Source organism: Desulfovibrio sp. JY (assembly GCA_021730285.1).
Lineage (GTDB): Bacteria > Desulfobacterota > Desulfovibrionia > Desulfovibrionales > Desulfovibrionaceae > Solidesulfovibrio.
On record CP082962.1, the window covers coordinates 1,045,344 to 1,961,056 of the forward strand.

At 65.2% G+C, this 915,713-nt stretch carries 808 protein-coding genes, 5 tRNA genes, 1 other RNA gene and 5 pseudogenes (1 of these 819 only partly in view); 404 read left to right on the top strand and 415 right to left on the bottom strand.

The features are described 5' to 3' along the window. Positions 1 to 198: 198 nt before the first annotated feature. Positions 199 to 1,248: an agmatine deiminase family protein gene (locus K9F62_04690; protein UJX41989.1), complete on the top strand. Its 1,050-nt coding sequence runs from the start codon at positions 199 to 201 to the stop codon at positions 1,246 to 1,248. Positions 1,249 to 1,320: 72 nt separating this feature from the next. On the opposite strand, the gene K9F62_04695 is transcribed toward K9F62_04690, so the two are convergent. Further along, positions 1,321 to 1,593, bottom strand: a complete 273-nt coding sequence (locus K9F62_04695) for a circadian clock protein KaiB (protein ID UJX41990.1) — start codon at positions 1,591 to 1,593, stop codon at positions 1,321 to 1,323. A gap of 66 nt (positions 1,594 to 1,659) precedes the next feature. Further along, the gene (gene cysQ, locus K9F62_04700; protein ID UJX41991.1) at positions 1,660 to 2,457 is read right to left on the bottom strand and encodes a 3'(2'),5'-bisphosphate nucleotidase CysQ; all 798 of its coding nucleotides are present in this window, start codon (positions 2,455 to 2,457) and stop codon (positions 1,660 to 1,662) included. A gap of 135 nt (positions 2,458 to 2,592) precedes the next feature. Here cysQ and K9F62_04705 point away from each other — a divergent pair, with 135 nt between their 5' ends. Next, positions 2,593 to 2,982, top strand: a complete 390-nt coding sequence (locus K9F62_04705) for a response regulator (GenBank protein ID UJX41992.1) — start codon at positions 2,593 to 2,595, stop codon at positions 2,980 to 2,982. 7 nt (positions 2,983 to 2,989) lie between these two features. Continuing rightward, complete coding sequence (locus K9F62_04710) at positions 2,990 to 3,637, top strand: response regulator (GenBank protein ID UJX41993.1); 648 nt, start codon at positions 2,990 to 2,992, stop codon at positions 3,635 to 3,637. A gap of 243 nt (positions 3,638 to 3,880) precedes the next feature. On the opposite strand, the gene K9F62_04715 is transcribed toward K9F62_04710, so the two are convergent. From K9F62_04715 to K9F62_04745, 7 genes are all read right to left on the bottom strand, one after another. Beyond that, positions 3,881 to 4,759 carry a hypothetical protein gene (locus K9F62_04715; protein UJX41994.1) on the bottom strand — a complete coding sequence of 293 codons (879 nt, stop codon included), beginning with the start codon at positions 4,757 to 4,759 and terminating at the stop codon, positions 3,881 to 3,883. 86 nt (positions 4,760 to 4,845) lie between these two features. Then, positions 4,846 to 5,847 (bottom strand): hypothetical protein, encoded by a 1,002-nt coding sequence (locus tag K9F62_04720; GenBank protein UJX41995.1) that lies wholly within the window; start codon positions 5,845 to 5,847, stop codon positions 4,846 to 4,848. Positions 5,848 to 5,984: 137 nt separating this feature from the next. After that, positions 5,985 to 6,620 (bottom strand): TetR/AcrR family transcriptional regulator, encoded by a 636-nt coding sequence (locus K9F62_04725; protein ID UJX41996.1) that lies wholly within the window; start codon positions 6,618 to 6,620, stop codon positions 5,985 to 5,987. A 238-nt stretch (positions 6,621 to 6,858) separates the two neighbouring features. Then, positions 6,859 to 8,400 carry a SidJ-related pseudokinase gene (locus K9F62_04730; GenBank protein UJX41997.1) on the bottom strand — a complete coding sequence of 514 codons (1,542 nt, stop codon included), beginning with the start codon at positions 8,398 to 8,400 and terminating at the stop codon, positions 6,859 to 6,861. After that, on the bottom strand, positions 8,397 to 8,774 hold the full coding sequence (locus K9F62_04735; protein ID UJX41998.1) for a response regulator: 378 nt from the start codon (positions 8,772 to 8,774) through the stop codon (positions 8,397 to 8,399). The genes K9F62_04730 and K9F62_04735 overlap by 4 nt, the downstream gene beginning before the upstream one ends. Positions 8,775 to 8,935: 161 nt before the next feature. After that, complete coding sequence (locus tag K9F62_04740) at positions 8,936 to 9,241, bottom strand: hypothetical protein (GenBank protein UJX41999.1); 306 nt, start codon at positions 9,239 to 9,241, stop codon at positions 8,936 to 8,938. A 239-nt stretch (positions 9,242 to 9,480) separates the two neighbouring features. Further along, positions 9,481 to 10,353 carry a transaldolase gene (locus K9F62_04745; GenBank protein ID UJX42000.1) on the bottom strand — a complete coding sequence of 291 codons (873 nt, stop codon included), beginning with the start codon at positions 10,351 to 10,353 and terminating at the stop codon, positions 9,481 to 9,483. Positions 10,354 to 10,547: 194 nt separating this feature from the next. On the opposite strand from K9F62_04745, the gene rpiA reads away from it, so the two are divergent. Continuing rightward, positions 10,548 to 11,261: a ribose-5-phosphate isomerase RpiA gene (rpiA, locus tag K9F62_04750; protein ID UJX42001.1), complete on the top strand. Its 714-nt coding sequence runs from the start codon at positions 10,548 to 10,550 to the stop codon at positions 11,259 to 11,261. A gap of 120 nt (positions 11,262 to 11,381) precedes the next feature. Next, complete coding sequence (locus tag K9F62_04755) at positions 11,382 to 12,332, top strand: IS1595 family transposase (GenBank protein ID UJX42002.1); 951 nt, start codon at positions 11,382 to 11,384, stop codon at positions 12,330 to 12,332. A gap of 188 nt (positions 12,333 to 12,520) precedes the next feature. Here K9F62_04755 and K9F62_04760 read toward each other — a convergent pair whose 3' ends face one another. The 3 genes from K9F62_04760 to K9F62_04770 all read right to left on the bottom strand — a co-directional run bounded on the left by K9F62_04760 (position 12,521) and on the right by K9F62_04770 (position 13,994). Continuing rightward, the gene (locus K9F62_04760; GenBank protein UJX43130.1) at positions 12,521 to 12,964 is read right to left on the bottom strand and encodes an arsenate reductase ArsC; all 444 of its coding nucleotides are present in this window, start codon (positions 12,962 to 12,964) and stop codon (positions 12,521 to 12,523) included. Next, positions 12,940 to 13,410, bottom strand: coding sequence for an arsenate reductase ArsC (locus K9F62_04765; GenBank protein ID UJX42003.1), 471 nt, complete (start codon positions 13,408 to 13,410; stop codon positions 12,940 to 12,942). Before K9F62_04765 ends, K9F62_04760 begins: the two co-directional genes overlap by 25 nt. Before the next feature lie 122 nt (positions 13,411 to 13,532). Continuing rightward, entirely contained in the window at positions 13,533 to 13,994 is a 462-nt protein-coding gene (locus K9F62_04770) for a hypothetical protein (GenBank protein UJX42004.1), read from the bottom strand. Positions 13,995 to 14,565: 571 nt separating this feature from the next. On the opposite strand from K9F62_04770, the gene K9F62_04775 reads away from it, so the two are divergent. The 25 genes and pseudogenes from K9F62_04775 to K9F62_04895 all read left to right on the top strand — a co-directional run bounded on the left by K9F62_04775 (position 14,566) and on the right by K9F62_04895 (position 44,625). Continuing rightward, entirely contained in the window at positions 14,566 to 15,747 is a 1,182-nt protein-coding gene (locus K9F62_04775) for an iron-containing alcohol dehydrogenase (protein UJX42005.1), read from the top strand. Positions 15,748 to 16,229: 482 nt separating this feature from the next. Next, positions 16,230 to 16,790 carry a 4Fe-4S dicluster domain-containing protein gene (locus tag K9F62_04780; GenBank protein UJX42006.1) on the top strand — a complete coding sequence of 187 codons (561 nt, stop codon included), beginning with the start codon at positions 16,230 to 16,232 and terminating at the stop codon, positions 16,788 to 16,790. Beyond that, positions 16,787 to 17,668, top strand: coding sequence for a CoB--CoM heterodisulfide reductase iron-sulfur subunit B family protein (locus K9F62_04785; protein ID UJX42007.1), 882 nt, complete (start codon positions 16,787 to 16,789; stop codon positions 17,666 to 17,668). Before K9F62_04780 ends, K9F62_04785 begins: the two co-directional genes overlap by 4 nt. Positions 17,669 to 17,688: 20 nt before the next feature. Beyond that, the gene (locus K9F62_04790) at positions 17,689 to 19,647 is read left to right on the top strand and encodes a CoB--CoM heterodisulfide reductase iron-sulfur subunit A family protein (GenBank protein UJX42008.1); all 1,959 of its coding nucleotides are present in this window, start codon (positions 17,689 to 17,691) and stop codon (positions 19,645 to 19,647) included. Next, positions 19,635 to 21,081 (top strand): annotated as a pseudogene (locus K9F62_04795) (hydrogenase iron-sulfur subunit). Before K9F62_04790 ends, K9F62_04795 begins: the two are co-directional and overlap by 13 nt. Continuing rightward, on the top strand, positions 21,081 to 22,130 hold the full coding sequence (locus K9F62_04800) for a 4Fe-4S dicluster domain-containing protein (protein ID UJX42009.1): 1,050 nt from the start codon (positions 21,081 to 21,083) through the stop codon (positions 22,128 to 22,130). Before K9F62_04795 ends, K9F62_04800 begins: the two are co-directional and overlap by 1 nt. A gap of 11 nt (positions 22,131 to 22,141) precedes the next feature. Then, positions 22,142 to 22,978, top strand: coding sequence for an FAD/NAD(P)-binding protein (locus K9F62_04805; GenBank protein ID UJX42010.1), 837 nt, complete (start codon positions 22,142 to 22,144; stop codon positions 22,976 to 22,978). Between the two features lie 275 nt (positions 22,979 to 23,253). After that, positions 23,254 to 23,745 (top strand): ferritin family protein, encoded by a 492-nt coding sequence (locus K9F62_04810; protein ID UJX42011.1) that lies wholly within the window; start codon positions 23,254 to 23,256, stop codon positions 23,743 to 23,745. Positions 23,746 to 23,863: 118 nt separating this feature from the next. Next, positions 23,864 to 24,712, top strand: coding sequence for a hypothetical protein (locus K9F62_04815; protein UJX42012.1), 849 nt, complete (start codon positions 23,864 to 23,866; stop codon positions 24,710 to 24,712). 24 nt (positions 24,713 to 24,736) lie between these two features. Continuing rightward, positions 24,737 to 26,167 carry an ATP-binding protein gene (locus tag K9F62_04820; GenBank protein ID UJX43131.1) on the top strand — a complete coding sequence of 477 codons (1,431 nt, stop codon included), beginning with the start codon at positions 24,737 to 24,739 and terminating at the stop codon, positions 26,165 to 26,167. Then, complete coding sequence (locus K9F62_04825) at positions 26,160 to 27,491, top strand: sigma-54 dependent transcriptional regulator (protein ID UJX42013.1); 1,332 nt, start codon at positions 26,160 to 26,162, stop codon at positions 27,489 to 27,491. The genes K9F62_04820 and K9F62_04825 overlap by 8 nt, the downstream gene beginning before the upstream one ends. 130 nt (positions 27,492 to 27,621) lie before the next feature. Continuing rightward, a complete protein-coding gene (locus tag K9F62_04830; protein UJX42014.1) occupies positions 27,622 to 28,431 on the top strand; it encodes a class I SAM-dependent methyltransferase in 810 nt (269 codons plus the stop codon). 734 nt (positions 28,432 to 29,165) lie between these two features. Further along, the gene (locus tag K9F62_04835) at positions 29,166 to 30,188 is read left to right on the top strand and encodes a molybdopterin-binding protein (protein UJX42015.1); all 1,023 of its coding nucleotides are present in this window, start codon (positions 29,166 to 29,168) and stop codon (positions 30,186 to 30,188) included. A gap of 134 nt (positions 30,189 to 30,322) precedes the next feature. Continuing rightward, the gene (locus K9F62_04840) at positions 30,323 to 33,073 is read left to right on the top strand and encodes a molybdopterin-dependent oxidoreductase (GenBank protein ID UJX42016.1); all 2,751 of its coding nucleotides are present in this window, start codon (positions 30,323 to 30,325) and stop codon (positions 33,071 to 33,073) included. Between the two features lie 87 nt (positions 33,074 to 33,160). Further along, positions 33,161 to 35,461: a 4Fe-4S dicluster domain-containing protein gene (locus tag K9F62_04845; GenBank protein UJX42017.1), complete on the top strand. Its 2,301-nt coding sequence runs from the start codon at positions 33,161 to 33,163 to the stop codon at positions 35,459 to 35,461. Positions 35,462 to 35,661: 200 nt separating this feature from the next. Next, the gene (locus K9F62_04850) at positions 35,662 to 35,877 is read left to right on the top strand and encodes a DNA-binding protein (GenBank protein UJX42018.1); all 216 of its coding nucleotides are present in this window, start codon (positions 35,662 to 35,664) and stop codon (positions 35,875 to 35,877) included. Continuing rightward, complete coding sequence (locus K9F62_04855; GenBank protein UJX42019.1) at positions 35,877 to 36,575, top strand: class I SAM-dependent methyltransferase; 699 nt, start codon at positions 35,877 to 35,879, stop codon at positions 36,573 to 36,575. The genes K9F62_04850 and K9F62_04855 overlap by 1 nt, the downstream gene beginning before the upstream one ends. Next, positions 36,572 to 37,012, top strand: a complete 441-nt coding sequence (locus K9F62_04860) for a C-GCAxxG-C-C family protein (GenBank protein ID UJX42020.1) — start codon at positions 36,572 to 36,574, stop codon at positions 37,010 to 37,012. Before K9F62_04855 ends, K9F62_04860 begins: the two co-directional genes overlap by 4 nt. A 32-nt stretch (positions 37,013 to 37,044) precedes the next feature. Continuing rightward, the gene (locus K9F62_04865) at positions 37,045 to 38,376 is read left to right on the top strand and encodes a radical SAM protein (protein UJX43132.1); all 1,332 of its coding nucleotides are present in this window, start codon (positions 37,045 to 37,047) and stop codon (positions 38,374 to 38,376) included. Further along, positions 38,367 to 39,428, top strand: coding sequence for an AMP-binding protein (locus K9F62_04870; protein ID UJX42021.1), 1,062 nt, complete (start codon positions 38,367 to 38,369; stop codon positions 39,426 to 39,428). The genes K9F62_04865 and K9F62_04870 overlap by 10 nt, the downstream gene beginning before the upstream one ends. Next, positions 39,425 to 40,465 (top strand): XdhC family protein, encoded by a 1,041-nt coding sequence (locus K9F62_04875; GenBank protein ID UJX42022.1) that lies wholly within the window; start codon positions 39,425 to 39,427, stop codon positions 40,463 to 40,465. The genes K9F62_04870 and K9F62_04875 overlap by 4 nt, the downstream gene beginning before the upstream one ends. Next, positions 40,462 to 41,691 (top strand): NTP transferase domain-containing protein, encoded by a 1,230-nt coding sequence (locus K9F62_04880; protein UJX42023.1) that lies wholly within the window; start codon positions 40,462 to 40,464, stop codon positions 41,689 to 41,691. Before K9F62_04875 ends, K9F62_04880 begins: the two co-directional genes overlap by 4 nt. Before the next feature lie 77 nt (positions 41,692 to 41,768). After that, a complete protein-coding gene (locus tag K9F62_04885; GenBank protein ID UJX42024.1) occupies positions 41,769 to 43,262 on the top strand; it encodes a sigma 54-interacting transcriptional regulator in 1,494 nt (497 codons plus the stop codon). Positions 43,263 to 43,449: 187 nt separating this feature from the next. Next, positions 43,450 to 43,710, top strand: coding sequence for a hypothetical protein (locus K9F62_04890; GenBank protein UJX42025.1), 261 nt, complete (start codon positions 43,450 to 43,452; stop codon positions 43,708 to 43,710). A gap of 171 nt (positions 43,711 to 43,881) precedes the next feature. After that, the gene (locus K9F62_04895) at positions 43,882 to 44,625 is read left to right on the top strand and encodes a hypothetical protein (GenBank protein UJX42026.1); all 744 of its coding nucleotides are present in this window, start codon (positions 43,882 to 43,884) and stop codon (positions 44,623 to 44,625) included. Between the two features lie 169 nt (positions 44,626 to 44,794). On the opposite strand, the gene K9F62_04900 is transcribed toward K9F62_04895, so the two are convergent. Then, positions 44,795 to 45,148 (bottom strand): helix-turn-helix transcriptional regulator, encoded by a 354-nt coding sequence (locus K9F62_04900; protein UJX42027.1) that lies wholly within the window; start codon positions 45,146 to 45,148, stop codon positions 44,795 to 44,797. A gap of 86 nt (positions 45,149 to 45,234) precedes the next feature. On the opposite strand from K9F62_04900, the gene K9F62_04905 reads away from it, so the two are divergent. Beyond that, entirely contained in the window at positions 45,235 to 45,444 is a 210-nt protein-coding gene (locus tag K9F62_04905) for a hypothetical protein (protein UJX42028.1), read from the top strand. 120 nt (positions 45,445 to 45,564) lie between these two features. Here K9F62_04905 and K9F62_04910 read toward each other — a convergent pair whose 3' ends face one another. From K9F62_04910 to K9F62_04930, 5 genes are all read right to left on the bottom strand, one after another. Then, complete coding sequence (locus tag K9F62_04910; GenBank protein ID UJX42029.1) at positions 45,565 to 46,419, bottom strand: uridine kinase; 855 nt, start codon at positions 46,417 to 46,419, stop codon at positions 45,565 to 45,567. 99 nt (positions 46,420 to 46,518) lie between these two features. Further along, the gene (locus K9F62_04915) at positions 46,519 to 47,493 is read right to left on the bottom strand and encodes a 4Fe-4S binding protein (protein ID UJX42030.1); all 975 of its coding nucleotides are present in this window, start codon (positions 47,491 to 47,493) and stop codon (positions 46,519 to 46,521) included. Between the two features lie 285 nt (positions 47,494 to 47,778). Next, positions 47,779 to 48,168, bottom strand: a complete 390-nt coding sequence (locus K9F62_04920; GenBank protein UJX42031.1) for a response regulator — start codon at positions 48,166 to 48,168, stop codon at positions 47,779 to 47,781. A 196-nt stretch (positions 48,169 to 48,364) separates the two neighbouring features. After that, a complete protein-coding gene (locus K9F62_04925; protein UJX42032.1) occupies positions 48,365 to 49,249 on the bottom strand; it encodes a phosphatidylglycerol lysyltransferase domain-containing protein in 885 nt (294 codons plus the stop codon). Position 49,250: 1 nt separating this feature from the next. After that, positions 49,251 to 50,633 carry an MATE family efflux transporter gene (locus tag K9F62_04930; protein UJX42033.1) on the bottom strand — a complete coding sequence of 461 codons (1,383 nt, stop codon included), beginning with the start codon at positions 50,631 to 50,633 and terminating at the stop codon, positions 49,251 to 49,253. Between the two features lie 145 nt (positions 50,634 to 50,778). Between K9F62_04930 and K9F62_04935 the strand changes: the two genes are divergently transcribed. Beyond that, positions 50,779 to 51,165 (top strand): LysR family transcriptional regulator, encoded by a 387-nt coding sequence (locus K9F62_04935; GenBank protein ID UJX42034.1) that lies wholly within the window; start codon positions 50,779 to 50,781, stop codon positions 51,163 to 51,165. A gap of 8 nt (positions 51,166 to 51,173) precedes the next feature. Further along, positions 51,174 to 52,397 (top strand): ABC transporter permease, encoded by a 1,224-nt coding sequence (locus K9F62_04940; GenBank protein UJX42035.1) that lies wholly within the window; start codon positions 51,174 to 51,176, stop codon positions 52,395 to 52,397. Between the two features lie 191 nt (positions 52,398 to 52,588). On the opposite strand, the gene chrA is transcribed toward K9F62_04940, so the two are convergent. From chrA to K9F62_05025, 17 genes are all read right to left on the bottom strand, one after another. Further along, positions 52,589 to 53,749, bottom strand: coding sequence for a chromate efflux transporter (gene chrA, locus K9F62_04945; protein UJX42036.1), 1,161 nt, complete (start codon positions 53,747 to 53,749; stop codon positions 52,589 to 52,591). A 46-nt stretch (positions 53,750 to 53,795) separates the two neighbouring features. Then, positions 53,796 to 54,980: a glycosyltransferase gene (locus K9F62_04950; GenBank protein ID UJX42037.1), complete on the bottom strand. Its 1,185-nt coding sequence runs from the start codon at positions 54,978 to 54,980 to the stop codon at positions 53,796 to 53,798. Between the two features lie 413 nt (positions 54,981 to 55,393). Continuing rightward, complete coding sequence (locus K9F62_04955) at positions 55,394 to 56,566, bottom strand: glycosyltransferase family 4 protein (GenBank protein ID UJX42038.1); 1,173 nt, start codon at positions 56,564 to 56,566, stop codon at positions 55,394 to 55,396. Next, complete coding sequence (locus tag K9F62_04960) at positions 56,567 to 58,780, bottom strand: SDR family oxidoreductase (GenBank protein UJX42039.1); 2,214 nt, start codon at positions 58,778 to 58,780, stop codon at positions 56,567 to 56,569. Beyond that, entirely contained in the window at positions 58,777 to 59,685 is a 909-nt protein-coding gene (locus K9F62_04965; GenBank protein ID UJX42040.1) for a decaprenyl-phosphate phosphoribosyltransferase, read from the bottom strand. Before K9F62_04965 ends, K9F62_04960 begins: the two co-directional genes overlap by 4 nt. Positions 59,686 to 59,741: 56 nt before the next feature. Further along, the gene (locus tag K9F62_04970) at positions 59,742 to 63,362 is read right to left on the bottom strand and encodes a hypothetical protein (GenBank protein UJX42041.1); all 3,621 of its coding nucleotides are present in this window, start codon (positions 63,360 to 63,362) and stop codon (positions 59,742 to 59,744) included. Between the two features lie 64 nt (positions 63,363 to 63,426). Beyond that, positions 63,427 to 64,728: a glycosyltransferase family 4 protein gene (locus tag K9F62_04975; protein UJX42042.1), complete on the bottom strand. Its 1,302-nt coding sequence runs from the start codon at positions 64,726 to 64,728 to the stop codon at positions 63,427 to 63,429. Between the two features lie 35 nt (positions 64,729 to 64,763). Continuing rightward, positions 64,764 to 65,663 carry a class I SAM-dependent methyltransferase gene (locus K9F62_04980; protein ID UJX42043.1) on the bottom strand — a complete coding sequence of 300 codons (900 nt, stop codon included), beginning with the start codon at positions 65,661 to 65,663 and terminating at the stop codon, positions 64,764 to 64,766. Between the two features lie 39 nt (positions 65,664 to 65,702). Beyond that, entirely contained in the window at positions 65,703 to 66,698 is a 996-nt protein-coding gene (locus K9F62_04985) for a class I SAM-dependent methyltransferase (GenBank protein ID UJX42044.1), read from the bottom strand. Then, positions 66,691 to 67,947 carry a glycosyltransferase family 4 protein gene (locus K9F62_04990; protein ID UJX42045.1) on the bottom strand — a complete coding sequence of 419 codons (1,257 nt, stop codon included), beginning with the start codon at positions 67,945 to 67,947 and terminating at the stop codon, positions 66,691 to 66,693. Before K9F62_04990 ends, K9F62_04985 begins: the two co-directional genes overlap by 8 nt. After that, complete coding sequence (locus tag K9F62_04995; protein ID UJX42046.1) at positions 67,934 to 69,460, bottom strand: hypothetical protein; 1,527 nt, start codon at positions 69,458 to 69,460, stop codon at positions 67,934 to 67,936. Before K9F62_04995 ends, K9F62_04990 begins: the two co-directional genes overlap by 14 nt. Before the next feature lie 208 nt (positions 69,461 to 69,668). After that, complete coding sequence (locus tag K9F62_05000) at positions 69,669 to 71,252, bottom strand: SIS domain-containing protein (GenBank protein ID UJX42047.1); 1,584 nt, start codon at positions 71,250 to 71,252, stop codon at positions 69,669 to 69,671. Then, complete coding sequence (locus K9F62_05005; GenBank protein UJX42048.1) at positions 71,249 to 71,980, bottom strand: GNAT family N-acetyltransferase; 732 nt, start codon at positions 71,978 to 71,980, stop codon at positions 71,249 to 71,251. Before K9F62_05005 ends, K9F62_05000 begins: the two co-directional genes overlap by 4 nt. Continuing rightward, entirely contained in the window at positions 71,977 to 72,717 is a 741-nt protein-coding gene (locus K9F62_05010) for a nucleotidyltransferase family protein (protein ID UJX42049.1), read from the bottom strand. The genes K9F62_05005 and K9F62_05010 overlap by 4 nt, the downstream gene beginning before the upstream one ends. Before the next feature lie 184 nt (positions 72,718 to 72,901). Continuing rightward, a complete protein-coding gene (gene purN / locus K9F62_05015) occupies positions 72,902 to 73,576 on the bottom strand; it encodes a phosphoribosylglycinamide formyltransferase (protein ID UJX42050.1) in 675 nt (224 codons plus the stop codon). Beyond that, on the bottom strand, positions 73,573 to 75,102 hold the full coding sequence (gene cobA, locus K9F62_05020; GenBank protein UJX42051.1) for a uroporphyrinogen-III C-methyltransferase: 1,530 nt from the start codon (positions 75,100 to 75,102) through the stop codon (positions 73,573 to 73,575). The genes purN and cobA overlap by 4 nt, the downstream gene beginning before the upstream one ends. Before the next feature lie 222 nt (positions 75,103 to 75,324). After that, positions 75,325 to 75,684 (bottom strand): hypothetical protein, encoded by a 360-nt coding sequence (locus K9F62_05025; protein ID UJX42052.1) that lies wholly within the window; start codon positions 75,682 to 75,684, stop codon positions 75,325 to 75,327. Between the two features lie 129 nt (positions 75,685 to 75,813). Between K9F62_05025 and K9F62_05030 the strand changes: the two genes are divergently transcribed. From K9F62_05030 to K9F62_05040, 3 genes are all read left to right on the top strand, one after another. Then, positions 75,814 to 76,182 carry a hypothetical protein gene (locus tag K9F62_05030; GenBank protein ID UJX42053.1) on the top strand — a complete coding sequence of 123 codons (369 nt, stop codon included), beginning with the start codon at positions 75,814 to 75,816 and terminating at the stop codon, positions 76,180 to 76,182. Between the two features lie 66 nt (positions 76,183 to 76,248). Continuing rightward, on the top strand, positions 76,249 to 80,022 hold the full coding sequence (locus K9F62_05035; GenBank protein UJX43133.1) for an AsmA family protein: 3,774 nt from the start codon (positions 76,249 to 76,251) through the stop codon (positions 80,020 to 80,022). Between the two features lie 10 nt (positions 80,023 to 80,032). Next, on the top strand, positions 80,033 to 81,730 hold the full coding sequence (locus tag K9F62_05040) for a glycosyltransferase (protein ID UJX42054.1): 1,698 nt from the start codon (positions 80,033 to 80,035) through the stop codon (positions 81,728 to 81,730). Positions 81,731 to 81,920: 190 nt separating this feature from the next. Here K9F62_05040 and K9F62_05045 read toward each other — a convergent pair whose 3' ends face one another. Then, positions 81,921 to 82,652, bottom strand: a complete 732-nt coding sequence (locus K9F62_05045; protein ID UJX42055.1) for a LysM peptidoglycan-binding domain-containing protein — start codon at positions 82,650 to 82,652, stop codon at positions 81,921 to 81,923. A 151-nt stretch (positions 82,653 to 82,803) separates the two neighbouring features. Here K9F62_05045 and K9F62_05050 point away from each other — a divergent pair, with 151 nt between their 5' ends. Further along, positions 82,804 to 84,501 carry a glycosyltransferase gene (locus K9F62_05050; protein ID UJX42056.1) on the top strand — a complete coding sequence of 566 codons (1,698 nt, stop codon included), beginning with the start codon at positions 82,804 to 82,806 and terminating at the stop codon, positions 84,499 to 84,501. On the opposite strand, the gene K9F62_05055 is transcribed toward K9F62_05050, so the two are convergent. Continuing rightward, the gene (locus tag K9F62_05055) at positions 84,473 to 85,351 is read right to left on the bottom strand and encodes a M23 family metallopeptidase (protein ID UJX42057.1); all 879 of its coding nucleotides are present in this window, start codon (positions 85,349 to 85,351) and stop codon (positions 84,473 to 84,475) included. The two genes, K9F62_05050 and K9F62_05055, sit on opposite strands and share 29 nt — an antisense overlap. A 91-nt stretch (positions 85,352 to 85,442) precedes the next feature. Then, entirely contained in the window at positions 85,443 to 85,736 is a 294-nt protein-coding gene (locus K9F62_05060) for a hypothetical protein (GenBank protein UJX42058.1), read from the bottom strand. 273 nt (positions 85,737 to 86,009) lie between these two features. On the opposite strand from K9F62_05060, the gene K9F62_05065 reads away from it, so the two are divergent. The 3 genes from K9F62_05065 to K9F62_05075 are packed head-to-tail and all read left to right on the top strand — an operon-like array spanning position 86,010 to position 90,013. Further along, complete coding sequence (locus K9F62_05065) at positions 86,010 to 86,924, top strand: chemotaxis protein (protein ID UJX42059.1); 915 nt, start codon at positions 86,010 to 86,012, stop codon at positions 86,922 to 86,924. 58 nt (positions 86,925 to 86,982) lie between these two features. After that, positions 86,983 to 89,523: an ABC transporter ATP-binding protein/permease gene (locus K9F62_05070; GenBank protein ID UJX42060.1), complete on the top strand. Its 2,541-nt coding sequence runs from the start codon at positions 86,983 to 86,985 to the stop codon at positions 89,521 to 89,523. Next, complete coding sequence (locus tag K9F62_05075) at positions 89,489 to 90,013, top strand: cyclic nucleotide-binding domain-containing protein (protein ID UJX42061.1); 525 nt, start codon at positions 89,489 to 89,491, stop codon at positions 90,011 to 90,013. The genes K9F62_05070 and K9F62_05075 overlap by 35 nt, the downstream gene beginning before the upstream one ends. Positions 90,014 to 90,221: 208 nt before the next feature. Here the strand turns inward: K9F62_05075 and K9F62_05080 are convergent, their stop codons facing one another. The 8 genes from K9F62_05080 to K9F62_05115 all read right to left on the bottom strand — a co-directional run bounded on the left by K9F62_05080 (position 90,222) and on the right by K9F62_05115 (position 96,252). Beyond that, positions 90,222 to 90,593, bottom strand: coding sequence for a NifB/NifX family molybdenum-iron cluster-binding protein (locus tag K9F62_05080; protein UJX42062.1), 372 nt, complete (start codon positions 90,591 to 90,593; stop codon positions 90,222 to 90,224). A 102-nt stretch (positions 90,594 to 90,695) separates the two neighbouring features. Then, a complete protein-coding gene (locus tag K9F62_05085; GenBank protein UJX42063.1) occupies positions 90,696 to 91,340 on the bottom strand; it encodes an HAD family phosphatase in 645 nt (214 codons plus the stop codon). 73 nt (positions 91,341 to 91,413) lie between these two features. Continuing rightward, entirely contained in the window at positions 91,414 to 92,085 is a 672-nt protein-coding gene (locus K9F62_05090) for a TRIC cation channel family protein (GenBank protein ID UJX42064.1), read from the bottom strand. 84 nt (positions 92,086 to 92,169) lie between these two features. Then, positions 92,170 to 93,393 (bottom strand): sodium:calcium antiporter, encoded by a 1,224-nt coding sequence (locus tag K9F62_05095; protein UJX42065.1) that lies wholly within the window; start codon positions 93,391 to 93,393, stop codon positions 92,170 to 92,172. Between the two features lie 179 nt (positions 93,394 to 93,572). After that, positions 93,573 to 93,866 carry a hypothetical protein gene (locus tag K9F62_05100; protein ID UJX42066.1) on the bottom strand — a complete coding sequence of 98 codons (294 nt, stop codon included), beginning with the start codon at positions 93,864 to 93,866 and terminating at the stop codon, positions 93,573 to 93,575. Between the two features lie 385 nt (positions 93,867 to 94,251). Beyond that, the gene (locus tag K9F62_05105) at positions 94,252 to 94,461 is read right to left on the bottom strand and encodes a hypothetical protein (GenBank protein ID UJX42067.1); all 210 of its coding nucleotides are present in this window, start codon (positions 94,459 to 94,461) and stop codon (positions 94,252 to 94,254) included. A 10-nt stretch (positions 94,462 to 94,471) separates the two neighbouring features. Beyond that, positions 94,472 to 95,455, bottom strand: a complete 984-nt coding sequence (locus tag K9F62_05110) for an HD domain-containing protein (protein ID UJX42068.1) — start codon at positions 95,453 to 95,455, stop codon at positions 94,472 to 94,474. Between the two features lie 68 nt (positions 95,456 to 95,523). Continuing rightward, complete coding sequence (locus tag K9F62_05115) at positions 95,524 to 96,252, bottom strand: 2-phosphosulfolactate phosphatase (GenBank protein ID UJX42069.1); 729 nt, start codon at positions 96,250 to 96,252, stop codon at positions 95,524 to 95,526. Between the two features lie 132 nt (positions 96,253 to 96,384). Here K9F62_05115 and K9F62_05120 point away from each other — a divergent pair, with 132 nt between their 5' ends. The 9 genes from K9F62_05120 to K9F62_05160 all read left to right on the top strand — a co-directional run bounded on the left by K9F62_05120 (position 96,385) and on the right by K9F62_05160 (position 105,556). Beyond that, a complete protein-coding gene (locus tag K9F62_05120; protein ID UJX42070.1) occupies positions 96,385 to 96,600 on the top strand; it encodes a hypothetical protein in 216 nt (71 codons plus the stop codon). A 43-nt stretch (positions 96,601 to 96,643) separates the two neighbouring features. Then, on the top strand, positions 96,644 to 97,798 hold the full coding sequence (gene proB / locus K9F62_05125; protein UJX42071.1) for a glutamate 5-kinase: 1,155 nt from the start codon (positions 96,644 to 96,646) through the stop codon (positions 97,796 to 97,798). Positions 97,799 to 97,940: 142 nt separating this feature from the next. Next, positions 97,941 to 98,789: a methyltransferase domain-containing protein gene (locus K9F62_05130; GenBank protein ID UJX42072.1), complete on the top strand. Its 849-nt coding sequence runs from the start codon at positions 97,941 to 97,943 to the stop codon at positions 98,787 to 98,789. A 144-nt stretch (positions 98,790 to 98,933) separates the two neighbouring features. Beyond that, the gene (locus K9F62_05135) at positions 98,934 to 100,016 is read left to right on the top strand and encodes an IS110 family transposase (protein UJX42073.1); all 1,083 of its coding nucleotides are present in this window, start codon (positions 98,934 to 98,936) and stop codon (positions 100,014 to 100,016) included. A 433-nt stretch (positions 100,017 to 100,449) separates the two neighbouring features. Further along, positions 100,450 to 101,319 (top strand): 1,4-dihydroxy-2-naphthoate polyprenyltransferase, encoded by an 870-nt coding sequence (locus K9F62_05140; GenBank protein ID UJX42074.1) that lies wholly within the window; start codon positions 100,450 to 100,452, stop codon positions 101,317 to 101,319. Between the two features lie 83 nt (positions 101,320 to 101,402). Beyond that, positions 101,403 to 101,846 carry a flagellar export protein FliJ gene (gene fliJ / locus K9F62_05145; protein UJX42075.1) on the top strand — a complete coding sequence of 148 codons (444 nt, stop codon included), beginning with the start codon at positions 101,403 to 101,405 and terminating at the stop codon, positions 101,844 to 101,846. 85 nt (positions 101,847 to 101,931) lie between these two features. Then, complete coding sequence (locus tag K9F62_05150; protein UJX43134.1) at positions 101,932 to 102,522, top strand: MotE family protein; 591 nt, start codon at positions 101,932 to 101,934, stop codon at positions 102,520 to 102,522. Between the two features lie 198 nt (positions 102,523 to 102,720). Next, positions 102,721 to 103,536: a tRNA pseudouridine(38-40) synthase TruA gene (gene truA, locus K9F62_05155; GenBank protein ID UJX42076.1), complete on the top strand. Its 816-nt coding sequence runs from the start codon at positions 102,721 to 102,723 to the stop codon at positions 103,534 to 103,536. Further along, positions 103,481 to 105,556 (top strand): hypothetical protein, encoded by a 2,076-nt coding sequence (locus K9F62_05160; protein ID UJX42077.1) that lies wholly within the window; start codon positions 103,481 to 103,483, stop codon positions 105,554 to 105,556. Before truA ends, K9F62_05160 begins: the two co-directional genes overlap by 56 nt. Positions 105,557 to 105,975: 419 nt before the next feature. Here K9F62_05160 and K9F62_05165 read toward each other — a convergent pair whose 3' ends face one another. The 8 genes from K9F62_05165 to K9F62_05200 form a co-directional block, all read right to left on the bottom strand. After that, complete coding sequence (locus K9F62_05165; protein ID UJX42078.1) at positions 105,976 to 107,058, bottom strand: IS110 family transposase; 1,083 nt, start codon at positions 107,056 to 107,058, stop codon at positions 105,976 to 105,978. A 133-nt stretch (positions 107,059 to 107,191) separates the two neighbouring features. Continuing rightward, positions 107,192 to 107,917 (bottom strand): adenosylcobinamide-GDP ribazoletransferase, encoded by a 726-nt coding sequence (locus K9F62_05170; GenBank protein UJX42079.1) that lies wholly within the window; start codon positions 107,915 to 107,917, stop codon positions 107,192 to 107,194. Next, a complete protein-coding gene (locus K9F62_05175) occupies positions 107,918 to 108,712 on the bottom strand; it encodes an SAM-dependent chlorinase/fluorinase (protein UJX42080.1) in 795 nt (264 codons plus the stop codon). 295 nt (positions 108,713 to 109,007) lie between these two features. Then, positions 109,008 to 109,682: a redox-sensing transcriptional repressor Rex gene (locus K9F62_05180; protein UJX42081.1), complete on the bottom strand. Its 675-nt coding sequence runs from the start codon at positions 109,680 to 109,682 to the stop codon at positions 109,008 to 109,010. A 91-nt stretch (positions 109,683 to 109,773) separates the two neighbouring features. Next, positions 109,774 to 110,112, bottom strand: a complete 339-nt coding sequence (locus K9F62_05185; GenBank protein ID UJX42082.1) for a F0F1 ATP synthase subunit C — start codon at positions 110,110 to 110,112, stop codon at positions 109,774 to 109,776. 61 nt (positions 110,113 to 110,173) lie between these two features. After that, complete coding sequence (atpB, locus tag K9F62_05190; GenBank protein ID UJX42083.1) at positions 110,174 to 110,890, bottom strand: F0F1 ATP synthase subunit A; 717 nt, start codon at positions 110,888 to 110,890, stop codon at positions 110,174 to 110,176. Between the two features lie 3 nt (positions 110,891 to 110,893). Further along, the gene (locus K9F62_05195) at positions 110,894 to 111,346 is read right to left on the bottom strand and encodes an ATP synthase subunit I (GenBank protein UJX43135.1); all 453 of its coding nucleotides are present in this window, start codon (positions 111,344 to 111,346) and stop codon (positions 110,894 to 110,896) included. Next, positions 111,330 to 111,638, bottom strand: a complete 309-nt coding sequence (locus K9F62_05200; protein ID UJX42084.1) for an AtpZ/AtpI family protein — start codon at positions 111,636 to 111,638, stop codon at positions 111,330 to 111,332. Before K9F62_05200 ends, K9F62_05195 begins: the two co-directional genes overlap by 17 nt. A gap of 293 nt (positions 111,639 to 111,931) precedes the next feature. Here K9F62_05200 and K9F62_05205 point away from each other — a divergent pair, with 293 nt between their 5' ends. Then, the gene (locus tag K9F62_05205; protein UJX42085.1) at positions 111,932 to 112,354 is read left to right on the top strand and encodes a hypothetical protein; all 423 of its coding nucleotides are present in this window, start codon (positions 111,932 to 111,934) and stop codon (positions 112,352 to 112,354) included. A 68-nt stretch (positions 112,355 to 112,422) separates the two neighbouring features. Here K9F62_05205 and K9F62_05210 read toward each other — a convergent pair whose 3' ends face one another. The 4 genes from K9F62_05210 to K9F62_05225 form a co-directional block, all read right to left on the bottom strand. Next, a complete protein-coding gene (locus K9F62_05210; GenBank protein ID UJX42086.1) occupies positions 112,423 to 112,926 on the bottom strand; it encodes a DinB family protein in 504 nt (167 codons plus the stop codon). A gap of 105 nt (positions 112,927 to 113,031) precedes the next feature. After that, positions 113,032 to 114,612 carry a DHA2 family efflux MFS transporter permease subunit gene (locus K9F62_05215; GenBank protein ID UJX42087.1) on the bottom strand — a complete coding sequence of 527 codons (1,581 nt, stop codon included), beginning with the start codon at positions 114,610 to 114,612 and terminating at the stop codon, positions 113,032 to 113,034. Then, entirely contained in the window at positions 114,593 to 115,726 is a 1,134-nt protein-coding gene (locus tag K9F62_05220; protein UJX42088.1) for an HlyD family secretion protein, read from the bottom strand. Before K9F62_05220 ends, K9F62_05215 begins: the two co-directional genes overlap by 20 nt. Positions 115,727 to 115,786: 60 nt before the next feature. Next, a complete protein-coding gene (locus tag K9F62_05225; protein ID UJX42089.1) occupies positions 115,787 to 116,236 on the bottom strand; it encodes a MarR family transcriptional regulator in 450 nt (149 codons plus the stop codon). A gap of 166 nt (positions 116,237 to 116,402) precedes the next feature. Here K9F62_05225 and K9F62_05230 point away from each other — a divergent pair, with 166 nt between their 5' ends. Continuing rightward, a complete protein-coding gene (locus tag K9F62_05230; protein UJX42090.1) occupies positions 116,403 to 116,945 on the top strand; it encodes a hypothetical protein in 543 nt (180 codons plus the stop codon). A 430-nt stretch (positions 116,946 to 117,375) separates the two neighbouring features. Here K9F62_05230 and K9F62_05235 read toward each other — a convergent pair whose 3' ends face one another. Genes K9F62_05235 through K9F62_05245 form a run of 3 tightly spaced genes read right to left on the bottom strand, consistent with a single transcriptional unit; the run spans position 117,376 to position 121,724 of the window. Further along, positions 117,376 to 118,575, bottom strand: a complete 1,200-nt coding sequence (locus K9F62_05235) for an MFS transporter (GenBank protein UJX42091.1) — start codon at positions 118,573 to 118,575, stop codon at positions 117,376 to 117,378. Further along, positions 118,572 to 120,482 (bottom strand): asparagine synthase (glutamine-hydrolyzing), encoded by a 1,911-nt coding sequence (gene asnB / locus K9F62_05240; GenBank protein UJX42092.1) that lies wholly within the window; start codon positions 120,480 to 120,482, stop codon positions 118,572 to 118,574. The genes K9F62_05235 and asnB (K9F62_05240) overlap by 4 nt, the downstream gene beginning before the upstream one ends. A gap of 3 nt (positions 120,483 to 120,485) precedes the next feature. Beyond that, positions 120,486 to 121,724 carry a glycosyltransferase family 4 protein gene (locus K9F62_05245; protein ID UJX42093.1) on the bottom strand — a complete coding sequence of 413 codons (1,239 nt, stop codon included), beginning with the start codon at positions 121,722 to 121,724 and terminating at the stop codon, positions 120,486 to 120,488. Positions 121,725 to 121,955: 231 nt separating this feature from the next. On the opposite strand from K9F62_05245, the gene K9F62_05250 reads away from it, so the two are divergent. The 3 genes from K9F62_05250 (at position 121,956) to K9F62_05260 (ending at position 123,981) form a co-directional block, all read left to right on the top strand. Next, positions 121,956 to 122,915 carry a chemotaxis protein gene (locus K9F62_05250; GenBank protein UJX42094.1) on the top strand — a complete coding sequence of 320 codons (960 nt, stop codon included), beginning with the start codon at positions 121,956 to 121,958 and terminating at the stop codon, positions 122,913 to 122,915. A 249-nt stretch (positions 122,916 to 123,164) separates the two neighbouring features. Beyond that, positions 123,165 to 123,878, top strand: a complete 714-nt coding sequence (locus tag K9F62_05255; protein ID UJX42095.1) for a PilZ domain-containing protein — start codon at positions 123,165 to 123,167, stop codon at positions 123,876 to 123,878. A gap of 13 nt (positions 123,879 to 123,891) precedes the next feature. Next, positions 123,892 to 123,981: transfer RNA gene (locus tag K9F62_05260), tRNA-Ser, on the top strand. A gap of 289 nt (positions 123,982 to 124,270) precedes the next feature. Here K9F62_05260 and lhgO read toward each other — a convergent pair. Then, complete coding sequence (gene lhgO / locus K9F62_05265; protein UJX42096.1) at positions 124,271 to 125,482, bottom strand: L-2-hydroxyglutarate oxidase; 1,212 nt, start codon at positions 125,480 to 125,482, stop codon at positions 124,271 to 124,273. 188 nt (positions 125,483 to 125,670) lie between these two features. On the opposite strand from lhgO, the gene K9F62_05270 reads away from it, so the two are divergent. From K9F62_05270 to K9F62_05320, 11 genes are all read left to right on the top strand, one after another. Then, positions 125,671 to 126,348, top strand: coding sequence for an SIS domain-containing protein (locus K9F62_05270; protein ID UJX42097.1), 678 nt, complete (start codon positions 125,671 to 125,673; stop codon positions 126,346 to 126,348). A 144-nt stretch (positions 126,349 to 126,492) separates the two neighbouring features. After that, the gene (locus tag K9F62_05275; protein ID UJX42098.1) at positions 126,493 to 127,104 is read left to right on the top strand and encodes a chemotaxis protein CheC; all 612 of its coding nucleotides are present in this window, start codon (positions 126,493 to 126,495) and stop codon (positions 127,102 to 127,104) included. Between the two features lie 233 nt (positions 127,105 to 127,337). Continuing rightward, positions 127,338 to 128,945 (top strand): acyltransferase, encoded by a 1,608-nt coding sequence (locus K9F62_05280; protein ID UJX42099.1) that lies wholly within the window; start codon positions 127,338 to 127,340, stop codon positions 128,943 to 128,945. A 67-nt stretch (positions 128,946 to 129,012) separates the two neighbouring features. Next, positions 129,013 to 130,518, top strand: a complete 1,506-nt coding sequence (locus K9F62_05285) for a B12-binding domain-containing radical SAM protein (protein ID UJX43136.1) — start codon at positions 129,013 to 129,015, stop codon at positions 130,516 to 130,518. Further along, positions 130,515 to 131,816 (top strand): cobalamin-dependent protein, encoded by a 1,302-nt coding sequence (locus K9F62_05290; protein ID UJX42100.1) that lies wholly within the window; start codon positions 130,515 to 130,517, stop codon positions 131,814 to 131,816. Before K9F62_05285 ends, K9F62_05290 begins: the two co-directional genes overlap by 4 nt. A 2-nt stretch (positions 131,817 to 131,818) precedes the next feature. After that, positions 131,819 to 132,772 carry a lauroyl acyltransferase gene (locus K9F62_05295; GenBank protein ID UJX42101.1) on the top strand — a complete coding sequence of 318 codons (954 nt, stop codon included), beginning with the start codon at positions 131,819 to 131,821 and terminating at the stop codon, positions 132,770 to 132,772. Positions 132,773 to 132,797: 25 nt separating this feature from the next. Continuing rightward, positions 132,798 to 133,640 (top strand): glycosyltransferase family 2 protein, encoded by an 843-nt coding sequence (locus tag K9F62_05300; protein ID UJX42102.1) that lies wholly within the window; start codon positions 132,798 to 132,800, stop codon positions 133,638 to 133,640. A gap of 130 nt (positions 133,641 to 133,770) precedes the next feature. After that, positions 133,771 to 134,757, top strand: coding sequence for an ADP-glyceromanno-heptose 6-epimerase (gene rfaD, locus K9F62_05305; GenBank protein ID UJX42103.1), 987 nt, complete (start codon positions 133,771 to 133,773; stop codon positions 134,755 to 134,757). A gap of 122 nt (positions 134,758 to 134,879) precedes the next feature. Then, entirely contained in the window at positions 134,880 to 136,382 is a 1,503-nt protein-coding gene (gene rfaE2, locus K9F62_05310) for a D-glycero-beta-D-manno-heptose 1-phosphate adenylyltransferase (protein ID UJX42104.1), read from the top strand. Positions 136,383 to 136,445: 63 nt separating this feature from the next. Beyond that, positions 136,446 to 138,044: a radical SAM protein gene (locus tag K9F62_05315; protein UJX42105.1), complete on the top strand. Its 1,599-nt coding sequence runs from the start codon at positions 136,446 to 136,448 to the stop codon at positions 138,042 to 138,044. A gap of 547 nt (positions 138,045 to 138,591) precedes the next feature. Continuing rightward, positions 138,592 to 140,496, top strand: a complete 1,905-nt coding sequence (locus K9F62_05320) for an MCP four helix bundle domain-containing protein (GenBank protein ID UJX43137.1) — start codon at positions 138,592 to 138,594, stop codon at positions 140,494 to 140,496. Between the two features lie 54 nt (positions 140,497 to 140,550). Here K9F62_05320 and K9F62_05325 read toward each other — a convergent pair whose 3' ends face one another. The 4 genes from K9F62_05325 to cynS form a co-directional block, all read right to left on the bottom strand. Next, positions 140,551 to 143,796, bottom strand: coding sequence for an efflux RND transporter permease subunit (locus K9F62_05325; protein UJX42106.1), 3,246 nt, complete (start codon positions 143,794 to 143,796; stop codon positions 140,551 to 140,553). Continuing rightward, entirely contained in the window at positions 143,793 to 144,986 is a 1,194-nt protein-coding gene (locus tag K9F62_05330; protein ID UJX43138.1) for an efflux RND transporter periplasmic adaptor subunit, read from the bottom strand. Before K9F62_05330 ends, K9F62_05325 begins: the two co-directional genes overlap by 4 nt. A 115-nt stretch (positions 144,987 to 145,101) precedes the next feature. Further along, complete coding sequence (locus K9F62_05335) at positions 145,102 to 145,719, bottom strand: histidine phosphatase family protein (protein ID UJX42107.1); 618 nt, start codon at positions 145,717 to 145,719, stop codon at positions 145,102 to 145,104. Between the two features lie 141 nt (positions 145,720 to 145,860). Then, complete coding sequence (cynS, locus tag K9F62_05340; GenBank protein UJX42108.1) at positions 145,861 to 146,310, bottom strand: cyanase; 450 nt, start codon at positions 146,308 to 146,310, stop codon at positions 145,861 to 145,863. A 170-nt stretch (positions 146,311 to 146,480) separates the two neighbouring features. On the opposite strand from cynS, the gene K9F62_05345 reads away from it, so the two are divergent. From K9F62_05345 to K9F62_05385, 9 genes are all read left to right on the top strand, one after another. Further along, positions 146,481 to 147,545, top strand: a complete 1,065-nt coding sequence (locus K9F62_05345) for a hypothetical protein (GenBank protein ID UJX42109.1) — start codon at positions 146,481 to 146,483, stop codon at positions 147,543 to 147,545. Between the two features lie 86 nt (positions 147,546 to 147,631). Continuing rightward, entirely contained in the window at positions 147,632 to 148,813 is a 1,182-nt protein-coding gene (locus K9F62_05350) for a BMP family ABC transporter substrate-binding protein (protein UJX42110.1), read from the top strand. A 26-nt stretch (positions 148,814 to 148,839) separates the two neighbouring features. Next, complete coding sequence (locus tag K9F62_05355) at positions 148,840 to 150,339, top strand: ATP-binding cassette domain-containing protein (GenBank protein UJX42111.1); 1,500 nt, start codon at positions 148,840 to 148,842, stop codon at positions 150,337 to 150,339. Continuing rightward, positions 150,336 to 151,379 (top strand): ABC transporter permease, encoded by a 1,044-nt coding sequence (locus K9F62_05360; GenBank protein UJX42112.1) that lies wholly within the window; start codon positions 150,336 to 150,338, stop codon positions 151,377 to 151,379. The genes K9F62_05355 and K9F62_05360 overlap by 4 nt, the downstream gene beginning before the upstream one ends. Beyond that, positions 151,376 to 152,359 (top strand): ABC transporter permease, encoded by a 984-nt coding sequence (locus tag K9F62_05365; protein UJX42113.1) that lies wholly within the window; start codon positions 151,376 to 151,378, stop codon positions 152,357 to 152,359. The genes K9F62_05360 and K9F62_05365 overlap by 4 nt, the downstream gene beginning before the upstream one ends. Before the next feature lie 299 nt (positions 152,360 to 152,658). Then, the gene (locus K9F62_05370; GenBank protein ID UJX42114.1) at positions 152,659 to 154,494 is read left to right on the top strand and encodes a radical SAM protein; all 1,836 of its coding nucleotides are present in this window, start codon (positions 152,659 to 152,661) and stop codon (positions 154,492 to 154,494) included. A 54-nt stretch (positions 154,495 to 154,548) separates the two neighbouring features. Next, positions 154,549 to 156,012 (top strand): oligosaccharide flippase family protein, encoded by a 1,464-nt coding sequence (locus K9F62_05375; protein UJX42115.1) that lies wholly within the window; start codon positions 154,549 to 154,551, stop codon positions 156,010 to 156,012. Between the two features lie 380 nt (positions 156,013 to 156,392). Continuing rightward, on the top strand, positions 156,393 to 156,758 hold the full coding sequence (locus tag K9F62_05380; GenBank protein UJX42116.1) for a hypothetical protein: 366 nt from the start codon (positions 156,393 to 156,395) through the stop codon (positions 156,756 to 156,758). A 271-nt stretch (positions 156,759 to 157,029) separates the two neighbouring features. Then, positions 157,030 to 158,223 (top strand): arabinose transporter, encoded by a 1,194-nt coding sequence (locus K9F62_05385; protein UJX42117.1) that lies wholly within the window; start codon positions 157,030 to 157,032, stop codon positions 158,221 to 158,223. Positions 158,224 to 158,398: 175 nt separating this feature from the next. On the opposite strand, the gene K9F62_05390 is transcribed toward K9F62_05385, so the two are convergent. From K9F62_05390 to K9F62_05410, 5 genes are all read right to left on the bottom strand, one after another. Next, positions 158,399 to 159,556 carry a glycosyltransferase gene (locus K9F62_05390; GenBank protein UJX42118.1) on the bottom strand — a complete coding sequence of 386 codons (1,158 nt, stop codon included), beginning with the start codon at positions 159,554 to 159,556 and terminating at the stop codon, positions 158,399 to 158,401. Positions 159,557 to 159,578: 22 nt separating this feature from the next. After that, complete coding sequence (locus K9F62_05395; GenBank protein UJX42119.1) at positions 159,579 to 160,007, bottom strand: hypothetical protein; 429 nt, start codon at positions 160,005 to 160,007, stop codon at positions 159,579 to 159,581. Positions 160,008 to 160,071: 64 nt separating this feature from the next. Then, positions 160,072 to 161,166, bottom strand: coding sequence for a glycosyltransferase (locus K9F62_05400; protein UJX42120.1), 1,095 nt, complete (start codon positions 161,164 to 161,166; stop codon positions 160,072 to 160,074). After that, positions 161,166 to 162,380, bottom strand: a complete 1,215-nt coding sequence (locus tag K9F62_05405) for a radical SAM protein (protein ID UJX42121.1) — start codon at positions 162,378 to 162,380, stop codon at positions 161,166 to 161,168. The genes K9F62_05400 and K9F62_05405 overlap by 1 nt, the downstream gene beginning before the upstream one ends. Positions 162,381 to 162,628: 248 nt before the next feature. Next, on the bottom strand, positions 162,629 to 163,852 hold the full coding sequence (locus tag K9F62_05410) for a hypothetical protein (protein ID UJX42122.1): 1,224 nt from the start codon (positions 163,850 to 163,852) through the stop codon (positions 162,629 to 162,631). 138 nt (positions 163,853 to 163,990) lie between these two features. On the opposite strand from K9F62_05410, the gene panC reads away from it, so the two are divergent. From panC to K9F62_05445, 7 genes are all read left to right on the top strand, one after another. Continuing rightward, the gene (gene panC, locus K9F62_05415; protein ID UJX42123.1) at positions 163,991 to 164,857 is read left to right on the top strand and encodes a pantoate--beta-alanine ligase; all 867 of its coding nucleotides are present in this window, start codon (positions 163,991 to 163,993) and stop codon (positions 164,855 to 164,857) included. A 207-nt stretch (positions 164,858 to 165,064) separates the two neighbouring features. Beyond that, a complete protein-coding gene (gene metK / locus K9F62_05420; protein ID UJX42124.1) occupies positions 165,065 to 166,234 on the top strand; it encodes a methionine adenosyltransferase in 1,170 nt (389 codons plus the stop codon). A 48-nt stretch (positions 166,235 to 166,282) separates the two neighbouring features. Continuing rightward, complete coding sequence (locus tag K9F62_05425; protein ID UJX42125.1) at positions 166,283 to 166,786, top strand: DUF721 domain-containing protein; 504 nt, start codon at positions 166,283 to 166,285, stop codon at positions 166,784 to 166,786. A 33-nt stretch (positions 166,787 to 166,819) separates the two neighbouring features. Beyond that, positions 166,820 to 167,167 (top strand): hypothetical protein, encoded by a 348-nt coding sequence (locus K9F62_05430; protein UJX42126.1) that lies wholly within the window; start codon positions 166,820 to 166,822, stop codon positions 167,165 to 167,167. Between the two features lie 69 nt (positions 167,168 to 167,236). Next, a tRNA-Gln gene (locus K9F62_05435) sits at positions 167,237 to 167,310 on the top strand. A gap of 13 nt (positions 167,311 to 167,323) precedes the next feature. Continuing rightward, positions 167,324 to 167,401: transfer RNA gene (locus K9F62_05440), tRNA-Glu, on the top strand. A 155-nt stretch (positions 167,402 to 167,556) separates the two neighbouring features. Next, positions 167,557 to 168,516 carry a YafY family transcriptional regulator gene (locus tag K9F62_05445; GenBank protein UJX42127.1) on the top strand — a complete coding sequence of 320 codons (960 nt, stop codon included), beginning with the start codon at positions 167,557 to 167,559 and terminating at the stop codon, positions 168,514 to 168,516. Here the strand turns inward: K9F62_05445 and K9F62_05450 are convergent. Next, on the bottom strand, positions 168,513 to 169,484 hold the full coding sequence (locus tag K9F62_05450; protein ID UJX42128.1) for a zinc-binding dehydrogenase: 972 nt from the start codon (positions 169,482 to 169,484) through the stop codon (positions 168,513 to 168,515). The two genes, K9F62_05445 and K9F62_05450, sit on opposite strands and share 4 nt — an antisense overlap. Positions 169,485 to 169,665: 181 nt before the next feature. Here K9F62_05450 and K9F62_05455 point away from each other — a divergent pair, with 181 nt between their 5' ends. After that, entirely contained in the window at positions 169,666 to 169,998 is a 333-nt protein-coding gene (locus K9F62_05455; protein UJX42129.1) for a nuclear transport factor 2 family protein, read from the top strand. 145 nt (positions 169,999 to 170,143) lie between these two features. On the opposite strand, the pseudogene K9F62_05460 reads toward K9F62_05455, so the two are convergent. From K9F62_05460 to icd, 12 genes and pseudogenes are all read right to left on the bottom strand, one after another. Beyond that, positions 170,144 to 170,605 (bottom strand): annotated as a pseudogene (locus tag K9F62_05460) (tyrosine-type recombinase/integrase). A 21-nt stretch (positions 170,606 to 170,626) separates the two neighbouring features. Next, positions 170,627 to 172,072: an NADPH-dependent glutamate synthase gene (gene gltA / locus K9F62_05465; protein UJX42130.1), complete on the bottom strand. Its 1,446-nt coding sequence runs from the start codon at positions 172,070 to 172,072 to the stop codon at positions 170,627 to 170,629. Continuing rightward, the gene (locus K9F62_05470; protein ID UJX42131.1) at positions 172,050 to 172,904 is read right to left on the bottom strand and encodes a sulfide/dihydroorotate dehydrogenase-like FAD/NAD-binding protein; all 855 of its coding nucleotides are present in this window, start codon (positions 172,902 to 172,904) and stop codon (positions 172,050 to 172,052) included. The genes gltA and K9F62_05470 overlap by 23 nt, the downstream gene beginning before the upstream one ends. 53 nt (positions 172,905 to 172,957) lie before the next feature. Then, on the bottom strand, positions 172,958 to 174,022 hold the full coding sequence (locus tag K9F62_05475) for an AAA family ATPase (GenBank protein ID UJX42132.1): 1,065 nt from the start codon (positions 174,020 to 174,022) through the stop codon (positions 172,958 to 172,960). Between the two features lie 24 nt (positions 174,023 to 174,046). Then, entirely contained in the window at positions 174,047 to 176,158 is a 2,112-nt protein-coding gene (locus K9F62_05480; protein ID UJX42133.1) for an acetate--CoA ligase family protein, read from the bottom strand. Between the two features lie 238 nt (positions 176,159 to 176,396). Beyond that, the gene (locus K9F62_05485) at positions 176,397 to 177,797 is read right to left on the bottom strand and encodes a methyl-accepting chemotaxis protein (protein UJX43139.1); all 1,401 of its coding nucleotides are present in this window, start codon (positions 177,795 to 177,797) and stop codon (positions 176,397 to 176,399) included. A gap of 768 nt (positions 177,798 to 178,565) precedes the next feature. Further along, positions 178,566 to 178,853 carry a hypothetical protein gene (locus K9F62_05490; GenBank protein UJX42134.1) on the bottom strand — a complete coding sequence of 96 codons (288 nt, stop codon included), beginning with the start codon at positions 178,851 to 178,853 and terminating at the stop codon, positions 178,566 to 178,568. 74 nt (positions 178,854 to 178,927) lie between these two features. After that, positions 178,928 to 180,070 carry a citrate:proton symporter gene (locus tag K9F62_05495; protein UJX42135.1) on the bottom strand — a complete coding sequence of 381 codons (1,143 nt, stop codon included), beginning with the start codon at positions 180,068 to 180,070 and terminating at the stop codon, positions 178,928 to 178,930. Between the two features lie 314 nt (positions 180,071 to 180,384). Then, on the bottom strand, positions 180,385 to 181,500 hold the full coding sequence (tcuB, locus tag K9F62_05500) for a tricarballylate utilization 4Fe-4S protein TcuB (GenBank protein ID UJX42136.1): 1,116 nt from the start codon (positions 181,498 to 181,500) through the stop codon (positions 180,385 to 180,387). Further along, positions 181,482 to 182,903 (bottom strand): FAD-dependent tricarballylate dehydrogenase TcuA, encoded by a 1,422-nt coding sequence (tcuA, locus tag K9F62_05505; GenBank protein UJX42137.1) that lies wholly within the window; start codon positions 182,901 to 182,903, stop codon positions 181,482 to 181,484. The genes tcuB and tcuA overlap by 19 nt, the downstream gene beginning before the upstream one ends. 283 nt (positions 182,904 to 183,186) lie before the next feature. Continuing rightward, on the bottom strand, positions 183,187 to 185,292 hold the full coding sequence (gene sucD / locus K9F62_05510; protein ID UJX42138.1) for a succinate--CoA ligase subunit alpha: 2,106 nt from the start codon (positions 185,290 to 185,292) through the stop codon (positions 183,187 to 183,189). Between the two features lie 152 nt (positions 185,293 to 185,444). Then, positions 185,445 to 186,656: an isocitrate dehydrogenase (NADP(+)) gene (gene icd / locus K9F62_05515; protein UJX42139.1), complete on the bottom strand. Its 1,212-nt coding sequence runs from the start codon at positions 186,654 to 186,656 to the stop codon at positions 185,445 to 185,447. A 262-nt stretch (positions 186,657 to 186,918) separates the two neighbouring features. On the opposite strand from icd, the gene K9F62_05520 reads away from it, so the two are divergent. From K9F62_05520 to K9F62_05555, 8 genes are all read left to right on the top strand, one after another. Next, positions 186,919 to 188,859 carry a sigma 54-interacting transcriptional regulator gene (locus K9F62_05520; GenBank protein UJX42140.1) on the top strand — a complete coding sequence of 647 codons (1,941 nt, stop codon included), beginning with the start codon at positions 186,919 to 186,921 and terminating at the stop codon, positions 188,857 to 188,859. A gap of 40 nt (positions 188,860 to 188,899) precedes the next feature. Further along, entirely contained in the window at positions 188,900 to 190,045 is a 1,146-nt protein-coding gene (locus K9F62_05525) for a PrpF protein (protein ID UJX42141.1), read from the top strand. A gap of 17 nt (positions 190,046 to 190,062) precedes the next feature. Further along, positions 190,063 to 190,299 carry a 4Fe-4S binding protein gene (locus K9F62_05530; protein UJX42142.1) on the top strand — a complete coding sequence of 79 codons (237 nt, stop codon included), beginning with the start codon at positions 190,063 to 190,065 and terminating at the stop codon, positions 190,297 to 190,299. A gap of 49 nt (positions 190,300 to 190,348) precedes the next feature. Further along, positions 190,349 to 191,497: a 2-oxoacid:acceptor oxidoreductase subunit alpha gene (locus K9F62_05535; GenBank protein UJX42143.1), complete on the top strand. Its 1,149-nt coding sequence runs from the start codon at positions 190,349 to 190,351 to the stop codon at positions 191,495 to 191,497. A gap of 1 nt (position 191,498) precedes the next feature. Further along, on the top strand, positions 191,499 to 192,302 hold the full coding sequence (locus K9F62_05540) for a 2-oxoacid:ferredoxin oxidoreductase subunit beta (protein ID UJX42144.1): 804 nt from the start codon (positions 191,499 to 191,501) through the stop codon (positions 192,300 to 192,302). A gap of 35 nt (positions 192,303 to 192,337) precedes the next feature. Then, positions 192,338 to 192,883: a 2-oxoacid:acceptor oxidoreductase family protein gene (locus tag K9F62_05545; GenBank protein UJX42145.1), complete on the top strand. Its 546-nt coding sequence runs from the start codon at positions 192,338 to 192,340 to the stop codon at positions 192,881 to 192,883. Between the two features lie 548 nt (positions 192,884 to 193,431). After that, entirely contained in the window at positions 193,432 to 193,998 is a 567-nt protein-coding gene (locus K9F62_05550; GenBank protein ID UJX43140.1) for an acyl-CoA thioesterase, read from the top strand. Between the two features lie 183 nt (positions 193,999 to 194,181). Then, positions 194,182 to 196,449 (top strand): hydratase, encoded by a 2,268-nt coding sequence (locus tag K9F62_05555; GenBank protein UJX42146.1) that lies wholly within the window; start codon positions 194,182 to 194,184, stop codon positions 196,447 to 196,449. 202 nt (positions 196,450 to 196,651) lie between these two features. On the opposite strand, the gene K9F62_05560 is transcribed toward K9F62_05555, so the two are convergent. The 6 genes from K9F62_05560 to citD form a co-directional block, all read right to left on the bottom strand. Then, positions 196,652 to 197,764, bottom strand: coding sequence for a [citrate (pro-3S)-lyase] ligase (locus tag K9F62_05560; protein ID UJX42147.1), 1,113 nt, complete (start codon positions 197,762 to 197,764; stop codon positions 196,652 to 196,654). After that, on the bottom strand, positions 197,754 to 199,214 hold the full coding sequence (locus tag K9F62_05565; protein UJX42148.1) for a triphosphoribosyl-dephospho-CoA synthase: 1,461 nt from the start codon (positions 199,212 to 199,214) through the stop codon (positions 197,754 to 197,756). Before K9F62_05565 ends, K9F62_05560 begins: the two co-directional genes overlap by 11 nt. A 138-nt stretch (positions 199,215 to 199,352) precedes the next feature. Then, positions 199,353 to 199,856 carry a hypothetical protein gene (locus K9F62_05570; GenBank protein ID UJX42149.1) on the bottom strand — a complete coding sequence of 168 codons (504 nt, stop codon included), beginning with the start codon at positions 199,854 to 199,856 and terminating at the stop codon, positions 199,353 to 199,355. Continuing rightward, the gene (locus K9F62_05575) at positions 199,805 to 200,905 is read right to left on the bottom strand and encodes a hypothetical protein (protein ID UJX42150.1); all 1,101 of its coding nucleotides are present in this window, start codon (positions 200,903 to 200,905) and stop codon (positions 199,805 to 199,807) included. The genes K9F62_05570 and K9F62_05575 overlap by 52 nt, the downstream gene beginning before the upstream one ends. An 18-nt stretch (positions 200,906 to 200,923) precedes the next feature. After that, complete coding sequence (locus K9F62_05580; GenBank protein ID UJX42151.1) at positions 200,924 to 201,814, bottom strand: HpcH/HpaI aldolase/citrate lyase family protein; 891 nt, start codon at positions 201,812 to 201,814, stop codon at positions 200,924 to 200,926. Continuing rightward, positions 201,801 to 202,100, bottom strand: coding sequence for a citrate lyase acyl carrier protein (citD, locus tag K9F62_05585; GenBank protein UJX42152.1), 300 nt, complete (start codon positions 202,098 to 202,100; stop codon positions 201,801 to 201,803). The genes K9F62_05580 and citD overlap by 14 nt, the downstream gene beginning before the upstream one ends. 659 nt (positions 202,101 to 202,759) lie before the next feature. Between citD and K9F62_05590 the strand changes: the two genes are divergently transcribed. Both K9F62_05590 and K9F62_05595 read left to right on the top strand, forming a co-directional pair. Next, positions 202,760 to 203,854, top strand: a complete 1,095-nt coding sequence (locus K9F62_05590; protein ID UJX42153.1) for a GlxA family transcriptional regulator — start codon at positions 202,760 to 202,762, stop codon at positions 203,852 to 203,854. 16 nt (positions 203,855 to 203,870) lie between these two features. Beyond that, a complete protein-coding gene (locus K9F62_05595) occupies positions 203,871 to 204,668 on the top strand; it encodes a DJ-1/PfpI family protein (GenBank protein ID UJX42154.1) in 798 nt (265 codons plus the stop codon). Positions 204,669 to 205,028: 360 nt separating this feature from the next. Here the strand turns inward: K9F62_05595 and K9F62_05600 are convergent, their stop codons facing one another. The 15 genes from K9F62_05600 to K9F62_05670 form a co-directional block, all read right to left on the bottom strand. Beyond that, positions 205,029 to 206,039, bottom strand: coding sequence for an MlaD family protein (locus tag K9F62_05600; GenBank protein ID UJX42155.1), 1,011 nt, complete (start codon positions 206,037 to 206,039; stop codon positions 205,029 to 205,031). A gap of 88 nt (positions 206,040 to 206,127) precedes the next feature. Beyond that, positions 206,128 to 207,663, bottom strand: coding sequence for a DUF1254 domain-containing protein (locus tag K9F62_05605; protein ID UJX42156.1), 1,536 nt, complete (start codon positions 207,661 to 207,663; stop codon positions 206,128 to 206,130). Positions 207,664 to 207,872: 209 nt separating this feature from the next. Then, a complete protein-coding gene (locus K9F62_05610; protein UJX42157.1) occupies positions 207,873 to 210,368 on the bottom strand; it encodes an arylsulfatase in 2,496 nt (831 codons plus the stop codon). Between the two features lie 57 nt (positions 210,369 to 210,425). Beyond that, positions 210,426 to 211,676, bottom strand: coding sequence for a hypothetical protein (locus K9F62_05615; protein ID UJX42158.1), 1,251 nt, complete (start codon positions 211,674 to 211,676; stop codon positions 210,426 to 210,428). Between the two features lie 60 nt (positions 211,677 to 211,736). Beyond that, positions 211,737 to 212,510 (bottom strand): hypothetical protein, encoded by a 774-nt coding sequence (locus tag K9F62_05620; GenBank protein ID UJX42159.1) that lies wholly within the window; start codon positions 212,508 to 212,510, stop codon positions 211,737 to 211,739. Between the two features lie 12 nt (positions 212,511 to 212,522). Then, positions 212,523 to 213,284, bottom strand: coding sequence for a DUF2092 domain-containing protein (locus tag K9F62_05625; protein UJX42160.1), 762 nt, complete (start codon positions 213,282 to 213,284; stop codon positions 212,523 to 212,525). A 133-nt stretch (positions 213,285 to 213,417) separates the two neighbouring features. Then, positions 213,418 to 214,209, bottom strand: coding sequence for a hypothetical protein (locus tag K9F62_05630; GenBank protein ID UJX42161.1), 792 nt, complete (start codon positions 214,207 to 214,209; stop codon positions 213,418 to 213,420). A gap of 222 nt (positions 214,210 to 214,431) precedes the next feature. Then, positions 214,432 to 215,439 (bottom strand): AraC family transcriptional regulator, encoded by a 1,008-nt coding sequence (locus K9F62_05635; GenBank protein ID UJX42162.1) that lies wholly within the window; start codon positions 215,437 to 215,439, stop codon positions 214,432 to 214,434. 252 nt (positions 215,440 to 215,691) lie between these two features. After that, positions 215,692 to 216,840, bottom strand: a complete 1,149-nt coding sequence (locus K9F62_05640; protein ID UJX42163.1) for a hypothetical protein — start codon at positions 216,838 to 216,840, stop codon at positions 215,692 to 215,694. Between the two features lie 17 nt (positions 216,841 to 216,857). Further along, on the bottom strand, positions 216,858 to 217,259 hold the full coding sequence (locus K9F62_05645) for a pilus assembly protein (GenBank protein UJX42164.1): 402 nt from the start codon (positions 217,257 to 217,259) through the stop codon (positions 216,858 to 216,860). Continuing rightward, positions 217,256 to 217,684, bottom strand: a complete 429-nt coding sequence (locus K9F62_05650; protein UJX42165.1) for a pilus assembly protein — start codon at positions 217,682 to 217,684, stop codon at positions 217,256 to 217,258. The genes K9F62_05645 and K9F62_05650 overlap by 4 nt, the downstream gene beginning before the upstream one ends. Before the next feature lie 198 nt (positions 217,685 to 217,882). Continuing rightward, positions 217,883 to 218,539, bottom strand: coding sequence for a response regulator transcription factor (locus tag K9F62_05655; protein ID UJX42166.1), 657 nt, complete (start codon positions 218,537 to 218,539; stop codon positions 217,883 to 217,885). Beyond that, on the bottom strand, positions 218,511 to 220,625 hold the full coding sequence (locus K9F62_05660; protein ID UJX42167.1) for a PAS domain-containing protein: 2,115 nt from the start codon (positions 220,623 to 220,625) through the stop codon (positions 218,511 to 218,513). Before K9F62_05660 ends, K9F62_05655 begins: the two co-directional genes overlap by 29 nt. Positions 220,626 to 220,969: 344 nt before the next feature. Then, positions 220,970 to 221,629, bottom strand: coding sequence for a hypothetical protein (locus tag K9F62_05665; GenBank protein UJX42168.1), 660 nt, complete (start codon positions 221,627 to 221,629; stop codon positions 220,970 to 220,972). A gap of 217 nt (positions 221,630 to 221,846) precedes the next feature. Further along, positions 221,847 to 221,922: transfer RNA gene (locus K9F62_05670), tRNA-Ala, on the bottom strand. Between the two features lie 156 nt (positions 221,923 to 222,078). Between K9F62_05670 and K9F62_05675 the strand changes: the two genes are divergently transcribed. From K9F62_05675 to K9F62_05695, 5 genes are all read left to right on the top strand, one after another. After that, on the top strand, positions 222,079 to 223,074 hold the full coding sequence (locus K9F62_05675) for an ABC transporter permease (protein ID UJX42169.1): 996 nt from the start codon (positions 222,079 to 222,081) through the stop codon (positions 223,072 to 223,074). Positions 223,075 to 223,154: 80 nt separating this feature from the next. Beyond that, on the top strand, positions 223,155 to 224,000 hold the full coding sequence (locus K9F62_05680) for an ABC transporter permease (GenBank protein UJX42170.1): 846 nt from the start codon (positions 223,155 to 223,157) through the stop codon (positions 223,998 to 224,000). Between the two features lie 15 nt (positions 224,001 to 224,015). Further along, positions 224,016 to 225,641, top strand: a complete 1,626-nt coding sequence (locus K9F62_05685) for an AAA family ATPase (GenBank protein ID UJX42171.1) — start codon at positions 224,016 to 224,018, stop codon at positions 225,639 to 225,641. A gap of 139 nt (positions 225,642 to 225,780) precedes the next feature. After that, positions 225,781 to 226,224 (top strand): universal stress protein, encoded by a 444-nt coding sequence (locus K9F62_05690; protein UJX42172.1) that lies wholly within the window; start codon positions 225,781 to 225,783, stop codon positions 226,222 to 226,224. Between the two features lie 100 nt (positions 226,225 to 226,324). Further along, on the top strand, positions 226,325 to 226,795 hold the full coding sequence (locus K9F62_05695; GenBank protein ID UJX42173.1) for a chemotaxis protein CheW: 471 nt from the start codon (positions 226,325 to 226,327) through the stop codon (positions 226,793 to 226,795). Here the strand turns inward: K9F62_05695 and K9F62_05700 are convergent. Then, positions 226,783 to 229,002: a transglycosylase SLT domain-containing protein gene (locus K9F62_05700; protein UJX42174.1), complete on the bottom strand. Its 2,220-nt coding sequence runs from the start codon at positions 229,000 to 229,002 to the stop codon at positions 226,783 to 226,785. The genes K9F62_05695 and K9F62_05700 overlap by 13 nt on opposite strands. Positions 229,003 to 229,192: 190 nt before the next feature. Between K9F62_05700 and K9F62_05705 the strand changes: the two genes are divergently transcribed. The 7 genes from K9F62_05705 (at position 229,193) to K9F62_05735 (ending at position 235,848) form a co-directional block, all read left to right on the top strand. Beyond that, positions 229,193 to 230,461, top strand: a complete 1,269-nt coding sequence (locus K9F62_05705) for a WD40 repeat domain-containing protein (GenBank protein ID UJX42175.1) — start codon at positions 229,193 to 229,195, stop codon at positions 230,459 to 230,461. Between the two features lie 9 nt (positions 230,462 to 230,470). After that, positions 230,471 to 231,130, top strand: a complete 660-nt coding sequence (locus K9F62_05710; protein UJX42176.1) for a respiratory nitrate reductase subunit gamma — start codon at positions 230,471 to 230,473, stop codon at positions 231,128 to 231,130. Positions 231,131 to 231,145: 15 nt separating this feature from the next. Continuing rightward, positions 231,146 to 232,465 carry a (Fe-S)-binding protein gene (locus tag K9F62_05715; GenBank protein UJX42177.1) on the top strand — a complete coding sequence of 440 codons (1,320 nt, stop codon included), beginning with the start codon at positions 231,146 to 231,148 and terminating at the stop codon, positions 232,463 to 232,465. A 24-nt stretch (positions 232,466 to 232,489) separates the two neighbouring features. After that, a complete protein-coding gene (locus K9F62_05720; GenBank protein UJX42178.1) occupies positions 232,490 to 232,879 on the top strand; it encodes a cytochrome c family protein in 390 nt (129 codons plus the stop codon). A 171-nt stretch (positions 232,880 to 233,050) separates the two neighbouring features. Continuing rightward, on the top strand, positions 233,051 to 233,959 hold the full coding sequence (locus K9F62_05725) for a hypothetical protein (protein UJX42179.1): 909 nt from the start codon (positions 233,051 to 233,053) through the stop codon (positions 233,957 to 233,959). Positions 233,960 to 234,056: 97 nt separating this feature from the next. Then, positions 234,057 to 234,497 (top strand): response regulator, encoded by a 441-nt coding sequence (locus K9F62_05730; GenBank protein ID UJX42180.1) that lies wholly within the window; start codon positions 234,057 to 234,059, stop codon positions 234,495 to 234,497. A gap of 154 nt (positions 234,498 to 234,651) precedes the next feature. Then, a complete protein-coding gene (locus tag K9F62_05735) occupies positions 234,652 to 235,848 on the top strand; it encodes an FAD-dependent oxidoreductase (protein ID UJX42181.1) in 1,197 nt (398 codons plus the stop codon). On the opposite strand, the gene K9F62_05740 is transcribed toward K9F62_05735, so the two are convergent. Continuing rightward, complete coding sequence (locus K9F62_05740; GenBank protein UJX42182.1) at positions 235,793 to 238,462, bottom strand: pyruvate, water dikinase; 2,670 nt, start codon at positions 238,460 to 238,462, stop codon at positions 235,793 to 235,795. The two genes, K9F62_05735 and K9F62_05740, sit on opposite strands and share 56 nt — an antisense overlap. A gap of 244 nt (positions 238,463 to 238,706) precedes the next feature. Between K9F62_05740 and K9F62_05745 the strand changes: the two genes are divergently transcribed. Together K9F62_05745 and K9F62_05750 are read left to right on the top strand one after the other, a co-directional pair. Further along, positions 238,707 to 239,087, top strand: coding sequence for a PadR family transcriptional regulator (locus K9F62_05745; GenBank protein ID UJX42183.1), 381 nt, complete (start codon positions 238,707 to 238,709; stop codon positions 239,085 to 239,087). Further along, entirely contained in the window at positions 239,072 to 240,508 is a 1,437-nt protein-coding gene (locus K9F62_05750; GenBank protein UJX42184.1) for an anion permease, read from the top strand. Before K9F62_05745 ends, K9F62_05750 begins: the two co-directional genes overlap by 16 nt. On the opposite strand, the gene K9F62_05755 is transcribed toward K9F62_05750, so the two are convergent. Next, the gene (locus K9F62_05755; protein UJX42185.1) at positions 240,458 to 241,531 is read right to left on the bottom strand and encodes a sensor domain-containing diguanylate cyclase; all 1,074 of its coding nucleotides are present in this window, start codon (positions 241,529 to 241,531) and stop codon (positions 240,458 to 240,460) included. The two genes, K9F62_05750 and K9F62_05755, sit on opposite strands and share 51 nt — an antisense overlap. A gap of 121 nt (positions 241,532 to 241,652) precedes the next feature. Here K9F62_05755 and K9F62_05760 point away from each other — a divergent pair, with 121 nt between their 5' ends. Continuing rightward, positions 241,653 to 242,411, top strand: a complete 759-nt coding sequence (locus K9F62_05760; protein UJX42186.1) for a hypothetical protein — start codon at positions 241,653 to 241,655, stop codon at positions 242,409 to 242,411. Positions 242,412 to 242,575: 164 nt separating this feature from the next. On the opposite strand, the gene asnB (K9F62_05765) is transcribed toward K9F62_05760, so the two are convergent. From asnB (K9F62_05765) to K9F62_05840, 16 genes and pseudogenes are all read right to left on the bottom strand, one after another. After that, entirely contained in the window at positions 242,576 to 244,483 is a 1,908-nt protein-coding gene (gene asnB, locus K9F62_05765; GenBank protein ID UJX42187.1) for an asparagine synthase (glutamine-hydrolyzing), read from the bottom strand. A gap of 9 nt (positions 244,484 to 244,492) precedes the next feature. Next, positions 244,493 to 245,738, bottom strand: a pseudogene (locus tag K9F62_05770) (glycosyltransferase family 4 protein). A gap of 85 nt (positions 245,739 to 245,823) precedes the next feature. Beyond that, positions 245,824 to 246,642, bottom strand: a complete 819-nt coding sequence (locus tag K9F62_05775) for a class I SAM-dependent methyltransferase (protein UJX42188.1) — start codon at positions 246,640 to 246,642, stop codon at positions 245,824 to 245,826. Continuing rightward, entirely contained in the window at positions 246,629 to 248,506 is a 1,878-nt protein-coding gene (gene asnB / locus K9F62_05780; protein ID UJX42189.1) for an asparagine synthase (glutamine-hydrolyzing), read from the bottom strand. The genes K9F62_05775 and asnB (K9F62_05780) overlap by 14 nt, the downstream gene beginning before the upstream one ends. Before the next feature lie 141 nt (positions 248,507 to 248,647). After that, entirely contained in the window at positions 248,648 to 249,613 is a 966-nt protein-coding gene (locus K9F62_05785; protein ID UJX42190.1) for a glycosyltransferase family 2 protein, read from the bottom strand. Between the two features lie 18 nt (positions 249,614 to 249,631). Further along, the gene (locus tag K9F62_05790) at positions 249,632 to 251,323 is read right to left on the bottom strand and encodes a hypothetical protein (protein ID UJX42191.1); all 1,692 of its coding nucleotides are present in this window, start codon (positions 251,321 to 251,323) and stop codon (positions 249,632 to 249,634) included. Beyond that, positions 251,307 to 252,443 carry a hypothetical protein gene (locus K9F62_05795; GenBank protein ID UJX42192.1) on the bottom strand — a complete coding sequence of 379 codons (1,137 nt, stop codon included), beginning with the start codon at positions 252,441 to 252,443 and terminating at the stop codon, positions 251,307 to 251,309. Before K9F62_05795 ends, K9F62_05790 begins: the two co-directional genes overlap by 17 nt. A gap of 11 nt (positions 252,444 to 252,454) precedes the next feature. After that, entirely contained in the window at positions 252,455 to 253,405 is a 951-nt protein-coding gene (locus tag K9F62_05800; GenBank protein UJX42193.1) for an efflux RND transporter periplasmic adaptor subunit, read from the bottom strand. Between the two features lies 1 nt (position 253,406). Continuing rightward, positions 253,407 to 255,095: a TolC family protein gene (locus tag K9F62_05805; protein ID UJX42194.1), complete on the bottom strand. Its 1,689-nt coding sequence runs from the start codon at positions 255,093 to 255,095 to the stop codon at positions 253,407 to 253,409. 21 nt (positions 255,096 to 255,116) lie between these two features. Next, entirely contained in the window at positions 255,117 to 255,818 is a 702-nt protein-coding gene (locus K9F62_05810; protein UJX42195.1) for an ABC transporter ATP-binding protein, read from the bottom strand. Continuing rightward, on the bottom strand, positions 255,811 to 257,064 hold the full coding sequence (locus K9F62_05815; GenBank protein ID UJX42196.1) for an ABC transporter permease: 1,254 nt from the start codon (positions 257,062 to 257,064) through the stop codon (positions 255,811 to 255,813). The genes K9F62_05810 and K9F62_05815 overlap by 8 nt, the downstream gene beginning before the upstream one ends. Positions 257,065 to 257,131: 67 nt before the next feature. Next, positions 257,132 to 258,418 carry an aminotransferase class I/II-fold pyridoxal phosphate-dependent enzyme gene (locus K9F62_05820; protein UJX42197.1) on the bottom strand — a complete coding sequence of 429 codons (1,287 nt, stop codon included), beginning with the start codon at positions 258,416 to 258,418 and terminating at the stop codon, positions 257,132 to 257,134. Between the two features lie 126 nt (positions 258,419 to 258,544). Then, positions 258,545 to 259,072, bottom strand: a complete 528-nt coding sequence (locus tag K9F62_05825) for a hypothetical protein (GenBank protein UJX42198.1) — start codon at positions 259,070 to 259,072, stop codon at positions 258,545 to 258,547. Beyond that, positions 259,069 to 259,512 (bottom strand): hypothetical protein, encoded by a 444-nt coding sequence (locus K9F62_05830; protein UJX42199.1) that lies wholly within the window; start codon positions 259,510 to 259,512, stop codon positions 259,069 to 259,071. Before K9F62_05830 ends, K9F62_05825 begins: the two co-directional genes overlap by 4 nt. Then, positions 259,509 to 261,170: a glycosyltransferase family 39 protein gene (locus K9F62_05835; protein UJX42200.1), complete on the bottom strand. Its 1,662-nt coding sequence runs from the start codon at positions 261,168 to 261,170 to the stop codon at positions 259,509 to 259,511. The genes K9F62_05830 and K9F62_05835 overlap by 4 nt, the downstream gene beginning before the upstream one ends. Before the next feature lie 41 nt (positions 261,171 to 261,211). After that, a complete protein-coding gene (locus tag K9F62_05840) occupies positions 261,212 to 262,186 on the bottom strand; it encodes a lysophospholipid acyltransferase family protein (GenBank protein UJX42201.1) in 975 nt (324 codons plus the stop codon). A 120-nt stretch (positions 262,187 to 262,306) separates the two neighbouring features. Between K9F62_05840 and K9F62_05845 the strand changes: the two genes are divergently transcribed. The 3 genes from K9F62_05845 to K9F62_05855 all read left to right on the top strand — a co-directional run bounded on the left by K9F62_05845 (position 262,307) and on the right by K9F62_05855 (position 264,218). Then, positions 262,307 to 263,248, top strand: coding sequence for an SDR family oxidoreductase (locus K9F62_05845; GenBank protein ID UJX42202.1), 942 nt, complete (start codon positions 262,307 to 262,309; stop codon positions 263,246 to 263,248). A 61-nt stretch (positions 263,249 to 263,309) separates the two neighbouring features. Further along, on the top strand, positions 263,310 to 263,780 hold the full coding sequence (locus K9F62_05850; GenBank protein UJX42203.1) for a hypothetical protein: 471 nt from the start codon (positions 263,310 to 263,312) through the stop codon (positions 263,778 to 263,780). 150 nt (positions 263,781 to 263,930) lie between these two features. Next, positions 263,931 to 264,218: an exonuclease V subunit alpha gene (locus K9F62_05855; protein UJX42204.1), complete on the top strand. Its 288-nt coding sequence runs from the start codon at positions 263,931 to 263,933 to the stop codon at positions 264,216 to 264,218. A 12-nt stretch (positions 264,219 to 264,230) separates the two neighbouring features. Here K9F62_05855 and K9F62_05860 read toward each other — a convergent pair whose 3' ends face one another. Both K9F62_05860 and K9F62_05865 read right to left on the bottom strand, forming a co-directional pair. After that, entirely contained in the window at positions 264,231 to 266,432 is a 2,202-nt protein-coding gene (locus K9F62_05860) for a polysaccharide biosynthesis protein (GenBank protein UJX42205.1), read from the bottom strand. Further along, positions 266,433 to 267,302: a polysaccharide export protein gene (locus K9F62_05865; protein ID UJX42206.1), complete on the bottom strand. Its 870-nt coding sequence runs from the start codon at positions 267,300 to 267,302 to the stop codon at positions 266,433 to 266,435. Positions 267,303 to 267,458: 156 nt separating this feature from the next. Between K9F62_05865 and K9F62_05870 the strand changes: the two genes are divergently transcribed. The 4 genes from K9F62_05870 to K9F62_05885 all read left to right on the top strand — a co-directional run bounded on the left by K9F62_05870 (position 267,459) and on the right by K9F62_05885 (position 273,809). Then, positions 267,459 to 268,481: an efflux RND transporter periplasmic adaptor subunit gene (locus K9F62_05870; GenBank protein UJX42207.1), complete on the top strand. Its 1,023-nt coding sequence runs from the start codon at positions 267,459 to 267,461 to the stop codon at positions 268,479 to 268,481. Positions 268,482 to 268,489: 8 nt separating this feature from the next. Continuing rightward, positions 268,490 to 270,430 carry a hypothetical protein gene (locus K9F62_05875; GenBank protein ID UJX42208.1) on the top strand — a complete coding sequence of 647 codons (1,941 nt, stop codon included), beginning with the start codon at positions 268,490 to 268,492 and terminating at the stop codon, positions 270,428 to 270,430. Positions 270,431 to 270,729: 299 nt separating this feature from the next. Continuing rightward, positions 270,730 to 272,190, top strand: coding sequence for a polysaccharide biosynthesis C-terminal domain-containing protein (locus K9F62_05880; protein ID UJX42209.1), 1,461 nt, complete (start codon positions 270,730 to 270,732; stop codon positions 272,188 to 272,190). After that, complete coding sequence (locus tag K9F62_05885) at positions 272,187 to 273,809, top strand: alkaline phosphatase family protein (GenBank protein UJX42210.1); 1,623 nt, start codon at positions 272,187 to 272,189, stop codon at positions 273,807 to 273,809. The genes K9F62_05880 and K9F62_05885 overlap by 4 nt, the downstream gene beginning before the upstream one ends. Before the next feature lie 193 nt (positions 273,810 to 274,002). Here the strand turns inward: K9F62_05885 and K9F62_05890 are convergent, their stop codons facing one another. The 3 genes from K9F62_05890 to K9F62_05900 form a co-directional block, all read right to left on the bottom strand. Then, positions 274,003 to 274,254: a helix-turn-helix transcriptional regulator gene (locus K9F62_05890; GenBank protein ID UJX42211.1), complete on the bottom strand. Its 252-nt coding sequence runs from the start codon at positions 274,252 to 274,254 to the stop codon at positions 274,003 to 274,005. A gap of 84 nt (positions 274,255 to 274,338) precedes the next feature. Further along, on the bottom strand, positions 274,339 to 274,581 hold the full coding sequence (locus tag K9F62_05895; protein UJX42212.1) for a hypothetical protein: 243 nt from the start codon (positions 274,579 to 274,581) through the stop codon (positions 274,339 to 274,341). Positions 274,582 to 274,595: 14 nt separating this feature from the next. Then, positions 274,596 to 275,498 carry a LysR family transcriptional regulator gene (locus K9F62_05900; GenBank protein ID UJX42213.1) on the bottom strand — a complete coding sequence of 301 codons (903 nt, stop codon included), beginning with the start codon at positions 275,496 to 275,498 and terminating at the stop codon, positions 274,596 to 274,598. Between the two features lie 175 nt (positions 275,499 to 275,673). Between K9F62_05900 and K9F62_05905 the strand changes: the two genes are divergently transcribed. Then, positions 275,674 to 275,970 (top strand): hypothetical protein, encoded by a 297-nt coding sequence (locus K9F62_05905; GenBank protein ID UJX42214.1) that lies wholly within the window; start codon positions 275,674 to 275,676, stop codon positions 275,968 to 275,970. Between the two features lie 132 nt (positions 275,971 to 276,102). Here the strand turns inward: K9F62_05905 and K9F62_05910 are convergent, their stop codons facing one another. From K9F62_05910 to K9F62_05925, 4 genes are all read right to left on the bottom strand, one after another. Next, the gene (locus tag K9F62_05910) at positions 276,103 to 277,128 is read right to left on the bottom strand and encodes an electron transfer flavoprotein subunit alpha (GenBank protein ID UJX42215.1); all 1,026 of its coding nucleotides are present in this window, start codon (positions 277,126 to 277,128) and stop codon (positions 276,103 to 276,105) included. Positions 277,129 to 277,143: 15 nt separating this feature from the next. Beyond that, complete coding sequence (locus K9F62_05915) at positions 277,144 to 277,944, bottom strand: electron transfer flavoprotein subunit beta (GenBank protein ID UJX42216.1); 801 nt, start codon at positions 277,942 to 277,944, stop codon at positions 277,144 to 277,146. Positions 277,945 to 278,330: 386 nt separating this feature from the next. Then, entirely contained in the window at positions 278,331 to 280,178 is a 1,848-nt protein-coding gene (locus K9F62_05920) for a 4Fe-4S ferredoxin (protein ID UJX42217.1), read from the bottom strand. Positions 280,179 to 280,580: 402 nt separating this feature from the next. After that, on the bottom strand, positions 280,581 to 282,629 hold the full coding sequence (locus tag K9F62_05925) for an acyl-CoA/acyl-ACP dehydrogenase (protein UJX42218.1): 2,049 nt from the start codon (positions 282,627 to 282,629) through the stop codon (positions 280,581 to 280,583). A 233-nt stretch (positions 282,630 to 282,862) separates the two neighbouring features. Here K9F62_05925 and K9F62_05930 point away from each other — a divergent pair, with 233 nt between their 5' ends. Further along, positions 282,863 to 283,975 carry a FapA family protein gene (locus K9F62_05930; GenBank protein UJX42219.1) on the top strand — a complete coding sequence of 371 codons (1,113 nt, stop codon included), beginning with the start codon at positions 282,863 to 282,865 and terminating at the stop codon, positions 283,973 to 283,975. Positions 283,976 to 284,158: 183 nt separating this feature from the next. Here the strand turns inward: K9F62_05930 and K9F62_05935 are convergent, their stop codons facing one another. From K9F62_05935 to K9F62_05960, 6 genes and pseudogenes are all read right to left on the bottom strand, one after another. Next, the gene (locus K9F62_05935; GenBank protein UJX42220.1) at positions 284,159 to 286,390 is read right to left on the bottom strand and encodes a vitamin B12-dependent ribonucleotide reductase; all 2,232 of its coding nucleotides are present in this window, start codon (positions 286,388 to 286,390) and stop codon (positions 284,159 to 284,161) included. 314 nt (positions 286,391 to 286,704) lie between these two features. Beyond that, positions 286,705 to 287,418 (bottom strand): putative rhamnosyl transferase, encoded by a 714-nt coding sequence (locus tag K9F62_05940; protein ID UJX42221.1) that lies wholly within the window; start codon positions 287,416 to 287,418, stop codon positions 286,705 to 286,707. A 149-nt stretch (positions 287,419 to 287,567) separates the two neighbouring features. After that, on the bottom strand, positions 287,568 to 289,616 hold the full coding sequence (locus tag K9F62_05945; GenBank protein ID UJX42222.1) for a ribonucleoside triphosphate reductase: 2,049 nt from the start codon (positions 289,614 to 289,616) through the stop codon (positions 287,568 to 287,570). Then, positions 289,501 to 290,253: pseudogene (locus tag K9F62_05950) on the bottom strand (radical SAM protein). The gene K9F62_05945 and the pseudogene K9F62_05950 overlap by 116 nt, the downstream one beginning before the upstream one ends. Before the next feature lie 202 nt (positions 290,254 to 290,455). Beyond that, positions 290,456 to 292,489, bottom strand: a complete 2,034-nt coding sequence (locus K9F62_05955) for an APC family permease (protein UJX42223.1) — start codon at positions 292,487 to 292,489, stop codon at positions 290,456 to 290,458. A 410-nt stretch (positions 292,490 to 292,899) separates the two neighbouring features. Further along, the gene (locus tag K9F62_05960) at positions 292,900 to 293,928 is read right to left on the bottom strand and encodes a glycosyltransferase (protein UJX42224.1); all 1,029 of its coding nucleotides are present in this window, start codon (positions 293,926 to 293,928) and stop codon (positions 292,900 to 292,902) included. Between the two features lie 113 nt (positions 293,929 to 294,041). On the opposite strand from K9F62_05960, the gene K9F62_05965 reads away from it, so the two are divergent. The 5 genes from K9F62_05965 (at position 294,042) to K9F62_05985 (ending at position 300,946) form a co-directional block, all read left to right on the top strand. Beyond that, positions 294,042 to 295,034: a DNA polymerase III subunit delta gene (locus K9F62_05965; GenBank protein UJX42225.1), complete on the top strand. Its 993-nt coding sequence runs from the start codon at positions 294,042 to 294,044 to the stop codon at positions 295,032 to 295,034. Positions 295,035 to 295,121: 87 nt separating this feature from the next. Then, on the top strand, positions 295,122 to 295,808 hold the full coding sequence (radC, locus tag K9F62_05970; GenBank protein UJX42226.1) for a DNA repair protein RadC: 687 nt from the start codon (positions 295,122 to 295,124) through the stop codon (positions 295,806 to 295,808). Between the two features lie 17 nt (positions 295,809 to 295,825). Next, positions 295,826 to 296,101 (top strand): acylphosphatase, encoded by a 276-nt coding sequence (locus K9F62_05975; protein UJX42227.1) that lies wholly within the window; start codon positions 295,826 to 295,828, stop codon positions 296,099 to 296,101. Positions 296,102 to 296,171: 70 nt separating this feature from the next. Continuing rightward, positions 296,172 to 298,640, top strand: a complete 2,469-nt coding sequence (lon, locus tag K9F62_05980) for an endopeptidase La (GenBank protein ID UJX42228.1) — start codon at positions 296,172 to 296,174, stop codon at positions 298,638 to 298,640. A gap of 245 nt (positions 298,641 to 298,885) precedes the next feature. After that, on the top strand, positions 298,886 to 300,946 hold the full coding sequence (locus K9F62_05985) for a cache domain-containing protein (protein UJX42229.1): 2,061 nt from the start codon (positions 298,886 to 298,888) through the stop codon (positions 300,944 to 300,946). A gap of 24 nt (positions 300,947 to 300,970) precedes the next feature. Here K9F62_05985 and sfsA read toward each other — a convergent pair whose 3' ends face one another. Next, positions 300,971 to 301,711: a DNA/RNA nuclease SfsA gene (gene sfsA, locus K9F62_05990; protein ID UJX42230.1), complete on the bottom strand. Its 741-nt coding sequence runs from the start codon at positions 301,709 to 301,711 to the stop codon at positions 300,971 to 300,973. Between the two features lie 90 nt (positions 301,712 to 301,801). Between sfsA and K9F62_05995 the strand changes: the two genes are divergently transcribed. The 4 genes from K9F62_05995 to K9F62_06010 all read left to right on the top strand — a co-directional run bounded on the left by K9F62_05995 (position 301,802) and on the right by K9F62_06010 (position 306,919). After that, positions 301,802 to 302,977 carry a pyridoxal phosphate-dependent aminotransferase gene (locus tag K9F62_05995; protein ID UJX42231.1) on the top strand — a complete coding sequence of 392 codons (1,176 nt, stop codon included), beginning with the start codon at positions 301,802 to 301,804 and terminating at the stop codon, positions 302,975 to 302,977. 141 nt (positions 302,978 to 303,118) lie between these two features. Beyond that, complete coding sequence (locus K9F62_06000; protein ID UJX42232.1) at positions 303,119 to 304,567, top strand: ATP-binding protein; 1,449 nt, start codon at positions 303,119 to 303,121, stop codon at positions 304,565 to 304,567. An 84-nt stretch (positions 304,568 to 304,651) separates the two neighbouring features. Beyond that, positions 304,652 to 306,025, top strand: coding sequence for a sigma-54 dependent transcriptional regulator (locus tag K9F62_06005; GenBank protein ID UJX42233.1), 1,374 nt, complete (start codon positions 304,652 to 304,654; stop codon positions 306,023 to 306,025). 180 nt (positions 306,026 to 306,205) lie between these two features. Continuing rightward, positions 306,206 to 306,919, top strand: a complete 714-nt coding sequence (locus K9F62_06010; GenBank protein UJX42234.1) for an IS1595 family transposase — start codon at positions 306,206 to 306,208, stop codon at positions 306,917 to 306,919. Positions 306,920 to 307,047: 128 nt separating this feature from the next. On the opposite strand, the gene K9F62_06015 is transcribed toward K9F62_06010, so the two are convergent. Further along, the gene (locus K9F62_06015; protein UJX42235.1) at positions 307,048 to 308,646 is read right to left on the bottom strand and encodes a diguanylate cyclase; all 1,599 of its coding nucleotides are present in this window, start codon (positions 308,644 to 308,646) and stop codon (positions 307,048 to 307,050) included. 185 nt (positions 308,647 to 308,831) lie between these two features. Here K9F62_06015 and K9F62_06020 point away from each other — a divergent pair, with 185 nt between their 5' ends. The 11 genes from K9F62_06020 (at position 308,832) to K9F62_06070 (ending at position 322,851) form a co-directional block, all read left to right on the top strand. Continuing rightward, positions 308,832 to 311,777 carry a DEAD/DEAH box helicase gene (locus K9F62_06020; protein UJX43141.1) on the top strand — a complete coding sequence of 982 codons (2,946 nt, stop codon included), beginning with the start codon at positions 308,832 to 308,834 and terminating at the stop codon, positions 311,775 to 311,777. A 518-nt stretch (positions 311,778 to 312,295) separates the two neighbouring features. Further along, on the top strand, positions 312,296 to 313,108 hold the full coding sequence (locus K9F62_06025; GenBank protein ID UJX42236.1) for an ABC transporter ATP-binding protein: 813 nt from the start codon (positions 312,296 to 312,298) through the stop codon (positions 313,106 to 313,108). Between the two features lie 165 nt (positions 313,109 to 313,273). Then, the gene (locus K9F62_06030) at positions 313,274 to 314,014 is read left to right on the top strand and encodes an ABC transporter permease subunit (protein UJX43142.1); all 741 of its coding nucleotides are present in this window, start codon (positions 313,274 to 313,276) and stop codon (positions 314,012 to 314,014) included. 3 nt (positions 314,015 to 314,017) lie between these two features. After that, on the top strand, positions 314,018 to 314,782 hold the full coding sequence (locus tag K9F62_06035) for an ABC transporter permease (GenBank protein ID UJX42237.1): 765 nt from the start codon (positions 314,018 to 314,020) through the stop codon (positions 314,780 to 314,782). A 43-nt stretch (positions 314,783 to 314,825) separates the two neighbouring features. Further along, on the top strand, positions 314,826 to 315,758 hold the full coding sequence (locus tag K9F62_06040) for an ABC transporter substrate-binding protein (GenBank protein ID UJX42238.1): 933 nt from the start codon (positions 314,826 to 314,828) through the stop codon (positions 315,756 to 315,758). 151 nt (positions 315,759 to 315,909) lie between these two features. Continuing rightward, positions 315,910 to 317,175: a histidine--tRNA ligase gene (hisS, locus tag K9F62_06045; protein ID UJX42239.1), complete on the top strand. Its 1,266-nt coding sequence runs from the start codon at positions 315,910 to 315,912 to the stop codon at positions 317,173 to 317,175. Positions 317,176 to 317,317: 142 nt separating this feature from the next. After that, entirely contained in the window at positions 317,318 to 319,123 is a 1,806-nt protein-coding gene (aspS, locus tag K9F62_06050) for an aspartate--tRNA ligase (GenBank protein UJX42240.1), read from the top strand. A gap of 4 nt (positions 319,124 to 319,127) precedes the next feature. Then, positions 319,128 to 319,661, top strand: coding sequence for a peptide deformylase (def, locus tag K9F62_06055; protein UJX42241.1), 534 nt, complete (start codon positions 319,128 to 319,130; stop codon positions 319,659 to 319,661). Between the two features lie 8 nt (positions 319,662 to 319,669). Continuing rightward, the gene (gene fmt, locus K9F62_06060; GenBank protein ID UJX42242.1) at positions 319,670 to 320,635 is read left to right on the top strand and encodes a methionyl-tRNA formyltransferase; all 966 of its coding nucleotides are present in this window, start codon (positions 319,670 to 319,672) and stop codon (positions 320,633 to 320,635) included. A gap of 18 nt (positions 320,636 to 320,653) precedes the next feature. Continuing rightward, positions 320,654 to 321,499: a DUF116 domain-containing protein gene (locus K9F62_06065; protein UJX42243.1), complete on the top strand. Its 846-nt coding sequence runs from the start codon at positions 320,654 to 320,656 to the stop codon at positions 321,497 to 321,499. Then, positions 321,496 to 322,851 carry an RNA methyltransferase RsmF gene (locus K9F62_06070; protein UJX42244.1) on the top strand — a complete coding sequence of 452 codons (1,356 nt, stop codon included), beginning with the start codon at positions 321,496 to 321,498 and terminating at the stop codon, positions 322,849 to 322,851. Before K9F62_06065 ends, K9F62_06070 begins: the two co-directional genes overlap by 4 nt. A gap of 208 nt (positions 322,852 to 323,059) precedes the next feature. On the opposite strand, the gene K9F62_06075 is transcribed toward K9F62_06070, so the two are convergent. Further along, positions 323,060 to 323,791 carry a methyltransferase domain-containing protein gene (locus tag K9F62_06075; GenBank protein UJX43143.1) on the bottom strand — a complete coding sequence of 244 codons (732 nt, stop codon included), beginning with the start codon at positions 323,789 to 323,791 and terminating at the stop codon, positions 323,060 to 323,062. Between the two features lie 280 nt (positions 323,792 to 324,071). Beyond that, positions 324,072 to 324,473 (bottom strand): hypothetical protein, encoded by a 402-nt coding sequence (locus K9F62_06080; protein ID UJX42245.1) that lies wholly within the window; start codon positions 324,471 to 324,473, stop codon positions 324,072 to 324,074. A gap of 738 nt (positions 324,474 to 325,211) precedes the next feature. Between K9F62_06080 and K9F62_06085 the strand changes: the two genes are divergently transcribed. The 5 genes from K9F62_06085 (at position 325,212) to K9F62_06105 (ending at position 329,954) form a co-directional block, all read left to right on the top strand. Beyond that, positions 325,212 to 326,510, top strand: coding sequence for a GGDEF domain-containing response regulator (locus K9F62_06085; protein ID UJX42246.1), 1,299 nt, complete (start codon positions 325,212 to 325,214; stop codon positions 326,508 to 326,510). A gap of 8 nt (positions 326,511 to 326,518) precedes the next feature. Further along, a complete protein-coding gene (locus K9F62_06090; protein UJX42247.1) occupies positions 326,519 to 326,992 on the top strand; it encodes an AsnC family transcriptional regulator in 474 nt (157 codons plus the stop codon). A gap of 65 nt (positions 326,993 to 327,057) precedes the next feature. Beyond that, a complete protein-coding gene (locus K9F62_06095) occupies positions 327,058 to 327,492 on the top strand; it encodes a thioredoxin fold domain-containing protein (GenBank protein UJX42248.1) in 435 nt (144 codons plus the stop codon). A 151-nt stretch (positions 327,493 to 327,643) separates the two neighbouring features. After that, entirely contained in the window at positions 327,644 to 328,726 is a 1,083-nt protein-coding gene (locus K9F62_06100) for an IS110 family transposase (protein UJX42249.1), read from the top strand. A 433-nt stretch (positions 328,727 to 329,159) separates the two neighbouring features. After that, positions 329,160 to 329,954, top strand: a complete 795-nt coding sequence (locus tag K9F62_06105; GenBank protein ID UJX42250.1) for a nitroreductase family protein — start codon at positions 329,160 to 329,162, stop codon at positions 329,952 to 329,954. Here K9F62_06105 and K9F62_06110 read toward each other — a convergent pair. Next, positions 329,951 to 330,844 carry a C45 family peptidase gene (locus K9F62_06110; protein ID UJX42251.1) on the bottom strand — a complete coding sequence of 298 codons (894 nt, stop codon included), beginning with the start codon at positions 330,842 to 330,844 and terminating at the stop codon, positions 329,951 to 329,953. The two genes, K9F62_06105 and K9F62_06110, sit on opposite strands and share 4 nt — an antisense overlap. Continuing rightward, on the bottom strand, positions 330,814 to 330,984 hold the full coding sequence (locus tag K9F62_06115; GenBank protein ID UJX42252.1) for a FeoB-associated Cys-rich membrane protein: 171 nt from the start codon (positions 330,982 to 330,984) through the stop codon (positions 330,814 to 330,816). Before K9F62_06115 ends, K9F62_06110 begins: the two co-directional genes overlap by 31 nt. A 152-nt stretch (positions 330,985 to 331,136) precedes the next feature. On the opposite strand from K9F62_06115, the gene K9F62_06120 reads away from it, so the two are divergent. Then, positions 331,137 to 332,006: a universal stress protein gene (locus K9F62_06120; GenBank protein UJX42253.1), complete on the top strand. Its 870-nt coding sequence runs from the start codon at positions 331,137 to 331,139 to the stop codon at positions 332,004 to 332,006. Positions 332,007 to 332,383: 377 nt separating this feature from the next. On the opposite strand, the gene K9F62_06125 is transcribed toward K9F62_06120, so the two are convergent. Both K9F62_06125 and K9F62_06130 read right to left on the bottom strand, forming a co-directional pair. Continuing rightward, positions 332,384 to 333,619, bottom strand: a complete 1,236-nt coding sequence (locus K9F62_06125; protein UJX42254.1) for a molybdopterin molybdotransferase MoeA — start codon at positions 333,617 to 333,619, stop codon at positions 332,384 to 332,386. A gap of 15 nt (positions 333,620 to 333,634) precedes the next feature. After that, positions 333,635 to 334,615 (bottom strand): glucokinase, encoded by a 981-nt coding sequence (locus K9F62_06130; GenBank protein ID UJX42255.1) that lies wholly within the window; start codon positions 334,613 to 334,615, stop codon positions 333,635 to 333,637. Positions 334,616 to 334,702: 87 nt separating this feature from the next. On the opposite strand from K9F62_06130, the gene K9F62_06135 reads away from it, so the two are divergent. The 6 genes from K9F62_06135 (at position 334,703) to K9F62_06160 (ending at position 341,109) form a co-directional block, all read left to right on the top strand. Then, positions 334,703 to 335,332: a LysE family translocator gene (locus K9F62_06135; GenBank protein UJX42256.1), complete on the top strand. Its 630-nt coding sequence runs from the start codon at positions 334,703 to 334,705 to the stop codon at positions 335,330 to 335,332. An 84-nt stretch (positions 335,333 to 335,416) separates the two neighbouring features. Next, entirely contained in the window at positions 335,417 to 336,304 is an 888-nt protein-coding gene (locus K9F62_06140) for a carbon-nitrogen hydrolase (GenBank protein ID UJX42257.1), read from the top strand. 21 nt (positions 336,305 to 336,325) lie between these two features. Further along, on the top strand, positions 336,326 to 338,263 hold the full coding sequence (locus tag K9F62_06145) for a molybdopterin biosynthesis protein (GenBank protein ID UJX42258.1): 1,938 nt from the start codon (positions 336,326 to 336,328) through the stop codon (positions 338,261 to 338,263). 133 nt (positions 338,264 to 338,396) lie between these two features. Further along, the gene (locus tag K9F62_06150) at positions 338,397 to 338,669 is read left to right on the top strand and encodes a TMEM165/GDT1 family protein (GenBank protein ID UJX42259.1); all 273 of its coding nucleotides are present in this window, start codon (positions 338,397 to 338,399) and stop codon (positions 338,667 to 338,669) included. A gap of 59 nt (positions 338,670 to 338,728) precedes the next feature. Next, entirely contained in the window at positions 338,729 to 338,923 is a 195-nt protein-coding gene (locus K9F62_06155; protein UJX43144.1) for a hypothetical protein, read from the top strand. 56 nt (positions 338,924 to 338,979) lie between these two features. After that, the gene (locus K9F62_06160; protein UJX42260.1) at positions 338,980 to 341,109 is read left to right on the top strand and encodes a PAS domain-containing protein; all 2,130 of its coding nucleotides are present in this window, start codon (positions 338,980 to 338,982) and stop codon (positions 341,107 to 341,109) included. A 134-nt stretch (positions 341,110 to 341,243) separates the two neighbouring features. Here K9F62_06160 and K9F62_06165 read toward each other — a convergent pair whose 3' ends face one another. From K9F62_06165 to K9F62_06180, 4 genes are all read right to left on the bottom strand, one after another. After that, the gene (locus tag K9F62_06165) at positions 341,244 to 341,939 is read right to left on the bottom strand and encodes an amino acid ABC transporter permease (GenBank protein UJX42261.1); all 696 of its coding nucleotides are present in this window, start codon (positions 341,937 to 341,939) and stop codon (positions 341,244 to 341,246) included. Positions 341,940 to 341,951: 12 nt separating this feature from the next. Further along, complete coding sequence (locus K9F62_06170) at positions 341,952 to 342,653, bottom strand: amino acid ABC transporter permease (protein UJX42262.1); 702 nt, start codon at positions 342,651 to 342,653, stop codon at positions 341,952 to 341,954. Between the two features lie 113 nt (positions 342,654 to 342,766). Next, positions 342,767 to 343,585, bottom strand: a complete 819-nt coding sequence (locus K9F62_06175; GenBank protein ID UJX42263.1) for an ABC transporter substrate-binding protein — start codon at positions 343,583 to 343,585, stop codon at positions 342,767 to 342,769. A 56-nt stretch (positions 343,586 to 343,641) separates the two neighbouring features. After that, the gene (locus K9F62_06180) at positions 343,642 to 344,364 is read right to left on the bottom strand and encodes an amino acid ABC transporter ATP-binding protein (GenBank protein ID UJX43145.1); all 723 of its coding nucleotides are present in this window, start codon (positions 344,362 to 344,364) and stop codon (positions 343,642 to 343,644) included. Between the two features lie 218 nt (positions 344,365 to 344,582). On the opposite strand from K9F62_06180, the gene K9F62_06185 reads away from it, so the two are divergent. Beyond that, positions 344,583 to 346,736 carry a SpoIIE family protein phosphatase gene (locus K9F62_06185; GenBank protein ID UJX42264.1) on the top strand — a complete coding sequence of 718 codons (2,154 nt, stop codon included), beginning with the start codon at positions 344,583 to 344,585 and terminating at the stop codon, positions 346,734 to 346,736. Between the two features lie 192 nt (positions 346,737 to 346,928). Here the strand turns inward: K9F62_06185 and K9F62_06190 are convergent, their stop codons facing one another. After that, complete coding sequence (locus tag K9F62_06190) at positions 346,929 to 347,357, bottom strand: 3D domain-containing protein (GenBank protein UJX42265.1); 429 nt, start codon at positions 347,355 to 347,357, stop codon at positions 346,929 to 346,931. 474 nt (positions 347,358 to 347,831) lie between these two features. Between K9F62_06190 and K9F62_06195 the strand changes: the two genes are divergently transcribed. The 5 genes from K9F62_06195 to K9F62_06215 all read left to right on the top strand — a co-directional run bounded on the left by K9F62_06195 (position 347,832) and on the right by K9F62_06215 (position 352,196). Further along, a complete protein-coding gene (locus tag K9F62_06195) occupies positions 347,832 to 348,263 on the top strand; it encodes a VOC family protein (GenBank protein UJX42266.1) in 432 nt (143 codons plus the stop codon). A 19-nt stretch (positions 348,264 to 348,282) separates the two neighbouring features. Further along, positions 348,283 to 349,548, top strand: coding sequence for a glutamate-1-semialdehyde 2,1-aminomutase (gene hemL / locus K9F62_06200; GenBank protein ID UJX42267.1), 1,266 nt, complete (start codon positions 348,283 to 348,285; stop codon positions 349,546 to 349,548). A gap of 299 nt (positions 349,549 to 349,847) precedes the next feature. After that, positions 349,848 to 351,221: an HlyD family type I secretion periplasmic adaptor subunit gene (locus K9F62_06205; GenBank protein ID UJX42268.1), complete on the top strand. Its 1,374-nt coding sequence runs from the start codon at positions 349,848 to 349,850 to the stop codon at positions 351,219 to 351,221. Positions 351,222 to 351,241: 20 nt separating this feature from the next. Further along, complete coding sequence (locus K9F62_06210; protein ID UJX42269.1) at positions 351,242 to 351,544, top strand: hypothetical protein; 303 nt, start codon at positions 351,242 to 351,244, stop codon at positions 351,542 to 351,544. 58 nt (positions 351,545 to 351,602) lie between these two features. Further along, entirely contained in the window at positions 351,603 to 352,196 is a 594-nt protein-coding gene (locus tag K9F62_06215; protein ID UJX42270.1) for a hypothetical protein, read from the top strand. A 136-nt stretch (positions 352,197 to 352,332) separates the two neighbouring features. Here the strand turns inward: K9F62_06215 and K9F62_06220 are convergent, their stop codons facing one another. From K9F62_06220 to K9F62_06230, 3 genes are all read right to left on the bottom strand, one after another. After that, positions 352,333 to 353,646: a histone deacetylase gene (locus K9F62_06220; protein ID UJX42271.1), complete on the bottom strand. Its 1,314-nt coding sequence runs from the start codon at positions 353,644 to 353,646 to the stop codon at positions 352,333 to 352,335. Next, the gene (locus K9F62_06225; protein UJX43146.1) at positions 353,640 to 355,322 is read right to left on the bottom strand and encodes a hydantoinase/oxoprolinase family protein; all 1,683 of its coding nucleotides are present in this window, start codon (positions 355,320 to 355,322) and stop codon (positions 353,640 to 353,642) included. The genes K9F62_06220 and K9F62_06225 overlap by 7 nt, the downstream gene beginning before the upstream one ends. Before the next feature lie 97 nt (positions 355,323 to 355,419). Next, positions 355,420 to 356,193, bottom strand: coding sequence for a sulfite exporter TauE/SafE family protein (locus K9F62_06230; GenBank protein ID UJX43147.1), 774 nt, complete (start codon positions 356,191 to 356,193; stop codon positions 355,420 to 355,422). Positions 356,194 to 356,636: 443 nt separating this feature from the next. On the opposite strand from K9F62_06230, the gene K9F62_06235 reads away from it, so the two are divergent. Continuing rightward, positions 356,637 to 358,691: a Cache 3/Cache 2 fusion domain-containing protein gene (locus K9F62_06235; protein ID UJX42272.1), complete on the top strand. Its 2,055-nt coding sequence runs from the start codon at positions 356,637 to 356,639 to the stop codon at positions 358,689 to 358,691. A gap of 120 nt (positions 358,692 to 358,811) precedes the next feature. Here the strand turns inward: K9F62_06235 and K9F62_06240 are convergent, their stop codons facing one another. After that, positions 358,812 to 359,636, bottom strand: coding sequence for a helix-turn-helix domain-containing protein (locus tag K9F62_06240; GenBank protein ID UJX43148.1), 825 nt, complete (start codon positions 359,634 to 359,636; stop codon positions 358,812 to 358,814). A 153-nt stretch (positions 359,637 to 359,789) separates the two neighbouring features. Here K9F62_06240 and K9F62_06245 point away from each other — a divergent pair, with 153 nt between their 5' ends. Continuing rightward, entirely contained in the window at positions 359,790 to 360,044 is a 255-nt protein-coding gene (locus K9F62_06245) for a transcriptional regulator (protein UJX42273.1), read from the top strand. Between the two features lie 179 nt (positions 360,045 to 360,223). On the opposite strand, the gene K9F62_06250 is transcribed toward K9F62_06245, so the two are convergent. Both K9F62_06250 and K9F62_06255 read right to left on the bottom strand, forming a co-directional pair. Beyond that, complete coding sequence (locus K9F62_06250; GenBank protein UJX42274.1) at positions 360,224 to 362,245, bottom strand: response regulator; 2,022 nt, start codon at positions 362,243 to 362,245, stop codon at positions 360,224 to 360,226. A 204-nt stretch (positions 362,246 to 362,449) separates the two neighbouring features. Continuing rightward, a complete protein-coding gene (locus K9F62_06255) occupies positions 362,450 to 362,773 on the bottom strand; it encodes a hypothetical protein (protein UJX43149.1) in 324 nt (107 codons plus the stop codon). A 233-nt stretch (positions 362,774 to 363,006) separates the two neighbouring features. Here K9F62_06255 and K9F62_06260 point away from each other — a divergent pair, with 233 nt between their 5' ends. From K9F62_06260 to K9F62_06275, 4 genes are all read left to right on the top strand, one after another. After that, positions 363,007 to 363,255 carry a hypothetical protein gene (locus tag K9F62_06260; GenBank protein ID UJX42275.1) on the top strand — a complete coding sequence of 83 codons (249 nt, stop codon included), beginning with the start codon at positions 363,007 to 363,009 and terminating at the stop codon, positions 363,253 to 363,255. Then, entirely contained in the window at positions 363,252 to 363,515 is a 264-nt protein-coding gene (locus K9F62_06265; GenBank protein ID UJX42276.1) for a hypothetical protein, read from the top strand. The genes K9F62_06260 and K9F62_06265 overlap by 4 nt, the downstream gene beginning before the upstream one ends. Beyond that, positions 363,505 to 363,774 carry a hypothetical protein gene (locus K9F62_06270; GenBank protein UJX42277.1) on the top strand — a complete coding sequence of 90 codons (270 nt, stop codon included), beginning with the start codon at positions 363,505 to 363,507 and terminating at the stop codon, positions 363,772 to 363,774. Before K9F62_06265 ends, K9F62_06270 begins: the two co-directional genes overlap by 11 nt. 685 nt (positions 363,775 to 364,459) lie before the next feature. Then, positions 364,460 to 365,005 (top strand): terminase small subunit, encoded by a 546-nt coding sequence (locus K9F62_06275; protein ID UJX42278.1) that lies wholly within the window; start codon positions 364,460 to 364,462, stop codon positions 365,003 to 365,005. A gap of 114 nt (positions 365,006 to 365,119) precedes the next feature. Here the strand turns inward: K9F62_06275 and K9F62_06280 are convergent, their stop codons facing one another. Next, entirely contained in the window at positions 365,120 to 365,464 is a 345-nt protein-coding gene (locus K9F62_06280; GenBank protein UJX42279.1) for a hypothetical protein, read from the bottom strand. Positions 365,465 to 365,583: 119 nt separating this feature from the next. On the opposite strand from K9F62_06280, the gene K9F62_06285 reads away from it, so the two are divergent. The 6 genes from K9F62_06285 to bla all read left to right on the top strand — a co-directional run bounded on the left by K9F62_06285 (position 365,584) and on the right by bla (position 370,170). Beyond that, positions 365,584 to 367,041: a terminase family protein gene (locus K9F62_06285; GenBank protein ID UJX42280.1), complete on the top strand. Its 1,458-nt coding sequence runs from the start codon at positions 365,584 to 365,586 to the stop codon at positions 367,039 to 367,041. Next, on the top strand, positions 367,038 to 367,325 hold the full coding sequence (locus tag K9F62_06290) for a hypothetical protein (GenBank protein ID UJX43287.1): 288 nt from the start codon (positions 367,038 to 367,040) through the stop codon (positions 367,323 to 367,325). The genes K9F62_06285 and K9F62_06290 overlap by 4 nt, the downstream gene beginning before the upstream one ends. Positions 367,326 to 367,586: 261 nt before the next feature. Further along, positions 367,587 to 368,081 carry a periplasmic heavy metal sensor gene (locus K9F62_06295; protein UJX42281.1) on the top strand — a complete coding sequence of 165 codons (495 nt, stop codon included), beginning with the start codon at positions 367,587 to 367,589 and terminating at the stop codon, positions 368,079 to 368,081. Positions 368,082 to 368,153: 72 nt separating this feature from the next. Further along, positions 368,154 to 368,405, top strand: a complete 252-nt coding sequence (locus K9F62_06300) for an SHOCT domain-containing protein (GenBank protein ID UJX42282.1) — start codon at positions 368,154 to 368,156, stop codon at positions 368,403 to 368,405. Between the two features lie 190 nt (positions 368,406 to 368,595). Continuing rightward, the gene (locus tag K9F62_06305) at positions 368,596 to 369,207 is read left to right on the top strand and encodes a tetratricopeptide repeat protein (protein ID UJX42283.1); all 612 of its coding nucleotides are present in this window, start codon (positions 368,596 to 368,598) and stop codon (positions 369,205 to 369,207) included. Between the two features lie 36 nt (positions 369,208 to 369,243). Then, entirely contained in the window at positions 369,244 to 370,170 is a 927-nt protein-coding gene (gene bla / locus K9F62_06310) for a class A beta-lactamase (GenBank protein ID UJX42284.1), read from the top strand. A 176-nt stretch (positions 370,171 to 370,346) separates the two neighbouring features. Here bla and ilvD read toward each other — a convergent pair whose 3' ends face one another. Continuing rightward, positions 370,347 to 372,023, bottom strand: a complete 1,677-nt coding sequence (gene ilvD / locus K9F62_06315; protein UJX42285.1) for a dihydroxy-acid dehydratase — start codon at positions 372,021 to 372,023, stop codon at positions 370,347 to 370,349. Positions 372,024 to 372,166: 143 nt separating this feature from the next. Here ilvD and K9F62_06320 point away from each other — a divergent pair, with 143 nt between their 5' ends. Beyond that, positions 372,167 to 373,192 (top strand): glycosyltransferase, encoded by a 1,026-nt coding sequence (locus tag K9F62_06320; GenBank protein UJX42286.1) that lies wholly within the window; start codon positions 372,167 to 372,169, stop codon positions 373,190 to 373,192. Positions 373,193 to 373,352: 160 nt separating this feature from the next. Here K9F62_06320 and K9F62_06325 read toward each other — a convergent pair whose 3' ends face one another. Beyond that, positions 373,353 to 374,627 carry a flavodoxin family protein gene (locus K9F62_06325; GenBank protein UJX42287.1) on the bottom strand — a complete coding sequence of 425 codons (1,275 nt, stop codon included), beginning with the start codon at positions 374,625 to 374,627 and terminating at the stop codon, positions 373,353 to 373,355. 113 nt (positions 374,628 to 374,740) lie between these two features. On the opposite strand from K9F62_06325, the gene K9F62_06330 reads away from it, so the two are divergent. Further along, positions 374,741 to 375,364, top strand: a complete 624-nt coding sequence (locus tag K9F62_06330) for a TetR/AcrR family transcriptional regulator (GenBank protein ID UJX42288.1) — start codon at positions 374,741 to 374,743, stop codon at positions 375,362 to 375,364. Here K9F62_06330 and K9F62_06335 read toward each other — a convergent pair. From K9F62_06335 to K9F62_06365, 7 genes are all read right to left on the bottom strand, one after another. Beyond that, positions 375,330 to 375,731, bottom strand: coding sequence for a DUF1992 domain-containing protein (locus tag K9F62_06335; GenBank protein UJX42289.1), 402 nt, complete (start codon positions 375,729 to 375,731; stop codon positions 375,330 to 375,332). The genes K9F62_06330 and K9F62_06335 overlap by 35 nt on opposite strands. Before the next feature lie 9 nt (positions 375,732 to 375,740). Further along, positions 375,741 to 376,379 (bottom strand): ABC-type transport auxiliary lipoprotein family protein, encoded by a 639-nt coding sequence (locus tag K9F62_06340; GenBank protein ID UJX42290.1) that lies wholly within the window; start codon positions 376,377 to 376,379, stop codon positions 375,741 to 375,743. Between the two features lies 1 nt (position 376,380). Next, the gene (locus tag K9F62_06345; protein ID UJX42291.1) at positions 376,381 to 377,286 is read right to left on the bottom strand and encodes an MlaD family protein; all 906 of its coding nucleotides are present in this window, start codon (positions 377,284 to 377,286) and stop codon (positions 376,381 to 376,383) included. Next, the gene (locus K9F62_06350; GenBank protein ID UJX42292.1) at positions 377,286 to 378,128 is read right to left on the bottom strand and encodes an ATP-binding cassette domain-containing protein; all 843 of its coding nucleotides are present in this window, start codon (positions 378,126 to 378,128) and stop codon (positions 377,286 to 377,288) included. The genes K9F62_06345 and K9F62_06350 overlap by 1 nt, the downstream gene beginning before the upstream one ends. 14 nt (positions 378,129 to 378,142) lie before the next feature. After that, positions 378,143 to 378,907, bottom strand: coding sequence for an ABC transporter permease (locus tag K9F62_06355; protein ID UJX42293.1), 765 nt, complete (start codon positions 378,905 to 378,907; stop codon positions 378,143 to 378,145). Between the two features lie 200 nt (positions 378,908 to 379,107). Beyond that, positions 379,108 to 379,485, bottom strand: coding sequence for an STAS domain-containing protein (locus tag K9F62_06360; GenBank protein UJX42294.1), 378 nt, complete (start codon positions 379,483 to 379,485; stop codon positions 379,108 to 379,110). A 43-nt stretch (positions 379,486 to 379,528) separates the two neighbouring features. Next, positions 379,529 to 380,461 (bottom strand): ParB/RepB/Spo0J family partition protein, encoded by a 933-nt coding sequence (locus K9F62_06365; protein UJX42295.1) that lies wholly within the window; start codon positions 380,459 to 380,461, stop codon positions 379,529 to 379,531. Between the two features lie 154 nt (positions 380,462 to 380,615). Between K9F62_06365 and K9F62_06370 the strand changes: the two genes are divergently transcribed. Continuing rightward, positions 380,616 to 381,047, top strand: a complete 432-nt coding sequence (locus tag K9F62_06370; GenBank protein UJX42296.1) for a hypothetical protein — start codon at positions 380,616 to 380,618, stop codon at positions 381,045 to 381,047. Positions 381,048 to 381,193: 146 nt separating this feature from the next. On the opposite strand, the gene K9F62_06375 is transcribed toward K9F62_06370, so the two are convergent. The 7 genes from K9F62_06375 to coaBC form a co-directional block, all read right to left on the bottom strand. Continuing rightward, positions 381,194 to 381,961: an AAA family ATPase gene (locus K9F62_06375; GenBank protein ID UJX42297.1), complete on the bottom strand. Its 768-nt coding sequence runs from the start codon at positions 381,959 to 381,961 to the stop codon at positions 381,194 to 381,196. 83 nt (positions 381,962 to 382,044) lie between these two features. Then, positions 382,045 to 382,335 (bottom strand): GAK system XXXCH domain-containing protein, encoded by a 291-nt coding sequence (locus K9F62_06380; protein UJX42298.1) that lies wholly within the window; start codon positions 382,333 to 382,335, stop codon positions 382,045 to 382,047. A 76-nt stretch (positions 382,336 to 382,411) separates the two neighbouring features. After that, positions 382,412 to 383,419, bottom strand: coding sequence for an NAD-dependent epimerase (locus K9F62_06385; GenBank protein ID UJX42299.1), 1,008 nt, complete (start codon positions 383,417 to 383,419; stop codon positions 382,412 to 382,414). Positions 383,420 to 383,482: 63 nt separating this feature from the next. Further along, positions 383,483 to 384,343, bottom strand: coding sequence for a slipin family protein (locus K9F62_06390; GenBank protein UJX42300.1), 861 nt, complete (start codon positions 384,341 to 384,343; stop codon positions 383,483 to 383,485). Between the two features lie 20 nt (positions 384,344 to 384,363). After that, positions 384,364 to 385,713 (bottom strand): nodulation protein NfeD, encoded by a 1,350-nt coding sequence (locus K9F62_06395; protein ID UJX42301.1) that lies wholly within the window; start codon positions 385,711 to 385,713, stop codon positions 384,364 to 384,366. Further along, a complete protein-coding gene (locus tag K9F62_06400) occupies positions 385,682 to 386,326 on the bottom strand; it encodes a hypothetical protein (protein UJX42302.1) in 645 nt (214 codons plus the stop codon). The genes K9F62_06395 and K9F62_06400 overlap by 32 nt, the downstream gene beginning before the upstream one ends. Next, complete coding sequence (coaBC, locus tag K9F62_06405) at positions 386,302 to 387,522, bottom strand: bifunctional phosphopantothenoylcysteine decarboxylase/phosphopantothenate--cysteine ligase CoaBC (GenBank protein ID UJX42303.1); 1,221 nt, start codon at positions 387,520 to 387,522, stop codon at positions 386,302 to 386,304. The genes K9F62_06400 and coaBC overlap by 25 nt, the downstream gene beginning before the upstream one ends. A 95-nt stretch (positions 387,523 to 387,617) precedes the next feature. Between coaBC and K9F62_06410 the strand changes: the two genes are divergently transcribed. Beyond that, a complete protein-coding gene (locus K9F62_06410) occupies positions 387,618 to 388,385 on the top strand; it encodes a Mut7-C ubiquitin/RNAse domain-containing protein (GenBank protein ID UJX42304.1) in 768 nt (255 codons plus the stop codon). Here the strand turns inward: K9F62_06410 and K9F62_06415 are convergent. The 6 genes from K9F62_06415 to K9F62_06440 all read right to left on the bottom strand — a co-directional run bounded on the left by K9F62_06415 (position 388,375) and on the right by K9F62_06440 (position 397,883). Continuing rightward, positions 388,375 to 389,256 (bottom strand): pilus assembly protein PilZ, encoded by an 882-nt coding sequence (locus K9F62_06415; GenBank protein UJX42305.1) that lies wholly within the window; start codon positions 389,254 to 389,256, stop codon positions 388,375 to 388,377. The two genes, K9F62_06410 and K9F62_06415, sit on opposite strands and share 11 nt — an antisense overlap. 20 nt (positions 389,257 to 389,276) lie before the next feature. After that, on the bottom strand, positions 389,277 to 390,080 hold the full coding sequence (locus K9F62_06420; GenBank protein UJX42306.1) for a hypothetical protein: 804 nt from the start codon (positions 390,078 to 390,080) through the stop codon (positions 389,277 to 389,279). Beyond that, positions 390,056 to 392,500, bottom strand: coding sequence for a DNA gyrase subunit A (gyrA, locus tag K9F62_06425; GenBank protein UJX42307.1), 2,445 nt, complete (start codon positions 392,498 to 392,500; stop codon positions 390,056 to 390,058). Before gyrA ends, K9F62_06420 begins: the two co-directional genes overlap by 25 nt. Positions 392,501 to 392,738: 238 nt before the next feature. Beyond that, a complete protein-coding gene (gene gyrB, locus K9F62_06430) occupies positions 392,739 to 395,171 on the bottom strand; it encodes a DNA topoisomerase (ATP-hydrolyzing) subunit B (GenBank protein ID UJX42308.1) in 2,433 nt (810 codons plus the stop codon). After that, positions 395,168 to 396,358, bottom strand: a complete 1,191-nt coding sequence (dnaN, locus tag K9F62_06435; protein ID UJX42309.1) for a DNA polymerase III subunit beta — start codon at positions 396,356 to 396,358, stop codon at positions 395,168 to 395,170. The genes gyrB and dnaN overlap by 4 nt, the downstream gene beginning before the upstream one ends. 187 nt (positions 396,359 to 396,545) lie before the next feature. Continuing rightward, entirely contained in the window at positions 396,546 to 397,883 is a 1,338-nt protein-coding gene (locus K9F62_06440; GenBank protein ID UJX42310.1) for an AAA family ATPase, read from the bottom strand. Positions 397,884 to 398,081: 198 nt separating this feature from the next. On the opposite strand from K9F62_06440, the gene K9F62_06445 reads away from it, so the two are divergent. The 7 genes from K9F62_06445 (at position 398,082) to K9F62_06475 (ending at position 406,104) form a co-directional block, all read left to right on the top strand. Further along, positions 398,082 to 399,248, top strand: a complete 1,167-nt coding sequence (locus tag K9F62_06445) for a homocysteine biosynthesis protein (protein UJX42311.1) — start codon at positions 398,082 to 398,084, stop codon at positions 399,246 to 399,248. 417 nt (positions 399,249 to 399,665) lie between these two features. After that, positions 399,666 to 400,007, top strand: a complete 342-nt coding sequence (locus K9F62_06450) for a zinc ribbon domain-containing protein (GenBank protein ID UJX42312.1) — start codon at positions 399,666 to 399,668, stop codon at positions 400,005 to 400,007. Beyond that, positions 400,004 to 401,305: an adenylosuccinate lyase gene (gene purB / locus K9F62_06455; protein ID UJX42313.1), complete on the top strand. Its 1,302-nt coding sequence runs from the start codon at positions 400,004 to 400,006 to the stop codon at positions 401,303 to 401,305. Before K9F62_06450 ends, purB begins: the two co-directional genes overlap by 4 nt. 141 nt (positions 401,306 to 401,446) lie before the next feature. Then, the gene (gene pyrE, locus K9F62_06460) at positions 401,447 to 402,043 is read left to right on the top strand and encodes an orotate phosphoribosyltransferase (protein UJX42314.1); all 597 of its coding nucleotides are present in this window, start codon (positions 401,447 to 401,449) and stop codon (positions 402,041 to 402,043) included. Positions 402,044 to 402,054: 11 nt separating this feature from the next. Beyond that, complete coding sequence (locus tag K9F62_06465) at positions 402,055 to 404,310, top strand: L,D-transpeptidase family protein (protein UJX42315.1); 2,256 nt, start codon at positions 402,055 to 402,057, stop codon at positions 404,308 to 404,310. Further along, positions 404,311 to 405,087, top strand: a complete 777-nt coding sequence (locus K9F62_06470; GenBank protein ID UJX42316.1) for a hypothetical protein — start codon at positions 404,311 to 404,313, stop codon at positions 405,085 to 405,087. Between the two features lie 198 nt (positions 405,088 to 405,285). Further along, positions 405,286 to 406,104, top strand: a complete 819-nt coding sequence (locus K9F62_06475; GenBank protein ID UJX42317.1) for a sugar phosphate isomerase/epimerase — start codon at positions 405,286 to 405,288, stop codon at positions 406,102 to 406,104. Positions 406,105 to 406,289: 185 nt separating this feature from the next. On the opposite strand, the gene fliQ is transcribed toward K9F62_06475, so the two are convergent. The 7 genes from fliQ to era form a co-directional block, all read right to left on the bottom strand. After that, entirely contained in the window at positions 406,290 to 406,559 is a 270-nt protein-coding gene (gene fliQ, locus K9F62_06480) for a flagellar biosynthesis protein FliQ (protein ID UJX42318.1), read from the bottom strand. 13 nt (positions 406,560 to 406,572) lie between these two features. Next, positions 406,573 to 407,331 (bottom strand): flagellar type III secretion system pore protein FliP, encoded by a 759-nt coding sequence (fliP, locus tag K9F62_06485; protein UJX43150.1) that lies wholly within the window; start codon positions 407,329 to 407,331, stop codon positions 406,573 to 406,575. Continuing rightward, positions 407,318 to 407,695: a flagellar biosynthetic protein FliO gene (gene fliO, locus K9F62_06490; GenBank protein UJX43151.1), complete on the bottom strand. Its 378-nt coding sequence runs from the start codon at positions 407,693 to 407,695 to the stop codon at positions 407,318 to 407,320. Before fliO ends, fliP begins: the two co-directional genes overlap by 14 nt. 34 nt (positions 407,696 to 407,729) lie before the next feature. After that, entirely contained in the window at positions 407,730 to 408,308 is a 579-nt protein-coding gene (gene fliN / locus K9F62_06495; GenBank protein UJX42319.1) for a flagellar motor switch protein FliN, read from the bottom strand. A 24-nt stretch (positions 408,309 to 408,332) separates the two neighbouring features. After that, positions 408,333 to 408,905 carry a flagellar basal body-associated FliL family protein gene (locus tag K9F62_06500; GenBank protein UJX42320.1) on the bottom strand — a complete coding sequence of 191 codons (573 nt, stop codon included), beginning with the start codon at positions 408,903 to 408,905 and terminating at the stop codon, positions 408,333 to 408,335. 31 nt (positions 408,906 to 408,936) lie between these two features. Beyond that, complete coding sequence (locus K9F62_06505; protein UJX42321.1) at positions 408,937 to 409,626, bottom strand: YggS family pyridoxal phosphate-dependent enzyme; 690 nt, start codon at positions 409,624 to 409,626, stop codon at positions 408,937 to 408,939. Between the two features lie 80 nt (positions 409,627 to 409,706). Further along, complete coding sequence (gene era / locus K9F62_06510) at positions 409,707 to 410,624, bottom strand: GTPase Era (GenBank protein ID UJX42322.1); 918 nt, start codon at positions 410,622 to 410,624, stop codon at positions 409,707 to 409,709. 147 nt (positions 410,625 to 410,771) lie between these two features. On the opposite strand from era, the gene topA reads away from it, so the two are divergent. Continuing rightward, on the top strand, positions 410,772 to 413,033 hold the full coding sequence (topA, locus tag K9F62_06515) for a type I DNA topoisomerase (protein ID UJX42323.1): 2,262 nt from the start codon (positions 410,772 to 410,774) through the stop codon (positions 413,031 to 413,033). Between the two features lie 56 nt (positions 413,034 to 413,089). Continuing rightward, positions 413,090 to 414,007 carry a DMT family transporter gene (locus tag K9F62_06520; protein ID UJX42324.1) on the top strand — a complete coding sequence of 306 codons (918 nt, stop codon included), beginning with the start codon at positions 413,090 to 413,092 and terminating at the stop codon, positions 414,005 to 414,007. 48 nt (positions 414,008 to 414,055) lie between these two features. Here the strand turns inward: K9F62_06520 and K9F62_06525 are convergent, their stop codons facing one another. The 4 genes from K9F62_06525 to K9F62_06540 all read right to left on the bottom strand — a co-directional run bounded on the left by K9F62_06525 (position 414,056) and on the right by K9F62_06540 (position 419,989). Continuing rightward, positions 414,056 to 414,709: a hypothetical protein gene (locus K9F62_06525; GenBank protein UJX42325.1), complete on the bottom strand. Its 654-nt coding sequence runs from the start codon at positions 414,707 to 414,709 to the stop codon at positions 414,056 to 414,058. A gap of 171 nt (positions 414,710 to 414,880) precedes the next feature. Beyond that, complete coding sequence (locus K9F62_06530) at positions 414,881 to 417,211, bottom strand: FAD-dependent oxidoreductase (GenBank protein UJX42326.1); 2,331 nt, start codon at positions 417,209 to 417,211, stop codon at positions 414,881 to 414,883. 49 nt (positions 417,212 to 417,260) lie between these two features. Further along, on the bottom strand, positions 417,261 to 418,895 hold the full coding sequence (locus tag K9F62_06535; GenBank protein ID UJX42327.1) for a 4Fe-4S binding protein: 1,635 nt from the start codon (positions 418,893 to 418,895) through the stop codon (positions 417,261 to 417,263). Further along, on the bottom strand, positions 418,859 to 419,989 hold the full coding sequence (locus tag K9F62_06540) for a glutamate synthase (protein UJX42328.1): 1,131 nt from the start codon (positions 419,987 to 419,989) through the stop codon (positions 418,859 to 418,861). The genes K9F62_06535 and K9F62_06540 overlap by 37 nt, the downstream gene beginning before the upstream one ends. 487 nt (positions 419,990 to 420,476) lie before the next feature. Between K9F62_06540 and K9F62_06545 the strand changes: the two genes are divergently transcribed. The 4 genes from K9F62_06545 to K9F62_06560 all read left to right on the top strand — a co-directional run bounded on the left by K9F62_06545 (position 420,477) and on the right by K9F62_06560 (position 425,526). Continuing rightward, positions 420,477 to 421,235, top strand: coding sequence for a GntR family transcriptional regulator (locus K9F62_06545; protein ID UJX43152.1), 759 nt, complete (start codon positions 420,477 to 420,479; stop codon positions 421,233 to 421,235). Further along, positions 421,232 to 422,896, top strand: a complete 1,665-nt coding sequence (gene betA / locus K9F62_06550; protein UJX42329.1) for a choline dehydrogenase — start codon at positions 421,232 to 421,234, stop codon at positions 422,894 to 422,896. Before K9F62_06545 ends, betA begins: the two co-directional genes overlap by 4 nt. Before the next feature lie 10 nt (positions 422,897 to 422,906). After that, a complete protein-coding gene (betB, locus tag K9F62_06555) occupies positions 422,907 to 424,400 on the top strand; it encodes a betaine-aldehyde dehydrogenase (GenBank protein ID UJX42330.1) in 1,494 nt (497 codons plus the stop codon). A gap of 166 nt (positions 424,401 to 424,566) precedes the next feature. Then, positions 424,567 to 425,526, top strand: a complete 960-nt coding sequence (locus K9F62_06560; GenBank protein ID UJX42331.1) for an ABC transporter substrate-binding protein — start codon at positions 424,567 to 424,569, stop codon at positions 425,524 to 425,526. Positions 425,527 to 425,713: 187 nt separating this feature from the next. Here K9F62_06560 and K9F62_06565 read toward each other — a convergent pair whose 3' ends face one another. Then, the gene (locus K9F62_06565) at positions 425,714 to 426,865 is read right to left on the bottom strand and encodes an acyltransferase (protein UJX43153.1); all 1,152 of its coding nucleotides are present in this window, start codon (positions 426,863 to 426,865) and stop codon (positions 425,714 to 425,716) included. Between the two features lie 140 nt (positions 426,866 to 427,005). Here K9F62_06565 and K9F62_06570 point away from each other — a divergent pair, with 140 nt between their 5' ends. The 4 genes from K9F62_06570 to K9F62_06585 all read left to right on the top strand — a co-directional run bounded on the left by K9F62_06570 (position 427,006) and on the right by K9F62_06585 (position 432,263). Next, positions 427,006 to 429,423, top strand: a complete 2,418-nt coding sequence (locus K9F62_06570) for an AAA family ATPase (protein UJX42332.1) — start codon at positions 427,006 to 427,008, stop codon at positions 429,421 to 429,423. A 106-nt stretch (positions 429,424 to 429,529) separates the two neighbouring features. Next, positions 429,530 to 430,300: a hypothetical protein gene (locus tag K9F62_06575; protein UJX42333.1), complete on the top strand. Its 771-nt coding sequence runs from the start codon at positions 429,530 to 429,532 to the stop codon at positions 430,298 to 430,300. Between the two features lie 215 nt (positions 430,301 to 430,515). Beyond that, complete coding sequence (locus K9F62_06580; GenBank protein ID UJX42334.1) at positions 430,516 to 431,742, top strand: ion transporter; 1,227 nt, start codon at positions 430,516 to 430,518, stop codon at positions 431,740 to 431,742. Then, positions 431,739 to 432,263 (top strand): cyclic nucleotide-binding domain-containing protein, encoded by a 525-nt coding sequence (locus K9F62_06585; GenBank protein UJX42335.1) that lies wholly within the window; start codon positions 431,739 to 431,741, stop codon positions 432,261 to 432,263. The genes K9F62_06580 and K9F62_06585 overlap by 4 nt, the downstream gene beginning before the upstream one ends. Before the next feature lie 8 nt (positions 432,264 to 432,271). Here K9F62_06585 and K9F62_06590 read toward each other — a convergent pair whose 3' ends face one another. The 3 genes from K9F62_06590 to K9F62_06600 form a co-directional block, all read right to left on the bottom strand. Next, the gene (locus K9F62_06590; protein ID UJX42336.1) at positions 432,272 to 432,739 is read right to left on the bottom strand and encodes a YbhB/YbcL family Raf kinase inhibitor-like protein; all 468 of its coding nucleotides are present in this window, start codon (positions 432,737 to 432,739) and stop codon (positions 432,272 to 432,274) included. A 110-nt stretch (positions 432,740 to 432,849) separates the two neighbouring features. Further along, on the bottom strand, positions 432,850 to 434,124 hold the full coding sequence (locus tag K9F62_06595; protein UJX42337.1) for a class II fructose-bisphosphate aldolase: 1,275 nt from the start codon (positions 434,122 to 434,124) through the stop codon (positions 432,850 to 432,852). A 99-nt stretch (positions 434,125 to 434,223) separates the two neighbouring features. Continuing rightward, a complete protein-coding gene (locus tag K9F62_06600; protein UJX42338.1) occupies positions 434,224 to 434,667 on the bottom strand; it encodes a hypothetical protein in 444 nt (147 codons plus the stop codon). Positions 434,668 to 434,844: 177 nt separating this feature from the next. Here K9F62_06600 and K9F62_06605 point away from each other — a divergent pair, with 177 nt between their 5' ends. From K9F62_06605 to K9F62_06620, 4 genes are all read left to right on the top strand, one after another. Next, positions 434,845 to 435,747, top strand: coding sequence for a DMT family transporter (locus K9F62_06605; protein UJX42339.1), 903 nt, complete (start codon positions 434,845 to 434,847; stop codon positions 435,745 to 435,747). Between the two features lie 73 nt (positions 435,748 to 435,820). Continuing rightward, positions 435,821 to 436,144, top strand: coding sequence for a flagellar protein FlaG (locus K9F62_06610; GenBank protein UJX42340.1), 324 nt, complete (start codon positions 435,821 to 435,823; stop codon positions 436,142 to 436,144). A 156-nt stretch (positions 436,145 to 436,300) separates the two neighbouring features. Next, positions 436,301 to 436,678 (top strand): helix-turn-helix domain-containing protein, encoded by a 378-nt coding sequence (locus K9F62_06615; GenBank protein ID UJX42341.1) that lies wholly within the window; start codon positions 436,301 to 436,303, stop codon positions 436,676 to 436,678. 3 nt (positions 436,679 to 436,681) lie between these two features. Beyond that, positions 436,682 to 437,272 carry an NAD(P)H-dependent oxidoreductase gene (locus tag K9F62_06620; protein UJX42342.1) on the top strand — a complete coding sequence of 197 codons (591 nt, stop codon included), beginning with the start codon at positions 436,682 to 436,684 and terminating at the stop codon, positions 437,270 to 437,272. Between the two features lie 74 nt (positions 437,273 to 437,346). Here the strand turns inward: K9F62_06620 and K9F62_06625 are convergent, their stop codons facing one another. The 7 genes from K9F62_06625 to K9F62_06655 form a co-directional block, all read right to left on the bottom strand. Then, entirely contained in the window at positions 437,347 to 437,946 is a 600-nt protein-coding gene (locus tag K9F62_06625; protein ID UJX42343.1) for a hypothetical protein, read from the bottom strand. A gap of 155 nt (positions 437,947 to 438,101) precedes the next feature. After that, positions 438,102 to 438,380 carry a hypothetical protein gene (locus K9F62_06630; GenBank protein ID UJX42344.1) on the bottom strand — a complete coding sequence of 93 codons (279 nt, stop codon included), beginning with the start codon at positions 438,378 to 438,380 and terminating at the stop codon, positions 438,102 to 438,104. Beyond that, positions 438,370 to 439,086 (bottom strand): ABC transporter ATP-binding protein, encoded by a 717-nt coding sequence (locus tag K9F62_06635; protein UJX42345.1) that lies wholly within the window; start codon positions 439,084 to 439,086, stop codon positions 438,370 to 438,372. The genes K9F62_06630 and K9F62_06635 overlap by 11 nt, the downstream gene beginning before the upstream one ends. A 2-nt stretch (positions 439,087 to 439,088) precedes the next feature. Then, complete coding sequence (livM, locus tag K9F62_06640; GenBank protein ID UJX42346.1) at positions 439,089 to 440,312, bottom strand: high-affinity branched-chain amino acid ABC transporter permease LivM; 1,224 nt, start codon at positions 440,310 to 440,312, stop codon at positions 439,089 to 439,091. Further along, a complete protein-coding gene (locus K9F62_06645) occupies positions 440,296 to 441,213 on the bottom strand; it encodes a branched-chain amino acid ABC transporter permease (protein ID UJX42347.1) in 918 nt (305 codons plus the stop codon). Before K9F62_06645 ends, livM begins: the two co-directional genes overlap by 17 nt. A 222-nt stretch (positions 441,214 to 441,435) precedes the next feature. After that, positions 441,436 to 442,563 (bottom strand): branched-chain amino acid ABC transporter substrate-binding protein, encoded by a 1,128-nt coding sequence (locus tag K9F62_06650; GenBank protein ID UJX42348.1) that lies wholly within the window; start codon positions 442,561 to 442,563, stop codon positions 441,436 to 441,438. Between the two features lie 81 nt (positions 442,564 to 442,644). After that, the gene (locus K9F62_06655) at positions 442,645 to 443,412 is read right to left on the bottom strand and encodes an ABC transporter ATP-binding protein (GenBank protein ID UJX42349.1); all 768 of its coding nucleotides are present in this window, start codon (positions 443,410 to 443,412) and stop codon (positions 442,645 to 442,647) included. Positions 443,413 to 443,786: 374 nt separating this feature from the next. On the opposite strand from K9F62_06655, the gene K9F62_06660 reads away from it, so the two are divergent. From K9F62_06660 to hisG, 11 genes are all read left to right on the top strand, one after another. Beyond that, entirely contained in the window at positions 443,787 to 444,263 is a 477-nt protein-coding gene (locus K9F62_06660; protein UJX42350.1) for a C40 family peptidase, read from the top strand. 243 nt (positions 444,264 to 444,506) lie between these two features. Further along, positions 444,507 to 447,341, top strand: coding sequence for a response regulator (locus K9F62_06665; GenBank protein UJX42351.1), 2,835 nt, complete (start codon positions 444,507 to 444,509; stop codon positions 447,339 to 447,341). Between the two features lie 91 nt (positions 447,342 to 447,432). Next, the gene (locus tag K9F62_06670; protein ID UJX43154.1) at positions 447,433 to 448,086 is read left to right on the top strand and encodes an ATP-binding cassette domain-containing protein; all 654 of its coding nucleotides are present in this window, start codon (positions 447,433 to 447,435) and stop codon (positions 448,084 to 448,086) included. Then, positions 448,083 to 448,955, top strand: a complete 873-nt coding sequence (locus tag K9F62_06675) for a cell division protein (GenBank protein ID UJX42352.1) — start codon at positions 448,083 to 448,085, stop codon at positions 448,953 to 448,955. Before K9F62_06670 ends, K9F62_06675 begins: the two co-directional genes overlap by 4 nt. Then, complete coding sequence (locus K9F62_06680; protein ID UJX42353.1) at positions 448,955 to 449,755, top strand: sirohydrochlorin cobaltochelatase; 801 nt, start codon at positions 448,955 to 448,957, stop codon at positions 449,753 to 449,755. Before K9F62_06675 ends, K9F62_06680 begins: the two co-directional genes overlap by 1 nt. Before the next feature lie 92 nt (positions 449,756 to 449,847). Continuing rightward, complete coding sequence (locus K9F62_06685) at positions 449,848 to 450,786, top strand: aspartate carbamoyltransferase catalytic subunit (GenBank protein UJX42354.1); 939 nt, start codon at positions 449,848 to 449,850, stop codon at positions 450,784 to 450,786. Continuing rightward, entirely contained in the window at positions 450,783 to 452,081 is a 1,299-nt protein-coding gene (locus K9F62_06690; GenBank protein UJX42355.1) for a dihydroorotase, read from the top strand. Before K9F62_06685 ends, K9F62_06690 begins: the two co-directional genes overlap by 4 nt. Before the next feature lie 42 nt (positions 452,082 to 452,123). Continuing rightward, positions 452,124 to 453,446, top strand: a complete 1,323-nt coding sequence (locus K9F62_06695) for an HD domain-containing protein (GenBank protein UJX42356.1) — start codon at positions 452,124 to 452,126, stop codon at positions 453,444 to 453,446. A 592-nt stretch (positions 453,447 to 454,038) separates the two neighbouring features. Continuing rightward, positions 454,039 to 455,091, top strand: a complete 1,053-nt coding sequence (gene rlmN / locus K9F62_06700) for a 23S rRNA (adenine(2503)-C(2))-methyltransferase RlmN (protein UJX42357.1) — start codon at positions 454,039 to 454,041, stop codon at positions 455,089 to 455,091. 93 nt (positions 455,092 to 455,184) lie between these two features. Continuing rightward, positions 455,185 to 455,559, top strand: coding sequence for a phosphoribosyl-AMP cyclohydrolase (gene hisI / locus K9F62_06705; protein UJX42358.1), 375 nt, complete (start codon positions 455,185 to 455,187; stop codon positions 455,557 to 455,559). Next, complete coding sequence (gene hisG, locus K9F62_06710) at positions 455,560 to 456,441, top strand: ATP phosphoribosyltransferase (GenBank protein UJX42359.1); 882 nt, start codon at positions 455,560 to 455,562, stop codon at positions 456,439 to 456,441. 171 nt (positions 456,442 to 456,612) lie between these two features. Here hisG and K9F62_06715 read toward each other — a convergent pair whose 3' ends face one another. The 4 genes from K9F62_06715 to K9F62_06730 form a co-directional block, all read right to left on the bottom strand. Then, positions 456,613 to 456,867 carry a Txe/YoeB family addiction module toxin gene (locus K9F62_06715; GenBank protein UJX42360.1) on the bottom strand — a complete coding sequence of 85 codons (255 nt, stop codon included), beginning with the start codon at positions 456,865 to 456,867 and terminating at the stop codon, positions 456,613 to 456,615. Positions 456,868 to 456,871: 4 nt separating this feature from the next. Then, positions 456,872 to 457,126, bottom strand: coding sequence for a type II toxin-antitoxin system prevent-host-death family antitoxin (locus tag K9F62_06720; protein UJX42361.1), 255 nt, complete (start codon positions 457,124 to 457,126; stop codon positions 456,872 to 456,874). A gap of 73 nt (positions 457,127 to 457,199) precedes the next feature. Continuing rightward, complete coding sequence (locus K9F62_06725) at positions 457,200 to 457,745, bottom strand: hypothetical protein (protein UJX42362.1); 546 nt, start codon at positions 457,743 to 457,745, stop codon at positions 457,200 to 457,202. Between the two features lie 77 nt (positions 457,746 to 457,822). Then, a complete protein-coding gene (locus K9F62_06730; protein ID UJX42363.1) occupies positions 457,823 to 458,059 on the bottom strand; it encodes a hypothetical protein in 237 nt (78 codons plus the stop codon). A gap of 164 nt (positions 458,060 to 458,223) precedes the next feature. Between K9F62_06730 and K9F62_06735 the strand changes: the two genes are divergently transcribed. The 5 genes from K9F62_06735 to K9F62_06755 all read left to right on the top strand — a co-directional run bounded on the left by K9F62_06735 (position 458,224) and on the right by K9F62_06755 (position 464,922). Continuing rightward, the gene (locus K9F62_06735; protein UJX42364.1) at positions 458,224 to 459,372 is read left to right on the top strand and encodes an AMIN domain-containing protein; all 1,149 of its coding nucleotides are present in this window, start codon (positions 458,224 to 458,226) and stop codon (positions 459,370 to 459,372) included. 27 nt (positions 459,373 to 459,399) lie between these two features. Then, positions 459,400 to 460,482 (top strand): SGNH/GDSL hydrolase family protein, encoded by a 1,083-nt coding sequence (locus K9F62_06740; GenBank protein ID UJX42365.1) that lies wholly within the window; start codon positions 459,400 to 459,402, stop codon positions 460,480 to 460,482. Positions 460,483 to 460,886: 404 nt separating this feature from the next. After that, positions 460,887 to 461,486 (top strand): DUF1134 domain-containing protein, encoded by a 600-nt coding sequence (locus K9F62_06745; protein UJX43155.1) that lies wholly within the window; start codon positions 460,887 to 460,889, stop codon positions 461,484 to 461,486. Between the two features lie 299 nt (positions 461,487 to 461,785). Then, entirely contained in the window at positions 461,786 to 463,972 is a 2,187-nt protein-coding gene (locus K9F62_06750) for an EAL domain-containing protein (protein UJX42366.1), read from the top strand. 206 nt (positions 463,973 to 464,178) lie between these two features. Then, a complete protein-coding gene (locus K9F62_06755; GenBank protein ID UJX42367.1) occupies positions 464,179 to 464,922 on the top strand; it encodes a septal ring lytic transglycosylase RlpA family protein in 744 nt (247 codons plus the stop codon). Between the two features lie 193 nt (positions 464,923 to 465,115). Here the strand turns inward: K9F62_06755 and K9F62_06760 are convergent, their stop codons facing one another. Beyond that, entirely contained in the window at positions 465,116 to 465,418 is a 303-nt protein-coding gene (locus tag K9F62_06760; GenBank protein UJX42368.1) for an integration host factor subunit alpha, read from the bottom strand. 105 nt (positions 465,419 to 465,523) lie between these two features. Next, entirely contained in the window at positions 465,524 to 465,949 is a 426-nt protein-coding gene (locus tag K9F62_06765) for an HIT family protein (protein ID UJX42369.1), read from the bottom strand. A 134-nt stretch (positions 465,950 to 466,083) separates the two neighbouring features. Between K9F62_06765 and K9F62_06770 the strand changes: the two genes are divergently transcribed. The 4 genes from K9F62_06770 to K9F62_06785 all read left to right on the top strand — a co-directional run bounded on the left by K9F62_06770 (position 466,084) and on the right by K9F62_06785 (position 470,522). Further along, positions 466,084 to 467,178, top strand: a complete 1,095-nt coding sequence (locus K9F62_06770; GenBank protein UJX42370.1) for a radical SAM protein — start codon at positions 466,084 to 466,086, stop codon at positions 467,176 to 467,178. A gap of 84 nt (positions 467,179 to 467,262) precedes the next feature. Next, complete coding sequence (locus K9F62_06775; GenBank protein ID UJX42371.1) at positions 467,263 to 467,772, top strand: hypothetical protein; 510 nt, start codon at positions 467,263 to 467,265, stop codon at positions 467,770 to 467,772. Between the two features lie 67 nt (positions 467,773 to 467,839). Further along, entirely contained in the window at positions 467,840 to 469,123 is a 1,284-nt protein-coding gene (locus tag K9F62_06780) for an amidohydrolase family protein (protein UJX42372.1), read from the top strand. 151 nt (positions 469,124 to 469,274) lie between these two features. After that, entirely contained in the window at positions 469,275 to 470,522 is a 1,248-nt protein-coding gene (locus K9F62_06785; GenBank protein ID UJX42373.1) for an EAL domain-containing protein, read from the top strand. Positions 470,523 to 470,574: 52 nt separating this feature from the next. Here K9F62_06785 and K9F62_06790 read toward each other — a convergent pair whose 3' ends face one another. Next, entirely contained in the window at positions 470,575 to 471,429 is an 855-nt protein-coding gene (locus tag K9F62_06790) for a helix-turn-helix transcriptional regulator (GenBank protein UJX42374.1), read from the bottom strand. 651 nt (positions 471,430 to 472,080) lie between these two features. Here K9F62_06790 and K9F62_06795 point away from each other — a divergent pair. Beyond that, positions 472,081 to 473,463: an APC family permease gene (locus K9F62_06795; GenBank protein UJX42375.1), complete on the top strand. Its 1,383-nt coding sequence runs from the start codon at positions 472,081 to 472,083 to the stop codon at positions 473,461 to 473,463. A gap of 2 nt (positions 473,464 to 473,465) precedes the next feature. Further along, positions 473,466 to 474,332 (top strand): carbon-nitrogen hydrolase family protein, encoded by an 867-nt coding sequence (locus K9F62_06800; GenBank protein ID UJX42376.1) that lies wholly within the window; start codon positions 473,466 to 473,468, stop codon positions 474,330 to 474,332. A 160-nt stretch (positions 474,333 to 474,492) separates the two neighbouring features. On the opposite strand, the gene K9F62_06805 is transcribed toward K9F62_06800, so the two are convergent. Then, positions 474,493 to 474,945, bottom strand: coding sequence for an Rrf2 family transcriptional regulator (locus tag K9F62_06805; protein UJX42377.1), 453 nt, complete (start codon positions 474,943 to 474,945; stop codon positions 474,493 to 474,495). A 201-nt stretch (positions 474,946 to 475,146) separates the two neighbouring features. Here K9F62_06805 and K9F62_06810 point away from each other — a divergent pair, with 201 nt between their 5' ends. After that, a complete protein-coding gene (locus tag K9F62_06810) occupies positions 475,147 to 475,710 on the top strand; it encodes a cysteine hydrolase (GenBank protein UJX42378.1) in 564 nt (187 codons plus the stop codon). 7 nt (positions 475,711 to 475,717) lie between these two features. On the opposite strand, the gene K9F62_06815 is transcribed toward K9F62_06810, so the two are convergent. Beyond that, on the bottom strand, positions 475,718 to 476,488 hold the full coding sequence (locus tag K9F62_06815) for a CBS domain-containing protein (GenBank protein ID UJX42379.1): 771 nt from the start codon (positions 476,486 to 476,488) through the stop codon (positions 475,718 to 475,720). Positions 476,489 to 476,640: 152 nt separating this feature from the next. Between K9F62_06815 and K9F62_06820 the strand changes: the two genes are divergently transcribed. The 4 genes from K9F62_06820 (at position 476,641) to K9F62_06835 (ending at position 478,939) form a co-directional block, all read left to right on the top strand. Next, entirely contained in the window at positions 476,641 to 477,663 is a 1,023-nt protein-coding gene (locus tag K9F62_06820) for an HDOD domain-containing protein (GenBank protein UJX43156.1), read from the top strand. 71 nt (positions 477,664 to 477,734) lie between these two features. Then, positions 477,735 to 477,929: a hypothetical protein gene (locus K9F62_06825; GenBank protein ID UJX42380.1), complete on the top strand. Its 195-nt coding sequence runs from the start codon at positions 477,735 to 477,737 to the stop codon at positions 477,927 to 477,929. A 21-nt stretch (positions 477,930 to 477,950) separates the two neighbouring features. Then, positions 477,951 to 478,538, top strand: coding sequence for a hypothetical protein (locus K9F62_06830; GenBank protein ID UJX42381.1), 588 nt, complete (start codon positions 477,951 to 477,953; stop codon positions 478,536 to 478,538). Next, on the top strand, positions 478,535 to 478,939 hold the full coding sequence (locus K9F62_06835) for a hypothetical protein (protein UJX42382.1): 405 nt from the start codon (positions 478,535 to 478,537) through the stop codon (positions 478,937 to 478,939). The genes K9F62_06830 and K9F62_06835 overlap by 4 nt, the downstream gene beginning before the upstream one ends. Before the next feature lie 197 nt (positions 478,940 to 479,136). Here K9F62_06835 and K9F62_06840 read toward each other — a convergent pair whose 3' ends face one another. Further along, positions 479,137 to 480,393, bottom strand: a complete 1,257-nt coding sequence (locus K9F62_06840) for a hypothetical protein (GenBank protein UJX42383.1) — start codon at positions 480,391 to 480,393, stop codon at positions 479,137 to 479,139. A gap of 141 nt (positions 480,394 to 480,534) precedes the next feature. On the opposite strand from K9F62_06840, the gene K9F62_06845 reads away from it, so the two are divergent. Next, positions 480,535 to 483,204 (top strand): valine--tRNA ligase, encoded by a 2,670-nt coding sequence (locus tag K9F62_06845; GenBank protein UJX42384.1) that lies wholly within the window; start codon positions 480,535 to 480,537, stop codon positions 483,202 to 483,204. Between the two features lie 171 nt (positions 483,205 to 483,375). Here the strand turns inward: K9F62_06845 and K9F62_06850 are convergent, their stop codons facing one another. Continuing rightward, positions 483,376 to 483,864, bottom strand: a complete 489-nt coding sequence (locus K9F62_06850; GenBank protein ID UJX42385.1) for an Rrf2 family transcriptional regulator — start codon at positions 483,862 to 483,864, stop codon at positions 483,376 to 483,378. A gap of 137 nt (positions 483,865 to 484,001) precedes the next feature. Between K9F62_06850 and K9F62_06855 the strand changes: the two genes are divergently transcribed. Beyond that, positions 484,002 to 484,373 carry a pyridoxamine 5'-phosphate oxidase family protein gene (locus tag K9F62_06855; protein UJX42386.1) on the top strand — a complete coding sequence of 124 codons (372 nt, stop codon included), beginning with the start codon at positions 484,002 to 484,004 and terminating at the stop codon, positions 484,371 to 484,373. Between the two features lie 96 nt (positions 484,374 to 484,469). On the opposite strand, the gene K9F62_06860 is transcribed toward K9F62_06855, so the two are convergent. The 5 genes from K9F62_06860 to K9F62_06880 all read right to left on the bottom strand — a co-directional run bounded on the left by K9F62_06860 (position 484,470) and on the right by K9F62_06880 (position 490,858). Then, on the bottom strand, positions 484,470 to 486,656 hold the full coding sequence (locus tag K9F62_06860) for a methyl-accepting chemotaxis protein (GenBank protein UJX42387.1): 2,187 nt from the start codon (positions 486,654 to 486,656) through the stop codon (positions 484,470 to 484,472). Between the two features lie 282 nt (positions 486,657 to 486,938). Next, positions 486,939 to 489,368: an EAL domain-containing protein gene (locus tag K9F62_06865; protein UJX42388.1), complete on the bottom strand. Its 2,430-nt coding sequence runs from the start codon at positions 489,366 to 489,368 to the stop codon at positions 486,939 to 486,941. 129 nt (positions 489,369 to 489,497) lie between these two features. Then, entirely contained in the window at positions 489,498 to 489,998 is a 501-nt protein-coding gene (locus K9F62_06870) for a hypothetical protein (protein ID UJX42389.1), read from the bottom strand. A 39-nt stretch (positions 489,999 to 490,037) separates the two neighbouring features. After that, the gene (locus K9F62_06875; protein ID UJX42390.1) at positions 490,038 to 490,430 is read right to left on the bottom strand and encodes a CBS domain-containing protein; all 393 of its coding nucleotides are present in this window, start codon (positions 490,428 to 490,430) and stop codon (positions 490,038 to 490,040) included. 254 nt (positions 490,431 to 490,684) lie between these two features. Continuing rightward, a complete protein-coding gene (locus K9F62_06880) occupies positions 490,685 to 490,858 on the bottom strand; it encodes a hypothetical protein (GenBank protein ID UJX42391.1) in 174 nt (57 codons plus the stop codon). A 374-nt stretch (positions 490,859 to 491,232) separates the two neighbouring features. Here K9F62_06880 and K9F62_06885 point away from each other — a divergent pair, with 374 nt between their 5' ends. The 3 genes from K9F62_06885 (at position 491,233) to K9F62_06895 (ending at position 494,702) form a co-directional block, all read left to right on the top strand. Further along, positions 491,233 to 491,904 carry a response regulator transcription factor gene (locus tag K9F62_06885; GenBank protein ID UJX42392.1) on the top strand — a complete coding sequence of 224 codons (672 nt, stop codon included), beginning with the start codon at positions 491,233 to 491,235 and terminating at the stop codon, positions 491,902 to 491,904. After that, the gene (locus tag K9F62_06890; GenBank protein ID UJX42393.1) at positions 491,888 to 493,300 is read left to right on the top strand and encodes a HAMP domain-containing protein; all 1,413 of its coding nucleotides are present in this window, start codon (positions 491,888 to 491,890) and stop codon (positions 493,298 to 493,300) included. The genes K9F62_06885 and K9F62_06890 overlap by 17 nt, the downstream gene beginning before the upstream one ends. A 133-nt stretch (positions 493,301 to 493,433) precedes the next feature. Next, positions 493,434 to 494,702, top strand: a complete 1,269-nt coding sequence (locus K9F62_06895) for an HDOD domain-containing protein (GenBank protein ID UJX42394.1) — start codon at positions 493,434 to 493,436, stop codon at positions 494,700 to 494,702. A gap of 80 nt (positions 494,703 to 494,782) precedes the next feature. Here the strand turns inward: K9F62_06895 and K9F62_06900 are convergent, their stop codons facing one another. Further along, positions 494,783 to 495,193, bottom strand: coding sequence for a response regulator (locus K9F62_06900; GenBank protein UJX42395.1), 411 nt, complete (start codon positions 495,191 to 495,193; stop codon positions 494,783 to 494,785). A 42-nt stretch (positions 495,194 to 495,235) separates the two neighbouring features. Then, positions 495,236 to 495,607: an Hpt domain-containing protein gene (locus K9F62_06905; protein ID UJX42396.1), complete on the bottom strand. Its 372-nt coding sequence runs from the start codon at positions 495,605 to 495,607 to the stop codon at positions 495,236 to 495,238. Positions 495,608 to 495,671: 64 nt separating this feature from the next. On the opposite strand from K9F62_06905, the gene K9F62_06910 reads away from it, so the two are divergent. Beyond that, a tRNA-Arg gene (locus tag K9F62_06910) sits at positions 495,672 to 495,748 on the top strand. Positions 495,749 to 495,882: 134 nt separating this feature from the next. On the opposite strand, the gene K9F62_06915 is transcribed toward K9F62_06910, so the two are convergent. From K9F62_06915 to K9F62_06940, 6 genes are all read right to left on the bottom strand, one after another. Next, complete coding sequence (locus tag K9F62_06915) at positions 495,883 to 496,569, bottom strand: GntR family transcriptional regulator (protein ID UJX42397.1); 687 nt, start codon at positions 496,567 to 496,569, stop codon at positions 495,883 to 495,885. 15 nt (positions 496,570 to 496,584) lie between these two features. Continuing rightward, positions 496,585 to 497,838, bottom strand: a complete 1,254-nt coding sequence (gene hutI / locus K9F62_06920; protein UJX42398.1) for an imidazolonepropionase — start codon at positions 497,836 to 497,838, stop codon at positions 496,585 to 496,587. A gap of 62 nt (positions 497,839 to 497,900) precedes the next feature. Further along, the gene (locus tag K9F62_06925) at positions 497,901 to 498,575 is read right to left on the bottom strand and encodes an AroM family protein (GenBank protein UJX42399.1); all 675 of its coding nucleotides are present in this window, start codon (positions 498,573 to 498,575) and stop codon (positions 497,901 to 497,903) included. An 81-nt stretch (positions 498,576 to 498,656) separates the two neighbouring features. Then, entirely contained in the window at positions 498,657 to 499,505 is an 849-nt protein-coding gene (locus K9F62_06930) for an ABC transporter substrate-binding protein (GenBank protein ID UJX43157.1), read from the bottom strand. Between the two features lie 151 nt (positions 499,506 to 499,656). Further along, positions 499,657 to 500,409: an amino acid ABC transporter ATP-binding protein gene (locus tag K9F62_06935; GenBank protein ID UJX43158.1), complete on the bottom strand. Its 753-nt coding sequence runs from the start codon at positions 500,407 to 500,409 to the stop codon at positions 499,657 to 499,659. 20 nt (positions 500,410 to 500,429) lie between these two features. Further along, positions 500,430 to 501,308, bottom strand: a complete 879-nt coding sequence (locus K9F62_06940; protein ID UJX42400.1) for an amino acid ABC transporter permease — start codon at positions 501,306 to 501,308, stop codon at positions 500,430 to 500,432. 735 nt (positions 501,309 to 502,043) lie between these two features. Between K9F62_06940 and K9F62_06945 the strand changes: the two genes are divergently transcribed. From K9F62_06945 to K9F62_06955, 3 genes are all read left to right on the top strand, one after another. Next, the gene (locus K9F62_06945) at positions 502,044 to 503,501 is read left to right on the top strand and encodes a nucleoside hydrolase (protein UJX42401.1); all 1,458 of its coding nucleotides are present in this window, start codon (positions 502,044 to 502,046) and stop codon (positions 503,499 to 503,501) included. A gap of 119 nt (positions 503,502 to 503,620) precedes the next feature. Then, complete coding sequence (locus tag K9F62_06950; protein ID UJX42402.1) at positions 503,621 to 508,792, top strand: diguanylate cyclase; 5,172 nt, start codon at positions 503,621 to 503,623, stop codon at positions 508,790 to 508,792. Between the two features lie 226 nt (positions 508,793 to 509,018). Further along, a complete protein-coding gene (locus tag K9F62_06955; GenBank protein ID UJX42403.1) occupies positions 509,019 to 509,690 on the top strand; it encodes a type 1 glutamine amidotransferase domain-containing protein in 672 nt (223 codons plus the stop codon). 7 nt (positions 509,691 to 509,697) lie between these two features. Here K9F62_06955 and K9F62_06960 read toward each other — a convergent pair whose 3' ends face one another. Genes K9F62_06960 through K9F62_06970 form a run of 3 tightly spaced genes read right to left on the bottom strand, consistent with a single transcriptional unit; the run spans position 509,698 to position 515,711 of the window. Further along, positions 509,698 to 512,865: a multidrug efflux RND transporter permease subunit gene (locus K9F62_06960; GenBank protein ID UJX42404.1), complete on the bottom strand. Its 3,168-nt coding sequence runs from the start codon at positions 512,863 to 512,865 to the stop codon at positions 509,698 to 509,700. Between the two features lie 12 nt (positions 512,866 to 512,877). Continuing rightward, complete coding sequence (locus K9F62_06965) at positions 512,878 to 514,077, bottom strand: efflux RND transporter periplasmic adaptor subunit (GenBank protein ID UJX42405.1); 1,200 nt, start codon at positions 514,075 to 514,077, stop codon at positions 512,878 to 512,880. A gap of 32 nt (positions 514,078 to 514,109) precedes the next feature. Next, a complete protein-coding gene (locus K9F62_06970) occupies positions 514,110 to 515,711 on the bottom strand; it encodes an efflux transporter outer membrane subunit (protein UJX42406.1) in 1,602 nt (533 codons plus the stop codon). A gap of 841 nt (positions 515,712 to 516,552) precedes the next feature. Here K9F62_06970 and K9F62_06975 point away from each other — a divergent pair. The 5 genes from K9F62_06975 (at position 516,553) to K9F62_06995 (ending at position 520,081) form a co-directional block, all read left to right on the top strand. Next, positions 516,553 to 517,032 carry a MarR family winged helix-turn-helix transcriptional regulator gene (locus K9F62_06975; GenBank protein ID UJX42407.1) on the top strand — a complete coding sequence of 160 codons (480 nt, stop codon included), beginning with the start codon at positions 516,553 to 516,555 and terminating at the stop codon, positions 517,030 to 517,032. Positions 517,033 to 517,231: 199 nt separating this feature from the next. Next, positions 517,232 to 517,780 carry a DsrE/DsrF/DrsH-like family protein gene (locus K9F62_06980; protein UJX42408.1) on the top strand — a complete coding sequence of 183 codons (549 nt, stop codon included), beginning with the start codon at positions 517,232 to 517,234 and terminating at the stop codon, positions 517,778 to 517,780. Between the two features lie 40 nt (positions 517,781 to 517,820). Then, positions 517,821 to 518,060, top strand: a complete 240-nt coding sequence (locus K9F62_06985) for a sulfurtransferase TusA family protein (protein ID UJX42409.1) — start codon at positions 517,821 to 517,823, stop codon at positions 518,058 to 518,060. A gap of 60 nt (positions 518,061 to 518,120) precedes the next feature. Further along, positions 518,121 to 518,828 carry a respiratory nitrate reductase subunit gamma gene (locus tag K9F62_06990; protein ID UJX42410.1) on the top strand — a complete coding sequence of 236 codons (708 nt, stop codon included), beginning with the start codon at positions 518,121 to 518,123 and terminating at the stop codon, positions 518,826 to 518,828. Positions 518,829 to 518,830: 2 nt separating this feature from the next. Continuing rightward, positions 518,831 to 520,081 (top strand): (Fe-S)-binding protein, encoded by a 1,251-nt coding sequence (locus tag K9F62_06995; GenBank protein ID UJX42411.1) that lies wholly within the window; start codon positions 518,831 to 518,833, stop codon positions 520,079 to 520,081. 135 nt (positions 520,082 to 520,216) lie between these two features. Here the strand turns inward: K9F62_06995 and K9F62_07000 are convergent, their stop codons facing one another. The 3 genes from K9F62_07000 to K9F62_07010 form a co-directional block, all read right to left on the bottom strand. Continuing rightward, positions 520,217 to 521,167 carry an IS1595 family transposase gene (locus K9F62_07000; protein ID UJX43159.1) on the bottom strand — a complete coding sequence of 317 codons (951 nt, stop codon included), beginning with the start codon at positions 521,165 to 521,167 and terminating at the stop codon, positions 520,217 to 520,219. A 167-nt stretch (positions 521,168 to 521,334) separates the two neighbouring features. Further along, positions 521,335 to 521,658: an AzlD domain-containing protein gene (locus tag K9F62_07005; protein UJX42412.1), complete on the bottom strand. Its 324-nt coding sequence runs from the start codon at positions 521,656 to 521,658 to the stop codon at positions 521,335 to 521,337. After that, positions 521,643 to 522,353: an AzlC family ABC transporter permease gene (locus tag K9F62_07010; protein UJX42413.1), complete on the bottom strand. Its 711-nt coding sequence runs from the start codon at positions 522,351 to 522,353 to the stop codon at positions 521,643 to 521,645. Before K9F62_07010 ends, K9F62_07005 begins: the two co-directional genes overlap by 16 nt. Positions 522,354 to 522,388: 35 nt before the next feature. Here K9F62_07010 and K9F62_07015 point away from each other — a divergent pair, with 35 nt between their 5' ends. The 3 genes from K9F62_07015 to K9F62_07025 all read left to right on the top strand — a co-directional run bounded on the left by K9F62_07015 (position 522,389) and on the right by K9F62_07025 (position 526,097). Continuing rightward, positions 522,389 to 523,213, top strand: coding sequence for an alpha/beta fold hydrolase (locus K9F62_07015; GenBank protein ID UJX42414.1), 825 nt, complete (start codon positions 522,389 to 522,391; stop codon positions 523,211 to 523,213). Between the two features lie 253 nt (positions 523,214 to 523,466). After that, positions 523,467 to 524,804, top strand: a complete 1,338-nt coding sequence (locus K9F62_07020) for a DUF1835 domain-containing protein (GenBank protein ID UJX42415.1) — start codon at positions 523,467 to 523,469, stop codon at positions 524,802 to 524,804. 90 nt (positions 524,805 to 524,894) lie between these two features. Further along, complete coding sequence (locus K9F62_07025; protein ID UJX42416.1) at positions 524,895 to 526,097, top strand: amidohydrolase family protein; 1,203 nt, start codon at positions 524,895 to 524,897, stop codon at positions 526,095 to 526,097. Here the strand turns inward: K9F62_07025 and hflX are convergent. Both hflX and K9F62_07035 read right to left on the bottom strand, forming a co-directional pair. Beyond that, a complete protein-coding gene (gene hflX / locus K9F62_07030) occupies positions 526,092 to 527,747 on the bottom strand; it encodes a GTPase HflX (protein UJX43160.1) in 1,656 nt (551 codons plus the stop codon). The two genes, K9F62_07025 and hflX, sit on opposite strands and share 6 nt — an antisense overlap. A 693-nt stretch (positions 527,748 to 528,440) precedes the next feature. Continuing rightward, entirely contained in the window at positions 528,441 to 528,905 is a 465-nt protein-coding gene (locus K9F62_07035; GenBank protein UJX43161.1) for a hypothetical protein, read from the bottom strand. 291 nt (positions 528,906 to 529,196) lie between these two features. Between K9F62_07035 and K9F62_07040 the strand changes: the two genes are divergently transcribed. From K9F62_07040 to K9F62_07060, 5 genes are all read left to right on the top strand, one after another. Further along, entirely contained in the window at positions 529,197 to 530,348 is a 1,152-nt protein-coding gene (locus K9F62_07040) for a fused response regulator/phosphatase (GenBank protein ID UJX42417.1), read from the top strand. Positions 530,349 to 530,353: 5 nt separating this feature from the next. Next, positions 530,354 to 531,133, top strand: coding sequence for an ATP-binding protein (locus K9F62_07045; GenBank protein UJX43162.1), 780 nt, complete (start codon positions 530,354 to 530,356; stop codon positions 531,131 to 531,133). A 122-nt stretch (positions 531,134 to 531,255) separates the two neighbouring features. Further along, a complete protein-coding gene (locus tag K9F62_07050; GenBank protein ID UJX42418.1) occupies positions 531,256 to 532,407 on the top strand; it encodes an Hpt domain-containing protein in 1,152 nt (383 codons plus the stop codon). 37 nt (positions 532,408 to 532,444) lie between these two features. After that, the gene (locus tag K9F62_07055; protein UJX42419.1) at positions 532,445 to 534,556 is read left to right on the top strand and encodes a chemotaxis protein CheA; all 2,112 of its coding nucleotides are present in this window, start codon (positions 532,445 to 532,447) and stop codon (positions 534,554 to 534,556) included. 276 nt (positions 534,557 to 534,832) lie between these two features. After that, positions 534,833 to 535,282 (top strand): transcriptional repressor, encoded by a 450-nt coding sequence (locus K9F62_07060; GenBank protein UJX42420.1) that lies wholly within the window; start codon positions 534,833 to 534,835, stop codon positions 535,280 to 535,282. Positions 535,283 to 535,435: 153 nt separating this feature from the next. Here K9F62_07060 and K9F62_07065 read toward each other — a convergent pair whose 3' ends face one another. Further along, a complete protein-coding gene (locus tag K9F62_07065) occupies positions 535,436 to 537,268 on the bottom strand; it encodes a SulP family inorganic anion transporter (GenBank protein UJX42421.1) in 1,833 nt (610 codons plus the stop codon). Between the two features lie 308 nt (positions 537,269 to 537,576). Here K9F62_07065 and K9F62_07070 point away from each other — a divergent pair, with 308 nt between their 5' ends. Together K9F62_07070 and K9F62_07075 are read left to right on the top strand one after the other, a co-directional pair. Next, positions 537,577 to 537,951 carry a hypothetical protein gene (locus tag K9F62_07070; protein UJX42422.1) on the top strand — a complete coding sequence of 125 codons (375 nt, stop codon included), beginning with the start codon at positions 537,577 to 537,579 and terminating at the stop codon, positions 537,949 to 537,951. Positions 537,952 to 537,964: 13 nt separating this feature from the next. Beyond that, positions 537,965 to 538,354 (top strand): VOC family protein, encoded by a 390-nt coding sequence (locus K9F62_07075; GenBank protein UJX42423.1) that lies wholly within the window; start codon positions 537,965 to 537,967, stop codon positions 538,352 to 538,354. A 54-nt stretch (positions 538,355 to 538,408) separates the two neighbouring features. On the opposite strand, the gene K9F62_07080 is transcribed toward K9F62_07075, so the two are convergent. The 3 genes from K9F62_07080 to K9F62_07090 all read right to left on the bottom strand — a co-directional run bounded on the left by K9F62_07080 (position 538,409) and on the right by K9F62_07090 (position 541,301). Next, positions 538,409 to 539,386: a hypothetical protein gene (locus tag K9F62_07080; GenBank protein ID UJX42424.1), complete on the bottom strand. Its 978-nt coding sequence runs from the start codon at positions 539,384 to 539,386 to the stop codon at positions 538,409 to 538,411. A 606-nt stretch (positions 539,387 to 539,992) separates the two neighbouring features. Then, entirely contained in the window at positions 539,993 to 540,586 is a 594-nt protein-coding gene (locus K9F62_07085; protein ID UJX42425.1) for an IMP cyclohydrolase, read from the bottom strand. Positions 540,587 to 540,728: 142 nt separating this feature from the next. Beyond that, positions 540,729 to 541,301, bottom strand: coding sequence for a tetratricopeptide repeat protein (locus K9F62_07090; protein UJX42426.1), 573 nt, complete (start codon positions 541,299 to 541,301; stop codon positions 540,729 to 540,731). A 386-nt stretch (positions 541,302 to 541,687) separates the two neighbouring features. Between K9F62_07090 and flgB the strand changes: the two genes are divergently transcribed. The 7 genes from flgB to K9F62_07125 all read left to right on the top strand — a co-directional run bounded on the left by flgB (position 541,688) and on the right by K9F62_07125 (position 547,812). Continuing rightward, positions 541,688 to 542,098: a flagellar basal body rod protein FlgB gene (gene flgB, locus K9F62_07095; protein ID UJX42427.1), complete on the top strand. Its 411-nt coding sequence runs from the start codon at positions 541,688 to 541,690 to the stop codon at positions 542,096 to 542,098. Between the two features lie 2 nt (positions 542,099 to 542,100). Next, positions 542,101 to 542,541 carry a flagellar basal body rod protein FlgC gene (gene flgC / locus K9F62_07100; GenBank protein ID UJX42428.1) on the top strand — a complete coding sequence of 147 codons (441 nt, stop codon included), beginning with the start codon at positions 542,101 to 542,103 and terminating at the stop codon, positions 542,539 to 542,541. Positions 542,542 to 542,550: 9 nt separating this feature from the next. Continuing rightward, entirely contained in the window at positions 542,551 to 542,877 is a 327-nt protein-coding gene (fliE, locus tag K9F62_07105; protein UJX43163.1) for a flagellar hook-basal body complex protein FliE, read from the top strand. 41 nt (positions 542,878 to 542,918) lie between these two features. After that, positions 542,919 to 544,559 carry a flagellar M-ring protein FliF gene (gene fliF / locus K9F62_07110; GenBank protein UJX42429.1) on the top strand — a complete coding sequence of 547 codons (1,641 nt, stop codon included), beginning with the start codon at positions 542,919 to 542,921 and terminating at the stop codon, positions 544,557 to 544,559. 206 nt (positions 544,560 to 544,765) lie between these two features. Further along, positions 544,766 to 545,764 carry a flagellar motor switch protein FliG gene (gene fliG, locus K9F62_07115; protein ID UJX42430.1) on the top strand — a complete coding sequence of 333 codons (999 nt, stop codon included), beginning with the start codon at positions 544,766 to 544,768 and terminating at the stop codon, positions 545,762 to 545,764. After that, positions 545,751 to 546,500, top strand: a complete 750-nt coding sequence (locus K9F62_07120) for a flagellar assembly protein FliH (protein ID UJX42431.1) — start codon at positions 545,751 to 545,753, stop codon at positions 546,498 to 546,500. Before fliG ends, K9F62_07120 begins: the two co-directional genes overlap by 14 nt. After that, positions 546,487 to 547,812, top strand: coding sequence for a FliI/YscN family ATPase (locus K9F62_07125; protein ID UJX42432.1), 1,326 nt, complete (start codon positions 546,487 to 546,489; stop codon positions 547,810 to 547,812). The genes K9F62_07120 and K9F62_07125 overlap by 14 nt, the downstream gene beginning before the upstream one ends. Positions 547,813 to 547,830: 18 nt before the next feature. Here K9F62_07125 and K9F62_07130 read toward each other — a convergent pair whose 3' ends face one another. From K9F62_07130 to K9F62_07140, 3 genes are all read right to left on the bottom strand, one after another. Further along, positions 547,831 to 548,052: a hypothetical protein gene (locus K9F62_07130; GenBank protein ID UJX42433.1), complete on the bottom strand. Its 222-nt coding sequence runs from the start codon at positions 548,050 to 548,052 to the stop codon at positions 547,831 to 547,833. Positions 548,053 to 548,265: 213 nt separating this feature from the next. Then, complete coding sequence (locus K9F62_07135; GenBank protein UJX42434.1) at positions 548,266 to 549,270, bottom strand: transporter; 1,005 nt, start codon at positions 549,268 to 549,270, stop codon at positions 548,266 to 548,268. 76 nt (positions 549,271 to 549,346) lie between these two features. Continuing rightward, positions 549,347 to 550,459 (bottom strand): choloylglycine hydrolase family protein, encoded by a 1,113-nt coding sequence (locus tag K9F62_07140; GenBank protein ID UJX42435.1) that lies wholly within the window; start codon positions 550,457 to 550,459, stop codon positions 549,347 to 549,349. Positions 550,460 to 550,685: 226 nt separating this feature from the next. Between K9F62_07140 and K9F62_07145 the strand changes: the two genes are divergently transcribed. From K9F62_07145 to K9F62_07165, 5 genes are all read left to right on the top strand, one after another. Beyond that, positions 550,686 to 550,928, top strand: coding sequence for a hypothetical protein (locus K9F62_07145; GenBank protein ID UJX42436.1), 243 nt, complete (start codon positions 550,686 to 550,688; stop codon positions 550,926 to 550,928). Then, the gene (locus K9F62_07150; protein ID UJX42437.1) at positions 550,925 to 551,449 is read left to right on the top strand and encodes an acyl-CoA thioesterase; all 525 of its coding nucleotides are present in this window, start codon (positions 550,925 to 550,927) and stop codon (positions 551,447 to 551,449) included. The genes K9F62_07145 and K9F62_07150 overlap by 4 nt, the downstream gene beginning before the upstream one ends. 18 nt (positions 551,450 to 551,467) lie before the next feature. Then, on the top strand, positions 551,468 to 551,767 hold the full coding sequence (locus tag K9F62_07155) for a hypothetical protein (GenBank protein UJX42438.1): 300 nt from the start codon (positions 551,468 to 551,470) through the stop codon (positions 551,765 to 551,767). Beyond that, positions 551,764 to 551,994 (top strand): MoaD/ThiS family protein, encoded by a 231-nt coding sequence (locus K9F62_07160; GenBank protein UJX42439.1) that lies wholly within the window; start codon positions 551,764 to 551,766, stop codon positions 551,992 to 551,994. The genes K9F62_07155 and K9F62_07160 overlap by 4 nt, the downstream gene beginning before the upstream one ends. Positions 551,995 to 552,324: 330 nt before the next feature. After that, on the top strand, positions 552,325 to 553,602 hold the full coding sequence (locus K9F62_07165; protein ID UJX42440.1) for a histidine kinase: 1,278 nt from the start codon (positions 552,325 to 552,327) through the stop codon (positions 553,600 to 553,602). A gap of 126 nt (positions 553,603 to 553,728) precedes the next feature. Here K9F62_07165 and K9F62_07170 read toward each other — a convergent pair whose 3' ends face one another. Continuing rightward, entirely contained in the window at positions 553,729 to 554,331 is a 603-nt protein-coding gene (locus K9F62_07170; GenBank protein UJX42441.1) for a hypothetical protein, read from the bottom strand. Positions 554,332 to 554,480: 149 nt separating this feature from the next. Between K9F62_07170 and cls the strand changes: the two genes are divergently transcribed. Both cls and K9F62_07180 read left to right on the top strand, forming a co-directional pair. Then, positions 554,481 to 555,902 carry a cardiolipin synthase gene (gene cls, locus K9F62_07175; GenBank protein ID UJX42442.1) on the top strand — a complete coding sequence of 474 codons (1,422 nt, stop codon included), beginning with the start codon at positions 554,481 to 554,483 and terminating at the stop codon, positions 555,900 to 555,902. A 122-nt stretch (positions 555,903 to 556,024) separates the two neighbouring features. Next, positions 556,025 to 557,014 (top strand): DUF3089 domain-containing protein, encoded by a 990-nt coding sequence (locus K9F62_07180; GenBank protein UJX42443.1) that lies wholly within the window; start codon positions 556,025 to 556,027, stop codon positions 557,012 to 557,014. Positions 557,015 to 557,141: 127 nt separating this feature from the next. Here K9F62_07180 and K9F62_07185 read toward each other — a convergent pair whose 3' ends face one another. The 4 genes from K9F62_07185 to K9F62_07200 form a co-directional block, all read right to left on the bottom strand. Further along, positions 557,142 to 557,543, bottom strand: coding sequence for a pyridoxamine 5'-phosphate oxidase family protein (locus K9F62_07185; protein ID UJX42444.1), 402 nt, complete (start codon positions 557,541 to 557,543; stop codon positions 557,142 to 557,144). Between the two features lie 48 nt (positions 557,544 to 557,591). Further along, positions 557,592 to 558,017: a MarR family transcriptional regulator gene (locus tag K9F62_07190; protein UJX42445.1), complete on the bottom strand. Its 426-nt coding sequence runs from the start codon at positions 558,015 to 558,017 to the stop codon at positions 557,592 to 557,594. Between the two features lie 105 nt (positions 558,018 to 558,122). After that, on the bottom strand, positions 558,123 to 558,680 hold the full coding sequence (locus tag K9F62_07195; protein UJX42446.1) for a type I restriction enzyme HsdR N-terminal domain-containing protein: 558 nt from the start codon (positions 558,678 to 558,680) through the stop codon (positions 558,123 to 558,125). After that, the gene (locus K9F62_07200) at positions 558,673 to 560,433 is read right to left on the bottom strand and encodes a hypothetical protein (GenBank protein UJX42447.1); all 1,761 of its coding nucleotides are present in this window, start codon (positions 560,431 to 560,433) and stop codon (positions 558,673 to 558,675) included. The genes K9F62_07195 and K9F62_07200 overlap by 8 nt, the downstream gene beginning before the upstream one ends. 170 nt (positions 560,434 to 560,603) lie before the next feature. On the opposite strand from K9F62_07200, the gene K9F62_07205 reads away from it, so the two are divergent. From K9F62_07205 to arfB, 4 genes are all read left to right on the top strand, one after another. Then, the gene (locus tag K9F62_07205; GenBank protein ID UJX42448.1) at positions 560,604 to 562,067 is read left to right on the top strand and encodes a dynamin family protein; all 1,464 of its coding nucleotides are present in this window, start codon (positions 560,604 to 560,606) and stop codon (positions 562,065 to 562,067) included. 63 nt (positions 562,068 to 562,130) lie between these two features. Next, positions 562,131 to 563,276, top strand: coding sequence for a pyridoxal phosphate-dependent aminotransferase (locus K9F62_07210; GenBank protein UJX42449.1), 1,146 nt, complete (start codon positions 562,131 to 562,133; stop codon positions 563,274 to 563,276). A gap of 106 nt (positions 563,277 to 563,382) precedes the next feature. Beyond that, the gene (locus tag K9F62_07215) at positions 563,383 to 564,063 is read left to right on the top strand and encodes an anaerobic ribonucleoside-triphosphate reductase activating protein (GenBank protein ID UJX42450.1); all 681 of its coding nucleotides are present in this window, start codon (positions 563,383 to 563,385) and stop codon (positions 564,061 to 564,063) included. An 11-nt stretch (positions 564,064 to 564,074) separates the two neighbouring features. Beyond that, positions 564,075 to 564,506 (top strand): aminoacyl-tRNA hydrolase, encoded by a 432-nt coding sequence (gene arfB, locus K9F62_07220; protein ID UJX42451.1) that lies wholly within the window; start codon positions 564,075 to 564,077, stop codon positions 564,504 to 564,506. A gap of 247 nt (positions 564,507 to 564,753) precedes the next feature. On the opposite strand, the gene K9F62_07225 is transcribed toward arfB, so the two are convergent. Continuing rightward, complete coding sequence (locus tag K9F62_07225; GenBank protein UJX42452.1) at positions 564,754 to 565,008, bottom strand: hypothetical protein; 255 nt, start codon at positions 565,006 to 565,008, stop codon at positions 564,754 to 564,756. Positions 565,009 to 565,224: 216 nt separating this feature from the next. On the opposite strand from K9F62_07225, the gene K9F62_07230 reads away from it, so the two are divergent. From K9F62_07230 to K9F62_07240, 3 genes are all read left to right on the top strand, one after another. Further along, positions 565,225 to 565,641 carry a hypothetical protein gene (locus K9F62_07230; protein ID UJX42453.1) on the top strand — a complete coding sequence of 139 codons (417 nt, stop codon included), beginning with the start codon at positions 565,225 to 565,227 and terminating at the stop codon, positions 565,639 to 565,641. An 80-nt stretch (positions 565,642 to 565,721) separates the two neighbouring features. Then, positions 565,722 to 565,871 (top strand): DUF5989 family protein, encoded by a 150-nt coding sequence (locus tag K9F62_07235; GenBank protein UJX42454.1) that lies wholly within the window; start codon positions 565,722 to 565,724, stop codon positions 565,869 to 565,871. An 11-nt stretch (positions 565,872 to 565,882) separates the two neighbouring features. After that, positions 565,883 to 567,748, top strand: coding sequence for a carbamoyltransferase (locus K9F62_07240; GenBank protein ID UJX42455.1), 1,866 nt, complete (start codon positions 565,883 to 565,885; stop codon positions 567,746 to 567,748). A 422-nt stretch (positions 567,749 to 568,170) separates the two neighbouring features. On the opposite strand, the gene K9F62_07245 is transcribed toward K9F62_07240, so the two are convergent. Then, positions 568,171 to 569,253, bottom strand: coding sequence for an IS110 family transposase (locus K9F62_07245; protein UJX42456.1), 1,083 nt, complete (start codon positions 569,251 to 569,253; stop codon positions 568,171 to 568,173). Between the two features lie 147 nt (positions 569,254 to 569,400). Continuing rightward, complete coding sequence (locus tag K9F62_07250) at positions 569,401 to 570,534, bottom strand: metal-dependent phosphohydrolase (protein UJX42457.1); 1,134 nt, start codon at positions 570,532 to 570,534, stop codon at positions 569,401 to 569,403. A 173-nt stretch (positions 570,535 to 570,707) separates the two neighbouring features. Between K9F62_07250 and K9F62_07255 the strand changes: the two genes are divergently transcribed. Continuing rightward, entirely contained in the window at positions 570,708 to 571,097 is a 390-nt protein-coding gene (locus K9F62_07255; protein ID UJX42458.1) for a hypothetical protein, read from the top strand. Positions 571,098 to 571,227: 130 nt separating this feature from the next. Here K9F62_07255 and K9F62_07260 read toward each other — a convergent pair whose 3' ends face one another. Beyond that, positions 571,228 to 571,551, bottom strand: a complete 324-nt coding sequence (locus K9F62_07260; GenBank protein ID UJX42459.1) for a zinc ribbon domain-containing protein — start codon at positions 571,549 to 571,551, stop codon at positions 571,228 to 571,230. 89 nt (positions 571,552 to 571,640) lie between these two features. On the opposite strand from K9F62_07260, the gene K9F62_07265 reads away from it, so the two are divergent. Beyond that, on the top strand, positions 571,641 to 571,838 hold the full coding sequence (locus K9F62_07265) for a ferredoxin (GenBank protein UJX43164.1): 198 nt from the start codon (positions 571,641 to 571,643) through the stop codon (positions 571,836 to 571,838). Between the two features lie 25 nt (positions 571,839 to 571,863). On the opposite strand, the gene K9F62_07270 is transcribed toward K9F62_07265, so the two are convergent. Beyond that, positions 571,864 to 573,267, bottom strand: a complete 1,404-nt coding sequence (locus K9F62_07270) for a sigma-54 dependent transcriptional regulator (protein ID UJX42460.1) — start codon at positions 573,265 to 573,267, stop codon at positions 571,864 to 571,866. Positions 573,268 to 573,635: 368 nt separating this feature from the next. Further along, positions 573,636 to 575,708: an elongation factor G gene (locus K9F62_07275; protein UJX42461.1), complete on the bottom strand. Its 2,073-nt coding sequence runs from the start codon at positions 575,706 to 575,708 to the stop codon at positions 573,636 to 573,638. A 414-nt stretch (positions 575,709 to 576,122) separates the two neighbouring features. On the opposite strand from K9F62_07275, the gene K9F62_07280 reads away from it, so the two are divergent. The 5 genes from K9F62_07280 to K9F62_07300 all read left to right on the top strand — a co-directional run bounded on the left by K9F62_07280 (position 576,123) and on the right by K9F62_07300 (position 580,019). Further along, positions 576,123 to 577,118 (top strand): chromosome partitioning protein ParB, encoded by a 996-nt coding sequence (locus K9F62_07280; GenBank protein UJX42462.1) that lies wholly within the window; start codon positions 576,123 to 576,125, stop codon positions 577,116 to 577,118. Beyond that, on the top strand, positions 577,115 to 578,239 hold the full coding sequence (locus tag K9F62_07285) for a radical SAM protein (GenBank protein ID UJX42463.1): 1,125 nt from the start codon (positions 577,115 to 577,117) through the stop codon (positions 578,237 to 578,239). The genes K9F62_07280 and K9F62_07285 overlap by 4 nt, the downstream gene beginning before the upstream one ends. Further along, positions 578,212 to 578,688, top strand: a complete 477-nt coding sequence (locus K9F62_07290; GenBank protein UJX42464.1) for a hypothetical protein — start codon at positions 578,212 to 578,214, stop codon at positions 578,686 to 578,688. The genes K9F62_07285 and K9F62_07290 overlap by 28 nt, the downstream gene beginning before the upstream one ends. A gap of 160 nt (positions 578,689 to 578,848) precedes the next feature. Then, positions 578,849 to 579,322, top strand: a complete 474-nt coding sequence (locus K9F62_07295) for a DUF3859 domain-containing protein (protein ID UJX42465.1) — start codon at positions 578,849 to 578,851, stop codon at positions 579,320 to 579,322. A 385-nt stretch (positions 579,323 to 579,707) separates the two neighbouring features. Continuing rightward, positions 579,708 to 580,019, top strand: a complete 312-nt coding sequence (locus K9F62_07300) for a calcium-binding protein (protein UJX42466.1) — start codon at positions 579,708 to 579,710, stop codon at positions 580,017 to 580,019. Between the two features lie 178 nt (positions 580,020 to 580,197). Here the strand turns inward: K9F62_07300 and K9F62_07305 are convergent, their stop codons facing one another. The 4 genes from K9F62_07305 to K9F62_07320 all read right to left on the bottom strand — a co-directional run bounded on the left by K9F62_07305 (position 580,198) and on the right by K9F62_07320 (position 588,811). Next, entirely contained in the window at positions 580,198 to 581,259 is a 1,062-nt protein-coding gene (locus K9F62_07305) for a radical SAM protein (GenBank protein ID UJX42467.1), read from the bottom strand. Positions 581,260 to 581,264: 5 nt separating this feature from the next. Then, positions 581,265 to 582,623, bottom strand: coding sequence for an FAD-dependent oxidoreductase (locus K9F62_07310; protein UJX42468.1), 1,359 nt, complete (start codon positions 582,621 to 582,623; stop codon positions 581,265 to 581,267). Next, positions 582,620 to 585,526: a glycosyltransferase family 39 protein gene (locus K9F62_07315; GenBank protein UJX42469.1), complete on the bottom strand. Its 2,907-nt coding sequence runs from the start codon at positions 585,524 to 585,526 to the stop codon at positions 582,620 to 582,622. The genes K9F62_07310 and K9F62_07315 overlap by 4 nt, the downstream gene beginning before the upstream one ends. 117 nt (positions 585,527 to 585,643) lie before the next feature. Beyond that, complete coding sequence (locus K9F62_07320; protein ID UJX42470.1) at positions 585,644 to 588,811, bottom strand: glycosyltransferase family 39 protein; 3,168 nt, start codon at positions 588,809 to 588,811, stop codon at positions 585,644 to 585,646. Between the two features lie 287 nt (positions 588,812 to 589,098). Here K9F62_07320 and K9F62_07325 point away from each other — a divergent pair, with 287 nt between their 5' ends. The 3 genes from K9F62_07325 to K9F62_07335 all read left to right on the top strand — a co-directional run bounded on the left by K9F62_07325 (position 589,099) and on the right by K9F62_07335 (position 592,881). Continuing rightward, positions 589,099 to 590,580 carry a B12-binding domain-containing radical SAM protein gene (locus K9F62_07325; GenBank protein ID UJX42471.1) on the top strand — a complete coding sequence of 494 codons (1,482 nt, stop codon included), beginning with the start codon at positions 589,099 to 589,101 and terminating at the stop codon, positions 590,578 to 590,580. A 151-nt stretch (positions 590,581 to 590,731) separates the two neighbouring features. Continuing rightward, positions 590,732 to 591,733: a glycosyltransferase gene (locus K9F62_07330; protein UJX43165.1), complete on the top strand. Its 1,002-nt coding sequence runs from the start codon at positions 590,732 to 590,734 to the stop codon at positions 591,731 to 591,733. Further along, positions 591,724 to 592,881, top strand: a complete 1,158-nt coding sequence (locus K9F62_07335) for a glycosyltransferase family 4 protein (protein ID UJX42472.1) — start codon at positions 591,724 to 591,726, stop codon at positions 592,879 to 592,881. The genes K9F62_07330 and K9F62_07335 overlap by 10 nt, the downstream gene beginning before the upstream one ends. Here the strand turns inward: K9F62_07335 and K9F62_07340 are convergent. Then, complete coding sequence (locus tag K9F62_07340) at positions 592,853 to 594,490, bottom strand: response regulator (protein UJX42473.1); 1,638 nt, start codon at positions 594,488 to 594,490, stop codon at positions 592,853 to 592,855. The genes K9F62_07335 and K9F62_07340 overlap by 29 nt on opposite strands. A gap of 230 nt (positions 594,491 to 594,720) precedes the next feature. Here K9F62_07340 and K9F62_07345 point away from each other — a divergent pair, with 230 nt between their 5' ends. Next, the gene (locus K9F62_07345; GenBank protein ID UJX42474.1) at positions 594,721 to 595,545 is read left to right on the top strand and encodes a phosphoadenosine phosphosulfate reductase family protein; all 825 of its coding nucleotides are present in this window, start codon (positions 594,721 to 594,723) and stop codon (positions 595,543 to 595,545) included. Between the two features lie 17 nt (positions 595,546 to 595,562). On the opposite strand, the gene K9F62_07350 is transcribed toward K9F62_07345, so the two are convergent. Next, on the bottom strand, positions 595,563 to 595,907 hold the full coding sequence (locus tag K9F62_07350; protein ID UJX42475.1) for a hypothetical protein: 345 nt from the start codon (positions 595,905 to 595,907) through the stop codon (positions 595,563 to 595,565). 155 nt (positions 595,908 to 596,062) lie between these two features. Here K9F62_07350 and K9F62_07355 point away from each other — a divergent pair, with 155 nt between their 5' ends. Both K9F62_07355 and K9F62_07360 read left to right on the top strand, forming a co-directional pair. Continuing rightward, positions 596,063 to 597,637, top strand: a complete 1,575-nt coding sequence (locus tag K9F62_07355; GenBank protein ID UJX42476.1) for an acyl--CoA ligase — start codon at positions 596,063 to 596,065, stop codon at positions 597,635 to 597,637. Continuing rightward, positions 597,613 to 598,839, top strand: a complete 1,227-nt coding sequence (locus K9F62_07360) for a DUF362 domain-containing protein (protein ID UJX42477.1) — start codon at positions 597,613 to 597,615, stop codon at positions 598,837 to 598,839. Before K9F62_07355 ends, K9F62_07360 begins: the two co-directional genes overlap by 25 nt. Positions 598,840 to 598,872: 33 nt before the next feature. Here K9F62_07360 and K9F62_07365 read toward each other — a convergent pair whose 3' ends face one another. After that, positions 598,873 to 599,361, bottom strand: coding sequence for a chemotaxis protein CheW (locus K9F62_07365; protein UJX42478.1), 489 nt, complete (start codon positions 599,359 to 599,361; stop codon positions 598,873 to 598,875). Positions 599,362 to 599,506: 145 nt separating this feature from the next. Next, positions 599,507 to 601,306, bottom strand: a complete 1,800-nt coding sequence (locus tag K9F62_07370; GenBank protein UJX42479.1) for an MCP four helix bundle domain-containing protein — start codon at positions 601,304 to 601,306, stop codon at positions 599,507 to 599,509. A gap of 703 nt (positions 601,307 to 602,009) precedes the next feature. Between K9F62_07370 and K9F62_07375 the strand changes: the two genes are divergently transcribed. The 6 genes from K9F62_07375 to K9F62_07400 all read left to right on the top strand — a co-directional run bounded on the left by K9F62_07375 (position 602,010) and on the right by K9F62_07400 (position 608,817). Beyond that, positions 602,010 to 602,276, top strand: a complete 267-nt coding sequence (locus tag K9F62_07375) for a helix-turn-helix transcriptional regulator (GenBank protein UJX43166.1) — start codon at positions 602,010 to 602,012, stop codon at positions 602,274 to 602,276. A 165-nt stretch (positions 602,277 to 602,441) separates the two neighbouring features. Then, complete coding sequence (locus tag K9F62_07380) at positions 602,442 to 603,584, top strand: iron-containing alcohol dehydrogenase (GenBank protein UJX42480.1); 1,143 nt, start codon at positions 602,442 to 602,444, stop codon at positions 603,582 to 603,584. Further along, on the top strand, positions 603,584 to 604,795 hold the full coding sequence (locus K9F62_07385; GenBank protein ID UJX42481.1) for a PAS domain-containing protein: 1,212 nt from the start codon (positions 603,584 to 603,586) through the stop codon (positions 604,793 to 604,795). Before K9F62_07380 ends, K9F62_07385 begins: the two co-directional genes overlap by 1 nt. Continuing rightward, positions 604,792 to 606,120 carry a sigma-54 dependent transcriptional regulator gene (locus K9F62_07390; protein ID UJX42482.1) on the top strand — a complete coding sequence of 443 codons (1,329 nt, stop codon included), beginning with the start codon at positions 604,792 to 604,794 and terminating at the stop codon, positions 606,118 to 606,120. Before K9F62_07385 ends, K9F62_07390 begins: the two co-directional genes overlap by 4 nt. 369 nt (positions 606,121 to 606,489) lie before the next feature. After that, entirely contained in the window at positions 606,490 to 606,963 is a 474-nt protein-coding gene (locus tag K9F62_07395; GenBank protein UJX42483.1) for a cytochrome c family protein, read from the top strand. Positions 606,964 to 607,038: 75 nt separating this feature from the next. Further along, complete coding sequence (locus tag K9F62_07400; protein ID UJX42484.1) at positions 607,039 to 608,817, top strand: methyl-accepting chemotaxis protein; 1,779 nt, start codon at positions 607,039 to 607,041, stop codon at positions 608,815 to 608,817. A 130-nt stretch (positions 608,818 to 608,947) separates the two neighbouring features. Here the strand turns inward: K9F62_07400 and glgP are convergent, their stop codons facing one another. Beyond that, positions 608,948 to 611,518, bottom strand: a complete 2,571-nt coding sequence (gene glgP / locus K9F62_07405; protein UJX42485.1) for an alpha-glucan family phosphorylase — start codon at positions 611,516 to 611,518, stop codon at positions 608,948 to 608,950. A gap of 231 nt (positions 611,519 to 611,749) precedes the next feature. Between glgP and dut the strand changes: the two genes are divergently transcribed. Together dut and K9F62_07415 are read left to right on the top strand one after the other, a co-directional pair. Continuing rightward, positions 611,750 to 612,214 carry a dUTP diphosphatase gene (gene dut, locus K9F62_07410; GenBank protein UJX42486.1) on the top strand — a complete coding sequence of 155 codons (465 nt, stop codon included), beginning with the start codon at positions 611,750 to 611,752 and terminating at the stop codon, positions 612,212 to 612,214. Between the two features lie 386 nt (positions 612,215 to 612,600). Beyond that, positions 612,601 to 613,800, top strand: a complete 1,200-nt coding sequence (locus K9F62_07415) for an aspartate aminotransferase family protein (GenBank protein ID UJX42487.1) — start codon at positions 612,601 to 612,603, stop codon at positions 613,798 to 613,800. Positions 613,801 to 613,914: 114 nt separating this feature from the next. On the opposite strand, the gene K9F62_07420 is transcribed toward K9F62_07415, so the two are convergent. From K9F62_07420 to K9F62_07430, 3 genes are all read right to left on the bottom strand, one after another. Next, positions 613,915 to 615,402 (bottom strand): B12-binding domain-containing radical SAM protein, encoded by a 1,488-nt coding sequence (locus K9F62_07420; GenBank protein ID UJX42488.1) that lies wholly within the window; start codon positions 615,400 to 615,402, stop codon positions 613,915 to 613,917. A 272-nt stretch (positions 615,403 to 615,674) separates the two neighbouring features. Continuing rightward, positions 615,675 to 616,409 carry an MBL fold metallo-hydrolase gene (locus K9F62_07425; GenBank protein ID UJX42489.1) on the bottom strand — a complete coding sequence of 245 codons (735 nt, stop codon included), beginning with the start codon at positions 616,407 to 616,409 and terminating at the stop codon, positions 615,675 to 615,677. 65 nt (positions 616,410 to 616,474) lie between these two features. Then, positions 616,475 to 618,169, bottom strand: coding sequence for a cache domain-containing protein (locus tag K9F62_07430; protein UJX42490.1), 1,695 nt, complete (start codon positions 618,167 to 618,169; stop codon positions 616,475 to 616,477). A 380-nt stretch (positions 618,170 to 618,549) separates the two neighbouring features. On the opposite strand from K9F62_07430, the gene K9F62_07435 reads away from it, so the two are divergent. Continuing rightward, on the top strand, positions 618,550 to 619,380 hold the full coding sequence (locus K9F62_07435) for a hypothetical protein (protein ID UJX42491.1): 831 nt from the start codon (positions 618,550 to 618,552) through the stop codon (positions 619,378 to 619,380). 158 nt (positions 619,381 to 619,538) lie between these two features. On the opposite strand, the gene K9F62_07440 is transcribed toward K9F62_07435, so the two are convergent. From K9F62_07440 to K9F62_07475, 8 genes are all read right to left on the bottom strand, one after another. Then, on the bottom strand, positions 619,539 to 620,162 hold the full coding sequence (locus tag K9F62_07440; GenBank protein ID UJX43167.1) for a superoxide dismutase: 624 nt from the start codon (positions 620,160 to 620,162) through the stop codon (positions 619,539 to 619,541). Positions 620,163 to 620,393: 231 nt separating this feature from the next. Next, positions 620,394 to 621,092 carry a hypothetical protein gene (locus tag K9F62_07445; GenBank protein ID UJX42492.1) on the bottom strand — a complete coding sequence of 233 codons (699 nt, stop codon included), beginning with the start codon at positions 621,090 to 621,092 and terminating at the stop codon, positions 620,394 to 620,396. A gap of 9 nt (positions 621,093 to 621,101) precedes the next feature. After that, positions 621,102 to 621,407: a hypothetical protein gene (locus tag K9F62_07450; GenBank protein ID UJX42493.1), complete on the bottom strand. Its 306-nt coding sequence runs from the start codon at positions 621,405 to 621,407 to the stop codon at positions 621,102 to 621,104. Between the two features lie 10 nt (positions 621,408 to 621,417). Continuing rightward, the gene (locus tag K9F62_07455) at positions 621,418 to 622,008 is read right to left on the bottom strand and encodes a sigma-70 family RNA polymerase sigma factor (protein ID UJX42494.1); all 591 of its coding nucleotides are present in this window, start codon (positions 622,006 to 622,008) and stop codon (positions 621,418 to 621,420) included. A 13-nt stretch (positions 622,009 to 622,021) separates the two neighbouring features. After that, positions 622,022 to 622,522: a Spy/CpxP family protein refolding chaperone gene (locus K9F62_07460; protein UJX42495.1), complete on the bottom strand. Its 501-nt coding sequence runs from the start codon at positions 622,520 to 622,522 to the stop codon at positions 622,022 to 622,024. Between the two features lie 273 nt (positions 622,523 to 622,795). Further along, the gene (locus K9F62_07465) at positions 622,796 to 623,848 is read right to left on the bottom strand and encodes a class I fructose-bisphosphate aldolase (GenBank protein UJX42496.1); all 1,053 of its coding nucleotides are present in this window, start codon (positions 623,846 to 623,848) and stop codon (positions 622,796 to 622,798) included. Between the two features lie 152 nt (positions 623,849 to 624,000). After that, positions 624,001 to 624,927 carry a bile acid:sodium symporter family protein gene (locus tag K9F62_07470; protein ID UJX42497.1) on the bottom strand — a complete coding sequence of 309 codons (927 nt, stop codon included), beginning with the start codon at positions 624,925 to 624,927 and terminating at the stop codon, positions 624,001 to 624,003. A gap of 522 nt (positions 624,928 to 625,449) precedes the next feature. Next, the gene (locus K9F62_07475) at positions 625,450 to 626,661 is read right to left on the bottom strand and encodes a zinc-binding dehydrogenase (GenBank protein UJX42498.1); all 1,212 of its coding nucleotides are present in this window, start codon (positions 626,659 to 626,661) and stop codon (positions 625,450 to 625,452) included. A 159-nt stretch (positions 626,662 to 626,820) separates the two neighbouring features. Between K9F62_07475 and K9F62_07480 the strand changes: the two genes are divergently transcribed. The 4 genes from K9F62_07480 to K9F62_07495 all read left to right on the top strand — a co-directional run bounded on the left by K9F62_07480 (position 626,821) and on the right by K9F62_07495 (position 629,008). Continuing rightward, positions 626,821 to 627,483 carry a CBS and ACT domain-containing protein gene (locus K9F62_07480; GenBank protein ID UJX42499.1) on the top strand — a complete coding sequence of 221 codons (663 nt, stop codon included), beginning with the start codon at positions 626,821 to 626,823 and terminating at the stop codon, positions 627,481 to 627,483. Between the two features lie 131 nt (positions 627,484 to 627,614). Next, entirely contained in the window at positions 627,615 to 627,848 is a 234-nt protein-coding gene (locus tag K9F62_07485) for a hypothetical protein (GenBank protein ID UJX42500.1), read from the top strand. A 415-nt stretch (positions 627,849 to 628,263) separates the two neighbouring features. Continuing rightward, the gene (locus K9F62_07490; protein ID UJX42501.1) at positions 628,264 to 628,626 is read left to right on the top strand and encodes an STAS domain-containing protein; all 363 of its coding nucleotides are present in this window, start codon (positions 628,264 to 628,266) and stop codon (positions 628,624 to 628,626) included. A gap of 115 nt (positions 628,627 to 628,741) precedes the next feature. After that, a complete protein-coding gene (locus K9F62_07495; GenBank protein ID UJX42502.1) occupies positions 628,742 to 629,008 on the top strand; it encodes a hypothetical protein in 267 nt (88 codons plus the stop codon). Positions 629,009 to 629,532: 524 nt separating this feature from the next. On the opposite strand, the gene K9F62_07500 is transcribed toward K9F62_07495, so the two are convergent. Both K9F62_07500 and K9F62_07505 read right to left on the bottom strand, forming a co-directional pair. Continuing rightward, on the bottom strand, positions 629,533 to 631,986 hold the full coding sequence (locus K9F62_07500) for a glycogen/starch/alpha-glucan phosphorylase (protein ID UJX42503.1): 2,454 nt from the start codon (positions 631,984 to 631,986) through the stop codon (positions 629,533 to 629,535). Positions 631,987 to 632,189: 203 nt separating this feature from the next. Further along, the gene (locus K9F62_07505; GenBank protein UJX42504.1) at positions 632,190 to 632,552 is read right to left on the bottom strand and encodes an iron-sulfur cluster assembly scaffold protein; all 363 of its coding nucleotides are present in this window, start codon (positions 632,550 to 632,552) and stop codon (positions 632,190 to 632,192) included. A 330-nt stretch (positions 632,553 to 632,882) separates the two neighbouring features. Between K9F62_07505 and K9F62_07510 the strand changes: the two genes are divergently transcribed. Further along, a complete protein-coding gene (locus K9F62_07510) occupies positions 632,883 to 634,373 on the top strand; it encodes a sigma 54-interacting transcriptional regulator (protein UJX42505.1) in 1,491 nt (496 codons plus the stop codon). 199 nt (positions 634,374 to 634,572) lie between these two features. Here the strand turns inward: K9F62_07510 and K9F62_07515 are convergent, their stop codons facing one another. Further along, entirely contained in the window at positions 634,573 to 636,969 is a 2,397-nt protein-coding gene (locus K9F62_07515; protein ID UJX42506.1) for a methyltransferase domain-containing protein, read from the bottom strand. Between the two features lie 230 nt (positions 636,970 to 637,199). Here K9F62_07515 and K9F62_07520 point away from each other — a divergent pair. Next, positions 637,200 to 638,303: pseudogene (locus K9F62_07520) on the top strand (acyltransferase). A gap of 156 nt (positions 638,304 to 638,459) precedes the next feature. Continuing rightward, positions 638,460 to 639,545 (top strand): ionic transporter y4hA, encoded by a 1,086-nt coding sequence (locus K9F62_07525; GenBank protein ID UJX42507.1) that lies wholly within the window; start codon positions 638,460 to 638,462, stop codon positions 639,543 to 639,545. 146 nt (positions 639,546 to 639,691) lie between these two features. Here K9F62_07525 and leuS read toward each other — a convergent pair whose 3' ends face one another. The 5 genes from leuS to K9F62_07550 all read right to left on the bottom strand — a co-directional run bounded on the left by leuS (position 639,692) and on the right by K9F62_07550 (position 645,183). Beyond that, positions 639,692 to 642,205 (bottom strand): leucine--tRNA ligase, encoded by a 2,514-nt coding sequence (leuS, locus tag K9F62_07530; GenBank protein UJX42508.1) that lies wholly within the window; start codon positions 642,203 to 642,205, stop codon positions 639,692 to 639,694. A gap of 64 nt (positions 642,206 to 642,269) precedes the next feature. Further along, complete coding sequence (nusB, locus tag K9F62_07535) at positions 642,270 to 642,758, bottom strand: transcription antitermination factor NusB (GenBank protein UJX42509.1); 489 nt, start codon at positions 642,756 to 642,758, stop codon at positions 642,270 to 642,272. A 51-nt stretch (positions 642,759 to 642,809) separates the two neighbouring features. Next, positions 642,810 to 643,280 (bottom strand): 6,7-dimethyl-8-ribityllumazine synthase, encoded by a 471-nt coding sequence (gene ribE / locus K9F62_07540; protein UJX42510.1) that lies wholly within the window; start codon positions 643,278 to 643,280, stop codon positions 642,810 to 642,812. Positions 643,281 to 643,334: 54 nt separating this feature from the next. Continuing rightward, the gene (locus K9F62_07545; GenBank protein UJX42511.1) at positions 643,335 to 644,561 is read right to left on the bottom strand and encodes a bifunctional 3,4-dihydroxy-2-butanone-4-phosphate synthase/GTP cyclohydrolase II; all 1,227 of its coding nucleotides are present in this window, start codon (positions 644,559 to 644,561) and stop codon (positions 643,335 to 643,337) included. Between the two features lie 145 nt (positions 644,562 to 644,706). Beyond that, entirely contained in the window at positions 644,707 to 645,183 is a 477-nt protein-coding gene (locus K9F62_07550) for a VOC family protein (protein UJX42512.1), read from the bottom strand. Positions 645,184 to 645,378: 195 nt separating this feature from the next. Between K9F62_07550 and K9F62_07555 the strand changes: the two genes are divergently transcribed. From K9F62_07555 to K9F62_07565, 3 genes are read left to right on the top strand one after another with little or no spacing between them, the layout of a single operon-like run. Beyond that, entirely contained in the window at positions 645,379 to 646,203 is an 825-nt protein-coding gene (locus K9F62_07555) for an ABC transporter permease (GenBank protein UJX42513.1), read from the top strand. After that, positions 646,200 to 647,003 carry an ABC transporter ATP-binding protein gene (locus K9F62_07560; protein UJX42514.1) on the top strand — a complete coding sequence of 268 codons (804 nt, stop codon included), beginning with the start codon at positions 646,200 to 646,202 and terminating at the stop codon, positions 647,001 to 647,003. The genes K9F62_07555 and K9F62_07560 overlap by 4 nt, the downstream gene beginning before the upstream one ends. Then, positions 647,000 to 647,944, top strand: coding sequence for an aliphatic sulfonate ABC transporter substrate-binding protein (locus tag K9F62_07565; protein ID UJX42515.1), 945 nt, complete (start codon positions 647,000 to 647,002; stop codon positions 647,942 to 647,944). Before K9F62_07560 ends, K9F62_07565 begins: the two co-directional genes overlap by 4 nt. Positions 647,945 to 647,947: 3 nt before the next feature. On the opposite strand, the gene K9F62_07570 is transcribed toward K9F62_07565, so the two are convergent. The 5 genes from K9F62_07570 to K9F62_07590 form a co-directional block, all read right to left on the bottom strand. Next, positions 647,948 to 648,379, bottom strand: a complete 432-nt coding sequence (locus K9F62_07570; GenBank protein UJX42516.1) for a DUF4019 domain-containing protein — start codon at positions 648,377 to 648,379, stop codon at positions 647,948 to 647,950. Positions 648,380 to 648,405: 26 nt separating this feature from the next. Next, positions 648,406 to 649,059, bottom strand: a complete 654-nt coding sequence (locus K9F62_07575; protein ID UJX42517.1) for a riboflavin synthase — start codon at positions 649,057 to 649,059, stop codon at positions 648,406 to 648,408. Between the two features lie 43 nt (positions 649,060 to 649,102). Further along, positions 649,103 to 649,594 carry a hypothetical protein gene (locus K9F62_07580; GenBank protein ID UJX42518.1) on the bottom strand — a complete coding sequence of 164 codons (492 nt, stop codon included), beginning with the start codon at positions 649,592 to 649,594 and terminating at the stop codon, positions 649,103 to 649,105. Positions 649,595 to 649,630: 36 nt separating this feature from the next. Next, entirely contained in the window at positions 649,631 to 650,101 is a 471-nt protein-coding gene (locus K9F62_07585; GenBank protein ID UJX42519.1) for a methylated-DNA--[protein]-cysteine S-methyltransferase, read from the bottom strand. A 175-nt stretch (positions 650,102 to 650,276) separates the two neighbouring features. Further along, positions 650,277 to 651,191: a TIGR01212 family radical SAM protein gene (locus K9F62_07590; protein UJX42520.1), complete on the bottom strand. Its 915-nt coding sequence runs from the start codon at positions 651,189 to 651,191 to the stop codon at positions 650,277 to 650,279. A gap of 116 nt (positions 651,192 to 651,307) precedes the next feature. On the opposite strand from K9F62_07590, the gene K9F62_07595 reads away from it, so the two are divergent. The 31 genes from K9F62_07595 (at position 651,308) to K9F62_07745 (ending at position 677,913) form a co-directional block, all read left to right on the top strand. Further along, complete coding sequence (locus K9F62_07595) at positions 651,308 to 652,339, top strand: rod shape-determining protein (GenBank protein ID UJX43168.1); 1,032 nt, start codon at positions 651,308 to 651,310, stop codon at positions 652,337 to 652,339. A gap of 115 nt (positions 652,340 to 652,454) precedes the next feature. Next, on the top strand, positions 652,455 to 653,423 hold the full coding sequence (gene mreC / locus K9F62_07600; GenBank protein UJX43169.1) for a rod shape-determining protein MreC: 969 nt from the start codon (positions 652,455 to 652,457) through the stop codon (positions 653,421 to 653,423). Continuing rightward, a complete protein-coding gene (locus K9F62_07605) occupies positions 653,420 to 653,890 on the top strand; it encodes a hypothetical protein (GenBank protein ID UJX42521.1) in 471 nt (156 codons plus the stop codon). Before mreC ends, K9F62_07605 begins: the two co-directional genes overlap by 4 nt. Beyond that, positions 653,880 to 655,745 (top strand): penicillin-binding protein 2, encoded by a 1,866-nt coding sequence (gene mrdA, locus K9F62_07610; protein ID UJX42522.1) that lies wholly within the window; start codon positions 653,880 to 653,882, stop codon positions 655,743 to 655,745. Before K9F62_07605 ends, mrdA begins: the two co-directional genes overlap by 11 nt. A gap of 21 nt (positions 655,746 to 655,766) precedes the next feature. Continuing rightward, a complete protein-coding gene (gene rodA, locus K9F62_07615) occupies positions 655,767 to 656,879 on the top strand; it encodes a rod shape-determining protein RodA (GenBank protein ID UJX42523.1) in 1,113 nt (370 codons plus the stop codon). A 61-nt stretch (positions 656,880 to 656,940) separates the two neighbouring features. After that, on the top strand, positions 656,941 to 657,342 hold the full coding sequence (locus K9F62_07620; protein ID UJX42524.1) for a polymer-forming cytoskeletal protein: 402 nt from the start codon (positions 656,941 to 656,943) through the stop codon (positions 657,340 to 657,342). A 143-nt stretch (positions 657,343 to 657,485) separates the two neighbouring features. After that, positions 657,486 to 657,905 carry a hypothetical protein gene (locus tag K9F62_07625; protein UJX42525.1) on the top strand — a complete coding sequence of 140 codons (420 nt, stop codon included), beginning with the start codon at positions 657,486 to 657,488 and terminating at the stop codon, positions 657,903 to 657,905. 44 nt (positions 657,906 to 657,949) lie between these two features. Further along, positions 657,950 to 658,534 carry a F0F1 ATP synthase subunit B gene (locus K9F62_07630; GenBank protein UJX42526.1) on the top strand — a complete coding sequence of 195 codons (585 nt, stop codon included), beginning with the start codon at positions 657,950 to 657,952 and terminating at the stop codon, positions 658,532 to 658,534. Next, complete coding sequence (locus K9F62_07635; GenBank protein ID UJX42527.1) at positions 658,531 to 659,082, top strand: F0F1 ATP synthase subunit delta; 552 nt, start codon at positions 658,531 to 658,533, stop codon at positions 659,080 to 659,082. The genes K9F62_07630 and K9F62_07635 overlap by 4 nt, the downstream gene beginning before the upstream one ends. 4 nt (positions 659,083 to 659,086) lie before the next feature. Next, complete coding sequence (gene atpA, locus K9F62_07640) at positions 659,087 to 660,595, top strand: F0F1 ATP synthase subunit alpha (protein ID UJX42528.1); 1,509 nt, start codon at positions 659,087 to 659,089, stop codon at positions 660,593 to 660,595. A 65-nt stretch (positions 660,596 to 660,660) separates the two neighbouring features. Continuing rightward, on the top strand, positions 660,661 to 661,545 hold the full coding sequence (locus K9F62_07645) for a F0F1 ATP synthase subunit gamma (protein UJX42529.1): 885 nt from the start codon (positions 660,661 to 660,663) through the stop codon (positions 661,543 to 661,545). An 18-nt stretch (positions 661,546 to 661,563) separates the two neighbouring features. After that, positions 661,564 to 662,976, top strand: a complete 1,413-nt coding sequence (gene atpD, locus K9F62_07650; GenBank protein ID UJX42530.1) for a F0F1 ATP synthase subunit beta — start codon at positions 661,564 to 661,566, stop codon at positions 662,974 to 662,976. Positions 662,977 to 662,981: 5 nt separating this feature from the next. After that, positions 662,982 to 663,407 (top strand): F0F1 ATP synthase subunit epsilon, encoded by a 426-nt coding sequence (locus tag K9F62_07655; protein UJX42531.1) that lies wholly within the window; start codon positions 662,982 to 662,984, stop codon positions 663,405 to 663,407. Between the two features lie 136 nt (positions 663,408 to 663,543). Then, the gene (locus K9F62_07660) at positions 663,544 to 663,981 is read left to right on the top strand and encodes a F0F1 ATP synthase subunit epsilon (GenBank protein ID UJX42532.1); all 438 of its coding nucleotides are present in this window, start codon (positions 663,544 to 663,546) and stop codon (positions 663,979 to 663,981) included. Positions 663,982 to 664,065: 84 nt separating this feature from the next. Then, complete coding sequence (glmU, locus tag K9F62_07665; protein UJX42533.1) at positions 664,066 to 665,427, top strand: bifunctional UDP-N-acetylglucosamine diphosphorylase/glucosamine-1-phosphate N-acetyltransferase GlmU; 1,362 nt, start codon at positions 664,066 to 664,068, stop codon at positions 665,425 to 665,427. A 44-nt stretch (positions 665,428 to 665,471) separates the two neighbouring features. After that, entirely contained in the window at positions 665,472 to 665,651 is a 180-nt protein-coding gene (gene zapB / locus K9F62_07670) for a cell division protein ZapB (GenBank protein ID UJX42534.1), read from the top strand. Between the two features lie 45 nt (positions 665,652 to 665,696). Next, complete coding sequence (locus K9F62_07675) at positions 665,697 to 665,954, top strand: cell division protein ZapA (protein UJX42535.1); 258 nt, start codon at positions 665,697 to 665,699, stop codon at positions 665,952 to 665,954. A 26-nt stretch (positions 665,955 to 665,980) separates the two neighbouring features. Next, positions 665,981 to 666,162, top strand: a non-coding RNA gene (gene ssrS / locus K9F62_07680) — 6S RNA. Positions 666,163 to 666,324: 162 nt separating this feature from the next. Then, positions 666,325 to 667,884: a ribonuclease Y gene (gene rny, locus K9F62_07685; protein ID UJX42536.1), complete on the top strand. Its 1,560-nt coding sequence runs from the start codon at positions 666,325 to 666,327 to the stop codon at positions 667,882 to 667,884. Positions 667,885 to 668,053: 169 nt separating this feature from the next. Further along, entirely contained in the window at positions 668,054 to 668,830 is a 777-nt protein-coding gene (locus tag K9F62_07690) for a TIGR00282 family metallophosphoesterase (protein ID UJX42537.1), read from the top strand. A 27-nt stretch (positions 668,831 to 668,857) separates the two neighbouring features. Further along, positions 668,858 to 669,337 carry a hypothetical protein gene (locus K9F62_07695; GenBank protein UJX42538.1) on the top strand — a complete coding sequence of 160 codons (480 nt, stop codon included), beginning with the start codon at positions 668,858 to 668,860 and terminating at the stop codon, positions 669,335 to 669,337. Positions 669,338 to 669,345: 8 nt separating this feature from the next. Next, complete coding sequence (locus K9F62_07700) at positions 669,346 to 669,705, top strand: SPOR domain-containing protein (GenBank protein ID UJX42539.1); 360 nt, start codon at positions 669,346 to 669,348, stop codon at positions 669,703 to 669,705. 38 nt (positions 669,706 to 669,743) lie between these two features. Beyond that, positions 669,744 to 671,018 (top strand): tyrosine--tRNA ligase, encoded by a 1,275-nt coding sequence (tyrS, locus tag K9F62_07705; GenBank protein ID UJX42540.1) that lies wholly within the window; start codon positions 669,744 to 669,746, stop codon positions 671,016 to 671,018. 414 nt (positions 671,019 to 671,432) lie between these two features. After that, complete coding sequence (ubiA, locus tag K9F62_07710; protein UJX42541.1) at positions 671,433 to 672,281, top strand: putative 4-hydroxybenzoate polyprenyltransferase; 849 nt, start codon at positions 671,433 to 671,435, stop codon at positions 672,279 to 672,281. An 11-nt stretch (positions 672,282 to 672,292) separates the two neighbouring features. Further along, positions 672,293 to 672,688 (top strand): rhodanese-like domain-containing protein, encoded by a 396-nt coding sequence (locus K9F62_07715; protein ID UJX42542.1) that lies wholly within the window; start codon positions 672,293 to 672,295, stop codon positions 672,686 to 672,688. A 16-nt stretch (positions 672,689 to 672,704) separates the two neighbouring features. Further along, a complete protein-coding gene (locus tag K9F62_07720) occupies positions 672,705 to 674,237 on the top strand; it encodes an undecaprenyl/decaprenyl-phosphate alpha-N-acetylglucosaminyl 1-phosphate transferase (protein UJX42543.1) in 1,533 nt (510 codons plus the stop codon). Beyond that, the gene (locus tag K9F62_07725; GenBank protein ID UJX42544.1) at positions 674,234 to 675,352 is read left to right on the top strand and encodes a glycosyltransferase; all 1,119 of its coding nucleotides are present in this window, start codon (positions 674,234 to 674,236) and stop codon (positions 675,350 to 675,352) included. The genes K9F62_07720 and K9F62_07725 overlap by 4 nt, the downstream gene beginning before the upstream one ends. A gap of 70 nt (positions 675,353 to 675,422) precedes the next feature. Next, positions 675,423 to 675,746 carry a hypothetical protein gene (locus K9F62_07730; protein UJX42545.1) on the top strand — a complete coding sequence of 108 codons (324 nt, stop codon included), beginning with the start codon at positions 675,423 to 675,425 and terminating at the stop codon, positions 675,744 to 675,746. Beyond that, on the top strand, positions 675,739 to 676,308 hold the full coding sequence (locus tag K9F62_07735) for a WbuC family cupin fold metalloprotein (GenBank protein UJX42546.1): 570 nt from the start codon (positions 675,739 to 675,741) through the stop codon (positions 676,306 to 676,308). The genes K9F62_07730 and K9F62_07735 overlap by 8 nt, the downstream gene beginning before the upstream one ends. 319 nt (positions 676,309 to 676,627) lie before the next feature. Next, positions 676,628 to 677,383: a hypothetical protein gene (locus K9F62_07740; GenBank protein ID UJX42547.1), complete on the top strand. Its 756-nt coding sequence runs from the start codon at positions 676,628 to 676,630 to the stop codon at positions 677,381 to 677,383. Continuing rightward, complete coding sequence (locus K9F62_07745) at positions 677,380 to 677,913, top strand: hypothetical protein (protein UJX42548.1); 534 nt, start codon at positions 677,380 to 677,382, stop codon at positions 677,911 to 677,913. The genes K9F62_07740 and K9F62_07745 overlap by 4 nt, the downstream gene beginning before the upstream one ends. Positions 677,914 to 677,996: 83 nt before the next feature. On the opposite strand, the gene K9F62_07750 is transcribed toward K9F62_07745, so the two are convergent. Continuing rightward, the gene (locus K9F62_07750; GenBank protein ID UJX42549.1) at positions 677,997 to 678,662 is read right to left on the bottom strand and encodes an HAD-IA family hydrolase; all 666 of its coding nucleotides are present in this window, start codon (positions 678,660 to 678,662) and stop codon (positions 677,997 to 677,999) included. Positions 678,663 to 678,781: 119 nt separating this feature from the next. On the opposite strand from K9F62_07750, the gene K9F62_07755 reads away from it, so the two are divergent. Next, positions 678,782 to 679,975 (top strand): geranylgeranyl reductase family protein, encoded by a 1,194-nt coding sequence (locus K9F62_07755; GenBank protein UJX42550.1) that lies wholly within the window; start codon positions 678,782 to 678,784, stop codon positions 679,973 to 679,975. Beyond that, positions 679,960 to 680,724, top strand: a complete 765-nt coding sequence (locus tag K9F62_07760; protein UJX42551.1) for a nuclear transport factor 2 family protein — start codon at positions 679,960 to 679,962, stop codon at positions 680,722 to 680,724. Before K9F62_07755 ends, K9F62_07760 begins: the two co-directional genes overlap by 16 nt. Here the strand turns inward: K9F62_07760 and K9F62_07765 are convergent. From K9F62_07765 to K9F62_07775, 3 genes are all read right to left on the bottom strand, one after another. Continuing rightward, a complete protein-coding gene (locus K9F62_07765) occupies positions 680,618 to 681,238 on the bottom strand; it encodes a class I SAM-dependent methyltransferase (protein UJX42552.1) in 621 nt (206 codons plus the stop codon). The genes K9F62_07760 and K9F62_07765 overlap by 107 nt on opposite strands. Then, entirely contained in the window at positions 681,235 to 682,743 is a 1,509-nt protein-coding gene (malQ, locus tag K9F62_07770; GenBank protein UJX42553.1) for a 4-alpha-glucanotransferase, read from the bottom strand. The genes K9F62_07765 and malQ overlap by 4 nt, the downstream gene beginning before the upstream one ends. 289 nt (positions 682,744 to 683,032) lie before the next feature. Further along, positions 683,033 to 685,939, bottom strand: a complete 2,907-nt coding sequence (locus K9F62_07775; protein UJX42554.1) for an insulinase family protein — start codon at positions 685,937 to 685,939, stop codon at positions 683,033 to 683,035. Positions 685,940 to 686,285: 346 nt separating this feature from the next. On the opposite strand from K9F62_07775, the gene K9F62_07780 reads away from it, so the two are divergent. Continuing rightward, on the top strand, positions 686,286 to 687,323 hold the full coding sequence (locus K9F62_07780) for an OmpA family protein (protein UJX42555.1): 1,038 nt from the start codon (positions 686,286 to 686,288) through the stop codon (positions 687,321 to 687,323). Positions 687,324 to 687,397: 74 nt separating this feature from the next. Beyond that, positions 687,398 to 688,324 (top strand): LysM domain-containing protein, encoded by a 927-nt coding sequence (locus tag K9F62_07785; protein ID UJX42556.1) that lies wholly within the window; start codon positions 687,398 to 687,400, stop codon positions 688,322 to 688,324. A gap of 194 nt (positions 688,325 to 688,518) precedes the next feature. On the opposite strand, the gene K9F62_07790 is transcribed toward K9F62_07785, so the two are convergent. The 4 genes from K9F62_07790 to rimO form a co-directional block, all read right to left on the bottom strand. Then, positions 688,519 to 689,391, bottom strand: coding sequence for a fumarylacetoacetate hydrolase family protein (locus tag K9F62_07790; GenBank protein ID UJX42557.1), 873 nt, complete (start codon positions 689,389 to 689,391; stop codon positions 688,519 to 688,521). 158 nt (positions 689,392 to 689,549) lie between these two features. After that, on the bottom strand, positions 689,550 to 690,485 hold the full coding sequence (sppA, locus tag K9F62_07795; protein UJX42558.1) for a signal peptide peptidase SppA: 936 nt from the start codon (positions 690,483 to 690,485) through the stop codon (positions 689,550 to 689,552). Next, entirely contained in the window at positions 690,472 to 692,202 is a 1,731-nt protein-coding gene (locus K9F62_07800) for a 30S ribosomal protein S1 (protein ID UJX42559.1), read from the bottom strand. Before K9F62_07800 ends, sppA begins: the two co-directional genes overlap by 14 nt. A 442-nt stretch (positions 692,203 to 692,644) precedes the next feature. Then, on the bottom strand, positions 692,645 to 693,943 hold the full coding sequence (gene rimO / locus K9F62_07805; protein ID UJX42560.1) for a 30S ribosomal protein S12 methylthiotransferase RimO: 1,299 nt from the start codon (positions 693,941 to 693,943) through the stop codon (positions 692,645 to 692,647). Between the two features lie 95 nt (positions 693,944 to 694,038). Between rimO and K9F62_07810 the strand changes: the two genes are divergently transcribed. The 3 genes from K9F62_07810 (at position 694,039) to K9F62_07820 (ending at position 696,744) form a co-directional block, all read left to right on the top strand. After that, complete coding sequence (locus tag K9F62_07810) at positions 694,039 to 695,502, top strand: PAS domain-containing protein (GenBank protein ID UJX42561.1); 1,464 nt, start codon at positions 694,039 to 694,041, stop codon at positions 695,500 to 695,502. Beyond that, a complete protein-coding gene (locus tag K9F62_07815; protein UJX42562.1) occupies positions 695,502 to 696,128 on the top strand; it encodes an XTP/dITP diphosphatase in 627 nt (208 codons plus the stop codon). The genes K9F62_07810 and K9F62_07815 overlap by 1 nt, the downstream gene beginning before the upstream one ends. A 361-nt stretch (positions 696,129 to 696,489) precedes the next feature. Further along, positions 696,490 to 696,744 carry a hypothetical protein gene (locus K9F62_07820; protein ID UJX42563.1) on the top strand — a complete coding sequence of 85 codons (255 nt, stop codon included), beginning with the start codon at positions 696,490 to 696,492 and terminating at the stop codon, positions 696,742 to 696,744. A gap of 39 nt (positions 696,745 to 696,783) precedes the next feature. On the opposite strand, the gene K9F62_07825 is transcribed toward K9F62_07820, so the two are convergent. Then, a complete protein-coding gene (locus K9F62_07825; protein ID UJX42564.1) occupies positions 696,784 to 697,080 on the bottom strand; it encodes an SH3 domain-containing protein in 297 nt (98 codons plus the stop codon). A 108-nt stretch (positions 697,081 to 697,188) separates the two neighbouring features. Between K9F62_07825 and K9F62_07830 the strand changes: the two genes are divergently transcribed. After that, positions 697,189 to 698,025, top strand: coding sequence for an MBL fold metallo-hydrolase (locus tag K9F62_07830; protein UJX42565.1), 837 nt, complete (start codon positions 697,189 to 697,191; stop codon positions 698,023 to 698,025). Between the two features lie 89 nt (positions 698,026 to 698,114). After that, positions 698,115 to 700,040, top strand: coding sequence for a 1,4-alpha-glucan branching protein GlgB (gene glgB, locus K9F62_07835; protein ID UJX42566.1), 1,926 nt, complete (start codon positions 698,115 to 698,117; stop codon positions 700,038 to 700,040). A gap of 75 nt (positions 700,041 to 700,115) precedes the next feature. Here glgB and K9F62_07840 read toward each other — a convergent pair whose 3' ends face one another. Continuing rightward, complete coding sequence (locus tag K9F62_07840; protein UJX42567.1) at positions 700,116 to 701,372, bottom strand: diguanylate cyclase; 1,257 nt, start codon at positions 701,370 to 701,372, stop codon at positions 700,116 to 700,118. A 155-nt stretch (positions 701,373 to 701,527) separates the two neighbouring features. On the opposite strand from K9F62_07840, the gene K9F62_07845 reads away from it, so the two are divergent. After that, on the top strand, positions 701,528 to 702,145 hold the full coding sequence (locus K9F62_07845; protein ID UJX42568.1) for a hypothetical protein: 618 nt from the start codon (positions 701,528 to 701,530) through the stop codon (positions 702,143 to 702,145). After that, entirely contained in the window at positions 702,105 to 704,699 is a 2,595-nt protein-coding gene (locus tag K9F62_07850) for a PAS domain S-box protein (protein ID UJX42569.1), read from the top strand. The genes K9F62_07845 and K9F62_07850 overlap by 41 nt, the downstream gene beginning before the upstream one ends. On the opposite strand, the gene K9F62_07855 is transcribed toward K9F62_07850, so the two are convergent. The 3 genes from K9F62_07855 to K9F62_07865 all read right to left on the bottom strand — a co-directional run bounded on the left by K9F62_07855 (position 704,692) and on the right by K9F62_07865 (position 707,571). Next, complete coding sequence (locus K9F62_07855) at positions 704,692 to 705,342, bottom strand: M15 family metallopeptidase (GenBank protein UJX42570.1); 651 nt, start codon at positions 705,340 to 705,342, stop codon at positions 704,692 to 704,694. The genes K9F62_07850 and K9F62_07855 overlap by 8 nt on opposite strands. A 137-nt stretch (positions 705,343 to 705,479) precedes the next feature. Then, entirely contained in the window at positions 705,480 to 706,973 is a 1,494-nt protein-coding gene (locus K9F62_07860; protein ID UJX42571.1) for an outer membrane homotrimeric porin, read from the bottom strand. A gap of 103 nt (positions 706,974 to 707,076) precedes the next feature. Further along, the gene (locus tag K9F62_07865) at positions 707,077 to 707,571 is read right to left on the bottom strand and encodes a transporter (protein ID UJX42572.1); all 495 of its coding nucleotides are present in this window, start codon (positions 707,569 to 707,571) and stop codon (positions 707,077 to 707,079) included. A 713-nt stretch (positions 707,572 to 708,284) separates the two neighbouring features. On the opposite strand from K9F62_07865, the gene glmS reads away from it, so the two are divergent. From glmS to pyrF, 3 genes are read left to right on the top strand one after another with little or no spacing between them, the layout of a single operon-like run. After that, complete coding sequence (glmS, locus tag K9F62_07870; protein UJX42573.1) at positions 708,285 to 710,108, top strand: glutamine--fructose-6-phosphate transaminase (isomerizing); 1,824 nt, start codon at positions 708,285 to 708,287, stop codon at positions 710,106 to 710,108. A gap of 9 nt (positions 710,109 to 710,117) precedes the next feature. Beyond that, on the top strand, positions 710,118 to 712,001 hold the full coding sequence (locus tag K9F62_07875) for an N-acetylmuramoyl-L-alanine amidase (GenBank protein ID UJX42574.1): 1,884 nt from the start codon (positions 710,118 to 710,120) through the stop codon (positions 711,999 to 712,001). Positions 712,002 to 712,014: 13 nt separating this feature from the next. Next, positions 712,015 to 712,704, top strand: coding sequence for an orotidine-5'-phosphate decarboxylase (pyrF, locus tag K9F62_07880; GenBank protein ID UJX42575.1), 690 nt, complete (start codon positions 712,015 to 712,017; stop codon positions 712,702 to 712,704). Positions 712,705 to 712,726: 22 nt separating this feature from the next. Here the strand turns inward: pyrF and K9F62_07885 are convergent, their stop codons facing one another. Next, entirely contained in the window at positions 712,727 to 714,733 is a 2,007-nt protein-coding gene (locus K9F62_07885) for a molybdopterin-dependent oxidoreductase (GenBank protein ID UJX42576.1), read from the bottom strand. Between the two features lie 176 nt (positions 714,734 to 714,909). Beyond that, positions 714,910 to 715,971 (bottom strand): tRNA(5-methylaminomethyl-2-thiouridylate) methyltransferase, encoded by a 1,062-nt coding sequence (locus K9F62_07890; protein UJX42577.1) that lies wholly within the window; start codon positions 715,969 to 715,971, stop codon positions 714,910 to 714,912. Between the two features lie 131 nt (positions 715,972 to 716,102). Here K9F62_07890 and recA point away from each other — a divergent pair, with 131 nt between their 5' ends. Continuing rightward, a complete protein-coding gene (recA, locus tag K9F62_07895) occupies positions 716,103 to 717,173 on the top strand; it encodes a recombinase RecA (protein ID UJX42578.1) in 1,071 nt (356 codons plus the stop codon). A gap of 247 nt (positions 717,174 to 717,420) precedes the next feature. Beyond that, entirely contained in the window at positions 717,421 to 720,063 is a 2,643-nt protein-coding gene (gene alaS / locus K9F62_07900) for an alanine--tRNA ligase (protein UJX42579.1), read from the top strand. 145 nt (positions 720,064 to 720,208) lie between these two features. Here the strand turns inward: alaS and K9F62_07905 are convergent, their stop codons facing one another. The 3 genes from K9F62_07905 to K9F62_07915 all read right to left on the bottom strand — a co-directional run bounded on the left by K9F62_07905 (position 720,209) and on the right by K9F62_07915 (position 724,671). Next, positions 720,209 to 722,083, bottom strand: coding sequence for a cache domain-containing protein (locus tag K9F62_07905; GenBank protein ID UJX42580.1), 1,875 nt, complete (start codon positions 722,081 to 722,083; stop codon positions 720,209 to 720,211). A 171-nt stretch (positions 722,084 to 722,254) separates the two neighbouring features. Continuing rightward, positions 722,255 to 723,211: a glycosyltransferase family 1 protein gene (locus K9F62_07910; GenBank protein ID UJX42581.1), complete on the bottom strand. Its 957-nt coding sequence runs from the start codon at positions 723,209 to 723,211 to the stop codon at positions 722,255 to 722,257. Continuing rightward, a complete protein-coding gene (locus K9F62_07915; GenBank protein ID UJX42582.1) occupies positions 723,196 to 724,671 on the bottom strand; it encodes an FAD-binding protein in 1,476 nt (491 codons plus the stop codon). The genes K9F62_07910 and K9F62_07915 overlap by 16 nt, the downstream gene beginning before the upstream one ends. Before the next feature lie 618 nt (positions 724,672 to 725,289). Between K9F62_07915 and K9F62_07920 the strand changes: the two genes are divergently transcribed. The 11 genes from K9F62_07920 (at position 725,290) to obgE (ending at position 738,134) form a co-directional block, all read left to right on the top strand. Beyond that, positions 725,290 to 725,805 (top strand): NAD(P)H-dependent oxidoreductase subunit E, encoded by a 516-nt coding sequence (locus K9F62_07920; protein UJX42583.1) that lies wholly within the window; start codon positions 725,290 to 725,292, stop codon positions 725,803 to 725,805. A gap of 38 nt (positions 725,806 to 725,843) precedes the next feature. Beyond that, positions 725,844 to 726,224: a (2Fe-2S) ferredoxin domain-containing protein gene (locus tag K9F62_07925; GenBank protein ID UJX42584.1), complete on the top strand. Its 381-nt coding sequence runs from the start codon at positions 725,844 to 725,846 to the stop codon at positions 726,222 to 726,224. Positions 726,225 to 726,248: 24 nt separating this feature from the next. Further along, positions 726,249 to 727,724, top strand: a complete 1,476-nt coding sequence (locus K9F62_07930) for a 4Fe-4S binding protein (protein ID UJX42585.1) — start codon at positions 726,249 to 726,251, stop codon at positions 727,722 to 727,724. A gap of 19 nt (positions 727,725 to 727,743) precedes the next feature. Beyond that, positions 727,744 to 729,501 (top strand): [FeFe] hydrogenase, group A, encoded by a 1,758-nt coding sequence (locus K9F62_07935; GenBank protein ID UJX42586.1) that lies wholly within the window; start codon positions 727,744 to 727,746, stop codon positions 729,499 to 729,501. Between the two features lie 436 nt (positions 729,502 to 729,937). Then, positions 729,938 to 731,452, top strand: a complete 1,515-nt coding sequence (locus tag K9F62_07940; GenBank protein ID UJX42587.1) for an aspartate ammonia-lyase — start codon at positions 729,938 to 729,940, stop codon at positions 731,450 to 731,452. Further along, positions 731,445 to 732,041, top strand: a complete 597-nt coding sequence (locus K9F62_07945; GenBank protein UJX42588.1) for a hypothetical protein — start codon at positions 731,445 to 731,447, stop codon at positions 732,039 to 732,041. The genes K9F62_07940 and K9F62_07945 overlap by 8 nt, the downstream gene beginning before the upstream one ends. A 17-nt stretch (positions 732,042 to 732,058) precedes the next feature. Then, positions 732,059 to 733,057 carry a [FeFe] hydrogenase H-cluster radical SAM maturase HydE gene (gene hydE / locus K9F62_07950; GenBank protein UJX42589.1) on the top strand — a complete coding sequence of 333 codons (999 nt, stop codon included), beginning with the start codon at positions 732,059 to 732,061 and terminating at the stop codon, positions 733,055 to 733,057. Next, positions 733,050 to 734,261, top strand: a complete 1,212-nt coding sequence (gene hydF, locus K9F62_07955) for a [FeFe] hydrogenase H-cluster maturation GTPase HydF (protein ID UJX42590.1) — start codon at positions 733,050 to 733,052, stop codon at positions 734,259 to 734,261. Before hydE ends, hydF begins: the two co-directional genes overlap by 8 nt. 546 nt (positions 734,262 to 734,807) lie before the next feature. After that, a complete protein-coding gene (locus K9F62_07960) occupies positions 734,808 to 736,178 on the top strand; it encodes a potassium transporter TrkH (protein ID UJX42591.1) in 1,371 nt (456 codons plus the stop codon). A 32-nt stretch (positions 736,179 to 736,210) separates the two neighbouring features. Then, complete coding sequence (locus tag K9F62_07965; protein UJX42592.1) at positions 736,211 to 736,864, top strand: TrkA family potassium uptake protein; 654 nt, start codon at positions 736,211 to 736,213, stop codon at positions 736,862 to 736,864. Between the two features lie 97 nt (positions 736,865 to 736,961). Beyond that, on the top strand, positions 736,962 to 738,134 hold the full coding sequence (gene obgE / locus K9F62_07970) for a GTPase ObgE (protein ID UJX42593.1): 1,173 nt from the start codon (positions 736,962 to 736,964) through the stop codon (positions 738,132 to 738,134). A gap of 26 nt (positions 738,135 to 738,160) precedes the next feature. Here the strand turns inward: obgE and K9F62_07975 are convergent, their stop codons facing one another. After that, positions 738,161 to 738,715: a hypothetical protein gene (locus tag K9F62_07975; GenBank protein UJX42594.1), complete on the bottom strand. Its 555-nt coding sequence runs from the start codon at positions 738,713 to 738,715 to the stop codon at positions 738,161 to 738,163. Positions 738,716 to 738,755: 40 nt separating this feature from the next. Between K9F62_07975 and K9F62_07980 the strand changes: the two genes are divergently transcribed. Further along, complete coding sequence (locus K9F62_07980; protein UJX42595.1) at positions 738,756 to 740,243, top strand: DUF3880 domain-containing protein; 1,488 nt, start codon at positions 738,756 to 738,758, stop codon at positions 740,241 to 740,243. A 200-nt stretch (positions 740,244 to 740,443) separates the two neighbouring features. Here the strand turns inward: K9F62_07980 and K9F62_07985 are convergent, their stop codons facing one another. Beyond that, on the bottom strand, positions 740,444 to 741,712 hold the full coding sequence (locus tag K9F62_07985; protein ID UJX42596.1) for an HDOD domain-containing protein: 1,269 nt from the start codon (positions 741,710 to 741,712) through the stop codon (positions 740,444 to 740,446). Between the two features lie 160 nt (positions 741,713 to 741,872). Here K9F62_07985 and K9F62_07990 point away from each other — a divergent pair, with 160 nt between their 5' ends. After that, positions 741,873 to 742,886 carry a polysaccharide deacetylase family protein gene (locus tag K9F62_07990; GenBank protein ID UJX42597.1) on the top strand — a complete coding sequence of 338 codons (1,014 nt, stop codon included), beginning with the start codon at positions 741,873 to 741,875 and terminating at the stop codon, positions 742,884 to 742,886. Here K9F62_07990 and K9F62_07995 read toward each other — a convergent pair. From K9F62_07995 to K9F62_08025, 7 genes are all read right to left on the bottom strand, one after another. Continuing rightward, positions 742,822 to 743,640, bottom strand: a complete 819-nt coding sequence (locus K9F62_07995; GenBank protein UJX42598.1) for a glycosyltransferase family 2 protein — start codon at positions 743,638 to 743,640, stop codon at positions 742,822 to 742,824. The two genes, K9F62_07990 and K9F62_07995, sit on opposite strands and share 65 nt — an antisense overlap. 314 nt (positions 743,641 to 743,954) lie before the next feature. Beyond that, the gene (locus tag K9F62_08000) at positions 743,955 to 746,918 is read right to left on the bottom strand and encodes a glycosyltransferase family 39 protein (GenBank protein ID UJX42599.1); all 2,964 of its coding nucleotides are present in this window, start codon (positions 746,916 to 746,918) and stop codon (positions 743,955 to 743,957) included. Beyond that, complete coding sequence (locus tag K9F62_08005) at positions 746,915 to 747,487, bottom strand: hypothetical protein (GenBank protein UJX42600.1); 573 nt, start codon at positions 747,485 to 747,487, stop codon at positions 746,915 to 746,917. Before K9F62_08005 ends, K9F62_08000 begins: the two co-directional genes overlap by 4 nt. Before the next feature lie 3 nt (positions 747,488 to 747,490). Then, positions 747,491 to 748,027, bottom strand: coding sequence for a chemotaxis protein CheD (locus K9F62_08010; protein UJX42601.1), 537 nt, complete (start codon positions 748,025 to 748,027; stop codon positions 747,491 to 747,493). Then, positions 748,012 to 748,467 carry a response regulator gene (locus K9F62_08015; protein UJX42602.1) on the bottom strand — a complete coding sequence of 152 codons (456 nt, stop codon included), beginning with the start codon at positions 748,465 to 748,467 and terminating at the stop codon, positions 748,012 to 748,014. The genes K9F62_08010 and K9F62_08015 overlap by 16 nt, the downstream gene beginning before the upstream one ends. 67 nt (positions 748,468 to 748,534) lie before the next feature. Further along, on the bottom strand, positions 748,535 to 750,172 hold the full coding sequence (locus K9F62_08020) for a chemotaxis protein CheA (GenBank protein ID UJX42603.1): 1,638 nt from the start codon (positions 750,170 to 750,172) through the stop codon (positions 748,535 to 748,537). Between the two features lie 112 nt (positions 750,173 to 750,284). After that, positions 750,285 to 752,603, bottom strand: coding sequence for an EAL and GGDEF domain-containing protein (locus K9F62_08025; GenBank protein ID UJX42604.1), 2,319 nt, complete (start codon positions 752,601 to 752,603; stop codon positions 750,285 to 750,287). A 163-nt stretch (positions 752,604 to 752,766) separates the two neighbouring features. Here K9F62_08025 and phnD point away from each other — a divergent pair, with 163 nt between their 5' ends. Together phnD and K9F62_08035 are read left to right on the top strand one after the other, a co-directional pair. Next, positions 752,767 to 753,780, top strand: coding sequence for a phosphate/phosphite/phosphonate ABC transporter substrate-binding protein (gene phnD / locus K9F62_08030; GenBank protein UJX42605.1), 1,014 nt, complete (start codon positions 752,767 to 752,769; stop codon positions 753,778 to 753,780). A 98-nt stretch (positions 753,781 to 753,878) separates the two neighbouring features. After that, entirely contained in the window at positions 753,879 to 756,332 is a 2,454-nt protein-coding gene (locus K9F62_08035) for an EAL domain-containing protein (protein ID UJX42606.1), read from the top strand. Between the two features lie 138 nt (positions 756,333 to 756,470). Here the strand turns inward: K9F62_08035 and K9F62_08040 are convergent, their stop codons facing one another. After that, the gene (locus tag K9F62_08040; GenBank protein UJX42607.1) at positions 756,471 to 757,211 is read right to left on the bottom strand and encodes a hypothetical protein; all 741 of its coding nucleotides are present in this window, start codon (positions 757,209 to 757,211) and stop codon (positions 756,471 to 756,473) included. Positions 757,212 to 757,293: 82 nt separating this feature from the next. Further along, a complete protein-coding gene (locus tag K9F62_08045) occupies positions 757,294 to 759,657 on the bottom strand; it encodes a tetratricopeptide repeat protein (protein UJX42608.1) in 2,364 nt (787 codons plus the stop codon). A gap of 238 nt (positions 759,658 to 759,895) precedes the next feature. Between K9F62_08045 and K9F62_08050 the strand changes: the two genes are divergently transcribed. The 5 genes from K9F62_08050 (at position 759,896) to K9F62_08070 (ending at position 767,003) form a co-directional block, all read left to right on the top strand. Further along, a complete protein-coding gene (locus K9F62_08050; protein UJX42609.1) occupies positions 759,896 to 761,233 on the top strand; it encodes a glutamine synthetase family protein in 1,338 nt (445 codons plus the stop codon). Positions 761,234 to 761,685: 452 nt separating this feature from the next. Then, on the top strand, positions 761,686 to 763,044 hold the full coding sequence (locus tag K9F62_08055; GenBank protein ID UJX42610.1) for an ammonium transporter: 1,359 nt from the start codon (positions 761,686 to 761,688) through the stop codon (positions 763,042 to 763,044). Positions 763,045 to 763,068: 24 nt separating this feature from the next. After that, positions 763,069 to 763,410 carry a P-II family nitrogen regulator gene (locus tag K9F62_08060; GenBank protein UJX42611.1) on the top strand — a complete coding sequence of 114 codons (342 nt, stop codon included), beginning with the start codon at positions 763,069 to 763,071 and terminating at the stop codon, positions 763,408 to 763,410. Between the two features lie 268 nt (positions 763,411 to 763,678). Then, on the top strand, positions 763,679 to 764,440 hold the full coding sequence (locus K9F62_08065) for an SGNH/GDSL hydrolase family protein (GenBank protein ID UJX42612.1): 762 nt from the start codon (positions 763,679 to 763,681) through the stop codon (positions 764,438 to 764,440). 106 nt (positions 764,441 to 764,546) lie between these two features. Further along, entirely contained in the window at positions 764,547 to 767,003 is a 2,457-nt protein-coding gene (locus K9F62_08070) for a response regulator (GenBank protein UJX42613.1), read from the top strand. Positions 767,004 to 767,024: 21 nt separating this feature from the next. Here the strand turns inward: K9F62_08070 and K9F62_08075 are convergent, their stop codons facing one another. Continuing rightward, entirely contained in the window at positions 767,025 to 767,393 is a 369-nt protein-coding gene (locus tag K9F62_08075; protein ID UJX42614.1) for a response regulator, read from the bottom strand. 30 nt (positions 767,394 to 767,423) lie between these two features. Beyond that, positions 767,424 to 770,072, bottom strand: a complete 2,649-nt coding sequence (locus K9F62_08080) for a cache domain-containing protein (GenBank protein UJX42615.1) — start codon at positions 770,070 to 770,072, stop codon at positions 767,424 to 767,426. A 181-nt stretch (positions 770,073 to 770,253) separates the two neighbouring features. On the opposite strand from K9F62_08080, the gene K9F62_08085 reads away from it, so the two are divergent. Together K9F62_08085 and tsaA are read left to right on the top strand one after the other, a co-directional pair. Then, positions 770,254 to 771,099, top strand: a complete 846-nt coding sequence (locus tag K9F62_08085) for a hypothetical protein (GenBank protein ID UJX42616.1) — start codon at positions 770,254 to 770,256, stop codon at positions 771,097 to 771,099. A gap of 35 nt (positions 771,100 to 771,134) precedes the next feature. Continuing rightward, on the top strand, positions 771,135 to 771,647 hold the full coding sequence (tsaA, locus tag K9F62_08090) for a tRNA (N6-threonylcarbamoyladenosine(37)-N6)-methyltransferase TrmO (GenBank protein ID UJX42617.1): 513 nt from the start codon (positions 771,135 to 771,137) through the stop codon (positions 771,645 to 771,647). Between the two features lie 24 nt (positions 771,648 to 771,671). Here tsaA and K9F62_08095 read toward each other — a convergent pair whose 3' ends face one another. From K9F62_08095 to K9F62_08220, 26 genes are all read right to left on the bottom strand, one after another. Next, positions 771,672 to 772,790, bottom strand: coding sequence for an SPOR domain-containing protein (locus tag K9F62_08095; protein ID UJX42618.1), 1,119 nt, complete (start codon positions 772,788 to 772,790; stop codon positions 771,672 to 771,674). A gap of 8 nt (positions 772,791 to 772,798) precedes the next feature. Further along, entirely contained in the window at positions 772,799 to 774,166 is a 1,368-nt protein-coding gene (locus K9F62_08100) for a tetratricopeptide repeat protein (protein ID UJX42619.1), read from the bottom strand. Between the two features lie 13 nt (positions 774,167 to 774,179). Then, the gene (locus K9F62_08105; protein ID UJX42620.1) at positions 774,180 to 775,394 is read right to left on the bottom strand and encodes a response regulator; all 1,215 of its coding nucleotides are present in this window, start codon (positions 775,392 to 775,394) and stop codon (positions 774,180 to 774,182) included. 22 nt (positions 775,395 to 775,416) lie between these two features. Continuing rightward, the gene (locus K9F62_08110) at positions 775,417 to 777,039 is read right to left on the bottom strand and encodes a PAS domain-containing protein (GenBank protein ID UJX42621.1); all 1,623 of its coding nucleotides are present in this window, start codon (positions 777,037 to 777,039) and stop codon (positions 775,417 to 775,419) included. Further along, positions 777,036 to 777,866, bottom strand: a complete 831-nt coding sequence (locus K9F62_08115; protein UJX42622.1) for a hypothetical protein — start codon at positions 777,864 to 777,866, stop codon at positions 777,036 to 777,038. The genes K9F62_08110 and K9F62_08115 overlap by 4 nt, the downstream gene beginning before the upstream one ends. Before the next feature lie 38 nt (positions 777,867 to 777,904). Further along, positions 777,905 to 778,723, bottom strand: a complete 819-nt coding sequence (locus K9F62_08120; GenBank protein ID UJX42623.1) for a Tfp pilus assembly protein PilF — start codon at positions 778,721 to 778,723, stop codon at positions 777,905 to 777,907. A gap of 13 nt (positions 778,724 to 778,736) precedes the next feature. Next, positions 778,737 to 779,936 carry a response regulator gene (locus tag K9F62_08125; protein UJX42624.1) on the bottom strand — a complete coding sequence of 400 codons (1,200 nt, stop codon included), beginning with the start codon at positions 779,934 to 779,936 and terminating at the stop codon, positions 778,737 to 778,739. Between the two features lie 186 nt (positions 779,937 to 780,122). Further along, complete coding sequence (locus tag K9F62_08130) at positions 780,123 to 780,452, bottom strand: hypothetical protein (GenBank protein UJX42625.1); 330 nt, start codon at positions 780,450 to 780,452, stop codon at positions 780,123 to 780,125. Positions 780,453 to 780,461: 9 nt separating this feature from the next. After that, on the bottom strand, positions 780,462 to 781,652 hold the full coding sequence (locus tag K9F62_08135) for a hypothetical protein (protein ID UJX42626.1): 1,191 nt from the start codon (positions 781,650 to 781,652) through the stop codon (positions 780,462 to 780,464). 9 nt (positions 781,653 to 781,661) lie between these two features. Further along, positions 781,662 to 782,081: a hypothetical protein gene (locus K9F62_08140; GenBank protein ID UJX42627.1), complete on the bottom strand. Its 420-nt coding sequence runs from the start codon at positions 782,079 to 782,081 to the stop codon at positions 781,662 to 781,664. A 16-nt stretch (positions 782,082 to 782,097) separates the two neighbouring features. After that, positions 782,098 to 784,017 (bottom strand): hypothetical protein, encoded by a 1,920-nt coding sequence (locus K9F62_08145; GenBank protein UJX42628.1) that lies wholly within the window; start codon positions 784,015 to 784,017, stop codon positions 782,098 to 782,100. Beyond that, positions 784,014 to 785,432, bottom strand: coding sequence for a hypothetical protein (locus K9F62_08150; GenBank protein UJX42629.1), 1,419 nt, complete (start codon positions 785,430 to 785,432; stop codon positions 784,014 to 784,016). The genes K9F62_08145 and K9F62_08150 overlap by 4 nt, the downstream gene beginning before the upstream one ends. Further along, positions 785,429 to 785,896, bottom strand: coding sequence for a hypothetical protein (locus K9F62_08155; protein ID UJX42630.1), 468 nt, complete (start codon positions 785,894 to 785,896; stop codon positions 785,429 to 785,431). The genes K9F62_08150 and K9F62_08155 overlap by 4 nt, the downstream gene beginning before the upstream one ends. After that, positions 785,896 to 787,548, bottom strand: coding sequence for a transglutaminase (locus tag K9F62_08160; GenBank protein ID UJX42631.1), 1,653 nt, complete (start codon positions 787,546 to 787,548; stop codon positions 785,896 to 785,898). The genes K9F62_08155 and K9F62_08160 overlap by 1 nt, the downstream gene beginning before the upstream one ends. Next, on the bottom strand, positions 787,535 to 787,747 hold the full coding sequence (locus K9F62_08165) for a hypothetical protein (GenBank protein UJX42632.1): 213 nt from the start codon (positions 787,745 to 787,747) through the stop codon (positions 787,535 to 787,537). The genes K9F62_08160 and K9F62_08165 overlap by 14 nt, the downstream gene beginning before the upstream one ends. A 36-nt stretch (positions 787,748 to 787,783) precedes the next feature. After that, positions 787,784 to 788,452: a hypothetical protein gene (locus K9F62_08170; protein ID UJX42633.1), complete on the bottom strand. Its 669-nt coding sequence runs from the start codon at positions 788,450 to 788,452 to the stop codon at positions 787,784 to 787,786. Between the two features lie 9 nt (positions 788,453 to 788,461). Continuing rightward, the gene (locus K9F62_08175) at positions 788,462 to 789,025 is read right to left on the bottom strand and encodes a hypothetical protein (GenBank protein UJX42634.1); all 564 of its coding nucleotides are present in this window, start codon (positions 789,023 to 789,025) and stop codon (positions 788,462 to 788,464) included. Between the two features lie 524 nt (positions 789,026 to 789,549). Then, entirely contained in the window at positions 789,550 to 790,008 is a 459-nt protein-coding gene (locus K9F62_08180; GenBank protein ID UJX42635.1) for a hypothetical protein, read from the bottom strand. A gap of 24 nt (positions 790,009 to 790,032) precedes the next feature. Continuing rightward, positions 790,033 to 790,944: a hypothetical protein gene (locus K9F62_08185; protein ID UJX42636.1), complete on the bottom strand. Its 912-nt coding sequence runs from the start codon at positions 790,942 to 790,944 to the stop codon at positions 790,033 to 790,035. Further along, the gene (locus K9F62_08190) at positions 790,941 to 791,675 is read right to left on the bottom strand and encodes a hypothetical protein (protein ID UJX42637.1); all 735 of its coding nucleotides are present in this window, start codon (positions 791,673 to 791,675) and stop codon (positions 790,941 to 790,943) included. Before K9F62_08190 ends, K9F62_08185 begins: the two co-directional genes overlap by 4 nt. A gap of 34 nt (positions 791,676 to 791,709) precedes the next feature. After that, entirely contained in the window at positions 791,710 to 792,429 is a 720-nt protein-coding gene (locus K9F62_08195; GenBank protein UJX42638.1) for a hypothetical protein, read from the bottom strand. A gap of 32 nt (positions 792,430 to 792,461) precedes the next feature. After that, positions 792,462 to 793,433 carry a phage major capsid protein gene (locus K9F62_08200; GenBank protein UJX42639.1) on the bottom strand — a complete coding sequence of 324 codons (972 nt, stop codon included), beginning with the start codon at positions 793,431 to 793,433 and terminating at the stop codon, positions 792,462 to 792,464. A 21-nt stretch (positions 793,434 to 793,454) separates the two neighbouring features. Continuing rightward, a complete protein-coding gene (locus K9F62_08205) occupies positions 793,455 to 794,003 on the bottom strand; it encodes a hypothetical protein (protein ID UJX42640.1) in 549 nt (182 codons plus the stop codon). A gap of 71 nt (positions 794,004 to 794,074) precedes the next feature. Continuing rightward, positions 794,075 to 794,437: a zinc ribbon domain-containing protein gene (locus tag K9F62_08210; protein UJX42641.1), complete on the bottom strand. Its 363-nt coding sequence runs from the start codon at positions 794,435 to 794,437 to the stop codon at positions 794,075 to 794,077. Further along, positions 794,424 to 796,226, bottom strand: coding sequence for a hypothetical protein (locus K9F62_08215; protein UJX42642.1), 1,803 nt, complete (start codon positions 796,224 to 796,226; stop codon positions 794,424 to 794,426). The genes K9F62_08210 and K9F62_08215 overlap by 14 nt, the downstream gene beginning before the upstream one ends. Further along, positions 796,226 to 796,516, bottom strand: a complete 291-nt coding sequence (locus K9F62_08220; GenBank protein ID UJX42643.1) for a hypothetical protein — start codon at positions 796,514 to 796,516, stop codon at positions 796,226 to 796,228. The genes K9F62_08215 and K9F62_08220 overlap by 1 nt, the downstream gene beginning before the upstream one ends. A gap of 271 nt (positions 796,517 to 796,787) precedes the next feature. On the opposite strand from K9F62_08220, the gene K9F62_08225 reads away from it, so the two are divergent. Together K9F62_08225 and K9F62_08230 are read left to right on the top strand one after the other, a co-directional pair. Continuing rightward, positions 796,788 to 797,213, top strand: coding sequence for a hypothetical protein (locus K9F62_08225; protein ID UJX42644.1), 426 nt, complete (start codon positions 796,788 to 796,790; stop codon positions 797,211 to 797,213). A 97-nt stretch (positions 797,214 to 797,310) separates the two neighbouring features. Beyond that, complete coding sequence (locus tag K9F62_08230; protein ID UJX42645.1) at positions 797,311 to 797,505, top strand: hypothetical protein; 195 nt, start codon at positions 797,311 to 797,313, stop codon at positions 797,503 to 797,505. A gap of 76 nt (positions 797,506 to 797,581) precedes the next feature. On the opposite strand, the gene K9F62_08235 is transcribed toward K9F62_08230, so the two are convergent. Together K9F62_08235 and K9F62_08240 are read right to left on the bottom strand one after the other, a co-directional pair. Beyond that, the gene (locus K9F62_08235; GenBank protein UJX42646.1) at positions 797,582 to 798,148 is read right to left on the bottom strand and encodes a hypothetical protein; all 567 of its coding nucleotides are present in this window, start codon (positions 798,146 to 798,148) and stop codon (positions 797,582 to 797,584) included. A 12-nt stretch (positions 798,149 to 798,160) separates the two neighbouring features. Next, positions 798,161 to 798,961 (bottom strand): thioredoxin domain-containing protein, encoded by an 801-nt coding sequence (locus K9F62_08240; GenBank protein UJX42647.1) that lies wholly within the window; start codon positions 798,959 to 798,961, stop codon positions 798,161 to 798,163. A gap of 193 nt (positions 798,962 to 799,154) precedes the next feature. Here K9F62_08240 and K9F62_08245 point away from each other — a divergent pair, with 193 nt between their 5' ends. Beyond that, positions 799,155 to 799,442, top strand: a complete 288-nt coding sequence (locus tag K9F62_08245) for a cytochrome C (GenBank protein ID UJX42648.1) — start codon at positions 799,155 to 799,157, stop codon at positions 799,440 to 799,442. Positions 799,443 to 799,518: 76 nt separating this feature from the next. Then, positions 799,519 to 800,481: a flippase-like domain-containing protein gene (locus K9F62_08250; protein ID UJX42649.1), complete on the top strand. Its 963-nt coding sequence runs from the start codon at positions 799,519 to 799,521 to the stop codon at positions 800,479 to 800,481. Positions 800,482 to 800,525: 44 nt separating this feature from the next. Here K9F62_08250 and K9F62_08255 read toward each other — a convergent pair whose 3' ends face one another. After that, positions 800,526 to 801,377, bottom strand: coding sequence for a PilZ domain-containing protein (locus K9F62_08255; GenBank protein ID UJX42650.1), 852 nt, complete (start codon positions 801,375 to 801,377; stop codon positions 800,526 to 800,528). A gap of 271 nt (positions 801,378 to 801,648) precedes the next feature. On the opposite strand from K9F62_08255, the gene K9F62_08260 reads away from it, so the two are divergent. The 4 genes from K9F62_08260 to K9F62_08275 all read left to right on the top strand — a co-directional run bounded on the left by K9F62_08260 (position 801,649) and on the right by K9F62_08275 (position 805,055). Further along, positions 801,649 to 802,290 (top strand): lysophospholipase, encoded by a 642-nt coding sequence (locus K9F62_08260; protein ID UJX42651.1) that lies wholly within the window; start codon positions 801,649 to 801,651, stop codon positions 802,288 to 802,290. Between the two features lie 131 nt (positions 802,291 to 802,421). Next, entirely contained in the window at positions 802,422 to 802,994 is a 573-nt protein-coding gene (locus K9F62_08265) for an EF-hand domain-containing protein (GenBank protein ID UJX42652.1), read from the top strand. Positions 802,995 to 803,155: 161 nt separating this feature from the next. Continuing rightward, complete coding sequence (locus K9F62_08270) at positions 803,156 to 804,571, top strand: sigma-54 dependent transcriptional regulator (GenBank protein ID UJX42653.1); 1,416 nt, start codon at positions 803,156 to 803,158, stop codon at positions 804,569 to 804,571. A 148-nt stretch (positions 804,572 to 804,719) separates the two neighbouring features. Beyond that, positions 804,720 to 805,055 carry a hypothetical protein gene (locus tag K9F62_08275; GenBank protein ID UJX42654.1) on the top strand — a complete coding sequence of 112 codons (336 nt, stop codon included), beginning with the start codon at positions 804,720 to 804,722 and terminating at the stop codon, positions 805,053 to 805,055. Between the two features lie 198 nt (positions 805,056 to 805,253). Here the strand turns inward: K9F62_08275 and K9F62_08280 are convergent, their stop codons facing one another. The 3 genes from K9F62_08280 to K9F62_08290 all read right to left on the bottom strand — a co-directional run bounded on the left by K9F62_08280 (position 805,254) and on the right by K9F62_08290 (position 808,063). Further along, positions 805,254 to 806,162 carry a lytic murein transglycosylase gene (locus K9F62_08280; GenBank protein UJX43170.1) on the bottom strand — a complete coding sequence of 303 codons (909 nt, stop codon included), beginning with the start codon at positions 806,160 to 806,162 and terminating at the stop codon, positions 805,254 to 805,256. 194 nt (positions 806,163 to 806,356) lie between these two features. Then, positions 806,357 to 806,854 (bottom strand): hypothetical protein, encoded by a 498-nt coding sequence (locus tag K9F62_08285; GenBank protein UJX42655.1) that lies wholly within the window; start codon positions 806,852 to 806,854, stop codon positions 806,357 to 806,359. A gap of 39 nt (positions 806,855 to 806,893) precedes the next feature. After that, positions 806,894 to 808,063, bottom strand: coding sequence for a DUF459 domain-containing protein (locus tag K9F62_08290; protein ID UJX42656.1), 1,170 nt, complete (start codon positions 808,061 to 808,063; stop codon positions 806,894 to 806,896). Between the two features lie 247 nt (positions 808,064 to 808,310). On the opposite strand from K9F62_08290, the gene K9F62_08295 reads away from it, so the two are divergent. Together K9F62_08295 and K9F62_08300 are read left to right on the top strand one after the other, a co-directional pair. Continuing rightward, positions 808,311 to 809,768 carry an MBOAT family protein gene (locus K9F62_08295; GenBank protein ID UJX42657.1) on the top strand — a complete coding sequence of 486 codons (1,458 nt, stop codon included), beginning with the start codon at positions 808,311 to 808,313 and terminating at the stop codon, positions 809,766 to 809,768. 487 nt (positions 809,769 to 810,255) lie between these two features. Continuing rightward, complete coding sequence (locus K9F62_08300) at positions 810,256 to 812,397, top strand: DUF459 domain-containing protein (protein ID UJX42658.1); 2,142 nt, start codon at positions 810,256 to 810,258, stop codon at positions 812,395 to 812,397. A 310-nt stretch (positions 812,398 to 812,707) separates the two neighbouring features. On the opposite strand, the gene nhaB is transcribed toward K9F62_08300, so the two are convergent. The 7 genes from nhaB to K9F62_08335 form a co-directional block, all read right to left on the bottom strand. Next, positions 812,708 to 814,318 carry a sodium/proton antiporter NhaB gene (gene nhaB, locus K9F62_08305; protein ID UJX42659.1) on the bottom strand — a complete coding sequence of 537 codons (1,611 nt, stop codon included), beginning with the start codon at positions 814,316 to 814,318 and terminating at the stop codon, positions 812,708 to 812,710. A 123-nt stretch (positions 814,319 to 814,441) separates the two neighbouring features. Continuing rightward, a complete protein-coding gene (locus K9F62_08310; protein ID UJX42660.1) occupies positions 814,442 to 815,059 on the bottom strand; it encodes a sensor histidine kinase in 618 nt (205 codons plus the stop codon). Positions 815,060 to 815,102: 43 nt separating this feature from the next. Continuing rightward, positions 815,103 to 815,465, bottom strand: a complete 363-nt coding sequence (locus K9F62_08315) for a response regulator (GenBank protein UJX42661.1) — start codon at positions 815,463 to 815,465, stop codon at positions 815,103 to 815,105. Further along, positions 815,443 to 817,188 carry a two-component sensor histidine kinase gene (locus K9F62_08320; GenBank protein UJX42662.1) on the bottom strand — a complete coding sequence of 582 codons (1,746 nt, stop codon included), beginning with the start codon at positions 817,186 to 817,188 and terminating at the stop codon, positions 815,443 to 815,445. The genes K9F62_08315 and K9F62_08320 overlap by 23 nt, the downstream gene beginning before the upstream one ends. A 129-nt stretch (positions 817,189 to 817,317) precedes the next feature. After that, positions 817,318 to 818,544 carry a response regulator gene (locus tag K9F62_08325; GenBank protein UJX42663.1) on the bottom strand — a complete coding sequence of 409 codons (1,227 nt, stop codon included), beginning with the start codon at positions 818,542 to 818,544 and terminating at the stop codon, positions 817,318 to 817,320. Between the two features lie 25 nt (positions 818,545 to 818,569). Further along, complete coding sequence (locus K9F62_08330) at positions 818,570 to 820,699, bottom strand: STAS domain-containing protein (GenBank protein ID UJX42664.1); 2,130 nt, start codon at positions 820,697 to 820,699, stop codon at positions 818,570 to 818,572. Continuing rightward, a complete protein-coding gene (locus K9F62_08335) occupies positions 820,699 to 821,295 on the bottom strand; it encodes a TetR/AcrR family transcriptional regulator (GenBank protein UJX42665.1) in 597 nt (198 codons plus the stop codon). Before K9F62_08335 ends, K9F62_08330 begins: the two co-directional genes overlap by 1 nt. A 452-nt stretch (positions 821,296 to 821,747) precedes the next feature. On the opposite strand from K9F62_08335, the gene K9F62_08340 reads away from it, so the two are divergent. The 4 genes from K9F62_08340 (at position 821,748) to K9F62_08355 (ending at position 826,299) form a co-directional block, all read left to right on the top strand. Next, on the top strand, positions 821,748 to 822,197 hold the full coding sequence (locus K9F62_08340; protein UJX42666.1) for an Rrf2 family transcriptional regulator: 450 nt from the start codon (positions 821,748 to 821,750) through the stop codon (positions 822,195 to 822,197). A gap of 81 nt (positions 822,198 to 822,278) precedes the next feature. Continuing rightward, on the top strand, positions 822,279 to 824,678 hold the full coding sequence (locus K9F62_08345; protein ID UJX42667.1) for a PAS domain S-box protein: 2,400 nt from the start codon (positions 822,279 to 822,281) through the stop codon (positions 824,676 to 824,678). Further along, complete coding sequence (locus K9F62_08350) at positions 824,675 to 825,898, top strand: HDOD domain-containing protein (GenBank protein UJX42668.1); 1,224 nt, start codon at positions 824,675 to 824,677, stop codon at positions 825,896 to 825,898. Before K9F62_08345 ends, K9F62_08350 begins: the two co-directional genes overlap by 4 nt. A gap of 56 nt (positions 825,899 to 825,954) precedes the next feature. Then, positions 825,955 to 826,299 (top strand): STAS domain-containing protein, encoded by a 345-nt coding sequence (locus tag K9F62_08355; protein UJX42669.1) that lies wholly within the window; start codon positions 825,955 to 825,957, stop codon positions 826,297 to 826,299. A gap of 55 nt (positions 826,300 to 826,354) precedes the next feature. Here K9F62_08355 and K9F62_08360 read toward each other — a convergent pair whose 3' ends face one another. Together K9F62_08360 and K9F62_08365 are read right to left on the bottom strand one after the other, a co-directional pair. After that, complete coding sequence (locus K9F62_08360) at positions 826,355 to 827,473, bottom strand: fused response regulator/phosphatase (protein UJX42670.1); 1,119 nt, start codon at positions 827,471 to 827,473, stop codon at positions 826,355 to 826,357. 24 nt (positions 827,474 to 827,497) lie between these two features. Beyond that, positions 827,498 to 828,631, bottom strand: coding sequence for an MltA domain-containing protein (locus K9F62_08365; GenBank protein ID UJX42671.1), 1,134 nt, complete (start codon positions 828,629 to 828,631; stop codon positions 827,498 to 827,500). 247 nt (positions 828,632 to 828,878) lie between these two features. Here K9F62_08365 and K9F62_08370 point away from each other — a divergent pair, with 247 nt between their 5' ends. Continuing rightward, positions 828,879 to 829,727, top strand: a complete 849-nt coding sequence (locus tag K9F62_08370) for an NAD(P)H-binding protein (GenBank protein UJX42672.1) — start codon at positions 828,879 to 828,881, stop codon at positions 829,725 to 829,727. Positions 829,728 to 829,784: 57 nt separating this feature from the next. Here K9F62_08370 and K9F62_08375 read toward each other — a convergent pair whose 3' ends face one another. The 9 genes from K9F62_08375 to K9F62_08415 form a co-directional block, all read right to left on the bottom strand. Then, on the bottom strand, positions 829,785 to 830,156 hold the full coding sequence (locus tag K9F62_08375; protein UJX42673.1) for a hypothetical protein: 372 nt from the start codon (positions 830,154 to 830,156) through the stop codon (positions 829,785 to 829,787). Positions 830,157 to 830,216: 60 nt separating this feature from the next. Next, positions 830,217 to 831,281 (bottom strand): dual specificity protein phosphatase family protein, encoded by a 1,065-nt coding sequence (locus K9F62_08380; protein UJX42674.1) that lies wholly within the window; start codon positions 831,279 to 831,281, stop codon positions 830,217 to 830,219. A 22-nt stretch (positions 831,282 to 831,303) separates the two neighbouring features. Next, positions 831,304 to 833,766, bottom strand: coding sequence for a pyruvate, phosphate dikinase (locus K9F62_08385; GenBank protein UJX42675.1), 2,463 nt, complete (start codon positions 833,764 to 833,766; stop codon positions 831,304 to 831,306). 14 nt (positions 833,767 to 833,780) lie between these two features. Further along, complete coding sequence (locus K9F62_08390; GenBank protein UJX42676.1) at positions 833,781 to 834,152, bottom strand: response regulator; 372 nt, start codon at positions 834,150 to 834,152, stop codon at positions 833,781 to 833,783. A 5-nt stretch (positions 834,153 to 834,157) separates the two neighbouring features. Continuing rightward, a complete protein-coding gene (locus K9F62_08395) occupies positions 834,158 to 836,212 on the bottom strand; it encodes a PAS domain-containing protein (GenBank protein ID UJX42677.1) in 2,055 nt (684 codons plus the stop codon). Then, on the bottom strand, positions 836,209 to 837,147 hold the full coding sequence (locus K9F62_08400; GenBank protein UJX42678.1) for a phosphate/phosphite/phosphonate ABC transporter substrate-binding protein: 939 nt from the start codon (positions 837,145 to 837,147) through the stop codon (positions 836,209 to 836,211). The genes K9F62_08395 and K9F62_08400 overlap by 4 nt, the downstream gene beginning before the upstream one ends. A gap of 83 nt (positions 837,148 to 837,230) precedes the next feature. Then, entirely contained in the window at positions 837,231 to 837,821 is a 591-nt protein-coding gene (locus K9F62_08405; protein UJX42679.1) for a hypothetical protein, read from the bottom strand. A gap of 350 nt (positions 837,822 to 838,171) precedes the next feature. Next, on the bottom strand, positions 838,172 to 839,317 hold the full coding sequence (locus K9F62_08410) for a sulfite exporter TauE/SafE family protein (protein UJX42680.1): 1,146 nt from the start codon (positions 839,315 to 839,317) through the stop codon (positions 838,172 to 838,174). Between the two features lie 540 nt (positions 839,318 to 839,857). Continuing rightward, on the bottom strand, positions 839,858 to 841,420 hold the full coding sequence (locus K9F62_08415) for a methyl-accepting chemotaxis protein (protein ID UJX43171.1): 1,563 nt from the start codon (positions 841,418 to 841,420) through the stop codon (positions 839,858 to 839,860). A 916-nt stretch (positions 841,421 to 842,336) separates the two neighbouring features. On the opposite strand from K9F62_08415, the gene K9F62_08420 reads away from it, so the two are divergent. Next, positions 842,337 to 842,909, top strand: coding sequence for a hypothetical protein (locus K9F62_08420; GenBank protein ID UJX42681.1), 573 nt, complete (start codon positions 842,337 to 842,339; stop codon positions 842,907 to 842,909). A 534-nt stretch (positions 842,910 to 843,443) separates the two neighbouring features. Here the strand turns inward: K9F62_08420 and K9F62_08425 are convergent. After that, positions 843,444 to 843,950: a 4Fe-4S dicluster domain-containing protein gene (locus K9F62_08425; protein ID UJX42682.1), complete on the bottom strand. Its 507-nt coding sequence runs from the start codon at positions 843,948 to 843,950 to the stop codon at positions 843,444 to 843,446. After that, complete coding sequence (locus K9F62_08430) at positions 843,947 to 844,516, bottom strand: 4Fe-4S binding protein (GenBank protein UJX42683.1); 570 nt, start codon at positions 844,514 to 844,516, stop codon at positions 843,947 to 843,949. Before K9F62_08430 ends, K9F62_08425 begins: the two co-directional genes overlap by 4 nt. A gap of 260 nt (positions 844,517 to 844,776) precedes the next feature. Between K9F62_08430 and K9F62_08435 the strand changes: the two genes are divergently transcribed. The 5 genes from K9F62_08435 to K9F62_08455 all read left to right on the top strand — a co-directional run bounded on the left by K9F62_08435 (position 844,777) and on the right by K9F62_08455 (position 850,594). Then, positions 844,777 to 846,870, top strand: coding sequence for a molybdopterin-dependent oxidoreductase (locus tag K9F62_08435; protein UJX42684.1), 2,094 nt, complete (start codon positions 844,777 to 844,779; stop codon positions 846,868 to 846,870). A 129-nt stretch (positions 846,871 to 846,999) separates the two neighbouring features. Continuing rightward, positions 847,000 to 847,464, top strand: a complete 465-nt coding sequence (locus K9F62_08440; GenBank protein ID UJX42685.1) for a MarR family transcriptional regulator — start codon at positions 847,000 to 847,002, stop codon at positions 847,462 to 847,464. Between the two features lie 39 nt (positions 847,465 to 847,503). After that, on the top strand, positions 847,504 to 849,147 hold the full coding sequence (locus K9F62_08445; protein ID UJX42686.1) for a trehalose-binding protein: 1,644 nt from the start codon (positions 847,504 to 847,506) through the stop codon (positions 849,145 to 849,147). 62 nt (positions 849,148 to 849,209) lie between these two features. Further along, on the top strand, positions 849,210 to 849,986 hold the full coding sequence (locus K9F62_08450) for a lytic transglycosylase domain-containing protein (protein UJX42687.1): 777 nt from the start codon (positions 849,210 to 849,212) through the stop codon (positions 849,984 to 849,986). Between the two features lie 200 nt (positions 849,987 to 850,186). Next, positions 850,187 to 850,594 (top strand): DUF1311 domain-containing protein, encoded by a 408-nt coding sequence (locus tag K9F62_08455; protein UJX42688.1) that lies wholly within the window; start codon positions 850,187 to 850,189, stop codon positions 850,592 to 850,594. 60 nt (positions 850,595 to 850,654) lie between these two features. Here K9F62_08455 and K9F62_08460 read toward each other — a convergent pair whose 3' ends face one another. The 5 genes from K9F62_08460 to K9F62_08480 all read right to left on the bottom strand — a co-directional run bounded on the left by K9F62_08460 (position 850,655) and on the right by K9F62_08480 (position 853,873). Beyond that, on the bottom strand, positions 850,655 to 851,230 hold the full coding sequence (locus K9F62_08460; GenBank protein ID UJX42689.1) for a rubrerythrin family protein: 576 nt from the start codon (positions 851,228 to 851,230) through the stop codon (positions 850,655 to 850,657). A gap of 22 nt (positions 851,231 to 851,252) precedes the next feature. Further along, positions 851,253 to 851,570, bottom strand: a complete 318-nt coding sequence (locus tag K9F62_08465) for a carboxymuconolactone decarboxylase family protein (protein ID UJX42690.1) — start codon at positions 851,568 to 851,570, stop codon at positions 851,253 to 851,255. A 47-nt stretch (positions 851,571 to 851,617) separates the two neighbouring features. Further along, a complete protein-coding gene (locus K9F62_08470; GenBank protein UJX42691.1) occupies positions 851,618 to 852,223 on the bottom strand; it encodes a redoxin domain-containing protein in 606 nt (201 codons plus the stop codon). Positions 852,224 to 852,253: 30 nt separating this feature from the next. Beyond that, entirely contained in the window at positions 852,254 to 852,844 is a 591-nt protein-coding gene (locus tag K9F62_08475; protein UJX42692.1) for a TlpA family protein disulfide reductase, read from the bottom strand. A gap of 120 nt (positions 852,845 to 852,964) precedes the next feature. Further along, entirely contained in the window at positions 852,965 to 853,873 is a 909-nt protein-coding gene (locus tag K9F62_08480; protein ID UJX42693.1) for a hypothetical protein, read from the bottom strand. A gap of 555 nt (positions 853,874 to 854,428) precedes the next feature. Between K9F62_08480 and K9F62_08485 the strand changes: the two genes are divergently transcribed. Then, a complete protein-coding gene (locus K9F62_08485; protein UJX42694.1) occupies positions 854,429 to 854,596 on the top strand; it encodes a hypothetical protein in 168 nt (55 codons plus the stop codon). Between the two features lie 114 nt (positions 854,597 to 854,710). On the opposite strand, the gene K9F62_08490 is transcribed toward K9F62_08485, so the two are convergent. Continuing rightward, positions 854,711 to 855,877 (bottom strand): PLP-dependent aspartate aminotransferase family protein, encoded by a 1,167-nt coding sequence (locus K9F62_08490; protein UJX42695.1) that lies wholly within the window; start codon positions 855,875 to 855,877, stop codon positions 854,711 to 854,713. Between the two features lie 183 nt (positions 855,878 to 856,060). Here K9F62_08490 and K9F62_08495 point away from each other — a divergent pair, with 183 nt between their 5' ends. Further along, positions 856,061 to 857,635 (top strand): alkaline phosphatase, encoded by a 1,575-nt coding sequence (locus K9F62_08495; protein UJX42696.1) that lies wholly within the window; start codon positions 856,061 to 856,063, stop codon positions 857,633 to 857,635. A gap of 161 nt (positions 857,636 to 857,796) precedes the next feature. Beyond that, complete coding sequence (locus tag K9F62_08500; GenBank protein ID UJX43172.1) at positions 857,797 to 858,915, top strand: YibE/F family protein; 1,119 nt, start codon at positions 857,797 to 857,799, stop codon at positions 858,913 to 858,915. Between the two features lie 458 nt (positions 858,916 to 859,373). Here the strand turns inward: K9F62_08500 and K9F62_08505 are convergent, their stop codons facing one another. Continuing rightward, positions 859,374 to 859,670 (bottom strand): cysteine-rich small domain-containing protein, encoded by a 297-nt coding sequence (locus K9F62_08505; protein ID UJX42697.1) that lies wholly within the window; start codon positions 859,668 to 859,670, stop codon positions 859,374 to 859,376. A gap of 88 nt (positions 859,671 to 859,758) precedes the next feature. Between K9F62_08505 and K9F62_08510 the strand changes: the two genes are divergently transcribed. The 4 genes from K9F62_08510 (at position 859,759) to K9F62_08525 (ending at position 864,315) form a co-directional block, all read left to right on the top strand. Continuing rightward, a complete protein-coding gene (locus tag K9F62_08510) occupies positions 859,759 to 861,024 on the top strand; it encodes a hypothetical protein (GenBank protein UJX42698.1) in 1,266 nt (421 codons plus the stop codon). Positions 861,025 to 861,125: 101 nt separating this feature from the next. Next, the gene (locus K9F62_08515; GenBank protein UJX42699.1) at positions 861,126 to 862,475 is read left to right on the top strand and encodes a SpoIIE family protein phosphatase; all 1,350 of its coding nucleotides are present in this window, start codon (positions 861,126 to 861,128) and stop codon (positions 862,473 to 862,475) included. After that, entirely contained in the window at positions 862,472 to 863,602 is a 1,131-nt protein-coding gene (locus tag K9F62_08520) for a LysM peptidoglycan-binding domain-containing protein (GenBank protein UJX42700.1), read from the top strand. Before K9F62_08515 ends, K9F62_08520 begins: the two co-directional genes overlap by 4 nt. Before the next feature lie 128 nt (positions 863,603 to 863,730). After that, a complete protein-coding gene (locus K9F62_08525) occupies positions 863,731 to 864,315 on the top strand; it encodes a hypothetical protein (protein ID UJX42701.1) in 585 nt (194 codons plus the stop codon). Positions 864,316 to 864,513: 198 nt separating this feature from the next. On the opposite strand, the gene pgl is transcribed toward K9F62_08525, so the two are convergent. From pgl to K9F62_08550, 5 genes are read right to left on the bottom strand one after another with little or no spacing between them, the layout of a single operon-like run. After that, positions 864,514 to 865,242 (bottom strand): 6-phosphogluconolactonase, encoded by a 729-nt coding sequence (pgl, locus tag K9F62_08530; GenBank protein ID UJX42702.1) that lies wholly within the window; start codon positions 865,240 to 865,242, stop codon positions 864,514 to 864,516. Then, a complete protein-coding gene (zwf, locus tag K9F62_08535) occupies positions 865,239 to 866,786 on the bottom strand; it encodes a glucose-6-phosphate dehydrogenase (GenBank protein ID UJX42703.1) in 1,548 nt (515 codons plus the stop codon). The genes pgl and zwf overlap by 4 nt, the downstream gene beginning before the upstream one ends. Before the next feature lie 3 nt (positions 866,787 to 866,789). Next, entirely contained in the window at positions 866,790 to 867,707 is a 918-nt protein-coding gene (gene gnd / locus K9F62_08540; GenBank protein UJX42704.1) for a decarboxylating 6-phosphogluconate dehydrogenase, read from the bottom strand. Beyond that, positions 867,704 to 868,435: a TVP38/TMEM64 family protein gene (locus K9F62_08545; GenBank protein ID UJX42705.1), complete on the bottom strand. Its 732-nt coding sequence runs from the start codon at positions 868,433 to 868,435 to the stop codon at positions 867,704 to 867,706. Before K9F62_08545 ends, gnd begins: the two co-directional genes overlap by 4 nt. Next, positions 868,432 to 869,793: a deoxyribodipyrimidine photo-lyase gene (locus K9F62_08550; protein ID UJX42706.1), complete on the bottom strand. Its 1,362-nt coding sequence runs from the start codon at positions 869,791 to 869,793 to the stop codon at positions 868,432 to 868,434. Before K9F62_08550 ends, K9F62_08545 begins: the two co-directional genes overlap by 4 nt. A 160-nt stretch (positions 869,794 to 869,953) precedes the next feature. On the opposite strand from K9F62_08550, the gene K9F62_08555 reads away from it, so the two are divergent. Then, positions 869,954 to 871,018 carry a linear amide C-N hydrolase gene (locus K9F62_08555; protein UJX42707.1) on the top strand — a complete coding sequence of 355 codons (1,065 nt, stop codon included), beginning with the start codon at positions 869,954 to 869,956 and terminating at the stop codon, positions 871,016 to 871,018. A gap of 188 nt (positions 871,019 to 871,206) precedes the next feature. On the opposite strand, the gene mazG is transcribed toward K9F62_08555, so the two are convergent. Together mazG and K9F62_08565 are read right to left on the bottom strand one after the other, a co-directional pair. Further along, positions 871,207 to 871,992 (bottom strand): nucleoside triphosphate pyrophosphohydrolase, encoded by a 786-nt coding sequence (gene mazG, locus K9F62_08560; protein UJX42708.1) that lies wholly within the window; start codon positions 871,990 to 871,992, stop codon positions 871,207 to 871,209. After that, a complete protein-coding gene (locus tag K9F62_08565; GenBank protein UJX43173.1) occupies positions 871,989 to 872,786 on the bottom strand; it encodes a CvpA family protein in 798 nt (265 codons plus the stop codon). Before K9F62_08565 ends, mazG begins: the two co-directional genes overlap by 4 nt. Before the next feature lie 157 nt (positions 872,787 to 872,943). Between K9F62_08565 and K9F62_08570 the strand changes: the two genes are divergently transcribed. Then, positions 872,944 to 874,062 carry an AAA family ATPase gene (locus K9F62_08570; protein ID UJX42709.1) on the top strand — a complete coding sequence of 373 codons (1,119 nt, stop codon included), beginning with the start codon at positions 872,944 to 872,946 and terminating at the stop codon, positions 874,060 to 874,062. A gap of 28 nt (positions 874,063 to 874,090) precedes the next feature. On the opposite strand, the gene ribD is transcribed toward K9F62_08570, so the two are convergent. After that, positions 874,091 to 875,224 carry a bifunctional diaminohydroxyphosphoribosylaminopyrimidine deaminase/5-amino-6-(5-phosphoribosylamino)uracil reductase RibD gene (gene ribD, locus K9F62_08575; GenBank protein ID UJX42710.1) on the bottom strand — a complete coding sequence of 378 codons (1,134 nt, stop codon included), beginning with the start codon at positions 875,222 to 875,224 and terminating at the stop codon, positions 874,091 to 874,093. Then, a complete protein-coding gene (locus K9F62_08580; GenBank protein ID UJX42711.1) occupies positions 875,211 to 875,675 on the bottom strand; it encodes a cytidine/deoxycytidylate deaminase family protein in 465 nt (154 codons plus the stop codon). Before K9F62_08580 ends, ribD begins: the two co-directional genes overlap by 14 nt. Positions 875,676 to 876,100: 425 nt before the next feature. Between K9F62_08580 and K9F62_08585 the strand changes: the two genes are divergently transcribed. Then, entirely contained in the window at positions 876,101 to 876,361 is a 261-nt protein-coding gene (locus tag K9F62_08585; GenBank protein UJX42712.1) for a hypothetical protein, read from the top strand. Positions 876,362 to 876,458: 97 nt separating this feature from the next. On the opposite strand, the gene K9F62_08590 is transcribed toward K9F62_08585, so the two are convergent. The 10 genes from K9F62_08590 to K9F62_08635 all read right to left on the bottom strand — a co-directional run bounded on the left by K9F62_08590 (position 876,459) and on the right by K9F62_08635 (position 885,789). Continuing rightward, a complete protein-coding gene (locus tag K9F62_08590; protein UJX42713.1) occupies positions 876,459 to 877,940 on the bottom strand; it encodes a sensor domain-containing diguanylate cyclase in 1,482 nt (493 codons plus the stop codon). Positions 877,941 to 877,949: 9 nt separating this feature from the next. Then, the gene (locus tag K9F62_08595; protein ID UJX42714.1) at positions 877,950 to 878,804 is read right to left on the bottom strand and encodes a phosphate/phosphite/phosphonate ABC transporter substrate-binding protein; all 855 of its coding nucleotides are present in this window, start codon (positions 878,802 to 878,804) and stop codon (positions 877,950 to 877,952) included. Positions 878,805 to 879,077: 273 nt separating this feature from the next. After that, complete coding sequence (locus tag K9F62_08600) at positions 879,078 to 880,316, bottom strand: serine hydroxymethyltransferase (GenBank protein ID UJX42715.1); 1,239 nt, start codon at positions 880,314 to 880,316, stop codon at positions 879,078 to 879,080. A 95-nt stretch (positions 880,317 to 880,411) separates the two neighbouring features. Then, positions 880,412 to 881,656, bottom strand: a complete 1,245-nt coding sequence (gene fabF, locus K9F62_08605; protein UJX42716.1) for a beta-ketoacyl-ACP synthase II — start codon at positions 881,654 to 881,656, stop codon at positions 880,412 to 880,414. A 65-nt stretch (positions 881,657 to 881,721) separates the two neighbouring features. Beyond that, the gene (locus tag K9F62_08610) at positions 881,722 to 881,958 is read right to left on the bottom strand and encodes an acyl carrier protein (GenBank protein UJX42717.1); all 237 of its coding nucleotides are present in this window, start codon (positions 881,956 to 881,958) and stop codon (positions 881,722 to 881,724) included. A 42-nt stretch (positions 881,959 to 882,000) separates the two neighbouring features. Further along, positions 882,001 to 882,729 (bottom strand): 3-oxoacyl-[acyl-carrier-protein] reductase, encoded by a 729-nt coding sequence (gene fabG / locus K9F62_08615; GenBank protein UJX42718.1) that lies wholly within the window; start codon positions 882,727 to 882,729, stop codon positions 882,001 to 882,003. Positions 882,730 to 882,943: 214 nt separating this feature from the next. Continuing rightward, a complete protein-coding gene (locus K9F62_08620) occupies positions 882,944 to 883,936 on the bottom strand; it encodes a ketoacyl-ACP synthase III (protein ID UJX42719.1) in 993 nt (330 codons plus the stop codon). 17 nt (positions 883,937 to 883,953) lie between these two features. Beyond that, entirely contained in the window at positions 883,954 to 885,003 is a 1,050-nt protein-coding gene (gene plsX, locus K9F62_08625) for a phosphate acyltransferase PlsX (GenBank protein UJX42720.1), read from the bottom strand. After that, positions 884,993 to 885,175 carry a 50S ribosomal protein L32 gene (gene rpmF / locus K9F62_08630; protein UJX42721.1) on the bottom strand — a complete coding sequence of 61 codons (183 nt, stop codon included), beginning with the start codon at positions 885,173 to 885,175 and terminating at the stop codon, positions 884,993 to 884,995. Before rpmF ends, plsX begins: the two co-directional genes overlap by 11 nt. A gap of 62 nt (positions 885,176 to 885,237) precedes the next feature. Further along, complete coding sequence (locus tag K9F62_08635) at positions 885,238 to 885,789, bottom strand: DUF177 domain-containing protein (protein ID UJX42722.1); 552 nt, start codon at positions 885,787 to 885,789, stop codon at positions 885,238 to 885,240. Between the two features lie 192 nt (positions 885,790 to 885,981). Here K9F62_08635 and rpmB point away from each other — a divergent pair, with 192 nt between their 5' ends. Next, positions 885,982 to 886,188 (top strand): 50S ribosomal protein L28, encoded by a 207-nt coding sequence (gene rpmB / locus K9F62_08640; protein UJX42723.1) that lies wholly within the window; start codon positions 885,982 to 885,984, stop codon positions 886,186 to 886,188. A 130-nt stretch (positions 886,189 to 886,318) separates the two neighbouring features. Here rpmB and K9F62_08645 read toward each other — a convergent pair whose 3' ends face one another. Next, the gene (locus K9F62_08645) at positions 886,319 to 887,650 is read right to left on the bottom strand and encodes a hemolysin family protein (protein UJX42724.1); all 1,332 of its coding nucleotides are present in this window, start codon (positions 887,648 to 887,650) and stop codon (positions 886,319 to 886,321) included. Between the two features lie 191 nt (positions 887,651 to 887,841). Here K9F62_08645 and K9F62_08650 point away from each other — a divergent pair, with 191 nt between their 5' ends. Beyond that, on the top strand, positions 887,842 to 888,060 hold the full coding sequence (locus K9F62_08650) for a hypothetical protein (protein ID UJX42725.1): 219 nt from the start codon (positions 887,842 to 887,844) through the stop codon (positions 888,058 to 888,060). A gap of 78 nt (positions 888,061 to 888,138) precedes the next feature. Here the strand turns inward: K9F62_08650 and K9F62_08655 are convergent, their stop codons facing one another. The 4 genes from K9F62_08655 to K9F62_08670 all read right to left on the bottom strand — a co-directional run bounded on the left by K9F62_08655 (position 888,139) and on the right by K9F62_08670 (position 891,936). Beyond that, positions 888,139 to 888,336, bottom strand: a complete 198-nt coding sequence (locus K9F62_08655; GenBank protein ID UJX42726.1) for a hypothetical protein — start codon at positions 888,334 to 888,336, stop codon at positions 888,139 to 888,141. 26 nt (positions 888,337 to 888,362) lie between these two features. Continuing rightward, entirely contained in the window at positions 888,363 to 889,838 is a 1,476-nt protein-coding gene (locus K9F62_08660) for an aldehyde dehydrogenase (GenBank protein UJX42727.1), read from the bottom strand. Positions 889,839 to 890,220: 382 nt separating this feature from the next. Next, positions 890,221 to 891,615 (bottom strand): glutamate--tRNA ligase, encoded by a 1,395-nt coding sequence (gene gltX, locus K9F62_08665; GenBank protein ID UJX42728.1) that lies wholly within the window; start codon positions 891,613 to 891,615, stop codon positions 890,221 to 890,223. Positions 891,616 to 891,714: 99 nt separating this feature from the next. After that, positions 891,715 to 891,936, bottom strand: a complete 222-nt coding sequence (locus K9F62_08670; protein ID UJX42729.1) for a NifU family protein — start codon at positions 891,934 to 891,936, stop codon at positions 891,715 to 891,717. Between the two features lie 198 nt (positions 891,937 to 892,134). Between K9F62_08670 and K9F62_08675 the strand changes: the two genes are divergently transcribed. Beyond that, positions 892,135 to 893,463: a DUF4405 domain-containing protein gene (locus tag K9F62_08675; GenBank protein ID UJX42730.1), complete on the top strand. Its 1,329-nt coding sequence runs from the start codon at positions 892,135 to 892,137 to the stop codon at positions 893,461 to 893,463. A 127-nt stretch (positions 893,464 to 893,590) separates the two neighbouring features. On the opposite strand, the gene K9F62_08680 is transcribed toward K9F62_08675, so the two are convergent. The 13 genes from K9F62_08680 to K9F62_08740 all read right to left on the bottom strand — a co-directional run bounded on the left by K9F62_08680 (position 893,591) and on the right by K9F62_08740 (position 908,264). Next, positions 893,591 to 894,337 carry a hypothetical protein gene (locus K9F62_08680; protein ID UJX42731.1) on the bottom strand — a complete coding sequence of 249 codons (747 nt, stop codon included), beginning with the start codon at positions 894,335 to 894,337 and terminating at the stop codon, positions 893,591 to 893,593. A gap of 26 nt (positions 894,338 to 894,363) precedes the next feature. Beyond that, on the bottom strand, positions 894,364 to 894,699 hold the full coding sequence (locus K9F62_08685; protein ID UJX42732.1) for a hypothetical protein: 336 nt from the start codon (positions 894,697 to 894,699) through the stop codon (positions 894,364 to 894,366). Between the two features lie 129 nt (positions 894,700 to 894,828). Then, entirely contained in the window at positions 894,829 to 896,274 is a 1,446-nt protein-coding gene (locus K9F62_08690; protein ID UJX42733.1) for a zinc-ribbon domain-containing protein, read from the bottom strand. Positions 896,275 to 896,395: 121 nt separating this feature from the next. Next, positions 896,396 to 897,661, bottom strand: coding sequence for a hypothetical protein (locus K9F62_08695; GenBank protein ID UJX42734.1), 1,266 nt, complete (start codon positions 897,659 to 897,661; stop codon positions 896,396 to 896,398). A gap of 67 nt (positions 897,662 to 897,728) precedes the next feature. Continuing rightward, positions 897,729 to 898,439, bottom strand: a complete 711-nt coding sequence (fliS, locus tag K9F62_08700; protein ID UJX42735.1) for a flagellar export chaperone FliS — start codon at positions 898,437 to 898,439, stop codon at positions 897,729 to 897,731. 240 nt (positions 898,440 to 898,679) lie between these two features. Beyond that, positions 898,680 to 900,374 carry a flagellar filament capping protein FliD gene (gene fliD / locus K9F62_08705; GenBank protein UJX42736.1) on the bottom strand — a complete coding sequence of 565 codons (1,695 nt, stop codon included), beginning with the start codon at positions 900,372 to 900,374 and terminating at the stop codon, positions 898,680 to 898,682. 119 nt (positions 900,375 to 900,493) lie between these two features. After that, on the bottom strand, positions 900,494 to 901,387 hold the full coding sequence (locus K9F62_08710; protein ID UJX42737.1) for a flagellin: 894 nt from the start codon (positions 901,385 to 901,387) through the stop codon (positions 900,494 to 900,496). 607 nt (positions 901,388 to 901,994) lie between these two features. Next, entirely contained in the window at positions 901,995 to 902,771 is a 777-nt protein-coding gene (gene tsaB / locus K9F62_08715; GenBank protein ID UJX42738.1) for a tRNA (adenosine(37)-N6)-threonylcarbamoyltransferase complex dimerization subunit type 1 TsaB, read from the bottom strand. Continuing rightward, positions 902,764 to 903,843, bottom strand: a complete 1,080-nt coding sequence (rseP, locus tag K9F62_08720; GenBank protein UJX42739.1) for an RIP metalloprotease RseP — start codon at positions 903,841 to 903,843, stop codon at positions 902,764 to 902,766. The genes tsaB and rseP overlap by 8 nt, the downstream gene beginning before the upstream one ends. 134 nt (positions 903,844 to 903,977) lie before the next feature. Then, positions 903,978 to 905,234, bottom strand: a complete 1,257-nt coding sequence (gene dxr / locus K9F62_08725; protein ID UJX42740.1) for a 1-deoxy-D-xylulose-5-phosphate reductoisomerase — start codon at positions 905,232 to 905,234, stop codon at positions 903,978 to 903,980. Further along, complete coding sequence (locus K9F62_08730) at positions 905,231 to 906,754, bottom strand: hypothetical protein (protein ID UJX42741.1); 1,524 nt, start codon at positions 906,752 to 906,754, stop codon at positions 905,231 to 905,233. The genes dxr and K9F62_08730 overlap by 4 nt, the downstream gene beginning before the upstream one ends. A 16-nt stretch (positions 906,755 to 906,770) precedes the next feature. Then, a complete protein-coding gene (locus K9F62_08735) occupies positions 906,771 to 907,565 on the bottom strand; it encodes a phosphatidate cytidylyltransferase (GenBank protein UJX42742.1) in 795 nt (264 codons plus the stop codon). Between the two features lie 216 nt (positions 907,566 to 907,781). Continuing rightward, positions 907,782 to 908,264 carry a hypothetical protein gene (locus K9F62_08740; GenBank protein UJX43174.1) on the bottom strand — a complete coding sequence of 161 codons (483 nt, stop codon included), beginning with the start codon at positions 908,262 to 908,264 and terminating at the stop codon, positions 907,782 to 907,784. Between the two features lie 129 nt (positions 908,265 to 908,393). On the opposite strand from K9F62_08740, the gene K9F62_08745 reads away from it, so the two are divergent. From K9F62_08745 to ahbC, 4 genes are all read left to right on the top strand, one after another. Continuing rightward, a complete protein-coding gene (locus K9F62_08745; GenBank protein UJX42743.1) occupies positions 908,394 to 910,151 on the top strand; it encodes a two-component sensor histidine kinase in 1,758 nt (585 codons plus the stop codon). 136 nt (positions 910,152 to 910,287) lie between these two features. Continuing rightward, entirely contained in the window at positions 910,288 to 910,695 is a 408-nt protein-coding gene (locus tag K9F62_08750) for a response regulator (GenBank protein ID UJX42744.1), read from the top strand. A 107-nt stretch (positions 910,696 to 910,802) separates the two neighbouring features. Then, complete coding sequence (locus K9F62_08755) at positions 910,803 to 911,438, top strand: class I SAM-dependent methyltransferase (GenBank protein ID UJX42745.1); 636 nt, start codon at positions 910,803 to 910,805, stop codon at positions 911,436 to 911,438. 75 nt (positions 911,439 to 911,513) lie between these two features. Further along, entirely contained in the window at positions 911,514 to 912,701 is a 1,188-nt protein-coding gene (gene ahbC, locus K9F62_08760; GenBank protein UJX42746.1) for a 12,18-didecarboxysiroheme deacetylase, read from the top strand. 202 nt (positions 912,702 to 912,903) lie between these two features. On the opposite strand, the gene K9F62_08765 is transcribed toward ahbC, so the two are convergent. Continuing rightward, positions 912,904 to 913,158 carry a hypothetical protein gene (locus tag K9F62_08765; GenBank protein UJX42747.1) on the bottom strand — a complete coding sequence of 85 codons (255 nt, stop codon included), beginning with the start codon at positions 913,156 to 913,158 and terminating at the stop codon, positions 912,904 to 912,906. A gap of 181 nt (positions 913,159 to 913,339) precedes the next feature. Here K9F62_08765 and K9F62_08770 point away from each other — a divergent pair, with 181 nt between their 5' ends. Both K9F62_08770 and hemB read left to right on the top strand, forming a co-directional pair. Continuing rightward, the gene (locus K9F62_08770; GenBank protein UJX42748.1) at positions 913,340 to 914,590 is read left to right on the top strand and encodes an HDOD domain-containing protein; all 1,251 of its coding nucleotides are present in this window, start codon (positions 913,340 to 913,342) and stop codon (positions 914,588 to 914,590) included. Positions 914,591 to 914,617: 27 nt separating this feature from the next. Continuing rightward, positions 914,618 to 915,604, top strand: coding sequence for a porphobilinogen synthase (gene hemB, locus K9F62_08775; protein UJX42749.1), 987 nt, complete (start codon positions 914,618 to 914,620; stop codon positions 915,602 to 915,604). A gap of 87 nt (positions 915,605 to 915,691) precedes the next feature. Here hemB and K9F62_08780 read toward each other — a convergent pair whose 3' ends face one another. Continuing rightward, positions 915,692 to 915,713, bottom strand: the end of a protein-coding gene (locus K9F62_08780) for a phosphatase PAP2 family protein (GenBank protein ID UJX42750.1). The gene runs 680 nt beyond the window's last position; 22 of the gene's 702 nt are visible here — the last part of the coding sequence; its start codon lies beyond the right edge, outside the window — the gene reads right to left on this strand; its stop codon occupies positions 915,692 to 915,694.

Consider the following 915,713-nt stretch of genomic DNA (forward strand, 5'->3'; position numbering starts at 1 on the left):
CGTCCTGTATCCGATCTATTTCCCATCAGTTTGGTCAAAATATGCCAAGCCGCTGCAACCGGCAAGGACTCCCATGCCCCGCTTGCCGCCGACTTCCCCCTTGCCGTCGTCGGGCTGGTGCTCTACGTCTGCCGGCAGGTGTAGGGGCGGGGTTCCCTTCCCCAGCTCATTTCCCATCCTCATCCAAGAAGGATTCCCATGCCTGACAACAACATCCTATGGCCGGCGGAGTTCGGCGCCCAGGCGGCGGTTTGGCTGGCCTGGCCGGGCAATGTGACGGACTGGCCGGGCAAGTTCGCCCCCATTGCCTGGGTGTATGGCGAGATGCTCCGCAAGCTTACGGGTGCGGGACAAAAGGTGCGCCTGCTCGTGCGCGACGGCGCGCAGGAAATAAAGGCGCGGCGGGTGCTGCGCGACGTGGGCGCGGACACGGGGCTGGTGGAAGTCTTCACCACGCCCATGGACCGGGGCTGGACCCGGGATTTCATGCCGTTTTTCGTGCGCCGGGGCGACCGGGTGGTCGCGGTGGACTTCGGCTTTACCGGCTGGGCCAAATATCCGGATTATGAAAAGGACAGCGCTGTGGGGAAGCGGGTGTGCGGCGAGCTGGGCATGGAGGTGGTGGTTCCCGAGCGCGACGGCCGGCGGGTGGTGCTCGAAGGCGGGGCCATGGACGGCAACGGCGCTGGCGACGTGCTGACCACCGAGGAATGCCTGCTCGACGCGACGCAGCAGGTGCGCAATCCGGGGTTCGGGCGGGCCGACTACGAAGCGGTCTTTGCCGAGTACCTCGGCACACGAAACGTCATCTGGCTGGGGCGCGGCATTGCCGGGGACGACACCCACGGCCATGTGGACGACCTGTGCCGGTTCGTTTCCCGCGACACGGTGGTGCTGTGCCGGGAGGACGACCCGGCCGACGCCAATCACCGTCCCCTGGCCGAAAACCGCGAACGGCTCTCCGGCGCGCGCCTGGCCGACGGCGGCAAGCTCACCGTCATCGACCTGCCCATGCCGCATCCCCTTGTTTTCCGGGGCCAGCGGCTGCCGGCCAGCTACGCCAATTTCCTGATCACGCCGCGCGTGGTGCTGGTTCCCACCTTCAACGACGCGCGCGACCGGCTGGCGCTTGGCATCCTGGCCGAGACCTTCGCGGACCGCGAGGTGGTCGGCATCAGCGCCGTGGACCTGGTCTGGGGGCTTGGGGCGGTGCACTGCCTGACTCACGAGGAGCCGGCGGGAGCCTGATGCGGCGGGGGGAGGCGTTTCCGGGACCGGGCGGGTGAGCCCGGGTTTATTTCAAGGCGCGGCGCGCTGTCCCTAGGAAGCGGCCAAAAGGCAGCCCAAGGCCGTCATCACGTTGGAAATATTGGAAAAATCTCCCACGAACATGCGCCCGGTGCTCCCGATCGCCAGGGCGGGCACGGCCAGGACCGGAGGCGACTGCGACTTGGACGACCATTTTTCCACATCCACCACTTCCAGCCGGAACCGGCCGGGCTGGAGCCTGTCGCACCAGTCGCGCAACGCCGCTTCCAACCGGCTGTTTCCCGGCGTTTTTCCGGCAAGGTATAAAATAAGATTCTCAGGCATGATCCCTCCCCACGAAGAACAGCGTTGCGGGCACGACGCGGGCGGTTACCCGGTCCTAATTCCATACTAAACTAGGATGGAATTTCCGTCAACGGCATCTCCGGAAAAAGAGCGGGCCACAAACGGCCCGTTCAGCAATTCCGGCTTGTTGTAACGAAATTCCCCGCCGTCCGGTGCGGTCAGCACGCCCCCCGCCCCCACAAGCACGGCATGGCCGGCGGCGGTGTCCCATTCCCAGGTCGGGGCCAGGCGCGGATACAGGTGGCAGGCCCCTTCGGCCAGGGCGGCGAACTTGAGCGCGCTGCCCCGGCTGACAAGCCGCACGCCGGGAAAGCGCCCCAGATAGGCGGCCGTGGCGGCATCGGCATGGGACCGGCTGCCCATGGCGAGAAGCGGCTGGCCAGGGACCGGGGCGACGGCGTGGATGGGCTCGGCGTCTCCCCCGGCCACCCGTCGCGTGGCCGGGATGCCCGGGCCGCCGCTGTAAAGCGTATCCGCGACCGGCGCGTGGATGACGCCGTACACGGGCCGCCCCGCCTCGATAAGCGCGATGAGCACGCAAAATTCGTCGTTTCGCCGGATGAATTCCTTGGTGCCGTCCAAGGGGTCGACCAGAAAAAACCGCTTGTAGCGTCGCCGCGTCTCGTACGGCGCGGCCTTCGTCTCCTCGCACACCACGGGCACGTCCGGGTACACCTGGGCCAGGGCGTCCAGGATGATGGCGCTCGAACGCGTATCGGCGGTCGTCACGGGCGAATGGTCGGCTTTTTCCGCAACGGTAAAACCGCTGTGGTAGATTTCCAGCACGGCGTGGCCGGCCAGCCGGGCAATGCCGCCGATGGCGGACAGATCGAGATCGCGCATGCCTGCTCCCTTTCCGTTGTCTGGGCCGCTACCTATGAAGCGAGGGGCCGGCTGTCAATGCGCCGCTCTGTTGCATTTCCGGTGCCGCACGGCTATGAACAGGCAGTTATGCCATGTCCAAGCGGAGGGTCTGTCGTGAGCGAAGCGGTACGGGTTCTTCTGGTCGACGATGAGGAAATCTACGTGGACACGCTGCGCAAACGCCTGGCCAGACGCGGCCTGACGGTGCTCACGGCGGGAAGCGGCGAGCAGGCGCTGTCCATTTTGAACGAAAACGAAGTGGACGTGGTGCTGCTCGACGTCAAAATGCCCGGCATGGACGGCATGGAAACGCTTTCCCGCATCAAGCAGGCCCATCCCCGGGTGGAAGTCATCATGCTGACCGGGCACGCCAATGTGGACGTGGCTATTCGGGGTATGGAGCAGGGCGCGTTCGATTACCTGATGAAGCCGGCCGAGATGGACGACCTGTATTACAAAATCCAGGACGCCTACCAGAAGATACAGCTCGCGGACAAGGCGTAATACGGCCATGGACGACGCCCCAGCCCGCCGTACGGTGCTCATCGTCGAGGACGATCCGCTCTCGGCCCGCGTGGTCGAAAAAATCCTGGATCGCCTGGGCTACGGCGTGTGCGCCGTGATCGAGACCGGCGAGGAAGCCGTTGCCGAGGCCGCGGCCCATGCCCCGGACATTGTGCTCATGGACATCAACCTGGCCGGGACCATGGATGGGGTGACGGCGGCCAAGGCCATCATCGAATCCCTGGGCGCGCCGGTCATCTTCCTCACGGCGGCCGTGGACCGCGAGATCATGGACCGCGTGGCCGCGACAGGCGCCGCCGGCTACATCCAAAAGCCCGTCAAACTCCTCGACCTCAAGGCCAACCTGGAAATGGCCATCACCCGGCGGCAGCGCGAACGCCCCTGCCCCACCGACGCGGCGGCCCAGCTCTATCGCCGGCTGCTCGAAGCCGTGGGGCACGCCTTCGGCCGCCCCTTTGCCGTGGTCGATCCCGACGGCCGGGTACTGTTCGCCCATCCCGACGGCCGCCTGGCCGGAGAACTTTTCGCCGATGCTTTCCCCGGACAGCCGCCGGCCCCCACCGAAACGGACACGCCCTGCCCCGACGCCTCGGGTCGGCCGCTGGGCTGGGTCCGGCTGTTGGGGAGAGAGTAAGAAAAAGAGAAGGACCCCGGGGGAGGGAACCCTTTTTTGCAAAAAAGGGTTCCCTCCCCCGGACCCCCACCCTCCCCAAAAACTCCTTACCAGCCTGTTCGCAAAGTCCTTGTACGCAGGCTGGTGAAAATTTTCGCTGGCAAGGCGAAAAAAAAGTTCAAGGCCGAAGCGGAGTTGACCTCCGTGAGTCTTGAACCTTTTGTGGCAACGCGGGCAGGGAAAACTTCTCGACAGCCTGTTGCGCTAGGGGGCGTTGGCCAGAGCCAACTTGGCCGCTGCCGCTGGCGGGGCCGGCGGGTCCGCAGGCCGGGCGGCCAGGCGCATGGTGGTCTGGGCATGGCGCTCGATATTGGCGGCGTAGTAGGCGGTCACGGAGAGCGCGCCGCCGGTGCGGGCCATGGTGACCAGCCCCCCCTCCCTGGCCCAGGCCTGACCGGCCTTGCCCATGGCCGACGGCGGCCCGAACCGGGCAGTCAGATGGCGGCGCATGGCCGTTTCGTAACCGTCGATCTTGTCGGTGAAGCGCAGATTGAGGGTGAGCAGGCTGCCCGCGACTTCGGAAAAGACGGCCGCTCCGGCAATGGGCCCGGCCTGGGTCGGCGATTTCCGGTCGGTGCGGGAAAAGGCGTAGGTGACGAGCTGGCCGGGAAGGTTCGCCGCCACGGCGCAACACTGCCGGCTGCGTTCCCGAATGAAGGCGGCCACGGCTTCCCGTTCGCCGACCGGGCCGGACAGCGGGAAGGCGAAATTGCAGCTCTCGCCATGGCCGCGGCCCAGGCGAAACTGCTTGTCAGCCAGCTTGTGGGCCAGGGTCCGGGGCGTTTCCCCGGCGCTGATGTCGTAAAACGAGAACCCGGCCGGCTCCTTTGGCGCGGTGGTGAAGCGCACGTCGCGCGAGACCCTGGCCCGCAGCCGGTAACCGGGCGCCCGGGGTGCCGCCTCGGCCAGCGGCGGCATCGTCACGACCGGCAGCGCCGGCCCACGGCGGCCAAGCTCCTCGTAGACGAACGCCCCGGCGATCAGCACAAAGGCCGTGCCCGTAAAAAGCACGGCCACCACGTACTTGAGCAGTCCCAGCCGGTCCAGGGCCTCGATAAAGACCATGCGTTCGCGTTTTGTCATGCCGCTTCCCCACTGCCACGCCACAAGATGGCGGTCGATGCCCTCCTATCGGACGGCCTCGGCTGGGACAATAGGGGCGGGCAGGCCTAAAACGTGAAGCGTAACCGCGCCGCGCCGCCGGGACCGCCGCCTGTGTCGTATTCCTTGATGCGCGAACCGCTCTCCCGGTAAAAGGTCATCGTCCCCGGCAGGGCGTAGAGCGCCCCGAGACTGACGGACAATCCCTGGTACGGCCATAAATCCAGCCAGGTCCCGACCCGGGCCTCCAGCAACGAAACGAATCCGCCGCCCGCCACGGGATTGTCTTCGGCCAGTTTGTACTCACCGCCGTCCATGGCCCCCGTGAGGCGAAGCCCCCACCATTTCCCGCCGCGCCAAGCCACCTCGGTCCGTGGGAAGCCAAGCTCGACGGACAGATCGGGCCTGGCCGGGGAGGCATAGCGCACGCTGGCCACCGGAAAGGCCTGCGTCGTGATCTTGGAAACGGAAACCCCGCCCCCCAGGGTCAGCAGCCAGTGGTCGCCAAGGGGGAAACTCGCGCCCGCCAGGATCGACCCGGCCGGAGCGCCGACGGGATCGCGTTCGAATCCCAGGTTTCCCCGCAGACCGACGAACCCCTTGACCGCTCTCCACAAGTCGCCCCTGACCGTCAGCCCCGCCTCCAACGCATGCAGGGCCTCGAAGGGGGCCCGCCCACCGAAAGGCAGCCGGCCGACCCGGGAGAAATCATACCACGTCCCCGTGTACCCCATGTCCAAACCCAGCCGCCCCGTGTCGTAGGAGAGCGTCACCGCCTCGCGCCAGGCGGCCATCCTCGCCTTTGACACCGCAACCGGCGCCACATAGCTTCCTTGGCTTGTCGCGCTGAAGGCGGATTTGCCGGCGTCCCGCCGACCGCCACGATCGGCCTCCTCCATGGCCTCCAGGTCCTGCGTTACCCGCACGCCGGCATTGTCATCCGCCCAGGCCTCGCCCAGATACGCCAGCAACAACGCCGCCCCCAGAAGCGTTACCCCAAACATCCAAGGCAAAACGGCCTGCCAGCCCCGCGACGCGCCAATGCCCTTTCCGCTTCGTTCGTGGTTCATGATCATCTCCTCATGTGTTAGCGGCCCGTGGCCGCGTCCGCTCCGGGCAGTCCACCGTGTCCGGAGCCGCAGCTTCCCTGGACGTGTTCCGATATAGTCACCTATCGGTGACATATGGCTCAAAAAAAATCCCTCCACTATGCCCCGCCCAAAACCGCCCAGATCATCCGGGCCAGCATGGCTTCCAGGCGCTCCCAGCTTTCCGGAGCGGCCAAATCGAGACCGGCGAAGGTTTTTTCCTGGCGCGCGCGCACGGCCAGATGGTTGATGGCCCCGCCGATCACGGCATTGAACGCCTCGATGTCCAGATCTCCCGGCACGCCGCCCCAGACGAACTCAACAAGCCGGGCGCCGATCGAGGCCCGCACGGTGTCCAGGGCCTCGGTCAATTGATTGTATTCCAGAAACCGCCAGGCCAGGATTTCCTGGGTCATGGGCCGGCTGCGTATGCCGCGCATATAGTTGCGGGCCACCATGACCATCCGCTCGGCACGGGGAAGCGCCAAAAAGGCTTCCTTGTCGCCGCCGATCAGTTCGTCAAAGCTCGGCCAGAAATCGCCCTCGCGGGAAAATGCCGCCACAAGCCCCGGCAAGCCGCCAAAATAGCGGTAGATAAGGACCTTATCCACGCCGGCTTCGCGGGCCACGGTGTTGACGCCGACCGCCGTGAACCCCTGGCGCGCCAGGACGCGCCCTATGGCCTCGGTGAGCAGTTTCTTGGTGGCTTCCCTGTTGCGGGGTCTCCCCGTGGCGACATGGTGCTCGGCAGACATGTGCATTTCCCCCACCAGGCCTATAGTCACCGGTCGGTGACATTGTCAACGGGAATTTCCACGAAGCGGGAAACCACAAGCACAGCCCTCCTCCCCACCCGCATGCCGGAACGCGGGGACAGGTGTCCTTGCGGCCCGCCTCATGACGCGACAGGCACGTGCCCGAAGACAACGAAGGCGACTACCGGATTTTCTAAATTACGCCCGAGCGTTTCAAGAAACGCTCGCCACTCCCGCGTCAGCGCAGGTGATCCCGCCCATGGCGGGCGGCGAGGCAGGCGGCCACGGCGGCGGCGGTGGCTTCGTTGAGTTCCGGCAGGCTGGTGCGGTTGTTGAAATCGCCGAGGTGCGGGCCGGTGACAAGTTCCACGTCGGCCGCTCCCCGGGTGTGCGCCCGGGCCGCTTCCGGGGTGAGGCCCCGGGAAGTGAGAAATTCCACGAACGCGGCGTCGGTCATGGCTTCCTGGTCGGCCACGCGCAAAAGTTCGGTCATGTGGCGGTCCACGCCCATCTCCTCCACCATACGCCGGGCCAGGTCGCGGGCATCGAAAGGCGGCGCGCCCGGCGTGCCGACAAACCCTTCGTGGTAGCCGGAAAAGATCGTTTCGATGATCCGGGCAAGGGCCGCCTCGTCGAAAAGATGCCTGGCATCGGCCGGCGCACCGTCCGGCATCAGGCCGACAAGGCCGGGGTCGCGTTGGCGGAAGGCGCTGCCGGCGACGAGCAGCAGGCTTATGAAATGGTTCCCGAGGTGGCGGTAGAGCTTTCCCGGCGCGCCGGGCAGGCACACGAGGTGTTCGAAATCGCGCAGGCCCGAGACGCCGAAATTGGGGTGCCGCGACGAGTCGAGCCAGCGATCCAGCCGGCCGGGCAGCCGCCAGTCGTAGACCCCGGCGTCCTCGCGGCGCTCGCGCTGCACCCGGTTGTGGAAAAGCGGTATGGCCGCCTCGTGCACGACGCCCTGGCCGGCCAGCCAGCCAAGGAGCAAGGCGGCCCGGCCAAGGGTGGCGCAAAGCGCCTCCCCGTCGAAGTCCTCCGGGCACGGATCGTTGGGGTAGCGGAAATAGTCCTCCCGGGCCACGTAGGCCAGGCAGCGGCCCTGCCGGTCGCGGCCGGGGATGTCCGGGAGCGCCTCGGCGACGGCCCAAAGCATGGCCCCGTCATCACGAAACGGGGCCGGCACGTGGCAGGGCGCGGGAAAGTCCATGGCCGCGCACCGCTCCATCCAGGCCCCTTCCAGGGCCAGCCCCACCGGGTCCTCGCCGTGGCGCAGGCATTTGATCACCACCAGCCGACCGGGTCGGCGGGCGGGCGCAACGAGGCTGCGGCCGGCGCGGCGGGGTTTGGCGGCGGGATCGGCTCCGGCCCTGACCAGCAGGGTGGCCAAGGGCACCGGCCGGGCGGCCTGATCGGCAACGGGAGGTTCGGGCGGGACAATGTCGGCCAGCGGCAGGCCGCCCACGGCCTCGGCGGCGGCCAGGCGCGGTTTTCCAGGCGTGGCCAGGGCGGCGGTCAGCGCCCGCCGGGCGGACGCTGACTGCTCCGGTTTGCCATCGGCAAGCAGCCTGACCAGAATCCCGGCCGCGTCGCGGTAGAGGATACGGGCCTGGGTCTGGCGGGCATGGTCGTTTCGGACAAGGAGCCCGGTCAACGCCTCCACCACGACCGGGGTGACGGCCAGGGGATCGCGCTCGGCCAGATCGGCCAGGCGGCGCGCGGCCAGCCAGGCGGCTGTGAAATCCCCGTCCAGACCGAAGGCCGCAAAGCCCGGATCGGTCAAGACGGCAGAACCTCCCGCAGCCGGCTAAACAGCGCGCCCAGCTCGTATTCGTCCAGAGGTTTGGGAACGAAGGCGAAAGGGGATGTCTCGGCGGCGCGCTGGCGCGTCTGGGCGTCCACGTAGGCCGTGACGAACACCACCGGCACATCGGACTTGGCGCGGATGGCCCGGGCCGTCTCGATGCCGTCCATATCGCCATCCAGGCGGATATCCATGAGGACGAGGTCGGGGTTGTAGCGGCAAAACGCTTCCAGCGCCGCCGCGCCCGACCCGACCGAGGCGGCCACCTGATGGCCCAGCCGCTTGAGCATGGCGCCGGTGGCCATGGCGGTTATGGCTTCATCTTCCACGATCATCACTCGCGCGGGCGTCATACGGCCTCCCAGCGCCTTGTTCAGAAGGCGATTGTGTCCCCTAACTTCATGTGGCCGACGCCGCCTTTTGTCAATGCGGGAAGGACGAAAAGAAGGCCCGCCGCTTTTGCGACGGGCCTTGCAGAGCTGTCTTGCCGACCACCAGGGCCGTCGGCACCGGCTTAATACATGCCGCGACCGTTACCCATGCCCCAGCCGCCATGGCCGTTGGCGCCGTAGCGGTGGCCGTGCCCATTGGCGTCCCAGGCCCGGCCGTAGCCGTGGCCATAGCCGGCCATATGACGGCCGGACATGCCGTAGCCATGCCCCGGACCCATCGGGCCGTAGCCGTAGCCGCAGCCGACGGTGGTGGCGGCGGCCGGATTGGCATTGGCCGTGTTGGCCGTAAAAGTCGTATTGTTGGCGGCAAAAGCGCTGGCGGCGGTAACGGCCAGGGCCAGGGTCAGCAATAAAATGATGCGCTTCATGATGATACTCCTTTGGCCCCGGACAGATGTCCCGAAGACCGATTGTTGCTTCACCCGGCATAAAGCATCAGGCGTGCCAAAGAGAAAAGCGCATGAATACCGGCTTTCTACAGACCGCGCAGCAACAGGGATGCACATTTTAAATACACCTGCGTATGCAATGCATACACCACACCGAACAAAAAAAGCCCGCCGCTTGCGCGACGGGCCGTGTGTCTGCGTACCGGGAAAAAGGGCGCTCAGGCGTCCATGTCGATCAGGGAATTCCAGTCCGCCGAAAACTTGGCCATACCCGAGTCCGTGAGGGGATGGGCGATGCTGTAGTCCTGCCAGTGGGCGTCCAGGTTCAGGGGCTCAAAGGGGATGGGGGCAAGCCCGGCCGGTTCGTAGACATAGGCCGGACCGGGAATGGGCAGGCCGGCCTCGGCCCAGTCCATGAGGATCTTGTAGGGCGCGGTGATGATGTCGCTGCCGACGGCCAGGGCGCACAGAAAATGCTCCATGGAACGGACGCTGGCCGTGAGCACTTCCACGTGGGCGTCGCCGGCCTCGTACATGCGCAGGATGTTCTTGATGAGGTCCATACCGTTTTCGCCGCGGTCGTCGAGACGGCCGATAAAGGGCGAGAGGAAAACGGCCCCGCGCGCCGCCCCCTTTGTGGCGGCATACACCGCCGCGGCCTGGGCCTGGCTGAAGACCAGGGTCATGTTGACGCGCCGGCCCTCGCCGGTGAGCACGTTCGCCGCCTCCAGGCCGGCCGTGGTCGTCGGCAGCTTGATGTGGGCGTTGGGAATCCAGGTGTCGAACTCCCTCGCCTGCTCCAGCATGGCGGCAACCGGCGTCGTCTCGTCGGCGTAAACCTCGATGGACACCGATCCCTCGGGCAACAGTCCCGAAAGTTCCTGGCACAGTTCCTTGTAGAACTGATAAATGGCCGTGGCGCTGAACTTGTTGCCCTGGGTCTTGTGGGCCTGGGCTTCGGGGTTTTTGGCCAAAAGGCTCGGATTGGTGGTCTGGCCGTCGAGAAATCCCAGGGCTTTTACGACCTGCCGGGTTTCCTCGGGGTCGGCTCCGTCCAGAAAAATACGCGTTTTCAGGCTTTCAGGTCGCATGGTCGCCTCACAGCAGGGTTTTGACGGTTTACGCGATGCCGTCTCGGGAACGGCCGGCTCCGTTACGGGCTTCTCGGCTGAACTTAAACACCGTTTGCCGGAAAAAGGCAAACCGGGACGGGCCGATCAGCGCTTTTTCACCGCGGACACCACGCCGGGGTTTCGCCCGCGCAAAAAGATGGTATGCGTCGCGCATGAATACGCCAAGCACCTTCAGTCCCGAGGATACGGCCGGCTTCAAGCGGGCCGCCGCGGCCCATGCCGCCGCCATGGTCGAACCGGGCATGGCCGTGGGTATGGGACACGGCTCCACGGCCGTGGCCGCCGTCCCCTTTCTGGCCGAGCGTGCCGAGCGGGGCGAGTTGCCCGGCACGTTCTTCGTGCCGGCGGCCCATTTCATGGCCGAGGCCCTGCGCCGCGCCGGCCTGCCCGTGGCCGGCCTCGACGACGCCCCCATCCTCGATATCACCATCGACGGGGCCGACGAGATCGACCCGGTCGGCAACTGCATCAAGGGCGGCGGCGGCGCGCTGCTCTACGAAAAAATCCTGGGGCAGGCGGCCCAGCGCCTCGTCATCGTGGCCGACGCGGGCAAGCTCTCGCCGCGCCTGTGCGCGCGCCACGCCCTGCCGGTGGAGATCACGCCCTTCGCCCTGGCCAGCGAACTGCGCTTCCTGCGCCGGATCGGCGGCAACCCGTCCCTGCGCCTGCGCCCGGACGGCGACCCCATGCGCACCGAACGCGGCAACGTCATCGCGGATTGCGCCTTCGATCCGCTGCAAGACCCGGCCGCCCTGGCGACAAGCCTCGACACCCGGGCCGGCGTGGCCGGACACGGCCTCTTCATCGACATGGTGTCGCTCATCGTGGTGGCCGGCCCCGACGGCGTCCAGGAACTCGCTGTGTGAGGATGGAGGAGAAGAGGAGAATGGAACCGGGGGGAAACTTTTTCCTGCTTACACACAATCATCAGCTAATTGTCAGCGGTCATTGTTTTGTGTATTTTCTGGGGGTTGGAGGCGCTGGATATGGCAAGAAACATTGTGCAATTCCAGAAGGGTATGAGCGAAGATGCGTTTGAGGCGCAATTCGGCACCGAGGAGAAATGCTGGGCACACCTCGTGCAATGGCGTTGGCCCGAAGGATTCGTTTGTCCAATTTGCGGCAGGGATAAGTACTCGCTGCTTATTGTTGGCAGGCGACGGCTCTTTCAGTGCTCACATTGCCGTACGCAGACTTCGGTGACCGCTGGCACAATCTTCGCTTCCACCAAAGTTCCCCTCAAGAAGTGGTTCCGCGCCATTTATCACCTCACTCAAAGCAAGGGCGGCATCTCCAGTGTCGAATTAGCCCGCAGACTTGGTGTCACGCAAACGACGGCCTGGAAAATGTCTCACAAGCTGATGCAGGTCATGCTCGAACGTGAACACCAGCAACGTCTCACCGGCCGCGTAGAGATGGACGATGCTTACCTTGGCGGTAAACGACGTGGTGGGAAACGTGGACGTGGTGCCCCAGGAAAAATTCCGTTTATTGCGGCAGTTGAAACGACAAAAAGTGGACAACCACACAAGATGAAGCTGTGCCGAGTCAAAGGTTTTCGGCGTAATGAGGTGCAGCGGGCATCTCAGAAAATCTTGCGTTCCGGGACATTGGTGGTGACGGACCGGTTGCCATGTTTTTCCGAGGTCCAGGCTGCGGGCTGTCGGCACGAACCCGTTCAAGACAGTGGCCGCAAGGCTGTGCAGGACTCAGTATTTAAGTGGGTCAACACCATGCTTGGCAATGTGAAGTCAGCATTATTGGGAACATATCGTGCCGTGAGAGGCAAACATGTGTCGCGCTATCTGGCCTCGTTCGGATATCGATTCAATCGCCGTTATGACTTGGCGACAATGCTCACGCGGTTGGCCTGGGTCTCCTTGCGGACGCCGCCCATGCCTTACAGACTGCTCAAACTGGCTGAGGATTGTGCGTAACCAGGAACTTTTTTGAAAAAAAGTTCCCCCCCGGACCCCCTTTCAAAAAACTTTTAACGGTTACGGCATGTTGCCATTGCTCCACCCATAACCGTTAAAAGTTTTGGGGAGGGGAGAGCGCGAGAGGGGAACCCTTTTTTCCAAAAAGGGTTCCCCTCTCGCATCATCCCTTCTTCCCCTCTCCTCTCCTAAAATTCCTTCACCACAAACTCTCGAATAGCGTCGCGGACGCGGCGGTAGTGGTCGAGGGCCTCTTCTTCGGAGGCCGCGCCGGCGGCCAGGGCGGGCGGGTCATCGAAGCCGACGTGGCGCTTTTCCACGGTCCCGGGAAAGAAGGGGCAGGTGTCGTGGGCCGCGCCGCAGAGGGTGATCACGGCGTCGAAGGTCACGTCCGGCGCCAGGTCGGCGACCAGCTTGGACGTCTGGCCCGAGATGTCCACCCCGGCTTCGGCCATGACGGCCACAGCCCTGGGGTCGAGGCCGTGGCGCTCCACGCCGGCCGAGTACGGCGTGAGCACGTCGGCCTTGAGCGCCCGGGCGAAGCCCTCGGCCATCTGGCTGCGACAGGCGTTGCCGGTACACAGGAAAAGGATGTTTTTTTTCGTGCTCACGCGCCCTTCCCCCCTTCCCAGGTATCCCCGGGGCGTCTGTTCCCCTCGGCCATTATCTGCCCGGCCAGGGAACGCATGCGCTCCCGAATGCTGTCGCGGATGGCGCGCACCGCGGCCAGCTTTTCCGTCTCCGAGCCCTCCACCGTGGCCGGGTCGGGAAACGGCAGGTGCAGCCGGTGGGTGACGCCCGGAAACACCGGGCACTGGCCTTCGAGGGATTCCTCGCACACCGTGACCACATAATCGAAGAGCAGGCCGTCGCGGTACAGGTCGAAGACCTTGCGCGTGCCTTTCCCGGACAGGTCGATCCCCTCCTCGGCCATGACCGTGACCACAAGGGGGTTGACGCTGGTGGGATCAAGGCCGGCGCTTGTCACCTCGGCCGCCTCGCCGCAAAATTTTTCAAGATACGCCTCGGCCATCTGGCTCCTGGCGCTGTTGTGCACGCAGATGAAAAGGACCCGCATGGTGATCGCCCTCCCGGGAAATAGCGTTGTCTCCTTCCCTAAAGAAGGCTGGTGACGATCCGGTGACGCGGGGCAATCCGGGCCGAACGGACGGACGCCGGCCGGCCCGGGTAGGGCGCGTACTACTGCTGCAACGCCTTCTTGGCCGCGTCGTAGTCCTTGGTCAGCTTGTCCATGGCCGCGTCGAAGCTCGTCTTGACGTCCTTGGCGGCATCCTGTCCGGCCGCCTTGAGGGCGTCGAGCTTGGCCCCGGCGTCCGCCCGTTCGGCCTTGATCGCTTCCAGCTTCTTCTGGGCGTCGGCCTTGGCCTGGTCGGTCAGGGTCGCCGTCTTGGCCGAAAGCGCGTCGATCTCCTTGTCCATGGCCGCCAGCCGCGCCGCGGCGTCGGTGCGCAGCTTGTCCAGCTGATCCTTGGTGAAGGCGGCCGTGGTCGCGGCGGCCTTGGACACGTCGGTCTTGACGTCCTGGGCGGTTGGCGTGGCGGTTTTCTGTTCGGCCTTTTTCTCGTCGGACTTGCCGCATCCGGCCGCCAGCATCAGGACCAGGGCCAGGGGCAAAGCCAGGGTCGCCAGTATTCGCTGCATAGCATCCTCCTTGGGTTGCGTCCGTGCTCACGCACAGTTTGTCGCGAACGGTAGCATATCGTGGCCAGGGCGCAACCCGGGCGGGCACCTTGGGCGGCATCATTATATAAGGCGGCGTCGGCGGGTCGCTCTGGCCGTCCTGTGTCGTTTTATCCCCGCCTCACCGTGTTGGGACATTTTTTATTATTCTATTAAAATAATTGTACTTTTCTAAAAAAACGCTTGTGCCTTTTGGGACAAGTCGCCCCATTGCTCGCCGCTGTGACCTTTTTACCCAATCGCCGTCGCGGGGTGGGACAACTTGTCCATAATGCGCCAACCCCCGGAAATGGTCGTTTTTTACCCATCGATTCCCCTCTGGGACGCAATGACACAGTGTCGCGTGAGCCCCAGCCGGACAGGGCAGTCCCGTCCAATCCGCGGTCTATTTTTTATTATACTGAATTTATTCAATATTTAAAATGGCCCAGGATTTGCTTATTAGGGGCAGCGTTTACCCAAAAGCCGCAAGGAAATCAGGTTTGGGGTCCGTTCGCAAAACCATAACCTTAACCCAAGTGAGGTTGGCACCATGGCAGTTCGCGAGCAAGTTTACGGTTTCTTCATTCCCAGCGTGACCCTCATCGGCATCGGCGCCGCCAAACAGATCCCTGAGAAGATCAAGGCTCTGGGCGGTTCCAAGCCGCTTATCGTCACGGACAAGGGCGTGGTGAAAGTCGGCATCTGCAAGCAGATCACCGACCTGCTCGACGCCGCCGGCATGAAGTATCATGTCTACGACGAGACCATCCCCAACCCCACGGACAAGAACGTCCACGACGGCGTCGAAGTCTACAAGAAAGAGGGTTGCGACAGCCTCATCACCCTGGGCGGCGGTTCCTCCCACGACTGCGGCAAGGGCATCGGCCTCGTCATCTCCAACGGCGGCAAGATCCACGACTACGAAGGCGTGGACAAGTCCTCCAAGCCCTTCATGCCGTATCTGGCCGTCAACACCACGGCCGGCACCGCCTCTGAAATGACCCGTTTCTGCATCATCACCGACCTGTCCCGCCACGTGAAGATGGCCATCGTGGACTGGCGCGTGACCCCGCACATCGCCATCGACGACCCGGTCCTCATGGTCGGCATGCCCCCGGCGCTGACCGCCGCCACCGGCATGGACGCCCTGACCCACGCCGTCGAGGCCTTCGTGTCCACCATCGCCAACCCGATGACCGACGCCTGCGCCATCGAAGCCATCAAGCTGATCTTCAAGTACCTGCGCAAGGCCGTGGCCAACGGTCAGGACATGGAAGCCCGCGAAGGCATGTGCTTCGCCGAGTACCTGGCCGGTATGGCGTTCAACAACGCCTCCCTCGGTCACGTCCACGCCATGGCCCACCAACTGGGCGGCTTCTACGACCTGCCGCACGGCGAATGCAACGCCATCCTCCTGCCCCATGTCGAGAGCTTCAACCTGATCGCCAAGGTCGAGAAGTTCGCCGAAATGGCCAAGATCATGGGCGAGAACATCGAAGGCATGGCCCCGCGCGATGCCGCCGAACTGGCGCTCAAGGCCATCCGTCAGCTGTCCGCCGACGTCGGCATCCCGACCGGCCTGATCGAGCTCGGCAAGCGTTATGGCAAGGAAGTCAAGGCCTCCGACATCCCGACCATGACCGGCAACGCCCAGAAGGACGCCTGCGGTCTGACCAACCCGCGCTGCCCGACCGACAAGGACGTGACCGCCATCTACACGGCCGCCCTGTAATCACGGGACCAACGTGTCAAAGGGGGCCTTCGGGCCCCCTTTGAGCATCAGGACCATTGGGGGGCTGTGCCCTCCGACCGCCAGCCGCCATCGGGGGCGTTGGCAGACGCCTCCGATAGCGGTCTTTCACCTGCCTCCGTCCTTGACGCCGCGATGCCAAGCGGGTGGAAACGGACGTGTTTTTCGACCGATGCAAATCGGATGCAGACCCGAAACGCGTCCTGAATGAGTCTTTTTTTTACACATTTGTTCCTCTGTGATACAACGAAACGCCGAAACGAATTGGATATCAACTAAGTATCTATTTGAAATTATTAATTCTTAATCCTCCAGGCGCGACACCCGGTCCGGGGTGGCAAAGCAGAGACCGCCATGCTATCCACACCGGACTGCGGTCGTCGTGTCCGCCGCTACCAGGGCCTTGGGCGAACCGCTTGCGATAGATCCGTTTCTTTCACGTCAACCGGATAGGATTGGATTGTATGCAGACCATCAATCTCACCTGCGACTACGACGGCGATTTCGTTGCCAGGGTGGAGGAAGAGTCCGGTCAGAACGTCAGCTTGTGCTACCAATGCGGCAATTGCACAGCTGGCTGTCCGTACACCTTCGCCTACGACATCCCCGTCAGCCAGATCATGCGCCTGGTTCAGGCCGGTCAGAAAATGACCGTCCTGTCGAGCAAGTCCATCTGGCTTTGCGCCACATGTGAATCATGCACCACGCGCTGCCCCAACAACATCGACGTGGCCTGCGTCATGGACGTCCTGCGCCACATGGCCCGCCGGGAAGGCCTGGCCGCCGTACCCCAGGTCAAGACCTTCTGGGATTCCTTCCTGGATTCGGTCAAGGCCCATGGCCGCGTCTTCGAGCTGGGGCTGACCATCAACTACGTGATGCGTACGGGACGCTTCTGGACGGATCTTGACCTCGGGCCCAAAATCTTCCCCAAGGGCAAGCTCGCCATGAAGCCCCACGATATCGCGGGCAAGGAACATGTGGCCCGGATTTTCGAGCGCTTCGAGAGGGAGTCGAATTCATGAGCGAAGCCATTGCCTACTACCCCGGCTGTTCGGGCCTGGGCACGTCCAAGGAATACGACGCCTCGACCAGGGCCGTGTGCGAGGCCGTGGGGCTTTCCCTGGTCGACATCCCCGATTGGAGCTGCTGCGGTTCGACCCCGGCCCACACCAAGGACCACACCCTTTCCGCCGCCCTGTCGGCCCGAAACCTCCAACTCGTGTCCGGCATGGGGCTCAAAGCCGCCACCACGCCCTGCCCGAGCTGCCTCACCAACCTGCGCACCGCCGCCCACCGCATGGAAAAGGCGGAGTTCGCCAAAAAGGTCAACAATCTCCTCGACGATCCCTATGACGGCGGGGTGGAGACCATTTCGGTGCTGCAGGCCCTTGTCGAGAACATCGGCCTGGAATCCCTGGCCACCTACGTTCGCACGCCCTTAAAAGGCCTGAAGGTCGCCTGCTACTACGGCTGCATCATGAACCGTCCGCCCGAGCTCATGGCCTTCGACGACAGCGAGAACCCCATGGCCATGGACAACATCCTGGCCACCATGGGGGCCGACATCGTCCCCTTTCCGCTCAAGGTCGAGTGTTGCGGCGCCTCCTACGGCATCCCCCGCCAGGACATCGTGGCCAAGCTCACCGGCAAGCTCCTGGACGCGGCCGTGTCCATCGGCGCGGACATCATCGCCGTGGCCTGCCCGCTTTGCCAGATGAACCTGGATCTGCGGCAGGGGCAGGTCAACCGCGCCGGCGGCACCCACTTTCACATTCCGGTGGCCTATTACACCCAGCTTATGGGCGTGGCGCTCAATATCCCGGACGCGCAACTCGGCTTCGACAAGCTGACCATCGACCCCCGGCCCATCCTCAATAAGGCGCTGGCGGGCGCGAGCTAACAGGCGAGGGAGCACAGCCAATGCGAATCGGCGTTTTTATCTGCCACTGCGGCAGCAACATCGAAGGCACGGTGGACACGGCCTCCGTGGCCCAGACCTCCCTGGAATTTCCCGAGGTCGTCTATGCCACGGACACCATGTACGCCTGTTCGGAGCCTGGGCAGGGCGGCATCATCCAGGCCATAAAAGAAAAAAACCTCACCGGCGTGGTGGTGGCCTCCTGCACCCCCCGCATGCACGAGCCCACCTTCCGCCGGGCCGTGGAGCGCGCCGGCTTAAACCGCTACATGTTCGAGATGGCCAACATCCGGGAGCACGTCTCCTGGATCGGCAAGGACCGCGAGGCCAACACCAACAAGGCCATCGACCTGGTGCGCATCGCGGTGGAGAAGCTGCGGCGCGACGCCCCGCTCTCCCCGAGCAAATTCTCCATCAACAAGCGGGTGATGGTCATCGGCGGCGGCGTGGCCGGCATCCAGGCGGCCCTCGACTGCGCCGACGGCGGCCTGGACGTCGTTTTGGTGGAGCGCGAATCCACCATCGGCGGCAAGATGGCCAAGCTCGACAAGACCTTCCCCACGGTCGACTGTTCGAGCTGCATCCTCGGCCCCAAGATGGTGGACGTGTCCCAGCACCCCAACATCACCCTGCACGCCTATTCGGAAGTGGATTCCATCGGTGGCTACGTGGGCAACTTCCAGGTCCAGGTGAAGAAAAAAGCCACCTATGTGGACTGGGAGCTGTGCACGGGCTGCGGCGCCTGCACCGAGAAGTGTCCGAGCAAGAAAAACCCGGACCACTTCAACGAAAATATCGGGCCCACCACCTCGATCAACATCGCCTTCCCCCAGGCCATCCCCAAAAAGGCCGTGATCGACCCCACCACCTGTCGCCAGTTCGTCAAGGGCAAGTGCGGCGTGTGCGCCAAGGTCTGTCCGACCGGGGCCATCAAGTACGATATGACCGATGAGATCGTGACCGAGGACGTCGGCGCCATCGTGGCCGCCACCGGCTACGACCTCTTCGACATCTCCAAGGTCACGGAATACGGCGGCGGGCGCTACCCCGACGTCATCACCGGCCTGCAGTACGAGCGCCTGCTTTCCGCCTCCGGCCCGACCGGCGGCCACGTCAAGCGCCCCTCGGACGGCAAGGAGCCGAAGACCGTGGTCTTCATCCAGTGCGTGGGCTCGCGCGACAAGTCGCTGGACCGCCCCTACTGCTCCGGCTTTTGCTGCATGTACACGGCCAAGCAGGCCATCCTGACCAAGGACCACATCCCGGACTCCCAGTCCTATGTCTTCTACATGGACATCCGCGCCCCCGGCAAAATGTACGACGAGTTCACCCGCCGGGCCATGGAAGAATATGGGGCACGCTACATCCGGGGCCGCGTGGCCATGGTCTACCCCAAAAACGGCAAGATGATCGTGCGCGGGGCGGATACCCTGGCCGGCACCCAGGTCGAGGTCGAAGCCGACCTGGTGGTCCTGGCCGCCGGGGCCGAGGCCGCCAAGGGCGCGCCGCAGCTGGCCGAGAAACTGCGCATCTCCTACGACAAATACGGCTTCTTCATGGAAAGCCACGTGAAGCTCAAGCCCGTCGAGACCAATACCGCCGGCGTGTATCTGGCCGGCTCCTGCCAGGGTCCCAAGGACATTCCCCAGTCCGTGAGCCAGGGCAGCGCCGCCGCGGCCAAGGTGCTGGCGCTTTTCTCCAAGGACATGCTGGAAAGCGACCCGCAGATCTCCCACGTGGACATCAAGCGTTGCGTGGGCTGCGGCAAGTGCATCATGACCTGCCCCTTCAAGGCCATCAAGGAAGTGGAGTTCCGCGGCCAGAAGAAGGCCGAGGTCATCGAGACGGTGTGCCAGGGCTGCGGCCTTTGCACCTCGACCTGTCCCCAGGGCGCCATCCAGCTCTCCCACTTCACGGACAACGAAATCCTCGCGGAGGTCAACGCCTTATGCCAGTCCTGACCGGCAAGGAACTGCGAATCGTCGGATTCCTGTGCAACTGGTGCTCCTATGGGGGCGCGGACACGGCGGGCGTCGGTCGGTTTACCCAGCCCACGGACCTGCGCATCATCCGCGTGCCCTGCTCCGGACGCATCGATCCGCTCTTTATCGCCAAAACGCTTCTTAACGGCGCCGACGGCGTGCTTGTCTCCGGCTGCCACCCGCGCGACTGCCACTACGCCGAGGGCAACTTCTACGCCCGCCGGCGTCTGGAGGTCCTCAAGCGCTTCCTGCCCATCCTCGGCATCGACCCGGGCCGGTTCGACTACACCTGGGTTTCGGCCTCGGAGGGCCAGCGCTGGCAGAAGGTGGTGACGGTTTTCACCGAACAGATTCACGCCCTGGGACCCGCGCCGCGCTACGAGGCCGTGTCCGCGGACATGCTCGCCAAGGCGGCCGGGGCGCTTGGCCAAGGAGGCAACCGTGTCGCGGCTTGAGGAACTCAAAGCACGCATCAAGGAGGCACTGCCCGGCCTTGAGTGCGTCATCGGTTGGCAGAAAGGCTACGACCCCCTGCACAACACGCCGCTTTTCATCAGAAACGAAGCGGATGTGGACAAGCTCGAATGGGGGGCGTTCAACGTCCACAACCCGGCCGTCTACCTGCCCAGCTTCAAGGGCAAGAAGGTCGGCATCGTGGTCAAGGGCTGCGATTCCCGCTCCGTCGTGGAACTGCTCCAGGAAAACCTCATCGACCGCGCCGAGGTGGTCATCTTCGGCCTGCCCTGCGAAGGCGTGATCGACCTGACCAAAGTCAAGGCCCGGATCGCCGACGCGGGCGCGGCCGCCGGCACGGTTACCAACGTGACCACCGACGGCAAGACCGTGTCCGTCACCGCCGGCGACAAGACCGTCTCCATGCCGCTGACCGAGGTCCGGGCCGACAAGTGCGGCCGCTGCCAGTTCCCCAACGCGGTGCTGGCCGACACGTTCCTCGGCGATCCCATCTCCCCGACCGTGCCGGCCACCCCGGTGGACGCCGACCTGGCCGCCCTGGACACCATGAGCGTGCCCGAGCGCATGGCCTTCTGGCGTTTCCAGATGGACCGCTGCATCCGGTGCTACGCCTGTCGCAACGCCTGCCCCATGTGCGTGTGCCGCGACCACTGCATCGCCCAGAGCCGCGAACCCCACTGGCTGACCCAGGAGGACACGGCCACCGAGAAGCTCACGTTCCAGGTGGTCCATGCCATGCACCTGGCCGGTCGCTGCACCGAGTGCGGCGAGTGCCAGCGGGCCTGCCCCATGGACATCCCCATTCTGGCGCTCAAGAAGCATCTCAACCGGACCATCCACGACCTGTTCGGCTACCAGGCCGGCACCGATCCCCAGGCGATTCCGCCGCTTCTGCAGTTCAAGGTCGAGGAAGACAACATCAAGGAGCGAGACTGGTAATGGCCGCTTTAAAATATATCACGAGCGACAAGCTCCCTGAGTGGCTCGGCGCCCTGGCCGCCAAAAGCCGGGTGCTGGTTCCGGTCGCGGAAGGCGGCAGCGTGGTGTTCCGGCCCTATGACGGGACCAAGACGCCGGTCTTCGATTCCGACGCCACGGCTCCGCCCAAGTCCTCCATCTTCCCGGCCTGCCAGGAACTGTTCCATTACGAACAGGGCAAGGACGCGGAAGATCCGGGCAAGCCCACCCTGAAACTCATCGCGGACACCAAGGCCGAACCCACGGTGGTCTTCGGCTGCAAGCCCTGCGGCGCGCGCGGATTCCTCATCTTCGACCGCGTCTACATGGGCAAGAAGTTCCCCGATCCCTATTACATCGCCGCGCGCGAGGCCACGACCTTCGTCACCATGGCCTGCGCCAAGACGGAAAATACCTGCTTTTGCCACTGGGTGGGCTCGGGCCCGGCCGACACCAACGGTTCGGACGTGCTCCTGACCCCGGTGGCCGGCGGCTACACCGTCGAGGCGGTGACCCCCAAGGGCGAGGCGCTGCTGGCAAGCCCGGCGCTTGCCGACGGCGCGGCCAAGGCCGACGAGGCCGAAGCCGTCAAGGCCGGCACGCGTGCGGCCCTTGGCGAGGCTCCGGACATCGCGAATGCTCCCCAGGCCCTGCTCGACGCCTTCGACGACCTGCCCTTCTGGCAGGCCCAGTCCGACAAGTGCATCAGCTGCGGCGCCTGCACCTACCTGTGCCCGACCTGCTACTGCTTCACCATCACCGACGAGCCCGCCGGCATGAAGGGACGCCGCATGCGTTCCTGGGACGCCTGCATGCACTTCCAGTTCACCATGGAAGCCTCGGGGCACAACCCGCGCCCGACCAAGGCCCATCGCTTGAAAAACCGGGTCGGCCACAAGTTCAGCTACTATCCGACCCTGCATGAAGGGCTCATCGCCTGCTGCGGTTGCGGCCGTTGCATCAAGAGCTGCCCGGTCTCCGTGGACATCCGCGAGATCGTGCAAAACGCCGTGGCCAGGGCCAAGGGCTAGAGGGCAAGACTATGACCGATCCGTTCAATCCCTATCTGCCGGAAGTGGCCACCATCCTGGAGACCATCCAGGAGACGCACAACATCAAGACCTTCCGGGTGCGTTTCGACGACGAGGCCAAAATGGCCGCGTTCAAATTCGAGCCCGGCCAGGTGGGCCAGTTGTCCGCCCCGGGCATCGGCGAATCCACCTTCGTCATCAACTCGCCCCCAACCCGCATGGACTACCTGCAATTCTCGGTCATGCGGGCCGGCGAAGTGACCACCCGCCTGCACGGCCTGGCCGCCGGCGACAAGGTGGGCGTGCGCGCCCCGCTCGGCAAGCCCTTTCCCTACGAGGACATGAAGGGCAAGGACATCGTGTTCGTCGGCGGCGGCATCGGCATGGCCCCGCTGCGCACCCTGTTCCTCTACATGCTCGACAACCGGGCCGATTACGGCAACATCACGCTGCTTTACGGCGCGCGTTCCCCGGCGGACATGGCCTTTTCGTCCGAGCTGCCGGAATGGACCAGCCGCAAGGACGTCAACACCACCTTGACCATCGACCGCGAGGCCGACGGCTGGGAACACAAGGTGGGGCTCATCCCCAACGTGCTGCTGGAGATCGCGCCCAAACCCGAAAACTGCGTGGCCGTCACCTGCGGCCCGCCGATCATGATCAAGTTCACCCTGGAAGCGCTCAAAAAGCTCGAGTTCGCCGACGAGCAGATCTTCACCACGCTGGAAAAGCGGATGAAGTGCGGCATCGGCATCTGCGGCCGTTGCAACATCGGCACGAGCTACGTGTGCGTGGACGGTCCGGTGTACTCGTACGCCCAACTCAAGGCCCTGCCCAACGAGTTGTAGCGTTACGGAGAAGGGGGGAGCCTCCGGCGGCCGGGGGGAAACTTTTTGGAAAAAGTTTCCCCCCGGACCCCCTTCAAAAACTTTCAACGGGCTTCGCGTGATGCATATGGAACCTCTCGGCAACCCCTTTTTCCGGCTGGAGCCGCTCGCGGCGGCATGTCGCCGCGAGCGGCTCCAGCCGGCGGAAGGGGGGTCCGGGGGGCCCATGGCCTCCCGGCGGGGTCCAGGGGCAGCGCCCCTGGCCGCCGGAGGCCTCCACCGCAAGGGAGAATGAAATGGCTAACTTTTTTAGCGGCAGCGACATCGTCGGCACGGCCATCGAGATCGAGCGCCGGGGCCGCAACGTCTATTCCAAGGCGGCGGCGGCCGCCACCAACCCGGACGTCAAGAACTTCCTGCAGTTCTTTGCCGGCGAGGAAGCCCGCCACCAGGCCATTTTCGAGGCCATGGCCGGCCGCATCAGCAAGATCGAGATCCCGGCCGGCAGCGACGAAGCGGAATACATGGACTATGTCCAGGCCCTGCTCGATTCCCACGCCCTTTTTTGCGGCGGGGCTCCGGAACAGGACCTGGCCAATGCCTCGGACGCCATCGCGGCCATCGAACTGGCCAGCCGGTTCGAGAAGGACACCATCCTCTACTTTCGCGAGATGATGGACCTTCTGCCGCAAAACGAGTCCGATATCGTCAAGCAGTGCCTGAACGAGGAGCGTGGGCACCTGCGCCAGCTGCGCGCCATGCTGGTCAAATTACGCAAGAAGTCCTAAACGCAAGAGAAACCCGGCGGGCCGTCGCATTCCGGCTGCGGCCCGCCGTCATGCCTTTCCGCCCGCCCGTCCGCCAAGGACGCGGATCGGGAAAGGACGCGGGGCAAGGGGGACGGCCATGTACCATGATGATTTCGGCTTCGACGCCATGACCCTGGAAAGCCCCTTGGTTCCCGAGGCCAAGGCCGGTCCCGCCGACGCCTTGGAGCAGGGGTTCGCCGGCCGCATGGCCGGGCTCATTCTCGCCTCCGACCTTTTTTCCGCCCGCAATTCCGGTCCCAGGCCCTGGCTCGACAACCTGGAGCTGTCCACCTGCTGGCCGGGCGCGGTCATCCGCTACTGCGGCGAGCGGCTGGACCAGGACGACCTGGACGCTTTTCTCGGCTGCGTGCTCTTGGCCTTTCGCGACACCGGCCGGGCCGGCGCGGCCCGGTTTCACCTGCGCGATCTCACGCGCCTCATCCGCCCCCGGGGTCGCCGGTTCGCCACGCGGCGACTGGAACGGTCGCTGTGGCGGCTGGCCAGCGCCCGTATCGAGATCGAGGAGGAAGCCGGCCATGTGCTCATGCAGGCCAAGCTGCTCAACACCCTGCTGTGCGACCGCGCCGCCGGCATTTGCGCCGTGGACGTCAGCCCCCGCGTGATGGAGGCCTTTTGCGCCGCGCCGGTCGTGGAGCGGCTGCTGGCCTGTCGCGCCCCGTTCGAGGCCGGGCGGTTCCACCGCTGGCTGGCCGGGCTGCTTTCCCAGGGACCGGCCGCCTCGCGCCTGGACCTGTCCGCCCTGCGCCGGCTGTCGGGACTGACGCGCCAGCCCATGCCGGCCTTCCGCGTGCGGGCCATCACCGCCCTGCAGGATTTTCTGGACATGGGGCTTATCGCCGCCATCGAACCGGCCGGGCCCGACAGACTCGTGGCCATGCGCCCCATCGCCCGCGGGGAGGAAGCGGCCTGCCTGCTCCTCTCTTGACGGGATCATCCCATGGACGGCATCATGTCCTCACAGGCCAAGACGTCCTCCGGTTCTGACGCCCCCGAGGCGAAAAAAATGCCGGGGCATGTCTTGTGTCTTGCCCCGGGGCCGCTGCGCACCCTGCCTTTTCGTCGACTGACCCTCGATGTGGCCAGGGATGGGCGGGAATCTTTCATGACGCCCTCGAGGCTGCGGTCCTGTCAGGCGTCGGCGTCCGACGCGGACCGCCCGGGTGACGGTATGCCCCAGCCGCCGACGCTGGAAGACCTCATAGGCATCGAGCACAGCAAGCTCGGGTTTTACCAGGAGCTGCGCCAGAAGGTGCAGGAGCTCCAGGAGGCCCACGAGGAATCGGAAGTGCGGCGCCAGGAGATCGCGGCCATCCTCGACGGTATCACCGACATCATGATGGTGCTGTCCAAGGATCTGCGCATCATCTCCGTCAACCACGTCTTCCACGAGCTCTTTAACATCCCCCGACCCGAAGGGCAGCACTGCTACCGCATCTTCCGCGAGGGCGACCGGCCCTGCCCGGAGTGCCCGGCCCACCGGTCGTTTCAGTCCAATGCCGTGTGCCGCTGCATGGGGACCTTCAAGATCGGGGGCGTGGCCCGCCGCTTCGAAATGGTGGCCTCGCCCATCCACAACCCCGACAGCCCGGAGTCCCGCATCCTTATTTTCAAGCGCGACGTCACCCTGGAAACCGAATACCAGGCCAAGTATTACCAGGCCGAGAAGATGGCCACCATCGGCATGCTGGCCGCGGGCGTGGCCCACGAGATCAACAATCCGCTGACCGCCGTCTACGGCCTGGCCGAGGGCATCCGCCGTCGGCTGCCGGTCATCCGGGAGGGCGTGGACGATGCCCTGTACGGGGACGTGGCCGAATACACCGAAACGATTCTCATGGAATGCCGGCGCTGCCGCGACATCGTGCGCTCCATGCTGTCCTTCTCCCGGCCCCACACCCTGGCCTTCTCGCCGGTGTGCCTAAACGAGGTCGTGACGGACACCCTGAACATCCTGCGCGGCCACCTCGAGGAGCGCGGCAAGCAGGGCCTGCGCCTGACCGTCAACCTGTTCGATCCCCTGCCCACCGTGCCCGGCGACGAGGCCCAGCTCAAGCAGGTGCTTTTGAACATCCTCGTCAACTCCATGGACGCCATTGCCGGCGAAGGCGAAATCACCATCACCACGCACCCGGAAAACGACAACACCGTCAACCTGTCCGTCGAGGACACCGGCTGCGGCATTCCGCCGGAAAACATGGACAAGCTCTTCAATCCCTTTTTCACCACCAAGCCCGTGGGCAAGGGCATCGGCATCGGCCTTGCTGCCTGCTACGGCATCGTGCGCGAACACCACGGCCTTATCGAAGTGGCCAGCGAAGTGGGACTCGGCACCCACGTCACGGTGAAACTCCCCTTGGACAGCGGCCAATCCAGTGAATAATCCCTACGGTCTTCTCGTCGTGGACGACGAACCTTCCATCGGCAAGCTCCTGCTCAAGGAGTTTACCACCCCGGCCCGCACGGTGCATGTGGCGGCCAGCGCCCGCGAGGCTCGGGAGCTCATGGCCAAGCACGAGTTCGAGGTGGCCGTGCTCGACATCCGCCTGCCCGACGTCAACGGCATCGACCTCATGGTGGAGCTCAAGGCCCGCCAGGAGGATCTGGAATGCATTCTCGTCACCGGGCACGGCGCCATCGACACGGCGGTCGAGGCCATGAAGCTCGGGGCCTTCGACTATGTGACCAAGCCGTTCAATCTGGCCGAGTTGGAACTTTTAATCGAGCGGGCCTACCAGCGCACCTTCCTGCGCCGGGAAAACAGGCGACTGCGGCATTTTCAGGGCGAGACCCCGCCGGTCAAGCTGGTGGGCAACTCCCCGGCCATAAAGCAGGTCCGCTACCTGATCGAAAAGGTGGCCCCGACCGAGGTGCCGGTGCTCATCACCGGCGAATCCGGGGCCGGCAAGGAAGTGGCGGCCCACCTCATCCAGTCGCTTTCCAAACGGGCGGACAAGCCGTTTTTCATCAAGAACTGCGCCACGCTGCAAAAAGAGCTGGCCCGAAGCGAACTGTTCGGCCACCTGCGCGGCTCGTTTACCGGGGCGGTGGAGAACAGCGAAGGCTTCATGGCCTTCGCCAACAAGGGCACGCTGTTTCTCGACGAGATCGGCGAGCTGCCCATCGAGGTCCAGGCGGCGCTGTTGCGCGTGCTGGAAAACAAGACCTACCGCCGGGTGGGCGAAAAGGAAGAGCGCCGGGCGGACATCCGGCTGCTGTTCGCCACCAACCGCGAGCTGGTCAAGGAAGTGGCCGAGGGGCGGTTCCACGAGGCGCTGTTTCACCGCATCAACGTCTTCAACATTGAGATGCCGCCGCTGCGGGAACGCCGCGAGGACATCCCGCTTTTGGTGGAGTTCTTCCTGTCGCGCCTCACCGCCGGGCAGGCCCCGTTCCGCATTTCCGACCGGGCCATGAAGTGCCTGACCGAATACGACTGGCCGGGCAACGTGCGCGAACTGCGCAACGTCATGGAGCGCTCCATCATCCTGTCCGAAAACAACCTCATCACCGAACACGCCCTGCCCCGCGAGTTTCTGGAACCGGATCGGGCCGAGGAGGACATTTTGACCCTCGAGGCCAAGGAGAAGGAGCACATCGCCAAGGTGCTCAACTTCTACGACAACAACCGGTCGCTGGCCGCCGAGGCCCTCGGCATCTGCCGCAAGACGCTCTATCGCAAGATCCGGCAATACAACCTGTTCTAGGGGCGCGCCGCCGGCACCGGGCGGCGCGCGTTTCCTGCCGGTTTCCTCCCGTCCCCATTGGTGATAACGCTCGGCGCGGGCAGCGCTTTTCGCGCTGCTTACTGGACTGCCGCCAACCGCCGGGATGCCCATGCAAAGTGCCGAAGTCGCCGCCTACTGGGAAGCCAACGCCGGACAGTGGACCCGCCAGAGCCGGGCCGGCCTCGACGTGTACCGGGACGTGCTCAACACGCCGCTTTTTCTGGCCATGCTCCCGGCCATCGACGGCCGCGACGGGCTGGACATCGGCTGCGGCGAGGGGACCAACACCCGCCGGCTCGCCCGGCTCGGGGCGAGGATGCGCGCCCTCGACATCGCGCCGACCTTCCTGCGCCATGCCCGCGAGGCCGAGGCCGCCACTCCCCTTGGCATCGACTTTCTGCTCGGCGACGCCCTGTCCCTGCCGTTTGCCGATGCCGCCTTTGATTTCGCCACCGCGTTCATGTCGCTGATGGACATGCCGAACCACGAGCGCGCCCTGGGCGAAGCCTGGCGGGTGCTGCGCCCGGGCGGCTTCCTCCAGTTCTCCATCCTGCACCCCTGCTTCGCGCCGCCGTATCGCAAGGTGCTGCGCGAGCCCGACCAGTCGGTGCGGGCCATCGAGGTCGGGCGCTATTTCGAGACCGAGGGCGCGCATCTCGACACCTGGTGGTTCTCCAGCCTGCCGCGGGAGCGGCGAAGCGAAGTCCCCCCCTTCCAGGTGCCCTACTTCCACCGCACCCTAAGCGACTGGCTCAACGCCATCTGCCAAACAGGCTTCGTGATCGAGCGCCTCGGCGAACCGACGGCCACGCCCCAACAGGCCCAGGCCGTCCCCCTGGTGGCCGACACCCGGGTCACCCCGCTTTTCCTGCACATCCGCGCCGGCAAACCGGCCGCCACCGTCAGCCGGCCCGCCTAGTCGCGCGCCCCGGCGCGGCTCCTTCCGACACGCCCCCCCGCGTCCGTCCGTCCCCCCCCGGGGCGGACGGGACTTGCGCCTGGCCCGCTTTTCGCTCCAGTACATCGATACTGCTTAAAATAACATATCGAAATCGGCGTGCATCTTTTATGTTATCAATAATACAATACGGTTGATACATAGAGAATTCGGCGTTATGGTGCCTTTTGACCCATTGATGCACTCAAACTGGATCAAAATTACTTTTTCTCAATCAAACAAATAAAATCAGGATGTTATATGCAAATTAAGGGAGTTGGCCGTACCGGCGGTAGTGTCAGCGTGTCACACTGGCAGACGATATCGCGTGACAGTCCCGGCCAATCCTCCCAATTCCTGGTTTTCCGCGCCTAAATTTGTTGGCCTGCTTCTTGCTGCCTTATTGAGACCTATGTCGCGTCAATCCGCTTATGCAAGCAACGCCGGGGAAAAACATCCCCTTTCCAAACAGCGTTCGCCGGCTGGAAGATTGCATGCGCGCGACGTCGATGTGGCTGGAGCGTGTTTTTCCGCACAACAAGTCGCCCCAGCCCATTCCCGGACCGCAGCAACAACGGGCGCGAATTCCGCCGCGTCATGGCGACAGGAATCACGCTTCATAAAAAAGCGTGATACAATAATCCGAAGCGCCATCCGCCGCAACACAACAGGACCGGCCGACACGATAGGCCGCGTCTGACCCGGGAGAGAGATTCATGCGCAGCATTCCCGTCGAAACGGCCCAGGGCATGGTCCTTTGCCACGACATCACCCGCATCGTGCCGGGCGAGGGCAAGGGACCCGCTTTCCGCAAGGGACATATCATCGCCCCCGAGGACATCCCGGTCCTTTTGCGCCTGGGCAAGGAACACATCTACGTCTGGGATCTGGCCGAGGGGCTGGTCCATGAGGACGACGCGGCCGGGCGCATCGCCCGGGCCATCGCCGGCGAAGGCATCACCTTCACCCAGCCCTGCGAGGGCCGCATCAACCTGCTGGCCGACCGGCGGGGGCTGCTCAAGATCAATGTCGACGCCCTGCGGCGCTGCAATTCCATCGACGAGGTGACCATCGCCACCATGCATGGCGACACCGTGGTTTCCGAGGGGCAGATGCTGGCCGGCACCCGGGTGGTGCCGCTGGTCGTGGCCGCCGAGAAGCTCGACGCGGTGGAGAAGGTCACGGCCGAGACCGGCCCGCTGGTCATGGTGCGCCCGTTTAAGCCGCTGCGCGTGGGCGTGGTCACCACCGGGGGCGAGGTCTACCACGGCCGCATCAAGGACAAGTTCGGACCGGTCCTGCGCCGCAAGTTCGACGACCTCGGCTGCTCGGTCATACGGCAGGTCATCGTGCCGGACGACAAGGACATGACCGTGCGCGCCATCCGCCAGCTTCTGGCCGACGGCGCGGAGATGATCGCGGTCACGGGCGGCATGTCGGTCGACCCCGACGACCTGTCCCCGTCGTCGATCCGGGCCGCCGGCGGCGAAGTCGTCACCTACGGCTCCCCCACCTTCCCCGGGGCAATGTTCATGCTGGCCTACCTCGGCGACGTGCCCGTGGTGGGGTTGCCCGGGTGCGTCATGTACCACAAGGCCAGCATATTCGATTTGACGGTGCCGCGGCTGGTGGCCGGCGAAAAGCTGACCCGGGCCGACATCGTGGAACTCGGGCATGGGGGCCTGTGCGCCATGTGCCCGGAATGCCGCTACCCGCTTTGCGGGTTTGGCAAGAGCTGAGGAGGAAACGGCCTCGGCCGTCTTTTCCGGAAAAGCTCGCGCGAAGCGGCAGCGGACAGCGTGCCTGCGCCCCTGGCAAGCGGCGTGCGTATCGGCGGAAACGGAAATCCTCTAACCAGAGCACGGAGAAACGCATGGAAATTGCAAAAAAACTGGAAAAAATCTGGGTCGTGAACGGCATTGAGCGCAAGCTCATTGTCGATCCCGACGCCTTCCTGTCCGAAGTGCTGCGCGAGCAGATGCATCTGGTCGGCACCAAGGTCGGTTGCGGCAAGGGCCAGTGCGGCGCCTGCTCCGTCATCCTCGACGGCAAGGTCGTGCGCGCCTGCATCACCAAGGTCCGCCGCATCGACAACTTCGCCAACATCACCACCATCGAAGGTCTGGGCACGCCCCAGAACCTGCATCCGCTGCAGGTGGCCTGGGTGGTCAACGGCGCCGCCCAGTGCGGCTTCTGCACCCCGGGCTTCATCATGTCCGCCAAGGGCCTGCTGGACGAAAATCCCAAGCCCACCCGCGAGCAGGTCCGCGACTGGTTCCAGAAGCACAAGAACGTGTGCCGTTGCACCGGCTTTATTCCCCTGGTCGACTCGGTCATGGACGCCGCCAAGGTGCTGCGCGGTGAGATGACCCTCGACATCAACCACAACTTCCCGGCCGACGGCAATATCTTCAACTCCCGTGCGCCGCGTCCCTCCGGCGTGGCCAAGGTCACCGGCCAGTGGGCTTTCGGCGACGACCAGAAGCTCCAGCTGCCCGCCGACACCCTGCACCTGGCCATCGTCGAGGCGCGGGTCTCCCACGCCAACATCAAGGGCATCGACGTCTCCGAGGCCCTGAAGGTGGAAGGCGTCCACAGCGTCATCACCGCCAAGGACGTCAAGGGCAAGAACCGCATCACCGGCCTGATCACCTTCCCCACCAACAAGGGTGACGGCTGGGATCGTCCGATCCTGTGCGACGAGAAGGTGTTCCAGTACGGCGACGCCATCGCCCTGGTCGCCGCCACCTCCGAAAAGATCGCCCGCGCCGCCGCCGAGCTGGTCAAGGTCGACCTGGAAGTCCTGCCGGCCTACATGAACGCGCCCGCGGCCATGGCCGAAGACGCCATCGAGATCCACCCCGGCACCCCGAACACCTACTACAAGCAGGGCCTGGTCAAGGGCGACGATCCCGCGCCGTTCTTCAGCAGCCCCGACTGCGTGGTGGCCGAAGGCAGCTACTACACCCAGCGCCAGCCCCACCTGCCCATCGAGCCTGACGTCGGCTACGCCATGTACGACGAGGACGGCATCCTGCGCATCTACTCCAAGTCCATCGGCCTGTACCTGCACCTGTACATGATCGCCCCGGGCCTCGGCGTCGAACCGGACAAGATCGCGCTGATCCAGCTGCCCACAGGCGGCACCTTCGGCTACAAGTTCAGCCCGACCATGGAAGCCCTCGTCGGCGCGGCCACCATGGCCACCGGCCGTCCCTGCCACCTGCACTACAACTACGCCCAGCAGCAGTACTACACCGGCAAGCGCTCCCCGTTCTGGACCACCGGCAAGGTGGCCGCGGACAAGAAGACCGGCAAGATCAAGGGCACCCAGCACGAGTGGATCTGCGACCACGGCCCCTACTCCGAATTCGGCGACCTGCTGACCCTGCGCGGCGCCCAGTACTTCATGGCCGGCTACGGCATCCCGAACATGCGCGCCGTGGGCTACTGCGTGTGCACCAACCATGGTTGGGGTTCGGCCTTCCGCGGCTACGGTTCGCCGGAGATCATGTTCCCCTCCGAAGTGCTGATGGACGAGCTGGCCCTCAAGGGCGGCTGGGATCCGCTGGAACTGCGCTACGCCAACTGCTACCGTCCGGGCGACACCACCCCGACCGGACAGGTGCCTGATTCCTTCATGTATCCGGAGATGATCGACATCCTCCGGCCCAAGTACAAGGAAGCCCTGGCCAACGCCAAGCGCCACTCCACCGACACCCTGAAGAAGGGCGTGGGCGTGGCCTTCGGCATTTACGGTTCCGGCCTTGACGGCGCCGACTCCGCCGGCTCCGATGTCGAGCTCAACGCCGACGGCACCATCACCATCTTCAACACTTGGCAGGACCACGGCCAGGGTTCCGACCTGTCCACCCTGTGCGTCGCCCACGAGGCCTTAAAGCCCCTGGGCATCCCGGCCTCCAAGCTGAAGATCTTCCTGAACGACACCAGCAAGTGCCCGAACTCCGGCCCGGCCGGCGGTTCCCGCTCCAACGTCCTGGTCGGCAACGCCATCATCAACGGCTGCCAGCAGCTGCTTGACGGCATGCGCAAGCCCGACGGCACGTTCCGCACCTACGACGAAATGGTCAAGGAAGGCATCAAGACCAAGTACAACGGCACCTGGACCCAGCCGGCCACGGACTGCGATCCGGATACCGGCCAGGGCAACCCGTTTGCCTGCTACATGTACGGCCTGTTCATGGCCGAAGTGACCGTGGACACCACCACCGGCAAGACCCAGGTCGACAAGATGACCCTCGTCGAGGACGTGGGAACCCTGACCAACCGGCAGACCGTCGACGGCCAGAACTGGGGCGGTCTCGCCCAGGGCATCGGCCTGGCCCTCACCGAGGACTTCGAGGACATCAAGAAGCACTCCTCCCTGGCCGGCGCCGGCGTCCCCTACATCAAGGACGTCCCCGACGTCATGGAGCTGATCTACGTCGACTCGCCGCGTGAACACGGCCCGTTCGGCGCGTCCGGCGTGGGCGAAGTGCCGCTGTGCGGTCCGCACCCGGCCATCATCAACGCCATCGCCAATGCCACGGGCGGCGCGTTTGTCCGTCACCTCCCGGCCTACCCCGAGAAGGTGCTCGCCGCCATCAAGGAGCTTGGCAAGTAACTGCAAGGGTCCTATCATTGCCTTAAAAATGGGCGACGGGACGGGCGCGCAAGCGTCCGTCCCGTCGTATCCCACCGGAAGGTCTTCATGAATCAGCAGGAGCTGCGGGACATCGAACACCGGTGCATCGAGGAGGAACAGCCTCGCTGCCAGGCAGCCTGTCCCATCCATGTGGATGTGCGGGCATTCATGGCCAAGATGGCGTCCGGAGACCTCTCCGGCGCGCGCAAGGTCCTCGACCGCACCATGCCCCTGCCGGGCGTGCTGGCCAGGATCTGCGACCATCCTTGCGAAGAGGTCTGCCTGCGCGAGAGCATCGGCGGCCCCCTGGCCATGGGCCATCTGGAACGGACCTGCGCCCTTGGGACCCCCACCGGCGGCAAACCCATGTGCATGCCGGCCAAGGGCAAATCCGTGGCCGGACTCGGCGGGGACTTAAGCGCCCTGACCCTGGCCTGGGACCTGGCCAAGAAAGGCTACGCTGTCACGCTGTTAGTCCCCGGGGATGCGCCCGGAGGCGCTCTGCGCGACCTGCCCTCCGACATCCTGCCGCCCGAAGTCCTGACCGAGAGCCTGGACATCCTCGGCCGCATGGGCGTGACCGTAAAGACCGGACAGACCCTTTCCGACGATCTCCTCACCGAGGTCCGACAACATTTCGACGCCGTCTACGTGGAGTGCGCCGGGGACAATCCGCTTGGCCGCAGCCGCGCGGACGTCGATCCCGTGACCCTGGCCTACGGCCCCGAAGGCGTCTTCTGCGGCGGCTGGCCCGCCCCGGACGGCAACCGCTCCGTCATCACCCTGGTGGCCGACGGCCGCCGGGCCGGCGCTTCCGTGGACCGCTTCATTTCCGGCGCGACGCTGACCACAAGCCGGGAAAAGGAAGGCGTGGTCGCCACGCGCAGCTTCACCAGCCTCAAAGGCATTGCGACCGCGGCGCGCAGCGACCCCGACGACCCCGTCGCCGGCTACGCGCCAGAGGCCGCCAAAGCCGAGGCCGCCCGCTGCCTCCACTGCGACTGCATGGAATGCGTCAAGGTCTGCGAATACCTGAAGCACTACAAGGGCTATCCCAAACTCTACACCCGGCAGATCTACAACAACCTTTCCATCGTCCTCGGCAACCACTACCTGAACCGCATGATCGACTCGTGCACGCTGTGCGGGCTGTGCACCGAGATATGCCCCGAGGACTTCTCCATGGCCGAACTGTGCCTGGACTCGCGCCGGGATATGGTCAAGCGCGGCAAGATGCCGCCCTCGGCCCACGAGTTCGCCCTGGAGGATATGGCCTTTTCCAACGGCCCGGACTGCGCGCTTGTCCGCAAGGAGCCCGGCCGGGACGCCTGCGCCCACCTCTTTTTCCCGGGCTGCCAGCTGGCCGGCGAACCCGATGGCCGCATTCCCCAGGCCTACGCCTTTCTGCGGGAAAAGCTCGACGGCGGCGTGGGCCTGGCCCTTGGCTGCTGCGGCGCGCCCGCGCTCTGGGCCGGACGCCAGCCCCTCTTCGAAGAGGTCGTGGCCGCGTTCAAGGCCCAGTGGGAGGCCCTCGGCAAGCCGCGCCTCATCACGGCCTGCTCCTCCTGCCTGTCCGTCTTCCGGCAGGCCGCCCCGGAGATTCCGGCCGTCTCGCTGTGGGAGGTCATGGAGGCCGAGACCGGGCTGCCCGAAACGACCGGCTTTTCCCCGGCCGCGCCGGTGGCCGTCCACGATTCCTGCACCTCGCGCCATAACGAGCCGCTCCAGACCGCCGTTCGCGCGATTCTGGCCAAACGCGGCGTCGCCTTCGAGGAACTGCCGCTCTCCGGCCGCTACACCGAATGCTGCGGCTACGGCGGACTGGCCGGCAACGCCCATCCGGAGCTGGCCAAGGCCATCACCGAACGCCGCGCCGCCGCCTCGGACAAGGACTTCCTCGCCACCTGCGCCATGTGCCGCGACCGGCTCTCCCACGTGGGCAAGCGGGCCTACCACCTGCTCGACATCCTCTTCCCCGGCGACGCGACGGATGATCCGGCCACGCGGCCCGATCCCGGCTTCTCCATGCGCCACGAGACCCGAGCCCGTCTGCGCCGCCAGCTTCTGGCCGCGGTCTGGAACGAACAGGTCGACGCCAAGGCCCCTGCGGGACCGGATTTCGTGGTCAGCCCGGAAGTGCGCGCCCGCATGGAAGCGCGCCACATCCTCGACGACGACGTGAAACGCACCCTGGCCCATGCCGAAACCACCGGCCGCAAGTTCCTCGACCGGGAAACCGGCCATTTTCTGGCCAGCTTCACGCCGCACCGCGTCACCTACTGGGTGGAATACGTGATGGAAGGCGATGTCGCCCGGGTCTTCACCACATACAGCCACCGCATGTCCGTGAACAATGTCGGGAAGTAGAAGCGGGGACGCCTCCGGCGGCCAGGGGGAAACTTTTTGAAAAAAGTTTCCCCCTGGACCCCCTTCAAAAACTTTAAAGAGAATTTGTAGCTCCAACCTATTTAACACCGTATGGGGGGTCCGGGGGGCCCTCGGCCCCCCGGTGGGGTGGTCCAGGAGGGGCAAAGCCCCTCCTGGCCGCCGGAGGCGCCACACACGCCATGGCAGAATCGCTTGTTTACTTGCCGCAGTCCGGCGACTGGACGTGCGCCGGATGCGGCGGTCCCTTGGAGCCCAAGGAGACCGACGTCACCTATCTTGAAGGCGGCTTCAACATCACGCTTTTGACCTGTCCCAAGTGCAACATGGCCTTGCTCCCGGAGTATGTGGCCATGGGCAAGATGCTGGAAGTGGAGCAGTTGCTGGAGGACAAGTAGTGCCGGGCTGCGTTGCGCCCTATGAGCGAGAAGATTTCCGGGAAGTCGTCGGCGAGGCCTTGCGCCCCGGCGGGCTGGCCCTGACCGGACGGGCGCTTGCGGCCTGCCGGTTTGCTCCGGGGGCCAGGGTGCTGGACCTTGGCTGCGGCCCCGGCGCGAGTCTGGCCTTTCTCACCGAGGCGAAACTGACCGCTTTCGGCCTCGATGCCTCCTCTTTCTTCACGCGCCAGGCCGGCCGCATCGTTCCCGTGGTGCAGGGACTGGGACAAGCCCTGCCTTTCCGGGAGGAAAGCCTGGACGGCGTGCTGTGCGAATGTGTGCTTTCGGCCTCGGGCGACGGGCCGGGGTGTCTGGCCGAGATCGCCCGGGTGCTGCGGCCGGGCGGACTGCTCCTCGCCACCGACCTGTACCTGCGCCAGGGCGCGCCCCTTGGCGAGGCCGGCGCGGGCTGCGCCGCCGGGGCGGTTACGCGCGAAGCCCTGGCCGTCATGTTCGGCGCGGCCGGATTCGCCCTGCGCCTGTTCGAGGACCACACCAAATTGCTTACGGAGCTGGCCTGCCGCCTGACCTTCGCCCTGGGTTCGGCGGCAAGCGTCGTGTCCCTGCTGACCGGCCGCGATCCGGCCTGCGCCGGCCAGGGGACGCCGCGCCCGAAACTCGGCTACTGCCTGTGCATCGCCGCCAAGGAGTCCTTATGAACCCCGCGCTTATGGAGATCATGCCCCTTGCCGCCAAGAATTACTGTTGCAGCCAGATTCTCGTGCTTCTGGCCCTGCGCGCCCAGGGGGTGGAAAACTGGCCCCTGGTGCGGGCCGCCGCCGGCATCTGCCACGGCATGGAAGCGGGGCTGACCTGCGGCATCCTGACGGGAGGCTGCCTGGTTCTCGGCCTCTACGCCGGCCGGGGACGCGAGGAAGAGCTGGCCCATGAGAAGTCGGACCTCCTCATCACCGAATTCGTGGACTGGTTTCGCGAGAAGGCCACCGACATGTACGGCGACATCACCTGCCAGGCCATCCTGAGCGAGGGCAAGCCCGACGCCAGCCGTTGCGGCGGGCTCATGTCCGAGGCCTGGGACCAGATCCTCACCATCCTGTCAGAAGCCGGCATCGACCCGTCCGAGCCCAGGGAGTGATCGTGTCCGAATCTTCCGGCGCCTATCCCACCATGAGCCTGTGCCCGATCTGTCTGCGTCGGGTGCCCGCCCGTCGCGAGGTCGACGGCGCGGACGGTTACGTGGTCAAGACCTGCCCCGAGCACGGCGAATTCCGCACCCGGTTCTGGCACGGGCCGCCGGCCATGGTCGGCTGGAACCGGCCCAAGGTCCCGGGCAATCCGCCGCCGATACTCACCGAATCGCGCCTGGGCTGCCCCCATGACTGCGGTCTGTGCCCGGAGCACGCCCAGCACACCTGCACCGCGCTTTTCGAGATCACCGGCCGCTGCAACCTGGCCTGTCCGGTCTGCTTCGCCACGGCCGGGCAGACGCCCCCGCCCAATCCCGGGCTTGACGTCCTGGCCGAACGCTTCGCCCGCATCTTCGAGGCCACCGGGCCGGTCAATGTCCAGCTCTCCGGCGGCGAACCCACAGTGCGCGATGATCTGCCGGAGGTGGTTGCCGCCTGCCGCAAGGCCGGATTTTCCTTTGTGCAGCTCAACACCAACGGCCTGGCCCTGGCCGCCGACCCGGGATTGGCCGGACGTCTGGCCGATGCCGGCCTCGTCTCGGTCTTTCTCCAGTTCGACGGCGACGACGACGCCTGCCGGGTGCTGCGCGGGAGGTCGCTTTACCAAACCAAGCTCGCGGCCATCGACGCCTGCGTGGAAGCGAACATCGGCGTGGTTCTGGTCCCGACCGTGGCCCCGGGCATAAACGACGGCCAGCTCGGCGACATCGTGCGTCTGGCCCGGTCCAAGGCCCCGGGCGTGCGCGGCGTCCATTTCCAGCCCGTAAGCTCCTTTGGCCGTTATCCCTGGGCCGCCGGCCCCACCGAACGCGTCACCCTGCCGGACCTGATGCGCGGCCTGGAAGAACAAACGGACGGCATGATCCGGGCCGAGCACTTCCACCCGCCGGGCTGCGAACATTCGCTGTGCTCCTTTTCCCAGCCCTACTTCCTCGAGGGAGATGCCGGGCTACGGCCGGCCCCGACGTCGGGCCAAACCTGCTGCTCCCCGTCGCCCCCCATCGCCGCCGACGAAGGGGCACGCCGCTCCAGAAACTTCGTGGCCCGCCAATGGGCCGCGCCGACAGACGCCCCGAAGCAAAGCGGCCCCCTGGACGATTTCGACCGCTTTCTGGCCGACGCCGCCACGGCCCGGCGCTTCACCGTCTCGGCCATGGCCTTTCAGGACGCCTGGACTCTCGACCTCGAACGCACGCGCGGCTGCTGCATCCACGTGGCCACGGCCGACAACCGGCTCATTCCCTTTTGCCTCTACAACCTGACGGCGGCCGACGGCCGCACGCTCTACCGGGGGCACGACGGATGCGTCTAAGTCCCGTCGACGCTCTCGTTGCCGCCGGGCTGGGCCGGCCGGACGTTCCCCCGACGCCCCAGGCCTTGCTGGCCTGGCGGCTGGCCGCCCTTTCCCGGGCCGTGCGCCATGCCGCCGCCGCCCCCTTCTACCGGGAACGCCTGGGCAACCTGCCGCCGGGTTTCCCCCATTTCATCGAGGAATTCGAAACCCTGCCTTTCACCCTGGCTTCCGACCTGACCGAGGCCCATGCCCGGTTTCTGGCCGTTTCCCAGGACGACGTGGCCCGCATGGTCACGCTTTCCACCTCCGGCACCACCGGCGCACCCAAGCGCGTGGCCTTCACGTCGGAGGATATAGAAGACATCCGCCACTTCTTCCACATCGGCATAAGGACCCTGGTCGAGCCCGGGGACACCGTGCTCATCCTCATGCCCGGGCTGCGCCCGGACAGCATCGGCGACCTGCTCTGCCAGATTCTGCCGCGCCTGGGGGCGAAGGGGGTCCTTGGCGATCCCACGGGCGATCCGGCCGTCCTGGCCGCCGACCTGCGCCGGCTGCGCCCGCAAACCCTCGTGGCCGCGCCGTCCCAGATCCGCCGGGCCATCGACGACCCGGAGGTCTGCGCCGCGGCCCGGGACTGCCTGCGCACCATCCTGCTCTCGGCCGAGGCCCTGCCGGACGGCTGGAAGACGCTTTTGGCCGGGCGCTTCGGGGCCACGGTCTTCGACCACTACGGCGCAACCGAGATGGGCTACGGCGGCGGCGTCGAATGCGAGGCGTTTCACGGCTACCACCTGCGGGAAACCGAAATCTATTTCGAAGTGGTCCACATGCTCACCGGCGATCCCCTGCCCGATGGGGAGGTGGGCGAGGTGGTCTTCACCACGCTGACACGGCGCGGCATGCCCTTTGTGCGCTATCGCACCGGCGACGCCGCCGCCATGCTTCCCGGCCCCTGCCCCTGCGGCAGCAAACTGCGACGCCTGGGGCCCATCCTCGGGCGCATCGTCCACGGGCCAGACGGCCCGCAACTGACCCATCCGGCCAAGGGAGCGGCCAACCGCCCATGATCGAACTTATCGACATCATCAATACCACTCTGGCCGAAGGCCGCCCTGTGGTCGCGGCCACCATCGTCACAAGCGTTGGCTCCACCCCGCGCACCGCCGGCTCCAAGATGCTCATCTTTCCCGACGACAAGATCGCCGGCACCGTGGGCGGCGGGCTGGCCGAGGGCCAGGTCATGGCCGCCGGGGCCGAGGTGCTGGCCTCGGGCGTCTCCCGGCTCATGGATTTCGACATGACCGGCCAGGCCTCCAAGGGCGCGGACCTGATCTGCGGCGGCCGGATGCGCGTGTTCCTCGAACGCCTGGACCCGGACGCGGCCACGAAACGCCTTTTCGCCGCCCTGGCCGAGACGTTGGCCAAGAGCGAACCCTGCCTCGTGGTCACGCCCCTGGAACCCGCCCCCGGGGACGATGCGGGCCGCTGCCTGCTGCTCCCGCAGGGCGACATCGTGGGCAGCGATCCCGGCCCGATGGTTTTGCAGGCCGCCCGGGAAAGGGCTCGCGCCATCCTGGCCCCGGTGGTCATGGAAACAGGCGGCCGGCGTTTCTTCCTGGAACCGGCCCTGGCCCAAAGTCCGCTTGTCATCTGCGGCGGCGGGCACGTCAGCCGGCCCACCGGCCAGATCGCGGCCATGGTGGGCTTTCGGGTGACGGTGCTCGACGACCGGCCGGAATTCGCCGCGCCGGAGCGCTTTCCCTTTGCCGCCGAGACCGCCGTCATCGACCCGGCCAAGGGCTGGCTGACAGGCCGGCGCATCGGCGAAAACGATTCCATCGTCATCGTCACGCGCGGCCACGCCCACGACTACGACGCGCTGGCCGAAGCGCTCCGCACCCCGGCCGGCTACATCGGCATGATCGGCTCGAGCTCCAAGCGCGACGCCATCTACGACCGGCTCCTTGCCGCCGGATTCACCCGCGACGACATCGCCCGGGTCAAAAGCCCCATCGGCCTCCCCATCGAGGCCGAAACCCCCGAGGAGATCGCGGTGAGCATCGTGGCCGAACTGATCGCCTGCCGCGCCGCCAGAAGACCATGACCACCGACACGACCTTTCCCGACACCTGCGCCTGCATCCTGGCCGGGGGGCTTTCCTCGCGCATGGGCGCGGGGTTCAAGCCCCTGCTTACGCTTGGCGACCGGACCGCGCTGGCCCTTTTGGCCGACACGTTCCGCCGGACGGGGATCACCGACATCATCGTGGCGACCGGGCACCGGGGAATCGAGGTAACGGCCGAAGCGACACGCATCGGCATACGAAGCGTATACAATCCGGAGTACGAAACCGGCATGTTTTCCACCGTCAAGACGGCCCTTGCCGCCGTGCCGGAGCACTGCCGCCGCATCTGCCTGACGCCGGTCGATATCCCCCTGTTCCGGCCGGCCACGATTGCCCGGCTCGTGACGCGCCTTGGCGAGCCGGACGCCCCGCCGGTCGTCTATCCGGTCTTTTCCGGCGAGCGCGGCCATCCGCCCTGCCTGGACGCCCGCGTCATCCCCACGGTCATGGCCCACGTCGGCAACGGCGGCCTGCGCCAGGCCCTGGCCTCTTTCCCTTTCGAGGAAGTGCCGGTCGCCGACGCCAACATCCTGGCCGACATGGACACCCCCGAGGACTACGCCGTGCTGCGCTCCCTGGCCGATCGCCGGGACATCCCCACACCGGCCGAGGCCGAGGCGCTTTTGGCCATCGAAAAGGTCCCGCCCCAGGGACTGGCCCATGCCCGGGGCGTGGCCGCCGTGGCCGAGGCCCTCGGCCGGGCGCTCAATGCCGCCGGGTCCGACCTCGACATTCCCCTTATAAAGGCCTCGGCGCTCCTGCACGACGTGGCCAAGGGACAGCCACACCATGAAGCCGCCGGCGGCAGGCTGCTGGCCTCCCTCGGTTTCGACGCCGCCGCCGCCATCGTCGCCGCCCACCGCGACAGCGACCTGCCGCCGGACGCGCCCATAACCGAACGCGAAGTCGTCTACATCGCCGACAAGTTCGTCTTCGGCCGCTGGCTGGTGCCGGTCGCCGGACGTTTTCAGCAAAAGCTCGACCTCTTTGCCGGCAATGCCGACGCCACCGCCGCCATTACCCGCCGCCGGGAAAACGCCTTGCGCGTGCTCGCCCGCATCGAAACCGCCGTGGGACAGCCCGCCGAAGCGATCATCGATGCGGCCGGCTTCCGTCCCGGCCCGCCCCCGGCCCAGGCCTATGCCGCCGCGGCCGCCCGCCGCGCGCCCGCGAGCGCTTCGGGTCCCACCTCCCCGAGGCATTGACGCAAGCGGCCAAAAGCTGAGATTATCCGAAAACCGGCTGCATCGAAACGACGCGGCCGGGAAAGGGGATTATTGCCATGGACGCCGTAGGTTTCGACGTGCTGCGCCGGGCCGTGGCCAGTTGCGGGCTGGCTTCGGATACCGGACGCGGCCTGGACGTGCTGCTGTCGCGTTTTCTCGACGCGCTGACCGATCTGCCGGCGTTGCATCATGCCGCCGTGGTGCTGGCCGATGCCGAAAGCCGGCCGGCCATCCGGGCCAGACTCGGCGTGCCCGATGTGGGCATGGTGCTGGCCGCCGCCCTGGAGCGGGGACCGGGGGCCCGCACGGCCCGGGTTCTTCGGGCCGGAGCCACGCCGCTCGTGGCCGACGCCGACGGCAATGTCGCGGCGACGCGGGAGGAAGCGGCCATGCTGGCCGCGCCCATCCTGGCCGGCGCCTGGCGGGAGGAAGGCGCGCCCCAGGGCTGGTTTTTCGTCGACGGCCTGCTTGGCCGCGATGCCCCGCTGGCCGACGATCTGCGCCTGCTGACGCTTCTCGCCGACCTCCTCGGCCGCATGGCCGACATGGCCGCCACGGCCGCCGGCCGTACCCTGGACATGGCCCGGGAAGTGGCCTTTTTGCGCTCCAAGGTGTCCTTGCGCCACCAGCATGTGTTTTCAAGCGGCACGAGCCAGGCCCTGGAAGTGCTGCGCGGCGCGGTGACCCGGGCCGCCGTGTCCAAGGCCCCCATCGCCCTTCGCGGCGAACCCGGCTCGGGACGCGGGGTTCTGGGCCGCCTCATCCACGAACTTTCTCCCCGGGCCGTGCATCCCTTTGCCGTCTTCAACGCCGCCAGCGCCGACAAGCCCATGGAACGCCTGTTCGGCAGCGCCCGATCCCTTGGGCCCGCGGTCAAGCCCACTGTCGCCGGCCCCGGCCTGATCGAGGAAGCCGACGGCGGCACGCTGCTGATCCGGGAGGCCCACCGCCTGCCGCCGGACGTGTGCGAACGGCTCGCCCGTTTTTGCACGGCCGGACGCATGGCCCGCCTGGGCGGGGCCCGGGAACGCCGCGTGGACACTCGCCTTTTTTTCGCCGTGCCCGTCGGCGGCCTGAACCAGGAACTGGCAGCCGCCCTGTCGCCGGAGGTCATCGTCGTGCCGAGCCTGCGGGAGCGCCGGGAAGACATCCCCGCCCTGCTCGATGACCTGATGGCCCGGGAAGTGGCCCGGGGCGGACGCCGCCTGACGCTGACGCCCAAGGCCCTCAAAGCCCTGGAAGGCTACGACTGGCCCGGCAACATCCGGGAGATGGAAGGGCTCGTGGCCCGTCTGGCCGTGACCGCGCCCGAAGACCGCATCGACATCGCCGACATCCCGCCCGAAATGCTGGCCGAGGGCGACCGGCCGCCGGTGCTGCCCGAGGACGCGGCCGAACTGCGCGACATGGAGCGCCAGCAGGTCTTAAACGCCCTGACGCGCCACGGCTGGGTGCAGTCCCGGGCCGCCCGCGAACTCGGCCTCACCCTGCGCCAGATCGGCTACCGTATCCGCAAATACGGCCTCACCAAAGAAGAGGCGGATGTATAAGAGAGGGCAAGAGAATGCGAGAGGGGAAACCCTTTAAAAAGGGTTCTCCCCTCTCGCGCTCTCCCCTTCCTAAAGTTTATAGCGATAACATCCCATCACTATTGAAAGTCTTTGGGAGGGGGGTCTGGGGGGAACCCTTTCTACAGAAAGGGTTCCCCCCAGTTCCGTGTTCCCCCGGGAGGACATCATGTCGCAGGGTGTGAAGGACTTCGTGGACGTGCTGTTCAAGCTCGCCATCGTCGCCGGCATCGCGGCCTTCTTGTACATCTACGCCGGCACGCGTTCCGTGGGCCGCTACCAGTACATCGCCAACGGCGAACTGGAATACGTCATGGACACCACCACCGGCATCATCTACCAGGGCGGCTCGTCCATGAACCACATCACCGGCCAGGAGACGCTGGGCGACAAGGCACGGGAGCCCCTGGGCGGCAAGGCGCGTCGGTAACGCCTTCTATGCCATTAATAATATAAGTTATTATTAACAGTTCTGATTGTCGGGCCAACAGCCCGATGCTAGGTTCCCGCAGCCGGGCCGCAAAGGCCCGGGTCACGGCCGACGGCGTCTCTCCCCTTGCCGGGTGAAGAAAACGGGCTTGCGGCCGGAAAGGAGCCTCACATGCACCGCGCCGATCCCTCCTGCCTGTTCTATCTCGGATTCGACGATACCGACACCAAGGATTCGCCCAAGGGCACGGGCCGCACCATCCGCGATTTCTGCGGCGGCCTCGGGTCCGGCTACAAACTGCTGGCCGTGTTGCGCCACCAACTGCCGCGCCTGCCCGAAATTCCCTTCACCAGCAACAACAGTTCCGCCTGCGCCGTGCTGGAAGCGGAGACGCCGGACCTCGCCCGGCCACTTTTCGACGCCGCCGCGGACTTCCTGGCCCGGGAAGCGCCGGAAGGCAGTGATCCCGGGGTGTGCCTGGCCAGCCGGGGGCAGGTCGACCAGGGGCTGGTGGATTTCGCCCTGTCATGCAACGCCGGCAAGGTCGATCAGGCCGGGGCCATGGCCGCCGCCGGCGGGGTGCTTCTGGCCGGGGTCGGCGGCACCTGCGACGGCATCATCGGCGCGACCGCGGCCGTCGGCCTGACGCGCCACGGCTGGTGCGGCCGGTTCATCGAGCTCGGGTCCATGCGCGACCTGCCGGACCTCGTCGACGTGGCCGCCTTGGAGGCGCTCGGCATCCAGGTCGTTTCCGTGGACCGTGACCCGCTTGTTCCCCAGCCGGCCGATGTCGTGGCCACGGGCGGCTGGCTGCGCCCGTCGTTGTGGGCCGGGCGGCCCGTGCTCCAGGTGCTCGCCGACGGTCCCGGCCGCTGGGGCACGGCCCTGACCAAGCGGAGCAAGGCGGCGGCTTAGCGGATATTACCCAAAACGTGCCGGGGGAAAACCTTTCCTGACGACAGGTTTTCCCCCAGTCCCCCTTTCCCAAGACGCCTTTCCCGGGAAAAGGCGGCGGGAGAACCCGCCTGAAGCGCCACTTGGAAGGAGCGCGCGCGAAAGTGAAAAGCTTTCCCGCGACCCGCCGTCAGGACGCGCTTTTCTCGTTGTAGCGCCCGACAAAGGCCAAAAGAGCTTTGGCCTGCCGCTCCATGTAGGCCACCCAGGCCTCCAGCACCTCGCGCCCTTCCGGCGTCACGGCATAGACCCGCTTGGCCGGCCCCGTGCCCGTGGCGTCCCATTGCGACGACACCAACCCTTCCTCCTCCATCTGCCGCAAATGCCGGTAGATCATGCCCGGCGCGGCGTCCCCTTTGAGGAAACCGTATTCTCCGATATGCTGCAACAGCTCGTAACCATAGGATTTTCCATCAAGCAGGGCCATGAGAATCGATGGCTGCACATACCGGTCGGGCTTGTTTGGCCCAATCTTCTCCGACATCGGGAATCCTCTCTTGACATAGATGCTTTAAGTACATATATCCAAAACAACATCACAGACCATCCAACGAATCGTGGAGGTGACCCATGTCCAAGATCTTCGCACGGCAGCGCCGCAAGGTTGAACAGGGCGAAAAGAGGCCTCGCTACCGCGTCGTGGCCGCCACAGGCGACCTCAAGTTCTTTGCCGAACACATCCGGCAGCGCGAACTCGAAGCCATCGCCCAGTCGGTGGGAGCCGAAATCATCTATCTGCCCACGGATGCGACGGGTGCCGGCGGACACAAGCACGTCTAGGCCGCCCCGCCCACAAAGCACGCAACAGCCCAACCGCCTCATACACCGCGGGTTTCGGGACGCTCAGCCGTCCCGGAACCCGCGGTCGCGTTGTGGGGCCACCGCGAAAAGGCCGCCGGCCTAGTCTTCCTTGTAGATCACCGTACCGACCTGCTCGCCGTCGAGGGCCGCCAGGATATGCTCCGGATGACGCAGGGCGTCGATGATCTGGAACTGCTTGATGCACTTGGCGTGCTTGAGGAAACGCAGCACCGGGCGCTCCACGATCAGGTCGTCGAGATCCAGGGCGATCAGTTCGTCCACGGTCAGCCGGCCGTAGTATTCGAGCTTCTCCCCGTCCTTGGCCTTCTTGGGATCGCCGCTGTAGAGCCCCTTCTCGTCCTTGAGATAGATCAGGGACTTCGCTCCGATGTTCTCGGCCAAAAGAAACGCCCCGCAGTCCGTGCGGTGGGGCGGGATCATCCCTTCCTCGGCCGGATGCTCGAAGAACCCGTAGGGCGGAATGCCGGGGGTGATGGGCAGGTACCCGAGCTGGCAGAACATGGTCAGCTGTTCCAGGTGGTCGCCGTGGCCGATGCGCACCCCGCCGTGCTTGGACAGCAGCACGGACAGGATCTCGGCGTTCTGGGAGGCCACCTTGTCCCCGAGCTTGGAGAGCACGCCCGTGGGCATGCCGAGCTCCAGCCCGATATTGTAGATGTGCCGCGCCCGGGTGCCGCCGCCGGTCATGAGGATCATCTTGTGCTTTTCCTTGGCCGTAAGCAGTACGTCCAGGATGGGCAGCAGGGCCTTGGCCCCCCGGTCCATGATGGACTGGCCGCCGATTTTCAGCACGTTGACGTCGGGGTGCATGCGAAACACCTCACCCCGGTTCTGGCCGGACAGCAGCTTGCGGCTGACCAGCGACTCCCCCATCAGCGGCGAGTCGATGTGCAACCGTCCACCTTCCTGCGTTTCCTTGATCAGCTTGCTCATGGAGTCCCTCGCTTGGTTGTCGACGAAAATAGGTCTACACAACCTATATATCCTCAAACATCATAGGGCAAGCGAGAGAATACAAACTTCCGCCGCCGCTTACCCGCCAAGGGTCATGGCATACAGCCTGGCCAGCATGTCGCCGGGCAGCCGTGTCCGCCACGTGCCGGCCATATGGGCCGCGACATAGGCCAGGGCGAACACGCCGCAAGCCCCGGCGGCCGTGAGCCACCACGGCGCGGGCCGCCCCAGGAAGCCGAAACGCACGGCCGAGGCCTTTTGGGGACAGGCAATGACGCACGAGGCGCAGCCGCTGCACTCCATGGGGCGCGGCCCGGCCGTTATGGGCAGATCCATGGGGCAGACCTTGCGGCAACGACCGCAGCCCGTGCAACGCTCTGGGTCACGCACCAGGGACGTTGGGCCGATTTTGGCCAAAAGCCCGAGCAACGCCCCGTAGGGGCACAGCCAGCGGCAAAACGAGCCGCGAAAGACGACGCCCAACACGAACAGGCAGCCCAGCACGATCAGGGCGATCATGCCCGGATGCAGGAAGAAGAGCAGCATCCTGGCATCGGCCGTGAGGTTGTAGGACGAGCGCACGAACTGTTCGATGGACGCCGCGTCCATGCCGAAAAAGCTCGTAAAGAGAAAAAAGGCCAAAAGCAGGTACTTGGGCGCGCGAAGCATGGCCTCGAGCCATCCCGGCAGCGACCGGGCCAACCCCAGTCGCTGGCCGAGCCGCCCCAGCCGGGTAATGACGAAGCCCACCGGGCAGACGTGGCCGCAAAAGGCCTTGCGAAAGAAAAAGGCCATGGCCAGGGCGGCCAGAAAGATGGTCAACCCGGCCGGATGCACCGGGTCCCAGGTGCCGGTCGCCAGGGCGTGGCGCGCGCCGAGAAGCGCGCTTATGGGCAAAAAGCCCTCCACCCCGGCCGGGCGCGCCGCCTCGGGGCCGGCTCCCACGGCGTAGCGACAAAAAAGGATGAAGCGCCAGCCCACGTACAGGCTGGCCAGGAAAAAGAACCACTGGGGAATACGGGACCAAAACGACGGGGAAAAACGCTGTGACATGGAGAAAGCTCTGGGCGAAACGCCCGGGACGAGGTTGCAAAAACGACGGGGACACAGGGCTTAGCGACAAACATCCTTTCCATCCCCGAACCGCCCGGAGACTACACCATCCCCCGCTCCCCGCTGTCAGCTCCCCGACAGTCGCCTCGCATCGTGCGCTTCCCTTTCCCCCAAAAAGTATCTTCCCACCCCCCTTATAAAAGTTTTGGGGAGGGGAGAGCGCGAGAGGGGAACCCTTTTTTCAAAAAGGGTTCCCCTCTCGCACTTTTTCTCTTCCCTCAAATATTACTTCGGCGCGGTATCGGACAGCACGCCGCGTAGCGTGCGCCACAATTCCTCGGCGGTGAACGGCTTGGTGAGGTAGGAACTGACCCGGGCCTCGCTGGCCTCGGCCATGTTGGCGTCGAGGGACTCGGCCGTGACCATGACGAAAGGGGTATCGGACAGCACGCCGTCGCCCCGCACCTGGCGCAGCAGGTCGATGCCCTTCATGCCCGGCATGTTCCAGTCGGAAATGATGCAGTCCACGGGGCTTTTCGCCAGAACGTCCAAGGCCTGCCGGCCGCCGGCGGCTTCCAGCACCTCGGTCCCGCCGTCGGCGCGAAGCATCTTGCGGATGATGCCCCGCATGACCTTGGAGTCGTCTACGACAAGAACCTTCAGCCGCCTCTCCATTTCGCCGCCGTCACATTTTCCTATTTGCCGCCGTTGCGTACGGCAAGACCTATACGTGCTGTCTTTTCATGAAAAAAGCAAGCCGGACCGCCGTGTGGAACAGCCCGCCGACCGAACAGCGCGGACAAGGACATCGCGATCCGAATCCGGCCGACAACCGACGCGAGGCGTCCTCCCCTGGCGGCCAGGGCGGGCTTCAGGCCTTGGGCCCCACGGATACCGTACACTTTTTCAGAAACAGCGACGGGTTGTACGAGAGCTTGGCCTTGCGCAATCCCTCGTCGCCCAGGTCCTGTTCCCGGTCGACCAGGGCGTAGCCGGCCCCGGCGTCGGCCAGAAACATCTGGCTGATGGCCTGGTACACGCCCTTGAACCCGGGTTTGCCCTTTTCGAAGTGGATGACGAGCATGTCCGGGGTAAGGGCCTCGGCCACGGTGTAGGCGATCATCTCGCCGTCCACGCGCACGGCCCCGCCCATGAGCCCGGGGATGCGGTCCCAGTGTTGCAGCACCCGCATGATGGCCTGGTTTTCGGCCAGGAGCGCGCCCGATTCCTCGGGGTCGCGCCAGGAAAACCACTGGCGCTGCATTTCCAGCGTCTCTTCCACACAATCCGGGGTGAGCGGCTTGTATTCGTAGTCGTAGGTACGCAGAAACTGGTTGAGCAGATTTTTTTTCTTGTGGAACTTGTTGCCCTTGAGCTCGACAAGATCGGACACGTTGTAGACGTAATCGTAATGGTCGCGCGCCTCCTGGTTGGTCACGCGCTCGGGCATGGCCTCGTGCAAAATGGCGCACAACCTCTCGGGCACCCGGATGAAATCGAGCCCCTGGGACAGGCAGGGGCATTCGCTCCAGTCCACGTCCGTCCACGGCCCCACAGGGGCCCAGAAGACCTCGTACGGTTTGGTCTGCAATATCCACACATGGCTTTCGCCGAAGCGCCAGGAAAGCCCGTATTCCTCGGCCCAGCCCCACAGGTTGCCGAAGCTGTAGTCCGACACCTTTTCGGGACAACGGGCCAGACGGTCCAGATATTCTTCCCGGCGGGCCAATGATATTTCCTCGAAACCCTCTCGCATCTCACTTCCTTGGTTTGCCGCCACCCATGCCGAAACGCGCCCAGTTCGCGAACTGGTACACGCACAGGCAGGCCACGGCCTGCACAGCCTGGGAGGCAAACATGGATATCCACACGCCCTCGGCCCGGCCAAGGAGTCTATGCCCCAAGTACACGGCCAACGGCAACCGCACGAGCCAGATCGAGGAACCGGTCACGAAAAGCGTCAGCAGCGTCGCGCCGGCCCCGGTCATGGCCCCGATGAGAATAAGACCGCTGACCGTAAAGGGAATGGCCGCCACGTTGTAACGGAGATATGAGACCGCCTGAATCCGCACCTGGGGATCGGGTGACAGGATGGCCGCCGCATCGGGCAGGAACGGCCACAAGGCGAGTCCCATGAGCGTCACAGCCAAAACGCCTGTGATGACGATGCGATACCCCACCCGCTTGGCCAGGTCCGGCCGTCCGGCCCCGAGCAGGTTGCCGACCAGTATGGAGGCCGTGAAGTTAAAGGCCATGGGCGGCAGAAAAAGCAGCGACTCCACCCGGGCTCCGGCCGCCATGCCGGCCAGGGCGTCGACGCTGCCCGTGGGCAATGAGCCGGTAATGGCGAAAAGCACCAGATAGCCCGTCTGCCACACGATCTGCATGAGCCCCGACGGCCAGGCTACTTTGAGCAGGTAGCCGATGCCCTGGCGGACCCAGCGGCAGGTCGGAAACTCGGCGGCCCGAAGCATCCCCACCCGCAACAACGCCGCGAAATTGAACAGCATCCCGGCCGTGACCGAAATGAATGTCGTCCAGGCCACGCCGGCATAACCGAGATTCGGCAGGCCCCAATAGCCGAGCCCCAGCCCGAAATCGCCGACGGCATTGAGCACGGCGGCCAATCCCCAGGCGTAAAGCGGCACCATGACCAGCTTTTTGGCCCGGAACAGGGCATTGGCGATGTTGAAAAAGGACTGGATGGGCAAAAGCCACAAAAAAACCGTCAGAAAATAGCGGGCTGTCGGCAGCAGGGGGGCCGGGACCTGCAGCAGGGACAGGAAAAGCGACTGGCCGGCCAGACCCAGGATCAAAATGGCCAGGGAGGCGACCACGCCCAGCAGCAGGCACAGCCAGACATAGCGGTTGGCCCGCTGGCGCTTGCCCGCGCCCTCGGACTGGCTGACCGCGGCCACGGCGCCGTTGGCCACAGCCATGGCCACCACCTGGAAAAAAAACATGGCCTGGGTCAGCAGGCCGATGGCGGCCTGGGTCTCACGGCCGATGCGGCCGCCGACGTAGACATCGGCAATACCGATCAGGAAATTGAGAAACATCATAAGGATTTGCGGCCAGGCCAGGGCCCAGATTTCCCGAAATCCGGTGCCCGTGTCCGCAAATCCGCTCTGTCTTGTCATGGAACCCTCGCTTGCGCGCACGCAGGCGTCTGGCGATACGGGACAGCCGGCCCGTGGTCAACTCCCCCTTGGCAGTCACGCCCGGCTAGGGCTAAGGTGAACGGAGCCGGCGCCCTCGGGGGAATCGGCGGGCAAGGGAGGCGTGATGCAGAACATCGAGGCCGTGCAGCGACTGCACCTGTGGCTGGAAACCAAGGACGGCATGCTGCTTGGCCTGGGACGTATCCAGCTTCTGGAACTGGTGGAGGAACTGGGCTCGCTCAACAAGGCGGCCGCGGCCATGGGCATGTCCTACCGGGCGGCCTGGGGCCGCATGAAACAGACCGAAACCGTCATCGGCGACCCGCTGGTCGAGCGCACGGGCCCCAAGAAGGGATTTCGCCTCACCCCGCTCGGCCATGAGATCGTCCGCATGTTCCGCGCCTGGCACAGCGAGGTGGAAGCCTACGCCGTGGAACGGGCCAGAAGCATTTTCCCCTGGTCCACGGAGCCCTTTTCCGAAGACGCCCCCCCGCCGGGCAAGCGCTCCTGAGGCCGGCAGTGTTTTTTAGCCTGCGCATCGCGATCAAGTCGCTCACCACCCACAAGATGCGCACCATCCTGGCCATGCTGGGGGTGTTTCTGGGGGCGCTGGCCTTAACCGGCGTGCTCCATATCTCGCTGGCCATGGAACGCAAGGCCGTGCTGGAAACCGAAAAGCTCGGCCCCAACCTGCTTATGGCCATGAGCGGCAACGTCCGCTTCCGACGCGGGGACATCCGGTCAGACGCCGGCAATACCAAACTGAAGCTGCCCGATGCCATGGCGCTTTTGCGCGGCCTGCCCTCGGTCGTCGGCGGCGTGCCCTACCTGGCCTTCACCTCGCCCATCCGGGCCGGGGACAAAAAAACCATGTGCCAGATCGTGGCCACCTGGCCGGCCTACCCGGCCATTCGCGGCAACCATCCGCAATACGGCCACTTCTTCGACCAGGACGACGAGAACGACAAGGCCCTCGTGTGCGCCCTGGGGCCGACCATCGCCACGCGACTTTTCGGTTCGCCCGAGGCGGCCGTGGGCCAGACGGTCTATATTTTCCGGGCGCGGCTTCGGGTGGTCGGGGTGATGGAGGAAAAAGGCTCGGACGTTTCCGGCACCAACCAGGACGAGCAGATTTTCGTGCCGCTTTCCACCTACATGCGCCGCATGTCCAACAAGAACTACATCCACGGCGTCTATATGCAGCTGGCCGAGGGCACGGATTTCGAGGCGGCCAAGGCCACGGCGCAATATATCCTGCGCCGCCGCCACGACATCAAGACGGAAAAGGGCCAAGCCGACGATTTCCGGGTGCTCACCGCCCGCGACACCATGCAGCTCAAACAGCAGGCCCTGGATCTGGTCCAGACGCTCGGCTACATCAGCTCGTCGCTGTCCTTCGCCATCGGCGGACTCGGCATCCTGTCCATCATGATCCTGCTCGTGCGGGCCAGACGCCTGGAGATCGGCATCCGGCGGGCCGTGGGGGCGCGACGGCGGGACATCATCCGCCAGTTCCTCATCGAATCCGGGGCCATGTCGGCAGTCGGCGGCACGGCGGGCACGGCGGCGGCGCTGCTCCTTCTGGCGGTCATCTACCGGCTCGGGCAGTTCCCGAGCGTCTACAACGCCTGGCTCATCGGCACGTCGCTTTTCGGCTCGGCCGCCCTGGGACTGGTCGCCGGCGCGTACCCGGCCTGGAGCGCGGCCAATGTGGAGGTGTTGCAGGTGTTACGGGATGAGTAGAGGATGCGAGAGGGGGACCTTTTTTGGGAAAAAGGGTCCCCCTCTCGCGCTCTCCCCTCCCAAAAACTTTCAATAATTACCGAGGGATTGGCGGCAACCTTTTGTAACCGCTAAAAGTCTTTGGGAAGGGGGGCCGGGGGGGAACCCTTTCTACAGAAAGGGTTCCCCCCGGTTCATCTTTCAAAGCACCTCTACCGCAGCAAATAAAAGTCCCCCACCGCGATGGCCACACCCATGAGGATGAGCCAGATCACCGACGGCTTTTTCCAGAGCATCAGCAACGCCGAGAGCCCCAGCGTCACCCCGGTCGGCCAGTTCCAGTGCACTTCCTGGCCCAGGAAGATGGCCACGCTGCCCAGCATGCCGATAAACCCCGCCAGCACGCCGGTCACCCCCTTTCGCACCCAGGGATTGTTCCCCACGGAGCCGAAGACCGGCCCGATGGCCACGACCAGGATGAACGACGGGCCAAGAATGCACAACGTGGCCAGACACGCGCCCAAAAGCCCGTGCATCAGGTAGCCGATAAAGGTCGCGGTAATGACCACCGGCCCGGGCGTCACCTGCCCGAGCATGATGCCGGCCATGAGCTGGGTTTCGGTCAGCCAGTGGCTGGTGTGCACGATGTCTTCCAGGAAGATCGGGATGGTGGCGAACCCGCCGCCAAAAGACAGCAGCGACGCTTTGATCATGTACACGGCCAGCTGCCCCATGCGGGGCTCCCACAAAAAGGCCCCCACGGCCGCACCGGCCATGGCCAGGCACAACACGATGATCTTCACGATCAGATGGGTGGGGAACTTCTCCACATCCTCGCCGGCGTCCTGGGCCTTCGGCCGCGGCAGCACGAAAAGCGCCAGCACGGCGCAGCCGCCAAGCACGATCAGCGAGGAAATCTTGAACATGAACAGCGCGAACCCGATGGCGGCCAGGGCCGCCGCGCGCCAGTTCTTGATGCTCACCGCAAACGACATGCGCGCCGCCTGGAGGATGACCACGATGATCACCGCGTCCATGCAGGCCAGCACCGCCTTGACGATCTCCAGGCTGTGATAGGCCACGTACAGCCAGGTAAGGCCGAGCATCATCAGAAAGCTCGGCATGGCCATGCCGGCAAAGGCCACCACGGCCCCGGTGACGCCCTTGTACTCCTGGCCGATGTACCCGGAGAGCTGGAGAATGGTGGAGCCGGGCAGGATCTCCGTCAGGGCCACGCCCCGGCCGAAACGCCGCGAGTCGATGATGCCGCGTTTTAGGACCTCGGCCCGCAGGTAGGGAATAATGGCCGGGCCGCCGAAATTGGTCGATCCCACCCGGAAAAAGAGGCCAAAGAGCTTGAGGAACTCACCCATGGCAGGCCGGCTCCGTGTTGACGGTTCTGGTCTCGGTCGTACCCCTTCAGGCGTTTTTGACAAGTTCCGTTTCCCGGGCGGCAATGGCCGACCACTCGAAGGCGGCGGCGCGCTCGCGAGCAGCCATTACGGCCGCCTCCCGGCATCCGGGCTCGTTTAACACGCACAGCACCGCATCGGCGAAAGCCCGGGTATCCTCGAGCGGCGTTTTGACCATGCCGGTAGGGAAAATCTCGCGGTAAATCGGCAGATCGTAGGCCACCACCGGAAGCCCGCTGGCCATGGCCTCCACCGCCACCTGGCCGAAGCTCTCGTAATGGCTCGGCATGAGGAAACAGCCGGCGGCTTTAAGGAGCCGCACCTTCTCCGCGCCCTGGCGAAATCCGAGCAGGTCCACGTTGCCCGAAAGCCCCGCGTCCTTGATCTCCTGGGTCAGCTTGGCAAACCACCAGTCGCTGCCGCCGCCGATGACCCCAAGCCTGCTTCCCGGCCGGGCGTCGCACACCATCCGCCAGATGCGCACCAGATCGAAAAGCCCTTTTTGCGGATGCAGCCGCCCCAGAAAAATGCCGTCATAGACCGGCGTTTCCTCCACAGGCGAGACACTGTCGAAAAATTCCCTGTCCACGCCCATGGTCACCACGTGCACCTTCTCCGGCTTGGCGCCCATGGCAAGAAGCGAATCCTTGTCCAGGGAATTGAGCACGAGCAGGGTCGCCCCGGCCAAGCGCGCCATGGCCACCGACAGCCACTGGGTGACGTAATAGAGCACGCCGCGCACCGTGGGCAGCCGCTTCTTGCCGCCAAAGACGTTCTCGTAGCCCTTGAAGGGGTTGGGCGCGATGAGAAACACGCAGACCACGAGCTTGGCCCCGGGATTGCGCCAGCGACACAACAAGGCCGGCAACAGGTCGAACAGGAAATCCGACGGTGCGTACACCGCGTCCACATTTTTCGGATACCGCGCGAACGGACAGGTCAAAATGCGCCACAGATAGGTGCGCAGGACGTTCCACAGCCCGTCCGACTCGTCCGAAAACGGCTCCCAGTGCACCTGCCACGAGGCCCGCACGCCCTGGGACTCCAAAACCCCGATCTCCCGCCTGGGCAACAGCAGCAGCAACTCCACCCCGGCGGCCAGCCACCGCTTGGCTATCTCGGCAAACCGGACCTCGCTGCCGTCCCGGTTGCTGGTATTGACCCGACCCATGGCCGGCACGAATATGCGCATGATGTGTGTGAGCCTCCGGCAAGGAGGAGGGAACCGGGGGAGGGAACCCCTTTTTTGAAAAAAAGGGGTTCCCTCCCCCGGACCCCCACCCTCCCCAAAAAACTTTAAAGGGGTTACGATGCACCCTTCTTTCGTTCGTAAAATCCAACACCCTTCGCCCCGAAGGGGCGACGGCGTGGTGGGGGCGGAATTTGTTTGGGACGAGCTTGCCGCGAAGCGGCATGCACCGTCCCGGCAAATTCCGCCCCCATCTTCCAACACTTCCGCCTGACCGCCAGCCAACCCAGCCTCCGCCCAGCCAAAGCACACCGGCCGGGGGGGCCGGGGGGCCCGTGGCCCCCCGGCGGGGTGCAGGGGCAGCGCCCCTGTCGGGGCCTGGGGCAGAGCCCCAGCCGTCTCCGCCCCGCCCCCCGCTACCCGGCCAACGTCTGTTCGTAGATCGCTTCGAGACGCGCGGCCACGGCGGGCCAGTTGAGCTCCTCGGCGATAAGCCGGCGCGCGTTTTCGCGTTTGCGATCCCGCTCCGTAGCATCGGTCAGGGCGGTGACGATGGCCCGGCCAAAGGCGGCGGCATCGTCGACCGGGGCGGTGTAGCCGCAGTCGCGCGATTCCATGATGCGTTTGATTTCCCCGACGGCGTTGGACACGACCGGCACGCCCGAGGCGAGGTAATCCCCGAAGCGGATCGGAAAGCGGGCTTTCTCGATGGGGTCGTCGTCCATGGGCAAAAGGAGCGCGTCGGAGGCGGCGAGGTAGGCCGGCACTTCCGTTGGCGGCTTCTCGCCGATGGTGACGATATCCGGGGCGAAGCGCTCCTCGTAGGCGCGCATGCGGGTCTTGAAGTCGTCGGAAATATGGAGCTTGCCGAGGAAAAGGAGCTTGAGGCCCGGGAGGGTCTTTCTGGCCTCGGCATAGGCGTCGAGGAGCGCGAACAGGGACTCGGTGTAGGTGTGGCCCATGGACAGGACGATCTTGTCGTCCGGGGCCAGGCCCAGGGAGGCGCGCGCGTCCGCCTTGTCCGGCATGTCGGCGGCCAGGGTCGGGCAGTTGGGGATGTAGTGGATTTTTTCCTCGGGCAGACCGGCGTCGCGGAATTTCCGCATGAGGATTTCGCTGGCGGCGGTGGCCATGTCGGCCACGGCCGGGAGCCTGTCCTCGGTGAAGTCGTAGAGCGCGCGCACGGGCGCGGGATGGTGCAGGGTGAAGCCGCCCTTCCACATGTCGTCGTGGTCCAGGACGATTTTCACCTTGGGCCGGGCGATGGACGTCAGGAACGTGGGAAAGCTTATGGGATGCAGCGGAAAGGCGAAGGCATGGAGGATATCCATGTCGGCCGTGAGGCATTCCTTGGCGTTTAGAAACATGCGCAGGGTATGGCCGGTGTGGTAGGTGGCGATATTGACGCGCGGCAGGATGCGGATGGTGAGCGAGCCTTCCTTGCGGTCGCGGATGGAGAGCGTGGGCTCGCGCGAGGCGCACAGCAACGTCACGTCGTGACCGCGTTCGGCCAGGTGCCGGGCCAGATGGTAGCACCGGAAATAGGTGCCGTAGCGCTCGGGATTGTGGTTGAGATAAAGAATTTTCATCTAGAGGTTCGTTTTGACGAAGAGTTTTTCGGGAAGCGCCCGCACAAGGGCCATGATGGGCCGCCAGTACCAGGGGGTATAGACCACGGAGCTGCCGGCGTGGATGGCCCGGCGGATGTCGACCGCGACACGCTGCGGCGTCGCGGTCAGCCACTTGGGCGTCGGTGCGGCGGCGGTCATGCGCGTCCTTGTCCAGCCGGGCAGGACGGTCACGACGTGCACGCCCGTCTTGGCCAGCCGGTGGCGCAGGCCGGACAGGGCCACGGTGAGCCCGGCCTTGGCCGCGCCGTAGAGGTAGTTGCTCTTGCGGCCGCGTTCGCCGGCCGGGGAGGACAGGGCGACGATGGTGCCGTGTCCCTGCCGTTCCATGGCCGCGGCCGCGATTTCGAGGATGGAGAGCGCGCCGGTCAGGTTGGTGTCGATGACGGTCCGGGCCGATTCGAAATCGCGCTGGCCGGCCTTCTGGTCGCCGAGCAGGCCGAAGGCCACGACCACGAGGTCCGGGGCCGGGTCCAGGGACTCGTAAAAGGCCTTGTGACCGGCGGTATCCAGGGCGTCGAACGGGCACACGGTCACCTTGACGTCGCAGTCGCAGGCGATGGCCTCGGCCGCAGGCTCCAGGCGCGCGGTATCGCGCGAGGCCAGGGTCAGGGTCGCCTTGTCATGCTGGGCCAGCTCCCGGGCCAGGGCCAGGGCGATGTCGGAATTGGCCCCGAGAATGAGAGCATGGGGCGGGGCATCGTCCGGGGTTAGCACCCTGGGCCGCTTGGGCGGCAGCAGGGTGTTTTTGAGCAGCCGCAGGCCGAACCGGGCGTAGTTGGCCAGGATTTTCGGGTTGCCGCCGGCCTGGAGGATCTTGCGGCCGATGTAGGACGGGCGCAGGTGGAAATCGAGCAGGGTCTTCTTGCGGAAGGCCTCGATCTCTTCCATGGACAGGTGTTTCGTGCCCACGGTCGGGGCGTTGAAATAGTCCTTGCCGAGCACGGTGCCCGGAATGAGCCCTTCCTGGCGGGCGATCTCGTTTAAGTGCGTGCCATAGTACGGAATGGCGATATGGAGTTCCAGGAAGTCGTTGTCGAGGGCGAAGATGTGCTTGCGCGTGGCTTCCAGGTGCTCCCGGCCCTCCCAGGGCAGACCGATGAGGAAAAAGCCGAAGGTCAAGAGCCCCACTTCCTTGGCCCATTTGGTGGCCTGGAGGTTGTCGTTGATTGTTGTGTTCTTGTGGATGCGCGTGAGCGTCTCGGGACTGCCGGACTCGTAGCCGAAGGCCACCAGCCAGCAGCCGGCCTTTTTCATGATGGCCAGGGTGTCGCGCTGAAGCGGTTTGACCTTGGAATTGGCCACCCAGCGAATCTTGCCGGCAAGCGGCGAGTCCAGGATGGCCCGGCAGACGGCCTCGGTCCATTTGGCATCGAAGGTGAAGGTGTCGGACTTGAAGAAGAAGTCGCGGATGCCGTGGGTGAAATAGCACTCCGAGAGTTCGGCCAGGATGTTTTCCGGGGAGCGCAGGCGCAGCTTCTTGCCCGAAATCTTGGGCGTCATGCAGAAAATACAGGCCGAGGGGCAGCCGCGCGAGGTGGCGATGGTGGCTTGCGGTTCGCCGGTATCCGGCCGGATATACAGGGCGTTTTTGATGAGGCTGCGATCCGGAAAGGGCAGGCTGTCGAGGTCGGTTTCCCAGGAGGAAAAGTCCGTCTTGGCCCAGCCGCCATCCTTCCTGTAGAGGATGCCGCGAATACCGGGTACGGCCGCCGGGTCCTCGAAATGGGCCTTGGCCAGTCTCCCCACGGTGAAATCGGATTCCAGACCGATCAGATAGGTGGCGTCGGCGAGGTCGAGCTGGTCGAGCAGGGCATGGTCGGGATCGAAAAAGATCGCGCCCTTGAGCATGACCAGCAGGCCCGGCTTGCGCTTCGCCAGCTCGCCAATGAGGGCCAAGTCGTCGAAAATGGTGGAGTTGGTGATGCTGACGAACACGCCATCCGGGTTTTCGCGCTCGAAATCGGCGAAAAGGTCGTCCGGGTGCAGACGCTCGGTCTGGTAGTCACGCAAAAAGACGGCGAAGCCTTCCTTTTTCAGCGTGGCGGCGGCATAGCCCAGGTCGTTCGGCGCGCGCATGGACGTGGCCGTGGACTGCTCCACATTGCCCTGCGAACGGTCCTCGCCGCGCTGGTAGAACCGGCCCGGCGGATAGAAAAGCATGATTTTTTTCATGGAAGAACGGAGTGCTCCACATAAAGGATGACGTAGCAGCTGGCGATCCACAACACGAGGGACGCCTGGATGAAGCCGTCGCGCAAAAGGACCAGCGTGGGCGAGCCGCTTTTGCACTCCACCAGGGTTATCTGGAGATAGCGCAGCACGCCCATGATGACGAAAATCGCGGTCAGATACAACTTGTCCGAACCGTGCTTGGCGATGACTTCCGGCGAAACGGTGTAGAGGATGTAGCTGACGATGACCACGGCCGCCATGATCATCATGGCGGCGGAGACGAATTCCAGGTTGTAGCCGTCAAGTGACCGGCGCGTTTTTTCGCAGCCGGCGGCGGATAAAAGCAGATCGTCGCGGCGTTTGGCGAAGCCGAGAAAAAGCGCCAGCAGGAACGTCATGAGCACGATCCAGTGGCTGGGGGTGATGCCCGTGACCACGCCGCCGGCAAACACCCGCAGCACGAAGCCCACGGCGATGCAGGCCAGATCGACCAGGGCCTTGTGCTTGAGCCCGAAGCTGTAAAGCAGGTTGATGCCGAGATAGCCGGCCAGGATGATCGTAAACCCGGCCGAGCCGAGCCAGGCCGTCACGAAAGCGCCGGCAACGAGCAGACCGCAGGCAAAGGCGATGCCCTCGGCAGGCGACAACGCGCCCGAAGCCAGCGGCCGGTTGCGCTTGGCCGGATGGGCCCGGTCCTCCTCCACGTCCTTCAGGTCGTTTATGACGTAAACGGCGCTGGCCACGAGACAAAAGGCCACAAACGCCAGCACCGCCCGCGCCACGGCGGCCGGACCGGCCAGCTTCCAGCCGAAAAAAAGCGGCAGAAAGACAAAGGCGTTTTTGATGTATTGATGCGGTCGGGCCAGCTTCAGGCAGGACGCGAACCGTGACGGACGTTTTCCCATAGCACTCCATCCGGCAACAGCCGGCCGGGGAACCATAGCCGGGATCGAACCCGGCTTCAATCGTGGCCGCGCCCCGTATCCGGGGACCGGCGCGGCCAGGGCGCGAGCAGCATGGCGGCAAGCAGCGCCAGGACCACCCAGGCGACCTCGGCCACGGGCACGAGCCTGGCCATGATCGCCTCGTCCCGGAAAACCAGTTCGGCCGGCCCGGACGCGCCCGGCGGCAGCGGGTAGGCATTGGCGAAGCCCAGGCCCCGGATGGGCGCGATGTCATGGCCGCCCAGCTTGAGCCGCCAGCCCGGGTGAAAGGACTCCGCGAAAACGAGATAGCCGCCCTGCCCGGCTGGGATATCCACGGCGTAGCGGCCGGCATTGAGGCGCCGGTACGGCGGGTCGCTTCCTGGCGGCGGCGCACTATTGCCTTTGACCAGTTCGATGCGGTCGCAGGCGGCCTCGGCCGGGCCGCCGATGGCCAGACGCGCCTTGCCGGCGGCGTCGGTGGTCACGGGAATATCCGCCACATCCAGCACGCCGTCGGCGGCAAAGGTCCGGCTGGAGCCGTCCGGCAGGGTGACGGCGTCCCCGGCCCGACCGACGAGGCGCAGATGGGCCGCATACGTTCCCGGGACCGGCGCGGTCAAATCGAAGACCGCCGGCAGCCGGGCCGCCGCGCCAAAAGACAACGTCGCCCCGCCCGGGACAGGCGTATCGGCCACCAGCCGCATGGGATGGTTGGGCGAATTGGCCTGGGAGGAAAGCTGGGCCTGACGCATGGCGAAACGCGCGGTCACGGTCCTGGCCGGGCCCTTGATGACCCGGACCTCACGGCGACCGTAGACATCCTCCCAGCGACCGTCGGGTTTGCCCTCGATGGCGAAAAGCGGAGTAAACGGCCCGCCGTCCACGGACACGGAAGCCCGCACGTAGGACGGCGCGGCCTTGTCGCCGAAAAGGCGCGGATAGGCTTCGAGGGTCAGGTCGGCCACGGGCGCGGGAAAGGCGGCGGTAAAGGTGACCGCGCCCGGCCTGTCGCCTTCCACGGCCACGGTGCCGCCGCCCTGGGGATCGCGCTTGTCCAGCCGGGCGTTTTCGGCCGTCATGGAAACGCCGGCCTGTGGGGCCAGCAGCGGCAGGGAAAGGCGCGGCTGCATGGGGGCGACAGGCCCCCGCATCGCCTCCTCGGCCTCCACGGCCAGCCGCGTTTCCCCGGCCGCGGCCACCTGGCCCATGCGCGCTTTTGCCGCATCAAAGGCGTCCTCGGGCACGGCCAGCAGGCCGGAAACGACCACGCCCCGGCCGGGGACGTCGATGGTCAGGCCATGGGGCGGGCCGGGCTCGAAATCGGCCGTGCCGCAGTCGATCCAGTCGAGGCCCTTGCCGAGTATGCCGGCGTCGAGGTTGGCCACCGGCGCGCCGTCCAGACGGATGTCAGCCCGACCGGCAAAGGGTGCGGCCCCGGCCCGCACAAAGAGGCGCCAGGGGCCGTGGCCGACAAGAGAAAATTCCAGCCGGCCGGGGCCGTCGCTCACCTTGCCGCCGCCGTCGAGTTCCGCCCCGCCCAGGCGCGGGTCGTCGAGCACTTTGCCGGAAAGATTCCCGAACGTTCCCTCCAGCCGCGCGGCCGAGGCCGGCGCAAAGGCGTCGGCCGGCAGATACGGCAGGAGCAGTTCCGGCCAGGACCGGCCCAGCGCCGCTACTCCGGCAAGCTTGTCGTCAAGGCGCGCGACGTCCGCCTGGGTCAGGTCCGAACCGAAAAAGGCCAGTCGGCCGGAAAAATCCGGTTTGGCCGCCACGGATTCGGATAAAAGCAGCGGAAAGCCGCCGGCGGCCAACACGCCCTGCCCGGCCAGCCGCAGCCGGGGCAGAAAATCCGTATTGCGCAGGATGTCGAGCGGCGGTGCGGCAAACCCAGCGTCCGGGGCTAGGTCTGTCTGGGCGGCCACGAACGGAGCCAGGATGTTGCCGGGATCGAACAGCGTCTCCGGGCCGCGCTTGGTGGTCGGCATCCAGCCGAAGGAGCCGTAGGACAGATAGGGCACGCCCGGGTCGAAAATCACGCGCCTGACCGCCGCCAGCCCCAGCAGCCGGCCGAAACGGTCGGTATAGGGCCAGGGCCGCATGAGCACGGTCAGCAGGAAGCGGCTGTAGGGCTCGCCGATAAAGGTCGGGCCCATGACGGCGTCCTTGCCGAGCATGCCGAAATTGCGGGTGACGGCATCGGACGGCGGGGCGGGCACGTCGCCCGTGGGGCCGGCGATGGTCGGCCAGACCGTGATGCGGTAATCGGCCGGATCGTCGGTGAGCGCCCGGGAAAGCGTGCCTTCGGCCGGGGAAACCGGCTGGGGCATGAGCGCCATGGTCTGGGTGGTGGCGTTTTTGGGAATGGCCAGGGAGCCGTTCCAATAGGGCGCGAGGTAGACGGCCAGACAGGCGGCGGCGAAAAGCGCGGCCGCGCCGTCGACCACCCGGTTGCCGCGCCAGATGCTCCGGCGGCCGATGGCGGCCAGTCCCATGCCGACCAGAAGCGACAGCCCGGCGTAATAGAGCGGCAGCCAGCGGACCGGCCGGGCCATGAGAAAAAACACCATGGGCACCCGGTGCAGGATGCGCTCGTAAAAGACCGCTCCGGCCAGGGTCTTGTGGCCGGTCATGAGAATAAAGCCCGAAAGCAGGCCCAGGGCGGCGAAATATTGGAGCCCCTTGTTCCGGTGCCGGTAGGCAAGGCCGGCCAGGGCCAGGAAAAGCAGACCAAAGGCCGCCGCCACCCAGACCGGGGAGTCCTTGAAATTGACCGGATAGGCGTATTCCGTGCCCATGCCGTAATTGTCGGTATGCCCGATCATGGCCTGGCGCGGCGGGGTGGAGAAATGGCGGTAGATGCCTTCGTAATTGGCGCGCAGATCGCTGTCGCCCTGGTGATACTTGATGCTCCCCCCCTGGGACATGGACAGGGCGGCGGGCACGAGCCAGTGGATATGCAGGGCCAGGATCGCCAGCCCGGCCACGACGAATACGAGCAACGGCCTGGCGGATCGCCTGGCGACGACCTGGGCCAGGGTGAAAAGCCCGGTGAAGGCGCCGTAAAAGACGATGCCGAAGGCCGAGGCCGAGCACACCAGCGCGCCGAGCAGGCCGGAGGCCAGGGAATAGCCGAACAACCGCCGGCGAGAGAGGCTGTCCACAGCCCGCTGCAAAAGCAACAGCACCCAGGGCAAAAGGGCCAGGGCGAACCCGGTCTCCTCGATATGGCCGCTGACCGCCAGGGAATACTGGCGGGGATTGAAGGCATAGAGCAGCGCCGCCGCAAGACCGGGCCAAAAGCCGAGCCCCAGCGCCCGGGCCAGGGCAAGAATGCCGCCACCGCCGATGACGGCGTAGACCGGCCCTTGCCATTTGGCGATCAGCGGTCCGCCAAGGGGCGCAATGCCGTCGCGCATGAGGCAGTCGAACCAGCGGGTAATGCCGCTCATCGCCCCGGCGCTGCCGAGGTCGTAATGGGGATTCCAGGCGTGCTTGGAGATGGCGCCATAGCGCTCGATCTCCTGGGGATAGGGAGGGATGGAGTTATCCCAGTTCTCGTAGACCTGGCCCGGAGCCACGAGGACGCCCCGCCAGGACAGCAGGGCGAAAAGCGCCACCAGGGCCACTGCGGCGAAAAACGCCCCACGCCGCGTCACAGCGCTCCTCCAGGCCGGGCCAGGAGCCGGCGGACGAGGCTGCGCGGCCAGGGACAGGACGGGATCACGAATTGGGCGGACACGGCGGCCCGAGAAATTCGCTGGTATAGACAGCGGTTTCCTTTTTCATGATCTCCCGCCAGTCGTATTCGCGCACCACCAGCTCTCGACCGGCCCGGCCGAGATGCGCGGCCAGGGCCTTGTCCTTTATCAGACGCAAAAACGCCCGGGCAAAGCCGTCGACATCGCCGCTTTGGGCAATGAGCGCGTTTTCGCCGTCGCGGGCGATCTCGCCGATGGCCTTGAGCTTCGTCACCACCACGGGCTTGCCGCAGCCCCAATACTCGAAGAGCTTGAACGACAGATAATGGTCGTGGTTGAGGGTGGCGCGAAGGGTCATAGCCCCGATGTCACAGGCACAAAGCACCGCCGGCACGTCGTTGTGGGGAATCCAGCCGGGCAGGACCACGTTGTCCGCAAGTCCCAGCTTCTCGATCAGCGGCCGGCACACCGTATCGAAATACGGGCTGCCGCCGCCGAGAATAAGCAGGCGCGCCTCCGGGTACTCGGCCACAACCTTGGCCAGGGCTTCGAGCAGGATGTCCACGCCGTCGTCATTTTTGATGTCGCCGTGAAAGACCAGTACCGGGGCGTCCTCGGGAATGCCGAGGCGGGCGCGCACGCCGGTGGTGTCGCAGTCGGGGCGAAAGGTCTCGGAATCGGTGCCGTCGGGCACGACATGAATCTTCGCCGCCGGCAGGCCCTGGACGCGCACCAGATGTTCCTTGAGCTGGTTGCTGACCACGAAGACGTGATGGGCCTTGCGCAGCACGAAATTTTCCAGCCAGACAAGGGGCTTGCTGAGTAGCGGCATGTCCGTGCGGGCGATATCGGAATAAAAGTCGGTGAAATCGACGAACACCGGCCGGCGAATCAGCCCGCCCGCGATGATGGCGGCCAGTCCGGCCAGGGGATTCCAGGCGTGCAGGGCGGCGAAGCCCCGGTGGAAGGAACGCCGATACCAAAGTTCGAGAATAACGATGGAGAGAATAGAAGCGACGAAATGCCAGATGCGCACCGGCAGCCGCCACGTGGAATAGAGATGCCTGGCCCAGCCCGGAAACTGGTTCATCCAGATCCATTCCACGAAATAGGAATGGCGCGAGGCAAGATCCTTGCTTGGCGAAACCATATTGACCATGACCCGCTTCTCGGTGATCAGGGCCTTGGCCAGCCAGTACATACGGAGATTGGCCCGGGACACGGGCGGGATGGTGGTTTCGACCAGGATGCCCACCTTGGGGCGGCTGTCCAGATCGAACCCGGGTGGCACCTGTGTGAGGTGTTTTTTCTTGGAGAAAAGCATGCGCTCCGCCAAAACCGGCGTTGTTTCGCGGTTTATTATGTGTTTTTGCGCCCGATGGCAAAGCGCTCCATGCACTGTTCCCCGCCCTTTCGCGCCACCACCAGCAGATTCCCACCGCCAAGCAGCCGCTCCAGCCGCAGCCCCCCGGCCGCGCCCTTGATCAGATGCGCCAAAGGCGAGGCGTAATGCACCCCGCGCACGAAGCGGTGCGGCGCGGCCATGCCCTCGATGGTGCACACCAGGGGTGACAGCCCCGCCCGTGTGACGAGCAGCGCCAGGGACCTGGTGGAGAAAAGGTATAGGTGGCCAGGAAAATAGGAGAAGCCGAATTCGCCGCCGGCAACCATGCCGGAGAGCAGGTTGAGCAGGTTGGACTGCCGGGGGACTTCGACATAAAGCAGCCCCCCCGGCCGCAGCAGGCGCGCGGCCTGGACAAGTGCCCCGCCGGGATCGGGCATGTGCTCCAGGACGTGGTTCATGTGCACGCAGCCAAACCCCGACCCGGGCGCCGAAAGCTCCACCATCTCCCCCACGTGCACCGGCACGCCCAGGCGCGCGGACACCATGTCCGCGGCAACCGGCGCGATGTCGAGCCCCTGGCAGAGGAGTCCCCGCTGCCGGGCCGCCTCCAGGAACATGCCGCGCCCCACGCCCACTTCCAGCACCGGGGCAAGGCCCTCCCCGCCGGCCAGCCGCTCCAGGCGCTCCAGGCGGGCGGCAAAAAGCCGCTCCTGGCAGGCCAGCACCCGCGTCGGATAGCACGTCTCGTAATAGTCCCGGGCATACAGGGCCGCAAGCGCCTCAGGCGTCGGCAGGGGAGCCTGGAATTTCAGGCCGCAGGCACGGCAGCGGCGCAGGCGCACCTGTGCGTCGGCATAATAAGCTGTCGTGTCGTGCGCGCCGCAGACAGGACAGGAAATGGACGCATCAGACATGGACGTCTCCAAACCGGCTTGCAGGCATGGCGATCTCCCTCATGCGGTTTTGCGCCCCACGGCGCAAAGCAAAAGCCCCTTGCCGGCGGCGTCGCCTGCGGCGACAAGGGGCCAGCTGGCCAACGTGGCCGCGCGCGTGGCGAAATCCACCATGGGAAACGCCCGGGCCAAGAGCCCACCGCGCTCCAGGTGCATGGAAGCGGTCAGGGAAGCGGCGGTATCCTGATTGCGACGGCGGCGCAGCCAACCCAGCGCGCCGCTTTTGCGCGCCAGGGACATCAAGGTGAAAAGCCAGGGATTGGGCTGGGACCACGGTCGGGTAAACGTCTCTAGTCGCAGGGCCTCCAGGCCGCAACGCGAAAAAAGCGCGCGGGCGGAGCGACGCGTGAAAAAACTGATATGTTCCGGGGGGCGGATCATATTGTAGGCGGTGCCGAAAAGATCGAAGAGCATGGTGTCGAGCCCCGGGGTCTCGATGCAGACCACCCCGCCCGGGGCGAGATAGCGTTTCACGGCGTCGAGGAACGCCACCGGATCGACGATGTGCTCGATGATGTGGGAGAGGATGACCGCGTCGAAGGCGCCTTCCTCGGCGGCCGGGGGAAAAGCGCCCGGATGGACGGTTAGACCGTAGTGCCGGGCGGCGAACTCCCGGGCCGTGTCGCAGACGTCGGCGCCGACCACAGCATAGCCGTGCTGCTTGAGCCCGTACAACAGATCGCCCCGCTGACATCCGATTTCCAGGATGCGGCGCGGCGCGGGATGGGCGCTTTCGATGCGACGCTTCCACTCCCCGGCCAGGCGGGCGGCGCGGCCGGGCGGCGTGGGCTCGGGCGTCAGATTGTAGTCTTCCTGCTCGTTGTAAAACGCAGCCAGCTCTTCTGGCGTCGGGCGCGGCACGGCAAAGGCAAAGCCGCAGGCCGGACAGGAAAAAAGGCCGAACCGGGCATCCACCCGGCCGTACGGGCGCGTGTCGACGCCGCCGCACAGCGGACAGGCGCGGTCCGCGGCGGAAAGCGCGTCGAACTCAGGCATCAGCCCCTCCGAACCGAATTGTCGTATCGAAATCCATGGCGGCCAGCGTCCGGCCGTAGATGTTCTCCCACAGGTTCTCCCTGGATGCCGCCACCACGCGCCGTCGCATGGTGAAATAGGCCGCGTCATCGCTCAGAAGCCGCACACAGGCCCTTGCCAGCTCCCCGGCATCGTAAGGGATGACCGCGCCAAGATCTCCCTCGCGCACTTCCCGGTGCGAGGGCGGCACCTCGGTGGTGATCACGGGCAGGCCATAACCGATGGCCTCGCGGATCTTCATGACGTCCCCGAACCGCTTCACGCTCTGGGGCATGGGCTTGTAGGGCGCAAGGCTTATGGACGCGGTGCGGGCGGCCGCGATGATGGCAGCCCGGTCCGTGACATAGCCGCGCCAGACGATGGCCCGGGAAACGCCCAACGCGTCGGCCCGGGCCTTGAGCGCCTCCAGGTCCGGGCCGAAACCGAAAATATCCACCACCACGTCGGGCAACGCCGCCAGAATCGCGGGCAGGGCCTCCACAATAAGCTCCACACCGTTTTCCTGACAGATGCCGCCACAATAGAACATCCGCCGCCGGTCCACCTGCTCGTCCGGAACGATGGTCACGCCATCAGGAATGAACCCGTAGGGCACCCACAGCTCCCGGCCCAGGCGCGACATGTCATAGCCAAGGATATCGCGGCGGGCATCGCTGATGGCATAGGTGAAATTCCAAATCCAGTCCGACTGGCGGCAGGCGGTCCGGTCGAGCCAGATATAGAAATCGTTGAGGAACTTGTTTTCAAACTTCCAGGGAGACCAGTCCGAGATGTAATAGGCACTCTCCCGGACCCGCCCCTGACGCTTGAGCAGGCCGCCGCACAGGGCGAGCAGGGATTCCACGCCGATAAAGAGGTCATACGGCCCGAGCCCCTTGGAGGCGGCCCAAAAACAGGCCAGCATATCGCGGACCTTGAGCCGGAAATAGGTCTTCGGCTTGGCCGTTTTCGGCGGCACGGCCAAAGGCGCGGTCAACCAGTCCGACCAGCAGCGCATGCCCCGCGATTTTCCCGCTTCGAAAAGCGTCATCTGGGGCCTATTGAGCATGCCGGGACGCGGCAGGGACAATTCCAGAAACGTCAGCCTGTCCGTTCGCTGGCGGAAAAACTCCAGCAGGGGCCACGCCGGCGAGTTATGGCGCACCCGCTCGCCCGAGGCGTCGGTAATGTCGGAAATGGTGGCGATAAGAACCGACTCAAGCCGCTTCATGACCGTCCATCCCCTCCCGGACCAGCACCACGTAGTGCTCGCGGCGGAAGGCCTCCACAAAGCCCGGGATGTCCAGTTCCTCCAGGGTCACGAACTTGGTGCTGACCAGAAAGTGGGTCAGGCCGTACTTGTCCGCGATCTCGCGCAGGGGCTTTTTGAGAAGCGGCCAGTAGTCCACCAGCTCGTAGACGCCGACGGAATTGTCCGAGAGCAGCGCCTTGCCGTTCGTGAGGAAATACGTCACCGCGTCGGCCAGCCCGTGGGGCAGGCAGGCGATGCGCACCTCGCCGGAAAAGGCGTTTAAGTGGTCGAGCACGGCCCACAAGGCCGGGGTGACGGACTTGTCCGGGTTATCGACCACGAGCTTGATCTGGAAAAAGAGGATCACGGCCAGGCAGCCCGCGCCAACGATCCAGGGAGCCGCCTTGACGATGCCCCAGACGGCCGGATCGGCGGCGAACTTGAGCACCACGGCGGCGGCGGCAGCGGCGGCCGCGCCTGTCGCGTACTCGAGGTAGCGCTGGCCCTCGCCCAGAAAGCGCATATACTTGGTATTAAAGAGGATGCCGAGCACGAACAGGATGACCGACCATTTGACGGCCACGGAAAACCAGGGTGAGACCCCGGCCATGGCCCCGTAGTCGGACAGGAAAAGAGCGGCGAAGGCGTAGATGGCCCAGGGATTGACGGCCAGAAACGGCAGGACCGGGATCTTCCAGATCATGTATTCGATGCGGCGCACGAAGTCGGTGTGCTTTTTCTCCCTGGTCGGGTTGCCGCGAATCTGGTGGGCCAGCCGGTTGTGGATGTTGTACATCCAGAAGGCGATCATGAGCAGCTGGCCGCGCAGGTACTTGAGATAGGCCCCCCGGAAGGCGAAGATGGAAAAGAGCACGCCGACGAGGAACACCAGCAGGTAGCGGGCGGTGTTGTCGATGATGGTGAAGCCGATGAGCCCGAAAAAGAGCACCTGCACGGCCATGCGGTGGGTGAAGGTGAGCAGCGTCACCCCGGCCACGCCGAGGATGAAAGTCCAGACGTTCGGGTGCAGGGCGTAGGCCTGGACACTGAGCATGGCCCACAGGAAAATGAGGCTGCCCGGGGTGCGAAGGCTCAGGTTGCTGGCCTCAAGCGGCACAACCGGGGTCAGCATGTAGAAAATCTGGGCCATATGGCCGCCGATGGGCGCGCCGGTGACGGCATAGCCCAGGCCGTAGACGGTGAGGCTTTGCAGCACGTCGAAGGCCGGGGAGATGAGCCCCTGGTTGCGGTCGAGCCACTTTTTCGTAAAGCGCGAGCAGACGAAGGGCAGAAACGGCGGGTTGTCGACCGAGCCCGGCACGATGTATTTTTCCGGCACGCTGTCCGGATAGCGGCCGTGGCGGCGGATGGCGTCGGCCAGAAGCGCGAAGCGCCAAGTGTCGATGCCGAAGTAGCGGTTTATGAGACGCGGCCAGACTTCGAGGGCGAATCCGGCCAGGGCGATGGCGACGGCCAGCAGCATATCGGTCATGTGGCGTATTCCTGGGTTTGTAACGCCCCGCCGACCGCGGGACAAAGCACGGCCCTCCGGGACGTCATGCCCCGGCGGACGCTTGGCAACGCTCCTTACCGTCGGAGACGAATTTCCTCAAGCACAAGCCTCTCCCCCATAAGGGAGGTCCGGGGGGCCCTCGGCCTCCCGGCGGGGCCTGGGGCAGAGCCCCAGCTTCTCTCTATTATTATTCCCGCGCCATGCGTTCGCGCAGGACCGAGGCGATGAGGTGCACGAGGATCATGTGAACGTCCTCGATGAACTGGTAATTGTCGCTCGGCACGACGAAGCACTCTTCCACCGCGTCCTTGAGCTTGCCGCCGGAGAAGCCGGACATGCCGACGGTGCGCGCGCCGCGCTCCCGGGCCAGATCCAGGGCCTTCAGGATATTGGGCGACATGCCGCCGCCGGAGATGCCCACCACCACGTCGCCGGGGTTGAGCAGATTGAGCAACTGGCCGTAGAAGATGTTCTCGAACCCGGCGTCGTTGCCCCAGGCGGTCATGAGCGGGATGTTGTCGGTCAAGGGCACCACGCGAAAGCCCTTCTTGCCGGGAACGAGGGTGGTCTTGGACAGGTCGGAACAGAAATGGCTGGCGGTCGAGGCGCTGCCGCCATTGCCCATGATGAAAATCTGGCGGTCTTCTTCCCGGGCCTGCCAGATGGTGTCCGCGATGCGGCCGATCTGGTCCTTGTCGAGGCGGCTGACCACGGCCCGCATGCCGAGCAGGTAGCCTTCCGGGGTGATGGTGGCGCTGAACTGCCCGGTGTGGTCCAGGGTCAGCTGGGCCCCGGTGGTCTCGAAGCAGAACGGCAGCCGCTCCAGGCCCATGCCGGTCATGGCGTCGATGACGTCGGCCTGGGCCTCGGGGGGACAGTAGAGCAGCAGAAAGCCGCCGCCGCCGGCCCCGGTGATCTTGCCGCCAAGCGCCCCGGCCTCGCGCGCGGCCGCGTAGTAGCTGTCGATATCGGGATTGCTGATGTTCTTGGCCAGGCTTTTCTTGAAATTCCAGGCCGTGTCGAGCATGCGGCCGAAGCCGTCCAGGTCGCCGGCGGAAAGAAGGTCGCGCATCTGCGCCGCCTGTCCCTTGAGCACGTCGAGGGTGGCGATGACCGAAGCGTCGCTGACTTCCATGGACTTCTTCTGGCCCTTGAGGATGCTGGCCGAATCGCGCTGGGCCCCGGTGTGAAAGAGCAGCAGCCGGTGTTCCAGGGCACTCAGGACCCCGTCCGGCAGCGTCACCGGCGTAACGGTCACGCCGTCCTTGGTAAACGTCATGTAATTGAGCCCGCCATGGGCCGCCGCGTACTGGTCCTGCATGCCGATGGGCCGGCCGAGCATGCCGATCTCCACGTCCGAGGCGATCTCCGCCAGTTCGGCCTTGGAGTGGCTCTCTCCGGTGAAGGTGGCCACGGCCTGGACGATGCTGACGGTCACCGCGCCGGAAAGCCCGAGCCCGGAGCCCGTGGGCACGTCGCCCTTGAGCGCCATGTACACACCGCTTGCCACGCCATAGCGCTTGAGCACGGCCTTGGGGATCTTGAGCGCACCGGAAAGATTGGCCTTGGCCATGTCCGGGAAGCGCTGATGCAGCTGGTAATCCGAGGAAACGATCTCCACCGGAGCGTCCTTTACGGGCTCGACGATGGTGTAGAAATACTTGTCGATGGTGACGGACAGCACCGCGCCGCCGTGGCGTTCGTAGTAGGCGGGCAGATCCGTGCCGCCGCCGCCGAAGCTCAAGCGAACCGGAGCCTTGGAAATGATCATGCGAACCTCGTTTCAGGGGCGTCCGCCCCGGTGGATACGTAGTGGAACCTGGAGAAATGCGCCTCGGGCATGAACCCGTTTTTTTCGTACATGCGGCAGGCCGGCTCGTTTTCCGCCTCGGTGGTGACCACAAGGCGCGCGCAGCCGGCCCTGGCCGCCGCCGCCAGCACCCGGCCCATGAGCCTCGATCCGACGCCGCGCCTATGGACGAGCACGGACACGATGTCCACCGCCGCCTCGTCCCCATTGAGCTTGAAACTCACGAAGCTCTCGCCGTCGTAGACCTTGCGGATGACGGGGGAAGCCAGGGAATTGGCGATCCAGGCCGCCTGGAACCGGTCCCGGCCGGCCTTTTGCACGGCGGCGTCCAGATTGAAGCGGTCGTAGACCAGATTGTCCACGTGCCGGGAAACGGCCCCGGCCGGCAGGCGGTTCTCCGTGGTGTCCCCCGGCTCGACGGCATCGGCGGGATCGGGGGCCACGTCCGGGGGCACATCCCGGCCGTAGCGGATCTGGATGCAGACCTTGCGGAAGCCGTTTCGCTGCAAAAAAAGATCGGCCTCCCGGTCGGAGGCGGCAATGCGCGCATCGGCCATGACGCGCGGCATGGCGCGAAGCGCTTTTAGCTCCGGCCCGAGCAGGGCATAATCCAGGCGCGTCACCCGGAAAAAATCCAGGCCGAAGGCCTCGGCATCAAAGGCCTGCCGCTCAAGGCACGCAAAATTCATGACCGCGTCTCCGCTCCACTCCCTTCGCCCGGGCCGGCATCGGCCACATGGCGCTTGGCCCGCTCGTACTTTTGCGGCGAACCGATGTCCATGACGTAGCCGTCCAGGACATGGCCGTAAAGCGGCTCCCCGGCGGCCAGCATGGCCGGAAAGACGTCGTGGCCGAAGTCGCAGAAGCCGGATTCGGGAATGTAGTCGAGGACCTGCGGCGACATGACGTACAGGCCGGCATTGGCCAGATCGGTAAAGGCGACCGGCGGTTTTTCCACGAAGCGCCGGATGCGGCCCGTTTCGTCGCGGTCGACCAGCCCGCATTCGGTTGGGTTGTCCACCCGGTAGAGCCCGACGGTCGCCGTCGCGCCGCTTTGGGCATGGGCCGCGGCCACGGCCGCCAAATCGACCTCGAAGAGCACGTCGCCGTAGATGACGAAAAAAGGTTCGCTGAAAAATTCCCGGAAGCTGTTGACCGCCCCGGCCGTGCCGAGGAGTTCGGCCTCCAGGCCATAGAGCAGCCGCACGCCAAGGGCCGCGCCGTCGCCGAAATGATCCATCACCACATGGGGCAGGTAGTGGAGGTTGACGGCGATGTCGCGCACGCCAAAGCGGGCGCATAGCCGCACCAGATGCTCGAGCAGCGGTTTCCCGGCCAGCGGCACCATGGGCTTGGGCATGACGTCGGTCAGCGGCCGCAGCCGCGTCCCCAGGCCGGCCGATAAGATGAGCGCGCGTGTAATCAAGATATGATGTGCCTCCGGCGGCCAGGAGAGGCTCCGCCTCTCCTGGACCTCTCCGCCGGGGGGCCGAGGGCCCCCCGGTCCCCCCTTCAAATTGATAATCAGGGCAACCCGATAAAATTATTTTTGAAAGTTTTTAAAGGGGGTCCAGGGGGAAACTTTTTCCAAAAAGTTTCCCCCTGGCGCCTTAAAATCCTTCCTCCAAGGGAGGATTGACCAGGCAGGGGCTGGGCATGGCGGCCAGCGGCGCGTCGGACGGGGCCAGGCGCGTCCTGCGGCCGTCGATGACGAGGCGTCCGGCGGCCAGCCAGGCCACGGCCTGGGGGTAGATGCGGTGCTCCAGGGTCAGGATGCGCGCGCCGAGGCTTTTCGCGTCGTCGTCCGGCAGGGCCGGCACGGCGGCCTGGATGACGATGGCGCCGTTGTCCATCTTCTCGTCCACGAAATGCACGGTGGCCCCGGAGATGGTCACGCCGTAGTCGACGGCCTGTCCGTGGGCGCGAAGGCCCGGGAAACTCGGCAGCAGGGCCGGGTGGATGTTGAGGATTCGGTCGCGGTAGGCGGCGATGAAGTCCTTGCCGAGGAGGCGCATGAACCCGGCCAGGACAACGGCCTTCGCGCCCGATTCCCGCACGGCGGCAAGCAAAGCCGCGTCGAAGGCGGCCCGGTCGGGGTACTCGCCGGGGGACAGGACGCGGGTCGGGATGCCGTGCTTTGCGGCTCGGACAAGGCCGTGGGCGTCGGCCTTGTCCGAGAGAACCACCGTGATGCGGGCGTCGATGCGGCCCGCCTCGATCCGGTCGATGATCGCTTGCAGGTTCGAGCCCGAACCGGAAACGAGCACGGCCAGGGGCAGGCTCATGACGCGCTGCCGGCTGCGGCCACGGCGTCGTCGATGACGGCCTTGGCCAGGGCCGGCACGGTGTAGGCCTCGGCCACGATGTCCGGCGTGAATCCGAACTCGCCCAGGGTCTTGGCCGTGATGGGCCCGATGCAGGCGAGCTTCACGCCGGAGGCTTCCTTGACGATCTCGGGCGGCACCTTGGCGAAGAAGTTCTTCACCGTGGAAGAGCTGGTGAAAGTGACGTAGCGGATCGCGCCGGAGCGCATGGCCTCGACGATCTCGGCCGGGTCCTGGTCCACGGGCTTGGTGTCGTAGACGGCCAGGACGTCGACGTAGGCGCCGGCCTCGGCGAGCTTTTCCGGCAGCACCTCGCGGGCTTCCCGGGCGCGGGGAATGAGCACCCGGGTTCCGGCCACGCCCTGGTCGAGCAGCCCCGAGACCACGGATTCGGCCACGAAACGATCGGGCACGAAATCGGGCCGGATGCCGCGCGCGGCAAGCGCCTGGGCCGTGGCCGGGCCGATGGCGGCCACGCGGATGCCGGCAAAAACCCGGGCGTCGAGGGACAGGGTGTCGATTTCGGCGAAAAAGCATTTGACGCCGTTGACCGAGGTGAAAATCACCCAGTCGTAGTCGTAGAGTCGGCCGATGGCCTGACGCACGGGATCGGCGTCTTCCAGGGGCGCGATCTGGATGGCCGGAAATTCGTAGCAGCAGGCCCCCTCGTCGGCGAGCAACCGCGTCAGGTCGCTGGCCTGTTCGCGGCTGCGCGTCACCACCACGCCCTGGCCCAAAAGCGGACGCTTCTCATACCAGCCGAGGGTGTCATGCAGGGACACCACGCCGCCGACCACGAACAGGGACGGCGGGGCGAAGCCCTTTTTGGCGGCCTCTTCGGCCATGGTGGCGACGGTGGCCACAAGGCTCTTGTGGTGGCAGGTGGTGCCCCAGCGCACCAGCGCCGCCGGGGTGTCGCCGGGCATGCCGGCCTTCATGAGATTTTCGGTGATATGGGGCAGGTTTTTCACGCCCATGAAAAAGACCAGCGTGGAACCAGAACGGGCGAAAGCCTCCCAGTTGAGCGAGCTTTCGGCCTTGGTCGGGTCCTCGTGGCCGGTGATGAACGACACCGACGAGCAAAACGAGCGGTGGGTGATGGGGATGCCGGCATAGGCCGGAGCGGCCACGGCCGAGGTCACGCCGGGCACGACCTCGAAGGGACAGCCGGCGGCCACCAGCTCCTCGGCTTCCTCGCCGCCGCGCCCGAACACGAACGGATCGCCGCCCTTTAAGCGCGCCACCATCTTGCCGGCCTTGGCCATCTCCACGAGCAGGTCGTTGATCTTGTCCTGGGGTAGGGTGTGGTCGCCTCCCTTCTTGCCCACATAGTAGATCGTCGCGTCCGGACGACAGAAATCGAGAAAAGCCTTGTTGGCCAGGTAATCATAGACCACGACGTCGGCGCGCGACAGGATGTCCCTGGCGCGTACGGTGATAAGCCCCGGATCGCCGGGACCGGCCCCAAGGAGATAGACTTTGGACATGGATCTGCCTTTGGCTGATTGCCAGGAAGGGGACAGGAGATGCGAGAGGGGAAACCTTTTGAAAAAGGTTCTCCCCTCTCGCGCTCTCCCCTTCCTAAACTTTTTGGCTTTGGGGATGCCACATCGGCAACATCCCCTACGTATTATTTTAAAAATCTTTTGAAGGGGGGCCCGGGGAGAAACTTTTCTACAGAAAAGTTTCTCCCCGGCTCTTTTCCCCCTTTATGGACCGTCGTGCCAATCCTTCTGCGCGCCGCACAGGCAGATGTCGGCCTCGAGGTCGAGCACGCAGTCGCTGGCCAGCTGGCCGTTCGGCGAGACCAGCATGGCCGCCCGGCCCTGGTCCGGCACCATGCCGTTGTCGAACACGTAGGCGACGACCACGCGTTTGACGCCGTCGGGCCGCGTGGTCACGGCCTCGACCTTGACCTGATACAGGCCCAGCGTGTGGCACCGCTGCCAGACATTGGAGAAGAGGGTGAGGTACCTGGCCTCGCCGCCGCCCGTGGCCCTGGTGCAGCCTGCGGACGCGGCCAGGGTAACGGCCAGAAGAAGCAGGGTTGCCGGCATCAATTTTCGCATGCGCGCTCCGAAAACGTTTTTTGGGAAAAAAGCATGGATTTCCGAAAACGGCAACCCCGCTTTGCCCGGTCTCCTTTGACTTCGCCCGGCTATCGTTGCACAACGGGTGCGTCCGCAAGGAGGACCACCGTGTCGCCGCGTCATGCCGCGCTTGTCTTTGTCCTTTTGCTCGCCTGTTGCGCCGTGTGCCGCCCGGCCACGGCCCAGGAGGATTACCGGGCCGTGCTCGACGGCAAGGCCGGCATTTTCCCGGACGCGGCGTTCAAAAAAATTTTCCGCTTTCCCAAGGCCACGGTGGTGACTTTCGAAACAGGGGAACCGCCGGCCGCCATCACCGCGTATTATAAAAAAGACCTGACAGCCCGTGGCTGGAGCGTCCAGGTGGACGATGTCGGCAAGCAGGCCGCCTATCTGCTGCTGACCAAGGGCGGGCGCACCTGCATCGTGGAGGCCCAGCGCGGCCTTCCGGGACGCACGGGCTTCAGCGTCAGCCTGTAGGGTATCCCCGCGCCACGCCAAACGTCCATGCCCGAATCCACGCCTGATCCTTCCCGAAAACGCGCCATGCGCCTGCGACGGCTGCAACGGCTGATCGCCCTGGTGGCCATAAGCGCCGCCCTGGCCGTGTTCGTCCTGCCGCCCGTGGCGCGGCAGCTTATCGGCGCGGCGCGGCTCAAGACCATCACCGAGCAGACCCTTTCCGACGCGCTGGGCCGGCGGGTGACCATCACCGGCGACGTCTCCATCCTGTTCGTGCCCTGGTTCGGCCTGTCCATGGGACCGGTGGCCGTGGCCGACGCCCCGGAATTCGGCGACGCGCCCATGCTCACGGCCCGGCGCGTGGAGCTGACCATCCGGATACTGCCGCTTCTGCGCCGGGTGGTGTCCCCGGGTTCGGTGCGGGTGCGCGACCTGACCCTGACCCTGCGGCGCAACACCTCGGGCCGCGCCAACTGGGACGACCTGACCGCGCCGCGCCAGACCGCCGCCACCGATGCCCCGGGCTGGGAAGTGGCCCCCGAACCCCGCGACGTGCGGCTGGAGAACGCCACCGTCACCTACGACGACGCCGTCACGGGCCGCAGCCTGTCCGTGACCAAGGGCAATCTCAAGACGGGCAGGAACCAGCCGTTCAATTTTTCCCTCTCCTTCCTGGCGGCAGGATTCATGACCGGCGGCCAGCTCGAATGCCACGCTTCGGGCCTGGCCTCGCTCAATGCCGCCACCGGCAGCCTGGGACTGGACAAGACCGTGGTGGAAACCATCCTGACCGTGGACCATCCCGTGGTTCCCGGCGGGGCGACGCCGCTACGCGTGGCCTCCCGGCTGATCGCCGCCTACGCCCCCACGACCAAAACGCTCACCGTGACCGACCTCGACGCACGGCTGCCCGAGGCGCGCCTGACCGGCACGGCCACGCTCTCCGACCTACCCGGCGACGCCAAGCTGGCCACGCACCTCGAGTTGTCCCTGGATGCCCAGGGGAAATGGCGCGAGCTGCTGGGGCTCACCCCGGGCGAGCCGCCGGGCAGCCTTGTGGCCGCGCCCGCCCCGGATGCCGCCGCGCCGCAACCCGCCGGCGACAGCCAGGCCAGATTTTCCGCCACGGAAGAGCACGTCCCGGGCAAGCTGTCCCTGGCCGTCGACGCCACGGCCGACGCCTCGGGCATCGCCCTGCGGGAGGCGACCCTGTCGCTGCCGGGCCGGGGACGCATCACGGCCAAGGCCGGTCTGACCTTCGACCAGGGGCCGCACCTTGACGCCACCCTGGCCGCCACGGACGTGGATTTCGACGCCCTGCCCCGGCCGGCGGGCACGGCCTCCTGGTCCTGGCCAGCGCCCTGGCCCGGCTACTGGCCGGCCAAAGGCGTTCTCGACGCCAGGATCGACCTGCGCCATTGCCGTCTGGCGGGACTCCCCATGACCGACGCCCATGCCACGCTGACCGGCGGCGGCGGGTTGCTGCGCCTGTATCCCGTCTCCATCGTCCTTCCCGGCGGCATGGCCGCCCTTGACGTGCGCATCGACGCCGGTCCGGGCGGCGCGTCCCCCGAAACGCCGGGGAGCCTGGGCCTCGACGCCCGGGCCGCCGTGACCCCGACCCCGGAGGCGGGCAAACCGGCCGCCCCGCCAAGCCGGCTGCGGCTGCTGGGACGCCTTCATGCCGAGGGGGCGCGCGGCAACATCGCGCTCCAGACCCCGGACCCGGCCCAGGCGGCGGCGGTTGTGGGGTTGGCCGGGCTCGTCCCCTTTGCCGCGCCGTTAAACGCCCAAGGGACCGTCACCGTCACCCCGGGCATCGGCCGGGCCGTGGCCAAGGCGGCCCTGACCGGGATTTCGGCCACCATCGACAGCACGGCACTCACCGGCCAGATCACCTACGACACGGACGCGGCGGGCACCCTCGGCTTCGACCTCGCCGCCGAGGACCTGGACCTGGACCGCGTGGCCGCTCTTTCCGGAGCCTCCGTCGCCAAAGGCGACTCGACGGATGCCATGCGGGCCGAGGGCAAACTGCGGCTGGGGCGCGTGTCGGCGCGGGGCGTCGCGGCCAAAAACGTCGCCCTGGGCCTGACGGTGGCCGGCGGCAGAATGACCGGCATGCTGACGGGAGGGGAGCTTTTCGGCGGCAAGCTTTCGGGCAAGGTCGAAACCACGCCGGCCGGCAAAATCGACGCCTCCCTGGTCGTGGCCGGGATCAACGCGGCGCGCCTGCCCGGCGTCTCGCCGAACGGCTTTTCCCTGTCCGGAACCCTCACGGCCAAGGCCGGGTTCGCGGCGCAAAAAAGCGCCAAAGGGAAGCTGACGGGCATTTCGGCCACTCTCGAAACCGACGCCGCCCATCTGGCCCTGGGCCAGGGCAGCAGCCGGCAGACGCTCACCGTGCCCAAGGCCCTGCTGACCCTGACCGGGCGCGACACGGGGTCCGGCCCGGACAACACGTTTGGCTGCGACGCCTCCCTGGCCGTCAGCCAGCTTGCCGGCTTCGGCCTGACCGACGTCAAGCTGACCGCCGCCGGGCCGCTGCTCGTGGAGGGGACGGGCAAGGTGCGCCTCCCCGCCCCGGTCAAAATCGAAGCCTCGGCCCTGGCCAAACCCGGCGGCTCCGGCAAGGCGGTCAAGCTCGCCCTGGCCGGGCCGATAACGCCCGACGCCTCCGGCGGTTTTAGCACCGGCGAGATGCATTTTACCGCCGGCGGCGTACCGGCCACGGTCAAGGTCTGGCGCAAGGGCGGCGAAAGCGCCCCCGTCAATTTTTCCGTGGAAACCGGTGCCCTCTCCCCGCGCAAGGCCCTGGCCGACTGGGGCGTGGCCCTGCCGGCCGATCTGCCGACCGATCGCCTGGGCAAGGGAACGTTCGCGGCATCCGGCACGGCTTCCGGTCGTGGCCTCGACGTCAAACGGCTCTCGGCCACTGTGGACGACGTGACCCTCGCCGGCAGCGGCACGGTGCCCGACTACAATCCCCGGCGCGGCAAATGGGACCTGACCGTGAACCGGCTGGACTGGGACGCCTATTTTCCCCACCACCCGGCTTCCGGCCCGCCACCGCTGTCCGAACTGCGCAAGCCCCTCGAGCTCGATGTGCTGCGAAGCCTGGCCCTGGAAGCCAAAATCCGACTCGGCTGGCTCAAAAAGGGCAACGTGGTCTTCGGGTCCACCACCATCAGCGCCGACGCCAAGGGGGGCCGGTTCACCTACCACCAGGACTGTCCGCACTTCTACGGCGGCCGGTTCGCCGCCGACATCCGGGGCGACGCCAGGGACACGGCGCTCAAGACCCTGGTCGAGCTCAAGCTCGAGAGCATCGAGATCGCGCGGTTTCTATGGGATTGGGCCGAGGGGGATACCCTTGGCTCCGGCAGCGGGACCTTCATTCTGGCCGCCCGCACCAGCGGGGCCAACGAAAAGGAGCTGCGCGACAATCTGGCCGGCAATGCCAGCCTGCAAATCACCCGGGGCACGCTCAAGGTGCGCGAGCCGGCTTCCAAGTCCGGCGTACGGCCCGAACCCGAAAGCATTCCCTTTAGCGTCTTCTCCTCGTCCTGGCAGGCCAGGGGCGGCGTGGCCCATAGCGACGATTTTCTCATCGAAAGCCCGCGCATGCGCGTCTCCGGCAAGGGCAACGTGGATCTGCGCGACGAGAGCATCAATTTAAGCCTCGCGGCCACCCTGGCCAGCGGCGGCCAGGTGCCGGCCACCATCATCGGCCCCCTCGACAACCCCAAGCTCACCATCGACCGCAGCAAGATGCTCGGCGAGATAGTCTACCGGGTGCTCCAGGGCATTGTCAGCATCCCCGGCAAGGCCGTCACCCGCATCCTGCAAGTCCGCTGAGGCGCGCCCCATGGACAGTCCGCCCGCCCCCACCTACGTCGCCGAGGCCGTCGCCGGCCCGGACGGGTCGGTTGCCGACGTGCGCCTGACCGTAGGGGGCAAGGTGCGCCATCTGGCCGGCCGGGGCGGCGCCGCGGCAGAACGCGCCCGCGCCCTGGCCGGCCTGGCCTCCGGCGGACTGCCGGTCTTCGTCGGCGCGGGCCTCGGCGCGGGCATCGCCGCCATGGCCGCAAACCATGCCGGGCCGATCTTCGTTTTGGACAAGGAAGCGGCCATCGCTGCCGCAACCGGCGTGCGCGCGGCGCTGGCCGCAACGCCCTCCGTCGTCTTCCTGGACGACGCGGACCCGCGCCGGGCGGCGGCCCAGGTCACGGACGCGGCCCGGCAGGCCGGATTTGCCGCCCTGGCCGTCATCGCCCACCCGGCCTATCCCCGCCTGGACCCGGGCTGGTACGGCGCGGCCACAGCCGCCCTGCGCGGCTACGACGCCCTGCGCGCGCGCCTTCGCGGCCCGCGCTTCGCCGCAGGGCCTTCCCGGGTGCTCATCCTCTCGCGCCCCTATTTCCTCTACCGCGAGATCGAGGCGGCGCTGACGCGCCTCGCCGTTCCCTGGCGACGCGTGGCGACGGGCACCGGCGACACCGGCGAGGAAGGGACCGTGGCCGCGATCCTGGCCGACATCGCCGATTTCCGCCCGGACATGGCGCTCACCGTCAACCACCTGGGCCTCGACCGTGAGGGACGGCTGGCCGGGCTTCTGGCCGACATGGGCCTGCCCCTGGCCTCCTGGTTCGTGGACAGCCCGAGGCTCATTCTCCACGACTATGCCGCCCTGGCCACGGACGCGACCATGGTCTTTTCCTACGACGCCGACGCCCTGCCGGAACTCGCCGCAGCGGGCTTTGCCCACACGGCCTGGCTGCCCCTGGCCACCGACCCGCACCTGTTTTCCCCCCTGGCCGCCGATGCCGCCGCGCCCCATCCCTGGCGTGCGGAGGTCTCCTTTGTCGGCGCGTCCATGGTGGAACAGGCCCGCAAGGCGCTCGCCCGGCTCGCCCCCTTTCCCGCCCTGCGCAACGCCCTGCCGCAAGCGGCGGCGGCGTTCGCGGCCAGCCCGGAAAAAAGCGCCGGACGCTTTCTCGCCGCCGACCCGGCCTGCGCCCCCGCCTACGCGGCGCTGCCCACGACCGAGGCGCGCCTTCAGGCCGAACTGGCGCTGACCTGGGAGGCGACGAAGCGCTATCGCCATGCCTGCGTACGGGAAATCCTGCCCTTTTCGCCGCTTATCGCCGGCGATGCGGACTGGGAGAACGTTCTGCCCGGCCAGGGCAAAACCTGGCGGTCCGTCGGCCCCCTGGACTACTACGCCGGCCTGCCCGGGTTTTATCCCCGCAGCGCGGTCAATCTCAATTGCACGAGTCTGCAGATGAAGGGCGCGGTCAACCAGCGGGTGTTCGACGCACCCGCCACCGGGGCCTTCGTCCTCTCCGACGCCCGGGAACAGCTGGCCCGGCTCTTCGAGCCCGGCCGCGAGGCCATCACCTACGCCGAACCGGGCGAAATCGGCCCCCTCGTGCGCCACTACCTGGACCACCCGGCCGAACGCGCGCGCATCGCCACGGCCGCCCGCAAACGCGTGCTGGCCGACCACACCTACGACAAACGCCTCACGGACCTCATCGCGGCTATGCAGGGAATTTTTGGGTAAGAGACAAGACAGTGCGAGAGGGGGACCCTTTTTGAAAAAAGTGTCCCCCTCTCGCGCTCTCCCCTCCCCAAAACTTTTAACGGCGACAACGAGAGCAACGATAACGCTCTGTAACCGTTAAGAGTCTTTGGAAAGGGGGTCCGGGGGGAGAACCTTTCTGCAAGAAAGGTTTCCCCCCGGTTCCACTCTTCTAATGCTTTGGAATAGTGAGGGACTTGCCGGCGGCGATCTTGTCGGGATCGGTAATGCCGTTGGCATCCATGAGATTTTTTTCGGTGATGCCGAAATGCTTGGCAATCTTGCGCAAGGTGTCGCCCGAAGCGATGACGTAGCTGTTGGCGTCCGACGCTTGCGCCTTGGCCGTCGTCCTGGCGGAAGTCTGCTTCTGGCCGGAAACCGGCACGAAGGGATTGTCGGACGCGGCTGCCGGTTTGGGCTTCGCCGCCGGAACCGCCGGGGTCATGGGGATGCCCGCCGCCGGAGCGGCAGCGGACGCATCGCCCAGTTCATGGCTCACGGGCGCGCTGGAAACCGGCTTTGGCGAAGGCGTCCGGGGCCCCGGCGCTTTCGCCGGCATGCCTGGCGGCGGCGGCGGCAACTCGTCGGACACCATGTGCAAATGCCCGGTGAAGCTGTCTCCCTTGCGGTCCAACAATTCGTTATACAAGATGGCATACTGATCGTAGGCGTCTTTGTATGCGCCGTAGGCGTGGTCGTCCGCGGCCTTGCCGCCGCCGGCGGCCACCCAGCGCTCATGGGCTTTCACCACGCCCTCGTAGGCGGCCTGGGCGTTCGCGCGGGCAAGGTCGTCGGAAACATACTGCGCGTTGCGCTCCAGGTTATCATATTTGCCGCAGCCGGAAACGGCAAGAACGCCAAGCAGGCCGCAAACCGCCATGGCGGCCACGGCAAATGATTTCATATGATGCAGCATCGGCATTTTTCTCCGCGTACCGCCCGAAACTCCAGGGCGGGATGCATTGTCCTTGCTTCCAGGATTGCGTTACATGCCCTCTAACACGGTTTTCGTCAAATCGTGAAGTTCTGGCCGGCAAAACGCCAAGGAAACGTCCATGCCCCAGCGCCTCACCGTTTTTCCGTATCCGCCGCCCGGCGTCCTGCGTCAGGCGCTGCCGCTGTGGGCCTTCGGGCTGGAGGGCCCGTGGCTGGCCCGCCACCTGACCGCCGGCCTGGTCGCCGCCGCCAAGGGCACCCCAAGGCTGGCCGGCCTGGCCGACGCCCTGGCCGCCTGGAATTTCGAGCGCGCTCCCCTGGATGCCGCCTTTGCGGCCAGCGCGCCCTCCGCCGCCCGTCGCGCCGGCGCGGGGGCGCGGCGTCGGACCTTGTGCGCCGCCCTGGCCAAGGCGATACGTCCCCCCCAGGGGACCCGGGAAGCCCGGGACTGGCCACGGCTTCGCGACGGGACGGACACCGAGGCGGGAGCCGCCTTTCTGGCACGGGGCATGGACGACGCGGTCCATGGCCTTTTCTGGCGCGGCAAGGCCTTCGATTTCGCCCTGGCCCGGAGCCTGCCCGAGCTGGCCAGCCGCGTGGTCGACGCCCTGGCCGCCGATCCGGCCCTGGCCCCGGTGGGCGCACGGCTGGCCGTGGAGACCGCCTTTGCCTGGGACGCCCCGCAGGCGGGACTGGCCGCCCTGGCCGCCTGCGACCGGGAGCTCTTCCCCCGCTTTTACGCCCTGGCCCTGGCCCACGGTCTGGCCGAAGCAGGCCGGGCCGGGGACGCGGCCACCGTGCTGGCCGACCTGTGGCGGGCCGAAAACTGGCATCCCGGCCTGACGTTGCGGCTGCACACCCTGCTTTTCCCCCCGGCCCCGGCCGATCTCGATGCCATGCCCGGCCGGGCGTTCGTCTTTCTCTACACCTGGAACCGGGCCGAGCTGCTCGGACAAACGCTTGCCAGCCTTGCCGCAAGCCACCTTGGCCCGGCCCACGTGGTGGTGCTGGACAATGGCGGCACGGACGACACCGGGGCCGTCTGCCGGGCGGCGGCGGCGAAATTCGCCCCGGACCGCTTCGCCGCCATCCGCCTGCCGGTCAACATCGGCGCGCCGGCGGCCCGCAACTGGCTGGCTGCCACGGCCGGCCTGGAGCCGGAGGATCTCGTCGCCTACCTGGACGACGACGTGAGCCTGCCCGCCGGCTGGCTGGAAAGTCTGGCCGGGGCGCTTCGCGACGATCCGCGGGCCGACGTGGCCGGCGCGCGTGTGGTCGCCGCCGCGCCGGGCGCGGCGGCGGGCGTCCAGGCGGCCGACGTGCGGCTTTTGCCGCCGGATGCCGCCAACACGGTGCGCCCCCTGGTCAATTACGGCCCGGGTCCGGACTTCGGGCTTAACGCCGCGCGTCGTCCCTGCCCGTCCGTGTCCGGTTGCTGCCATCTGCTGCGGGCGGCGGCCCTTGGCGGCGGCGCGCCCTTCGACATCCGCTTTTCCCCCAGCCAGTTCGATGATCTGGCCCGCGACCTGGGCGGGTTTCTGGCCGGCCGCCGGGCCGTGTACGCCGGCGACCTGGCCGTGGCCCATCACCAGCACGCCGGGCCGGGACAGGCCCGCACCCGGGCCGCCGTGGGCCAGCTGTGCGGCGCGCGGACCAAGCTCGACGGCCTGTTCGCCGCTTCGGATATGGCGGTCGCCGCCGCGCGCGACGCGGATACGGCCTGGGCGGAACTCGAGGCGAAATGGCGCGAGGTGCGGCAGGCGCTGGGGGACACTGCCGGTCGCCTGATCAGTCGAGCAGGTAGCGGCGCGGATTGACCGGCGTGCCGTCGACGCGCACCTCGTAGTGCAGATGCGCCCCGGTGGTGCGGCCGGAGTTGCCGGAGAGCCCGATGCGCTGGCCACGTTTGACCAGCTGGCCGGGTTTGACCTCGGCCTTCTGCATGTGGGCGTAGACCGTTTCCAGGCCGAAGTCGTGGCTGATGACGATGCGCAGGCCATAGCCGTGCATGTAATCGGCGTCGGTGACCCGGCCGGCCCCGGCGGCGTAGACGGGGCTGCCCATGGGCACCTTGATGTCCACCCCGTTGTGAAAATCCCCGCCCCGGCCAAAGGGCGAACGCCGGGAGCCGAACCCCGAGGTGATAAAGCCCCTGGTCGGCCACAACGACGGCTTGGCCAGAAATTCCAGTTTGCGTTCATCGAGCAGGCGGGCCAGATCCTGCTGCAACGCCTCCTCCACGGCCATGCGGTTGCCGAGCGCCGCCAGGAAATCGAACAGCCGCCGCCCCAGGTCGTCGCCGAGGGCCGTGCCCGGCAACCGCGCCGGCGTATCCGGCGCGCCCATGCCGAGCCCTTCCGGAGCGTCGACCATGACGCCGAGCTTGGCGTCAAACGAGCGTATCCGCGCCGCTTCCTCGCCCAGCCGGCGCACCCGCTCCCGCAACCGCAACGCCTGGGCCTTCTGGCCGGCCAGCCGGCCCAGGGCCGCCCGGCGCCTGCCCGCCAGATCGGCATAGTCCGACTGGTACCGCCACAACACGAGCACCCCCGCCGCCAAGACCGCCACGGCGGCCAGGGACGCGAGGAACATCCAGCGCCGGTAGGTGAAAAGCCGCCGCACGCCGTTGTGGTCGTGGACGAAAATATCGAGTTCGCGTTCGAGCATGCGTCGTGACGCAGCCGGCCCCCGCCGCCACGATTTCGCGGGCGGGACATGGTGTTCCGGTCGACCGGAAGCCGGGGGCCGGCCGCAACTGCTAGAAGAAAAGCAGGCTGAAGAGATCGCTGAAGTTGAAGGTGCCGGAATAGGTCTGGCCGCCGACGAGGGCCGAGCCAGACCCCGAGAGGGCTCCGCCGGTGCCGAAGGTGAGGTCCCAGTTGACCGTGGTCGTGTCCGCGACCAGCGTGCCGGACGTGGTGGCGCTGGTCGAGCCGTCCGAGGAATACGAACCGGAAGTCCCCGGAAAATCCCAGGTGAACGACGTGGCCATGGCCGACGCGGGAAGCAGGCACAAGGCCAACAAAAGGATCGCAGCCGCCTGGCGTTTCATGACGCCCTCCTTGTTGTTTCGTCCCGGTCCCCCCGGGAACGCCCTCAAGACAGCCCCCCGCAACCACCCCACGAGACAATGCGGCGGGGCGCCTGGGCTTTTACTCTTCTTTTGGCTATAAGAACCCGTACGGCGCTGTCAACCGCCCCCGATTTTCAGGCAGGCCCCGGGCCCGGCACGATTTACACAACGCCATGCCTGGGCTATCCATGGTTGATTGTCCCCTGACCGCCTTTCGCTTCCTGACGGAAACGTCCCACCCCGGGAGAGCCCATGGCCCAAGCCGACATCCTGCTCGAAGCCGGAACCAATGAGCTCGAGATCATCGAGTTTTTCATCGACGAAGGGTCCGCGCGCGGGCTGTCGTCGTTCGGCATCAACGTGGCCAAGGTGCTGGAGGTCATCGAAAGTCCGGGACTTTCCCCCCTGCCCGGCGCACCCCATCCCTGCTTCATGGGCACCATCGCCCTGCGGGAGACGGCCTTGCCCGTGCTCGATCTGGCCGTCTGGCTGGACATCCCGCGCGTGCCCCGCAAGAACGAGATCATCCTGGTCACGCGCTTCAACGAGCGCACCACCGGGTTTCTGGCCTCGGGCGTCACCCACATCCACCGGGTCCACTGGCGTGACGTGGAGCCGCCCCACCCCGCCCTGGCCAAGCTTGCCGCCAACTGCATCACCGGACTCACCCGCCTGGAAAACCGCTTCATCCAGCTGCTCGACCTGGAAAAAATCATCCTCGAACTCGACGACAGCCTCGGCGACGACGCGGACATGCCCGCCCCATCCGAAAAACGACTGCGGGCCCTGGTGGTGGAAGACTCGGGCATGATGCGCCACATGATAAAGGACCGGCTGGAAGCGGCCAATTTCGAGGTGGTGTCGGCCGGCGACGGCCAGCAGGCCCTTGGCCTCTTGCGCGGACAGCACGGCAAACGCTTCGACATCGTCATTTCCGACATCGAAATGCCGCGCATGGACGGGTATACACTCACCCGAAACATCAAGGAAGACCCGGTACTTCGCACGACGCCGGTGGTGCTTTTCTCTTCGCTTATCACCGAGGAACTGCGCCACAAGGGCGCTTCCGTCGGCGCCGACGGCCAGATCGCCAAGCCGCAGTTCGGCGAACTGGCCGGATTGGCTTTGTCTCTGATCACGGCCCGGTCCGGACGCTCCCCAAACTGACGCGCGCCATGAAGCCGGCGCGCACGCGACACTCCAGCTGCAAAAGGCGGATCGCCCCATGAAGCTTCGTCCCGAAATCCCGGAAGTCCTCTACAAACGCTCGCTTACCTCCTGGGTCTGGACCAGCAATCTCAAGCTCCAGTCCGTGCTGCTCGCCATCATCATGGTCACCGTGGCCGTGCGTGTGCTGCCCCTCGAAATGCAAAAGAAGATCATCAACCAGGCTATCGGCCTCAAGCGCCTGGATTTGCTGCTCATGTACTGCGGCTATTACCTCGCCTGCGTGGTGGCCGCCTCGGGGCTCAAGTACGCCATCAACGCCCTGCAAACCTATATCGGCCAGCAGTCCCTGCTCGATCTGCGCAAAAAGCTCTACGCCCACATCCTGACCCTGCCCATGTCCTTTTTCCGCAAGGCCTCGCCGGGCATGGTCGTTTCCTCGCTCATCTCCGAAGTGGCCAACACCGGCGAGTTCGTGGGCCAGGCCATCGCCGTGCCCGTGACCAACCTGCTGACCCTGCTCGCCTTCGCCGGCTACCTCTTCTACTTGAACCCGCTTATGGCCATCATCAGCATGGCCCTTTACCCCATCGCCATTCTGGTCATCCCGGCCCTGCAACGCCGGGCCAATGCCGCCAACAAACAGCGCGTGGACACCGGCCGCAAACTGTCCACCCTCATCAGCGAAACCATCTCCGGCATCCACGAAATCCACGCCAACGCCAGCTTCAAACTGGAAAGCGCCCGCTTCGGTGGCTGGGCCGAAAAGCTGTGCCGCATCCGCGTGACGTGGAACCTCTACAAGTTCTCCATCAAGGTCTCCAACAACTTCTTTCAGAATCTCGGGCCGTTCGTGCTCTTCCTCGTCGGCGGCTACCTGGCCATAAACGGCCGCTTCGACCTCGGCGCCCTGGTGGCCTTCCTCTCGGCCAACGAAAAGCTCTACGATCCCTGGAAAGAGCTCATGGACTTCTACCAGACCTGGCAGGACGCCTCGGTCAGCTACGGCCGGATCATGGAGTATTTCGAAGGCGACCCGGAATTTCTTCCCGAGCCCGAGGAGCCCCGCGAACCGCTTCCCCTGGACGGGGCCATCATGGCCAAGGACCTGGTCTTCGAGGTCCCGGGCGGCATCCAGCTCCTAAAGGGCGTGTCCCTGGACGTGAAGCCCGGCGAACAGGTGGCCCTGGTCGGCTTCTCCGGCTCGGGCAAGTCCACCCTGGCCCTGTGCCTGTGCCAGATCCTCAAATACACCGCCGGCACGGCCCAGCTCTCGGGCCTGGACATCGACGCCATGCCCAAGTCCGACATCGCCGACAACATGGGCATCGTCTCCCAGCACCCGTTCATTTTCGAAGGCTCCATCAAGGACAACCTGCTCTATTCCATAAACGCCCGGCGCGAGGCCCACGGCGTCACGGGCGAGGCCGGGCTGCCCAGCCTGGACGAGATCATCGCCGTGGTGCAGCAGGTGGGACTTTTCGCCGATATCCTGCGCTTCGCCCTCAATTCGGTCTTCAAGGAAGGCAAGAAGGAGCACCTGGTCAAAAAGGTGGTCCGGGTGCGCGAGGCCTACCACGACGGACACGGCGAATCCCTGGCCGATTCGGTGGAATTTTTCGATCCCACCCGCTACCTGTACTACAGCTCCGTGGCCGAAAACCTGATCTTCGGCACCCCGGCCCGCGACGATCTGGCCCCGGAGGCGCTGACCACCAACCCGTTCTTCGTGAGTTTCCTGCACGACGCTGGCCTCAAGATGCTGCTCGTGCAAACCGGCGCGGAACTGGCCACCAAGACGGTGGACATCTTGAAAGACGTGCCCTCCCCGGACGCCACCTTCTTCGAGCAGACCCCGATCACGGCCGACGAATTCGACACGTATCGCGACCTGACCGGCCGCTTGGCCCGCCTGCGGCTGCACAAGCTGCCGCCCGAGGACGAACGCCTGCTTCTGACCCTGGCCCTGCGCTTCACCCCGGGCATCCACTCCATCGTCGGCCTGTCCCCGATCCTGGAAGGCCTGCTCCTTTCCGGCCGGGCCATGTTCGCCGAGCGCATCGAAACCGACCTGCCCGGCGCGGTGACGTTTTTCAGGCGCGAACACTACCTCTATTCCATGACGGTCATGGACAATATCCTTTTCGGCCGCATCAAGACCACCAGTCCCAAAATTCTGGACCAGATCCAGAAGACCATCGTCAGCCTGCTCATCGAAGAGGACATGCTGGAACGCATCCTGGAAATCGGGCTGGATTTCCAGGTCGGTTCCATGGGCGACCGGCTCTCGGGCGGGCAGCGCCAGAAGGTGGCCCTGGCCCGGGCGTTTCTCAAGGAACCGCCCATGCTCATCCTGGACGAAGCCACCTCCGCCCTGGACAACGCCTCACAGACCCGTATCCAGAACCTGCTCGAAACCAAATGGAAAGGGAATTCCACGGTCATCTCCGTGGTGCACCGGCTGGATACCATCAAGAATTTCGACAAAGTGGCCGTCATGAAGGCCGGACGCATCGTCGAAACCGGCTCGTATGCGGCGCTTATGGAAAAAAAGGGGATGCTGTATGAACTCGTCCACGGAGCATCTGGAAGGGGTTAAGGGCTGCGGCTTCAACGACTGCCTGGACATCCTGCGGGAACTGCCCGTTTTCAACGGCGTCCCCCTCGATGTCGTCAAGGTGCTGGCCTACCTTTCCGGCCGGGAGGAATTCAGCGCGGGCGACGCCCTGTGCGAACAGGGCGAAGCGCTGGACCGCTGCTTCTTCCTCCTGTGCGGCGAGGTGGAAACGACCCGGCAAACCGAGGATTGCGAGGTCTCCTTTTCCAAACGCGGCCAGGGCTTCTTCTTCGGCGGCCTGGGCCTTCTGGGCTCGGTCAAGGCGCTCTATACCGTGCGGGCCGCGACCGACACCCAATGCCTGGTGCTGTCCCGGGAAAAATTCCTCAAAACCGCCGAACGCTTCCCGGATATCCTGCCCAAAATCCTCGGCAACGTGGTGGAACACGTGTTCCGCTGGGAAGAAGCCTTCCTGAAAGCCCACGCCGCGGAATGCGCCCAAAACGGCGAGATGGGACTGAGTCTGTTTTAGGAAGCGAAATGCGAACCGGGGGGAAACTTTTTTGAAAAAAAGTTTCCCCCCGGGCCCCCCTTCAAAAAACTCTAACGGTTACGACAGACATCCTTAAACAGCCTGTAATCGTTAAAAGTTTTTGGGAGGGGAGAGCGCGAGAGGGGGACCCTTTTTTCAAAAAGGGTCCCCCTCTCGCACACTTTTTTCCTCTCTTCCCTCACCCCGCTTACGCAATCGGGTGCAGGCAGTCGTGGCCGTGGGCCTGGCAGAGTTCGTCCTTGTCCTTGAGCGTGCCGGCCAGGAAAGCTTCGGCTGCCTCGCGCACCGGCCCGGACGCGCCGCGCACCACGGTCAGGCCGGCCTGACGCAGCTTGTCCGCCGCGCCCTGGCCCATGTTGCCGGCGATAAGCGCGCCGACGCCCATGGTAACCAGCGTTTCCACCAGATTGGACCGGCAGCCGCACTGTGCCGGCGGCTCGAAGGTTTCTTCCGAAACGATCCTGTTGTCGTCGCCCACGGTCAGCACCGTGAAATAGCCGCAATGGCCGAAATGCTCGTCCACCTGCCCGTCACGGGAAGGGATGGCGATTTTCCGCATAGGCTGGGTACTCCTTTGCTTGCGGCCGTCCAAAGGCGAAGGAACGGCCACCGGATTGTTGCGCAGGATACTTGGATAAGTCTTTTTTCCGGGGAGGCAAGCTCACCCGAGATCCGGGCCGGCCGGGCAGTAGGCGGCGAACGGTCCCATTTCCTTGAGGGCGGCCAGTGTCCCGGCGGCGCTTTTGTGCACCACGCCCCGGATGCCGAGCGTCCCGGCCACTTCCACGAAAAGCGCCCGGTCGTCGATGTAGACCGCCTCCTCGGGCGCGGTCTGGGCGATGTCCAGGGCGATGCGGAAGATGTCCGCGTCGGGCTTGCGGAAATGCACGAAGCAGGAGGACACGAAGGCGTCGATGAAGCAGCCGAGGCCGAAGGTCCGGATGCGGTGTTCGTTCAATTCCCGGCCTTCGTTGTTGACCGTGACGATCTTGATCCCGTGCGTGGCCTTGAGTTCCCGCAACGCGTCCAGCATTTCGGGCAGAGGCTCGGAACGGCTGAACATGAAGTCCTTGAAGGCCGCCCGGGTAAACGTCCGGGGCGCGTAAAAGACGGTGCGGTCGAGGTATTCGTCCAGGGTGAGCTTGCCTTCCTCGAAGGCGTCGAAGGTCAGGTGGTGGCGCTCGTCGACCTCGTCGCAATCCAGGTCGAAGGTGCGGCAGGCGAGCTTTCTGGCCGCCCGGTCCCAGCCGTTGGTGAGCATCACGCCGCCGACATCGCAAAAAAGCGTGGTGATGGGTTGCGTCACGGCAAATTCCTCCTGCCGGCGCGGCCGGCGGTTCGGGATAGTGCCGTTATAGACCCGCTTTCCGGGGTCGGCGTCAAGCCGGGTTGCGGGCTTGACGCCGGCGGCGGGGGATAAGTCCGGTCGAACGCACCGGGGCGGTGCGCCAGTCGCAGGTGATGGCCAGCATGCGCAGGCTGAAGGTGACGGTGATGGTGCAAAGCGCGGCGAAAAGCGGCGGCAGGCCCAGGCTGCGCAGCAGAAACGGATAGGTCAGGCAGCCGATCAGGGCGGCCAGGGCGTAGAACTGGCCGGGCCTGAAGACCAGCGGCTCCTTGCGGGTCAGGACGTCGCGCAACAGTCCCCCGCCGCAGGCGTTGATGGTGCCGACCAGCACGGCCGGAGCAAAGGCCAGGCCGAAGGCCAGGGACTTGTCCATGCCGACCACGGCGTAGGCCCCGAGCGCCGCGGCGTCGACCACGGCCACCAGCCGCTCCGACAGCACGGCCCGACGGCCGAAAATGAGACAGGCCAAGGCTGCGGCGGCCACGGCGAAGAGATAGGCTTGGTTGCTGATGACGGCCGGAGCGCCGGATTGCAGAAAAATGCCGTCGCGGATGAGCGCCCCGCCAAGGCCCGTGGCCAGGGACAGGCCGAGCAGGCCGACCAGGTCGAAGCGACGACGGATGGCCTCGATGGCCCCGGTTGCGGCCATGAGGAAAACGGCGAAAAGATCCAGGGCGAGAGGCAGTTCAAAGCCATGCTGCATGACGGCTGACCTCGTTCGAGAAGTGCCCGCCCCGGGGGGATCTCCGGGGCGAGGGGCGGTACATAGGGCCGGTCCCGGGCCGCGTCAAGAGGTCCCGCGACGCCCCGGCCGGAGCAGGACCAACAGTTGCGGTCCAATGTGCGGCAAAAGCACGACAAACACGCCAAAATATAAAAACGTGAAGAGATAATGCACCTGGCCGCCGGTCAGATGGCCGGGCAGCAACGCCCAGACCGCGTTCGGCACGGCCGGGGCCAGGAACTGGCCGATGAAAAGGCCGAAGAGCAAAAGCGCGCCCCGCACATCCAGGCGCAGCCCGGCCAGCAGGCCGACAGCCAGGAGCGACTGGGCGGCGGTGAGCATGATTTCGTGCAATTGCAAGCCGTCGAGAGGGATGGGCGTGGCGAACGACCCCGCCGACACGCCGTAGACGCCCGGGATCATGCCCACAAGCAGGGTCCACTGGTTGAGCTTGGAGGAGACGAGGCTGCCGAGCGCCAGTCCGGCCCGGCCGCGCAGGGCGAATATGATGGCCACGATGAATTCCGGCGCTTCCGAGGCGATGGGGGCCAGCCACTGCACCAGCAGAAATTCGCTGATGCCGAGGATGCGCCCCGTGGCCACCAGCCCCTCGCTGAAACGTTCGGCATTGGCCACGATGACCCCGGCGGCGAAGAGAAAAAGCAGCGCCGTGGCCCACCGCCGCCTGACGGCCGGAAGCCGCGCGATACGGGCGGCCACGCCCTCGAGGTCCGGCTCCTCGGCCTCGCGGCGGCCGGCCAGGGCGATGTAGACGACATAGAGCCCGACCAGGACCAGGCCGTCGACCCAGGTCAGGCTGCCGGACAGGGGAATGGTGATGGCGTAGGCCGTGGCCAGCCCCAGAAAAACCACCTCCAGGCGGCGTTCGGCCTCCAGCACCACGGGCTGTCGCGTGCGCCACCAGACGATGCCGGCCACGGCCGTCCAGGCCACGCCGATCAGCAGCCGGTTGGCGCCGGTCATGTTGGCGATGGCGAAGTGGGCGTAATCGGAGTCCGGATGCTGCCCGGCCATCCAGGTGAAATACATGTCCACGGCGTATTCCGGCAAAACGGCGATCAGCGCCACCACGGCCAGGGCCAGGGCCTGGGGGATGTCGTGCTGGGCCACGTCGCAGGCCCACAGAAGCAGGAAGGACGCGCCGAGGATGGCCGCGCCGGCCACGATGGCCGCTGTCTGGGGCGACAGGTGCACCCCGGCAAGCGAGGCGGCCAGCCCGGGCAGGCAGGCGATCAGGGCGAGGTACAAGGGGATCAGCGCTTTCATGACGTCTCCTCGGGTTGGCGCGGCCGAAAAAAAAAGACCTTGGCACGCGCATGCATGCCAAAGGTCTCGCCGATCGGCACCGAGGGACCGACGACAGGGCCAGGCGGCGCGAACGCCGCAGTGATGTTGACCCTGCCCGAAACAGCTACTCCCCTTTGGGTTTTCCTAAGATAAAGGCGTTACGCCTGGCTGTCAACCGCAGGGGAATCCTCTTCTTCCATATCCTTAAGCATTTCAATCATCTGTTCGGAAAAAAGGTAGAGCGCGTCCACGGCAAAGGCGTATTCCGGCACTTCCTCGCGCCACAGGACCATGAGATCCTTGACCTTGTCCCGGGCGGCCAGGACCTCGCCCTCGGTCTCGGCGTTGTTGATTTCGGCCAAGGCCTCCAGATATTCGTCGCTCATAAAAGCCGTCACCAGCCCACGACCCACGCGTTCCTTGTCGATGCCGTCCCAGACTCCCGCCGCCATTTCCTTTCTCCTTGCCAAATCGCTTGCAAAATTTTTCTTTGGTCGGCTGGCCGTGGGGTAAGGCGGCCGCACGCGGCGCATATTCGAAGAATACGCCTTCGCGTCCGCCTTACCCCACGGCCAGCCCAGGTCACACAGAGTTACCCGGGAACAAATCCCCCGCCTCTCGAAACAAAATTATGGATTGCGCCGGATGCGCATCGAACTTGGAAAGTGTTCCCGTTTCCGGTTGTATTATAGTGTTCCCGCTTCCAACCGTATTATGCGACATCGCCTGTCGCAACGCCCCCCGTTAAGAGTTTTTTTGGAGGGTGGGGGTCCGGGGGAGGGGACCTTTTTTTGCAAAAAAAGGTCCCCTCCCCCGGTTCCCTGCTCCCCGCGCCCCTTACATCCTGTCCAGGGGGACGTTGGCGTACACTTCGTCGAAGTCGTCGTCGAGCTGGTCCACGAGGCCGGCCGGGTCGAACTCCTGGCCGCAGGCGTGGCAGGTCAGCATGATGCGCAGGCAGGTGCGTTCGTAGGTCAGGTGCTTGCCGCAGTGCGGGCAGGTCACCTTGGCCTCGGTCGGCGCGAAGTTGATACGGGAAAAAGCCATGGGAACTCCTTTAAACCATGTTGGCGCCGCTTAGGATCACGATCAGGCGCTTGAACACGTCCAGATCGAAGGCGTCGCTCATCTCGTCACGCATCAGGCGCAGGGCCTGAAACGGCTGCATGGCGTCGGCATAGGGGCGCTTGGTGGTCAGGGCGTCGTAGACGTCGGCCACGGCCAGGGCCCGCACGTAGGGAGGGATCAGTTCGCCGGGCAGGCCGCCGGGGTAGCCGGTGCCGTCCATGCGCTCGTGGTGCATGAGAATGCAGTGGGCGGCGGTCTGGGTCAGCGGCACGTCCTGGCACAGGGCCAGGCCCTTGGCCGGGTGGGTATTGATGACGGCCCGTTCCTCAGGGGTCAGCTGCCCGGGCTTGGACAGGATTTCCACGGGAATGTGCGTCTTGCCGATATCGTGCAAAAGCGCCCCGATGCCGGCCTGAACCAGGGTATACTCGTCGACCTTCATGTTTTGCAGGATGGCGGTGGAAAAAACGAACACCTGCACGTTGTGGGTATGCACGGTGTAGTCGTGGGAGGCCAGGGCGGCGATGCGCTTGAGCGACTCGTCGATGGCGAGAAATTTCAGGCTCTTTTCAACGAGGTTGGCGATCCGGGAGTATTCCCGCTTGCCGATCCCCTTGGGCAGGCGCGTCTCGAAAACCTCGCGCACCACGGCGTCGGCCGCCGTGTAGAGGACCTTGGCCCGCTCCTCCACGGGAATGATGGAATCGGCCAGGATCTGCGGCAGGTGCTTTTCGACGTAGCGGTCGTAATCGGGCTTCTGCTCGGCCCGGACATAGACTTCCGCGACCCCCGCGTCGTGGAGCTTCTGGCGATGGCGCGAGGTGAACTGCTCGTTTTCCGCCGCGTACAGGACGTAGTTGCCGGCCTGCTTGATGTAGACGCGAAACCGCCCCAAGGTCTTCGGAAAGATCATCAGGGGAGAAACGGCGAAGTAAAAGTCTTCCCGCGAGTCCATTGTGGCCTTGCCTTGCATGCTCCCGCCTCCTGAGACGCGACGCCCGGCGGTTTCGCCGGTTGGGTACTGCTGCGACCGGCGGCGGATCAGGCCGCCGGCACGTCGGCCGGTGTGACGGAATGCTCGGGATAGCGCCGGGTCAGGGCCGGGCGCCCGCCCGGAAGACGCACGGCTTCCAGATAGAAGTCGAAGGCGTCGAGGGCGAGGCACAGGCCGAAATCCGCCTCGGGCACAATGGCCGTTTCACCGAAAAAGATAGCCGCGCTCGGCGCGGTACGCAAAAATTTGGGGATGGCGGCGAAGGCGTTGGGCACGCCCTGGAGCAGGTTGGCCAGGTACATGGCGCACAGCTTGTCCTCGGGGGCGTGGGTCATGCCGGCCTTGCCCATGGCCACGATGGAGACGACTTCCGGGTCGGCTTCCAAGATGGCCTGGGCCGTGGCGCTGATGTTGGGAAACGAGCAGGTCAGGACGCGATCGGCGCTTTCCATGGCCGCGAAAAGTCCCCGGGTGCCGGCGGAAGTGGCGTGGACCAGGGTCTTGCCCGCAAGGGGCGCATCCTTGACCTCGCTTGGGGAGTTGCCGAAATCGAAGCCCTCGAGCTTGAGGCAGTTGCGCTCGCCGGCGAGCAGATAGTCCGGATGGGCCGCGCGCAAGGCCCGGGCATCCTCCACCGTATCCACGGGCAACATCCGTTCGGCTCCGGCGGCAAAGGCGTAGCAGGCCACGGAACAGGCGCGGAAAACGTCAATGACCACGGCCGTCCCCGTGGCCTGCTCCGCACCTGAAAGCAACTCCAACATCTTGATACGCACGACAATTCCCTCCCGGGAAAGGCCATAACAGTGTGTCGCGCGTTTGAAAAGCGCACGTTGCGCCGTCTTGCCACCCGGGAACCGAAACCGTATAATCATTTGAAACGTCACTACGATCCGGAGCCGCCAGCCATGGCCGCAGATCCCGACTTCTCGCCGCCCCTTTTGCCCGTCATCCCGGAGTACACCTCCTGGACCGCGGGCGCGCGGGAAGCGGCAAAGCGGGACGCGGCAGCGGCCGACGCCTCCTTTGCCGGCCGTCACGGCCCCATCAGCGCGGCCGAGCCCTCGGCCGGGTCCCCCTCCCCGGAGGAACCCCGGGGAGGGATCGCCGACGAAACGGCCTGATCCCGGCTCCCCGCACAAACGCCTTACAAGGAGGGCCCCTGTCATGGCCCACTGCGACTGGAACGAAAGCCGCCGGCACGTGCTGTCCCAGGCCCGGCGGATTGTCATCAAGGTGGGCAGCGCGGTGCTGGCCCGGCCCGGCGGCGGCCTGGACGCGGCCGTGGTGGCCTCCCTGGCCGCCCAGATCGCCGCCCTGGCCAATGCCGGCCGCAAGGTGCTGCTGGTCTCCAGCGGCGCCGTGGCCGCCGGCCGCGAAGTCCTCGGCCAACACTACGACCCCGCCTCCCTGCCCCACCGGCAGGCCGCCTCGGCCATCGGCCAAAGCCGGCTCATGCATGCCTACGACCAGGAGTTCTCCCTCCATGGCCGCATCGCCGCCCAGGTGCTCCTGACCCGCGAGGATCTGGACAACCGCGAACGCTACCTCAACCTGCGCAACACGCTGGCCACGTTGTTCGACCTCGGGGCCGTGCCCGTGGTCAACGAAAACGACCCGGTGGCCATCTCGGAGCTGGTCTACGGCGACAACGACTGCCTGGGCGGCCTGCTCGTCGGCACCATCGGCGCGGAACTCTTCGTCAACCTGACCTCGGCCCGGGGCGTGTATGCCCAAAACCCCGACGACCACCCCGAGGCCAAGCCCATGTCCGTCATCGAGGACATCGCCGGCCTCGACCTGGACGCCCTGTGCGGCACCAAGACCGCGCTCGGCACCGGGGGCATGCATTCCAAACTGCTCGCCGCCCGCCGCGTGGCCCAACTCGGCGTGCCGACCATGATCCTGGCCGGACGCGAACCCGATGCCCTCACCAGGGCCTTCGCCGGCGAGAAAAATGGCACCTACGTGCCGGCCGGGTGCAAGCCCATCCCCAGGCGCAAGTTCTGGCTGGCCTACCACCACGAACCCCAAGGCATCCTCATCGTGGACGACGGCGCGGTCGGGGCGCTGCGCGACAAGGGCAAAAGCCTGCTGCCGGCCGGCATCGTGGACGTGGCCGGCGACTTCACCGTGGGCTCCATGGTGCGCATCACCAGCGTCGACGGCGAATCCATCGGCGTCGGGCTCACCAACTACGGCGCGGCCGACCTGCGCAAAATCATGGGGCTCAAAAGCTCGCGCCTGGAACAGGTGCTCGGCGAGGCCGCCTACACCGAGGCCGTGCACCGCGACAACATGCTCATCGACGCGGCGATTTAGTGGAGAATCGGAAGGGGCGTCGCCCCTCCCGAACCCTCCCTACCGGGGGGAATAATTCCCCCCGGCCCCCTTTAACGGGGATTTGGGGGGAGGCGGCTACCGGGAGTCCAGGGAACAACGGCGAGGCACGGGAGGAGCGAGTATGGACAAAGAAGCCAAGTGTCGGGGCTGGGACGTGTTCGAGGACGACGGGCTCTGCTGCGTGTGCGGCCAGAAAGCCGTTTTCGCGCCGATAAAACCCGGGCACAGCCTGCGCGAGACGCGCTGCTCCTCGTGCCGGTCCAGCCGGCGCACCCGCGATCTGGTCCGGGTGCTGGCGCGGCTCTCCGCCGGTCCGAAGGCCAGACTCCTGCCCGAAGCCCTTGACGCCATGCGGGACTGGCGCGTGTTCGAGGCCCAGGCCGCCGGCCCCCTGCACGAACGCCTGCGCGACCTGCCGCACTACGTCTGCTCGGAATACGTGCCCGAACTGACCCGGCCCGGCACCTGCACCCAGACCGGGCTGCGCTGCGAGGACCTGGAACACCTGAGCTTTCCCGATGCGTCCTTCGATCTGGTCATCACCCAGGACATCTTCGAACACGTGACCGATCCCTGGCGCGCCTTCGACGAAGTCTGGCGCGTGCTGGCCCCGGGCGGACGACACGTCTTTACCGTTCCCGTCAACGAGGGCCATTGCACGACGCCCCGTGTCCGCTTCGAAAACGGCAAGCGCCACGACCTGTTGCCGCCCGTGCATCACGGCGATCCCGTGCGCCACGGCGGCTCGCTGGTGATAACGGACTACGGCGACGACCTGCCCGCCCTGCTCGGCAAACGCGGCCAGCCCACCGACGTCGCGGTGCACGTGGCCTTCTACAAGCCGTCCGAGATGCCGGGGATCATCGAAGGCGACATCCACGCCCTCTACGAAGCGGCCTACAAGGCCGGCGAAAAGGCCGGTTTCCTGCGCTACAACTCCGTCGTCTTCGTCACCCATAAGCCTCGGTAAGGAGAGGATACCGGGGGGAACCCTTTCTGTAGAAAGGGTTCCCCCCGGACCCCCCTCCCAAATACCATGTTGGCCTCGACCCTCAAACTGGCTGATAGTGCCAGTAAATGTGCTCGTAGACACAAACGAGGCGAGGAGACCAACATGGCAGGACAAGCGTTATCCCAACTTCAAGCGTTTGTGGAGGCTTCACAAGGTCGATCTTTTTTTGTCGGATTGGATGTCCATAAAAATAGTTATTTTGTTGCGTTACGTCGGTTTGATGGAGTCGTCCACACCTTGGTGATGTCGGCGAGCCCGCAGGCTCTGATCGACAAATTGGCCGCGGTGGGCGTCACCGTGGCCATGGCGGCCAGTGAATCCGGGCCGACCGGATTCACCCTGTCCAGAGCGCTCACAAAGGCAGGGATTCCCAATCTCGTGGCGGCTCCCAGTCGGATTCCCCGCCCCGTGGTCTGGGGCGCAAAAACAGACCGGCTCGATTGCGTCAAACTGGCCGATTACGCCGCCAAGGGGATGCTGCGTCCCATCGCCGTGCCGACCGAGGAGCAAGAAGCCCAGAGGAGCCTGGAGCGCCGACGACACGATCTGGCCGACGACCTGCGTCGTGTGAAACTGCGCATCCATTCCCATCTGCTTTTTTTGGGCCTTACCGAACCACCCAATCTGAAATACTGGAGCAAGGTCGCTGTAGCATCCCTGCTTAAACTGCCCATGCATCAGGCTGCCCGGTATACGCTGGAAAGTTTTGTGCGGGAGATGCATGCCATCACCAGCGAATTGTCCCTCGTTGAACAGCAACTTGAGACAATTTGCCGCCAGGGAGAGCATGACAAAGTCATCAAGTGCCTGCGCACCGTGCCCGGTGTGGGGCCGCTCATCGCCGCGACCTTCCGTCTGGAGTTGTTTCAGCCGGAACGTTTCAGCCGGGCCGAAGAGGTGACAAGCTATCTGGGACTTGCCCCCATGGTGCGCCAGAGCGGCGAGAGCAAGGGCCGGGCCAGGTTACGGCCCGTGGGGCAGACCAAACTGCGAAGTCTTTTAGTGGAGGCGGCCTGGAAATGGCGCGCACACGATCCGAAGGCTCAGGCCTGGTATCACAAGTTGCTGGGGAAAAGCGGCCTGGCCCAAAAGGCCATCACAGCCTTAGCTCGAAAACTGGCCATCATTTTGTGGCGGCTGAGCCTGGAGAAACGAGCGTACCGATTTGAGGCGGTTATGGCGTGAAACGGCGGCGGGCGAGGATCACGCCGGCTCTGGGAAGCCCCGTGCTCCTCGCCCGCCAAGAGGGTATTGCAGCGCCAACAAGGACCTGTGGCAACGAGTAGGGAAGACTGAAAGCCTAACAGCCAACAATTTTTCGGATTGGTCGCGGAAAAGTCTGGCCGCATGGCGGCGTTTCTCAAATGGCGAAAATCCGAAAACTACCGAATCGGTACTTGGCGCTTCGGGCGCGAATAGGAAACGGGCGGTTAGACTGCGTCAGCCGGCTTGACTTTGGGCCACATAGGAAAGACTTTTAATAGTTATGTGATGTTGTTCGGACGGTAGCTAAAAAGGTAAAAGATTTAGGAAGGGGAGAGCGCGAGAGGGGAGAACCCTTTTCAAAGGGTTTCCCCTCTCGCACTTTCTTCGCTTCTTAACTCTTAGGGATCTTACAATGGCGACATTCTCGCAGTGGCTGACCGCCGCGCGGCCGCAGACCTTGCCGGCGGCCCTGGCGCCGGTTGCGGCCGGGACGGGCGCGGCGGCGGCCTTGGACGGGGCGCATGTCCTGCGGGCGCTTCTGGCTTTGGTTGTGGCCTTGGCGTTGCAGATCGGGGTCAATTACGCCAACGACTATTCCGACGGGATTCGCGGCACCGATGACGACCGCATCGGGCCGTTTCGCCTGACCGGTTCCAAGGCGGCAAGTCCCGGGGCGGTGTTGGCCGCGATGTGCCTGTTTTTTGCCGTGGCCCTGGCGGCCGGCGTCTGGCTTTTGGCGCTGTGCGGCCATTGGTGGCTGCTTGTCGTCGGGGCGGCCTGCATCCCGGCGGCCTGGTTCTACACCGGCGGGAAGCGCCCCTACGGCTATCGCGGCTATGGCGAGGTGTTCGTCTTCCTCTTTTTCGGGCTCGTGGCCGTGCTGGGCACGACCTACTCCCAGGCGGACCGCATTTCGTTCGTGGCGCTGTGGGCGGCCATCGGCATCGGCGCATTGGCCTGCGCGCTTCTGGTCACCAACAATTTGCGCGATATCGAAAGCGACGCCAACAGCGGGAAATACACCCTGACCGTTCGCCTGGGCGACGGCAAAAGCCGGGCATTTTACCTGGCGCTTGTGGGCGTGGCCTTGCTGATGGTGGTGTTCATGTTGCCGCGCCATCCCTGGGCCTGGCTGGTCTTTTGCATGCTGCCGCTGCTCGTGCGCCCGGTGCGCGCGGTGCTTTCCGGCGCGGCGGGCAGCGAGTTGTTGCCGGTGCTGCGCGATACCGGGAAAATCGAGCTGCTTTACGGCCTGCTCCTCGGTCTGTCGCTTTCCCTGTAAGACCGCCTCTGTCTGGCCCGGGAATTGCTTTACCCGAGGGCAGTGACGGAAAACCGGCGTCCGCGCCGTACTGACGGGGATCCATGGCCAAGCCCTTTCGATTCAACCTCGAACGCATCCTGGACATCCGCACCCAATTCGAGGAGCGGGCCAGGATGGAGCTTGGCAAGGCCATTGCCGCCCATCAGGCGGGGGAGCGCGAGGTGAACCGGCTCATAAACGAGCTGGCGGCCCGCGAAGCCTCCATGGCCCAGAAGCAAAACCCGTCGGCCGGGGATTTCTGGCTGTGGCAGGCCTACCGCAAGCGCCTCATGGCCGATATCGCCCAGGCCCGGGCGCGGCTGGCCGAGCTGGCCGAAGCCCGCGAGCAGGCCCGCCAAAAAGCCGTCGAATGCTCCAAGGACCGCAAGCTGCTGGACAAACTCAAATCGAATAAGGCCACACGCCATGCCATCGAAGAAAATCTCGCCGAGCAAAAAGAAAACGACGAAATGGCTTCGGTTCGCTACCAGCCGCCGACGGTCTGACGCATCGTCCCGTTTGCTGCTTTTCTGCGAGCGCATAAGCGGCCGCATCGCGCCCCGGGCCACCAAGGTGCTGGGCGTTTTCCTCATGATCGCGGCGGTTAAGCTCGGCGTGCTGCTCTTCATGGGCCTCGACCTGATGCTGCCCGAACCGCCGACCCGCGTCGCCAGCGTGGCTGCTCCGTCCGTGGGCGCTTCGGCCGTGCGTCTGGCCCTGCCCGGGCCGGGAGTCGCCCTGGCCCAGCAGGCCCCCGCGGCGCAGCCGGCCGCCGCGCCGGCCAAGCCCGCCGCCACGACCCCCGACGCCCAGGCGCTGCTCAAGCGCCAGGACGAACTGGACCAGCGCGAACAGGCGCTCAACCAGTTGCAGGCCAACCTCAACGACCGGGTGGCCAAGCTCAAGGAAATGGAAAGCAATATCAAAAAGATGTTGCAGGAGGCCAAGGGCGTCAAAGACCAGAAGCTCAAGCACCTCATCGACGTCTATTCCAACATGAACGCCAAGCAGGCGGCCAAGGTGCTGGAGACCCTGGACAACAACATCGCAGTCAGAATTTTGGCGGGCATGCGCGGGCGACAGGCCGGCGACATCCTCAACAACATGGAAGCCAAGAAGGCGGCCAGCCTGACGGAAATGCTGACCCGGCTGCAACTGCCCCCGAGCGACAACGCATCGTAAAGGAGCCAGAAGCCGGGGGGAAACTTTTCTGAAGAAAAGTTTCCCCCCGGACCCCCTTTCCAAAGACTTTTATAATAACAGAATGTTATCGATATCCATTTGTATAGATATAAGATTTAGGAAGGGGAGAGCGCGAGAGGGGAGAACCCTTTTTAAAGGGTTTCCCCTCTCGCACCCTCTTCTCGTAAAGTTTGTCTGATGACGCGAGTGCGGTTGACGGTCGCCTACGACGGCACGCAATTCGCCGGCTGGCAGTTGCAGGCTCCGGGCATGGGGCGCACGGTTCAGGGCTGTCTCGAGGAGGCTCTGGCGCGGTTGTGCGGCGGTGCGGTGCGGGTGCACGGGGCCGGGCGCACCGATGCCGGGGTGCATGCCGTGGCCCAGGTGGCCCATGTCGACGTGCCGGACGCGCGGGCCGGGTTGCCGTGGCAACGGGCGCTCAACGCGTTGCTGCCGGACGACGTCTCGGTGGTGGACGCGAGCGTGGTCCCGCCGGATTTCCACGCCCGGTTCAGCGCTTCGGGCAAAATCTACCAGTATACGCTCTGGACCCGGCCGGGTTCGATTCTGCCCTGGCGGCGGCCGTACGTCTGGGACGTGGGCCGCTTTTCCCCCCTCGATGTCGCGGCCATGGACGCCTGCGCCGCGCTTTTCGCCGGCTACCACGACTTTGCCGCCTTTCAGAACGCCGGGTCCTCGGTCAAGACCACGACCCGGCTCGTGCACGGCGTCAGCCGGCTGCCGCAAACGAATCCCGACGAGATGGTCTGGCGGTTTCACGCCGAAGGATTTCTCAAGCAGATGGTGCGCAACCTCATGGGCGCGCTGGTGGCGGTGGGCAGCGGTAAAGTTTCGCCCGAGGACATCCGATCCGTATTGACGTTGGGGCAGAGAAGGCTTGCGCCACGCACGGCGCCGGCCGGCGGACTTTGCCTGATCGCCGTGGAGTACGGAAACGATGGTCGGGGGCATAAGCGACATCTTCTTCGCCAGCCTGGGGCTGACCAGGACTGAGACGGGGCTTCGCACGGCCGCCACGGCCGCGTCTGACTCCCTGTCCGACCGCTCCTCCGGCCGGGAAGCCGTCGATACGCTGACGGCCGGCCTGTCCGACCGCCTGTCCCGCTTTTCCAGGGCCCTGTCACGTTTTTCCTGGCCGTCCGACGCGTCGTCGCCTTTTCGCGCCCGGCTCGTGATCCACGACAACGACCTCGACAAGGCCGTTGCCGCGAGCACCGCGAATTCGGGCACGGCCGTCAATCCCTTCAAGTATTTCACCACCGGCAAAAGCTCCATCGCCGCCTCGGGCGTGGACGCCGGGGACTACGCCATCACCGTTACGCAGGGAACGGTTTCCCGCACGGCGGACGTTGCCGTGGGCGAACACGACACCTGGGGCGCCGTGCTCGGCAAGGTCGCCTCGGCCATAAACGGCATCGACAGCCTGAGCGTGCGGGCCGACGTGACCCGCCAGCAGAAGTCCTTCACCCTCGACCCGTTCCTTGCCGCCACGGGAACGCTGATGGCCGTATCCGTCAATCCGCTGCGCCGCGACCAGGATGTGACCCTGGATGACGCAAGCGGCGACCTGCTGGACCAGCTCAGTCTGCAGGCCGCCTCCACGGTGGTTTCCCCGGCGGACGCGGCCGTGGACATGGTCGGCGTGAACAGACTGGCCCAGCCCACCTTCATTAACTCCAACACCTACGATCCGGGCGCGGCCACGACACTCGCCGTGGGATTGCATACCTTTTCCCTGGCCACGGGCGCCGGCGATCAACCCACGTCCTACGTGTCCACGGCCTTCGATCCCGATGCCGCAACGACCCTGGCTCCGGGAACCTACACCTTTGGCGTCAGTATCGGCGACCAGTCGCGTCAGCTTTCCGTGACCGTCAAATCCGGCTGGACCTGGGGCGAGGTGCTCAGTGCCGTGTCCGGGCAGGTCAACGCCGAACCGGTCATGGTTTGGGCGGCGGACGGGCAGAGCACCGAGCTGGTGTCCGCGCCGAGTTTCACCCTGCCGGGCGTGACCGCCTCGAGCGAGACCGTGCCCGTGCCGGCGGCGGAGGGCGGCACGTTTTCCGGCCGGGTGCTGACCATCGCCACGGACAGCGGCTACGAGGGGGAGACGCTCACCCTGACCGACGGCTCCGGAGGCATTCTTTCCTCCCTTGGCCTGACCACGCCGCTTCACGGCCAGGTCGTGTCCGTTCCCGTGGCCTCGGGCGACACCTGGAAAGACGTGGTCCGGGAGATGGCGAGCGTCGTGCGCCTGGCGACGACCAGGGTTGCGGCGCGGACGCAGGAACAGGCGGTTCCGGCCACGAACGTGCCGGGCAAGGCGCTTGCCATGAAGGGCGTGGCGGCCGATCTGGTGCTTTTAAACCGCAAGCTCGGAGAAACGCTAAGCTTGACCGACGGCGCGTCGAAGGTGCTCGAAACGCTCGGCATGGGGGCAAGCCTGCCCGGCCAGGACGGGGAAATCACGGTCAACGGCCAGACCATGGCCTCGGAGAATAACGCCTACGCCCTGCAACAAGGGCGCGTGCGCCTGGACGCCCTGGACGAGACCGGAACCGACCTGCCGCTCGTCGTCACCAAATCCATGGAGCGCCTGGAATCGCGGCTGGGAGACGTGGTCGACGCCTACAACGACCTGCGCAAGTACCTTGCCGCCAACAGCGGTTTTCTGGATGCCACGCTGGCTCCCGGACTCGGCCGGCCCGTTGCCGACAACTGGTCCGGGCTTGCCGCACTGGGCTTTTCCAAGACCGGCAAGAACGATCTGCTCTGGATCGCCTCGGATACGTTCTGGCGCGGGGTTTATACCGACGCGGACCGGGCCGGGGCCACCCTGGCCACGTCGCCGACCGGGCTCGTGCCGGGCTGGAAGGCCGCCGTGGCCTCCATCATGGCTTCCGGCGTCTCCGGCTACGTCCTGCCCGAAACCGAGCACCTGACCCGGGTGGCCGCGCGCCGCACCGCCGCCGACCTGGAACGCACGAATTGGCTGGTGGATCTACACGGGTAGGAGAAGAGAGGAAAGAGGGTGCGAGAGGGGGACCCTTTTTGAAAAAAGGGTCCCCCTCTCGCGCTCTCCCCTCCCAAAAACTTTTAACGATTACATTATGTTATCATTAACAGCCTGTCACCGTTAAAAGTCTTTCCTATGTGGCCCAAAGTCAAGCCGGCTGACGCAGTCTAACCGCCCGTTTCCTATTCGCGCCCGAAGCGCCAAGTACCGATTCGGTAGTTTTCGGATTTTCGCCATTTGAGAAACGCCGCCATGCGGCCAGACTTTTCCGCGACCAATCCGAAAAATTGTTGGCTGTTAGGCTTTCAGTCTTCCCTACTCGTTGCCACAGGTCCTTGTTGGCGCTGCAATACCCTCTTGGCGGGCGAGGAGCACGGGGCTTCCCAGAGCCGGCGTGATCCTCGCCCGCCGCCGTTTCACGCCATAACCGCCTCAAATCGGTACGCTCGTTTCTCCAGGCTCAGCCGCCACAAAATGATGGCCAGTTTTCGAGCTAAGGCTGTGATGGCCTTTTGGGCCAGGCCGCTTTTCCCCAGCAACTTGTGATACCAGGCCTGAGCCTTCGGATCGTGTGCGCGCCATTTCCAGGCCGCCTCCACTAAAAGACTTCGCAGTTTGGTCTGCCCCACGGGCCGTAACCTGGCCCGGCCCTTGCTCTCGCCGCTCTGGCGCACCATGGGGGCAAGTCCCAGATAGCTTGTCACCTCTTCGGCCCGGCTGAAACGTTCCGGCTGAAACAACTCCAGACGGAAGGTCGCGGCGATGAGCGGCCCCACACCGGGCACGGTGCGCAGGCACTTGATGACTTTGTCATGCTCTCCCTGGCGGCAAATTGTCTCAAGTTGCTGTTCAACGAGGGACAATTCGCTGGTGATGGCATGCATCTCCCGCACAAAACTTTCCAGCGTATACCGGGCAGCCTGATGCATGGGCAGTTTAAGCAGGGATGCTACAGCGACCTTGCTCCAGTATTTCAGATTGGGTGGTTCGGTAAGGCCCAAAAAAAGCAGATGGGAATGGATGCGCAGTTTCACACGACGCAGGTCGTCGGCCAGATCGTGTCGTCGGCGCTCCAGGCTCCTCTGGGCTTCTTGCTCCTCGGTCGGCACGGCGATGGGACGCAGCATCCCCTTGGCGGCGTAATCGGCCAGTTTGACGCAATCGAGCCGGTCTGTTTTTGCGCCCCAGACCACGGGGCGGGGAATCCGACTGGGAGCCGCCACGAGATTGGGAATCCCTGCCTTTGTGAGCGCTCTGGACAGGGTGAATCCGGTCGGCCCGGATTCACTGGCCGCCATGGCCACGGTGACGCCCACCGCGGCCAATTTGTCGATCAGAGCCTGCGGGCTCGCCGACATCACCAAGGTGTGGACGACTCCATCAAACCGACGTAACGCAACAAAATAACTATTTTTATGGACATCCAATCCGACAAAAAAAGATCGACCTTGTGAAGCCTCCACAAACGCTTGAAGTTGGGATAACGCTTGTCCTGCCATGTTGGTCTCCTCGCCTCGTTTGTGTCTACGAGCACATTTACTGGCACTATCAGCCAGTTTGAGGGTCGAGGCCAACATGGTATTTGAAAGGGGGTCCGGGGGGAAAATTTTCTACAGAAAGGGTTCCCCCCGGCTACACCAACCCGCCCATCAGCGCCGCCAGTTCGCAGCCGACGATGGCCGCGCCCAGAAAATCGCCGTTGATGCCGCCTTGTTTGCGCCCAAGCCGGGCCAGCCGCCAGAGAACAAGGCCGCACAGCGCGGCCATGGCCATAAGGGACAGCGGTCTGGCCCAAAAGAGGCCGAGCGCGAGGGTCATGGCCAGGGCGAAGGCGGTATTGCGCGCAGTGGCTCCGGGCAGGCACAGGGCCCCGAGTCCCGGCCGCGCCAGATCGCGGCAGCAGCGCATGAGCACCACCGCTCCGGCCCGTCCGACGGTCGGGGCCAGGGCCAGCACCCAGACGTGGCCGGCTGAAAGCAGTTCCGCGCCGAGGCAGGTCTGGCCGAGAAGGGCCACCACGAGCGCCATGCCGCCGAACGCGCCGATGCGGCTGTCCTTCATGATGGTGAAAAACCGGTCCCCGGAAGCCAGCGAGCCCCAGGCGTCGGCCACGTCGGCGAATCCGTCCAGGTGCAGCCCGCGCGTGAGCATCAGATTGGCCACGGCGTAGGCAAAGCCCCCGGCCAGCGGATGGCCGCCGAAAAGCCCGAGCCACAAGGGTATGGCCATGACCAACCCGAGCGTGGCCCCGACCAACGGAAAAAGCGGCACGCAGGCCGCCATGTCGGGATTGGCAATCGCCGGGCCAAGCCGGGTGAGAAAGCCGAGTGCCGCAAGATAATTCCGAAAAAAAGCCAATTACGCCTCCAAGGGCCAATCGAGCGTCACGAGGTCGCCGCCTCGAAGCCCCAGCCGCGCCGCCGCCGAAGCCTGGGCCATGGCCAGTTCCAGGTAGCCCTGGCTGCCGGCCAGAATGCCGACCGCGCCCGGGGCGATGTCATTGTAGGTCCTGACCGGCGCAAGCGGCGCGGCCACAGGCGCGACGACCGACGCCTTGTCCGGCGGCTGGCCGAACCGACCGATGGGCAGCCCCAGCACCACGTTGCCGAACCGGTCCACGGACAGCACCCGGCAGCGCAGGCTAGTCCCCTCCCGGACCGGGGCCAGTCCCTCCAGCCAAACCGGATCGGGGCCTGTCCAGATGGCGGCCACATCCTGCGCCTCCTCGCCCATGGCGAGCCTCGCGGCCAGGGGCGCGAACACGTCACGGCCGTGAAAGGTGGCGCTTTTGGGCGCAAGGCGGGGCGTGGCGTCGAAGAGGCGACAGCCCGCCTCGGCCTCGAACACCAGCGTCAGAAGACCATTGTCCGGCGCAAGCAGGAAGTGGCTGCCCGCCTGGGCCAAAAGCACCCGCCGGTCCGTGCCGACGCCCGGGTCCACCACGGCGCACACGACCGCGCCCGGCGGCAGCCAGGGCAGGGTCGCGGCCAAAAAAAAGCCGGCCTGCAACACATCCTGGGGCGCGACGTCGTGGCTCACGTCCAGAAGCGGCACCCCCGGCGCGGCCGACATGAGCACCGACCGCATCTGGGCAACGTACGGGTCCACTCGGCCAAAATCCGTCAACAAGGCGATCAACGGCGCTTGGTGCATGGGCGTATCCGTGCCTCCGGCGGCCAGGGGGAAACTTTTTGAAAAAAGTTTCCCCCTGGACCCCCTTCAAAAACTTTCAAAGGGGCTGCGCAGGGACAGCGGCGCCTCTCGCATTCGCCCCGAAGGGGCGACGGCGCGGTGGGTGCTGCACCCATCTTCCAGCCATCCGACCAACCGCTAGCCAATGCCCTCCGGCCCGGCCAAAGCCGGATCGGGGGGTCCGGGGGGCGCGCCCGTCCCCCGGCGGGTCCAGGGCAGAGCCCTGGCCGGGGAGCGGGGGCGGAGCTCCCGCCCGCTACGCGTCGTCCTCGTCGGTGGAGTCGACGCCGGAGCGGTCCTGCTTGCGATCGAGGGTAAGCGAGAAGGCGACGGAATAAAAGTGGTGAAAGAAATCGACGTATTCGACGTAGACGTCGCTTGGCACGGTGAGCATGGCCGGGGAGTAGTTGATGATGCCTTTGACGCCGGCTTCGATGAGGAAGTTGGTGGCGCGCTGGGCCCGGTTGACGGGCGTGGTGATCAGGCCGATCTCGATGCCCAGTTCCTTGACGGCGTCCTTGAGGCGTCTGGTGCACACGACTTCGAGGCCCGAGACTTCCTCGCCGATTTTGAAGGGGTCGCAGTCGAAGGCTCCGACGATATCGAAACCGCGAAATTTGAAGTCCTGGTGGCGCAGCAGCGCCTTGCCCAGGTTGCCGACGCCGACGAGCGCGCATTTCCAGACGCGATCGACGCCAAGGGAGTGCTTGATGGAATAGATGAGGTCCTGAACGTGGTAGCCGACGCCCCGCACCCCGAATTCACCAAAGTAGGCGAGGTCCTTTCGGATCTGGGACGGGTTGACGCTGCAGGCGCGGGCGAGCAGTTCGGAAGAAACGACCTGGGAGCCTTCGCGCTTGAGTGTTTCCAGCACTTGCACGTACATGGCCAGGCGCTTGATAGTGGCCTTTGGGATGTGTTCGCTTTTCAAGGCGGCATCCTTTTGGGTGCGTGCCGGGACAGTCTTGGGTTGGAAAAAAAAAGGAGGCCGGGCTCCCGGCCTCCTTTCCGGGACGTTCTACTTAGCCGGTGATGACCTGCGCAAACGGGTGAGCGAAGAGCAGGATCAGGCAGACGACCAGGGCGTAAATGGCCAGAGATTCGATGAAGGCCAGACCAAGGATCAAGGTAACGGTGATTTTACCACCGGCCTCGGGGTTGCGGGCGGTGCCTTCGCAAGCGGCCTTGAGGCCCAGACCCTGACCCAGACCGCAGCCGGCGGCGGCGATGCCCATGCCGATGGCGGTGGCCCAGGAGATGGTGCCGATGGCGCCCATGGCGGCGGCGTCAGCGGCGAAAGCGGCGGTGGCCACGGTCAACAGGGCGGCGGTCGAGAAGATGGTCATGAAAGCCTTACGCATGTCGATCCTCCTGAGAACAGGTGTTTAATAGTTACGGTCCTAAGGACCATTTCCCCCGATTCTAGTGAGCGTGTTCCAGCGAGCCCTTGAGGTAGATCATGGCCAGCATGAAGAACACGAAGGCCTGGATGCAGTCGGCCAGCGAGAACAGGAAGTACATGGGAAAGGTGCCGACCACGGGCGCCAGGGCGAAAAGCAGCACCAGGACGATTTCCTCACCGCGGATGTTGCCGAAAAGACGGAGCGTGAGGGAGAGCGGCCGGGCCAGGTGCGAGATGATTTCGATGGGCAGCATCAGGGGCACCAGCCACCAGAACGGGCCCATGAAGTGCTTGATGTAGCCCGCGCCCCACATCCGGATGCCCCAGAAATTGTAGTAGATGAACACCGTGATGGCCATGGCGGCGTTGGTGTTGACGTTGTTGGTCGGCGAGTCGAAGCCCGGGATCAGGCCGATCAGGTTACAGGTGATGATGAAGATGAAAAGGGCGCACAGGAACGGGAAGATCTTGCGGCCTTTTTCGCCGATGTTTTCGACGACAAAGGTCTCGAGGCCGCCGACGACGACTTCGAAAAAGTTCTGGATGCCGCTCGGCACCATATTGAGCTTACGGGTGGCCAGCATGCCCAGGGCGATGAGCAGGACCATGACAAACCAGGCGTAGATGACGTTCGAATCGATTACCTGGGCGTGAAAGACATCGTTGAGCTTATAGAGCCCAACGCCTTTCGCGACCTCTTCGACGAGCAGAACCGGATGCGGCAACCCACCAGCCATGTCCTATGCCTCCTTTCCCGTAAGCGTTTGGCGCGTCCTGGAGCCGGCATAGCGCCAAGCGCCCCAGACGAGGAAGTTAACCACCACCGTGGTTATGCCGGCCAGAAGCGGCAGCGGCATAGCCCCGAACCAGACAATGCAGGCGAAAAGCGCCGCGCCGGAAATGGCCAGCCGCAGATAAAACCGGGCCAGCACCGCCAACACGGCTTCGCGCTTGTTCCCATATCCCGTGATCCGCTGGCCGAACCGGGCCAGGGAACAGAAATTGAGCGAAATGATCACGGTCCCGGCGGCCAGGGACCAGGCGGCCACGGAGACGCCGGACAGCGGCAGGCAGACGAGCAGCACAAGGGCGGTTAGGACGATCTGGTTGCGGACAAGCTCGCGCACCTCGGGGTGGACATACCCCCGGCGCAGCAGCCACCGATCCAGCCGGTCCCTAAGATTTTTTAGCATCATCGCCTTGCCCCTGCCCTTCCTGCTCATTCTCGCCGTCCTGCCCGTCTTCCCCGACCCGGGCATCGGCCTTCTGGATCTTTTTGACTTCCTGCATGACGTTTCGAAACCCGGCAATGATGCCGAAGATCAAAAACGCCAGCAGCAGCCATGGCTTGGTGCCCAGCCATTTGTCCAGCCACCAGCCCAGAAAAAGTCCGACAAAGGTGGCGGAGACCAGATTGAGCCCGACCACCGACGCCGACGCGATGGAATCGCGGACACCCTTGTCTTTGATCAGTTTACCGAACACCTTACCCTCCCGGTGGGCCAGCCAGGACGAGCGGGCGCTCGTGCACAAGTTCACAAGTCGAGAGGAACTAGCATGGCCCCCCGGGAAAAGTCAACGGGGGCAACCCACTTTCACCCGCCCCGAAACACCTTGTCCCGCGCCAATCGACGGGGCACCGTATCCCCACCGCCGGGCGCGGGCAAGGCCGTTTTGCACCCCGCCCCGATTTCGCGGCGTTTTGTTCATGACATCGGCATGGTTTTTCGCTACAAATGGGGATAGTCGGAATCTCGTTTCCGCCAAGGAGGAAAACCATGAAACGTTTTCTGTTCGTTGCCCTTGTCCTGACCTTAACCCTGGCAGCCGCCAGCATGGCCCTGGCCCAGTCCACCATGTATTGCGTCAAACCCAACGGCGCGGCCGTGGCCGCCATCACCATGCCCCCCGGCGACACGCACGACCCGAGCGTGGTCTGCAACGCGGTGGTGCCCCAGTGCTACCTGACCTGCACCGCCGTGCTCCAGACCCAGATGGGCGGCGCGGCGCCCAACGTGCCGGCCATTCCCGTCACCCGGCAGATGCTCCAGAACCTCGGCAACCCGGCCCCCGAGACCCCGGCCATGTGCGCCCAGCAGTACCAGCGGTGCGTGGCCCAGTGTCGCGGCGACCGGGCCTGCGTCAGCTACTGCCAGTCCGTGCGTTCCGGCTGCGGCACCGGCAACCGCCGGGGCTGGTAGCTCCGGCCGCGTTCCTTTTTTTCGCTTTCCCGCCGGAGGGCCTGGCCCTCCGGCGGTTTTTTTGCGCCTCAGGCCTTCTCCTGCGCCGCCAGCGCGTCCAGCACCTCACGCAGGTGGTCGATGTGGAATTGCAGATGGTAGCTCCCGAGGCCGGCGATCAGCGCGCCGAGGGTCGGATACTCGCTCAGGGGCGACTGTTTCAGCTGGGGGATGCGCGCCTTGCGGCCGAGATCCTCCTCGGAGAGGCTTTCGGCGAAAGCGGCCATGGCCTCGTATTCCTGCCGGATGGCGTTGCACAGTTCCCCGGCGTCCAGGGCCTCGCGCTCCTCGGACAGATAGGTTTTTTCCACGCCGATGTTGAGGGTGGGCGCGTCCGCGTCCAAAAAGGCCTGGAAGAGCGGGCGATAGCCCCCGTCCGCGCCCAGGATGTGGGACAGGATCTCCCGGGGGGACCAGCGTCCCTCGGGCGCGCGCGAAAGGGTCGCCGCATCGATTTCCCGGCAGACCGCCGTCAAGGCCTCGAGCTTTTGCCGGATCTCCCCCGCCACTTTGCTTCCCGTGGTCGTTGCCATTGCGCTGCCTCCTTTCCGAAAAGGTGGAACAGGATGGGATCACGGCCACGATACCCCCGCTTGCGCGTTTGGGGCAAGCGGCAGGCGTGTTGCGACAGGCGCGGCTTATCGGCGAAACATCCGGGGCCGCCCGCCCGAGCCGCCGACCCGCATGAAAAGGGCCGGCACGATACCCGCGACAAAGACGGCGGCGGTCAGCAGAAAGCTTTCCCGAAACCCCATCATCCGGCCCTGGGCGGCGATCATTTGCGACAGGAAATGGTAGGCCGCCTCGGGCCGCAGGGCCTGGGACACGTCGTCGTAGACGCCGGCCCTGGTCAAAAGCAGCGAAATGACGTCCAGGGTGTCGGCGGCGGCGTGGGTGCCGGTTTGCAGGGCGTTTAGGGCCTGGCAGTAGAGCGTGGTCTGGCGCTCCAGGTAGACGGACAGCAGGCTGACCCCCACCGCGCCGCCGAGCTGGCGCATGAAGTTGATGTTGCCCGCGCCCTGGCCCATCTGCTCGGGCATAAGAACCCGCACCGCGCCGCTGTTTAAGGCCGGGGTGATGCAGCCAAGGCCCAGCCGGCCCAGGAGCACCCACCAAGTAAAGGTCCAGAAGTCGGTGGAGGTGCCGGCGTCGGTCATAAGCCAGCTCGAGTAGCCGAAGATGGCCAGTCCGAAGACGATGAGCAGGTACGGCGGCACCCGGTCGGCCAGCCGCCCGGAAATGGGCGAGGCCGCCCCGATGGCCAGTCCGGCCGGCATGAGCATGAGCCCGGCGGCGGTCGGCGTGTAGCCCTGCACGGTCTGGACGAACAGCGGAATCAGGTAGGTGGAGCCGAAAAGCCCCATGCCGAGAATAAACGAGACCACGGCGGCGGCCAGAAACCGGGGATTGGCATAGACGCCGAGGGCCAAAAGCGGAGCGCGGCAGGTCCGCTCTCGGACCAGAAAGGCCGCCCAGGCGCAGGCGCTAACGCTCAGCGCGCCAAGGACGAAGGCCGAATCCCAGCCCTTGCGCTGGCCATTGGACAACCCGCCCAAAAGCGAGGCCACGGCCAGGCACAGCAGCACGAACCCGGGCAGATCGAACACCCCGGCCCGGCGCTTTTCCGGCCTGGGCAAAAAGGCCAGTCCCAGCGCCGCGCCCACCAGGCACAGGGGGATGCCCATGAAAAAGATGTAGCGCCAGGAAAAATTGTCGATGAGCACCCCGCCAAGGGTCGGGCCGAGGGCCGGGGCCACCACGATGCCAAGGGTGTAGATGCCCATGGCCGTGCCGCGCTTGGTGGCGTCGAAAACGGTCAGGATGACCACCATGGACACGGGCTGGATCAGCCCGGCCGACGCGCCCTGGATGACCCGGGCCAGGATGAGCACGTCTTCGCTTACGCTCATGCCGCCGATGATCGAGCCCGCGACGAAGGCCACCAGCGCCGCCTGGTAGGCGACCAAGGGGCCGTAGGCGGCCAGCGCCCAGCCGGTCAGAAGCATGCTTGCGGTCATGGCCGCCAGAAAGGCGGTGGACAGCCATTGCACCTGGTCCTGGCCCATGCCGAATTCGCCCATGATGTCCGGCATGGCCACGTTGAACATGGTGGAGGACAGGACGGTTGCGATGCAGCCCATCATCACGGCGACGGTCGCGTACCATTTATAGGCCGCGCCGTAGCGCGCGGTCAGCGACTCAGCCGTTTTCGGCGTCAATGTCCACCTCCACCATCATGCCCGGGCGCAGGGGATTGTCCGCCGGCTGGTCGACCTTGATGCGCACCGGCACCCGTTGGGTGATCTTGGTGAAGTTGCCCGAGGGATTGGGGCTCGGCAGCAGGGCGAACTGGTTGGTGGCGGCGTCGCCGATGCGCTCGACCGTGCCCGCGAAGCGCCGGCCGGGGTAGGCGTCCACGGTGATGTCCACCTTCTGGCCCGGGCGCACGCCGGCGAGCTTGGTTTCCTTGAGGCGGGCCTCGACCCAGACGGCCTTGGAGTCGTGCAAAAGCAGCATGCGCTGGCCGGGGATGACGAATTCCCCGGGCTCGACGAACTTGCGGTCCACCACGCCGCCAATGGGGCTTCGCACCACCCGGTCGGCAAGCGACACTTCCTTCTGGCGGATCTGGGCCCGGACCTCGGCCATTTGCGCGGCCAGCTGCTCGATCCGCTTTTGGAGCACGGCCACGTCGCCGCGCCTGGCTTCGGCATCGGCCAAATTGGCCCTGGCCTCGGCGATGGCGGCCTTGGCCTGGCGCATCTTTTCCGCGGTCTGCTCGTTGGTGGTGCGGGCCACGTCCCAGGCCTGGGTGGAGATGACCTTTTGCGCCACGAGGCGCTTGTTGCGGTCGTAGTCGAGCCTGGTGCGCTCGAGTTCCGCCTGGGCGGCGCTGAGCGCCGCCTCGGCCCCCTCATGGCGGGCCTTGGACGCGTTCACGTCGCTTTCCGTGGAGCCGCGCGTGACGCCGAGCTGGGTGGTCAGGCGCTCGGAATCGAGGCGCAAGGCCTCGAGCTTGGCCCGCAGTTCCTCCACTTCGAGCGACGCCTCGCGCTGGTCGATGCGGGCCAGCTCCTGGCCCTTTTCCACCGTATCGCCGTCGGTCACCGGCCGCGCGGCCACAAAGCCGTCCACCCGGCTGCTGATGGTGACCATGTCCGCCTCCACCTTGGCGTCGTTTTCCGTGACGTGGTTCCAGCGCAGCCCCACCCAGCCGGCAAGGGCCGCGACGACCAGGCCGAGGCCCGAGGCCAGAAGCAGTTTCCTGCGGCGCGGGGACACAAAAAAAAGGGGCCGGCCGGCCCTTGCGCTGCGCGTCGTCTCCGTGGACATGTTCGGTTGGACTCCTTCGGTACGCATAGTGGACAGAAAAACGCGACGTGCCGGGAGGTTCTAGCCGTCGACGCGGGGGGAGGCGTTCAGGTTGGCCAAAAGCCGCGTCATGACGCGCAGGCACACGGCCAAGTCCTCTTCGGCAACCCCGTCCCACAGCGTCCGACGAAATTCGGCCACGATCCGGCCGATCTCGTCCCGGATCGCCTCGGCCTGCCCGGTCAGGCAGACATCCTTGCTGCGCCGGTCGGCGGGCTGGTCGCGGCGGGTGATAAGCCCCATGCGCTCCAGGCCGTCGAGCACGCGCACCACGGTCGGGCCTTCGACGCCGATGCACTCGGCGATATCCTTTTGGGGCATGACCCCGCCGTTATTGGAAAGGTAAAACAGGATAAGCCACTTGGCCTGGGTCAGGCCCAGCGGGGACAGACGTTCGTCGAGACGCGTGCGCATGAGGCGCGCGGCGCGGCTTATGGCGGTGCCGAGTTGTTCGCGAGGGGTTTTGGGCATGGTTCTCACTCTTTTCGCTGCAAAGCTATTTAATAGCACCCTATCGTTTGTCAAGCTTATAAACCACACCAACTAAAATCGATTGACGTATGGGAAATCTTAAAATATAGTATTACTGAATTAAAAAACAGATGGTTAGGCGAAGAAAGCAGCGGGAGCGTGCGCAATGAACGATAAGGACGAGATGCACAAACTGCTCAATATCGAGATTTTGGAAACCGCGAAACAGCATTACTCCGAACTCAGGCAAACATGGTCGCTCCTGGATAAAAAAGCCGAAAGTTCCATCACCGTGGCTGGTATTTTTCTGGCAGCCATTTTTGCATTCATGAAGGAATTCAGCCACAATATAGGATACTTTGAAAAAATAACCCTAGTCGGGATAGTGATCTTTTTAATGTCTACGATTGCACTCGCTCTCGCGGCCCTATGGGGGAGAAAGTCTTACATTTCTCCACCCTCGGAAAGTATCAGAGGGCGTGTTGAAAAACTACTAAACATCAAGGAAACAGAGCCGGTTGACGACTTTATCAATTTATCAATATCACTATTAAATGATTTCTCAACAGATTGGGACAAGATCAGCGATAAAATTTTTATAAAAATAAAGAAAAAAGGAGCATACACGATACTATCTCAAGTAACACTCTTTACATCTCTAGTACTTGTTTCAGTCACAATGGCAATAAAAGTTCTTATTGCACAATAAAACCAAGTTCAACAGGGATCAATTATGACGCAATGTATCTACGAAAAAGGTGGGGTACGATGCCCTTTTAAGACAAAAAACAACAGCATCTATTGCGAAGCACACCTCATGTTAATGAATAATGCCACCCTGATAGAGTTATCCCAAGGAACAGGGCATTTTCGATTTTCTCGATTACGGCATGTAGTTAACCAAAACAAACCGTTAGGCAATTCTCTAGGAGGAAGTCAGGCTGTTTACATCAAGGCCACTACGCACGGCGCGGTGATTGCCCGGGAAACCGGCTCTGCGAAATTGGTCAACCGGCCAAACTGCACACCTGTTTTAGGAAAAAAGTAGCCCGCGCGAGCCCACATCGACGCCGCGCCGTAAGCCGAGTTTCAGGCGCGCATGTGTGCGTCGCGTCCCATGCGCGATGCGAACAGTCACACTACCCCGCCGCGCGGGCCGGGGTGCGGATGCACTGGGTCAGCGCCAGCGAAAGCACGCCGAGGCCAATGCCGATGAAAAACGGGATCCGGTAGTCGAACATCCACAGCAGCCCGCCGAGCACCGGCATGAGCACGGCCGCAATGTGGTTGATGGTGAACCCCATGGCCATGCCCGAGGCGATGTCCTCGGGAGCGGCGATCTTCTGGTAGTAGGTGCGCACGCCGACGTTGAAGTTGAAGAGCAGAAAATCGAGCACGTACATGCAGCCGGCCACGATGGGCGATTCGGTGTAGGCGTAGGTGAGAAACACCAGGATCATGCCGGCGTATTCGACGGAAAGCAGCTGGCGCTCGCCGAACCGGTTGATGGCCCGGCCGATCATGGGGTTGAGGAAATAGTTGATGACGTTGTTGACGACGAAGAGAATGGTGATGGACTGGACGGTGAAATCGAACTTCTTGACCAGCAAAAACACGGCGAACACCACGAAGATCTGCCGCCGCGAGCCTTCGAGAAAGGTGAGCATGTAGTAGAGCCAGTATTTCCGGCGCAGATACATCTTCTTTTTCTGGGGCGGGCCGGCCGGGGTGCAGTCCTTGCGCGAAAGCCCCCACAATCCGACCAGGATGACGCAGACCCCGGCCACGGCGAAAATCTCGGTGTAGCCCATGGCGTCGGCCAGGAAATAAATGGCCACGCCGACCACGATGTTGCCGAGCGCCGCCAGGGCCCGGATGCGCGAGAGCACCACCGGGGCCTCGAGGGTGTTGAAATGCTGGAGGGTGAGTGACTGGTTGAGCGGCTCGAAGGCGTGAAAGCCGGCGGACCAGATGAGCGTGGTGAGGCTTAGGCCCCAGAGGTTGGGGAAAAGGCCGGTCAGGGCGATGCCGAGGCCGAGCACGACGATGGACAGGGCGGCGGCCCGCTGCTCGCAAAAAACGAGCAGCACGTAGACGACGAGCATGGACAAAAAGCCCGGCACCTCGCGGATGGACTGGACGAGGCCGATCTGGTCGGCCCCGAGGTGGGCCGTTTCCACGGCGAAGTTGTTGATCAGCGTGCGCCAGGCTTGCAGCCCCGAGGTCGAGGCCACGACCATGACGAGGAGAAAAAGCAGGATGTCCGCCCGCCCGCTGGCGCGAAGGGCCGTGCGGGTGAGCGCGTGTTCCGGCCGGGCCGGATCGTCGCTTCGTTTCACGGAATAATGCTCGGTTTGTGGGCTTCAAGCCACAGTTGCAGGACGAGCAGCGTCCAGAGCTTCTTGCGATGGTCGACCGCGCCGGTGGCGTGCTCGGCCACGAGGCGCGACACTGCCTTGGGGTTGAAGATGCCCTGCTCGCGCAGGTGCTTTTCGCCAAGGAGCATATCCACCTGGGGGCGCAGATGGCCGCGCAGCCAGGAGGCGACGGGGATGAGAAAGCCCCGCTTGCCCCGGCCCAGGATTTCCTTGGGCAAAAGCCCGGCCACGGCTTTCTTGAGCAGGTATTTCCGCTTCGTTCCCCGCAGCTTGTAGCGCGAAGGCAGGCGGCAGATGAATTCGGCCACGTCGCGATCGAGAAAGGGGGCGCGCGCTTCCAGGGAATGCATCATGGAGCAGCGGTCCACCTTCACCAGGATGTAGTCGAGCATGTACTGGCGGGCGAAGGCGTAGCCGACCCGGGCCAGCGGGTCCTTGGCCGGGTAGGCGTCGAAAAGCGCCCTGGTCGGCGCGAAAAGGGTCGCCGGGTCGAGCATACCGGCCGGCGGGTCGCGCCACAGGTTCGCCTGGGCCTCGGCGGTGAAGGCCGAAAGCCAGGTCTGGACGCGCAGCCACTGCGGCGCCCGGGCCCCGGCCAGAAAGGTGTCGGCCACGAACCGGGGGTTCACGTAGCCGGCCGATTGCGGCAGCAGTCTGGTCAGCGGCTCGATGAGGCGCTTGCGGGCGAAGGACGGCAGCCGGTCGTAGGCCGCGGCCAGCTTGAAGGCCGGAAAATACTCGTAGCCGTAGAAAAGCTCGTCCGGGCCGTCGCCGCCAAGGGCCACGGTCACGTTTTCGCGGGTCACCTGGGACAGCAGATAGGTGGGCACGATGGACGGGTCGGCCATGGGCTCGTCGAAACGCGAGACGATCTCGGGCAAAAGCGCCCCGCAGGCGTCGGCGGACAGGATGCGCTCGTGATGGTCGGTGGCGAAGCGCGCGGCCACCAGCCGGGCGTAGCGCGACTCGTCGTAGGAAGCCTCGGTGAAGCCGATGCTGAAGGTCTTGATGCGCGAGACCATGCCGGCGGTCAGCGCCGCCACGGTGGAGGAATCCACCCCGCCCGAGAGAAATACCCCGAGCGGCACGTCGGCCACCAGCCGGCGCTTGACGGCCTGGGCCAGAAGCAGGCGCAGCTCGGCGCACAGGTCCTCTTCCGAGGCCTTGGGCTCGGGCCCGGGCAGGGGCATGTCCCAGTAGGAATCGGTGGTGAGCCTCCCGTCCCGAAACAGCAGGTAATGGCCGGGCCTAAGCTTGAAGACGTCCTTGTAGATGGTCTCCGGGGTCGGGACGTATTCGTAGGCGGCAAAGCGCATCAGCGCCGCAACCGGCGTCTCCAGGCGCAAAAAAGGCAGCCTGGCCAGGGCGGAAAGCTCCGACCCGAAGGCCAGCACACCCTTTTGCAGGGTGTAATAAAAGGGTTTCTTGCCGAAGCGGTCCCGGGCGGCGAACAGCGTGCGGCTGGCCTTGTCCCAGAGGGCGAAGGCGAACATGCCTTCCAGGGCGTCGAGGCCGGCGGGACCGTCCAGCAGCCAGGCGGCCAGGATGACCTCGGTGTCGCTTTGGGTGCGAAAGCGGAAGCCGCGCGCCGCGTAGCGGGCCTTCAGTTCCCGGTAGTTGTAGATCTCGCCGTTGAAGGTGACCACAGCCCGGCCGTCCGCGTCTTCCATGGGCTGGGCCCCGGCGGCCAGATCGATGATGGAAAGGCGTCTGTGGCCCAGGGCGCACGGGCCTTCGAGCAAAAGCCCCTCGCCGTCCGGGCCGCGATGGGCCAGGGCCCCGGTGGCCGCGGACAGAAAGGACAGGCGCTCGGCCTCGGGCGGCAACCCGCCGCCGGCGGGCCAGACGAAACCGGCGATGCCGCACATGGCTCAGCCTCGCTCGTTCCCGGTCGGCCGGGCGAAAAAATCCAGCACGGACCGGGTATTGGTTTCAGGATCGAACATGGCGGCCACCCGTTTCCTGCCGGCCGCGGCCATGGCCACGGCGCGGTCGCGGTCGGCGGCCAGGGCCATGATGGCGTCGGCCAGGGCCCCGGGGTCGCGTTGTCCCACCAGCCGACCGGTCACGCCGTCCTCCACCACTTCCGGGATGCCGCACACGTCCGTGGCCACCACCGGCAACTGGTGGGCCAGCGCTTCCATGATGACGTTGGGGATGCCGTCGCGGTCGCCCGAGGGATGGACCACGCTCGGCATGACGAAGATGTCGCTGGCGGCATACAGTTCGCTCATGCGGTCGTGGCTGACGAAGCCGGGCATGAAGACCCGGGCCCGCAGGCCATGGATGCGCACCCGGCGGCGGATGACGGCCGTGGGCAGGGGCAGGCCCGCGCCGACCAGGGTCAGCTGGAAGGGAAAGTCCCGCCGGGACAGCAGGGCGCAGGCGTCGATGAGGACCTCGAAGCCCTTGGTGCGGCAGAAACGTCCCACGGCCAGAAGCCGGTACGGCGGCTCCATGTGGACCGGGGACACGGATTTTCCGGTCAGGGTCAGGCTGTTGTAAATCTGGCTGATCTTGCCGGCCGCTTCCGGGACGATGGAGGCCAGGTAGGGGATGTTGGCCTTGTTGTTGGTCAAAACGGCGCAGGCGGCGCGAATCTTGTCCGGCAGCGCCCCGTCCTGGGGATAGATGTCCCCGGCCCGGGCGGAAAAGGAAAAGGGTATGCCCGAAAGCCGCGAGGCCACCCAGGCGGCCGTGGCCGGGCCGTTGGCCCAGCCGGCGTGGATGCGCTCGATGTCGGCGGCCAGGAACTTGCGGGCCAGGGTGAAGCCGGCGCACATGGCCCAGACGTTTTCCCCGGCCACCTCCAGGCAGCTCCAGCGACGCCAGGGGACGTGCGCCAGGATGCGGGCGGTTTCAACGGGCCGCCGGACGGCCCACCAGGCCATGTCGGCCAGGATGCGCGGCACGGCGCGAAGGCCCAGTCGCGTGACGCTCGGGGAGACCCGGCGCATGTCGGACGACAGGTTTTTGGCCGCCTCGCCGTAAAGGGCGTAGACGGAAAACGGCATGCCGGCTGCCTTGGCATTTTCCACTTCCCGGAAGATGAACGTCTCCGAGGGCAGCGGATACCACAGCAGGATATAGGCGGTCTTGGGAAGGCTCAATAGTATTGCTCGCCGGATGCAGGCTTGGCGTTTCGGGGTGCAGGCGGCTATGTAGTCCAGGGAGCGGGGGGCTGTAAAGCCGGGGGCTTTCTCCGGCAAACGCTTGCGCCGAAGCCGTGATGCGGCTAAGCATACTTTTGGAGCCTGCCGCGTATCGCGGTCTGGCCCGGCGGAAGTGGGAACGCATCGTTTTTTCTCGACATAAATGGGCATACGGCTATCGAGGTTGCCATGGCGCAAACCAACATCCTCCTGGAATCGGGCACCAACGAGCTCGAGATCATCGAATTCTACATCGATGAGGCCACCGAACCCGGGGTCAAGCCTTACCGGGCCTACTACGGCGTCAACGTGGCCAAGGTATTGGAGATCATCCGTCTGCCCAAGGTCACGGGCATGCCGCAGACCCCGCATCCGAGCGTGATCGGCACGTTCAACCTGCGCTCCCGGGTCATTCCGCTCATCGACCTCAGCCTGTGGCTCGGCAAGCCCATGGCCCGCGACGAGAACACCAAGGTCATCGTCTCGGAGTTCAACAAGGTCATCAACGCCTTCATGGTCTCCGGGGTCACGCGCATCCACCGCCTCAGCTGGTCCGAGGTGGAGCCGCCCTCGGGCTTCGTGTCCACCTTCGCGGCCAACAATTTCACCGGAGTGGTGAAATTCGAGGACCATATCGTGCTGCTGCTCGACATGGAGCAGATCATCTGGGACTTGAACCCCGCCCTGGCCATGAAGACGGAACGGGAAAAGGCGGCCGCCGCCATCCCGGAACCCGAGCGCTCCTCCTACAAAACCCTGGTCGTGGACGACTCCAACTCCATCCGTCGGCTCATCGCCTCCTATCTGGAGAAGGACGGCTTCGAGGTCATCCAGGACATCAACGGCCAAAATGCCTGGAACCGGCTGTCCGGCTGGAAAGCCGAGGACGCCAAGGGGACGCCGCTTACCCGCAACGTCAACCTGGTTGTCACGGACATCGAAATGCCGTCCATGGACGGCCATACGCTGTGCAAGAAGATCAAGGACGACCCGGTGCTCAAGCAGCTGCCGGTGGTGCTCTTTTCGTCGCTTATAAACGACCAGCTCTACCACAAGGGGCTTTCGGTCGGGGCCGACGACCAGGTGACCAAGCCCGAGGTCGGAACCCTGGCGGAACGGGCGCGCAAGCTCATCGAGGAGCACCGCTAGGACCGCGCTCCCGACAAGGGCTCGCCCCTTCCGCAAGAGTGGAAGAGACGCCCGGCCGGAAAATCTTCCCCGAGGACTTCTGCCGAGGCTCTCCGCGACGCCTGCGAGGCAGGCCGCCGCATTTTCAAGAAAACGTCACGGAGAAGCCGCTTCCGCTCCCCATAACCGGACTCCCGGCCAGGCGTCCCGCGCCGGCGCGCGTGCGTCCCGCGGCCGCCCGGGCGCAATCACCGAGGGGAAGGCGTATCCATGCGGATGTTGCTTGTTGCCAACGAGGGTCGGGCCAGGGAGCGATTCGTCGCGGCGCTGGCGGCGCTTGGGGCCGCGTGCGATGTGGCCGCCACGTCCCGGGATCTGCTGACGGCCATGCGCCATTGCCGGTACAGCGGGGTGCTCTTCGACGTGCCGACCATTGTCCGGACCAAGGATTTCGACAGAAAGCTGCTCCATGCCCTGGCCGAGGTGTATCCGTCGGCGCGCCTCAAGTATGATCCGGCCACGGATGCGATTTTCGCGCTGGGCAGCGAATCCGGCTCCGGCTGCCTGGACGGGTTGTCGGTATTCGTGGCCGCCTGCCGCGATTTCCTGCCCCGGGGGCTGCGTCGGGGGGAGCGTGTGGACGTGACCCTGCCGGCGGTGCTGTGGCGCACGCCGCCCCGCGACGACGGCGACGGGCCGGGGGGCGAGAAAACCTGCACCACCAATATTTCCTCGCTCGGCTGTTTCGTGTTCACGACCGCGCCCTGGACAGTCGGCGCCCCGGCCTGGCTGGAATTTCCGAACATCACGAACGGCGCGGTGCGGGCGAAAGTGGCCTGGCACGAGCCCTGGGGCTGCCGGCGGGCGGTGCCCGGGGTGGGGCTGGCTTTTTTGGAACAGCCGGCGGCATTGTGCGCGGAGCTGACGCGGCTGGGCTGCGATCCGACGGATTTCGAGGTTGCCTCGCCGCCGAAACGGCCTTAGGTAGCTTTTTCGCGGAGGGATGGCCGAGCGGTTTAAGGCGGTGGTCTTGAAAACCACTGGCGGGGTAACCCGTCCGGGGGTTCGAATCCCTCTCCCTCCGCCAGTTTACGAGTTTTTCTCCATTTTCCCAAAAAGACTTCCCCCACACTATCCCCCACAGAGATGGGGAAAGTCAGCACGGGATCGGAGAGTTACTCAATATAGCCGAGGGCACGAGGTCTTTTAGTCTCACGCATGAACCGCAACGGTGAGAACGTCTCATAAAACAAAAAAAATGAGACGCAAACCCAACAACGTTTATTCAATGAGACACAAGCCGGGGGCGCACCTCGCTTCCTCCAAGCAGGGGGAATAACTCTCGCCAAGCACTCAACCGCCTCAAGGACGCCCCCCTATCGGCTGGCCGCCTCGATCCTGTCCGCCACGTGGCGGGCAAAGGGGATGGAGCAGGTAAAGGCCGGCGACACGGCGTTTAAGACATGCAGCGAGCGGGCGTCGCCCTCGAGGACGAAATCCATGACCAGCTTGCGCTTTGCCGCGTCCACGAGCTGGGCCCGGATGCCAGGACGGCCCCATTTGCGGTAATCCGAAACGCGCACGCCCGTGGCCAGCTCCCCGGCCAGCCGGACGATATGGGGCCGGAACTGCTTGCGCAGCTCCTCGGCCGCCAAGCGGCGGAAATCGAAATCCGCCCCGGCGAAAAGCGACAGCTCGCGCCCCACGATCTCCCGGCATTCGCCAAAATCGAAATTGGACAGCCAGCCGTACTGCTCCCGCCAGAAACAGGGGATGGCCGTGGGGCCGACCTTCACCTTGCCGTCCACGGTCAGCGTGAAATGCACGCCCAGAAACGGATTGGCCAGGTTGGGCACGGGGTAGATGTGGGTGGCCAGCGGCGGCGCGGCAGGATCGGCGTAGAGGTACAGCCCCTTGAAAGGCAGCAGGTGGTATTTTTGGGAGAAGCCGAAATCCTTGGCAATGGTGTCGGCATACAGCCCGGCGGCATTGACGACATAGCCGGGGGTATAGGTGGCCGCGCTCGTGCGCACGTCGCAGCCGGCGCGCCCCAGGTAGCGCACGCCGGTTTCGATGGTCACCCCGGCCTCGCGCGCGGCGGCGGCCATGGCCGCAAGCACCCGCAAGGGATCGATGGAGGCCGTGGTCGGGGAAAAAAGCGCCGCCCCGCAGGTTTTGACCCGCGGCTCGATGGCCCGGGCCTCCCTGGAAGTGATGCGCGAAAGTTCCACCCCGTTTTGTTTGCCGCGCGCCAGCAGCGTGTCCAGGACCGGCACCTCGGCCTCGTTTTTGGCCACCACCAGCTTGCCGCAGGATCGCACCGGCAGGCCCCGCGCGGCGCAAAAGGCCCTAAGCGCCGCGTTGCCTTCCCGGGTGAACCGCGCCTTGAGGCTGTCGGCGGTATAATAGAAGCCGGCATGGATGACGCCGCTGTTGCGGCCGCTGGCATGGGCGCCGATGTCCGGCTCTTTTTCGAGGACCGTGATGGAGGCGCCGGGATGGCGCGCCGCCAGTTCGCGGGCAATGGAAATGCCGACGACGCCGGCGCCGATAACCAGAAAATCGGGGGTGGTGGAAGAAGGCATCATACAAGCGACTCCGGGTGCAGGACAAAAAAAGGGCCCGCGTCCATGGTGAACGGAGGCGAAAGACGGCGGCGCGCCGGCACGATGCGGCGCGTCACGGCCTGCCTGTTGGCCCAAACGGGAGAGGGCGTCAAGAAGTCCGCCTGGCGCCGATGGTTGCCGCTGGAAGGAAAACGCACTATTTGGTGGGCATGACCACGCCCAAGCCAAGCCAGGAATGCGGACTGCCCGGCAGGGCCAAAACCGTCTGCCCGGATGGGGAGGCGACACAACCGGCGAACGCCATCGCCTGGTCCGGGCACAGGGCCGCGCTGGCCGCCTGCCTCGACGGACTGGTCGTCACCGACCGCGCCGGCGTCGCCTGCGCCCCGGACGAAGGCTTTCGCCGCTGGCTGGACGCGGCGACCACCGTGCGCCACGCCGGCGGTTGCGTCTTTCTCGTCGGCAACGGGGCCAGCGCCTCCATGGCCAGCCATTTCGCCACGGACCTGGCCAAGAACGGCTGCGTGCGCACCCAGGTGTTCACGGACCTTTCCCTGGTCACGGCGCTCGGCAACGACATCCGGTTCGAGGAAATCTACGCCGAACCGCTGCGCTGGTACATGACGCCCGGCGACATTCTGGTGGCCATCAGCAGTTCCGGCAATTCGCCCAACATCGTGCGCGCCGTGGACGTGGCCCGGGAACGCGGCGGCTTCGTGGCCACGCTTTCGGGCTTTTCCCCGGACAACGCCATCCGGCGGCGCGGGGACCTCAACTTTTACATCCCCGCCCCCACCTATGGCCTGGCCGAAACCGGGCACGCCTCCATCCTGCATCACTGGATGGACCTCATGGAATGCTGCCGCAAAAAAGAAGTATCCCGGTAGGATGGCGGCGCGACAGGGCGTCCGGACCGTGCCGGCGCGGAAAACGCTTTCCCAGGACGCGCCGGCGTCGTATGATGGCGCTTTCCAAACTGTCGCGAAGCAGGGTTGCCGCCAGGCGGCGCGCTTTGCTCGGGAGAACCGGCCATGCCTGAAATAACGCTCGATTCCCGCATGGACCTCTTAAGCGAATGCGTCAATATCGGCCTTGGCCGCGCCGCCGAGGCCTTAAACCGCATGTGCGACAGCCACGTGAAGCTCTCGGCCCCGGAAATCCGCATCATGAGCCGGCCAAGCCTCACCGCCGCCACCGCCGACCGCTGCCCGGCCATCTGCGAAGGCGTGTTTTTGCCGTTTTTCGGCGCCATGCGCGGCATGACCGCCCTGGCCTTCGCCCATGCCGACGCCGCCGCCCTGGTGACTGGGCTGACCGAGGCCATGGGCATCCCCGACCCTTCGCCGCACATGCGCGAGGACACTCTGCGCGAAGTGGGCAACGTGGTGCTGGTCGGCGTGCTCGGGGCCATGGGCACCATGCTCGGCCTGCACGTAAGCTACCAGCCCCTGTCCACGGCCAACAACCTGGGGCCGCTTCTGGCCGTGGCCGACGCGCTGTGCTCCGTGACCCTCTACGTGCGCGCCCAATTCGCCGTGGCCCGCTACCTGGCCACGGGCGACATCCTGGTGGTCATGGCCCAGGACGGCTTCGACGCCCTAACCACCGCCCTGGACACAAAGATCCGGGAACAAACCGGGTAGGACCGCCCCGACATGCGCGTCGTCCTCATCTCCCCCTATCCCGACATCACCGCCTTCGGCGTGCGGGCCATCTCGTCGTTTTTGCGCCAAAACGGCGTGGCCACCCGGCTGGACAACCAACCGACGCGAGGCTAAAAGCCGTTGCGGTCACGACCGCGAGGAGGAACGGGGTGCCACCAAACACAGTCCGACCGGCCGACGCCAGACAGAGCCGCCCCCCGAACGTCTGATTCATGGGACTGCTGCGGTTTCTTCTCGCCCTTTCCGTTCTCGTCGGCCATTCCGACCACGCCCTGGGCCTGCCGGCTCTGGACACCACCGTGGCCGTACGCGCCTTCTATATTTTGTCCGGCTTCTACATGTCCCTGGTCCTCAACGGGAAATACCGGGACGTTCCCTACGCCGGTTTTCTCGGCAGCCGCTATCTGCGGCTTTTCCCCTGCTACCTGACCGTCCTGCTCCTGACCCTGGCCTACGGCGGCCTGGTCTGGGCCATCCGGGGAACCGTGGAGTGGCCGTTCCAGGGCTGGGCCAAGGCCCTTCCCTCCTTAAACGACGTGTCCATCCTGGTCTATGCCGCCGCCAATCTCTTTATCGTCGGCCTGGACGCCCTCTGTTTCGTCGCCGTGGACGCCCGGGGCGCACTGCACCTCTCGCTTGATGCCGGAGGCAGCGGAAACGCCTTTTCCGGCCTCGTCTGGATCAGCCAGGCCTGGACCCTGGGACTGGAGCTTTTGTTCTACGCCCTGGCCCCGTTCATCGTCCGCCAACGTCCCTGGCGCATCGGCGCGCTGCTCCTGGCCAGTTTGGCCCTGCGCTTTGCCGTGTTCCCGGCCCTGGGGCTGCCGACCGACGCCCTGGGCGACCGCTTTTTCCCTTTCGAACTGGCTTTTTTTCTGGCCGGAGTCCTGGCCTGCCATGTCTATTTCCGGCTGAAGGCACGCCAACCCTCGCCAAGGATTCTCGCGGCGGCCCTGGCGGTTCTTTTCGTCGTGGCGGCCAACCCGTTGCTCGACCTGCCCCCCTGGGCCCGTTACCTGACCCTGGCAGTCTGTCTGCCCCCCGTGTTCCTTCTTTGCCGCAAAAGCCGCCTTGACCGATGGATAGGGGAACTTTCCTATCCCATGTATATCGTCCACCTGCCCGTTTTTTACGCCGTCACCCAGTTCACAGCCTGGCCCACCGAGACCGTGGGCTCGGCCCTGGCCATCCTGGCCTCCGTCGGCCTGCTTCTGGCGGTGGAGCGACCGGCCGACGCCCGCCGGATCGCCTGGGTCAAAGCCGGGTTTCCCGTGCCAAGGCGAAAGGTCCTCCTGGCCGCCGGCCTGGCCGTCGTCATCCTGGCCCTGCCGCTTGGCCTCAAACGCGTCATGCTGTGGCAGCGCGCGGCTACGAGTCTCCCCCTGGCCGCCCACGATTTCCTGCCCGAACAGCCGGCCACGGTGGTTCTGATCGGCTTTGACGGCCCGCATCCCACGGGCGACGGAACCATGTCGCGCTGGGGCCTGGGTCCCAAAAGCGAGATCATTTTCCGCCTGCCCCGGGCGACAAACATCCGCCTGCGATTCGCCTACACCAGCTTGTCCCCCGGCCAGACGGCGCGCATCTCCTTTGACGGCCGCGACATCGAAAGCATTCCCAGCCGCGCCGGGGAGCCTATCTACCGGGAATACCTGCTTCCCGGCGCCCCAGGCGACAATGTGCTGCGTTTCCACTACGCCTCCTGGAATGGCAAAGGCGCTCCACCAATCCCGGGCGACCCCCGCCCCCTGGCCGTGGATTTCACCCAACTCGCCCTGCAACCCGTGCAAACAGCGGCCACCCGTATCCCGCCGCCTTGACAAGCGCCGCCCCATGGCGGCACTCCTGATACTGGTCAAAGTTTACCAGCCCGAAGAGAGCCCCGACATGCGCGTCGTCCTCATCTCCCCCTATCCCGACATCACCGCCTTCGGCGTGCGGGCCATCTCGTCCTTTCTGCGCCAAAACGGCGTGGCCACCCGGCTGGTGTTTCTGCCCGATCCCCTGGGCGACGCCCTGACCGACCAGCCCGAGCGCTACCCGGCCCGCGTCCTCGACGCCCTGGCCGATTTGTGCCGCGACGCCGACCTCGTCGGCATTTCGCTCATGACCAATTACATGGACAACGCCGTCCAGATCACCCGGTCCCTGCGCGCCCGCCTGCCGGTCCCCATCCTTTGGGGCGGCGTGCATCCCACCATCCGGCCCAGGGAATGCCTGGACACGGCGGACATGGTGTGCGTGGGCGACGGCGAGGAAGCCATCCTCGACGTCTGCCTGGCCCTCGAGGCCGGCAATCCGGTGACCGGCATCGCCAACATCTGGTCCAGGCTCCCGGACGGCGCCGTGGCCGAAAACCCGGTGCGGCCGCTGACCACGGACCTCGACGCCCTGCCCGCGCCGGACTGGTCCCATAAGGACCACTCTATCTGGGACGACACGGCCGGCGGCATCGTCCCCCTTACCACGGCCGTCACCGAACGCTTCCTGGCCGGCGGCACGGTTTCGAAGATGCTCGGCCGGGTGGGCTACCAGACCATGACCGGCCGGGGCTGTCCCCACCGGTGCGCCTACTGCGTCAACGACGCCATCAAGTCCCTTTACGGGGCCAAGGGCTACCTGCGCTGGCGAAGCGTCGCCCACGTCATGGACGAGCTGGCCGAAGCCCGGCGCATCATGCCCTTCATCGGCTATGTCTGGATTTCCGACGACGCCTTTTTCGCCCGGCCCCTCGAGGAGATCCGGGATTTCTGCAAGGCCTGGAAGGAACGCGTCGCCCTGCCGTTTACCTGCCTGGGCAGTCCGGCCACCATCACCCGGGAAAAGATGGAAGCCCTGGTCGACGCCGGCATGATCTACCTGCAAATGGGCGTGCAGACGGGCTCGCCGCGCATCCAGGAGCTTTTCAACCGCAAGGCCATGGGCAACGACAAGATGCTCGCCGCCATGCGCGTCATCAACAGCTATAGGGACAGGCTCCTGCCCCCGAGCTACGACTTCATCCTGGACACGCCCTACGAGACCGTAAAGGACCGGCTGGACTCCATCCGCTTTATCGCCCGCATCCCCAAGCCGTTTCGGCTCCAGCCCTTTTCCCTGGTGCTCTACCCCGGCACCAAACTCGCCGCCATGGCCGTGGCCGACGGCTACCTCACCGACGAGCGCAGTCAGGTCTACACCAAGAGCTACACCATGCGCCGGCCGGACTACTGCAATTTCCTGATCCTTCTGGCCAAGGGCGGCCGGTTTCCCTCCGGGCTGCTGGCTTTGTGCGCCCGGGACGGCGTGGCCAAAGTGTTCGGCTCCAAGCTTTTCAGGCCCTTTTGGGAGCTGGCCTTTGCCGTGGCCGGACCGGCCAAGCGGCTGGTCAAAAGACTGCTGGGGCGGCGGTGAGGGTCCTGCTCGTCCAGTCCTGGCTCGGCGGCGACGGCCCGCCGGTCTATCCGGTGGGGCTGGCCTGCCTGGCGGCAAGCCTGCCCGGCCATGACGTGGCCTGCGTCGACCCCAACGTGGCCGCCGATCCCATGGCCGAACTGGCCGCGAAGGTACGCGCGTTCGCGCCGGACGTGGTCGGCGTGTCGCTGCGCAACATCGATTCCACCAACACCCGGGTCAACGTCTCCTACCTGCCGCCCTTCGAAGCGGTGCTGGACACGGTGCGCCGCGATTTCTCCGGCCCTCTGGTGGTCGGCGGCTCGGGGTTTTCCATGTTCGCCCCACGCATCATGGAAACCCACCCGGCCATCGACTACGGCGTGTACCTGGAGGGCGAGCTTCCCTTCGCCGCCCTGATCGAGGCACTGGCCGCCGGGACGGGAGGCGACCCCGCCGCCGTGCCCTCGGTCTATGTCCGCGACGCGGACGGCACGGCGCGACTGACCTCCCCGGCGGCCCCGGGTGCGAAAAACGACCTGGCCGGCCTGCCGGAACCGGATTTTTCCGTGCTGCCGCTTGCCCCCTACGCCGCCGTGCCCTGGGGGGTGGGCGTCGAGACCAAGCGGGGCTGCGCCCTGTCCTGCCTCTACTGCCCCTACGGATTTTTAAACGGCAAGGCCTATCGCAAGAAGGACCCCAAACGCGTGGCCGAGTCGCTCTACCGCCTGGAGCACGAGCAGGGACTTAAGCGTTTCACCTTTCTCGACTCGGTCTTCAACGTGCCGGCGGACCACGCCAGGGACGTCATGCGGGCCATGATCGCGCGCGGCGTCACGCTTTCCTGGTCGGCCTGGTTCACCGAGCGGGGGCTTAACCGCGAGTTTCTGGAGCTGGCCCGCGACGCCGGCTGCGATACGGTCATCTTCTCCCCCGACGCCTACGGCGACGGCGCGCTCCGAAAACTGGGCAAGGCCGTGACCGTGGCCGAGATCGACGCCGCCTACGGGCTGGTGCGCGACATGGGCTGCTTCGAGGTGAGCTACAACTTCTTCAAGAACCCGCCCGGCCAGACGCTTTTCGCGGCGGCCGGCATGCTGGCCTTCCTGCTTCGGGCCAAGCGGCAGATGGGCCGGCGGGCGCATTTCGAAATCAACACCCTGCGCGTGGAGCCCCACACCGCCCTGGCCGAGCTGGCCGCGCGCGAAGGACTCATCGAACCCGGAGCCGACCTGCTGACCCCGGTCACCTACAGCCAGCAAAAGACGCTCTACCTGGACAAATTCTTCAATCTCCTGCTGCGGGCCGCGGGCAAGTAGGCATGAAGGTTTCGGAAAGCCTGGGCCGCGATCTGTTGCGCCTTGTCGTCTGGTATCCGCTGCGCCTTGTGGTCGAGCGCCTGCCGCCCCGGACCGGACTCGCCCTGCTGGCCCGCCTCGGCCGGCTCCATGCCGCCCTGGCGGGGAGGCGCGGCGGCCGGGCGGACAGGCTCAGGCGGGCCGCCGGCACGGTCGCGCCGGGGCTCGACGAGGCCGCGAAAAAAGACCAGATGGTCGCCGCCTACGAGACGCACTACGTCAACCAGCTGTCCATCTTCGTCTTTCCCCGGCTGACCCGGGACAACCGGCCCTCGGTGCTCACCATCGAGGGTATCGAACACCTCGACGCCGCGCTCGCCGCCGGACAGGGTGTGGTGCTGCCCATCGGCCATTTCGGCCCGACCCAGCTGCCCCTGGCCGCCCTCGGACTGCTCGGCTACCCCATGCTCCAGATCGGCTTTTTAAGCGACGCCGGCCTGTCCTTTATCGGCCGCCACGTGGCCTTCCGCCTGCGCCGAATCTACGAAAGCCGCATTCCGGCCGCCATCGTGCCGCCCGGACCGGGCACCCGCCGGGCCGTCGAGCATCTGCGCGCCGGCGGCGTGGTCATGACCACGGCCGACGACGGCCCCGGGCAGGTCCCCTTCGGCCGGCACGCGGATTTCGATTTCCCGGGCGGCAGCCTCAGCGCCCCCCTGGGGCCGGCCAAACTGGCCCTGGCCACGGGCGCGGCCCTGTGTCCGACGTTTCTCGGCCCGGGCCGTGACGCCCCGTTTCGCCTCACCATCGAAGCGCCCTTGGAAGTTCCGGCCGTTTCGGATAAAAACGCGGCCGGTCGCGCCATGACCAAGGATTTTCTGGACCGCTACGCCGCCCGGGTCGCTGCCATGCCCGGCTGGTGGCACGGTCTGGAGGATCATGTGTTTCCCCTGACGACGCGACACATCCGGGACTGAGCCTCACCCGCCCCAAGGAATCGCTATGGATGAACAGCTGACCTTGTCCGTGGTCATCCCCGCCCACAACGAAGAGGGCAATATCCGGGACACGGTGGCGGGTTTGCGCCGAGTGCTAACGCGCGAGGCCATCCCCTACGAGCTGGTGCTGGTCAACGACAACAGCACCGACGGCACGGGCGCGGTGCTGGCCGCCCTGGCCGGGGAAGACCCGCATGTGGTCATCGTCCGCCGCGCGCCGCCGCGCGGTTTCGGCCGGGCCGTACGGGCCGGGCTGGAGCAGGCCGGCGGCGACGTCATCGTCATCTGTATGGCCGACCAGTCCGACGACCCCGAGGACGTGGCCCGCTATTACCGCAAGATCGAGGAAGGCTACGACTGCGTGTACGGCTCGCGGTTCATCCGGGGCTCGCACTGCTCGAACTATCCCCGGGTGAAGCTCGTGGCCAACAGGCTCGTCAATCGTATGCTCCAGCTCCTTTTCTGGACGCGCTTCAACGACCTGACCAATTCCTTCAAGGCCTACCGCGCTGCCGTGATCCGCGACATCTGGCCGCTCAAGGCCTGCCACTTCAACATCACCATCGAGCTTTCGTTAAACGCCCTCATCCGCGACTACACCATCGCCCAGGTTCCCATTTCCTGGCAGGGCCGCACCTGGGGCAACTCCAACCTGCATTTAAGCGAAATGGGCCGGCGGTACTTAAGCACCATGCTGCGGGCCTGGTTCGAAAAAAACCTCATCCTCGACGACCTGCTCGAGGAAAAGGTGGCCTGCCGGACCAGGACCGCCGCCATGCGCGCGTCGCTGGAAGCGCGGGTGGAAAAGCTGGAACGTCGCCTGGCGGAGGTGGAAAAAGACGCATAACCCCGACGCGGCGCGCCCAAGCGCCCGCCTCCCCCGCCGATCCCCACCCCGCCGCCGGGACCAGGACTTGCCATGGTGCCGCGACGCCCCTACATTTCTTCAAATTTCCTGTCCGACACGGAGGCAGCCCATGATCCTCATTACCGGCGCGGCCGGTTTCATCGGCTCCAACCTGGCCGCCGGCTTAAACGACCGGGGAATCACCGACCTCATCCTGTGCGACCGCCTGCGCAGCGGCGAGAAATGGAAGAACATCCGGGCCCGGGAGTTTGATGACCTGATCGCGCCCGAGGCCTTGTCGGCCTGGCTTTCGGGCCGACGGGGACAGCTTCGCGCCGTGTTCCACATGGGGGCCATCTCCGCGACCACCGTCACCGACGGCGACGCCGTGGCCCGGGAGAACCTGCGCTTTTCCATAGACCTGCTCGACTGGTGCGCTTCTGCCGGCGTGCCGCTCATTTACGCCTCCTCGGCCGCCACTTACGGCGACGGGGCCCAGGGCTTCGACGACCGCTTCACCCCGGAGGCCCTGGCCAAACTGACGCCGCTTAATCTCTACGCCTTCAGCAAGCACGCCTTCGACCGCATCGTCTGCCGCCGCAAGGTCGACGGCGGCCCTTTGCCGCCCCAGTGCGCGGGACTCAAATTCTTCAACGTCTTCGGCCCCAACGAATTCCACAAGGGCTCCATGCAAAGCGTGCTGACCAAGCTGTGGCCGGTTATCGCCGGCGGCGGCACGGTCAAGCTCTTCAAGTCCCACCACCCGGACTACCCCGACGGCGGGCAAAAGCGCGATTTCGTGTCCGTGCGCGACGCCGAACGGGTCATGCTCTGGCTCCTCGACCATCCCGAGGTCAGCGGACTTTTCAACGTGGGCACGGGCACGGCCCGGACATTCAAGGATTTCATCAGCGCCGGATTCGCCGCCGCCGGGCGCGCGCCGGCCATCGAATACGTGGATATGCCGCCGGAGATCCGCGACAAGTATCAGTATTTCACCGAGGCCCGCCTGGATCGACTGCGCGCCGCCGGCTACGCCGACCCCATGACGCCCCTTGAAGAGGCCGTGGCCGACTACGTCAGGGGCTATCTCTCCCGCGAAAACCCCTACCGCTAGTGGCGGGCCTACGGGAAAACAGGTACGGTTCCGCGAATTGAAAAACAAATCCGGCTTGTTGCGCAACGACCGGACCCCCAGGAAATGACCGCCGGCACACGAGCCGCAAACCGGAGACCGTAATGCTGGAAAGCCCCGACACGTATGCCCTCGCCGACCGCATCGCCCTGTGCGACAGTCTGGCGGACGCCCGGGTGCTGGTGGTCGGCGACCTCATGCTGGACCGCTTTGTGCGGGGCACGGTCAGCCGCATTTCGCCCGAAGCCCCCATCCCCATCCTGGCCATTGAGGACGAGGCCGCCATGCCTGGCGGCGCGGGCAACGTGGTGCGAAACCTGCGCGCCCTGGACGTGCATGTCTCCTGCGCCGGGGTGGTCGGCGACGACGCGGCCGGCCGGGAGCTGGACGGACTGTTGGCCGACCTGACCGGCGGCCAGGCGCGGCTTGTACCCGAGCCCGGCCGGCGCACCGCGGTCAAGACGCGCTACGTCTCCGGCTCGCACCATCTGCTGCGCACCGATTTCGAGACCGTGGCCCCGGTCACGGCCGCAAGCGAACAGGCGCTTGCCGACGCGGCCCTGGCCCTTCTCCCCGAAGCGACGGCCGTCGTGGTGTCGGATTACGGCAAGGGCGGCGTGACGCCGGGTCTGCTGGCCACGCTCATTGCCGAGGCCGCCCGGCGCGAAATCCCGGTGGTGGTCGACCCCAAGGGCGTGGATTTCACCCGCTACCGGGGGGCCAGCGTCATCACCCCCAACAAGGCCGAGCTTGCGGCCGCGACCCGCGCCACGCTTGCCAACGACGCCCAATACGCCCGCGCCGCCCGTACGCTCATCCTGACCCACGGCTTCGGCGCAATCTGCGTCACCCGCAGCGAGGAGGGCTTAAGCCTCTACCCCGCCCACGGACCGGCCACCCACATCCGGGCCGCCGGCCGGGAGGTCTACGACGTCTCGGGCGCGGGCGACACCGTGGCCGCCATCCTGGCCGCCGGGATCGCCGTGGGCGCGCCGCTCGGGCTGGCCGCCGCCCTGGCCAACATCGGCGCCGGCATCGTGGTCGGCAAGGTGGGCACGGCCGTGGCCCATCCCGACGAATTGCGCCTGGCCGTGCTGCGCCAATCCGGCGAGGACGCGGGCCAAAAGGAACTTTCCCGCGAACGGGCGGCCGAAATGGCCGATCTGTGGCGACGGCTGGGCCTGACCGTCGGCTTCACCAACGGCTGCTTCGACCTGCTCCATCCCGGCCATGCCGCCATGCTCGACGGCGCGCGCCGGGAATGCGACCGGCTCATCGTGGGGCTCAATTCCGACGCGTCGGTGCGCCGGCTCAAGGGGCCCACCCGCCCCGTCCAGGACGAGGCGGCCCGGGCGCGCATGCTGGCCTCGCTGGCCTCGGTGGACGCGGTGGTCATCTTCGACGAGGACACGCCGCTGGAGCTCATCAAGGCCGTGCGGCCGGACATGCTGGCCAAGGGCGGCGATTATACCCTGGAAACCGTGGTCGGGGCCGATGTCGTCGCGAGCTACGGCGGCCGGGTGGTGCTCGTGCCGCTGACCCCGGATCGCAGCACCACCGGCCTTATCCGCCGCATCTCGGACGCCTCCCGGAGCGCCCCCGGCTAGGCGGGCGCCAAACAATCCCAAGCCCGGAAAACACCCGAAACACGGCTTTGCCCGGATGCCCCCATGCCCACACTGACGCTTTTCTCCCCCACCCCGCCGGACCTGTCCGCTTTCGGCGTCAGGAGCCTGCAAGCCAGTCTCAAGGCCGCCGGCCACACCGTGCGCCTCGTCCTTTTTCCGGGAAGCATCGGCCTGCTCCAGGAGGACGGCTCCTTCGTCTACCGCTACCCGAACCACATCGTGGACGCGGCCCTTGAACTGGCCGCCGGTTCGGACCTGGTCGGCGTGTCCTTTTTCACCAACTACTTCGACCGGGCCGCGCAGCTCACCAAAGCCGTCAAGGATCGCCTGGGCCTGCCGGTCATCTGGGGCGGCATCCACGCCACCATCCGGCCCGAAGAGGCCCTGGAGCACGCGGATTTCGTCTGTCGGGGCGAAGGCGAGACGGCCCTGGACGAACTGCTGGCCGCCCTGGCTTCGGGCGAGGCCACGGACGCCATCCCCGGGGTGTGGACCCGGCGGGACGGGCGCATCGTGGACAACGGCCTGCGCCCGCTTATCGCCGACCTCGACGCGCTGCCTTTTTTCGATTTCACGGGCGTTGACCAGTATGTGCACGCTCCCGAGGCCGACCGCATCATCCCCCTTTCCGCCGACGTCCTGGCCCATGCCCTGCCCCGGGTGCCCTATCGGGGCGGCCGGCTCCTTCGCGTCTACCGCACCATGACCGACCGGGGCTGCCCGCACGGCTGCGCCTATTGCAACGTGCCTACGGTCAAGGCGCTTTTCGCCGGCGGCGGCATCCCCTATTTTCGCAACAGAAGCGTGGCCCATGTCATGGCCGAACTGCGTGAGATCACGGCGCGCTATCCCTTCATCGAGGGCATCCAGCTTTTCGACGACACCTTTTTTTCCCGCAAAATGGATTGGCTGACGGCCTTTGCCGCCTCCTACAAAAAGGACATCGGCCTGCCCCTTTTCTGCCAGGCCTCGCCCACGACCCTTGCCGCGGACAAGCTCGATCTGCTCATCGACGCCGGGCTGTGCTATGTGGAGATGGGCATCCAGTCGGGCAGCCCCAAGATCAAAAAACTTTTTCGCCGGTCCGAATCCGAGGACAAGGTCCTGGCCGGGGCGCGGCTGCTCCATGAACGGCGGGGCAAGCTGCTGACGCCGGACTATCACGTCATCATCGACTCGCCCTGGGAGACCGAGGAGGACCTCCTCGACACCGTGCGGCTCCTGGCCAAACTCCCCAAGCCCTTCGGCCTGGCCATCGCCAGCCTGGTCTATTTTCCGGAAACCGAACTGTACCGGCTGGCCAAGGCCGAGGGACGCATCCACAACGAGGAAACGGAAATCTACCGCCGGCCGTTCTACATCCCGCCCCGGCGCAACTACCCGTCGTTTCTGCTCTATCTGCTCACCTTCCAGCATATCCCGAGCTGGGTGTACGCGGCGCTTCTCTCGCCGCGCCTGACGGCCTTTTTCTCCAGGCACAACCCGACCCGGCTCTACAAGCTCGCCTATGTGGCCGGCGAAGGCATGCGGCTTGCGGCCAAGGGCGCGGCGGCGCTTGCCGGCGGCGACATCGCGCGCATCACCGGCTATTTCAAACGGCTCGTCCTGCACGATCCCGTCGTCGCCGGCAGGAAGGGGTAAATGGGGGAAGAGGTGGAAGAAGAAGTGCGAGAGGGGGACCCTTTTTGAAAAAAGTGTCCCCCTCTCGCGCTCTCCCCTCCCCAAAACCTTTAACGGTTACAGGTTGTAACCGGTAAAAGTCGTTTGAATGCCTGGGGATTCCTTCCGTAGCCGAGAGCTTGCCGACGGCTTTTTCACACAAGCCAGCCCGACGCTTCCTCCCCCTTCCAACCTGGCCGCGCGGCGCGGAAATTAAGCTGCAGCGGCATCATTTCGCCATTGAATGCATTTACATGGAACGCACGCGGCGGGCGGGACGTTTCCAGCACGCGACGCCGCGATTGCCCCCGTGAAAGCGCCGAGGATGCGGCGGCGCTTCGCCGGCCCCGGGCTTGCCGTAGCGCTTTGCAACATTCCCGAACCGGCAAAGACACAGGGCGACGTTCAGGCAAGCCTTGACAGACGCGCGTCACACACTCCAGAGGTCTTGTACCGGAAGATGTCTCTCCGGCTGACGCGCAGGCGGCGGACCATGCGCGCATCGACCATCAACCAGGAGGATAGCAGCATGCGGTGGTTTCATGACATGCGAATCGCAACGAAGTTGATCGGTTCCTTCTTCCTGATATCCCTAATCGTCGCGGTGGTCGGACTGCTCGGCCTGCACAATATGTGGCGAATCAGCGAAATGGCCGAAGTCATGTATCAACGGGAATTGCTCGGGGTCGCGGCCATCAAGCAGGCCAACGTCTACCTGGTGTATGCCGACCGGGCCACGAAAAACCTTATCCTGTCCACATCCGGCGACGAGCGGGCCAAGCTCGTCGAACGCATCGAGCATTACAAGAAACAGTTCAAGGAACAGGTCGCCGTGGCCCGTCCGCTGTTTGTCTCCAAGGAAGGACAGGCCATGCTGGCGCGGCTCGATGCGACCTGGGACGCCCTGGTGCCGGTGTGGGAGCAGATCGTGGACGCCACCAAGAAAGAGGCGCTCGAGGTCGACCGGGCTTCGGTGACCCTTTCCATGGGGGCCGGCCGGGACAAGGTCCGGGCCATGGACACGCTCATGGGCGAACTTGTCCACAACAAGGAATCCAACGCCAAAAACCATGCCCAGGAAACGGCCGACCTCTATGCGGAAAGCCGGCTCACCCTCGGCATTGTCATCGCCGCGGCCGTGCTGCTGGGAATAATCCTCGGCGTCAGCATCTCCCGGGGCATTTCCAGGCCGCTCAACGCCTGCGTGGACTTCGCCCAGGGGCTTGCCCGGGGTGATCTGGGGAGCACGCTCGATGTCCAACGCGCCGACGAGGTGGGACAGGTCTGCCAGGCCCTGCGCGACGTGGCCAAGGCCGAAAGCGAGGTGACCGGGGCCGTCTCCCGCATGGCCCAGGGCGACTTGCAGGTGACCGTGGCGCCGCGTTGCGAGGCCGATGTGCTTTTGCGCTCGCTTTCCGGGCTCATCACGGCCGAACGCCATGTGGCCGACCTGGCCAGCAAAATGGCCGCCGGCGACCTGGACCTCCAGGTGAAGATCCGTTCCGAAAACGACGCGCTCATGCGGTCGCTCGGCAACATGGTGGAGCGGCTGACCGACATCGTGCGCGAGGTCCAAAGCGGCGCCGAGAACATGGCCTCCGGCGCCGAGCAGCTCAGCGCCTCGTCCGAATCCCTGTCCCAGGGCGCCTCGGAGCAGGCCGCCTCCGTGGAGGAAAGCTCCTCCTCCATGGAACAGATCAGCGGTTCCATCATGCGCAACGCCGACAACGCCCGCCAGACCGAATCCCTTGCCGACAAGGCCGGACAGGACGCCAGGGAATCCGGGCAGGCCATGGTCGACACCGTGGCGGCCATGCGCCAGATCGCCACCAAGATCTCCATCATCGAGGAAATCGCCCGCCAGACCGACCTGCTCGCCCTAAACGCCGCCGTGGAAGCGGCCCGGGCCGGGGATCACGGCCGGGGATTCGCCGTGGTGGCCTCCGAGGTCAGGAAGCTCGCCGAACGCAGCCAGTCCGCCGCGGCCGAGATCAACACCCTGTCGGCCTCGAGCCTGGATGTGGCCGAACGGGCCGGCCGGCTCCTGGAAAAGCTCGTGCCGGATATCCTCAAGACCTCCGACCTGGTGCAGGAAATCGCCGCCGCCTCCCAGGAGCAAAGCCTCGGCGCGACCCAGGTCAACAAGGCGCTGCAACAACTCGACCAGGTCGTGCAGCAAAACGCCTCCGCCTCCGAAGAGCTGGCCTCCACCGCCGAGGAGCTTTCCTCGCAAGCCGAACAACTCGTCAGCACGGTGGGCTTTTTCCAGTTGGCGGGGCAGGCCGCGCCCCAAAACCGCCTGGCGCGCGGGAAAGACAGGAAACGCCTGCCGGCGGGCAGAGGCGAACCGGCTCCCAAGCCGTCGGTCCGGGGCGCGTCGATCGTCCTCGCCGGCGAGGCCATGGCCGACGAGGCCCTGTTCGAACATTTCTAACCGCAACGCCTTCGACGTCAGGCGAGGCCCGCCGGCGCGCCGCACAAAAGCGCGTCAGCGGGCCGTGCGCCGGGCGTCGAGGTAGTACATGACCGGCACCACCATGCGGGAAAAGATGGTGGCCGCCACCTCGCCGGCCATAAGCGATATGGCCAGCCCCTGGAAAATGGGGTCGAACAGGATCACGAAGGCCCCGCCCACCACGCTGATGGCGGTGAGTAACATGGGCCGAAAGCGCACCGCCCCGGCCTCCTCCACCGCCCGCTCCAGGGTCTCCCCCTGCCCTCGGCGCATCTCTATAAAATCCACAAGGATAATGGAGTTGCGCACAACGATGCCCGCCCCGGCGATAAACCCGATCATGGACGTGGCCGTGAAAAAGGCCCCGGCCAGGGCATGGGCCGGGATGATGCCTATTAGCGACAGTGGGATGGGGGCCATGATGGCAATCGGCGTGGTGTAGGAGCCGAACCAGCCCACGGTCAGGATGTAGATGAGCACCATGACCACGGCAAAGGCGATGCCCATGTCGCGGAAGACCTCGTAGGTGATCTGCCACTCGCCGTCCCATTTCATGCTGTAGTCGGCGGTCTGGGCCGGCATGGACGTCCAGAGGATGGGAAGCGCCGCCTTGGACACGGTCTGCCAGGCCCCCTTGCCCGTCTCCCCGAGCTTTTCCAGGGTCGCGTTGACCTTGTTCATGGCGTAGATGGGGCTTTCCTCGCGCCCGGCCACGTCGCCCGTGACGTAGATCACGGGAAGCAGGTTCTTGTGGTAGATCTGGCTCGGCTCCTCGTGCTCGGCGATGGAGGCGATCTGCCCCAGCGACACCATGCGGTCGCCCTCGCCGCGCACGGCGATGGCGCCCATGTCCCGGGCGTCGGCCCGGTCCTTGAGCGGCAGGCGCACCACGATGGGCGCGTCCTCCCGGGCCAGCTCGTCGTGCATGAGCCCGGCCACGGTGCCGGCGATGGAGGCCGTGACGTCGGAAAGCGCCCGGTCCGGGTCGATGCCGGCGGCCTGGGCCTTGTCGCGCTCCACGCGGATGACGCGCTCGGGCCGGGGATCGTCCACGTACCAGTCCACGTCCACCACGTCCGGGGTCTTTTTCATGATGTCGCGGACTTGCCTGGCCACGGCCAGCCGGCCCGCGTCTGTCGGGCCGTAGATCTCGGCCACCAGCGTCTGGATGACGGGCGGTCCGGGCGGCAGCTCCACCACCTTGATTTTGGCCCCGTATTTGGCGGCGATGGGCGAAAGCGCCCGGCGCACCTCCTTGGCGATGGGATGGCTTTGCACCGAACGCTCGGACTTGGGCAGCAGGTTGACGGCGAGTTCGGCCTCGTTTTGGCCGCTTCGCAGGTAGTAGTGGCGGATCAGCCCGTTGAAGGTCATGGGCGCGGCCGTGCCGGCAAAGAGCGTGGCCCCGGTGACGTCCGGACGCTTGAGCACCACGGAGGCCAGCTCCCGGCACACGGCCGTGGTCTCCTCCAGGGTCGTGCCGCGCGGCATGTCCACCACCACGGAAAATTCGCTCTTGTTGTCAAAGGGCAGCATCTTGACCAGCACGCGCTTGGCCGGGAACAGCGAGCAGGCCCCGACGAAAAGAAGTCCCACCAGCCCCAGGAAGCCCCAGCGCCAGACCGGACGCTTGAGGAGGCGGTCCATGAGCCAGAGATAAGCCCGAGTTCCGATATCGTCCGGAATATCGCCATGGACCTTGGCCCCCTCGGGTTCGGGGCGAAGCACCCGCTTGGCCGTCCAGGGGGTGACGCAAAAGGCCACCACCATGGAGAAAAGCATGGCGACGGACGCGCCCACGGGCATGGGCCGCATGTAGGGACCCATGAGCCCGCCCACGTAGGCCATGGGCGCGATGGCGGCGATGACCGTGAAGGTGGCGAGGACCAGCGGCGCGCGCACTTCGCTGACCGCCTCGACGATGACGTCGGAAAGCTTCTTTCCCCGTGAGCCCGGAAGCCCCAGGTGGCGCACGATGTTTTCCACGTCCACGATGGGGTCGTCGACCAGGATGCCGATGCAGAAAATGAGCGCGAAGAGCGTCACGCGGTTGAGCGTGTAGCCCATGAGCCAGTAAGTGGCGAGCGTAATGGCCAGGGTCACGGGCACGGCCACCATGACCACAAGGCTGGCTCGAAGCCCCAGGAAAAGCGCCACCACGCCCCCGACCGTGACGGCGGCCAGGATGAGATGCTCCAGCAGCTCGTCCACCTTGGCCTTGGCCGTCTCGCCCGAGTTGCGGGTGACGGTAAGATTGACATCGGCCGGCAAGACGTAGCCGCGAAGGCCGTTTATGCGCTTAAGCGCCTCGTCGGCGATCCTGGTGGCGTTCTCGCCGGCCCGCTTGGCCACGGACAGCGTCACGGCCGGATAGGCCGCGCCCGTGGCTTCGCCTTCTTTGACCAGCCCATGCCCCGGCAGGAAAAACACGTAATCGGCCGGCTCGTCGAAGCCGTCCCGGATCGTGGCCACGTCGGCCAGGTAGACCGGCCGGCCGTTCTTGATCGCCACCACCGCCCGGGACAGTTCCTTTTGGGTGCGAAAAAAGTTGTCCAGCCGGATGGAGACCGCCCTGCCGGACTGGAAGGCGTCGCCGATGGTCTGCCCCTTGTTTTGCAGGCCGATGGCGTCGATCACGCTCACCATGTCCAGGCCCTGCCCCCGCAGACGGTCGGGGTCGGGCTCGACCATGACCGTGCGCTTGCGCCCGCCGGTGACGGTGGTCTCGGCCACGCCCGGAATGCGGCGCACCTCCTCGTTGACCGCGCCCGCCATGACGCGCAGTTGGCGCGCATCGTAGGGGCCGCCCCACAAGGCGACGGTCAGCACCGGCACGTCGTCCACGGAATGGGGTTTTAAAATCGGCCGGGAGCAGCCGGGCGGTATCCAGTCGAGATGCTGGTAGAGCTTGGTGTAGGCGGCAACCAGGCTTTTTTCCGTATTTTCGCCGACTTTGAAGCGCACCGTGGTCATGGCCTGGCCGGCGCCGGCCGTGGAATAGACGTATTCCACCCCCGGCACCTCCCACAGGATGCGCTCCATGGGCGTGACGACCCGGTTTTCGATCTCCTTGGGCGTGGCCCCGGGCATGGTCACGTGGATGTCGATCATGGGCACGAGGATCTGCGGCTCTTCCTCGCTGGGCGTGGCCCACACGGCCAGCACGCCGGTCAGCACGGCGGCCAGGATAAAAAGCGGGGCCAGCTTGGAATCGACGAAAACGGCGGTGATGCGGGTGAGCCAGTCCGAATGGTGCCCGTGGTGTCCCGGCTCGGTCATTTCGCCGCTCCGACCAGCCGGTCGCCCTCGCGCAAGGTGGCCCCAGGATCGCAGGCCACGCGCTCCCCGTCGGAAAGCCCGCTTAGGACGTCGGCGAAATATTCCCCGCCCGAGCCCTCGAAGGCCTGCGAGTCGGTCAGGTAGGTCTTGCCGTCGAACTTGGCGGCCAGAAAGCTCGCGCCGGTCTTGACCACCCGGAAATGCAGGATGTCATCCTTGCCGACCACGGCCACGGTGGGCAGGTCGCCGCGATGGGCCAGACAGGTTTCGGGCACCAGCAATTTTTCGGCGGTGCGGGCGGGCACGAACACCCGGCCGAACATGCCGGCGCGCGGCGGGCCATCGGCCCCGGGCACGGCGTCGGGCAGGGCGCACTTGAGCTTGAAGGTGCGGCTGGCCGGGTCCACCCGGCCGACGATGGCCGAGACGGTCACGGCAAAGGGGGCATGGGCCAGGGACGGCACCACGGCCAGAATGGTCTGGCCGTGACGCAGGCCGGAAAGCAGCGACTCGTCCACCTGGGCGGCCAGTTCGAAGCCGCCGCCGGACTGGTCGATCAGGGCCAGCGGCGAGCCGGCGGTGACAAAGGCCCCCTGGTCCACGTAGCGCTTGGCCAGGATGCCGTCGAAGGGCGCGGTGATGCGGGTGTAGGTCCGAAGCGCGGCCAGTTCGCCGAGCTTGGCGGTCACGGAGTCGCCCTGGGCCGCCGAGCCCTCGACCTGCCGGGTCAGGACGTCGTATTCGGCCTTGGCTTTGTCGTAGTCCTCCTGGCTGACGGCGCGCTGGGCGAGCAGCCGGCCCATGCGCTCCATGGTCGTCCTGGCCAGGGCCGCCTTGGCGGACAGGGACTGGCGTTCGCGCAAGGCCTGCTCCCGCGAGGCGACAAGTCCCTGCTCCTGGCTGGTGAGGTCCTTGTCGTCGATGCGCATGATGACCTGCCCGGCGCGCACCATGTCGCCCTCGCGGGCAGTCACGGCCTCCACCGCGCCGGAAACCTTGCTGGCCAGGGTGACGCTGTTTTGCGACTCCACCTCGGCCGGAAACGACCGGCACTCCACCACGGGACGGCGCACGGCCGCCTGGACAGGGGCCGTAACCTCGCGGGGAGGCACGGTCTTTTGCGGTTTATCGCCGGAACAGGCAACCAGCAGGGCCAAAAACGCAAACAGGGGAACAAGGCGTCTTTGCATGGTTTCATGCAATTCCACGCCTCGCGTTTCCTGTCAATGCAGTCCGGTGCAGAGACGCAAGGCCGCGTTGCAGCGGCGGCGCGGCATTTCACAGAGGCGCGATAGGAAATAAAGATCAGGGGCCGGGAAAGCGCCAGGGAACCACGGGCGCGGCATTGACCGCGTCCACGCGCCATGCGTCGCCGGCGACATCCAGGATGTTCAGGCGACAGTAGTCCTGGCCCAGGCGGAACAGGTGGGTCAGGTCGAGCCCCAGGGCGTGGCACAGCACGGTGCGGTTGACGCCGCCGTGGGCCACGACCAGCACGTTGCCGGGTATGGCGGCCAGCTCGCTTACAGCGGCGACGGCGCGCCCCTGGACGTCGGCGAAGCTCTCCCCGCCCTCGGGGCAAAAGCCGGTCAGGTCGTTGCCCCGGCGTTCGTAGGCTCCGGGAAAGCGCTCCCTGACCGCCTCCACGGTGAGCCCCTCCCAGCTGCCGAGGTTGATCTCGCGCAGGCGCGGCTCCGGGCGCACGGCGATGTCCCGGCCATCAAGCACCAAGGCGGCGGTTTCGAGACACCGGGACAGGTCGGAGCTGACCGCGGCGGCGAATGCCACCCCGGCCAGCGGCTCGCGCCACAGCTTCGCCTGCTCCCGGCCCGCCTCGGTCAGGGGAAAGTCGGTCTGGCCGATGAACCGGCGCGGCTTCTGCTGGATGATGGCCCCGTGGCGCATCAGATAGATCGTGCCCATGTTCCTCCCCGGCGGCTGTCCGTTGCGTGGAGCCTCTTTTCTAGCCGTGAAGGCGCGGGCGGCGCAACCCGGAATTGCCCATAAAAAAAGGCGGCGAAGCCGCGCCCCACCGCCCTTTGCGCCGTCATTGCCCGGGGCAGGCTACCATTTGCGGTAAGGCAGAAACTTCCCGTTCATGGTGACCACCACCCGGTCGCCCTTGGGGTCGGCCTTGCGGTCCACGGACAGCTCGAAGTCGATGGCGCTCATGATGCCGTCGCCGAACTCCTCGTGGATGAGCTCCTTGAGCGTGGTGCCGTAGACCTGCGTGACCTCGTGGAACCGGTAGATGAGCGGGTCCACGGGCACGGTCGCGTCCAGGCTGCCTTTCATCGGGCATTCCTGCAGGGCGGCCGCCACATCCGGCCCGAGCCCGAGGACCGTCGCGGCCTTTTGCGCCTCCTCGGCGTTCAGGCTGTTCTGGCCGAGCAGGGCCGAGGTGGCCCAGACCTTGTCGCCGCCGACGGCCGCGGCGATCTTGGCCCAGGTGAGCCCTTTTTCCTTTTTCGCCGCCAGGATGGCTTCCGTCGCTTCCTTTCGCGTCATGGACATGGCCGCCTCCTTTGCCAAATTTGTCATCAGTTTACGCCTTGGCCGCGCTTCGGACAAGGCCGCAGCCCGCATCCCGAGGGCCCGCCGGCCATTGACGCCGGGCGCGCCGGCCTTTACTTGTCCCCCCACGGGCGGCCCGGCCGCCACGATCCGGGAGGCTTCTTTCCACCATGGCCCGCATTCTCTACGGCGTGCACGGCTCCCAGCACGGCCACGCCATCCGCGCGCTCATCCTGGCCCGCCATCTGGCGACGCTCGGCCACGAGTTCCTTTTCGTCTCCAGCGAAGAGGGCGCGCAACTGCTGTCGCGGGAATTCCCGGTGGAACGCTTCGAAAACCCCGGCACCCGCTACAAAAACCAGCGCCTGGACACCCCGGCGACCCTGAAGCTCGCCGGCCGCACCCTTTGGCGGCGCAAGGCGGAGCTCGCCCGCCTGGCCGGCATGATCCGGGACTTCCGCCCGGACGCGGCCATCTCCGACTACGAATATTTCGTGCCCATCGCGGCGAAGCGGGCCGGCATCCCCTGCCTGTCCCTGGACCACCAGCACGTCATCTCCTGCTGCCGCCACGACGTGCCGGCGAAACTTTTGCCCGACTATTGGGGCATCCTGGCCTCCATCCGCTTCCTTTTTTCCGCCGCCAGCGACTACCTCTCCATCTCCTTTTACCAGCCCCCGACCAAGCCCGGGGCCAGGGCCGTGGTCGCCCCACCCATCCTGCGGCGCTCGGTGGTCGAACGCACGCCGAGCCATGGTTCGCACATCCTGGTCTACCAGAGCTGCGGCATCCGCGACGCCTTCGCGCCGTATCTGCGCGGCATCGACCGGGAATTTCGCGTCTACGGCTACCGCATGGACAAGGTGGAAGGAAACCTGACCTTCCGGAACTACTCCGAGGAAGGCTTTCTCGACGATCTGGCCTCGTGCGCCTACGTGGTCTGCGGCGGCAGCCACAACCTCATGAGCGAGGCGCTCTATTTCGGCAAGCCGGTGCTGTCGTTTCCGGTGCCCGGCGCCTTCGAGCAGCAGTTAAACGCCATCTACCTGGAACGCCTGGGCTACGGCCGGGCCGCCTCCATGGACCGGCTCACGTCCGATCTGCTGCCGGATTTCGAAAAAGACCTCCCGGGCATGCGCCGGCGCATCGCCAACGGGAAATTTTACGGCAACGACGCGGTCTTTGCCCTGGTTGAAGCGTTTTTACGCGAGGGACGCCTGCCGGGACGGTCGTAAACCGCCTCTTGCCCCTGGCGCATCGCCCCCGCTTTTTTTACACTGTCCGAACCCGCATTCCCATCAAGCCTGAAGGAGGCCCCATCATGCGCCGTGTTTCGCTGATCCTTGCGGCGGCTTTCGCCCTTTTGTGCGCAACCGCCGCCATGACGTTCGCCGCCGGCAAACCGCTGACCTTCGGTCTGCTGCTTGTCGGCCCCTACAACGACAAAGGCTACAGCCAGGCCCAATACGAGGGCGGCAAGTACGTCGAGGCCCACCTGCCCGGCTCGAAGATGCTCTACCTCGACAAGCTCAATCCCGCCGACCGGCCCGGGGTCACCATCCCCCAGGTGGTGGACGATCTGGCCGCCAAAGGGGCCACCCTCATCCTCGCCGGCTCCGACGACATGAAGGACGGCATCCGCGAGGCCGCCAGCCAGCACCCGGAACTGACCTTCGTCCACGTTTCCGGCGACGACGTGCTGACCGGCAAGGCCCCGAAGAACCTGGGCAACCTCTTTTCGAAGATGGAATACGCCAAGATGATGGCCGGCTTTTCCGCGGCCATGACCACCAAGACCGGCAAGATCGGCTTCCTGGGACCGCTCATTAACGACGAGACCCGCCGCCTGGCCGACGCCGCCTACCTCGGCGCGCGCCATGCCTGGGTCGACGTGCGCGGCCAAAAGCCCGAGGACCTCACCTTCAAGGTGTCCTGGATCGGCTTCTGGTTCAACATCCCAGGCGTGACCGCCGACCCCAACCAGCTGGCCGGCTCCTTTTTCGACCAGGGCTTCGACGTCATCATCTCCGGCATCGACACCCCGGAAGCCCTGACCGTGGCCGCCGCCCGACGCAACGCCGGAGCCGACGTCCACGCCCTGCCCTACGACTACAAGGACGCCTGCCAGGGCGCGCCCGAAGCCTGTCTGGGCGTTCCCTACTTCAACTGGGGCCCCCCGTTTCTGACCATCGCCAAGGCCGTTGCCGACGGGACCTACAAGCCCGCCTTCACCTGGCTGTCCCCGGACTTCGCCGCCTTAAACGACCCGGACAAGAGCCCGGTCGGCTTCATGCCCGGCAAGGGGCTGTCCGCCGAGGCCAAAAAGGCCCTGGACGCCTTTGTCGCGGACCTCGGCTCGGGCAAGGCGAACCTCTACGCCGGACCGCTGGAATACCAGGACGGCTCGGTGTTCGTGCCGGCCGGCCACACGGCCACGGACAAGGAACTGTGGTTCTGTCCCCAGCTTCTGCGCGGCATGGAAGGGGCCAGCGCCTCCAAATAGGGGGCGGGGTTCCCGGAGCACGCCGCATGGAAATCGTCCTTTCCGGCATCGTCAAACGGTTCGGGGCGCTCGCCGCCAACGACGGCGTGACGGCAGCGCTCGCCCCGGGCCGTATCCACGGCATCCTCGGCGAAAACGGAGCCGGCAAGTCGACGCTCATGCGCGTCTTGTGCGGGACCTACGCCCCGGATGCCGGGACCATCCGCATCGACGGCCGGGAATACGCGAAGCTCTCGCCCGAAGCGGCCTCGCGCCTGGGCATCGGCATGCTGTCCCAGGACCCCCTCGACTTCCCGCCGCTTAAGGTCTGGGAAAACTTCGCCATAAGCGGCGGCGAGGTCCGCTCCCGGACCGAGGCCAGGCAGCGTCTGCGCGCGGTCTGCGCCCGCATGGGCTTCGACCTCCCGCCCGACGCCGCCGCCGCCGACCTGTCCGTGGCCCAGCGCCAGCATCTGGAGCTGGCCCGGCTCATGGACCGCGACGTGCGCCTTTTAATCCTCGACGAGCCGACCACGGGCATCTCCCCGGCCCAGAAGGAAGCGCTTTTCGGCGTGCTGCGGGCCTTCGTGGCCGACGGCGAACGCATCGTGGCCCTGGTCACCCACAAGCTGGCCGAGGCCAAAGAGCTTTGCGACAAGGTCTACGTCCTGCGCCAGGGCAAACTGGCCGGCGCCTTCGACGCGCCGCTTGACGGCCCGGCGATCCTTTCGGCCATGTTCGCCGGCCAGGGCGAAGTGCTCTGCGATATCCTGGACAGCCCGGTCCCGCCCGCGCCCCGGCCCGTGGCCACGGACGCGACGCCGCCCCTGCTGCGGCTGCGCAAGGCCGTCATCGCCGACGAGAAGACCGTGCTTGCGCCCTGCACCCTGACCGTTATGCCCGGGGAGATCGTCGGGCTGGCCGGCATCGCCGGCGGCGGCCAGGAGGCCTTTTTGCGCGGGCTGGCCGGCATCGCCCCGATTGTGGCCGGCGCGCTGGAAATTGACGGCAACGCCCTGGCCGGCAAACCGGCCCGGCGGTTCCTGGCCGCCGGCGTCCACCACCTGCCCGCCTCGCGCATGGAGGAAGGGCTTTTTCCGGGCCTGTCGCTTCTGGACCACGTGCGGCTGGCCTTTCCCGACAAGCGCCGGCAGGCGGCCACGATCTTCGCCGAGCGCTGCGTGGGGCGCTTCCGCCTGACCGACACGCCGAACGCCCCGGCCGCCTCGCTTTCCGGCGGCAACCAGCAGCGCCTGCTGCTCTCGCTCATTCCGGACGACACCAAACTCCTTTTGGCCGACAACCCCACGCGCGGCCTGGACGCGGCCTCCATCGCCCAGATCTGGGACCATTTCCGGGAGCGCGCGGCTGCGGGCGCCGCCGTGCTCTTTTTCTCCGAGGACCTCGACGAACTGCTGGCCCATGCCGGCCGGGCCCTCGTCTTTTACAACCGGACCATCGTGGCCGACCTGCCGGCCGAAGCGTTGCAGGCCGGGCTCGTCGGCGACCTCATGACCGGCCGGGCCTCTGCGGAGGCGGCATCATGATGCGCGCCGCTCCCCGCGCCCTGGCCCGGGCCGCCTTTGCCGTCGGTCTGGCCCTGGCCGCGACCCTCGCCATCGTGGCTGCCTCGGGCGCGCCGCCACTCGAGACCCTGGCCGTCATGGCCCAGGGCGGGTTCGGCTCCGAAGCGGCCTGGCTGCGCACCCTGTCCTCGTTCGCCCCGCTGCTCTTGTGCGGCGCGGCCCTTTGCGTCACCTTCGCCGCCAATCTCTGGAACATCGGCGTGGAGGGCCAGATCACCATGGGGGCCCTCGGCTGTCTGTGGTTCCTGCGCGCCGTTTCTCCCGCCGGGCCCCTGCCGCCGGGGCTGGCCGTCACCCTGTCGCTCCTGGCGGCCATGGCCGGCGGCGCGGCCTGGGCGCTTTTATCCGGCGTACTGCGCACCCACGGCCGGGTGCACGAGATCTTTTCCGGCCTGGGGCTCAATTTCGTGGCCATGGGCGTGTCGCTGTGGCTGATCCTCGGGCCCTGGAAGCGGCCGGGCATGGCGTCCTTAAGCGGCACGGCCCCCCTCGACCCCGCCCTGTGGCTGCCGGCCCTCGGCGGCCGGCCCATGAGCCTTGTCGGCCCCATTCTCGCCGTTTTGGCCTTTGCCGGCGTGGTCTGGCTCCTCACGCGCACCTTTTTCGGCCTGACCCTGTCCGCCGTGCGCCAGAACTCCCTGGCCGCCGAACGACTCGGCCTTGCGCCCAAGATCCGGATACTCACGGCCATGGGCATCGGCGGCGCCTTGGCCGGCCTGGCCGGCGGAGTGCTCATCGCCGGGCTCTACCACCGGCTTATCCCTTCCGTTTCCGGCAACTACGGCTACACGGCCATCCTGGCCGTTCTTTTGGCCTCTGGCAGCCTGCCGGCCGTGCCCCTGGCCTGCCTTTTTTTCGCCGCCCTGGCCGTGGGCTCCATCCAGCTGCCCCTGACCCTGTCCCTGGACTCCTCGTTGGCCGGCGTCATCCAGGGCGTGCTGGTGCTGACCCTTTTCGCAGCCAGGGGGCTCTGGCCGGCCGCATCGCGGAGGAAGCCGTGAGTTTCGGCTATATGGAGGCGCTTTTCGCCTCGGTGCTTTTCGCCGCCGCGCCGCTGATCGTGGCTTCGCTCGGCGAGACCGTGGCCGAGCGCGCCGGAGTCATCAACCTGTCGCTCGACGGCACGCTCCTTTTTTCCGCCATGGCCGCCTTCACCGTGGCCCGGGTGACCGGCAACCCCTGGTTGGGGCTTTTGGCCGGGGCCGGAGCCGGGGCGGCGGTGGCCGCGGTGCTGGTTCTCTTCGGCCAGGCGCTTCGGGTTTCGGAGCTGGCCGTCGGGTTCGTGCTGACGCTTTTTTGCCGCGAACTGGCCTACTTCCTCGGCCATGCCCAGGCACGCCGGCCGGGGCCGGATCTTGGCGTCCTCCACATCCCGGGGCTGGCCGACCTGCCGTTTCTCGGCAAGGGCGTGTTCCACCAGAGCCCGGTGGTGCTTTTAAGCCTGCTGGCCGTGGCCGGGGTCTGGTTTTTCCTCATGCGCACCAAGACGGGACTGCTTGTGCGGGCGGTCGGCGAATCGCCCGAGGCGGTCAAGGCGCGGGGATTTTCCGTGGCCAGGGTGCGGTTTTGGTGCTGTCTGGCCGGCGGGGCCATGGCCGGATGCGCCGGCGGCTTTTATTCCCTGGCCGTCAAGCCCGGCTGGGGTCATCCGCAGGGCTGCGAGGGCGCGGGCTGGATCGCGCTGGCCATCGTCATCTTCGGCGGCTGGAAACCGGCCCGGGTGGCGCTTGGGGCGCTCTTTTTCGCCGCCATCCAGGTGGCCGGCATCGCGCTGCAGGACGCGCTGCCCGGGCTTTCGGGCACGCTTTTCCAGATCGCGCCCTTCCCGGTCATGATCATCACCCTGCTGGTGGTCAACCTGCGCCGCTCGGCCGCGTTTCGCGAAGCCGCCCGCCGCGTGCCCATCCTCGGCCGGCTCATGCCGCGCAGCGCCGGCGGTGCGCCCGGGGCCATCGTCGGGGCGTTGGACAGGGGATTTTAGGAGGGGAAACCGGGGGGAAACCTTTCTTGCAGAAAGGTTCTCCCCCCGGACCCCCTTTCCAAAGACTCTTAACGATGACGGTTGGTTATTCGCAATACAATCCGTAACCGTTAAAAAGTTTAGGAAGGGGAGAGCGCGAGAGGGGAGAACCCTTTTTAAAGGGTTTCCCCTCTCGCACATCTCAAAGCTATCCAACCCTTTTGCCATGCGACGTTGGTTGCCACCACGCCCCATTTGCGATAACGCAACCCGAGTTTGCGGCGCAAGCCGCCAAATCTTTGCCAACGGACCGGAGCGCCATGAGAAAACGACCGCTTACCCCGGGATCATATTATCGCCTGCCCTGGAACCTTGCCGACAACGCCATCACCTGGCTCGAGCCGACCACCAAGTGCAATCTGTACTGCGAGGGTTGTTACCGCGAAAACGACCCCGACGGGCACAGACCCCTGGCCGACGTCATCCGGGAGTTGGAGGAAGTCAAGAAGCTGCGGCACACCGACGGCATCTCCATCGCCGGCGGCGAACCCCTCATCTATCCCGACATCGTTCCGCTGGTCCGTTACGTTGCCTCCAAGGGCTGGAAGCCCATCATCAATTCCAACGGCCAGGCGCTCACCCCGGAACTCGTGCGCGAACTGGCCGCGGCCGGCCTCATCGGCTTCACCATGCATGTGGACTCGCACCAGCGCCGTCCCGGCTGGAAAGGGGCCAGCGAAAAGGATCTGTGCGAGCTGCGCCTCAAACTCGCCAACATGATCCACGAGCACGGGGAAGGCAAGATCGCCTGCTCGTTTAACGCCACCATCTACCGCGACACGCTCTCCGAAATCCCCATGCTCACGCGGTTCGCCCACGAGCATATCGACATCATCCAGACGATGGTGTTCATCCTGTTCCGCTCGGCGCGAAAGAAAAACAATTTCGACGTGTTCGCCAACGGACGTCCCGTGGACGTCGGCAACCTCGTCTACCAGCTCGACAACCAGGAAGAACACCAGGACCTCTCCTCCCAGGAGATCGCCGACGCCATCCGCCTAGCCTACCCCGACCACGAGCCCTGCGCTTACCTGAACGGTACCGAGAATCCGCTGTCCATGAAGTGGTTGCTCACGCTTCGCGTCGGCGACAAGAACGAGATCCTGGGCTACCTCGATGCCAAGTTCGCCGAATGGACCCAGATTTTCCACCACCTTTTCTTCGGCACCTACCTGGCCTATTCGCGGCCGTGCTGGATGCGCTGGGTGCAAAAGCTGGCCCTGCTCACGCCGTTCAACAAGAGCCTGCGCAAGATTTTCTGCAAGCTGCTCACCCGGCCCAGGATGTGGAGCAAGCCGCTCAATATCCAGTCGATCATGGTCATCCAGCCCTGCGACCTGCTCGACGACGGCCGCCAGGACATGTGCGACGGCTGCCCGGACTCGATCTTCCACGACGGCAAGATGGTCTGGAGCTGCCGGGTGGACGAGCTGGAAAAATTCGGCGCCTTCATCCAGTGCGCCCCGCGCGGCGGTTGCTGCGGCGGCGGCAAGCCGGCCCCCCAGCCCGAGTCGACGCCGGAACCCGAGCCGGCCCCTGAACAGGTCAAGGAGCCGGAACCAGCGCCCGAGCCCGTGAAAGAGCCCGAGCCCAAACCGGAACCGACCCCGGAGCCCACCCCGGAAGCCAAGCCCGAACCGGCACCGGAACCCGTCAAGGCACCCGAACCGGCTCCCGCGCCGGCCAAGGAACCCGAGCCGACGCCCGTGCCCGCGCCGCGCCAGGAAACCGTCCCGGCCGCCAGAACCATGAGCGAGCCGGCCATCAAGGTCGAAATTCCGCCGGCCGTGGTCACGCCCGCGCCAGTGCCGGCCAAGGCCCCGGAAGCCAAACCAGTCCCCGAACCGGTCAAGGAAGCCGAACCCAAGGCTGCGGCCACACCGGCGAAAGAGCCCGAACCTGCCAAGGCGCCCGAGCCCACGCCGGCCAAGGCCGCCGAACCGGCTCCGAAACCGGCCGCCAAAGCCGCGCCGGCCGCACCCGCCAAGGGAGCCAAGCCGGCCAAGGGCAAAGCCGCCGACAAAGCAACCAAGGCCGCCGACAAGACCGCCAAAAAGGCCGGCAAGGCCACCAAGAAAAAATCCAAGGCTCGTTAGCCATCTTCCCGCCTTCCCTCCCGGCCCCCGGCGGCCGGGAGGGGGAACCCCCCAATGCCCCAAGACTCGCCCCCATCGCCCCCAAAGGTCACCCGTCCGTCCTACGGTATTTTCAACAAATTCGCGCATCTCGCCGGAGCGCAGTGGATTCACGACGCGCTGCACACCTTTTTCCTGATCTACCTGGCCCGGCTCTCCACCAGCGATTACGGCGAATTCATGGTGGCCTTCGGCCTGGCCTCCATCATCCTGTTTCTCGGCGAATTCGGCCTCAACCAGCCCCTGGTGGCGTCCCTCAGCAAGAAATACAGCCACAAGGGCGACATCCTGGCCCAGTACACGCTGCTCAAAAGCCTGCTGCTCGTCGCGGGCTGGCTCGGGGTGGTGGGATTCGTCTTCTGGCAGGGCTACACGCCGGGACTGAAAAACCTGGTCATGGTCATTTCGGCCGGTGTGGGGCTCGAGGCCGTGGCCAGCTCCTTTTTCGTGGCCATCCGCGTGGAAGGCCGGCAGGACCTGGAAGGCCGCATCAAGGTCATTTCCGGGGTCATCGGCTACGGCTACGCCATAGGGCTTCTGACCCTCGGCGCGGCACCCCACTGGATCGCGCTCTTCAAGGTCATCGAGAACGTGTCCAACCTGTCCGGCGGCGTCTGGATGGCCCTCAAAAAGACCGATTTCGCCGGACTCACCCTCAAGCGCAAATCCCTGGCCCGCACCTGGGCCACGGCCAAGCACGGCAGCGTGTTCGTGCTCATGGCCCTGGCCGCCATCCTCTACAACAAGGCCAATCTCTATTTCCTGCAAAGCAACGGCGGTCCGACCAAGGTGGCCCAGTACAGCGTCACCTGGGAGCTGGTGGACGGCGTCTCGATTCTGGTCTCCAATCTCCTTTTGCGCAGCATCCTTTACCCGCTGTTCGTGCGCCTGTGGAAAAATGATCGGAGCGAGTTCAAGCGGCTGGCCAATAATTCCGTGCGCTGGCTCATCGGCATCTCGATACCCGTGATGTTCGTGCTCTTCATCGAATCCGACCGCCTCATCGGACTGGTCTACGGCGGGGCCTACCACGACGCCATGTGGATGCAGAAATGGCTGGCCGGCACCATCATCTGCGGCTTCGTGCACAACCTCTCGGCCTACCTGATGATGAGCCAGGGCAAGCAGCGCCTGCTCCTTTTCATCTATATCGGCGGCCTGGCCGTGAACCTCACCCTGTGCGCCACCCTCATCCCGGCCGATCCGCTCCTCGGCACCTGTCTGGCCATGCTTCTCACCAAGGCGGTGGTGGCCGTGACCACCACGAGCTATTGCCAGGCGACCATGCGCATCATCGACGTCAAATCCATGTGGCGCATCGCCGCGGCCTGCGCCGCGGGCGCGGGGCTCTATTTCGCCGCCATGCCCCTCGGCATACGGGAAATCTCCGAAGGCCTGGCCCTAGTGCCCTTCATCTTCCTCGTCATGCAGTGGAAAAAGGAGCTGGCCGCCCAAAAGGCCCAGGCCGGACTGGCGTAGGGGAAGAGGAAAAGAGGGGAAGAGATGAGATGAGATGATGCGAGAGGGGGACCTTTTTTGAAAAAAAGGTCCCCCTCTCGCGCTCTTCCCTCCAAAAAACTTTCAATGGTTACGGCTGAGTCCGCGATAGCACGCTGCAACCGGGAAAAGTCGTTGGGAAGGGACCGGGGAAACAAGGCCTGGACGACACCTTCCGAAAAATCGTCAAATTTCCATCATACGGTGAAAGTAGTTTTCTGATTCCGTGGAAATGGCGTAGAAGGTGAAATCCCCTTTGCCGCATTTCGCCACGCGTTGCGGCAGATTCCCAGGGACGTGGGCTGGTCTCGATCTTGCTTGAAGCCACCCCAAAAACCACCGCACCACGGAGGGAGCCGCTTATGCGCATCCGTCTGACCCCGCTTCTGACGAGCCTGTTTCTGGCCACGGCCCTGTGCGCCGTCCCGGCCCTGGCCAAAAAGGGACAGGGACAGCAAGGACAAGCCCCATCCTACGGGCCGCCGTCGTATTCCGGCCACAAGGGCGACCAGACGCCGCCCTACGGCCCTCCCTCATACGCCGGGCAGAAGGGCAACCAGGCCTCGCCCAAGGGAAAATCCTCTTATGTCGGTCCCGGGAAAAACTACGACTCGAACGGGGATATGCCGCCCGGCCAGCAAAAGAAGCAGTCCAAGCACAAGAAGAAAAAGCACCGCAACAGCCCGCCGGATCAGGCTCCGGCCTGGGGCTACCGCAATCAGGAATAACCGGCCGCCCGACGTAAGAAAAAGGCCGCCCGCGACCATGCGGACGGCCTTTGCCGAAAAGGCGTATTCCCACGCGGCATCGCCCTCCCCTTGACTTTCCGCCGGCAACCTCTCATTCTCCGCCCACCGGAAATTGAGTTCCGGCGTAAGCGTTTACGTCAACCAACGCGACCTGTCCCCGTCCGCAAACATTGCGGACTGGCGGAGAGGGCGTGTTGGGTTGCGTCTTCTCCGTGTTTCGTTCCCATGCCCGCTGGAGAAGGCGTACCTGATGCAATCCCTCGCCAAACGCTGTTCTTCCCCACCGCAATCCGAATGCGGCGGTCTCCCCGTCATTCTTTTATGCCTGGCGGTTTTTTCCTGCTACCTCACCGTGGGCATGCCCCTGCCCGTGATCCCGTTGTTCGTGAGCCAGGTCTTGGGCTATCCCGACTGGATCGTGGGCCTGGCCGTGGGCATCCAGTTTTTCGCCACGGTCTCGACCCGCAAATTCGCCGGGGGCATCGCCGACAACCAGGGCGGCGACGTGGCCTTGCGTCGTGGGCTGGTCGCCTGCTCCCTGGCCGGATTCACCTATCTCGCCGCCGCCTGGCTGCCGACCGGACCGGCGGGCAAACTGGCCGTGCTCATGCTCGGCCGACTCTTGCTCGGCGTAGGGGAATCCCTGCTCCTCACCGGCGGGCTGGCCTGGGCCATAGGCCTTGCCGGTCCCGCCCGATCGGGCCGGGTCATGTCCTGGGTCGGCATGGCCATGTACGGCGCGTTGGCCGCCGGCGCGCCGGCCGGGCTGGCCCTGGACGCCGCCCATGGGTTCCTGGCCGTGGCCGTGGTCGTGACCATATTGCCGCTTCTCGCCTTCGCGGCCCTGATTGGCGTGCCCAAAAGCCCGCCCAACAAGACGGGCGCCTCCGTGTCCTTCCGCCGGGTTGTGGGCATCATCTGGCGTCCCGGCCTGGCCCTTGGCCTCCAAGGCGTGGGCTTCGCCGGCATCGGGGCCTTCGTGTCGCTGTATTTCGTCGCCGAAGGCTGGTCCGGAACGGGCCTGACCCTTTCGGCGTTCGGAGTGGCATTCATCTGCGCCCGGATCCTTTGCGGGGAACTGCCCGACAAATTCGGCGGCGCACGTGTGGCCCTGGCCTTCTTCGTCATCGAAATCGCCGGCCAGGCCGTGCTCGCCACCGCTTCGCATATGGGACTGGCCATGACCGGCGCGGCCCTGACGGGATTCGGCTGTTCGATGATCTTCCCGGCGCTGGGCGTGGAAACGGTCAAACGCACGCCGTCCGAAAGCCGGGGCACGGCCCTGGGCGCGTTCGCCGCCTTCCAGGACATCGCCTACGCCCTGACCGGCCCCGTCACCGGAACCGTGGCCGGACTCTACGGCTACCGCTCGGTGTTTCTCATCGGCACGGCGGCCGCGCTCTGCGGCCTGGCCATAACCGTGCCGTTGCTCCGGCAGAAGTAAGGGAAGGAAAAGATGCGAGAGGGGGACCCTTTTTGAAAAAAGGGTCCCCCTCTCGCGCTCTCCCTCCCCAAAAACTTTTAACGATAACAACGTATCCCGTTAAAAGTCTTTTGAAGGGGGTTCGGGGGAAACTTTTCGTAAGACAAAGTTTCCCCCGTCTCTTCCAGCTCTTCTCCTACCCTCGGCGGATTTCCTTGACCACGCCGCCCCAGCCCACCTTGTAGCTGATGCCCCGCCAGGACATGGAGCCCGTGACGAAGGTGCGGCCGAAGCACCAGGCCAGCATCAGAAATGTGGCCACGTAGCCCCGCAGCCAAGGGAGGATGCCGATCGGGCGCGGACAGAGGCTGCGGTAGGCCAGCCCCAGCCCGAGAAAATCGGCGGTGTAGACCAGCGCACCCCAGCCAACCAGTGGGCTGGTCCAGCCGAAGCACCAGCCGATGAGAAGGAGCGCCGCGAACACAGGCGGCGCGGACAGCACGAAGACCGCCAGGATCGACACCAGCCAGCCCGGCGGGATGCAGAACTTGAGGTAAAGGAGTTGGCGCGTGAGCCAGTCGTCCCAATGCGAAAGCGGCACCCCGGCCATGGGCGTCTCCAGGCAGGCGGCGGCCACGGGCCAGGCGGCCACGCCGAAGCGGTGCAGATGCGGCCCCATGGAGAAATCGTCCACGATGTTTTTGCCCCACAGCTCGCGCAGCCCGAAGCGGTCGAAGGCTTGGCGCGAGATGGCCATGGCTCCGCCCCAGGGCTGGGTGATGGCCCGGATGGGCTGGAGCAGGTGCAGGGCCATGCAGGTGGTGGCCATGCCGATGGTGGCGGTTTTGCCGTCTCCGGGCACGATCTTGTGGAAGCCGCTGGTCATGGGCGCGTCGCCCCGAATGATCGGCGCGGCCAGATTGGTGAAAAAGTGGCGATCGGCCACGTGGCTCGAATCGCAGAAGACGAAAAGCTCGGCGGTTGCCGCCGCCCGGATGCCGGCCAGGATGTTGTGGTTTTTCTGGCCGCAACGGGTGGCCGGGCCGGCCACGACCATAAGGACGCGGGGATCGGCCCCGGCCACACCGGCCACCAGGGACGCGGCTGGATCATCGGCCGTGGCCGTGACGAAGATGGCCGTGAAATCGGGATAATCCTGGTCCAGCAGCGAGGCGACGGCCTCGCGCATGCCCGGATGGTCGCCGGTGACCGGCACGATGACCGCCAGCCGGGGACAGGTCTCGGGCATGGGTTCGGGGCCGTCGCCGCCGCGCACATGGCGGCGGCCAAGCAGGTAGAGGGCCGTCAGCACGACAAGCTGCACGGCCATGACCGTAAACGCAAACGCCGTCACGAAGCCTCCTGGAAAATACGCGTCATCCCGGCCGGTGCGACGCCTTGGTCGCGGGCCCGGAAGCGGAAGAGCCGGCGGCGGCCGGAGATTTGCCGCCGGGTTTGAGCGGCACCCGGGTAGCTTCGAGCTTCAGCTTGCTGCCGCCCTTGGTGGTCAGCACGCCGCAAATGGCGTTGCCCTTGGCGTCGCCCTCGAACACGTGCCCGCTGCCGTGGACCATGTACATATGGCCGTTGAAAATCGCGCCCACCACATGGTAGACGTTGGTTTCGCCGGTCATGGCGTGGACCACCACCTCGGCCTTGACGTGGTGCCCGTCCTGCTCCACGCGGGCCTGCAAATCCGAGCCGTAGAGGCTGCCGCGCCACAGGCCGTTCACGTTCACTTCCCGGGCCATGGCCGTGCCGCACAGGGCGGCGAGGACCAGCAACGACAGCAGAAAAGTCTTCATAGGGGATGCCTCCGGCGGCCGGCATGAGCCCCGGCCCCATCGGGGGAAGTCCAGGGGGACGCGCCTACCCGGCCGCTTGCGCCAACACCTGCGTTAACACGGCTTCGTGGCGGCGGACCATCGTTTCCATGGAGAATTGTTCCAGCACCCGCGCCCTGGCGTTTTCCCCATACTGGCGGCGCAGGTCCTCGTCGGCGAGCAGCCGGGCCATGTTCGCGCCGAGTGCCTCGGGATTGCGCGGCGGACAGAGCAGCCCGGTGCGTTCGGGCTCGACCGCGTCCGGGATGCCGCCGACCGCCGTGGCCGCGACCGGTATGCCCATGCTCATGGCCTCCAGGATCACGTTTGGCAAGCCCTCGCGCACCGAGGAAAGCACGACCACCGAAGCCTGCTGGAAAAACGGCCTGGGATCGGGCGCGGCGGGATAGGTGCGGATGGCCCCGCGCACCGGGCTGCGGGCGGCAAGCGTGCGCACCCGGGTGCGCAGCGGCCCGTCGCCGACCAGCCACAACTCGGCCCTCGGCCGCTCGGCCACCGTGCGTTCGAAGGCCGCAAGCAGCGTTTCGTGGTCCTTGTCCTCGCAGTAGCGCGCCGGACACAGCACCACCTCGCGCACCGGGCGCAACTCCTCGGGCGGCGGGACGAAATACGCCGTGTCCACCCCGTTGGGGATGCAGGTGACCTTGCTCTCGGGCCGGCCCAGGCGCACGAGCGCGTCCTTAAGCGGCGCGGCGTTGACGATGTGGTGGGCGACGCAATTTTTCAGCCAGAGTTCGTGCTGGCGCTTGATGGCCCCGCCGCCCCGGCAGGTGCCGACCACGGCGGGAAGCCGTTGCAGGCGGCCGAACACCCGGCCCCAGATGTTGGGCACGGCGGTCAACGGCACCAGCACGTCGGGACGGTCGGTCTTGAGCTTTTTCCACAGCGCGCGAAGCGAGGCGGCCGTCACCTTGGGCGAGGCGGAAAGCCAGGTGAGCGGAATGCCGGCCCGGGCGGCCTGGGGCGCGAAGTCCCGGCCGTCGGCCAGCATCCAGAACTCCGGGGCGAAACGGTCGCGATCGAGGCGTGAGGCCAGCTCCAGAGCCTGCCGCTGGGTGCCGCCGAAAAAGAGGTCCTGCAGCAGGAAGACAACGCGGGCCGGATGCAACGGCTCGGCCATCAATACCCCATCAGCCCGCAACAGCGCGTGCACGACGGCATGAGGCCCTCGGTGTGCAGGCTGGCCCGAAAGCGGCGGTAGGCCTCGCTGTTCCACAACTCGGTGATGGTATGCTCGCGCACGTTGCCGACGATATAGTCGTGGTAGTCGCGGCAGGGGGACATGTCGCCGTTGGAATCGAGCTCCACCGCCTGGTAGATGGAGATGCACTGGTTGTACCCGAAGGTGGACTCGTGGTTGCTGTAATATTCCTTGAGGTTGGCCAGGCCCGTGATGTTGGGGATGATGTTGACGGCGGGCTTGCCGAGTCCCTTGGAGCGGCGTTTGACCTCGGCGAGCTGCTTGTCGAGGGTCTCGTGGTCCTTGATGGTCCAATCGCCGACCCAGCCCCAATGCAACTTGGGCGTGAACCCGAAACGGCGGGCGAAATCCTCGTCGTGGGCCTTGGCGCTCTTCTCGTCGATCCACCAGGACAGGTAGTAGACGAAGATATCGACCCGGTCCTTGTAGGCCTCGTAGATGTCGACCAGATGGTTCACGTTGGCGCTCGAGATGGTGCACAGCGCGGCCACCAGGGGCAGCTTGGTCTTGTGGGCCTTCTTGGCCTCCTTGACGGCGGCCAGGGCTTCCTGAATGACCTTGTAATTGTCGCCGCCCGAAGCCGAGGGGCGCGCGGCGTTGTGGGTCTCGGCGTCGTGGCCGTCGATGGAGACCTGGAGCAGGAAAAGCGGGGCCGCGGCCAGCCGGTCGGCGGCGGGCACCAGCTTGGTGGCGTTGGTGACGATGGAGGTGGGCATCTTGAGTTCCGTGGCCCGTTCGACGATCTCCAGCCATCCCTTATACATGGTCGGCTCGCCGCCCCAGAGGTAGACCGAAGGATGGTGGCCGTTTCTGGCCAGGTCCTCCAGCAACGCCAGATAGCGCTCGGGCGTGACTTCCTGCTTTTTGAGGTCCTTGAGATTCTGGCCGTGCAGGAAACCGTGGTCGCCCCACTGGCCGCAGGTATGGCAGCGCAGGTTGCACATGTCGGTGATGCGGATGGAAAGCTGCCGGATGCTGCGGGCATGGCCGGTTTCGGCGTGGGGATTGAGCGCCGAAAAGAAAATTTTCTCTTTTTCCACGGCCGCCAGACGACCGGCCATCCAGGGATAGCGGCCGACCTTGATGGCCTGTTTGATGATGGTGTCAAGCGCGACGCTGCTGCGTTTGCTCATGAAGCCTCCAATGCCTTGACGGCGAATGTCCGCTTACGCTGAAAAGGCGTCCGGTTCAACCCTCGGGGGAGGAAGGCGAAGGCGATGCGAGAGGGGGACCCTTTTGGGGAAAAAGGGTCCCCCTCTCGCGCTCTCCCCTCCCCAAAACTTTTAACGGTGACAAGCCGTTATCGGTAAGAGTCTTTGGAAAGGGGGTCCGGGGGGAGAACCTTTCTGCAAGAAAGGTTTCCCCCCGGCTTCTCTCCTGCCTAACGCAAACCCGCGCGCAGCTGGTCGACGCTCCAGCCGGCGGCCTTGAGGTTCTGCGCGGCCAAGGGGCTGACCTCGCCGGTGACGATGATTTTCCGGCTTTTCACCTTGAGGGCGGCGGCCGTATTCCCGAACTCCCGGGATATGCCGGCAACGCTGGGAGTCCAGGCCAGATAGTCCAGGGGATAGGCCACCAGCAGGCCGCCGTTCTTGGTGACGGCGGCGAGAAACTTGCCGGCCCGGACGAAATGGTCGAGCTTGTCGGCCGTGGCGTTGATGTTGGCGTAAAGCTCGGCCATGCGGGTGCGGAACCAGGCCAGATCGTCGTTGTCGGTCAGGATGCACTGGTTGATAAAGAGGTTGCGGTCGCCGACGCCGGTCATCTTGTCCAGGGCCAGCACCAGCCGCGTCTGCTCGATGGGCGTGAAATGGGGATTTTCCACGAACAGGTTGGCCGTGTCGGAAGTCGCGCCCATGGCCTTGAGCCGTTCCCGGTTGGCGGTAAAGAGGTCCTGGGGCGGGATGCTCACGTCCACCGCGCTTTGGGGCGCACCGGTATTGCCCAGCATGGTCAGGGCCGCGCCGCCGGGGATGGCGGCCGAACCCGTAAACGACCCGAAAAACTGAGCCCCGGCCAGACGCTTGAGGCTTTCGTGCAAAATGGGATTGCGGGAATAGGGATCGACGCCGTACGTCTTGGCGCAGTCGCGCATGGCTTTGTTGTAGCCGAGCAGCTCGCCCACGGTGCCCTTGTCGTCGGTGGGCCGCTTCTCCTTGCTGGAAGCCTCCGCCCGTGTGAAGTTTTTGCCCACGCCGGAAAGCGTTTCGCCGGGTTTGGTGATCAGGTTGAAGACGCCCTTGACCGCGTTGACGCCGGACATGCCGAGGGACTTGCCGATCTCCGCGCCTTTGTTGACGTCGTCCATGGCCGCCGCGGCCTGCAATTCGTGCAACCGGGTATAGAGCAACGACGTGGATTCCACCCGCAGGTCGCCCTTTTTCGTATGCACGGTATAGACATTCATGTAGCCGTCGTTTTTCACCTTGTCGTCAATGGTGTAATTGGGGCCGGAAAGAATCTTCGACGGCAACAGTTTCTTGGCGGAAAGCGTCGGGGGCGTTTCCGTCCGCGCATCGGCGGAGGTTCGGGCGGCGAAAACGAGCCCTGCCGTCAGGCAGAACACCGCCGCCGCCGCAACATACAGGACGCGACGACAGGTCATGGTTCTCTCCTTGGGATGAAATGGGGCGCGTGCCCCTCACTACGGTCCCCTACCCCCAAGAGGGGCGAATGTCATGGCCGGCTTTACATGCCCCCGACCTTGGATTAGAGCCCGCACAACCGTATAGGGAGGTGCGTCTTGGATATCGTCTCCGATCCGGAAATCTTGCGCGCGCGCTGCCGGGACTGGCTGCGCCGGGACGTGGCCACGGGGCTCGTGCCCACCATGGGCTATCTGCACGCCGGCCATGAAAGCCTCATCCGGCTGGCCAGGGAAAAAGCCGACAAGGTCGTGGTCAGCGTCTTCGTCAATCCGACCCAGTTCGGCCCTGGCGAGGACCTGGACGCCTACCCCCGGGACCTGGAGCACGATGCGGCCGTGGCCGAGGCGGCCGGCGCGGATGTGCTCTTTACGCCCAGGCCCGAGGCCATGTACGCCTCCGAGGCGGCCACCTGGGTGGAAGTGCCGGAACTGGCCCGCCATCTGTGCGGGGCCTCGCGGCCGATCCACTTCCGTGGCGTGTGCACCGTCGTATCCAAGCTGTTCCTGCTCGCCTTCCCGACCTTCGCCTTCTTCGGCCAAAAGGACTGGCAGCAGCTGGCCATCATCCGGCGCATGACGGCGGACCTGGGCTTTCCGGTCACCATCGTCGGCGCGCCCATCGTGCGCGAAGCCGACGGTCTGGCGCGCTCCTCGCGCAACGTCTACCTGACCCCGGCCGAACGCGCCGAGGCCCCATACATCCATAAAGGCCTCGCCCTGGCCGCGGACCTGGCCGCCGCCGGCGAACGTGACACGGCGGCCATCACCGGCAAGGTGCGGGAATATTGGGCTTCCCATATGCCTTCGGGAACGGCGGAGTACCTGGAGTGCGTGCACCCCGACCGGGTGTCGCCGCTTGCCCGCCTGGACGGTCCCGGACTGCTCGCCACGGCGGTGCGCTTTTCCCGGGCCCGGCTGATCGACAACCGGCTGCTCGATGCCGCCGTTGCCCCGCAGTCCTGAATATCCTGGCATTGCGCATGGTTCGTTCCTCGTGCCGTGTGGGTCCGCCCCGCCAATGCCGCGCCAGCGCCACGGCAATGTCGCGACAATGCCGCTTGCGCTTTTTTTTCAGCCAAGCTATATAGTTATATTTCGATTACACTTTATGCATTTTGACATTACGCCCGCCAGCCAGAACGCGCGGCAGGCACAGGGAGGACACCGCATATGATCAACGCCAAGGGCCGGTATCTTTTCAGTTCCGAATCCGTGACCGAAGGGCACCCGGACAAAGTCGCGGACCAGATTTCCGACGGCATCCTGGATGCCATCCTGGCCCAGGACCCGAATGCGCACGTGGCCTGCGAAACGCTGGTCACCACCGGCCTGGCTTTCATTGCCGGAGAAATCACCACCAAAGCCTATGCCGACTTTCCCGCCATCGTGCGCGAGACGGTCAAGGAAATCGGCTACAACAGCTCGACCATGGGCTTTGACTGGGAAACCTGCGCCGTGGTCTCCTCCGTGGACAAGCAGTCGGCGGACATCGCCCAGGGCGTGTCCCGGGAAAAGCCCGAGGAGCAAGGCGCCGGCGACCAGGGCATGATGTTCGGATTCGCCTGCACCGAGACCGAAACCCTCATGCCCGCCCCCATCTACTGGGCCCACAAGCTTTCGCGCCGCCTCACCTACGTGCGCAAGAACAAGATCCTCGACTTCCTGCGTCCCGACGGCAAGACCCAGGTGGCCGTGGAGTACATCGACGGCAAGCCCGCGCGCATCGACAACGTGGTTGTGGCCTGCCAGCACGACGAGAACATCTCGTACCAGGATCTGGCCGACGCCGTGCGCCAGGAAGTCATCTTCCACACCCTGCCCGAGCAGATGGTGGACAAAAACACCAAGATCTACATCAACACCACCGGCCGGTTCGTCATCGGCGGCCCCATGGGCGACTGCGGCCTGACCGGGCGCAAGATCATCCAGGACACCTACGGCGGCATGGGCAACCACGGCGGCGGCGCCTTCTCGGGCAAGGACCCGTCCAAGGTGGACCGCTCCGGGGCCTACATGGCCCGGTACGTGGCCAAGAACGTGGTGGCCAGCGGCGCGGCCGAACGTTGCGAAGTCCAGATCGCCTACTGCATCGGCGTGGCCGAGCCGCTGTCGGTGCTCGTGACCTCGCTTGGCACCAGCGAGATTCCCGACGAGGAGCTCACCCGGGCCGTGCGCGAGGTCTTTGACCTGCGCCCCTACTTCATCTCCAAGCGCCTGGACCTCAAGCGGCCCATCTACAAGCCGACTTCCTGCTACGGCCATTTCGGCCGGGAGCGGCCCGAGTTCACCTGGGAACGCACCGACGCCGCGGCCGACATCAAGACGGCCCTGAAGCTGTAACAGCCATTCGTCGGGGCGGCGCCGCCGCGCCGCCCCGATCCGCACACCATGCTGCACCGCCTGTCCGAAGCCATCGACCGGTTCGTGGCCGACAAGGAAGCGGCGCATCGACGCGCGTTCGTGGAAACGTGCCGCCGCTGGGAGCTGATCGTCGGCCCGGAAACGGCGGAGCTGGTGCGCCCGCTGGGCCATCGCCGGCGGGAACTGCTTCTTGGCGCGACCGATCCGGTGGCCATGCAGGAGATGGTGTTCGCGGCCCCGGAAATTTTATCCCTGGTCAATGCCGCCTTGGGGCAGGAAGCCTTTGACAAAGTGCGGTTCGACCTGCTAGGTAGCCAAATTTCCTTGGATGCGTTACGGGGAGTCCCCCCGCGTTTTTCCACGCCCCTGCCTACACGGCCGGAAGGCCTGGGCAGACTTTTGGGGACTTTTGATCCGGAAAGCCCCGTTGGGCGATGTTATGCCAAGTATGTTGCGTATTTCGAGGCCGGGCCGAAGCCGTCCGGCAAGACCCGTCATGGTGGCCGTACCAAGGCTGGCGGGACGGCATAAGACGGCGCGATACACTTTTTGTGGAGGCGAATGATGAGCGAAGGATTGCAGCTTGATCTGAAGAAGCCGCTGGACAAGATGACCGCCAAGGAACTGCGCGAGCTGGTCGTGAAGCAGGTTCCGCAGATTACGGGCGCTTCCGGCCTTGGCAAGGAAGAGCTCCTGGTCCAGATCAAGGAAGTGCTGGGTATTGGCGGCGAGGAAGGGGAAAAGGTTTCTCCGTACAAGACGAAGATTTTGTCCATGAAGGCCAAAATGCGGGAGCTGCGGAGCAAGCGGGCCGAGGTTTCCGGCGATGGTTCGCGTCGCCAGAAGGAAATTCTGCGTCGTCAGGTCAACAAGCTGAAAAAGCGGACCCGTCGACTGGCCAAGGCTTCCTAATCGGCGCACCCCAAAAAATGCTTGACGGGCGCACTGCGTTGCAGTAGATAGGTTCGCTCTTGAGCTTGCTGGGGGATCGTCTAGCGGCAGGACTATGGACTCTGACTCCATCAACCTAGGTTCGAATCCTAGTCCCCCAGCCAAAACCATATTTGTGTCCCCATCGTCTAGCCTGGTCCAGGACATCGGCCTTTCACGCCGGTAACAGGGGTTCAAATCCCCTTGGGGACGCCAAGAAATTCAGCGGGTTACCTGTCCAGGGCAACCCGCTTTTCTTTGGTCCACACGAAGTCCACATCCTGACGTCCCCTGCGATTGACCTCGTCCCGGGCTGACGCCTATTGTAAAGACCCCTGGGAGCGGAAAGACTCGCGAATATACATCCAGCCATGCGTAGACTCGACCGCTTGCTCAGCCTGATCCTCTTCTTGCAATCCCGCCGCTTCGCTACTGCCGCGTCCATGGCTGAGCACTTCGGACTGAGCCAGCGTACCATCTACAGGGACATGAAAGCCCTGGCCGAGGCCGGCGTGCCGGTACTGGCCGAGGCCGGGGTCGGCTTCTCCCTCATGCGGGGCTATCTGCTGCCACCCGTCAATTTTTCCGAAGAGGAAGCTTTCGCCCTGGCGACTGGCGGCATGCTCCTCGAACGCACAGCGGCATCGTCCCTTTCAACCCATGTGTCCTCAGCCCTGCAGAAAATACGGGCCGTGCTTCCACCGGTACGCCGCGAGGAGCTGGCAAACCTTATGCGCGGCATGGGCAGTACGGCCGCTACCCCGCCCCCGGCCTGGCAACCGGACCTCGCCCTGATCCAGAAAGCTCTCGTCCGCTGCCGACCCCTTCGCTTGCGCTATCAGGGCCACGGCAAAACGGACGCCGAGGAACGCGTGGTCGAGCCTATGGGGCTGCTCTACTACCTCGGCCGCTGGCACCTCATCGCCTGGTGCCGCGTACGCCAGGGACTGCGCGATTTTCGTATCGATCGCATGCACGAGGCGGAAATGCTCGGCGAGCGCTTCGTTCCGCGCAGCAACTTCGATCCGGCTGCATATGTGCGCGAGAACATGCCCCGCCCTCTCCTCCGCGCCCGCGTGCGCTTCCATCCCGAGGCCGTGGACCGCGCCAGGCGGGAGTGGTGGCTCGGCGTGGACGAGGACCGGCTCCAGGCGCAAGACGGCGACACCGTCCTCAACCTGTCCACCGTGGGCTGGGATCACCTCGCTTCCTGGCTGCTCACCTTCGGCCCCATGGCCACGGTGGTCGAGCCGGCCGCACTGCGGGAACGCGTCGCTGCCCTGGCCGAGGCTGCGGCCAGGCACCACCGGAACGAGCCGCCTGCGACCTAGCGCGTCAAGATGATCTTGCCGCCAAGCCGCCCTGCGCACATGGCCGCAAAGCCTTCCCTCGCCCGCTCCATGGGCAACACCTGCGCGATCTGCGGCGTGATGCCGTGGCGGACGACAAAGTTCATGAGGTCGAGCATTTCCGCCCGGGTGCCCATGATGGAGCCCTTGATGGTAAGTTGATTGACGATGACCGGCAGCAGGTCCAACTGCACCATGCGCCCCGTGGTTATGCCCATGGTCACGACGGTGCCGCCGCGCCGTACCGAGGCCAAGGAGTGCTCCCAGGTGGCGGTGCCCACGCTGTCGAAGACTGCCTCGACCCGATGCGGCAGGCCCTCACCTGGGACAAGGACCTGGTACGCGCCAAGACGGCGGGCTAATTCCCGTCCCTCCTCGGAGCGGCTGGTGGCCCATACCTCCATCCCGGCAGCGCATCCCATCTGGATGAGCGCCGTGGACACGCCGCCTGTGGTTCCCTGCACCAGCATGGTCTGCCCGGGACGCAGTCCGGATTTGACGCAGAGCATGCGGTAGGCCGTCAGCCAGGCGGTGCCCAGCACCGAAGCGGCAAGCGGGGAGAGCCCCTTGGGCAGGGCCAGGGCATTGCGGCGCGGCACAACCACATAATCGGCAAAGGTGCCCTGGACCTTTTCGCTCAGCACATGCCAGCCCGGGTCCAACGTCTCGTCATCTGTCCGGTCGGCGTCGGTGATGAGCGGATAGAGAACGACCTCCGTCCCGTCGTCCAGGCGGCCAACGGCGTCGTTGCCAAGGATCATGGGGAAGGGGATGGGTGTGGCCTGACCGGTGATGCCGCGCAGGGTAAACAGGTCGTGGCGATTGAGGCTTGCATGCGTGACGCGCACCCGCACCCAACCCTCGGTGACCTCCGGTTCCGGGCGCTCCCCCACCTTGAGAGCCTGAAGCGGCTCGGCATCGTTTGGTTTCTCGCAATACACAGCAAACATAGCGATCTCCCTGCTTTGATGGTTGCCAGACGCCAGCCAGCTTGGTCCCCGCCCCTGACAATCCTATGGCCACAGGGTGGTGCTCCCGGGCCTGCTGACAATGGGGTGTCAGGGGACCGTCGCAGGATGCCATCAGGACATCAATGGGGTGTCTGCTAACATACCATGAAAGGGAAAAGTTATGTCCATCGAACTGCCCACTGCCATCGCCGGTTACTTCACGGCGGCCAACGCCCACGACGCCACGGCCATGCTGCGCTTTTTCACCCAGGAAGCGGCTGTCATCGATGAAAAAGAGGAACGGCGTGGCCATGCGGCCATTGGCGCCTGGGAAAAGGAAACCTACGAACAGTACCAACCGCATGCGGAGCCCGTCTCCGTCCAACGGCTGGGAGAAGAAGTCGTGGTCATGGCTGCTGTTTCCGGCAACTTCGCCGGCAGCCCCGTGACCTTGCGTTTCGCATTCCGGCTCACCGGGGGGATGATCGGTCGACTGGAGATCACCGTACCGTAGGCAGGACAGGCCAACGCTATGGCGCGCTCCGCTCGCTTCTCCTTGGCAACCCCAGCTGAAAAAAGCGGCCTACGTCGACCACGTAAGCCGCTTTTTTCGTTTGTCCACACGAAGTCCACATTTCCGACCTTGGGAGTCCAAAACTTTACCCCTGCTCCTGCGCGACCTTCTGGATGCTGACGACCTTCCCTGGTCCGCGCTTGCCCATGACCGCTTCCATGGCTTCCTGGGTCTGCTTGAGGCCGAGGCTCTGGAGGTAACGGGGCGTGGTCTGCGGCGACTTGTGGCGCAAGACGGACTGGATGACGGCCACCGGCTGCCCTTCACGGTACAGGATGCTGGCCGTGAGATGCCGAATGGCGTGGAAGCCAAACTCCCTGACGCCGGCCTTCTTGCACAGCCGCTCCATCAGGTGCTGCCGGTTGGTGAACGGCTGCCCCAGGTATTCCTTGCAGAAGGCATGCGCCTCCACAGTTACGAATACGGACTCGGAGGCAATGGGGCGATGCTCCCACCACGCCATGAGGACCTTCTTGAGCCGTTGCACCATGGGGACCGGGTCAGGTTCCAGGTCACCTTCCGCGCGTTTTCTCGTCCAAAGGGGAGATGCGGGCGTCGCCGAAAAGGACTAGCCCCGGGCAGGTTCCTGCCTGAACTTATTGGCGATCGAGGCAGCCGCGCGGCGACCGGCCCCCATGGCCGAAATGACCGTGGCCGCCCCCGTGACGATGTCGCCGCCGGCGAAGACGTTGGGGATGCTCGTTTCACCTGTCTCCTCATTGACGACAATGTAGCCGCGGTCGTTGGTGGCAAGGCCAGGCGTCGTGCGGGGCAAAAGAGGGTTCGCCCGAGTGCCGACGGCCACAATAGCCATGTCCACCGGGAGTTCGCAGTACTGCCCCTCGCAGGCCAGGGGGCGGCAGCGGCCGGAATCATCGGGTTCGCCCAGGCGCATCTTCTGCAGCACCACCGAGACCAAGCGTCCCGATGGATCGCCATTGAACGACAACGGCGCGTGCAGACACATAAGCTCGATGCCCTCCTCCTTGGCGTGGTGCAGCTCTTCCAACCTGGCCGGCATCTCATTCTCGGTGCGGCGATAGACGATGGAGACCCGTTCGGCGCCCATGCGCGCCGCCGTGCGGGCGGAATCCAGGGCCACGTTGCCCGCCCCGAAAACCACCACGCGCCTGCCTGGATAGACCGGGGTGTCCCACTCCGGGAAGGCGTAAGCCCGGCCCAGATTGACCCGGGTCAGGTACTCGTTGGCGGAAAAAACGCCGATGTGGTTCTCGCCGGGTATGCCGAGAAAGACCGGCAAGCCCGCGCCCACGCCGATGAACACGGCCTTGTAGCCCGAATCCAGCAGATCCTGGACGTCGATGGTGCGTCCGCCGACCCAGTTGGTGTAAAACCGCACGCCCATGGCGGTCATGGCTTCGATTTCACGGCGCACCACGGCCTTGGGCAGGCGGAATTCCGGAATGCCGTAGACCAGCACCCCGCCGGGTTCATGCAGGGCCTCGTAGACGTCCACGCCGATGCCCTGGGCAGCCAGGGAGCCGGCCACGGTCAGCCCGGCCGGGCCGGCGCCGATGCAAGCCACGCGTAGGCCGTCGAGCCCAGGCGGACATGCCGGCGCGCCGGTCAGGGTCTCGCAGGCGTCCGAGGCCATGAACGTATCGGCCACATAGCGCTCCAGCCGGCCGATTGCCACGGGCTCGCCTTTCTTGCCCAGGATGCAGGCGGCCTCGCATTGGCTCTCCTGGGGACAGACCCGGCCACAGACCGCCGGAAGTGAATTGGTTTTCCGGATGACGCCGTACGCGGCAGTGATGTCACCCGCGGCCAGGGCGGCGATGAAGCCGGGGATGTCGATGCCCACCGGACAGCCCGAAACGCAGGCCGGCTTTTTGCATCGCAGGCACCGCGACGCCTCGGCCAGGGCCATCTCCCGGCTGTAGCCCAGCGCCACCTCGTCGAAATTCCCCACGCGCACACGCGGCAGTTGCTCGGGCATGGGCGTGCGCGGCATCCTTTTGCCATTACCGTCACTGGGAGCAGCGGCACACATGGTGTTTTTTAAACTCCTCGTAAGATCTTTTTTCCATGGTCGTAAACGCGTTCAGGCGCTGGGCGAGTTCCTTGAAGTCCACGCGCGCGCCGTCAAACTCCGGGCCATCGACGCAGGCGAAGCGGACTTCCCCGTCGACCCGGACGCGACAGGCGCCGCACATGCCGATACCGTCGAGCATGATGGAGTTGAGACTGACAAGGCAAGGGATGCTGAAACGGGCGGCCACTGCGGACACCGCCGCCATCATGGGCACCGGGCCAACGGCCAGCACCTCGGCCACCGGGGAATCGTCGCCAAGACGCTCCTCCAGAAGCTCCGTCACCAGCCCCTGGCGGCCGTAGGACCCATCATTGGTGGAGATGAGCACTGCAGCGCACACGCGCCGCAGTTCCTCCTCGAAGAGCAACAGATCCTTGGTGCGCGCGCCGATGATGCCGATCACGCGGTTGCCGGCCTGATGGTGGCCCTTGGCGATGTGGTGCATGGCGGCGATGCCCGTGCCGCCGCCCACGCAGACAATGGCTCCTTCGCGGTGGTGGATGTCGGTTGGCTTGCCGAGCGGACCGCACAGGTCGAGGAGGACGTCGCCGGCCTCCAGGGTGTCGAGGTGCGCGGTGGTTTTGCCAAGGACGAGGTAGACCAGGGTGATGGTGCCAGCCGTGGCATCGGCGTCGGCAATGGTGAGCGGGATGCGCTCCCCTTTTTCGCAGACCCGCAGGATGACGAAATTGCCGGGCCTGGCCTTGTCCGCAATGTGCGGAGCCTTGATGACCAGCTCGCTGGTCTGGCCGGGGATAAGCCGGCGCTTGCGGATGATGGTGTTTGTCATGCCGGGTTCCTTGCAGGACGAGGGTTCGGAATGAGCGCGGCCTCGCGGCCGCGCTAGAACCCCAGGTTGCGCTTGAGGGCGGCCATGTTGATTGCCTGGAGCACGAGCTTGGAGCCGTGTTCGATGCGGGAGTTGTCGCGCAGTTTTTCGCGCGTCAGAATCAATTCCATTTTCTTGGCCACGGTGAAGGTATCGTCGCGCACCACGATGACCGGCACGCCCTTGTCCTCGGCCTTGGCCAGGATGATGTCGTTGGGGTAGAGGTTGCCGGCCAGGATCAGCGCCGCGCAGCCGCCTTCCAGGGCCACGAGTTGCAGGTCGGCCCGGTCGCCGCCGCACAGGATGGCCACGTCCTTATGGCGTTTGAAGAAGGTGACGAAGTTCTCCACCTGCATGGTGCCGATCAGGAAGTTGACCACCAGATTGTCGGTGCGCCCGCCCGTGGTGATCATGCGGCCGCCCAGGCCATGGGCCAGGTCGCCCGCGCGCACGGCGAACATGATGGGGTCGTGAGGCACGATGCCGAGCACGTCCACGCCGCGCCGCTTGAGGAAGGGCACGATCAGCGTCTCGGCTTCCTCGCGGAAGTGGTCGGGCACGTCGTTTAGGATGACGCCGACCAGGTCGTCGCCCAGGGCTTCCTTGGCCGCGGCCAGGTAGTCGTAGTTGTACTCCTGGATATAGCGGTCGACGAGCAGGACCTTGGCGCCGATGGCGCTGGCCACGGATACGCCGTCCACGCCGCAGTACTTGCCGGAGTACAGGAAGCTGCCCGAACCGCCGACCAGCATGAGGTCCTTGCCGGCGGAGAGCTTCTTATAGCTGTCGACGATGCCCGGCATCAGGTTGGCGCAATCCTCCAGGAAGGCGCGCATATGGAAATCCCGGGTGATGACCACGGGACTGACCAGCGAAGGGGACTCCGACAGGCCCAGGGCCTGCTGCATGAAATGGGCGTCCTCGTCGCCGATCTGGTTGTTGATCTTGTGGGGCACGGCGCCGACAGGCTTCATGTAGCCGATGGTCTTGCCTTCGCGCTGAAACTGCTGCCCCAGGGCCAGCGTGACGAGGTTCTTGCCCGAATATCCCTGCGTGGACCCGATATAGAGACCGATCATAGGATTGTTCCTCCTGGATTCTGCTTACTTTGCGCTCAGGGTGATCCGCACGTCGGCGACCACGGCCTTTTCCGCGTTGACCAGCACCGGGTTGAACTCGGCTTCCTGGATCTCCGGGAAATCCAGAGCCAGTTCCGACATGGTGAGCAGGATGTCCTCGATGGCCTGGAAGTTGACCGGCGGCTCGCCGCGCACGCCCTTAAGGAGCATGTACGACTTGATCTCGCGGATGATCCCCTTGGCGTCGTCGCGCCCGAGCGGAGCCAGGCGGAAGGCGATGTCCTTTAAGATTTCCACGTAGATGCCGCCGAGGCCGAACATCAGAAGCGGACCGAACTGGTCGTCGCGCTTGAACCCGATGATGATCTCCTTGCAGCCCTTGGGGGCCATTTCCTGGACCAGACAGCCGGCGATATACGCTTCGGGGCGCATACGCTGGGCTCGAGCCGTGATGTCGAAGAAGGCGTTTTTCACGGCCTCGGCGTCGGTGAGGTTCACCTTGACGCCGCCCACGTCCGACTTGTGCGAGATCTGCGGCGAGGCGATCTTTAAAACCACCGGGTAGCCGATCTTTTCCGCGCCGGCCACGGCCTCGTCCGACGAGCGGGCCAACACCGTGTTGGGGGTGGGCAGGTTGTAGGCGCGAAGCACTTCCTGGGCCTGGAACTCGACCACTTCGGTCGCGCCCTTGGACCGGGCCTCGTTGATGACGAGGCGCGCCTTCTGGCGGTTGCGCCGGATCTCCGGGAACTCCTGGGCCGGGGTCTGCCGCCAGAGGTAGTACTTGTACATGGTCTCGATGCTGGCGATCAGCGGCTCGGGGTAGACCGAGCAGGGGATGCTGGCGTCGTTTAGCATGCGCACGCCGGGTTTGGTGCGCATGCCGCCCATGTAGTTGACGAAGATGGGCTTCTTCGTGGTTTTGGCCACGTCGATGATGGCCTGGGCCGTCTCGACGATCTGGGCCGAGGCGGTCGGGGTCAAAAGGATCAGGATCGAGTGCACCTGCGGGTCCTCGACCACCACTTCGAGGGCCTTGCGGTAGCGCTCGGCCGGGGCGTCGCCCACGAGGTCGACCGGGTTGTAGAGCGCCGCGTAGGGCGGCAGGAACTCCTTGAACCGCTCGATGGTGTTCGCCGACAGGCGCGCCATGTTGAGGAGCTGCGACTTTTCGATGGCGTCGGCGGCCAGAATGCCGGGACCGCCGGCGTTGGTGACCACGCACACCCCGGGGCCTTCGGGCAGGGGTTGGGTGGAGAAGGCCATGGCCAGATCGAAAAGCGTGCCCATGTCGCCCGCGCGGATGACGCCGGTCTTGCGGAAGGCGGCGGTGTAGGCCGCGTCCGAACCGGCGATGGCGCCGGTGTGGGAGGAGGCCGCCTTGGCGCCGGCGGTGGTGGTGCCGGACTTGATCATGATGACGGGCTTTTCCCGGCAGACCTTGGCCGCCTGCTCGATGAAGTCCGCGCCGTTGGAGACGTTTTCGATATAGCCCAGGATGACCTTGGTGTTCGGGTCGGTGCGCAGGTATTCCAGCATGTTGGCTTCGTTGACCACGGCCATGTTGCCCATGGACACGAACTTGGAAAACCCGACTTCCTCGCCGAGGGCCCAGTCGAGGATGGCGGTGCACAGCGCGCCGGACTGGGAGAAGAAGGCGATGGAGCCTTTCTTCGGATAGCCGGCGGCAAAGGAGGCGTTGTTGTCGTCATGGGTGCTTAAAAGGCCCAGGCAGTTGGGGCCGACCATGGCGATGTCGTTTTTCGTGCAGATTTCGATGAGCTGCTGTTCGAGGGCCGCGCCTTCGCGGCCGACTTCCTTGAATCCCGCCGTGATGATGATGACGGAACGGACTTTACGGGCAGCCAGGGCCTCCATGGAAGGCACGACCGCCTTCACAGGGACGACGATGACGGCCAGGTCGAGGCCCTCGGGAAGGTCCTCGATGCTTTTGGTGACGGGAAGGCCCAGGATTGTATCGGATTTGGGATTGACGGGAATCAATGTTCCCTTGAATTCCGCATCCAGCATATTATGCACCACCGTATGGCCGACTTTTCCCGGCTTATCGGACGCGCCGATGACGGCTACGGTTTTGGGCGCAAAAAGCGCGTGGATATTCTCTTTAAAACTCATTCGGCTACCTCGCTCGCCTCTGTTTCAATGCTACCGGGAAAGGCCGCCCGGCTTGGGCTTGTGCCCGGGATATCCCGCATGGCGCGGGCCATGTTGCCGCTTGTCCGCGGGTGTTCGCCACGGGGGCCCGCCTCGGGCGGCCCCCCGAGAAAGGCTCGCGCGGCCATGACGCGCCGGCTTTGGCCTGGAGACCCGCCCGTTGCGCCTCCGCCACCCCATGCCGTCGACTCGCTTCGGGTCACATCGCCAACGCCGGCGATTTCACCGATGAAGCCTTCAGGTCGTCGCTGTCCCTCTTGCCGATCCCGGGCTCCGGTGCCTGGGCAATCCCGTCGCGCAGGGTGTCGATCAATTCAAACAGGGTCGCGGTCTGCCCAGCCACTTCGGCCACGGCAAGGGAGGCCTCGGCCATGACCTGGCTGGTTTCCAAGGCGATGGCGTTGGTTTCGGTGATGGAACGGCTCATCTCCTCGGTGGCCGAGGACTGTTCCTCGGTGGCAGTGGCAATGGCCCGCACTTGGTCCGAGGCGATTCCTACCAGGGAAACGATCTCCTCAAGAGCCTCACCCGATTCATGGGCCTTGTCCGTGGCGACGGCGATGGCGGCGACCGAGCCTTCCACATTGCCGATAGTGTGTCGGGCTCCTTGCTGCATGTCGGCGATGGCTTCCCCGACCTCCCCGGTGGCGTTCATGGTTTTTTCGGCGAGTTTCCTGACCTCATCGGCCACCACGGCGAAGCCGCGTCCGGCTTCGCCGGCCCGTGCGGCCTCGATGGCGGCATTGAGGGCCAGCAGGTTCGTCTGGTCGGCGATATCGTTGATGACGTCGATCACGGCGCCGATGTCCTGGGCCTGCTTGCCGAGATGCCCCATGTCCTCCTTGAGCGTGAGCGCCTGCTTACGCACGGCGTTGATCCGGGCGATGGCCTCGGAGACGATGTCCGCGCCGCGTTCGGCCTTTTTCCTGGTTTCATCAGCGGTGTTGGCCGCGCTGGAGGCGTTACGGGCCACCTCCATGACCGTGGCGTTGATTTCCTCCATGGCCGTGGCCGACTCAATCAGGCGCTCGGACTGGGCGTGCGCCTCTTCGCCGCAATGTCGCACCTTGGAGGAAAGCTTGTCCGAGGCGCTCGCGAGCACGCTCACCACGCCCTCGATGCGCACGGCGGCAGCGGACATGCCTTCGGCCTTGGAACTTTTCGCCAGCACCAAGGCCTCTTCGGCCTTCCGGGTGGCCTCCATGGCCCGGGCGGCTTCGGTTTGTGCGAGGGATTCCTTGCTCGCCACCGCATCCAGGGCTTCCCGCTGCGCCATGACCATTCTGACAAGGGAGTCCCCAAGCTCCCGCAATTCATGGCACACGGCCCGCGAGGAAAAAGTATGGGCCAGCTCGCCCTTGGAAACTCGGTGGGCGTAGTCCATGCACGCGGTAAGCGGCACATTGACCACGCGTTCGGTGAGCCCCCACAGAATGCCAAGCAGCAGGATCAGGACGATGCCGGCCATGACGGCCTCGTGTTTGACCACATCCCTCACCCGGGCGTTCAGGTCTTTCATGGGGGCCAGGACCACGAAGGTCCAACCCGTGAAGCCGTCCTTGCGCACCGATGCCAACTGGCCGTCCGGGGACGTGAGCATGGCGTGGTCCGTGACGCCCAGGGCCCGGTTGACCAGCGTGTCGGCAGCGGCGTCCTTTTTGAGCAACTGCCCGAGATCGGGATGCGACACGGCGGTGCCGTCTGGTTCGAAAATCAGGACATGGCCGGTTGACCCGATGCGGATGGTGGAAACGTGTTTGGTCAGATCCTTGAGAACCACCGTGGCGGTCATGACGCCCACGAGCTTTCCGCCCACCGTCACCGCCTGACACAACGTGACCACGGGCTGGTTGGATATCCTGCTCAAGATGGCCTTGGACTTGGCGTTGTCGCGCCCGTTGCCGACCACCGCCTGAAAATAGCCGCGGCCGGAAATGTCCGAACCGGCAAGCGGCCCGGGCAACGTGGACGCCACCTGTTTGCCGTCGGTGGCGTACAGGTTGCAGTAGGCCACGCCCAGGTTGGGCATGGCGGCCAGGATATTGCCCATGAACCTCCGGAAGTCCTCATGCCCACCGTCCGTCGCCGCCTGGATCTCGGGCAGTGCCGACCAGGCCTTGAGCGCCTGGACGGCCAGGGTCAGGGATTCGGACACATTGCTCACAATGGCCTGGGAGATGACCGGCAACTCGTCCCGGAGAATGTCCGTGGAGGCCTTGCGCGCGCCATCGGCTCCGATCATGGCCAGTCCGCCGAGGCCGACGGCCACGACGAGGAGCAAGGGCGTAAGGAACACCGTTTTAAACGAAAATTGCCGCCTCATGATTATTTCCTTTTGCGGACTGCACGGTCGCTTCATGCAAGCCAGTCAGCGATGCGCGTCGCCACGGTCAAAAGCCTCTTTCACAGCCCCGCACTCCGGCAACGCCACCAACGGCGAGCAGTCGCCAAAGTTCTCTCGTTCAGGTCCACTTCTGCGTGAGAGAACGGCCATGGCGATGGCCAGGCCCGTCTGTCGAAGGCTCGCGTCAAATATCGCGGCAGACTCCATACGCGCCAAGGAAACGCATTCGACATCGGGCAAGGAAACGACCTCCGCCGCGACAAGCGGTTTGCTCCACAGCGTCGCGGCATTGGCGAGGCGATGCTGCGCCATGCGTTACGACGATTGGCTCTCCGTTGACGGAGGAGGTGCGATTTCGGACCGCACCTCCTCTGGAGCAATCCTGATTAAAATGGAATGACTCCCATGAACGCGGCGGCAAAGGTCATGACAATGGAGGCCATCCACAAGAAGGGAATGGAATACTTTTGATGTTCGCCAAACTCGATGCCGGCAAGGCCGACCAGCAAGAAGGGGGCTGGCGTCAGGGGACTGACGGGAAATCCCGTCGTGCAGGCCCCGAGCAGTGCCGCCTGCGCGATCTGTACGGCATTTCCCCCCGCGTTCTTATACACTTCGGCTATCACAGGCATCACGCCGAAGTAGAAGGAGTCCGGGTCGAAGAACAACGTCAAAGGCATGCCGATGATTCCGAGGGCAAAGGGGATGTGCTGCGTCATCTCGTGTGGGACGAAGGAGATGATGGCCTTGGCCATGGCGGCGGTCATGCCGGTGCCTTTCATGATGCCGACGAAGGCGCCGGCCGCCATGAGGATGCTGGCCATCATCATGGCCGGCTTGGCATGCGCGTCCACGCGCGCCCGCTGCAGTTTCGCGTGCGGGTAATTGATCACCAGGGCCAACACGGTGCCGATCATGAAGGAGACCGCGGCGGAGAGGATGTTGGTAATCATGACGAAGATGACGCCCACAGTAATGAAGACGTTGACCCAGAAGAGATGGGGGCGGCGCAGCTCGATTTGCTTTTCGGAGAGTTCGGCCTTGCAGGCGCCTGCGGAAAAATCGCAGCCCTCGCGACGAAGCCGCTTTTCCTCGCGCTTGCCCAGCATGTAGGCGAAGAAGAACGCCAGCGCCAAGCCGCAGATCTGCACCGGAATCAGGGGGTTGAAAATCTCGATGGCCGAGATGTTCAATACCGCCGAAGACCGGATCATTGGCCCGACCCAGGGCAGGAAGTTCACGCCCGCCCCCAGGGCGGCCATGCAGGCCAATATGCGCTTGTCCATGCCCAAGAGATCATAGAGGGGCAGCAAGGCCGGGACGACGAGCATGAAGGTCACCGCCCCGGAGCCGTCCAGATGGATGAGCAGCGTCAGGAACAGTGTCCCCATGGTAATGCGCGTCGGGCTGGTGCCCACTACCTTGAGCACGCCGTTGATGATCGGGTCCAGCATGCCCGCGTCAGACATGACGCCGAAGAACAGGATTGCGAACACGAACATTCCGGCGGCTGGAACGATGGAACGCAAGCCTTCGATGATAAACTTGCTTGTTGTGTCAGGTCGGCTCCGCTAACAACAGCGCCAATGAAAGGAATTACGATCAAGGCAATCAGCGGAGAAAGCCTTTTTGTCATGATAGAGACAAGGAGAACAACAATAACAAGGAGTCCCAATAATGCAAGCATGGCTCCTCCTTCTCTTGGACATTGTGCGAAAATGCCTTTCAGCAGACAGTATCGCTCAACACCGCAACCATATATCGTTTTTTATGCCAATCATGTAAATACATTTTTTGCCATTTCATACGGTTCTGTGCTCGTACTCCTGAATTTTCAGAACCTCTATGGCTTTTTACGTACGGGATTTGCCTGAATTTGTTCTCCTGCATGACGAACAAGTGCCGCATATCGATAGACACCATGAACAAACTTGCTGTATGGCATTGTTATAAATAACGCCATAACCAGTCCAAGATGGATGCACAATAAAATACCCATTATACTCGTTGATCGAAAAACCAGGAGCAGCAGGCCTGAAATAGTGACAGAGCACAGCAGCATGATGAATGAAATATCCATTGGAAAGGCTTCCGCATAGGCGGGCTCCTTGTCCATGAGCTTTTTCAAGCGGTACAGCCCGATGGTGCCGATAGCCAGGGAGACGCCACCAAGCGTCCCCAAAAGCACGGGCAGACTGAAGAAGGCATAGGGCGCGGCAATGCCGAGGGCATGGTCGTACGTCAGGGCGACGACGGTGGAGGCGAAGCACAACAGGAATCCATAGAAGGTGAAGTGATGCATGGAGCGGCGCTGCATGCTGAACTTGTCGTCCGGGTAGTTGCAGCCGTCGCCGCCGCCTTCCAGATACCGCAACCGCAAGACGTCCCAGACGGCCCGCAGGTTGTAGGCGGGGCTGCGGAACATCTCCGCTTTGCCCTCCGTCGCCCGCCAAAGGTTTTTCATCCCCTTCCAGAGGCTCACACAAGCGAAGATGCCGACTGCGGAGAACAGCACAAGCAGCACGGGATAGGGGATGATGGCGTAGAAGCTTCCCGGTCCGGCCTGGGAGGCGAAAAAGGCGCTCGACCCGTGTCTGGCCAGGGACGTCAGCGTGAGGAGCAGCACGCAAAGGATCGTGATCGCGGCCACGACCTTCCCGTTTTTGTTGAACACCCCCTTGAAGGAGGCCGGCCAGGCGAACTCCTGGTACGTGTGCAAGCGCAGTTGGGCCAGGGTTCGCGGCACGTTCAGGTTGAACTCATGAGGAGGCGCGTACTGGCAGGCGTAGTAGCAGCCACGGCAGTTGTGGCACAAGTTGGCCATGTATTTCAAATCCGATTCCGTGAATATACGACGCAACTCCATGGCCGGGAAAACAGCGCAAAACCCTTCGCAATACCGGCAGGCATTGCAGATGGTCATGATCCTGTTGGCTTCTTCTAGGATTTTTGAAGACATTTCGCAGACTCCTTTCCGGCGATACGGCCAAAAACCGTTCCGATTGTCATTCCAAACCCGGCCATGTATCCCTGACCGAGAATATTGCCAGACACAAGCTCGCCCGCGGCGAAGATGTTCTTGGATGGCTTCCCATCCTGCATGAGCATCCTGGCCTGCTCGTCGATTTTGAGGCTGAGGTAGGTGAAGGTGATGCCGGGGCGCAGGGGGTAGCCATAGAAAGGCGCCGTATCGATGGGGCGGGCCCAGTTGGACTTGATGGGCTCCAAGCCGGTGGTGGCGAGGCCGTCCAGGGCGTTGGAATCGAAAGCCCCGGGCGTGGTGGCTGCATTGTACTCCTGGATGGTGCTTTCCAGGCTGTCCGGGTCGAGGCCGAGTTTATGGGCCAATTCCTTGATGGAACCGGCCTCGATGGGGGGAAAGACCGAGGGCATGAACAGGTCGATCGACTTGGCGTCAATGATCGAGTAGGCGGTTTGCCCCTGCTGCTGGGCCACGAGCCTGCCCCAGATGGCGTAACGCTTGGGCCAGAACTCCTCGCCTTCGTTGTAAAAGCGCTTCGCTTCCTTGTTGACGCAGATGCCGAAGGGCACGCAATCGAGGCGCGTGACGATGCCGCCGTCGTATTTGGGCGCCCGGGCGTCGATGGCCACGCAATGGCATTGGCTGGGATCGCCGACGGTGTCAGCCCCTTTCTCGCGCAGCACCCTGAGCACGACGCCCTTGTCGTAGGGGGAGCCGCGAACGATGAAATTGTCCGCCGCCTCGCCCCAGGAGCGTTTGAGCCACTCCAGGTCCGCCTGGAATCCGCCCGAGGCCGCGATCATGCAGCGGGCGCGCAACTGGAGAACCGTGCCCTTGTGGTTGACCGTGGCCGAGCGAAACAGGCCGTCGGACATGTCCAGATCCGTGACCTCGGCATCATAGAGGATTTTGACGCCCAGGCGTTCGCAGGTGGCGTAATAGGCGTTGACCAGCGCCTTGCCGCCGCCGCGGAAAAAGGCGTTGGTCCGGGACAGGTGCAGCGTCCCGCGCATGGACGGCTGGAACCGCACGCCATGCGCCATCATCCAGTCTCCCACCTCGGCGGATTCGCGTATGGTGAAGCGGGCCAGATCCTCGTTGGTATTCCCCTTGGTGACGAGCAGCAGATCCTTGAAGAACTCATCCTCGAGGTAGGGGCCGGTGAGAAAGCCGTTGGCGCTGCGGTGCATGTAGCGGAGGTTGCGGGTATGCCGGCTGTTGCCGCCCCTGAACTCCCATGGGGAGGCTTCCAGGAGCACGACGCGCGCCCCGGCCTCGCTCGCGGTCATGGCCGCGCAGAGCGCGGCGTTTCCGCCGCCGATGACCAGCACGTCAAACGTCTCGCTGGGATCAATCCTTGGTTCTTGCGTAGGTTTCATGGCAGATCCTAAGTTGCCGTGCCCGAAAGGCGATTCCAGGCACCACGTTCGTTCCGTTTCCACATTGCAAGGCGGCATGCCGACACGGGCGTGGAAGGGCCATGCCCGAAGCCCGGCTTTGGCGGGCTGCGTCCGCAACCGCGCTGCGCTTGCGGACGCAGCCCTTCCGGAGCGGATCCGATTGGCCTGATCCACTTTCGTTTCACGCTATGCGGGCCTGAAACATTCCCCCTGCGGTGCGCTCGGGGACGTCGCCTGTCAGCCGGTAGCCCAGGCGCGGGCCCTAGGCTCCCGCCGCCGCCCGGGGTTTGACCAAAAGCCTCGCCATGGCTTCCGGCAGCTCGTCCAGGCTCGAACAAACCTCGATGCCGGCCTGCCGCAGCGCCGAAAGTTTGCGCGCCACGCCGCCGCCTTCCTCAAGGATGGCGCCCGCATGGCCCATGCGACGCCCTGCGGGCGCGGTGAGTCCGGCCACGAAACTGACGATGGGCTTGGGATAGGATGCGGCGGCGACATAGGCGGCCACATCCTCCTCGGCCCGGCCTCCAATCTCGCCAAGCAGCAGGACGGCCTCCACCCGCGGATCGTCGCGCACAAGATCGAGCAGTTCGGCAAAACCGAGTCCGATAAATGGATCCCCGCCGACGCCAAGCGCCAGGGCCTGCCCCATGCCGGCGGCGCTCAGCCGGGCCGAGGCCTCATACGTCAGGGTACCGCTTCGAGAGAACACCGCCACCGGACCGGGCCGGAAAGGATCGGTCGGCATGATTCCGGCCTTGAAACGGTCCGGAACAATGATGCCCGGGGTGTTGGGGCCGAGCAGGCAGGTGCCGTTTTCCCGCAAGGCGGGCAGGACCCGCAGCATGTTGAGTTGCGGCGTGCCTTCGGTGATGCACACGACCCAGGGGACCTTGGCGTCGGCCGCTTCCAGGATGGCGTCGGCCACGAAGGGGCCGGGCACGAAAATGATGCTCAGGTCGATGCGGTGCTGCCGGACCGCCTCGTGCACGGTGTCGTATATGGGCGTATCCCCGCTGCGGGTCCCGCCTTTGAAGGGGGTGACGCCGGCCACGATGTTCGTGCCGTACGCCCGCATCAGTCCGGCATGGAACGTGCCCATTTTGCCGGTCAGCCCCTGGACGAGAACCTGGGTCCCGGGGCCCAGATCCAGGGGGGAGGGGACGTCGTCGCGGCGGCGCGTTCCCCGCGGCACGGGCGGCAGCGACACGGCTACGCTGACGCTGTCGTTTAAGACTCTCGGCGTGCTTCGCGGCCCAAGCTTGCCCAAAAGCTCCATGGCCCCGGCCATGTCGTCGGCCAGGAACAACCGTTCCAGTCCGCTGGCCTGAAGCAGTTCCTTGCCCTTCTCCGCGCTGTTTCCGGACAAGCGGGCCACGACCGGTTTGGCCGGTTCCTTGCCGTCCAATACCGCCAAAAGCGCTTCGGCGACCGCGGCGCAGGATAGTATCCCCCCGTACAGGTTGATGAACACCGCGTTGACCCGATCGTCGCCGAGCAGCAACTCCAAGGCGTCGCGCATGCGTTTCGCATCGGCCGTGCCGCCCAGGTCAAGGAAGTTGGCCGGAGCGATGCCCGCGAAATTGAGGGCGTCCATGGTCGCCATGGCCAGGCCGGCCCCGTTGACCACGCAACCGACCCAGCCATCGAGGCGCACATAACTGAACCCGGCCTTGCGAGCCGCCAGTTCTCGTCGCCCGTAATGCCCGGGATTCGCCAAGGCTTCCAACTCGGGCCGGATTTCGGCCACGCTGTCGTCGATCTCGACCTTGCCGTCCAGGGCCAACAGCCAGCCGCCGGCGACCTCGGCCAGGGGATTGATCTCGGCCAGGAGCAAGCCGTTATCCTTCACGGCCCTATAAAGGCCGAGCACCACAGTCCTAAAATCGTCCATCTGTTCCCGGCGCAGGCCTAGCCGGAAAAAGGCGCTGCGCACCTGGGCTTCGGTGGGGCCTTCGGGCAGGCGCACCTTCTGGATCAGGGGCTGCGAACCCTCGCCGGATTCCACGTTCATGCCGCCGGTGGCCTTGACCGTGAGCAGCAGGCTTTCCCGGTCCCGGGAAACGGCCAGGCTCACATAGAACTCGCGCGTGATGCACGCGGCGGGCTCCAGCAGCAGCATCGGCGGCCGGCTTCCCCCAATGGGCAGGTCGAACAGTTTTTTCATGACCCCCGGCAGGGCCACCGGCCCGTCCACCCGGACCACGCCGCCCGCCTTGCCCCGTCCTCCGGCCAGCACCTGGGACTTGACCATCCACGGGGCGGCGAACTCCGGATGCGGCTTTTCCCCCGGGCGCACAACGATCCCCGGGGGCACGGGAATTCCGGCCGCGGCGAACAGTTTTTTGCTCTGGTACTCATCAAGCAACATTGGATTGTTCCTCCGATTCCATGCAGCGGATCGGTAGCGGGGGCGGTCCCGGCATCGACGCCTTCACCGAAGCGGCGGCCTCTCCGACCCCAGGTTTTTCTCGGCGAAATCACCTCGCCGTGGCCTGCGAGGCGACGGCGGATATCCCGGGCCTAGAGGCGCTCGATAATGGCTTGGCCGAACTCGGAGCATTTGACCTGCCGCGAGCCTTCGAGCTGCCTGGCCAGGTCGTAGGTCACGATCTTGTCCCGTACGGCCTGCTCCAGGCCGTGGCGAATCGTCCCGGCCACCTCGTTCCAGCCCAGATGTTCAAACATCAGGGCTCCGGAGAGGATGAGCGAACCAGGATTGATCATGTCCTTGCCGGCATACTTCGGAGCGGTGCCGTGCGTGGCTTCGAACACGGCGGCCTGGTCGCCGACGTTGGCGCCGGGGGCCATGCCCAGACCGCCGACCTGGGCGGCCAGGGCGTCGGAGAGGTAGTCGCCGTTGAGGTTGGGCATGGCGAGGATGTCGTATTCTTCGGGGCGCAGCAGGGCTTGCTGAAACATGGAGTCCGCAATGCGGTCATTGATGACCACCGTGCCCGGGGCCGCGTCGCCTTTCAGATCCTTCTCGGCCACGACCCGGTCCGGGAACTCCTCCCTGGCCAGTTCGTAGCCCCACTCCCGGAACGCGCCCTCGGTGTGCTTCATGATATTGCCTTTGTGCACCAGGGTGACGCTTTTGCCGGCGTGGTCCAGCGCCCACTGGATCGCCCGGCGGATGAGCCGCTTGGAGCCGTTCGGGGTCATGGGCTTGATCCCGATTCCGGCCTCGGGGGAGATCTCGGCCTGCAGCTGGGTACGGAGGAATTCGATGAGCCGTTTGGCTTCCGGAGTGCCCGAGGCCCATTCGAGGCCGGCGTAGACGTCCTCGGTATTTTCGCGAAAAATGACCATGTTCACCCGCTCCGGATGCTTCATGGGCGATGGAACGCCCGGAATGAAACGCACCGGGCGAATGCAGGCGTAGAGGTCCAGGATATGGCGCAAGGCGACGTTGAGACTTCTGATGCCGCCGCCGACCGGGGTGGCCAGGGGCCCTTTTATCGCAACGCGGCACTGCCGGAGCCGGTCAATGGTTTCCCGGGGCAGCCACTCGCCCGTGCGCGCATGCGCCTTCTCGCCGGCCAGGACTTCAACCCACTCCACGCTGCGTTTGTCGCCGTAGGCCTTGGACACGGCGGCATCGAAAACAGCCGAGGCGGCGCGCCAAATATCGGCACCCACGCCGTCCCCCTCGATGAACGGGATGACGGGATGATTGGGAACGATCAGTCTGCCGGCTGAGTCAATGGCAATACATTCGGGATTTCTTTGCACTGCGAGCCTCCATGTCTGGGTGGTCAAACATTTTGGGAAGCCCTAAGAACAAATACCGTGCCAAGCGCCTCCGAAAGCGCTGCGAAAGGCCTTTCTCCGCCCCAAGCGCGGTTGAAGGAGCCATGGTATGCATGTGGTGCGAACTATGCAGCGCGGCCTACGACTGGAGTTGTTGCGCCTGTTCGAAAAAGCGGAGTGTTTCAGGTGTTTCAATTGAGCGAAAAGCGTTGCAGGGTTGAAACTTCTATGCAACAGTTGCAATATGCGTGATGTTTCCCTCGGCTTTATCGCCACCTCCCAGGAGATATTGGACCAGGCCCGGGAACTCGCCCGCCGCATGGGACAGAAGCTCGTGCTCGTCCTCTCGGGGCTGGAAGAAGCCCTCGCCCCGGGCCACCGGATGCTGGACGAGGAAGGCGTGGAGGTGATCATTTCCCGCCGAGGGACTGCGCACATGCTCCGGGCGCACCTTTCCATCCCGGTCGTCAGCCTGCCCGACTCCTCGATGAACATGCTCAAAACCATTCGGGACGCCTCCAAGCTCAGCACACGCTTGTTGTGCACCTTTTTCCACAAGAGCCAGCCTGACCTGTCCCTGTTCGAGGAAATCCTCGGCGTGGAAATCCTTCCGGTGACCTACCACGACACCCAGAGTCTGGAGCAGGCGCTCATCGAGGCAAAAACCAAAGGATACAAGGTTGTTGTCGGAGGAGGAGTCACCAAACGACTGGCCAAGCGCCATGGCCTGCACAGCGTGCTGCTGCAGATGCCCGACGAAACCATTGTGGCGGCCATCGAAGACGCCAGAAACATCGCCTTGTCCAGACGGGAAGAGGTGGAGCTCAACGAGCGCTATCGCACCATCCTGGACGCCGTGTCGGATGGCATCCTGGCCGTTGACAAGACGGGCCTCGTCACCACCATCAACCGCGCCGCCCGGCAGGTGCTCAAGATACACGCATCGGAAGCAGGCGATTGCGATATCGCCAAACACCACGCTTCGAGCGCCGTCATGGAGGTCGTCCGGACCGGTCGACCGGTTGTCAACAAGCTCGAATCCATTGGAAAATCACAATATATCGTCAACAGCGTGCCGGTGCTCGCCGGCGAGGAGATCGTGGGCGGCGTCTCCACATTTCACGAAGCCTCAAACCTCATGAAGGCGGAAAACGCGGTCCGCCGTGCCCTGACCAGGGGGCTGCGGGCCAAGTATCGCCTGGAGGACTACTGCCATCGCAGCAAGGCGGTCGCGGACATCATCCACAAGGTGCGCATCTACGCGGCCTGCGACTCCTCGGTGCTCATCACCGGGGAAACCGGCACCGGCAAGGAAATCATCGCCCACGGCATCCATTTGGCGTCCAAGCGCAAGAAAGGGCCGTTCGTTTCCATCAACTGCTCCGCCCTGCCGGACCAACTGCTCGAAAGCGAACTGTTCGGCTACGAGGAAGGGTCGTTCACCGGCAGCCGGCGCGGGGGGAAGGTCGGGCTTTTCGAGCTGGCGCACGGGGGGACCATTTTTCTGGACGAAATCGGCTCGACGCCCATGAATGTCCAAACGCACCTGCTGCGGGTCCTGCAGGAGAAGGAAGTGATGCGTCTTGGGGGAGATACGGTCATTCCGGTCAACACCCGCGTCGTGGCGGCCACGAACCGGTCCCTCAGCGAAGAAGTCCGCGAAGGCCGGCTGCGCGAGGACTTGTATTTCCGTCTCAACGTCCTGCCGGTCACCCTGCCGCCGCTGCGGGACCGCCCCGAGGACGTGCCGCCACTGTTCAAGCGGTTGGTTTCGCGGGTCGAAGCCCGTTACGGCCATGAGCACCTGGAGGTTCCCAAGGCGTTCGTGAACAGGCTGTGCGGCCTGCCCTGGCCGGGAAACGTCCGCCAGTTGGAACACTTTATCGAGCGGCTGGTGGTCCTTTGCGTCGACGGTTTCAACGCCGGCGTTTTCGACGAGCTCTACGAGGAACTCGTCGCCTATCCCCCGCCGGCCATGGGAACGCCCTCCCGGCGGGAACCTTCCCACGGAGCGCCCCCTGCCCCGGAGGCGGATGTGTTGACCCGTGAGCAGGTGGAACGAACCCTGGCCGCCATGGGCAATTCAAAAAGCCGGGCCGCCCAGAACCTCGGCGTCAGCCGCACCACACTATGGCGCCGGATGCGGCAATGGGGGCTGTTGCACAACAGATCGAATGGCATCTAAGTTGCAATAGGCCGCCAAACTCTTCGGGAGCGAGGCGGACATGCAACGACGAATCCCAGCTGTCGTCATGCGCGGCGGCACCAGCAAGGGCGTTTTCTTCCATGAAACCCATCTGCCCCGGGACCAGGGCCTTCGGGACCGGCTGATCAATCGCATATTCGGAAGCCCCGACCCCAACCAGATCGACGGTCTCGGCGGAGCGGCTTCCGTCACCTCCAAAACGGCCATCATCGCTCCCGCCTCGGACCCGCGCTACGACGTGGCCTACACCTTTGGCCAAGTCTCCATCGACCGCCCCCTCGTCGACTACAAAGCCAACTGCGGCAATATCTCCGCCGCCGTCGGTCCGTTCGCCGTGGACGAGGGCCTCGTGCCCGCCATCGAGCCGGTGACCAAGGTGCGCATCCACCAAAAGAACACGGACAAGCTCATCATCGCCGAGGTTCCGGTCAAAAACGGCCGATTCGCCTGCGAAGGATCCTACGCCATCTCCGGCGTCCCCGGGACCGGGTCCAGGATCGTCCTGCATTTCCATGACCCGGGCGGCGCAGTCACCGGCCGCCTGCTGCCCACCGGCAACCCTCGCGACGTCCTTGCAGTGCCGGGACTGGGCGAGATCGAAATCAGCGTGGTGGACGCGGCCAACCCCGTCGTCTTCGTCCGAGCGGAGAGGCTCGGCCTGAACCCGGGGGACGCCCGGTCGCTGCGAGAGCCTTCCGTCCGGGCCATGCTTGAAGCTGTCCGGGCCCGGGCGGCGGTGCTGCTTGGCCTCGCGGCATCACCCGAGGAGGCCTCCCAACGCGTCCAGACCGTGCCCAAGATCGCCGTCGTCGCGCCCCCCGTGGACTCTCTGACATTGTCGGGAAACGCCCTGCCCCGGGACCGGATCGACCTCACGGCCCGGATCATGACCATGGGCGCCCTGCACAATGCCTACGCCGTAAGCGGTGCCATCTGCACGGCCGGAGCGGCCCGCATCGAAGGGACGGTGGTGCACGAATCGGTTGCGGCTGAAACGATAGGGCCGTTGCGCATCGGCCATCCGAGCGGAGTGTTCGAGGTCGAGGCAACAGTTGTGAAGAAAGACGGCCAGGACCATTACGTCAAGGCCACGGTGGGGCGCACCGCCCGGCGGCTCATGCACGGGTACGCCGAAGTGCCGGGATCCCTATGGCCGAACGGATGAAACAAGAGGGGAAACGTATGGCTGAACACGAGTCCAAAAAACTGCTTATCGACCGAATGCGCTGCAAGGGCTGTGGGATCTGCGTCCAACTCTGCCCGAAAAAAGTCCTGGTGCTTGATGCCGAGGACAAGGCGACGCTGATGGATTTCGAGCACTGCATCGCCTGCGGCATGTGCGAATTATACTGCCCTGATCTTGCCATTGAACTCGTGGCGCAGAGGCAGGACGACCAGGCAGAAGAGGCCGTAGAGTAAACGCATTGCCCTTATCCGACCGATTACGCCCAGAGTACTGGAGAATGATATGAGCTCGAACGTCAGATTCGTCCAAGGCAACGAGGCCTGCGTGGAAGGCGCCTTGTACGCCGGATTGGACTTCTTTGCCGGCTACCCTATCACCCCGTCCACGGAAATAGCCGAACTGCTTGCGGGAAAACTCCCCAAGCGTGGCGGGAAATTCATCCAGATGGAGGATGAGATCGCCTCGCTATGCGCCATCATCGCCGCTTCCCAGGCCGGGAAAAAAGGCATGACCGCGACCTCCGGGCCGGGCTTTTCCCTCATGCAGGAGGCCCTGGGCTACGCCGTGATGGCCGAGATACCCTGCGTGATCACCAGCGTGATGCGCGGCGGCCCCTCGACCGGGGTGCCCACCCACGTCAGCCAGAGCGACGTAAACCAGGCCCGTTGGGGGACCCACGGCGATCACTCGATCATTTGCCTGACCGCCTCCAACCACCAGGACGTGTTCGCCATGACCGTGGAGGCGTTTAACATGTCCGAGACCTACCGCACGCCGGTCATTTTGCTGTTCGACGAAATCGTGGGGCACATGCGGGAGAAGCTCCGCCTGCCCGAGCCCGGGGAAGTCCCCCTGGTCGAACGCCTGCGCACCTCGGTCAAGGAAGGCGTCAACTACCATCCCTACCTGCCCCGGGAGGACGGCCGCCTGCCCATGTCCGACTTCGGCGGCGTCCATCGCTACAACGTCACCGGCCTTTTCCACGACATGTGGGGATTTCCCACCGACAACCCCAAGATCGTTCGCGAACTCACCCGGCACCTGACGGACAAGATCGAGACCAACGCCGAAGCCATCTGCCGCTACAAGTCGTTTTTCCTGGAGGACGCCAAACACGTCTTCATCTCCTACGGCTCCGCGGCCCGCACGGTGCGCCAGGTGGTGGAGGAACGCCGCCTGATGGGCGAGAAGTACGGCATGCTGGAACTCCAGACCCTGTGGCCCTTTCCGTATGCCGCCGTCAGGGAGGCCTGCGCCCAGGCGGACTCCATCGTGGTGGTGGAGATGAACCTGGGCCAGGTCGTGGACCAGGTCAAGCTGGCCGTGGACAACAAGGACCGGGTCTTCCTCATCAACCGCTTCGACAGCGTGTTCATCAAGCCCGAGAACATCATAGACCTTATGCGCCTCATTCAGGGCAAAGGGGTTTGAAATGGCCATCAAGGATTATATCCGCGAGCGGTTTCTTCCGCATATCTGGTGTCCCGGCTGCGGCCACGGCATCGTGCTCAACGGCCTGTTGCACGCCGTGGACAGCCTGGGCATGAAAAAAAACGACATGGTCATGGTTTCCGGCATTGGCTGTTCCTCGCGCATCTCCGGCTACGTGGATTTCCACACCTTGCACACGCTGCATGGCCGGGCCCTGGCCTTCGCCACCGGCATCAAGCTGTGCCGGCCGGAACTCAACGTCATCGTGCCCATGGGGGACGGCGACGCCCTGGCCATCGGCGGCAACCACTTCATCCACGCCGCCCGGCGCAACATCAACATCACGGCCCTGGTCATGAACAACCGCATCTACGGCATGACCGGAGGCCAGTATTCCCCGCTCACCGGGCCGGGACGGCTGGCCACCACCGCCCCGCTGGGCACCGTCGACCAGATGTTCGACGTGCCCGCCCTGGCCGCCGCCGCCGGCGCCACCTTCGTGGCCCGCACGACCACCTTCCACGTCAAGGAGCTGGCGAAAATCATCGCCAAGGCCATCACCCACAAGGGCTTCTCCGTCGTCGAGATACTAAGCCAGTGCCCCACGTATTACGGCCGCAAGAACAAGGAAGGCGACGCGGTGGCCATGATGCTGCGGTACAAGGAGGCCACCACGCCCGTCGGCTCGAAAGCCAAGCAGGAAAACCCGCAGCTTCTCGAGCGCGGCGTGTTCGTGGACAGGCAGGCGCCCGAGTACTGCGAGGAGTACGACAAGACCATCCAGCGGGCCCAGGCCAGGGCGTAACCATCCGGCAACCCGGTTGCCAGCAAGGATATCCCATGGAAACAAAACGATTGGTCTTTTCCGGTTCCGGCGGCCAGGGAGTCATCACGGCCGCCATCATTCTGGCCGAAGCGGCCGCCCTGTTCGAGGGGCTCGAGGCGGTGCAGTCCCAAAGCTACGGCCCCGAAGCCCGGGGCGGCGCGACCAGGACGGACGTGATCATTGCCAACCGTCCCGTGTTCTACCCCAAAGTCAGTACACCGGGCATCCTGGTGTGCCTGACGCAGGAGGCATACAACAAATACGGCTGCACCCTGCGCCCCGGGGGAATGCTGCTCACCGACAGCCGTTACGTCACCGTCCGGGTCAGCGAGGACGCCCGGCACGCGTCGTTGCCCATGTACAAGACCGTTGTGGAGAAACTGGCCCAACCCGTGGTGTTCAACATCTGCATGCTTGGAACGCTTCTGGGGCTGACGCACCTCGTCAAGCCCGAAGCGATCATGAAATCCCTGGAAACCAGACTGCCGCAGCGCCTGCTGGACGTGAACCGGCAGGCCCTGGAGATCGGCCTGGAGCTCGGTGAAAGCGTGACCCTCTGAGCGCGCCGGCCCGGCGGCGACGCGTCGCCGGGCCGTTTTTCCTGGCATCGCCGGGCTGTTCCGCCAACGCCGATCGCATGAGGCAACCCGCAACCAAGGAGCTTCCCATGAACGCGAAAAGCGTCTGCGAAAGCGGCATGATCATGCCCGTGCGCATGATGCCCCAGGACGCCAACCCGGCCGGATTCGTCCATGCCGGGGTGGTGCTGCGCAATATCGACCTGATCGGCGCCATCGTGGCCATGCGGCATGCCAGAAGCTCGGTCGTGACGGTGTCCATCGACAGGATGGACTTCCTGGCCACGGGCAGGGTCGGCGAGGTCATGTATTTCAAGGGCTATATCAATTATGTGGGCAACACTTCCATGGAAGTGGGGGTGCGCGTGGAAGCCGAAGATCTGCGTACCGGCCAACCCCGGCACGCGGCCTCGGCCTACCTGACCCTCGTGGCCGTGAACGCCGATCGCAAGCCGACTCCCGTGCCGCCCCTGCGCCTTGAAACCCCGGACGAGTATCGTCGCAACGACGAGGCCCGCCAGCGTCGCGAAATGCGCAAAGCCGAGCGGCGGTCGGAGCATGAAGGCCAACACCTGTCCCGCGAGGACGAATTGGCCCAGTCGGGGCGGGAAGCGTGCGAAGAGGGCCAAAAAGACGTGATCATGCCCGTGCGCATGATGCCGCAAGACGCCAACCCGGCCGGAAATGTCCATGGCGGCGTGATCCTGCGGCACATCGACATGGCGGGAGCCATCGCGGCCATGCGCCATTGCCGGAACACGGTCGTGACGTCCTCCATCGAGCGCATGGAATTTCTGGGCACCGGCAGAGTGGGCGAGGTGATGTCCTTCAAGGCCAGCGTCAACATGGCCGTCGAATCCAGCATGGAAGTCGGCGTCCGGGTGGAGTCCGAAAACCTCTTTACCGGCGAGATACGCCATACCGCATCCGCCTACCTCACTTTCCACGCCTTGGATGACGACCGCCAGTCATTGTCGGCGCCCCCCCTGTTCCCCCAAACGCCGTTGGAGCATCGCCGGCACGCCGAGGCTCGACAGCGTCGGGAACTCCGGCACCTCGAACGCCAGCGCGAGCGGGCCGCCCAGGTCCGATCCTGAAGAAAACGTGCAGGCAACCGGGCTGCCCGCCCGGGTTGTCGCAGCCCCTGTCGCGACGGCCGTCCCGCGTTTCATGTTTCAGGATGTTGCGTTGATGAAACGACGCTGCAACACACCGCGCGAAACGCCCGCCGCGTCGGGCGGCAAATCGAATTGGGCGAAATATCCGAAAAGGAGGAACGCATGATCACCGTCGAGACGGCATCGTACCTTGTCGATGGCAAGCTCATTTCCGAAGCCGAGGGCAAGGCCCTGGGCCTGCCCGCTCCCGAGGAAGCCAAGGCCGGGACCATGGCCCGCCGCATCCTCTTGGCCCACAACCATCGCGACGACACGCAGCGGCTCGCGCTCGTCTTCGACGCCCTCGCCTCCCACGACATCACCTACGTCGGCATCATCCAGACGGCCCGGGCCAGCGGGCTTGAGGAATTCCCGGTGCCCTACGCGATGACCAACTGCCACAACACCCTGTGCGCCGTGGGCGGCACCATAAACGAGGACGACCACGCCTTCGGCCTCTCCGCCGCCAAGAAATACGGCGGCATCTTCATTCCGGGGCATCTGGCCGTCATCCACCAGTACGTGCGGGAAATGCTCGCCGGCTGCGGCTCCATGATCCTCGGTTCGGACAGCCATACCCGCTACGGCGCCTTGGGCTGCATGGGCATAGGCGAAGGCGGTGGGGAGCTGGCCAAGCAGCTTCTTTGCCGCACCTACGAGTTGCGGATGCCCGAAGTGGTGGCCGTGCGCCTGGAAGGCAAACCCCGCCCGGGCGTGGGGCCGCATGACGTGGCCCTGGCCCTGATCCGGGAGGTCTTCAAGGATGGCTTGGTCAAAAACAAGGTCCTCGAATTCGTCGGTCCGGGGGTGGAAAGCCTGAGTGTGGAGTACCGCATCGGCATCGACGTGATGACCACGGAAACGACCTGCCTGTCCTCGATCTGGCAGACGGACGACAAGGTGCGGGAGTTTCTGGCCATTCATGGCCGCGAGGCGGACTACAAGCCCCTGGCGCCTGCCGGGACGCCGTATTACGACATGGCGATACGGATCGACCTTTCCCGCATCGAACCCATGATCGCCTTGCCGTTCCATCCGAGCAACGCCCATACCATCGCCAGCTTCCATGAAAACGCGCAGGACCTGCTTGCCGAGGTGGAAAAGACGGCGGCCAAGATTCTGGGCAAGGGGAAGTCTCCGGTTCGCCTGCGCGACAAGCTCCGCAACGGCCGTCTGTGGGTGGACCAGGCCGTGGTCGCGGGGTGCGCGGGCGGCATGTTCGAAAACCTGGCCCGGATGGCGACGATCCTCAAGGGCCAGGCCACCGGCCAGGACGATTTCTGGCTTTCCCTGTACCCGGCCAGCCAGCCCCAGCATCTGGAACTGATCCGAAACGGCATGGCCGCCACGCTCATGGAGGCCGGGGCGATCATCCGGTCGGCCTTTTGCGGCCCATGTTTCGGCGTGGGGGATGTCCCGGCCCACACCTGCCTCTCCATCCGCCACACCACCCGCAATTTCGCCAACCGCGAAGGCTCGAGGCCGGCCGACGGACAGATCGCCTACGTGGCCCTCATGGATGCCCGTTCCATCGCCGCCACGGCCCGCAACAAGGGCAGATTGACCGCGGCCACCGAACTCGACGACGTGCCCGAGGAATCCCCGGTCGCCTACGCCTTTGACCAGGGCATCTACAAGCAGCGCGTCTACAACGGCTTTGGCAGGCCCGAACCGGAAACCCGCCTGTTTTACGGCCCCAACATCACGGACTGGCCGACCATGCCGCCCCTGCCCGAAAACCTGCTGCTGACCGTCTGCGCCGCCCTGCGCGACCCGGTCACCACCACCGACGAACTGATTCCCTCGGGCGAAACCTCGTCCTTGCGCTCCAACCCCTTGCGTCTGTCGGAATTCACGCTGAGTCGCCGGGATCCGGAATACGTGCCGCGGGCCAAGGCCGTGCGCGAGCTTGAGGAGAAGCGCTGCCAGGCCCTGGCGGCGGCCAGGCCCGACCCGGAGGTGGAGCGGGTGCTGGCCAAGGCCGGCCCCGGCGGCCGCATGGACACGACAGGCCTTGGCAGCCTGCTTTTCGCCGTCAAACCGGGGGACGGCTCCGCCCGGGAGCAGGCGGCGTCCTCCCAAAAGGTGTTGGGGGGCTGGGCCAATATCGCCGGCGGCTATGCGACAAAACGCTACCGCAGCAACATGGTGAACTGGGGCCTGCTTCCATTCGTCGTGGACGATGCCGCGTCCCTGGACATCGAAAATGGCGACCTGGTGCATATTCCGGGGATCAGGCAGGCCCTCGTTTCAGGGCAGGACAGCATCGCCTGCCGGCTCATCCGCGATGACGTCTCGAGGCCGTTGACCCTGCGTTTGCCCGACATGACCGGCGAAGAGCGCCTCACGATTCTTTCCGGCTGCCTGATCAATTCCTATGCCCAGCCTTAAAGGCGGCGAAGAGCCTCCGACCGGGCGGGAGCAACCTTGTTCAACGCGCCTGACGCGCCTTGCTCCCGTCGCGGCTTCCACGAATGTTCGGACGATCGACGGCCTCACGGAATCGCCCCGCAGCGCCGCCCCCGGGCGGCCCTGCGGGGGGAGACGAGCCCCCCTCCCCGGGCCTTGGCTGCGCATGCGGTTTCGTGTCGGGCTACCGGGCATGTGGCGCCTGGGGGAGGGAAGATCCCCCTTGTTCTCTGCTTTCGCGGAGCCTGGCGATGAACGGAGATGCGGCCGCGGATGAAAGGTACTCCCGGGTGACCGCCGGGACCGCTTCGAAGGCGCTCTCGATCGCGCCCAGGGCGATCTGTCTTCGCACCCATGACGCGCTGACGGCCTGGTCGCTCCCCTCAAGGCGCAGACGGGGGATTGCGGCGAGAGCCATGCCGTGCTCGGCCAGCACGCTGCGCATGGCCTCATTGTAGACAGCCGTTGTCGGGCTGAAGGGCTCGTCGCCGACATACCTGCGGCTGACGCCCAAGGCCGGGGCGATCCAGCGGGCAAAGACCGTAGCGTCCAACTCCGCCTGCTTGCGGGCGATCAGGCCGGGATCTTCCGCTTTGAGGAAATACGCGGGAAAAGTGGCGGTGGAGACCATGTAGCGTCCGCCCGGAAGCACGGCCACGTTGTCCAGGTCGGCCAGCCCACAGCGCGCCAGATCGAAGCGCGCGGCGAACGGGAACGCGGAACAGTCCTCCTGCACCACGAACACGTAGGCGGCATGGTTGTCCGAGGCGGCTTCTTCGACCAGGTGCCGATGTCCCTTGGTGAAGGGGTTGGCATTCATGACGATGGCCGCAACCGGCTCCGCGCCGCATGTGGGTATGGCACGCGAGGCGAGTTCGCGCTGAAAATCCCTGATGGTACGGTAGCCGAATTCCAGAAGCGTGATGAGCGGCTCGGCCGTGGCGATTTCGGCGTAGCCTAGGGACTCGAAGATGCGCCTGTTTCCCGGCCGGGTGAAAACGAACGCGGTGGCCTTGCCCGAGGCAAAAACGATTTCCTGCAAATGGGCCACCAACCGGGAGACACTTTCCGTGTTGCGACATTGCGGCGACGCGGCAACGTACATGAGCACATCGCCCGACAGCGAGGCCGTGGCGCAGATACGGCCGTCATGAGTCTCCACGACCATGGTGCGGTCGCCCCTGGCGGGGTCGTAGTCGAAGCCCTGGGCGGCCAGGAATGCGCGCACCCTGGCGACGTCCCAGTCCCAGGAGAGATCCACGGTGGCCATTTTGAAGAGATAATCCTCAAAGACCACGGCCGAAAGCCTCCCTGGCCAGGTGGACGAAAAGCGTAATGGTCAGCAGGTCGCCCGATCCCCCGGGGGAAAGGCTCCTTCCCGTGACGTAGGCGAACAGTTCCTTCAAGGCTGCCCGACGCTGCACAGCGTCCCGGGAGTCCCTGACGGCCGCGGCCCTGGCCTGCATGCCCAAAAGCGCCTCCGCCCCGCCCCGGTGGAGCACATTGGTGTCCGGGCTTACCGCCATGAGGGCGTAAAGCGCCGCGTCCAACGCGGCGCGCAGCCTCTCTCGGCCGCAGGAGGCGAGGGGGCGGCCCGAAAGGACGGATTCCAACGCTGGCAGGCCCGTCTCGAACACCATGGGGAACCCCGCTTCGGCCTCGGCCCGCGCTCCCCCGCCGAATCTGCCGCGCCATTTCCGGTAAACGGCCTCCCCATGCGTTTCGCCAGCCCGGACAGCGGGTTCCGGCAAAGCTGCCTTGCCGAGCTCCCGCGCCACCATGCCCCGGCACAGGCCCCTTAAGACGTCGCGGAACCGCTCTTGTTCGAATACGCCGTCCCGCCGCAAGACCGCTCCCGCCGCAAAAAGAGCCAGGCTCATGAGGAAGATGAGCCCCTTGTGGGTGTTCACGCCGCCGGTGGCCTCGAACATCGCCTTTTCCATGTCCAGCCCGATCAGACGCAAACGGGGGAGCATGGTTCCAAGATCGCCGCCTTCGTCTTGGAAGTCGTATCCGGCCGCGGCCAGGGCGTAATGGAAGCCGGCCAGGGCGGCCGAGGAATCCAGGAAGGAAAAGTAATCCATGTCCCGGTGGCAGCTTTCCTCGGAACGGTCCACCAACCCGGGCTTGGGGGTGTGGGAGACCTCGTAAAGCATGGCGCGCAGCGCGCCTTGCGCGAGAGCGCGGCAGACGGTTTCGCGCCATTGCGCGTCCAGATAGGCGCGCGCCCGCCGCCAAAGCACATCGCGCAATGCGGCCGGAGGGTGGCGCCGCTCGCGCATGCACAGCACCGCCGGACGATCCGGGCACAACAGGCAGGGCTTGCTCTTTCCGGAAACGACCGGCGCGCCGGTCTGATCGGCGACATCCACGTCGAGGAGGCGTCCGAGGGGATGCTCGCCTTCGAAGCGTTCCGCGACCTGTTTGACCTCCCCTGGATCGGCTGTTTCTTCCGTCAGCGCGCACAGGAAGAAGTCGCCAGTCGCGTCCGTCCGGACGAGGACGCTCCTCTTGTCGACCTGCATCCGGTGGGCGGCCAGATACCGCGTGAGTTCATCCACGACCTTGTCGAAGGCCGCGCGCATGAGCAGATCACTTTTGGGCCATCCCGGCACATTGAAGGAGAGACTGACCAGCACCCTGCGGCCCGAAGCGAAGGAGCGTCTCAGGGCCGCCCTTCCCTCGCGCGCGGCGAGCACCTGGGTCAACGGGTCACCGGAAAGGGTGTTGCCATCGCGTCCGCTCATGGGGCCTCCCGGGATGGCCCCGGCCAAAGACACCACGTGGCCGGCCAGGGCATTCCCGCGGACGGGGCGCGCCGCGAGGGGCCGGCTTGGTCCGTCCGTCGGCGAGGAAGGGAGCCGTCGCGGGGCAGCACGCCGGCCTTAGGCCACAACCTGGCGGATGATGTCGATGATGGTGCCGTCACGGTATTCGACCAGTCCGATGATCCTGTCGCTGCGGTGGATGGGAGCCGGCACGCCGGTGATGGTGTCCACTTCCCGGTGCAGGTCCTGTATGTCGCGCACGGGCAGGCCGGCCTTGGCCAGCCGCAGGCGAAGGTCGGGCTTGGCCGGATTGACGCACACGCCCCGTTCGGTGACGACGACGTCCACGCTTTCCCCCGGAGTGACCACATTGTGGGCCGCCTTTTTAATGATGGGGTTGCGCCCCCTGAAGGACGGACAGACCACCACGGTCAGGTTGGCGCCGCTGGCCGTGTCGCAATGACCGCCGGAAGCGCCCCGGATGTAGCCTTCGGACCCGGTGATGACGTTGACGTTGAAGTCCTCTTCCACCTCCAGGGCGCCCAGGACCACGACATCGAGCTTATTGGTCATGGAGCCGCAGTTGAGCGGGTTGGCATAATAGTCGCAACTGATTTCCACATGACGCGGGTTGTCGCGCAAGGAGGCACTGACCGCCGCGCGAAGGACTGCACGTCGAAGATGGTCTCGAAGAGCCCCTCGTTGAGCATGTCCACGATGTAGGAGGTGACGCCGCCCAGGGCGAAGCCGCCTTTTATGTCGCGTTTCTTCATGATTTCGCGCAGGAACTTGGCGACGGCCAGGGACGCGCCGCCCGCGCCCACCTGAAAGGAGAATCCCTGCCGCATGACCCCCGAATGCTCGATGACCTTGGAAGCCATCTCGGCGATAAAGAGGTCCATGGGCGACTTGGTGATCCTGGTGGTATCCGAAGCGATCTTGGAGGGGTCGCCGATGGAATCGATCTTGACCACATAATCCACGCAGGTCTGTTTGATGGACATGGGCAGGCAGGGGAAGGGGACGAGGTTGTCCGTGACCACGATGACGTTGCGCGCGAATTCCGCATCCACCATGGCGTAGCCGATGGAGCCGAAGGCCGAGGGGCCGTGGCAGCCGGTGGCGTTCCCTTCGTTGTCCGCGGCCGAGGCGGCGATGATGGCCAGGTCGATGGCGATCCGGCCCGTCTTGATGGCCCGGACCCGCCCGCCGTGGGAGTGGATCATGACCGGGTGCTCCAGGGCTCCCTGGGTGATGGCCTCGCCGAGCTTCTCCCGGATGCCAGAGGTCCAGATGCGGGTGATGGTGCCGTCCTGGATGTAGGGCAACAGGGCGTCATGGGCGGGCGTCAGCGAGCTGGAGGCCAGGGTGATGTCGCGGATGCCCATGCCGCGCAGGAGCCCGATAGCCGCGATCACGGCGCTGTCGCCGGAACGAAGGTGGTGGTGGAAGGAGATGGTCATGCCGTCATGGGGGTCGCACTTGGCTATGGCCTCGGCCAGAGTGGGCACGAGTTTGTCCGCATGGGGCAGGATGGCCTTTGCGGGCCTGGCGACTTGGACCTCGTTTATCCGGCCCTTGCCGAGCTTGGCCCAGGCGCCCCGGAACGGCTCCAGTTCGCCGACGCCTTCCACGCAATTTGGCACGTCTACGCCGATGGCATTCTTCATGGCCTTGTGTTCCTTCCTCTACTCGTCGATGGCGATGCCGGCGAGGTCCAGCACGTATTGCGCGCGGGCCACCACCGGAGCGTCCACCATTTTCCCGTCCACGGCGAAAACGCCGATCCCGAGCTTCTGGTTGCGGAGGAATTCCCGGACGATCCGTTCCGCCTTGCGGACCTCCTTTTCCGTCGGGGTGAAGACCTCGTGTATGATCCTGATCTGCCGCGGGTGAATCGCCGCCTTGCCGGTAAAGCCCAGCTTCTTGATATATTCGGTTTCGGCCCGGCATCCTTCCTCGTCCTCGACATCGCTGTAGACGGTATCCAGGCAGTCGATGCGGGCGGCCTTGGCCGCCATGACCAGGCGGCGGCGGGCATAGTCGATCTCGGTGCCGTCCTTGCTTTTTATCACCTGCATGTCGGCGGTCAGGTCTTGCCCGCCGATGGAGATGGCGTCCACGCGCGGGTGGGCGCTGGCGATGGCGAAGGCGTTCTCCACGCCCAGGGCCGTTTCCACCATGGGATGGATTTTCAACCTGTCGTGGGGAAGGTTGTACTTGTTTTCGATGCGTTCCACTTCGGCGATGACGCGCATGATATCCGCGGCGGACTCGATTTTCGGGACCCGCAGGGCATTGGGCTGTAGGGGCACCATGGTTTCCAGGTCGACCAGGCCGAAGGGCGTGTCCAGGTGGTTGACGCGCACGGCGATCTCGCTGCCCTTGAATGCGAGGGCGCCAAGCATCTCGCGCACCAGGATGCGAGCGGCGTCCTTTTGCTTGAGCGCCACCGCGTCCTCCAGGTCGAACAGCAAGCCGTCGGAACAATAGACGCAGGCGACCTGGAGCATGGCCGGATTGTTGCCAGGGACGTAAAGCGTGGAACGCCGGCGCATCCTGTGGCTATTCGGCTTCATACGCCGTCCCCTCCTCGATGCCGACAGCCCGGCGAATGGCGGTCTCAACCCGAGCCGATATGGTCGGGGCCAAGGCACCCTTGTCCCTGACGGTCATGATCACGTCCGTGATGCCGTATTGGTCGAGCAGCCGGCCGATTTCGGTCCGTATGCTCTCGCCGAACTGCAAGATGACCACCGATTCGAGATCGATCCGACGCCCGCCGCCTTTCTCCGCTGGTTGGACGAGGACCAGCAGATCACTTGATTCGAGTGTGCCGGCCGATGCGCGACGTGTTGGATTCATGGTGTTGTCCTCGTGAGCTTTTCGGGAAATGTTCCCGATTTCGTGGGACGAAGCAGCCCGGTGAGCCGTGCGCGTGTCCTCTTGAACATCTTCGCCCATACGCGGCGCCCCCCCGGTCGAAAGGAGGCCATGGACGTGGGCAGGCGGCCGAGGCCTTGGCTGCGGCGTCGTCTACCGACATGGTCTGGGAAGATCCGTGGAAGCCGTGGGCGGGTTTCCGGCGATGAGACATATGCGCATACCCGAGCGGAGTGGAAACGAGGTTGGTTTGTAACCCGGTTGGCCATGAAAGGATGCTTGCAGTGACGATCCCGGGCCAACCGCCGGCGCTATGCCTAGCCTGTCAACGGTTGCAACGTTTTCATGTTTCAAGGTGCGACGCGTGTTAAAAGCAACAGGCGTGCCAAGCGCAATTCGTGACAAGCTTATTTTATTATATTACTATATTAGCGTAGAATTCCGCAGGCTTTCCCTCGAGCGGGGCAAGGCATCAAGATGTGTTTCAGGATTGTTGCAATTGCCGCATTGTGTTTCACGCGCATCGACGGTCTGAAACATGTCCGCCAGATCAAAGGATCCGGCCCCCTGGAAAAGCAAGCAGGGCAGCCCGGACAAGAAGCCAAGAATCACCGGCATCATCGGATATCGCATGAGGGGGGATGGACAATTCGCCCACTCATGTTGGCCGAAATGTCGTGTTTCTTGTCATTGTGCCACTGGGCGCACTGCTCTACCTTCACGCCATGCGACACGATCCGCAGATATGCGTCCGACTCGACACGCCACGGCGCATAACGATGTTGGCATACAATGGTTCGGAAATATTGGATATAACCGGTCCGCTAGACGTTTTTGCAATCGCCAACAGCATCCATCTGGACGCTGGCGGACAGTTACCGCTGTACCAGTTGGAAATAGCGGGCGAAGCCAAGGACGTCGTGCTGGTGACTTCCTCGGGAATCAGGCTCCTGGCGGACACGTCCTGGGTGGAATGCTCCGGAGCGGATACGCTCCTTGTGGCTGGGGGCCTGGCCCGGCAAGCGCCGGAGGAGCTGGTAAACTGCCTGCGACACGCAGCTCCCTCGTCACGCCGGGTCGGATCGATATGCACCGGCGCCTTCATCCTTGCGCGGGCAGGGCTGCTTGAAGGACGGCGCGCGACAACCCATTGGCTTCTGGCCGAGCAACTTCGAAAGCAGTACCCGCGGATTGATGTCCAGGGCGATGCCCTCCATATCAAGGACGGTTCTGTCTACACCTCGGCGGGTGTCACGGCTGGAATCGACCTGGCGCTGGCATTGCTGGAGGAAGACCAGGGCCGCACGATGGCGTTGAATGTTGCCCGGCTGTTGGTACTGTATCTCAAGCGCCCCGGCGGGCAATCCCAATTCAGCACCGCCCTGCTGACCCAATTCCAGGACGGTGGCGTGCTGGCGCCAACCATTCACTGGATGCGTGAGAATTTTCACCGCGATCTGTGCAATGAAGTCCTCGCCGAACACGCGTCCATGAGCCTTCGCAATTTCGCTCGCGTTTTCAAGCGAGAGACCGGAACCACTCCGGCCCATTTTCTTGAACGCATCCGTCTTGAAGCAGCGGTCAAACGGCTTGAAGAAACGGGTTTGGCACTGGAAACCATCGCCCGGGAGTGTGGTTTTCAGTCCGCTGAGCACTTTCGTCTCGCCTTTGTGCGTGGCTTCGGGATTTCACCCGCCCAATACCGGGACAGATTCCGCCCCGGCGCCGGGCAATAACACCTTGGAGGCTTGCGTGAAGAAACGTGACATGCGGCGCACCATGCTGCGTCTGGCGATGGCTTTGACTTTGATCGTAACGGTTTTGCCCGTCGCGGCGCAGTCGCGCCCACTCGAATCGGGGCCAAACTTGTACGACTTTCCTCCAAAGCCCGCAGCCAAACAGATTACCGTCGGGGTGCTGCTCTTCCCCGGTTTTGAAATGCTGGATGCCTATGGCCCCATGGAGTTGTGGGGAAGCCTCAAAAATGCGCCAGCAGAAATCTGGGGCGGGCCAGAAAAGAAGGTTTCCGCGCGCCTGGTCACCATCGCCGCGCAGAAAGGAGAAATCCCCTCAAACCAAGGGCCGAAAACTGTTGCGGAATACGATTACGGCAATTCCCCCCAGCTGGACTTCTTGCTGGTCCCTGGCGGCAGCGGGGTAAAGGCCATCCTGGATGACCAAGCGACATTGCACTGGCTGCAAGCCCAGAACGGGAAGACCCAAATCATCATGTCCGTTTGCAATGGCGCTTCGTTGCTGGCTGCTTCGGGACTCCTCGACGGGCGTCCGGCAACGACGAACAAGATGGCGTTCGAGCCCTCCATCAAGCCAGGACCAAAAGTAAAATGGATTAAAAAAGCGCGATGGGTGGACGACGGCACGATAGTCACCTCGTCCGGTGTCTCAGCTGGGATCGATATGACATTGGCCGTCATCTCCCGCCTGTACGGGAATAAGGTCGGTGAATGGCTTGAGCTCGTCACTGAGTATGACCCGCATCGCAACCCCGCGTGGGACCCTTTTGCGAAAAAAGCTGGGCTGGTGAAGTAAACTCGAGCATGGCCGACAACGTCCGGCAGTGCATGATCATCCCTGAGCGCTGCCGGAATATATGCCGGTTCAATTCCCTTGGGGACGCCAAGAAATTCAGCGGGTTACCTGTCCAGGGTAACCCGCTTTTTCTTTGGTCCACACGAAGTCCACATTTACGACTTCAATAGTCTGGTATTTCCTCTCACTCTTGGGAAGCTTTCTGGATGCTGACCACCTTCTTGGGGCCCTCGCTGTCCCATGACCGCTTCCATGGCTTCCTGGGTCCGCTTGAGCCCGAGGCTGAGGTAACGGGTCGTGGTCTGCGGGCTTTTGTGACGCAGTACAGCTTGGGCTACCGCTACGGGCTGGAACGTGGCGTCATTTGCGGGGGCTTCCCTTGCCCTGGATCAACGCTTCGGGGTGGCGTTCGAGGAAATCGGCCAGTTCGCGGATGGACCGGGCGGCGCGCGCGATTTCCGACAAGGCCCGGTTGAGGTCCGTGACGGTGGGCGATTTGGCGTTGACGATCTTCTGGAAATTGCCGAGCGCCCCCCGGGCATCCTTGAGGGTCGCGTCAAAGGAGCCCATGGCGGTGATGGCGGCCGACGCCAGTCCGTCGGCGCGGCGGTCGATATTCTGGGCCAGGCCGCTGTAGGCGTCCAAGGTTATTTCCAACGTGTGCGCCAGCGGGTTCACCTGGCTTTTGACGGCTTCCAGCATGGTTGTGGCACTGGTGAGCGCGGTGTCGATCTTGGCCGGCATCCGCTTGACCTGGGGCGAGTTGACCAGGGCTTCGATACCCGTGACCGCGCCGATAAGTCGGTCGACGAGTTCCTGGAGCGGGAGTTTTTCGAGGGTCTTGGCGAGCTTTTCAAAGGTGGACGGCACGGTGGGAATCTCGACCAGATCGGATTTGCCAACCAGCCGCTTCGGCGTATCGGGCAGGAGGTCCAGGGCGATGGCCAGCTGTCCGGTCACGAAACTTTGCGTGACGAGCTGGGCGCGTAGGCCCTTTCGGATCAACAGCCGCAGCAGGTCGGCGGGCGAGGTGTCGCGTGCCTGCAGGAGTGTTTCAGCCGTCCGTTTGGGCCCCGGGCCGCTCAGTTCGACGCGCCCGCCCAGGATTTCCACCACCACGGGGATGTAGAACTTCAGATGCTCCGGATCGGCCAGGATGCGAATACTCTTGACCGTGCCCAGAGGAACGCCGCGAAAGAGCACCGGTGCGCCGACCTCGAGCCCGCTGACGGAATTGGGGAAGAACATGATGCAGCGGAACTTCTTGGTAAAAAACGAGCCCGACCCCAGGGCCACGATGGCCCCGAGGGCCAGGGCCAGGGCGCCGAGAACGAACAGGCCGAGCAAGGGTTTATTGGCTTTGGCGCTCATGAGGATGCCTCTCTCCAGTACGGCCCGGCAGCATCACGGTTTCGGCCGGCGACGCTGGGAAACGCCGCCGGCCGGTTTCCTGCCGCGCTTACGGCGTGGGTACGATCTCCCCGGGCCGCCACTTGTGAGCGAACCACGGTTCGAGCGGGCCGTAAAGCCGCAGGATCACGTTCCAGCCCTGGCCGGGGATGGTCTGGACCCAGTTTTTCTCCTTGCCCGCCGGAGGATTCGGCCCGAAGTACACGTCCACGGACCCGTCCGCATTGACGGCGAGTCCCTTGGTCTGGCTGCTGACGCTCGGGAATTCCTGGTCGGTCTGGAGCATGGAGCGGGTCTGGTTGCTGTAGACGATGACGGACCAGAAGTCCTTGACCGGGATGTTCGGCGGCAGATGCAGCGCATAGTTTCTGCCGCCGTCGAGGGGGTTGCCCTTGGCGTCGAGCAGGGCCCAGGCGTACTGGGAGCCCCGGCCGACCATCTGCACCTCCATGGCCGGAGTCACGCCCGTGGCCGCGAAGAAGAACATGATGGCCCCGTCGAGGTTGTCGACGCCGGGCTGGCGCTCGAACTTGTAGCCGCCAACGAACGGCACCCGCCAGGCGCTGTTCGCGAAGTAGTAGCCCACCTTCTCACGCATCCTGTAGGCCACCGCCCGGGCCGTGCCGTCGCCAACGGCCGCGGCCTCGGTCAGGATCTTGCGCAGGCGGGCGTCGGGGGCAAACGGCTTGCCCTTCTCGATGCCGATGGACGCGAAATAGCCGAGCGTCACCGGGTCGAGGGACGCGGTCGGCTCCTCCTGCACCACCTGGTTGAGCAGCTCCCAGAAGCGGTAGTCGGCCGGGGCCACGGTGTTGAAATCCTTGTTCGACAGGTCCACGAAATGCATTTCGGGAGCCGGTCCCCTGTGCCCCAGGGGATAGATCCTGGTGAACTTCTTGACGAGGTCCACGCCGGGCTTGGGATCACCGGCGACGAGGAAGCTGCGCCAGGGAATCCAGAGGCTGTAGGTCGGCGCGTGGACCACGTGGTAGCCCTTGGGCACGGCGCCTTTGTAGCCGGGGGGCAGGAGCAGATACTTGCCGCCCTGGCCGTGGTCCGGGCCGGTGATGCCGACATCCCCCACCCATCTGTACCACATGTCGTCGATGAGCCCGAGGACCTTGGGCGGCACTTCGAGCACCAACGGCCCGTCTTTGAGGTCGACCCAGGTCCAGCTGTAGACGGTGTTGTCGTTGGCGGTCAGAAAAATCGAACGCGAATTCACGAGCTGCTCGAAAATGGGCACGGTGGCGTTTTTCGGGCCGAGCGTCGCGATGGCGTTGCGGTTGGCGGCCTGGTTCACGGCCGGCAGCCCCAGCAGATAGGCCTGCACGGCGCGCTGGAAATCCAGGTTGTCGTAGAGCTTGTCGACCGTCGCCGCATCCGGGAAGCCCGAATCGAAACGCAACGTGCCAAGGCGCGTTTCCACGCTCGCCGGCGCGGCCACGCCCGGCGGCATGGGGGTCGTCATTTTATACGCGTGCTGCGGCGCGGCAGGAGGCGGGGCGACAACCGTTCCCTTCGTCCGGGCGCAGGCGGTCAGGGCCAACGCCACGGCCATGAGTGCTATTATTGTGTGTCGCATATGGGTTCCTTGGAGAGGAGATGCGAGATGCGAGATGCGAGAGGGGAAACCCTTTAAAAAGGGTTCTCCCCTCTCGCGCTCTCCCCTTCCTAAAATTTTCAATGGCTACAGTCGTCTTCCGGCTATATGGTTGTTATCGTTAAAAGTCTTTAGGGAAGGGGTCCGGGGAAACCCCTTTTTTCAGAAAGGGGTTTCCCCGGCCTCTTTTCTTAATCGCTCATACCCTTGGCGCGCTGGGCCGCGGCCAGCTTCTTCTCCTCCTCGGGGGTGAGCTTGGGCCGGTCCACGGTCAGGGTGATCTTGTCGATTTTGCCGTTGAAGGGGAACGGCGTCTGGTAATCCGCGTCGTTGACCGGCGTCAGGGTATCCGAGCCGATGTCGAGGGACTCGTCCCATTGCAGGGTAAACGGCAGGGTGTGTTCCATCTTCTTGGTGTCCACGGTCTGGCCGTCCACCTTGAGGGTGCCCGTGCCGCCGCGCCCGACGCCCGAGAAGCTGTTGAAGGCCAGGGTGCCCGGCCCCATGCCGTCGTAGGCGAAGTCGAATTCCAGCACATGCTTGCCCGGGGTGAGCGCCGGGCCTTCCCACTTGATCCGCTCGAGGTCGACCAGATTCCACAGGAACACGGGCTTGCCCCCCAGCAGGTAGAAGCCGTAGCCGCCGAAGCGGCCGCCCTGGGTGATGAGCATGCCGTCGCCGCCGCCTTCGGGGACCTCGACTTCGGCCTTGAAGTTGTAGGAAGCGTTCAAAACCGAGGGCGCGTCGCCATTGGGCGTGCCGATAAGCGGCCGTGTCCAGGTGAAGACGTTGCGGCCGGCGGTGAGGCTCGGGCGCGGCGCGATGAGGCGCTGGACCACCTCGGTATTGAGGGGCAGCACCTGGTGCTTCCTGGCTTCCTCCATGAAAAGCGCCCGCATCTGCTTCAGCTTTTCCGGATGCTTGGCCGCCACGTCCGTGGCCTGGGTCCAGTCCTTGGTGAGGTCGTAGAGTTCCCAGGGGTAGGTCATGGGGTCTTTCGCCAGGGAAACCATGTCCCATGGCGGCCGCATGACCTTGGTGCTGGCCAGCCAACCGTCGTGGTAGATGGCCCGGTCGCCCATCATTTCAAAGTATTGCGTGTGATGTCGCGAGGGCGCTTTGGCGTTTTTTGCGTCGAAGGTGTAGAACAGGCTCTCGCCCTCGATGGGGCTTTGCTTGATGCCGTCCACCGTTTCGGGAGCCTTGATGCCCGCTACGTCGAGGATGGTCGGCACGATGTCGATGACGTGGGAGAACTGGTTGCGGATGCCGCCCTTGTCCTTGATGACCTTGGGCCAGGCAATGGCCATGCCTTGGCGCACGCCGCCGATGTGCGAGGCGATCTGCTTGGTCCAGGGAAACGGCGTGTCGAAGGCCCAGGCCCAGGGCACGGCCATGTGGGGGTAGGTCTTGTCCGAGCCCCAGGCGTCGTAGAAGTACTTGAGCTGGTCTTTAACGGGCACGTTGACGCCGTTGAACATGGCCACTTCGTTGGGCGTGCCGTTGAGCGTACCTTCCGAACTCGTGCCGTTATCGCCGTTGATGTAGATGATGAGCGTATTGTCGAGCTTGCCCATGTCCTCCACGGCCTGGATGACGCGGCCGATCTCGTGGTCGGTGTAGGCCACGTAGGCGGCGAAAACGTCGGCTTGCCGGATAAAGAGCTTCTTTTCGTCGGCGTTAAGCGCATCCCACTTCTTGAGCAGGTCGTCGGGCCAGGGGGTGAGCTTGGCGTCGGCCGGGATCACGCCGAGCTTTTTCTGGTTTTCGAATATCGTCTCGCGAAGCTTGTTCCAGCCCTGATCGAACAGGTGCATCTTGCTGATTTTTTCGATCCATTCCGGGGTCGGGTGGTGCGGGGCGTGGGTGCCGCCGGGCACGTAGTAGACGAAGAACGGCTGGTCGGGGGACAGGGCGTTGATGCGGTTCATGTAGTCGATGGCGTCGTCGGCCATGGCCGTGGTCAGATTCCAGCCGGGCTTGCCCGTGAACGGATAGATCTGGGTGGTGTTGCGAAAGAGGTTCGGTTCCCACTGGTTGGCGTCGCCGCCGACGAAGCCGTAGAAGTAATCGAAGCCCATGCCGATGGGCCACTGGTCGAAGGGGCCGTCCTGGCTGGCCTGGAAGGCCGGGGTGTTGTGGTCCTTGCCGAACCAGGAGGTGCGGTAGCCGTGGTCCTTGAGGATCGTGCCGATGGTGGCCTTGTCCTTGGGGATGATGCTGTCGTAGCCGGGGAAGCCCGTGGCCTGCTCGGCGATGACGCCGAAGCCCACGGTGTGGTGGTTGCGCCCGGTGATGAGCGCCGCCCGGGTCGGGGAGCACAGGGAGGTGGAGTTGAAGTTGGTGTAGCGCAGGCCGGCCTCGGCGATGCGGTCCAGGGCCGGGGTCGGGATCACGCCGCCAAAGGTGCTCGGCACGCCGAAGCCCGAGTCGTCGGTCATGATGAGGAGAATGTTGGGCGCGCCCTTGGGCGGCACGATGCGCGCCGGCCAGTAGGGTTTGGACTGCTGCGCGGTGTCCTTGATGACGCCCTGGAATTTCTGGGGCGGGGCCGGGAGCTGGTTGCCCGGAATGGTTATGGTGGCGCTTGGCGAGCCCGGGGGGCCACTTTGCTCGGCTGCCGCCGGAACGTGGCCGAGGGCTGTCAGCACAAGCGTCGCCAGGATGATGGCGAGGACGCGTGGCATATGCTTCCTCCGTCGGTTCGATGCGTGGTTGCCGAATCGGCGTACGTCATCCTGCCGTCAATACGGCCCGCCGAGCAGACGGGGCCCGCTCTTGTCATGGAATTTCCAGCCCATCCGCCGTATTTCCCGGGCGAAAAGCGGGCTGGCCTTGCCGGATATCCAGATCTCGACGCCATTGGCCGGGAAGTTTCGGGCAAAGTCCTCGAAGGCCCGGGCGATGACCGCGTTGGTCTCGGTCCAGAAAAAGCAATCCGCCGGAAAGACCAGGACCAGCCGGCCGGCGGCGTTGACGGCGGCGATGTGCCGGCCCACGGCGACGAAGCCCGAAAGCGGCGACACGGCCGCGTTGTAGCCGGCGTACATGGCGGCCATGCGCTCCCGGAACCGGGCCACGTCCGGGTCGTCGGTGCCGGCCAGAAAGCCGACCAGGGCTCCCTTGTTGGCCACCTGGGGCATGACGGCAAGGGAGGCCACGATGCGGGACTGCTGGGTGGGGGTGAAGATCCGGTCGCCGATGAAAAACGCGGCCGTCTCCGACGGCACGCCCATATTCGCCAGTTGCGTCAGGTTTTGCCGGGCGAGCGCTTCGGGCGGCGCGGTCAGGTCCACGCCATTGAGTGTGGCCGAGGCGCCCACGGCGGACACGGCGATGCCGGCCCCGCCCGGGATGAGCGAAGCCAGGGCCGTGGCCGTGATGTTGCCGGCCGCGCCGGCCGCGGCCAGGTCGTGCAGGCGTTTTCGCACCAACGGGTTGGTGGTGTAGGGGTCCACGCCGAACTGGGCGGCGTATTGCCGCTCCAGGGCCGGCACGCCGAGGATTCTCGATACGCCCGAGCCGTTGCCGATGTCGCCGGAAGTGATATCCTGGCGCAGGGTTGCAAACATCTGTCCGACGCCGGTGACCGCGCCCTGCAGCGTTCCCACGGGGTTGGTCACGAGGTCCGCCGCACCTTGCAGGGTCTGCCTGCCCTTGCCCACGATGCCGCCGCCGAATTCCGTAAGCGAACTGACCTGTTCCATTTTGGCCAGGGCGGCCGTTTCGGCGATGCGCTTGGCGAGCAAGGCGGTGGAAGCCACGCGCAAGTCGCCGAAGCGGGTGTGCAGGGTATAGATGTAGAGGTAGCCGTCGGTGGCAACGAAGGGATCGACGGTGAAGTCCGGCCCGGACAGCATGGAAGGGGGCAGGATGGCCGAAGCCGCAGGGGCGACGGGCGTTTCGTAGGGCGCGGCGGCCAGGGGCGCGGGACCGAACCAGGAGAGCAGCATCCAGGCGGTGCAGGCGATCAGCGGGAACAGGCGGTTTCTCATGTGCGGTCTCCGATCGAAGGGGATGCCTTGGTGTGGGCGGCCGTTTCGGGTCGCGTCATTTCAATAGGGCGGGTTGACCTGGACGTAGACCGTCGCGCCGTCCTGGATCACGGGCTGATAGTAGACGCCGCCCACGGTGTAGTAGGTCGCCCCGTTGACGAGTATCGGTTCGGCAGCCGGCGGCAGGGCGTACAGGGTGGCCGCGGCCACTGCCGCGCCCGTTACGGCGGCGGCCGCCGCCACCGCGCCCGGCGCCACGGGCGGCGGGAACATGCCCGGCGCCGGAAAGGGCATGGGCGCGACGGGGCGGCCCCAGGGAGCGGGGGCGACGGGATGCATCCAAGGCGCGGGCGGCGGCGCGCCGACCGGTCCGTAATGGGGCATGGGGTACGCCCCGGGCGCGCCCGGCATGGGATGGGGGCCGTAGGCGGCCGGTCCCATGGGCATCGGGCCGTGCACCGCGCCCGCGGGCGGCATGCCCATGCCGCCAAAAGCCGGCGCGGGCGGATGAAAACCGCCGGGCATCCCACCGGGCATTGGCGGATGAAAACCGCCCTCCATGCCGCCGGGCATCGGCGGATGAAAACCACCGCCCATGCCGCCGGGCATCGGGGGGTGGAAGCCGCCGCCAAACCCGCCGGCCGGTGGATGAAAGCCGCCGAAACCGCCGCCGTGGAAACCACCGAAGCCGCCACCGTGGAAACCACCACCGTGGAAGCCGCCGCCGAAGCCCCGAAAGCACTGGGCGGATGGTGCAAAAGCCAGGGCCAGACCGGCCGCCAGCCCGAGAAGGCCGGCCAGCCGCACGATGTTACGCGGGAAAGTCATTGTCATGGCGCGCCTCCATTAGGGCTTGGCCGGCGCAGCGGCCGGCGGGGAGGCGAGCTTGATCCGCACGGCGTCGGCCGGCGGCGTGAAATCGAAGGTTTTGGCCGGAAAACGCGTGACCGCCTTCCAGTCGGCGTAGGTGACCAGGGTGCGCGGATCGCCGTGCAGCGTCTTGTCCGTGACGGCCAGGCGCAACGGCCAGGGGGTCTTGCCGGCGTCGACCCAAAGCTCGAAATCCTTGGTCAGTTGCCGGAAGGCCAGATGGTGGCAGGGCTTGCCGTCCACCTCGCTTTTCCCGACGTAGACGGCTTCGAGCACGCCCTCCATCATGCTTTTGTAGGGATCGGCGGCCAGCAGGTCGATCATGGGCCCGATCAGACGCAATTGGGCCATGGCCGTGTCCAGGGCGTCGGCCAGTCGCGGCGGCACGTCGAAGGCGACATACGTCTTGGCCGTGGCGTCATAAACCTGGAAGGTCGTGCCGTTTTGGACCCAGGTCCCGGAGACGTCGTCGCCGGTCGCCTCGGCGCGCAGCTTGTCCGGGCGCGCGACCTTGATGGCCGTTCTGTGGGAAAAGGCCACTTTCTGCCCGTTGGGGAACACCCGGTCCACCAGGCTTTTTTCCGTGACCGAAAAGGCGGTGAGGGACTGCATGTGGGCGGCCACGGCGTGCAGCAGGGCGTCGGCCTGGGGATCGATGGCGGGGGCGGCTCCGGCCGGCCCGGAAAGGAGTGCAAGCCACAGCAGGGTCGTCGCCGCAAGGAGAACGTATCGGCGCATGAGCGGGTTCCTCATCCTTGCCGCCCTGCCTGCCCGGAAAAGTCTTTTGCGGGTGGCCGGCGGGTTTGCGGGGGCGCGAAAAACCTCCCCCGCCGGGTGTGATGGAGCGGGCCGAAGCCCGGTTGTCCGTTGGTCAGAACGTGAAGGCCAACCCCAGGATGGGACCGCTTAGGGTCGCATCGAACTTGAAGGCGCTTTTGCCGCTGCCTTCGTTGTGGTTGACGCCCACGGCCCGGTAGCCGAGCAGCACCGTGCCGTGTTTCCAGAAGGTGTAGCCCAGGGCCGCCGTGGCGTCCCAGGTGATGGCCGAGCTGATGGAGAAGCCGCCGACGCCGCCGCGCAGGTTCAAAAGCCAGTCCTTGGCGAAGTGGAACTCGGCCCTGGCCCCGACGATGGGATCGGCCCAGGTTTTCGACTGGAAGATGTCGCGCCCGCCCCGGGCCCGGTCGCCGTCGAGCTTGAGCGCCAGGCTCCAGATGCGCGCCCCGGCCAGGAGATCGAAGTCCATGGAGGCATTGCCCGACGGGCCCAGGGGAAAGCTCCCCAGGCGGTAAAAGGCGGCGAGGTCGATGAGCAGCAGGCTGGTTTTGCCGTCCAGGGAAACGCGCTTGCCCGAGGCCTGATCGCCGAGCAGCGAATAGTTGAAATCGGTGAAAAGCCCCACGCGATCCCTGTAGATGCCCTCGAGGTGCACCATGGCGGCCATGTTCAGGTACTTTGAAAGGTCGGCGAAGGAGGCGTCGACCTTGGTGTCGTAGCCTTTCGCGCCGATGGTGCCGTTTAAACCGGTCAGCCAGGCATAGGGAACGACGGTCCAGCGAAAATCGCCTTGCGTTTCCGTGCCCGTTGCCCGGGCGTTGGTGGAAACGGCGGCAAGCATGATGCAGACGGCGATAAGGATGGGGAGGGTGACTCTTTTGCGCATTCCTGGCTCCGGCATTTTCCGGGCGATGAAAAGGGATCGGCGCGACATCGCGAACATCGGACCGTGACGCAACGGGATTTCCCCGGGAAGAAGTCGCAGAACTTCCATTGACCGCTAGCACGTTCCGTATGTGTTGTCTCATTCGAGGACGCAAGATTTGCTCAAAAAACGAAAGACCCGCTATCATGGATAGCGGGCCCGATGTGGAAAAATGGCGGGGTGTCAGACCCTTGCCATGGTTTCGGAAGGCTTTTCGCCGAAGCGCTCGCGGTAGACGCGGCTAAAAAGGCTCTGGGAGGCGAAGCCGCAGGCCAGGGAAACGGACAGCACGCTTGTGCCCGGCGTGGCGCGGCGCAACAAGTCCCGTGCCCGGGACAGGCGGCATTCCCGCAGAAATTGCGACGGAGTGTAGCCGCGATGTTTTTTGAAGGCCAGTTGGATGGAACGCGCGCTCATGTTGGTGAGGTCGGCCAGATCGCCGAGATTGAGCGCTTTGTCGGCATGGGCTTCGAGGAAGTTTTCCACCAGGGCGATCACCTTGGGCGGGGCCGGCGGCGGCGGCGCGAGTAGAGCCCCCCGGGCGTTGTGCTCCAGGCAGGTCAAAAGGGCCGTCAAAAGGAGCTGTTCGTATTGGCCGACGAGCAGCGGCTCCCGGGCGAGCGCGGTGTCGTGTTCGAATAAGGCGGCCACCTGGTTGATGATGGCCAGCAAGCGCTTGGGGCCGGGCTGCGACAAATCGATTTGATCGGCAAAACGCAGCGCGCGCCGCAACGGTTTGCCGGTGAATTTTTCCAGCATTCGTTCAACGGCCGCGCGGGCGAAACGCACCGTCATATTGTTGTAAAAAGGCTCGACGGCAATCGTGGCGGGTTGTTCGAAATCAAGGCAGCTCGCGAGCTTGTCCGGGATGCAACGCGATATTTTTCCTTTTGTGCGGGCTTCAAGTCGTCCATGCGTCACAAAGATCAGGACGAAACTCTTGATGTCGATAGCGGCCTGGATATGGAAACCGGCCGACGCTGCCGCGGCATTGAGGGAAACATCACCAACCTTCAAATGGTTGTAGATCATCTTGAATTTTTTCTTATTGAAGATGTCGATACTGCCATTTCGAAAATTTTGCGATAACGCGTCGTTAACGGCGTCCGGGCTTTTTGTTTCAAGATAGCGATAAGGCGAGAGGGGAATGTAAATACTGTCAACATTGAGAATATTGTTTCCGTCAGGCATGCTATTGATTCATGCGCCCTGTTTTTTTTGTCAAGTGCGGACGCCGCCTGCCCCCTGCCGTACAGGCGCTTTACATTGAAGTTCCTCGCTATTTTGTCGACGTGAACGGGACGGGCTCAAAATCGGGCTCGGGCGGCCTCGCGTATCCCCTGTCCCTTATGCCGCAACCGGCTATTGCCCGCTCCATCGTCCCGGCAATCACCGAAGCCCGCGCGAGCGCACTCCCGGTGCGGCCGACGCGCCACGCGCCGGCTATTGGGTGAGACTGGCTCCATAGAGCGCGTAGGCGGTGTTGGGGTCGCAACCGGTTTGCCGAACGGGATCGACCGCCATTGTCTTGATAAACCGTCCTGTCACCTCGCCTTGCCCGTTCACGCCTTCGATGAAGACGGCTCCGAGTTGGTAGATCGTGACCGAGTTGCGGCCGGATTGCTGCGGATACCGCGGATTGTAGAAGGGAATCAAGGCCACGCGGGGACTGTTCATCGATTCGCTGTAGCTGCTGTTGATGATGGCGTTGCTGTCGCTGTCCCAGGACGCGTTGGGGTCCTGGGCAATCAGTGCGCTGACGCCCTGTTCCGTCGGTCCGGGCATCTTCCCGGGTTCAACCAGCAGCTGGTCGCCAATGGCCACGTCCGTATTGTTCGAGCCCGTGCAGCCGGCAATGTTGTCGCGGTACTCGTCGCCGCCCGTCTGGGGCGTGCCCTTGTTGATGGCGGGATAGTCCACCGGCTGATAGTGTCCGGGCGTCACGGTGCTTTCCGGATCGCCCATCTTGAGGACGATTTGCCTTCCCACGTCGCTGTCGCCGTACCCCTGCACCTCGACAGACCGCATCTCGCAACTGCTCTCGCCGTCAAGCTGTCCGTTGTCGGCGTATTTCTTGTTGGGATCGCAGGTGTCGTCCCAGGTGAATTGGGCCGGCGGGGACCAGGGCTTGAGACATTTGCTGCTGTTGGAACAAAAAAGCGATGCCGAGCTCCTGGCCGCGAGATCCTGGGTGTTCCAGCCGAGGATGCGCCCCAGGAACATCTCCACCGGATTGCCTCGCGCACTGGTGCGCCCGACAACGGCCTGCACCGTGCTGTTGTCGGGATAGGCCACATCCGAATCACGGATGGCCAGATCCTTGGCATCATCATCGCTCAGGTTGGCTTGGCCATATGCGATGGCGGTATTCGTCACCTGGGTGTGGTCGGTGCCGTATTGCACGAGCACGTTGGCCCCGGCCAAGGCCGCCGCATCGGCGGCATTTTGCAACTGGCTGCGCTTGTATTCCAGAAACGCGTAGTCAACGGCCAGGGTGGCCATGCCGGCCAGGACGATCATGGACAGCGCCACCAGAACGGCGATGGCCCCCTGTTGGTCGCGGAAATGGGTTATGCGTGCTCGCGGCGTCATAAGGCACCCCTTTGTGATCAGGATTGGCGTTGCGTGGCCGAACCCACGACCTGCCCCAGGTTGGCGCTGATCGATTCCCATGGAATGATGACCATTTGGCTGGTATTGTATTGCACGGTCACAGTGACCGGGGAGCCGGTCGTCCCTTGTCCGGTGGCGATCACCGAGGTCAGGGCGAGGTTGTAGCCGGCGTTTTGCATGTACAGGTTGGCGGCCTGGACGGCGTTTCGATTGCGGGACGCCGCCAGGGCGCCTTCCCGGGCGGCCCGGGTCACCACGGCCTGGGCCAGCAGGATCTGGCCCAAATCCACCACCCCCGCCAGCATGGGCATGAGGACGAAGGTCAGGATAAGGGCCAGTTCAACGCTCAACGATCCGGCCTGTCGCCGCCGCACGCGTTTCTTGGCGTATCGCTTCATGGCTCCACCTGCGCACTGGCCCCGGCCGTGATATAGTCCGGGAAGAGGGGAACGCCCACGAATTGGGGCAGGATCATGGGGACAAAGGGGTAACGGAAGGTGACGGTGACCGAGTCTCCCGCGACACGCTCCGGTGGCGAGAGCGCCACCTCCGGCGTCACGCCGAGGCCGAACCCCGGTGGGCTGGCATCGGCGGCGTTGTTGAGCTCGGCTGTCACGAGGGCGGTGACGGCGGCGTCCGTCGTCCCCGGCAGGCTGGCCAGGCGGGCCGCGTTCGAGGACACGGCGGCGGCCATGGATTCCAGGTAGAAAAAGCGGCTGTATTCGAAAATGGCGAACAAAATCAGGAGCACCACCGGGAGAAGGAGCGCCATTTCAACGGCTGATGCGCCGTGCTGGTTGTGTTGTCGCTGCGGTGCCTGCATGTCGGTTACCCTTGTTCGTCCTCGCCCAGTATCGGGAAGCACGATTATCAGGTAACCACCGCGACTTGCGGTGTCGATCCGGTCGATTCCCCAGAGGGTCGGGGAAAACCCCTAGGGCGTCGCCGGGCGCACTCCGGGAAAACGCTCCGGTGCGGAAGATGGGAATGGAACTTCCTGGATTTACAGCGGCAACGCGGTTCAGTCGATCAGGCCGAGCTTGGCGGCGTAGCGCACGAGTTCCACGGAATTTTGCAGCTTGAGCTTCTTCATGAGGTTGCAGCGGTGGTGTTCGGCGGTCTTGACGCTGATGGAGAGGGCATCAGCCACTTCCTTGGTGGTCAATCCCTCGACCACCATGCGCATGACCTCGCGTTCCCGGGCGGTCAGGCCGTCGTAGGCCGAGGAAAAGGGAACCTCGTGTTTTTGCTGTCCGAGGAGCAACTCCCGGGAAACCTCCTGCGAAATGGCCGGGTCGAGATAAAACGCGCCGCGCTCCACCTGCCGGAGCCCCTCGATCAGCCGTTCGGCGGCGGCGTCCTTGGTCAGGTAGCCGTTGGCCCCGGCTTTGACGGCTTCGACGACATAGTCCGGCTTGGTGTGCATGCTGACGACGAGGATGAAGATCCCGGGCAGCATGGAGCGCATCTCCCGCACGAGCTGGATGCCGGACCGATCGGGCAGGGAGATGTCGATCAGGGCCACGTCGGGTCGGCAGGCGCGGGCGGCGCGCATGGCGTCGGCGGCGGTGCCGGCCTCGGCGGCGATGACGGTGTGGGCATCCCGACGCAGGATGGCCTTGAGGCCTTCCCGGTACAGCGGATGATCGTCAACGATCAGCATCCGTTTCGGTTCCATGTCCCCGCTCCCTGGTATAGTTGACCTCGGCCACGATCAGGCAGCCCCGTTCCGGCTCGGCCACGATCCGCAGCCGGCCGCCCAAAAGCGCCATCCGTTCGCGCATGCTGGCCAGGCCCATGCGCCGTTCCCGGCCGGCCTGCGCCATCCGTTCCTGGACGGCGAAGCCCCGGCCGTCATCCTTGATGCGCACGATAAGCATCGGGTACGATTCCACCAACCGGACCGACACGTGCTTTGCCCCGGCATGCCGGCGGACATTGGTCAGGGCCTCCTGCACGACCCGGTAGAGGTTTATGGCCAGGTCCTGATCCAGGACCAGACCCTCCAGCCCCGCCTGGGAGAAGTCGACCGCGATGCCCGTGACCCTGCGGAAATCGTCGCACAGCCTTTTGAGGGCCTGGGGCAGGCCCAGGTGTTCCAGGTCCGGGGGACGCAGGTCGTAGGAGATTTCCCGGACCGCGGCGATGGCCCGGGAAAGCAGGGCCGAGAAGTCGTCGAGGCGGGACTCCACCGCCGGCGAGGCCAGCACCACCCCGTCGAGCAGCGTCTGGCCGGCAATCTTCGCTGCGGACAGGCACTGGGCCACATTGTCATGCAACTCCCGGGCCAATCGAGCCCGTTCGTGTTCCTGGGTTGCAATGAGATCGCCGGTCAGTTCCCGGATGCTCGCCTCGGCCCGCTTGAGTTCCGTCACGTCCGCATTGGTCCCGACGAATCGCACCGCGCCGGCATCGTCCCGGACCACCCGGCCACGCACCAAAATCCAGTGGACCGCGCCTGTTTTGGCCAGCATGCGTTGTTCGCAGACATAATCATCCTGGTTTCCCGCCAGGAATGCGGCAAAGGTCGCCCGCGCCCGTTCCCGGTCCTCGGGATGGATGCGCGTCATCCAGTCCTCAAGCGTCGCCAGGGAGGCCGCGCCGTCATAGCCGAGCAATTCCCGAAACCCCGGGTCCACATAGTAGGCCCCTGTCTGGGCGGTGAATTCCCAAATGCCGACCTTGGCCGCCCGGGTGGCCATCTCGTACCGGCTGTGGGCGTGGTCCAAAGCGGCCAGCATGGCGTTGATGGCCTTGGAGAGCCCGGTGATTTCATCGTTGCCGTCGACGAAGGTCCGCTGCCTGGAATTTTCGCTTTGCCCCAACTGGTCGATCTGGCGACTCAACCCGGTGATGCGGGACACGATGCGGCGCTCGACGAGATAGAGCATGGCCAGACCGAAGGTCATTCCGATCACCAGAAGAAACACGACATTATTGTTGAGGGTGCGTTGTTTCTGGCGATGGATGCGCCGGGGAAGCGTCACGGACACGAGCAGCGCCGGTTTGTCCGCGACGTCACGCAACAGGGCATAGCCATGGATGAGGGCGTCACCTTCGGGAATGATCTGGTGATCCCCGGTCCGCAGCAGGGTGGCGGTGATGTCCTTCAGACGGGGCGTCAGGGCCGGGAGCTGCAGGTCGACCACGGCAAGATCGAGCATGACCGCTTCGCCCAGGGCCTTGATCCTGGCCGCGTCAAGACGTTGTCCCATGACCATGACCCCGCGAGCCGGCCCCTGGCGCAAACTGGTGAGCACGGGGCAGGCGGCCACAAGCCAGGCCTCGCCCCCCGCGCCGAGCACTCCGGAAATGGCCTTTTCCCCACCGAGTGCCTGGCGCAAGAACGGCGACGCGGTCAGGTGCTGGGTCAGGGCCTCCGGAACGGGGGCCAGATCCTTTCCATCCGCGGCCAGGGTTCGTCCGAGGATCAGTCGTCCGGCCGCGTCGTAAAGCAGCAGCAGCCCCACGTGCACGGTCTCAAAGCTCTGCGGCGTGATGTTGGATCGCACGTAGCCGGGATTGCCGTCGGCGACGAATTGGTACGTATCGTCCCACATGGCCCAGTCGGCGACGGTGATCTCCAAGGCCTTGCGGGCCTCTCGCAGGGCCATGACGCCCCGCGTCAACTCCTCGTCGACCTCTTCCCTCTCCAGGTAATTGAAACTGGCCTGGATATTCCCTTTGGAAATGGCGTAGAGCACGGCGAAAAGGCCGCAGAATGTTGCGCAGATAATGAAAATCGTGGCGCGGCGCAGGTTCATGGTTTCCCTATGCCCCGTGGCGGGGGATTGTGCAAACCGTTCCCGCAGGGCATCTCCTGTGAAACGGAGGCCTGCGCCACAGGCGTAATCCCGATCATGGGAATCGGCACACGCAGGCGCATTGTGTTCATTGCCGATGGGAATTTGCAGCGTGGGCAAGGGCACCGGCGAAGTCGCCGTCTGGGGAGTGTCCCAACAACTTTATCAACCTGCTCAAGACGCGTTGGGATACTTTCTCGTACAAATCCATGGGAAAGTTCTGGTGGGGATGCTGGGGCGGGGTCCAACACCGTAGCCAACGGGTAGTGCGTTTTATCTTTGAGTAGAAAGTGACCTCTAATTCTCTATTTATTCATTTCACGATCAGAGCGTGTTTCATAAGCCTTTCTCAGTACAGAACAAGAGGACTCAAGTGTTTGCTTCAATCCGTCCACACCTAACTTTGGCAGTATTTTTCTTTTCAATGCGTGGTCTTTCGTTCTTTTCCATCCTATTTTGATGCAAAATCTAATAAAATACTTAAGGTCACAGATTCTTAACAGATGAAAAACCAATTGTTCCAAATTGTAGCGCGAAAACACTAGCGCATCTAAAAACATATTCGAGGACAGCAATGCGGCTTCTGAGTCAATTTTTCGAATAGCGGCAACAGTTCCTTTGGCGGCTTGATCAGCTAATATGCAATAACTCCTTATGTCACACGCAAGTTGTATATTAACCATCGAAACCCTTTCGCACATTGAAGCTACTTCTTTATTGAAGTCGTTTTGGCCAATTAAATTCCCGTGTAAATTTTTGACGATATCATCAGCAAATTGCTCTTTTCCGATGATCCCTTCTTTTGTTGAAATAATAAAATCAAGCTCACCTAGAATTATAATTAGAAAATAGGCAGCTTTTGAAATTTCAGCACGTAACGATATTCTGCGTTGAAAGAAAAAACCACCCTGAGCCAGAAGCCAACCTAGAAAGATCCCACCTGCCCCAGTAATGAAGTTATCCATACAACGAACATCCTAATGCTCTGGAAAAGTTAACAACAAAAGCACACAAACCCGGCCATGCATTACAATTTGATATATATCTACTCGTCGTTTTGTCTTAATGATAAAAAACTGTTTCACCATTGACGGGTCCGCCAACGGGACCGCGTTGGCGCTGGTGCTTTTTTCAAAAGAAAAAGGGGTCACCGATTTCTCGGTAACCCCTTGGCATGCTTCGTGGTGGAGCTGGAGGGAATCGAACCCACGACCTCTTGAATGCCATTCAAGCGCTCTCCCAACTGAGCTACAGCCCCGCAGCGAGAGGTGAAATTATCCTCACACAAAAAAAAGTCAAGCGCTTTTTTCCCCGCCCGCCCATTTTTTCCCGCGCCCTTTTCTTCCACACCCGTTTCCCGTACAACCCGACCGTACGATGGCGCTTGCCATAGCAAGCAAGGAGTCCCCTTAACGTGCTCGTCCTGGCCAAACGCCTCCTGCGCAAAACCCTCTGGGTCGCCGGCATCTTCTTCGGCATCACCCTCATCAGCTTCGCCGTCATCCACCTGGCCCCGGGTTCGCCAACGGATATGCAGACCACGCTCAATCCCCTGGCCACCGCCGAGACCCACGCCCGGCTCCAGAAACTCTACGGCCTCGACCGCCCCCTCTACATCCAGTACGCCGACTGGCTCGGCAAGCTCGTCCGCTTCGATTTCGGCCAGTCTCTCTCCGGCGACCACCGGCCCGTCTGGGACAAGATCAAGGAACGCCTGCCCCTGACCTTTTCCATGAACATCGTCTCGCTTCTGCTCACCCTGCTGATCGCCGTGCCCATCGGCGTGGCCTCGGCCGTGCGGCAGGGAGGCCTTTTCGACCGCGCGGCCACGGTCTTCGTCTTCATCGGCTTCGCCATGCCCGGATTCTGGCTGGCCCTGCTCCTCATGCTTTTGTTCGGCATCCACTGGGCCGTGCTCCCCATCTCCGGGCTCACCTCCATGGACTTCGCCTCCCTGTCGCCGCTGGGCAAAACCCTGGACCTCGCCCGCCATCTGGCCCTGCCGATTTTCATCTATACCTTCGGGAGCCTCGCCGGCATGTCCCGCTTCCTGCGCTCCTCCATGCTCGAGGTGCTGCGCCAGGATTACGTGCTGACCGCCAGGGCCAAGGGCCTGCCCGGCCATGTCGTCATCTACAAGCATGCGCTGCGAAACGCCCTGCTGCCGGTCATCACCATCCTGGGGCTTTCCGTACCCGGGCTCATCGGCGGCTCGGTCATCATCGAGTCCATCTTCGCCCTGCCCGGCCTGGGCCAGCTTTTCTACCAGTCGGTCATGGCCCGCGACTATCCGCTCATCATGGGCAACCTGGTGCTCGGTGCCGTGCTGACCCTGGCCGGCAACCTGCTGGCCGACGCCGGCTACGCCCTGGCCGATCCGCGCATACGCCTCGGTGGGCGCGGCCGCTAAGGAGAAAGGCGAAGAACGTATGGCGTCAGAAATAAACAGTATCAGGTTTTGGGGGTGGAGACGCTGCGGAGGTCGCGACGGTGCGTAAGGCGTTCGGCCGCTTTTTGCGGCGCCATCTGCCCCGGCACGGCATGCTGTGGGCCGGGCTCGTCCTGGTGGGCGGCATTTCGCTGGCCTCCCTCGCCGCACCGTACGTAACGCCCTACGATCCGCTGGCCTTAAATGTCGACGCCATCCTTTCGCCCCCCGGGCCGACCCATCCGCTCGGCACCGACGCGCTCGGCCGCGACGTGCTGTCGCGCCTGCTCTACGGCGGCCGGGTGTCGCTTTGGGTCGGATTCGTCGCCGTCGGACTTTCCGTGTCCATCGGGCTTGTGCTCGGGCTTTGCGCCGGCTATTTCGGCGGCCTGGCCGACGAGGTCATCATGCGCGGCGTGGACGTGATGTTGTGCTTCCCCTCGTTTTTCCTGATCCTGGCCGTCATCGCCTTTCTCACCCCGTCGCTGACCAACATCATGGTCGTGATCGGGCTGACGTCCTGGATGGGCGTGGCGCGGCTGGTGCGGGCCGAGACGCTGACGCTTCGCGGCCGTGAATTCGTGCTGGCCGCCAGGGTATCGGGCATGAGGGCTCCGGGCATCCTTTTTTACCATATCCTGCCCAACGCCGCCGCGCCGGTGCTCGTTTCGGCGACCCTCGGCGTGGCCGGGGCCATCCTGATCGAATCCTCGCTCAGCTTCCTGGGCCTTGGCGTGCAGCCCCCCATGCCGAGCTGGGGCAACATGCTCATGGAAGGCAAGGAAGTGCTGGAAGTCGCCCCGTGGCTGTCCATCTTCCCGGGGCTGGCCATTTTGCTGACCGTGCTCGGTTACAATCTCATCGGCGAAAGCCTGCGCGACATCCTGGACCCCAGGCTGCGGCAATAGGCGAGGCGGCGCATAATGATCGAAGTGCTGCGAATCAAGAATCTGGCGCTCATCGACGACCTGGAGCTGGAGCTTGGCCCCGGGCTCAATGTACTGACCGGCGAGACGGGCGCGGGCAAGAGCTTCATCGTCTCGGCCGTCAACTTCCTCACCGGCGAGAAGATGCGGCCCGATCTGGTCCGGGCCGGCTGCGAAAAAGCCGTGGTCGAGGCGCTTTTCGTCCAGGACGGCGAGGACCTCATCCTGCGCCGGGAACTGACCGCCGGCACCGGGCGCAGCCGCATCTACGTGGGCGACAGCCTCGCCTCGCGCGAGACGTTGGCCGCGCTGCGGCCCAAACTCCTGCTCCACGCCTCCCAGCACGGCCAGCAGCGCCTGCTCCAGCCGGGCTTCCAGGCGGCGCTCCTCGACGCCTTCCTGCCCGATCCCGCCCCCCTGGCCGAGCGCAACCGGCTGGTCAAGGAGCTGTCCGACATTGCCGGCCGCATCCGCGACCTCGACGCCAAGGCCTCGTCCCTCGAGGAAAAACGCCAGTTTCTGGAATTCCAGCAGGCCGAGATCAAAAAGGTCAATCCCCTCCCCGGCGAGGAGGAGGAGCTGACCGCCAGGCGGGCGGCCCTGGCCGAGGCGCGCAAGGCTTCCGAGGCCCTTTCCAAGGCCCTTGAGTGCATCGAGAGCGAGCCCAAGGTCCTCGACAGCCTGGCCGACCTGCACCGCGAGCTGCTTCACGCCGGCACGGTCGCGCCGGAATTTACCGACGACGCCGAGGCCGTGGCCGCCTTCCGCCATCAGCTCAAGGACATGGCCGTGCGCCTTCGCCGCGCCCCGGCCGCCGGGGCGGCCGTCTCGGCCAGCGACGCCGAGGCCATCGAAAAACGGCTTTTTACCTTGGCCCAGCTGCGGCGCAAGCTGAAAAAGACCCTGGCCGAGATCGTGGACCTCGGGGGGCAGGTCACGGCCAACCTCGATTTCCTGGACGCCTGCGCCCTGGACCGCAAACAGCTGGCCCGGGAGGAGGCCGCCGGCATGGAGGCCCTGGCCACGGTGCTCGGCACCCTGGCGACCGCCCGGCGCGAGGCGGCCACGCGTCTGGCCGACGCCCTGGAGGACATCCTGCGGGGGCTTGGTTTTTCCAAGGATGTGCGGGTCATTTTCGAATTTTCCCCGGCCACGGTCCATACCCCGGTGGCCGTGGACGCGCCGGCGCTCGTCGAGGACCGCGCCCGCATCCTGTGGCGGCCCAATCCCGGCCAACCGCCCCAGCCCCTGGACAAGATCGCCTCGGGCGGCGAACTTTCCCGCTTTCTGCTGGCGCTCATGTCCCTTTCCGCCGAACCCGGCGGGCCCACGCTCATTTTCGACGAGATCGACGCCGGCATCGGCGGCCTGACGCTCGGCAGCGTGGGCGAGTACGTCAAAAAGCTCTCCCAAACCTCCCAGATCGTGCTCATCACCCACTGGCCCCAGCTGGCCCGGCTGGCCGACAGGCATTTTTCCGTGCGCAAGTCCGTGGAAAACGACCAGACCAGCACCCGCTGCGCCCGGCTTTCCGGCGCGGCCGTGGCGGCGGAACTGGCCCGCATGGCCGGCGGCGGCGAGGCAGGGGCGGAAATGGCCCGGCGGCTGCTCACCGATCTGTAGCGCCCTTTCCTTCCAGACCGGCGTGGACGCGTCAGAGGTCCTGCCGGGCCGACGCGCGCGGCCCAAGCCTCCCCCTTGCCGGGCGCGGGCGTCGGGGATAGGTTATCCTTGCGGCGGATAACCCACGGAGGGTCCCCCCATGTCGCCCCAGGTCGAAACCATCCTGCTGGCCGTCGATTTCTCGGAGGCCGCGCAGTACCTGGCCGAATACGCAACCATCTTTGCCAAAGGACTCGACGCCCGGCTGCTCGTGCTCTACGTCTCGCCGAGCATGAACCGCTACGCGAGCCTGTACGTGCCGCCCCAGAGCATCCGGACCCTGGTCGACCAGATTCTGGAAGGCGCCAACCGGGTCATGCACGAGTTCATGGACGCGCGCTTCGTGGACGTGTCGGCCGAGGGCCGGGTGGAATACGGCTACGCCCCCGAAAAGATTCTGGAAGTCGCCCGGAAATCCGGCGTGGACATGATCATCATGGGCACCCACGGCCGGCGCGGCGTGGATCGCATTCCCTTCGGCTCGGTGGCCGAAAAGGTGGTCAAGACCGCCACCATTCCGGTGCTGACCGTGCGCCCGGCCTGACGCCGGAAGACATTTTTCCGCAAGCGGCGGCCGGACGTTGCCCAAAGCGTTCACATGGCGTATGCACGGGCAGTATATCCCCCGCAACGCGGATGGTGCCATGGCCGACGACATCCCGAAACAATACCTGACGTTTCGCCTCGGCAACGAGTGCTTCGCCCTGGAATCCCTGGTGGTTTCCGAGGTGCTTGACGTGTTGCCGATCACCTGGGTGCCCCTGGCCCCGGGCCATTTGCGCGGCGTCGTCAACCTGCGCGGCAACGCGGCCACGGTGGTGGACCTGCGCAGCAAGCTGGAACTGACCGACGAGGGCACCGGCGAGGCCTCCTGCCTGGTCATCGTGGAGCGCGACTTCGACGGCGAGACGATCGCCGTGGCCGCCCTGGCCGATGACGTGTACGAGGTGGTGGAGATCGGCCCGGCGGACATCGCCCCGCCCCCGGACATGGGGCTGGCCGTGCCGCCGCGCTTCGTCAAGGGGCTGGCCAAGGTGGGCGACGGCTTCGTCATGGTCCTCGACCCGGACCGCCTTTTTTCCCTGGAAGAGCTGGCCGCGCATCAGCGGCCGTAAAGACGTCGGTACATCATGGCGTTGGCCGTGATGCGCCGCACATAGTCGCGGGTCTCGGTGTAGGGAATGAGCTCGGTGAAAAGCTCCTGCCCGAGCGCGGCCAGATTTCGCGTCCAAAGCCGGGCCCGGGTCTGTCCGGCATTGTAGCCGGCCAGCGCCGCGGCCAGACTCCCCGCCTTCTCCACCCGCTCCCGAAAAAACGCCACCCCGAGCCTGATGTTGACCGCCGGATCGAACAGGTCCCGGCGCTTCACCTTGAGGCCGAGCGACCGGGCCACGGATCTGGCCGTGTCCGGCATCAGCTGCATGAGCCCCACCGCCCCGGCCCCGGACACCACCTTCGGATCGAAAAAACTCTCCTGCCGGATCAGCGAATAGACCATGTCCGGATCGATGCCCGATCCCTTGAGCGCCGCGACCACCAGCCGGTCGTAGGCCCGTGGGTAGAGCGCCTGGCGCAGCGGGGCCAGATCCGCCGCCGTGCCGCGCAGGAGACAGCCGCCGAAGGTGCGCCAGGCCGTGCGCATGACCGTCCCGCGCCGCCCCATCGCCTCGGCCGCCGCGATGGCGGCCATGGCCAGATCGGCCCGCTCGGGCATGGCCCGGCTGGCGAAATCCAGCTCCATCCCGGCCAGGGACGGCAGGCCCGAATCGGCAAGCAGCCGGGCCTTGTCCAGGGCGTCGGCCGCCGCCTGGGAAGGGGCGTCGGCATGCCCGGGGCAGCTGGGCGTGCGGCGCACCGGCGAGGCGACCACGTCCGGGACCGCCTTGCCAAGGGCGGCAAGGGCCGCGGCGGCCAGCCCGCCGTAATAAGTGTTGGGACGCCGGGAAGACGCGTCGAGATAGGCCTGGGCCGCCTCCTCGGGCCGGCCCAGGGCGGCCAGCGCCTTGCCCCGCCAGTAGCGCGCCCCGTCGGCCCAGTCGTCGTCCGGAAAACGGGCCGCGAACGCCTCCAGGTCCGCAACCGCCCCGGCCATGTCGCCGGTCACGTAGCGCAAAATCGCGGTCAGCGACGCACCCTGGGCGGCCAGATCGGGCGAAACGGCCAGGCCCTTGAGCTGCTGCGCCGCGCCCAGCGCATCCGCAAAGCGCCCGTTTTCGGCCAGAACCAGGGCCAGATGGCGCGCCGCCACCTCGCGCAGAGGATCGTCGCGGCCGGGCGCGGCCAGCACCTGGCGCAAGAGCGCCTCCATGCGGGCGGTGTCCTCGGCATCGAGGGAACGCCACAGACAGCGCGCCTCGTGGTAGCGGGACCAGCCGGCCAGGGACGCGTCCGGGTCAACCGCCGCCGCCTTGGCGAACATCCCGGCCGCCGTTTGAAACTTGCGCTGGCGATAGAGCGCCTTGCCGCGCACATAGTCGGCCCGGGCGGCCTGCCCGGCGTCGAAGCCGTGACTCGCCTGCAACAGCGTCAGGGCCGCCTCGGGCGACCGTTTCTCCACCATGGCCTCGGCCCGCAGCAGCACGTTGGCCGGCGTATCCGGATCGTAGGCGGCAACCGTCCCCTTGCCTCCCGCGCCAAGCGACCGGGCCAGGGCGTTGCCGGCCGCCGCCGCCTTGGAGGCCGGCCAGGTAAGCGACAGGTGACGCAGGAAATCCGCCGCCTTGCGATCCTGGCCAAGCCCGGCGGCGGCCACGGCGGCCCGCAGCCAGACTTCCGGGGCAAGCGACGGATCGGCCTCGGTCAGCCAGGCCTCGGCCAGGGCCAGCGTTTTCTCGTGGTCGCCCTGGCGGGCGGCGCTTTGAAGGGCCAGATACTGGGCGTCGCGGCCGAGAAAGGAGGCGCCGGGCGCGGCGACGAGCGGCGCCAGGGCGCTTTGCGCGCCGGCGGCATCCCCGGCCAGGTAGAACCCCAGCCCCGCGTAATAGGCGGCCACGTCGGCCAGGGGTCCGGCCTTGCCGGCCACGGCGGCCAGACGCGCCGCGCCGGCGGCATGGCGGCCGGCCAGCACCTCGTTGATCCCGAGGACGGTTTCAAAGCCCGGTGCGCCGCTTTCCCCGGGCACGGGACGGGGCGTCTTATCCAGACTGCCCCCGAGCCTGGCCGAACGCGGCAGCGGAATGTCGGCCGGCGCGGCAGGTGGTGACCAGGACTCCCGCTCCCCGGCCCGGGCAGTCGCGGAAAGAGCTGAAACCAGGACCAGAACCAGGACAATCCATACCAAACCAAACCGATCGGAGAAGCATTTTATTTCCGGCATGCGCATGCGCAATATCCTACCTTGGCGAGTCGTATATGGCCATTTTCCTTGATGTCTCAAGCGAGCACACCCCTTGACTAAACGTGAAATTCGTGACTAACAAGCCGGAGTTTTCAGGGGTCTGCTTTGAGTCTCCGGGTTTCGTGCGCCTGGCGTAGCGAAGCTTGTGCCTTTTCCACCCGTCAAGGAGGTCGGTATGTCCTTCACGCAGTCCTGGGATTTCACGCCGGGCACCCGCGTCGTTGTAGACGATCTGCGAAAGTGCTCTCGTGAATACGAGTGGCTGGAGGAACCTTACGTCTCGCCCGACGGCGAGACCGTGGCAATGGTCGCCGCTTTGCCGGACGCCGAGTTTTCCCTGGCGGTCAATGGCGAAGTCTGGGATGAAACCTTCGACAAAATCTGGTATCCGCGCTTTTCCCCGGACGGCAGGCTGACCGCCCTGGTGCAGTCGGCCGGCGAATGGTCCATGGCCGTGGACGGCGCCGCCTGGGAAGAGCAGTACGCCTACATCTGGAACACCCTTTTCTCCGAGGCCGGCGACGTCATCGCCGCGCCCGTCCAGATCGACGGCCGCTACGGCATGGTGGTCAACGAGGCCGTCTGGGAAACCCTCTACGAGAACGCCAACATGGTGACCATGGCCCGCGACGGTTCCGCCACGGCGGCGGTCGTCCAGGTCAAGTCCCTTGGTCAGGCCGACATCGAGACCTTCCAGAACGGCATCTTCAGCGTGGCGGTCAACGGCGCGGCCTGGGATTCCATCTTCGTCAACTGCTGGAACCCGATCTTCGACGCCACGGGCAAGCATGTGGCCGCCACCGTGCGCCGCACGCTCTACGACTACACCATCGCCGTGGACGGCAAGGCCTGGGAAGGCGCTTACGCCTGCGCCTGGGGGCCGGTCTTCAACCCGGCCACGGGCCAGGTCGCCGCGCCGGTGCGCAAGGCCGGAGCCTGGGGCATGGCCATCGACGACAAGATGGCCTGGGACCCCCGCTTTGTCCAGGTGTGGCATCCGGCCTACTCCCCGGACGGCGGCAAGCTGGCCGCCATCGTGGCCCCGAGCTTCGGCGTCTTCACCGTTGCCGTCGACGGCACGCCCTGGGACGCGACCTTCCCGGTCATCACGGATCTGGTCATAAGCCCGGTCGGCAGTCGCGTGGCGGCGCTCGGCAACGATCACAACACCAATTTCGCGGTCATCTGCGACGGCAAGGTCTGGAACGGCCGCTACGACATGGCCTGGACGCCGGTATGGAGCGACGACGGCGCCCATCTGGCCGTTGCCGTGGAACGCGCCGGCCGGTTCACGGTCGTGTGCGACGGCAAGGCCTACCCCCAGAGCTTCGACAAGTGCTTCGCCCCGACGTTCTCCCCGGACGGAACCATGGTCCTCATCCGGGCCATCGCCGACGGCAAGCTTCATCGAATCGTGGCCCCGCTTACGGCCTTTACCGGCTAGGAGGAAGTCATGCACGCCTTGTACGATCTCGCCGTCGGACCGCTGGCTTGGCTGGCCTTCGGCATCTTTATCCTCGGTTCGGCCTATCGCCTGCTGGCCATGCGCGCCCTGGCCCTCAAAAAGGACGGGGCCTTCGTGGCCTTTATCAGCTGGCCCCACGCCACCAAATCCCTCATGCACTGGCTGACCCCCTTCGGGTCGCTGGGCTGGCGGGAAAACCCCGTCGTCACCGTGGCCACCTTCATCTTCCATATCTGCCTCTTTCTGGTGCCGATCTTCCTCATGGGGCACATCGTGCTCCTCGACACCTTCCACGGCTGGTCCTGGCCGGCGCTGCCCGGACAGCTGGCCGACATCCTGTCCATCATCGTGGTCGTCATCTGCGCCTACTTTCTGTGGCGGCGCATGAGCGTTCCCGAAGTGCGCTTCGTCACCAGCGCCCAGGACATCGTCGTGGTCTCCCTCGTGGGCCTGACCTTCCTGACGGGCGTTTTGGCCTATCATCGCATCGGCGACAACCTGGTTCTGACCACCCTGCACATCCTGTGCGGCGAGGCCATGCTGATCGCCATTCCGTTCACCAGGCTTTCCCACATGCTGTTCGGCTTTTTCAGCCGCGGCTACATCGCCTCGGAGTTCGGGTCCGTCAGACACGCCAAGGACTGGTAGAGACCGGAGGATTTCATGAACACCATTGCCGACCGCCTCATCGAGGACGAAGGGCTCAGGCGCGGGGTTTCGCGTCTGACCCCGGAGAAAATACAGAAAGTTTTCAGGGAGCTGATCGCCGGCGAATGCGGGGCGCGCCTGAAAACCTACATGGAGACCTGTGTGCACTGCGGCATGTGCGCCAAGGCCTGCCATTATTACATGTCGCACAAGGACCCGAGCTACATGCCCGCGGCCAAGGTCACCCAGACCATGACCCGCCTGCTCAAGGCCGACGGCAAGGTCGACCCGCAGGTCATCTACGAGTGCGCCCAGGTCGCCTACACCGAGTGCAACCTGTGCCGCCGCTGCATCCACTACTGTCCGCTGGGCATCGACACCGGCTACATCATGAGCGTGGTCCGGCGCCTGTGCCACAAGCTCGGCGTGACCCCGCAGTACATGCAGGACACCGCCCACAGCCACTCGGCCACCATGAACCAGATGTGGGTGAAAGACGACGAGTGGCCCGACACCCTCCAGTGGCAGGAAGAGGAAGCCCGCGACGAGTTCCCGGGCCTGCGCATTCCGCTCGAGGTCGAGGGCGCGGACTTCATGTACTCGGTCATCGCCCCGGAACCCAAGTTCCGCACCCAGCTCATCTACCAGGCCGCGGCCATCTTCCACGCCGCCGGCCTGTCCTGGACCATGCCGGCCACGCCCGGCTGGGACAACTCCAACATGGCCATGTTCTCCGGCGACTCGGAGATCATGTCCCGGGTCGAGCGCGCCCACTACGAGACCGCCCAGCGCCTGCGCGTCAAGCGCATCGTCATGGGCGAGTGCGGCCACGCCTTCCGCGCCGTCTACGACACCGCCAACCGCTGGCTCGGCTGGAAATGGCATCCGGTGCCCATCACCCACTCGGTGGAGTTCTTCTGGGAGCTCATCCAGCAGGGGCGCATCAAGATCACCCACAAGTACGCCGAACCGGTCACCATCCACGACCCGTGCAACATCATCCGGGGCCGCGGCCTCATGGAGAAATTGCGCGACGTGGTCCACTTCCTGTGCGAGGAAGTGGTGGAGATGCACCCCAACCGGGAGCACAACTACTGCTGCTGCGCCGGAGGCGGCGTCATCAACTGCGGGCCTCCTTTCAAGAACGTCCGCGTCGCCGGCAACGCCATCAAGGCCGAGCAGCTCAAGGCCACGGGCGTGCACACCGTCGTCGCGCCCTGTCACAACTGCCACGGCGGCCTCGAGGACATCATCAGCAAGTACGAACTCGGCATGCACACCAAGTTCCTGGGTGACCTCATCTACGAACTGATGGAAAAGCCCGAGGCGGAGTAACCCCGGCGAGCAGGAGAACCCGATATGAAACGACGCACCATACCGCTTGCGCTTGTGGCTCTCGTCGCCGCCTGCTTCCTGGCGCTTCCGGCCTTGAGCCAAGAGGACATGACGACCATTCCGGACCAGGGCTTTGCCACGCATACCCGTTTGCCGGCGGTCTTCAACCACGACGCCCACAACGAAAAGGCGGGGATTTCGGACTGTACGACCTGCCACCACGGTGAAAAGGACGGCAAACGCGACCCGTCCCAGGACACCTCCGGCATCCCCTGTTCCGATTGCCACACCGCCGCCGGCAAGCCCGGCCGCACCCCGCTGATGCGGGCCTTCCACGAGCAGTGCATGGGCTGCCACATGGCCAAGAAAAAGGGCCCCGTGACCTGTGGCGACTGCCACCGGCCCGTGAAGTAAGAGCCTTCCTCCGCGAGCACAAGGCGCGACCGGGAAACCGGTCGCGCCTTTTTGTTTCCCCCAGCCCCCATCCCAAAGATTTTTAATGGTTCCGAAGTATTATTAAAGACCAACTGAGATCGTTAAAAATCTAGATCAATTCTTGCATATGACCAGCCAAAGGAGACGCCCATGCGCCGTGTTTCCCTCGCCCTCTTGGGCCTTGTCGTCAGCGGGCTGCTGCTTGCCGCGCCGGCTGTCGCCGCCGATTCCGGACAACTGCCCGAACCGCTGCCCGCTCCCGCGCCGCGGCCGGAGGCTGCCCAGGCAGGGCCGCAAACGACGCAGCAGGGGCAGGTTCCCGGCGACGTGCGACGTCAGGTTTCCGACGCCCGGGTCTTTTCCGCCACCTCCACCTGCTTCTACGGGCCAACCATCGAACGGGGCCAGGCCAGGCATCTGTGCGCCAACCAGACCCGGGGCAAGCTCATCGACGCGGCCGCATCGAATCTGGCCGCCGATCCGGCCGTGGCCCGGCTGCGGCTTTCCCGCCGCGACTTGCGCGCTTTTGCCGACAGTCTCATGCGGGTGTCCGTGGCCGACGAGGAAATACGCCCCGTGCCGGACGGCACCGCCGTGCGCCTGACGCTTCGGGCCGAGACTCCGGCCGAGGACCTGGGGACGCGTCTGGCCGCCTTTGCCGCCGATGGCAACCTTCGCGCCGCCGCCCTGGCCGAAACCGCCAAACGCGACCGTCTGGCGGCCGAGGCCCGCATGGCCGCCGTGCCCTTTGGCGCGGATCGGGAATTTCAGGCCAAGGGCATGGAAAACAAGATGCGCGAGGATGCTTCCTTCGCCGCCCGGCGCGTCGTGCCCGGCATGTCCATGCCCCAGGTCAAGGAACTCATGGGCGACCCGGCCGCCCTCAAACAGGCGATCATCGGCCCGGAAACCTACGTCTGCGCCGGTTACGGCCGCATCTGGGTCGTCTTTCGCGACGGGCTGGTCTCGTGCCTGCGCACCCGGCTCGATTACGTGGACCGGTATGCCACGGACTGCCACTGCGCCGGCAATTATGCGACAATATTAAAAAACGACTAGGAGTTGCTAGCTTGACAGAGCCCCCGGCCGCTGGCTAGTGATGGAGTTTGGTATCGTTTCCCTCGCTGTCTCCCGACCCATAGCCGCCGGAGGTTCCATGAGGGCGCTCATTGTTGATGACGATTTTTACAGTCGTAGTTTTCTCGAATATATTCTGCACCCTTACGCTAGGTGCGACGCGGCCGTGAACGGCGAGGACGCCATCATGGCCTTCAAAAAGGCCCTGGAAGCCGGGGAGCCCTATACCCTGGTTTTCATGGACCTGCTCATGCCCGTCATCGACGGCCCGCGCGCGCTCAAGGAAATTCGCGAGATCGAAAGCGATTTCGGCATCGCGGACGGGGCGGGCAGCAAGATCGTCATCACCTCGGTCCTCGAAGACGGCGAGGACACCCACAACGCCATGTATCTGGGCGACGCCACGTCATTTCTGCAAAAGCCCGTGGACGAAAATTCCATCCTGGCCGAGTTGACGCGTCTTGGCTGCATCGCACCGGGCAATGACGAAAAAAAGGGCGCGCAAGGGAAACCCCAGTAAAAAGGGCGGGAGCCCCTTCCAGGCGCTTTCTTTTCTCATTTTCTCCTTTTCCGGATAGTCGAAAGCCCATCCCTTCCCTGACGCAGCGTCCTTGGAAAGGGGGCCGGGGAAAAACTTTTCTTCAGAAAAGTTTTTCCCCGGTGTAGGCTAGGGCATGCGCAAAAGGCTTGTCCTGGCCGGCGGCGGCCACGCCCATCTCTTCACCCTGTCCCGGCTCGGCGTTTTCGACGATGCCGGCATTGCCGTGGCCTGCGTCGCGCCGAGCCCCTTTCTCGCCTATTCCGGCATGGGTCCGGGCATGCTTTCCGGCCGCTACGCCCTGGAGGACCTGCGTTTCGATATCGCGGCCATGCTTGCGGCCGGCGACCGCCAGGCGCGAAGCGCCTCCCGGTTCCCCCCTGCCCGGGCCAATGGGGCGCGGGGGCACGTCTTCGTCCAGGGCCGCGTGGCCGGGATCGATGCGGAGGGGAAGCGACTCGTTCTGGAGGACGGCCGGGAGCTTGCCTACGACGCGGTGAGTTTCGGCCTCGGCAGCGTGGTCGACGCCCCGTTTCCCGTCGAGGGCGACGGAGTCTACCCGGTCAAGCCCATCGAGAACCTGCTTGCGGCCAGACGGGCCATCGAATCCCGGGTGGGCGCCGGAGAGGCGGTGCGGGTGGTGGTGGCCGGAGGCGGGGCCTCGGCCTTCGAGGTGGCGGGCAACGCCCTCGGGCTCCTCGCCGGCCTGGGCGCGACCAGACCGCTTGTGACCGTGGTGGCCGGGCGCGGGCTGCTGCCGGGCTGGCCGGTACGGGCGAAAAGACTGGCCCACGCCTCGCTTGCCCGCCGGGGGGGCAGGGTTCTTTGCGACCGTGTGGAGCGGTTCGACCGGGACCGGGTGATGCTTGTGGGCGGCGGGACGCTTGCCTGCGACGTGCTGCTCGTGGCCACGGGCACCCGCCCTCCCGGGATTTTCGCCCGAAGCGGCCTGGCGCTGGCCCCGGACGGGGGGCTTGACGTCAACGCCTTTTTGCAAAGCGCGCTTTATCCCGACATCTTCGGCGGCGGCGACTGCATCCGTTTCGCGCCAAAGCCGCTTCCCCGGGCCGGAGTCTACGCCGTGCGCCAGGGGCCGGTCTTGTGCGCCAATCTGCTGGCCCGCCTCACCGGCCGGGAACTGACGCCTTTTCGCAAGACCGACACGAACTATCTGGCCCTGCTCAATTGCGGCGACGGCCGGGCGATTTTGCGCAAGGGGCCGCTGGTCCTCGAAGGCCGCTGGTGCATGGCGCTCAAGGACTGGATCGACCGGCGGTTCATAGGCTCGTTTGCGACGGCTCGTCCGCCTCGGGAATCTGACAGGCCGGCATGACGTGCCCCGGCATGCCGACCACCTTCTCCAGGTCCGCCAGAATCTTTTTCTTGTAGCTTTGCACCAGCGGCTCGTTGTGCATGATCATGTCGAGCTGGCGGGTGTGCATGAGCATGTAGCCGACGACTTTGAGCGCCGTCAGCATCTCCGGCTCGGCCCCGCCGCTGGCCTTGGCGAACGACGCGTCTTCGTTGACCTCCACGGAAAATCCCCGCACCTCCAGGATCTCGGCCACGAACTCGGCCCGACGCCGGCGGCGCGAATACTCCGCCGCCCCGCCCTTGAACTGGAAGCTGACGTAGTTCTCCCGTGGGCGCTCGCCCACAAGCGCCTCCACCGTGCAGAAGTGGAACCCGAAGCGCGAGCTGAGGCACATGTAATTGCTCGAAATCATGAAATAGTTCCGCTCGGCAAAGGACGAATGCGTGGCTGCCTCCAGCTGCGGATTGGTCGAGGCCTGGGCGACGATGGACAGAAACCCCCGCCCGTCCACCGGCGGCGGCCCTTCCCACGGCACGGCCACGATGCCGTCCCACAGCGCGCCCACCGGGATGCAGCAGATCTCCTCGAGCTTGACGTACTTGCCCGGCACGTCATGGGTGAACCCGTCGTCGAGGTTGAGGAACCACCACTTCATGGCCGTGCCCCGGTACTTGAGCTGCTTGGCCGCCCGCTTGGAGAAGCGGAACTCCTGGCCGAAGGCGAACATCTCGGTCACGGACTTCTCATGGCAAAACCGGGTCACGTCGTGGAGCGTACGGCAGTTTTCCGGGGCAAACTCCGGCACGTTGGGATCGAGCAGGTAAAGCGGCGTGATGGAGTCCATCACCCGGCGCAGGATGGCGTGCATGGGGGTGACCCGCTCCGGGGCCGGGGCCCGCGCGGCGGCCGCCGCCGCGACCAGCTCCCGCACAAGGCCCGGATAGACGGCCCGGCCGTCGGCGTCCACCGTGACCACGGCGTCCGGCGCCAGAAGCCGCGTCGCGCCGGGCAGGCCCATGAGCGCCGGCACGTGAAATTCCCGGGCCACGTTGGCCAGATGCCCGGCCGCGCCGCCCTTTTCCGTCACAATGGCCGCGACCCGGTCGATGATGGAGGCATAGCGCGGCGGCGCTTCGATGCTGACCAGCACCCCGCCGCGCGGAAAACGCAGCAGATCGGCCTCGCGGCGCACCACGAAGACCGGCCCCGACCCCACGCCGGGGCTGGCCGTCGCCCCGCCGGCAGCCAGCGTCTCCCCATACACCCGACGCGGCTTCCCGTCGTCCCCGCCGCCCGGCAGTTGCACCAACTCCCGGCACTGGAGAAACTGGACCTTGCCGGCCGTGTCCACGGCCCATTCCACATCCACCGGCGAACCGTACATGGTTTCCAGCCGCACCGCCGCCCGGGCCAGCTCCAGGGCCTGGGCATCGGTGAGGCTCGGTTCCCCGGCCCGCTCGCCGGCGGTTTCGGTGCGGCACACGCCCTCGCCGGGCAAACACACGAACACCTGGTCCTTGTCCCGGATATGGCGCTCGATAAGGCGCGGCGGATCGTCCCGGGAAACCACGAACTCGTCGGTCGCCACCGACCCGTCCACCACGGACTTGGGCAGGCCGAAGGCACTGTGGATATGGATGGCGTCGTCGCGAATATCGAGCGGATTGCGGGAATAGATCACCCCGCCGGAAGCGGCGTCGACCATGACCATGACTCCCACGCACATGGCCACGTCCTCGTCCGGAATGCCGCGGCTTAAGCGATAGGTCATGGCCTGCGGACTGTACTTGCTGGCCAGCACCTCCTTGTAGGAGGTGAGGATGTCGTCGCCGGAAACGTTGAGCTTGGAGGAAAACTGCCCGGCGAAGGTCTGCCCGGCCTCGTCCTCGCCCAGGGCGGAGCTACGCAGCGACACCGGCACCTCCCGGCCGAAGGGCGCGCACAGTTCCTTGTAGGCGCCCTCGATGGCCCGGGCCACGTCGTCCGGCACCTTGGCCTCGGTGATGGCGTTGCGGATGCGGGAGCTTAGGATCAGCAGGTTGGCCTGGTCGTCGGGACCGGCGGTCTGGAGCAGGCGGTTGACCTCGTCGACAAGGTCGTTTTCCTCCATCAGCCGGTGGTAGGCCCGGGCCGTGACCGCGAACCCCGGCGGCACGGGCAGCCCGGTGCGACGCACGATCTCGCCGAGCCCGGCCACCTTGCCGCCGACCGCGTCGGCCATGTGGCGACCGGCCTTGGCAAAAGGCACCACCAGCACCTCCGAGCCCTCGGGCGCGTTTTGCTGGAGACATTCGCCGATGCCGCGCTGGATCTCCTTGAGCCGCGCGTACAGGGCCGCGTACCTGTCCGGGGCGATGGCGTTTAAATGCTCGACCATCTTGTAGACGTTGACCGAAGCGGCCGTGGAATGGGCCCGGATAAAGGACATGCCGAAGGTGCGCCGGCCGTGCAGCGCCTCCTCCATCTCGGACATGATCTCCAGGGCTTTCTTGTTGGCCGTCAAAAGCAGCTTGAAGTGGTGGTAACGCCTCTTGAATTCGGCCTGGATCGCTTCCCCGGACGCACCTGAAGCGTCCTCCGGCTCCCCGCCGGAAAAAAGCCCTGCCAACGTGCGTTTTATCGTGCCGAACACGTCGCCCCCGCATGGCCGGATACCGGCCGGATTGGCATTTTTCGCTCCACAAAACATGTACCGTTTTGAAACAAGGTTGGCAACGCGCCTCGGCAAGGGGCAGGGAAGAGGCCTCCGGCGGCCAGGGGGAAACTTTTTGAAAAAAGTTTCCCCCTGGACCCCCTTCAAAAACTTTCTATTTGAAATGTAATTTACATCTATATGTATTTTACAGTAGAGTGTTGGAAACAGCACGGAGAACAGCATGACTACGGAAAAAACGAAGGGCTACCGCCATCTGCCCGCCTTCCTGCTCCTGGCCCTGGCCCACGGGCCGGGCCACGGCGCGGCCCTGCGCAGCCGCATGCAGGGCCTGCTGCCGGTGCGCGACACGGATTCCGGGGCCATCTACCGCACCCTGGCCACCCTTGAGGCCGACGGCGAAATCGTCGGGGAGTGGGATGTCAGCGGACGGGGGCCGGCCAAAAAAAACTATCGGCTGACCGAACGCGGTTGGGAGCGCCTGGAATTCTGGCGCGAGGACATCACCTACCGGGCGCGGCTTCTGGCCGCCTTTCTCGAAGACGCCGACGCCGTCCTGGCCGGACCGCGCGGGGAAGGAGACGAGCCATGTCAAAAGCCGTGACCGCGCCGCAGGAAAAAGGGCCGGACAGCCCCGGGACCTTGTTGTCGCTGCGCCCGCGCCAGGCGGTGTCCCTGGCCGCGATCATCGTGGCCGGGATTTTTCTGCTGACCGAAACCGCGGCCGGCGGTTCCTCCCTGGGCAAGGCCGCCACCGTCGTCGTGCTGGCCATCGGCCTGTGGACCACGGGCTGGCTGCCGGAATGGCTGACCGCCCTGGTCTTTTTCTCCCTTTGCATGATGGGCAAGGTGGCCCCGGCCGCCGACGTCTTTGCCGGGTTTTCCTCGTCCGCCACCTGGCTGGTCCTGGCCGGCGCGGTCATCGGCCTGGCCATACAACATACCGGGCTCGGCGACCGGCTGGCCTCCCGGCTGACCCCGTTCATCGGACGATCCTTCCCCAAGGCCGTGGTGGCCGTGTCGCTGTTCGGCCTGGCGCTGACCTTCGCCATGCCCTCGGCCATGGGCCGGGTCATGCTGGTGCTGCCGATCCTGACCGCCCTGGCCGACCAGCTCGGCTATCCCTACGGCAGCAAGGGTCGACGGGGCGTCATCCTGGCCGGCGTCTTCGGGACCTACCTGCCGGCCTTTGCCGTGCTGCCGGCCAATATCCCCAACACCGTCTTCATCGGCACCGTGGAAGCGGCCCTTGGCACCCCGCCCAATTACGGCCAGTACTTCCTGCTCCACTTCCCGGTGCTGGGGCTGTGCAAGGCCCTTATCCTTCTCCCGCTGCTGATCCGCCTGTACCGCGACACGCCACGCCTGCCCGAGGGCGACGCGAAGCGTCCCGCGACCAAGGCCTCTCCGGGGGAAATCCATCTGGGCGTGGTGCTCGCCATCGCGGTGGGACTTTGGGCAACAGACGGCTGGCACGGCATCCCGGCCGCCTGGATCGGCATGCTGGTGGCGATCTGGTGCCTTTTCCCGGGCAGCGGACTGATGGGAAAGAACCCGTTTTCCGCCTTGAAATTCGAGCCGATCATCTATGTCGCCGGCATCGTCAGCATGGGGGTCATCGCGGACCGCAGCGGCCTGGGCCGACAGGTCGCCGCCTGGGTCCTGTCCTTTCTGCCCCTGGAGCCAAACGCCCCGGGCCAGACCTTCGGCATCCTTTCGGGTCTGTCCACGCTGGTCGGCATGGTCGTGACCCTGCCCGGCGTGCCGCCGGTCATGACGTCCCTGCTGTCGCCCCTGGCCGGAGCCACCCACTGGCCGCCCCTGGCCGTGGCCATGACCCAGGTGCTCGGGTTTTCCACCGTCATCCTGCCCTACCAGGCACCACCGCTGGTCGTGGCCATCCAATCCGGCGGACTCGAGGCCAAGGACGTCGTGCGGCTGTGCCTGATCACGGCGGCCATCACCGTAGTCGCCCTATGGCCCCTCGACTTCCTCTGGTGGCGTCTGCTCGGCTGGATCGGCTGAAGGCCCGGGAACCGTATCCTGGGCCATACGCCAGGCGTTGCGCCCGGCGTTTTTCGCGGCATACATGGCGGCGTCGGCCCGGCGCACCAACTCCCCGGCGCGCACGCCGTCCTCGGGGAAAAGCGCCACGCCGACGCTGCCCCCAAGCTGGCAGTCATGGCCCGACACCGCAAACGGCTTGCGAAGGGCCGCCACCATCTTGGCGGCAATGACCGCGGCATGGGCGGCGTCCCCCACGCCCGGCGTCAGGGCCACGAACTCGTCCCCGCCAAGCCGCGCCACCGTGTCGCTGCGCCGCACGCACCCGGCCAGCCGCTTGGCCGTCTCCTGCAACACCTTGTCCCCGGCCTCGTGGCCGTAGGCATCGTTGACGCCCTTGAAACGGTCCAGATCGATAAAATAGACCGCCGCCCGCTCATGGGCCCGCTCGGCCAGGCGCAGGGTCTGGCGCAGCCGGTCCATGAAAAGCGACCGGTTGGGCAGGTTGGTCAAACCGTCGTGCAGCGACATGCGGGTGATGAGCGCCTCGGCCCGCCGCCGCTCGGTAATGTCGTTGATGATGCCGTCATAGGCGACAAGCGTGCCCGCGGCGTCGTAGTGCACGACCGGCGTGTTGCGCACATAGCGGATCGTGCCGTTCTTGTGGATGATGCGGTGCTCGATGGGGGCGGGATCGCCCTCCAGCACCCGGCGGGCATGCTCCAAGACCGCCGGCCGGTCCTCGTCCGGGACCATGGCCAGCCACAGCAGCGGATTGTCCCGGTATTCCTCGGCAGTGTAGCCGGTGACGGCCACACAGTTGGGGCCGTGTACGGTGGAGACAGCCCGCCCGTCCGCAACCTGGACCGTGTAGACGTAATCCGTCACGCTCTCGAGCAGCCGGCGCCAGCGTTCCTCACCCTGGCGCAGCGTCTGCTCCGTGAGCAAACACGCCTCATGCAACCGCTCAAGATCCTCGATGCGGCGGCGTAACACCGCGTTTTCCGCGGCAAGCGCGTCGGCACTGCGGGAGTCGGTGGCCATGGAGCACACTCCTTATGCCCACGCTAGCCCAAAGCAACCGGTTTGTCATGACCCACCGCCCCTTGCCAAGGCAATTGGCAAAGGGTACGAGCAAAATGACCCTAAAAGCATGGAGAACGCCATGACGGTTGGAACCGACTACGCCGACGACCTCAAGCGCGAATTGCTCACGGAAATGGCGGACAATTTTTTCTCCCGCCGCTGCCGCCTGGACGAACGCCTGGAATCCTTCGTCGGGCTGCGGGAAAAAGTCGCCCGGCAGGGCCGACTCGCCCTGTCCCGCTGGCTGGCGTTCCGCGCCCTGCTGCGCGACAGCCCCGAGGCCGACCGGTTCCTGGAAGGACTGGGCTTTCACCCCGAAAAACTCCTGGCCATCCCGGATAAGGACAGCATCGAGGTGCATCCGCGCCACCCCCTGGCCCTGACCGCCGCCGGCCGCTACCGCAAGGCCGTGCTCGCCGCCTACGACGACCTGCGCCGGGATCTCGAACACTACAATGAAGGCGGTTATGCCCCGGACCCCCGCGACCCCAGACGCATGCGGCGCATCCCCGGCTACGACCACCTGATCGATACCGCCCGCGAAATCAACGCCGAGATCGAGGCCGTCAATACCTGCCAATGCCCCTCGGACATGCTCCAATTCACCAAGTCCCTCGACCCCGCACGCCAGGAACAGGAATCCACCTGCGGCTACCCCGGCGACGCCTGTAGCCTCGATGCGTCGCTGTCCTACACGCCCCTGGATCTCGACGCCCTGGAAGCGCCGGCCTTGCCCACCCCGCCACCCCTGGAAGAAATCAAGGACAACCTGGCCAACCTGGCCGACAGCCTCTACCGCCAGGACCCCGACGCCGCCGAAGCCGCGCTGCAGGCGTAGATTTTTGGTGGGGCTTCGGGGTGGGGCTCTGCCCCAGGCCCCGGCAGGGGCGCTGCCCCTGCACCCCGCCGGAGGGCTTATGCCCTCCGGACCTCCCGTTACCGGGTTGGGATGATGCGGCGGGGGGCAGTCGGTGATGGGGCTACACCCAGAGCCTCCCCGAACTACGCCAAGTAACGCCGCAGCCACAGCTCCAGCATGACGAGGGCGTAGATGCGCTTGCCGTGGTCGGCCTGGCCGCGTTCGTGGGCATCGAGCAGCGCGGCCACGGCTTCGGGGCGGGCGATGTTGCGGGTCAGGTGGCTGTTGGTGAGGAGATCGCGGGCGAACTCGCGCAGGGGACCTTTGAACCAGCCGGCGAGGGGCAGGCCAAAGCCGCGTTTGGGCTGGCTGGCGATGCCGGTTGGGAGCAGGTGGGCGAAGGCTTTGCGCAGCAGATACTTGCCGGTGCGGCCGCGCAGTTTGCAGCGCACGGGCAGGCGTGCGGCGAAGGAGGCCAACTCGCTGTCGAGGAACGGGGAACGCCCTTCCAGGGCGTGGGCCATGGCCATGCGGTCGGCTTTGACCAGCAGGTCGCCGGGCAGGTAGACGCTCACGTCCGCGAAGAGATTGTGGTCCAGAGGCGCGTCGGCGTTGGCCGCGGCGTAGAAGGCTTCGTACAGGGCGACGGTATCGGCCGGGCGCGAGGCGCGTTCGAATTCCGGGCGCAGCAGGGCGTGGCGGTCCCAGGGGGAGAAGTAGGAACCCCAGCGCACGAGGCTGGCCGTGCGGGGGATGCGCGCGGCCTGGGCCAAGCGGGCGATGCCGGCGCGCCAGTCCGCTTCCACGGGTACGTTGCCCCGGGCCGGAACAAGCGAGGCCAGCCAGGGCACGAGCCGACGCGTCACGACGTTGGGCAGGCGCGCGTACACGTCGGCCAGGGGATCGAGCCAGTAGCGCTGGTAGCCGGCGAACATTTCGTCGCCGCCGTCGCCGTTTAAGGCCACGGTGACGTGCTGTCGCGTCAGCTTGCACAGGTGCCAGGCGGCCAGGGCGGACGGATCGGCAAAGGGCATGTCCGTGGCGGCCGCGACATCTTCCATGACCGCCCGGGCGTCGTCGAAGGTCAGCGTGAATTCGGTGTGTTCGGTGCCGAAACGTCCGGCCACGGCCCGCGCCTTGGCGGTCTCGCTGAAGGCTTCCTCGGCGAAGCCGATGGAAAAGGTGCGCACGGGCCGGTCGGTGAGCCCGGCCATGACGGCGGTGATGATGCCGGAATCCACGCCGCCGGAAAGGTGCGCGCCGAGCGGCACGTCGGCGACCAGGCGCAGGCGCACGGCCTCGGTGACGCGTTGGCGCAGCTCCTCGGCCAGGGCCTCCTCGGAGCCGGTCAGTTTCGGCAGGTAGTCGAGCCGGAAATAGCGCGTCAGGCAGGCCCGGCCGTCTCGCCACGTGAGCGAGTGCCCGGCGGGCAGGCTTTTTACGCCGGCAAAGCCCGTGGCCGGCTCGGGTACGTGCTGGAGCGTCAGGTAATGGGCTACGGCCGAGGCGTCCAGACGGGCGGAGACGCCGGGAACGGCGAGCAGCGCCTTGATCTCGGAGCCGAAAACGATGCCGCCGTCCTTTTCCATGTAATAAAGCGGCTTTTTGCCGAAGGGATCGCGGGCCAGGAACAGCTCGCGGCGGCCGGCGTCCCAGATGGCCAACGCGAACATGCCGCGAAGCCGCGCGGCGCAGGCCGGCCCCATCTCCTCGTAAAGGTGGATGATGGTTTCGGTGTCACTCTGGGTGGTGAAGACGTGGCCCCTGGCGGTCAGCTCTTCCCGCAATTCCTTGAAATTGTAGATCTCGCCGTTAAAGACGATGGCCAGGGAACGCGTTTCGTTGAAAAGCGGCTGGTCCCCGGTGACGAGGTCGATGACCGCCAGCCGGCGATGCCCAAGCCACACGCCGCCGCCATCGGCAAAGGCGTCGGCGTAAACGCCCTGCCCGTCCGGGCCCCGGTGGGCGATGGCCGCGCACATACGGTCCAGGCGTTCGGACAACTCCGCCCGGCCGCCCCGTGTGGCCATGAATCCGCAGATACCGCACATAGGCCCGCCCTACCGCATCGCCATCTGCCGACACAGGTCGGCGTAGGCCCCGGCCACCACGCGCCAGGAATATTCCCGCTCGGCCCTGTCCCGGCCGGCCCGGCCCAGCCGGCTGCACAGGGTGCGGTCGGCCACCAGCTTGGCCAGAACCCCGGCCAGGGAGACGGCGTCATCCGACGGCACGAGAAAGCCGGTTTCGCCGTCCACGACCAGTTCCTCATTGCCGGCGATGCGCGTGGCCGCCACGGCCAGTCCCGAGGCCATGGCCTCCAGCACCGCGTTGGGCATGCCCTCGTCGCGCGAAGGAAAGACGAACGCGTCGGCCCGGCGCAACTCGTCCGGCATGTCCGCCCGGGACACCCAGCCGGCAAAACGCACCCGATCCCTCAGCCCCAGACGCGCCGCCCGGTCGGTAAGCTCGGCCCGAAGCGGTCCGTCGCCAACAATGGTCGCCTCGAAACAGGCGCTTTCCGGCAGCCTGGCCAGAGCGTCGAGGAGCACATCCAGCCCCTTCTGACGCACCAGCCGGCCGACGAACAGCAGCCGCACCGGGCCTTCGCGCGTGGCCGCCGCGTCCGGGCAAAAACGCGCCGCGTCCACGCCGTTGGGGATCATGCGGATGGGCACCGCCCCGGCCGATTTTCGGGCCAGATCGGCCAGCCCCCGGCTGTTGGCCACCACATGGGCCGCGCGCTTCCATAAAAACCGGATAAACGGCCCCGTCACCTTATGGTAGGTCGCCAGATCGTAGGGCTGGAACCCCGGCACGTCGCCGCCGCGAAGCGAGACGATATAGGGCACGCCGCGAAGCACCCGCAGCGCCCAGGCCGCCGGGCCGCAAGGGATGCCGAAAAAAGCCACGCAGGCATCGGGCCGGAATTCCCTGGCCATGGCCGGCAAAGCGACCATGGCGCTCGCCGTAAACGACAACATTTCGAGCGGCGAACAATGATCCGCATGACGCCGCAAGGCCGGCAGCCGCCAGACCTCGTAGCCATCCACGACCTCGCGCTTCGGCAAATCCCCATACGACGCCGTGACCACCCGCACCACATGCCCCAAGCCCACAAGCTCCCGGGCCATGTTCGCCGTGGCGTTCCCCGCCCCGCCGCCTAATGGGGGATACTCATAATTGAGGAGAAGAAGGCGAAGAGATGAAGAGGTGCGAGAGGGGACCCCTTTTTGGGAAAAAGGGCTTCCCCTCTCGCGCTCTCCCCTCCCAAAAACTTTCAACGGGGATGCTTCCATACCGAATATTTTCCCTTTCCTTGCGACACGTTTCAGGTGCAGCCGGATACCCCGTTAGAAGTTTTTGAAGGGGGTCCAGGGGGAAACTTTTTTCAAAAAGTTTCCCCCTGGCCGCCGGAGGCAACACGACTCACCATCACCGCCTTTGTCACGGCGAGCATGTCGGGGTCGCGGTGCTGGAAATCGGGGTGCAGGCGGCCGGCGACTTGGGCGAAGGCTTCGGGGTCGGACTCGCAGGCGAGAAGCTGCGTATCGAAGCCGGCCACGGCCAGGGCGCTCAGGTGGTCGTCGAGCCGCCAGCGGGGCAGGTCGCCGGGGTTGAGGAAACGCTTCCAGGCGAACTTGGAGAACATGAGGAAATGGAAGGGGTATTTGAAAAAATGGTCGCGGTAGTCCACGCGGTGGAGCATGACGCCGCCGGGGGCCAGCACGCGGCCGAGGTCGGCGAAAAGCGCGGCCGGATCGGCCACGTGTTCGAGCACGGAATTGGACACCACGACATCCACGCAGTGGTCGGGCACGGTCTCCAAGGTTTTGAGGCGGTGCACGACGTTGAATTTGACCTTGGGGAAGCGGGTGGTCATGGCGGCCAGATTCTGGGCGTCCAGGCCCACGTCGAAGCGGACGTAGGGCTCGTGGCACACCACCCGGGCCGCGCCCATGGCCACCAGGGCATAGCCGGGGCCGTTGGACGCGCCGCTGCCGATCTCGAGCACTCTTTTTCCGGCCACGGAAACGCCGATTTTGGCCAGGTCAGCGGCATAGGATTCAGCGATGGCCCAGGGGTCGGTCAGGCCCACGTTGACGCGGTAATGCGGCAGATAGCGACCGAGCAGATGCAGGCTCGATTCGCGGAAAAAGAAGCGACGGATAACCCGCAGGGTGAAGTATTCGATCTTATCGCGTTCCAAGGGCCCCTCCGCCCAGGTCCATGTGCCGCAGCACCCAGAGATTCCAGAGAAAAAGACGGTGATCAGCCCCGCCGTCCCGGTGCTCGCGGATGCGCGCCTCAATGAAGCCGGCGTCGAGCCCTGCCTCCACCGACGAAACCACGCCCATGGCGAGCTGTCCCTGGGCCAGCCAGCGGCCGATGGGCACGCCGAAGCCCTGTTTTTTGCGATAGATGATGTCGCGCGGCAAGAGCCGCTCCAGGGCTTTTTTCAGGATGTACTTGGTGGTGCCGTGGCGAAACTTGTAGCGGCTGGGGATGGTGCGTACGAAATCCACCAGCTCGATATCCAGAAACGGCGCGCGCACCTCCAGGGAATGCATCATGCCGGCCCGATCGGTTTTGACCAGGATGTCGTCCTGCAAATAGAGGCGCGTGTAGAATTCCAGGGTCTTATCCACCATGTCCGTGGACGGGCAGTCCTCGTACACGGCCACGGCCTCGCCGTAGAGCGCCTCGGGATCGACGGGTTCGTCGAAAAGCGCGGCAATCTCGGCCGGATCGCACGGCCCGAGCCAGGTGGGGTTCCACAGGCGCGGCGGATACGAGAGTCCCCGCAGAAAACGGTTGATGCGAAACGAGGCGGCCATGTAGCCGTGGCCCACGGGCAGGCGGGCGGCGAGCAGGGCCAGGGCCTTGTGCAGGGGCTTCGGGGCGACGCGGGAATAGAGTCCGGCGGCGCGCAGGGCCCGGAAGGGGTCGTAGCCGGCGAAAAGCTCATCCGCGCCGTCGCCGCCGACGGCCACCGTGACCTGTTTGCGCGTCTCCCGGCACAAGAGCGCGGTGGGCAAAAGCGACACGTCGCCCATGGGCTCGTCGAGCCGGCCGACGATTTCCGGCATGAGCGCCAGCGCGTCGGCAAGGGTCAGGCGCGTCAGGTGATGGGCGACGTTGCAAAAGGAGGCCGCCATGACGGCCTTGTCCGATTCGTCGAAGGAGGGGTCGTCGAAGCCGATGGAAAAGGCGGCGATGCCGGGCGCATGCCGGGCGGCCAGGGCGGTTACGGCCGAGGAATCCACCCCGCCGGAGAGAAACACGCCCAAGGGCACGTCGGCCATGAGCCGGCGGGCAACGGCCGCGTCCAAAAGCGAGACGATCCGCTCGCCCCATTCCCGCTCGGGATCGGCCGGGAGGACGTCCGTCGGCTCCAGGCAAAAGGCCCACCAGCGCTTGCGGCGCACGGAGCCGTCGCGCACGTCGACAAGGAGGTTTTCGCCGCCGGGGAGCTTGTGCGTGCCGGCGTAGAGGGCGTTTGGCGCGGGGATGAAGCCGTAGGCGAAATATTTGCGCAGCGCGGTCCGGGAGATGGACGCGCCGGCCAGGGCGGGATGGGCGATAAGGGCGGTCAACTCCGAGGCGAAGGCGAAAAATCCGGGACGCGCGGCGTAGAAGAAGGGCTTTTTGCCGAACCGATCCCGGGAGCAGAAGAGCAGGCCGCGCGGCTTGTCGTACAGGGCAAAGGCCCACATGCCGTTGAGGCGCTTCGGCAGGTCCTCGCCCCACTCCCGCCAGCCGTGGAGCAGCACTTCGGTGTCGCAGTGATCCGAGACGAAGCGGTGGCCCCGTTCGACAAGCTCCTCGCGCAAGGAAGCGTGGTTGTAGATCTCGCCGTTATAGACCACGACCAGGTCGCCGTCGGCCGTGGCCATGGGCTGCGCCCCGCCGGCGATGTCGATAATGGCGAGGCGACGATGGCCCAGATGCACCCCGGCCGGGGCGTCGGCATAAGCCCCCTCGCCGTCCGGGCCGCGCCGGGCGAGGGTGGCGTTCATGCGGGAAAGCGCCGCCGCATCCCCCTGTCCGACAAAGCCACAGATGCCGCACATAGACCTACTCTTTCACCCTCGCATGCCTCTCCGCCAATACGCCCCCTCCCCCTTGAAAAGTTTTTGAAAGGGGGTCCGGGGGGAAACTTTTTTCAAAAAGTTTCCCCCCGGCCGCCGGAGGCATCCCCGCCTCCACTGCGCCTAAGGCTCTTTCTTGCACGTGCAATTGCGCGTGCAGTCCACAATGTAGGTCGGCTTGTCCTGGGACTCGTGGTAGGTGCGCATGAGGATCTCGGCGATAAGGCCCATGAAGATGGCCATGATGCCGATCAGCATGAACATGACCACCACCTGGGGCAGGGGCGTCTCGATAAAACTCTTATTCAGGAAGAACTTGCAATACAGCATGAACACGAAAGACAGTATCGACATCATGATGCTGGCCAGCCCGAAACCGCCAAAGAGGTACATGGGCTTTTGCGCGTACTTGTCCATGAATTTGACGGTCATAAGGTCCAAAATGACCTTGATGGTGCGCTCGATGCCGTACTTGGACTCGCCGTGAATGCGCGGATGGTGGGTGACGCCGACCTCGGCCACGCGAGCGCCCTGCCAGGCGGCGTGGATGGGGATGAAACGGTGCATCTCGCCGTAGAGCTTGACGCCTTTGATGATTTTGCGGCGGTAGGCCTTGAGGGAACAGCCGTAGTCGTGCAGACGCACGCCGGAAATGGCCGAGATGAGGCAGTTGGCCACCCGGCTGGGAAAATTGCGTTTGATGGGGTTGTCCTTGCGGTCCTTGCGCCAGCCGGAGACCACGTCGTAGCCCTCGGCCAGCTTGGCGAGCAAGCGCGGAATGTCGACCGGATCGTTTTGCAGGTCCCCGTCCATGGGGATGAGGATATCACCCCGGGCCAGGTCGATGCCGGCCATCATGGCCGCGGTCTGGCCGAAATTGCGGCGCAGGTGCACCACGCGCACGCGGTCGTCGCGGCCGGCCAGATCGTCCAGGCGCTCGCGGGTGTCGTCGATGGACCCGTCGTTGACCAGAATGATCTCGTAGGGATGCCCGAGGGTGGGCAGCACGGCGTCGAGCTTTTCGTAGAGCGGCGCGATGTTATCCTGCTCGTTGTAAAGCGGAATGATAATGGAAAGCGACTCCGGCATGATCCCCGCCGTTTGTATTCAGTTTCCGGATGATTGGTTTTCGGCTTCCCGGCGCGCCGCGTCCGCCGCCGCCACAAGCGGTCGGAGGTCCACCAGGCGCACCCCGGGCTCGGGGCTGGTATAGGGGAATTCGGCCGCGTCGAGAAGGACGAACTTGCCGGGTTTCGCGGCCAGTTCCCGGATACGGGCATCGAGAGGCGCGAAGAGCGGTCCCTTGGCGATGGCCTGGCCGGTGAAATCCGCGTCGCGCACCACCATGTGCGTGACGTTGTAGGCCTTGGCGAATTCCAGCACCGTGGCGGCGTCCTTGGCGTAATAGGCCGCAACCTGATGGGCCAGTCGCGGATAGTACTCCTCCCAGTAGCCCACGCTCCAGGGATGGGCCAGTTCGTAGGAGGCCAGGACGTCGCGCCGGCCGAAGGTGAGCACGTCGTCGAGAAGCTCGGGGTTGCCGGCGAGAAGCGCGTTTTTTGGCAGCTCGCGCACCGCGGCGTAGAGCGGCGCATCGGCCCGGTAGTCGTACAGTCCGACGTCGGTCAGTCGCCAGGCCCCGAGAGCGGCCGCAACGAGCAGCAGCAACACCCGCGGCCAGGGGCGCGCCAGGGCTGTGGCCAACGCGTGGCGCAGCACCACGGCCAGGCCCAGGGCGTAGACCAGATTGATGGAGTAGGAAATGTAGCGGTCCGGCACGAAGAGCTTCAGCGCCACGGCCCGGGCCAGAATGTACAAGAGCAGCGAGCCGACGAGCAACGCGCCGACCGGGCGGCACTTGGCCAGAAGGGCCGGCCAGGGAGCGCGTTTGGCGCCGATGATGACAACAGGCAGCAGCACGACGAGGCTTATGATGCCGGCGACAAGTCCGATGTCCAGGAACAGGCCGATGCTCTCGAAGGGCCAGTAGACGAGGTCGAAAAAAGGATTGGGCAGAGGGTAGAGATAAAGCCTGCCGGCGGCGGAAAATTCCGGACCAGCGGCCAGGGCGGCATGGCCCACCAGCGGACCGAAGCCGGAGACCGTCAGGGCGTGGTTGAAGGACCAGACGAGGCCGGCCGCCGCGATCAGGAACAGGCCGTGCCAGGGCCGTACCGGAAACGGCGCATCGGGTCGGCCCTGGATGCGGGCGAAAACCGCGTCCAGACAGGCGCAGCCGGCGCAGAGCACGGCGATATAGGGAATGAAAACCGCCTGGAGCAGGAGGATCACGGCCATGCCAAGGCCCGAGCGGCGCATCCAGGCCAGCAGAAACAGCGCCAAAAGCGGCGCGGCGAACCCCCGCGACAGACCGCCGGAAATGTTCTTCATGAAAAACGGCATGAGCCAGGCCATGGCGGCGCAGACATAGCCCAGGACGCGGCCCTCAAGGGTCGCGCCAAGGCCGAAAAAGGCCAAGGCCAGGACCAGCAGCAAACCGCCGGTCAGCCACTTGGAAAAGACGAGCGGCCCCACGCCGAGCCCCTTGGCGGCCAGGAAATAGAGCGCCTTGATCCCGGCCGGCACATAGGCGGCGGCATAGCGCGTCAACAGATCGGACGGGTACAGGGCCGGATCGAGCCAGCGGGCCATCCAGAAAAGCTGCTGGCGCGTATCGTCGTTGACGATAAAAGGCGAGGCCAGACCGTGGCGATGGGCCACGGCAAAAACAAGAAGGGTCAGAAAAGAGACGACGAACCAGTCCGCGCGGCGGGCCGGCGCATCAGATGGCCCGGTCATAAAGGCGGAAGACCTTGTAGCGATCCCCACCGTAATCCATGAGCGTCTTGTTCCACTGCTCCAGGGATTCCGGGATGAGCGAACAGTCGCAGTAGTCCATCTTGGGGTGGTTTTCGAGAAAATTGACCACGATGTTGAGAATGATGGCGTGATGCAACCGCTTCCACTGGTGTGAGCGGGCCACGCCCATGATGACGGCGCGGCAGTGGGTGAGCGGTTTGACCCGGCAGTCCCATACCAGCTGCAGCTTTTGCCACCAGCCGAACTTGCCGTTGAAGCGCTTGACCGACCGGTTCATGTCCGGCGAAACCACGGCAAAGGCCACGATGTCGTCGCCGTCGAGGATCATGGTCTCGAGATCCGGGCGCACCAACGGTTGCAGCGTGACGAATATATCCTCGTACTGGCGGTCGGTCAGCGGGATATGGCCCCAGTTTTTGCTCCAGATGTCGTTGAAGAGCTCTTTGATCTGGGGGCCGCGCTTGGCGAATTCCTTGCGTTCGATGGGCTGGATCGTGCATTTCTGGCGTTTCAAGATGCTGTCGCGCAACTTTGCCAGTTTTACCGCGTCGTGCATGGGCTTGCGGCTGATCTTGTAGGCGTACCAGTCAAACGTCTTGGTAAAGCCCCAGGAGGTCACGAGATCTTCGTAATAGGGGGGATTGTGGGTCTGCATCATGGCCGGCGGGGTATCGAATCCCTCCACGAGCAAGCCGACCTCGTCGTAGATGGAAAACGACAGCGGCCCATGCAGCCGGACCTTGCCCTTCGCCCGCACCCAGTCGGCGGCGGCATCGAACAGGGCATGGGCTGTTTCCCGGTTGTTCTCGCATTCGAAAAAACCGAAAAACCCGGTCTCGTCGTCGTGGTATTTCTCGTAGAGACCGTTGACATGGGCGGAAATACGCCCCACCACCCGGCCTTCCCGGCGGGCCAGAAAATACTGGGCCTGGCCGAACTCGAAAAACGGCCCCCTGGCCGGGTCCAGAATTTCCTGCTGCATGGGAATCAGCGGCGGCACCCAGAGGGGATCGTCGCGGTAGATTTCCCAGGCATAGCGAATAAAGGCGTCCATGTCGGCCGGACCGGCCGCAGAAACAACGAGAGAAGAATCAGACATGCTATGCCGGCTTATTTTTCGGGCTGAATGGTGATCTGCCCCTTGAGACCTTCCTTGAGCTCCAACGACGGGTTGGGGATGGTCAGCTCGACGTCGTAATACGAGGGCTGCTGCAACGTGGAGGGGATGGGGGCCCAGGGGATGCGCGACACGGTGGCGGAATACGTCTTGCCCGGCATGGAGTCGAAGGTGACGGTGGCCGCCTCGCCTTCCTTGAGCTTCTGGGCCTCGATCTCATGGACCTGGGCCCGGATGATCATGGGGTTGAGCTTGCCGACCTGGAACAGCTCCGCGTCCTTGGCCAGTTTGACCCCGAGGCGCAACTCGGGATTCATCCACATGACATAGCCGTCGGTGGGCGCCTTGATGATGCCGTCCTTGGGCATCTTGCCCACACCTGCGGCCTTGCCGAAGCGGTCCTCGGCCAGTTCCACGTGATCGGACAGGAGTTCGCGGGCCAGGGCCAATTGCTCGGCCAACGAGGTCTTTTCCTTCCGGTAAACCTCGATCTCCTTGGAGTTCATGGTCAGGGACTGCTGGGAGGCCATGTTGCGCTGGCTCATGGCCTGCAGTTCCTTGGCCTTGGCCGTCAGACGATCGATCTCCTTGTCGGCCATGGCCATCTTGTACTCGATTTCCTTGATGTTGGCCGGCGAGAGCTTGGTCTTCTCGTCCATGCGCGTTTCAAGGGGAATCTCATAACGGGCCAGGATGTCGTCGCGTTTGACCTGCTGGCCAATCTTTCCGGTAAGGGCTGTTATCTTGGCGTTGTACGGCAAAAAGACCGACAATTTGACCGGGCTGTACAGCTTGCCGGAGAAATTGATCGTCGCGGGCCGAAACGAGTCCGGCACCTCCTGCTTGGCGGCCTGCTTCGGGGCCGGGGCCTTGTCTTGGGCCATGCCGGCCGTACTTGCGGCCAACAGGCAGAAGGCAGCCAAGAACGTGACAAGCTGCCGCATGTTAGATGTTCTCCATGATGGTGGCGTTGATGTAGCGGTCCTGGAAGTCGCCGGAGATGGACCGAACCTCGAGCAGGTCGACGTCGCGGGTGTATTCCTTCGTGATCAGGGTCTGCCGGCTGTCGAGGTAGTCGGCCATGGCCTTGACGATGGCGTCGTACTCGGCCTGGCCGGATTCGAAGCGGAACTGGGCCTGCTGGGTGGTCAACTTTTGCAGCTCCACGGTGGACGCGGCGAATTTGACGTCGGAATTGGCCGAACGCAGCTTGGACAGCGCCTGTTGGAACTCGCTCATGATGGTGAAATCCAGGTTGCGCCCTTCGACGTTTTGCTGGGCCAGCTTCTTGTACTGCCGGCTCACGTCGCGGCTCTTGGTCCACCAGTCGAAGGGAAAATTGAACGACAGGTTCGGGTACATGAAGGGCAGCGTCGAGGTGTCGTCCTTGTAGGACGTGTTGTTGAGCGTGGACACCGAGGTGAAGCCGAAGGAGAAAGTCGGCAGAAAGTGGATGTAGGACAGGGCGATATTCTTACGCTGCAGGGAGACTTCGTAATCGTGGATGCGCAGCTTGAAGGAATGCTTGCGCAACCGTTCGTCGGTCACCGTGGCCGGGTTGAAGTTCTCGAGGACCTGCCCGGGTGCGTTGGTCAGGTCGAGATTGATTTTCTGGACAAAGGGGATGCCCATGATGAACTTCATTTCGTCCTGGAGCACGCTGCGGGTGGTGCGCAGCTTCTCCGCCTCGGCCTTGGCCATGTTGATGCGGGTCTCGGCGATACGCACGTCGAGCTCCGCGCCCTGGCCGAGACCGGCCTTGGTCTTCACGTACTCAAGGTTTTTGACGGCCAGGTTTTCCCGTTCCTTGGCCAGCTTGAGCATGGAATCGATCATGCCGAGCTGCAGGAAGGTGGTGCCGAGCCGCTTGAGCCCGCCGTCGATGACCTTGAGGTGGGACAGGACGGCGATGTTGACCAGCTCTTTTTTCGCCTGGACCTCGAAAGCGGTCAAAAGCGGGTTCCAGGCCCCGGTGGAAAAGCTCAGGTCGTATTTCTTGCGGGTGCGGTTGCTGGAGTTCCCCGCGTAGACGGCGTTGGCCGCCGAGATGGAATTGGAAAGGTTTTGCGCCGGGTTGGACGAGGCGTTTTCCAGGACCGAGGACCAGGCCGTGGGCGCCACGGTGTTTTTATACTCCGGCAGGCGCAGGTAGAACGTCGTGCTCATCACGATGGTGGGGATGTACTGGGAATAGGCGTCCCCCACGTCCAGCCGCTTGGATTCGATCTCGATGGAGCTTTTGGTCAAAAGCGGCGACTGGGCCAGGGCCACGCGCACGCATTCCTGGAAGTCGGCCGGCGAACGCAACGTGGTCGAGCCGAGGGCGAGCCCCCCGGCGGCCTTGGCGAAACTCGGCGCGGGCTCGTCCTCGGACGCCTTGGGCGCGGCCTTGGCGGCCGGGGCCGCAGCAGCCGGAGCGGCGGAGGCCGGAGCGGCAGCAGTCGGAGCAGCGGCGGCAACGCCCTTGTCCCGGGTATAACGGGCCGAGCCGGCCCAGGCCGGCAGACAAGCGAACAGGACTGCCAGACACAGTGTCACGGCCATGGCCCGTGCCGTCGCGCGCTCCGCCCAAAAGCGGCGGACGCCCCCCTGCGACGCCTCGGTCCGATGTCCGTTGGTGAGTTCCCTGGTCATGCGCTCCTCCCCGTCGAGCGTTCAACCGTTGAGATAGCCGTCCGTCAGGACGCACGTGCGTGTGCAATGCTCGGCCGTCATCGCGTCGTGGGTGACCACGACCATGGCCGTGCGGGCTTCTTCCGTAATCTTTGTAAAATACTCCAATACACGCAGGCTGTTTTCCCGGTCAAGCTGGCCGGTGGGCTCATCCGCCAAAATAAATTCCGGCTCGTTGACCAGGGCTCTGGCGATGGAAACCCGTTGTCGCTCGCCACCGGAAAGCCGGTTGGACGGCTGGTGGATGCGATGTTCGAGGTTGACCATGGACAGCGCCTCGCGGATCCGGTCGGGCCGCTCCTTGCGGCGCACGCCGGCGTAGATCAGCGGCAACTCCAGGTTCTCGTACACCGTGGAGTTTTCAAGCAGGTCGCAGGTCTGAAAAACGAACCCGAGCATCTCCCGGCGAAAAATGGCCTGCTGGTCGCGGGTCAAGGTCAAAACCTCCACCCCCGCCACTTTATAGGAACCCGTGGAGGGCGGCTGGAAAAGCCCCAGGCAGAAAAGCAGCGTGGATTTTCCGGACCCCGAAGGCCCCATGACCGCGACCATTTCCCCACGACGCACGTGCAGGTTGACGTCCTTGAGCACCGGAATGGCCTCAAGGCCGGTGTTGTAGGTCTTGGTCAGCCGGTTGATGTCGATGACCAGGGCATTGTCGTCGGTGTGGTCGTAGTTACTCATAGCGCATCGCATCCACGACCTGCATCCGGCTGGCCCGGATGGAGGGATAAAGGCCCGCGCCGACGCCGAGGATGGCGGCGAAGGCAAGACCCATCATCAGGCAGAAGAAGAACAGCCCCTCCGGCGGCCGGGAGCCGAGCATCCGACTCATGTATTCGATGCCCACCCGTCCGAGGATCACGCCCACCACGGACGAGGAGAAGGTGACGCAAAGGGCTTCGAACAGGAACTGGTAGAGGATGTCGGTATCCAGGGCGCCCATGGCTTTTTTGAGGCCGATCTCCCGGGTCCGGCTGGTGACCGTGGCCATCATGATGTTCCAGATGCCGAAGCCGCCGAGGATCATGGTGGCCACGATGGAACTGTAGATGAAAAGCTCCACCCACCAGAAGATGCGCTGCACCTGCTTGAGAGGCTCCCAGGCCACATTGACCCGAAGCCCCCGGTCGATCTGGTTGGCCTTGACCACGCCGGGAATGGCCTTGGCCACCGGGGCCACGTCGTCCCAGGTGGCACAACGCACGTAGGCGCTGTAGGGCATGGAGATGTTCACCACCCGGGCCAGGGCCGTGGTGATGGGCAAAAACACGAACTGGCTGCGGTCGCCGGCGCGCACGCCGCCGAGGATGCCGATGACGGTATAGAGGTTGTCGTCGATGGACAGAATCTTGCCGATGGCTTCCTTGTCCGCGCCGAACATCTGGCGGGCCAGATCCACGCCCACCACGCACACCCGGGCCCCTTCCTTGACGTCTTTTGCGTCGAAAAGCCGGCCCTCGGCGGCGTTGAAGGAGAAGACTTCCCAGTAGTTGGCCTCGCAGCCCACCAGGTTGAAGCCAAAAAGCCTGTCGTGCCAGGTGGTCAGCGCGCTGGTCTTGAGCGCCACCTTGGTGATGTCGGAAACGCCGGGGATGCGGGCGATGGCGTCCAGGGTCCGGTCGCGGAACCATTCCTGGCGCTCCAGCGGCTGCTGCTCGAACATCACGTTGATGATGGTCGCGCCGCCGAGCAGGTCGAGGTCGTTGTTGAAATTCTTCTTGAGGTCGTTGCCCATGGTGATGATGACGATAAAGCCCGCCATGCCAAGGGCAATGGACGCCAGGACGCCGATGTAGCGGCGACGCTTGCGCACGACCTCCCGCACGCTGACACGCACGAGGTCGTAATACCGCATGGGGCCGGCGCCGCGACGCCGAATGCGGTCGAGTTCCGCGACGGTTATCTTTTTTCGTTTTCCAATAGCCATGCTGTGTACCGGGAGACGTCCCAGAAATAACGGATGCTCCCGCGCCTATACCGAAGGCAGGGGCGCTTTACAAGTACGAGAGCCTCGAGCGGCCGGAGGCCTCGGCGGCGTCCCCATCCGGGCACACCGCGTCCATATCCTCGGCCATGTCGCACTCGCGTACGCCGAACTCCCGGGACAGGCGGTCAAGGACCGAAAGGACGAAATCGAGCTGCCGGTCCTGGTGGGTGCTCATGTAGGCGGTTCGAATAAGCGCCTGGCCGCGCGGCACGGCCGGATAGACGGCCGGCAGGGCGAAGACGCCGGCCTCGAACAGGGCGCGTGAAAACTGGAAGGCCTTTTCGTCGGAACCGATGATGATGGGGATGATCGGCGAGGCCGACGCGCCGATGCGCAGCCCGATGTCCTTGTAGGCCTGGCGCATGCGCAGGGTGATCGCATGGAGGCGGTCCACCCGCTCGGGCTCGCGCTCCAGGATGTCCAGGCAGGTCAGCACGGCCACGGTGTTGGCGGCCGGCAGGGCGGCGGAAAAAATCTGGGTGCGCGACTGGTAGCGCAAAAACCGCAGCATGTCCTCGTCGTCGCCGGCGATGAACCCGCCGATGGAGGCCATGGACTTGCTGAAGGTGCCCATGATGAAATCGACCTTGCCGGTGATGTCGAAATGGTCCGCCGCGCCGCGTCCGCCACGGCCGAACACGCCGAGGCCATGGGCGTCGTCGAGATAAAAGACGATGTCGGGATGATCGACCTTGATGGCGGCCAGCTCGTCGAGGACGGCCAGTTCGCCGGACATGCTGAAAACGCCCTCGGTGATCAGAAACACGTCGCCGTCGGGCCGGGCGGCCTTGGCGTCCTCCACGCGCTTGCGCGCCTGGGCCGCGTCGTTGTGGGCGAAGGTGACCAGCCGGGCGCGGGTGTTCTTGATGCCCTCGAAGATGCTGGCGTGGTTTTCCCGGTCGCAGATGACGGTGTCGGCCGGGGTGATCAGCACGCCGAGCGCCCCCATGTTGGTGCTGAAACCCGTCACGTGGACCACGGCGTGGCGTTTGCCGACAAAGGCGGCCAGCCGTTCCTCCAGGGCATGGTGCAGCACCATGTTGCCGCTCAGAAAGCGGGAGCCGCCGGGGCCGGTGCCCCAATCGTAGACGGCCCGGGCCGAGGCGTCCATGACCCGGGGGTCGTGGCTTAAACCCAGATAGTCGTTGGAACCGATCATGACCAGACGCTTGCCGTCCACTTCGACCTCGGTGCCCCAGGTCTTGGATATGGGCCTGAAATAGGGATTGATCCCCTGGGAGGAAATACTCGAATACAGGGCGTTGACGTGGTCGCAGCGTTGGCGCAGTTTCATGGCGATTGTTTCTTCCTCGTGTGTTTTGGAAGCGGACGGCGGGGAGCTTGGGGGGAGAGGTTCGCCGCCCAGCGGCCCTTTGGCCAGGCCGCATTCCGGCGTATGACCGGAGAAACGGCCAATACTTCAAAGGCCGGAGCTTGGCAAGTCCTGGGGATTACGACCGAAGGCCCGGGCCTCGCGGACATGGGCGGCCAGCTGGCCGAGGATCTTGCCAAGGGCCAGCCGGGCCCGGCCAAACTGGCCGGGCGAGGTCCGGGTGAAATAAATCTCGTCGTCGGGCGTGGCCAGCTCCTCGCTGAAATTGCGCAGCCACTGGCCGCGCTTCTTGCTCCATTCCAGGTAGACCCAGTAAAAGGATGTGGAGCCGTCCCTGGCCCGGCACCGGGCCGCGCCCCAGGCGTAGGCCTCGCCGCCGCGCTCCACCTGCCGGAACTTCATGAAATCCCAATCCTCGAACGTTAGGCCTTCCGAGGCGGTCATGCCCCGCACGGCAATGTCCATGGCCCGGCGGTAGTCGTCCTTGGGAACGCCGGCAAGCCCGAGTGCCGGGTAGTACCAGGCCCCGAACCAGACAAGGGTGCCCACGCCGAGAACAATCATGGCCAGCAAGGCGTACAAAAGACGCCTGAGGTTACGTCCCGAGCGGTTCACGGCCTGCCGCCCTCCCCGGTTTCGGTGCAGCCAAGGCCCATGCGCCAGTGGGCGGCTTCCAGGCGTCTGGCCCGCTCCAGCTTTTCCCAGGCCCGCACTTCGTCGTCCACGGCCCGCTCGCGGGTGGCCTGATCCTTGCGGATGGCGCGGGTGAGCGTTTCCTCGCTGACCAGGGAACCCCTGGCCGGCTTGTAGACGCCGGAGCGCAGCTCGGACAGGCGCACGCGCACGGCCTTGTCCGTGGCTTCCAGCACGTCGCGGTGGCGTTCCTTCATGATGGCGGTGTTCTCGCCGTCATTGACCAGCCCGTTGAAAAAATCGCGCGGCCGCAGGTTGGAGGCCGCCTCGGGCGTCTTCATGAAGCCTTTGTACAGGGTGCCGCCAAGGGCCACGAGCAACAGCAGGCGCACCACGTTTTCCCGGGTGAGGAGACGCTTCATGGCCGGGGCTCCTTAAGCCGCCAGACTTCCAGAGCCTTGTTCGGGGGCTCGACGGGCATGAAGTAATGATGGTTGGGGTCGTCGGTGCGGTTGCCGAAGGTCTCGTCGGGAAGGGACAGGGGCACACGTTCGTAGCGGCCCGTAAGATCCATGCCGTCGGTATATTCCCGGGCGCCGAAAAGAAAGCGGTCGCGGTTGACCCGCACCACCCGGCGCCTCAGCACCCAGTCCGGCACCGTGCCCGGCGGCACCGGCCCTTGCAGGCCCCCCAGGACCTTGAGCCCGGGGACGTAAAACATCAGCGGCAGATCGCCGTACTCGGCCAGCACCGTCTGTCCGGGCTTGGCGTGGGTCTTGAAGAATTCCACGATACTCGTGTTGACGTCGGGATAGCCGCAGACAAGCTCGGTGACGAGGAGCTTCATGGGGAAATTGAGCGAGGTGAGCTGGCGGAAATCGTTTTGCCACGGCCGGTTGACGATCTTGAGCCGCTCCATGGGATACACGGCCAGCCAGTTGGTAAAGGCCAGCAAAATGAAAAGCATCACCGAGGCGGGCCGGGAAAAGCCCCACAGCCGACGCACGCACCAGGCGAGCAGGATGGCGCAAAGGGGCAGCAGGTGGGCGATGTAGCGGAAAAAGCGCTGGGGCACGATGCCGAGAAAAAGCAGGCTCATGACGATCAGCACGGCGGAAAAAAGCACGAAGGTCTCGCCGGGATCGTCCGGACGCCTGAGCTTGGTGAAAAAGCCCCGCCAGCGCCAGACCAGCGCCGCCGATACGGGTAGCGGGATGCAGAACATGCACAGGTCGGCGAAATAGAGCATCAGGTTTTCCGGCACGAGCAGGATGTCGAACATGCCGCTTTGCCGGCCGATGCGGTAGAGCAGAATTCCCGGCACCACGGCCACGACCGTGGTGAGCAGGGTCAAAAGGCCAAGCCGTTTCCAGGCCATGCGCTCGGGATAGACGAGGGCGGCGGCGGCCAGGGCCGTCGGGGCGAAGCTTAAAAAAAGCAGATAGTTGGCGTGAAAGAGCAGGACCATGGAGGCGAAAATGGCCCAAAACGGCCCCCAGCGTCGCTGCCAGTCGGAAAAAAAGGCGTCCAGGGCCCACAGCACGAAAAGCGTGCCCGGGGCGTAGTAGCGGGCCTGGCGGCCGATCAAGAGAAACGGCACGCAGCAGGTGAGCAAAATGGCGGCCAGCAAGGCCCACGAGCGGTCGCCGAAGTGGCGCAGCACCAGCCGGTAGGTCCAGAAGATGGCCAGCAGCGCGGCCAGGGCGAAGGGAAAACGAGCCGCGGCGGTGTCCATGCCGCCGACGGCCATGCCCGCCGCCTGGAGATAAATCTGGATCCAGGGGGACCAGCGCCACAGATAGCCACCGGTCTTGTCGAACTCCCGGGCTTCCTCCTGGGACACGACGTTGACCCCGTCGGAGGCGTAGGGCAGGCCGGAGTGCAGGACGTTCCTGGCCAGACAGGCGGTCTCGGCCTCGTCCTGCCAGAAGGGCCGCTGGCCCAGATTGTAGAACAGCAGGAACGCGGCCACGACCAGGACGAGGACAAGGCCCCAGTCCGGGCGGGCGAAAAATCCCGGCGCTCCGTGTTGCGGCGGCGCGGCCGGATGGGTGCCGGCGGTCGTCGTGGATATTGGCATGGCCCGCCCTGGGTAATGGAGGCCGCCGCCGTTGTCCAGCCTCAGGCCCCCTCTTTCACGCTTGCAGCCTCTTCCACGAAAAAGGGGTCCTGGCCGCTTGCCGCCATGTGCAGCCGAAAAGCCAGGAAATAGAGGTAATGGCTGGGATCCGCGATCACGGCCCGGGACAGGCGCTCGGCAAAAAGGGCCGTTGCCGCCGCGGCGTCCTCGTGCCGGGGCCCGACCGCGGGCAGGGGCTCCTCGATGCGCAGCGTCATCCGGCCGTCCGCCGCCCGCTCCATGAAGCAGGGCAGCACCGCACAGCCCGTCTTGCCGGCAAGCAGCATCGGTCCCAGGGAAAAGGCGGCCGTGCGGCCGAGAAAGGGCACCGCGACGCGCTTTTCCCCGCCGCCGCCATCCACGGCCACGCCCAGGACGTTGCCGCCGCGCAGGCAGGAAAACGCCTCCCGCAGACTGCCGAACACGTTGACGTGGGTCACGGGCAGGGACAACTCGTGGGCCCAACGCATCTCGCGCGTGCGGCGCACCGCCGGGCTTCGCCCCTCGGGCAGTTTTTCATTGAGGACCGTGGCCGGGGCCGAAAGCTGCCACATGCGGTAGCCGGCGTAGCCGATGGCCGGCATGATCATCTGGTTGGCGCCGAAGTGGCCGAAGGCGAGCATCACCCCGCGCCCCATGGCCAAGGCGGCGTCGAGGCGGTCGCGACCCGCGATGGTCACGAGGGCGGCCGTACGCTCCGGGGTCAGGCGCGGAAAAAGGAGCACTTCGAGGTCGGTCTGGCAAAATTCCACCAGGGCCTTGCGGGCGAGGGACAGCCGCGCACCCGGATCGTCGGGCACGCCCGGGACGTAGCGCGCCGCCTCGGCCATGCCGGCAAGCCTGGCGTTCGGCAGCCTGGCCAGGGTCCGGCCAAGCCCCCTGGCCAGGGCATGGGCCGAGCCGCCCGGCAGGGCCCAGACAAACCGCTTGAAAGGATGCCAGTAGCACCAGACCAACGCGTCCCGAATCGCCCGCATATTCCCGTCCTTTGCTTGCGCGATGGTCGCGGGTAGCATGTCTGGCGCGCCTTTCGCAAATGGTGTATGGCCCGGCCAGACGCTTCGCCGTCTTTATCACACAGCCAAAAGGAAGCTTTCATGCGCATACTCGTCACCGGCGGATTCGGTTATATCGGCAGCGTGCTCGTTCCGGAACTGCTCGCACTGGGGCACGACGTCACGGTCTACGACATCGGCTGGTTCGGCCGCCACGTCCCCGAACATCCCCGCCTCACCGCCATCACCGGCGACACCCGGGACATCGAGGCCGTGCCCATGGCCGGGGTCGACGCCGTGATCAACCTGGCCAACGTGGCCAACGACCCCTGCGGCGACCTGGATTCCAAGCTGACCTGGGAGGTCAACTGCCTGGCCACCATGAAGCTGGCCGAAAAGGCCGTGGCCTGCGGGGTCAAGCAGTTCCTGCACGCCTCCTCGGGCTCGGTCTACGGCGTCAAGGACGAGCCGGAAGTGACCGAGGACCTGCCCTGCGTGCCCATCTCGGACTACAACAAGACCAAGATGGTCAGCGAGCGGGTGCTTTTGAGCTATGCCGACAAGCTGGCCCTGACCATCGTGCGCCCGGCCACGGTGTGTGGCTATTCCCCGCGCATGCGCCTGGACGTGGCCGTCAACCTGCTCACCATGCAGGCCCTGGCCAAAAAGCACATCACCGTCCTTGGCGGCGACCAGACCCGGCCCAACATCCACATGAAGGACATCGTGCGGGTGTTCCTGCATTTTCTGGCCGCCGGCGGCAAATACACCGGCATCTACAACGCGGGCTTCGAGAACATCTCCATCCTCGCCCTGGCCAAGATGATCGTGGAGGAAGCCCCGGCCGAAATCGAGATCAAGCCGTCCAACGATCCCCGCTCCTACCGCCAGAATTCCGACAAACTGCTGGCCACCGGCTTTGCGCCCCAATACGGCGTGGCCGACGGCATCCGCGACGTGGCCGCTGCCTTCCGGGAAGGACGGCTGGCCGACGAGGACCGCTGGTACAACATCCGCACCATGAAGACCCTGCCCAAGCTGTAGGCCGCGTCCGAACACGGCGCGGACCGGGCCGGCAACGGACAGGGAGGGAGGCGACGGAACAATGGACGCCCGGACATATCCCTGGGAACGCGTGGCCACCGCCGGGGTGGCGGTATTGCTGCTGCTCCTTGCCGGCCTAGTCTGGCTGGGGTTCGCCAACGAACGGCTGCGCCAGCAGGTCCACGCCGTGGAGGTGAGCGTCAAGGCCCTGCCGCCGGCCGCACCGGCCGTCGACGTCACGGGACTGGCCGCGCAGGTCAAAGCCGTCGGCGAGGCGGTAAACGCCCTTTCGGCCAAGGTCGACGCCCTTCGCGGCCGCGATGCGGCCAAGGCCCTGGAGCGGCTTTCCGGCGAGGTCCGCGCGCTTAACGCCAAGGTGGACGGGCTTGCCGCCGCCAAGGCCGCCGCGACCAAGTCGGGCAAGACGGGGAAGAAGTCCGCCGCCTCGCCGTCCCGGTCCGCCCCGATCGTGGACGACGGCCAGCCCCGGCCCTTCTTCGGTCCGGGCTATCCAGCCTGGCCGGGCTACTAAGTTTTTTCCCCTCTCTCCATGCATACTGCCGCTGCAACCCATGAAAAAGTTTAGGAAGGGGAGAGCGCGAGAGGGGAGAACCCTTTTTAAAGGGTTTCCCCTCTCGCACCCTCTTCACCGCATCCTCCCCCTCATCACAAGGAACACGCCATGACCGATCACGATGCCGGCATTTTCGACAGCAAGGCCTATGCCGAGGCCCTGGCTTTCGCCCGCAGCCTGCGCTCGCCCGGCAACCCGCTGGATTTCCCCAGCTACGCCGACTACGTGCGTCTGGTGGCCGAGCGGGTGGTCATCGACCTGGAGAGCTTCGACCCGGACATGGCCGATTTCCAGGAACTGCCCGAGACCTACGAGCTGGCCTACCTGACGGCGCGGTTGGAGCGCCTGCGGGCCAGAATCCTGGCCGAGCGCGGCGTGGATGTGAAGGATTTGTAGAAAGCGTTCGCGTCAGACGGCCGGCGCGGCCTTGGCGCGGCGCAGGCGGCGGCGGATGACCCGCCACTGTTCGCGCGGGGTCAGGTCGTCGGCCGGGGCACCGTCAAGCAGGCAAAACGGCGTGCGGCCGGTTGCGGCCAGCACTTCGGACGCGGCCTGGGCCAGGACCGCCCCGGGCGTGCGGTACAGTCCGGCCACGAGCGCCACCGCCCCGGCCAGTCGACCCAGGGCCAGCGCGTCGCCCGAACGGGAACACGGCGCGGCGCAGACAAGCACCCGGTCGAAACGGTCGGCCAGTTCCGCCAGAACCCGCCGCAACGCCGGCCCGTCCATGAGGCGGTCAGCCGCATCCCCGTCCACCGGGACCGCCGAGGCCGGCAAAATCCAAAGCGACTGTTCGTCGCCGGGCACAAGCACCGAGGCAAGCGGCGTCTCCCCGGCGAGCGCCTCGGCCAGACCGGGTCCGGCCGGCAGGCCGGCCACGGCGTAAAGGCCCGGCTGGCGCAGGTCGGCGTCGACGACCAGGGTCGCCCGTCCGCTTCGGGCCACGGTCCGGCCCAGATCGAGGGCCAGCCCGTAGGCTGCGGCCGGGGCCACGGTCCCGTCGGCAGCGGCCACGACCACCAGACGCGGTCCGCCGTCGTCGGCCCCGGCGGGATACAGCGCCTCGCGCAACCGCCGCAGCGCCTGGGCGCGGGCCGCCCGGTCGCGCCTGGGCACGGAGCCAAGCGGCGTCGTGCCCGCCGCCAGCGCCCCGGCCGTCCCGGAAACCGTCTCGTCGGCATAGGCCGCGACCAGGGCGGCCACGACAGCCAGAAATCCGCCGAGGAGCACTCCCACGGCCAGCATCAGCGACAGTTTGGGCCGCATGTAGTCGTTGATCTTGCCCGGAATCGTCGCCGGCTCGACCATATGGGCCAGGGACAGGTCGAGGCCTTCGCCGGCCGCGGCCATGGAGGCCATCTGGTTGAGGCTGTTGACGAACGTCTGCCGCGCATCCACCTTGACCGCCACCAGGGCATCGGCCGCGAGCTTGGCCGGATGGGCCTCGGCTTCCTTCTCCAAAGCGGCGAGCAGGGTCGCGTAGGCCTCGTCCTGGCTTTCGTAGCCGGCGACCTGGGCCGTGTACTCGGCGCCGCGCTCGCTCAAATAGCTGTACGTCGGATCCGTGGACACGGTTTCCGAGCCGAACACCTTTTGCGCCTCGTCCTTGATGATGCGCTTGGCCTCGGCGATCTTGCTTTCGATCTCCTTGACCGCCGGGTGCTCGGCGGTCAGGCGCGTCCTGGCCGAAGCCAGGTCCATGTAAAGGTCGCGCAGGGTCAGCTTGACGGAATCGATCAGGCCCGAGCGCTGGAGGGACTGCGAGGTCTTGCGAAATTCCGGACGCTTGGCCAGCTGGGCCTTGACGTTGGCCAGCATGCCCCGGGCCTTGATGAGGCTCAGGCGATTGGCGTCGCGGTCGGAGGTCAGGGTGTAGTAGCGGGTGACGAGCTGCTCGCCCGCGGTGGAGAGGTCCACGATCTTCTCCCGCCGGCGCAGATCGCGCTGCTCGTTAAGAGCCTGATCGAAGGCGGCCCGGGCCCTGGGCAGCTCCTTGTCCACGGCCTCGGCCAGAAGCCGGCATTCGTCCTGGCGCATGGCCGTTTCGCGGGCGACGAACGACCGGGCCGCGGCGTTGGCCAGGGCGATGGACAGCTCCAGGGAATCGGCCGAAGAGGAAAATTCCAGGATATCGGAATCCTCCATCATGGCCGCCTTGATGTAGGGCCGGGGAAAGAGGAGGTGGACCAGCGACTTGTTGGTCAACTCCTCATAGGTCATGGGCCGCCGCCCCAGGTCCGGGACGAAATGGTCGAGAAGCAAGCGCACGAAAGGGATGAACTCCAGCACTTGGAGCGACTTGCGCTTGCGCGTCAGGTGCAGTTCCCGGATGACGGGCCGCAGCACCGGCACGGTGGCGGCCAGGTCCTCATAGGTGGACCGCTCGGTGTCGGTGAGCGATGCGCTCCCGGTCATGGGGGAATCGAGGGAGATGCGCGAAAGCAGGGAGGCCTTGGTCGAGGAATGATAGAGGTAGACCTTGGCCGAGGAGACATACTGGGTTTCCGTCAGAACGGTCAGCAGGGCCAGCCCGCAGAAAATGACGACAAAGACCCAGGACATGAGCTTGCGGCGTCGCCAGAGCAGGCGCAAAAGCTCGCGCAATTCCATTTATTGCACCGAGATGACCCCGCCCTGGCTGTTGCTTAACACCTCTCCGGCCACGGGTTGGGATTGGGTGACGACGGTTGTGTTCTGGGACTGCGGCCCCTTGAAAAGATCGTCCATCGCGTCCCGCAGCTGCGGCATGAAGATGACGAATCGTTCCGCGTTGACCAGATTGTTGAGCACCGAGCTCATGCGGCTCATGAACTGCTCCACGTTGGCCCAGGTGCTTTTGGGGACATAGAGGATGTCGCCGCCTTCCAGGTAACGATTGAACCCGACCACGCCCTCGCCGAGTTTGGTCCCCAGGCGCATGTCGAGAATATAGGCATGGGGCTTGTCCCCCTGGGGCCGCAACAGCACCACCGTGGACATGCCGGCGTTGTCCGTGAAGCCGCCGGCCCGGGCCACGGCCTCGAACAGGTTCATGTCGTGATCCACGGTGACCACGCCCTGGCTTTTGACCTCGCCAAGCACCATGGAGGTCTGGCTGCGCATGGTGGAGACGTTCACCATCACCTGGGGATCAACGATATATTTGGCGTAGGCCTTGGCCAGCTCGCCCCGCAATTCGGACACGGTGCGTCCGCCGGCCATCACCTCGCCCACAAGCGGCAGGCTGATGTTGCCGGCGGCATCCACCCGAGCCGAGGTCTTGAGGTCGTCGTTGCGCCACACCTCAATGGACACTTCGTCGCCATAACCGAGCACGGACCGGCGTTGCGGCTGGCCCGTAACGTGCTTTTTGGAAGTGGCCGTCAGCGGGGGCGGCGTGGAATGCGTGGAACAGGCCGAAAGCGCCACGACCAGAGACAGGCAGACCATCGTCACAACGACGCGGCAATAAAGGGGAAAAAAGGCGAAGGCTCGCGGCATGGATTTCCTTGACTGGCTCTTGGACAACTTTCCTGATAAGGGATTTCAGGCGCCCGCGCAAGGCGTGCGACCACATTGTGGTCCGGGCGGTTGTGCGCTATCAGGCGACGCAGCGGCCGTGGGCCGTCAATCCTTAATTTCGCACCCAGGCATATCATGAAATCCATACGCTTTTACTGCGCCCTGCTGGCCGTCTTGTCCCTGTGCCTGCCCGGCCCGGCCTCGGCCGCGACCCTGACCTTTCTCGGCAAGAGCTATTGCCCCATCAAATACGATATCACCTGGCCGTTTAGCACCAATGCCGCCAAGGCGGCCAAACAGGGCACCGGCGTCCAGGCCAACATCTACGAATTGCCCGAAGACAAGAAGAAGGACGAAAAATCCGCTACCGAACTCGGCTCGGACATGAGCCGCCTGCGCATCCTTTCGGCCCCGCTCAAGGTGGGGGACAAGGTGGACGAGGATCAGATCCTCATCACCTACGAGATGCCGCTGGAAAACCTCATGGCCGAAAAGCAGGCCCTCTCCCGGACCGAACTGGACGATGTCGAACACGCGCTGGCCTACGTGGAGAGCCAGCTGACCACGCTGCGCCAGCAACAGGCGGACCTGGAAAACATGGCCGCCGAGAAATCCGTCGCCCCCATCGCCGTGCGCATGGGCGCCCGGGACATCGACGCCTTGCTTATGCGGCGCGACTACCTGCGGGAAAAGTACGAGCTCGCCAAGCAGAGCTACGACAATGCCGTCATCATCGCCAAGTCCAAGTTCGGCAAGGACCAGGACGTCCACAAACTGCCGCGCATCGGCTATATCCGCTCTCCGGTCAGCGGCTATGTGCTGTGGACCAACTACCGCCTCGTCCCGGGCATGGCCTTCACCAAGCAGGCCTCGCTCATTTCCATCGGCCGCCTCGACCCCATCCTCATCCGGGCCTCGGTGCACGAGATCGCCGCCCAGAAGCTCAAGGTGGGCGATCCCGTGTCCATCGTTTTCCACACCCTGCCCGGCCAGACCTTCCACTCCACCATCAGCAAGGTCGATTTCGTGGCCCAGCCGGCCATGCTGCAGCAGCCGTCGTTTTACAGAATTGAAATCACCATGCCCAACTCCGATCTGCGCATCAAGGAAGGCATGCGCTGCGACGTCACGGTCACCGTGCCGGACGCCGCCAAATAACCCGCCGTATGCTGCAAGCCGCTTTCGCCATCCTGGTCAATTGCGCCGTGTTCGCCGGTGTGGGGCTCGGCCCCATGGCCGTGCTGGCCCGGGGCGTGGGGCTGCCGGCCGTTTTGGCCATGGCCCCGGCCGCCGGCTATGCCCTGGTCAGCGTGACGCTCACCTGCTGGCTGATGCGGGAGGGCACGGTGGGCGCGGCCATGGTCCCCGTCACCGGCGGGCTCCTGGCCGTGTCGCTGGTATGCCTGCTCCTCGTGCGCCGGGACCTGCTCGGCCGTCTGGCCGCCGTGCGCGACAAAAGGCTCGTCGCCGGGCTTACCGGCGCGGTCCTGTGCCTGGGGTTGCTCACCGCGCCGCTTTCCGCCGGCAACAAGGGCTATGCCGTCTTTCGCGGCAACGCCAGCGACTCGTTTATCTACTTGTTCCTGGCCAAGTATTTCGACGCCCACCCCCGGGCCTGGGCCTTCACCCATTCTCCCGAGGAGGTGGAGGCCGACGACCCCATGCTCGGCCCGCCGCGCTCCATGCTGAACATCCGCTGGACGTGCGGGGCCATGCTGGCCTACGGCGCCAAGCTTGCCGGCATGGGCATCGTGGATTTTCAATACCCGTTCACGATGACGAGTTTCCTGCTTTTTTACGCGGCCATGCTGGCCTTGCTCGCGGCCATGGGATTTTCGCCCTTTCTGGCGGCGCTGACCTCCCTGGTCATGGCCACGGGATTTTACGGCCAGCTCGTGCTCGACATCCGGGCCTTTTCCCAGATCAACGTGCTGCCGCTGACCGTGCTGCTCGCCTGGGCCATCTCCCTGCCGCCGCCGGAGCGGACGCCGGACATCCTGCGTCGCGCCGGCCTGCTCGGGCTTTCCTTCCTGGCCTGCTTCGTCAATTATACCGAGATCTTTCCCATGGTCGTCGGCGCGGTCGCGGCGTTCCTCGGACTTTTGGGCCTGGCCGGCCGCCTCACCCGCCGTCAGACGCTCGTCCAGGCGGCCGGATTCGCCGTGGGCATGGCCGCCACCTGGCCGGTACGGTTCCTCTACGCCCACATGCTGGCCCAGATCCATTTTACCACCATCGCGCCGGAACTGTGGAGCGAAGCCTATTTCCCCTGGCTTTTCAAAAACATCCCCGCCGGCATTTTCGGCGTCACCCTGGCCGGGGACGGTTTCGCCAAGCTGCCCGGCCTGTCGTTCCTCCACATCCATACGGCCGTCGTCACGCTGTTCGCTCTGCTTGTGGCCGTGCTGTTCCTTGCCGGCGTGCTGCGGGCCCTGGCCGACCGCGACCACGACGCGCCGCTGGCCGCCGTGGCCTTTGCCGCCGCATCGCTTGCCGCCTTCGCCCTGTTTACGCTTCGGGACACGCCCTGGGTGGCGGGCAAGGGGTTGTCCTATTTCTACCCCTTCATCCTGTCCCTGCCGCTCTACGCCGCCCTGTCCCGAAACGCCCTGCCGCGACTTGCCCGGTCCGGCTGGATAAAATGGGCGCTGCCGACCGCGAAAGCCCTGGCCATGGCATTTCTCGTGCTCCAGCTGTCCTTTGCCTGCCTGCGCCCGGTCTATGCCGCCATGGACGCGGATTACCCCGACTACGTGCGCAACCACGGCCGCTACCGGACCATCGACTGCGACATCGACGCCCTCCGGGCCGCCCTGGCCGCCGCCGGGGCCAAGGATGTCGGCATATGCTCGGCCGATCCCTGGAAATGGTCGTTTCTGGGCCTGAGCCTCGGCGAACGCTGGCGGGTGCGCCTGCCCGGCCAGATGCTCGAGGGACCGCAGGGCGGCAAGGTCTTCGTGGCCCTGGACCTGCCCAAATCCGGCGTCCCGGCCGAGCTTGCCCCGTATCTCGCGGCCAAAAACGCCAGCTTCGCCCTGTACCATTTGCCCCGCGCCCGGCTGGCCGCCCTGGCCGGCACGCTGCCCTGCGCCCGGGAGCCGTACTGATCCCGTCGACGCACCCCGGCACGCGTGCCGCCAGGCCCGGGTCGCGCCCGTTCCCCTGGAGCGCCGGGGGGGCGTAACCACCGCCTGGCGCATCCGTCGCCAGAGTTGTTTACGCCCCCCCGGGGACCATGCTATTTCATGGCAGACATTGGAAAAGCTTCGCCCGCGCCTTGGCCGCAGCCTTCTTCGCCGGCCCGCTGTCCCGGATCGCGGACCGACGAGGGGAACCTTTTGCGGCAACGCAGCCAGGGGGAATTTTTGCAACAGCCTGCCAACCGTTTGCCACGGAGCACCGCCGCGTGACGCCTTCGCCACGGTCGCTGGCCCGCAACTTTCTTTCCCTGGCCGTTTCCCGGCTGGTCCAGATCGCCAGCGGCTTTTTCGTGCTGCTGGCCGTGGCCCGGGTCCTGCCCCTCGACGATTTCGGCCGATACGCCTCGATCATGGCCCTGGCCGGAGCCGTGGTCGCGGTCACCTATTTCGGCATCCAGCAGATCATGATCCGCGACATGGCCCTCGACCGGACCTGCGCCCCGACGGCCCTGGGCCAGGCGCTGACCCTGCGCCTGGGTCTGCTCGTCCTGGCCGGACTGGTCCTGGCCACCATCGGCTTTTTTTCCGGCTACAAAGGACCGGCCGCCCTCGGATTGGCGCTCGCCTTCGGAGTCGAGGCCTGCCGCTCCCTGAGCCTGCTCGGCTGCGCCGTGTTCCAGGCCTACGAATGCATGGGCTACGAACCGCCGCTCTCCATCATTTCCGGGCTGGCCTCCCTGATCCTGGTCGGGCTGGCGCTGTGGCTGGGCCTTGGCGTCACGGGCGTTCTGGCCGGGCTTTTCGCCGCCGCCGCCCTGCACATGCTGCTCGTCTGGTTCGTGTCCGGCCGCAATCTGTGCCGTCCCTCGTTTTCTTTCGACCGGAGCGCGCTGTGGCGCATGCTCGCGGCCTCGTCGGTGGTGGGGCTCGGCGTCTTTTTCCACCAGAACCTGTTTCGGGCCAACACCCTGGCCCTGACCTGGCTGTCCAACCTTGCGGCCGTGGCCGATTTCCAGGCCCCGCACGAATTCATCCTCAAGCTCGAAATACTGCCCCAGGCGCTGATGCTGGCCGTGTTCCCGGCCCTGGCCCGTCTGGCCCCGGTCGATCCCCTGGGCGCCAGACGCCTGTTCCGGCTCATCTTCCGCCACACCCTGCACGCCATGGTCCTGCCCTCGATCCTGCTGGCCTTTTACGCCGAGCCGGCCTGCATGCTGATCTTCGGCCCCAAGTATACCGGATCGGTCATGGTCCTGCGCATCCTTTCCCTGGCCATGGCCCCCCTGGCCCTGGACATGCTGGTCAACAACGTCCTGGTGGCCATCGGCCGCCAGCGCTACGCCCTCTATTACGCGGCGGCGGCCCTGGCCCTCAATGTCGCCGGCAACATCTACGCCGTGCCCCGCTACGGCGCGCTCGGCTCGGCGGTGGTGGCCCTGGGTTCGTATCTGTGGCTTTTGGCCTTTTCCACGCGCTTCGCCGCCCGGCACGGCTTCCGGTCCCATGCCACTGGCCCGCTTCTGCGGGTGCTGTGCGCCGGGGGAGCCTGCCTCGGGGCCTGCGCGCTCCTGCGCCAGATGCCCCTTGTCGGCGCGTCGCTCGGCGCGCTGGTGTACGTGGCCGTGCTGGCGGGCCTTAAGGCCTTCGGCCGCCGCGACATCCTGGAACTGCGCTCCGTCATGCACCCGCGCCCGCAAGGCACGGACAACCCCGGAGAAAACCTATGAAGGCAGCCCGCGTGGTGGTGGTCGGCTGGGACGGCGCCACCTTCGACATCGTAAAGCCCATGATCGCGGCCGGCCGTATGCCGGTGCTGCAAAAATTCCTCGAAAACGGCGTGCACGCGCCCCTTTGCTCCACCGTACCGCCGGTCACCCCCGTGGCCTGGACGAGCTTCGCCACCGGTTGCACGCCCGGTCGTCACGGCATCTTCGACGCCCTGACCCTGGACCCGAACAGCCACGAGGTGCGCTTCGTCTCGGCGGCCATGCGCCGGGCCGCGCCCATCTGGGCCGTGCTCTCGGACCGGGGCCGACCGGCCGGGGCCGTCAACGTGCCCGTGACCTGGCCGCCCGACCCCATAAACGGGCTCGTGATCTCGGGCATGTTCACCCCGTCCTACGCCGAGGATTACGTGCATCCCCCCGAGTTGCGCGAAAAAATCGAAGCCCGCTTCGGCCCCTGCCGGGATTCGCCCAACATGGACCCGGACCCGAAACGCTACCTGCAAAATCTCCTGGACGGCGTGGACGCCCGCTGCGAGCTGACGCTGTGGCTCATGGCCCAAAAGCCCCTCGACTACTTCTGCTCGGTCTTCATGGAATCCGACCGGGTGCAGCACTTCTTCTGGGGCTACCGCGACCCGTCCCATCCCGACCACGCCGCCCTGGGCCAGGCCATCGAGGCCGTGTACGAACGCCTGGACGCGGCGCTTGGCCGCATCCTCGACGCCTGTCCGCCGGATACGGCCGTGGCCCTGGTCTCCGACCACGGAGCCGGGCCGCTTAGGCGCGCCATCTTTCTCAACCGCTGGCTCATGGACAACGGCTTCCTGACGCTCTCCGGCGAGCTGGCCGCCCTGGCCGCCAGACACCACGCCCCGTCCGGGCTCAAAAAAGCGGTTGTCGCCATGGCCAAGGCGATCCTGCCCGAGTCCGTGCTGGAAGCGAGGCGCAAGGCCAAATCCAAGGCCTTCGCCCGCATCAACAACCTCTTTTCCGCCATCGTGGACTGGGACAGGACGACCTGCGTGTCGGAAGGCATCGCCGGCGGCATCTTCTTCAACCCCAGACTGGTGGGCGAAGCCGACCGGGCGGAGCTGACGCAACGGCTCAAGGAAGGCCTGCTCGCCATCGTGGACCCGCAAACCGGGGCCCACCCCTTTGCCGCCGTGTACGCCCGGGAAGAGCTCTACAATGGGCCAGCCGTCCCCGACGCGCCGGACGTCATCACCCTGTGCGGCCCGGGCTACCAGGTGCTCGTGCCCCACGAGATCGCGCTCTACGACCAGGGCGCGCCGACCGGGCTTTTCGCGTCGCACAAATGGAGCGGCCGCCACGAGCAGTACGGCGTATTCGCCCTGCGCGGCCCGGGCGTGGCCGCCGGCGTGGAGCTTGCTAACGCGGCCATGGCCGACGTGACGCCGACGCTGCTCTACGCCCTGGACGAGGCCGTGCCGGAAAACATGGACGGACGCGTGCTGGCCGGAGCCTTCACGGCCGAAACCCTGGCCGCCCGACCGCCACAGACCACCACCGCCACAACCAGCACGACAGGCGCGGCCGGCACCGACGGCGCACAGGCGGACCAGATCGCGGATGAGCTTTCGGACCTGGGGTATATGTAAAGAGGGGGCGGAGGCAAAGAGAATGCGAGAGGGGGACCTTTTTTGAAAAAAAGGTCCCCCTCTCGCGCTCTCCCCTCCAAAAAACTTTTAACGATTACAGGTGGTGTAACGCTATCACTCTGTAACCGTTAGGAGTCTTTGGAAAGGGGGTCCGGGGGGAACCCTTTCTACAGAAAGGGTTCCCCCCGGTCTCTTACCGATCCCGGCGCAAGAGCTCCCAGGAGATGCCGAGGACCGCGCCGATTTTTTTGAGCGTCGCCGCCCGGGGCCGGGCCGAACGGGCTTCGAACTGGGCCACGGCGGCCGGCGAGATGTCCAGGCGCCGGGCCAGCTCTTCCGGCGTGACGCCCAGATGCTCCCGCCAGGCCCGGATGGGCGAATCGCCTTCGCGGCAAAGCCAGGCCACTTCGCGCGGCAAATCCCCGTCCGTTTCTTGATCTTCCATCATTGCTCCCTGGCCGGGCCTACCACGCAACGGCCCTTCGAGACGCGGGCGCGTACGGCACCGCGCGGTTTCCCGGCCGCCGGATCAAGGCCGCGCCTTTTCCGGCACCGGGGCCACCAAGCCTTGCGGACTGCCGTCGGCACGCACGAGCGCGCCTCCCGTAAAAGATTCGTCGGGCAAAGCGCCCTCATCCTGATAGCCCGACTGGGCCAACACCAGGATCGACAGGGCCAGCACCAGCACAACCATGCCACCTGCGACCCGCCAGAAAAAATAATCCCGATCAGGCGTTACCGCCGCCTCACGCATCACTTCCATCTCCCGCAAAAACAAAATCCGCGTTACCGTCGGTGTCCGGGCAAACCCCAGACTTCCGACACCGCCGCGACCACCGCCGCGACCACCCGATCCTCGGCCTTCTCCCGCCGATAAATCAGGGACAAGCCCAGGGTCAGCCCTTCTTCACGCTGCCACAGGCACACTTCCCCGGCCGCTTCGGCCTCCAGGGCATCGTCGCGGCGCAGCAGCGTCAGTCCGATGCCGGCCGCGACCATGGTCCGCAATGTGGCGTCGCTGTCCCCCACCATGACCTTTTGCAGCGGCAGATCACGGCAGGAAAAAGACGACTCCAGCAAATATTGGAACGGACAGCGCTGGGAAAACCAGACCCAGGGCAGCCCGGCCAACGTTTCCCAGTCCGCCAGGCAAACACGATCCGCCCAGGAGGTGGGGCCGACAACGGCCATTTCCACGTTCTCCAAAGGCACGGACACGACATCGCGCCCCTGCTCGATGATATTGTCATAGATAAAGCCCAGATCAAGCTTTCCCTGACGCACGTTATCGAGAATGTTCGCCGAACTGGAATCGGTCAGGTGCACTTCCACGCCGGGATGGCGGCGGGAAAGAACAGCCAGCATTTCGGGCACGCGCATACGCCCGGCCTCATTGTTGAGGCCGATGCGGGTCACGCCCGTGACTTCCCGGCGCAGGCTGCCGGCCCTGGCCCGAACGGCGTCCAGACCAGCGAGGGCCCGTCTGGCCTCGGTCAAAAGCGCCTGTCCCTCGCCCGTCAGGCGCATGCCCTTTGGCGTACGCGTGAAAAGCGGCACCCCGAGTTCCTCCTCGAGGCCGCGCACATGGGCGCTCACCGCGGGCAGGCTGGCATTGAGCCGCTCGGCCGCCCGGGTCAGGTGCTCTTCCTCGGCCACGGCCACGAAGGTCCGTAGATGGTAGTATTCCACAACGCCCCTCCCGGCGTCGTTTTCCCTTCAGGGATTCGGAAGGACTTCTTCCGACATTGCGATTGGATCGCGTCCCCGCAGGCGGGCTACAACCAGTCCGTAGCTTTTCTGGCCTATGGCACACGCCCGGCCCGCCGTAAAGGACGGGCCGAGGCCAAAACGCGGGAGAACCATCATGCGCCTTGTCAAGATCATCGTGCTCGTCTCGGCCCTTCTGGGGCTGCTTCTTTTCGTCGTTACGAAGGACCGCACCGGGGCCAGCCCGGTCGCGCACTCGCGTCCATCCGACTTTGCCCCGGCCCGGGCCGATCTGGCCGAAGCGGTCTTCGCCATGGTGGTGGAAAACGCCAAAAACGCGGGACTGCCAAAGCCCGCCACCCTGTGCCAGGCCTGCGTGGCCGCGCACCTGGACCTGCCCGAGGGCACCATGCGCAACCGCTGCGAACGCGCCTGCGCTCTCACTCCCCAATAAAAAAGGGATACCCTCCCTTGCGGAAGGATATCCCCCTATCGATAGTTTTTGGGGAGGGTGGGGGTCCGGGGGAGGGGACCCTTTTTTTCAAAAAAGGGTCCCCTCCCCCGGCTCTCCCCGTCTTCCTCTCCCCTATCCTAACAACTCATTGATCTTCTTCATGACGGCGAAGGCATCGGCCACGTAGAGCACGTCGGCCTTGCCCTGGGCCCAGCCGCAGGAGGGGTCGAGGTTGACGGCCCGGCGTTCGCCGACAAACCGCCAGCCGACCACGTGCGGCTCCTCGCCGTGGCAGCAGGTGGCCAGGCCCTTGGGGTGGCGCGGCGTGGCCCCGGTCTGTCCGACCTGATGCAGGTGGGTGAGAAACGGCAGCACGGCCTCGCCGTCGCCGCCCATATCCACCAGGGACTTGCTGCTGCCGAGCGACGCCTTGGACCGGCCCAGGAACCCGAGGATCAGTTCGCCGGCATCGGCCACATGGGACGCGCCGTCGGCCTGTTTCTTGGTCCAGCCCGCGCCGGCCACGAAAAGGAGCTTGGCGTCGGGGCGGATGGTCTGCTCGTCGGCCGAGGGGGCGATGACGGCCTTGAGCTGGGTGCGGGTCATGGCCTCGGTGACCGGGACCTCGACCGCCGTCACGGACGCCTGACCGGGCGCGCCGTCGTAGGCGGCGAAACAGCCGGCCGAGAGCGTCAGGCACCAGGGCCGGACGGCGCGAGTCAGCTCCGCCTGCATGCGCTGGCGGTAATAGCCGCGCGTGGCCACGGGTTTCCCGTCCTTGACGGCCAGGCCGGTGACGTGGGCGTCGATGCGCCCGGAAAGGCGGGCGGCCAGACCGGGCACGGCCCGGGAGGCGCGGGAATCGTCCGTGGCCACGAGGATGGTGGCCGCGGCCGCCTTGGCCAGGGCCTCCATGGCGGCGACGTCGGTGGCGTAGCGGGAAACGCCGAACGCCTCGCCGGACACGCCGTAGATGGCGGTCGCGCCGCAGCCGGCCACGGTGTTCGCGGCGGCGGCCACATCGGCGCCGAAAAGCCCGACCGCGTAGGGCGCGCCCAGGCCCTCGGCCAGCGTCCTGGCCGCGGTCAGGGCTTCCAGGGAGGCGGTGGACAGGCTGCCGTCAGCCTCGGTATGGGCAAGAAAAAGAATGGTATCCATAGGTGCCTCCAGCCCTTAGCTCTCGATCCAGGCGATGATTTCCTTGGCGATGTCCTCGACCGGCGTGTCCTTGACCACGCGGGTGTCGCGCTTCTGGGCCGGGACGGCGACCGACTGGTAGTCGATGGCGGCGGCGTCCATAGCGGCCGGCTTGGCCTTTTGCAGGGCCGGCATGACAAGGCGCATGTTGGCCATGCCCACCTGCGGGTTGTTGGGCGGCTCGGGCAGCTCGCCCGTGGCCCAGCCCAGCACCGCCGGCGCGCCGGCACAGGTCGAAACCTGATAGGCCCCGCCCTCGACGCGCTCCATGATCTCGAGCGCGCCGTCCGCGCCGACCGTCAGCTTGTCCACACCCTGGAACTGGTCCACGATGCCGAGCTTTTCGCCCAGAATCTGGAGCGTCGAGCCGGAGCCGCGCGAAGCCGACATCCAGCCGCCGAAAAGGAGCAGCTTGGACTTGTCCAGCCCGGCAATGCCCTCGATGGCCGCCGCCAGGGCACCCGCCACCTCGCAGGAATCAAGGAAGCCGCCGGCCGGACCGTCGGCTACCACCAGCTCGAACGGCGCTTTCTGGGCCACGGTCATCATCACCTGCTGCAACTTGGCCTTGGGACCAAGCGACACCAGCCAGACCTTGCTGCCGGCCGCCGTCTTGGCCAGCTGGGCAGCCTCATACAAGGCGCAGGCAGCCCAGGGATCAAGAATGGACGGCAACATCAATTCGTTTTTCAGTCCCCAGCCGGTCGGACCCTTGACCGGCTCCAGCGTCTGCAACGGATCAGGCACGATCCCGCCGCATACCACGATATGGAACATAGGCACTCCTTTTGAGGGGGGAGGAAGAGATGGAACCGGGGGCGGGGACCTTTTTTTGCAAAAAAAGGTCCCCGCCCCCGGACCCCCACCCTCCAAAAAAACTCTTAAAAAGTATGACCCACTTTACCTATCACTTCTTCAAATGCGGCGCTTCGCCGCTGGCGCGGTTGTCGCCGCAATCGGCCCGGCGTCGAGGGGCAAAGCCCCTCGTGCCGCCGGGCCGATTGCGGCGACAAATATCCGGGCTCCCGCCAACCCGCCATGGTCCCGCCCGGCAAAGCGTAACGGGGGGACCGGGGGGCATCAAGCCCCCCGGCAGTGAGGTGCAGGAGAGGCAGAGCCTCTCCTGCCGGGGTCCAGGGGCAGCGCCCCTGGCTCTTCCGCTCCTAATTCTCAGCCGAGTGCAAACCGCCGGCGGCTGCCTTGAACACCACGTTGGTGCGTTCGGGATCGGCCAGGGACGGCTTGGAGCAGTTCCACAGGCAGGCCCCGCAGTGCACGCATTTTTCCCTATCGAACAGCGGCACGCCGTCGTCCGGGTTGGTGGTGATGGCCTGTCCGGAACAGGCCTCGATGCAGGTCTTTTCGCAGCAGGAACGGCAGACGTCCGGGTTTTCGAACGTCACGTGGTCGGCGTAGCCGGGCGCGGCCTGGACCTTGCCGCCTAAAAGCAGCGCATCCTGGTGCGAGACGAGCAGTTTGCCGTCGTATTCGATGGCCGGCCAGCCGGCGCGGTCCATGAGCGCGTCGTGCAGGGACCGGCCCTTGGCCGTGGCTTCGCGACGAATCGTTTCGATCTCCTCGCAGGAGATGCGGCCCCGGTAGTATTGCGCGATGCTCGGAATACGCTTCCAGGTGGGCTTGGAGGCGGCCGGCCAGCACAGCGCGCCCTTGGTCAGGCCGCAAAGGCCCATGCCGATGAGCCCGGGCAGAAATCCGGCGGCGAAACCTTCACGGGAGCGCGCGGCGATTTTGGCCTCGTCTTCGAGCCAGGAGGCCCGACGCCTGGCCACGTAGGTCTTTTCCAGGTTCTCGGCGGTAAAGGGCAGCCCCTGCTCCAGCAGGTGCACCACGGCCTCGCCCAGAAGCACGCCCGAGGTCCAGGCCTCGTCCACGCCGGAGCCGGTCAGGACGTTGGTGGTGCCGGAGCCCTCGCCGATGCGGGCGTAGCCGTTGCCGACGAGGTAGGGTTCGCCTGATTTGCCGGCTTCCTGCAGGGTCTTGGCCCCCCAGGAGCGTAGTTCGCCGCCCTTGATGTTCTTCCAGATGTAGGGGTGCTGCATCCAGTGCTGGAGGTAGCGGTAGGCCGTGCGCACCGGATTGTCGAACCAGGACGGCACGAAGATGCCCATGGCGGCGACGCGGCCGGGCAGCACGTAGAGGAAGCCGAAAATCTCGGGCTCGGGGAAGCCGATGGTGTGGATGACCGTGCCTTCCTTCCAGGGACAGTGGCCGGGCAGATCGATGACCATCTTCATGCCCACGGCGTAGTCGCGCTGGTGGTGTCCGGCGGGAAGCCCGTGAAGATTGTCGAGGGCGCGTCCGACCGGCCCGACGGGGCCGTCGCCGACGACGGTGAGCTTGGCCCGCACGTCCATGCCGGGCATGTAGGCGACCTCGGGCTTGCCGGCCTTGTCCACGCCCTGGTCGGCCAGGCGCACGCCGACCACCTGCCTGTTTTCGACCAGCGGTTCGGCCACGGGCGAGGACGGCCAGATCTGGGCCGCGCCGGTGGCCATGACATTGCCGCCCACCCACTGGTTGAACTGGCCGATGGAAAAGGTCATGCCGCCGTGCTTTTGCAGGAAGGGCGGGATGTAGGGCAGCTCCACGGCCATGTCGGCATAGCCGGGCAGCCGTTTGCCCAGGGCCTTTATCACCTTGTCCTTGGCCCGCATGAGCAGCGGCCGGCGGCTGGCGCCCACGGGGTCGAGCAAATAGACGACCTTCTCGTCGGTGATCGGCGCGCACATGGGCACATCGGAGGGCTTCATGTCCGGGAAGCTGGCCCGGATGCCGCGCGCCTTGGACACCACGCCGGAAACGCCCACGCCCAGGTCGTCGGCCCGCTCGTAACAGATGACCTGGGGCGGCATGCCGGGCATAAGCTCGCTCTCCATGACCGGCGAGCCGTCCTCGTTGACGATGCCCCGGGCCAGCGTGGTCAAAAATCCACCCATGGCCGGGCCAAACCCAACACAGACGATGTCCGTCTCCATGACCTGCCGTTCCATACGTCATGTCCTCCGTTGAGCGAGGAACCGGGGGAGGGAACCCCTTTTTTGAAAAAAGGGGTTCCCTCCCCCGGACCCCCACCCTCCCCAAAAAACTTTTACAGGGGTTGTAGCCTAACCAATTTGGCTTCCAATGCGGCGCTTCGCCGCTGGCGCACCTTGTCGCCGCGATCGCGTCCGGCGTCGGGGCGCGAAGCGCCTCGTGCCGCCGGGCCGATTGCGGCGACAAACGTCCGGCGTCCCCGCCGTCCGCCTGTCCCAACCGCACTGTCATCCATCATCCCGGCCCGGTAAAGGGGGGACCGGGGGGCATCAAGCCCCCCGGCGGGGTCCGGGGCAGAGCCCCGGCAGGTCCAGGGCAACGCCCTGGCGGGGGCGTGGGGGCGGCGCCCCACACCCCAGTTACAGCGGATAATCGAGCGCTTCCGGGATCATCACCTGGGTGATGGCCTGTCCGGCGCGTTCGCGGGCGGCTCCGGCTCCGGCCATGGAGATGTCCACGGCGGCGCGCAGGGCGGCGAACGCGGCCATGTCCACGCCTTCGGGAGCGTAGCCGCACACGAGGTTCGCGCACACGCGGGCGGCCTCGCCGGCGGCCTTGGCCGCCTGCAATTTGGACAGGTCGCTGAAAAAGGACACGTAGCCGGCAAGGCCCTCGGCCACAACCGGATTTTCCGGGCCCTTGGCGGCCAGTTCCAGGATGTCCAGGATGAAAAGGCGGCTGGCCAGAAGCGGACACAGCGCGTCGGCCAGGGGGAAGGTCACGGCCTGGCGGTTGCTGTGGTAAAGCTTCTTGCCGTCGGCGTCCTTGCCCCTGGCCAAAACACCCATGGCATGTTTCCACAGGGCGAAGCCGGCGGCCACGGTGGCGGCGCCGGTTTCGGGATTGGTCGCGGCCACGCGCTCCATCTCGACGATGTAGTTGTCGAGGTAGACGGCGAAGATGTCGCTGGCCATGGTGATGGAGAGCTGGCGGCGCTGCACGCACTCGGGGCCTTCGTAGGTGGCTTCGAGCTGGCTGTCGCTCCACTTGTGGAACAGGAAGCCGGGGCAATCCTCGGTGATGCCGTAGCCGCCCATCATGGCCACGGCCTCGCGCATGACGGTGGCCCCGCCGCCGGTGTTCCAGAGCTTGCAGGCCGGGCACAGGACGCCGGCCTCGGCTTCGAGGGCCTGATATTTGACCACCGGGTCGGCGTCGAGGGCGGCGAACCGCGCGGCGTCGCGGGACTCCTCGGGGGTGAAGAGCAGGTTCACGTATTCGACGGCCTGGGGCAGAACCTTTTTGAGCGCCGAGAGCTGGGCGCGCATGCCGGTGACGCCCGCGTCGGCCAGGGCCTTGTCCTTGGCTTTCTCGGTCGGGTCGAGATTGTCGAAGAGCCGGGCCGTGCCGAACCCGAGGGAGGCGCTGGCCTCGCCGGCCGCCCAGACCTCGGCCAGACGGATGGGGGCGTCCTGCTTCTGCTGGATGCCCAGCTCATACTTGGGCGTGCCCTCGGCGCAGGCATCGCCGCCACGGAACCGGCCGCGCTGGTAGCGGATGACCGGCTCCACGGCGGACAGCAGCTTGGCCGTGGTCATGAGCGCCACCGGCACGCGGGTGCGGTGGAACACGGCGGCGATGATCTCGGAGTGGGAATAGTTGGGGACGATGCAGCCGTCCTTGACCGTGTAGCCGCCGATAATGCGGCTGGCCGGCACCTTCATGCTGAAGACCGGGTCGCGGGTGGAGGACAGCTGGTGGACCATCTTGAGCGTTGGCGCGCCCCGGTCGAACAGCCCCGGATCGGTCTCCTCGAGGATGACCATGCAGGAGGATTTGATGCGCGGATCGGCGGTATCCACGGCCACGGTGGCGAAATTGGCGAAGTCCATGCCGGTGATGAAGCGGCCGCGCTTGTCCACCTGGAGCAGGGGTTCTTCGCCTTCTTCCCAGGAGTCCACGCGGACCTTGCCGACCAGCACGCCCGTGTCCACGCCGACGTAGGGCAGGGGCTCGGTCAGGGCGAAAACGCCGCGCCAGGGGGCCTGTCCCGGAGTCGGGGCGGCCAGGCTCATGTAGTGGTCACGCTGTTCGTCGGTGCCGCGCTCGTGGATGGGGGAAAGGGCCAGGTTGCCGGCCAGGGAGCAGGTGGCCGCGCCGGCATCGACCCAGGCCAGCTCGAAGGCGACCAGGGCCAGGGCCATATTCTTGGGGCCTTCGATGAAACCGCCCTGATGGGGGTCCATGAAGACGGCGGTGATGCCGGCCTCGTCGAAAGCGGCAAGCAACTGGACTTTTTGTTCGGTCCATTCGTGGGAGTGACGCGCGCCTTCGGCCACGAGCCTGGCGACCAGTCCCCTGGCCACGGATCGGGCGGACTGGACCGCCATCTGGAGGTCGAAGCGGTCGGCGAAGCGCCACATGATTTGCCGGACGTCGTCGCCCGGAAGGGTGCGAAGAGTTTCCATAGGGTTCGCCTTATTTCGAGGTTTGGACGCGCCAGGGCGCATGGATGCTGCGAAAAAGTATTAAACGTTAAAATATTCGGCACGGGGCGTCAATGAAGGGGCCGGCACGGCGACGTGCGGTACTCCGATCCGGGGCAAAGGTTTTCCGGCCCAACACCACGCCGGGGCTTGTATTACCCCAGCCCCTTGGGTACGTATGACACAAGGCCCCTGGAAAACCCGGCGGAACCCCCATGCCGTATCGCCTCAAGTACTATTTCGATCCGGACTACGAACACCGTAGGCTGCGTCCCAGGAGCCGCGACGACGGTTCCGTGGACCAGTACGACCTGGGCTACGTGCAAAACGTGGTGGTCGAACAGGTCCTGGCCGAATGGGAGGAACTCGGGCCGGACGTCTCGCCCGAGGCCGGCGACGTGGTGGCGGACCAGCCCGCCTTTTCCCACGGCGAGGGCTGCCGGGTGGACCCGGAAAACCCCAGGCGGCTCGTCGCGTCGGTCAATGGCCACGTGGCCTGTTCCGACGGCAAGATCACGGTCCACGACACGCTTTCGGTCGGCCACGACATCGACTTCCACACCGGCAACATCGTGGCCATCGGCGACGTGCTGGTCGGCGGCTCCATCCGGTCCGGCTTTCTGGTCATGGGACGTAACGTGACCGTGCGCGGCCCGGTGGAAGCGGCCCGGGTCCAGGCCATGGGCAACCTCTCCTGCCAATCCGGCATCATGGGCGGCGGCAAGGCCTCGCTGCGAGCCGGCAAGAGCCTGCGGGCCAAATTCTGCGAAAACGCGGCGCTCCATGCCGCTTGCAACATCCTCATCGAGGGCGCGAGCATGCATTGCCGGCTGTTCGCCGGGGAAAAGCTGGCCGTGAAGGGCCGGCTGGTCGGCGGCGAGGCCTATTGCGGCGATGCGGTCTACGTGGGCGAACAGCTTGGCGGCGGCGGCCAGAGCCAGACGCGGCTGCTCGTGGGCTACGATCCCGAGCGCATCCACAAGGACCAGCGCCTCAAGGCCCGGGTGCAGGAGGCGCGCATGGAGATCGAGGCCTGCCGCATCGAGATGCAGCGGGGCAGCGAACGGGCCGAGGCCTGCGCCGCGGAGCTTTCCCACTACGAGAAGCTCTTGGCGGCCTGCAAGGCCCAACTCTGGCAGTTGTGGTCGAGCCCCGACGCCTTGCGCCGGTTCGCCGACTGCCGGGTGATCGTGCCGGGGCGCGTCGGAGCCAATGTCGAGATCAACATCGGCGAAGCGTTTCTGACCGTGCCCGAGGACACCCGCGACGTGGTGTTCCGCTACCAGGACGGCGAGGTCGTCATGGAGTATCCGGCGTTGCGCAAGTAAGACGGGAAGAAAAGAGCCGGGGGGAAACTTTTCTGTAGAAAAGTTTCCCCCCGGACCCCCTTTCCAAAGACTTCTAACGATAAGAGACTGTCACCGTTAGAAGTTTTTGGGAGGGGAGAGCGCGAGAGGGGGACCCTTTTTCCAAAAAGGGTCCCCCTCTCGCATCGCTTTATCCCAAATAACTCATCCGCACTTGGTATAGCCGCAGGCCTTGCAGACGTGGCAGCCTTCCTCGAAGGTCAGCTCGCCGCCGCAGTCCGGGCAGGTGGGGTTCATCAGGTTGCCGGTGTCGTCGTGGATATGCGCGCCTTGCAGGTAGCGGTTTTCCAGCACCCAAGACACGGCATCCGGGATGGAGAGCAGCAGGCCCTTTTTCTGGAAGACCGGATTCTCGCCGCCGATGCCCTTGAGCTGGCCCACGATATCGGCCACGTCCACGCCCGATCGCAGGGCCAGGGACACCAGCCGGCCGATGGCCTCGGCCTTGGCCGTCACCGAGCGGCCGGACTTGCCGATGGTGGCGAAGACCTCGAAGGGCTTGCCGTCGACCTCGTTGACGGTGAGGTAGAGTTCGCCGAGCCCGGTTTTGACCTTCTGGGTGAAGCCGAAGACGATATCCGGACGCACGCGCACCTTGCTTTGGGGCTTGGCCGTCTCGGCCTGGCTACCGTCGCCCGTGCACAGCACCTGGCCCGCCTTGCAGCCGTCGCGGTAGACGGTCACGCCCTTGCAGCCCAGCTCGTAGGCCAGCCAGTAGATTTCCCGGATATCTTCCTTGGTCGCCTTGCCGGGCAGGTTGACGGTCTTGGACACGGCGTTGTCGGTATATTTCTGGAAGGCCGCCTGCATCTTGAGGTGCCAGACCGGCTCGATGTCCATGGCCGTGACGAAGACGTCGCGCAGCTCCTCGGGCAGCATGCCGATATGGGCGATGGAGCCCTTGCGGGTGACCTCTTCCATGAGGCTGTCGGAATAGGCCCCGGCTTCCTTCATGGCGGCCACGAAATGGGGGTTGGCCTCCACGAGCTTTTCGCCGTCCATGACGTTGCGGGAAAAGGCCAGGGCGAAAAGCGGCTCGATGCCCGACGAGCAGCCGGCGATGATGGACAGGGTGCCGGTCGGGGCGATGGTGGTGGTGGTGGCGTTGCGGTAGGGGCCGAGGTTGCGCTTGCCGAAGACGGACTCGGCATAGGCCGGGAAGGGGCCGCGTTCGGCGGCCAGGCTCTTGGAGGCGGAACGGGCCTCGGCCAGGATCGTCTCCATGACCTTCTCGGCCAGGGACAGGGCCTCGATGCTGTCGTAGGGGACATGCAGCAGGTAGAGCAGGTCGGCGAATCCCATGAGGCCGAGCCCGATCTTGCGGTTGGCGTGGACCATCTCGGTGATCTGGTCCAGGGGATAGCGCGAGGCGTCTATAACGTTGTCGAGAAAGCGCACGGCCAGGTGTATGGTCTCGGTCAGCCCTTTCCAGTCGATGCCGTCCTCGGCCTCGGGGTCGAAAAAGACGGAGAGGTTGATGGAGCCGAGGTTGCAGGCCTCGTAGGGCAAAAGCGGCTGTTCGCCGCAGGGATTGGTCGACTCGATCTCGCCCAGGGCCGGGGTGGGGTTGTCGCGGTTGATGCGGTCGATGAAGACGATGCCGGGATCGCCGGATTCCCAGGCCTTGCGCACGAGCAGGGAAAAGACCTCGGCCGCGCTCTGTTTGCCGGCCACGCTCTTGTCGCGGGGATCGATCAGGTCATAGTCCTCGCCCTTTTCCACGGCCTGCATGAAGCGTTCGGTCAGGGCCACGGAGATGTTGAAATTCTGGAGCTCGTTTTCGCGCTCCTTGCAGGTGATAAATTCCAGGATGTCCGGGTGGTCGATGCGTAGTATGCCCATGTTGGCCCCGCGCCTCGTGCCGCCCTGTTTGACCTGCTCGGTTGCGGTATTGAAGATGCGCATGAACGAGACCGGGCCCGAGGCCACGCCGCCGGTCGAGCCGACGCGGCTTTTTTTCGGGCGCAGCCTGGAGAAGGAAAAGCCCGTGCCGCCGCCGGATTTATGGATGAGCGCCGCGAATTTCACGGCGTCGAAGATTTCCTCCATGGAGTCGCCGACCGGCAGCACGAAGCAGGCGGCGAGCTGCCCGAGCGGCGCGCCGGCGTTCATGAGCGTCGGGGAATTGGGCAGAAAGCGCATCCCGGCCATGAGGTCGTAGAATTTACGGGCCAGGGCCTCGGGGGTGAACGGCGACTTTTCGTAGTTCGCCTCCACGGCGGCTATGGCCGAGGCCACGCGCCAGAAAAGGCCCCGGGCGTCCTCCATGGGCGTGCCGTCGGGGCCTTTTTGCAGGTAGCGCTTGGCCAGGACCACCTGGGCGTTGGGATTGACGGCGGCTTCGGGCAGATCGGCGGGCATGGGCAGGGTTGTCATAGGCGGCGAATCCTCGGATACAAGGTCAAAAAAAGCGTAGCCGCAAAAAGCGGCTCGACGAAAAAAACAATATATTTAAGGCAACTACAAAAAAGATATGGCGTCTGAAGGACGCTCCCCCACTGCCCGGGAACCTACACCAGCTTGCCGGGAAAGAAAACCTCCAGCCGGGAAAAGCCCCGGTCCGGGACAGCGCCAACGCCGCGCTGCTCACTGCCCCGGCCGGAAGCCAAAACCGGCTCCCACGGCCCCAATGCAGCCCCGGCAGGCGGGACGTCCTCCACGGGAACGACGCCCGGGCGCGGCATCCCGTCTTACAGCCCGAGATTGAATTCGGCGAGAATCTCCTTGTTTTCCAGCAACTCGCCGCGAATATAGTTATAGACGTTGCCTCCATGCACGGTTTGCAAAAAAAGCGGCCTGGTTTCTATCTGGGCCACTGGAGCCACCTCGTATATGGCCGGGTGGTCGACCCAGAACACGGTGTGCGGCGGCTTGTTGCGCTCAAGCAGACTGACGAAGGCGTTGGTCAGGTCGAAAAAATCATAGAGGGCGCCACGGTTGAACTGGAGCCCGTTGGGGAAATTGATGTACAGCTCGGGCGGCGGCGGATCTTTCGCGGCCAGCATGGTATTGACGACGTTGTGGAGAACGGCGACGAATCTGTTGGACAAGGCGTCGTCGTTGTCCAGCCTGGTGGTCAGGCAGTATTCATATTCCGCAAGTGTCTCCGTGATATAATGACGCACCCGGGGCATGATCGACGGGAAATCGTTGCAAAAGAGCGGCACGAAATTCTTGTATTTTTGCAGTGAGGCGACAATACGCTTGAACTTCGCCGGCGTCTGCTCGTCGAACAGGACAAGCCAGGTGAAGTCCTGGCATTCCTGCCCGGCGACGGAAGGAAGACAAAACGTGCTGAAGAGCTCGAAGCGTTCGGCGAGCCAGACGTCGCTCAAACGGAAATCATAGGGCGTCGGATTGATATGGACATTGAAACGGGTGATGATGCAGTGCTTGAAGCTCATGACGTATAATGATGCCCGTCAAATGGTTCCCTGACGAAGTCCCGCCACCGCGATCAAAAAATCGCCTCCGCGACCGGAAAACACACCCCTCGCGCCCCGCGGCGCAAGCTGGCAGGGGAGCCTGCCCCCTGCCTGCTTGCACGGGAAAATCAGCAGACCTCCCCATAGGTCAGCCGCTCGGCGTATTCCGCCTGTTTGCCCTTGTTCCACATGGACACCGGCCGGTAGTAGCCCACGATGCGCGTGAACACTTCCGACGGCGCGCCGCATTCCGGACACTCGAAATGCTCGCCCTTGATGTACCCGTGGGTCTTGCACACCGAAAACGTGGGCGTGATCGACAGGTACGGAATCTTGGTCATGGTGAACGCCTTGATAATAAAGGACTTGAGCGCCTCGGTGTCGGCCACGGCCTCGCCTAGGTAGGTGTGGAACACCGTGCCGCCGGTATAGAGCGGCTGGAGCTTGTTCTGGTGCTCCAGGGCGTAGAAGACGTCGCGAGAGAGCCCGACGGGCAGTGTCGTCGAATTGGTGTAATACGGCGTGCCGTTGCCCGAGGCCTTGATGTCAGCGTAAAGCGCCTTGTCGATCTTGGCCAGGCGATAGCTCGTGCCCTCGGCCGGGGTGGCCTCGAGGTTGTAGAGGTTCCCGGTCTCTTCCTGAAACCGCGACGTCAGCTGGCGCAGGTGGTTCAGCACCCGGGTCATCATGCGCAGGCCGGCGTCCGTCTCGATGCCCTTGCCGAGCAGGTTCAGGCAGGCCTCGTGGCCGCCCACCAGCCCGATGGTGGAAAAATGGCCCTTGAAGCCGTTTTTGAGGTAACGCCGCGTCCAGGGGAAAAGCCCGCGCTCCAGGTTGTCGCTGATCATCTTGCGCTTGAATTCCAGCGCGTCCCTGGCCAGCTCGGCATACTCCTGCACGAGGTCCAGGAAATCCTCCTCGCCCTGGGCCAGGAAAGCCAGCTTGGGGAGATTGAGCGTCACCACGCCGACAGACCCGGTCAGGTCGCCGGCCCCGAAAAGCCCGCCCACCTTGTTGCGCAACTGGCGCAGGTCCATCTGCAACCGGCAGCACATGGAACGCACGTCCTCGGGCGACAGGTCGGAATTGATAAAGTTCTGGAAATAGGGCGCGCCATACTTGGCCGTCAGTTCCAGAAGCAGGGTGCCGATCTCGGAATCCCAGGGGAAATCGGCCGTGATGTTGTAGGTCGGGATGGGAAACGAGAAAATCCGGCCGTGGTAGTCGCCCTCGGCCATGACCTCCAGAAAGGCCCGGTTGATCATCTCCATTTCCGGCCGGAAATCGCCGTAGACGGCGTCGCGCATCTCGCCGCCGACGATGACCGCCTCCTTGGCCAGATGCTTGGGCGGGGCCAGGTCGAAGGTCAGGTTGGTGAAAGGGCTCTGCCCGCCCCAGCGCGAGGTGGTGTTGAGGTTGAAGACGAACTTCTGCATGGCCTGGCGCACTTCGCGGTAGGAAAGGCCGTCCTCGCGGATAAACGGGGCGAGGTAGGTGTCGACGTTATTAAACGCCTGGGCCCCGGCCCACTCGTTTTGCAGCGTGCCCAGAAAATTGACCATCTGGCCCAGCGCCGCGTCGAAATGCTTGGCCGGACCGGCGCAGGAGCGCCCGGGCAGGTTGAAGCCCTCCAGCAGCAGGTCGCGCAGGCTCCAGCCGGCGCAGTAGCCGGCCAACCCGAACGACAGGTCGTGGATGTGGAAATAGCCGTGGTCGTGGGCCTCGCGCGCTTCCTGGGGATACTTGCCCAGGGCGTAGCGGGCCTGGACCGTGCCGGAAAGGTGCAGCATGAGCCCCTGGAAGGAGTGCGTCATGTTGGCGTTTTCCGCCACCCGCCAGTCGGTCTTGGAAATGTAGTTGTCGATGACGTCGGCGATGTCGAGAAAGGCGGCCTTTTGTTCGCGCAGCTCCCGGCGCTTTTCGCGGTACACGATGTAGCGGCGGGCCACACCGAAAAGCCGCGACTCCATGAGCACCTGCTCCACCGCGTCCTGCACGGCCTCCTGCTCGGGAACGTCGACGCCCTCGAGCTTGGCCTCGACCTTATGGGCAAGCCGCGTGGACAGCAGCGGGTCCTGGATGCCGCTGGCCTTGAGGGCTTTTAAAATCGCCTGGGCGATGCGATGGGTCGACCACGTTTCCAGACATCCGTCGCGCTTTCGAATCTGCTTGGGCATGCCCCTCCTCCTCCCTTTTGAAGCTCGGCTTGCGAAACGCCTGCACGGTGAGCGTGAAACCCGACGGCAGGGCCTCCCTAATTTCCCTGACGTCGTCCTCTGTCAGTTCCGGAACGCGGGTGGTGCGAAAGGCGAAGCGGTCCGGATGCCGCAACGCCAGGGAAAAGACCTCGCCGAGGCGGTCGGCCGCCTCTTCCGGGGTCACGGCCCCTCCCGTGACCAGGCCGTACTTGGCGAAAGGCGCCTTGACGTCCACGGAAAAGCGCGCCCCGGGCAGCCGGCCGAGCACCTCGGCCAGCACGTCCGGCCGCATGCCGTTGGAATCGATCTTGACGGCCGGGCCGCAGGCGGCCAGCTCGGCGGCGAAATCGGCCAGACCGGGCACCAGGGTCGGTTCGCCGCCGGTGACGACGAATCCGTCGAGCCATTTGGCGTGGGAGGCGGCGAAGCGGCGCACCGAGGCGGCGGTAAGCGGCGCCTTCCCCTCGCCGCCCCAGGCGAGCCCGGCGTTGTGGCAGTGCGGACAGCGCAGGTTGCAGCCGCCGAAAAAAAACACGGCGCTTAAACGCCCCGGCCAATCACACAGGGACATGGGCTCGATGCCACGCACGAGCCCCCAGGCTTGAGAGACCTTCATTATATAACAATACCAGTGAGATAGAGATAAAGTGACAGCCCGACCGTTCCCCAACGACCCGGGCGAAAGGCTCCCCTGACACCCCCGAAAATCGCTATCCGTCATACCCCGCACCGGCCCGATTGCAAGCGCAAGTTTTCCCCAGCCGCCTGGGGGAAACCCCAACGTGCCGCCATGGCGGACGATCCCCGGCGGTTTTTTTTCAGGCGGCCATGACCGTCCCGCCGTCGGGCCGATCGAGCATGACGGGCATGATCATAAACGGCAGTCCCAGCCGGTAGAGCTGGCGTTGCAGGGTGAAGACCACGTAGTTGTGGAGCAGCCGGGTCAGAAAGGTCTCCTTCTCGAACACGATCTGGCCGCCGAAGAAAATGGCCTTGGGAAAGCGTTCGCGAAGCGACGGGGCCAGGTCGAGGATCTCCTGGACGATGTCCGTGCCCACGGCCCAATGCGCCTCGGCGTGGTAGCCCCTGTCCCGCATGAGCCCGACATAGGTTTGCAGGTCGCGCTCCATGCCGGCCTTGAGCCGCGCCAGTTCGGCCGCGCCCTTGAAAACCGCCGCGTCCACCACGCCGATCTGCACGAAGACGAAGTTGGCGATGTCCTTGCCGAAAAGCCGGACCACGGAGAGCAGGGTGTGGATGCCGAGCCCGTTGAAGCCGTTGACGAAGATGACGGCCGTGGGCGCGCGCGGGTCCGGCTCGGCCCCGGAGGCGGGATTGTCCGGAATGGGCGGGGTGTAGGGGTTTTGCGGGTCCACCACGGCGCGCAGCACGTCGAGGGTGCGGATTTTGACCCCCACGCGGTTGTAATGGCGGCGGATGCCCCAGGCGGCGGCGGCCAGGACGCCGGTGATGAGCAGCGTCACCCAGCCGCCCTCGAAAAACTTCACCCAGGTGACCATGACCAGGATGAAGGCCGTGAGCAACAGCCCCAGGCCGTTTAACAAGAGCCCCTTTTTCCAGGGGGCGCGCTGGCCGCGAACCTGCCACCAGTGGCGCACCATGCCGAGCTGGGACAGAACGAAGGTGATGAAGACGTTGATGCTGTAGAGCACGATGAGCAGGTCCACCGAGCCGTGGGAAACGAGCATGAGGATAAGCGCTCCCGCGCCCATGAGCAAAATGCCGTTCTGGGTGACGAGCCGGTCGGAAAGCAGGGCGAAGCGGGCCGGCAGCCAGCGGTCGATGGCCATGTTGGACAGCACCCGCGGCCCGTCGACGAAACCGGCCTGGGCGGCGACGAACAGCAGCAGCGCCTCGGAAACGAGGGTCACGAGCACGAAGCCGCCGCCAAGGGTCGGGCCCCAGCCGGCGGTCACGGCCCCGAACAGCACGGCGTTGAGCGTCTTGCCTTCCTGGGGGCGCACCTCGAAGAGCAGATAGCAGGCGATGATGCCGATCACGGTCAGGGCCAGGGACAGGGCCATGTAGAGCATGGTCCGCTTGCCGGTTTTCTCCCGGGGTTCGCGCAGGATGGGCAGGCCGTTGGACACGGCCTCGATGCCGGTATAGGTGCCCGCGCCCATGCTGTAGGCGTGGAGCACCAGAAGAAACATGCCCATGAGCCCGAGCTCCCTGTCGGCCGTGGCCACGTCCTGGGTCATGCGCGCGGCCACCGCCGGCATGGCTCCGGCGTGGGAAAAGATGCCGTAGCCGAGGGCCACGGCGTGGGTGACCACGAAGAGCATGAAGATGGGCACCAGGGCCATGACCGATTCCTTGACCCCGCGCAGGTTCAGGAGAATCAGCAGCACGACGCCGACGACCGCCGCCTCCAGGCGGTAGGGCAGCCAGGCGGCGGGCAGAAAGCTGAAGACCGCGTCCGCGCCGCTGGCCACGGACAGGGTGATGGTCAGCACGTAGTCGATCAAAAGGGCGCTGCCCGAGACCATGCCGACCGTCGGGGAAAGCAGTTTGCTCGCCACGATGTAGCCGCCGCCCCCGGTGGGGAAAAGCTCGATGATCTGGGAATAGGCGGCGCTTATGACGCCGATGGTCAGCGCCGTGCCAAGGGCCACGAACACGGCCAGAAAGGTGTGCTTGCCAAGGGCCAGATAGGCTTCGGCCGGACCGTAGCAGGACGAGGACAGTCCGTCCGCGCCGAGTCCCACCCAGGCGAAAAAGGCGATCAACGACAGTTTGTGGAAAATCGACTGGTCGGCCAGGTTGATGGAATCGCCGATAACGGCGCGGCGGACGCGATGCGCCAGCGAGGCATTCTTGTGCGTGGACATGGGGTATCCTTGCGCGATGGCAGGGAAAGGGAAGGAAACCGCTGCGGACGGTCCCTCAATCGGGGACCGAGGCTCCCAGCGCCGACGCCACGGCCGGAGGGAAGCGCAGCACGAAACGCGCAAGGAAATGCGGCAAGGCCCAACGGGCCTGACGGGCGGACTGGCGCGGCGGCATGGGCATCCCTCCGGACGACCGGTTGCGGGAACCCGACGCGCGCAATGCGGTGGCGGGGGTCCCCCTTCGACGTCTACGAGGTTAGCTGACGGGCTCGGGCCGAAGAGGTTGCCCTACGCCTTGCGGCGATGCGCCCCGGGAAGTGGTTCCCCCGCTCCCGCCTTGGGGCGGGACTCGACGTGACAGGCGTGGTAACGCCGCGGCCCGTCCGCGTCAATATGTCCGCCAAGCGGTTTCAGGCGGACAGCAGTCCGTTGTCGGCCAGGAACTGTGCCGCACTGCGGGGGTAGGTCAGCATCTTGTGCACAAACACGCGGTCGAAGTCCTCGTCGCGCCAGGCGGGTTTGCCTTCCTGCTGCAGGATGGAGCTGATGAGGCAGATGAAATTGCTGCGCTGTTCCCGCAATTTCAGCAAGGCGCGCAAGCGGATTTCCTGGGGTGGAATCTTCAGGGCGATCAGCTCGGCCACGGCCGCCGCAACGGCCTCGGGAGACGGCGACGCCACACGGCTGATCTCCGGGTCCAAAAAGTACGCCCGTCCCCCCTTGCTCGGCGTGGACACCACGGGCAGGCCGCACAGCATGTACTCCGTCGTGGAATAGTTCCCCCCTTCCATGGACGACAGGCAAAGGCCCACCCGGGCGCGATTGTAGGCCCGGCAGGTCTCCTGCGGAGAAAGAAAACGATAGGCATCGGTGACCGGGTCATGGTTGAGCGTCGCCATGCCCGGCATCATGGCGCGCAATCGCTGGAGATAGGCCCTCTGCTGCCTCGGCTTTTCCCTGGGCAGAAAATACAGCAATCCCCAGGAAGGGATATTCCGGGCCAGTTCATGGCGTTTGAACTTCTCCAGGCGTGCCGTATAGATCGCATCGAGATCCTTGGGCACGCCGGGCAGGCAGCGAAAAAGACGCTCATCCAAAAACGCGTTGTGATGGCAAAAAAAACCCAACATCCCGTATTTATCGAGAATGCTGTTCTCTTCCTGGTCGTTGGTCAAAAAGAAATATTGGTGCTGCGGGTAGCACTGCCGCATGATGTCGTAGGCTTTGTGCGTCACGCACAAGAGGCTGGCGTCGAAGTAGGACCACCAGTTGCCCAAAATAAAATAGACCCTGCGATCGGCCAGAAAGGGGGCGAGCATGGTCGCCGGGGCCATGGGATTCCCATAGGCGATGATGATGATGGGGTCGCGGCTTATGCAATGACAGCGCAAGCAATCCTGGATGGTGACCGGGCCTTGCGGCTGCGACGGGCTCTGCATGATCGGAAGACCTCCGTGCCATGGCGGTGGCCGCCCAAATACACGTCCCCCGCCGGTGCGGCAATCCTGCCAAGCCCGTTGCCCCCCGGCCGGGCCTCGGCTACTCTCGCCCCATGAACCGCCCCGGCTTTTCCTTTCTGGCCTGTCCCGACCCGGAGATCATTCGTGACCGCGTGGACCGCTTGTTGGCCGAATCCGGCTCCGGGTTCACCAAGACGGTCTTCTGGGGCGACGAGGAGCTTGGCGATCCGTTCTGGAGCGCGCTCACCGTTGCCAGTCTTTTTTCCGGCCGCCGGGCCCTGGTGCTGCGCCGGGCCGAGGCCTGCCCGGCCGAATTCTGGCCCAAGCTGGCCTCGGCGCTTCGCGGCTTCAACGACGCGGTCTGGCCGTTTTTCTGCCTGGAAGGCCCCTTCGACCGCAAGGGGCCGAAGTATCCCAAGGGGCTTGTCGGCCAACCCTATTTCAAGGTGGCCGAAAAAAAGAAATGGCTTTTCGTCTCGCCGGGGCTTTCCCGCCGGGACATGGGGCCGCGTCTTTCCGACTGGGCGGGGAGCCGGAAGCTGGCTTTCGAGCCGGGGGTGGCCGAGGCGCTGGCCGCCGCCCTGCCCCTGGACCTCGCCCGGGCCGACAACGAACTGGCCAAGCTGGAGCTGGCCCTTGGCGACCGCACGGTCCTCACCATGGCCGACGTTTGCCAGGTCGGCGGTCACGAGGGCATGGACGGCTTCGCCTTTCTCGACGCCCTGGCCAGCGGGCGCGACCCGTCCGCCGTGTGGCGGGAGATCGGGGAAAAGCAGCTGGCCGGCGCGGACATGGTCTTTCCCTTCCTGGGCCTGCTGCTCTACGAAGCCAGGATCATGTGGCGCATCGCGGCGGGCGAGGCCGGCGACGTGCGCCTGCCGTCCTTTGTCCTGCAAAAAAAGCAGGCCATGGCCCGTCGCCTGGGCGCGGTCGGTCTGGCCCGCATTTTCGAGGCGGCTTTCGCCGCCGAATCCGGCATCAAATCCGGGGCCAGAAGGCCGGAACAAGCCATGGAATACCTGACCGCCGAACTTTTCCGCCTTTTCGGCGGCAATGCCCGGCAAACACGTCCGCTTTCGTCATGACCACCCATTTTCACCCCGCCCTTTCCGCCCTTTTTGCCGTGAAACGTCCCCCCCTATCGTCAAAACGCCTTGCCCAGGCCGCATACTATGCTTACTAAGAAGGAAACGCCGCACTATCTGGGTCACCGTCGCCGCCTCAAGGACCGGCTCGTCAGCGATCCCAAGGCCCTGGCGGACTACGAGGTGCTGGAGCTCATCCTTGGCTACGTCAACGTGCGACGCGACAACAAGCCTCTGGCCAAGGAGCTGCTCTCCCGCTTCGGCAGCCTGCGCGGCACGCTTTTGGCCCGGATGGAGGAATTGCGCGACGTGCCGGGGTTCGGTCCCGGGGCCGAGGAGTTCGTCACCTTGTGGCGCGAGGCCTGGGCCCGGTTCCACGAACAGCCGGCGCGCGACAGGACGGTGCTCAACGCGCCCGATATCGTGGCCGAGATGGCCCGGGCCCGGATCGGAGCCAAGGAACGCGAGGAGTTCTGGATGGCGCTTGTGGACACCAGAAACCGGCTTATCGGCTGGGAGCAGGTGAGCAAGGGCACCGTGGACCAGGCCGCGGTCTACCCGCGGGAGGTCTTAAGCGTGGCCCTTCGCCACAAGGCCAGCGGCATGATCCTCGTGCACAACCATCCAAGCGGCGATCCCCGGCCTTCGGTCGAGGACGTGGAGTTCACCCGGCGTATCAAGAGCGCGGCCCGGGAAATCGACCTGCGGCTGCTCGACCATCTGGTGGTCACGGAGAGCCGTTTTTTCAGTTTCCAGGCCGAAGGCATGGTCTGACGGCCAAGGAGGAAATCATGACGCCTAGTCTGCATGCCACCGTGTCCGGCAAGGTTCAGGGGGTGTATTTTCGGGCCTGGGTGTTCGACCAGGCCAAGAGCCTGGGGCTTTCCGGCTGGGTGCGCAACCTGCGCGACGGCCAGGTGGAAATCCTGGCCCAGGGCGAAGCGCCCGCGCTTGCCGCCCTGAAGGAACGCCTGCCCGGCGGATCGCCCCTGTCCCGGGTGGAGTCGGTCACGGCCGAGATGATCGACTACGACAAGGCCTACGACGGCTTCGAGATCCGCGGCTAGGCCGGTATCCCAAGCGTCACCCCTTCCGGCGGCCCGCGCGCCGGAAGATCACATAGGAGCAAGGCATATCATGGACAACGAATTCGATCCGACCAAGACCGTCGCCACCCCGACGCCGGGCGAAGGCGACGCGCCCGACGGCAGCGAAGCTCCGGTCGCCAGCGAGTCCGAGGAGAAGAACCTGCCCGACATCCCGGCCGAACTGCCGGTTTTGCCCGTGCGCGACATCGTGGTCTTCAACTACATGATCCTGCCGCTGTTCGTCGGCCGGGACAAGTCCATCCAGGCCGTGGACGCGGCCATAAACGGCTCCCGCTACATCCTCATCCTGACCCAGAAGGACGAAAAGGTGGACGAGCCGGGGGCCGACGACCTCTACCGCGTGGGCACGGTGGGCATGATCATGCGCATGCTCAAGATGCCCGACGGCCGGCTCAAGGTGCTGGTCCAGGGGCTGACCCGGGCCAAGGTGACGGAATTCGTCTCCTCGGACCCCTACCACCTGGCCAAGATCGAGGTGCTCGGCGAACGCGACACCAAGGAAGTGACCCTGGAGCAGGAGGCCATGATGCGGGCCGCCAGGGAGCAAAGCGAAAAGATCCTGTCGCTTCGCGGCATGCCCACGGCCGACATCATGGCCGTGCTCAACAGCGTCAACGAGCCCGGCCGGCTGGCCGACCTCGTGGCCTCCAACCTGCGCATGCGGGTGGAGGAGGCCCAGCGCCTGCTCGAATGCGAGGACCCCATCGAACGCCTGCGGCTGGTCAACGAGCAGCTGGTCAAGGAGGCCGAGGTGGCGGCCATGCAGGCCAAGATCCAGAACATGGCCAAGGAAGGCATGGACAAGGCCCAGAAGGACTTCTTCCTGCGCGAGCAGATGAAAGCCATCCGCCGCGAACTCGGCGAGGCCGGCGAGGAGTCCGACGAGCTCGAGGAGCTCAAAACCGCCCTGGACAAGGCCGGCATGCCCAAGGAGGTGAAAAAGGAGGCGGACAAGCAGTTCAAGCGGCTCGCCTCCATGCACCCCGATTCCTCCGAGTCCGGGGTCATCCGCACCTACCTCGACTGGCTGGTGGACCTGCCCTGGAAGAAGATGTCCAAGGACCGCCTCGACATCAAGGAAGCCAAGCACATCCTGGACGAGGACCACTTCGACCTGGAAAAGGTCAAGGAGCGCATCCTGGAGTACCTGTCCGTGCGCAAGCTCAACCCGGGCATGAAGGGCCCCATCCTGTGCTTCGTCGGCCCCCCGGGCGTCGGCAAGACCTCCCTTGGCCGGTCCATCGCCCGGGCGCTCGGGCGCAAGTTCGTGCGCATGTCCCTTGGCGGCATGCGCGACGAGGCCGAGATTCGCGGCCACCGGCGCACCTATATCGGCTCCATGCCGGGCCGCGTGGTCCAGAGCATCAAGCAGGCCGGCACGCGAAACCCGGTCATCATGCTCGACGAAATCGACAAGGTGGGTTCCGATTTCCGGGGCGATCCCTCCTCGGCGCTTTTGGAGGTGCTGGACCCGGAACAGAACAACACCTTCCAGGACCATTACTTGAACGTCCCCTTCGACCTGTCCAAGGTGATGTTCATCTGCACGGCCAATATCCTGGACACCATCCCGGGACCGCTACTCGACCGCATGGAGCTGATCCAGCTGCCGGGCTACACCGAACAGGAGAAGGTCAAGATCGCCAGGCGTTACATCCTGCCGCGCCAGATCAAGGAAAACGGCCTGGAGCCGGGCGACATGACCATCTCGGACAAGGTGGTGGCGCGGGTCATCCGCGACTACACCCGCGAGGCGGGACTGCGAAACCTCGAACGCGAGATCGGGTCCGTGGCCCGAAAGCTCGCCCGCAAAAAGGCCGAAGGCGAAAACCCGCCCTTCCGGGTGACGCTCACCTCGCTGGAGAAGCTGCTCGGCCCGGCGCGGTTCATGGACGACGAACGCGAGATGGAGCTGCCGCCGGGCGTGGCCGTTGGGCTCGCCTGGACGCCGGTCGGCGGAGCGATCCTGCACATCGAGGCGGCGACGCTGCCCGGCAAGGGCGCGTTGCAGCTCACGGGCAAGCTCGGCGACGTGATGAAGGAATCGGCCCAGGCGGCGCTGACCTACGCCAAGTCCAAGGCCAAGGACCTGGGCATCGATCCCGAGCTATTCGAGAAAAACGACATCCACATCCACGTCCCGGCCGGGGCCACGCCGAAGGACGGCCCGTCCGCCGGCGTCACGCTGGTGACGGCGCTGATCTCGGCGCTCACCAACACGCCGGTCTGCAACGACGTGGCCATGACCGGCGAGATCACGCTACGCGGCCGGGTGCTGCCGGTCGGCGGCATCAAGGAGAAGGTCCTGGCGGCGGTCGCCGCCGGCATGAAGCGGGTCATTTTGCCGGCCCAGAACATGAAGGACCTGCGCGACATCCCGCGCGACCTGCGCAGCAAGATCAAGGTCCTCCCGGTGGAGCGCATCGACGAGGTCTGGCCGCTGGCCTGCGCCGTCGAGGCGCCGGATGCGGAGGCGAAAGAAGATGCCGCCAAGTAACTCTTGCCAGGCATGACAGGACAACAAAGGCCGGGGCTTTCGCTCCGGCCTTTGTTTATCGCGCTCCTCCTTGCGCCCCTTTGCCCGCGCACGTGTTTTTACGCATAACCCGTTGACTCGACTATGTTTTTAGAATAACTTTTTCTTTCGTGACCGCATCGGCCAGTGAGACGGCCGCAAGGTACCCTTTCAAAAAAACGCGACGTTTCGCCGCTCGTCCTCAACCCTGCCAGGGGAGGTAGGCCATGCGCATCGGCATCACCCCGAAAATCGTCGTTCTCGTCGTTTCCGCCGTCATCATCGCCAGCATCGCCGTGTTCGTCTCCGGGCGCATGGCCTTCGAACGCGGTTTCACCAAGGAATACGACCAGACCATCGAAGCATTCAAAAACGTCGGCGCGGACAGCATCCTCACGCTGCGCACGCAGTTGCGGACCCTGGCCAAGACCCAGGCCGTGCGGCCGAACGTCATTGCCGGCATAAGCGGCGGCGACGTGTCCCTGCTCTCCCGGCTGGCCCGGGACCTCGTCGCGGCCGGACAGGTCAAGGCCGTCCTTTTTACCGATGCCGCCGGCACGGTGCTTAGCGCCGTCGGGGCCGTCGAGGGCCTGCCCGAAGCCCTGGCCAAGCGCGATGCCAAGCTGCGGGGCGGCGAGGAAACGATCGGATTCGTGCCTGTGGGCGAAAAGCGCCTGCCCCTCGTGGCCACGGCCCCGGTCCGCAAGGACGGCGCCCTCGTCGGCAATGTCGGCGTGGTGGCGGAACCGGCGGCGGACAATGCCTGGGTCGACCACATGCGAAAGACGCTCGGCGTCGAGGCCACCATCTTTTCCGGGGCGACCCGCATCTCCTCGACCATCATGGACGGCGGGCACCGGGTCATCGGCACCACCACCACCGACGCCCAGGTCAACCGGGAGGTCCTCGGGCAGGGCAAACCCGTCTTCCGCGAGCTGACCCTTTTCGGCCGGCCCTTCGTGTCCGTCTACTGGCCCCTTACGGACGCGGACGGCAGACCCGTCGGCATCGGGTTCGTGGGCAAGGGGATGCACGAACTGGCGGCCGCCCTGGCGGCGGTCAACAGATCCGCCGGGCTTGCCGCCGGGGCGGTGGTACTCGTGCTGGCCGGACTGGGCTTCTTCTTTTCCCGGCGCTTCACCCGTCCCATCCAGGCCTTGGCCGCCTTTTCCGAGGCGGTTGCGGCCGGTCAGCTCGACGCGGAGCTGACCATCACCCAAAACGACGAGGTGGGCGATCTGTCCAAGGCGCTCCACAGCATGGTGGGCACGCTTCGGACCAAGATCGGCGAAGCCGAGGCGGCAACGCAAAAGGCCAGGGAGGAATCGGACAAGGCCCGGTCCGCCCAGGCCACCGCCGAGGAAGCGCGGCAGAAGGGCGAGGCGGCCCGGCGCGAGGGCATTCTCCACGCGGCCGCACGCCTGGGCGAGGTCGTGACGATAGTGGAACGCGCCACGGACGCCCTGCGCGGCCGCATCGAACAGTCGCGCCAGGGCTCGGACATCCAGTCCCAACGCGTGGGTGAGACGGCCACGTCCATGGAAGAAATGAACGCCACGGTCCTCGAGGTGGCCCAGAACGCCTCCCAGGCCGCCGCAACGGCCGACCAGGCCAAGGGCAAGGCCGAAGGCGGCGCGGCGATCGTTTCCGAAGCCATGGACCGCATCGCGGCGGTACGGGACCAGACCCTGACCCTCAAGCACGATATGGGGCAGCTCGGCGAACAGGCCCAGGGCATCGGGGCCATCATCGGGGTGATCAACGACATCGCCGACCAGACGAACCTGCTGGCCCTCAATGCCGCCATCGAGGCCGCCCGGGCCGGCGAGGCCGGGCGCGGTTTCGCCGTGGTCGCCGACGAGGTGCGAAAGCTCGCGGAAAAGACCATGAGCGCCACGAAGGAGGTCAGCGAGGCCATCCACGGCATCCAGCAGGGCACGCGCACCAACGTGGACAACATGGAGCGCGCGGTGGCGGAAACCGCCGAGGCCACGGTCAAGGCCCAGGAATCGGGAGAGGCCCTCGGCGCCATCGTCACCCTGGTGGAATCCGCCGCGGATCAGGTGCGGGCCATCGCCACGGCCACCGAGGAGCAGTCCTCGGCCACGGAGGAGATCAACCGCTCCATCGTCGAGGTCAACGCCATCTCGTCCGAAACGAGCCAGTCCATGACCGAAGCGGAAAAGGCCGTCAGCGAACTGGCCGAACAGGCGACCGCCATGGTGGAACTGATCGAATCCATGCAGCGCGAAGCCGCCGGCGACGCCGCGGCAGCGTTGCCGGTGTAGGAGGCCGGGGAAGCCCCGGTCCAGTCAATACCGGCAGGCCAGGGGCAGGCGAGCCCCGAGGGTGATGCCGGACGTCGAGACGTCGGCCCGGTAGGGCAGCATCAGCACGCCGGCGGCCAGGGCGTCGGTGAAAAGCGCGGCGTACTGCGGGTCGACCATGGCCGCCGGGGCGAAGCAGTCCCCGTCCGGGCGCTGGACGCAGAAAAAGAGCGCGGCCAGGCACGTTCCTTCCCGGGCGAGCCGCGTCAGTTCCACCAAGTGCTTGCACCCCCGCTCGGTTGCCGCGTCGGGGAAGGCGGCGGCATTGTCCTCGACCATGGTGACGTTCTTGCACTCCACGAAGCAGGTCCCGGCCGGGCCGGTCAGGGCAAAATCCAGCCGGCCGTGGGCAAAGGCCGGTTCCGGGCGGATGGCGTCGTAGCCGGCCAGCTCGGGAAAGGCCCCGGCGCAAAAGGCACGCCGGAAAAGCCGGTTGGGGGTCAGCGTATTGACCCCGACCCAGAAGTCGCCCCGGAAATCCGGCACGCGCGTCATCTCCAGGGTGTGGGCCAGCTTGCGTTTGGGGTTATCCGACACGGAAAGCCCCAGGGTGCATCCCGGGCGCAGGAGCCCGAGCATGGAGCCGGTATTGTTGGCATGGGCAGTGACAGGGCGGTTTTCGATCACGGCGTCGATCAAAAACCGCTTGTAGCGGCGTACGAACCGGGCCATGACCAGTTCGCCGGGGAAAGGGAGGATCACGCCGGAATCCGATCGCGCAGCCATGATTTACCTTTGGCCTTTTGTATACTACATTGACAAACGGCCGCGCACACGCGGCCGAGGCATAACACTTCAACGCAAGGATTCCGGGCCATGCGCACCGCGCTTCGTATGCGTCTCGTCGCCCCGTCCGCCACACTGGGCATGGCAGCCAAGGCTGCCGACCTGCGGCGCCAGGGCAAGGCCGTCATCGACCTCTCGGCTGGCGAACCCGATTTCAACACGCCCCAGCACATCAAGGACGCGGCCAAAAAAGCCATCGACGACAATTTCACCCGGTACACCCCGGTACCCGGCGTCCACACCCTGCGCGAGGCCATTGCCGGCTATTTCAAGACCACCTACGGCGTGCCAACGCCCAAAGAGGCCATCATCGCCACCAACGGCGGCAAGCAGGCCCTGTACACGCTTTTCATGGCCGTGCTCAACCCCGGCGACGAGGTACTGGTGCCCGCCCCCTACTGGGTCAGCTACCCGGACATGATCCGGCTCGCCGGCGGCAGGCCCGTGCCCGTGCCGAGCAGCCCGGAGCAGGGCTTCCTCGTCTCCGTCGAGGACCTGGACAAGGCCATCACCCCGGCCACCCGGGCGCTCATCATCAATTCGCCGTCCAATCCCACCGGCGCGCACTACACCGCACAGCAGCTCGACGCCATCCTGGACTGGGCCATCGCGCGAAACGTCTACATCGTGTCGGATGAAATCTACGACAGGCTGGTCTACGCGCCGGCCGTGCCCGCCTCCATGGCCAGCGCCTTCGCCCTGCACCCGGAGCACGTGGCCATTGTCGGCGGCCTGTCCAAAAGCTTCGCCATGACCGGCTGGCGCGTGGGCTACGCCATGGCCCACCCGAACGTCATCCGGGCCATGTCCACCCTGCAGAGCCAGTCCACCTCCAATATCTGCTCCATCGCCCAGAAGGCGGCCATCGCCGCCCTGACCGGCCCCATGGACTGCGTGGAGGAAATGCGCCAGGCCTTTGCCCGACGCCGCGACCTGGCCCTTTCCATCATCGGCACCTGGAAAAAGGCCCTGTGCGGGGCGCCGAGCGGCGCGTTCTACCTGTTTCCCTGCCTGTCGGGCTACTACAACGACGCCGTGCCCAATTCCACGGCCCTGTCCGAGGCGCTTTTGACCGAGGCCGGCGTGGCCACGGTGCCGGGCGTGGCCTTTGGCGAGGACCGCTGCATACGGCTTTCCTACGCCACGGCCGACGAGACACTGGAAAAGGGACTGACCGCCATGGCCGCGTTCCTGCGCAAACTGTAGCACCGGGCAGGCCGTCATCCGGAATCTTGAACCATACAATACTATCAAAGAGATATACTTTTTATTGGTGCCACTTTTGAAACGAAAACGGAAGACGGCCTGCGCGGGGCCGACGGCCTGCGCGGGGCCAGGGAATCCGGCGTGAGAAAAACCGGCCGCACGGACGCCGACCAGTACCTGGGACTGGTCAAATTCCTGTCGTGGAGCTCCCTGGCCCTGATCCTGCTCGTCAACCTGTTCCTTTCCATCTTCCTGTCCAACTACGCCCGCCAGGACGTGCTGGCCAAGCAGAAGGAATTCGCCCTGCTGCTGGCCGAAAACCTCAACCACCAGATATACCAGCGCTTCACCCTGCCCACGGTCATCGGCTTCGGCCGGGTGGAACTGTCCCAGCCGGCCCAGTACGACCGGCTGGAAAAGACGGTGCTGTCCACCATCCACAGCTTCCACGTCAGCGAAGTGCGCATCTACGACTACGACAAGCGGGTGTCGTTCTCCACGGACAAGGAGCTTGTGGGCCAGACCGGCTACGCCGGCGAGGCCATCATGGAAGCCCTGGACCAGGGCAAGTCGAGTTTCCAGCTGGTCAGCCGCACCGGGCTTTTCAGCAGCATCTTCAACTTCCATCCCAAGCCGGACTCGGTGATCTTGCGCACCATTTATCCGTTGCGCATCGAACGCTCGCTTATCCCGGGCAATCCCCAGGGATTCATCATGGGCGTCCTGGAGTTCACCCAGGACATCACTAACGACTACCAAAAGGTGGTGGATTTCCAGCGCATCATCATCGGCACCACCCTGGCCTCCTCGGTGCTCCTTTTTATCATGCTGCGGGTGATCATCAGCCGGGCCGGGCGCATCAACGCCCAGCGCATCGCCGAACGCGAACAGCTCGAACGCGAGTTGCAGCAACAGGAGAAGCTGGCCGGCATGGGCCGCATGGTGGCCGGCATCGCCCACGAGATCCGAAACCCTCTCGGCATCATCCGCTCCACGGCCGAGCTCCTGCTCAAGCGCGGCAAGGATACGGACGGCGTCAACGCCAGGCTGCTTTCGGCCATTTTCGACGAATCCAAGCGCCTGTCCAAGACCGTGGGCGATTTTCTGGATTACGCCCGGCCCAAGTCCCCCCGCCAGGAGCGGGTGGATTTGGCCGTGATCTGCGATCAGGCCCTGACGTTCCTCGAGGCCAAGTGCGAGGAACAGGGCATTGCCGTGACGCGCGACTATGCGCCCGGCCTCACCGTCTCCGGCGACAAGGACCTGCTCTACCGGGCCGTCTACAATGTGCTGTCCAACGCCCTGGACGCCATGACCGAGGACAAGGAAAAGGTCCGGCCGTCGGCCATCACCGTATCGGCCACCGCCGACGCGGATGCGGTCATCCTGTCCGTCACCGATTCCGGACCGGGTTTTTGCCCGGAGAACAAGGACCGCCTGCTCGATCCGTTTTTCACCACCAAGGACGCCGGCACGGGCCTGGGACTGGCCATCGTGCGCACCATCGTGGAAAGCCACAACGCCACCCTGACCCTGGACAACGCCGCGGACGCCGGGGCGCGCGTCACCATGACCTTCCCTCCGGCCTGAGCCTGGGGTAAAACGCCCCCATAGGCCGCCCGGACGCCGCACCTGCCCACGGCACGGACGCCAATCCCTTTTCCTGGAATACCCATGGCAAGCCAGATACTGATACTCGACGACGAAAAGAACTATCTGTTGATTCTCGAGGCCATGCTCGGCGACGCCGGCTATGCCGTCACCGCCCTGGACGACCCGGAAACGGGTCTGGCCTTTCTCGACGAATCCGAAGTGGACGTGGTCATCACGGACATGAAGATGCCCAAGGTCACGGGGCAGCAGGTGCTCGAGCACGTCAAGCGCAACTACCCCTATATCCCGGTCATCATCATGACGGCCTTCGGCAGCATCGAGGGCGCGGTCGAGGCCATGCGCATCGGGGCTTTCGACTACATCGCCAAGCCCTTCGCCAACGACGAGCTGCTTTTGACCGTGGAAAAGGCCAGCCGCTTCGCCGCCGCCCAGCGCGAAAACATGCTGCTGCGCCAATCCCTGGAGGACCGCTTCTCCTCGGAGCACATCATCGGCCGGGGCAAGGCCATGCAGCGGGTGCTGGAGATGGTGGCCAAGGCCGCGCCCACCCGGTCCACGGTGCTCATCACCGGCGAATCCGGCACGGGCAAGGAACTGCTGGCCAAGGCCGTCCACTACGCCTCGCCGCGCAAGAACGCCCCCTTCGTGTCGGTCAACTGCATGGCGCTGGCTTCGGGGGTGCTCGAATCCGAGCTTTTCGGCCACGAAAAAGGCTCGTTCACCGGGGCCGTGGCCCGCAAGCGCGGCCGGTTCGAGATGGCCCACGAGGGCACGATCTTTCTCGACGAGATCGGCGAGCTGTCCCCGGAACTCCAGGTGAAGCTCCTGCGCGTGATCCAGGAACGCAAGTTCGAGCGCGTGGGCGGCTCGGAATCCATCGAGGTGGACATCCGCATCCTGGCCGCCACCAACCGCAACCTGGCCGATGCCGTGGCCGCGGGGACCTTCCGCGAGGACCTCTACTACCGCCTCAACGTGGTGCATATCCTGACGCCGCCGCTGCGGGAGCGCCGCGAGGACATTCCCATCCTGGCCGCCCATTTCCTGGAGCGCTACTCCGGGGAGAACAACAAGAAATTCAAGGGATTTTCCCCCGACGCCATGGACTACCTCACGGCCTACGAATGGCCGGGCAACGTGCGCCAGCTGCAAAACGTGGTGGAACGCTGCGTGGTGCTGGCCGGGGGCGACATCGTGGGGGTGGAGGACCTGCCAAGCGAGATCCGCGACGAGGAGAGCCAGTACAAATCCGCCGTGGACCTGCTGCCGGTCAAGATCAACCTCAACGACACCCTGGAAAAAATCGAGGCGGCGCTCATCCGCCGATCCCTGGCCCGCTCCAACCTGGTCCAGGTCAAGGCGGCGGAGATGCTCGGCATCTCCAAAAGCCTGCTCCAGTACAAGCTCAAAAAGTACAAACTCACCGGGCATTGAAGCACCGGGGGGAAACTTTGTCTTACGAAAAGTTTCCCCCCGGACCCCCTTTCCAAAGACTTTTAACGATAACAACCTGTCACCGTTAAAAGTTTTTCGGAGGGGAGAGCGCGAGAGGGGGACCCTTTTTTCAAAGGCTTAAGACTAGCTGAGCTAACAAAAAGTTGGCAAAAGCTAGTTATGACAGCTAATAACAAGTATGTACATCGTTCCCGAATTTCGGAGAAGAAATTCCGTGAGTTGGCGCGGCTTTTCGCCCTTGATCTCGATGCGCAGAGAATCGCCGAACTCATAAATCTCAACCGGAATACGGTAAATAGATATCTTCGGCTGTTGCGAGAGCACTTGGCCGAGCAATGTGAGCTCGACACTCCCTTCGAGGGCCGGGTTGAGATGGATGAATCCTACTTTGGCCCGCGGCGCGTTCGTGGCGTCGTGGGCCGAGGAGCCGGCAAGAAAACCATTGTTTTTGGCATCCTCAAACGCGGTGGCAAGGTGTACACTCAAGTCGTGCCGAATTGCTCCCGCAAGGTCCTCCAGGCCATTATCCAGGGCAGGGTCGAACTGAAAAGCGAGTTGTTTTCAGATGGATATGGGAGCTATGACGGATTGGTGGACCTGGGCTATCAAAAGCACTACCGCATTCGTCATGGCCAGGGCGAATTTGCCGTTGGGGATAACCATATCAACGGGATCGAATCGTTCTGGTCGTACGCCAAGCGGCGGCTGCAAAAATTTCATGGGGTTCCGAAGGCCACTTTTTACTTGCATCTGAAGGAAACAGAATTCCGATTTAACTATCGACACGACGATTTGTACTCGATCATTTTGCAGTTGTGCCGGGAAAAACCATTAGGGAAGAGGAGGAATGAGGGGCCTTGTCACGCCCCTTGAAATAGGGAGATACATAGGCTCTCCCACTCAAGGGAACGCGCCAAGGCCCCTCAGGGTAACGGCTCAGCTAGTCAAGAGCCTTTTCAAAAAGGGTCCCCCTCTCGCACGTTCTTCTCTCTTCTCCGCCCTCACCCGATCGTATCCACCTTCACGCAATTGCGGCCGGCGGCCTTGGCGGCGTAGAGCGCCTTGTCGGCCCGGGCCAGCAGATCGTCCAGGGACGTTTCGCCATATTCCACCTGGTCCCGCAAGGCGGCCACGCCGATGCTCACGGTCACGACCAGGGCACGGTTTTCGATCATGCACGGCGCGCCGGACAGGGCTTGGCGGAAGCGCTCGGCCAGAAGCGCCGCCTGGACGACGTCGGCGCCCGTCAGGAGCACGGCGAACTCCTCCCCGCCATAGCGCGCCACGAGATCGGATTTGCGCACGCAGCCCGTGAGCACCCGCCCCAGGTGGGTCAGCACCTGGTCTCCGGCGGTGTGCCCATGGGTGTCGTTGACCGTCTTGAAATGGTCCACGTCGAGCATCAGGCACGAACACGGCCGTCCCGACCGCTGTGACGCCGCCAGCAGCTTCATCCCGCCGGAAAAGAGGAATCGCCGGTTGTAAAGGCCGGTCAGGGCGTCCTGGACGCTCAGGCGCTCGGCCTCCTCGATGCGTCCGCGCACTTCGCCGGCCATGGCGCAAAAGGCGTCGTGCAGTTCGGCCACCTCGCGGGGCAGGCGCTCGACCTTGATGATGGGGCAGACCGCCGCGTAGCGCGTTTCGCGCAGCTCCCGGGCATAGGCGGCCAGGGTCGTCAGCGGCTGCTCGATCTTGCGGGACAGGCGCAGCACCAGTGGCAGCACCAAGGCCACCGTGGCCAGTGCTCCGAAAACCACCCAGCGCATCTGCCGCCGGTAGCCGGCCAGCACCTCCGACACGGGCATGTCGCTGACCAGCCGCCAGCCGTCGCGGCCAAGGGAAACCGCCGCCCCGAGCATTTCGCGCCCGTCCCGGCCCACGTACACCCCGCCCTTTTCCCCGCAGGCGAGCAGCTCCGGCGAAACCCGCGCCTTGCCCGGGCCGCCCGCGGCCGCGACAACCGATGTCGGGGCCAGAATACGGCCCTCGGTATCGCACAGGAGGACCGGGCTGCCGGAATAGGCGACATTCTCGCGCAACCAGCGGTCCAGGGATTTGAGATGCACCGAGATGGCCAGCACCCCGCCGAAGCTTCCGTCCTTCGCGGTGATGGGCACGCTGAACACGCAGGCCGGATTGCCTGTCAGGCGGCCGACCGGAATCAGTTCCAGGGCGGAACGCCCTTCCCGGCCCTCCTTGAAATAGGCGCGGTCGCCAAGGGAGGCGCCCTTGGTGTCAATATTCGAAGCACGAATGATTCCGTCAGGCCCAATATAAAATACATGTTTTACATATTCATGCGTCTTGACATAAAGCTTATAGTATTCAGTTATATCGATGTTATCGCTGTGCATTATCGTAGCGATCCTGGCAAAATACTCGGCATCGTCGACGCGTTCGTCGATCCAGGTGCGTACAACATTACATTCTTGCCGCAACCCGTGCACGAGGTGCTGCCGTTCCCGCTCCACGACAGTGCCGCGCTGAAACAACGAAAAACAGAGTGTGGCAAAAAGGAGTGGTAGCGCTGCCAAAAGCAGCGTGTAGAAGCGCAGTTGTCCGCGAAGGCCATCAAGGCCGAGCATTCGTCGCAGCCGCATAGGGGGTCGCCTTTCCAAAACAGCCATCGCCCGGGACTACCAGCCCGTTGCGTCGGCGGATTTCCGAATCTGCTACGAAACATCGTTACAAGAAAGCCTGGGCCCCGACAATGCGCCTGGCCCGCCGCCTTGCGAAAAACCGGATTTTGCCCCATGACGGTCGTGGGCATAGCCGCCCCACGATCATGCTGCTCCCTGACGCCAATACCCCCTTTCCCGACGCGCCCGAGCCCCGGCCGGAGGCCGCCGGCGACGTCGCCGCCTACGTGGCCGCCCTGCTCGCTTCCGCGCGCCTGGGCCCGCAAGTCGTGTGCCACCGCGTCTTTCCGGCAGCCCAGGCCGCCTACGCCGACCCGGTGCGCCCCTTTTCCCGGCCCGTGGCCGCCATGCTGGCCGGGCGCGGCATCTCCCGTCTCTACAGCCACCAGGCCGCCGCCGTGGATCTGGCCCGGGCCGGACGCCACGTGGCCGTGGCCACCCCGACCGCCAGCGGCAAGACCATGACCTACCTGCTGCCGGTCCTGGAGGAGATCGCCAGAAATCCCGATTCCCGGGCCATCTTTCTTTATCCCCTCAAAGCCCTGGCCCAGGACCAGCTCAAGGCCATAAACGAACTGACGGCGGCCCTGCCGGCCTCGAGCCGCCCCACCGCCGCCATCTTCGACGGCGACACCACGCCGCATTTCCGGCGCAAGATCCGCGACAACCCGCCCCAGATCCTCATCACCAACCCCGAGATGCTCCACCTGTCGCTGCTCCCCGGCCACGAGGTCTGGAGCACCGTTTTCGCCGGACTCACCCACGTGGTGATCGACGAGATGCACACCTACCGGGGCGTCATGGGTTCGCACATGGCCCACGTGTTCCGCCGGCTCCTGCGCGTGTGCGCCCGGTTCGGCGCGCGACCGGCCTTCGTTTTCTCCTCGGCCACCATCGGCAATCCCGGCGAACTGGCGGCCAGCCTCACCGGACTGCCGGTGGAAACGATCACCGCCTCGGGCGCGCCCACCGGCCCGCGCCATTTCCTTTTCATCAACCCCGAGCAGTCCGCCTCCACCACGGCGGTCATGCTGCTGGCCGCGGCGCTCAAGCGCGGCCTGCGCACCATCGTCTACACCCAGTCGCGCCGCATGACCGAGCTCATCAGCCTGTGGATAGCCGAACGGGCCGGCCCATACGCCTCGCGGGTCTCGGCCTACCGCTCGGGATTTCTGCCCGAGGAGCGCCGGGCCATCGAGGCGTCCATGGCCTCGGGCGAACTTCTGGGCGTCGTCTCCACCTCGGCCCTGGAACTCGGCATCGACATCGGCGGCCTCGATCTGTGCGTGCTGTGCGGCTATCCCGGTTCGGTCATGTCGGCCTGGCAGCGCGGCGGCCGGGTCGGCCGGGCGCTTCGGGAATCGGCCGTGGCGCTCATTGCCGGCGAGGACGCCCTGGACCAGTATTTCATGCGCCACCCGGCGGATTTCTTCGAGCGCCCGCCGGAATCGGCCGTCATCAATCCCGACAATCCGGTCATCGCGGCCAAGCACCTGGAATGCGCCGCCGCAGAGCTGCCGCTCACCGTGGGCGAACCATTCATCGCCCCGCCGGTCATGGCCCGGGAAGTCAGCCAGCTGGAAGGGAAAGGACTGCTGCTACGCGACCGCGACGGCAAACGCCTCTTCGCCGCCAGGAAACGCCCCCACCGCGACGTCAACCTGCGAGGCTCGGGCGGCCAGTTCACCATCGAGACCACGAGCGGCGCGGTCATCGGCCAGATCGACGAACAACGCGCCTACCGGGAAACCCATCCCGGCGCGGTCTACATCCACCGGGGCGTCTCCTACCAGGTGGAATCGCTCGACATTGCCGAACGCCGTGTCAGGGTCGCGCCGGGCAAGGCCGACTACCATACCCGGGCCCGGGGCCAGAAGATGACGGAAATCCTGGAAGTCTCCGGCGAAAAGACGGTCAACGGCGTGCCGGTCTTCCTCGGCCGGCTCAAGGTCACGGAAACCATCACCGGCTACGAGCGCCGGGCCAATCGCGGCGGCCAACTTCTCTCCATCGTGCCGCTGGACCTGCCGCCCATGGTCTTCGAAACCGAAGGTCTGTGGTGGGTCATCCCCAAGGACGTCCAGGACGAACTCGACCGGCGGCTCTTTCACTTCATGGGCGCCATCCACGCCATGGAACACGCCATGATCGGCATTTTGCCGCTGCTCGTCCTCACCGACCGCAACGACCTCGGCGGCATCTCCATTCCCCTGCATCCGCAAGTCGGCCGCGCCTGCGTGTTCATCTACGACGGCGCGCCCGGCGGCGTGGGCCTCACCCGCATGGCCTTCGCCAAGGCCGAGGAAGCCCTTTCCCGCACGCTGGCCACGGTGGCAGGCTGCCCCTGCGAGACCGGCTGCCCCTCCTGCGTGCATTCCCCCAAATGCGGTTCCGGCAACCGGCCCATCGACAAGGTTGCCTGCCGTTTCCTCCTGGAGCTGCTCGTGTCCGGAAAAATGCCCGAGAAAGGCGATTGCCGTCCCGAGTGCAACGAACAACAACACAACAACAACCAGGAACCCGGCTCCGGTCCCGCCCTGATCAAACCGGCCCCGCCCGGGCGCTTCGGCGTCCTCGACGTGGAGACGCGCCGCTCCGCCGCCGAGGTCGGCGGCTGGGGCAATGCCTACAAAATGGGCATCTCCGTGGCCGTGCTCTACGACTCGTCCCTGGACGACTTCCTGGTCTACCGCCAGGAGGAACTCCCCGCCCTCTACGAAGCCCTGGCCAAACAAAACCTTGTGGTCGGCTTCAACATCAACCGCTTCGACTACAAGGTCCTCGCCGGCGCGTCGCCCTTCGACCACCACGCCCTGCCGACCCTGGACATCCTGGAAAAAGTCCACGCCCGCCTGGGCTACCGCCTGTCCCTGGACGGACTGGCCAAGGCCACCCTCGGCGCCCGGAAATCCGCCTCGGGCCTTGAAGCCCTGGAATGGTGGAAGGAAGGCCGCATGGACGAGATCATCACCTACTGCAAACAGGACGTGGCCGTGACCCGCGATCTCTATATCTTCGGCCGCGACAACGGGTACCTGCTCTTCTCCAACAAAGCCGGCAAAACCGTCCGCCTGCCCGTGGAATGGGCGTAGGCAGGGGCGCTGCCCCTGCACCCCGCTGGGGGAAACCTTTCTGGAGAAAGGTTTCCCCCAGACCCCCTTCCCAAGACTTTTAGCGGGGTGAAAAGACGAATTATATAATATGAATACCTGAAGGACGCCTTCTGCGGCAAAAAATTGTTCCCAAAGATGGCTCGGGAGCCCAGACGCGGCCGACGATGTTTCGTATCTGCTTGGCCGAGAGAATTGTTCCCAGATATGGCGCGGGTTCCCAGGGCCGGCGGCGGGATGTGGGGACGCGGAGGCGTATTCTTCAAATATGCGCCGCGCGCGGCCGCCACATCCCGCCGCCGGCCAACCAACCAACCTGCCTACCTACCGGCCGACCGACCGACATCATCCCAACTATCTAGAATATCATTCATTATTCTTTAATTCCTCCAAGAAACATGGGAAAAAACACCGAGAAGGGATACCCTTTTCAAAGGATTTCCCCTCCTGCGCTTTCTTCCTTATAGTCGGCAGAAACCAAACGCCGACGGATGCGTCACGTGCTGCTTATCGAAGAACTCTCCAAAACCTACGCCCAAAACGGCTCGCCGCCGGCCTGCGCCCTGGCCGGAGTGAACTTTGCCGTGCCGCGCGGGGCGTTCGTGTCGCTCCTGGGGCCGTCGGGTTGCGGCAAGTCAACCATCCTCCAGTGCGTGTGCGGGCTTATGCGCCCCACGTCCGGCCACGTGCGCCTCGACGGCCGCGACGTCACCAGCCCGCCCCCGGAAATGGCCCTCATCTTCCAAAACGCCGCCGCCTCGCTTTTCCCCTGGCAGACCGTGGCCGAAAACATCCGCTTCGTGCTGCGCCGCAAACCCGGTTCGAAAAAAGACAAGGAACAGGCCGCAAGGCAGGCCCTGGCCTCGGTCGGACTGGCCGCATTCGCCGACCGCTACCCCTGGCAACTCTCCGGCGGCATGCAGCAGCGCGCCGCCCTGGCCCGGGGACTGGCCTACGGCGCGGATATCCTGCTCCTCGACGAACCCTTCGCCTCCGTCGACGCCCAGACCCGCGAGGAACTCGAAGACCTGCTCGCCACCGTCGCCAGAGAACAAGCCAAAACCGTGCTCTTCGTCACCCACGACATCGACGAGGCCGTGTACCTGTCCGATACCGTCATCGTGCTCACACCGCCGCCGGCCAAAGTCGCCGCCACCATCACCGTCGAGCTGCCCACGCCCCGCGACCAGATCAGCACCCGCGAGGATCGCCGCTTCCTCGATGCCCGCCGGGCGATTCATTCCCTGTTGCGGCGAGAGGAAGAGGGTGGGAGGGGCGTTGCCCCTCCCACACCCTCCCCACCAGGGGAATAATTCCCCTGGACCCTTTACTAAATGGGTACTCCCCTTTTCACCGACATGCCGCATCCATCCGACATATCCAGCCCATGCCCCGTCAAAGGGGGCCCGGGGGGAATTATTCCCCCCGGTAGGGTGGTCCAGGAGGGGCGACGCCCCTCCTGGACGCCGGAGGCATCCATAGGCTACCTCCTCCTTGCGGCTCTCCTTATCCTCTGGGAGGCGACGGCGCGGGGGGGCGTGGTGCGGCCGGATTTGTTGCCGCCGGTTTCGGGGGTTGTTGTGGAGTTGTGGCGATTGGCGGTTTCCGGCGAGTTGTGGCGACAGGGCGGCGCGACGCTGTGGCGCACCTTGGCCGGGTTTGCCGTGGGCGGCGGCATTGGCGTGTTGTTGGGGTTTTGTTGTGGTGTGTTTCCGAGATTCGGCCGGGCGAGCCGGACCACGGTGGAATTTTTGCGGCCCATGCCGTCGGTGGCGCTCATTCCGATCGGCATCTTGTTTCTGGGGCTGGGGTTCGGACTGTGCGTGGGCATAGCCGGGTTTGCCTGTTGCTGGCCGGCCTATGTGGCCGCCTTGGCCGGGGCCTCGGCCGCCGGACCGGAACTTTTGGCCACGGCCAGGGTGTACGGGTTGTCGCGGCGCGAGACGATCTTGCTGGTGCGCGCCCCGGCCGCCCTGCCCCAGGTGCTGGCCGGGCTGCGGGTGGCTTTGGCCGTGGCCGTGGCTGTCACCGTGACCACGGAGATGGCGGCGGCGGGAAGCGGCCTGGGCTCGTTTATCCTGGAATCGTCCCTGGCCCGGCGTCCCGATGCCATGTACGCCGGCATCGTAGCCGTGGGGCTGCTCGGCTTCGGGCTCAACGCCGCCTTTGTGGGCGTGCGCGGACGCGTGTTGCGCTGGATGCCGCGCAGGGGGCGGTAGGCGATGCGGCGCTTCTCGGGACTGATCGTTTTCGTGGCCCTGGCCTGCCTGTGGGAGGCGGTCTCCCGGCTCGGCATCGTGTCGCGGCTTTATTTCCCGCCGGTTTCGACCATTGCGATCACCTTCTGGAAGCTGACCGTCTCGGGGCTGTTGCCGCTCCACGCCGGGCAGACGCTTACCCGCGCCCTGGCCGGGCTGGGCATCGCCGCCGCGGTCGCCGTGCCGCTCGGGCTCGGCATGGGGGTTTCGCGCCGTCTGGCCCGGCTGCTCTCGCCCACGGTGGAGCTTTTGCGCCCGGTGCCGCCGCCGGCCATCATTCCGGCGGCCATGCTGCTTTTCGGCATTGGCTCGGGCATGAAGGTGTTCGTGGTCTTTTTCGCCTGTTTCTTTCCGATCCTGGTCGGGGCCATGGACGGGGCCAGGGCGGTGCCGCCGCAGTTTCGCCTGACGGCCGCCGCCTATGGCCTGTCGCGCTACGACACCCTGGCCCGGGTGCTGCTGCCGGCGGCCGGGCCGAGCGTCGCGGCCGGATTTCGCACGGCCGTGCCCATGGCGCTGATCGTGGCCGTGCTGTCGGAGATGATCGGGGCAACCAGCGGCATCGGGCATTATATCCTGCGCATGCAGCGCACCTTTGCTATTCCGGAAATGTATGCCGGGGTCGCCATGCTCGGGATTCTCGGGCTCGGGCTCAACGCGGCCGTGGAACGCGTCACGGCGCGGCTTTTGCGCTGGCATGAAGGACGCGGGGACGCTATGGAAGGCTAATCGCGCTTTCGGCCGCAGCCACGACAACCCACAGGAGGCCCGTATGCCGCGCCCGCTGCTTCTCGCCCTGCTCTCGCTGTTCCTCGCCCTGCCCGCCCACGCCGCCGAACCCACGCCGCTTAGGGTCGGCTACATGCCGGTCGGCGACTGCCTGCAATTTTTCGTGGCCGAGGCCGAGGGGTATTTCAAGGCCGAAGGCCTCGACGTCACGGGCGCGTCCATGAAGGGCGGCGCGGTCATCGCCCCGGCCGTGGAAGGCGGCGAACTGGCCATCGGCTGGTCCAACACCGTGTCCATCATCCTGGCCCACGCCAAGGGCTTCGACTTCACCTTCCTGGCCCCCGGAGTGGAAGGCGTGGCCGGCACCAACGACGTCCACGCGCTGCTCGTGCCGGCGGATTCCAAGATCACCTCGGTCAAGGAGTTGGCCGGCAAGACCGTGGCCATCAACACTCTCGGCAACATCAACGAGGCGGCCATGCGCGCCCTGGCCGAAAAAGCCGGGATCGCCCCGGACTCCATCCGGCTGGTCGAAGTGCCCTTCCCGGACATGGCCACGGCCCTGGCCAAGGGTTCGGCCGACGCGGCGCTGACGCTGGAGCCTTTCGTCACGGACGCCGTGTCGCGCGGCGTGGCCAAGGTGCTCGATCCCTCGCCCCATGCCGCCTTCGGCAACCCCTATCTGATCGGAGCCTGGTTCGCCAAAAAATCCTGGATCAAGGCCCATCCCGAGACAGCGGCGGCTTTCGCCCGGGCCGTGACCAGGGCCTCGGCCTTCATCGCCGCCCACCCCGACAAGGCCCGTGAAATCCTGCGCGGCCGCACCAAACTCTCGCCCGAACTGGCCGCCAAGATCACCCTGCCGCGCTTCCCCGAAAAACTCGAACCGGCCGCCCTGCAAGGCGTCATCGACGTCTGCGCCCGCTTCGGCCTCATCCCCAAGCCCTTCGCCGCTGGCGAAGTGTTGGGGAGATAAAAGGAAAATGCGAGAGGGGGACCCTTTTTCGAAAGAGGTCCCCCGCTCGCATCGCCCGTCCCTTCCAGCTTTTGACATCCCTTCCCGACTCGTCTAATTTCACTCCTCTTTTTAACGACGCGCTCCCGCGCCCATCCCGGACCTGTTCCCCATGGAAAAGATACAGAAAATAAAAGGCTTTGCCGATCTCTTCCCGCCCGACTCCACGGTTTTCGCCTTTATCGAGGAAACCGCGCGGGCCGTTTTTGCCCGCTACGGCTACAAGGAACTGCGCGTGCCGGTCCTGGAGCGCACCGAACTTTTTGCCCGGGGCATCGGCGAGGAAACCGACGTCGTGCAAAAGGAGATGTATACCTTTCCGGATCGCAAGGGCCGCTCGCTCACGCTGCGCCCCGAGGCCACGGCCGGCGTCATGCGGGCCCTGGTCGAGGATGGCCGCGCCAATGACGGGCTGGTCAAGTATTTCGCCTACGGCCCCATGTTTCGCTACGAACGGCCGCAGAAGGGCCGCATGCGCCAGTTCCACCAGATCGACGTGGAGGCCGTCGGGTCCCCGGAGCCGCTCCTCGACGCCGAGGTCCTGCTCATGCTCGACCACTACCTGCGCGCCCTGGGCCTAACCGACCTCACCGTGGAGCTCAATTCGCTGGGTTGCCGCCAGTGCCGGCCCGTGTACCTCGACGCGCTGCGTGAGTTTCTCAAGGGCATGCACAAGGAGCAGCTCTGCGAGGATTGCATGCGCCGCAAGCTGACCAATCCCCTGCGCGTCCTTGACTGCAAGGTGCCCCAGTGCAAGGAATTCACCGCCGACGCGCCGAAGATCACCGACCACCTGTGCCCGGAATGCGCCGCGCATTTCGCCACGGTCACGGCCATGCTCGACGCCGCCGGGCTGCGCTACAAACTCAATCCCCGGCTGGTGCGCGGCCTCGACTATTACGTGCGCACCACCTTCGAGATCGTCTCCGGCGACATCGGCTCCCAGTCGTCCGTGGCCGGCGGCGGCCGTTATGACGGGCTGGTTTCCTCCATCGGCGGCCCGGACGTGCCGGGCGTGGGCTTTGCCTGCGGCATGGAGCGGCTGGCGCTTCTGATCGACCATGTCGGCGAACCGGCGCCGGATTTTTACCTGGCCGTGCTCGACGCCCCGGGGCTCGATCAGGGTCTGCTGCTGGCCCAGGAGCTGCGCCGGGCCGGATTTTCCGGCGAGGCGCCCTATGCCCCGCGCAGCGTCAAAAGCCAGATGCGCGCCGCGGACAAGTCCGGGGCGCGGTTCTGCCTGGTGCTCGGCACGGACGAGCTGGCCGCCGGCACCGTGGTGGTGAAGAACATGACCGCCGGCGGGCAGGAAACCATCAGCCAGGACATGCTCGTCGCCTACCTGCGCGCCCGCCTCGAAGAGGCCAGGGGCGAGTAGCCAGGGCCCGGACCTTTTTTCCCCGGAATGGGGACCTGTTTTCGCGATTTGACGGATGACCGATAAAAGTTTTTGAAAAGGGCTGTGGGGAAAAACTTTTCCGAAAAGTTTTTCCCCACAGCCTTGAAAAAAGGATGACTCCATGAGCGAGACGCTTGTCCTCGACAGGTTGGATGACTGGCGGCGCAGCCACGATTGCGGGGCGCTGCGGGCGTCCGACGTCGGCAGCGAAGTCTGCCTGATGGGCTGGGCCCAGTTCCGCCGCGACCACGGCGGCCTGATTTTCATCGACCTGCGCGACCGGGAAGGACTGACCCAGGTCGTTTTTTGCCCCGAGGGCAGCGCCGAGGCCCTGGAGCGCGCCCATGTGCTGCGCACCGAATTCGTGCTGGCCGTCAAGGGCCGGGTGCGCCCGCGCCCCGAGGGCATGGCCAATTCCGGCATGCCCACCGGCGAAATCGAGGTGGAGGTCACGGCGTTCAAGCTCTTAAATACCGCCGCCACCCCGCCCTTTCCCATCGAGGACCGCATCGACGCCTCGGAGCTGTTGCGCCTCAAGTACCGCTACCTGGACCTGCGCCGGCCCAAGCTGGCCGGCAACCTGATCCTGCGCCACCATGCCGTGCAAAGCATCCGCCGCTACCTGGACGGCCTGGGCTTCCTGGAGGTCGAGACGCCCGTCTTGACCAAGTCCACGCCCGAGGGCGCGCGCGACTTCCTGGTGCCGAGCCGGGTCAACAACGGCTCGTTTTACGCCCTGCCCCAGTCGCCCCAGCTGTTCAAGCAGCTGCTCATGATGTCCGGCTTCGACCGCTATTACCAGGTGGTCAAGTGCTTCCGCGACGAGGATTTGCGCGCCGACCGCCAGCCCGAGTTCACCCAGGTGGACATCGAGATGAGCTTTGTCGACGAGGAGCAGATCATGGGCATGGCCGAGAACATGGTGCGCACCATGTTCAAGGAGGCCATAAACGTCGCCCTGCCCGACGTGTTCCCGCGCATGACCTTTGCCGAGGCCATCCGCGACTACGGCCTGGACAAGCCCGACGTGCGCTTTGGCCTCAAGCTGGTGGACGTGACCCCCGTGGTGCGCGGCAGCCAGTTCCAGGTCTTTGCCAAGGCCGAACTGGTCAAGGGCATCCGCGTTGCCGGCGGCGCGGCGCTCTCCCGCAAGGAGATCGACGACCTGACCGAGTTCGTGAAAATTTACGGGGCCAAGGGCTTGGCCTGGATCAAGATCAAGGAAGGGGAATGGCAGTCGCCCTTTGCCAAGTTCCTCTCCGACGAGGAACGGGCCGGGTTGACCGAGGCCTTCGGCCTCGAAGTCGGGGACATCGTGTTCTTCCAGGCCGGCGCGGCGGAAATGGTCAATACGGCCCTCGGGTATCTGCGCCTGCAACTGGGCGAGCGCTTTTCGCTCATTCCGGAAGGCTCCTTCGCCCCGGTCTGGGTGACGGATTTCCCGCTTTTGGAATACGATCCCGAGGCCAAGCGCTTCGCCGCCAAGCACCATCCCTTTACCGCGCCCCAGCCCGGCCATCTGGAAAAGCTGGCCGACGCCCCGGCCGAGGCCCTTTCCCGGGCCTACGACCTGGTGCTCAACGGCAACGAGATCGGCGGCGGTTCCATCCGCATCCACGACCGGGCCACCCAGAAGGCCATGTTCGCGGCGCTCGGCATCGAGGACCAGGAGGCCGAGGACAAGTTCGGCTTTCTGCTCAAGGCCCTGGAGTTCGGCGCGCCGCCCCACGGCGGCATTGCCTTTGGCCTCGACCGCCTTATCATGATCCTTGCCGGCGCCAAATCCATCCGCGACGTCATCGCCTTCCCCAAGACCCAGAAGGCCCTGTGCCTGCTGACCGATGCGCCGGCCGAAGTGTCGGCGGGACAACTGCGCGAGCTTGGCATCAAGCTGCGGTCGCGGGACAAGGACAAGGATAAATCCTAAGACCATGCTTTTGGAGATACTCAAATACCCGCATCCGACCCTGGCGGAAAAGTCGGAGCCGGTCCCGGAGACGACGCCCGAGATACGCCAGCTGGCGGACGACATGGCCGAGACCATGTACGCCAACCAGGGCGTCGGGCTGGCCGCGCCCCAGGTCGGGCGCTCCCTCCGGCTGGTGGTCATCGACCTGTCCGGACCGGACAAGCGCGAAGAGCGCATCAATCTGGTCAACCCGGTCATCACCAAGGCCGAGGGCGAGCAGGAGGACGAGGAAGGCTGCCTGTCGGTGCGCGACTATCGCGCCAACGTCAAACGGGCGGCCACGGTGACCGTTTGCGCCACCGATCTCGACGGAAAGCCTTTTTGCCTTGAGGCCGACGGCCTTTTGGCCGTATGTCTCCAGCACGAGATCGATCATCTCGACGGCGTGCTTTTTATCGACCACCTAAGCCGCCTCAAGCGCGCCATGTATGACAAACGGGTGAAACGATGGGCCAAGCAGCATCACCAGCAGCAGACGGACCAGAACGACTCGTAGCCGTTTTCATGGGCACGCCGCAGTTCGCGGCCACGGTCTTGCGGCATGTGCTGGCAAGCGAGGACGTGCGCGTGGCCGCGGTCTACACCCAGCCCGACCGTCCCTGCGGCCGGGGGAAGAAGTGCCATGTCGGCCCGGTCAAGGAACTGGCCCTGGAAAGCGGACTGCCCATTCACCAGCCCGAGTCCTTCAAGGATCCGGCGGAAGTGGACGGGCTGGCCGCCTACAAGCCGGACCTGTTGATCGTCGCGGCCTACGGCATGATCCTGCCCCAGGCCGTGCTCGACATCCCCCGGGTCATGCCCATAAACGTCCATGCCTCGCTGTTGCCGGCCTGGCGCGGCGCGGCCCCCATCGAGCGGGCCATCGCCGCCGGTGATCGGCTCACGGGCGTGACCATCATGCGCATGGTGGCGGCCCTCGACGCCGGCCCCATGATCATGCAACGGGCGCTGGCCATCGGCGTGAACGATACCGCCGGGGAGCTTCGGGTCGAACTGGCCGACCTCGGCGGCCGGGTGCTCCTCCATTGCCTCAAGCGGCTGCGCGTCGGCGGGGTGCCCATGGTCGAGCAGAACCCGGACAAGGTCACCTATGCCAAGAAAATCGATAAGTCAGAGGCGTTTATCGACTGGTCGCGGCCGGCGTCCGAGGTCCACGATCTGATCCGGGCCATGACGCCGCATCCGGGCGCGTTTTTCTTCTGGCGTCCCGCCGCGGACAAACCGGCCCTGCGCATCATCGCCCACCCGGGCAAGGTGGGCTGTCCGCTGCCGCCCGGGGCCAGGCCCGGCGACATCCTGGGCGTCATGGACTGCCAGTTGGGCGTGGCCTGCGCCGACGCGGTCTACCTCATCCCCACGGTGGTCCCGGCCGGGAAGCGGCCCATGGATGCCCAGGCGTTTTCCTGCGGCTACCTTGGCAAGTGCGAAGACGATGCCATGGCCGTGTGCGGCCCGCCAGAAGCGTCCTGACGGGGCAACGGAGCGTTGGTGGAACGAAACGAACCGTCGAGAAAGCGGCTTTTCATCGGACTGCTTTGCGGCACGGGCCTGGCCGTGTGCCTGCTTTTGGCCGTGGTCTGGATCGTGCCCTACGTGGGGCTGGCCAATATCCATCCCCTGGCCCCGTGGGTGCTCGGCGTGGTGTTCGCCGCCGCCATCCTGGTCGTGCTGTGGGCCACGGTGGGGCTGGCCTTAAGCGTCGCGCTCGGCCGGTCGTTTCTCGGCTCGGACCATCTGCGCGGCGTCATGGCCAAGGTCTTTCTGCCGCTGATGACCATTTTCGCCCGGCTGCTCCACATTTCCAAAAGCCGGGTGCGCAGTTCCTTCATCAAGGTCAACAACGAACTGGTGGCCGCCGAGCACAAGCGCTACGACGCTTCGGAAATCCTCGTGCTGCTGCCCCACTGCCTCCAGTCCAGCCGCTGCCTGCGCCGGCTGACCTACGACATCAACAACTGCAAGCGTTGCGGCCAGTGCCCCGTGGACGGGCTGCTCACCTTGTCCGAGGCCTACGGCGTGCATATCGCCATCGCCACCGGCGGCACCATCGCCCGGCGCATCGTGGTCCAGAAACGGCCGCGCCTGATCCTGGCCGTGGCCTGCGAGCGCGATCTTTCCAGCGGCATCCAGGACACCTATCCCATCCCGGTCTACGGCGTGCTCAACGAGCGCCCCAACGGCCCCTGTCTGGATACCCAGGTGCCCCTGCCGCATCTGGAAACGGCCTTGCGCTTTTTTCTCGTCAACGGCGAGGCGAAAAATCCCGTCTTCGACCGTTTCACCGGACGTGCGCCCCTTGGCGCGCCCATATCCGCCATCGGCGGCTCGCATTGAGCCGGGTCGCCACCACCGCCCCGCCACCGGCCCGCAAGCTGGCCCTGGCCGTTTTGGCCAGGGTGCTGCCCCAGGCAACCCGGCGCAAGGGGCCCGGCGTGGGCCAGGACGTCCAGGCCGCCCTGGATGTCGCCCTGCTCAACGCCCACGGGCTCGATCCCCGGGACCGGGGCCTGGCCACCGAACTCGTCTACGGCTATCTGCGCCTGCGCGGCCGGCTGGCGTTCATCTGCTCGCGGTTCCTCAAGCAGCCCGACGCCGTGCCCGCCCCCGTGCGCCGCATTCTCGAACTGGCCGCCTACGAAATCCTTTTCTGCTCCAAGGTCCCGGCCTACGCCTCGGTGGACTGGGCGGTCTCGGCCGTGCGGGTCCAGGCGGGCAAGGGGCTCTCCGGCATGGCCAACGCGGTGCTGCGGCGCATCGCCGCCGATCCCGCCGTCTTTGACGACGCGGATTTCTACTGCCGGGACCGCTGTCCGGAAGCGCAATACCTAAGCCGCTTCTATTCCTGCCCGGAATGGATCGTGGACATGTGGCTGCGCGACTTCGGTCCGGAGGACACACGGGCCTATCTGACCGCCCAGCTTACGTCCGCGCCGCTTGGGCTTCGGGTCAACCGGTCGCGCGACGGGGCGCGGGAACTCTTCGACGCCCTGGCCGCCGCGCCCGGGGTGCTGGCCGCCGATTTCCCCACCCTGGCCTTTCCGGCCGGGACCGATCTGCCCGAGGCGGCGGGAATCGATTTGCCGGCCGCCCTGGCCGCAGGCTTGCTGTCGCGGCAATCGGCCGCGGCCCAGCGCGTCCTCTACGATTTGCGCCTTGACGACTGGCCCGAGCCGATCTTCGACGCCTGTGCCGGCCGGGGCGGCAAGACGCTGCTTTTGGCCGAGGCGGGCAAGAACGTCATTGCCGGGGACATGCACGCCGGCCGGTTGTCCGGCCTCGGCCGGGAAGCGGCGCGGCTGGGCCTTGCGCCGGTGGGCGTGCTGCGGGGCTCGGCCACGCGGCTGCCCCTTGCGCCGGGCCGCATCGGCACCATCCTGCTCGACGCGCCGTGTTCGGGACTGGGGGTGCTGGCCAGACGCCCGGACTCCAAATGGCGTCGCCGGCCCGAGGACGTGGCCGGGCTCACGCGGCTGCAACGGGCCATGCTGGAAGCGGCCTACGCCGCCCTGGCCCCGGGCGGACGCATCGTCTACGTCACCTGCACCGCCCACCCGGCCGAAAACGAAGGCAATATCGACCGCCTCGGCGCACGCCACCGCGACCTGACCCTCGAAACAGAAATCCCCGCCACCCCCTCGCCCACCCTCGGCGAGACCTTTTACGGAGTCGTGTTGAGGAAAGGGTGAGGAAGATCGGTGCGGAGATAAGAAAGTGCGAGAGGGGGACCCTTTTTGAAAAAAGGGTCCCCCTCTCGCGCTCTCCCCTCCCCAAAACTTCTAACGGTTACAAACGCCCTACCGATAACACTTTGTAACCGTTAAAAGTCTTTAGGAAGGGGGTCCGGGGGGAACCCTTTCTACAGAAAGGGTTCCCCCCGGTTCTTCTCCCCCACCTCTACCCCATGCACGTCTTCGCCTTGAACGCCGGGAGCGGGGTCATGGCGGGGGTGTTGGCGAGGCTGATCTCGCAGGCGCAAAACGCGCCGACAGGCAAGGGCAGAAGCGGGGTGTTGAGCTGTCGCCAGGGCGCTTTCCCGCGCCAGGTGCACTTCGGGCCGGGCAGGACCGAGGCCGTGCGCAGGCAGCGTCGGCCAAGGCTCGCCCGAATGAGCCGCCCCATGGCGCAGGGCGAAAGCCAGCGGGCTTCGTGCAGCGGCCCCCGGTGATGCCCGCCGAAAAACCGCATGGACAGGCCGTACAGGGAACACCTATTGAGGTAGCCGACCAGGATGGCCTTTTTGGCCACCCGGCCGGCCTCGGCCAGGACCGCGCCCGGATCGGGGCAGAATTCCAGCACGGTGAGCAGCACGCAGAAATCGAACTCCTTGTCGTCAAAAGGCAGGTGCCCGGCGTCGCCGAGATGCAGGTCCGCCTTGGCGCCCAGGCGCCTCCGGGCCGCTTCCAGCATGGCCGGGGCCGCGTCGAGGCCGGTCACGTCGAAGCCGGCGCTGTGCAGGACGTCGAGAAAAATACCCGTGCCGCAGCCCACCTCGAGCAGGCGCTGGCCGCGACGGGGCCAGCCGGCCGTCATACGCTCGAGCAGCCGCATTTCCCGCTTGAGGGCAAACTCCCCCGTCGGGGTGGTGAACCAGGCATCGTAACGCCTAGCGGTCTCGTTGTCCCACATGGCCACATTGGCGACGCCAAGCCCCGTCCCGGACCTCGCTTCCGGCGCGCCTGCCTCCTCGAAACGTCCGACCAGCTCCGCCGATCCGGGAAAAAACACGGCTGCGTCACCGCGTGTTGCCGGAAACCGCCGTTACCAACTCTTACCAGAACCACCCGGGCTTGGCAAAAAGCCTAGTGCGCCGGGTCACGAATGTCACGTCTATTAAAATAACATGATTTCAGTGTGTTACCTTTTAAAACAAGGGCCTTTTTCGTGAACGGGGCCCGGAAAAGGCAGCCTACTGCCGGATCATCTTGTGCAGCTTGGTGCGGCCGCCGTAGTTGTGCCAGACGCTGCCGTCCTTGACGAGATAGGTGCTCGGCTCGGTGTCGCTGACCAGACGGTCGCCGTTGATCGTAAACGGCATCCAGCCCTTGTGTTCCTCCAGGGTCTTGCCGTCGCGCCAATCGTAATAAACGGCGTACTTGTCGCCCTTTTTCACGAGGCAGTACTGGTAGCTGTTGGGGCGTCTGTATTCCGACGGGCGCGAGCGCAGGTAGCAGCCCATGAGCAGGGGATCGGGCGCCTTGAGCACCTTGGCATAGACGGTCGGTTCGCCGGCGAGCTCCATTTTGGAGGCCGCGCCGCCGCATCCGGCGAGCAACAGGACCATGGCCGCGACCAGAACGACACGCTGCATAAAAAGGCTCCTCGGGCAAAAAAGGTTGGCGGGGCGTCGGCCAGGCTGCGACCGCGCCCCGGGGTTGTGGCCACTTTGCCGGAAAACGGCGTCAACGCCTAGGTCCGGGACCGGGACGCGGGCCGGGACCCGGACGCCCGATCGGCCCAGGGATGCCCACAGGCCCGGGACCGCGCCAAGGGCCGACGGCCGGGCCGGGACCGCGCCAGGGACCGGGAGCCGGCCAGGGGAAGCCGATCACGACGCCGGGGCCGGGATAGACCCCGGGGTAACCCGGATAACCCGGATAGTACGGATAATACGGATAGCCGGGGTAATACGGGTAGCCAGGGTAGCCGGGATAGACCGTCACCGGCCAGCCCGGACCAGGCCAGGGGCCCGGACCTGGGCCCGGCCCCGGACGCACTGCCGGACCAGGCCAGGGGCCGGGCCGCACGGCAATCCCCGGCCCGACAATGGGACCGGGACGAAGGCCGGGGCCGGGGCCGGGACGAAAGCCGGGGCCGGGAACGCCGATCGGTCCGGGCCGTATCGCCGGTCCGGGCCCTCCGGGCCTGGGCTGGGCCTCCGCCATGTTCGCCGCCATCGGCAAGGACAGGACCAGGGCCAAAATCGACCAAGCGATATGCCGTTTCATGGTCGCCTCCTTGTCAGGACACACACTCTCACACGATACCCATTCGGGCGACGATGACAAGAGGAGCGATCGCCTTTATCGTAGCGGCAAAAGGAGCGGCGATGGCGGAAAAAACGGGCGCGGAGCACGGCCGGGGCGGCGCGGTGCTGCTGGCCGAGGGAGACGCGGCGGCGCGGGACGTGCTGGCGAGCCTGCTCGCCTCCCGCTTCGAGGCCGTGCATACGGCGGAAAACCTTGAACAAGCCCTGGACGTGCACGCCGGCAACCCCCTGGACATGGCCCTTGTTGCCGCACGGCTGCCCGGAGGGGCGTCTTCCCTGGCCATGGCCCTGCGCCGGGACGATGCGAGGCTGCCTTTTTTCCTCACCGGCGCGCCCGAGGACATCCTGGCCGTTTTGACCACCGTATCCCTGCCGGGAGTGCGTCTGGCGATTCGGCCCTTCGATCCCCTGTCCCTGGGCGCGGCCCTCGACGAAGTCCTGGAGGAGCTCGCCGCCAAACGCCTGGCCGAGGAAGCCTGGGACCTGACCCGCCACCTGCTCGACGACGCGCCCCAGCCCATGGCCATACTCGGCGCGGCCAAGCTCGTCTTTTGCAACCGGGCCCTGCTGCGCTTCATGGGGTTGCAGTCCTTTCACGAATTTTCCGCCCGGGGCCTTTCCCTGGAGCGTTTCCTGGCCGACGCCCCGCCGGAAGGGGGCCTTGCCGCCTGGATGCGCCGGCTGGAGGAGGACCCCCTCGACCGGGAACACCGGCTGCGCCTTGCCCATCCCGACCGGCCCGGTCAGCCGGCCCATGTCTTCCAGGCCGCCGTGACGCCGCTGCCGGGCCATGATCGCCGGCTTTTGACGCTGACCGACGTGACGGAATTGGAATTGGAGCGGCGGGAGCTCCTGGACCTGGCCAACCTCGATCCCCTGACCAGGGCGATCAACCGCCGCAAACTGGCCGAGGTGCTCGCCGACGAAACGGCCCGGGCCGACCGCTACGGCGCGCCCCTGTCCCTGGTGCTGCTGGACATCGACCACTTCAAGGCCATAAACGACACCCATGGCCACGAAGCGGGCGACACGGTGCTCGTGGAACTGGCCGGCCGGTTGCGGGCCACGTTGCGCCAGGTGGACCGGCTGGCGCGCTTCGGCGGCGAGGAGTTCGTTGTCGTGGCCCCGGGAGTGGGGCTCGACGCGACGGCGGAGCTGGCCGAACGGCTGCGCCAGGCCGTCGCGGACAAGGATTTCGCCACCGCCGGCCGGGTCACGGCCAGTTTCGGCGTGGCCGAACGCGCCCCCGGCGAGGACCCCGAACGCGCCCTGGGCCGGGCCGACAAGGCGCTGTACCGGGCCAAAAACTCCGGACGCAACAGGGTGGAGCGCGACGCGACGCCCCAAACACAGAAGTAACGGGTACCATGGACGCCACGGACAAACGCATTCTCGACATCATCCAGACCGGCTTCCCCATCGCCTCCCGGCCCTATGCCGCCATCGGCGAGGCGGTCGGGCTGACCGAAGCCGAAACCCTGGCCCGGGTGCGGGCGCTTAAGGGCAAAGGCATCATCCGCCGCATCGGGGCCAACTTCCAGTCGGCCAAGATCGGCTTTTGCTCGACACTCTGCGCCGCATCGGCCCCGCCGGAAAAGCTCGACGCCTTCATCAAAGCCGTCAACGCCCATCCCGGCGTCACCCACAACTACCTGCGCCAGCACGCCCTCAACGTCTGGTTCACCATGATCGGCCCCTCGCGAGAGGACATCGCCGAAGCCCTGGCCGCCATCACCGCCGAAACGGGCATCTCCATCCTCAACCTGCCGGCCGACCGGCTCTTCAAAATCCGGGTGGATTTCGCCATGAGCGACGAAGCCAGGCCCAAAACCCCGGCCTGACCTGGACACGGCGGCAGAAGGACTTAAAGGATAATGGCCCGTTAGATTTCCCCTTGGAGGTTGCCATGCCCGATGCCATCCACGCCGTGTGTCCCAAGTGCCTCGCCGTCAACCGCGTCCTGACCGGCCGTTTGGACAGCGGGCCCGTGTGCGGCAAATGCCGCGCCCCCATCCTCGAACCACACCCCGTCACCCTGACCGGCGGCAATTTCGATACGTTCCTTTCCAAAAGCGACCTGCCCGTGCTGGTCGACTTCTGGGCGCCCTGGTGCGGCCCCTGCCGGGCCATGGCCCCGGCCTTCGACCAGGCGGCGGCCATGCTCCATCCCCGGGTGATCCTGGCCAAATGCGACACCCAGGAGGAACTGGCCATCGCCGACCGCCTGCACATCCAGGGCGTGCCCACCATGGCCCTGTTCATCGGCGGCCAGGAAAAAGCCCGTACCTCGGGCGCACGCAGCGCGGCCGACATCGTGGCCTGGGTACGGCAGAATTTGTAAAGAGGATTAAGAAGTAGCCGGGGGGAACCCTTTCTGGAGAAAGGGTTCCCCCCGGACCCCCTTCCCAAATACCATGTTGGCCTCGACCCTCAAACTGGCTGATAGTGCCAGTAAATGTGCTCGTAGACACAAACGAGGCGAGGAGACCAACATGGCAGGACAAGCGTTATCCCAACTTCAAGCGTTTGTGGAGGCTTCACAAGGTCGATCTTTTTTTGTCGGATTGGATGTCCATAAAAATAGTTATTTTGTTGCGTTACGTCGGTTTGATGGAGTCGTCCACACCTTGGTGATGTCGGCGAGCCCGCAGGCTCTGATCGACAAATTGGCCGCGGTGGGCGTCACCGTGGCCATGGCGGCCAGTGAATCCGGGCCGACCGGATTCACCCTGTCCAGAGCGCTCACAAAGGCAGGGATTCCCAATCTCGTGGCGGCTCCCAGTCGGATTCCCCGCCCCGTGGTCTGGGGCGCAAAAACAGACCGGCTCGATTGCGTCAAACTGGCCGATTACGCCGCCAAGGGGATGCTGCGTCCCATCGCCGTGCCGACCGAGGAGCAAGAAGCCCAGAGGAGCCTGGAGCGCCGACGACACGATCTGGCCGACGACCTGCGTCGTGTGAAACTGCGCATCCATTCCCATCTGCTTTTTTTGGGCCTTACCGAACCACCCAATCTGAAATACTGGAGCAAGGTCGCTGTAGCATCCCTGCTTAAACTGCCCATGCATCAGGCTGCCCGGTATACGCTGGAAAGTTTTGTGCGGGAGATGCATGCCATCACCAGCGAATTGTCCCTCGTTGAACAGCAACTTGAGACAATTTGCCGCCAGGGAGAGCATGACAAAGTCATCAAGTGCCTGCGCACCGTGCCCGGTGTGGGGCCGCTCATCGCCGCGACCTTCCGTCTGGAGTTGTTTCAGCCGGAACGTTTCAGCCGGGCCGAAGAGGTGACAAGCTATCTGGGACTTGCCCCCATGGTGCGCCAGAGCGGCGAGAGCAAGGGCCGGGCCAGGTTACGGCCCGTGGGGCAGACCAAACTGCGAAGTCTTTTAGTGGAGGCGGCCTGGAAATGGCGCGCACACGATCCGAAGGCTCAGGCCTGGTATCACAAGTTGCTGGGGAAAAGCGGCCTGGCCCAAAAGGCCATCACAGCCTTAGCTCGAAAACTGGCCATCATTTTGTGGCGGCTGAGCCTGGAGAAACGAGCGTACCGATTTGAGGCGGTTATGGCGTGAAACGGCGGCGGGCGAGGATCACGCCGGCTCTGGGAAGCCCCGTGCTCCTCGCCCGCCAAGAGGGTATTGCAGCGCCAACAAGGACCTGTGGCAACGAGTAGGGAAGACTGAAAGCCTAACAGCCAACAATTTTTCGGATTGGTCGCGGAAAAGTCTGGCCGCATGGCGGCGTTTCTCAAATGGCGAAAATCCGAAAACTACCGAATCGGTACTTGGCGCTTCGGGCGCGAATAGGAAACGGGCGGTTAGACTGCGTCAGCCGGCTTGACTTTGGGCCACATAGGAAAGACTTTTAATGATTACAACATATTGTCGTCATACCAGCTGTAACCGTTAGAAGTTTTTGGGAGGGGAGAGCGCGAGAGGGGAACCCTTTTTTCAAAAAGGGTTCCCCTCTCGCACCTTCTTCCCTTCAAAAAAGGAGCATGCCGCGATGACACATTTGGAAATCGACAGGGAGCGGTGCGCACGGGATGGGCTATGCGCCCTGGAGTGTCCGCTGTCGCTCATTGACATCGACGAGGCGGGCTATCCCGTGGCCACGGCGCACCTGGAAGCGTCCTGCATCGGCTGCGGGCATTGCGCGGCCGTGTGCGCCAAGGGCTGTCTGCGCATCGACGGGATCAGCCCGGACGACCTGCCCGCCGCGCCCAGGACGCCGGACGTGTTGCCGGAAGCGCTTTGCGCCTGGATGACCGGGCGGCGCTCGGTGCGCAACTTCAGCGATCGGCGCGTGCCGCGCGGACTGATCGAAACGTGTCTGGAAACGGCGCGCTACGCGCCTTCGGCCCTCAATTTCCAGCCGGTCGAGTGGCTCGTCATGACTGATCCGGCCGCCATCCGCACCCTGGCCGGGCTGTGCGCCGACTTTTTCCGCGCCGCGGGAAGCAGTCCGCGCTTCATCGAACCCTTCGACGCCGGCCGGGAAACCATCCTGCGGGACGCCCCCTGCCTGGTGGTGGTCCACGCCGACGCGGCCGCGCCCATTCCGCCGGCCACGGACTGCGTCATCGCCCTGACCCATTTCGAGTTGGCCGCCCATGCCCTGGGACTCGGCACCTGCTGGGCCGGACTCGTACGCCGGGCCGTGGCCTCCCACGCGCCGGCCCGGGAGTTCCTCGACCTGCCGCAGGGCCACGAGATGTACGGCGGCCTCATGGTCGGCTTTCCGCGCTTTGCGATCAAACGCCTACCGCCGCGAAAGCCCCTGTCCATCATCTGGCGCTAGGGCGCGGGGATGCTCCCCGAAAAAGCCGCCGCGTCCAGGGTGATGGTCCGCGTCCATTCGGGCGTGCCGGGATCGGCCAGGCGCAGATACAGCCTGCCCGGACCGGACGGCGGCATGGCCACGGCAAAGGTGGCCACGGTGCGCGCGCTCCTTGGCCCCCCGCCCGTGCGCCAGATGCCGTTCTCCGGCCCGTCGGCCGTGTCGCGGGACAGGGCGAGCAGGGCGGCGAGGTTCGCCGGACGGGGCAGATCGCCCAGAAGCCCGGCGATGCGCGCCGCCCGGGCCCGGCTCGACGCGCCGATGCGGACATTGGCGTCGGCAAGGGTCGGCTCCAGGTAGTGGTTGGTCTGCCACAGCACACCATCGGCGCTGCGCGAAACGGCGTAACGCCCGCCCGGAGCCACTTCCACCCGGGCCACCTCATGCCGGTCGGACAAAAGAAACATGCACGGCCTGCCACGGGCGAAAAGATCGGCCCGGGCCACGGCCGCCGCGACGCTGTCGCACCGCGTCAGCAGCCGGCGCAACAGGCCGCCCATGCCGGGCCCGCCCCGACGGGCCTCGGCGGGGACGCTGCCCGCCGTGGCCGAAACCACGGTGAGACCAGCCTCGTTGACCCCGGCCTTGATCCCGGAAGCGCCGCCGCCCTCGGCAAAAAGCCCCAGATAGCGATACCCGTCCCCGGGCGTGACCAGCACGAGCCGCTGGGCCTGCACCGGATGCCAGTCGCGGTTTTTGACCAACAGCGTGCCGCCGCCGGCCACGCCGGACCCGGCCAGCCCGAACAAGGTACAGGCCCGCGCCGCCCCGGCCCCGAGAAGGACCAGCAGCAGGACGGACAGGGCGCACGCCGACCGGGCTATTGCAGCTTTTGTCCGTCCTGGCAGCACGAGCTTGTCCCCTTCGTTCCCGAAGCGCCGTCACAGCCCGAACAGCCGCAGCCGCAGCCGCCGCCCTTCTTGAAGAAAAACCGCCGGATCACATAGCCGGCCGCCACGGCGATGATCAAAAAAACAATCAGCTTGTCCATGAAGCCCTCTCTTTGAAAATGAAAATCAACCTCGAAGTAGAGAATAAGCGCTTTCCAAATTCGCGCAACATGTTTTATCGGTTTAAAAAACAACACCCTCGAACCAGCGCTGCCGCTTCCTCTCCCGACGGCAACCGCCAAGGACGCGCCCAATGGACAAACACCTGCTTGTGGCCGTCAGCGACGAATTCCACACCTCGCAGAGCCTGCGCTTCGTGCACAATTTCTTCACCAGCCGCGAAGAGCTCAAGCTGACGCTGTTTTACGTCGTCCCGCGCCGCCCCGACTGGCGGCTCGACCCCATCAACCTCGAGGCCAATCCCGAGGCCATCATCCATATCGAGGAAGACAAGCAGGTCCACGGCGTGCCGGCCATGGAAAACGCCAAGGAATGGCTCCACTCCATGGGGTTCTCCAAGGACCAGGTGTTCGTCAAGTTTTCCCACGGAAAACTCGGCACGGTCAAAGAGATCGTCAAGGAATCCGAGGAAGGGCTCTACGACGCGGCCGTGCTCGGCCGGCGAGGGCTGTCATGGTTCGAGGAAATGGTCAGCGACAGCGTGTCGCACCGCATCCTCTGGGAAGAACTCAGCTTCCCCATCTGGATCTGCCGCAATCCGCAAAAGGACCGCAAGAACGTGCTGGTGTGCGTGGACGGCTCCGAGGAATCCATGCGCGTGGCGGACCACGCCGGCTTCATGCTCAAAAACGAGCCCGCCCACGACATCACGCTGCTCCACGTTTGCTCCGACGACCGCTGCATCGACGCGGAGGAAATCTTCGGCCGGGCCCTGGCCGAAATCAAAGCCAACGATATCGGCGACGACCGGATCACCATCAAGGTCCTGACCTCGTCCAATCCGGCGCGCACCATCCTGCACGAAGCCGATTCCAATAAATTCGCCGCCGTGGCCATCGGCCGCACCAGCCATAAGCCCTCGACACTCAAACACATCTTCGCCACGACCAGCCTCAAGATCCTGCGCGGCATCGAAGGCGCGGCCTTGTGGTTGTGTAAGTAGGGAGCGGGGGGAGAGGAACCGGGGGAGGGGACCTTTTTTTGCAAAAAAAGGTCCCCTCCCCCGGACCCCCACCCTCCAAAAAAACTCTTAAAAGTTACGCCCCGCCACGTTGCCTTTCAATGCGGCGCTTCGCCGCCGGCGTGGTTGTCGCCGCAATCGTGTCCGGCGTCGAGGCGCGAAAGCGCCTCGTGTCGCCGGGCCGATTGCGGCGACAAATATTCGCATTCCCGCCACCCCGCAAAAATCCCACCCGGCAAAGCGTGAAGGGGGGTCCGGGGGGCCCGTGGCCCCTCGGCGGGTCCAGGGCAGCACCCTGGCAGGGTGCAGGGGCGGAGCCCCGCTTCCTCCTCCTCTGCCTCTGCCTTCCCAGCCCCCCCCTAAATCGGCCGGACCGCCACTTCGAGCCCGCCGGCGAAGCCTTCCAGGTCGGCGGGGATGACGATGAGGCCCTCGGCCAGGAGCAGGGTCCTGAGCAGTCCGGACTTGCCGAGCACGGGGTGGGCCAGGGGCAGTTCACCGGGGCGCTGTTCCAGGCGCACCCGGACGTGGTCTTCGCGGCCCTGTTTGGAGGCGACGTTGCGCGAGAGGATGGCCGGAAAGGTTTGGACCGGGCGGTCGAAGGCGGCGACGTCGCCGGCCAGGTGGGCCAGGAGCGGCGCGCCGAACACGGCCATGACGACCTGGGCCGAGGTGACCTGGCCGGGGAGTCCGATGACGGGGCGGCCGGCGAGGTTGGCCAGGATGGTCGGCTTGCCCGGGCTTATGGCCACGCCGTGGGCCAGGATGTCCGCGCCGAGGCCGCGCAGGGCGTCGAGGGTGAAGTCACGCGCGCCGACGGAGCTGCCGCCGGAGAGCAGGGTCAGGTCGTGGGCGGCCGCGGCGTCGGCCAGGGCGGCGGTGATGCCGGGCAGGTCGTCGGGCACCAGGGGATAGGCGTGGGGTTCGGCTCCGGCGGCCGCGACCATGGCCGAGAGGGTATGGGTATTGACGTCGCGGATCTGTCCCGGCCGGGGCGTGGCCGAGGCCGGCACCAGTTCGTCGCCGGTGGAGAGCACGGCCACGGAGGGACGCCGGCCCACGGCCACCATGGTCTGGCCCAAGGCGGCCAGCATGCCGATTTCCTGGGGCCGCAGCTTCGTTCCGGCGGCGAGGATGCACTGGCCCAGAGCCGCGTCCTCGCCGGCGAACAGCATGTTTTCGCCCGGGGCCACGGGCCGGCGGATTTCGATGGCTCCGGCCCCGAGATCCTCGGTGTATTCCACCATGACCACGGCGTCGGCTCCCTCGGGCAGGAAGGCCCCGGTGACGATGCGGGCGCAATGGCCGGGCGGCAGCGGCTGGTCGGGGATGACGCCGATGGGAATGTCCATGGCCAGGTCGAGGTAGGCGGGGCTGTTCTCCGTGGCCCCGAAGGCCTCGGCCGCTCGCACGGCGTAGCCGTCCATGGCGGCCCGGCCGGCGGGGGGCAGGTTCTCGCCGGCAACGACATCTCCGGCCAGAAACCGTCCCCGAACAGCGTCGAGCTCCACGGTTTCGGCGGGCAGGGGGGTGAAGGTCCGCAGCAGCTTTGTGAATTCGGCCGTGGATACGGCCCGGAAAAATCCCTCGCGCATGGAATTGCGATCCTTTTAGCCCGCTTGTGACAGCAGGCTTTTGCCCACGCTCGCCGCGCCGAAAAGGCCGGTGTTGGCGTTGCGCACCAGCCGTACCCCGATGGCGTGCAACAGGCCGCCGAAGGGAGGGGAGTCGTAGAACTCCCGGGCGAAGGCCGGATGGGTGACGAGCAGCGGATTTTTGGCGGCCACGCCGCCGGAAATGTAGAGCCCTCCGGCGGCCACCACCGTCAGGGCGTAATCGCGGACGGCCCGGCCGTAGAAGCGGGCGAAAAGCTCGGTGGTGCGGCTTTCCGGGGTCAGGCGCGCGCCCACCTCGGCCGGGGTCAGGCGCTCCCCGGTCAGGAACTCGTGCAGGGCGGACAGGCCCGAGCCGGACAGCACGGAGTCGCCGCGCACGTAGTTCTCCCCGGTCCGCCGGCACACAAAGGCGGCGAAGGCCTGTTCCGCATCGCCGAAAAAGGGCATCGAGGCGTGGCCGGCTTCCGAGGCCAGGGCCAGCCGGCTTCCGTCATGCATGGGGACGAGCGCGGCGTGGCCGAATCCCGTGCCGGCCCCGATCACGGCCTGCACCCGGGAAGCGTCCATCGCCCCGGGCAGCACCATCTCGGCCTCGTCGGCCAAAAGCGCGCAGCCGTGGGCCTGGGCCAGAAAATCGTTGATGCAGGTGGCGCGGCTGAGCCCGTAGGCGCGCTCCAGGCCGTCCAGGTCGAGGTCCCATTCGATGTTGGCGAAGCTGATGCGCCGCCCGACCACCGCTCCCGGCACGGCGAACACGGCCGCGTCGGCCGTCTGCGGCGCCAGGTCGAAGCCCGCCCCCGGCAGGCTTTCGAGCAGTTCGAGGAAGGAGTCCGCGGCATTGGTCGAGGCCCAGACCGACGCTCCGAGCGCGAGTTCGCCGGACGCCGACAGCGTGAAATGCCCAAACCGGCTGTGCGTGCCGCCGATGTCCGCGGCCAGGATGTGTTTGGGGAACTCCGCGCCCAGGGGCGTCATGACGTCCTCCTTGAAAAACGGGGGGGTTTCCGGCACGGTGCCATCGCGCCGTCGGCAGTGTGCCGGGGCGCGCCCGGAAACGCAAGCATGCCCCAGACTCAAGCTTCCATCGCCCTGGCCGCCGCCGCCCTGGGACTGTCGGCCGGGCTTTCGCCCGGACCGCTGCTGTCCCTGGTCCTGACCCAGACCCTGACCCACGGCCCGGCCGAAGGCGTCAAGGTGGGGCTGGCTCCGCTTCTAACCGACGCCCCCATCATCATCGGGGCCTGGCTGGCGGTTTCCGCCGCCCATGGCGCGCCCACGGTGCTTGGCCTGTTGTCTCTGGCCGGGGCCTGTCTGCTCGTGCGCTACGGCATCGAATGCCTGCAGGCACCGCCGCCGGACGCCGGCAAGCCGGACGCGGCCCCGAAGTCGCTGTGGCGCGGCGTGGCCACCAATTTCACCAATCCCCACCCCTATCTTTTCTGGACCACGGTGGGGGTGCCCATGCTCATCGAGGCCGCCCGCTCGGGCACGGCCGCCGTGGTCACGTTCCTGGGCGTTTTTTACGCGGCCATCGTCGGGGCCAAGATCATGGCCGCCGTGCTGGCCGGGCGGTTTCGCCGGTTCCTCGGCAGCCGCGCCTACCGGCTGCTCATGGCGGTCCTCGGCCTGTCGCTTTTCTACTTTGCCTTCACCTTTGCCCGCGACGGACTTTCCCTGCTGGGGAAGCCCTGATCCGCCATTGTCCTTTGCCGCGTTCCTCCGTATTGTGTTAAGCTGTCGCACAGACCGCAATCAAACCGCCTGGAAGGTGACGCCATGGCCGCCCCGTTTCGCTTAGGGCTCATCCAGATGGCCCCGGAAAAAACCGTGGCCGATTCCCTCGAAAAAGCCGCCGCCCTCGTGGCCGACGCAGGCAAGGCCGGAGCCAATGTGGTCTGCCTGCCGGAACTTTTCGCCACCCCCTATTTCTGCCGCAACCAGGACCACGCCGCCTTCGACCTGGCCGAACCCATTCCCGGCCCCACCACCTCGGCCATGGCCGCCGCCGCCAAGGCCGCCGGCGTGGTGGTCGTGGCGCCGCTTTTCGAGCGCCGGGGACCGGGCTGCTTCCAGAATTCCCTGGCCGTGCTCGGCCCGGACGGCGCACATCTCGGCGTCTATCGCAAGATGCACATCCCCCACGACCCGGGTTTCGAGGAGAAATTCTACTTCGCGCCCGGCGACCTGGGTTTCAAGGCCTTCGACACCCCGTTCGGCCGGGTGGGCACGCTCATCTGCTGGGACCAGTGGTTTCCCGAAGCGGCCCGGGCCACGGCGCTCAAGGGAGCGCTGGTCCTGTGCTACCCCACGGCCATCGGCTGGCATCCCTCGGAAAAAGCCGAATTCGGCGAACGGCAGCGCGACGCCTGGATCACCGTGCAGCGCGGCCACGCCATCGCCAACGGCATCTACGTCGCGGCCATAAACCGCGTCGGCATCGAGGGCGGCGGGGAAGGTTACGGCGAGACCCTGGAATTCTGGGGCTCGTCCTTCGTGGCCGACCCGTCAGGACAGATCGTGGCCCAGGCGAGCGTGGCCAAGGAAGAAATCATCACCGCCGTCATCGACCCCCGGATCGTCGAAACCCAGCGCCGCCACTGGCCCTTCTTGCGCGACCGCCGCATCGACGCCTACGGCGATTTGTGCCGGCTTTACGGGGAGTGAGCGGAGGAGAAGGAGCATCTCATGAAACGGAACATCTACCTGCGCACCATTCCCATCCCGGAGGCGCTGTCACGCGTCAAGGCCGTCCTTGACCGCAAGAAGCTGGTCGGCATCGAGCGCATCGGCTCCGACCGGGCGGCCGGACGCATCACGGCCGAGCCGGTCATTGCCCGCTATTCCTCGCCCACCTTCCACAGCGCCGCCATGGACGGCATTGCCGTGCGCGCCGCCGACACCTTCATGGCCCGGGAAGGTTCGCCCGTACGCCTTACTCCGGAAAAGGATTTCGTTTTCGTCAATACCGGCCATCCGCTGCCGAGCGCCTTCGACGCCGTGGTCATGATCGAAAACGTGGTCATGGACGGCGAGGCCGCCACCATCGAGGCCCCGGTTTCGCCCTTCACCCATGTCCGGCGCATCGGCGAGGACATCGTGGCCACGGAAATGGTGCTGCCCCGGCATCGGCGCATCTCGCCCTATGACATCGGCGCGCTGCTGTCCTGCGGAGCCTTCGAGATTCCGGTCTACGAGCGGATACGCATGCGCGTGATTCCCACCGGCGACGAGGTCATGGATTTTTCCGCCCGGCCCGTGCCCGGCCCGGGGCAGGTGGTCGAGAGCAACTCCATGCTGCTCGCCGCCCTGGCCGACGAGTGGGACATGACCTGCCTGCGCGTGCCCCCGGTGCCCGACGATCCCCAGGCCTTGGCCGACGCCCTCGAGGAAGGGCTCGATTCCGACGCCCACATCGTGGTCATGGTGGCCGGCTCCTCGGCCGGCAGCAAGGATTTCACCAAGGCCACCATCGCCAAATTCGGCGAGGTGCTGGTCCACGGCGTGGCCGCCATGCCGGGCAAACCGTCGCTTCTGGGCGTGGCCCGGGGCAAGCTCGTCGTCGGCGCGCCGGGCTATCCGGTCAGCTCCGTGGTCTGCTTCGAGCGCCTGCTCTATCCCCTGGCCTGCTGGCTGACCCGGTCCGAGCCCAAGAGCCGGCAGACCATTGCCGCGACGCTGGCCCGCAGCGTGCCGTCGCGCATCGGCATGACCGATTTCCTGCGCCTGTCCGTCGGGCAGGTGGGGGCGAGCTACGTGGCCCTGCCCCTTTCGCGCGGCGCGGGCAGCATTTCCTCCATGACCAAGGCCCAGGCCGTGACCCAGCTGCCGCCCGAGGCCGAGGGGCTGGAATCCGGGGCCGTGGTCACGGCCGAGCTGCTGGTGGACGCCGGCGACCTGGCCCGCACCCTGGTCTGCGTGGGCAGCCACGACAACACCCTCGACATCCTGGCCGACATGCTCATGCGCCGCGATCCGGCCATGCGGCTGGCCTCCAGCCACGTGGGCAGCATGGGCGGGCTGATCGCGCTCAAAAACGGCTCGGCCATGATGGCCGGCTCCCACCTGTTCGACCCGGACACCCGGGATTTCAACTTTCCGTTTCTGGCCAAATACCTGCCCGGCCTGGACGTGCTCGTGGTCAACCTGGCCATCCGGGAGCAGGGGCTCATCGTCGCCCCGGGCAACCCCAAGGGCATCACCGGCGTGGCCGATCTGGCCCGCGACGGCGTGCGCTACATCAACCGCCAGCGCGGGGCCGGCACGCGTATTCTCTTCGACCACCACCTGGCGGAAGCCGGCCTGACCCCGGACCACATTTCCGGCTACGAGCGCGAGGAACACACCCACATGGCCGTGGCCGTCAACGTGAAGACCGGCTCGGCCGACTGCGGCCTGGGCGTGTATGCGGCGGCCCGGGCGCTCGGGCTCGATTTCGTGCCCCTGGCCCGGGAACGCTACGATCTGGTCATCCCCGAGGCCCTGCGCGACGATCCCAAGATCGAAGCCGTCATCGACGTGATCGCCGGCGAGTCCTTCAAGGAACAGGTGCAGGCGCTCGGCGGCTACGGCACGGCCTGGTCCGGCCGGGTCATGCGCCCGGGCATGGGCCTGCCCGAGGAGTGATAGAGAGGGAAAAACCGGGGGAGGGAACCCCTTTTTGAAAAAAGGGGTTCCCTCCCCCGGACCCCCACCCTCCCGAAAAACTTTCAAGGGTAACATCGCAATACAACAGTGAATAGTGAATGACGAGGGATGGATGGACTGGAAACTGCTTTTCACGACCTTTGCCACCATTTTCGTGGCCGAACTCGGGGACAAGACGCAGCTCGCCTGCGTGCTGACCGCGGCCGATTCCCGCAAGCCCTGGATCGTTTTCGCCGGCTCGTCCCTGGCCCTGATCTCCACGAGCCTGCTTGGCGTCATCTTCGCGGAATTCATCTGCAACTTCGTCTCGCCGGAGATCATCAAGAAGGTCGCGGCAGTGGCCTTCGTGATCATGGGCGGGCTGATCTATTTCGACAAATTGTAGGGGACAATCGCATGGGACAGGAAACGGTCGTCTGCGACCTGCGCGAGCAGTGCTGAGGGCTGGGACTGGAGATAGGTTGGTATCTCCGCCTCTCCCGGGCCGACGTGCTGGAATTTCTGGTCGCCCCAAACGCCCGCCCCGTTCTCGAGGACCAGCTGGCCACCGTGTCCGGCTGGCGTCTCGACGTTAGGCAGGCCGACGGATTTTTGCGCGCGGTCTATACGCGCCATCCCCCCCGGGTCGCGGCCGGATAAGCCCAGGGGCCGCCCGGCACCTGGACATTTCCCTTGAAATAAGCTGTAGAAATGGGATGGGAAAAGTCCGGCACGATCCGTGGCAATGGTTTTTAAGCCGCTCCATCACCACCATCCTGACCGGCATTGTGCTGCTGGCCGCGCTGCCGGCCACGGGCTTCATCGTGGTGGCGAGCCTCGAAGCGCGCCATCAAGCCGAGCATAGGGCCTGGGACGACATCCGCAACCTGACCCGCAGTCTGGCCGCCCTCCAGCGGGGCGTGCTGCGCCAGGCCCGGGGCGTGCTCGTGGCCCTCGACCATACCGAAGAGGTTTGCGACCACCGCCCCCCCGCCTGTAACCGACTTTTTACCGACCTGCTGCGCGACCACCCCGAACTCTCCAACATCTTTCTCACCGACGCATCCGGCACGGTCGTCGCCTCAGGCCTGCCCGCCTTTCTCGGTGTCAATCTCGCCGACCGGAAGTACTTCCAGGAAGCGATGGGCACCCGCAGGCTGGGCGTCAGCAAGTTCATCCACGGCCGGGCCACGAAAAAGCCGATCCTGGCCTTCGCCCTGCCGCGCATGGACACCGACGGGCGGCTTCTGGGCGTCATCGGCCTGTCCTACTATCTCGAAGGCTACGACAAGTTCTTAAAGCGTATCGAGCTGCCGCAAAACACCCGGATCACGTTCCTCGACCCGGACGGGCTGCGCATGGTGGCTTACCCGCCGACGGAGTGGTTCCCCCTGGGCAGGCAGATCGTTCCCCGGCTCTGGGCGCGCCTCGCCAAGGACAGCGCCGACGAGGGGACCTTCATCTCGCCGCGCTATACCGGCGGAGACGGCCTGTTCAGCTTCTCCCGGCTGCGGCTTGCGCCAGGCGATCCGCCGTACATGACCATCCTCGTTTCCGCAGCCTGCAACGACGTGTTCGCCGACGCCGACAAGCAGTTGTGGCACGGCCTGCTCTCGGCCCTTGCCGCCACCGTATTCGCCCTGGTCATCGCCCAGGTGGCCGGGCGGGCGGCCCTTGGCCGGGGCATTGTCAGCCTGGTCGACGCGGCCGAACGGCTGGCCGGCGGGGACCTTTCCGCCCGGGACACGGCGGCGGCAGCCGGCAGCCTCGAGGTCCGCCGCCTCGGCGCAAGCTTCAACGCCATGGCGGACACCATCGAAGGCCGCGAGCGCGAACTGATCGAGACGGCGGCGGCCCTCGGACATATGCGCTCCATGCTTTCCAACATACTCGAATCCATGCCCTCGCCCATCATCGGCATCGATCCCGCCGGCCGCGTCACCCACATCAACGGCAGCGCCCAGGCGCTGTTCGGCCTGGACGCCGAGGCCGCCCTGGGCCGTGAGGTGGGCGCATCCCTGCCGCAACTCTCCGGCTACATGCCCACTATGGAAACGGCCCTGCGCGAACGCCGCGCCCAGATCGTGGAAAAGCAGCCCCTGCCGCAAAACGGCAACACCCACCTCATGAACATGCTCTTTTACCCCCTCGTGGCCAACGGCACCGAGGGCGTGGTCATCCGCCTCGACGACGTCACCGAGAGCGAGCGCATCCGCGAAGCCGTGGAAAAGGCCCTTAAGGACAAGAACATCCTGCTCAAGGAAGTCCACCACCGGGTCAAAAACAACCTGCAGATCATCCTCAGCTTCATCAGCCTGCAGGCCGACGAGGCGACCGACCCGGCCGAGCGGGAGCGTCTGCGCCTTTTAAGCACGCGCATCCGGTCCATGGCCCTGGTCCACCAGCAACTCTACAATCGCGAGGACGCCGCCACCATCGACATGGCCGAGTACGTCCGGAGCCTGGCCCAGGGAGTGCTGTCCGTGTTCAGGGAGCAGACGACCGGGGTGCGCCTTTCCTACGACACGCGGCCTTTCCCCTTGTCCCTCAACGCCGCCGTGCCCTGCGGGCTGCTCTTGAGCGAGCTTTTGACCAATGCCTGCAAGCACGCCTTTTCTCCCGGGCAAATAGGCGAGATCCGCGTGGGCTGCCGGCGGGAGGAGGGCATGGCCCGCTTCTGGGTGGAGGATACGGGGCCGGGGGTGCCGGCGGGATTCGATCCCGAGGCGGCGACGACCATGGGCATGACCCTGGTCAAGGAACTGGCCCGCCAACTGGAAGGGGAAGTAAGCATCAGCCGGAGCCGCGAAGGCGGGGCACGCTTAGGGATCGTGTTTCCGGCCTGAAGCCGACGCTCCCCATCACCTCGGGTCTCGCCCGAAATCCCTTTGAAAGTTTTTGCAGGGGGTCCGGGGGAAACTTTTTTCAAAAAGTTTCCCCCGGCCGCCGGCGGCGTCTTTCGCCCCGTCCCTTCCGTCCCTTAGCGCGTGCGGGCCTGGTAGCGGTTGATGTGCCGTTCCAGCCAGCGCGACAATTCCGTCAGGCAAAAGCAGATCACGAAGTAGAGCAGGGCGATGGTGATGAAAATCTCCGTCGGGGCGGTCAGCGTGCGGTTGTTGATCTGGGTGGCCGCCTTGGTGAGTTCGTTGACGCCGATGATAAAGGCCAGGGACGTATCCTTGGTCAGCGACACGAACTGGTTAACGAACGACGGGATCATATTGAACAGCGCCTGGGGCAGGATGACGTGGGTCATGGCCTGGAAATGGGACAGCCCCGTGCCGCGAGCCGCCTCCATCTGGCCCTTGGGCAACGCCTCCACCCCGGCCCGCACGATCTCCGCGATATAGGCGCTGGTGAAAACGATCAGCGCGATAAGCGCGCTCTGGGACTCGGGCAGGGTGTGGCCGAAAAGCACCGGGGCCAGGAAATAAAACCAGAAGACGACCATCAAAAGCGGAATGCCCCGGATGATCTCGATATAGATGAGAGCCGCCCAGCGCAGCAGGGGCTTTCTGGAAATGCGCATGAGCCCGCAGCCAAGCCCCAGCCAGAAGGCGCCGAAAATGCCGCCCAGGGCCAGAAGCACGGTCATGGCCAGACCGCCGAGCGGCCCCTTGGGGTAGGCGCCGATCAGCAGGTAATCGAAATTATTGTAGATGACGTTCCAATGCATGACCCTGCCCCCCTAGTGCGAACGCACGCGTAACACGCGTCGGCTGTAGAGGGTGACGCCCGCCGAGACGACGAGCGAAATGCACAGGTACATGCAGGTGGACACGGTGAAGGCCTCGAACCCGTGGAAGGTGTGGGCCTCGATCTGCCGGGCCATGTAGGTCAGGTCCATGACGCCGATGGTCATGACCAGCGACGAATTCTTGATGAGGTTTAAAAACTGGGAAATCAGCGGCGGAATGATGACCCGGAAGGCCTGGGGCAAAATGATGTAGACCATGGCCTGGGTAAACGACAGGCCGCAGGCCCGGGACGCCTCGAGCTGGTTTTTAGGGATGGAAAAGATGCCGGAGCGGATCTCCTCGGCAATGAAGGCGCTGGTGTAGACGGTCAGGGCGATGACGCCGCAGGCGAATTCGAAGTCCTGCCTGTAGAGCCACTCGTTCACGAACTGCGGCAGTACGCTGTAGGAGCCGAAATACCAAAAGAAAATCTGTACCAGAAGCGGCGTGTTGCGGAAAAATTCGGTGTAGGTGGCGCTGGCCCAGACCAGCGGGCGCACCTTGGACAGGCGCATGACGGCGATAAGCGTCCCCAGGATCAGGGACAACACGATGGAAACGCCGGAAATCTTGAGCGTGGTGACAAGGCCCGAAACCAGCCACTGTCCGTATTCGCCGGTAACGACCTGGGTGAAATCGAAATGATACGCCAACGTCCTCTCCAAACCGACGTCCGCTGACGCCGTTGTCGACCGGACCCGGCCGCCGGGGGGATGCGTCCCAGGCAACCGGGTCCTGACAAGCTGTTATCCGTTCGCCGTAACGCCTACGGCCACAGCTCCATTTTCCAGGTCAGGGGCAGATAGTCTTTTTTGCCCTTGCCGAACCACTTGTCGTAGATCTTCTGGTATTCGCCGGTCTCCCACATGTTCATGAGCGCCAGGTTGACGTAGTCGCGGAAGTCGGAATCGTTTTCCGGCAGCCCGAAGCCGTAGGGCTCGGGAGAGATGTAGTCGCCCACGATCGCCCAGTTGTCGGGATGGTCGTCGCTGTTCTTGATGCCGACCAGGATGGATTCGTCCGTGGTCATGGCCTGGACCTTGCCCTGCTTGAGGGCCAGGAAGGCCTCGGGGTAGGTTTCGAAGGAAATGACGGTGCAGCCGGGCTGGGCCTTTTTCACGTTCTGCTCGGACGTGGAGCCCTTGACCGAGGCCACCTTTTTGCCGTTCAGGTCGGCCACGGACTTGATGCCGCCGTCCTTTTTGACCAGCAGCTTCTGGCCGGTCATGAAATAGGTGATGGAGAAGTCGATCTGGTCCTCACGTTCTTTCTTGTGGGTCATGGTGGCGGCCACGATGTCCACGGCGCCCTGGCCGAGCATGGGGATGCGGGTGGAGGAGGTCACGGGCTTGAGTTCCAGCTTGACGCCCAGGCGCTTGGCCAGGGCCTGCATGAGGTCGATTTCGAAGCCCACGATCTGGTTGGTCTTCTCGTCGACGTAGCCGAAGGGGGGCTGGGAATCCTTGACGCCGGCGACGAGCGCGCCCCGGGCTTTGATGTCGTCGAGCTTGCCGGCTGTGGCCGCCGCGGCCGCGAGCAGGGTCAGCAGGCAGGCCAGGGCCGAAATCCAGGCGATCTTGCGCATGAAAGCCTCCTTGTGAGGGTTTTTGAGGTTGCGTGCCGTTTGTCCGCGCGGTCGCGCTACAAAATCTCTTTGAGGAAAAGCTGGGTGCGCTCGTGCCGGGGATTGGAAAAGAATTCCCCGGGAGGCGCGCCCTCGATGATTTCGCCATGGTCCATGAACACCACCCGGTCGGCCACTTCGCGGGCAAAGCCCATCTCGTGGGTGACGCACAGCATGGTCATGCCGTCGCGGGCCAGATCCTTCATGACGTTAAGGACTTCGTTGATCATCTCCGGGTCCAGGGCCGAGGTGGGCTCGTCGAAGAGCATGGCCTTGGGCTTCATGGCCAGGGCCCGGGCGATGGCCACGCGCTGCTGCTGGCCGCCGGAGAGTTCGGCCGGATACTTTTTGGCCTGGGCGTGGATGCCCACCCGTTCGAGCAGGGCCAGGGCCAGTTCCTCGGCCTCCTTGCGCGGCATGCTTTTGACCTTGATCGGGGCCAGGGTGATGTTTTTGAGAACGGACAGGTGCGGATAGAGATTGAACTGCTGAAAGACGATGCCGATGTCGCAACGCAGCCGGTTGACGTCGATGTCGTCGCCGTGGATGTCGTGGCCCTCGAAGAGGATATGGCCCTTCTGGTATTCCTCCAGCCGGTTGACGCAACGGATCAGCGTGGATTTGCCCGATCCGGAGGGGCCGCAGATGACCAGCACCTCGCCGGCCTCGACGCTGTCCGTGATGCCCTTGAGCACATGGAAGTCGCCATACCATTTGTTGACGTTATGGAATTCGATCATGGGCATGGCGCTAAGACTCCTCCTCGGGCGCAAAAGAAACACCGGCCGTCTCACGGCAGCCGAAAACCCCGGACATCACGGCAATCCCTAATGCCCCAGAGTGCTTGAGACTACCCATTTTGTCAATTGCGCACAGTCGGGAAAGCGGGATCCCGCCAGGACGGGGGCGGACTTGCGCCGGCCGCGACAGTCCCGTAGGGTTCCAGTCGGAGAAACCCATGCGGCTTCGTTGGAAATTTTTCCTCATCCTGCTGGCCTTCAGCCTCGTTCCCCTGGTGGTGGTCACGGGGATCACCCGGAGCTATGTCGCGGAGCTCGGCCGGGCCATCGCCGGAGAGGGGCGCGCACTCATCTCCGCCATCGTCAAAAACGAGCTGCGCCAGACGGCCGAGGACTACGCCCTGGTGCTGCGGCGTTCCAAAAGCGCCATGGATTTCAGCCTGACGGTGCTGGTGACCGAGGCCGAGCGGGCACTGGCCGGGCCGCCCGGGAAATCCGGGGCCGCCGCCGAGGTCTACCGGGCCCATGACGTGGCCTCGGACAAAAACGCGCCCCCGGACCTGGGGCAGGGCGAAAACTACGCCAAACGGCTGGCCGACGGCGGCCAGGAACGCCTGGCCATCAGCAACGAAAGCCCGGTCGTCTACCGCCCGCCCGGGGCCAGGGGAAAACACGGCGAGGACGCGCGGCTGGCCGAGCTTGGCCCCACCTTCGCCCTGCTGCGCTCCGAACTCGGCGACCTGCTCCTTTTCGCCTCGGTCACCCTGGCCGACGGCAGCCACGTGTCCTTTCCCGGCCATGCCGGCTATCCGGCCGACTACGACCCGCGCGAGCGCCCCTGGTACAAGGCGGCCAAGGCGGCCTTCACGCCCCATGCCCCGACGGGTGGGGCCGTGATCTGGAACGATCCGGCCGTGGACGCCGCCACCGGCCAGGTGACGCTGACCCTTTCCAAGGCCATGGCCGGCCCGGACGGGAGCTTCATCGGGGTGGCCAGCCTGGACGTGCCGCTCGCCCGGGTGCTCCAGGAACAGGAAATCGCCTCCCAGTGGTCCGAGGCCATGCGCACCTTCGTGGTGGCTCCGGCCACGGACCCGCGCACCGGGGCCTCGGCGCTCTACGTCTGGGCTCAGCGCTCCTACGAGCAGCATGCCCCGGACTGGAAGAGCGTGATCAATTTCGATCGGCTGACCTCCGACGACGCGGCCGGATTCGAGGCGTTCCTGGCCACCATGGAACGGACGAAATCCGGCACGGCCGATCTGCCCTACAAGGGCGAGGACGCCTTCTGGGCTTTCGCCCGGCTGACCAACGGGTCCTATTTCCTGTGCATCGTGCCCAAGTCCATGCTGTCCAGCCTGGCCCAGCGGGCCGGGCAGGACATCCTCGACGCCACGGCCGCCATCGTGCGCCTGTCCGGCGCGACCATGGTCGTCCTGCTGGCGGCCATTACCCTGGCCGCCATCGCCATGACCCGGGTCTTTCTGCGGCCCTTGCTCGCCATGCTCGGCGGTTGGAAACGGCTGGCGGCCGGCGATTTCTCGGCCCGCCTCGACCTGCGGGTCGGCGACGAGCGCCAGGAGCTCATCGACGCCTTCAACGAAGCCGGGCCGATGATGGCCGACCACCTGCGGCTGCAACGCTCCCTGGAACTGGCCCAGGAGGTGCAGCAAAACCTGCTGCCGGCCGCGCCGCCGGCGGTGCCGGGCCTGGACATCGCCGGCACGGCCATCGCCTGCGACGAGACCGGGGGCGATTATTTCGATTATCGGGCCGTGACCCGGGGCCAGGAGATCTGCCTGGACACGGCCGTCGGCGACGTGACCGGGCATGGCGTGCCTTCGGCGCTGCTCATGGCCACGGCCCGGGCCCTGCTCCTGGCCACCGAGGACAGCGAGACCCCGGCCGAACGCGTGCGCCGTGCCAACCGGCTGCTGTGCCGCGACGTGGGCGATTCGGGACGTTTCATGACGCTCGTCGCCATGGAAATCCGCCCCGAGGTCGGCGAAGCCCGCTATGTGCGCGCCGGCCACGATCCGGCCGTGCTCTACGACCCGGAAACGGACGCTTTCGAGGAATGGCCGGGCAAGGGCGTGCCCATCGGCATCGATCCGGCCTACCCCTATGCGGAAAACGTGCGGCCCTTTGCCTGCCCGGGACTCGTGCTGACCATCGGCACGGACGGCATATGGGAATCGCGCGGCCCGTCCGGGGAAATGTACGGCAAGGAACGCTTCCACAACTCGATCCGGCGCGCCGCCGCGGGCTGCGCCGCCGACATCCTGGCCGCCGTGCTCGCCGACCTGGCCGCCTTCCGGGGCGACTGCCGCCAGGAAGACGACGTGACCCTGGTCGTGGTGAAGAAGATTTAGGAGAGGAGATGATGCGAGAGGGGGACCCTTTTTAAAAAAAGGGTCCCCCTCTCGCGCTCTCCCCTCCCAAAAACTTTTAACGATTACAGGCAGTCTAAGGATACCAGACAGTAACCGTGAAAGTTTTTTGAAGGGGGGGCCGGGGGGAAACTTTTTTTCAAAAAAGTTTCCCCCCGGTTCTTTATTCTTCCCTTAACTATCCGCGTCGCGTGCCTCGCTTTCCAGCAGCGTCACTTCGATATTCCGGAGTTTCCCTATTTTTTGGGCCGCGGCCAGATTGGGTACGGCCACGTCGATGGTGCGCCGGTAGCGCTGGTGCATGGTGTCCTCGATGGTGAAGATGCCAAGTCCCTTGATGCGCACCTTGTCCCCATAGTCCCAGCCCGCGCGCAACAGGTCGCGGGAGACGGCCACGATGCCCGGCCGGATGCGGGTGCCGATGGCCGTGCCGGATTTGGTGCCGGGGCCGTTATTTTCCCGGGGGGAGGGCGTGTAGACGGTGATGGTGGCCCGGATTTTTTTCCCGGGGACATGGCTTTTGGGGGACATATTTTTATGCGGGGCGGCATGGGCTGCTACAGCGATAAACAACGTAATAGCAACAATAGAAACGACTCTCATATTGCACGTACCTCCATGCAGTACTCAAGCAATGACACATAGCAATAATAGGCAGGGTCAAAGCTGTTGGCGGGTTGATCCCTGGCGCGGCGACCATGAATCGAAGGGGTTTAGACGATGCGAGCAATACTCTCGGAGATGAAGCGAGCCGCGAGGGTGATACGGAGTGATTCTCGGTCCGTTATGAAGCGTCGCTACCTAGTGGAGCAGCTAGCGCTTGTCAAGCCGAAGCAGGCCGGTTGCGGCGGTGGGCATTATTTTTTTATTTTTATATTTCAGCTGACTACGAAAACCATACAAAAAAAGTTCTTTCGCGCGGCCGTGCGGCGCGGCCGTGGCCGCACTCCGTATTCCCCTGAATTGCAAACTGAAAGTCCGTCTGACCGGACAGGCTTGCGCCTGGCGTCCCGCGCGGCTACCATGCGCCGTGACCCGGCTGCGCCAACGGCAAGCGGCGGGTCAAGGAGTGCACCAATGCCTGTCACCCGCGCCGCGCCGAAGCTTATGGTCGAGGATGTCGCCCGCTCCGTGGCCTTTTACCGGGAGGTCCTGGGCTTCGACTTCGTCTGCGGCGTCACCGAGGACACCCGGCAGGTCGTCGACCAGTGGCCCGCGCCCGGCCGACTCGCCCTGGCCGAGGTCCGTTGCGGCCAGGCCCGCCTGATCTTCCAGTCCCGGGCCTCCCTGACCGCCGAGCTGCCCCGGCTGGGCGAGGCCAAAATCGGGGGGTCGGTGGTGATCGTGCTCACCTGCGACGACCTCGATGCCCTTTACGAGCGGGTCAGCGAACGAACCCCATTTATAAAGGCCCCCCACGTCACCTTTTACGGCGCGCGCGAGTGCAGCCTCCAAGACGTCAACGGCTACGTCCTCACCTTTTCCGACGACGCCGAGCAAGACCACTAAACCATCTGGAGCCCATGGCATGACCGATTCCGCTACCCTGTTCGAAAAAGCCCGGAAACTCATTCCCGGCGGCGTCAACAGCCCCGTTCGGGCCTGCCGCAGCGTCGGCTGCGATCCGCTCTTCATCGCCTCGGCCGCGGGGTCGAAAGTGACCACCGTCGAAGGCCGGGAAATGATCGACTACGTCATGTCCTGGGGCCCCATGCTCCTTGGCCACTGCCATCCCGACGTGACCGCCGCCATCCACGCCGCCGCCGACAAGGGGGCCAGCTACGGCGCTCCCTGCCCGGACGAGGTCGGGCTGGCCCAGGCCGTGGTCGAGGCCGTGCCCGGCATCGAAATGGTGCGCATGGTCAACTCCGGCACCGAAGCCACCATGAGCGCCGTGCGCCTCGCCCGGGGCGTTACCGGCCGGTCCAAGATCGTGAAGTTCGAGGGCTGCTACCACGGCCACTCCGACGCCTTCCTGGCCGCCGCCGGCTCGGGGCTGGCCACCTTCTGCATCCCCGGCACCCCCGGCGTTCCGGCCGACACCGTGCGCCATACCCTGCTTGCGCCCTACAACGACCTGGACGCCGTCAAGGCCCTTTTCAAGACCAATAACGACATCGCCTGCGTCATCGTCGAGCCCGTGGCCGGCAACATGGGCCTCGTGCCCCCGGCCCCCGGCTTCCTGGAAGGACTGCGCGAGGTGACCGCCCAAAACGGCGCGTTGCTTATTTTCGACGAGGTCATAAGCGGCTTCCGCATGGCCTACGGCGGCGCGCAAAGCGTCTTCGACATCGACCCGGACCTCACCTGCCTGGGCAAGATCATCGGCGGCGGCCTGCCCGTGGGAGCCTACGGCGGCAAGCGCCACATCATGGAGCGCATCGCGCCCTGCGGCGAGGTCTATCAGGCCGGCACGCTGTCCGGAAATCCGCTGGCCATGGCCGCCGGCCTGGCCACCCTCAAAACGCTCAAAAACGCCGACTACGCCGGCCTTGCCGGGCGCACCAAGGCCTTTGCCGAAGAGCTGGCCGCAATCCTGCGGGACAAGGGCGCGCCGGTGTGGCTCAACCAGGCGGGATCGCTTTTCACGCTCTTTTTCTGCGAAGGCCCGGTCACCAACTTCGAAGACGCCAAAAAAAGCGACACCGCACGCTTCGCCGCCTACTACCAGCAGATGCGTGCGGCCGGGGTATTTCTCGCCCCCTCGGCCTTCGAATGCGTCTTCACCTCGTTTTCCCATACCGAAGACGACTTCGCCCGCACCCTCGATGCTGCCCGTAGCGTGAAGTTTTAGCAGGGGATATGCCTCCGGCGGCCAGGGGGAAACTTTTTGCAAAAAGTTTCCCCCTGGACCCCTTTCAAAAACTCTTAAAGGGGATGGCCTTCCTCTTCGCCACACAGTCGAAGGGGGAAAACCGCAGAGCCTACGATCCGCCACATATGGGGCGTGTGGGCTGGTCCGGGGGAAGGGGGAGCGGATGCGAAGGCGTATTCTTCAAATATACGCCACCCGCGTCCGCTCCTTCTTCCACCGGACATCAACGGAAGGCTCCCCCCTGCAGAAGCGGCAACCGCAATGAAAAGGGACACCATGTGATCCTGCCGTGGAAGCGTAAACAGGCCGCTCCGCCGGCCATTCCCGGCGCCCCCATGCCGCCGGCCGCCCGTTTCGCCGCCTTTCAGCCCGACGCCCTGGAAATCATGGCCGCGCCCACTCCGGCGCGCTACCGCCTGACCCTCTATCTGCTGCTCGCCTTCGTCCTTTGCGCCTTGCTGTTCGCCTGCCTGGCCAAGGTGGACCGCATCGTGGCCGCGCCGGGAAAACTCGTTTCCTCCAGGCGCAACGTCACCGTGGCCGCCCTGGAAAGCGCCGTCATCCGCCAGATCTACGTCTCGGCCGGACAGTCCGTGGCCAAGGGCGACCCGCTGGTGGCCCTGGACCCCACGCTGGCCCAGGCCGGACTGGTGGAGCGCGAAAAGGACTGGCAAAGCCTGGCCGCCAAGGTCTGGCGACTGACCTGCGAGACCGGCGGCAGCTGCAAGCCGCCGGCCGGCCTGACCGAAGCCGAGCTGGCCCTGGAACGCGGCCTGCTGTTGGCCCGCCGCCAGGAACACGCCGCCAAGGCCGAAGCCCTGCTCCGGCAGGTCCGGGAACTTGCGGCCAAGCTGGCCACCAACGCCGCCGAGTCCGCCAAGAACAGGAAACAGATCGCCCTGGCCCGCGACCTGGAGAAGATGTACGGCGACATCTACAAGCAGGGCGCAAGTTCCAAGGTCGAATACATGAAGGCCCAAAGCAGCCGTATCGACGCCGAGGGCCAGTTGACCAAACTGACCAGCGAAGCCGCCGAGCTGCGCGAATCCCTGGCCCGGGCCCAGGCCCAGGCGCGCGATTTCGAAAGCAACTGGCAGGCCGAGGCAGCCAAGGATCTGGCCGAAGCCAGCCGCTCCCTGGCCTCTGCCGGGCAGGAAAAGCGCAAGGCCGAACACCTGCGCGAACAGGTCATCCTGCGCGCCCCCGAAGACGGTCTCGTCCTGGACGTCGCCGCCAAGGCCGCCGGGGCCGTGGCCGGGCAGGGCGAAACGCTCCTCACCATCGTCCCGCGCGGCGACGACCTCGTGGCCGAGGCCGAAGTGGCCGCCCAGGATATCGGCCGCGTGCGCATCGGCGACCAGGTGCGGCTCAAATTCGAGGCCTTCCCCTTCCAGCGCCACGGCACGGCCACGGGCGTGGTGCGCACCATCAGCCCCGACGCCTTCGAAAAGCAGACCCAGGAAGGCCAACGCCTCGTCTACCGCGTGCGCGCCGCCATCACCCAGGCCGCGCTCAGCAACGTGCCCCCGGATTTCCACCTCTTCCCCGGCATGACCGTCACCGCCGAGATCAAGGTCGGCCGACGCCGCGTCATCACCTACCTGCTCTATCCGCTGATCCGCTCGTTCGACGAGAGCCTGCGCGAACCCTAACCCCACGGAGCGAATACAAAATGAGCGACGAACTGTTCGTGGACGGTATTTCCGGCGTCGGTTTCGGCAAGGGCGCCGTGCGTATCGACTTCTTCGCCTTCTCCGCCGAAAACCCGGACGGAAAGGGAAAACCCGCCAAGGAAAACAAACAACGCCTGGTCATGACCACCGAAGGCTTTGTCGAATCCTTTGCCCTGCTCGCCGGCGTGATGGAAAAGCTCAAGGCCGCCGGACTGGTCACGAAGCGCCCGGCTGCCGTCGGGGAAAAGTCCCAAACTCCGGCCACGGGAAACGACCCCGAAAGCCCCAGCCCGAATTTTTGACAATCCGCCCCGGACCGCCTACCACCGCCTCCCCCCAACCGCACGAGGAGGTGCACCCATGTCCGCGACAATGGATGTTTTGGAACGCAGCCGCGCCAGGCGCGCCCGTGCCCTGGAAATCGTCGACGCGCTCGGCCTCATGGGCTCCTGGAGCCGCTTCGGCCGGCCCGTCCTGGTCGGCGCGGTGGCCCACGACCTGGCCCTCGACCCGGACATCGACCTCGAGGTCTATTGCGAGACCCTGCGCCCGGAAGACGGCTTCGCCGTCCTGGCCCCGGCCGCCAGGCACCCGGGCGTGCGCGAAACACTGTTCCAAAACCACATGCACGGCCCGGACAAGGCCCTCTATTGGCAGATCCGCTTCCAGGACGCCGACGACACCACCTGGAAAATCGACATGTGGAGCGCCCCCGAAGACTACCCCCTGCCGCGCGGCGAACACCTCGTCGGCCCGCTGCGCCAGGCCATGACCCCGCAACTGCGCCGGATCATCCTCGAACTCAAAGCCTGGCGCGCCGCGACCCCGGACGTCGACTTCCTCTCCATCGACCTCTACCGGGCCGTCGTCACGGACGGCGTCCGCGACCCCGAAAGCATGCGCGACTGGCTTGCCCGCAACGAAACCGGCGTGCTGTCCGACTGGCGGCCGTAAGCCGGCAAGGGCTCCGCCCCTGCACCCCGCCAGGGCGCTGCTCTGGACCCGCCGGAGGGCTTGATGCCCTCCGGACCTCCCTTTACCGGGTTGGGATGGTGGGTGGTGCTGGGGTGGATTGCGTCGGTCCGCTTCGCTAGCCCGTGTAGCTGGCGTAGTGCTTGCCGACGCGGTCGATGAGTTGCAGGTGGCGGTATTCGCCTTTGATCTGTCCGGCTTCGTAGATGCGGTAGGCTTCTTCCACGCATTTCTCGCAGGCGCCGATGGGCGCTTCGACGCCCAGGCACAGCGGGTTGCGGGTGGATTCCGTCTCGTATTTGACCACGCCCCGGCAGTGGTCGCACAGCCGCACGGATTCGGTTTGGTATTCCGTTATGGCGTCCGTATCGTAATACAGCGTCTTGCGGCGCGAAAACCAGCCATGGGCGGTTTCGCCCTTGGGGGGCTTGGGGTTGCGGGTCAGGGCGAGGATGTCGCGGCAGACTTCCTCGATGTAGGCCGTGACCTTGGCCGGCTGGCGGATGGCTTCGGGGTCGAAGTTCGGTTCGCGCACGTGGGAGTAGTCGAGGCCGGCCATGGACAGCACGAGCCCCAGGTTGACGTAGGGCAGCGCGCCCTGGATGGCGTAGCCGCCTTCGAGCACGGCGATGTCCGCGCCGAGAAGTTCGGTCAGCCTGGCGTAGCCCTGGGCGGAAAAGGCCATGTCGGTGATGGGGTCGGAGAAGTGGTTGTCCTGGCCGGCGGAGTTGATGACGAGGTCGGGCTTGAACTCGGCCAGAAGGGGCAGGACCACTTCGCGCACGGCAAAGAGGAAGCCTTCGTCCGAGGTGCCGGGGGGAAGCGGGATGTTGACGGTTTTGCCGAGCGCCCCGGGACCGCCCATTTCGTAGGGGTAGCCGGTGCCGGGGTAGAGGGTGCGGCCGTCCTGGTGCAGGGAGATGAAGAGCGTATCCGGGTCGTTCCAGTAGACGTCCTGGGTGCCGTCGCCGTGGTGGCAGTCGGTGTCCACGATGGCCACGCGCAGGGGGCCGTAGGTTTCGCGCAGCCATTCGACCATGACGGCTTCGATGTTGATGTTGCAAAAGCCGCGCGCGCCGTGGACCACCTTCATGGCGTGGTGGCCGGGGGGGCGCACCAGGGCGAAGGCTTTTTTGGCCTCCTTGTCGAGCACGGTGCGGGCGGCGCGCATGGCCCCGCCGGCTGAAATCATGTGCGAGGTGGTGGTGACGGAGGCGACATCGGGGAAGCAGAAGTGGGTGCGGGCGACATCGGCGGCCGTGGCCAGGTCGGGCTTGAGCTCGGTGATGCCGGGGATGTCGAAGACGCCTTCCTCGCGCAGCTGGTCCTGGGTGTAGAGCAGGCGTTCCTGGCGTTCGGGATGGGTGGGGGAGATGGCCCAGTCGAAGGCCGGGAAAAAGACGATGCCGAGCGTGTTTTTGGCCTTCAGCATGACTGGGACACCGCCTTTTTGTACGCGGCCAGCACACCTGGCCGCACCTGGCAGGCCACCCGGATGTTGTGCCCGACCTGGGTTTGCCCTTCGACCATGGGGAAGGAGGACAACTCGACCGTCTCCACCGGCGTTTCGGTGAGGTCCGCGCCGAGGCTCTCCAGGTATTCGCGCAGCTTCGAAGCGGCCTCGCCCTCGGCCGCCGCCGGGCTGTAGTTGTCGGCCACGGCGCGGGAAAGGCCAAGCGAGGGGATGGTCAGGCGTCCGGCGGCGGTATCGGCGAAAAGCTCCACGGAAAACGTCGGCCGGGCCAGGGCCGCGCCGATGGCGTTGGCCACGGCAAAGCTCTCGGGCACCACCACCTTCTCGGAAAACGCGTCCTGGAGCAGGCCGGACAGGGCCAGGGCCGGGCCGCCCATGACGTAGACGCGGCTTGGGGCCACGCGCCGGCCTTCGAGCAGCTCGAAGATGGTGTAGACCGGACGGTCGTTTATTTCGCGCACAAAGGCCGCCACTTCGGAGCGGATGTGGTTGACGGCGCTTATGATCGCGGCATCGGCCACCTCGTCGGGCTCCATGCCGACGGCTTCGCCGGCGGCGGCCAGGCCTCGGAACGAGGCGCGGGGATCGCCCAGGGCGATGACGTTTTGGATATTGAGCGCATCGACCAGGGTCGGGGCGGGGCCGCCCAGGGCCATGGGCGGGCCGAGGCGTCTTGGGCCGACGCGCACGGCCTCGCGGTCGACGGTAATGGCCGAGTCGCCCCCCACGCCGATGGACCGGGTGCGCAGCGCCCGGACCAGGGTCGGCCGGCCGGCGATGGCGATGCCCTCGTTTTCGACCAGGGGCGCGCCGGCGGCGAACACCGCAATGTCGGTGGTGGTGCCGCCGATATCGAGGATGACGGAATCCTCGGCGATGTCGCACACGGCGATGATCCCCATGACCGAGGCGGCTGGGCCGGATAGGATCGACTGGACGGGCAGGCCGCGCGAGACGCCGAGCGGCATGGTGCCGCCGTCGGCCTTGAGCACGTTGATGATGTCCGGGGACAGGCCGAGCTCGGCGACGGACTGTTCCACGGCATCGCAAAAGCGGTTGTAGAGACGCCACACGGCGCTGTTGCAATAGGCGGTGGCGATGCGCCGGCCAAAGCCCAGCCGGCCGGAAAAGGAATGGCCCAGGGACACGAACTCGGACGCGCCGGCGAGTCGGTCGCGAAGAGCCAGTTCCTGTTCGGGATGGCGGGTGGAGAACTTGGTCACGGCGGCGTGGACGCTAAGCCCGGCGGCGCGGCAGGCGGCCACGGCGGCATCGACGGCGGCCATGTCGAGGGGGGCTGTTTCCCGCCCACGGTGGTCGATGGCCCCGGGCAGGACGAAATAGTGGTCGCCCAGGCGGTAGGCCTCGGGGTCGATGCCCGGGCCGCCGGAGACCAGCATGCCCACCGGATCGGCCGTGCCTTCGATGATGGCGTTGGTGGAAAGGGTGGTGGACAAATTGAGCCGGGTGATGGCCCTCGGCCCGGCCACGGCCACAATGCTGGAAAGGGCCTCACGCACGGAGGCAAGCAGGTCGTCGTGGTTGGTGCGCAGTTTGGCGCAGGCCACGATGCCTTCCGGCCCGATCAGGACCGCGTCCGTATGGGTGCCGCCGACGTCGATGCCGCAAAGCATGGGCAGCACGTAGCATTAAGGCCGGCCGGCGTCGAGATGGGCGACGGCGGGGAGGCCGGAAAAGAGGCGGGCCGCGAACCTTTTCCGAAAGCAGGCTTCAGATCACGCCGGCGACGAGCAGGGCGGCGAGAAAAAGCAGCATGAGCCCCACCAACCGGTGGAGCGCCACGATGGTCATCTTGCCGAGCAAACGCGCCCCGAAAAAGGCGCCCGCAAAGGCGCAGATCGTGGCCGCGCCCAGAAGCGGCAGGTTGCCGGCCACTTCGGGCGCGCCGAGATGCCCGACGTAGACGGTCAGCCGGGTAGCGTCGACCAGACAGGCGACCACCACGCCGGTGGCGATAAACGCCTCCTTGGAAAGGCCCAGGCGCAACAGGAAGGCGCTTCGAAACGCGCCCTGATGCCCGGAAAGACCGCCGAAAAATCCCGAAATAGCCCCGCCGAACGGCAGCACCCCCGGTCGTAGGCCTTTGCCTTTCAACGGCTGCGCGATTTCAAGGGCCGAAAAGACGCCGATCAGTATCCCGACGATGCTTTTGACCGGGGTGACCGCCAGGCTCCGCCCGAAAAGCGCATAGGTGAAAAAGGGCGGCAGATCGGACAGCCAGACAAGCAGACCCGCGCCGGCAAAGCTCGCGGCCATGGCCGGCAGCCCGAAGCGCAGGCACACGCGCCAATCGGCCTTACCGGCAAAAAGGGTGAGCTTGAAAAGGTTGTTGGCGAAATGCACCAGCGCCGTCATGGCCACCGCCGCTTCGATGGGGAAAAAGATGGCCATGACCGGCGTCAGGATGGTGCCAAGGCCGAAGCCGGAGAAAAGCGTCAGCCCCGACGCGGCCAGGGACGTGGCGCAAACGATGATAAATGTCATGCTCATGCAGACTCCGCTCCGAAAGGTTGTTCCCGCCTTCTCGCCTGCGCTTCGGGGCGAACCGGTGACAAGCGGATGGCTTCATGGGCTCGGTTGTGGGATTGTGAAGCCGCAGGAAGCGCCTTGGCGCGCCTCCCGCCCTCTCTGTCGGATGTTTTATCGTTATAAATATACTCATTACCATATCAATTTATAATATCACACACAACCACCTGACTTTACGGCAGCTTCGCCACGCGGCGTTTCTCTTGCCGCATCGCCTGTTGTCGAAAAGCAGCTTGCCGCCATTTACAGTGACACCTACGTGAAATAGGGGCCGGCCCCTTTGATAGCATGCTTCCAATGTACCGACCCGTGGACACAAAACGGGTTCCATGGCATGGTATTATCCTCGCCGTTGCGTTCCCGCGGCCATTTCCGCAACCCCGTCAGGAGGGAACGGCATGCGCCTGTCGCTTCGCGTCAAATTCTTCACTCCGATTTTGGCCATCGTCGTCATCGGCATGGTGGTTCTGGTCGCGGTAAACGACCGTACGACAAACTCCGCCCTGGAATACGTCGAGGGCCAGTCCATGACGCTTTTGTGCCAGTCCATGGCCAAGGACATCACCGGCACCGTGGCGTCCAACCTCAAGGTTCTGGCCAGCTTCGCCAAGACTCCGCTCTTCATCGCCGCCGCCAAGGGCAACGATACCCAGGCGGCCAACGCCATGCTCGACATGATGGTCGCCGGCATGACCGGAGCCGACTACGCCAACATCTTCGACCCGCAGGGCACCTCGGTCGCCTCGTCCAACGAAAAAAGCGTGGGCAAGATCAAGGTGCCCGACCGGGACTACTTCAAAATGGTGACCAAGGAGGACAAGGCCGACGTCGTGTCCAAGGCCATTGTCAGCCGCACCACCGGCAAGGCGGCCGTGGTCCTGGCCCAACCCATCCGCGACGCCTCGGGCAAGCTCGTGGGCGTGCTCAATAGCGGCATGGACCTCGAGTCCCTGACCAACGACCTTGCCGCGACCAAGATCGGCCAGACCGGCTACGCCTTCATCCTCGACGGGCAGGGCATGGTCCTGGCCCATCCGGACAAGTCCCTGCTCATGAAGACCGACTTCGCCACGACCGAGGCGGGCAAGCGCATCCTGGCCACGACCCGGACGGCCGTGCTCGCCTACCGCGACGCCGCCGGGGACCATCTGGTCGCCGTCACCCGGGAGCCAAAGACCGGCTGGCTGTTCGCGGTCGAAACGCCGCTGAGCGAATTTCGGGCCATCACCGACACGGCCATGCGGCAAAACATCCTCATCGCCCTGGGCGTCACCCTGGCCATCCTGGCCGCCATCCTCGTCCTGATGCGGGCATTCGTGCTCAACGGCCTGCGCCGGTGCGTGGATTTCGCCGCCGCCGTGGCCCGGGGCCAGCACGACCATCGCCTGGACATCCACAGCCGGGACGAGCTGCAGACCCTCGGCGACGCGCTTGTTTCCATGAATGAAAGCATCATGGCCAGTCTTGGCGAGGCCAAGGCCAAGGGCGAGGAGGCCGTGGCCCAGGCAGGCCGCGCGGCCGACGCCCTGGAAGAGGCCAAGAAGGCCCAGGCTGCGGCCGAGGAGGCCAAGACCCAGGGCCTGCTCATGGCCGCCGACCGGCTGCAGGACGTGATGCAGGCCCTGACCGAGGGTTCGTCCCAGCTGGCCGAGGAGGTTTCGACCGTCGTTTCCTCGGTGCAGGAGCAGGAGCGGCGCACGGCGGAAACCGCCACCGCCATGGAGCAGATGAACGCCACCGTGCTCGAGGTGGCCAAGAACGCGGGCGCGGCCGCGGCCAAGGCCGGCGAAGCTCGCAGCCAGGCCCTGGACGGGCGCGCCGTTGTGGAAAAGTCCCTGGCCGCCATAAGCCGCGTCGACACCGTCTCCCGCGAGGTCAAGGCCGGCATGGATGCGCTGGGGGAAAAGGCGCAGGCCATCGGCGCCATCATGAACGTCATCTCCGACATCGCCGACCAGACCAACCTGCTGGCCTTAAACGCCGCCATCGAAGCCGCCCGCGCCGGCGACGCCGGCCGGGGCTTCGCGGTCGTGGCCGATGAGGTGCGAAAGCTGGCCGAGAAGACCATGGTCGCCACCAAGGAAGTGGGGCAGTCCATCGGCGCCATTCAGACCGGGGCGCGGGACAGCATGAACAAGGTCGACGAGGCCACCGAGGCCGTGGCCCACGCCACGGAACTGGCCGGGGCGTCCGAGGCGGCCTTGCGCTCCATCGTCGAGCTGGTCGACGAGACCTCGGGCCAGGTGCAGGGCATCGCCACGGCGGCCGAGGAGCAATCCGCGGCCAGCGAGCAGATCAGCCGGGCCGAGGAGGACGTCAGCCGCCTGTCCGCGGACATCGCCCGGGGCATGCGGGAATCCTCAAGCGTGGTGGACAACATGACCAGACAGGTCGACGCCCTGGAGGAGATGGTCGCCGCGTTCCGGGACAATTGCGCCGGCTCGGACTGCTAAAGCGCGGGCCCACAATCGCGGCAGGCCGTATGGGCGACGGTCTGCCGCGACAACGTCGTCACGAATATTCCTCTATGGAATATATCGGCTTCGAATATTCCTTTCTCCGCGCACAGCCGGTCAATCGAGATCCTTGGCCGTCCAGATGCAGCGGCCAATGATCTCGAAATCGTCGGCATCGGACACCAGGAGCACGTTCAGGTCATTGTCCGAGGCGATGGCCAGCCGGCCGTCGCGCTCCACCAGCCGCTTGATATACATCTGCCCGTTGTAGCGCAGGTAATAGATCTTGTTCTTCACGAACTGCCGGCGGCCTTCGTCGATGAGCACCACGCTGCCGTCGGCGATGGTGGGATCCATGCTGTCGCCGAAGGCCCGGATGACGGTCATGTACTCCGGGTTGCCCTTGGAACGGATCCATTCCGTGCGAAAACTCAGGTAAGTGAGCGTCCGGTCGCCCGTCTCGGTGGAGCCGCCGCCCATGGAACCCGTGGCCTCGCGCAGGGGCACCTCGGTATAGTGGAGCTGGTGCATTTCCCTGGCCCGGATGTCGCGCAGCCGGGACTTGAGTCCTGCATTGTCCGTTCCGGACGCCACAGCGCGCCCCGGCGTCTCGCCGCCGTACAGGGGCTCGCGGACATGGTAGCGGCGCGCGCCGTCCCCCTCGGGCAGATACGCCTGATTTTCCAACCCATCCCGGCCAAGCGCCAGCATTTCCTCGTAGGACAGCTCGAAAAAGGCGGCGAACCGGCGGCGCAGCCCAGGCTTGGGCATCTGCTTGCCGGACAAGATCTTGCTGACATAGCCCTGGCTGACGCCGACAAACGCCGCCAGCTCCGCCTGGTTGGCGTTCTCCATGGCCGCCAGATCGACCAGGGCCTTCCAGAAGCACTGCTCCTCGCCGGAACGCGGCGAACCGGCCTCAGGCACGGCGGCAGGGGGCATGATGCGCATCATTTTCCTTTTTTGCCCCAGCTCGGGGGGGAATGTCCATTCCTTTTTTGGAATATTATTCTTGACAAATATTCCAACTAGGAATACCAGTGATCCTTATCAGCCCTTGCTCGTCCACGCCACATTGTCACGGAGACGGTTTTGATGCGCGAATTCGAAATGGAAGCAAAGCTAGCGGAAAGCCTTGGCCAGACCGCGGCCCGAGCCGCGCTCGACGCCCTTATCGCCGAGTGGGGCGGCTGCCGGCTGGATATCCCCAACGGCACGAGTTCGCGCAAAAAGCGACGTGACAACGAAATCCGACGCATGTACCAGGCCGGGGTCGACCTTTTCGCCCTGCGCGACCAGTTCGGCCTGTCCGACCGGCATCTGCGCCGCATTGTGGCGCGCGTTCATTGAGAGGATGCAGACCGGGGGGAAACTTTTCTGAAGAAAAGTTTCCCCCCAGACCCCCTTTCCAAAGACTTTTAACGATAACAGCCTGTCACCGTTAAAAGTTTTTAGGAGGGGAGAGCGCGAGAGGGGGACCCTTTTTTCCAAAAGGGGTCCCCCTCTCGCATATCACTTCCTCATTCCCCTTATTCCTTCCGCAAGGCCCGCTCCATGGCCGCCACCAACTCCCGGGGTTCGAAGGGCTTGGTGACGTATTCGTCCATCCCAGCCTCCAGGCCGAGCTCCCGGTCCGAATCCATGGCGTAGGCGGTCAGGGCCACCACCGGGATGGACGGAGACAGGCCCGGCACCTGGCCGGAACGGATCAGTCGCGTGGCATCGAGGCCGTTTAGACGCGGCATCTGGATATCCATGAGCACCAGATCGAAGGGTGCCCGGCCGAGCAGCGACAGGGCCTCCTTGCCATCGGCCGCGGTTTCCACCTGATGGCCGAGTTTCGTGAGGGCGCGCACGGTGAAAATGCGATTGACCGGCTCGTCCTCGGCCAGGAGGATGCGCAAGCCGGCGCTGGCCGGGATCTTCGGCGGCACGGCGTTTTTTCCCGCGCCACGGTCCTTATTGGATTCGGGCAAGCCGCATTCCAGGGTCAGGTAAAAGGTGCTGCCCCGGCCGGGCTCGGATTCCAGGGTGATGTCGCCGCCCATCATGCCGGCCAGCCGGCGAGCGACGGTCAGTCCCAGTCCCGCGCCGCTGTATTTCTTGGTCAGATAGTCCTCGCCGATGCCGAACGGCTCGAAAATAGTGGCATGTCGCGCCGGTTCGATGCCCACGCCCGTATCGGCCACGGCGATATGCAGCCGGATGCGCGCCGGCGCGACCTCGTGCGCCGGTTCGCCGGTCGGGCCTTCCCACAACCCGATACGCACGGTCACGGAGCCCTTCTTGGTGTACTTGAAGGCGTTGCCGATCAAGTTGATGCAGATCTGCTTGATGCGGTTCGGGTCGCCGATGAGCCGGGCGGGCAGCAGCGGATCGAAATGATAGGCGAAGGTAAAGGGGCGCAGCATGCTTTGGGTGGCGAAATTGCGCAACAGGGGCAGCAGTTCCGCTTGCAGGTCGAACTCGCGCACAACGAGCATGAGCCGGCCGGCCTCGACGTTGGACAGGTCGAGCAGGTCGCCGACGATGTGCATGAGGATGGAGGCGGACTGGCGGATGATGCCCAGGTACTCCCTGGTTTCGTCGCCCGCGTCGCCGTCGAGCAAGAGCTGGGTCATGCCCATGATGCCGTTTAGGGGTGTGCGCAGTTCGTGGCTCATGTTGGCCAGGAACTGGGTCTTGGCAACGCTTGCCGACTCGGCCGCCTGCTTGGACGCACGCAGTTCCGCTTCAAGGCGCTTTTGTTCGGACACGTCGTCAAAGGCCCAGACGACCCCCTTCTCCCGGTCCTCGGGAGACAGGCTCTTGCCATGGGTGCGCACCAGAATCGTCGCGCCGTCAGCCCGGCGCATGGCGTATTCGCCGCTGTGCATGCCGGATTCCAGCAGATCCTGGACCGAAGCCTGGAGGAAGTCCTGGTACGATTCGGGCGAAGCGAACAACACGGCGCCATCCGTGTCGGCAAGCGCCGTGGCCGAATAGCCGAACACCTCGGCCCCACGGGCATTTATCTTTTCGATGCAATGGTTTCGGGACAGGATCATGCCCACCAGGGCGTTGTCGAAGACGATTTCCATCTCCCGAAGCGCCTTGGCCAGATGGATGCTGGCCTCGAGCTCCCCGGTGAGGACCAGGCAGTGCGCCTCCATGCCCCCGGGACGGTCCGTATGGTCGTTTCGCGGCATCGCCCGGGTGCGCACGGTCAGGGAAGAGCCGTCGGCCCGGCGCAAAAATTCCTCCTGGCACATGGGCACGCAGCCCGAAGCCAGGGCGGCAAGCAACGCCTGGCGTTGCCCGGGATCATGGTAGAGCGCCTCGCCGGCATCGCGACCGAGCAGGGCTTCCTCCCTGTCGTAGCCAAGTTGTCGCACGGCCTCCGGCGAGACCCATGTCAGGCGGTCCGCCGCATCCGTGCGATAGGCAAGGACCGTCTCGCCCTGGACGAAATTCTGGAAAACGCAAAGCGCCGTGGAAACCGCCCGAGGCGTGGAAGATTGCGCCGACGAAGCACGCGCGGCATCCATATTGCCCTGTCGTGGCCCGACCATGGCATTCCTCGCAGGAGAACTGGCAAGTGATTTTTCTACCGATACCAGTCACCATACCCGGTGGGGAGCCTGCTCGCAACCACATCTTGCACAAAAAAGGACTCCTCGCCGGCGGCGCGAAGCCCCTGCGCCCAGGCCGTGTCTGCCGCGACAGGCCGAACGGGGCGCGACGGACGCAGCCGCGACGACGGGAAAGGCGGGAGACTACCGGGAGGTTCGGCGGCGACAGAACTGGTCGCACAGATCGGCGGCGCGATCGAGGGTGGGGCCGCAGCCGTTGGTGAGATTGGCCACGTACAGCGCATTTTGGGTCTGTCGGCACAGGGACAGGCACCCGGGGAGGTCCGGCGGCGGCGAGGAGAGTTCCGTGCGGTAACGCCCGCAAATGGGGTTGGACAGGCAGGCGCCCGGTGTGGGCAGGCTCGAGCAGAACTCGTAGAATTCCTTGACCGACATGGCCGGCGCGCCTCCGCCGTCGCCAGGCGCCGCCATCCGCCCGCCGCAGCCTGGAAAAAGGGCCACGGCCATCAAAAGGGTCGCCAGGGACAACACCAGGGGAGGGCAGCGGGAAAAAAACGACCGGGGGGACATGAGGGGCTCCTCGGAGACGATTTCATTTTTTGTGCCCGACCCCTCCGTGCTTGTAAAGGCTTGTTCCCACACCGGGAAGACCGTCACATAACGTTTCGTTTATTTATGACATAGACTGTCTGGTCGCTGACCGCCTTCCGTGGTCCCTTTGGAGCCATGGGAGGTGCGCCATGCACACGACGAATACGTCCTTGCCGGTATTTCCCGCCTCCATCGGCGGCGCAACCCTTTCACACTACGCCAGCGTTGCCGAGGACGGAACGCTGTGCTTCGTCAGCGACAGGGTCTACCGCGCCTGCCCGGACTGCGGCACGGTGTTTGCCGGCTCCGCCTATCGCACGGCTTTCGACGGGCCGCCGGCTTGCCCGTATTGCGGCGAGCCCCAGTCACGGCCCCTGCCGCCGAGGCGGTTGTCATGAGTTCCATGCAGCGCCTGGCCTCGCGAAAGCTTCTGGCGGCGGTTTTCGCCATCGCGGCCGTGGCCGCCAACCGCAAATGGGGGCTTGGGCTCACGCCGGACGAGATCCAATCCATCACCGATATCGCACTGGCCGCCATCGGTTCCCAGGCCGGCATCGATCTGGCCGAACGGGCGCTGCCGCTTTTCACCCGGCCCGCAACCGCCGACGGCGCGACCGCCGGCGACGCCAAGGAGGCAAGCGACGGCCATGGCTCTTGAAACCGTGTTCCTGCCGGCCTGGATCTCCTTTCTGACCGGGCTGGCCCTTTTTTTCACCCGCCGCTGGATCGCCGACGTTGCCCTCAGCCTCGACAGCCTCGACGAGAGGCTGCGCGAGCTGGAAAAAAGCCAGGCCGACTGCCGCCTGGAAATGGCCACCGGCCATCCCAGCCGGGCCGAGATGGACCGGGCCGTCGACCGGCTCGACAACCACGCCACCCGCCTGACCATCCTGGAAGAACGCGATCTCGCGGCCTGACGCTCTTCAACCCGCCATGGAGGAATTTCCCATGCCAAGCGCCCCCATCCGCGCCGTCAGCCTCGACGGCCTGCTCACCCTCAATCCCCACCTCACCCTGGCCGATATCCTGGCCCTGTGGCGCTGGACCGGCCCGTCCGAGCGCCTGCATTAGGGGAGGAGGAGGGCGGGAATGCATGCGAGAGGGGAACCCTTTTTAGGAAAAAAGGGTTCCCCTCTCGCGCTCTCCCCTCCCAAAAACTTTTAACTTTTTTGGTGTGTTACGGGCAGATTTTCTATTTCCTTTCAAGAGCGCTCTTTGGAAGGACAAAATCAAGCATGATGCGGGAGCCAGGAGCGGCCGTAAGCTGGGAACCGCCATATACGGGGCGGGCAGCCAGGCGTGGTCGAAAGCTGGAATCCACCCACAAATGGGGCGGGCAGCCAGAGGCGAACGAAAACTGGAAACCGCACAGATATGGGGCAGGCAGTTGGGGACGGCCGAGAGCTGGAAATCGACCATATATGGAGCGGGACAGCCAGGGGCGGGGAGGGGGTGTGGCGGACGCGAAGGCGTATTCTTCAAATATGCGCCGCGCGCGTCCGCCACACCCCTTCCCCGCCCAACCGATCAAATTGATCTTGGTCCGGTTTCCGGACGACGTCCCCGCATCCAGCATGTCGTATCCAAGCAAGGAGAGCGGTTATGAGCAAATCCGGGCGGGAAACCCGCCTGACGGACCGGCAACGCCGCTTCGTCCAGGAATATCTGGTCGACCTGCGTCCGGCGGCAGCGGCGGTACGGGCCGGCTACGGCGCAAAATGCGCCAAAGTGACCGGGAACCGGATCAAAAACCTGCCCCACGTCCGCGCCGCCATCGAGGAAGCCATGGAAGAGCGCAGCCAACGCCTCGGCATCACCCAGGACCGGGTGGTGCTGGAACTGGCCCGCATCGCCTTTGCCGACATCAGGGAATTCGTGGACTGGGACGCCGGCGGCGTGACGCTTCGGGCCTCCCGGGAGCTGACGCCGCAGCAGACCGCCTGCGTGTCCGAAATCGTGGAGAGCGCCGGCAAGTCGGGCAAGGGGCTTCGCATCAAGCTCCACGGCAAGACCCAGGCCCTGGCCGCCCTGGCCCGGCACCTGGGCGGGCGCGAGGCCGCCGAAGAAGCTTCCGGCGCGCGCCCCGTCACCGTGGTCACCTGTGTGCCGCCGCCCGATCCTCTGCCCGACGCCTCCGGGGAGGCTTAACGCCTCCTGCCTTCAAAACGCGCTGTAAGGCCCCTTGCGGCAGAGCCTCATCCAGCCGCCCACCGAGTCATACGTTTGGAAAAGGGTACGCGTGGGAAGGGGCTCCCTCCCTTTTCAGAGATGTTCCCCTCGTTCCCCCTTGTTGCCGAACGCCTGCGGTTTGGCCGCCCCACCCTGCACGCGCGAGCGGCAGTAGGCCCGCAGCGCCTCGAAATCCACCGCGCCCATGCTTGCCCCGTTGTCGTTTGCGGCGTGGAGCAGCCGGGCGGCCATCAGGCAGTCGGCCACCGGATCTGGAGCGGGAGCGGGTTGCGCGGCGGCTTCCGTCGCCTTGAGCACCCTGGCATAGGCGCCAAGCCCCGATCCGCGCCGGCCGGCCGATGCCACCGCCCCGACGCAGACGGCGATCGCCAGCACCAGAGCCAATACCAGCAGACGTTTGGGCCAAACCTTTGCCATGACCAATACCTCCAGGTCGTAGACCTGTTGTCAACTCTGAGGCCTGCCCAAACCGTGCCAGAAAAAATCCCATTTATTCCAGACTGTTTTCCTTTCCCTGAAACTCCTGGAGCGCTGCATTGCAACATTTTGACGATATATCGGCGAATCCCGCGCGCCATGGCGATCGCATCGTCATCGATTACAAGCCCCAGCCGCGCCAGGCCGCCCTGCACGCCTGCCCGGCCAACGAAATCCTTTTCGGCGGTGCGGCCGGCCCCGGCAAAAGCCATGCCCTGCGCTTCGAGGCGCTGCTGGCCTGCCTGCGGGTATCGGGCCTTCGCGCCTACCTTTTCCGGCGCACGCAACCCGAACTGGAGCACAACCACATCCTGCCGGCGCTGTCCCAGTTTCCCAAGGGCATCGGAACGTTCCGGGCCGCCAAGCATCGCTTTGAATTCATGAACGGTTCGATCCTGTTTTTTTGCAGCTGCCACCGCGAAGCCAACGTGTTCGCCTACCAGGGGGCGGAGATCCATCTGCTGCTCATCGACGAACTGACCCATTTCACCGAATTCATGTACGACTACCTGCGCGGCCGGTTACGCTGCACCCTCGATGTGCCGTCCGGCCTGCGCCACAAAATTCCGGGCATCGTGTGCGCCTCCAATCCCGGCGGCGTGGGCCACGCCTTCGTCAAGGCCCGGTTCGTGGACTTTGCCCCGCCCATGGTGCCAAGGCGCGCCCCGGCCGGTGAAGGGGGCATGCTGCGCTGCCACATTCCCGGGCGGCTTGCCGACAACCCCATCCTCCTCGCCCGGGACCCGGGCTATGCTAAACGCCTCGACGCCCTGCCCGAACCGTATCGCACGGCCTACCGCGACGGCGACTGGGACGTGTTCATGGGCCAGGCCTTCGCCTTTTCCAGGCGGCTGCACGTGGTCAAACCCAGGCCCGTGCCGGAGACGGCCCCGCTTTTCATGACCTTCGACTGGGGCTACGGCGCGCCTTTTTCCGTGGGCTGGTGGTGGGTGGACGGGGAGGGGAGGCTTTTGCGATTCGCCGAATGGTACGGCACCAACGGCTCGCCCAACCAGGGCCTGCGCCTGACCGATTCGCGCATCGCCGCCGGCATCTGCGAACGGGAAACGCGCCACGGCATCGCCGGACGCTTCATCACCCGGCTGGCCGGGCCGGACTGTTTCGCCAAGAAACCCGATTATCGCGGCGGCGGCCAGGGTCCGAGCACGGCCGAGGTCTTTGCCGCGTCGGGAATATTCCTGGCCCCGGGCGATCCCTCGCGCACGGCCAAGATCCGCCAGTTCCACGAACGGCTGCGGCCCCGCGTCGACGGGCCGCCCATGCTCCAGGTCTACGACGTGTGCGAACACTTCATCCGCACCATCCCGCTTCTGGTCACGGACCGGCGCAATGTGGAGGACATCGACACCACCGGCGAGGATCACATCTATGACGAGGCCTGCCATGCCTGCATGGCCCGGCCCCTGGCCCCGGGGGGCGGGAAAACGGAAATGCGGCCGGCGGCCCGGATCATCGACGCCGTGACCGCCGTCCAGGACGGACAGGAGATGCCATGATGGAACAGGATTTCACTTTCGCCATGTTGGTCCAGGCGGGTCTCGCCCTGTTGTTTCTGCTTGTCGGCTGGCGGCTCGGCCGGGAAAGCGCCGGGCGGGCCATGTTCGACCAGCCGCTGCTGTCCCGGCCGTCCGAGGCCATGCCCGAGGAACCCGATCCCTGGGCCGAGGCCGCCCTGGATATGGAGGGCGCGCGCCACGCGGTGGATAGTTTTTCACCAAACGAGCCTGAAAGGCCTGGTTCGACTACGGGTGAAAACCATCATCCATATAATTTTACATGATTTTTTATTGTCGATCGTATCGGTTGGCCCTGTATTTAAAATATACAGAGCGCGCCTTTTCCCGGCCCCGACTGTGCGCGTTTTATCCAGCCTGACGGTGATCGCTGCGCGTCATTCTCTATAACTTACTTATTTTATTAAATAATATTACATGGCACGGTCCATGCTTTACTTCGTGCAAACGCCGCGACCAACGGCCGGCAACACGCCGGCAATGCGGAAAAAACTTTCGCGCACCAACGTTATACGGAGGACTACGACATGAACGGCAAGAAATTCGGCATCGTCCTGACCGCTCTGGCCACCCTGGCCCTTTCCGCTTCCCTGGCCATGGCCCGCCCCGGCGGCCCTGCCGGCGTCAGAGGCGGCGGTAACGGCCCTGCGGACTGTCCGGGTTACGGCGGCGGCTTCATGACCCAGCTGACTCCGGAAAAGCAGGCCGCCTTCCAGAAGCTGCATGACGACTACGCGGCCAAGACCGCCCAGTTGCGCGCCGACCTCGGCGTCAAGCGGGCCGAGCTCAACGCCCTGGCCGTGGCCCAAAATCCCGACCAGACCAAGATCGACGCCCTGACCAAGGAAATCGGCGACATGCAGGGCAAGCTTCTGTCCGCCCGCACGGCCTTCCGCATCCAGGTCACCAAGGAAATCGGCCCCATGGGCAACGGCCCGATGGGCTGGGGCGGACGCGGCGGCATGGGCGGCTTCCACCATCGCGGCAACGGCGGCTACGGCCCCTGCGGCGGCGGCTTCTAAAACGAGCGTATGACCAGGGGGTCGGTTTCCAACCGGCCCCCTGACGCGACAACAGCGTATGCAGGCGACACTATGTGGGGTTGTTTCAATTCATACCCGTTTTCATTCTCCGGAGGCGGTTTTCCCTTCTTCGGGCTGATCGTCCTGGCGGTGATCGTGATCGCGGGGATCTGGGTCATCCGGGCCCTGCTTCCCGATCCGCATCCCCGGCGAAACGCCCGGGCCGACCGCGACGACGCCCTGCGGATCCTTCGCGTCCGCCTGGCCGAGGGCAGCATCTCCGAGGAAGAATTCGAACGCCTCAAGCGCGCCGTCGAATCGTGAGCCCAAATGCGTCATCAACGCTTCCGGCAGCGCCAGAAGCGTTGTTACCATAAAGCGCAGACATCCCTCCTTCCGTCTCCGCGTGACCCGAAGCGGCTTCCCGCCGCTTCGGGCTTTTTCATGCGGTGACATTTGGTCCCGACATTGCTAGACACCGGCCCACGTGGCGAAACGTCGCAAGGAGAACCTCATGAGCGAAGAGAAAAAGCAATCACCGGCCACCGTCAGCCGTACCGCTGCTATCCTCGGCGGCTGCCTGGCCCTCTTGGTGGGTTTTTACCTGGGATTTACCGCCCATGGCATGATGGGACGCCAAGCGGGCGCTCCCGGCGTGGCCCAGGCCCCGGCCCAGGCCCCGACCCAGCCCGCCATGGACACCGCCATGGCCGACCGCATCAAGGCCATCGAAAAACAGACCCAGCTCGAGCCGGCCAACACCGCCGCCTGGACCCAGCTGGGCAACCTGTATTTCGATTCCCACCAGTCCGAAAAGGCCATTGCCGCCTACGAGAAATCCCTGACCCTCGATCCGCGCCAGCCCGACGTGCTGACCGACCAGGGCGTCATGTACCGGGATAGCGGCCAGTTCGACAAAGCCCTGGCCTGTTTCGACAAGGCCATCGCCCTGAACCCGGCCCACGTGATCGCGTATTACAATAAGAGCGTTGTGCTGGAACACGACAAGCACGACAAGGCCGGAGCGATCAATGCGCTGAAGACCCTGGCCGCCAAGAATCCCAACGCCACCCTGCCGAGCGGCCAGACCGTGACCCAGGCCTTGCAGGAACTCTCCGGCCAATAACCCGCTCTCAGCAAACACGTTGCGAGGCGTCCAATTATGCGCGCGACACGCCCCTTGGTCCTTGTGCTCTTTTTGAGCGCCATGCAGCTGGCCGGCCCCTGGCATGCCGTTGCCGCCGAGAATGCGTCCCTGACGCGCCAGATCGCAGCCCTCGAGCAACGCGCGCACGGACGCCTCGGCGTCGCCTTTCTCGATGGCGCGGGCTCCCGCGCCTTTGCCTACCGCGGCCAGGAGCGCTTTCCCTTTTGCAGCACCTTCAAGTTCCTCGTCGCGGCGGCCGTGCTCCAAAAAAGCATGGCCGCCCCGGCGCTGCTCGATAGGCGCATCCGCTACGGAGAAGGCGACCTGCTGTCCTATGCCCCGGTAACGCGCAAAAACCTTGCGCAGGGCATGGCCGTGGCCGAACTCTGCGCGGCGGCCTTGCAAGTCAGCGACAATACGGCGGCCAATCTGCTCATCCGTGAACTCGGCGGCACCCAGGCGGTCAATGCCTTTGCCAAAAGCCTCGGCGACACAGCCTTCCGCCTCGACCACCTCGAACCCGACCTCAACGCCGCCATCCCCGGCGATCCGCACGATACGTCCACGCCCGAGGCCATGGCCCGCTCCATGCGCGAAATCGCCCTGGGCAAGGTCCTTGGGCCCTCGCAGCGGGACCGCTTCGTCGCCTGGATCAAAGGCAACACCACGGGCGACACCAGCATCAAGGCCGGCCTGCCGCCCGGCTGGACCGTCGGCGACAAGACCGGCGGCGGCAGCTACGGCACCAGCAACGACGTGGCCGTCATCTGGTCGCCCAACGGCAAACCCATCATCGTCCTCGCCGTCTACTTCACCCAACAGCAAAAAGACGCGCCGGCCCGCCGGGACGTCCTGGCCGACGCCACGCGCCTCGTGCTGCTCCATTTCTTCCCAGAAACCGAAGGCTCCTCCACCGCCGACAACCGGCCTAAATGTTATTAGGTAGGAAAGAGAATGCGAGAGGGGGACCCTTTTTGGAAAAAGGGTCCCCCTCTCGCGCTCTCCCCTCCTAAAAACTTCTAACGGTGACAGACTGTTATCGTTAAAAGTCTTTGGAAAGGGGGCCCGGGGGGATAACCTTTCTCCAGAAAGGTTTCCCCCCGGTCTCTCTCTTCTCCTTACCCTTTGACCGGATCCTTGTAGATCGCGCCCTGGGCGGCGGATTTGACCTGGGCGGCGTAGCGGCGGAGCAGCGGCGAGGTAATTTCCTTTTGCGGCCGTCTCCAGGCAGCGCGGCGTTTTTCCAGCTCGGCCGCGTCCACCTTGAGTTCGAGCTTGCGGGCCGGGATATCGATTTCCACGGTATCGCCCTCGTGGACCAGGGCGATGGGGCCGCCCTCGGCCGCCTCGGGCGAAACGTGGCCGATGGCGGCGCCGCGCGTGCCGCCGCTGAACCGGCCGTCGGTAATAAGCGCCACGGTCGAGCCCATGCCCATGCCCATGATGTTGGAGGTGGGGGAGAGCATCTCGCGCATGCCGGGGCCGCCTTGCGGACCTTCGTAGCGGATGACCACCACGTCGCCGGCCTTGATCTTGCCGCCGAGGATGGCTTCGTTGGCCGCCTCCTCGTCGTCGAAGACCCGGGCCGGGCCGGTATGGCGCATCATTTCCGGGACCACGGCCGACTGTTTGACCACGGCGCCGTCCGGGGCCAGGGAGCCGCGCAGGATGGCGATGCCGCCCTCGTTGGCGTAGGGCGCGTCGGCCCGGATGACATCCGGATTCTTGATCCCCGCCTTGAGGTCCTTCAGGTTCTCGCCAAGGGTCTTGCCCGTGGCGGTCATGACGTCGAGGTTGAGCAGCCCCTTGGCGGCCAGGGCGCTCATGACGGCCGGAATGCCGCCCGCGGTATCGAGGTCGCTCAGGTAGTGGTGGCCGGCCGGGGAGAGCTTGCAGAGGTTCGGCGTCTTGCGCGAAATCTTGTCGAAGAGGTCGAGGGTCAGCGGCAGGCCCGCCTCGGCGAAGACCGCCGGCAGGTGCAGCACGGTATTGGTGGAGCAGCCGAGCGCCATGTCCATGGTCACGGCGTTTTCGATGCTCTTTTCGGTAACGATGTCACGCGGCCGGATGTTTTTGGCCAGAAGATCCATGACGCGCATGCCGGCGGTCTTGGCCAGCCGCACCCGTTTGGCGGTCACGGCCGGGATGGTGCCGTTGCCGGGGAGCCCCAGGCCCACCGACTCCGACAGGCAGTTCATGGAATTGGCCGTGAACATGCCCGAGCAGGAGCCGCAGCCGGGGCAGGCGTTTTGTTCCAGCTCGTCGAGCTTTTCCGCGTCGATGGCCCCGCGCTTGAACTTGCCCACGGCCTCGAACACGTCGATCAGGTCGCAGGAGCCGTCCGGCGTGGAACCGGCCATCATGGGGCCGCCGCTGACGATGATCGACGGGATGTTGAGGCGCAGCATGGCCATGAGCATGCCCGGCACGACCTTGTCGCAGTTGGGGATCATGACCAGGGCGTCGAAGGGATGGGCCATGGCCATGATTTCGATGGAATCGGCTATGATTTCACGGCTGACCAGGGAAAAGTGCATGCCGTCGTGGTTCATGGCCAGCCCATCGCACACGCCGATGACCGGGAAAGCCATGGGCGTGCCGCCGGCGAGGCGTACGCCGGCCTTGACCGCGTCGGCAATGGTGTTCAGGTGGATATGGCCGGGTACGACCTCGTTGGCCGAATTGACGATGCCGATAAGCGGACGCTCCATCTCTTCCCGGGTGAGCCCCAGGGCGTAGAGCAGGGAACGGTGGGGAGCTTTTTCCAATCCTGATTTAAATTGCGAGCTGCGCATGGCTGTTTCCTTGGTCCTTGAACGGTGTTGGCCGACCGGAAGCGGTCGGCGGCCGGAGTTTCCCACAGGACAGGACCGGCTGGCAAGGGCACGGCTTGCACGAAAGGCGCTTGTGCCGCACCATAGGGCGCATCGGAGGCAGCGTGCGCATCCTGAACCTGCACCATACCGCCTTTGTCCAGGTCTTTCGCGCCCTGGGGCACGAGGTGTTATCGCTCGGCACCACGGCCGATTGCGACGTGGCGCTTGGCGAAGCGCTTTCCCGAAACAGGCTTGGGGAACTGCTTGCCGCCCGCTTTCCCGATCCCGACTGCGTGTTCTGGTTCGATTCCTGCGAAGTGCCCTGGATTTTCGGCCTGGAGACCCTGCCCACGCTCACCATCGGTTATTCCGTGGACCAGTACATGCACCCCTGGCATGTGCCGTACAGCGCGGCCTTTGACGCTTTTTTCGTGGCGCAAAAGGATTTTCTGCCGCTTTTTACCGAGTGTCCGACAGGCCGACCCGCCTTCTGGTCGCCGCTTTTCTGCAATCCCCGACGCGACAAGGCAGGGGAGCAGGCGCGCGATATTCCCGTGTCCTTCGTCGGCACCCTGGACGGCCGGATCAATACAACGCGGCGCGCCTTTCTCGACGCCTTTCGCCAGCGCGCGCCGCTTTTCGCCACTACCGGCAGCTATGTGCCGATCTTTCAACGCAGCCGCATCGTGCTGAACCAGAGTGTGGCCGGGGAGCTCAATTTTCGGATTTTCGAGGCCATGGCCTGCGGCGCGGCCGTTTTGACCGAGGAGACCGGCAACGGCCTGCATGACCTTTTTACGCCCGGGGAGAACATCCTGACCTACAAGCGTGGCGCCCCGGCCGATGCCGCCCGTGTGGCGCAGGTCGCCCTGAACGACCCGGACCTCGCCGCGCTTGCCGCCGCCGGCCGCCGCACGGTGCTCGCCCATCACACCATCACCCAGCGGGCCAGAACCATCCTCGACACGGCCAAAAGCCTGATCGCTTCCCGCGCCCCGGCCAGGCGACTGGCCCAACTCCCCACAATAACCACCGAGATCCGCAAGGCCTACGCCATGCTGGCCGTGGACGAGCACCTGCCGCTCCCGGACGCGCAACGATTATTTTTTTTGAAGATGGCGGATGGTTCCGGGGGGAAACTTTTCTGAAGAAAAGTTTCCCCCCGGGCCCCCCTTCCAAAGACTTTTAGCGATTACAAAGTGTTATCGCTACAACATCTGTCACCGTAAAAAGTTTTTCGGAGGGGAGAGCGCGAGAGGGGGACCCTTTTTTCAAAAAGGGTCCCCCTCTCGCACTTTCTTTCCCTCTCTACCTCTTCGCTTCATACGGGCGCGCGTAGGGGTCGATGGTTTTACCACCCGTGCGGAGGGACTTCTTCCAGCCCATTTCGGCGATGCGCAGATAGAGCCAGCCGGGCATGGGGCAGGGCACCTGGATATTGGGGCTGGACAGATCGCTTTCGGTCGCCTCGCCGACGAGGAGCGCCGCTTTTTTCTCCAGGGCCTGCCGGGCGCGTCGTCCCAGGAAACCGAGCTTTTCCAGTTCCCGGCCCGTATAGAATCCGCCTCCGCCGACCGACACGCCGCCAAGCCAGGCAAACCCCAGTTGCGAGGCGGCCAGACGGCAGCCCTCCAAGGCGGCGTCGTTATTGCGCGCTTCGGGAAAGCCGCAATTGGCGATGGCCACAAAACCGGTTTGCCGAGTGGTGGCGATTCCGGCGCCAAGGGCGGCCAGATGGCTCAGAACGAACGTAACGTGCCCAGGCAGAAAATCGCCGTAGAGCGGGAAGGCAAGGGCAACGCCGTCCGCCTGTTCCACCAGCCTGACAAGCCGGTCGAAAGCCTCCTCGTTCTTGGCGGCTTCCAAAAGGCTTACGGTCTCCGTACGCGCGCCTCGAGCGGACAGGCATTTGGCCAGATAGCCGCCCAGCATGCCCGACACGCTGCCGGTGCGTTTCGGCGAACCGTTGCAAATGACGATTGTCGGCTGCTTTGGCGGTGCGGCGGGATGTTGCCCAAAGGAAAAGGCCTGCTCGAGCTTGGCGCGCCACATTTCCGGCGTCGCATCCGCCTGGACAACGCAGGACGCTTTACGGACTGAACCCAGATTGGCCGCGTTGCGATCCAGGAGCCCTTGAAAAAGGCGCTCCTGCTCGACATCCCGGTGCGGCAGCCAGCCAAGGCTGATGAGGTCGGGATTGCGGCCATAGCGCAGGGGATGTCGCGTACGCCCCTCGACCGTATGGAAAAACGGCAGCAGGGTGGAGAGCACGCAACGCTCGAGGAGCATCTTCATTTGTCCGGACAACCCGCCAAAGACAACAGGCGAGGCGGTAACGACCACATCGGCGGCGACAAGCCGGCCGGTAAGTTCCCGGCACGGGTCGTCGATCAGGCACCGGCCGGGCGTCTTGATCCAGCAACCGAAGCAGCCTTTGCACGGCGACACGCAAAGACTTTCCACATCGACCACATCCAGGGCGTAGCCGGCTTCCCGGGCCGTTTCCCGCACCAGGCCGCGAAAAACGTCTTTTGCCGCCCCATCCTGCCCAAGCCCGTCCAGAAACAAACAAATTTTTGCCATACCGAGTCCTCCTGGATTGTATCCATGTTGGCAATGGCAACATCCGTGTATCTTCTCATGTGGACATCGTCAACATTGTTTGCTTCAATACTGGGCAAGGAACACGACGACCCATGCATGATGACGCCTATCACCACGGCAATCTACGGAAAGCGTTGCTCGATGCCGGCGAACGGCTGCTTGAGCGGGACGGAGGAGGGGGCATCAGCCTGCGGGACCTGGCCCGCACGGCCGGGGTGAGCCATGCCGCGCCGTATAGGCACTTCGCCTCCAAGTCCGACCTGCTGGCCGCCTTGGCGACGCGCGGCTTCGACCGGCTGCATGAAGAGCTGGACAGGATCTCGGCCGCTGCGGACCTGGACGCCGGGGAGCAATTCCTGGCGTCTTGCAAATGCTACATCGACCTCGGCGTCACCCGGCCGGCCATGTACCGGCTCATGTTCGGCGACGCCGCGCGGCTGGAGCACGCGAACCCGGAATTGCGAGAGGCGGGAAAGAGGGCGTTCGACGCGCTGGTCGCGTCCATTGTCCGGGGCCAGGAAGCGGTTTTTTTCCGCCAGGGACCGCCCCATATCCTGGCCGTGACCGTGTGGGCCATGGTCCACGGGCTGACGGATCTGGCCATCGCGGGGCATCTGCCGTCGGAATGCGGCCTTGCCCCGGATGGCGAAAACGTCAGCGACGCGGCCTGCGCCTTGCTGCTCAGCGGTCTTGTGCTTCCCGACCGGGAACCCTGACCGAGACGCGTTCCACCACCTTGCGGTAATAGTCCGCATCCTGCTCCAGGTTGACCGGCCGCCGGCGGCGGGCGTTGACCTTCATGACAAGGTAATTGAGCTTTTGCATCTGCTTGTACCGTTCCTGCTCGTCGGTCGCGGCGGCAAGCAGTTCGGCGGCCGTCATGATCTCTTTTTCCTGCGTCAGCTCTTCGGGCACGTAGCCGGCGTTCTTGAGGATCTTGTAGGCCATGCGCAGGTCCTCGGGGATCATGGAATCGTCCTCGTAAACAATCTTCTTGCCCTTGCCCTCGAGGTTCTCGAACTCCCCCTTGCGCATGGCCGCGGCAATGCGCTCCTCGGCAATGATGCTCACGGCAAAAAGCATGGCCCTACCTCATTGCTGTTGCATGAATTTCTGGATGCGCGGCAGACCGCCATCGAGCCAGGCCACGACCTTGGGCACGACGCGGCCCAGGGCATCGGAGGCGGCATTGGCCACGGCGTCGCCGCTGAAATTATCCAGCGGCGCATAGGCGTTGAAGTCCCCGCTGGAAATACGCGTCCCCAGATTCCGGGACCACAGGTCGAGGTGGAGCGACACCACGAACCGGCCGCCCTCGGTCTCGTCCACGTTGAACGCGGTAAGCTGGCCGGTCAGGACCGCGTCATGGGTCACGCGCGGCTGGTAATCGACCGGGGTCAGGCTCGCGGACTGGCATTCGATGCCGTGGCGCAGGGCCTGTCCCACCAGGTCCTGGGGCGCGCCTTCCCAGTAGTACTGGAGGCTCGCGGTCAGCACATTGTCATGGGCGGTCAGGACCGCGGTGCGGTCCAGGTTCTCCAGTGCCTTGAGCGGCTTGATCCCGAGCGGCAGGCGCTGTTGGGCATTGGCGGAGCCGGGGCAGGGGGCCTGGCCCAAATCCACTCGCAGGTATTGCTGGGGCGGCGGCGGCTTGCCGAAACAACCGGCAAGGCTCGCGCCCAGGATCAGGCTGAAAACAATCCAAACGGCGATATGGGAAAAACGCTTCATATCATCTACCCGCTGGCGGCCGGATAAGCTCCCAGGGCCGCTCGCGCAGCCGGCCCATGAGGTCTTTGACTTCCCGGCTCGTCCGGTTGAGGTTTTTGAGAATATCTTCCATTTGTTCCTGGTCGTAATTGAAGCCCTGGCGCACATCGGTCACAAGGCCGCCGATGCCGTCGGTCTTGCGCTGGATATTGACGAGCGTCCTGACCAGTTCCCTTTCCACCGAAGACACGGCCTTGTCCATGCGCTTAAGCGATGCGTCCAGGGTATCGGCCGCCTTGCCGCCCTTGGTCGAGAGCTTGTCCCAATTGGTGCGAAAATCGTTGGCCGCCCGGCGCAGATCCTCCACCAGCTTGGGCGTGTTTTCCAGGGCCCGGCGCAGGGAGTCGGTGTTCTCCTTGCTGAAAAGCTTGTCGATGTTGTCGGCGATGTCGTTAATTTTCGGCCGGATGTCATTGAGCAGGTCTCCCGCCTTGGCCGCCAGTTCCTGCATATCCATGGTGGGTATGGACGGGATCGTTTGGCCGGGCTCCAAGCGCGCTCCAGGCTCGCCGCGCAGGTCGAGCAGAACATAATAATCGCCCACCAGCCCCTTTTGGGCAATGCGGGCCACGGTTCCGGAAAACAGCGGAAACCCTTGTTTGATGTCGACCTTCACGGCGATGTAGTGCGGATCGCCGGGGTCGAGGTCTATGGACGCCACCCGGCCGATATCCAGACCCGCGTATTTGACGGTCCGCCCGGGGCTCAAATCCTTCACCGAAGTGAACCGGATCAGATAATGGTCGTATTTGACCCAGAACCAGTTACCGCCAAGCACCACCATGAACGCGCCCAGGATGCAAAGGCCAAGCAGCAGCGTCCCGTAGGCCTTGAAGTAATCCGAGCGACTCGCCTTGGCTGACAGCATCAATCCCCCTCGGATGCGGCGCACGGAACCGCCATGGCATGTCGGCGCGCCACGAGGTCGGCCCATGGTTCTTCCAGAATGCGGCTTTCCCGGGACGGCAACCGACGCAGAAACTGCCCGATAAACGGGTCGTCGCAAGCCGCCAGATCGGGCAGGGACCCCTGAAACAGCATTTTGCCGGAACCCAGCACCACCACATGGTCGGCAATGGCGTACAGGCTTTCCAGGTCATGGGTCACGACCACGATGGTCATGTCAAACGTGGCCTTGAGTTCGAGAATGAGCTGATCCATGTCCGCGGCCGTGATGGGGTCCAGACCCGATGTCGGTTCGTCGCACAACAGCACGGCCGGATCGAGGGCCATGGCCCGGGCCAGCCCGGCCCGCTTGCGCATGCCCCCGGAAAGTTCGCTCGGGAAATAGTTCATGAAGTCGCCAAGGCCCACCAGACGCAGCTTGAGTCCGACCACTTCCTCGATAAGCGAATTGGACAACTCGGTGTGTTCGCGCAGGGGCAGGGCGATGTTCTCGCCCAGGCGCAACGAGCCCAGAAGCGCCCCATCCTGAAAGAGCACTCCCATGTGCCGGAGCATGACCAGCCGCTCGCCGGCGTCCATGGCCGCCATGTCGCGACCGCCGAGGACGATGCGCCCCGATTTTATGGGGACCAACCCGATGATGTTACGCAAAAGCGTGGATTTGCCGCAGCCCGATCCGCCCAGGATCACGCTGACTTTCCCGCCGGGGAGGGTGGTTTTCACACCGGAAAGCACCACCCGCTCGCCGTATCCGACGCAGACGTCCTGCAAACTGATATCCGGCGATTCCAGGCGACCCGCCACGCAACACTCCTTTTTCAGCGAAAGATATAATTGAGGGCCGTAAAAAACAAATCCAAAAGAATCATAAGGAAGATGGATTGCACCACCGCCCGGGTCGTGCGACGGCCGACGTCGGCCGCGCCTTCCCGGGCCAAAAAGCCCTGCCAGCAGGCGATAATCGTAATGGTTACGCCAAACCCGGCGCTTTTGACCAGCCCCGCGAGCAGATCGCGCATGGTCAGAAACCCGGCGGTCTGAAGAAAATAGGCCTTGCCGGAAAGTCCCAGGGCCAGGGCGGAAAAAATGCCGCCGGCCGATATGCCGATGCAGTCGCCCCACAGGGTGAGCAGGGGGGCCATGACGCACATGGCCGCGAATTTCGGCCAGACCAGAAACCGGACCGGGTCCACCCCCATGACCTCCAGGGCGTCGATCTCCTCGGAGATGCGCATGGTGGCGATTTCGGCGGTAAAGGCCGCGCCGGCCCGGCCGGCCATGATGAGGCAGGTGAGAAGCGGCCCGAGTTCGGTGATGATGGAATAGCCGACCAGATTGGCCACGTAGCTCAGGGCCCCGACCTTTTCCAGCTGGGTGGCGGATTGCAGGGCCAGGATGATGCCGACGCAGGCGGAGATGATGCTGATGATCGGCAGCGAATCCGCCCCGATCCAGGCCATGTGCGACCAGGTCCGCGAGCGCAGATACGTCTTGGTGCGCCGCAGCGGGTTGAGCGTCCCCCTGGCGCAACGTATCAGCCCCGAAACCAACCAGACAAGTGTGGCCGCTTCCCCCTGCGCCATAGCTTATTGTCTCCTGAAGTGGATAGATGCGAGAGGGGAAACCCTTTGAAAAGGGTTGTCCCCTCTCGCGCTCTCCCTTTCCTAAACTTTTTACCTTGTGGACGGGAGTGAGTGAACCCTTTTTAAAAGTCTTTGGAAAGGGGGTCCGGGGGGAAACTTTTCTTCAGAAAAGTTTCCCCCCGGTTCTCTCTTTTCCTGCCCTAATCAGGCAGGCCGAACAGATCGGACAGCTGCGTCAGGTTGAAGAGCTTGCGGACCTGGGGCGAAATCGACCGGATAGCCACCGACCGACCCGTTTCCGCCAGTTGCTTGCGCAGTTCGAGCAGCAGGGCCAGACCGGAACTGTCGATGTAGGTCAGGTCCGCCAGGTCCAGCTCGATATCCTTCCCCGTCTTGCCGACAAGTTCCAGCAGGCGCTCCCTGACCGTGGGCGTGACCGAAAAATCGATTTCGCCCGAAAATACGATCCGCCCGGGCGCGTCCCCGGTCGTCACCCGCCAATGGGCTTCCTTGCGTGCGTCGTGGTCGTCCAAACCGCCTCCCGCCGTCCCTGCGTTTGCCAAACAAGGCCCAGCCATACGAGCCCCCGGACCGGACCGCCAATGCCGCCTCACCTTGCGTTTATTCGCCGCCCTCGGCGGTGAGCGTCTCGGCCAAACCGAAATGTTCGAGGAGCCCGGCCAGTTCGCGGCGTGAGCTGTAGTGAAAGGTGATTTTGCCGTGATCGACCGAACCCGCCGCCTTGACCATGACGCCAGCCCGCTCCGTGAGCGGACCTTCGATGTCCCGGAGCACCTGTTCCAAAACGGCTTTTTTGGCCGGACGCGCTGTTTTTTCCCGAACGGACCTGGCGCCGCTTTCGGGCAGCTTCCCGTGTATCTTGGCGTAGCCGGCCGCGTCCTCGGCCTCGCGCACACTGCATCCCGTCTCCACGATATACCGCCACAAGGCCTCGCAGAGGGCCGGGTCCGGCAGCGACAACAGCGCCCGGGCATGGCCGGCGGTCAACACGCCCTTGGCCAAATCCTCCTGGATGGGCGCGGGGAGTTGCAGCAGGCGCAGGGCGTTGGCCACGGCGGGGCGGCTTTTGCCCACTTTTTTGGCCAGCGCTTCCTGGCTCATGCCGAACCGGGTCAGGAGCAGATGCAGACCGCTGGCTTCCTCCATGGGATTGAGGTCTTCGCGCTGAAGATTTTCCACCATGGCCAGGGCCAGGCTTTGTTCGTCGTCCACTTCCCGCACGAGGACCGGGATTTCGGTCAGGCCGGCCAATCGGGCGGCCCGCCAGCGGCGTTCGCCGGCCACGATCTCATGGGTTGCGCCCGAGGCATCGGCCACCGGACGCACCAGCACGGGCTGCAACAAGCCCTGTTCCCTGATCGAAGCCGCCAGATCGGTCAGGGCATCCTGGTCGAACGCCCGGCGCGGCTGTTCCGGGTTGGGGCGGATGGCTTCCAGGGCAAGGGTCTGCACATCCCCCCCCGGCTTGTCGTCCCGATAGCCGCCAAGCAGGGCTTCGAGTCCCCTGCCGAGTCCTTTCTGGGCCTGCGCCATGCCATATTCCTTCTTGCAACGTTTGCGCGCGCACCGTATCCGTGATCGGACTTGACGCGCGATGCGGGAACGTTACCTTCTTTTCATGTCTTTTGAAATGGCCGTCTCGTGACGCAATCGCGCCAATCCGTAAAAACCGTCCAAGGAGCCCTTCGTGCCACCCATCTCAGCCCATTTCCTGGAACTCTACGATGCCGCCGGCGCCTTGCGCGGCGTGCGGTTAAGCCCCGAACTGTGGGAAGCCGTCAGGGACAACCTGCTGCCCGTCATCGAAAAAGCGCTGTATGTCCTGGACCCGTCCTGTCGCCCGGAGCCGGAAGAACGTCCCGAGCCCATCGGGGACTGGGAGAACCTGCTGGCCTACTGGGATTTCACCTATGAGCCGAGCTATGACGTGGCCTGCGCCCATTGCGGCGCATCCACCGAGGACTGGCGCCAGGACGACCCGCGCAAGTTCCGCTTGCGCGCGGCCAACCTCGGGGGACTGGTAACCTTCCAGTGCCAGTCCTGCAAGTCCCTCGTGCTCAAAAAGCATTTCAAGAAGCATCTCACCGTGGAATGCCAGCCCTTCGTGGAGCACAAATAACCCTCGCACCGCCCAAAAAAGGCCGCTTCCGAGAGGAAGCGGCCTTTTTTGTTTCACGTGAAACACCGTGTTACCGGCGGCATCGTGAAAAGAGAACGTCGAGGGTTATCCGAAATATCTTCCTATAAGGCAGTACGGCACAAAACTCAGGCCGGCTGACGTCGGACGACTTCCTGGGCCAGGGACAGATAGGCCGAGGCGCCACGGGATTTGACGTCGTGGGTCAGGACAGGCTTGCCGTAACTGGGCGCTTCGGACAGACGGATATTGCGCGGAATAAGGGTCTGGAAATACAGCTTGGGAAAGCATTTCCATATCTCGCGCTTGACATGGCGATTGAGCTTGTTGCGGCCGTCATACATGGTCAGGGCCACGCCAAGCAGCGTCAGACGGTTATTGAAGCGTTTGCGCACCTGGTCAAACGTACGCAGCAACTGGGCGATGCCTTCCAGGGCGTAGTATTCGCATTGCAGCGGCACGAGCAATTCGCTGGCCGCGCAAAGGGCGTTGAGGGTCACCAGTCCCAGGGAGGGCGGACAATCGAGCAGGATGTACTCATAGTCATCCTGCACAGTGTCGATCAAGGCCCGGAGGAAATATTCCCGGCGCGGTTTGTCCACCAGCTCGATTTCTGCCGCCACGAGATCGGGACCGGAAGGAAGCACGCTCAGAAAGGGGAGTTCCGTGCCGACGATAGCTTCCTTGGCCCGGGCCGGTTCATACAAGACCGTGTACAGATTTTCGCTGACCTGGTCGGGATAGACGGAAAGACCGCTGCCGGCATTGGCCTGCGGATCACAATCGATCAGCAGGGTTTTTTTTTCCATGACGGCCAGGGATGCGGAAAGATTGACCGCCGTCGTGGTCTTGCCGACGCCGCCCTTTTGATTGGCAATAACGATGACCCGCGCCATAAGCCCTCCTCGATCCCATATGATCAGCCAGGGCGCAACGCGCCACGGCGCAGACATGTTTCACGTGAAACAGTGGAAAAGGCTTAATCGCGGAACATGCGATGGCAGTACGATTGCGCGTCATCAAGGGACTCGACGAGCATGACGCATCCTTCCACGTCGCCCTTTTTGACGGCATTGAGCAGCTGTCCGGCAAGATGGGAAAAATCCTCGGCCTCGTCCATCCACGTTTCACCGGCCTGCTGGTGCAGGCGCTGGGCTAAGCGGAAAAAACGATTCACATCCGCTTCTTCAGGAAGATTGGCTTCCGCGACCTGGCTTTGGATTTTCGTAAAAACCGTTTCAAGATCACGTTTCGTGGTCTGGAATTCCATTACCTGGTTCCGTCCTTGAGGCAGTTTGAACGTTGGTAACAGCTTCGATTAGTGTACCTTATCCATCCTGTCAATATCAAGCCCGGTAATATTGCCGGTACCACTCAATAAACCGGGCAATGCCGGTTTCAATGGGCGTCGACGGCTTGAATCCCACGTCACGAATCAGATCGTCAACATTGGCATAGGTTGCCGGAACGTCGCCAGGCTGCAACGGCAACATCTCCTTAATTGCTTTTTTACCCAATGCATCTTCAATAGTCTCGATAAAATGCATAAGGGTAACACTATTGTTGTTGCCAATGTTATACAGCCGATACGGTGCTATACTACTGCCGGGATCGGGAGATGCAGGATTCCAAGTTGGATTGGGTGTTGGAGTATTTTGCGTCACCCGGACAACCCCTTCCACTATATCGTCGATGTACGTAAAATCACGCTCCATACGGCCGTGATTGAAGACCTGGATGGGCTTGTCTTCAAGAATGGCTTTTGTAAATAAAAACAAAGCCATATCCGGACGTCCCCAGGGACCGTACACTGTAAAAAACCGCAATCCGGTACACGGAAGCCCATACAGATAGCTGTAGGAATGAGCCATCAACTCGTTGGATTTCTTGGACGCGGCATACAGGCTGATAGGGTGGTCCACATTGTCGTGGACGGAAAAAGGCATGGTCGTATTGAGGCCGTACACGGAGCTGGACGAAGCGAAGACGAAGTGGTCGACCTTGTTCTGCCGGCAATTTTCCAGAATGTTGAAATAGCCGAGCAGATTGGTTTGAACATAGTCTTCGGGATGCGTCAGACTGTGGCGCACGCCAGCCTGGGCGGCCAGATTGACCACATGGCTGAATTTGCCATCGGCAAAAAGGCTGTCCATGGCCGGACGATCGGCCATATCGGCCTTGACGAAACGGAACTGCTTCTCGGCGGCGAGAATATCGATCCGGTTCTGTTTGAGGCTGACGGAATAATACGGACTCATGTTGTCCAGGCCGGTCACGGTATGACCCATGGACAGAAATCGGCGGCATAAATGGAAGCCGATAAATCCGGCAGCGCCGGTGACAAGAATGTTCATGGCTCCTCTGGGTAGCTGTGAAAGGGTCCGCCGATTACAAGACACATCGACATGGCAATGCGATCACGCGTCGCCAAGCTGCTGGTTTTGTAGCGGATCGGATGGCGCCTCGACCGTGGAATCAGGTTCAGGATACTGTGTCGCGGGGTCCGGCGCAAGATCCGGCTGGGCTGCCGCGGCGTGGGTCGGAACATGAAAAAAAGAACGGATAAAATCAAGAGGAATAGGTAAAATAGTAGCCGCATGGCTTTCGGCGGCCATTTCCCGCATGGTTTGCAAATAGCGCAGCTGCAAGGCCTCGGGACGCACGGCGATGATGGTGGCCGCCTGGGCCAGACGCGTGGCGGCCTGGTATTCGCCCTCGGCGTTGATGACCTTGGCCCGGCGTTCGCGTTCGGCCTCGGCCTGCTTGGCCATGGCCCGCTGCATCTCCTGGGGCAGGTCGATGTATTTGAGCTCCACATTGGCGACCTTGATGCCCCAGGGGCCGGCGTGCTGGTCGAGAATGCCCTGGACACGCTCGTTGACCTTGTCCCGATGGGCCAGGATCTCGTCGAGTTCCACACCGCCGCAGACGCTGCGCAGGGTGGTCTGGGAAATCTGCGAGGTCGCGTACATGTAGTCCTCCACTTCCAGGATGGCCTTGATGGGGTCCACGACCCGGAAATAGACCACGGCATTGACCTTGATGCTGACGTTGTCGCGGGTGATGACGTCCTGGTTGGGCACGTCCATGGCAAAAGTGCGCATGGAAAGCTTGGTCATGCGGTCGATGATCGGAAAAAGCAGGATGAGCCCAGGCCCCTTGGCCCCGATGATGCGGCCGAGACGGAAAATGACGCCCCGCTCGTATTCGTTGAGCACGCGAAGCGAGGTCACGAGAATAAAAATGACAATGGCCAGGATGGGGATGAACGTGTACATGGCTCCTCCTTTGCCGGTTGTTAGCGGGCGGATGCGGGGGCATCGCCAGCGGTGACGACAAGCGTCATGTCCTGCGCGGCGACAATGCGGACGGATTGGCCGGGCACGAGCCGGCAGTCGGCGCAACCGGCATCCAGCCGGGCATTCCAAATTTCGCCGTTGACGAACACCTTGCCTGAATCTCCCTCGAAATGACGCACGGTGGCGTTTTCCCCGACAAGGGCCTCCAGACCGGAGCGGGGCTTTTGCCGTTGGGCCTTGGCCACGATCCAGCCGGCCAAAAGCAGGATCAGAGAGACGCCGGCCACAGTCGGGGCAATGACGGACAAGGGAAGGCCGGCCTGTCCGTCGTGCCGGAAAAGCAGCATGGACCCGATAAAAAGGGCGGCCACGCCGCTGACGCTCAAAAGGCCGTAGCTGGTCACGTACAGTTCCAGCAGAAAAAGGCCGCCGCCGAAAAGAAGCAGCAGCAGTCCCGTGATGTTGGTCGGCAGGATGGACAGGGCGTAGAGCGCCGGCAGGATGCACAAGCCGCCGACCACGCCGGGCAGGATGGCCCCGGGCGTGGTCAGCTCGAAAAAAATGCCGGCAACGCCGATCAGGAGCAGAATATAGGCCACCTGGGGATCAAGAAGCCAGGTCAAGAAGCCGTAGCGCCAACCGGGCTCATAGGGCGAAACGACCACCGCATCCGGGGAAAACCGCAGAACCTTGCCGCCGGATTCCAGGCCGCGCTTGCCGATCTGGGTCAGCAGATCCTGTTGGTCGACGGCAATGAAGTCCACGACCCGCTCGCGCACCGCCTCGGCCGCGGTCAGGTTCTCGGCATTGGCGACAAAACGCTGATACCATTTGGCGTTGCGGCCATGGGACAGGGCCATGCCCCGCACCAGGCTTTCCAGATCGTTTTGAATCTTCTTGTGCAGTGTTTTGCCCAGGTCGCCGCCGCCAGGCCCGACAGGCGATGCCGACCCGATGGTCGTAGCGGGAGCCATGGCGGTAATGGTCGCGGCCGCCATGAGAAAGACGCCGCCCGAGGCGGCTCTGGCCCCGGAAGGGGCAATCCAGATGGCAATGGGAACCGGGCTGCCGAGAATGGACGTCACCATGCGGCGCATGGGCTCGATACCGCCGCCCGGCGTATTGAGCCGCAGGACCAGCAGGGCGGCCCCGCGTTTTTTGGCCACGGCAATGGCGTCGTCGAGCATGTCGGCCTGGGCCGGGGAAATGGCGGCGTCCAGGGTGGCCGTGACAACGTCAATGGGCGCTTTCTGCGCCTGGGAAAGGGCCGGAACGAAGAGCAGCAGGGCGGCCAGCAGGCAAGAGGGGAAAAGGCGCTTAACCGCCGCCAAGGGCGCTGATGACTTCATGCCAGGCCTCCTTGTCGCCGCTGAGGAGGATGTCGGGATCGGCGAGCATGACAGGTTTGAGAGCAGGCAGTTGGCCATGCCAGGCAGCCGCTACTTCCGGGGCAGGGGCGCCGAAGACCGCCAGGATGGCCGGTTGCAGGAGCCGCAATCCGGCCAGGAAAATCGCCGTGTCGCGCGCCCGATCGTCGCTTTCCGGCAAACAGTAGGGCCAAAAGGCCACGGCATTGGCTCCGGAAAGTCCGATATCCTGGATGAGCCGCCGCCAAAGCCGGCCGCGCCTGGGGTCGGCCTGACCGGTCATGTCCAGGGACAAGGCCTCGTAGGTCAAAACGATACGGGGAGCGGAGGGCGCCTTGGCAAAAATCGAAGACCAGGGCTTGGGCCAGGCAGCCGGGTCCTCGCCAACCTGGGGAGGCGCTTCCACGGGCTCGGGCGATGTAAAGGGCTCAGGCGCAACATGCGGCGCGGGTTCGACCTGGAGAGCAGGCTCCCGCTCGGGCGCGCTCTCCGCGACCGCCTCGGCCAGGGGATCGATATAAAAATACCGGATGCCCGCCTGCTGCCAGACACGAAGCCGTTCCGGCACGTTTAAAAGCGATTCGTTGAGTCCCATATCTTCCAGGCCATTTCCGTTTTCGGCGCGCTTGCCCAGTGTTCGGTGCGGCCATCCGTGGCCAAAACTACGGCCTCGTTATCCAGGGCGGCAAACCCGGCATCGCTGCGGCCGATAGGATTGGCCACGATCAAGTCGCAATTTTTGCGCGTCAGCTTTCCCTTGGCGTTTTCCAGCAAATTGTCCGTTTCGGCGCAAAAGCCGACAAGCCTCTGCCCGGGGCGCTTTTTCTGGCCCATTGCCGCCAGGATATCATGGGTGGGAGAAAATGCCAGGGTCAGTTCCTTGCCGGCCACGGCCTTTTTGAACTTGCCGCCGCTGGGATGGGGGACGGGTGAAAAATCGGCCACGGCAGCGGTCATAACGGCCATGTCGCAGTCCGGCCAAGCGGTAAGACAGGCGTCGTGCATCTCTTTTGCGGTCGTGACCGGAACAACCGTGACATCGTCCGGAAACCACCAGGATACGGGTCCGGAAACCACGGTCACCGAAGCCCCGCGCAGCCAGGCGGCCATGGCCAGACAAGCGCCCATGCGGCCGGTGGAGGGGTTGGACCAGAACCGGGCGGCGTCGAAATACTCGCGTGTCGGCCCGAGGCTGACCAGCACCTTCTTGCCGGCCATGTCCTGCGGGGTGAGCGCCTTGAGGATGGCCGTGAAAATGGCCTCCTCGCCGGCAAGCCGCCCCCGGCCGGATTCGCCGCAGGCCATCTCGCCGCATTCGGGCATGACGCCGACGACGCCCCGCGAAAGGAGGGTTTGCCAATTGGCCTGGGTAGCGACGGCCTTCCAGAGCCGGGGGTTCATGGCCGGAGCCACGACCATGGTCCCTTCGAAAGCCAGGGCCTGGCAGGCGAGCAAATCGCCGGCCAAACCACAGGACAACCGGGCCAGGATGTCGGCCGTGGCCGGAACAATGGCCAGCACGTCGGCGGTCTGCGACGGGGCGAGATGGGCGAAATTGGCCGCTTCCGGGGAAAACATGTCGGTGTAGACGGGATCGGCCCCAAGGGCCTCGAAGGAAAGCGGGGTGACGAAACGTTGGGCGGCCGTGGTCAGGGTCACACCCACGGAAGCGCCCGAAGCGACAAGGCGTCGCAAAAGGGACAGGGCCTTGAAGGCGGCTACGGAACCGGTCACGCCGAGGTGTACCCGTCGTCCGGAATATCCTTTGAAATCGCAATGTGTTGTTGTCATAAGAATTCCCTGCGGCAATGCGCTAATAATCACCGGGATGATGGGGTATACGGCAAAGGCGGGAGAAGCGTAAAGATCGACCGGGAGGGTGGTCCATGGACAAGGCGGCCACATTACTCTTTGCGGGCGCATTGCGGGAGCTCTTGCGAAAACCCGCCGCACACGGCGAAGTCCTCTATCCCGTGACGCGGCAAACCTCGATAAAGGACGTTATCGAGGCCCTGGGGCCGCCCCATACCGAAATCCACGGCATCACCGCCGACGGCCTGCCGGTCGGGTTCGAACACAGGCTTGCCCAGGGCGAGCGCATCGAAATACGCCCGGCCGAACTTCCCATCGACGTCTTCAGGCCGACCCTGCTGCGGCCAACGCCGCTTCCCCCCGGCCCAAAGCGCTTCGTGGCGGACGCCAACGTCGGCCGGCTGGCCACGCTCCTGCGGCTGCTCGGATACGACGTGGCCTACGATAGGGACATGGAAGACAGGGAGCTGGCCCGCATCGCCTCGGAAGAAGGGCGCATCGCCCTGTCCCGGGACGTCAGCTGCCTGAAGCGGTCCAGGATCGTCCACGGCCGGCTGATCCGGGCCAACGATCCCCAACAACAACTGCGCGATATCCTGCGTGCCTATGGCCTGACGCCGCCCTATGCGGCGTTTTCGCGCTGCCTGCGCTGCAACCGGGTGCTAAATCCGGTGGAGAAAAAGGACGTCCTGGACCGGCTGTTGCCGAAGACGAAGCGGTATTACGAAACGTTCTCGACGTGCCCGCAGTGCGGGCGCATCTATTGGGCGGGCTCGCATTACGAGCACATGCAGGGCTTTCTCCGGGAGATTCTCGAAGGGGAGGGGACGCTCAGCCGTTAAGCCCCTTGTCGCGGTACAGGGCCAGATGCCACTCGTAAATGCGCTGGGCCATGTCGTCGATGACGTTGTCCGTGATCTTTTTCCACTCGACCTTGCCGGTTTCCTCCAGCCGCACGCCGTTGGCCACGAATTCCAGGCCCAGGGTCATGTCGTGGGACAGGGGATCGGGCTGCACATTGTTGATCTTGCCGACCAGCCAATACTCGCCGCGCAGCTTGGGTGCGTTCTCCACAAAGGTAAAAAACAGGATGAAGCGATCCCCCTTGTTGGGGGCGAGATTCTTTTCCTTGAGCAGATCCCGTCGCAACAGCAGGCGCAGGCCGCCGGCCGAGATGTTTTCCAACTGCGCCAGGGACGCCTTGAAATGGCTGTGGGAGACGGTGGGCTTGGCCAGATCGAAACCGCCTTTGGCATCGTAGCGCCAAAGGGCGATATGGCTGAATTGCTCCAGGTCGGGCTTCATCCGCAGGCTTTTGCGGCGCTGGGCCCCTTGCAGAGAACCGGGAAAGGAGATGGCGATCTGGGGAAGCCGTTGTTGTTGGTTGCGGATACGCAGGATGGTCGTATCGAAGCTATAAAAAATTTCCCGGTGGCGGTGCTCGCGTTCAACAATCTTAAAAAAACAGGTGATCGTCTGGCCGATGAATCGTTCCTTGACCGTGGCCAGGCCGCTGAGTTCCAGAACAAGTCCGACATCGTTTAAGGCCATGATGTTGGCCGTGACGCCTGTGATAGTGGTGGTCTGGGAATCGAATTTGACGTGGACCTTCGAGCGCTGGGCCATGGCCTCGTCCAGGATGCCGGCATTGCGCCGATGTTCCTGTTCCTCCTCACGGGAGGGCTTTTTCTTGCGAAGCATGTCCAGCACCATGGCGTGGTATCCAGCTTGATTTATTTTAAATGCTTGAGTTTTTGCGCAACCGCCAACGGGTTTGGATAGAGGGTGCGCACCCGCTCGTAATAGGTTCTGGCCGCAGCCTTGTCATGCGCGGTTTCGGATAACTGGCCCAGGGCGAAACCGGCCTCGCCGCGTACGGGAGCCGGGACGCGCTGATCGGCAAAAAGAGTATGCAAAATCGGTTCCGCTTCACGGGTCCGGTCGAGCTGCATGAAAAGCCGGGCCCGGGCCAGATCGCACCGGGATTTGCTCCCGGCATCATCGACCCGGTCGCGGCAAAGATCGTAGGCGGCAAGGGCCCCGGCCGTATCCCGGGCCAAAGCGCGGGCATGGGCCAGTTCCAGGCAGGCTTTGGCCTGCGTAGTCGCATCAAGGCCGGGCAGGACGATTGCGCCTTGAAGCAGTTTCGTCGCCTTGGCGTAATCCTTAAGCTCCAGATGCAGCCTGGCGGCCCGCAGCGCCAATCCGGCCTGCGTGGCGACATTCCCGGCGTTTTCGAGAACAGCGGTTTCCAGAAGCAGCGCGGCCTTGCGCGGCGAGACGCGGATATCCTGGCTGATATCGGCCAGTCGCAGCCAGGCTTCAAGCCGGGCCGCACCCTTGGGAAAATGTTCGAGATAGATCTGGTAGTCGTGCTCGGCGTCGCCGTAGCGACCATCAAGAAAGGCCTGTCTGGCCGTATCGAGAAGATCCTCCTCGGGCGACCGGACAGGCCTGTGACAGGCGGCCTGGAAAACGAAAAGAAGGATCAGGCCGCCTGTCAGGAAGGGTTTTAGGAAAGCTCGGTGGTTTGACACTGCGTGGGATCGCTCGGATCGACCAGATCGAATCCCGTGACCGCCACGTCGCCCTCCATGCGCACGAGCATCACGCCCTGGGTGGCGCGACCGACGGTGCTGATGTCGGACACGGACAGCCGGATGATCTTGTTGGCCGAGGTGAGAAGCAGCAGCTCGTCCTCGGCGCTCACCATGACCGCGCCGATGACCTGGCCGGTTTTCGGCGTCACGCGCATGTTGATGACGCCCGAGCCGCCCCGGTTGCGCAGGGGATAATGCTCGATGGAGGTGCGCTTGCCGTAGCCGTGGGCCGAGATGGTCAGGACCTCGCTTCTGGCGTTGCCGGTCATGATGACCCCGGCCGCCACCCGGTCCTGGCCCTTTAAGGCAATGCCCTTGACGCCTGCCGCCGCCCGGCCCGTGGCGCGGATGCCGGAGATACGAAAACGGTTGGACAGGCCCTGGTTGGTGGCCAGCAACACTTCGGCGTTGTCGTCGATCTCTTTTACGGTGAGCAGTTCGTCGCCATCCTTGAGGGTGACGGCGATAATGCCCGTACTGCGGCAATTCTTGTACAGGTCGGTGCAGGAGCGCTTGACCATGCCCTTGCGGGTCACAAAGAGGAAATAGCGCTCGAAGGAGAACTCGCGGATGGCCAGCGCCGTGGCCACGAACTCCTCCTTGTCCATGGGGAGCAGGTTGGCGATATGCGCCCCCTTGGCCGTGCGCTGTCCTTCGGGAATCTGGTGCACGGGCAGCATGAACATGCGGCCAAGGTTGGTGAATAAAAGCAGTTGCTGGTGGTTGGTGGTGGCGCAGAAGGACTGGACGAAATCGTCGCCCGAGGTGGACACCCCGGCCACGCCCTTGCCGCCGCGCTTTTGCTGCTGGTAGCTGTCGACCTTGGTGCGCTTGATGTAGCCGCGCCGGGACAGGGTGATGACCACGTCCTCGTCCGGAATGAGGTCGAGGATGTTGATGCCTTCCAGGTCCTCGAGAATCTCGGTCTTGCGCGGCGTGGCGTACTTGTCCTTGATCTCCGTGATCTCGTCGCGGATGACGCCGCGCAGGACTTCCTCGTTTTCCAGGATGCTGCGCAGGTACTCGATGAGCTTAATCAGCTCGTTGTACTCGTCGATGAGCTTTTGGCGCTCGAGGTTGGTCAGGCGCTGCAAACGCATGTCCAGGATGGCCTGGGCCTGCCGCTCGGACAGTCCGAAACGCTCCATCAGGCGCTCGCGGGCCTCGATGGCGTTTTTCGAAGCCCGGATGATGGAAACGACCTCGTCGATGTTGTCGAGCGCTATGCGCAGGCCTTCGAGGATGTGGGCGCGTTCCTCGGATTTGCGCAGGTCGAAGGCCGTTCGCCGCAGCACCACTTCCCGGCGATGGGCCAGAAAGTGTTCGAGCATCTGCTGGATGTTAAGCGTGGCCGGCCGGTTGTCGGCCACCACCATCATGTTGATGCCGAACGAGGTCTCAAGGGGCGTATACTTGTACAGGGCGTTTATGACGATGTCCGGAATGACGCCCTTTTTGAGGTCAAGGACGATGCGGATGCCCTTGCGGTCGGACTCGTCGCGCAGGTCGGACACGCCTTCGATGCGGCCGTCGTTAATGAGCGCCGCGATCTTTTCCACCAGCGACGATTTGTTGAGCGCGTAGGGAATCTCGCGAATGACCACGGCCTGGTGGTCCTTCTTGCGCTCCTCGATCTCGGCCTTGCCGCGGATTTTGATGGTCCCGCGCCCGGTGGTGTAGGCGTCGAAAAGGCCCTTGCCGCCGTAGATGGACGCGCCGGTGGGAAAATCCGGCCCCTTGATCAGCCCGAGGAGCTCCGAGATGGGGCAGGAGGGGTTGTCGAGCTGATGGAGCAGGCCGTCGCACAACTCGCCCAGGTTATGGGGCGGGATGTTGGTGGCCATGCCCACGGCGATGCCCGAGGAGCCGTTTAAAAGCAGGTTCGGCACCTTGGTGGGCAACACCTCGGGTTCGTTTAGGGAGTTGTCGTAGTTTGGACGAAACCCGACCGTCTCCTTTTCGATGTCGGCCAGAAATTCGCCGGCCAGACGCGACATGCGCACTTCGGTGTATCGCATGGCCGCCGCGGCGTCGCCGTCGATGGAGCCGAAGTTGCCCTGGCCGTCCACGATGGGATCGCGCATGGAAAAATTCTGGGCCATGCGCACCAAGGCGTCGTAGACCGACTGGTCGCCGTGCGGATGGTATTTACCGATGACGTCACCGACGACGCGCGCGGACTTCTTGTACGGCCGGTTGAACGTGTTGGACAACTCGTGCATGGCGTACAAAATGCGCCGGTGCACGGGTTTGAGCCCGTCGCGTACGTCCGGAATGGCCCGGCCGATGATGACGCTCAAGGAGTACTCCAAATAGGACTTCTTGAGCTCTTCCTCGATGTTGATCACATTACTCACGGTATATCGCCTCCGGCGCGGGCAGGAGGGGCTTCGCCCCTCCTGCACCACCCCACCAGGGGCGCTGCCCCTGGACCCCGCCAGGGGAATAATTCCCCTGGACCCTTTAATGGGTTCTATTTATTTTCTATCCTGCGAATTTCCGCAGACCGCATTACCCCGTTAAAAGTCTTTGGAAGGGGGGTCCGGGGGGAAACTTTTCTCCAGAAAAGTTTCCCCCCGGATGCCTTCCCCCTCCCTAAATATCCAACTCCCGCACCGTTAAGGCGTTACGTTCGATGAAGGTGCGGCGGCCTTCGACTTTTTCCCCCATGAGCTGGTCGAAGATGTCGTTGGCGTCGCCGGCGTCCTGGATGGAGACTTGCAGAAAGCTGCGTTTCTCCGGGTTCATGGTGGTTTCCCAGAGCTGTTCCGGGTTCATTTCGCCAAGACCTTTGTAGCGCTGGATGTTGATGCCTTTTAAGGCGTCGTCCATGAGCGTCTTGTAGAGTTCGAAGAAACCGGCCACCTGCCGGGATTCCTCCTTGCGGGTGATGGTCAGCGGCATCTCCGGGCACTCGGCCAGGAGTTCGCCATAGGTCTGGTGGGCATAGCGGTAGATCTTAGAGCTGAAAAACTCCACGGCGATGCGGTGCCTGGCCTGGTTGGCGGCGATAAAGACGGCGTAAAGCCGTTTCTCGTCGTCGATCTCCTCGGTTTCGATCTCGAACTCGAAGCCTTTTTCGGCCAGATACGGCATGAACCCGGAAGGCAGGGTTTCCATGGCGGCGAAATCGGACGGCGTCAGGCGATCATAGCCGAGCAGGATGGTCAGGATATCCTCGGGCAGGCCATAGGTCGCTGCCTCGTGAATGCGGGCCTCGAGGGAACGGATGCTCTCGAGGAGCGGGGAGAGGGCTTCGCCGACAAAGACCTTTTCGCCGGAAGCCACGGACACGTCCTGGCCGATGCGGCCCATGAGGAAGGTGGAGAGCTCCTCGTCGTCCTTGATGAACTTCTCGAAATCGCCCTTGAAGACGCGGTAGAGCGGCGGCTGGGCGATGTAGATGTAGCCGTTATCGATGAGCCTTTCGTAGCGCCGGAAGAAGAAGGTGAGGAGCAGGGTGCGGATGTGCGCCCCGTCCACGTCGGCATCGGTCATGATGACGATCTTGTGGTAGCGAAGGCGCGCGTAGTTCTCGGTTTCCTTTTCCTCGTCCTCCTCGCCCATGGTCGGCGTCGGGCCCATGGCGGTGATGAGGTTCCGGATTTCCTTGTTGCCGAGCATCTTGTCGGTGCGGGTGCGCTCGACGTTTAAGATCTTGCCGCGCAGCGGCAGGATGGCCTGGAAGCGCGGATCGCGCCCCTGCTTGGCCGAGCCGCCGGCCGAGTCGCCCTCGACGATGAAGAGCTCCGATTCCTCGGGGTTCTTGCTCTGGCAGTCGGCCAGCTTGCCGGGAAGGGAATGGTCGGAGAGCGCGCCCTTGCGCCGCACCAGCTCCTTGGCCTTGCGCGCCGCCTCGCGGGCTCTGGCCGCGTCCACGGCCTTTTCCACGATGGCCTTGGCGTCTTTCGGGTTTTCCTCGAAATGGACGTTCATGGACTCGAAGACGACCTTGGACACGATGCCGACGACTTCGGAGTTGCCGAGCTTGGTCTTGGTCTGGCCTTCGAACTGGGGTCCGGGCAATTTCACCGAGATGACGGCGGTGAGCCCTTCGCGCACGTCGTCGCCGGTCAGCTTCTGCTTGAATTTCTTGGGCAGGTCCGACTTCTCGATATAGGTGTTGATGGCCCGGGTGAGCGCCGTCTTGAACCCGGCCAGGTGGGTGCCGCCTTCGCGGGTGCGGATGTTGTTGGCGAAGGTCAGCACCTCTTCCTTGTAGTTGGCGTTGTATTGCAGGGCGAAGTCGGTGACGATGCCGTCGATCTCGCCCGTGCCGTCGATGATGTCGTGGATGGTCTGCTCGCCGGCGTTGAGGTCGGCCACGAAGCGCCTGAGCCCGCCGTCGAAACGGTAGGTGACGCGTTCGTTGCTGCGCTCGTCGCGGAAGTCGATCTCCAGGCCCCGGTTGAGGTAGGCCAGCTCCTCGAAACGCTTGACCAGGGTTTCGTGGGAGAACTGGTTGGTCTCGAAGATCTCGTCGTCGGGCTTGAAGCGGATGGTGGTGCCGGTGGAATCGGCCTCGCCGATCACGGTCAGCGACGTCACCGGTATGCCGCGCTCGTAGCGCTGCTGGTACCTCTTGCCGTCGCGGCGCACCGTGACCTCGAGGTATTCCGACAGGGCGTTGACGACCGAAACGCCGACGCCGTGCAGGCCGCCCGAGACCTTGTACGTTTCGTTGTCGAACTTGCCGCCGGCGTGCAGCACGGTCATGACCACTTCCACGGCCGGGCGTTTTTCCTTGGGGTGCATGTCCACGGGGATGCCGCGGCCGTTGTCCGAGACCGTCACCGAGTTGTCCAGGTGGATGGTCACGACGATGCGGTCGCAAAATCCGGCCATGGATTCGTCGATGGAGTTGTCCACGACCTCCCAGACGAGGTGATGCAGGCCCCGGCCGTCGGTCGAGCCGATATACATGGCCGGGCGTTTGCGTACGGCCGAAAGCCCCTCCAGGACGGTGATGGAACTGGCGTCGTAGGCCTGGGGGCCGTGGGCCGCCTGGGGCGTGTTGTCCTGACTCATGCGATGTCTTCCTCGCTATAGTACGTCTCTTCCACAATTTTCATGGGCATGATGATGACCAGGCAGTCGCCGTCTTCCTCGCCGGTGATGCCGCAGGGACCTTCGGCGCCGGTCATGGCCAGGCTGACTTTGGGCGAATGGAAATGCCCGAGGATATCGAGCAGGTCCTTGGTGGGAAAGGCCACCTTGTCCAGGCTGCCGGTAAACGCGCATTCCAGGGTTTCGGTGGCCTCGCCGGCCTCCTGGCCCTGGCTGCGCAGCGACAGCTCCGTGGGATTGTCGAACAGGAAGTAGGCGCACCGGTTGTTGTCGGTGTTGAAGATGGCCACGCGTTCCAGGGCGTCCATCAGCTCGTCGCGGTTGATGGCGAGCGTCGAGACGCCGTCGGTGGCCAGTTTGGACACGAAGGTGTTGTAATCCGGGTACTGGTAGTAGCTTAAAGGCAGGCTGAACGTCTCGATCTTGGGTGCTACGGCCTCGTTTTCCGCGTCCTTTTCCTGGGTGCGGAAGAAAAGCCGCTTCTGGCTGATGGCCAACTCGATCTCGTCGGCGGAGAGCCAGCGCTTGAGTTCGGCCACGTATTTCTTCTGGATGAGGATGCCGTCGGCCGGCAACATGGCGTGGATGTCGTCGTTTAAAAAGCCGACCAGGGAAAACTGGTGGCCGTTTAAGCCGCAGACCTCGACCTTGGCCTCGTCGGCGGGCTTTAAGACCATGCAGGCCATGGCCTCCATGGTGTCCTCGTCGGAGATGCAATAGGCCACGCGGTCGATGAGTTCCTGGAGGAAGTCGCCGGACCAGGTGACCGCGCCTTCCTCGGGGAAGGGCGAGAAATTCTGAAACCAGTTGCGGTCGGACACGGGCAGCTTGTACCGCCGCGAGCCCTGTTTGATGAGCAGGTTGCCCGACTCGGCGTCGAGGGTGAGCCCGATTTCGCCCGGAGGAAGCTTCCTGACCAGTTCGAAGAAGCTTTTGCCCTGCACGCCGCAAAGCCCTTCCTCGGTCACTTTGGCCGCGTACTGGCCGGTGAATTCGAGGCTCGAGTCCGTGGACAGAATGCGCAGGACGTCGCCTGTGGCCTCGAGCCAGATGGTGCGCAGGAACGCCGCCCCGGTCTTGGCCGGGATGATGCCCGAGGATTTTTGCAGGCCGTCGATGATGTCGTTGCGGAAAACCTTAAGTTGCATGCGCGTCTCCTTGGCCGGCGCGAAACGCACGCCGTCTTTTATCAAGCAAAGGGAAAGAATTTAGTTGGATCAGTAGAAGGCCGTTCGTTTGTTCCATTATGTCATAACATCTTGTGATTATATCGAAAAAAAAGGAAACGCAAAGCGTCCTCCCGGCGACGGAGGGAGCCGCGCCGCGCACTTTGCGTCATGCCGGGCCTCCTTGGCGGCACTTTTTCGTCAACTGGCGGAACATCAGTTTCGTATCTCTGTCAGCATCCTGTAATTGCTGAAATTTTCGGATAGAATAGAGGACCGTGCTGTGGTCCTTGCCGCCGAAAACCTTGCCCAGGGCCGGGTAGGACATGCCGAGCAGCGCGCGGCAAAGGGCCATGGAGGCCTGGCGGGCGAAGACCAGTTCCTTGCGCCGGGAATGGCCGGTGATGTCGGCCACGCTCAGCTCGAAGTGGTCGGCGCACACGGCCAGGATGCGCTCCGGGGTCAGTTCCGGGGCCTTGCGGTCCTCGGACAGGCGGATATGGCGCGCCAGTTCCGCATCGGTCAGTTCCTGGCCGGTGTGGCGGCGGAAGGCCTCGATGCGCAGCAGCACGCCTTCGAGCTGGCGGAAGCCCTCGAACCGGCTGGCCAGGGTGAGCGCTTGTTCGCGGGAGAGCCCCAGGCGCTTGTCGCGGTTGGCGTGCTCCACGCAGCGCACGCGCACGTCGAGGTCCGGGAGCTTCAAATGGACCATGAGCCCCCATTCCAGCCTGGATTTGAGGGTGGGGCCGAAGTCGCCGGAGGCCACGCGTTCCCGGCAGGAAAAGACCATCTGCTTGCCCGCGTCGTGAAAGGCGTTGAAAAGCAGCACCAGTTCCTGTTCCAGGATCGGGTCGCGTTTGACGTCGGCCAGCTCGTCTATAAAAAGGAAATCATGGGCCGCGATGGCGGCGCGGATCTCGTGCAGATTGGCCGTGGCGTCGGCATAGCGGTTGCCGATGTCGTCGATGGAGCCGAAAAAGACGGTGGCGTCGGGGCGCGAGCGGCTTACGGCATTGGCCATGGCCCGCAGCAGATGGGTCTTGCCGGCGCCGGACGGGCCGCAAAGCAAAAACGGATTGTAGCGCACCTCGCGTCCGCCGGCCACTTCCCGGGCCAGGGCCAGGGGAAAGTGGTTTTTTTCGTTGGCTAAAAAGGTCTCGAAGGTGAAACGGTGGCCGTAGGGGAAATCCGTCACCGCCCGCAGGGTGGCCAGGGGCTGGCGCTTGTCGCCCCCGGCGCAGCGCGTCTGGTAGCGCACGGCGTAGCCGTTGCCGAGAAACCGGCCCACTTCCTTTTCGAAAAGGTCCCTGACGGAGGTTTCGAACCAGGCGGCGAAATAGGCGTGGGGAAAGCGCACGAGGCAGCAATGCTCCGACGCGCTGACCGAAAGGTCGAGCGGATCGTACCAGCGGCGCAGTTCCTGTTCGGGACAGGTGCGCGACAAATGCTGTCGGAGGTCGTCCTTGAGCACGCCGTCACCGGAATCGATCACAGGCACGGGCTTCATCGGTCCGCTCTAAATTTTACAGGCATATTGGTGTGTTGGGTACGATATCCGGGCCTCTCCCCCAGGCCGCCAGGAAATGCCTTTATAGCCTAGTTTTGCTTTGAAGCCAAGGGGGGACCCCACCGTGTTGCCAATAAGGCCGAAATGGGCCAAATAGAGCCCCTGCCGGCCGCAAGGCGGGACAAAGGGAGAGTCGCCATGACCCATGAGGTGAAAAAAACCGTCGCGGAGATCAACAAACGCATCGAAAAGGGCAAGGCTGTGGTCCTGACGGCCGCCGAAATGGTCGATGCGGTAAGGCGCCTGGGCAAGGTCAAGGCGGCCAGGGAAGTGGATGTCGTGGCCACGGGCACCTTTTCGCCCATGTGCTCGTCGGGCATGCTTTTCAATTTCGGCCAGGAAGCGCCGACCATAAAAGCCCAGAAGGTCCGGCTCAACAATATCCCGGCCCATGCCGGCCTGGCCGCCGTGGACGCCTACCTCGGCGCCACCGAGCTGCCCAAGGACGATCCCCTCAATAAGATCCACCCGGGCCGGTTCAAATACGGCGGCGCCCACGTCATCGAGGATCTCCTGCGCGGCAAGGCGGTGCGGCTCTGGTGCGAGGCCTACGGCACGGACTGCTATCCCCGCCGCAGCCTGGAAAAGGACGTGACGCTGGCCGACCTCAAGTATGCGGCGCTTTTAAACCCCCGCAACTGCTATCAGAACTACAATGTGGCGGTGAACCTGACCAGCCGCATCGTCTATACCTACATGGGGCCGCTGCGGCCAAACGCCAAAAACGCCAATTTCGCCACCGCCGGCGAACTGTCGCCGCTTTTCAACGACCCCTATTTGAAGACCATCGGCCTTGGCACCCGCATCTTCCTCGGCGGCGGCGTGGGCTACGTCATCGGGGCCGGCACCCAGCACGACCCCAAACCCAAGCGCAACGAACGCGGCATTCCGCTTTCCGCCTCGGGCACGCTCATGCTCAAGGGCGACCTCAAGGGCATGAACCCGCGCTACGTGCGGGCGGTGTCCGTGCTCGGCTACGGCGTGTCCATGGCCGTGGGCGTGGGCATCCCCATTCCCATACTAAACGAGGACATGGCCTTTTTCACCGGCGTTTCCGACGCCGATATCGAACTGCCGATCAAGGACTACGGCCACGACTATCCCAACGGCATCGGCCGGGTGCTCGGCTACGTCACCTACGCCGAATGCCGCTCGGGCGAAGTGGTCGTCAACGGCAAGCCGACCCAGGCCGTGCCGGTCACGAGCCTGTCCATGTCCCTGGAAGTGGCGCAAACGCTCAAATCCTGGATCGAGCAGGGCAAGTTCCTGCTGACCGAGCCGGTGGAGCGCATTCCCTCGGAATAGGGGGGATGCAGGGGATTGCGGCTGGACAAGTCGCGCATCCTTTGCTACGGCATCGAGTTCTTTCATCAGACAGGAGGGTACGCCATGTCCAAGCATAAAAAGATCGAGCGCCACAAGGAACTGGACCGTCGCCGCAAGCGCCGTAAGGAGCGCCTCAAAGAGCGCGTTCGCCAGGCCATCGCCGAAAAAAAGGCCTAGCGCCTATTTTTTAGGAAAAGATGCCGGGGGGAAACCTTTTTGAAAAAAGGTTTCCCCCCGGACCCCCTTTCCCAAAACTTTTGCTAGGTTATGATGTTCGTACGATAACATCAGCCACAGTTGAAAGTTTAGGAAGGGGAGAGCGCGAGAGGGGAGAACCCTTTTCAAAGGGTTTCCCCTCTCGCATTGCCTTTTCAATAAAGTACCGGAGGGGCTCCCATGCCCTTGTATGAATACGAATGTCCGGCCTGCGGCCGGGTGTTCGAGGAACTGCGCCGGGCCGGCGACGAGAGCGACGCCGCCTGTCCGCAGTGCGGCAAATCCGCCCCGCGCATTGTCTCTCTGTCCGCTTTCGCGCTCAAGGGCACCGGCTTTTACGCCACCGATTACGTGAAACGCCGCCCCGGCTCCTTCCAGAAGGACGGCAAGGGCACCATCAAGGGCGCCACCGTGCCCATCCCCCAGCTTGCCCGCGATCCGTCCGTTCCCTTGTCCGAGGAAGAAGAGGAGGGCGACGGCCAATCCCCCGAATCCGGCGGCGACGCCAAGGAGAACGCATGATCGAGCGTTACACCAGAGAGGCCATGGGCGCGCTGTGGACCCTGGAAAACCGTTTCCGGGCCTGGCTCGAGGTGGAGCTGGCCGTGTGCGAGGCCTGGACCGAGCTTGGCCGCATCCCGGCGGCGGACATGGATATCATCCGCCAGAAAGCCGATTTCGACGTCAACCGTATCCTGGAAATCGAGCAGGTCACCCGCCACGACGTCATCGCCTTCCTGACCGCCGTGGAAGAGCGGGTGGGGCCGGCCGCCCGGTTCATCCACCTGGGCTGCACCTCGTCGGACATCGTGGATACGGCCAACGGCCTGCTGCTCGGCCGGGCCGGTGACATGGTGCTCGCCACCATCGACGGGTTGCTTGAGGTCATTCGCGACCTGGCCATGCGCTACAAGGGCCAGCTCATGATCGGCCGCACCCACGGCGTCCATGCCGAACCCTTGAGCTTCGGCATGAAGATGGCCTCCTTTTACGCCGAATTCACCCGCCACCGTGAACGTGTGGCCACGGCCACGGCCGGGGTGAAGGTGGGCAAGATTTCCGGGGCCGTGGGCGGCTATGCCCACCTCGACCCCAAGGTCGAGGAAATCGCCCTCAAAAGGCTCGATCTGGCCGTGGACCCGGTTTCTACCCAGATCGTGCAGCGCGACCGCCATGCCGCCTTTTTCACCTCCCTGGCCCTTCTCGCCGGCGGGGTGGAGCGCATGGCCACCGAACTGCGCCACCTCCAGCGCACCGAGGTGCTTGAGGCCGAGGAAGGCTTCGCCAAGGGCCAGAAAGGCTCGTCGGCCATGCCGCACAAGAAAAATCCCATCTCGGCCGAGAACATCTGCGGCCTCTCCAGGCTTGTGCGCACAAACGCCCTGGCCGCCATGGAGAACATGGCGCTTTGGCACGAGCGCGACATCTCCCATTCCTCGGTCGAGCGCGTCATCATGCCCGACTCCACCATCCTGGCCGACTACACCGTGGCCCGGCTGACCAAAATTTTGAAGAATCTCAAGGTCAATCCGGACAACATGGCCCGCAACATGATGGCTTCCTACGGGCTTTTCTACTCCCAGCGCGTGCTTCTGGCCCTGATCGAGACGGGCATGGACCGGCAGAAAGCCTACGAGGCCGTGCAGAAGGTGGCCATGGCCTGCTGGGAAGGCCGGAAGTCGTTTCCGGACGCGGTGCGCGCCGATCCGGCCATAACGGCCAGATTGACGACCGGGAATCTCGATGCGCTCTTTGATCCGAGCTATTATCTCAAACACGAAAATTTGATTTATTCCCGCGTGTTCGGCAGCATTGCCTGATCGGCTCCGGGGTTGCCGGGACGCGCCGGATCGCGACAGGACGAGAAAGCGCCGGCGGTCGTCATACGGCTTGGCGAAACGCTTTCCAAACCGGCCCGTCATCTGGTACGAAACCGATAATCGGGCAAAACGGGGAATCTCATGTCGTTTGCGTGCGGGGAATTGGATGCCGGGGCCATGCGTGGTCGTCTGGCCGCGTTGCTTCTGGAAAAATCCTATCGGGCCGGCGAAGTCACCCTGACGTCGGGCCGCAAAAGCGATTACTACTTCGACTGCAAGCAGACGGCGCTGTATCCCGAAGGGGCTTGGCTCATCGGGAATCTTCTTTTCGATCTGCTGCCCCAGGGCATCGTCGGCGTCGGCGGCATGACGCTGGGGGCCGATCCGCTGGTCACGGCGGTCAGCCTCGTTTCCCATCTGCGCGGCCGGCCCATGCCGGCGTTCATTGTGCGCAAGGCCGCCAAGGGACACGGCACCAACCAGTTTCTGGAAGGCCTTTCCAACTTCCGCCCCGGGGACAAGGTGGCCTTGCTCGAGGATGTGGTGACCACCGGCGGCACGCTCATGACGGTCATCGACCGGGTTCAGGACGCGGGGCTTTCGGTCGGCGCCGTGGTCACGGTGCTCGACCGGGAGGAAGGCGGGACCGAACGCCTGGCCGAACGCGGGTTTCCGCTCCTTTCCATCTTCACCCGTCATGCTCTGCTGGCGGCGGCTGGCTCCCAACAGGGCACATGACGCGAGAGGCCATGAAGCGCATTGGCCAGATCATAATCGTCGCCTGTCTGCTGCTGGTTTGCGGCGGCCGGGCGAGGGGCGAATGGACGGCGGACATTGTGGACATGGATTCCACGCCGCCGCGTTTCGTGGCTGTCGACAAGAAAGCCCAATCCTTCGCCCTGCTCTCCCGCCACAGCCCGCTTCGGGTCCTGGCGGAGATTCCCTGCGCCACGGGGCAGGCCCTGGGCGACAAGTTCAAGGAAGGCGATCTCAAGACCCCGGAAGGGGTCTATTTTATTACCCGTCGCAAGTCCTCGGGCCTCAACTACGAGCTTTACGGCGATCTGGCCTTTCCGCTTAATTTCCCCAATCCGGCCGACGTGTTGCGCCGTAAATCCGGCCACGGCATCTGGATCCACGGCCGGGGCCATCCCATCACTCCCTACGAGACCCAGGGCTGCGTGGCTCTGAGCATGGCCAACATCCATCAGGTGGACCCGGAGATGGCCGAGGGCATGCCCGTGGTCATCGCCGACCAGGTGCGCTTCGGCGGCCGGGACGCGGCCAAGCTGCGCGAAGAGGCCAAGGAAGTGGTGGCCGACACCTACGCCTGGGCCAAGGCCTGGCAGAATAAATCGCCGGCCTTTTTCGATTTCCACGACCCGGAAAAGTTCTCCATCACCGAGGGCTCGCCTTTTTCCGCTTTTCGCAGCCACAAGGAACGCCTGTTCCGGGCCCTGCCCTGGATCAAGGTGGACCTCTCCGACGTGCGGGCCATTGCCGGCCCCGATTACTGGGTCACCTATTTCGTCCAGCTCTACCGCTCGCCGACCCTGACCTCCCAGGGCATAAAGCGCCTGTACTGGCAGCGCGGGGCCGACGGCCGCTTCCGCATCGTCGGCATGGAATACGAGGAGATGCCCGTCACCCTGGCTTCGGCCAAGACGAGCGGCAAACCGGCTTCCCCCGACGAGGCGGACACCGATACCCGCAAGCCCGACAGCCCGAGCGAGGAAGAGGTGCAGGTTCGCCAGCTCGTGGACGCCCATCAGGCGATCATGGAAAAGATGGCCCGCAAGGCCTTCAGCACGTTGTCGCTGCCCCCTCAGCATACGCCCGAGGATGAGGCCATCCTGGAAGTGGCCAACAGCGGCCAGGTCAACCAGTCGACCGGCGCTCCCGTGGCCACGGACGCCATGCGCCAGGTGCCGCCCGCGCCGCCGGCCATTGCCCAGGCCCCGGCGCAACCGGCCCCGGCGACCCCTGCCAAGCCGACGCCGGTCCCCGCCCCGGCCGTGGCAACCGCCCCGACGCCGCCCACGCCTGTCACCGTGGCCGTGGCCACGCCGGCTCCGGCCCAGGCTCCGGCTGCGGCCAAGGACCGCCAGGAAGCCGCACCGGACGCGTCCGCCGGGCCCTGGGCTCCCGCCACCGCCGCCAAAGCGGCCGGTCCCGCGCCCCTTGACGCCGGACAGACCGCCCGCATCGCCGCCACGGTCGCGGGTTGGAGCAAGGCCTGGGAAAATGCCGACATGGACGGCTACCTCAACTTTTACGCCGATGGCGCGCGCCTGGGCAACCTGCGCGGCAAGGACGCCATCCGCCGCCAGAAGGAAGGCGTGTGGCGGGGAGCCAGGCCCGAGCGCGTGGACATGCGGGTCGTTGCCGCCGGCAAGGCGGCGGACGGCTTCGACGTGGTCTGCGCCCAGGTCTACCAGGCCAAGGGCCGGCGGGAGAGCAAGGGTTTCAAAAGCCTGACCCTGGTGCCGTCGGGCGATCGGCTGCTCATCAGTGCCGAGCGCTGGTCCAAGAATCGTCCGGAAGTGCCGACCGCCGCTGCGGTGACCGTTGCCGCGACGCCCGCGCCCCCCGCTCCGGGCGCGCCCCAGGCGGCGACTGCGGCCAAGGCCCAGACTCCGGCCAAAGCCACGGAAAAGGATCGGGAAGCCGCTGTCGCGGCCATGGTCGAATCCTGGCGCAAGGCCTGGGAAAGCGGCAAACTCGACGCCTACAGCGATTTTTACGCCGATAACGCCATCCAGGGCGATCGCCGCAGCCGGCAGGCCATCCGCGAGGATAAGGCCGATCTGTGGAAGGACAAGGCCCCGAGCAAGGTCGTCTTGTCGGATGTCCGGATACGTCCCCGCAAGGACGGATTCGTGGTAACCTGCGTCCAGGATTACGCCAGCAAGGACGGCGGGTCGGATCATGGCCGCAAGACCCTGACGCTCGAGCCTTCGGGCAACGGCTACGCCATTGTCGATGAACAATGGAGCCGGATGTAGATGGCGGCCGGCGGCAAGATAGATATCCTGCTGCTGCGCGATGGCGCCGGCGTGCGCCGTTATCGGACCTCGGTGTGGCTGTTGCGCTGCCTGTGGCTCGTTCCCCTCGGTTTGCTGCTTCTTCTCGCGGCGGCTGTTGCCGTGGCCTACCATCTGCGCCAGGACAACCTGCTTTTGGCCCGGCATCAGGCCGCTACCAGCAAGGAACTGGACGCGGCCGGCGAAAAGCTCATCCGGCTGGAAAATATCGAAAAAATTTTGCGCACCCGGGATATCACCGAGCTTGAGACCCTGATCGGCTCCTACAATCCCGACGATCCCGGCTGGTGGAAGCCCCGGGCCGGGGCCGGCGGGGAAGTCGCCAAAAACGGCGGCAAGGAGCGCGAACCCGCCAAGTCGGAGCGCCCGGACCTGGCCAAACTGCTGACCCGGGTGGATGCGGGGCAGATCGGCATCGACAATCTGCGCATGAAGGTCGAGGGGAAAAAGCTGCTGCTCGGTTTCGACCTCAGTAACGTCACCCCCCAACAGACCAACCTTTCCGGCCGCGTCGAGGCGGCGCTCGTCGGCAACGACGCCAGCCTGCTGCCGCTTACGGCCGACAAGGACGAACTGTCCTTCCAGATCCAGCACTTCAAACAGATATCGGCCAGCCTGCCCCTGCCGCAAAAGGCCGACGTCCGGGACGCCTACGCCCTCAAGCTCACCGTGCTGGACCCGTCCGGCAAGATCATCTTCGCCCAGACGTACCCCATGAAGGAAGGAATGAAGAAGTGAAGGAAGGGCAGAGAGATGCGAGAGGGGAAACCCTTTTGCAAAGGGTTCTCCCCTCTCGCGCTCTCCCTTTCCTAAACTTTTCAACTGGATTGGACGAATAACATACTGATACCGTTAAAAGTTTTTGGAGAGGGGGTCCGGGGGAGAACCTTTTTTCAAAAAGGTTCTCCCCCGGCGCCATTTCGATAAGGCAAACCCATGACCCGGTACTACGTCAATTTGAACCTGCGCGTGGCGGATCGCGATCCGGCCCTGGTGCTGCGTCACCTTGAGGGTGGGGTGCCGCCGGAATTGGGCCTCGATCCGGTGCTCATGGATGCCAAGACGCCGGCCTGGCACAGGGAATTGGCCAAGCGGCTGGCGGACGCCGGCCTGCCGTGCACCCTGCATCTGCCGTTTTTCGATCTCCAGCCCGGCAGCGCCGACGCCCGCATCCGGACGGCCACCCGGGACAGGCTGCTGGCGGCCCTGGAAACGGCGGCCATCTACGCCCCCCGTCGCATGGTCGGGCACAGCGCCTACAACCGGTTTCTCTACATCCGTTCGTTTAGCGACTGGGCGGCCCGGGCCGCCGACACCTGGGCCGCTGTCCTGGCCGCCTGGCCCGACCATCCGCCGTTGTGCCTGGAAAACACCCACGAGGCCGACCCGGCCACGGTGACCGGCGCGGTCGAGGCGCTGCGCGAACGGCTTGACGAGGGGCAACGGGAGCGCGTCGGCATCTGCTTCGACATCGGCCACTGGCACAGTTTCGCCGGGGGCAGCGTCCGGGGCGATCTGGCCGACTGGGTCGCGGCCTTTGCCCCGTATCTGCTCCACATGCACCTGCACGACAACGACGGCGCTTTCGACGAGCATCTGGGACCGGGGCAGGGGAGCATTCCCTTTGACGCCCTGTTCGAGCTGCTGGCCAGGCGCGGCCTGCGTCCCACCGTGACCTTCGAGCCCCACTCTTCCGCCGCCTACGCCCAGGCCCTGGCCTTCGCCCGGTCCCGGCCGGACTTCTTCGCCAGCTGACGCGGCCCGCTTGCGGCAACGCAAGGGGCCAACCGGCCGTCCATAGGGCCGGAGGCAGCCTTTTTGGGCATTTTTCAGGAAAAAACGATGCTGCGTGCGCCGCTTGGAAAAAAGCGGCCAAAATGCGTCTTTTGCCCCATTAGGAAGGTGGGGCGGGAAGGGGGCTTTGGCCTGACCGGTCCGCCTCAGCGCAGGTAGTTCGGAATATTCATGAAAAGCTCCTTCGTGAAGTTGATCATCTTGTCCATCATCCAGGGGAAGGCGACGAGCAGGGCGATGAACATGGAGAGGATCTTCGGCACGAAGGTGAGCGTCATTTCCTGAATCTGGGTGGCGGCCTGGAGCACCGAGATCACCACACCCACGACCAGCGACACCCCGAGCATGGGCAGGGCCAGAAAAAGCGCCGTTTCGATGGCCTGTCGCGACAGGGCCACAACCATATCCGTCGTCATGGGACGGACCTCCTTACGTATTAAACGAGTTGACGAGGGAGGCTACCATGAGCCCCCAGCCGTCGACCAGCACGAAGAGCAGCAGCTTGAACGGCATGGCGATGGTGGCCGGCGGCAGCATCATCATGCCCATGGCCAAAAGAATGCTCGAAATGACCATGTCGAGGATGAGAAAGGGGATGTAGATGAGAAAGCCGATGGTAAAGGCGGTCTTGAGTTCGCTGATGATGAATCCGGCCGCGAGCATGGTCGTCGGCACCTCGGCCTTGTCCTTGGGCCGCTCCATCTTGGTCACGGTGTAAAAAACCGACAGGTCCTTTTCCCGAGTGTGCTTGAAGAGAAATTCCCGCAGCGGCGCCTCGGCCTTTTTGAGCGCCTCGGTGAAGCCGATCTGTTCGTTCAGGTAGGGCTGGAGCGCATTGTCGTTTATGGCCTTGCCCGTGGGGTACATGATGACGCAGGTCAAAAAGATGGCAAGGCTGGCCAGGATCTGGGACGGCGGCACCTGCGGCACGCCCATGGCCTGGCGCAGAAACGAGAAGACGATGATGATGCGGGTAAACGACGTCACCGTCAGCACGAAGGCCGGCGCCAGGGACAGCACGGTCAGGGCGAAAAGGATTTCGAGCAGGGTGGAGACGCGTTCCGGCTGGGTCTGCCCGGCGGCCAGGGACAGGGTCAGGCTCGGGGTGTCCTGGGCCAGGGCCGAAGCGGCGGCCACGAGCACGATGCCGACAGCGGCCGCGAGAACGAGCAGGCTAGGACGGAGAATCGTCGCCCTGGCGGCGGGTTTTTTCGGCCAGGGCAGCGGCGAATTCGGTGGCGGCAGCGGTGTCATGGGGCGCATGGTCCTCGGTCAAAAGCGTGATGGAGTGGTCCGTGACGCCAAGGACCATATCCTTGGCCACATTATCGGCATTCAAGAATCGGACCACGATGATGCTTTTGCGGGGACCAAGACTCAGGTGGGCCATGAGCCGCAGCATGCCGCCCCGGCCGGCCGGTCCCAGGCCGAACTTGGGCCCGAAGCGGCGCAACACCCAGTAGGCGGCGAAAATGATCGCCAGAATGAGGAGCAGGGCCAGGCCCATGTGGATGGCCGCTCCGGCCAGCCCGTAGTCCGAGGCCGGGGGCATCGGCGGCGTGGCGGCGGAGACAGCGGTTGCGGGATCAGGCAAGCTGTTTCACCCGTTCGATGGGGCTTATGATGTCGGTTAGGCGCACGCCGAACTTTTCGTTGATGACCACGGCTTCGCCCCGGGCCACCAGCTTGCCGTTGACGTAGATTTCCAGGGGCTCGCCGGCCAGCTTGTTGAGTTCGATGACCGAGCCCTGGCCGAGTTGCAGCAATTCGTTGATGAGCAGCTTGGTGCGGCCGAGTTCGGCCGAGACGTCCAGCGGAATGTCCAGGATGAAGTCCAGGTCGCGGCGCACGCCTTCCGGACGCGGGGCCTTGGCCTCCGCCGTCAAATTCTTGAATTGGGCCGCGGCGCTTTGCCGGGACAAGGCTTCCTGGTTCCGTTCGCTCTTGATGGACTGCTCTTCCTCGTCGGCCAGGGCGGAGGCCCATTCGGAGGCCAGGGCGTCGTCCTGGCCGGCGCCGCTGTCCCCGGCCGGGGCTGCGCCGCCGGGCTGGTCGAACAGAGCGTCGATGTCCGACTGGGAGGCCGGCTTTTCGTCCTCCTGATCCTCCAGAGCCGCGGCCCATTCGGCGGCGAGCTTGTCCTGATCGATGTCGTCGGGAGTCATGGAAATCCCTCGCGCGGCGACGCGCTATTGAATGACGAAGTCCGTGAAATAGACCCGGGCCACCTTGGCCTGGCCGATCGCCTGGTTGAGGCGGTCCACGATCTCCTTGCGCAGCAGGATCTTGCCCTCGAGCGTACTCAAATCCTGGGAGGTCTTGGTGGACAAAAGCATCAGCAGCGCGTCGCGGATCTTGGCCTGGTTGGCTTCCAGCAGTTCCGGGTTGCCGGTCATCTCCACGCTGAGCACGATCTTGAGGTACCGCCGGGCATTGGGGTCGGCCAGGTTGACCACGAACGCCGGCAGGGGCACGAGGTTGGACGGGGCTTCTTTGCCCCCATGGCCGCCTTTTTTCGCTTCGCCATGGCCGCCCTCGGCTTTTTTCTCATCGGCCGGGGCGTGTTGTTCCTCGGCCTTCTTTTCCTCGGCCGTGGCCTGCTCCTTGGTCTGTTCCGCCGTTGTCGGCGGCTTGGCCGCGAAAAATTTGAGATAGGCGAAGTAGCCGCCGCCGGCGAGCACAAGCAGCAGCAGCACCAGAATGATGTATTTGAGAAAACTGGATTTCTTCTTGCCTTCAGGCTCTTCGGGCGCGTCTGCCATGTGCGTCTCCCGGCGTCAAAAACCTAACGCCTTATCGCTGTCTCGGGCCGAACAGATCCGTGCCCACGCGCACGTGGGTGGCCCCTTCCATGACGGCGGCCTCCAGGTCGCCGCTCATGCCCATGGACAGGACCGGAAGCGGCAGCCCCAGGCGCGCGGCCAGCGCGTCGCGAAGCCCGCGCAACCGGGCGAAAACGGGCCTGGCGCCTTCCGGATCGTCAAAGACCGGCGGGATGACCATAAGTCCCGTCAGGCGAAGGGCGCCCATGGCGGCCACGGCCTCGGCCAGTTCCGGCAGGTGCTCCGGGTCGATGCCGGACTTCTGCGCTTCCCCGGCCACGTTGACCTGCAGGCAGATGTCCTGGGTCAGGCCTGATGCCGCGGTCTTTTTTTGCAATATTCCTGCCAGATCCAGGTTGTCCACCGTGTGGATGAGGGCGAAGCGGCCCACGGCCAGCTTGGCCTTGTTGCGCTGCAAATGGCCGATGAAGTGCCAGACGAGTCCGGCCGGGGCGGCCTCCATCTTGGGCAGCGCCTCCTGGATGTAGGATTCCCCGAAGATCCGCTGTCCGCAGGCGGCCATGGCCGCCACTTCCGTGACGTCGTGCAGCTTTGACACCGCAACGAGGGTCACCGTGGCCGGGTCCCGGCCGCAGACCGCGCAGGCGCGGGCAATGCGCTCTTGTACCTGGGCCAGATGTTTGGCCGCTTGCGTTTCCACCAGCCTGTCTCCGACTTCCGTCACTTTTCGATTGCCCGACCCTACCCGCCCGGGCGGGCGATGTAAAACGGCGCGGCAGCCTATTCCCCAAGGCCCAGTTCGCGCAGCAAAGCCGGGTCCAGGTCCCAGTTCGGCCGCACCTTGACCCACAACTCCAAAAACACCTTGGCCCCGAGCATTTCCTCGATCTCGGTCCGGGCCTTGGACCCGATATCCTTGATGCGCTCGCCGCCCTTGCCGATGACCATGGGCTTGTGGCTCTCCCGGCCGACCAGGATGGTGGCCTGGATCTTGGTCAGTCCGGGTTTGCTCTTTTCGTCCCAGTTGTCCACGGTCACGGCCGTGGAGTAGGGGAGTTCCTCGCCAAGAGCCAAAAAGAGCTTCTCGCGCACGATCTCCCCGGCCAGAAAGCGCACCGGGGCCGTGGAAATCTCGTCCGGGTCGTATTGGTGCGGCCCCTCGGGCAGGCGGGCGAAAAGGGCGGCCAGGAGCGTGTCCACGCCCTGTCCCTTCAAGGCGCTGACCGGAAAAAGCTCGGCCGCGGGCAGCGCTTCGCCAAGGGCCTGCAGCACCGGCAGCATGCGGGCCTTATCTTTCACGGCATCGGATTTGTTGAGCGCCACGACGACCGGTATGTTGATGCTTTCCACCGCCTTGACGATGGAGCGCAGGTCGTCGCGCATGGCCTCGAGGTCCCGGGCGTAGCGGGCGCCGTCGAGCAGCACCAGCACCACGTCGGCCTGGCCAAGGGCCGCGTAGGCGCTGCGCAGCAAAAGCGGGGCGATGCCGCGTTTCTGACGGTGCAGCCCCGGCGTGTCCAGAAGCACGGCCTGGGCGCCGCCTTCGGTCAGGATGCCGCTTATGCTGTTGCGGGTGGTCTGGGGCTTGGGCGAAACAATGGACACCTTCTGCCCGATCAGGCGGTTGAGCAGGGTGGACTTGCCGGCGTTGGTCGGTCCAAGCATGACCACATGGCCGAAACGTTGGGCTTGCTCCAAGGACGTCTCCAGGCGCGGTTCCGGTGGCAACCGCTGTTTAATTTGTTAAAAAGTCATACGGGCCCAATAAAAAACAACGAGTAGCCCGCAAGGAAACAAACGGCAACCCTTGCGTTGCCACCTTGGGGTGGCTATAGCACGCCTGCCATGGGAAAGGACCTTATTATCGTCGAGTCGCCGGCCAAGGTGAAAACCATCAAGAAGTTTCTCGGCAATGCCTATGCCGTGGAAGCCTCGGTGGGCCACGTGCGCGATCTGCCCTCCAAAAAACTGGGGGTGGATGAAACGGAAGATTTCGCGCCGCAATATCAAATCATTCCAGGCAAACAGAAGGTTGTTTCCAGACTCAAGGAAGCGGCCGCCTCCGCCAAGACCATCTATCTTGCACCGGACCCGGACCGCGAAGGCGAGGCCATCGCCTGGCACGTGGCCGAGATATTAAAGGATGCGGGCGCGCCCATCCATCGCATCCAGTTCAACGAGATCACGGCCCGGGCCGTGCGCGAGGCCCTGGCCCACCCCCGCGACATCAACGAAAAACTTTTTCTCTCCCAACAGGCCCGCCGGATTCTCGACCGGCTGGTCGGCTACAAGGTGTCGCCCATCCTGTGGCAGAAGGTCAAAAGCGGCATCTCCGCCGGCCGGGTGCAGTCCGTGGCCCTGCGGCTCGTGGTCGACCGCGAAAAGGAGCGCCGCGCCTTCGATCCGGTCGAGTACTGGGTGTTCAAGGCCCGGCTGGCCGGGGATACGCCGCCCGAATTCGAGGCCGAATTGGCCAAGTACAAGGGCAAGAAGGTCGAGATCGGCAGCCGCGAGGCGGCCGAGGAGGCCGAGGCCGCGATCACGGGCAATCCCTTCGTCGTTGCCGCGGTGACCGAAAAGGAACGCAAGAAATCCCCGCCCCCGCCCTTTATCACCTCCACCCTGCAACAGGCCGCCAACCAGCGGCTGGGCTACTCGGCCAAGCGCACCATGGGCGCGGCCCAGAAACTCTACGAGGGCCTGGATCTCGGCGAGCGGGGCACGGTGGCGCTTATCACCTACATGCGTACCGATTCCACGCGCATCGCCGACGAGGCCCGGGACGCGGCCAAGGAATTCATTACCTCCACCCTTGGCCCGGACTATTACCCGGAAAAGGCCCGTCACTTCCGGACCAAGGCCGGGGCCCAGGACGCCCACGAGGCCATCCGGCCCATCGACGTGACGCTGACTCCGGCCGAGGTCAAGACGCTTTTGCCCAAGGACCTCTTTTCGCTCTACAAGCTCATCTGGGAGCGGTTCGTGGCGTCGCAGATGAGCGAGGCGCGCTTCTGGGACACCGCCGCCGACATCGCGGCCGGGCCGGCGCTGTTCAAGGCCAAGGGCGAGCGGCTTATTTTCCCGGGCTACCTCAAGGTCTACGGCCAGGAGGCCGGGGATGCGGCCAAGACCCTGCCGCCGCTGACCAAGGATCAGGAACTGACGCTCCTTGAGCTCAAGAAGGACCAGAAGTTCACCCAGCCGCCGCCGCGCTACACCGAAGCCTCGCTGGTGCGCGAGCTCGAGGAAAAGGGCATCGGCCGTCCCTCGACCTACGCGGCCATCATTTCGACCCTGCTCGACCGCGACTATGCCCGGCTCGAGGAGAAGCATTTCGTGCCCTCCGAGCTTGGCGAGACGGTTTCGGATTTGCTCGCCGAGCATTTCGTCAAGATCATGGACGTGGGTTTCACGGCCGGCATGGAGGAAGCCCTCGACGCCGTGGCCGAGGGCCGGGGCGATTGGGTGAGTCTTCTCAAGGACTTCACCAGCGACTTCAATCCGACCCTGGCCAAGGCGGCCAAGGACATGGCCAAGGTCAAGGCCGGCAAGGAAACCGACATCAAGTGCGAGCTGTGCGGCAAGCCCATGGTCATCCGCTTCGGCAAGGCCGGCGAATTCCTGGGCTGCTCGGGCTATCCGGACTGCAAGAACACCAAGGAGTTCGACCGGGCTCCGGACGGCGCGGTCGTTCCCCGGGAACGCAAGCCCGAGGAAGTGGTTTCCGTCGGCGAGTGCCCCCAGTGCGGCAAGCCGCTGGCCATCAAGAAATCCCGCACCGGCAGCCGGTTTATCGCCTGCACCGGCTGGCCGGAGTGCAAGTACGCCAAGCCCTTTTCCACCGGCGTGCCCTGTCCCCGCGAGGGATGCGAGGGCATGCTCGTGGAGAAAAGCTCCAAGCGCGGCAAGGTGTTTTATGCCTGCGACCATTATCCCCAGTGCGATTTCGCGGTCTGGGACTGGCCGGTCAACGAGCCTTGTCCCCAGTGCGACTCCAAGATCCTGGTGCGCAAGAAGACCCGCGACGGCGAGGTGATCGCCTGTCCCAACCGGGGCTGCCGCTACCGGCGCTCGGTTGCGGAAAAAAAGGACGAGGACGGGGAATAGCCGGCCCTGTGCGTGTGCCGCCGGCCGGTCCCTGACCGGCGGCCCGGGAAGTCGTTATGCCCGTCACCCCCCGTTTGGTCGGCATCCTGGCCGCCCTGGGCGCCACCGTGCTCTGGTCCGGCAACTTTGTGGCCGCCCGGGGCATCGCCCACGACATCCCGCCCTTCACGCTCAATTTCTGGCGCTGGCTGGTGGCGCTTGCTTGCCTGCTGCCCCTGGCCCTGCCGAAGCTTAAGGCCGACTGGCCGGGCATGCGCCGCAGTTGGGGCTACATGGCCCTCATGGGCCTGCTCGGCGTCACGGCGCTCAATACCTTCGTCTACAAGGCCGCCCAGACCACGGCCAGCCTCAACATGGCCCTGCTCGTGCCGACGGCCCCCATCACCATCATCATCCTGTCCCGGATTTTTCACGAAGAACCCATCACTCCCCGCCGGCTGGCCGGGGTGCTGGTGGTGCTTTCGGGCGTGCTGATTCTTTTTTCCCGGGGCGACTGGCAGGCGCTGGCCCGGGTGCGCTTTGCCGCCGGGGACTTATGGGCCCTTGCCGGCGTGGTCTGTTTCGGCGTGTATTCCTTTTGCACGCGCTACCGGCCGGCCGATGTGTCCCTGGAGGGGTTCAACGCCGCCACCTTCGCGTGGGGGCTTTTGCTGTCCCTGCCGGGGCTTGCCTGGGAGATGGCCCTTCTGCCGTCACCGGAGGTCAGCGCCCAGGTGGTGGGCGGCGTCCTCTACGTCGGCATCGGCTGCTCTTTTGCCGCCTATCTCCTCTGGACCAAGGCCATAACGGCTGTCGGTCCGGTGCTGGCCGGCCTCGTCTACTACTCCCTGCCGCTTTTTACCGCCGTGGAGGCGGCGTTCGTGCTTGACGAGCGCATCGCGCCCTTTCATGTGGCCGGCGGCGTCTGCATCGCCTGCGGCATCGTGATCGCCACCTGGCGGGTGCGGCCGCGGTTGCGCCGGGCCGCGTCATAGCGCACGGCCCACGCCCTGCCTTGCCCCGGTTTCATGCGGCCGGGCGCATCAATGCACGATATAGAACCAATGGTCGTCGAGCCGCGTTATCTTGTATGATCTGAGGATGACCGGATCGTCGGGGTAGCTGCCGTCGAAACGATACAGAAGCGCTTCCCAGTAGCTGAAAAATCCCCATCGCGTGTAGAAAAGCGCCTGCGGCCGCATGGTGTCGCATTCGATATCCACATGGTCGCTCATAAGCGAAAGCGCCTGCCACTTTCGCGGCAGCTGTACGCAGCGCTCGCAATCGCCTCGTTCCAGGGGCAGTTTTCCGGCACAGTAGGATGTCGCGACGTATTCTCGCTCTTTTTTCCAGAACTCGTGGTAGGAACGGATATTGGTGAGGACCGGATCGGTGTGGTTTACGATACAGTGGGCAAGGAAAACGATGCAAAAAGGGTAGAGCGAGCGAAGGTGTGCTGTTCGAAAATAGCGGATAGGAAGGTAGATGCTGTAGAGTTCCGTGGCGATGACGATGACGGTAAGAAAAGATGGCCCCCAGTCGTAGAATGCCGGCGGCAGATACGAAAAGATGATGAATTCGTAATAGTCGAACGGCCAAGTGAGGCCTTCGACGCAAAGTGTCCAGATAAGCGCCTGCTTGCAACGGCGTATGGCTTTGTCGCGCAAGGGGCGAGATGAGTGATTCAGTGGACACACGATCTTTGAATAGAGGATAGATATTTTTTTCACTCGCCGACTGCCATATTCTCCCGTACAAAGTAAAGCGGGCCGCCTCATCCGAGACGGCCCGCTTCGCTTTTGCTGTCTAAGCAATATGCTGGGGTCAGGAGGGCAACGCCCCCCTGGTCGACGAAGGCGTATTCCCGGCTACACCAGCGGCGTATTCTCCACCAGGGTCCAGACGCCGCAGGGGCAGGCGTTGCCGCAAAAGCCGCAACCGATGCACTTGTCTGGGTCGGACACCATCTCGAATTCCTTGCCGCCCAGCTGCTTGCGCGAGATGGCCCCGGTCGGGCAGATGGTCTCGCACAGCCCGCAGTCGCGGCAGGCCCCGCAGGAGGAGCACTGGCTGGCGCAGGAATTCAGGTCGTTGAACTCCATGATGCGCGGATCGAAATACTCGAGCTTGGCCCGCTTGTAGTCGATCATCTTGCGCGTGTCCTCCACCGGCCGCTTGCCGGCGAAGATGTCCTCGATGGCCTTGGCCGCGTCGCGGCCCATGCCGATGGCCTGGGTAAGCAGGCCCGGTTTCACGATGTCGCCGATGGCGAACACCTTGGGATTGGTGGTCTGGTTGATGCCGTTGACCTTCACATGGCCGCGCTCGGTGGCGATGGTGTCGTCCAAAAACTCCAGGTCCGGGACGTCGCCGACCGACAGGATGACGGTGTCGGCCGGGATCACTTCACCGGATTGCAAGGTCACGCCCGCGGCCGTGATTTCCTTGGTGAAGCAGGGCCACTTGAACTTGGCGCCAGCGGCCTCGGCATCCTTGCGTTCCTTGCCGAAAGAGGCCGGGGTCTGGATGTCGATGAGGGTGATGGACTCGGCCCCCAGGCGGGCGGCCTCGGTGGCCACGTCGCAGCCCACGTTGCCGGCGCCGATGATGACCACGGTCTTGCCGACCTTGGCCGTGCCCTTCTTGGCGGCCTTGAGGAAGGTCAGCGCCGGGGTGGCCAGCTCCTTGCCGGGAACGGGCAGCATGCGGGGCTTGTTGGCCCCGACGGCCAGCACCGTGAAGTCGTAGTCCGTGACGATCTGGGCGAACTCGTCCTTGGCCAGCGCCTTTTTGAGCTGGATGTGCGGCAGCACTTCCTGGGCCCGCGCGATTTCGGCCTCCAGCACGTCCTTGGGGATGCGGCTGGACGGAATGGCCGCCGAGATCTTGCCGCCGAGCTTTTCCTCGAGGTCGTAGATCACGGCTTCATGGCCGGCCAGCCGGAGCTGCCAGGCCACGGACATGCCGGCCGGGCCGCCGCCGATGACGGCCACCCGCTTGCCGGAAAGGGGCGGGAGCTTGGGCATGTGGCCGGCCTTGACGTTGGCCTTGCCGAGCATGGCGGTATCAAGCGGCGTCAGGTGGCCGATATTGCGCGTACAGCCCTGCATGCACAGGTTCGGGCACAGATAGCCGCAGACCGTGGCCGGGAAGGGCGTGTAGGCGAGCGCCAGGTCCATGGCTTCGTCCATGAGCCCGTCGCGCACCAGCTGCCAGCGCTGCTGCACCGGGATGCCGGTGGGGCAGCTGGCCTGGCAGGGCGAAAGGTATTTTTTGTTTTCCCAGACCGGCACGAAACGGCGCAGCTCGCCGTTGACGATCAGCGGAATGGGGGTTCTGTCGCTGGTATCCAGGTCGCCGATAAGCCCGCCCTTGCCGAGCTCCGCATCCCAGACGTTGGCGCGGAAATCGGCCATGGAACGGCGGGTCTTGCCGGTTTTTTCGTAGGGGGTGCGGGCGGCGATGCACTGCCAGTCGTCGCGCGCCGACAGGGTGTCGAAGAGCGCGGACTGGCCGATGGCCTCGAGGTAGGAGCGCAGGTTCTCGGTGAGCCAGGCATAGGCCGCGTCGTCGATGGGCACGAGCTTGGCGTCGGCCAGGGAAAAGCCCTTGTGCGGGCCGCGAAAGAAGATCTGGCCGCCGACCATGCCCACGCACGGACGGTAGCCGAGCACGTTGTCCGGATTCTGGGGCTCGTGGCCGCAGACCACCGCCGTTCCGCCGGCCATGAATTCGGCGAAATAGTCGCCAACGCTCCCAAGCACCCACATTTCCGGGGCCGCGTACTTGGGGTTGCGCTTGGTCATGGTCATGCCGCGCGCGCCGAGGTTGCCGGCGACCATGACCTTGCCCTGGGCCATGCCGTTGGCCGCGCCGTTGCCGGCGTTGCCGAGCACCGTGATCTCGGCGCCGGCGTTGAGCCAGCCGATGTCGTCCGAGGTCGGGGCGTCGATGATGATCTTCGTGCCCGGGAAGCCCATGGAGCCGGTGCGCTGGCCGGGTGCGCCGGTGATGCGCACGGTGACGGGTTCGTCGCGGGAGACGAAAAGCCGGCCGCCGATGCCGTGCTGGCCGTCGGCCTCGACGAGAAGGTCGCGGGCGCCCTGGGTCACGGCCCGCTGGATGCGTTCCTCGAGGATGCGGGAGTCCACCCGGTGGCCGTTTTCGATGCCGTGTATGGTGACGCTTTGCTGTGCCATGTGCGTTGCTGCCTTGCTGCTGCTGGGGTTCTTTTTCGCCGGGCCGCCGCTAGACCACGTACTTGATCTTGAGGCGCTGGGCCGCGTGGTAATCGCTTATGCCGAGCGCGTCGGACATGCCGATGGGCAGCGACGTGGAACGTCCGAGCGGGGCGACGATCTTGCGCAGTTCGGTGTCGAAGGAGAGGAACACGTCGACCAGACGCTCGGCCACCTTTTCCGGGTCCAGCCGCCGGTACAGGCGGGGGTCCTGGGAGGTGATGCCCTTGGGGCACACGCCGATGTTGCATACGTTGCAACGGTCGTGTTCGGAGCCCAGGCAGCCGGCGGCGGCCTGCATCATGTACTTGCCGGACTGCACGGCGCTGGCGCCGAGCATGATCAGCGCGGCGGCGTTGGCGGCCAGGTTGCCGTTCTTGCCGATGCCGCCTCCGGCGATCAGCGGAATCTCGTTCTGCTTGCCGGCGGTGCACAGGTCTTCATAGCAGTCGCGCAGGTTGGTGGCGATGGGGTGCCCCATGTGGTTCATGGAGACGTTGTAGGCCGCGCCCGTGCCGCCGTCCTCGCCGTCGATGGCGAGCCCGGCCGCGTAGGGGTTGCGGATGAGGTTGTTGAGCACCGCCGTGGACGAGGTGGTGCCGGAAATCTTCGGGTAGACCGGCACGCGGAATCCCCAGGCCATGGACATGGACTGGATCATCTTGGCCACGGACTCCTCGATGGAATACTGGGTCTGGTGGGTGGGCGGGCTCGGCAGGGACACGCCCTGGGGCACGCCGCGGATGGCGGCGATGAGCTTGTTGACCTTGTACCACATGAGCAGCCCGCCGTCGCCGGGCTTGGCGCCCTGGCCGTACTTGATCTCGATGGCGCAGGGGTCCTCTTTCATGTCCGGCAGGGCCTTAATGATCTCGTCCCAGCCGAAGTAGCCCGAGGCGATCTGGAGCACCACGTACTTGAGGAAGCGGGAGCGCAGAAGGCGCGGCGGACAGCCGCCCTCGCCCGTGCACATGCGCACCGGCATGTTCAGTTCCTCGTTTAAGTAGGTGACGCCCATGATCAGCCCTTCCCACATGTTGGGGGAGAGCGCGCCGAAGGACATGGAGCCGATCATCAGCGGATAGATCTCGCGCACCGCCGGCACCCAGGCGTGCTCTTCCAGGGCGTGGAGGCCTTCCTCGGGCGGCTGCACCCGGCCGAGCAGGGTGCGCAGCTCGAACTCGTGCCGGCCGGCGTCCAGGGCCGGGTCGGTGAGCATGGAGATGCGGATGAACTTGATCTGGTCGAGCAGGCTGCCGGAGTCGTTGCGCCGACCGCCCCGGGTGCGGGCCTGGCCGCCACGATTGTTGTGGAACTTGAGCGTGGTGGCTTCGGGGCGCAGGCGCGGGGTGATGGCGTTATTGGGGCATACCATGTTGCACATGGCGCAGCCGATGCAGCGGTAGGCCGGATCGGTGCGCTGGCGGATGCCGTAATAAATGGAATAGTTGTTGGTGGGCTTTTTCTGCAAAGCCAGGGTGGCCTCGACGGTGCGCTTGCGGAACACGCCGAGTTCGATGGCGCTTACCGGGCACACGGAGGTGCAGCGCCCGCACAGGGTGCAGGTGTGTATGTCCCAGTCCACCTGCCAGGGCAGGTCGTTGACGCTTAGTGTGGACGGGGTAAGGATTGGAGCTGATTGCATATGGTGACCTCTTGGCATTCGGGGCGCACGATGGCCGTATCCAGGTGCATGGGTTGAAAATCGGCGTGCTCGTCGCGATCGGGGATGGCCGCGTCGAGGCCGCAGATTTCCGAGGAAAAGGCAAACATGCCGTCCTTGCCGCCAACCACGCCGGGGCGCAGCTTCTTGCGGTCCTGGACCATGAACATGGTTCCCTCGGGCAGGCAGCCGATGACGCAATTGGGCCCGTCGATGATGAGCTTGCGGCAGGTCTGCTTGATGCGGGCGAGCAGTTCGCGGTCCGGATGGCCTTCCATCTCGGCGTTGGACAGCGGCGTGATGACGTGCTTGTAGTATTCGATGCCAAGGCCAAGGCGCTTGAGCGTGAAATGCATGATATGGGCGAAGACTTCCGAGTCGGACTGATAGCCCATATAGCCGGGAAACCCGCGCGAGAGCAGGTATTCCTTGATGGGAATAAAGGCCGTGTTCTCGCCGTTGGTCATGGTGCAGACGCCCTGCAGGAAGAACGGGTGGCAGGCGTAGAGATTGATGGCGTAGTTGGTGTTCTGGCGGCCCTGGGCCAGGATGCGGCGGCAGAAAAGCTCCGGCCGGTCGAGGCCGAGGTATTCGGCCACGGTCAGGGGATCGCCGACTTCCTTGACCATGATGGTGTCGGGCCAGAACGAAAAGACGCGGATGTCTTCCTTTCCCTCGCCCATGAGGCGAAGCGCCACGCGCAGGGTCATATAGGTCAGTTCGCGCTCGGCCTGATCCTTGCCTTTGAGGTCGGCCGGGACCTCGTAGGCCCGGGCCATGTAGGTCCCGCGTACCGGGGTGCCGGCCGGAACCTTGGTCTTGGGGTCGAGCACAAGGGTGGACTTGGTGACGAAGCCCCGTTCATCCATGAAGGCGTCGAGGCGCTTTAATCCGTCGTCCGTGAAAATGCCGGAGAGGATCGGCGCGTCCTTCATCTCGCCGAAAGGACCGCCCAGATCATGCAGAAACAGGCCGACGCCGGAGCCGTCGTGTCCTTCCTTCATGACATTGAGGGCCTCGATGGCGCGCATGGGGGACACGGGGTCCCGGCTGCTGAGGGCGAATAAGCGGCACATGGTCTACTCCGAATAACGCTATCTATTTGAGGGGGGTTTTTTCATAGTGACAAAATAGGGCATCGTAAAGCAAAAAATAAAAAAGAGGGACTTCTTGCGAAAAATGTAAATAATTTCCGGCGGAAGATTATTTCATACAAAAGCAATACCCCCGTGACCTTTCGCCTTTTTTGAAAAGTTCGACCGGGCGGCGTGCGCCGCCATCGCGATCACGCCGACGAATCTTCGGTCCGCCAAGGCGCTCTTCCGGGGGCATGCGCCGTCCCATCCGTCACGGCGCGGGCCGCGGCCAATCCCGGCCCAGGCGCCCAGTTTAGGATAATAAGATCGAAACGGCCTGCGTCAAACGCCGCCGGCTTGACAAGCGCCCCAGCCCCTGCTTACCAAAGGTCCTACCAATTGCCGCTTTCATACCCATAACAAGTCTTTTTATGGGTTTTTAGCGCAATACTTCGTGATTAAGGTAGGACCATTAAAGATGCCATCCCTGGAAGCCGCCACCCTGTTTTCCCCGGCCCGGCCCGGTCGGGCCAGCGAGGACGTGGCCCTGCAAATCGAGGCCGCCATCACGGACGGGTCCATCGTGCCGGGGCAGAGCCTGCCGAGCGAGCGCGAGTTGCAGGCCCAGTTTCGCACCTCGCGCGGCGTGGTGCGCGAGGCCTTGCGGGCGCTCAAGCAAAAGGGCCTGCTCGAGATCCGAAAGGGGGCCCACGGCGGGGCCTACGTCAAGGCCGTTGGCGTGGACAACGTCAGCGAATCCCTGGCCCTGTTCCTCAAGCAGCGCCAGGTGTCGCCGGCCCGGTTGATCGAATTTCGCGAGGCCGTGGACCGGGCGCTCATCGTCATGGCCGTGGCCCGGGCCACGCAGGCGGACACGCTGGAGCTGACCGCCCTGGCCGACGCCCTGGCCGCGGCGGCCGGAGGCGACGCCCCGGACCTCGACCTGGTGGCCGAGCACGACCGCGAGTGCAACCTGGCGCTGGCCCGCATGGCCGACAACCCGGTCTTCGAGTGGGTCATGCGCGCGGTGCAGCTCGGGTTCAGTTCCCTGGACATGGCCCTTTACGAGGACCCGGACTGCCGGGAGCGCACCGTGGCCAACTGGCGCGACACCGCCCGGGCCATTGCCGAGCGGGAGCCCCTGGCCGCCCTGTCCCACGTTTCCCTGCATTACGCCTGGCTGCGCCGCCGGCTTGGAAAAAGCGGCTCCAGCGACGCGGACCGCAAAGATAAGGAGCAGACATGAAGCATTATGATTTCATCATTATCGGCGGCGGTTCGGCCGGGTGCGTCCTGGCCAACCGCTTAAGCGCCAATCCCAAGCACAAGGTCCTGGTCCTCGAGGCCGGACCCTGGGACCGCCGGCTCGATTTCCGCATCCACATGCCCGCCGCCCTGACCTATCCGCTGGCCGGCAAGACCTACAACTGGTGGTACGAATCCGACCCCGAGCCGCACATGCACGGCCGGCGCATCTACCAGCCGCGCGGCAAGGTCCTTGGCGGATCGAGCTGCATCAACGGCATGATCTACATCCGGGGCAACGCCCGGGACTTCGAGAACTGGGCGGCGCACGAGGGCCTTGCGGACTGGGACTACGCCCATGTCCTGCCCTATTTCCAGCGCGTGGAGACGCGTCTCGCCGGAGCGGACGGCTACCACGGCGTGGGCGGCCCCCTGGCCCTGACCACGCCCGAGTGCGACAACCCGCTTTTCGACGCTTTTTTCAAGGCCACGGTGGAAGCCGGCTACAACCTGACCGACGACGTCAACGGCGAGCGCCAGGAGGGCTTCGGCCGCTTCGACCGCACTACCTATCGCGGCCGCCGCCACAACGCCGCCCGGGCCTACCTCCATCCCATCAAGAACCGCGAGAACCTGGACATCGTGACCCGGGCCACGGCCAACCGCATCCTGTTCGAGGGCGACCGGGCCGTGGGCGTGGAATATCGCCGGGGTAAAAAGCTCCGCGTGGCCAAGGGCGGGGAGGTCATCTGCTGCGGCGGGGCCATCAATTCCCCGCAACTGCTCCAGCTTTCGGGCGTGGGCAACGCCGACGAGATCGCCTCGCTCGGCATCACGCCGGTGGCCGATCTGCCGGGCGTGGGCGAAAACCTCCAGGACCATCTGGAACTCTATGTCCAGTACGCCTGCAAACAGCCGGTCAGCATGTTCCCGTCGCTCAAATGGTGGAACCAGCCCAAGATCGGCCTGGAATGGCTCTTTTTGCGCAAGGGCATCGGCGCGACCAACCACTTCGAGGCCGGCGGCTTCATTCGCGGCAACGACGAGGTCAGCCACCCCAATCTCCAGTTCCACTTCCTGCCCATCGCCATCCGCTACGACGGCTCGGCCCCGGCCGCCGGCCACGGCTACCAGGTCCACATCGGCCCCATGAACACCGACGTGCGCGGTCGCGTGAAGATCACCTCCCACGACCCGGCCGTCTATCCGAGCATCCTCTTCAATTACCTGTCCACGGAAAAGGAGCGCAAGGAATGGGTCGAGGCCATCCGGTGCGCCAGAAACATCCTCACCCAGCCGGCCTTCGACCCCTTCCGGGGCGACGAACTGGCCCCGGGCGCGGATGTTGCGACCGACGAGCAGATTCTCGATTTCGTGGCCCGGGAAGGGGAGAGCGCCTACCATCCGAGTTGCACGTGCAAGATGGGCAGCGACCCCATGGCCGTCACCGACGGGGCGCTGCGCGTCCATGGTCTGCGCGGGCTCCGCGTGGTGGACGCCTCGGTCATGCCTTCCATCACCAACGGCAACATCTACGCTCCGGTGCTCATGCTGGCCGAAAAGGCCGCCGACGCCATCCTCGGCAACACGCCGCCCGAGCCGTCGTCGCGGCCGTTTTACCGCCACGAACCCGCAACCGCGTCCCCCTCGGACGCCATCTAAGGAGGCGGATATGGTTCGCGACACGCTCTTTATCGACGGTGTCTGGCGACCGGCCGCCTCCGGGGCCACGCGCCCGACCGTCAACCCGGCCACGGGCGAGACGTTGGCCCGGGTGGCCGATGCCGGCCGCGAGGATACGCTGGCCGCCATCGCCGCCGCCCGCCGGGCCTTCGATGCCGGCGTCTGGTCCGACGTGCCGGCCCCCAAACGCGGGGCCATGGTGCGACGCCTCGGCGACCTGATCGAGGAACACGCCGAGGAACTGGCCGAACTGGAGACCCTCGACACCGGCAAGACGCTGGAGGAATCGCGCTGGGACATGGCCGACATCGCCGGTATCTTCCGCTACTTCGGCGGGTTGGCCGACAAGGAGGGCGGCGAGGTCATCGCCTCACCCAACCCGGATTCCACAAGCCTGCTCGTGCGCGAGCCCGTGGGCGTGTGCGGCCAGATATCGCCCTGGAATTATCCGCTGCTCCAGGCCGCCTGGAAGATGGCCCCGGCCCTGGCCGCCGGCTGCGCCATCGTGGTCAAGCCGAGCGAGCTTACGCCCCTGACCACCCTGCGCGTCACCGAACTGGCCGAGGAGGTCGGATTTCCGGCCGGCGTCTTCAATATCGTAACCGGCCCGGGCGATCCGGTCGGAGCGGAGCTCGCGGCCAACCCGGACGTGGATCTGATCTCCTTCACCGGCGGCATCGTCACCGGCAAATCCATCATGCGGGCGGCCGCCGGCAACGTGAAAAAGGTCGCCCTGGAACTGGGCGGCAAGAATCCCAACATCGTCTTCGACGACGCCGACTTCGACGTGGCCGTGGACTACGCCCTGAACGCCGTCTTCTTCCACGCCGGCCAGATCTGCTCGGCCGGGGCGCGGCTCATGCTCCAGGACGGCATCCACGACGCCTTTGTCGCGGCCCTGGCCGAACGCATCCGCACTATCCGCCTGGGCAGCGGCCTTGACGAGGGCACGGAGATGGGGCCGCTAATTTCCGCCGCCCACCGGGACAAGGTGGAAGGCTACGTGGAAATCGCCCGAAAGGAAGGGGCTAGGCTCGTCTGCGGCGGAGCGCGCCCCGACGATCCGGCCCTGGCCGCCGGCTATTTCTACCTGCCCACGCTTTTTACGGGTTGCGAAAACGCCATGCGCGTGGTCCAGGAAGAAGTATTCGGTCCGGTCATCACCGTGGAACGCTTCAAGACCGAGGACGAGGCGATAAGCCGCGCCAACAGCACCATCTATGGTCTGTCGGCCGGGTTCTGGACCCGCGACCCGGACCGCATCGCCCGGGTTTCGCGCAAACTCCGGTTCGGCACGGTCTGGGTCAACGACTTCAACGTGTATTTCACCCAGGCCCCCTGGGGCGGCTACAAGCAGTCCGGACTTGGCCGCGAACTCGGCCGCATCGGCCTGGAAGAATACCAGGAGGTCAAGCACGTCTACCAGAACCACGCGCCGAAGGCGGTTGCGTGGTTTGGTGCAACCGGGGGGAAACCTTTCTGAAGAAAGGTTTCCCCCCGGACCCCCTTTCCCAAGACTTTTAGCGATAACAGATTGTCACCGTTAAAAGTTTTGGGGAGGGGAGAGCGCGAGAGGGGAACCCTTTTTTCAAAAAGGGTTCCCCTCTCGCCCACCCCAAGCTCCCACCACCTCAACTCAAGGAGGTCGAATGCTTCGATTGGTAACCAGGAAAGCGGTTTTGGGCCTGTGTTTGGCGTTGTCTGTGGCGCTGATGGCCGGGCCGGCGTTGGCCAAGTCCGGCGAGATCACCTTCGCCAGCGTGAGCTGGACGGGCGTGACCATCAAAACCGAGCTTGCGGTCAAGATTCTGGATGTGCTCGGCTACAAGGCCCGCAACCTCATGGTGTCCGTGCCGCTGGCCTACAAGGCCATGTCCACGGGCGAGGCGGACGTGTTTCTCGGCAACTGGATGCCGTCCATGGCCACCATCGCGGAGAAATATTTCAAGGACGGCTCGGTCATCAAATACTGCGAGAACATGGCCGGGGCCAAATACACCCTGGCCGTGCCCACCTACGAGTACGAAGCCGGTCTCAAGGATTTTTCCGACATCCATAAATACGCCGACAAGCTGGACCACAAGATCTACGGCATCGAGGAAGGCAACGACGGCAATGAGATCATCCAGGGCATGATCGACAAGAACATGTTCGACCTGGGGGATTTCAAGCTCGTGTCGTCGAGCGAGGCGGGCATGCTCGGCCAGGTGCAGGCCTTTGCCAGGAAAAAACAGTGGATCGTCTTTCTCGGCTGGTCGCCCCACAGCATGAACGAGACCATCGACATGAAGTACCTGACCGGCTCCACCGACGCGACCTTCGGCCCCGACAACGGCACCGCAAACGTCTACACCAACATCCGCAAGGGCTTCGACAAGCAGTACCCCAACGTGGCCAGGCTTCTTAAAAACCTGACTTTCCCCATCCCCATGATGAACACCATCATGACCACGCTGCACAACAGCAAAGAAGAACAGCCCCGGCGCGCGGCGCTCAAGTGGCTCAAGGCCAACCCGGATATCCTGAAAAAATGGCTCGACGGCGTCACCACCAAGAAGGGCAAACCGGCCCTGCCCGTGGTCACGGCCTTCCTGGCCAAGGTGCATTAAGGCGGAGAGGAAGCCGGGGGGAGAACCTTTCTTGCAGAAAGGTTCTCCCCCCGGACCCCCTTTCCAAAGACTTTTACCGGTTACATATGGTTAAAGATAACATGCTGTAACCGTTAGAAGTTTTTGGGAGGGGAGAGCGCGAGAGGGGGACCCTTTTTTCAAAAAGGGTCCCCCTCTCGCACGCTTCTCATTTTCCTCTTCCTCTTCCTATCCACCGGGCGGCGGGGACTTCCACGAAGCGGGCCAGGAGGATGCCGGCGGCGATGGTGGCGGCCATGCCGGCCAGGGCGGCGGCGGGCCACAGCGGGCCGGTCGCCGCGAAGAGGTATTTCCAGGGCTCGAGGGCAAAGGGCTGCACGAGGTAGATGGACAGGCTCGCCCCGGCGATGTGGCTGATGAGGCGGTTTGAGGCAAAGGCCGGGGGCCGGGCGGACAGGGACAGGCACAGGGCGGCCAGGGACGGGGCGTAGAGGGCGTTGTTTTTGAGGATGGCGAAGAAAAACCAGTCCTCCGGCACGGGAACGTACAACAGGATGGCGAGGAGCGTTGCGGCGGCCGGGGTAAGCCAGGCCGGCGGTCGCGCGCCCAGGACGAACAGTCGCGCCGTGGCCATGCCGATGATGAATTCGAAGATGCGCAGATACGGGCTGGTGTAGGTCAGCCACTCGAACAGCAGCCCGGCCAGCCGCGTCTGGTCGCCGGCCAGGGCGGGATGGGCGCGAAGCGCCCAGGCGAAAAGCGCGGGCCAGTGTGCACCGATGCTGGCGTCGAGGCCGACGATCGCGCCCAGGGCCACAAGCCCCGCGCAGCAGGCCGCCCGCCGGCTGGCCAGGGCCGACACGCCCCGGCTCAGGATCGGAAAGAGCAGGTAGAAAAAGACTTCCGTGCTGACGGCCCAGGCCAGCGGATAGACGCTCGGGGCCTCGGCCACGAAAAACCAGCTTTGGGTCAGCGTCAGCGCGGCCAGCACGCTCTGGCAGAATCCGGGGACTTCCCAGGGCCGGCCGAAGCGGATGAAAATGTCGGTCAGGGAGACCGCGAGCAGCAGTAGGTAGACCGGGTGGATGCGGGCCAGCCGGGCCGTGGCGAAGCGGCCCAGGCCCCGCAGGCCGGTGATGGGGCGCGCACCGTAGTTGTATTGGAGCACGAAGCCCGACAGCACGAAGAAGCCGGATAACCCGCACTGGGTGAGCCGGGCCAGGGGCGCGTGGAGGGCGGGCAATCCCGGCAGGGGCGTCAGCCAGGAGGCGGCGTGGCCGACAAGGACGGCCAGCACGGCCAGGGCCCGAAAGCCGCCAAGCCCGGACAGAAACGGCGGCTTGCCGTGGGCGTGCTGCATGGTCAGCGGCCCTAGCATAATCGCCGGCCCCTGCAAAGGCGGCGGTGGTGACAAATCGTTCGTTAGCCCGTATCAGGGGGAAGCAGCTCCGCGCCCGGTCGGGCGCCTTTCCCATAACGCCTATCGCCCCTATGGTATCCATGACGAAAATCCTTCGCGCCTCTATGCTTCGTGCCGCTTGTCCCCCGGATAGCCTGCCCTACGCCGACAGCCGGGACATCCCCGATTCCCCCGACGCCTTGTCCAGAACCCAGCCCCGGGCCCATGCCGCCCTGGATTTGGCTCTGTCCATCGGCGGCCGGGAATATAACGTGTATCTGGCCGGCGAGCCCTCCATGGGCCGCACCCATTTCGCCCGCACCTTTCTCGACCCGGCGGCGGCCAAGGGGGCCACGCCCCCGGACTGGCTCTACGTCCACAATTTCGACGACCCGGATCGCCCGCGCGCCATCTCGTTGCCGCCCGGCCAGGGCAAGGGCTTCAAAACCGCCCTGGCCAAGGCCGTGACCGACATGCGCGAGGAGATCCCGGCCCGGTTCGAGCGCGAGGCCTACCAGACCCAGAAGCAGAATCTTATGCGCGGCTACAACGCCGACCGCGAAACCGTCCTCGACGAGATGGAGGAGCGGGCCAAGGGCGAGGGCTACAGTCTTTTTATCGACGACCAGGGCGGCTTCACCCTGTATCCGCTGCTCGAGGGCAAGGTGGTTTCGGACGAGGAGTTCGAGCGCCTCGACCCGGAGCTCAAAAAGACGCTCAAGGCCAAAAGCGACCGGCTGCTCGAGGAAATGGGCTCGGTGCTGCGGCGCCTGTCCAAGGAGGAGCGCGGCTACCGGGATCGGGAAAAGGACCTGGAGCGCACCACGGCCGGCGAGGTGGCGGACACCCATCTGGCCCCCCTGGCCGAGCTGCGCGCCGCCCATCCGGCCATCGACACGTTTCTCAAGGCCATGCGGGCCGACATCCTGGACAACATCGACGCCTTCATGCCCGGAGCCCAGCCCGCCCCGGCTCCGGCCTCCCATGGCGAGCCGCCCCTGCCCGACGACATCTTCTATCGCTACGAAGCCAACCTGTTCGTGGACAACGGCCAGCTCTCCGGCGCGCCGGTGGTCATCGAGGACCACCCCACCTATTTCAACCTCATGGGCTGCATTGAGCGCGAATCCGAAATGGGCGCGCTCTATACCGATTTCACGCTGATCAAGGCCGGCTCCCTGCACAAGGCCAATGGCGGCTTCCTCATCATCCGGGTGGACGACATCTCGGCCAACGTCGGGGCCTGGGAAGGGCTTTTGCGGGCGCTTCGCTCGGGACAGGCCAGGGTCGAGGACCCGGCCGAGGGCGGTGAGCACGTGCGCACCCGCACCATCGAACCCGAGCCCATCCCCTTGGACCTGAAAGTGGTGCTGGTGGGCCCGGACGAGGCCTACGAACTGCTGCTCTATAACGACGAGCGTTTCGGCAAGCTTTTCAAGCTCAAGGCCCATCTCCAGGAGACCATGCCGCGCACGCCGGAAAACATCCTTGTCTACCTGACCCTGGCCGCCCGGGTGATCCGGGACGCGAAACTGCCGCCATTCGACCGTTCGGCCCTGGCCAGGCTGGTGGAATACGGCTCGCTTCTGGCCGAGGACCAGAAAAGGCTGTCGCTCAAGCTTCCGCTGGCCCGGGAGCTCATGATCGAAGCCGCCGCCCTGGCCCGGGGCGAGAAGGCGGACATGGTCGCCGCCTCCCATCTGGAGCGTGCCCGGCGGGCCCGCGATTTCCGGGTCAACCTCTACGAAGAGGATTACCTGGAGGAATACGACCGGGAGATGATCAAGGTTTCGACCACCGGCGAGGCCGTGGGCCGGGCCAACGGGCTTTCGGTGCGCATGTACGGCGACTACGCCTTTGGGCTGCCCCACCAGATCGCCTGCACGGTCGGCGTCGGCCACGGCGGCATCCTCGACCTCGAACGCGAGGCCGAGCTTGGCGGGCCGATCCACACCAAGGGCATGATGATTTTAAAAAGCTACCTGCTCGGCCGGTTTGCCCAGGACAAGGCGCTGGTCATGACCGGGTCGCTGTGCTTCGAGCAGAGCTATGCCGAGGTGGAGGGCGATTCGGCCTCCGGGGCCGAACTGGCCTCGCTGCTCTCGGCATTGGCCGAGCGGCCGATCAAGTTGTGCTACGCCATGACCGGGGCCGTGTCCCAGTCCGGGGACATCCTGGCCGTGGGGGGGCTTAACGAAAAGATTCGCGGCTTTTTCACGGTCTGCCGCCGCCGGGGCCTGACCGGCGCGCAGGGGGTGCTTTTGCCGGCGGACAATGTGGTCAACCTCATGCTCGACGACGACATCCTGGACGCCGTGGACCAGGGGCTTTTTCGCATTTTCCCGGTGACCACCATCGAGGAGGCCATGGAGATCCTGACCGGCTTGCCGGCCGGGACGCGCGGCGCGGACGGCAAGTTCCCGCCCCAGACCCTTTACGCCCTGGTGGACGAGCGGCTGGCAAGGCTGGCCCGGTGCGCCCCCCCGGGTTTTCCCGGACAGGCGCCCGACCGGGGATGAACGCGTTTTTCTGGCGAAAGGGTGCGCCGGTTAGGAAAGAGGACGACAACACAACTTCTCTTTTTCAATCATAAGGCGAGTTATGATTGAAATGGTTCGAGGCGGCATGCAAAGCAACTGGTTCGACGAAAAGCGCGCCGAGTTTATCCGCGACCTCTTGCGCGACTACTGCCTGTCGGTGCAGGTGCTGGAGGGGCTTTTCCAGGAATTCGACCGGTGCGGGGCCATGGCCTTCGAGGAATTGCGCGATCTCTTGGGCGAAGAGATGAACAAGGGGCTTCTGTGGCGCCTCAAGGACACGGCCCACCATCTCTTCCGCAACGGCGGCGCCTCGAGCCTGGTCGGGCAGTTTCTCGACTGGTGCATCGGCTACATCTTCCACGAGTCCATGAAGCTCAAGGAAGACGCCTACCAGCAGCAGAATTACGCCCCCTGGTTCCGGTCCATGCAGGAGCGCGAGCTGCCCGAGCCCGACCTCATCATCAGCCGGGAGCTGTTCCAGCTCCTCATGCAGACCGCCGAGAGCATGCAGCGCGAAATCCGGCGCATCCGTTTTCTTTTCGGCGAGTGCCGCAAGCTTTTTCCGCTCTACCTGGCCGACCAGAAGGAAAACCACTGGCTGGCCCGGCTCATGTTCAAGCGCAACGAACTGGTACGCGAGGTGTTCGGCGGCGGCTATCGGGAGCTTCTGCGCGGCGTCTACGGCGACACGCCGGAATTCATGTACGTGATGGCTTCGCGCAGCCTGCGCGAGGGCGGCTGGATGCAGCAGGCGGCCGAGGCGGCCGAAGAGGCCTGCCGCATGTGCCCGGACAGCGAGCCGGCCCGCCGCGAAAAGGAAATCGTCGACACCTGGCGCGCCCACCTGCGGGCGTGAGTATTTTAAGAGACCGGGGGGAAACTTTTCTGTAGAAAAGTTTCCCCCCGGACCCCCTTTCCAAAGACTTTTTCCAGAAGAGGGGAGGTTGCCGAGGTGACGCCCTTGAAAAGTTTTTGGGAGGGGAGAGCGCGAGAGGGGAAGCCCTTTTTTCAAAAAGGGTTCCCCTCTCGCACTGCCGCATCTTCCCCATCCCCCCATCCCGAGGCGAGGCCGTGACCAACCCGGTGCGCGTGTGGCGGCGGGTGATCGCTTCCCCCTTTGCCACAGCCTTGTTATTGGTCGCGGCCATTCTCATTTTGGCCACGGCCGGGTTCTATTACCTGGAGCTGCGCCACAACCCCGATAAGACCCTTTTCGACGCCCTGTGGTGGGCCATGGTCACCCTGACCACGGTCGGGTATGGCGACATCGTGCCGGGCACGGTCGCCGGCCGGCTGATCGGCATGGTCATCATGGTCGCCGGCATCGGCGTCATGGCGGCCTTGAGCGCCAATCTGGCCTCGGTGCTCATCGAACGCAAAAACCGCAAAAGCCAGGGGCTCCTGCCTGTGAAAACCGCCGGACACAGCCTTGTTTTGGGTTTCAATGCCCAGGCCCCGGAGCTGCTCCGGGCGCTCATCGCCTCGGCCCCGGCCGGGATAACGCCGGCCGTGGTGCTGGTTGCGACCATCACCCCGGAAGCCTTTGCCGAGCTTTCCGCCGACATCGGCCAGGGCGAACGGCTGGCCTTTTGCCGGGGCAATCCGGCCAACGAGCTGACGCTTGGCCGCGCCTCCCCGGCCACTGCCCGGGCCGCCTACATCCTGTCCCAGGACGGCCTCACCCGGGAGGACGCGGACCAGCAAAGCCTGCTTGCCGCCCTGACCGTCAAGAGCCTGGCCCCCAAGCTGCGGCTCTACGCCGAGGCCATGCTCGAATCCAACCGCAAGCACTTAAGCCGCGCCGGCGTGGACGTGACGCTCATCCCCGGCGAACTGGCCGGACGGGCGCTCGGGGCCATGGGCGAACACCCGGCCCTGTGGCATTTTCTGGAGCACCTGCTCGGCCATCCGGGCGAGCGGCCCATGCACGCCCGCAACCTTACCGCCGAGGAAAAGGGCCTGCCCTGGTCCCAGCTCGTCGGCCGCGCCCTGGCGGCCGGGGGCGGCGAACTGCCGGTGGCCGTGTTCCGGCTGCCCCGCGACATCGCCATAAAGGACCTGCTGGACGTGGACGCGGCCCTGGACAGCTTCATCTTGGAGATGCTGACGGCCTACGGCCAGGACGGCCGCATCGCCAGCCAGGGGCCGAGCGTGGTGGTCAATCCCGGCGACGGGGTTGCGCTGACCGGCTTTGACGGCCTGATCGCCTTGCGCATGGGCGGGGAGGCGCGGGGACACGACGCGCCGGCCGCCGCGCCCGCATCGGCGCCGCAGCCGGGCGCGGGAGGGCGGTCATGAGCGGGGATTCCTGGACCAGGGCCGAGCTTTTCGCCGGGCTGTCCCCGGAGGATCTGGCCGCCGTGCACCCGTCCTTCGACACCGTGGAGCTGTCGGCCGGCCAGGACGTCATCGTCGAGGGCGAGCCCGGCGACGACATGTTCATCCTGGTCTCGGGCAAGGTGCGGGTGCGCAAATCCATGGTGCTCAAGGGCATCGCCGTGCCGGCCCTGGACGCCGAGGCCGGCGGCAAGACGCTCTGCGAACTCTCCGACGCCCAGAGCCCCTTTTTCGGCGAGATGGCGCTGCTCGACCGCGACATCCGCTCGGCCAGCGTCACCTGTCTGACCGACTGCCGTTTTTTGCGTATCGACCGCGACCGGTTTTTCGCCCTGATCGCCGCCCGGCCGGACATCGGCGTGCGCATGGTCACGACGCTGGCCAGGCGACTGGCCAAGGTGGTGCGCAAGAATAACGAGGACCTGGTCAAGCTGACCACAGCCCTGGCCCTGGTGCTCAGCCGCCGCGACCGGGGGCGTTGACCGGGCCCCTACCTCCCCTTGCGCTGATACCGTCCCATGAGCGTGGCCGAGGCCAGGATATGGCCCTTGGCCGCGCGCAAAAGCTCCCCCTTGGTCGCTCCGGGGGCCAGGTCGAGCATGGCGTCGAGGGCGTAGAGCGTGAAAAAGTAGCGGTGGACGCCGCGTGGCGGACAGGGACCGCCGTAGCCGCAGCGACCCCAGCTGTTGCGGCCGGACATGCTTCCGTCGGGATAGCGTTCCGCGCTGTGCAGCCCTTCGGGCAGGCCGGGAGTGGCCGGGGAGAGGTTGTAGAGCACGAAATGATCCCACACCCCGGCCGGGGCGTCGGGATCGTCGCAGACAAGCGCCAGGCTTCCCGTGGTTTTCGGGACATCGCCGAAGGTCAGGGGCGGGGATATGTCCGCACCGTCGCAGGTGTGGCGCTCGGGAATGCCGCCCTCATGGACAAAGGCCGTGGAAGTCAGGGTCATGGCCATGGCGCGCTCCTTGGGCTGTTGCGACCGGCCCGGCAGATGGCTTGTCACGGGTCCCGGCCGGGGGAGTCTCCCCGGCCGGATGCTCGGGGAAGGGGAAAAGCCCCTTCCGGTCAATCGTCGAAATTACCCTCCGGTCCCTTGTCGCGGCTCATGCCCGCCGCGCGCGCGGCAATCTTGTCACGGGTCCAGTCGGCCGGGTTTTCGATGCGGTCGGCCTTGGGGCCGAGGTCGTAGGAACCGGCCGTGGTCAGGGCGTCGATGCAAAGCGGCGCGGTGTCGGCGGCATTGAAGACGTCGGTCAGGAGCCAGGAGACGAATTCCGCCACGGCCCCGGCCATCCGCTCGCGCACCGCCGTCGGCTGGGCGAGGAGCTTGTGCTCGAAGGCGCAGTTGAGCTTCTTGTAGTCCCCGGCCTTGAGCGCCTTGCCGTCGGCATAGGCCACCATCTGCTCCCACAGTTCCGGGGAAACGCCCTTGTCGGGTTCCTTGATGAAGTTTCCGGCCGCGTCCATGATGGCGTTGCCGTAGTCGTTGACGGCCACGCCCCAGGAAATCATCTGCAGGGCCGTGGCCACGTTGGCCTTGGTCGTGGCGGTCTTGGCCGCGATCTCCTTGAGCTTTTCCGAGGAATTGCCCGAGGTGCCGTGCTGGGCGCCGGAGATGCCGTAGGGGGCCAGGGCCTCGTGGATGCGGGCGGTAAGCTCCACCTGGATGCCGTTGCCCGAGGCCTCGATGCCGTGGGTGGTGCCGTTGTTGAGCGCGATCCAGTCCGGGTGCACGCCGTTGGCGTTTAGGCCCCTGATGAGAAAAAGCGCTTCCTCGGGCGTGGACAACCCGTCCTTGCCCTTGATCTCGCCCACTTCCGTCTCGTAGCCGGCCCAGGACGGCACGAACGGGGCCAGTTCGAGGTTGGCGATCAGGTTGTCGGCGTCGGGCAGGTGGGAGGCGTCGATGGCGATGGAGGTGATGCCGGCCTCGAACAGCGTCGGAATCTCCACCTTGGCCTCGGCCACGTCGCCGGGCTTTTTGATGCCGTAGTGGTCGGCGTGGATGGCGACCGGCACGGTGATGCCCAGTTCGTTGGCGGCCTGGTCGGCCTGGCGGGCGATGTTCCACATGGAGACGTCGCAGTAGTTGGACTCGGACCGGGCGATTTCCAGGATGATGGCGGCGTTCGCCCGCTGGGCGGCCATGAGCGCCCCGCGCAGCACGAAGCTGTTGCGGGAGTTGGCGGCGATGGTCATGGCGTGGCCTTTCTTGATCATGCCCCTATCCACGGCCTTGCCGCTGACGATAAGCGCCCGGGAATTGGGAAAAAGCTTTTTGATGTTGGGCGGGCGGCCCACGGCCAGGGCCTGTTCAAACGCGGGGTCCGTCTTGGTCATGCGATCCTCCTTGGCGTCGGGGCGGGCGGGGCCGGCCGCCTGGGCCGGGCGCGGACCTCCCTGATAGCGCCTGTTTGTTACGATACGGTCTGAGATGTCCTAGGCGGCGAACGTATCCGCCAGCTTGTGGCGTGAAACGATCTCCAGGGCGGCCGGATTGTCGGCCACGGCATTAAGCAGCGCGGCCACGGCCGGGGCGAGCCTGGCCCGTTCGGCCGGTTCCGTGACGGCGGCGAGCCGGGTCGCCAGATCTTCCAGCCGGGCCAGGTTGGCGTCGGCCGGCGCGGACTGGCAGCGGCCCAGGAAATCGCACGACACCACATCCCCGGGCGTCTGGGTCGACAGCCCGGCCACGAACACCGCGCCGCCGCAGACGGCGCAGGACAGTTCGCCCGGAGCGCTTTCGGCCACGGGAAACGTCCACTGGGCCGTGGTGTTGCCGCAGGCGTCGTACTTACGCATGTGGAAAAACGTGCTTTTGGCGGCCCAGCCGAAGTCGGCGTGGGTGGGGTCGTTGACGCAGAAAAGTTTGCGCGACAGCATGCTCGCTCCTTTTGCCCCGACACGGGGCGCATCGTTTGCAGCAATAGTACGGCCGGCGGAAACAATCAACAAATCGCCCGCAATTCCCCTTACGGGCAGGGGTTTTCCCTTTCAATGACAACCGCTTTCTGATAGCGCCTTGCCACGCCGGATACTGTCGACCGGCCGGGAGCAAGCGTGGCCGGATACCTGTACGTTTTGTGCGCCGCCTCGTTGTGGGGGCTTATCGGGCCGCTGTCCAAGCTGTCGTTCGCCGCCGGCATGGACACGGTGGAAGTCGCCTTCTGGCGCACCACCCTGGCCTGGTTTTTCTTCGCCGGCCAGGCCATCGCCGGGAAGGAAGTCCGCATCGCCCCCCGCGACCTGCCCGCCGTGGCCGGATTCGGCGTGTGCGGCATCGCCGGGCTGTTCGGGGCCTATGTCGTGGCCGTGGAAGCCGGCGGAGCGGCGCTGGCCTCGGTGCTGCTCTACACCGCCCCGGCCTGGGTGGCGCTTCTGTCCTGGTTTTTCCTCAAGGAACCCATGGGCGGCTACAAGGTGGCCGCCGTCGTCGCCACCATCGTCGGTGTGGCCGGCATCAGTCTCGGGCCGGGCGCAAGCGGCCATGCGGCCATCGGGAGCAAAGCCATCGTCTTCGGTCTGCTCTCCGGAATCACCTACGCGCTGTATTACATCTTCGGGAAATACTACCTGGGCCGCTACCGCACCCCGACGCTGTTCCTCTACGCCCTGCCCGTGGGGTCGCTGACGCTTTTGCCCTTTGTCCACTTCACCCGGCCGACCCTGGCCGGAGCCGTACCGTGCGTGGCCCTGGCCATCTTCTCCACCTACGCCGCCTACTCGATCTACTACGCCGGGCTGCGGCGTCTGGAAGCCACCCGGGCCGCCGTGGTGGCCACCATGGAGCCGGTCATCGCCGCCATCCTGGCCTATGCCATGTTCGGCGAGCGCTTCGACTTCGTGGGCTACCTCGGGGCCGGACTCATCCTCGCCTCGGTGCTCATGACCATCTGGGACGGGGCGCGCCAGCGCTTTCGCGCGCCGCTGCCCACCCCGACCGGGCAGCAGGACAAAGGCTAAAGAACGCCACGCCCCCGGCCGATCGATTTATGGGGAGCCCCGCCCGAAAGCAGCACGCGGCTGGGAAACGGCCATGAGCGAAATCGACCCGACGCAATCCGCCAATCCATTGCCGGCGCAAACGCCCGAGACGACCGGGACGTCGGCAAGTTCCCGTCCAGCCGCCCCCAGCCGCGACACGCCCCTTTCCGATGCCGACACGGTCAGCATCGAGGCGCTTTTCCCCACCCGCAACATCCGTCTCGTCATCGACCAGGCCACCAACATCGTCCAGGTCGTGGTCCGCGACGCCGCCACGGGCAAGGTGCTGCGCAAGCTCCCCGACGACGACTGGCTCAAGGTCGTCCGGGAACTGCGCGCCTTTGCCAGCGAAGCGATCATTGATCGGAAAGCCTAGGCGGGAGGGGAAGGAAGATGCCTCCGGCGGGCAGGAGAGGCGGGCCTCTCCTGCACCTCTCCTCCGGGGGGCTTGATGCCCCCCGGACCCCTGGATGGGCTAACTGGCCGAGAAACAACGCTTGCCACAGGATTCGAAACATTCTAACATCGAAACATGTCGAATTGTGAAATCGCGGAAGCGGAAGCCGAGAAGCGCCTGCTCGCCGCGGCCAAGGTGTTCAAATGCTTGTCCAACCCGCACCGACTGACGATTTTTCTCAGGATAGCGAGTTGCATGGGCGTTGGATCCAACTGCGAGACCAATGACGCGGAACTCGCCCAATACCAGTTCGAACACGCCAAGGCCCTTGGCCTTGCGCCGTCCACGGTGTCGCATCATTTCAAGGAGCTGCGCGAGGCGGGCCTCGTCCGCATGGCCCGCCAGGGCAAGACCGTGCGCTGCTGGATCGACGCCGCGACCCTCGAACTCGCCAGGGAAACGCTCGGCGCAAGCCCGTTCGCCCCGGCCCCTGCAGAAACGAAACCGGAGTAAATTTTGTCTACAAGGATTCTTTTCCTCCACGGCAGTCCCCGCCCACAGGGCAATACCCGCGCAGCGGCTCACATCGCCATGGAAGAGCTTACGTCTCTGGGAATAACGGCCGATGGCGTCGAAACCGCCAAACTCACGTTCAAACATCCCGGCTGCGTCAGTTGCTACCAGTGCCAGCAGTCGGAGGCCTACGGTTGCCACTTGGACGACGCTGTCGCCAGGGTCGTGGCCAGCATTCCGAACTATGACGCGTTGGTGCTCGCTACGCCCGTTTACTCGTTCAGCTTCCCCGCGCAAATGAAGATTGTCATCGATCGGATGTTCAGCCTGATCAAGTTTACCGAGACGGGAAGCTGGCGGAGTCCGCTTACCGGCAAGCCGATGGGCCTTTTAGCCACGGCCGGCGGTGGCATCGAGTCCAATCTGGCCTTGCTTGAGGCCCAATGGAAGATCATCGCTGAGAAGCTGGGGAGTCCCCTGTGCTCCTGCCTGCTGCCCTTTACCCAAGGCCCCGGCACCCTGGCCAAAGACGCAGCCGCCGTGATCCAAGTCCGGGAATTTAGCCGGAACCTGGGGAAACGCATACTGGGGTAGCGGTATTGCACGCCCGAAAAGCCCCCAGGCCTTGTCTCGCGCCTGACAAGCACCATGGAGAAGTTCGGCGAGGGTCAGCTCTTTTTACGGGCGCGCAGGTCGTCGAACTGACGACGCACGGTCTCCAGGCGTTCCCGGTAGCTTTCGGCGTCGCCGTATTCCAGGAAAAAGCGGTAGCGGGAGTGGACGGAGTTCGGGGTGCGGGCGTGGCGTACCGGGCACCAATACTGTTCGGTGCGGGCGGCCACCTCGCGGACGAAGCCAAGCAGGCCGTTGAAATAACCGCAATAGACGCAGTTCAGCTTCTCGATCCAGTTCAGATAGGAGAGCGACTGGCGGTCTACAATCATGAAATCGCCGCGTCGCACGCTGGGGATGCCGTAAATCGGGAAGCAAATCCGCTGGTAGATGCTGACGGTTATATCCATGAGCACGGCCGGGATGACCGCCCCCCAGATGACTGGGATGGTGAGAATCATCAGGAACCCGGATTCATAGACATAGGCCATCCATTTCTTGACCAGAAGCTTGTGTTGCCGCTTGATTTCCCTGGTGAAACGGACCTTTTTGCGCTCGATGGTGTAGCGGGCTTCACCGCCCGCCTGCTCGAACGCCTCGGCCAATTCCTTTTCCAGGGACTCCATCCGGGCGATGATGTCGTCGATTTTCGTCATGGGGGAAAAATGCCTCCGGCGTTCGGGAGGGGCCAAGCGCCTCCCGGACCCTCCCGAACGGTGAAAACGCGACCAACGCCGCAAGCGATTCCGCGACCATTCCCCTTTTCAAGGGGCCGGGGCGATGCTCCCCCCGGACGCCGGCCGCCTCGTAATTATTTATAATCTTTGTCGGCCGCTTTGACGGCCTGGATAAGGCGCATGAAATCGACGCCGGCCTTGTGCAGGTCGGTGTAGTGTTCGGCGTAGTTGATGTCGATGCCGGACATGGACTGGGCGACGCGGATATCGTCGAGGAAGCGTTTGACGTCGGCCGGGTCGGCGGCGGGGCCGAATTGCTTGGCGACGGCGTCGGTGATCAGGCTGCGGATTTCCTCGGCCTTTTCGGGCCGCAGGCGGGCGATGATGGCGTCGAGGGTGGGATTATTGTCCAAGGTAGGCCTTCTTGATGTCGGCGTTTTCGCGCAGGTTCGCGGCGGTATCTTCCATGACCACGGAGCCGGTCTCCATGACGTAGGCCCGGTCGGCGAGTTTCAGCGCGATATTGGCGTTTTGTTCCACGAGGAGGATGGTCATGCCGCGCTCCTCGTTGACGTTTTTGATGATGCGGAAGATGTGCTGGGAGATCATGGGCGAGAGCCCGAGCGACGGCTCGTCGAGGAGCAGCACCTTGGGCCGGCCCATGAAGGCCCGGGCGATGGCCAGCATCTGCTGTTCGCCGCCGGAGAGGGTGCCGCCGTATTGCTTGCGGCGTTCGTAGAGGATGGGGAAGAGCCGGAAGACGAGCCCCATGTCGGCATCGATGCCGTCCTGGTCGCGGCGGAAAAACGCGCCCATGTCCAGGTTTTCCTGGACGGACAGGCGCGGGAAGATGCGCCGGCCCTCGGGCACCTGGCAAAGTCCCATGCCCGGCAGTCTGTCGGAGCGCACGTCGATGATGGATTCGCCCAGGTAGCGCACGTCGCCGGTGCTGGCCTTGACGATGCCGCAGATGGTCATGAGGGTGGTGGATTTGCCCGCGCCGTTGGCGCCGATGATGGTGACGATCTCGCCCTCGCCCACGGTGAGCGACACGTCGCGCAGGGCCTGGATGCGGCCGTAGTGGGCGCTGACGCCCGAAAGTTCCAATATCGCGGCCACGGCTACTCCGAATCGTCCGAACGTTTGCCCAGGCGTGCCGCCGGCCACAGTCCGGCCGGACGCACGATCATCATGAGGGCCATGGCCCCGCCGAAAGCCAGCATGCGGTAGAGCTCGAATCCCCGGAACACTTCCGGCAGCGCGACCAGGGCCAGCGCGCCGAGGATGACCCCGGGGATGGAGCCCATGCCGCCGAGGACCACCATGGCCAGCACCATGGCCGACTCGATGAAGGTGAAGCTCTCGGGGCTGACGAAGCGCATGCGCGCGGCGAAGAAGGCTCCGGCCAGGCCGCCGAAGACCGCGCCCAGGGCGTAGGCCAGCAGCTTGAAGCGGAAGGTGTCGACGCCCATGAGTTCGGCCGCGGTCTCGTCCTCGCGGATGGCCTCGAAGGCGCGGCCGATGCGCGAGAAGTTGATGCGGTAGACGGCGATGACGGTGAAAACGGCCAGGGCCAGGATGATGTAGTAGAGGTATTCGAGCTTGCGCAGATAGAGGTGCTCGAAGGAGAAGGCGCCGTCGGCGAAGCTCGGCACGTAGACGCCCGGGGCCTTGATGCCGAGGATGCCGTTGGGGCCGCCGGTCAGGTCCATCCAGTTGTTGAGCACGATGCGCACGATCTCGCCGAACCCCAGCGTCACGATGGCCAGATAGTCGCCGCGCATGCGCAGCGTCGGGTAGCCGATGATGCAGCCGGCCATGGCGGCGAAGGCGGCGCAGACGGGCAGGCACACCCAGAACGGCACGGCGTAGTGCACCGAAAGCAGGGCGTAGGTGTAGGCCCCGACGCCGTAAAAGGCGATGTAGCCGAGGTCGAGCAGGCCGCACAGCCCGACCACCACGTTGAGCCCCAGGCCCAGGCAGATGTAGACCAGGACGTTTATGGCCACGTCCTGGGCATAGCGGTTGGTGAGCATGGGGTAGGCCAGGGCGAAGGCGGCCAGGGGCACGTAGAGCATCCAGCGCGGGGTTTTCCCCAGCCCTTCGGCCACGGCGTCGCGGGCCTTGCCGAGAGGGTTGAGCACCGGGTCGAGGACGCCGCGCTTGCCGAGGCGGTAGAGCACGAAGCAGACGGTGGCGGCCACGGCCACCCGCAGCCAGACCAGAAACGACCTCTCGAAATGGAGTTCGCCGTCGTGGATTCCCAGCAGCGGCCACAGCAGCAGGTAGAACCAGGCCAAGCCCAGGCCGAAGTATGCCCAGGATTTCCTAGACCCGCGTGTCATCGACGTTTTCTCCCATGATGCCGGTCGGCATGAAATAGAGGACGAGGATGAGGATCACGAAGGCGAACACGTCTTTGTACTCGCCGCCGTGGGGAATGTAGGCCGCGGCCAGGATTTCCACCATGCCGATGATGAAGCCGCCGATCATGGCCCCGGTGATGTTGCCGATGCCGCCGAGAACGGCCGCGGCAAAGGCCTTGATGCCGGGCACGAAGCCCATGTCGTAGCGCACCGAGCCGTAGTACATGCCGACCATGATGCCGGCGGCGGCGGCCAGCGCCGCGCCGATGGCGAAGGTGGTGCTGATGACTTTGTCGGAGTGGATGCCGACCAGGGCGGACATGACCTTGTCCTGGGCCGTGGCCCGCATGGCCTTGCCGATGCGGGTCTTAAAGACCAGGGCGTTGAGCAGGAAAAGGAGCAGGGCGGTGACGCCGATGATGCCGATCTGCATGTAGCTGACCCGCACGCCCCAGGCTTCGAAGCCGCCGTGGGTGAACTCGGTGGGGTAGGCCTTGTCGTAGACGCCCTGGGTGAGCATGAGCCCGTTTTGCAGAAAAATGGACATGCCGAGGGCCGAGAGCAGGACCGAAAGGCGCGAAGATTGGCGCAGCGGCTTGTAGGCGACCTTTTCCACGGCCATGGCCAGCATGGCGCAGTAGCCCATGGCCAGGATCAGGGCGAAGGCCAGCCCGAACCAGGGGTGGGTGGCCATGAGCCCCTTGGAGGTCATGTAGCTTAAAAGGATCACGCCCATGTAGCCGCCCGCGGCGAAGATCTCGCCGTGGGAGAAGTTGATGAGCGCGATGATGCCGTAGACCATGGTGTAGCCAAGCGCCACCAGGGCGTAGACGCCGCCGAGGGTCAGGCCGTTTATGAACTGCTGTATGAAGTATTCCATGCTGCCTGCGGTGCTGCTGTTGTTGCTGCTGCGGTGTTTTCCGGGGGAGGGGGCTTTTTGAAAAAAGCCCCCTCCCCCGGACCCCCTCCCGCAAAAACTTTTCGCGGGGGGCGATGTGCTCCATCAAGATGCTTCCGTCCCCCTTATGAAAGTCTTTGGAAAGGGGGTCCGGGGGGAAACTTTTCTTCAGAAAAGTTTCCCCCCGGCATCTTTTTTAATGTCTTAGTACTTCTTGCCGGTCTGCGGGTCCCAGTAGTTGACGAACTTGCCGTCTTTGACCACGCGGATGATGTAGTTGGAGCCGGATTCGCCATTCTTGGCGAACCTGATCTTCTTGGACGCGCCGTCCATGTTCATCTTGAGCAGTTCGGCCTTGATCTTGGCCGGGTCGGTGGACTTGGCTGCCTTGATGGCGGACAGCAGCGAGTAGGCGGCGTCGAAGGAGTAAGCGGAATAGGCGCCGGGCTTGCCGTACTTCTCGTAGGCGGCCAGGAACTTCTTGTAGGCCGGGGTGGTGTCGTCGATGTAGCCGAAGGTCAGGTACATGCCTTCGGCGGCGTCCTTGGCGATTTCCATCAGCTGGGGATGGTAGACCGCGTCCTGGCCGATGATGGCGGCGGTGACGCCGGCGCGCTTGGCCTGGATGAGCATGAGCGCCCCGGAGGCGGAGTTTTGCAGGCTCATATAGAAGACGTCGGGCTTGGCTTCCTGGATCTTGGTAAGGACGGCGGAGAAGTCCTTGTCGCCCTGGTTGACGTGGTCATGCTCGATGACCTTGATGCCTTCCTTCTTGGCCAGCTTCTCGACGTTGTCGGCCAGGCCCTGGGAATAGGTGGTCTTGTCGTCCACGATGAAGATGGTCTTGCCCTTGAGCACGTCCTTGATGAACTTCATGGCGGCGATGGACTGGTCGTCGTCGCGGCCGCAGACGCGGAACATGTAGGGCAGGCCGCGCTCGGTGACCTTTTCCGAGGTGGAGGCCGGGGTCAGCATGGGGATGTCGGCGTCGGCCAAGGCCTCGGAGGCCGGGATGGTGGCCGAGGAGCAGTAGGCGCCGACGACGCCCACGACCTTTTCGTTGATCAGCTTGTTGGCGGCGGCCACGGCCTGCCGGGGATCACAGGCGGTGTCCTCGGCGAAAAGCTCGATCTTGTCGTAGCCGGGGATGCCACCTGCCTTTTCGATGACGGCGATGGCCGCCCGGGCACCGTTGGCGATGTCGTTGCCGTCGGCGGCGTAGGAACCGGTCAAGGGGCTCATGCTGCCGATTTTGAGGGTTTTCGCCGTGGCCGTGCCGGCCATGACGAGGCAGATGGCCAGGGCCGTGAGGATGATGCTTCTCGTCTTCATGTCTCGCAAACCTCCTGTCTCCTTGGTCTCGCCCCCCTCGCCGCGACGTGCGGCCATGCGGGCGTATTCGCGGCTATGTGGTCATGCCTCGGTCTCGGAGCCGAGATAGGCCTCGATGACCGCCGGGTTGGCCCGGACCTCGTCTGGGGTCCCCTGGCAGATGCACACGCCATGGTCGAGCACCACCAGCCGGTGGCTGACGTTCATGACCACGCTCATGTCGTGTTCGACCAGAAGCACGTTGATCCCGGTTGCGGCGATGCGCTGAATGGTTTCCATCAGCTCCCGGCTTTCCGAGGGATTGAGCCCGGCGGCCGGCTCGTCCAGAAGCAGGGTCTTGGGGTCGGACCCCAGCGCCCGGGCGATCTCCAGGCGGCGCTGCAGGCCGTAGGGAAGATTCTTGGCTACCGTGTCGGCATGGTCGCCCAGTCCGGCGAACTCCAGGGCCTCCATGGCCCGGCGGCGCACTCCGGATTCCTCGCGGCGCTGGAAGGGCGAGCGCAGCACCGCGCCCAAAACGCTGGCCTTGGTGCGGCAATGCCTGGCCACCATGACGTTTTCCAGGGCGGTCATGGCGGTGAAAAGCCGGATGTTCTGAAAGGTGCGGGCAATGCCTCGGGCCAGGATGTGGTGGGGCCGCAGCCCGGAGAGGGGGGCGTCGTCGTAGGTGACCTGGCCGCCGGAAATTTTGTAAACACCTGTAATGACGTTGAAGATGGTGGTCTTCCCGGCGCCGTTGGGCCCAATGAGGCTTAAAATCTCGCCGGGGCGAAGATCGAATGACACTTCCGTGAGGGCTTGGAGACCTCCGAAGTGGACGCTGACATCGGTGAGACGCAAGTGGGCCATGGAACAAGGTTCATACGAAAAAATCCGTCAAAAAACAAAGGGAAAATTGCAAAGCATCCAACGGGTTAATGTCGCTTCTTAGGCTGTGGTTCCTGTGCCGGTCGTCGCGCGGAACTTGGCGGATTTGTTAAAACTTCGTTACGCCGCCTGGCCTTTTCAACCGTGATTCCCGGCCGGAGGGGCGTATTTTTGCCCGGGAAAGGATCGACGAATATTTTCCCGCCGGACAGGGAAAAATTCTGATTTTGTCAAAATGCTCGTCGAAGTTTCGGGAAACGGCCTCTCCGCCGCCGCGTCCGTTTTTTTCCTCCGGACCGGCCGTCCGCCATGCCGGGCACGGCCGTTGCATCGTGCACGGCCAGGAGGTGTCGCGCATGCGGAGCGCCCTACGCATCGCCCTGATGGTTTTTCTCGGCCTGTCGCTCGGCGGCTGCGCCTTTTTCGGTTCCGACCGCCTGCCGCCGCCCATCGCCCCGGGCAAGGGGTCGATCGTGGACACGGCCCGGTCGCAAATCGGCGTGCCCTATCGCTATGCCGGGGAGTCGCCCCGCAACGGCTTCGACTGCTCGGGCTTCGTCCAGTGGGTCTACGCCCGCCACGGCATACGCCTGCCCCGCCGGACCGACGACCAGCTGCGGGTCGGCCGGCCTGTGTCCAAAAGCGAGCTAAGACCCGGCGATCTGGTCTTTTTCATGCCGTCGACCAAGTCCGGCAGCCTGCATGTGGGCATCTTCGACGGCCACGGCAGCTTCATCCACAGCCCCTCCTCCGGCGGCCGGGTGCGCGCGGACAGCATGCTCGCCCCGTACTGGCGCGCGACGTATTACGCGGCCAACCGCGTCACACGCTAACTGACGGGCTTTCGGGACGTTGCGCGCCTTGTTGGTTTCGATGCCGGTGCATGGGAACGGGGTTTTCTTTCCTGGAACTACTGTCGTATTCTTTGCGCGGGAGGCGGTCGGCCAAAGGCTTTGACAGTCTCCGGGCTTTCTTTTTAAATTCATAGAAAATCAAACGGTGCGCCGTTCGCACCATCTTTTTTGTCGGCCAAAGCGCGACCACCCGCCCGTTCGCGGCCGAAAACCGGGAGTCCCATGCGCCACGCGTCCTTGCGGGTAAAAATCAATATCGCGATACTGCTGGCGTTTCTCATGGCCGCCATGGCCTTTGGGATGATCCTGACCCGGTATATGGGCAATCGCAAGGTTGCCGCCCAGAACCGGGCCCGCGTCCTTTTGGCCGTCGTGGCCGCCCGTCGCCTGGAAGCCCTGCAGCCGCTGCTCGACAAGCAGCTGCAGCTGGCGGCCGCCAAGGACATTCTCGAACGGGTGGTCAAGGTCGACGGCGTGACCGGAGCCTCTCTCTATGATGCCTCGGGCAGGTTGTTGGTTTTTGCCGGCAGCGCCAAGCCGGCCAAGACCCTGGTCGACGGCGGCGGCCAGCTCCCGCCGCCCGGGCGCGTCTTCACCGTCGCCGCCTCGGAGGCCGACGGCAAGTTGGCCGCCTCCCTGATCGAGCCCGTGACAAGCGCCGACGGCCGCCTTCTGGCCTCCCTGCGCCTGCGTTATTCCCTCGGCGAGCTTGTCGACCTCAACCAGCGGACCTGGATCGCCTTCGCCCTGGCCGTGGCGTCGGCCTACATCCTTTTGGCCGGGCTGCTCAACATCCTGCTGCACCGGCTGGTGCTGTCCCCCGTGGATACGTTGCGCCGGGGCCTCGAGGCCGTGCAGGACGGGCAATTGGGCCACCGCGTGCCGGTGGGTTCGCGCGACGCCATGGGCCGCGTGGCCCTGGCGTTTAACGCCATGTCCGCCAGGCTCAAGGAGACGAGCGAGTCCCTGACCAGGAGCCGCGACGAACTCGAGGAGAATCGGCGGCTTCTGGAAAAGCGCGTCGAGGAGCGGACGGCCGAGCTGGCCCGGACCAACGGAAGGCTTCTGGCCGAGGCGGCGGCCCGTCGCGAGGCCGAGGACCGGCAGCAGCGCGCCCTGGCCCTGCATCGGGCCATCCTGGAGTCCACGGCCGAGGGCATGGTCTGCGTGTCCCTGCCGATGCCCGGGGACGTGCTGGCCCACAACCGTCGGTTTCTGGAACTGTGGGGGCTCGCGGAAAATTGGGCCGCGTTGCCGGAGTCGGAGAGGGCGCGGCTTCTTCTCGACAATCTGGCCGACCCCGAGGCCGCCCGGGCCGGGTACGAGGCGCTCATGGGCGACGGGCAGCGCCTGGAGACGACGGTGCTGGCGCTGCGCGACGGCCGCTTTTTCGAGCGTCGTTCCGGCCCCATCCGTCAGGGAAGTTCCTCCATCGGCCGCGTGTTTTCCTATGTGGACGTGACCGAAGAGACACGGCTTCGGGCCCGCACGGAGCAGCAAAAGACCATGGCCGAGGAGGCGAGCAAGGCCAAGGGGGCTTTTCTGGCCGTCATGAGCCACGAAATCCGCACGCCGCTCAATGTCGTCATCGGCCTGACCGAGGAACTGCTCGCCGGCGAGGCCACGGGCGAACAGCGGGACCACTTCCGGATCATCCAGCAGTCGGCCGCCCACCTGCTCGGCGTGGTCAACGACGTGCTCGATTTTTCCAAGATCGAGGCCGGCAAGCTGGTGCTCGAGCGTATCGACTTCCGCGTGCGCGAACTCGTGGCCGGCGTGGCCGACGTGTTCGCCCGGGAGGCCCGGGTCAAGGGACTCGATTTCGCGGTTGCGGTCGACGCCGCCGTGCCGGCGTTTTTGCGCGGCGATCCGGGCCGGCTGCGCCAGGTGCTGCTCAACCTGCTCGGCAATGCGGTGAAATTCACCGAGGCCGGGTCGGTCTCCCTGGAGGTATCGCCCATCACCGCCGAGCCGCCGGACCGGGTCGGCCTCGTCATCCGGGTGGCGGATACCGGCATCGGCATCGCCCCGGACCGGCGGGACGGCATTTTCGAGGATTTCCAGCAGGGCGCGGGGTCCATTGCCCGGCGCTTCGGCGGCACGGGGCTGGGGCTGGCCATCTGCAAGGGCATCGTCACGCGCATGGGCGGGACCCTCACCGTGGACGCCAATCCCGGCGGGGGCAGCGTGTTTGTCGCTACGGCCTGGTTCGCTCCGGGCCGGGCGGTCGCGCCGGAGGCGCCGGAGTGCGAGCCGCCGACCGACGCCCTGTCGCGGCCCCTGCGCATCCTGCTTGTCGAGGACAATGCCTTAAACGCCGCCGTCACGAGGCTGCACCTGGCCCGCATGGGGCACGACCTGACCGTGGCGGACAGCGCCGCCGCCGCCTACGATCTGCTGGCCCGCAAGCCCTTTCACGCCGTGCTCATGGATATCGAGATGCCCGACGTCGACGGCATCACCGCCACCCGGGTCATCCGGGCCGGCGGGCCGGCCGACGGCCCGGTCCGCGATCCTGGCATCCCCATCATCGCGGTCACGGCCCATGCCGTGGAGGACGTGCGCCAGAAATGCCTGGAGGCCGGCATGAGCGGCTTCGTCACCAAGCCCGTCAACTACCGGACCCTGCGCCGCATCCTCGAACAAGCGGGCGAGGCCGCGGACCCGGGCGTGCCCGCGCCCGATGCCGCCGCCGCGCCAGCCCCGGCCGACGACCTGTTCGATCCCGACGCGGCCCGGCAGGGCATGGGCATCACCTGGCCCCAGTACCGGGAACTGGCCCTGGTCAGCTTCAACGAGGGCGAACGGCGGCTGTCCGATGCCGGGCAGGCCATGGCCGCCGGGGACACGGAGAGCGCGATCATCGCCGCCCACACCGTCAAGGGCGCGACCGCGACCATGGGGGCCTATGCCTGCCGGCGCGTGGCGTCGGAACTGGAAAAGGCCCTGCGCCGGGGCGACGAGGTCGCCGCCGGCAAGTCCCTGGAAGAGCTTTCCACCTTGTGGGAGGCCCTGCGCGCAGCCTATCTCGATTGGCGCGCCAAAAACGGGGATTGACCGCCCCTTGGCGATCCCGGCCTTATCCCGTAAAAAAACAATGATGGATGCAGCGAACGCCACAGGCGAGGCCCCGATGGGCCCGGACACGGTGCTGGACCTGGCTGGGGTCGCCTGCACGTTTGGCGACAGGGGCGTGCTCGGCGGCATCGACCTGACGCTGGCCCAGGGGGATTTCGCCTTTCTCACCGGCCCGTCCGGTTCGGGCAAGACCACGCTGTTGCGCCTGCTGCACGGCAGCCTGCCCTGGCAGGAGGGCAGGGGGGTGATCGCCGGCCATGACCTGGCTGCCGTGCAGCAGGCCGGGCTTTACAAACTTCGCCGCGACGTCTCCATGGTTTTTCAGGATTTCCGCATTCTTCCCGACCGCACCGTGTTCGACAACGTGGCCTTGCCGCTGCTGGTGCGCGGCATGGAGCGCGGCCGGCTGCGCCACCGGGTGCGCGCGGCGCTGCTGGCCCTGGAACTGGCCGACGACGCCGGGCGGTCCTGCGCCGAACTGCCCGGCGGCGGCCAGCAGCGCGTGGCCATTGCCCGGGCCGTGGTGGCCGGCCCGAAAATCATGCTGGCCGACGAACCGACCGGCAACCTCGACGCCGCGCTTTCCGTGAAGGTGCTTTCCATCCTGCGCCAGTTCGCCGTCCACGGTACGGCCGTGCTCATGGCCACCCACGACAGGGAACTTATGGCCGGCGTTCCCGACGCCCGGGTCTTCACCCTGCCGGGCCGGGAGGGGGCGGCATGATCGGGCGGCTTTTCTTGTCCGGAGCGCGGGATCTGCTGCGCCATCCCGGGCGGCTGGCGGCGACCGTGGCCGGGGTTGCCGCCGTGGTCTACCTGTGCGGGCTTTTCGTGCTGGCCGGCACGGCGCTGGACGCCGCCTTCGCCCGGGAACAGGGTCGGGTGCGCTTTCAGGTCTACTGGAAGCCCGGGGCGGACCCCGCGCTCATCGCCCGGCAGATGGACTGGATGCGCGCCCTGCCCGGACTTGTCGCCACCCAGGCCTTCACCCCGTCCCAGGCCCTGGCCCTTCTGGGGCACAGCCTCGGGCCCCAGGCCGACCTGTCCGCTTTCGCCGCCCATAACCCGCTGCCCCAGACCATGCTGCTCACCTTCCGGCCGCCCGTGGCCGGGGAGGGCTTTGCCCGCGACATGTACAAGCGCCTGTCCGGGGTCGAGGGCGTGGCCGAGGTGCGCTACGATCCCCACGCCATGGACGCCGCCGTGGCCGTGGGGCTGGTGACGCGCCGGGCCGTGCTGCCTCTGGCCGGGCTGCTCACGCTCCTTGTCGGGCTCGTGGTCGGCGGCATGGTGCGCCTGTCCATGCTGCACCGGCGGGAGGAACTGGAAATTTTGCGGCTGGTCGGGGCCAGCGAATGGTACATCCGGCTGCCGCTGGCCGTGGGCGCGACCCTGACCGGGCTTTGCGGCGCGGGCGTGGCGCTGGCGGCGCTGCGCCTCACCCAGGCCACCCTGGCCTATGCCCTGGACGTGCCGCCGATTTTTTTTCGCCTGCCCTTCATGCCCGGCTGGCTGGCCCTGGCCCTGGCCCTGGCCGCCGCCTTCGTCGCCGGGCTGGCCGGACTGGCCGCCGCCCTGGAGCCCCGTTCCTGATGGCCTGCGGCATCGTTTTGGCCGCCCATGGCTCCCGGCATCCCGGGGCCATGGCCGGACTAGCCGCCTTTGGCGAACGCCTCGGCCGGGAATACCCGGAGTGTCTGGTGGCCATCGCCCGCACGATCGGCCGCAAGCACGGCGGCACCGAGGCCTTCGGCGGGGCGCGGCGCGTGCCGGACGTCCTGGCCGCCATGGCGGAGAGGGGGATAAAACGGGTAGCGGTCCAGTCCCTGCACGTGGTGCCGGGCGAGGAATATCACGAGATGCTGGCCGGGCTGCGGCGGTTTCTGGAAAACGGCGGCCGGCGCATGACCTTTTCCGTTGGCGCGCCGCTTCTGGCCAGCCTTGCCGATGTGGACCGGGTGGCCGGGGCGGTGCTGGCCGGGCTGCCGCCGGAGCGCGCGCCGAACGAGGCGCTGGTGGTCATGGGACACGGCGCGCCGCCGCCCGGGGCCGGCTTTTACGAGGCGCTGCGCGAAAAACTTTTCCGCCTCGATCCGCTCGCCCGGTTCGGGGCCATGCCGCGCGAGCGGGGGGTGCCGTGCCCCGATCTCGAAGCCATCGTGGCCGACCTGACAGCCCGGAATGTGCGCACCGCCTGGCTCTTGCCCTTTCTCACCGTGGCCGGGGCCCATGCCTGCTGCGACCTGGCCGGCGACGCCCCGGCCTCCTGGCGCGGCCGCCTGGAAGCCGCCGGCATCGCCTGCCGGCCGCACCTCGCCGGACTTGTCGAACAGCCGGCCATGACCGCCGTCTGGCGCGAGCATCTGGCCACCGCCCTGGGCCACCTCGCGTAACGCGACGTTGACGCCGCTTTGGGGTTGTGAAAATATCGGTCGGCTTACGCGCATGGGTGCGCGGCCAAACTTTCGCTCCTGAGGATTCCCCCATGAACTGGCCCCACAAGGATCTTCTCGACGTATCCCAGCTCTCCAGGGAAGACGTGGACGTGATCATGCGCACCGCCGCGTCCTTCCGCGAGATCAACTCCCGGCCGGTCAAGAAGGTTCCCACGCTCAAGGGCAAGAGCGTGGTCCTTTTTTTCGCCGAGCCGAGCACCCGCACCAAAACCTCCTTCGATATCGCCGGCAAGCGCCTGTCCGCCGACACCTTCGGCCTGGCCAAGACCGGCAGCTCCCTGCAAAAGGGCGAGACGCTCAAGGATACGGTGCGCACCCTCGAAGCCATGAACCCCGACGCCATCGTCATCCGCCATTCCTCTTCCGGAGCGGCCGATTTCGTGGCCCAGCGCGTCTCCTGCGCCGTCATCAACGCCGGCGACGGCTGGCATGCCCATCCGACCCAGGCGCTGCTCGATCTTTTCACGTTGCTCAACGTGTGGGACACGCTGGCCGGCAAGACCATCGTCATCCTCGGCGACGTGGCCCACAGCCGCGTGGCCCGGTCCAACTGCCGCCTGCTCCCCACCCTCGGGGCCAGGGTGCGCATCTGCGCCCCCCGCACCCTGCTGCCGACCGATGCCAGAGCCTTCGACGCCGAGATCTTCCACGATCCGGACGAGGCGCTTAGGGGGGCCGACGCGGTCATGTGCCTGCGCCTCCAGCTCGAACGCCAGGAAGCCGGGCTTTTGCCCGACCTGCGCGAATACGCCCGCCGTTTCTGCCTCACGCCAAAGCGCCTGGCCCTGGCCAATCCCGACGTCAAGGTGCTCCATCCCGGCCCCATCAACCGGGGCGTGGAGATCGCCTCGGAACTGGCCGACGCCGGCAATTCGCTCATTCTCGACCAGGTGTCCTCGGGCGTGGCCGTGCGCATGGCCGTCCTTTACCTGCACATCACCCGCAAGGAAAAAGGGGAAACCGCGTGACAGCCAAATCCCTGGCCATCCGCAACGTCCGGGTTCCCGGCCGTGAAGGCGTGTTCGACCTGCTTGTGGCCGAAGGCGTGATCCGGGAACTGCGCGCCCATGATGCGGCCGCGCCGTTCGACGATTACGAGGGCATAGACGGCCGCGACATGCTGCTGATGCCGGCCCTGACCGATGCCCACACCCATCTGCGCGAGCCCGGCCAGGAATGGAAGGAGGACATCGCCTCGGGACTGGCCGCCGCGGCCGCCGGCGGGTTTTCCAACATCATGTGCATGGCCAACACCACGCCGGTCAACGACAACGCCGCCGTGACGCGCCTGATGCTGCTCCGCGCGGCCGAGTCCTGGCCCAACGGGCCGCGCCTTTTCCCCATCGGCGCGCTCACCCTGGGGCTTCGCGGCAAGGAACTCGCGCCCATGGGCGAGCTGTTCGAAGCCGGCTGCGTGGCCTTTTCCAACGACGGCGAGCCCGTGGCCGATACCGAAATTTTCCGCCGCGCCCTGGAATACGCCGCCGAGCTGGCCCCGGTCATCGACCATTGCGAGGACCCCTACATGGCCAAGGGATCGGGGGCCAACGAAGGGGCCATGAGCGCGCGCCTGGGCCTTCGCGGCCAGCCCGACGCGGCCGAGGCCATCCAGGCCGCCCGCGATATCCTGCTGGCCGAATACCTGGGCGTTCCCGTGCATCTGGCCCACATTTCCTGCCGCAAATCCGTGGAACTGATCGCCGACGCCAAAAAGCGCGGGGTCAGGGTCACGGCCGAGACCTGCCCGCACTACCTGCTCATGACCGACGCGGCGCTGCTGGGCTACGACAGCCTGGCCAAGGTCAATCCGCCGCTTCGCACCGACGACGACCGGCTGGCCCTGGTCGAGGCCCTGCGCGCCGGCGTCATCGACATCCTGGCCACGGACCACGCCCCCCACGCCGCCCACGAAAAGGAAACGCCCTTCGAGGACGCCAAAAACGGCATCTCGGGCCTGGATACCGCCCTGGCCGCCCTGTGGGAGCTGGTGCGCCAGGGGCGGCTGACCCCCGAGGACATCGTCACCCGCTTTGCCTGGCGTCCGGCCGAAATTTTCAAGCTCCCTGTCAACCGCTTCGCCCCCGGCGACCCGGCCGATTTTCTGCTCTTCGACCCGGAAGATTCCTGGGTCGTCACCCCCGAAGCCCTGCGCTCCAAAGGCAAGAACACGCCGCTTCTGGGCCAGCCGCTCACCGGCCGCGTGGTGCTGACCACCGTCGGCGGCGTCGTGGTGCACGACCGTATCCGCCCCAACGGAGCCTGACGCAAGACCCCGACACCCAAACGCCCCCCGGAGGTTTTTTCCATGGCGCAACCCTTCAAGGACGCCAACGCCATCTGCAAGACCATCATGCGCAACGGCTACGATGCCTACGTCATCAACGCCGTGCTCCAGGAAAAAGCCCTGGACCCCGCCGCACCGGAACTCGACCTGGCAACCGACGTCCCCTTGTCCGAGCTGCAGAAGCTTTTTCCCGAGACCGAAGCCGTAAGCCAAGACGGGTCCTACGCCCGGGTGCGCTCCGGCGACACGCTGCTCAACTTCCACCCGGCCGATACCGCCGACGCCTCCCACCCCGAGGAGACCGTGGCCCGGCTTACCCGGCGCATGATCGATCGTCTCGACGCCCTGGGGCTCCTGCCGAGCAACCAGATCAGCCCCTATCTGCCGCATTGCCGGGACGACCACGACGGCTTCGCCGACCTCGCCGGCGGCGAGGTGCGCCTGCTCGGCATCCCCGACGAATCCATCCGCCAGAACTACCTGCGGGCCGTCCGGGCGCTGCGCTTCTCGGCCAACTACAACATCCCGGTCGAGGCCAATACCCTCATTGCCATTCTGCGCGCCTCGCGCCGCATCCTCGACTACGTGTCGGTCAAAGACATCATGGACGAGTGGCGCAGGGTCGAGGCCGAAAACATGGCCACCTTCGTCGAACTGCTCTACGACACCATGATCCTGCACTGGTTTCTGCCCGAGGTGGCGACCCTTGCCCGCATCAAGCAGAAATCCGAGGAAGGCGTCGAATATACGCTGTTCGAGGAAACCCTCGCCGTCATGCGCCATTACCCCGAGGAGCTGCCCTACGACTGGTACGGCACCCTGGCCTGCCTGTTCCACGACGTGGGCAAGCTGCATACCGCCGAATACGCCGCGGGCGACCTGCATTTCTTCCAGCACCATCAGGTCGGGGCCAAGGTTACCCGCAAGATCCTTTCGCGCCTGGGCTTTCCCCCGGACGAGACCGACCTCGTCTGCAACCTCGTGCGCGGCCACATGCGCTTCCACTTCATGCTCACCGACCGGGGCATCCGCCGTTTCAAAGCCCTGGACCAGTACCCGCGCCTGATCGAAATGGCCCGGGCCGATATCAAGGCCGTTGGCGGCAACTACAAGGAATTCAACCACAATATCAAAATGCTCGAGCGTACCGAAACGCCCGAGGAGATGCTCGAACCGCTCTTGAACGGCGCCCAGATCATGCAACTGCTCGAACTCAAGCCCGGCCCGGCCGTGGGACTCATCCGCGACGCGCTGCTCAAGGCCCAAATCGCCGGCGACGTCACCAGCCTGGAAGAAGCCGAACACTTCGTACGCGATTCCTGGGAGAAGCAAGAGTTGCACTAAGGCTGGCGCTGCGGCTGCGCGCCTCCGGCGGCCAGGGGTGCTGCCCCTGGACCCCGGCAGGAGAGGCTCTGCCTCTCCTGCACCTCTCCGCCGGGGGGCTTGATGCCCCCCGGACCCCCCTTTACCGGGTTGGGATGGTGAAGCGGAGGAGGGCTGGGGCAGGGTTTTTTGGACGGCGGGAGACCGACGTTTGTTGCCGCAATCGGCCCGGCGGCACGAGGGGCTTTCGCCCCTCGACGCCGGACACGATTGCGGCAACAAGGTGCGCCAGCGGCGAAGCGCCGCATTGAAGAAGATACTTTTTCTGAATGTCGCCCCAAAGGGGCGACCGGCGTGGTGGCGGCGGAATTTATCCGGGGCGAGCTTGCCGCGTAGCGGCATGCACCGTCCCGGCAAATTCCGCCGCCATCTTCACCCAACCGCCTGACCGCGCGCCAATCCCGCTTCCGTCCGGCCAAAGCACACCGGATGGGGGGCCCGGGGGGCCCGTGGCCCCTCGGCGGGGCGCAGGGGCAGAGCCCCTGCCGGGGTCCGGGGCGGAGCCCCGCTCCAGTACCGACCACCGATACCGAAACCGACCGCCAGAACCGCTATGACGAACCTGATCGACCTGACGTTCCACGAGCTTGAGGCGCTGATCGTGTCGCTTGGCGAGCCGCCGTATCGGGCGCGCCAGGTCTGGCAGTGGTTGTGGCAGAAGGGCTGTCGCGACATCGGCCAGATGACGGACGTGTCCAAGGCGTTGCGGGCGCGGCTGGCCGAGGTGGCGGAGATTGTCTGGCCGGACGTGTTGCGGGTGCGCGAGAGCGCCGACGGCACGGTGAAGTTTTTGCTGGGGCTGTCGGATAGCGAGGCGGTGGAGTGTGTTTTGATCCCGGAGAAGGATCATTTCACGGCCTGCCTGTCGACCCAGGTGGGGTGCGCCATGGGGTGCGGGTTTTGCGCCACGGGCATGCTGGGATTTAAGCGCAACATGACGCCTGGGGAGATGCTCGGCCAGGTGCTGGTGGCGCGGCAGTATCTGCTGGATGCGGGCGAACGGCTGGCGTTGCGCAATCTGGTCTTCATGGGCATGGGCGAGCCCCTTCTCAATTACGACAATCTGGTCAAGACGCTTGAGGCGTTGCATCATCCGCAGGGCCTGGATTTTTCGGGCCGGCGCATCACGGTGTCCACGGCCGGGGTGCGGCGCAATCTGCTGGAGCTTGGCCGCATGGGGTTGTGTTCGCTGGCGATATCGCTTCATGCGCCGACGCAGGAGAAGCGGGCGAAGATCATGCCCGGGGCGGCCAAGCTGCCGCTTGCCGAGCTTATTGGAATTTTGCGGGAGTATCCGCTGAAGCCTCGGGAGCGGCTGACCTTCGAGTATCTGCTGCTCGACGGGGTCAACGATTCCGATGCCGACGCGCGGGAGCTGGTGCGGCTTCTGTCCACGGTCAAGGCCAAGGTGAATCTGATCGTGTACAATGCCACGCCGGGGCTGCCGTTTCGCCAGCCGGACGCCGGGCGCGTGGCGTCGTTCCAGGAGATTTTGAAGGCCAAGGGGATTACGACCACGATTCGCAAGAGCAAGGGGGCGGATATCGCGGCGGCCTGCGGGCAGTTGCGGGCCGAGGCGGAGTGCGCCGGGCGCGGCGACGCATAAAATTCGGCCGGCCACGCGGCGCTTGTCACCGATTTGCCGTTTGAGTAAGGTTATCTTCCTTTTTTGCGTAAATACCGGCTAAAGGAACAGTCCATGAAACGACCCGATTTCGCCAAGTGCGGCGGCCTCGTCCCCGCCATCGCCCAGGAAGCCTGCACCGGCGAGGTGCTCATGATGGCCTACATGAACGAAGAGGCCTACGATAAAACCCTTGAAACCGGCGAGGTGCATTACTTTAGCCGCAGCCGGCAGAAACTCTGGCATAAGGGCGGCACGTCCGGCCATGTCCAGAAAGTCCAGTCCGTGCGCCTGGACTGCGATGCCGACACCATCCTGGTCCTGGTGGAGCAGATCGGCGGCGCGGCTTGTCACGAAGGCTACAAGTCCTGCTTTTTCACCGAGATCACAAACGACGGCGAGCGCACCTGTTCGCCCAAGGTTTTCGATCCCAAGGAGGTCTATAAATAAATGTCCGCCAGCAACATGCTCAAACTCGGCATTCCCAAAGGCTCCCTCCAGGACGCCACCATCGCGCTGTTCGAGAAATCCGGATGGAAGATCCGGATGCATCACCGCAATTATTTTCCTGAAATCAATGACCCGGAGCTGACCTGCTCCATGTGCCGCGCCCAGGAAATGTCCCGCTACGTCGAATCCGGGACCCTCGACTGCGGCCTGACCGGCAAGGACTGGATTCTCGAAAACGAGTCCGACGTGGTGGTCGTTTCCGACCTCGTCTACTCCAAGGTCAGCAACCGCCCGGCCCGCTGGGTCCTGGCCGTGGCTGCCGACGCCCCCTACAAGCGTCCCGAGGACCTGGCCGGCAAGAAGATCGCCACCGAGCTGGTCAATTTCACCAAGAAGTATTTCGCCGGCGCGGGCGTGCCCGTGGAGGTGGAATTCTCCTGGGGCGCGACCGAGGCCAAGGTGGTCGAAGGGCTGGCCGACGCCATCGTGGAAGTCACCGAGACCGGCACCACGATCAAGGCCCATGGCCTGCGCATCATCTCCGAGCTGCTTTTGACCAACACCCAGCTGATCGCCAACAAGAAATCCTGGGAAGATCCGTTCAAGCGGCGCAAGATCGAGGTCATCAACATGCTGCTCCAGGGCGCGCTGTGCGCCGAGGGCCTCGTCGGGCTCAAGATGAACGTGCCCGAGGAGAAGATGCCCGACATCATGGCGCTTCTGCCGAGCCTCACCTCCCCGACCGTGGCCAATCTCTACAACAAGAACTGGCTGTCCATCGAGATCGTGGTGGGCGAGGGCACCGTGCGCGACCTGATCCCCAAGCTCCACGACCTGGGCGCCGAGGGCATCATCGAATACGCGCTCAATAAGGTTATTTAAGTAAGAGCTGCCGGGGGGAAACCTTTCAAGAAAGGTTTCCCCCTGGACCCCCTTTCCAAAGACTTTTAACGGTGACAGGTTGTTAGCGTTAAAAGTTTTGGGGAGAGGAGAGCGCGAGAGGGGGCCCTTTTTAAAAAAAGGGCCCCCTCTCGCATTCTTCACTCCAGAAATTTAATAATGATACCTGCAGGCTATGATGACGCAGTCGCCGTCCTCGATCAGGTAGACGAGGCGGTGTTCCATGTCGATGCGCCGCGACCAGCAGCCGGCCAGATCGAATTTGAGCGGCTCGGGCTTGCCCGTGCCGGAAAAGGGCTCGCGCAGTATTTCCCGGATCAGCGCATTGATCTTTTTGCATTTGGCCTTGTCCCGGGCCTGCCAGGAAAGGTAGTCCTCCCAGGCTTGCGGCGTCCAGACGAGGCGCATGCGGTCAGTCCTCGATCAGGGCGTGGGGCTTCGTTTCCCCGGCCCGGGCCCTGGCCAGGCTTTCCCGCAGCCGGGCGGCGTTGGTCGGGCTTTGCAGCAGGTAGGCGGTTTCCTCGATGGCGTTGTAGTCGGCAAGACTCATCAGTACCACGGCCTGGGCCTTTTGCCGGGTGATGATGACCGGCGCGTTGTCCTGGCAGACCCGGTCCATGGTCGCGGCCAGATGTTCCCGGGCATGGGTGTAGGTGATGGCATCCATGTGATGGCTCCCGGACGGTTTTTGTCGTCCTTTTTAGATCTGTACGAATTTCTGTACAGGAGTCAAGGGGGGCCTACCGCTCGGGCAGGTTGGGGATGATCTGGTTGGCGGCGGCGATCAGGCTGTTGCGCAGGGTCGGCTCGCTGTTGAGAAACTGGGCCACGGCCGTGGCCAGGGGCTCGGGAATGCCCGTGACGTCGCGCACGCCCAGGCGCGCGTCCACGGCCCGCCGGCTTTTCTTGTCGATGCGCACCATCGGGGCCAGATGAAATCGCACATTGACCGGGTCGGAGCCGGAATAGAGTCGGCAGCGCACTTCCTGCTGGGGCAGGGGCACGTCCCCGCCGGCATGGACCCGGGCAATGACCGAGGAGCGCGTGGCGGTGAGGTCGGCGGCGCAGGACAGGTCCGTCAAGAAGCCGAAGGTGCTGGATTCGAGCTTGCCCCGGGTGGCGGCGTCCAGGCGGAACCCGGTGCGGCAGTTGATGTGCTCGGCTCGCGGGTTGTCGAACACCTTTTGGCAGGTGTCGCCCTCCAGGGTGACGCCGGCCGTGGCGGGCGCGGTAACGGCCAGGGTGGCCAGAGCGACGCAACACAGCAGGGCAAGAGGGCGTGACATGGGGCTTGGCTCCGGAAGGCGTTAAAAAGAGGGCAGGGCACACCTATCCCCGGACGCGGGCGGGAGCAAGGGGCCGGTTATTTCTTTTCCTGGCCGCGCTTGCCGGCCTCCCAGACGAGTCGGCCGATGCGCTGGCCGAGATCGGCCTGCCGGGCGCGCACCAGGGCCTCGGCCGCCTCGGGATTGCCCTGGGATTTGAGCAGACTGGCCGATTCCAGGTCGCGCAGGTGCCGGGCGCATTCCTTGATCAGGCCCGACAGGTCGAGGGTTTCGATCTCCGGCGGCACCCGCACCGAACGGACCTTGTTTTGCATGCCGGCCTCCCGTTTTCGAAACGAAATACGAAAAGTCCCGCTCTTGTCAACGCATGTCGGGCGATACCCCGGCCGGCTTCCCTCTTGAGGGATCGGGCAAGCTCGGGTAGCGTTGCCGGCGTATAACGGAAAGGGCGTTGGCCCAGGGCAATGGGAGGAGGAGCATGGCACTGACGCGCGGCGATAAAATGATCATTCTCGGCGCGGTGGCGCTGGCCGCGACCGTGGTTTTGGGTCTGGCCATCCTCAAACGCCCCGGCCTTTTTTCCGGCGGCAAGGAACCGGTGGCCAATATCGCCCCGGCCCCGACCGCCGCAACACCCGCGCCGCCGGCTCCGGCCGCCGTGTCGGCTCCTGTGGCGGCCCCGGCCGCCGCGCCCGTGCAGCCGGTCCAGCCCGCGCCGGCGGCGCCGCCCGTTCCCCAGGTCGCCGCGCCGCAAGCCGCGCCGGCCGCAGCCGAAAAGACGCCCGTCCCGGCCGGGCAGACGCCGCAGGGCGTGGCATCCGGCCCGCAGGACGCCGCCAAGCCGGCCGCTCCAGGAGACGAGACCCTGGAAAAGATGTTCGCGGAAATATCCGGCGACGCCGCGCCGTCGGAAAAGCCCGGCGAGGCCAAACAGGCTTCGCCCAAGGCCGCTCCCTCGCCCGAGCCCAAGGCCGCGCCGGCTCCCGGGGAGAACCCGACGCCGCCGGCCGCCGTGTCCGAGGGCGCCCCGGCCGCCGCCCCGGCCAAGGCCGAGGCCAAGGCCCCACCTGCCGCGACCAAACCGGCCAAGGACAAAAACGGTGCCGGGGGCAAGGCCGATGCCAAGGCCAAGCACGAGCCTGCCGCGTCCAAGCCGGCCGCCGCGCCGGCCAAGGCCGCAGGAGGGACCGAGGCCGCGCCCAAGCCCAAACCGGCCGTTGCCGCGGCCAAAACCGCCGCCAAACCGGCTGCCAAACCGGCCGCCGCGCCCCACAAGGCCACGGACAAATCCGTTGCCGCCCTGGGCCGGGTCATCCGCGTCATCGGCGAGGAGAAGCCCGGGTTCTACGAACTGGTCATCCAGACGACCAAGCCGCCGGCGAGCTTCACCAAGATGTTTTTGACCAATCCGCCGCGCATGGTGCTCGATATCGCCGGCTCCTGGGACTACCATGGGGCGTCGGCGAGCGATACGGGCGGCGCGTTTATCCGCCGCATACGCATCGGCCGGCATGCGGACCTGTTCCGGGTGGTGCTCGACATGGCGCCGGACGCCCCGGCCAGGCTTCGCGGCGCACCCACGGTCACCCGGGTGCCCGAGGGCGTGGCCCTGCGTATCCCCAAATAATCCCAAACGGCAAAGGAACCCGTGGCCTTGAAACGCTTTTTTTCCGCCCTGTGGAAAACCGTCAAATGGGGCGTCATCGGCGTCCTGTGCCTGGAAGTGCTGTCGTTTGCGGTTATAACCACCACCAACTGGATCATCTACGGCAATCTGCGCGAAGGCCCCAAGGCCGTTTACGATCCCTACGCGCTTTTTCTCATGGGCAACGGCATCTGGCCCACGGCCAATATCGGGTACGTCGAGAATCATCCCGAGCTTTCGCGCGTCATCTGGTTTTTCGGCGGCTCCACCATGCGGGCCAGCGCCGCGCCCTACCAGCATTCCATCCCGAGCCTGCTGGCCAAGACGCTCAATGCCACGGGCAAACCCTACGCCTACAACTGCTTCAATTTCGGGGTCAATTCCTTCAATTCCCTGCTCGAAGTGAAGTACCTCGAAAAACAGCTCATCGAGTATCCCATCCGGCCCCAACTGGTGGTCTTTTACGACGGGGCCAACGACGCCAACTACTTTGCCGTGCAAAAAACGCCCTATGCCCATGAGGGCCGCGAACGGGTCAAGGGCGTCATCGAAAGCTACTACAAGGCCGGTTACGGTATCCTCAAGCCGCTTAACGCCGCCTACTACGCCTCGTTTACCCGGGAACTGCTGCAAAAGCTGCTTTACACCGCCAAGCCGGTCGACCCGGATTCGCCGGAACTGGCCAAATTCGTGGACCTGACCGTCAAGCGCTACGACTTCGCCAACACGGTATGCGCGGCCTACGGGGCGCGGTTTCTGCTCTTCCTGCAACCGGTCTACTGGGTCGAGACCTGCCACGGGGAAAACGCGGCCGTGGCGGCCAGCGAAAAAAAGACGATTCTCGGCCGCAAGACCTTTCCCCACGTGCGCGACAACTTCATGACCGTTTACGCCGCCCTGGAAAAAGGACTGGCCGGCAAACCCTATTTCGTGGACCTTCGAAACGCCCTGTGTGGGCGTAACGCCCCGGCCTACACGGCCGACGGCGTCCATAACACCGATGCCGGGCGCGAGGGCATCGCGGCGGCCATGCTGCCGGCCATCCGCGACCGCTTTTCCGCCATGCCCAGCACGACCGACGGAGGGAAATGATGCAACGCTTCACCGCGACGATTGTCTTGGCCGTGGGCTGCGTTTTCGTCCTGGCCGCCGCTGTCGGGGCCCAGGACTCGCTCAAGGAACGCTCGCTTTCCGACACCCCGGCACCCGCGCACACCGCGCCCGGGACCGCCGCCCAGCCGGCGACGGGCCAATCCCGACCCGGCGCGGCCACGGTGACGCCGGTCCCCGCGCCTGCCACCGGGCAGCCCGCAGCGACCCAGCCCCAACCCGGGGCGGCCACGCCGGCACAGGCGCCGACCCAGGTCCCCGTCCAGGGAACCCACCCGGCCGCAACGCAGCCGGCCGACCGGCCGTCGCCCCCTTCCGGGGCAACGCCCATCAACGGCCACACCGACCTCACGCCGCCGCCCCCGCCACCGTCCGGCGGCGCGCCCATGGGCGAACAACCGGCCGGCTCCCCGCCGCCTCCTCCGGGCGGAGCAACGCCCATCAACGGCCAGACCAATTTCACGCCGCCGCCCCCACCGCCTCCGTCGCCGCCCACCAAGAGCCAGACCTACAACCGCAAAGAGGTCAACCGCGAGGTCATGGGCTTTTTCGAAAGCGGTTCGCGCGGCTTGGCGGAAATGGTGGCCCGGGCCTTCAACGACCTCGGCCAGCCCTCGGGCTTCATCAAAGGCAACGAGGCCGGCGGGGCGCTGATCGTCGGGCTGCGCTATGGCACGGGCACACTCTACCTCAAGGGCCGCAAGCCGGTTCCGGTGTACTGGCAAAGCCCGTCGATCGGGCTCGATCTCGGCGTCAACGCGGGCAAGGTCTTCACCCTGGTCTACGGCCTGACCAGTCCCGACCAGCTCTTCCAGCGGTTTCCGGGCGTGGACGGCAGCGTCTACATCCTCGGCGGCTTCGGCATGAACTACCAGCGTACCGAGGGCATCACCCTGGCCCCCATTCGTTTCGGCGTGGGGCTGCGCCTGGGGGCCAATGTCGGCTACCAGGACTACACCCGCACCCAGGAGATCAATCCGTTCTAAGCCCTCTCTGGCCCAGATCACGCACGCCCGCCTGTCCGGCTCTGGCCGGGCGGCGGGCGTTGCCTGTCGTTGCCTTCGACGCTTGGCGGCAGGGATGTTTTTCAGGCCGAAGCGTCAGTTTTTTTGACGGGTTGGCAGGATTCCCGACAGGTACGGCCCTGACATCCCCCTGTACCGGCGGGTATTGGCTTGTTTTTTTCGACAAGCCGACTGGCATGATTTGTGAAAAAAAGAACGCTTCGATTCCTTAAGGCGAAGCAAGACTGTACAACAGGCGGCAATGAGCGCAAACTTGCCGGATGATCGGTAACGGAGCGCGATCCGGGGGTGATGTGATCGCCCACACCATCGACTCGCCTTGCCCGGGACAGCCGGAAACGGACAACGGCCTGGGCGGGCGCGTGCCGAGCATTCTTGTGGTCGAGGACGAGCGAATCGTCGCCCTTGACCTCAAGGTCATCCTGAAACGGCTGGGCTACACCCTGGCCGGGATCACCACTTCCGGAGCCGATGCGGTGGAGCTTTGCGACGCCCTGCGCCCGGACCTCGTCCTCATGGACATCTTTCTCAAGGGCGACATGGACGGCGTGGACGCCGCCTGTGTGATCCAGTCCGAATGCGACATCCCGGTCATCTTCCTGACGTCCCACACCGACCAGGTCACCCTCCAGCGGGCCAAGCGCACCGCCCCTTACGGCTACGTGCTCAAGCCCGTGGACGAGAACTGGCTGCGCACGGCCGTGGAAGTGGCCATCTTCAAGCACCGCACCGAGCAGGAGCTTAAAAAAAGCGAGCAGCGTTACCGCCACCTGTTTTCCGGCATGCTCAACGCCTTTTTGCTCCTGGAGCTCCAGCCGCCCGACATGGGGGGCGATGGGCGGGGCAATCTGCGGATTCTCGAGGCCAACCCGTCCTTCGAGCGCATAACGGGCCTTTCCCGGTCCGAGGTGATCGGCCACCTCCTGACGGAGGTGTTTCCGGGCATCGAGCCTTTTTGGCTGGATACGCTTGGCGAAACGGCCAAAAGTGGCCGTTCGCAGCGCTTCGAGAACGTCCTGGCCGACTGCAACATGTTTTTCCTGGCTCAGGCCTATTCCCCCCAGCCCGGACAGGTGGCCGTGGTCCTGGAAGACGTCACCGAGCGCAAGTCCGGCGAGGAGCGGCTGCGGTACCGCACCTTCCACGACGCCCTGACCGGATTGCCCAACCGGGCCCTTTGCCTCGACCGCATCACCCGGGCCATCGAGCGGGCCAGACGGCGTTCCAATTACATCTATGCCCTGCTGTTCCTGGATGTCGATCGGTTCAAGCTTATAAACGACAGCCTGGGCCATCTCGCCGGCGACGAACTGCTCAAGCGCGTGGGGGAACGGTTGCGCCACGAGGTGCGCCAACTCGACACCGTGGCCCGTGTCGGCGGCGACGAGTTCGTGCTGCTTCTGGAAGAGATCGCCACCCCGGCCGACGCGCTGCATATCGTCAAGGCCGTGCGCGAACGCCTGCGCACGCCCTTCACCATCGCCAAACGGCAGTTCTACGTCACCGCCAGCATGGGCGTGGTCCTGGGGCCGGCCGATTACGAGCGGCCCGAGGAACTCATGCAAAACGCGGCCATCGCCATGAACGAGGCGCGCAAGGCCGGCTGGGGCCGGGTGCGCGTGTTCGAGTGGTCCATGCGCCAGCGGGCCGAGCGGGTGATGGACCTGGAAACCAACCTGCGCCAGGCGCTCAATCACCGGGAATTCGTCCTGCACTACCAGCCGATCTTCGATCTGAAGACGCTTGCGCCGTGCGGCGTGGAGGCGCTGGTGCGCTGGCGTCGTCCCACGGGCGAACTCGTGCCCCCGGACGAGTTCATCCCGGCCGCCGAGGAAAGCGGGATGATCATTCCCCTTGGCGCGATGGTCCTGACCGAGGCCTGCCGGGCCATGGGCCGATTGCGGCGCGGGGTGCTGGGCGGGAACAGCTTTTTCATGTCCGTCAACCTGTCGGCGCGGCAGTTCACCCAGCCGGATCTGGTCAAGCAGGTGGTCCAGGCGCTGCGCAACGAACACATGAAGCCGGGCGACCTCAAGCTCGAGATCACCGAAAGCGTGCTCATGGAGCACCCGGAATCGGCCATGTTGAAGCTGCGCGGGTTGCAGGATTTCGGCGTCGGCATCGGCATCGACGATTTCGGCACCGGTTACTCCTCCCTGGCCTACCTCCAGCGCTTTCCCCTCAACACCCTCAAGGTGGACCGGGGGTTCGTTTCCGGCATGGAGGAGCACGGCAACCGGGCCATCGTGCGATCGGTCATCGGCCTGGCCCACAGCCTGGGCTACGACGTGGTGGCCGAGGGTATCGAGACGGAAAGCCAGCTTCACGATCTGGCCGGACTCGGTTGCGACCTGGGCCAGGGCTTCCTCTACGCCCGCCCCATGGAGGAGGAGGCGCTGACGAGTTTTTTGGAGGGGAAAGAGGGTGCGAGAGGGGAAACCCTTTGAAAAGGGTTCTCCCCTCTCGCGCTCTCCCCTTCCTAAACTTTATAATAATATAAATAGGTAACGGACAACGCACCGTTACCTATAAAAGTTTTTTGAAAGGGGGTCTGGGGGGAAACTTTTCGTAAGACAAAGTTTCCCCCCGGCCTCTTCCCTATCCCTCCCCATGGCGGGGTTGCCAGCGGACGCCCGAGCAGCTACCACAAAGCATGCCGCACCGTCCTTCCAGTCTTTTTTACCGGTCGGCGATCCGTCTCGCTCTCGGCCTGGTCGCGGCCCTGGCCTTGTGGGGTTGCGCGGCCAAAGCGCCGATCCCCCGTTCCTCCCGCACTCCGGCCACCATGCGCCCCTATACGATCAAGGGCGTCACCTATCGGCCGCTGCACACGGCCAGGGGGTATGACGAGAAGGGCATCGCTTCCTGGTACGGTCCGGGTTTTCACGGGCGTCTGACCTCGAGCGGGGAGACGTACGACCAGCACCAGATGACCTGCGCGCACAAGCTTCTTCCCATGCAGACCATGGTGCGGGTGACGAACCTGCAAAACGGGCGCAGTTGCGTGCTGCGGGTCAACGATCGCGGGCCGTTCGTGTCCGGACGCATCGTCGACCTGTCCTTGGCCGGGGCCAAGACCCTGGGTGTCTACGGCCTGGGCACAGCCAAAGTGCGGGTGCAGGTGGAAGGGGAGGTGCCGGGGGCGACGCCGGACGGCGAATTGCCCGGCCCGTTTTTCGTGCAGGTGGGGGCTTTTGCCGACAGGCGTAACGCCGAGCGGCTGTTGTCGCGGCTTTTCGCCTCCGGCTACGCCGGGTCGCGCATCAACTACAAGGAGATCGACGGCACCCGGTATTTCCGGGTCCACGCCGGCATCTTCGCCACGCCGGCCGAGGCCGATGTGGCGCGCCTGCGTCTGGCCACGGTTTTCGACGGGGCGTTCGTCATCGCGCAGTAGGAAAGAGGCCGGGGGGAAACTTTGTCTTACGAAAAGTTTCCCCCCGGACCCCCCTTCAAAAGACTTTCAAAGGTAACAGGATGCTATTCGTTACCGAGTTATATTACTATAAAGTTTAGGAAGGGGAGAGCGCGAGAGGGGAGAACCCTTTTCAAAGGGTTTCCCCTCTCGCATCGCCTTTTGAAAGTGAATGCTACAGCACTTCGTCGGGGTTGAGTTCGGCCCGGAACTTGCGCGAGAGCCGAAACACCACCACCTTGCGCGGCGGCAGCATGATGGATTCGTTGGTCTGGGGGTTGCGGCCCTTGCGGGCTTTCTTGTCGTAGGACTCGAACTTGCCGAAGCCGCTGACCAGAAGCGAGTGGTCCTTTTTGATGGACTGCTTCATCAGTTCGAGCAGGTGGTCGACCAGCACCTTGACCTCGGCCCGGTTGCGTTCGGTCTTTTCGTAGATGTAATCGACGATGTCGGCCTTGGTGAGCGTTTTTCCGTTCATGGCGTTTCTCCGGCGCATTGGCGGTTGAGGACCTCTGGGTGCGGCCCGCTTGAGGCTGTCGCGGTGTCGTCCATGGCGCGAGTATCGACTTGGCCGGCGCCCGTGCTAGGAAGTGCCAAGGGCTTGCCGTGCCGCCCGGGCCAGGGCTTCCATGGTCGCGCCGTCGGGATAGGGCTGCCCGGGCCACAGGGCCAGGCCGTCCCCGGCGCGTCGGGGAATCAGGTGCAGGTGGGCGTGGAAGACCACCTGACCGGCGGACTCGTAATTGTTCATCTGCACGTTTATGCCCGTGGCCTTGGTCGCGGCCATGATCGCCCGGCCCACCGGGGCCAGCGCCGCGAAAAGGCGGCCGCCCACTTCCTCGGGCAGGTCGAACAGGGTGGCGTAGTGGGCCTTGGGGATGACCAGGGCATGCCCCGGAGCCACCGGCGCGACGTCGAGAAAGGCCAGCACGTGCTCGGTTTCGTAAATCCTGGCGCAGGGAATGTCGCCCTTGACGATTTTGCAAAAAATACAGTCCGCTTCCGACATGTTTTCCCACTTCTCCAGGGGCATCGTCACGGGACGACGCGGGGTTTGGCCCGGCGGACTGGCGGCCGGGCAAGTGCATTGACTCCCTGATAGTCAAGGAAAAGCTTTTTTTCAAGAGGCTTAGGAGAAAAATATTGTTCGTATCCCCAAGTTGTCAGGAAAGTGTCGTCCCGGCGACTATTCCGGGCTGTGACAGGGGCCGTTTTTTTCGCCATCCCGAGCCGGAAACGCCGCGTTCCCGGGTCTGGCCGGTTTTTGTGACATTCCAGGGATGCCCGGGCCGCTGCCTGTTTTGCGCCCAGCATCTCCAGTCCGGCCAGGCCGCGCAGCCGCTGTCCCGGGTGCTGGCGGCCATGACGACCGAACTCGAGGCGGCCGGCCGGCAGGGGCGCGGCCCGTACGAGCTGGCGTTCTACGGCGGGGTGTTCACGGCCTTGCCCGAACCCTGGCCGCAACGCTTTCTGGAGGCGGCGGGGCGGTTTCGGGAGTCCGGGCTTATTACGCGCGTGCGCTGTTCCACGCGCCCCGACGCCTGCGCTCCCGGGCTTTTGGCGCGCCTGGCCGGGGCGGGGCTGGACATGGTGGAATTGGGGGCGCAAACCTTCGACGACGCCGTGCTGCGGACCGCCGGCCGGGGCCATGACGCCGCCGCCGTGCGCCGGGCCGCCGCCGACGTGATCCGGGCCGGCCTTGGGCTCGGGTTGCAACTTTTGCCAGGGTTGCCGGGACATACGCCGCAGGGGCTGGCCCGGGACGCGGCCGAGGCCGCCGCGCTCGCCCCGGAAATCGTGCGCCTGCACCCGTGCCTGGTGGTCGACGGCACGCCCCTGGCCGGGCTGTACCGGGAAGGGCGCTACGTGCCCTGGGATCTGGACACGACGCTTTGGGCCCTGGCCGACGTGTTGCCGGTGCTGTGGCGGGCGGGGGCGCGGGTGGCCCGCATCGGGCTGTGTCCCGAACCCGCCTTTCAAGCCGCCGTGCTGGCCGGCCCCGTGCATCCGGCCCTTGGCGCGCGGGTCCGGGCCCGGGCGCTGTGGCGCCTTGTCGCGGACGAGGTCCGGGCCATGGGTGGTTTCGCGGCCGGGCTGGCCGCGCCCAGGCGTTTTGCCGGTGAGTTTTTCGGCCATGCCGGGGAGATGCGTCCGGCCTATGCCGCCCTGGGCCTTGACCGGGGAAACGTCCGCTTCGAGGATCGGGCGGATTTTTTCTTGGCGGCCCGCGAGGTTTGACTTTGGTCAGCCTCTCGTGCGACACATTATCACGCAGGGGTACGCCCCGGCGAGGACGAACCGTCAAACGTCTGGTGGAAGATCATGAAGCGATGCATTTTGGCCCTGGCCTGCTTTGCCATGCTTGCACACGCCTCGGCTGTCCGGGCGGATACGCCCAACATACGGCAAAGCATCAACTATTTTATGAACTACTTCAACGAATCCGTTGTACAGGCCATCCATCTCAAGGAATACGAGCAGCGAGAAAAGCTCACCCAGAAGAGGCCGTATGCCCCGGAATACGTCTTCATCATGGATATGAACGCCCGCGTCGAGAAGACCCTCGGCCTGGTGCTCAATCTCTGTGATATCTATTATATTTACAACAAGACGACCTATTGCTTCACGAAAGACGAGAAGAACTATCTTTTCGATCGTATCGACAATATCATGGATACGTTGCAAAAGATTACGGAAACGCCCTACAACGTCGATCCCGGTCTGGTCGCGGACAAGAAAGGCTTCGTCGGCAAGAACATTGTCGAGTTCAACAAGCGCATCCAGGATCTGCGCGCCTTCATCAAGACCTCCCTGGTGGTTTTTCAGCGTTAGAACCTGTTCTGACCTGCACCGGGTGACCTGTTTCCCCTGAAAGTTTTTCTTCGAGAGCTTCCTTGGAATGCATGCTCGCGAGGCGACACTCATCACGGCGAAAAGTTTCGGAAAGGGAGAGCGCGAGAGGGGAGAACCCTTTTCAAAGGGTTTCCCCTCTCGCCTGCCCCTTGCATCCCTTCCTCTCCCCCTCGGGCCGTACGCCATAACGGCCCGGCGCATCGTCACCCGGCTGCCGCCGGACGGGCCGCCGGAGCGCCTGGACGATGGGGCCGTGGTGCTGGCCGGCCGGCGCATTCTCGACGTCGGTCCCCGCCGCCGGGTCCTGGCCGGATTTTCCGGACCCGTTACCGACCTCGGCCCGGCCACCCTTGTTCCCGGACTCGTCAACGCCCACGTCCACCTGGAGCTGTCCCGGCTTCGCGGCCTGTCCCCGCGCGGGCTGGGCTTTCCCGCCTGGGCCGCCTGGCTCATGCGCCAGGATTTGTCGCCGCCGTCCCCGGACGTCCTCGACGCGGCCGTGTCGGAAATGGTCGAAACCGGCACCGGCGCGGTCATCGACGTGGGCTCCCGGGCCGGTCCGGCCGTGGCCGAGGCCCTGGCCCGGGCCGGGTTGTCGGGGCTCGTCTGCCACGAATATTTCGGCTTTCGCCGTCTGCCGCCGGCGGATATTCCCCCGAAGCTCGTCGCGGCCGTGGCCGACGCGCCGGGGCTTGCCGCCGCACCCAGCGGCCATGCCCTCTATTCCACCAGCCCCGAGAACCTGGGCCGGGCCAGGGAGGCCTGCCGGCGTCTTGGCGCGCCGTTTTGCCTGCATCTGGCCGAACAGGCCGGGGAAACGGCGCTTCTGGCCACGGGCGAGGGCGAGCTGGCGGAACTTTTGCGCGGCCGGGTCCTGCCACGGGGCTGGCGCGCGCCCAGGCGTTCCCCGGTGGCCGAGGCCCGGGCCCAGGGGCTTTTGGGGCCGACCACCCTGGCCGTGCACGCCGTGTGGCTGGATGCGGCGGATAAAAAGCTTTTGGCCGATACCGGCACGACCGTGTGCCTGTGTCCGCGCAGCAATGCCGTCATCGGCGTGGGCACGGCCGACGCGCCGGGCCTTCTCGCCGCCGGCGTGCCTTTCTGCCTGGGCACGGACAGCCTGGCCTCCAACGACGACCTGAACCTGTGGAACGAGGTCCGGGCGCTTTTCGCCGCGTATCCGGATTTTTCCGGCCGGGCGGTGCTCGCGGCTCTGAGCGCCACACCGGCCCGGCTGCTTGGCCGGGAGTGCGATCTGGGACTTTTGGCTCCCGGAGCCATGGGCGGGGCGGCCATGGTCCCGGACGACCTGACGGAGCATTTCCGCTAGTTTGTTCGTTTGAAGTACAAATATTTCGCCATGATGCTATTCTTGCCAAGCTGGTGCCAAACGCCTAAGAAGGGCATATGCTCCGGCAAGCGGCCAGCGCGTTTCCACAGGGAAACGCGTTGCCGACATTCGCGAATTCGAGGCGAGCATCATGAGTTGTACCTTGGCTGAGTCCAATTATGCCGTGGCCCGTCAGCCTATCTATCTGGTCGATGGGGGCGTGTACGGCTACGAATTGCTGTATCGCACCGTCGGTGGCCCCAATTTTGCCATGGTACCCTCGGACGCGGAAGCCACACTGGCCGTGCTGGCCAACGGCATCCAGGCCATCTCCCAGGACATTGGGCCGGACAAAAAGATTTTCATCAATTTTTCCAAGGAAATATTGGAAAAAGGCTACTACAGTTTCCTCGACCCGGCCCGGTTCGTGCTCGAGGTGCTGGAAACCGTCTCCTGCAACGCGGCGTTTGCGGAAACCCTGCGGGGTATCGGCGAGGCGGGGTACATGCTGGCTTTGGACGATTATGTGGGCGATCCGGTCTTCGATGCGATCCTGCCTGTCGTGACCTTCGTCAAGATCGACATGCTGGCCCTGCGCGACGACCCGGACAGGCTCGAGGCGGTCGTGGCCGCCTGTCAGGCCCGGGGCAAGGAGATTCTGGCCGAAAAGGTGGAGACCGAGGCCGACCTGGAATTTTGCCGCGCCCGGGACATCCCCTTGGCCCAGGGATTTTATTACAGCCGGCCCCAGGTGGTCACGACCAGGGTTCTGGACGCCGGCCAGACGACGCGGCTGGGGCTTTTGGCCGAACTGGCCCAGCCGGAGGTCGACATGGCCAGGGTGCGCGAGACCATCGCCGCGGACGTGGCCCTGACCTACAAGCTCCTGCGCCACGTCAACGCCGCGAGTTTTTACCGGGGCGAGCCCGTCGAGTCCCTGCGGTTCGCCCTCGACCTCCTTGGCAGCAAGGCCCTGTGGAGCTGGGTGACCGTCAATCTGCTCGCTTCCCTGGCCGCCACGCCCCGGGATCTGGAGCTGGCTTTCGTTTCGGCCGTACGGGGACGCTTTCTGGCCCAGGCCGACCAGGCGCGCGGCGGCGTGTGCCACAAAGGGGGGGGCATGTGCCTGCTGGGGCTGCTCTCCCTGCTCGACGCCATGCTCGGCTTGCCCATGGACAAGGCGCTTTCCGGGCTGCCCATCGACGCCGCCATTCGCGATGCCCTGCTCGGGCGGGCAAGCACATGCCAACCGTGTCTGGCCCTGTGCAAAAGCTACGACGGCCGGGAACCCACCCCGGCCACGCGGAAGCTCTTTGTCGCCTTCAACCTCTCGGACAAGGCCGTTGCCGGCGCGTATTACGAGGCGCTGGCCTGGGCGGCCGCGATGTTTCGGGGATAGGGCCGCTTCGAAAGCGCTACGCCGCCGTTTCCCGCATGCGCGGCCGGGCGCGTCAGGAGGCCGCGATCGGCTTTCCGGCCGGCTTGCGGCGCGCGGCCTGTTTGGCCGCGAGTTGCGAAAAAAGCGGCATCAGGAGCGCGAAGAGTTCGGCCTGGGACGAAATGTTGCACCTGGCATAGAGTTGCCGGCGAAAGACCTTGACGGTTTCTGGGCTGATGCCCAGATGCAGGCCGATGGAAAGGGTGGAATGTCCCTGGAGAATGAAGGCGGCCACTTCCGCCTGACGCGGGCTCAAGCCGATGCCGGTCCTGGTGGCGATCGCCCGGCGGAAGGACTCGGATGAGGCGGGTTTGGCCTCGCCGCCCGGTCGATCGAACGCATAATCCTTCCATTGCGCCTCGAGCAGCGAACTGAGGACGTGTTCGTAGGAGCGCAGCAGCTTGAGTTCGTCCGGCGCAAACGCGACGCCGCTCGAACGATCCTTGCCGAAACAGGCGGTCACCGTTTTGTTGCCGCCCAGATTGGCGAATATGGCCACTTCGTCCACCAGGGTCGTCTGCCGGTAGTAGGCGGAAAAATAGTCGCTGCGCGTCAGCTTCGACGGCGCGATCTCGACGAGACGCCGCACGCCGTTGTCCGCGCCCTTGAGATGTTCGTGGTAGAAGGGATCGAGCTGGTAGGCTCCGGTCAGGTAGCTCCGGTCCATGTTCAGGTACACGACCGGATCCTTGCATTGCCGGTAGAGCACGGCCGGGGTCCCCTTGCCGTTGTAGACGATGACGATGAGATTATCGAACGTCGTCAGCTTGCCGACAAACGTGGACAATGACCTGGAGAAGTCCTCTTCCCCGAGGAATTTTATGGCTTTTGCCAAAGCCACGTCCCGTTCCCGCACTGCCGCCGCCATGGCCCGCACACTCCGTTAACGTCCCGGTGCAATACCGCTCGCGCCGTCCTGTCCCGGCGCCGTCGCGCGCAACCGTTGCCGCGTCCCCGCCAGCCTGTCCGCCGCTCCTTGGCGCGAAGCGGCGAATCGTCCCGTCTGCCCGCCCCACCTGATCCGCGCCTTGCCTGGCCCTGCCGACGGGTGGCGGCGTCACGGGAAGGAAGGCATCAAAGAGGCGCCCGGCTCACGGGGAACGCCGGATGCCTCGCCCAGACGCCTCGCCGAAGGCCCGGACGCGGGCGGATGGTGAGGCAAAGGCCGCCCGGACCGGATTCTATCGATACAATAATGTCCTGGGATTGTTAATACGCTTCGATCAGGAGGTGTTGGCAGGGAAATATTCGTGGATATCATGCTAAAATATTTAAGCTTCCATGCCGAAGCATCTTTTTTGAGCGGGCTCGGCATACGCCTTTTGGGGTATGGACGGAATTCACAATACTGTCATTAAACTTTCTCTGTCCTTGCATGTGGGGGCAAATTTCCGGGAAGGCCGCTCCCGCGCGGGAACGCACCGGAAAACGGCTCCTGCATGGTTGGAAATGCCGCACGCGGCAACAGTGGCGTGATCGGGTTTTCTTCCAGACAATTCGCATCGGAGGAGAGAGAGCAATGTCGGACGCAACGACGCACCTCAATCGAACGTTGTCGCTCAAAGCCGTCGTCCTTTTCGGCCTGGCCTACATGACCCCGCTGATCGTGCTCGGGACGTTCGGGGTCGTGGCCAGCGCCACCAACGGCGCCGTGCCCACGGCCTACATCATCACGACCGTGGCGATGATTTTCACGGCCTACAGCTACGGCATCATGGCCAAGGCCTATCCCGTGGCCGGATCGGCCTACACCTATGTCCGCAAATCCATCGACGCGCGCCTGGGCTTCATGGTCGGCTGGGGGATCCTGCTGGACTACTTCTTTTTGCCCATGGTCATCTGGCTGATCGGCGCGGCCTACCTGACGGCGCAGTTTCCCGGGGTGCCGAGCTGGGTCTTCCTGCTCGGATTCATCGCCCTGACCACCGTGCTCAACGTGTACGGCATCCAGCTGGCGTCCCGGGTCAACTCGCTGCTCATGGTCTTTCAGGTGCTGGTCATCGTCATTTTCGTGCTGCTCTCGTTGCGCCATATCATCGGCGACCACGGCGTGCAGGCCGCCTTCAGCCTGACGCCGTTTTTCAACCCGGGTTCGACGTTTTCCACCATCGCCGCCGGCGCGGCCGTGGCCGCCTACTCCTTCCTCGGCTTCGACGCCGTCACCACGCTGACGGAGGAAACGATCGATCCCAAGCGCACCATTCCCAAAGCGATCATTCTGACGGCGCTGATCGGCGGGGCCATCTACGTCTTCGTCGGCTACACCACCCAGCTTGTGCACCCCGGGGCGACCTTCCAGGATGCCGACTCGGCAGCCTTCGAGATCGCCAAGGCCATCGGCTCGGACCTTTTCGGCGCGATTTTCCTCGCCGGCATGGTTCTCGCGCAGTTCACCTCCGGCATCGCCGCCCAGGCCAGCGCCTCCCGGCTCATGTACGCCATGGGGCGCGATTCCGTGCTGCCCAACCGCTTTTTCGGTCAGCTGCACAAGCGGTTCCGCACCCCCGTCGGCAACATCATCCTGACCGGGGCCATCGGCGTCATCGCCCTGTTCCTCGATGTGCTGTCCGCAGCCTCGTTTATTAACTTCGGCGCGTTCGTCGCCTTCACCATGGTCAATCTCTCGGTGGTCTTCATGTACCGCAGGGACGCGGCGACGCGGCAACGGTACGGCGCGTTTCGGGCCGTGGTGCTTCCTTTGATCGGCGCGGTCGTCAATATCTGGTTGTTGTCCCATCTCGACCGCAACGCCGTGATTCTCGGTTCCGTCTGGCTGTGCCTCGGGCTCGCGCAGTTGCTGTACCTCACCAAATTCTTCTCGAAAGAGCCGCCCGAAGTCGATTTCGACGAAGAGCAGGCCCTTGCCGAAAGCGACGTCGCCGCCGCGACGACGAGGGCCTAGGCATGGCCCGGAACCTGCCTATCCTCGCCGTGCAGGCCACTTCCCGGACCGGGGAGGCGGGACTGGACGCGTTCGAGAGCGAACTGGAAGCGTTGCTGTCGGATTTTCCGCAAACGAAGCTGGTCGTGTACCCGGAGATCCATCTCTGCGGCGTTTCCGGCACGCCCGGGGAGCGTAGCGCCGCGCTCGTGGAAGCCGCGCAACCCCTTGAAGGGCCGCGTATCGAGCGGCTCTCCGCCGTGGCCCGGCGGCTCGGCGTCTGGCTTATGCCCGGGACCGTCTGCGAGTCGGCCGGCGGGGGGAAGGTGTACAATACCGCCCCGGTCTTTTCGCCGCAGGGGGAGCTGGCCGCGACCTACCGCAAGTGTTTCCCCTGGCGTCCTTTCGAGCCGTACGTCCCGGGCAACGCTTTCACGGTGTTCGACATCCCGGACATCGGCCGCGTCGGCCTGGCCATCTGCTACGACATCTGGTTCCCGGAAGTGGCGCGCCAGCTCGCCTGGATGGGGGCGGAGGTGATCCTCAATCCGGCCCAGACCTCGACCTGCGACCGGGAGAAGGAGAAAACCCTGGTCCAGGCGAACGCCATTTTCAATCAGGTGTTCGTCGTCAGCATCAATGCCGCCGCGCCGGCGGGAACGGGGCAGAGCCTGATCGCCGACCCCGAGGGCAATGTCCGGGTGAGCCTGCCCAGCGAGTCGTCGGCGATCATGACCGATGTGCTCAATCTGGAGGAGGTGGAGCGGGTGCGCCGGTTCGGCACCTGCGGCCTCAACCGCATGTGGGCGCAGTTCGGCAAGGAGGACGCGCCGCTGGCGCTGCCGCTCTACAACGGCGCCATCGATCCCCGCACCTGGGGCGGTCGATAACATACGATGGGCGCTACGTTTCCGTAACACCCCTTATGTCGCCACCCCATTATAAACTTTAGGAAGAGGATGCGAGAGGGGAGAACCCTTTCTTGAAAGGGTTTCCCCTCTCGCATCCTCTTCCCTCTCCCTTTCCCATTCCCATTCCCTTTCTTCCCTCTCAAATCACATAGGCCGGGACGCCCGCCATGGCCTCGCGACGGCGGTCCTCCTCCAGCAGGTCGCGCAGGGTCCGCGCGTCGTAGACCTTTTCCAGGGCGGCCCTGGCCTCTTCCCATACCTCGCGAAACACGCAGCCGCCACGCAGGGGACAGTCGTGTCCCGGCCGCTCCCGGTGGCAGTCCACCGGGCTGATGGGGCCGTCCATGAACCGGATGACCTCGCCCACGGTCACGGTTTCGGCCGGGCGGGCCAGGTAGAAGCCGCCTTCCTTGCCCCGTTGGGAGTCCACGAACCCGCCCTGGCGCAACTGGTGCAGGATGACTTCCAGAAACCTTTTGGGGATGGCTTGCCGTTCGGCGATGCCGCCGGCGGGAATGGGGCCGTCGCCCTTGCGCCGGGCCAGCTCGAACAGGGCGCGCAGGGCGTATTGGCATTTCTGGGTGACGGGCATGGCCTGTCTCCTCGCCGGCGTACGCTGCCGTGCCGGCCCCCGGCGTGGTGATCCTTTTCGCGCACCCCTTGCCGCCGGGGTGCGAAAAGGGGATAGGACGACAAAGACGATCGATTCAATGCTGATTATTGCCAAAAACGATAGTCCGGCGTCAAGGCGCATGCCTCGCCGGGCCGGGCCCGAAAGGGGCAAGGAGCCGTCATGACCAGGGACGCCATTATCGACGCCGCAACGGCCTTCGTGCTTGTGGACATCCAAAACGACTATTTTCCGGGCGGGGCCATGGAGCTTCATGGGGCCGAGGACGCGGCCGGCCGGGCCGCCGGCGTTCTGGCCCGGTTCCGGGATAAGGGCGCTCCCGTCATCCACGTGCGCCACGAAGCGGCGCGGCCCGGGGCGACGTTTTTTCTTCCCGGCTCCTGGGGCGCGGCGATCCATGGGACGGTCGCCCCCAGGCCTGGCGAACCGGTGGTGACCAAGGCTTTTCCCAACAGTTTCCGGGAAACGGAGCTTGCCGCGCGCCTGGACGCGGCCGGAGCCAAGCGGCTGGTCGTTTGCGGCATGATGACCCACATGTGCGTGGATGCGACGGTGCGGGCCGCCTTCGATCTGCGCTATCCGGTGACGGTGGTGGCCGACGCCTGCGCCACGCGGGGATTGGCCTTCGGCGGCAGGAACGTGGCCGCGCCCGACGTCCAGGCGGCCTTTCTGGCGGCTCTTGGCGCGGTCTACGCCACTATGGTCGTGGCCGCGGATCTGGTCTGACGGGATCCTACAGGCCGATACGGCGGGCGTAGACCAGGATGTCGCGCTGGGACAGCATGCCGGCCAGGCTTCCGTTCTCGTGGATGACGGCCAGGCGGCGCACGCCTTTCTGGCGCATGAAAAGGATCACCTTGTAGACCACGGCGGTGGTCGGCACGCTGATCACCGGCGCGGTCATATGGCGGGAAACCGGGGCGGTCAGGCGTTCGGGAAAGCCCATGATCCGGGACAGCACGTCGCGTTCGCTTAAGATGCCGGCGGGCTTGTCCGCATTGAGGGCCAGGAGGCAGTCGGCGTTTTTTTCGCGCATGAGGGCCAGGGCCTCGCGCACGCTCCGGTCGGCGGGGAGGGTGACGGGATCGCGGCGCATCAGGTCGCTGCACACGGCGTCCTCCACCATGAAGTCCACGGCCAGGGCGTCCACGAGTTCCTTTTCCGTGACCAGCCCCAGCAGCGAACCGCTGAAGTCCATCACCGGCAGATGGCGCACCGCGCGCTCGAGCAGGAGCTTGACCGCCTCGGAGACGCGCATGTCCTTGGCCACGGCCCCTTCCGGCCGGGTCAGGAAATCGCGGATGGACGCGTCGAGGTCCAGGTCCACGTCGAAGTGGCGGACGAGTTGGTTTTCGGTCAGGAAGCCCACAACCTTGGCTCCGCTGACAGCGGCCAGGCAACTGATGCCCTCGCGGGCCATAAGGTCGGCGGCCTGCGTTACGGAAGCCTCCGCAGCGACGATATGGGGCCTTTTGGCCAATTCGCCGACCCTCTGCTTGAACATGGGATACCCGAATGGAAGGAAGTGTTTATGCACAATATCCCGCGTTGGTTGAAAGTCAAGAAAAGCGGACGGCCGGGTGCGCCATGCCTTGCCCGCCTGGATGAAATCAGGTAATTGGCATAAGTATTGCGTACCAGGGAGCCCGTGTCATGATGTCCGCCAAAGCCGCCTCTCATCCCGGCCCCGGCCGACCGGGGATCGGTGATTCCCGGTCGTCGGCCCAGGCCGCCTTTGCGGCACGTTTTCTGGCCTACGGGGAACCGCTGCGCGCGCAGTCGGCGACCTGCGTCGCGGTTTCCGATCCGGACGGGGCCAAGGCGCGTCTGCTGGAGGCGCCGGGCTCCCCTACAAGCTGTCTGGCCGCCCTCAACCCGCCGCCGCTGCCCCAAGCCTATCTGGCCCTGCGCCGGGCCGTTGACGACCCCCTGGCCACCCCGGCCGGCGTGGGGGCCATCATTTCCATGGACCCAGGCCTGGCCGCCTATGTCCTGCGCCTGGCCAACAGCCCGCTGTACGCCCCGGCGGCCAGGGTGGAGACCATTTCCCGGGCCGTGAGCCTCATCGGGCTGGACGAGCTCGAGACCATGGCCGCCGGCTCGGTCCTCAGCCGGCTTGCCGCCTGTCCGCCCAGGTCCGACCTGCTCGTGCTGGATGATTTCTGGAAGCATGCCGTGGCCGTGGGCCTGCTCTCCCGGGCCCTGGCCGAACGCGTGGGCGAGCGGGGCGGGGAGCGGTTTTTCGTGGCCGGACTGCTCCATGACGTGGGCCGGCTGCTTCTGGCCGTGGCCGAGCCCGATCTGGCCGCCGTCAGCCTGGCCCGGACGGGTCCGTCCCGCCTGTCCCTGGACGCGGCCGAGCGCCTCGAGCTGGGCTTCGACCATGCCGCCCTGGGCGGGCGCATCGCCGGCAAATGGCGGTTGCCGGAACATCTGGCCGTGGCCGTGGCTGGCCACCACCAGCCCTCCCAGTACCCGGACAGCCTCATGGCCGCCGCGGTGCATGCCGCCGATTTCATGGCCAACGCCCTGGGCGTGCGGGCGACGCCCTGCGCCGGCCTGCCGCGTCTCGACGGGCGGGTTCTGGCCCCTTTCAACCTGGAGCAGGCCGATCCCGTCGAATTTCAGGAAATCCTGACCAGCGGTCTGGCCGCCATGATCGCCCTGGTGGCGTCGTGATCGCCGGCGTCGGCGGCGCTTGCCATTGGCCGGCGGCGGATATATCCTCAGGGAAAATGGAGCAATCAGCCATGCGGCCCTCCAACACCGTGACCATCACTCCGCTGAACGGGACCCATATCAACGACATGATTATGGATTACATGTCGGTCAAGGGCGACGCCCGTCGCGCGGAGTTGGCGCATTTCCTCTCGAGCAGCCGCAATATCCAAAGCGAGATCATGGCCGTGACGCTGCGCGGCATGATCATGAACGCTTCGGCCTGATTCTTCCCCCCCAAAAAAAACATGAAAATCCGTTTTTGCATCGCGGCCGTCGTGTGCGCACTGCTGGTGACCGCACCCGGTTTCGCCAGGCAAAGTCAGGCGGCCAAGACCCACGCCGCGAAAAAATCCCATCGGACCACCGAACAGGCCGCCGGCAACGAATCCGTCGACGTCCCGGGCAAGGTCATCCAGGAACCCAACTCCTTCCACGGCACCAAGTGGGGCACGCCCATGGCCGCCGTGCCCGATCTGACCGTGGTGGAAAAGGACGGGCAGGCCTCCTACGCCACGGTTGCCGGCGTGGTCTACCGCATCGGCGACGCCTTTTTGAGCGACGTCGTCTACGGCTTTTGCCAAAGCAAGTTCGCGGCCGTGATGGTGGAATACAAAGGCCGCAAGGCCCACGAGAGCATCCGCAATTTTCTGACCGCCAAGTACACCAAGCCCCTGGAAATGGACGGGCATCCCGACGATCTGGCCTGGCCGCTCGGGAATGTCTTCATCCGCATGTCCTTTTCCAAGGAAAAGGACACGGGGTCGCTCAGCTACTTCTACCAGCCGCTGTTCGCGCCCTGCGCCGGGCCGGACGGCAACAAGGCCGCGCAATGACCCGCCGGGTGTTTTGGTTTTTCCTGCCCGTCCTCCTCGTCGCCGTCGGCGCCTGGGCGGCGGAAAGCGGCCGCTCCATGCCGTTCAACAAACAAAACGTGTTCAACTACCTGCAACGGGTGGACGCGGCCAAGCGCAAGCTGCCGGAGAAAATGTCGGCCGACGAGTACCGGGAACGGGTTTGCGATCTGTACGCCGACACCCTGCGCCAGGGCGGCTACGATTTCGAGCACACGGTGCAAAACGCCCTGCAGTTCGCCGCCAAGGGCAACGACAAACTCGACGATCCCCGGTTTCTGTTTCTCGCCGGCGTGTTCCAGGTGCACCCCGACGTCTACCTGCGCATGAAGCTCATCTCCAAGGCCACCCACAACGACGTGATGCACTATTTCGGACATTAGTTTTTTGGGAAGGAAGAAGATGTGCGAGAGGGGGACCCTTTTTGAAAAAAGGGTCCCCCTCTCGCGCTCTCCCCTCCCCAAAACTTTTAACGGTTACAGGTGGGGTTCCGGTCACTCACTGTACCCGTTGAGAGTCTTTGGAAGGGGGGTCCGGGGGGAGAACCTTTCTTCAGAAAGGGTTCCCCCCGGTATCCTTTTCAAAGTTCTTTTTGCAGCAAACGCAGCAGCAGGCCGTCGAGGGTGTCGGTCAGCGCGGCGCACAGGCCGCCGCCGCCCGGGCCCTGGCCGAAGAGTTCCCGGCGTTCGGCCACGAGGTCGGGATCGGCCGTGGCCGGGCCGTCGACCAGGGACAGGGTGATCTCGAGGCGTCGGGCCGGGAAGAACGTCTCCAGCCGCGCGGCGAAGTCCTGCATGCGCGCGGCGAAGTCGCCGCCGACCTCGCGCCAGTAGTTCTGGGCGGCCTCGGTCGGGGGCAGGGCGGCCGCGCCGGCCAGCATGGCGGCCAGGTTGGACAGGGGAAAGCCGGGCATGCCCGGTCGCCAGCCGAGCAGCCAGGTGTTTCGCGCGAAAAGGAATCGGGCCTGCCGGCCGGCCAGAATGGCGGCGGCCATGGCCTGCCTGGCCTCGGTCAGGTGCTGGTCATCGAAGCGCGCCGGAGCGGCCGCCGGGTCCCAGGCCGGCACGACGCGGCCGAAGGCGTCGCCGCAGGTGAAAACCGTGAGCAGATGGGACAGCCAGGCATTGGCCTGGGGCGAATCCGGCGTTTCCAGGTGGGCATGGGACAGGACGTAGCGCCCCTGGCCATAGCGGCCCGAGAGCATGCAGGCCCCCCCCTCGAGAAAGGCCGGGGTGAGGGTTACGCCGAAGCGCTCGCGGCACTGGTCCAAAAGCGCCTCGGACATGCCGCCAAGGGCGATGTCGGCCAGAAGCAGGTCCGCTTCGGCCCCGGCATAAGCGGCGACCACGGCCACGTCCGGGTCGGGGCCGTTTTCCGGCGGGCAAAATCCGGCCGGCCACCAGACCGGGGCGGCCAGGGCCGGGGGAACGTCGGGCGGGGTCAGGCGCGAATCCGGGTCCAGGCGCAGCCGCACGTGGCCGCTGACCAGATGATCGAGGCGGTCGGCGAAGGTCCGGCGCGTCCAGGAGCAAAGGGCCAGTCCGTCGGGGTGGGACAGGGCCAGTCCGGCCCCGCCGCAAAAGCCGCAGTAGACGCCGCCTTTGGCCACGTAGTCGCGGATGGCCGCCGTGCCGGCCGGCCCCAGGGCGGCGAATTTGCGCCGGGCGAATCCGCCGGGCACGAACAGCGCGGTCGGCGGCTCGCGCCAAAGCGCCCCGGCGGCGACCTGCGCGCAACTGACGGGACGCGCGTCGGCGCCCAGGGCGGCGAGCCCTCGGCACAACAGCAATCCCCACAAGTACGAATGGTCCCACAGGACGAAAAACCGCGCGGCCATGGGGCAACCTAGCGTCTCGGCGCGTGGGCGGCAAGGCGCTAGGCCGAACGCGGGCGCGGGACAGTGACAACCGCGGCGATCTTTTGTATCCAAGGCCGCTTGAGCGGCGCTTTTGCGCCGCCTTTTTCCAAGGAGCGCAGCATGACAAGCGAGGCCCTACCCAAGGGATACGAACCGGCCGATGTCGAGGCCCGGTGGATCAAATATTGGCAGGAAGACAAGACCTTCACCCCCGACCCCGACGGGCCGGGCGAACCGTACAGCATCGTCATCCCGCCGCCCAACGTGACCGGGGCCCTGCACATGGGCCATGCCTTAAACATCACCATCCAGGACATCCTGTGCCGGTATCATCGCCAGCGGGGCCGCAACGTCCTGTGGGTGCCGGGCACGGACCATGCCGGCATCGCCACGCAAAACGTGGTGGAGCGGTCGCTTGCCGCCAAGGGCGTCTCGCGCGAGGCCATCGGCCGCGAAGCCTTCATCGAGGAAGTCTGGAAGTGGCGCGCCGAATACGGCGGCAAGATCCTCAACCAGATCCGGCGCCTCGGCGCGTCCGTGGACTGGACCCGGGAACGCTTCACCTTCGACGAGGGCCTTTCGCGCGCCGTGCGCGAGGTGTTCGTGCGTCTTTATGAAGAGGGGCTCATCTACCGGGGCGACTACATCATCAACTGGTGCCCGCGCTGCCATACCGCCCTGGCCGACCTGGAAGTGGAGTACGCGCCGCATATCGGCAAGCTCTACCACATCCGCTACCCGGTGGAGGAGATGCCCGGCGCCTTCCTCACCATCGCCACCACCCGCCCCGAAACCCTGCTCGGCGACACGGCCGTGGCCGTGCATCCCGAGGACGAACGCTACAAGGACTTCGTGGGCAAGCACGCCATCCTGCCCCTGGTCGGCCGGCGCTTGCCGATCATCGCCGACGCCTATGTCGAGCGGGAATTCGGCACCGGCTGCCTCAAGGTCACGCCGGCCCACGACATGAACGACTTCGAGCTCGGCCGCAAACACCACCTCGAAGTCATCGCCGTGCAGGACGAGGCAGGCAACATCAACGAGAACGCGCCCGAGAAGTACCGCGGCCTGGACCGCGCCGAGGCGCGCCGGGTCATCATCGAGGACCTCAAGGAACTGAAGCTCCTCGACGACATCCGCGACTACGAGCACAACGTGGGCGAGTGCTACCGCTGCCGCACGGTCATCGAGCCGTATGTGTCCAAGCAGTGGTTCGTCAAAACCGCCCCCCTGGCCAGGGCGGCCCGCGAGGCCGTGGAACACGGCCGCACCACCATCCTGCCCGACCAGTGGACCAAGACGTATTACGACTGGTTGGACAACATCCGCGACTGGTGCGTGTCGCGCCAGATCTGGTGGGGGCACCGCATTCCGGCCTGGACCTGCGAGGCCTGCGGCGAGCTGATCGTCGCCCGCGAGGACCCGACGACGTGTCCGAAGTGCGGCGCGACGACCCTGACCCGCGACCCGGACGTGCTGGATACCTGGTTCTCGTCGGCCCTGTGGCCGTTTTCCACCCTGGGCTGGCCCGACCAGACCAAGGAACTGAAGACGTTTTACCCGACCACGGTTCTCAGCACCGCCTTCGACATCCTCTTTTTCTGGGTGGCCCGCATGATGATGATGGGCCTGCATTTCATGAAGGACGTGCCGTTCAAGGAAGTCTACATCCACGCCCTGGTGCGCGACGCCGAGGGCCGCAAGATGAGCAAGTCCCTTGGCAACGGCATCGATCCCCTGGCCATGATGGACCACTACGGCACGGACGCCCTGCGCTTCACCCTGGCCGCTTTCGCCGCCATGGGCCGCGACATCAAGCTGTCCGAGGAGCGCATCGAGGGCTACCGCCATTTCGTCAACAAGGTCTGGAACGCGGCCCGGTTCGCGCTCATGCACATCGGCGAAGGCGCGCCGGACATTCCTGTGGAAGAGGCGGCCAGGGCCGGGCTGTGCCATGCCGTGATCCTGTCGCGCCTGGAGCGGCTCAAGGCGAAGGTGTCGGCCTCGATCGAGAGCTACCAGTTCAACGATGCGGCCCAGGAGCTTTATGGCTTTTTCTGGCGGGAATTTTGCGACTGGTACCTGGAGATGGCCAAGGTGGACCTTGGCGGCGAGGACGCGGCCAAAAAGGGCGCGGCCAAGCGGGTGCTGTACACGGTACTCTCCGAAGTGCTCACGCTCATGCATCCTTTCATGCCCTTCGTCACCCAGGAGATCTGGAGCAAGCTGCCGGGCGTGGCCGATCCCAACCTGGCCCGCATGCCGTATCCCGAGGCGCGGCCGGGGCTTATTTCCGAGACGGCCGAGACCGACATGGAGCTCCTCAAGGCCGTTGTGGTCGGGGTGCGCAACATCCGGGCCGAGCTCAACATCAATCCGGGCGTGAAGCTGACGGCCTTGGTCCATGCCGACAGCGACAGCGAGGTCGCTTCGCTGACGGCCAATACGGCCATGATCGTCTTTCTGGCCAAGCTCGAACGCTTCGAGGCCGGGCTCGAGATCACCGCGCCGAAGGCCTCGGCCTCCACGGCGGCCGGGACCTGCGCCCTTTACGTGCCGCTTTCCGGGGCCGTGGATTTCGACGTGGAGTTTTTGCGCCTGTCCAAGGAAGAAGTGAAGACGGTCAAGGAACTGACCATCGTGGAGAAAAAGCTCGGCAACGAGGACTTCGTGTCGCGCGCGCCGGCCGAGGTGGTGGCCAAGGAGCGGGAGAAGCAGGAGGCGCTGGGCGAACGGCTGGCGCGGCTTCGGGAGCTCAAGGACCGCATCAGGAAGCTGATGGCCGAGTAGACGGCCTTTTCTTCCATTGAAACGACAAACGCCGGGCGGTTCCGAAGAACCGCCCGGCGTTTGTCGTTTCATGCCCCTTGGGATTCCCCGCCGGAATCCAAATGAACTGCAGCGCACTTCTTCCGGTCAACGCGCTTGTCGTGCCAACCGGAAAAGCAAAGTCCCGTCGGGTTAAAGCGACCGTATCCAGGCCGCCATGGCCTGCCGCTTGCCCTCGGAAAAGCCGCCTTGGACCTGCGCATGGAGCCAGCCCAGGCTCCTGGCGCGCAGCTTGTCGCGAAAAGCCTCCTCGGCCTCCTGCATCACCACCTTGATCAGACAGGGGCACTTGCCCGAAAACACGGAGGAACCGTCCTCGAAGATGTTCTTCTGGCGGATCTCGGCGCACTGAAAGAAAAACGACACCCCTTCCACCGCTTCCACCACGTCCCAAAACGTCACCTCGTCCGCCGGCCGGGCCAGCTCGTAGCCGCCCTTCACCCCGGAGACGGACCGGACGATGCCCGCCTTGCGCAGCTTGGAAAAAATCTTCGAAAGATAGCTTTCGGTGATATCATGGAGTCCGGCCAACTGCCGAATCCCCACCGTCGTGCCGGAGGGCAGGTCGATCATATAAAAAAGAGAATGAAATGCGTATTCTACGCCAACACTGAATTGCACCGGCCGCCTCCCTGCCTTTGAACTGCCCCCCCAAATACCCGGCGTCGACGGTTTTGTCTTGACCCGGCCCGACTGCCTTATTATGGATATCAACGACAATTATTGTCCATGATTATTTTACCCCAAGGAGTCGCAAGATGTTCACGGAGACCTTTCACGAAGTCCTCGGCAAGGAAGGCGTGGTTTCCATCGTGACCTGCGCCGACGGCGAAGCCCACGTGGTCAATACCTGGAATTCCTACCTGGTTTCGCCCAGAGACGGCACGCTGCTCATTCCCGCCTGGAAGATGCGGGAAACGGAGCGCAAGACGCAAGGCAACGACGCCGTGCAGTTGACCCTCGGCAGCAAGGAAGTCGCCGGCCTGCGGGGACCGGGCACGGGGTTCCACCTGCGCGGCACAGCCCGCTTTCTGCGCTCGGGTCCGGAATTCGATCTCATGAAGGAAAAGTTTCCTTTCACCACCCGCGTGCTGGAGGTCACCGTCACCTCGTTGCAGCAAACCCTGTAACCGGTGCTTCCTCCCTGTCAAAACAAGCAGGCCGGCCCGACCGCCGACGCGCGTCAGCGAACGGACCGGCCCCGCGGAAACACCCGGGCGTTCGGGCTAGCCCCTGGGCAGCGCCCGAGTCTTTCTGATTCTGGCGGGCGCGTGCGCAGCAGACGCTTCTTCGCCGCGCATTTCGGCGATAAGCCGCGTCAGCACGGCCGACTGCTCGGCCAGGCCGGAAACGGCCTGGGCCGATTGCCGCATGCCTTCCGAGGCTTCGAGGGAAATCCGGTTGATGTCGTCGATGCTGCGGTTGATCTCTTCGCTCGTGGCCGATTGCTGCTCCGAGGCCGTGGCAATGGACTGGATCTGGCTCGCCACCATGTCGGCCAGGGACACGATTTCGTTGAGCGCCTCCCCGGACTGGTTGGCGCGCTGCGTCGTGTCCGCGATGGTTTCCACCGTTTGCTTGACCTTGTCCACGTTGCTGGCCGCGCCCTGCTGGATGCCGGTGACCGCCTGGCCCACCTCCTTGGTGGCGTTCATGGTCTTTTCGGCCAGCTTTCTGACTTCGTCGGCAACGACCGCGAAACCGCGCCCGGCGTCGCCGGCCCGGGCCGCCTCGATGGCGGCGTTAAGGGCCAGCAGGTTGGTCTGGTCCGCGATGTCGGAGATGACGTTCATGATCGCGCCGATGCCGCTGGCCCGCTCGCCGAGCGTTTCCATGTCGCGCTGCAACTCCCGGGCGTGGCTTTGCACCGTGTCGATGCCGCGCACGACCTCGCCCACGACCTCCTTGCCGCGCAGGGCCTTCTCCTTGGCCTGGTCGGCGGTGCCGGCGGCCATGGAGGCGTTCTTGGCCACCTCGAGCACGGTGGAATTCATCTCTTCCATGGCCGTGGCGGTCTCGGCCGCGCTTTGGGATTGCTGGGACGCGCCGTTGCTGGCCTGTTCGATCTGGGCCGAGAGTTCTTCCGAGGCGGTGGCCGTGGTCTGGGCCACCTCCTGCAAGGTGACGGCGGCGGTCAGCATGGCGTCGCGCTGGGAAGTGGCCTCGCGCTGGGCCGCTTCGGCCCGGTCCATGGCTTGTCTGGCCTTGGCCGCCTCTTCGGCCGCCTCGGCCGACCGGGCGTCGGCTTCCTTGATGCGTTCCTTGAGGCGTTCCACCATGGTGCGCAGGCTGTCGGCGAGCTTGCCCACCTCGTCGCCCTGGTGGATGTCGAGCACGCCGTCCAGGTCGCCGCCGGCCACCCGGTCGGCAAAGACCACGCTGGACAGGATCGGCCGGGTGATGGCCCGGGTCAGGGAGAACGCGACGCCGATGCAAAGGAGCAGGGCGGCGACGAGGCCGGAAATCATGATGGTGCTTGCCGTCTCGAGTTCGGCCACGGCCGCGTCGGACAGCCGCTGGGTGTTGGTCATGCCCGCCTTGGCCATGTCCATGGCCAGGCTCTCGATGTTGGCCGCCGCTTCGTCGCGCTTGACGCCCAGCTCGGCCAGGGCGGCCATGCCGGCGTCAAACGCGGTCATGGCCGCCTTGTACTGGTTCAGGGACTGCCCGACATCGGCGATTTCCTTCTGGTCTTCCAGCTTGCGCGTGAGGGAACCCAGGTGTTTTACCACCGCCTCCGCCTTGGGAAACAGTTGCAGCGCCTCGGTCCGGATGCTGCGGTCACCCACGGCCTGGGACTTGAAGTTGCGCACCCGGATGTCGAAGCCGAGCCGCGTGATGTCGGCCACATCGGACAGCTTGGACAACCGCTCGGCCAGTGCGGCGCCGTCCGCCCCGGCCTTGATTTCCTCGGCGAACTGCTTTTTCTGGCTGACCGAAAGCTGTTCCACGCTTTGGACGAAATCCGCCGCCGCCGTATCCATGGCCTTGCGCGCGCCGGCCAGGGCCTTGATCCTCGTTTCGGTTTCCCCGGCCAGGGCAATGTAGTCATCGGCCGCGGCCCCGACTTTGGGCAGGTCCGCCCGCAAGCGCACCAGATCGGGATATTGGGTGGAAAGGTCCTTGGCCTGGGCCAGGGCCTTGCGCACGGCCTCGATCTGTTTCTTGGCCTGTTCCCGATAGCTCTCCTCCATGCTCAAGGAATAGCCGCGCATGGCGTACATGGTGAGCAAGGATGTCCGTTCGATTTCATTGGCGATGCCCGTTTCGGGGATGTATTGGCTTGAAAGCTTTTCGGAAGTTTTTTCCACGGTGCGCATGTTGAAGACGCCGAGCAGGCCGAGAGCGCAGGCTATGAGAATGAGGCAGCCGAAGCCGATGCCTATCTTGAGGCCGAGTTTCATGTTCTTCATGCGAAGTTCCTCTGTGCTAAAGTCAGTTCCAGCCCGGGCATCCCCATCCATCAATACTTTGAAACGAATGTTATAATATGTCTTACTTTACTGAATGAATCTATTTTGCCCGATGCCGTTAAAAAAAACAATAGCATCACCCCGGCAGCTGCAATGCCTGGCCGTCGTCCATAACCCAGCGCCAGGATGCGACGGCCTGTCGCTATCCTGCATTGTTTTGGAAAAAGCGGTTAGCCGGGGAAGACGGACGTCGGACCCGGCGCGGCGGAGAAAATTCTCCGGCTACGGCGCGGAAGGCTCCTGGCCGCACGCCCCGGTGTGGAGCATGCGCTCCACAGCCTCCCGGGCGATGGGGCGCGAGAAAAGAAACCCCTGCCCGGACTCGCAGGCGAAATCGTTGAGCACCGCCGACTGCGCCTCCAGCTCCACGCCCTCGGCCACCACGTCGAGGCCCAGGCTGTGGGCCAGGGCTACCACCGCGCCGACGATCTTGCGGTTCTCGTTGGCCTCGATCTCGCTGACGAAGGTGCGGTCGACCTTCAACGTATCGATGGGGAAGCGCTGGAGATAGGACAGCGACGAGTAGCCGGTGCCGAAATCGTCCACCGACAGGCGCACGCCAAGCTCCTTGAGGCGCTTGAGCCGCAGGATCGACACCTCCGGGTTGTCCATGATGACCGTTTCCGTGATTTCGAGCTTGAGCACGCGCGGATCGAGTCCGGTGCTCCGCAGGATACGCTCCACGTCCTCGACCAGGGTCGGCTGGGTGAGCTGCTTGGCCGACAGGTTCACGCTCATGGACATGCCCCGCACCTGGGGAAAGTCCGCCTGCCAGCAAACCATGGTCCGACAGGCCTCTTCCAGCACCCACAGCCCCAGCGGCACGATCAGCCCGGTATCCTCGGCCACGGGGATGAAATCCTTTGGCGCGGCCACGCCTTTGTCCGGACGCCGCCAGCGCACCAGCGCCTCGAAGCCTTGCAGGCTGCGGTCGGAAAGCGACAGGATCGGCTGGTAGTCGAGGAAGAATTCCCCCCGGTCAAGCGCCAGGCGCAAGGCGCTTTCCAGGTCCATCAGCCGGATGGCGTCTTCGAGCATGCGGGTGTTGAAGACCTTGAAGCGGTTTCTGCCCTCGCCCTTGGCCCGGTGCAGGGCGATGTTGGCGTTGCGCAGGAGCTCCTCGGGCTTGTCGTAGAGGCAGGGGCTGATGACGATGCCCATGGAGCAGGTGACGTGGATGTCGTGGTCGCAGAACTGGAAGACTTCCCCGACGGCGCTGCGGATGCGTTTGACGATGCGCACGATCTCCCGGTAGGAGCCGGTTTCCTCGAGCAGCACCACGAATTCGTCGCCGCCCAGGCGCGAGACCGTGTCCAGCCCGCGCACGCATTCCCGAAGCCGCTTGGACACGCCCTCCAGGAGCCTGTCCCCCATGTGGTGGCCCAGGCTGTCGTTTATGACCTTGAACCGGTCGAGGTCGAGGAAGATCACGGCGTACTGGTAGTTGTCGCGGCGTTTGGAGCGCTCGATGGCCTGGCGGATGCGGTCCAGGCACAGGGAGCGGTTGGGCAGGCCGGTCAGCGGATCGTGGAAGGCCATGTGGGCCAGCTGGCTTTCCAGGCGTTTGCGGTCGGTGATGTCCGTGACGAGTCCGCCGGCCAGGCGCGAGTCCTCGTCGTGGCCCATGGGAAAAAGCGCCAGCAGCAGCGTCTTGTCCGCGCCGCCGATGGATACGGTCGCTTCCTTTTTGACCGGCTCGTTCCAGGCGATGACCCGGCTGGCGTCGCGCGACAGGGCGGTGGCCAGCTCCTCGGGCAGGGCGTCGGCCACGGGCACGCCATGGGCCGGCGGGCCGCACAGGCCGAAAATGCCCCAGGCGGCGGCATTGGCCGCCAGCAGCCGGTCCTCGGCGTCGAGCACGAAAAACCCATCGGGACAACGTCCCAGTTCCAGGTCCGGCTGGTCCGGCCGCAGGTCCGGGGCGCGGGCGGGACAGGCCTCGAGCAGCAGCCGGGGGCCGTCGTCGGCGGGCAGGGGAACGAAGGTGAGGGCCAGGGGGATGGCGCGGCCGTCCGGCAGACGGCCCAGGACGCGGGCGCGGGTCGTTTCCCCGCCAAGGGCCGCGGGAAGCAGCGGCGATACCTGGCTCCAGGCCTCCGGGCCCAGGACGGCCTCGAGGGAGGCGTCGGCCAGGCTTCCGGGCAGGCGGGCAAAGAGCTTTTCCCCGGCCGGATTGGCGTCGAGCAGCCGGCCGTCCGCGTCGAGCAGGAACTGGGCCGTGGTCGCGGCGGCGAACACGGCGCGGCTTTGGGCCTGGCCCTTGGCCAGGGCCCTGTCCAGTCGCTGGCGGGCCAGGCTGGTTTCCACGGCGGCCAGGAGCGTCTGGTCGTCCGGCGGATGGGACAGGAGGAAGGTGACCTGGGCCCGGCGCTCCGGTTCGAGCCGGCAGGCGTCGCCGTTTCGGGCCAGGAGAATAACGGGGATGTCGTGCCCTTCGCGCAGCAGCCCGGCCGCGTCCGCGCCGTCGCAGGCCCCTTCGAGGTCGAGGCGCAGGACGGCCAGGTCCGGCCGGTCGGCATCCGCCTGTTCCAGGGTCTCCCGGCAGGACGCCGTGGGCCCGAGCGGCACGTAGCCGTTTTTATCGAGGAGCCCGGCCAGATATGCGGCCGCGGCACGGTCCTGCTCGCCGATCAGAATGCGGGGAGGCGTCATGAAAACTCCCTGCCACGCAAAAGCAGCGTGTTATGATGCCGCCGGGGAGTCCGGCAACGTCATAGCGGCATGGTAGCGCAGGAAGGTTTCTTCACGCAACCGTCATGAAGCGTGTTGGCCGGGCGGTCGCTAATTGGTGGGGTACCACAACTTGATGGACGAGCCCTTGTCCCCCGGCTTTTGGGCCATGTGGAATTCGTACCGGGCCGTATCGTCGGTGAGCCGGAAGATGGCCGTGCCCACGTTGCCCTTGACCATGCTTTGGAAATGCAGGGACTGGCAGTCGTCGTCGAGGGCTTTGCCCGTGGCGTCGAAACGGGACATGCAGATGCGAAGCAGCGGATTGGCCTGGTCGCTTAAAAGCGAGTCCATGCTGGAGGGCGGTTTGCGCCGCAGTTCCGCCGTAACGATGACTTCCTTGTACGGCACCTTTTGCAGCGTCACCTTGTCGCCGGTGGGCACGTATTTTTCCTCGGTGCGCATCCGCTCCTCGATGTCCGTCACCTTGACGAAGTCGCTGCGCAACTCCTTGTAACGCGTCAGGTCGGATGCGCCGGCCAGGCGGGGACACAGGGCCGCCGCGAAAAGCAGGGTCAAAACCAGGACGGGCAGGTGACGCAACGGGATCATGGGGGGACACCTCCGTTTGGCTTGCGACCGGTCGCGCCGTTACGATTCGTCGCGCCGGGGAGCGATGGGGAAAATGGCGAGTTTGAGAAAATCGGTTTCCGTGATGATGCCGACCAGTCGGTCGTTCTCGACCACGGGCAGACAGCCGAACTTGTTGTAGATCATGGTTTCGGCCGCCGCGCGTAGGGCCGTGTCCGGGGAAACGGTCACGAGGTCGGTGCGCATGACGTCCTTAAGCGCCGTGACCGGGTCCTTCCTGTTTTCCAGGGACAGCAGGTCGCGCTGGGTCACGAGCCCCACGAGTTGTCCGTCTTCGTCCGTGACCGGGATATGGCGGACGAAAAGCTCCTGCATGAGGGACATGGCGTCGGCCAGACTGTCCGACTCGCGCAGGCAGCGCAATTGGCTGGTCATCAGATCGGCTACAAGCATGGGGTGACTCCGAAAAACGGCGACACGATCCGTTTTCCGGAATCCTTGCCGAATCAGGGCGGCAAGTCAAGACGGCCCCCGCCGCGCATTTGCCTGCTCTCCCGGCGTGCCGGCATACGGCATCCGGGAAGGGCCGTACGCGCCCGCGCCCCGCCCGGCTCCCGCCCGGCCGGACAGCCTGACCCGACAAAAAAAGGCCGGGGAAACCCCCGGCCTTCTCGCGGCCCGAGCGCCGCCTCAAAACGATCCGGCGCCTAGTTGGCCGGGGTGGTGCTCTTTTTGGCCTTCTTCTTGGCCTTCAGCATCTCGACGACAGAGTAGCTGTCGCTCTTGGTGGGCTTTTTATGCTTCTTCTTCTTGGTGCCGGCGAAAGCCATGGAGGTGGCGAGCAGGCAGGAAATGACGGTGAAGACAATGATCTTTTTCATGATTGCGCTCCTTAAGCGACGTTCGAAAATCTGGCGAATCCCCCCCAGCCGACGAGGCGGGCCCCCACATGGGCCGGTGCCCCCACGTCGACCGGGCGACATGTTTCCCGAGTCGACATATGGGGTCTAAGCCCGGACCCCTTTCCGGCCACTTACGCCAGCATTACAGCGATGAAATATGAAATACGCGATATTCCGGCAGGTTGCTGCGGCCTTGCCGGGCGATTACAGATGTGAAAATCAAGTGAAATCTGTGGCGCTCCCGCCCACTGGTCTTTATGAGCCGTACCATGTACACCATGCCAAAAGATCGTGCGGGAAAAGGGTGCGCCATCCCCGCGCCCCCTGATGTACGGGACAAGGAAAAACGGCCCATGCGGATTCTGCTCGTTGAGGACGACGAGAAAATCGCGTCGTTTATCATCGGCGGCCTGCGGCAAAGCGGATTCGCCGTGGACCATGCCGCCAACGGGCTGGACGGGCTGCACCTTGCCGCGACCGAACCGTACGCCGTGGCCGTCATCGACGTCATGCTGCCGGGGCTCGACGGGCTCAAGGTCATCGAGGAGCTGCGCCGGCGCAAGGTCAATACGCCCATTATCATCCTGTCGGCCAAGCGCTCGGTCGAGGACCGGGTGCGGGGGCTCGAAACCGGCAGCGACGACTACATTTCCAAGCCCTTTTCCTTTTCCGAACTGCTGGCCCGGGTCCAGGCGCTCATCCGCCGCTCCTCCAGCGTGTCCGAACCCACCCGGCTGACCGTGGGCGAGCTGTCCATGAACCTGCTCACCCGGGAGGTGCATCGCGGCGAGACCGCCGTGCAACTCCAGCCGCGCGAGTTCGCTCTGCTCGAGTATTTCATGCGCAATGCCGGCAAGGTGCTGTCCAAGACCATGATCATGGAGCATGTCTGGGACTACCATTTCGATCCCCAGACCAACCTGGTGGACGTGCTCGTGTGCCGGCTGCGCAACAAGATCGACCGGGACTGGGACAAGAAGATGCTGCATACCCTGCGCGGGGTCGGGTATGTCCTTAAAGAGTAGGGCGCTTTTCCGTTCCACCACCGTTCGTCTGACCGTCCGCTATTCCCTGATTTTCATTTCCAGCGCGCTGATCCTGTTTCTCCTGGCCTATTCGCTGCTCTCCGACGCCGTGCGCCAGGGCGACCGGGTGGCCATGGCCCAGAAGCTGCGCGAATACGCCTCCATCGGCCTCAAAAAGGGGCTGAGCGGTCTGGTCGATTTCGTGCGCACCGAGCGCGAGAATTACGACTACGACGAATACTATCTGCGCATCGTGGACGCCGACGGGAAGCAGCTGCTCAACCTTTCCCCGTCCGACCTGCCGCCGTTGCCGGAAAAGCTCGAGAACGACGCCCCGAGCGCCGGCATCCAGTGGTTTTTCCTGCCCCAGAAAAAGGATGCCGCCTTGCTGGAAGTGGCCTCCCGGGCGCTTCCCGGCGGCGGCGTGGTGTACATGGGCAAGGACGCCAGCGACCGCGAACGGCTGCTGCGGCAGTTCCGGGTGATTTTCGCCGGCATCATGGCCCCGGTGGCGCTGATCGGCCTGGCCGCCGGCTTCGTGCTGGCCCGGCGCGTGCTCAAGCCCATCCAGAACCTCATCGACACCGTGCGGGCCATCGACACCGGCCGTATGGACGCCCGCGTCCCGGCCGTGGGGGCCGATGACGAACTCAACGAGCTGGCGCTGCTTTTCAACGCCATGCTCGACAAGATCAAGGCGCTTCTTGCCGGCATGCGCGAGGCGCTGGACAACGTGGCCCACGACCTGCGCACCCCGGCCACCCGGACCCTGGCCGCCGTGGAGGTGGCCGCCACCAAGACCGATCCCGACGCCCTGCGCGAGGCCCTGCTCGACTGCGCCGAGGAGACCCGTCGCATGGTGTCCATGCTCGATATCCTCATGGACATTTCCGAGGCCGAGACCGGGGCCATGCGCCTGCACCTGGGCCCGATGGACATGGCCACCCTGATCGGGGAGACGGCCGAGCTGTACCAGTACGTGGCCGAGGAGAAAGGGGTTGCCGTGGTCGTCGATACGACCGGGCGGCTGCCGGTGATGGCCGACGTGGACCGCATGCGCCAGGTGCTGGCCAATCTGCTGGACAACGCCGTCAAATACACCCCGGCCGGCGGCCGGGTGGAACTTTCCGGCCGGCTGCACGACGGGGCGGTGTCGGTGTGCGTGGCGGACACGGGCGAGGGGATAGGCGCCGAGGACATTCCCCGCATTTTCGAACGCCTCTACCGGGCCGACAAGAGCCGGTCACGGCGGGGGCTGGGGCTTGGGCTGTCGCTGGTGCGGGCGGTGCTCTTCGCCCATGGCGGGGTCATCGACGTGCAGAGCAGGCCGGGCCAGGGCAGCCGCTTCACCTTCAGCCTGCCGGCGGCGACGGAGGGCGAACTTCCCGCTTTGTGACGCCGTTGCGGTGTAACGCGCCGCATATTCGGGAAAAGGCGTTGTCAAGGCCGGCCGGCTCGGGCATGATTACGGCAAGGTCGGGGACCGAAGGTGTTTGCCCGGACGCACCGTCAATCACGGGGAGACCGCCATGACCGAAACGGAAGCTACCAGCGCCACGCCGTTTTTTTTCACCAAACAGGCCCTGTTCGACGTCAAGCGCAAGCTGTGGGGATACGAGATCCAGGGCGGTTCGGACGCCTGCGAGGCCGTGGCCTGCTTTGCCGACCGCGAACAGGTGGCCGACTCCCTGGCTTCTTCCTCGTACATGGGCGTGCAGCACGCCGTGGAGCGGGGCAAGAAGGTCGTGGCCCCCTTTGACGAGGTCGGGCTGCTCGCCAAGGCCCCGTACGCCCTGCCGCCGGCGCACGGCGTGGTCAAGGCCGTGGGGGCGGTGACGCAGCCCGAGGCGCTTACGGCGGCCGTGCGCCAGTTGCGGGCCGACGGCTACGTCCTGGCCCTGGATTCCGGGCCGGGCATGGCCGCGACGCCGGGTTTGGCCGAACTGGCCGATGTATTGTGCTTCGACGCCGGCTCCGGGGCCGATCCCCGCGATTTCCTGGACGCCGCCCGGGGCCGCAAGGTCATCCTGCTCGCTTCCAGGGTGCAGGGGCTCGAGCAGTTCGAGGCCCTCAAGGCCGCCGGCTTCACCCTGTTCCAGGGGCGGTTTTTCAAGGAGCCCGAGATCATCGCCGAGCGGCGGCTCACCTCGCACCAGATGAGCCGGTTCACCCTGCTGCGCCTGATCGAGGCCGAGGATCCGGATGTGGACGCCCTGGCCGAGGGGATCTCCGCCGACGTGTCCGTGAGTTTCCGCTTGCTCTCCTACCTCAACAGCGCCGCTTTCGGCTTTCCGCAAAAGATCCAGTCCATCCGGCAAGCCATCATGCTTCTCGGCTCGATCACGATGCGCAACTGGCTGCGGGCCGTGCTTTTGGCCGACATGGCCCAGCACGGCGACATGCCGCGCGAGCTGGCCGAGCTGTCCCTCGGCCGGGCGCGGTTTTTGGAGCTCGTGGCCACGCGCTACGACTACTGGGACTTCAATCCGGGCTCGCTGTTCCTGCTGGGGCTTTTTTCCCTGCTCGACGCCATCCTGGGCATGCCCATGGCCAAGGTGACCGAGCATCTGCCCCTGGAGGAAACGCTCAAGGCGGCGCTTCGCCGCGAAACCCAGAGCGAATACGAGCCGCTGCTCGACCTCGTGGCCTGTATCGAGGACGCGGACTGGGCGCGCCTCGACGACCTGACCCGCAAGCTCGGCTTCGACCTGGAAACGGTCAAGGCCTGCGCCAGCGAGGCCATGGCCTGGAGCAGCGCCTTTTTCATCACCCAGCATGCGGTCGGGCCATCGTCCTGACGGCGGCCAGTCCCGAGTCCATCCTTGCAAGACAGGCCCCCGGAAGCGGGAAGGCGTTTCCGTCCGGGGCGGCGCGGGCGTTATGGCGACAGGGGCGGCGGGGGAATCAGGCCGAGCTTGGCCAGTTCCGCCAGCAGGGTTTCGCGGCGCAGGGGCTTGGGCAGGTAGGCGTCGGCCCGGCCGTGAAAGAAGGATTCGCTGACATTCTTGGTGTCCGTCAGCACCGAAATCATGATGAGCTTGAAGCGTTCGGCCGGATTGTGGGTGTCCTCGATGCGGCGCAGGGCCTGGACCACTTCGTTGCCGTCCATGCCGGGCATGAGGATGTCCATAAAGACGGCGGTAAAGGGCCTGTCCTCCTCCAGGGCGGCCTCGAAGGCGGACAGGGCCTCCATGCCGTCGCAGGCGGTGAGGCATTCGGCGTAGGCGGAAAGAAAGGTCCGCAGGAAAAGAATAATGCTTTCGTCGTCATCCACGATGAGAAAGCGCATGATGGAGCCCCCGGTCCCGGCGGCAGTGCCGGTCCAAAGATGTTAGGGGCTTTTTTTGGCGGAAGCAACCGCCGCGTCCTTGGTCGGGGCTTCGACGAATTCGATGTCCGTCTCGCGGAAGTAGCGGCCCAGGGCGGCGATAAGGCGGCCGGCCGCGGCAAGGTCGGCGCGGGCGACGTTTTCCTCCAGGGCCTGGGCCATGTCCGCCGCTTCCGGGAGCTGGAAGGTGGCGGCCGATCCCCGGATGGTGTGGGCCAGCCGGCAGAGGGTTTCGCTGTCGCGGGCGGCCAGGGCTTTTTCGAGTTCCGCGACGTGCTCGTTCTGTATGGCCAGAAACCGGGCAAAGATGGGGCGCAGTTCCGCCGATACGGCCACGGTTTTCGGGGGGATGTCGGCGGGTGGGGCGGCGCTCATGCCGGCCGGATCTCCTTGTTTGTGCCTTGACGGGGTGCCGCTTGGGCAATTAAGGAAGTTTCACGCGCCCGTAGCTCAGCTGGATAGAGCGTCGGACTTCGAATCCGCCGGCCGGGGGTTCGAATCCCTCCGGGCGCACCAGTAAAATCCAATAATTACAGCGTTTGAAGGCGACTTGTCGAAGACGGCGGGTCGCCTTCTTGTTTTATTCGCACCTTGTGCTCCAACAAAGAGGCGCAACGGTGGCCACCGGTTGCGAGCGGGGTATCGCCGGGTCAGCGCCGGAGGCGGCGCATGTTTTTTTGCGACAGGATGTGCCTGACGACGAAATCCTTTCCATTGGGGATGTAGTCCGTCACCCACTGCATCGCGCCCCGCACGTCGCCGGCCATGACCATCCGCGTCATCGCGCGGTGATTGGCGATTTCGTTTTGCGTGTCGTCCCGGTCATTTTCGATGCAGGCGATAATGACCTGCAAGGTCCGCATCAGGCTCTCTTCCAGTTCGGCCAGCTTCAAACTGCCCGTAAGCCCGACCAGCGCCTTGTGATAATTGATATGGGCATTGGCTATGGCGACCGGATCATCCAGGTCGGCCTGGGCTTCGTAGACGACCGTGCTCTCTTCCAGGGCGCGCAACAGGCGCTGCGGCGTCGTGGGAATGCATTCGCAGGCCTTGAGCTCCAGAATCTGACGCGTCAGGAAGATATCGTCTATTTCCTCGAGTGTCAGCTTGCGCACGGACGCCCCCTTGTTCGGCAGGTGCGCCACAAGCTCCTCGGTCGCCAGGATGCGCAGGGCCTCCCGCACCGAACTGCGGGAAACGCCGAGCGAATGCGACAACGTCATCTCCTTGAGCTGGTCGCCGGGCAGAAAGGTCCCGTCGAAAATGGCGCGCCGCAAGGTCTCCGCAATCATGGCCACGCTGCTGGACTTCGCCCCTTCGGTCTCGCGGATCGTCATCAATATCCCTGAAGGTTATTTTCCCGCTTTCCAAACGACGCGGCCCCGGGAAAGGGACACGTCCACAAGTGGGGCGCCGATGGCCGTAGCCAGCTGGCCCGGATGCTCGCAATCGAAAATGGTCACATCGCCGCGCTTGCCCACATCCAGGGAACCCCGGTCATGGCTTTTCCCCAGGGCGTAGGCGGCGTTGAGGGTCGCGCCGACAATGGCCTCGGCCGGGGTGAGCCTGAACCACGAACAGGCCAGCGCCATGGTCAACGGCAACGACGTGGCCTGGAACGACGAACAATAGTCCGTGGCGATGGCGACAGGCACGTTGTTCTTGATAAAAAGCCTTGCGTTGGCTTTTTGCGCGTCCAGATAAAACTGTTCCGCCACCGGCAAAAGCACGGCGACGGTCGCGGTGGCCCCCACGGCATTGATTTCGGCATCCGGCGTATAGGTGAGATGGTCGGCGGAAAGCGCCCCCCCCTCGACCGCCGTACGCCATCCCCGCGAATCGGAGGACGCATCCGCATGGACGCGGACAGGTAATCCCAAAGAAGCCGAAACAGCAATCAGTTCTCTTGCCTGCTCGGCTGAGAAGTCGCCATTTTCACACGAAAGGTCCTGCGACTGGGCAATGCCTTGGGCAAGCACCGCCGGCAGCATCTCGTTTTTGACCACAGCGACGTACTCTTCCGCGCTCCGTCCGTCCTGGGGCGCGATATGCGCGCCGAGAAACGTGCAGACGATATCCATGGGCGTGTGCGCGGCGGCTTGGCGCAGCAGGCGCAGCAGGCGCAGTTCCCCCTGCGTATCCAGGCCGTAGCCGGACTTGACCTCGAGGGTGGTCACGCCCCCCGCCGCGATCCGCTCAAAGGCCCGGGCGACGTTGCGCAAAAGCTCGTCGTCGCCGGCCTGGCGTGTCTTTACGATGGTGGACCAGATGCCGCCGCCTTCGGCGCGAATCGCCCGGCCGTCGGCGCCTTCGAGTCGGCGCACGTATTCCCAGTGCCGGTCGCCCGCGAAAATGGGGTGCGAATGGCATTCCACAAGTCCGGGCAGCACCGTTTTTCCGGAGGCGTCCAGCACCGGGGCGTCGTCCCCGTAGGCCCGAAGCACCTCTCGCGAATCGCCCACGGCCACGATGACGCCGCCGCGAATGGCCAGCGCGCCGTCGGCAACGATGTCGAGCTCCCCCTGGGCCCGGCCCGTCCTGGGGCGTTTCGAATCCGTAACCCGCACGAGGCTGGCCGCGTGCGCAATGGTGATATCGCCGTTCACTGCATCCTCTTTGCCGCATAAAGCGGCGTCAGGCGCGGTCTCCTGCCGGGACACGCGCCGGCTCAGACGAGTTCCTGGAGAATGCGCGCCGTAATGCTTGTGGCGCTCAGGGTCGGCAGTCCGGACGTGTCGCGCACCGTCCGGCGCTGCAGCTCCGTAAACCCCATGTCGTCGAGCAAAACATAGTCCGCGCCGACCGTCTTCGCCCGAAACGCCGCCCGGACCAGGGCCTCCTGCCCGTCGTAGGGCGAAGCCGCCGCCGTGGAAATCCGGGCCGCATAGGATCGCCACTGCGTCGGCGCCGCCTCCATGTCGGATTCCGGTCCGATGACGCACAGATGCCCGTGGCCCGCCAGGGCGGCGACCACGGAGCGGATGACCGTTATCGGTTCGATGAGCCTGGGAATGGCGCGTTTGAGCATGGGAAACCGCCCCGAGCAAAGCAGCAGCAGGGCATCGCACTCCGCTTCCAGCTTCCGTCCGGCGGCGATAAGGCGGGGCAGCAGCAGACGCTTGGCGACAAGCACGCCCCTGACGACGCCATCCTGCTTGCGCAGGCAGGTCTCGATGCCGGATTCTCCCTGCTCCGGGGCCAGCCGCGCCCAGTCGCCGGCACCCAGGCCGTCCAGGGCGCCCCGTTGCCTGAAGGCGATGCGATCCCCCAGGATGGCGCGAAACGTGGGTTCGATATCCGTGCGGGGCGCCTGGCCCAGCGTGAGTATGCCAAGAGTGACCATATGCTTCTTGTGTGGGAGGCCAGGACAAAGAGGAGCCACTCCCCGCGGGGGGAGTGGCTTCTTTCCGCGATGGCCGAGGCCCTAGTTCACGGCTTCGCCATTGATGAGAGGCCGCTTCAGCGCGCCGGTCTCGGCGCCCCATTTCTTGAGAATCTTAAGGTAGGTGCCGTCGGCGAAAACCTTTTGCAGCGCGGCGTACACCGCATCGCGGAGCTTGGCGTTCTCCTTGCTGAAGGCGATGCCGTAGGGATTGGATTCCAGCAGCGGCCCCACGGCCACGAAAGCGCCCTTTTGCTGCACATTGGCCCAGCCCAGGGCCTCGGGGCTGAGGGCGGAAGCCTGGGCCCGGCCCTGGAGCATCTGCATGCGCGCGGAGGCCGCGGAATCCACCGCCATGATGTTGATGCCGGGCTTGCCCTTGTCGACCAGATTTTCCTTGCTCCACTTCTGCATGGTGGTCAGGTAGTCCGTGGAGGCGGAGACGGCCAGGGTCTTGCCGCTCAGGTCTTCCAGGTTCTTGATTTTTCCGGCCAGGGCCTTGGTGGTGAAACACTGGGTGCCGGAGTTGAAGTAGTCGATGAAGTCCAGGGACTTGCGACGCTCCGCGCTGTCGGACATGCCGGAAAGGACCATGTCCACGCGCTTGGTGTTGATGGAGTTGATCAGCTGGTCGAAATTCTGGTCGTCAAATTGGACCTTGATGCCCAATTCCTTGGCAATGGCCTGGGCCAGTTCCACGTCGATGCCGTCCAGGGTGTCGGAGCCGGGGGCCTTGAATTCCATGGGGGGGAATATGCCGTTGACGCCGATGATGATCTTGCCGCTTTTCTGGATGGCATCGGGCAACATGTCGTGCAGCGATGCGGCAAAGGCCGTTCCGGAAAACAGCAGGACACAACCACACAACAACGAGGCGAGCTTTCTTTTCAGCAACGTCTTTTCCTCCAAATGATTCCTGCCGCGCCCCGCCTGCGACCTGCCGTGCGCCGGGCGGACGAGGCCCGGTATCGACCGTCTCCGCCGTTTGCGCCAGGTGGGCCGCAGACCACGGCAGCCTACGTGAAAAAAAAACCGCAACAGCCTAGGCTATGGTTCCAAGGAACGCCTTGGTGCGCTCGTGCCGGGGATTTTCAAAAACCTCCGACGGCGTTCCCTCTTCCACCACGGAGCCATGGTCCATAAGCGCCACCTTATGGGCCACGTTTTTGGCGAATTCCATTTCGTGGGTGACGATGACCATGGTCATGCCGCTCTCGGCCAGGTCGCGCATGACGGTCAGCACCTCGCCCACAAGTTCGGGGTCGAGCGCGCTCGTCGGTTCGTCGAAGAGCATCAGGTCGGGTTCCATGGCCAACGACCGTGCAATGGCGACGCGCTGCTGCTGCCCGCCGGAAAGTTGTTTGGGAAAACGATCCGCCCAATCCCGCAGCCCGACCTGCTTCAAGAGCGCATAGGCGCGCTGCCGCATCTTCCGGGGATCTTCCTTTTTGACGGTGACGGGGCCTTCGATGATGTTTTCCAGAACGGTCATGTGCGGGAACAGGTTGAAATTCTGGAAGACCATGCCGATCCGGGTGCGTATTTTGCAGAGCTCTTTTTCGCTCTGCTCGTACAACCGCCCTTTGCGTTCATCGAATCCGATCAACGATCCGTCGACATAGATCCGCCCGGCATTGATCGTTTCCAGATGATTGATGCAGCGCAGAAAGGTGCTTTTTCCGGAGCCCGAGGGGCCGAGCAGGCACAGCACCTCGCCCCTGTGCACCTCGAGGCTGATACCTTTGAGGATTTCGTGGTCGCCGTACGATTTGTGGACGTTGACCGTACGCAGCATGGGGACATCCTGTCGCATGGCTAGGCTCCGCACCGTTGTCTTTTGCCGAAGGTATTCTCCCGGAGGGTTCCCAGGAAGCTGCGTTGCGTGGCAAAAGCATGGCCGCGGGCGAAGCGCCGCTCAATGCCGACCTGCGCGACGCTGAGGATGGTCACGACGATCAGGTACCAGCCGGTGGCGACGATAAGCAGCTCCATGACCTTGGCATTGACGAAATAGATGATCTGGGCCTTGTGCAACAGCTCGGTGTAGGCGATGGCGCTGGCCATGGAGGACGTTTTGAGCAGGCCGATGAATTCGTTGCCGATGGGCGGCACGATAACGCGCATGGCCTGGGGCAGGATGATGCGGCGCATGGCCGTAAGGCGCGACATGCCAAGGGCCGTGGCGGCGTCTATCTGCCCCTTGTCGACGGACAGGATGCCGCCGCGCACGATTTCCGTCAGATAGGCGCCTTCGTTGAGGCCCAACCCGAGCAGGGCGGCCATGAAGGGCGTCATCACGTCCACCATGCGGTATTGGGCGAAACCCAGATTCACCACGGGAAAAATAAGCGCCAGATTGAACCAGATCAGCAGTTGCAGATAGACGGGGGCCCCCCGGAACAGCCAGATGTACAACCTTGAAAACATGTTGGAGACGGGATTTTGGGACAGGCGCATGATGGCGAATACCACCCCCAGCACCAGGCCCATGAGCATGGAGCAGGCCGTGATGAGGATGGTGCTGGCCAGTCCCTTGAGCAGCGCGGTCGAAAAAAAGAACTCGTCCACCACGGACCAGTCGATCTGGCCCACCCTGAAAGCATTCACGATAAGCCCCAGCAGGCCTATCAGGATAATGCCGGAAACCCACCGTCCGTAGTGGCGAAGCGGGATGATTCTGTCGTTGGTCGCCATTTCCTTTCCCAAGTCCCAAAGTCACGAAAATCGTTTGCCGCCTGGCCGCCGAGCGGAAACCGTAAAAAATGTCCGACAATTTTTGTCAGACAACTTTTGCCTCGAGACGTTGTTGCCGTCAAGCCAAATTACGGTGTGATGACAAATATGACAAAACGGCACGCCTCGTTCCGGCGACACTCCGGGCCATGCCGCGCCGGCGCGTTTTCGACCAGTCCCTGCCGGGCCAAGGCGCGCTCCTGGGTGACGTGAGCGCAACGAACGCCCCGTAAGGACCTTCCGGGGCGTCCCGTGGTGCGCGGCCGTAAAAAGTGGCAACGGGGTATTGTGTTCGGTTGGCGGCGGCCCTTGGCCTGCGCCAAAGGAGTAAACAGAATGTCTATATTTAGAAAAATGAAGGAAAATCGGCCTGTTGTAAGGCGGAAATCAGCCCGTCGTCCATGATCGGGACGTGCATGCGGCAGCAACCGCGTTTTTGTGCCTCGCCTCTTTCATCATTGCTGGTCTTAAGATATCAGTGCATTATCCGAAATGGCTGGGCAACAGTGACGTATTCGCCCCGTATGCCTTAACTAACATACTCTCAACCGAGCCGTTTGGCCTTCGGAGGGTGTCCCCGTCTGCCGTCGTTTTCCGCCTTTGTCGTGAGACACGGGCGCTCCACGGAATAGACAACCAGATTCCATATCAAGATACACATCCCGTGCGCCTGCCAAGGCCGCCAGGAGGGAGTTCGTGAACGCCAAAACCGATCTTTGGGTCGATACCGACGTGTCCATCGGGTTGGAGCATTTTCCCGGTTTCTACCGGGACATCGACGACGCCCTGGCCCTGATCCTCCTTTTTAACAGTCCCCTGGTCACCCTTCGCGGCGTAAGCTCCACCTTCGGCAACACCGACGCCAGGCACGCCTACGCCATCGCCGCCAAGCTGACGGAAAAATTCGGCCCCAAGGGCCTGCCCGTCCAACAAGGCGCGGCCGGGCCCATCAAAAAGGGCGCCCCCCTGCCGGCCTCCGACGCCACCTGGGCCATGGCCGACGCCCTGCGCCAGGGCCCCATGACCATCGTGAGCCTTGGCGCGGCCACCAACATCGCCGTGCTCATCGCCTCCCACCCGGAACTGGTCGACAACATCGCGGGCATCGTGGCCATGGCCGGCTCGCGCTGCATGCCGGGGGAGGAATTCCTTGTCGGCCCCCGGCAGCTGAAGCCCTTTTGCGCCATGAACTTCGAAGCCGACGTGGAGGCCTGGCGCATCATCCTCGAAAGCAACGTGCCGCTGACCTTCGCCCCCTTCGACCTGAGCCGTCAGGTCTGGATCACCGAAGAGGACGCGCGCGGCCTGGAAAATACCGGCGATACGGGGTCCTACCTCGCGCCCTACATGTACAAGTGGGCCAGGGAATGGACGACGCTGTACGGCAGTCCGGGATTCAACCCCTTCGACGCCCTGGCCGCCGGCTATTTCCTGGCCCCGGAATTTTTCGGCGGCGAGGAGCTGCCCGTGGGCATCCTGGAGCCCGGCGAGCAGGGGAACCACCGCGACGTGCCCTGCCTGATCGTTTCGGACTCCATGGGCAACCACCGCCGGGCCACCTCCCTTCGCACCATCAATCAAGGGTTCAAGCCGTTTTTCCTGGAGGCGCTTAAGGGCGGGTTTTGCATGGCCACGTCGGTGATGGGCTTTTCCCATATCAACATCGTGGTCGACGACCTGGACAAGGCCACGGAATTCTACGGTCGCGCCCTGGGCTTCCAGATGGCCTACAACGACGCCGGAGCCATCGACTTTCCGAACTACACGTCCCCGGCCTTTGCCCGCGACGCCGGGTTTCTGGACGGCAAGGTGGACGTGGACGTGCGCTTCCTGCGCCATCCCCAGGCCGGTTTGTGCCTGGAGCTCATGTGCTACCACGTCCCCGGGGGCTCCCGGGACATCGTTTTTCACAGGACCGACGACATGGGCGGCCCGCGCCATGTGGCCCTGGAAGTGGCTGACATCGCCGCGGTTTTCGCGCATGTCAAAAAACAGCCGGAGGTGCGGATGATCAACCCGTCCCCGGATTACGGGCCGCCGGAAAACCTCGGCACATCGACAATTTCCTTTTTTTACTGGCTCGATCCGTATGGGGTGCAATGGGAGATGGAACAGGGGCGGCCACTGGGATTCGGCCGGGAAATAAGCGGCTAGCGTCGCGTTTCTGAAAAAAGCCCGCGCGTCGCAGGCGACCCTCGGCCGGCGCGACGGCCACGGGTGAAGCGTGATTCCCGGGGAGGCACGGCCCGGGACGGCGGCGGGGAGGAGCATCGATGATCGGCCTACCTGGCTATTCCAGGTTCGAAACCATTCACACCGGCCGCAAGCACCGGGTGGTGCGCGCCGTGGAAGACGCCACCGGCCGGCCGGTGGCGCTCAAGATGCCGGCCATGCTGCTGCCTTCGGGCAAGGCCCTGACCGTTCTGGAAAAGGAATACGAATATCTGGCCCGGCTGGACCTGCCGGACATCCCCCATGCCGAGCGTCTCATCCATACCGGGCGCTCCATCGTCCTGGTCATGGAATGCTTCGAATGCCCCACCCTGAAGCAGGCGGCCGAGGACCGCGCCCTGCGCTTGGCCGAACTGACGGACGTCTCGGAAAAGCTGGCCCGCATCCTGGTCCAGCTCCATGCCCGGGGCATCATCCACCGCGACATCACCCCGGCCAACATCCTCTACGACCGCGCCGCCGGGCGGGTGGTGCTCATCGACTTCGGCTCGGCCATCGACATGCCCCAGCAGTCCTCGGCCGGGCTTCGGCCCGAGACCGTGGAGGGCACGGTGGCCTACATGTCCCCGGAGCAGACCGGGCGCATCAACCGTCCCGTGGATTTTCGCTCCGATTTCTACTCGTTCGGCGTCACGTTCTACGAGATGCTGGCCGGGCGGCGGCCGTTTGCGGGCGACGACGCCGGGGCGCTGATCCACAGCCACCTGGCCGTGACCCCGCCCGCGCCGCACAGCCTCGATCCGGCCATTCCCCAGGCCCTGTCCGACATCGCCATGAAGTGCCTGGCCAAGGATGCCGGGGACCGCTACCAGAGCGCCGTGGGCCTTCACGCGGACCTGCACCGCTGCCGCGCGGACCTGGAGCGGCGCGGCGAGATCGCGCCCTTTCCCCTGGGCGAGGCCGATGCGCGCGACCGGTTCCAGTTTCCCGAGCGTATTGTCGGACGCAGCCGGGAGCTTACCGCGCTGCAGGACCTCTACGAGCATGTCGGCCGGGGCCACAGCGGCGTGGTCATGGTCCGGGGCGTCTCCGGGGTGGGCAAGACCTCCCTGGTCCAGGAACTGAGCCGGGCCGTGGCCGCGAAAAAAGGCTACGTGGCCTACGGCAAGTACGACCAGTACAATAGGGCCGTGCCCTTTTCCGGGCTCATCCAGGCCTTGTCCCTGCTGCTCCGTCAGATTTTAAGCGAAGGCGAGGCGCGCATCGCCTCGTGGAAGCGGCGCATCCTGGCCGCCCTCGGCCAAAACGGCCGGGTGCTGTGCGAGGTCATCCCGGACCTGGAGACGCTTATCGGCGAGCAGCCGCCGGTGCATGCCCTGGATCCGGTGGAGGCCCGCACTCGCCAGGGCACGCTCTTTCGGCGGTTCATGGAAGCCCTTGGCCGCTGCGACCATCCGCTGCTGCTTTTCCTCGACGACCTGCAATGGATCGACGCGGCCAGCCTGTCGCTTTTGGAACTCATGGGCAGCCTGCGCGGGGAGGGGGCCATCCTGTGCGTCGGGGCCTACCGCAGCAACGAGGTGGCCGAGACGCATCCCCTGGCCGTGACCCTGGCCGCCATGCGCAAACGGCAGGCCACCATCGCCGAGGTCCTTGTCGGGCCGCTGACGGAAGCCAACCTGCGCGGCTACCTGGCCGAGATGTTCCACATGCAAACCGCCGAGGTCGCTTCCCTGGCCAGGGCCCTGCACGGCAAGACCGACGGCAATCCGCTCTTTTTCCGCACCCTTCTGGCCTCGCTCTACCAGGATGGCCATCTGCGCTTCGACGCGGAGGTCCGGCACTGGGTCTGGGACGCCCCGGCCATCGCGGCCATGCCCTATGCCGACAACGTGGTGGAGGCGCTGCGGGCGCGTCTGGCCACCTTGCCGGCCGGCTGCCTGGAGCTTTTGCCCCTTGGCGCGCTGATCGGCAATCCGTTCTCCCTGGATGCGCTGCGGAGCTTAAGCGGCCGCGTCCGCACCGAGCTGGCCCGCAATCTGGCGCCGGCCCTGGCGCAAGGGCTCATCACCTCGCCGCGCCGGGACGTGGAGCTTTACATCCAGCACTCGGCCGACCGCCTGGAGGACGTCACCTTCACCTTCTGCCACGACCGCATCCAGCAGGCCGCCTATGCCCTGCTGGCGGAGGAGCGCAAACCCGGCCTGCATCTGGCGGCGGGACGGCTGCTGTGGCAGTCGTTGCCGCCGGGAAAGGACGACAGCCGGCTTTTCGACGTGCTGGAGCACATGCACAAGGGCGCGGCCCTTCTGACCGACCCCGGGGAGCGCCTCCGGGTGGCGGAACTGGCCCTTGGGGCCGGACGCAAGGCCAAGACGTCCACGGCCTTCGCCGATGCGGCCGAAATGCTGGACTTCGCCCGCTCCCTGTTGCCCGAGTCGCCCTGGAACAGCGACTACGCCCTGTGGCGCGAAATTTCCCTGGCTTTGGCCCAGGCCCTGTACCTGGCCGGCCGCTACGACGAGGCCGAGGCGCGTTGCGCCGAGATCCGCGCCCATGCCGTCACCGACCGCGACCGGCTCCGGCTCTGTAACGTCCAGGCCAAGCAATACCATCATCAGGCCCGCTACGCGGAAGCCGTGGAGCTGGAATACCGGGCCCTGGTCCTGCTCGGCTTCGCCATCCCCCGCGAGGACGAAGCCCTGCTCGCCCTGTTCCAGGAGGAAAAGGCCCGCATCGAGTTCCTGATCGACCGCAGGGCCGGCGGCGATCCGGCCGCCCTCTACGACCAGCCCGAAGCCGCCGACCCCGACCATATCCTGGCCCAGGAGATGTTTTTCGACCTGTATGCCGACTCCTACCTCATCGGGCGAGGTCTGGTCTGCGCCGCGGTCTCGGCGGTCATGACCCGTCTGGCCATGGAAGAGGGCAAAAGCCCGATGGCCTCGGTGGCCTACATCCATTACGCCTCGACCCTGTGCGCCATGGGCCTTTGCGCCCACGACTACCGCACCGGCCATGCCCTCGGCAGCCTGGCCGCCCGGCTGGCCGAGCACTACGCCGTCCCGGCCCTGCAAAACTACACCTACCACGTCTTTTCCCTGGCCGTGAACCATTGGCTCAATCCCCTGGGCACAAGCCACGGCTACTGGCTTGCGGCCTCACGGCTGGCCCTGGCCTCGGGCTCGCCGTACTCGGGCTACGTCTACCTGCAACTGGCCCACGTCCAGCTGGCCGCCGGCGTGCCCCTCGGCGAGGTCGAGGTGCAAGCCGCGCGCAGCCTGGAATTTCTGCGCGCCTCGGGCATGGACGGCATCGTCACCCTGCTGCGGCTTATCGTCGGGCAGCCGCTTAAGCACCTGCGGGGCAGGACGCGCTCCATCGCCAGCCTGGATGACGAGGATTTCGACGGCGCGGCCCTGGCCGAGCAGTTCGAGACCCTGCCGTTTTTCCTGGGCTCCCTGCGCTACTCCCAACTGCGGGTGGCCTGCCTGGCCGATCCCGGGGAGGACCTGCCTTGCCCCGAAACCCTGCGCCGGTGGATCGACGTGGTGGACGCGACCCAGCAGGGCCAGATCATGCTGGCGGACAGCTGGTTTTTCTACACGCTGCTGCTGTTGGAGCACGCACGCCGGGCCGGAGGGAAAACGGAAGGGGAGCTGGCCGCGCGCATCGCCCTCGGTTGCGACAAGCTGCGCCTCTGGGCCGAGCTTTGCCCGGCCAACTTCCGCCACAAGCATCTGCTGGCGGTGGCGGAGCGGATGGCCGGCCCGGCCGGCCCGGCCGGAGAGACCCCGGAACTGGCGCGGATCCTCGACACCTACGACCAGGCCATCGACGCGGCCCTGCAATCGGCCTTCATCCAGGACGCCGCCCTGGCTGCGGAAAAGGCCGGCCGGTTTTGGCTCAGGCGCGGCAAACCCCATCTGGCCAAGGCCTATTTCGAACAGGCCCTGGCCTTTTACGGCCGCTGGGGCGCCACGGGCATGGTGCGGTACCTGCGCCAGCCCAACGATTCTCCGTTGGCCGACGTCGCGGTCCGCGACAGCGTGCCGCTTCTCGCCACGGCCGGACTCGGCCTGGAAACGTCCAGCGGCACCTTTTCGGAAACCTTTTCCGAAGGCCTGGACCTGCTTGCGGTCATCAAGGCCACTCAGGCCATCTCCAGGCACATGGTCATGAACGACCTGGGCCGCGAACTCACGGCCATCGCCACGGAAAACGCCGGCGCGACCAAGGGCGTGCTCCTCCGCAACCAGGAAGGGCGGTTCGTCGTCACCAACGTGGTCATGGCCGACGCGCCGGACCGGACGCCGGATGCGGCGGCGGATGGGGAGATCCCCGTGGAGCTTTCGCCGGACATCTCCCAGGCGGTGGTCAATTTCGTGGCGCGCACCCGCAACTGGGTCATCCTCAACGATCTCGGCGATGCGACCGCTCCCGGCAAGAGCGCTTCGGCCGGGAGCGGCGAACAGGCCGCGCTTTTCTACCAATGCCCCTACATCGCGGCGAAAAAGCCCGCTTCGCTGTGCTGCCTGCCCATCATCTTGCAAAACGAGGTGCGCGGGTTGCTGTATCTGGAAAACGCAGCCACCCGGGGGGCCTTCCGCCGGGACCGCCTCCAACTGCTCAACATCCTGGCCGGCCAGGCGGCCATATCCATGGAAAATGCCAGGGTCTACAACGAACTCAACGAGATGAACGCCAACCTGGAATCCCTGGTCCGGGCCCGCACCGCCGAGCTGCACGAGAAGAACAAGGAGCTCAACAGGAAAAACCTGGACCTCCAGCGCCTTTCCACCACGGATCAGCTCACCGGCGTCTACAATCGGCGCTCCATCGAGGACCGGCTCGAAAACGAAATCCAACGCAGCCGCAGCAACGAAAGCTCGCTGGCCATCATTCTTTTGGACGTGGACTCTTTCAAGGACGTCAACGACACCTTCGGCCACAACGTGGGCGACACGGTGCTTGTCGAAATCGCCAGGATCATCGGCAGCAATGTCCGCAGTACGGATTTCTTCGGCCGCTGGGGCGGCGAGGAGTTCCTGGTGGTGGTCTCGGAGTTCGTAAGCAACGTGCTGCCGTTTGCCGAACGCCTGCGCAAGGTGCTGGCGGAAAAGTTGCACCCGGTGGCCGGCAAGGTCACCTCCAGCCTTGGCGTGGCCCTGTATCTCCCCGGCGAGACGGCCTCCCAGCTCGTCAGCCGGGCGGACGAAGCCCTGTACCGGGCCAAGGAAAACGGCCGCAACCGGGTGGAACTGGCGGTGTAGCGGGAATGGAAGAGAGGGGAGGGGAGGAACCGGGGGGAAACCTTTCTTGCAGAAAGGTTCTCCCCCCGGACCCCCTTTCCAAAGACTCTCAATAGGACGGAATGTATCGGTAATACATCAGTAATTATTAAAAAATTTAGGAAGGGGAGAGCGCGAGAGGGGAGAACCCTTTGCAAAAGGGTTTCCCCTCTCGCATCCCCCTCTCTCCCAAAAAAAGGAGGGCCATATGGCCAAGCGTATCCTGTTCGTGCTCTCCGGCCATGCCGCCATGGGCGGCGGCAAGCCCGCCGGCTGCTATTTTCCGGAGCTGGTGCATCCCTATTATGTCATGGTCGAACGGGGCATCGAGCTGGATTTCACCACCCCGGGGCCGGACGGCCCGGTGCTGGCCCAGACCGACTTCAACGACCCGGCCCAGATACGGCTTCTCATGGACCGGCAGGCCATGGACCGCATGCTGGCCGCGCCCCGGCCGGACACGGTGGACGCCGCCAAATACGACGCCATCTTCTATACCGGCGGCCATGGCGGGCTCTACGACTTTCCCGACGATCCGTCCCTAATCGCCATTGCCGAAAACATCTGGTCCCGGCGCGGCGTCGTCTCGGGCATGTGCCACGGCCCGGCCGGGCTGCTCAATCTCAAGGACCCTTCGGGCGACTCCCTGATCAAGGGCCGCAAGGTGACGGGTTTTTCCCGGGCCGAGGAGGTGACCTTCGGCGTGCTCATGGACATCCCCTACGTCCTCGAGGACGCCCTCGTCTCCCGGGGGGCGCGCTATTGCTGTTACGGCGTCAACCAGGGGTTCGTGGTCCGCGACGGCCGGCTCATCACCGGCCAGAACTGGTATTCCTCCCAGCTCGTGGCCGAGGCCGTGGCCGACGCGCTTGAGGCCTGACGCCGCCTCAGCGTGTCCCGGGTTCCTTGGGCGTGTCCTGGTCCGCCCCTTGCGCGACCTTGGGCTTGTCCACGCCGAGCACCCGTTCCGCGACGCCCTGCACCAGCACGTAAAAGACCGGCACGACCAGCACGGCCAGGATGGTGGAGGCGAGCATGCCGCCGAAAACCGCCGTGCCCACGGCCCGCTGGCTGGCCGCGCCGGCTCCCGAGGCGGTCAGAAGCGGCACCACGCCGAGGATGAAGGCGAACGAGGTCATGATGATGGGTCGAAAGCGCAGCCGCGCCGCTTCCACCGCCGCCTGGGCGATGTCCATGCCCCGGGCGCGCCGTTCACGGGCGAATTCCACGATCAGGATGGCGTTTTTACTGGCCAGGGCGATTAAGAGCACCACGCCGATCTGCGTGTAGACGTTGTTGTCCATGTGCCGGAGCATCAGCGCCACCATGGTGCCGAGCAGGGCCAGCGGCACGACCAGGATGACGGCCGTGGGCGTGCACCAGCTTTCGTACTGGGCCGAAAGGACCAGGTAGACCAGCACCACGGCCAGGGCGAAGATCAGGTAGGCCTGGTTGCCGACCTTTTTTTCCTGGTACGACATGTTGGTCCACTCGGTGGCCATGGACGTGGGCAGGTTGGCCTTGGCCATCTGCTCCATGAGGGTGAGCGCCTGGCCGGAGCTGAAGCCTGCGGCGGCGGACCCGTAGACCGAGGCCGCGGTGTAGAGGTTGTAGCGGGTCAGCACCGTGGGCCCCAGGATGTCCTTGATGGTGGTGACCGCCGACAGGGGCATCATCTCGCCCCTGTTGTTGCGGACCTCGAGCTGCATCACGTCCTCGGCCTTGAGCCGGAAACGCGGCTCGGCCTGGGCCCGGACCTGGTAGACGCGGCCGAACTTGTTGAAGTCGTTGATGTAGGTCGAGCCCATGTAGGTCGACAGGGTGCTGAAGAGGTTGTTGAACGTCACGCCCTTGTACTGGACCTGGGTGCGGTCGATGTCGGCGTAGATCTGTGGCGTCGAGGCGTTGTAGGTGACGTTGAGCGGGGTGAGCCCGGTCTGGGTGCGCCCGACGCCGACCAGCCCGTAACAGGCTTTTTGCAGGGCCACGGGGCCGAGGTTGCCCCGGTCCTCCACCATCATCTGGAAGCCGCCGGCCTGCCCCAGGCCCTGGATGGCCGGCGGGATCATCACGAAGGCCACGGCGTCCTGGAGCGTGGCCAGCCGCTCCCGGAGGTAGCGGACGATGGTGGTCTGGTCCACGCCCTTGGGCCGCTTGTCCCAGTCGGTGTAGGTGACGAAGACGGCGGCCATGTTGGGCTGATTCAAGGAATCGAGAATGGACATGCCGCCGAAGGTGATCCAGTCGGCCACGCCGGGCGCGTCCTTGAGAAATCCGTCGATCTGCTTGATGACCGCGGCCGTGCGCGACAGCGACGCCGCCGGCGGCAGCTGGACGCTGACGATGGCGTAGCCCTGGTCCTCTTCCGGCAAAAAGCCGGTGGGCAGGGAGGAGAAGCCGACGAACGTCACCGCGATGAGGATGACGTAGCCGATCATGGCCATCTTGGCGTGGTGGACCATGAAGCCGACGATGGCGGCGTAGACGTTTTCGCAGCGCTGATAGACGGCGTTGAATCCCCGGAAAAAGGCGTTGGGCTCCTTGGTGTGCGGCTTCATCCACAGGGCGCACTGGGTGGGCTTGAGCGTCGCGGCGTTGAGCGCGCTGATGACGGCCGTCGCGGCGATGACCAGGGAGAACTGGCGGTAGAGCTGGCCGGTGATGCCGGGCATGAATGAGGCCGGCAAAAAGACCGAGATCAGCACCAGGGTGATGCCGATGATCGGGCCGAAGAGCTCCTTCATGGTGAGAATCGCCGCGTCGTGGGGGGTATTCCCCTGTTCGATATGGTGGGCCGTGCCTTCCACGATGATGATGGCGTCGTCCACCACGATGCCGATGGCCAGGATGATGCCGAAAAGGGTCACCAGGTTGACGGAGAATCCCAGCATGGCCATGGCGATGAACGCGCCGAGGATCGTGACCGGCACCGTGGTGGCCGGCACGAGCATGGCCTTGAAATCCTGGAGAAAGAGCATGATGACCAGAAGCACCAGGATGCCGGCCTCGATCAGCGTCTTGTAGACGTCGTGGATGGACTGGTTGACGAAGCGGGTAGTGTCGAACGGGATGTTGTAGACGAGCCCGGGCGGAAAATCCGCCGCGATTTTCTTCATGGTCGACTTGACGAGGTCGGCCGTCTGGAGGGCGTTGGCTCCGGGCAGCAGGTAGATGGCGATGATGCTGGCCGGCTTGCCGTCCTTTTCGGCGAACAGGTCGTAGGTCTTGCTGCCGAGTTCCACCCGGGCCACGTCCTTTAAGCGCAGGACCTGCCCGGTCTGGTTGAAGTCGGTCTTGAGGATGATGTTCCCGAACTGTTCGGCGTCCTCCAGGCGGCCCTGGGTCTGGATCATGTACTGGAAGTGCATGTCCTTGGGGGCGGGCTGCTGGCCGATCTGGCCGGCGGCGACCTGGACGTTCTGCTGGGAGACGGCGTTGATCACGTCCTGGGCCGTCAGCCCATAGGTCTTGACCTTGTTCGGGTCGAGCCAGATGCGCATGCCGTATTCGTCGCTGCCGTTGACCGTGACCGAGCCGACGCCGGGGATGCGCGAGAGTTCGTCGCGCACGCGCAGGTAGCCGTAGTTGGACAGAAACAGGCTGTCGTAGGTGCTGTCCGGCGACTCCAGGGTGACGCACATCAGGATGGCCGTGGACTTTTTCTGCACCGTGACGCCCTGGGCCTGCACCTGCTGGGGCAGTCGGGCCAGGGCCTGGTTGACGCGGTTCTGGACGAGCACGGTGGCCATGTCCACGTCGGTGCCCACCTCGAAGGTCACGGTCAGGGTGTAGGAGCCGTCCGAGGCGCTGTTGGAACTCATGTAGAGCATGTTTTCCACGCCGTTGACCTGCTGCTCGATGGGCGCGGCCACGGAATCGATGATCACCTGGGGACTGGCGCCGGGAAAGCTGGTCGTGACCTGGACCGTCGACGGCGTGATGTTCGGGTACTGAGCCACGGGCAGCCCGAGCAGCGTGACCACGCCGAGCAGCATAATCAGCACGGCGAGCACGTTGGACAGGACCGGCCGCTCGATGAAGAATTTGGAGAACATGGCGCGCGGCCCTTATTTTTTGGCCCCGGCGGGCGGCGTCTTGGCCGCCTCGGGCGCGGCTTGGGGCGATTTGGGCGCGTCCGGCATCGGCTCGGCCTTGCCGCCGGCCCGAACCCGTTGCAGGTCGCTGACGATGACGCGTTCGTTGCCGGTCAGGCCCTTTTCCACCACGAGCATGTCATTGACGGAAAAGCCGATGGTCACGGGGCGTTGTTCCACCACGTTCTTGTCGTTTAAAAGCAGGACGAACCGGCCGAGCTGGTCCTGGCCGACGGCCGTATCCGGCACGAGCAGGGCCTCGCGCTCCATGAGCGGAATGCGCACCCGGGCGAAAAGGCCTGGAGCGATGGCGCCGTCGGGATTGGGCAGCTCGCCGCGAAGCAGGATGGTGCCGGTCTTGGGGTCGATGCCCAGGCCGTAGTAATCAAGCACGCCCTTGAACGGATAGTCGGTCGAATCGCCAAGTCCCATCTCGACGGGGATCTTGACGTGTTTGCCCGGAGCGGCCTTGCCGCCGCGGCTGGCCTGCAGGCGCAGCAGGTCGCGCTCGCCCAGGGTGAAGTAGACGTACATGGGGTCGTAGCTGATGATGGTGGCGAGCAGGGTCTTTTCCCCGCCGCCGACCAGGTTGCCCACGTCCACGTCGCGCCGGCTGACCCGGCCGTCGAAGGGGGCCGTGACCTTGGTGTAGCTCAAATTGATCTGGGCCAGCTCGATTTGCGCCTTGGCGTTTTCCACGCCGGCCTTGTACTGCTCGCGCTGGGCGTCCCATTTGACCACGTCCGTGTCCGGGCCGGCCTTTTCGCGCAGCAGGTTTTTGGCCCGCACGTATTCGATTTCGGCCTGATGCAGTCCGGCCAGCTGGCTTTGCAGCCCGGCCTTGGCTTCCAGGACCTTGGCTTCGTAGGGCTCGGGCTGGATCACGAACAGCAGTTGCCCCTTTTTGACGGTCGCGCCGTCCACGTAGGCCTGCTTGACCAGGAAGCCCTCGATGCGGGCGCGCAGGTCGACGGAATTGACGGCCTGGGTATTGCCGGTGAAATGCATGTATTCCGTGACCTTGCGGCGCTCGGGCGGGGCCACCTTGACCTTGGGCGGAGGCGGCGCCACGTACTCGTTGCCGCCCTTGCAACTGGAAAGGGCGAAAAGCGCGGCCGCGACTGCGACCAGGGCGACCAGGGCCGGAACGATCCGTTTGTGATGCATAAGCATGGGCAATCCGCCGCGATGTTGGTTACGAGTGGCTAAATATCCGGCGCGTACCAGAGGATGTTGCGCTTTTTCGGGTCCGTGATCTTGGCCGGATCTTCCCGTATCTGCCGGCCCCACCAGGTGCGCTTTTCCATCTCGTGGCGCACGTCCTCGGGCACGTAGGGCAGGCCTTGGCGCACCTGCCAGCCGCCGCCGAGGGCCCGGTAGAGGCTGACCAGGGAGATCACGACCTGCCCCTGCGTCTGCACGAGGTCATCCTGCTGCTTGAGCAACTGCTGCTGGGCCACCAGCACGGTGGTGTAGTCGGTCTTGCCTTCGCTGTACTGGATAAAGGCCAGATCGGCCGAGCGTTTGGCCGCATCGGCCGCCTTGGCCAGGGACACCACCTGGGCGCTGGCGCCGATGTAGGCGGCCAGGGCGTCCTCCACCTCGCGCAGGGCGGTCAGCACGGTCTGCTGGTACTGGATGAGCAGGGCCTGGAACTTGGCGTCCTGCACCCGCACGTTGTCGATGATGCGGCCGTAGTTGAAAAGATTCCAGCCGAATTGGGGCGAGAACTGGGCCGTGAAGCCGTTGTTGGACAGCAGGTCGGACAGCTTGAACACGCCGACGTTGCTGGCCAGGAAACCGATGCTGCCGGTCAGCGAGAACGAGGGGAAAAGATCCGCCTTGGCCACGCCGATCTGGGCGCATTGGGCCATGGCCGCGTACTCGGCCGCGCGCACGTCCGGACGCCGGCGCAGCAGGTCGGCCGGCACGCCCACGGCGATTTCCCAGGGCGGGGCGGGGATGCCCTTGGAGTCGCCGAGGCCCTCCGGGGCCTTGTCCGGGGGCAGGCCGAGCAGCACGGACAGGGCGTGCTGGTTTTTCTTGATGGCGCTTTGAAATCCCGGGATGGTGGCTTCGGTGGAGAGCAGCATGGTCTTGGCCTGCTGCACGTCGCGTTCGCTGGTGGCCCCGTAGCGGAAGCGGGCCTCGGCGATCTTGAGCCCTTCTTTTTCCAGGGCCACGTTTTCGTGGGCGATCTTGAGCTGCGCCTGGTTGACGCGCAAATCCAGGTAGGTCCGGGCCACGTCGCCGGCCAGGCTCACCAGGGCGTTGTCGTAATCGGCGGCGGAGGCGCGCATGGCGGCGTCGGCCGATTCGATGCCGCGGCGGTACTTGCCCCAGAAGTCCAGCTCCCAGGCGGCGCTTAAGGCCAGGCTGTTCTGCCAGATCTGGTCGGGCGAGGTGGTCTTGGATTCGGTGCTCGGCTGGGGCCAGCTGGGCCCCAGATGGCTTTCCCGGGAGTAGGCGTAGCTGCCGGAGGCGGCCTGGGATTGCGGATACAGCTGCCCCACGGCGATGCCGAGCTGGGCCCGGCCCTGGATGACCCGCAGTCCGGCCACGCGCAGGGTCAGGTTCTGGTCGAAGGCGGTCCGGACGAGCTTGGACAGCTCCGGGTCGCCGAAGACGTCCCACCATTCCTTTTGCACGGCAGGCCCCTGTTTGACGGCAGCGTCGCCTTCGGTCCAGCTGTCGTAGACCGCTGCGTCGGGGCGCTTGAAGTCGGGGCCGAGCTTCATGCAGCCGCAAAGGCAGAGCGCCAGGAAAAATGTCGCGCACAGCCGGAGCCTGGTGGGGGTTACGTACATCGATGCAGGACCTATGGCCTCGAAGGCAGGGTTGTCTGGAATGTCCCGGTGTCGCCGAACGGATGCCGCCTCGCCGCTCCATGGCCCCCCGTTTTTCGGGGAGGGCAAAAAATACGGGCATGCTCTGGCGGTACATTTCGATAACAACGTATATGTGTTATCGTCAAGGCGGGGCATGGAAAATTCAGGTCTTTCGATGAAGTGTCGCCAGGGAATCCGCCGTGGAACGGCCCGGGCCATTTTATCCACGACCGGGCAGGGGTGGGACTGCTTTTTCTGTGCCCGTGCCGACCGGCTCATTACTATGTTGCCGACGAATGCTGCCTTGCCGCACCGCCATTCGTCAGCGGGCTGCCTCCCGCGCGGGCCGGCGTTATTTTCCTTCTATGCGCCGCATTGGGCCACAGCGTCCGGGATATGCGGCGATCCGATGCCATTTCCCGATCCCGCGACATCGCCCGCGAGCCGCGCTGCATCGGCCGCATGATCGGTCCCGCTCCGGGTGCAACGCGATGATCGCATGGAGCAGGGCGGCCCTGCCCACGACCGCGCACAAGGCCCGCCGCCGTGGTCGTGCGCTGATTGGAGCCGTTGCATGAGGAAGAGTGTTTTCGAAAATGATGCCGGGGGGAAACCTTTCTGCAGAAAGGTTTCCCCCCGGACCCCCTTTCCCAAGACTCTTGGCGGTTACGGCGTGTTGACGTTAGAATGCCTGTAATCGTTAAAAGTTTTGGGGAGGGGAGAGCGCGAGAGGGGAACCCTTTTTTCAAAAAGGGTTCCCCTCTCGCATTTTCCTTGCAATGTCTTGACAGGGCCGGGCCGGCCGCATATTATTCACACTATGAACGAACGCGGCGCCATCCAGGCAGGGGAGTTATCCCGGGAGCAGAAGCGGCAGTTCAGCCGGATGCTGGACAGGCTGTACCAATGCTGCGCCGACACCCACGCCTACCTGTCGGAGAAGTTCGACATCCCCCAGGCGGAGTTGCGCTGCCTCATGCTTTTCGGCCAGGAGCGCTATCTGACGGCCAAGGGCATTGCCGCGAAGCTCGGCATCGCCCGCAGCCGCGTGACCAAGCTGGTGGCCGGGCTGACGGAGAAAAAGCTGCTGGCCAAGGTGCCCGATCCGGCCGATTCCCGGGTGGTGCTTTTGGCCCTGACCCCGGCCGGAAGCAAGGTGCGCCAGGAAGTGACGGCGGTGCAGCACGCCATGCGCGACGCCGTGCTCGGGGCCATCGAGCCGGATCGACGGCACATGCTGCTGCAATCCCTGGATTTACTCAAGACGGCCATGGAGCGCGTCGGCGAGGCCTTGGAATAGGATTTTTGCGTCCAATTCTTTCATAGTATATACTAAATATACGATTTGTAAAGAATAATAGGCTTAAATAAAAAGATAAAATTTTTTCATGGCATGTTTGCTTTCCTCCCGCGAGGAAACAAACGGACGGAAACGGCGAGCACCCGGATATTCCGGACAAAACCGGCAGTAACACACGGCACGATCGTTTGGAGGCAATATGGATGTGGATGTGACGGCGCAACTCGAGGAACTGCGGGCGCGGGTGGAGAGCCTGGAGCAGGGCGGCCAGGAGAACAAGCTTTCCATGGTGGTTTTTTCCGGCGACCTGGACAAGGCACTGGCCTCGTTCATCATCGCCACCGGCGCGGCGGCCATGGGCATGGAAGTCATGATGTTCTTCACCTTCTGGGGCACGCCGCTTTTGCGCGATCCCAAAAAGTCCGCCTCGGGCAAGGACATGATGGGGGCCATGTTCGGGGCCATGCTGCCCAAGGGCGCGCCCGGCGCGAAGCTCTCCAAGATGCACTTCGGCGGCATGGGCACCAAGATGATGCGGGACCTCATGAAGAAGAAGAACGTGGCCTCCCTGCCGCAAATGATCGAACTGGCCGCGGATATGGGCGTCAAGATCTGCATCTGCGACCTGTCCATGAACCTGATGGGTTTCAAGCGCGAGGAGATGATCGACTACCCCGACCTCATGTACTGCGGGGTGGCCACGTTCCTCGAACAGGCCATGGGCAGCAAGGTGCAGCTTTTCATCTAACGAACGGCGGGAAACCGCATAAATAAAGGAGACACATCGTATGAGCGCCATGGAATACAAGAAGGAACTGGATCTGCGTAATCTGCCCTGTCCCATGCCGGTGGTGAAGATCAGCAAGGGCATCAAGGAAGTGGCCGTGGGGGAAGTGGTCAAGGCCGTGACCACCGATCCGGGCGCGCTGACGGATTTTCCGGCCTGGGCCAAGACCAGCGGCAACGAGATTCTCGAGACCGAGGAAGCCGGGAGCGAGGTCAATTTCTACATCAAGCGGCTGAAGTAACGAGCCGTCCGCCACGGGCCGGGGCGTTCCCCCGGCCCGACCCAAGGAGAATGCGCTCCCATGGAGACATTGTATTATCTCGTGTTGGTGCCCATGGTGTATGCGGCCGTGTGCCTGTTCGCGGCGGGGCTCGTCTGGCGCATTGCGCGGCTCATGCGTCGGCCCAGGCTCAACGCGCCCCTGGCCATCTACCCCACGCGCCGCCCGTCCTGGTTTTACGCCGTGAACGACGCGCTGTTCATGCCCTCGGTGCTCAAGCACAATCCCGTGCTGTGGGTCGCCCTGGGCTTGTTTCACCTGGGGCTGGCGCTGCTGTTCTTCGGCCACCTGGAGCTCGTGGCCGACATCCGCTGGTTGCAGCTCGTGCCCCACGCCATTTTCCTGGGCAAGGGGGCCATCGGCGTGACCCTGCTCGTCTGCCTGCTCTATTTCCTGTCCCGGCGCATGATCTCTCCGACCAAGGAGCTGTCCGTGCCCGAGGACTACCTGCTGCTGCTGCTCCTGTTCCTGACCGTGCTCTTCGGGGCCCAGATGGATTGGGCCAGGAACTGGTTCGACTACGGCACCATGGGCGTGGACGATTACCGCGCCTATCTGTGGAGCCTCGTCACCTTCCATCCTTCCGTGGACACGGTCACGGGCTCGGGCCATACCTTCATGCTGGTGCTACACGTCTTTTTCGCCAACCTGCTGCTCATGGTCTTCCCCTTCACCAAGCTCATGCACGCCATTTTTACCTTCGCGCTCAATGCCATAAGGAGGGGCTAGCCATGGAAGCCTCGGTACGCGAAAAACTCATCGGCCTTTTCGACAGCAAGCTGACGCGGGAAATGCTCTTAAACCTCGAGACCTGTTCCCGCTGCGGCATCTGCACCCCGGCCTGCCATGCCTACGCCTCCATGCCCCTGGTGAAATACGCTCCGGCCTACCGGGCCGAGGTGGTCCGGCGCATCTACAAGCGCTATTTCACGGCCCAAGGCCGTTTCGCGCCGGGGCTCGGCGAGGCCAAGGAAATCACGGACGCCGCCCTGGAGGAACTGCGCGAGGCGGCCTATTCCTGCACCGGCTGCCGGCGCTGTATGATCTACTGTCCCTTCGGCATCGACACCCAGCAGATCATGTCCATCGCCAAGCTGCTCCTGATCGGGGCCGAGGCCGAGCCGGAGATTCTCAGCATGCTGGCCGACGTGTCGGTCTCCAAGGGCGAGAACATCGACGCCATCAAGGACAGCTTCCAGGCCGGGCTCAAGCGCCTGGAAGGGCAGGTGGTGGACAAGTGGAAGGTGGAGGCCGGCACGACCCCCATCCCGACCGACGTGGTCGGCGCGGACATGCTCTATGTGGCCCTGGCCGGGGCCCATTCCATCGTGCCGGCCGCGGCCATCTTCAACGCCGCCGGGGAGCATTGGAGCTTAAGCTACTTCGAGGCGGTCAATTTCGGCGCCTTCGTGGGCGATCCGACCAAGACCAAACTGATCCTGGACCGCATCGTCAACGAGGCCAAGCGGCTCAAGGTGAAGGAAGTCTGCATCTGCGAATGCGGCACGGCCGTGCGCGTGGCCAAGCAGCTGGCCCGGGACCAGCCCTTCACCGTGGTCAGCCTGACCGAGGTGCACGAGCGCTATCTGCGGCAGGGGCGCATCAAGGTGAAAAAACTCCCTGGGAGCTACACCTACCACGATCCCTGCCAGATCGCCCGCAACGGCGGCGTGTACGACGAGCCGCGCGCCATCCTCGGCCGCATCGTCACGGATTATAGGGAGATGTCGCCCGATCCCAAGTACAACTGGTGCTGCGGCGGCGGGGGCGGACTCGTGGCCATGGGCGAGGATACGCTGGATTTCCGCATGCGCTCCTCCAAGGTCAAGGCCGACCAGATCCGGGCCAGCGGGGCCGATACCGTGGTCACGGCCTGCGAGAACTGCCATACCCAGCTGGAAAACATCAACGAACACTACGGGCTGGGCAAAAACGTCCGCTTCCTCTCCTCCCTCCTGGCTGATGCTTTGGTGCATCCGTAAGAGTCCTTTGGGGAATGGAACCGGGGGGAAACCTTTCTTGCAGAAAGGTTCTCCCCCCGGACCCCCTTTCCAAAGACTCTTCACGGTGACAGCCTCCTAGCGATAACACTCTGTTACCGTTAAAAGTTTTCCTGGTTACGCACAATCCTCAGCCAGTTTGAGCAGTCTGTAAGGCATGGGCGGCGTCCGCAAGGAGACCCAGGCCAACCGCGTGAGCATTGTCGCCAAGTCATAACGGCGATTGAATCGATATCCGAACGAGGCCAGATAGCGCGACACATGTTTGCCTCTCACGGCACGATATGTTCCCAATAATGCTGACTTCACATTGCCAAGCATGGTGTTGACCCACTTAAATACTGAGTCCTGCACAGCCTTGCGGCCACTGTCTTGAACGGGTTCGTGCCGACAGCCCGCAGCCTGGACCTCGGAAAAACATGGCAACCGGTCCGTCACCACCAATGTCCCGGAACGCAAGATTTTCTGAGATGCCCGCTGCACCTCATTACGCCGAAAACCTTTGACTCGGCACAGCTTCATCTTGTGTGGTTGTCCACTTTTTGTCGTTTCAACTGCCGCAATAAACGGAATTTTTCCTGGGGCACCACGTCCACGTTTCCCACCACGTCGTTTACCGCCAAGGTAAGCATCGTCCATCTCTACGCGGCCGGTGAGACGTTGCTGGTGTTCACGTTCGAGCATGACCTGCATCAGCTTGTGAGACATTTTCCAGGCCGTCGTTTGCGTGACACCAAGTCTGCGGGCTAATTCGACACTGGAGATGCCGCCCTTACTTTGAGTGAGGTGATAAATGGCGCGGAACCACTTCTTGAGGGGAACTTTGGTGGAAGCGAAGATTGTGCCAGCGGTCACCGAAGTCTGCGTACGGCAATGTGAGCACTGAAAGAGCCGTCGCCTGCCAACAATAAGCAGCGAGTACTTATCCCTGCCGCAAATTGGACAAACGAATCCTTCGGGCCAACGCCATTGCACGAGGTGTGCCCAGCATTTCTCCTCGGTGCCGAATTGCGCCTCAAACGCATCTTCGCTCATACCCTTCTGGAATTGCACAATGTTTCTTGCCAGATCCAGCGCCTCCAACCCCCAGAAAATACACAAAACAATGACCGCTGACAATTAGCTGATGATTGTGTGTAAGCAGGAAAGTTTTTGGGAGGGGAGAGCGCGAGAGGGGGACCCTTTTTTCAAAAAGGGTCCCCCTCTCGCACATCTTCCACTTCCCTTCCTCCCCCCTAAAATAATCTCCCCACAGCAACGATGGCCATGCCGAGGGCCACGGGGCCGAAGAAGCCGCGTGTCTTGATGGCCAGGGCCAGGGCGGCCAGTCCCGCCCACAGGGTCAGGTTTTCCAGCCCCAGTTGAAGGTGGTTTTCCTGGAGGAAGAGCGCCGGGGCGGCCAGGGCGGCCAGCACCGCCGCCGGCACGTGGGAGAGGAAGCGGATGACGGAGGGCGGCAGCGTGCGTCCGGAGAGGACGAGCAGCGGCGCGCCGCGCGTGACGTAGGTCACCGCCGCCATGGCGCAGATGGTGCAGAAGATGCCTATTTGTCCGTCCATGCCGCCGCCACCGTGCCGCAGGCCGCGCCGGCAAGTCCGGCTGCGAGCGTTCCGAATCCCGAAGCCCCGTGAAGGGCGGCCACAAGCGAAAATCCCGCTCCGGTCAGGGCCGCCACGACATGGGAAGGCCCCTTGAGCTGGCCGGCCAGAAGCGCCACGAACATCCCGGGCAGCGCGAAGTCCAGGGCAAAGGCCCGGCCGTCGCCAAGCGCGTCGCCAAGGATCACGCCCAGCGCCGTGCCGAGGACCCAGGCGGACTGGGCCAGAACGTTGATGGCCAGGGTGTGTTTCTTGTCCTTGTCGCCCCGGCCGAAGCGCGCCGCGTGCAGGGCGAAGCTCTCGTCGGTCAGTTCGAAAGAAAAGGCGGCCAGTTCCCGCTTGCGCCAGCCGGATAAAAGCGGGGCCATGGCCGCCGAAAAAAGCACGTGGCGCAAATTGACGGCCAGGGTGGTGATGACGATGGAGAGCCCCGAGGCTCCGGCCGCGAAAAGTCCCACCGCCACGAGCTGGGCCGAGCCGGCGTAGACCAGAAGCGACATGGCCAGGACGTTTATGGCGTCAAGTCCGGCCTTGCCGGCGAGCACCCCATAGGCCATACCAACCGGAACGTACCCCATGGCGATGGGCAGGGTTTGGCCCAAGGCCGCGCGCCATACCGCGCCTGGGGCTCCGGCCTGTTCTCCGCTATACAACATGCGATCCTCTTTCCGGGAGAAAAGCGTCAAGCGCCATGAAAATCGTTGCCATCGTCGTCTCGGCCCTTGGGTTGGCCTACTGTAGTTACCTCGTCTACATGTACATCGCCCAGGACGGCATGGTCTTTCCCGGCCGGGCGGCCGATGCGGCCCGGGAACAGGAACTTGGCCGCTACTACGCCGGGTTGCAGCCCTTCGACGTCACGGCCGCCGACGGCACGAAGCTGACGGGGTATTATCTGCCCCGCGAGCGTGACGGACGACCGGCCCCGGCGGTGCTGTATTTCTGCGGCAACGCCGAGCAGCAGTCCGGGTTTTTCCTGTGGTCGCCAAGCGAGTTGCAGCCCTATGGCGTGGCCGGCGTGGACTACCGGGGCTACGGTCATTCGGCCGGAAAGGCAACGGAAAAAGCGCTCAAGTCCGACGCCCTGGCCGTGTACGACGCCCTGGCCAAAAAGTTGGGCGACAATCCCCGCATCCTGGTCATGGGCCGAAGCCTGGGCACGGCCCTGGCCGCCTGGGTGGCGGCGCGGCGTCCGGTGGCCGGGGTGATCCTGGTCACGCCCTTCGATTCGCTGGTGTCCGTGGGCCAGCAGTCCCACCCCTTCGCGCCGGTGCGGCTGCTCATGAAATATCCCTTCGACGTGTTGCCGGACGCGGCCAAGGTGCGCGCGCCCACGCTTTTTCTCGTGGCCGGCGAGGACACCTTTGTTCCGCCCGTCCATGCCGAGCGCCTGGCCGCGGCCTGGAAAGGCCCCAAGGAGGTGCGCGTCATCGACGGCGCGACCCACGGCAACATCGTGGATACCCCGGAATATTGGGCGTACGTGCGTGATTTCGTCAAGGAACGCCTGCACTAGGAGGCGCGGGGGAAAGGGCGGGCGCGATGTCCGGCAACGCCGGTGGCGACCGCCGGAGATATCAACCCCCGTCCGCGATGGTGTCCGCAGCGACTTGACGCCAGAAGTTCATCCCTGGTAGCGGATGATCCGCTTTGTCGGAGCATCCATGTCCGCGGAAAGGGCTGCGCCCACGACATACTGATCGTATCCCCGATCCGTCCCTCCCTTTTTTGTCTGCAGCGGGCACAGACAACGAAAAAGGGAGTCCTCCATGCCGCAATCGCTCGACCGGACCCGAAAGGCTTTTCAACTCAATCTCGAACAACAGCGCAAACGCGCCAAGGACCTTTGCCGGGCGGTAAAAAGTGGCGACCCCGCTGCCCTTGCCCGCATTGCAAAGTGCCTGGCCGGCGCGGGCAAAGCGCCTCTCGCCGCCGTGCAAGCGTTCAAGCTTGCGGACGCCCAGCGGGTGATCGCCCGCGAACTCGGGCTCGGCGGTTGGCCGCAGCTCAAAGAGCACCTCGCCGCCATGGCAAGGGAACGGGCGGCCATGGGCATACGCGACGCGCCCGACCACGGTCCCAGAACGCTGCATATCCGTTGCGGCGGCGACATTGCCGAGACGCTTCGCCAAGCCGGCTTCACCGGGGAGTACCTCGAGTACGCCAATCCCTTTTGCCAGGGCCCGGTGACCGGGGAGCCCGACAGCCCGGAGCGGCTTCTCGAGCGGGCCCGCTTCTTGGCGCAGAGCTACGGGAGCCACCTCGGCGTCACCCTTGCCCAATGCGAAACGCGGCTCAGGCGGGAGGAGGACCGGCTCGCCGCCGCCCCCCGCGACTACGAACGCGTCGTGTTGTGGTTCGAGCACGACAGCTTCGACCAGCTCATCTTGATCCGCTGCCTTGCCTTGTTCGCGGCGCATCGACCGCCGCTTTTGGATCTGGTTTCGGCAAACCGGTTTCCCGGATCGCGCCGCTTCCTTGGCCTTGGCCAATTGCCGCCGGAAGGTCTCCGGCTTTTATGGGCGGGTCGAAAACCCGTATCGGCGCAACAAACGGCGCTCGGCCGCAACGCCTGGGAAGCCCTGCAAGCGCCCGACCCGACAGGGCTCGCCGCTCTGGCGAACGACCGCAGCGGCGTCCTGCCCGATCTTGCCCCGGCCCTGCGGCGTCATTTGCGGGAACTTCCCTCGGTCAAAAACGGCCTGGACCTGACCGAGGAACTCGTTCTGGCCGGCCTGGCCCAGGGCAGCCAAACCATAGGGGACCTCTTCCACGGTCTCTTGTCGGACCGCGAGCCCCTGCCCTGGCTTGGGGACATCATGTTCGCGCATATCGTCGAAGCAATGGGAAAGGCGCTTGTGCCGCCGTACGCCATTTCGCCGGAAACGGCGTCGGCACCCTGGCAGCGCCGGCTCCTGACGATCACCCCGGTCGGGGAGCAGGTGCTTTCGGGCGAAAAAGACTGGTTGACGCTCATGCCGCCGGAGCGATGGGTCGGCGGGGTCCGCATCACGCCCGGGGCGGACGCCTGGCGGTGGGACGAGGACAAGCATCGGCCGGTTTTCGTCCGACAGCCCACGACAGACTCCCCCCAGCCGCATTTGTAACCCGCGCGGGCTTGCCAAAGCGCCGGCTTCATGTACCTCCTGGTATAGGAAAGACGAACCGTCGTTTTCCCTTTAGCCAGGAGGTCCTCCATGCGCGTTGACGACCATGCCCATGTCTTCACCTTCAAGACGTTTCTGACCCGTGCGGCCGAGGCCGATCTCAAGGTCCGCCTCATGGCCTGGCATCTGTCCGAAGCGGCCGCCAACGATGCGGTCAGGCTGGCCAAGGCGGTGCTGCTCGGCGAGGACGCCGCAGCCCGTCTGGCCGCGTTCGCGGCGACCTGGGGGCTTGCCGGCAGTCCCGTCCTGGAATTTTTGCGCCGGGGCTGTCTGCCGGATATCGACGACGTGACGGACGCGCTCATGGCCGATACCACGGCGGCGGCGGGGGAGGACGACGCCCTGGCCGTGCTGCTCATGATGGACGTGGTGGATGGCGACTCCACGCCGGAGGAACTGGCCCTCTACGAAACCCAGTTCACGCAGACGGTCGCCCAGGCCGAGCGCTATCCCGGCCGGGCCTTGCCCTTCGTGATGATCAATCCCCTGCGCGGCAACGCCGCCCTGGACTACCTGCGACGCGGCCTCGACGAGGGGCGCTGCGTCGGGGTCAAGCTCTACCCGTCGCTTGGCTATACGGTCACCGACCCGATGATCCCGAAGATCCTGCGCGCCTGCCAGGACGCCGCCGCGCCGATCATCATGCACTGCAACGACGCCGGGTTTTGCGGCCCGGGCTACGACTGCACCTACTGCTCGCCCATGGCCTGGCAGGACGTGATCGCGGATTACGACGTGCGCTTCGATTTCGCCCACTTCGGCGACCACACCAAAGGCAACGCGGCCAGCGACACCCATCCGTCCTGGCGCGACTTCATCACCACGCTGATGGACCGGTTCCCCGGCCGGGTCTATGCCGACGTGTCCTACCAGTCCGGTCCCCTCGGCACGCCGGAGGAGCAGGAAGCCTATGTCGCCTGGCTCAAGGGACAGTTGGCCGACGAGACGCGGGGCAGGCACATCCTGTTCGGCACCGACAGCTTCCTTATTTTTCTGGCGACAACAGCCAGGAACTATTGGAATTTCTTCAAGACCGCCCTGGGCGAGGATTTCGAGCGCATCGCCATGACGAATCCGGCCCAGTTCCTAGGCCTGCCGGCGGCAGGGACGGCACCGGACCCGAATACGGCCCTCGGGCGGCATGTGGCCTATCTGCGGGAGCGCAAGAACGCCCCGGACAGCCGCTTCGGCCAGGGCTCGGCCCCGGCCGGCTGGCTGGCCGGCCTGCTATGAGGCTTCGACCGGGGCGTCGCAGGAGGAGGGCAGGGGGCCGGAATCGCGCACGCCCGGCCCCGGGCGCACTTTGGACAGGATGGCGTCGGTCAGGTCGCCGAGCCCCTCGCGGCTGCGGGCCGAAACCGTGATGGCCTCGGGGAAGCAGTTTTTGAGCGTCGTCTTGAGGTCGTCCGGCACGGCGTCCCATTTGTTGAGCACGAAAATCCGGGGGATGTCGGCAAGGCCCATCTCGCGCAGGATCTCGGCCACGGCCGTGGCCTGGTTTTCCACCTCCGGGTGGGAGGCGTCGGCCACGGCCACGAGCAGGTCCGCCGCTTCCAGCTCTTCCAGGGTGGCCCGGAAGGCTTCCTTGAGCTCCTTGGGCAGCTCGCGGATAAATCCCACCGTGTCGGTCAGGATGATCTCGCGGTCGCAGGGAAAGCGCAGCCGCCGGCTGGTCGGGTCCAGGGTGGCGAACAGCCGGTTTTCGGCCAGCACGGCGCTGCCGGTGAGCGTATTTAACAACGTGGACTTGCCGGCGTTGGTGTAGCCCACGAGCGACACCACCGGGAGCCCCGCTCTGGCCCGGCCGGCTCGGGCCGCGGCACGGCGCTTGCGCAGGTTTTTGAGCTCGTCCTTGATGCGGCCGATGCGTTCGCGGATGCGCCGCCGGTCCACCTCGAGCTTGGTTTCGCCCGGGCCCCGGCCGCCGATGCCGCCCATGAGCCGCGACATGGCCCTGTCCTGGCGCACCAGGCGCGGTTGCAGGTATTTGAGCTGGGCCATCTCCACTTGCAGCTTGCCCGAACGCGTGGCCGCGTGCTGGGCGAAAATGTCCAGGATCAGCTGGGTGCGGTCGATGACCCGCAGCTGGGTCACCTCGGTGAGGTTGCGGATCTGGGACGGGGACAGCTCGCCGTCGAAGACGAGCAGCGAAGCGCCGTAGCGCAGCGCCGCCACCTCGATTTCGGCCAGTTTGCCCTTGCCCAGGATGAATTTCGGATTGACCGTCGCCACCCGCTGCACCACGGTCTCGGCCACATCCAGGCCGGCCGTGTCGGCCAGGGCGGCCAGCTCGTCAAGCGAGGCTTCCTGGACGGGGCGCGGGCTGCTGGCGACGCTGACCAGCACCGCCTTCTCCCGACCGGACGGAGCCGTGCCCGGAGCGGCGAGCTTTCCGCCCTCGCGGGCCAGTTCCTCTTCCAGGGCCGTGGCCAGGGCGTTGAAATCCTCCTCCACCTTGTCGAAGGGCAGGGGCGGCAGGATGTCGTAGGGCGCGTCCCCGGCTCCGGGCGGCAGCAGATGGGCGATGTGGAGCTTCACCGGCTGGGCGAGCTGGTTGACGGTCAGGGCGGCCACGCTGTCCAGGCGCAAGAAGAGCATGTCCGTCAGGTCCTCTTCGGTGAGGCCCTCCTCCGTCAGATGCACGTGGAGCAGGCGCAGGCCGCGCAGACGTCCGGCGCCGAGGCGGGCGCGGTCGAGTTCCGGGATGAGGATGCCCTTGGGCGTGCCGACCAGGATCAGCGCCGGCCGGCCCTTGCGGTCGAGGAGCAGCCCCACCTGCCGGCCGATGCCATAGGCGATGGCGGCCAGCTCCCGGGCCTGGTCCGGGGTGTAGCCGCCCACGGACGGGTAGCGGCGGGTGCCCAGGCGCTCCAGCGCCCGCATCTGGCTGGGCTTGAGGCCGACGGTGTTGCCTTGGACCTTGGCGGCGATGATGATCCCCTTTGGAAAAATGTTGGTTGGTTGGCCGGCGGGGGGGCTGCGGTGCAGGCGCGCGGCGCATATTTGAAGAATACGCCTTCGCCTTCCCCGCAGCCCCCCGCCGGCCCTGGTCACCCGACCCATGCGCGGGAGCGATGGCATCACGTTGAGCGCCAGCCGGGGGGCGCGGATGACACGCGCACCCAATCCAGGCGCGGGAGCGATGGCCGTTTTCGATTCTTTGCAGCCACCAGCGTCCCCACCCGCCCCATGCGCGGGAGCGATGGCATCACGTTGAGCGCCAGCCGGGGGGCGCGGATGACGCGCGCACCCCACCCATGCGCGGGAGCGATGGCGTCACGCGGCGCGTCCCAGGCGACCTTCGGGGTTACCCGTCCCGTCTCCGGGAACGAGTTTTCCCCGGACAGGCGCTAGCCTCGGACAGCCGCAACTCTTCTGTATGTCGTCCTCAAAGAACGCGCGTCCATCGTTGGAGGACAACGCATTTGAATACTCTTTTCCCTTAAAATACTCACGTATTTTAAGGGATGCCCCCTGGTGAAAGTTTTTGAAGGGGGTCCAGGGGGAAACTTTTTTCAAAAAGTTTCCCCCTGGCCGCCGGAGGCATCTTCTCTTCCCTCTTCTCTCTTCTCTCTCTTAAACAATCGTCGCGTTGCCGTCGCGCAGCTTGCCGACCAGAAAGCCGATGGCGATGCCGAGGATACAGCTGCCGATGCAGCTGATGCCGAAGATGGACACCAGGTCGTTGACGTTGCCGATGATCTTGCGGCCGAAGAGGATGTGGAAAAATCCGTAGCAGATCCAGATGATCATGCCGCCGTGGAAGCCGAAAAAGAGTCCGTCCATCATCCGGTCGTGCACTTCCACGGATTCGATGTATTTGTAGCAGATGATCTGGGCCACCACGCCGAAGAGGGTGATGGAGCCGAACGAGGCCAAAAGCTGGATGACCATGACCACGATGGTGGCGTGCCAGGGGTCGCCCTTGCGGATCGAGACGATGACGCCCGGCATGAGGCTGATGAGCCAGAGGATCGGCACACCGATCTCCTGGTAGCGTTTCTTTATGTATTCCGACATATTGGCGATAAAATGTCCCATGCTTGGTCCCATGCCCGTCCGGCCCCGGCGTAGCTGGTGCAGGACCGGGGTGATCCGAGTTGCCGACACGGCCTCGTTGTGGCGCGTCGAACCGTTTTGAAAAAGCAACACGTTATTCCGCATGCGTCTCCGAAGCCTTTTCCAGCGGGGTCGCATATGGAAAAATTACGTACGGCCGCGTTGTCAAGCGCTTCGGAAAACGTCATACTGACAGCCTGTGCCGAATGCAACGCGTTTCCCGAACCCCGGCGTGCCGCGACCTCCGGACGCCCGGCAACCCCGGCCGGCAGCATGGAATATCCCACCACAGGCCGCGAGGGCGACAAATCCCGTCCGCCGCGCATCCTCATCGTCGACGACGAGGCCATAAACCTCGAGACGTTGTCCTGGATGCTGCGCGAGGCCGGCTTCGAGCCGCTTCGGGCCGACAGTGGCCCAAAAGGCCGGGAGATCGCCAGCCGGGAACAGCCCGACCTCATCATCCTCGACATCATGATGCCCGGCGAATCGGGCTTTGAAACGTGCGGCAAGCTCACCGCCGATCCGGCCACCGCCGACATTCCCATTATTTTCATCTCGGGCCTCGACGACGTGGACAACAAGGTCAAGGGCCTGCGCATGGGGGCCGTGGACTACGTGCCCAAGCCTTTTGCGCGGGAGGAGGTCCTGGCCCGGGTGAAGGTCCACATCCGGCTGCGCCAGGGCATGCGGGCCCTGCTCGCCCAGCAGGCGGCCAAGCTGGCCCAGATCCGCGACGCCCAGCAGGCCATCCTGGTGGCCCCGGGCGACCTGCCCGAGGCCCGGTTCGCCGTGCGCTACGTGCCGGCGCTGGAGGCGGGCGGCGACTTCTACGACGTGTTTCCCTGGACGGCCACGGTCATGGGGTATTTCGTGGCCGACATCGCGGGCCATGACCTCGGCGCGTCGTTCGTCACCTCGTCGCTCAAGGTCCTGTTGCGCCAGAACACGGGGCCGCTGTTCACCCCGGTGGAGACGCTCAAAAACATCAACAGCGTGCTGGCCTCGCTGCTGCGCGACGGCAAGCACCTCACCGCCGCCCTGGTCTGCCTCAACCGCGTCCGCGGTAAGCTCACCCTGGTAAACGGCGGCCATCCACCCCCCATCCTGGTCCCGGCCGGCGGGAGCCAGGCCAGCCTGCTGGCCGCCGACGGCGACGTGCTCGGGGCCTTCGCCACCGTGCAGTTCGGCCGGGTCGAGCGGCGGGTCGCGGCCGGGGACCGGATCTATCTTTACACCGACGGATTGATCGAACGGTTCGGCCCGGGGGCCAAGGCGCGCGAGCAGGGCCTGGCCGATCTCCTGGCCGCTTGCGTCGCCGTTGCCGGCCAGCCCCTCGAAACGGCCGTGGACACGGTGATGCGGGGTATCCTGGACGCCGGCCGGCCGGCCGACGACATGGTTTTCATGGGGATCGAGGTGTGACGGCCATGTTCGAGATGGAGTCCTTCCCCGGCGGCATGCGCATCCGCTTTGCGGCCACCTTGCCCCTGCTCGACCGGGCCGTGGCCGAGACGGTACGGTTCGTGGCCGGCCAGAACGCCAGCGGGAGCCTTTTCGACGTCAAGCTGCTGTTGCGCGAAGCGCTTTTAAACGCCGTGGTCCACGGCAACCGAAGCGACCCCACGCGCCAGGTGGATCTCGAGGCCCGGGCCAGCGAAGGGCGACTGACCCTTGTCGTCACCGACCAGGGGCCGGGCTTCGACTGGCGTTCCGGGTTGGCCAGCATGGCGCCGCCCGAGGCCACCAGCGGCCGGGGACTCACCATCCTCACCCTCTACGCCGACGACGTGCGCTACAACGCCGCCGGCAATGCCGTAACACTGACCAAGGCCGTTCCCGGTCTGCACGGTCCGGCCGTCCCCCCGGAAGCGGGGGAGAACATCCAGCGGAGCATCACTATGGACGACATTCGCATCGAGGACGGCAAGGCTGTTCTCTCCCCGGCGGGAGACATCGTCGCCTCCGTGGCCGACGCGCTTCGCGCCAGACTCAAGGAGGTCCTGCAGGAACATCCCGGCGGCCTCGTCATCGACCTGGCCAAGGTGGAACTGATCGATTCCGTGGGCATCGGCCTTCTTATCGCCGTACACAACACGCTCGGCAAAAAAGGCGGCCGGCTGGTCCTTCGCAACGTCAATCCCGATCTGGCGGCGCTTTTGCGCACCATGCGGTTGGACAAGCATTTCCAGATCGAAGCCTCCTCGTGACGCGTCCTTGAAGACGCGAGCGGTATTATGCGATAATGCCAATCATGTCTTTATACACCTTTTCCGAATAACAGGGATTTCCGGACGTCGAGGACACGACGCCGGCCGGAAGCGAGGCAGCCGTGGACGCAGTGGACGACGAAATCATGGCCATGTTCGTGGAGGATACCCGCGAACACCTGGCCGACATCGAATTGGCGCTCATGGACATGGAGCGCGGCGGGGCGGACATCGACGAGGAGCTCGTCAACAAGGTTTTCCGGGCCGCCCATTCCATCAAGGGCGGGGCGAGCTTTTTAAACCTCAACAACACCCGCGACCTTGCCCACAAGCTGGAAAACATCCTGCACATGGTGCGCAGCCGCGAAATGGTGCCCGACACCAGGGTCATCAACTGCCTGCTGGCCGGCTTCGACCGGCTGCTCGGACTGGTGGAGAACGCCGCCGAAAGCGACGCCGAGGACATCTCCGGCATGCTGGCCGACCTGTCCGGGCTGACGACCGAGCACCTGCCCTCCGAGGCCCGGGCCGAGGCCGCCGCCGCCATCCCCATCGCCCTGCCCGGGGGCACGGTCGTTTTTACCGAGGACCAGCTCAGCCTGCGCCAGGCCACCGCCGGCGGCAAGAACCTGTACCTCGTGGAGTACGACCTCATCCACGACGTCCAGGCCAGGGGCAAGACGCCCCTCGACGTCATCAACACCATGGAGTCGAGCGGGCTGATCGTCGACTGCCGCATGGAGCTGGCCGCCGTGGGCGACCTGGACGCCCCGCCGGTCAACCGTATCCCCTTTTACGTGCTTTTCGCCTCCATCGTCGAACCCGATATCGTGGGGTATCTCTTCGCCCTGGAGGGCGACCGCATCCATCCCCTGGACGTGGCCGCGCTGACCGAGGCGGCCGCTACGGGCGGCAATGCGGCAGCGGTCCGCGAGACCTTCGGCCCCTGGGAGCTTGCGGTAACGGGCGCTGCGGCCACGCTTTCGCTTCCGGCCGATGCCCCGGCCGAGGCCGGGAGCGCCAGGGAGGCGCTTGTCGCAGCGCTGGCCCGGGGCGCGAAAACGACCCTCGTGTGGCACGATCCCGGGGAGATCGACCTGGCGTTTCTCCAGGTCCTGGTCGCGGCCGGCAAGAGTTTCGCCGCCCGGAACCTGTCGCTGGCCCATGACGCCGCGCCGCCCAGGGCCCTCGCCGCCACGGCCGCCCGGGCCGGCCTGACGCCGGAATCCCTGGCCGAGGCGGGAGTGCCCGGAAAGCTTTTTTTCGCGTCCTGACGGTCGCGCCAACGTCCGCTACGGAGGACAGACACGGATGGTAGGCAACGACGAGATGCGCGCCCTTTTTGCCGAGGAAGTGCAGGAAAACCTGGCCGAACTCGACGGGGCGCTGCTGGAGCTGGAAAAGACCCCCGGGGACAAGGACCTTGTCGACCGGATATTCCGGGCCGTGCACACGCTCAAGGGCGCCTGCGACATGTTCGGCATCTCCGGCGTGGTCGTCCTGGCCCACGATCTGGAGTCGCTTTTTTCCCAGGTGCGCGAGGGCTGGCGGCGGGTGGGTAAGGACCTGCTCGACGCGGCGTTTCTGGCCAAGGACCGGTTCACGACCATGCTCGGCGGCGAGGACGGCCCGGTCGGCGGCGAGGACCCGGAGCTTGCCGCCCGGCTCAAGGCGCTGCTGCGCTCGGTGGATATGCCGGACGACGCCCCGGCGACGGAGGCCCCGGTCGTCCCGGACGCCGCGCCGGCCGCGCCGGCCGCGTCGGGGGCGGTCGTGACGCAGAAACGATCCTGGCGCATCCGCCTTGCCCCGTCCGACCCCGGCCATCTGGCCAAGGCCGATCCCCTGGCCCTGCTCGACACCCTGCGGGGCATGGGCGAGGCCTCGGTGCGCTGCGACCTGACGGGGGTGCCCGATCTCGAGGCGCTGGCGCCGGAGGATTGCACCTTGCGCTTCGAAGTGATCCTGACGGCGGATACCGGCGCCGTGCCGGACGCCGAGGCCCTGCGCGACACGTTTTTTTATCTGGAAAACCCCGCCGACGTGGTGATTGCGCCCTGCGAGCCATCCGAGGCGACCGCGGCCTCGGATGTCCTGGAATGGCCCGAGATCCCGGCCCCCGAGCCCGAGGCCAAGCCCGTGGCGGAAGCCGCGCCGCCGGCCGTTTCCCCGGCCGGGCCTTCCCCTGTCGTCCCCGCCGCCAAGCCCGAGGCCAAGCCTGAGGCCAAGCCTGAGGGCAAGCGTCCCGTGGCCGCGAAAAAGGAAGTCATGCAGAGCCTTCGCGTGGACGCGGCCAAGCTCGACGACCTGGTCAATCTGGTCGGCGAACTGGTCATCGCCCAGGCGCGGCTCACCCAGCTGGCCTCGGGGCTGGCCCAGCCGGCGCTGACCAGCGTGGCCGAGGAAATCGAGCGGCTGTCCAACGAACTGCGCGACAACACGCTCGGCATCCGCATGCTGCCCATCGGCACCACCTTCAGCCGTTTCCGCCGGCTGGTGCGCGACCTGTCCGCGGAAATGCACAAATCCATCGAGCTGGTCACCGAGGGCGGCGAAACGGAACTCGACAAGACCGTCATCGAGCAACTCAACGATCCCCTGGTGCATCTTTTGCGCAACAGCATCGACCACGGCATCGAGGCGCCCGGCGAACGGCTGGCCGCCGGCAAGTCCGAAACCGGGTCCATCGTGCTTGCGGCCGAGCACGCCGGGGGCGAGGTGGTGCTGTCGATCATCGACGACGGCCGGGGCATGGACCCGGCCCGCATACGGGCCAAGGCCGAGGAAAAAGGGCTCGTGTCCCCGGAGGCGCGCCTGACCGAGGCGGAGATCTACAACCTCGTCTTTCTGCCCGGGTTCTCCACGGCGGAAAAGATCACCAACGTCTCGGGCCGGGGCGTGGGCATGGACGTGGTCAAACGCAGCATGGACGCGCTGCGGGGCAAGATCGACATCCACAGCGAGCTCGGCAAGGGCTCGCGCATCACCATCAAGCTGCCGCTGACCCTGGCCATCATCGACGGGTTGCAGATCAAGGCCGGCGAGGACCAGTACATCATCCCGCTGTCGCTGGTGGAGGAGTGCGTGGAGCTGCCGCGCGAAAACGCGGAAGCCGCCGGACGCGGCCGCACCATCCATCTGCGCGGCGAGATCGTGCCCTACATCCGGCTGCGCGAGGCCTTCGAACTGGCCGGCAACGCCCCGGCCATCGAACAGGTCGTGGTCACCCGCTTCGAGGGCGAACGGACCGGCATCGCCGTGGACGAGGTCATGGGCCAGCAACAGACGGTCATCAAAAGCCTCGGCAACTACATCGGGTCGGTGGCCGGCATTTCCGGGGCCACCATAAACGGCGACGGCACCATGTCCCTGATCCTTGACGTGCCGACGCTCGTGGCCACGGTCAAACGCGCCGTGGCTTAGGGGGAGGGGAGAAGGGCAGGAGGGTGCGAGAGGGGAACCCTTTTTGAAAAAAGTGTTCCCCTCTCGCGCTCTCCCCTCCCCAAAACTTTTAACGATTATGGAGAGGGTAACGATAACACTCTGCAATTATTAAGAGTCTTTGGAAAGGGGGACCGGGGGGAGAACCTTTCTGCAAGAAAGGTTTCCCCCCGGTTGTCCCCGGCTCTTCCCGCTCCCTGCATTGACCCGAAGGCGTCAGGCGGCTATATTCGTGTATCTTTTACCCAGAGCCCAGGCATGATCAAAGACCCCTACGCCAAATTCGCGGACTTCATCGCCCGCCAGAAGCTTAAAATGACGCCCCAGCGGCGCAGGATTCTCGAAGTCTTTCTGTCCGAGGAGGGTCATGTGACCTCCGAGGAGCTCTACCAGAAGGTCAAGCGGGAATACGACGGCATCGGCCAGGCCACGGTCTACCGCACGCTCAAGCTTTTGGCCGATTCGGGGCTGGCCAAGGCCGTGGAATTCGGCGACGGGGCCATGCGGTACGAGATCCTGTACGGCCAGAGCCACCACGACCATCTCATCTGCGAATCCTGCGGCATCAACGTGGAGGTGGTGGACCCGTCCATCGAGCGCCTCCAGGAAGAAGTCGCCCGCCGCCACGGCTTCAAGCTCACCGCCCACAAGCTCTACCTCTACGGCATCTGCCCGGACTGCCAGAAGAAGGCCGCCGGGAACAGCTAGCGGACAATGCGAGAGGGGAACCCTTTTTGAAAAAAGTGTTCCCCTCTCGCGCTCTCCCCTCCCCAAAACTTTTACCGGTTACGGCTGCGGCAACGATAACGCTCCGGAACCGTTAGACGTCTTTGGAAGGGGGGCCCGGGGGGAAACCTTTCTTCAGAAAGGTTTCCCCCCGGTAGTTTCCCTCTCCTCCTCTTCTCCCCCCGGGCGGGCGGCGCATTCGGCGAAGACCCGGGTGTGGCAGCAGGCGCAGCGTTCGGGGTCCAGGCGCGCGATGATGCCGGCGATGGCCGTGGATTTGTCGCGAAAGACATTCTGCGGCCCGATGCGGGCCAGGCAGCCGCCGCGTCGCAGCAGCTCCAGCACTTCCGACTTGAGCGAGCAGAAAAAGATTTCCCGTCCCGAGAGCCGCATGGTCCCGGCCTCGTGAAACAGCATGTGGCAGCCGCCGGCATCGATGAAGTTGATGCCCGAGCCGAGGATGAGGATGTGGCATTGTTCCGGGCTTTTCTCGGCGATGCGGTGCAGTTCCTCGGCGATGTGGTTGACCGCGCCGAAAAAGATCGAGCCGTCCAGGCGCAGGATCTTGAGTTGCGGGCACTCGGGCAGGGGGCGGCGGTGCACGTTGACCAGCGCGCGGTGGGGCGAATCTGGGTCCGGGGCCAGGGTGATGAAGTGGGGGTGGCTGGTGCGGCGCAGGTAGAGCAGGAGCGACAGGATCACGCCGGCGTAGATGGCGAATTGGAGCTCTGTGAACAGCGTGGCCAGCAGCGTGGCCAGAAGCACTCCGGCCTCGCCCTTGTCCGTTTTCACGATGTGGCGGATGGCCGGGATGTTGATGAGCCCGGCGGCCACGACCAGGATGACGCCGGCCATGGAGGCGATGGGCAGGGCGGCCGAGAGCGGGGCGATGAGCAGTACGATGGCGGCCAGGAACACGGCCGAGAACACGGCGGCCAGCGGCGTTTTGGCTCCGGCGTCGAAGTTGACGCCCGTGCGGGTGAACGAGCCCGAGGTGGCGTAGGCCGAAAAAAAGCTGCCCACGACGTTGGCCAGGCCCTGGCCGATGAATTCCTGGCTGTTGTCGATGTGCTGGTTGGAGCGGGTGGCCACGGCCCGGGCGATGGACACGGCCTCGGCCAGCCCCAGCATGCCGACGGCCACCGCGCCGGGGACCAGGATGCGTAGCGTGTCCAGGTCGAAGCGCGGCAGGGACAAGGGGGGCAGCGAGGCGGGCAGCGCGCCGACAAGCGTCACGCCGTGGGCCGGGCCGCCGATGGCCATGGAAACCAGGCTGCCGATGACCATGGCCAGAAGCAGGGCCGGGGCCTTGGGGTTTAGTTTGCGGATGGCCACGGCGCAGAAAAGCGTGGTCACGCCGATGCACAGCACGCGCGGATTGACGTCCGGCAGGCGGCTTATGAGCCCGATCCAGGTGTCCAGGAACGAGCCGCCCCGGGGCAGGGTCAGGCCGCAGAAATGGCCGAGCTGGCTGGTGGCGATGAGGATGGCCGCCCCGGCCATGAACCCCGTGACCACGGAGTGGGAGACGAAATTGACCACCCCGCCGAGCCGGGCCAGGCCCAGGCCCAGCTTGAAGATGCCGGCCAGGAGCGTCAGCGCCAGCACGAGGTTCAGGTAGTCGGGGCTTCCCGGCGCGGCCAACTGGCTGACGTTGGCGAAGATGACCAGGGAGGCGGTGGTGGTGGGGCCGGAGATGAGGTGGAACGAGGAGCCGAAAAGCGCGGCCACGACCACCGGCACCATGGCCGCGTACAGGCCGTAGACCGGCGGCAGCCCGGCAATGGCGGCAAAGGCCACGCCCTGGGGCAGCACGATCACCGCGCCGGTAAGCCCCGCCCACAGGTCGGCGCGCGCCGTGCGGCGGTTGACCAGGGGCCACCAGGACAGAAACGGCAGGATATGGGGCAGGGTGGCCTTGATGCGGTCGCTGCGGGTTTTGCGGCGGGGAAGTTCGCATTGTTCCATGACGACGTGCTCCGAAAAAGACGATTGTCATGACAATACCCCGGCGTCGGTGCAGGTCAACCTGTGGGCTTTTTGGAACAAGGCCTCGTTTCGCAATCGTGGCGAACCCGGTGCGGGGAAAGGCCGGCGCGCGTATGTCGCCGGGGGGAATGGGCTGACGGAATTCCGACACCCTTGCCAGGACGACCTGGGTGCGTATATGAAATGAAGACCTCTCCACGGATGGAGCCGGTTCCCGATGCCCGGGACCGCGAGGGCAGGCACGCTCGTGTCCCTGTGGCGGCGTGACGCCACGCCCGGAGACCCCCATGGCCGCCATCCAAGCCGTCGCCAGCGCCAGTTCGGCCTACCAGCGTGAAGCCACGCGTTTTGTCGCGTCCACGCCCAAGGTCGGCGGCAAGGTCATCAACCGCGAGGCCACGGTTTCCTTTGGTCCGTTTCGCGTCAGCTACGCGGCCACGGACTACGAATTCGACCTGACCGGGGCCTCGGCCCAGACGTCGTTCGCCGACGCCCTGGACGCGGCCGCCACAACCGCCCGGCTGGCCGATACGCCAAGTCAATCCGATGCAAGTTCCGGGCCGACGAACGCCATAAGCCGCCGTCTGGCCCTGGCCGGCTACCAGGCCGCCGCCAATGCGCCGCAGACGCCAACCTCCGGCATGTTTTCCGCCACGGCATAGGGAGGTCTTCGTCATGCCCGAGGCCGTGCCCGTTACGGGTCTCGATCACCTCGTACTCACCGTGGCCGATCTGGCGCGATCGATCGCCTTTTACCGCGACGTGCTCGGCATGCGGGTGCGCCGCACGCCCGAGGGCCGCGTTTCGCTCCATTTCGGCGGGCAAAAGATCAATCTGCACCCGGCGCAGGGGACCATCCTCCCCCGGGCCGGGCATCCCGCGCCGGGATCGGCCGATGTCTGTTTTTTGACTGGCCTGGACGCCGAAACCGTGGCCTCCCGCCTGCGGGCGCATGGCGTGGCCGTGGAGTGCGGGCCGGTGGACCGTGATGTGGCCGCCGGACCGGCCCGCTCCGTGTATTGCCGAGACCCTGACGGCAATCTGGTGGAAATCGCCGCCAGATAGGCCCGGTCGTCGCCCCGGACGCCTTTCCGTGGGGCGGGCGTCCGGAACTCCTCTTTATATCCTGTGCAACTGCGGGCGCATAAGCCCGGTGATCGCCTCGCCGCGCAGATAGCGCCCGATGTTGGCGAAGGCCGCTTCGTAGCTTAGGCGCGGCCATTCGGCCACGTCGAAGGAGTTGTGCGGGCTGGCCAGCAGATTCGGCAGGGTCAGCAGGGGATATTCCACCTCGAAGCGGCCGTGGCGCAACGGCTCCACCCACCAGGACTCGATGCCGGCCCGAAACGCCGGATGGTCGCGCAGGTGCTCGTAGAGCGCCTTCTGGTCGATGATCTCGCCCCGGGCCACGTTGACCAGGATGGCGTCCGGGGCAAGCAGGGCCAGCTCCCGCGCGCCGATCATCTCGTGGGTCAGCCGGGAATAGGGCAGGGTGAGCACCACGACCTGCGCCCCTTCGAGGATGGTTCGCAGGTTGTCGCGGGTGCCGACGTAGGCCACGGGCTCGTCGGTCTTGCCCGAGGTGTTGAGGGCGTAAATTTCCATGCCCAAAGCGGCAAGCAGTCTGGCCACGGCCTTGCCCGCGCCGCCGAATCCGAGCACGGCCGCCTTTTTGCCGGACAAAAGCAGGTTGGGGACCATCTGGTTGAATTCCCCGCGCCGCATGGCCGCGTCTTCCTCGCGCAGTCGCTTGGCCAGGCACAGCACCATGGCCAGGGCGTGCTCGGCCATGGGCCGGGCAAAGGCCCCGGAATTGCCGGCCACGGTCACGCCATCCGGAATCCTGTCGAACGGCAGGTCGTCGAGGCCGGCCGAAAGGATCTGGAGCAACTGGCCCGGGTGCAGGGCGGCCAGGGCGGTCCCCATTTCCTTGAAGGGCTTAAACGACAGCACCACCTTGGCGCTGGCCACGGCGGCGGTTCGGTCGGCCTCGGGCACGCCGGCAAGATTCGCATAGCCGCCATACGGGGCGGCCATTTCGTCCAGAAACGGGCGGTTGGCGTGGGGGGTGGTCAGGGTCACCAGGATGTGGGCCATGGAAACGTCTCCTTCCCCCCGCCGCAAAAAATGACAGCCAGGGCGGGGGGAAAGAAACTGGCCGGAGCGCGAGCCGAAAGGCGTTTTCGGTTGATTATCACAGGAACGAGGTCGGGAAAAGTCGTCTTCTTTTCATCGGGATACAGCGCCTTCGGCGCGTTTTTGGGGTTGAAGGTCGGGGGGAGGGGGCGCGGCGGCGGGCGGCGCATATTTGAAAAATACGCCTTCGCCGCCGCGCCCCCTCCCCCCGACCCAGGCCATGCGGCTCATAGGCGGGAGCGGAGCGGTCCCGGTTCGAAACGACGGGCCTATGCCTTCTGTCAGATGGAAAAAGAGATTGCGGCCGACGAGGCCGGCGGCGGCTTCGGCCACACCGTCCATCCGGAGCGGGTGCGGTCCTTTTGGCGGTGGGGTTCCGGCCTTACGGCCGGGGGGACGACGGAAGTGCGTATGACCGCTGGACGCTCGCCTCCTTACCCTTCTCTCCATCCCAACAGGCCGAAAAATTTTAAATTTCTTCCCGTTGAAAGTTTTTGAAGGGGGTCCAGGGGGAAACTTTTTTCAAAAAGTTTCCCCCTGGCCGCCGGAGGCACATCTCCCCCGATCTTATGCGTCTTTCAAGTACGCGGCGATGGCGGTGTCGTAGGCGCTGGTCTTGGCGAAGGTGGCGGCGGCGGTTTTCTGGCGCAGGGCCAGGGGGGCGGCCATGGCGTTTTGGGCCAGGGTGTCCATGACCTCGGGGTAGAAGGCCGGGTCGGGCACCACCAGGATGCTGGAGAAGTTTTTGGCCGAGGCCCGCAGCAGGGTGGGGCCGCCGATGTCGATCTGTTCGACCATTTCGGGCAGGGCCAGGCCTTTTTCCAGCGCCTTTTCGAAGGCGTAGAGGTTGACCACCACCATATCGAAGGGGGCGATGCCGTGCTTCGCCAGGGTGGCCAGGTGTTCGGGGTTGTCCTTGTCGGCCAGGATGCCGCCGTGGATATGGGGATGCAGGGTCTTGACGCGGCCGCCCAGGATTTCCGGAAATCCCGTCACGTCGCTGACGGCGGTGACGGGCAGGCCCGCTTCCATAAGCAGTTTGCGGGTGCCGCCGGTGGAGACGAGTTCGACTCCGGCGGCGCTTAAAAACCGGGCCAGTTCGGGCAGGCCGGATTTATCCGTGACGCTTAAAAGCGCCCGTTTGACAGGCAGAAGTTCCATGGCGACCTCGCGGATGTTTTTCGCGGGGTGCCACACTCGATCGGGCTTGGCAAGCCTGGAGACCGACCGGACCGCCCGGTCGTGGCGCTTTTACCACGGCCGGGCGGCACGAAGGGGAGAAATCTGCCGGAAGGCGCTGGACTCAGGCGGCGATGCGCTTGAGTTCTTCGGCCAGTTCCCGGGCTGCGGCGTAGCGGGGGTCCTGGGTCAGGATGGCCTCGAGTTCGGCGCCGGCCTCGGCGTGGCGGCCGAGGCTCACCAGGCAGCCGGCCAGGGTGAAGCGCACGTCGTGCTTGGCCGGGTCGATGGCGAGGTAGTCCCGCAGGTAGGGCAGGGTTTCCTCGATACGGTTTTCAGCGTGACCCAGGCGCACCATGCCGAAGATGGCGACCAGGTTTTCCGGGTTCTTGGCCAGGGCGCCCTTGAAGTGGGTGAAGGCCTCGGCCGGTTCGCCGCGTTCCATCTCGATGAGCGCCATGCCGGAAAGGGCCCGGTCGTCGGGCTCGATGGTGGAGGCCTTGCGGTAGAGCGTCATGGCCTGATCGAGCTCGCCGCGCTGCACGGCGATGGTGGCCAGCCCCAGATACGGATCGGGATGGACGCCGTTATTGGTCATGGCCTTGGAGTAGTATTCTTCGGCCTTGTCCAGGTCGCCCATGAAAAGATAGCACTCGCCGAGTTCCTTGTTGATTTCGTAGTCCAACTGCCCGCTCATGACGTCCCCTCCGTAGTCGACGCCCGCGTTTAGGATCGCGTGCGCGTCGCCGGGTTGGCGCGCTTCCCTGCGCCGTGTTTTTTCGCGTCTTTCTTTTTTTACGGCTTGTGGCCGATGCCGGCAGCGCGTTCTGCCGGGCACGAGAGGTTAAGCAAGCCTCGTGCCAGTGCCTGGAAAGGGGCCTTTGGCGGGAAAATCCCGCTTTCGGAGAGGGGAGTTAGGCGCGGCGAGCATATTTTTTTGAGAAAGTAAAACGCGGCGGTCCGGTAAAAAATTCCCAGCTCCGGGTCGGGGGGCTGTCCCGATGGAACGCTTTTTGCCCAGTAGTCCCCCGAAAGCGATCGGCCGACGCACGGTGCGGCCACGGAAAAGCGAGGGAAAAGGCTATGAAATCAATATTTCCCGAAAATACGGCCCTGCTCGGCAAGGTCCTGGACCTGCGCCTGGAGCGTCAGAATGTCGTCATGTCCAACCTGGCCAACCAGGATGTGCCCGCCTACAAGGCGCACCGGCTGGAATTCGAAAGCCAGCTGCAATCCGCGCTCGGCCTCGAGTCGCAGGGGAAGTTGACGCACACCGGACCCAAGCACCTGTCCCAGGAGTTTTCCCCGGCCACTTTCGAGGGAAACATCGAGATGGGCTGGAAGCCGCGCGTGGTGGCGGGCCTGGACAGCGTGAACATGGACAAGGAAATGTCGATCATGGCCAAGAACACGCTCATGTACAACGCCCTGACCCAGATCACGCAAAAGAGTTTCGAGGGCCTGCAGAAGGTCATCGCCGAGGGAGGTAAGTAGACATGGACCTCTTTACCGCCATGGACATCGGGTCCTCGGGCATGTCCGCCCAACGCACCCTGATGAACACCATCTCCATGAACTTGGCCAACATCCGGACCACCCGCACGGTCAACGGCGGCGGCCCCTATGTGCGCAAGTCCGTGATGCTCGAATCCACCCCCATCGACTCGCCCTTTTCCGAGGCCATGAAGACCGCCCAGGACCGCGAACTGGCCGGGGTCAAGGTCACGGGGCTCGTCAACGACAACCGCCCCTTCCGCATGCAGTACGAACCGGGCCACCCCGACGCCAACGCCGAAGGCTACGTGGCCTATCCCGACATCAACGTGGTGGAGGAGATGGCCAACATGATCACGGCCATGCGCAGCTACGAATCTTCGAGCGCGTCGATCGGCACCGTCAAGACCATGTTCAGCAAAGCCCTGGAAATCGGGCGATAACGGAGGCGTATCATGATTTCTCCCCTGGCGCTTAATGCCTACAAGACCGCGTTGTCCCAGACCGGGGCCATCGACGCCACGGTTTCCAAGTCCCTGACCAAGCCGGGCGCGCCGGCCGAGGGCTTCGGCCAGATGCTCACGGACTCGCTTTCGACCGTCAACAATATGCAAAACGAGAAGAACGACATGGTCGAAGCCTTTGCCGCCGGCAAGAGCCAGAACGTGCACGAGCTGATGATCAATCTGCAAAAGGCCGGCATGGCCATGCAGATGACCACGGCGGTGCGGGGCAAAGTGCTCGAGGCCTACAAAGAACTGGTGAAGATGCAGTTCTAGGGACCCCGTTTCGATAACCGACGCGCTCCGGGAGAAACGCCATGCCTCCTTTCTTCAAGCAGAGTTTCGAAAAGCTCATCCAGTACTGGTCCAACCGTACCGCCACCCAGCGCTTGCTGCTTGGGGGACTGGCCGCTTCCACGATCGTCGCCTTCCTGGTCATGACCTATTTCCTCAACCAGCCGGAGATGCGCGTGCTCTACACCAGGCTGGCCCCGGAGGACGCGGCCCGGGTGGTGGAGCAGCTCAAGGCGTCCAAGACGCCCTACGAGCTGCGCGACAATGGCGCCACCATCATGGTCCCGGCCGAGTCGGTCTACGAGCAGCGTCTGAAAATCGCCGGCGAAGGCATCATGCACGGCCAGGGCGTCGGCTTCGAACTGTTCGACCAGCTCAAGGTCGGCCAGACCGATTTCGTCCAGCGCATCAATTACACCCGGGCCCTGCAAGGCGAGCTGGCCCGCACCATCACCGAATTTCCCCAGGTGGAAAAAGCCCGTGTCCATCTGGTGCTGCCCCAGAAGAGCCTTTTTATCGAGGAACAGAAGCAGGCCTCGGCCTCGGTGGTCCTGACCCTCAAGCGTGGCCAAAAACTTGACGCCAAGCAGCTCCAGGGCATCGTCAATCTGGTGTCCATGGCCGTGGAAGGCCTTACCCCCGAGCACATCACCATCACCGACACCACGGGCCAGTCCCTGTACCAGCCCCGCGGCGATTCGGGCCTGGGCGGCATGTCCACCAGCCAGTTCGAATTCAAGAACACCTACGAATCCAATCTCGAAAACCGCATCGAGCAGCTGCTGACCCCCATCGTCGGCCCCGGCCGGTCCATCGTCAAAGCCAACGCGGACCTTGATTTCAGCCAGCGCACCATCCGCAAGGAGCTCTACGACCCCAACGTCACCGTGGTGCGCAGCGAGCAGAAAAGCGAGGAGAACACCTCCGGCACGGCGGCCGTGGACGCCTCCGGCCAGACCGTGACCCCGCGCGGCGGCGGCGCGGCCGTGCCTAACAACAATTTTCAGGGCTCGGGCTATTCCGGCACCCAGTCCAACCAGAAATCCAGCCGTCAGAACAGCACCACCAACTTCGAGATCAACAAGGAAGAGCAAAACGTCGTCACCCCGGTCGGCGACTTGAAGCGCCAGTCCATCGCGGTTATCGTGGACGGGACCTACGTCAAGGACAAGGATAAGGAGACCTACACCTTCGTGCCCAGAAAGGCCGAGGAGCTCGAGCGCATCAAGCAGGTGGTGGCCCGGGCGGCCGGCCTCGACCCCTCGCGCGGGGACGAGATCCAGGTGTCGAGTTTCGAGTTCGGCGCGCCGGACGGCTCGGACCAGCCGAGTCTGGTCCAGACCATGCTGGAATACGCCCAGCGGCTGGGCAAGCCTTTCTTAAACGGCCTGCTGCTCTTCCTCTTCCTGATCCTGGTGGTGCGGCCGGTGGTCCTGGCGCTCATTCGCCCGCGGGTCACGGAAGAGGAGATCGAGACCCTCGAACGGCTGCCCGAAGGCGAGGCGCGGCTGGCCCTGGCCGAACCCGAGGAAGGCGAGGGCGTGGCCATGCTCGAGGGCGGCAAGGAATTCGAACTGGCCAAGAACCTGGCCATGCAACTGTTCGAGGAAAACATGGAGCAGTCCATGACCCTGCTCAAATCCTGGCTCAAGCAAGAGGCTTAGGATGAAAGCGGATTTTTTGAAAAGAGGGTGCGGGAGGGGAAACCCTTGAAAAAGGGTTCTCCCCTCTCGCGCTCTCCCTTTCCGCAACTTTTTAACGTACTAGGTCTGACTCGGGCGATACGCCGGTAGCGTTGCAAGTCTTTGGAAAGGGGGCCTGGGGGCAACCTTTCGGAAGACAAGGTTTCCCCCAGGAGAATTGACTGGAGATGTCCACCATGACCGGACCGCAGAAAACCGCCGTCTTGTGCCTGGCGCTTGGCGAAAAGTTCACCGGCGAGGTGTTCAAACGCCTGGAGCGCAAGGAGATCGCCCGCATCTCCAAGGCCATGATGGAGATGGAGACCGTGCCCAGGGAGCAGGTCGAGGAGGTGGTCCGGGAATTCAACGAGACCATGCAGGTCGGCAAGGACATGGTCACGGGCGGCCCCGAACAGGTGCGCCGCATGCTGTCCAAAACCCTGGACGCGGACACGGCCAAGTACATCATGGAGACCCTGGAGCTCGACACCGGCCCCACGCCCTTCCAGGAGCTGGTCAACGTCTCCCCGCGCATCCTGGCCCAGATTCTGCGCAACGAACACCCGCAGACCCTGGCGCTCATCCTCGGCCACCTGCATCCCGATCAGGCGGCCGAACTGCTCCAGAACCTGCCGTCCGGGGTGCGGGCCGAAGTGCTCATGCGCCTTTCCAAGCTCGAGGCCGTGGCCGAGGACATGCTGCTCGAGGTGGACAAGGTGCTGCAAAATCAGCTCATCGCCATGGGCGGCAAGGAAGGCAAGAAGGTCGGCGGCATCACGGCCGTGGCCGAAATTTTAAACGCCGTGGACCGCGCCACCGAGGAAGAGGTCCTCTCCGAGATCGAGGAAGAGTCCGCCCAGATGGCCGAGGACATCAGGAACCTCATGTTCGTGTTCGAGGACATCAAGGGCCTCGACGACCGGGCCATCCGCGAACTCCTGAAGGAAGTCTCCAACGAGGAACTGACCCAGGCCTTGAAGGGCGCTTCCGAGGAGCTGCGCGACAAGTTCTTCAAGAACCTCTCCGAGCGCGCCGCCACCATGATCCAGGAAGACCTGGAAATCATGGGCCCCATCCGCCTGGCCGAGGTGGAGGCCGCCCAGCAAAACGTGGTCAAGACCGTGCGGCGTCTGGAAGTCGAGGGCAAGATCGCCATCGGCCGCGGAGGCGGGGATGTCTTTATCTGACGGCGACGCTTTGGGCGTGATGACCGGCCGGGTGATCCTCGGCCCGGGCACCGACGGCGGCGAGGCCGAGACGACCGTCTCGGAGATGGAGTCGCGCCGTTCGCCCATGCATTTCGAGGAGGTCGAGGCCCAGTTCTGGGAGCGGGTGCGGGCCAAGGCCAAGGCCAAGGCGTCGGCCATCATCGCCGAGGCCATGGCCGAGGGCGAACGCCTGAAGGCCAAGGCCCAGGAAGAGGGCTACGCCGCGGGCGTGGCCGCCGCCGGCGGGCAGATCCAGGCCGAACTGGCCCAGATGTCCACATCCCTTGGCTCCATGCTGGAGTCCCTGACCGCCGAGCGGAGCAAGCTGTGGACGGCGCACCGTGAGGAATTCATCAGCCTTTTGCGCCTGGCCGTGGAGCGCACCACCATGGCCGCCATCGACGCCCGGCGGGAAGAAATCCTCGGCAATCTTTTCAATGAATCCCTGGAACTCATGGATGCCAAGGCCAGCCTCACCGTGGTCGCCCATCCCGACGACGAGCCGCTGGTGCGCGAGCTCATCGCCCGGGCGGCCCAGGAACGCGGCGGGCTCGACAAGGTCCTGGTGCGCACGGACCCCCAGCTTATTCCCGGCAGCCTGATTCTCGAGAGCCCGGACGGGCTGGTGGACAATTCCATCGGCAGCCGTTTTTCCGAGGTGGAAAAGATTTTCGACCAGCTTGCCGCTTCGGGGGACGACGATGCCGGCTCTTGACGCCTCCGGGGCCATAGCTTTTCTGGAGCAGCTCCAGCCGGCACGCACCTTCGGCAAGGTGTCCAAGGTGGTGGGGCTTATCGCCGAGGGCCGGGGGATTCGCGCCCCGGTCGGATCGGTCTGCCAGCTTTTATCCGATGGCGGCGGCGGCGGACAGGTGTGCGAGGTGCCGGCCGAGGTGGTGGGGTTTCGCGACGGGGCCTGCCTGTTCATGCCCTATGGCGACCTACGCGGTATCGCGCCGGGAACGCTGATCCGCAACACCAGCACGCCGCCGCTTTTCCCGGTGGGCCGGCGCTATCTCGGCCGGGTCATCGACGCCTTCGGCACCCCCATCGACGACGGCGACCCCATACTCCCCGCCCGGTTCAATCCCATCTTCGCTCCCGCGCCCATGCCCATGGACCGTCCGCGCATAAACGAGCCCATGGATGTGGGCGTGCGGGCCATAAACGGCCTGCTCACCCTCGGCAAGGGCCAGCGCGTCGGCATCATGGCCGGTTCCGGCGTCGGAAAATCGACGCTTATGGGCATGATCGCCCGCAACACCAAGGCCGACATCAACGTCATCGGGCTGGTCGGCGAACGCGGCCGGGAACTGCGGGAATTCATCGAAAAGGACCTTGGCCCCGAGGGCATGGCCCGCTCGGTCGTTGTCGTGGCCACCTCGGACCAGAGCCCGCTGATTCGCATGCGCGCCGCCTACGCGGCCACGGCCATGGCCGAATTTTTTCGGGACCAGGGGGGTGACGTCATCCTCATGATGGATTCCGTCACCCGTTTCGCCATGGCCGGCCGGGAAGTGGGCCTGGCCGCCGGCGAGCCGCCGACCACGCGCGGCTACACGCCCTCGGTGTTCGCCCAGCTGCCCAAGCTCCTGGAGCGGGCCGGCAAGAACGGCAAGGGCAGCATTACCGGCATTTATACCGTGCTCGTGGACGGCGACGACTTCAACGAACCCATCGCCGACGCCGTGCGTTCCATCCTCGACGGCCATATCGTGCTGACGCGCGACCTGGCCGACCAGGGGCATTTCCCGGCCATCGACGTGCTGAGGTCCATCAGCCGTCTGCGCTCGGACGTGACGCCCCAGGAGGCGCTGACCGCCGGCCGGGAGATGATCCGCCTGCTCGCCACCTACCGGCGGGTGGAGGATATGGTCAATATCGGGGCCTACGCCCGGGGGGCCAACCCCGAAATCGACCGGGCCATCGACATGATCGGCCCCATCAACGGCTTCTTGCGCCAGGCCGTGGACGAAAGTCAGACGCTTGACGAGAGCTTTCAGGCTATCCTGGCGCTCATGAAATAATAGGCCCCGGGCGCGCGGTCAGCTCGTCTTGCCGTTCGATCCGGAGACCGCCGAAATCTTGGCCTCAATGCGCTCGAGCAGCAGGTTCTGGCGCTCCAGAAGCTCCATGGCCCGGTTGATCTTCCAGTACCAGCACACGATTTCCCGACAGACCAGGAAGATGAGCGCCAAAATGGCCAGGGTGATCAGAAACGAGAGCAACCCGCCGCCGAACGTGCCGTATTCGTAGAATCCGTGCATTTTTTTCTCCTTTTGAGGGTGAGAGCCGGGGGGAAACCTTGTCTTCCGAAAGGTTGCCCCCAGGCCCCCTTTCCAAAGACTTTTAATAAAATAAATTTGTTACGGGAATCCCTGTCCCCGTCAAAAAGTTTGGGAAGGGGAGAGCGCGAGAGGGGAGAACCCTTTTCAAAGGGTTTCCCCTCTCGCACCCTCTTCTCTTCTTTCCTCCCCTCCCTAAAATTTGATGGCGAAGGAGCCGTAGATCGTGTCGCCCAGAAAGGAATGGCTGGCGCCGAGGTCGTGGATCCACTTGGCCATGAGCATCAGGTCCTTGCCGCCGATGGGCACGGTGTAGGTGGCGGCCGGGCCGATGCCCGACCCCGAGGACTCGAAGGAGCCCATTTTGGCTCCCGTGCCCGAATCCGGCGTGGTCTGGGCGAGCAGGTAGCCCACCGCGCCCAGGCCGAAGCGCGGGGTGAAGTGGTAGGCCGCGGTCCAGTCCACATGCAGCTGGTTGCCCGAGAGGTAATGGGTGGAGGGGTTTTCGGTGTTGATCATGTAGCCGGCGTTGAGCGAGATCTCGTATTTTCCCTTGTGCAGCCAGGTGAAGGCCACGTTGCCGTCGAAGGTGGCGAAGTTCATGCCGAGGTTGGTCAGCTTGTGCTTGTTGTAATAGCCGGTCGGCAAAAACACGATGGGCATGACGGCGATGTGGCATTCGCCGGGGTTCCAGGCGGCGATGACCGGCATGAGGAAGATGTCGGACAGTCCGCCCCGGTCGCCGCCCGCGCCGTACGCGAGATGGTGGGGCGTATCGAGCCCCGTCGCTGCGGCCCGGGTCGTGTAGTTGGCCGCCAGGTCGCCGGTGATGTGCTCGTTTATGATCACGGGCACGCCGACGCCGATGCCGAGCAGGCCGTTTATGGCCGGCACGTCGAACATGTAGGACATCTTGGTGAGGTTGAGCACCGAATGGACCTTGAGTCCGGCGTAGGCGCGTCCGCCCTTGAGCGTGCCGTCCATGTGGTAGGATTGGTGCAGGGTGTCGTTGCGCAGGTAGAAGCCGGCCTCGGGGATGTAGCCCATGAGGAAGTCGCCGTAGGCTCCGGGAATGTAGTGGCTAAGCCCCCCCTCCACGGCCGCCGCCCGTCCGGGGGCGAAGAGGACGAGGCTCAGGGCGAGGGCCAGGCACAGGTAGCAGGGCAGGGGGCTGCTGGGGCGGCGGGAGACGTGGTTCATACTGGGCCTCTGCGGGTTGCGGATGATGGGTTTCGCGCGGCGGGGGACACGTCCTCGCCGCGCAAGCGGGCCTGGGTTATTTTACGGCTTTGGCCTGGGCCGTGACGTCGGGATAGTCGGCCGGGATGTCGATGGGCAGGGTGGTGATGCCCGATCCGGCTTTGGCCAGGGATTCCTTGACGTCCACATAGCGCCAGTTCTTGTCGTTGTAGGTGCGGAAGTAGAAGCGCCCGCGGGCGGTGTCGGCGGCAACGGTCCACTGGGTATAGTCGAACAGCGGGCCTTGCGGGCCGTTGTCGCGGACCGCGCCGTAGGGGATGTCCACATTGCCGATGATCGTCATGACCAGGGCCAGCCCGGCATCGGCGCCGGTAACCGGCTTGGCCGCCTGGGTGAGCGCCACCATGCGCAGGAAGCGGTTGGGCGGGGTGAAGTCGCCGGGAAGCCCGAGCATGCCCGAACCCTGGCCCGTCGGGTCCACCTTGAATCCGTTCACGTCGATGGGCTTGGCGTTGACCGCCGAGAGGTTGACGAAATTGCCCAGGTAGATGCGCATCCAGGGGAAATCCGGGGAATTGGTCAGCACGCCCAGCGGATTGTCGTAGATGTGGCATTGGCCGTTTTGGTACTCGATGACGATGCTCGCCCCGCTGGCGTCATGCACGGTGTAGTGCATGGGCACCGGCCCAACGGTCACGCCGTCCAGGCTTTCCGGCCCCTGGCACACGATGACGTCTTTCATGCCGGAACGCACCTCGGCCACGGTGGCGAACTGGGACAGGATGTATTTGACGACATCGAAATTGGAGATGGTGTGGGCGGCCTTGCTTTTGTTGTAGGACGGGTAGCCGGCATAGCCCGGGAACAGCAGCCCGCCGACCACGAGCCCGGCGTCGTTCATGCCGTCGCAGACAATCGGCTTCCCGAAGGCGTCCATGCCCACGACGCCGTGCGTGCTCTTCCATTTGAGCCCGCCGAGGCTGCCGTCGGGCAGGATGCCGGCCATGGTCGTGCCCTTGGGAATGGTGATCACGCCGCTGTGGAGTTGCTGGGCGTATTCCATGGTCCGGGCGTAGAAGACTTTGCCGTCCGTGGTCTTGATGCGAATGCTGGTGCAGGCCGAGACCGGGGGAACGGCCAGCAATAACGACAGGCCGACGACGACGAGACAAGAAAGGTACTGTTTCATACGACATCCTTTGTAACAGGGTGTGTGCAATCAGTGAGACGGTTTGGGAAAACAGGGAATGTCGGAGCTTATGGTTTTCTATCCCAAGTGCGCGATGGGGTAAAGCGACGCTTTGCCGACGAGGCGTCCTTCGCATTGACCACGCGCCCCGGGGGACGCTAAGGGTGTCCCACGGTCATCCCGGCCTGATTCCCGTTTCGCCGTTCAACCCAAGGAGGCCTTTTCCATGCTCCGTCGTCTCGCCGCATCGTCCTGCCTTGCCGTGGCAGCCTTGTTGACCTTTGGCTGCGCCGGTTCCGGCCCCAAATCCGACAATGTGCCGCAGCAGGCCCTTGATGCCGACTATCAGGATTGCGAGTCCCGGGCCTACGTCTCCACCGCCCTGATCAAATCCGCCGGCGAGGCCGCGGACAAGCAGGAGGCGATCCTCGACGCCTGCATGAAGGAAAAGGGGTACAAGGTAAAATGACGCCGCCAGTACAAAGCCCGCTTGCGCCCAAGCCCGTGTCCGCCAGCCGGGTGGTCATGCCCCAGCGCATGCTCCCTCCGGACGCCAACCCCGCCGGAAACGTCCACGGCGGCGTCATCCTCAAGTACATCGACACGGCCGGCGGCATCGCGGCCATCCGCCATGCCCGCTCGGCCGTGGTCACCGCCTCCATCGACCGCATGGACTTCCTCAAGCCCGCCTATATCGGCGAGGTGGTGACGTTTATGGCCTCGGTCAATTTCGTGGGCGCCACCTCCATGGAGGTGGGCGTCCGGGTGGAGTGCGAAAATCCCATGACCGGCGAGACGCGCCATGCCGGCTCGGCCTATCTGACCTACGTGGCCCTGGATGCCGAGCGGCGGCCCCATGCCGTACCGCCGCTCGTTTTGGAAACCGAGGACGACCGCCGCCGCAACCGCGAGGCTGCCGCCCGCCGCGAAGCCCGGCTGGCCGAACGCCGCCGCGAACGCGACTCCCAGCGTCAGGGACGCGGCGAATAACCCCGACAGAGGTGCATTGTGGCCGAGACCATCGACGATTTGACCGTCAATTATGAAGAGGACGGCGTGCTTTTGACCAAGGAACTGGACAAGGTGATCCTCACCCGGGGCGCCTGGACCACCATCTTGTTCCGGTTCGTCCAGTGGGATCCCAAAAAGGACGCCTATGGCCCGGACCGCTACGCCATCCGCCGCTACAAGAAATCCGGGGACACCTACCGTGTCCAGTCGAAGTTCGCCATTTCCAGCCGGGACCAGGCGAAAAAGATCATCGACGCGCTGGCCGGCTGGGTTGAGGCTCCCGAAGGCGAGGCGTGAGTTTCTCCGTTGTCGTGCGCGCCCTGGCCACCCTTGCCGCCTTCGCCCCGCCGGGCGGGGAGACGGAAATCGGACCGGGCGAGACCGTCGCGGGCCTGGCCGCCCGGCTGGGCCTGCCCTTTGACGCGGTCGGGACCGTGCTCGTAAACGGTCGGCCGGCCGGGGCGGATACGCCGCTTTCCCCGGGCGACACCGTTTCCTTCGTGCCCCCCATTACCGGGGGCTGATATTGACTTCCCCTAGAATATAGCTACCTTGCCGCCTCCCCCGACAACCGTCGGGGGAAGCCGTACTCCGCGAAAAGGGGCTCTCCTTTTTTCAAGGATCTTTTCCCGAAATGGGGAATGCCCTCTCCGGCATCACAACAGGGAAAAGTTTTTGGGAGGGGAGAGCGCGAGAGGGGGACCCTTTTTTCAAAAAGGGTCCCCCTCTCGCCCCTTCCTCTTCAAATTCAAAAAAGGGTTTCCCATTCGCGGGGCACCCCCTGTCGACACGACTGACGCTCCGCGTTATCGTGTGTTCAAGGCGCGAATTGCGCCAACCTTCAAGGACGCGCCATGCCGCTTAAATCCGATTGCTGCCCACTGGCCACGCCGCTGTTGCTTACAGGCCTCAATCCCAGGGAACGTCTGCACAACATCATCGGTGCGGCCCCGCCGGCCGTGCGCACGGCCATCGCCGACCTCATGCTTTCCATCAAGACGTCCCTGGACGTGTTGCCCGGCCTGGCCGAAATTCCGGACCCGGACCAGCCGATTACGAGCTGGGAGTCGCTATTGACCGCCCTGACCTCGGTGCGTCGGGAACTCGACATCGTCAAGGCCCACAAGATCGAGGGCCTCACGCGGGCCAACCCCGGTTTCGTCCAACTCGAATACCGTTGCGGCAAGCTGAAAAAGGCCCATGACAAGGCCGCGCTCATGCTGGAGATCCTCTACGAGCTTATAAACGCCGGCCAGGATTTCCAGACCGCCGCCGAAATCCTGGAGCAAAGCGCCGAGGTGCTGCTCAAGGAGCTCAAGGGCGACCTCTACGTCTGCCGGCTGCGCGACGAGGGGGGCAACTGGGTCAACATCGCGGCCAACACCCATACCGGCCGGGCCACGCCCATCTTCGTGCGCTTCATGGAAGAGACGTTGCCTCACCATCCGGTCATGCGCTCCGTGGTCGATCCCGAGGCGCTTTTTGTGGTCTCCAACAATCTGCAAGGCCCCGAGCGCGGCGGCGAATCCATCGATTGCGTGCCGTACCTGGAGGGCTTTCGCTGCCGGCTGGTGTTTTTCCTGCGCGAACCGGCGGGCAAGGCCTTCGGCCTGGTCATGCTGTATTCAAAAAAGCCCAGGTTTTTCGACCGCTACGAGCCGGACTTCCTGGCCGACTGCGCCCGCATCGTGTCCCTGACCGTGGGGCGGCGCATGGAACTCGGGCGCGACGCCCTGGCCAAGGCCGCCGGCGGCATGGCCCATGTGGGCAACAACGTGCTGGCCATCATGAAAAACGCGGCCGAGTTGATTCTGGAGGAGGATGAGGAGTTTCTCGACAACGAGGACGACATCGCCACGGCCATGATCGCCGAGGCCATGCAGCTCGTGCCCGGGCCCTGGCCTCCCCTGGGGCAGGCCGCCATGCGGCATCTGTTCGGCCTGGCCGTGGAGCGCATCGATGTCGAGAAGAAGATGCAGTACGTCAACCTGATCGTGGAAAACATCAACCGCCTCAAGGGGGCCATCGCCAACCTGATCAAGGCGGTGGAGAAGCCGATTCTCATGCCCTATGTCGGCGGCGAGGAAGTGCTCGATCTCGAGCCGGAAAAAGACGGGGGCGAGGGCGCCTGACGCTCTCCGTCGGTCACGTCCCTGAAAGCGGAAAAAAGTTTTTTGGAGGGGAGAGCGCGAGAGGGGGACCCTTTTTGGAAAAAAGGGTCCCCCTCTCGCACGCTTTTCATTTCTTTCTCTTTCCCATCAGGCGTGGACGTCCGGCAGGGCGCCGATTTCCGCCTTGGTGGCGGCAAGCGTCACTTCCCCGTCCTTGTAGCCGGAAACCAGCCCGGCCGGGATCTGGACCTCGCGCGCGCCCCACAGATGCCCCTGGCGCAGCAGCAGGTGGGTGATGCGGCCGGAATGCTTGTCCGCCAGCACGCCGTCCACCCGGCCGACCTTGCCGTCGCTGGCCAAAACGGTCTCGTGGCCGACCAGGGCCACGGAGCCTTCCGGCGTGGCCGGATGCTCCACGCTCCAACTGGCCGGGGACAGCGGCAGCTTCACGTGCTCGTCCTTGGCCAGTTCCAGGAAAAACATCGGCGAGTAATAGTCCGTTTGGATGTATTCCCGGCATTCCGACGCTTTTTTGCGGGAAATCGACAGGTACAGCGCGCCGTCCTGGGCCTTGGCGATGTATTTTTCCGCCACCAGCCGCAACGTGTTGGGAACGGCCTCTTCCCGAAGAACCACATGGGTGGCCTTGCCCGTTTCCGGGTTGACGATGACGCGTTCGACGCTTCCGACGAGCCCGTCGGTTGCGTGAACCGGGGCGGAAAGGGCGAGGTCGATAGCCTGTTCAGGCATGGGCGAAGCCTCCGTGAGCGGGTTGTTGCGGCCAAATTCCACGGCGTTTCTTGCCGTGTAGCTTCTCCGGGTATAAGGAAAACGCACGGCTGGTCAAGCCGCGCGCGATCCTTCCGCTTCCGCCGCACTTCCAACCGATCGAGGGACCCATGGCGCTTTTCATTGTGATTCTGCTCGGTGCCTGTCACGCCATCGGTGTCGCTTCGGCGGCCCGGGCGCTTTTCACCGCCCGCTCGCCGCAAGGCTCCATGGCCTGGGTCATGGGCATGATCACCTTTCCGTACGTGGCCGTGCCGCTGTACTGGGTGCTCGGCCGCAACCGTTTCCAGGGCTACGTGGCCTCCCGTCGCGAAGGCGACAAGATGGTCGGGAGGCTGGCCCCGGAGATCGACCAGTTCAAGGCCTTTCCCGATGCCTCCGCGCCGGGTCTGCCCGGATTTTTCCCGGTCATCGAACGGCTGGCCGAACTGCCCTTCACCAAGGGCAACGCCGTGGAGCTTCTGATCGACGGCCAGGCCACCTTCGACGCCATTTTCGCGGCCATCGACGCGGCCGAGTCGTATGTGGCGGTCCAGTTCTTCATCATCCGCGACGACGCGATCGGCCGGGCCCTCAAGGACCACCTCGTGGCCAAGGCCCGGGCCGGCGTGGCCGTGTACGTGCTCTACGACGAGATCGGCAGCCATTCCCTCGACACGGCCTATCTCGCCGACCTGCGCCGGGCCGGGGCCCAAGTTTCGGCGTTTAACACCACGCTCGGCTGGCGCAACCGGCTCCAGCTCAACTTCCGCAACCACCGCAAGATCGTGGTGGTGGACGGCAGGACGGCCTTTGTCGGCGGCCACAACGTCGGGGACGAATACATGGGCAAAAGCCCGCGCTTCGGCCATTGGCGCGACACCCATGTGCGCTGCCAGGGGCCAGCGGTCAGCCTTGTCCAGCTCACCTTCGCCGAGGACTGGTACTGGGCCACCCGGACCACGCCCAAGCTCGACTGGGAACTGCGCCACGCCCCCGACGGCGACATGCCCGTGCTGGTGCTGCCCACCGGGCCGGCCGACGACATCGAATCCTGCGACCTCTATTTCTTCCAGTCCATCGCCGCCGCGAAAAAACGCCTCTGGATCGTCAGCCCCTATTTCGTGCCGGACCGGGAAATCATCTCCGCCCTGCAACTGGCCGTGCTGCGCGGCGTGGACGTGCGCATCATGCTGCCCAAAAAGCCCGATCACAAACTGGTCTATCTGGCCTCGTTCTCCTACCTTTCGGACCTGGAGACCTTGGGCGTCAAATTCTACCGCTACACCAACGGCTTCCTGCACCAGAAGGTGATCCTGGTCGACGACGTCATGGCCTCGGTCGGCACGGCCAACTGCGACAACCGCTCCTTTCGTCTCAATTTCGAGATCAGCATGGTCGTGGCCGACTCGGCGTTCATCCGCGCCGTCGAAGCCATGCTCCTGACCGACTTCACCTTCTGCCAGTCCGTCAGCGCCGACGATTACGAGGAACGCTCGTTTTTCTTCAAAACCGGCGTCATGCTGAGCCGCCTCCTGTCGCCTATTTTGTAGGGAAGGAAAGAGCCGGGGGAGGGAACCCCTTTTTGAAAAAAGGGGTTCCCTCCCCCGGACCCCCACCCTCCCGAAAAACGTTGACGGTGACCGTTGGAGACAGCCAGGTGCAAGGAGGGGGCATGCTAAGATTGGGATGTCGTTTTGGGGGAATGGTGCTTTTGGCGGTCTTGTTGCTTTGCGGCAAGGCTTTTTGCGATTCCGGGCAACAGCATGACGCCGTCGACTACGGCAAGAACAAGAACTGGTCCATGCTGCCGGAAAAGACGGTGCATGATTTCGATGTGTTTTTTGTCCATCCGACCACTTACGGCCCCCCGGCCAATGGAAAATACACCGCCTCCCTGGACGACAAGGCGCTCAACGCCAAAACGGACAAGGATAGCGTCCGCTGGGTAACGGCGGCCTTTTCCGACAGCTGCAACGTGTTCGCCCCACGGTATCGCCAGGTCAACATCGAAGTCATGATGATGGGCGACGCGGCAAAGGCGAAATATCTCGAGACGCCGGTCGGGGATATTACGGCGGCGTTCGAATATTATTTGCGCCACCTCAACAAGGGGCGTCCGTTTATCCTGGCGAGCCACAGCCAGGGCTCCAATGTCCTGCTGCTGATGCTGCTGCGCAATCCCGGGCTGTTGGATAAAAGCAAGCTGGTTGCCGCCTATATGCCCGGTTGGACGTTCACGGATGCCGATTTGGCCCGGATAGGCCTGCGCCTGGGCCGGCGTCCCGACGAAACGGGTGTGCTGCTGACCTGGAACACGGTCGGCCCCGGGGGCGTTTCGCCGACGGTGCTGCCCGGTGCCCGGTGCGTGAACCCCTTGTCCTGGACCACGGACCAAAAGGAGTATCCGGCCTCCATGGACATCGCGGCGAGAATTTTGCGCGAAGACAAACCGCCCCTGGTCGTGCCGCATTTCACCGCCGCCCGCATCAACGACAGCGGGGCGCTCGAGATTCCGACGCCGCGGCCCGAGATCGCCGGGCAACTCAAGATGTTCATGGGCAAGGAATGCTATCACCGCTATGATTATGATTTTTTCTTCGACAACGTGAAGGCGAACGCAAAGTTGCGTTGCGAAACCTACCGCAGGGAACATCGCCCTTAGCAGGCAGGAACGCGGCGCGATCCCCGGCGGCATTGCGCCTGCGGGGCTGATGCGATTCACGCGAAAAAAGGGGCCGCCGGTATTTCGGCGGCCCCTTTTGCTTGGCGCCGTGAAGAGCGCGTGCGGGTTAGAAGGTGAAGGTCTTGGGGGGATTGCCGCTGAAGTCGAACAGGATGGCCCGACCGTGGTCGATGCTGAAGGTCGTGAAGTCGGGGTTGTCCGCAGAGCCGTAGATGGAGCGGACCAGGGCGTTGCCGTCGATGATGCGCTTTTTGACCGCCGGATCGTCGTCGAGGACCGCGGTCCCAGCCAGGCGCAAGGTGACCATCTTTTCGCTGCAACAGGACAGCTCCAGCCGGTTGTCCGCCACAAGCTGGGCATAGGTTTCCTTGCTCTTGGCCGTGCAGAACCACAGCCGCCCGTCCTGCTCGAACTGGAACTGGAAGGGCCGGACCCGGGCCGCGCCCGCATCCGAGGTGGCCAGGAACACGGTGGAATTGGTCTTGAGGAAATCGATGACTTCGCGCATGGAATGCTCCTTTTTTTGTTCGACATCGAACCAGTTGGGCAAATTTTTTTAGCCCAGGTTGTCCCGCACGGTTTCCAGACCGGCGACGAGCTCCTGCCGCCGGGCGTCGTCCATGCCGCCCCAGACCCGGGCCAGCAGGACGGTCGACACGGCCTTGAAATCGCCGCGAAACGCCTCGCCCTTGTCCGTCAGGGCGACCAGGGTGACGCGGCTGTCGTCCGGGCTGCCCTGGCGGCGGACGTAGCCGGTGGCCTCGAGCTTGCGCACGAGCACGGTGACGGTATTTTTGCGCCGCCCGATGGCCGTCGCCAGCGCGTTCATGGCCATGGGCCCCTGGTCGTAGAGACGGGCCAGGATCGCGCCGTGGGAGGGCACGATGCCCGGATGCCCCCGGCGCGTCAGCTCGGCCACGATCCATTCGTGGGCACGCTCGCGGATGTCGGCGATCAGGGCGATGACGTGGTCGGTGCGCATGGGTGTCGAATAGTTCTACGTCGAACCATTGTCAACACCAAAAAAAGGTCCTGGCCGGACAGGGCCTGCGCCCGCCGGTTGCGGCCGGTGTCCCTGGGCGGGGACTTACTTGCGCGCCGTGGGCCGGCAGGCGCCCTGGCAGCAGCCGTCGGCGAGGAATTCGCTGTAGGCGAAGAGGATGCGTCGTTCCCGGGCCAGGGCGTCCTCGGGCAGGGCCGGGATGGGGGCGTTTGCCGCCATGGCGTCCGTAAAAGACGGGAGGGCGCGCATGCCGTGGCCGAGTTCGCGGCCTGTGGCGGCTTCGAGCAGGACGGCGTCGTGGGTGTCGGTGACGGCGACCAGGGGCACGGGGCCGCCCTGGTAGAGGCGGGCGGCGGCCAGGGCCTCGCGGACGTAGGAGCCGGGTTCGCCGGAGCAGAAGATGATGAAAAGGAGCGGCTTGCCGTCCGTGTCCACGGCGAGCAGGTCCACCATGCGGGTGTAGTCCTTGTCCTCGATGGGGAAGCAGACCCCGACCTTGGGCGTCAGCCGATCCTTGGGATAGCCTTTTTCCTCCACCAGGAGCCTGGCCAGGGCCTGCCGGAACTCTTCGTAGGACGTTTCGGCGACTTCCTCGCCGGTCAGGTAGTCGCGGATGACGTTGCCCAGCGATTCCTCATGCATGGCGAGCCTCCTTGAGCGTTTCGGCCGTGAAAAGGCCCGGCCGGCGGCGATTGAGCGAGACGGTCCCGGCCGTCAGCGCGGCAAAGGCCAGGGCGGCGAAGCCCAACAGCGCGAAACGATGGCTGTCGTCGGGGATGACGACCACGGGCCGCACCGACGCCGTCACCTCGATGATGGTGCCGCTGTCCGGTGCTTCGGCAACGGGCTGTGCGCCTTCGAAGCGGTAGTGGGCGCGCGCTTTCCAGGGCAGCCAGGGCAGACGCATGCGCTGGCCGGGGATGCCGGCCGGGATGAGGGTGACGCCGGTCGGCGTCGCGGTCACGGGCAGACGGGTGTCGCCGGCCAGCGCAATGATGCGGTCCTTGTAGAAATCGGCGATGGAAAACGCGCCGTAGAAGTTGGGATTCTCCGTCAGGTACGGCATGAGCTCCCGGTTGCGGCCGTAAAAGGTCAGGCAGGTGGCGGCGAGCAGGGCGTAAAGGGCCAGGGTCCGCAACCGGGCCACGGCTTTTGCCGGAAAGCGGCCCAACCGGTCGGCCACGAAAAAGATCAGGAAGTTGTAGGCGATAAAAAGGAACCGGAAGGGATAGATTTCGGCCGAGGACAGATGCAGCCAGTGGGAGACGGTGCGCCAGACCGTGCCCCAGCCGAGGACGAGAAAGATGCCGGCACAAAGCAGGCAGGCCGCGTCGCGAAGACGCCGGGGATCGTTTTGGCGCAGTCGCGCCAGGTATTCCGCCGCCAGCCAGCCGACAAGAACCACAAAGGCCGCGCCGACCAGGAGCGAGCCGTCGTAAAAGGCCACGTTGTATTTGGAATAGGTCTCCGGGAACCGGAACATGGGGAAGACGGCGTCGGTCAGAAGTCCCCAGATGTCGGCCAGGGAGCCGTAGCCGCCGGCCGGGATGCGCGTCCAGCCGCCGTAGACCTTGGACACGGCGTAGGCCTTGGGCGAAACGAGCAGGACCGTGCCCGTAAAAAAGAAGGCCGTCCGCCACAGCACGTCGGCGCGTCTGGAGAGCAGGGCGTCAAGCGCGAGGTAAAGTCCCACGGCCATGCACAGCCACACGAAAAGGTGCAGCGCGCCCTGGTAGAAAATCCAGGCGGCCACAAGCGACGCCCCGGCCCAGGCCAGCGGCCGAAAACGCCTGCCGACCAGCAGGGCGGCCAGCAGCGGCGTCAGGCACAGGCTGATCTGGGGCGAATAGCCGATGGCGAGATGCTGCACCAGCCAGGGATTGAAGAGAAAAAGGACCAGCAGCACGATAGCCTGCCCGGTGGCCAGGCCGGTCCGTGTGGCCAGCAGGCGCACGCCGGCGATGGCGAGCAGGAGGTGCAGCCCGAAATAGGCCTTCATGAAGGCCGCAAACGGCAGCACCCAGGCCAGCGGCAGCAAGGGGGACAGGCTTATGACTTCCGGGTTGGACCAGTAGGACAGGTCCTGCAGGGTGGAAAACCAGGTGATGTCCGTCGGGATGGCCAAAAACGACAGGGGCAGCCGGCCGAAAGAGCGCAGGCTGTCGTAGAGGAAGTGGAAATAAAAAAGGTCCTTGCCCCAGTCCAGAATGCCCACGCGGTCGGAGAAGAGAAACGCCCCGTAAAAAAAATACGTCCCGGCCAGGGCCACGGCCCAGTAGACGGCCGTGCCGGTCCAGGTCCCTGTCCATGTCCATGACGCCGGAACGCGCCGGGGCGCGGCGTCTGGCCGGCGGGCATCGGCCGGGGCGGCATATGGGGTTTCGGGTGCGGACATATCCTGGCTTCGTGCCCGGGGGCTTTCCGGGGATAGCGGCAATCTTACGCCGGGGGCAAGGATTTTTCAGCGGGTTTCGGGCGGTTGGTTTCCTCCGGGCGACGCCGCCGTCTCGACGAAGCGCGAAGTTTAGGGTAGTTAGAGCCATTCTTTACATAGGCGGGGGGCGTATGGAAGACGGGCGACTGCGCGACAGGCTGGCCAGCCTCAAGGAACACCTGCAACTGGAAAATCCGCTGCTGGTCGACGCGGTGGAGAGCTTCGGCAAGCTGGACAAGGTCTGCCGGGGCCTCGGGCTTCTCGCCAACGACCAGTCCACCATCTCCCAGATCGCCTGGTGGCCGCTTATTTCCATATTGGGGCCGTTTTCCGCCGGCAAATCCACGTTTATCAACTATTACCTGGATATGCCGGTGCAGCAAACCGGCTCCCATGCCGTGGACGACAAGTTTACGGTCATCTGCTACAACGCCGCCGGCGAATCCCGGGTGCTGCCCGGCACGGCGCTCAACGCCGATCTGCGCTTTCCCTTCTACAAGATGAGCGAGGAGTTGGAGAAGGTGGAGCCCGGCGAGGGCGGGCGCATCGATTCCTACATCCGGCTCAAGACCAGCCCCAGCGACAAACTGCGCGGGCTCATCCTCATCGACTCCCCCGGCTTCGACGCCGACGCCCAGCGCACGGCGACCCTGCGCATCACCAATCACATCATGGACCTCTCCGATCTGGTGCTGGTCCTGTTCGACGCCCGCCGGCCCGAGCCCGGGGCCATGCGCGACACGCTCACCCACCTGGTCGCGGCCACCATCAACCGCCGCGACTCCAATAAATTCATCTACATTCTCAACCAGATGGACATCGCCGCCCGGGAGGACAACCCCGAGGAGGTGGTGGGGGCGTGGCAGCGGGCGTTGGCCCAGCAGGGGTTGACCGCCGGCAAGTTCTACCGCATCTATTCGCCCTCGGCCGCCATGCCCATCGACGACGACGCCTTGCGGGCGCGGTTCGAGGCCAAGCGCGACGCGGACTTGGCCGCCATCCACAACCGCATGGACCAGGTGCGGGTGGAGCGGGCCTACCGTATCGTCGGCGACCTGGAGAAGCTGGCCCGGGAGGTGGAAGACCTGCGGGTACCGGAAATCCGGGGCATGCTCATGCGCTGGCGCAAGGGCGCGCTGCGGCGCGATGCCCTGGTGTTCGGCGGGGTGGCGCTGGTCCTCGCGGCGCTGTATATTTTCACCGGCCATCCCTTCAGCAACGGCGTCGTGCCGGGCTGGCTGGGCTGGGTGTTTGCCGAATCCTGGCGCTGGATACCGTTTCTTCTTTTATGCCTGGGCGGCGGCAGCTGGCTGCATCATCTGGCCCGCAAATGGTCGGCCACGGCCGTGGCGCGGATGGTGGAAAAGGCCTATCCCCACGGTCCGGTGCGCGAGGGCCTCATGCGGGCCCTGGCGAAAAACACCGCGCCCTGGCGCTCGATCTACTATATGGAGCCGGCCGGCTGGGGCCAGAAGGCCCGCAATACCCTGTCTTCGGTCATTACGGACAGCGAGAAATACATCCAGTCGTTAAACGACCGCTACGCCCACCCCTCGGGCGTGTGCCAGCCGGTCCCCGAATCCATGATCGACTGATCTTCACCCCGGGCGCGGCGACCCCTGCCGCCGCGCCCGACAATCCCCTACCGGACCGTAGCCATGAATCCCGCCTGCAAGGACATCACTTCGTTTCTCGTCATGGACATCCTGGAACGGGCCAACGCCATCGAGGCGGCCGGCCACCGGGTGATCCATCTGGAAATCGGCGAACCCGACTTCGATACGCCGGACTGCGTCAAGGAAGCCGCCGTAAAGGCCGTAACCGACGGCAAGACCCACTACACCCACAGCCTTGGCATCGCGGAACTGCGCGAGGCCATCTGCCGCCTGTTCGCCGACGAATACGGCGTGCGCATCACCCCGGACCGCATCCTGGTCACCGGCGGCACCTCGCCGGCCATGCTGCTGGCCTTTGCCGCCCTGGCTCGGCCCGGGGCCAACATGCTGCTGACCGACCCGGCCTACGCCTGCTACCCCAACTTCCTGCGCTTCACCGGCCTCATTCCCCATTACGTGCCCGTGGCCGAGGAGGACGGCTTCCAGTTCACCCCGGAGTCCATCGCGGCCAACGTTTCCGAGATGACCGCCGGCATTCTGGTCAATTCGCCGGCCAACCCCACCGGCACCCTGCTCCCGGACGCCGCCATGGAGGCGGCCTGCGCCACGGGGCTGCCCGTGGTGTCCGACGAGATCTACCACGGCCTGACCTACGGCGGCCGGGCCCGCTGCGCCCTGGAATTTTCCGAGGACGCGCTGGTCCTAAACGGCTTTTCCAAGCGTTTCGCCATGACCGGACTGCGCCTGGGCTACCTTGTCGCGCCGTGCTCCATGATGGGGCTGTTGCAAAAACTCCAACAGAACCTTTTCATCTGCGCCTCTTCCGTGGCCCAGTGGGCCGGGTTGGCCGCCCTGTCGCCGGACGGGTTGGCCGCGGCCGAGACCATGCGCCAGACCTACGCCACGCGGCGCAAGGCGCTGCTTGCCGGGCTGAAAAAACTCGGCCTGTCGCCGCGCACCGAGCCCACGGGCGCGTTTTACGTGTTCGTGCGCGCCGACCACCTGAACCCGGATTCCCTGGCCCTGGCCTACGACATCCTGGAGAAGGTGCATCTGGGCGTGACCCCGGGCATCGACTTCGGCCCCGGCGGGGAAGGGCACCTGCGTTTTTCCTACGCCAACTCCCTGGAAAATATCGAGGAAGGCCTGGAAAGGCTTGGCCGCTACGTAAGCGACCACTGCGGCTGAGGCGCGGACGTCCTTCCGCAATCCGTTTTCCCCGTCCCCCATGCCCTTGACGCCCGGATGGCTGTCGGGGAAAGAAAAGGCAGCGCGACCGGGAAAGGCAACCACCGTGGAAGGACTGACCATCGGCGGCGTCACGCCGCTTTCGCCCCTCGATTATCCCGACGCCCTGGCAACCATGATCTACTGCCCGGGCGATCCCTGGGGCTGTCCCTTCAGCCAGGCGCGGCCCGAGGCCGGCGGGACGTTTGATCCGGCGGCGGTGCTGTCCTGGCTGGAAAGCCGGCGGGGACAGGTGGACGCGGTCCTTTTTTCCGGGGGCGAACCCACGCTTTTGGCCGGCATGGCCGAAACCCTGGCCGACGCGCGAGATATGGGCTTTTTGACGGGACTCCATACCACCGGGCTTTTCCCCGAGGCGCTGGCGTCCGTGCTGCCTGCCTGCGACTGGGTGGGGCTGGCCGTGATGGCGCCGCGCGCGGCCTATGCGCGCCTGACCGGCGATGCCGACAGCGGCGCGGCGGTGTTCGCCAGCCTGGCTATGCTGTTGCGGGGCGCTATCCCGTTCGAGATCCGCACCACCTGGCATCCCGGGCTCCTGGACGAGGAGAGCCTGACCGTCCTGGCCGGGGAACTGGCCACGGCCGGCGCGCTTCGCTGGAGCCTGCAAATCTTTCGTCCGGGGCCGGCTCCCGAGGGCGGGGACACCCCCCCGCCGGCCTTTCCGGCGCGGCTCGTCAGCCGGCTTCAGGCCGCCGCCCCGCGCCTGACCATCGACGTGCGAACGTAAGGCATCCCCCCATGGACGCGTCCGATATTTTGCGCATCACGCCCGGCGTGGCCATCCCCCTGGCCGAGCTGACGTTTACCGCCTCGCGCAGCAGCGGCCCCGGCGGACAGCACGTCAACAAGGTGAGCTCCCGCGTGACGCTCCTGTTCGACCTCGACGCCTCGCCGAGCCTGTCCCCGGCGGCCAAGGAGCGCATTCGGGCCGGCCTTGGCGGACGCATCGGCAAGGACGGGGTGCTGCAGGTCAGCTCCCAGACCAGCCGCAGCCAGACCGCCAACAAGGAACTGGCCGTGGAGCGGTTCGTCATGCTCCTGCGCGCCGTGCTGACGCCCAAGCCCCCCCGCCGCAAGACCCGGGCCACCCTGGCCTCGAAACTGCGCCGCCTGGATACCAAAAAGCGCCACGGCGCGCGCAAGCGGGAACGCTCCAGAGTGGAAGAATAGGAGAAGGATAAGGATAGAGGAGAGGGAAGAGGATGCGAGAGGGGAAACCCTTTTGCAACGGGTTCTCCCCTCTCGCGCTCTCCCTTTCCTAAATTTTTTAATGGTGTTGGTTTGTTATTCAGCTTGGGGAGCCGTTTCCCTCCTTGAAGTCTTGGAAGAGGGCATATCCCCCTTGAAAAGTTTTCCCTCAGTCAGAAAAAAAAAGGCCCCAGCCGGAGCCGGGGCCTTGAGAGTGCTGTTGGGAGGGTTACGAAAAAAGTTTCAGCGCGGCGATTATCGCTACGGTGGCCGCCAAAAGCGCCCCCATGCGCACGGTCAGGTCGTTTTTGAGCTTGGCCAGTTCTGCCACTAAGCGAAGCTCGAGCTCCCGGAGGTCTTGCTTGGTGGCGAGTTCTCGCTTGGCCGCCTCATCCTGTTTTTCCAGAATGCCTATGAGCACCCCGGCGGCTTCTTCGCCGAGGGCCTTTTCCAGCTTTTTGGTGTCGTCGAACAGGAGCGTCATAGGGTTCCCATGGGGCCAGGAGGCGAGGAAGTCAAGACGCTGGTTGGGAAAAATAAAGGAACAGTCCGGGGCTTACGCCACTTGCGCAGGCGGCTTCCTTTCTTGCCTCCCCCCGGCGCGGCCTCCCTTGACGCTCACGCCCCCCCGGGCTAGGGGAATCTGTCCTGGCGGCCCGATCCGGCAGGACGCCAAAGCCCAATTCGGAGCGACCACCCCATGTCTTCACTGGAACAAAATCGCCAGAAGAAATCCTTCTGGCTGTCGGCCACGCGGGAACAGGCCAAGGATACGGGCATGGCCCTCGTCCTGGTCAGCCTGATCGTCTTCTTCGTCACCAGGGAAATTCGCTACGCGACCATCGCCGCCTTGCTGCTGCTTTTGGATATGATCGCGCCGGCGCTTTACAAGCCCGTGGCCAAGCTGTGGTTCGGCCTGTCCAACGTCATGGGCATGGTCATGTCCAAGGTGCTGCTTTCCCTCATATTTTACCTGGTGCTCACGCCCATGGGCGTCCTGCGTACCCTTGGCGGCAAGGATCCCATGCGGATGCGACAGTTCGGCAAGGGCGAGGACTCGGCTTTCCGGGTCCGGGACCACACCTTTGTTGCGGCGGATATCGAACAGCCGTTTTGACGCCGGGCGCGCCATCGGCGAGAACCTTGCCGCCCCGACCGGACGCCGATTGGCGCGTTGTGGCGGCTTGTGGAGGCTTCATGGAATTTCTGCGTGAACTTTGGGGATTTTTGCGGGTCCGGAAAAAATTCTGGCTGCTGCCCATCATCCTCGTGCTGCTGCTTTTCGGTGTCCTCGTCGTGCTGACCAGCGGCACGGCCGTGGCGCCTTTCATCTACACCCTGTTTTAACGGGTAGGTCCATGGCCGAATACATACTCGGGCTTTCCGCCTACTATCACGACAGCGCGGCCGCGCTTTTGCGCGACGGCGTCATCGTGGCCGCCGCCCATGAGGAACGCTTCACCCGCAAGAAGCACGACGCCTCCTTTCCCCGCAAAGCCGCCGCCTACGTGCTTGAGGAAGGCGGCGTCGCTCTGTCCGATCTGGCCGCGGTCGCCTTCTACGACAAGCCGTATCTCAAGTTCGAGCGGCTGATGGAGACGTACCACGGGTTCGCGCCGCGCGGCGTGGTCAGCTTCCTGTCGGCCATGCCGGTGTGGATCAAGGAAAAGCTCTTCATGAAGAAGATGCTGCGCGAGGAACTGGCCAAGCTCGGCCGGGGCAAGCCGCGCATCCTTTTCCCGGAGCACCACCTGTCCCACGCCGCCTCGGCCTTTTATCCCTCGCCCTTCGACGAAGCGGCGATCCTCACCATCGACGGCGTGGGCGAGTGGTCCACCACCACCATCGGCGTCGGGCGCGGCAAGGACATCACCTTCCTGCGCGAACTCGACTTCCCGCATTCCCTGGGCCTGCTTTATTCCGCCTTCACCTACTACTGCGGCTTCAAGGTCAACTCCGGCGAATACAAGCTCATGGGACTCGCTCCCTACGGCATCGCCGGCTCGGAGCGGGTGGAGACCTACAAGCAAAAGATCCTGGACGAACTGGTCGACCTGCGCCCCGACGGCTCCATGCTGCTCAACATGGCCTACTTCGACTACGCCACCGGGCTCACTATGTGCCGGGACGGCAAGTGGGAGCGACTTTTCGGCCTGCCCAAGCGCGCCGCCGAGTCGGAACTGTCCCAGGAGCACATGGACATGGCCCTGGCCATCCAGGAAGTCACCGAAGACGTGGTCATGCTTCTGGCCAAGACGGCTCGCGAGCTTTCGGGCTGCAAGAATCTGGTCATGGCCGGCGGTGTGGCGCTCAACTGCGTGGCCAACGGCAAGCTGCTGCGGGCCGGGGTGTTCGACGACATCTGGATCCAGCCGGCGGCCGGCGATGCCGGCGGAGCCCTCGGCGCGGCCCTGGCCGCCCACCACGTCTGGGCCGGACACGAACGCGCGCCGCTGCCAGACGGGGCCATGGACCGCATGGCCGGTTCGTACCTGGGGCCGGAGTTCACCCGCCGCGACGCGTTGCGCGTGGCCTCCCGCAATGACGCGCCCTGCGACGTCTATGACGACTTCGACGCGCTTTGCGCCCGGGTCGCTGACCTCTTGGCCGACGGCAAGGTGGTCGGCTGGTTCCAGGGCCGCATGGAATACGGTCCTCGGGCCCTTGGCGGCCGCAGCATTCTGGGCGATCCGCGAAACCCGGAGATGCAGAAAAAGCTCAACCTCAAGATCAAATACCGCGAAGGGTTCCGCCCCTTTGCCCCCTCGGTTCTGGCCGAGGCCGTCTCCGACTGCTTCGAGCAGGACCGGCCCTCGCCCTACATGCTGCTGGTGGCCCCGGTGGCCGAAAAGCTGCGCTTCGATCTGCCCGAGGGCTACTGGCAAAAGCCCATGTTCGACCGGCTGTACGTCGAGCGCTCCAAGCTTCCGGCCATCACCCATGTGGACTTCTCGGCGCGCATCCAGACCGTGCACGCGGCCACCAATCCGCGCTACCACAAGCTCATCAGCACGTTTAACGCCCGCCACGGCTGCCCGGTGGTGGTCAACACGAGCTTCAACGTGCGCGGCGAGCCCATCGTGTGTACGCCCTGGGACGCCTACCGCTGCTTCATGCGCACCGAGATGGATTACCTCGTGATCGGCGACTGCCTGTTCGACAAGGAAAAACAGCCCGAGTTCGCCGAATCCGGCGACTGGCGCGACGAATACGAGTTGGATTAGGCCAAAAGAGAAGGAAGAGAATGCGAGAGGGGGACCCTTTTTGAAAAAAGGGTCCCCCTCTCGCGCTCTCCCCTCCCAAAAACTTCTAACGATTACAGATGATGCAACGCTATCACTCTGTAACCGCCAAAAGTCTTTCCTATGTGGCCCAAAGTCAAGCCGGCTGACGCAGTCTAACCGCCCGTTTCCTATTCGCGCCCGAAGCGCCAAGTACCGATTCGGTAGTTTTCGGATTTTCGCCATTTGAGAAACGCCGCCATGCGGCCAGACTTTTCCGCGACCAATCCGAAAAATTGTTGGCTGTTAGGCTTTCAGTCTTCCCTACTCGTTGCCACAGGTCCTTGTTGGCGCTGCAATACCCTCTTGGCGGGCGAGGAGCACGGGGCTTCCCAGAGCCGGCGTGATCCTCGCCCGCCGCCGTTTCACGCCATAACCGCCTCAAATCGGTACGCTCGTTTCTCCAGGCTCAGCCGCCACAAAATGATGGCCAGTTTTCGAGCTAAGGCTGTGATGGCCTTTTGGGCCAGGCCGCTTTTCCCCAGCAACTTGTGATACCAGGCCTGAGCCTTCGGATCGTGTGCGCGCCATTTCCAGGCCGCCTCCACTAAAAGACTTCGCAGTTTGGTCTGCCCCACGGGCCGTAACCTGGCCCGGCCCTTGCTCTCGCCGCTCTGGCGCACCATGGGGGCAAGTCCCAGATAGCTTGTCACCTCTTCGGCCCGGCTGAAACGTTCCGGCTGAAACAACTCCAGACGGAAGGTCGCGGCGATGAGCGGCCCCACACCGGGCACGGTGCGCAGGCACTTGATGACTTTGTCATGCTCTCCCTGGCGGCAAATTGTCTCAAGTTGCTGTTCAACGAGGGACAATTCGCTGGTGATGGCATGCATCTCCCGCACAAAACTTTCCAGCGTATACCGGGCAGCCTGATGCATGGGCAGTTTAAGCAGGGATGCTACAGCGACCTTGCTCCAGTATTTCAGATTGGGTGGTTCGGTAAGGCCCAAAAAAAGCAGATGGGAATGGATGCGCAGTTTCACACGACGCAGGTCGTCGGCCAGATCGTGTCGTCGGCGCTCCAGGCTCCTCTGGGCTTCTTGCTCCTCGGTCGGCACGGCGATGGGACGCAGCATCCCCTTGGCGGCGTAATCGGCCAGTTTGACGCAATCGAGCCGGTCTGTTTTTGCGCCCCAGACCACGGGGCGGGGAATCCGACTGGGAGCCGCCACGAGATTGGGAATCCCTGCCTTTGTGAGCGCTCTGGACAGGGTGAATCCGGTCGGCCCGGATTCACTGGCCGCCATGGCCACGGTGACGCCCACCGCGGCCAATTTGTCGATCAGAGCCTGCGGGCTCGCCGACATCACCAAGGTGTGGACGACTCCATCAAACCGACGTAACGCAACAAAATAACTATTTTTATGGACATCCAATCCGACAAAAAAAGATCGACCTTGTGAAGCCTCCACAAACGCTTGAAGTTGGGATAACGCTTGTCCTGCCATGTTGGTCTCCTCGCCTCGTTTGTGTCTACGAGCACATTTACTGGCACTATCAGCCAGTTTGAGGGTCGAGGCCAACATGGTATTTGGAAAGGGGGTCTGGGGGAGAACCTTTCTTCAGAAAGGTTCTCCCCCAGCCTCTTCCATCTCTTAAACAGGCGTGACGATGGCGGTCACGGCGTCGGCCAGGGCCTTCTTGCCCGAGGCGCTGTAGACCGCGTAGAGTCCCATCATCGTGCCGTGGGCGAACACGTAGTTGCGCAGCTGGTTGAAGGCCTTGGAATTGGCGTCCGGGATGCCGTAGCGTTCCTTGGCCAGTTCGCCGAGGGCCACGGTCGTCCATTTGCCCGCCGGCCCGGTCAGCACCCAGTCGTGGTCGCCCAGGTGGCACACGAATCCTTCCATGCGCCGGGGCAGCGGCAGCGTCTTGCCGTCCGGCCCCAGCAGTTCCGCCTTCACCGGGTCCACGCCGGCCAGGATCGAGGCTGCCGTGAGCCAGCCCACCACCTCGGCCTCGTCCTTGGCGTCGCCGGGATGGTTGTGGGCGCAGGCCTGGGCCACCACCATTTGCGGCGGCAGTCCGCGCACGATGGCTTCGGCCACGGAGAGCACGTGGTGTTCGCCCGTGCCGGCCAGGGTCTGCTCCTTGCGGGACGTGCCGTCCTCGGCCCAGGCGAAGACCCAGGGCTTGTGCAGGTCGTGGAGCATCTGGGACACCACCGTCGTGTCGCGGTCGAGGGTCAGGCCGTAGTTTTTCACGTAGCCGTCGTAGATGCCGAGGGTATTGCGCATGTTGCCGGCGGTGTGCACGACCAGGCCGCCGGGAAAGGCGTGGTGGCTGGTGTAGCCGCTGCCCGGGGCGCTACGGAAAGGCTGCACGGCCTTGGACGGATCGGCGACCGGGGGCAGCAGGCCGGCGACCGTCTGGCCCTTCAGAAAGCCTTTGGCGGCCAGTTCCGCATGGACGGCGGCACGGGTTTTGGGGTCGGCCAGGCGGTCGGCCAGACTGGGAGCGGGGTTGTCGAGAATGGCCTGTACTTTTTGTCGCACGGCCGGGTCCTTGATGGACGCGGCCGTTTCGAGCAGGTATTTCCAGTCCCGATCGACCACGGCCGAGCTGTCGGCCATGGCCAGGGGGGACATGGCCAGGCAGGCCTCCAGGGCGACGGGCTGGGGCGGGGTTTGCCCGGCGGCCTTTCGGGGAACGGCGCCGGTAAAGGCGAGCATGCCGCAGGCGGCTGCGCCAAGCGCGAGAAATTTTCTGCGATCGAGTCCTGACTCCATGATAAAGCCTCCATGGTTTTAGGCATTATCCGCGCCTGGCGTTACCGTGGGGTAGACCCGGGGAGACGATTGGGCGACAAGGAGTCTGCGGAACTTGGCGGACGCTAAAGGAAAACGACCCGGCGCCGATGGGAACCGGGAAAGGGCGGCGACGGTCCGCCCGGGAGGCGCGCATGAAACGGCTCGTGGTGACGGCGCTCTTGCTGGCTTTCCTTGGCGTTGCGGGGGCTGCCCGGCCGGCCGCGGCGTTTAACGAGGAAGCGGTGCTGGCCTGCGCTTTTCGGCAGGCGCTGGCCATTTTGACCTGCAAGAACCCGGGCAATTACGAATTTATCGGCGTGCGCGAGGGCGTCTACGTCTTCAATTCGTTTTTCGCCAAGGGATTCGCGGAATTCTACGTCCAGCTAAACGGCGACATGGCGATTTTTTCCAGCCGCGTCTGGCACGGCCGCATGTCCTCGGGCCGTATCGTGCGCGACACGGCGGCCGGCTGCATCACCGTGGCCGTGGACCCCTTGCCCTGTTCCCGGACAACGGTGGCCCGCTGCTGCGGCAGTCCTTAGTGTGGCGTTCTCGAAAAAATAATTATTTAAATATGTTATTCTCGAAATTCGTATGCACGAATTTCGAGAGCGCGACACGAGGGCCTTGTGACGCTGTCGGAGAGGCGGCGGATCAGGAACGCGCGGGGCGTTACAGCCGGCGCAGCCAGGCGGCCAGGGCGCAGATTCCCAGTATCGGATAGAGCGGCCAGAACATGCCCGAATAGAGAAACCAGGCCACGCCGGCCGCGAGCAGACCCCCGTAGGCGCAGGCCTCGAGGTAGGGGCCGAGTCCCCTGCCGGTTTTGGTCCATCCCTGGAAATCGAGCAGCCTGGAGCCGGCCGAGCCGCCGGAGCCCGTGTCCCCGTCCGGACCGTTTGCGCCGGCCTGGTGGTCGGATTGGAGTTTGTGCCCGCAGACCGGGCAGTAACGTTCGGTGTCGGGGATATTGGCCCCGCATTTGTTGCATCGCATGGCAGCCCGTCGGCCCCCTGGTTTGACAGGATCGATGGCGAACATAAATGGAAAAGCCCTATCGCGCCACTGAAACCGAGGTACGTCTCATGGATACGCCCCTGCACGGCTACAGCGTCAATCCTGTCTGCTGCAATGGTTGCGGCGCTTGCGCCGCCATGGTTCCCGAGCTTTTCGAAATGGACGAGGCGGTGGAAAAGCCCGTCGTCCTTCTGATCGAAGCGCCGGCGGAAGACATCGAGCGGGCCATGGGCATCTGCCCCCACGATTGCATCGAAATGGACTGAACCGGGCGGGAAAAGACGTGTCCGGCTAGACCCGGGTCGGCAGGTTGTACTTGCGGAACAGGTCGTAGAGGCGCGATGGCGACAGGCCGCTTAGGCGCGAGGCCCGGGCCACGTTGCCGCCGGCGGCCGTGAGCAGCTCCTGCAGATAGCTCTGCTCGGCCGCGTCCAGGGCCTGCCGGCGATACTCTTTCCAGGGCGGCACGGCGGCCAGGTGCGGCTCCTCCGGATGGGGCGGCCCGGTCGGTTCGGCCGGACCCCTGGCGTTGAGCACCTGGATGCGGATTTCGTCGGGCAGGTGCTTGGGATATAGCACCGGCTCGGTGCGATGCTGCAACAGCACCCGTTCCATGGTGCTGCAAAGTTCCCGCACGTTGCCCGGCCAGCTGTAGGCGGCCAGGGCCTGGAAGAATTCCTCGGCAAAGCCCTTGGTCGGCAGGCGGTAGCGCTCGCACAGCCGGTTCATGTAGTGGATGGCCAGGGGCTTTACGTCCTCGACGCGGTTGCGTAGCGGCGGCAGGGTGATGATGATGGTGCGCAGCCTGTAGAGCAGGTCCTCGCGAAAGACGCCGCCGGCGGCCATGACCCCGAGGTCGCGGTTGGTGGCGGCCAGCAGCCGGAAATCGCTTTGCAGCTCGTTTTTGGAGCCGACAGGCCGGAACCGCCCATCCTGCAGGACGCGCAGAAACGTTTTTTGGATGCCGAGCGAAAGTTCGCCGATCTCGTCGAGAAAAAGCGTGCCCCCGTCGGCCAGCTTGAAAAGTCCGTCCCGGTCCCGGTCCGCTCCGGTAAACGCGCCCTTGACGTGGCCGAACAGCACGCTTTCCACCAGCGTCTCGGGCAGGGCGGCGCAGTCCACCACCACGAAATTGTTGTTGCCGCGCTGGGAATTGGCGTGAATGGCCCGGGCGAAAAGCTCCTTGCCCGTGCCTGTCTCGCCCGTGACCAGCACCGAGGCGTCGGAATCGGCCGCCTGGGCCACCATGTCCAGACAGGCCTCCATGGCCGGCCCCACGCCGATGATGGCTTCTCTCTTGAGCACCGCCCGGGGGCGTCTCGCCGCCTTCTGGGCCCGGTATTCCAGCGCCCGGGTCAGCGGCAGGGTGACGCGGTTGGGCGTGAGCGGCTTCTGGATGTAGTCCCAGGCCCCGGACTTGATGGCCAGCGCCGCGCCCTCGGGGTCCTCCTGGCCGGTGACGATGATGATCTCGGGCGTGCCCGGCGCGCCGCGCAGCTCGGCCATCATGTCCAGGCCATAGCCGTCCGGCAGCCGCAAATCGAGCAGCACCACGTCGAACCGGCCATGCACCAGGGCCCGCCGGCCCTCGTCCAGCGACCCGGCCCAGGTGAACGCATGGCCGAGCCGGCGCATCAGCGCCCCAATGGTCTCCTTGAGGATGGCGTCGTCGTCGATGAGAAGAATGTGAGCCATATGAAATGAAATTGGGAACCGGGGGCGGGAACCTTTTTTTGCAAAAAAAGGTTCCCGCCCCCGGACCCCCACCCTCCAAAAAAACGCTTAACGGGGTGTCTCCCCCGTACCTAGTTTGTCTTTCCACGCGGCGCTTCGCCGCTGGCGCACCTTGTCGCCGCAATCGCGTCCGGCGTCGGGGCGCGAAGCGCCTCGTGCCGCCGGGCCGATTGCGGCGACAAACGTCCAGGCTCCCGCTCGCCAACCTCGCCCCCACCCGCCATCCCAGCCCGGTAAAGGGGGGACCGGGGGGCATCAAGCCCCCCGGCGGGTCCAGGGCAGCGCCCTGGCCGAAGGGGGTGCGGGGGAGGCGGAGCCTCCCCCGCCGCTTACGCTTCCTTCTTCTTGCTCTCCGCGATCACCTTTTCGGCGATAGGCGGCGGGCATTCCTCGTAGTGGTCGAAGGCCATGGTGAACGCGCCCTGGCCGCCGGTGGTGGAGCTTAGGGTCTTGGCGTACTCCTGCATTTCGGCCATGGGCACGTGGGCCTGGATTTCGGTGATGCCGCCGGTGGAATCCGAGCCCAGCACCTTGCCGCGGCGGCTGGAGAGGTCGCCGATGATGTCGCCCATGTATTCGTCCGGGCAGCTGACCGACACCAGCACGATGGGTTCGAGCAGCGATATCTTGAGCTTTTCGCAGGCGGCCTTGAAGGCGATGGAGCCCGCGATCTTGAAGGCCATTTCCGACGAGTCCACGGTATGGAAGGTGCCGTCGTAGAGCGTCACCTTGAAGTCCACCATGGGGTAGCCGGCGATGGAGCCGCGCCTGGCCGATTCCTGCACGCCCTTGTCCACGGCCGGGATGTACTGGCGCGGGATGGCTCCGCCCACGATGGCGTCCACGAATTCGTAGCCGCCGCCGCGCGGCTGGCCTTCCATGCGGATCCAGCAGTCGCCGAACTGGCCCCGGCCGCCGGTCTGTTTCTTGTGCCGGCCCTGGACCTCGACCTTGCCCTTGACCGACTCGCGGTAGGGGATTTTCGGCGCCTTGAGCACCGGGCTCACCTTGAACCGGCGTCTGGCTTTTTCCACGGCGTTTTCCAGATGGGTCTGGCCCATGCCGGAAAGCAGGATGTCGCCGGTTTCCTCGTCGCGGGTGATGGACAGCGTGATGTCCTCGTCGAGGAGCTTGGACATGGCCGCGAACACCTTGTCCTCGTCGCCTTTTTCGGCCGGGGCCAGGGCGTAGGAGATCATGGGCGGCGGCAGGACCGGCGCTTCGATGGTCACGGGCTTTTTGGGGTCGCAAAGCGTGTTGCCGGTGGCGGTGTCTTTCAGCTTGGCCAGGGCCACGATGGCCCCGGGACCGGCCGGTTCCTTGGAGATGGCGGTTTCCTTGCCGAGCGGCAGAAGGATTTGCCCGGCTCGCTCCAGGGTGTCGGTGGCCGGATTTTGCAGGTCCATGTTGGTGGTGAGCGTGCCCGTGAGCACCCGGGTCATGGACAGCTGGCCGGCAAAGGGGTCGAAGAGCGTCTTGAACACGAAGGCGACCACCGGGCCGGATTCGGACACGGGAATTTCCGTGCCATCGGCGGTGACGATGGTTTTGCCGCCGGCGGCGCTTTCCATGGGCCCGGGCAGGAAGTTCTGGACGGCGGCCAGCAGGCGTTCGCCGCCCATGTTCTTGAGGGCCGAGCCGCAGCAGACCGGGCACAGCTGGCCCGAGAGCGTGGCCATGTGCACGGTGGCGAGCAGTTCCTCGGTGGAGATCTCCTCGCCCTCGAGGTAGCGTTCCATGAGCTGCTCGTCGGCCACGGCGATTTCCTCGACCATGGTCTCGCGCAGCGTCTCCACTTCCTCGGCCATGTCGTCGGGGATGGCGGTTTCGGTGGTGCCGCCCTGGCCGTCGAAAAGGTAGGCCTTACCTTCCAGGACGTTGATGACGCCCTTGAAATCTTCCTTGGCCCCGATGGGCAGGTTCTGGACGTAGGTCTTGACGCCGAGCTTGTCGCGGATGCCGGAAAGGGCCATGTCGAAATCGGCCCGGTCGCGGTCCATCTTGTTGATGAAGAAAATGGCGGGCAGGCCGAGTTTGACCACTTCGCCCCAAAGTTTCCTGGTCAGCGGCTTGACGCCGTCCACGGCGTCGACCACAAACACCACGCCGTCAACCGCCTTGAGCAGGAAGGGCAGGTCGCCGTTGAAGCTGCCGTCGCCGGGGACGTCCAGGAGAAAATGCCGGTTCTTGTTGAACTGGTAGCTGGCTAGGCCGGGCTGGGTGCTGCCCCGGCGCTTGACTTCCTCGGGCTCGTAGTCGAGCGCCGTGGTGCCTTCCTCGATCTTGCCAAGGCGCGCCACAGCTCCGGCCGTGAAGAGGAGCATTTCGGCCACCGAGGTTTTGCCGCATCCACCATGGCCGATCAGGGCATAGGTGCGTTGGCTGGCAAGGTTTTCCGACATTCCCTTCTCCCTTGTTGACGCGTTCGGTAACTCCCGGGAGGCCGACAGGGGTCGGATGGCCCGGGTTTCCCGGGTTCCACCCCGGGTTTTCCGGGGCCCCCTCCCAGGTTCCCTCAGACGCTCGACGCGACCGCGCGCCGGATGCGGCATGGCGGACGCAGGGTTGTCACGATGGCGCGGTCGTCGCGGGCTTGGCCCGACGGCGAGCCGCTATGCGGTATCGCATGCCGCCCTTGGGCGCGGCCGGGTGACGGTTTCATAAGGAAGAGAAAGACCGGTCAGGAAATCCGGGCTTTTGAGGCCCTTGGCTTTTCCCCGAGTTTGGGCATAGTGGGGCAGGGGTCGCCCCCTTGTCAAGACGCCAACATCTTGAAATCATGAACTCTACGGAAAAACCGTAATAAAAACGACACCGTGCAGCCACTCTTTTTACACCCGCGCGACCTGGATATCGATGCGCCGCATCTCTTTTGGGCCGCCCCGCCGGACGCGGCGCTTGCGACGTCCCTGGAACGCTTCGGCCAGATGACCCCCGCCCTGGTCCTCGACGAGGGCGGCCGGCCGGTGCTGGCCGCCGGTTCGCGCCGGGCGGCGGCGCTTCGCGCCATGCGGGGCCGCACCCTGGCCGCCATGGCCCTTGCGCCGGAGGATATGGAGCCCGATCTGGCCGAACTCTCCCCGGAGCTGCGCCTGGGCGTGCTCTACCTCGGCTCCAACCTCGGCCGCGCCGTGACCGACGCCATGGCCGTGGCCGCAACGCGGTATTTCACGGCCCACGGCTCGGCGGACGACTTTCTGGCCCTGGCCGGGGCGCAGCTTTTCGGCGAGGGCGATGGCCGGGCCAGGCAGGTGCTGCGCTGGCTTTCGCTGCCGGCCTCCTTTGACGCGCTTTTGGCGGCGGGCAACGTGCCGCTGGGCTGCGCCGCGACGCTGGCTGCCTGCGATGGCGACACCCTGGCCGCCCTGACGCCGCTTCTGATCGCCATGCGCTGGTCGCGGGGGACGCTCAAAAACGCGCTTGGCTGGCTGAGCGAGGCGGCCGTGCTTTCGGGCGAGACCCCGGGGGCGTTGCTGTCCCGGTGCGGCGTGCTGGACCTGCCGCAGCGCGGTCTTTCCCCAAACGACCTTGCGGCCGGGGTGCTGGCCGGGCTGCGCCGCGTGCGCTATCCCGCAACGACCACCCTGGAGGCCCGTTTCGCCGCCCTGTCCCGGGAGCTGACCCCGGGCGGCAGCCGGGTGCGTTTAAAGCCCAGCCAGGGCTTCGAGGCCGACGCCGTCACGGTGGAGGTGGTGGTGCGCTCCCCGGCCGAGATGGCGCGGGCCGGGGCCGATCTGGCCGCCATGGCCGCTGCGTCGGGGCTGCCGGGGCTCTTGACGGTGGCCCGTGGCGACGACGGGGACGCGGCGTGAGCCTGCCGCCCTGGGACATCACCTGTCTGGCCGTGGACGCCGCCGTCGCCGGCACGACCATGGCCGCCCGGGCGCGGGCCAATCTGCCGGACGCGGCTCAGGTGATCCTGGCCCCGGGCGAGGCACTGCCCGAAGCGCCGGACGGCGGCCGGGTGCTGCACGTAAAGGCCCACAAGGGGCGGTTTTTGCGACCCTGTCCGGCCACGCGCAATTACCGCTGCTGCGGCTACCAGATCGTGCACATCGGCGAGAACTGCCCCATGGACTGCTCGTACTGCATCCTGCGGGCCTATTTCCGGGACCGGACGCTCACCGCCTTTGCCAACACCGACGCCATGTTCGACGAGCTGGGCCGCACCTTCGGCCACGACCGCACGCGGCGCTTCCGGGTCGGCACGGGCCAGTTCGCCGATTCACTGGCCCTCGAGTCCATCACCGGCCACACGCGGGAACTGCTCGGCTTTCTGGCCGACTTCGACAACGTGGTGCTGGAGCTCAAATCCAAGACCGTGGACCTCACCTGGATGGAGGCCGACCCCAGGCCCGACCGGGTGCTGCCGGCCTGGTCGTTCAATGCCCCGGACATTGTGGCCGGCCAGGAGCGCGACACCGCGCCCCTGGAAGCCCGCCTGAGCGCGGCCAGGACCTGCGTGGTGGCCGGGTTTCGCGTCTGCCTGCACTTCGACCCCATTTGCTTCTACCCGGGCTGGGAAGCGGGCTACGCCGCGGCCGTGGACATGATCTTCGACTATCTGCGTCCGGCGGACATCGCCTACATGAGCCTGGGGTCGTTTCGCTGTCTGCCCGAGCTGCCAAGACGGCTCGCCGACGAGGGCCGCGCCGTGCCGGCCTACATGATCGGGGAGTTTTCCCTTGGCGCGGACGGCAAAAAACGGCTTCTGCGGCCGCTTCGGGTGCGCCAATTCCGGTTTATGGCCGACAGGCTGGCCAGGAACGGCTTTTCCCGGGGCCTGTATTTCTGTATGGAATCCGACGAGGTCTGGCGTGAGGTTTTCGGGCGCACCACCCGGAGCCTGGGCGGGCTTTACGCCCATCTGCTCGATGCGGCCTACAACCGCGAAGGAGAGCCCACATGCTCGTCGATTACGCGGAAACCCTGACCCGGCTGGAAATGGGGCTTGGCCGGCACTTCGCCGCCGCGCCTTCCATCCTCAACGTGCCAGGCGTGTCGGCGGCGCTCAAACTCGACCCGTTCTACTATCTGGCGCTGCGGCCGCTTTTTTGCGAACTGCTCGGCAAATGGGCCGGCGTGCCGCCGTCGCGGGTTGTGGAGACCCTCGCCCGCACGGGCAACCTGGTGCTCGGGCCCGACCGCGCGCGCTATCCCCGGCCCCTGGTCGTTTTCGAGGAAGGGACCGGCGTGGCGTTGCGGCTGTTGGCGGATTTCGTGCCGGCGGAGTGTATCGACCGGGCCGTTATGGTGTATGGACAGGAACCCGGGCCGCTGCCCGTATCGGGACTGCGGCTGGCCATGGAACAGAAACCGGCCCTGGACGCCTTTTTCGCGGGCACGACCCCGCTGGCCGACCTGGCTTTCGGCACGCCGTGAACGACCGCCGCGTCGGCTGCTTGGCGTGCCCGCCGCGTCATTTGTCTTTTTGCCGAGGCAACGCAGGACGGGCCGGCTTCCCTTGACACCGGCCGTCCGAGGGGTCATGTGGGCCATTATTAAGAACATGCGGCCGGGGTGAGGCCGTGGAGGGACACGCGTGAAACGTTTGCTTGCGATATTGCCGATCTTGTGCCTGCTTCTGGCTTCCTGCTCCTCGACGCTGAATTTCTTCGGCTTCGGCAGCAAGGAGGAAAAGCCAAAGGAGCCGACCATCGTTTTGGTGGATTACGGCATTTACGATGCGAACGGGGCGCTCACGACCGCCACCAATTCCGTGCCCCGCAAACTCGGCACGACGTTCGGCCTGCGCTTTAAAACGCTCAAGCCCGAAGGCGGCACGTCCAAGGTCAAGATCATCACCGCCTCGCCGGGCATCATCGACCCGGCCCAGAACAAGGTGGTCTTCAATACCGAAACCACGGTCGATGTGGTAACGGGCAAGGAATACAACTGCACCTTCACCTTCGAGAAGGAATGGGAGATGGCCAGCGGCGACTGGACGCTTACCGCCGTGGCCGAAGACGGCTCCTCCATCAAGAAGACCTTCCAGATCTTCAATCCGCAGCAATAACACGGACCGCGACAGCGGTTCGGTCAACGGAACGTGCGAGAGGGGAACCTTTTTGAAAAAAGGGTTCCCCTCTCGCGCTCTCCCCTCCCCAAAACTTTTGCTCCTGGCGAGGTGTAACGCACCCTTCGCACTCTTTTTATGGGAAAAGGGCCGGGGGGAAGCCTTTCGGAAGAAGAGGTTTCCCCCCTGTCTTTTTTTTGAAGGAGCGATCCTTGCCAGGGACTGGACGATGCTGGCCGTTGTATGAAACATGTGGTGGATCGGAAAAGTGTCCCGGCACTGCAGCATGCGGCATGTCCGTCTCGCGGTTTCCCGGACACCGGCATGCAAAGGCGGCCCTCTGTCCAGGCAGGGCGGAACCGGCAACTTCAGCAAGGAGCGGGAAATGGTGCGTTACGTAATGGGGATTCTGGCGATCGTGGCCCTGATCGCCGCTTTGGGCGGCTGCGCCAAGAAACAGTCGCAGCATCCCAAGGGCTACGCGACCATGGATGAAGTGTACATCAAGTACGACGTCAACAAGGATGGCGTGATCACCAAGGACGAATTCATGTCCCAATGGAAGGATAAACAAAAGGCCGAATCCGCCTGGGAAAAGCTGGACGTGAAAAACAACGGCTTCGTCGACCGCGTGCTCAATAACGACGCGCCGCTCTCCGTCTGGAACGACGTGGAAAGCCAGAACACGCCCTACTAGCGATAAGATTTAGAAGAGAAAGTGCGAGAGGGGAAACCCTTTGGAAAGGGTTCTCCCCTCTCGCGCTCTCCCTTTCCTAAACTTTTTATCGATTGAAATCGTACGCCGTTAAAGTCTTTTGAAGGGGGGCCCGGGGGGAAACTTTTCTTCAGAAAAGTTTCCCCCCGGATTCTTCCTCCTACTGTTTCCGTAAATACGTGACCGGGCAGCGGCCGCAGACGATGCCGGGGCGCAGGTCGTTGCGGGTCGGATCGGCCAGGAGCGTTCGGGCCGCCTGGTACTTGGCGTTGTTCCAGACGTCCCGGAAGGGTGTTTTAAGCACGTTGCCGAAATCAACCGACAGGTCGCGCGGATCGCGGCAGCAGGGGATGAGCCCGCCGTCCCAGTTGACGTAGGCCGAGCGGTACAGCCACGAGCAGCCCGGCGAGGCCTCGGCGTCGTGGCTGAAGGTCTGGCGCGGAAAGCGGCTGGAAAACCATTCGTCCGGGGCGTCGGCCGGGAAAAAGGGCTTGATGAAGCGCACCTGGTCCACGCCGAGTGCGCGGGCCTTGTCCCGGGCTTCCCCGATCTCGTGCTCATTAAATCCTGTCACGCAGTACTGCCAGTCGATGAAGGGCGTCTTCGAGCCGGCCGCCCGCCGGGCGTCGATGAGCGCCCGCAGGTTCTCCAGGGCCAGTGTCGGATTGCCGCCGCGCATGAACCGGTTGCTGGTCTCCTGCGACACGCCGTGGCAGGAAAAGATGAGCACTTCCAGGCCCGAGGCCACGATGCGCCGGGGCAGGTCCGGGTCGCGGTGGTTGAGGTTGGAGGACACGCCCACGCCGATGTTGCGGTCCGTGGCCAGCCGGATCATTTCCAGGGTTTCGGGAAAAAGGAACGGCTCGCCGAAGCCGTACAGGTTGATCTTGAAGAGATAGTCCCCAACGGCGTCGAGCAGGCCGCGAAACTGCTCGGCGCTCATGCGGCCGAAGGGGCGTTCCTCGGGCGTGGGGGCGCGGCGGTCGTCGTAGCAGTAGGCGCAGCGCAGGTTGCAGATGTTGGTGGTCTCGATCTTGAGAATATAGGGCATGGAATCGAGCACCGCGCGCTTTTGCAGCCTGTTGCGTTCGGCCTTGTAAAAGTTCCACAGCCGTTTGGCCGTGGCGTGGCGCACGAAGGCCTGGGCATGGCGCTTTAAGATTTTGACGCGTTCGGACGCGCCCGCTCCCTTGGTGGCCAGGGCGGAATCGAGCAGTCCCATGGTGGTCAGGCTCCGGGTTGGGGTTCGGTTCCAAGCAGATGATCCGCCATCTTGAGCCCCTGGGTGACGGCGGCCGGGGTCAGGCAGAAGTAGAAGCCGCCCTGCCGGCCCACGGCGTGGGCGTTGGCGATGCCCCGCACCGGGGTGGTCGCCGCCTCCAGATTCCGTTCATAGTCGAGAGGATAGACCGGCATGGCCGCCGGCAGGGTGACGACGCGGGCCTCGCGCAGGGTCTGGGGCGGGTAGAGCCCCAGGTGGGCCACGTCGGCCACGGCTCGGGAAAGGGTTTCGGCTTCGCTCGGCAGCGTCCCTTCGCCCGTGGCCACGTTGATTTCCAGGCACAGCCCCTCGCGGTCGGCCGGCCCCAGCTCCCGGAAGATGGATTCCGGATAATAGATGCGGTTGGCCAGCATGGCCGGGTCCGGGTGGTAGGTGTAGACGTAGGGCCGGTGGACCCGCTGTGTGCGGTTGTAGGTCAAAAGCGCCAGGCGCATGGTGATGGTGGGGAGCCTGGGGATGGTCGTCTCGCCCAGGGCGCTATTAAGGGCGTTTAAGGGCGCGGTCCAGACCAAGTGTCGGCAGGGGATGCGCCGGTCGGGCAGAAGAACGGCCGTGATGCGATCGCCCTGGTGTTCGAGGGCGAGATCGGTCACGCCGGTCATGATCTCGCCGCCGCCGTTGCGGATGCGCTCCGCCAGCAGGCGCGGCACGTCGCCAAGGCCGCCCCGGGGGTAGGTGTAGCGCTGGCGCAGCCGGCCGAGCGCCGCCAGGACGGCCCCGGCCTTGCCCCGGGGGACGAAGGGCTCCTTGGCGTTGTCGATGGTGCGGTCCACCCGGGCCAGCCAGTAGTGGTGCAGCTCGGCCGGGTCCATGAGGGCCTTTTTGGCGAAAAGGTCCCGGAAGAGCAGCCCGTAAAGTCCCGGGCCGCATTTTTCCGCCAGTTCCAGGGAGGCGGGGATGGGCTCCGGGGGCGGCGCGCCCCGGCGTTTGAGGGCGGCGCGCAGGGCCTCGATCTTGTAGCGGGTGGGATAGCGCAGAAAATCGAAGTGGTTGGGAAATTTCCAATAGCGCCCGCCGGCGTGGATGGCGAAGGCGAAGGGGTGGCGGATGACGGGCGCGCCGTCGAGCACCTCGCGCAAGAACGCCTCGCCGCGCCCCGGATGGTCGAGGAAAAGGACATGGGGGCCGAGGTCGAACACCACGCCGTCCAGGGGCACGGAGCGCAACAGGCCGCCGGCCTCGGCTTCGCGTTCGATGACGACCACCGGCCATCCGGCGGCGGTCAGCCGGGCGGCGCAGGCAAGTCCGGCCACGCCGCCGCCGACAATGACGATGGGGGAGGACGAAGAGGGGGCGGTGCTCATGGCGTACCAATCGCGCTGTCGGTAAGGGGCATCGGCAAGGCTACCACGCCGTCGGTTTCCGGGCAATCGGCCCGAAGCGGCGTGCGGCCGGGCGGCAGGGAAATCGCGGGCAGGCTCCCCGTATCCAGGGACAGGGACATGGCCATGGGCGTCTCCAGGGAGGACCACAGCTGGGCCGCATCGCCGGATAGGGTGAAGCGCAGCCGCAGTGTGCCCGTAAATCCCCCGAGGTCCGCCGTGACGGTCCGGCCGACGCCAAGCCCTTCCCAACGGTTCGAGCCGGAGCTGGTCAGGGCGTCGAGGGGACGGTAGGCCCCGCCGTTAAGGGAATAGGCGGCCTGTACGCCGTTTTGGCCGGCCGCGTCGGCAAAGACCCGGGGGAACCAGGTAAGGCGCAGCGTCCGCGCCGGGTAGCCCGTGACCAGGGCATAGGTGACCGAGCAGGGTTTGCCGTCCGGGCAGGTCAGGACCGGCTCCCTGGGCAGGCGCGTGACGCGGTCCGCGACGTCGGCCATGCCCGGATCGTAGCCGTCCGGCGTGAAAAGCGGACGCAGGGCGGCCTCGCCCCGGCCCTTGGCCGCCAGGGTCGCGGCCAGTTTTTTGCCGGTCAGGGGAATCTGGAACGTCGCCCCGCCCACGGTCAGATGCGGCCCCTGGGGCGAGCCGGCAAGCTTCCAGATGTCGAGGAGGATGGACAGGCTGCCGGGATTGACCAGGGTGAGCGGTTTGTCCGCCGCCAGCCGGCCGTAGTCCGGGGATAGGGTGGGATCGACGTAGGCCGTGTCGCCGATGGTCGCCACGAGGAGCGGCGACGCCTGTCCGGCTTTGGTTGCGGGCAGGGTCGCCAGCGGCCGGCGGCCGGGATAGAGGGCGTCTTTTTCATACGACACGACGAGGGAGTTGGCGGCGAGGCGTCGCTGTCCTTCGGCTTCCGGGGTGACGCCCGGGTCCGGCTGGCCGCTTACGGCGGCGGCCAGGGCCAGACGGGTGACTTCCACGGTTTCGCGCCTGGGGCCGGGCTCGAGGATCAGCCGCACGAAGAGGGTGTCCCCCGGCGGCGGCAGAGCGCCCGGATCGTAGGGGACCAGTTTGTCCAGGGCCGGTCCGACCAGCACCAGCACGCGGCCGGTGACCGGGATGCCGGGATAGCCCGTCACCCTGGCGTCCAGGGCTAGCCGGGTCAGGGCGATACGCTGCCCGGGCAGGGGGGAAAAGGCGTAGGTGACGCTGCCGGAGGCGGAACGATCGGCCGGCAGCAGGCCCTTGGGTTTTATGCGGATGTTCTGGCTGTCCCAGATATGGGCAAAGGCCTTGGGCAAGATGTGAAAATCGGTTTCGAAAAAGACCTGTCCCGCAGTGTTGGGCCGCAGCAGCAGCGGGGCGGCGTTTAAAAGCGGGGTGCGGAAAACGCGCACCCGGGCCAGCGCGCCGAGAAAGGCCGCGCCGGGCGGCGGCGGGGGAGCTTGGTCGTCGGCGGGCGTCACCAGCAAGCACTCCCGGAAGTTCCGGCCGTTTTCCGGCAGGGGCGGTTCGAACACGCCGGGCAGGTACCAGCGCACGAAGGTGGCGAAATAAAACCGGGTCCAGGGCGGGCTGTGGCCGGCGAAATCGAGGGCCACGCCCGGTGTGGCCCGGTCGCGCAAAAAGGCGGCCAGGGGCTTGAGCCGGCTGTCGTCGCGGCGGTAGTAGAAGGGATAAACCGGCAGGCTCGGCGCGGCCAGGGCCAGCCCCAGCAGCACGGACAGGGCGAGGCGCGCGGCCCTGCCGGCGAGGTTTCGCGGCAGCCGGTCGCCAAGGGCCGCCGGCAGCATGCCGGCCAGGAGCAGAACCGGAAACAGGCAGGGCAGCACGTAGCGGGCCTGGAAATGGTGGGTGGCGTTGGCCTTGAACCAGACCGGCAAAAAAAACGCCGCGAACCAGAGGGCGGCGGCCACGGTCGCGAAGCGTCGTTTTCGCGTGCAAAGGCCCGCGACAAGGCCGAGCAGGGCCGGCCCGGCCAGCAGCCAGGGCAGTTCCGGCCGGCCGGTAAAGGCGGCGTACTGGCTGGAAAAGGCGGCGAAGACATGGGCCAGGGCCGTGCCGAGGGCCGGTCGATTGGGCGCGGCGGCGGTAAGCAGGTAGCCGCGCATGCCCGAGGTGGCGGCAAGCCAGGGCCAGAAAAGGAGCAGCGCGGCCAGACTGGCGAGGAGGCAGCCCAGAATCAGGCTACGCCGGCGATGGGGCGCGGGTTGCCCGTCGCCCGCGTCGTTTCCTACGCCCGGAGACGGGGCCGGCCGGATAAGGGCCAGGAGCGTCAAGGCGAGGCCCGCCACAAGCCAGGTCCCGGCCAGATAGGACGTGTAAAGCCCGGTGGCCAAGAACACGCCGTAGAGCGCCCAGGCGGCGATGGTTCGCCGTTTCCCGTCATTTGCTCCGAGGGCGCGCAGCAGCGCCCAGAGCGCGCCGAGGCTTGCCAGCCCGTAAAAGGCGTACAGGCGCGTCTGCTGGCTGACGTCGACATGGTGCAGGTTCACGGCCAGGGCGGCGGCCGCGAAAAGCCCCACCGCCTTGCCGCCGAGCCGGCGGCCGATGAGGTAGAGCAGGGGAACGCTGGCCGCGCCGGAAAGCGCCGCCGGGAGCCTGGCGAAAAAGTCCGTGTGGCCAAGGCCGATGGCCGCGTGGACCATGAGGTAGTAGAGCGGCGGCTGGAAATCGATATAGGGCGGATATTGCCAGCGCGCGGCGCGTAGCACCTCGCCCATGCTCGGGGCAAGGCTGCGGGCCAGGGTCGTCAGTTCGTCGTAAAACGAGGCCGAGGGCGCGCCAAGGTCGCCTAGTCGCAGGGCCAGGGCGCAAAGCCCGAGCACAAGCGCAATCCAGTCGGCGGCGTCGGGCCGCAATGCCCCGGTTTTTTTTCCTGACATCACGTCACAAGCGCATAGCACGGCCGGCTGTGGAGGGGAAACGGCTTTTGGGCGGCCTCGTGGTGCGTTCCCTTCTGTGCCGATCGAAACCCGTGCGCGTCTTGCAAGAGCACGATCCTAGTCCCCGGGCCAGACCCGTTCGAGCCCCGGCCGGTGGGGATCGAAGGTCAGGTGCAGGTTGTTGTCCGGCGCGCCGGTGAGCCGCAACGGCACCGCTCCGGGACTGAGCCGCAGGGGCGGCAGCGAACGCGCGTCGAGGTCGGCTTCCACCACCATGCGGTCGATGGGCCGTGTCGGCGACCAGAACTCGGCGTTGGCATTGGCGAAAAGCGAAAAGCGCACCGTGACGAAGGTGGCCGGCTTGTCGAAGCGCAGCCGGGTGAAATGCCGGGTGAACATGGGCGACCAGGTGAATTTCCTGGAGCGGCGAAAATCGACCAGGGTCCGGAAGTGCTGGCCGTCCGTGGAAACCGAGACCTGGCAACTTCCCGCGCTGCCGGGTTCGCCGTAGAGCCGGGGATAGGTCATCAGCCGCAGCTCGGTCATGGGCAGGCCGGAGACGATGATGTAATCGAACGAGCAGGCGGTGCCGGGCCGGCAGGTCACGCCGCCGTCATACTCCGGATAGGATGTGGACGCCGCCATATTGCGGAAATGCGCGTTGGGGGCGTCGGTGAAATCCGGCGGATCGAAATTCGGGCTGAAGGCGAGCAGCCCCTTGCCGCCGGGGGTGAGACGCAGCACCGTCCCGTCCGGGGCGGACACCGGGATGCGCAGGGACGTGGCGCCGATAGCGATGGTCGGCGCGTCGATCCTGCCCCATAGCCAGGCCGTGCCCACGTCGAAGGGCTTTTTGCCGGCCACCTCCAGCACGGCGCGGGAGTCGGTCCCGGAAAAGCGCGGCGCGTCGCCGTCGGGATTTAGGGCTGGGTCGTGGACGATGACCGCCGGCGCGCCCGACGCGTCGCGCAGCACGTAGGCGGGATCGAGGTCCGGGTGGGCGGCGGTAAAGGCGGCCAGATCGGCCGGAGTGCCGATGACCTCGCCCCCGGGCAGACGCGCGGCCAGCTCCGGATGCTGCGGGGCGGCAAAGACGTAGGCGGTCTGGCCGAGCAGGTGACTGTCCGGCGTGTAGGCCGGCGCGGCGCAATTTCGGGCCAGGTTGGCGGCGTAAAAAGCCAGGGGATTCACCTCGGGCCGGGCTCCCTCGGGAAATTCCGCCGTCACGGCCAGTCCGGCCACGTTGAGAAATCCCTCGCGCACTCCCGGGGCGTAGGTGACGCGCACGTAGACCGTGCCGCCGGCGGCAAAGGGCGTCAGGTCCAGGCGGGCGGCGGCTTCGCGGCACTCGTGGTAAAAGCCCAGCTCTTCGAAAAAACGCCTTTTTTGCGTGCGCGGCGTGCCGTCGGGCAGGAGGAAATCGGCGTGGGACAGCACGGCCAGGGGGGTGAAGGTCTTGCCGTCGCCGCTGGCCGCGATGGAAAGCAGCGAATCCGCCGATTTGTCGGGATGGCGCTTGTAGAGCGCCGCGACCACGCTGGCCCGCACGACGGCCCCGGCGCTGCCCGGGGGCAGGTCGAAGCGCCACACGGCCATGGCCGGCTTTTCGTAGCGGGTGGGGCGCAGCAGGCCCACTTCCGTGTCCACGGTGAAATTGCGCGAGGCAAAGGCGTCGCGGTAATAGCGCCAGTCGCGGAAATCGTCGCCATAGGCGGCCGAGCCGTCGGCGCCCGGGGCCAGCAGCAGAGGGGCCCGGCGGGGCAGCCCGGCCAGGGAGACGCGGGTCTTGAAGATGCCGGTGCCCCAGGAGGCCAGCAGCGTGCCGCGCGGCATGGCCCGAAGCCGCTGGGACGGGGCGGTGTAGGAATCCACGACCAGGGTGCGGCCGTAGCCCGGGCCGGAAAAGTCGCCCGGGCTGGAAAAGCGGCCGGGCAGGTGCCATCTGGCGGAGAAGGTCTTGGTGTTTCGCTGGTAGCCGGTAAATGTCAGGCCGGTCCAGGTCACGGGCAGGCGGCTTAAGTATCGGAACAGGTCCCGGTCGTTGGACAGGGTGCGGGAGGCGTCGTCGCGGATGCGGGTCAGTCCCGGTCCCATGGTCACGGCGCACAGGGCGGCGGTGACGAGCAGGGCCGTGCCGAGGCGTAGTTTTTTGGCCATGTAGCCGGCCACCATGTCCGCCGTGAAGGCCGCGCCCGCGCCGGCGAAAACGGCCAGCCCCGGGAACAGACAGACCAGGTGTCGCCAGGACACGAGGGGCCGCAGGTCCGACTGGCTGGAAAGCACTGCCAGCGCGGGGAAAATCCCGACGGCGGCCAGCAGCAGGACCGGGGCGCGGCGGCCGACCAGCAGCCCGAGCAGGGCCAGGGCGATGAGCAGCAGCGTGCTGACCAGGGGCACGACTGCGTGCTGGTAATACAGCCCATTGAGGATATTGGCGAAAAACGTTCCGCCCAAGCCCTGCCAGGGATTGATGTGCGGGTTTCCCAGGAATTCGCGCACGAAAAGCAGGCCCGGGGCCAGGGGCAGCCAGACGAGCACGGCCGCGTCGGCGGCGAGGACGATCTGCCCCAGCCGCCAGTTGCGGTCGGCGGCGCTGAAGATGCCCTTTCTGGCCACATACAGGCCCAGAATGCACAGCCCCTCGGCCAGAACAACCGGCACGCCCTGGTAGGCCGTGGCCAGCATGGCCGCCGTGGCCGCGGCATAGCCGGTCAACCAGGCCGGGCGCCGGGCAAGCTTCGCCTCCAGGCAGCGGACGAGGAAATACAGGGAAAAGGACAGGGTGCATAAAAACAGGGCATAGGGCTTGATGGCCCGGGAAAAATCCAGATGGAACAGGGACAGCCCGGTCATGGCGGCGGCGGCCAGCCCGGCCTTGCGTCCGCCCGTGCGCGCGCCAAGCAGCCCGATGGCCAGGATGGACAGCATGCCGGCCAGAATGGAGGGCAGGCGGGCGGCCATGGTGGTCTTGGACACGGCCAGGGTGGCGTGGACGAGCAGGTAGGAAAGGGGCGGCTGGAAGTCGAAGATGGTGTCCGCCGGCCCCTGGTACTGCTGGATGGCGATGAGCCGGGCCGGATCCATCAGGGCCCGGTCGAGGTTGAGGTAGTCGTCCTCCCACAGCTGGGGGGTGCCCACGTTGTAAAGGCGCAAGGCCAGGGACCCGGCCAGGATCAGGCCGAACAGCAGCCAGAAGAGCCTGCGTGAAGGCTCGGCGGGCGCATGGTCGGCGAAAGCGGGCGATGGGGGAGGATGATGACGACCGGCGGCACTGCCCGGATTCATCGGCGCTCCGTTTTGGCGTGGCCGTCAAAGCGGCCTTCGCCTTGCTTCGGGCACCCAGGTTCCCGGTCATCGGTGGTCTCGTCCACGTGGGTGGCGTGGACGTTTATAAGCAGTACGTTCATGGCATGTTCCGGGCCGGCGGGTGAGCGCGGGCCGAGGGGGCAGTGTGGCCGCAGTTGCGGCCAATGGCAAGGGATGGGCAAAGGCGACCGCCTTGGTTGCCCGTAAGCGTTCCTTCGCCTATCATGGACGACATCTTATCCCCCGCTTCGGAGGCGCGTGCCATCATGACCCCCGCCATGCCCGTGCTGGTTTTGAATTCCCCTTTTCTGCCCAATTTTTCCCGGCCCCAGCGTTCCCCGGCCGTCACCAAGTCCGGCACTCTGTATTTCCCGCTGTTCCTGGCCCAGGCCACGGCCCTGCTCGAGGCCGACGGCTACGACGTGGACCTGCTGGACGCCCCGGCCGCCGGCCTCGACCTGCCGGCCGTCATCGCCCGGGCCGAGCGGCAGCGTCCCGTTTTGGCGGTCATCGACACCGCCACGCCGAGCATCGACGCCGACATCGCCGCCGCCGCCGCCCTGCGCCGCGTATTGCCCGGGGTCTTCACGGTCCTGGTCGGGCCCCATGCCTCGGCCTTGCCGGAAGACGTGCTGACGAGCGTGCCGGGAGCGGTTTGCGCCGTGGCCCGGCGCGAATACGACGCCACGGTGCTGGAACTGGCCCGGGTGCTGGAAAGCGGCCCGGCGACCGACGCCCGGCTGGCCAAAATCGAGGGCCTGAGCTTCGTGGACGCATCCGGCGCGGCGGTCCACAATCCCGACCGGCCCTACATCGAGGACCTGGGAGCACTTCCGCCCGTGGCCCCGGTCTACAAGCGCCACCTGGACATCCGCCGTTATTTCAACCCCAACGCCAAGCCGCCCATGGTGACGCTTTCCACCTCGCGCGGCTGCCCGTTTCGCTGCTCGTTTTGCCTGCATCCCCAGACCCTGACCGGACGCAAGGCGCGCTACCGGCCCATCGAGGACGTGCTCGACGAAGTGGCCTGGTGCCTGGACAACTTCCCGGGGCTGCGCACGATTTTTTTCGAGGACGACACGCTGACCGCCGATCGGACGCGCTGCAAGGCCTTTTGCGCCGCCATCGGGCGTCGGGGGCTGCGCTTCGAGTGGACGGCCAACAGCCGGGCCGATCTGGCTTCTGATCTCCTCGCGGCCATGGGCCGGGCCGGGTGCAGGCAGGTGTGCGTGGGCTTCGAATCCGCCGATCCCACTGCCCTTACCTCCATGAAGAAAGGCCTTACGGCCGCACGCATGGAACGCTTCCGGGCCGACGCCAGGGCCGCCGGCATCAAGGTCCACGGCTGTTTCATCTTCGGCTTTCCGGGCGATACCCGCGAGTCCATCATGGCCACCATCGACTTCGCCATCAAGCTGGCCCCGGACACGGCCCAGTTCTACCCGGTCATGGTCTACCCCGGCACCGAGGCCTATGCCGAATACGCCGCCCGGGGGCACATCACGGCCGAAACCTGGCGCGACTGGCTCACGCCCAAGGGCCTGCACAACTGCGTGGTGCGAAACGAGACCCTCGGGCCGCGCGAGCTGGTGCGGCTCTGCGACCTGGCCCGCCGCCGCTTCTACCTGCGGCCGTCCTTTCTGCTGCGGCGGGCTGTTTCCTCCCTGGTTTCCCCGGGCGAGATGGCGCGAAACGTCCGGGCCGGCCGGGTGTTCGTGCGGCACCTTTTGCGCGGGTCGCAGGTATAGCCCTGGCGGTAGCCTCTGCGGCGTTCACCCAAAAATCCATAATGCGATGATGCCAATAAAAAGTTTAGGAAGGGGAGAGCGCGAGAGGGGAGAACCCTTTTCAAAGGGTTTCCCCTCTCGCACCCTCTTGCCTCAGCCTCATTCCCCCTCCATTTCCGTCATCGTGCCGGCCTACAACGCGGCGGCGACCCTGGCGGACACCCTGGACGCCTTGTCCCGCCAGACCGTGGACGCAGGGCGGGTGGAAGTGATCGTCGTGGACGACGGTTCCACCGACGCCACGGCGGCCGTTGCCGCCGCCCGGGGGGCCATGGTCGTGCGCCAAGAAAACCAGGGACCGGCCGCGGCCCGCAATGCCGGGGCGCTGCGGGCCACGGGCGACATCCTGGTTTTCACCGACGCCGATTGCACGCCGTTTCCCGATTTTCTGGCCCAGCTGACCCGGCCTTTCGACGATCCGGCCGTCTCCGGCGTCCAGGGGGCCTACCGCACCCGGCAGACGGGGCTTGTTGCCCGGTTCGCCCAGCTCGAATTCGAGGATCGTTACCGGTTCGCCGCGAAATTTCCCTGTCTCGACCTGGTCGCCACCTACGCCGCCGCCTTCCGGCGCGAGGTGTTCGTCGCCCAGGGCGGCTTCGACACGTCCTTTCCCGTGGCCGACAACGAGGACACGGAATTTTCCTACCGCCTGTGCCGGGCCGGCCACCGGCTGGTCTTCGCTCCCCGGGCCATGACCTGGCACCGCCATCCGGCCAGTCTGCCTGGCTATCTGCGCATCAAGGCCCGCCGGGCCTACTGGCGTCTGGCCGCCTGCCGGGCCCATCCGCAAAAAATGCTGCGCGACGGCTACACGCCGGGGCTCCTTCGCATCCAGACGGCGCTGGCCGGCCTGTGCGGCCTGGGCATTGCGCTGTGGCCGTTTGCGGCGTCCGGGGGCGCGCTGGCCCTGGCGGCGGGTTTGGCGCTCGTCGCCTCGTCCGCGCCGTTTACCCGGCTGGCGGCCCGGCGGGACGCGCCCGTGGCCGTCGTCGCTCCGGGCATCGTCTGCGCCAGGGCCTTCGCCTTTGCCCTGGGCGGCGGGCTGGCCGTCCTTTCCCGGCTGACCGGCCGGACATTTTGCGGCAAAAAGGCAGGTGGCCGGACATGCGGGTAGGACTCGACCTGCATGGGCTTTCCGACCTCATGCAGGGCTCGCGCACCTATATTGCCAATCTGGCCGCCCGGCTGCCCTTTGCCGCGCCGGACATCGATTTTGTCTATTATGTCGCCGATCCCCAGGGGCCGGCCGCCCGGGCCCTGGCCCCGGGCGCGTCGAACGTCGTGTTGCGGCCCATTCCGCCGGGGCGCTTCGGTCGGCTGGTCCGGCCGTTTCCGGCCCGGGCGGCGCGCGAGGTGGACGTGCTGCACTGCCAGTACGTCGGCCCCCTGGTCGGCGGCCCGCCGACGGTGCTCACGGTGCACGACATCCTGCACGAATCCCTGCCCCAATACTTTCCCAGGGGACTCGGCTCGCTCATGCGGCTGCTCTATCCGGGCAGCGCCCGCCGGGCCGGGATGGTGCTGACCGTTTCGGAGTTCAGCCGCCGGGAGATCGTTTCGCGATACCGCGTGCCCGGGGACAGGGTGGCGTTTGCCTTTAACGGCGTTGGCGAAGGCTTTTTCCCCGTGACCGATCCGGCGCGCCTTGCCGCCGTGCGCCGGCGGCTCGGGCTCCCGGAAGGGCCGTACCTGCTCTATCTCGGGCGTATCGAGCCGCGCAAGAATCTGCCCGGACTCGTGGCCGCCTATCGCATCTTGCGTCGGGAGATGGGACCGGCCGCGCCGTTTCTGGTCCTGGCCGGCGGCCGGGACCGGCTTTTCGCCGCGTTTCACGAAGCCATACGTCGCGACGGGGGCGGGGAGGGCATCGTTTTCACCGGCTCCGTGCCGCAGGAGGATCTGCCCGCGCTTTACAGCGGTGCGGCGGCCTTTGCCTATCCGAGCTTTGGCGAGGGATTCGGCCTGCCCGTGGCCGAGGCCATGGCCTGCGGCGCGCCGGTGGTGGCGAGCACGGCCGCGTCCGTGCCCGAGGTGGCGGGGGACGCGGCCCTGCTGGTCGATCCGTCGGATACCGAAGGGTTGGCCGCCGCGCTTGGGCGCGTGCTGACGGACGCCGCGCTTGCCGCCATGCTGCGGCAAAAGGGGCTGGACCGGGCGCGGGAGCTCACCTGGGACGCGGCCGTTTCCCTGGCCGTTGCCGCCTACCGCCGGGTGGGCGGGGGAAAGGACGCGGTTACGCCTCGCCCCGGCATTCGGGAATGACCGCGTCCATGGCCCGGGCCAGCGCGTCCAGGTCCACGGGCTTGACCACGTAGCCGTCGACCCCGGCGGCCAGCGCCTGTTCCCGGTCCCCGGTCAGGGCCTGGGCAGTAAGGGCCAAAATGGGCACCGCCGGATTGCGCGCCCCGGCCGAGCCGTCCCGCACGGCCCGGGTGGCGGAAAGCCCGTCCAGAAGCGGCATCCGCACATCCATCAGCACGCAATCGAAATCTTCCCGGGCCAGTCTGGCCAGGCCTTCCCGGCCGTTTTCCGCCATGACCGCCTCGCAGCCGAGCCGTTGCAGCATGGCCCGCATGGTCAGCCGGTTGATGGCTTCGTCCTCCACCACCAGGACCCGGCGGCCGATGAGGCAGGGCTTGGCGAAAGCCGGGGCCGGGCTGGCCTCTCCCGGCGGCAGCACGAAGGGCAGGCGCACCCGCACCTCCGTGCCTTTTCCCACCTGGCTGGACAGCAGAATGCGGCCGCCCATGCGCTCGGCCAGTGCCCGGACGATGGTCAGGCCCAGCCCCTGCCCGCCGTAGGTACGGGTCACCGAGGCGTCGGCCTGGGCGAAGGCGTCGAGCACGTGGGCCAGTTTGGCGGCGGGGATGCCGATGCCGGTGTCCCGCACGGCGAATTCGAGCATGGCCAGGCCCGCGGCATCAGGCTGGGGCAGCGGGGTCACGTCCAGTTCCACCTTGCCGAACGTGGTGTATTTGATGGCGTTTCCGGTGAGGTTGTAGAGGATCTGGCGCAGCCGGGCCGGATCGCCGCACAGGTGGGCCGGGATTGCCGGGGCCACGTGGCTGGAAAATTCCAGCCCTTTGATGGCGGCCTCGTGGGTGAAGGAGGCGATGATCGGGTCGAGGACGTCGCCCACGGTGAAAAGCTCGTCGGACAGGGTCATGGTGCCGGCGTCCAGGCTGGAGAAGTCGAGGATGTCGGAGAGAAGGCGCAGCAGGGCGGCGGCCGCGTCCATGGCCGTGTGCAGATATTCGTCTTGTTCCGGCGAATGGGGGGTGGCGAGCAGCAGCTGGAGCATGCCCATGACGCCGTTTAAGGGCGTGCGGATTTCATGGCTCATGTTGGCCAGAAAGGCGGATTTGGCCTGGCTGGCGCTGCGGGCCTGGGCCAGGGCCGCGTTTTTGGCCTCCTCGGCGGCCCGGCGGGCGGTGATGTCCTGGAGCATGATCTGGAAAACCCGGCCGGTGTCGTCCAGGGGACTGAAATCGACCTGGACCGGCAGCCAGGTGCCGTCCTTGCGGCGGTAGCGGCGCTCGACGGAAAAGGGCAGGCCGGCCAGGGCGGCCAGGGGACCGGCCTGGGAGGAAACCAGGCGCAGGTCGTCGGGATGGATGATGTCCCGGATGTTGGTGGCGCGGAGTTCCTCGTGGCTATACCCCAGCAGTTCCTGGGCCCGGGGATTGGCGTCGAGCAGATTCCCCTCGGGATCGCCGAGCAGGATGCCCATGACGGAACGTTCGAAGAAGAGTTCGGACCGCTGGTGTCGTTGGCGCAGGCTGGATACCAGGGCCTCGAGGGTTGCTACCCGGCGTTTGAGGGCGTCCTGCGGGGGGGACGCGGATACGTTGCTGTCGACGGCCATGCGCATGCCCCATGAAAAAGAGGAAAGCGTCGGTTGCGAACGTTGAGGCGCGATGCCGGAAAATCGAATAATGCAACCTCCTTTATTGCATTCCCGCGCCCTTTGCGCAAGGGAAGGGACGGCGGCGGCTGTTTTGGGGCCACGCGAATTTGGCGAAACAACTTGCCCATGCCGCGCCGTGGCCTGTACAAGCCAGCCAAAACGGGCAGGCTTAAAGCCTCCCTCAAGGAACGGGTATGGACGAAATACAACGCGAGGCCCGCTGGGCCTTGTCCCTGGACGGGAAAATAGCGCTGTCCAAAGACATCGTCGCCGGGGCCATCGGCCGGTTCGGACCGGATTTCCGGCTGGCCTGGACCGGGGCCAAGGACAGCACGCTGGTGCTTTGGATCACGCGGCAGGTCTGCGCCGAACGGGGGCTTGCCATGCCCCGGGTGGTGACCATCAACGAAGGCGACCCCTTTGACGAGGTCGTGGCGTTTCAAAAGCGCCTGGTCGAGGCCTGGGGACTGGATCTGACCGTCGTCGCCAACGACGACGTCCTGTCGCGCAAGCCGCGTATCGGGGACGTCGTTCCCGTGGCCGCGCTGTCCGAGGACAGCCGGGCGGAACTGGCCCGTACGGGGTTTACCGGCGAGGCCTTTCCCTTCGATCCGGAATCGCCCCTCGGCAACCAGCTGATGAAGGTCGCGCCCTTAAACGCCTTTTTGCGCCGGGAGGGCGTGGCGGCGCTCGGCACGGCCATCCGCTGGGACGAACACCCGGCCCGGGCCCACGAGGACTACGAAAGCCCGCGCGAAGACCCGCCGCATACGCGCATCCACCCCATCCTGCACATGCTCGAGCGCGACGTGTGGGACATCACGCGCGGCAATGACATCCCCTTCTGCGAGCTCTACCGGCAAGGCTACCGCAGCCTCGGCACCAAGACCGGCACCGTGCGCCAAAGCGATCTGCCGGCCTGGGAGCAGGATCTCACCGACCGCTCCGGGGAGCGGGCCGGCCGGGATCAGGAAAAGGAAGAGGCCATGGAGCAGCTGCGCGCCCTGGGCTACATGTAGGCCGGGCCGCCCCGGCGTCACCGGGTGGGCAGGGAATCGACGTAGAGGCTGAGCGAGCCGTCCTCGTCGCGGTAGATGCTGCCGGTCAGGGTGACTCGTTTGCCTTTGAATTTCTTCTGGAACGCCTCTTCCTGTTCCAGGTTGATGGCGTCCGGGGTGAGGACCAGATAGGTGACGCCGTCGTCCGTGGTCAAAAGCAGGCCGTCGGTATAGTCTTCTTCCACGATGCCGGTGACGCTGGCGCCGGTTTTGATGGGCCGCGTGTCGTCGTCCGGGGTCGCGGCCTGGGCCGGGCCGGAAGCAAGCAGCCACGAAAAAAGGGCAGCCAGGCAAAACGTCAGGGCCAAACGCCGCGTATTCATGCCGCCTCCGCGCGATGCGATGTGGTGGAACGCCGTCCGGCCGGGTGGTTCCGGCGGGACGCAATGGCTTTATACCGGATCGGGTCGGTCGGCAATCGTCGGGCAATCGTGCGTCCGCCTTGCCAAAAACGCTTTCCCCGACATATATTGGGCGCATGTCCGAGAACAAGCCATCCCCGGCGCGCAGCCGGGTGTCCGCCCCCCTGGGGACGCTTCGCGGGGGGCTTTACGCCCTGGCCCGCCGCAACGCCGAGGCCGCTCCCGACGGCGCGTCCATCCTCTGCGGGACCACGGTCGTGCGCCACGGCGAACTGGCCGAGCGCGCGGCCCGGCTGGCGGCTGCCCTGGCCGAGCGCGGCCTGGGCAAGGGCGGGCGTCTGGCCGTGCTGTCCCGCAAGACCCCGGCGGCCATCACCGCGTTTCTCGCCGCAGCCGCCTGTGGCGGCGTCTTTTTCCCCCTGGACCCCAACCAGCCGCCGCCGGTCCTGCGCGCCGTGCTCGACCGGCTGGCTCCGGCCTTGGTCTGCGTCGCGGCCGAATTCTTGCCCCTGCTCGAAAACCTGACCGGCGGCAAGCCGCCCTTTGCCCTGGTCGTCATGGACAGGGGCGAGGCGGCCGGGAACGCCGTTCCCCCCGGGCTGTCGGATTTCGAGGCGCTGTGCGCCGGGCCGTTCCCGGCCGCCCTGCCCGAAGTCGGGCCGGACGACCCGGTCTATTTGAACTTCACCTCCGGCACCACGGGCGCGCCCAAGGGGGCCGTGACCACGCTCGGCAACCTGATCGCCAACACCGAGGCTTCGGTGGCCGCCTTCGCGCTCACGGCCGAGGATGTGCATCTGTGCCTGATGCCGGCGTTCGTCCATCCCCACGAGACGCTCATGCGGCCGCTTTTTCTCGGCGGCCCGCTCGTCCTGTGCGACCGGGTGGCGGCCAAGGCCGTGGCCGGGGCGTGTACGCGCCACAAGGTGACGGCGCTTATGGCCGTGGCCGCCATCTACGAAACCCTGCTGCGCCTGCCGGCGGGCTCGGGCAATCCCCTGGCCACGGTCCGGGTGGCCGAATCCGGCGGCATGCACGTGCCCTCCGCCCTGGCCTCCGGGCTTCTGGCGCGCTTTTCCCTGTCCATCCTGCCTGTTTGGGGCAGCACCGAAACCACGGGCGTGGGGCTCGCCAACCGGCCGGGCGAGGCCCATGCCGCCTGCCGGCTTGGGCGGCCGGTTCCCGGTTACCTGGCCCGGGTCGTGCGCGAGGACGGCTCCGAGGCCGAGTGCGGCGAACCCGGGGAACTGGTCGTATCCGGGCCGGGGGTGTGCCCCGGGTATTTCGGCGAGGAGGCGCGGCCGGAATTTCGCCTCTTTGGCGGGCGCTTTCGCACGGGCGACATCGTGCGCCGCGAGCCCGACGGCGCGTTTTATTTCGCCGGCCGCCAAAGCATGTTGCTCAAGGTCGGCGGCATGAAGGTCTTTCCGGTGGAGATCGAGGAGGCGCTTCGAACGCATCCGGACGTGGCCGAGTGCATCGTCATTCCCGAGGCCGACGTGCTGCGCGGCGAGGTGGCCAAAGCCGTGGTGGTGCCGCGCGCCGGGACCGAACTGTCCCCGGCCGGGCTGCGCCATTATCTTGTCGGCCGGCTGCACCGCATGAAGATGCCGCGCGTTATCGAAGTCCGCGAGGCGCTGCCCAGAACCCCAGGAGGAAAAATCGCATGGCGCGCCCTCGTGTCGCCCTAGCCTCGCGTCCGGTGCCCGAAAGCCCAAGCGACTACACGGCCAAAAGTCTGGCGGTCGTGGCCGTGCTGGTGGCCGAAGCCGTCGGGGCCTGCTGCGATCTGCCGGGGATGGTCCGGGGCAGGCGCGTGCTGGTCAAGCCCAATCTGGTGCGCCCCGATCCCCGCAATCCCTGCGCCATCGTGACGGACGAGCGGGTCATCCTGGCCCTGGTGCGCCTGCTGCGCGACGCCGGGGCGGCCAAGGTGCTGGTCGGCGACAACCCGGGCTACGGCCTGTCCCTGGAGCGGGCCCTGTCCTGCCTTTCCGATTTCACCAAGGCGGTTGCCGCCTGCGGCGGGGAAGTGGTCCATTTCGACCGCGACGCGCCCGTGGTCGTGGCCAATCCCGACGCCTTTCTCTTCGATCCGGTGCTTGTGCCGCGCCCCGTGGTCGAGGCCGACGTGCTTATAAACGTGCCCAAGATGAAGACCCACGTGCACACGCTGGTCACCCTCGGCATCAAGAATCTCTACGGCCTGGTGTGCGACGAGCAGCGCATGTTCTGCCACCGCAACGACATAAGTGCCAAGGTGGTGGATATCCTGCGCGTGGTCCGACCGGCGCTTACCGTGCTCGACGGCTTGTGGGCGGTGCAGGGCCAGGCCCCGCTGTCCGGGGCGGCGGTGCCGGACATGAACGTGATCGCGGCCGGAACGGATGTGTGCGCCGTGGATACCGTGGCGGCCGACCTCATGGGCATCGGCGCGGGCGAGGTGGCCATGCTGCGCCTGGCCCGGCAGGAGGGCCTGGGCGAGACCGACCTTGCCGCCATCGAGGTGGTGGGGGCCGATCCGGACATGCTGCGGCGCGTTTTCACGCGGCCGGTCATCGGCTGCGCCGGGGCCTACGCTGCGGTGCGGGTGCTGGAGGGCGGGGCCTGTTTCGGCTGTCTGTCGGCCCTGCGCCATTCCCTGGACAAGCTGGCCAGCGAAGGCGCGTTCGCCGGGCGCGAGCCGGTGACGCTCTATGTCGGCGTGCCCATGCCCGAACGCCGCAACCTGCGCAACGTCAAGGGCGAACCGTGGTGCTTCGGGGCCTGCGCCGCGCCGCTTGTCTACGACACCCGCCACAACACGGGACTCGCCCACTTTATTCCCGGCTGCCCGCCGCATATTTTGGACTTTTACAAGGCGTATAACGTCGCTGGGGGAAAACTTTTCTGAAGAAAGCTTTCCCCCCGGATGCTTTCGCTTCGCTTACGCGGCGTCGGCGTCGTTCTGCCGGGCCTCGTCAAGGCTGAACAGCCGCTGCGTATCGAGCACGATGACGAACTGGTCGCCGTGCCGGCTGATGCCCTGGACGCAGGCGGTGTCCGCCGCCATGCCCATGGCTGGGGGCGGGACGATGTTCGCGGCGTCGAGTTCCAGCACTTCCTTGACCGATTCCGTCAGTCCGCCGATGAGGCGTATCTTCCCCTGCGTGGCCTGTTCCATGATGACGATGCGCGTGTTGATGGTTTGTTCCACCGGCCCGAGCCCCAGCCGTTGGCCGAGATCCATCACGGGCACGGCCTCGCCCCGCACGTCGACCATGCCGCACATGGCCGGCGGCATGTGCGGCACGCGGGTGATGTCGGTGAAATCCAGGATTTCCCGGACCGCGAAGATATCGATGGCGAAGCAGGAGCCCTGGCCAAGGGTCAGGGTCAGATAGCGCCTGCTCGCCGATGCGGCGTTTTCTTCCATGGCAATGCTCCACAATGCGGCCCGGCTTTGGGGCCGGGTCCGCGCTTCCGGCTCGCGCCGTGCGCCCGCGCCTCGTGATATGGGGAAGTGCGGGGACACGGCGCATCGTTGGCGTCAAAAGTGAATGGCTTGATCGGACGCGACGCTAGAAGCGTTCGAACAGGGCCTCGTCCGCCTCGCCGGGCGCTTGTGGGATCGGCGCCGGATCGGGCAGGGGCCTTTTCTTCAGATTCAGACCAGGTTTATGGCCGTTGCCGCCAACGCCGGCCCGGCGCTTCTTTTCGCCCGCTACGCCCGTCGTGCGCCCATCCTGGCCGGCGACCTGGAAAAAGCCCACCGTGCTGACGAGCTGTTCGGCTTGCGAGGAGAGCTCCTCGGCGGTGGAGGCCAGCTCCTCGGAGGCCGAGGCGTTTTGCTGCACGACCTGATCGAGCTGTTGCAGCCCCTTGTTGACCTGTTCCGCGCCGGCGCTCTGCTCGTTGGAAGCCGCGGCGATTTCCTGCACCAGGTCGGAGGTCTTGAGGATATCGGGCACGAGCTTTTCCAGAAGCCGGCCGGCCCGTTCGGCCACGTCCAGGCTCGAGGCCGACAGGCCGTTGATTTCCGCCGCCGCGGCCTGGCTGCGTTCGGCCAGCTTCCTGACCTCGGAGGCCACCACGGCGAAGCCCCGGCCGTGTTCGCCGGCCCGGGCCGCTTCCACGGCGGCGTTTAAGGCGAGCAAGTCGGTCTGGCGGGCGATTTCCTCGATGATGGAAATCTTGGTGGCGATCTGGCGCATGGCCGCCACGGTTTCGGCCATGGCCTGTCCGGACTCCTTGGCGTCCTGGCCGGCCTTGCTCGCCAGGGCTTCGGTCTGGCGGGCGTTGTCGGCGTTGCGCATGATGGAGCCGCTGATCTCCTCCATGGAGGAGGAGCTTTCCTCAACGGACGCGGCCTGTTCCGAGGCCCCCTGGGACAGGGATTCGGACGAAGCGCTCAATTCCTCGGCCCCGGAGGCCATGTTCTCGGCGCCGCTTTGGACTTCTTCCACGACCAGGGTCAGGCGCTTGATCATGGCGTCCAGGGATTCCATGAGCGTGTCGGCCGGGCTCCGTTTCGCCACGGCGATCCGCAGGTCGCCCTGGGCCATGCTGCCGGCGACCGCCGTCACCTCGCTTTCGGCCTTGGCCACTTCGCGCAGGGCCTGGCAGACCTGTCCCACTTCGTCGGCCCGCTCGAAGGTGAGTTTGTGGGTCAGGTCGCCCCGGGCGAGCCCCTTGGCGAAATCCACGCAGGCCGCGAGCGGTCCGGCGATGCCCCGGGAAATGCTCCAGCCGAGGGCCATGCCGACCAGCACGGCCACGGCGATGACAAGGGTCAGCATGGTGCGGCTTTGCTTGTACAGATCCGCCGCTTCCCGGGCGTAGCTCTTGGCGTTGTCTTCCTTATGCCGGACGACTTCCTCGATGAGGTCGTCCAGGGCCCGGGTCCTGTCGCGGCCGGCTCCCATGGACAAGGCCACCGAGGCCCGGTTTGCCTCGAGATCCTCGCTCTTGGTGGCGCTCACGATCTGGTCCCAGATCGGCACCACGGATTGCCAGGCCTGCTCGAGGCGGGTCAGCATGGCCTGGCCTTCCTGGGAGACGAAGAGCGGCCGGGCAGTGGCGATCTGTTCCGCAAATTTTTTCTTGTAATGGTCGATACGCTGGATGAGCTTGCCGCGCTCCTCGCGGGAGGTGGACAAGATAAGGTTCTTTGTGGCCCGATCGGCGTAGACAAGGTTGACATTGGCTTCCTGGATGGCCGCGACGCCCAGCAGTTCCCGCTCGTAGAGCGTGTCCGTCATGTCGCTGATAAGCCCCATGTTGTGCAGACCCAGCAGGCCGACCGCCATGACGATCAGAGACATCAGGATGAAGGAACCAATCAACTTCGGCCCCACACGCATGTTATGAAACCATTGCATGAAATTCTCCTTTTGTTGCACGCTGTATCGTCAAAAAATGGCAGGGATGTTTGCCGTCTGGTGCGTAGCCTCAAAGGCGGGCGCTTCCATGTACGGTCAGTCTCTTGAAATAAAGGGATGGCTGTACGACGCCTGCGGATAGACAGTGGTTTTGGTGCTTATTCTCTCCTTTGTTGCTAGGAATTGTGCTGTGCGTGTAAATGTATGCGAATATGTTTTCCTGGCGATATAGTTATGATATTAATTTAAAGAGATTCCTGTTTCCGGAAGGTTGCTGCTTTCCCGCGCGTGCGGCCTTGCCGAGAGCGGCGGTGCTTATACGGTGTGGCGCGACACAGGGCGCGCCGGGCTGCAACGTTGCCCAACCCGGTTGCCCGACGGCGAAAAAAAGCCTCTGTCTATTTCACGTGAATTGAAGGATACTCATGTCGGGCCAGTCGGCCCCGGACGGGGGGATAAAAAAGGATTGGTTTTCACAGAGAGTTTGCTCGTGAAGGCATTTTAAACTTCATAATGCCCGGTCCCTGCCTGCGGGAAGCACGCTTTCTTTTCCCTTGCGGTGTGTCGCCTTCCCCCTGCCGGGCTTTCGAAACAGGGAGACAATGCCGGCAAATGTTTTTTTTTGCCCCGGGTCGTCTTTCCCGGCGAAAAACATTCGCTTTCCCCGAATTCTTTCTTTCGATCCCAAATATCCTGTTTTGGGATATTACGCAACGTATCCTGTGTGAAACTCGTGAAGCGTACTAGTTACACGCGGCGCTACGAGTGTTTCCGCGCTCTTCTGCTTTCGCTCCGCAAGGAGGCCGGATTGCGCCAGACCGAGTTGGCCGCGCGCCTGGGATATCCGCAATCCTACGTGAGCAAGTACGAAAGCGGGCAGCGGCGCATCGACATGATCGAACTGGAGGCGATATGCCACGCCCTCGGGATAACGCTCAGGGAATTCGTGGAGCGGTTCGAAGGGAATTAGGGGCTGCGGCCGGTGTCTCCGGGCAACCCGGCTTGACCTTTGAAACAGGGACGTTATAGCTTCGGGTCAAAACGATACGCCAGCCTTGCCGATGAGGCCGGCGTTATCGGCTGCCGTGCGCTCCATGCGCCGACAACTTCGTTCGTCCCACCGCCAAGGAGCGCCATGCGGATCAGCAAATTCGCCATTCCAGAGATTATTTTCGGCCGGGGCAGCATCGTCCACCTGGCTTCCTGCGCCAAGCGCCTGGGCGGGCGCCGGGTGCTGCTCGTCAGCGACCAGGGGCTGGTCGCGGCCGGCTGGGTCGACCGGATCATGGACATCCTGCGCGATAACGGCCTCGAATGGGTCTACTACGACGCTGTCAATTCCAATCCGCGCGATTATCAGATCCATGAAGGCGCGGAGATCTACGCCCGCGAGCGGGCCGACGTCATCATCGCCGTGGGCGGCGGCAGCCCCATGGACGCGGCCAAGGGCATCGCCACCATCGTCGGCAACGGCGGCCGCATCAGCGACTACGAAGGGGCCAACCGCATCATGCGGCCCCTGCCCCCCATGATCTTCATGCCGACCACGGCCGGGTCGGGCTCGGACATTTCCCAGTTCTGCATCATCACCGACGTCGAGCGCCAGGTGAAGATGTCCATCATCAGCCGGTCGCTGGTGCCCAACATCTCCATCATCGACCCCCTGGTCCTTTTGACCAAAAGCGAACACCTCATCATCGCCTCGGCCATCGACGCCTTCGCCCACGCCGTGGAATCCTACCTGTCGCTTCTGGCCTCGCCCTTTACCGAGGTGCAGGCCCTAAAAGCCATGCGCCTTATCATGCGCAACCTGCCGGCCGCCCTGGCCGACCGCTCCATCGAGGCCCTGGAAAACCTGAGCATCGCCGCCACCTCGGCCGGCATGTCCTTTTCCAACGCCGGGCTCGGCATCGGCCATTCCCTGGCCCATTCGCTCGGCGGCATGTTCGACGTGCTCCACGGCCTGGTCCACCCCATTCTCCTGCCGCCGGTCATGCGCTACAACCTCCCGACAAGCCTGGATAAGCTGGCCACCATCGGCCGCATTGTCTGCGGCCCGCGCATGTGTTCCTCGGAATACATCGCCCTGGCCGGCATCAACTGGCTGGAGCGCTTCTACGCCGACCTCGGCGTGCCGGTGCGCCTGCGGGACATCCTGCCCGACAAGGGCTGCCTGGAAACCATCGCCCGCACGGCGGTCAACGACGCCTGCACCCTGACCAACCCCCGCCCCGTCACCTGGGAGTCGCTCCTCGGCATCTGCCAGGAGGCCTGGTAATGCCCTGGCGGGCGCCGTCCCTTGAGGATCTCATCGGCATCGAGCACAGCAAACTCGGTTTTTTCCAGGAGCTGCGCCAGACCATCGAGGCCCTCAAGGACGCCAATGCCCAGTCCGCCCAGCGCCGTCGCGAGATAGCCGCCATCCTCGACGGCATCACCGACATCATGATGGTGCTCACCCCGGACCTGCGCATCCTGTCGGTCAACCACGTCTTTCGCCAGGTGTTTCCCGATCCCGCGCCGGAAGGGAAATTCTGCTACGAGATCTTTCGCGGCGAGGACCGGCCCTGTCCGAACTGTCCGGCCCAAAAATCCTTCACCACCGGCGACATCTGCCGCGAAACCGCGATCTTCAAGATCAACGGCAAGAACATCCAGTTCGAGATGGTGGCCTCGCCCATCCACCACCCCGACGACCCCGAGCAGCATATCCTGGTCTTCAAGCGCGACGTGACCAGGGAAAAGGAATACCAGGCCAAGTTCTACCAGGCCGAGAAGATGGCCACCATCGGCATGCTGGCCACGGGCGTGGCCCACGAGGTCAACAACCCGCTGACCGCCATCTTCGGTTTCGCCGAGGGCCTGCGCCGCCGCCTGCCGGCCCTGCGCGAAAAGGTCGACCCGACCGTGGTGGACGACGTGGAGGACTACGTCACCACCATTTTGCAGGAGTGCCGCCGCTGCCAGGACATCGTCACCACGCTCCTCACCTTCAGCCGGCACAGGACCGTGAGCTTTTCCCCGGTGAGCTTAAACGCCGTGGTCGAGGACACGCTCAAGCTCCTGCGCAGCCATCTCCGGCAGCGCAACCAGGCCAAGATCACCGTGCGCACGGAACTGTGCGAACACCTGCCCATGGTTTCCGGCGACGAGCACCAGATCAAGCAGGTGATGCTCAATCTCCTGGTCAACGCCATGGACGCCATCGTCGGCCCCGGCCACATCGTCATCACCACCTTCCAGGAGGGTTCCGGCGCGGTGTGTCTGTCCGTGGAGGATTCCGGCTGCGGCATCCCCGCGGAAAATATGGACAAGCTTTTCGAACCCTTTTTCACCACCAAACGGGCCGGCAAGGGCATCGGCATCGGGCTTTCCACCTGCATGACCATCGTGGACAAACACCAGGGAGAGATTGCGGTCAAAAGCAAGCCCGGCGAGGGCTCGGTCTTCACCGTCAAACTTCCCGTCAACACGGACAAAATATCGTGACCAGCCCCTACAGCGTGCTGGTGGTGGACGACGAGCCCTCCATCGGCAAATTGCTCAAGAAGGAATTGTCTTCCCCGGCCCGCGCCGTCGCGGCGGCGGAATCGGCCCATCAGGCCCGGGAGATGCTGCGGCGCAACACCTACGAAGTGGTGGTCCTCGACCTGCGTCTGCCCGATGCCGACGGCCTGGACGTGCTGGTGGAGATCCGCCAGCATTCCCCGGACGTCGAGGTCATCATCATCACCGGCCACGGCAACATCGACTCGGCCGTGGAGGCCATGAAGCTCGGGGCCTACGACTACATCACCAAGCCGTTCAACCTGGAGGAACTCGAACTGATCGTGGAGCGGGCCTATCAGCGGGCCTGCCTGCGTTTCGAGAACCGCCAGCTCAAGCATGCCCAGAACCAGGGCCAGCCCCAGCAGATCGTGGGCAACTCGGCCGCCATCAAGCAGATCCGCTTCCTCATCGACAAGGTCGCGCCGACCGACGTGCCGGTGCTCATTACCGGCGAGTCCGGGGCCGGCAAGGAAGTCGCGGCCACGGCTATCCAGGCCCGGTCCAAGCGGGCGGACAAGCCGTATGTCATCAAGAACTGCGCCACGCTGCAAAAGGAGCTGGCCCGCTCGGAACTGTTCGGCTACGTCAAGGGGTCTTTTACCGGGGCCATGGAGAACCGCGAGGGACTTATGACCTTCGCCAACAAGGGCACGCTGTTCCTTGACGAGATCGGGGAGCTGCCCATGGAGGTCCAGGCCTCGCTGTTGCGCACCCTGGAGAACAAGACCTACCGCCGGGTCGGCGACAAGGACGAGCGCACCACGGACCTGCGCCTGATTTTCGCCACCAACCGCAACCTGGCCAAGGAAGCCGAGGCCGGGCGGTTCCACGAAGCCCTCTATCACCGCATCAACGTCTTCAACATCGAGCTGCCGCCGCTTAGGGACCGCAAGGAAGACATCCCGCTTCTGGTCGAGTATTTCCTGGACCGGGTCCTGGCCGGCGGCACCTACCGCGTTTCCGACCGGGCCATGGCCTGCCTCATCAACTACCAGTGGCCGGGCAATATCCGGGAACTGCGCAACGTCATCGAACGCGGCGTGATCCTGGCCGAAAACGGGGTGATCACGGAAAACGCCCTGCCGCGCGAACTGTCCATGCAGTCCGAGGGCGAAAACGACTTTCTGTCGCTTGAGGCGGTGGAGCGCGAGCATATCGCCAAGGTCCTGGCCTGCTTCGGCAACAACCGCACCCTGGCCGCCACGGCGCTCGGCATTTCGCGCAAGACGCTGTATCGCAAGATCCGCGAATACGCCATTATGTGATCCGCCCGGCGTCTTTTAGGAGCCCCTGGGGCTCACTGGTGACACACCGTTTCGTGTCTATTGTGACAAAAGGCACCAGAGGCGTGTTTCCGCCCTGGCCGCCATTTTCTCCCGCGTTCGTTTTCTTCCGTTTCCTGCCTGTTCCTCCCCGGAACAATTCCCAATGACCCTGGCCGATTAGCCGCGCCCGGCAAAGAATGTTCGCCGCAAGGCGCCCCGCGCGCTTTCGTCACGCCGATAGCGGTCGGCCGGTATGCATTTTGCTCTTGGTTGTCACGAGAACACGAATTTCGCGTGATCCGCCACACCCTGCCGGCGGTTCACGCGGCGTGGCGATGCCGCGATGCTCGCCCCCAGAAGGAGTCCGACATGGGATGGCGATTTCTCGTAGGCCTGGCCGCCGCGGGCCTTCTGACGCTTTGTCCCGGCGTCGGCAGCGGCGGCCAGCAGGCCCCGCCTGTCCGTTACGTGGGATCCAAGGCTTGCTCCGGCTGCCACAGCGCGCAGTACGAAGCCTTCATGAAGCATTCCAAAAAGGCCCACTCCACCGTCAGCCTGCGCCGCATGGCGGGCAAGCTCACCCCCGAGGAACTCACCGGCTGCTTTGCCTGCCATACCACGGGCTACGGCAAGCCGGGCGGATTCACGAGCTTTGCCGCCACGCCCGGGATGGCCGAGGCCGGTTGCGAGGTCTGCCACGGCCCCGGATCGGCCCATGTCGCCTCGCAGGACCCGGCGGACATCAAGGGCAAGCTCACCGTGGCCGACTGCCAGGGCTGCCACAATGCCACGCGGGTGCGCGCCTTCGGCTACAAGCCGCTCCTGCAGGCCGGCGCCCATTGACGCCCTGCGTCCCGGCGCAACACGGTTTCCAACTCCAACCTCCCGGCGCGCGGAGCGTTGCGCGCGGAGGCAGTCATGTCCAAACGCACCAGTTCCCTCGGAGCCAAGGCCCTGCTTCTGGTCCTGTTCGTGGCCGCCGCCGTGCTGGCCGGGCTGTTCGCCGCCAACACGCTGTGGCAGCGCGAGATCTCCCTGACCCGCATCCGTGAGGCGGCCCGGCGCTCGGCCCGGCTGATCGAACTCGTGGTCAGCGAACCCATGCGTCTGGGCGACAACGAGACCACCACCAGCCAGTTTTCCCTGATCGCCGGCACGCGCGGCCGGTTGCAGGCGTTTTTGACGGATTTTCGCGGCGAGGCCACCTACGCCACGCGCAAGGAGGCCCTGCGCCAGCCCCTGACCCGGACCCTGCCCGGCGCCAAGGTCGCCGCGCTGCTCGAAACGGCGCTGACCAAGGGAGAGGATGCCGCCGGCCTGGAAACCGTGGACGGCAAGCCGTCGTTCGTCACCGTGCGCCCGGTGGCCAATGCGCCCGACTGCCACCATTGCCACGGCGAAAGCCGGGCCATCCTCGGCGCGATGGTCACGGTGGAAGACGTCGGCCCGGAAATGGCGGCGCTCAAGGGGGCCGAGGTCAAGGCCGGGCTGCTGTCCCTTGGGGGACTGCTGGTCCTGGTCGCGGCCCTGTGGCTCTTCATGAAGCGCACCATCATCGACCGGCTGGGCTTTTTGTCCGCCCATAGCGAGCATATCGCGACCGGCGACATGGACGCCTGCCTGGATATCCACCACCTCGTGGACCGGCGGACCCAAAAGGGCCGGGTGGACGAAATCACCCAGCTCGGCCGGTCCCTGTGCACCCTTGTGGACAACCTCAAGCACAAGATCGCCGAGGCCGACCAGAAAAGCTGCGAGGCGGCCAGCGAGGCCGAGCGCGCCGGCACATGCCTGGCCGAGGCGGAAGCGGCCCGGGAGGAAGCCCTGGCCGCCCGCCGGGAAGGCGCTGCCGCCGCCGCCCGCACCCTGGAGGGCGTGCTGGCCCGCATGGGCGAGGCCTCGGCCTCCCTGTCCGAAAAAGTGCAGCAGGCCCGCGACGGCGCGCACACCCAGAAGGACGCGGCCAAGGAAACGTCCCTGGCCATCGGCGAGATGAACACCGTGGTCCTCGAAGTGGCCCAAAACGCCGCCGCCGCCGTGTCCACGGCCGGGGACGCCCGCAACCAGGCCGCCGAAGGCTCCAAATCCGTGCTCGATCTGGTGGCCATGATCGGCTCCATTCGCGAACGGGCCGAGTCCCTGCGCGAGGACATCACCGCGCTTGGCCAGGAGGCCCAGGGCATCGGCGCGGTCATCGGCGTCATCTCCGACATCGCCGACCAGACCAACCTCCTGGCGCTCAATGCCGCCATCGAGGCCGCCCGGGCCGGTGATGCCGGTCGGGGCTTCGCCGTGGTCGCCGACGAGGTGCGCAAGCTGGCCGAAAAGACCATGCAGGCCACGACCGAAGTGGAGCAGGCCGTGACCGCCATCCAACAAGGCACTCGCGAACACGTGGAAAGCGTGCGGGAAACAGCGGAAGCCATCGAAAAAGCCAATGCCCTGGCCCGGGGCTCAGGCGATGCCTTAACCGGCATCGTCTCCCTCGTCGGCGCTTCGGCGGATCAGATCAGTTCCATTGCCGCCGCCGCCGAGGAACAGTCGGCCGTCAGCGAGGAAATCAGCAACACCATGGATTCCATCAGCCACATCAGTGAGGACACCGCCGTGGCCATGGAACACGCCGGCGAGGCCGTGGCCGGCCTGACCGAAGAAGCCCAAAATCTCAAACGCCTCATCGACGAGATGCTGGCCTAGATAGGTAGGTGGGCGGCGCTCGACCGTGACCCGGTAAAGGGGGGACCGGGGGGCATCAAGCCCCCCGGCGGAGTGCAGAGGCGGAGCCTCTGCCGGGGTCTGGGGCGGCGCCCCAGCTATCCCCTATCTGCTAGGCCGTGGCCCAGCGGATGAGGCCCAGGGAGTGGGAATCGAGCAGCAGCGGGTGGTGGGGCAGGATCCGCACGGTATAGCCGAAGCGGCCGGCCTCGGTGGGCTGGATCTTGCCGGTATAGATCTGCCAGCCGTCGGGGGTGATTTCGCTGGGCTGCATATTGACGGTTTCGCGCTGGGCGAATTTGCCTTCGTAGTCCAGCCGGCCGGCGTAGATCTGGACTTCGACGTCCTGGGGCCGGATGCCGTTCAGGTGCACTTCGGCCCGCACCAGCACCGGGTCGCCGACGTGGAGTTCCTCGGGGTCTTCGGAGCGGATGTTGCGGATATCGAGGCTGCTCCATTTGGTCATCATGTCCATGCGCCAGGAGGCCAGGTCCTTGGCGGCGGCGCAGTCGTCGCGGGTCAGCCGGTTGTAGTTTTCCAGCGCCGGCACGTAGGCCACGCGGGCGTAGTCTTCGACCATGCGGTGGGAGTTGTAGAGCGGGGCGAGCTGGCTGATGGAATCCTTCATCTTGCGGATCCAGTTGCGCGGCAGGTTGCCGTGGTGCCCGCGATCGTAGAAGGTCGGGATGATCTCGTTTTCCAGAACGTTGTAGAGGGTCTGGCTTTCCACGAAATCCTGGTAGCCGCCATCCTCGTATTCCTCGCCCTGGCCGATGGCCCAGCCCACGCTGTTGTCGGGCTTCCAGGCCTCGGCCCACCAGCCGTCGAGGGTGCTGTAGTTGAGCACGCCGTTGCACATGGCCTTCATGCCGCTGGTGCCGCAGGCTTCGAGCGGCCGGCGGGGGGTGTTGAGCCACACGTCCACGCCCTGCACGAGATAGCTGGCGATTTCCATGTCGTAGTCTTCCAGGAAGACCATGTTGAAGCGGCACTCGGGGCTCTGGCAGATCTGCACCAGTTCCTGGATGATCTTTTTGCCTTCGTTGTCGTGGGGGTGGGCCTTGCCGGCGAAGATGAACTGCACGGGGTGGTCGGTGTTGGAGAGGATCTTGAGCAGTCGCGCCTTGTCGCTGAGCAGCAGATTGGCCCGCTTGTAGGTGGCGAAACGGCGGGCGAAGCCGATGGTCAGCGTCTGGGGATCGAGGACTTCCTCGGCGTTTTGCAGTTCCGCGCGCCTGGCGCCCCGGGCCAGCAGCTGATCGCGCAGCCGTTCGCGCACGTAGCCGACCAGCCGTTCGCGCAGCCGTTCGTGGGCGCGCCACAGCTCGGCGTCGGAAATCAGATGCGTCTGGGCGAAGACGCGGCCGGTGTCCGGATCCTCGCGCCAGTTGGCCCCGAAGTAGCGGTCGTAGAGGGTGGCCAGGTCCTGGGCCACCCAGGTCGGCACGTGCACGCCGTTGGTCAGCGCCCCGATGGGCACGTCCTCCACGGGATACTGGTTCCAGACGCGGTTCCACATCTTGCGCGAGACCACGCCGTGGAGCTTGGAGACGCCGTTGTTGAAGCGCGAGAGCTTGAGCGCCAGGACCGGCATGCAGAAGTGCTCGGCGTCGTTTCGCGGGTCCTCGCGGCCAAGGGCCATGAGCACCTTGAAGGCCAGGCCCAGGCGCTTGGCGTAGTCCTCGAAATAGGCCTGGATCAGGTCCGGCGGAAAGCGGTCGTTGCCGGCCGGCACGGGCGTGTGGGTGGTGAAGATGGAGCTCGAGGCCACGAGTTCCATGGCGGCCTCGAAGGAAAGCTTGTGCTTGTCCATGAAGATGGCGATGCGCTCGAGGCCGGCGAAGGCGGAATGGCCTTCGTTCATGTGGATGACCTTGGGCTTGAGCGAGAGCGCTTCCAACGCCCGGATGCCGCCGATGCCGAGCAGGTATTCCTGGCGCACCCGGGTTTCCAGGTCGCCGCCGTAGAGCCGGTTGGTGAGCTGGCGGGAGGCGGGCTGGTTTTCCGGCACGTTGGTGTCCATGAGGTAGAGCGACACCCGGCCGACCTGGGCTTTCCATATCTGGGCGTGGACCCGTTCGCCCTTGAGGTCGACGTGGATCATGATGCGCTCGCCGGCGTCGTTTTTACAAAGCGACAACGGCATCTGCTCGAAATCGTATATCGGGTAGCGTTCCTGTTGCCAGCCGTCGGCCGTCAGGTACTGGCGGAAATAGCCCTGCTGGTAGCACAGCCCGATGCCGACCAGGGGCACGCAGAGATCGCTTGCCGACTTGAGGTGGTCGCCGGCCAGGATGCCGAGCCCGCCGGAATAGACGGGCAGACAGGCGCTGATGCCGTATTCCAGGCTGAAATAGGCCACCACCGGCTGGCCGTCGCGGTCCGGAAAGGGGATGGAGGTGGTTTTGCGGGAAAGATAGGTCTCGAGGATCTGGCGCAGGTCGCCCACCCGTTCGACGAAAAAGTCGTCCTCGGCCAGGGTTTCCAGGGTTTTTTGCGGCAGCCGGTTGAGGAAGCCCACCGGATTGCCCGAGCACTCGCGCCACAGTTTCCGGTCCACCTGGGCGAAAAGCGTTGCAATGTCGTCGTTCCAGGAAAAAAGCAGATTGTAGGCCAGATCCCAAAGCGCATTGAGCTTTGGCGGCAATTTCGGCACAACGCTATAGACGCGTAACGGCTGCATGCGGTTCCCCTCTTACGGCTTATTGCATCACGGCGCGCATCGCCGCGCAATATCGGCGCCTTGCCGGCATCTACCCACAAGGCCCTTCAAATTGCAAGGCCGGTTCCAAAACGTCACGACCATGACACCAGTCTGAAAAAATGCGTTATTTCAATAGGTTATATTTTATTTACAAAATCAACAGATACGGTAGGTTATCGCCCTTATTTCACCAGCCGGGAGGTCGTCCACGTGTCCGACGCCACAAGCATCCTGCGCATCAAGTTTCTGCGCGATTCCAGCCGCGATAATCCGCCCACGGTCGCCACGCCCGGCTCGGCCGGGCTGGACCTGCGCGCGGACATCGACACGGATGCGCTGACCGTGTCCCCCGGCGATCGCGTGGCCGTGCCGACCGGCATCGCCATCGAAATCGACGCTCCCGGCGTGGCCGGCTTCGTCTATTCCCGCTCGGGACTCGGCGCCAAGCACGGCCTGACCGTGGCCCAGGGCGTGGGCGTCATCGACCCCGACTACCGGGGCGAAATCACGGTGTGGCTGCTCAATACGTCCAAGGAGCCGGTCACCATCGCCCGCCACGAGCGCATCGCCCAGCTCGTGCTCGCGCCCGTCGTGCGGCCCGTCATCATGCCCGTGGAGGAGCTCGGCGACACGTCGCGCGGCAGCGGCGGCTTCGGCCACACCGGCAAGGCGTGAGGCGAGGCGAGGCGGGAGGGGGAGGCCTCCGGCGGCCAGGGGAGGCGCTGCCTCCCCTGGACCCCTCCGCCGGGAGGCCGAGGGCCCCCCGGACCCCCCTGACGGGTGCGTGCGGTGCTTGGGCGACAGCTTTGGGCGGCGGGAGATCGACGTTTGTTGCCGCAATCGGCCCGTCGGCACGAGGCGCGTTGCGCCTCGACGCCGGACGAGATTGCGGCAACAAGGTGCGCCAGCGGCGAAGCGCCGCATGGAAAGGCAAGATTGGCGGCATAACTTTTAGGAGTTTTTGGGGAGGGTGGGGGTCCGGGGGAGGGAACCCCTTTTTGCAAAAAGGGGTTCCCTCCCCCGGTTCCTCCGTTTCCTCCCTCCCCCCAAGGAGGAATGCGATGAGCGAGGCGTTCGACGCGCTGCAAGCGCGGGAGCAGGCAGCGGTCATGAGCACCTATGGCCGGTATCCGTTGGCCGTATCCTCGGCCAAGGGATGCCGTCTGTATGATCTTGATGGCCGTGAATACATTGATCTTTTGGGCGGGATTGCCGTGTGCAACCTGGGGCATTGCCGCGAGGAGATCGCCGAGGTGATCGCGGCCAAGGCCCGCGAGCTCGTGCATGTGAGCAACCTTTTCTACCAGCGTGAGCAGGTGGAGCTGGCCGAGGCGCTCAAGGCCACCTGCCATGCCGGCAAGGTGTTTTTTTGCAATTCCGGGGCCGAGGCCAACGAAGGCGCCATCAAGCTGGCCCGGCGTTACATGCGCACGGTCAAGGAGCGCGACGCCTACGAGATCGTCACGCTGACGCATTCCTTTCACGGCCGCACCCTGGCCACGCTGACGGCCACCGGGCAGGACAAGATCAAGTTCGGCTTCGATCCGTTGCCGGAGGGGTTCGTGACCGTGCCGTCCGGCGACATCGAAGCCATGCGGGCGGCCATCGGGCCGCACACGGCGGCGGTGCTGGTGGAGTGCATCCAGGGCGAGGGCGGGGTGAACCCGCTTTCCAAAGAGTACGTGACGGCCCTGGCGGCGCTGTGCAAGGAAAAGGACATCCTTTTCATGTGCGACGAGGTGCAGTGCGGCATGTGCCGGTCGGGCCGGTTCTGGGCCTTCCAGAACTACGGCGTCGAGCCGGACGTCTTCACCTGCTCCAAGGCCCTGGCCAACGGGCTGCCCATGGGCGCGGTGCTGGCCACGGACGCCGTCGCGGCCGGATTCGTGCCGGGAGCCCATGCCACCACGTTCGGCGGCGGGGCACTGGTGTCGGCAGCGGCGACCAAGACCCTGGCCATCATGCGCGACGACCATCTGGCCGAGCGGGCGGCGCGCATGGGCGACTTCGCCAAGGCCCTGTTCGAGGATGTGAAGGCCCAGTGTCCCGGCAAGATCGAGACGATTCGGGGCATGGGACTCATGCTCGGCATCGTGCTGACCTTCCCCGGGGCCGATGTCTGGAAGAAACTGCTCGATCGCGGGTTCGTGCTGAACCTCACCCAGGGCAACGTGCTGCGGCTGCTGCCGCCCCTGGTCATCGAACAGGAAGACCTGAAACTCTTCGCTTCCGCCCTGGCCGACGTCCTGGGCGAGGTGTAAGCGCGGGCAGGGGAGGCTTTGCCTCCCCTGCACCACACCATACCAAAGCCGGAAAAAGTTTTTGAAGGGGGTCCAGGGGGAAACTTTTTCAAAAAGTTTCCCCCTGGCCTTTTTCTACCGAAACGCCCGGGTGACGAAGGTCCAGGCGGATTTCACCACGCTGGCGACGCCCTTGCGCCGGCCCATCTCCATAAGAATCGACAGGCTCTGGCCGGGCTCACTCAAGTATTTGAGCAGCTTCTTCTTGGCCACGCGGCGGGAGAAGATGCCGTACCAGCGGTCGATCTCCTCGGCCGGCAGGTCCGGATATCCCACCACGCAGGAGCCCATGCCGTCGAAGCTGGTCAGGTCCTTGGCCACCAGGTAGCCGCGTTCGCTGGCCCAGGCGTACATGGGCGTGCCGGGATAGGGCACGGCCTTGGACACCTGCGCCGTGTCGGCGTCGAGTTCCTCCATGAAGGCCAGGGACTTCTTGATGGTTTCCTCGGTTTCGCCGGGAAGGCCCAGGCAGAAGGTGGCGTGGGTGCGGATGCCGCATTCCCGGCACCATTTGACCACCTGCCGGCATTTATCGAGGTCGAGCGGCTTGCCGATGGCTTTGAGGATGTCCGGATCGGCCGATTCCACGCCGAATTTCATGCCGATGCAGCCAGCGTCGGCCATGGCGAAAAGCGTCTCCCGGTCCACGAACATGGCGTCGCCCATGACGGTCCAGGGAATTTTGATCCCGCGTTCCTTGATGGCCGCGCAGATGCCGAGCACGTGGGATTTTTTCACCACAAAGCTCTGGTCGTCGAAATAGAACTGCTTGGCCCCGAAGCGTTTGATGCAATATTCCATCTCCTCGGCCACTTTCTGCGGATCGCGGGGCCGGTAGCGCGGCGAGGCGTACATGATGTGGCGTTCCTGGCAGTAGACGCAGCCGCAGGGGCAGCCGCGCGAGGAGACGATGTTGATGCAGGGCGAGTAGAGGGTGAAGTCCGGGTAGATGGTGGCCGGAAAATCCTCGCGGTCGGGGAAGGGCAGGCTGTCGAGATCGGCCAGCAGTTCGCGCCGGCCGGTATTCACGATTTGCCCGTCCTTGCGGCAGACCAGCCCGGGGATGTCGGAGAGGTCTCCGCGACCGGCCATAAGCGCCTCGATCACGTCCTTGACCGTCATTTCGTATTCGCCGATGGCGGCGAAATCGAGGCAGACGTTTTCGGTCAGCAGCGCCTCGGCGGCCACGGTGGCATGGTTGCCGGCCACGAGCACCTTGCAGCCGGTTTCCCGCTTGAGCCTGTCCAGAAAGCGCAGGTCGTCGGCCAGGGTCAGGGCGGCCAGTTCGGTGACGATGAGGTCGGGCTTGCGCCGTTTGACCTCCACGAGCATTTCGGCGTCGGTGAAGTCCATGACCACGCCGTCGAGGCCCGAGCAGGCGGCCTTGGTGTCCCGTTTGCAGAGGGCCAGGGCGTAGGCCAGCCAGAAGGGAAAGGGATAGTAATCGACGGACTTGGCGTAGCCGATGGTCATGGGCCAGCGGGAGCCGGCCTTGATGAAGTGACGGACCTTGCCGTCAGGATCGACTTTGACCCCGGCCAGATTGGCGAAAAGGACATTCATGGGCGGACGATTCTCCTTTTGGACGGTCGCGCGCCGTCCCCGCGCGGCTCGTTATCATGGTCGCGGCAAAACCGAAAGGGAAGGCGGGGTGGCCGCTCCCGTACGAGAGCGGGAACTCTTTTCTGAGGAATATCTCTTTCTCAGAAGCGTTGGATAGTATGTTATTTCAAGAGATAAAAAGTTTAGGAAGGGGAGAGCGCGAGAGGGGAGAACCCTTTTCAAAGGGTTTCCCCTCTCGCATTCTCTTGCCTCTCTGCCTCCCTGCCTCCCCCCTACCGCAGTTCGCGCACGCGCACGTCGATGCCCGAATCCTTGAGCAGGGCCACGAGCTTGGTCGGGTCCGTTTCGCCGAAGTGATAGGGATAGAGGACCTTGGGCTTGAACATTTGCGCCGCCTCGGCCGCCATTTCCGGCGTCATCGTATAGGGCAGGTTCATGGGCAAAAAGGCGATGTCGATATTCTTGAGGTTGGCCATCTCGGGGATGTTTTCCGTGTCCCCGGCCACGTAGACGCGCAGGTCGCCGAAGGTCAGGATGTAGCCGTTGCCCCGGCCCTTGGGATGGAAGGGCGTTCCCGGCGCGCGCATGTGCTTGATGTTGTAGGCCGGCACGGCTTCGACGGGTATGCCGGCGACGGTCGCGCTCTGGCCGTTTTCCAGCACCGTGCCCCGACCGAGCTTTTCCAGGCAGGGGCCGGTCAACACGATGGCGGTGTCCGGGCCGGCAATCTTGGCGATGGCTTCGGGGTCCAGATGGTCGCCGTGCTCGTGGGTGAGCAGCACCAGATCGGCCGGGGGCATGGTCCCGTAATCGCCCACCTTGCCGAAGGGGTCCACGTAGATTTCCTTGCCGCCGTATTCGAAGCGCAGGGAACCGTGGCCGATGAAAAAGATGCGCAGCGGGCCGCCCGAGGTGGCGAATTCGTCGGACGCCGGAGCTGCCGCGAAGGCCGGCGCGGCCAGGCCGAAAAACGCCACGCAGGTGAGAAGAACGCATTCCGCCAGCATGGGAACCTCCAGGGATGAGTTTGCCGCCTTTTACCAACCTTCGCGGCGAAGGGGAAGGTGACGCGTCATGACCGTTTTGCTCCCCGGCGCAAGCGGTAGCGGGTGGCCGGTCCCCGGCCGTCCTTGTCCAGGACGCCACGGCTCACGAGGTCTTGCAGGTCGTGCTGGGCCGTGCGTTGGGGAATGTCGCCGCCGGCGTCCTGGTAGTCCTGGCGCGAGAAGACGCCGCGATCGACCAGGGCAAGGAGCGCGGCGCGCTGCCGGTCGGACAGGGAAGCGTCGCCGAACGGGTCGGAGGCGGAGGGAGGCTCGACGGGGGACGCGTCTGCCGTCTGGCGTGCTTTTGGCGCGATTGGCGACCTCCTTTCCAGGGGAAGGGCCTCACGCGGCGCGCCGTCGCGACTGTCGCCGAGGGTCACTTCCCTGGCGAGCAAGGCCGCGATGAGCCGGTTGCAGACACGCTTGACCCTGGTGACCTCGAGCCCGCTGTCCGGCAGTTCGATTTCCCGCAGATGGCCTTCGTGGCGCATTTCCCGCAGGGCATCGGCAAGGCGCGTCATCGGCTGGACAATGCGGCCGGACAACACGACGATCAGGACGGCCAAAAGGAGCGCACTTGCGGCCGTGGCCAGAAACAGGATGTTGCCCTGGTCGAACTGGGCCGCGCGCGGCAGCAAACTGCGGTCGATATAAATGACGCCGCCCACGACTTCGGTTTTGTCGTCCGGCCCGCTGGCGAAGCGCACCGGCGCGTAGCCGACGAAGTCGTCGCTGGAGGCGATCTTGGGCGGTCCGAACCCCGGTTCGGCGCGTTCCATGCCGGCGTGGCCCTGCCGGATGGCCTCGATCATGCGCCAATAGGCTTCATGGTCCGGGGCCGGGCGAAACGCGCCGTCGTCGCCGGGACTGCCGGTGTCGCCGGAAAGCCCCGGCTTGACGCCGGCAACCGAGATCTCGCGTGTCGGTTCCGCCACGTTCTCGGATTGGAAAAGCATCCAGCCCTGGTCGTCCACAAAGAGGCTTTGCCGGTTTTCCCGGGTGCGGTGAAAGCCCAGGATCGGGGACTGGGGCGAGTTGTACAGCGACAGGATGTTGCGGACGGCCCGGGCGTCGATGGACAGAACCAGGAAACCGGCCGGTCGGCCGTCCGGCCCGGCCACGGGCGTGGTCAGGCGAAAAAGGGCCAGATTGCGCTGGCGCGGCTCGAAGCCCAGTCCCATGGGCGGGTAATAGACTTCGGTCAACGCGGACAGGCTGACCTGGCCCGGCTTCAGGGACGTTGCCTTGCGGGGGAGCGCCAGGGGACCGTTTTGGGCCCGGCGCGCCACATCCGGCGAAACGTCCGCCACCCGGCCGTCGCTTTTGAGCAACACCACGGGATCGTCTGGGCCGGCCGGGATGGAGGCCGCCTCGGCATAGACCATGCCCCGGGCGGCGGCGGCGCCTTCCATGAAATCGTGCAACCGCTCCCGGGTCACGGGCTTGTGGGCCAGGGCCACGGCGTCCTCGCGGCAGCCGGCCAGCAGATTTTGGAGCTCCCGGGCCTGGGCCAGGGTGAGGCTCAGGGAGCCGCGCGCGATGGCCGTTTCCACGGAGGAATTGGCCGAGCGCATGAGCAGGAGCCCGGTTGTGGCCAGAAGCACGATGACGGCCGGAACAAGGATGAAAAGGAGCGTTTGACGGATGCTCCACGGCGTGCGCGCGCGGGCATGGCGGTCGGTTGGGGGCTGATGCCCGGCCAGGCTGAAACGTCGCAGCATGGGGCCTCCAGCGTCCATCCGGTTTGGCGGGATTGGCGCAATTATTCGTTTCGGCGATATGTTGCGCAAAATCATGCCGCGTTTGTCAAGGGCAATTCCGTGAAATATGGCTTCTCATCGTATGACGCGCCGGCTGCCGTTACTGGCTGTCGGCGGGAAAAGGGCGCGTTTGCAGACGATGGCGCATCCTCCGGGTCCGGCAATCTCCGTGGTTGCCTGGCAGCCGGTTTCCGTTTACAGGGCTCGCTTATGCCCCGACGAGTAGCCCCCATGACGAAGCACGTGCGCTTGCCCGTGCCTCTTTGCGCCGTGTCCGCCATGTCCCGGACCGGCATCGCGCCGCGTTGTCCGGCAGGCTGGGCTTCGCCAGAGGTGATGGTTTGAGCGAGGCCTCCCTGGTACGCTTGCGCGACGGGCTCGGCTGGCTGGCGGTGGCCTTTTGCCTGTGCGTCGGTCTGGCCCTGGCCGATGGTTTCGTCGACAACGCCCGCACCGGGGCGAACATGGTCTTCCTTTTGCCGGGCGAAACGGCCCGTCTTTCCGGCCCGCTTCCCGCCGATGTGCGGCGTGCCTCGGACCTCGTCCTCGCCGTGGACCATCCCGGTATCACCGTTGCCGTGACCGGGCAGGAGGCGGGGGGATTTTGGGGCGGCCGCATGTGGCAGGCGACGGTTTCGGCCGCGCCGGACGCAGCCCCGGAAACGGGCACGGTGATCGTGCGCGAGCCCGGGACCGACGCCAACAGGCCGGATCAGGCCTTTATCATCCGTGTCTTCGCCGACAAGGCCAGCCTGGACGACGCCACCAATTCCCGCATCCGGCACCTTTTCGGCGTATCGCCCCTGTTCCTGGCCGGGTGGGGCATGCTTGGCGCGGCGCTTACCGGAGTGGCTGTTCTCCTGCTGTCGCGGCGGTTGGCCACGATCCGAGCCGTTCGGGGCAAGGCAGTTGTTTTCATGACGAAAAAGACGCCGGACGGGCTGCTTATTTGCTTTGGCCTTGGCGCTGACCACGGCCTTGCCCCCGGTTCACACGTGGCCGTGTACGATGCGGCCGGGACGCACGTGGCCATGGCCACGGTGGTGCGGTGCACGCCGGAAGAGGCCTCGGCCCTGGTGACGGACGAGAAACGGGTCCTCCCGGGCCACATCGTTACGAAGCCCGTGAAAGAAGGGAAGAGGGGGGAAGGTGCGAGAGGGGAAACCCTTTAAAAAGGGTTCTCCCCTCTCGCGCTCTCCCCTTCCTAAAGTCTTTAATGGTTACGGCTGGTTTATCGATAGCAAGCTGTTATTGTTAAAGGTCTTTGGAAAGGGGGTCCGGGGGGAGAACCTTTCTGCAAGAAAGGTTTCCCCCCGGTTCCCTCCCCACCTTATCCCAGATTCTTGGACGCGAAGTCCCAGTTGACGAGTTTGTTCAGGACGCCGGCCACGTAGTCGGCCCGCCGGTTCTGGTAATCCAGGTAGTAGGCGTGTTCCCAGACGTCGATGACCCAAAGCGGCTTCAGGCCGTCCTGCATGGGATTGCCGGCGTTGCCGGTGGCAACCACCTTGAGCTTGCCGTCGCCGTCGGCCACGAGCCAGGCCCAGCCGCTGCCGAAAACGGAAGTGGCAGCCGTGGCCAGGGCCTTTTTGCAGGCGTCGGCGCTGCCGAAGGAGGCGTCCACGGCCTTGGCCAGCTTGCCCGTGGGCGCGCCGCCGCCGCCGGGTTTGAGGCCGTTCCAGTAGAAGACGTGGTTCCAGGCCTGGGCGGCGTTGTGGAAAATCGGCGTCAGTTTGGGGTCCTTGGCCGCGGCCAGGAAGACCTTGTCCAGGGGCTGGCCGGCAAGCGGGCTTTCCGCCACCAGTTTATTGGCGTTTTTGAAATAGCCAAGTGTGTGCTTGCCGTAGTGAAAGCTTACTGTGCGGCCGGAGATGACCGGCTCCAGGGCGTTTTCCGGATAGGGCAGGGGCGGGGCGGCAAAGGCCTCGGCCCAGGCCTGGCCTGGCAGGATCATGCCTCCGGCCAGGAGCAGAAGCCCCGAGCCGGCGGCCAGTTTCAGGACATTGCGGCGGGAAAAAGACGTGGCGCACTGGGCGTGCATGACGCTCCTCCTTGGTTCGATCCGCCCTCCTGGGGCGAAACGTCGCTTGGAACCCTGCGGACCACGCCGGGATGGCATGGTCCGCAGGGAAGTAACGTCAGTATTGCCAGATTCACGATCAAAGGGGAACGATAAAGAAACCGCTTACTCTTGTTTGTCGACGGCCGGTGGCGCGATGTGGCCGGAACTGTCCGGTTTCTCAGGCTGATCCGGTTTGGCTGCGTCCGGGGCCGGTTTCGTTACGTTGGGAGTGAGGCTCCCCTCGGGGCGCTGCTGGCCGTCGAAGTCGGGCGGCGGTGGCGGCGGATAATCGTCCATGCCGGGTGGCGGCGGGGGGCGATGCCCGTCGTATCCATCGGGTGGCGGCGGTGGCGGGCGATGCCCGTCGTATCCATCGGGTGGCGGTGGCGGGGGGCGATGCCCCTCGAATCCGTCGGGCGGCGGGGGCGGCGGACCGAAACGCCCTATGGCCTTGCGGCGGCGCTCGAGTCTGTTGATGAGCGCGGTGAATTTTTCCTGCTGGGCGGGCGTGAGCAGCTTTCTGATGTCTTCGTTGTTTTTGTCAAAGATCTTGCGAAGTTTTGGCTCCTGCTCCTGGCGAACCTTGGCCAGGGCATCGGCGGTATCGAGCACGATGGGTCGGAGTTTCTCCTGCTGTTTCTTGGTCAGGTCCAGATCGTCCGACATATGGCGTACCACCATCTCGGCAAAATGCCTGGGGTCGCCATGGAGCAGGTTGAGCCTCCCCCGTTCGGCCAGATACCGCGAGCCGAAAAAGCCCATCACCACGCCCGAGGCAAAAAGAACAAGCCCGGCCAGCACCTTGGTTGCTATTGCCTTCATGCCCGTGCCCTACACGCCAAGGAGGGAAACCAGCACTTGGCCGTTGGGGTCGAAGAACAGGAAGCGTCCGAATTCTTCTTCCAGGCCCGAGCCGAAAAACAGGACGAACAGCACCGTGGCCGCGGCCAACATGCCGGCGCCGGCGGCCATGCGCCACAGCACGCCGTTCGTTTCCTCGGCCTCGGGCGCGGCCTTGATGGCGGCCAGCACCGCCTCCGGCAGCCCGGGATCGAGGACAGGGGGCTCCCGGCGGGTATGGGCGGCTCGCAGTACCGCTTCCAGGCGATCGATACGCCGTGTTTCGTTTCCGTCCATGGATTCCTCCTTACGTGCCAAAAACGCCGCCTAACAGTTCGCGCAGTTTTTTCCTGGCCCGAAACGCCCGCACCTTGACGTTGGGAACGCTTATGCCGAGCATTTCCGCTGCTTCGGCCACAGGGCGTTCCTCCAGGTGCGTCAGCGTCACGACCATGCGGTCCGTGGGCGAGAGCCTGTCCATGGCCCAGGCCAAGAGTTCCTTGGCCTCTCGCCGCGAGGCGGTTTCCTCGGCCGCTTCGCTGCTTTCCAGCGCGGCCGCTTCTTCCACGAACGCCCGGCATTCGTCGGACAGTTCGCTTTCGGGCCGTTCCCGGCGTCGATACTCCGCCCGCCAGAAGTCGTGGCAGGTGCGCACCGCCACCTTGGCCAGCCAGTGGCCGAAAGGGCTGTCCCCCCGGTACCCGGACAGGGAACGGTAGGCCCGCACGAACACCTCGTGCGCCAACTCGCCGACCCTGTCCCGGGGCGCATGCCCGGCGACGATGCCGGACACGCGCCCCTGGTACTTCGTTACGAGCCTGGCGTAGGCGTCCACGTCGCCCGCCCGGATTTCCGAAAGGACCCGGGCATCCTCCATGTCCACCAACGCTTCGGCCATAACGCTCCGGAGTTTATTTCGCCGGGCCAGCGTGGGCGTTGATCCAGTCATCGACCAGCTCGCGGTCGGCATGAAATGGTCCCCTTGCGTTGGGCGGCGGAGGGGGCATTTCCCCTTCGTTCCACTGTTTGCGCTGCTCAGGCGTCAGCACGGCCAGGGTCTTGGCCTTGACCTTCCCCCGCAACACGGCCAACTCCTCGCCGGCGGCCGCGATCTTGCGGCTGGCCTGCCGGATGCGCTGTTCGTTGCCGGGATCGGTGCGCATGATTTCGCGCATGGTGTCGAAAGCCTCGTGCATGCCCTGGCCCGCCGTTTGGAATGCCGCTTGATTCTGCTTGAGGATCACGGCGACTTCGTGCTTCTGAGCGTCGGACAGGTTAAGCGATAACAGGCGTCCGAGCAATCCCACCGGTCCGGGACCGCCCGGGCCACCCGGGCCCGGACCGGCCGCCACGGCGTAGGCGGAGCCGGCCAGGATGGCCAGCGTAAGCAGGCCGTAAAACAATTTTCTCATGGGAATGACCTCCCGCATGAATTGGACGACCTTGGCCGTCCGTTTCGCGTTTGGTCGGCTTCTGCGGGCAGGGGGTTACAGGCATCGGCGGCGGGACGGAACGATTGGCCTGAATTCGGGACGCGGGCTCGTTTCCCAACATCCAAGTCGCGTTTAGAAGAAGAGAACTGTGCTCTAACTCCTTAAAAAAATTAAAAAGTTGAGGAAGGGGAGAGCGCGAGAGGGGCTACTGCCCTTTTCAAAGGGTTTCCCCTCTCGCACTTCTTCCGCCTCTTAAGCCACGGTCACGTCCTTGCACAGATACACGTCCTGGATGGCGTGGAGGAGTTTGACGCCTTCGGCCATGGGACGCTGGAAGGCCTTGCGGCCGGAAATGAGGCCCATGCCGCCGGCCCGCTTGTTGATGACCGCGGTGCGCACCGCGTCGGCGAAATCCGCCTTTCCGGACGCGCCGCCGGAATTGATGAGCCCGATGCGGCCCATGTAGCAGTTGGCCACCTGGTAGCGGGTGAGATCGATGGGATGGTCGGTGGTCAGCTCGGAGTAGACCCGTTTGTCGGTCTTGCCGAAGCCTATGGCGGTGTAGCCGCCATTGTTGGTGGCCTGCTTCTGCTTGACCACGTCGGCTCCGATGGTGGCGGCGAGGTGGTTGGCCTGGCCGGTGAGGTCGGCCGAGGTGTGGTAGTCCACGCCGCCCTTCACGTAGGCGGGATTGCGCAGGTAGGCCCAAAGGACGCAGGCCATGCCGAGATCGTGGGCCCGGGCAAAGGCCTCGGAGACTTCCTGGATCTGGCGGCGGCATTCGGGCGAACCGAAATAGACCGTGGCGCCGACCGCGACGGCTCCCATGTCGAAGGCCTGCTCCACCGAGGCGAAAAGCGTCTGGTCGTGGATGGCGGGGAGGCTAAGGAGCTCGTTGTGGTTGATTTTGAGCAGGAAGGGGATCTTGTGGGCGTATTTGCGGGCCACGCTGCCGAGCACGCCGAGGGTCGAGGCCACGGCGTTGCAGCCGGCCTCGATGGCCAGTTTCACGATGTTTTCCGGGTCGAAATAGGCCGGATTGGGGGCGAAGGACGCCGCGCCGGAATGCTCGACGCCCTGGTCCACGGGCAGAATCGACATGAAGCCCGTGCCGCCCAGGCGTCCGTGGCCGATCATGGTGGCCAGGGAGCGCACAACGGGTACGGACCGGTCGGTCTGGACGAAGATGTCGTCGATGTAGCCCGGACCGGGCAGGTGGAGTTGTTCCTTGGGAATGGTTTTGCAGACATGGGAGAGCAGCGACTCGGCCTCGTCGCCGAGAAGCTCGGTAATCTTGTCGATCATGGTGGCGGCCTCCTTTGGCTGACTCTGGCGGAACATAGCGCGGAGTTACGGCCGGTGACAACGCAAAAACGCCGGCAGCGAGGCATCATGCCCGCCGTGGCGGGGCGGCGGGCGACGGCGAGGCGACGGTTGGGCCACGTTTCGAGGCCGGATTACGCCTTGGCCGACCCGCGCCGCCACCACTTGGCCAGGGTCACGCCGGCCAGGTTTTGCTCCAGGCTGAAAAGCGCTCCGGGCAGGGCCGTCTGGGCCGTGAAATAGGCCTTGGCCAGGGCCACGCCGAGGCCGGAATTCTGCATGCCCACTTCCACGGCGATGGCGATGCGGTCGGCGCGGCTGGCGGTGAAGGGGCAGGCCCCGGCATAGCCCAGGGCGAATCCCGACAGGTTGTGCAGCGTCACCGCCAGGATGACCGTTCCCGGAAAGGCCAGCACGGTGTCGCGGTTGAGGCCCATCACGCAGGCCACGACCAGGGCGATGGTCACCATGGATACGGCCGGGAACACGGCCAGCACCGGTTCCAGACGTCGCCGCAGCAGCCGGCGCAAAATGAGCCCGTCGATGACCGGGAAGGCCACGATCCAGAAGACCGAGGCCATCATGGCCCAAAAATCCACATGCACCCGCGCTCCGGCCAGCCCCGCCACCAGGGCCGGGGTGACCAGCGGCGCGGCCAGGGTCGAAACCAGGGTCATGGTCACGGACAGGGCCAGATTGCCGCCGGCGAGGTAGGTGATGACGTTGGAAGCCGTACCGCCGGGGCAGGCCCCGACCAGGATGACGCCAAGCGCCGCCGCCGGGGGAAGGCCGAAAAGCCGGGACAGCAGCCAGGCCAGGGCCGGCATGACGGTGAACTGCAACAGCGCCCCGACGCCGACCACCTTCCAGCGCGGCACGAGGCGGGCGAACTCCTCGAAGGTGAGCGACAGCCCCATGCCGAACATGATGACGCCAAGGGCCGGAGCGATGTAGGGCGCGATCCAAGTGAAAAGGCCGGGGACGACCATGGCCAGGGCGGAAAGGCCTACGGCCAGGGGTAAAAAAGCCCTTTCGACGCGTCGAGCGATGGAAATGAGCATGGGCGGCAGGTAGCCCGCCGACAAAAAGCGGTCAAGTCGTCTGGGGGGGAAGGGGGGGGCCGGAAGGGATGGTGTCGAAAAGGGGACGGTTTCTTTTGAGTGGGGGCCGGTGGGAGGGTGCGCGGACGCGCGGCGCATATTTGAAGAATACGCCTTCGCGCCGCGCACCCTCCCACCGGCCCTGGACACTCCGGCCATCGCCGACCACCGTCCTTGGACACACCGGTCATCGTCGGCCCTCGGTCCTGGACACTCCGGCCATCGCCGAAAACAATGCCCTCGCCCCAGGTTTCCAAGGCGGCCGATCGGCCACGCAACGCAGACGAGGCGGCAATTCGTAGAGTTTGGCCGGCAGATCGAAAAATGCCCACCACGCAACACATACGCGGCGGCAATCCCTACGAGATGGTCGCCGCTTGAGCCTCCACCCCCATTGAAAGTTTTGGAAGGGGGGTCCGGGGGGAAACTTTTTCCAAAAAGTTGCCCCCCGGCCGCCGGAGGCGTCCCACCTCCTCCTCCCTTCTACCTTAAATCGAACGCCACCTTGACGCTGCCCGTGGTACGCTTGTCGAAGGCGGTGCGAAAGGCGTCCGCGTAGGCTTCCAGGCGGAAGGTGTGGGTGAGCAGTCCCTTGGTCGGGTAGTTGCCCGAGGCGAGGAGGGTGAGGGCCAGGGCATAGGTACGCACGCGCTCGCCGGGGTGGCGCGGATCGGGCGCTTCGGCGCAGCCCGACGAACCGGCCACGGTCAGTTCCCGGAACCACAGGCTGGAGATATCCACATCTTTCAGGCGCGCCCCGGCCCCGACCATGACGTATTTGCCGCCGGCGCGAAGGGCGAGCAGCCCGGTCTCGAAGGTGGACGACGCGCCCACGCAGTCGAAGACCATGTCCACGCCGCCCTCGATGTTGCCGCCGCCGAGGCTCGTGGCCACGAAGCGTCCGCCGATGGCCGCGGCCAGATCCTTTTTGTTTTTCGCCCGGACGATGGCGTCCGCGCCGCCGGCTTCGGCCAGGGCCGCCTGCACGGGATGGCGCGCCGTGACCAGCACTTTGGCGTCGCTGCCGAGTCCGCGCAGGCAGCGCACCACATGCTGGCCCAGGATGCCCGCGCCCATGACCAGCACCGTCGCTCCCGGGGCCGGGAAATGTTCGAGCACGGGCTGGAGCGCCGAGGCCAGGGAGTCGGTCAGCACCGCGTCCTCGTCGGAAAGCCCGTCCGGCACCGGCAGGATGCGCGAGGGATGGGCGGCCGTGCGTTCGGCCATGGCCCCGCCGGCGCGGCGGGTGAAGCCCAGAAACGACCCCGGCGGCAGGTCGCCGTCGAGAAAACGCTCGCAGCGGTTGTAATGCCCTTCGCGGCATGGCCCGCACGGCGGCAATCCCCGCACGGCGCAGGGCAGCCCCGGCTCGACCACCACCCGTGTTCCGGCGGCAAGGCTGATTTCCGGCGCGTCCTCGGCCAGATCGGCCACCATCTCGTGGCCCAGGATGAAGGGCAGGCTGGCGTAGGGCTCGAGCAACGGCGATTCCTTGCCGCGCAGGAGCCCCAGGTCCGAGCCGCAGATGCCGCACAGCCGGGGGACAAGCGGCAGCCAGCCTTTCGGCGGATCGAAGGGCACGGTGGCCAGTCCCAACGGGGCCAGCCAGGGGAAAAAGCGCCTGGGCGCGACCCGGGAGGCGGCGGCGCAGGCAAGATAGCGCGCGACGCTGCGGCGATAGACCAATGCCTTCATGGATGATATCCTTTAATTGCCCGGGAGAGGGGTGAATGGCTTGAAATCACGGCGCAATCACGTATAAGGGAGCGACCTTTTCCGGCGCTTCGCCGCCGCGCGACATCCGGGCCATATACCACAAGCGGCCCATCCTCAAGGACCGACAAGGAGACGCACATGCTGATTAAGGATTGGATGAGCAAATCCCCGGTCACGGCCAAGCCCGCCACCTCCATCATGAAGGCGGCCAAGATGATGAAGGAGAACGGCTACCACCGCCTGCCCGTGATCGACGAAAACGGCCGGCTGGTCGGCATCGTCTCCGACCGGGACATCAAGGAAGCCTCTCCCTCCAAGGCCACGACGCTCGACATGCATGAGCTGTATTACCTGCTCTCCGAAATAAAAATCGGCGACATCATGACCAAAACCGTCGTCTCCGTCGGGCCGGACGACACCGTGGAAAAGGCGGCGGTGCTGCTTTTGCGCCACAACATCGGCGGACTGCCCGTTGTCGACGGGGACAACAAGGTGGTCGGCGTCATCACCGACAGCGATATCTTCAAGGTGCTCGTGAGCATCACCGGCGTCTTGAACGGCGGCCTGCAATTCGCCCTGGACCTGCCCGACATCTCGGGCAGCCTCAAGAGCGTGCTCGACGACCTCAAGACCCACGACGTGCGCATAATCAGCATTCTGACGTCCTACGACGAGGCCGCCCCCGGCCGGCGCACGGTCTATATCCGCGTACACCCCATCGACGAAGCCCAGGCCAAGAGCGTCGTCGACCGCCTGGCGGCCAATCATCACCTGCTCTACTGGGCCAAAGACAATTTCTAGCCTCCCGCTGTCCCGTCCGGGCCGTCTTCGCGGTCCGGGCGGTTGACGCCCGTCCGATCGTGCCTATTTTCCAGAAAGCTTCCAGCCGTTCAGCCGTCCAACCGGCGACGGTTGCGCACAAGGAGACGCTGATGCTTGAAGAACGCTATTGCCCGCATTGCGGGGCAAAACTCGAGTCATGGGTAGGTCCCCCGGAATCGGGCTGGGACGAAATCCTCGTTTGCAACAACAACGAGTGCACCTTCTATCGCAATTCGCAAAAAGACATTCGCTGCAAGGACGAGGACAACAGCCTGGGGTGTCGCTACGCCGAAAACCCGGATAACGGCTATTCCTCCTTCAATCTCCTCTCCTATTACAAATAACGCTCCGACTCCTCCCTTTTCATGCTTCCGACGCGTCGGCCTTGGCCGGCGCGTTTGTTTTTTTTTAACGCCGGGGGGAAACCTTTCTTGCAGAAAGGTTTCCCCCCGGACCCCCTTTCCAAAGATCTTTAATAGTTACAGTGATCTGCCGTTACATCACCCGTAACCGTTAAAAGTTTTGGGGAGGGGAGAGCGCGAGAGGGGAACCCTTTTTCCAAAAAGGGTTCCCCTCTCGCATCCTCCTTTCCAAAGAAACAATATAACATGCTGCTTTAAATGAGATTGTTCAAATAAACCGCTTTGCCTTGCCTGTGATGACGGCTTTCGACTATTGTGACCAAACGGCCACGTCGCGGTGACGGGCAAATCCCGCCGCCCCGCCTCAAGCCTGACCACGAAGAAATCGTCATCCACCATGAGCCGTATCACCCTCACCAACAGCCAGGGCGTCCTGTGGGCCCGGCTGGACGCTGTGCTCGGCGGTCAGCAGGCCCTGGAACTCGAAGCCGCCATTCTCGAAGCCGCCAGCCTCGGCCTCATCGCCGTCAGCGTGCTGGACTTGAGCCACGTTCCGGCCATGGACAGCTGCGGCGTCGGCGCCCTGGTGCGGCTGCAAACCGCCCTGGCCACCAAGGGCCGACGACTCATCCTGGCCAATCCCGTGCCGGCCGTGGCCGACGAGCTGCGTCTGCGCGGTCTCTACACCTTCTTTCATATCTCAAGCGACATCCGCCCCGAGATGGACGTCAGCCGCCTCCTGCTCGCCCGCGACGCCTGATTCCCCCCGCCCATTGACCCCGCCGCCGGTTTCGGTCAGACAATACGGCAAGGTCCCGTTTACGCCTGCCCCATGGCAGACGCCCTTGAACTATGCGTTGCAAAGGAGCGTACCCATGTCCGATCCGAAAAAACTGGCCCAGTCCATCGCCTCCCTGTACCCCGAAATAAGCAAACACGGCATCGCCGTCTCCGTGGCCGAAGACGCGGCCACCGGCGACTGGCTCGTCACCATGACCCACGGCAAGCATACCCTGTCCACCCATCTGGCCAAAAAAGACGCCGACGACTGCCAAAACGGCATCCAATGCGTCTCGCTCGGCATCCAGATCGGCCGCTTCGTCGAGGACTACTGCCTCGGCCAGGGCGAATGCCCGGTGTAACGGGGAGGCTGCTAGGCCAGGGCTCTGCCCTGGACCCGGCAGGAGAGGTTCCGCCTCTCCTGCACCTCTCCGCCGGGGGACTTGATGCCCCCCGGACCCCCCTTTACCGGGTTGGGATGGCGGGTGGTTGATCGTGGCGGGCGGCGGAACGCCCGTTGTTTGTTGCCGCAATCGGCCCGGCGGCACGAGGCGCGTTGCGCCTCGACGCCGGACACGATTGCGGCAACAACCGCGCCAGCGGCGAAGCGCCGCATTTTAAGAAGAAACTGGTTTTCCGAATGTCGCCCTGAAGGGGCGACCGGCGTGGTGGGGGCGGAATTTGCCTGGGACGAGCTTGTCGCGAAGCGACATGCACCGTCCCGACAAATTCCGCCCCCATCTTCTCCACTCTCCGCCTTCCCGACAGCCAACCGACCTCCCGCCCGACCAAAGCCGAGTCGGGGGGACCGGGGGGCCCGTGGCCTCCCGGCGGGGTGCAGGGGCAGCGCCCCTGCCGGGGTCCGGGGCGGAGCCCCGCCCCTCCGCTATTCGCCGAGCGGTGCGATGCGCCAGATATCGCGGGCGTATTCCATCACGGCGCGATCGCTGGAGAAAAACCCCATGTTGGCGGTATTGAGAATGGAGGTGCGGGTCCAGGCGTCGGGGTCGAGGTACAGGGCGTTGACCCTGTCCTGGGCTTCGATGCAGGGGCGGTAATCGGCGGTGACGCAGTAGTAGTCGCCGTGGTTCAGTAAATTGCCGATGATGGGGGTGAACAGATCGGGATCGTCCGGGACGAAATAGCCGCGTCCGATCATGTCCAGGGCTTCGGCCAGTTCCGGGTCGTCGGCCACGCGGCGGCGCGGGTCGAGGCCCCCGGCGCGGGCGGCTTCGACTTCGGGGGCGCTCAGACCGAAGATGAAGATGTTCTCCGCGCCCACTTCCTGCATGATTTCGATATTGGCCCCGTCGAGGGTGCCGATGGTGAGCGCGCCGTTTAGCGCGAACTTCATGTTGCCGGTGCCCGAGGCTTCCATGCCGGCGGTGGATATCTGCTGGGACAGGTCGGCGGCGGGGATGACCTTTTCGGCCTGCGAGACGCAGTAATTGGGCAAAAAGAGCATGCGCAGCCGGCCCTTCATGGTGGTGTCGGCGTTTATGGTTTCGGCCACGGCGGTGATGAGCCGGATGATGCGCTTGGCCATGAAGTAGCCGGGCGCGGCCTTGCCACCGATGAGGATGGTGCGCGGCGGCACGGGGAGTTCCGGGTCGCGGCGCAGGCGGTTGTAGAGGGTGACGGCGTGCAGGACGTTTAGGAGTTGGCGCTTGTATTCGTGCATGCGCTTGACCTGGACGTCGAAAAGCGAGCCGGGGTTGATGCCGAGGCCGGTCTTGCGCAGCACGTAGCGGGCCAGGCGTTTTTTATTGTCCCGCTTGGCATCGCGCCAGGCTTGCCGGAAGTCCGGGTCGTCGGCCAGGGGAATCAGTTCGGTCAGGCGCGTGAGCTCCGTGACCCAGTCCGGGCCGATACGCTCGGTGATGAGCCTTGAAAGGGCCGGGTTGGCCTGGAGCAGCCAGCGGCGCGGGGTGATGCCGTTGGTGACGTTGGTGAATTTGCCGGGGTAGAAGGCGTCGAAGTCGGGGAAGACCTTTTCGCGCAGGATGTCGGAGTGGAGCCTGGCCACGCCGTTGACGGCATGGCTGCCGACGATGGCCAGGTTGGCCATGCGCACGCGCGAGGAGCCCCGGTCGATGATGGCCATGCGTGCAACCTTGCCTTCGTCGCCGGGGTAGGCGGCGCGGACCTCTTCCTGAAAACGCCGGTCGATCTCGGCGATGATTTCCACATGGCGGGGCAGCACGCGCCCCATGAGGTCGAGGGGCCAGGTTTCCAGGGCCTCGGGCAGGACGGTGTGGTTGGTGTAGGCGAAGGTGTGGCGGCAGATGTCCCAGGCTTCTTCCCAGGGCAGGAATTCCTCGTCCACCAGGATGCGCATGAGTTCGGCCACGGCGATGGTGGGGTGGGTGTCGTTGAGCTGGATGGCCACCTGGTCGGCGAAGGCGGCGAAGGACGGGTCGGATTTTTTGTGGCGGCGCAGGATGTCGCGCAAGGTGGCCGCGACCAGGAAATATTGCTGCTTGAGCCGCAGTTCCTTGCCGGCCACGGGCTCGTCGTTGGGGTAGAGGACCTTGGAGATGTTTTCGGACAGGATCTTGGCCTGCATGGCCCCGACGAAATCGCCCTGGTTGAAGTCGCGCAGGGAAAATCCCTGGGACGAGGCGGCGGTCCAAAGGCGCATGTTGGTCACGTGTTTGCCGCCGTGGGCCGGGATGAGGATATCGCAGGGCATGGCCATGACCGTGTCCGCGTCGACCCAGCGGTAGCGCAGGTTGCCCTTGTCGTCGCGGTAGGGTTCGCTTCTGCCGTTGAAGCGCACTTCGTAGAGGTGTTCCACCCGGTCGATGACCCAGGGGCTGCCGTGGCGGCGCCAGTTGTCGGCCCGCTCCTCCTGCCAGCCGCCCACGATGGTCTGATGGAACAGGCCGTAGTCGTAGAGGATGCCGTAGCCGTAGCCGGGGATGCGCAGGGTGGCGATGGAGTCCATGTAGCAGGAGGCGAGCCGCCCGAGGCCGCCGTTGCCAAGTCCGGCGTCGCGCTCCTCCTCGGCCAGGTCGTCGAGGTTGTAGCCCAGGGTCTCGGCCGTTTTGCGGCAGTCTTTTCCCAGGCCCATGTTGGTGACGTAGTTCATGAGGAACCTGCCGGGAAGAAACTCCATGGACAGGTAATAGACGCGCTTGGACATGGTGTCGTAGTACGTCGCCTGGGTGGTCAGCCAGATGCGGATGAGCCGGTCGCGGATGGCGTAGGCCAGGCCGGTGAAATAGCGGAACGGGTCCGGGGGATAGATGTCGTTGCCGAGGTTGGACAGGATGTGGCGGCGAATATCCTCGCCAAGGGACTCCAGGTCGTGGAGGTCCGGGGTGGCGTCGGCTGGCATGGGCGTCTCCTGGTCCGAGGTGTGGGCGAAGACGGATTGGTCAGTATAGGATCTACGAGAGTGGCGGGGCAATGTCAAAGCTGGGCGGGGGGAAGGCGTTGGGATATAAAAAAGCCGGGGGACGATAGCGGCGGTCGTCCCCCGGCTTGCCCCCGACCGCCCGTGTGGGTCAAACGGGTGGCCGGGTGAAGGAAGCGGGGTGCCTAGGCCGCTTCCTGAAGGCGGTAGTTGCGCAGCGCGATGCGCAACGCGGCCACGGGCCAGTTGTCGCAGCCGAGGTGCTCGACGACGCTGGTCATGCGCGGCTGGAAATCTTCGGTGGAGATGGCCTGGGCGTCGAAGACGTTCATGCCGATGACCGTGGCGAGCAGGGCGGCGGTGCACTCGCGGGTGAAACCGCAGCTTTCGACCGAACCCCCGGCATCGATGATCACGTCGTTTTCGATGAGCAGCTGCACCTTGATGGCCCGGCCGCAGGGTGCGCATTCGGTGGCGCCTTCGGCGGTATAGCGGGTCAGGGGGGCTACGATCGGAAGAACCTTGGTGATGGTTTCGGGAGCGGTCATGGCGGTCTCCTTTATGCTTGGGTCCGTTTGCTTTTTCGATTTCGCGTCTTGCGTGTTGCCTCTCTTTAAGCAACCGGTGTGCCATGTGCTGTATCCTGCTGAAATAGAAAGATATGTTGTCTAAAGGTCCGATGATCGCACCGAAAGGGTCATGCCATGTTGCAAAAGCGCATCCAGGCCTTTGCGCGGGTTTTCACAAAGGCATGGAAAATCAAGCTGTTGAAGAAAAGAAGCCATGTTGCGCTTTTGCCTCAGGTTGCGCTATTGCACAAAGACCGAAGCGGCCGTTTGGGAAAAATGTGACGAATGCGAGCCAATACGAGGCCAGAATTGAGAAAAAAAGTACAAACCCCGGCTGACCCCGTGGCCCGCAATCTCGACGCCATCCTCGACAGCATCGAGGACGGCGTGCTCATCACCGACCGCGAAGGATACGCCCTCAAGGTCAACGCCGCCTACGAACAGCTGACCGGCATGACCAAGCCCGAGCTTGTCGGCAAGAATGTCGAGGAACTCAAAAAAGCCGGACTTTTCAACATCGCGCCCATCACCCCCGAGATCGTGGCCACCGGCCGCCCGGCCTCCTCCATCCAGGTCACGCGCGACAACCGGTCCATGACCATCGACGGCAAGCCGGTGCGCGACCCCGACGGCAGCGTGAGCCTCGTCGTGCTCTACGCCCGCGACATCACGCTCATGGCCCGCATGCGCGAGCGCATCTCGCGCCAGCAGGAGTTGATCGAGACCTACCAGCACCAGATGGATTTCTTCATCCGCGAGGGCGGGGGCATCACCAACTTCATTGCCGAGAATTCGTCCATGAAGCGGCTGATGGACCTGCTGCGGCGGGTGGCGGCCACGGACGCCGTGGCCCTGGTGCTCGGCGAGACCGGGGTCGGCAAGGAGCTTTTCGCCCGCATGATCCACGAGGCGAGCCCCAGGCGCGACAAGCCCTTCGTCAAGGTGGACTGCGCCTCGATTCCGGAAAACCTCATCGAGTCGGAGCTGTTCGGCTATGCCCCGGGCGCCTTTACCGGCGCGCATCCCAAGGGCCGGGTGGGATTTTTCGAGATGGCCGGGGGCGGAACGATTTTCCTCGACGAGATCGGCGAGATGCCGCTTCTGCTGCAATCCAAGCTGCTGCGCGTGTTGCAGGACCGGGAGGTCATGCCGGTCGGGTCGAGCAAGGCGCGCCGGATCGACGTGCGGGTCATCGCGGCCACCAACCGCAACCTCGAGGCCGAGGCCCGCATGGGCACCTTTCGCAGCGACCTCTTTTTCCGGCTGCGGGTGGCCGTCCTGGAGATTCCGCCGCTGCGCGACCGGCCGGACGACATCCTGCCGCTGGCCAGACTCTTTCTCCAGCGCTTCGGCTCGCGCTACCGCAAGCGGGCCACGCTGTCCCTCGAAGCCGAGCGGGTGCTGGCTCACTATAACTGGCCGGGCAACGTGCGCGAGCTGGAAAACCTGATCGAAGGGCTGGTCATCACCTGCGACAGCGAGATCACGGCCGACGACCTGCCGACCCCCATGCGGATCAAGGAATGCCTGCTCCCGGCGGCGGCGACCGGCGGACCGGTGGTGCCGGCGGCGGCCATGGGCGGCCCGGACGTGCCCGCGCCGGTCGAAGCGCCCATGGGATCGGCCGTGGCCGTGCCCATGGACTGGGATCGTCCGTATAAGGAAGTACTGGCCGCCTTCGAGCGCAACTACCTGGAACGGGCCATCGAACACTTCGGCTCGGTCGGCGAGGCCGCCAAACAGCTCGGCCTCGACCGCACGACGATTTTCCGCAAAATGAAGAAGGCTTGTGGGGAATAGAGAAGAGGATGCGAGAGGGGAACCCTTTTTGGAAAAAAGGGTTCCCCTCTCGCGCTCTCCCCTCCCCAAAACTTTTGACGGTTACGGGTGATGTAACGGCAGCGCTCTGTAACTATTAAAGATCTTTGGAAAGGGGGTCCGGGGGGAGAACCTTTCTGCAAGAAAGGTTTCCCCCCGGCTTCCTTCTAAAAAATCCGCGCTACTCCGCAGCCGGCGGGGCGAGGTTGAATTCGGTGAGGGTGTCGTGGGCGGGAAGTTTGTCGAGCAGGGCGGCGACTTCCGCGGACGTCTCGGCCGGTGCGCCGCAGCAGCAGGCGTTGCTGCCGGCATCGAAGTCCGGATTGGCGATGCGGCCTGCCGCGTCCAGCACGAAGAGGGCATTCGCCTGCCGGTCCTCCTCGTAGAGCGCGATTTCCTTCACCTCGCCGGACCGCAAAACCTCGCCCGAGGCCGTGACGATGGCCCGAAACGGCCCCCGGTAGAGCACCTTGCGTCGCACGGGCGCGGGCTGTGGCTTTCGCGCCTCCACCGTGACCGAATAGAACCGGTGGTCCTGCACCACGCGGTAGGGGAAGCGCCGCAGGAACCGGATGCCGACGAATCCGGACTCCTCCAGGATGGCGACCAGGTCCTTTTGCGTCAGCGTTCCGGAGATGCACTCCCCGCGCAGGGTGGGATCGTTGCAGATGGCGGCGGTGGCCGGCGTTTCCGTGGCCACGTCGGAAAAGACGATGCGTCCGCCGGGTTTTAAAATGCGGAAAATTTCGGCATAGAGCCGGCGCTTGCGCGTGGACAGGTTCAGCACGCAGTTGGACGTCACGCAATCGGCCGTGGCGTCGGCAAGCGGCATGGCCTCCAGATAGCCCTGAAAAAAGAACGCATTGGCATAGCCGAGCACGTCCGCCGTGGCCCTGGCGGCGGTGCGCGCCCGGGCCAGCATGGCCGGCAGCATGTCCAGGCCAATGACCCGTCCCTGCGCTCCCACCTTTTTGGCCGCGATGAGGCACTCCACCCCGGCTCCGCAGCCGAGGTCCACCATGGTCTCGCCCGGGGAAAGCCCGGCGTCGGCGATGGGCGAGCCGCAGCCGTAGCCGTGCACGCGGTAACGCTCGGGAATGTGTTCCACCATGTCCAGCGGATAGTTTACCGGATTGACGATGTCGCCTTTTTCCACAGCCGCCGCTTCGGTGTAAAAGGCCTTGATCTGCGACAGGCTGCCGGCGTCGGCGATGGACAGCAGGCAGTTGGTGTGGGCGAGCGCCACCTCGCCGTGGGCATGGCAGCTCTCGTGCATTTCGCCCATCTTCAGCGTCAGCCCCGGCCGTCCCTTGGGCAGACGCGGGGAGACGACCCGGGATTCGCGCACGATCATCCAGGCGGCGAGGCGTTCGAGCAGCGGCTGGTAGGGATCGTGGCCTGAAAACGTGCCGCTGTGCCGGTAGGAATGGTCCGGGTCGCCGCCGCCGAGAATGAAGCGCCAGGGCGCGTCGGACGCGGCGCAGGTGGCGTCGCGCAGTCCGGCCAACACCGGGCTGTCCCTCCAGGCCGCTTCCAGGCCGCCGGCCGCGTCGCTTATGGGCGTGGCCAGGGCGTCCACGCCGATGAGCGCCGGGCTGGGATAGAGCCTGTCGTCCGGGCCCACGGCCACGGACGTGTACCCGGCCGTGGTGCCGTCGTGGCGCGTGCCGACCGGGGCGAAGACCTGGGTGGCCAGGGCTTCGAGATTGTCGATGCCAAGGCCCCGGACTTCGGCCCGCTCGGCTGCGGCCACCACGCTATGGTACAGCGCGTCCAGGTCCGGCTGGCCGCCGTTTTCCGCCCGGCCCACGGCGAAATGCCACATGAGATGGAGCCCGGCCGCGCCAATGTCCGCCGCCACGTCCACGACCCCCGGCAGGTCGCCCAGGTTGTCGCGCGTGGGGCAAAAGGAGAGCGTCACGCCGTAGCCGAGCTCCCGGGCCGCGCGGACAGAAACCAGGAGCCGGTCGAACGCGCCGGGGCCGCGAAGCGCGTCGTGGCGCGCCGGCAGGCCGTCGCAGCTCACCTGGAAATGGAGCCGTCCCCTGGGCCAGCGGGTAAGGCCCGGACAGGAGGCGCCGCCAAAGCCCGTGCCGTTGGTGAGCACCACCACATGGGCGGCCGGGTCGGCCAGGGCGGCGTCGAGGATGGCCTCGAAGCCGGGATGGAGAAACGGTTCGCCGCCGGTCAGCGCGAACACCCGGCAGCCGAGACGTTTCGCCTGGGCGATGCGCGAAAGCGCCGTCTCCGTGGACAACTCGCGGGTCGCGGCCGGGCCGGAGCAGAAAAGGCAGTGGCGGCAGGCCAGATTGCACCGGTCCGTGACGTGCAGCCACAACTCGGCCAGCCCGGTCAGTGGCAATACGGCGGCCCGGCCGCCATACGGCGCGGGCGGGTTGTCGGGCAGGCGTTCCAGGAAAATAGACGTCTCTATGTCGGGCCGCAGCCCATGGGCGGTCGCCAGCAAGGCCGCATCCCCGGCGGCGTTGGGCACGAACCAGTCCGGCGCGTCGGGGCGCAGGTAGATCGCGGCGTCCTCATGGGCAATCCTGGTCCAGTACTCGGCGTCAAACGGCATGACATCCCTCGTTTACGGGTGATTTTGGCGTTGTGCGCGGCGAAATCCGGCAGGAACCGAGACTCGGCCTGATAGGGTAGCCCATGCTCCATGTCGAGACAAGGGACGCGCCGTGGCAACGATTGCCGCCGTAACCGCGATTGTGTTGGGGACGACGCGTTGTTATGGCATGCTGCGACGTCAACGCGGCCAACCCGGATTTCCGTGGCCGCAGAAAACCAGGAGCCCGCTTGCCCCCTTTGCTTTCCTTTGCCAAACGCCCCTTCGGTCCCGTGCGCGACCCCATTGACCCGGATGTTTCCGCGCGCATCGACGTGCTGCGCGCCATCCTCATCGGCCTGATCGTGCTGTGCCATGGCGGCCGCTGGATCGGTGGGAGCGTGCCGTTCGCCTCGCCCGTCGTCACCTTTGTCCTGGCCATGATAAACCAGGGCTTGGACTGCGCGGTCATTCCGCTTTTTTTCGCCATCTCGGGTTTTCTGCTTTTGCGCAAGCTCGAGGCGACGCCTGCGGCCTATGGCCGGTTGTTGCGCGGCAAGGTCATCGCCATCGGCGTGCCGCTGCTGATTTTCAACGGCATCTGGATCGCCTGGTTGCTGGGTGTCGGCAGCATTCCGTTTTTCGCTTCCAAGAGCTTCGTGCTCAACGCCGGCATCGTGCAAAAGCTTCTCGGCATCGGCACGCCGCCGCTCAACTATCCGTTGTGGTTCTTGCGCGACCTGCTGCTTGTCTTTGCGGCCACTCCCCTGTTTATGGCTTTTTTCCGCTGGCTGCCGCTGGGGGGGCTGGTTTTGCTCGGGCTTTGGTGGTTTCTGGGCGCGCCGGACCAGGATTACTCCCTGCCGGGGTTTTTCTTCGCCTTTTACGCGGGCGGGCTTTTGGTCCGGATGCGGGTCAACCTGCGCGATACGGCCGGTTGGGACAGGTATGTGCTGCCGCTGTTCGTCGGCTTTCTCGTCGTGCTCGGATTGCAGCCGTGGCTCGGGCTCGATGCGCCTGTCCAGGCGGGCCTCAACAAGGCGTACCAGATCGTGGGCGTGGCCGGGTTCTGGTGCATTTCGCGCCAGCGGTGGGTCAAGGGCAGCCGGATGTTGCACCGCATGGCGGCCATGAGCTTTTTCGTGTTCCTCACCCATGAGCCCACGGTTTCGGTCCTGCAGGCCTCGCTTATGCGGGTGTGGCAGCCGGCGTCCACGCTGGGCCAGCTTGTCGCGTATCCTTCGGTCGGGCTTGCGGCCATTGTGGCGCTTTCGCTTCTCGGCTGGGGGCTGGCGGTCTATGTGCCGCGGCTGTTCTCGGTGCTGACCGGCGCGCCGCTGCGGCTGCGCTTTTCCGCGTCGACGTCCGGCTCTGCCGGGGCTCCCTTGCCGGTTGGAAACAAGACCGCTGTGGCCTGCGAGCAGGTAAAACGGCAAGCCTGACGACTGTCTCCGGCAATTTTCCGCATAAGCGTTTTGCCAAAAGGCTGCGGCGTGGTTTACAGGCTGGTTATGACGAAAACCAGCCTGTTTCCGCGTTGGACGGTGGCGGCTCCGGTCGTTGCCTGGGCGCTTTTGGCCGGGGCGCTGCTTGGCCTTGGCGGCTACGTGTATGCCGCCGTGCTCATGGCCGGGCTTTTGTGGAGCGTCTTTGCCGGCGTGCACCATGCCGAGGTCGTCGCTCATCGGGTGGGCGAGCCGTTCGGGTCCCTGGTGCTGGCGGTCGCGGTCACCATCATCGAAGTGGCGCTCATCGTTTCGCTCATGGTGGCCGGTGGCCCGGATGCCTCGGGGCTGGCGCGGGACACGGTGTTCGCGGCGGTCATGATCATTTTAAACGCCATTGTCGGCTTGTGCCTGCTCGAGGGCGGGGTGTTGCACAAGGAGCAGGTGTTTCGCGCCGACGGCGTGCGGGCCGCGCTGACGACGCTCGTCGCCATCTCCGTTTTGACGCTGATTTTGCCCAACTACACCACGAGCGTGCCCGGGCCGGTCTACAGCAAGGCGCAGCTCGTCTTTATCGCCATTGTCTCGGCGATCCTCTACGGCACCTTTCTGCTGGTCCAGAATGTGCGGCACCGCTGCTATTTTCTGGCTGACGACGATACGGCGGGGGATGACGGCCAGGCCGCGCCGCCGTCCACGCGAGGCGCGCTTTTCGCCGCCGGGCTGCTGCTCGGATGTCTGGGGGCGGTGGTGCTTCTGGCCAAGGCGCTGGCCCCGACCCTGGAGGCGGTGACGGAGGCCATCGGCGCACCCACGTCTTTCGTCGGCGTGATCATCGCGGCCATCGTGCTGCTGCCCGAGGGCACGGCGGCGGTGCGGGCGGCGCACTGCAACCGGTTGCAGACGAGCCTCAACCTGGCGCTGGGGTCGGCCTTGGCCAGCATCGGCCTGACGATTCCGGCTGTGGCCCTGGTATCGCTCATCACCGGCATGCCGCTGGCGCTCGGCATCGACATGAAGGCGACGGTGCTTTTCATCCTGTCACTTTTCGTCTCGGTGCTGTCGCTGGGCACCGGGCGCACCACGATTTTGCAGGGCGCGGTGCTGCTGGTGATTTTCGGGGTCTACGTGTTGACGGCGATTATTCCGTAAGAACGGCGGGGCAGGCAGCAAAGGGGCTGACCAGGACCCTATCGATCCCGCGTAACCATTGAAAATTTTTGGGAGGGGAGAGCGCGAGAGGGGGACCCTTTTTTGCCAAAAAAGGTCCCCCTCTCGCACGTATCGGCGCTCGTTTTCTACCCGACAACCACGTTGACCAGCTTGCCGGGCACCACGATGACCTTGCGCACGGTCTTGCCTTCGAGGTGCTTGGCCACGTTGGCGTCGGCCAGCGCCGCCTTTTCCAGGTCCGCCTTGGACGCGTCGCGCCCCACGCACACCTTGCCGCGCAGCTTGCCGTTGACCTGCACCACCACTTCCACCTCGTCGGTGACCAGGGCGGCCGGGTCGTGGGTCGGCCAGGGCTGATTGATGAGCAGCGTGTCGTGCCCGATCCGCTGCCACAGCTCCTCGCAGATGTGCGGCGCGATGGGCGAAAGCACGGTCAGCAGCGTGGCCACGGCCGAGGAAACCGCCTTGGCCCCCTTGGGCTCGGCCCGAAGCGCCCCCACGTTGGCATAGAGGAAATTGACCAGCTCCATGGCCGCCGCGATGGCGGTGTTGAACTGGAACCGCTCGCGGATGTCCGCTCCGGCCTTGGCCGCAGCGCCATGTTCGCGACGACGCAGCTCGGCAAAAAGTTCGGGCAGGCCGTCGATGCCGAGTTCCCCGGCCGGCGAGCAGGCCGCGACCGGCACGAGAACGCCCGAAAGCTCCTCGGTCACCAGCCGCCACAGCCGCGAGAGGAAGCGCGCCGCGCCCTCGATGCCCGTGTCGCTCCACTCCAGGTCCTTTTCCGGCGGCGCGGCGAAAAGGATGAACACCCGCACCGTGTCGGCCCCGTACCTGGCGATCATCTCGTCCGGGTCCACCACGTTGCCCTTGGACTTGCTCATTTTCGAGCCGTCCTTGATGACCATGCCCTGGGTCAGCAGATGGGCGAAGGGCTCGTCGAAGGAGAGATAGCCCAGGTCGCGCAGGGCCTTGACGAAAAAGCGCGAGTACAGCAGGTGCAAAATGGCGTGCTCGATGCCGCCGATATACTGGTCCACGGGCAGCCAGTACTTGGTGGCCTCGGGATCGAAGGGCCGATCCTTATCCCTGGCCGAGGCGTAACGGATGAAATACCACGAGGATTCGAAAAAGGTGTCCAGCGTGTCCGTCTCGCGCCGGGCCGGGCCGCCGCAGACCGGGCAGGCGACGTCGGTAAAGGACTTGGACACCGGCAGGGGCGAGCGCCCGTCCGGGAGCAGGGCCAGGTCGCGCGGCAGCTCCACCGGCAGGTCCTTTTCCGGCACCGGCACCACGCCGCACTTGTCGCAGTAGATGACCGGGATGGGCGCGCCCCAGTAGCGCTGGCGCGAGATGTTCCAGTCGCGAAGCCGGTAGTTGACGCTCTTGGTGCCGCGTCCGGTTTCGGCCAGCCAGTCGATGATCCTGCCCTTGGCTTCTTCGTTTGGCAGGCCGGTGAAATCGCCGGAAGCGACGAGTTTGCCCGGATCGCTGTAGGCGGCCTCCATGGTCGTCGGGTCGAGGGTTTCGCCCTCGGGGCTGATGACGACCGTAAGCGGCAGGTCGTACTTGCGGGCGAACTCGAAGTCGCGCTGGTCGTGGGCCGGAACGGCCATGACCGCGCCCGTGCCGTAGCCCATGAGCACGAAGTTGGCCACGTAGATGGGGATGGGCTTTCCGGTCGCCGGGTTGATGCAGTAGGCCCCGGTGAAAACGCCTTCCTTTTCCAGGTCGTCGGCCCCGCGCACGATGCGGTCCATGTTGCGCACGGAGTCGACGAAGGCGGTCACGGCCGTTTCCTGGGGCTTGCCGGCAATGAGCTTTTGCACCAGCGGATGCTCGGCGGCCAGGCTCATGAAGGTGGCCCCGAAAAGCGTGTCCGGCCTTGTGGTGAAGACGGTGATGGAATCGGCGCCGTCGACGGGCTCGGCCAGCTTGAAGGTCAGCTCCGCGCCGACCGACTTGCCGATCCAGTTGCGCTGCATGGTGAGCACGCGCTCGGGCCAGCCGCCGACCAGCTTGTCCAGGTCGTCGAGCAATTCCTCGGCATAGGCCGTGATGCGCAAAAACCACTGTTCCAGGTCCTTTTGCACCACCGGCTGGTCGCAGCGCCAGCAGCAGCCGTCGATGACCTGTTCGTTGGCCAGCACCGTGCCGCAGGTCTCGCACCAGTTCTGGGGCGAATACTTGCGGTAGACGAGGCCCTTTTCCAGAAGCTTCAGGAAAAAGCCCTGCTCATGGACGTAGTAGCCGGGATGGCAGGTGGCCAGCTCCCGGCGCCAGTCGTAGGAATAGCCCAGGCGCTTGAGCTGCGTGCGCATGGAGTCGATGTTGGAGATGGTCCAGGCGGCCGGGTGCAGCTTGTGCTTGATGGCCGCGTTTTCGGCCGGCATGCCGAAGGCGTCCCAACCCATGGGGTGCAGGACGTTGTTGCCTTCCATGCGCTTGAACCGCGCCACCACGTCGCCGATGGAATAGTTGCGCACATGCCCCATGTGGATGCGCCCGGAGGGGTAGGGGAACATTTCGAGGACGTAGTACTTGGGCCGGGAGGGATCGGCCTCCACCTTGAAGTGGCCGCCTTCCTCCCAGATGGCCTGCCATTTTTTCTCGACGTCCTCGGGCACGTACTTGCTCATGGGGAAATGCTCCTTGGCGGTGGGCGCTTGTGGGACACGCACGACGGCGTGGACGCAGTGCGGGTTAGAGGTCCTTGTGGATTTCGAATTCCCCGCTGTCAACGGCTTTGGCGATGGCGTCGAGGATGCCGTTGATGAAGTTGCGGGAGTTCTCGTCGCCGTAGCGTTTGGCCAGCTCGATGGCTTCATTGAGCGCCACGCGCAGCGGAATGTCCGACCGGTAGAGGATCTCGTAGACGGCCAGGCGCAGGATGGTCAGCTCCACCTTGGCGATGCGGGCCAGCTTCCAGTTCTTGGAAAAGCGCACGATATGCGCGTCCAGTTCCCGCTGGTTGGTCCAGACGCCGGAGACGAGTTCCCAGGCGAATTCCTGGCCCGAGCCGTCCTCGCCTTCGGCCACGTCGTGGGGACAGCGGGCAAAGACCCGGCGCAGGGACCGTTCGTCGGCGGCGGATTCGAAAATAAGACCGTAGAGGCACTCGAAGGCCTGTTTGCGCGCCTTGCGGCGGGAAACGGGCTTCTTGTCCCCGTTGTGGGAGGCTTCTTCTGACATAATAGGGGAGACTTTTTCTGACATGGCGGTTTGGGCGGCGACGGGCATGGGTTAGAGTTGCTCCATGACCCGCACCATCTCGAGGACGGCGGCGGAGGCTTCCACGCCCTTGTTGCCGGCCTTGGAGCCGGCGCGCTCGATGGCCTGTTCCAGGGTGTCCACGGTCAGGACGCCAAATCCCACGGGCACGTTGGTCTCGAGCATGACATGGGCAAGGCCCTTGACGCACTCGTTGGCCACGTACTCGAAATGGGGGGTGGCACCGCGGATGACCGCGCCGAGGCAGATCACGCCGTTGTACTTGGCGGAAGCGGCCAGCTTTTTGGCGGCCAGCGGAATCTCGAACGCGCCCGGCACGCGCACGATGGTGAGATCGGCCCGGTCGGCGCCGTTTCGGGTCAGGTAGTCGATGGCCCCGCCCACGAGGCGTTCGGTGATGAAATCGTTGAAACGGCCGGCGACGATGGCGAATTTGAGGCCTTTGGCGTCAAGCTGGCCTTCGATGGTGGTCACGTGCTGCATGGCGATTCTCCCGGGCGGGGGCCGCCCGTTTGGGGATTGCGAAGTAAAGCCGTCCTACTCTTTGGCCGCCTGCTCATCGGGCAGATGGAGCAGATGCCCCATGCGGTCGCGCTTGGTGGTCAGGTAGCAGGTATTCTCGGCGCAGGGGCAGGTCTCTATAGGCACCCGGTCCACCACTTCCAGGCCGTAACCTTCGAGCCCGACGATCTTTTTCGGGTTGTTGGTCATAAGCCGCATCTTGGATACGCCAAGGGCCACCAGGATCTGGGCGCCGGTGCCGTATTCGCGCAGATCGGCCTTGAAGCCGAGCTTCAGGTTGGCGTCCACGGTGTCGAGGCCCTGCTCCTGAAGGGCGTAGGCCTTGATCTTGTTGGCCAGCCCGATGCCCCGGCCCTCCTGGCGCATGTAGAGGATGACGCCCTTGCCCTCGGCCTCGATCATGCGCATGGCCTCGTGGAGCTGGTTGCCGCAGTCGCAGCGCAGCGAGCCGAACACGTCGCCGGTCAGGCATTCGCTGTGCACGCGCACGAGCACGGGCTCGTCCGGGTGGATGTCGCCCTTGACCAGGGCGATGTGGGTCTTTTTATCCTCGCTGCCCGTGAAGGCCAGGGCGCGGAAGGTGCCGAAGGCCGTGGGCAGCCCGGCCTCGGCCACCTTGGTCACGGCGAGCCGGCCGTACTTCATGCGGTAGCGGATGAGGGCGGCCACGGTGGCGATCTTGATGTTGTGCTTTTCGGCGAATTCCATGAGGTCCGGCATGCGGGCCATGTTGCCGTCCTCGCGCATGATTTCGCAGATGACGGCGGCGGGCTTGAGTCCGGCGAGCCGGGCCAGGTCCACCGAGCCCTCGGTCTGGCCGGCACGGTCGAGGACGCCGCCTTCCTTGGCCCGAAGCGGAAAGATGTGGCCCGGGGTGACCAGGTCGTCGGGACCGGCTCCCTCGGACACGGCGGCCAGAATGGTGGTGGCCCGGTCGAAGGCGGAGATGCCCGTGGACACGCCGACCTTGGCCTCGATGGAAACGGTGAACCCGGTGCCGAACGGCGACTTGTTGTCGTTGGTCATCATGGGCAGCCCGAGCTGGTCGACCAGGTCGGGGGCCAGGGACAGGCAGATGAGGCCCCGACCGTGGGTGGCCATGAAATTGATGGCTTCGGGGGTGACCTTTTCGGCGGCTATGGTGAGATCGCCTTCGTTTTCGCGGTCTTCGTCGTCGACGAGGATGACCATCCGTCCGGAACGGATTTCCTCGATGGCTTCCTCGATGGGGCTGATGCGCATTGTGGGTATACCTCGTTGGGGGCTGTGCGGCCGGCTCCTGTGGAAAAGACCAAAGACCCGGCCGGGCCGGGTCCAAGGGGGAGATAATCTACGCGACGGGGGTTGGCAAGGCAAGAAGGGCGAGGTTTTTCCCGCCGGGGCCGCCTCAGGCCCCGAGCGCGGCGCGCACGAAGGCCGGCGGCATCATCGTTGCCTTGCAAATGGCCGCTTCGTCCAGGCCCGAGGCGGCCATGCGCCGCACCACCGTTTCCATGGGCTCGGCCACCTCGACGATGTGCCCTTCCGGGTCGCGCGCCCGGAAGCAGCGCTGGCCCCAGGGTTGTTCGGTGACGGCGCAAAGCGGCGTGGTCCGGGCGGCGACCGTCGCAAAGGCCGCGTCCAGTTCTTCCGTCTCGAAATAGAGCTCGAAATTGTCCCGGCCTAAGGGGCCGTCCGGCAGGGCTGCCGCATCGCCGAACACATGGCTGCCGGCCGTGTCCGCCCGCCACAGGGCAAATCCGGCGTAGACGACGTAGCCTTCGAGAACCAGGCTCGGCGTCTGGCCCAGCACCTCTTCATAAAAAGAGCGGGCGGCCGCCATGTCGCGCACGAACACGCAGGGGCTGTGAAAACGGATGGGCATGGAACCTCCCGAAGCAACGTGGTGCGGCCCAAATACCGGCTGCGGGTCCGGCCGTCCAGACCCGCCCGGAGCCGGTGTCGCAATTGACCAGCTGCCTGGACGTATGCCATGAGGCGGAATCTGTTGCGGCGGTGTGCTTCGCGCCTGTCGCAAGCGATACGGTCTGTCACTGCAATGCTGTGCTCTTGAGGTCGGATGGCGTTTCCCTTTGGCAAGCGGCTTTGCCCCGGGAGTATGCGGGGTTTTCTTGGAGCTTTTGCCGGTCTTTTCGTTCTCTTGGCCGTTTGGCAAATTGCCGCAATAGCCATTTCCACCCTGCGAGACGTCCCTTTTCCCACACCGTTGCAGACCGGCCGCCGGCTCATCGAGCTGCTCGCCGGTGCGCAACTGAGCGGCCACGGCATCCTGACCCATGTCCGGGCCAGCCTGGGCCGCTGGCTGGCCGGGCTGGGGCTCGCCGCCACGGGTGGCATCGCCTACGGGGTGCTGGCGGCGCGGTTCCCGCTGTTCGAGGCCGCCGCCGGCCAGATTCCCCGCCTATTCCTGCTCGTGCCGGGCCTCGCCTGGATCCCGGTGGCCATCCTGGCCTTCGGCATCGGCCCGGCGGCCACGGTCTTTATGATCGCGGCCACGGCCTTCGCCCCCATCGCCGTGGGCGTGCTCTCCGGCATCCGGGGCGTGGACCCGGCGCTGGTGCGCGCGGCCGGGATGCTCGGGGCCGGGAAAAACGCGCTTTTTTTCCGGGTGCTCCTGCCGGCCGCCCTGCCCATGGTCCTAACCGGCCTGCGCATCGGCTGCGGCACGGGCTGGCGGGTGCTGGTCGCGGCCGAGATGGTCGTCGGCGCGGGCACCGGCCTTGGCTATTCCATCATCCAGGCCCGCTGGACCCTCGACTACCTTTCCTCCTTCGCCTGTCTGGTCATCATATGCGCCATCGGCTTTTTCGTGGAAGGGGTGGTGCTCGGCCGCCTGGAGGCCGTGACCGTGCGGCGCTGGTCCCTGGACCGGGAGCGGCCGTGAACGGGGATGCGCGGGCCGTCGTGCGCCTTGAGGCCGTGACCCATTGGTACGGGGCCGGCGGCATACCGGCCCGGCCGGTGCTGGCCGATTTTTCCCTGCTCGCCGCGCCGGGCGAGTGGCTGTGCGTGCTGGGGCCGAGCGGCTGCGGCAAGACCACGCTTTTAAATCTCGTGGCCGGTTTCTTCGCGCCGCGTCGGGGGCGGGTACTCTGCAACGGGCGGTCTGTGTCGGGCCCCGGTCCGGCCCGGGCCGTGGTCTTTCAGGAGGCCACGCTTTTCCCGTGGCTGACCGTGGCCGGCAACGTGGGCTTTGGGCTTAGGCGACAGGGCCTTCGCGGCGAAGCCCTCGAAGCGGCCGTTAGCCGGGAGATCGCCCGCATGGGGCTTTCCGGCCACGCGGCCAAGTATCCCCACGCCCTTTCCGGCGGCATGCGCCAGCGGGTGGCCATCGCCCGGGTGCTGGCGCTTTCGCCGGCCGTGCTGCTGCTCGACGAACCCTTTTCCGCCCTGGACCTGCCCACGCGCGAGCGGTTGCAGGACGAACTGCTCGCCATCTGGGCCGAGACCGGCGCGACCGTGCTCCACGTCACCCACAGCGTGGAAGAGGCGGCCTACTGCGGCGACCGTGTGCTGGTCATGCCGCGCGCTGGCGGCGGCTGCGTCGAAGAGGTTTCCGTGGACATCCCCCGGCCGCGAGAGCGGCTCGGGCGGGAGGTGATGGAGCTCGAGGCGCGGTTGCGGCACGCGCTGCGGGCCTGTTTGCTGCAAACGCCGGCCGCGACCGAGGAGGGGAAATCGTGAAACGGGGATGGATGCTGGCGGCGGCGCTTTGGGCGCTGGCCATGCTTATGGCGTGCGGCGCGGCCATGGCCGGGGAAGGGCCCGCGTTGCGTCTGGCCTACCAGGACCGCATCGGCAGCGTGATGCCGATCATCGCCCTGCGTGAGGGCTATTTCAAGGAAGCCGGGCTCGATTTGACGCCGTTGCAGTTTTCCAGCGGCCCGGCCTGTTCCGAGGCGCTGTATTCAGGCGCGGCGGATGTCGCGGCCATGGGCGACACGGCGGCGCTCATCATGGCGGCGCGCGCCCCCGGCATGGTCATGCTGGCCAGCCACGCCACGGGCGAGGGACGCCACCGGATCATGGTCCGGGCCGATTCGCCGCTTCACACTTTGGCTGATCTCAAGGGCAAGAAGCTCGGCGTCAAAAAGGGCACCTCCACCTACGGCGGGGTGCTGGCGGCGCTCGACAAGGCGGGCATTCCGGCCGGGGCTGTGGAGATCATCGATCTTTCGCCCCCGACCATGACCGAGGCGCTTTTCGCCGGCTCCATCGACGCCTTTGCCGCCAGCGAGCCCACGCCGTCCGTGGCCGAAACCAGGGGCGCGCGCCAGCTCGTCGATCTGTCCGGGCTCGGCAACGAGTATCCGATCATGCTGCTGGCCCGCAAAAAGTACGTCGCGGCCAACAAGCAGGCGCTGACCATGTTTTTCGCGGCGCTCAAAAAAGCCTCGGCCTACGCGGCGACCCATCCGGAGGAGACGGCCCGGATCATGGCCGCGCAGACCGGCTTGCCCCTGGCCGCGACCAAGGCGGCGCTGGCCCGGCATGTCTACAGGCTGCGCCTGGACGACGGCATCGTGAAAAGCCTGGCCGCCACGGCGGATTTTCTGGTGCGCGAAAAGGTGATCCCGGCCGCGCCGGACATGGCCGTGGTCATCGACCGGGAATTCGTGAACTGAGGGCTACCGGATGTAGTAGCCCACCGCGCGCCAGGTTCCGTCGGCTTGGCGCGCGAAGGTCACGGTTTCGATGGCGTTTTCCTTGTTGGCGAAGCGGGCGTCGAAGGCCATGACGACATACGCGCCGTCCGGAGCGCCGGGCAGGGAGGTCTTGCTCTCGGCCCGGGCAAGGCTGCGGGAGGCGAGGGCTCCGAGGGGCTGGCGAACGGCGGACAGCGACTTGGCGTAGTTTTCTTTCGTGACGGCGGCCCGCAGGAAGGGAGCCGCTTCCTCCCAACTTTTGCCGTAGTCGCCGGCGTCGATGAGCCCGAGCCAGGCCTTGGCGGCGGTCACGGCCGGCTTCTCCGCGTCGGTCACGGCGGAGTCGGCCCCCGCCAGGGCTGCGGCCGGAAAAAGCAGGATCAGGACGAGCAAAGAAGCGATGCGCGTTTTCATGAGGTCCTCCAGGTGGCTATGGGAGATCAGAATCCGTGTTGTTTCAGGAAGCCTTCCGTGATGTTCGAGGCCTTCCCGGCCTTGGCCTCCTGCCAGGGGGTGAGCATGCGCAGCACGTATTTCCCCAGCATGTCCGTCTCCATATTGAGCGAGACGCCGGGCTTCCAGGCGGCGATGGTGGTCGCGCCCTGGGTCGAGGGAATGACGTTGACCGTGAGAAACCCGTCGCCGCAGTCGTTGACGGTCAGGCTCACCCCGTCGAGGGCCACCGAGCCCTTGGGCACCACGAACTGGGAAAATTCCTCGGGAAAGGTGATCTTGTAGCGCACGGACTGGCCGAGCGGCGTCACCGATTCCACGCTGGCCAGGCAGTCCACGTGCCCGGACACCAGATGGCCGCCGAGCCGGTCGCCAAGGGCCAGGGCGCGTTCCAGGTTGACCTGGCTCCCGGGCTTGAGCTTGCCGAGGCCCGACTTGGACAGCGTCTCGGCCGAGGCGTAGGCGGTGAACTCCCGTTCTCCGGCCGTCTCCACGGTCAGGCAGGCACCGTTTACGGCGATGGATTCGCCGATGACGATGTTGTCCAGGTCGAAAAGCGCCTGGATGCGAAAGCGCGTCTCGTCGCCGCGCGCGTCCATGGCCGCCACGCGGCCAAGTCCCATCACCAGTCCCGTAAACATCGCTTATCCTTACAAGAGGGCGGCTCGGTCGCCGCCGGGGTCGTTAGTTGGCGTTGGCGGATCGCAGCACCGCGTCGAACCGCTTGATCTTGTATTCCAGCCGGCTCTTGCGCATGGCCTGGCGCTTGTCTTCCCGCTCCCGAGGCGTGTCCGGCGGCCAGCCATAGACGTCGTCCACGAGCTCGATGATCTTGCCCACGAGGTCGGCGAGCGTGTCATCCCTGGTGTCCGCCACGCCGCTGCCCCGCTTGTCCGCGTGGTGCAGCGAGCCGTGGACCTGGAGATTGACCCAGGCGGCCCGCATGGGTTTGCCCAGGCGCAGATATTCGGCGTCCGGCAGATTGGCCGCCAGATCCTCGCGCAACGCCGGCTTGGTCTTTTCCCACAGGGCGACGATGTGCTGCTCGTACGTGGCGTTCCCGGGCGCATCCACGGAAAAGGAGGGGCGCTCGGCGGCGCAAACGGGCCGAAGCCCCGTCGAAAGGAGGACGGCGGCCAACACGATGGCCAGCCGGCTCCAATGTGCGGTCCTCATGCGTTGCTCCTCCCGGGGAAACACGTGCTGCGGCGGTCAGGCGCCCTCGCGCTCCAGCAGGTATTTTTTCATCTCGACGCCCGGGCCGAATCCGATCAGCGCGCCGCTCGATCCGACCACCCGGTGGCAGGGGATGAGCAGCGGAAAGGGGTTGGCGGCCATGACCCGGCCCACGGCCCTGGCCGCCTTGGGTCGGCCCACCCGGGCGGCCAGCCAGCCGTAGCTGACTTTTTGCCCCAGGGGAACCCGGGTCAGGGCGGTCAGCACCTGCCGGGAAAAATCCGATACGCCCTGCCAGGAAAGCGGCAACTCGGGCCAGTCCGGGGCCTCGCCGGCCACATAGCGGGCCAGTGCGGCCTGCAACGCCTCGCCGGCCGGGGTGGCCAGCGACGGTTCCCGGTCCTCGGACCACATGAGGCGCATCTTGATAATCTCGCCGCCGCGCCACTCGATGCCGAGGGCCAACGGCGCGGCCGCGCACGTTTCGGTTAGATTTGGGCTGGTCATGGCGGGAGCCTCCGGCGGCCGGGGAACCTTTTTTGAAAAAAAGGTTCCCCCGGACCCCTTCCAAAAAACTTTTACAGGGTGCGAGTGGGGTGCGCAGAACCCGAAAAAAGGATGCAGGCGATATACGATATGTCGCCTTGGGACGCCAGGGGGCGTCAGGGGGCGTCAGGGGGCGTCAGGGGGCGGGCGCGACGTAGCGGCAGCCCTGTCGGATGTCGCCGGCTTCGAGGGCGGCGGCGATGGCTTCTCGCACGCCGCGCTTGTCCGCGGCCCAGGCCGGGGCGACGAGTTCCCCGGGCGCGGGGTCGGCGTTTAAGCGTTCGACCACGATGTCCGGCCGCAGCCGGGCGATGGCCTCGCTGACGGCCGCGACGTACGTCTCGCGCCCTGGCGGGACGTAGCCCCCGGCGGCGAAAAGCTCCGCCAGCCCCGCGCCGGCGACGACCAGGGTATTGTGGAATTTCACCCCGGTGACGGGAAGATCATTAATAAAGGAAACAGCGGCGAAAAAATCCGCGTTCGATTCGCCGGGCAGTCCGGCCATGAGATGGGCCGTGACGGAAAGCCCGGCCGCGGCCGCAAGCCTGGCCGCGGCGGCGAAGGCGGCCGCGTCGTGGCCCCGGTTGATGCGCGTAAGCGTTTCGTCCCGCACCGTTTGCAGCCCCAGTTCCAGACAGACATGGGGAAGGGGGACGGCGGCGAGCAGGGCGATTTTTTCCGGGTCCAGACAATCCGGCCGCGTGCCCAGGCACAGCCCGCAAACGTCCGGCAGGGCGCACAGTTCGCCAAGCAGCCCGGCCAGCCGCGCCGCCGGGCCGTAGGTATTGGAAAAAGATTGGAGATAGGCGACAAGGGCCTCACCGCGTCCCCGGGCCGGGGGAGTGAGCCTGTCCCATTGCGCCCGGAGCCCGAAGCCTTTATGATAAAAACCCGTCCCCGACCCGGCCGCATTGCAAAACAGGCACCCTGAGCGGGAAATCGCGCCGTCGCGGTTTGGGCAGGCGCTGCCCGCGTCGAGGGGTATTTTTTTTGCGCGGCGGCCGAAAAGCCGCCGGTACGCCTGGGAAAGGGTATTGTAACGCTGGATCATGGCCGGTCGCCGGGGCGGAAAATCAACCGTTGACAACGCGGTGCGAATCGGCAAACACAACGCGTTTACGAGATCACGAGAGCCGAGTTTGCGGCAAGCGAGGCGCTATGTCCAGGATTTTGGATCGTATATTGGGCCTGTTCTCCAACGATTTGGCCATCGACTTGGGAACGGCCAACACGCTGGTGTTCGTCAAGGGCAAGGGCATCGTGCTGTCCGAGCCGTCGGTGGTGGCGGTGAAGAAGGACCCTCGCGGCGGCAACAAGGTGCTCTCCGTCGGCCTCGAGGCCAAACGGATGCTCGGGCGCACCCCCGGCAACATCGTGGCCATCCGGCCCATGAAGGACGGCGTCATCGCCGACTTCGAGGTTACGGAAGCCATGCTGCGCCATTTCATTTCCAAGGTGCACAATTCCAGGCGACTGGTCCGGCCGCGCATCATCATCTGCGTGCCGACCGGCATCACCCAGGTGGAAAAGCGCGCCGTCAAGGAATCGGCCCAAAGCGCCGGCGCCCGTGAGGTCTACCTCATCGAGGAGCCCATGGCCGCCGCCATCGGCGCCAACCTGCCCATCACCGAGCCGACCTCCAACATGGTGGTCGACATCGGTGGCGGCACCACCGAGGTGGCCGTGATCTCCCTTTCCGGCGTGGTCTATTCGAAATCCGTGCGCGTGGGCGGCGACAAGATGGACGAAGCCATCATGCAGTACGTCAAGCGCAAATATAACATGCTCATCGGCGAATCCACGGCCGAGCAGATCAAGATCCAGGTCGGCTCCGCCCACCACTCCACCAGCTCCGGCGAGATGGAAGTCAAGGGCCGCGACCTGGTCACGGGCATTCCCCAGAACATCACCATTACCGCCGAGGAAGTGCAGAAGTCCATCTCCGAACAGGTGGAGAGCATCGTGCAGGCCGTGCGCATCGCCCTGGAACAGACGCCGCCGGAACTGGCCGCCGACATCGTGGACCGCGGCATCGTCCTGACCGGCGGCGGGGCGCTCCTGCGCGGCCTCGACCAGCTGTTGCGCGAGGAGACCTCCCTTCCCATCACCGTTGTCGAGGATCCCCTTTCGACGGTTGTCCTCGGGTCCGGAAAGGCCCTGGACAACCTGAATGTGCTAAGGGAGGTCACGATAGATTAAACCGTCTCCCCAGCGGATCGCGATCGGCCTGCTCATCGTCCTCTTTCTTTATCTGGGCCTTTTTACCTGGAACATCCGGACAGGCTACGTCGACACGTTGGCGAGCCATAGCGGATTGGAGTTCGCCAGGTGGGTCCTGGCCCCGGGAAAGTGGGTGCAGGGGCAGGTGGCGTCGTTTTGGACCCGCTATCTGTATTTCGTGGGCATCCGGCAGCAAAACGACCAGCTGCTTCAGGAGCTTGCGGCCGCGAAAGGCGAACTGTCCAGGCTTCGCGAGAACGCCTCGGAAGTGGAGCGCCTGCACCGGCTGTTGTCCATGACTCCGCCCGGCGACTGGACGCGCCAGGGGGCGCGTGTCATTTCCCATCGCCTGGGACCGAACGCCGCCCTGGAAACGTTCCTCATCGACAAGGGCAGCGCTTCGGGCGTGACCACCAACACCCCGGTCGTCTCGCCGGAAGGCGTGGTCGGGCGCGTGCTGCGCTATTCCCCGAGCGCAGCCACGGTGCTGCTCATCACCGACCCCAACAGCCGCATCCCCGTGCTTTCCCAGACCAATCGCACCCAGGGCATTCTCAAGGGCGAGGGGCCCGGCCATGAACTGATCCTGGAATACGTGCCCCAGGGCACGCCCATCGAAGAGGGAGAGATCCTGGTCACCTCGGGCCTGGAGGAGATTTTTCCAAAGGGAGTGCCCGTGGCCAGGGTGACATCCGTGGGCCGATACGGGGCCTCGCTTTTCCAGCTCATCCACGCCGCGCCGCTGTTCGATCCGCTGCGGCTCGAGGAAGTGGCCCTGCTGTTCCGGGCTTCCGCCGCGAACCAGCCCGGTTCCGTCGCCGCGGACAAGGCGGCCCGCTATCCCAAGTCGCCGGCGGCCATAGCCCCGGCCGCCCGTCCCGGCGACGCGCCCCAGCCCTCCGCCGTGCCCCAGACTCCGGCCGCGGCCGCGCGCCAGGAAGGCGTCGCCCCCGCTCCCGCGCCCCAGGCGGTCAAGGCCGTCCCCGCCGACGGGCAAAAGCACGAGGCCGCCCCGGCCGACCGCAAGAAACGCCGGAAATCGCCCCGGCATACCGGCCAATGAACCTGGGCCGCATTGTTTTCTGGGCGCTTTTCACCGTCTGCGGCGTCTGGCTGGAAAACGCCATCCCCGGGGTGGACTTTCTGGCCCCGGGCCTTATCCTGGCCATGCAGGAAGAGAAGTGGACGGTGCCCATCTGGCTCGGGCTGGCCTGGCTTTTCATTCAGGAAGGGACCGGCAGCCTGGCCTTCGGGGCGGGGCTTTTGTGGTACGGCGGGCTGGCCGGCCTGTACTTTTTCGGCCACTGGCTCTTCGAGGCCCGCAATTTCCTTTTCATGTTCATCGTGGGGCTGTGTCTGGGGGCCATGCATTTCGTGCTGATAAACCTCATGGCCCTGCTTTTGGACTGGACCGTCCCCCTGGAGCGACTGCTCATGGAAAGCGTGATGCAAGCGTTGATCTTCCCCGTCGAGTGGGGCCTTATCTACCTGATCCACCGTTACCTTCCGGATACTCCCCATGCGGCTTGACAGCGAAGCGCCCCAGCAACACGCCCCCCGGTCCGGGCTCGTCCTGATCCAGCTTCTGGTGTTGGGCCTTTTTTGCTTGTTCACCCTGCGCCTGTGGTATTTGCAGGTCCACAAGGGGACCAAGTTCGCGGAGATGGCCCGGGACAACCAGCTGCGCCAGGTGCTCATCAATTCCGCCCGGGGCCGCATCCTGGACAAAAACGGCGTGCCCCTGGCCGTGTCCGAACCTTCCTTCGCCCTGGGGCTGGTGCGCGAGGACTGCGAGGACGTGCCCGGGACCCTGGCCAAGGTTTCGGAATGGACGGGGGTGGACAAGGCGGCGCTGGCCGAGACGTTCCGGCGCGGCAAAAAGCGCGTCAAGCCCTTCGAGCCGCTGATCCTCATCACCGACCTGCCCTACGAGGCCCTGGCCCGCATCGAGGCCAACGAGATGTTCTACCCCGGCCTCGACATCGTCATCCGCCAGAAGCGCTCCTATCCCACCGGGCCGCTCATGGCCCACGTGCTCGGCTACGTGGCCGAGGCCAACGAGCAGGAATTGGAGAAAAATCCCGAGTTGTCGCTCGGCGATTCCGTGGGCAAGCAGGGCCTGGAATACGCCCTGGAGGACGTGCTGCGCGGCTCCAAGGGCAAGAAGCAGGTCGAGGTGGACGCCTTTGGCCGCCAGCACAACGAGCAGATCCTGGAGCCGCCCCAGGCCGGCAAGGACGTGACCCTGGCCATCGACGTCAAGCTGCAGGAAACCTGCGCCAAGCTCCTGGAGGGCCAGGCCGGGGCGCTGATCGTCATGGAGCCCGATACGGGCAAGATCAGGGCCATGGTCAGCGAGCCGAGCTTCGACAACAACCTGTTCGTGCTCGGCGTGCCCACGGACAAATGGAAGGAGCTGCGCGACAATCCCCGCCATCCCATCCAGAACCGGGTGACCCAGGGCGTGTATCCGCCGGGCTCGGTCTTCAAGCTGCTCATGGCCGCCGCCGGCTTGTCCGAGGGATTCATCAAGCCCGGCGACGTGGTGAGCTGCCCGCCGGCCTACCGGGTCGGCAACCGGGAGTTCCACGACTGGAAGAAATCGGGCTTCGGCGCCCTGGCGCTCAGGGACGCCCTGGTCCACTCCTGCGACGTCTATTTCTACAAGCTCGGCGACCGCATGGGCATCGAGCGCATCCACGACTACGCCCTGGCCAGCGGGTTCGGCGCCCGCACCGGCATCGACCTGCCCCATGAGAAGGGCGGGCTCATTCCCTCCAAGGAGTGGAAGCGCAAACGCTTCGGCGCGGCCTGGTCCCGGGGCGAGACGGTCATCGCCTCCATCGGCCAGGGCTACGTGCTGACCTCGCCCCTGCAGATCGCCCGCTACCTGTCGGCCCTGGTTTCCGACGGCAAGCTGCGCAAGCCCGAGCTGGTGGAGACCGAGGCCCCCCGGGTTGACGCCGACTTGCCGCTCAAGGACGTCGACCGCCAGTTCATCGTCGACTCCATGGTGGCCACGGTCGAACGCGGCACGGGCAAGTCGCTTTTCCGCCCGGACGTGGTGACCGGGGCCAAGACCGGCACGGCCCAGGTGGTCAAGCTCGTCAACGCCGACGTGCGGGTCAAGGGCAAGTTCATGCCCTACGAACAGCGCGACCACGCCTGGATGGCGAGCTGGGGCAAGAAGGACGGCAAGACCTACGTCGTGGTCTGCGTCGTGGAGCACGCCGGCGGGCATGGCGGCGAGATCTGCGGCCCCATCGAACGCAAGATTTACGAAGACCTTTTCGGTCCCGCCCCGTCCAAGAAGGCCCGGGCCGCCGCCGCGGCGCCGGCTGCGGAACCCGAACCCGCCGCCGCTCCGGGTGAGATCCCGGATTAGACCGCTCTGCAAGGACGTTTCATGCCGTTTGACCGCCGCCTGATTCTTTGCGTCAACTGGCCCCTGCTCGGCCTGACCGCCCTGCTGTTCGGGGTCGGGGTGCTCAACCTCTACTCGGCCAGCGGCTTTCGCATGGGCGACGAACTGTCCATGCAGCCCTTTTACAACAAGCAGCTCATCTGGGGCCTCGGCGGGCTGTGCTGCATGCTGGCCATGGTGCTCTTCGACTACAAGCACCTGGCCACCATCGCCTGGCCCCTGGCCATCTTCGTGGCCGTGCTGCTGATCATGGTGCTCCTTTTCGGCAAGACCGTGTCCGGGGCCAAACGCTGGCTGCCCATCGGCGGTTACGCTTTTCAGCCGAGCGAACTGGCCAAGATCGCCATGCTGCTCCTGGCCGCCAAGATCCTCTCCAAGCGCTCGGAGCGCATGGGCTGGATCGATCTGGCCGGCATTCTGGCCGTGTCCCTGCCCATCGCCGGGCTCATCATCGTCGAGCCCGACCTCGGCACCGGGCTCAACGTGCTCCTTTTGGTGTGCGGCCTGATCCTCTATCGGGGGCTCACCGGGCCGGTCCTCAAGACCCTGGCCATCGCCGGGCCGATCCTCATTCCCTGCGGCTGGTTTTTTCTCAAACCCTACCAGAAGGGCCGTATCCTGACGCTCTTCGATCCCCAGCGCGATCCGCTCGGCGCGGGCTACCACATCATCCAGTCCCAGATCGCCATCGGCTCGGGGCAGATGTGGGGCAAGGGCTTTCTGGAGGGCACGCAAAGCCAGCTGCGCTACCTGCCGGAAAAGCACACCGACTTCGCCGTGGCGGTCTTCGCCGAGGAGTGGGGCTTTGTCGGGGCCATCGCGCTTTTGACCCTTTTCTGCCTGTTTCTGCTGCAATTCTACGTCACGGCCAGAAACGCCAAGGACCGCTTCGGCAGCTATCTGGCGGCCGGGGTCTTCTTCTATTTCTTCTGGCAAATCCTCATCAATATGGGTATGGTGCTCGGCATCATGCCGGTCGTTGGCATCCCCCTGCCGTTTATCAGCTACGGGGGGAGCGCCACCATCGTGAACTTCACCCTCGTGGGCATCGTCGTGAACGTCTCCATGCGGCGCTTTTTATTCAAGAAGGGCTAGCGGACGGGATCTTGCGGCGCACGGGAGGGAGTCCATCCTCGCCGGCAGCCGGAGGATCGCCGTGGGCAAGCACGACATCAACGCCTTTTTGGGGGCCGGGACGTCCTTTGTCGGACGCCTGGCCTTTGACGGCGTGGTGCGCATCGACGGGACATTCGAAGGCGAGATCGTCTCTTCCGGGACTCTGATCGTGGGCAAAGGCGCGCGGGTCACCGGCCGGCTCGAGGTCGGCCGGCTGGTATGCGGCGGCGCGGTCGCGGCCGAGGTCACGGCCGCGGTCCTGGTCGCCGTGCACGCGACCGGGCGTCTGACCGGCTCGGTGCGCGCCCCGGCCATGTCCCTGGAGGAAGGCGGGCGACTCGATGGCGAGGTGGTCATGGGCGGGCCGAACGATGTTCGCCAGGATCCCGAAAACGGTCCGGTGGCGCTGACGGGCGGCGAGGCCGCGCCAGAGAGGGTATAGGTCGGAAAAAACAGGCGTTGTGCGGTTTCCGCGCCGCATGGCGGTTCCCCTTTTTGGCAAAAAGGGCTGGACAGGCCGGCTCAAATCCGCTACAGCCGCTTGCTGACTTTGCAAAAATTTTCACAACCTCCCGGAGGGTGCCGATGATTGACCTAAATGCAACGTTTTTCGTCCAATTCGTCAATTTTCTGCTCATCCTGATCCTGCTTAACGTCATCCTCATCGGGCCCATCCGTCGCATGCTCAAAAAGCGTGCGGATTTCATCGCCTCCCAGGTGGACGGCATCGACTCCTTCACCGCTTCCGCCGATACCAAGCTCAAAGGTTATGAAGCCGCCCTCGATGCGGCGCGCCAGGCCGCCACGGCCCAGCGTGTGGCCATGAAGGACGAGGGCCTGGCCCGGGAAAAGGATGTGCTCGACGCCGCCTCCGCCGAGGCCGCCACGACGATGAAAGCGGCCAGGGGCGACATCGCCGTGCAGACCGAAGCGGCGCAAAAGACGCTTTCGACCAAGATCTCGGGTCTTGCTTCCAAGGCAGTTGCCAAGGTGCTCGCGGCCTAGGTTCGGGGGTTCCCGTGGATTTCTCAAGGAAAGGGAGGGTTCAATTGAAAAAGCTCCACCTCATCGCCGCCGTTGTCCTGGTGCTCGGCGTGGCCGCTGTGGCCTACGCCTCCGGGGAGGCCGCAAACGGCGCGGAAGCGGCGCATCACGGGCTTAACTGGAAGGATTTCCTGTTTCGGGTGGTCAACTTCGTGCTGGTCTTCGGCGTGATCGCCAAGCTGGCCGGCAAGAAGATCGTGGGTTTCTTCCGCGGCCGCACGCAGCAGATCGAAAACCAGCTGTCCGACCTTGATGCGCGCAAGGCCGACGCCGCCAAGCGTCTGGCCGACATCGAGGCCTCGATCAGCAACCTGGCCGAAGAGAAGGCCGCCATCGAGCAGGAATATCGCCGTCAGGGCGAGGCCCTGCGCGACTCCATCATCGCCGCCGCCGAAGTCAAGGCCGCCCAGATCAAGGCCCAGGCCGCATCCGCCGCCGAGGCCGAGGCCAAGGTCGCCGTGCAGCAGATTCGCGCCGAGCTGGCCGAGTCCGTGGTTTCCGCCGCGTCCGCGATGCTGGAGAAGAAGCTCTCGGCCAAGGACCAGGAAAAGCTTGTGGATGAATACTTAACAAAGGTGGTGTTCAATTGACCGGCAACATCGTCGCGCGCCGTTACGCCAAGGCGCTCTTCGCGCTGGCCAAGAAAGCCGGCAAGAAAGCCCCGGCGGAGTACGGCAAGGACCTGGAAGCCTTCGCCGCCGTCCTTGAGGCGTCCCCGGACCTGCTTAAGGTCTTCGCCAATCCCGTCATCGCCGCCGAGGACAAGAAGGCGGTGTTGGCCGGGGTGTTGGGCAAGCTTGGCCTTAAGCCCAGTGTCGTCAACTTCCTTTCGCTCCTGGCCGACAAGGAGCGCCTGCCCTTCGTGCTGGAGGTGGCCGCCTACTACCGGTCGCTTCTGGACGAGGCCGAGGGCGTGCTGCGCGGTCAGCTCGTCACCGCGTACGCCCTGGCCGACACCCGGCAGGACCAGATCAAGACCAAACTCGAAAAGCAATCCGGCAAAAAGCTGGTGCTGTCCTTTGCCGTCGATCCCGCCATCCTCGGCGGCGTGCTCCTCAAGGTCGGCGACAAGGTGTTGGACGCGAGCCTTCGCGCCCAACTTGAAATATTGAAAGAACAAATCAAGAGGGGTGAGTAGGGCCATGCAAATTAAAGCGGAAGAGATCAGCCAGATCATCGAACAGCAGATCCAAAACTACGAGTCTCGCGTGGAAATGAGCGAGACCGGCACGGTGCTGTCCGTCGGCGACCAGATCGCCCGCGTCTATGGCGTGCAAAACGCCATGGCCATGGAGCTCCTGGAGTTCCCGGGCGGCGTCATGGGTCTGGTGCTCAACCTGGAAGAGGACAACGTCGGTGTGGCCCTTCTCGGTGAGGACACCCACATCAAGGAAGGCGACCCGGTCAAGCGCACGGGCAAGATCTTCTCGGTGCCCGTCGGCGAGGCCGTCACCGGCCGCGTCATCGACCCCCTGGGCAACCCCATCGACGGTCTCGGACCCATCGATGCCAAGGAATCCCGCGAGGTCGAAATCAAGGCTCCCGGCATCATCGCCCGGAAGTCGGTCCACCAGCCCATGTATACGGGCCTCAAGGCCATCGACGCCATGACGCCCATCGGCCGCGGGCAGCGCGAGCTGATCATCGGCGACCGTCAGACCGGCAAGACCGCCGTCTGCCTCGACGCCATCCTGGCCCAGAAGGGACAGGACGTGCATTGCTTCTACGTGGCCATCGGCCAGAAGAAGTCCACCGTCGCCCTGGTCGCCGAGACCCTGCGTCGCTACGGGGCCATGGAATACACCACCATCATTTCGGCCACCGCTTCCGAGCCGGCCTCGCTGCAGTTCATCAGCGCCTACTCCGGCTGCACCATGGCTGAGTATCACCGCGACAACGGCCGCCATGCCCTGATCATCTACGACGACCTTTCCAAGCAGGCCGTGGCTTATCGCCAGATGTCCCTGCTGCTGCGTCGTCCTCCCGGACGTGAGGCCTATCCGGGCGACGTCTTCTACCTGCACTCCCGTCTGCTGGAGCGCGCCGCCAAGCTGTCCGACAAGCTCGGCGCCGGGTCGCTGACCGCCCTGCCCATCATCGAAACCCAGGCGGGCGACGTTTCGGCCTACATTCCGACCAACGTCATCTCCATCACCGACGGACAGGTCTACCTCGAGCCGAACCTGTTCAACGCCGGTGTCCGTCCGGCCATCAACGTCGGTCTGTCGGTCTCCCGCGTCGGCGGCGCCGCCCAGGTCAAGGCCATGAAGCAGGTCGCCGGCACGCTGCGCCTCGACCTCGCCCAGTACCGCGAACTGGCCGCCTTCGCCCAGTTCGGTTCCGACCTGGACAAGGCCACCCAGCTCAAGCTCAACCGCGGCGTGCGCATGGTCGAGCTCCTCAAGCAGCCCCAGTACAAGCCGCTGGCCGTTGAAGAGCAGGTCATTTCCCTGTTCGCCGGCACCCGCGGCTTCATGGACGACGTGCCGGTCGAGAGCGTGGGCCAGTTCGAGGTCGCCATGCAGGAGTTCTTCCACAACGCCAAGAGCGACATCCTGGCCGAGATCCGGGAAAAGGCGAAACTCGACGACGGCCTTATCGCCAAGCTTGGCGCGGCTATCGAAGAGTTCAAGAAGGGCTTCAAGGCCTAGCCGCGCGTTGATCGAAAACAACAAAATGTTTTTGCCAACGTCACGACAGGCCTAAAGGGGGAGCCATGCCTGCGCTCAAAGACGTCAAGGTTAAGATAACTGCGGTCAAAAAGACCAAGCAGATCACCAAGGCCATGAACATGGTGGCCTCGGCGAAGTTGCGCAATGCCCAGGCGCGCATCGAGCGGTTTCGCCCCTATGCCGACAAGTTCTACGAGATGCTCGGCGAACTGGCCAAGGGGGCCGATCCTTCGGTGCATCCGCTGCTCGAGGCCCGGGAGGAAGTGAAGAACGTCCTTTTGGTCGTCATCACCTCGGACCGTGGCCTTTGCGGCGCCTTCAACCACAGCATCGTCTCGGCGGCTCTCAAGGTCGCCAGGGCCAAGGCGGCCGAAGGCAAGACGGTCAAGATCCTGTGCGTCGGCCGTAAGGGCCGCGACTCCTTCCGGCACACGGAGTTCGAGATCGTCGCCGCCTATGTCAACGAGATGAATTCCTTCGACTTCACCCTGGCCTCGCGCATCGGCGCCGAGGTCATCGGCGGGTACGTCGGCGGGACTTACGATGAAGTGACCATGGCCTTCGGCAAGTTCGTAAGCCTGGCCCGGCAGGAAGCCACCCTGCTGCCGGTTTTGCCCTTGTCCCCGGCCGAGGCCGCCGGGGAAGCGGCGGAGCCGGTCGGGCCCAAGGCGGAATACATCTACGAGCCGTCGGTGGAGGGCCTGCTTGCCGAACTCCTGCCCCGGTTCATCAATGTCCAGATCTACCGCGGCCTGCTCGATACTTCCGCCAGCGAGCACGCCGCCCGCATGCGGTCCATGGACAATGCCACCAGGAACTGCGACGACCTCGTCAGCTCGCTGACCCTGGTCTACAACAAGGCTCGGCAGGCGGCCATCACCACGGAACTGATGGACATCGTCGGCGGTTCCGAAGCACTCAAGGGATAACCAAGGGGGCACCACAATATGAGCGCGACAAGCGGAAATGTCGGAAAAATCGTTCAGGTTATCGGCGCCGTTCTCGACGTCGAATTTCCTGATGGCAAGCTGCCGAGCATTTTGAATGCTCTTGAAATCAAAAACCCTAACAACCCCTACGCCGAAGACCTCGTGGTCGAAGTGGCCCAGCACCTCGGCGACAACGTCGTGCGCTGCATCGCCATGGACTCCACCGACGGTCTGGTGCGCGGCATGGAAGCCAAGGACACCGGCGCGCCCATCAGCGTCCCGGTCGGTAAAGGCACCTTGGGCCGCATCCTGAACGTCGTCGGCCGTCCGGTGGACGAAATGGGCCCGGTCGATGCGACCACCACCATGCCCATTCACCGTCAGGCGCCGTCCTTCGTGGACCAGTCCACGAGCATCGAGCTGCTCGAAACCGGCATCAAGGTCGTCGATCTGCTGATTCCCTTCCCCAAGGGCGGCAAGATGGGCCTGTTTGGCGGCGCCGGCGTCGGCAAGACCGTTATTCTCATGGAGCTGATCAACAACATCGCCAAACACCACGGCGGCCTCTCGGTCTTCGCGGGCGTCGGCGAGCGCACCCGTGAGGGCAACGACCTCTACAACGAGTTCAAGGAAGCCGACATCCTGGGCAAAGCCTGCCTTGTTTACGGCCAGATGAACGAGCCTCCCGGAGCCCGTTCGCGCGTCGCCCTGACCGGCCTGACCTGCGCCGAGTACTTCCGTGACGAGGAAGGCCAGGACGTGCTGCTGTTCATCGATAACATCTTCCGGTTCACCCAGGCCGGTTCCGAAGTGTCGGCTCTTCTTGGCCGTATGCCTTCCGCGGTCGGCTACCAGCCGACCCTGGGTACCGACCTCGGCGCCCTGCAGGAACGCATCACCTCCACCAAGAAGGGTTCCATCACCTCGGTGCAGGCCGTCTACGTGCCCGCTGACGACTTGACCGACCCCGCGCCGGCCACGACGTTCTCGCACCTTGACGGTACGCTGGTCCTTTCGCGCCAGATCGCCGAGCTCGGCATCTACCCCGCGGTGGACCCGCTCGACTCCACGTCGCGCATCCTGGACCCGCAGGTCCTTGGCGCCGACCACTACGCCACGGCCCGCGAAGTCCAGCAGATCCTGCAGAAGTACAAGGACCTTCAGGACATCATCGCCATTCTGGGTATGGACGAGCTCTCCGACGAGGACAAGCTCACCGTGTCCCGGGCGCGTAAAATCCAGCGTTTCCTGTCGCAGCCGTTCTTCGTTGCCGCGCAGTTCACCGGCAAGGACGGCCGCTACGTGAAGCTCGAGGACACCATCAAGGGCTTCAAGGAAATCATCGAAGGCAAGCACGACGAGATTCCCGAGGGCGCCTTCTACATGGTCGGTGACATCAACGAGGCCGTTGAAAAGGCTGCGAAGGGTTAACCGCCATGGCCCAACTCCTCCTTGAAATCGTCACTCCGGACAAGCTCGTCTTGTCCCAGGACGTGGAGTATGTGGGCGCGCCGGGTCTGCTTGGCGAATTCGGCGTTATGGCCAACCACATCCCGTTTCTGTCCGCCCTCGGCATCGGTAGCCTGATGTACAAGGCCGGCGGAAAGGCGCACTATGTCTTCGTTTCCGGCGGCTTTGCCGAGGTTTCGGGGAACAAGGTGACTGTCCTTGCCGAGGTGGCCGAGCGCCCCGAGGACATCGATGTGGAACGCGCGCGCAAGGCCCAGGAACGGGCCAAGCAGCGCCTGGAACGCGAACGCGAAAAAGTCGACTTCGCCAGGGCGCAGGCTTCCATGCAGCGGGCCTTCTATCGCATGAAGGTTCGGGAAGTCGCCGGCACGTCGCCGTCCACGGCCCACTAGCCGCAGGCGGGATACGAAATGCAACACGGGCGCGACCGAAAGGCCGCGCCCGTTTTTTTGTTGCCTGTCCGCTCCTTTTGTCCGCGTCGTTTTCCTGGTAGATTGAGGGCAGTTGGCCTTAAGCAAAGGGGAAGACATGGCGAAATCACTCCTGCTTGAAGTCGTGACGCCGGACAGGCTGGTGCTCGGACAGGATGTCGCATCCGTTACCGCAACCGGCACGGCGGGCGCGTTTACCGTGTTGCCCCTGCATATCCCGTTTCTCACGTCGCTTGCGGTGGGCTACCTTTCGTTTCGCGTTGACGGGATGGTGCATACGGTGTTCGTCTCCGGCGGTTTTGCCGATGTGGCCTTTGACAAGGTCCTCATTTTGGCCGAAGCAGCCGAGCTGCCCGATGAAATCGACGTGGACCGGGCCAAGCGGGCCCGGGAAAGGGCGGAGGCCCGGCTGGCTCTCGAGCGCCGGGAACATATCGATTACGTCCGGGCCCGGTCGGCGCTGGAGCGGGCGGTCATGCGCATCAGGCTGCATGAGCTCGGAAAAAGCGGTCTGGGGCTCCACTCCGGCGCGTAGGGCCGGTTGCCGGGCTTGTGTTTTCGTCCGCGCCGGATGGCGCGGGGCCTATGCATATATCCTGACGATGTTTTGGAGATTTTCATGGACAAGCGCATTGGCGCGTTGATTCTGGCGGCGGGGAAGGGCACGCGCATGAAAAGCGATGCCCCGAAGGTGCTCAAGACTCTGCTTGGCGAGCCCATGCTGTGGTACGGCGAACAGGCCCTGGCCGCGCTTCTGGGCGATCGCGTGCTGACGGTGATCGGACACCGCGCCGAGGCGGTCGAAGCCGCCTTTCCGGAGCTTGCCGGCCGCTTCGTGCTCCAGGCCGAGCAGCTCGGCACCGGCCATGCGCTGTCCGTGGCCATGCCGCACCTGTTGGATGCCGGCTACAGCCATGTGCTGGTGGCCAACGGCGACGCGCCGCTGGTCACGGCCGAGAGCCTTGGCGCGTTCGCGGAGGGAGCCCTTGGCGCGGCGGCGGATGTCGCTTTCGTGTCCATCGAACTGCCCGAGCCCGGCGCCTACGGCCGGGTGGTGCGCCAGGGCGGGGCCGTGCGCATCGTCGAGGCCAAGGATTACGACGTGTCGCGCGACGGCCCGGCCACGGGCGAAATCAACGCCGGCGTGTACCTGCTGCGCCTGGACGCGGTCGCGCCGCTGCTGGCGAAACTGCGCAACGACAACAAGAGCGGCGAATATTACATCACCGACCTGGTGGCCCTTGGCGCGGCGGCGGGACTGCGCGTCATGGCCGTCAACCGGGGCGACGACCCGGCCTATCTCGGCATCAACAGTCCGCGCGAGCTGGTCGCGGCCGAGGAAGCGCTGCGTCGCCGCATCGTCGACGCCCACCTGGACGCCGGCGTGGTCATCCGGACGGGCGGGGCTGTGCGCATCGGCCCGCGCGTGACCGTCGCGCCGGGCGTGGAGCTGTGCGGCCCGCTGGAGCTGTACGGCGACACGCATATCGCGGCCGGGGCCACGGTCTTTTCACACAGCGTCCTCGCCAATGTCGCAATCGGTGCAAACGTCACCGTGCATTCCTTTTGTCACCTGCAGGACGCGCGTGTGGCGGCCGGTTGCCAGGTCGGCCCCTATGCCCGGCTGCGTCCCGGCGCGGAGTTGCTCGAAGGGGCCAAGATCGGCAATTTCGTGGAGATGAAGAAATCGACTCTGGGCCCGGGAGCCAAGGCCAGCCATCTGACCTATCTCGGCGACGCCACCGTCGGGGCCGAGGCGAATATCGGGGCCGGCACCATCACCTGCAATTACGACGGTGTGCACAAGCACAAGACCGTCATCGGCGCCCATGCCTTCATCGGCTCCAACAGCGCCCTGGTCGCGCCCGTGACGATTGGCGACGGGGCCCTTGTCGGGGCCGGTTCCGTGATTACTTCCGATGTGCCGGACGGGGCGTTGGCCCTGGGACGCGGCAGACAGGTGACAAAACAGCGCAAGTAGGATGGCGGCTTGATTTCGGGACTATTCGGGCGTAGGAAAAAGCCATGGACATTTTCGATACGCTTGAGCAACGCGTGGAAGAGCTTGTGGCCCTTAAAAAGGCCTTGGAAGAGGAAAACGCGGCGCTTCGGGCCGAGATAGCCACACTTTCCAATGAAAAGAAGGCGGTGGCCGAAAGGATCGACGGACTCCTGGCCAAGCTTCAGGTAGAACTGGAGCCGTAACCTCCCGATCGACGTCATATCCGCCGGGACGGCTGCGGGGTGTCGATGCCCAGTTATAATGTGTCCATTTTGGGCTTTGAGCTGTCTTTCAAGACAGACGCGCAAGCACAGCGCGTCGAGTCCGCCAGGGAACTGGTGGAGCAACGCTGCAACAACATGTTGAAGGCGGGCGGGAAAACTCTCGGTAAGGAGAAATTGCTGGCCTATGTCGCCTTGGGTCTGGCCGACGATGTGCTCATCTCGAACCAGCGGCTTGACGACCTCGAAACCCGGGTCGGAGCGCTGCTGACAAAGATAGATTGATTGCCGCCACGGGGCGGCTTTTGGAAAGTTCCCTGGAGTGTGCGTGATTGTTAGTTTATTTTTGAGCCGATACTCAAAAATAGGATGCCGCGACGTGTGGCTGGTGTGCGTGCCCGGCTGCGACCGGGTGGCCTGAAGGTCAAACAGGGGCGTCCGCCTTGGTTGCCAAGGTTCAAAAGAATTGACGACACGGCGCTCCGGGGCTTTTACATAAACCAGGCAAAGTGTGCCGGCGGGGCAAAATTCCGCTCGCAAGCCTCCTGGAATCGCGCCATACCCTTTGCGGCATGCTGCAGGCCGTCTCACGGATTTGAAAAAATCCGCTCCCTTGCTATTCGAGTCCCTTCCTCTCCCCGCTTCGGGAGAACCTATGGAATTCTCGACCATATTCATGGGGATTGTGGGCGTGGGACTCGGTCTGCCGGCCGGTTACTACCTCGACAAATGGATTTCCCAAAAAACCCTCAACGAGGCCAAAAGCCTGTCCGACCGCATCCTGGACGAAGCCCGCAAGGAAGCCTCCGCCCATAAGAAGGAAGTCGTGCTGGCCGCCCAGGACGAACTGTTCCGCCAAAAGCAGGAACTGGAAAAGGACTTCCGCGACAAGATCGCTTCCGTGGAGGACAAGGAGGACCAGGTGCTGCGGCGTCGTGAGCGCCTGGAGGAAAAGCAGGAGCTGATCGTCCAGAAGGAATCCGAAATGCTGGCCACGGAAAAGCGCCTGACCGCCAAGGAGCGTGAGCTCGACGAGAAGGGCGAGGAGCTTTCCCGGCTGGCCGCCGAGCACGACAAGCGGCTGCAGGAGATTTCGGGGCTGACCATGGAAGAGGCCAAAAAGCGGCTGATGGACGAAATCGAGTCCAAGACCCGCCACGAGGCCGCCCGCATGATCCGCCAGATCGAGACCGAGGCCAAGGAAACGGCGGACAAAAGCGGCAAGAAGATTCTGGCGCTGGCCATTCAGCGCTATGCCGGCGACTTCGTGGCCGAGCAGACCGTCACCGCCGTGAGCCTGCCGTCCGAGGAGATGAAGGGCCGCATCATCGGCCGCGAGGGCCGCAACATCCGCGCCCTGGAAGCCGCCACCGGCGTGGACCTCATCATCGACGACACGCCCGAGACCGTCATCCTGTCCGCCTTCTCGCCGCTCAAGCGCCAGATCGCCAAGATGGCCCTGGAGCGGCTCATCACCGACGGCCGCATCCACCCGGCCCGCATCGAGGACATTGTCCGCAAGTGCGAGCAGGAGCTCGACGTGAAGGTCCGCGAGATCGGCGAGCAGGCCACCTTCGACACCGGCGTCCACGGCATCAATCCCGAGCTCGTGCGCCTGCTGGGCCAGCTCCAGTACCGCACCAGCTACTCCCAGAACGTGCTCCAGCACTCCCTGGAAGTGGCTTCCCTGGCCGGCATCATGGCCGCGGAACTCGGCCTCGACGTCAAGCGGGCCAAGCGGGCCGGGCTGCTCCACGATATCGGCAAGGCCGTGGACCACGAGATCGAAGGCCCCCATGCGCTCATCGGCGCGGACCTGGCCAAGAAGTACGGGGAACCGGCCGACATCCTCCACGCCATCCAGGCCCACCACGAGGACGTGCCGCCCAAATCCGTGCTGGCCACCCTGGTCCAGGCCGCGGACAGCCTCTCCGGCGCGCGCCCCGGGGCCCGCAAGGAGCTGCTGGAAAGCTACGTCAAGCGCCTGGAGGAACTCGAGAACCTGGCCACCGATTTCGACGGCGTGTCCAAGGCCTACGCCATCCAGGCCGGCCGCGAGATCCGGGTCATGGTCGATTCCGAGAACGTGGACGACGACAAGACGTTTCTCCTCTGCAAGGACATCGCCAAGCGCATCGAGGACAACCTGACCTATCCCGGCCAGATCCGGGTCACGGTCATCCGCGAGAAGCGGGCGGTGGGCTTCGCCAAATAGGCGGTTTTTTTGTGTCGGGGGCGCATCCGCGCCCCCTTTGTTTTGCGGTGTCGCCAATGCGGCGGCCCGCCGCCGCCCATGGACACGCCCGTTCCCTGCGCCCTGCCGGGCGCGGCCGCCGACGCGGACGCAATGCTCTGACCCTTGGCCGAAGGGAGCGGCCCGCCCCATGCGCATTCTTTTTCTGGGCGATATCGTCGGCCGGCCGGGCAGGGGCATCGTCTTCGAGCGCTTGCGCCAGATCCGGCGCGATCTGTCCCTCGATCTGGTCATCGCCAACGGCGAGAACGCCTCGGGCGGCCTCGGGCTGACCGCCAAGGCGGCCCGGCAGCTGCTCGAGGCCGGCATCGACGTCCTGACCGGCGGCAACCACATCTTTCGCCACAAGGACCTCGTGCCGGTGTTCGCGACCGAGGACCGCCTGCTGCGCCCGGCCAACTATCCGCCCGGCGCGCCGGGCTGCGGCTGGCGGGTGTATCGGCCGCTCGACCGCCCGGCCTTCGCCGTCATCAATCTCCTCGGGCGCGTGTTCATGCCCGCCATGGACTGCCCCTTTCGCGCCGCCGACGCCATCCTGGCCGAATTGCCCGCGGACGTGCCGCTACGGCTCGTCGATTTTCACGCCGAAGCCACCTCGGAAAAAAAGGCCCTGGCCTACTACCTGGATGGCCGGGTCAGCGCCGTGCTCGGCACCCACACCCACGTCCAGACCAACGACGCCCAGCTGCTGCCCCGGGGAACGGCCCTGCTCACCGACTGCGGCATGACCGGGCCGGCCGCCTCGGCCATCGGCATGGACCCCGAGGAAGTCATCGCCCGTTACCTGACCGGGCTGCCCACCCGCTTTGCCGTGGCCCGCACGCCGCCGGAAATGCAAGGCGCGCTGCTGGATGTTGACGCGGCCACGGGCAAGGTCGTAACTATCGCTGCCTGGCGGCTTGCATAAGCGCCGCCGCAACCGGAGGAACCTGCCATGATCCGACGCCTTCATGCCCTGGCCCTGGCCGTCGCGTTCGTCGTCCTCGCCGCCGGCGCGGCTCTGGCCGCTCCCGAGCGCATGGCCATCTACATGACCGTCGCCGGGCCGCTGGAAGTGGTGCGCGACGGCGCGTCCTCCTCCATCCTGCTTGGCGGCAAGGTCATCCATCAGGCCCAGGACGCGTCCCTGACCGCCCAGTCCTACATGAGCGTGGGCGATCCGGCCGACGGCTACGACGCGCTCCTCTTGCGCCACGGCGTCGGCAACGCCGAGTGCCCCATCACCTTCGACCTGGTGACCGTGGGAGCCGACAAAGCCTCCCTCGTCACCCCGAACATCAATAAATGTTCGCGTCTGGTGAGCATCAATGTCGACGGCGACAAACTCATGCTGGTTACGGAAAAGCAGAACGGCCGCACCGAGGTCATCGAATACAACGACGCCAAACGTCGCGGCGGCGGCAAAAAACCATAAGGATACCCATGCTGCGCATCCTCGTGCTGACGGCCCTCATTCTTGCCTCGACCCTCGCCGGCTGCGGCGATGAAACGGTCTACGACTGGCAACGTCCCCACGATACCTATCAGGTCGGCTCGTTCAGCAAATACCAGAACGCCGAGGCGCTCAAAAACAAGCTGCAGAAAAACGGCTTCGACTGTCGCATCGAAACCGACATCAAGAACGGGCAGTTTTTTCTCAACGTGCTTGTCGACGTCTACAACAAGACCCCGGACACGTTGACGCAGCTCGAGCGCATCAGCGGCGTCAAGCCGTACCTGCGCGGTCCCAAGACCGGCGAAGCGGCCAAGCCGGTCGCCCCGATCCCCGGCAAGGACATCTGATTTTCCGCGAGATTCCCGACAACCCAAAAGGACCTGCCTTGAACATCTTCGACGAACTCTCCTGGCGTGGCCTCGTCCACCAGACTTCCGACGACGCCGGACTGCGCGAACACCTCGACACCCCGGGCCGCGTGCTCTACTGCGGCTTCGATCCCACGGCCGACAGCCTGCACATCGGCAACCTCGTGCCGCTTCTGGCCCTGGCCCGCTTCGCCAAGGCCGGACACAAGCCCCTCTTCGTGCTCGGCGGCGCGACCGGGCTCATCGGCGACCCCAGCGGCAAGGACAAGGAACGCCAGCTCAAGACCGCCGAAACCATTGCCGCCTCGGCCGCGAAGATCAAAGCCCAGGCCATGGCCTTTTTCGCCCGCGTGGGCGTCGAAGGCGAGGTCACCCCGGTCAATAACCTCGACTGGACCCGGCCCATGTCCGTTATCGAGTTCCTGCGCGATATCGGCAAGCATTTCACCATCAATTACATGATGGCCAAGGATTCGGTGAAATCGCGCATCGGCCGCGAGGAGACCGGCATCTCCTACACCGAATTCAGCTACATGATCCTCCAGTCCATGGACTTCGAGCACTTAAGCCGCACGCTGGGCTGCACGCTCCAGATCGGCGGCGGCGACCAGTTCGGCAACATCACCGCCGGCCTGGAACTCATCCGTCGCAAGACCGGCAACACCGTCTATGGCCTGACCTTTCCGCTGATTACCACCGCCTCGGGCGCGAAATTCGGCAAGAGCGAAAAAGGCGCGATCTTCCTCAATCCCGAGCTGACCTCGCCCTACGCTTTCTACCAGTACTGGATCAACGCCGACGATCGCGACGTGTGCAATTTCCTGCGTTATTTCACCTTTCTGCCCAAGGAAGAGATCGACGCCCTGGCCGTGGAGACCGCCGAACGGCCGCATCTGCGCGCCGCCCAGAAGCGTCTGGCCCGCGAAACCACCGCCATGATCCATGGCGAGGAGGAACTGGCCAAGGTCGAGGCCGTCACCGAGGCGCTCTTCGGCGGCGGCGATCTGCACGCCGTGGACCCGAAGACCCTCAAGGCCGCCCTGGAAGCCGCGCCGGGACTCAATTTCGAGGCGCTCCCCGACGTGCCGCCGCTGCCCAAGCTCCTGGCCGACATTGGCCTGTGTCCGTCCAATTCCCAGGCGCGCAAGGATATCAAGGCCGGCGGCATCTACCTCAACAACGAACGCGTCCCCTCCGAGGACCGGGCCCTCGTTGCCGAAGACTTTCTCGGCGGCGACCTGCTCATCCTGCGCAAGGGCAAGAAGAACTACGGCGTCGTGACGTTGGGCTAGGCTGCGGAGGCTGGGGGCGAGCGAAGCCGGCTGGGGCGCTGCCCCAGACCCCGCCGGGAGGCCACGGGCCCCCCGGACCCCCCATCCGGTGCGCTTTGGCCGGGCGGGGGCGGGGTTGGCTGGCGCGAGGCCGGAGTGTGAAGATGGAGGCGGAATTTGCCGGGACGGTGCATGTCGCTTCGCGACAAGCTCGTCCCGGACAAATTCCGCCTCCACCACGCCGTCGCCCCTACGGGGCGACAAGGTCTCGAATTTTTACTGTGGAAGCCTTCTGAGAGGCTTGTATTGATATTGCCCCTTTAAAAGTTTTTGGGGAGGGAGAGGGGGTCCGGGGGAGAGGGAACCCCTTTTTTCAAAAAGGGGTTCCCTCTCCCCCGGTTCATCCTCCCGCTCTTCCCCTCCCTTGGAGGCTCTATGCTGAGCGCGCTGGCGCGGTTGGTGAAGGTGGAGCATTCGGTATTCGCTCTGCCGTTTGCGTATATCGGGCTTTTCGTGGCGGCGGGCGGCTGGCCGGGCTGGCGGGCGTTCGTGCTGTTGACGCTGGCCATGGTGGCGATGCGGTCTTTTGCCATGGCGGTGAACCGGCTGGCCGACGTGCGTTATGACCGGGTCAATCCGCGCACGAATCGCCGGGAGCTGGTGACGGGCGAGGTGACGTTGCGGCAGGCCTGGATTTTCACGGCCGGTTGCGCGGTCGTGTTTGTCGGGGCTTGTGCGGGGCTCAATGCGTTGTGTCTGGCGCTGGCGCCGGTGGCGCTGGTCTGGGGCGCGTTTTACAGTGTGACCAAGCGGTTCACCTGGCTGTGTCATTTCGTGTTGGGCTCGGTGCTGGGGCTGGCCCCGGTGGCCGGGTGGCTGGCGGTGAAACCGGAATTTTCCCTGGCGCCGATTCTTTTCGGCCTGGGCGTGACCTGCTGGACGGCCGGATTCGACGTGCTGTACGCCTGCCAGGACGTGGATTTCGACCGGGAGCAGGGCTTGTGGGCCATGCCGGCCAAATTCGGCGTGGGCACGTCGCTTAGGCTCGCGGCCTTTTCCCATGTCGACGCGGCGCTTTTCTTTCTCCTGGCCGGGTATGCGGCCGGGCTGTCCTGGATTTATTATGCGTCCTGGGCCGTGTGTTCGCTGGTGCTTTTGATCGAGCATCGGCTATTGTCCGAGAACGACCTGTCGCGGATCAACGTGGCCTTTTTCACGCTCAACGGCATTATCGCCGTACTGCTCGGAGTAGGGACGCTGTTGGCGGTGTTTCTGGCCCGCTAGCGGGGGTATCCATGAAAGCGCTGGTGCTGTTCCTGGTCATTTTTTTCCTGCTCTGGGATCTGGGCTGGATGGCGGCGGGCGTGCATCAGATGTTGCCATGGCGGTTGCGCCGGCTGCGCGACGAAGCCCCGCCCGGGCCGCAGGTGCTCGACGTGCGCACCCCGGCCGAGTTCGCGCTTTTTCATATCCCCGGCGCGGTAAACAGGCCCGATGCCCTTCTCGCCGATCCGGCCGCGCTCGGCCTCGACCCGAAACGCCCGGTGGTGGTCGCCTGCATGACCGGCCATCGTTCGCCCTTTGTGGCAAAGAAGCTGGCCGCCCGGGGCTATGACGCCACCAACCTTACCTGGGGCATGCTCGGTTGGAAACTCGCCGGCGGCAAATCCGTTTCCGGCGGCACGCGGTAGGACCCTCACAACACCAATGGCCCCCATCCTCTCTCTTTTTCTGGCCGCGCTTGGCCTTTCGCTGGCGCTGACGCCCCTGGCCCGGTGGCTGGGGCGGCGCTTTCGCATCCTGGCCATGCCCCAGGCCCGCACCGTGCACACCACGCCCATGCCCCGAAGCGGCGGGCTGGCCCTGTTCCTCACTTTTTTCGGCTGTCTGGCCCTGGCCGGGACGCTGCTGCCGCCGTCCGTGACCGACATCCTGTTCGATCGTCCCATGCTCTTCGTCTATGCCGGGGCGGTGTTGATTTTCGCGGTGGGGTTCGCCGACGACAAGTGGACACTGCCGTCCAAGCTCAAGCTGGTGGCCCAGATCGTGGCCGCCTGCGTGGCCTGCTTCGGCGGGGCGCGCATCGCCAGCTTCGCCATCCCCGGGCATTTCACCATCCATTTCGAGCTGCTCTCCTATGCCGTCACGGTGTTCTGGTTCGTGCTGCTCATAAACGCCATCAATCTCATTGACGGATTGGACGGACTGGCGGCCGGGGTGGTTTTTTTCGCCAGCGGCGTGCAGGCGGTGCTGGCGATCATGCGGGGCGAGGCGCACACGGCCGCGATGTTCGCGGTCATGGCCGGGGCGACGCTCGGGTTTCTGCGCTACAACTTCAATCCGGCGAGCCTTTTTCTCGGCGACGGCGGCAGCTATTTCCTGGGCTACATGCTGGCCGCGCTTTCGGTTTCGGGCTCGGTCAAGAGCCAGGTCGGCGCGACGCTGCTCATGCCGCTTATCGCCCTCGGCGTGCCGCTGCTCGACACCATCACCGCGCCGTTGCGGCGGTTTTTGCGTGGCCGCGACATGTTCGAGCCGGACAAGCGCCATGTGCACCACAAGCTTTTAAGCCGCGGCTGGTCCCAGCGGAAGGTGGTGCTTTTCATCTATGCCATCACCATCTTTCTGGCCCTGACGGCCCTGGTGCTGGTCAATTTGCGCAACGCCCCGGCCGGGCTTTTCCTGCTGGTCGTCGGCGCGGCGCTGGTGCTTCTGGTGCGCAAGGCCGGGTTTTTCAGCTATTTTGCCGTGGACAAGATTCTCGGCTGGCTGCGTGACGTGTCCGACGACACGGGCATCGCCCGGGAACGGCGCACGTTTCTCAACCACCAGATCGAAATTTCCCAGGCCCCCGACATCCCGTCCCTTTGGGCGCGCATCACCGCCGCCCTGGAACTCTTGCGCTTCGACATGGCCGAGATGGTCCTCTCCGAGCACGGGACCGGGACCTGCCGTCTGCTGCCCACGCCGCCGGGGAGTTCCCCCGCCGCTGATGCCGCCCCGGATGCGGCCTTTCGCTGGCGTCGCGAGGGGAGCGAAAAGTCGGACCGGGAGCTGCTCTGTTCGCCGGCGGTCATGAAGCTCGAACTGCCGCTTCTGGGCAAGGACGGGCACACCCTCGGGGCCTTGTGGCTGGTCAAGGACCTGGGCCAGGACCCGATAAACGAATTCACGCTGCGGCGGGTGGAGAACCTGCGCCGCACGGTGACCGCCACCCTGGAAACGCTGGCCGCGTCATGAGGGTGCTGCAGGTCGGGAAGTTCTACCCGCCCGACCCAGGTGGCGTGGAAACGGCCACGCGGCAGGTCGTGGAACAGCTCGCCGCCCTGGGCATGGAACCGGGTGTGCTGTGTTTCGCCGGCGAAGGCCCCTACGACGATCTCGGGCTGCCCTGGCCGGTCTGGCGCGCCCCGGCCTTCACCGCCGTCGCCAGCCAGCCCCTGTCCGTCGCCTACGTGCGCCGGCTTGCCGCCCTGGCCCCGCATTTCGACGCGCTCCAGGTCCACCTGCCCAATCCCCTGGCCGCCCTGGCCGTCTTTCTGGCCCGGCCCAAAGCCAAGGTCGTGCTGCACTGGCACAGCGACGTCATCGGCAAGGGAACCCTCGCCCGGCTGGTTGCGCCCCTCGAAGGCTGGTTGTGCCACCGGGCCGATCTGGTCATCGGCCCGACCCCGGTGCACCTCGCCGCCTCCAACCGGGCGGCGGTCATCGCCCCCAAGGGCGCGGTGGTGCCTTTTTGCGTGGACCCGTCCATGCCGTCGCCCGCTGCCGCCGATGCCGGCCGGGTCGCTGCCTTGCGGCAACGCTTCGGCGGGCGCGGGATCGTTTTTTCCCTGGGCCGGCTCGTGCCCTACAAGGGCTTCGACGTCCTCATCGAGGCGGCCAAGGCGCTCCCCGGCGACGTCCGGGTCGTCATCGGCGGCGGCGGGCCCCAGGCCGAAAGCCTGGCCGCGCGGATCGAGCGGGAAAATCTCGGCGCCAAGGTCTTTCTGGCCGGCCGCATCCCCGACGCCGCCATGCCCGACTGGCTGGCCGCCTGCGACGTCTTCTGCCTGCCGTCCGTGACCCGGGCCGAAATGTTCGGTATCGTCCAGCTGGAGGCCATGGCTTTCGGCAAGCCGGTCGTTTCCACGGACATCCCCGGTTCCGGCGTGCCCTGGGTCAACTGTCACGGCGAAACCGGCCTTGTCGTGCCGCCGGGCGACGCCGGCAAGCTGGCCGAAGCCCTGTCCGCAGTCCTCGCCGATGCCGCCCTGGCCGAGCGCCTGGGGCAGGGCGGACGCGACGCCGTGGCCGGTCGGTTCTCGCCCAAGGCCGTGCGCCGCGCCCTGGCCGAGGCCTACGCCCGGCTATAGAAATGCTGGTCTTCCTTTACAGGCGGCCTTCAGCCCGGCTATACCCGGGAAAACCGTAAAGGAGTGCGCCATGTCCGATCAGAAGTGCGGCTGCCCGTGCAGCGCGTTTTCCTCCATGACCTGGGCCGCCTCGGCTCTCGGGTTGCTCTACGTCATCTTCATGTTCTTCGAGGGCACCACCATCCGCTGGTGGATCATGCTGCCGCTGGCCCTTATCAGCTTCATTCTCTTCAACATCCAACGCGGCCAGACCTCGGGCGCGGAGAAAACCCTGTGCGCCTGGGGCTATTGGATCGTCCTTATTGCCTTTATCATCCACGACATGTGCCTCTCCGGCCAGCTCGTGGCCGCCTACCAGCGCCTGACCGCCGCCGGCATTCCGCTGCATGGCTAAGTCCGGCATGACCTTGCGCCGCATCTCGCCCCTGGCCACCCAGTCCGAACACGATCGGTTCCTCGTGGCGGATGCGGCGCTTCTGGCCCAAAAAGCCCGCGACGCCGCCGCCAATCCCCGCAAACGCGAGATTCACTGTTTTCACGCCAATAATGCGGCCAACCTGCACCGCATGATAAACGCTCTCCAGCCCGGCACCTACGTGCGGCCGCACCGGCACCTCGATCCGCCAAAGGACGAGGCCTTCGTGCTGCTCACCGGCAAGATGGGCTTCATCTGTTTCAAGGACGACGGCAGCTTCGACCGCGAGGACTGCGCCATTCTCGACCGCGACCAGGGAACCTACGCCCTGGACGCGCCCGCCGGCGGCTGGCACGCCATCCTGGCCCTCGTTCCGGACACCACCCTCTTCGAAGTCAAACCCGGCCCCTACAGTCCCGTCTCGGACAAGGACTTCGCCCCCTTCGCGCCTGCCGACACCGATCCCGACGCCCTGGCGTATTTCCAGGCCACCGAAGACCGCTTTCGGTTGTTGATGGGCCTGCCGCCCCGAGGGTGGTAGGCAGGGGAGGGAGGAGCGGGCGGGGCTCTGCCCCGGACCCCCCATCCGGTGTGCTTTGGCTGGGCGGGGGGGCAGCTGGCTGGTTGAGGATGGGGCCGGAATTTCCATGGAAATTCCGGCCCCATCTTTTTTCAGTTGCCTTTGTGCTTGGCTGTATGTATATAAAAAATTATATTTCATCTAATTTTATAGAAATTAGTAATTAAAATATTTATAAAGTGAAAATAGTTGGCGTCTAATATTATTTTACTATAAATAATGGGTTAATGTTTAGGGCAACTTTAGCTCATGATATTATGGGAAATACCCGGAGTATCGGATGAGAATTTTTTTCGCATTGTTGTTCTTATTGTTGCCGTGCGGAAATTGTTGTTGTCAGGAAATATGTTCGCAACTGTTATTGTCAATAGGTAAAAATAAGTTTGTTGAGTGTCCTAAATTAGAGAAAATTGATTTTACAAAAACAATTAACGCGAAAATGATTATTTCTCATGAAAAAGATGTAGAAGGATTCCTTGCTGTTAAGATTGAAAGAAAGTATAGGAATTGCAGCAGTAATGAAGTCAATATATTTCAAAGTGAAGGTTTTTATTCAGATAAAAGATCAAGAAGGTGTGCGTGCAATAAAGGAAATAGAGATAATGTTAAAGTTAATGCAGATGGGAGAATTTTGTATAAAACGAATGACTGTTTATTGACTGTTGACTATGAATCGTATTTCAATTTCTTTTCGCAAAATAAATGGGTTGATAGCGATGCTAAAATAGCAAGAGCATTTGACGCTCAGTTCTATCCGAACGATCAATGTGAAATTTTTTTGAGAGACATTAACAAATATTACCTGCATTTTGGTATGAAGTCTGAGGAAAATGATGCACAAAATCGGTATTCAACGTTACTTCTTCACTATGGATCATCTGGTGGACAATTTTCAGAGATTCCTTTTGAAATTATTGCCGACCAGTGTCCTCCGATGGAAGTCGTTGTAAGTATTGTTGATTTTTATTTTGAAGCGGTCGGTGAAAGGAAGCATAAAAAAGAACTAGGTAGCTGTACGCTAGAGGGGAAAAAATGATAGAATTTGCAGGAATTGCGGATACAACAGCGTTGCCGTCAAAAGACCGATCCGCAGTGTATGATGATTTTTTTGGTTTAGGTATTGTCTATATTGCTTTTATCGGAAACGAATTTTTGGTGAGCAATCTAGTAAAAAATGGGGGGGATCTTCAACAGTTCTTTATGAAATACAATCCATGTCTTATGTATATATTTCTTGTTGTTTTGCTTTTGATATTTTGTTGTGTGAGAATTTCTGATAAAACTCAAATATTTTTTAACTGGCTGAGATTGTTTGCTTTGTTTATGATTGTAAGCAACGTAGTTTTTATAGCCTATTGTATTTCTCTGTATGAATTTATTCATGATCCGGTCTTGGAAAGGAAGTTCGGGGCGTATGCGATGTATTTTTCATCTCTTGCTACCGCTATTATTTTTTATTTCAAAACGCATCTTTATCGAGGTAGATCCGTGAGAGCTTTCGTGAATTGCATTATTTTGGGTGTTCTTTCTGGAGTGCTTATGTGTGTGTTTCGTCAGGCTACGTGATCGTTGATTTCCCCAAAAGGGCGCGCCCCCACCTGCAGCGATGAGGCGCAGGGGCCGCGCTCTCGTCTCCTCCCGACTCCCACTTACAACATCTCCACCAACTCCCCGACGTCGTCCGCCAGATAATCCGGCTGATGCGCGGCCAGTTCCGCCCGGGACACGCGGCCGCTGGCCACGCCGGCTGTCAGGGTGCCGGCGGCCTTGCCGGTATCGAGGTCCATGGGGTGGTCGCCGACCATGAGCGAGTGGGCCGGGGCGGCATGCAGGGCGGCAAGCGCGTCGAGGAGATGCCTGGGGTCGGGTTTGACGTGGCGGGCGTCGTCGCGGGCCAGGATGACGCCGACGAAGTTCCGGGCGTCGGGGAAGATGCGGCTGACGGCGGCGCGGCAGTTGCGGGTGATGATGCCGATTTTGACGCCTTTGCCGGCGAGTCGGGCCAGGGCTTCCCGGGTGTGGGGGAAGAGGGCGGCCCGGGCGGCGGCTTCGATTTCCTGGTCCCGGATGGCCTGGGCGACCTGGGCCAGGAAATGGTCGGCGGCTTCGGGTCCAGCGGAGCGGATGCGCGCGGCGAGCTTGGCGGCGTATTCCAGGGCGGGTAGGCCGTTTGGCGGCGGCACATCGGCCAGGTAGGGACGGGCGGCGTCGGCGACGCGGGCCTTCATGGCGGCAAAGTCGAGGACCAGCTCGGCGAGGGTCCCGTCGAAATCGAAAATAACGGCATCGGGAAAGGTATTTTGGCTGGGGGGCATGGCGGATGGGGCCTCGCCCCGCATTGCCGTGCGGGGCTGCTGTGGTTATGGTGTTGCAATTTTTAGATGCGGCGGGCCGGTCTGGCAAGCCGCCAAACCCTTTTGCCCGTTTTTTTGCCATGAGTGTAACCCACGACGTCGTCATTGTTGGCGCTGGACCGGCTGGAGCCACGGCCGCCCAGGTCCTGGCGCAAAAGGGCGTGACGGTCCTTTTGCTGGATAAGGCGGAATTTCCCCGGGACAAACTGTGCGCCGGGCTTTTGACCTGGAAGGCGGTGGACGTGCTGGAGCGCGTCTATGGCGATACGGCCGAGGGGCTTTTGGCCTCGGGCGTGTTCGATTCCGCCTCGCCCGGCTATCGCATCCGTTTCCGGGAGCGCACCATCGCTTCCGGGGAGATGTTCTATCCGTTTCATTTCACCATGCGCCGGGTGTTCGACAAGCACCTGCTCGACCGGGCCGTGCGGGCGGGGGCGCAGGCGCGCCTCGGCGAGGCGGTGACCTTCGTCGATCCGGCGACGGGCGTGGTCCGGCTGGCCGGGGGCGAGGCGTTTCGCGCCAGATATATCATCGGCGCGGACGGCGTGGCCAGCGTGGCGCGCCGGGCCTGTCCGTTCGACGCGGCAGCCTGGAAACACGGCATGGGCGGGGCCATGGAGTTCTACCTGCCTTATGACGACCCGCGTCTGGCCGGCGCGGCCCACGAGGACCTGCGCGCGCCGTATCCCACGGTCTATGCCGGCTTTTTGCGGGCCGGGTATGGCTGGGTATTTCCGCACAAGGAAAAGCTCGCCATCGGCATCGGCGGCCACAGCCTGCTCCATGGCAAGGAATTTCGCAGCAAGTTCCGCGACTTTCTGGACTTCCTGGGCCTGCCCCGGGAGCTTGCCGACGCCTCCAGGGGGCATGGGCTCCCGTACGGCAATTATCTGGCCAAGCCCTGGCACGACCGGGTGCTTCTGGCCGGCGACGCGGCCGGGCTGGTGGAGACGCTTTTCGGCGAAGGGATCTATTATGCGCTGCGAAGCGGCGAGCTGGCCGGCGAGGCCGTGGCCGACGCCCTGACCCGGGGCGTGGACCCGGCTGTCCCGTATGGCAAGGGGCTAAGGCGCGACATTTTGCCCGAGCTTGTCTGGTCGCGCAAACTGCGCCGCGTGCTCTACGCCAGCCAGTCCTGGGGATTTTTGCCGCTTTTCTGCTTTGTCCGGGGCGGCGGGCGGCTGCTTGGCGAGATGGTGCACGGCGTGCGTTCCTATCGCTTGCTGTTGCGTCGGGCCAAGGGGCCGCAGGAGTCCGGATGCGTCGGGCGGTGACGGGCGCGAAGCGCTCCGGGATCGTGGCCATGTGCCGCCTGCTGTTCGTGGCGGCGCTTATGGCGCTTGCCGTTCTGGCCGGATGCGCCGGCACGGCCAGGAAACGGCCCGCGCCCCGGCCCACGCCCACGGGCTTTTCCTCGGCCGACGAGAAAAACGTCCACGACTTCGTGGCGCAGTATCCGAATGCCGTCATGCGCGGCGACGTCCCGGCGCTGATGCGCCTTTATACTGAAGACGCCAAAATCGTGCCGCTTTTGGGCGGGGTGATCCGTCCGATCCGGGCCGGGGAAATGAAAAAACGCCTGCCCGGGGTGGTGGCCGAGGAGCGCCGGGTGGGGCTTCGCGTCGTCTTCCACGAACCCATGCACATCGAGGTCAGGGGGGAGCGAGCGTCGGTGCGGCTGGTGGCGTCGCTGGCCTGGAAGGACAAGGGCAAGGAACACAAGGCGAAGCTGAACTGCTTTTTCGGGCTCGTTCAGGACGAGCACTACATCTGGCGCATCAAGGAGGCCCACGGCGAACCGGTCAAGCAGGACTTCGCCCTGCCGCAGCAAAAAAAACCGCTGCCCCCACGCGATGCCAAATTGCGCCGGCCCAGGACCAAGCCGCTCATCATCAAGGGCGAGTCGGAAAAGGTGGTCAAACCTGCGCCACCAAAAGCGCCGCCCGCCCCAGAAGACACGGAGCAACAGGCTCCGCCGGCGCAAGCCCCAGACGTCGACAAAGGCCCGCAACCCCTTTTCTGAGCACGAAATCCCGGTAGTTGCGGTAATGCTCCCCTCCGGCCAGCCTTTCGGCCAGGGGCACGAGCAACCCCGCCATCCCGCCGGTCGTCGCGGCCGTGTAGTCGACCAACAGCAGGCTCCCGCCCGGGCGCGTCACCCGCATCATCTCACGGACCATGGCCAGCCGGTCGGGCTCGGCGTTTTCGTGCAGGGCCAGGGTGATGCAGGCCGCGTCGAAGGTCGCGTCGGCAAAGGCCAGCCGCCGGGCGTCCATGCGGGCGAACGGGGCGTTATTTCCGGCCGCCTTTCGGGCCACGGCCAGCATGGCCGGCGAGGCGTCGACGCCAAGGGCGCGCAGCCCCGCCCGGCGCAGCGCCAACGTTTGCCGGCCCGTGCCGCAGCACACGTCCAGCACGCGGCGCGCCCCGAGACGGGTGGCCGTGTCGCACACCAGCCGGCGGATGGGATCGAGAAAAAGCGCCGTGGCCGGGTCGTAGCCCAGGGCCATGAGGCGGTAGGGATCGCCGACGCTCAATGGTTGCGGCCGAATATCTCGGTCATGGCCCGGAGCCGGGCCGCGAGTCCGTCCTCGAACTGGTCCTCTTCCGCCCGCCAGCCCCAGTTGCCCTTGGCCACGGACGGCATGTTCATGCGCGCCCCCTCGCCGAGGTTGAGCAGGTCCTGCATGGGAATCACGGCCGTTGCCGCCGCGCTGCCCATGACCAGCCGAATAAGCTCCCAGGACGCCTGTTCCGGCGCGATCTCCCGGCCAAGATAGGCGTACAGGGCGGAGAGCCCCTCGGGACCGGCCTCGCCGCTCCGCGCCCAGCCCAGCGTGGTGTTGTTGTCGTGGGTGCCGGTGTAGGCCACGCAGTTGCGCCCGTAGTTGTGGGGCGCGTCCCGGTTGGCGGCAATGCCCGGTCCGAAGGCGAATTGCAGGATCTTCATGCCGGGAAAGCCGAAGGCGGCCATCAGCTCGCGCACCTCGGCCGTGATGACGCCGAGGTCCTCGGCGATAAGCGGCAGCGAGGGGAACCGGCGCAGCATGGCCTTGAAAAGCTCCATGCCCGGGGCCTTGACCCAGGTGCCGCGCACCGCGGTCTTCTCGCCGGCCGGAATCTCCCAATAGGCCTCGAAGCCCCGGAAATGGTCCAGCCGGATGATGTCGTAGACGTCGAGATTGTGGCGTATGCGGTGCATCCACCAGTCAAAGCCCGTGCGCTCGTGGGCCGGCCAGTCGTAGACCGGATTGCCCCAGCGCTGGCCCGTCTCGCTGAAATAATCCGGCGGCACCCCGGCCACGAAGACCGGCCGTTTGTCCTCCCCGAGCTTGAAAAGGCCCGGATTGGCCCAGACGTCGGCGCTGTCCTGGGTCACGTAGATGGGCATGTCGCCGATGACCTGGATGTCGTTTTCCAAAAGATGCCGGCGCAAGGCCCGCCACTGGGCAAAGGCCAGATACTGCACGAAACGCAGGTACTCGATCTCCTCGGCCTGCCCCTCCCGCACCTCCGCCAGCGCCTCGGCCCGGCGGTCGCGCAGGGCCTGCGGCCAGTCGGCCCAGCCCTGGCCGCCGCGTTCGCGCTTGATGGCCCGGAAAAGCGCGTAATCGTCGAGCCAGTGGGCCGCGTCGTGGCAGAAAACGGCAAAGCCCGCGTCCGCCGCCAACCGTTCCCGGTTTCCGGCGAAGGCCCGGCGCAACAGTCCGTCCTTGTAGATCTCCGCGCCCTCGTAATCGGCCACGCACGGCTTGTGCTGCACATAGCCGCCCTCGATGTCGGCCGTCTCCAGCCAGCCGTCCGCCGCCATCTGCTCGGGACTGATCAGCAACGGATTCATGGCAAAGGCGGAATCGCTGCTGTATGGGGAATTGCCGATAAAGGTCGACGTGGGCGTCAGCGGCAATATCTGCCAATACGACTGGGCCGCCTTGGCCAGAAACCGGGCGAAACGCCGCGCCCCGGGGCCGAAATCGCCAATGCCGAACCGCGACGGCAACGACGTGATGTGCATCAACACGCCACTGGCTCTACGCTGCATGTGGACTCCTTTGCTGGGAGGAGGAGAGGATGGGGAGAGTGCGGGGGAGGGAACCCCTTTTTGCAAAAAGGGGTTCCCTCCCCCGCGCCCCCTCCCTCCCCCAAAACTCCTCAAGGGGTGTCGTCAGGTCTTGCATGCTTACCATGACGGTTTTGCGCTTTGGGGGCAACTTCCCTGCAGATCTCGGTTCGGTGGGTCGCTTGCGACCCACCGCATAATGGGGGTCCGGGGGAGCCGTGCTCCCCCGGCGGGGCCTGGGGCGGAGCCCCGGTCTCATCGCTCCCCTTCCCTATAACACATCCAATCGCGACAGGTCCGGCACGGACAGGGCGTCGAGGGACGGCGTGGGGCCGAGGACCACGATGGCGGCGTTCTTGGCCGCGGCGTCGAGGGCTTCGCCGAATTCCCGGAATTGCCGGATGCTGGCGGCGAGCACCTGACCGCGCATGGCGGCGCGGATTTCCGGCGTGTCGCCCACGAGCCGGCGCACCATGGCCACATGTCCCTTGGTGTCGGGCAGCATGTGGGCGTCGATGTCGCCGATGGTGCCGATGATCGCCCGGGTCATCTCCTCGGCGTCCAGGGACGCCTCCATGAGGTAGCGCCCGGCCTGGCGGAAGGTGTCGATGGTGGCGTCGGTGTTGGGGTCGCGGTAGGAAACGAAGACGACCTGTCCCGACAGCCGGTCCAGGGAGCAGAACGCGCCGTAGGCGCCGCCACGCACCCGCACGCGGTCCCAGAGATAGGCCATGCGCAGATGGCGGGCGGCCACGAGGTTGGCCCCGTCGAAGGTCCAGCCCGTTTTGGACAGGTCGAGGCCGACGCCGACGTAGTGGACCTGGGCCGGGATGGCGATGCCTTCGGCCGACGGCACGTCGGGCCGGCTCCAGGCGGCCGGGGCGGGCCTGGCGGCGGGCAGGCGGTTTATGAGCCCGGACACGGCGGTTTCCGTCATGGCCATATCGGCGGGGGAGACGGTCAGGCCGGCAATGGTTCCCTCGCGGGTCAGCACCACGTCGCGCAGGGTCTCCAGGTCGCGGCGCACGGCGTCGTAATCCGTGTCGATGCGGTCGATGAGCGCGCGCAGATAGAAGAGCTGGGACACGCCGCGCATCCGCTCGCCGACGCTCCCGGCCAGGGAGTAGCGGGCCCGCAGCCGCGAACCGGCCGTGGCATGGCCGGCCGGGCCCAGCCGGCGTTCCAGGCGCGATTTGGCCTCGATGGCCATCTGGGCGAAGCGTTCCTTGTTGCCGAAATCCGTGCCGCTGATGAGTTCCTCGAGGATGTCGAGAAACTCCTGCGTTTTTTCCAGGGTGGCCTTGCCCCGCAGCACCAGCCGGGCCAGAGCGTCATCGGGACCGGTCCCCACGCGGCTGGAGACCAGCGCCTCGCGGGAGATGCCGCCGGTCTTGGCCGCGATGCGCCGGGTAAGGCTCACGGCGTCGGTGCGGTCGGTGCCGAGCTCCAGAAGCGCCCGGCCGAAAAGCGGCACCAGGGGAACGAGGTGATCCGGCACGCCGCCGAGGGGAAACGCCAGGTCGAGGTAGGCGATGCCGGCGGTCTCCAGGGGATGGAGAAACAGGGAGACCGGGCCGTGTTCCCGGACCTCCTGGGGAATGGGGGCTTCGTCGATGGGCAGGTCGCCCAGGGCGAGGTTCGGTATCGTGGCCAGGGCCTCGGGCGTATCCGGGGTTTCCTGGAGCCGGCGCAACTCCTCCTGCTCGTCGGTGATGGCCTTTTTCCCTTGTTCGTCGAGGCCGGCGGCGATGGCGTCCAGGTCCGCCCGCTCTTCGGCCAGCCGTTTGGCGTCGAGCTCGGTGTCGGGCACAAGCGACAGGGTGACGCGGTGGGGATTGTCCAGAAGGTAGGTACGGATGGCCGCTTCGAGGACCTTCTCGCCGGCGGCGATCCTGGTCTTGAGGCGCTCGAGCGGGCCGGAGAAGCGCAGCGGCGAAAGCGGGTCGCCGTCGTGGAGCCAGGTGGTCAGCGCGCGCAGCATGAGGGACAGGCCGCGCGGAAACGAGCCGGTGTTGTTTTCCCGCAGCGCGAATTCCAGGGCGTTGACCCCGGCTTCCACGGCATCGGGCGGCAGGCCGGAATCGGCCAGCCAGGCGAGCGTGCCCTGGATGAGCTTTTCCACCTCGGGGCTCGTGCCGGTCTTGATGCCCTTGAGCCCCACGGAAAAATACATCTGGCGCAGCTCGGTTTCCAGACCGGCGCCGGCCAGGTCCTCGCCCAGGCCGCTGTCGAGCAGCGCCTTGCGCAGCGGCGAGGAGGGCAGGCCGATCAGCACATGCTCCAGGACTTCGAGGGTGAGCACGAGATCCTGGTCCACGGTTTCCGGCAACAGCCAGTTGACGGTGACAAATCCCCGGTCGGCCTGGCCCGGGGCGGCGGCGTAGGGCATCTCCTTGTCGCGGGGCGCGGTGAAGGGGACCTGGACCGCGACGTGGGAATCGACCGGCCGGGCGTCGAAACGGCTGAAATAGTCGTCCAGGATGCGCAGCCGCTCGTCCGGGTCGTCGTCGCCGGAAAAAAAGGCCCGGGCGTTGGACGGGTGGTAGTAGGTCTCGTGGAAGGCCTTGAACTCCTCGTAGGTGAGCGTCGGGATCACCTTGGGATCGCCGCCGGAATCCACGCCGTAGGTGGTGTCCGGAAAGAGCAGGCGCTGGGAGAACTCGCCGAGCACGGAATCGGGCGAGGAGTAGACGCCCTTCATCTCGTTGAACACCACGCCGCTGCGCGTCAGTTCCCCGGGCTCGTTCCACTCGAAGTGCCAGCCCTCCTGGAGAAAGACATGGCGCGGGATACGCGGGTAGAACACGGCGTCGAGATAGACGTCTATAAGGTTATGGAAGTCCGTGAGGTTGGTGGAGGCCACCGGATAGCAGGTCTTGTCGGGATAGGTGAAGGCGTTGAGGAAGGTCTGCAACGACCCCTTGAGCAACTCCACGAAAGGTTCCTTGACGGGATACTTGCGTGAGCCGCAAAGCACCGAGTGCTCCAGGATATGGGGCACGCCGGTGGAGTTGCCCGGCGGCGTACGGAAGCTTATGCCGAAAACCTTGTTGGCATCATCGAGGCAGAGCGACAGGACTTGCGCCCCGGTGCGGTCATGACGGGCCAGGATGGCCCGGGCGGCGTATTCGTCGAGCGTTTCGTCGCGAAGGACGGTGAAACCGAAAGTGGGGGACATCGTTTCTCCTGCGTTAGGCGTTGGGCTCCGGCCAATTTCGAGCCGGACGATTTTTTTCTACACTTTTAAGGGAAAGATGCTATAGCAGCATCGTGACCGGCCACGGGTCCCGGCCGGCTTGGCAGGGGAAAGGAGCGCATCCACTTGCGCTTGCTTGCAAAAAGCACTATAGCTTTAACCGGAGACCAGAGGGAAGCTTCCCGGCAGTCGTTTTTTCCCAACTATTTGGGAGATATCCGGGAGGCGGGGGTCCGTGCCCTCGCGGGCGGGCCCTGTTTTTTGCGACGAAAGAGGGTGTTTTTTTGGCAAAGGTGAATCTCATTTCACTTGCTCCGAGGAGGGAGTTATGAACAAGAAACTTCAGATTTTGCTGGTGGCTGTGGTCGCCCTGCTGCTGGGCTTCAGCGGCCCGGCTATGGCGAAGAAGCAGGTTCCCAAGGTCGATAACTTCATTTATTTTATCGACCATTCGAGCTCCATGGCCTTCTCCTACAAGGGGCAGCGCTATGTGCAGTTCGGCGGTGTTTCCAAGATCATGATGGCCAAGTCCCTGGCCCGTGAGCTCAACAAGATGACCCCCGAGCTCGGCTACAAGGCCGGCCTGTACACCTTCGCCCCGTACAAAGAGTACGCCGCGATGGCTCCCTACAGCCAGGCCACCCTGGGCGCCGCCATCGAGAAGATCTCCACCGACTACAGCGTCTACGGCCGCATGACCCCCATGGGCCGTGGCCTGGAAGACCTGGACAAGCTGCCGCTGTCCACCCTGTCGGGCAAGACCGGCGTGTTCATCTTCTCTGACGGCGACTCCAACTGCGGCGTCGACCCCGTTGCCGTGGCCCAGTCCCTGAAGGCCAAGTACGGCGACAACCTGTGCTTCTACATCGTCGACCTGTCCGACAGCAAGCATGGCCAGCAGGTGCTGAAGGCCATCGCCGCCATGGGCAAGTGCAACTGCATCGAGCTCGGCGAAGAGCTGCTTCGTAACGAAGCCGCTCGCGAGCGCTTCCTCGAGTGCTCCCTGTACGAGTGGATCGAAGACGAAATCGTCGTCTTCCGTAGCATCTACTTCGACTTCGACAAGTACAACATCAAGCCCGAGTTCGTGCCCGTCCTCGAGGAAGGCACCGCCATCATCAAGTCCAAGCCGGCCATGAAGGTGATCCTCGAAGGCAACACCGACAGCATCGGCTCCGCCCAGTACAACATGAAGCTCGGCCAGCGCCGCGCTGACTCCGTCAAGGCCTTCTTCGTGAAGAAGGGCATCGACGCCAGCCGCATCGAGGCCATCAGCCTCGGCCTGACCGATCCGGTCGCCACCAACAAGACCGCTCAGGGCCGCGCCCTGAACCGCCGGTGCGTGATCAAGTTCAAGAGCATGTAAGCGGGACGTAACCCGTCTCCCTGGCCAGACGCCCTCCGGGGCGTCTGGCCTTGTATTTTGAACGGAGCACTCGGATGCCAAGCGCCAGAACCTGCATCGCCTTCGCGTTCGTTCTCGCCGTCCTGCCTGCCTCCGCCTGGGCCGGCGTCAACGTCTACCCCGCTGATGGCCCTGCCCCCACGCTACACGTGGAAGAGCCCAAGCCGCTGGAATACAAAGTCCAGAAGGGTGATTCCGTGGCGGCTATCGCCAAAAAATTTTCCATCAACTCCAAGGAGTTGATGCAGGCCAACAAGCTGACCGATGCGCGGAAGCTCAAGGCCGGACAAACACTGAAGATACCGGGTAAAATAGCTGCCCCGGCCGCCGCGCCCGCCGTTGCGGCCAAGGCCCTGCCTGCCGCCGGCAAGAAGTCGGCCAAGACGGTCGAAGCTGCCCCGGCCCCCGCTCCCATCGTTGCCGACGCCGCCGCGCGCAAGGCCGGCAAGAAAGGCATGATTCTCGATCCGGGCGTGGACGAAAGCACCCCGGTCAGAGGTAAAAAAGGCAAGAAGGGCAAATACGCCCCCGCACCCGTGGTTGCGCCGCCACCCATCGAAGTCACCGAAAAGATGCGGGCATCCTTCGGCAAGACGGGCGTTATTTCCAACAACACCGACGTGCCCCAGAACATCCGCGACGAATTTCTGACGTATGCCCGGAAGTGGGTGGATGAGCTCGACAGACTCGGCGTCGGCACCATCACCAACAAGAAGATCAAGCAGGTCGGCGACCACTGGGAAGCCAGTTACCGGGTCATCATCCGGGAATCCCTGGGAGCCGAAGTCAAGCGCGTCCAGTACGAACATACGCCCTATGTGGGCCACATCACGTATTTGCAGCGCGTCTATACATGCGATGCGCCGACCAAGCAGGCCGCCCTGGCCGGACCGTTCACCTCCAAGGACGAGAACATCCGCGAGATTTTCAGCTACTCCGCCAAGAAGAAAGCCTGGCGCTAGTTTGCTGCGGGAAGAGTGGTGATGATGCGAGAGGGGGACCCTTTTTGAAAAAAGGGTCCCCCTCTCGCGCTCTCCCCTCCCAAAAACTTTTAACGGTGACAGGTTGTTATCGTTAAAAGTCTTTGGAAAGGGGGGCTGGGGGGAAACCTTTCTTCAGAAAGGTTTCCCCCCAGGTCTGCTCCTTCCAAAAGTCTTCAGGCAGCCTCAGCGGCGACGGGGTTTCGCAGCACGCCGTAGCCTTCGAGTTCGATTTCGCAGACGTCTCCGGGTTTGAGGAAGACGGGCGGGGTGCGGGCAAAGCCGACCCCGGACGGCGTGCCGGTGACGATGACGTCGCCCGGAGCCAGGGTCATGGCTTCGGAAATCGAGGCCACCAGCGTGGCCACGTCGAACAGCATGTCCGCCGTGGACGCTTCCTGCATGATCTCGCCGTTGACCGACGCCGACAGGCGCAGGCCCTTCGCCCCGGGGGGCAGCTCGTCGGTGGTGCACAGTTCGGGGCCGAATGCGCCTGTATTGTCGAAATTCTTGCCCAAAAACCACTGGCTGGAGCGAAACTGGTAGTCGCGGACGGAACCCTCGTTGAAAAGGGCGTATCCGGCCACGTGGGCCAAAGCGGCCTCGGCCGGGATGTGCCGCCCGCCGATGCCGATGATCGCGGCCACTTCGGCCTCGAAATCGAGTTTTAGGGATACCCTTGGCCGTATCAGGGGCGCGTCGTGGCCGATGAGGGTCGTGGCCATGCGTCCGAAGAAGACCGGGTGCTCGGGCAGGCTTTGGGGGTCGATCTCGATGGCGTGGTCCACGTAATTGAGCCCGACGCACAGGATCTTGTCCGGATGCGGCACCGGCGGCAGCAGGCGAACGGCGGAAAACCGAAGTTGCGCATGGGACGGCGCGGCGTCCGCGGCGTCGGCGGCGGCGGCAAGCCCGGCATCGCCCAGGGCCAGCAGGGACTTCATATCCCGGGGCAGTTCCGGGGCGGCAATGGCCAGATCGACAAGGATATCGCCCAGCCGTACCCCGAGGCGCGGACCGTCGGCATGGGAAAAGGTGACAAGACGCATGGCCCCTCCTTTACGGCGACTGTGGGACTGTAGAGGGGGTGGCGGCGCGGCGTCAAGGACAAGGCCGAAAACAGCGCCTTACACGAACGTCATGCTTGTTTGAGGGGGAAAAGCGAGGGCGGATGCGAGAGCCGGCCCAAGGCCAAAAATGAGGCCTCTCAGCGCCCCTGGGGCAGGGACTGGGCGCTTGAAAGCTCCGAAAGCACGGTCAAAAGGGCCATGCCGCGAAGATCGGGCAGGGACAGCGAGGACGAGAGCTTTTCCAGCAGGTTGGTCTTTTTCTTGGGGCCCTTGAGCAGGGGAACGTCGCCGGTCAGGCCGGTTTCCTTTTTCAGGTAATCCACGGCCTCTTCCTGGCCGCCGAGCTCGTCGACAAGGCCGAGTTCCATGGCGCGCGCGCCGGTCATGGCCCGGCCGTCGGCAATGGCCGCGATGGCGTCTTTGGCCAGCTTGCGCTGTTTGGCCACATCGCCGGAAAACTGCTTGTTGAGGTCGTCGATCAGGCCCCTAAGATAGGCGCGCTGGTCGTCGGTCAGGGGTTTGAAGGGGCTGCCGGCGTCCTTGAGCTTCCCCGTGGTCAGGGATTCGAAGTCGATGCCGAGTTTCTGCAGCAGATCGCGCACGTTGGCGAACTGGGTCATGACCCCGATGCTGCCGGTGATGGTGCCCGGATTGGCGAAGATGCGCCCGGCCGGGCAGGCGGCGTAGTAGCCGCCCGAGGCGGCGACAGCGGAGAAAGAGGCCACGACGGGCTTGACCGCGCCCAGCTTTTTGACCGCCATGTACATTTCCTGGGACGGGCCGAAAGCCCCTCCCGGGGAATTGACGCGCAGCACCACGCCTTTGACCGATTTGTCGTCGCGCAGCTTGCGGATAAAGGCCACCACCTCCTCGGCGTCGATGATGGGGCCTTCGATGCGCACCACGCCGATGCGTGGCTCGGCCGCGCCGAAAAGGCTGTCGCCTTCCGCGTCATGGCCAAAGACGCCGCAAGCGGCCGCGATCCCCAAAACAAGGATCACGGCCGCCACGGCTATGGCCAGCCCGAAGAGGCCCGGGCGGCGTGAGGCAAAGGATTGGCTAGTGCTGGGCATCCTCTTCCAACTTCTGGCGGAGCAGTTCACCGAGGTTGCTGCCCGTGTCGGACGGGCCGGCGGTGCGGAACTCCTTGGCCTTGCGCTTGTCCTCCTCGTCCTTGATGGACTTGATGGACAGGCCCAGGCGGCGTTCGTCAGCGCTGACGTGGATGACCTTGGCTTCGATCTCGTCCCCTTCCTTGTACAACTCGGCCGGGGTCTTGACCTTCTTGCGGCTGATCTCCGAGACGTGGACCAGGCCTTCGATGCCTTCCTCGACCTCGACGAACAGGCCGAAGTCGGTGATATTGGTCACCGTGCCCTTGACCATGGCGCCGACCGGGTAGGTGTCGGGCACGCGGGTCCAGGGATCTTCGGACAGCTGCTTGATGCCGAGGGTGAACTTCTCGTTTTCCTTGTCCACGGTCAGGACCTTGGCCATGACGATATCGCCGGACTTGAACATCTCGCCGGGGTGGCGGACTTTCTTGGTCCAGGAGATGTCGGAAACGTGGATCAGGCCGTCGATGCCGTCCTCGATGCCGATGAAGATGCCGAATTCGGTGATGTTTTTCACCGAACCCTCAAGGATGGTGCCCTCGGGGTACTTCTCGGCCACGATATCCCAGGGGTTGGGCCGCACCTGCTTCATGCCGAGCGAGATGCGCTTCTTCTCGGGATCGACGGAAAGGACCACAACTTCGACTTCGTCGCCGACGTGGACCATCTGGCTCGGGTGGCGCAGCTTGCGGGTCCAGGACATCTCGGAGATGTGGACCAGACCCTCGACGCCGGCCTCGAGTTCGACGAAAGCGCCGTAGTCGACCAGGTTGGTGACCTTGCCGGTAAGGCGGGTACCTTCGGGGTACTTGCCGGCAATGTTTTCCCAGGGGTCGGACACGAGCTGCTTCATGCCGAGAGAAACTTTCTGCTTCTCCTGGTCGAAGGACAGGACCTTCAATTGCAGTTCGTCGCCGAGGTGCACAAGCTCCTTGGGGTGCTTGATGCGCTTCCAGGACATATCGGTGATGTGCATGAGCCCGTCGAGGCCACCGAGGTCGACGAACACGCCGTACTCGGTGATGTTTTTCACGCGGCCGGTGACGACCTGGCCTTCCTCGAGGGTCTTGAGCAGATCCTTGCGCATGGAATCGCGACGTTCTTCGAGCAGCACGCGCCGCGAAACGATGACGTTGCTGCGGCGGCGGTTGATCTTCAGAACGCGGAATTCGAACTCCTGGCCGACCAGGGCGTCCATGTCGGGCACGGGCCGCAGGTCGACGTGGGAGCCGGGCAGGAACGCTTCGACGCCACCAAGGTCGACGGTGTAGCCGCCCTTGATGCGGCGCACGATCCGACCGCTGATGACATCATCTTTTTCCTGGATTTCCTCGAGCTTATCAAAAAGCTGCATCCGCTTGGCCCGTTCGCGGGACAAGTAGATGGTGCCTTCGGATTCGTTCTTGGAGACGACGTAGACGTCGATCTGGTCGCCGACGGCCACTTCGAGTTCGCCGGCGGCGTCTTGGAATTCACTGACGGGGATCTGGCCTTCGGACTTGAAGTTCACGTCGACGAGGACGTGCTCCTTACCGATACGCACCACGACGCCCTGGGTGATGGAACCTTCTTCCAGGTCGCCGAAATCCTCATTGAGGTAATTTTCGAGAGCGTCCTCGAAGTTGACTTCCATTTCCGAGTTAGGGTTAGCATTCATTTCCGGGGTTTTGTCCATGAGTTGACCTCCAACACGATCTATCCCTGTGAAAAGGATTTTAGGTCGTAGCAGAAAGATCGGGGGGGCACAACTCCAATATCCCGGTGTTTCCTGGCAAAAAAAGGCGCCCGCAAGTCTGGGTCCTGTGCCGGGAAGAACGATAAAGGACGCTTCGCCTGCTGGTTGCGGCGAAAAACCCGAGTGGGCCGGTCAGCAATAGTCGGGCAGGACCGCGCGCAGCAGGTCCATACCGCCCCAGGCGGTAAAAAGCGCCGTTGCCCGCGTTTCCACTTCCGACCGGTCGAGGGGCCAGCCCGCCGCTGAAGTCGTAGCGTCGCAAGAGGTAACATTTCAAAAAAATAAAAGATTTAGGAAGGGGAGAGCGCGAGAGGGGAGAACCCTTTTTAAAGGGTTTCCCCTCTCGCATCATTCCTCGTTCCTAATTCTTCTTCTTTTTCATCTAGCTCAGCGCCACCAAGTCGTAGTCCTTGGTTTCCTCGATGGTGGCGGTGACCATGGCTCCGGGCGCGACGCCGGGGCCGCTGACGTACGTTACCCCGTCGATCTCCGGGGCCTGGAACCAGCAGCGGCCGATGTGCAGCCCGGGCCATTCGCCGTGGACCGCGTCCACAAGCACTTCCTGCTCGCTGCCGGCGTATTGTTCCAGGAGTTCGGCGCTGATTTCCTTTTGGGCGGCCATGATCGCACCCACGCGGCGTTCCTTGACGTCCCGGCGTACCTGCCCCGGCATGGTCGCTGCCGGGGTGCCGTCCTCGCGGTGGTAGGGGAAGACGCCCACGTGCATGAGCCGCGTGCGCTCGACAAACGCGAGCAGGGCCTCGAAATGGGCCTTTTTTTCGCCCGGCAGCCCCACGATGAAGGTGGAACGCAGGGCGGCGTCCGGAAAGTGCTTGCGCACGCGGGCGATAACCGTGTCCGCGTCCGCCGCCTTGGGCCGGGCCATGGCGGCCAGCATCTCCGGGTGGACGTGCTGGAAGGGAATGTCGAAATAGGGCACGAACGGCCGCCCCGCGCCGGCCAGGAAAGAGAGCAGGGAATCGGTCACGCCGGACGGGTAAAGGTAGAGCAGGCGCAGCCAGGAAAGCCCGGGCAGCGGCAGGAGCTTTTCCAAAAGCGCCTTGAGGCCTTCCTTCATGCCGAGGTCGCGCCCGTAGGCGGTCACGTCCTGGGCCACCAGCACCAGCTCCTTGGCCCCCTGGTCGATGAGCCCCCTGGCCTCGGTAATAAGCCCGTCGATGGGCCGGCTGGCCAGTTTGCCCCGGATGGCGGGGATGGTGCAGTAGCGGCAGGCGTGGTCGCAGCCCTCGGCGATCTTGAGATAGGCGTAGGACGGCGGGGTGCTGCTTTGGCGTCCGGCCGGCGCGGCGGTCTCGGCCCCGAGCTCGCTGGCCAGGCGGCCTGGGATCAGGTCGAGTTCGCTTGGCAGTCCCCAGATGTCCACCTCGGGGAGATCGCGCCGTAGCGTATCGTCGAACCGGGCCGGCAGGCAGCCCATGACCGCGAGTTTGGGCTTCGGGGAAAGCTCGCGGATGGTATCGGCAAGCTCCAGGATGACGGCCACGGATTCCTCCACCGCCGGGGCGATGAAGGCGCAGGTGTTGACCACGATCAGGTCGGCGGCGGCCGGGTCGTCGACCATGGCCGTGCGAAAGGGCAGGGCGCCCAAGGCCGTCTCGGTGTCCACGCGGTTCTTGGGACAACCAAGGCTTACGGCGTGAACCTTGTATGTGTGGGCCATGATGTGGCTTCCGTCCTTGCGGGCAATGTCTGGCCGGGCTACCATGGGCGGTGCCAAATGGCAAAACCGCCGGCAGCGGCCGGCCAGGAGGGGCCATGAGCACCGACCCCGAACTGCCGCCACGCCTTTGTCTTTTTGGCGACGGCCGACAACTTCTCGATTGTTTCGAACTGGTCCGGCAGGCGGGCGTGCGCGGTCCGGGCAGCGCCTTCGACGGCATGGAGCTTGCCGCCGCCCCGGCCGACGGCGACGCGACCCCGGCCGGACAGGCCCGGGAACTGGGCATCGGCTGGAGCGACGACGTCATGGTCCTGCTCCAAAGCGCGTCGCCGGGGCTGCTCGTGCTTGTCACCGACGGCGCGACCCTGCCGTGTGCGCTGCCGGGCGGCTGGCGCATCCTGTCGCCCGACGATGCCCGTCTGCTTTTTACCGTGGCCTCGCGCGCCGCCGCCGTCCAGGCCTGCCGGCCGGACATGGCCCGGGCCAGACGCCTGCTGGCCAACCTCTTCGACAATATGGACGACGAGATCGCGCTGCTCGCCCCGGATGGGACGCTCCTCGACGCCAACGCGAATCTGTCCAGACGGTTGGAGCGGCCCCGGGAGGAACTCGTCGGCCTGCCGGCGCGGGAGGCTTTTCCGGATTTTCCGGACCTGGACGCTCCCGGGGAGGCGGGCGCGCCTTCTGTCCATGCCGCCCTGGCCGCCGGGCGCAAGGCCAGCCGTGACGGCTCGCGGGTCGACCGGCGGGGACGGTTGCGTTATTTCCGCACCGCGTTCTACCCGGTGCCCGGCCCCGCCGGTCGACCGGACCATGTGGCCGTGCTGCGCCGCGACATCACCCACGATGTCTTTCTGGAGCGCCGGCTGCAAAAATCCGAGCGTCTGGCCGCCATCGGCGAACTGTCCATGTTTATCTCCCACGAGATCCGAAATCCGCTTTTCGCCATTGCCGGCTTTGCCAACGCCCTGCTGCGGGCCAAGGACCTGGGCGAGGCCAGCCGTGAAAAGGCCTCCATCATCCTGTCCGAATCCCGCCGCCTGGACGAAATTTTGAAGGACATCATCAATTTCGCCCGCCCGACCGTGTCCAGGCCCGGCGAGGTCGACCTGGCCGATGTGGCCCGGCGCACCATGGCGCTCATGCGCCACGCCCTGGAAAGCCAGGGCATCGCCGTCACCCTCGACCTGTCCCCGGATGCCCCGGTAGCCCGGGGCGATCCCGAAACCATGACCCAATGCCTGGTCAATTGCCTCAAGAACGCCATGGAGGCCATGCCGGACGGCGGGCATGTCACGGTGTCCACGGAGCTGCGCGACGGCCGCGCCCGACTGTCCGTCTCCGACGACGGACCCGGCATCGCCCCGGATATCCTGCCCCGGGTGTTCAACCCCTTTTTCACCACCCGGGACAAACGCGCCGGCCTGGGGCTCGCCATGACAAAAAAGATACTGGAAGACCTGGGCGGCAGCGTGGAACTGGAAAGCGTCCTGGGGAAAGGCACCACAGTGGCCCTTTCCCTGCCCCCATACCTGGAACTGTCCCCCGAGGAGGTTTGATGGACAGGCTCGTCCCGGCCGCGCCGACCCAAGTGGTGCTGGCCACCCGCAACAAGGGAAAAATCAAGGAATTAAACGCGCTGCTCGCCCCGCTTGGCGTGCGCGTCATCGGGCTCGATGCCTTTCCGGACATCGGCGAGATCCCCGAGACCGGGGAGACGTTTCTGGACAACGCCCGGATCAAGGCGGACGCCGTGTGCCGGGCCACCGGCCTCGTCAGCCTGGCCGACGATTCGGGGCTGTGCGTGGACGCGCTTTCCGGCGCGCCGGGCGTGCACTCGGCCCGCTTTTCCGGCGAACACGCAAACGACGCCGCCAACAACGCCAAGTTGCTCGCCGCCATGGCCCATGTGCCCGAACGCGACCGGACCTGCCGCTTCGTTTCCGTGGTCGTTGCCGCCTGCCCCGACGGCCGGGAGCTGACGGCCGAAGGGACCTGGGAAGGCCGCGTTCTCGCCGCCCCGGCCGGGAACGGCGGCTTTGGCTACGATCCGCTCTTTTTCGACCCCACCCTCGGCAAAGCCGCGGCCGAGCTCACGCCCGAAGAGAAAAACGCCCGCAGCCATCGCGGCAAGGCCCTGGCCAGACTGGTCGCGGCCTGGCCGGGATTTTGGGGAGAGAAGTAAGGGATAGAGGGTAGATGATAGAGGATAGAGGGGAGAGGGAGGAGGTCGGCGGCAGGAGCGGGGCGCTGCCCCGGGCCCCGGCAGGAGAGGCTCCGCCTCTCCTGCACCTCACCGCCGGGGGGCTTGATGCCCCCCGGACCCCCCTTTACCGGGTTGGGATGGGGGGAGTGGTGGTGTTGTCGGGAGGCGGAACACGACGTTTGTCGCCGCGATCGGCCCGGCGACACGAGGCGCCTCAGCGCCTCGACGCCGGACGCGATCGCGACGACAAGGCGCGCCAGCGGCGAAGCGCCGCATGGAAAGACGAGGAGTGGGGAAGGCAGGGAGAGTGACGGTAATCTCGCACGAACGGGAGGACGCCATGACCAAGTCGTATCTGCTGTGCAAGTGCACCGGGGAAGACCGGATTCCCCTGGTGGTCTTTACCGCCGATAACGTCGACGAGGCCCGCGAGGCCCCGACATGGCTGCGGCGCAAGCACCCGGACCACCCCGGTCTGCGACTGGAACCCGGGGAATTCTTCGAAATCCTGGAGAAGGACCTTTGCCCCGCCGACGAGTGGGACGCGGCCCTGGCCCGCATCCATGCCGAAAAGCCGGCATCGAAGCAGTCCTGACGGGCCGCGTTCCGATCTCCCGTGACGGCGGGCGAAAAACTACGGCATGCGCAGGTAGCGGGCGTCCATCCAGCCGGGAACGCCGGAATCCGACACCACGATGCGCGCCCAGCCGCTTTGATATTCATAGACCCGCACGGCCTGGCCACGGTAGACCACGGTCCGCACATCGCAGCCCGGCGACGGGCAAATCCGTACATTGACCGAGTCCGCGCCGACCACGCGCACGTACCCGGCCGGCGGCGGCGGCGTCAGGTCGATGGAGACGCTGCATCCCACGCCAAGGACCGTCAGCAACAGCAGCAGCCCCAAGGTGTTTGCAATTTTCGCTTTCATGGCTCCCCCTCGTGATGCTTCGCGGCATTTTGTGTTTTATGCCTGACGCAGGGCTCTTTGTCCAGGAATTCCTTGACTTTTTTCCAATATGATGGCTTTTCAAAGAACATGAAGCTGACCGTCGTTGTGGACAACAATACACTGATCGATCATTATCTGCTCGGTGAACCCGGGTTTTCCCTGCTGTTGCATGACGGCGGCCGGCAGGTGCTGTTCGATTGCGGCTATTCCGACGTGCTGTGCCAAAACGCCGCCCGGCTCGGCATCGATCTGGGCGAGCTCGACGTGGTCGCCCTGTCCCATGGCCACCTGGACCACACCTGGGGCCTGGCCCATCTGCTTTCCCTTTTCAACGACCGCGCCTGCGAGGGCCGTATCGGCTCGCGCCCCTTGCTCGTGGCCCACCCCGAGGCCTTTTTGCCCAAACGCGTCAGCGGCATGTTCATCGGCTCCATGGTGTCCGAGGCCGCCCTGGGCGACCATTTCACCATGCGCCTGACCCGCGAGCCCCTGCGCCTGACGGATTGGCTCTTTTTCCTGGGCGAGATTCCCCGCCGCATCCCCTTCGAAGCGCCGACGCCCCTTGGCGTGCGCGTAACGCCCAAGGGCGCGGTCCCGGACCTGCTTCCGGACGATTCCGCCCTGGCCTATCTTGGGGAAAAAGGCCTCGTCATCATCACCGGCTGCGCCCATGCCGGCATCTGCAACATAGTCGCCCACGCCCGGGAAGTGACCGGCGAACGGCGCGTGTCCGCCATCATCGGCGGCCTGCACCTGCACGACGCCGCACCCGACCGCATCGATGCCGTGGCCGCCTGGCTGGCCGAGGCCGGCGTTGCCGCGCTCTACCCCTGCCACTGCACCGGATTCGCCGCCACCCTGGCCTTAAGCAGGGTCCTGCCCGTAAACGCGGTCGGCGTGGGCTTATCTCTTATTTTCGAGTAACCTTCTCGCATTCCCGGGAAGCCCTTTTGGCAAAACGATGGCCGGGGTTTCCCCCATTCGCGGCAAGGCCGCAAAGGAGATGCGCTAGCATGTGGGACGCCAAGCCGCCCAGACACGATGTTTCCCGCTTAACCGACCAGGACGTGTACCTCTTCAAGCAGGGCAACCATTTCGACCTGCCGGACAAGCTCGGCTCCCAGGCCATGACCGTGGAGGACGAGCCGGGCGTCCACTTCGCGGTCTGGGCTCCCAACGCCAAGGCCGTGTCCGTGGTCGGGGACTTCAACGGCTGGGAGCCCGGAAGGCACCTCATGGCCGCCCGCCCGGACGCCTCGGGCATCCACGAATGCTTCATCCCCGGCCTTGGCCAGGGCACACACTACAAATATCATATCGAGTCGAGCGTGGGCGATTATCGCGCCGACAAGGGCGATCCCTACGCCTTCTACTGGGAAACCTCGCCGAGCACCGCCTCCATCGTCTGGGACCTCGACTACCAGTGGAACGACGCGGCCTGGATGGCCTCGCGCCACGAAAAAAACGGATTTTCCGCGCCGATTTCCATCTACGAGGTGCACCTCGGCTCGTTTAGGCGCGTCCACGAGGACCGCTACCGGTCGCTGTCCTACCTGGAGATGGCCGACCATCTCACCGAACACGTGCTGCGCTGCGGTTTTTCCCACGTGGAATTCCTGCCCATCATGGAGCACCCTTTCTTCGGCTCCTGGGGCTACCAGACCCTTGGCTACTTCGCCCCCACCAGCCGTTTCGGCTCGCCCCAGGACTTCATGACCCTGATCGACAGGCTCCACCAGAACGGCATCGGCGTCGTCCTCGACTGGGTGCCCTCCCATTTTCCCACCGACGGCCACGGCCTGTCCTTTTTCGACGGCACCCACCTCTACGAGCATGCCGACCCCAAAAAGGGCTACCACCCGGACTGGAACTGCTACATCTTCAATACCGGCCGCTACGAGGTCCGCGAGTTCCTCATCTCCAGCGCCCTGTTCTGGCTCAAGAACTACCACGTCGACGCCCTGCGCGTGGACGCCGTGGCCTCCATGCTCTACCTCGACTACTCCCGCCGCGAGGGCGAATGGATTCCCAACATCCACGGCGGCCGGGAGAACCTGGATAATATCGCCTTCCTGCGACGCCTGAATGAAATGGTCTACAGCCGCTTCCCCGGCTGCGAGACCATGGCCGAGGAATCCACCTCCTGGCCCATGGTGTCGCGGCCTCCCTACCTCGGCGGCCTCGGGTTCGGCATGAAGTGGAACATGGGCTGGATGCACGATACCCTGAACTACTTCTCCCGCGACCCGATCTTTCGCAAATATCACCACGGCGAACTGACCTTCAGCATCTGGTACGCCTTTTCGGAAAACTTCATCCTGGCCCTGTCCCACGACGAAGTGGTCTACGGCAAGGGCAGCCTGCTCGGCAAAATGCCCGGCGACGACTGGAAACGCTTCGCCAACCTGCGCCTGCTCTACGGCTACATGTTCGGGCATCCCGGCAAGAAGCTGCTTTTCATGGGCGGCGAATTCGCCCAATGGCAGGAATGGAACCACGACGCCGAACCGCAATGGGAATTGCTCGATTCCCCGCCACACCAGGGCGTCATGCAATGGATCGCGGACTTAAACCGGGTCTACAAGGAAGAAACCGCCCTGCACCAGCGCGATTTCAAGCCCGAAGGCTTCGAGTGGATCGACTACCGCGATGCCGAAGCCAGCGTTCTGGCCTTTCTGCGGCGCGGCAAGGCCCCGGGCGACGTGCTGCTCGTGGCGCTCAATTTCACCCCCGTGCCGCGCGAAAACTACCGCATCGGCGTGCCCGTCCCCGGCTTGTGGACCGAACTGCTTAACAGCGACTCCAAACTCTACGGCGGCTCGGGCATCGGCAACGCCGGCGCGGTCATGGCCGAGGAAATCGAAAGCTTCGATCACCCCTATTCCCTTAATCTCACCCTGCCGCCTTTGGGCGTCGTGTTTCTGCGTCCGGCCCGGTGAGGGATGATGATGCAAGCATGAGGCAAGGAGGCGGGGGTGCGGGGGCAGAGCCCCTGCCTCTTCCCTGGCCGCTCGTCAATCCGCCCAGACGACGCGGTTGCGGCCGGTGCGTTTGGCTTTGTAGAGGGCGGCGTCGGCGGCGGCGAGCATGTTTTCGATGGAGCCTTTGGGCTTGTCGCACAGGCCGATGCTGATGGTGACGCCGACGGAGAGTTTGCCGGCTTTGGCTTTGGAGCGTTCGATGCTGTTGCGCAGGTCGTTGAAGGCGCTCTGGGCTTGCTGTCCTTCCAGCCCCATGGCCAGCACGCAGAATTCCTCGCCGCCGAGGCGCGCCACGATGTCGTGGCCGCGGAAGCGGGTGGACAGGCCGTGGGCCACGTGTTTGAGCACCTCGTCGCCCACGGCGTGGCCGTAGCTGTCGTTGACCTTCTTGAAGTGGTCGATGTCGAGCATGGCCAGGGTCATGGGTTCTTCGCCCCGGGCCAGCCGGTTGTAGCGGTCCTTGGATGTCTCGAAGAAGTGCCGGCGGTTGTAGAGGCCGGTCAGCGGGTCGCGGATGGAGGTCTCGCGCAGTTTCTGGATGTATTCGAGCATTTCCAGGTTCTGGGTGACCCGGCAGTAGAATTCCTCGCTGGAGAAGGGCTTGTTGAGGAAGTCGTTGGCCCCGTTCTTGATGAACCGGGCGGAGAGGATGGTGTTGCCGTAGGCGGAGATGCCGATGACGGCCACTTCGTCCTTGCGTTTGCGGCGTCGTATCTGGCGGGTGAGTTCCACGCCATCCATGCCGGGCATGAAGTAGTCGCTGATGACGACCTTGATTTCGGGATGGCGTTCCAGCACGGACAGGGCCAGGGGGCCGTCGTCGGCCTCGTGGACGATGAATTCGTGGGCGGTGAGCAGGCGCACGAGGTGGTTGCGCACGGTCTGGGAGTCGTCGGCGACGAGGATATGGACGAACTTGTTAAGCGAAATGCGCCGCACGAGCGAGCACAGGTAATCGAGGCTGTCCGGGGATTCCTTGGACACGTAGTCCACGACCTTCTTGGCCCAGACGCGGTCGCGGACTTCGGATTCCACGTCGCCGGTGAAGACGATGGAGGGGACGCCCCGGGAGATGACGTAATCGACGATGCCGCCGTCGGGACAATCCGGGAGGTGCAGGTCGAGCAGGGCGACGAAGAACGTGTCATTGTCCGGATTTTCTTCCAGAATGTAGCGGGCTTCTTCGAAATTCGAGGCCCAGCAGACATTGAAGAACAGTTCATCCTCGATCTTGCGAATGAGAATGCGGGCAAAGACCTTGCTGTCTTCGACGATAAGTACTTTTTCCATGCGGGAACAACCGACCGGCACGGGACTACATGAACCCATGATAGTCGAGATCGGCCTGAAAGGCCAGTTGCGGGGCAGGTTATTTTACCAACGTGTCTTGCGTTCGCCGCATAAGCGACGGTAGGGTGCCGAAAACCGGATTGCAAGGAGGGGATATGCGGTGGGGAGTTCTCTTGGCGGCGCTGGTCGTGGTGATGGCTTCGGCACAGGTGACGTTGGCCAAACGGGTGGATGGGTTTGCCGGAACGGCTTTCGGCAGTCGGCTCGATACGCTGCCGTCGTTTATGACGCTCAAGACGGTGGGTGATATTGCCTACGCCGTCAACCTCAATGAATCCTATAGGCTGGCCGGCAAGGCTCCGGTGGTGTTCTACGGGTTTGTCGGGGGAAAGATGTTTGCGGCGTATGTGCGCCTCGACGGCATCATCAACCATGCCGTGCTGGCCAAACAGCTCACCGCCGAGTTCGGCAAGCCTTCCATCGTGACGGAAGGCGGCACGGAGATCCTGCGCTGGCGCAAGGGCGACCTCAAGGTCAAGCTCAAGTTCGATCCGGCGACGGGCGACCTCAAGCTCGCCTATTATTCCATCACGTACGGCTCCCCGGCGGCCATGGTCCTGGTCGAGCCGGACGCCGTCGATCTCGACGAACTGGCCCGCGCCTACGAAAAGGACAAGATCGCCAAGGGCGTCACCCTGCCCAAGGCCCCGTCCCGCAAGTGGTATTCGCCCGATGGCGTCTCCGATCCGACTCGCACTATCCCTGGCAAGTGAGGGGCCGCGCGCGCTGACGGGCGAGCCAGTCAGCGCCCTGCTGGAGCGGCTGCCCGAGGGGGTGGCGGTGCTTGACGCCTCGCGCGCCTTTGTGCGGGGCAACGCCATGGGCCGCCAGCGTCTGGGGGCGGCCGGAACGGCCTGCCACCTGGAGCTTTTCGGTCGGGACGCGCCGTGTCCCGGCTGCCCGTGCGCCGGCGGCGTCGCCCCTGTCCAGGCGGCGCGGGCGGTTTGCGTCCGTCTGGCCGGGGACGACGGTGCGCCGGCGGGCGTGGTGTGCGTGTTTTCCCAGACCCTGGGCTCTTTTGATCCGGGGCGGCTGGTCGAGGTGGTCGAAAGCGCCTTCGCGGCCGTGTTCGTGGTGGACCGCGACTTCCGTTTTCTGTTCGTCAACCGGGCGTTCGAACGGCTGCATGGGCGGGAGCGTCGGGAGCTTCTTTCCCGGCCCATGGCGGACTGCGTCGACGCACGGGCCTTCGCCCGCTTCCGGGCGGCGGCCCTGGAGGTGTTCGATTGGGGCGCGGTGCGGGAGGACGAGGTGCGCCACACCGTCGACGGCCGCGAACGGAATTTTCAGACCACGCTCATTCCGCTGGCCGGAGAGGGGGGGGCGGTGAACGCCGTGTGCTGCACGCTCACGGAGATCACCTCGCATCGCAAGGCGGAGCGGGAACTCGACGCCAGCCGGCGTCGCTACCAGGCCATCGTCGAGGACCAGACCGAGCTGGTGGTGCGCCTCGATGCCCGGTTGCGCCGGATCTTCGTCAACCGGGCCGTGGCCAGGTCCATGGGCCGCCCCGTGGAAGAGCTTCTCGGCGGCCTGTTCCTGGAGAGCGTGCCCGAGAAGGAGGGGCAGGCGCTTCGGGCCCGCATCCTGGCCCTGACGCCGCGCGCCCCGGTGGTGGACATCCGCCATATGCTCACCCTGCCCGACGGCCACCAGCGCTGCCTGCACTGGACGGTGCGGGCCATTTTCGACGAAGCCGGGCGTGTGGGCGAATACCAAGCCATGGGCCGCGACGTGACGGCCTATTGGCGCATGGAGCGGGAGCTTGTCCGCAGCGAGGCCAAGTACCGCGACATTTTCGAGCATTCGGCCGAGGGCATTTTCCAGTTCGATCCGGACGGGGCCATGGCCGCCTGCAATCCCGCCCTGGCCCGCATCCTCGGCTACGCCTCGCCCGAGGAGATTTTGCTGGAACAGGGGGATCTTTTTTCCCGCATCCAGGCCCGGCAGCAGGACCGGCTGGAGTTTCTGCGCCAGCTGGCCCAGCGCGGCCGGGTGTTCGATTTCGAGATGCAGGTGGTGCGCCGCGACGGCCGGGCGGTCTGGGTGTCCATCAACGCCCGGGCGGTGCTCGACGAGTCGGACCGGTTGCTGCGCGTCGAGGGCGCGGCCCGGGACATCACCGACCGCAAGCGGGCCGAGGAGGAGCGCATGCTGCTGGTCTCGGCCGTGGACCAGAGCGCCGAGGGGCTGGTCATCGTCGGTCGGGATTTCCGCCTGGAATACGCCAATCCGGCCTTTGCCCAGATTGTCGGCGGCGGCCAGGGCGGGTCGAGCTGGCTGGACCTGGAACGCCATCTCGGCACCTTTCTCGGCGAATCGGTGCGCAAGATGCTGGGGCTTGGCCTGCGCTGGTCGGGCCGGGTGCGCCTGCCCCGTCCGGGCGGGGAGGAGGGCGTGGCCGAGACGCTCATTTCCCCGGTGCGCGACGCCGCCGGCCAGATCGCCAACTACATCCTGCTCGTGCGCGACATGACCTACGAGATGGGCCTGGAAAAACGGCTGCGCCAGGTGGAAAAGCTCGAGGCCATCGGCGTTCTGGCCGGCGGCGTGGCCCACGACTTCAACAACATCCTGACGCCCATTTTGCTCAATACCGAGATGATTCTGGCCGACATCCCCTGGAAGGACCCGCTGCGAAAGCCCCTGGCCGACGTGGTGCGGGCCTCGGAGCGGGCCAGGGACCTGGTGCGCCAGCTGCTCACCTTCAGCCGCCAGGGCGAGCTGACCGTGGGGCCGCTGCCCCTGACCCCGCTGGTCAAGGAGACGCTCAAGTTGGCCCGGGGCATGATCGACCAGCGGGTGGAGATCCGCCAGCGGGTCTCCGAGCTGGCGCTCACCATCGAGGCCGATCCGGCCCAGATCCATCAGGTGCTCATGAACCTGTGCCTCAATGCCGCCCAGGCCATGCCCGAGGGCGGGGTGCTGGAGGTGGGGCTTATCGCCATACCCGAGCCGCCGCGTCCCCTCGGGCCGTGCCTCGCCGCCGGCACGCCGCTGACCGAACTGCCGTCCGGGCCGTACGCCAAGCTCTGGGTTTCCGACACCGGGCACGGCATGGCGGCGGACATCTGCGACCGCATTTTCGAGCCTTTTTTCACCACGAAGAAACCCGGCCAGGGCACGGGCATGGGCCTGGCCGCGGTGCACGGCATCGTCAAGGGCTGCGGCGGGGCGGTGCTGGTCACGAGCGCCGTGGGCCGGGGAAGCGTTTTCGAGGTGTTTTTCCCCCTGATTCCCCGGCCCGGGGCCGCGGACGTCAATTGATGGGCACGTTGAGCAGGTCGTAGCCCTTCCAGCCCGGGCCGTCGAAATGCCACCATTCCGAGGGCAGGGGCTCGAATCCTTCCTTGGCCATGGCCGCTTCCAGCCGCTTGGCGTTGGCCCTGGCGGCCGGGTCGCCGCCGGTGTAGTCGCGCCGGGCCTTTTCCGTGAAATCGTCGAATCCGGACGGCATGGGCAGCGCCTTGCCCGAGGCGGTTACCAGGGTCAGGTCCACGGCCGCGCCCCGGTTGTGCTTGGACCCGGAGACGGGTTTGCCGTTTTTCTCCACGGGTTTGGCCACCCAATCCTCGTTTGGCACCAGGGCCCAGAACTTCTGCTGGATGGAAAAGGGCCGGTAGCAGTCGAAGACCTTGAGCCCGAGGCCGTCTTTTTCGAGATCCGCCTGGACCCTGGCCAGCCGTTTGGCCACGTCGGCCCGCAAGAAACAGCGGGCGGCCGGGTAGACGGCCACATGGGTGAAATTGTCCGGCGTGGCGTAGCGCATGTCGAGGCGGATGTCCGGGGCGACGGTGGTGATGTCGACCAGTCCGGCGGCCTCGGGGGTGGCGGGCCCGGCGGCCCGGGCGGCGGGGGTCAGGAAGACGGCAAGGCACAGGGCGAGCAGGGCGACGGTGCGGCGTGTCATGGCAAGCCTCCGAGTGTTTTGGCCACAATGTCGTTTGGGCCGTGAATGTCAAGGATACGGCTGCATTCCGGTTGTCGCAAAAAAGGCCGGGCCCCAGGAGGGGCCCGGCCGGCGTCGGTCATGGTGCTGCGGTCGGTTTAGAAGGTGTACTTGAAGCCGCAGGAAACCTTCCAGGCGTCTTCGGCCTTGTTGGCCAGGCGGCGGCCCCAGACGGTCTTCTGGAACTGGCTCGGATGGGCCCAGCCGGTCTCGAGGATCAGGGCCAGGTTTTCATACAGCATGTACTTGGTGTCGAAGTTGAGCCCGATGACCCATTCCTTGTCGGTCAGGTCGCGGCCCATCTGGAAGATCGGATTGCTGCCGAGCACGAAGTTGGCGTAGCGGATGGCCTTGGCCGAGTTGTTGCCGTGGACGTAGGCGAAGGTGAAGCGCTGAGTCAGCTTCTCGATGAAGCTGATGTTGTTGAGCGAGGCGCCAAAGCCCCAGTTGCCCACGGGCGAGATGCCCATGTTGGAGCCCTTGACCAGTTCCTGGCCGCCGTCGAACAGGAAGCTGTTGCCGGCGTTCCAGGAGATGGTGCCGCCCTCGTGCTCGCCGCCGCGGCCGGAGCCGGGGAAGAAGTTCGGCATGCGCTCGGAACCGTTGCGGGTGGAGCTGTCCTCGCCGGTGGACCAGAAGCCGAAGGCCTGGGGCGTGAGCACGTCCCAGCCGGTGTACTCGGCCGCAGCGTCGATGAACCAGCCGTTACGCACGTTTTTCGCGTACTCGTTCATGCCGTGCTGACCCCAGATGACGTCGGCGTAGAACTTGAAGGGGTCGAGCGCCAGCACTTCGAGGGTCGTGCCGGCCCACAGGGCGGTGATGAAGTTGTTCTTCCAGCCCACGGGCGCCATGCTGAAAAGACCCGAGGAAATGAGGCCCTCGGCCCAGCCGGCTTCGGTCAGGTAATGGCCGCCCTTGCCGCCGACGCCGAAAAGGGCCCACGGCGTGGCCTTGAAGCCGTCCATGGTGAACGGCAGGGCCAGCATGTAGCCTTCCTCGTTGGAATAGATCGAGGTGGTGGTCGGGGCGTAGGTGCGGTCACTGGCGATGGTGCGCACGTAGGCCAGGACCATGGACAGGTGATCCTGAATCAACGGGGCGGTGATGATCAGCGACGAGACGTTTTCGTCGAAGACCACGCTGCCGGCGAAGAAGGACGACTGCGGAATGGAGGCCGGCTGGAGACCGGCGCTGACCTGGACGTCGCAGCCGGGCCACTTGAACTGCAGGTAGGCCTGATAGACTTCCACGGCCACGGTCGGGTTGGCGGCGGTGAAAGTGCCATGCCCCCAGACGTCCTCGACGAGGATGCCCAGGCGGAACTTGACGGCCTCGTTGGCGATGAAGTCGGAACGCAGGCGGAAGCGTTCCCAGATCTCGAAGCGGTCTTCCGTTTGGGAGCCGGCGGGCCGGATGTTGCCGGCCTCGTTGGTCCATTTGGCGGTGTTCCAGCCGGTGAAGTTCCGGTTGGCGAAAAAGTTGCCGTAAACGAGCGCGTCGCCCGTCATCCGCACCTCGGTGGCTGCCTGGGCGCGGACGGCGGCCGTGAGCATAAGCGCGGCCGCGATGATGCACAAAAGACGTTTCATGTTCCCTCCTCCGTGGCGAGTGTTTCCCCATTCCCCAACCGACGCCGTGGAAAACGCAACGGACCCGGGTCTGGTGTCGACCCGGGTCCCGGACGGTCGCGGCCTAGAAAGGCAGCGGCTTGCCCGAAAGCAGTAAAAAGGCCGGGATGTAAAGCCCGACCGGGACCCATATGATCAGCGACCAAGCCACAATCTTGGCCGACAGTTTGCCGTAGGCGTTCAGCCACACCTCAAGGGTCAGCACCGTGTAGCCGGCACAGGCCAGCGTGAAGTAGTTGCTGCCTTTGACGTGGTAGTACAACAGCATATAGATGAAGGAGATAATGGCCACCGTCAAGCTTACGTTGCCGACGGAGCGCATGTTGTCGAGCCCGGTCAGCAAGGCGTAGGCAACCACGCAGTACAAGAGCCCGTGGGCGAAAAGCAGGCCTGCCGTAAAAGCGTCATTCTGGATGGCGTTTACAAACGCGCCGATCACGACGCAGATGCCCACAAAAGCGCAGATAGCGCCCGTTCCCTTGGCCTCGCCGTAGCCGAGAAAGAGCAGGGCCACAGGCAGCCACATCAATGATATGGCGATTAAAATAGCCAGCGTCATCACACCCCCCCACCGTTACTGGTTGAACTCTTCGAACTCCTCCTGTTACACCAAGCGTTTACGTCGTAAGCCGCCGCGCCGCCGCAAAGAGGCGACGCTGTCTCCGACAGTTTCCGGGCCTGGCGCGAAAGCCGCCGCGCCGGCCCCGGACCAGGTGCGCGCCATCGCGCCCTGGTGGCCGTTTTGGATGCTTCGCCTATGGCAAATACCGATCCGAAATGAATATTGTATTATTTCAGTATGCTAAAAAATCATGTGACGGTTGTGGGGCGTGTCGTGGGACTTGGGCACCTTGATTTCTCAAGGAATTTCGGCGGCGAATTGTTGCGATTTGGGAGTATTTCATTAAAAAACAGTATGTTGTTCGGGTAAGGAATTTTTGCCACAAGGGGTGCGGCTGTTGGGTCATAGTTTCCCGGTTGTTTGAACCGGGTAATACTTACCCGCGAAAAAAAGTGCCGGGGCGGAAATACCCCCGACGGGAAACTGGGCGGCCGTGTTGCAAGGCCGGGCAAGGCGGGCTAAAGGTGGCCACAACGCAATCTGGGCGTTCGCGCACGCCCGGGTTGCCGGCGAGACGCCCAAAGGCCCAAGACGGCCGGCGTCGCGCCCGGACGACACGCGCGAGTGCAATACCGCTCTCGAAACGCCGGCTGACGGCTTTCGTGAAGCGCAAACGGACGCCCTGGGCCTTCCATCGGCGGGGAGAGAGTATGTGCGGCATCATCGGGTACTGCGGACACCGGCCGGCCATTCCGGTCATCGTCGAAGGTCTCAAGCGGCTGGAATACCGTGGCTATGACTCCGCCGGCGTGGCGTTTTTGCAGGGCAAGGACCTGATTACGGTCAAGGCCGAGGGCAAGCTGGCGGGCCTCGAGGCCAAGCTCGCCGCCCAAAACGTCTACCTGGCCACCTCCGGCGTGGGCCACACCCGCTGGGCCACCCACGGCCTGCCCACCGAGAAAAACGCCCATCCCCATCTCGATGCCTCCCGCTCCATCGCCCTGGTCCACAACGGCATCATCGAGAACTACCAGGACCTGCGAAAGGAACTGGCCGAAGCCGGCGTGCGCTGCGTGTCCGAGACCGACACCGAGGTCCTGGCCCAGCTCGTCGGCCATTACTATAAGGAAAAGGGCTCCCTGGCACAGGCCATCTCCAAGGCGCTCTCCCGGGTCGAGGGCTCCTACGCCATCGTGGTGGTCAGCCGCGACAACCCGGGCATGCTCTACGCCGCCCGCAAGCAGTCGCCGCTGGTCATGGGCGTGGGCGTGGGCGAGAACTTCCTGGCCTCGGACATCCCGGCCTTTCTGCCCTACACCCGCGAGGTGGTCTTTCTCGACGACGGCGAGATGGCCCGCATCGACGCCGGCTCCTGGCAGGTCCTGGACGTGGCCACGCTGACTCCGGTGGAAAAAGAGGTGCAGCACATCTCCTGGGACGTCAGCGCCGCCCAGAAGGGCGGATTCAAGCATTTCATGCTCAAGGAGATTTTCGAGCAGCCGCGCGTCATCGCCGACTGCCTGGCCGGCCGGGTGCAGCGCGGCTCGCAGCAGGTCGTCCTGCCCGAGCTCGAAGCCATGGACGCGCCCGAGCGCCTTTTTATCGTGGCCTGCGGCACCTCGTACCACGCCGGGCTGTGGGGCATGTACCTCATGGAGCAGTGGGCCGGCATCCCGACCCGGGTGGAGATCGCCTCCGAGCTGCGCTACCGCGAACCGGTGCTCGGGCCGGGCGACACGGTGCTGGCCATCAGCCAGTCCGGCGAGACGGCCGACACCCTGGCCGGCATGCACCTGGCCAAGGCGCGCGGGGCGCGGGTCATCGGGCTTTGCAACGTGGTCGGCTCGAGCGTGGCCCGCGAGGCCGACGTGGTGGTCCACACCCAGGCCGGACCGGAGATTTCCGTGGCCTCGACCAAGGCCATGTGCTCACAGCTCACGCTTTTAACGCTCATGGCCATGGTTTTCGGCCGGAAAAAGGGCGTGTTGCCGGCGGAGGTGGCCGCGCACTGCGTGCCGGCCCTGGAAGGGCTGCCGGCGCTTTTGGACGGCATTCTGCCGGCGCTTCGGGAGCGCGCCAGGGAGCTGTGCCGGGTGTATTCCGAAGCCCGCAGTTTCCTGTTTCTCGGCCGGGGACTTTGCTATCCCCTGGCCCTCGAGGGGGCGCTCAAGCTCAAGGAGATTTCCTACATCCATGCCGAAGGCTACGCCGCCGGCGAGATGAAGCACGGCCCCATCGCGCTGATCGACCCCAAGTTTCCCACCTTCGCCCTGGCCCCCCGCGACGGGCTCTATCCCAAGGTCAAGTCCAACCTCCAGGAGGTCCAGGCGCGCGGCGGCAAGATCATCGCCCTGACCCAGCCCGGGGCCGACCTCGACGTGGACCACCCCTGGGAGATCCCGGCGGCCTGGGGACCGCTGTCCACCTTCCTCATGCTGCCGGCGCTCCAGCTTTTCGCCTACGAGATGGCCGACTACCTGGGCAAGGACGTGGACCAGCCGCGAAACCTCGCCAAGAGCGTCACCGTGGAGTAGGCTGCCGCTGTGGCACGGATGACGGCGTTTTTCGGGAGACTGGCCGCGGCCCTGACGGTCGTGGCCCTGGCGGCGTTCCTGGCGGCGGGAGCGGCCCGGGCCGCGGACGTGGCCTCGGGCTATCAGGCGGCGGTCAAGGAATTCAAATCCCTGCGCGACGATGCCGGCTCCAAGGACCGGCGCGACCTGTGGAAGGCGCTCGACGCCAAGCTGGCCGCCCTGGCCAAGGCGGCGGGCAAGGACCCGCTCGGGGCCAAGATTCTCTATTACGAGGCCTGGACCAACGCCGAATTGGCCGAGCGGTCCTACCTGGACGCGGACTGGGAGGCGGCCGCGTCCCTCTACGCCCGGGTGGCCAAGGCCTATCCCCGCCATGCCTGGAGCGACGACGCCTTGCTGCGCCGGGCGGCCATCATGGCCGAGCACCTTAAAAAGCCCGACGCGGCCAGGGCGGACTTGCAGCGCCTCCTGCGCGACCACCCCAAGGGCGACATGGCCGCCCAGGCCCAAAAGCTCCTGGCCGCCATGGACGCCGACGCCGCCAAGGACAAGCCGGAGGCGGCCAAGGCGAAAGCGCCGGACAAGGCTCCGGACAAAGCCTCGGCAAGCGCCAAGGCCGGCGACGCCCGAAAATCCTCCGGCCCCCCGGCCGCCACCTCGGCCCGGCCGGCGCTGCTCAAGCGGGCGCTGGTCAAGGCGGGTTCCGGCGGCGGCAAGCTCACCCTGACCCTGGACCGGGAAACGACCTTTCGCTACCAGCTCCTCGACCAGAAGCGCGGCAACGGCGAGCAGGTCAAGCTCCTGTATATCGACCTGGACAATACCCGCACCGGCTCCGCCATCCCCTCGGAAAAGCGCTTCGCCAAGGGCGTGGTGTCCCGTATGCGGGCCGGCTATTTCACGCCGGAAACCGTGCGCGTGGTCCTGGAGCTCGACGGGGTGCGCCAATACGAGATCCATTCCGAGGACGGGCCGTTTCGCATCGTCCTCGATCTGGACGGGGAGGCCGGCGGCGGGGGGAAAGGCCAGTTCCGGGCCGAGGCCTCCGGCAAGGGCAAGGGCAAAACCGCCCAATCGGCGGACGATGACGCGGCCTCGGACAAAAAGACCCAGGTGGCCAAGGCCGCGCCGGAAAAAACGGACCGCAAGCCGCTGACCCCGTCGGCGGCCGGGAAGAAGAACCTCGGCAGTTTGGTCGAGCAGCTCGGGCTTTCCGTGCGCACCGTGATGATCGACCCCGGCCACGGCGGCAAGGACCCCGGCGCCCAGGGGCTTTACGGCGTGACCGAAAAGGACGTGAACCTGCGATTCGCCAAGGAGCTCGGCGCGATACTGCGCAAGCGGGGCTTCAAGGTCCTCTATACCCGGACCACGGACGTGTTCATCCCCCTGGAAAAGCGCACGGAGATGGCCAACAGCCAGGGCGCGGACCTGTTTGTCTCCATCCACTGCAACGCCCACGGCGACCCCGATTCCTCGGGGCTCGAGACCTATTCCCTGAACCTGGCCAACTCGCGCGACGCGGTGCGCGTGGCCGCCCGGGAAAACGCCGCTTCCCAGAAAAAAATCAGCGATCTCCAGGCGATTTTAAGCGACCTGATGCTGTCGTCCAAGACGTCCGAGTCCAAGGACCTGGCCAAATTCGTGCAAAAGCGCGCCATAAGCGAACTGCGCGGCATGTACCGCATCCGCGACCGGGGCCCCCACGAAGCGCCTTTTTTCGTGCTTATCGGGGCCAACATGCCGGCCGTGCTGGTGGAACTTGGCTACATCACCAATCCGGCCGAGGCCAAGCGCCTCGGTTCCGACGCCTATCTGCACAGGCTGGCCGACGGGCTGGCCGACGGCATCGTCGCCTACAAGAAACGCATCGAACGCTACGCCAAAATCTGACCAGAGGTTTTCCATGCCCCAGCCGCACCGTTTCGACGACCGCCTCATCGTGGCCCTGGACCTGCCCACGGCGCGGGAGGCCTTGGAGATGGCCGATCGCCTCGCCCCGGCGGTGGGATTTTTCAAGGTAGGCTTGCAGCTTTTCCTCGATGCCGGTTTTTCCGTGTGCGACGCGCTGGCCAAGCGGGGGTTCAAGGTCATGCTCGACCTCAAGTTCCACGATATCCCGCAGACCGTGGCCATGGCCACGCGCCAGCTCGCCGGCCACGACATCGCCCTGACCACGGTGCACGGCTATCCCCAGGTGGTGGCGGCGGCGGCCAAAACCAAGGGCGCGACCAAGGTCCTGGCCGTCACCGTGCTGACGAGCCTTGGCGTGGACGAGTTGCAGCAGACCGGTTACGCCGGGTCCTTAGTCGACCTGGCCCGGCTGCGGGCCGAGGCGTCGCTTGCCGCCGGGGCCGACGGTGTCGTGTGTTCGCCCCTGGAGGCGGGGGCCCTGCGCCGCCACCTTGGCAGCCTGCCCGTCATCGCCACCCCCGGCATCCGCTCCCTGGACAGCGCCCCGGACGACCAGACCCGCACCGCCACCCCGGCCGCGGCCATCGCCGCCGGAGCCACGCACATCATCGTCGGCCGCCCCATCACCAAGGCCCCCGACCCCCTCGCCGCCGCCCGGGACATCCTGCGGGAGATCGGTTAGCGCGGCAGGCGCGACCGCTTCTTCACGCCCGTCGCACCTCGACGGTGTTGTCGTTGAGCGTCGTGGCCTCGCCGAGGTCCGAGAGACGCTCGTGGTGCAGGGTGTTGACCAGATTGCCGTTGGCGGACTGGCTGGCCTTGAAAACGCCTGTCGCGGCGACCACGCCTTTGGCGACAAGAGGCGTGACGCGGGCGACGAAGGCCACCTCCCCGAGGTCGTTATGCGCCATGACGGCGTCGCCGTCGTCAATGCCGCGCGCGGCCGCGTCCCCGGGATGCATGGCCAGGGTCATCGGCCCGCGACGCGTTACCAGCCCTTCGCGTTCCAGAAAAACGGAGTTGAGCGTCTCGACGCTCGGCGCGGCGATAAGCCGCAGGGGATAGGGGCCGCCGTGGTTCTCCCGATACCCCGGCATGGGCGCGGCCAGGGCGGCATTGACGATTTCCATCCTGCCCGAGGGCGTTTTCCAGGCGGTGTGGTCGGCATACGGGACGGAGATCAGTCCGCCGCGTCGCAATGTCTCCCGTTGCCCGTCGGAAAGCCCCTGCAACGCGGGCATCGGATGGCGTAGCAGTTCTTCGAGCAACGCTTCCTCGCCACGGTCGAAAGGGCTGTCCGTATAGCCCATGGCCTGGGCGAGCAGACGGAAGATGTCCCAGTTGCTTTTGCAGGCGCCCGGGGCGGGGATCGTCTTGTAGGCCGTGCCGAAGGTGCAGTAGCCGTAGGAGCTGTAACAATCGGTGTGTTCGACCGAGAACGTGGCGGGGAGGATGATGTCGGCATAACGCGCCGTGTCGGTCATGAACCGTTCGTGCACGACGGTGAACAGGTCCGGGTTGCCCAGCCCGCGCCGGATGCCTTGCTGGTCGCAGACCGAACCGACCGGATTGCTGGCATACACATGCAGGCAATGGATCGGCGTTTGCGATTGGTCGGGATTGAGCGCCGAGGCCAGCTTGTTGATGTTGACCCTGCGCGCGGTGTTTTCGCGCAAATCCGGGCGGGTGATGCGCCTGGCGTCCACATAGGGGCCGCCGCCGGGATCGCAGCCGCACAGCCCGCCGCCCCGGCGCTTCCAGGCTCCGGTGAACGCGGACAGGATGGTGATCAGGCGCACGGTCATGCCGCCGTTGCCGTGGCGCGAGTTGCCGCTGCCCAAAATGATGGCCGGTGCGGACGCTGTGGCGTATTCCCGTGCCAGGGCGACGATGACGCGTGCGGGAACCCCTGTCACGCCCTGCGCCCATAACGGCGTGTTCGCGGCGAGGGAGGCCTTGAATTCCTCGAAGCCGAGGCTTTCCTTTTCCAGAAAATCGAAATCGGCCAGGTTCTCCGCGACCAGGACATGCATCAGGGCCAGGGCCAGGGCCCCGTCCGTGCCCGGGGTGACCAGCACCACCTGGTCGCAGTGGGGAGCCATATCGTGCGCGTAGCTTTCGATAAGGACGACGCGCCTGCCGCGTTTTCGCGCCCTGAGCAGGTCCGCCATGCCCTGCAGCCGTGTGGCCTTCATGTTGGCGCCCCAGACGAGGAAGAAATCGCTGTCGTCGAGTTCCCTGGGATCGAGACAACCGGTCCTGCCCATGACCGCCGCATACCCGGCGCTCTTGGCCGAGGCGCACAGGGTCTTGACCAGGGAGCATGCCCCCATCTTGTTGAACAGGGCCTCGCCGCAATTGCGCTGGATATGGCTCATGACCCCCGAGTAGTAAAACGGCAAGATGGAGTCCGGCCCCGATTCGCGAAGCGCGCGTCGCCATTGCGCCGTGATGGCCGCAATGGCCTCGTCCCAGGAAATCGGGGCGAACCGGCCCGACCCCTTGGCGTCGATACGCTTAAGCGGCGTGAGAATCCGGTCCGGCGCATGGATGGACTTCTCGTAGCGCCGCATCTTGCCGCAGATCTTGCCGTGGGGCGCGGGGGCGTCGGGATCGCCCTGCACGCCCACGATGCGGTCGCCGTCGGTTTTGACCAGCAGGCCGCAGGTGGTGGGGCAGTCGTAGGGACAAATGGCTTTCTGGAATGGCATGTCACGCTCGAAAAAGATGGTTCTGCACAGGGCGTATCGCCGTCGGTGCATCTGCTTTCGCTATTTGCTTTACCGCCTTGGAAACCTATTGAAAGTTTTGGGGAGGGGAGAGCGCGAGAGGGGAACCCTTTTTCCAAAAAGGGTTCCCCTCTCGCATCCTCTTCGCCCTTCCTCCTCTATCTTCCCCCCACGCCGTGCTGGGTGAAGCGGGCACGTTTGCCTTTCTTGGCCGCTTCCCAGGTGGGTTCGCTCCAGGCGAGGGGCGTGCTGCGGGCCGGGGTGACCGTGACCGGCGAGGCGTCGAAGCCGGCCACGTCGACGTGCACATCGCCGGGGATGGCCATGGCCTTGGGATTGAAGGAGGCGAAATAGGCGGCGGCGTCGGCCACGGTTGCCGCGTCCCAGACCGCGCCGGGGAGTTTTCGCGCCACGCCGAGGGGGCCGGGCAGGGTGCGCACCTTGAAGACGAGGTCGTCCGGGCCGAGGGTGGCTTCCAGGCGCGCGTTGTCCGCTTGGTTGCGGCCGATGGCCAACCAGCGGTTGCCCGTCCAGTATTGCCGGCCGATATTGGCCAGGGCGAAATCCGCCGCCGTGGGCGCGGGCTTGTGGATGAAAAGCGGGAAAAAGCGCTTGGCCGAGGGTTCCTCGGTCAGCAGGCAGCCGCCGGCCGGGGTGGGGATTTCGGTCAGGCCGAAGGTCTTGGCCAGGAGCATCTGGTCCTTGCGGCCGCGTCCGGAGATGGCGTGGAGCCGCGTACGGTCCACGAGCCCGGAGGTTTCGGCCTCGGTTTCGGGCAGGCGCTTGGCGCAAAGCGGCCGCAGGAGCAGTCCCCGCGTGGCCGAGTCGCGACTGATGATATTGAGCGCGTCCAGGCGCTGGGACATGGGCCGCTGGCCGATGACCTCGCCGGAAATGATGAACGACGCGCCGTAGGTCGGCAGCAGCTCCTTGGCCAGCCGCAGCATGAGGATCTTGCAGTCCACACAGGGGTTTAAAAATTTCCCCAGGCCGTGGGCCGGGCCGGCGGCCATCATGGCGACGTAGGCGTCGGCCACGTCCACCGGGAGGATGTCGAGCCCGTAGATGTTCTGCCAATGGTCGATCTTGTCGGGCTTGCCGAAAAAGGGGCTGACAAAGTGCAGGCACAACACGTCGAGCCCTTGGGCCATGACGGTTTTGACGGCCAGGATGCTGTCGAGGCCGCCGGAGAAAAGGGCCAGGGCGTGGTAGGATTTCATGCGGCGTAGCTAAGGGTTCGCCGGCCGCCTGGCAAGGGGCCGCTCCGTCGGCCGCCGAAGTTGCCGGTCGGCAGGGATTTTGCTATGAAGCGCACTTTGCGCCTCCACACTGTTTCCTAGGAGTTGGCGACATGGCCCGCAAACCAGCCCAGTCCCCGGAAGATTTCCGCAACGAAGCCCTGGCCACCGCGCTCACCACCATCGAGCGCAAGCACGGCCAAGGCGCTGTCATGCGCCTGGACGACGCGGCCCATGTGAAGATCCCGTCCATCCCCACCGGCTCTATCGGTCTCGATCTGGCCCTTGGCATCGGCGGCATCCCCAAAGGGCGCATCACCGAGATTTACGGCCCGGAATCCTCGGGCAAAACCACGCTCGCCCTGCACATCATCGCCGAATCGCAAAAACTCGGCGGCACGGCGGCCTTCATCGACGCCGAACACGCCCTGGATGTCAACTACGCCCGACGGCTCGGCGTCGACACCCCGGAACTGCTCATCTCCCAGCCCGACTACGGCGAGCAGGCCCTCGACATCGCCGATCTGCTCGTGCGCTCGGGAGCCGTGGACGTGGTGGTCATCGACTCTGTCGCGGCGCTGATTCCCCAGGCCGAACTCGAGGGCGAGATGGGCGAGACCCAGGTCGGCGGCCAGGCGCGGCTCATGTCCCACGCCATGCGCAAGCTGACCGGCACCATCCACAAGTCGCAGACCTCGGTCATCTTCATCAACCAGATCCGCATGAAGATCGGCATGACCGGCTACGGCAGCCCGGAAACCACCACCGGCGGCAACGCGCTCAAATTCTACGCCAGCGTGCGCCTGGACATCCGCCGCATCCAGACCCTCAAGGACAAGGAAGAAACCTACGGCAGCCGCTGCCGGGTCAAGGTGGTGAAAAACAAGGTCGCGCCGCCGTTTCGCGAGGCCCTGTTCGACATTCTTTACGGCACGGGCGTTTCCCGCGAAGGCGAGCTTATCGACATGGGCGTGGACGCCGGCATCGTGGACAAGTCCGGGGCCTGGTTCTCGTTCGGCTCCGAGCGCCTGGGCCAGGGCCGCGACAACGTGCGGGCCTTTCTCCAGGAGCATACCGACATCCGCGACCAGATCGAAGGCAAGCTGCGCGAACACCTGGGATTCGCCGAGGGAACGCCGCCGCCCATCTCCCCCGAGGCCATCGAGGAAGAAGACGGCATGTAATGGCAAGACCGGGGCGTCTTGCCCCGGCCCCGCCCCTGCCTGGGGTCAAAAGGGATTCGACGATGTGCGCCAAAGCGTTGGCGTGCCCGTCGAATCCCTTTTGGCCCCGCGAAGGGCGCATGCGCAATGAAACAATAACCCTGACCTTCTTCATGAAAGGGGGGCCGGAGGGGATGATCCCCCCCGGTGGGGAGGTCCCGGAGGGCGACGCCGCTTCGGGCTCCCCCTCCAGCGGAGGCATACGACGATGATGACGGCTCATGAAATCCGCGCCAAATTCCTGGACTTTTTCGCGGCCCAGGGCCATCGGAAAGTGGCCTCCTCCCCGCTGATTCCGCGCGAGGACCCGTCGCTGCTTTTCACCAACGCCGGCATGGTCCAGTTCAAGAAGGTCTTTCTCGGCCAGGACAAGCCCGGCTACAAGCGCGCCACCACCTCGCAGAAGTGCCTGCGCGTGGGCGGCAAGCACAACGATCTGGAAAACGTCGGCCGCACCGCCCGCCACCACACGTTTTTCGAGATGCTCGGCAACTTTTCCTTTGGCGACTACTTCAAGGAAGACGCCATCCGCTTCGCCTGGACTTTTCTGACCGAGGTCATCGGCCTGGACAAGAGTCGGCTCTACGCCACGGTCTACCTCGACGACGACGAGGCCTTCGGCCTGTGGCAGAAGGTGGCCGGGCTCAGCCCGGACCGCATCTACCGCCTGGGCGAGAAGGACAATTTCTGGTCCATGGGCGACACCGGCCCCTGCGGTCCCTGCTCGGAGATCATGTACGACCGGGGCGAGGAGGTTTCCTGCGGCCCGGACTGCGGCATCGGCTCCTGCGACTGCGACCGGTTCCTGGAAATCTGGAACCTCGTGTTCATGCAGTACGACCAGCTGGAGTCTGGCGAGCGCGTGGCCCTGCCGCGCCCGAGCATCGACACCGGCATGGGCCTCGAGCGCATCGCCGCCGTGGTCCAGGGCGTGCACTCCAATTTCGACATCGACCTGTTCCAGACCATCATCGCCACGGCGGCGTCCATTGCCGGCGTGACCTACGGCGCGACCGACGAGCAGGACACGGCCCTTCGCGTCATCGCCGACCACAGCCGGGCCGTGGCCTTCCTGGTGGCCGACGGCGTCATGCCCTCCAACGAGGGCCGGGGCTATGTGCTGCGGCGGCTCATTCGCCGGGCCCTGCGTTTCGGCAAGCTCATCGGCCTGTCCGATCCCTTCCTGTTCAAGACCGCCGGCACGGTGGTCGAGGTCATGGGCGACGCCTATCCTGAACTTGTGGCCACGCGCGATTTCATGGAGCGCATGGTGCGCGAGGAGGAGGAGCGTTTCGGCGTGACCCTGGACAAGGGGCTGGCCATCCTGGCCGAGGAGCTCGACCGCATGGAGGCGGCCGGCGAAAAGACCATCACCGGACAGTTCGCCTTCAAGCTCTACGACACCTACGGATTCCCGCTGGACATCGTCAACGACGTGGCCGGCAAGCGCGGCATCACCACCGACGAGGACGGCTACAAGGCCTGCATGGCCGAGCAGAAGGCCCGGGCGAAAAAGGCCTGGAAGGGCAGCGGCGAGACCGACCCGGCGGTGCTGTTTCTGGAGCTGCTCGAATCCGGCATGAAGTCCCGGTTCGTGGGCTATGAGACGCTTGTCGCCCAAAGCCGCGTCAACGCGCTCATTTCCGCCGAGGGCCAAGCCGTGGAACGGCTCACCGCCGGCGAGACGGGCTACGTCGTGTGCGCCGTGACCCCCTTTTACGGCGAATCCGGGGGCCAGGCCGGCGACGTCGGCGCCATGACCACGCTGACCGGCAACGCCACGGTGACCGGCACCATCAAGGCCGGCCCGGAGCTGACCGCGCACCACATAACGGTTGCCGCAGGCGAAATCCTGCTCGACCAGGAGGCCGATCTGGCCGTGGATACGGCCGTTCGCGCCGCGACCGCCCGCAACCACACCTGCACGCACCTGCTGCACAAGGCGCTCAAAAACGTGCTCGGCGCTCACGTCAACCAGGCCGGGTCGCTGGTGACCCCGGACCGGCTGCGCTTCGACTTCACCCACATCGCGGCCCTGACCCCGGACGAACTGTCCCGGGTGGAGGACGAGGTCAACGCGTCCATCCTGCTCGACGCGCCGGTGACGACCGAGGTCCTGCCCATCGAGGCGGCCCGGTCCAAGGGCGCGACCGCCCTTTTCGGCGAGAAGTACGGCGATACGGTGCGCGTGGTCGAGGTGCCGGGCGTGTCCATGGAATTTTGCGGCGGCACGCATCTTTCCGCCACAGGCCAGGCCGGCAGCTTTCTGATCCTGTCCGAATCGGGCGTTGCCGCCGGCACGCGGCGCATCGAGGCGGCCACGGGACTTAACACCATCAAGCACGTGCGCGAGATGCGCGGCGAGCTCGACGAAAGCCTGCACGTGGCCAAGGCCAAGGCCGGGGAGTTGCCCGCGCGCATCAAGAAGCTTCAGGACGACATCAGAGCCCTGACCAAGGAAAAGGAACAGCTCGCCGCCAAGCTGGCCTCGGGCCAGGGGCGCGACCTGCTTTCCGGCCTTGAGGATATCGGCGGGGTCAAGGTGCTTTGCGCCAAGGTCGACGCGCCGAACATCAAGGCGCTTCGCGAGGCCATGGACGATCTGCGCAGCAAGGTTCCGTCCGGGGTCGTGGCCATCGCGGCCGAGCAGGACGGTGGCAAGGTGAGCCTCATCGTGGCCGTGAGCAAGGATTTGCACGGCCGTTTCACCGCGCCGGCGCTGATCAAAGAAGCGGCGGCGGCGGTCGGCGGCTCGGGCGGCGGCCGTCCGGACATGGGGCAAGCCGGCGGCACCAATCCGGCCGGCATCGAGGAAGCCTTCGCCAAGGTGAAGGCGGCCGTGGCCGGGTAGTTTTTTGGTCTGAAATGATCGGGGCGCCGCCCCGAACCCCGCCGGGGCTTATGCCCCCGGACCCCCGGCACCGGGGAATGGGCGATGATACATAGCAGGGCGGTTCCGTAGGGAGCCGCCCTTTTTTGTCGCACAGGCAGGGGGCTCAGGCGATGGCCTTGCTCCCCGCGCTACGGCCTTCCGCCTCGAGCGCCTGCATCAGGGTTTCGAGGTTGCGGGTCTGTCGGGACAGTTCGCCGACGGCCCGCGCCGCATCGGCCATGGACCGCGAGTTGGCCTCCGCGATGGAATTGATCGCGTCGATGGAGTGGTTGATTTCCTCGCTGGTCGCGGATTGCTGTTCCGCCGCCGTGGCGATGGAGTGGACCTGACCCGAGGCGTCATCCACCAGATGCACGATTTCCGCGAGCGCCTCGCCGGCCGTGGCCGCAAGCCCATGCGCCTCCTCCACGGCCTGGCCGGACTGGACGACGTTTTCCACATTGCGGCTGGTGCCCTGCTGGATGCCCGAGATGGCCTCCCCCACCTCCTTGGTGGCGGTCATGGTCTTTTCGGCCAGCTTCCTGACCTCGTCGGCGACCACGGCGAAGCCGCGCCCGGCCTCGCCGGCCCGGGCCGCCTCGATGGCGGCATTTAAGGCCAGCAGGTTGGTCTGGTCGGCGATGTCGGAAATGACGTTCATGATGCGGCCGATATCCTTGGCCTGCTCGCCAAGCCGGCCCATGTCCTCCTTGAGGGCTTCGGACCGGGTCAGCACCCGGCCGATGCTTTCCACCATCCGGTTGACGACGTCCGCGCCGCCTTCCGCCTTGTTGTGGGCCGCGTCGGTCGTTGTGGCGGCGTTGGCGGCGTTTTTGGCCACCTCGAGCACGGTGGCGTTCATCTCTTCCATAGCCGTGGCGGTCTCGGCCATGCGCTGGGACTGGTCCTGCGCGCCCTGGTTCGATTCCTCGATGCGGGCCGAAAGCGCCGTCGATTCCTCGGAGATGACGCCGACCACGCCTTCGAGCTGCTGCGCCGCCTGGAGCTGGCCCTCGGCCTTGGCCCGGTGCGCCTGTTTCGTGGCCTCTTCGGCCATGCCGCGCGCCTGTTCCGCCGCCCGGGCCTTTTCCTCGGATTCCCTGGTCTTGGCTTCGATGGCGGCCATGTTGGCCCGAAGCGTGCCGACCATGGTGTTGAGCGCGCGCTGCATAAGGGCGGCCTCGTCCTTGCCGGCGGCGTCGAGCCGGATGTCCAGGTCTCCTTCGGCGCAGCGCTCGGCCGCGTCGGTCGCCTGCCGGATGGGGCCGGTGATGGAGGCGATGATTACCAGGCACAGGCCGATCAACACGATCAGGCCCGCGCCGATGCCGGTGAAGATGCCGGTGAGCACCGAGTGGATGTGCTTTTCGCTTTCGGTCCGGATGGCGTCCTTGGCCCGGTCCACGTTGTCGATGTAGATGCCGGTGCCAAGCCACATGTCCGTGCCGGGGATCATGGCGGCGTAGCCCAGCTTCGGCTGGTCGCCCTGGCCCGGCTTGGGAAAGATGTATTGGACGAATCCGCCGCCGCTTTTGGCCTTTTCCATCATCTTGCGCACGTAGTACACGCCGTTTGCGTCCCTGGCTCCGCCGAGATCCGTGCCCTGTTTGGCCTTGGCCGGGGGTAGCGCGACATTGATCGTCCCCTGGTAGACGAAGAAATAGCCCGATTTGTCCTCTTCGAAGCGGACAGAGTCCACCATGGCGCGGATGCTTTCGATGCGTTTGGCCGGATCAGGCTCGTTTTTGATGGCCTGACCGATGGCTTCGGCCAGGGTGTTGGAAGCCACGGCCAGTTTTTCCCGCTGTCCCTGCATCAGAATGTCCTGGGCCACTTCGATGGTATGGTGCAGTTGTGTGCGCATGCCCGTATAAAACGTCAGAACGACAGCGCAGATGAAGATCGCAAAAAGGCCAAGAAGCAGGATGAAGCGCCAGGTTATGGAGATATTGCGGAGGAAGGCGGCAATTCCGCTGGACGTTGCCGTAGGAGCGGTCATAGCGTTCTCCTTTGGTCAGGCGGGAACCTTGCGAAACGAATTTTTCTTTTACGATACCTCGCTGTCGCTGGTTGTTCAATACGGATAAGGCTCGCCATTGTCTTCAAAGGCCAAGGGACGTCGGGCCAGCGACGCTGCGTCGCCGTGAAATGGGGAAATCTATGGGTAAGGCTACGCCAGTGTTTCGTAGTAGTCGCAAAGCGACCGGACCAGGAACGCCTCGTTCCAGACGTCTTCCATGAAGGCGCGCGAGGCCGCGCCGATCTCCCGCCGCGCCCCGGCGTCGCGCACCAGTTCGCCCAGGACGTGTTCCAGCTCCGTTGCGTCATGGGCCAGGACCCAGGGCAGGGTGTCGCAGTGGAAAAAGTCCCGGATGGCGGCCCTGTTCCAGGCGTCGAGCCCGGCGATGACCGGCGTGCCCTGGGAGAGCGCCTCCAGGGATGACATGCCGAAATAGCCCTGCATGTGGTCGAAGACGATGTCGCAGGCCTGCTTTCTGGCCAGGCAGTCGACGTGGCTGGCGTCGTCGATGATGTCCCAGGTCAGCTGGGGCAGTTCCGCCTTGAGGCGCTCGCAGACGGCCAGCAGTGTGTCCGTGTTCTTGAGCTCCTTGCGGGTGGGGGAGTGGCCAAGGCGCACCGTGCCGTCGGGCCGACGCGGATGGGGACTGTAGGCCGGGTCGCCTTCGGGCACGAGGTTCGGCTGCCAGCGCGCCCCGGGCAGTTTCGGCAGCAGGTCGGGCGTGCTGACGAGCAGGTTTGTGCGGCCGAGCTCCCGGTATTTCTTCTGGAAAAACTCCGGGTCGGACCGGAAGGCGTGGTGGCCGTGGTGGTGGTGGACGATCTTCTTGCCGGCAAGAAACGGCGCGGCGGTGATCTCCCCGAGCGGCATGTGCTCGTCGGCCAGCATGTGAAAATGGAAGACGTCGGCCGTATCGAGCACCTCCGCCAGTTCGTCGCGCCCGGCCGCGTCGAGCCAGGGCACATGCAGGTCCTTGGGGTAGAGATGGTTGTAGCGCAGCTGGGTCGTGACCAGCCGGCAGGTGTGCCCGGTGAGCCGGTTTATGGCGCTTCGAAAGAGCGATCCCGTGCCGGCGGGATCGTTTTCGGCAATCATGACGATACGCATGAAGCGTCTGTAACCACCTGGGCCGGAGAGTCAACCGGCGGCGCGGAGGCCTTGCCCCGGGCAAAGCACAGGGCCGCCGCCACGAGGCTGGCCGCGCCGGCGTCGTCGGCGGCGGCGTCCAGGGTTTCCAGACGGCATATGAGCGGCCCGGGATCGGCTGCGCCACGGGGCAGGCCCAGGCGCTGCAAGGCGTCGGCGACCTGCCGTCGCATTTCGCCGCGCTGGCGCATGTCCCGGCAACAGGCGCGGGGGGTGCTTGCGGCCAGTCCCCGGATATTCCCGGCGGCTTTGGCCGCGTCCCTGGCGCCAAGGGCCGCCGCGCGTCCGGCCCGGGCCCCGAACACCAGACAGGCCGAGGCCATGGCCCCGCCCAGCCGGTTGGCCCCGTGCATGCCTGTGGCGCATTCCCCGACGGCGAAAAGCCCGGGCACGTTGGTTGCGCCCGTGGCGTCGATCAGCGCCCCGCCGTTTGTGGCCTGGGCGGCCAGGACGATCTGGGACCGCGAGGCTCCCTCGGTCACGGCGGCGATGCCCAGCGCGTCGGCCTGATCCAGGACGAAACGGTCCAGGGCGGCGTCGGGCAGGCCATGCCCCAGCGGGCAGTGGCCCTCGCGTCCGGCCGCCGCCGCGCGGATGTCCCCGGGCAGGTCGACCGGCCGGCCGGCTGCGTCGCAAAGGACCGCTTCGCCGGTCGCCAGTCGCCACACGGGCCAAAACCGCCTTGTCGCGGTGCCCATCCACAGCCACTGCATGAAGGCCGTATTGGCCATGTCCGTCCCGGCCGCGGCCAGCAGGCCATGCCCCCAGCCGCTGCCGCCCCGTCCGGCCTGGTTGTGGAGCCACAGCCCGGCCGTGCCGCCCATGGCCGCGATCGTCTCGCGGGCCGGGGCGACGAATCGGCGCCCGGCATAGTCCTCCAGCAGCGCCCCGCGCACCCGGCCGCCGTCCGGGTCGCGCAGCAGGGAAAGGGCGGTGAGCCCCGGCGAAAAACGCCCGCCCAGGGAAAGGACGTGGCCATGCAGGGCCTCGTAGGCGGCGGGCAGGTCCTCGATGATCACGGCGCGACGGGAATGCGGGGAAAAACAGGAGGGCTGGCCGGCGAGGCCGCCGTCCGCATCCCGTCGCAAGGGCACTCCCAGCGCCTCCAGTTCCCGACAGCGGGCGGACGCCTCGGCGGCCAGCACGGCCACAAGGTCGGGGCGGACACGGCCCGGCCGGCCAAGTTCGGTCGCCTCGCGGCAAAACGCCTGGCGCGCGGCGTCGTCGGCCGGCACGTGCAGTCCAAGGCGCCCGTTGCGGTTGGCCAGCGACGACCCCGTTGGCCCGGGCCAGGGCGCGACCACGGTCACGGCCGCTCCGGGAACGGCGGCAAGGGCCGCCTGGGCCGCGCACAGTCCGGCCAGTCCGGCGCCGAGGATCAAAACGTCACAAGGGGGCAGGGCGTTTATGTCGAAATCCATACAGCCTCCGGCATGGCTGCCTCATACACCGGTCCGGCTGTTCAGGGAAATCTTTCTCCCCATGCGAGAGGCGCAAGGGGGGTGTATTTTCATCGGAAAAATGGTACAGTGATTTTGAACCTGTAATAAGCGTTCTTTTCGGCAGCGGCACGGTCTGTGGCGTCTGGGGGTGGCATTTTGACCCATTTTTTCCCGACGGCTAGCGCACTTTGTCTTGTTGCTTCTAATATACTATATTTTAAAGATATTTTTAGGCAGGGCCAGGCCTTGTCCACTCCCCTTGTTGCAGACGGACGTCTCAGGGGGAGTCGTTCCATGGGTGCCTGCTTGCGACCTGTTTTTATCAAAAGCCTGTATAAACAGGCTTTTTTTTGTTGGTCCGGTTATTGCTGTCTACGGGGCAGACGCGGAGAAAAACGGCCTGACTTGGCGCGGGTGGCGGCAGGCATGGCCCAAAGTAATAAGCCCCCCTAGATTGTGAAAATAATCACAATCTCCGTGGGCAGGAATGCGGCGGGGACAAAGGCCGCAAGGTCGCCAGGGCACAAGGTGCGGCGGCAGGCATACCGCCCCGTTTTCCCAAGAACTTTAAAATGCCACAAGGAGAGGTGTTTTTGTATGCAAAACTCAACTTGCCAAGCGGTCGGCGAATGCAGGGTGCCGGAGCATGCGGTTTTGCCGCAGCCGTTGTACCGGGAAGTCGTTCAGTTCATTGAGTCCCTTCCCCAGAAAGAAGGCCATCTCGTCACCGTGCTCCATAAGGCTCAAAGTGTTTTCGGCTATCTGCCCATCGAAGTGCAGCAGTTCGTGGCCGATTACATGGAAGTTCCCCTGGCCCAGGTCTACGGCGTCGTCAGCTTTTACACGTTCTTCACCATGGTGCCCAAGGGCAAGTATCCCATTTCCGTGTGCATGGGCACGGCCTGCTTCGTCAAGGGCGCGGACAAGGTGGTCCATGCCTTCAAGGAGCAGCTCAAGATCGACATCGGCGACGTGACCCCGGATGGCAGGTTTTCCATCGACACCCTGCGTTGTGTCGGCGGCTGCGCCCTGGCCCCCATCGTCATGGTCGGGGAGAAGGTCTACGGCAATGTGACGCCTGGGCAGGTCAAGAAGATCCTGGCCGAGTACTAGCGCAATCGCGAGCGACTTTTAGATAAGGAGCGCTTTGAATGAGCACCATCCGATCCCTCGAAGATCTCAAGGCCAAGCGCCAGGAGATTCTTGACCGCAAGGCCGTCGCAAAAGGCAAGACCATCATCAACGTGTCCCTGGCCACCTGTTCCATCGCCGCCGGCGGCAAGGTCGCCATGGAGGCCATGCAGGACGAAGTGGCTAAAAACGGGCTCACCGGCGTGGAATTCATGCAGTCGGGCTGCATGACCTACTGCTACGCCGAGCCCACGGTGGAAATCACGCTGCCGGGCAAGACTCCCGTCGTCTTCGGCGGCGTGGATGAAAACAGGGCCCGGGAACTCGTCACCGAGTACGTCATGAAGGGCGAACCGGTCGAGGGAATCATCCCCGTCAACTACGAACGGGTAGTCCTGTAAAAAAAACTACCGGGAGACGACGATATGGCAGCGACGACCACGGAAAAAAAGCAGCTTCGGATCGCCACCCGCAATTGCGGCTTCATCGATCCGGAAAATATCGACGACTACATCGCCCTGCGGGGCTATGAGGGTCTGGCCAAGGTCCTGACCATGACCCCGGCCGAAGTGGTGGACCTGGTCAAGCGCTCGGGCCTGCGCGGCCGCGGCGGCGCGGGCTTCCCCACCGGCATCAAGTGGGGCATCGCGCTCGGCAACAAGGCCGACCAGAAGTACATGGTGTGCAACGCCGACGAAGGCGACCCGGGCGCGTTCATGGACCGCGCCGTGCTCGAGGGCGACCCCCACTCGGTGGTGGAGGCCATGGCCATCGGCGGTTACGCCATCGGGGCCACCCGGGGCACGGTCTACATCCGGGCCGAGTATCCCCTGGCCATCAAGCGCCTGAAAAAGGCCATCGACGACGCCCGCGACTACGGCCTGCTCGGCGAGAACATCTTCGGCTCGGGCTTCGATTTCGACATCGAGCTGAAGTACGGCGCCGGCGCGTTCGTCTGCGGCGAGGAAACGGCGCTGATTCGCTCCATGGAAGGCAAGCGCGGCGAGCCCGTGACCAAGCCGCCGTTCCCGGCCCAGTCCGGCTATTGGGAAAAGCCCACCATCGTCAACAACGTCGAGACCTTCGCCAACATCCCCGCCATCATCATCAACGGCGCGGACTGGTTCTCCGGGATCGGCACCGCCACCTCCAAGGGCACCAAGGTCTTCGCCCTGGCCGGCAAGATCCAGAACGTGGGCCTGATCGAGGTTCCCATGGGCATCACGCTGCGCGAGGTCATCTTCGACATCGGCGGCGGCTGCCCCGACGGCAAGGCCTTCAAGGCCGTGCAGACCGGCGGCCCCTCCGGCGGCGCCCTGGCCAACAAGGACCTCGACGTGGCCATCGACTACGAGTCCTTGGCCGCCTGCAAGTCCATCATGGGTTCCGGCGGCATGGTCGTCATGGACGAGGACGACTGCATGGTGTCCGTGGCCAAGTTCTTCCTGGACTTCACCATGGACGAGACCTGCGGCAAGTGCACCCCCTGCCGCATCGGTTCCAAGCGCCTCTACGAGATCCTGGACAGGATCACCAAGGGCAAGGGCACCCGGGCCGACCTCGACCACCTCAAGTCCCTGTCCGAGATCATCAAGGACACGGCCCTGTGCGGCCTCGGGCAGACCATGCCCAACCCGATCCTGTCCACCATGGACACCTTTGCCGACGAATACGCGGCCCACATCGACAACAAGAAGTGCCCGGCCCACGTCTGCACGGCCCTGCTGACCTACACCATCGATCCCGCCAAGTGCACCGGCTGCGGCCTGTGCACCAGGGTCTGCCCGGTGGAGTGCATTTCCGGCACGAAGAAGCAGCCGCACACCATTGATGCCACACGGTGCATCAAATGCGGCGCCTGCTACGACAAGTGCAAGTTCGACTCCATCATCAAGCAATAAGGATCCAAGGAGGTCCGCAATGTCCATGCTGACGATAACCATAGACGGCAAAACGACGTCCGTGCCGGAGGGCAGCACCATTCTGGATGCCGCCAAGGCGCTCGACATCGACATCCCGACCCTGTGTTACCTCAATCTCGAGGCGCTTTCGATCAACAACAAGGCCGCCTCCTGCCGTATCTGCGTGGTCGAGGTCGAGGGCCGGCGCAACCTGGCTCCGTCCTGCGCCACTCCGGTCACCGACAACATGGTGGTCAAGACCAATACCTTGCGCGTGCTCAACGCCCGCCGCACCGTGCTCGAACTGCTGCTCTCCGACCACCCCAAGGACTGCCTGGTCTGCGCCAAGTCTGGCGAGTGCGAGTTGCAGACCCTGGCCGAGCGCTTCGGCATCCGCGAGTCGCCCTATGACGGCGGCGAGATGTCCCACTACCGCAAGGACATTTCCGCCTCCATCATCCGCGACATGGACAAGTGCATCATGTGCCGCCGTTGCGAGACTATGTGCAACACGGTCCAGACCTGCGGCGTGCTCTCGGGCGTCAACCGCGGCTTCACCGCCGTGGTCGCCCCGGCCTTCGAGATGAATCTGGCCGACACCGTGTGCACCAACTGCGGCCAGTGCGTGGCCGTGTGCCCCACCGGCGCCCTGGTCGAGCACGAGTACATCTGGGAAGTGGTCGAGGCCCTGGCCAACCCGGACAAGGTCGTCATCGTCCAGACCGCCCCGGCCGTGCGCGCGGCCCTCGGCGAGGACCTCGGCGTCGCCCCCGGCACCTCGGTCACCGGCAAGATGGCCGCCGCCCTGCGCCGCCTGGGCTTCGACCACGTCTTCGACACCGACTTCGCCGCCGACCTGACCATCATGGAGGAAGGCTCGGAATTCCTCGACCGCCTGGGCAAGCACCTGGCCGGCGACACGAATGTCAAGCTGCCCATCCTCACCTCCTGCTGCCCGGGCTGGGTCAAGTTCTTCGAACACCAGTTCCCGGACATGCTCGATGTGCCGTCCACGGCCAAGTCGCCGCAGCAGATGTTCGGCGCCATCGCCAAGACCTACTACGCCGACCTGCTCGGCATCCCGCGTGAAAAGCTCGTGGTCGTCTCGGTCATGCCCTGCCTGGCCAAGAAGTACGAGCGCGCCCGTCCGGAATTCTCCGTGAACGGCAACCCGGACGTCGACATCGTCATCACCACCCGTGAGCTGGCCAAGCTCGTCAAGCGCATGAACATCGACTTCGCCGGGTTGCCCGACGAGGACTTCGATGCGCCCCTTGGCGCGTCCACGGGCGCGGCCCCGATCTTCGGCGTCACCGGCGGCGTCATCGAGGCGGCGCTGCGCACCGCCTACGAGCTGGCCACCGGCGAAACGCTCAAGAAGGTCGACTTCGAGGACGTGCGCGGCATGGACGGCGTGAAAAAGGCCAAGGTCAAGGTCGGCGACAACGAGCTCGTCATCGGCGTGGCCCATGGCCTCGGCAATGCGCGGGAACTGTTGAACCGCGTGCGCGCTGGCGAGACCTTCCACGCCATCGAGGTCATGGCCTGCCCGGGCGGCTGCATCGGCGGCGGCGGACAGCCCTACCACCACGGCGACGTGGAACTGCTGAAGCAGCGCACCCAGGTCCTCTACGACGAAGACGCGGGCAAGCCGCTGCGCAAGTCCCACGAGAACCCGTACATCATCGAACTCTACGAGAAGTTCCTGGGCAAGCCGCTCTCCGAACGCTCGCATCAGCTGCTGCATACCCACTACTTCAAGCGGCAGCGCTTATAACAGAGGAAGAGCCTGGGAGGGGCGTCGCCCCTCCCAGACCCTCCTCACCGGGGGGAATAATTCCCCCCGGCCCCCTTTGATGGGGCACGGTTCTTTCACAATGTTCCTCCTTAACTCCTCCCGTGGCAGGCTGGTGACCTGTTTGTGGCGCCGGAATCGACGCGGCGTCGGCTTGCAAGCACGCGTGTCGTCGCCTCGATTCCGGCGCCACATGACGGGGGGACCGGGGGGCCTTTGGCCTCCCGGCGGGTCCAGGGCGGAGCCCTGGCCGCCGGAGGCACAGGCATCACCCTCGGCGGAGTAGATGGGCAGCGCCCCTGCTTCCGCGTGATCTTTTACACTGTTCGTGTTACCGAAGCCGCCGCAGCGTGCGCGGTGCGGCCGGATGGTCCGGTCCCCGACGCACGCATGGGGTCGCCACTTGGGGAGTTGTCACATGCGACAGGAAAGCGATGCCCTGGGAGCAAGGCAGCTCCCCGAGGGCGCCCTGTACGGCATCCACACGCTTCGGGCCATCGAGAATTTCCCTGTCTCCGAAACGCGTCTTTTTCCGGAATTCATCCGCGCCTATGCCATGGTCAAGGCGGCCTGCGCCAAGGCCAACCTGGACACCGGCCATCTGGACCCGGGGAAGGCCGGGGCCATCGTGGCCGCCTGCGACGAGGTCGCAGACGGCCGGCACGCCGACCAGTTCCTGGTCGATCCCTACCAGGGCGGGGCCGGCACCTCCACTAACATGAACGTCAACGAGGTGGTGGCCAACCGGGCCTTGCAGCTTTTGGGGCATGCACCGGGCGAGTACGATTTTCTTTCGCCCCTTGGCCACGTCAACCTGCACCAGTCCACCAACGACACCTATCCCACGGCGCTTAAGGTCGCGGCCTTGTGGCTGCTCAAGGACCTGGAAGCGGCCACGGCGCGTTTGCAGGAAGTCTTCCAGGAAAAGGAGGCGGCCTTTGCCCATGTGGTCAAGGTCGGCCGCACCGAATGCATGGACGCCGTGCCGCTGACGCTTGGCATGGAGTTCGGGGCCTTTGCCGAAGCCATCTCCCGCGACCGCTGGCGCATTTTCAAATGCCGCGAGCGCATCAAGCAGGTGTCGCTCGGCGGCACGGCTGTCGGCACCGGGCTTGGCGCGCCGCGCGAATTCATTTTCCGGGCGGCCGAGCATCTGCGAAACCTCACCGGGCTGCCGCTTTCCCGGGCGGAAAATCTCGTCGACGCCACGGCCAATGCCGACCCCTTTGTCGAGGTCTCCGGCATCCTCTCGGCCTATGCCGCCAATCTGCTGAAGATTTCCTCGGACCTGCGGCTTCTGGCCAGCGGCCCGGCAACCGGCATCGGCGAGATCCGACTGCCCGCGCTCCAGGCCGGCTCGTCCATTATGCCCGGCAAGGTCAATCCCGTGATCCCGGAATGCGTGGGCCAGGTGGCCTTGCGCGTTGCCGCCAACCATCAGGCGCTGACCCTGGCCGCCGGTCTGGGCCAGCTCCAGATCAACCAGTTTTTGCCGCTGGTGACCCAGAGCCTGCTCGAGTCGCTTAGGCTCTTGCGCCAGGCGTCGCGCATCTTCGCCGACAAGTGCGTGGCCGGCATCACGGCCGACGAGGCGCGCTGCCGGGAGCTGGTGGAAAAAAGCCATGCCCTGGCCACGGTGCTGGTGCCGGCCCTTGGCTACGAGGCCGTCTCGAAGCTCATGGCCGCCTCCGAGGCCAAAGGCGTGCCCCTGGCCGAACACCTCGAGGCCGCGGGCATCCTCTCCCGTGACGCCGCCGCCGCGCTGCTCTCGCCCAAACGCATGCGCAAGCTCGGCTATGAAGGAGGGGATTATGAGGGGGTATGCCTCCGGCGGCCAGGGGAGGCGCTGCTTCCCCTGGACCCCACCGCCGAGGGGCCACGGGCCCCCCGGACCCCCCATAAAGGGGAAGGTATGGGAGAAGGCGATGCTTGAGGAAGGACGGGAAATACAGGTTTACGCCGGCTTGGATGGGGCCGGGCTGGCCCAGGCCATGGCCGTGGCCGACAGGCTTTTTTTCCATGCCGGCATGTATTCCAATTTCGGCCGGGACCCGGAGATGGGCGCGGCGCTGGAGACGGCCATGACGCGGCCCACCTTCGAGCGCCTGGATATCGTGTCCTTCGATCCGGTGGCCGGCGCGGCCTACTGGGAGGAGTTCCGGGCCATTTTGCGCCGGGACGTGCCGGAAGTGACCCTTCGCCGCGAGTTCGCCGCCTCGGCCGCCTTTTGCGACGCCCTGGCCGCGCGCCACCCGACCAAGGTCAGGCTCTTCCGCACCAAGGCCATGCCCCTGGCCCCGATCCTCCTGGTCGGCGACACGATTTTCGCCGGCCATTACCTGCACGGCCCGGTGCCCGCGCCCCAGGGCCTGTGGCTGGCCATCCCGGCCGACGTGGCCGATCTGCTCTCCCGCGCCGAGGACGACGTCTCGCCGGCCGCCCTCGATCCCCTGGCCAAGGGGGCCTACCGGCTGGTGTGCGAGTGTGTGGCGGCGCGAAACGCCTCGCGCCGTTTGGCCTGATCCGCCAGGAATCGCCCATGCGCCCATCCGAAATTACGCAACTGCTCTCCGGAGCCGACGATGCCGGGCTTTTTTCCGCTGCCGAGGCCCTGACCCGCCAGAACTTCGGCCTGGAAATCTACCTGCGCGGCATCATCGAGTTTTCCAACCACTGCGCCAACAACTGCCGTTACTGCGGCCTGCGCCGGGCCAACAGGGGCCTTTCCCGCTATCGCATGGACGTGGACGACATCCTGGCCGCGACAGCCCTGGCCGGGGAACTGTCCGTCGGCACGGTGGTGCTCCAGTCCGGGGACGATTTCGCCTACTCCAAGGAGGACATCGGCCGCATCGTGACCGGGGCCAAGGAGGCGTCGGACGTGGCCGTGACCCTGTCGCTCGGCGACCGGCCCGCCGCCGACCTCGACTACTGGCGCTCCTGCGGCGCCGACCGCTACCTGCTCAAGATGGAGACCTTCGACGAGGCGCTCTACGCCCGCTCCCGGCCGGGACTGACCGTGGCCGACAGGCTGGGGCGCATCGAAGCCCTGCGGGCCGCCGGCTACGAGGTGGGCTCGGGCATCATCACCGACCTGCCCGGCATGACGTTGGATATTTTGGCCAGGGACCTCCTGCGCCTGGCCGATCTGGACCTGGACATGATCGCGGCCGGACCCTTCGTGCCCCATCCCGACACGCCCTACGGGACCGAGGCCGCCGGCTCCGTCCTGACCGCGCTGCGGGCCATGGCCATCCTGCGCCTTTTAAATCCCCTGGCCAACATCCCCTCCACCTCGGCCTTAAGCGCCCTGCGCGAAGGGGCCAGGGAGCAGGGGCTCACCGTCGGGGCCAACGTCATCATGCCGTCGCTGACCCCGGAAACCGTCAGCGCCGCCTACAACATCTATCCCGGGAAAAACGTCTTTCGCGCCGACGCCGCTTCGCGCGTGGAAGCCGCCCGCGCCGCCATCCGCCGCGTGGGCCGCCTTCCGTCCACGGCTGTCGGCGGTTCCAAGAGGAGACGCCATCATGGCTGAGTCCGAAACCAAGGCCCCGCGCGGGGTCAGGCTGATCATCACCCTGGTCGGCCGGCGCAATGCCGGCAAGTCGTCGCTCATAAACGCCGTCACCGGCCAGGACGTGGCCATCGTGTCCGATTTCGCCGGCACCACCACCGACCCGGTGGCCAAGCCCTACGAACTGTTGCCCCTCGGCCCGGTCACCTTCTACGACACGGCCGGCCTCGACGACGTGGGCGAACTTGGGGCGCTTCGCGTGGCAGCCACCAAAAAGGTGCTGTGGCGCACGGACATCGCCGTGGTGGTGGCCGAGGCCGCTGGGCTCACCGAGGCCGAGCGGGCCATCATCGCCGACATCCGAAGCCTCGAGATCCCCATCCTGCTGGTCTTTAACAAGGCCGACCAAGCGGCACCGTCCGAGGCCGACATTGCCTGGTGCCGCGACCAGGGCCTGCGCACCGTCGTGGCCAGCGCCGCCACCGGGGCGGGCGCGACCGAGGTCAAGGAGGCGCTCATCGCCCTGGCCCCGCCCGAGGCCGTGCGCGAGCCGGTCTTGGCCGGCGACCTTTTCGGCGAGGGCGACACCGTGGTCTGCGTGGTGCCCATCGATCTGGCCGCGCCCAAGGGCCGGCTCATCCTGCCCCAGGTCCAGGTCCTCCGCGAGATTCTCGACGGCGACGCCGCGGCCGTGGTGGTCAAGGAGCGCGAGCTCGAAGCGGCGCTTTCCAACCTGCGCCGGCCGCCGGCCCTGGTCATCACCGATTCCCAGGTCATCCTCAAGGTCTCGGGCGATGTGCCCGAGGACGTGCCCCTAACCACCTTTTCCACGCTGTTCGCCCGGTTCAAGGGCGATCTGCCGACGCTCGCCGCCGGAGCCGCCACCATCGACCGGCTTCGCGACGGCGACACCGTGCTCATGGCCGAGGCCTGCTCCCACCACGTCCAGGCCGACGACATCGGCCGGGTCAAGCTGCCCCGCTGGATTTCCCAGTACACGGGCAAGGACCTCGAATTCGAGATGTACTCGGGCCACGATTTTCCCGACGACCTGGAGCGCTTCGCCCTGGTCGTCCACTGCGGCTCGTGCATGCTCGGGCGCATGGAGATGCTGCGGCGCATCAAGGAATGCCAGCGCCGGGGCGTGCCCGTGACCAACTACGGCGTGGCCATCTCCAAGGTGCAGGGCGTGCTGGACCGCGTCTTGCGACCTGTGTTGCGGTAGAATTTTGCGGAAGAGGAAGGGGAATGCGAGAGGGGAACCCTTTTTGAAAAAAGGGTTCCCCTCTCGCGCTCTCCCCTCCCCAAAACTTTTAACGGGTACAGGTACGGTAACGATAATCCACTGTAATCGCTAAAAGTCTTTGGAAAGGGGGTCCGGGGGGAAACTTTTCTACAGAAAAGTTTCCCCCCGGTTTCTTTTCCCTTGGCAAGCGCCCAGGCTTGCCGTAAAAGCGCCCCTCGGCTTGGCGTCACGTTTTTTCTTTTTTACCGCAATATTTCCTATTTTACCGCAAAGCAGGACATTTTTCTCGTTTTGCAGGAAGCTATAACGCTTTACTTGTTTCATTAACATATTTAAATAAAACAGAAAAATAATATCTGCCGTATTGGCACGGGATTTGGATAAAGAGAAAACAGAGCAGACAATACCTCCCTATTGTTCTGACCTCTCCTTCATCTCCCGCGCGGGGGCTCCCACCGAGCCCCCCATTTTTTTGGGGCGCGGGGCCTTGGAGATTCGACGCCCTCTGCGCTACCTTCGGACCCCATGTGGCATAAGAAATTGTTCGCGCCCCTGGCGCTGCCCATCCACGTGTTCGCCGGGGCCATCCTCGTCGGCGCCTTTCTGCTGCACCAGCCGGTAAGCTGCCGGGGCGGGGCGGTGTCGTTTCTCGACGCCCTTTTCACCGCCACCTCGGCCGCCTGTGTCACCGGACTGACCGTGGTCGATACCGGCGCCCGGTTTTCGCTCTTCGGCCAGACCGTCATCCTGGCCCTGGTGCAGCTCGGCGGCCTCGGCGTCATGACCTTTTCCACGCTCATCTTTTATCTCTGGCGTCGCCGGGTGTCCCTGGCCGACCATATCGCCGTGGGCCAGAGCCTGCTGCACGACACGACCTTTCACCTGGGCCGTTTCCTCACCCGCATGGTGCTGGTCACGGCCGTGATCGAGGCCGTGGGCGCGCTGGGCCTCTACTGCCTCGACCCGGTCGGCTTCGCGCCCTATTCGGCCGTGTTCCACTCCATCTCGGCCTTTTGCAACGCCGGCTTCGCCCTGCCCGCCGACAACCTCGCCTCCTCTGTCGGGAGTCCCGGCGTAAACGGCATCTTCATGTGGCTGATCATCAGCGGCGGCCTGGGATTCGGCGTGCTGATCGAGGGCTACCGGGCGGTCCGTTCGCACCTTGTGCGCCTTGTCCGCCGCGACGCTCATGTCTTCCGCCTGTCCTGGCATTCCCGCATCGTGTTTACGGTCTCGGCCGCCTTGATCCTGGTCGGGGCGGGCATGATTTTTTTCGGCGAGTTTCTGGGCGACCGCTACCCTGCCTTGTCGGTGGCGGACAAGGCCATGGCCGCGCTTTTCCAGTCCGTCACCTGCCGCACGGCCGGGTTCAATACCCTGGACATCGGCCGCATGGCCGACGCCTCGCTGGTCATCATGGTCTTTTTGATGTTTATCGGCGGCTCCCCCGGCTCCTGTGCCGGCGGCATCAAGACCACCACCTTCGCCGTGCTGTGCGCTTTCGGCAAGTCGCGTATGCTCGGCCGACGGCAGGCCGTCATCGGCCGTTTCGCCGTGGACGAGGGCGCCATCGACCGGGCCGTGACCCTGACCGTCCTGGCCGGCGGATTGGTGCTTGGCGCGGTGCTGCTGCTGTGTTTTACCGAAGGGGCGGTGGCCCCGCATGTGGAATCCGGCGGCCGGTTCCTGGAGATCCTGTTCGAGGTCGTCTCCGCCTTCGGCACGGTGGGGTTGTCCACGGGCATCACCCCGACGCTGACGCCGGCCGGCAAGATCGTCATCACCCTGCTCATGTTCGTGGGGCGCCTTGGGCCGATTCTTTTCCTCTCGGTGCTCCAGGCCTTTCAGGAGCCCTTGCGCTACCGCTGGCCCGAGCAGAGTATGATGATCGGCTAGGCGTCGCCATGTCGCTTTTTCGTGGAGGAAAAATGGCCCAGGATCAGGTATGCATCATCGGGCTCGGCAAGTTCGGCTTTCATATGGGCCGCTGTCTGGTGGAGCTCGGCCGGCCGGTGATCGGCGTGGACGGCAATCCCGAGAAGGTCAAAAACGCCCAGAACATCTTCACCCAGGTCTACCAGCTCGACGCCAAGGACAAGCGGGCCCTGGCCCAGATCCATGTGGAGGAGATGTCCCACGTCGTTGTTTCCGTGGGCCATTCCATGGAGGCGAGCATCCTCATCTCGCTCTACCTCAAGGAACTCGGCGTGCCCCAGGTCTGGGTCAAGGCCGTGTCCACGGACCATGAGAAGCTGCTCATGAAAATCGGCGTGGATACGGTCTTTATTCCCGAGCGTTTCGCGGCCAAGAACATGGCCCATCAGCTGGCGAGTCCGGGGTTGATTGAATACCTGCCCATGGACAAGAACGTGGCCATAAAAGAGATCGGCATCGACGACTGGGCCGGTCGGACCTTGCGCCAGCTCGACCTGACCAACAAACATCAGGTACAGGTCATTGCCTGGAAGCGGGCGCAGGCCGAGCACTATTCCTTTATCCCCAAGGCCGACGAGCCGCTTGGGAGCGGCGACAAGCTGGTGCTGGTGGGCCGCGAGGACAGGCTCGCCAAGCTGCGGCCGTAAGTGTTGTGTCTTTTTAATCCATCATTTAAATATATTACCTTCGAAATCCGCGGATGCGCATTTCGAGGACACGACACGAAGGGTGCCCGGAGGGGTTATGCGTTTTGTCGATGAAGCCTGGATTATCGTTCGCTCGGGCAAGGGCGGACGCGGCGCGGTGTCGTTTCGCCGCGAGAAGTTCATTCCCCGGGGCGGCCCGGACGGCGGGGACGGCGGCAAGGGCGGCGATGTCGTTTTTCGGGCCGATCCGGATCTGCTCACGCTTTATGACCTGCGCCTGCGGCGCATCTACGAAGCCCGAAACGGCGAAGGCGGCATGGGCCGCCAGAAAAACGGCAAGGCCGCGGCGGACCTTGTCATCGACGTGCCCGTCGGCACCGAACTTTACGAGTTGCCGCCCCTGGAGCCTGTGGAACCGGCACCCGAGGACCAGGAAGTTCCGGACGCGCCTACGTTTAAGCCCGTCTACGAGATCGGAAAGGACGAGGTGGACGCGGGCGGCGATGAGGCCCCGGTGGAGGTGGAGGAAGAGGAGGTTCCGGAAGAGCCCCTGCTCGTGGACCTGACCACACCGGGCCAGACGTTCGTCGCCTGCCAGGGCGGGCGTGGCGGCAAGGGCAACCTGCACTTCGCCTCGGCCACCATGCGTACCCCGCGTTTCGCCCAGCCCGGCGAGCCGGGAGAGGAGCGCCGCATCCGGCTGGTGCTCAAGGTGCTGGCTGATGTCGGCATCATCGGACTGCCCAACGCCGGCAAGTCCACCTTCATCGGGGCCGTGTCCCGGGCCCGGCCCAAGATCGCGGCCTACCCCTTCACCACGCTCACCCCCAACCTCGGTGTGGTGGAAAACGACTACGGCGATCGGCTGGTGCTGGCCGACATTCCGGGGCTCATCGAGGGCGCGCATCTGGGCCATGGCCTGGGGCACCGGTTTTTGCGCCACGTGGAGCGCACGCGGGTGCTGCTGCATGTCGTTTCGGCCGAGGACGCCTCGCCGGAAGGCATCTTCGAGGCCTTTGCCGTGGTGGACGAGGAGCTGCGCCGCTTCGACCCGGCCCTGGCCGAGCGGCCCCAGATCCGCGTGGTCAACAAGATCGACCTGCTCACGCCGGAAGACCTGGCCGTGCGCCGGGAGGCCGCCCATGCCGCCGGCCAGAAGGTCTTTTTCATGTCGGCGCTGACCGGCGAGGGCGTGGAGGCGGTGCTGGAAGCGATCTGGCTGGCCGTCTGCTCCCGGGACGCGGACGGCAATATCCGGCCCGCTGACTAGGTTTTCCCCGGTCCGCCCGGCTATTTTCACCGGCGGCGGGCATGGCCGAAGGCCAGAAAGCTCTTCTTGAAAAAAAGCGGCGCGAAAAGCCGCCACGGCGCGCGCCTCGCGCTGTCGGGAAGCAGGTGGTGCCAGCGGTAGCCCAGGGAATGGTAATAGGCCCGGGCCTGCGCCAGGAAACCGGTCTCCCCGGCCGCGCAAAGGGCGGCGTCGCGTTGGCAGCGCGAGGCCGCCATGGCGTCGAAGACCCGTTCATCGAAGCCGTGGCGCGCAAGCATCCGCCGCACGCGCCGGGACTCGGCGTGGCGCGAGAGGGCGTCGCCAAGGGCCAGCAGGGCGGCGCTTATGGCAAGGCTCGCCGGAACCAAGGCGAGAAGCCTGGCCGTCAGATGGGCATGGGCGGCAAAAAAAACCGCCGCCGCCAAAAAGAGCGCGGTGACCAGAAGCGGCAGCGGGGCCGCGTGAAAAAGGCGGGTGGAAGGAAGCCTCACGGTATGGTTCGCGCCATGCCTTGGCCGCGCCCGGCTTGTCAAGCCGCCTCGCCTTGACAGGAGCCGCGATTTCGGATCGACCCGGGCCATGCCCCGCCGCCTCTCCGGCCGGTAAGAAGGATCGTGGACCATGGCGCATCCCCGCAGCCGCCTGCGCATTGTCGACGAATTGGGCGCGGCCAAGACCCTGGCCCCGGGCCATGAGGTCGTTACCCGGGCTGAAAGCCCGGACTGGCTGGTGCTCGGCCTTGGCCCCGATCCGCAGGCGCTTGCCGCGACGCTTCCACCCGGGGCCAGGGTGCGTTATCTGGAGTGCCCGGAATTTCTCGCCCAGACCGACGCCGCCTGGCGCGCCGCCATTCCGGCCGCCTGGACCCCGCTTGCCTCCTTCGATCCCGCTTTGGTCGCTTGCGCCAACATCTTGCTCTATCGGCAGGCCGGTACCCTTTTCCCTCGCTTCTGGAGCCCGGTGCGGGCGACGCTGCTGCTGCCGGTTGTGCCGCCGGATGCCCCCGGCCGGGAGAAAATCGCCCTGCTGCCCCGGGACACGGGCGGGCTGGTCGCCCCGGGCATCACGGCCGGGTTCGAGGCCGAGGGCGTAACGGTGCGCGTCGTGGACCGGGTCGGATTGCTCGCCTGTCTGGAGCGGGAACGGCCGACCCTCTTTTTTTCCGTCAATTTCGCGGGCCTCGACCGCCACGGCGAGGTCCAGGCGCTCCTGGCCCGGGCCGGGGTGCCGGTGGTCGTCTGGTGCGTGGACAACCCCTTCCACTGCCTGTCCGGCGTCAAGACGACGGCCTGGCGCGACGTGACCCTGTGCGTGACCGACGACTGGTTCGTTGCGCCGCTAAGGCGCCACGGCGCGAGGGCCGTGCATCATCTGCCCCTGGCCGCTGATCCGGCCTTTTTTACGGCCCGGCCCGACCGGTCGGAGCTTGCCGGCAAGCTTCTTTTCGTCGGCCGCAGCGCCTTCCCGGACAAGGAACTTTTCTTTTCGGGAAACAGGCTCGACCCCGCTCTGTGGGACGAGGCCATGGCCATGCTGTCACGCGGCGAGCGTCCGGATTTCGGCTGGTGGGAAAAACGGCTCGGCGTCACGTCCCTGTGGCCCGGACGGGATGCCCGGCGCGTGGGGTACGGCGCGGAAGAGTCGGGCCAGGCCTGGCGACGGCTGGTCATCCGCGAGGCGGCCCGGACCGGAAAACTGGCCGTGTGCGGCGACGCGGCCTGGCGGGGGCTTGTCGAAGCGCCGTTCGCCTGGTTGCCGCCCGTGCCCTACCACGAGGCGCTCCCGGGGCTCTACGCCTCCGCCCAGGCCGTCGTCGGGGCCGTCAGCCCGCTTTTGCCCCATGGCCTGACCCAGCGCCATTTCGACGTCTGGGCCGCCGGCGGATGCCTGCTTACCGACCACACGCCCGGACTCGATATCTTTCCGCCCTATCTGACCGCCCCCATCACCTACCGGACGGCACAAGACATCCCCGACCTGGCCAAACGCCTCAGCCATGACGCCGAGGGCCTCAAAACAGCTTGGCGCGAACTGATCGCGACCCGCCATACCTACCGCCACCGCATCCGCAGCGTGCTGGAGTGGGTGGCGGAGGAAGGCGGGAGATGAAACCGGGGGGAAACTTTTCTGTAGAAAAGTTTCCCCCCGGACCCCCTTTCCAAAGACTTTTAGCGGTTACAGGGCATTATCGTTACCGTACCTGTAATCGTTAAAAGTTTTGGGGAGGGGAGAGCGCGAGAGGGGAACCCTTTTTGAAAAAAGGGTTCCCCTCTCGCATCCTCTTCCATCTTCCCCGTTCACCGTCCTCGCTACTTCTCGTCCGGCAGGAAAACGCGGATGATATCGTCGATCTGGGCTTCGGCTGCGGCGATGATGTCGGGCAGGCGATCCACGGGGATATCCAGGGTGTCCCAGGCGGCCGGGGACAGCGGCGGGGCGTAGACTTCGCCGCTCGAGCCCAGGCCGAGCGCGCCGGATATGGCGTCCGCCGTGTGGGTGAGGGCCGGCATGGGCATGCCCATGTGGGAGAGGCTGCCGTGGTGGTGGCGCACAGCCTTTTCCAGGCTTTCCGGAAACCGCCATTTGCGCAGGAGCATGCCCCCGAGGGTGGCGTGGTCGAAGCCGAACAGCCTTTTTTCGGCCTCGCGCAGCAGGATGCCTTCCCGCCGCGCCAGGGCGATGGCGTGTGTGGCGTGGCGCGCCACGTTGCGATAAAGCACCAGCCGCCCCACATCATGGAGCAGCCCGGCCACGAAAAGTCTTTCCACGTCGAGCCCGGCCTCGGGTCCGGCCAGGGTCGAGGCGATCACGCCGCAGCTGACGCTGTGCTTCCAGAAGGCGCGCATGTCCACGAGCCCGCTGGGCAGGTCCTTGAAGATGGCGATGACCGAGATGCCAAGGGCCAACGTGGTAAGCTGGCGGCTGCCGACGATGGTCACGGCGCGCGACAAGGTGTCCACCTTGACCGGAAAGCCGTAAAAGGCGCTGTTGACCAGGCGCAGGAGCTTGGCGGCCAGGCCCGTGTCCTTGCCGAGGGCGTCGGCCGCCTCCCGGGCGGTGCTGTTGGGGTCGTTTAACACCTCGTTTATGCGCACGAAGACGTCGGGCAACGAGGTGAGCTTGGGATCGGACTCGATGATGGCCATGGGGCCGGGCGCGGGCGTTTCCGGGGCGGGCGGCAGCAGGTCCGCCGGCACCGGGCCGGGCAGGGCCAGACCGGCCGGGCCACGGCAGGCAAGGGTCCCGGCCGCCCGGGTCAGGCAGAGGTCGTACAGCGCGGCCATGGCTGGCTGGTCGAGGTCGGCATGGACGAAACGCGGCCGCAAAAGCACCTGGGCCGCCTCCAGCGCCTGGCTGTCCGGCGCGGTTTCCGGCGTGTCCTCCGGTATGGGCCAGGCTGCGGCGTCGTCGCTGCAACATACCGTGGCCGCAGGGATGCCCCAGACCGGAAACAGGCGCAGATGCCGTTCGGTCAGGACGGTTTGCTCCGGCAACAGCAGCGTTCCGTCCTGACGGCACACCGGCTCGGCCAGGATCATGTCCGCGGCAAGGGCGGCAAGGGGAAGTCGTTTATTCATGGCAAGTCCCCGGGAGGCACGCACGGGCAACCCGTTTGCTTCTTGAGATAAGTATTTACCGCGATTGTCAAGGCATGCGACGCCGACCCGCCATGGCCCCGGAAAACGGGCTGTACATTTTCCGGCCCGCCGCTACCATGCCGCCGGGAGCGTACACCGTATGGGCAAAAAGCCGCTGGCTGTCGTTATAAGCCTTGATGTCGAGGAAGAGGGACTTTTTTCCGGTTCCTACCCCCGGGAGGGGGCGGGGCTTTCCAATATCGCCCGACTGCGAAAGCTGGCGTTCCTGCCCCGGGATTTCGACCTGCCACTCACGTTCCTGTGCGACTATCCGGTGGCTGTCGACCCGGCCAGCGGGGAAATTATCCTTGACCTCGTCTCCCGCGTCGGCGGCGAGATCGGGGCGCATCTGCATCCCTGGAACACGCCGCCTTTTCCCGACATGCCCTGGCCCGAACCGGTGTCCACGGCCGTCATGCCCCTGGACGTTTTCCGGGCCAAGCTGGTGACGCTCCAGCGGGCCGTAACCGCCTTTGCCGGCGCCCCGGCTGTTTCGTTCCGCATGGGCCGGTGGAATCTTTTCAAGCGGGCCATGGCCGTGCTGCCCGAGGTCGGTTTCCTGGTGGATTCGAGCGTTGCCCCGCTGCGCCATGTGCCGGGCGGGCCGGACCATTTTCGGGCCCCGGCCGATCCCTACTGGCTGCGCCCGGCCGGGCCGGAGGGCAAAAGCCTGCTCGAGGCCCCGACCACCCAGGTGCCGCTGGTGCCGGGAACGCCGCGACTGGCCCATGCCCTGGCGAAACGGCTGCCGCCGAAGGCCGGGAATGCGGTGCTTGGGGGATTTATGAAAACCGCGACGCTCGGGGTCAATCCGGTCTGGATGCCCGAGGCCACCATGCGACTGGCCGTGCGGACCCACGTCCGGCGCGGCGGCCGGGTGATCACGCTCTTCTGGCATTCCTCGGAACTCTTGCCCGGGGCCAGTCCGCATTTTCCGGATGAAGAAGCGGCGACGGCGTTTTTGGCCAAGGTCCGCCGCTTCGCCGACTGGTTGCGGCGGACCTTCGATGTGCGCGGGACGACGCTGAAAGGGCTTGTCGGTCCGGCTTTTAGCTGGCCTGACCGGAGTTCTCCGGCGACTCGTCCTTGTAGTACGGGGGATTGGGGCTGCTAGACAGGCCCCGGCCGTTCTTGTCGAAGATGGGGTAGCTTTTGCGGCCCCACTTCTGGAGGCGGAACTGGGCCGAGGTGGCCAGCACGCCGAGACCGTAGGTGCAGCTGCGGCGGAAATTGATGGACGAGGCTTCCTCGAAATACTTGGTCGGGCAGGACACCTCGCCGATGCGGAAGCCGAAGTAGACGGTCTGGGCCAGCATCTGGTTGTCGAAGACGAAGTCGTCGGAATTTTCCCAAAGCGGCAGGGTTTCCAGCACCTTCCGGGAGAAGGCCCGGTAGCCGGTGTGGTACTCCGAGAGCTTGGCCCCGAGCAGCAGGTTCTGGGTCAGGGTCAGGAAGCGGTTGGAAACGTATTTGTACATGGGCATGCCGCCGCGAAGGGCCGTACCGCCGAGGATGCGCGAGGCGATGACCGCGTCGTATTCGTCGCTGGTCACCAGGTTGGCCATGGCCGGGATGATCTTCGGCGTGTACTGGTAGTCGGGGTGGACCATGATGACCACGTCGGCGCCGGTCTTCAAGGCCTCGGCGTAACAGGTCTTCTGGTTGCGGCCGTAGCCCCAGTTTTGTTCGTGGCGGAAGCAGCGCAGGCCAAGCTTCTGCGCCTGCTCGATGGTGTTGTCCCGGCTGCAATCGTCGACGAGAATGACCTCGTCCACAATGTCCTTGGGAACTTCGTCATAGGTGCGTTCGAGGGTGGAGGCCGCATTGTAGGCGGGCATGACCACCACCACTTTTTTTCCGTGCATCATGGGTTGTCGCTCCAGAGGGGATCGCCGGATCGGAAGCGAAACGGCGGAATGCGCCGCGTGTTGCTGTGACGCGGCCAAACGAGGCACTAATCCCGAAATCGGGGTGTCTGTCAACCTTTGCCGGGGGGAGGAGGGCGAAGAGGGTGCGAGAGGGGAACCCTTTTTGAAAAAAGGGTTCCCCTCTCGCGCTCTCCCCTCCCCAAAACTTTTAACGGTGATGGGTCTTGTAATGGCAACATCCTGTAACTATTAAAAGTCTTTGGGATGGGGGCCCGGGGGAAACCCTTTCTCCAGAAAGGGTTTCCCCCGGTCTCTTACATCCGTTCCCGGAGCGGCCAGCCCAGGGGCGGCGGTTCGCGGGTGGGCAGCACGGCGCATCCGTCCGGGCCGTCGCTTTGGGCCGGGACCGCGTTTGCGGGCAGGGGCAGTCCGCTAAAGTCCGTACCCGCCAGGCGCACGTCCAGGCTGAGCCGCGTTTCGGGCGCGCTCCACAGCTGCGCGCCGCCGCCGGACAGGGCGAAGCGCACGTAGAGCTTTTTCGCCGGATGGGGCAGCCGCACTTCCCGGGCCATGCGCATTTTGCCGCCGTACCAGAAAAAATCCCCCGCGCTGCGCAGTGTTCCAAGTGTTTGGTAGGTCGCGCCGTCCGTGGAATAGGTTGCGGTCAGGCTATTGTGCCCCGTGCCGTCGGTCAACACGCGCGGATACCAGGCCAGGCGAAAGCCGGTGATGGGCGTCGCGCCCGGTGCGGCCGTCACGGCGTAGGTCAGAAAGCACGGGGCGTCGCCGGCGCAGGTAAGGGCGGGCGAGCCCGGCACGGCGACCACGGCGTGGGCGAGGAGTGCCTGGGAGAGCAGGGCGGAAAGCGGCGCGTCGAAACCCGGGGAAAAGTGGACCAGCCCCGTGCCGCCCACGTCCAGGAGCAGCTTCGATCCGGCCGGGGCGGCAACCGGCAGCCTGACGCGCTCCTGCCCCACGCTGACCGTCTGGCCGGCGATATTTCCCGAGGCGACAAAGCCTTTGGCGGTCATCGCCTGGCCGAAGCCGGGGAGGACCGGACGCGGCCGGGACGTGACGGCGGTGAAGGGATGGCGCAGGCCGGGATCGAAGTAGCGGGCGCGGATATTGCCGGCCGCGTCGGCCAGGGTCGCAACCGGCGTGTCGTCCGGGTAGGCGGCCAGATAGGCGGCCAGGGCCTCGGGGCCGCCGAGGGACAGGTCCGGCCGGGCCGCGTCGGCGAAGCCGAAGAGCGTTTCCCCGCCGAGGACCGCCGCGCCGTCGAGGCCCGGCAGCACCCGGGTGTTGGCCGCGATGGCCGTTGCGCGGCGCTCCCAGACGGGCTTGATGGCAAGCGTCGGGGGCGCGGCCGGCGGGGCGAGGCGCAAGCCGGCGAATTCCAGCGCGCCGTCCACATGGCCGGGGTCGAGGCCGAGGGCGATATAGACCAGCCCCGTGGCCGGGTCCGGGGCGGGCAGGTCCACGGTGCGGCTGTAATGGGTCGTGCCCGGGGCGAAATCCGTCGCCCGGACCGTGGCCGCCGTGACCAGGGCGTCCGGGTCCGTGCCCACGGTCACGCTGGCCGTGGATTCCGGCAGGGAGGCCTTGCCCGGGCGCAGGGCGAAATCCACCGTGGCCCGCGTTTTTTCCCGCCGCATCCCGGGCGGGGCGACGAAGGCGAAAACGGCCCGGCCCGGGATGCGGCAATCGTACAGGGCCAGGGTGCCGTAGCCGAGGTCCGGGGCCATGTTGTCGGCGGTGTAGACGTCGGCGAAAAAGGACAGGTCGGTGAAATCGGCGGCGTAGGGCACGTCCAGGGGCAGGGGGGATCTGTTGACCACGCCGCCCTTGGCGCTGTCGGCCCAGAAGGTCTTGGCCACGGGCACGAGGCCGGGAATCGCGCGCTTGTGCACGAGGTCGTCCGGGGTGAGCAGGAAGAAGCGGCGGTAGCGGCGGTCGGGCAGGGAGGCGGCCGTGCGAAACGCGCCGCGCAGGTACCAGTCGGAGATGATCTTGAGGTGCCGGTTGCGGTAATAAAACAGCCAGTCCACGTTGTTCTTGGCCACGAGCAGGTCGGCCAGCACGCTTTTGATGCTCGGGCTGTCGCGCTTGGCGTAGATGGGCAGCGTCTCGAAGGTGGGCATGGAGCAGGCCGCGGCCAGAAGCATGGCCAGGGCCGTGACGCTTTTGGCGGACAGGCGGCGGAAAAGCGCGCACACGGCCTCGATGCCGCCGGCGGCGAGATAGACGTAGAGAAAGAAGATGTTGACCAGATAGCGGATGGAGACATGGATTTGCGTGGGCAGCACGGCGGCCATGGCCAGGGCGCAAAGGGCCCACAGCCCGAGGGCGCAAAGCGCCCGCAGCCGGCCCATGGCGATGTGGCGCACAAGCCCGACCCCGGCCAGAACGGCCAGAAAGGCCGGCCAGGGCGCGCCGCCCTGGTAGTAGGCGGCGGCAAAGGCCTTGAGCACGGACAGAAAACCGGCCGAGTCGAAGCGGTTTCCGGTGGGGCCGTCGGCATGGATGGTGCGCACCTGGAAGATGTGGGCCGGCAGCCAGGGCAGATAGGCCGCGAAGACCGCCAAGGCGCAAAGGGCCGCGCTTGCCAGGAGCCGCAGGGCCGCCCGCCGCTCGCTGCGCCAGAGCAGGGCCGCCCGGGCCGCCACGATGAGCCCTTCGGCGAAGAACGTGGCCGCGGCCAGGTACGACGCGTAAAACATGAGGATATTGGCCAGGGCGAAGCCGATCCAGTCGCGCCGCCGGCCGGTTGCGGCCAGGGCCCGGGACAGGAAATAGAGCCCGAGCAGGGCGAAGAGCAGGTAGAGGGCGTAGGGCCGGGCCTCGCGCGAGTAGTGGATGTGGAACAGGGACAGGGCGCACAGGGTGGCGGCGGCCATGGCCGTCGTTTTGGAAAAAAGCCGTCGGCCAAGCAGCCAGACCACAGGGATGGTCAGGGTGCCGGCGATGACGCTCGGCAGCTTCACGGCCCAGTCCGTGGCCGGGAAGAAAATGAGGCTCGCGTGCACGAGCAGGTGGAAGAGCGGCGGCGAGGAATCGAGGCTCACGTCGCTCGGTCCCTCGAAGGCCAGCGACGGCAGCATGTCGCGAAGCGGCCAGGAGGCCCGGCCAAGGGTCACGAATTCGTCCCACCACAGCCCCACCACATCCAGGGCGTAAAGGCGCAGCCACAGCCCGACGAGGGTCAGGCCGGCGACAAGGGCCCAGTCGGGGCCGGGGGAAAAGACGCGACGCGGCGCGTCTGGCGCGACAAAGGTCATGGCGCGGCCCTGCCGTCCAGGTTGGCGTCAAGGGTGGCGCGCTGGGCCGGGGTGAATTCCCGCGCCGCCGTGGCGGCGGCGTCCCTGGCGGCCTTGGCTTCGCTTGGCGAAAGTCCCGGCAGGCGCAGGGCTCGGCCCAGGTGCCAGTAGGCCCAGTACGGATCGGCTGGAACGCCCCGTCCGGCAAGCAGGGCCTGGCCGACGGCCAGATACCCCTGGGGCGAGCCGGCCCGGGCGGCCCGGAAAAACCAGGCAACGGCCAGGGTGGGGTCCGGCGACCCGTCCGCGCCTTCCAGGGCGAGCTGTCCCCGGACCACGGCCGCGCCGGGATCGCCGGCGGCGTAGGCCGCTTCCAGACAGGCGGCCGCGCCGGGAACATCGCGTGGCGTGGCGGAAAGAAGACGCGTGGCGGCCCCGACCAGGGCCTTGGCGTCGGCGGTTTTCCCCGCCCCGGGACAGGCGGCGGCAAAGGCCGTCGCGGTCGCAAGCAGGACGCAACCAAGGGTCGCGCACACGGCGGCCAGCAGGCGACGGAGAGCGCAACCGGTGGGAGAAGACGGATCCGGCAAAACCTAGGACCTTTTTTCGCGGGGATATTTGCAGGCGGGCCTGCCGTTGCCGTTGCCGAGCATGCGCACGAAAATTTCGCCCGTGCTCGAGGCGAAGACGATCTTGCGGCCGCGTTCGCCGCCCACATTGGAGGCGGCCACCCGCAGGCCCAGGTCGGCCAGGGTGGCGAACGCCGTTTCCACATTGCGCCGTCCCACCGAAAGCTCCTCGGCGAAAAGGGCGCAGGCGCCGCCGAACACCTTGCATTCGATATGCTGCAGCGGCACGCCGCGATAGGCGAGCCGGTGGACCATGGCGGTGATGGCCGAGTCCACGAACTTGTAAGGCGTGTTTTCGATGCCGTGGAGGCGGTATTCCGAGGCCCTGGGCAGTAGGGCGTGAAAGATGGCGGCCAGGCCGTGGCGGGGCGCGAAAAAGGTGACGGACACGCAGGACCCGAGCACGGTGTGGGCCATGGTCGGCTGCTCGTAGAGTCCGCCCTGGGCTACGTTGAGGAAGGCCAGATTATGGCCGGGAAAGCGATCTAGAAGATCTTGCATGGAGGGGTATCGGGGTCGAAGTCGTCGGCACGAAGCGGGTTGTCGGCCAGGCCGAGGCTGGCCAGGGCTTCGAGCAATGTCTTCGGGGTGAAGGGTTTGGTGACGTAGGCCTGGGCGCCGGATTCGAACTGGGCGCGCATCATGTTGGCCGGATCGTCGAGGCTGGAAAGCATGACGGCCGGCGTGCGGCATCCCTCGGCAATGCCGTCGTCGAGTTCCTGGCGGCGGATGCCGGCCAGGGCGTCGTGGCCGGAGAGTTCGGGCATGAGGATGTCCATGACGATCAGATCGTAGGTCTGGCCTTTTTCCCGGGCAGCGCTGAACAAGGCCAGGGCCTCGCGGCCGTTGGCGGCCTCGTCCGGCGTGAAGCGGTCGCCCAGGGCCTGGATGATAAGATAGCGCTGGTAGCGGCTGTCGTCGACGATCAGGGCGCGAGGCATGGGTCACCCTCCGTTTTTTCGTGTCGTGTCCTCAAGGTCCGTTATCCGTATTGCCGGGCCGACATGGTCATGCAATTTTCGTTGCGGCGGTGTTGTCCTTTTGCGTCCTGCCTTCGTTCAGGGCGGCCTGCAACAGGCCCGGGACGTCCACCACCAGGGCCATGTCCCCGCCCTCGGTGACCGTGGCCCCGAGCACGCCGGCCACCTTGCCGAGCCCGCGTCCCAGGTGCTTGAGCACCGCCTGCTTGCGGCCGATCACTCCGTCCACCACGAGCCCGGCCCGGCCTTCGTCGCGGCGCACCGTGACCACATGGGAGGCTTGGGGCAGGGGCCCGGACAGGTCGAAAAAATGGCGCAGGCACACGAGCGGCATGGGCTCGCCGCGCAGCTCCATCACACCCCGGCCCTGGTGCAGGGTCACCGACGGCGGCAACTCCAGGCATTCCTCCACGTAGTCGAGGTGCAGGTAATAGGTCTCCGCGCCAAGGCGCACTTCCAGGCAGTCGATAATGGCCAGGGACACGGGCAGGCGTATGGTGAACACGGTCCCGGCCCCCGGGGTCGAGGCCACCTCGAGGCGGCCGCGCAGGGCGGCGATGCCCTCGCGCACGGCGTCCATGCCCACGCCCCGTCCCGACACCGCGCCCACCCGTTCGGCCGTGGACAGGCCCGGCAGAAAAATCAGTTCCAGGGCGGCCTGCGGGTCGTAGGGCCGGTCCGGAGCGATGCGGCCGGCGGCCACGGCCTTGCGCCACAGCTTGGCGGCGTCGATGCCCGCGCCATCGTCGGTGATGGCGATGACCACGTCGTTGCCGTCCTGGCGGGCGGCAAGGTTGATGGTGCCGCGCCGGGGCTTGCCGAGGGCCTGCCGGGCGTCGGGCGGCTCTATGCCGTGGTCCACGGCGTTTCGCAGCAGATGGATGCAAGGCGTATTGAGCTGTTCGATGACGGCCTTGTCAAGCTCGGTGTTCTCGCCGTCCATGACCAGTTCCGCGTCCTTGCCGAGGGTGGCGCAGGTGTCGCGCACCAGCCGGCGGTATTTGGGGAAGCTGATCTTGATGGGCAAGAGGCGCAGCCCCAGCACCTGATCGCGCAGCAGCGACGCCAGCCGCTCCACTTCCTCGGCCACGTCGCGCAGTTCCCCGTCCTGGCGGTGGGCGGACAGCGTGGCCAGCCGGGCCTGGGCGATGCCGAGTTCGCCGACCCGATCGACCAGGATGTCGAGTTCCCGGGCGTCGATGGCCAGCTTGCGGATGTGTTCGTCGGCCTTGGCTTCGCCCGGGAGCGGTTCCTCGACGGGCTGGGGCGCCTGGGGAGGCTGGTCCCGCTGCAGCAGGGCGGCCATGTGGGCAATTTCCGGGGCCACGTCGCGACCGCGTCCGGCCACGGGGTCCTCGACCATGGTCTTGATCACGTCGAAGACGGTCAGGAGTTCGCCGACAAGCCCGGGGGTTATGGGCAGACGACTCTCGCGCACGGCATCGAGGACCGATTCCACGGCATGGGCGAGTTCGGCCAGGGGCGCGGCGCCCACGGCCCCGGCGTCGCCCTTGATGGTGTGGGCGGCGCGAAAAACGGCGGCGACTTTCGGGCCAAGCGCGTCCGGCCCGGCGGTTTCCAGATCGAGGATGGCCGCTTCGATGCCGCGCAGCTGCTCCAGGCAGCTTTCGGCGAAAAGTTCGAATATTTTGTCGTCTTCGACCATGGGTGTGGCGCGACAGGCACGCCACGGGAGTGTACGGGCCAAGCGCCCCGGAAGCAAGGCGCATCGGCGCGGAAAGGGACGCGGCGCGCACCCTCTTCCCCTTCTTCCCTCACTAAAGCGCCCCAAGGGGGGCGCGGCGGTCGCGGATCACGGAATTGCCGGCTCGGGACTTGGCGAACTTCTTGACCTCCGCCACCCGGTGGCTGAGGTCTTCGAAAGTAATGGGCGCGGCAAAGAGGCACTCCAGGATGCCGATGGACAGGGTGATCAGGGGAAAGTCCTTTTCCACGCCGTCGCGGCTTTTGCCCCGGATGAAGCCGCGATCGCGGTCTTCCGGGGTGTAGAGCCTGGGGACCTCGGCGGCGAAGACGGTGACCACGGCGTCGGCCACGGCGTCGGCCGCGCCCCGGGCGGCGATGACCACGAAGTCGTCCCCGCCGACGTGCCCGACGAAGTCGCCGGGCGAGCCCTGGCGGGAAACGGCTTCGCGCAGGACCCGGGAGGTGAGCAGGATGACCTTGTCGCCCTGGCTGAAGCCGTAGACGTCGTTGTAGACCTTGAAGTTGTCGAGATCGACGTACATCATCGAGCAGGGCAGTTTTTCCCGGCCCCGGCGCTGGAACTCCTGTTCGATGGCCACGTTGCCGGGAAGCCCGGTCAGGGGATTGGAGCCCTTGGCCAGCTCCACCTGGACCTTGGCCAGGGTGTCGAGCATCTTTTGCACCGATACGGTGCCGCGAAGCTCCCCGTCCCGGGTGATGACGATATCGTCGTAAATCTTGGTGGCCACCCGGTTCATGGCCAGTCGGGCCGCCTCCTCGATGGGCGTGTCGCATTCCACGCACAGGGGGCTTGCGTCCATGAGCCGGGTGATGCGTTTTCTGTGGTAGAGATCAATGCCGAACTTGGAGGAAAGGGCCTTGTCCAGGTTGTAGTTCATGAGCAGTCCGGCCGGGGTCTTGCCCTCCACCACCACCACGCTGCACATGGCCGGCTTGTCGGCCAGAAGCGCCTTGACGTCGCCGACGCGTTTCTCCGTATCCACTTCCAGGCACGGGGCCAGCAGGTCGCCCACCGGGGAGGAGCATTTCCAGTCCCCGGCGCTGGCCTGGCCGAAGCTGGCCTTAAGCGGCATGGGCATGCCGCCTTCGGGCTTGGGATAGGCCGGCGCGCCGAGGTAGTAGCCCTGGCCGGCGTGGACGCCCATGGATACGAGGGAACTTAAGGCCAGCTCGGTTTCCACGCCCTCGGCGATGACCTTGGCTCCGGTCTTTTCGGCCATGAGCACGAGGGTTTCGACCATCAGCCGCTTGAAGGGGTTGCATTCGATGTCGCGGGTCAGCGTGATGTCGGCCTTGAAGAAATCCGGGCGCAGCCGGGCTAAAAGCATCATGTTGGACTGGCCCGCGCCCACGTCGTCGATGGCGGTCAGAAAGCCCAGGTCGCGGTAGGCGTCGAGGATCTCCGGCAGGGCGGCCAGTTCGCTAAAGGACAGGCGCTCGGAGAATTCGAGCACCATCTGGTTGCGTTCGAGGTCGAATTCGCCGATAAGCCGGGCGAATTCACGGGGCTGGATATCGTGGGCGCAAAGGCTCGCCGGGCCGACGTTCAAGAAAAGCTTTTGCCGGGGCTTGAGCCGCCCGATGCCGGAGACGGCCAGCCGGCACAGCCCCTGTTCCACCTCCAGGGCCTTCTCCGTGGAGCCGGTCAATTCGAAAAGCCGCAACGCGTCCTGGATGGGAATGCCGGAGGTGCCCCGGGCATAGGCTTCCCAGCCTATGGTCATGCCCGTGGTGAGGTCGACCACCGGCTGGTAGACCACGCCGGTGAAGCCCTGGGCGAACAGGGTCTTGATTTCCGCCGGCGAGGGGAAGGCGGCCGCGTCGATCTTCTGCTGGGCCAGCCGCTTGGCCTTGCACACGGCGGCGAAAAGGACGGCCGTCGGCGTCGTGTCCCGCTCGGGCTCCAGCCGGGCGAAGCCCACGCGCAGGTCGATTTCCTCGCCGCAAATAAGCCGCATCCGCTCGGCCGCTCCCTGGGTGACGGCGGCCCGATAGGCCAGGTAGAGGAAGAACAGTTCGTCGGGGTCGCGGCCGTCGTGTTCGAAAAGCAGCACGTAATCCCCGGGCGAGGCTTCCTGGATGAAATGCAGCGCGCCCTCGGGGTAGACGGCGGAAAAGCGTTCGATGGCCTCGTCCAGGCAGGCGCGCAGGCAGGCCAGTCCCGCTTCCATGCCGATGCCGGAAAATTTCAGGTGGAAATCCGCCACCTGCAAGGTCAAAATGGCTAGGTCGCCTTCCAGGACGTTGCCGGTGCATTCCAGGAGCGAGGCCATGCGCGGCCGTACCTGGGGCACTTTGCCGGCGAGGGATTTGTTTTGTTCGAGCATGTGTTTGAACATGATCGAGGAATCGAAGAGCTGCTGGTTCACGGTCACCCTCCAAAAAAACGCCCCGGGCGCACACGGTATACGGATTATAGATACCAGATACGGGAAAAAAGCCCGTCAACGGCGGCAAGAGCCGGTGACATTTCATTGACAAATCCGTGTCGCCTGCGATGATCGACATTTTTTCGGATAGCCTTTAAAAGTCATGCGCAAAAAAAAGCCGCTCGCGGGCCTGCTGCTGGTCCTTTTTATCCTGCTGTCATGCCATGGGACTTTGGCCCTGGCCGGGGCGGGGGGGCTTGGCTTCGGCCTCATTGCGACCTCCGCCCCCCAGACGGTGCTCGACGGCTGGCGGCCGCTTCTGGCCGACCTGTCCGCCTTTCTCGGCGAGCCCGTCACGCCCAAGATCTACGAGGACTATGCCGGCGTGATCTGGGCCATGGGAACCGGCCGGGCCCAGGTGGCCTGGCTCGGCAACAAGTCGGCCATCGAGGCCGTGGACCGGGCCGGGGGGGAGGTCGCCCTGCGCAGCATCGACCCGGCCGGGCATACCGAATATTTCTCCCATCTGCTCGTGCGCCGGGATTCCGGGCTCACCGACGTCGAGACCGTTTTCGCCCGGGCGGGCCGACTCACCTTCGGCGACGGCGACCCCAATTCCACCTCCGGCCATGCCGTGCCGGCCTACTATTTGTTCGCTTCCCGGGGCGTTTCCCCGCGCGCCGTGTTCAAACGGGTGGTCTCGGGCAACCACGAGGAGAATTTTCTCGGTGTGGCCACGGGCCGCCTCGACGTGGCCACCGGCAACAGCCTCGATCTTAAGCGCCATCGGCAGCGCTATCCCGAATTCGCCCGGGACGTCGTGGTCATCTGGACCTCGCCGCCCATACCCTCGGACCCCCTCGTCTGGCGGACCGATCTGCCCGCCGGGCTCAAGGACCGCATCCGGGCCTTTTTCCTGGACTACGGCCGGGCCGCCTCGGGCAAGTCCGAGGCGCGACTGGCCCGGGAACGGGCGGTGCTGGCAACGCTTAGCCGGTCGGGCTTCGAGGCCTCCGACAACAGCCAGCTCGTGCCCATCCGCATCATCGAGCTGTATCGGGAAAAGCTCCGCCTTGCCGCCCAAAATGACCCGGGTGGGGAGACGAGACAAAAACGCCTCGAAACTATAGAGGCACAACTGCGCCAGCTGCGGGCGACGCAAGCGGCGCACATGTGAATCCACAGCCCGACGGATTTGTTCGTTGTTTGAAAAATAATTATACGAGTATGTTGCGCCAAAGGCACTTGCTCGAACGTTGAGGATACGACACGCGCATGGCGATTTTCGGCAACCATCCGCGCCTCGGATTGGCCACCCGGGTCCTGCTTCCGGCCCTGGCCGTGGCCTTGAGCGTGGCCGCGATCATGTACCTGATCTTTACGGCCCGGTTCGCTCGGCAGGCCCAGGAGGACCTCAAAATCCGCCTGGACAGTCTGCTCACCGCCCAGGCCGCCGAACTCGAGGCCCCGGTCTGGGAATTCGACCAGGCGACCATCGACCGCCTGTTCCGCAGTTACGCCCAGAACCCGGACCTGCAATGGATACGGCTCTACGACGCCAAGGGGACGCTCGTGGCCCATTCGGGGAAAGACCCGGGGCCGGATGTGCGGCTCATCACGGCCAGGCGGGAGCTCATCCATCACGCCGGCGGCGAGACCTACGCCATCGGCCGGCTGGAGGCCGCCTACCACGACGGCCGCATCCGCCAGGGGCTGGCCAGCCGGCGGGACGCCGATCTGCCGACCGCCGCCGCCTTGATCGTCCTGCTTGCCGCCGGGCTCTTATGGGCCGTGCACTGGCGCATCGGCATACCGCTTAGGCGTCTTCGCGACGCCCTGACCCGCAGCCATGCCACGGGTCGGCGTGAGCCCCTGCCCTGGACCAGCCGGGACGAGATCGGCCAGGTGGTCGCGGCCTACAACGCGCTTCTCGGCGAGATCAACCAGCATACGCGGCAGCTCGAGCGGGCCAACGAGGAGCTGGAAACGGAAAACGCCCAGCGCCGGCTGGCGGAAAAGCGCCTGCTGCTTTTCAGGATCGCGGTGGCGGCCACGGACGCGGCCATGGTCATCACCGATCGCCGGCTGACGGTGCTGGAGGTCAATGCCGCCTGCCTGCGCATCACGGGGTTTTCCGCCGGCGAACTGCACGGCCGCTGCGCCCGGGAGACCTTTCTCGCCGCCCACGACGCCACGCTGCACCGGACCATTCTGGACGGCCTGACCCGGCGCTCCGCCTGGTCGGGCGAATGTCCGGGCGTTTCCCGTTCGGGCAAGACGTTGCCGCTTCGCCTGTCCATAAACGCCCTGCCCCTCGACGACGACGCCGGCAGCCATCTGGTGCTGGTCTTTTCCGACGTCACCAAGGACAAGGCCACGGAAAAACTGCTGCGCAATCTGGCCTATTCCGACGCCCTGACCGCGCTTCCCAACCGGGCCCTGTTCCTGGACCGGCTGGAGCGGGAAATCTCCATCGGCACGCGGCGCTCGCGCGGCTTTGCCCTGCTTTTCATCGACCTCGACAATTTCAAGTACATCAACGACAGCCTGAGCCACTCCGTGGGCGATCAGGTGCTTTCGCTCATTGCCGGGCGCATGCGCGCCTGCCTGCGCGACGAGGACACCCTGGCCCGCATGGGCGGCGACGAATTCACGGTGATCCTGCGCGAGACCACGGACCCCTCGGTGGCGGCGCGCCTGGGCGAGACGCTCGTGGCGGCGGCGTCGCGGCCGCTCGAGGTGGAGGGCGCGGCCCTCGAGGTCGGGGCCAGCGTGGGCGTGGCCCTTTTTCCGGCCGATGGCCGGGATTCGGATGCGCTCATGCGCAACGCCGACACGGCCATGTACCTGGCCAAGTCCGAGGGCGGCGGGCGGGTCCGCTTTTTCGAGCCCGCCATCGCCGAGGAGGCCAAGGCCCGGCTCGAGCTCAAAAACAACCTCAAGCGGGCCATCGAGGAGAAGGAATTCGTCCTGCGCTACCAGCCCATCGTGTCCATGGCCACGGGCGTTGCCGAGCATTTCGAGGCGCTTGTCCGCTGGATGCGCCCGGACGGCATGGTCCCGCCGGATCGGTTCATCCCCCTGGCCGAGGAAACGGGGCTCATCATCCCCATCGGCCGGCTCGTCCTGGACATGGCCTTTGCCCGGCTGCGGCAGTGGCGCGAGGAAGGCCGGCCCATGCGCCTTTCCGTCAATGTGTCGCGCAACCAGTTCCAGGACGAGGATTTCGTGGACGACCTTATCGGCCGGGCCAGGGCGGCGGACGTCGATCCGGCCACGGTGGTGCTCGAGATCACCGAATCCATGATCATCGCCGACCCCGAGACGGCCAAGGTCATCCTGGGGCGGCTCATCGTCAGCGGCTTTCGCATCGCGGTGGACGACTTCGGCGTGGGCTATTCGTCTTTAAGCGTGCTGGTGGAATACCCGGTGCACATCGTCAAGCTCGACAAATCGCTGATAAAAAGCCTGGAATACGACGTGCGGGCGAGGTCCATGGTCTCGGGGTTTATTGCGCTGTTCCAGCGCCTGGGCCTGGAAGTGGTGGCCGAAGGCGTGGAGACGGCCTTGCAGCACGAATTCCTGTCCCTGGCCGGTTGCGATCTGGCCCAGGGCTGGCTCTACGGCAAGCCGCTTCCCCCCGAGGCGGCAAGCGCCCTTGGGCCGGCCCCGGCGGTCCGGCACGGGGGCGCGTCCGGCCGGGAGGCCGCGCCGTCCCGCAAGCAGTAGCGCCCGGCTGCCTCCCGGTTCCCCCGAAGGCGTCCGGCCGGTTGGAAAGCGCTGCCGTTCGTGTGGCGTTCTCTAAAAAATAATTATCTAAATATGTTATTCCCAAAATTCGTATGCACGAATTTCGAGACCGCGACACTAGCCCGTCGCCAGCGTCGCGCCGAGGGCCGTGGCCGACGACGTCCCGGGCCAGGCCGCAACCGGAATCACCCCGAAGCTCACGATCGAACCCGAGTCCGCGTACAGGTATTGCAGGGTCTGCATGTCCAGTACGCCGAACATGGATTTGTAGGTGTCGGTCTCGTTGTAGGACATGACCGTGTAGTCGGTGTTGTCCAGGATATCCGGCAGGGTCCGGGTATAGGCCGTGTCGTCGAGGCCCAGGGTGTGGCCGATCTCGTGCAGGATGGTCTCGTAGCCGAGGGTCCCCGGCCGGGCGTCGGTCAGCGTCTCGCCCCATTCGCCGTTGTCCAGGTAGACGTAGTCCTGACGGTCGATGGTGGTCGTGCCGTCGGCGGCGGTGCCGACGACCTCGTTGGTGCTGGTCACGGCCAGGGTCCTTGGATCGGCGATGTCCGCCGTGCCGAAGGCCACGTCGGCGTTGGAAACGTCGGTCGTTTCCACGAAATGGAGCCCGGTCAGCGGTTCGGACGTGGCATAGACCAGGCGCACGGCCGCCTGCTGCCCGAGGTCGAGGGGCGCGAAGTCGGCGACCGTTTCGCCCGCCGGCAGGGCCGTGGTCATGAAGCCGTAGGTCACGGTCAGCCCCGTGGAGGGCGATTCCTCGGTCCAGAGGGGCAGGCCTTCCCAGACCAGGGAATCGATCAGGACATCGCCGCTTAAGCTGGCGTAGGCGTTGGACAGGTCTATCTGGGCCATGGCGCTCCTCCGGCGGGGCTTTTAGCATGGTGATGCCGCGCACTCCCCCTAGCCGAGGTTGCGGATAAAATCCACGTTCTTGTCAGGCGGTGGCGCGTTTTTTCTTCTGTACCCAGAACTGGTACATCTCGAGGAACGTATCGGGATACTGTTGCTCGAAAGTGTTCCAGTTGGACAGGTCCGTTGCCGGCTGGTCGGACGGATGGAGCTTGCGGTAGGCCTCCAGTGGGGCCGTGTCGATATCGAAGCCCAAAAGGCGCAGGCCGTTGTCGTGCAGAAACGACTTGAGCTCAAGCAGGTTGGTGGTGTGCTCGCAGACATGAAAAAGCATGTCGCGGCAGCCGCTGAGGCTAAAGAAGTCGCACAGGAGCACCTGTCGCAGGGGATCGTCCGGCGGCAGGCGCAGCAGTTCCTGGCGGCAGCGCCGCATGGACTCCGCCGTGGCCGTATAGCCCTTGGCCTGGAGAAAGATCCTGGCTCGCGCGATGCCGCGCCGGGCCAGCGCGCTGTAAAAGCCCAGGCGCATGCAGCCGCCGGGACGCAACAGGGTGAGCAACACGCGCCAGCCGGCGAACGGGTCGCCCAGATGGTGCAGCACGCCGGACGCCTCGATGACGTCGAAACTGCGGTCGAGCACGCCAAGGCGTAGGATGTCGGCCTGGGCGAAGGCGATGTTTTTCGCCCCGGCCTGGGCCGCCTTGCGTTTGGCGTAGCCAAGGCTGGCGAGGCTCAAATCCAGGGCCGTGACGTCCGCGCCGCGAAAGCGCCGGGCCGTCTCCAGGGCGTGCTGGCCCGTGCCGCAGCCGGCCACCAGCACGTCGAGGCGGTCGTCGCGGCCAAGGGGTGTGTAGGCGGCCAGCGGAAAGCGGCGGCGCATGAAGGCGTCGAAGGCCACGGGCGCATCCACCGGCGCGACCCGCACCCAGCGCGGATAGGGGTTTTCCTCGTACTGCCGGCGCACCCGCAGCGACACCTCGTCGTCGATGGGCGTGAGCCGTTCCATGGATTCCCGAAGCTGTGCCTCGATGGCCGGCTGGCGCACCTGCTGGTCGATGACGGCGGCCAGGGGCTCGGGCCAGTCGCGGCCGGGCAGCCGGTCGGCTCCGGTAAGCGCGCCGAGCAGGCCGTAGGCCCCGACGGCCGCCAGCCACAGGGCCGGCACCGGCCGGTCGTCGGTGAGGGCCTCTTCCAGGGCCCGGCCGAGAGCCTCGGCTTGCTCCGCTTCCGCCGCCGACAGGGCGAAGGCGTATTCGTTGATGCAGCACTGCCGGGCCAGGGCGGCGTAAAAGGCCAGTCCGGCCGGCTCGGCGAGGTCGTCCGGCGGCGTCTGGGCCGCGGTGGCGAGCAGCGCTCCCCGGGCCAGGGTCAAAAAGCGCTCCATCTCCACGGTGGGCACGGGCGCGGCCGTCAGGAGCCGGGGCAGCAGCGGATGGGCGGCCAGCCCGGCAACACCGGCCGGGGCGAAGAGCGCGGCCGCGGGCACGGGATCGGGCCAGGCCGCGACCGCCCGGCGCAGGCATGGTCCGACTTCCGGATCGTGCTCCAGCACGCGCGCCGCCGGTCCGGCCAGCATCTCCGGCCGGTCCCAGGGCCCGGCCAGGGCCCGGCCCAGGATTTCCCGGCCGGCCGCGTCCAGCTTCCAGGGCGGCAGCCGGCGCAGGCAGGCGCAGAAAAGCCGCCTGGCTTCGAGGTCTTCTCCCACGGCCAGGGAGTGCATGACCAATTCCATGGCCTGGGCCGGATCGGCTCCCTGGGCGAGCAGACAGCCGGCGAGCAGGTCCAGGGCCTCGGGCTGGTCCGGGCGCAGGTGCAGGGCGGCCCTGGCGCAGGAGGCCGCTTCGCCGTGCAAGCCCAGATCGGCCAGGATCATGCCCCGGCTGATTTGGGCAAAGACGTACTGGGGATCGGCGGTCAGGGCCTGGTCGTAGCAGGCCAGAGCCTCCTCCAACCGGCCGCGCGCCTTGAGCGTGTTGCCGAGATTGTAGTGGGCCTTGGCATGGCCGGGATCGAGGGCTATGGCGCGACGGTAGTTTCGGGCCGCCTCCTCGTGGCGACCGGCGGCCTCCAGGGCGGCGCCCCGGTTGGTCAGGGCGGCGACCGAGTCGGGGGCCAGGGCCAGGGCCTCATCGTAGCAGGCAAGGGCGGCCTCGAGATCGCCGGTGTCGGCCAGGGCGACTCCGAGATTGGTCCGGATGTCCGCGACGTCGGGGGCCAGCGAGACGGCCCGGGTCAGGCGCGTCACGGCTCCGGCCGCGTCGCCCCGGGTCAGGCGCAGGGTGCCGGTGACGCTGAAACCGAAGACGTCGTGCGGCAGTTGCCGGGTCAGGGCGTCGGCGCGGCGTTCGGCGTCGGCGCGGCTGCCGGCGTGAATAAGCGCCACGATGGCCAGTTTTTCCTCGCGGACCGGATCCAGGCTTGCGGGGGGAGCCTCCTCGGACATGCGCATACTGACCTCCGGGGTTAGGGAGTTCCGGTCACGATTATCAGAAATCGCGGTCGCCACCAAGGCGTTTTCGCGACCGGCCGGGTGGCGTGGGGCGCTTTACGCTTCTTCCCGACTGCGATAGCTTGGGAAATGGCGGCGTGTCGGCCGGTGCCCCCACGGTGGGTTTCGGGGGGCGGCGGCCGGGCGTCCGGATTCCCCGGTGGATTATAATTACCGGAAAACAAAGGAGGTATCGGGCATGGCGGTATTTCACTGCAAAAACGCGGACGATGTGCTGCGGGCCGTGAAGGATTACAACGTTTCGTTTATCCAGTTCTGGTTCATCGATGTTCTGGGCGTGCTCAAAAGCTTCCAGATTACGCCCCGTGAACTTGAAAACGCCTTCGAGGAGGGCATGGGCTTCGACGGCTCCTCCATCACGGGGTTCACCAAAATCCAGGAATCGGACATGGTGGCCTTTCCCGATCCGGCCACCTTCCAGCTTGTCGCCTGGCGGCCCTCCGACCGTCCGGTGGCCAGGCTTTTTTGCGACGTGAAAAATCCTGACGGTACGCCCTTTGCCGCCGACTCCCGCTACGTGCTCAAGCGGATGGTCAAAAAAGCCGCCGACCTCGGCTTCACCTATTACGTGGGGCCGGAACTGGAATTTTTTCTGTTCGCCAATTCGACCCAGCCGCAGATCCTGGACTACGGCGGCTATTTCGACGCCCCGCCGCGCGATCTGGCCAACGATGTGCGCCGCGACATCAATTTCGCCCTGGAATCCATGGGCGTGGCCGTGGAGTACAGCCACCACGAGGTGGCCCCGAGCCAGCACGAGATCGACCTGCGCTACCAGGAAGGCCTCCTCATGGCCGACTACGCCCAGACCTACCGGGTGGTGGTTAAGGAGATCGCCCGCAAGCACGGCTGCTACGCCACCTTCATGCCCAAACCGCTTTTCGGGGAAAACGGCTCGGGCATGCATTGCCACCAGTCGCTTTTCCGGGGCTCGAAAAACGCCTTCTACGACGCCTCCGACGTCTACCACCTGTCGGCCGAGGCCAAGAGCTACATCGCGGGACTGCTGCGCCATGCCCCGGAATTCGCGCTTATCACCAACCAGTGGGTCAACTCCTACAAGCGGCTGGTGCCGGGCTACGAAGCCCCGGTCTACATCGCCTGGGCCCGGCGCAACCGTTCGGCGCTCATCCGGGTGCCCATGTACAAGCCGGGCAAGGAAGCGGCCACGCGCATCGAGCTGCGAAGCCCGGACCCGGCCTGCAACCTCTACCTGTGCTTCGCGGCCATGCTCGGCGCGGGGCTCAAGGGTATCGAGGAAGGCTACGAGCTGGCTCCGCCCATCGAGGAGAACATCTTCAAGATGACCGAGGAGGAAATGGCGGCCAAGGGCATTTCCTCGTTGCCGGGCAGCCTGCGCGAGGCCGTGGACCATCTGGAAAAAAGCGAACTCATGCGCGAAGTGCTCGGCGACCACCTGCACGCGGCGCTGCTCGAAAACAAGAAGGCCGAATGGGACGCCTACCGGACCCAGGTCACGGAATGGGAAATCGAGCGCTACCTGCCGATTTTGTAGCCGTGTCGCATGGCTTCAAGGCCGCCTTCGGGCGGCCTTTTTTTTTGCCTTGGCGGCGGCCGGGGCGGGGTTTGGCGCGGATTGCGCGGCCTGTTATCCCGTTGGGACGCGCCGTTGGCGTCGTTTGCGGCAAAATGTCAAAATTGTGATTTTTTACTTGCAAGGAAAGGCGCTCTATGCAAGATATTCCCTGTTTTTATTGGGAGTACGGAGCTCCATTGCGCGTAAGCAATATATTTCATTTTTGTGCGAAGAGGGACCGGATAGCGCCAAATCTGTAGGAAGGAAAAAAACCTGTTTTTTTAATTTCCTTAAATTCCAAGCTAGTACCGTGTGGCCTCGGATTTGCAAATCGTGCTCGGGGCCGAGGAGAGCGGTCCCGGGCACGTCATTGGGTTTCGGCGGCTGGCAAGCCGAAAAAATTCATCAAACTTTTTGAAGAAGGGGGGTTTATGGCACACAGACGGAATCTCTACAAAATGGGCGCGATCGCGGCTCTGGCCGTTTTGGCCCTGCCCGCGCTGGCCCTGGCCCAGGAAGAGGCCGCCAAGCCCGAGTTTCTGTCCATCATGAACGGCAACACCATGTGGACGCTCGTGGCCGCCACGCTGGTCATGTTCATGCAGGCCGGCTTCGCCATGGTCGAAACGGGCCTGACCCGGGCGAAAAACGCCGGCAACATTCTCATGAAGAACATGTTCGACTTCGCCGCCGGCTCCATCGCCTTTTTCCTGATCGGCTACGCCCTGATGTTCGGCGACGACATCGGCGGCTTCCTCGGCTTCTCCAACTTCGGCCTGTCCCACGCCAATACCGCCTCCGCCGACGGCCTGTGGAACTACACCTACTGGTTCTTCCAGTGCGTGTTCGCCGCCACCGCCGTCACCATCGTCTCCGGCGCCATTGCCGAACGTACCAAATTCATGGCCTATCTGTTCGTCAGCGTCGTGGTCACCGCGCTGATCTACCCCATCTCCGGCCACTGGATCTGGGGCGGCGGCTGGCTGTCCAAGTTCGACGCGCCCATGATCGACTTCGCCGGCTCCACCGTGGTCCACTCCGTGGGCGGTTGGATCGCCCTGGCCGGCGCCATGCTCATGGGACCGCGCATCGGCAAATACACCGCCGACGGCGTCTCCCGGGCCATCCAGGGCCATAACCTGCCCCTGGTCGCCCTTGGCGTCTTCATCCTCTGGTTCGGCTGGTTCGGGTTCAACCCCGGCTCCACCACCGCCGCCACCGGCAACATCGGCCTCATCGCCGTGACCACCAACCTGGCCGCCTGCGCCGCTGCGCTGACCGCCATGATGACGTCCTGGATCCGCTACGGCAAACCCGACGTCTCCATGTCCCTTAACGGCGTCCTGGCCGGTCTGGTCGCCATCACCGCCGGCTGCGCCAACGTCTCGCCCATGGGCGCCATCATCATCGGGCTTTGCGCCGGCATCCTGGTGGTCCTGTCCGTCGAATTCATCGACAAGGTCCTCAAGATCGACGACCCGGTCGGCGCCATCTCCGTGCACGGCGTGTGCGGCGCCTTCGGCACCCTGATGGTGGGCCTGCTCGCCAGCCCCGATTTCGGCGGCGTGGCCGGCCTGCTCTACGGCGGCGGCATGGCCCAGTTCATCACCCAGGTCATCGGCGTGGGCGCGGTGTTCATCTGGGCCTTTGGCACCGGTTTCATCACCTTCTCCCTGCTCAAGGCCACCATCGGCATCCGGGTCACCGAGGAAGAAGAGCTCAAGGGGCTCGACATCACCGAGCACGGCTCCGAGGCCTACAGCGGCTTCCAGATCTTCATCACCGAGTAAGCACGGGACATTGGGAGATTATATATGAAACTCGTCATCGCCTATTTTCGGCCTGAAATACTCAATGCCGTCAAGCAGGCCCTGTACGCCAAGGGCATTCACGGCATGTCCGTCACCAACATTGCCGGCTGCGGCCGCCAGAAGGGCTACACCGAGCAGTATCGCGGCGTCATCGTCGAGGTGAACCTGCTTAAGAAAGTGCGCCTGGAAGTCGCCTGCGCCGATGGCAAGGTCACCGACGTCATGGACGCCATCTCCGCCGGAGCCAAGACCGGCAAGGAAGGCGACGGCATGATCTTCGTCCAGGACATCTGCGACGCCCGCCGCATCCGTACCGGCGAGACCGGCAACGGCATCCTGGGCTAGCTTCTTCCCGCCCGGTCGGGAACAACCCGGAAACAAGGCCCCTGCCGCATGCGGCAGGGGCCTTTTGCGTGGCCGCGGACTGGAACGCCGCCGGCAACGGGCTGGCCCTGGCAGCATGGTGCGGGACCTTGCCCGGCGATGCCGCCCTGGCCGCTGTCGCAACGGGCCATGCCCCCCGCGCGCGTTGGTTTACGCCGCCATTGGAACCTGCTAATGCCTGCTCTGTAGGATTAGGTTGCGACAATTCTTCCTTTGGATGCAAGTCTCCTTGAAAAAGAAAAAACTTCTCGTGTTCTTGGCGTGCGGCGGCATCGTACTGCTGTCGGTGCTGGCCCTGTATTACAAGCAGGGCTGGAATGCCGCCGATGGGCAGTTGCGGGAAATCGCGCACAACGTCGATACCGTGAACTCGGTGATCAAGGACCTTCGCGGGTTGTATGCGCGCGGACGGGCCGATGTCATATTACGGCAGATCCAGTCCCAGCACGGCGACCTGCTTATCGTGTTTGGCGACAGCATCGTCGAACAGATGTTTTTCCCGGAAATATCCGGCTACAATGTCCTCAATGCCGGCATTTCCGGGGCCAGGGCGCTCGATGCCAAGCCGTTTCTGCAAAAACTCCTGGCCCTCTCCCATGGCCCCCTGGTCGTCCTGGCCATGGGCACCAACGACGCGCTCGACCAGCATGCGGCCAGCCCGGAGCAATTCGCCGCCGGATACGAGGATCTGGCCCGAACGATCCTGGCCAGCGGGCGCAAGCTCGTCCTGGTCACCGTGCCGCCCATGGAGCCGGGAAAGGCCGCATCCAGCCAGCTCAACGGCGACCGCCTCAAGGCCTACAATGCCGTCATCCGGGACGTCGGCCGGCGCACCGGAGCCGTGGTGGCCGACGTGGACGCCGCGCTGACCAAACGCCAGGCCGGCCGCACGGAATCGTTCACCCTGGACGGCGTGCACCTCGACGCCGGAGCCGCCGCCGTCTGGCGCGACACCGTCTACGCCGCCATCCGCCGACAGCTCGGCGGCTGAGGCCGGGCGCGTTCCCCTCCCCCATGAAAGGACGCGGGATGCGGACCTCTCCGGCTTGACAGTAGAGCCTGCCGGCGCGCATGTTGGCGAAACTGGAGGGGCTTCCATGGATGCGCCCGGTCCTGGCGAGAAGCGGCATTTCCGACAATTTTGCGATGCGCTCCCCGAGGCGGCCATGCTCGTGGACGCCGCCGGCCGGGTTTGCCATGCCAATGCCGGGGCTCTGCGTCTTTTCGGCAACGTGTGCGGCCACTCCTGTCCCCTGCCCGGGCCGGCGGAGCCGGGGGCCGATTGGGAATGGGCCAACGGGACGCGCCTGTACCGCATCCGGCGCATCCGGCTGGTGGCTGCCGACGGCGGCCTTTTCTTCCTGGATTGGATACAGGACGCCTCCGAACTGGCGACGTTTCGGACCCAACTCGCCCGCTGCCAGCGACAGTTCTCGGCCGTCGTCGACAACCTCATGGAAGGCGTGGTCATCGCGGTCAGGGGCAAGCTGGTCTACGTCAATCCCTTCATGGAGCGGCTGACGGGCCACGATGCGGCCACCTTGTGTGCCCGCCCCTTCACCGAGTTCCTCCACGAAGAGGACCGTGCCGGTGTCCTCGGGAACCACACGCGGCGGCTGGCCGGCCAGTCCGCGCCCCCGGGCCAGGTTTTCCGCATCGTGACGCGAAGCGGCGGCATCCGCTGGGTGCAGGCCGTTTCGGCCCGCATCGAGTGGGAGGATGCGCCGGCCTCCGTCAGCCTGTTGTTCGACATCACCAGCCAACGCCAGGCCCAGTTGACCCTGGCCGACCTCGTCCGTGACCAGGATTCCCGCATCGCCAGCCGCACCGCCAGCCTGCGCGAGGCCAACCGCACCCTGGAAGCCGCCAACGAAAGACTTTCCCGCGAGATCGAGGAGCACGAGCGCACCGCCCGCAAACTCATCACCGCCCGCAGGAAGGCCAACCAGGCATCCAAGGCCAAGTCCATATTCCTGGCCAACATGAGCCACGAGATCAGAACGCCCTTAAACGTCATCCTGGGCATGGCCGATCTGGCCCTGAGGCCGGACAGCCAGGGGCAGGTGGACCACGTGCGGGCGCTCGAGATGATCCGCGAGGCCGGCGCGTCCCTGCGCACGCTCCTTGGCGACCTGCTCGACCTGTCCCGCATCGAGGCCGGCCGGCTCGATCTCGAGGCCATCCCCTTTTCCCCGGGCCGGGTCCTGGACGCCGCTCTGGCGGGGCATGCGGTGTTGGCCGCGCGCCAGGGGCTGGCGCTTGCGGCCCATGTCGCCGCGGACGTGCCGGAAACCCTCATCGGCGATCCCGGCCGGCTCGGGCAGGTGCTCGGCAATCTGATCGGCAATGCCCTCAAATTCACGCCTTCGGGGCGCATCGACGTGTCCGTGCGTCGGGAAGACGCTTGCACGGGGGACGCCTGCCGTGACCGGGAGTCGGTGAGCCTGCTCTTTTCCGTGCGCGACACCGGGGTGGGCATCGATCCGGAGAAGAAAGAGGCCATTTTTCAAAGCTTCCGCCAGGCCGACGAGTCCATCAACCGGCAGTACGGGGGCACGGGCCTGGGGCTGGCCATCTGCCGCCGCCTGGTCGGCCTGCTTGGCGGCCGCATCTGGGTCGGCAGCCAACCGGGGGAGGGCAGCGAGTTTTCCTTCACCGCCCGCTTCGCCCTGCCGCGCGCGGGGGAGGTCTCCGCGTCGGAGGATACGGCCGCGACGTGCCAGACCACGATGCCTCCGCAGCCGTTGCCGCCCCTGGACATCCTGCTGGCCGAGGATTCGGCGCTTTCCGCGGAAATGCTCATGGCGTTCCTTATCCCCCGGGGGCACCGCGTCACCCGGGTGGGCAATGGCCGGGAAGCCTTGGATGCCCTGGCCATGGGCCGCTTCGATCTCGTGCTCATGGATATTCGCATGCCGGTCATGGACGGCCTGGCCGCCACCCGGGCCATCCGGGACGGGCAGGTGGAAGGGTGCGACCCGGGGTTGCCCATTCTGGCCCTGACCGCCCACGGAGCCATCGAGGACCGGGAGCGCATCCTGGCGGCCGGGGCCACGGATTATCTGTCCAAGCCCGTCAATCTGGACCGGCTGCTCGCGGTCATGGCCAAGGTGATGTCAGGGCAGGGCGGCTTGGCGCCGCAAGCGGCCGGGCTCGCGCCCCAGGCTGGGGAGGGGACGGGGGATGGCGAGGCCGGGGAGGTCCCGTTCGATGCCGGACGCGCCGAGGCCCTGGACAACCTCGGCGGCGACCGGGATCTCTACGAGCGGCTTGTCGCCGTTTTCTTGCGGGATACGCCGGACGACCTGGAGCGGTTGCGGGCGGCCCTCGACGGCGGCGACACGGAGACCACGGTCCTTGTCGCCCATGCGCTCAAGGGCAACGCCGCCGTGGTCGGGGCAAGCCCGGCCTCGGCCCGGGCCAGGGCGCTGGAGCATGCCGCCCGCCAGGGACAAACGGAAGCGTTGCCGGTCCTCTACGAGCCCTTGGCGGCGGCGTTCGGCCGGGCCCTCGACGGATTTGCCGCCGAGGGGATCGAGCCGGCGGCGTCCTAGGCCGGGGCGGCTGGTTCTCCTTTATCCGCCAAGGGCCTGGGCCACGGTTTCGAGCACCGTCTGGGCGCGAAGCGGCTTGGCCAGGGTGAATTTCGCGCCGTAGCTTCTGGCCCACCCCAGCGTCTCGGTATCGGTGAACGTACTGCCGGCGCTCATGGCCACAAGCGGCAGCTGCGGGCGCATCTCCAGCAGTTCCTTGATGGTGGCGAGCCCTTCCTTGCCGGGCATGAAGATGTCCACAAAGGCCAGGTCGGCCGGGGTTTCCCGGAAGGCCGCCACGGCGACGTTGCCGTCGGCCGCCTCCGTGACCGTGTGCCCGGCTTTTTCCAGAATGTCGCGCAGCATGGTGCGCGTGATCGCCGCGTCGTCGACAACAAGTATCCGTGCCACGGTGGTATCGCTCCTTTGGGCCGGACCGCGTCAGGCCGGCAGTTGTCCGGGGCCCGTGTCGCCGGAGCCTGTGGACTGCATCCGGACAATCAGTTCGTTTAGGTCCTCGGCTTCCTCATTGAGTCCGCGCACCGCCGTCACGGACGCCTCCATGCCCTCGCGGATGTCCGAGGCCACGCGGCTGACTTCCTCCGTGGCCCGGCTGATTTCGTTGGCCGTGGCCGACTGCTGCTCGGCGGCCGTGGCGATGGCCCGGATCTGGTCGGCCGTGCCTTCGACCATGCCCACGATGGCGTCAAGGGCCGTGCCGGCCTGTTCGGCCAGCCCGGTGCTGCGGGTGACGGCCTCGGCCGCCTTGATCGTCTCCTCGTTGCCGCGCCGTGCGCCCTGCTGCACGTCCTCGATGGCCTGGCCCACCTCGCGGGTGGCGGCCATGGTTTTTTCGGCGAGCTTTCTGACCTCGTCGGCCACGACCGCGAATCCCCGTCCGGCATCGCCGGCCCTGGCCGCCTCGATGGCGGCATTTAAGGCCAGCAGGTTCGTCTGGTCGGCGATGTCGGAAATGACGTCCAGCACCTTGCCGATGCCCTCGGCGCGTTGCCCGAGGTCGCCCATGTCGCCGCGGAGCTTCTCGGCCATGACCTTGACGTCTCCGATGGCCCGCACCACCTCGCGCACCATGTCCGATCCCTGTCTGGCCCGGGATTGGGCCTCCTCGGCGCTGCCGGCCGCGGCCCCGGCGTTCTGGGCGACCTCCAGCACGGTGGCGTTCATCTCTTCCATGGCCGTGGCCGTCTCCTCGGTGCGCTGGCGCTGGTTGGCCACGCCCTCGCTGGTGCGGTCGATGAGCTCGGCCAGGGATTTGGCGTTGTCCGAAAGCCGGGCGGCGATGCCCTCGGCCGTGCCGGCGGCCTGGGCGATGAGATGGTTTTGCTCGGCCAGCGCTTCCTGCTGCAGCTTGACCCGGGTCAGGGTGGCCAGCATGGCGAACACGCCGAGCATGCGCCCGTCCTCGCCGCTGATCGGCGCGGCGTCGATCTTGACGAAGAACCGTTCGCCCCAGGCGTAGGTCCCGTCGTACTCCACGTTGGTGATGATCTCCCGATGGCCGAGCACCTCGCTTAACGTCTTCGACACCGGCGGGTGTGCCGCGAAAACGTCGCGCAGGTTGCGGCCGATGTAATGCTCCGGCTCCTTTTTCTCGCCCATGAAGTGGGCCAGCCAGCGGTTGACCAGAAGCACCGTGCCGTCCGGGGCGGCCACCACGCAGGGCATGGTGATGGAGTCGAGGATGCCCCGGGCGAATTCCAGTTCTTCCTTGAGCTTGGCCACCATGGCCCGGATGGCCTCCGCGAGATGGGCCATTTCGGCCGTCAGCTCCGCCCCGACCGAGGCGTCGAGGTCGCCGCCGGCCACCTGGTCGGCGTAGTCCACGATGGCCCGGATCGGACGGTTGACCAGGCGGCGCATGATGACAAAGGTCAGCGCCGCCATGAGCGCCAGAAAGATGGCGGAGGCGATGACGAGTTTGATCACGATGGCGCGCACGGCGTTGTCGAGCTGGGCCGATTCGTCGGCCACGGCCTGGTCGATGCCGTCGATGTAATCGCCCATGCCGATGATCCAGTGCCAGGGCCTAAACAGCATGACGTAGCTGAGTTTGGGATAGAGCTCCTTGGTCGCGCCCCCGTCCGGCAGCGGCTTGGACCAGTCGTAGGTCACGAAGCCGTCGCCGGTTTTCTCCACGGCCTCGAGCATGGCCTGGGCGATGTTCTTCGTGTCCGCCGGAAAATTCTCCATCGCGCCGTCGGCGCCGGATTGCAGGCTCCGCGCCCGGTTCTGGTCCGGCATGTCCATGACCTTGCCGTCATAATCCGGGCGGATGGGGTGCATGACCATGCGCGGAATGGGCCTGGTCGTGTCGTAGATGAAAAAGTAGTTGCCGTCGGGCAGGCGCATCTTGGACACCTGCGCCTTGGCTTCCTCCTGAAGCCGGGCCGTGGAGTCCTCGATCCAGGCTCCGGAGCCGAAGATCCAGCCCAGTTCCGGCATGAGCCGCACATAGGAGACCTTGGGCTTGGGATCGCCCGGCGCGCCGGGCTTGTCCCACATGTAGGACACCATGCCCTCGCCGGACGCCTTGGCCACCTTGACCATGTCGTTGAAAAGCGCCACGCCCCTGGGATCGCGGTAGCCGGAGAGGTCCTTGCCGTCCAGGGCGGGCGCTATGGGATGCATGACCATGCGCGGGGTCAGGTCGTTGATCCAGATGTAGTTGCCGCCGTCGAAGCGGGCGTCCCTGGCCATCTCCGTGATGCGGGCGAGAAGCTCCTCGCGGGGCATGGAGTCCTTGTTGGCGGCGTAGAAGGCCCTGGCCTGGCTGACCACGGCGTCGACCACGGCCTTGAGGCGGTCGTGGACGCGTTTTTTGAGCGCCTCCTCGTCCTTGGACACCCCGTAAAAGTAGTTGACGACCTCGTAGACTTGCTTGACCGTTTCCTTTTCGCGCGCCTTGGCCTGGGCGTAGAGCTTCTCGCGCAGCGCCCGGGCGTTGTCGTCGCGGTAGACGCGCAGTTCATAGATGAAAAAACCCACGGAAAGTACGGAAAGGGCCGTGAGCGTTACGATGCTGACAATGACGATCTTGAGGCTGATGGACCAGTCCTTGATGTTTGTCATGGCGTCTTCCCAAGGGCTCCCGCGGGTTGTCATGTCCCGGACCGGCGGCAGGACCGGACGAAACAAGGTGTATGAGAATAAATTATTCTATGAACGAAGAACACTCGAATGGCAAGGGCGCGCACGCGCAACATCTTCCCTTTTGGCCGGGCCTTTGGCATAAGGCTGGCGAGATGCGCTTATGATCACGTTCTACGAATTCGCAACCAATCTGTTCGACCCCATTCACGTCGTCTGGGAACACCCCAAAACACGCCGGGCCGTGGCCATAAGCCAGGTCCTCGCTTTTTGCGTCGGCCTCGTCGGCATCGAGCTCAATGTGCGGGGGCTCCTGCCGCCGTTTCTGGCCCGCATCACCCCGATGTCCCACTTCTACGCCATCAACCTGGCCTTCACGCTGGTGCTCGTCCAGGAGGTGATGGACCTCATTTTCGTGCTGCCGTGTTCGGTGACCAAATCCCTGGGCAAGCAGTTCGAGGTGCTGTGCCTCATTTTGCTGCGCGACGCCTTCAAGGAGCTGGTGCATCTGCACGAACCCATCGCCAGCGCGGATTTCGGCCATGTGCTGTTGCCCATGCTGGCCGACGGCGTCGGGGCGCTGCTCGTGTTTATAGGATTGGGATTTTATTACCGGCACTATCGGGCTCGGCCCCAGGGGCCAAGGGGACCGTGGCTCTACCCGTTCGTGGCCTACAAGAAATTCCTGGCTTTTTGCCTGCTGTTTTTCTTTTTGTCCTTCGGCCTGTGGGTGGGCTGGCAGGAAATCGTCTACGGACAGCATCACGACTTTTTCCTGGTCTTTTACACGGTCCTCATTTTCAGCGACATCTTTCTCGTGCTCCTGTCCCACACCTATCTGCCGGCCTTCGAATCGATCTTCCGCAATTCCGGTTTCGCCCTGTCCACGCTGCTGATACGCTTCGCCCTGGCCGCGCCGGCCTATTTCGCGCCCCTGCTCGGCGTCTGCGCCATGGTGCTCGCCTACGGCGTGTTCGTGGCCAGCGACATTTTCGCCAAGGACGGCTGACCCGGCTCGCGGACGCGGGCATACGGAGGTCCGGCATGGAAACGACCTATTCCTTTACGCCCATCGGCGTCATCCGCAGTCCCTTTTCCAGCCTGGCCGGCATGCCGGTCCAGCCCGGCGGGGCCCGCGAGGCCCTGGGCCGGCTGGAGCTCTTGCCCGAACTGGCTCCGGCCCTGGCCGACCTGGACGGCTTTTCCCACATCTATCTCCTCTATGTCTTTCATGCCTCCCAGGGCTTCGCCCCAACGGTGGTGCCCTATCTCGACGACACGCCTCGCGGCCTTTTCGCCACGCGCGCGCCAAGACGCCCCAACCCCATCGGGCTGTCGGTGGTGGAAATCGCGTCGGTTGCGGGAAGTGTGGTGACCGTGCGCGGGGTCGATGTGCTGGACGGCACGCCGCTGCTCGACATCAAGCCCTATGCCCCGGGTTTCGACGCTCCGGGCGGGGTTGTGCGCAGCGGTTGGATGGAGGGCCGCGACGGGGTCGTGGCCTCGGTGCGGGCCGACGCCCGGTTCGCGCCGCGAGACGGCAAGGAGACGGGGTGAGGCCGGGGCGGTTCCGAAGCGGGACTAATGGCAGCGCAGCCTGCCCGCCTGGGCCGCGTCCACGGCGAAAAGCAGCGGCCGCACCCCGGCGGCCCGGCCCACCTCGCCGCGCATCGTAAGCGCCGCCCGCTTGTCGCCATAGCGTCCGGCCAGCACCCGGTAGCGCCGGCCCTTTGCGCCGCTTTCCGCGACCACGCAGGCCGGAATGCCCCGGCCGCGAAGTTTGGCGGCCTGGGCGTCGGCATTGGTGGCATCGGCGAACAGCCCGGTCTGCAAGGCGTAAAATCCGGTTGCCGCAGTGGCGGCCGGTTTGGCGGCGACCTGTTTTGCCGGGATTCCCTTTGCGGTGGCGGCGGGTTTGCTTACGGCCGGCTGCGCCGGTTTGGGCCTCGCGGCCTCGGACGGTGCGGCCTTTGGTGCGGACTGTGGTCCGGGCGTCTCCGAAGCGGTGTCGGGGGCCGGCCTTGGCGCGGCCTCGCTTGCCGGGGCCGCTGACGTGGCGACGGGCGGGGCTGGCGTGTCCGTTGCCGGCCTGGACGGCGCCTGGGGCGTGGCCTCACTCGTCGGGACGGATCCGGCCGACGGGTCGGAAGGGGCGGCCTCTTGCGGCGCATCGGGCAGGGCTTCCTCGGATGCGGGAGGCTCGACGGAGCCCCGGACCGCCGCGCCGGTGACCGTGAAGGTCGTGGCGGCAAGCCTGGTCTCGCCGTCATAGACTTCGAGGGACCACTCCCCGGGCCTGGCCCGGCCCGGCGGATAAAAGGCGTAGACAATGGCCGCCGGTTCCCCTTTTCGCGCCGGCACGCGCCAGCGGTCCACGGCCGTGCCCACGCCCGAGGCCGTGGGCCGCGTCAGCCGCGCTTCCAAAAGGACGGGGCCGCTGCCCGGCTTGCCGGCCGGCGTGAAACGACAGCCGAACCCCTTGTCCGTGTCCATGACCGTCTCGCCCGGCCGCACGCCCGCGTTGGCGGCGGGCCAGGCCTCGGTCAGGCCGGGGGCCGTGGCCAGCGCCCCGCAGATGTCGAAGCCGGAGGAGCCGGGTCCGGGCTGCGGCGGCCCGGCGTAAAGCCGGGCGGGCAAAAGGGCCAGGGCCAGCAGCAGGCAGGCCGCACCGGGGCGGCGCATGGAAAAAAAGTCGGGCATAGGCGGCGTTATTCGGCGAGGTGTTCGAGCAGGCGTTTGGCCGGGGCGTAGTCGGGATCGATGGCCAATGCGGCGCGCAGGCAGTCGCGGGCCTGCCCCAGGTTGCGGCAACGGTGGTGGGCCGTGGCGATGTTGTAGCCGACCGAGGGAGCCTGGGTCATCAGGGTCGGATCGGCGGCCAGGGCCTTTTCAAAATAGTCGAGAGCCGTATCGTACTGCTTGCCGTCGGCGTGGGCAACGCCCATGTTGTAGAGCAGGCCGGCGTCCCCCGGGGCGATGCGCAGGGCCTTGGCGTAGTTCTCCACGGCCTGGGACCACAGCCCCTGGCGGCGAAGCAATATGCCCCGGTCGTTGAACATCCACAAATCGGCCGAAGACAGCCGCTCGCCCTTGGCCTCGATGGCCTCGGTGACGAAGCGCAAGGCCATCTCCTGGTCCTTTTCGCCGATCTTGCGGGCAATCTCCATCAGCGACTCGCTGACCATGTCCGAGGCCTCCCGGGTGACCACGCGTCGGGCTTCCTCGAAACAGCCTTTGGCCTTTTCGGTATCGCCCTTGGCCAGATACGTCTCGCCGATTTCCACCTTGCGCTCGAAATTGAGCGGCGACAGGCTGTCCAGGCGCGTCAGGTAAGCCAGCCGCTTGTCCATCTCCCCGGACTCCCGGCTCAGCTCGACAAGCCTTTTGAGCGGCTCGATATAGAGCTTCTCCACCCGGGCGGCGGCCTGGTAATGCTTCTCCGCTGCCTCGTATTCCCCGCGCTTGCGGGCAACGTCCCCCAGGAGCAGATGGCACTTGAGGCTGTCGGGCTTGAGTTCCATGGCCTTGGTCGTGATGTGCTGCGCCTGTTCCAGATCCCCCGCCTCGATCAGTTCCGCCGCCCGGTCGAGCAGCACGCCGAGCCGGTTGTTGGGGCGGATGGCAAAGGCGATCTTTTCGATGATGGCGTTGGCCGAGATGGGCTTGGTGATGAAGCTGTCGGCCCCGACCTCGTGGGTCAGCATCATCTCCTCCCGGGAGATTTCGGTGCTGGCCACGATCACCCGCACCCGGTCGGCATAGAAATTCTTGAGCACCTTGATGGTCTTGATGCAGGTGACCTTGCGCATGCGCCGTTCGAGAAAGAGCAGCAGCGGCACGGACAGACGTTCCACGGCCTTGTTGGTGAAGGTCACGGCCTCGTCGTACTCGACGGTCTCGCGGCACGACGCCCGGGCATCCACCCGGATGCCGGCCAGGGTCAGCTTGACCATGCGGGCGAAGCTCTCGTCGTCGGTGGCGATGACCGCCACGCCGCCCGCGGCGAAGTAGTCCAGGACGATGCGCTCGTATCGCCTGGCCGTCTGATCGGTCTTAACGCGCATGATATTGGGCATGGAAAACCTTTTTTTACGTGTCCGGCAGGGCGCTTCTGACCCGGCGCAAAAGGGCCAGCAGCGCCGGATCGGTCATGTCGGAAGCGGCGGTTTCGGTGGCGGGCGAAAGCACCTTGAGGGTCTGCTTGCGAAACGCGCCGAGGTCCTGCAAACGCTCGATCAGCCCCGGATCCACCACCTGCCCGGCCACGGCCGCCGTTTCGCCGGTGCCGAGACAGATGTCCTCTTCCAGAACCATGCCGGCCGTCAGGGACGTGACCGTGGCCTCGCCCCGGCTGTAGCCTTCGCGCGCGCCGGCCAGCACGCCGAGCAGTTCCAGGACACTGGGGTCGTAGAGTCCTTCGCGCCCGGCCATGGCGGCCAGGGCCACGTCGCGGCCGACGCCGGAGGTCAGCAGCCGGTCGTAGTCCAGGGCCGCCTTGAGCAGCCGCGAGCCGAGGGGGATTTGTTTGCCCGAGGGGCCGTCCTCCCCGCCCCCGGCAAAGGGGGTTTCCTGGTGGCGGATGATGTGGGCCACCTCGCCGAGCTTGGGGATGTTGTCCAGCAGGTCCGCGCCGATGGACGGATGGAGGGCGAAAAGCGCGGCCCGCTCGCCCTCCAGGGTTCCCCTGGCCCGCAGGCTGGCGAACATGGACTCGGGCATGACCATGGCCCCGAGCTGGGACAGCATGACGGCCAGTTCGATGCGCCAGACGTCCGGGGCGTCGCAGTAGCGGGCCATGGCCACGACCAGCCGCTTGACCCGGGCCGAGCGGGCCATGGCCTCGGGATTGAGCAGCCCGAGCAGGTCGGTGAGCACCTTGATGATGCCCCGCAGCGAGCTTTTGAGAAAGTCCTTTTCGCCCGTGACCTGGAGATACTGGGCCACGCCCGCGACAAGCGCCTCCTCCAGCTCCTCCTCGGGGCAGGGCTTGGCCAGAAAGCGGAACACGCCGCCCGTATTGACGGCGCGCATGGCCTCCTGCAGGTCGGCGTAGCCGGTGAGCATGATGCGGATGGTGTCGGGACAGGTCTTTTTGAGCCGGGTGAGGAATTCCAGGCCGTCGATGCCCGGCATGCGCAGGTCCGAGACGACCACCGCGTAGGGGCCGTTTTCGGTGACGGCTTCCAAGGCGCGAAGCGGCCCCTCGGCCACGTCGACGGCGAACTTGCGCCGCAGCTTGCGCTTCAGCGATGCAATGAGTTCCGCGTCGTCGTCGACGAACAGTATCTTTTGTCTGACGCCCATGCCCAAGCGGCCTCCGCCGGCCTTACGCGGTCGCTCCGGCGCCTTCCGCCGGAAACCGCAGAAAAAACGTGGCTCCTTCCCCCGGTCGGTTCGTCACCTCGATGCCGCCGCCGTGGCGGGACATGATGGCCTGGCTTATGGCCAGCCCCTGCCCCGTGCCCTTGCCGACGGGCTTGGTGGTGAAAAAGGGGTCGAAGATGCGCCCTTCGTCGGCCGGATCGATGCCGGGGCCGTTGTCCGCGACGGCGACGGTCACGCCGTGCGGCCCGAGGCTGGTGGCGATGGCGATGCGGCCATGTTGCCAGGGTTCCCGGCTCACGCGCTCTTCCACCGCCTGGGCGGCGTTTATGACCACGTTGAGCAGCACCTGGGACACCTCGTGGGGTCGACCGTACACCAAAGGCAGCCCGTCAGCGAGTTCTAATTCCACCTCGGCCGCGTGTTTCCAAGCATTGCGGGTGATGGTGACGATGTCGCGCACGGCGGCGTTGATGTCGAAAAAGAGCGATTCGCCCGTGCCCGGGTGGGACATCTGGCGCATGGCCGCGCTGATCTCGGACACCTGGTGCAGGCCTTTGCGGGAATTGGCGATGGCGGCCGGGATCTCCTGGCGCAGGTAGTCGAGGTCCGTCTCCTCGATCAGGGCGTCGAGTTCCCTGGCCGCGGCGGCGATGGCCTCGCTGCCGCCGGCGGCCGCCTCGGCCAGGCGCCGGCAGGCCGCAAGCAGGCGCAGGATGTCCGTGAAGGATTCCTCGAGAAAGCCGGCGTTGTAGGTCACGTACTGAAGGGGGGTGTTGATCTCGTGGGCGATGCCGGCGGCCAGACGGCCGATGGCCTGCATGCGCCGTTCCTGGATCGTCTTGAGCTCCCTGGCCTTGATCTCGGCCAGGTCCTGGCCGAGGAGGAGCACGCCGGCTTGGGAACCGGACGCCGCCGGCACAGGGTTGACGGTAAGCCCCAGCACGCGTTCGCTGCCATCCGGGATGCGGCAGCGCACCTCGTCCACGCGCACCGGGGACAGCGTGTCGCGGCTGGCGGTCACGGCCTCGCGAAGCGCCCGCCCGTCCCAGGCAAGGGGCAGCGCGAAGAAATCCTTTCCCGTCGCCTGCCCGGCCGCAAGTCCGAAGGTCGCCTCGGCGCTGGCGTTGAAGCGGCGCACGCGGTCCTCGCCGTCCAGGCCCACCAGGATGGAGCGGATGGAGCCGAGCAGCATCTCGATATCCTGCCCGGCCATGGCCATCTCCCGCTCGGTCGAAACGCACCGGCTGACGTCGCGCACGATTTCGACCAGGCCGAACACCCGGCCGTCCGCGTCCCGTAGCGGATGGCAGGCGCTTTCCACCTGGCGTGTCGCGCCGTCCGGACCGAGAACGTCGGCCACCCGGTTGGCCGGTTTTCCGGACGCAAGCGCCTCCTCGGCCAGGCAGGGCCGGCAGGCGTCCGCGTCGCCCGGACAGGGGCGGCCCGGGGCGAAGTCCCCGGGATAAAAATGGCGCAGGGCCTCGTTTACGGCCACCACCTTGCGGTTTGTGTCCAGAAAGCACAGCCCCATGTCCAGGGAGTCGAACAGGGCCTCGAAATACGGGGCGCGGGGATCGCATGGGCCTTTTGGGGCCTTGCGGCATCGCGGACGGTGGCGGTTCACGCGGGACTTTCCTCGATCCAGATGGCGAACGCCGCGTCTCCGGCCGGCGTGTCGCAGCGAATGCCGAGCGACTCCTCCCGGGGATGGGAAAACGTCCCGCCGCGGGTCAGGCGGGTTTCCCGGGCAAGCAGGGAGGCGTCCCGCAGCATGTCCTGGAAAAAAAGGAGCGTGGTGGTGAAAAACGCGTCCAGGGCCTTTTCGGCCGGCGCGGGGTCCGCTTCCCGGCACAGGCCGGCGGCGAGGGCGGCGCTTATGCCAATAGCCGCGCACAACCGCCTCGGCCCGGGGAGAAGGCCGGTCATGAGGCCTGTTTCGGGGAAGGCCGCCATGTCTTCGGGCTGGCCGAGGGCCGCCACCGCCAGCGCAAGTCCGGCGACCCGGCAAAAGGCCCGCCCCGCCGCCGCGACCAGCAGTTCGGCCACCGTGTTGTCGGCAAAAAAATCCTGGATATAGCGCAGGCTGATCTGTCCGGATTGGCGCAACGCGAAGTGGCGGCCCAAAAGCCGCTTGTACTGCTCCCGGTCGATGTGGCCGCGAAGGAGCAGGGCCTCGCCGAGGTAGGTGTGCTGGACCTTCTGGAAAAACAGCAGTTGGTCCAGGTCCTGCCGGGACAGCCGGCGCTCCTTCACGGCGATGTCGCCGAAAAGCCTGGGGTCGGTCTGTTGCCGGCGACAGATGCCGTCCACGTCGCCGGAGCTGAGCACGCCCCTGTCCACGGCCATTTCGCCGATGCGCCGGTTGTGTTCCTTCTGGAAGCGCAGGCCGTCGGCGAGCTGTTCCTCGGTGATGGCCCCCTGTTCCACGAGAAAGCGTCCAAGAAAGCTCATGGCGATCCTCTCCCGATGCGACCGGCCGCCGCCAGCCGTCACCACGCGGCGCGTTCCCCGCCGCGCCCACGTCCCCCGAGGAGTATTTCCTCTTCTTCCTTCTTCGAGACGGCACGCAGAAGGCTTTGCCCTTCCTCGAAGGCGGGGTTCAGGGCCAGGGCCATGTCCAGGAATTTCCTGGCCAGCCTGGGCTTGTCCTTTTCATAATAGGTCCTGGCGATGTTGTAGAGCAGGTGCTCGTCTCTTTTCGCCAGGCGGTAGGCCTTGAAATAGTACCGCAGGGCCTGGGCGTACATCTTGTGCTTGCGCATCTTGATGCCGAATTCGTTGAAAAGGTGCTTGTGCTCCTCGCCGAAGGCCGCCTCCAGGGTGATGATGCGCCGGCACACCAGGTTGGCGTTGTCCACCTCGCCCCGGTCGAGGTAGGTGAGCCCCAGGCCGAAGGTGGCCCGGATGTGCTCCTCGTCCACGCGCAGGGCGTTTTTGTATTCGAATTCGGCGGACATGAATTCGGTCTGGGCCCGGTGCTCGTCGGCCGCGTCCACGGTCTCGCGCACCTGGCGCATCATGGGCACGACCTTGTTCATGTACAGGTCGGGTTCCGGCAGGTAGTTCGAAAGCAGCTCCTCCTTGCTGAGGATCCGCGGCTTGCCCGAAGGGATGAAATTCTTGTTGAGGGCGCGCACGCGGTAGGAGCCGTCTTTTTGCTCCTCGGCAAAGACGTGGATGTTCTGCTTCACCTTGCGCTTGGTGGAGCCGAAGCCGATGGCGGAGTGGATCTGGGTCGAAAAGGCGCCCCGGAACAAGTCGTCCTTGTGTTGCCGCTGTGGCGAGGGGGGCGAAGGCATGGCTTCCATGGAGTAGTTGCCCTTAGCCGTCGAGGATTTTGGCAAAGGCCAGTTTTTCGGCCGGGGGGACCAGGACCCGCCAGCGCGGTTTTCTGCCAAGGTTCGCGCCAAGGTCGATCAGCCGGTGTATGGACATGGTATTGAGTTCGAGCCCCCGGCCAAGGACCAGTTCCCCCTTGAGGTCGAGCACGTCCTGGTCGAGCAGCATGCCCGGGGCAAGCTCCCCGTCCGCGACGAGCCGGGGCTCGAAACCGTCCGGCAGCGTGGCCAGGGATTCGAGGGCGTCGAGGACCTCCGGGTCGTACCAGCCGAGCCGGTCGCGCATGCGGGCCAGGGTCAGGGCCACGGCCTCGGCCTCCCGGCCCTTGTGCCGGTACATGGCCTCCAGGGTGTCGAAATCCAGGGCGACCTTGAGGATGCGCGCGCCGTAAGGAATGTTTTCCCCGCTGGTCGCGTCCGGGGGCAGTCCGCCGCCGTCGAAGCGCTTTTCCTGATAGGCGATGATCTCGGCCACCTCGCGCAGACGCGGGATATTGGAGATGAGGTCGGCCGCGATCCTGGGATGCATGGCGAATTCGTAGGCCTTGTCCCCGGGCAGCGGTTCTCCCCGGTAGGCCTTGCGCAAGGTGTCGGCCGGCATGGCGGCGCAGCCGATCTGGGACAGCATGGCGGCCAGTTCCAGCCGCCAGGATTCCTCCATGCCGAGGTAGGCGGCCAGGTCCACGGCCAGGCGCTTGACCCGGGAAGACTTGCCGAAGGCTTCCGGATTGACCATCTCGAGCAGGTTGGTGAGCAGCTTGATGGTGCCGCGCACCGTGCCCCGCAAAAGCTCCTTTTCCGAGGCCAGGAGCTGGTGCTGGCGCAGCGCCGCTGCCAAGGCTTCCTCCAGCTCCTCCTCGGGGCAGGGCTTGGTCAGGAAGCTGAACACCTTGCTTTTGTTGACCGCGGCCATGGCCACGGCGATGTCGGCGAACCCGGTGAGGATCACCCGCACGGCATCGGGGCACAGTTCGCGCACCCGGCCCAGAAATTCCACGCCGTCCATGTCGGGCATGCGCAGGTCGGAGACGACCACGGCCACCTCGAGGCCGCTTTCGAGCAGCGTCAGTCCGATCCCGGGCCCCGCCGCCGTTTCCACGGCATACTGCTTGCGGAAAGCGCGGGCGTACGCGGCCAGGATCTCCTGATCATCATCCACGAACAGGATGCGGGGTTTGTCCATGCGGGCTCCGGGGAGGGCCGGCTTGCCCAGGCAGCCAGCCCTTCCTGGATAGGGTATCTTCGACCGTTATTCAAGGCGCGCCGGTGGCGATCCGGCCCTTGCCCGCCGGAGGGAACGCCAGGGAAGTCCCCGGGCGGTGTCCCGGCCGACGCCCTGATCCTCTCGCTTCCTGCCCGTCTAGAGCGCCTACGCGCCCGTTCCCGTGGCCATGGCTCCGCTCGGGGCGAATTGCGGCAGGACGACGAGCAAGGCGGTTTTTCCACGGCCGGACCAATCGCCAAGGGTCAGGGACGCTTGCAGCCTGTACGCCCCGGGCTGGGCCAGGTCGCCGTGGCCGGTGGTATAGGCCAGAAAGCGTGTTTCCCCGTCTTCCGTCGTGATGTCCGCCGGCCATCTGGCCGTGGAGCCATCGGGCTTTCGCACCATGAGCGCCGCGTTTGTCGCGGCCGTGATGTCCCGGCCGCAATCGAGGACGATTTGCAGGCCCGTATCGCCCTGATAGATCGTATCGGCCATGATCCCTCCTTATGCCTGCTCCGCTTCGATGGGCGACGCCAGGCGTATGGCGACGGCAACTGGCGATGCCCTTCGAACCGTTGTCGTGATGGGCGACGCCAGGCGCGCGACCTCGCGTACGGGTGTTTCCCCGGCAAGCGATCGCGCCAGCAGGCCCAGCACGGAAGCCGGCACCCCGGCCGCGCTTGCCGCCGTGGCGGCGGCCGCCCGGGTGACGATCGGGGTTTGGGCGGCGTCAGGGGCCACGATGGCCACTGACGTCCCCGTGTGTTTGCCCGGGGTTGCGCCGAAAAGGGCCGGCGGCGGATCGGCGCGGCCACGTCCGACCGGATGGGCCGCCATCGCGGCGGCGACGCAACGCGCCGCCGCGACCAGAACGTAAATCCCCTGGGTGACGGACGCCGCGACGGGCCGGGACGCAAGCATCGAGAGCGCCTTGGCGCATGTCGCCGAAGCCTCGGTCCATCCGGCGGCGACGCCAGTGGCGAACGACGACGTTTCGGTCTCCACGCCGGCGTCGACCCTGGCCGCGTCATTGGCCTCCCGGGCTGTGGGGCCCAACGTGGTGGACGGGACGGCCGCCTTGGCCTCGCCTCCCCCGGAAGCCGCGTTCGCCCCGAAATACCCGCGCGCGGAAGATGCCGCGACAAGCGTCGTCGGGACCTGCCATGCGACATGCAGCTCGGGATATCCCGTGCCGTTGCCAAAGCAGTAAAACGCGCGCTCGGCGCCGGAAGAGCTTCCGCTATCCAGCACAAAGATCTGCAGGGCGTTTCCCGCCGCCCATCCCGTCCTGTTCACGACCTCCTGGATGGCGGAAGCGATATCCGGGGAATCGTACGCCTGTGCCGTCCAGTCGCCGGGAGACCAGTTCACGCCGCTGGATTTCGTACGGCTGTTGGCGTCGGCAATGGATGTCGGCGCGTGTGGGGAGTCGGCCAGCTCGGCGCGAACGCTCCAGGCTATCGTTTTCGAGGTATGGTTGCCGTTGGAGGTGAGCCGCAAGATCGCGGACGTGATCGTCGCCCCCTGGGGAATGGCGACATTTTGGAACCGTGCCCAGGCGCTTTCGCTGTTGCCGCTGTAGTTGCCCGCGGCGGCTGTCCGGCCGTTGTAGCCGGATGAGGCAAACCAGCCGCCGTTACCAAACCAATAGCCGGTATCCGTGGATGTCGCGGGATAAAAGACGCTGCTCGCCATGGAAGGGCCCTAGCTCATCACCACGACGCCGCCGGCGTCGAACTGCACCGTGAACGTGCCGCTCGTGACGCCTTTTTCCTCGCCGAAGTCCAGCAGACACACCAGCGGACCGGTCAGCTCGCCCACGGTCTTGTCGGCGTAGACGGCGGCGTAACGGGCCGTGACCGTGGCCTCGGTCCAACTCGGGTCGTCGGCGTCGAGCACGGCCGAGTCGCTGGAAAGGGCCCAGGTCACCCCGGCGAGGGCCGCACCGCCGCTTGTGTAGCCCGTGCCGGACACTTCCTGTCCGGCCACGTCGGCATAGACGGCATGGCCGGCGTTTGGCGTATGGGCGCTGGTGAGCAGGGCCAGGCGCAGGGTGTCGGAAGCCAGGTCGAAGACGCCGTTGCCCAGGGACCGCTTGAACGCCGGATAGATCAGATTGGCCATGACTGTTCCTCCTTGGTTAGACCTTGTAGTTGTAATTGTGGTTGTAGCTTTCCCGGAAACCGTTCGACTTGGAGGTCGATTCGCTGACGGAACGCTGGGTGGACTCGGTGGTGGAGGTGTTCGTGCGCTGGCCGATGGACTCGCTGTAGCCGATCTGGGCCGAGGCATTGACGGAACTTAAGGCGCTGGCCGCCATCTGGGCCGAGACCTGGGCCCCGGAACGGATCTTTTCCGCTTCCAGGCGCAGTTCGCCGAGGGAATTTTGCAGCAGCATGTCCGCCTCCTTGATGGAGACCTCGGCCGCCTTGAGATAGGCGTCGATCTGCCCGGCGTGGTCCTTGGCGCGCAGGTCGGCGTCGGCCCGGCGCGCGGCAAGGAGCGACTCGTAGCCGCGAAGGGCCAGCTCCTTGTCCTTGAGCAGCGCCTCGGCCCGGGCCCGGGCCTGGGCCAGTTCGGCCTCGAAGCGGGACACGTCGGCCTTGTAGGCCTCGAGCCTGACCGTATTTGCCTCGGACGAAACGGCCAGCCGCGTATCCGCCACGGTTTTGGCCGCGGCCACGCGTTCGCCGTAGGCCCGCACCTGTTCGGCGTAGATGCGCGCCTTGGCCTCCTGTCCTGCCATGGCCGCGGCCTGGGCATTGTAGCGGGAGGTGTTGGCGTTGACGCCCGCCACGTAGGCCTGGATTTGGGCCTCGTAGGCGCTCAGGCGGTCGCGGCCCAGGGCCGACTTGGCCGCCGCGCCTTCCATGCGGGCCTTGTAGAGCCCGACCAGGGCGGAAACACCGGACAGTTCGGCCAGATACAGGTCGGCGGCGCGCTTTTGGGCCTCGCCGGAAAGCCGCGCGCCTTCCAGGCGCACCTTGTAGGCCTCGAGGTCGGACAGGGACGCCCGGATGCGGGCCTCGAACACCGCCGCGTCGGCCTGGTAGCGGGCGAGCTGGGCGTTGTGGACGGCCACCTCGGCGTTGAGCGCCTCGTAGCCGTACTGGGCCAGCGCTTTGGCCCCGTCGAAGGCCCGGGCGGCGCGCTGGTTGAAAAGCTCGATGTTTTGCGCTTCCAGGGCCAGCGCCTGTTCCATCACGGCCTTGTCCGCCGCCGTGGCCAGGTCGGCCTGCTTGGCCAGGATATTGAGGTTCTCCTCGGCCATCCGGTCGGCATGGTCGGCGTAAATTTGGCGCATGAGTTCGGCCATGGGGCCGCTTAGGGCCGAGGCTCCCCGGGCGGCGAAGCTGTCGCCGAGTTCGGTCAGCCGTTTGGCCAGCTCGTCCTCGGCCCGCCTTTGCGCCCGCTGCCAGAGCCTTTCCTCCAGCTCGGCCCCCTGGCCCGCGCCGCCCGCGACAAGGGCTTTCGTGATCTTGTCCGTGACCGCCGCGCGCACCGGCGAATCATAGGTTTCCTCTCCCGGCAGGACGAAGAGGTTTCCCGGCGCGACAAGCTCGGGCATGGGCGGCCGTTCCCCCTCGAAGGTCGGGGTGATGGGGCCGGGCAGCTCGGGGATGGTGATGGCGTCGAAAACCGGCGGATCGGGCAGGACGATGGCCGGATCGGCCGGGAACTCGATATCCGGCACGCCCGGCGCGTCGCCCGGAGCCTCGGGCCAGGTAAGGTCCGGATCGTCCGGCAGGCTGATCTCCGGCGGGGCGACGGTGAAGTCCGGCGTTTCGATGCCGTCGAGGCTGGTGGTGGACAGTTGCGGGGCGGCGGGCGCGGCGACCTCGCCGAGGCGCACGGCGTCGAGGTCCGGAACATCGGGCAGGCCGGCGTATTCCGGCGCGTCCGGCATGGCGGGCAGGTCCACGGACGGGTAGGTGAGCCTGGCCACGCCGCCGAGCTGGTTTAAAAACGAGATGGCGGAAAGCCAGGCGTCGTTGGCGTAGTTCTGGGCCGTGTCGAACTTGTTGCGGACGATGCCGGCCGCGCCGGTGGAATCGCTCATGACGCCTCCTTGGGGATGATGATCGGGGTGAGCCCGGCGGCGGCCGCCTGGCCGAGCTCCTGGTCGTCGGCCACGAACAGGCCGGTGAGCCCTTCGAGCTGGAGCAGGTAGGCCTGGTCGGCGGACAGGGCGTAGTGGAAGAAGCGGGGCAGGGCCACGTCCATGACGGGGTTCATGCGGTAGGCCCCGATGGCCGCGCCGGTACGGCCGTTATGGAGCGTCCAGGCGTTGACGCCGCTGGCCTGGTAGACGCAGGCGTCGTCCATGGCGCAAAGGGGCTGGTTTCCGGTCCAGACCGAAGCTTCGGCGTCGTCTTCCCGGGCCACGTAGACGCGCACCGTGCCGTCCGCGTCGTGGGTCATGACCACGTGGTGCCACAGCCCGTATTCCAGGGGATCGGTCAGGGCCGGGGCGAAGCCGAACTGGCTTTCGAAGTTGGACAGCCGCGCCCCGAGCAGCCGGTTGCCGTTGTAGACAAAGAGCCCGGCCGCCTGGAGGCCGAGGATGAAGCCGTGGGGATAGGGGTAGGCGTGGCCCGCCGCGTCGCGGTATACGTCGCCGGTTAGAGGCGGCGCGTCCGGGCAGGCCGTGGCCGAGCGTTTGGCCCCGGCGAGTTCCTCGGTCTGGCTGGTGAAGTCCGAGTTCCAGGGCGACCAGGGATAGGTGACGATTTCCGACCAGCCGGGGTGCAGATGCGGCGAACAAAACCCCAACACCGGGGAAATGCTGCCCGGGCAGTCCCAGGTGAAGTCCGAGCCGTCCCCGCTTTGCAGGAAATAAGCGCGGAAGGGGTTGCGCACGCCCCTGTCGTCGTAGGTGTAGTCGTACTCCAGGGGCTCGCGTAAGCGCATCAGGCAGCTGACGGAAAACGGCACGTTGTCGGGAATGTGGCCCCGGCCGAAAAGCAGGCCCGAGGCCGCGCCGCCGGGGAGCGCGAACACGCCCGGATCGCGCGCGATGCCGGCTTGTGGCAGGCCCTCGGGCGCGGCCAGCCCGGCTTGCGCGGGCGCGAGGACGGTGACGTCGTTGCCGAGCCCCAGGGACCAGCCGGCCAGGTCGCCGTCGGTGACGGCATTTTGCAGGCTGGTCATCCCCTCGTAGCGGGCCAGGCAGTCCGGGATGGCGAAAAATTCGCCTTCCCTCTCCGGGCGCGGCCGGAGCGGGGGGCGTTCGCCCGCCCGGGAGATTCTGTGGCGCGGGGCCACGATGTCCACCCGGTCGAGGCTCCCGGTGCGGCCGCACACGATGGTTTCGCCGCCGGGGAGGCGCAGGACGCGGGAATAGACCGGCAGGTCGAACACGTTTTCCCGGTCCATGACCGCAAGCTCCCGGAGCGCCTGGCCACGCAGCCCGGCCAGCGTTGCGGCGTCGCCGTCGTAGCGCAGGCGCGCCGTGGGACGGAAATCGCGGTTCACGCCAGCCTCCGGTCCAAGGGCAGGGCGACGAGGGTGACGGCCCCGAGATCGAACGCGCCCCGGGCGCGGCTTGCGATCTCCGCCTGCCAGTGCTCGCCGCGTCCCCGGCCGAGCCGGGCCACCGTACGGCCGGGGAGCCCCCCGCTTCCGGCCGGTCCGGCCACGCCTTCCAGCTTCGAGCCGTCCGAGCTGGCGGCGGAAACGACGGTCTCGCCGTCGATACGCCCTTCGAGGACAAGGCCGAGCAGCCGCTTGGGGCCGGGCTGGCCGCAGTCGGTTGCCGGCAGAGTCAGGCGCGCGGCAATGGGCGCGCCGTCGTCGGTGTCGCCGCCGATCCGGCAGAGTCGCTTGCCGTCGGAGAACACGACCGCTTCGCCGTGGCGGCAGGCGGCAACGACCGGCAGGCCGGCCAGGCTCGTTATCGCGCCGCTGTCCAGTTCCAGGGAAAAACCGATGGTCGTCATCACCACTCCTCGCCGACGGCGGCGTCACAGGGACAGGTAACAAGGGCTGCGTTGCCGGGCCTGGCCAGGCCGCGCGCGCCAAGGGCCGCCGCCTGGAGCATGGCCTGCACGATGGCGATTTCCCGGCCCTCGGCCGAAGCGTCCGGCACGGGCAGGGACAATCCGCCCGGGGCCAGGGAACCGGGCGTGCCGTCGGCGGCGCAGCGCGGCCGGGGCAGCAGGCAAAGAGCCCTGGCGACGCGTCCCGCCTCGCCACGGCCCAGGTTGCGCCACAGGGGCATGGTGACATGCCCCGCGACCAGCACGCCCGCCTTGGCCGCACCCGTGCTTCGTGTCCGGCCAAGACGCATGGCCGCCGTCGCGCCGCCGCCCGCCTGGGCGGCAATTTCGGGAACCTGCGGGACAAGACGGGCCCTGCCGCCGCAAGCCGCTTCAAGGATGGCGTCCGGGAAGGTCATGGCGGCCAGGACCGAACCGGCCGAGCCGGATGCGGTTGGATGCGGGATGCGGCAGGAACCGCCTGCGCCCGCGCGTCCCTGGCAACGTGCCCAGCCGGACGGGACGTGAAGGGACGCCTGGCCGCCAAGCGCGCCCGAAGCGTCCAGGACGGCGGCCGGAAGCGCCACCGCGTCGGCCATGGCCCGGGCGAAAAAGACCGCCGCGTCCTGGCGCACCGTGAAAAAGGAGCCGGCCGTCAAGGCGTAGTCCACCACGGCGTAGTAGGCCGACACGCCAAGCACGGGCAGGCCGGCGACCGCGCCCTGGGCCGCGCCGCAGGTCCAGTCGAGGGCCACCCAGCGGCCGTCGGACACCCGGCGGTAGCCCACCCAGCTGTGCCCCTCGCGGTCGATGCCCACCCGGCCGAAGGCCGTGACCAGCCGGTCGGCCGGTGCGCCGGCGGCCAGCAGCAGGGCATGGAGCAGGATGGCCCCGTCCTCGCAGTCGCCGCAGCCCCGGAAGTAGGTGCCCAGGGCGCAGTTCCAGATATCCGTGTCGTCGTCGCCATCGGCCGCGTAGGTGATGCGCCGGGCCACGGCCGCGAGCATGGCCCCGGCCAGGGCGTCCCAGCCCACCGACGCATCCGCCAGCGACGCGGCCACGGCGGCCAGTTCGGGATCGTTTCGGCAGAGCAGGGCGACCACGGCGGCGGACCCGGCCTGGCTGGTCACGGGGCTGTCCAGGCCGCACAGGTAGGCGTGGACGGCGAGGACCGGCAGTGTCGTCGCGCCGGAACCCGTGCGCGCGGAAGCGCCGTCCAGGCCGTAGGCGGCTATGGCCGGAAGCGCTGTCTCCCCGCAGGCTCCGGCAAGGCCCAGGCCGAAAAGGGCGGTGAGCGTCGCCTGGGCCTTGCGGGCCAGGCTGGCTTGTCCGGCGATTTCCGGGATCGGCAGGGCACTTTGCCCCCAGGCCGGACGCCAGCCGTCGGTCGTCGCCAGGGCGGCCAGTCCGGTCAGGGACACTCCTGCGGCCGGCAGCCAGTCGCCCGAGGCGGCGATTTCCGGGATCGGCAGGGGGATGCCGTCGGCGGCGGTGACCACGCCGCAGGTGCCGGTCCCCGCAACATCCCACTGAAGGGCGGCCAGTCCCGAGGCGGTGAGGTGTTCTTCCTCCACGGCCTCCATGGTCAGCAGGTACTGTTCAAGAGAGGGCATGGCGCCTCCCCGGCAGTTCGAGCCGCACACGCACTCCGGCAAAGGGGTTGTGCCGCGCGCTTTGCTCCGGCGCGCAGCCGGCGGAGGACGATTCCGCGTCGCGCAGGTCCTGGAAGGGCCGGGGAAGCAGGGGCGGCACGGGCCTGCTTGTCGCGCCGGCATCCGGTGCTTCCGGTATCTCCGGTAGAGGGGTCAGCATGGGCGTCACCTTCGGGAAAAAAGATTGTCGGCGGACTTAGAACGTGCCGTAGAGCACGAGTTCGGACACGAGGTAGGTGCCGTAGATGTCCGGCTTGAAGTCCGAAATCACCATGCGGTAGGCCAGGAAATAGTGGCTGTCGGGGATGTCCATGCGGTCGGACAGGAACACGGCCGGGTCCCACCAGGAGCAGTCCTCGTCGTCGTAGGGGCTATCGTAGACCATGCGCATTCCGGTGAAGTCCTTCATGTCCAGAAGCGTGGTCCAGTTGGCCTCGTCGTTGGAGCCTTCCAGGGTGAAGCTGGTGGGATTGGCGCAGGGCCCGGAGCCGCAGGGGCAGTAGATGCGTTCGTCGGACACGCTGCAGGCGAATTGGAAGCCCGTGACTCTGAGCGGCTCGGTGAAGCGCGCGCCGACGTATTCGGGCACGGCGTTTTTCGGGTTGGGCCGCCAGCAGCCGTTGATCATATCGCCCTGGCCGATCATCTGGTTGCGCACGGACCAGGGCTCGTACGCGCCGTTGGTGGAGTAGAAGACTTCGCCCGAGGTGCGCACCACGCGGTCCTCGTCGGCCGGGACGTGGCCGAAGACGTCGTTGAAACGGCGCACGAAAAGCAGGTCCCGGTAAAGCTCCGGCGCGGTGGCGTCGGGCGCGACCATGGTGACGGCATCGCCCGAGCGGCTGTAGATGGAGACGGATTCCATGGCGTTTTCCTACAGTTGGAGGGCGACGTCGCCGCCGAGTTGCAAGGTGCCGGTCACCACGATGCCGCCTGCCGGCATGTCGCCGCGATACCAGACCACGCTGGTCCGGCCCGTGCCGTCGTCGTCCTGGAGATAGACGGCGTCCGGCGCGGCAAGAGGTTCCGACAGGTCGGTCGCCGCCGGGATCAGCGTGTCCCAGACGTCCACGGTTTCGAAGGAGCGGTACACGCCCGTGGCCTCGATCCGGATGCCCTTGACCAGGGCCAGGGCGTAGCGGGTGGCGTCCGCGTCCGGCAGGTAGAACCGGCCGTAGCCGTAATGGGCCAGCTTGAGCGAGAAATCGTCGTCGTCGCCGGTGTCGGAATAGATGGTTTCCAGCGTCGGCAGGGGCTCGCCGGGGGTGAGGCTCCCGGAGAGCACGCCGCTCCGAGGCGTCCGGGACAGGGTGACCCGGCTGCCGTAGGAATAGGGCGTGGCCCGGGCCGTGTCGAAGGCCTGGCCGCAGGTCACGCGGATGCGGGCGGGGAAGCCTTCGAAGCGGCAGTGCATGGAGAGCGGATAGATGTCGGACATGATCCCTTCCCCGCCGGCATGGTGCCGGGTTTCATCTTCTTTGGTTTGATTCGGTCATCTGGTGGTTGGCCGGGGGGCGGGGTGTGGCGGCCGCGTGCGGCGCATATTTGAAGAATACGCCTTCGCGCCCGCTCCACCCCGCCCCCCGGCCCAGGCCACAAGTCCCATGATCGGGAGCGGTTCCCGGCCTGGTCACCTTCCACTGACACTGGCCCTCCGCCCCATGTTCGGGAGCGATTTCCGGCCGGATCACCTCTCACCGGCAATCGGCCTTGCAATCCACGCCTCGAAGCAATCCTTGTCCGGTCATCACGGGCGCGAAGACGAGACTTCCCGCGCATACGGGTGGACAGCGGCTTGGGTCTCTCGTTTTGTCCCTCCCGGTCGGGAGCCCTATGGCTTCTCTCCGACTTCGAGGCCGTGAAGTTATGGAATCTCCTCTGAAAGTTTTTGAGGGTAGGGGGTCCGGGGGGAGGGAACTTTTTTCAAAAAGTTCCCTCCCCCCGGTTCCTCCCTCCACCTCCCTACGAGGCCGGCATGGTGACGACGAAGCTGTCGATGGTGGTGGTGGCGCCTGCGGTGATGGCGGTGCTCGACATGTTGAGCTGGGCTCCGGAGGTGGAGACCGAGCCGTCGAAGCGGGCGTGGCTGGTATCCGATCCGGTGGTCATGTCGTTGGCGTAGAAGCGGAACCAGCCGGCGGTGCCGGTGGACGCGGCCGCGCCGGACCAGACTTCGGAGGAGGCCTTGGCGCAGGAGCCGCCGGAGGGGGCGGCGAAGTTGAGGCCGTTTGTGGCCGTGCCGGCGGTGAAGGTTCCGGAGGAGACGGTGATCTCCAGGAGAGGGGAAACGCTTTCGCCGTCGTCGGCGCTGGAGGGCTGCACGCCCGGGAAGATGCGGATCACGCCGTTTTGCATGATGGTCTTGAAACCTTCGGTGCCGAGCAGCTTGTTGCGAAGACCGGTGGAGAGACGCAGGGCCATAGGTGGCGCTCCTTTGTGTTGTTGCTAGGCGTTGATGAAGAGGCGGTAGCGGCGGTTTGTGGCCACGGCGCAGGCCTTGCCCGGCGGGATGGCGGCCGCGGCCAGGCGCGTGACCCGGCCGTCGGCGTCGCCCCGGTAGACGCCGTCCGTCCCGGCCCAAAGGGCCGCGTCGCCGGAGAGCGTCTGCCCGGCCACGGTTTCGTTGTGGCCGGATTCCAGGGCGACGTCGCTGCCGGGCAGGGGCGGCGTGGGGCAGACCCGCTTGAAGAACATGGCCTTTTTCGGGTCGTGCCCGGCGGCGAAAGCCACGCCGGCGTCGTCGCCGATGTAGAGCCCGCCGCCGACGGCGCGCAGGAACCGCACATGGCCGGTGGCCGGGGGCAGGAATCCGGCCGCGCCGTCCACCCAGTCGAAGAGTCCGGCTCCTTCGGTAAAGCGCACCAGATTGCCGGAGGCGATCCAGATGCGGCCGGCAAAGTGGGCCAGATGCTCGCCGGGCGGCGGCGGGACGAAGCGGCCGGAGCGGTCCGGGCCGGGATAGGTCCCCCCGCCCCAGGGCAGGGCTGTGCCGTCGCGGAGGCGGCCGGTTTCGAAGCCGTTGGTGAAGTAGACCGTGTCGCCGACGACGAGGAAGACGACGCGGCCTTCGGGGGTGAGGCCGCCGCGCAAAAGGCGTGGCTCGCCCTGGCCCGGGATCAGCCAGATGCCGCCGTCGCGCGCGCCGTAGAGGTTCGCGCCGTCGGAGAAAAGCGTCGCGAACCCCGCTTCCCCGATGGCCGCGTAGCCTGGACGGCGGCGGATGCGGCCGGCGGCGACCTCGACGTTGACGGCCCGGGCCAGTTCGAAGCGGCCGGTGTCCGGTTCGCAGACCAGGGACAAGGGCGAGCCCGACTGGCCAAGGCCCAGGCAACGGGTGAGCCGCATGTCCTTGCTCACGGCCAATCCTCCCCGAAGACCGGCAGACCGCCGTCCCAGGGGCCGGGAATATCGGCCGGCTCGTCCTGGATGACGGCCGGGCCGGTCAGGGCGACCAGTTCCGCCAGGGCCGCCTCGAAGCGCCGGGCATAGGCCGTGGCCTGGGGCTTTTTGCCGTCGGCCCCTTCCTCCAGGCGTTCGAAGATCTCCCGGCAGGCGAAGCTGACCAGAAGCGGTCCGGCCAGATGCGGCGGGAGACAATCCGGCTTGTCGGACAGGGCGACCAGTGGATCGGGCAGGCGGTAGTAGCCGACGGTCAGCTCCGCGTCGGCGGTCGGCGCGGGCCGGGCGTAGAGTCTTCCGGCTCCGGCGGCCACGCAGCGGATGTGCCCGTGCGCGCCGAAGCGGATCTCCCGCCGAAGCGAAGCCAGGTCCGGCGCCACCCGGACCCGGCCACGCCCGGGGAGGAGGAAGGCATAAACGGGACCGTGCTGCATATCCGCCGGCAGCGCGGCATGCCCCTGTCCCGCCGGGAAGGGGAGTTGCGCCTCGGCGGCGAGCCCCGGCAGACGGGCGGCTGCGGCGGCGGCCATAAGCCCGCGCCCGAGTGCCCGCAGGATTTCGCTCTCGCCGACCGCCGGATCACCGACGATGCTGGCCACCTCGGCCATAAGCCCGGCCACGGTGTCGGGGCAGGCGTTTTTTTGTGCTTCGGCCGCGGCCCGGGGCAGGGAGAGTTGCGCTTGCGCCATCACATCCTCCAGAGTCGTCTCTTGCGCGCGGGGGCTAGTCCAGGGTCAGAAAGCAGGGCTGGCACAGCCCGGCGGTGAAGGCCGCGCCAAAGGCCACGCCGGCCACGGGCTGGTCGGTGTCCAGGGTGGCGTTCATGGCGGTGAGGCTGCCGGCCGTGGCCCCGGGCACCAGCATGCTGCCCACTTCGGCCGTGCCGCCGGCCAGGCAGCAGCCCACGCCGCCGGTCTGGGCGAAGTAGTAGTGCCCGGCCGGAACGTCGCAGGGCGTGACCCCCGCCGGCAGGTTCTCCTCGGTGGCCGAGGCCGTGACCCCGGCCCAGGGCGAAGGCACGAGGGACACCTTGGATGCGGCGGTGAGCGCGCCGCGCACGGGCTCGGCCAGGGTGAGGATCACCGTGCCCGAGGCGGGGCAGGCGGTGTTGGAGAGGATGCGGTACTGCCGGCCCTGGCCGGAGGCGTCGGCTACCTGGAGGAAGCCGTCCTCGTAGGCGTTTTCAGCCACGGCCGCCGTCCCCACGGTCAGGGAGACGACCCGGTCGCCGACGGCGGCTTCGGTTGCGGCAAGGTTTTGGTGGGCGGCCACGGCGGCCGGGGCCATGCCGAGGCTGCCGGCGGCCAGGGCCGACGCGCCGGCCTTGGCGTAGCGGAATTTGCGGCCGTCGGCGGTGATGCGCAGCGCGCCGACGGTCTCGCGCTTGGCCGGCGAGGTCTCGGCCACGTCCTGGGTGAAGGAGAGCTTCATGGGTTGGGCCATCATTTCCTCCTGAAGAATTGGGGTGCGGGCGCCTAGGACAGGTTGGAGTGGCAGGCGTGGGCCTTGCGGTTGGAACAGATCAGGTTGCCGTGCCAGAGGATCTTCATGGAGCGCCCGGCCGGGCCGGCCAGGTCGACCCAGGGCTGGCGGGCGAAAAAGCCGTTCTGGTGGATGGCGAAGCCGAGGTAGTTGGTGTTGACGGCGAAACAGTGTCCGGCCGGACAGTAGTCGTCGGCGGCCAGGACCATGCCCTCGTAGACGAGGTGGGCGAAGCCGGCGCTGGCCACGCCGTCGTCGGTGACGAAGCGCTGCTGCACCTGGAGGATGCGGGAAACCTTGTTGTAGAGCGACTCGGTGGTCACGGCCACGTTGGGCTTGCCGTCGCGGCCGTCGGAGACCTTGGCCGCGCTGCGCAGTTCCTGGAGCGCTTCGAGGCTCATGGCCTCGGCCGCGTCGTTGGTCACGCCCTTCCACGGGGTGGTGCCGTCGGCGGCCACGAGGTCGGCTTCGGCGATGCCGCCGTAGGCCTTGTCCGCGTCGGTGCTGGTCAGCGCCCGCAGGCCCGTCAGCGTCGGAGCCTCGTCGCCGGCGGCGGAATAGAGCGTCGAGGCCAGCCAACTGGAGCAGGTGCGCTGGGCGGTCTCGATTTTCTGGGTCACGAACTGCACGGCCGCGTAGTCGCCGCTGGCCGCCACCTCGTCGGTCAGATAGACCGTGGCGTTGCCGTAGGCGTGCTTCCAGTGGAAGGCGGCGGCGTTGACCGACACCCGGTCGTCGCTGGAAAGGGTGTCGGAGCGGGTGAAAAATCCGCCCTCGGCGTCGGAGTAGTTGAGCGGCACGCGGATTTTTTCGCCCCCGGCCGGCCGCTCGAAGAGCCCCGCCTGCCTATTCATGAGCAGGTCGAGGAGGAAGGAATTGCGGAAGTAGATGTCCACGGCCCGACCGCCGGCGGCCGCGAAATAGTCGCTGGTGATGGCTTCGATTTCGGTCATGGAAAGCGACATGAGGCGTCCTCCCTGGTTGGGTTAGATGTCGCCGGACTGGCGACGGGCTAAAAGGCGGGCGGCCAGCACGGCGTTGATGCCGCCGAACTTTTCGGGCGCGGCCAGATCGGGGTCGGTCCCTTCGCCGCGACCGGCTCCGGACGGGGTGCGGTTTAGGGTTCGGGCCAGGCGCTTGGTCCGGATGCGCTCCAGGGCCTTGGCCTCGGCCTGGGCGGTCGCTTCCTGGCGGGTCTTTTCCAGGTCGGCTTCGTGGGCCTGGCCTTCGGTTTCGAGCCTGGCGGCGAAGTAGGCGCCCACGTCGTCCAGCAGCGGATTGGCGCGTTTCCGGGCCTCCAACGCGCCGGAGGCGGCCAGTTCCCGGTAATCCGGATGCTCGGCCACGAAGCGGGCCATGAGCGTGTCGCGCTCGTCCTGGCGGCGCTTGTCCTCCAGGGCGTCGAGGCGCGAGGCGAGCAGCGCTTCGAGGCGGTTTTCCAGGGCCGAGAGAAACGACTGCGGGTCGGCGGCAGACGCGTCGGCGGTTGGCGCGACCGGGGGCGTCTGCGGCAAGGTGCGGGGTTCGGCGTCCATATCTCCCCTTGCGGGTTAAAGGGTTGTCGGGAGCCGGCCGAAGCCGGGCCGTCGGCGTATGGAAGCGGCCGCTAGAGGCCGTTTCTGGCGATGAAGCGTTCCCTGACTTCCCGGCGCACCACGTCGTTTCGGGCCGCAGGATGACGGAATTCGCCTTCCTCCATGGGGCGGATCTTTTCGCCGCGCAGAAAAAGCCGGTAGTTGGCGCGGCTGGGGTCGGCCAGAAAGGCACGCACATGGGGGCTTGGCGAGTCCTTGTCCACGACGTCGGTCACCGAATCGAGCCAGTCGGCGTCGGCGCGGTAGGCCCGGCCCACGGACACGAGCCGTGTCGCCGCGCCGCCGCAGACGCACACCCCCTCACCCGCATCCATGGGGGCCATGGCTTCAAAGACCCTGCCGCACACCCGGCAGCGGAAGTCATACAGCGGCATGTCCACCCTCCTTCCCGGCCTTTCCGGTAAAGAGGGCCCGGGGGGAATTAGTCCCCCCGGTGGTGGGGGCCAGGGGTGGCAAATCCTCCCCTGGGTCTTCCCTCCGCTCCATCCTCTCCAACACGCCGGCGCGGCTGGACCAGTCGAGCTTTTCGAGCAGGTCGCGGCGGTCGATGGCCCCCATCTGGTAGAGGGCCAGGGCTTCCTCGCGCTGTTGGACGCGGGAGACGGGCATGGTGGAGCCGGAGACGACGGTCAGGCGGGCCGGGATGCGGCATTTGGCCCCGTGGATGGGGGCGGCCATGGCGCGACCGTTTTCGGTGAAGCTGATCCAGCGTTCCTCGGTGTACCAATTCTGCATGTGGCTTAAAAACATGCGGCCGCGTTCGCGGATCAGCCGGGAGTAGTTGCGGATCTTGCCGCGCAGGAGCGTGGCCGCCTGTTCGATCAGGGCGGCGATGGCCTTGTAGGCGATGACGGGATGGTCGGGGGCCGTGGCGCGCTCGATCTCGCCGATGCCGGAAATCTGGCTGAACAGTTCCCGGTAGATGCCGAGCACCGACTCGATGTCCTTGGTGTTGTTGGTGAATTCCAGGTAGCGGATGCCCTGGGCGGCGGCCATGGAGGCCGGGTTGACGATGCCCTGGCGGTTGGTGAAGGCGGCGTTGGCTACGCCCGAGTCGCGGGGGTTGATGATTTTGGGCCGGGCGCAGCGGTCCTTGTGGTAGGTGAGCTGGGACAGGCACTTGTTGACTTCGAGCTGGAGCTCGGCGAGCTGCTCGAAATCCGATGCGCCCCAGAGGCTGGCCGGATCGGTCAGCGAATTGGCCAGGGTGAAGGGAAAGCGGTCGTACAGGTAGCTGGCCATGGCCTCGGCTTCCGGCAGATCCGGGTTGACCGAAGGGTTGCCCTGGTCGGACAGCACCACCGCGCCGGCCCCGGCCACGGTGACGCAGCGAATAAACCCGGGATAGCGCGGCGCGTCGCCGTCCATGGTGTAGTCGCGCACCCAGCATTCGCACACCAGGGTCGCGTCGTCGCTGGGGCCGTCGCCGCCGCTTGCGCCGACGATGGCCCGCACCACCTCGCCGAAGCGGCCGAAAAGCCCCTGGCGCGAGCCGTCGCCCGTGATCGCCTCGCGGCGGCCGTCGCCGAGCTGGGCCAGAAGGGCTGCGTCGCTGGTCAGCTTGTCCGCCGCCTTGGGCCAGCGGCGTCTGGCTTCGCGCAGGCTCATGGGGGTGAAGTGGAGCACGGCCTCGGCGTCCTGGATGTCCAGGCAGGAGGTGGGGTAGACGCCGAAGGCGAAGGGGTCGACCACCACGGTGCGGACCTCGCCGAGGCCGTATTCCAGGTCCGGGTCGAACACGACCTTTTCCACGGCCACGCCGTAGGTCTCGCCGTTTATGACCGAACGCTCGAAGATGGCCTGCTGTTCCTGCTCGGTCCACCACCAGGCGGCGGCGCGCTCGAGGGCCCGAAAAAGCTCCTCGTCGCCGGCCGGCCCCACCCGGTTGACGTTGAAGGTGGGGTTGTTGTCGGTGAGCATGTTGACGGTGCGCTGGCGGTGCAGGTGGAGCAGGTTGGCGCTGACCAGCGGCACCCCGGGATGGACGCCGCCCCGCCAGGCCCGGTTGCGGCCCAGCCGGTAGTTGCTGGTCCATTTGTCGGCCAGGCCCAGCCGGACCTTGTCCGTGACCACGGCGTGGAGCAGCTCGAAGACGCGCCGGCCGACCAGCTCCGGCCGATCGACCGGGGGCAGCAGCTCGTGGGCATGCGTGGGTTCGGTCATTATTTGCCTCCCTTGCGGGCGCGTTTCCTGGCTTCCCGGCGGATGGCGGGCTGCCCGATGGCCAGGGTTCCCTGGTCGGTTTCGAGGCTGTCGCGACCGTCCGGGGCGTAGCCCTGGGGATGGTGGCGGCAGTAGGGACAGCGGGCGTCGTCAAAGGACGCCTCGGGATCAAAGGGCGGTGGGAAGCCGGGCTCCAGGGGGCCGAACACGGCGCCGGTCAGCGGCGGGGTGAGGTCGGTGGGGTCAAAGGCGGCGATGGCGGCGTGGCAGAGTCGGCAGCGCAGGATCATGTTTGGGCCTCCCTTTTGGCGGCGGCTTCCCGTGCCGCCCGCAACCCCCATCAGTCCATGGGAGCCGGCCCAAAACCAGTCAGTTCGCGTCAATTTTTCGGGGGAGGCCCGTTTGGGGCGGAATCGACTGAGCGCTCAGGGGAGAAATGCGGTTGAAAATGAGAAAAAAATCCCAAGGGCACGGCAGGTTGGGGGCCATTTGCATTGTACCCCGCCGGGCTTTGCGGTAGATTAAGACGCAACAAAATTTTTCCCAGGGAAGGAGACGCCTATGCTTGGTACGGAAAAGAAAGTCCGGGCTCTGTACGGCGACGTCATGGGAAGCCAGGCCGACAGCCCGGCCAGCGAAGCCAAGGAAACCGCCACCTCGGCCCGGGCCGGGCTTTTTGTCGCCCTGCTGGCCGTGATTTTGGCCATTGGGGTCTATGTGGCGCTTAGCGCCAAATTGTCGTCGGTCGCCGATGTGACGACCCAGATGGCGGCGCTCGACGCCAAGGTGGCGGCGCTTGACGCCAAGGTGGCGACGTTCGACACGTTGCCGGCCCAGATCCACAAGCAGATGCAGGCCGACCGCCTGGCCGCCTTTGCCGCCGCGGCCCAGGGCATGGCCGCAACCCTTGACACCGACGCCCAGAAAGCCGCCATGGCCAAGATCGCGGAGGCGGCCAAGGCGCTGCAGGCCGAAGTGGCCAAGTAGGATCGCGGCACGGTTTCAAACGGCCGCCTGCCCGCAAGGGCGACGGCGGCAACGGTTTCTTTGTAAGGAACGCAGCGCTGGTTGCGGGGAGGATGTTATGACGGACTTTGTTGTCGGCCGTTCCGACGGCTACCACTCCGTCGCCTTTGCCGATGGCCTTGAGCCGGCCGACCGGAGGCCGTTTTCCATTGCCGCGCCGGTCAGCCTGCCGAGCCTGCCGCGAGAGGCGACGATCCGGACGGACGCCTTGGCGGAAATCCCCCGTGGCGCGCTCACGGACCGCAACGCGTAAACTCCACTGTACGAGCAAAAGGCCGCATCCCCTGGGACGCGGCCTTTTTTTATGGTGCCGGATGCGTGGCTGGCGGCTATTTCTGGAAATGGGCCAGGGATTTGTTGAGCTCGTAGAGCAGGGTGGTCAGCCGCACCAGATAGGTCTCGTAGAGCTTTTGCACATCGGAAGCGGCGGGAAGCTCGATCTCCTGGTTCCGGGCCGTCAGGAAATACACCATGTTGTTGAGGAAGGTGATGATGTTTTTGCTGCGGCCGTAGATGTACTGGTTGACCTCGGCATCGTCCGTGCGGCCGAGCTTGAGGGAGATGTAGAGAATGTCGATGAGGTTGTTGAGGCTGGTCGTGACCTTCTGATGGGTATCGAAGAGGAAGCGGAGCTTTTTGTATTCCGCGCTGTCCTTGTCTTTTTCATGGGCCTGGAGCAGGCCCACGATGCGGCCGTCGGACGGACGCGCCTCGTCGTAATACTTGATGACGTCGTCCATCATGACGACAAGGGTCGCCTCGTCAGGTTGCCGGGCCTGCTCCGGGGGCTGGGCCACGGCGGGCACGGCCGTCAGGGCAAGCAGGCAGGCAAGCGCCGCCAGGCAGGCAAGACGGGGGAAAAAAGCAGCCCTGCGGGCGTGGTGTTCCTGGTTCATGCGCGCGAAGGGTTACGACTTTTTCTTTTTGTTGCAGGTGTCGCAGGGGGCTTCCTGGCCGCCCTTGGGAGCCACCTTGCGCAGCACGTTTTCAAAATCATCCAGCGGAGCCGCGCCGCGCACCGAAACGCCGTTGATCACGAAGGTGGGCGTGCTTTCGATGTCAAAGCGCCGTGCCTCGGCCACATCGTCGTCGATGCGCTTGGCCAGGGCGGGATTTTTCAGATCGCGCTTGAGCCTGGAGACATCCGCGCCGACTTTGACGGCCAGGGCGTACAGGGCCGGCTCGCCGGCCTGCTCGATCTCGGGCTGGGCGGCGAAGACCGCGTCGTGGAAGGCAAAGGCCAGCTTCGGGTCCTGGGCGGCCAGGGCCTCGTAGAGCAGCGCCGCCTGCCGGGACAGGTCGTCCGTGGCGTAATGTTTGAAAAGCACCCGCACCGAGTCCGGATGGCGCTCCATGAATTTTTTGAGCGTCACGGCGCCCTGGGCGCAGTAGGGGCACAGGAAATCGGAATAGACCACCACCGTGATCGGGGCATTGGCCGGGCCGCGCATGGCCCGGGCCGGGTCGATGGCCGGCGACAGGGGCTTTTTGAGCTCCTCGGCCAGCTGGGCCTGGCGCGATGCGTCCTGGTTTTCCTGCTGACCGGCCAGGACAAGGGCGTAAAGCTCCTGCTTCTGCTTGGCCAGGGCGTCGAGAACCATGTCGGGATGCTCGTTTAAGGTCTGGCGCACGGCGTTGTCCGAGGCGGCCGGCGAGCAGGCGAAAAGGGCCAGGGTGGCGAGCATGACAAAAATGGTGCGCGCAAACATTGGCGGTTCCTTTGAAAACGGATGAGCTCGACTGAAGAGCCTACCTTGGGATGAGGGAATTGCAACAATTATTTGCGAAGTGCAAGGGAAACAGGCGGCAACGATTGCTTTTTTTTTGCGTTGGGATATGCATGGCAATGGCCCCTGTCCAAACTGGGAGGGCAGGGACGCATACGGATGCCAAGGAGGCAGCATGAAACGGATCGCGGTGTTTTTTTTCGCGTTGGTGCTGTGCGGCGCGGCAGCGGCGGCGCTGGCCGCCGGGGATGCCGCCAAGGGGGAGCAGCTGGCCAAGGGCTGCGCCTGCCATAAGAGCAAGGGCGACCTCAACGGCAAGGATGTGGCCACGTTGACCGCGGCGATGCAGGCCTTCAAGGAAGGCAAGGGCGCCAACAAGGCCATGATTCTCATCATGAAAAAACAGTCGGACGAGAATATCGCCGATCTGGCCGCCTACTACGCCGCGCAGCCCAAGAAGTAGTCGTACGGCTTGCTTCGTCCGCCCAAAAAGGCCATGGGAACGCGTCGCTCCCATGGCCTTTTTCAAGGTGGCTTTCATGAAACGCATTCTTTCCCTGACGCTGCGCATCGCCCTTGTGGCGGGCTGTTTTATCTGGGCCCTGTGGGGCGTCGACCTGCGCGGCCTGGGGCGCACCCTGGCGGCCTTTCCCCTGTGGGCGGTGGCCCTGTACGCCGTCATGCCCTTGGCCGGGGTCGTGCTGCCGGGGCTTCGGCTGCGTTTCCTCATGGCCGACCGCATCGGGCCGGCGACCGGCGTGCGGGCCTGCCTCATGAGCGTGGCGCTCAACAACGTGCTGCCGGCCAGACTCGGGGAAATGGCCAAGGCGCTGTATCTGCGCCGCGAGGCGAAGGTCTCCCTGGGCCGTTCGCTGGAGGCCGTGTTCTGGGAACGGTTTTTCGATCTCAACGCCTTGCTGGTTCTGGGCGCGGCCGTGGCGGCGCTGCTCGGCCAGGGGGTGGTCCTGTATCCGCTGCTGGCCATCGTGGGGGGGGGATGGGGGTTTCTTGCCCTGCTGCGGCTGCGTCCCGGCGCGGCTCATGCCCTGACGCGGCTGCTCCCGGGTGAGGGGCTGCGGCTTTTCGCGGCCGAGATCCTGGGCTTTTTGTCCGGCAACCTGCGGCTCGGATTCCTGGCGCGACTGGCGCTTTGGACCTTGGGCACCTGGGTCGGCTACCTGATCATGTACGCCGTGGGGCTTTGCCTGATGGCCGGGCTGCCGGCCGATCCGGTGCTGGTGCTGACGGTCTTCGCCGTGGCCACCCTCGGCTTCGCCATCCCCGGCGCGCCCGGAGGCATGGGCGTGTACGAGGCCTCGGTGGTGCTGGCTCTCGGCTGGTTCGGCGTGGACCGGGACCGGGCCTTTGCCGTGGGGCTGGCCATGCATTTGTTGCAGTACCTGCCGGTGACCCTGGCGGGGCTGTGGAGTCTGGCCGCAAGCGGCATGAGCCTTCGCGACCTGCGCGGCCAGGCGCGGCAGGCCCGGGAGGAAGCCGTCTGAGGCCGGGCGCGCGGGGACCGGCCGCCTCCGCGCGATGCGTGCGTCTATTTCACGGGCACGGCGTTCCCGCCGATTTTTTCCCGATGCTGGTCCAGGTGCCACTGGTAGAAGATGTCGGTCAGGCCGGTGATCACGTGGTCCTTGACCGGCAGCCAGCGGAGCTTGCCGGCCTTGGCGTCGATCGTGCCGTCGGCCAGAAATTCCAGGCCCAACAACTGGTCGTGGCTGACCCTGTCCACGGCCACATGGCGGATGCGAGCCACCATCCAGAATTCGTGCGATCCCGTCACGCGCGGTTCGTTGAACTGGAGATGTACCACCACCCGGTCGCCCGTGCCCATGTCCAGCTCCCGCTCCCGGATCAGCGGCGCGCGCAGGGCCAGGCGCATGCCCCCGGCCGAGATGTCGGCCAGCCGGGCCAGGCCGCTTTGGAAATCGCTTCCCTTGACGGCCGGAGCGTCCAGGGCAAAGCCCTGGCATTTGTCGTAGCGCCATAAAAAGGCCTTGTGCAGCCGCGACAGCTCCGGCTCCACCCGCAGGCTCTTACGCCGCTGGCCGAAGACGAACTTTTCCGGTTCGACGAGGCACAGTTTGGCCTGGCCGGTCCTTCCTGTTGCCGCCGCCCGGATGCGGCTATCGAAGGTGTAGAAATCTTCGTCCAGGCTGCCGTTGCGCAGTACCACCCGGAAATAGCCTTTCACGTCCAGGCCCACCCAATGGGGACCGGTCGCGGCCTTGCCGACGCTTTCGAGAACGAGTCCGCGCGGCGAGGAATCCAGGATGGCGCAGTTAAGCTCCGCAAGGCCCGTGACGGCCTGGGGGAGAGACAGAAAACAACGGGAGCGTTGCGTGATGGCTTCTTCCATGAGACGGCGGGACTGCTTGTGCGCGATCATGGCGGGGCTCACGACGATGCGATCCGTTGCTGTCCAGAGAAAAAAACGGACGCGCTTCGGTTATGGATTGGTACGACATGCCGGATGCGGGACCCGGTGGGATTTTGCTACAATAGAAATCGCGGCAAGGGCAATGCCCGTTTGCGACGAGGATTTCCTCGCTTGCCGCAGGTCCCCGGACTCTTTTCAATTTTCCCGGCCCATGCTACCTGGCCGGCCGTGTTCGTGTTGCACGGACGGGGGAATTCTTATGGGCAAGGAGAGGGGAGAAATGGTTGCGGCATGGTTCCGGATCAGCGTCGTTTTCACGGCGCTTCTTTTTTTCGGCGCATCCGAGGCGTTGGCCAAGACGGTTTTTCTGGGCGGGAGCCAGACGGCCGGCTGGAACTACGTGGACGGGTTTGAAGGCGTGATCAACAAGGGCCTGGTGAGCAACACCACGGCCAGGATTCTCAAGAGCCTTGCGCCGGTGGTGCGGATGCGGCCGGAAAAGGTCTTCATCCTGGAAGGCATAAACGAGTTGTGGAGCCCCAACGCCAGCATCCTGGCCAGGTACCGGGAAATCCTGCGCCGCATCGGCCAGGGTTCACCCAAGACGCTCATCTTCGTGCAAAGCGTTTTGCCGGTGGTCAACCGGCCGGACCTGTCCAACGACAAGATCGTGGAACTCAACGCCGGGCTCAAGGCGCTTTGCGCCGAGATGCCCCACTGCATCTACATCGACCTGCACAGCCATTTCGCCGTCAACGGCGCGCTCAATGCGGGGCTCACTTCCGATGGCGTGCACCTGCGCCCGGAAGGCTACGCGTTGTGGCGGTCGGTGATCGACAAGTACGTCACGCTCTCGAACGAGGAGCTTACCCGGCCCGAAACCTTGGCCGGACTTGGCGTTGCGCCGCCGACGGCCAACTGACGGCGCAAGGGCGAATGGATCAAGGCGGGTCATGCCCGCCTTTTTTTATGCCTTGTCGTAAAACGCCTGCACAAAACCGCCGTTTCATGTAATGGGAAAGCTGGACCCGAAACAGCAAGGAGGATCGTCCCATGAAGCGTGCGCTTGCGGTGCTTGTTGCGTTCTTTGTGCTGTGTTTGGCCGATGCGGCCATGGCCTGGAAGAAGCCGCCCTTTGAAAATGTGGATAAAAACAAGGACGGTTTCATTGTTTACGAAGAAATGGTGGTCTTCAACTCGGGATTGACGCTGGTGCGCTACGGCGTCATCGACCTCAACAAGGACGGCAAGATCGACCGGGCGGAATATGCGGCCATGGGCGGGCGCACGGTCGGCCGGGCGGCCCGGGGCAAGCACTCCAAGAAGGTTTGGTGGCGCTGCTCGGGCCGGGAAGGCATGGACCTTTTCATGCGCGGCACGGACCTGCTCGTTGCCGGCGACAACGCGGCCGCGGCCGCGATGCTTGCCCAGGCCGTGACCAAGCCGCTTTGCGTGGATTACCTAAGCTACGCCTACTACAATCTGGGCATCGCCTGCATGCGTCTTGGCGATGACGGCTGCGCCAAGGCGAATCTGGAAAAGGCCCGGGCGCTCAATGTCAACAATACGGTGCCGCCGAACGATTTCGGCCTTTCCGGCACGCCACGGGCGGGCGGCCAGCCGTAGCCTCGGGCGGGCCGGCCTTCTGAAAACGCTGCGGGGGGGACGTCGGGTCGGCCGTTTCCCCCCGCGACGCGGGGCCGGTGCCCTTGACAGGCCGGGGCGGGATGTTCAACCAAGGGCGCAAGGTGACTGCCGGCATTGCGGCGGTCTCGCGGAGGCAGCTCTTGGGCAACGTGCTCATCATCGACGACGATCAGACCATACGCGACGCTCTGGCCAGGGTGGTGACACGGCTTGGCCACGCGCCCCAGATGGCGGCCACCCTGTCCGAAGGCCTTCGCCGGGCTGGCGACAAGGATGTGGACGTGGTCTTTCTCGACGTGCGCATGCCCGATGGCAACGGCCTCGACGCCATCAGCGACATCCGCCGCACGCCCTCGAATCCCGAAGTCATCGTCATTACCGGCTGGGGCGACCCGGACGGCGCGGAACGGGCCATGCGCCAGGGCGCCTGGGACTATATCGAGAAGCCGCCGTCGGTCAAAACCATGACCGCGCCCCTGGTCAGCGCCATGGAACACCGATGCCGGGGCCGGGATGCGGCCAAGCCGGTGTCGAGTTTCCATTTTACAGGCATCGTCGGCGACAACGCCAAGCGGGCCCAGTGCCTGGATCAGGCCGCCAAGGCCGCGCCGAGCGACGTCAACGTGCTGCTGACCGGTCCCACCGGCGCCGGCAAGGAGCTTTTCGCCCGGGCCATTCACGACGGGAGTCCCCGCCGGGACGGGGCCTTCGTGGTGGTGGACTGCGCGGCCCTGCCGGCGGGCATTGTGGAAAGCGTGCTGTTCGGCTCGGAAAAGGGCGTGTACACCGGCGCGGATCGGCGTCGGGAGGGGGTGCTGTTGCGGGCCCATGGCGGCACGCTGTTTCTGGACGAAGTGGCGGAGATGCCGCTTTCGGTGCAAAAGGCGTTTTTGCGCGTGCTCCAGGAACGCCGGGTGCGCTCCGTAGGCGGGCTCGAAGAGGCGCCCTGCGATTTCCGGCTGGTGGCCGCCACCAACCAGGACCTGCCGGAGATGGTGCGCCAGGGAATGTTCCGGGAGGACCTGCTGTTCCGGTTGCAGGGCGTGAGCATCGAGCTGCCACCCCTGGCCGGGCATCCCGAGGACATCCTGGAATTCGCCGATCATTTCGTCGTCGAGGCGGCGGACAGGCTGGGGGTCGCCCCCCGGGTCTTTTCCGAGGACTTTTCCCGGGCCCTGCTCGCCTACCCCTGGCCCGGCAATGTGCGGGAACTCAAAAACACCATGGACGGCGCGTTGGCTTTGGCCGGCGGCGACAAGGTGCTGCTGCCCGTGCATCTGCCCCTGCACATCCGGGTCTGCGTCGCCCGCAACCGGGTTTCCGCCCGGGCTGCCGCCGCGACCGCCGCGCCCTGGCCCATGGCCGGAGGACTGCCCCTGGCCGCAAGCCTGCCGCCTTTCCGTGAATTCCGCGACAAGGGCGAGGCCGAGTACCTGCGCGTCCTGACCGGACGTTTCTCCGGCGACATTTCCCGCATGCTCGACGTCTCGGGCCTGTCGCGCTCCAGGCTCTACGCCCTGCTCAAAAAGCACGGCCTGTCGGCCACAGGGACGTAAGGGCCGTCATTTCCCGAGCGTCCGCGCGGGCTTTTTTCACCGCCGGCTAAAGATGCCCCTCCCCCCCGTCGAAAGGAACACCAAGGGACGACACGCGTAACCGACACGGGGTCGGCTGCGTCGTCGCGCCGTCCCGGACGGTGTCCAGGTGAAATACATCGTGATCCTCATCGGCATCATCGGTCTCGTGACCTACATCTTCGTGGGCGGCCCCAGTGCCGTCACCGGGAGAGAGGAGACGTACACCGATCGCCGCCAGGCCGTCTGGGAAGCCATCTCCGGACTCGAGGCCAGACGCCGCGACATGCTCATCCGGGCCAGCATGGACATGGGCACGGCCTATTCCCCGGTGTCCAAGCTGTCCCGGGGCGGCGCCTACGCCGCCGGCTACCGCGCAGGATTCGGCCAGGGCTACTTCGAAGGCAGCTTCCTGTCCGAACGCCGCCGCCCCAACCCACTTTTTTTCGCTATTCCAAATCCTTAGAAAGGGAAGAAGGGGAAGAGGATGCGAGAGGGGAAACCCTTTAAAAAGGGTTCTCCCCTCTCGCATCCTCTTCCTAAAGTTTTTACCGTTACGGATGCCGTACGGCTAACACTTTATTATTATTAAAAGTCTTTGGAAGGGGGCTTGGGGGAAACCTTTCTTCAGAAAGGTTTCCCCCAGTCCTTCTCTTCATCACCGCTATCGCAAGCGTGCCCCGATGCGGTCGGCCACGGTCATGACGGCGAGCACGTACAGGTCGCTGTGGTTGTAGGCGTAGACCACGGCCTTGGTCTGGTCCTCGGTCATGCCGGGTTTCCAGCCGTGGCCGCGCAGGTAGCTGGCCACGCTGACGATGGCGTCGCTCGGGCAGAAGAGGTCGATGACCCCGTCGCCGTCGGCGTCCACGCCGTAGCGCAGGGCATTGGAGGGCATGAACTGGCAGATGCCGATGGCTCCGTAGATGGAGCCCGGGATGGCGGCCGGGGATTGTTTCTTGGCGGCGGCGTAGCGCAGGAGTGCCACGAGCTCCCGATAGGCCCACTCGGACCGGTCCTTGGCGGCATCGGCGGCGAAGGCGCTAAGGTCCGGGTCGCCGTGCAGGGTCTTCATGTAGGGGGCGATCTGATCGAGTTGCGAACTGCGGGCCAGACTGGCCAGGACGCTTAGGGCGTCGCGGTTGCCGAGGAAGGAGCCGAGGTTGGTCTCAACCACCAGGAAGGCGGCGATCAGCTCCGGCGGCGGGCCGTAGTCGCGTCTGGCCTTGTCGAAGGCGGCCTTGTGCTCACCCACGAACAGCGCGGCCGCGTCGATGACGGCCGGGGACAGAAAATGGCGGTAATTGCTTTGGGCCAGGGTCTTGTGGCTGGGCTTTGGCCGGGGCTCGAATTTTTTCCTGACCATGGCGTCGACCTTGCGGGCCATGATCTCGGGCGAATACTGGACTCCGCCCCCGGCGAACGTCCGGGCCAGGGTCGCCTTGTCCAGCCCATCGGCGGCCAGCCTGCTGACGAGCGGCGTCCAGGCTCCCGCATTGACCACGGCTGGCGCGGCGACCGGAGCGGCTACGGCCGTGGACGACGGTGCGGGCGTGGCGGCCGGGCCGGGTATGGCTGTGGCATCCGGCGCGGCGGTCGTGTCGCCCGTGGCCACCGTGGGCGTCGGGGCGGCGTCGGCTGCGGCGTGGGCCGGACCGGGCGCGTGCGCCGGGGCGCAGGACGCCAGCAGGGTCAGCACGGCCAGACAGGCGGCCAGCCGCAGAAGGAGTCTGCCTGGGGCGTTGGCGCGACGATGCGATGCCATGGTCAGCGTCCGCGCTCGAATTTGTCGAATTCCGCGAAAGCGCCGCGTTTGGCCCGGTTTTTGGCCTTGATGTCGCGCAACAGGTCCGCCGCCTCCACCGGGGCCACCTTTGTCCCCCGGGACATTTGACCGGGCTCCAGGAACTGCCCGCCGAGATCGGTCAGTTCGTCGAGGGTGAGCATGGACCCGGTCGGCTGGGAAGGGTGGGGCGGTTGCACCTGTGCCTGCGGCGCGGCGGTCGCGGCCGGTTGGGCCGGCACTGCTGTCGTGGGCATCGGGTGAACGGCTTCGGCTTGCGGAGCTGCCGGGGCCGGCTCGGACGGCGGGATTGGGGCGGCCGCCCCGGGGGCGATCAGCGTCGCGGTCGCGACGATAGGCGTCTTAAGGGTCGGCCCGGCCGCCTTGGCTGACTGCGGGGCGAGGGCCTGGCGCATAAGGCGCAGTTCGGCCAGGATTTCTTTTTGGACCGCGAGGATCTCGCGCAGGATCGATTCTTCCATGACCGGGGTCTAGCATGCGTCCAAAAGGGGGTAAAGCCGTCAGCGGCGGTCCAGCTGGGCCAGGGTCGGGCTCATGGAGGTCAGGGCGGCATTGGCGAGGAGCTTCGCGCCGTAGGGCGTCAGATGCACGCCGTCCGGGGTGCGGGCCGTGCGCGGACCGCCCGGGGCGGGCAGGACCCTGGCGTAATGCCCGGAAGCGTCGGCCAGGGTGCGCCAGACATCCACGAAATGGCAGTCGGGCAGGGCGGCGATCTCCTTGGCGATCACGGTGTTGATGGCGGCCACGTCGGCATTGAGCCGGTGATCGGCCATGACCGGGGAGCCCACCCAGTAGATGCGGGCGGCCGGGTTGTGGCTTCTGGCCAGCGTGACCAGCCGCCGCACCCGCCGGGCGTATTCCGCGTTCCAGCCCGGACGGCCAAAGGCCACCTTCTTTCCGTCCGGCCGGGTCATGGTCTTGTTGTCGTTGGCGGCGATCATGATGACCACGGTATCGGGTTTGGCGGCGGCCAGGGCGGCCATCTCGCGTTCCCAGTCGAAGAAATCGGGTCGGGCCAGGCCGCTCGAGACCTTGCCCCGGGCGGCAAAGGTGGTGCCCGGCCGTCCGGCCAGCATGGGACGCAGGGCGTTGGCCAGGAAAATGGACAACGAATCCCCGGCCACGAGCACCGAACGCCCCGGGGCGATTCCCAGGGACGGACGCGGCGCGGCGGCCTTGGCCGGACGTGCGGCCGGGGCGGCTGGCGTCGTCTTCTTGACGGCGACCTGGGTTGGCGTCGGGGCCGGGGTGGCCGGGACAACGCGCTTTGCCGGTGCGGGCGCGGGGGGATCGAGGGCGGCCAGCGTGACCAGCCGCAACTGCCGGCCGGGGCCGCCGAGGTGATGGTCGTCGCTTACGGCCACCGGTCCGGAAAGGGGATGCGTGGCCGTTTTGTCCACGGCCAGACGGACCCGGTAGGGCGCAACGGCTTCCCGCATGGCGTGCAGATCGGGGCTGGCGGCGGCTTGCGGGGCCCTGGCCTCGAGGTCGAGGGACGCCACCAGGACGCGCAGGGAATCATCGGCCAGGGGCTGTGGCGTGGGCGTCAGGTCGCAGTAAAGAATCCTGGGCGCGCCGCCAAGCATGGCCAGAAGCGCGGCCAAAAAAAACAGGATCTTGCCGGTGCGGGAACGTGTCGGAAGCATGGCGTCTGTCGTGGCATCTGGCATGGCGGTGAGGGTGGTTTGCCGCCGTCCGGATCATCCGGTCGGGGCTTTGCCGGAGGAATTGCAAGGCGCGGGCCGAAAATGTCTTTTGGGTATGGCCTTGGATTCTTGGCTTTTCTTGAAATAAAGCGGCGTCACTCCTCTGACGCCGAACGGCGGGATCGGTCAATCCGGTTGCCTTTTGGCGGCGGCGACGCTAGCGTGCGCCACGCTTTGAGCCTATTTTCCCGGAGAATGAGCAGACCCCGCGATGAACATCACCAGCTTTGAATTCGCCTTGTTTTTCGCGGCGATACTGCCGCTCAACTGGATCCTGCGCCGGTGGGCCGCCCCCTACAGGGTGTTTTTGCTCCTGACGTCCTATGTCTTTTACGCCTCGTTTAACGCCAAGTTTCTGCTGATCCTTCTGGTCTTCAGCTTCCTGACCTGGTTTTTCGCCGTCGTTTTCGCCGAGACCTCCGACCTTCGGTTCCGGCGATTCTGCATGATCCTCTACGTGGCCTTTTCCCTGGGCATGCTCGTTTTCTTCAAATATTACGAGATGCTCTACATTTCATCCGACTGGCTGTTCCGCAGCATCTCGGTTGCCAACCCCGTGCCGCTGCTCGACGTCATCATGCCCATCGGCATCTCCTTTTTCACCTTCCAGGGCATGTCCTACGCCATCGACGTCTACAGGGACCCGGCCAAGGTGGAGCGCAGCCTGATCGAGGTGTTCTGCTACATCGCCTTTTTCCCGACCATCCTGTCCGGGCCCATCCTGCGGGCCGGCAATTTTCTGCCCCAGCTGAAAAACAGCAAAGTGGAGCCGGCGGATTTCACCCGGGCCTTTTACCTGCTCACCCGGGGGCTCATCAAAAAGATCATCATTTCGAGCTACCTGTCCGAGCACATCGTGCGCGCGACCTTCGGTGCGCCCGAGGGGTTTTCCTCGGCCGCCGTGCTGGTCGGGGTGCTGTCCTATTCCGCCCAGATATACTGCGACTTTTCGGGCTATTCCGATCTGGCCCAGGGCATCGCCCTGCTCATGGGCTTTGACGTGCCGGACAACTTCAACGCGCCCTACATCTCCCAGTCCCTGCGCGATTTCTGGCGGCGCTGGCACATCACCTTCTCCCTTTGGTTGCGCGATTACCTCTACATCTCCCTCGGCGGCAACCGGAAGGGACGCACGCGCAAGTTCGTCAACCTGATCGCCACCATGGGCCTTGGCGGCCTGTGGCACGGCGCGGCCTACAATTTCCTGGTATGGGGGTTCATCCACGGCTTCGGGCTGGTGGGCAACCACCTGATCATGGAGTACCGCAAGACCCGGGCCGCGGCCCGGGTGGCGGCGGGCGTCGCGCTGCCGGAGGGGCTGACTTTTTCGGGGGCGGCCTGGGCGACGCTTTGCTGGCTGACGACGTTTACCTACGTCACGGTGGCCTGGGTCTTTTTCGGGGCCGAGGATGCGGGCAAGGCCATGGACATCCTGAGCCGCATCGCGGCCTGGGACCCGTCGGGCGCGGGTTTTCGGCCCACCTGCCTGGTCCTGGTGGGGCTCGTTTTGGCCGTGCAGCTCCTAAACTGGTCGGGCCGGGACGTGTTTCGCCGTGGCTTCGAATGGCTGCCCATGCCGGTGCAGGGCCTGGCCCTCGGCCTCGCGGCGACGCTGATCCTCAAGCTCGGCCCAGATGGCGTGCTGCCGTTTATTTATTTCCAGTTTTAGAGACGAGGAAGATGCGAGAGGGGGACCCTTTTTGGAAAAAGGGTCCCCCTCTCGCGCTCTCCCCTCCCAAAAACTTTTAACGGTGACAGGATGTTATCGTTAAAAGTCTTTGGAAAGGGGGCCTGGGGGGAGAACCTTTCTGCAAGAAAGGTTTCCCCCCGGTCTCTTTTTTCCCCTGTTTTTTCGCCTCATTCCATAAATCTGGTATTTTTCTTGTAAGCAAGTCCCCGTTCTGGTAAGGTGACCCTCCAGGATGGGATACAGCCATGGCGGCTGTGCCATATCGCAAGCACCTCGAATTGTTGGGGAAGATGAAGCTCAGGAGGCTTTGGTGCTTGTCGTGGCGCGGCGTCAGGGACGCCGGCTGTTTGAGTTTCTTATACCATCCCGGGTCGCGTTTCTTACATTATCATGCCGCTGCCGGGGCTTGTCGGACGCGATGGGGGTCGCGGAAGGAAGTCGCGAAAGAGGCGATGAGGTGTTTTTCATGCGAAGCCCGAGTCAGGCCCTCCTCCTGGCCGTACTGATGGCGTCCCTGATCCTGCCTCCGGTGTTGCCGGCGGCCAAGGCGGCAACGGCCGGTCCTGCCCATAAAACACGGACGCGCATCCTGCTTGTGGGTGACTCTCTTTCCATTGGTCTTGGCAAGCAGCTGGAAATGATTTTCGCCGGGCAACCCGGCGTGCGTTTCGGACATTTGGGCAAGGTCTCGAGCGGGTTGGCCAACCCGGCCTTTTTCGACTGGGACGCCCATTTGACCTCCCTGGTCGCGGCCGACCATCCCGACATGGTGCTCATCATGGTGGGCGCCAACGACGACAAGCCCCTGCCCGGTCCGGGCGGCAAATCGCTTCCTTTCGGCACCAAGGCCTGGGACGCGGCGTATGCCGCGCGCCTGTCCAGGCTGCATGGCATCATCCGGGCGGCCAACCCCGGCGCTTCCGTTTATTTCCTCGGCGTGCCGGTCATGGCCGATGCCGCCTTTGATAAAAAGATGATTCATATGAGCGGGGTCATCGCGGCCACGGCACGCCGTTTGCCCGACAGCCATTATATCGACGTTCGTGACGTGTTGGCCGACGCCAACGGCGCGTTCGCTCCGGTGGCCAAGACCCCGGACGGCGGCCTGACCAAGTTGCGGGCCGACGACGGCGTGCATATTTCCGGAACCGGCTCCCGGCTTCTGGCCGCGCGTTGTCTGGAGGCCGTTGCCGATGCGGCCGGTTTGCCCAAGGCGCGGCTCTTGGCTTCCATAGAGGACAGGGACGCGCGCCCGGTCGCCGGGACCGCCGCCGTGCCCGTCAAGATGGTGGCAGCCGCCAAGCTTGATGTTGCCAGGCCGCAGACGGCCAAGCCCCAGGCCGCCAGGCCCGAAGCCGTCAAGGCGCAGGCCCAGCCGGCCAAGACGCCCGAAGTGGCGGTCGCTGTGGCCAAGCCCGTTTCTCCGGCTCCTTCCGCCGCCGCTTACACCGTGGCTGACGGTGACACGCTGTGGTCCGTGGCCAAGCGTCTCGGCGTCTCGGCCGATGCCCTGGCCCAGGCCAATCCGGGTGTGGACCCGCGCCGCCTGTCCATCGGCCAGTCCCTGGCCGTGCCGGCCGGCGGCACCATGGTGGCTGCGGCCACCCCGACGATCCAGTCCGCCGCCGCGACCGGGCACGGGCATATCGTGGCCGAGGGTGACAACTACTGGTCCGTGGCCCGTCGGTACGACGTGAGTGTGGCCGCCCTGACCGCCGCCAACCCCGGCGTCGATCCGACCCGGCTGCGCATCGGCCAGGAACTGGCCATTCCCGCCGGGGCCGCTCACGGCGCGCCGGTCCACGTCGCGGACAAGGGGCGTTACGTGGTTACCGACGGCGACAATTTCTGGCTCATCGCCCATCGCCTCGGCATCGACGTGGCCGCGCTCACCCAGGCCAATGCCGCCGTGGACCCGCAAAAGCTCCAGCCCGGCCAGGTGCTGTCCCTGCCCGGCGTGGCCAAGGCCGAAAGCGGTGATCAGGCCCCGGCCCGGGATTCCCGGACCGTCGGCGACACCGCCCTCTACCCGGTGGCCAAGGGCGATACCCTGTGGGCGCTTTCCCGCCGCTTCGGCGTGGACCTCGATACCCTGCTCACGGTCAACGGCGAGGTCGATCCGTCCCGCTTGCAGGTCGGCCAGCTTGTGACCATCCCCGGCGGCCAGCCCGTGGCTTCGGCCGAGACCCTGGCCTTCCCGGTGTCCGAGGGCGACACCCTGGCCGGCATTGCCAAGCGTTTCGACGTGAGCGTCGTCGATCTTCTGGCCGCCAACCCCGGCGTCGATCCGCTCCGCCTGCAGGTGGGCCAGGTGCTGCGGGTGCCGTCGTCCCTGGCCGCCGTGGCCGCCTCGGGCTCGGGCCGGCCGACTCCGGCCAAGGCTTCCGTGCCCACGGCCAATCCCGCCGATGCGACGCCGGCTGTGGGCGCGGCGGCGCGTGCGCACACTGTGTCGCTTGGCGATACGGTCTGGGACATCGCCCGTCGCTACGGCATCAGCGTGGAGCGCATCCTGTCGGAAAACAGCGGCCTGGACCCCATGCATCTGCGCATCGGCCAGACCGTGCATCTGCCCGACACCGTCGTGACCATGGCGGCGGTGCGCTGATCGGCTGGGAGGCGGCAAAAAGGCCGGGGGAAAACTCCGGTGGCCAACAGGCCGTCGCCTTCTGGCTCCCCATATTCGCGATTTTCGAAAGACAGCTTGTGACGTGAGCGGCCTGAAGCCCGGTTTCGGGCGATCGGCTGGCCGCAGCGGACAGCAAGGGCCACGAAAGCCCTGACCTTGCCCTTCCAAAGGGCCTGTGTCGGGGCTTTCGCGGCCCGTTGCCTTGTGGTTTGGAGGAATGCTGGCGGGGGTTGTTCCCGGCGGCGTGCGGGAGTGCTTCCCCCACACGCGTTGCCGGGGACAGGGGCTCTTACAGCAACACCCAGACGGCGACGAGGCCGGTTGCGGTCATGGTGATGGTGTAGGGCAGGGCCAGGCGCACCATCTGGCCGTAGGACAGGCGGATGAGCGGCGCCAAGGCCGAGGTCAGCAGGAACAGGAACGCGGCCTGGCCGTTGGGCGTGGCCACGCTCGGGATGTTGGTGCCGGTGTTGATGGCCACGGCCAGCCGGTCGAACTGTTCTATGGTCGCCGTGACCTGAGGCACCACTTCCTTGGGCAGCGCGGCCAGGACGTCGACCCGGTTGAGGTGGGCGTCGGTCAGCCTGGCCAGCAGGTCGGTCCCGCTCATGCCAAGCCCCTGCATCTCGGAGAAGAGCTTGATGAAATGCGCCTTGGTTTCGGTGATGTAGACCGTGGCCACGAAGACGTTGTCGCTGATCATGGAAAGCAGGCCGTTGGCCAGATAGTAGGCTGCGGTCTGGCTTTTGCCGGAAAGCGACAGCACGAACTCGATGATGGGCGCGAAGAGGTGCTGGTCGTGGATGACGGCCACCACCGCGAAAAAGACCACGAGTAGGGCGGTAAACGGCAGGGCCTCGGTGAAGGCGTTGCCGATCTGATGTTCCTCGGTGCGGCCGCAAAAGGCGGTGAGCAAAATGATGATGGACAGGCCGATCAGCCCCACCTCGGCCAGATGCAGGGCCAGGGCGATGACCAGGTAGATGGCCGCCGCCGCCTGGACGTAGAGCGCGGCCCGGGCCTTGTTGGTCAGTGCGGCTTCGCGCCGGGCGTCCTCGTCGGCCAGAATACGGCGTACGGCGGTGGGCAGGGCGTGGCCGTAGCCGGAAAGATGGAAGCGTTCGACCGTGACGCAGGTTAAAAGCCCTATGGCCAGCACCGGCATGGAAACCGGGGCCACCTTGATGAAGAATTCCATGAAGTGCCAGCCCATCTCGTGGGCCACCAGCAGGTTCTGGGGCTCGCCAACCAGCGTGCACACGCCGCCAAGGGCCGTGCCCACCGCGCCGTGCATCATGAGGTTGCGCAGAAATCCCCGAAATTCCTTGAGATCGCGTTTGCAGATGTCGTCGAGCGCCGATTCGTCGCCGAGTCTGCATTGTCCGGACGAGACGAAGCGGTGGTAGACCTCGTAAAAGCCCAGGGCCACGGCGATGATGACTGCGGTGACGGTCAGGGCGTCGAGGAAGGCCGACAGAAAGGCTCCGGCAAAGCAGAACAGGAGCGACAGCAGGATTTTCGAGCGCACCTTTATGAGCAGCTTGGTGAAGGAATACTGGAGCATGTCCTTCATGAAATAGATGCCGGCCACCATGAAGATGAGCAGCAAAATGACGGGAAAGTTGTGCAGGGCCTCGTCGTAGAGGGTTTCCGGCGAGGTCATGCCCAGGATGACGGCTTCCAGGGCGAGCAGGCCGCCGGCCGGCAGCGGATAACAGGAAAGGGCCATGGCCAGGGTGAAGATGAACTCGGCGATGAGCACCCAGCCGGTGACGAACGGACCGGCCAGTTGCAGCAAAATGGGATTGAGAATGAGAAAGGCGGCGATGGTCAGTTTGTACCAGTCGGGCGAGGCGCCGAGCAGGTTGGAGAGGAAAGCCTGGGGTAACGTCTTGGTCATGCGGATGCTCCTTGGGCGCGCGTGATCGGGACCTATCGGTCAAACGACAATAGTATTACAATATAGTAATTGTGCCGTCGGGCCAAGGACTTCCGGCGACCGGGCGCGCGGGAAAGGGCCGGATCAGGCGTCGGCCCAGACGATGCGGATGCTGCCCGGGAGTATGTCCAGGCGCGCGCCCAGACTCTCGGCCAGGGCGCGCCCGTCGCCGCCATCCGGGGCGGGGGCATCGGGATCGAGCCCAGACACGGCCAGGGCGGGACCGTCGGCATCGGCCCGGGAGGCGACGGTTATGGCCCGCTCCGGGCCGGGGCGTTCCAGGGCGACGTCCAGGCACCAAGCGAGCAGGCGGCACAGCAGAAAGGGATCGACGGTGACCGTGGCGGCCTCGCCGGGCAGGGCCGAGAGTTCCACCTTGCCCATGCCGGCCTGCCGGCAGGCCAGCGCCACGGCCAGGTTGGCGGCCTCGGGCAGGGAGACGGCGCGCTCGGCCGCGTCCGGGGTATGGGCGAAGCGGTTGAAATGGGTGAGCAGCGCATCGCCCCGGCGCACTTGCCGCAGCAGGCAGGCGGCCGTCGCGGCCAACCGCTCGGGGTCGAGGGGCATGCCTTTCCCGGCCATGCAGGCCAGGTCCTCGAGCAGACCGGCCTGCTCGTTCATCACGGCCAGGACGTTTTTGAGTTCGTGGGAAAGCGAGGCGCTGATGCGGCCGAAAAAGAGCAGGTCGTCGCGTTGCGGCATGGGCGTATCCTCCTCATGCGTCCTTGCGATCGGGGAAGTCTCGTTAACCCTGGCCGCCGGCCAGGGCCGTGCCCACGGCGGCGATGAGGTCGTCGATGCGCACGGGCTTGACCAGATAGCCGGCGGCTTCGGCCGAACCGGCCCGGAAATCTTCCTCCGAGCCGTGGCCGGTCATGAAAATGAACCGCATGCCGGGGCGCAGGCGCTGGAGCTTTTTTTTGAGGTCCAGGCCGCTTAAGCCCGGCATCTTCATGTCCAGCACGGCCAGGTCGTAGGCCCCGGCCCGGACCTTGTCCGAGGCTTCGTCGCCGTCCGTGGCGTATTCGGCCTCGATGCCCCGCAGATTGAGTCGCTCGGCCAGGGCCGAGACGAGTTCCTTTTCGTCATCCACGAGCAGTATGCGCATTGTCGGCGTCTCCTTTGGACAGCGGGAACGTCACGGTGAAAGTCGAGCCGTGGCCGAGTTCGCTTTCCACGGCCAGCGTGCCGCCGAGCTCCTGCACGAGCCCGTAGGTGATGGAGAGCCCGAGCCCCGTGCCGCCCTTTTTCTTCTTGGTGGAGTAAAACGGTTCGAAGATGCGTTTGACGTCGGCCGCCGGGATGCCGCAGCCGTTGTCCGCGACGCTGACGGCCACGTCCTCCGGGCTTGGCGCGAAGACGCGCAGGCGCAGATGCCCGCCGTCGTCCATGGCCTGGAAGGCGTTGTTGACGAGATTCAAAAGGATCTGCTGCAGCTTGCCCCGGTCGGATTCGAGGTCGGGCACGTTCGGCTCGGCTTCCACGTCCACCTGGATGCGGCGGTATTCGGCTTCCTTGGTCAGGAAGCTTAGGACCTCCTCGGCGATCTTGGTCAGGCTCACCGCCTCGACATGCACTTCCAGGTGCCGGGCAAAGGAGAGCAGGCGCTTGGTGATGGTGCCGGCGCGCTCCACCGAGGCCAGGATGGAGTCGATGAGCCCGACCAGACGGTCCGGCGTCGGCGGCTCCTTGGCGTAGCGCAGGAGGTCCTGCATGAGCCCGGCCTTCTCGTTTATGATAGCCAGCGGGTTGTTGATCTCGTGGGCCACGCCGGCGGCCAGCCGGCCGATGGAGGCCATGCGGTTGGTGTGCTCCATCTGCTGCATGGTCTTGGCCCGGGTCTGGTCGGCGGCGTGGATCTTTTCCACCATGTAGGTGGCCACGCCCACGATCACGACCAGGATGACGAGCATGCTCGCGGACAGAAAGCCGAAGAGGTCCAGGCGCATAGCATACCAGGGCTTCATGAGCTCGGCCTGGCGCTTGACCACCATGAGGATCAGCGGTGTGCGGTCGATGTAGGCATAGCCGACGATGAGGCCGTTTTCGGCGGTCTTGGTCTCGAAGACCTCGGTGCGGTCCGAGGGCGACGGCACGGGCAGGCGCAGATGCTCGAAGACCGCGCCGTGGGAGCGGGACATGGTCTGGAGCACGCCCTGATGGTTGATGAGAAAGGCGTCGCCGCCGCCGGAAAGGTCGAGGCTCGAGAGGATATCGTTGATGCGCTGGGTGTCGACGGTCGCCCGCAGCACGAAGAAGCCGCCGCCGCTCCGGGCGGCCCGCACGGCGATGACCATGTGGGGCACGTTGCGGAACCCCAGAAAAATGTCGCTGATGTAGTGGCCCGCGGCGGCAGTGGCGGTGAACCAGGCCTCCTTGGAATAATCGATGCCGAGCAGGTCGTAGGGGCCGACGTAGGCGATCTGCCTGCCGGTGTCGTCGATGACGCCGAGGTCCATGAAGCCGCCGAAAGCGGCTTTCAAGTCCCGCAGCAGTTCGGCCAGGCGTCCGGGCGTGGCCAGGGAGGCATAGGCTTCTTCCCGGGCGGCGAACCCGAGGGCCGCCAGGCGTTCGTCCAGGAAATAGGTCAGGGTGCGCCGGGTGTTGGAGGTGGTGATGGCGGTGCGGTGCAGATTTTCCTGGGTGACGGCCCGCTTGGTGACGCTAAAGTCGATGACCGTCATGATGCAAAGGGGCGTCAGTGAGACGGCGGTCAGAAGCGCAACCGACAGCCACCACAGCCGGCGGAAGTTGAACAGGCTTCGGTACGGCCCCCCCGTGTCGGCGGCGCCGTCCCAGAATTGCGGGCGCAATCGGTCAAAAAGCCCCATGGCGGCCCATCCTTGTTTGCCAGGTCCTTGGGCGGCGCCCCGGGAAGGCCGCCCACGACGGCCTTCCCGGAAAGGAATTCCAACGCCTTATGTAATAGTGAATATTCTCCGCGTCATTTTCAAGGGGGGCTAGCCGGCGGCTTTTTTCGAACGCACCTTTTCGTTGGCCTTCTTGAGGGTATCGCTTAACAGCTCGATATCCACGGGCTTTTGCAGGTAGGCGAACGCGCCCAGGCGCATGCATTCCTCGCGGTCGGCTTCGGAACCGTGGCCGGTCAGGATGATGACCTCGACGTCGGGACGCTCGGCCTTGGTGCGTTTGAGAACCTCCAGGCCGTCGATGCCCGGCATCTTGAGGTCGAGGACCATCACTTCCGGCTCGTCGTCGGCGATCATCTCCAGGGCGGATTCGCCGTCGAAGACCACGTGGGAGCCGACCTCGCGCATGGACAGGCGCTCGGAGAGCGTTTGCACGAATTCCCGCTCGTCGTCGACGAGCAGGACCTTGGTCGGCATCTCGAAGTCGGCCCGGCGGTAGATGTCGGTCTGGTAATAGCCCTTGCCCACCTTGGTCACCACGTCGGTGACGCCTTCGATCTTGCCGGCGATGCCGCGCAGTTCGTTTTCCAGGCGGTCGAGGAGCAGGACCTTCTTGTTGATGATCAGCGACACCACGCCGTCGCGGGCGGTAACGCCCACGTCGTGGCCCTTGCCGGTGATGGCCGTCTCGACCTTGGCCGCCAGCAGGAAATCCTTGGCACAGCGGCGGGAGGCGTCGCTGACGGCAACGGCCGGGTCGGCCAGGTGTTTGACGATGAGCATGGCGGCCTCGTCCACGGTGGTCTTGTCCATGGGAACGACCATGTCGTAGAGGGCCGGGGACCAGGGGTCCTTGGCATCGGCCACGAGCCCGGACCACATGGCCCGGTCTTCGTCGCCGCGTTCGAGGGCCCGCTTGGCGTCGCGGTCGGACAACCCCGCCTCCTCGGCGGCGGCGGCCCGGCGGAAGGTGGCGTCGGCGATCAGGCACACCCGCAGGACGTGGGTGATGTCGCGGGGCGGCAGCAGCGCGCAAAAGCCGTCGATGACGAGCTTGTCCTCCTCGACGAGGCGGCTGGCAAGGGCCAGGCGCAACCAGGCGGCGGCACGCTGTTTTTCATGGGTGAACTTGTTGAAAACCGAGGTCTTGGCCGAGAAGGCCTTTTCGATTTTGTCCAGACCGAGGCCGGAGAGCTTGGCGGCGAGAAGGGTCATGTCCTCGTCGCGCACGACCGGCAGGCCCGTTTTCTCGGCCAGGGCCGCGACCACCGACTGTTCCTTGCAGTATACGCCGCTGAAAAGGGAGATGACGGACATTGTGGCGACTCCTTGGTATTCGTGCTTAGGCGCCGGGCAGACGGCAAACGCTGGTAAGCGGGCAACTCTCGCCGGGAGCATGCCAGGAGTCCTTGTGCACGGAGCACAGGGCCTGATTCAGGTCCGGATAGAGATGATCCTCGCCGATATGTTCCAGGAGGTGGGTCCGTTTCATGACGTCCATAACGGATTCCTTCACGCCGCAAAGCGAGATGTCAAGGCCGGCGCTGCGGACCCGGTCCACAAGCAGGGACAATGCTTCCTCGCCCGAGGCGTCCATGTCGTTGACGCCGTCCGCGGCCAGGATAATGTGCTTGAGGTTTTTATTGGATTGCATGCGGTCGGTGATCTGGTCTTCCAGAAAGCTCGCATTGGCGAAGAAAAGCGTGCCGTCGAAGCGCACCACGGCCACGTACGGGCATTCGGCCAGCTTGAACACCGAGGCGTCGCGGTAGGCGCTGTCCTCGGTCAGGGACAGGGAGGCCACGCGCGGGCGCATGCTCTTGTAGAGGAAGACCAAAAGCGACAGCACCACGCCGATCATGATGCCCTTGTCCAGGTGCGGGGCGAAAACCAGGGTGGCGATGAAGGTGATGATGGAGATGGCGCCGTCGTACCACTGGGCCTTCCAGGCGTGGATGAAGCCCGTGGCGTTTAAGAGCCCGATGACGGCCATCATGATGACGGCGGCCAGCACGCTCTGGGGCAGGTTATAGAGCAAGGGCGTGAAGAAAAAGAGCGTGATGACCACGGTGGCGCTGGTAAAGACCGAGGAGAACCCGGTCATGGCGCCGGCCTGCAGGTTGACGGCCGAGCGGGAGAACGAACCCGAGGCCGGGTAGCTCTGGGCCGCCGAGCCGAGCATGTTGGCCAGGCCCTGGCCGATGAGTTCCTGGTTGGGATCGAGCCGCTGGCCGGTCTTGGCGGCCATGGCCTTGGCGATGGAGATGGCTTCCATGAAGCCGAGCAGGGCGATGATGGCGGCGTAGGGGAAGAGCTTCAGCATGACCTTGAGGTCGAGCTTCGGGAAGCTGATGCCGGGCAGGCCCGAGGGCACCACGCCGACCACCTGGCCGCCGCCGATCAAGAGCAGCTTGTCGGCCTTAAGCGGGCTGTTGCCCACGCGCATGATCCAGGTCCGGCCGTCGGTCTTGGCTCCGGCCGGCGCCTCGCCCTGGAGGTAGAAGGAAAGGTTTCCGCCCTCGCCGGGCACGGCGGCGAGCAGGTACTGGCGCAGCTTGGTGCGGTAGAGGCTGCTCTCTTCCTTGGCCACGGTCTTTTGCAGGTCGAGCAGGGCCAGGTCGTGGGTGATGTTGAGGACCTCGGTCGCGTCGCCGGAGGCCTTGGCCGCATCCTCGCGCGGGGTCATGGCGGCGCGCTTGGCGGCGATGGCCGGCAGCTCGGCCGCGGCCTTGTTGAAGGCCTCGATGTCGGCCACGACCTGGGGCGACTTGATGGCGCTTATGTCCACGGCGGCGTTGTGTTCGAACCCGATGGACCAGGAGACCAGCGTGGTGATGACCACGGCCACCAGCACGTTGGGGATGCGGGGGTTGAGCTTTTTGAGCCCGAACATGATGGCGAAGGCGGCCGCGCCCATGATCAGCGTCGGCCAGTGGGTGTGATGCACGGCCGCGGCCACGACCCGCATGATGGTCTCATAGTAGTGGTCGGCCGCGTCCACGGACACGCCGAACATCTTGGACAGCTGGGAGGTGGCGATGATGAGCGCGCCGGCGTTGGTGAAGCCGTTGACCACGGGGTGGGACAGGAAGTTGACCACCAGCCCCAGGCGCAGGACGCCGAGCGAAAACTGGAAGATGCCGACGAGCAGGGCCAGCAGGATGGCGTAGGCGATGTAGCCTTCCGATCCGGCCGTGGCCAGGGGCGCCAGCGAAGCCGAGGTCATCAGCGAAACAACGGCCACGGGGCCGGTGGCGAGCTGGCGGCTGGAGCCGAAAAGCGCGGCCACCAGCGGCGGCAGAAACGAGGCGTACAGGCCGTAGTAGGGCGGCATGCCGGCCAGCTGGGCATAGGCCATGGATTGGGGGATGAGCACGAGGGCTACGGTGAGGCCGGCAATGGCGTCGGCCCGAAACGCCGCCATGTCGTAGCCCTTAAACCAGCCGAGGAAGGGAAAGATTCTAAGCAGCATCAGCAACTCCCGTCACGTGGTTTGGCCAGCATCCTGCGGCAGGATGCGATCAGCTCGTCGAAAAGCGCCCCGGCGTCGTAGAGGTTGCAGGTCTTGAGCCGCAACAGCCCGTCGACCATGGCGAAAAGGATCATGGCGGTTTCCCGGGGCGGAAAGTCTCCCATGGATCCGTCGCGCTGGCCGGCGCGCACCACACGTTCGAAGATGTCGGTCAGACAGTTGTAGATGGCCGCCAGATGGGCCCGGCATTCGTTGTTGTCTTCGGCCAGCTGGTGGGGAAACTGCCGTTGGAGCAGGGTGAATTCGTGCTCCATCAGCCCCGAGAGATGGAAATAAAACGTCACGGCTTCTTCCATCATTTCCAGTCCCGAGGCGAACTCCCGGCCGGTGAAGGCGGCTTCGTACTCTTCCAGGATGCGGGTCTTGGCCTGCTCCAAAATGGCGATGAGAAGCCCTTCCTTGCTCTTGAAATGATAAAAGATCGTGCCCTCGGCGGTCCCGGTCACCTTGCAGATGTCCTGCATGGTGGTATCCTGGAACCCCTTGTGGGCGAACAGCACGGTGGCTGCGTAGCGGATGGCTTCTTTTTTCGTCATGTGAAGTCCGGCACAATTCGACTGAGTGCTCAGTCGGTTTTTTCTTATGCTCGGCCCCCCATGCGTGTCAAGAAAATAGGGCATTTTTGTTTCGATTTGAAACGCTTAAATTATACAAAATAATCGACTGGTTACAGACATGATTGCCGAATTGTCCTGAATATGGCCGCTTGTGTTTCATTGGTGTTGCAAAGTGGAGAAGTGCGCAGTCATATACTTATTCTAAATAAATACAGTATGTTGTCACTAAAATTCGCGCCAAGGGACATCCCCTTGGGAAGTTTTGGGGGAGGGAGGGGGGCCGGGGGAGGGAACCCCTTTTTCAAAAAGGGGTTCCCTCCCCCGGGATAACCCCGCGTTGACGCTCCCGATAAGTTTGTCTACCTTCTTCGTATGGATGGCAGCCCCGGAGGCGGCCTCCCCCGCCCAATCCCCGCCAGGAGGCCGCGGCCATGAAGCTCACCACCCGAAGCCGTTACGGAACCCGCATGATCCTGGACATGGCCCTCCACGCCGCCGACGGCCCGGTACGCATCAAGGATGTGGCCGCCCGCCAGGGGGTTTCCGTCAAGTATCTGGAAAAGCTCGTGCGCGAGCTCAAAGGGGCGGGATTCGTGCGCAGTCGTCGCGGGCCGCGCGGCGGGCACGAACTGGCGAAGCCCCTGTCCGAGATCACCGTGGGGGCCATCGTGCGGGCCCTCGAAGGGGACATGTCCCTGGTCGAATGCGACGGGGAGGGCGGCGGGCAGGCCTGTCCGCGCCTGGCCGACTGCCTGACCCGCGAGGTATGGGCCGAGGCCGCCCGGGCCATGCACGAGCGCCTCGACGCCATCACCCTGGCCGATCTGGTGGCCAAGGCCGATGCAGCCGCCGTCGCGCGCCGCGATGCCGCCTGCCGGTGAATTCTACTTGAACGCACGCGCCCTTTTGCCCTACTGTGGGGCAGTTGCCAGGAGAAACAGGCCTGGCGGGGTGGGTGCGGCATGGTTGATGGGGAGAAAAGCGAAGGGCGTAAAAGCGTCCTGATCGTCGAGAACGACCTTGCCTCGGCCGATGAGTTGCGCGCGCAACTCATGCGTCTGGGCTATCAGGCCCTGGGGCCGGCTACGGATGTGATGTCGGCCATGGACATGGTCGCCAGGCTCGGCCCGGACATCGCCATTATCGACCTGTCGCCGCCCGATGCCGCCATCGGCCTGGACCTGGGGCGCACCGTGGCCGCCAGGAATATTTCCGTCATCTTCACCACGAACAAGCGGGATCTCGGCATCATGTTCCGGGCGGCCCAGGCCAAGCCCAGCGGGCTGCTGGTCAAGCCCCTGGAACAGCATATGCTGGCCGTGGCCCTGGAGACGGCCCTGCGGCTTCGGGCCGAGGATATGCTCGCCCGGCGCTGCCAGGATCTTTCCGAAAGCGAACGGCGTTTCCGGGCCGTTTTCGAGCAGGCCGGCGTGGGGGTCAATCGCCAGACGCCCGAGGGGCGCTTCATCGAGGTCAACGAGCGTTTCGCCCGTCTGCTCGGCCGGCCGGCCATGGAATTGATCGGCCGTTCCTACCGTGAATTCACCTATCCCGACGATCTGGAGGGGCAGGAGGCCGCGTTTCAGGACCTGTTGACCGGTCGGCAGGATTCCGTGGTCCGGGAAAAGCGGTATCTGCGCCCGGACGGCTCTCTGGTCTGGTGTCGCATCAACCTCACGGCCGTGCGCGACGAAAACGGCCGCTCCGAATGCCTGCTGGCCGTCACCGAAGACATCACCGCCCGTAAGCGGGCCGAAACCGAACTCGTCAACCAGCTCGCCTTTCAGCGCAGCCTCATGGCCGCGGCCGTCAATCCCATCTTCGTCCAGGATCCCGCAGGCTATTACGTCAGCATCAACAAGGCCTGCGCAACCCTTTTGGGCATGACCATCGAAAGCGCCCAGGGGCTGACCGCCCGGGAGATTTTTTCCGACGATCTCTGGGAGGAACTGGCCGAACGCGACCGGGAAATCCTGGCCCGGGGCGGCGTGCAGGAATTCGAGGTGGCGCTGGAGGATGCCTCGGGCCGGCTGCGTCACCTGGTGCTCAACCGCGCCCGGTTCGACGATGCCGAGGGCCATCCCCAGGGTATTGTCGGCGTGGCCACCGACGTCACCGACAGCAAGCGGGTGGAAAAGGACCTGCGCGACGAGCAGGAGGTACTGCGGCGCATCCTGGCCGGCATCCGGGCCGGGATTTTCATCATCGACCCCCGGACCAAGCGCATCGAGGACGTCAACCCCGTGGCCGAGGAACTGTGCGGCCGGCCCCGCGAAGAGCTCGTGGGCGAGCCTTGCCGGGCGATCTGCTGGCGGGGCATGGACGGGCGCGACGTGACGGCCTGTCCCCTCGTGGAACGCAACATCCTCAATGAGGAAATGCGGCTGGTGCGGCCCGACGGGCGCACCGTGCCGGTCATAAAGACCGTGGTTTCGGCCAAGCGTCGGGGCGAGGTGCGGCTTTTCGAGATCGTCTTCGACGTCAGCGAGCGCAAGGCTCTGGAGCGCCAGCTGGCCGTGGCCCAGAAACTCGAATCCATCGGCGAGCTGGCCGCCGGCATCGCCCACGAAATCAATACGCCGACCCAGTACATCGGTGACAACCTGCATTTTTTGTCCACGGCCTTTACCGGGCTCGGCACGGCGCTTTCCCGGGTGCAGGCCGAGGCCGAGCGACTGGCCGACGCGGCCGGTGATGCTGCGGCGCGCGAAGCCATTGCGGCGGCGAGAAGCGAGGCGGACGTGGAGTTCCTGCTGGAGGAGGCTCCGCGCGCCCTGGAGCAGTCGGTGGAGGGCGTGGGCCGGGTCACGGCCATCGTTTCGGCCATGAAGAAGTTTTCCCATCCCGGTGGCGAGGAAAAAACCGCCGTGGACATCAACGCGGCCGTGGAGAATACCGTCACCGTGGCCAAAAACGAGTGGAAGTACGTGGCCGACGTGGTCCTCGAACTGGACCGCAACCTGCCGCCGGTCTTCTGCCTGCCCGGGGACTTCAATCAGGTCATCCTCAATATCCTCGTCAACGCCGCCCATGCCGTGGCCGAGAGGGTCAAGGGCACGGCCGAAAAAGGGGTTATCACCATCCGCACCGCGGCCGATGGCGACAACCTCGTTCTGTCCGTGACCGACACGGGCATGGGCATTGCCGAGGAAAATCGCGGCAAGATTTTCGATCCTTTTTTTACCACCAAGGAAGTGGGCAAGGGCACGGGCCAGGGGCTCGCCATCACCCACAACATCGTGGTGAGCAAGCATGGCGGCGCCATCGATTTCGAGTCCGAACCCGGCCGGGGCACCACGTTTTTCGTGCGCGTGCCTTTTGGCGGGAAGCGGGCCGACGCGCCGTCCGGAGCCAGCGTGTGAAAACCCGTATTCTTTTCGTCGACGACGAATCCAACGTTCTTTCCGCCCTGCGCCGCATGTTCCACGACATGCGGGGCGAATGGGACATGGCCTTTGCCGGCGACGGCCCGACGGGGTTGGCCATGATCGCCGAGCAGCCCTTCGACGTGGTGGTGGCCGACATGCGCATGCCGGGCATGGACGGGGCCATGTTTTTGCGCGAGGTCCAAATTCACAACCCCGGCGCCATCCGCATCGTGCTTTCCGGCCATTCCGACCGCAACATGGTGCTCGAGACCGTGCGTCCGGCCCACCAGTTTCTGCCCAAGCCCTGCCAGCCGGCCGAACTCAAGGCCGTCATCGACAGGAGCCTGGCCCTGCGCGAGGTTTTTCTCGACGAGCGGGTCAAGGACGTGGTGGCCCGCATCGACCGCCTGCCCACCGTGCCCAGGCTCTACGTGGACCTGCTCGATCTGCTGTCCAAAGAGGAGCCGTCCATGCGCGAGGTGGCCGGGCTCATCGCCCAGGACGTGGGCATGTCCGCCGGCATTTTAAAGCTCGTCAACTCCGCCTTCTTCGGCCTGCGCACCCGCGTCTCCAGTCCGGCCCACGCCGTCAACCTGCTGGGGCTCGACGTGGTCAAGGCGCTGGTCCTCGGGGTGGGGCTTTTCGACCGCTTCGACAAGGACGCCTTTCGCGATTTCGACCTGGAAAAGCTGTGGGGGCATAGCTTCGGCACCGGCCGGCTGGCCCGGGAGATCGCCGAACAGGAAGGGGCCACGGTGGCCGTTCGGGAGTACGCCTATATCGCCGGACTGCTCCACGACGTGGGCAAGCTGGTCATGGCCACCAATTTCCCTGACGCCTACCGGGACGTCATCGCCGCCTGCCGCGAGGGGCAAGGCACCATCCTCGACATGGAGCGGATGCATTTCGGCGCGTCCCATGCCGAGGTCGGGGCGTACCTGCTCGGCCTTTGGGGAGTGGAGGACCCGGTGGTGCGGGCGGTGTACCTGCACCATGAGCCCGGCCGCGACCACCGGGCCGGATTCTCGCCGCTTCTGGCGGTGCATGTGGCCAACCGCCTGGAGCACGAGCTGGTGGTGATCCACCAGGGCTACGCCTTAAATCCCCTGGACGACCTGTATCTGGCCGCATCCGGGCTGTCGGACCGCCTGCCCGCCTGGCGCGATGCCTGCGCGGCGGTGGTGGCCCGGGGGCCGATTCCCGAGGATATCTGACGCCACATGACACTGACGCCGCCTGGACTTGCGGGGCGCGGGCCGGGAGGGACGCTATGGACCTGACGACGACGCTGCACGGAACCTGTCTGGTGGTGGAAGTGCATGTGCCGGAAGTGGACCACACGATCAGCGGGGACTTCAAGGAGGCGGTGCTTGCGCGCTACGAGACGTCCGGCGCCCGCGAACTGCTGCTCGACCTTGCCCGGGTGACGTTTCTGGACAGCAAGGCCATCGGGGCCATGGTGTCGATCCGCAAGGTCGTGACCGCCAGGGGGGGCAAGCTCGGGCTTTTCGGACTCCAGCCCAATGTGGCGAAAATCATCCGCGTGGTGACCCTCGGCACACTGTTCGATATCCATCCGGACCTGCAAACGGCCCTGGGCCGGGCCTGCCCGTAGGCGCGCCTCGGGCGGGGGCGCGTGCGCCCGGGGGGCTTCCCGTCTTTCGAGGCCCCTAGAGCCGGCGCAGCGCGGCCATGGCCAGGTCGTCCTGGAGCACGCCCTTGCAAAAGGGCAGGACCGCCTCGATGATCTCGCCGATGAGGTCCTTGGGCGCAATGTCCGGGCCTAAAAGCTCCCGCAACCGCTCTTCGCCGAAAAACTCCCGCTTGGGCGAGCGCAATTCCGTAAGCCCGTCGGTATAGCAGAACAGGGTGTCCCCACGGCCGAAAGGCGCGGCCTGCTCCGCGAAGGCGTGGTCCTCGATGATGCCGAGGGCCGGGCCGTGGGAGTCGATTTGCAAAATTCCCTGCGACGACAGGACGAAGGTCGGCACATGGCCGGCCGAGACCACGGTCAGGACCGGGCTCGCCCGGTCGATGCGGCAAAGGACCATGGTCACGAACATGTCCAGGTCGCCGCCGTCGAGCAGGTCGCACAGAAGCTTGTTGCACCGGCCGACGATCACGGCCGGGGCGAGCCGTTCGGCGCGCAGTGAGACTAGCAGCCCCTTGCACACGGCCATGAGCATGGCCGCCGAGGCGCCGTGGCCGGAGATGTCGGCCATCAGCAGGTAGACGGCCTCGCCGTCGTCCCAGGCCTCGTAGAAATCGCCGCCCACCTGTTCCTGGGCCTGGTATACGGCCGCTGAATCGAATCCCGGAAAGTTGAGGTCCTTGGGGAGAAGCTGGCGCTGCACGCAGCCGGCCAGGTAGCGTTCGCGGGAAAAAAGGGCGTTTTGGGCCCGCAGCTCCTGTCCCATGCGCGAAAGCTTGAGATGCAGCGACAACCGGGCCGCCAGTTCCTGCCGGTGGTACGGCTTGGAAATGAAGTCGTTGGCCCCGGCCGAGAGGGCTTCGGCCCAGATGCGGCGGTCGGTTTCGGCGGAGAGAAAGACGATGGGGACTTCGTCCAGCCCGGGCAGAGCCCGGATGCGGCGGATGGCCTCGATGCCGTCCATGCCCGGCATGACGAGGTCGAGCAGGATCATGTCCGGCCGGGCGCGACCGGCCAGTTCCACGGCTTCGGCCCCGTCGCGGGCCTCGACGACGTCGAAGTCGAAAAGCCCGGTCACGTGGCGCTTGAGAACTTCCCGGAAGATCGGATTGTCGTCGGCGATAAGCACCCGCGTCATAAAACCCGCCCGGCCTGTGTCGCGTCAGCGCGGCACGAGGAGATACGCTTGTCCCGTGCCCTTCATGAGCCCCGCCTGGTGGGCGGCCTTTTCGCCGGGGCCGAGGTAGAGGTCGAAATGGTTGCCGCGCATGCAGCCCGTGTCCTGGGCCATGACGAATCCCGTGAACCGCTCCGGGGCCGGGCCGGGATAGCCGGGCAGATCGGCGTCCAGGGCCATGAGCGTGCCGTAGGGGACGAATCCGGGGTCCACGGCCACGCTGCCGTGGGGCGTCACGGGCACGCCCATGGCCCCGACCGGCGGCGTCTGGGACGGCTTGAAATAGATGTAGCTCGGGTTGGCCGTCAGGTACTGCTTGATCTGGCTCGGGTGCTCTTCCAGATAGCGGCGGATGGCCTGCATGCTCATTTCCTCGTTGGTGAAGCAGCCGGCGTTGACCATGACCCGGCCCACACCCACGTAGCGGCGGCCGTTGCTGCCGGCGTAGAGCACGTAGCTGGTGGAACCGTCCTCCACGAAACGCAGCCGGCCCGAGCCCTGGACGTGCAGGAAAAAGACGGCGATGGGGTCCTTGGCCCAGCCGATCTCCAAGCCCTTGCCGCGAAGCGCCCCGTAGAAGTCGATGGCCTCACGGTTGTATTTCTTGGCCATTGCCCGGCCGGGGTTGCGGTAGATGGGCCAGGCGTAGGGGCCGTGCTCGGTGCGCGAAACCTCGATGGTGGGCGCGTAGTAGCCGGTGACGAGGGTGTTGGCGGGCAGCGGCGCCCAGGTGAAGTATTTGGCCAGCACGGCCGGGTTGCGGTCGAGTTCCGGCAGGATGCGGCGGAAGGTGATCAGTCCCTGGTGCAGGCGGCCCCAGGTGAGCGTTACGCCGGGGACGTCCACGGCCACGGTCGAGGCCGATTTCCTGGCGGTGTAGGCGATGGAGCGGTCCACGGCCGGGGCCAGGGAGGCGAAGCTCGGGATCTGCTGGCTGGCCGGGGAGATGCGGGCCTCCCAGGGGCCGAGGGGCCTGGACGCGGTCGGGATTTTCTTGGCGGTCGCCGGCCTGCTCGCAGCCGGTTGCTGCACCCCGGCGCAACCGGCCAGGGCGAGTACGGCGGCCAGTATGCAGCACGCCGACAGGAGACGCGGAAAATTGGATATGTGCCGTCGCATTTCCGGGCTATAGCGCGGCGCTTGGGCGTTGGCAACGCGGTCGGTGGAAATGCCCGGACAAGGGAGCGGGCCGACGCGTTGTCAGCGCTCGACCAGCGTATGCACTATGCGGCAGGCATATTGAAAAGTCAATGTATTGCGTTGCCGTGAAAAAGCGCGGATAGCGTTCACAATCCCCAAGGAGCGCATTGCCGCCGTTGGTGGCGTGTCCGGGGAAAATGATAACAGACAAGGGGAACGTAACGCCATGCCTGACCGTATTCTTGTTCTTGGAGCGTCTGGTCTTGTCGGCGGAGAGGTCTTGCAACTGCTTTTGCGCCACGGCCACGATGCGGTTGGGGCGTCGCGTCGGCCATGCGGCGGGGCCTGGGTGCGGTTCGACCTGCTCGACCCGGCCAGCCATGCCCCGGCCCTGGCCGGAGTCGGGGCGGTGATGCTCCTGTCGCGGCCGGGCGATACCCAGGCCCATGTCCATGCCGCGCCTTTCATCGAGGCGATGGTCGCCGCCGGCGTGCGGCGCGTGGTCGACCTTTCGGCCTTGGGCGCGGAACTTCACCCGGATTTTTCGACCCGCCGGGTCGAACGGCTTGTGGAGGATTCGGGCCTTGCCTGGACGCATGTACGGCCGAATTTCTTCGCCCAGATGCTGGCGCGGCCGCCCCTGTCCACGGAAATCGCCCGGGAGCGCACGCTGCGTCTGCCCCTGGCGGCGGCCAAGGTGGCCTATGTCGACGCATCCGATGTCGCCGCCGTGATCTTTCGGGCCCTGACCGACCCGGAGCTTGCCGGCCGGGCGATCCCGATAAGCGGCCCCGAAGCGCTTGACCACGAGGAGATTGCCCGGCGCCTGTCCGCGGCCCTGGGCGAGACGGTCCGCTATGTCGCCATTTCCGAGGCGGCGGCCCGCGACCTGCTTGCGTCGCGCGGCTTTCCCGCGCCCCAGATCGAGCGGGTGCTGGAGTTTTATGCGCGTTGCCGGCAGGGATTTTGCGCGACGCCCGACACCTGGACGGCGCGGCTTCTGGGCCGGCCCCTGGGCACGCTCGATGCGGTCATTGCCGCCAACCTGCCGGCCTGGCAGGAGACGGCGGCGTAAGGAAAGGACTTTGGCCGTCGGGGCTGCCTGCCGGCGGACCCGACGGCCCGTGCCGCGTCAGGGCAGCGGATGGGTGCGGGCGTAGGCGAGCAGGTCCTCGTAGATCTCCTGGCAGGTGGCCACGGGCACGTCCGGAGCGAAAAGAACCGTGGGGCTGGTCGTGGCGAACAGCTTGGCCCAGGGCTTTTTCTGCAACTCGTCCCAGGCGCCCCAGCGTCCGTAGCTGATGACGCCCTGCACGGTCTGCAGGCGCAGCTCGAAGGATTCATAGCCCATGGGGCCTTGCAGGGTCTGGGGGCGGCTTTCGTGAAACGGCCCGGCCTGGGCGGAAAAATAGAACCAGCCGCCGATCTGGATGTCCCCGAACCAGCGGTCGTCGTCGACCAGGCGGTCCGTTTCCATAAGCAGCGTCCTGAAATCTTCGGCCATGATGCCCGACCTCCTTGGCGTATCGTAGCGGGTGGTTGTAGCCCGGGGAGCGGCTTCGGGTCAACGCCCGTCCGTTTTGGACAAGGCGAGCAGATGCTTGAACACCGCCGACACGTAGCGCCCCGACACCACGTCGGGTAGGGGAAAGCGCGGCAGGTTCGCGCCGCCAAGCCCGCCGGCCAGGGCCAGAAACACTTGGCGCGACAAGGCGAGCAGCCCCGGCTCCAGTGTCTTCTCCCACAGCCCGGACGCGGCTTCGGCCTCGATGCCGTTCGTCAGGCAGGCCAGGGGGCGGCCCGCGAAAATGAGGCATTTGCCTTGCCGTGACAGCGGACACAGCCCGGCCCAGGCCGAGAGGCAGTGGGCGTTGCCCGCGCCGTAGCGGGCGATGAGCTTTTCGATTTCCCGGGAGGCCGCGGCCGCGTCTTCGATGACGGCCAGACGCGTTTCGCTGTCCAGGTCCACGTTGATGCGGTGGCTGACGTGCACCGCCTCGATGAGCGACAGGGACAGCGGCGTGCGGCAGCAGCGGTCGTGGTCGCGCCCGCACCGGGGAAGCCCCTTGGCGGCAATGCGCGCGGCCGCGACCAGCCCGGCGTAATCGTTTAGAAACGGGGCCAGATCGACCAGATGGCCGCTTTCCAGGCGCGGTTCGCGGATGGTGAGCCGGCCGGCCGCCCGGCCGTAGCGCCGGATGGTCCACCACTGGTCGAAGTTGGCGGGCTTGGCGCGAAGGGGCCGCAGCATCCGGGCGGCGAGCTTGTGGCCGAGCCCCCGGCGCAGCAGGTAGGCGTTTAAGACCGTGCCGGTGCGGCCGATGCCGTGGCGGCAGTGGATGAGCACCTTCTTGCCCAGGTAGATGGCCTCGTCGAGCCAGGCCAGCGCCTTTTCCAGGGCGGGCAGGTCCGGGGCCTGCTCGTCGGGCACGGGCATGTAATAGACCTCGAAGCCGGCGGCTGCCTCGAGGTCGTGCAGGTCGCAGAATTCCGCGCACAGGTTGAGGATGGCCCCGATGCCCTGGGCCTTCAGGGAATCGAGCTGCTCGTGGGACATGGGCGCGCCGCCGACGGCCAGGTGGTCCGTGACCCAGGTCAGGGGGTAGGCGTGCTCGTCGGTCCCGTTCATGGCTGGGCGTTCCCGGCTGGCGTCAGCGGTCGGTGCGGGCCAAAAACGCCTCCACCCAGGCGTCGGCCTCGGCCTGTCCGGCCAGACGCATGTCGAGGAGCCGGGTCGCGGCGAGCAGACAGCCGAGCATGGCCAGGCGTTTTTGCGCGATATGCTCGGGCACGCGGGCGAGCGTCGCGTCGAGCAGGTCGCCGGAGGACCGCACGGTGAAGCCGAAATGGGTCAGGATGCGGCGCACGCAGGCCAGGCGCAGGGCCCGGCTGGCGAAATCGGCTCCGCCGCCCTTGAAGCGGAAATTGACGAAGTTTTGCCCCTCCTTGGGGCCGCACAGGGCGTCCACCACGGTGAAGTGGTAGCCGAAGCGCAGCATGACGTGGGCGTAGAGGTCGGAGATGACGGCATAGCTGGCCAGATGGCGGGCCTCGCCGGTAAAAAGGCCGGCGCTCGTGCGGTCGAGCGCCGCATCGTCGGTGATGGGCGGCCCCTCGGGCCAGGGCGCGTTCTCGGCGGCCAGCCCCGACCACAAGGCCCACATGGGCGCGCTTTTGATCTGGTCGGGGCGCAGCTCCTTGTCCGTGGCCGCGGACTCGAACACGCCACCGCCAAGGTCGAGCACGTACATGGTCATGGGCAGGGTGCTTTTGACCTTGCGGGCCGAGGCCAGCCCCCGGCCGTCGTCGCCGACCAGGGAAAACATCTCGGTGACGGCCTTCTCGTGGGCGAAGCGCACGATGTCGTGGAACGACCGGACCTTGGACGGCGTGAAATCCGCCGACGCCGGGTCGGTCAGGGTGAGCCGGGCCAGAAGCGGCACCAGCCGCTCGAGCCGCTCGGCCACGGGAGAGGCGGTTGTCGGACGCGTGGGCGCAAGCCGGTCGAGCAGTTCGGCCACCCGGCCGGGGTAGACCGTTCCGGCGTCGGCGTCGACGGTCACTTCCGCCCCCTGGGGCAGGAGCGCGAAGGCGTCCGGAAGCCCGGTCAGGACGGGCAGGCCGAACTCCCGGGCCACCGAGGCGAAGTGGCCGGCCCGGCTGCCGGAAATGGCGACCACGGCCGCGAGCCTGTCCACGGCCCGGGCCAGGGTGGTCGGCAGGGTGGGGGTGACGAGCACCGTGCCCGGGACGAGGGCCTCGATGTCGAGGATGGTGGGGGCATGGGCCACCACGCCGGCGGCAGCGCCGCCCGAGGCCCGCATGCCGCCGGTGACGAGGGGCCGGGCGGCCACGGCGACGGACGGGGGCGAAGGCGCGTTTCGGGCCTCGTCCTCCACGGCCATGGGCCGGGACTGGAGCACGGCAAACGCGCCGTCGGCGGTCGCCGCCCATTCCACGTCCTGGGGCGCGCCAAAGGCCTTTTCCAAGGCCAGGCCCATGGCGGCGAGCTTGGCGGCGTCGGCGTCGGAAAGAACCTCGGTTTCGCTGGACCGGCGTTCGAGCAAGACATGCGGCGGCTCGTGGGACAGGGCCAGGCGTTCGGGGCTGACGGAGCCCTCGACGAGATCGGCCCCGAGGCCAGGCACGGCATAGACGGCCATGGGCGCGCCAGGATCGGCGCTGTCCCTGGTGTAGAGCACGCCCGAGGACGCGGCCGGCAGCATGGGGAGAAACAGCACGGCCATGGGCGTTTCGGCGTCGGCGAAGCCGGTCAGCGCCCGGTAGGTGATGGCCTTGGCCGTGTACTTGCCGGCGACCACCTTGCGGTAGGCGGCCACGGCGTCGGCGGCGTCGATGCCGAGCAGGCTTTCGTACTGGCCGGCAAAGGAGGCGCGTCCGTCCTCGGCCACGGCCGAACTGCGGGCGGCGAGCGTAACCGTCGTCCCGTCCGGATTTCGGGCCAGGGCCAGGGCGGCCTCGGCCAGGGGACCGGCCACTTCGTCCGGCACCGTGGCCGCCAGGATGAGCCGGCGGATTTCGGCCGCCGCATCGGCCACGTCGCCCGGGCGGGACAGGTCCACCCGGCGCAGGCAGCGGTCGATTTTCGGGCGCAGTTCGCAGGCTTCCAGGAAATAGCGGAACGCGCCGGTGGTGGCCACGAACCCGGGCGGCACGGGCACGCCGGCTTCGGCCGCGGCCCGGGCCAGATTGGCGGCCTTGCCCCCCGCCCTTTGGGCATCGCCGGCCACGTCCGTAAGGGGCACGACAAAGGGCTGGGTCATCTCCCCCGCCGGCACGTCCAAGGCCATCTGGACGTAGAAATCGATCTTCTTGGCGTATTCCGGCAGATCGAGATAGCGGGTGGGGGACAGGCGCGACAGCCGCGTCACCATCTCCTCGACGGCGGCGCGAAGCCGTTTGGTCAGGTGCACCACCCGGGCCCAGTCGGCCACGGTCGTGCCGTAGTGGATGTCCTCCACGGCGGCGATGAGCTCCAGGCAGACGTCGTCGAAGCGCAAGAGTTCCCGGAAGGCATTGTACTTCTCGCGCAGCAGCACGCCCGGGGCAAAGACCTGATAGGTCCAGCGCCTGAAAAGTTCCTTGGAAAACACGTCCCCTCCGGCCCTTAACCCGCGTCCAGGCCGGCCAGGGCCTCTTCGACCTTGCGCTCCAGCTCTTCCTTGTCGATGGGTTTGACGCAGTATTCGCAGGCTCCCAGGCGCACGGACTCCCGGGCGGTCTCCAGGGTGGGATAGCCGGTCAGCATGATGACGCGGGTTTCCGGGGAGAGCTTCTTGATCTCTTCGAGGACTTCCACGCCGCTCAATTTCTTGAGTTTCATGTCGAGGATGGCCAACTGGGGCTTTTTTTTCGCCACATGGGCCAGGGCCTCCTCCTCCTCGGTGAAGACGCCGACGGTATGCCCTTTGCGTTCGAGAATGCGCTTGATGACGACGCCGGCGTCGATGACGTCGTCGAGAACGATGATTGCGGCCATGGGCGTTATCCCTCCATGGGTCCGGCGGGCAGGGCCCCGCCGATGGTTTCCTCATGATCGAGCGGCAGGTCCACGATGAAGACGGCTCCCGGGCCGGGCGCGTCCCCGGTGTCCACGCTGTCGAAAAATCCATGGGGCACGGGGCTTTCCACACTGATGGAACCGCCGTGGTCCTGGATGATGCCGAAGGAGACGGAAAGCCCCAGGCCCGTGCCCTGGCCCACGGGCTTGGTGGTGAAAAAAGGATCGAAAATGCGCGAGCAGTTCTCGGCCGGGATGCCGGGGCCGGTATCGGCGAACCAGGCCGTGACCTTCTGCTCGGCGGCGTAAAGGCGCGAACGCACGAGCAGCGTTCCCCCGCCGCCCATGGCGTCCCTGGCGTTGGCCAGCAGGTTGATCCAGACCTGCTTGAGCTTTTCGGGGTCGCCGTAAATGATCGGCATGCGCTCGTCGAGGTCCGTGACGATGGCCGTGTGCTCGAGGGAAAAGGCGTGGCGCACGAGGGTGATGGCTTCCATGAGCGAGTTGTTGAAGCACATTTCGATCTTGGCGCTTTCGGCCTGTCGGGAAAAACCGAGCAGGTCGGCCACGATTTTGCGGCAGACCTTGGCCTGTTTCTCGATGGTTTGCAAATCGGCATGGATCTGGCTGCCGGTCGGCACGTCGTCCTGGAGGAGTTGGGCGTAGCCGAGAATGACGCCAAGCGGGGTGTTGATCTCGTGGGCCACACCGCCGGCCAGCTTGCCCAGCGACTCCATCTTCTGGGACTGGATAAGCTGTTCCTGGAACTGCTTCAGCTGGGTGACGTCGCGGGCGGTGCGCAGGATGCCGATGGCCTTGCCCCGGCTGTCGGTGATGGGCACGCGCACCACGTGCAGCCAGACCGTGGCCCCGTCGCGGCGAAGCGACACTTCCCGGTCGCTCGGGCGCGAGCGTGTCAGCACCAGGGCGTTTTCATCGTGCATGGCCGTACCTTCGTCGGCCGGGAAGATGTCGCGGTCCGTGGTCCCGACGATGTCCTGGGGATCGAGGGCGACAAAGGCGGCAAAGGCGCGGTTGACGGCCAGATAGGCCAGGTTTTCGTCGAGCAGGCAGACCAGGTCCGGGGTGGCGTCGAGGATGGTGCGCAGCAGTCGCTCCTGGCGCTTGAGCACCCGCTCGGTGCGGCGCAGCTCATCGAGGTGGGTCTTCAAGGAAACGGCCATGACGTCGAAGGTCTCGGCCAGATCCTGGATCTCGTCGCCCTTCTGGGCGGCGTAGACCGGGCAGCCCCGGCACGATTCCGGCCCCTCGCCGCGCTGGTCGGGCGAGGCGGTCAGCCAGCAGCGGCGGTCGCGGTCGCCGTAGGCCGGACAGGCGGTCTTGTCGCAGGCGAGCATGGACGAGCAGGAGAAAAGGGCACGCGGCCCGGCCCGCTGGTCCAGGTTGCCCTTGACCACTTCCTCGGCATGGGACTTGAGGCGGTTGATGCGCTCGGTCACGCGCCGGGCGAAAAGCGTCGAGGGGGCCAGGGCCGCGATCATGGCCGTGGCCGAGTAGAAAACGATCATGAGCGCCAGCCTGTCGGCCCCGGCCTCGGCCTTGGTGCGCGAAAGCCCGATGCGGGTGGTGCCGAACGGCGTGCCGACAATGACCACCGGGGCGGCGAAGTCGTCGATGTATTCCCGGCCGTCGTCGAGGAGCTGGATATGGGGCGCGCCTTTTTGGGGTGCGTTGACCGTGCGCAGTTCCACCGGAAAGCCGCCCTTGAAGGTGTGGACCAGCACGTTGCCGTCGCGGTCGAGGATGAAGGCGTAGACGATGTCGTCGACCTTTTTGAGCTCGTCGACCATGTTCTTGAGCCGCAAAAGGTCCATGGACAGCATGGCGTCGGAGACCCGCATGGCCAGGTTCTCGGAGAGCACCATGCCGCGTTTTCTGGTCTCGGCCCTCAGCGATTCCGCCGCCGCCCGCCAGGTCAGGTAGGCCAGCGGAATGGTGATGAGCCCGACGATGAGCACGATGCCGCAGTTGATCTTGGTGCGGAAACTCAGGCGCGAGAGCTTGGGCCAGGCGATCATGTGTTGTCCTCGAGGGCGTCGAGGCCCAGCTTCTCGGCCAGCTGGCGCACGGAGCCGTAGTCGGCGTCCGTGGCCGGGATGATGCCGCGCATGCCGGCGGTGGTGAGGATCACGGCGTCGTCGGGGCGGGACATGGACAGGTGGAACATGGCCTTGGCGATGCGGTCCACGATCTGCGGCGCAAGGCCGGCCCGGGCGGCGTAGACCCAGCCGGGATAGGCCTTGCTCTCGGCCAGGACGCGGATCTGTCCGATGTCGATCTTGCCGCGCAGGATTTCGAGGGTGCCGTCGCGGATGGAGCCGATGTCGTAGGTGCCGGCATAGACGGCCAGCACCACCTTCTCCTGTTTGCCGCCCGGGCCCGGGGCGAAGCTTATCTCGGCGAAGTCCCGGCGTCGTATGCCGTTTTCCAGAAATTCGCCCAGGGCGTAGAGGTAGCCGCCGGCCGAGGACGGGTCCACGGCCATCCAGCGCTTTCCCCGGCAGTCCTCCAGGGTCTTTAAGGCCCCGTTGTCGCGGCGGCAGATGATCTGGCTCTTGAAATCCGGCTTGCCCGAGGGCTCGATGATGCGGGCAAAGGCCCGGGCCCCGGAGCGGGCCATGCGGATGTAGGCAAAGGGATTGGAAAAGGAAATGTCGATTTCGCCGCGCTCCACCATGCGCACGTGTTCCTCGAAGGTGTCGGGGAAGATCTGGCGCAGGTTCAGGCCCGTGGCCCGGCCGAGGTATTCGAGCAGCAGCCGGTGGCGTTCGTAGGACACGGTGTGGGCGTACTGGGGCAGGTAGGCGTAGGTGATGGCCTTGGGCGGCAGGCGCAAGGTGGGTTCCTCGCGTTTGGACAGGTCCACGCGCACGGCGTCATCGTCGTTGCCGCAGCCCCAAAGCAGGGCGGCGGGCAAGGTGAAAAGGGCGAAAAGCGCCTCACGTCGCCGCATGGTACGACCTCCCGGATGTTCTCCAGGATACGTGACTTTTCGTCGGCTGGAAAGGGCGGGGCGGTATTTCGTTCGTTGGGGGGCTAGGGGTGATCCGAACCCGAATCGGCTGGGTCGCGGGGGTTGCCAAGCTCGGTCCAGGGACGCAGGCGCGCGCGCTTGGCGGCCATTTCGCGGCGCAGGCGCTCCACGCGGCCGAAAAGGGGCAAATAGCGCCAGAAAGACCACATGCCCAGGCGGAAAACGAGGTAGAGCCCGAGGAGGACGGCGTTGTAGCGCACGGTGAAGCCGGGGAAAAGCGGGATATCCACGCCCGTAAACCGTATGGACATCCAGGCCAGAAGGAAGGGCAGCGGCCAGATGGATACGGAAAAAAGGGCGGCGCCGGCGAAAAAGGATTTCCCGAAGGCCTCGTTGGCTTCCTTGTTGGCGGCTTTGTAGGCGACCTTGTTCTGGGCCTCGATGGCCGCCACGGACAGGTTGTGCATACGCACCATCTCGCCTTCTTCCTTGGCGTAATGGTTGCGGTTGAAAAGCCAGACAAGGTCGTAGGTCATGCGGCCCACGAGCAGGCAGAGCAGGGCCAGGACGGCGGTGCCCAGGTAGAAGGCAGCCGTGGCATTGGGCAGGAGCCGGTAGGGGGCGATGAGTATGGCGTCGAGGATGTTGAACACTAGAGGTAAGGTTTTGCCTTTAATTACTTGGTTGGTTGGCTGGTCGGCCTGGGGCTGGGGCGGCCACGGGCGGCGCATATTTGAAGAATACGCCTTCGTGCCCGCCCCAGCCCCAGGCCGACCCTGGTCACGCGAACCATCGTCGGGGGTAATCTCCCATGATCCGCCGCTTGATTCCAGCCCATGCCTGCAAAAAACACAAGGCATTCCCGCTGGCTTTCAGGCGTTTTCCCGGAGACCGATTTTATTGAGGATATCTTTTTGAAAGTTTTTGGGGGAGGGGGGCCGGGGGAGGAGACCTTTTTTCAAAAAGGTCCCTCCCCCGGCAGCTCTCTATCAATTCTCAACGACTAGATGCTGATGCCGAAGAAGCCACGCAGGACGTAGCGGCTGCCGACGTAGAGGGCGAGGACGATGAAAAGGCGCTTGAGCCAGATGTCGGGGATGTACTTGGAGGTGCGGGGACCGATGACGGAGCCGAGCACGATGCCGAGCAGTTCGATGCCGATCAGGTGCCAGTGAATGGCCACGCCGCCGGACATGAAGGTGGTGATGGAGGTGATCATGCCGACCAGCACGGCCAGGGCAGAGGTGCCGGCGGCCAGGTACATGGGCAGCTGGGCCACGTTGGTCAGGAAGGGCACGAGCAGGAAGCCGCCGCCAACGCCGAGGAAGGCGGCCACGGCGGCGATGACGATGCCGCCGACGAAGGGGATCAGCGGGTTGAAGGAGAATTCCACGCCGTAGAAGGTGAAGGACACGCGGGTGAGGGCGATGCCGGTGACATGGACGCCGAGGGCCTTGGTGTCGATCTGCTCACCGCTCTTCTGGCGTTTGACGGTTTCCTCGAAGGCTTTGGCGGCTTCCTTGGCCTTTTTCTTGCTGGCCTGGGCGGCGGCGGTGGTGCCCCAGAAGAGGTAGACGCCGAGCAGCAGGACGAACAGGCCGAAGTAGCCCTGGTAGGCGGAGAAGGACACCTTGCCCTGGGACAGGGTGACCGACAGCCAGCTGCCGGCGATGGAGCCGGCGCCGAGGGAGATGGCCAGGGGCAGCACGAGGCGGCCCATCTTCCAGTAGTTGAAGGAGGAGATCAGCGCCGACAGGCCGACCAGGCACTGGTTGGACACGCGGATGGAGTCGGTGATGAACTTGTTGAGCGAGGGCGCGGTGTTTTTAAACGACTTGGCGTAGTTGCCGAGGCCGTACACCGTGATGTGGCCGACGCCGGCCATAACGCCGCCGAACGCGCCGACGGTGGAGAAGATCCAGCCGACCCACACGGCCCAGCAGAAGGCCACGATGAGGTTGACCTGGGGGGCGCCGGGGATGCCGAGGAAGCCCTTGGGCGCGGCCGGATCGATATGTCCGGGGCCGGTGCCGGTGGGGGCTGAGGCGATGGCGTCGGCCAGCTTGTCGGCCAGGGCCGGGTGGGCCCACATGGTCAGGACCGCCAGGGCGACGAGCCCCAGGGGCAGGGTCATTTTCCAGTTTTTCACGATGCATTCTCCTTGCCTTGGCGGCATCAGTAGAACCGTTGCGCAATGGGCGCGCGACCCGGTCGTGACCGTGGCCGCTCCTTGAGCCGGAAGCGGGGCGACACTATGCCTACCGCCGCAATTTACAACCTTGTCTTGTGCAATCGTTGTTTCATACGGGAAGCTTCGTGGCATTAGCCTGCTTCATGATCCCGTAAAAACCGTCTTGCAGCAGTTTTTTCAAGGCCGTTCGGCCGTCCGTGACGGGCCGTAAAAGATTTTGTTGCAGTTTAGAGCAGTATCGCCCTTTCCTGTCAAGACGACATTGCAATCGTTCCGTTTTTCGCAATGAAACGGACGGGAGGGCGGAAAATGGGGGGAAAATCGCGCCTTGATTTGTGATCTATTTCACAAATAGACTCCCCAAAAAAGGCGCTCCCCGACCCCTGCCTCGGCGGGATCGGGAAACGCCTTTCTTCAGGTCCTTCCCGCAAGCTCCCGCCCTGGCGGCGGGAAAGGGAAGAACGCCCGGTTGCCCGGGCAAGCGGCTACAACGCCAGCCTATTTATAGTGCTCGAACTGCTCGCCGTTTTTATCCGTTTCATCCTCTATGGCGATGAAGGCTCCGTGTCGCGCCGGGGCGGGGCGGCCGGAGAGCCGCGCGCGCGTCGGCGCTTTTGGCATGGGAGTCCGCGTGGGCATCATGGGGGCCTGTTGGGGCTGATGGGAGGCCTCCGACACCGGCAGCTGGAAAAAGGAACTGGTCTGTTGCAACTGCGAAGCCTGGGCGGAGAGCTCTTCGGACGTCGAGGCGATCTCCTCGGCCGCGGCGGCATTTTGCTGGATCACGTGGTCCAGCTGCTGCAAGGCCTGGTTGACCTGGCTCGCGCCCTGGTTCTGTTCCTGGCTGGCCGCGTTTATTTCCTGGACAAGGTCGGCCGTGCGCTGGATGTCGGGAACCAGTTGTTCCAGCAGCTTTCCGGCTTTTTCGGCAATATCCGTGGAGGTGGCGGCAAGGCCCGTGATTTCCGAGGCGGCTGCCTGGCTGCGCTCGGCCAGTTTGCGCACCTCCGAGGCGACCACGGCGAATCCCCGGCCGTGCTCGCCGGCCCGGGCGGCTTCCACGGCGGCGTTTAGGGCCAGCAGGTCCGTTTGCCGGGCGATTTCCTCGATGATGGAAATCTTGCCGGTGATGGCCTTCATGGCGGTGACGGTCTGGGACACGGCCTCGCCCGAGGATTGGGCATCCTTGGCGGCCTTGGCGGCGATGGATTCGGTTTGCTTGGCGTTGTCCGCGGTCTGGCCGATGCTCGCGGCCATCTCCTCCATGGCGGAAGAGGATTCCTCGATGGCGGCGGCCTGTTCGGTGGAGCCCTGGGACAGGGACGCGGCCGAGGCGCTTAACTGTTCGCTGCCCGAAGCCACGTACACGGAGCCGTCCTGGACGTCGCGGATGATGGAGCCGACCTTGGCGACCATCTTGCCGAGGGATTCCATCAACTTGTCGGCGGCGTCGCGCTGCTTCACGTCAAAGGTCAGATCGCCCTGGCCAAGGCGGGCCATTATCGCGGCGATATCCTTCTCCGCCGTGACGAGGTGTTCGATGGCGATCAGCAGGCTGTCTTTTTCCGAGCGCCGGACCACCGCCACGTCCAGGTCGCCGATGGCCAGCTTCTGGGTCAGCTCGGTGACGTTTTTTTCGGCCTGGACCAGCACGGCCAGGGAATGCATCAGCTCGTCGCCCTGGGATCGTTTCTCCACCTGCACGTCGAGGTCGCCCTGGGCCAGCTTGGAGACCGCCCGGGACACCTGGGCCGTGGAGGCGACCATGTCGCGCATGGCTTGGTAGACGCTCTCCGGATAGGGGCTGTCATGGAAGGTCAGGGACAGGTCCCCCACCGCCACCTGTCTGGCGATGGCCGCGATCTCGTCGGGTTCGCCGCCGAGCTTGCGCAGAATGCCGCGCACGATGAAGTACCCGGTCAGCAGGGCGAACAGGGCCATGGCCCCGGTCAGGATGGCGATGATCAGGACGGATTTTTCGTACAGCGCGGCGGATTCCTTGTTCTTCGCTTCGGAATAGCCCAGCTGGATTTCCGTGAGCTTGTTGATGAATTCGCGCATGTATTCGAATTTGTCATTGGCCTCGCCCTTGGAGAGGGCGATGGCTTCGGCGGTCGACGCGTCCGTATTGCGCAGGCGCTCCTTGACCACCTTGGCCGAGACCCCTTCCCACTGGCGCATGGCCGCATCGAACTGGCCGGCAAGCTGCTTTTCCTCGGGCGTCGTGGCCAGGGCCTTGAACGATTTGAAGCGGTCCTTAGCCTGCTTGAGGTTCAGGTCGTAGGTTTCCTGAAGCTTCTTGAAGGATTCGGAATCGACATCCGTAAACAGCATTGTCCGTTCGGCAACCAGCAACTGGTGCAGATCGCGGTCGGCCTCGATAAGCAGATCCACGCTGGGCAGGAATCGGGAGAACAGCAAGTCCAGGTTGCCGCTGATGGTCTTGGCGGCATGGTAGCCGGTATAACCGACCACTGCGATGGCGACGAGAAGAATGGCGTAGCTTAAGGCAAGCTTGAAACTCAATTTTCCGAACAGATTTCTGCTTTGGCTCATGGGTTCTCCTCACTTGCATCATGGGGATGAATGCGCTGCCGTCCCTTCTCATCTGTCGGGAGGGAACGGGTACTCCAGGCCACCGTCTTCCGAAGCGGAGTCGTACAAGGTTGCTTCCACGCAATAGACACGAATCATACAATTTGCTTGGTGCTTATTGTATGGCAGATGCAGGAAGATGGGAAGAAATAAAACCAATCAACTGTTTTCTCGGGGAAAAGCCGTGGTGCAACCGGGCGTTCGAGGCGGCTTGCGGTTTTTGCCGTCGCGATTGCGGTAAACCCGGGGCGGTCCTGGGGGCATGCCCCATGACCGGACAGGAACCCGGCGGTTTTCCTTTGACCGTGCGTGGGCCACGGGATATACCCCGTTTGCCCCGGCCCCGGACCGCGGGTAGCCACTCCCGTGGAGGCCCCTGCCGATGCTCCCGTTTTTCGGATCCAAAAGCGAAAAGGATATTGGCGACCGGTTGCTTGGCAAGCCGCGTCGCTTCCGTCTGCCCCGCCATGGCGCGGCCGTGACCGTCTACGGCCGGCTGGTCGCGTTTTTCCGTCGTGAACATGAGCCCGATGGGCTCATGCCGCCGGCGCCCGGCCGGGTGGAACTCATCGCCCTTTTCGTCACCCGCGCCGGCCGCTACCTCGTCTACTACGTCGTGGCCTACCCCGAGTCCGAAGATATCGCCGGCCGCCACGAATACATTCATGTTCTGGAAAACCTGACTTCCGTGCGGACCTTCCTGGCCGCCATGCACTATCCCAATCGGTCCGATTTCGCCGACAGGCTGGTGGAGCAGGCCCTGGCCACCCTGGAAGGCGGTCAGGCCAAGGGGAAAAAGGTCGTCCAGGCCGACACCGGCATCGAGACCCTGGCTCCCGCTCCCACCCCGGCTCCCGCGCCGGACGAGACGACCGCTGTCGCCGATGCCCCCGCCGCGCTTGTCGCGGGAGGAGGGGCAAAGGACGCCTCCGGCGGCCAGGGGAAAACTTTTTGAAAAAAGTTTTCCCCTGGACCCCTTTCAAAAACTTGTAACGGTTATGTCAGGAGAAACCCTCTTTCGCTTTTCGGGGAGAGAGGGAGGCGTTTCCGTTATGGGAGAGGGGGCTCCATTGCTCCCTGTAAATGATCGTCAGCCGGCAGATCGAGACAGCCTGATCCCAATTTTCCGGTATCGAGCAACGTTTTGAGGGGCGGGATAGTGCCGTTCTGAGAGACGGCATGCGGGCGGATCAAGATTTCCGGGGACGACAGCGTTTCCAAGTAAGAAGCGCGTGTCCAGGTCCGTCGGGGTGGGCGGAGCGGACGCGAAGGCGTATTCTTCAAATATGCGCCGCGCGCGGCCGCACCGCCCACCCCGACGGGCAGGCAGGCAGCCAACCCGCCGGACAGACAGTCGATACCTTTCCATTCCATGAAAGCAGTGACGGGCGAACGCCCGCACACCCGGGATACGGCGAACGCCGTTCTTGCAAAGGGCGTGCGGGGAAAACGCTTGTGAAAAGCGCTCCCCCCGCAGGCATGCTTTTCCCTACGACTGCCGCAGCAGGATGCGTTTGCCGTAGGCCTCGCGTTCGTCCGGCGCGGGCTTTTCCGGTCGCACGAAGCGCAGGGCGTGGGCGGTGCAGCCGGTGACGCAGGCCGGATCCAGCCCCGCGTCGATGCGGTCGCGGCAGTAGTCGCACTTGACCACCTTGCCCGTGGCCTCGTTCCACTGGGGAATGCGCCAGGGGCAGGCCTGGATGCAGGCCTTGCAGCCCACGCACAAGTCCTCCCGCACGTAGACCACGCCGTCCTCCTCGCGCCGGGTCATGGCCCCGGTGGGGCAGGCCGGCACACACCATGGCTTCTCGCAATGGTAGCAGGACATATAGAGGTTCAAAAGGCGCGGCTTGCCCTTGGCCATGTCCGGGCCGACGGACACCAGCTTGCCCGGCTTGGCCGAAGCCGGCACGCCGTTTTTGACCTGGCAGTGCACTTCGCAGGCGTGGCAGGCGATGCAGCGCTTCTTGTCGAGTTGGATCATGTACTTGCTCATGCGGGCTCCTTGACGGCGGCGGGCTCGGGCAACGTTTCGAGGGATTGCCTTCGCAGGCGGGTCAGCAGGTCGAGGCGGAAGTCCTCGCGCCGCGTGCCGATGAAATAGGCGTGGCGGGAAAAGCGCAGCGACGCGACGGGGCAGGTCCTCACGCACTGGCCGCACAGGCTGCACAGGGAATAGTCGTAGGTGAAAATGCCCGGGAACTTGCAGCCCTTTTGCGGGGCCGGGGCCATCATCTCGACGCGGGGGATGAGCTCCCCGACCATCTCCTCGGCCTCGCGTCCCTTGGGGCCGGCGCCGCCCACGGGGCAGGCGACCGACAGGCAGTTCGACGGACAGGCCCGCACGCAGGCCCCGCAGGCCACGCAGCGCGGGCTTCCCGGATCGTCGTCCTTGCCCACAAGCTCCACGTGCCCCCGGTAGCTGTCGAGGTTCGTCACCTCGCCCATGGGGTACAGCACGGTGATGTTCGGCTTGGCCAGGGCCTTGCCGGTGATGCGAAGCCCCACAAACAGACTCTTGAGTCCCGTGGCCGCTTCGGCCAGGAGTTCGGTCAGGGTCACGCCCAACCTCCCGTGGCGTTCATCGCTCACGTCGAAAATAGTATTTTTCCCAGTATAAACGGTTTTTTCCGCCTCATGTCAACGATTGGGACACAAGTTCCCACCTTCACAAACATTGCCTGCGACAGGCGTGATTCAGTATAGTACACGTTCCCCATTTCACAACGCTTTTTTCTTGCCACGGGTCACGAATTTCAGGTAATGCGTGAAAGAATCAAACATTTCCGGCAAACGCAACGCCGCCTGGATTGGAGCGAATCATGGAACAAAAACAAGTCTACAGCGTCTGCGGCATGTGCACGGTGCGCTGCCCGATGATGGCAACGGTTGCGGACAACACCGTGGTGCAGCTGCAAGGCAATCCCCATGCCGCCGGCATCAAGGGGGCGCTTTGCGCTCGCGGGGCGGCCGGGGCGGCGCTTATCGCCGACGACGAACGTCCCCAGTTTCCCATGATCCGGGCCGGCGAACGCGGCGAGGGCAAATGGCGCAAGGTGTCCTGGGACGAGGCGTTGGCCTACGTGGCCGGGAAGCTTTCCGGCATCAAGGACGCCCACGGCGGCCGCTCCATCCTGCTGTCCGATCGCGGCGGACCGTTTCGCGACATGCACCGGGCTTTTTTGAAGGCGCTCGGCTCCCCCAACTACTGCAACCACGACGCGGCCTGCGCCAGGAACGTGCAGCACGCGGCCCTGTCCCTTTTCGGCTTCGGCCGCAAGGACGTGGCCTACGACTACAAGAGCAGCAAGCATGTGGTGCTCCAGACCCGCAACATCTTCGAGGCCATAAACGTCAAGGAGGTCAACGACCTGCTCGACGCCAAGGAGGCCGGGGCCAAGATCACCTGCATCGACGTGCGCAGCACGGTCACGGCGGCCAAGGCCGACAACTTCTTCATGGTCCGGCCGGGCACGGACTATGTCTTCAATCTGGCCGTCATCCATGTGCTTTTGGCCAAGGGGCTTTACGACCGGGAGTTCGCTTCGGCCTGGATCAAGGAGCACGACCTGGAGGCGCTGAGGGCCTTTGTCGAGCCCTACGGCCCCGAATTCGCGGCCGCCGAAACGGGCATCCCGGCCAGGCGCATCGAGGCCCTGGCCGCCCAGCTCGCCGCCGCCGCCCCGGCCGTCATCTGGCACCCCGGCTGGATGACCGCCCGCTACGGCGACTCCTTCAACGTCTGCCGCTCGGCCTACATCATCAACGTCCTGCTCGGGGCCATCGGGGCCAAGGGCGGGCTGCCGCTCACCAACAAGCCGGCCCACGTGGGCAAGAAGGGCCTCAAGACCCTGGTGGGGCTTTTCCAAAAGCCCGAGGACAAGCGCGTGGACGGCGTGGGCTGGATGGAGGGCCGCACCCATTTCGACACCGGCCCGGGACTGGTCAACCTGGCCTACGAGGCCATCGAGACGGGCGAGCCCTATCCGATCAAGGCCTACATCGCCCATCGCCACGATCCGCTCATGGCCTTTCCGGATTCGGCCGACGTCAAGCGGCGCTGGAAGAACCTGGAGCTGCTCGTCGCCGTGACCTTTTCCTGGTCGGACACGGCCTGGTTTTCCGACGTGGTCCTGCCCATGTCGCCGTACCTGGAGCGCGAGTCCATGATCGCGACCAAAAGCGGCGTGTCGCCGTCGTTGTTCGTGCGCCGCCGGGCCCTCGAGCCCCGGTTCGACACCCGGGCCGACTGGGAGATCTACCGCGATCTGGCCCGGGTCATGGGCATAAAGGAGCTGGATTTCGCCTCCATCGAGGACATCTGGGCCTTCCAGCTGGCCGACACCGGCTACGCCATCGACGATTTCGAGGCCACGGGCATGGTCAAGCTCGGCGGGCCGCTCTACCGCCCGGTGGACGAGAAGACCTTCAAGACGGGTTCGGGCAAGATCGAGTTTATTAATCCCAAGCTCGAGGCCGACGGGCTCACGTCCCTGGCCCCCTACGTCTCGCCGGCCAGCCCGCCGGAAGGGCGTTACCGGGTCAGCTTCGGCCGGGTGGGGCTGCACACCCAGGGCCATACCGTCAACAACCCGCTGCTTTTCGCCCAGATGCCGGAGAACGTGCTGTGGATAAACAGCGACGAGGCGCAAAAGCGCGGCATCGCCGACGGGGCCGTGGTCGAGGTGCGAAACGGTTCGTACGCCGGGCGGCTTAAGGCCAAGGTGACGGAGGGCATCCATCCCGAAACCGTCTTCATGGTGCATGGCTTCGGCCATACCCTGCCCGTGGAGAGCCGGGCCAGGGGCCGGGGCGTGGCCGACAACGAGCTTATGCCCCTGGGCATCGCCAACTGGGACAAGGGCGGCGGCGGCGTGTCCATGCAGGAGCACTTCGTCTCTGTGACACCCGTTTGAAATTGTAAAAGGTTTGGCACGGCGAGGGGTTGTGGCTCTTGCCCTCCGCCGTGCCGGGACGAGGGCAGTCACGAAAATTCAAAAAACCCGTTGACCGGATATCGTTGTGTTGGTACAAATTAAACATATATGGACGCCAAACCGCCAACCCGGGACGAACTGTGTCCCTTCCCCCTGCGCCAATCCATCGGGTTTCTCCTGGTGCGAACGGCTCTTAAGCTGCGCCTGCTCGGCAACACCATCCTGCAGGAGGCCGGGGAGGAACTTACGGTGGACCAATGGGGCATCCTGAATCTGCTGTGGGAATCCGATGGCCAGACCCCGGTGGAACTGGCCCGTCGCGCCGACAAGGACAAACCCAACGTCACCCGCTTGCTGCAAATCCTGGAAGACAGGGGATACGTCGTGCGCCAGCCCGACCCCAAGGATCGACGCAGCCACAGAATCCTTTTGACCGAGGCCGGCCGGGCCATCAAGGACCGGCTGCTCGAACTGGGCTCCACCTGCCACGAGCGCGCCTGCCAGGGGCTCTCCGCCCAGGAAGTCGCCACGCTCAAGGATCTGCTCAACCGCGTCTACCACAACGTTTCCTGAGTCTCCCCTTCCATTGCCGCTTCGCGGCACGAGGTCGCCATGACACAGCTGCATGAAAAAGCGGTCGAGGACAGCTCGATCGGTCCGTATACTTTTGAGCAATTTCTGGAAGTCGCTGCCGCGTTTCACGGCAACCCGGCGCCGGGACTCATTATCGGCGGTTTCATGGTGGATGCGGCCAGGGCCTTTCTGCCCGAGGGCATCCTGTTCGACGCCGTGGTCGAGACGAAGAAATGCCTGCCCGACGCGGTCCAGATCCTCACCCCGCCAAGCTACGGCAACGGCTGGATGCGGGTGCTCAACCTCGGCCGTTACGCCTTGTCCCTTTACGACAAGACCACGGGCGAAGGCTACCGCGTCTGGCTCGATCCCGAACATCTGAAGGCCTGGCCGGAAATCCACGCCTGGTACCTCAAGACCAAGCCGAAAAAGGAACAGAACCGGGAGCGGCTCTTCGCCGAGATCAAGGCCGGGGCCCGCGCGCTTTGCCGGGTGGCCAGGGTGCGGGCGCGTCCGGACTTCGTGGCCAAGCCCCACATGGGGGCCATCGGCGTGTGCCCGGTGTGCGGCGAGGGCTACCCCACCGCCGACGGGGCCATCTGCCGGGGCTGCGCCGGCGAGGCGCCCTATGTCCGGGAACACGAGTCGCCGCGGCTTCGGGCCGTGCCGGTCGGGGAAGCGGCCGGCCGCCGGGTGCTGCATGACATGACCCGCATCGTGCCCGGCAGTTCCAAGGGCGTTGAATTTTCCGCCGGGGCCGCCATCAGCGCCGGCGACGTCTGCCGGCTGCAGACCATGGGCAAGAACCAGGTCTACGTGGAGGACCTTTCCGAGCCGGACGGTGCCTTCGTCCATGAAAACGAGGCCGGTCTGGCCTTTGCCGAGGCCATGGCCGGTCCGGGCATCGTGACCTCCGGACCGCCGCGCGAGGGCAAGGTGGAGCTGCTGGCCGCGACAGACGGCCTGCTCACGATTGATAAGGAGCGTCTGGTCGCCTTCAACCTCGTCGAAGGCGTCATGTGCGCCAGCCGACAGGCCAACCTGGTGGTGGAGGCGGGCAAGGCCGTGGCCGGCTGCCGGGCCATTCCGCTCTACCTGCCGCGCCGGGTCTTTGCCGCCGCCATGCATGTGCTCGAGGCCGGGCCGCTTTTCGTGGTGCGGCCGATCCGCAAGGCCAGGGCGGGCGTTTTGGTCACGGGCACGGAAGTCTTTTCCGGGCTTATCGAGGACAAGTTCGAGCCCGTGGTGCGGGCCAAGGTCGAGGCGCTTAAAGGCACGGTCGTGGCCGCCGAGAAGGTCCCGGACGACCGCGCCGCCGTGGCCGCCGGCGTGAAAAAGCTGCTCGCCGCCGGGGCCGACCTCATCATCACCACGGCCGGGCTGTCCGTGGACCCGGACGACGTCACGCGTCTCGGCCTCGACGACGCCGGACTGGCCGACGCCGTGCACGGCATGCCGGTTTTGCCCGGGGCCATGGCGCTGGTCGGGCGCATCGGCGACGCCGACGTCATCGGCGTGCCGGCCTGCGCGCTTTTTCACCGCACCACCAGCTTCGATCTGCTTTTGCCCCGGGTGCTGGCCGGGCTGCGGCCAACCCGCCGCGATCTGGCCGCCATGGCCGAAGGGGCCATGTGCCTGTCCTGCCGGGCCTGCACCTACCCCAAATGTCCCTTCGGCAAATAGCCGCCCCTTGACCGTGTGGATTCGCCGTCCTATGGGAGGATGGCGAATCCGCCGGAGGCGCGATGTTACGATTCCTGCCGGCCTCCCTCTTCTGGGGGGCCCTGCTTTTCCTGCCGCTTCGATCCTACGCCTATACGCTGTACGGCTACGAGGACGAGTACGGCATCGTGCATTTGAGCGAGGAAAAGCAGGACGACCATGCCGTGTTGCTCTACCAGGGGCCGACCGATCCCAAAATGGGCTTTCCGGCCATAAAAAAACGCATCCATGCCCTGGGCGCCGTGGCGCAAACCCGCAACGAGGCCTGGATACGCGACGCCACCCGGGCCTATGTGCGCATGGGCTCCGCGCCGCTCGGGCCTTCCGGCTACCCGCCGGTCATCGAATCCGGGCCGCTTATCGACCTTGTGCGGGCCAAAAGCCGGGCCTACGGCCTGGCTCCGGAACTGCTTTACGCCGTCATCGAGCAGGAATCGCGGTTTACGGCCCATGCCGTCTCGCCAAAGGGCGCGGCCGGGCTCATGCAGCTCATGCCCGAGACCCAGACCACCTTCGGCGTGGCCGATCCTTTCGATCCGGAGCGCAACGTGGCCACGGGCGCGAAGTTTCTGCGCGCGCTCATTGCCCGCTTCGGCACCCTGCCACTGGCGCTGGCCGCCTACAATGCCGGGCCGGAGACCGTGGCCCGCTCGGGCGGCATCCCCAACATTCCGGAGACGCAGAACTACGTGGCCCGGATTATGACCCGCTACGCCATGCTTCAGGAAAGCCATCCCGGGCTGGCCCCGAAAAAGTCCGTCCATACGGCCGTCCGGGGCAAGGCGAAGAAGAAACGGTAGTGTCGACTGCTATATTTTCTCTGCGAAGACGGTGTGTTGAGTGCGATACGCACACGTAAGGAACAGTGTTTGCCGGCAGAAGGGCGGCCTGGCTGGCCGTTCGTCGTGGCTTGGTCCCGCGTGGCCTTTGTGACGGGGGAATGTCTTGCATCCGTCGCCGGGATCGGCATCGGTCCCTGGAGGCGTCCTTGGGAGGTCCCATGCGTTTTTTCGTTGTTGCGTTCCTGTTTGCCGGGTTGGCATTCTCCGCCGCCGGCGTGCGCGCCCAGACCCAGATGGAGATGAACGCCACCGCCTGCGACGCGGCCAAAAAAGCCGATGCCGCGCTCAATGCCGCCTATGCCGCCATCCTGCAAAAGAACAAGGATGATCCGGTCTTCATCAGGAAATTGAAGATCGCCCAGCGGGCCTGGATAGCGTTTCGGGATGCCGAACTCGCCGCCCGCTACCCGGCCGAGGATAAGGCCATGGCCTATGGTTCGATGTATAATCTTTGTTATTGCAATGCGCTGGCCGAACTGACCCGCAGGCGCACGGCCGAACTTGCGCCCTGGCGCGACGGCGTGCCCGAAGGGGACGGCTGCGTGGGAAGCTACCCGGTCAGATAAGTCCGGGCGCACGGGAACGAGACAGGATCGCCGGGGGGCCTTGGCCCCCCGGCGTTTTTTTTACCAGTTCTCGGGAGCGATCTCGAAGTAGGCTTGCGGGTGTTCGCAGGCCGGGCACTTGTCCGGAGCGTGGTCGGACTCGATGGAAAAGCCGCAGTTGCGGCAGCGCCACACGACCTTTCCCTCGCGTTTGAACACCTTGCCGGCCTCGATGTTGTCGGCGAGCGCGCCGTAGCGGCGCTTGTGGAAGCCTTCGGCCTTGGCGATATTGTCGAAGGTGACGGCCACTTCGGGATAGCCTTCCTCGCGGGCGATGGCGGCGAAGGAGGGGTACATCTCGTTTTCCTCGTAGGATTCGCCGCCCTCGGCCTCGCGCAGGTTGGCCATGGTGTCGCCGATGACCCCGGCCGGGAAGGTGCCCGTGATCTCGACCTCGCCGCCCTCCAGGTACTTGAACAGGCGCTTGGCGTGTTCCTTCTCCTGGTCGGCGGTTTCGGTGAAGATGGCGGCGATCTGCTCGTAGCCTTCCTTTTTCGCCTTCGAGGCAAAGTAGGTGTAGCGATTTCTGGCCTGGGACTCGCCGGAAAAGGCGGTCAGGATGTTTTTTTCGGTCTTGGAACCCCTAAGCGATTTCATGGAACCTCCACACTGTGGTTTGTCATTCGTCCAGGTATTTTTCCGCCCACTTGATCGCGGTGGCGGTGGCGGGAAAGCCGATGGTCGTGGCCAGGACCAGCAGGGCCTGGCAGATCTCCTCGTTGGTCGCGCCGGCCCGGAGGGCGCGGCGGGCGTGGCTGGATACGGAGGTTTCCGTGCCCAGGGCCGCCGCGGCGGCCATCTGCACGAGCTGGATCGTTTTTTCGTCCAGGGGGCCGCACTGGCGCGCCGCCTTGGACAGGCCGTCAAGGGCCGACATGAATGCGGGATAGTTGCGCGCAAGCATCTGGTAATGCCTGGGCAGCGAGGCTTCCGCCATGACCTTGCTCCTTTCCGGCACGGCTTCGGGCGTGGCCTGTTGTGCGGTCAGTTGCCCGCCTGCACGCGCTTCATGGCGCTAAGCAGCACGCCGAGGTCGGGACGGGTATTGATATCGTGGACATCAATGAAGCGGATGATGCCGTTTTTGTCCACCAGAAAAAGAGCCCGTTCGGCCACGCCGTCGGAGCGCAGGATGCCGAGCTTTTTCGCCAGGCCGCCATGGGGCCAGAAGTCCGAGGCCACGGGGAACCACAAGCCGCCCATCTCGCGGGTCCAGGCGAAAAGGGTGGGGATGTTGTCGACGCTTATGCCCACAAGGGCCGTGTCATTGGCCTCGAAGGCCTCCTTGGCGATGTTGTAGCCCGGCCACTGGCCCGAGCATACCGGCGTCCAGGCGGCGGGCACGAAGGAGATGACCAGGTTCTTTTTGCCCTTGTAATCGGCAAGCCGCACCCGCGAGCCGTCGATGCCCGGCAGGTCGAAGTCGGGCATGGGCTGGCCCACGGCCACGGCGAGTCGGCTGTCCGTGGGGGCGAGATGCCCCACCGGGTAGATGTGGTCGGCCGGCACGCCCGCGGCGCCGGTTGCGGCCATGGCGGGGAACGCGGCGAGCAGGAGAGCCAGGACAAGCGGCAGTGATGCGATGCGCATGGATGGGTTTTCCTTTGGGTTTGCTCTGGCTTACAGGCCGGCCGCCCGGGTGATCGCCGCGAGGTAGTCGGCCGGGGCGCCGAATGCGCCGAGGCTTGCCTGGAGCACGACGTACCCGCCGTGGGGCTTCTTTTTCAGGATGTAGAAAAAGGGCGTTCCCACCTGCCCGACCTGGTTGTGCACGTCGAAGGCCGCGTCGGAAAAAAGCGGGAAGGGCACGGCGTATTTCTGGCGGAAGATGTCCACTTCCACATCGGAGTTGCCGGCCCCGATGCCGACGATCTTGATGCGGTTGCCAAGGCCCCGCTTGTCGATGAGGCTGTAGAGTTCGTTGACGTTGGGCGCTTCGCGTTGGCAAAACGGGCAGTACATGCTGAAAATTTCGACCACCAGCACTTCGGCCGCCACGGCGTTGACGGGTGTTGCGTTTTTCCCCGCCTTGATGCCGAGGTAGGCGGCCGTTTGCGGGCTGACGTCGCCGATAAGCGACACGTCGGGAAAGGGCGTTCCCGGGGCCAGGGGGTGGGCACCCGGAGCCTCGGAAGCTTCCACGGCCAGGGCCGGGGCGGCGGCCAGCGCCAGGATCAGGAAGGCGGCCGGCAGGGCGAACAGACGTTTCATGCATCCTCCAGGCGGGTGTCGGGGCGGTCTTTCACAGTCAATTCCGATTATTAACCACGGACGGCCGTCAGTCAAAGCCCGTGTCGGAAAAAACTGGTCGCCGCGCGGCTCGGGGCGTCATCAATCGGCGGTCTGGGGCGTCAGTATGTCTTGAAGGGCGGCGAAATCGGCTTCGTCCCGGCTTGTGGAGGGGCGCTTGCGCACGGCGGCGCATTCCCGTTCCCACAAGGCCTCGCAGGCGGCCTGGTCCGCAGCGGGACGTTTTTCCATGCGCAGGGCGACAGTCGTTGGCGCATTGTCGGCCAGACCGCTGTCGGTCACGCCGTTGCCCGAAAGCCAGAAGGGGGCGCGCCGGGCGATCAGGTTGTGGCGCAGGGGGTCGGGCAGGATGATGTGCCCGAATTCCTTGTGGTTGTCGCAGAGGTAGTGGGTGTGGAGGTTGTTGTGCCAGCGGTAGGTGATGCTGGTGAAGCGGTTCTCCAGGCCGAAGATGACGAAAAATCCCCGGCCCAGGATGCGGTGCTCCTCCTGGGTGTGGAGCCAGAAGGCGCAGTTGTGGATGTGCCCGGAATGGGACAGGCCGTAGTGGACGCGGTAGACGCCGCCGATCAGCGCGAAAAGCCTGTCGATGTAATGCGGCGCATTGTAGGCGCGGTACTCGTCCTGGAACACGGCTCCGAAATCCGGCGTCGGGGCATGGTCCCAGGCGGCCCGGGTCTGCCCGGACAGCGCCAGCAGGGCGCGGATGTCGGTTTGCGGTGACCCGAAATGCCGTTGGGGCAGCCCGAGGCATTGGGCATAGGCAGCCAGGCGCTCCAGCGGAACACCCAGCCGGATGTCGGCGTCGATGGTGGTGGCGCTTCGAGGCAGGCCAAGCGTGGTCCACGCCTTCCAGTTGAGGACGTGGTCGGGGTCCTTGGTATTTTTACGCCAGGTCTTGCCCAGTATCCGCAAGGCGAGGCGCAAGTGTTCCCCGGCGGCACGATTGCGCGCTTTGGCCGGTCGGCCTGTCGTGATGGCATTGCCCATGACAGCGGCACCCGATGGTCTGATATTTTTCATTTGTCTGACAGAATCACGATGTCCTGTCCAGGGCGATTTCCTTATATTTTCAGTCGGATGTATGCATGATTTCGAGCAAGACCCGGAAGCTTCGGTTTTCTGGTGCTTTCTGTGTCCAAAAACCCAGGAAAAGGCTCTTGTTATGGAGCCGTCCGCAGCGCATAAGAAGTACACATGGCGTTCCCGCCGCCGGGACTGTTGCAGACCTGGGAGGGGTTCCTTCTTTTACGATACATTATTGCGCATTGAAAGTGTTGATATTGAAATTGTTGGAATATTTTAAAACAAATAGTCTAGTGTTTTGTATTAAAAGAGAGATATGTCATATTTGCAGTGCGTTAGTTTGTTAAATAACACACAATGACGTATTTGCATGGTCCATGTCGACTGTTGGACGCTTTGTGCATGCAACATGAAAGATGTTGCCGGGGATTTTTTCTGGAAGAGGGTTTGCTGGAGAAGGGACGGGGCGACAGGGAGCCGCCCCGGGAGGCCGTTCATTTCCGGAAGGGGGAGGAGACGATGCTTACGCCAACGGTGAAGTGGATCATCGCGGTCACCCTGGTGGTGGATGTGGCGCTTTTGTGCTCCTTCATCCATTTCAGGATCAAGCGCAACCGTTCCTCCGCCTTTTTCGATTTCGATCGCTACAAGGAACGCGAACTGTTGCGACGCCACCTCTTGGACTAGTTGCGCGCGTCTTCACGCCGTACACAGACTCCTGCGTTCTTCGAAAAAAGTCGCCTCCTGGTGGCTCTGGCCGACTTGTCGCGCCTTTCTCCACCCACGGTCCGACAGCCGGGATCAGGCGATGCCGGCCGCGTCCAGGGCCTGGCCCAGGTCGGCGATGATGTCCGCCGCGTCCTCGCAGCCCGCCGAAAACCGCACCAGTGTGTCCGAAACGCCCATGGCGAGCCTGGCCTCCCGCGACATCTTGGCGTGGGAGGTCACGGCCGGAAAGCAGGCCAACGTCTCCACCCCGCCGAGGCTCACCGCTTCCAGGGCCAGTTCGAGCCGGTCCATGAAGGTCCGGGCGGCCTGGGGAGAACAGTCGAGTTCGAAGGACAGCATGCCGCCGAAGCCACGCATCTGCCGCCTGGCCACCTCGTGCCCGGGATGCGTGGGCAGCCCCGGGTAATGCACCACGGCGACGCCCTTTCTCCCGGCCAGAAACCGGGCCACGGCCAGGGCGTTTTCGTTGTGCTTGGCCATGCGCAGGGCCAGCGTCTTCATGCCGCGTTCCAGCAGATAGCAGTCGTAGGTGTTGAGGGTCTGGCCGAAATTGACGGCCCGCTCGCGCACGGCCGCCATGAGGGCGCGCGAGGTGGCCACGGCCCCGCAGTTGAGGTCGCTGTGGCCGTTTAGGTATTTCGTGCCGCTGTGCAGGACGATGTCGAAGCCGAAATCCAGCGGTCGCTGGTTGATGGGCGAGGCAAAGGTGTTGTCGATGATGGAGACGAGCCCCCGTCGCCGGGCCATGGCGGCGACGGCTTCGAGGTCCACGATGCGCAACAGCGGATTGCTCGGCGTTTCGATGTAGACGGCCCGGGTCTTTTCCGTCACGGCCGCCTCCAGGCTGGCCGCGTCGGCGTCCGGGACGCAGGTGTAGCCGATGCCAAGGCGCGTCAACTCGGCCAGAAGAAAGCGGTGGGTGCCGCCGTACAGGTCGGCCTGGAGCACGAGATGGTCGCCGGTGGCCAGCACGGCCAGCAGGGACGCGGAAATGGCGGCCATGCCCGAGGCCAGGACGATGGCCGTTTCGGCCCCTTCCAGGGCGGCCAGCTTCTCGGCCGGCGCGAGCTGGGTCGGGATGTTGTTGTAGCGCGGGTACCGGTAGGCCCCTTCCACATCCGGCGCGGCCATGTAGGCGGCGGCCGTATGGATGGGCGTGGTCACTCCCCCGACGGTTCTGTCCAGACGTTCGCCGGCCCGCACGCAACGCGTATGCTCACCCAGTCGCGCGTACTCCATGATGCCGCTCCTTTTCTTTTTCCGATAGTCTATATTGTAACGTTCCTTTTGGTCAACTATTCCGGATCGTTGCTCAGCGCATGCAAAACCGTTCTCTGCCGCAATCGCAACCGGGCCGGCACGCTGCCGTCACAAAATTCAGGGTATGCCCCACTGGTCATTACTTAACGGAGGGTAACCGAGATGCGCCGCTATGTCCTGCCGCCGTTCGCTGCGGCTTCCATCAATCGCGTGGCCTGGATCTTCCTGGCCCTGCTTTTCCTGTCCGCTGTCGCGGTGCGGGCCGATTCCGGCGTCGCGCCGAAGTATGTCTTCTATTTCATCGGCGACGGCATGGCCATGCCCCAGCGCAGCGCCGCCGAGTACTACCTGGCCGCCAAGGACGGCGACGGCAAGCCCGGCGTCGTCAAGCTGGCCATGGACAAGATGCCGGTCCAGGGCCTGACCAGCACCTATTCGCTCAATTCCATCATCACCGACTCCGGCGCGGCCGGCACGGCCCTGGCCACCGGTTTCAAGACCACCAATGGGGCCATCAGCGTCGACAAGGACAAAAAGCCCGTGGCCACCATGGCCGAAATGGCCCGGGACAAGGGCATGAGGGTCGGCGTCGTCTCCAGCGTCTCCCTGGACCACGCCACCCCGGCCTGCTTCTACTCCCACCAGCCCAGCCGCAACAATTACTACGAGATCGCCCTGGACGTGGCCAAAAGCGGCTTCGACTACTTCGGCGGCGGCGGCTTCAAGGACCCCACCGGCAAGAAGTCCAAAAAGGAAGGCGACAAGCCCGATGCCATGGAAGTCATGAAAAAGGCCGGCTACACCGTGGCCAATGACCGCAAGGACATCATGGACGCCAAGCCCGGCATCAAGCTCGTGGCGCTCAATCCCGAACTCGACCGCGACAAGGCGTTGCCCTACGCCCTGGACGGCGACAAGAAGGGCCTGTCCCTGGCCGAATTCACCGCCAAGGGCATCAGCCAGCTCGACAACCCCAAGGGCTTTTTCATGATGGTCGAGGGCGGCAAGATCGACTGGGCCTGCCACGCCAACGACGCGCTCGCCTCCATCGAGGACACCCTGGCCTTCGACGCCGCCGTGGCCGAGGCCGTCACGTTCGCCCAGAAGCATCCGAACGAGACCCTCATCATCGTCACCGGCGACCATGAGTGCGGCGGCCTGACCCTCGGTTTCGCCGGCACCCGCTACGGCAACTACTACCAGTACCTCAAGGACCAGAAGGTCTCCTTCGAAGACTTCTCCCAGAAGCTCGCCGCGTACAAGAAGGCCCACAACGTCGCGGATGCCAAGTTCGAGGACGTGGTGCCCATGATCAAGGAGAGCTTCGGGCTCATCGTGCCCACCGCCGAAGAGCTGGACACCATGAAGAAAAATCCCGTCAAATACTCCTCGAGCCACACCTCTCCGGCCGACCCGCATGGCATGTACCTGCGCGATTACGAGCTCGACGCCGTCAAGGCCGCCTTTGTCCGCAGCATGAAGGGCGAAAAGGAAAAGTCCGAGGACGAGATGGATTACCGGGCCTACGGCGGTTACGAGCCCCTGGCCGTGACGCTCACCCACATCCTGGACAACAAGGCCGGCATCGGCTGGACCAGCTACTCCCACACCGGCGTGCCCGTCGTGACCTCGGCCATGGGCCCCGGTTCCCAGGCCTTCTCCGGCTACTACGACAACACCGACGTGGCCAAAAAGATCATGGCCGCCATGGGCCAGAAGGCCGTGGCCAGCAACTAGCCCGTCGCCCCATACCCGCCCATCGCAACCGTGGGGTGGCCTTCGGGTCGCCTCACGGTTCCTTTTTCAAGGAATCGCTCATCATGGAACATCAGTCTCCCCGGCCGGAATCGCCAAAGGAAACGGCCTCGCCGGCCGCCCCGGCCAATCTCCTCCGCCGCATGCTCGCCCGGATCGACCGGCGCGATGCGCTGCTGGTCGCGCTTTTCGCCGCCCTGACCGTGGTCCTGCTCTATTGGCCGACAGGCTTCGAAAACAGGCTCCCCACCGACGCCGTGCAGGTCAAGGCCCGCATCCTCGACGTGGACAACGCCCACGTGCATCAGTACGGCATCGTGCGCGAAGGCGAACAGCGCGTCACCGCCGTGCCGCTGTCCGGCCCCTTTGCCGGGCAACACATCACCGCCGACAACATCCTGCTCGGCAAGCTCGAACTCGACAAGATTTTCGCCCCGGGAGAATCGGCCCTGCTCGTGCTGTCGCTGCGTGACGGCAAGATCGTCTCGGCCGTGGCCAAGGACCACTGGCGGCTCGGGCTGCAAGGGCTGCTGCTCGGCATCTTTGCCCTGTTTCTGGCCCTGTACGCCGGCTGGACAGGCATCAAGGCCGTGCTCTCCTTCCTCTTCGCGGCGTTGCTCTTGTGGAAGGTGCTGGTACCGCTTTTCCTTCAGGGCTACGACCCGCTTATCGTCACCCTCTGCGTCCTGGCCGTGCTCATGGCCGCCATCATCTTTCTCGTCGGCGGCGTCGGCCGGCGATCGCTTGCCGCCTACCTCGGCGCGCTGGCCGGCATCGCCGTCACCTGCCTGCTCGCCCTGGCCACCGCCCCCGGCTTCGCCCTGCCCGGCGCGGTCAAACCCTACGCCGAAACACTCCTCTACACCGGCTACGCCCACCTGAACCTCGGCCGCATGTTTCTGGCCACCATCTGCCTCGGGGCCAGCGGCGCCATCATGGATGTGGCCATGGACGTGGCCGCCAGCCAGGCCGAGGTCGTGGCCCATAACCCGGGCATCGGCCCCGGTCGCCTGTGCCTCTCGGGATTTCGCGTCGGCCGCGTCGTGGTCGGCACCATGGCCACCACCCTGCTTCTGGCCTACTGCGGCGGCAGCCTTGCCCTGCTCATGGTCTTCATGGCCCAGGGCGTGCCGCTCATAAACGTCGCCACCATGCCCCACGTCGCCGCCGAAATCGCCAACACCCTCGTCGGCAGCTTCGGCCTCGTCACCGCCGCGCCGCTGACCGCCATCGCCGGCGCGCTGCTGCTGCGGCGGCGGTAGGGCGCAGGAGGCTGGGGAGGAACCGGGGCGCTGCCCCGGGCCCCGCCGGGAGGCCATGGGCCCCCCGGACCCCCCGTCCGGTGTGCTTTGGCTGGGCGGGGGAGGGGATGGCTGGCGGTAAGGCGGAGTGTGGAGAAGATGGCGGCGGAATTTGTCGGGACGGTGCCGCCGCTTCGCGGCAGGCTCGTCCCAAACAAATTCCGCCGCCACCACGCCAGTCGCCCCTTTGGGGCGACATTCGGGAAAAAGAGTTTCTTAAAATGCGGCGCTTCGCCGCTGGCGTGGTTGTCGCCGCAATCGTGTCCGGCGTCGAGGCGCGAAGCGCCTCGTGTCGCCGGGCCGATTGCGGCGACAAAGGCATCACCAACCGCTCCCCCACCCGCCATCCCAACCCGGTAAAAGGGGGTCCGGGGGACATCAAGTCCCCCGGCGGGGTCTGGGGCAGCGCCCCAGTTCATTCACTCGTCCACCTCCGTCTTCTCCTCCCGCTGCTCCGCTTGCCAGGCCTGACGCCGGGCGGCGGCTTCCTGGCGCAGCCTGTCCAGAATCTCGTCGTAGCCTTCGGGGCGGTGGGGCCGCAGGCAGGGGGTGCAGTCCTTGATGCCCTGGAGTGTCTGGCAGTCGCCGCCGCAGTTTTCCAGGAAGTAGAGCGGGCAGAAGCACAGCAGGCAGTTGAAGCTTTCGGGGTCGGCTCCCGGGTGGCAGGGAAAGTACTTGCAGGCGGTATTCTGGAAGAAACGGTAGCTGTGTTGCATGGGGGCTCCGGTGGGGCTGCGGGGGAGGCACGGGGTTTGCAGCCTACTGGTTCACGTTTCACTGAATTGAGAAAAACGGGATATCCGCATGGCCATAGAAACCACAAATTCCGCCGCAGGGGACATCTTCAAGAAGGCGGTATCCCGGGTACCGGGGACGGCCAAGATCGGCAAGGATCCCCGCGTGTTCGAGACCATGCTGCAAAGCGGCTACGGGATCAACGGTGCGGTTGGTAAATCGGACAAGCCTGCGATTTCCCGGGAAAACATGATTACCGGCCTGGAGATGCTTACCGGCAAGGGTTCCTCCGATGAGGACGCGGCGTTGGCCATGTTGGGCTATGATAGCGGCGCCAAGGGATTGACGGGAGGAGAGGGCGGTCTGGACAAGTTCCAGGGCAGCGCCCTGGCCACGTTGTCACGGCTGGCCATGCAGCAGGCGGCTACCGAGGCCAAGTCCGCCGCGCCGCCGGCCGCGCCCAAGGGCGGTTCCAGCGTGCGTCGGGTCGTTGACAAATCTTCGGTGCGCATGGCGGTCAATCCCAACTCCCGTCATCCCGACGATCTTGGCCATTTGGGCCGGACGGTGGCGCAATCCGAGGGCGGCGGGTTCACGCAGCGCGAGGAGCAGTTGCTTTTGGCCGCGGCCGGGGCGGAGAATATTTTGGCCGAAACGTCCCGGGTGGAGGCGGCCAAGGATGTGGCCAAGGCCACGCGCAAGGTACTGCCCTCGACGCTCCAATTCAAGGCCGGACGCTTGAGCGCCCAGTACGAGTCCAACAACGAGATCGACTGCATCGGCTACGACCGGCGTGGCGGCACGTCCTACGGCCAGTATCAGATTGCCTCCAAGACCGGCACCATGGGGTATTTCATTAAATTTCTGGAAGACAAGGCGCCGGATCTGGCGACGCGCCTCAAGGCCGCCGGCTCGGCCGATACCGGGGGGAGGACCGGACGCATGCCGACCGTCTGGAAGCAGATCGCGGCGTCCGATCCCAAACGATTCGAGGCCTTGCAGCACGAATTCATCCGTTCGAGCAGCTACGCTCCGGCCGCCAAGAGCATTGTGCTGACCACGGGCGTGGATGTGACCAAGCGGTCCTATGCCTTGCGCGAGGTGCTGTGGAGCACGGCGGTGCAGCATGGGCCGGGCGGGGCGGAGCGGATTTTTTCCCAGGCCATCGACAAGGCCGAGGGAACGGCCGGTCGTCAGGATTTTGACAAAGCTGTAATCGAAGAGGTCTACCGGATTCGGGGCCAGAAATTTTTCCGCCACAACAAGCGGGTGCGCGAGGCGGTCCAGTCCCGGTTCCGCGACGAAAGGACCACGGCCATCGCCCTCCTTGACTAAGGCGGGAATTCTGTCGCGCGCGGCTGAATTTCCGTTTTCCCCACTTTGCCCCGGCCTTGCTTTTCATGTAGAAGGGAAGCCATGCAGCCGAGGAATACAGCATGACCGAAACGGCGTGCGAGAATGCCGGCCGGCTCTCCGACCGTCTGGCCGCGTTGACGCGGTGTTTCGCTTTGTCGCGCCTGGTCACGGAATCGCTGGATCTTTCCGAGGTGTTGGAACGCATCATGACCACCTCGCGCCAGGCGCTTTCGGCCGAGGCGGCCAGCCTGCTGCTGGTGGACGAAACGCCCGGGCCCGGCCAGGGCGATCTCATCTTCACCGTGGCCCAGGGGCCGGCCTGCCAGGACCTGCGCGGGGGCTTTCGCCTGGGCCCGGGCGAGGGCGTGGCCGGCTGGGTGGCGGCGCGGGCCGAGCCGGTGCTTCTTGTCGACGCCTATGACGATCCCCGTTTCAATCCCGATGTCGATCGCCTGACGGGCTACCGGACGCGGTCCATGGCCTGTGTGCCCCTTTTGTACCGGGGGCGGGTCATCGGCGTGGCCCAGTGCATCAACAGGGCCGGAGGCGGGGCGTTCACCCGTGACGAGGTGGAGACCTTTTCGCTGTTGGCGGCCCAGGCGGCGGTGGCCATCGTCAATGCCCGGCTGCATGGCGAGGCGCTGGCCAAGCAGCGCATGGAGTTCGACATGGAGGTGGCCGCGGGCGTGCAGCAAAGCCTGCTGCCTCAGGGGGTGCCGTTGGTGCCGGGCTTCGACCTGGCCGGCGCGAGCCTGTCCTGCGACGCCACCAGCGGCGATTACTATGATTTCATGCGGCGGCCGGCGGCGGCCGGCGGGCCGGAGCGCTTTTTCGTGGCCGTTGGCGACGTGACCGGGCACGGCATCCAGGCGGCGCTTTTGATGACCTCGGTGCGGGCCTTTTTGCGCGCCCGGCTGCTCGCTCCGGGCGGCCCGGCCGCCATCGTCGGTGACGTCAACCGGCTTTTGACCTGCGACATGGGCGATTCCGGTCGCTTCATGACGTTTTTCCTGCTGGAGATCGATCCGGCGGCGGGCGTTATGCGCTCGGTGCGGGCCGGGCACGATCCGGCCTTGCTCTACGATCCGGTCGGGGACACGTTTGCCGAGGTCGGCGGTCGCGGGATTCCGCTCGGCATCGACGCCGGCTGGACATATGAGGAAAATGTGCTGCGGCCCCTGCCCGAGGGGGCCGTGCTGGTTCTTGGCACCGACGGCATCTGGGAAGCCAGGGCCGCTTCGGGCGAGATGTATGGCAAGGCGAGACTGCGTCAGGCGATCGCGCGCGGCGCGTCCGGGGATGCCCGGACGGTGGTCGACGCGGTGCTTGCGGACCTGGACGCATTTCTCGCAGGGATGCCGCGTCATGACGACGTGACCCTTGTCGTGGTCAAGACGGCGCCTGGCGCCGGCAAAAAGGAGGTGTCATGAAATACGGTCGCGCGCTTACTGTGGCGATCCTTCTGGGACTCATCGCCAGCGGGTGCAGCAAGGAAGACCCGCAGGCGTTTTCCAAGGTCGATTACAACAAGGACGGCAAGATCATTTTCGAGGAACTCATTGTGGCGTTCCCGGACATGACCGTCGAGGAATTTTTGGCTGCCGACGCCGACCGCAACGGCACACTGGATGAAAAGGAATACCAGCGGCTGCGCGAGGCCCGGGCTGCCGGCAAGAAGCTCGACGCCGCCCCCGCGCCGGCCAAACCGGCTGAGCAGCCAGCCAAGCCCGCCGGAGAGCAAAAGCCGGCCGAGCCTGCCAAACCGGCCGAAGCGGCCAAGCCTGCGGCTGTTTCTCCGGAACCGGCCAAGCCGGCCGAGCCGCAAAAGGCCGAAACGACGCCCGCTCCGGCCGCCCCGGCCACGCCTGCGCCTGCCTCTCCGGAACCGGCCAAGCCGGCCGGGCCGCAAAAGTCCGAAGCCGCCGCACCGGCCGCGCCCGCCCCGGCTCCGGCGAAACAACCCGCCGCTCCGGCCGCCGGGAACGTGACCGTGGAGGTGGAGTCGACCCCCGGCATGACCTATACCGTGGGGCGCGGCGACACGCTCACGCGTATCGCCAAGAAGTTCGACGTGTCGGTCAAGGCGCTTATGGAGGCCAACGACATGAAGAACGCCGACCATCTGGAAGCCGGGGCCACCCTGACCATTCCTTCCGGCAGCGGCGGGCAGGCCGCGGCCCAGGCCGTGCCGCCGGCTGTGGCCGACATCGTGACCGGCTACTTCACCAAGAGCGCTTCGGGCGACATCAACGGCCTGCTCGACTATTACGCCGACAAAGTGGACTATTATAAAAAGGGCAAGAGCGGAAAGGATGTCGTGCGCCAGGACAAGGCGGGATACTTCGCCCGCTGGCCCGAGCGGCGCTATGAGCCGGGCAAGGCATCCGTGCAGAAGCTCAAGAATGGCGACCTGCGTGTGACCGTGCCTTCGGGCTTCGCGGTCAAAAAGGGCGACAAGGGCGTGCAGGGCAAGGCGGTCTTCACCTTCCTGCTGCATCCGTCCGGCGATACCTACAAGATCGTGGGCGAACAAAGCCGGGTGACGGAGAAAAAGTAGTCCGACGCCGCCGACGCGACGCTATGCAAGCCGGGAGGGGATTCCTTCCCGGCTTTTTGTTTGGTGGCGGACGGCAATATTTTCCAGGCACCCCTTTTGCATAATCCAGGGCGGCCAAGGAGGACGCCATGGATATCAGCACCAGTTACGACAGCCTCACCAAGCTGTTACAGATCAATTCGAGCACGGGCAGCGGCGCGTCGGTCGCGTCCGGTTCCGCCTCCTCCACCACCACGACCTGCGACAGCGGCGCGTCGGATACCGACACCGCCACCTGGTCGGCCGTGGCCAAGGCGCTTTCCGGAAACAATTCCGAGTACATGAGCCCCATCCTCAAGCTCAAGTCGCAAAATAAGGCGCTCCAGCAGCAGCTCACCAACACCCTGGCCGCCAAGTTTTCGGACCTGGGCGTGGATACCAGCCAGACCATCACCCTGTCCCGAGACGCCGACGGCAAGGTGGTCGTCACCAACGACCACCCGGACAAGGAAGCCGTCGAGAAGCTTTTTGCCGATACCGACGTGCTGCGCGAGGCCTTCGACACCCTGGCCTCCAACACCACCACGCTCAACTCCATGTCCGCGAGCCAAGCCAATTCGATGCTGCGCACCAACGGCTACGCCGCCTACCTGAACCAGCTGACCAGCAGCGACGACTCATCAAACGTCTACATGAGCATGCTCGGCAACTACTCCACCATCTATTCCAAATAGAATCATTTTGAAAAAGCGACCGGGGGGAAACTTTTCTGTAGAAAAGTTTCCCCCCGGCCCCCCTTTCCAAAGACTTTAACGGGGCACTGTAGAGCATTTTCCCCGTTAGAAGGTTTAGGAAGGGGAGAGCGCGAGAGGGGAAACCCTTTGCAAAAGGGTTTCCCCTCTCGCACGCTTCGTTTTCCTCTCCTACTTCTCCTACTTCCCTGCTTCGTCGATCATCCAGACCAGTTCCCCCTTCTGCGGGCGCACGAGGGACGCCGGCACGGCCGGGTCGGGCGTGTCGGCCAGGGCTTGCGTAAGCGCCTGTTCCTTGCCCTTGGCCGTGACCAGAAAGAGCACGCGTCTGGCGGCGTTTATAAGGGGCAGGGTGAAGGTCAGCCGGGGCACCTGGGGCTTGCCCGTGGTCGGGGGCGGCGCGTCGGCGACCAGTTTGTCGCGAACCGGGAGGATGGGGCCGCCCGGGAAGATGGAGGCCGTGTGTCCGTCCGGGCCCATGCCGAGCAGGATCAGGTCGAAACGCGGGATCGCTTCCGATTCGGCCCCGAGCGCCTGGCGCAGTTCCTCTTCGTAGGCCGCGGCCGCGGCTGCGGGGGGCGTGATTTCCACGGGCATGGGCCGGATGTTGTCGACCGGAATGGGGGCGGGGGTGAAGAGGATGGGCGAGATTGCCCCGAAGTTGCTGCGCGGATCGCCCACGGGGACGAAGCGCTCATCGCCGAAGAAAAAAAGCGTGTCCTTCCATGGCGCGCCGACGCCATGCCGGGCCATGGCGTCATAGAGCGGCAGCGGGGTCGAGCCGCCGGACAGGGCCAGGACGAACCGGCCCCGGGCGGCCGTCGACTCCCGTGCCGCGTGCGTCAGATAGGCCAGGGCCGCCTCGGCCATGGCGGCCGGGCTTGGGAAGGTTTCCACCCGGGCGGTCATGATGCCGCCAGCCCGTGGGCCTTGAGGAACTTTCCGGCCTCCTGCGGTCCCCAGGAACCGGCCTTGTAGAGAAACAGCCGGTCGGGGTCGGCCTCGCCGAGCATGGGGGCCAGGAATTTCCAGCACAGCTCCACCCCGTCCTGCCGCCAGAAAAGCGTCTGGTCGCCGAGCATGCAGTCGAGCAGCACCTTGGCGTAGGCGGACAGGGACGGGCCTTCGTAGCCCTGGTAATAGTTGAAGTTCATGGTCACCGAGCGCAGGCACATGGGGCCGGGGGCCTTGGCCTGGAAGGTCAGGCTCACCTGCTCGTCGGGCTGGATGCGCAGGGTCAGCCGGTTGGCCTTGATATGGTCGCCGAAGATTTCCCGGAACATGGAATAGGGTACGGGCTTGAACTGGACCGCGATTTCCGTACGCTTGGCGGCGAGCCGCTTGCCCGAAACCATGTAGAACGGCACGCCCTGCCAGCGCCAGTTGTCCACGTAGACCTTCATGGCGGCGAAGGTGGGCGTTGTCGAATCCCCTGGCACGCCTTCCTCGTCGAGGTAGGCCGGGGCGCGTTCGCCGCCGGCCACGCCCGAGGCGTACTGGCCCAACACGAGGTTTTCGCGCAGGTCGTGCTCGTTGAAGGGGCGCAGCGCCCGGAAGACCTTGGTCTTCTCGTCGCGCACGAGCTCCGCCTCGAAAAGCGACGGCGGCTCGATGGCGCAAAGCGCGAGCAGCTGCATCATGTGGTTCTGGAACATGTCGCGCAACACGCCGAAATGGTCGTAGTACGACGCGCGGTGTTCGACGCCGATGGACTCGGCGGCCATGATGCTGACGTAATCGACGTAGCGCCTGTTCCAAACCGGCTCGAAGATGGCGTTGGCAAAGCGCAGCATCAGGATGTTCTGCACCGTTTCCTTGGCCAGGTAGTGGTCGATGCGGAAAATCTGGTGCTCGGAGAACCGGGTGTGCAGCGCCTGCTCCAGCACCTGGGCCGTGGCCAGATCGTGGCCGAAGGGCTTTTCGATGACCAGCCGGGAATAGCCCTTGGTCTCCTCGGCCAATCCGGCCTTGGCCAGGTTGACGGCGATGTCCTCGTAGGCCGTGGGCGGCACGGCCAGGTAGAAGACGCGGTTGCCGCCAAGGCCCGAGGCTTCGCACATCCCGTCGAGGTACTCGGCCAGCATGCTAAACGAGGCCGGGTCGTCGTAGTGCACCTGCCGGTAGGTCAGGCGCGGGGCCAGTTTTTCCCATTGGCCGGGGGGGATGGCGCCGTGGGTCTCGATGGACCGGCGCATGCGTTCGCGGAAGGAATCGTCGTTTAAGTCGGTGCGGCTTGCCCCGACCACGGCGAAGTTTTCCGGCAGGTTGCCGCCCTCGTAGAGGGCGGCCAGGGCCGGCATGAGCATGCGGCCGGCCAGATCGCCGGTGACCCCGAAGATGATGATGGTGACCGGGTCTTCCACCGCGTCGAAGCGGCAGGCCGCCTCGGGAAAGGGATTTTTGGGCCGGCCGAGGACGACCTCGGCCACGCCCGGCGTGGGAGCGTCGGCCATGTACTACTCCTCCCGTTTTTTGACGGCATGGCCGCCGAACTGGTTGCGCAGCGCCGCCAGGACCCGGTCCTGGAAGGAATTGTCCTGGCGCGAGCGGAACCGCTCGAAAAGCGCCATGGTGATGACCGGGGCGGACACGGCCGTTTCCACGGCGGCATTGACCGTCCAGCGACCCTCGCCCGAGTCGTCCACATAGGGTTTCAGGGATTCCAGCCGGCGGTCTTCGGTAAAGGCGCGCTGGGCCAGTTCCAGAAGCCACGAGCGCACCACCGAGCCGTGGTTCCACAGGTCGCAGATGGCCGGGAAATCCAGGTCCTCGCCGAACTGCGAGGCGGCCAGGATCTCGAAGCCTTCGGCATAGGCCTGCATCATGCCGTATTCGATGCCGTTGTGGACCATCTTGACGAAGTGTCCGGAGCCGATGGGGCCGGTGTGCAGGTTGCCGCCGGGACCGGTCAGCACGTCCAGGGCGGGCTTTATGGGGCCGACCACTTCGGGTTCGCCGCCGATCATGATGCAGTAGCCCTCGGCCAGGCCCCAGATGCCGCCGCTGACGCCGGCGTCGCAGTAGCGGATGCCCCTGTCTCCGGCGGCTTTGTGCCGGCGCAGGTCGTCGCGGTACATGGTGTTGCCGCCGTCGACGATGGTGTCGCCGGGGGAAAGCAGCGGCAGCAGTTCGTCCACGTGCTCGTCGGTGGGGCCGCCGGCCGGGAGCATGAGCCAGATCACACGCGGGGCGGGGAGCATTTTGACCAGTTCGGCCATGGTCTGGGCCGCCGCGGCGTTCTTGCCTTCCTCGGCCGCGAAATCCACGGCTTTTTGCACGGTGCGATTGTAGGCGACGATTTCGATGCCGCCGCGAACCAGCCGTCTGGCCATGTTGAGCCCCATGCGTCCAAGGCCGATCATGCCGATTTTCATGGTGTTTCTCCGGGAGTGGTTGCGCCCTTGCGGGCCGTTTGCGCCCGCCGGGCGCGGGCGAAGGCGACGGCCTTTTTGGCCGCCAGGGGAAAGATGCCGAGCAGGGCAAAAGAGACCAGGAGCGTCGGCGAGAGAATGCCGGAAAGCGACGTGAGCTTGCCGAGCTGGGTGCCGGCGTTGACGAAGACCGCCGTGCCCGGGAGCATGCCGAGCTGGGACACGACGTAGAAGGTACGTAGCGGCAGGGCGGTGAGCCCCATGGCCGCGTTGATGACGAAAAAGGGGAACAGGGGAATCAGGCGCAAGGTGAAAAGGTAAAATGCGCCTTCCTTGGCGATGCCGGCGTCGATGGCGGCAACGCGGCCGCCGATGCGGCGCGTTATGGCCTCGCGGAAAAGAAAGCGGGCCAGGGCGCAGGCGACGGTCGCCCCGATGGTACTGGCGAAGGAAACCACGATCAGGGTGGTCCAAAAGCCGAACAGCGCCCCGCCGGCCAGGGTCAGCACCGTGGCTCCGGGAAGGCTCAGGGCGGCGACCAGGACGTAGATCCCGAAATAGGCGGCCAGAAAGCGGGCCGGGGCGGCGGCGTAGGCCGTGCCCAGCGTTTCCCGCGAGGCCTTGAGGTTGTCGAGGGTCAGATGCCGCTCGAGCCCCAGGCCGAAAAAGACGGCGATGGCGGCCACGACCAGGACGACGAGGAAGAGCTTGCCAGCCGTTTTGGCGGTCATGCGGCGTTCTCCGGATAGCGGGCGATGTAGGCGTCCACATCGAATTTGCGACGGCAGCCGCGTTCGTTCATGTAGCGCACCTGGCCGTAGACCGGGCGGTTCGCCCAGGGGCGGTCGTGCAGCCCGCCAACGGACCAGAGCACCCCGACCACGCCATTGGGGTCGCGCCCGTCCAGAGCAAAGCGGTCGTTGAGATGCAGGGCCGTTTCCAGGGCCTCCCGGGGCGTTTGCGACCATTCCAGGATCTTTTTGGCCCAGTACATGCGCATATAGCCGTGGATGCGCCCCTCGCGCAAAAGCTGCCGCTCGGCCGCGTTCCAAAGCGCGCTGTGGGTGGCGGCGGCGGCAAAGGTCTCGCGGTCGTAGCAGTACGGCCGGGGATCGGCGGCATGGGCGGCCAGGGTCTTTTGGGCCCATTCGGGCAGGGCCTCGAAGCGGTCGTACTCGGGTTCGTAGAGGCAGAAGTTGTCGGCCAGTTCCCGGCGCACGACAAGTTCCTCCAAAAAGGCGTCCGCGCCGTCCTGGGCGCGCGAGCGGGCGTCAAGCGCGGCCAGGGCCGCCCGCTGGGGCGCGAGCTGGCCGAAGTGGAAATAGGGCGACAGGCCGGAAGTTGCCCCGGCGTTGGGATCGTTGCGGCGCGCGGCGTATATTTCCAGCCTGTCGTGGATGAAATCGTCCAGGACCTGTGTCGCGGCCGCGCTCCCGGGGATGATGGATGTAACCGGCGGCACGGCCGGGTCGGCCTGGACAAAGGCGACGGCCGCCGCCCAGTCGACGGGCGCGAACCCGTCCAGGTTGCCGGCCGGAAATGTCGGCAGCTCGGGGAACGGTTCCAGGAAGTCGGGCAGCAGGCGATGGATTTTCGGGCGCAGGGTGGCGGCGGCGTATTCGCGCTTTTGCGAGGCGGCAAAGCAGGGCACCACGTTGTGGGCGTCGACCTCGACCAGGGCGGCGGGTGAGGTCACGGCCACGGCCGCCCTCCAGACACGTTTGATGCGCAGCGGATCGAAATCCGTCACGCAGACGCCGACGTCCACGCTGTGCAAAAAAGCCGGCACCGTAAGGCCCGGTTCGCCCGTGAGCACGACGAGCGGTATGCCGTGGGCGCGCAGTGCCGCCTCTGTTTGGGCCAGCCCCGCCAGCATGAAGGCATAATGGCGGCTGGTCGCGCCGGGAAAGGCGGGGGCCAGGGCGAAGGCCACGACAAGCGGTGCGCCGGCCTCCCCGGCCAGGGACGCGGCGTGGAGCAGGGCCCAGTTGTCGACGGCGCGCTGATCGCGGCTCATCCAATAGACAACGGCCCCGGAACGTCCGGGCGGGCTTGCCAGGGAACGGATGCGGGCGGGATGGACCTGCATTTTCCCCTTGTAGGCCGTCGGGGGGATCAAGGCAAGCCGGCCGGCGAATGTCGATCAGCCTTGCTCCGTGATCGGTTTTTGCCGTAGGGTCACAAATGCACCCCCCGCCGCTCATGGAACGTCGACGGGCGGCATCACTGTAACCGGAGGGCATTTTTTTATGGGTAACGGCATATCGTACCTGACGACCGTGGCCGTTTTGGCCGTGGCGCTGCTCCTTCTCGCTCCCCCCGGCGCGCGGGCCTGTTCCCGGGCAGTGTACCTCGGCAAGGACGGCATGGTCATCACCGGCCGGTCCATGGATTGGACGGAGGACATCAAATCCAATCTCTGGGCTTTTCCCCGAGGCATGGCCCGGGACGGCGCGGCCGGGCCGGACTCCGTGACCTGGACCTCGAAGTACGGCAGCGTCGTGGCGACGGGCTACGACGTCGGCACCGCCGACGGCATGAACGAAAAGGGGCTGGCGGCCAATGTGCTCTATCTGTCCGAGGCGGATTACGGCACGCCGGTCAAGGGGAAAAAGCGCCTCAACGTCATGGCCTGGGCCCAGTATGCGCTGGACAATTTCGCCACCGTGGCCGAGGCGGTCAAGGCGCTGGCCCCGGAGCCCTTCGTCATCGTTGCCCCGGCGCTGCCCAACGGCGCTGCGTCGGCCCTGCACCTGTCGCTGTCCGACGCCAGCGGTGATTCGGCCATCTTCGAATACGTGGGCGGCAAGCTGGTCATCCACCACGGCCGGCAGTACCAGGTGATGACCAACTCCCCGATCTTCAGCCAGCAACTGGCGCTCGATACCTACTGGAACACCGTGGGCGGCCAGGCTTTTCTGCCGGGCACGGCCCGGGCGTCGGACCGTTTCGTGCGCGCTTCCTACTTTCTGGGCCTGCTTCCCCAAACGGCCGACGCGCACGAGGCCCTGGCCGGCATTGTCGGCGTGATGCGCGCCGTGTCCGTGCCGCGCGGGGTTTCGAGCCCGGGACAGCCCAACATCGCCCCCACCCTGTGGCGCACCTTCAGCGACCAGAAGGACCTGACCTACTATTTCGACAGCGCCACCAGCCCCTCGATTTTCTGGGTCAAGCTGGGCGATCTGGATCTCACCAAGGGAGCGCCGGTCAGGAAGCTGACCCTGACGGGCGGGGAAATCTACTCCGGGAACACGGCGGACAAGTTCGTTCCCGCCGCCCCTTTCGTCTTCCTGCCGTACACGCCCAAGCAATAGAAGGGGCTGAAAACGGAACCGGGGGGAAACCTTTCTTGCAGAAAGGTTCTCCCCCCGGACCCCCTTTCCAAAGATCTTTCACGGTTACAACTGGTCACCGTTAAAAGTTTTGGGGAGGGGAGAGCGCGAGAGGGGAACCCTTTTTTCAAAAAGGGTTCCCCTCTCGCACTTTCCTATCTCTTCCCTCTCTACCCTTTCTTCACTTCATCCCACAGGGCGTTTTTGGCGGGCATGTCCAGGCTGTCGAGGTCGAGGCCCCGCGCTTTGGCCAGGGCTTCCATGGCCTTGTAGCGTGTGAGGAACTTGTTGTTGGCCATGTCCAGGCAGCTGTTGGCCTTAAGGCCCAGCCGGCGGCCGTATTCGGCCAGGGAAAAGAGGTAATCGCCGAATTCCTCGGCCATGGCTTCGGCGTCGCCCGAGGCCACGGCGGCGTCGAATTCGGCTTTCTCCGCGTCGAGGCTTTGGCGCATGGCCGCGTCGGAGTCCCAGGTGAAGCCGGACCGGGCGGCCTTGGAGTGGATGCGGTAGGCCTTCAAAAGCGGCGGCAGGCCCTTGGGCAGGGTGGCGAAGACGCCCTGGTGGTCCTTGTCCTTTTCGGTGCGCTTGATGCGTTCCCAGTTTTTGAGCAGCTCTTCGCGGGTTTCCACCTTCACGTCGCCGAACACGTGGGGATGGCGGCGCACCATCTTGTCCGAGGCGACCGTCAAGGCGTCGGCCAGGGTGAAGTCGCCGCGCTTGGCGGACAGCGTGGCGATGAAAAGCAGCAGGAACAGGACGTCGCCGAGTTCCTCGGCCGTGCCGGCCGGGTCGTCCGCGCGGATGCAGTCCACCAGTTCGAACGCTTCCTCGATGACGTAATCGCACAGGCTGCGGGGGGTCTGGGTCTTGTCCCAGGGGCAGCCGTCCGGGGCGAGCAGGGCGTCGAGCACGCCTTGCAAGCGGGCCAGGGCTTCGGCCGTGGTGTTTGCACTCATGGTTTCTTCTCTGTTGCTGCGGCGTGCTGGGCCGCTTTGGCATGGGATGTCGTCTTGGCCGCCGTTTCCTGGGCGGGCGTGGCGGTCTTTTTATGCCGCGACGTTTTCTTTTCCGTGTCGTCGGCTTTTTTCTCGGGCTGGGCCTTGGGCTTTTCCCCGTGTTTTTTTTCGGGGGCCTCTTTGGGCTTTTCGGCCGGCTTCTTTTCGGGTTCGGGCGGTTTTTTCGCGGTCGGCGCCTTGTCCGGTTCACTCTTTTTTTTCACGACGGCGGGCGTCACTGTGGCGGCCGCGTCCTTTTTGCCGAGGTGGCGCAGCTTTTCGTTGAGGTCCGGCGGGATGTAGCGGGCGAGCTTGACGCTGACCTTTTCCAGCTGGGGCACCAGGAGCGACCCTTTGAGGAAATCCGGATGCGGCGCGGCCAGGTGGATGAGAAACAGCAGCACTGCGGTCAGCACCACGCCCTTGGCCAGGCCGAAGGCGCCGCCGAAAAGCCTGTCCGCCCACTGGGTCGTGGTCACCTTGACCATGCCGGAGATGCCGAGCGCCAGGAACCAGACCCCGAGCAGGGTGGCGGTGAAAAGGATGATGTAGGCGGCGGTGCCGGCGTAATTGCCGGAGATGAAACCGGTCAGGTGCGGGGCCAGGGCCTTGTGGTAGGCGCCGGCGCAGTAGAAGCCCAGCACGATGGCGGCCAGCGATCCGGCTTCCTTGACCAGACCGCGCATGTAGCCCCGGATGCTGAAGAAGAGCCAGATTATGGCGAGAAGCAGGTCGGCGATATTGAGCGTCGGCATGAAATCCCGGGAGGTTAGCGGTTGCCGCGCCACCATGCGCACCCGCCTCTTAGCAAATGCCCCTTCAAAAACCAAGCGCGCCGGCAGGGATCGTCCCACGAGCTTGTCCGGGCGCGCCGAAGCAGGTAGAGAAAGGCAACCCGGAAAGGATGCGTGTATGGAAGAGTCCCTGCTCCCCCTTGGTATAGACGCTTTCCTGGCCAAGCGCGTGCTCGGCCAGAAAGACCTGCTTACGCGCATCAGCGTATCGCTTTACAAGCACATCCACGGCCTGCCCGCGCCGAACGTCCTGCTCGTCGGCAACTCCGGCACGGGCAAGACCACGCTGATGCAGGCCATCGCCGCTTTTTACGAGGCCCACGACTCGCTGGCCAAACTGCGGGTCATGATCGTGATAAACGCCAACACGCTCGCCGCCGAGGTGGTGGGCGAGGATCGCACGACACGGCTTTTCAACAAGCTGGAGGCGCGGGCCAGGGTGCTTTTCGGCGCGCATCTCACGGCGGCCGAACTGAAGGAATACCTGGAAAACGCCACGGTGTGCGTGGACGAGGTGGACAAGATTTCCGGGCGCATCTCGGGCAAGTCCAACGTTTCGGGCATCGCCACCCAGTATGCGCTTTTGACCATGCTCGAAGGCGAACAGTTCCTCTACCGGGCCAAGGTCATGGAGGACGGGCGCGAGACGGAGGTCGACCTGGCCCTGGATACGGGCCGGCTGCTTTTCATCTGCGGCGGGGCCTTTGAGGAGCTTTACGACCAGGTCTACGGCTGCCTGGTCAACCGGCGCGACGACAGGCGGCTCAAGGAGGTCTCCGAGGTGGAGCGCCGGGCCGACGGAACGGTTTCGGTGCGCACGGTGACCCGGTTCAAGTTGTGCGACTACCTGCGCCTGGCCGATCTTTTCACCTACGGCATGATGCCGCAGTTCATTTCCCGCTTCGGCTCCATCGCCGTGCTCGATGACCTGGGCAAGGAGGAGTTGCGCCGGATATTTCTCGAATCCGCCAATTCGCCGTTGCGCCTGACCATGGAGTACTTCCGGTACATGGGCATCCGGTTGGCTGTGACGGAGGGGGCGGTGGACGCCATTGCCGAGGCGGCGGTCAAGAACAGCCGTATCGGCGCCCGGGCCCTGCGCGAGATATTCAACGGCCTGATCGCGCCCCACGAGTTCGATCCGTTCCACTCGCCGCGTTTCGCCCAAACCGAGTCCGGACCGACCCTGACCATCGACCAGGAAACGGTCACGCAGTACCTGTGCCGGATGGATTAGGGCGCGGAACCGGGGATGCCCCGGGGCGCTAAGCCGGCGGGCGCAGCCGGACCATGACGTCCGTGCCCACGCGTTCCATACTGGTGAAGCGCAGCTGCGTCGCATCCGCCATGCGGGCAACGGTCAGCCCGGAAAATCCGGGCACGGCCGCCGCATCGCCAAGCACCTTGGGCGCGTAGAAAATCACCAGTTCGTCGGCCAGCCCCTGGCCCAGCAGGCTGGCGGCCAGTTCCCCGCCGCCTTCGCACAGCAGCGCGAAGACGCGAGCCTCCTGGCGCAACCTAGCCAGCCCCGCCGCCAGACCGAGCCCGCCGCCGTTCGTCGCCTTGGGCAGTCCCCACACCCGCACCCCGGCCTTTTCCAGTTGCGTGGCAACAGGCGACGCGGCCGCCTTGGCGTCGGTCAGGAAAACGAGCCGGGTCGGACGCTCCTTGAGCAACGCCAGCCGCGCGTCCGCCGCCGGCAACTGCCGCGTCACCACCACGCCGAGAGGCTGGGGATTGTGGGCCAGCGGGTGATTCTCCGCCAAGCGGTGGGTCAGCCGGGGATTGTCGGCGCGCAGCGTGCCGCCGCCGACCATCACGGCCGAGGACGCTGCGCGCATGACGTGGACGCGCTCCCGGGATGCTTCGCAGCTTACCCAGGCGGCGTCGCCGGTGCGGGTGGCGATGCGGCCGTCCAGGGTCATGGCCAGCTTCACCGTCACGTAGGGGCGCCCCAGGGTCTGCCAGGTGATGAAATCGGCCACGGCCTCGCGGCATTGGGATTCGAGCACGCCGACCGTGACTTCCACCCCTTCCTGGCGCAGCAGCGCTGTCCCGCCGCCGGCCACGGGATTGGGGTCCAGGCAGCCGACGACCACGCGGGCGACGCCCGCGTCCAAAAGCGTTCGCGAGCACGGCGGGGTCTTGCCGAAATGGTTGCATGGCTCGAGGGTCACGTACATGGTGCAGCCGGCCGGCGAGACGCCTTTTCTCTCGGCGTCGTGCAGGCATTCCACTTCGGCATGGGGCCCGCCGAACACCTTGTGCCAGCCTTCGGCCACGATGGCCCCGTCTTTGACCAGCACCGCGCCGACCCGGGGATTGGGCATGACGTATCCCCGGCCGCGCTCGGCCAGTTCCAGGGCCCGGGCCATGAAATCCGCATCAACAGGGGCCATAATCGCCCTCCAGTACTTCGAAGCCGATGCCGGCCTCGGCGATCATCTTGGCCGAGAGCGGATCGGGATAACCCTGGCTGAAATAGATGTGGTTGATCTGGCAGTTGATCAGCATCTTGGTGCAGATCAGGCACGGCTGGGTGGTGCAGTAGATGTCCGCGCCGGCGATGGGCACGCCGTGCAGGGCGCATTGGATGATGACGTTTTGCTCGGCGTGCAGGCCCCGGCACAGTTCGTGGCGTTCGCCCGAGGGGATGCCCATCTGTTCGCGCAGGCAGCCGATATCCAGGCAGTGGGCGGTGCCGGACGGCGAACCGTTGTAGCCCGTGGCCAGGATGCGACGGTCCCTGACGGCCACGGCGCCGACCTTGCGGCGCAGGCAGGTGCTGCGCTCGGCCACGAGATAGGCGATGCGCATGAAATATGCCGGCCAGGGCAGGCGATTATCCATGGTGGTGACTCCGTGGGGGGGCGGGGAAGCGGAACCGGGGGAGGGAACCCCTTTTTGGAAAAAGGGGTTCCCTCCCCCGGACCCCCACCCTCCCGAAAAACTTCAAAAGGGGATGACGGGTCAGAGTGGACCAAGGCGGGGGGAGGCGTCAAGACGGAGGCGTATGGGGAAGGTGTATTTCATAGCGTATATGTATATTTTTGTGTGAACCGTTTTATTTCTGGAGAAATGACTGTTGCACATTGCCTGATGTATTGTCTCTTGAGCATTCATCCGCATAAAAAAGCGACAGGTGTGGTGACTTTGGTGTATAAATTTTAAGCATATTGTTTTGTCTAACCTTTTAAATTGGCGTATATACTGGATGATATTTTGTGGCATCGCTTTTGCTTTCCCATCATGCAAATCAGACAAAGGGGATTGGGATGAAAAAGCTTCTGATGGGAACGGTGTTGGCTCTGACGGTGTTGGCAAGTGCCATGGCCTACGCGCAAAGCGGTATGGGGTTCGGCCCGTGGTGGATGGACGGCGATGATACGCCGCAGGGTTTTGCGGGATCGCTTGCGGGAACGTGCCTTGGTACCGGCACCCCCACAACGGGTCTCGGTCTTGGGCTCGGCTACGGCGATGGCACCCAGCCGCAGCCTCTGGACGGCACCGGGTTCGGCAGCCCCTGGGCGCGTTAGACCCAACGCCCCGCTTCCCGATCCGGCCACAGGCCTGACGTACAAAGCCCCCGGCGACAGTGTCCCCGGGGGCTTTTTCTGTGGGCACTCGCCATATTCAGGACTGCCGTATGGTGTTGCGGCCGGCGTGCTTGGCCGCGTAGAGCGCCGCGTCCGCCCGGCTGATCAGGCTGTCGAGGGTGTCGTCCTTGCGCGCGCACACCACGCCGATGCTGACGGTCACCTGTTCCGCCGCGGGAAAGCGGCCGGCGGCCACGGCGGCGCGGAGTCGTTCGGCCAGGGCGCGTGCGTCGTTGGCGTCGCCTCCCTGGGACACGATCAAAAATTCCTCGCCGCCCCAGCGACTCACGGCGTCGCGCTGGCGGCAATTGGCCCGCAAAATATCGGCCACGGTCCGAAGCACCGTATCGCCGGCCTGATGTCCATGGGTGTCGTTGACGGCCTTGAACCGGTCGATGTCCAGCATCAGTACGGCAAAGGGCGTGTCGTCCTTTTCGAAATGCGCCATGGCGGCGTCCAGGGTTTCGTTGATGGCTTTGCGGTTGTTGAGGCCGGTCAGGGCGTCGGTGTTGGCCAGGATTTCGAGTTCGTCCGCGTAGCCTTCCATGCGGTCGAAATTGTGTTCGATGGTGACGATCATGTGCATGAGGGCGTCGACGATACGGTACAGTTCGTTTTCCCGGCGGGGAGAGAGCCGTTTCAGCCGTTCCCGCAACCGTTCCAGGGAGAGGGCGTTGCGGGAGTAGGCCAGGAGGTTTTCGACGACGGCCGTGTAGGGCCGCAGTTGCCGGCTCAAAATGAGGATGAGCGCCAGGATCGTGACCAGGGCCGTGACGCCGCCGCTGGCCAGCAGGCTTTTTTTCAGGCCCACCAGCTCGCGGTATTGGGGATCGGGCAGAAAGGCCACGGAAAAGGCTGTCGGGGCGGCGAAGCCGATGTTGGCAAGGTCCAGGGGCTGGGGCGGCTGCGTGTCGGGCGGAGTCGGGACGCTGGCGATGATGCCGGCCGGCGTTTGGACGCGCAGGACCTGCCGGTCGTCGGTAAAGCTGGCCAGCCAGGCCGGGGTGATGGGCACGGCCACGCAAACCACGCCCACGGGCATGTCGTCGTATTTGCGCACGGTGCGGGCGCCGACCAGGCTCGGCACGCCGTCGACCGTGGCAATGCCGTAAAAGCTTCCTTCGTGAAGGGCTCGTTTGAACCAGACGCTGTCGGCAACGGCATCGCCGAAATGGAACTCGTCGGGCGCCCGGGACAGGACCAGGCCTCGGACGTCGGCAAAGAGGATGACGCCGACGTTCTTGGTGAAGGAATGGCTCCAGTCGAAGAGCACTTCGTTGTCCGCCGTCAGGACGGCGCGTACGATTTCTTTGGGATGGGAGAGGTTGACCGTGATCCTGCCCAGGGCGTTGATGGCGTTTTCCAGGTTGTGGGCCACGGCTCTTGTCGCCTGATTTCTGTGGGCGAGCAGGGCCTGTTCGAAACCGGACGTGACCCGTTCCAATTCCAGCATGTGCACGCCGCACAAAACCACGATGGGCGTGACCATGAGCATGAGCAGTTTGTAGCGTAAGGACACGGTCAAGGCCTATTTCAAGTGCAGGGCTTCGCGGGTGGAATCGTAGAAGGCGTCTCCCCGGACCTCGAAACCGGCGGCGCTCCAGCCGAGAATCTGGCGCATTTTCCGGCAGAACAGGTGGTCCCGGGGCATGGCGGCCAAGGCGCTCCGGTAGCGCGCGACCACTGCGTCGGGCAGGTTTTCCCGGGCCACGATGGCGTCCAGGGGAATGGGGGCCGATGTGGCCAGGATGACAAATTGGTCTCCGTGGTTGCGCTTGGCCGTGAAGTAGGTGCCGTCGGACACCGCCCCGGCATCGACGGCTCCGGAAAGCAAGGCCTCGATGACCCGGTCGTGTTTTTTGAGAAAGAAGACGATCTTGAAATACGTGTCCGGGTCGATGCCGTTTTTGCGCAACAGCATGTTGGGATAGGCGTAGCCCGAGGTGGAGCCCACGTCGGTGAAGGCGAAACGTTTGCCTTTGAGGTCGTTGAGGCTGGTGTAGCCGCTTTTTTTGAGCGCCACGATGTAGGACTGGTAAAAGGGCGTGACATTGCCCGTGGCTTCATTTTCTTCCATGTAGGTGGCGATGTAGCGCACTGCGGGGAGTTCCGCCTTGAGTCTCACGTAGTTGAGGGTGTTGAGCCAGGCAATGTCAACGCTTTCCTCGCGCAGCCGCTCGGCCAGTTCAGCATAGTCGCGAGTGACCACGGCCTTGACGTCGTCTCCGGTTTTTTCGTGGAGGTAGGCGGCGAGGACGTCCATGACGGTCTGGAGCTTTTTGGGGTCGTTGGAAGGGAAGACGGCGATCTTGATCGGCATGGCCAGGGCGTTGCCAATGAGGCAAAAGGCCACAAGGACGGTCATGAAGAATTTAACGAGCATAGGGGAAATCCGCAGTATGGCCCGGGGCGGAGAGCTTTGCGCGGGCCTCGCATTTTCACGAACACGTCCTTATGGCGCACGTAATAACGTTGCATAGTTTCTCTATCGTGGCAATAGACAAAGGCTCGGGAGCGGCGGGGAGAAGGTGATAGCGCCGGGCCTGAAACAACATCGGGCCGGCGGGACGAAACGTCCCACCGGCCCGATGCGCTATATGAACCGGGGAGAATAAGCTCCCCGGCAGGGGCTTTGGGGGAATCCCCCAAGTCTTTTCTACCAGGCGAACAGCGGAAATCCCTTGGCGAAGGTCTGCACGTCCTTGCGGATTTCGTCCAGCTTGGTCTCGTTTTCCCGCGAGGCGATGGCCGCGTCGATCCAGCCGACGATCTTCTCGATGTCCGCCTCGACCATGCCGCGCGTGGTCAGGGCCGCCGTGCCCATGCGCACGCCCGAGGTGACAAAGGGCGAACGCGTCTCGAAGGGCACCGTGTTCTTGTTGACCGTGATGCCGGCCAGATCCAGGGCATGCTCGGCGTCCTTGCCGGTCACGTCCTTGTTGGTGAGATCGACCAGCACCAGGTGGTTGTCCGTGCCGCCGGAAACCAGGTCGTAGCCGGCGTCCATGAGTCCCTTGGCCAGGACCTGGCAGTTTTTCACCACCTGTCCCTGGTAGGTCTTGAAGGCGGGCTTCAGGGCCTCGCCGAAGGCCACGGCCTTGGCCGCGATGACGTGCATGAGCGGGCCGCCCTGGATGCCGGGGAAAATCTGGGAATTAAGCGACTTGCCGAACTCCTCGGAAGAGAGGATCAGGCCGCCGCGCGGCCCGCGCAGGGTCTTGTGCGTGGTCGAGGTGGTGTAGTGGGCGTAGGGGATGGGCGAGGGATGGTGGCCTGTGGCGACCAGACCGGCGATGTGGGCCATGTCCACCACGAGCTTGGCCCCGACCTCGTCGGCGATGGCCCGGAAGCGCGCGAAGTCGATGATGCGGGGATAGGCGCTGGCCCCGGCCATGATCACGGCGGGCTTGTGTTCCTTGGCCAACCGTTCGACCTCTTCGTAGTCGATGGTGCCGGTTTCCTTTTTCACGTGGTAGGACACGATGTTGTAAAGCCGGCCGGAAAAGTTGACGGGCGAACCGTGGGTGAGGTGGCCGCCGTGGGAGAGGTCCATGCCGAGCAGGGTGTCGCCGGGCTTCATGGCCGCGAAGTAGACGGCCATGTTGGCCTGGGAGCCGGAATGGGGCTGCACGTTGGCGTAGCCGGCCCCGAAAAGCGCCTTGACCCGGTCGCGGGCCAGATCCTCGGCGATGTCCACGTATTCGCAGCCGCCGTAGTAGCGCTTGCCGGGATAGCCTTCGGCGTACTTGTTGGTAAGCACGCTGCCCTGTGCCTGGCGCACGGCCACGGAAACGAAGTTCTCCGAGGCGATCATTTCGAGCTTGCCGGTCTGCCGGTCGATCTCCTGGCACACGGCGCGCCCGACTTCGGGGTCGGCGATGAGCAGTTCTTCCATGGGCCTCTCCTCCCAAAGCGCGCGGGGGGAAACTCGGGTATCGAGCCTCCCCCCGTTAAAGGATTGCGGTGGCGGCCGCTCGGGCCGAAACCCGCTTATTCGACGAAAGCCTTGTACAGCATGCAGGCGTTGGTGCCGCCGAATCCGAACGAGTTGCAAAGGACGTTGGCGACGTCGGCCTTTCTGGCCGTGCCCGGCGTGTAGTCCAGGTCGCAGACCGGGTCCGGCGTCTCCAGGTTGATGGTGGGCGGAATGATGCCCTCCACAATGGTCTTGACGCTCATGACCGACTCGATGCCGCCGGCCGCGCCCAGGCAATGCCCGATCATGGATTTGTTGGAGGTGATGGGCACCTTTTTGGCGTGCTCGCCGAGCACGGCCTTGATGGCCGTGGTCTCGCAGGCATCGTTCAAGGACGTGGAGGTGCCGTGGGCGTTGATGTGCGCGATCTCGGCCGGCGCCATGCCCGCCTCGCGCAGGGCGGCCCGCATGGCCAGGACCATGCCTTCGCCGTCCTCGGGCGGAGCGGTCATGTGGAACGCATCGCCCGACGCGCCGTATCCGATCGCCTCGGCGTAGATGCGTGCGCCGCGGGCCTTGGCGTGTTCCAGGGATTCGAGCAGCAGCAGGCCGCAACCCTCGCCGATGACGAAGCCGTCGCGGGTCGCGTCGAAGGGACGCGAGGCCCTGGTCGGATCGTCGTTGCGCGTGGAAAGGGCCTTGAGCGCGTTGAACCCGCCGACGGCCAGGGGGGTTATGGTGGACTCCACGCCGCCGCAAAGGGCGGCCGAGGACCGGCCGAGGCGGATGTCGGTGAAGGCCGTGCCGATGGCGTGCATCCCCGAGGCGCAGGCCGAGGTGGTGCACATGTTGGGGCCCTTGGCCCCGACGGCGATGGACACCTGGCCCGCAGCCATGTTGGCGATCATGGTCGGGATGAAAAACGGCGAGACCCGCGACGGTCCTTGGGCCAGCAGCTTGCTGTGGGTGGCCTCGAGGGTTTCGAGGCCGCCAAGGCCGCAGCCGATGATGACGGCCACATCGGCCGCCTCGGCGGGATCGACCTTGTATCCCGCGTCCTCCATGAGCATGGCGGCGGCGGAGAGGGCAAACAGCGTGAAGCGGTCCAGGCGTTTGGCGAGCTTTGGCGCGACAAACGCCTTCTCGTCGAAGTTTTTGACCTCGCAGGCGAAGTGCGTATCGAAGGCGGTGGCATCAAAACGCGTGATGGGGCCCGCACCGGAGACGCCGGCCAGGAGATTGGTCCAACTCGTGGCCAGGTCGTTGCCGATGGGGGTGATGGCCGCTAGGCCGGTGACGACTACCCTATTTAAAGTCATGGCGCTTCCGTCCGCGACCGGGGCGACGTCTAGGCACGCCGCCCCGGTCGCAGGGCGTTTGGGGCTTATTCGCCCTTTTTCTTTTCGATAAAGGAGATGGCGTCCTGCACTTTCTGGAGCTGCTGGGCGTCTTCATCGGAGATTTCCACGCCGAACTCCTCTTCCATGGCCATGATGAGCTCGGTCAGGTCCAGGGAGTCCGCGCCCAGGTCATCGACGAACTTGGCGTCGGGGTTGACCTCGCCGGCGTCCACGCCGAGCTGATCCACGATGATCTCTTTGACTTTTTCCGCGACAGACATGGTTTCCTCCAAATAGTGGCCGGATTTATCCTAAACGTTGCATTACATGTACATGCCGCCGCTTATGCCGAGGACCTGTCCCGTGACGTAGGCTGCGTCGTCGCTGGCGAAGTAGCCCACGGCGGCGGCGATTTCGGCGGGGGAACAGGCGCGCTTGAGCGGTATGCGCTCGGCAAAGGTCGCCTTGACGGCGTCCGGGAGCACGGCGGTCATGTCGGTTTCGACGAATCCCGGGGCCACGGCGTTGACCGTGATGCCGCGCGGGGCGAGTTCCAGGGCGGCGGACTTGGTCAGCCCGATGAGGCCGGCCTTGGCCGCGGCGTAGTTGGCCTGGCCGGCATTGCCGGACTGGCCTACCACCGAGGTGATGTTGACGATACGGCCGGCGCGGCGCTTCATCATGAGCTTGGCCGCTTCGCGCAGGCAGGTGAAGGCCCCGATCAGGTTGACCTGGATCACGGCCGCGAAATCTTCGTCCTTCATGCGCGCGATCAGCCCGTCGCGGGTGATGCCGGCATTGTTGACCAGCACGTGCAGGTCGAGGCCCTTTACGTGCTCGGCGAAAAAGGCGGTGACGGCGGCCGGATCGGACGTATCGAGGGCCACGGCTCTGGCGCTGCCCCCCTCGGCCGTGATGGCCGCAGCCACTTGCGCCGCAGCGTCGGGCTTGCTGACGTAGGTGAGGAGGACGTCGAAACCGTCACGGGCAAGCCGTGCGGCTGTGGCCGCGCCGATGCCGCGAGACCCGCCGGTGACCAGTGCCGTACGCATGGCGCAACTCCTTGCGGCGCGTGGGAGGTTTCCCCGTTACGCGGCCGGATTGTTTTTCGTAAGACGGGGGCGTGGGACATGGTCCCGCCCCGGCCGGGCAGGGCGACACCCTAGCCGAAACGCCCCGTGACGGCAATCGCGTTTTACCGCGCGCCGTCGCCTCGTTCGCGCCTTTCCGGGGACGGTTGCCGCCGGGAACGCGCGCGCCGCTTCCTTAGAACTGGACCAGGGCCGAGCCCCAGGTGAAGCCGCCGCCAAAGACGCCGAAAAGAACCCGGCATCCCGGGGTAAGCCGGCCCTCGGCCTTGGTTTCCGCCAGGGCGATGCCCACCGTGGACGCCGAGGTGTTGCCGAAGCGGGCGATGGTGGACACCACCTTTTCCTCGGGCAGGGCCAACTTCTTGGCCACGGCTTCCATGATGCGCAGGTTGGCCTGATGCGGAATGAAAAGATCGATGGCGTCGATATCCAGGCCGTTTTTGGCGATAAGTTCCTCGCACACGGTCGTCATGTTGCGCACGGCGTGCTTGAAGACTTCCCGGCCGTTCATGAACAGGAAATAATCCTCGTCCACGGTGTCGCCGAGCTTGTAGGGATGGCCGGAACCGCCGCCCTTGATGGTGAGCAGATGCCCGAGCGAACCGTCGCTCGAGAGCAGCACATCCACGATGCGCCCGTCGCCCGGGCGAGGGTCCCCGGCCGAGACGACCGCCGCGGCCGCCGCGTCGCCGAAAAGCACGCAGGTGCGGCGATCGGCCCAGTTGGTGCGCGAGGTGAGCACCTCGGCCGCCGCCACGAGGACCTTGGCTTCGGGGTGCAGGGCGAGGACGGCCCGGGCCATTTCCAGGCCGAAGATGTAGCCCGAGCAGGCCGCGTTGACGTCCTGGACCACCTTGCCCTTGATGCCGAGCTTTTCCTCCACAAGGCAGGCGGCCGAGGGCGTGTAGTAGTCCGGGGTGACGGTATAGAGAAAAATATGGGTCAGCTCGTCGGCGTCCATGCCGGCATCGGCCAGGGCACGGCGGGCCGCTTCGGCCGTCATGTCGCTGACGGCTTCTCCGGGCGCCGCGATGTGGCGTTCCTTGATGCCGGTGCGGGTGGTGATCCACTCGTCGGACGTTTCGACGATTTTTTCCAGGTCGGCGTTGGTCAGGATTTTTTCGGGCGCGTAATAGCCAAGGCCGCGGATGTAGGCTTCATGCTTCATGAGTGAGGGGGGCTCGGTTAGCGTTGGTCGTTGACGGCCTGGCGGCGGGAGCCGGCCAGGTCGATGTTCTTGGCCACAGCCGCGGAGAGGTGGGTGTTGGCTTCCATGTCCACGAACCGGGCGGCCATGCGCACGGCGCTGGACATGGCTTTGCTGTTGGAGGCGCCGTGGCAGATGAGGCAGATGCCTTTGAGCCCCAAAAGCGGCGCGCCGCCGTATTCGGCATAGTCGACCAGGCGCGAGAAACGCTTGAGCGCGTTTAGGGCCAGCATGGTGCCGATCTTGCCGAAAAAGCCGCGTCGCAGCTCGCCCTTGAGCAGCCTGCCGAGCGAGGAGGCCAGGCCCTCGGCCTGCTTGACCACCACGTTGCCGACGAACCCGTCGCACACGACCACGTCCACATTGCCTGTGAACAGGTCGCGGCCTTCGATGTTGCCGACGAAATTGAGCGAACTGAGGCGCAGGAGATCAAAGGTCTCCTTGACGAGGTGGTTGCCCTTGCCCGACTCCTCGCCGTTGGACAAAAGCGCCACGGCCGGATTCTCGCGCCCGAGCATGGTCTGGGCGAGCACCGAGGCCATGACCCCGAACTGGAGCAGGTGGAAGGGCTTGCAGTCGACGTTGGCCCCCACGTCGATGATGACGCAGTGGGAGCGTTCGGTCGGCATGAAAGTGGCCAGGGCCGGGCGTTCCACCCCCGGCGCGCGGCCGATGGTGAACATGGCGCAGGCCAGGGTCGCGCCGGAGTGGCCGGCGGAGATGACCCCGTCGGCGGCACCGTCGCGCACCAAGTTGCAGGCGACCTGGATGGAGGAGTCCTTCTTGCGCCGCAGCGCTTCGGAAGGCTTTTCCTGCATCTCCACCACCTGGGTGGCGTGCACCACGGAAACCGGCAGGCCCTTGACGTCGTAGCGGGCGAGTTGGGCGTTTATGGCGTCCGTGTCGCCCACCAGGATGATCTCGGCCTTGCCGGTCCTGGCGGCGTGCAAAGCGCCGGGAACGACCACGTGGGGACCGAAGTCCCCACCCATGGCGTCCACGGCGATGCGCGGTTTGTTATTCGGCATCGTCCTTCCGCAGCATCTGGCGGCCACGGTACATGCCGCAGCTGGGGCAGATGCGATGGGGCAACGTCGGCTCGCCGCAGGAGCAAAGCACCACGGCGGGAACAGGGACGTGGTCGTGAGCGCGACGCATACCTTTGCGGGACTTGGAGATTTTTCTATTGGGGACGGCCATGGCGATTACCTCGCAGCTAGGGTTTTAATGTCGTATGATGTGCGGCTCGCGGCGATTGTGCGTCAATGCCGCTGCTTCGAGCCGTTTGGGACCTTCAATTGTCGCAGGACGGCAAGCCTGGGGTCGCCTTCCTCCTTGGAGCAGGAGCACGGCCCGTTTTTCAGCGACGCCCCGCACCGGGGACAGAGCCCCGGGCAGTTTTCGTCGCACAAGGGCTTGGCCGGCAGGGCGAGCAGGAATTGTTCCCACAAAAGGCTGGCCACGTCCAGTTCCAGCACCTTGCCCCGGCGGCGCAGCAATCCCGGCTCGAGGGACTGTTCGCCCTCCACGGGGGTCTCCTCGAAGAACTCGAAATCGACCGCGACGTCGAGCATGGCGTCCTCGGCGCAACGGTCGCAGGGGGTGACGACCTTGCCGGCCAGCCGCCCCCGCACCAGCGCTCCCCTTCCTTGCGGCAGTACGGTAAACGTGGCTGCAAGCCCGGTTCCCGGCACGTCGAGACGATGCGGCAGATCGAATTCCCCGATGGGCCCTGTCCAGATGGACTGGTCGGAAAACGAAAACTCCCGGCCGGTTGCCGGGATGTCGGTGATATCGAGCCAAAGTTCGGACATGGGTTCCCTCGCGGAGAAAAGAGTGCTAGTCTGTGGCCCGTGTGTTGTCAAGAAAAAGCTTGCCAATGCCTTCGTTCCCATGTACCTCACAAAATTCTTTGCGTCACTGCGAAAAAACACGCGGTCGCGGCAGCCCGGAAACCTTGTCCGGCGGGCCGTCCCGCGACATATGTTTTCGGGAGGAACCTCGTTATGGCCAAGATCTGTGAGCATTGCGGCAAGAAGCCCCAGAGCGGCAACAACGTCAGCCACGCCAACAACAAGAGCAAGCGTCGTTTTTCGCCCAACCTGGTCAAGGTGCGGGCCCAGCTGCCTTCCGGCGAAGTGACCACCATGACGGTGTGCACCCGCTGCCTGCGTTCCGGCGCGGTGACCAAGCCTGTCGCCAAGACCGCCTAGTTTCGTTTCCAGCCTTTTCTATAGTAAGGTCGCAAAGCGGCGCGTCATCCGGCGCGCCGCTTTTTTTTCGTTTAGGAAAGGCGGCTGGGGGGCGCGCTTTGTAAGACGGGATTTTGCCCCGGGCTTTTGATCAGGCGTCCGGCTCCGTCTGGTCCGTTTTTTTCGAAGTGGGCGTCGCCAGCACCCGGTCGATGCGCCGGCCGTCCATGTCCACGATTTCAAACGTCGCGCCAAGGGCGGTCAGCTTGTCGCCGATGGCCGGGATGCGGCCAAGGCGTTCCAGCAGGAACCCGGCCAGGGTGGCCCCGCTGACGTCCTCGGGCCAGGGCCGGGGCAGGGACAGGGCGGAGGCGGCCTCGTCCATGGGCGTGGCCGCGTCGATGAGAAACGAGCCGTCATCGCGCCTGACCACGGCCGGCTCGTCGTAACCGGAGAGCCCGGGCAGATCGCCCACCATGTCCTCGAACACGTCCGCCGCCGTGACCATGCCGACCACGTCGCCGTACTCGTCCACCACCAGGGCCAGATGCAGGCGCGGCGACTGGCGAAATCGCGACAGGAGCGACAGGCCGCGCAAGGTCTCCGGCAGGAAGACCGGCGGCGTCAGGTGGCCGGCCAGATCGATTCGGCCGTCGCGCAGATAGCCGGCCAGCACGTCCTTGGCCCGCACCACCCCAAGCACCTGGGAAAAATCCCCCCGCACGACCGGAAACCGGGTGTGCGGGCTTTCCATCATGGCCGCCAGGGCTTCCTTGGCCGGCGCGTCGATGTCGATGCGGTCGATCTTCGAGCGGTGGGTCATGATGACGTCCAGCGGCCGGTCGGTGAGCCGCAGCACCCGCTCCATGATGGCATGTTCCTCGTGCTCCAGCGCCCCGTGCAGCATCCCCTCGCGCAACAGGCCACGGATATCCTCCTCGGTCACGTCCTGCTCGTCGCTCCCGCCGCCGAAGCCGAACAGGCGCACCACGCCGCGCGTGGCCAGGCCGAGCAGTCGCACCGCCGGCCGGCTGGCGAAAAGCAGCGCCCGCATGACCGGCGCGGCGGCCATGGCCAGTCCTTCCGGCCGGGCCAGGGCCAACCGCTTGGGCACCAGTTCGCCGAAAAGGAGAGTGACCACGGCGATCGGCACCACCACGCCGGTCAGGGACAAGGCGTGGGCATAGGGCGCAAGGACCGGGATGGCGTGCAAGGCGGCGGCCAGTTCCCCGGCCAGGGTCGCGCCGCCGTAGGCGCTGGCCAGTACGCTTGCCAGCGTGATGCCGATCTGCACGGCGGACAGAAAGGTTTCCGGATGCTCCCGCAGGCGCAGGCATGTCCCGGCCCGGCGGTTGCCGGCTTCGGCCAGGGCCTGCAAACGGCTTTTGCGGCAGGCGACCAGGGCCATCTCCGCCATGGAGAAAAAGCCGTTGACGCAGATGAGGCCAAGAACGGCCAACAGTTCCAGGGTGATCGCGGTCATGGACGCTCCGTACGGCGGCGGCCCGCCGGTATGGGACCATGTTAGCATCGGCGGCGACAAAGGCGAAGGGCGCGCAAGGGGGTGGTTGCGGATGGTTGTCATGCCGTATTGTATTGTGGCCTGGACATGGTATGGTGGTGCAAAGCTCAATTTCTATTGCGTCAGTATGGAATGCATTCAAGGAGGGTTCCATGGCCGATTGCGAATGCCTGGCCGGCTGTGTCTTTTTCAACGACAAGATGCAGAACATGCCCGCGGCGACCAATCTGCTCAAAAAAAGACTGTGTCGCGGCGACAATACGAAATGCGCCCGCCATATGGTGCTTGTGGCCAAGGGGAGGGCAAACGTGCCTCCCGATCTGTCGCCCAATCAGGTGGATCGCGCGGAGAACATCATTGCCGGAAGATGATGGCGTGACACGAGCGCCCTGGCCGTGATGCGGACACGACCAGGGCGCTATTGGGCGCTATAGAACCGGCGGGAAGCGTCAGTTCGCGGCGAGAAGGTCGTTTAGGCCCTTGATGAAGGCCTCGGGATCGGACACCTTGCCGAGTTTCAGCAGCGTGCCGAGGTCGCAGGGGAAATCCCCGGAACAGCTGTAGGGGGATACGCCGTTTTTGACGCAGTAGGCCACGACGCCGGGCTTGTCGATGAATTCCTCGACCGGTGTTTCCTTGGTGATCATGGGCTGGCTCCTTTGCCGGGATGGGCTCAATACATCCCGAGCTTCTGTTCGGAAAGGCTGATGAAGATGTTTTTGCGCTGGCTGTAGTGGTCGAGCATCATCAGGTGGTTTTCCCGGCCGATGCCCGATTTCTTGTAGCCGCCGAACGGGGCGTGGGCCGGCAGCACGTTGTAGGTGTTGACCCACATGCGGCCGGTTTCGATGCCCCGGGCCACGCGCAGGGCCCGGTTGATGTCCCGGGTCCAGACGCCGCCGGCCAGGCCGTATTCGTTGGCGTTGGCCAGGGCCACCACCTCGTCCTCGTCGCGGAAGCTGATGACGCTGGCCACCGGGCCGAAGATTTCCTCGCAGGCCACGCGCATGGTGTTTTTGACGTGGGTCAAAAGCGTCGGCTGCATGAAACAGCCCTTGGCCAGCGGGCCGTCGGTGATGCGGCTGCCGCCGTAGGCCACGGTCGCGCCCTCGTTTCGGGCCACGTCCACGTAGGCCAGGATCTTTTCCAGCTGGCGGGCGTTGACCTGGGACCCCATCTGGGTGTCCGGCTCCCAGGGCAGGCCTACCTTGACCTTGGCGAAAGCCTCCGTGGCCGCCTCGATGAAGCGGTCGAAGATGGCTTCGTGCACGAACACCCGCGAGCCGGCGCAGCACACCTGGCCCTGGTTGAAGAGGATGCCGAGCTGGAGCCCTTCGATGGCCTTTTCCCAGGGCGCGTCGGGGAAGAAGATGTTGGCCGACTTGCCGCCGAGTTCCAGGGTGGCGGGAATGAGCTTTTTGGCCGCGGCCTCGGCCACGGTGTAGCCGACCTCGGTCGAGCCGGTAAAGGCCAGCTTGGAAAAGCCCGGGTGGTTGAGCATGGCGTTGCCGGTGGTCGAGCCTTTGCCGGTGATGACGTTGACCACGCCGGCGGGCAGCACCTGGGCCATGAGTTTGGCCAGTTCCAGGATGGACAGCGGCGTTTCGGTGGAGGGCTTGATGACCACGCAGTCGCCGGCGGCCAGGGCCGGGGCCAGCTTCCAGGCGGCCATGAGCAGGGGGAAGTTCCAGGGGATGATCTGGCCGACCACGCCGAGGGGCTCGCGCAGGATGATGCTCATGGTCGTCTCGTCGATCATCGTGGCCTGGCCTTCCTCGGTGCGCACGGCGGCGGCGAAGTAGCGGAAATGGTCCGAGGAAAGCGGCACGTCGGCGCCCTTCGTCTCGCGGATGGGCTTGCCGTTGTCCATGGTCTCGACCAGCGCCAGATGGTCGGCGTTGGCGTCGATGAGGTCCGCGATTTTAAGGAGCATGGCCGAGCGTTGCTGGGGCGAGGTCTTTTTCCAGGCCGGGAAAGCCTTCCAGGCGGCGTCGACCGCCTTGTCGATGTCGTCGAGACAGGCGTCGGCGCAGTGGGCCAGGACTTCGCCGGTCGACGGATTGGCTGTGGCGAAGGTCTTGCCGCAGCCGCTTTCGACCCAGGCTCCATTGATGAAAAGCTTGTAACGATCGTCAAGATGCAGGTTCATGAATCACTCCGTGCTGTTGTTTGGGATATGACGGACGGTTGCATCCGTAAAAGCGGGAAATACCAGCTCTGATTGCAAATAAAGAAGGTGCAACGCATGCGTGTCGCGTTGGTTATCGTTGGGACATGGAATCGCCGGCCAGGCCATGCTTGGCCTTGCGCCTGACGTCAGCCGGAACAGCGCTGTCCATATACATTGTTCTTGTCCTCCTTGGAGAAGATTCGAGGCTACACTACACCCACGGCCCCGCCTGTCAAGGCCCGGCGCGAAAAAGAAGGGCTACGTCGCTGCCGGCCTGCCCGGGACGCCACGCAAAAAGCCCCCGGACACGGCCAGAACCGTGCCCGGGGGCTTTTGTAGCGTTCGGAAAGAGGTTGCCGGCTTACAGGGCCAGCGCCCGGTCGATACGGGCGAGCACGCGCTTTTTGCCCATGACGGCCATGGTCTCGAAGAGCCCGGGGCTGGCCGTGCCGCCGGTGATGGCCACGCGGATGGGCTGGGCGAGCTTTTTGAACTTGAGCTCCTTGGCCTCGAGATAGGCGGCCACCGCCTGCTCCATGGCGGCCTCGTCGAAGCAGCACAGGGCCTCGAGGATGGCGCGCACGTCGGTGAGGTGCTCGCGCACCTCGGGAGTGAGAAACTTCTGCACCGCCTTCATGTCGTAGACCAGATCGTCCGTGCGGACGACGAAGCATTCGGTCTTGTCCGCCATCTCGGCCAACGTCTGGGCGCGCGGCTGCAAAAGCGGCACGATGCGGGCCAGGTATTCCAGGTCCTGGGACGGATAGCCCTTGCGCTCGAGGAACGAGTTGACCAGCACCGCCAGGCGCGAGGCCGGGCTTTCCTTGATATAGTGGGCGTTTAACCACAGGAGCTTGGCCTGGTCGAACACGGCGGCCGAACTGCCGAGGTTGTCCGTGGAGAAAAGTTCGACCAGCTCCTCGCGGGAGAAAAGCTCCTGGTCGCCGGAGGACCAGCCCAGGCGCACCAGGCCGTTGAGCATGGCTTCGGGCAGGAAGCCCTCGGTCTCGTACTCCATGACCGCCGTGGCCCCGTGGCGCTTGGAGAGCTTTTTCTTGTCCGGGCCAAGGATCATGGGCACATGGCCGAAGCGCGGCAGGGGCAGGTCCAGGGCCTTGTAGATGAGGATCTGGCGCGGGGTGTTGTTCAAATGGTCGTCGCCCCGGATGATGTGGGTGACGCCCATGGTGGCGTCGTCGACCACCACGGCCATGTTGTAGGTCGGCGAGCCGTCCGGGCGGCGCAGGACCATGTCGTCGAGCTCGGCGTTGTCGAAGGAGACCGGCCCCTTGACCATGTCGTCGACCACGGTCGCGCCGGCAATGGGGGCCTTGAGCCGCACCACCCGGCCCGGCCCGGGGCCGAGGCCCGCCTCGCGGCAGCGGCCGGAATACTTGGGCTTGAGGCCCTTTTGCCTCGCTTCCTCGCGCATGGCCTCGACTTCCTCGGGCGTGCACGAGCACCAGTAGGCGTGGCCGGTTGCGAGCAGCTTGTCGATGTACTCGTTATAGATGTCGAAGCGCTGGCTTTGGTAGGTGATCTCGCCGTCATGGTCGAGGCCGAGCCACTCCATGGCGTCGAGGATGGATTTGGTCATGTCGGCGTTGGACCGGACCAGGTCCGTGTCCTCGATGCGCAGCAGAAATTTGCCGCCGGTGTGGCGGGCCAGCAGCCAGTTGAAAATGGCCGTGCGCGCGCCGCCGATATGCAGGTAGCCGGTGGGGCTCGGGGCGAAACGGGTAACGATGGTGCTCATAGGGGCTCCAAAGCGAAAAAAGGGAGCTGCCGCGGCGGCTCCCCAGGTGACGGACGAAAACGCGGCCGGGGCGCGGCCGGCTGCGGGAAATGGACGGAGCTAGACGGGTTCCACGGCCTTGACGCCCGGAACCTCCTGCATGAGGATGCGTTCGATGCCGTTTTTGAGCGTCATCTGCGACATGGGGCACCCCTTGCAGGCGCCGGTGAGCCGCACCTTGACGATGCCGCCGTCGGTGACCTCGACGAGTTCCACATCCCCGCCGTCGGCTTGGAGGCTGGGTCGGATCTTGGCCAGGGCGGCCTCGACTTTCTCTCGCATGGCGATACTCCTTGGCGTGGGCCTAGGCCACGGCCGACGATGGCCGACGACCTTGCGGCCGGGAGGTAGCGTCTTTGGGGGCCGGCGTCAACCGCGCCGCCCTTGGCCCCGCCTCGGGGATGGGCAAATGCGGCGAGGCGTGCTAGAGGGCGGACAACCCGAACGCCCGACCGTGCCAGCGGGCGGTGGAGCCCATGCATGTTCAAGAAATCCGTCTTCCTGATTCTCCTTTTCTCCTTCTTTTTCCTGATGCTCTCGGCCCTGGTGGTTTTCATCGCGCCGGCGGCCCGGGTGGCCTCCTGGGCCGACTGGGCCTTTCTGGGCCTGTCCCGGCCAAGCTGGGAAGCCGCGCACCTGGGCATGGGCCTGCTTTTCGTCGTGGCCGCACTGGCCCACGTGGCCTGCAACCGGGCGACGCTGCTCGATGCCTTGCGCGACGCCGACGGCGCGCTGGTGCTTTTCACGAGACCTTTTTTCGTGGGCCTCCTCGTGGCCGTGGCGGTTTTCGTCTGGTCCCTCGGCGGCATGCCGCCGGTCGGCCAGCTGGTCGCCGTATCGGACTATTTCAAGCAGCGGGCCGTGGAGACCTACGGCGAGCCGCCCTATGCCGAGGCCCAGCGCTCGACCCTGGAAAGCCTGGCCCGGCGCATGGGCATGGACAAGGACAAGGCGCTCGCCCTGCTGCGGCTGAAAAACATCAAGGCCGAAAGCGCGGACATGACGCTGGCCGAGATCGCCCGGCAAAACGGGGTGGCCCCGGGCGGGGTGTTCGAGGCCCTGCGCATGGTCATGGAGCCTTCGGGCGGCAACCCGGGCGGACTGCCCAAGGACCCGCCCCCGGGCCTTGGCCGGCGCAAGCTTTCCGATATCTGCGAGGAATACGGCCTGCCCCAGGCCACGGCCATGTCCCGGCTCGCCGCCGCTGGGATGAAGGCCCAGCCGTCCTGGACGCTGACCGACACGGCCAAGGCCAACAACGTGCTGCCCATCGCCGTCTACGAGGCCCTGCGCACGGAAAAGCCCGCCCCGGTGGCTGTGGAGGTCACGCCCACGCCCGAGGCCGCGACGCCCCAGCCGGTCCAGGAGCAGGAAAGCGCCCCTGCCGAGCAGCCCCAGCCGGTCCGGCAAGCGGCTCCCGTCCAGGAACCGACGCCCATCCAGGCCGCGCCGCAACAGGCTCCCGTGGCCCAGCCCGCGCAACCCGCTCCCGGCGTCGCTTCCCAGCCGGGGTATGCGCCAACGACGCCGGGAGCGGTCCAGCCCGCCCAGCCGGGCTATCCGCCGGCAACCGCCGCGCCGGCCCAGCCCACGGCTCCGGCCGCGTCGATACCGGCCACCCCGCCGCCGGGACTGGAGAAAATGATGCTGCAGACCTTTTGCCGCGAATACGACATTCCGCTTTCGGTGGCCGTGCAGCGGCTGGCCCGGCACCACATCACGGCCTTCGGCGACATGAGCTTCGAGGAGCTGTCGCTGGAAAATAACCGCACTCCCTCCGACATCATGCGTCTGGTCGTCGGCCAGTAGGCAGAAACGGGCAGGCCCTCCCGGCGGACCTGCCCGCTTCTTTTCAGCCAGCCACGACAATGGAAAAGGGCAGGTGAACCACCTGCCCTTTTTACTTTTTTGGGGGGAATGGCCGGGACCCGACGGATCAGAGACGGCGGCCGGCCGGAGTCGGAGCCGGTTGCGGCGGCGCGGGATTGGGGCCGGCCGGGGGCGGCGGCACGAAGCCGTAGTTCCACTTGGTCATGGTGCCGCCCATGTCCATGGCCAGGGTCGAGGTGATGGCCGTCAGCGGATCGGTCGGCATGCGGTTTTTGCGGGCGAAAAGAATGTAGTCCTCGACGAGCCCGGTCTCCATGGTGCCGGCCTCGGCCATGGACCACAGGCGTTCGCCGCTTCGGGCGTCGATGACGTCGAAGGTGAAGGACACGCCGCTGTCGCCCCGGGTGCCGCCGGAGAGGACATAGGTGAACTTGCCGACGATGACCGTATCGAGGCCCATTCTGCGGGCCACGGCCACGGCTTGCGGCGTGCTCGCCCCGCGCAGGTTGGGTTCGTAGATGATCTTGGGGAAGACGCGGTCCCGGGTCCAGGTCCGCCAGACCACCCGGGTGAGCTGTTCGCCCAGGTCCTGGGACCCGGCCATGTCCTGGGTGACCTCGAAGGGCACCATGAGCGCCGAGACGGGCGTCGGCGGCGAGCGCATGGGCTCGACGTAGACCTCGGGGCTGTCGCGGCGGGTGTAGTTGTCGATGTAAACGGTGCTCTTGTCGGAGAGCTTGGGTTCGATGGCGCAGGCGGCAAGCAGCGTCAGCCCGGCCAGGGCGCAGACGAGTGCGGCCAGGCGGGCGGCCGGGCAGGCGGACAGACGGGCGAGACGCGGATGGCGGCGCATGACGTTCCTCCAGGGCCGAAGGGCGGTTACTGGCGCGTGGTGGTGACCACGGGCGCGTCGCAAAGGGTTTTGAGGAGCTGTTCGCGCGAGGACAGCAGGCTCTCGCGCAGCTCGATGCGTTTTCGCGACGGAAGCATGCGAAATTCCGGACGCGCGGCCATGCGCCCAAGCTCCAGCATTTCCCGGCGGATACGCCTGGCCTTGAGCAGAAAGGCCTGTTCCTCCGGGCGGACCTTGGAGGCCACCTCGGCCAGTTCGGCCAGTTCGGCGGCCATGGTCCGAAAGGTCTCGGGATGGATATCCCTGGCCAATCGGCGCTTTTCGGCCATGTTCCGCCATTTTGTCCGCAACCATGCCAACATGGGCGTCACCGCGTCATCGCCCGGGCGATAACGCCCGGGGCAGGATCCGTCCATCCGCGCACGCTTCCCATGCCAGTGTCTTCGCGTTTCCCGAAGCCCGCGTCAAGAGGACCAGGGGGACGGCAGGCATTACCGGCCGGGCGTGAAGTTTTGCAGCATGGCCAGAAGCAGAAAGAGATAAATAGACCATTTGATGAAGATGACGGCCAGGGTCTGGGTATAGGCTCCCTGGTGGACTTTTTTGAGCCCGATGGCCTGCAGCACCATGTACCAGACGAGAATGACCGGGGAGAGGATCTGGCCGGCCACGGGCACGGCCGAAAGGACCGTGGGCGCGGCGCTGTAGCACAGCACGCGGAACGTCTCGTTAAAGCCTTTGTTGGCGCTGCGAAAAAGCCGCAAGAGCAGGTGGGTGAGCCAGGCGTCGAGATAGATGCCGAAGGTGATGGCCAGGGGCACGAGCAAAAGCGCGATGAGAAATCCCAGGCCGGGCGTGGCGGCGGCGGCCCCCAGGGGATCGGCCTGGCCGGGATCGCCGATCCTGGCCCGCAGGCCCATAATCGACCACAAAAAGTCGATGACGAGCAGGAACTCGCTGATAAGCAGGTTGAAGACCAGCGCCTTCCCCTTGGGCCGGCCCAAGGGCATGTCGCTGAAAAAATCCACGGGCGTGAAAAGGATTTTCTTGAGCGTGCGGAAAAGGCCCGGGAAGAACCCGTAGGCGTCCACCCGTTCCCAGGGAATGGGATCGGTGACGGTTTCCCGGGGAGGCGTGTTGGCGTCTTCCGGCGCGTCGTCCGCTTCGTCCTCCTCGTCCACTGGCGCTTCGGATTTGGCGGCGCGCTTGCGGGACGGCGAGGCATCCATGGCCTGGAGTCTGGCCCAGATGTCCCGGACGCCGTCGCCGGCCCGTTGGCCGTCGCTTGGGCCGTGGCGTTTTGGGGGAACCTCCGGGCTTTCGGTCGCGTCTTCCCTGGTTATCGCCATATCGTCCGGAGCGTCGCGCCGCGCTGCGCCGGGCGCTGCTTCGGCGCTGTCGCGCGGGGGCTCGGCCGGGGCGCTCTCGCCGGGGCGGTCGTCACCGGGCGCGGGAGATGCCGCGTCCGCTTCGACCTCGTCGTCGTGGCCGGACGTTGCCGCCGGTTCGGGCCTGCTGGCGGCGACTTCCTGCGCGACTTGGGACCATTGGTGATCGCGCGGGGGGGTGTGCGCCTGCTCGTCGGGCGCTTCTTCCGGGACGGCGTCCTCGGCCTTGGGCGCGGGAACCTTGGACCGGACGGAAGGCGGCGCGAGGTCTTCGGGCGCCTCGTCCTGGTGGGGGGATTCCCAATGGGTGACCGGCGGGGCGGCCGTTTCCGCCTGGGCGGCGGGTCCGGGCCGGCGCCAGGACGAGACGTCGCCATGGGACCGCAGGGGCTCGCGGTCGTGGGCCGCGGTCCGGGAATCGGAATCGTTATCCGTGCGGAATTTGAACCGATGGCGACATTTCGGACATGTGGCCATGGTCGAGGTCACGGGAATTTTCTTGTCGGGCAATTCCCGAAAGTAGCCGCATTGTGGGCAAGTGATGCGCATCGTATCCCTTTGTGAGGCACCCTGGCGTTGCCGCCTGGCGCGAGCCGACGCAAGGCAGTGTAGCCACTCCCCGGCGGCAAGGCAACTGCGCGGGGGTGGCGGGAGGCCGGCCTGGGGCTGGTTACCACAGGCCGGGCAGCAGCAAAACCCTGCCGTCGGTGGCGGGGGCGGCCAGGGCGGTGAAGAATTCCAGGGGCAGGGCCGGGTAGTCGCGGCTGAGGCGGTGGGCATGGCGTCCGGCGGCGGCGTCATAGGCCGCGAGCTTGGCCGTGACGGCCGCGTCGTCGGCAAGCAGGCGGTTTAAATGCAGCAACGGGGCGTCCAGGGCCAGGACGACGGGGCCGGCGAGCCCCTCCAGGCGTTCGTGGACCGGGCGGACGTAGCGGGGGCGCGAGGGCGGTTCTTTGGTGAAAAAGCGCAATTGCAGGTCCGGCCAGAGGCCATGCCCGGCTTTGACGTGGTCCGGGTCGGGATAGAGGGTGAGCCTCGGAAAGTAGGCTCCGGCCAGTCCGGGCATGGCGGCGAGCCGGGGAAGCGTTTCCCGAAAGCCCGGGCCGGGACGTTCGTCGGGGTCGAGGCTGAGGATGCGCCCGGGGGGACAGGCGGCAAGCAGCGCGTTTCGCTGGGCGGCGAAATCGCCTCCAAGGGGCCGGGCCAGATGGCGCACGGGCATGCCCAGCCGGGAGGCGGCGTCCCGGCCCGAGACGGGTACGGTCCGGGCGTCCCAGGCGATGACGGCCCGCTGGGCCAGCCCGGCGCAGGCAGCGAAAAAATCGGTCAGGGCCGGTTCGTCCGGTCGGGCCAGCACGGCCAGGGTCACGGGCGAGGGGGCGGCGGCGGTCGCCGGCAGCGGCACGGTCTCGGCGAGAACGCGCCGCAGCCAGACAAGCGCCTGGCGGACCTCCGGCGGGCAGGGCTCCGGATTGACGGTGACGAGCGTTTGCGGCCCGAGGCTTGCGGCCATGGCCGGCAGGCAGAAAAGGGCCTGGCGCGACGAGTCGGCCAAAAGCTGGCGGTTGCCGCCCGGGCGTACCCAGGCGAGCTTTCCCGCGTCGCGAAGCCTTGCGGCGGCAACGGTGTCCGGGGTGAGAACGGTCAGGGCTGTGGCCGGCGGCAAGGCGGCGGCCAGGGCGGCAGCCAGTTCGCCCGTGCCAAGGCCCAGCAGCAGCACATGCCGCCGCTGCCTGGCGGCGCGAAGGACACGCTCGACCCGCACGGCCGTGCGCCCGGGATCGGGGGACGGAGCGTCCGCGCCGGAGACAGGACCCGCCGCCTGGTCTCCGAGCCGCCAGGACAGGATTTCGCTCGTGAAAGTGAAAAAGGGATGCGCGTCGGCCACCGAATCCTCCGTCCGGGGTGGTACCGTGGGAAGCGGCCGGAAGTCCATTCGGCGTCGGACAATGAAAAACGCCCGCACGACGGCCGTGGCGGGCGTGAGTGTTTTGGAAGAAGGGTTATCCCTGGGCGCGGCTGGCGGCGTAGGCGGCCATGACCCGGCGTACGGGCGCGCCGGCCGGCACGGCGACCGTCTCGAATTCCCGCTCCACGGGCGCGGCGGGAACATCCATGGCCGCCAGGGGCGTCACGGACGTGGCCGCGGGCGCGACCGGCCGGAGCGGGGTGCGGGGCGTGGCCTTGGGCGCCTGCCCGGGGACGTCGGCCTGTGCGGCCTTGGACGCGCCCTGACCGGCCTGGGCCAAGTACAGGGCCTGGGCGGCCGGCTTGCCGGGCTGGCCCGACATGGCCCCCGGCAGGATGGGGGCGGCGGAGCCGGCGCTTACCGGCACGCTCTTGGTGGTCACATGCTGGTTGGCTTCGTTGAAAGCTTCGCGCAGGCCGGTCAGGATGTTCACGACCTCGTCGATCTTGGTCACGTCCATCTTGAGGTTGGCGGCCAACAGCCGGGCGTTGCAGAAAAAATAAAGCTTTTGCAGCCGGTCGGCCAGATCGCCGCCCTTTTGGGCGTTGAGCGACCCTTGCAGCTCGGAGAGGATGTCCATGGCCTTGGAGATGAGGATGCCCTTCTGGGCGTAATTCTTCTCGGCGATCTTTTCCTTGGCCTGGCTTAAAAACTTGAGAGCCGCGTCAAAGAGCATGATGAGCAGGTCTCCCTGGGTGGTGGTGGCGACCTGGGTCTGGAAATATGATCTGGCGGCGGCTTGCATGCGCTTTCTCCCTGTTTTCACACTTATCGGTGATGCCGGAGAAAACTGAAGGGTGCTGTCGTCGAAGAAACGCGGTTGGAGGATGTTTTAGATTTTAATTAATTGAAATACAAAGAGAAGAAAAATTTATCCCGGTGATGTACGCCAGCGCCGGCCTGAGGCCGCCTTGGCCGTTGCGGAAGTGGGGGCAATCGTCTCGTATGGTATCCGCCGTGGCGCGGCTCGACTTCCTTGCGGTTATCAACTGGAGGAGGAGAGGTTTTTTATGGCCGAAGTGAGCTGGTTCTGCTGCTGGTTGTAGGTGGAGAGCAGGGAGTCCACCTTGGCGAAGCGCTTGCGCAGGTTGGAGGCGTAGGTGGCGATGCGGCGCTGCTCGAAGGAGATCTTGTTGTCGATCATGTGCGTGATGTCGTCGTAGTTATTGTCGAGGATGTGCAGGGGGCCGTCTTTGGCGTTGGTCAATTCGCCGAGCAGATCGACCAACTGGCCGGTCTTGCCCTGCTTGAGGCACGCGGTGGCGGTGTGGGTGCCCGGCGAGACGTCGATGGCCTTGAGCACCAGGCCGGCTTCGTCATAGCCGTGCTGGCCGGTGATCAGGTTGGAGTTGCTGGAGTAGAACGCCGGATGGCCGTTGATCGTGGCGCCCGTGATCTTGCCGCTGGCGTCGGCGGTGTAGGACAGTTCGTAGGTGCCGCACTTGGTCGTGCCTTTGATGTAGGAGGCGATGGAAATTTCGGAACTGTTCACGCGGCCGGCGTAACTGGCGGCGAAGAGTTCGGCCGCCTTGGTGGCGTTGGATGCCAGGATGGCATTGAGGGTGGCGTTGCTGATGTAGAGCAGGCCTTCGTTTTTGGCGCCTTCGTTGGCGTTGGTGAAGATGCCGATCTGGGACAGCACGGAGTAGGTGTCGGCGTCGTAGTCGAACCCGACGCCCTTGCCGGCCACGGCGGTCTTGAGGTTGGTGTCGATGAGTTGCAGGCCGTAGTTGCCGGTCAGGATGGACGCCTTCGACGTCGTGGAGTCGTATTTGGTAAGGTCCTTCAACATGGACCGCACCGTGTTCATTTGTTCGACGAAGGTCTGGATGTTCTGTTTGACGGCGTTGGTGTCGGTGGACACGGTCAGGTTGACGGTGCCCGTGCTTTTGAGGTTGAGGGTGATGCCGGGAATGAGGTCGGTGACGGTGTTGGTTTCCCGGGTAATGTAGCTGGTCGCGCCCGTGGGCCAGCCGTCGAGCTTGAGCAAGGCGCTGGCGTTGGAGGTGATGGTGTCGAAATCGGAGGCCTGGAAATAGGGCAGGGTGGTGCTGGAGTCGATGGTCAGCGTGGCGGAATCGCCGGTGTCCATGCCGCGCAGTTGGAGAAAGTAGCCGGTGCCGTCATAGACGACGCTGGCCTTGACGCCGGGGTTGTTGGCGTCGTTGTTGATGATGCTGGCGAGATCGTTCAGGGAGCAGTTGGTGCCGATGTTGTTGGAATAGGTGGTGCCCTTATAGGTATAGGCGAAGGTCTGGTCTGTGGGGTTTATGTTGATGATCTGCCTGGGATCGACGAATCCTGAATGGGTGACCATGGCCTTGGCCGTGGCCAGGCGGTTCACCTCGATGACGTGGGAGCCGTTGTCCGCGCCGGAACTGGTGGTGGCGGTGAGGACGTTGGAGTTGGTGGAACTGGCCACCTTGACCAGGAATTCGCCCTCGGTGTCCATGCCCTCGAGGGTGGTCTTGAGCGCGAGGAGCTTGGTGTTGAGTTCCAGGAAGGCGTCCTGCTTTTTGGTCCAGGACTGTTTCCAGGTTTGCAGCGTGGTGATGCGGCTCTGCTCGACCTGGACGAGCTTGGTGATCAGGGTGTCGAAGTCCGTGCCGTTGCCAAGCCCCGTGTAATTGATTTGGCCGGACTTGGTTACCGGTGTGTAGGCGCTGACCGTGCTGGACATTTCGCTACCCTGAAAAAAGAGTTGTTCCCATGCGGGGAATTCCGATCGGATCTAAGCAACTCTTATGCCAAAGACCGGTCGGGTCGCAGGCACGGCCCGACCGGTCATGAAACCGAAGCTTAACCCTGAATCAGGTTCAGGGCCATACGCGGCAGGGAGTTGGCCTGGGACAGCATGGCCACCGCCGACTGGGTCAGGATCTGCTTCTTCACGAACTGGGTCATTTCGGTCGCCACATCCACGTCGGAGATCTGGGATTCCGCGGCCTTCAAGTTCTCGCTCTGGACCTGCAGGTTGGAGATGGTGTTCTCCAGGCGGTTTTGCAGGGCGCCCAGGTTGGCGCGGATCTTGTCCTTGGACACGATGGCCGTCTGGATGGCGTCGAGGGCCTTCTGGGCCAGTTCCTGGGTGGAGATGCTGCGGCCGGAAGCGCCGGATGCGGCACCCAGACCCACGCCCAGGGCGGAAGCGGTGGAAGTGCCGATCTGGACGTAGTAGTAGTCCTCGGCGCTCTGGTTGCCGGAACCGAAGTGCACCTTGAGCTTGCCGCTGGAATTGAGGGTCGATCCGCTGTGGGTGCTCGAGGACAGGTTGCCGTTCAAGAGATAAATGCCGTTGAAGTCCGTGGCGCTGGCGATTCGGGTGATTTCCGAGGCCATGGCCTGGTATTCGGAGTCGATGATGAGGCGCTGATCCGAAGTGTAGGTACCGGTGGCCGCCTGTTCGGCCAGTTCCTTCATGCGGATGAGCTTTTCGTCCACGACCTGGAGCGCGCCGTCGGCGGTCTGGATCATGGAGATGGCGTCGTTGGCGTTTCGAACGCCCTGGTTGATGGCGGCGACATCCGAGCGCATGAGCTCGCGAATGGCCAGACCGGCGGCGTCGTCAGCGGCGGTGTTGATGCGCAGGCCCGATGACAGGCGCTGGGTCGAAGTGGCCAGGGAAGAGTAGGAGTTGGACAGGTTACGGGCGGCGTTGGCGGCCATTCCGTTGTAATTGATGGTCAGCGACATGGTTGTTTCCTCCTTGAAATGGATGCGGGCGTCCTTGCCCTTTGTGCTTGTCCGGTTGCGGCCGCGGGCCCTCGGCCGAGGACAACCGGTAGCGTGTTTTCACCGTTCTTATCGACGCCGGAAAAACGATTCTTTAGCGTCCCGCCGGGCCGAAATAAAAAAACCACGGCGGCCGCCGGCGACTTTTCGCGGGAAAGGGTGGGGCGTTTTCCGTGGTCTGCGGCCGGACACGTCGGTTTCCCGACGCGGCCATCTTGGCCGGCAACGGCGCGAGGAAAGGCTAATCGCTTCGATTTACAGTCGTTGTTCGAAGCTGGACCGGGCGTCGCGAAATTGACGCAGCAGTTCGCGGGTCGGGAGGGACTCGTGGAAGGCGCGCAGGGCTGGCGCTTTTGGAGGGAAGAGCCGAGGGGAAGAGCCGGGGGAAAACCTTTCTTGCAGAAAGGTTCTTCCCCCGGACCCTCTTTCCAAAGACTCTTCGTTGTGGCTGGATGGTATCGTTGCTACTGTTGTCGTTATAAAGTTTAGGAAGGGGAGAGCGCGAGAGGGGAGAACCCTTTTCAAAGGGTTTCCCCTCTCGCATTTTTCCTCTCCCTTCCATAAGCATTCATTCCCTTGTCACCGCGTCGTGGAACATGGTCCGGGCCGTTTCCGGGGTAAGCCCCCGGACGGCGGTCAGGGCGACCAGGTTTTCCTCGGCGTCACAGGGGCGCAGGTAGAGCGGTTCCACCTGGTCAGGGCCGTAGGTGGCCTGTCTGGCCGCCGCCAGCACCGTGTCCGGGTCCGGCCGGTCGCCGTTCTCGGGGATGACGGCCATGGGCGCTGCCTCGAGCAGGGCGGCCCGGTAGCGGGCCGCGCCATCGCCGACCAGGGTGAGCGGCCCGACCGCCGCGCCCTCGGCCACGCGGGCCGCGGCGGTCTCGAGAAAAAGCGATTCGGGCGGCCCCATGGGGGCCAGATCGCCGTCGGCCAGGAAGGACTGGAGATAAACCTGCCCGCTTCGGGCATGGGTGATGACGATGACCGCGCCGGTGGCATGGCGCGCGGCCGAGGCGGCCAGAAGCGGCAGGTAGTCGAGGCCGGCCATGGGCGCGCCGGAGCCCATGGACAGGCCGAGGACCGTGGCCAGGGCCACCCGGATGCCGGTGAAGCTGCCCGGGCCGCGCACGCAGGCGATGCCGGCAAGCTCCGCCGGGGCAATCCCCGCCGCCGTCAGCATGTCGGCGATCATGGGGGCCAGGACCGCGGCCGAATGGCCCGTGCCCGTGTTTTCCCGGACCAGCACGTCCTGTCCTGGCAGGCCCAGCAGCACGGTCAGGCGCGGCGAGACGCCGCTTACGACCAGCAGCGGCCCTTCGGCCGGCAAGGGGCGCGCCTCAGCCATTGAGCACGCTTATCTGGCGGCGGATGTCGTTGACCGTGGCCAGAAGCATCAGCGCGATGAGAAAGGCCAGCCCGAGCCTTGTGGTCAGCGCCCGCATGCGGGGGCTCACCGGTTTGCGCATGATGATTTCCAGGGTGTAGAAAAGCAGATGCCCGCCGTCGAGGACCGGGATGGGCAGCAGGTTCAGCACGCCGAGGTTGACGCTTATGAGCGCGGCCAGGGCCACCACGTTGCCGATGCCTTCCGCCGCCTGCTTGCTGACCATCTGGGCGATCATGATGGGGCCGCCGAGGCTGTCCAGGGGCACCACCCGCTCGATGAGCTTCAAAAGCCCCGTGTAGGTCACCGCCACCACGTTCCACGTCTGTCTGACGGCCTCGCCGGCGGCCGAACCCGCGCCCATGGGCACGGCCCGGGTCTTGCCCGAGGCCACGATGCCGACCAGCGGCGCGCTTTCCTCCTCGCCGAAGAGGTTCTTGATGGTGCGCATGGCCGGGGTCAGGGTGAAGGTCAGGTCCTTGCCGTCGCGGCGGACGGTGAGGGTGACGGACTTGCCGCCGCCGCCCCGGATGGACTTGGCCATCTCGTCCCAGTTGGCCACGGGCGCGCCGTCTATGGTCGTGACGGTGTCGCCGGCGGCGATGCCCGCCTTCTCGGCCGGGCTGTCGGCCTGGACCTGGCCGACCACGGGCAGCATCTCGAAGCGGCCCTCGGCCACGAGCAGGCACCAGAAGAGCAGCCAGGCCAGGAAAAAGTTGAACAGCGGCCCGGCCGCCACCACGATCATGCGCTGCCAGGCCGGGCGCAGCTTGAACTCTTCCTGCGGCGAGAAGCCGTCCGGCACGGGATCGTCCGGGTCCTGGCCCACGAGCTGCACGTAGCCGCCAAGCGGAATGGCGGAAATCGCGTAGCGGGTCTTGCCCCGGGTGAAACCCAGGAGCTGGGGGCCGAAGCCCAGGGAAAAGGTGGACACGCCCATGCCGAAGGCCCGGGCGGCCAGGAAATGCCCCAGTTCATGGAAGAAGATGAGGCCCCCCAAGACCAGGGCCACGGCGACGATGCTTTGGATCATGCCTACTCGGGTGCTCCCTGGCGTTTTTACGCGTCAGGGGCGGGTTTGCGCGGCCGGCCGGCTCCCGGAACATCCCGGGGCGGGCCCATGGCCGATGCATTATAATAAGCGACTTTGGCGGCGAGGCAATGCCGTCAGGCGGGTTTTGCCGCCTCCATTGTCCGCCGGCGCACCCGGGCGTCGAGGTCCATGATGGACGCCGCGTCGGGAAGCGCCTGCCCGGCATGGGCGTCGAGGGCGTCGGCGATGGCCGCGGCGATGCCCATGAAGGGAAGGCGGCCCTCCAGAAAAAGTTCAACGGCCACTTCGTTGGCGGCGTTTAAGACCACGGTATGGCTCGCTCCGGCGGCCAGGGCGTCCCGGGCCAGGCCCAGGCAGGGGAAGGCGTCGTGGCGCGGGGCCTCGAAGGTGAGGCTGCCGAGCGTCACCAGATCCACCCGGGGCACGGCCAGGGGCAGGCGCTCGGGATAGCCCAGGCAATAGGCGATGGCCACCCGCATGTCCGGCGGCCCCAGATGGGCCAAAAGCGATCCGTCGTGGAGCTGGGCCAGGGAATGGACGATGCTTTGGGGATGGACCACCACGTCGACCATGGACACGGGCAGGCCGTAGAGCCGGCAGGCCTCGATGACCTCCAGGCCCTTGTTCATGAGCGTGGCCGAATCGACGCTGATTTTCGGCCCCATGGCCCAGGTGGGGTGGTTTAGGGCCATGGCCGGGGTGACGGCGGCCAGTTCCCCGGTTTCCCGGGTGCGGAAGGGGCCGCCCGAGGCGGTCAGCACCAGCCGCTCGACCAGGGGCAGATCGGGGAGTCCCGCGCCGCCCATGGCCTGGAACAGGGCGTTGTGCTCGGAGTCCACGGGCAAGATGACCGCGCCCGTGCGCCGGGCCGTTTCCCGGATGAGGTCGCCGGCCAGGACCAGGGACTCCTTGTTGGCCAAGGCCACCACCTTGCCGGCGGCGACGGCGGCCAGCGTCGGCAAAAGCCCGGCCGCGCCGACAATGGCCGAAACGACCACGTCGGCCTCGGGAAGCGCCGCCAGGGCGGCGTAGCCTTCCGGCCCGACCAGGATGTCCGGGGCGTAGCCGGTCGGCAGGAGCTTTCGCAGAGCGCCTGCGCGCTCGTCCGTCAACACGGCCAGGACCGGCGGCCGGAAGGTCGTCGCCTGCTCGGCCAGCAGCGCCACGTTGGTGGCCCCGGCCAGGGCGGCCACGGCGTATTTGTCCGGATGTTCGGCGGCCACGCGCAGGGCGCTGACGCCGATGGAGCCGGTCGCGCCGAGCACGGCCAGCCGCCTCGGGCGGGTGGGGGCCGGCACGTCGAGGGAGGTGATGTAACCCGCGCCGGGGGCGGCGGGGGACGGTGTCGCGTTTTTTGGAAAGTGGGTCATGCGTCGCGGTTGGCTTTGGCCGGCTCGGCGGCCCCGGGCAGGGCGATGCCGTAGCGGCCGAGGATTTCGGTGATGCGGGCGGACAGGTTGGCGGCCACCTTGCCGAGCGCGGCCAGGTTGATACAGACGTAGAGGTCGACCTTGTGGGAGGCCATCTCCCACAGGGCCACCAGGGACCGGGTCAGTTCGGGCTCGATCTGGAACAGGCGCAGGCGCTCCTGCATCTCGGCCGGATTCCTGGGGCGGAAGAGCGAGAACTCGGGCGCGTCGCCGTCGTCCTCGAAAAATTGCTTGCGCCGCACCTTGTTGAAACCGGCTTCGGCCAGCGCGTCCACGGCTTCCTTGGGGGCGCGCCGGGTGCGGGCGGTCTTGATCTGGATGCGCCCGGCGTCGGCCTCGCCCTTTTCCCGCAGCAGGTGGGCGAAGTCGAGTTCCATGATCTGTTCGAGCATGAGGCTGAGGTGGGGCGCGTCGAAGGAGCCGGCCATCTGGACGATCCAGGCCGCTTCCTTGGGGGGAAAATCCCGCAGGGCCCGGGCGAAGTCCTCGCGCACCACCCGCAGGGAGGCCGCCGCGCCCACGCAAAGGGCCACGATCTGTTCGGCGCGCAGTTCCTGGGCGGCGTCGGCCGCGGCCTCCTCGTCGCCGGCGGCCGTACGGTACTGCGCCGTGACCGCGTCCATGGTGGCCACCTGGGCGGCGAAAGCCGCTTCGTCGCGGTCCGGGCGCTTTTGCCATTGGGGAATTTCCGCCCGGGCGAGCACCGACAGGGCGGTCTCGAAAAGGCCTTGGCCCTCCGTGGAGGTGACGGCTTCGTCAAAGGCCGTCTGGACGCGGGTCTTGGAGATGGCCTTGGTGGTGCCCTTGAGCTTTTGCAGCACCGCGTCGAAGGGAAAGGCCAGGATGAGGAGCTGGCCTTCGCGGGAGATGCGATAGCGGCGTTCGGCCAGGATGTCGTCGTAGGCCCCGCGCACCTCTTCCTTGATGAAGCGCTCGATGTAGGCCCGCCAGTAGAGCTCGTCGAAGACCAGGGTGGAAGTGATCTCGTCGATCTTGGCCAGGGAGTCCTCGCCGAAGTGGCGGATGACCGCGTCGCTGAAATTGTCCTTGATCAGGCTCGAGGCGTAGACCACGCCCTGGAGGCATTTGACCAGGACGAGCTCCTCGCGTTCCAGGCGTCGGGCCAGCTTCTGCTTGGCGGCCGCATCGCCCACGGCCTTGGCCTTGCCGTAGTGGTTGAGCTCGATCAAGTAGGCGGAAAAGCGTTCCTTGACGTACTCGTGCCCCGGATGCAGCCCCTCGGTCCGGCGCAACAGCATGTCCATGAGCCCCTGCTGCTCGGTTTCGAGCAGGGGAAATTCGTTGATCCGGCTCCGGTTGGCCTTGAGAAATTCCAGGAAAACCCGCTCCTCCAGCACTTCCCGGCGGGCTTTGACGGCCTTTAATTCCTCCAGACGTTCCAGGCAGGCGTCGAAGCGGGCCTCGCGGTCGCCCGGCGGTGCGGCAGCGGCATCATCCATGGCCTGACGACCTCCTTTACCCCAGCCCGAGCAGGGGCCGGCCGGCTGCATAAACCAGGATGGCGGGCAACAGCCCGTCGATGCGGTCGAGCACGCCGCCATGGCCCGGGAGCACGGTCCCCGAGTCCTTGACGCCGGCGGCGCGCTTGAGCGCGGATTCGAAAAAATCGCCCATTTGGGAAACGCCGGCAATGATCACGCCAAAGCCGGCCAGGGCCAGCGGGCCGGGCACGAAACGCGCGGACGCGGCAAAGACCGAAGCGACGATGGCCGAGGCCAGAAGGCCGCCGCAGGTTCCGGCCCAGGTCTTGCCGGGGCTGACCGCCGGCCAGACCTTGGGGCCGCCGACAAGGCTCCCCGCGTAATAGGCCCCGGTGTCCGCGGCCATGACCACGGCCAGGATGAATACCGTTTCCAGCGGGGAAAAAAGGCACAGAAAGCGCAGGGGAAAGGCGACGTAGAGGAGCGCCGCGGCCAAGGCGGCGCGCGGCGGGGCCGTCTCTCCCCGGGCGGCGAAACGGCCCAGGAACGTGAACTGCTCGATCCAGAAGGCCAGCCCCAGGGCGAGGCCGGCCACGGGCCAACCGCCAAGGACGGCGCTGCCAACGACGACCAGCCCGAGGGCCAGGCCGATGGCCTCGAGAACTTGTCCGGGCCGACCGGTCATGGCGAAAAATTCCCGCATGGCCAAGGCGGCGGCCACGGCGGTCAGGATGGCCAGAAACCAGCCGCCGGCGGCCACGGCCACGGCCAGGACCGGCAGGCCCACGGCGGCGGTGAGCAGGCGTTGTCGTTGTGATCCGGCAGGCATGGGAGCGTGTCGCTGTCTCCGGGGCGGGCGCGGACCGCGCCCCGTGTTTTCGGGATGCGGTGGAACCGGTCCCGGCGTTTGGACACCAAAAACGGCGCATCCGCATCAAGGGACATCAAGGGGAAACGCCGCTCGTCGGCCGTAAACGCGCGGCCTCGCGTCCCTGGTAGAGCAAAAGCGCTGCGGCGTCCAATGCCTCGTGTCGCCTCCGGGCGATCAGTCCCACCAATTGACGGGTTCGAAGGTCACGGGCATCACCCCGGCAAGCCCCGGCAGCACCGCGTCCTCGATCAGGGGGCGCAGCCGTCCCGCCAGATTCTTATAATAGAAGTCCATGTCCACCACGAACCACGGGTCGCCGTCGACAAGACCCTGCGACGCCAGCATGATGTATTCGAATCCCCGGCCGAAGCGCTTGGCGCCGGTTACGGCGTCGGCCGCCTGGGCGAACCGGCCGAACCGGTCGAAGATGCCGGCCAGGGCGGCCCGGCGATCCGGCTCGGGGTCGGGATCGGTCTGAAAGGTCAGGGTGAGGTAGCCCGAGGCGTCGGGCCGGACGAATTCCGCGATCTTGAGCACGCCTTCCTTGGGCGCGTCGCCAAGGCCCAGGTCGAGACGAAACCCGGTGAACCCGGCCAAATGCTCGTGGGCCTTCAAATCCCGCAACTGTTTTTTGAGATCGATCACGCCCTCGGCCATGCCTGCATACCTCCCGCCGGTCGGGGTCACGGACGATTCCTGGCCGCTTGTAAAAGCCTTTCCGGAGACGTATGCTTTTTCCATGTATTTGGCCACCGCCATTCCGCCCGCCGCCGCTGGAGGCAGCCTTTGAGCGACCGCCATTATTATCAGTCCCTGACACGCAGCATGGTGGCCTGGGTGGCGGTGGTGGCGCTGGCCCCGCTTTTGGCCTGCGCGGTCATGCTCGGCTACCAGTTCCACACCGCCTACCGGGCCAAGGTCGTGGAACACCTGGAAGAGCTGGTGCTCAAGCACACGCAGCAGGTGGGGGCGTTTTTGCGCGAATCCGCCGCCGAGTTGCGGGTGCTGGCCGATCTGACGCCGTTTTCCTCGCTGACCGACGACGGCGCCCTGGGCGGGCTTTTGGCCACCATGCAAAAAGAGCACGGCGGGGTGTTCGTGGACCTGGGGCTGGTCAACGCCGCCGGGGCGCTCGTGTCCTATGCCGGGCCCTACCGCCTGGGCCGGGCCGATTACGCCGATTCGCCCTGGTTCGCCGCCGCCCGGAAAGACGAGGTGACCATAAGCGACGTGTTCCTCGGGCTGCGGGGACTGCCCCATTTCGTGGTGGCGGTGCGGCGCGTCCATGACGGCCAGGAATATATTCTGCGCTCCACCATCGACTTCGCCGCCTTCAACAAGCTTGTGGAAAATATCGGCCAGGGGGCCACGGGGCAGGCCTTTATCCTAAGCGCCCGGGGCGAGCTGCAAACCACGCCCAAGCGCGGCCTGCAAACCGACGCGCCGTTTTTGCGAAGGAAAATCTGGAGCGGCACGGGCGATGCGCCGGCCATGGCCGCCGATCAGGTCATGGTGTTCACCCACGAATCCCCGGCCTCGGGGCATCGGGTGCTTTACGTGGCGGCCACGCTCAAGGGCGGGGACTGGGCCCTGGTCTACCAGCAGGACGAGGCCGACGCCTTTGCCTCGCTCTACCGGGCCAGGGTGCTGGCCATCGTCATCGTGGCCGTGGGCGCGGTGCTGGTTTTCGTCGCCGCCTGGTGGCTGGCCCGGCGCATGGTCGGGCGCATCGCCACGGCCGACGCCGAGCGCGATCTTTTAAACGATCAGGTCATCGAGGCCGGCAAGCTGGCCTCGGTCGGCGAGCTGGCCGCCGGCATCGCCCACGAGATCAACAACCCCGTGGCCATCATGATGGAAGAGGCCGGCTGGGTGACGGACATCCTGACCGACGACGACTACGGCACGCCCGAAAACATGGCCGAGATGCGCCGGGCCCTGGACCAGATCCGCTTGCAGGGCACGCGCTGCAAGGAAATCACCTACAAACTCTTGAGCTTCGCCCGCAAGACCGACGAGCGCATCAAGGAGCTGGACTTAAATGCCCTGGTGGCCGAGATGGCCGAGCTGTCCGACAAGCGCGCCCGCTACGTCAACGTGCACATCAAGACCGATCTGGCCGAAAACCTGCCCCATGTGGCCGGCTCGCCCTCGGAGCTCCAGCAGCTCGTGCTCAACCTCGTCAACAACGCCATGGACGCCATGGAGAAAAACGGCGGCGACCTGACCCTGGCCACCCGTTTGGCCGGGGACAAGGTGGAGCTTGTCGTGTCCGACAACGGGCACGGCATGCCGAAGGCCGTGGCCGCCCGCATTTTCGAGCCCTTTTTCACCACCAAGGCCGTGGGCAAGGGCACGGGGCTCGGACTTTCCATCTGCTACGGCATCGTCAAGAAGCTCGGCGGCGAGATCACCGTGGAATCGGCCCCGGAACAGGGCGCGACGTTCCGGATATCCCTGCCCTCGGCCGGCCACCCCGAACCCCAGGCCGCCACCCAACCCTCCGGCCCCGAAGCCCCGAAAGCCGACGCGGAGCGGTCCTAGGCGCTCCGTCCCCGGCCAAAGGCCTGGTGATATTTTTCCCCCCTGCGAAAAGTTTTTGAGGGTGGGGGCCCGGGGGAGGGAACTTTTTTCAAAAAGTTCCCTCCCCCGGACAACATCAAAAAGGTTTTAAGCGCTCATGAGTGACAAACCGTTGCGGGTTCTTCTCATCGACGACGAGGCCGGCTTCACCGAAGTGCTGGCCAAGCGCCTGCGGCGGCGGGGCCTCGAGGTCCTGGTGGCGCTTTCCGGGGCCGAGGCCGTGCGCACGCTGCATGAAAACGCCTGCGACGCGGCCGTGTGCGACCTCAAGATGGTGGACATGGACGGCATCGAGGTGCTCAAGATTTTCAAGAAGATGGTCCCGTCCATGCCCGTGATCATGCTCACCGGCCATGGCTCCGAGGAGGCGGCCAAGGACGGCCTGGACGCCGGAGCGGCCGATTACCTGCTCAAGCCCTGCGACCTCGACGAACTGCTGGCCAAGATCACGGACGCCGTGGACCGCTCCCGCCGGCAGACGCCGTCCGCTGCCGACCCGTCCTGACATTTCCTCCTTGACGCCGCGCCGGGAATCTGGTCGAGGGCAAAGGCCGCCGCGTATGGCGGACCGGCCTTTTTTCGAGTCGTACGCCTGGCCGGAGGGAGACATCCATGGATGACAACGTCGCGCTTTTCAACGCCCGGGCCGCGGCCTGGGACGCCAATCCGTTCCGCCGCAAGCTGGCCGGCGACATCGCCGCCACCATGGAACGGGTCGGACTTTTTCGGGAAACCGTGCCCGATGCCCTGGATTTCGGCTGCGGCACGGGGCTTTTGACGCTGGAGCTGGCCAGGCGCTGCCAGCGCGTCACCGGCCTCGATACCTCGCCGGGCATGCTGGCCGCCCTTGACGCCAAGATCGAGGCGGCCGGCCTCGACAACGTGGCCACCATCCTGGCCGACATCGGCGCCGGGGACCCCTTGCCCGGGACCTACGACCTCATCGGCAGCGCCATGGCCCTGCACCATGTCGAGGATATCCCGTCCGTGCTGGACCGGCTTTTCAAGGCCGCGGGCAAGGGGGCGCACCTGGCCCTGGCCGACCTGGACAGCGAAGGCGGGGTATTTCATCCCGACAACGACGGGGTCTACCATTTCGGTTTCGACCGCCTGGAACTGGCCGACATGCTGGCCGGATGCGGGTTTACGGACATCGACGCGACCACCGCCGCCACCATCGAACGGCCGGGCAAGGACGGGGCCGTGCGGGAATTCACCGTGTTCCTCATGACCGCCAGAAGGCCGTAACCGGACGAACCCCCTACCGCGTTGGTCGAAAATGTAGTAGAGGGCCATCCCACCCAACGAAACAGAGGATTTTTCATGATAGGCATATCCAAGCTTTACTGCGGCGGGGTGGAGCCTTCCGACGCCCTGCGCTATGGCCGCCAGTCGGGCAAGCTCCCGTCGCACCTGCTTCAGTTTTCCGCGGACAAAAAGCCCGTCGTGGTCTGGAACATGACCCGGCGCTGCAACCTCAAGTGCGTGCACTGCTACGCCAAGGCCGTCGACCCGGAAGGCGTGGACGACATCGGCACGGCGGAAGCCAAGGCCATGATCGACGATCTGGCCGCCTACGGCGCTCCGGTGATGCTTTTTTCCGGCGGCGAGCCGCTGGTGCGCAAGGATCTGACCGAGCTGGCCTCCCACGCCACCTCCCGGGGCATGCGGGCCGTCATCTCCACCAACGGCACGCTGATTACCCGCGAAAAGGCCCGGGAGCTCAAGGGGGTCGGCCTGTCCTACGTCGGCATCTCCCTGGACGGCGGCGAGGAGGTCCATGACCGCTTTCGGGGGGTTGCGGGCGCGTACAAGAAAGCCCTGGCCGGCCTCGAAAACTGCCAGATGGAAGGGCTCAAGGTCGGACTGCGCTTCACCATCAACAAGCGTAACGCCAGCGAGGTGCCGCTTCTCTTCGACCTGCTGCGCGACCTCGAAGTGCCGCGCATCTGCTTTTACCACCTGGTCTACTCCGGGCGCGGCTCGGAGCTGATCAAGGAAGACCTGGACCACGCGGCCACGCGGGCCCTGGTCGACCTGATCATGGACCGCACGCGGGCCCTGCACGACGCGGGGCATCCCAAGGAAGTCCTCACCGTGGACAACCACGCCGACGGCCCCTACGTCCACATGCGCCTGGCGCGCGAGGACCCCAAGCGCGCGGCCGAGGTGGCGGAGCTGCTCTCGTTTAACGAAGGCAACAGCTCCGGCCGGGGCATCGGCTGCATCTCCTGGGACGGCAAGGTCCACGCCGACCAGTTCTGGCGGCACCACGTGTTCGGCAATGTGCGCGAGCGGCCGTTTTCCGAGATCTGGGACGATCCGAATATCGAACTGCTGGCCAAGCTCAAGGACAAGAAGCGCTACGTCACCGGGCGCTGCGCCACCTGCCGCTATCTTGCCATCTGCGGCGGCAACTTCCGGGCCCGGGCCGAGGCTGTCACCGGCGACGTCTGGGCGCCCGATCCGGCCTGCTACCTGACCGACGACGAAATTCGACCTGAGGAATAGAAAATGCGAACCGGGGGGAAACCTTTCTTGCAGAAAGGTTCTCCCCCCGGCCCCCCTTTCCAAAGATTTTTAACGATAACAGTTTGTCACCGTTAGAAGTTTTGGGGAGGGGAGAGCGCGAGAGGGGGACCCTTTTTTCAAAAAGGGTCCCCCTCTCGCATTCGCGCTGGCGAAAAATCTGCGGCACGGCTGCCGCGGGTGGTTAAAACAGGGTATGCTGGTCGTTGCGGGAGCCCCTGATGCGCAAAAGCGCCTTTTCGGCCTGGCGGCGCATGCGGAAAAGCGTCCGCACGCAGGTCAGGTCGTTTTCTCCGGCAATGGCCGAAAGGGCTTCCAGGGCGATGGCCAGGCGGGCCTTGTCGTCCGTTGCGGTGGCGGCCAGGGCCGGCACGGCCTCCGCTTCCACGATTTTCCTGGCTTCCTTGGCGGTCGCCAGCGATGCCACGCTTGCGCTCATGAAAAGGTCCCCCGAAATGTTTGCGTCCGTAGAGTGACGGTTGCTTTACGGCGGGGGTCATACTCCCCGGGCGGGGGGCTGTAAAGCGTTCTCGCGCCTGTTGACCATGTCCGGGAAAAAAGAATATGAAGAAAAGTACGTGAAGCGGCCTGTTGGGCGGGCGCAAGCGGAGGAGCACATCGTGGGCAGGTTACCCCTGGACGCGCTGGAGGCGGGCATGACCTTGGCGTCGGACCTCATTGGGCCTGACGGCAACATGCTGTTGCCCAAGGGGATGACGCTTACCGACAGCCATATCGGAAGCCTGCGCAAGCGTGGCGTGGCCGGCGCGGACGTGGCCGACGGCGGGTCGTCGGACGAGTCCGGGATCGCGGATATCCCGCCGGCGCTCATCGAGCAAAGCGCCACCCATGTTTTTCGCCGTTTCCTGGCCAACGACATGTCGCACCCGGTCATGACCGCCCTGTTCGAGACCGCCGCGCTGAATCAGGCGCGGGCGCTTGCCGCCGGCGCGGGCCTGCCCCAGGACATCCCCCCCAATCCCCGGGCCGAGTCCATGGGGGATCTCTTTTTCCGCGAAGAGGGCGGGGTCGACGACCTCGTGGACAGCGAGGTGAAGCTCGCCTCGTTCCCGGACATCTATTTCAAGATTCGCCAGGTGCTCGATTCGCCCGCAAGTTCCTCCGGCCAGGTGGCCGACGTCATCAGCAAGGACACGAGCCTCACCGCCAAGCTTCTCAGGCTCGTCAACAGCCCCTTTTACGGCCTGCCCCACCGCGTGGACTCCATCTCGCGGGCGGTCATGGTGCTCGGCGGCCAGGAAGTCTCCACCCTGGCGCTCGGCATTTCGGCCATGAACGCCTTCAAGGACATCCCCCCGGAACTGATCAACATGCGCACGTTCTGGGAGCATTCCGTGGCCGTCGGCGTCTTTGCCCGGCTGCTCGGGGACGCCGCGGGCACAAGCGGCGGCGAGCGGCTGTTCGTGGCCGGCATCCTGCACGACATCGGCCGGCTGGTGCTGTTTAAGAAGCTGCCCCACGCGGCGGTGGAAGCCATCTATTACGCCAAGGCCAACATGACGCCCCTTTTCGTGGCCGAAAACGAGGTGGTGGGCTTCGCCCATCCCCTGGTCGGGGGGCTGTTGCTGCGGGCCTGGAAATTTCCCGAGGCGCTGGTGGCCATCGTCACCTGCCACCACAAGCCTTCGGCCTGCCCGGGCGATATCGAGCCGGCCATCCTGCATCTGGCCGACATCATGGCCGTGGCCCTGGGACATACCCCGCCGGCTTCGTCCATGGTGCCCACCCTCGAACCCGAAGCCTGGGACATGCTTGGTCTCGCTCCCGAGCGCCTGCCCGAACTGGCCGCCGCCGGCCAGGACCAGATAGACGACATCGTGGGCGCGTTTTTTCCTGTCCGCAAACATTGATCCAACGTTAGCGAAGCGAGGACTGTCATGGTTTTCGGCGATTTTCATCGCGGCCGCCGGCTGCGCCGTACGCCTTTTTTGCGCGACATGGTGCGCGAAACCGAATTGCGCCCGGCCGATCTCATCCAGGGTTATTTTGTGGTCGATACCGACGACCGGGACTTCGAACGTCCCATCGCCTCCCTGCCCGGCCAGAGTCAGCTATCCGTGGAACGCCTGACGGCGCGGGTGGGCGCGGCCATGGACAATGGCCTGCGCTCGGCCATTATTTTCGGCCTGCCCGAGAAAAAAGATCCGGTCGGTTCCGGGGCCTACGCGGACGACGGCATCGTGCAAAAGGCCGTGATGCGCCTCAAGGAGACCTATCCCGAACTGGTCGTGGTCACCGACGTGTGCCTGTGCGAGTATACGAGCCATGGCCACTGCGGCCTGATCGACGGGCACGGCGAAGTGCAGAACGACCCCACCCTGGAGTTGCTCGCCAAGACGGCCGTGAGCCATGCCCGGGCCGGGGCGGACATCGTCGCCCCTTCGGACATGATGGACGGGCGCGTGGGGGCCATCCGCATGGCGCTTGACGAGGCCGGCTTCAGCCACATTCCGGTCATGTCCTACGCCGTCAAGTACGCCTCGTGCTTTTACGGGCCGTTTCGCGACGCGGCCGACAGCACGCCGGCCTTTGGCGACCGCCGTGGGTATCAAATGGACCCGGCCAACGTGCGCGAGGGCCTGCGCGAGGCCGCGGCCGACCTGTCCGAGGGCGCGGATATCCTGATCGTCAAACCGGCCATGCCCTATCTCGACGTGTTGCGCCTGCTACGCGACAATTTCGACGTGCCCCTGGCCGCCTATCAGGTCAGCGGCGAGTACGCCATGCTCCAGGCCGCCATCGGCAACGGCTGGCTCGACGAGAAGCGGGCCATCCTGGAATCGCTGACCTCCATCAAGCGGGCCGGCGCGGACATGATCATCACCTATTTCGCCGAAAAAGTGCTGCCCTGGCTGTCGAAATAGCCGAGGCTCCGGGCCGGCGCGCCCGCATTGCCGCGCAAGGACGTCCCCGAACTCCCGGTTTGGCCTGGGTTTCGGGGACGTCCTGCGTTATTGGGGTAGGCCGAGGACC

Bases quoted from the DNA above. Each gene is read 5' to 3' on its own strand.
- K9F62_04690 (UJX41989.1), top strand. From the start codon at position 199: ATGCCTGACAACAACATCCTATGGCCGGCGGAGTTCGGCGCCCAGGCG.
- K9F62_04695 (UJX41990.1), bottom strand. From the start codon at position 1,593: ATGCCTGAGAATCTTATTTTATACCTTGCCGGAAAAACGCCGGGAAAC.
- cysQ (UJX41991.1), bottom strand. From the start codon at position 2,457: ATGCGCGATCTCGATCTGTCCGCCATCGGCGGCATTGCCCGGCTGGCC.
- K9F62_04710 (UJX41993.1), top strand. From the start codon at position 2,990: ATGGACGACGCCCCAGCCCGCCGTACGGTGCTCATCGTCGAGGACGAT.
- K9F62_04715 (UJX41994.1), bottom strand. From the start codon at position 4,759: ATGACAAAACGCGAACGCATGGTCTTTATCGAGGCCCTGGACCGGCTG.
- K9F62_04720 (UJX41995.1), bottom strand. From the start codon at position 5,847: ATGAACCACGAACGAAGCGGAAAGGGCATTGGCGCGTCGCGGGGCTGG.
- K9F62_04725 (UJX41996.1), bottom strand. From the start codon at position 6,620: ATGTCTGCCGAGCACCATGTCGCCACGGGGAGACCCCGCAACAGGGAA.
- K9F62_04735 (UJX41998.1), bottom strand. From the start codon at position 8,774: ATGACGCCCGCGCGAGTGATGATCGTGGAAGATGAAGCCATAACCGCC.
- K9F62_04740 (UJX41999.1), bottom strand. From the start codon at position 9,241: ATGAAGCGCATCATTTTATTGCTGACCCTGGCCCTGGCCGTTACCGCC.
- K9F62_04745 (UJX42000.1), bottom strand. From the start codon at position 10,353: ATGCGACCTGAAAGCCTGAAAACGCGTATTTTTCTGGACGGAGCCGAC.
- rpiA (UJX42001.1), top strand. From the start codon at position 10,548: ATGAATACGCCAAGCACCTTCAGTCCCGAGGATACGGCCGGCTTCAAG.
- K9F62_04755 (UJX42002.1), top strand. From the start codon at position 11,382: ATGGCAAGAAACATTGTGCAATTCCAGAAGGGTATGAGCGAAGATGCG.
- K9F62_04765 (UJX42003.1), bottom strand. From the start codon at position 13,410: ATGCGGGTCCTTTTCATCTGCGTGCACAACAGCGCCAGGAGCCAGATG.
- K9F62_04770 (UJX42004.1), bottom strand. From the start codon at position 13,994: ATGCAGCGAATACTGGCGACCCTGGCTTTGCCCCTGGCCCTGGTCCTG.
- K9F62_04775 (UJX42005.1), top strand. From the start codon at position 14,566: ATGGCAGTTCGCGAGCAAGTTTACGGTTTCTTCATTCCCAGCGTGACC.
- K9F62_04780 (UJX42006.1), top strand. From the start codon at position 16,230: ATGCAGACCATCAATCTCACCTGCGACTACGACGGCGATTTCGTTGCC.
- K9F62_04785 (UJX42007.1), top strand. From the start codon at position 16,787: ATGAGCGAAGCCATTGCCTACTACCCCGGCTGTTCGGGCCTGGGCACG.
- K9F62_04790 (UJX42008.1), top strand. From the start codon at position 17,689: ATGCGAATCGGCGTTTTTATCTGCCACTGCGGCAGCAACATCGAAGGC.
- K9F62_04800 (UJX42009.1), top strand. From the start codon at position 21,081: ATGGCCGCTTTAAAATATATCACGAGCGACAAGCTCCCTGAGTGGCTC.
- K9F62_04805 (UJX42010.1), top strand. From the start codon at position 22,142: ATGACCGATCCGTTCAATCCCTATCTGCCGGAAGTGGCCACCATCCTG.
- K9F62_04810 (UJX42011.1), top strand. From the start codon at position 23,254: ATGGCTAACTTTTTTAGCGGCAGCGACATCGTCGGCACGGCCATCGAG.
- K9F62_04815 (UJX42012.1), top strand. From the start codon at position 23,864: ATGTACCATGATGATTTCGGCTTCGACGCCATGACCCTGGAAAGCCCC.
- K9F62_04820 (UJX43131.1), top strand. From the start codon at position 24,737: ATGTCCTCACAGGCCAAGACGTCCTCCGGTTCTGACGCCCCCGAGGCG.
- K9F62_04830 (UJX42014.1), top strand. From the start codon at position 27,622: ATGCAAAGTGCCGAAGTCGCCGCCTACTGGGAAGCCAACGCCGGACAG.
- K9F62_04835 (UJX42015.1), top strand. From the start codon at position 29,166: ATGCGCAGCATTCCCGTCGAAACGGCCCAGGGCATGGTCCTTTGCCAC.
- K9F62_04840 (UJX42016.1), top strand. From the start codon at position 30,323: ATGGAAATTGCAAAAAAACTGGAAAAAATCTGGGTCGTGAACGGCATT.
- K9F62_04845 (UJX42017.1), top strand. From the start codon at position 33,161: ATGAATCAGCAGGAGCTGCGGGACATCGAACACCGGTGCATCGAGGAG.
- K9F62_04850 (UJX42018.1), top strand. From the start codon at position 35,662: ATGGCAGAATCGCTTGTTTACTTGCCGCAGTCCGGCGACTGGACGTGC.
- K9F62_04860 (UJX42020.1), top strand. From the start codon at position 36,572: ATGAACCCCGCGCTTATGGAGATCATGCCCCTTGCCGCCAAGAATTAC.
- K9F62_04865 (UJX43132.1), top strand. From the start codon at position 37,045: ATGAGCCTGTGCCCGATCTGTCTGCGTCGGGTGCCCGCCCGTCGCGAG.
- K9F62_04870 (UJX42021.1), top strand. From the start codon at position 38,367: ATGCGTCTAAGTCCCGTCGACGCTCTCGTTGCCGCCGGGCTGGGCCGG.
- K9F62_04875 (UJX42022.1), top strand. From the start codon at position 39,425: ATGATCGAACTTATCGACATCATCAATACCACTCTGGCCGAAGGCCGC.
- K9F62_04880 (UJX42023.1), top strand. From the start codon at position 40,462: ATGACCACCGACACGACCTTTCCCGACACCTGCGCCTGCATCCTGGCC.
- K9F62_04885 (UJX42024.1), top strand. From the start codon at position 41,769: ATGGACGCCGTAGGTTTCGACGTGCTGCGCCGGGCCGTGGCCAGTTGC.
- K9F62_04890 (UJX42025.1), top strand. From the start codon at position 43,450: ATGTCGCAGGGTGTGAAGGACTTCGTGGACGTGCTGTTCAAGCTCGCC.
- K9F62_04895 (UJX42026.1), top strand. From the start codon at position 43,882: ATGCACCGCGCCGATCCCTCCTGCCTGTTCTATCTCGGATTCGACGAT.
- K9F62_04900 (UJX42027.1), bottom strand. From the start codon at position 45,148: ATGTCGGAGAAGATTGGGCCAAACAAGCCCGACCGGTATGTGCAGCCA.
- K9F62_04905 (UJX42028.1), top strand. From the start codon at position 45,235: ATGTCCAAGATCTTCGCACGGCAGCGCCGCAAGGTTGAACAGGGCGAA.
- K9F62_04910 (UJX42029.1), bottom strand. From the start codon at position 46,419: ATGAGCAAGCTGATCAAGGAAACGCAGGAAGGTGGACGGTTGCACATC.
- K9F62_04915 (UJX42030.1), bottom strand. From the start codon at position 47,493: ATGTCACAGCGTTTTTCCCCGTCGTTTTGGTCCCGTATTCCCCAGTGG.
- K9F62_04920 (UJX42031.1), bottom strand. From the start codon at position 48,168: ATGGAGAGGCGGCTGAAGGTTCTTGTCGTAGACGACTCCAAGGTCATG.
- K9F62_04925 (UJX42032.1), bottom strand. From the start codon at position 49,249: ATGCGAGAGGGTTTCGAGGAAATATCATTGGCCCGCCGGGAAGAATAT.
- K9F62_04930 (UJX42033.1), bottom strand. From the start codon at position 50,633: ATGACAAGACAGAGCGGATTTGCGGACACGGGCACCGGATTTCGGGAA.
- K9F62_04935 (UJX42034.1), top strand. From the start codon at position 50,779: ATGCAGAACATCGAGGCCGTGCAGCGACTGCACCTGTGGCTGGAAACC.
- chrA (UJX42036.1), bottom strand. From the start codon at position 53,749: ATGGGTGAGTTCCTCAAGCTCTTTGGCCTCTTTTTCCGGGTGGGATCG.
- K9F62_04950 (UJX42037.1), bottom strand. From the start codon at position 54,980: ATGCGCATATTCGTGCCGGCCATGGGTCGGGTCAATACCAGCAACCGG.
- K9F62_04955 (UJX42038.1), bottom strand. From the start codon at position 56,566: ATGAAAATTCTTTATCTCAACCACAATCCCGAGCGCTACGGCACCTAT.
- K9F62_04960 (UJX42039.1), bottom strand. From the start codon at position 58,780: ATGAAAAAAATCATGCTTTTCTATCCGCCGGGCCGGTTCTACCAGCGC.
- K9F62_04965 (UJX42040.1), bottom strand. From the start codon at position 59,685: ATGGGAAAACGTCCGTCACGGTTCGCGTCCTGCCTGAAGCTGGCCCGA.
- K9F62_04975 (UJX42042.1), bottom strand. From the start codon at position 64,728: ATGCTTTTCTCCAAGAAAAAACACCTCACACAGGTGCCACCCGGGTTC.
- K9F62_04980 (UJX42043.1), bottom strand. From the start codon at position 65,663: ATGTCTGATGCGTCCATTTCCTGTCCTGTCTGCGGCGCGCACGACACG.
- K9F62_04985 (UJX42044.1), bottom strand. From the start codon at position 66,698: ATGCCTGAGTTCGACGCGCTTTCCGCCGCGGACCGCGCCTGTCCGCTG.
- K9F62_04990 (UJX42045.1), bottom strand. From the start codon at position 67,947: ATGAAGCGGCTTGAGTCGGTTCTTATCGCCACCATTTCCGACATTACC.
- K9F62_04995 (UJX42046.1), bottom strand. From the start codon at position 69,460: ATGACCGATATGCTGCTGGCCGTCGCCATCGCCCTGGCCGGATTCGCC.
- K9F62_05000 (UJX42047.1), bottom strand. From the start codon at position 71,252: ATGATCATTTCCAAGGCTCCGGTTCGCTTGAGCTTCGGCGGCGGCGGC.
- K9F62_05005 (UJX42048.1), bottom strand. From the start codon at position 71,980: ATGAATTTTGCGTGCCTTGAGCGGCAGGCCTTTGATGCCGAGGCCTTC.
- purN (UJX42050.1), bottom strand. From the start codon at position 73,576: ATGAGCCTGCCCCTGGCCGTGCTCGTTTCCGGTTCGGGCTCGAACCTG.
- cobA (UJX42051.1), bottom strand. From the start codon at position 75,102: ATGTCCAAAGTCTATCTCCTTGGGGCCGGTCCCGGCGATCCGGGGCTT.
- K9F62_05025 (UJX42052.1), bottom strand. From the start codon at position 75,684: ATGCGAAAATTGATGCCGGCAACCCTGCTTCTTCTGGCCGTTACCCTG.
- K9F62_05035 (UJX43133.1), top strand. From the start codon at position 76,249: ATGCGCCTGCGACGGCTGCAACGGCTGATCGCCCTGGTGGCCATAAGC.
- K9F62_05040 (UJX42054.1), top strand. From the start codon at position 80,033: ATGGACAGTCCGCCCGCCCCCACCTACGTCGCCGAGGCCGTCGCCGGC.
- K9F62_05045 (UJX42055.1), bottom strand. From the start codon at position 82,652: ATGAAATCATTTGCCGTGGCCGCCATGGCGGTTTGCGGCCTGCTTGGC.
- K9F62_05050 (UJX42056.1), top strand. From the start codon at position 82,804: ATGCCCCAGCGCCTCACCGTTTTTCCGTATCCGCCGCCCGGCGTCCTG.
- K9F62_05055 (UJX42057.1), bottom strand. From the start codon at position 85,351: ATGCTCGAACGCGAACTCGATATTTTCGTCCACGACCACAACGGCGTG.
- K9F62_05060 (UJX42058.1), bottom strand. From the start codon at position 85,736: ATGAAACGCCAGGCGGCTGCGATCCTTTTGTTGGCCTTGTGCCTGCTT.
- K9F62_05065 (UJX42059.1), top strand. From the start codon at position 86,010: ATGGCCCAAGCCGACATCCTGCTCGAAGCCGGAACCAATGAGCTCGAG.
- K9F62_05070 (UJX42060.1), top strand. From the start codon at position 86,983: ATGAAGCTTCGTCCCGAAATCCCGGAAGTCCTCTACAAACGCTCGCTT.
- K9F62_05075 (UJX42061.1), top strand. From the start codon at position 89,489: ATGAACTCGTCCACGGAGCATCTGGAAGGGGTTAAGGGCTGCGGCTTC.
- K9F62_05080 (UJX42062.1), bottom strand. From the start codon at position 90,593: ATGCGGAAAATCGCCATCCCTTCCCGTGACGGGCAGGTGGACGAGCAT.
- K9F62_05090 (UJX42064.1), bottom strand. From the start codon at position 92,085: ATGCAGCATGGCTTTGAACTGCCTCTCGCCCTGGATCTTTTCGCCGTT.
- K9F62_05095 (UJX42065.1), bottom strand. From the start codon at position 93,393: ATGAAAGCGCTGATCCCCTTGTACCTCGCCCTGATCGCCTGCCTGCCC.
- K9F62_05100 (UJX42066.1), bottom strand. From the start codon at position 93,866: ATGGCGGCGGGAGTCTGGGACGGCATCGACAAGGAACGCGTGGGTCGT.
- K9F62_05105 (UJX42067.1), bottom strand. From the start codon at position 94,461: ATGGCTTTTTCCCGTATCAACTTCGCGCCGACCGAGGCCAAGGTGACC.
- K9F62_05110 (UJX42068.1), bottom strand. From the start codon at position 95,455: ATGCAAGGCAAGGCCACAATGGACTCGCGGGAAGACTTTTACTTCGCC.
- K9F62_05120 (UJX42070.1), top strand. From the start codon at position 96,385: ATGGCCGCAGATCCCGACTTCTCGCCGCCCCTTTTGCCCGTCATCCCG.
- proB (UJX42071.1), top strand. From the start codon at position 96,644: ATGGCCCACTGCGACTGGAACGAAAGCCGCCGGCACGTGCTGTCCCAG.
- K9F62_05130 (UJX42072.1), top strand. From the start codon at position 97,941: ATGGACAAAGAAGCCAAGTGTCGGGGCTGGGACGTGTTCGAGGACGAC.
- K9F62_05135 (UJX42073.1), top strand. From the start codon at position 98,934: ATGGCAGGACAAGCGTTATCCCAACTTCAAGCGTTTGTGGAGGCTTCA.
- K9F62_05140 (UJX42074.1), top strand. From the start codon at position 100,450: ATGGCGACATTCTCGCAGTGGCTGACCGCCGCGCGGCCGCAGACCTTG.
- fliJ (UJX42075.1), top strand. From the start codon at position 101,403: ATGGCCAAGCCCTTTCGATTCAACCTCGAACGCATCCTGGACATCCGC.
- K9F62_05150 (UJX43134.1), top strand. From the start codon at position 101,932: ATGATCGCGGCGGTTAAGCTCGGCGTGCTGCTCTTCATGGGCCTCGAC.
- truA (UJX42076.1), top strand. From the start codon at position 102,721: ATGACGCGAGTGCGGTTGACGGTCGCCTACGACGGCACGCAATTCGCC.
- K9F62_05160 (UJX42077.1), top strand. From the start codon at position 103,481: ATGGTCGGGGGCATAAGCGACATCTTCTTCGCCAGCCTGGGGCTGACC.
- K9F62_05165 (UJX42078.1), bottom strand. From the start codon at position 107,058: ATGGCAGGACAAGCGTTATCCCAACTTCAAGCGTTTGTGGAGGCTTCA.
- K9F62_05175 (UJX42080.1), bottom strand. From the start codon at position 108,712: ATGCACCAAGCGCCGTTGATCGCCTTGTTGACGGATTTTGGCCGAGTG.
- K9F62_05185 (UJX42082.1), bottom strand. From the start codon at position 110,112: ATGCGTAAGGCTTTCATGACCATCTTCTCGACCGCCGCCCTGTTGACC.
- atpB (UJX42083.1), bottom strand. From the start codon at position 110,890: ATGGCTGGTGGGTTGCCGCATCCGGTTCTGCTCGTCGAAGAGGTCGCG.
- K9F62_05195 (UJX43135.1), bottom strand. From the start codon at position 111,346: ATGCTAAAAAATCTTAGGGACCGGCTGGATCGGTGGCTGCTGCGCCGG.
- K9F62_05205 (UJX42085.1), top strand. From the start codon at position 111,932: ATGAAACGTTTTCTGTTCGTTGCCCTTGTCCTGACCTTAACCCTGGCA.
- K9F62_05210 (UJX42086.1), bottom strand. From the start codon at position 112,926: ATGGCAACGACCACGGGAAGCAAAGTGGCGGGGGAGATCCGGCAAAAG.
- K9F62_05220 (UJX42088.1), bottom strand. From the start codon at position 115,726: ATGTCCACGGAGACGACGCGCAGCGCAAGGGCCGGCCGGCCCCTTTTT.
- K9F62_05225 (UJX42089.1), bottom strand. From the start codon at position 116,236: ATGCCCAAAACCCCTCGCGAACAACTCGGCACCGCCATAAGCCGCGCC.
- K9F62_05230 (UJX42090.1), top strand. From the start codon at position 116,403: ATGAACGATAAGGACGAGATGCACAAACTGCTCAATATCGAGATTTTG.
- asnB (UJX42092.1), bottom strand. From the start codon at position 120,482: ATGTGCGGCATCGCCGGTTTCGTCTGGCCCGCCGGCGGCGGGTTGCCG.
- K9F62_05250 (UJX42094.1), top strand. From the start codon at position 121,956: ATGGCGCAAACCAACATCCTCCTGGAATCGGGCACCAACGAGCTCGAG.
- K9F62_05255 (UJX42095.1), top strand. From the start codon at position 123,165: ATGCGGATGTTGCTTGTTGCCAACGAGGGTCGGGCCAGGGAGCGATTC.
- lhgO (UJX42096.1), bottom strand. From the start codon at position 125,482: ATGATGCCTTCTTCCACCACCCCCGATTTTCTGGTTATCGGCGCCGGC.
- K9F62_05270 (UJX42097.1), top strand. From the start codon at position 125,671: ATGACCACGCCCAAGCCAAGCCAGGAATGCGGACTGCCCGGCAGGGCC.
- K9F62_05275 (UJX42098.1), top strand. From the start codon at position 126,493: ATGCCTGAAATAACGCTCGATTCCCGCATGGACCTCTTAAGCGAATGC.
- K9F62_05280 (UJX42099.1), top strand. From the start codon at position 127,338: ATGGGACTGCTGCGGTTTCTTCTCGCCCTTTCCGTTCTCGTCGGCCAT.
- K9F62_05285 (UJX43136.1), top strand. From the start codon at position 129,013: ATGCGCGTCGTCCTCATCTCCCCCTATCCCGACATCACCGCCTTCGGC.
- K9F62_05295 (UJX42101.1), top strand. From the start codon at position 131,819: ATGAAGGTTTCGGAAAGCCTGGGCCGCGATCTGTTGCGCCTTGTCGTC.
- K9F62_05300 (UJX42102.1), top strand. From the start codon at position 132,798: ATGGATGAACAGCTGACCTTGTCCGTGGTCATCCCCGCCCACAACGAA.
- rfaD (UJX42103.1), top strand. From the start codon at position 133,771: ATGATCCTCATTACCGGCGCGGCCGGTTTCATCGGCTCCAACCTGGCC.
- rfaE2 (UJX42104.1), top strand. From the start codon at position 134,880: ATGCTGGAAAGCCCCGACACGTATGCCCTCGCCGACCGCATCGCCCTG.
- K9F62_05315 (UJX42105.1), top strand. From the start codon at position 136,446: ATGCCCACACTGACGCTTTTCTCCCCCACCCCGCCGGACCTGTCCGCT.
- K9F62_05320 (UJX43137.1), top strand. From the start codon at position 138,592: ATGCGGTGGTTTCATGACATGCGAATCGCAACGAAGTTGATCGGTTCC.
- K9F62_05325 (UJX42106.1), bottom strand. From the start codon at position 143,796: ATGACCGAGCCGGGACACCACGGGCACCATTCGGACTGGCTCACCCGC.
- K9F62_05330 (UJX43138.1), bottom strand. From the start codon at position 144,986: ATGCAAAGACGCCTTGTTCCCCTGTTTGCGTTTTTGGCCCTGCTGGTT.
- K9F62_05335 (UJX42107.1), bottom strand. From the start codon at position 145,719: ATGGGCACGATCTATCTGATGCGCCACGGGGCCATCATCCAGCAGAAG.
- cynS (UJX42108.1), bottom strand. From the start codon at position 146,310: ATGTCCATGACGCGAAAGGAAGCGACGGAAGCCATCCTGGCGGCGAAA.
- K9F62_05345 (UJX42109.1), top strand. From the start codon at position 146,481: ATGGCCCGCATTCTCTACGGCGTGCACGGCTCCCAGCACGGCCACGCC.
- K9F62_05350 (UJX42110.1), top strand. From the start codon at position 147,632: ATGCGCCGTGTTTCGCTGATCCTTGCGGCGGCTTTCGCCCTTTTGTGC.
- K9F62_05355 (UJX42111.1), top strand. From the start codon at position 148,840: ATGGAAATCGTCCTTTCCGGCATCGTCAAACGGTTCGGGGCGCTCGCC.
- K9F62_05360 (UJX42112.1), top strand. From the start codon at position 150,336: ATGATGCGCGCCGCTCCCCGCGCCCTGGCCCGGGCCGCCTTTGCCGTC.
- K9F62_05370 (UJX42114.1), top strand. From the start codon at position 152,659: ATGAGAAAACGACCGCTTACCCCGGGATCATATTATCGCCTGCCCTGG.
- K9F62_05375 (UJX42115.1), top strand. From the start codon at position 154,549: ATGCCCCAAGACTCGCCCCCATCGCCCCCAAAGGTCACCCGTCCGTCC.
- K9F62_05380 (UJX42116.1), top strand. From the start codon at position 156,393: ATGCGCATCCGTCTGACCCCGCTTCTGACGAGCCTGTTTCTGGCCACG.
- K9F62_05385 (UJX42117.1), top strand. From the start codon at position 157,030: ATGCAATCCCTCGCCAAACGCTGTTCTTCCCCACCGCAATCCGAATGC.
- K9F62_05395 (UJX42119.1), bottom strand. From the start codon at position 160,007: ATGAAGACTTTTCTGCTGTCGTTGCTGGTCCTCGCCGCCCTGTGCGGC.
- K9F62_05400 (UJX42120.1), bottom strand. From the start codon at position 161,166: ATGGCCGAGCCGTTGCATCCGGCCCGCGTTGTCTTCCTGCTGCAGGAC.
- K9F62_05405 (UJX42121.1), bottom strand. From the start codon at position 162,380: ATGAGCAAACGCAGCAGCGTCGCGCTTGACACCATCATCAAACAGGCC.
- K9F62_05410 (UJX42122.1), bottom strand. From the start codon at position 163,852: ATGACCTGTCGTCGCGTCCTGTATGTTGCGGCGGCGGCGGTGTTCTGC.
- metK (UJX42124.1), top strand. From the start codon at position 165,065: ATGATCAACGCCAAGGGCCGGTATCTTTTCAGTTCCGAATCCGTGACC.
- K9F62_05425 (UJX42125.1), top strand. From the start codon at position 166,283: ATGCTGCACCGCCTGTCCGAAGCCATCGACCGGTTCGTGGCCGACAAG.
- K9F62_05430 (UJX42126.1), top strand. From the start codon at position 166,820: ATGAGCGAAGGATTGCAGCTTGATCTGAAGAAGCCGCTGGACAAGATG.
- K9F62_05445 (UJX42127.1), top strand. From the start codon at position 167,557: ATGCGTAGACTCGACCGCTTGCTCAGCCTGATCCTCTTCTTGCAATCC.
- K9F62_05450 (UJX42128.1), bottom strand. From the start codon at position 169,484: ATGTTTGCTGTGTATTGCGAGAAACCAAACGATGCCGAGCCGCTTCAG.
- K9F62_05455 (UJX42129.1), top strand. From the start codon at position 169,666: ATGTCCATCGAACTGCCCACTGCCATCGCCGGTTACTTCACGGCGGCC.
- gltA (UJX42130.1), bottom strand. From the start codon at position 172,072: ATGTGTGCCGCTGCTCCCAGTGACGGTAATGGCAAAAGGATGCCGCGC.
- K9F62_05470 (UJX42131.1), bottom strand. From the start codon at position 172,904: ATGACAAACACCATCATCCGCAAGCGCCGGCTTATCCCCGGCCAGACC.
- K9F62_05475 (UJX42132.1), bottom strand. From the start codon at position 174,022: ATGATCGGTCTCTATATCGGGTCCACGCAGGGATATTCGGGCAAGAAC.
- K9F62_05480 (UJX42133.1), bottom strand. From the start codon at position 176,158: ATGAGTTTTAAAGAGAATATCCACGCGCTTTTTGCGCCCAAAACCGTA.
- K9F62_05485 (UJX43139.1), bottom strand. From the start codon at position 177,797: ATGCTCACGTCCCCGGACGGCCAGTTGGCATCGGTGCGCAAGGACGGC.
- K9F62_05490 (UJX42134.1), bottom strand. From the start codon at position 178,853: ATGGCGCAGCATCGCCTCGCCAATGCCGCGACGCTGTGGAGCAAACCG.
- tcuB (UJX42136.1), bottom strand. From the start codon at position 181,500: ATGTCTTCAAAAATCCTAGAAGAAGCCAACAGGATCATGACCATCTGC.
- tcuA (UJX42137.1), bottom strand. From the start codon at position 182,903: ATGAAACCTACGCAAGAACCAAGGATTGATCCCAGCGAGACGTTTGAC.
- sucD (UJX42138.1), bottom strand. From the start codon at position 185,292: ATGTTGCTTGATGAGTACCAGAGCAAAAAACTGTTCGCCGCGGCCGGA.
- K9F62_05520 (UJX42140.1), top strand. From the start codon at position 186,919: ATGCGTGATGTTTCCCTCGGCTTTATCGCCACCTCCCAGGAGATATTG.
- K9F62_05525 (UJX42141.1), top strand. From the start codon at position 188,900: ATGCAACGACGAATCCCAGCTGTCGTCATGCGCGGCGGCACCAGCAAG.
- K9F62_05530 (UJX42142.1), top strand. From the start codon at position 190,063: ATGGCTGAACACGAGTCCAAAAAACTGCTTATCGACCGAATGCGCTGC.
- K9F62_05535 (UJX42143.1), top strand. From the start codon at position 190,349: ATGAGCTCGAACGTCAGATTCGTCCAAGGCAACGAGGCCTGCGTGGAA.
- K9F62_05540 (UJX42144.1), top strand. From the start codon at position 191,499: ATGGCCATCAAGGATTATATCCGCGAGCGGTTTCTTCCGCATATCTGG.
- K9F62_05545 (UJX42145.1), top strand. From the start codon at position 192,338: ATGGAAACAAAACGATTGGTCTTTTCCGGTTCCGGCGGCCAGGGAGTC.
- K9F62_05550 (UJX43140.1), top strand. From the start codon at position 193,432: ATGCGCAAAGCCGAGCGGCGGTCGGAGCATGAAGGCCAACACCTGTCC.
- K9F62_05555 (UJX42146.1), top strand. From the start codon at position 194,182: ATGATCACCGTCGAGACGGCATCGTACCTTGTCGATGGCAAGCTCATT.
- K9F62_05565 (UJX42148.1), bottom strand. From the start codon at position 199,214: ATGAGCGGACGCGATGGCAACACCCTTTCCGGTGACCCGTTGACCCAG.
- K9F62_05575 (UJX42150.1), bottom strand. From the start codon at position 200,905: ATGAAGAATGCCATCGGCGTAGACGTGCCAAATTGCGTGGAAGGCGTC.
- K9F62_05580 (UJX42151.1), bottom strand. From the start codon at position 201,814: ATGAAGCCGAATAGCCACAGGATGCGCCGGCGTTCCACGCTTTACGTC.
- citD (UJX42152.1), bottom strand. From the start codon at position 202,100: ATGAATCCAACACGTCGCGCATCGGCCGGCACACTCGAATCAAGTGAT.
- K9F62_05590 (UJX42153.1), top strand. From the start codon at position 202,760: ATGGACAATTCGCCCACTCATGTTGGCCGAAATGTCGTGTTTCTTGTC.
- K9F62_05600 (UJX42155.1), bottom strand. From the start codon at position 206,039: ATGAGCGCCAAAGCCAATAAACCCTTGCTCGGCCTGTTCGTTCTCGGC.
- K9F62_05605 (UJX42156.1), bottom strand. From the start codon at position 207,663: ATGCGACACACAATAATAGCACTCATGGCCGTGGCGTTGGCCCTGACC.
- K9F62_05610 (UJX42157.1), bottom strand. From the start codon at position 210,368: ATGCCACGCGTCCTCGCCATCATCCTGGCGACGCTTGTGCTGACAGCC.
- K9F62_05615 (UJX42158.1), bottom strand. From the start codon at position 211,676: ATGAGAAACCGCCTGTTCCCGCTGATCGCCTGCACCGCCTGGATGCTG.
- K9F62_05620 (UJX42159.1), bottom strand. From the start codon at position 212,510: ATGACAATGACTTTCCCGCGTAACATCGTGCGGCTGGCCGGCCTTCTC.
- K9F62_05625 (UJX42160.1), bottom strand. From the start codon at position 213,284: ATGCGCCGATACGTTCTCCTTGCGGCGACGACCCTGCTGTGGCTTGCA.
- K9F62_05630 (UJX42161.1), bottom strand. From the start codon at position 214,209: ATGCGCAAAAGAGTCACCCTCCCCATCCTTATCGCCGTCTGCATCATG.
- K9F62_05635 (UJX42162.1), bottom strand. From the start codon at position 215,439: ATGCCTGACGGAAACAATATTCTCAATGTTGACAGTATTTACATTCCC.
- K9F62_05640 (UJX42163.1), bottom strand. From the start codon at position 216,840: ATGACGCCGCGAGCACGCATAACCCATTTCCGCGACCAACAGGGGGCC.
- K9F62_05645 (UJX42164.1), bottom strand. From the start codon at position 217,259: ATGAAGCGATACGCCAAGAAACGCGTGCGGCGGCGACAGGCCGGATCG.
- K9F62_05650 (UJX42165.1), bottom strand. From the start codon at position 217,684: ATGCAGGCACCGCAGCGACAACACAACCAGCACGGCGCATCAGCCGTT.
- K9F62_05655 (UJX42166.1), bottom strand. From the start codon at position 218,539: ATGGAACCGAAACGGATGCTGATCGTTGACGATCATCCGCTGTACCGG.
- K9F62_05660 (UJX42167.1), bottom strand. From the start codon at position 220,625: ATGAACCTGCGCCGCGCCACGATTTTCATTATCTGCGCAACATTCTGC.
- K9F62_05665 (UJX42168.1), bottom strand. From the start codon at position 221,629: ATGGATAACTTCATTACTGGGGCAGGTGGGATCTTTCTAGGTTGGCTT.
- K9F62_05685 (UJX42171.1), top strand. From the start codon at position 224,016: ATGATCGAAGTGCTGCGAATCAAGAATCTGGCGCTCATCGACGACCTG.
- K9F62_05690 (UJX42172.1), top strand. From the start codon at position 225,781: ATGTCGCCCCAGGTCGAAACCATCCTGCTGGCCGTCGATTTCTCGGAG.
- K9F62_05695 (UJX42173.1), top strand. From the start codon at position 226,325: ATGGCCGACGACATCCCGAAACAATACCTGACGTTTCGCCTCGGCAAC.
- K9F62_05700 (UJX42174.1), bottom strand. From the start codon at position 229,002: ATGCGCATGCCGGAAATAAAATGCTTCTCCGATCGGTTTGGTTTGGTA.
- K9F62_05705 (UJX42175.1), top strand. From the start codon at position 229,193: ATGTCCTTCACGCAGTCCTGGGATTTCACGCCGGGCACCCGCGTCGTT.
- K9F62_05710 (UJX42176.1), top strand. From the start codon at position 230,471: ATGCACGCCTTGTACGATCTCGCCGTCGGACCGCTGGCTTGGCTGGCC.
- K9F62_05715 (UJX42177.1), top strand. From the start codon at position 231,146: ATGAACACCATTGCCGACCGCCTCATCGAGGACGAAGGGCTCAGGCGC.
- K9F62_05720 (UJX42178.1), top strand. From the start codon at position 232,490: ATGAAACGACGCACCATACCGCTTGCGCTTGTGGCTCTCGTCGCCGCC.
- K9F62_05725 (UJX42179.1), top strand. From the start codon at position 233,051: ATGCGCCGTGTTTCCCTCGCCCTCTTGGGCCTTGTCGTCAGCGGGCTG.
- K9F62_05730 (UJX42180.1), top strand. From the start codon at position 234,057: ATGAGGGCGCTCATTGTTGATGACGATTTTTACAGTCGTAGTTTTCTC.
- K9F62_05735 (UJX42181.1), top strand. From the start codon at position 234,652: ATGCGCAAAAGGCTTGTCCTGGCCGGCGGCGGCCACGCCCATCTCTTC.
- K9F62_05745 (UJX42183.1), top strand. From the start codon at position 238,707: ATGACTACGGAAAAAACGAAGGGCTACCGCCATCTGCCCGCCTTCCTG.
- K9F62_05750 (UJX42184.1), top strand. From the start codon at position 239,072: ATGTCAAAAGCCGTGACCGCGCCGCAGGAAAAAGGGCCGGACAGCCCC.
- K9F62_05755 (UJX42185.1), bottom strand. From the start codon at position 241,531: ATGGCCACCGACTCCCGCAGTGCCGACGCGCTTGCCGCGGAAAACGCG.
- K9F62_05760 (UJX42186.1), top strand. From the start codon at position 241,653: ATGACGGTTGGAACCGACTACGCCGACGACCTCAAGCGCGAATTGCTC.
- asnB (UJX42187.1), bottom strand. From the start codon at position 244,483: ATGTGCGGTATCTGCGGATTCATGGCCACACGGGGCGGCCGGGCGGAG.
- asnB (UJX42189.1), bottom strand. From the start codon at position 248,506: ATGTGCGGCATCTGTGGCTTTGTCGGACAGGGGGATGCGGCGGCGCTT.
- K9F62_05785 (UJX42190.1), bottom strand. From the start codon at position 249,613: ATGCCGGAGTCGCTTTCCATTATCATTCCGCTTTACAACGAGCAGGAT.
- K9F62_05790 (UJX42191.1), bottom strand. From the start codon at position 251,323: ATGACCGGGCCATCTGATGCGCCGGCCCGCCGCGCGGACTGGTTCGTC.
- K9F62_05795 (UJX42192.1), bottom strand. From the start codon at position 252,443: ATGTCTGATTCTTCTCTCGTTGTTTCTGCGGCCGGTCCGGCCGACATG.
- K9F62_05800 (UJX42193.1), bottom strand. From the start codon at position 253,405: ATGCGGCAGCTTGTCACGTTCTTGGCTGCCTTCTGCCTGTTGGCCGCA.
- K9F62_05805 (UJX42194.1), bottom strand. From the start codon at position 255,095: ATGACCAGGGAACTCACCAACGGACATCGGACCGAGGCGTCGCAGGGG.
- K9F62_05810 (UJX42195.1), bottom strand. From the start codon at position 255,818: ATGAGTAACTACGACCACACCGACGACAATGCCCTGGTCATCGACATC.
- K9F62_05815 (UJX42196.1), bottom strand. From the start codon at position 257,064: ATGGCTATTGGAAAACGAAAAAAGATAACCGTCGCGGAACTCGACCGC.
- K9F62_05820 (UJX42197.1), bottom strand. From the start codon at position 258,418: ATGAAACTGCGCCAACGCTGCGACCACGTCAACGCCCTGTATTCGAGT.
- K9F62_05830 (UJX42199.1), bottom strand. From the start codon at position 259,512: ATGAAGCGTCTCCTCACCCGGGAAAACGTGGTGCGCCTGCTGTTGCTC.
- K9F62_05835 (UJX42200.1), bottom strand. From the start codon at position 261,170: ATGCCAATATCCACGACGACCGCCGGCACCCATCCGGCCGCGCCGCCG.
- K9F62_05840 (UJX42201.1), bottom strand. From the start codon at position 262,186: ATGCGGGCGATTCGGGACGCGTTGGTCTGGTGCTACTGGCATCCTTTC.
- K9F62_05845 (UJX42202.1), top strand. From the start codon at position 262,307: ATGCGCATACTCGTCACCGGCGGATTCGGTTATATCGGCAGCGTGCTC.
- K9F62_05850 (UJX42203.1), top strand. From the start codon at position 263,310: ATGGACGCCCGGACATATCCCTGGGAACGCGTGGCCACCGCCGGGGTG.
- K9F62_05855 (UJX42204.1), top strand. From the start codon at position 263,931: ATGACCGATCACGATGCCGGCATTTTCGACAGCAAGGCCTATGCCGAG.
- K9F62_05860 (UJX42205.1), bottom strand. From the start codon at position 266,432: ATGGAATTGCGCGAGCTTTTGCGCCTGCTCTGGCGACGCCGCAAGCTC.
- K9F62_05865 (UJX42206.1), bottom strand. From the start codon at position 267,302: ATGCCGCGAGCCTTCGCCTTTTTTCCCCTTTATTGCCGCGTCGTTGTG.
- K9F62_05870 (UJX42207.1), top strand. From the start codon at position 267,459: ATGAAATCCATACGCTTTTACTGCGCCCTGCTGGCCGTCTTGTCCCTG.
- K9F62_05875 (UJX42208.1), top strand. From the start codon at position 268,490: ATGCTGCAAGCCGCTTTCGCCATCCTGGTCAATTGCGCCGTGTTCGCC.
- K9F62_05885 (UJX42210.1), top strand. From the start codon at position 272,187: ATGAAGGCAGCCCGCGTGGTGGTGGTCGGCTGGGACGGCGCCACCTTC.
- K9F62_05890 (UJX42211.1), bottom strand. From the start codon at position 274,254: ATGGAAGATCAAGAAACGGACGGGGATTTGCCGCGCGAAGTGGCCTGG.
- K9F62_05905 (UJX42214.1), top strand. From the start codon at position 275,674: ATGCGCCTTGTCAAGATCATCGTGCTCGTCTCGGCCCTTCTGGGGCTG.
- K9F62_05910 (UJX42215.1), bottom strand. From the start codon at position 277,128: ATGGATACCATTCTTTTTCTTGCCCATACCGAGGCTGACGGCAGCCTG.
- K9F62_05915 (UJX42216.1), bottom strand. From the start codon at position 277,944: ATGTTCCATATCGTGGTATGCGGCGGGATCGTGCCTGATCCGTTGCAG.
- K9F62_05920 (UJX42217.1), bottom strand. From the start codon at position 280,178: ATGGAACGGCAGGTCATGGAGACGGACATCGTCTGTGTTGGGTTTGGC.
- K9F62_05925 (UJX42218.1), bottom strand. From the start codon at position 282,629: ATGGAAACTCTTCGCACCCTTCCGGGCGACGACGTCCGGCAAATCATG.
- K9F62_05930 (UJX42219.1), top strand. From the start codon at position 282,863: ATGCCGTATCGCCTCAAGTACTATTTCGATCCGGACTACGAACACCGT.
- K9F62_05935 (UJX42220.1), bottom strand. From the start codon at position 286,390: ATGACAACCCTGCCCATGCCCGCCGATCTGCCCGAAGCCGCCGTCAAT.
- K9F62_05940 (UJX42221.1), bottom strand. From the start codon at position 287,418: ATGAGCTTCAAGCACTGCATCATCACCCGTTTCAATGTCCATATCAAT.
- K9F62_05945 (UJX42222.1), bottom strand. From the start codon at position 289,616: ATGCCCAAGCAGATTCGAAAGCGCGACGGATGTCTGGAAACGTGGTCG.
- K9F62_05955 (UJX42223.1), bottom strand. From the start codon at position 292,489: ATGTCCACGCACAAGAATGCCTCGCTGGCGCATCGCGTCCGCCGCGCC.
- K9F62_05960 (UJX42224.1), bottom strand. From the start codon at position 293,928: ATGCAGAGCCCGTCGCAGCCGCAAGGCCCGGTCACCATCCAGGATTGC.
- K9F62_05965 (UJX42225.1), top strand. From the start codon at position 294,042: ATGAACCGCCCCGGCTTTTCCTTTCTGGCCTGTCCCGACCCGGAGATC.
- radC (UJX42226.1), top strand. From the start codon at position 295,122: ATGCTTACTAAGAAGGAAACGCCGCACTATCTGGGTCACCGTCGCCGC.
- K9F62_05975 (UJX42227.1), top strand. From the start codon at position 295,826: ATGACGCCTAGTCTGCATGCCACCGTGTCCGGCAAGGTTCAGGGGGTG.
- lon (UJX42228.1), top strand. From the start codon at position 296,172: ATGGACAACGAATTCGATCCGACCAAGACCGTCGCCACCCCGACGCCG.
- K9F62_05985 (UJX42229.1), top strand. From the start codon at position 298,886: ATGCGCATCGGCATCACCCCGAAAATCGTCGTTCTCGTCGTTTCCGCC.
- sfsA (UJX42230.1), bottom strand. From the start codon at position 301,711: ATGGCTGCGCGATCGGATTCCGGCGTGATCCTCCCTTTCCCCGGCGAA.
- K9F62_05995 (UJX42231.1), top strand. From the start codon at position 301,802: ATGCGCACCGCGCTTCGTATGCGTCTCGTCGCCCCGTCCGCCACACTG.
- K9F62_06005 (UJX42233.1), top strand. From the start codon at position 304,652: ATGGCAAGCCAGATACTGATACTCGACGACGAAAAGAACTATCTGTTG.
- K9F62_06010 (UJX42234.1), top strand. From the start codon at position 306,206: ATGACAGCTAATAACAAGTATGTACATCGTTCCCGAATTTCGGAGAAG.
- K9F62_06015 (UJX42235.1), bottom strand. From the start codon at position 308,646: ATGCGGCTGCGACGAATGCTCGGCCTTGATGGCCTTCGCGGACAACTG.
- K9F62_06020 (UJX43141.1), top strand. From the start codon at position 308,832: ATGCTGCTCCCTGACGCCAATACCCCCTTTCCCGACGCGCCCGAGCCC.
- K9F62_06035 (UJX42237.1), top strand. From the start codon at position 314,018: ATGCGGCGCTTCTCGGGACTGATCGTTTTCGTGGCCCTGGCCTGCCTG.
- K9F62_06040 (UJX42238.1), top strand. From the start codon at position 314,826: ATGCCGCGCCCGCTGCTTCTCGCCCTGCTCTCGCTGTTCCTCGCCCTG.
- hisS (UJX42239.1), top strand. From the start codon at position 315,910: ATGGAAAAGATACAGAAAATAAAAGGCTTTGCCGATCTCTTCCCGCCC.
- aspS (UJX42240.1), top strand. From the start codon at position 317,318: ATGAGCGAGACGCTTGTCCTCGACAGGTTGGATGACTGGCGGCGCAGC.
- def (UJX42241.1), top strand. From the start codon at position 319,128: ATGCTTTTGGAGATACTCAAATACCCGCATCCGACCCTGGCGGAAAAG.
- fmt (UJX42242.1), top strand. From the start codon at position 319,670: ATGGGCACGCCGCAGTTCGCGGCCACGGTCTTGCGGCATGTGCTGGCA.
- K9F62_06075 (UJX43143.1), bottom strand. From the start codon at position 323,791: ATGTGGGACAACGAGACCGCTAGGCGTTACGATGCCTGGTTCACCACC.
- K9F62_06080 (UJX42245.1), bottom strand. From the start codon at position 324,473: ATGCAGCGTGTCGTTCTGGTCGCGGCCATGGTCCTGTTGCTCGCCGGA.
- K9F62_06085 (UJX42246.1), top strand. From the start codon at position 325,212: ATGGCGGAAAAAACGGGCGCGGAGCACGGCCGGGGCGGCGCGGTGCTG.
- K9F62_06090 (UJX42247.1), top strand. From the start codon at position 326,519: ATGGACGCCACGGACAAACGCATTCTCGACATCATCCAGACCGGCTTC.
- K9F62_06095 (UJX42248.1), top strand. From the start codon at position 327,058: ATGCCCGATGCCATCCACGCCGTGTGTCCCAAGTGCCTCGCCGTCAAC.
- K9F62_06100 (UJX42249.1), top strand. From the start codon at position 327,644: ATGGCAGGACAAGCGTTATCCCAACTTCAAGCGTTTGTGGAGGCTTCA.
- K9F62_06105 (UJX42250.1), top strand. From the start codon at position 329,160: ATGACACATTTGGAAATCGACAGGGAGCGGTGCGCACGGGATGGGCTA.
- K9F62_06115 (UJX42252.1), bottom strand. From the start codon at position 330,984: ATGGACAAGCTGATTGTTTTTTTGATCATCGCCGTGGCGGCCGGCTAT.
- K9F62_06120 (UJX42253.1), top strand. From the start codon at position 331,137: ATGGACAAACACCTGCTTGTGGCCGTCAGCGACGAATTCCACACCTCG.
- K9F62_06125 (UJX42254.1), bottom strand. From the start codon at position 333,619: ATGCGCGAGGGATTTTTCCGGGCCGTATCCACGGCCGAATTCACAAAG.
- K9F62_06130 (UJX42255.1), bottom strand. From the start codon at position 334,615: ATGACGCCCCTGGGCGCGGAGTTCCCCAAACACATCCTGGCCGCGGAC.
- K9F62_06135 (UJX42256.1), top strand. From the start codon at position 334,703: ATGCCCCAGACTCAAGCTTCCATCGCCCTGGCCGCCGCCGCCCTGGGA.
- K9F62_06140 (UJX42257.1), top strand. From the start codon at position 335,417: ATGGCCGCCCCGTTTCGCTTAGGGCTCATCCAGATGGCCCCGGAAAAA.
- K9F62_06145 (UJX42258.1), top strand. From the start codon at position 336,326: ATGAAACGGAACATCTACCTGCGCACCATTCCCATCCCGGAGGCGCTG.
- K9F62_06150 (UJX42259.1), top strand. From the start codon at position 338,397: ATGGACTGGAAACTGCTTTTCACGACCTTTGCCACCATTTTCGTGGCC.
- K9F62_06160 (UJX42260.1), top strand. From the start codon at position 338,980: ATGGGAAAAGTCCGGCACGATCCGTGGCAATGGTTTTTAAGCCGCTCC.
- K9F62_06165 (UJX42261.1), bottom strand. From the start codon at position 341,939: ATGCATTGGAACGTCATCTACAATAATTTCGATTACCTGCTGATCGGC.
- K9F62_06175 (UJX42263.1), bottom strand. From the start codon at position 343,585: ATGCGCAAGATCGCCTGGATTTCGGCCCTGGCCTGCCTGCTGACCCTG.
- K9F62_06180 (UJX43145.1), bottom strand. From the start codon at position 344,364: ATGATCGAATTCCATAACGTCAACAAATGGTATGGCGACTTCCATGTG.
- K9F62_06185 (UJX42264.1), top strand. From the start codon at position 344,583: ATGCGGCTTCGTTGGAAATTTTTCCTCATCCTGCTGGCCTTCAGCCTC.
- K9F62_06190 (UJX42265.1), bottom strand. From the start codon at position 347,357: ATGAGAGTCGTTTCTATTGTTGCTATTACGTTGTTTATCGCTGTAGCA.
- K9F62_06195 (UJX42266.1), top strand. From the start codon at position 347,832: ATGCCTGTCACCCGCGCCGCGCCGAAGCTTATGGTCGAGGATGTCGCC.
- hemL (UJX42267.1), top strand. From the start codon at position 348,283: ATGACCGATTCCGCTACCCTGTTCGAAAAAGCCCGGAAACTCATTCCC.
- K9F62_06210 (UJX42269.1), top strand. From the start codon at position 351,242: ATGAGCGACGAACTGTTCGTGGACGGTATTTCCGGCGTCGGTTTCGGC.
- K9F62_06215 (UJX42270.1), top strand. From the start codon at position 351,603: ATGTCCGCGACAATGGATGTTTTGGAACGCAGCCGCGCCAGGCGCGCC.
- K9F62_06220 (UJX42271.1), bottom strand. From the start codon at position 353,646: ATGCTGAAGGCCAAAAACACGCTCGGCATCGTCTTTTTCCCGGCCTTC.
- K9F62_06225 (UJX43146.1), bottom strand. From the start codon at position 355,322: ATGCTTTGCGGCATCGACGTCGGCGGCACCCATACGGACGCGGTCCTG.
- K9F62_06230 (UJX43147.1), bottom strand. From the start codon at position 356,193: ATGACATTTATCATCGTTTGCGCCACGTCCCTGGCCGCGTCGGGGCTG.
- K9F62_06235 (UJX42272.1), top strand. From the start codon at position 356,637: ATGCGCCTGTCGCTTCGCGTCAAATTCTTCACTCCGATTTTGGCCATC.
- K9F62_06240 (UJX43148.1), bottom strand. From the start codon at position 359,636: ATGCCCCCTGCCGCCGTGCCTGAGGCCGGTTCGCCGCGTTCCGGCGAG.
- K9F62_06245 (UJX42273.1), top strand. From the start codon at position 359,790: ATGCGCGAATTCGAAATGGAAGCAAAGCTAGCGGAAAGCCTTGGCCAG.
- K9F62_06250 (UJX42274.1), bottom strand. From the start codon at position 362,245: ATGGTCGGGCCACGACAGGGCAATATGGATGCCGCGCGTGCTTCGTCG.
- K9F62_06255 (UJX43149.1), bottom strand. From the start codon at position 362,773: ATGGCCGTGGCCCTTTTTCCAGGCTGCGGCGGGCGGATGGCGGCGCCT.
- K9F62_06260 (UJX42275.1), top strand. From the start codon at position 363,007: ATGCACACGACGAATACGTCCTTGCCGGTATTTCCCGCCTCCATCGGC.
- K9F62_06265 (UJX42276.1), top strand. From the start codon at position 363,252: ATGAGTTCCATGCAGCGCCTGGCCTCGCGAAAGCTTCTGGCGGCGGTT.
- K9F62_06270 (UJX42277.1), top strand. From the start codon at position 363,505: ATGGCTCTTGAAACCGTGTTCCTGCCGGCCTGGATCTCCTTTCTGACC.
- K9F62_06275 (UJX42278.1), top strand. From the start codon at position 364,460: ATGAGCAAATCCGGGCGGGAAACCCGCCTGACGGACCGGCAACGCCGC.
- K9F62_06280 (UJX42279.1), bottom strand. From the start codon at position 365,464: ATGGCAAAGGTTTGGCCCAAACGTCTGCTGGTATTGGCTCTGGTGCTG.
- K9F62_06290 (UJX43287.1), top strand. From the start codon at position 367,038: ATGATGGAACAGGATTTCACTTTCGCCATGTTGGTCCAGGCGGGTCTC.
- K9F62_06295 (UJX42281.1), top strand. From the start codon at position 367,587: ATGAACGGCAAGAAATTCGGCATCGTCCTGACCGCTCTGGCCACCCTG.
- K9F62_06300 (UJX42282.1), top strand. From the start codon at position 368,154: ATGTGGGGTTGTTTCAATTCATACCCGTTTTCATTCTCCGGAGGCGGT.
- K9F62_06305 (UJX42283.1), top strand. From the start codon at position 368,596: ATGAGCGAAGAGAAAAAGCAATCACCGGCCACCGTCAGCCGTACCGCT.
- bla (UJX42284.1), top strand. From the start codon at position 369,244: ATGCGCGCGACACGCCCCTTGGTCCTTGTGCTCTTTTTGAGCGCCATG.
- ilvD (UJX42285.1), bottom strand. From the start codon at position 372,023: ATGCGCAGCTCGCAATTTAAATCAGGATTGGAAAAAGCTCCCCACCGT.
- K9F62_06325 (UJX42287.1), bottom strand. From the start codon at position 374,627: ATGGCAAAAATTTGTTTGTTTCTGGACGGGCTTGGGCAGGATGGGGCG.
- K9F62_06330 (UJX42288.1), top strand. From the start codon at position 374,741: ATGCATGATGACGCCTATCACCACGGCAATCTACGGAAAGCGTTGCTC.
- K9F62_06335 (UJX42289.1), bottom strand. From the start codon at position 375,731: ATGCTTTTTGCCGTGAGCATCATTGCCGAGGAGCGCATTGCCGCGGCC.
- K9F62_06340 (UJX42290.1), bottom strand. From the start codon at position 376,379: ATGAAGCGTTTTTCCCATATCGCCGTTTGGATTGTTTTCAGCCTGATC.
- K9F62_06345 (UJX42291.1), bottom strand. From the start codon at position 377,286: ATGCTGTCAGCCAAGGCGAGTCGCTCGGATTACTTCAAGGCCTACGGG.
- K9F62_06355 (UJX42293.1), bottom strand. From the start codon at position 378,907: ATGGCGCAGGGGGAAGCGGCCACACTTGTCTGGTTGGTTTCGGGGCTG.
- K9F62_06360 (UJX42294.1), bottom strand. From the start codon at position 379,485: ATGGCTGGGCCTTGTTTGGCAAACGCAGGGACGGCGGGAGGCGGTTTG.
- K9F62_06365 (UJX42295.1), bottom strand. From the start codon at position 380,461: ATGGCGCAGGCCCAGAAAGGACTCGGCAGGGGACTCGAAGCCCTGCTT.
- K9F62_06375 (UJX42297.1), bottom strand. From the start codon at position 381,961: ATGGCGCGGGTCATCGTTATTGCCAATCAAAAGGGCGGCGTCGGCAAG.
- K9F62_06380 (UJX42298.1), bottom strand. From the start codon at position 382,335: ATGGAATTCCAGACCACGAAACGTGATCTTGAAACGGTTTTTACGAAA.
- K9F62_06385 (UJX42299.1), bottom strand. From the start codon at position 383,419: ATGAACATTCTTGTCACCGGCGCTGCCGGATTTATCGGCTTCCATTTA.
- K9F62_06390 (UJX42300.1), bottom strand. From the start codon at position 384,343: ATGTACACGTTCATCCCCATCCTGGCCATTGTCATTTTTATTCTCGTG.
- K9F62_06395 (UJX42301.1), bottom strand. From the start codon at position 385,713: ATGAAGTCATCAGCGCCCTTGGCGGCGGTTAAGCGCCTTTTCCCCTCT.
- K9F62_06400 (UJX42302.1), bottom strand. From the start codon at position 386,326: ATGGGACTCAACGAATCGCTTTTAAACGTGCCGGAACGGCTTCGTGTC.
- coaBC (UJX42303.1), bottom strand. From the start codon at position 387,522: ATGACAACAACACATTGCGATTTCAAAGGATATTCCGGACGACGGGTA.
- K9F62_06410 (UJX42304.1), top strand. From the start codon at position 387,618: ATGGACAAGGCGGCCACATTACTCTTTGCGGGCGCATTGCGGGAGCTC.
- K9F62_06415 (UJX42305.1), bottom strand. From the start codon at position 389,256: ATGGTGCTGGACATGCTTCGCAAGAAAAAGCCCTCCCGTGAGGAGGAA.
- gyrB (UJX42308.1), bottom strand. From the start codon at position 395,171: ATGAGTCAGGACAACACGCCCCAGGCGGCCCACGGCCCCCAGGCCTAC.
- dnaN (UJX42309.1), bottom strand. From the start codon at position 396,358: ATGCAACTTAAGGTTTTCCGCAACGACATCATCGACGGCCTGCAAAAA.
- K9F62_06440 (UJX42310.1), bottom strand. From the start codon at position 397,883: ATGAAGCCCGTGCCTGTGATCGATTCCGGTGACGGCGTGCTCAAGGAC.
- K9F62_06445 (UJX42311.1), top strand. From the start codon at position 398,082: ATGACCCATGAGGTGAAAAAAACCGTCGCGGAGATCAACAAACGCATC.
- K9F62_06450 (UJX42312.1), top strand. From the start codon at position 399,666: ATGCCCTTGTATGAATACGAATGTCCGGCCTGCGGCCGGGTGTTCGAG.
- purB (UJX42313.1), top strand. From the start codon at position 400,004: ATGATCGAGCGTTACACCAGAGAGGCCATGGGCGCGCTGTGGACCCTG.
- pyrE (UJX42314.1), top strand. From the start codon at position 401,447: ATGTCGTTTGCGTGCGGGGAATTGGATGCCGGGGCCATGCGTGGTCGT.
- K9F62_06465 (UJX42315.1), top strand. From the start codon at position 402,055: ATGAAGCGCATTGGCCAGATCATAATCGTCGCCTGTCTGCTGCTGGTT.
- K9F62_06470 (UJX42316.1), top strand. From the start codon at position 404,311: ATGGCGGCCGGCGGCAAGATAGATATCCTGCTGCTGCGCGATGGCGCC.
- K9F62_06475 (UJX42317.1), top strand. From the start codon at position 405,286: ATGACCCGGTACTACGTCAATTTGAACCTGCGCGTGGCGGATCGCGAT.
- fliQ (UJX42318.1), bottom strand. From the start codon at position 406,559: ATGACGACGGATATGGTTGTGGCCCTGTCGCGACAGGCCATCGAAACG.
- fliO (UJX43151.1), bottom strand. From the start codon at position 407,695: ATGCCCCCGGCCTCGGACTACGGGCTGGCCGGAGCGGCCATCCACATG.
- fliN (UJX42319.1), bottom strand. From the start codon at position 408,308: ATGACTCCCGACGACATCGATCAGGACAAGCTCGCCGCCGAATGGGCC.
- K9F62_06500 (UJX42320.1), bottom strand. From the start codon at position 408,905: ATGGCAGACGCGCCCGAAGAGCCTGAAGGCAAGAAGAAATCCAGTTTT.
- topA (UJX42323.1), top strand. From the start codon at position 410,772: ATGGGAAAGGACCTTATTATCGTCGAGTCGCCGGCCAAGGTGAAAACC.
- K9F62_06520 (UJX42324.1), top strand. From the start codon at position 413,090: ATGCCCGTCACCCCCCGTTTGGTCGGCATCCTGGCCGCCCTGGGCGCC.
- K9F62_06530 (UJX42326.1), bottom strand. From the start codon at position 417,211: ATGGCACAGCAAAGCGTCACCATACACGGCATCGAAAACGGCCACCGG.
- K9F62_06535 (UJX42327.1), bottom strand. From the start codon at position 418,895: ATGCAATCAGCTCCAATCCTTACCCCGTCCACACTAAGCGTCAACGAC.
- K9F62_06540 (UJX42328.1), bottom strand. From the start codon at position 419,989: ATGTGCCGCTTATTCGCCCTCAGCAGCCGGGACCCCGTGTCCCCCATG.
- betA (UJX42329.1), top strand. From the start codon at position 421,232: ATGAAGCATTATGATTTCATCATTATCGGCGGCGGTTCGGCCGGGTGC.
- betB (UJX42330.1), top strand. From the start codon at position 422,907: ATGGTTCGCGACACGCTCTTTATCGACGGTGTCTGGCGACCGGCCGCC.
- K9F62_06560 (UJX42331.1), top strand. From the start codon at position 424,567: ATGCTTCGATTGGTAACCAGGAAAGCGGTTTTGGGCCTGTGTTTGGCG.
- K9F62_06565 (UJX43153.1), bottom strand. From the start codon at position 426,865: ATGCAGCACGCCCACGGCAAGCCGCCGTTTCTGTCCGGGCTTGGCGGC.
- K9F62_06570 (UJX42332.1), top strand. From the start codon at position 427,006: ATGACGAAAATCCTTCGCGCCTCTATGCTTCGTGCCGCTTGTCCCCCG.
- K9F62_06575 (UJX42333.1), top strand. From the start codon at position 429,530: ATGCAAAGCAACTGGTTCGACGAAAAGCGCGCCGAGTTTATCCGCGAC.
- K9F62_06585 (UJX42335.1), top strand. From the start codon at position 431,739: ATGAGCGGGGATTCCTGGACCAGGGCCGAGCTTTTCGCCGGGCTGTCC.
- K9F62_06590 (UJX42336.1), bottom strand. From the start codon at position 432,739: ATGGCCATGACCCTGACTTCCACGGCCTTTGTCCATGAGGGCGGCATT.
- K9F62_06595 (UJX42337.1), bottom strand. From the start codon at position 434,124: ATGACCAAGACGGACCCCGCGTTTGAACAGGCCCTGGCCGTGGGCCGC.
- K9F62_06600 (UJX42338.1), bottom strand. From the start codon at position 434,667: ATGCTGTCGCGCAAACTTTTCTGCGTCAACGACCCCACCCACGCCGAC.
- K9F62_06610 (UJX42340.1), top strand. From the start codon at position 435,821: ATGAGCGAAATCGACCCGACGCAATCCGCCAATCCATTGCCGGCGCAA.
- K9F62_06615 (UJX42341.1), top strand. From the start codon at position 436,301: ATGTCGAATTGTGAAATCGCGGAAGCGGAAGCCGAGAAGCGCCTGCTC.
- K9F62_06625 (UJX42343.1), bottom strand. From the start codon at position 437,946: ATGACGAAAATCGACGACATCATCGCCCGGATGGAGTCCCTGGAAAAG.
- livM (UJX42346.1), bottom strand. From the start codon at position 440,312: ATGACACGCGGGTCTAGGAAATCCTGGGCATACTTCGGCCTGGGCTTG.
- K9F62_06645 (UJX42347.1), bottom strand. From the start codon at position 441,213: ATGGAATACTTCATACAGCAGTTCATAAACGGCCTGACCCTCGGCGGC.
- K9F62_06650 (UJX42348.1), bottom strand. From the start codon at position 442,563: ATGAAGACGAGAAGCATCATCCTCACGGCCCTGGCCATCTGCCTCGTC.
- K9F62_06655 (UJX42349.1), bottom strand. From the start codon at position 443,412: ATGGCCCACTTGCGTCTCACCGATGTCAGCGTCCACTTCGGAGGTCTC.
- K9F62_06660 (UJX42350.1), top strand. From the start codon at position 443,787: ATGCGGAGCGCCCTACGCATCGCCCTGATGGTTTTTCTCGGCCTGTCG.
- K9F62_06665 (UJX42351.1), top strand. From the start codon at position 444,507: ATGCGCCACGCGTCCTTGCGGGTAAAAATCAATATCGCGATACTGCTG.
- K9F62_06675 (UJX42352.1), top strand. From the start codon at position 448,083: ATGATCGGGCGGCTTTTCTTGTCCGGAGCGCGGGATCTGCTGCGCCAT.
- K9F62_06680 (UJX42353.1), top strand. From the start codon at position 448,955: ATGGCCTGCGGCATCGTTTTGGCCGCCCATGGCTCCCGGCATCCCGGG.
- K9F62_06685 (UJX42354.1), top strand. From the start codon at position 449,848: ATGAACTGGCCCCACAAGGATCTTCTCGACGTATCCCAGCTCTCCAGG.
- K9F62_06695 (UJX42356.1), top strand. From the start codon at position 452,124: ATGGCGCAACCCTTCAAGGACGCCAACGCCATCTGCAAGACCATCATG.
- rlmN (UJX42357.1), top strand. From the start codon at position 454,039: ATGACGAACCTGATCGACCTGACGTTCCACGAGCTTGAGGCGCTGATC.
- hisI (UJX42358.1), top strand. From the start codon at position 455,185: ATGAAACGACCCGATTTCGCCAAGTGCGGCGGCCTCGTCCCCGCCATC.
- hisG (UJX42359.1), top strand. From the start codon at position 455,560: ATGTCCGCCAGCAACATGCTCAAACTCGGCATTCCCAAAGGCTCCCTC.
- K9F62_06715 (UJX42360.1), bottom strand. From the start codon at position 456,867: ATGCGCCTCGTCTGGACGCCGCAAGCCTGGGAGGACTACCTTTCCTGG.
- K9F62_06720 (UJX42361.1), bottom strand. From the start codon at position 457,126: ATGGATGCCATCACCTACACCCATGCCCGGGAACATCTGGCCGCGACC.
- K9F62_06725 (UJX42362.1), bottom strand. From the start codon at position 457,745: ATGTCACGCCCTCTTGCCCTGCTGTGTTGCGTCGCTCTGGCCACCCTG.
- K9F62_06730 (UJX42363.1), bottom strand. From the start codon at position 458,059: ATGCAAAACAAGGTCCGTTCGGTGCGGGTGCCGCCGGAGATCGAAACC.
- K9F62_06735 (UJX42364.1), top strand. From the start codon at position 458,224: ATGGCACTGACGCGCGGCGATAAAATGATCATTCTCGGCGCGGTGGCG.
- K9F62_06745 (UJX43155.1), top strand. From the start codon at position 460,887: ATGGGCGAACAACCGGCCGGCTCCCCGCCGCCTCCTCCGGGCGGAGCA.
- K9F62_06750 (UJX42366.1), top strand. From the start codon at position 461,786: ATGATCGGTAACGGAGCGCGATCCGGGGGTGATGTGATCGCCCACACC.
- K9F62_06755 (UJX42367.1), top strand. From the start codon at position 464,179: ATGCCGCACCGTCCTTCCAGTCTTTTTTACCGGTCGGCGATCCGTCTC.
- K9F62_06760 (UJX42368.1), bottom strand. From the start codon at position 465,418: ATGAACGGAAAAACGCTCACCAAGGCCGACATCGTCGATTACATCTAC.
- K9F62_06765 (UJX42369.1), bottom strand. From the start codon at position 465,949: ATGTCGGAAGCGGACTGTATTTTTTGCAAAATCGTCAAGGGCGACATT.
- K9F62_06775 (UJX42371.1), top strand. From the start codon at position 467,263: ATGAAGCGATGCATTTTGGCCCTGGCCTGCTTTGCCATGCTTGCACAC.
- K9F62_06780 (UJX42372.1), top strand. From the start codon at position 467,840: ATGCATGCTCGCGAGGCGACACTCATCACGGCGAAAAGTTTCGGAAAG.
- K9F62_06785 (UJX42373.1), top strand. From the start codon at position 469,275: ATGAGTTGTACCTTGGCTGAGTCCAATTATGCCGTGGCCCGTCAGCCT.
- K9F62_06790 (UJX42374.1), bottom strand. From the start codon at position 471,429: ATGGCGGCGGCAGTGCGGGAACGGGACGTGGCTTTGGCAAAAGCCATA.
- K9F62_06795 (UJX42375.1), top strand. From the start codon at position 472,081: ATGTCGGACGCAACGACGCACCTCAATCGAACGTTGTCGCTCAAAGCC.
- K9F62_06800 (UJX42376.1), top strand. From the start codon at position 473,466: ATGGCCCGGAACCTGCCTATCCTCGCCGTGCAGGCCACTTCCCGGACC.
- K9F62_06805 (UJX42377.1), bottom strand. From the start codon at position 474,945: ATGCCCGTCACCCAGAAATGCCAATACGCCCTGCGCGCCCTGTTCGAG.
- K9F62_06810 (UJX42378.1), top strand. From the start codon at position 475,147: ATGACCAGGGACGCCATTATCGACGCCGCAACGGCCTTCGTGCTTGTG.
- K9F62_06815 (UJX42379.1), bottom strand. From the start codon at position 476,488: ATGTTCAAGCAGAGGGTCGGCGAATTGGCCAAAAGGCCCCATATCGTC.
- K9F62_06820 (UJX43156.1), top strand. From the start codon at position 476,641: ATGTCCGCCAAAGCCGCCTCTCATCCCGGCCCCGGCCGACCGGGGATC.
- K9F62_06825 (UJX42380.1), top strand. From the start codon at position 477,735: ATGCGGCCCTCCAACACCGTGACCATCACTCCGCTGAACGGGACCCAT.
- K9F62_06830 (UJX42381.1), top strand. From the start codon at position 477,951: ATGAAAATCCGTTTTTGCATCGCGGCCGTCGTGTGCGCACTGCTGGTG.
- K9F62_06835 (UJX42382.1), top strand. From the start codon at position 478,535: ATGACCCGCCGGGTGTTTTGGTTTTTCCTGCCCGTCCTCCTCGTCGCC.
- K9F62_06840 (UJX42383.1), bottom strand. From the start codon at position 480,393: ATGGCCGCGCGGTTTTTCGTCCTGTGGGACCATTCGTACTTGTGGGGA.
- K9F62_06845 (UJX42384.1), top strand. From the start codon at position 480,535: ATGACAAGCGAGGCCCTACCCAAGGGATACGAACCGGCCGATGTCGAG.
- K9F62_06855 (UJX42386.1), top strand. From the start codon at position 484,002: ATGTTCACGGAGACCTTTCACGAAGTCCTCGGCAAGGAAGGCGTGGTT.
- K9F62_06860 (UJX42387.1), bottom strand. From the start codon at position 486,656: ATGAAGAACATGAAACTCGGCCTCAAGATAGGCATCGGCTTCGGCTGC.
- K9F62_06865 (UJX42388.1), bottom strand. From the start codon at position 489,368: ATGACGCCTCCCCGCATTCTGATCGGCGAGCAGGACCGTGCCGCGGCC.
- K9F62_06870 (UJX42389.1), bottom strand. From the start codon at position 489,998: ATGATCCCGTTGCGTCACCTGCCCGTCCTGGTTTTGACCCTGCTTTTC.
- K9F62_06875 (UJX42390.1), bottom strand. From the start codon at position 490,430: ATGCTTGTAGCCGATCTGATGACCAGCCAATTGCGCTGCCTGCGCGAG.
- K9F62_06880 (UJX42391.1), bottom strand. From the start codon at position 490,858: ATGAAAAAGATCATTGTCTTCACCGTCATTTCCTGCCTGCTCGCCACC.
- K9F62_06885 (UJX42392.1), top strand. From the start codon at position 491,233: ATGCGGATTCTGCTCGTTGAGGACGACGAGAAAATCGCGTCGTTTATC.
- K9F62_06890 (UJX42393.1), top strand. From the start codon at position 491,888: ATGTCCTTAAAGAGTAGGGCGCTTTTCCGTTCCACCACCGTTCGTCTG.
- K9F62_06895 (UJX42394.1), top strand. From the start codon at position 493,434: ATGACCGAAACGGAAGCTACCAGCGCCACGCCGTTTTTTTTCACCAAA.
- K9F62_06900 (UJX42395.1), bottom strand. From the start codon at position 495,193: ATGCGCTTTCTCATCGTGGATGACGACGAAAGCATTATTCTTTTCCTG.
- K9F62_06905 (UJX42396.1), bottom strand. From the start codon at position 495,607: ATGAGCGCCGCCCCACCCGCCGACATCCCCCCGAAAACCGTGGCCGTA.
- K9F62_06915 (UJX42397.1), bottom strand. From the start codon at position 496,569: ATGACGATCCGCGAGACCGAAGGGGCGAAGTCCAGCAGCGTGGCCATG.
- K9F62_06925 (UJX42399.1), bottom strand. From the start codon at position 498,575: ATGGTCACTCTTGGCATACTCACGCTGGGCCAGGCGCCCCGCACGGAT.
- K9F62_06935 (UJX43158.1), bottom strand. From the start codon at position 500,409: ATGCTGCGTACGGTCAACGTCCACAAATCGTACGGCGACCACGAAATC.
- K9F62_06940 (UJX42400.1), bottom strand. From the start codon at position 501,308: ATGGCGACCAACGACAGAATCATCCCGCTTCGCCACTACGGACGGTGG.
- K9F62_06950 (UJX42402.1), top strand. From the start codon at position 503,621: ATGATCGGCCTACCTGGCTATTCCAGGTTCGAAACCATTCACACCGGC.
- K9F62_06955 (UJX42403.1), top strand. From the start codon at position 509,019: ATGGCCAAGCGTATCCTGTTCGTGCTCTCCGGCCATGCCGCCATGGGC.
- K9F62_06960 (UJX42404.1), bottom strand. From the start codon at position 512,865: ATGTTCTCCAAATTCTTCATCGAGCGGCCGGTCCTGTCCAACGTGCTC.
- K9F62_06965 (UJX42405.1), bottom strand. From the start codon at position 514,077: ATGCTTATGCATCACAAACGGATCGTTCCGGCCCTGGTCGCCCTGGTC.
- K9F62_06970 (UJX42406.1), bottom strand. From the start codon at position 515,711: ATGTACGTAACCCCCACCAGGCTCCGGCTGTGCGCGACATTTTTCCTG.
- K9F62_06975 (UJX42407.1), top strand. From the start codon at position 516,553: ATGAACGAACGCGGCGCCATCCAGGCAGGGGAGTTATCCCGGGAGCAG.
- K9F62_06980 (UJX42408.1), top strand. From the start codon at position 517,232: ATGGATGTGGATGTGACGGCGCAACTCGAGGAACTGCGGGCGCGGGTG.
- K9F62_06985 (UJX42409.1), top strand. From the start codon at position 517,821: ATGAGCGCCATGGAATACAAGAAGGAACTGGATCTGCGTAATCTGCCC.
- K9F62_06990 (UJX42410.1), top strand. From the start codon at position 518,121: ATGGAGACATTGTATTATCTCGTGTTGGTGCCCATGGTGTATGCGGCC.
- K9F62_06995 (UJX42411.1), top strand. From the start codon at position 518,831: ATGGAAGCCTCGGTACGCGAAAAACTCATCGGCCTTTTCGACAGCAAG.
- K9F62_07005 (UJX42412.1), bottom strand. From the start codon at position 521,658: ATGGACGGACAAATAGGCATCTTCTGCACCATCTGCGCCATGGCGGCG.
- K9F62_07010 (UJX42413.1), bottom strand. From the start codon at position 522,353: ATGTTGTATAGCGGAGAACAGGCCGGAGCCCCAGGCGCGGTATGGCGC.
- K9F62_07015 (UJX42414.1), top strand. From the start codon at position 522,389: ATGAAAATCGTTGCCATCGTCGTCTCGGCCCTTGGGTTGGCCTACTGT.
- K9F62_07020 (UJX42415.1), top strand. From the start codon at position 523,467: ATGCCGCAATCGCTCGACCGGACCCGAAAGGCTTTTCAACTCAATCTC.
- K9F62_07025 (UJX42416.1), top strand. From the start codon at position 524,895: ATGCGCGTTGACGACCATGCCCATGTCTTCACCTTCAAGACGTTTCTG.
- hflX (UJX43160.1), bottom strand. From the start codon at position 527,747: ATGCGGGCGCTGGAGCGCCTGGGCACCCGCCGCTACCCGTCCGTGGGC.
- K9F62_07035 (UJX43161.1), bottom strand. From the start codon at position 528,905: ATGGGACATTTTATCGCCAATATGTCGGAATACATAAAGAAACGCTAC.
- K9F62_07040 (UJX42417.1), top strand. From the start codon at position 529,197: ATGGAATATCCCACCACAGGCCGCGAGGGCGACAAATCCCGTCCGCCG.
- K9F62_07045 (UJX43162.1), top strand. From the start codon at position 530,354: ATGTTCGAGATGGAGTCCTTCCCCGGCGGCATGCGCATCCGCTTTGCG.
- K9F62_07055 (UJX42419.1), top strand. From the start codon at position 532,445: ATGGTAGGCAACGACGAGATGCGCGCCCTTTTTGCCGAGGAAGTGCAG.
- K9F62_07060 (UJX42420.1), top strand. From the start codon at position 534,833: ATGATCAAAGACCCCTACGCCAAATTCGCGGACTTCATCGCCCGCCAG.
- K9F62_07065 (UJX42421.1), bottom strand. From the start codon at position 537,268: ATGGAACAATGCGAACTTCCCCGCCGCAAAACCCGCAGCGACCGCATC.
- K9F62_07070 (UJX42422.1), top strand. From the start codon at position 537,577: ATGGCCGCCATCCAAGCCGTCGCCAGCGCCAGTTCGGCCTACCAGCGT.
- K9F62_07075 (UJX42423.1), top strand. From the start codon at position 537,965: ATGCCCGAGGCCGTGCCCGTTACGGGTCTCGATCACCTCGTACTCACC.
- K9F62_07080 (UJX42424.1), bottom strand. From the start codon at position 539,386: ATGGCCCACATCCTGGTGACCCTGACCACCCCCCACGCCAACCGCCCG.
- K9F62_07085 (UJX42425.1), bottom strand. From the start codon at position 540,586: ATGGAACTTCTGCCTGTCAAACGGGCGCTTTTAAGCGTCACGGATAAA.
- K9F62_07090 (UJX42426.1), bottom strand. From the start codon at position 541,301: ATGAGCGGGCAGTTGGACTACGAAATCAACAAGGAACTCGGCGAGTGC.
- flgB (UJX42427.1), top strand. From the start codon at position 541,688: ATGAAATCAATATTTCCCGAAAATACGGCCCTGCTCGGCAAGGTCCTG.
- flgC (UJX42428.1), top strand. From the start codon at position 542,101: ATGGACCTCTTTACCGCCATGGACATCGGGTCCTCGGGCATGTCCGCC.
- fliF (UJX42429.1), top strand. From the start codon at position 542,919: ATGCCTCCTTTCTTCAAGCAGAGTTTCGAAAAGCTCATCCAGTACTGG.
- fliG (UJX42430.1), top strand. From the start codon at position 544,766: ATGTCCACCATGACCGGACCGCAGAAAACCGCCGTCTTGTGCCTGGCG.
- K9F62_07120 (UJX42431.1), top strand. From the start codon at position 545,751: ATGTCTTTATCTGACGGCGACGCTTTGGGCGTGATGACCGGCCGGGTG.
- K9F62_07125 (UJX42432.1), top strand. From the start codon at position 546,487: ATGCCGGCTCTTGACGCCTCCGGGGCCATAGCTTTTCTGGAGCAGCTC.
- K9F62_07130 (UJX42433.1), bottom strand. From the start codon at position 548,052: ATGCACGGATTCTACGAATACGGCACGTTCGGCGGCGGGTTGCTCTCG.
- K9F62_07135 (UJX42434.1), bottom strand. From the start codon at position 549,270: ATGAACCACGTCTCCCGCCGCCCCAGCAGCCCCCTGCCCTGCTACCTG.
- K9F62_07140 (UJX42435.1), bottom strand. From the start codon at position 550,459: ATGAAACAGTACCTTTCTTGTCTCGTCGTCGTCGGCCTGTCGTTATTG.
- K9F62_07145 (UJX42436.1), top strand. From the start codon at position 550,686: ATGCTCCGTCGTCTCGCCGCATCGTCCTGCCTTGCCGTGGCAGCCTTG.
- K9F62_07150 (UJX42437.1), top strand. From the start codon at position 550,925: ATGACGCCGCCAGTACAAAGCCCGCTTGCGCCCAAGCCCGTGTCCGCC.
- K9F62_07165 (UJX42440.1), top strand. From the start codon at position 552,325: ATGCCGCTTAAATCCGATTGCTGCCCACTGGCCACGCCGCTGTTGCTT.
- K9F62_07170 (UJX42441.1), bottom strand. From the start codon at position 554,331: ATGCCTGAACAGGCTATCGACCTCGCCCTTTCCGCCCCGGTTCACGCA.
- cls (UJX42442.1), top strand. From the start codon at position 554,481: ATGGCGCTTTTCATTGTGATTCTGCTCGGTGCCTGTCACGCCATCGGT.
- K9F62_07180 (UJX42443.1), top strand. From the start codon at position 556,025: ATGCTAAGATTGGGATGTCGTTTTGGGGGAATGGTGCTTTTGGCGGTC.
- K9F62_07185 (UJX42444.1), bottom strand. From the start codon at position 557,543: ATGCGCGAAGTCATCGATTTCCTCAAGACCAATTCCACCGTGTTCCTG.
- K9F62_07190 (UJX42445.1), bottom strand. From the start codon at position 558,017: ATGCGCACCGACCACGTCATCGCCCTGATCGCCGACATCCGCGAGCGT.
- K9F62_07195 (UJX42446.1), bottom strand. From the start codon at position 558,680: ATGCATGAGGAATCGCTGGGCAACGTCATCCGCGACTACCTGACCGGC.
- K9F62_07200 (UJX42447.1), bottom strand. From the start codon at position 560,433: ATGTCCGCACCCGAAACCCCATATGCCGCCCCGGCCGATGCCCGCCGG.
- K9F62_07205 (UJX42448.1), top strand. From the start codon at position 560,604: ATGGAAGACGGGCGACTGCGCGACAGGCTGGCCAGCCTCAAGGAACAC.
- K9F62_07210 (UJX42449.1), top strand. From the start codon at position 562,131: ATGAATCCCGCCTGCAAGGACATCACTTCGTTTCTCGTCATGGACATC.
- arfB (UJX42451.1), top strand. From the start codon at position 564,075: ATGGACGCGTCCGATATTTTGCGCATCACGCCCGGCGTGGCCATCCCC.
- K9F62_07225 (UJX42452.1), bottom strand. From the start codon at position 565,008: ATGACGCTCCTGTTCGACGACACCAAAAAGCTGGAAAAGGCCCTCGGC.
- K9F62_07230 (UJX42453.1), top strand. From the start codon at position 565,225: ATGTCTTCACTGGAACAAAATCGCCAGAAGAAATCCTTCTGGCTGTCG.
- K9F62_07235 (UJX42454.1), top strand. From the start codon at position 565,722: ATGGAATTTCTGCGTGAACTTTGGGGATTTTTGCGGGTCCGGAAAAAA.
- K9F62_07240 (UJX42455.1), top strand. From the start codon at position 565,883: ATGGCCGAATACATACTCGGGCTTTCCGCCTACTATCACGACAGCGCG.
- K9F62_07245 (UJX42456.1), bottom strand. From the start codon at position 569,253: ATGGCAGGACAAGCGTTATCCCAACTTCAAGCGTTTGTGGAGGCTTCA.
- K9F62_07250 (UJX42457.1), bottom strand. From the start codon at position 570,534: ATGGAGTCAGGACTCGATCGCAGAAAATTTCTCGCGCTTGGCGCAGCC.
- K9F62_07255 (UJX42458.1), top strand. From the start codon at position 570,708: ATGAAACGGCTCGTGGTGACGGCGCTCTTGCTGGCTTTCCTTGGCGTT.
- K9F62_07260 (UJX42459.1), bottom strand. From the start codon at position 571,551: ATGCGATGCAACAAATGCGGGGCCAATATCCCCGACACCGAACGTTAC.
- K9F62_07265 (UJX43164.1), top strand. From the start codon at position 571,641: ATGGATACGCCCCTGCACGGCTACAGCGTCAATCCTGTCTGCTGCAAT.
- K9F62_07270 (UJX42460.1), bottom strand. From the start codon at position 573,267: ATGGCTCACATTCTTCTCATCGACGACGACGCCATCCTCAAGGAGACC.
- K9F62_07275 (UJX42461.1), bottom strand. From the start codon at position 575,708: ATGTCGGAAAACCTTGCCAGCCAACGCACCTATGCCCTGATCGGCCAT.
- K9F62_07290 (UJX42464.1), top strand. From the start codon at position 578,212: ATGCTCGTCGATTACGCGGAAACCCTGACCCGGCTGGAAATGGGGCTT.
- K9F62_07300 (UJX42466.1), top strand. From the start codon at position 579,708: ATGGTGCGTTACGTAATGGGGATTCTGGCGATCGTGGCCCTGATCGCC.
- K9F62_07305 (UJX42467.1), bottom strand. From the start codon at position 581,259: ATGGGACTGCTCGATTCCGCCCTGGCCACCAAGGGAGCGGGCGCGTCC.
- K9F62_07310 (UJX42468.1), bottom strand. From the start codon at position 582,623: ATGAGCACCGCCCCCTCTTCGTCCTCCCCCATCGTCATTGTCGGCGGC.
- K9F62_07315 (UJX42469.1), bottom strand. From the start codon at position 585,526: ATGTCAGGAAAAAAAACCGGGGCATTGCGGCCCGACGCCGCCGACTGG.
- K9F62_07320 (UJX42470.1), bottom strand. From the start codon at position 588,811: ATGAATCCGGGCAGTGCCGCCGGTCGTCATCATCCTCCCCCATCGCCC.
- K9F62_07325 (UJX42471.1), top strand. From the start codon at position 589,099: ATGACCCCCGCCATGCCCGTGCTGGTTTTGAATTCCCCTTTTCTGCCC.
- K9F62_07335 (UJX42472.1), top strand. From the start codon at position 591,724: ATGCGGGTAGGACTCGACCTGCATGGGCTTTCCGACCTCATGCAGGGC.
- K9F62_07340 (UJX42473.1), bottom strand. From the start codon at position 594,490: ATGCGCATGGCCGTCGACAGCAACGTATCCGCGTCCCCCCCGCAGGAC.
- K9F62_07345 (UJX42474.1), top strand. From the start codon at position 594,721: ATGGACGAAATACAACGCGAGGCCCGCTGGGCCTTGTCCCTGGACGGG.
- K9F62_07350 (UJX42475.1), bottom strand. From the start codon at position 595,907: ATGAATACGCGGCGTTTGGCCCTGACGTTTTGCCTGGCTGCCCTTTTT.
- K9F62_07355 (UJX42476.1), top strand. From the start codon at position 596,063: ATGTCCGAGAACAAGCCATCCCCGGCGCGCAGCCGGGTGTCCGCCCCC.
- K9F62_07360 (UJX42477.1), top strand. From the start codon at position 597,613: ATGGCGCGCCCTCGTGTCGCCCTAGCCTCGCGTCCGGTGCCCGAAAGC.
- K9F62_07365 (UJX42478.1), bottom strand. From the start codon at position 599,361: ATGGAAGAAAACGCCGCATCGGCGAGCAGGCGCTATCTGACCCTGACC.
- K9F62_07370 (UJX42479.1), bottom strand. From the start codon at position 601,306: ATGCAATGGTTTCATAACATGCGTGTGGGGCCGAAGTTGATTGGTTCC.
- K9F62_07380 (UJX42480.1), top strand. From the start codon at position 602,442: ATGCGGATCAGCAAATTCGCCATTCCAGAGATTATTTTCGGCCGGGGC.
- K9F62_07385 (UJX42481.1), top strand. From the start codon at position 603,584: ATGCCCTGGCGGGCGCCGTCCCTTGAGGATCTCATCGGCATCGAGCAC.
- K9F62_07395 (UJX42483.1), top strand. From the start codon at position 606,490: ATGGGATGGCGATTTCTCGTAGGCCTGGCCGCCGCGGGCCTTCTGACG.
- K9F62_07400 (UJX42484.1), top strand. From the start codon at position 607,039: ATGTCCAAACGCACCAGTTCCCTCGGAGCCAAGGCCCTGCTTCTGGTC.
- glgP (UJX42485.1), bottom strand. From the start codon at position 611,518: ATGCAGCCGTTACGCGTCTATAGCGTTGTGCCGAAATTGCCGCCAAAG.
- K9F62_07415 (UJX42487.1), top strand. From the start codon at position 612,601: ATGAGCGAGGCGTTCGACGCGCTGCAAGCGCGGGAGCAGGCAGCGGTC.
- K9F62_07420 (UJX42488.1), bottom strand. From the start codon at position 615,402: ATGAATGTCCTTTTCGCCAATCTGGCCGGGGTCAAAGTCGATCCTGAC.
- K9F62_07425 (UJX42489.1), bottom strand. From the start codon at position 616,409: ATGCTGGCGGAATGCGTTCTTCTCACCTGCGTGGCGTTTTTCGGCCTG.
- K9F62_07430 (UJX42490.1), bottom strand. From the start codon at position 618,169: ATGCTGCGACGTTTCAGCCTGGCCGGGCATCAGCCCCCAACCGACCGC.
- K9F62_07440 (UJX43167.1), bottom strand. From the start codon at position 620,162: ATGATCCTGCCAGGCCAGGCCTGGGCCGAGGCCTTTGCCGCCCCGCCC.
- K9F62_07445 (UJX42492.1), bottom strand. From the start codon at position 621,092: ATGAAGGCAATAGCAACCAAGGTGCTGGCCGGGCTTGTTCTTTTTGCC.
- K9F62_07450 (UJX42493.1), bottom strand. From the start codon at position 621,407: ATGGACGGAAACGAAACACGGCGTATCGATCGCCTGGAAGCGGTACTG.
- K9F62_07455 (UJX42494.1), bottom strand. From the start codon at position 622,008: ATGGCCGAAGCGTTGGTGGACATGGAGGATGCCCGGGTCCTTTCGGAA.
- K9F62_07460 (UJX42495.1), bottom strand. From the start codon at position 622,522: ATGAGAAAATTGTTTTACGGCCTGCTTACGCTGGCCATCCTGGCCGGC.
- K9F62_07465 (UJX42496.1), bottom strand. From the start codon at position 623,848: ATGATCGACAAGATTACCGAGCTTCTCGGCGACGAGGCCGAGTCGCTG.
- K9F62_07470 (UJX42497.1), bottom strand. From the start codon at position 624,927: ATGCTCATTTCCATCGCTCGACGCGTCGAAAGGGCTTTTTTACCCCTG.
- K9F62_07475 (UJX42498.1), bottom strand. From the start codon at position 626,661: ATGAAGGCATTGGTCTATCGCCGCAGCGTCGCGCGCTATCTTGCCTGC.
- K9F62_07480 (UJX42499.1), top strand. From the start codon at position 626,821: ATGCTGATTAAGGATTGGATGAGCAAATCCCCGGTCACGGCCAAGCCC.
- K9F62_07485 (UJX42500.1), top strand. From the start codon at position 627,615: ATGCTTGAAGAACGCTATTGCCCGCATTGCGGGGCAAAACTCGAGTCA.
- K9F62_07490 (UJX42501.1), top strand. From the start codon at position 628,264: ATGAGCCGTATCACCCTCACCAACAGCCAGGGCGTCCTGTGGGCCCGG.
- K9F62_07495 (UJX42502.1), top strand. From the start codon at position 628,742: ATGTCCGATCCGAAAAAACTGGCCCAGTCCATCGCCTCCCTGTACCCC.
- K9F62_07500 (UJX42503.1), bottom strand. From the start codon at position 631,986: ATGCCAGCCGACGCCACCCCGGACCTCCACGACCTGGAGTCCCTTGGC.
- K9F62_07505 (UJX42504.1), bottom strand. From the start codon at position 632,552: ATGACCGCTCCCGAAACCATCACCAAGGTTCTTCCGATCGTAGCCCCC.
- K9F62_07515 (UJX42506.1), bottom strand. From the start codon at position 636,969: ATGCCGTTTGACGCCGAGTACTGGACCAGGATTGCCCATGAGGACGCC.
- K9F62_07525 (UJX42507.1), top strand. From the start codon at position 638,460: ATGACGAAAACCAGCCTGTTTCCGCGTTGGACGGTGGCGGCTCCGGTC.
- leuS (UJX42508.1), bottom strand. From the start codon at position 642,205: ATGAGCAAGTACGTGCCCGAGGACGTCGAGAAAAAATGGCAGGCCATC.
- nusB (UJX42509.1), bottom strand. From the start codon at position 642,758: ATGTCAGAAGAAGCCTCCCACAACGGGGACAAGAAGCCCGTTTCCCGC.
- ribE (UJX42510.1), bottom strand. From the start codon at position 643,280: ATGCAGCACGTGACCACCATCGAAGGCCAGCTTGACGCCAAAGGCCTC.
- K9F62_07545 (UJX42511.1), bottom strand. From the start codon at position 644,561: ATGCGCATCAGCCCCATCGAGGAAGCCATCGAGGAAATCCGTTCCGGA.
- K9F62_07550 (UJX42512.1), bottom strand. From the start codon at position 645,183: ATGCCCATCCGTTTTCACAGCCCCTGCGTGTTCGTGCGCGACATGGCG.
- K9F62_07555 (UJX42513.1), top strand. From the start codon at position 645,379: ATGGCGTTTCCCTTTGGCAAGCGGCTTTGCCCCGGGAGTATGCGGGGT.
- K9F62_07570 (UJX42516.1), bottom strand. From the start codon at position 648,379: ATGAAAACGCGCATCGCTTCTTTGCTCGTCCTGATCCTGCTTTTTCCG.
- K9F62_07575 (UJX42517.1), bottom strand. From the start codon at position 649,059: ATGTTTACGGGACTGGTGATGGGACTTGGCCGCGTGGCGGCCATGGAC.
- K9F62_07580 (UJX42518.1), bottom strand. From the start codon at position 649,594: ATGAGGACCGCACATTGGAGCCGGCTGGCCATCGTGTTGGCCGCCGTC.
- K9F62_07585 (UJX42519.1), bottom strand. From the start codon at position 650,101: ATGACCAGCCCAAATCTAACCGAAACGTGCGCGGCCGCGCCGTTGGCC.
- K9F62_07590 (UJX42520.1), bottom strand. From the start codon at position 651,191: ATGATCCAGCGTTACAATACCCTTTCCCAGGCGTACCGGCGGCTTTTC.
- K9F62_07605 (UJX42521.1), top strand. From the start codon at position 653,420: ATGAACCTGGGCCGCATTGTTTTCTGGGCGCTTTTCACCGTCTGCGGC.
- mrdA (UJX42522.1), top strand. From the start codon at position 653,880: ATGCGGCTTGACAGCGAAGCGCCCCAGCAACACGCCCCCCGGTCCGGG.
- rodA (UJX42523.1), top strand. From the start codon at position 655,767: ATGCCGTTTGACCGCCGCCTGATTCTTTGCGTCAACTGGCCCCTGCTC.
- K9F62_07625 (UJX42525.1), top strand. From the start codon at position 657,486: ATGATTGACCTAAATGCAACGTTTTTCGTCCAATTCGTCAATTTTCTG.
- atpA (UJX42528.1), top strand. From the start codon at position 659,087: ATGCAAATTAAAGCGGAAGAGATCAGCCAGATCATCGAACAGCAGATC.
- K9F62_07645 (UJX42529.1), top strand. From the start codon at position 660,661: ATGCCTGCGCTCAAAGACGTCAAGGTTAAGATAACTGCGGTCAAAAAG.
- atpD (UJX42530.1), top strand. From the start codon at position 661,564: ATGAGCGCGACAAGCGGAAATGTCGGAAAAATCGTTCAGGTTATCGGC.
- K9F62_07655 (UJX42531.1), top strand. From the start codon at position 662,982: ATGGCCCAACTCCTCCTTGAAATCGTCACTCCGGACAAGCTCGTCTTG.
- K9F62_07660 (UJX42532.1), top strand. From the start codon at position 663,544: ATGGCGAAATCACTCCTGCTTGAAGTCGTGACGCCGGACAGGCTGGTG.
- glmU (UJX42533.1), top strand. From the start codon at position 664,066: ATGGACAAGCGCATTGGCGCGTTGATTCTGGCGGCGGGGAAGGGCACG.
- zapB (UJX42534.1), top strand. From the start codon at position 665,472: ATGGACATTTTCGATACGCTTGAGCAACGCGTGGAAGAGCTTGTGGCC.
- K9F62_07675 (UJX42535.1), top strand. From the start codon at position 665,697: ATGCCCAGTTATAATGTGTCCATTTTGGGCTTTGAGCTGTCTTTCAAG.
- rny (UJX42536.1), top strand. From the start codon at position 666,325: ATGGAATTCTCGACCATATTCATGGGGATTGTGGGCGTGGGACTCGGT.
- K9F62_07690 (UJX42537.1), top strand. From the start codon at position 668,054: ATGCGCATTCTTTTTCTGGGCGATATCGTCGGCCGGCCGGGCAGGGGC.
- K9F62_07695 (UJX42538.1), top strand. From the start codon at position 668,858: ATGATCCGACGCCTTCATGCCCTGGCCCTGGCCGTCGCGTTCGTCGTC.
- K9F62_07700 (UJX42539.1), top strand. From the start codon at position 669,346: ATGCTGCGCATCCTCGTGCTGACGGCCCTCATTCTTGCCTCGACCCTC.
- ubiA (UJX42541.1), top strand. From the start codon at position 671,433: ATGCTGAGCGCGCTGGCGCGGTTGGTGAAGGTGGAGCATTCGGTATTC.
- K9F62_07715 (UJX42542.1), top strand. From the start codon at position 672,293: ATGAAAGCGCTGGTGCTGTTCCTGGTCATTTTTTTCCTGCTCTGGGAT.
- K9F62_07720 (UJX42543.1), top strand. From the start codon at position 672,705: ATGGCCCCCATCCTCTCTCTTTTTCTGGCCGCGCTTGGCCTTTCGCTG.
- K9F62_07725 (UJX42544.1), top strand. From the start codon at position 674,234: ATGAGGGTGCTGCAGGTCGGGAAGTTCTACCCGCCCGACCCAGGTGGC.
- K9F62_07730 (UJX42545.1), top strand. From the start codon at position 675,423: ATGTCCGATCAGAAGTGCGGCTGCCCGTGCAGCGCGTTTTCCTCCATG.
- K9F62_07735 (UJX42546.1), top strand. From the start codon at position 675,739: ATGGCTAAGTCCGGCATGACCTTGCGCCGCATCTCGCCCCTGGCCACC.
- K9F62_07740 (UJX42547.1), top strand. From the start codon at position 676,628: ATGAGAATTTTTTTCGCATTGTTGTTCTTATTGTTGCCGTGCGGAAAT.
- K9F62_07745 (UJX42548.1), top strand. From the start codon at position 677,380: ATGATAGAATTTGCAGGAATTGCGGATACAACAGCGTTGCCGTCAAAA.
- K9F62_07750 (UJX42549.1), bottom strand. From the start codon at position 678,662: ATGCCCCCCAGCCAAAATACCTTTCCCGATGCCGTTATTTTCGATTTC.
- K9F62_07755 (UJX42550.1), top strand. From the start codon at position 678,782: ATGAGTGTAACCCACGACGTCGTCATTGTTGGCGCTGGACCGGCTGGA.
- K9F62_07760 (UJX42551.1), top strand. From the start codon at position 679,960: ATGCGTCGGGCGGTGACGGGCGCGAAGCGCTCCGGGATCGTGGCCATG.
- malQ (UJX42553.1), bottom strand. From the start codon at position 682,743: ATGCAGCGTAGAGCCAGTGGCGTGTTGATGCACATCACGTCGTTGCCG.
- K9F62_07775 (UJX42554.1), bottom strand. From the start codon at position 685,939: ATGTCCCCCACTTTCGGTTTCACCGTCCTTCGCGACGAAACGCTCGAC.
- K9F62_07780 (UJX42555.1), top strand. From the start codon at position 686,286: ATGAACAAGAAACTTCAGATTTTGCTGGTGGCTGTGGTCGCCCTGCTG.
- K9F62_07785 (UJX42556.1), top strand. From the start codon at position 687,398: ATGCCAAGCGCCAGAACCTGCATCGCCTTCGCGTTCGTTCTCGCCGTC.
- K9F62_07790 (UJX42557.1), bottom strand. From the start codon at position 689,391: ATGCGTCTTGTCACCTTTTCCCATGCCGACGGTCCGCGCCTCGGGGTA.
- sppA (UJX42558.1), bottom strand. From the start codon at position 690,485: ATGCCCAGCACTAGCCAATCCTTTGCCTCACGCCGCCCGGGCCTCTTC.
- K9F62_07800 (UJX42559.1), bottom strand. From the start codon at position 692,202: ATGGACAAAACCCCGGAAATGAATGCTAACCCTAACTCGGAAATGGAA.
- rimO (UJX42560.1), bottom strand. From the start codon at position 693,943: ATGGCCCACACATACAAGGTTCACGCCGTAAGCCTTGGTTGTCCCAAG.
- K9F62_07810 (UJX42561.1), top strand. From the start codon at position 694,039: ATGAGCACCGACCCCGAACTGCCGCCACGCCTTTGTCTTTTTGGCGAC.
- K9F62_07815 (UJX42562.1), top strand. From the start codon at position 695,502: ATGGACAGGCTCGTCCCGGCCGCGCCGACCCAAGTGGTGCTGGCCACC.
- K9F62_07820 (UJX42563.1), top strand. From the start codon at position 696,490: ATGACCAAGTCGTATCTGCTGTGCAAGTGCACCGGGGAAGACCGGATT.
- K9F62_07825 (UJX42564.1), bottom strand. From the start codon at position 697,080: ATGAAAGCGAAAATTGCAAACACCTTGGGGCTGCTGCTGTTGCTGACG.
- K9F62_07830 (UJX42565.1), top strand. From the start codon at position 697,189: ATGAAGCTGACCGTCGTTGTGGACAACAATACACTGATCGATCATTAT.
- glgB (UJX42566.1), top strand. From the start codon at position 698,115: ATGTGGGACGCCAAGCCGCCCAGACACGATGTTTCCCGCTTAACCGAC.
- K9F62_07840 (UJX42567.1), bottom strand. From the start codon at position 701,372: ATGGAAAAAGTACTTATCGTCGAAGACAGCAAGGTCTTTGCCCGCATT.
- K9F62_07845 (UJX42568.1), top strand. From the start codon at position 701,528: ATGCGGTGGGGAGTTCTCTTGGCGGCGCTGGTCGTGGTGATGGCTTCG.
- K9F62_07850 (UJX42569.1), top strand. From the start codon at position 702,105: ATGGCGTCTCCGATCCGACTCGCACTATCCCTGGCAAGTGAGGGGCCG.
- K9F62_07855 (UJX42570.1), bottom strand. From the start codon at position 705,342: ATGACACGCCGCACCGTCGCCCTGCTCGCCCTGTGCCTTGCCGTCTTC.
- K9F62_07860 (UJX42571.1), bottom strand. From the start codon at position 706,973: ATGAAACGTCTTTTGTGCATCATCGCGGCCGCGCTTATGCTCACGGCC.
- K9F62_07865 (UJX42572.1), bottom strand. From the start codon at position 707,571: ATGACGCTGGCTATTTTAATCGCCATATCATTGATGTGGCTGCCTGTG.
- glmS (UJX42573.1), top strand. From the start codon at position 708,285: ATGTGCGGCATCATCGGGTACTGCGGACACCGGCCGGCCATTCCGGTC.
- pyrF (UJX42575.1), top strand. From the start codon at position 712,015: ATGCCCCAGCCGCACCGTTTCGACGACCGCCTCATCGTGGCCCTGGAC.
- K9F62_07885 (UJX42576.1), bottom strand. From the start codon at position 714,733: ATGCCATTCCAGAAAGCCATTTGTCCCTACGACTGCCCCACCACCTGC.
- K9F62_07890 (UJX42577.1), bottom strand. From the start codon at position 715,971: ATGAAATCCTACCACGCCCTGGCCCTTTTCTCCGGCGGCCTCGACAGC.
- recA (UJX42578.1), top strand. From the start codon at position 716,103: ATGGCCCGCAAACCAGCCCAGTCCCCGGAAGATTTCCGCAACGAAGCC.
- alaS (UJX42579.1), top strand. From the start codon at position 717,421: ATGATGACGGCTCATGAAATCCGCGCCAAATTCCTGGACTTTTTCGCG.
- K9F62_07905 (UJX42580.1), bottom strand. From the start codon at position 722,083: ATGACCGCTCCTACGGCAACGTCCAGCGGAATTGCCGCCTTCCTCCGC.
- K9F62_07910 (UJX42581.1), bottom strand. From the start codon at position 723,211: ATGCGTATCGTCATGATTGCCGAAAACGATCCCGCCGGCACGGGATCG.
- K9F62_07915 (UJX42582.1), bottom strand. From the start codon at position 724,671: ATGGATTTCGACATAAACGCCCTGCCCCCTTGTGACGTTTTGATCCTC.
- K9F62_07920 (UJX42583.1), top strand. From the start codon at position 725,290: ATGCAAAACTCAACTTGCCAAGCGGTCGGCGAATGCAGGGTGCCGGAG.
- K9F62_07925 (UJX42584.1), top strand. From the start codon at position 725,844: ATGAGCACCATCCGATCCCTCGAAGATCTCAAGGCCAAGCGCCAGGAG.
- K9F62_07930 (UJX42585.1), top strand. From the start codon at position 726,249: ATGGCAGCGACGACCACGGAAAAAAAGCAGCTTCGGATCGCCACCCGC.
- K9F62_07935 (UJX42586.1), top strand. From the start codon at position 727,744: ATGTCCATGCTGACGATAACCATAGACGGCAAAACGACGTCCGTGCCG.
- K9F62_07940 (UJX42587.1), top strand. From the start codon at position 729,938: ATGCGACAGGAAAGCGATGCCCTGGGAGCAAGGCAGCTCCCCGAGGGC.
- K9F62_07945 (UJX42588.1), top strand. From the start codon at position 731,445: ATGCTTGAGGAAGGACGGGAAATACAGGTTTACGCCGGCTTGGATGGG.
- hydE (UJX42589.1), top strand. From the start codon at position 732,059: ATGCGCCCATCCGAAATTACGCAACTGCTCTCCGGAGCCGACGATGCC.
- hydF (UJX42590.1), top strand. From the start codon at position 733,050: ATGGCTGAGTCCGAAACCAAGGCCCCGCGCGGGGTCAGGCTGATCATC.
- K9F62_07960 (UJX42591.1), top strand. From the start codon at position 734,808: ATGTGGCATAAGAAATTGTTCGCGCCCCTGGCGCTGCCCATCCACGTG.
- K9F62_07965 (UJX42592.1), top strand. From the start codon at position 736,211: ATGGCCCAGGATCAGGTATGCATCATCGGGCTCGGCAAGTTCGGCTTT.
- obgE (UJX42593.1), top strand. From the start codon at position 736,962: ATGCGTTTTGTCGATGAAGCCTGGATTATCGTTCGCTCGGGCAAGGGC.
- K9F62_07975 (UJX42594.1), bottom strand. From the start codon at position 738,715: ATGGCCCGGGTCGATCCGAAATCGCGGCTCCTGTCAAGGCGAGGCGGC.
- K9F62_07980 (UJX42595.1), top strand. From the start codon at position 738,756: ATGGCGCATCCCCGCAGCCGCCTGCGCATTGTCGACGAATTGGGCGCG.
- K9F62_07985 (UJX42596.1), bottom strand. From the start codon at position 741,712: ATGAATAAACGACTTCCCCTTGCCGCCCTTGCCGCGGACATGATCCTG.
- K9F62_07990 (UJX42597.1), top strand. From the start codon at position 741,873: ATGGGCAAAAAGCCGCTGGCTGTCGTTATAAGCCTTGATGTCGAGGAA.
- K9F62_07995 (UJX42598.1), bottom strand. From the start codon at position 743,640: ATGATGCACGGAAAAAAAGTGGTGGTGGTCATGCCCGCCTACAATGCG.
- K9F62_08000 (UJX42599.1), bottom strand. From the start codon at position 746,918: ATGACCTTTGTCGCGCCAGACGCGCCGCGTCGCGTCTTTTCCCCCGGC.
- K9F62_08010 (UJX42601.1), bottom strand. From the start codon at position 748,027: ATGCAAGATCTTCTAGATCGCTTTCCCGGCCATAATCTGGCCTTCCTC.
- K9F62_08015 (UJX42602.1), bottom strand. From the start codon at position 748,467: ATGCCTCGCGCCCTGATCGTCGACGACAGCCGCTACCAGCGCTATCTT.
- K9F62_08020 (UJX42603.1), bottom strand. From the start codon at position 750,172: ATGGTCGAAGACGACAAAATATTCGAACTTTTCGCCGAAAGCTGCCTG.
- phnD (UJX42605.1), top strand. From the start codon at position 752,767: ATGCGCAAAAAAAAGCCGCTCGCGGGCCTGCTGCTGGTCCTTTTTATC.
- K9F62_08035 (UJX42606.1), top strand. From the start codon at position 753,879: ATGGCGATTTTCGGCAACCATCCGCGCCTCGGATTGGCCACCCGGGTC.
- K9F62_08040 (UJX42607.1), bottom strand. From the start codon at position 757,211: ATGGCCCAGATAGACCTGTCCAACGCCTACGCCAGCTTAAGCGGCGAT.
- K9F62_08045 (UJX42608.1), bottom strand. From the start codon at position 759,657: ATGCGCATGTCCGAGGAGGCTCCCCCCGCAAGCCTGGATCCGGTCCGC.
- K9F62_08050 (UJX42609.1), top strand. From the start codon at position 759,896: ATGGCGGTATTTCACTGCAAAAACGCGGACGATGTGCTGCGGGCCGTG.
- K9F62_08055 (UJX42610.1), top strand. From the start codon at position 761,686: ATGGCACACAGACGGAATCTCTACAAAATGGGCGCGATCGCGGCTCTG.
- K9F62_08060 (UJX42611.1), top strand. From the start codon at position 763,069: ATGAAACTCGTCATCGCCTATTTTCGGCCTGAAATACTCAATGCCGTC.
- K9F62_08070 (UJX42613.1), top strand. From the start codon at position 764,547: ATGGATGCGCCCGGTCCTGGCGAGAAGCGGCATTTCCGACAATTTTGC.
- K9F62_08080 (UJX42615.1), bottom strand. From the start codon at position 770,072: ATGACAAACATCAAGGACTGGTCCATCAGCCTCAAGATCGTCATTGTC.
- K9F62_08085 (UJX42616.1), top strand. From the start codon at position 770,254: ATGATCACGTTCTACGAATTCGCAACCAATCTGTTCGACCCCATTCAC.
- tsaA (UJX42617.1), top strand. From the start codon at position 771,135: ATGGAAACGACCTATTCCTTTACGCCCATCGGCGTCATCCGCAGTCCC.
- K9F62_08095 (UJX42618.1), bottom strand. From the start codon at position 772,790: ATGCCCGACTTTTTTTCCATGCGCCGCCCCGGTGCGGCCTGCCTGCTG.
- K9F62_08100 (UJX42619.1), bottom strand. From the start codon at position 774,166: ATGCCCAATATCATGCGCGTTAAGACCGATCAGACGGCCAGGCGATAC.
- K9F62_08105 (UJX42620.1), bottom strand. From the start codon at position 775,394: ATGGGCGTCAGACAAAAGATACTGTTCGTCGACGACGACGCGGAACTC.
- K9F62_08115 (UJX42622.1), bottom strand. From the start codon at position 777,866: ATGAGCTTTCTTGGACGCTTTCTCGTGGAACAGGGGGCCATCACCGAG.
- K9F62_08120 (UJX42623.1), bottom strand. From the start codon at position 778,723: ATGGAAGCCATGCCTTCGCCCCCCTCGCCACAGCGGCAACACAAGGAC.
- K9F62_08125 (UJX42624.1), bottom strand. From the start codon at position 779,936: ATGGACAAACCCCGCATCCTGTTCGTGGATGATGATCAGGAGATCCTG.
- K9F62_08130 (UJX42625.1), bottom strand. From the start codon at position 780,452: ATGGCCGATACGATCTATCAGGGCGATACGGGCCTGCAAATCGTCCTC.
- K9F62_08135 (UJX42626.1), bottom strand. From the start codon at position 781,652: ATGGCGAGCAGCGTCTTTTATCCCGCGACATCCACGGATACCGGCTAT.
- K9F62_08140 (UJX42627.1), bottom strand. From the start codon at position 782,081: ATGGCCAATCTGATCTATCCGGCGTTCAAGCGGTCCCTGGGCAACGGC.
- K9F62_08145 (UJX42628.1), bottom strand. From the start codon at position 784,017: ATGAGCGATTCCACCGGCGCGGCCGGCATCGTCCGCAACAAGTTCGAC.
- K9F62_08155 (UJX42630.1), bottom strand. From the start codon at position 785,896: ATGACGACCATCGGTTTTTCCCTGGAACTGGACAGCGGCGCGATAACG.
- K9F62_08160 (UJX42631.1), bottom strand. From the start codon at position 787,548: ATGCCCTCTCTTGAACAGTACCTGCTGACCATGGAGGCCGTGGAGGAA.
- K9F62_08165 (UJX42632.1), bottom strand. From the start codon at position 787,747: ATGCTGACCCCTCTACCGGAGATACCGGAAGCACCGGATGCCGGCGCG.
- K9F62_08170 (UJX42633.1), bottom strand. From the start codon at position 788,452: ATGGAATCCGTCTCCATCTACAGCCGCTCGGGCGATGCCGTCACCATG.
- K9F62_08175 (UJX42634.1), bottom strand. From the start codon at position 789,025: ATGTCCGACATCTATCCGCTCTCCATGCACTGCCGCTTCGAAGGCTTC.
- K9F62_08180 (UJX42635.1), bottom strand. From the start codon at position 790,008: ATGGCCCTGCGTCTCTCCACCGGTCTTCGCAACAAGCTGCTCGGCACC.
- K9F62_08190 (UJX42637.1), bottom strand. From the start codon at position 791,675: ATGGCGCAAGCGCAACTCTCCCTGCCCCGGGCCGCGGCCGAAGCACAA.
- K9F62_08195 (UJX42638.1), bottom strand. From the start codon at position 792,429: ATGGCCCAACCCATGAAGCTCTCCTTCACCCAGGACGTGGCCGAGACC.
- K9F62_08200 (UJX42639.1), bottom strand. From the start codon at position 793,433: ATGTCGCTTTCCATGACCGAAATCGAAGCCATCACCAGCGACTATTTC.
- K9F62_08205 (UJX42640.1), bottom strand. From the start codon at position 794,003: ATGGACGCCGAACCCCGCACCTTGCCGCAGACGCCCCCGGTCGCGCCA.
- K9F62_08210 (UJX42641.1), bottom strand. From the start codon at position 794,437: ATGCCGCTGTATGACTTCCGCTGCCGGGTGTGCGGCAGGGTCTTTGAA.
- K9F62_08215 (UJX42642.1), bottom strand. From the start codon at position 796,226: ATGACCGAACCCACGCATGCCCACGAGCTGCTGCCCCCGGTCGATCGG.
- K9F62_08220 (UJX42643.1), bottom strand. From the start codon at position 796,516: ATGATCCTGCGCTGCCGACTCTGCCACGCCGCCATCGCCGCCTTTGAC.
- K9F62_08225 (UJX42644.1), top strand. From the start codon at position 796,788: ATGCTTGGTACGGAAAAGAAAGTCCGGGCTCTGTACGGCGACGTCATG.
- K9F62_08230 (UJX42645.1), top strand. From the start codon at position 797,311: ATGACGGACTTTGTTGTCGGCCGTTCCGACGGCTACCACTCCGTCGCC.
- K9F62_08235 (UJX42646.1), bottom strand. From the start codon at position 798,148: ATGAACCAGGAACACCACGCCCGCAGGGCTGCTTTTTTCCCCCGTCTT.
- K9F62_08240 (UJX42647.1), bottom strand. From the start codon at position 798,961: ATGTTTGCGCGCACCATTTTTGTCATGCTCGCCACCCTGGCCCTTTTC.
- K9F62_08245 (UJX42648.1), top strand. From the start codon at position 799,155: ATGAAACGGATCGCGGTGTTTTTTTTCGCGTTGGTGCTGTGCGGCGCG.
- K9F62_08250 (UJX42649.1), top strand. From the start codon at position 799,519: ATGAAACGCATTCTTTCCCTGACGCTGCGCATCGCCCTTGTGGCGGGC.
- K9F62_08255 (UJX42650.1), bottom strand. From the start codon at position 801,377: ATGATCGCGCACAAGCAGTCCCGCCGTCTCATGGAAGAAGCCATCACG.
- K9F62_08260 (UJX42651.1), top strand. From the start codon at position 801,649: ATGGTTGCGGCATGGTTCCGGATCAGCGTCGTTTTCACGGCGCTTCTT.
- K9F62_08265 (UJX42652.1), top strand. From the start codon at position 802,422: ATGAAGCGTGCGCTTGCGGTGCTTGTTGCGTTCTTTGTGCTGTGTTTG.
- K9F62_08285 (UJX42655.1), bottom strand. From the start codon at position 806,854: ATGGAAGAATCGATCCTGCGCGAGATCCTCGCGGTCCAAAAAGAAATC.
- K9F62_08290 (UJX42656.1), bottom strand. From the start codon at position 808,063: ATGCCAGATGCCACGACAGACGCCATGCTTCCGACACGTTCCCGCACC.
- K9F62_08295 (UJX42657.1), top strand. From the start codon at position 808,311: ATGAACATCACCAGCTTTGAATTCGCCTTGTTTTTCGCGGCGATACTG.
- K9F62_08300 (UJX42658.1), top strand. From the start codon at position 810,256: ATGCGAAGCCCGAGTCAGGCCCTCCTCCTGGCCGTACTGATGGCGTCC.
- nhaB (UJX42659.1), bottom strand. From the start codon at position 814,318: ATGACCAAGACGTTACCCCAGGCTTTCCTCTCCAACCTGCTCGGCGCC.
- K9F62_08310 (UJX42660.1), bottom strand. From the start codon at position 815,059: ATGCCGCAACGCGACGACCTGCTCTTTTTCGGCCGCATCAGCGCCTCG.
- K9F62_08315 (UJX42661.1), bottom strand. From the start codon at position 815,465: ATGCGCATACTGCTCGTGGATGACGAAAAGGAACTCGTCTCGGCCCTG.
- K9F62_08320 (UJX42662.1), bottom strand. From the start codon at position 817,188: ATGGGGCTTTTTGACCGATTGCGCCCGCAATTCTGGGACGGCGCCGCC.
- K9F62_08325 (UJX42663.1), bottom strand. From the start codon at position 818,544: ATGTCCGTCATCTCCCTTTTCAGCGGCGTATACTGCAAGGAACAGTCG.
- K9F62_08330 (UJX42664.1), bottom strand. From the start codon at position 820,699: ATGCTGCTTAGAATCTTTCCCTTCCTCGGCTGGTTTAAGGGCTACGAC.
- K9F62_08335 (UJX42665.1), bottom strand. From the start codon at position 821,295: ATGACGAAAAAAGAAGCCATCCGCTACGCAGCCACCGTGCTGTTCGCC.
- K9F62_08340 (UJX42666.1), top strand. From the start codon at position 821,748: ATGAAGCTCACCACCCGAAGCCGTTACGGAACCCGCATGATCCTGGAC.
- K9F62_08345 (UJX42667.1), top strand. From the start codon at position 822,279: ATGGTTGATGGGGAGAAAAGCGAAGGGCGTAAAAGCGTCCTGATCGTC.
- K9F62_08355 (UJX42669.1), top strand. From the start codon at position 825,955: ATGGACCTGACGACGACGCTGCACGGAACCTGTCTGGTGGTGGAAGTG.
- K9F62_08360 (UJX42670.1), bottom strand. From the start codon at position 827,473: ATGACGCGGGTGCTTATCGCCGACGACAATCCGATCTTCCGGGAAGTT.
- K9F62_08365 (UJX42671.1), bottom strand. From the start codon at position 828,631: ATGCGACGGCACATATCCAATTTTCCGCGTCTCCTGTCGGCGTGCTGC.
- K9F62_08370 (UJX42672.1), top strand. From the start codon at position 828,879: ATGCCTGACCGTATTCTTGTTCTTGGAGCGTCTGGTCTTGTCGGCGGA.
- K9F62_08375 (UJX42673.1), bottom strand. From the start codon at position 830,156: ATGGCCGAAGATTTCAGGACGCTGCTTATGGAAACGGACCGCCTGGTC.
- K9F62_08380 (UJX42674.1), bottom strand. From the start codon at position 831,281: ATGAACGGGACCGACGAGCACGCCTACCCCCTGACCTGGGTCACGGAC.
- K9F62_08390 (UJX42676.1), bottom strand. From the start codon at position 834,152: ATGGCCGCAATCATCGTTCTCGACGACGTCATCGACGCCGGCGTCGTC.
- K9F62_08395 (UJX42677.1), bottom strand. From the start codon at position 836,212: ATGATCGCCTGGCCCAAGCTCTCGCGCCTGAGTTTCCGCACCAAGATC.
- K9F62_08400 (UJX42678.1), bottom strand. From the start codon at position 837,147: ATGCGGCGACGTGAGGCGCTTTTCGCCCTTTTCACCTTGCCCGCCGCC.
- K9F62_08415 (UJX43171.1), bottom strand. From the start codon at position 841,420: ATGCGCGAATTCATCAACAAGCTCACGGAAATCCAGCTGGGCTATTCC.
- K9F62_08420 (UJX42681.1), top strand. From the start codon at position 842,337: ATGCTCCCGTTTTTCGGATCCAAAAGCGAAAAGGATATTGGCGACCGG.
- K9F62_08425 (UJX42682.1), bottom strand. From the start codon at position 843,950: ATGAGCAAGTACATGATCCAACTCGACAAGAAGCGCTGCATCGCCTGC.
- K9F62_08435 (UJX42684.1), top strand. From the start codon at position 844,777: ATGGAACAAAAACAAGTCTACAGCGTCTGCGGCATGTGCACGGTGCGC.
- K9F62_08440 (UJX42685.1), top strand. From the start codon at position 847,000: ATGGACGCCAAACCGCCAACCCGGGACGAACTGTGTCCCTTCCCCCTG.
- K9F62_08445 (UJX42686.1), top strand. From the start codon at position 847,504: ATGACACAGCTGCATGAAAAAGCGGTCGAGGACAGCTCGATCGGTCCG.
- K9F62_08450 (UJX42687.1), top strand. From the start codon at position 849,210: ATGTTACGATTCCTGCCGGCCTCCCTCTTCTGGGGGGCCCTGCTTTTC.
- K9F62_08455 (UJX42688.1), top strand. From the start codon at position 850,187: ATGCGTTTTTTCGTTGTTGCGTTCCTGTTTGCCGGGTTGGCATTCTCC.
- K9F62_08460 (UJX42689.1), bottom strand. From the start codon at position 851,230: ATGAAATCGCTTAGGGGTTCCAAGACCGAAAAAAACATCCTGACCGCC.
- K9F62_08465 (UJX42690.1), bottom strand. From the start codon at position 851,570: ATGGCGGAAGCCTCGCTGCCCAGGCATTACCAGATGCTTGCGCGCAAC.
- K9F62_08470 (UJX42691.1), bottom strand. From the start codon at position 852,223: ATGCGCATCGCATCACTGCCGCTTGTCCTGGCTCTCCTGCTCGCCGCG.
- K9F62_08475 (UJX42692.1), bottom strand. From the start codon at position 852,844: ATGAAACGTCTGTTCGCCCTGCCGGCCGCCTTCCTGATCCTGGCGCTG.
- K9F62_08480 (UJX42693.1), bottom strand. From the start codon at position 853,873: ATGGGCAATGCCATCACGACAGGCCGACCGGCCAAAGCGCGCAATCGT.
- K9F62_08485 (UJX42694.1), top strand. From the start codon at position 854,429: ATGCTTACGCCAACGGTGAAGTGGATCATCGCGGTCACCCTGGTGGTG.
- K9F62_08490 (UJX42695.1), bottom strand. From the start codon at position 855,877: ATGGAGTACGCGCGACTGGGTGAGCATACGCGTTGCGTGCGGGCCGGC.
- K9F62_08495 (UJX42696.1), top strand. From the start codon at position 856,061: ATGCGCCGCTATGTCCTGCCGCCGTTCGCTGCGGCTTCCATCAATCGC.
- K9F62_08500 (UJX43172.1), top strand. From the start codon at position 857,797: ATGCTCGCCCGGATCGACCGGCGCGATGCGCTGCTGGTCGCGCTTTTC.
- K9F62_08505 (UJX42697.1), bottom strand. From the start codon at position 859,670: ATGCAACACAGCTACCGTTTCTTCCAGAATACCGCCTGCAAGTACTTT.
- K9F62_08510 (UJX42698.1), top strand. From the start codon at position 859,759: ATGGCCATAGAAACCACAAATTCCGCCGCAGGGGACATCTTCAAGAAG.
- K9F62_08515 (UJX42699.1), top strand. From the start codon at position 861,126: ATGACCGAAACGGCGTGCGAGAATGCCGGCCGGCTCTCCGACCGTCTG.
- K9F62_08520 (UJX42700.1), top strand. From the start codon at position 862,472: ATGAAATACGGTCGCGCGCTTACTGTGGCGATCCTTCTGGGACTCATC.
- K9F62_08525 (UJX42701.1), top strand. From the start codon at position 863,731: ATGGATATCAGCACCAGTTACGACAGCCTCACCAAGCTGTTACAGATC.
- pgl (UJX42702.1), bottom strand. From the start codon at position 865,242: ATGACCGCCCGGGTGGAAACCTTCCCAAGCCCGGCCGCCATGGCCGAG.
- zwf (UJX42703.1), bottom strand. From the start codon at position 866,786: ATGGCCGACGCTCCCACGCCGGGCGTGGCCGAGGTCGTCCTCGGCCGG.
- gnd (UJX42704.1), bottom strand. From the start codon at position 867,707: ATGAAAATCGGCATGATCGGCCTTGGACGCATGGGGCTCAACATGGCC.
- K9F62_08545 (UJX42705.1), bottom strand. From the start codon at position 868,435: ATGACCGCCAAAACGGCTGGCAAGCTCTTCCTCGTCGTCCTGGTCGTG.
- K9F62_08550 (UJX42706.1), bottom strand. From the start codon at position 869,793: ATGCAGGTCCATCCCGCCCGCATCCGTTCCCTGGCAAGCCCGCCCGGA.
- K9F62_08555 (UJX42707.1), top strand. From the start codon at position 869,954: ATGGGTAACGGCATATCGTACCTGACGACCGTGGCCGTTTTGGCCGTG.
- mazG (UJX42708.1), bottom strand. From the start codon at position 871,992: ATGAGTGCAAACACCACGGCCGAAGCCCTGGCCCGCTTGCAAGGCGTG.
- K9F62_08565 (UJX43173.1), bottom strand. From the start codon at position 872,786: ATGCCGACGCTCAATATCGCCGACCTGCTTCTCGCCATAATCTGGCTC.
- K9F62_08570 (UJX42709.1), top strand. From the start codon at position 872,944: ATGGAAGAGTCCCTGCTCCCCCTTGGTATAGACGCTTTCCTGGCCAAG.
- ribD (UJX42710.1), bottom strand. From the start codon at position 875,224: ATGGCCCCTGTTGATGCGGATTTCATGGCCCGGGCCCTGGAACTGGCC.
- K9F62_08580 (UJX42711.1), bottom strand. From the start codon at position 875,675: ATGGATAATCGCCTGCCCTGGCCGGCATATTTCATGCGCATCGCCTAT.
- K9F62_08585 (UJX42712.1), top strand. From the start codon at position 876,101: ATGAAAAAGCTTCTGATGGGAACGGTGTTGGCTCTGACGGTGTTGGCA.
- K9F62_08595 (UJX42714.1), bottom strand. From the start codon at position 878,804: ATGCTCGTTAAATTCTTCATGACCGTCCTTGTGGCCTTTTGCCTCATT.
- K9F62_08600 (UJX42715.1), bottom strand. From the start codon at position 880,316: ATGGAAGAACTGCTCATCGCCGACCCCGAAGTCGGGCGCGCCGTGTGC.
- fabF (UJX42716.1), bottom strand. From the start codon at position 881,656: ATGACTTTAAATAGGGTAGTCGTCACCGGCCTAGCGGCCATCACCCCC.
- K9F62_08610 (UJX42717.1), bottom strand. From the start codon at position 881,958: ATGTCTGTCGCGGAAAAAGTCAAAGAGATCATCGTGGATCAGCTCGGC.
- fabG (UJX42718.1), bottom strand. From the start codon at position 882,729: ATGCGTACGGCACTGGTCACCGGCGGGTCTCGCGGCATCGGCGCGGCC.
- K9F62_08620 (UJX42719.1), bottom strand. From the start codon at position 883,936: ATGAAGCATGAAGCCTACATCCGCGGCCTTGGCTATTACGCGCCCGAA.
- plsX (UJX42720.1), bottom strand. From the start codon at position 885,003: ATGCCGAATAACAAACCGCGCATCGCCGTGGACGCCATGGGTGGGGAC.
- rpmF (UJX42721.1), bottom strand. From the start codon at position 885,175: ATGGCCGTCCCCAATAGAAAAATCTCCAAGTCCCGCAAAGGTATGCGT.
- K9F62_08635 (UJX42722.1), bottom strand. From the start codon at position 885,789: ATGTCCGAACTTTGGCTCGATATCACCGACATCCCGGCAACCGGCCGG.
- rpmB (UJX42723.1), top strand. From the start codon at position 885,982: ATGGCCAAGATCTGTGAGCATTGCGGCAAGAAGCCCCAGAGCGGCAAC.
- K9F62_08645 (UJX42724.1), bottom strand. From the start codon at position 887,650: ATGACCGCGATCACCCTGGAACTGTTGGCCGTTCTTGGCCTCATCTGC.
- K9F62_08650 (UJX42725.1), top strand. From the start codon at position 887,842: ATGGCCGATTGCGAATGCCTGGCCGGCTGTGTCTTTTTCAACGACAAG.
- K9F62_08655 (UJX42726.1), bottom strand. From the start codon at position 888,336: ATGATCACCAAGGAAACACCGGTCGAGGAATTCATCGACAAGCCCGGC.
- K9F62_08660 (UJX42727.1), bottom strand. From the start codon at position 889,838: ATGAACCTGCATCTTGACGATCGTTACAAGCTTTTCATCAATGGAGCC.
- gltX (UJX42728.1), bottom strand. From the start codon at position 891,615: ATGAGCACCATCGTTACCCGTTTCGCCCCGAGCCCCACCGGCTACCTG.
- K9F62_08670 (UJX42729.1), bottom strand. From the start codon at position 891,936: ATGCGAGAGAAAGTCGAGGCCGCCCTGGCCAAGATCCGACCCAGCCTC.
- K9F62_08675 (UJX42730.1), top strand. From the start codon at position 892,135: ATGTTCAAGAAATCCGTCTTCCTGATTCTCCTTTTCTCCTTCTTTTTC.
- K9F62_08680 (UJX42731.1), bottom strand. From the start codon at position 894,337: ATGCGCCGCCATCCGCGTCTCGCCCGTCTGTCCGCCTGCCCGGCCGCC.
- K9F62_08685 (UJX42732.1), bottom strand. From the start codon at position 894,699: ATGTTGGCATGGTTGCGGACAAAATGGCGGAACATGGCCGAAAAGCGC.
- K9F62_08690 (UJX42733.1), bottom strand. From the start codon at position 896,274: ATGCGCATCACTTGCCCACAATGCGGCTACTTTCGGGAATTGCCCGAC.
- K9F62_08695 (UJX42734.1), bottom strand. From the start codon at position 897,661: ATGGACTTCCGGCCGCTTCCCACGGTACCACCCCGGACGGAGGATTCG.
- fliS (UJX42735.1), bottom strand. From the start codon at position 898,439: ATGCAAGCCGCCGCCAGATCATATTTCCAGACCCAGGTCGCCACCACC.
- fliD (UJX42736.1), bottom strand. From the start codon at position 900,374: ATGTCCAGCACGGTCAGCGCCTACACACCGGTAACCAAGTCCGGCCAA.
- K9F62_08710 (UJX42737.1), bottom strand. From the start codon at position 901,387: ATGTCGCTGACCATCAATTACAACGGAATGGCCGCCAACGCCGCCCGT.
- tsaB (UJX42738.1), bottom strand. From the start codon at position 902,771: ATGGCTGAGGCGCGCCCCTTGCCGGCCGAAGGGCCGCTGCTGGTCGTA.
- rseP (UJX42739.1), bottom strand. From the start codon at position 903,843: ATGATCCAAAGCATCGTCGCCGTGGCCCTGGTCTTGGGGGGCCTCATC.
- dxr (UJX42740.1), bottom strand. From the start codon at position 905,234: ATGACCCACTTTCCAAAAAACGCGACACCGTCCCCCGCCGCCCCCGGC.
- K9F62_08730 (UJX42741.1), bottom strand. From the start codon at position 906,754: ATGGATGATGCCGCTGCCGCACCGCCGGGCGACCGCGAGGCCCGCTTC.
- K9F62_08735 (UJX42742.1), bottom strand. From the start codon at position 907,565: ATGCCTGCCGGATCACAACGACAACGCCTGCTCACCGCCGCCGTGGGC.
- K9F62_08740 (UJX43174.1), bottom strand. From the start codon at position 908,264: ATGGCCGAGGGCGTGATCGATCTCAAAAAACAGTTGCGGGATTTGAAG.
- K9F62_08750 (UJX42744.1), top strand. From the start codon at position 910,288: ATGAGTGACAAACCGTTGCGGGTTCTTCTCATCGACGACGAGGCCGGC.
- K9F62_08755 (UJX42745.1), top strand. From the start codon at position 910,803: ATGGATGACAACGTCGCGCTTTTCAACGCCCGGGCCGCGGCCTGGGAC.
- ahbC (UJX42746.1), top strand. From the start codon at position 911,514: ATGATAGGCATATCCAAGCTTTACTGCGGCGGGGTGGAGCCTTCCGAC.
- K9F62_08765 (UJX42747.1), bottom strand. From the start codon at position 913,158: ATGAGCGCAAGCGTGGCATCGCTGGCGACCGCCAAGGAAGCCAGGAAA.
- hemB (UJX42749.1), top strand. From the start codon at position 914,618: ATGGTTTTCGGCGATTTTCATCGCGGCCGCCGGCTGCGCCGTACGCCT.